804 protein-coding genes, 10 tRNA genes, 48 pseudogenes and 2 riboswitches (2 of these 864 cut by a window edge) are annotated in these 922,746 nt (G+C 67.6%); of the genes and pseudogenes, 371 read left to right on the forward strand and 491 right to left on the reverse strand.

Going from position 1 to position 922,746, the window contains the following annotated elements:
* A protein-coding gene (locus NM962_03690; GenBank protein UVO13259.1) for a hypothetical protein crosses the window boundary here: on the reverse strand, positions 1-467 show its 5' end (the start). The gene continues 2,965 nt to the left of window position 1, outside the view; 467 of the gene's 3,432 nt are visible here — the first part of the coding sequence; its start codon is at positions 465-467; the stop codon falls past the left edge of the window.
* Positions 468-543: 76 nt separating this feature from the next.
* Entirely contained in the window at positions 544-1,674 is a 1,131-nt protein-coding gene (gjpA, locus tag NM962_03695) for an outer membrane porin GjpA (protein ID UVO13260.1), read from the reverse strand.
* Positions 1,675-1,979: 305 nt separating this feature from the next.
* On the opposite strand from gjpA (NM962_03695), the gene NM962_03700 reads away from it, so the two are divergent.
* Together NM962_03700 and NM962_03705 are read left to right on the forward strand one after the other, a co-directional pair.
* Positions 1,980-3,023 (forward strand): LLM class F420-dependent oxidoreductase, encoded by a 1,044-nt coding sequence (locus tag NM962_03700; protein ID UVO13261.1) that lies wholly within the window; start codon positions 1,980-1,982, stop codon positions 3,021-3,023.
* A 56-nt stretch (positions 3,024-3,079) separates the two neighbouring features.
* A complete protein-coding gene (locus NM962_03705; GenBank protein UVO13262.1) occupies positions 3,080-4,903 on the forward strand; it encodes a fatty acyl-AMP ligase in 1,824 nt (607 codons plus the stop codon).
* Positions 4,904-5,178: 275 nt separating this feature from the next.
* On the opposite strand, the gene NM962_03710 is transcribed toward NM962_03705, so the two are convergent.
* The 9 genes from NM962_03710 to NM962_03750 all read right to left on the reverse strand — a co-directional run bounded on the left by NM962_03710 (position 5,179) and on the right by NM962_03750 (position 10,773).
* On the reverse strand, positions 5,179-6,483 hold the full coding sequence (locus NM962_03710; GenBank protein ID UVO13263.1) for a hypothetical protein: 1,305 nt from the start codon (positions 6,481-6,483) through the stop codon (positions 5,179-5,181).
* 1 nt (position 6,484) lies between these two features.
* Positions 6,485-6,829, reverse strand: a complete 345-nt coding sequence (locus tag NM962_03715) for a type VII secretion target (protein UVO13264.1) — start codon at positions 6,827-6,829, stop codon at positions 6,485-6,487.
* Between the two features lie 7 nt (positions 6,830-6,836).
* Positions 6,837-7,094 carry a Txe/YoeB family addiction module toxin gene (locus tag NM962_03720; protein UVO13265.1) on the reverse strand — a complete coding sequence of 86 codons (258 nt, stop codon included), beginning with the start codon at positions 7,092-7,094 and terminating at the stop codon, positions 6,837-6,839.
* Complete coding sequence (locus NM962_03725; protein ID UVO13266.1) at positions 7,095-7,349, reverse strand: type II toxin-antitoxin system prevent-host-death family antitoxin; 255 nt, start codon at positions 7,347-7,349, stop codon at positions 7,095-7,097.
* 95 nt (positions 7,350-7,444) lie between these two features.
* Entirely contained in the window at positions 7,445-8,773 is a 1,329-nt protein-coding gene (gene glmM, locus NM962_03730; GenBank protein ID UVO13267.1) for a phosphoglucosamine mutase, read from the reverse strand.
* Between the two features lie 145 nt (positions 8,774-8,918).
* Positions 8,919-9,347: a 30S ribosomal protein S9 gene (rpsI, locus tag NM962_03735; GenBank protein UVO14537.1), complete on the reverse strand. Its 429-nt coding sequence runs from the start codon at positions 9,345-9,347 to the stop codon at positions 8,919-8,921.
* A gap of 74 nt (positions 9,348-9,421) precedes the next feature.
* Positions 9,422-9,865: a 50S ribosomal protein L13 gene (gene rplM / locus NM962_03740; protein ID UVO13268.1), complete on the reverse strand. Its 444-nt coding sequence runs from the start codon at positions 9,863-9,865 to the stop codon at positions 9,422-9,424.
* Between the two features lie 272 nt (positions 9,866-10,137).
* Positions 10,138-10,434: a WXG100 family type VII secretion target gene (locus NM962_03745; GenBank protein ID UVO13269.1), complete on the reverse strand. Its 297-nt coding sequence runs from the start codon at positions 10,432-10,434 to the stop codon at positions 10,138-10,140.
* Between the two features lie 12 nt (positions 10,435-10,446).
* On the reverse strand, positions 10,447-10,773 hold the full coding sequence (locus tag NM962_03750) for a WXG100 family type VII secretion target (protein UVO13270.1): 327 nt from the start codon (positions 10,771-10,773) through the stop codon (positions 10,447-10,449).
* Between the two features lie 248 nt (positions 10,774-11,021).
* On the opposite strand from NM962_03750, the gene NM962_03755 reads away from it, so the two are divergent.
* Together NM962_03755 and NM962_03760 are read left to right on the forward strand one after the other, a co-directional pair.
* Positions 11,022-12,464 (forward strand): PE-PPE domain-containing protein, encoded by a 1,443-nt coding sequence (locus NM962_03755; GenBank protein ID UVO13271.1) that lies wholly within the window; start codon positions 11,022-11,024, stop codon positions 12,462-12,464.
* 96 nt (positions 12,465-12,560) lie between these two features.
* Entirely contained in the window at positions 12,561-12,902 is a 342-nt protein-coding gene (locus NM962_03760) for a hypothetical protein (GenBank protein UVO13272.1), read from the forward strand.
* A gap of 1,358 nt (positions 12,903-14,260) precedes the next feature.
* Here the strand turns inward: NM962_03760 and NM962_03765 are convergent.
* The 3 genes and pseudogenes from NM962_03765 to gjpA (NM962_03775) all read right to left on the reverse strand — a co-directional run bounded on the left by NM962_03765 (position 14,261) and on the right by gjpA (NM962_03775) (position 16,713).
* Positions 14,261-14,512 (reverse strand): annotated as a pseudogene (locus NM962_03765) (hypothetical protein).
* A 342-nt stretch (positions 14,513-14,854) separates the two neighbouring features.
* Positions 14,855-15,301: pseudogene (locus tag NM962_03770) on the reverse strand (hypothetical protein).
* A gap of 299 nt (positions 15,302-15,600) precedes the next feature.
* Positions 15,601-16,713 (reverse strand): outer membrane porin GjpA, encoded by a 1,113-nt coding sequence (gene gjpA / locus NM962_03775; protein ID UVO13273.1) that lies wholly within the window; start codon positions 16,711-16,713, stop codon positions 15,601-15,603.
* Between the two features lie 247 nt (positions 16,714-16,960).
* Between gjpA (NM962_03775) and NM962_03780 the strand changes: the two genes are divergently transcribed.
* Positions 16,961-17,821: an AraC family transcriptional regulator gene (locus NM962_03780; protein ID UVO13274.1), complete on the forward strand. Its 861-nt coding sequence runs from the start codon at positions 16,961-16,963 to the stop codon at positions 17,819-17,821.
* Between the two features lie 19 nt (positions 17,822-17,840).
* On the opposite strand, the gene NM962_03785 is transcribed toward NM962_03780, so the two are convergent.
* Both NM962_03785 and eccCb read right to left on the reverse strand, forming a co-directional pair.
* Positions 17,841-19,004, reverse strand: coding sequence for a type VII secretion-associated protein (locus NM962_03785; GenBank protein ID UVO13275.1), 1,164 nt, complete (start codon positions 19,002-19,004; stop codon positions 17,841-17,843).
* Positions 19,001-22,579: a type VII secretion protein EccCb gene (gene eccCb, locus NM962_03790; protein UVO13276.1), complete on the reverse strand. Its 3,579-nt coding sequence runs from the start codon at positions 22,577-22,579 to the stop codon at positions 19,001-19,003. Before eccCb ends, NM962_03785 begins: the two co-directional genes overlap by 4 nt.
* Before the next feature lie 113 nt (positions 22,580-22,692).
* Here eccCb and NM962_03795 point away from each other — a divergent pair, with 113 nt between their 5' ends.
* Positions 22,693-23,856 (forward strand): hypothetical protein, encoded by a 1,164-nt coding sequence (locus tag NM962_03795; protein ID UVO13277.1) that lies wholly within the window; start codon positions 22,693-22,695, stop codon positions 23,854-23,856.
* 42 nt (positions 23,857-23,898) lie between these two features.
* Entirely contained in the window at positions 23,899-25,167 is a 1,269-nt protein-coding gene (mycP, locus tag NM962_03800; protein UVO14538.1) for a type VII secretion-associated serine protease mycosin, read from the forward strand.
* On the opposite strand, the gene eccB (NM962_03805) is transcribed toward mycP (NM962_03800), so the two are convergent.
* Positions 25,103-26,203 (reverse strand): type VII secretion protein EccB, encoded by a 1,101-nt coding sequence (gene eccB / locus NM962_03805; GenBank protein UVO13278.1) that lies wholly within the window; start codon positions 26,201-26,203, stop codon positions 25,103-25,105. The two genes, mycP (NM962_03800) and eccB (NM962_03805), sit on opposite strands and share 65 nt — an antisense overlap.
* 93 nt (positions 26,204-26,296) lie before the next feature.
* Between eccB (NM962_03805) and NM962_03810 the strand changes: the two genes are divergently transcribed.
* Positions 26,297-26,992, forward strand: coding sequence for a cutinase family protein (locus NM962_03810; protein ID UVO13279.1), 696 nt, complete (start codon positions 26,297-26,299; stop codon positions 26,990-26,992).
* Between the two features lie 59 nt (positions 26,993-27,051).
* Positions 27,052-27,687 (forward strand): cutinase family protein, encoded by a 636-nt coding sequence (locus tag NM962_03815; protein ID UVO13280.1) that lies wholly within the window; start codon positions 27,052-27,054, stop codon positions 27,685-27,687.
* A 96-nt stretch (positions 27,688-27,783) separates the two neighbouring features.
* On the opposite strand, the gene truA is transcribed toward NM962_03815, so the two are convergent.
* From truA to infA, 8 genes are all read right to left on the reverse strand, one after another.
* Entirely contained in the window at positions 27,784-28,662 is an 879-nt protein-coding gene (truA, locus tag NM962_03820; protein ID UVO13281.1) for a tRNA pseudouridine(38-40) synthase TruA, read from the reverse strand.
* Positions 28,634-29,194, reverse strand: coding sequence for a 50S ribosomal protein L17 (gene rplQ / locus NM962_03825; protein UVO13282.1), 561 nt, complete (start codon positions 29,192-29,194; stop codon positions 28,634-28,636). Before rplQ ends, truA begins: the two co-directional genes overlap by 29 nt.
* Positions 29,195-29,269: 75 nt before the next feature.
* A complete protein-coding gene (locus NM962_03830; GenBank protein ID UVO13283.1) occupies positions 29,270-30,313 on the reverse strand; it encodes a DNA-directed RNA polymerase subunit alpha in 1,044 nt (347 codons plus the stop codon).
* Positions 30,314-30,395: 82 nt separating this feature from the next.
* A complete protein-coding gene (gene rpsD, locus NM962_03835) occupies positions 30,396-31,001 on the reverse strand; it encodes a 30S ribosomal protein S4 (GenBank protein UVO13284.1) in 606 nt (201 codons plus the stop codon).
* A gap of 15 nt (positions 31,002-31,016) precedes the next feature.
* A complete protein-coding gene (rpsK, locus tag NM962_03840) occupies positions 31,017-31,427 on the reverse strand; it encodes a 30S ribosomal protein S11 (protein ID UVO13285.1) in 411 nt (136 codons plus the stop codon).
* A gap of 5 nt (positions 31,428-31,432) precedes the next feature.
* Positions 31,433-31,807, reverse strand: a complete 375-nt coding sequence (gene rpsM / locus NM962_03845) for a 30S ribosomal protein S13 (GenBank protein ID UVO13286.1) — start codon at positions 31,805-31,807, stop codon at positions 31,433-31,435.
* Positions 31,808-32,061: 254 nt separating this feature from the next.
* A complete protein-coding gene (rpmJ, locus tag NM962_03850; GenBank protein ID UVO13287.1) occupies positions 32,062-32,175 on the reverse strand; it encodes a 50S ribosomal protein L36 in 114 nt (37 codons plus the stop codon).
* 54 nt (positions 32,176-32,229) lie between these two features.
* Positions 32,230-32,451, reverse strand: coding sequence for a translation initiation factor IF-1 (infA, locus tag NM962_03855; GenBank protein UVO13288.1), 222 nt, complete (start codon positions 32,449-32,451; stop codon positions 32,230-32,232).
* 476 nt (positions 32,452-32,927) lie between these two features.
* Here infA and NM962_03860 point away from each other — a divergent pair, with 476 nt between their 5' ends.
* The 3 genes from NM962_03860 to rfbC are packed head-to-tail and all read left to right on the forward strand — an operon-like array spanning position 32,928 to position 35,419.
* Positions 32,928-33,785, forward strand: a complete 858-nt coding sequence (locus NM962_03860) for an LLM class F420-dependent oxidoreductase (GenBank protein UVO13289.1) — start codon at positions 32,928-32,930, stop codon at positions 33,783-33,785.
* Between the two features lie 43 nt (positions 33,786-33,828).
* Positions 33,829-34,845, forward strand: a complete 1,017-nt coding sequence (rfbB, locus tag NM962_03865) for a dTDP-glucose 4,6-dehydratase (GenBank protein ID UVO13290.1) — start codon at positions 33,829-33,831, stop codon at positions 34,843-34,845.
* Position 34,846: 1 nt separating this feature from the next.
* Entirely contained in the window at positions 34,847-35,419 is a 573-nt protein-coding gene (gene rfbC / locus NM962_03870; GenBank protein UVO13291.1) for a dTDP-4-dehydrorhamnose 3,5-epimerase, read from the forward strand.
* 138 nt (positions 35,420-35,557) lie between these two features.
* Here rfbC and NM962_03875 read toward each other — a convergent pair whose 3' ends face one another.
* The gene (locus NM962_03875) at positions 35,558-36,538 is read right to left on the reverse strand and encodes a hypothetical protein (protein ID UVO13292.1); all 981 of its coding nucleotides are present in this window, start codon (positions 36,536-36,538) and stop codon (positions 35,558-35,560) included.
* Positions 36,539-36,807: 269 nt separating this feature from the next.
* On the opposite strand from NM962_03875, the gene NM962_03880 reads away from it, so the two are divergent.
* From NM962_03880 to NM962_03905, 6 genes and pseudogenes are all read left to right on the forward strand, one after another.
* Entirely contained in the window at positions 36,808-38,328 is a 1,521-nt protein-coding gene (locus NM962_03880; GenBank protein ID UVO13293.1) for a CoA-acylating methylmalonate-semialdehyde dehydrogenase, read from the forward strand.
* Between the two features lie 10 nt (positions 38,329-38,338).
* The gene (locus NM962_03885; GenBank protein ID UVO13294.1) at positions 38,339-39,505 is read left to right on the forward strand and encodes an isobutyryl-CoA dehydrogenase; all 1,167 of its coding nucleotides are present in this window, start codon (positions 38,339-38,341) and stop codon (positions 39,503-39,505) included.
* A 34-nt stretch (positions 39,506-39,539) separates the two neighbouring features.
* Positions 39,540-40,415 (forward strand): 3-hydroxyisobutyrate dehydrogenase, encoded by an 876-nt coding sequence (gene mmsB / locus NM962_03890; protein ID UVO13295.1) that lies wholly within the window; start codon positions 39,540-39,542, stop codon positions 40,413-40,415.
* A 118-nt stretch (positions 40,416-40,533) separates the two neighbouring features.
* Positions 40,534-40,764 carry a hypothetical protein gene (locus NM962_03895; protein ID UVO13296.1) on the forward strand — a complete coding sequence of 77 codons (231 nt, stop codon included), beginning with the start codon at positions 40,534-40,536 and terminating at the stop codon, positions 40,762-40,764.
* Between the two features lie 10 nt (positions 40,765-40,774).
* Positions 40,775-41,179, forward strand: a complete 405-nt coding sequence (locus NM962_03900) for a type II toxin-antitoxin system VapC family toxin (protein ID UVO13297.1) — start codon at positions 40,775-40,777, stop codon at positions 41,177-41,179.
* 52 nt (positions 41,180-41,231) lie between these two features.
* Positions 41,232-41,483: pseudogene (locus NM962_03905) on the forward strand (hypothetical protein).
* 16 nt (positions 41,484-41,499) lie between these two features.
* On the opposite strand, the gene NM962_03910 reads toward NM962_03905, so the two are convergent.
* On the reverse strand, positions 41,500-42,114 hold the full coding sequence (locus NM962_03910) for a hypothetical protein (protein UVO13298.1): 615 nt from the start codon (positions 42,112-42,114) through the stop codon (positions 41,500-41,502).
* 114 nt (positions 42,115-42,228) lie between these two features.
* A complete protein-coding gene (locus tag NM962_03915; protein ID UVO13299.1) occupies positions 42,229-42,762 on the reverse strand; it encodes an HAD family hydrolase in 534 nt (177 codons plus the stop codon).
* 253 nt (positions 42,763-43,015) lie between these two features.
* Between NM962_03915 and NM962_03920 the strand changes: the two genes are divergently transcribed.
* Both NM962_03920 and NM962_03925 read left to right on the forward strand, forming a co-directional pair.
* Positions 43,016-43,666 carry a response regulator transcription factor gene (locus NM962_03920; GenBank protein UVO13300.1) on the forward strand — a complete coding sequence of 217 codons (651 nt, stop codon included), beginning with the start codon at positions 43,016-43,018 and terminating at the stop codon, positions 43,664-43,666.
* Positions 43,667-43,710: 44 nt separating this feature from the next.
* Positions 43,711-44,928 (forward strand): GAF domain-containing sensor histidine kinase, encoded by a 1,218-nt coding sequence (locus tag NM962_03925; protein ID UVO14539.1) that lies wholly within the window; start codon positions 43,711-43,713, stop codon positions 44,926-44,928.
* A gap of 12 nt (positions 44,929-44,940) precedes the next feature.
* Here the strand turns inward: NM962_03925 and NM962_03930 are convergent, their stop codons facing one another.
* Positions 44,941-45,450, reverse strand: coding sequence for a MarR family transcriptional regulator (locus tag NM962_03930; protein UVO13301.1), 510 nt, complete (start codon positions 45,448-45,450; stop codon positions 44,941-44,943).
* Between the two features lie 150 nt (positions 45,451-45,600).
* Between NM962_03930 and NM962_03935 the strand changes: the two genes are divergently transcribed.
* The gene (locus NM962_03935) at positions 45,601-46,653 is read left to right on the forward strand and encodes a type III polyketide synthase (GenBank protein ID UVO13302.1); all 1,053 of its coding nucleotides are present in this window, start codon (positions 45,601-45,603) and stop codon (positions 46,651-46,653) included.
* Positions 46,654-46,662: 9 nt separating this feature from the next.
* Here NM962_03935 and NM962_03940 read toward each other — a convergent pair.
* Positions 46,663-46,836 (reverse strand): annotated as a pseudogene (locus NM962_03940) (RNA polymerase subunit sigma).
* A gap of 159 nt (positions 46,837-46,995) precedes the next feature.
* Here NM962_03940 and NM962_03945 point away from each other — a divergent pair.
* Together NM962_03945 and NM962_03950 are read left to right on the forward strand one after the other, a co-directional pair.
* Positions 46,996-47,604, forward strand: a complete 609-nt coding sequence (locus NM962_03945; protein UVO13303.1) for a TetR family transcriptional regulator — start codon at positions 46,996-46,998, stop codon at positions 47,602-47,604.
* A 151-nt stretch (positions 47,605-47,755) separates the two neighbouring features.
* Positions 47,756-48,430 (forward strand): annotated as a pseudogene (locus NM962_03950) (ABC transporter ATP-binding protein).
* On the opposite strand, the pseudogene NM962_03955 reads toward NM962_03950, so the two are convergent.
* Positions 48,430-48,558: pseudogene (locus NM962_03955) on the reverse strand (gamma-glutamyl-gamma-aminobutyrate hydrolase family protein). The pseudogenes NM962_03950 and NM962_03955 overlap by 1 nt on opposite strands.
* 27 nt (positions 48,559-48,585) lie before the next feature.
* On the opposite strand from NM962_03955, the gene NM962_03960 reads away from it, so the two are divergent.
* Positions 48,586-51,084 (forward strand): FtsX-like permease family protein, encoded by a 2,499-nt coding sequence (locus NM962_03960; protein UVO13304.1) that lies wholly within the window; start codon positions 48,586-48,588, stop codon positions 51,082-51,084.
* 14 nt (positions 51,085-51,098) lie between these two features.
* Here the strand turns inward: NM962_03960 and NM962_03965 are convergent, their stop codons facing one another.
* The 7 genes from NM962_03965 to secY all read right to left on the reverse strand — a co-directional run bounded on the left by NM962_03965 (position 51,099) and on the right by secY (position 56,904).
* Positions 51,099-51,593: a hypothetical protein gene (locus NM962_03965; protein UVO13305.1), complete on the reverse strand. Its 495-nt coding sequence runs from the start codon at positions 51,591-51,593 to the stop codon at positions 51,099-51,101.
* A complete protein-coding gene (locus NM962_03970; GenBank protein ID UVO13306.1) occupies positions 51,590-52,273 on the reverse strand; it encodes a methyltransferase domain-containing protein in 684 nt (227 codons plus the stop codon). Before NM962_03970 ends, NM962_03965 begins: the two co-directional genes overlap by 4 nt.
* Positions 52,260-52,850, reverse strand: coding sequence for a DUF4389 domain-containing protein (locus NM962_03975; GenBank protein UVO14540.1), 591 nt, complete (start codon positions 52,848-52,850; stop codon positions 52,260-52,262). Before NM962_03975 ends, NM962_03970 begins: the two co-directional genes overlap by 14 nt.
* Positions 52,851-52,953: 103 nt before the next feature.
* Entirely contained in the window at positions 52,954-54,147 is a 1,194-nt protein-coding gene (locus NM962_03980) for an FAD-dependent oxidoreductase (protein UVO14541.1), read from the reverse strand.
* Positions 54,148-54,221: 74 nt separating this feature from the next.
* Positions 54,222-55,025 (reverse strand): type I methionyl aminopeptidase, encoded by an 804-nt coding sequence (gene map, locus NM962_03985; protein UVO13307.1) that lies wholly within the window; start codon positions 55,023-55,025, stop codon positions 54,222-54,224.
* The gene (locus tag NM962_03990; protein UVO13308.1) at positions 55,025-55,576 is read right to left on the reverse strand and encodes an adenylate kinase; all 552 of its coding nucleotides are present in this window, start codon (positions 55,574-55,576) and stop codon (positions 55,025-55,027) included. Before NM962_03990 ends, map begins: the two co-directional genes overlap by 1 nt.
* Positions 55,573-56,904, reverse strand: coding sequence for a preprotein translocase subunit SecY (gene secY / locus NM962_03995; protein ID UVO13309.1), 1,332 nt, complete (start codon positions 56,902-56,904; stop codon positions 55,573-55,575). Before secY ends, NM962_03990 begins: the two co-directional genes overlap by 4 nt.
* 326 nt (positions 56,905-57,230) lie before the next feature.
* Here secY and NM962_04000 point away from each other — a divergent pair, with 326 nt between their 5' ends.
* Together NM962_04000 and NM962_04005 are read left to right on the forward strand one after the other, a co-directional pair.
* Positions 57,231-58,172 carry a class I SAM-dependent methyltransferase gene (locus NM962_04000; protein UVO13310.1) on the forward strand — a complete coding sequence of 314 codons (942 nt, stop codon included), beginning with the start codon at positions 57,231-57,233 and terminating at the stop codon, positions 58,170-58,172.
* Positions 58,172-59,095 carry a class I SAM-dependent methyltransferase gene (locus tag NM962_04005; GenBank protein UVO13311.1) on the forward strand — a complete coding sequence of 308 codons (924 nt, stop codon included), beginning with the start codon at positions 58,172-58,174 and terminating at the stop codon, positions 59,093-59,095. The genes NM962_04000 and NM962_04005 overlap by 1 nt, the downstream gene beginning before the upstream one ends.
* Before the next feature lie 2,614 nt (positions 59,096-61,709).
* Here NM962_04005 and NM962_04010 read toward each other — a convergent pair.
* Together NM962_04010 and NM962_04015 are read right to left on the reverse strand one after the other, a co-directional pair.
* Positions 61,710-61,982: pseudogene (locus tag NM962_04010) on the reverse strand (hypothetical protein).
* A 993-nt stretch (positions 61,983-62,975) separates the two neighbouring features.
* Positions 62,976-64,190, reverse strand: a pseudogene (locus tag NM962_04015) (hypothetical protein).
* 484 nt (positions 64,191-64,674) lie between these two features.
* Here NM962_04015 and NM962_04020 point away from each other — a divergent pair.
* Positions 64,675-65,907: a beta-lactamase family protein gene (locus tag NM962_04020; protein ID UVO13312.1), complete on the forward strand. Its 1,233-nt coding sequence runs from the start codon at positions 64,675-64,677 to the stop codon at positions 65,905-65,907.
* A 3-nt stretch (positions 65,908-65,910) separates the two neighbouring features.
* Here the strand turns inward: NM962_04020 and NM962_04025 are convergent, their stop codons facing one another.
* From NM962_04025 to NM962_04100, 16 genes and pseudogenes are all read right to left on the reverse strand, one after another.
* The gene (locus NM962_04025; GenBank protein ID UVO13313.1) at positions 65,911-66,216 is read right to left on the reverse strand and encodes a DUF732 domain-containing protein; all 306 of its coding nucleotides are present in this window, start codon (positions 66,214-66,216) and stop codon (positions 65,911-65,913) included.
* 87 nt (positions 66,217-66,303) lie between these two features.
* On the reverse strand, positions 66,304-68,076 hold the full coding sequence (gene sppA, locus NM962_04030) for a signal peptide peptidase SppA (GenBank protein UVO13314.1): 1,773 nt from the start codon (positions 68,074-68,076) through the stop codon (positions 66,304-66,306).
* Positions 68,077-69,047: 971 nt separating this feature from the next.
* A pseudogene (locus tag NM962_04035) lies at positions 69,048-69,269 on the reverse strand (hypothetical protein).
* A 1,818-nt stretch (positions 69,270-71,087) separates the two neighbouring features.
* Positions 71,088-71,336 (reverse strand): annotated as a pseudogene (locus tag NM962_04040) (hypothetical protein).
* Positions 71,337-73,809: 2,473 nt separating this feature from the next.
* On the reverse strand, positions 73,810-74,250 hold the full coding sequence (rplO, locus tag NM962_04045) for a 50S ribosomal protein L15 (GenBank protein UVO13315.1): 441 nt from the start codon (positions 74,248-74,250) through the stop codon (positions 73,810-73,812).
* Entirely contained in the window at positions 74,247-74,429 is a 183-nt protein-coding gene (gene rpmD, locus NM962_04050) for a 50S ribosomal protein L30 (GenBank protein ID UVO13316.1), read from the reverse strand. The genes rplO and rpmD overlap by 4 nt, the downstream gene beginning before the upstream one ends.
* 2 nt (positions 74,430-74,431) lie before the next feature.
* On the reverse strand, positions 74,432-75,127 hold the full coding sequence (rpsE, locus tag NM962_04055) for a 30S ribosomal protein S5 (protein UVO13317.1): 696 nt from the start codon (positions 75,125-75,127) through the stop codon (positions 74,432-74,434).
* Between the two features lie 85 nt (positions 75,128-75,212).
* Complete coding sequence (rplR, locus tag NM962_04060) at positions 75,213-75,620, reverse strand: 50S ribosomal protein L18 (GenBank protein UVO13318.1); 408 nt, start codon at positions 75,618-75,620, stop codon at positions 75,213-75,215.
* 2 nt (positions 75,621-75,622) lie between these two features.
* Positions 75,623-76,162, reverse strand: coding sequence for a 50S ribosomal protein L6 (rplF, locus tag NM962_04065; GenBank protein ID UVO13319.1), 540 nt, complete (start codon positions 76,160-76,162; stop codon positions 75,623-75,625).
* A 13-nt stretch (positions 76,163-76,175) separates the two neighbouring features.
* Positions 76,176-76,574, reverse strand: coding sequence for a 30S ribosomal protein S8 (rpsH, locus tag NM962_04070; protein ID UVO13320.1), 399 nt, complete (start codon positions 76,572-76,574; stop codon positions 76,176-76,178).
* Positions 76,575-76,593: 19 nt separating this feature from the next.
* Positions 76,594-76,779: a type Z 30S ribosomal protein S14 gene (locus NM962_04075; GenBank protein ID UVO13321.1), complete on the reverse strand. Its 186-nt coding sequence runs from the start codon at positions 76,777-76,779 to the stop codon at positions 76,594-76,596.
* Positions 76,780-76,781: 2 nt separating this feature from the next.
* The gene (gene rplE / locus NM962_04080) at positions 76,782-77,345 is read right to left on the reverse strand and encodes a 50S ribosomal protein L5 (protein ID UVO13322.1); all 564 of its coding nucleotides are present in this window, start codon (positions 77,343-77,345) and stop codon (positions 76,782-76,784) included.
* 2 nt (positions 77,346-77,347) lie between these two features.
* Positions 77,348-77,665: a 50S ribosomal protein L24 gene (gene rplX, locus NM962_04085; protein UVO13323.1), complete on the reverse strand. Its 318-nt coding sequence runs from the start codon at positions 77,663-77,665 to the stop codon at positions 77,348-77,350.
* Positions 77,666-78,034, reverse strand: a complete 369-nt coding sequence (gene rplN, locus NM962_04090; protein ID UVO13324.1) for a 50S ribosomal protein L14 — start codon at positions 78,032-78,034, stop codon at positions 77,666-77,668.
* A 188-nt stretch (positions 78,035-78,222) separates the two neighbouring features.
* Positions 78,223-79,101, reverse strand: coding sequence for a formylglycine-generating enzyme family protein (locus tag NM962_04095; protein ID UVO14542.1), 879 nt, complete (start codon positions 79,099-79,101; stop codon positions 78,223-78,225).
* 4 nt (positions 79,102-79,105) lie between these two features.
* Positions 79,106-81,454 (reverse strand): arylsulfatase, encoded by a 2,349-nt coding sequence (locus NM962_04100; GenBank protein UVO13325.1) that lies wholly within the window; start codon positions 81,452-81,454, stop codon positions 79,106-79,108.
* Positions 81,455-81,679: 225 nt separating this feature from the next.
* Here NM962_04100 and eccE (NM962_04105) point away from each other — a divergent pair, with 225 nt between their 5' ends.
* Positions 81,680-82,885 (forward strand): type VII secretion protein EccE, encoded by a 1,206-nt coding sequence (eccE, locus tag NM962_04105; GenBank protein ID UVO13326.1) that lies wholly within the window; start codon positions 81,680-81,682, stop codon positions 82,883-82,885.
* Between the two features lie 62 nt (positions 82,886-82,947).
* Here the strand turns inward: eccE (NM962_04105) and rpsQ are convergent, their stop codons facing one another.
* From rpsQ to rpsJ, 11 genes are read right to left on the reverse strand one after another with little or no spacing between them, the layout of a single operon-like run.
* The gene (gene rpsQ, locus NM962_04110; protein ID UVO13327.1) at positions 82,948-83,280 is read right to left on the reverse strand and encodes a 30S ribosomal protein S17; all 333 of its coding nucleotides are present in this window, start codon (positions 83,278-83,280) and stop codon (positions 82,948-82,950) included.
* Positions 83,280-83,522 (reverse strand): 50S ribosomal protein L29, encoded by a 243-nt coding sequence (rpmC, locus tag NM962_04115; protein ID UVO13328.1) that lies wholly within the window; start codon positions 83,520-83,522, stop codon positions 83,280-83,282. The genes rpsQ and rpmC overlap by 1 nt, the downstream gene beginning before the upstream one ends.
* On the reverse strand, positions 83,522-83,938 hold the full coding sequence (gene rplP / locus NM962_04120) for a 50S ribosomal protein L16 (GenBank protein UVO13329.1): 417 nt from the start codon (positions 83,936-83,938) through the stop codon (positions 83,522-83,524). Before rplP ends, rpmC begins: the two co-directional genes overlap by 1 nt.
* 2 nt (positions 83,939-83,940) lie before the next feature.
* Positions 83,941-84,780: a 30S ribosomal protein S3 gene (gene rpsC, locus NM962_04125; GenBank protein ID UVO13330.1), complete on the reverse strand. Its 840-nt coding sequence runs from the start codon at positions 84,778-84,780 to the stop codon at positions 83,941-83,943.
* Positions 84,780-85,394, reverse strand: a complete 615-nt coding sequence (rplV, locus tag NM962_04130; GenBank protein ID UVO13331.1) for a 50S ribosomal protein L22 — start codon at positions 85,392-85,394, stop codon at positions 84,780-84,782. Before rplV ends, rpsC begins: the two co-directional genes overlap by 1 nt.
* Positions 85,391-85,672, reverse strand: a complete 282-nt coding sequence (gene rpsS / locus NM962_04135) for a 30S ribosomal protein S19 (GenBank protein ID UVO13332.1) — start codon at positions 85,670-85,672, stop codon at positions 85,391-85,393. The genes rplV and rpsS overlap by 4 nt, the downstream gene beginning before the upstream one ends.
* 17 nt (positions 85,673-85,689) lie before the next feature.
* A complete protein-coding gene (gene rplB, locus NM962_04140) occupies positions 85,690-86,526 on the reverse strand; it encodes a 50S ribosomal protein L2 (protein UVO13333.1) in 837 nt (278 codons plus the stop codon).
* 27 nt (positions 86,527-86,553) lie between these two features.
* Positions 86,554-86,856: a 50S ribosomal protein L23 gene (rplW, locus tag NM962_04145; protein ID UVO13334.1), complete on the reverse strand. Its 303-nt coding sequence runs from the start codon at positions 86,854-86,856 to the stop codon at positions 86,554-86,556.
* The gene (rplD, locus tag NM962_04150; GenBank protein ID UVO13335.1) at positions 86,856-87,509 is read right to left on the reverse strand and encodes a 50S ribosomal protein L4; all 654 of its coding nucleotides are present in this window, start codon (positions 87,507-87,509) and stop codon (positions 86,856-86,858) included. Before rplD ends, rplW begins: the two co-directional genes overlap by 1 nt.
* Positions 87,509-88,162, reverse strand: a complete 654-nt coding sequence (gene rplC / locus NM962_04155) for a 50S ribosomal protein L3 (protein UVO13336.1) — start codon at positions 88,160-88,162, stop codon at positions 87,509-87,511. The genes rplD and rplC overlap by 1 nt, the downstream gene beginning before the upstream one ends.
* 14 nt (positions 88,163-88,176) lie before the next feature.
* Complete coding sequence (gene rpsJ, locus NM962_04160) at positions 88,177-88,482, reverse strand: 30S ribosomal protein S10 (protein ID UVO13337.1); 306 nt, start codon at positions 88,480-88,482, stop codon at positions 88,177-88,179.
* 462 nt (positions 88,483-88,944) lie between these two features.
* Between rpsJ and NM962_04165 the strand changes: the two genes are divergently transcribed.
* On the forward strand, positions 88,945-89,418 hold the full coding sequence (locus NM962_04165; GenBank protein UVO13338.1) for a DUF4442 domain-containing protein: 474 nt from the start codon (positions 88,945-88,947) through the stop codon (positions 89,416-89,418).
* Between the two features lie 122 nt (positions 89,419-89,540).
* Here the strand turns inward: NM962_04165 and NM962_04170 are convergent, their stop codons facing one another.
* Complete coding sequence (locus NM962_04170) at positions 89,541-91,193, reverse strand: carboxylesterase family protein (protein ID UVO13339.1); 1,653 nt, start codon at positions 91,191-91,193, stop codon at positions 89,541-89,543.
* Positions 91,194-91,308: 115 nt separating this feature from the next.
* On the opposite strand from NM962_04170, the gene NM962_04175 reads away from it, so the two are divergent.
* A complete protein-coding gene (locus NM962_04175) occupies positions 91,309-92,562 on the forward strand; it encodes a cytochrome P450 (protein UVO13340.1) in 1,254 nt (417 codons plus the stop codon).
* On the opposite strand, the gene mftG is transcribed toward NM962_04175, so the two are convergent.
* From mftG to mftA, 7 genes are all read right to left on the reverse strand, one after another.
* Positions 92,544-93,992 (reverse strand): mycofactocin system GMC family oxidoreductase MftG, encoded by a 1,449-nt coding sequence (gene mftG / locus NM962_04180; protein UVO13341.1) that lies wholly within the window; start codon positions 93,990-93,992, stop codon positions 92,544-92,546. The genes NM962_04175 and mftG overlap by 19 nt on opposite strands.
* Positions 93,993-93,998: 6 nt before the next feature.
* A complete protein-coding gene (mftF, locus tag NM962_04185; protein ID UVO13342.1) occupies positions 93,999-95,411 on the reverse strand; it encodes a mycofactocin biosynthesis glycosyltransferase MftF in 1,413 nt (470 codons plus the stop codon).
* Positions 95,408-96,154 carry a mycofactocin biosynthesis peptidyl-dipeptidase MftE gene (mftE, locus tag NM962_04190; GenBank protein ID UVO13343.1) on the reverse strand — a complete coding sequence of 249 codons (747 nt, stop codon included), beginning with the start codon at positions 96,152-96,154 and terminating at the stop codon, positions 95,408-95,410. The genes mftF and mftE overlap by 4 nt, the downstream gene beginning before the upstream one ends.
* Positions 96,155-96,348: 194 nt before the next feature.
* Positions 96,349-97,539: a mycofactocin biosynthesis FMN-dependent deaminase MftD gene (gene mftD / locus NM962_04195; protein UVO13344.1), complete on the reverse strand. Its 1,191-nt coding sequence runs from the start codon at positions 97,537-97,539 to the stop codon at positions 96,349-96,351.
* 2 nt (positions 97,540-97,541) lie between these two features.
* Complete coding sequence (gene mftC / locus NM962_04200) at positions 97,542-98,735, reverse strand: mycofactocin radical SAM maturase (protein ID UVO13345.1); 1,194 nt, start codon at positions 98,733-98,735, stop codon at positions 97,542-97,544.
* On the reverse strand, positions 98,732-99,037 hold the full coding sequence (mftB, locus tag NM962_04205) for a mycofactocin biosynthesis chaperone MftB (protein ID UVO13346.1): 306 nt from the start codon (positions 99,035-99,037) through the stop codon (positions 98,732-98,734). The genes mftC and mftB overlap by 4 nt, the downstream gene beginning before the upstream one ends.
* A 2-nt stretch (positions 99,038-99,039) precedes the next feature.
* Positions 99,040-99,135: a mycofactocin precursor MftA gene (gene mftA / locus NM962_04210; GenBank protein UVO13347.1), complete on the reverse strand. Its 96-nt coding sequence runs from the start codon at positions 99,133-99,135 to the stop codon at positions 99,040-99,042.
* Between the two features lie 105 nt (positions 99,136-99,240).
* On the opposite strand from mftA, the gene mftR reads away from it, so the two are divergent.
* Positions 99,241-99,837 (forward strand): mycofactocin system transcriptional regulator, encoded by a 597-nt coding sequence (gene mftR / locus NM962_04215; GenBank protein ID UVO13348.1) that lies wholly within the window; start codon positions 99,241-99,243, stop codon positions 99,835-99,837.
* Here mftR and NM962_04220 read toward each other — a convergent pair.
* Positions 99,750-99,965 (reverse strand): annotated as a pseudogene (locus tag NM962_04220) (hypothetical protein). The gene mftR and the pseudogene NM962_04220 overlap by 88 nt on opposite strands.
* On the opposite strand from NM962_04220, the gene NM962_04225 reads away from it, so the two are divergent.
* On the forward strand, positions 99,898-100,068 hold the full coding sequence (locus NM962_04225) for a hypothetical protein (GenBank protein ID UVO14939.1): 171 nt from the start codon (positions 99,898-99,900) through the stop codon (positions 100,066-100,068). The pseudogene NM962_04220 and the gene NM962_04225 overlap by 68 nt on opposite strands.
* A 59-nt stretch (positions 100,069-100,127) precedes the next feature.
* On the forward strand, positions 100,128-101,705 hold the full coding sequence (locus NM962_04230; protein UVO14543.1) for an acyl-CoA synthetase: 1,578 nt from the start codon (positions 100,128-100,130) through the stop codon (positions 101,703-101,705).
* A gap of 55 nt (positions 101,706-101,760) precedes the next feature.
* Here the strand turns inward: NM962_04230 and NM962_04235 are convergent, their stop codons facing one another.
* Together NM962_04235 and NM962_04240 are read right to left on the reverse strand one after the other, a co-directional pair.
* Positions 101,761-103,980, reverse strand: coding sequence for an acyl-CoA dehydrogenase (locus tag NM962_04235; GenBank protein ID UVO13349.1), 2,220 nt, complete (start codon positions 103,978-103,980; stop codon positions 101,761-101,763).
* Positions 103,977-104,891, reverse strand: coding sequence for a helix-turn-helix domain-containing protein (locus tag NM962_04240; GenBank protein UVO13350.1), 915 nt, complete (start codon positions 104,889-104,891; stop codon positions 103,977-103,979). Before NM962_04240 ends, NM962_04235 begins: the two co-directional genes overlap by 4 nt.
* 1,044 nt (positions 104,892-105,935) lie before the next feature.
* Here NM962_04240 and NM962_04245 point away from each other — a divergent pair.
* The 3 genes from NM962_04245 to NM962_04255 are packed head-to-tail and all read left to right on the forward strand — an operon-like array spanning position 105,936 to position 108,118.
* Positions 105,936-106,541, forward strand: coding sequence for a TetR/AcrR family transcriptional regulator (locus tag NM962_04245; protein ID UVO13351.1), 606 nt, complete (start codon positions 105,936-105,938; stop codon positions 106,539-106,541).
* A gap of 12 nt (positions 106,542-106,553) precedes the next feature.
* Positions 106,554-107,057, forward strand: a complete 504-nt coding sequence (locus NM962_04250) for an SRPBCC family protein (GenBank protein ID UVO13352.1) — start codon at positions 106,554-106,556, stop codon at positions 107,055-107,057.
* Entirely contained in the window at positions 107,057-108,118 is a 1,062-nt protein-coding gene (locus NM962_04255; protein UVO13353.1) for an LLM class flavin-dependent oxidoreductase, read from the forward strand. Before NM962_04250 ends, NM962_04255 begins: the two co-directional genes overlap by 1 nt.
* 13 nt (positions 108,119-108,131) lie before the next feature.
* Here NM962_04255 and NM962_04260 read toward each other — a convergent pair whose 3' ends face one another.
* Entirely contained in the window at positions 108,132-109,562 is a 1,431-nt protein-coding gene (locus NM962_04260; GenBank protein UVO13354.1) for an aldehyde dehydrogenase family protein, read from the reverse strand.
* Positions 109,563-109,929: 367 nt separating this feature from the next.
* Between NM962_04260 and NM962_04265 the strand changes: the two genes are divergently transcribed.
* From NM962_04265 to phoU, 5 genes are all read left to right on the forward strand, one after another.
* Positions 109,930-110,514 (forward strand): TetR/AcrR family transcriptional regulator, encoded by a 585-nt coding sequence (locus tag NM962_04265; protein ID UVO13355.1) that lies wholly within the window; start codon positions 109,930-109,932, stop codon positions 110,512-110,514.
* A gap of 109 nt (positions 110,515-110,623) precedes the next feature.
* Positions 110,624-111,625 (forward strand): acyl-ACP desaturase, encoded by a 1,002-nt coding sequence (locus NM962_04270; protein ID UVO13356.1) that lies wholly within the window; start codon positions 110,624-110,626, stop codon positions 111,623-111,625.
* A 137-nt stretch (positions 111,626-111,762) separates the two neighbouring features.
* Positions 111,763-112,848: a tRNA dihydrouridine synthase DusB gene (gene dusB / locus NM962_04275; protein UVO14544.1), complete on the forward strand. Its 1,086-nt coding sequence runs from the start codon at positions 111,763-111,765 to the stop codon at positions 112,846-112,848.
* Positions 112,849-113,031: 183 nt separating this feature from the next.
* On the forward strand, positions 113,032-115,302 hold the full coding sequence (locus NM962_04280) for an LCP family protein (GenBank protein UVO14545.1): 2,271 nt from the start codon (positions 113,032-113,034) through the stop codon (positions 115,300-115,302).
* A 54-nt stretch (positions 115,303-115,356) separates the two neighbouring features.
* Complete coding sequence (phoU, locus tag NM962_04285) at positions 115,357-116,025, forward strand: phosphate signaling complex protein PhoU (GenBank protein ID UVO13357.1); 669 nt, start codon at positions 115,357-115,359, stop codon at positions 116,023-116,025.
* Here the strand turns inward: phoU and hrpA are convergent.
* Entirely contained in the window at positions 116,014-119,919 is a 3,906-nt protein-coding gene (gene hrpA / locus NM962_04290) for an ATP-dependent RNA helicase HrpA (GenBank protein ID UVO13358.1), read from the reverse strand. The genes phoU and hrpA overlap by 12 nt on opposite strands.
* A 250-nt stretch (positions 119,920-120,169) precedes the next feature.
* Between hrpA and pstS (NM962_04295) the strand changes: the two genes are divergently transcribed.
* The 3 genes from pstS (NM962_04295) to pstA (NM962_04305) are packed head-to-tail and all read left to right on the forward strand — an operon-like array spanning position 120,170 to position 123,155.
* Positions 120,170-121,285, forward strand: a complete 1,116-nt coding sequence (pstS, locus tag NM962_04295) for a phosphate ABC transporter substrate-binding protein PstS (protein UVO13359.1) — start codon at positions 120,170-120,172, stop codon at positions 121,283-121,285.
* Positions 121,286-121,311: 26 nt separating this feature from the next.
* Positions 121,312-122,244, forward strand: a complete 933-nt coding sequence (gene pstC / locus NM962_04300) for a phosphate ABC transporter permease subunit PstC (GenBank protein ID UVO13360.1) — start codon at positions 121,312-121,314, stop codon at positions 122,242-122,244.
* Entirely contained in the window at positions 122,241-123,155 is a 915-nt protein-coding gene (gene pstA, locus NM962_04305; GenBank protein ID UVO13361.1) for a phosphate ABC transporter permease PstA, read from the forward strand. Before pstC (NM962_04300) ends, pstA (NM962_04305) begins: the two co-directional genes overlap by 4 nt.
* A 66-nt stretch (positions 123,156-123,221) precedes the next feature.
* On the opposite strand, the gene NM962_04310 is transcribed toward pstA (NM962_04305), so the two are convergent.
* The 9 genes from NM962_04310 to NM962_04350 all read right to left on the reverse strand — a co-directional run bounded on the left by NM962_04310 (position 123,222) and on the right by NM962_04350 (position 133,262).
* Complete coding sequence (locus NM962_04310) at positions 123,222-125,237, reverse strand: serine/threonine-protein kinase PknD (protein UVO13362.1); 2,016 nt, start codon at positions 125,235-125,237, stop codon at positions 123,222-123,224.
* Between the two features lie 109 nt (positions 125,238-125,346).
* On the reverse strand, positions 125,347-126,453 hold the full coding sequence (pstS, locus tag NM962_04315) for a phosphate ABC transporter substrate-binding protein PstS (GenBank protein ID UVO13363.1): 1,107 nt from the start codon (positions 126,451-126,453) through the stop codon (positions 125,347-125,349).
* 57 nt (positions 126,454-126,510) lie between these two features.
* The gene (pstB, locus tag NM962_04320; protein ID UVO13364.1) at positions 126,511-127,287 is read right to left on the reverse strand and encodes a phosphate ABC transporter ATP-binding protein PstB; all 777 of its coding nucleotides are present in this window, start codon (positions 127,285-127,287) and stop codon (positions 126,511-126,513) included.
* Between the two features lie 302 nt (positions 127,288-127,589).
* Positions 127,590-128,366: a phosphate ABC transporter ATP-binding protein PstB gene (gene pstB / locus NM962_04325; GenBank protein UVO13365.1), complete on the reverse strand. Its 777-nt coding sequence runs from the start codon at positions 128,364-128,366 to the stop codon at positions 127,590-127,592.
* A 52-nt stretch (positions 128,367-128,418) separates the two neighbouring features.
* Positions 128,419-129,333, reverse strand: coding sequence for a phosphate ABC transporter permease PstA (gene pstA, locus NM962_04330; GenBank protein UVO13366.1), 915 nt, complete (start codon positions 129,331-129,333; stop codon positions 128,419-128,421).
* Complete coding sequence (gene pstC / locus NM962_04335) at positions 129,330-130,310, reverse strand: phosphate ABC transporter permease subunit PstC (GenBank protein ID UVO13367.1); 981 nt, start codon at positions 130,308-130,310, stop codon at positions 129,330-129,332. Before pstC (NM962_04335) ends, pstA (NM962_04330) begins: the two co-directional genes overlap by 4 nt.
* Before the next feature lie 49 nt (positions 130,311-130,359).
* Complete coding sequence (gene pstS, locus NM962_04340; protein UVO13368.1) at positions 130,360-131,478, reverse strand: phosphate ABC transporter substrate-binding protein PstS; 1,119 nt, start codon at positions 131,476-131,478, stop codon at positions 130,360-130,362.
* Between the two features lie 111 nt (positions 131,479-131,589).
* Entirely contained in the window at positions 131,590-132,498 is a 909-nt protein-coding gene (gene mshD / locus NM962_04345) for a mycothiol synthase (GenBank protein UVO13369.1), read from the reverse strand.
* Complete coding sequence (locus tag NM962_04350; protein UVO13370.1) at positions 132,495-133,262, reverse strand: response regulator transcription factor; 768 nt, start codon at positions 133,260-133,262, stop codon at positions 132,495-132,497. The genes mshD and NM962_04350 overlap by 4 nt, the downstream gene beginning before the upstream one ends.
* Positions 133,263-133,344: 82 nt before the next feature.
* Between NM962_04350 and lmeA the strand changes: the two genes are divergently transcribed.
* The 6 genes from lmeA to NM962_04380 all read left to right on the forward strand — a co-directional run bounded on the left by lmeA (position 133,345) and on the right by NM962_04380 (position 137,235).
* Positions 133,345-134,115, forward strand: a complete 771-nt coding sequence (gene lmeA, locus NM962_04355; GenBank protein ID UVO14546.1) for a mannan chain length control protein LmeA — start codon at positions 133,345-133,347, stop codon at positions 134,113-134,115.
* On the forward strand, positions 134,112-134,534 hold the full coding sequence (locus tag NM962_04360; protein UVO13371.1) for a thioredoxin family protein: 423 nt from the start codon (positions 134,112-134,114) through the stop codon (positions 134,532-134,534). The genes lmeA and NM962_04360 overlap by 4 nt, the downstream gene beginning before the upstream one ends.
* Before the next feature lie 210 nt (positions 134,535-134,744).
* Positions 134,745-135,203 (forward strand): DUF4395 domain-containing protein, encoded by a 459-nt coding sequence (locus NM962_04365; GenBank protein ID UVO13372.1) that lies wholly within the window; start codon positions 134,745-134,747, stop codon positions 135,201-135,203.
* 41 nt (positions 135,204-135,244) lie between these two features.
* Positions 135,245-136,078: a sulfurtransferase gene (locus NM962_04370; GenBank protein UVO13373.1), complete on the forward strand. Its 834-nt coding sequence runs from the start codon at positions 135,245-135,247 to the stop codon at positions 136,076-136,078.
* Position 136,079: 1 nt separating this feature from the next.
* Positions 136,080-136,382, forward strand: coding sequence for a DUF1416 domain-containing protein (locus NM962_04375; protein ID UVO13374.1), 303 nt, complete (start codon positions 136,080-136,082; stop codon positions 136,380-136,382).
* A 175-nt stretch (positions 136,383-136,557) separates the two neighbouring features.
* Positions 136,558-137,235, forward strand: coding sequence for an FABP family protein (locus NM962_04380; GenBank protein UVO13375.1), 678 nt, complete (start codon positions 136,558-136,560; stop codon positions 137,233-137,235).
* 62 nt (positions 137,236-137,297) lie between these two features.
* Here the strand turns inward: NM962_04380 and NM962_04385 are convergent, their stop codons facing one another.
* On the reverse strand, positions 137,298-138,167 hold the full coding sequence (locus NM962_04385; GenBank protein ID UVO13376.1) for an aminodeoxychorismate lyase: 870 nt from the start codon (positions 138,165-138,167) through the stop codon (positions 137,298-137,300).
* A gap of 35 nt (positions 138,168-138,202) precedes the next feature.
* On the opposite strand from NM962_04385, the gene NM962_04390 reads away from it, so the two are divergent.
* Positions 138,203-139,282, forward strand: a complete 1,080-nt coding sequence (locus tag NM962_04390; GenBank protein UVO13377.1) for a folate-binding protein YgfZ — start codon at positions 138,203-138,205, stop codon at positions 139,280-139,282.
* Between the two features lie 135 nt (positions 139,283-139,417).
* Positions 139,418-139,585, forward strand: a complete 168-nt coding sequence (locus NM962_04395) for a DUF3073 domain-containing protein (protein ID UVO13378.1) — start codon at positions 139,418-139,420, stop codon at positions 139,583-139,585.
* A gap of 60 nt (positions 139,586-139,645) precedes the next feature.
* On the opposite strand, the gene purM is transcribed toward NM962_04395, so the two are convergent.
* The 5 genes from purM to NM962_04420 form a co-directional block, all read right to left on the reverse strand.
* Positions 139,646-140,731: a phosphoribosylformylglycinamidine cyclo-ligase gene (purM, locus tag NM962_04400; GenBank protein UVO13379.1), complete on the reverse strand. Its 1,086-nt coding sequence runs from the start codon at positions 140,729-140,731 to the stop codon at positions 139,646-139,648.
* Positions 140,732-140,970: 239 nt separating this feature from the next.
* A complete protein-coding gene (locus NM962_04405) occupies positions 140,971-141,444 on the reverse strand; it encodes a MarR family transcriptional regulator (GenBank protein ID UVO13380.1) in 474 nt (157 codons plus the stop codon).
* Positions 141,445-141,536: 92 nt separating this feature from the next.
* Positions 141,537-143,054, reverse strand: coding sequence for an amidophosphoribosyltransferase (gene purF / locus NM962_04410; protein UVO13381.1), 1,518 nt, complete (start codon positions 143,052-143,054; stop codon positions 141,537-141,539).
* A gap of 51 nt (positions 143,055-143,105) precedes the next feature.
* Positions 143,106-143,510, reverse strand: a complete 405-nt coding sequence (locus NM962_04415) for a sterol carrier family protein (GenBank protein UVO13382.1) — start codon at positions 143,508-143,510, stop codon at positions 143,106-143,108.
* A 3-nt stretch (positions 143,511-143,513) separates the two neighbouring features.
* Positions 143,514-144,356, reverse strand: coding sequence for an alpha/beta fold hydrolase (locus tag NM962_04420; GenBank protein UVO13383.1), 843 nt, complete (start codon positions 144,354-144,356; stop codon positions 143,514-143,516).
* A 151-nt stretch (positions 144,357-144,507) separates the two neighbouring features.
* On the opposite strand from NM962_04420, the gene NM962_04425 reads away from it, so the two are divergent.
* From NM962_04425 to NM962_04445, 5 genes are read left to right on the forward strand one after another with little or no spacing between them, the layout of a single operon-like run.
* On the forward strand, positions 144,508-144,984 hold the full coding sequence (locus NM962_04425; protein UVO13384.1) for a MarR family transcriptional regulator: 477 nt from the start codon (positions 144,508-144,510) through the stop codon (positions 144,982-144,984).
* 3 nt (positions 144,985-144,987) lie between these two features.
* Complete coding sequence (locus NM962_04430) at positions 144,988-145,854, forward strand: isocitrate lyase/PEP mutase family protein (protein UVO13385.1); 867 nt, start codon at positions 144,988-144,990, stop codon at positions 145,852-145,854.
* Entirely contained in the window at positions 145,851-147,254 is a 1,404-nt protein-coding gene (locus NM962_04435) for a 3-isopropylmalate dehydratase large subunit (protein ID UVO13386.1), read from the forward strand. The genes NM962_04430 and NM962_04435 overlap by 4 nt, the downstream gene beginning before the upstream one ends.
* 4 nt (positions 147,255-147,258) lie before the next feature.
* A complete protein-coding gene (gene leuD / locus NM962_04440) occupies positions 147,259-147,915 on the forward strand; it encodes a 3-isopropylmalate dehydratase small subunit (protein UVO13387.1) in 657 nt (218 codons plus the stop codon).
* Positions 147,912-148,487, forward strand: a complete 576-nt coding sequence (locus tag NM962_04445) for a YbhB/YbcL family Raf kinase inhibitor-like protein (GenBank protein UVO13388.1) — start codon at positions 147,912-147,914, stop codon at positions 148,485-148,487. Before leuD ends, NM962_04445 begins: the two co-directional genes overlap by 4 nt.
* A 51-nt stretch (positions 148,488-148,538) precedes the next feature.
* Here the strand turns inward: NM962_04445 and NM962_04450 are convergent, their stop codons facing one another.
* The 3 genes from NM962_04450 to NM962_04460 all read right to left on the reverse strand — a co-directional run bounded on the left by NM962_04450 (position 148,539) and on the right by NM962_04460 (position 153,853).
* The gene (locus tag NM962_04450; GenBank protein ID UVO13389.1) at positions 148,539-150,233 is read right to left on the reverse strand and encodes an alpha/beta hydrolase; all 1,695 of its coding nucleotides are present in this window, start codon (positions 150,231-150,233) and stop codon (positions 148,539-148,541) included.
* 10 nt (positions 150,234-150,243) lie between these two features.
* A complete protein-coding gene (purL, locus tag NM962_04455) occupies positions 150,244-152,514 on the reverse strand; it encodes a phosphoribosylformylglycinamidine synthase subunit PurL (GenBank protein ID UVO14547.1) in 2,271 nt (756 codons plus the stop codon).
* An 88-nt stretch (positions 152,515-152,602) separates the two neighbouring features.
* Positions 152,603-153,853, reverse strand: a complete 1,251-nt coding sequence (locus NM962_04460; protein UVO13390.1) for a M18 family aminopeptidase — start codon at positions 153,851-153,853, stop codon at positions 152,603-152,605.
* A gap of 52 nt (positions 153,854-153,905) precedes the next feature.
* On the opposite strand from NM962_04460, the gene NM962_04465 reads away from it, so the two are divergent.
* Together NM962_04465 and NM962_04470 are read left to right on the forward strand one after the other, a co-directional pair.
* Positions 153,906-154,931: a Dyp-type peroxidase gene (locus NM962_04465; protein UVO13391.1), complete on the forward strand. Its 1,026-nt coding sequence runs from the start codon at positions 153,906-153,908 to the stop codon at positions 154,929-154,931.
* Positions 154,928-155,725 (forward strand): encapsulin, encoded by a 798-nt coding sequence (locus NM962_04470; protein ID UVO13392.1) that lies wholly within the window; start codon positions 154,928-154,930, stop codon positions 155,723-155,725. Before NM962_04465 ends, NM962_04470 begins: the two co-directional genes overlap by 4 nt.
* A gap of 5 nt (positions 155,726-155,730) precedes the next feature.
* On the opposite strand, the pseudogene NM962_04475 reads toward NM962_04470, so the two are convergent.
* The 3 pseudogenes from NM962_04475 to NM962_04485 all read right to left on the reverse strand — a co-directional run bounded on the left by NM962_04475 (position 155,731) and on the right by NM962_04485 (position 159,868).
* A pseudogene (locus tag NM962_04475) lies at positions 155,731-156,383 on the reverse strand (leucine zipper domain-containing protein).
* A 2,072-nt stretch (positions 156,384-158,455) separates the two neighbouring features.
* A pseudogene (locus tag NM962_04480) lies at positions 158,456-158,776 on the reverse strand (hypothetical protein).
* A gap of 966 nt (positions 158,777-159,742) precedes the next feature.
* A pseudogene (locus NM962_04485) lies at positions 159,743-159,868 on the reverse strand (bacteriocin microcin).
* 109 nt (positions 159,869-159,977) lie between these two features.
* Between NM962_04485 and NM962_04490 the strand changes: the two are divergent.
* Positions 159,978-160,208 (forward strand): annotated as a pseudogene (locus NM962_04490) (hypothetical protein).
* 4,617 nt (positions 160,209-164,825) lie between these two features.
* Here NM962_04490 and purQ read toward each other — a convergent pair.
* Together purQ and purS are read right to left on the reverse strand one after the other, a co-directional pair.
* On the reverse strand, positions 164,826-165,500 hold the full coding sequence (gene purQ, locus NM962_04495; GenBank protein UVO13393.1) for a phosphoribosylformylglycinamidine synthase subunit PurQ: 675 nt from the start codon (positions 165,498-165,500) through the stop codon (positions 164,826-164,828).
* On the reverse strand, positions 165,497-165,736 hold the full coding sequence (purS, locus tag NM962_04500) for a phosphoribosylformylglycinamidine synthase subunit PurS (protein UVO13394.1): 240 nt from the start codon (positions 165,734-165,736) through the stop codon (positions 165,497-165,499). Before purS ends, purQ begins: the two co-directional genes overlap by 4 nt.
* A gap of 86 nt (positions 165,737-165,822) precedes the next feature.
* Between purS and NM962_04505 the strand changes: the two genes are divergently transcribed.
* Positions 165,823-166,461 (forward strand): MBL fold metallo-hydrolase, encoded by a 639-nt coding sequence (locus NM962_04505; protein UVO13395.1) that lies wholly within the window; start codon positions 165,823-165,825, stop codon positions 166,459-166,461.
* Between the two features lie 72 nt (positions 166,462-166,533).
* Here the strand turns inward: NM962_04505 and NM962_04510 are convergent, their stop codons facing one another.
* The 6 genes from NM962_04510 to NM962_04535 all read right to left on the reverse strand — a co-directional run bounded on the left by NM962_04510 (position 166,534) and on the right by NM962_04535 (position 173,836).
* Positions 166,534-168,189 carry an FAD-binding dehydrogenase gene (locus NM962_04510; GenBank protein UVO13396.1) on the reverse strand — a complete coding sequence of 552 codons (1,656 nt, stop codon included), beginning with the start codon at positions 168,187-168,189 and terminating at the stop codon, positions 166,534-166,536.
* Between the two features lie 19 nt (positions 168,190-168,208).
* Positions 168,209-168,922 carry a DUF2334 domain-containing protein gene (locus NM962_04515; GenBank protein UVO13397.1) on the reverse strand — a complete coding sequence of 238 codons (714 nt, stop codon included), beginning with the start codon at positions 168,920-168,922 and terminating at the stop codon, positions 168,209-168,211.
* Between the two features lie 61 nt (positions 168,923-168,983).
* On the reverse strand, positions 168,984-170,327 hold the full coding sequence (locus NM962_04520; protein UVO13398.1) for a DUF2254 domain-containing protein: 1,344 nt from the start codon (positions 170,325-170,327) through the stop codon (positions 168,984-168,986).
* Positions 170,327-170,815, reverse strand: coding sequence for a glutathione peroxidase (locus NM962_04525; GenBank protein ID UVO13399.1), 489 nt, complete (start codon positions 170,813-170,815; stop codon positions 170,327-170,329). The genes NM962_04520 and NM962_04525 overlap by 1 nt, the downstream gene beginning before the upstream one ends.
* Positions 170,816-170,825: 10 nt before the next feature.
* Positions 170,826-172,943 (reverse strand): S9 family peptidase, encoded by a 2,118-nt coding sequence (locus tag NM962_04530; protein UVO13400.1) that lies wholly within the window; start codon positions 172,941-172,943, stop codon positions 170,826-170,828.
* A complete protein-coding gene (locus tag NM962_04535; GenBank protein ID UVO13401.1) occupies positions 172,940-173,836 on the reverse strand; it encodes a phosphoribosylaminoimidazolesuccinocarboxamide synthase in 897 nt (298 codons plus the stop codon). Before NM962_04535 ends, NM962_04530 begins: the two co-directional genes overlap by 4 nt.
* 40 nt (positions 173,837-173,876) lie before the next feature.
* Here NM962_04535 and NM962_04540 point away from each other — a divergent pair, with 40 nt between their 5' ends.
* The 3 genes from NM962_04540 to NM962_04550 all read left to right on the forward strand — a co-directional run bounded on the left by NM962_04540 (position 173,877) and on the right by NM962_04550 (position 176,743).
* Complete coding sequence (locus tag NM962_04540) at positions 173,877-174,512, forward strand: hypothetical protein (GenBank protein ID UVO13402.1); 636 nt, start codon at positions 173,877-173,879, stop codon at positions 174,510-174,512.
* Positions 174,513-174,575: 63 nt separating this feature from the next.
* The gene (locus NM962_04545) at positions 174,576-175,412 is read left to right on the forward strand and encodes a type IV toxin-antitoxin system AbiEi family antitoxin domain-containing protein (GenBank protein ID UVO13403.1); all 837 of its coding nucleotides are present in this window, start codon (positions 174,576-174,578) and stop codon (positions 175,410-175,412) included.
* 26 nt (positions 175,413-175,438) lie between these two features.
* The gene (locus NM962_04550; protein UVO13404.1) at positions 175,439-176,743 is read left to right on the forward strand and encodes a hypothetical protein; all 1,305 of its coding nucleotides are present in this window, start codon (positions 175,439-175,441) and stop codon (positions 176,741-176,743) included.
* A gap of 766 nt (positions 176,744-177,509) precedes the next feature.
* On the opposite strand, the gene NM962_04555 is transcribed toward NM962_04550, so the two are convergent.
* Positions 177,510-180,461: an ATP-binding protein gene (locus tag NM962_04555; GenBank protein ID UVO13405.1), complete on the reverse strand. Its 2,952-nt coding sequence runs from the start codon at positions 180,459-180,461 to the stop codon at positions 177,510-177,512.
* A gap of 744 nt (positions 180,462-181,205) precedes the next feature.
* Positions 181,206-181,709 carry a MarR family transcriptional regulator gene (locus NM962_04560; GenBank protein ID UVO13406.1) on the reverse strand — a complete coding sequence of 168 codons (504 nt, stop codon included), beginning with the start codon at positions 181,707-181,709 and terminating at the stop codon, positions 181,206-181,208.
* A 408-nt stretch (positions 181,710-182,117) separates the two neighbouring features.
* Between NM962_04560 and NM962_04565 the strand changes: the two genes are divergently transcribed.
* Genes NM962_04565 through NM962_04580 form a run of 4 tightly spaced genes read left to right on the forward strand, consistent with a single transcriptional unit; the run spans position 182,118 to position 184,213 of the window.
* Complete coding sequence (locus tag NM962_04565; GenBank protein ID UVO13407.1) at positions 182,118-183,053, forward strand: hypothetical protein; 936 nt, start codon at positions 182,118-182,120, stop codon at positions 183,051-183,053.
* Positions 183,050-183,214, forward strand: a complete 165-nt coding sequence (locus NM962_04570) for a hypothetical protein (protein UVO13408.1) — start codon at positions 183,050-183,052, stop codon at positions 183,212-183,214. Before NM962_04565 ends, NM962_04570 begins: the two co-directional genes overlap by 4 nt.
* 53 nt (positions 183,215-183,267) lie before the next feature.
* Positions 183,268-183,666: a hypothetical protein gene (locus tag NM962_04575; GenBank protein UVO13409.1), complete on the forward strand. Its 399-nt coding sequence runs from the start codon at positions 183,268-183,270 to the stop codon at positions 183,664-183,666.
* Positions 183,650-184,213 carry a hypothetical protein gene (locus NM962_04580; protein UVO13410.1) on the forward strand — a complete coding sequence of 188 codons (564 nt, stop codon included), beginning with the start codon at positions 183,650-183,652 and terminating at the stop codon, positions 184,211-184,213. Before NM962_04575 ends, NM962_04580 begins: the two co-directional genes overlap by 17 nt.
* 128 nt (positions 184,214-184,341) lie before the next feature.
* Here NM962_04580 and NM962_04585 read toward each other — a convergent pair whose 3' ends face one another.
* Entirely contained in the window at positions 184,342-184,608 is a 267-nt protein-coding gene (locus NM962_04585) for a helix-turn-helix domain-containing protein (protein UVO13411.1), read from the reverse strand.
* 98 nt (positions 184,609-184,706) lie between these two features.
* Here NM962_04585 and NM962_04590 point away from each other — a divergent pair, with 98 nt between their 5' ends.
* The gene (locus tag NM962_04590) at positions 184,707-185,126 is read left to right on the forward strand and encodes a helix-turn-helix transcriptional regulator (GenBank protein ID UVO13412.1); all 420 of its coding nucleotides are present in this window, start codon (positions 184,707-184,709) and stop codon (positions 185,124-185,126) included.
* On the forward strand, positions 185,123-186,361 hold the full coding sequence (locus tag NM962_04595; protein UVO13413.1) for a site-specific integrase: 1,239 nt from the start codon (positions 185,123-185,125) through the stop codon (positions 186,359-186,361). The genes NM962_04590 and NM962_04595 overlap by 4 nt, the downstream gene beginning before the upstream one ends.
* A 33-nt stretch (positions 186,362-186,394) precedes the next feature.
* Here NM962_04595 and NM962_04600 read toward each other — a convergent pair.
* From NM962_04600 to NM962_04610, 3 genes are all read right to left on the reverse strand, one after another.
* Positions 186,395-186,471: transfer RNA gene (locus NM962_04600), tRNA-Phe, on the reverse strand.
* 31 nt (positions 186,472-186,502) lie between these two features.
* Positions 186,503-186,576 (reverse strand) — tRNA-Asp (locus NM962_04605).
* A 43-nt stretch (positions 186,577-186,619) separates the two neighbouring features.
* A tRNA-Glu gene (locus NM962_04610) sits at positions 186,620-186,692 on the reverse strand.
* Between the two features lie 134 nt (positions 186,693-186,826).
* On the opposite strand from NM962_04610, the gene NM962_04615 reads away from it, so the two are divergent.
* Positions 186,827-186,902, forward strand: a tRNA-Lys gene (locus NM962_04615).
* A 50-nt stretch (positions 186,903-186,952) separates the two neighbouring features.
* Here the strand turns inward: NM962_04615 and NM962_04620 are convergent.
* Positions 186,953-187,867, reverse strand: coding sequence for a class I SAM-dependent methyltransferase (locus tag NM962_04620; GenBank protein ID UVO13414.1), 915 nt, complete (start codon positions 187,865-187,867; stop codon positions 186,953-186,955).
* Between the two features lie 41 nt (positions 187,868-187,908).
* Positions 187,909-188,181 (reverse strand): hypothetical protein, encoded by a 273-nt coding sequence (locus tag NM962_04625; GenBank protein UVO14940.1) that lies wholly within the window; start codon positions 188,179-188,181, stop codon positions 187,909-187,911.
* On the opposite strand from NM962_04625, the pseudogene NM962_04630 reads away from it, so the two are divergent.
* Positions 188,129-188,466, forward strand: a pseudogene (locus NM962_04630) (acetyl-CoA carboxylase carboxyltransferase subunit). The gene NM962_04625 and the pseudogene NM962_04630 overlap by 53 nt on opposite strands.
* Positions 188,466-188,912, forward strand: coding sequence for a lipocalin-like domain-containing protein (locus tag NM962_04635; protein ID UVO13415.1), 447 nt, complete (start codon positions 188,466-188,468; stop codon positions 188,910-188,912). Before NM962_04630 ends, NM962_04635 begins: the two are co-directional and overlap by 1 nt.
* Here the strand turns inward: NM962_04635 and NM962_04640 are convergent.
* The 5 genes from NM962_04640 to NM962_04660 all read right to left on the reverse strand — a co-directional run bounded on the left by NM962_04640 (position 188,899) and on the right by NM962_04660 (position 194,040).
* A complete protein-coding gene (locus NM962_04640; protein ID UVO13416.1) occupies positions 188,899-189,867 on the reverse strand; it encodes an NADPH:quinone oxidoreductase family protein in 969 nt (322 codons plus the stop codon). The genes NM962_04635 and NM962_04640 overlap by 14 nt on opposite strands.
* Complete coding sequence (locus tag NM962_04645; protein UVO13417.1) at positions 189,867-190,478, reverse strand: TetR/AcrR family transcriptional regulator; 612 nt, start codon at positions 190,476-190,478, stop codon at positions 189,867-189,869. Before NM962_04645 ends, NM962_04640 begins: the two co-directional genes overlap by 1 nt.
* Positions 190,475-191,773: an acyl-CoA dehydrogenase family protein gene (locus tag NM962_04650; protein UVO13418.1), complete on the reverse strand. Its 1,299-nt coding sequence runs from the start codon at positions 191,771-191,773 to the stop codon at positions 190,475-190,477. Before NM962_04650 ends, NM962_04645 begins: the two co-directional genes overlap by 4 nt.
* Before the next feature lie 22 nt (positions 191,774-191,795).
* Complete coding sequence (locus NM962_04655; GenBank protein UVO13419.1) at positions 191,796-192,557, reverse strand: glucose 1-dehydrogenase; 762 nt, start codon at positions 192,555-192,557, stop codon at positions 191,796-191,798.
* Between the two features lie 301 nt (positions 192,558-192,858).
* On the reverse strand, positions 192,859-194,040 hold the full coding sequence (locus NM962_04660) for an FAD-dependent oxidoreductase (GenBank protein UVO13420.1): 1,182 nt from the start codon (positions 194,038-194,040) through the stop codon (positions 192,859-192,861).
* A gap of 170 nt (positions 194,041-194,210) precedes the next feature.
* On the opposite strand from NM962_04660, the gene NM962_04665 reads away from it, so the two are divergent.
* Positions 194,211-195,017 (forward strand): class I SAM-dependent methyltransferase, encoded by an 807-nt coding sequence (locus NM962_04665; protein UVO13421.1) that lies wholly within the window; start codon positions 194,211-194,213, stop codon positions 195,015-195,017.
* A gap of 3 nt (positions 195,018-195,020) precedes the next feature.
* Here the strand turns inward: NM962_04665 and NM962_04670 are convergent, their stop codons facing one another.
* The 6 genes from NM962_04670 to NM962_04695 all read right to left on the reverse strand — a co-directional run bounded on the left by NM962_04670 (position 195,021) and on the right by NM962_04695 (position 201,245).
* Positions 195,021-195,845: a mycofactocin-coupled SDR family oxidoreductase gene (locus tag NM962_04670; protein UVO13422.1), complete on the reverse strand. Its 825-nt coding sequence runs from the start codon at positions 195,843-195,845 to the stop codon at positions 195,021-195,023.
* Between the two features lie 202 nt (positions 195,846-196,047).
* Positions 196,048-197,238, reverse strand: a complete 1,191-nt coding sequence (gene tuf, locus NM962_04675) for an elongation factor Tu (protein ID UVO13423.1) — start codon at positions 197,236-197,238, stop codon at positions 196,048-196,050.
* Between the two features lie 91 nt (positions 197,239-197,329).
* Entirely contained in the window at positions 197,330-199,381 is a 2,052-nt protein-coding gene (gene fusA / locus NM962_04680; protein UVO14548.1) for an elongation factor G, read from the reverse strand.
* Between the two features lie 125 nt (positions 199,382-199,506).
* On the reverse strand, positions 199,507-199,977 hold the full coding sequence (gene rpsG, locus NM962_04685; protein ID UVO13424.1) for a 30S ribosomal protein S7: 471 nt from the start codon (positions 199,975-199,977) through the stop codon (positions 199,507-199,509).
* Positions 199,977-200,351, reverse strand: a complete 375-nt coding sequence (gene rpsL / locus NM962_04690) for a 30S ribosomal protein S12 (GenBank protein ID UVO13425.1) — start codon at positions 200,349-200,351, stop codon at positions 199,977-199,979. The genes rpsG and rpsL overlap by 1 nt, the downstream gene beginning before the upstream one ends.
* Positions 200,352-200,615: 264 nt before the next feature.
* Positions 200,616-201,245 carry a WHG domain-containing protein gene (locus NM962_04695; GenBank protein UVO13426.1) on the reverse strand — a complete coding sequence of 210 codons (630 nt, stop codon included), beginning with the start codon at positions 201,243-201,245 and terminating at the stop codon, positions 200,616-200,618.
* A 140-nt stretch (positions 201,246-201,385) separates the two neighbouring features.
* On the opposite strand from NM962_04695, the gene NM962_04700 reads away from it, so the two are divergent.
* Both NM962_04700 and NM962_04705 read left to right on the forward strand, forming a co-directional pair.
* The gene (locus NM962_04700; GenBank protein ID UVO13427.1) at positions 201,386-201,751 is read left to right on the forward strand and encodes a DUF3060 domain-containing protein; all 366 of its coding nucleotides are present in this window, start codon (positions 201,386-201,388) and stop codon (positions 201,749-201,751) included.
* Positions 201,748-202,158 carry a DUF3060 domain-containing protein gene (locus NM962_04705; protein UVO13428.1) on the forward strand — a complete coding sequence of 137 codons (411 nt, stop codon included), beginning with the start codon at positions 201,748-201,750 and terminating at the stop codon, positions 202,156-202,158. The genes NM962_04700 and NM962_04705 overlap by 4 nt, the downstream gene beginning before the upstream one ends.
* 26 nt (positions 202,159-202,184) lie before the next feature.
* Here the strand turns inward: NM962_04705 and NM962_04710 are convergent, their stop codons facing one another.
* From NM962_04710 to NM962_04730, 5 genes and pseudogenes are all read right to left on the reverse strand, one after another.
* Entirely contained in the window at positions 202,185-202,946 is a 762-nt protein-coding gene (locus NM962_04710) for a crotonase/enoyl-CoA hydratase family protein (protein UVO13429.1), read from the reverse strand.
* Positions 202,943-203,656 (reverse strand): PaaX domain-containing protein, C- domain protein, encoded by a 714-nt coding sequence (locus NM962_04715; protein UVO14549.1) that lies wholly within the window; start codon positions 203,654-203,656, stop codon positions 202,943-202,945. The genes NM962_04710 and NM962_04715 overlap by 4 nt, the downstream gene beginning before the upstream one ends.
* A gap of 29 nt (positions 203,657-203,685) precedes the next feature.
* Positions 203,686-204,621, reverse strand: a complete 936-nt coding sequence (locus NM962_04720; GenBank protein ID UVO13430.1) for a crotonase/enoyl-CoA hydratase family protein — start codon at positions 204,619-204,621, stop codon at positions 203,686-203,688.
* A gap of 6 nt (positions 204,622-204,627) precedes the next feature.
* Positions 204,628-206,268 (reverse strand): acyl-CoA dehydrogenase family protein, encoded by a 1,641-nt coding sequence (locus NM962_04725; GenBank protein UVO13431.1) that lies wholly within the window; start codon positions 206,266-206,268, stop codon positions 204,628-204,630.
* Positions 206,269-206,823: 555 nt separating this feature from the next.
* A pseudogene (locus NM962_04730) lies at positions 206,824-206,925 on the reverse strand (PE-PGRS family protein).
* On the opposite strand from NM962_04730, the pseudogene NM962_04735 reads away from it, so the two are divergent.
* Both NM962_04735 and NM962_04740 read left to right on the forward strand, forming a co-directional pair.
* Positions 206,924-207,121, forward strand: a pseudogene (locus NM962_04735) (hypothetical protein). The pseudogenes NM962_04730 and NM962_04735 overlap by 2 nt on opposite strands.
* A gap of 1,872 nt (positions 207,122-208,993) precedes the next feature.
* Positions 208,994-209,218: pseudogene (locus NM962_04740) on the forward strand (hypothetical protein).
* A gap of 176 nt (positions 209,219-209,394) precedes the next feature.
* Here NM962_04740 and NM962_04745 read toward each other — a convergent pair.
* The 8 genes and pseudogenes from NM962_04745 to NM962_04780 all read right to left on the reverse strand — a co-directional run bounded on the left by NM962_04745 (position 209,395) and on the right by NM962_04780 (position 224,841).
* Positions 209,395-210,837 (reverse strand): annotated as a pseudogene (locus tag NM962_04745) (hypothetical protein).
* Positions 210,809-211,441: a hypothetical protein gene (locus NM962_04750; GenBank protein UVO13432.1), complete on the reverse strand. Its 633-nt coding sequence runs from the start codon at positions 211,439-211,441 to the stop codon at positions 210,809-210,811. Before NM962_04750 ends, NM962_04745 begins: the two are co-directional and overlap by 29 nt.
* 319 nt (positions 211,442-211,760) lie before the next feature.
* Positions 211,761-212,519: a deoxyribonuclease IV gene (locus NM962_04755; GenBank protein UVO13433.1), complete on the reverse strand. Its 759-nt coding sequence runs from the start codon at positions 212,517-212,519 to the stop codon at positions 211,761-211,763.
* A 62-nt stretch (positions 212,520-212,581) separates the two neighbouring features.
* Entirely contained in the window at positions 212,582-214,063 is a 1,482-nt protein-coding gene (locus NM962_04760) for a glutamate--cysteine ligase (GenBank protein UVO13434.1), read from the reverse strand.
* 183 nt (positions 214,064-214,246) lie between these two features.
* Positions 214,247-218,197: a DNA-directed RNA polymerase subunit beta' gene (locus tag NM962_04765; GenBank protein UVO13435.1), complete on the reverse strand. Its 3,951-nt coding sequence runs from the start codon at positions 218,195-218,197 to the stop codon at positions 214,247-214,249.
* Between the two features lie 38 nt (positions 218,198-218,235).
* Positions 218,236-221,766 carry a DNA-directed RNA polymerase subunit beta gene (locus NM962_04770; GenBank protein ID UVO13436.1) on the reverse strand — a complete coding sequence of 1,177 codons (3,531 nt, stop codon included), beginning with the start codon at positions 221,764-221,766 and terminating at the stop codon, positions 218,236-218,238.
* A 397-nt stretch (positions 221,767-222,163) separates the two neighbouring features.
* Positions 222,164-223,216 carry an ABC transporter ATP-binding protein gene (locus tag NM962_04775; GenBank protein UVO13437.1) on the reverse strand — a complete coding sequence of 351 codons (1,053 nt, stop codon included), beginning with the start codon at positions 223,214-223,216 and terminating at the stop codon, positions 222,164-222,166.
* Positions 223,217-223,311: 95 nt separating this feature from the next.
* Positions 223,312-224,841 carry a carotenoid oxygenase family protein gene (locus NM962_04780; GenBank protein ID UVO13438.1) on the reverse strand — a complete coding sequence of 510 codons (1,530 nt, stop codon included), beginning with the start codon at positions 224,839-224,841 and terminating at the stop codon, positions 223,312-223,314.
* Positions 224,842-224,910: 69 nt separating this feature from the next.
* Here NM962_04780 and NM962_04785 point away from each other — a divergent pair, with 69 nt between their 5' ends.
* Positions 224,911-225,591 (forward strand): TetR/AcrR family transcriptional regulator, encoded by a 681-nt coding sequence (locus tag NM962_04785; GenBank protein UVO13439.1) that lies wholly within the window; start codon positions 224,911-224,913, stop codon positions 225,589-225,591.
* Positions 225,592-225,657: 66 nt separating this feature from the next.
* Here the strand turns inward: NM962_04785 and rplL are convergent, their stop codons facing one another.
* From rplL to NM962_04800, 3 genes are all read right to left on the reverse strand, one after another.
* Positions 225,658-226,044 carry a 50S ribosomal protein L7/L12 gene (gene rplL / locus NM962_04790; protein UVO13440.1) on the reverse strand — a complete coding sequence of 129 codons (387 nt, stop codon included), beginning with the start codon at positions 226,042-226,044 and terminating at the stop codon, positions 225,658-225,660.
* A 54-nt stretch (positions 226,045-226,098) separates the two neighbouring features.
* Positions 226,099-226,701, reverse strand: coding sequence for a 50S ribosomal protein L10 (gene rplJ, locus NM962_04795; GenBank protein UVO13441.1), 603 nt, complete (start codon positions 226,699-226,701; stop codon positions 226,099-226,101).
* A gap of 260 nt (positions 226,702-226,961) precedes the next feature.
* On the reverse strand, positions 226,962-227,402 hold the full coding sequence (locus NM962_04800; protein UVO13442.1) for a DUF1772 domain-containing protein: 441 nt from the start codon (positions 227,400-227,402) through the stop codon (positions 226,962-226,964).
* A gap of 71 nt (positions 227,403-227,473) precedes the next feature.
* Here NM962_04800 and NM962_04805 point away from each other — a divergent pair, with 71 nt between their 5' ends.
* On the forward strand, positions 227,474-227,797 hold the full coding sequence (locus NM962_04805; GenBank protein ID UVO13443.1) for a helix-turn-helix transcriptional regulator: 324 nt from the start codon (positions 227,474-227,476) through the stop codon (positions 227,795-227,797).
* A 54-nt stretch (positions 227,798-227,851) separates the two neighbouring features.
* On the opposite strand, the gene NM962_04810 is transcribed toward NM962_04805, so the two are convergent.
* Positions 227,852-228,766 (reverse strand): ROK family protein, encoded by a 915-nt coding sequence (locus NM962_04810; GenBank protein UVO13444.1) that lies wholly within the window; start codon positions 228,764-228,766, stop codon positions 227,852-227,854.
* Positions 228,766-232,935, reverse strand: coding sequence for an NEW3 domain-containing protein (locus NM962_04815; GenBank protein ID UVO13445.1), 4,170 nt, complete (start codon positions 232,933-232,935; stop codon positions 228,766-228,768). The genes NM962_04810 and NM962_04815 overlap by 1 nt, the downstream gene beginning before the upstream one ends.
* Positions 232,936-233,127: 192 nt before the next feature.
* On the opposite strand from NM962_04815, the gene NM962_04820 reads away from it, so the two are divergent.
* From NM962_04820 to NM962_04835, 4 genes are all read left to right on the forward strand, one after another.
* A complete protein-coding gene (locus NM962_04820; protein ID UVO14550.1) occupies positions 233,128-234,483 on the forward strand; it encodes an AarF/ABC1/UbiB kinase family protein in 1,356 nt (451 codons plus the stop codon).
* Positions 234,484-234,488: 5 nt separating this feature from the next.
* A complete protein-coding gene (locus NM962_04825; GenBank protein ID UVO14551.1) occupies positions 234,489-235,394 on the forward strand; it encodes an alpha/beta fold hydrolase in 906 nt (301 codons plus the stop codon).
* Between the two features lie 117 nt (positions 235,395-235,511).
* Entirely contained in the window at positions 235,512-236,375 is an 864-nt protein-coding gene (locus NM962_04830) for a cyclopropane mycolic acid synthase family methyltransferase (GenBank protein ID UVO13446.1), read from the forward strand.
* A 158-nt stretch (positions 236,376-236,533) separates the two neighbouring features.
* The gene (locus NM962_04835) at positions 236,534-237,424 is read left to right on the forward strand and encodes a cyclopropane mycolic acid synthase family methyltransferase (protein UVO13447.1); all 891 of its coding nucleotides are present in this window, start codon (positions 236,534-236,536) and stop codon (positions 237,422-237,424) included.
* Positions 237,425-237,564: 140 nt separating this feature from the next.
* On the opposite strand, the gene rplA is transcribed toward NM962_04835, so the two are convergent.
* From rplA to NM962_04890, 11 genes are all read right to left on the reverse strand, one after another.
* Positions 237,565-238,272 (reverse strand): 50S ribosomal protein L1, encoded by a 708-nt coding sequence (gene rplA / locus NM962_04840; protein UVO13448.1) that lies wholly within the window; start codon positions 238,270-238,272, stop codon positions 237,565-237,567.
* A 140-nt stretch (positions 238,273-238,412) separates the two neighbouring features.
* A complete protein-coding gene (rplK, locus tag NM962_04845; protein UVO13449.1) occupies positions 238,413-238,841 on the reverse strand; it encodes a 50S ribosomal protein L11 in 429 nt (142 codons plus the stop codon).
* A gap of 25 nt (positions 238,842-238,866) precedes the next feature.
* Positions 238,867-239,646: a transcription termination/antitermination protein NusG gene (nusG, locus tag NM962_04850; GenBank protein ID UVO13450.1), complete on the reverse strand. Its 780-nt coding sequence runs from the start codon at positions 239,644-239,646 to the stop codon at positions 238,867-238,869.
* Between the two features lie 22 nt (positions 239,647-239,668).
* Complete coding sequence (secE, locus tag NM962_04855) at positions 239,669-240,121, reverse strand: preprotein translocase subunit SecE (GenBank protein UVO13451.1); 453 nt, start codon at positions 240,119-240,121, stop codon at positions 239,669-239,671.
* Positions 240,122-240,198: 77 nt separating this feature from the next.
* Positions 240,199-240,271, reverse strand: a tRNA-Trp gene (locus NM962_04860).
* A 159-nt stretch (positions 240,272-240,430) separates the two neighbouring features.
* A complete protein-coding gene (gene hadC, locus NM962_04865; protein UVO13452.1) occupies positions 240,431-240,931 on the reverse strand; it encodes a (3R)-hydroxyacyl-ACP dehydratase subunit HadC in 501 nt (166 codons plus the stop codon).
* Positions 240,932-240,943: 12 nt separating this feature from the next.
* Positions 240,944-241,372 (reverse strand): (3R)-hydroxyacyl-ACP dehydratase subunit HadB, encoded by a 429-nt coding sequence (gene hadB / locus NM962_04870; protein UVO13453.1) that lies wholly within the window; start codon positions 241,370-241,372, stop codon positions 240,944-240,946.
* Positions 241,359-241,835: a (3R)-hydroxyacyl-ACP dehydratase subunit HadA gene (gene hadA / locus NM962_04875; GenBank protein UVO13454.1), complete on the reverse strand. Its 477-nt coding sequence runs from the start codon at positions 241,833-241,835 to the stop codon at positions 241,359-241,361. Before hadA ends, hadB begins: the two co-directional genes overlap by 14 nt.
* Positions 241,836-241,847: 12 nt before the next feature.
* Positions 241,848-242,015 (reverse strand): 50S ribosomal protein L33, encoded by a 168-nt coding sequence (gene rpmG / locus NM962_04880; GenBank protein ID UVO13455.1) that lies wholly within the window; start codon positions 242,013-242,015, stop codon positions 241,848-241,850.
* A 38-nt stretch (positions 242,016-242,053) separates the two neighbouring features.
* Positions 242,054-242,127, reverse strand: a tRNA-Met gene (locus NM962_04885).
* Positions 242,128-242,166: 39 nt separating this feature from the next.
* A tRNA-Thr gene (locus tag NM962_04890) sits at positions 242,167-242,239 on the reverse strand.
* Positions 242,240-242,534: 295 nt separating this feature from the next.
* Here NM962_04890 and NM962_04895 point away from each other — a divergent pair.
* Together NM962_04895 and NM962_04900 are read left to right on the forward strand one after the other, a co-directional pair.
* Complete coding sequence (locus NM962_04895) at positions 242,535-243,251, forward strand: MBL fold metallo-hydrolase (GenBank protein UVO13456.1); 717 nt, start codon at positions 242,535-242,537, stop codon at positions 243,249-243,251.
* A gap of 11 nt (positions 243,252-243,262) precedes the next feature.
* Entirely contained in the window at positions 243,263-244,096 is an 834-nt protein-coding gene (locus tag NM962_04900; protein ID UVO13457.1) for a hypothetical protein, read from the forward strand.
* Between the two features lie 28 nt (positions 244,097-244,124).
* Here the strand turns inward: NM962_04900 and NM962_04905 are convergent, their stop codons facing one another.
* From NM962_04905 to NM962_04915, 3 genes are read right to left on the reverse strand one after another with little or no spacing between them, the layout of a single operon-like run.
* A complete protein-coding gene (locus NM962_04905) occupies positions 244,125-245,177 on the reverse strand; it encodes a patatin-like phospholipase family protein (GenBank protein ID UVO13458.1) in 1,053 nt (350 codons plus the stop codon).
* A gap of 9 nt (positions 245,178-245,186) precedes the next feature.
* Positions 245,187-245,648: a cyanase gene (cynS, locus tag NM962_04910; protein UVO14552.1), complete on the reverse strand. Its 462-nt coding sequence runs from the start codon at positions 245,646-245,648 to the stop codon at positions 245,187-245,189.
* 11 nt (positions 245,649-245,659) lie between these two features.
* The gene (locus NM962_04915; GenBank protein ID UVO13459.1) at positions 245,660-246,097 is read right to left on the reverse strand and encodes an SRPBCC family protein; all 438 of its coding nucleotides are present in this window, start codon (positions 246,095-246,097) and stop codon (positions 245,660-245,662) included.
* A 92-nt stretch (positions 246,098-246,189) separates the two neighbouring features.
* Between NM962_04915 and NM962_04920 the strand changes: the two genes are divergently transcribed.
* From NM962_04920 to NM962_04935, 4 genes are read left to right on the forward strand one after another with little or no spacing between them, the layout of a single operon-like run.
* Positions 246,190-246,654 (forward strand): redoxin domain-containing protein, encoded by a 465-nt coding sequence (locus tag NM962_04920; protein UVO14553.1) that lies wholly within the window; start codon positions 246,190-246,192, stop codon positions 246,652-246,654.
* Positions 246,651-247,511, forward strand: coding sequence for a cytochrome c biogenesis protein CcdA (locus tag NM962_04925; protein UVO13460.1), 861 nt, complete (start codon positions 246,651-246,653; stop codon positions 247,509-247,511). The genes NM962_04920 and NM962_04925 overlap by 4 nt, the downstream gene beginning before the upstream one ends.
* A gap of 48 nt (positions 247,512-247,559) precedes the next feature.
* Positions 247,560-248,075 (forward strand): hypothetical protein, encoded by a 516-nt coding sequence (locus tag NM962_04930; protein UVO13461.1) that lies wholly within the window; start codon positions 247,560-247,562, stop codon positions 248,073-248,075.
* Positions 248,068-248,685 (forward strand): RES family NAD+ phosphorylase, encoded by a 618-nt coding sequence (locus NM962_04935; GenBank protein ID UVO13462.1) that lies wholly within the window; start codon positions 248,068-248,070, stop codon positions 248,683-248,685. The genes NM962_04930 and NM962_04935 overlap by 8 nt, the downstream gene beginning before the upstream one ends.
* A gap of 286 nt (positions 248,686-248,971) precedes the next feature.
* On the opposite strand, the gene NM962_04940 is transcribed toward NM962_04935, so the two are convergent.
* The 3 genes from NM962_04940 to NM962_04950 are packed head-to-tail and all read right to left on the reverse strand — an operon-like array spanning position 248,972 to position 252,010.
* Entirely contained in the window at positions 248,972-249,730 is a 759-nt protein-coding gene (locus NM962_04940; GenBank protein ID UVO13463.1) for a class I SAM-dependent methyltransferase, read from the reverse strand.
* Positions 249,723-250,847: an ATP-dependent 6-phosphofructokinase gene (locus NM962_04945; GenBank protein ID UVO13464.1), complete on the reverse strand. Its 1,125-nt coding sequence runs from the start codon at positions 250,845-250,847 to the stop codon at positions 249,723-249,725. The genes NM962_04940 and NM962_04945 overlap by 8 nt, the downstream gene beginning before the upstream one ends.
* Positions 250,844-252,010 carry a zinc-binding dehydrogenase gene (locus NM962_04950; GenBank protein UVO13465.1) on the reverse strand — a complete coding sequence of 389 codons (1,167 nt, stop codon included), beginning with the start codon at positions 252,008-252,010 and terminating at the stop codon, positions 250,844-250,846. The genes NM962_04945 and NM962_04950 overlap by 4 nt, the downstream gene beginning before the upstream one ends.
* Before the next feature lie 123 nt (positions 252,011-252,133).
* Between NM962_04950 and recC the strand changes: the two genes are divergently transcribed.
* The 6 genes from recC (at position 252,134) to NM962_04980 (ending at position 262,473) form a co-directional block, all read left to right on the forward strand.
* Complete coding sequence (gene recC / locus NM962_04955) at positions 252,134-255,433, forward strand: exodeoxyribonuclease V subunit gamma (GenBank protein UVO13466.1); 3,300 nt, start codon at positions 252,134-252,136, stop codon at positions 255,431-255,433.
* Complete coding sequence (gene recB / locus NM962_04960) at positions 255,433-258,735, forward strand: exodeoxyribonuclease V subunit beta (protein ID UVO13467.1); 3,303 nt, start codon at positions 255,433-255,435, stop codon at positions 258,733-258,735. The genes recC and recB overlap by 1 nt, the downstream gene beginning before the upstream one ends.
* A complete protein-coding gene (gene recD / locus NM962_04965; GenBank protein UVO13468.1) occupies positions 258,732-260,471 on the forward strand; it encodes an exodeoxyribonuclease V subunit alpha in 1,740 nt (579 codons plus the stop codon). Before recB ends, recD begins: the two co-directional genes overlap by 4 nt.
* A 36-nt stretch (positions 260,472-260,507) precedes the next feature.
* The gene (locus NM962_04970) at positions 260,508-260,780 is read left to right on the forward strand and encodes a type II toxin-antitoxin system prevent-host-death family antitoxin (GenBank protein ID UVO13469.1); all 273 of its coding nucleotides are present in this window, start codon (positions 260,508-260,510) and stop codon (positions 260,778-260,780) included.
* The gene (locus tag NM962_04975; GenBank protein UVO13470.1) at positions 260,780-261,178 is read left to right on the forward strand and encodes a type II toxin-antitoxin system VapC family toxin; all 399 of its coding nucleotides are present in this window, start codon (positions 260,780-260,782) and stop codon (positions 261,176-261,178) included. The genes NM962_04970 and NM962_04975 overlap by 1 nt, the downstream gene beginning before the upstream one ends.
* Before the next feature lie 416 nt (positions 261,179-261,594).
* Positions 261,595-262,473, forward strand: coding sequence for an NYN domain-containing protein (locus NM962_04980; GenBank protein UVO13471.1), 879 nt, complete (start codon positions 261,595-261,597; stop codon positions 262,471-262,473).
* An 8-nt stretch (positions 262,474-262,481) separates the two neighbouring features.
* Here NM962_04980 and NM962_04985 read toward each other — a convergent pair whose 3' ends face one another.
* From NM962_04985 to NM962_05000, 4 genes are read right to left on the reverse strand one after another with little or no spacing between them, the layout of a single operon-like run.
* Entirely contained in the window at positions 262,482-264,074 is a 1,593-nt protein-coding gene (locus NM962_04985; protein ID UVO13472.1) for a peptide chain release factor 3, read from the reverse strand.
* Between the two features lie 37 nt (positions 264,075-264,111).
* Positions 264,112-264,729: a TetR/AcrR family transcriptional regulator gene (locus tag NM962_04990; GenBank protein UVO13473.1), complete on the reverse strand. Its 618-nt coding sequence runs from the start codon at positions 264,727-264,729 to the stop codon at positions 264,112-264,114.
* A 10-nt stretch (positions 264,730-264,739) separates the two neighbouring features.
* A complete protein-coding gene (locus NM962_04995; GenBank protein UVO13474.1) occupies positions 264,740-267,613 on the reverse strand; it encodes an RND family transporter in 2,874 nt (957 codons plus the stop codon).
* On the reverse strand, positions 267,610-268,041 hold the full coding sequence (locus NM962_05000; protein UVO13475.1) for an MmpS family protein: 432 nt from the start codon (positions 268,039-268,041) through the stop codon (positions 267,610-267,612). Before NM962_05000 ends, NM962_04995 begins: the two co-directional genes overlap by 4 nt.
* Positions 268,042-268,210: 169 nt before the next feature.
* Here NM962_05000 and NM962_05005 point away from each other — a divergent pair, with 169 nt between their 5' ends.
* Entirely contained in the window at positions 268,211-269,629 is a 1,419-nt protein-coding gene (locus tag NM962_05005; GenBank protein ID UVO13476.1) for an SDR family NAD(P)-dependent oxidoreductase, read from the forward strand.
* 6 nt (positions 269,630-269,635) lie between these two features.
* Here the strand turns inward: NM962_05005 and NM962_05010 are convergent, their stop codons facing one another.
* Both NM962_05010 and NM962_05015 read right to left on the reverse strand, forming a co-directional pair.
* Complete coding sequence (locus NM962_05010; protein ID UVO13477.1) at positions 269,636-270,472, reverse strand: SDR family oxidoreductase; 837 nt, start codon at positions 270,470-270,472, stop codon at positions 269,636-269,638.
* A 2-nt stretch (positions 270,473-270,474) separates the two neighbouring features.
* Positions 270,475-270,951, reverse strand: a complete 477-nt coding sequence (locus NM962_05015) for a nuclear transport factor 2 family protein (protein UVO13478.1) — start codon at positions 270,949-270,951, stop codon at positions 270,475-270,477.
* Positions 270,952-271,655: 704 nt separating this feature from the next.
* On the opposite strand from NM962_05015, the gene NM962_05020 reads away from it, so the two are divergent.
* Positions 271,656-272,108 (forward strand): hypothetical protein, encoded by a 453-nt coding sequence (locus NM962_05020; protein ID UVO13479.1) that lies wholly within the window; start codon positions 271,656-271,658, stop codon positions 272,106-272,108.
* A 79-nt stretch (positions 272,109-272,187) separates the two neighbouring features.
* Here the strand turns inward: NM962_05020 and NM962_05025 are convergent, their stop codons facing one another.
* Positions 272,188-273,852, reverse strand: a complete 1,665-nt coding sequence (locus NM962_05025; GenBank protein ID UVO13480.1) for an ATP-binding cassette domain-containing protein — start codon at positions 273,850-273,852, stop codon at positions 272,188-272,190.
* Between the two features lie 419 nt (positions 273,853-274,271).
* On the opposite strand from NM962_05025, the gene NM962_05030 reads away from it, so the two are divergent.
* The 8 genes from NM962_05030 to NM962_05065 all read left to right on the forward strand — a co-directional run bounded on the left by NM962_05030 (position 274,272) and on the right by NM962_05065 (position 284,079).
* Complete coding sequence (locus NM962_05030; protein UVO13481.1) at positions 274,272-274,520, forward strand: hypothetical protein; 249 nt, start codon at positions 274,272-274,274, stop codon at positions 274,518-274,520.
* Positions 274,520-277,192, forward strand: coding sequence for a Z1 domain-containing protein (locus NM962_05035; protein UVO13482.1), 2,673 nt, complete (start codon positions 274,520-274,522; stop codon positions 277,190-277,192). Before NM962_05030 ends, NM962_05035 begins: the two co-directional genes overlap by 1 nt.
* Positions 277,189-278,184 carry a PD-(D/E)XK motif protein gene (locus tag NM962_05040; protein ID UVO13483.1) on the forward strand — a complete coding sequence of 332 codons (996 nt, stop codon included), beginning with the start codon at positions 277,189-277,191 and terminating at the stop codon, positions 278,182-278,184. Before NM962_05035 ends, NM962_05040 begins: the two co-directional genes overlap by 4 nt.
* Positions 278,181-280,202, forward strand: a complete 2,022-nt coding sequence (locus tag NM962_05045; GenBank protein UVO13484.1) for a hypothetical protein — start codon at positions 278,181-278,183, stop codon at positions 280,200-280,202. The genes NM962_05040 and NM962_05045 overlap by 4 nt, the downstream gene beginning before the upstream one ends.
* Positions 280,199-281,092 (forward strand): hypothetical protein, encoded by an 894-nt coding sequence (locus NM962_05050; GenBank protein ID UVO13485.1) that lies wholly within the window; start codon positions 280,199-280,201, stop codon positions 281,090-281,092. The genes NM962_05045 and NM962_05050 overlap by 4 nt, the downstream gene beginning before the upstream one ends.
* Positions 281,089-282,261: a hypothetical protein gene (locus NM962_05055; protein UVO13486.1), complete on the forward strand. Its 1,173-nt coding sequence runs from the start codon at positions 281,089-281,091 to the stop codon at positions 282,259-282,261. Before NM962_05050 ends, NM962_05055 begins: the two co-directional genes overlap by 4 nt.
* A gap of 98 nt (positions 282,262-282,359) precedes the next feature.
* Positions 282,360-282,770 (forward strand): very short patch repair endonuclease, encoded by a 411-nt coding sequence (locus NM962_05060; GenBank protein UVO13487.1) that lies wholly within the window; start codon positions 282,360-282,362, stop codon positions 282,768-282,770.
* A gap of 40 nt (positions 282,771-282,810) precedes the next feature.
* The gene (locus tag NM962_05065; protein UVO13488.1) at positions 282,811-284,079 is read left to right on the forward strand and encodes an ATP-binding protein; all 1,269 of its coding nucleotides are present in this window, start codon (positions 282,811-282,813) and stop codon (positions 284,077-284,079) included.
* A gap of 26 nt (positions 284,080-284,105) precedes the next feature.
* Here NM962_05065 and dcm read toward each other — a convergent pair whose 3' ends face one another.
* Complete coding sequence (dcm, locus tag NM962_05070; protein ID UVO13489.1) at positions 284,106-286,061, reverse strand: DNA (cytosine-5-)-methyltransferase; 1,956 nt, start codon at positions 286,059-286,061, stop codon at positions 284,106-284,108.
* Between the two features lie 325 nt (positions 286,062-286,386).
* Here dcm and NM962_05075 point away from each other — a divergent pair, with 325 nt between their 5' ends.
* From NM962_05075 to NM962_05120, 10 genes are all read left to right on the forward strand, one after another.
* Complete coding sequence (locus NM962_05075) at positions 286,387-287,649, forward strand: hypothetical protein (protein UVO13490.1); 1,263 nt, start codon at positions 286,387-286,389, stop codon at positions 287,647-287,649.
* 119 nt (positions 287,650-287,768) lie between these two features.
* A complete protein-coding gene (locus NM962_05080; protein UVO13491.1) occupies positions 287,769-288,533 on the forward strand; it encodes a S1 family peptidase in 765 nt (254 codons plus the stop codon).
* A 176-nt stretch (positions 288,534-288,709) separates the two neighbouring features.
* Positions 288,710-288,982, forward strand: a complete 273-nt coding sequence (locus NM962_05085; GenBank protein UVO13492.1) for a hypothetical protein — start codon at positions 288,710-288,712, stop codon at positions 288,980-288,982.
* Positions 288,979-290,598, forward strand: a complete 1,620-nt coding sequence (locus NM962_05090; GenBank protein UVO13493.1) for a carotenoid oxygenase family protein — start codon at positions 288,979-288,981, stop codon at positions 290,596-290,598. Before NM962_05085 ends, NM962_05090 begins: the two co-directional genes overlap by 4 nt.
* Before the next feature lie 103 nt (positions 290,599-290,701).
* Entirely contained in the window at positions 290,702-291,193 is a 492-nt protein-coding gene (locus NM962_05095) for a sigma-70 family RNA polymerase sigma factor (GenBank protein UVO14554.1), read from the forward strand.
* Positions 291,190-291,906, forward strand: a complete 717-nt coding sequence (locus tag NM962_05100; GenBank protein ID UVO13494.1) for a zf-HC2 domain-containing protein — start codon at positions 291,190-291,192, stop codon at positions 291,904-291,906. The genes NM962_05095 and NM962_05100 overlap by 4 nt, the downstream gene beginning before the upstream one ends.
* An 82-nt stretch (positions 291,907-291,988) precedes the next feature.
* The gene (locus NM962_05105) at positions 291,989-293,740 is read left to right on the forward strand and encodes a thiamine pyrophosphate-binding protein (protein ID UVO13495.1); all 1,752 of its coding nucleotides are present in this window, start codon (positions 291,989-291,991) and stop codon (positions 293,738-293,740) included.
* Entirely contained in the window at positions 293,718-294,383 is a 666-nt protein-coding gene (locus NM962_05110; protein ID UVO13496.1) for an SRPBCC family protein, read from the forward strand. The genes NM962_05105 and NM962_05110 overlap by 23 nt, the downstream gene beginning before the upstream one ends.
* A gap of 8 nt (positions 294,384-294,391) precedes the next feature.
* The gene (locus tag NM962_05115; GenBank protein UVO13497.1) at positions 294,392-295,423 is read left to right on the forward strand and encodes a 3-oxoacyl-ACP synthase; all 1,032 of its coding nucleotides are present in this window, start codon (positions 294,392-294,394) and stop codon (positions 295,421-295,423) included.
* Positions 295,420-296,571, forward strand: coding sequence for an aminotransferase class I/II-fold pyridoxal phosphate-dependent enzyme (locus tag NM962_05120; protein ID UVO13498.1), 1,152 nt, complete (start codon positions 295,420-295,422; stop codon positions 296,569-296,571). Before NM962_05115 ends, NM962_05120 begins: the two co-directional genes overlap by 4 nt.
* Here the strand turns inward: NM962_05120 and NM962_05125 are convergent.
* From NM962_05125 to NM962_05135, 3 genes are read right to left on the reverse strand one after another with little or no spacing between them, the layout of a single operon-like run.
* Positions 296,456-297,472, reverse strand: a complete 1,017-nt coding sequence (locus tag NM962_05125; protein ID UVO13499.1) for an NAD(P)/FAD-dependent oxidoreductase — start codon at positions 297,470-297,472, stop codon at positions 296,456-296,458. The genes NM962_05120 and NM962_05125 overlap by 116 nt on opposite strands.
* The gene (locus tag NM962_05130; protein ID UVO13500.1) at positions 297,469-297,969 is read right to left on the reverse strand and encodes an isoprenylcysteine carboxyl methyltransferase family protein; all 501 of its coding nucleotides are present in this window, start codon (positions 297,967-297,969) and stop codon (positions 297,469-297,471) included. Before NM962_05130 ends, NM962_05125 begins: the two co-directional genes overlap by 4 nt.
* A gap of 2 nt (positions 297,970-297,971) precedes the next feature.
* Complete coding sequence (locus NM962_05135) at positions 297,972-299,012, reverse strand: type III polyketide synthase (protein UVO14555.1); 1,041 nt, start codon at positions 299,010-299,012, stop codon at positions 297,972-297,974.
* Between the two features lie 145 nt (positions 299,013-299,157).
* Between NM962_05135 and NM962_05140 the strand changes: the two genes are divergently transcribed.
* The gene (locus NM962_05140; GenBank protein ID UVO13501.1) at positions 299,158-301,491 is read left to right on the forward strand and encodes an MMPL family transporter; all 2,334 of its coding nucleotides are present in this window, start codon (positions 299,158-299,160) and stop codon (positions 301,489-301,491) included.
* Positions 301,492-301,507: 16 nt separating this feature from the next.
* Here the strand turns inward: NM962_05140 and NM962_05145 are convergent, their stop codons facing one another.
* The 3 genes from NM962_05145 to NM962_05155 form a co-directional block, all read right to left on the reverse strand.
* Positions 301,508-301,906, reverse strand: coding sequence for a type II toxin-antitoxin system VapC family toxin (locus NM962_05145; protein ID UVO13502.1), 399 nt, complete (start codon positions 301,904-301,906; stop codon positions 301,508-301,510).
* Positions 301,903-302,148, reverse strand: a complete 246-nt coding sequence (locus NM962_05150) for a type II toxin-antitoxin system VapB family antitoxin (protein ID UVO13503.1) — start codon at positions 302,146-302,148, stop codon at positions 301,903-301,905. The genes NM962_05145 and NM962_05150 overlap by 4 nt, the downstream gene beginning before the upstream one ends.
* Positions 302,149-302,282: 134 nt before the next feature.
* Positions 302,283-303,710 (reverse strand): YdiU family protein, encoded by a 1,428-nt coding sequence (locus NM962_05155; GenBank protein UVO13504.1) that lies wholly within the window; start codon positions 303,708-303,710, stop codon positions 302,283-302,285.
* Between the two features lie 285 nt (positions 303,711-303,995).
* On the opposite strand from NM962_05155, the gene NM962_05160 reads away from it, so the two are divergent.
* Together NM962_05160 and NM962_05165 are read left to right on the forward strand one after the other, a co-directional pair.
* Entirely contained in the window at positions 303,996-304,781 is a 786-nt protein-coding gene (locus NM962_05160) for a S1 family peptidase (protein ID UVO13505.1), read from the forward strand.
* 91 nt (positions 304,782-304,872) lie between these two features.
* Entirely contained in the window at positions 304,873-305,100 is a 228-nt protein-coding gene (locus tag NM962_05165; protein ID UVO13506.1) for a hypothetical protein, read from the forward strand.
* A 107-nt stretch (positions 305,101-305,207) separates the two neighbouring features.
* Here the strand turns inward: NM962_05165 and NM962_05170 are convergent, their stop codons facing one another.
* Entirely contained in the window at positions 305,208-305,990 is a 783-nt protein-coding gene (locus NM962_05170; protein UVO13507.1) for an enoyl-CoA hydratase/isomerase family protein, read from the reverse strand.
* 109 nt (positions 305,991-306,099) lie between these two features.
* On the opposite strand from NM962_05170, the gene NM962_05175 reads away from it, so the two are divergent.
* Complete coding sequence (locus NM962_05175) at positions 306,100-306,462, forward strand: DoxX family protein (GenBank protein ID UVO13508.1); 363 nt, start codon at positions 306,100-306,102, stop codon at positions 306,460-306,462.
* 12 nt (positions 306,463-306,474) lie between these two features.
* Here NM962_05175 and NM962_05180 read toward each other — a convergent pair whose 3' ends face one another.
* Complete coding sequence (locus tag NM962_05180; protein ID UVO13509.1) at positions 306,475-308,043, reverse strand: biotin carboxylase; 1,569 nt, start codon at positions 308,041-308,043, stop codon at positions 306,475-306,477.
* Positions 308,044-308,267: 224 nt separating this feature from the next.
* Here NM962_05180 and NM962_05185 point away from each other — a divergent pair, with 224 nt between their 5' ends.
* The 8 genes from NM962_05185 to NM962_05220 all read left to right on the forward strand — a co-directional run bounded on the left by NM962_05185 (position 308,268) and on the right by NM962_05220 (position 316,609).
* Positions 308,268-309,113: a class I SAM-dependent methyltransferase gene (locus tag NM962_05185; GenBank protein ID UVO13510.1), complete on the forward strand. Its 846-nt coding sequence runs from the start codon at positions 308,268-308,270 to the stop codon at positions 309,111-309,113.
* Between the two features lie 60 nt (positions 309,114-309,173).
* Positions 309,174-309,953 carry a thioesterase family protein gene (locus NM962_05190; GenBank protein ID UVO14556.1) on the forward strand — a complete coding sequence of 260 codons (780 nt, stop codon included), beginning with the start codon at positions 309,174-309,176 and terminating at the stop codon, positions 309,951-309,953.
* A gap of 60 nt (positions 309,954-310,013) precedes the next feature.
* On the forward strand, positions 310,014-311,243 hold the full coding sequence (locus NM962_05195; protein ID UVO13511.1) for a DUF4226 domain-containing protein: 1,230 nt from the start codon (positions 310,014-310,016) through the stop codon (positions 311,241-311,243).
* Between the two features lie 20 nt (positions 311,244-311,263).
* Positions 311,264-311,566 (forward strand): hypothetical protein, encoded by a 303-nt coding sequence (locus tag NM962_05200; protein ID UVO13512.1) that lies wholly within the window; start codon positions 311,264-311,266, stop codon positions 311,564-311,566.
* Positions 311,567-311,578: 12 nt separating this feature from the next.
* Positions 311,579-311,926, forward strand: coding sequence for a hypothetical protein (locus NM962_05205; protein ID UVO13513.1), 348 nt, complete (start codon positions 311,579-311,581; stop codon positions 311,924-311,926).
* A gap of 60 nt (positions 311,927-311,986) precedes the next feature.
* On the forward strand, positions 311,987-312,862 hold the full coding sequence (locus NM962_05210; GenBank protein UVO13514.1) for an oxidoreductase: 876 nt from the start codon (positions 311,987-311,989) through the stop codon (positions 312,860-312,862).
* Between the two features lie 215 nt (positions 312,863-313,077).
* Positions 313,078-315,444 carry a flippase-like domain-containing protein gene (locus NM962_05215; protein ID UVO13515.1) on the forward strand — a complete coding sequence of 789 codons (2,367 nt, stop codon included), beginning with the start codon at positions 313,078-313,080 and terminating at the stop codon, positions 315,442-315,444.
* A 4-nt stretch (positions 315,445-315,448) separates the two neighbouring features.
* On the forward strand, positions 315,449-316,609 hold the full coding sequence (locus NM962_05220) for an FAD-binding domain (GenBank protein UVO13516.1): 1,161 nt from the start codon (positions 315,449-315,451) through the stop codon (positions 316,607-316,609).
* Positions 316,610-316,611: 2 nt separating this feature from the next.
* Here the strand turns inward: NM962_05220 and NM962_05225 are convergent, their stop codons facing one another.
* The 5 genes from NM962_05225 to NM962_05245 all read right to left on the reverse strand — a co-directional run bounded on the left by NM962_05225 (position 316,612) and on the right by NM962_05245 (position 321,746).
* Positions 316,612-317,691 (reverse strand): galactokinase, encoded by a 1,080-nt coding sequence (locus tag NM962_05225; GenBank protein ID UVO13517.1) that lies wholly within the window; start codon positions 317,689-317,691, stop codon positions 316,612-316,614.
* Positions 317,688-318,779, reverse strand: a complete 1,092-nt coding sequence (gene galT / locus NM962_05230) for a galactose-1-phosphate uridylyltransferase (GenBank protein UVO13518.1) — start codon at positions 318,777-318,779, stop codon at positions 317,688-317,690. Before galT ends, NM962_05225 begins: the two co-directional genes overlap by 4 nt.
* Positions 318,776-319,252, reverse strand: a complete 477-nt coding sequence (locus NM962_05235; protein ID UVO13519.1) for a DUF309 domain-containing protein — start codon at positions 319,250-319,252, stop codon at positions 318,776-318,778. The genes galT and NM962_05235 overlap by 4 nt, the downstream gene beginning before the upstream one ends.
* Before the next feature lie 21 nt (positions 319,253-319,273).
* Positions 319,274-320,059 carry a methyltransferase domain-containing protein gene (locus NM962_05240; protein UVO13520.1) on the reverse strand — a complete coding sequence of 262 codons (786 nt, stop codon included), beginning with the start codon at positions 320,057-320,059 and terminating at the stop codon, positions 319,274-319,276.
* An 88-nt stretch (positions 320,060-320,147) separates the two neighbouring features.
* Positions 320,148-321,746, reverse strand: a complete 1,599-nt coding sequence (locus NM962_05245) for an amidohydrolase (protein ID UVO13521.1) — start codon at positions 321,744-321,746, stop codon at positions 320,148-320,150.
* 74 nt (positions 321,747-321,820) lie between these two features.
* Between NM962_05245 and NM962_05250 the strand changes: the two genes are divergently transcribed.
* From NM962_05250 to NM962_05265, 4 genes are all read left to right on the forward strand, one after another.
* Positions 321,821-322,252: a pyridoxamine 5'-phosphate oxidase family protein gene (locus NM962_05250; protein ID UVO13522.1), complete on the forward strand. Its 432-nt coding sequence runs from the start codon at positions 321,821-321,823 to the stop codon at positions 322,250-322,252.
* A gap of 40 nt (positions 322,253-322,292) precedes the next feature.
* Positions 322,293-323,288, forward strand: coding sequence for an isopenicillin N synthase family oxygenase (locus NM962_05255; protein UVO13523.1), 996 nt, complete (start codon positions 322,293-322,295; stop codon positions 323,286-323,288).
* A gap of 358 nt (positions 323,289-323,646) precedes the next feature.
* Positions 323,647-323,988 (forward strand): DUF2510 domain-containing protein, encoded by a 342-nt coding sequence (locus NM962_05260; GenBank protein ID UVO13524.1) that lies wholly within the window; start codon positions 323,647-323,649, stop codon positions 323,986-323,988.
* Positions 323,989-324,053: 65 nt separating this feature from the next.
* Positions 324,054-324,596, forward strand: a complete 543-nt coding sequence (locus tag NM962_05265; GenBank protein UVO13525.1) for a DUF732 domain-containing protein — start codon at positions 324,054-324,056, stop codon at positions 324,594-324,596.
* 75 nt (positions 324,597-324,671) lie between these two features.
* Here NM962_05265 and NM962_05270 read toward each other — a convergent pair whose 3' ends face one another.
* Complete coding sequence (locus tag NM962_05270; protein UVO13526.1) at positions 324,672-324,893, reverse strand: hypothetical protein; 222 nt, start codon at positions 324,891-324,893, stop codon at positions 324,672-324,674.
* Between the two features lie 137 nt (positions 324,894-325,030).
* Positions 325,031-325,113 (reverse strand) — tRNA-Tyr (locus tag NM962_05275).
* A gap of 79 nt (positions 325,114-325,192) precedes the next feature.
* Here NM962_05275 and NM962_05280 point away from each other — a divergent pair.
* Entirely contained in the window at positions 325,193-325,684 is a 492-nt protein-coding gene (locus NM962_05280) for a YajQ family cyclic di-GMP-binding protein (protein ID UVO13527.1), read from the forward strand.
* 46 nt (positions 325,685-325,730) lie between these two features.
* Positions 325,731-327,206: an NAD(P)/FAD-dependent oxidoreductase gene (locus NM962_05285; protein ID UVO13528.1), complete on the forward strand. Its 1,476-nt coding sequence runs from the start codon at positions 325,731-325,733 to the stop codon at positions 327,204-327,206.
* Position 327,207: 1 nt separating this feature from the next.
* Here the strand turns inward: NM962_05285 and NM962_05290 are convergent, their stop codons facing one another.
* Positions 327,208-327,813, reverse strand: a complete 606-nt coding sequence (locus tag NM962_05290) for a TetR/AcrR family transcriptional regulator (protein ID UVO13529.1) — start codon at positions 327,811-327,813, stop codon at positions 327,208-327,210.
* A 25-nt stretch (positions 327,814-327,838) separates the two neighbouring features.
* Between NM962_05290 and NM962_05295 the strand changes: the two genes are divergently transcribed.
* The gene (locus NM962_05295) at positions 327,839-328,603 is read left to right on the forward strand and encodes an SDR family oxidoreductase (GenBank protein UVO13530.1); all 765 of its coding nucleotides are present in this window, start codon (positions 327,839-327,841) and stop codon (positions 328,601-328,603) included.
* A gap of 56 nt (positions 328,604-328,659) precedes the next feature.
* Positions 328,660-329,685, forward strand: coding sequence for an NAD(P)H-dependent glycerol-3-phosphate dehydrogenase (locus tag NM962_05300; GenBank protein UVO13531.1), 1,026 nt, complete (start codon positions 328,660-328,662; stop codon positions 329,683-329,685).
* An 88-nt stretch (positions 329,686-329,773) separates the two neighbouring features.
* Here NM962_05300 and NM962_05305 read toward each other — a convergent pair whose 3' ends face one another.
* From NM962_05305 to NM962_05315, 3 genes are all read right to left on the reverse strand, one after another.
* Positions 329,774-330,112: a type II toxin-antitoxin system HicB family antitoxin gene (locus tag NM962_05305; protein UVO14557.1), complete on the reverse strand. Its 339-nt coding sequence runs from the start codon at positions 330,110-330,112 to the stop codon at positions 329,774-329,776.
* A gap of 157 nt (positions 330,113-330,269) precedes the next feature.
* The gene (gene htpX / locus NM962_05310) at positions 330,270-331,118 is read right to left on the reverse strand and encodes a zinc metalloprotease HtpX (protein ID UVO13532.1); all 849 of its coding nucleotides are present in this window, start codon (positions 331,116-331,118) and stop codon (positions 330,270-330,272) included.
* A 73-nt stretch (positions 331,119-331,191) separates the two neighbouring features.
* Positions 331,192-332,208 (reverse strand): polyprenyl synthetase family protein, encoded by a 1,017-nt coding sequence (locus NM962_05315; protein UVO13533.1) that lies wholly within the window; start codon positions 332,206-332,208, stop codon positions 331,192-331,194.
* A gap of 42 nt (positions 332,209-332,250) precedes the next feature.
* On the opposite strand from NM962_05315, the gene NM962_05320 reads away from it, so the two are divergent.
* The 3 genes from NM962_05320 to NM962_05330 all read left to right on the forward strand — a co-directional run bounded on the left by NM962_05320 (position 332,251) and on the right by NM962_05330 (position 334,667).
* The gene (locus tag NM962_05320; protein UVO14558.1) at positions 332,251-333,471 is read left to right on the forward strand and encodes a geranylgeranyl reductase family protein; all 1,221 of its coding nucleotides are present in this window, start codon (positions 332,251-332,253) and stop codon (positions 333,469-333,471) included.
* Between the two features lie 63 nt (positions 333,472-333,534).
* The gene (locus NM962_05325; GenBank protein ID UVO13534.1) at positions 333,535-334,209 is read left to right on the forward strand and encodes a class I SAM-dependent methyltransferase; all 675 of its coding nucleotides are present in this window, start codon (positions 333,535-333,537) and stop codon (positions 334,207-334,209) included.
* 14 nt (positions 334,210-334,223) lie between these two features.
* On the forward strand, positions 334,224-334,667 hold the full coding sequence (locus NM962_05330; protein UVO13535.1) for a nitroreductase family deazaflavin-dependent oxidoreductase: 444 nt from the start codon (positions 334,224-334,226) through the stop codon (positions 334,665-334,667).
* A 19-nt stretch (positions 334,668-334,686) separates the two neighbouring features.
* On the opposite strand, the gene NM962_05335 is transcribed toward NM962_05330, so the two are convergent.
* Positions 334,687-335,376 (reverse strand): demethylmenaquinone methyltransferase, encoded by a 690-nt coding sequence (locus NM962_05335; protein ID UVO13536.1) that lies wholly within the window; start codon positions 335,374-335,376, stop codon positions 334,687-334,689.
* Positions 335,377-335,413: 37 nt separating this feature from the next.
* Here NM962_05335 and NM962_05340 point away from each other — a divergent pair, with 37 nt between their 5' ends.
* Positions 335,414-336,178, forward strand: coding sequence for a DsbA family protein (locus NM962_05340; protein ID UVO13537.1), 765 nt, complete (start codon positions 335,414-335,416; stop codon positions 336,176-336,178).
* Positions 336,179-336,202: 24 nt separating this feature from the next.
* On the opposite strand, the gene NM962_05345 is transcribed toward NM962_05340, so the two are convergent.
* The 4 genes from NM962_05345 to NM962_05360 all read right to left on the reverse strand — a co-directional run bounded on the left by NM962_05345 (position 336,203) and on the right by NM962_05360 (position 339,579).
* A complete protein-coding gene (locus NM962_05345; protein UVO13538.1) occupies positions 336,203-336,400 on the reverse strand; it encodes an excalibur calcium-binding domain-containing protein in 198 nt (65 codons plus the stop codon).
* A 155-nt stretch (positions 336,401-336,555) separates the two neighbouring features.
* A complete protein-coding gene (locus NM962_05350; GenBank protein ID UVO14559.1) occupies positions 336,556-337,032 on the reverse strand; it encodes a DUF3592 domain-containing protein in 477 nt (158 codons plus the stop codon).
* Between the two features lie 50 nt (positions 337,033-337,082).
* Positions 337,083-338,738: a 2-succinyl-5-enolpyruvyl-6-hydroxy-3-cyclohexene-1-carboxylic-acid synthase gene (menD, locus tag NM962_05355; protein UVO13539.1), complete on the reverse strand. Its 1,656-nt coding sequence runs from the start codon at positions 338,736-338,738 to the stop codon at positions 337,083-337,085.
* Between the two features lie 10 nt (positions 338,739-338,748).
* Positions 338,749-339,579 carry an alpha/beta hydrolase gene (locus NM962_05360; protein UVO13540.1) on the reverse strand — a complete coding sequence of 277 codons (831 nt, stop codon included), beginning with the start codon at positions 339,577-339,579 and terminating at the stop codon, positions 338,749-338,751.
* Between the two features lie 107 nt (positions 339,580-339,686).
* On the opposite strand from NM962_05360, the gene NM962_05365 reads away from it, so the two are divergent.
* A complete protein-coding gene (locus NM962_05365; protein UVO13541.1) occupies positions 339,687-340,340 on the forward strand; it encodes a sensor domain-containing protein in 654 nt (217 codons plus the stop codon).
* A gap of 4 nt (positions 340,341-340,344) precedes the next feature.
* Here NM962_05365 and NM962_05370 read toward each other — a convergent pair whose 3' ends face one another.
* The 3 genes from NM962_05370 to NM962_05380 all read right to left on the reverse strand — a co-directional run bounded on the left by NM962_05370 (position 340,345) and on the right by NM962_05380 (position 342,753).
* The gene (locus tag NM962_05370) at positions 340,345-341,298 is read right to left on the reverse strand and encodes an o-succinylbenzoate synthase (GenBank protein ID UVO13542.1); all 954 of its coding nucleotides are present in this window, start codon (positions 341,296-341,298) and stop codon (positions 340,345-340,347) included.
* A complete protein-coding gene (locus NM962_05375; GenBank protein UVO13543.1) occupies positions 341,283-342,125 on the reverse strand; it encodes an amidohydrolase family protein in 843 nt (280 codons plus the stop codon). Before NM962_05375 ends, NM962_05370 begins: the two co-directional genes overlap by 16 nt.
* 79 nt (positions 342,126-342,204) lie before the next feature.
* Positions 342,205-342,753, reverse strand: coding sequence for a TetR/AcrR family transcriptional regulator (locus NM962_05380; GenBank protein UVO13544.1), 549 nt, complete (start codon positions 342,751-342,753; stop codon positions 342,205-342,207).
* An 80-nt stretch (positions 342,754-342,833) separates the two neighbouring features.
* Here NM962_05380 and NM962_05385 point away from each other — a divergent pair, with 80 nt between their 5' ends.
* The 12 genes from NM962_05385 to NM962_05440 all read left to right on the forward strand — a co-directional run bounded on the left by NM962_05385 (position 342,834) and on the right by NM962_05440 (position 352,019).
* Positions 342,834-343,781 carry an aldo/keto reductase gene (locus tag NM962_05385; protein UVO13545.1) on the forward strand — a complete coding sequence of 316 codons (948 nt, stop codon included), beginning with the start codon at positions 342,834-342,836 and terminating at the stop codon, positions 343,779-343,781.
* A gap of 27 nt (positions 343,782-343,808) precedes the next feature.
* Complete coding sequence (locus tag NM962_05390) at positions 343,809-344,711, forward strand: 1,4-dihydroxy-2-naphthoyl-CoA synthase (GenBank protein UVO13546.1); 903 nt, start codon at positions 343,809-343,811, stop codon at positions 344,709-344,711.
* Positions 344,712-344,750: 39 nt separating this feature from the next.
* On the forward strand, positions 344,751-345,635 hold the full coding sequence (locus NM962_05395; protein ID UVO13547.1) for an SDR family oxidoreductase: 885 nt from the start codon (positions 344,751-344,753) through the stop codon (positions 345,633-345,635).
* Positions 345,635-346,039: a VOC family protein gene (locus NM962_05400; protein UVO13548.1), complete on the forward strand. Its 405-nt coding sequence runs from the start codon at positions 345,635-345,637 to the stop codon at positions 346,037-346,039. The genes NM962_05395 and NM962_05400 overlap by 1 nt, the downstream gene beginning before the upstream one ends.
* A 113-nt stretch (positions 346,040-346,152) precedes the next feature.
* Positions 346,153-347,430: an inorganic phosphate transporter gene (locus NM962_05405; GenBank protein ID UVO13549.1), complete on the forward strand. Its 1,278-nt coding sequence runs from the start codon at positions 346,153-346,155 to the stop codon at positions 347,428-347,430.
* The gene (locus NM962_05410; protein UVO13550.1) at positions 347,427-347,726 is read left to right on the forward strand and encodes a hypothetical protein; all 300 of its coding nucleotides are present in this window, start codon (positions 347,427-347,429) and stop codon (positions 347,724-347,726) included. The genes NM962_05405 and NM962_05410 overlap by 4 nt, the downstream gene beginning before the upstream one ends.
* A 43-nt stretch (positions 347,727-347,769) precedes the next feature.
* Positions 347,770-348,975 (forward strand): inorganic phosphate transporter, encoded by a 1,206-nt coding sequence (locus tag NM962_05415; GenBank protein UVO13551.1) that lies wholly within the window; start codon positions 347,770-347,772, stop codon positions 348,973-348,975.
* A 5-nt stretch (positions 348,976-348,980) separates the two neighbouring features.
* A complete protein-coding gene (locus NM962_05420; protein UVO14560.1) occupies positions 348,981-349,271 on the forward strand; it encodes a hypothetical protein in 291 nt (96 codons plus the stop codon).
* Between the two features lie 58 nt (positions 349,272-349,329).
* Positions 349,330-349,647, forward strand: coding sequence for a DUF3349 domain-containing protein (locus tag NM962_05425; GenBank protein ID UVO13552.1), 318 nt, complete (start codon positions 349,330-349,332; stop codon positions 349,645-349,647).
* A 71-nt stretch (positions 349,648-349,718) separates the two neighbouring features.
* Positions 349,719-350,804 (forward strand): o-succinylbenzoate--CoA ligase, encoded by a 1,086-nt coding sequence (gene menE / locus NM962_05430; protein UVO14561.1) that lies wholly within the window; start codon positions 349,719-349,721, stop codon positions 350,802-350,804.
* An 81-nt stretch (positions 350,805-350,885) separates the two neighbouring features.
* Positions 350,886-351,308 carry a hypothetical protein gene (locus NM962_05435; GenBank protein UVO13553.1) on the forward strand — a complete coding sequence of 141 codons (423 nt, stop codon included), beginning with the start codon at positions 350,886-350,888 and terminating at the stop codon, positions 351,306-351,308.
* Positions 351,309-351,320: 12 nt separating this feature from the next.
* Positions 351,321-352,019 (forward strand): TetR/AcrR family transcriptional regulator, encoded by a 699-nt coding sequence (locus tag NM962_05440; GenBank protein UVO13554.1) that lies wholly within the window; start codon positions 351,321-351,323, stop codon positions 352,017-352,019.
* 19 nt (positions 352,020-352,038) lie between these two features.
* Here the strand turns inward: NM962_05440 and NM962_05445 are convergent, their stop codons facing one another.
* Positions 352,039-353,946, reverse strand: coding sequence for a hypothetical protein (locus tag NM962_05445; GenBank protein ID UVO13555.1), 1,908 nt, complete (start codon positions 353,944-353,946; stop codon positions 352,039-352,041).
* Between the two features lie 117 nt (positions 353,947-354,063).
* Between NM962_05445 and NM962_05450 the strand changes: the two genes are divergently transcribed.
* On the forward strand, positions 354,064-355,536 hold the full coding sequence (locus tag NM962_05450) for a hypothetical protein (protein ID UVO13556.1): 1,473 nt from the start codon (positions 354,064-354,066) through the stop codon (positions 355,534-355,536).
* A gap of 118 nt (positions 355,537-355,654) precedes the next feature.
* Positions 355,655-356,326: a cutinase family protein gene (locus NM962_05455; GenBank protein UVO14562.1), complete on the forward strand. Its 672-nt coding sequence runs from the start codon at positions 355,655-355,657 to the stop codon at positions 356,324-356,326.
* 15 nt (positions 356,327-356,341) lie between these two features.
* Here NM962_05455 and NM962_05460 read toward each other — a convergent pair whose 3' ends face one another.
* On the reverse strand, positions 356,342-357,136 hold the full coding sequence (locus tag NM962_05460; GenBank protein UVO13557.1) for an S-methyl-5'-thioadenosine phosphorylase: 795 nt from the start codon (positions 357,134-357,136) through the stop codon (positions 356,342-356,344).
* A 15-nt stretch (positions 357,137-357,151) separates the two neighbouring features.
* Between NM962_05460 and NM962_05465 the strand changes: the two genes are divergently transcribed.
* Positions 357,152-358,030 carry a 1,4-dihydroxy-2-naphthoate polyprenyltransferase gene (locus NM962_05465; GenBank protein UVO13558.1) on the forward strand — a complete coding sequence of 293 codons (879 nt, stop codon included), beginning with the start codon at positions 357,152-357,154 and terminating at the stop codon, positions 358,028-358,030.
* Between the two features lie 54 nt (positions 358,031-358,084).
* Here the strand turns inward: NM962_05465 and NM962_05470 are convergent, their stop codons facing one another.
* Positions 358,085-358,381 carry a DUF4229 domain-containing protein gene (locus tag NM962_05470; protein ID UVO13559.1) on the reverse strand — a complete coding sequence of 99 codons (297 nt, stop codon included), beginning with the start codon at positions 358,379-358,381 and terminating at the stop codon, positions 358,085-358,087.
* A gap of 76 nt (positions 358,382-358,457) precedes the next feature.
* Between NM962_05470 and NM962_05475 the strand changes: the two genes are divergently transcribed.
* The gene (locus tag NM962_05475) at positions 358,458-358,610 is read left to right on the forward strand and encodes a hypothetical protein (GenBank protein UVO13560.1); all 153 of its coding nucleotides are present in this window, start codon (positions 358,458-358,460) and stop codon (positions 358,608-358,610) included.
* Between the two features lie 30 nt (positions 358,611-358,640).
* On the opposite strand, the gene NM962_05480 is transcribed toward NM962_05475, so the two are convergent.
* The 7 genes from NM962_05480 to hemL form a co-directional block, all read right to left on the reverse strand.
* Positions 358,641-359,864, reverse strand: a complete 1,224-nt coding sequence (locus tag NM962_05480) for a MinD/ParA family protein (protein ID UVO14563.1) — start codon at positions 359,862-359,864, stop codon at positions 358,641-358,643.
* Positions 359,865-360,063: 199 nt separating this feature from the next.
* Positions 360,064-361,041, reverse strand: coding sequence for a c-type cytochrome biogenesis protein CcsB (gene ccsB, locus NM962_05485; GenBank protein UVO13561.1), 978 nt, complete (start codon positions 361,039-361,041; stop codon positions 360,064-360,066).
* Positions 361,042-362,619 carry a cytochrome c biogenesis protein ResB gene (locus NM962_05490; GenBank protein ID UVO14564.1) on the reverse strand — a complete coding sequence of 526 codons (1,578 nt, stop codon included), beginning with the start codon at positions 362,617-362,619 and terminating at the stop codon, positions 361,042-361,044.
* Positions 362,620-362,732: 113 nt separating this feature from the next.
* Complete coding sequence (locus NM962_05495) at positions 362,733-363,512, reverse strand: cytochrome c biogenesis CcdA family protein (protein ID UVO13562.1); 780 nt, start codon at positions 363,510-363,512, stop codon at positions 362,733-362,735.
* Entirely contained in the window at positions 363,509-364,108 is a 600-nt protein-coding gene (locus NM962_05500) for a TlpA family protein disulfide reductase (protein ID UVO13563.1), read from the reverse strand. The genes NM962_05495 and NM962_05500 overlap by 4 nt, the downstream gene beginning before the upstream one ends.
* Positions 364,109-364,110: 2 nt before the next feature.
* Complete coding sequence (locus NM962_05505; GenBank protein ID UVO13564.1) at positions 364,111-364,719, reverse strand: histidine phosphatase family protein; 609 nt, start codon at positions 364,717-364,719, stop codon at positions 364,111-364,113.
* Positions 364,719-366,038 (reverse strand): glutamate-1-semialdehyde 2,1-aminomutase, encoded by a 1,320-nt coding sequence (gene hemL / locus NM962_05510; GenBank protein UVO13565.1) that lies wholly within the window; start codon positions 366,036-366,038, stop codon positions 364,719-364,721. Before hemL ends, NM962_05505 begins: the two co-directional genes overlap by 1 nt.
* Before the next feature lie 92 nt (positions 366,039-366,130).
* On the opposite strand from hemL, the gene NM962_05515 reads away from it, so the two are divergent.
* From NM962_05515 to NM962_05525, 3 genes are all read left to right on the forward strand, one after another.
* Positions 366,131-366,514: a nitroreductase family deazaflavin-dependent oxidoreductase gene (locus NM962_05515; GenBank protein ID UVO13566.1), complete on the forward strand. Its 384-nt coding sequence runs from the start codon at positions 366,131-366,133 to the stop codon at positions 366,512-366,514.
* Between the two features lie 138 nt (positions 366,515-366,652).
* Positions 366,653-367,861 carry a cupin domain-containing protein gene (locus NM962_05520; protein UVO13567.1) on the forward strand — a complete coding sequence of 403 codons (1,209 nt, stop codon included), beginning with the start codon at positions 366,653-366,655 and terminating at the stop codon, positions 367,859-367,861.
* 106 nt (positions 367,862-367,967) lie between these two features.
* Positions 367,968-369,431, forward strand: coding sequence for a PPE family protein (locus NM962_05525; protein UVO13568.1), 1,464 nt, complete (start codon positions 367,968-367,970; stop codon positions 369,429-369,431).
* A gap of 474 nt (positions 369,432-369,905) precedes the next feature.
* On the opposite strand, the pseudogene NM962_05530 reads toward NM962_05525, so the two are convergent.
* A pseudogene (locus NM962_05530) lies at positions 369,906-370,712 on the reverse strand (PE family protein).
* 783 nt (positions 370,713-371,495) lie between these two features.
* Entirely contained in the window at positions 371,496-372,869 is a 1,374-nt protein-coding gene (locus NM962_05535; GenBank protein UVO13569.1) for a PPE domain-containing protein, read from the reverse strand.
* A gap of 169 nt (positions 372,870-373,038) precedes the next feature.
* On the opposite strand from NM962_05535, the gene NM962_05540 reads away from it, so the two are divergent.
* The 3 genes from NM962_05540 to NM962_05550 are packed head-to-tail and all read left to right on the forward strand — an operon-like array spanning position 373,039 to position 375,953.
* Positions 373,039-374,082 carry an ABC transporter permease gene (locus NM962_05540; GenBank protein UVO14565.1) on the forward strand — a complete coding sequence of 348 codons (1,044 nt, stop codon included), beginning with the start codon at positions 373,039-373,041 and terminating at the stop codon, positions 374,080-374,082.
* 3 nt (positions 374,083-374,085) lie between these two features.
* Complete coding sequence (locus NM962_05545; GenBank protein ID UVO13570.1) at positions 374,086-375,075, forward strand: ATP-binding cassette domain-containing protein; 990 nt, start codon at positions 374,086-374,088, stop codon at positions 375,073-375,075.
* A gap of 44 nt (positions 375,076-375,119) precedes the next feature.
* The gene (locus NM962_05550; protein UVO14566.1) at positions 375,120-375,953 is read left to right on the forward strand and encodes an alpha/beta hydrolase-fold protein; all 834 of its coding nucleotides are present in this window, start codon (positions 375,120-375,122) and stop codon (positions 375,951-375,953) included.
* A gap of 1 nt (position 375,954) precedes the next feature.
* On the opposite strand, the pseudogene NM962_05555 reads toward NM962_05550, so the two are convergent.
* From NM962_05555 to NM962_05570, 4 genes and pseudogenes are all read right to left on the reverse strand, one after another.
* A pseudogene (locus NM962_05555) lies at positions 375,955-376,218 on the reverse strand (hypothetical protein).
* 125 nt (positions 376,219-376,343) lie between these two features.
* Entirely contained in the window at positions 376,344-378,425 is a 2,082-nt protein-coding gene (locus NM962_05560) for a heavy metal translocating P-type ATPase (GenBank protein ID UVO14567.1), read from the reverse strand.
* Positions 378,426-378,451: 26 nt separating this feature from the next.
* A complete protein-coding gene (locus NM962_05565; protein UVO13571.1) occupies positions 378,452-378,751 on the reverse strand; it encodes a hypothetical protein in 300 nt (99 codons plus the stop codon).
* Entirely contained in the window at positions 378,751-379,287 is a 537-nt protein-coding gene (locus NM962_05570) for a hypothetical protein (GenBank protein UVO13572.1), read from the reverse strand. Before NM962_05570 ends, NM962_05565 begins: the two co-directional genes overlap by 1 nt.
* Positions 379,288-379,445: 158 nt before the next feature.
* Between NM962_05570 and NM962_05575 the strand changes: the two genes are divergently transcribed.
* Positions 379,446-381,614 carry a cellulase family glycosylhydrolase gene (locus NM962_05575; protein ID UVO13573.1) on the forward strand — a complete coding sequence of 723 codons (2,169 nt, stop codon included), beginning with the start codon at positions 379,446-379,448 and terminating at the stop codon, positions 381,612-381,614.
* Between the two features lie 15 nt (positions 381,615-381,629).
* Entirely contained in the window at positions 381,630-383,807 is a 2,178-nt protein-coding gene (locus tag NM962_05580; GenBank protein UVO13574.1) for a cellulase family glycosylhydrolase, read from the forward strand.
* A gap of 5 nt (positions 383,808-383,812) precedes the next feature.
* Here NM962_05580 and NM962_05585 read toward each other — a convergent pair whose 3' ends face one another.
* From NM962_05585 to NM962_05610, 6 genes are all read right to left on the reverse strand, one after another.
* Positions 383,813-384,253 carry a hypothetical protein gene (locus tag NM962_05585; protein UVO13575.1) on the reverse strand — a complete coding sequence of 147 codons (441 nt, stop codon included), beginning with the start codon at positions 384,251-384,253 and terminating at the stop codon, positions 383,813-383,815.
* The gene (hemB, locus tag NM962_05590) at positions 384,250-385,221 is read right to left on the reverse strand and encodes a porphobilinogen synthase (protein UVO13576.1); all 972 of its coding nucleotides are present in this window, start codon (positions 385,219-385,221) and stop codon (positions 384,250-384,252) included. The genes NM962_05585 and hemB overlap by 4 nt, the downstream gene beginning before the upstream one ends.
* Before the next feature lie 73 nt (positions 385,222-385,294).
* Positions 385,295-387,013, reverse strand: coding sequence for a uroporphyrinogen-III synthase (locus tag NM962_05595; protein UVO13577.1), 1,719 nt, complete (start codon positions 387,011-387,013; stop codon positions 385,295-385,297).
* Between the two features lie 43 nt (positions 387,014-387,056).
* Entirely contained in the window at positions 387,057-387,992 is a 936-nt protein-coding gene (gene hemC / locus NM962_05600; GenBank protein ID UVO13578.1) for a hydroxymethylbilane synthase, read from the reverse strand.
* 5 nt (positions 387,993-387,997) lie between these two features.
* Positions 387,998-389,377, reverse strand: a complete 1,380-nt coding sequence (locus NM962_05605) for a glutamyl-tRNA reductase (protein UVO13579.1) — start codon at positions 389,375-389,377, stop codon at positions 387,998-388,000.
* Positions 389,378-389,570: 193 nt separating this feature from the next.
* Positions 389,571-389,828 (reverse strand): glutaredoxin family protein, encoded by a 258-nt coding sequence (locus NM962_05610; GenBank protein ID UVO13580.1) that lies wholly within the window; start codon positions 389,826-389,828, stop codon positions 389,571-389,573.
* Between the two features lie 140 nt (positions 389,829-389,968).
* Between NM962_05610 and NM962_05615 the strand changes: the two genes are divergently transcribed.
* The 3 genes from NM962_05615 (at position 389,969) to NM962_05625 (ending at position 392,024) form a co-directional block, all read left to right on the forward strand.
* On the forward strand, positions 389,969-390,424 hold the full coding sequence (locus NM962_05615; protein ID UVO13581.1) for a nuclear transport factor 2 family protein: 456 nt from the start codon (positions 389,969-389,971) through the stop codon (positions 390,422-390,424).
* Between the two features lie 56 nt (positions 390,425-390,480).
* Positions 390,481-391,368 (forward strand): HAD-IB family hydrolase, encoded by an 888-nt coding sequence (locus NM962_05620; GenBank protein UVO13582.1) that lies wholly within the window; start codon positions 390,481-390,483, stop codon positions 391,366-391,368.
* Between the two features lie 128 nt (positions 391,369-391,496).
* Entirely contained in the window at positions 391,497-392,024 is a 528-nt protein-coding gene (locus tag NM962_05625; protein UVO13583.1) for a MaoC family dehydratase N-terminal domain-containing protein, read from the forward strand.
* Between the two features lie 121 nt (positions 392,025-392,145).
* Here NM962_05625 and NM962_05630 read toward each other — a convergent pair whose 3' ends face one another.
* The 9 genes from NM962_05630 to NM962_05670 form a co-directional block, all read right to left on the reverse strand.
* Positions 392,146-393,174, reverse strand: coding sequence for an acyltransferase family protein (locus NM962_05630; GenBank protein ID UVO13584.1), 1,029 nt, complete (start codon positions 393,172-393,174; stop codon positions 392,146-392,148).
* Between the two features lie 4 nt (positions 393,175-393,178).
* The gene (locus NM962_05635; protein UVO13585.1) at positions 393,179-394,294 is read right to left on the reverse strand and encodes an SDR family oxidoreductase; all 1,116 of its coding nucleotides are present in this window, start codon (positions 394,292-394,294) and stop codon (positions 393,179-393,181) included.
* 135 nt (positions 394,295-394,429) lie between these two features.
* Positions 394,430-394,531, reverse strand: coding sequence for an AURKAIP1/COX24 domain-containing protein (locus tag NM962_05640; GenBank protein ID UVO13586.1), 102 nt, complete (start codon positions 394,529-394,531; stop codon positions 394,430-394,432).
* Between the two features lie 193 nt (positions 394,532-394,724).
* Entirely contained in the window at positions 394,725-394,934 is a 210-nt protein-coding gene (locus tag NM962_05645; protein ID UVO13587.1) for a helix-turn-helix domain-containing protein, read from the reverse strand.
* Positions 394,935-395,073: 139 nt separating this feature from the next.
* Entirely contained in the window at positions 395,074-395,934 is an 861-nt protein-coding gene (proC, locus tag NM962_05650) for a pyrroline-5-carboxylate reductase (protein UVO13588.1), read from the reverse strand.
* 64 nt (positions 395,935-395,998) lie between these two features.
* The gene (locus tag NM962_05655) at positions 395,999-396,829 is read right to left on the reverse strand and encodes a thioesterase family protein (GenBank protein UVO13589.1); all 831 of its coding nucleotides are present in this window, start codon (positions 396,827-396,829) and stop codon (positions 395,999-396,001) included.
* Positions 396,830-396,862: 33 nt separating this feature from the next.
* Positions 396,863-397,705, reverse strand: a complete 843-nt coding sequence (locus NM962_05660; GenBank protein ID UVO13590.1) for a sugar phosphate isomerase/epimerase — start codon at positions 397,703-397,705, stop codon at positions 396,863-396,865.
* A gap of 17 nt (positions 397,706-397,722) precedes the next feature.
* Positions 397,723-398,727 carry a hypothetical protein gene (locus NM962_05665; protein UVO13591.1) on the reverse strand — a complete coding sequence of 335 codons (1,005 nt, stop codon included), beginning with the start codon at positions 398,725-398,727 and terminating at the stop codon, positions 397,723-397,725.
* Positions 398,724-399,719 (reverse strand): Ppx/GppA family phosphatase, encoded by a 996-nt coding sequence (locus NM962_05670; GenBank protein ID UVO13592.1) that lies wholly within the window; start codon positions 399,717-399,719, stop codon positions 398,724-398,726. The genes NM962_05665 and NM962_05670 overlap by 4 nt, the downstream gene beginning before the upstream one ends.
* Before the next feature lie 71 nt (positions 399,720-399,790).
* Here NM962_05670 and NM962_05675 point away from each other — a divergent pair, with 71 nt between their 5' ends.
* The 6 genes from NM962_05675 (at position 399,791) to NM962_05700 (ending at position 408,635) form a co-directional block, all read left to right on the forward strand.
* Positions 399,791-400,585 (forward strand): hypothetical protein, encoded by a 795-nt coding sequence (locus NM962_05675; protein UVO13593.1) that lies wholly within the window; start codon positions 399,791-399,793, stop codon positions 400,583-400,585.
* A gap of 298 nt (positions 400,586-400,883) precedes the next feature.
* Positions 400,884-401,681: an ABC transporter ATP-binding protein gene (locus NM962_05680; protein ID UVO13594.1), complete on the forward strand. Its 798-nt coding sequence runs from the start codon at positions 400,884-400,886 to the stop codon at positions 401,679-401,681.
* Positions 401,663-404,194 carry an FtsX-like permease family protein gene (locus NM962_05685; GenBank protein ID UVO13595.1) on the forward strand — a complete coding sequence of 844 codons (2,532 nt, stop codon included), beginning with the start codon at positions 401,663-401,665 and terminating at the stop codon, positions 404,192-404,194. The genes NM962_05680 and NM962_05685 overlap by 19 nt, the downstream gene beginning before the upstream one ends.
* 29 nt (positions 404,195-404,223) lie before the next feature.
* Positions 404,224-405,591, forward strand: a complete 1,368-nt coding sequence (locus NM962_05690) for an FAD-binding oxidoreductase (protein ID UVO13596.1) — start codon at positions 404,224-404,226, stop codon at positions 405,589-405,591.
* Positions 405,592-405,683: 92 nt separating this feature from the next.
* Positions 405,684-407,129 carry an amidase family protein gene (locus NM962_05695; GenBank protein ID UVO13597.1) on the forward strand — a complete coding sequence of 482 codons (1,446 nt, stop codon included), beginning with the start codon at positions 405,684-405,686 and terminating at the stop codon, positions 407,127-407,129.
* Between the two features lie 129 nt (positions 407,130-407,258).
* Complete coding sequence (locus NM962_05700; protein ID UVO13598.1) at positions 407,259-408,635, forward strand: HNH endonuclease; 1,377 nt, start codon at positions 407,259-407,261, stop codon at positions 408,633-408,635.
* 18 nt (positions 408,636-408,653) lie between these two features.
* Here NM962_05700 and NM962_05705 read toward each other — a convergent pair whose 3' ends face one another.
* The 6 genes from NM962_05705 to NM962_05730 form a co-directional block, all read right to left on the reverse strand.
* Positions 408,654-409,643 (reverse strand): NAD-dependent epimerase/dehydratase family protein, encoded by a 990-nt coding sequence (locus NM962_05705; protein UVO13599.1) that lies wholly within the window; start codon positions 409,641-409,643, stop codon positions 408,654-408,656.
* 5 nt (positions 409,644-409,648) lie between these two features.
* Positions 409,649-415,036: an amino acid adenylation domain-containing protein gene (locus NM962_05710; protein UVO13600.1), complete on the reverse strand. Its 5,388-nt coding sequence runs from the start codon at positions 415,034-415,036 to the stop codon at positions 409,649-409,651.
* Positions 415,033-422,166 (reverse strand): type I polyketide synthase, encoded by a 7,134-nt coding sequence (locus NM962_05715; protein ID UVO13601.1) that lies wholly within the window; start codon positions 422,164-422,166, stop codon positions 415,033-415,035. Before NM962_05715 ends, NM962_05710 begins: the two co-directional genes overlap by 4 nt.
* A gap of 166 nt (positions 422,167-422,332) precedes the next feature.
* On the reverse strand, positions 422,333-423,016 hold the full coding sequence (locus tag NM962_05720) for a response regulator transcription factor (GenBank protein UVO13602.1): 684 nt from the start codon (positions 423,014-423,016) through the stop codon (positions 422,333-422,335).
* A 52-nt stretch (positions 423,017-423,068) separates the two neighbouring features.
* On the reverse strand, positions 423,069-424,250 hold the full coding sequence (locus NM962_05725; GenBank protein ID UVO13603.1) for an ATP-binding protein: 1,182 nt from the start codon (positions 424,248-424,250) through the stop codon (positions 423,069-423,071).
* Positions 424,251-424,379: 129 nt separating this feature from the next.
* Positions 424,380-425,129: a phosphoglyceromutase gene (locus NM962_05730; GenBank protein UVO13604.1), complete on the reverse strand. Its 750-nt coding sequence runs from the start codon at positions 425,127-425,129 to the stop codon at positions 424,380-424,382.
* Between the two features lie 82 nt (positions 425,130-425,211).
* On the opposite strand from NM962_05730, the gene NM962_05735 reads away from it, so the two are divergent.
* Complete coding sequence (locus NM962_05735) at positions 425,212-425,952, forward strand: cutinase family protein (protein UVO13605.1); 741 nt, start codon at positions 425,212-425,214, stop codon at positions 425,950-425,952.
* Between the two features lie 11 nt (positions 425,953-425,963).
* On the opposite strand, the gene NM962_05740 is transcribed toward NM962_05735, so the two are convergent.
* From NM962_05740 to NM962_05755, 4 genes are all read right to left on the reverse strand, one after another.
* A complete protein-coding gene (locus tag NM962_05740; GenBank protein UVO13606.1) occupies positions 425,964-426,635 on the reverse strand; it encodes a PhzF family phenazine biosynthesis protein in 672 nt (223 codons plus the stop codon).
* On the reverse strand, positions 426,625-427,167 hold the full coding sequence (locus NM962_05745) for a YbjN domain-containing protein (protein ID UVO14568.1): 543 nt from the start codon (positions 427,165-427,167) through the stop codon (positions 426,625-426,627). Before NM962_05745 ends, NM962_05740 begins: the two co-directional genes overlap by 11 nt.
* 115 nt (positions 427,168-427,282) lie before the next feature.
* On the reverse strand, positions 427,283-428,629 hold the full coding sequence (gene mshA / locus NM962_05750) for a D-inositol-3-phosphate glycosyltransferase (GenBank protein UVO13607.1): 1,347 nt from the start codon (positions 428,627-428,629) through the stop codon (positions 427,283-427,285).
* Between the two features lie 22 nt (positions 428,630-428,651).
* Entirely contained in the window at positions 428,652-429,935 is a 1,284-nt protein-coding gene (locus tag NM962_05755; protein ID UVO13608.1) for an ROK family protein, read from the reverse strand.
* Between the two features lie 206 nt (positions 429,936-430,141).
* Here NM962_05755 and NM962_05760 point away from each other — a divergent pair, with 206 nt between their 5' ends.
* Positions 430,142-430,906, forward strand: coding sequence for an SDR family oxidoreductase (locus NM962_05760; GenBank protein UVO13609.1), 765 nt, complete (start codon positions 430,142-430,144; stop codon positions 430,904-430,906).
* Between the two features lie 36 nt (positions 430,907-430,942).
* On the opposite strand, the gene NM962_05765 is transcribed toward NM962_05760, so the two are convergent.
* Together NM962_05765 and NM962_05770 are read right to left on the reverse strand one after the other, a co-directional pair.
* Complete coding sequence (locus tag NM962_05765; GenBank protein ID UVO13610.1) at positions 430,943-432,247, reverse strand: Ig-like domain-containing protein; 1,305 nt, start codon at positions 432,245-432,247, stop codon at positions 430,943-430,945.
* A 58-nt stretch (positions 432,248-432,305) separates the two neighbouring features.
* Entirely contained in the window at positions 432,306-433,364 is a 1,059-nt protein-coding gene (locus tag NM962_05770) for a UDP-N-acetylmuramate dehydrogenase (GenBank protein ID UVO13611.1), read from the reverse strand.
* A 26-nt stretch (positions 433,365-433,390) separates the two neighbouring features.
* Between NM962_05770 and NM962_05775 the strand changes: the two genes are divergently transcribed.
* The 4 genes from NM962_05775 (at position 433,391) to NM962_05790 (ending at position 436,563) form a co-directional block, all read left to right on the forward strand.
* A complete protein-coding gene (locus NM962_05775; protein UVO13612.1) occupies positions 433,391-433,912 on the forward strand; it encodes a DUF2505 domain-containing protein in 522 nt (173 codons plus the stop codon).
* 9 nt (positions 433,913-433,921) lie between these two features.
* On the forward strand, positions 433,922-434,740 hold the full coding sequence (locus NM962_05780) for a carbon-nitrogen hydrolase family protein (protein ID UVO13613.1): 819 nt from the start codon (positions 433,922-433,924) through the stop codon (positions 434,738-434,740).
* 122 nt (positions 434,741-434,862) lie between these two features.
* Positions 434,863-435,789 (forward strand): DUF2993 domain-containing protein, encoded by a 927-nt coding sequence (locus NM962_05785; GenBank protein ID UVO14569.1) that lies wholly within the window; start codon positions 434,863-434,865, stop codon positions 435,787-435,789.
* Positions 435,790-435,798: 9 nt separating this feature from the next.
* Positions 435,799-436,563 (forward strand): DUF2993 domain-containing protein, encoded by a 765-nt coding sequence (locus tag NM962_05790; protein UVO13614.1) that lies wholly within the window; start codon positions 435,799-435,801, stop codon positions 436,561-436,563.
* A 4-nt stretch (positions 436,564-436,567) separates the two neighbouring features.
* Here the strand turns inward: NM962_05790 and NM962_05795 are convergent, their stop codons facing one another.
* The 8 genes from NM962_05795 to NM962_05830 all read right to left on the reverse strand — a co-directional run bounded on the left by NM962_05795 (position 436,568) and on the right by NM962_05830 (position 442,201).
* Entirely contained in the window at positions 436,568-437,074 is a 507-nt protein-coding gene (locus tag NM962_05795; GenBank protein UVO13615.1) for a hypothetical protein, read from the reverse strand.
* The gene (locus NM962_05800; protein UVO13616.1) at positions 437,071-437,955 is read right to left on the reverse strand and encodes a C2 family cysteine protease; all 885 of its coding nucleotides are present in this window, start codon (positions 437,953-437,955) and stop codon (positions 437,071-437,073) included. Before NM962_05800 ends, NM962_05795 begins: the two co-directional genes overlap by 4 nt.
* 317 nt (positions 437,956-438,272) lie before the next feature.
* Positions 438,273-438,956 (reverse strand): deoxyribose-phosphate aldolase, encoded by a 684-nt coding sequence (gene deoC / locus NM962_05805; protein UVO13617.1) that lies wholly within the window; start codon positions 438,954-438,956, stop codon positions 438,273-438,275.
* Positions 438,956-439,363: a DUF2599 domain-containing protein gene (locus tag NM962_05810; GenBank protein ID UVO13618.1), complete on the reverse strand. Its 408-nt coding sequence runs from the start codon at positions 439,361-439,363 to the stop codon at positions 438,956-438,958. The genes deoC and NM962_05810 overlap by 1 nt, the downstream gene beginning before the upstream one ends.
* Positions 439,364-439,367: 4 nt before the next feature.
* A complete protein-coding gene (locus NM962_05815; GenBank protein ID UVO13619.1) occupies positions 439,368-439,649 on the reverse strand; it encodes a DUF2516 family protein in 282 nt (93 codons plus the stop codon).
* Positions 439,650-439,692: 43 nt separating this feature from the next.
* A complete protein-coding gene (locus tag NM962_05820; GenBank protein UVO13620.1) occupies positions 439,693-440,304 on the reverse strand; it encodes a heparin-binding hemagglutinin in 612 nt (203 codons plus the stop codon).
* Positions 440,305-440,365: 61 nt separating this feature from the next.
* Complete coding sequence (locus tag NM962_05825) at positions 440,366-440,758, reverse strand: helix-turn-helix domain-containing protein (GenBank protein ID UVO13621.1); 393 nt, start codon at positions 440,756-440,758, stop codon at positions 440,366-440,368.
* Between the two features lie 87 nt (positions 440,759-440,845).
* A complete protein-coding gene (locus tag NM962_05830) occupies positions 440,846-442,201 on the reverse strand; it encodes a DUF445 domain-containing protein (protein ID UVO13622.1) in 1,356 nt (451 codons plus the stop codon).
* 203 nt (positions 442,202-442,404) lie between these two features.
* On the opposite strand from NM962_05830, the gene NM962_05835 reads away from it, so the two are divergent.
* Positions 442,405-443,154 (forward strand): TetR/AcrR family transcriptional regulator, encoded by a 750-nt coding sequence (locus tag NM962_05835; GenBank protein UVO13623.1) that lies wholly within the window; start codon positions 442,405-442,407, stop codon positions 443,152-443,154.
* Between the two features lie 141 nt (positions 443,155-443,295).
* Positions 443,296-443,745, forward strand: coding sequence for a hypothetical protein (locus NM962_05840; protein ID UVO13624.1), 450 nt, complete (start codon positions 443,296-443,298; stop codon positions 443,743-443,745).
* A gap of 4 nt (positions 443,746-443,749) precedes the next feature.
* Here NM962_05840 and NM962_05845 read toward each other — a convergent pair whose 3' ends face one another.
* The 3 genes from NM962_05845 to NM962_05855 all read right to left on the reverse strand — a co-directional run bounded on the left by NM962_05845 (position 443,750) and on the right by NM962_05855 (position 447,196).
* On the reverse strand, positions 443,750-444,565 hold the full coding sequence (locus NM962_05845) for a 3-hydroxybutyryl-CoA dehydrogenase (GenBank protein ID UVO14570.1): 816 nt from the start codon (positions 444,563-444,565) through the stop codon (positions 443,750-443,752).
* A gap of 228 nt (positions 444,566-444,793) precedes the next feature.
* Positions 444,794-446,080 (reverse strand): isocitrate lyase, encoded by a 1,287-nt coding sequence (gene aceA, locus NM962_05850; protein UVO13625.1) that lies wholly within the window; start codon positions 446,078-446,080, stop codon positions 444,794-444,796.
* A 300-nt stretch (positions 446,081-446,380) separates the two neighbouring features.
* Positions 446,381-447,196 carry an acyl-[acyl-carrier-protein] thioesterase gene (locus tag NM962_05855; protein UVO13626.1) on the reverse strand — a complete coding sequence of 272 codons (816 nt, stop codon included), beginning with the start codon at positions 447,194-447,196 and terminating at the stop codon, positions 446,381-446,383.
* Positions 447,197-447,280: 84 nt separating this feature from the next.
* Between NM962_05855 and ramB the strand changes: the two genes are divergently transcribed.
* The 3 genes from ramB to NM962_05870 are packed head-to-tail and all read left to right on the forward strand — an operon-like array spanning position 447,281 to position 450,708.
* Positions 447,281-448,708 carry an acetate metabolism transcriptional regulator RamB gene (ramB, locus tag NM962_05860; GenBank protein UVO13627.1) on the forward strand — a complete coding sequence of 476 codons (1,428 nt, stop codon included), beginning with the start codon at positions 447,281-447,283 and terminating at the stop codon, positions 448,706-448,708.
* A complete protein-coding gene (locus tag NM962_05865; protein ID UVO13628.1) occupies positions 448,705-449,244 on the forward strand; it encodes a carboxymuconolactone decarboxylase family protein in 540 nt (179 codons plus the stop codon). Before ramB ends, NM962_05865 begins: the two co-directional genes overlap by 4 nt.
* Positions 449,245-449,250: 6 nt before the next feature.
* Entirely contained in the window at positions 449,251-450,708 is a 1,458-nt protein-coding gene (locus NM962_05870; protein ID UVO13629.1) for a DUF92 domain-containing protein, read from the forward strand.
* Positions 450,709-450,804: 96 nt separating this feature from the next.
* Here NM962_05870 and NM962_05875 read toward each other — a convergent pair whose 3' ends face one another.
* Positions 450,805-451,062 (reverse strand): hypothetical protein, encoded by a 258-nt coding sequence (locus NM962_05875; GenBank protein UVO13630.1) that lies wholly within the window; start codon positions 451,060-451,062, stop codon positions 450,805-450,807.
* Positions 451,063-451,288: 226 nt separating this feature from the next.
* Here NM962_05875 and NM962_05880 point away from each other — a divergent pair, with 226 nt between their 5' ends.
* Positions 451,289-452,425: an FHA domain-containing protein gene (locus NM962_05880; protein ID UVO13631.1), complete on the forward strand. Its 1,137-nt coding sequence runs from the start codon at positions 451,289-451,291 to the stop codon at positions 452,423-452,425.
* A 56-nt stretch (positions 452,426-452,481) separates the two neighbouring features.
* Here NM962_05880 and NM962_05885 read toward each other — a convergent pair whose 3' ends face one another.
* From NM962_05885 to lpdA, 5 genes are all read right to left on the reverse strand, one after another.
* On the reverse strand, positions 452,482-452,970 hold the full coding sequence (locus NM962_05885; GenBank protein ID UVO13632.1) for a MarR family transcriptional regulator: 489 nt from the start codon (positions 452,968-452,970) through the stop codon (positions 452,482-452,484).
* Complete coding sequence (locus tag NM962_05890) at positions 452,958-454,802, reverse strand: fatty acyl-AMP ligase (GenBank protein UVO13633.1); 1,845 nt, start codon at positions 454,800-454,802, stop codon at positions 452,958-452,960. Before NM962_05890 ends, NM962_05885 begins: the two co-directional genes overlap by 13 nt.
* Before the next feature lie 3 nt (positions 454,803-454,805).
* Positions 454,806-457,637 (reverse strand): hypothetical protein, encoded by a 2,832-nt coding sequence (locus NM962_05895; protein ID UVO13634.1) that lies wholly within the window; start codon positions 457,635-457,637, stop codon positions 454,806-454,808.
* 73 nt (positions 457,638-457,710) lie between these two features.
* Positions 457,711-458,859, reverse strand: a complete 1,149-nt coding sequence (gene gjpA / locus NM962_05900) for an outer membrane porin GjpA (GenBank protein UVO13635.1) — start codon at positions 458,857-458,859, stop codon at positions 457,711-457,713.
* An 849-nt stretch (positions 458,860-459,708) separates the two neighbouring features.
* On the reverse strand, positions 459,709-461,103 hold the full coding sequence (gene lpdA, locus NM962_05905; GenBank protein UVO13636.1) for a dihydrolipoyl dehydrogenase: 1,395 nt from the start codon (positions 461,101-461,103) through the stop codon (positions 459,709-459,711).
* A 101-nt stretch (positions 461,104-461,204) separates the two neighbouring features.
* On the opposite strand from lpdA, the gene NM962_05910 reads away from it, so the two are divergent.
* Positions 461,205-461,444 (forward strand): BrnA antitoxin family protein, encoded by a 240-nt coding sequence (locus NM962_05910; GenBank protein ID UVO13637.1) that lies wholly within the window; start codon positions 461,205-461,207, stop codon positions 461,442-461,444.
* Position 461,445: 1 nt separating this feature from the next.
* Complete coding sequence (locus NM962_05915) at positions 461,446-461,862, forward strand: PIN domain-containing protein (GenBank protein UVO13638.1); 417 nt, start codon at positions 461,446-461,448, stop codon at positions 461,860-461,862.
* A 185-nt stretch (positions 461,863-462,047) separates the two neighbouring features.
* Here the strand turns inward: NM962_05915 and NM962_05920 are convergent, their stop codons facing one another.
* From NM962_05920 to NM962_05935, 4 genes are read right to left on the reverse strand one after another with little or no spacing between them, the layout of a single operon-like run.
* A complete protein-coding gene (locus tag NM962_05920; GenBank protein UVO13639.1) occupies positions 462,048-462,596 on the reverse strand; it encodes a hypothetical protein in 549 nt (182 codons plus the stop codon).
* On the reverse strand, positions 462,589-462,867 hold the full coding sequence (locus tag NM962_05925) for a putative holin (protein UVO13640.1): 279 nt from the start codon (positions 462,865-462,867) through the stop codon (positions 462,589-462,591). The genes NM962_05920 and NM962_05925 overlap by 8 nt, the downstream gene beginning before the upstream one ends.
* A gap of 29 nt (positions 462,868-462,896) precedes the next feature.
* A complete protein-coding gene (locus NM962_05930; GenBank protein ID UVO13641.1) occupies positions 462,897-463,292 on the reverse strand; it encodes a DUF779 domain-containing protein in 396 nt (131 codons plus the stop codon).
* The gene (locus NM962_05935) at positions 463,292-464,815 is read right to left on the reverse strand and encodes an aldehyde dehydrogenase (protein ID UVO13642.1); all 1,524 of its coding nucleotides are present in this window, start codon (positions 464,813-464,815) and stop codon (positions 463,292-463,294) included. Before NM962_05935 ends, NM962_05930 begins: the two co-directional genes overlap by 1 nt.
* Before the next feature lie 56 nt (positions 464,816-464,871).
* Between NM962_05935 and NM962_05940 the strand changes: the two genes are divergently transcribed.
* Positions 464,872-466,908 carry a prolyl oligopeptidase family protein gene (locus NM962_05940; GenBank protein UVO13643.1) on the forward strand — a complete coding sequence of 679 codons (2,037 nt, stop codon included), beginning with the start codon at positions 464,872-464,874 and terminating at the stop codon, positions 466,906-466,908.
* 161 nt (positions 466,909-467,069) lie between these two features.
* On the opposite strand, the gene NM962_05945 is transcribed toward NM962_05940, so the two are convergent.
* From NM962_05945 to NM962_05960, 4 genes are all read right to left on the reverse strand, one after another.
* Positions 467,070-467,900, reverse strand: a complete 831-nt coding sequence (locus NM962_05945; protein ID UVO13644.1) for a hypothetical protein — start codon at positions 467,898-467,900, stop codon at positions 467,070-467,072.
* Complete coding sequence (locus tag NM962_05950; protein UVO13645.1) at positions 467,900-469,420, reverse strand: aldehyde dehydrogenase family protein; 1,521 nt, start codon at positions 469,418-469,420, stop codon at positions 467,900-467,902. The genes NM962_05945 and NM962_05950 overlap by 1 nt, the downstream gene beginning before the upstream one ends.
* 71 nt (positions 469,421-469,491) lie before the next feature.
* Positions 469,492-470,013, reverse strand: a complete 522-nt coding sequence (locus tag NM962_05955) for a mycothiol transferase (GenBank protein UVO13646.1) — start codon at positions 470,011-470,013, stop codon at positions 469,492-469,494.
* Between the two features lie 11 nt (positions 470,014-470,024).
* Positions 470,025-470,402, reverse strand: a complete 378-nt coding sequence (locus NM962_05960; GenBank protein ID UVO13647.1) for a VOC family protein — start codon at positions 470,400-470,402, stop codon at positions 470,025-470,027.
* A gap of 45 nt (positions 470,403-470,447) precedes the next feature.
* On the opposite strand from NM962_05960, the gene NM962_05965 reads away from it, so the two are divergent.
* Both NM962_05965 and NM962_05970 read left to right on the forward strand, forming a co-directional pair.
* Positions 470,448-472,172 (forward strand): amidohydrolase family protein, encoded by a 1,725-nt coding sequence (locus NM962_05965; protein ID UVO13648.1) that lies wholly within the window; start codon positions 470,448-470,450, stop codon positions 472,170-472,172.
* A 36-nt stretch (positions 472,173-472,208) separates the two neighbouring features.
* On the forward strand, positions 472,209-473,021 hold the full coding sequence (locus NM962_05970) for a methyltransferase domain-containing protein (protein UVO13649.1): 813 nt from the start codon (positions 472,209-472,211) through the stop codon (positions 473,019-473,021).
* 4 nt (positions 473,022-473,025) lie between these two features.
* Here the strand turns inward: NM962_05970 and NM962_05975 are convergent, their stop codons facing one another.
* From NM962_05975 to NM962_05985, 3 genes are read right to left on the reverse strand one after another with little or no spacing between them, the layout of a single operon-like run.
* Positions 473,026-474,042 carry an aldo/keto reductase family protein gene (locus NM962_05975; GenBank protein UVO13650.1) on the reverse strand — a complete coding sequence of 339 codons (1,017 nt, stop codon included), beginning with the start codon at positions 474,040-474,042 and terminating at the stop codon, positions 473,026-473,028.
* 50 nt (positions 474,043-474,092) lie between these two features.
* Positions 474,093-476,720, reverse strand: coding sequence for a LuxR C-terminal-related transcriptional regulator (locus NM962_05980; protein UVO13651.1), 2,628 nt, complete (start codon positions 476,718-476,720; stop codon positions 474,093-474,095).
* Positions 476,721-476,757: 37 nt separating this feature from the next.
* On the reverse strand, positions 476,758-476,967 hold the full coding sequence (locus NM962_05985) for a hypothetical protein (GenBank protein UVO13652.1): 210 nt from the start codon (positions 476,965-476,967) through the stop codon (positions 476,758-476,760).
* A 234-nt stretch (positions 476,968-477,201) separates the two neighbouring features.
* Here NM962_05985 and NM962_05990 point away from each other — a divergent pair, with 234 nt between their 5' ends.
* Positions 477,202-480,786 (forward strand): PE family protein, encoded by a 3,585-nt coding sequence (locus NM962_05990; protein UVO13653.1) that lies wholly within the window; start codon positions 477,202-477,204, stop codon positions 480,784-480,786.
* A 195-nt stretch (positions 480,787-480,981) separates the two neighbouring features.
* Here the strand turns inward: NM962_05990 and NM962_05995 are convergent.
* Together NM962_05995 and NM962_06000 are read right to left on the reverse strand one after the other, a co-directional pair.
* Positions 480,982-481,182, reverse strand: a pseudogene (locus NM962_05995) (helix-turn-helix transcriptional regulator).
* 2,451 nt (positions 481,183-483,633) lie between these two features.
* Positions 483,634-483,855: a hypothetical protein gene (locus tag NM962_06000; protein UVO13654.1), complete on the reverse strand. Its 222-nt coding sequence runs from the start codon at positions 483,853-483,855 to the stop codon at positions 483,634-483,636.
* A gap of 662 nt (positions 483,856-484,517) precedes the next feature.
* Between NM962_06000 and NM962_06005 the strand changes: the two are divergent.
* The 4 pseudogenes from NM962_06005 to NM962_06020 all read left to right on the forward strand — a co-directional run bounded on the left by NM962_06005 (position 484,518) and on the right by NM962_06020 (position 494,075).
* Positions 484,518-490,676 (forward strand): annotated as a pseudogene (locus tag NM962_06005) (PE family protein).
* Positions 490,677-492,614: 1,938 nt separating this feature from the next.
* A pseudogene (locus NM962_06010) lies at positions 492,615-492,869 on the forward strand (hypothetical protein).
* A gap of 330 nt (positions 492,870-493,199) precedes the next feature.
* Positions 493,200-493,439, forward strand: a pseudogene (locus NM962_06015) (hypothetical protein).
* A 450-nt stretch (positions 493,440-493,889) separates the two neighbouring features.
* Positions 493,890-494,075: pseudogene (locus NM962_06020) on the forward strand (hypothetical protein).
* Between the two features lie 1,536 nt (positions 494,076-495,611).
* Here NM962_06020 and NM962_06025 read toward each other — a convergent pair.
* Positions 495,612-495,713: pseudogene (locus NM962_06025) on the reverse strand (calcium-binding protein).
* A gap of 451 nt (positions 495,714-496,164) precedes the next feature.
* Between NM962_06025 and NM962_06030 the strand changes: the two are divergent.
* A pseudogene (locus NM962_06030) lies at positions 496,165-499,461 on the forward strand (hypothetical protein).
* Between the two features lie 528 nt (positions 499,462-499,989).
* Here the strand turns inward: NM962_06030 and NM962_06035 are convergent.
* Complete coding sequence (locus NM962_06035; protein UVO13655.1) at positions 499,990-500,205, reverse strand: hypothetical protein; 216 nt, start codon at positions 500,203-500,205, stop codon at positions 499,990-499,992.
* Positions 500,206-500,287: 82 nt separating this feature from the next.
* Between NM962_06035 and NM962_06040 the strand changes: the two genes are divergently transcribed.
* Together NM962_06040 and NM962_06045 are read left to right on the forward strand one after the other, a co-directional pair.
* Positions 500,288-504,154: a PE family protein gene (locus tag NM962_06040; protein UVO13656.1), complete on the forward strand. Its 3,867-nt coding sequence runs from the start codon at positions 500,288-500,290 to the stop codon at positions 504,152-504,154.
* 440 nt (positions 504,155-504,594) lie between these two features.
* Positions 504,595-504,984 (forward strand): annotated as a pseudogene (locus NM962_06045) (hypothetical protein).
* 95 nt (positions 504,985-505,079) lie between these two features.
* On the opposite strand, the pseudogene NM962_06050 reads toward NM962_06045, so the two are convergent.
* Positions 505,080-505,220: pseudogene (locus NM962_06050) on the reverse strand (DUF3494 domain-containing protein).
* A gap of 505 nt (positions 505,221-505,725) precedes the next feature.
* On the opposite strand from NM962_06050, the pseudogene NM962_06055 reads away from it, so the two are divergent.
* The 4 genes and pseudogenes from NM962_06055 to NM962_06070 all read left to right on the forward strand — a co-directional run bounded on the left by NM962_06055 (position 505,726) and on the right by NM962_06070 (position 510,985).
* A pseudogene (locus NM962_06055) lies at positions 505,726-505,911 on the forward strand (hypothetical protein).
* 1,818 nt (positions 505,912-507,729) lie between these two features.
* Positions 507,730-508,110 (forward strand): annotated as a pseudogene (locus NM962_06060) (PE family protein).
* A gap of 2,060 nt (positions 508,111-510,170) precedes the next feature.
* Entirely contained in the window at positions 510,171-510,557 is a 387-nt protein-coding gene (locus NM962_06065) for a hypothetical protein (protein UVO13657.1), read from the forward strand.
* Between the two features lie 26 nt (positions 510,558-510,583).
* Complete coding sequence (locus NM962_06070; GenBank protein UVO13658.1) at positions 510,584-510,985, forward strand: pyridoxamine 5'-phosphate oxidase family protein; 402 nt, start codon at positions 510,584-510,586, stop codon at positions 510,983-510,985.
* Here NM962_06070 and NM962_06075 read toward each other — a convergent pair.
* The 6 genes from NM962_06075 to NM962_06100 form a co-directional block, all read right to left on the reverse strand.
* Entirely contained in the window at positions 510,966-512,297 is a 1,332-nt protein-coding gene (locus tag NM962_06075; protein ID UVO13659.1) for a bifunctional adenosylcobinamide kinase/adenosylcobinamide-phosphate guanylyltransferase, read from the reverse strand. The two genes, NM962_06070 and NM962_06075, sit on opposite strands and share 20 nt — an antisense overlap.
* A gap of 75 nt (positions 512,298-512,372) precedes the next feature.
* Positions 512,373-513,323 carry a hypothetical protein gene (locus NM962_06080; GenBank protein ID UVO13660.1) on the reverse strand — a complete coding sequence of 317 codons (951 nt, stop codon included), beginning with the start codon at positions 513,321-513,323 and terminating at the stop codon, positions 512,373-512,375.
* A gap of 150 nt (positions 513,324-513,473) precedes the next feature.
* A complete protein-coding gene (gene groL / locus NM962_06085) occupies positions 513,474-515,099 on the reverse strand; it encodes a chaperonin GroEL (GenBank protein ID UVO13661.1) in 1,626 nt (541 codons plus the stop codon).
* Positions 515,100-515,322: 223 nt separating this feature from the next.
* Positions 515,323-516,156: a dienelactone hydrolase family protein gene (locus NM962_06090; GenBank protein UVO13662.1), complete on the reverse strand. Its 834-nt coding sequence runs from the start codon at positions 516,154-516,156 to the stop codon at positions 515,323-515,325.
* Positions 516,157-516,187: 31 nt separating this feature from the next.
* Positions 516,188-517,057, reverse strand: a complete 870-nt coding sequence (locus tag NM962_06095; GenBank protein ID UVO13663.1) for a helix-turn-helix domain-containing protein — start codon at positions 517,055-517,057, stop codon at positions 516,188-516,190.
* Positions 517,058-517,066: 9 nt separating this feature from the next.
* Entirely contained in the window at positions 517,067-517,804 is a 738-nt protein-coding gene (locus NM962_06100) for an aminopeptidase P family protein (GenBank protein ID UVO13664.1), read from the reverse strand.
* A gap of 55 nt (positions 517,805-517,859) precedes the next feature.
* Between NM962_06100 and NM962_06105 the strand changes: the two genes are divergently transcribed.
* Positions 517,860-519,551 carry a DEAD/DEAH box helicase gene (locus NM962_06105; protein UVO13665.1) on the forward strand — a complete coding sequence of 564 codons (1,692 nt, stop codon included), beginning with the start codon at positions 517,860-517,862 and terminating at the stop codon, positions 519,549-519,551.
* Between the two features lie 2,751 nt (positions 519,552-522,302).
* Here NM962_06105 and NM962_06110 read toward each other — a convergent pair.
* Together NM962_06110 and NM962_06115 are read right to left on the reverse strand one after the other, a co-directional pair.
* Positions 522,303-522,551: pseudogene (locus NM962_06110) on the reverse strand (hypothetical protein).
* A 1,630-nt stretch (positions 522,552-524,181) separates the two neighbouring features.
* Positions 524,182-525,675: a PH domain-containing protein gene (locus NM962_06115; protein ID UVO13666.1), complete on the reverse strand. Its 1,494-nt coding sequence runs from the start codon at positions 525,673-525,675 to the stop codon at positions 524,182-524,184.
* A gap of 173 nt (positions 525,676-525,848) precedes the next feature.
* Here NM962_06115 and NM962_06120 point away from each other — a divergent pair, with 173 nt between their 5' ends.
* Together NM962_06120 and NM962_06125 are read left to right on the forward strand one after the other, a co-directional pair.
* Positions 525,849-526,598 (forward strand): helix-turn-helix domain-containing protein, encoded by a 750-nt coding sequence (locus tag NM962_06120; GenBank protein ID UVO13667.1) that lies wholly within the window; start codon positions 525,849-525,851, stop codon positions 526,596-526,598.
* Complete coding sequence (locus tag NM962_06125; GenBank protein UVO13668.1) at positions 526,592-527,416, forward strand: hypothetical protein; 825 nt, start codon at positions 526,592-526,594, stop codon at positions 527,414-527,416. Before NM962_06120 ends, NM962_06125 begins: the two co-directional genes overlap by 7 nt.
* A gap of 96 nt (positions 527,417-527,512) precedes the next feature.
* Here the strand turns inward: NM962_06125 and NM962_06130 are convergent, their stop codons facing one another.
* Positions 527,513-528,025: a PH domain-containing protein gene (locus NM962_06130; GenBank protein UVO13669.1), complete on the reverse strand. Its 513-nt coding sequence runs from the start codon at positions 528,023-528,025 to the stop codon at positions 527,513-527,515.
* Positions 528,026-528,127: 102 nt separating this feature from the next.
* Here NM962_06130 and NM962_06135 point away from each other — a divergent pair, with 102 nt between their 5' ends.
* From NM962_06135 to pssA, 4 genes are all read left to right on the forward strand, one after another.
* Positions 528,128-529,051, forward strand: a complete 924-nt coding sequence (locus NM962_06135) for an SDR family NAD(P)-dependent oxidoreductase (protein ID UVO13670.1) — start codon at positions 528,128-528,130, stop codon at positions 529,049-529,051.
* Between the two features lie 14 nt (positions 529,052-529,065).
* The gene (locus NM962_06140) at positions 529,066-530,283 is read left to right on the forward strand and encodes a molybdopterin molybdotransferase MoeA (protein UVO13671.1); all 1,218 of its coding nucleotides are present in this window, start codon (positions 529,066-529,068) and stop codon (positions 530,281-530,283) included.
* 81 nt (positions 530,284-530,364) lie between these two features.
* Positions 530,365-531,072 carry a phosphatidylserine decarboxylase gene (locus tag NM962_06145; GenBank protein ID UVO13672.1) on the forward strand — a complete coding sequence of 236 codons (708 nt, stop codon included), beginning with the start codon at positions 530,365-530,367 and terminating at the stop codon, positions 531,070-531,072.
* Positions 531,069-531,971, forward strand: coding sequence for a CDP-diacylglycerol--serine O-phosphatidyltransferase (gene pssA, locus NM962_06150; protein UVO13673.1), 903 nt, complete (start codon positions 531,069-531,071; stop codon positions 531,969-531,971). Before NM962_06145 ends, pssA begins: the two co-directional genes overlap by 4 nt.
* Before the next feature lies 1 nt (position 531,972).
* Here the strand turns inward: pssA and NM962_06155 are convergent, their stop codons facing one another.
* A complete protein-coding gene (locus NM962_06155; protein UVO13674.1) occupies positions 531,973-532,527 on the reverse strand; it encodes a chorismate mutase in 555 nt (184 codons plus the stop codon).
* 314 nt (positions 532,528-532,841) lie between these two features.
* Between NM962_06155 and NM962_06160 the strand changes: the two genes are divergently transcribed.
* A complete protein-coding gene (locus NM962_06160) occupies positions 532,842-533,798 on the forward strand; it encodes a DJ-1/PfpI family protein (GenBank protein ID UVO13675.1) in 957 nt (318 codons plus the stop codon).
* Positions 533,799-533,926: 128 nt separating this feature from the next.
* Here NM962_06160 and NM962_06165 read toward each other — a convergent pair whose 3' ends face one another.
* From NM962_06165 to NM962_06175, 3 genes are all read right to left on the reverse strand, one after another.
* Positions 533,927-534,352: a Rid family hydrolase gene (locus NM962_06165; protein ID UVO13676.1), complete on the reverse strand. Its 426-nt coding sequence runs from the start codon at positions 534,350-534,352 to the stop codon at positions 533,927-533,929.
* 104 nt (positions 534,353-534,456) lie between these two features.
* Positions 534,457-535,167, reverse strand: a complete 711-nt coding sequence (locus tag NM962_06170) for an HD domain-containing protein (protein ID UVO13677.1) — start codon at positions 535,165-535,167, stop codon at positions 534,457-534,459.
* Positions 535,168-535,332: 165 nt separating this feature from the next.
* Positions 535,333-536,559: a dipeptidyl aminopeptidase gene (locus NM962_06175; protein ID UVO13678.1), complete on the reverse strand. Its 1,227-nt coding sequence runs from the start codon at positions 536,557-536,559 to the stop codon at positions 535,333-535,335.
* Between the two features lie 127 nt (positions 536,560-536,686).
* On the opposite strand from NM962_06175, the gene NM962_06180 reads away from it, so the two are divergent.
* On the forward strand, positions 536,687-537,325 hold the full coding sequence (locus tag NM962_06180; GenBank protein ID UVO13679.1) for a TetR/AcrR family transcriptional regulator: 639 nt from the start codon (positions 536,687-536,689) through the stop codon (positions 537,323-537,325).
* A 278-nt stretch (positions 537,326-537,603) separates the two neighbouring features.
* Here NM962_06180 and NM962_06185 read toward each other — a convergent pair whose 3' ends face one another.
* From NM962_06185 to NM962_06205, 5 genes are all read right to left on the reverse strand, one after another.
* Positions 537,604-538,350 carry a glucose 1-dehydrogenase gene (locus tag NM962_06185; GenBank protein ID UVO13680.1) on the reverse strand — a complete coding sequence of 249 codons (747 nt, stop codon included), beginning with the start codon at positions 538,348-538,350 and terminating at the stop codon, positions 537,604-537,606.
* Positions 538,337-539,056, reverse strand: a complete 720-nt coding sequence (locus NM962_06190) for a DJ-1/PfpI family protein (protein ID UVO13681.1) — start codon at positions 539,054-539,056, stop codon at positions 538,337-538,339. The genes NM962_06185 and NM962_06190 overlap by 14 nt, the downstream gene beginning before the upstream one ends.
* A 48-nt stretch (positions 539,057-539,104) precedes the next feature.
* Positions 539,105-540,148, reverse strand: a complete 1,044-nt coding sequence (locus NM962_06195) for an NADH:flavin oxidoreductase/NADH oxidase (GenBank protein ID UVO13682.1) — start codon at positions 540,146-540,148, stop codon at positions 539,105-539,107.
* Between the two features lie 254 nt (positions 540,149-540,402).
* Positions 540,403-541,143: an SDR family oxidoreductase gene (locus NM962_06200; GenBank protein UVO13683.1), complete on the reverse strand. Its 741-nt coding sequence runs from the start codon at positions 541,141-541,143 to the stop codon at positions 540,403-540,405.
* 438 nt (positions 541,144-541,581) lie between these two features.
* Entirely contained in the window at positions 541,582-541,797 is a 216-nt protein-coding gene (locus NM962_06205; protein ID UVO13684.1) for a hypothetical protein, read from the reverse strand.
* Between the two features lie 116 nt (positions 541,798-541,913).
* Between NM962_06205 and NM962_06210 the strand changes: the two genes are divergently transcribed.
* Positions 541,914-544,070: an AAA family ATPase gene (locus tag NM962_06210; GenBank protein UVO14571.1), complete on the forward strand. Its 2,157-nt coding sequence runs from the start codon at positions 541,914-541,916 to the stop codon at positions 544,068-544,070.
* Positions 544,071-544,080: 10 nt separating this feature from the next.
* Here NM962_06210 and NM962_06215 read toward each other — a convergent pair whose 3' ends face one another.
* Complete coding sequence (locus tag NM962_06215; protein UVO14572.1) at positions 544,081-544,524, reverse strand: SRPBCC family protein; 444 nt, start codon at positions 544,522-544,524, stop codon at positions 544,081-544,083.
* Positions 544,525-544,915: 391 nt separating this feature from the next.
* Here NM962_06215 and NM962_06220 point away from each other — a divergent pair, with 391 nt between their 5' ends.
* On the forward strand, positions 544,916-545,680 hold the full coding sequence (locus tag NM962_06220) for an AraC family transcriptional regulator (protein UVO13685.1): 765 nt from the start codon (positions 544,916-544,918) through the stop codon (positions 545,678-545,680).
* A 9-nt stretch (positions 545,681-545,689) separates the two neighbouring features.
* Complete coding sequence (locus tag NM962_06225) at positions 545,690-546,121, forward strand: ester cyclase (protein ID UVO13686.1); 432 nt, start codon at positions 545,690-545,692, stop codon at positions 546,119-546,121.
* On the opposite strand, the gene NM962_06230 is transcribed toward NM962_06225, so the two are convergent.
* Positions 546,091-546,699 (reverse strand): TetR/AcrR family transcriptional regulator, encoded by a 609-nt coding sequence (locus NM962_06230; protein ID UVO13687.1) that lies wholly within the window; start codon positions 546,697-546,699, stop codon positions 546,091-546,093. The genes NM962_06225 and NM962_06230 overlap by 31 nt on opposite strands.
* A gap of 21 nt (positions 546,700-546,720) precedes the next feature.
* On the opposite strand from NM962_06230, the gene NM962_06235 reads away from it, so the two are divergent.
* Positions 546,721-547,110 (forward strand): hypothetical protein, encoded by a 390-nt coding sequence (locus NM962_06235; protein UVO13688.1) that lies wholly within the window; start codon positions 546,721-546,723, stop codon positions 547,108-547,110.
* Between the two features lie 222 nt (positions 547,111-547,332).
* Positions 547,333-548,559 carry an MFS transporter gene (locus NM962_06240; protein UVO13689.1) on the forward strand — a complete coding sequence of 409 codons (1,227 nt, stop codon included), beginning with the start codon at positions 547,333-547,335 and terminating at the stop codon, positions 548,557-548,559.
* 51 nt (positions 548,560-548,610) lie between these two features.
* Here the strand turns inward: NM962_06240 and NM962_06245 are convergent, their stop codons facing one another.
* The 5 genes from NM962_06245 to NM962_06265 all read right to left on the reverse strand — a co-directional run bounded on the left by NM962_06245 (position 548,611) and on the right by NM962_06265 (position 551,957).
* Positions 548,611-549,249 (reverse strand): LON peptidase substrate-binding domain-containing protein, encoded by a 639-nt coding sequence (locus tag NM962_06245; GenBank protein ID UVO13690.1) that lies wholly within the window; start codon positions 549,247-549,249, stop codon positions 548,611-548,613.
* Positions 549,249-550,415, reverse strand: coding sequence for a glutamate--cysteine ligase (locus NM962_06250; GenBank protein UVO14573.1), 1,167 nt, complete (start codon positions 550,413-550,415; stop codon positions 549,249-549,251). Before NM962_06250 ends, NM962_06245 begins: the two co-directional genes overlap by 1 nt.
* A complete protein-coding gene (locus tag NM962_06255) occupies positions 550,396-551,049 on the reverse strand; it encodes a superoxide dismutase family protein (protein ID UVO14574.1) in 654 nt (217 codons plus the stop codon). The genes NM962_06250 and NM962_06255 overlap by 20 nt, the downstream gene beginning before the upstream one ends.
* A 63-nt stretch (positions 551,050-551,112) precedes the next feature.
* Complete coding sequence (locus NM962_06260) at positions 551,113-551,583, reverse strand: LytR C-terminal domain-containing protein (GenBank protein ID UVO13691.1); 471 nt, start codon at positions 551,581-551,583, stop codon at positions 551,113-551,115.
* Between the two features lie 65 nt (positions 551,584-551,648).
* Entirely contained in the window at positions 551,649-551,957 is a 309-nt protein-coding gene (locus NM962_06265; GenBank protein ID UVO13692.1) for a DUF3263 domain-containing protein, read from the reverse strand.
* Between the two features lie 175 nt (positions 551,958-552,132).
* Here NM962_06265 and NM962_06270 point away from each other — a divergent pair, with 175 nt between their 5' ends.
* The 6 genes from NM962_06270 to NM962_06295 all read left to right on the forward strand — a co-directional run bounded on the left by NM962_06270 (position 552,133) and on the right by NM962_06295 (position 560,037).
* Positions 552,133-552,726, forward strand: a complete 594-nt coding sequence (locus NM962_06270) for a peptide deformylase (protein ID UVO13693.1) — start codon at positions 552,133-552,135, stop codon at positions 552,724-552,726.
* Positions 552,727-552,735: 9 nt separating this feature from the next.
* Positions 552,736-553,665 (forward strand): GNAT family N-acetyltransferase, encoded by a 930-nt coding sequence (locus NM962_06275; protein ID UVO13694.1) that lies wholly within the window; start codon positions 552,736-552,738, stop codon positions 553,663-553,665.
* A 183-nt stretch (positions 553,666-553,848) separates the two neighbouring features.
* Positions 553,849-554,652 (forward strand): exodeoxyribonuclease III, encoded by an 804-nt coding sequence (locus NM962_06280; protein ID UVO14575.1) that lies wholly within the window; start codon positions 553,849-553,851, stop codon positions 554,650-554,652.
* Between the two features lie 107 nt (positions 554,653-554,759).
* On the forward strand, positions 554,760-555,248 hold the full coding sequence (locus NM962_06285) for a hypothetical protein (protein ID UVO13695.1): 489 nt from the start codon (positions 554,760-554,762) through the stop codon (positions 555,246-555,248).
* Positions 555,249-555,259: 11 nt separating this feature from the next.
* Positions 555,260-559,765, forward strand: a complete 4,506-nt coding sequence (locus tag NM962_06290; protein ID UVO13696.1) for a cation-translocating P-type ATPase — start codon at positions 555,260-555,262, stop codon at positions 559,763-559,765.
* Positions 559,762-560,037: a hypothetical protein gene (locus NM962_06295; GenBank protein UVO13697.1), complete on the forward strand. Its 276-nt coding sequence runs from the start codon at positions 559,762-559,764 to the stop codon at positions 560,035-560,037. The genes NM962_06290 and NM962_06295 overlap by 4 nt, the downstream gene beginning before the upstream one ends.
* A gap of 12 nt (positions 560,038-560,049) precedes the next feature.
* Here the strand turns inward: NM962_06295 and NM962_06300 are convergent, their stop codons facing one another.
* Positions 560,050-560,244 (reverse strand): Rv1535 family protein, encoded by a 195-nt coding sequence (locus tag NM962_06300; GenBank protein UVO13698.1) that lies wholly within the window; start codon positions 560,242-560,244, stop codon positions 560,050-560,052.
* 229 nt (positions 560,245-560,473) lie between these two features.
* Positions 560,474-560,642, reverse strand: a riboswitch (M-box (ykoK) riboswitch).
* Between the two features lie 475 nt (positions 560,643-561,117).
* Between NM962_06300 and NM962_06305 the strand changes: the two genes are divergently transcribed.
* Together NM962_06305 and NM962_06310 are read left to right on the forward strand one after the other, a co-directional pair.
* Entirely contained in the window at positions 561,118-563,097 is a 1,980-nt protein-coding gene (locus NM962_06305) for an ATP-binding cassette domain-containing protein (GenBank protein UVO14576.1), read from the forward strand.
* 14 nt (positions 563,098-563,111) lie between these two features.
* Positions 563,112-563,867 carry an energy-coupling factor transporter transmembrane protein EcfT gene (locus tag NM962_06310; protein ID UVO14577.1) on the forward strand — a complete coding sequence of 252 codons (756 nt, stop codon included), beginning with the start codon at positions 563,112-563,114 and terminating at the stop codon, positions 563,865-563,867.
* A gap of 43 nt (positions 563,868-563,910) precedes the next feature.
* On the opposite strand, the gene NM962_06315 is transcribed toward NM962_06310, so the two are convergent.
* A complete protein-coding gene (locus tag NM962_06315; GenBank protein ID UVO13699.1) occupies positions 563,911-565,683 on the reverse strand; it encodes an MFS transporter in 1,773 nt (590 codons plus the stop codon).
* 148 nt (positions 565,684-565,831) lie between these two features.
* A riboswitch (TPP riboswitch) is annotated at positions 565,832-565,936 on the forward strand.
* Between NM962_06315 and thiC the strand changes: the two genes are divergently transcribed.
* From thiC to NM962_06330, 3 genes are all read left to right on the forward strand, one after another.
* On the forward strand, positions 565,931-567,574 hold the full coding sequence (thiC, locus tag NM962_06320; protein ID UVO13700.1) for a phosphomethylpyrimidine synthase ThiC: 1,644 nt from the start codon (positions 565,931-565,933) through the stop codon (positions 567,572-567,574). Its footprint overlaps the riboswitch before it by 6 nt.
* Positions 567,575-567,630: 56 nt before the next feature.
* Complete coding sequence (gene thiD, locus NM962_06325) at positions 567,631-568,470, forward strand: bifunctional hydroxymethylpyrimidine kinase/phosphomethylpyrimidine kinase (protein ID UVO14578.1); 840 nt, start codon at positions 567,631-567,633, stop codon at positions 568,468-568,470.
* A complete protein-coding gene (locus NM962_06330) occupies positions 568,467-569,093 on the forward strand; it encodes an alpha/beta hydrolase (GenBank protein UVO13701.1) in 627 nt (208 codons plus the stop codon). Before thiD ends, NM962_06330 begins: the two co-directional genes overlap by 4 nt.
* An 11-nt stretch (positions 569,094-569,104) precedes the next feature.
* On the opposite strand, the gene NM962_06335 is transcribed toward NM962_06330, so the two are convergent.
* Together NM962_06335 and NM962_06340 are read right to left on the reverse strand one after the other, a co-directional pair.
* Positions 569,105-570,106 carry a ketoacyl-ACP synthase III gene (locus NM962_06335; GenBank protein ID UVO13702.1) on the reverse strand — a complete coding sequence of 334 codons (1,002 nt, stop codon included), beginning with the start codon at positions 570,104-570,106 and terminating at the stop codon, positions 569,105-569,107.
* 93 nt (positions 570,107-570,199) lie between these two features.
* On the reverse strand, positions 570,200-570,379 hold the full coding sequence (locus NM962_06340; protein ID UVO13703.1) for a hypothetical protein: 180 nt from the start codon (positions 570,377-570,379) through the stop codon (positions 570,200-570,202).
* Between the two features lie 107 nt (positions 570,380-570,486).
* Here NM962_06340 and NM962_06345 point away from each other — a divergent pair, with 107 nt between their 5' ends.
* Positions 570,487-571,971 carry an NAD(P)/FAD-dependent oxidoreductase gene (locus tag NM962_06345; protein UVO13704.1) on the forward strand — a complete coding sequence of 495 codons (1,485 nt, stop codon included), beginning with the start codon at positions 570,487-570,489 and terminating at the stop codon, positions 571,969-571,971.
* 111 nt (positions 571,972-572,082) lie between these two features.
* On the opposite strand, the gene NM962_06350 is transcribed toward NM962_06345, so the two are convergent.
* From NM962_06350 to thiO, 7 genes and pseudogenes are all read right to left on the reverse strand, one after another.
* The gene (locus NM962_06350; GenBank protein ID UVO13705.1) at positions 572,083-573,231 is read right to left on the reverse strand and encodes a TetR family transcriptional regulator; all 1,149 of its coding nucleotides are present in this window, start codon (positions 573,229-573,231) and stop codon (positions 572,083-572,085) included.
* Positions 573,232-573,496: 265 nt separating this feature from the next.
* Positions 573,497-574,954, reverse strand: coding sequence for a M28 family peptidase (locus NM962_06355; GenBank protein UVO13706.1), 1,458 nt, complete (start codon positions 574,952-574,954; stop codon positions 573,497-573,499).
* Entirely contained in the window at positions 574,951-576,450 is a 1,500-nt protein-coding gene (locus tag NM962_06360; protein UVO13707.1) for a M28 family metallopeptidase, read from the reverse strand. Before NM962_06360 ends, NM962_06355 begins: the two co-directional genes overlap by 4 nt.
* Before the next feature lie 36 nt (positions 576,451-576,486).
* Positions 576,487-577,246, reverse strand: a pseudogene (locus tag NM962_06365) (SGNH/GDSL hydrolase family protein).
* Between the two features lie 81 nt (positions 577,247-577,327).
* Positions 577,328-578,032: a thiazole synthase gene (locus tag NM962_06370; protein UVO14579.1), complete on the reverse strand. Its 705-nt coding sequence runs from the start codon at positions 578,030-578,032 to the stop codon at positions 577,328-577,330.
* A gap of 49 nt (positions 578,033-578,081) precedes the next feature.
* Positions 578,082-578,279, reverse strand: coding sequence for a sulfur carrier protein ThiS (gene thiS, locus NM962_06375; GenBank protein ID UVO13708.1), 198 nt, complete (start codon positions 578,277-578,279; stop codon positions 578,082-578,084).
* On the reverse strand, positions 578,276-579,292 hold the full coding sequence (gene thiO, locus NM962_06380) for a glycine oxidase ThiO (GenBank protein ID UVO13709.1): 1,017 nt from the start codon (positions 579,290-579,292) through the stop codon (positions 578,276-578,278). The genes thiS and thiO overlap by 4 nt, the downstream gene beginning before the upstream one ends.
* Positions 579,293-579,353: 61 nt before the next feature.
* Between thiO and thiE the strand changes: the two genes are divergently transcribed.
* Positions 579,354-580,037, forward strand: a complete 684-nt coding sequence (thiE, locus tag NM962_06385; protein ID UVO13710.1) for a thiamine phosphate synthase — start codon at positions 579,354-579,356, stop codon at positions 580,035-580,037.
* A gap of 67 nt (positions 580,038-580,104) precedes the next feature.
* Here thiE and NM962_06390 read toward each other — a convergent pair whose 3' ends face one another.
* Positions 580,105-580,566 (reverse strand): NUDIX hydrolase, encoded by a 462-nt coding sequence (locus tag NM962_06390; protein UVO13711.1) that lies wholly within the window; start codon positions 580,564-580,566, stop codon positions 580,105-580,107.
* A 164-nt stretch (positions 580,567-580,730) separates the two neighbouring features.
* On the opposite strand from NM962_06390, the gene NM962_06395 reads away from it, so the two are divergent.
* Genes NM962_06395 through NM962_06405 form a run of 3 tightly spaced genes read left to right on the forward strand, consistent with a single transcriptional unit; the run spans position 580,731 to position 585,366 of the window.
* Positions 580,731-582,050, forward strand: coding sequence for a hypothetical protein (locus NM962_06395; protein UVO13712.1), 1,320 nt, complete (start codon positions 580,731-580,733; stop codon positions 582,048-582,050).
* Entirely contained in the window at positions 582,050-583,033 is a 984-nt protein-coding gene (locus NM962_06400; GenBank protein ID UVO14580.1) for a glutamate ABC transporter substrate-binding protein, read from the forward strand. Before NM962_06395 ends, NM962_06400 begins: the two co-directional genes overlap by 1 nt.
* Positions 582,976-585,366 carry a serine/threonine-protein kinase PknG gene (locus NM962_06405; protein UVO13713.1) on the forward strand — a complete coding sequence of 797 codons (2,391 nt, stop codon included), beginning with the start codon at positions 582,976-582,978 and terminating at the stop codon, positions 585,364-585,366. Before NM962_06400 ends, NM962_06405 begins: the two co-directional genes overlap by 58 nt.
* A gap of 137 nt (positions 585,367-585,503) precedes the next feature.
* Here the strand turns inward: NM962_06405 and fgd are convergent, their stop codons facing one another.
* Positions 585,504-586,514, reverse strand: a complete 1,011-nt coding sequence (gene fgd, locus NM962_06410; GenBank protein ID UVO13714.1) for a glucose-6-phosphate dehydrogenase (coenzyme-F420) — start codon at positions 586,512-586,514, stop codon at positions 585,504-585,506.
* Between the two features lie 43 nt (positions 586,515-586,557).
* On the opposite strand from fgd, the gene NM962_06415 reads away from it, so the two are divergent.
* Positions 586,558-587,313, forward strand: a complete 756-nt coding sequence (locus tag NM962_06415; protein ID UVO13715.1) for an MBL fold metallo-hydrolase — start codon at positions 586,558-586,560, stop codon at positions 587,311-587,313.
* A 291-nt stretch (positions 587,314-587,604) separates the two neighbouring features.
* Here NM962_06415 and NM962_06420 read toward each other — a convergent pair whose 3' ends face one another.
* Positions 587,605-588,519 carry an SAM-dependent methyltransferase gene (locus NM962_06420; GenBank protein ID UVO13716.1) on the reverse strand — a complete coding sequence of 305 codons (915 nt, stop codon included), beginning with the start codon at positions 588,517-588,519 and terminating at the stop codon, positions 587,605-587,607.
* Between the two features lie 25 nt (positions 588,520-588,544).
* Positions 588,545-589,225 carry a TrkA family potassium uptake protein gene (locus NM962_06425; protein ID UVO13717.1) on the reverse strand — a complete coding sequence of 227 codons (681 nt, stop codon included), beginning with the start codon at positions 589,223-589,225 and terminating at the stop codon, positions 588,545-588,547.
* Between the two features lie 145 nt (positions 589,226-589,370).
* Here NM962_06425 and NM962_06430 point away from each other — a divergent pair, with 145 nt between their 5' ends.
* On the forward strand, positions 589,371-590,867 hold the full coding sequence (locus NM962_06430) for a potassium/proton antiporter (GenBank protein ID UVO13718.1): 1,497 nt from the start codon (positions 589,371-589,373) through the stop codon (positions 590,865-590,867).
* A 460-nt stretch (positions 590,868-591,327) separates the two neighbouring features.
* Positions 591,328-591,531 (forward strand): annotated as a pseudogene (locus NM962_06435) (hypothetical protein).
* 2,426 nt (positions 591,532-593,957) lie between these two features.
* On the opposite strand, the pseudogene NM962_06440 reads toward NM962_06435, so the two are convergent.
* The 4 genes and pseudogenes from NM962_06440 to NM962_06455 all read right to left on the reverse strand — a co-directional run bounded on the left by NM962_06440 (position 593,958) and on the right by NM962_06455 (position 597,602).
* A pseudogene (locus NM962_06440) lies at positions 593,958-594,296 on the reverse strand (hypothetical protein).
* Positions 594,297-594,464: 168 nt separating this feature from the next.
* A pseudogene (locus tag NM962_06445) lies at positions 594,465-594,770 on the reverse strand (hypothetical protein).
* A gap of 1,126 nt (positions 594,771-595,896) precedes the next feature.
* Entirely contained in the window at positions 595,897-597,012 is a 1,116-nt protein-coding gene (locus tag NM962_06450; protein UVO13719.1) for an alkaline phosphatase family protein, read from the reverse strand.
* A gap of 44 nt (positions 597,013-597,056) precedes the next feature.
* A complete protein-coding gene (locus tag NM962_06455) occupies positions 597,057-597,602 on the reverse strand; it encodes a hypothetical protein (GenBank protein UVO13720.1) in 546 nt (181 codons plus the stop codon).
* 455 nt (positions 597,603-598,057) lie between these two features.
* Here NM962_06455 and NM962_06460 point away from each other — a divergent pair, with 455 nt between their 5' ends.
* The 6 genes and pseudogenes from NM962_06460 to NM962_06485 all read left to right on the forward strand — a co-directional run bounded on the left by NM962_06460 (position 598,058) and on the right by NM962_06485 (position 606,024).
* Positions 598,058-599,599 carry a long-chain fatty acid--CoA ligase gene (locus tag NM962_06460; GenBank protein UVO13721.1) on the forward strand — a complete coding sequence of 514 codons (1,542 nt, stop codon included), beginning with the start codon at positions 598,058-598,060 and terminating at the stop codon, positions 599,597-599,599.
* Positions 599,600-600,114: 515 nt separating this feature from the next.
* Positions 600,115-600,849 (forward strand): annotated as a pseudogene (locus NM962_06465) (hypothetical protein).
* Positions 600,850-602,570: 1,721 nt separating this feature from the next.
* A complete protein-coding gene (locus NM962_06470; protein ID UVO13722.1) occupies positions 602,571-603,764 on the forward strand; it encodes an acyl-CoA dehydrogenase family protein in 1,194 nt (397 codons plus the stop codon).
* Positions 603,765-603,835: 71 nt separating this feature from the next.
* Positions 603,836-604,597 carry an isocitrate lyase/phosphoenolpyruvate mutase family protein gene (locus tag NM962_06475; GenBank protein UVO13723.1) on the forward strand — a complete coding sequence of 254 codons (762 nt, stop codon included), beginning with the start codon at positions 603,836-603,838 and terminating at the stop codon, positions 604,595-604,597.
* Between the two features lie 55 nt (positions 604,598-604,652).
* The gene (locus NM962_06480) at positions 604,653-605,507 is read left to right on the forward strand and encodes an SDR family oxidoreductase (GenBank protein ID UVO13724.1); all 855 of its coding nucleotides are present in this window, start codon (positions 604,653-604,655) and stop codon (positions 605,505-605,507) included.
* Between the two features lie 100 nt (positions 605,508-605,607).
* The gene (locus NM962_06485; GenBank protein UVO13725.1) at positions 605,608-606,024 is read left to right on the forward strand and encodes a hypothetical protein; all 417 of its coding nucleotides are present in this window, start codon (positions 605,608-605,610) and stop codon (positions 606,022-606,024) included.
* Positions 606,025-606,047: 23 nt separating this feature from the next.
* On the opposite strand, the gene NM962_06490 is transcribed toward NM962_06485, so the two are convergent.
* A complete protein-coding gene (locus NM962_06490; protein ID UVO13726.1) occupies positions 606,048-606,668 on the reverse strand; it encodes a TIGR03086 family metal-binding protein in 621 nt (206 codons plus the stop codon).
* 52 nt (positions 606,669-606,720) lie between these two features.
* On the opposite strand from NM962_06490, the gene NM962_06495 reads away from it, so the two are divergent.
* The gene (locus tag NM962_06495) at positions 606,721-607,158 is read left to right on the forward strand and encodes a MarR family transcriptional regulator (GenBank protein UVO13727.1); all 438 of its coding nucleotides are present in this window, start codon (positions 606,721-606,723) and stop codon (positions 607,156-607,158) included.
* On the opposite strand, the gene NM962_06500 is transcribed toward NM962_06495, so the two are convergent.
* From NM962_06500 to purT, 3 genes are read right to left on the reverse strand one after another with little or no spacing between them, the layout of a single operon-like run.
* On the reverse strand, positions 607,143-608,372 hold the full coding sequence (locus tag NM962_06500) for an O-succinylhomoserine sulfhydrylase (GenBank protein ID UVO13728.1): 1,230 nt from the start codon (positions 608,370-608,372) through the stop codon (positions 607,143-607,145). The two genes, NM962_06495 and NM962_06500, sit on opposite strands and share 16 nt — an antisense overlap.
* The gene (locus tag NM962_06505; protein ID UVO13729.1) at positions 608,369-608,773 is read right to left on the reverse strand and encodes a rhodanese-like domain-containing protein; all 405 of its coding nucleotides are present in this window, start codon (positions 608,771-608,773) and stop codon (positions 608,369-608,371) included. Before NM962_06505 ends, NM962_06500 begins: the two co-directional genes overlap by 4 nt.
* Before the next feature lie 43 nt (positions 608,774-608,816).
* Positions 608,817-610,070 carry a formate-dependent phosphoribosylglycinamide formyltransferase gene (gene purT / locus NM962_06510; GenBank protein ID UVO13730.1) on the reverse strand — a complete coding sequence of 418 codons (1,254 nt, stop codon included), beginning with the start codon at positions 610,068-610,070 and terminating at the stop codon, positions 608,817-608,819.
* Positions 610,071-610,148: 78 nt separating this feature from the next.
* On the opposite strand from purT, the gene NM962_06515 reads away from it, so the two are divergent.
* Positions 610,149-611,747 carry a Na+/H+ antiporter gene (locus NM962_06515; protein ID UVO13731.1) on the forward strand — a complete coding sequence of 533 codons (1,599 nt, stop codon included), beginning with the start codon at positions 610,149-610,151 and terminating at the stop codon, positions 611,745-611,747.
* A 115-nt stretch (positions 611,748-611,862) separates the two neighbouring features.
* Positions 611,863-612,222 (forward strand): DoxX family protein, encoded by a 360-nt coding sequence (locus NM962_06520; protein ID UVO13732.1) that lies wholly within the window; start codon positions 611,863-611,865, stop codon positions 612,220-612,222.
* On the opposite strand, the gene NM962_06525 is transcribed toward NM962_06520, so the two are convergent.
* Positions 612,219-612,857, reverse strand: coding sequence for a PaaI family thioesterase (locus NM962_06525; GenBank protein UVO13733.1), 639 nt, complete (start codon positions 612,855-612,857; stop codon positions 612,219-612,221). The two genes, NM962_06520 and NM962_06525, sit on opposite strands and share 4 nt — an antisense overlap.
* Positions 612,854-614,152 carry an adenylosuccinate synthase gene (locus NM962_06530; protein UVO13734.1) on the reverse strand — a complete coding sequence of 433 codons (1,299 nt, stop codon included), beginning with the start codon at positions 614,150-614,152 and terminating at the stop codon, positions 612,854-612,856. The genes NM962_06525 and NM962_06530 overlap by 4 nt, the downstream gene beginning before the upstream one ends.
* Positions 614,153-614,264: 112 nt before the next feature.
* Here NM962_06530 and NM962_06535 point away from each other — a divergent pair, with 112 nt between their 5' ends.
* The 3 genes from NM962_06535 to NM962_06545 all read left to right on the forward strand — a co-directional run bounded on the left by NM962_06535 (position 614,265) and on the right by NM962_06545 (position 616,733).
* Positions 614,265-614,930, forward strand: a complete 666-nt coding sequence (locus tag NM962_06535; protein UVO14581.1) for a peptidase M50 — start codon at positions 614,265-614,267, stop codon at positions 614,928-614,930.
* A gap of 61 nt (positions 614,931-614,991) precedes the next feature.
* The gene (locus NM962_06540; GenBank protein UVO13735.1) at positions 614,992-615,777 is read left to right on the forward strand and encodes a site-2 protease family protein; all 786 of its coding nucleotides are present in this window, start codon (positions 614,992-614,994) and stop codon (positions 615,775-615,777) included.
* Between the two features lie 68 nt (positions 615,778-615,845).
* On the forward strand, positions 615,846-616,733 hold the full coding sequence (locus NM962_06545) for a cation diffusion facilitator family transporter (protein UVO13736.1): 888 nt from the start codon (positions 615,846-615,848) through the stop codon (positions 616,731-616,733).
* A gap of 21 nt (positions 616,734-616,754) precedes the next feature.
* Here the strand turns inward: NM962_06545 and NM962_06550 are convergent, their stop codons facing one another.
* Positions 616,755-617,171: a DUF3151 domain-containing protein gene (locus tag NM962_06550; GenBank protein ID UVO13737.1), complete on the reverse strand. Its 417-nt coding sequence runs from the start codon at positions 617,169-617,171 to the stop codon at positions 616,755-616,757.
* 117 nt (positions 617,172-617,288) lie between these two features.
* On the opposite strand from NM962_06550, the gene NM962_06555 reads away from it, so the two are divergent.
* Positions 617,289-618,128: a hypothetical protein gene (locus tag NM962_06555; protein UVO13738.1), complete on the forward strand. Its 840-nt coding sequence runs from the start codon at positions 617,289-617,291 to the stop codon at positions 618,126-618,128.
* A gap of 80 nt (positions 618,129-618,208) precedes the next feature.
* Here NM962_06555 and fbaA read toward each other — a convergent pair whose 3' ends face one another.
* A complete protein-coding gene (gene fbaA / locus NM962_06560) occupies positions 618,209-619,243 on the reverse strand; it encodes a class II fructose-bisphosphate aldolase (GenBank protein UVO13739.1) in 1,035 nt (344 codons plus the stop codon).
* Positions 619,244-619,330: 87 nt separating this feature from the next.
* On the opposite strand from fbaA, the gene NM962_06565 reads away from it, so the two are divergent.
* Positions 619,331-620,029: a DedA family protein gene (locus tag NM962_06565; protein ID UVO13740.1), complete on the forward strand. Its 699-nt coding sequence runs from the start codon at positions 619,331-619,333 to the stop codon at positions 620,027-620,029.
* 20 nt (positions 620,030-620,049) lie between these two features.
* Here the strand turns inward: NM962_06565 and NM962_06570 are convergent, their stop codons facing one another.
* The 11 genes from NM962_06570 to NM962_06620 form a co-directional block, all read right to left on the reverse strand.
* The gene (locus tag NM962_06570; protein UVO14582.1) at positions 620,050-621,171 is read right to left on the reverse strand and encodes a fructose-bisphosphate aldolase; all 1,122 of its coding nucleotides are present in this window, start codon (positions 621,169-621,171) and stop codon (positions 620,050-620,052) included.
* A 103-nt stretch (positions 621,172-621,274) separates the two neighbouring features.
* Positions 621,275-622,024, reverse strand: coding sequence for a hypothetical protein (locus tag NM962_06575; protein ID UVO13741.1), 750 nt, complete (start codon positions 622,022-622,024; stop codon positions 621,275-621,277).
* Positions 622,025-622,396: 372 nt separating this feature from the next.
* Positions 622,397-623,110, reverse strand: coding sequence for an RNA methyltransferase (locus tag NM962_06580; protein ID UVO13742.1), 714 nt, complete (start codon positions 623,108-623,110; stop codon positions 622,397-622,399).
* On the reverse strand, positions 623,107-624,009 hold the full coding sequence (locus NM962_06585; protein ID UVO13743.1) for a hypothetical protein: 903 nt from the start codon (positions 624,007-624,009) through the stop codon (positions 623,107-623,109). Before NM962_06585 ends, NM962_06580 begins: the two co-directional genes overlap by 4 nt.
* Positions 624,010-624,026: 17 nt before the next feature.
* Positions 624,027-624,575, reverse strand: coding sequence for an orotate phosphoribosyltransferase (gene pyrE / locus NM962_06590; GenBank protein ID UVO13744.1), 549 nt, complete (start codon positions 624,573-624,575; stop codon positions 624,027-624,029).
* A complete protein-coding gene (locus NM962_06595; GenBank protein ID UVO13745.1) occupies positions 624,562-625,338 on the reverse strand; it encodes an SDR family oxidoreductase in 777 nt (258 codons plus the stop codon). Before NM962_06595 ends, pyrE begins: the two co-directional genes overlap by 14 nt.
* 263 nt (positions 625,339-625,601) lie before the next feature.
* Positions 625,602-626,486, reverse strand: a complete 885-nt coding sequence (locus NM962_06600; GenBank protein ID UVO13746.1) for a hypothetical protein — start codon at positions 626,484-626,486, stop codon at positions 625,602-625,604.
* A 72-nt stretch (positions 626,487-626,558) separates the two neighbouring features.
* Complete coding sequence (locus NM962_06605; GenBank protein UVO13747.1) at positions 626,559-627,791, reverse strand: PecA family PE domain-processing aspartic protease; 1,233 nt, start codon at positions 627,789-627,791, stop codon at positions 626,559-626,561.
* 155 nt (positions 627,792-627,946) lie between these two features.
* Positions 627,947-629,146 (reverse strand): PecA family PE domain-processing aspartic protease, encoded by a 1,200-nt coding sequence (locus NM962_06610; protein ID UVO13748.1) that lies wholly within the window; start codon positions 629,144-629,146, stop codon positions 627,947-627,949.
* A 160-nt stretch (positions 629,147-629,306) separates the two neighbouring features.
* Positions 629,307-631,853, reverse strand: a complete 2,547-nt coding sequence (gene clpB, locus NM962_06615) for an ATP-dependent chaperone ClpB (protein ID UVO13749.1) — start codon at positions 631,851-631,853, stop codon at positions 629,307-629,309.
* A gap of 128 nt (positions 631,854-631,981) precedes the next feature.
* A complete protein-coding gene (locus NM962_06620) occupies positions 631,982-632,728 on the reverse strand; it encodes a nuclear transport factor 2 family protein (protein UVO13750.1) in 747 nt (248 codons plus the stop codon).
* Between the two features lie 185 nt (positions 632,729-632,913).
* On the opposite strand from NM962_06620, the gene NM962_06625 reads away from it, so the two are divergent.
* Positions 632,914-633,444: a TetR/AcrR family transcriptional regulator gene (locus NM962_06625; protein UVO13751.1), complete on the forward strand. Its 531-nt coding sequence runs from the start codon at positions 632,914-632,916 to the stop codon at positions 633,442-633,444.
* Here the strand turns inward: NM962_06625 and NM962_06630 are convergent.
* On the reverse strand, positions 633,433-633,909 hold the full coding sequence (locus tag NM962_06630; protein UVO13752.1) for a hypothetical protein: 477 nt from the start codon (positions 633,907-633,909) through the stop codon (positions 633,433-633,435). The two genes, NM962_06625 and NM962_06630, sit on opposite strands and share 12 nt — an antisense overlap.
* Positions 633,910-634,017: 108 nt before the next feature.
* On the opposite strand from NM962_06630, the gene NM962_06635 reads away from it, so the two are divergent.
* From NM962_06635 to NM962_06645, 3 genes are read left to right on the forward strand one after another with little or no spacing between them, the layout of a single operon-like run.
* Positions 634,018-634,689 carry a GAP family protein gene (locus NM962_06635; protein ID UVO13753.1) on the forward strand — a complete coding sequence of 224 codons (672 nt, stop codon included), beginning with the start codon at positions 634,018-634,020 and terminating at the stop codon, positions 634,687-634,689.
* A gap of 36 nt (positions 634,690-634,725) precedes the next feature.
* Positions 634,726-635,892, forward strand: a complete 1,167-nt coding sequence (locus tag NM962_06640; GenBank protein ID UVO13754.1) for an FAD-binding oxidoreductase — start codon at positions 634,726-634,728, stop codon at positions 635,890-635,892.
* A 3-nt stretch (positions 635,893-635,895) separates the two neighbouring features.
* Positions 635,896-636,858 carry an aldose 1-epimerase gene (locus NM962_06645; protein ID UVO13755.1) on the forward strand — a complete coding sequence of 321 codons (963 nt, stop codon included), beginning with the start codon at positions 635,896-635,898 and terminating at the stop codon, positions 636,856-636,858.
* A 46-nt stretch (positions 636,859-636,904) separates the two neighbouring features.
* Here NM962_06645 and NM962_06650 read toward each other — a convergent pair whose 3' ends face one another.
* Genes NM962_06650 through dnaK form a run of 4 tightly spaced genes read right to left on the reverse strand, consistent with a single transcriptional unit; the run spans position 636,905 to position 640,985 of the window.
* Complete coding sequence (locus NM962_06650; protein UVO14583.1) at positions 636,905-637,216, reverse strand: MerR family transcriptional regulator; 312 nt, start codon at positions 637,214-637,216, stop codon at positions 636,905-636,907.
* 56 nt (positions 637,217-637,272) lie between these two features.
* A complete protein-coding gene (gene dnaJ / locus NM962_06655) occupies positions 637,273-638,469 on the reverse strand; it encodes a molecular chaperone DnaJ (GenBank protein UVO13756.1) in 1,197 nt (398 codons plus the stop codon).
* A 21-nt stretch (positions 638,470-638,490) separates the two neighbouring features.
* Positions 638,491-639,129: a nucleotide exchange factor GrpE gene (gene grpE, locus NM962_06660; protein UVO13757.1), complete on the reverse strand. Its 639-nt coding sequence runs from the start codon at positions 639,127-639,129 to the stop codon at positions 638,491-638,493.
* On the reverse strand, positions 639,126-640,985 hold the full coding sequence (gene dnaK / locus NM962_06665) for a molecular chaperone DnaK (GenBank protein UVO13758.1): 1,860 nt from the start codon (positions 640,983-640,985) through the stop codon (positions 639,126-639,128). Before dnaK ends, grpE begins: the two co-directional genes overlap by 4 nt.
* A gap of 215 nt (positions 640,986-641,200) precedes the next feature.
* Here dnaK and NM962_06670 point away from each other — a divergent pair, with 215 nt between their 5' ends.
* Together NM962_06670 and NM962_06675 are read left to right on the forward strand one after the other, a co-directional pair.
* Positions 641,201-641,788, forward strand: a complete 588-nt coding sequence (locus tag NM962_06670) for a DUF2384 domain-containing protein (protein UVO13759.1) — start codon at positions 641,201-641,203, stop codon at positions 641,786-641,788.
* A 68-nt stretch (positions 641,789-641,856) separates the two neighbouring features.
* Positions 641,857-642,423 (forward strand): RES family NAD+ phosphorylase, encoded by a 567-nt coding sequence (locus tag NM962_06675; protein UVO13760.1) that lies wholly within the window; start codon positions 641,857-641,859, stop codon positions 642,421-642,423.
* Between the two features lie 80 nt (positions 642,424-642,503).
* On the opposite strand, the gene NM962_06680 is transcribed toward NM962_06675, so the two are convergent.
* On the reverse strand, positions 642,504-644,771 hold the full coding sequence (locus tag NM962_06680; protein ID UVO14584.1) for a molybdopterin-dependent oxidoreductase: 2,268 nt from the start codon (positions 644,769-644,771) through the stop codon (positions 642,504-642,506).
* A 115-nt stretch (positions 644,772-644,886) separates the two neighbouring features.
* Here NM962_06680 and NM962_06685 point away from each other — a divergent pair, with 115 nt between their 5' ends.
* Together NM962_06685 and NM962_06690 are read left to right on the forward strand one after the other, a co-directional pair.
* Entirely contained in the window at positions 644,887-645,408 is a 522-nt protein-coding gene (locus NM962_06685) for a helix-turn-helix transcriptional regulator (GenBank protein ID UVO13761.1), read from the forward strand.
* A gap of 31 nt (positions 645,409-645,439) precedes the next feature.
* A pseudogene (locus NM962_06690) lies at positions 645,440-645,676 on the forward strand (transcriptional regulator).
* A 32-nt stretch (positions 645,677-645,708) separates the two neighbouring features.
* On the opposite strand, the gene NM962_06695 reads toward NM962_06690, so the two are convergent.
* Genes NM962_06695 through NM962_06710 form a run of 4 tightly spaced genes read right to left on the reverse strand, consistent with a single transcriptional unit; the run spans position 645,709 to position 649,146 of the window.
* On the reverse strand, positions 645,709-646,983 hold the full coding sequence (locus NM962_06695) for a cytochrome P450 (GenBank protein UVO13762.1): 1,275 nt from the start codon (positions 646,981-646,983) through the stop codon (positions 645,709-645,711).
* Complete coding sequence (locus tag NM962_06700; protein UVO13763.1) at positions 646,980-648,143, reverse strand: FAD-dependent oxidoreductase; 1,164 nt, start codon at positions 648,141-648,143, stop codon at positions 646,980-646,982. Before NM962_06700 ends, NM962_06695 begins: the two co-directional genes overlap by 4 nt.
* On the reverse strand, positions 648,140-648,568 hold the full coding sequence (locus NM962_06705; protein ID UVO13764.1) for a hypothetical protein: 429 nt from the start codon (positions 648,566-648,568) through the stop codon (positions 648,140-648,142). The genes NM962_06700 and NM962_06705 overlap by 4 nt, the downstream gene beginning before the upstream one ends.
* Positions 648,569-648,582: 14 nt before the next feature.
* Complete coding sequence (locus NM962_06710; protein ID UVO13765.1) at positions 648,583-649,146, reverse strand: TetR/AcrR family transcriptional regulator; 564 nt, start codon at positions 649,144-649,146, stop codon at positions 648,583-648,585.
* A gap of 92 nt (positions 649,147-649,238) precedes the next feature.
* Here NM962_06710 and NM962_06715 point away from each other — a divergent pair, with 92 nt between their 5' ends.
* The 4 genes from NM962_06715 (at position 649,239) to NM962_06730 (ending at position 652,109) form a co-directional block, all read left to right on the forward strand.
* Positions 649,239-649,682, forward strand: coding sequence for a DoxX family protein (locus NM962_06715; GenBank protein ID UVO13766.1), 444 nt, complete (start codon positions 649,239-649,241; stop codon positions 649,680-649,682).
* Between the two features lie 70 nt (positions 649,683-649,752).
* A complete protein-coding gene (locus NM962_06720; GenBank protein UVO13767.1) occupies positions 649,753-651,234 on the forward strand; it encodes an amino acid permease in 1,482 nt (493 codons plus the stop codon).
* 15 nt (positions 651,235-651,249) lie between these two features.
* The gene (locus tag NM962_06725; GenBank protein ID UVO13768.1) at positions 651,250-651,432 is read left to right on the forward strand and encodes a hypothetical protein; all 183 of its coding nucleotides are present in this window, start codon (positions 651,250-651,252) and stop codon (positions 651,430-651,432) included.
* A 116-nt stretch (positions 651,433-651,548) separates the two neighbouring features.
* The gene (locus tag NM962_06730) at positions 651,549-652,109 is read left to right on the forward strand and encodes a hypothetical protein (protein UVO13769.1); all 561 of its coding nucleotides are present in this window, start codon (positions 651,549-651,551) and stop codon (positions 652,107-652,109) included.
* A 213-nt stretch (positions 652,110-652,322) separates the two neighbouring features.
* Here the strand turns inward: NM962_06730 and NM962_06735 are convergent, their stop codons facing one another.
* Positions 652,323-652,781: a hypothetical protein gene (locus tag NM962_06735; protein ID UVO13770.1), complete on the reverse strand. Its 459-nt coding sequence runs from the start codon at positions 652,779-652,781 to the stop codon at positions 652,323-652,325.
* A 20-nt stretch (positions 652,782-652,801) separates the two neighbouring features.
* Between NM962_06735 and NM962_06740 the strand changes: the two genes are divergently transcribed.
* From NM962_06740 to NM962_06755, 4 genes are all read left to right on the forward strand, one after another.
* Positions 652,802-653,173 (forward strand): DUF3054 domain-containing protein, encoded by a 372-nt coding sequence (locus tag NM962_06740; protein ID UVO13771.1) that lies wholly within the window; start codon positions 652,802-652,804, stop codon positions 653,171-653,173.
* 60 nt (positions 653,174-653,233) lie between these two features.
* Positions 653,234-653,818, forward strand: a complete 585-nt coding sequence (locus tag NM962_06745) for a hypothetical protein (protein ID UVO13772.1) — start codon at positions 653,234-653,236, stop codon at positions 653,816-653,818.
* Between the two features lie 237 nt (positions 653,819-654,055).
* Complete coding sequence (locus NM962_06750; GenBank protein UVO13773.1) at positions 654,056-657,025, forward strand: (Fe-S)-binding protein; 2,970 nt, start codon at positions 654,056-654,058, stop codon at positions 657,023-657,025.
* Positions 657,026-657,089: 64 nt separating this feature from the next.
* A complete protein-coding gene (locus NM962_06755; protein ID UVO13774.1) occupies positions 657,090-658,394 on the forward strand; it encodes a pyridoxal phosphate-dependent aminotransferase in 1,305 nt (434 codons plus the stop codon).
* 42 nt (positions 658,395-658,436) lie between these two features.
* On the opposite strand, the gene NM962_06760 is transcribed toward NM962_06755, so the two are convergent.
* Complete coding sequence (locus tag NM962_06760; protein ID UVO13775.1) at positions 658,437-658,904, reverse strand: DUF1707 domain-containing protein; 468 nt, start codon at positions 658,902-658,904, stop codon at positions 658,437-658,439.
* 10 nt (positions 658,905-658,914) lie between these two features.
* Positions 658,915-660,360 carry a carotenoid oxygenase family protein gene (locus NM962_06765; GenBank protein ID UVO13776.1) on the reverse strand — a complete coding sequence of 482 codons (1,446 nt, stop codon included), beginning with the start codon at positions 660,358-660,360 and terminating at the stop codon, positions 658,915-658,917.
* Positions 660,361-660,426: 66 nt separating this feature from the next.
* Here NM962_06765 and NM962_06770 point away from each other — a divergent pair, with 66 nt between their 5' ends.
* Positions 660,427-661,053: a TetR/AcrR family transcriptional regulator gene (locus NM962_06770; GenBank protein UVO13777.1), complete on the forward strand. Its 627-nt coding sequence runs from the start codon at positions 660,427-660,429 to the stop codon at positions 661,051-661,053.
* Positions 661,054-661,061: 8 nt separating this feature from the next.
* Here NM962_06770 and rfbA read toward each other — a convergent pair whose 3' ends face one another.
* The 6 genes from rfbA to dcd all read right to left on the reverse strand — a co-directional run bounded on the left by rfbA (position 661,062) and on the right by dcd (position 667,242).
* Entirely contained in the window at positions 661,062-661,928 is an 867-nt protein-coding gene (gene rfbA / locus NM962_06775) for a glucose-1-phosphate thymidylyltransferase RfbA (GenBank protein UVO13778.1), read from the reverse strand.
* 77 nt (positions 661,929-662,005) lie between these two features.
* Positions 662,006-662,365, reverse strand: coding sequence for a nuclear transport factor 2 family protein (locus tag NM962_06780; protein ID UVO13779.1), 360 nt, complete (start codon positions 662,363-662,365; stop codon positions 662,006-662,008).
* Between the two features lie 22 nt (positions 662,366-662,387).
* Entirely contained in the window at positions 662,388-663,149 is a 762-nt protein-coding gene (locus NM962_06785) for a maleylpyruvate isomerase family mycothiol-dependent enzyme (protein UVO13780.1), read from the reverse strand.
* A 29-nt stretch (positions 663,150-663,178) separates the two neighbouring features.
* Positions 663,179-664,942, reverse strand: coding sequence for a hypothetical protein (locus NM962_06790; protein UVO14585.1), 1,764 nt, complete (start codon positions 664,940-664,942; stop codon positions 663,179-663,181).
* A 91-nt stretch (positions 664,943-665,033) separates the two neighbouring features.
* Positions 665,034-666,560 carry a hypothetical protein gene (locus NM962_06795; GenBank protein UVO13781.1) on the reverse strand — a complete coding sequence of 509 codons (1,527 nt, stop codon included), beginning with the start codon at positions 666,558-666,560 and terminating at the stop codon, positions 665,034-665,036.
* Positions 666,561-666,669: 109 nt separating this feature from the next.
* Positions 666,670-667,242, reverse strand: coding sequence for a dCTP deaminase (dcd, locus tag NM962_06800; GenBank protein ID UVO13782.1), 573 nt, complete (start codon positions 667,240-667,242; stop codon positions 666,670-666,672).
* Between the two features lie 144 nt (positions 667,243-667,386).
* On the opposite strand from dcd, the gene NM962_06805 reads away from it, so the two are divergent.
* Positions 667,387-667,460 (forward strand) — tRNA-Gly (locus tag NM962_06805).
* 79 nt (positions 667,461-667,539) lie between these two features.
* Here NM962_06805 and NM962_06810 read toward each other — a convergent pair.
* Positions 667,540-668,739, reverse strand: a complete 1,200-nt coding sequence (locus NM962_06810) for a tyrosine-type recombinase/integrase (GenBank protein UVO13783.1) — start codon at positions 668,737-668,739, stop codon at positions 667,540-667,542.
* Positions 668,732-669,349, reverse strand: a complete 618-nt coding sequence (locus NM962_06815; protein UVO13784.1) for a hypothetical protein — start codon at positions 669,347-669,349, stop codon at positions 668,732-668,734. Before NM962_06815 ends, NM962_06810 begins: the two co-directional genes overlap by 8 nt.
* A gap of 118 nt (positions 669,350-669,467) precedes the next feature.
* Between NM962_06815 and NM962_06820 the strand changes: the two genes are divergently transcribed.
* The 10 genes from NM962_06820 to NM962_06865 all read left to right on the forward strand — a co-directional run bounded on the left by NM962_06820 (position 669,468) and on the right by NM962_06865 (position 674,992).
* On the forward strand, positions 669,468-669,686 hold the full coding sequence (locus tag NM962_06820; GenBank protein ID UVO14586.1) for an excisionase family DNA-binding protein: 219 nt from the start codon (positions 669,468-669,470) through the stop codon (positions 669,684-669,686).
* Positions 669,687-669,855: 169 nt separating this feature from the next.
* On the forward strand, positions 669,856-670,209 hold the full coding sequence (locus NM962_06825) for a hypothetical protein (GenBank protein UVO13785.1): 354 nt from the start codon (positions 669,856-669,858) through the stop codon (positions 670,207-670,209).
* Positions 670,206-670,406 (forward strand): hypothetical protein, encoded by a 201-nt coding sequence (locus NM962_06830; protein UVO13786.1) that lies wholly within the window; start codon positions 670,206-670,208, stop codon positions 670,404-670,406. Before NM962_06825 ends, NM962_06830 begins: the two co-directional genes overlap by 4 nt.
* 92 nt (positions 670,407-670,498) lie before the next feature.
* The gene (locus NM962_06835; protein UVO14587.1) at positions 670,499-670,591 is read left to right on the forward strand and encodes a DUF6011 domain-containing protein; all 93 of its coding nucleotides are present in this window, start codon (positions 670,499-670,501) and stop codon (positions 670,589-670,591) included.
* Entirely contained in the window at positions 670,588-670,902 is a 315-nt protein-coding gene (locus NM962_06840; protein ID UVO13787.1) for a DUF2742 domain-containing protein, read from the forward strand. The genes NM962_06835 and NM962_06840 overlap by 4 nt, the downstream gene beginning before the upstream one ends.
* Positions 670,899-673,001 (forward strand): phage/plasmid primase, P4 family, encoded by a 2,103-nt coding sequence (locus NM962_06845; protein ID UVO13788.1) that lies wholly within the window; start codon positions 670,899-670,901, stop codon positions 672,999-673,001. The genes NM962_06840 and NM962_06845 overlap by 4 nt, the downstream gene beginning before the upstream one ends.
* Positions 673,002-673,003: 2 nt before the next feature.
* Positions 673,004-673,276: a hypothetical protein gene (locus NM962_06850; protein ID UVO14588.1), complete on the forward strand. Its 273-nt coding sequence runs from the start codon at positions 673,004-673,006 to the stop codon at positions 673,274-673,276.
* A complete protein-coding gene (locus tag NM962_06855; GenBank protein UVO13789.1) occupies positions 673,273-673,524 on the forward strand; it encodes a hypothetical protein in 252 nt (83 codons plus the stop codon). The genes NM962_06850 and NM962_06855 overlap by 4 nt, the downstream gene beginning before the upstream one ends.
* Positions 673,521-674,006, forward strand: a complete 486-nt coding sequence (locus tag NM962_06860; protein UVO13790.1) for a hypothetical protein — start codon at positions 673,521-673,523, stop codon at positions 674,004-674,006. Before NM962_06855 ends, NM962_06860 begins: the two co-directional genes overlap by 4 nt.
* Before the next feature lie 119 nt (positions 674,007-674,125).
* The gene (locus NM962_06865; GenBank protein UVO13791.1) at positions 674,126-674,992 is read left to right on the forward strand and encodes a phage major capsid protein; all 867 of its coding nucleotides are present in this window, start codon (positions 674,126-674,128) and stop codon (positions 674,990-674,992) included.
* A gap of 1,018 nt (positions 674,993-676,010) precedes the next feature.
* Here NM962_06865 and NM962_06870 read toward each other — a convergent pair.
* Positions 676,011-676,265: pseudogene (locus NM962_06870) on the reverse strand (ATP-binding protein).
* A 5-nt stretch (positions 676,266-676,270) separates the two neighbouring features.
* Positions 676,271-677,299, reverse strand: a complete 1,029-nt coding sequence (locus NM962_06875; protein UVO13792.1) for a hypothetical protein — start codon at positions 677,297-677,299, stop codon at positions 676,271-676,273.
* 215 nt (positions 677,300-677,514) lie between these two features.
* Here NM962_06875 and NM962_06880 point away from each other — a divergent pair, with 215 nt between their 5' ends.
* Together NM962_06880 and NM962_06885 are read left to right on the forward strand one after the other, a co-directional pair.
* The gene (locus NM962_06880) at positions 677,515-677,820 is read left to right on the forward strand and encodes a type II toxin-antitoxin system Phd/YefM family antitoxin (GenBank protein UVO13793.1); all 306 of its coding nucleotides are present in this window, start codon (positions 677,515-677,517) and stop codon (positions 677,818-677,820) included.
* 6 nt (positions 677,821-677,826) lie between these two features.
* Entirely contained in the window at positions 677,827-678,189 is a 363-nt protein-coding gene (locus tag NM962_06885; protein ID UVO13794.1) for a type II toxin-antitoxin system RelE/ParE family toxin, read from the forward strand.
* Between the two features lie 276 nt (positions 678,190-678,465).
* On the opposite strand, the gene NM962_06890 is transcribed toward NM962_06885, so the two are convergent.
* Positions 678,466-678,936: a hypothetical protein gene (locus tag NM962_06890; protein UVO13795.1), complete on the reverse strand. Its 471-nt coding sequence runs from the start codon at positions 678,934-678,936 to the stop codon at positions 678,466-678,468.
* Between the two features lie 100 nt (positions 678,937-679,036).
* On the opposite strand from NM962_06890, the gene NM962_06895 reads away from it, so the two are divergent.
* Together NM962_06895 and NM962_06900 are read left to right on the forward strand one after the other, a co-directional pair.
* Positions 679,037-679,318, forward strand: a complete 282-nt coding sequence (locus tag NM962_06895; protein ID UVO13796.1) for a TetR/AcrR family transcriptional regulator C-terminal ligand-binding domain-containing protein — start codon at positions 679,037-679,039, stop codon at positions 679,316-679,318.
* Positions 679,319-679,337: 19 nt separating this feature from the next.
* The gene (locus tag NM962_06900; GenBank protein ID UVO13797.1) at positions 679,338-680,231 is read left to right on the forward strand and encodes a hypothetical protein; all 894 of its coding nucleotides are present in this window, start codon (positions 679,338-679,340) and stop codon (positions 680,229-680,231) included.
* On the opposite strand, the gene NM962_06905 is transcribed toward NM962_06900, so the two are convergent.
* From NM962_06905 to NM962_06930, 6 genes are all read right to left on the reverse strand, one after another.
* Positions 680,228-681,049, reverse strand: coding sequence for a glycoside hydrolase family 16 protein (locus NM962_06905; GenBank protein UVO13798.1), 822 nt, complete (start codon positions 681,047-681,049; stop codon positions 680,228-680,230). The genes NM962_06900 and NM962_06905 overlap by 4 nt on opposite strands.
* 97 nt (positions 681,050-681,146) lie before the next feature.
* The gene (locus NM962_06910; protein ID UVO13799.1) at positions 681,147-682,562 is read right to left on the reverse strand and encodes a hypothetical protein; all 1,416 of its coding nucleotides are present in this window, start codon (positions 682,560-682,562) and stop codon (positions 681,147-681,149) included.
* 274 nt (positions 682,563-682,836) lie between these two features.
* Positions 682,837-683,739 (reverse strand): glycoside hydrolase family 16 protein, encoded by a 903-nt coding sequence (locus tag NM962_06915; protein UVO14589.1) that lies wholly within the window; start codon positions 683,737-683,739, stop codon positions 682,837-682,839.
* Positions 683,740-683,806: 67 nt separating this feature from the next.
* Entirely contained in the window at positions 683,807-684,202 is a 396-nt protein-coding gene (locus NM962_06920) for a hypothetical protein (GenBank protein ID UVO13800.1), read from the reverse strand.
* 84 nt (positions 684,203-684,286) lie between these two features.
* Positions 684,287-685,021, reverse strand: a complete 735-nt coding sequence (locus NM962_06925; protein UVO13801.1) for a hypothetical protein — start codon at positions 685,019-685,021, stop codon at positions 684,287-684,289.
* 105 nt (positions 685,022-685,126) lie between these two features.
* Positions 685,127-686,353 carry a hypothetical protein gene (locus NM962_06930; GenBank protein UVO13802.1) on the reverse strand — a complete coding sequence of 409 codons (1,227 nt, stop codon included), beginning with the start codon at positions 686,351-686,353 and terminating at the stop codon, positions 685,127-685,129.
* Between the two features lie 39 nt (positions 686,354-686,392).
* On the opposite strand from NM962_06930, the gene NM962_06935 reads away from it, so the two are divergent.
* Complete coding sequence (locus NM962_06935; GenBank protein ID UVO13803.1) at positions 686,393-687,028, forward strand: TetR/AcrR family transcriptional regulator; 636 nt, start codon at positions 686,393-686,395, stop codon at positions 687,026-687,028.
* An 11-nt stretch (positions 687,029-687,039) separates the two neighbouring features.
* On the opposite strand, the gene NM962_06940 is transcribed toward NM962_06935, so the two are convergent.
* The 3 genes and pseudogenes from NM962_06940 to NM962_06950 all read right to left on the reverse strand — a co-directional run bounded on the left by NM962_06940 (position 687,040) and on the right by NM962_06950 (position 689,442).
* The gene (locus NM962_06940; protein ID UVO13804.1) at positions 687,040-688,272 is read right to left on the reverse strand and encodes a PPE family protein; all 1,233 of its coding nucleotides are present in this window, start codon (positions 688,270-688,272) and stop codon (positions 687,040-687,042) included.
* Between the two features lie 12 nt (positions 688,273-688,284).
* The gene (locus tag NM962_06945; protein ID UVO14590.1) at positions 688,285-688,488 is read right to left on the reverse strand and encodes a hypothetical protein; all 204 of its coding nucleotides are present in this window, start codon (positions 688,486-688,488) and stop codon (positions 688,285-688,287) included.
* 420 nt (positions 688,489-688,908) lie between these two features.
* A pseudogene (locus tag NM962_06950) lies at positions 688,909-689,442 on the reverse strand (PPE family protein).
* 268 nt (positions 689,443-689,710) lie between these two features.
* Between NM962_06950 and NM962_06955 the strand changes: the two are divergent.
* A complete protein-coding gene (locus tag NM962_06955; protein ID UVO13805.1) occupies positions 689,711-690,025 on the forward strand; it encodes a DUF732 domain-containing protein in 315 nt (104 codons plus the stop codon).
* A 14-nt stretch (positions 690,026-690,039) separates the two neighbouring features.
* Positions 690,040-690,351: a DUF732 domain-containing protein gene (locus tag NM962_06960; protein UVO13806.1), complete on the forward strand. Its 312-nt coding sequence runs from the start codon at positions 690,040-690,042 to the stop codon at positions 690,349-690,351.
* A gap of 5 nt (positions 690,352-690,356) precedes the next feature.
* Here NM962_06960 and NM962_06965 read toward each other — a convergent pair whose 3' ends face one another.
* The 4 genes from NM962_06965 to NM962_06980 all read right to left on the reverse strand — a co-directional run bounded on the left by NM962_06965 (position 690,357) and on the right by NM962_06980 (position 692,335).
* Positions 690,357-691,013: a L,D-transpeptidase gene (locus NM962_06965; protein UVO13807.1), complete on the reverse strand. Its 657-nt coding sequence runs from the start codon at positions 691,011-691,013 to the stop codon at positions 690,357-690,359.
* Between the two features lie 73 nt (positions 691,014-691,086).
* Positions 691,087-691,320 carry a hypothetical protein gene (locus tag NM962_06970; protein UVO13808.1) on the reverse strand — a complete coding sequence of 78 codons (234 nt, stop codon included), beginning with the start codon at positions 691,318-691,320 and terminating at the stop codon, positions 691,087-691,089.
* Entirely contained in the window at positions 691,307-691,993 is a 687-nt protein-coding gene (locus NM962_06975) for a phosphatase PAP2 family protein (protein UVO14591.1), read from the reverse strand. The genes NM962_06970 and NM962_06975 overlap by 14 nt, the downstream gene beginning before the upstream one ends.
* A gap of 3 nt (positions 691,994-691,996) precedes the next feature.
* Positions 691,997-692,335 carry a hypothetical protein gene (locus NM962_06980; GenBank protein UVO13809.1) on the reverse strand — a complete coding sequence of 113 codons (339 nt, stop codon included), beginning with the start codon at positions 692,333-692,335 and terminating at the stop codon, positions 691,997-691,999.
* Between NM962_06980 and bluB the strand changes: the two genes are divergently transcribed.
* From bluB to NM962_06995, 3 genes are read left to right on the forward strand one after another with little or no spacing between them, the layout of a single operon-like run.
* The gene (bluB, locus tag NM962_06985; GenBank protein ID UVO13810.1) at positions 692,334-693,023 is read left to right on the forward strand and encodes a 5,6-dimethylbenzimidazole synthase; all 690 of its coding nucleotides are present in this window, start codon (positions 692,334-692,336) and stop codon (positions 693,021-693,023) included. The genes NM962_06980 and bluB overlap by 2 nt on opposite strands.
* Positions 693,020-693,919, forward strand: coding sequence for an amidohydrolase (locus tag NM962_06990; protein UVO13811.1), 900 nt, complete (start codon positions 693,020-693,022; stop codon positions 693,917-693,919). The genes bluB and NM962_06990 overlap by 4 nt, the downstream gene beginning before the upstream one ends.
* 57 nt (positions 693,920-693,976) lie before the next feature.
* Entirely contained in the window at positions 693,977-695,170 is a 1,194-nt protein-coding gene (locus tag NM962_06995) for a prolyl oligopeptidase family serine peptidase (protein ID UVO13812.1), read from the forward strand.
* 11 nt (positions 695,171-695,181) lie between these two features.
* On the opposite strand, the gene eccE (NM962_07000) is transcribed toward NM962_06995, so the two are convergent.
* The 18 genes from eccE (NM962_07000) to NM962_07085 all read right to left on the reverse strand — a co-directional run bounded on the left by eccE (NM962_07000) (position 695,182) and on the right by NM962_07085 (position 715,165).
* On the reverse strand, positions 695,182-696,153 hold the full coding sequence (eccE, locus tag NM962_07000) for a type VII secretion protein EccE (protein UVO13813.1): 972 nt from the start codon (positions 696,151-696,153) through the stop codon (positions 695,182-695,184).
* On the reverse strand, positions 696,150-697,589 hold the full coding sequence (gene mycP, locus NM962_07005) for a type VII secretion-associated serine protease mycosin (protein UVO13814.1): 1,440 nt from the start codon (positions 697,587-697,589) through the stop codon (positions 696,150-696,152). The genes eccE (NM962_07000) and mycP (NM962_07005) overlap by 4 nt, the downstream gene beginning before the upstream one ends.
* Entirely contained in the window at positions 697,586-699,001 is a 1,416-nt protein-coding gene (gene eccD / locus NM962_07010) for a type VII secretion integral membrane protein EccD (protein ID UVO14592.1), read from the reverse strand. Before eccD ends, mycP (NM962_07005) begins: the two co-directional genes overlap by 4 nt.
* Before the next feature lie 73 nt (positions 699,002-699,074).
* Positions 699,075-699,956, reverse strand: coding sequence for an ESX secretion-associated protein EspG (locus tag NM962_07015; protein ID UVO13815.1), 882 nt, complete (start codon positions 699,954-699,956; stop codon positions 699,075-699,077).
* Positions 699,957-699,993: 37 nt separating this feature from the next.
* Positions 699,994-700,281, reverse strand: a complete 288-nt coding sequence (locus tag NM962_07020) for a WXG100 family type VII secretion target (protein UVO13816.1) — start codon at positions 700,279-700,281, stop codon at positions 699,994-699,996.
* 14 nt (positions 700,282-700,295) lie between these two features.
* The gene (locus tag NM962_07025; protein UVO13817.1) at positions 700,296-700,589 is read right to left on the reverse strand and encodes a type VII secretion protein EsxS; all 294 of its coding nucleotides are present in this window, start codon (positions 700,587-700,589) and stop codon (positions 700,296-700,298) included.
* A gap of 46 nt (positions 700,590-700,635) precedes the next feature.
* Complete coding sequence (locus tag NM962_07030) at positions 700,636-702,066, reverse strand: PPE family protein (protein UVO13818.1); 1,431 nt, start codon at positions 702,064-702,066, stop codon at positions 700,636-700,638.
* Positions 702,066-702,386, reverse strand: coding sequence for a PE family protein (locus NM962_07035; protein ID UVO13819.1), 321 nt, complete (start codon positions 702,384-702,386; stop codon positions 702,066-702,068). Before NM962_07035 ends, NM962_07030 begins: the two co-directional genes overlap by 1 nt.
* Positions 702,387-702,417: 31 nt before the next feature.
* Positions 702,418-706,377, reverse strand: a complete 3,960-nt coding sequence (gene eccCa, locus NM962_07040) for a type VII secretion protein EccCa (GenBank protein UVO13820.1) — start codon at positions 706,375-706,377, stop codon at positions 702,418-702,420.
* Positions 706,374-707,999 (reverse strand): type VII secretion protein EccB, encoded by a 1,626-nt coding sequence (eccB, locus tag NM962_07045; GenBank protein ID UVO13821.1) that lies wholly within the window; start codon positions 707,997-707,999, stop codon positions 706,374-706,376. Before eccB (NM962_07045) ends, eccCa begins: the two co-directional genes overlap by 4 nt.
* Positions 707,996-709,828, reverse strand: a complete 1,833-nt coding sequence (gene eccA, locus NM962_07050) for a type VII secretion AAA-ATPase EccA (protein UVO13822.1) — start codon at positions 709,826-709,828, stop codon at positions 707,996-707,998. Before eccA ends, eccB (NM962_07045) begins: the two co-directional genes overlap by 4 nt.
* 273 nt (positions 709,829-710,101) lie before the next feature.
* Positions 710,102-711,001 carry a class I SAM-dependent methyltransferase gene (locus NM962_07055; protein ID UVO14593.1) on the reverse strand — a complete coding sequence of 300 codons (900 nt, stop codon included), beginning with the start codon at positions 710,999-711,001 and terminating at the stop codon, positions 710,102-710,104.
* A 97-nt stretch (positions 711,002-711,098) separates the two neighbouring features.
* Positions 711,099-711,386 carry a WXG100 family type VII secretion target gene (locus tag NM962_07060; protein UVO13823.1) on the reverse strand — a complete coding sequence of 96 codons (288 nt, stop codon included), beginning with the start codon at positions 711,384-711,386 and terminating at the stop codon, positions 711,099-711,101.
* A gap of 14 nt (positions 711,387-711,400) precedes the next feature.
* Positions 711,401-711,694, reverse strand: coding sequence for a type VII secretion protein EsxS (locus tag NM962_07065; GenBank protein UVO13824.1), 294 nt, complete (start codon positions 711,692-711,694; stop codon positions 711,401-711,403).
* Between the two features lie 222 nt (positions 711,695-711,916).
* Positions 711,917-713,521, reverse strand: a complete 1,605-nt coding sequence (locus NM962_07070) for a PPE family protein (protein UVO13825.1) — start codon at positions 713,519-713,521, stop codon at positions 711,917-711,919.
* Positions 713,522-713,531: 10 nt separating this feature from the next.
* Positions 713,532-713,831: a PE family protein gene (locus NM962_07075; protein UVO13826.1), complete on the reverse strand. Its 300-nt coding sequence runs from the start codon at positions 713,829-713,831 to the stop codon at positions 713,532-713,534.
* A 114-nt stretch (positions 713,832-713,945) separates the two neighbouring features.
* Positions 713,946-714,722, reverse strand: a complete 777-nt coding sequence (locus NM962_07080; GenBank protein ID UVO13827.1) for a hypothetical protein — start codon at positions 714,720-714,722, stop codon at positions 713,946-713,948.
* Positions 714,719-715,165, reverse strand: a complete 447-nt coding sequence (locus NM962_07085; GenBank protein ID UVO13828.1) for a hypothetical protein — start codon at positions 715,163-715,165, stop codon at positions 714,719-714,721. Before NM962_07085 ends, NM962_07080 begins: the two co-directional genes overlap by 4 nt.
* A gap of 104 nt (positions 715,166-715,269) precedes the next feature.
* Between NM962_07085 and NM962_07090 the strand changes: the two genes are divergently transcribed.
* Positions 715,270-715,812, forward strand: coding sequence for a hypothetical protein (locus NM962_07090; GenBank protein ID UVO13829.1), 543 nt, complete (start codon positions 715,270-715,272; stop codon positions 715,810-715,812).
* On the opposite strand, the gene NM962_07095 is transcribed toward NM962_07090, so the two are convergent.
* The 3 genes from NM962_07095 to NM962_07105 all read right to left on the reverse strand — a co-directional run bounded on the left by NM962_07095 (position 715,809) and on the right by NM962_07105 (position 718,762).
* Positions 715,809-717,047 carry a PE family protein gene (locus tag NM962_07095; protein ID UVO14941.1) on the reverse strand — a complete coding sequence of 413 codons (1,239 nt, stop codon included), beginning with the start codon at positions 717,045-717,047 and terminating at the stop codon, positions 715,809-715,811. The genes NM962_07090 and NM962_07095 overlap by 4 nt on opposite strands.
* Positions 717,048-717,244: 197 nt before the next feature.
* Entirely contained in the window at positions 717,245-717,460 is a 216-nt protein-coding gene (locus NM962_07100) for a hypothetical protein (protein ID UVO13830.1), read from the reverse strand.
* An 18-nt stretch (positions 717,461-717,478) separates the two neighbouring features.
* The gene (locus NM962_07105; protein ID UVO13831.1) at positions 717,479-718,762 is read right to left on the reverse strand and encodes a sulfite oxidase; all 1,284 of its coding nucleotides are present in this window, start codon (positions 718,760-718,762) and stop codon (positions 717,479-717,481) included.
* 535 nt (positions 718,763-719,297) lie between these two features.
* On the opposite strand from NM962_07105, the gene NM962_07110 reads away from it, so the two are divergent.
* A complete protein-coding gene (locus NM962_07110) occupies positions 719,298-720,749 on the forward strand; it encodes a catalase (protein UVO13832.1) in 1,452 nt (483 codons plus the stop codon).
* 2 nt (positions 720,750-720,751) lie between these two features.
* On the opposite strand, the gene NM962_07115 is transcribed toward NM962_07110, so the two are convergent.
* Positions 720,752-720,958 (reverse strand): hypothetical protein, encoded by a 207-nt coding sequence (locus tag NM962_07115; GenBank protein UVO13833.1) that lies wholly within the window; start codon positions 720,956-720,958, stop codon positions 720,752-720,754.
* Positions 720,959-721,150: 192 nt separating this feature from the next.
* On the opposite strand from NM962_07115, the gene NM962_07120 reads away from it, so the two are divergent.
* The 3 genes from NM962_07120 to nrfD are packed head-to-tail and all read left to right on the forward strand — an operon-like array spanning position 721,151 to position 726,455.
* A complete protein-coding gene (locus NM962_07120; protein UVO13834.1) occupies positions 721,151-724,441 on the forward strand; it encodes a molybdopterin-dependent oxidoreductase in 3,291 nt (1,096 codons plus the stop codon).
* Positions 724,441-725,400 carry a 4Fe-4S dicluster domain-containing protein gene (locus tag NM962_07125; protein UVO13835.1) on the forward strand — a complete coding sequence of 320 codons (960 nt, stop codon included), beginning with the start codon at positions 724,441-724,443 and terminating at the stop codon, positions 725,398-725,400. Before NM962_07120 ends, NM962_07125 begins: the two co-directional genes overlap by 1 nt.
* Entirely contained in the window at positions 725,400-726,455 is a 1,056-nt protein-coding gene (gene nrfD / locus NM962_07130; GenBank protein ID UVO13836.1) for a polysulfide reductase NrfD, read from the forward strand. Before NM962_07125 ends, nrfD begins: the two co-directional genes overlap by 1 nt.
* A gap of 16 nt (positions 726,456-726,471) precedes the next feature.
* Here nrfD and NM962_07135 read toward each other — a convergent pair whose 3' ends face one another.
* Genes NM962_07135 through NM962_07150 form a run of 4 tightly spaced genes read right to left on the reverse strand, consistent with a single transcriptional unit; the run spans position 726,472 to position 729,817 of the window.
* Positions 726,472-726,792, reverse strand: coding sequence for a hypothetical protein (locus NM962_07135; GenBank protein ID UVO13837.1), 321 nt, complete (start codon positions 726,790-726,792; stop codon positions 726,472-726,474).
* Between the two features lie 9 nt (positions 726,793-726,801).
* On the reverse strand, positions 726,802-727,782 hold the full coding sequence (gene selD / locus NM962_07140) for a selenide, water dikinase SelD (protein ID UVO13838.1): 981 nt from the start codon (positions 727,780-727,782) through the stop codon (positions 726,802-726,804).
* Positions 727,779-728,867, reverse strand: a complete 1,089-nt coding sequence (locus tag NM962_07145; protein UVO14594.1) for a PDR/VanB family oxidoreductase — start codon at positions 728,865-728,867, stop codon at positions 727,779-727,781. The genes selD and NM962_07145 overlap by 4 nt, the downstream gene beginning before the upstream one ends.
* Before the next feature lie 44 nt (positions 728,868-728,911).
* On the reverse strand, positions 728,912-729,817 hold the full coding sequence (locus NM962_07150) for a metal-dependent hydrolase (GenBank protein UVO13839.1): 906 nt from the start codon (positions 729,815-729,817) through the stop codon (positions 728,912-728,914).
* 104 nt (positions 729,818-729,921) lie between these two features.
* Here NM962_07150 and NM962_07155 point away from each other — a divergent pair.
* The 3 genes from NM962_07155 (at position 729,922) to selB (ending at position 733,145) form a co-directional block, all read left to right on the forward strand.
* Positions 729,922-730,016, forward strand: a tRNA-Sec gene (locus NM962_07155).
* Positions 730,017-730,038: 22 nt separating this feature from the next.
* Positions 730,039-731,346 carry an L-seryl-tRNA(Sec) selenium transferase gene (selA, locus tag NM962_07160; GenBank protein ID UVO13840.1) on the forward strand — a complete coding sequence of 436 codons (1,308 nt, stop codon included), beginning with the start codon at positions 730,039-730,041 and terminating at the stop codon, positions 731,344-731,346.
* Positions 731,343-733,145, forward strand: coding sequence for a selenocysteine-specific translation elongation factor (gene selB / locus NM962_07165; GenBank protein UVO13841.1), 1,803 nt, complete (start codon positions 731,343-731,345; stop codon positions 733,143-733,145). Before selA ends, selB begins: the two co-directional genes overlap by 4 nt.
* A gap of 26 nt (positions 733,146-733,171) precedes the next feature.
* Here selB and fdhD read toward each other — a convergent pair whose 3' ends face one another.
* The 4 genes from fdhD to NM962_07185 are packed head-to-tail and all read right to left on the reverse strand — an operon-like array spanning position 733,172 to position 738,915.
* A complete protein-coding gene (gene fdhD / locus NM962_07170; GenBank protein UVO13842.1) occupies positions 733,172-733,996 on the reverse strand; it encodes a formate dehydrogenase accessory sulfurtransferase FdhD in 825 nt (274 codons plus the stop codon).
* Positions 733,997-733,998: 2 nt separating this feature from the next.
* Positions 733,999-736,371: an FdhF/YdeP family oxidoreductase gene (locus NM962_07175; protein UVO13843.1), complete on the reverse strand. Its 2,373-nt coding sequence runs from the start codon at positions 736,369-736,371 to the stop codon at positions 733,999-734,001.
* Positions 736,368-737,450: a cytochrome d ubiquinol oxidase subunit II gene (gene cydB, locus NM962_07180; GenBank protein ID UVO13844.1), complete on the reverse strand. Its 1,083-nt coding sequence runs from the start codon at positions 737,448-737,450 to the stop codon at positions 736,368-736,370. The genes NM962_07175 and cydB overlap by 4 nt, the downstream gene beginning before the upstream one ends.
* A 16-nt stretch (positions 737,451-737,466) precedes the next feature.
* Positions 737,467-738,915, reverse strand: a complete 1,449-nt coding sequence (locus NM962_07185; protein UVO13845.1) for a cytochrome ubiquinol oxidase subunit I — start codon at positions 738,913-738,915, stop codon at positions 737,467-737,469.
* Between the two features lie 210 nt (positions 738,916-739,125).
* Between NM962_07185 and NM962_07190 the strand changes: the two genes are divergently transcribed.
* Positions 739,126-740,151, forward strand: a complete 1,026-nt coding sequence (locus tag NM962_07190; GenBank protein ID UVO13846.1) for an FUSC family protein — start codon at positions 739,126-739,128, stop codon at positions 740,149-740,151.
* A 203-nt stretch (positions 740,152-740,354) separates the two neighbouring features.
* Here NM962_07190 and NM962_07195 read toward each other — a convergent pair whose 3' ends face one another.
* The 7 genes and pseudogenes from NM962_07195 to NM962_07225 all read right to left on the reverse strand — a co-directional run bounded on the left by NM962_07195 (position 740,355) and on the right by NM962_07225 (position 749,494).
* Positions 740,355-741,800, reverse strand: a complete 1,446-nt coding sequence (locus NM962_07195; GenBank protein UVO13847.1) for a catalase — start codon at positions 741,798-741,800, stop codon at positions 740,355-740,357.
* Positions 741,797-743,248 (reverse strand): catalase, encoded by a 1,452-nt coding sequence (locus NM962_07200; protein ID UVO13848.1) that lies wholly within the window; start codon positions 743,246-743,248, stop codon positions 741,797-741,799. The genes NM962_07195 and NM962_07200 overlap by 4 nt, the downstream gene beginning before the upstream one ends.
* Before the next feature lie 109 nt (positions 743,249-743,357).
* Positions 743,358-744,512 carry an NAD-dependent formate dehydrogenase gene (locus NM962_07205; protein ID UVO13849.1) on the reverse strand — a complete coding sequence of 385 codons (1,155 nt, stop codon included), beginning with the start codon at positions 744,510-744,512 and terminating at the stop codon, positions 743,358-743,360.
* Positions 744,513-744,630: 118 nt separating this feature from the next.
* A complete protein-coding gene (locus tag NM962_07210) occupies positions 744,631-746,364 on the reverse strand; it encodes a GMC family oxidoreductase N-terminal domain-containing protein (GenBank protein UVO13850.1) in 1,734 nt (577 codons plus the stop codon).
* A 110-nt stretch (positions 746,365-746,474) separates the two neighbouring features.
* Positions 746,475-746,636: pseudogene (locus tag NM962_07215) on the reverse strand (helix-turn-helix domain-containing protein).
* Positions 746,637-747,712: 1,076 nt separating this feature from the next.
* On the reverse strand, positions 747,713-748,621 hold the full coding sequence (locus NM962_07220) for a LysR family transcriptional regulator (protein ID UVO13851.1): 909 nt from the start codon (positions 748,619-748,621) through the stop codon (positions 747,713-747,715).
* Between the two features lie 3 nt (positions 748,622-748,624).
* Positions 748,625-749,494 carry a helix-turn-helix transcriptional regulator gene (locus NM962_07225; GenBank protein ID UVO13852.1) on the reverse strand — a complete coding sequence of 290 codons (870 nt, stop codon included), beginning with the start codon at positions 749,492-749,494 and terminating at the stop codon, positions 748,625-748,627.
* A 136-nt stretch (positions 749,495-749,630) separates the two neighbouring features.
* On the opposite strand from NM962_07225, the gene NM962_07230 reads away from it, so the two are divergent.
* Positions 749,631-750,545 (forward strand): alpha/beta hydrolase, encoded by a 915-nt coding sequence (locus NM962_07230; protein UVO13853.1) that lies wholly within the window; start codon positions 749,631-749,633, stop codon positions 750,543-750,545.
* Positions 750,546-750,584: 39 nt separating this feature from the next.
* On the opposite strand, the gene NM962_07235 is transcribed toward NM962_07230, so the two are convergent.
* The gene (locus tag NM962_07235) at positions 750,585-751,160 is read right to left on the reverse strand and encodes a VOC family protein (protein UVO13854.1); all 576 of its coding nucleotides are present in this window, start codon (positions 751,158-751,160) and stop codon (positions 750,585-750,587) included.
* Between the two features lie 89 nt (positions 751,161-751,249).
* Between NM962_07235 and NM962_07240 the strand changes: the two genes are divergently transcribed.
* The 4 genes from NM962_07240 to NM962_07255 all read left to right on the forward strand — a co-directional run bounded on the left by NM962_07240 (position 751,250) and on the right by NM962_07255 (position 755,714).
* A complete protein-coding gene (locus NM962_07240) occupies positions 751,250-751,891 on the forward strand; it encodes a TetR/AcrR family transcriptional regulator (GenBank protein ID UVO13855.1) in 642 nt (213 codons plus the stop codon).
* Between the two features lie 2 nt (positions 751,892-751,893).
* The gene (locus tag NM962_07245; GenBank protein UVO13856.1) at positions 751,894-752,850 is read left to right on the forward strand and encodes a 2-hydroxyacid dehydrogenase; all 957 of its coding nucleotides are present in this window, start codon (positions 751,894-751,896) and stop codon (positions 752,848-752,850) included.
* A 56-nt stretch (positions 752,851-752,906) separates the two neighbouring features.
* A complete protein-coding gene (locus NM962_07250) occupies positions 752,907-755,114 on the forward strand; it encodes an acyl-CoA dehydrogenase (GenBank protein ID UVO13857.1) in 2,208 nt (735 codons plus the stop codon).
* Positions 755,115-755,207: 93 nt separating this feature from the next.
* Positions 755,208-755,714 carry a DinB family protein gene (locus NM962_07255; protein ID UVO13858.1) on the forward strand — a complete coding sequence of 169 codons (507 nt, stop codon included), beginning with the start codon at positions 755,208-755,210 and terminating at the stop codon, positions 755,712-755,714.
* 103 nt (positions 755,715-755,817) lie between these two features.
* Here the strand turns inward: NM962_07255 and NM962_07260 are convergent, their stop codons facing one another.
* Entirely contained in the window at positions 755,818-756,705 is an 888-nt protein-coding gene (locus tag NM962_07260) for a hypothetical protein (protein UVO13859.1), read from the reverse strand.
* Between the two features lie 143 nt (positions 756,706-756,848).
* The gene (fadD2, locus tag NM962_07265; protein ID UVO13860.1) at positions 756,849-758,519 is read right to left on the reverse strand and encodes a long-chain-fatty-acid--CoA ligase FadD2; all 1,671 of its coding nucleotides are present in this window, start codon (positions 758,517-758,519) and stop codon (positions 756,849-756,851) included.
* Between the two features lie 67 nt (positions 758,520-758,586).
* Here fadD2 and NM962_07270 point away from each other — a divergent pair, with 67 nt between their 5' ends.
* Positions 758,587-759,822 carry a DNA polymerase domain-containing protein gene (locus tag NM962_07270; GenBank protein UVO13861.1) on the forward strand — a complete coding sequence of 412 codons (1,236 nt, stop codon included), beginning with the start codon at positions 758,587-758,589 and terminating at the stop codon, positions 759,820-759,822.
* 7 nt (positions 759,823-759,829) lie between these two features.
* Here NM962_07270 and NM962_07275 read toward each other — a convergent pair whose 3' ends face one another.
* The 8 genes from NM962_07275 to NM962_07310 form a co-directional block, all read right to left on the reverse strand.
* The gene (locus tag NM962_07275) at positions 759,830-760,963 is read right to left on the reverse strand and encodes an aromatic ring-hydroxylating dioxygenase subunit alpha (GenBank protein UVO13862.1); all 1,134 of its coding nucleotides are present in this window, start codon (positions 760,961-760,963) and stop codon (positions 759,830-759,832) included.
* 5 nt (positions 760,964-760,968) lie between these two features.
* Positions 760,969-762,630 carry an AMP-binding protein gene (locus tag NM962_07280; protein ID UVO13863.1) on the reverse strand — a complete coding sequence of 554 codons (1,662 nt, stop codon included), beginning with the start codon at positions 762,628-762,630 and terminating at the stop codon, positions 760,969-760,971.
* Positions 762,620-763,186, reverse strand: coding sequence for a nuclear transport factor 2 family protein (locus tag NM962_07285; protein UVO13864.1), 567 nt, complete (start codon positions 763,184-763,186; stop codon positions 762,620-762,622). The genes NM962_07280 and NM962_07285 overlap by 11 nt, the downstream gene beginning before the upstream one ends.
* An 80-nt stretch (positions 763,187-763,266) precedes the next feature.
* Entirely contained in the window at positions 763,267-764,352 is a 1,086-nt protein-coding gene (locus tag NM962_07290; GenBank protein UVO13865.1) for a helix-turn-helix domain-containing protein, read from the reverse strand.
* 38 nt (positions 764,353-764,390) lie between these two features.
* Positions 764,391-765,299: an alpha/beta fold hydrolase gene (locus NM962_07295; protein UVO13866.1), complete on the reverse strand. Its 909-nt coding sequence runs from the start codon at positions 765,297-765,299 to the stop codon at positions 764,391-764,393.
* Between the two features lie 158 nt (positions 765,300-765,457).
* A complete protein-coding gene (locus NM962_07300) occupies positions 765,458-766,219 on the reverse strand; it encodes a 3-oxoacyl-ACP reductase FabG (GenBank protein ID UVO13867.1) in 762 nt (253 codons plus the stop codon).
* 29 nt (positions 766,220-766,248) lie between these two features.
* On the reverse strand, positions 766,249-767,274 hold the full coding sequence (locus NM962_07305) for a phosphotransferase family protein (GenBank protein ID UVO13868.1): 1,026 nt from the start codon (positions 767,272-767,274) through the stop codon (positions 766,249-766,251).
* The gene (locus tag NM962_07310) at positions 767,271-768,482 is read right to left on the reverse strand and encodes an acyl-CoA dehydrogenase family protein (protein UVO13869.1); all 1,212 of its coding nucleotides are present in this window, start codon (positions 768,480-768,482) and stop codon (positions 767,271-767,273) included. Before NM962_07310 ends, NM962_07305 begins: the two co-directional genes overlap by 4 nt.
* 179 nt (positions 768,483-768,661) lie before the next feature.
* Between NM962_07310 and NM962_07315 the strand changes: the two genes are divergently transcribed.
* The 12 genes and pseudogenes from NM962_07315 (at position 768,662) to NM962_07370 (ending at position 783,454) form a co-directional block, all read left to right on the forward strand.
* Positions 768,662-769,549 (forward strand): TetR family transcriptional regulator, encoded by an 888-nt coding sequence (locus tag NM962_07315; protein UVO13870.1) that lies wholly within the window; start codon positions 768,662-768,664, stop codon positions 769,547-769,549.
* A gap of 3 nt (positions 769,550-769,552) precedes the next feature.
* Positions 769,553-773,152, forward strand: coding sequence for a hydantoinase B/oxoprolinase family protein (locus NM962_07320; protein ID UVO13871.1), 3,600 nt, complete (start codon positions 769,553-769,555; stop codon positions 773,150-773,152).
* A gap of 20 nt (positions 773,153-773,172) precedes the next feature.
* Complete coding sequence (locus NM962_07325) at positions 773,173-774,120, forward strand: ABC transporter substrate-binding protein (protein ID UVO13872.1); 948 nt, start codon at positions 773,173-773,175, stop codon at positions 774,118-774,120.
* Positions 774,121-774,216: 96 nt separating this feature from the next.
* Entirely contained in the window at positions 774,217-774,873 is a 657-nt protein-coding gene (locus NM962_07330) for a carboxyltransferase domain-containing protein (protein UVO13873.1), read from the forward strand.
* Positions 774,874-774,878: 5 nt separating this feature from the next.
* On the forward strand, positions 774,879-775,772 hold the full coding sequence (locus NM962_07335; protein UVO14595.1) for a 5-oxoprolinase/urea amidolyase family protein: 894 nt from the start codon (positions 774,879-774,881) through the stop codon (positions 775,770-775,772).
* Between the two features lie 9 nt (positions 775,773-775,781).
* Positions 775,782-776,327, forward strand: a complete 546-nt coding sequence (locus tag NM962_07340) for a GNAT family N-acetyltransferase (protein UVO13874.1) — start codon at positions 775,782-775,784, stop codon at positions 776,325-776,327.
* A 445-nt stretch (positions 776,328-776,772) separates the two neighbouring features.
* Complete coding sequence (locus NM962_07345; GenBank protein UVO13875.1) at positions 776,773-777,996, forward strand: sodium-dependent bicarbonate transport family permease; 1,224 nt, start codon at positions 776,773-776,775, stop codon at positions 777,994-777,996.
* A 227-nt stretch (positions 777,997-778,223) separates the two neighbouring features.
* On the forward strand, positions 778,224-779,618 hold the full coding sequence (locus NM962_07350) for a NarK/NasA family nitrate transporter (protein ID UVO13876.1): 1,395 nt from the start codon (positions 778,224-778,226) through the stop codon (positions 779,616-779,618).
* A 100-nt stretch (positions 779,619-779,718) separates the two neighbouring features.
* Positions 779,719-780,009, forward strand: a pseudogene (locus tag NM962_07355) (winged helix-turn-helix domain-containing protein).
* The gene (locus NM962_07360; GenBank protein UVO13877.1) at positions 780,006-780,698 is read left to right on the forward strand and encodes a sirohydrochlorin chelatase; all 693 of its coding nucleotides are present in this window, start codon (positions 780,006-780,008) and stop codon (positions 780,696-780,698) included. The pseudogene NM962_07355 and the gene NM962_07360 overlap by 4 nt, the downstream one beginning before the upstream one ends.
* Positions 780,699-780,933: 235 nt before the next feature.
* Positions 780,934-782,319: a NarK/NasA family nitrate transporter gene (locus NM962_07365; GenBank protein ID UVO13878.1), complete on the forward strand. Its 1,386-nt coding sequence runs from the start codon at positions 780,934-780,936 to the stop codon at positions 782,317-782,319.
* A 1-nt stretch (position 782,320) separates the two neighbouring features.
* Positions 782,321-783,454: a uroporphyrinogen-III synthase gene (locus NM962_07370; protein ID UVO13879.1), complete on the forward strand. Its 1,134-nt coding sequence runs from the start codon at positions 782,321-782,323 to the stop codon at positions 783,452-783,454.
* Positions 783,455-783,460: 6 nt separating this feature from the next.
* Here NM962_07370 and nirD read toward each other — a convergent pair whose 3' ends face one another.
* Both nirD and nirB read right to left on the reverse strand, forming a co-directional pair.
* Positions 783,461-783,832: a nitrite reductase small subunit NirD gene (gene nirD, locus NM962_07375; protein ID UVO14596.1), complete on the reverse strand. Its 372-nt coding sequence runs from the start codon at positions 783,830-783,832 to the stop codon at positions 783,461-783,463.
* On the reverse strand, positions 783,826-786,393 hold the full coding sequence (nirB, locus tag NM962_07380; GenBank protein ID UVO13880.1) for a nitrite reductase large subunit NirB: 2,568 nt from the start codon (positions 786,391-786,393) through the stop codon (positions 783,826-783,828). Before nirB ends, nirD begins: the two co-directional genes overlap by 7 nt.
* Positions 786,394-786,613: 220 nt before the next feature.
* On the opposite strand from nirB, the gene NM962_07385 reads away from it, so the two are divergent.
* The 5 genes from NM962_07385 (at position 786,614) to NM962_07405 (ending at position 791,159) form a co-directional block, all read left to right on the forward strand.
* Positions 786,614-787,093, forward strand: coding sequence for an Hsp20/alpha crystallin family protein (locus tag NM962_07385; protein ID UVO13881.1), 480 nt, complete (start codon positions 786,614-786,616; stop codon positions 787,091-787,093).
* Positions 787,094-787,258: 165 nt separating this feature from the next.
* Positions 787,259-787,555: a hypothetical protein gene (locus NM962_07390; GenBank protein UVO13882.1), complete on the forward strand. Its 297-nt coding sequence runs from the start codon at positions 787,259-787,261 to the stop codon at positions 787,553-787,555.
* A 70-nt stretch (positions 787,556-787,625) separates the two neighbouring features.
* Entirely contained in the window at positions 787,626-788,450 is an 825-nt protein-coding gene (locus tag NM962_07395) for a hypothetical protein (protein ID UVO13883.1), read from the forward strand.
* Between the two features lie 34 nt (positions 788,451-788,484).
* Positions 788,485-790,404, forward strand: coding sequence for a fumarate reductase/succinate dehydrogenase flavoprotein subunit (locus tag NM962_07400; protein ID UVO13884.1), 1,920 nt, complete (start codon positions 788,485-788,487; stop codon positions 790,402-790,404).
* On the forward strand, positions 790,404-791,159 hold the full coding sequence (locus tag NM962_07405) for a succinate dehydrogenase/fumarate reductase iron-sulfur subunit (protein ID UVO13885.1): 756 nt from the start codon (positions 790,404-790,406) through the stop codon (positions 791,157-791,159). Before NM962_07400 ends, NM962_07405 begins: the two co-directional genes overlap by 1 nt.
* A gap of 2 nt (positions 791,160-791,161) precedes the next feature.
* Here NM962_07405 and NM962_07410 read toward each other — a convergent pair whose 3' ends face one another.
* From NM962_07410 to NM962_07420, 3 genes are all read right to left on the reverse strand, one after another.
* Positions 791,162-792,031: an aldo/keto reductase gene (locus tag NM962_07410; protein UVO13886.1), complete on the reverse strand. Its 870-nt coding sequence runs from the start codon at positions 792,029-792,031 to the stop codon at positions 791,162-791,164.
* A 236-nt stretch (positions 792,032-792,267) separates the two neighbouring features.
* The gene (locus NM962_07415; protein ID UVO13887.1) at positions 792,268-793,137 is read right to left on the reverse strand and encodes an inositol monophosphatase; all 870 of its coding nucleotides are present in this window, start codon (positions 793,135-793,137) and stop codon (positions 792,268-792,270) included.
* A gap of 64 nt (positions 793,138-793,201) precedes the next feature.
* The gene (locus NM962_07420) at positions 793,202-793,696 is read right to left on the reverse strand and encodes a flavin reductase family protein (protein UVO14597.1); all 495 of its coding nucleotides are present in this window, start codon (positions 793,694-793,696) and stop codon (positions 793,202-793,204) included.
* Between the two features lie 258 nt (positions 793,697-793,954).
* On the opposite strand from NM962_07420, the gene NM962_07425 reads away from it, so the two are divergent.
* Positions 793,955-795,790, forward strand: a complete 1,836-nt coding sequence (locus NM962_07425) for an acyl-CoA dehydrogenase (protein UVO13888.1) — start codon at positions 793,955-793,957, stop codon at positions 795,788-795,790.
* A 200-nt stretch (positions 795,791-795,990) separates the two neighbouring features.
* On the opposite strand, the gene NM962_07430 is transcribed toward NM962_07425, so the two are convergent.
* Positions 795,991-797,466 (reverse strand): PPE family protein, encoded by a 1,476-nt coding sequence (locus NM962_07430; GenBank protein UVO13889.1) that lies wholly within the window; start codon positions 797,464-797,466, stop codon positions 795,991-795,993.
* A gap of 260 nt (positions 797,467-797,726) precedes the next feature.
* Here NM962_07430 and NM962_07435 point away from each other — a divergent pair, with 260 nt between their 5' ends.
* The 4 genes from NM962_07435 (at position 797,727) to NM962_07450 (ending at position 801,345) form a co-directional block, all read left to right on the forward strand.
* Entirely contained in the window at positions 797,727-798,332 is a 606-nt protein-coding gene (locus NM962_07435) for a TetR/AcrR family transcriptional regulator (GenBank protein UVO13890.1), read from the forward strand.
* Between the two features lie 110 nt (positions 798,333-798,442).
* Positions 798,443-799,516: an acetylserotonin O-methyltransferase gene (locus NM962_07440; protein UVO13891.1), complete on the forward strand. Its 1,074-nt coding sequence runs from the start codon at positions 798,443-798,445 to the stop codon at positions 799,514-799,516.
* A 101-nt stretch (positions 799,517-799,617) separates the two neighbouring features.
* On the forward strand, positions 799,618-800,586 hold the full coding sequence (locus NM962_07445) for a GlxA family transcriptional regulator (GenBank protein ID UVO13892.1): 969 nt from the start codon (positions 799,618-799,620) through the stop codon (positions 800,584-800,586).
* 12 nt (positions 800,587-800,598) lie between these two features.
* The gene (locus tag NM962_07450; GenBank protein UVO13893.1) at positions 800,599-801,345 is read left to right on the forward strand and encodes a DJ-1/PfpI family protein; all 747 of its coding nucleotides are present in this window, start codon (positions 800,599-800,601) and stop codon (positions 801,343-801,345) included.
* Between the two features lie 153 nt (positions 801,346-801,498).
* Here the strand turns inward: NM962_07450 and NM962_07455 are convergent, their stop codons facing one another.
* On the reverse strand, positions 801,499-802,854 hold the full coding sequence (locus NM962_07455) for an acetyl-CoA C-acetyltransferase (GenBank protein ID UVO13894.1): 1,356 nt from the start codon (positions 802,852-802,854) through the stop codon (positions 801,499-801,501).
* A gap of 141 nt (positions 802,855-802,995) precedes the next feature.
* Between NM962_07455 and NM962_07460 the strand changes: the two genes are divergently transcribed.
* Together NM962_07460 and NM962_07465 are read left to right on the forward strand one after the other, a co-directional pair.
* Positions 802,996-804,369, forward strand: coding sequence for a 3-oxoacyl-ACP reductase (locus tag NM962_07460; protein UVO13895.1), 1,374 nt, complete (start codon positions 802,996-802,998; stop codon positions 804,367-804,369).
* 5 nt (positions 804,370-804,374) lie between these two features.
* The gene (locus NM962_07465) at positions 804,375-805,217 is read left to right on the forward strand and encodes a dehydratase (GenBank protein UVO13896.1); all 843 of its coding nucleotides are present in this window, start codon (positions 804,375-804,377) and stop codon (positions 805,215-805,217) included.
* Between the two features lie 19 nt (positions 805,218-805,236).
* On the opposite strand, the gene NM962_07470 is transcribed toward NM962_07465, so the two are convergent.
* Complete coding sequence (locus tag NM962_07470) at positions 805,237-805,842, reverse strand: TetR family transcriptional regulator (GenBank protein ID UVO13897.1); 606 nt, start codon at positions 805,840-805,842, stop codon at positions 805,237-805,239.
* A gap of 136 nt (positions 805,843-805,978) precedes the next feature.
* Between NM962_07470 and NM962_07475 the strand changes: the two genes are divergently transcribed.
* The gene (locus NM962_07475; protein UVO13898.1) at positions 805,979-807,472 is read left to right on the forward strand and encodes a PE-PPE domain-containing protein; all 1,494 of its coding nucleotides are present in this window, start codon (positions 805,979-805,981) and stop codon (positions 807,470-807,472) included.
* A 12-nt stretch (positions 807,473-807,484) separates the two neighbouring features.
* On the opposite strand, the gene NM962_07480 is transcribed toward NM962_07475, so the two are convergent.
* Together NM962_07480 and NM962_07485 are read right to left on the reverse strand one after the other, a co-directional pair.
* The gene (locus NM962_07480) at positions 807,485-808,111 is read right to left on the reverse strand and encodes a TetR/AcrR family transcriptional regulator (protein ID UVO13899.1); all 627 of its coding nucleotides are present in this window, start codon (positions 808,109-808,111) and stop codon (positions 807,485-807,487) included.
* 78 nt (positions 808,112-808,189) lie between these two features.
* A complete protein-coding gene (locus NM962_07485; GenBank protein ID UVO13900.1) occupies positions 808,190-809,377 on the reverse strand; it encodes a glycoside hydrolase family 3 protein in 1,188 nt (395 codons plus the stop codon).
* 248 nt (positions 809,378-809,625) lie between these two features.
* Here NM962_07485 and NM962_07490 point away from each other — a divergent pair, with 248 nt between their 5' ends.
* Positions 809,626-809,799 carry a DUF2613 domain-containing protein gene (locus tag NM962_07490; GenBank protein ID UVO13901.1) on the forward strand — a complete coding sequence of 58 codons (174 nt, stop codon included), beginning with the start codon at positions 809,626-809,628 and terminating at the stop codon, positions 809,797-809,799.
* 58 nt (positions 809,800-809,857) lie between these two features.
* Positions 809,858-814,111, forward strand: coding sequence for an alpha-(1->3)-arabinofuranosyltransferase (locus tag NM962_07495; GenBank protein UVO13902.1), 4,254 nt, complete (start codon positions 809,858-809,860; stop codon positions 814,109-814,111).
* A 238-nt stretch (positions 814,112-814,349) separates the two neighbouring features.
* Here the strand turns inward: NM962_07495 and NM962_07500 are convergent, their stop codons facing one another.
* Entirely contained in the window at positions 814,350-815,276 is a 927-nt protein-coding gene (locus NM962_07500) for a hypothetical protein (GenBank protein UVO13903.1), read from the reverse strand.
* A gap of 74 nt (positions 815,277-815,350) precedes the next feature.
* Between NM962_07500 and NM962_07505 the strand changes: the two genes are divergently transcribed.
* Entirely contained in the window at positions 815,351-816,772 is a 1,422-nt protein-coding gene (locus tag NM962_07505) for an NADP-dependent succinic semialdehyde dehydrogenase (protein UVO13904.1), read from the forward strand.
* A 124-nt stretch (positions 816,773-816,896) separates the two neighbouring features.
* On the opposite strand, the gene wrbA is transcribed toward NM962_07505, so the two are convergent.
* From wrbA to NM962_07520, 3 genes are read right to left on the reverse strand one after another with little or no spacing between them, the layout of a single operon-like run.
* Positions 816,897-817,499, reverse strand: a complete 603-nt coding sequence (wrbA, locus tag NM962_07510; protein UVO13905.1) for an NAD(P)H:quinone oxidoreductase — start codon at positions 817,497-817,499, stop codon at positions 816,897-816,899.
* Between the two features lie 34 nt (positions 817,500-817,533).
* Positions 817,534-818,133, reverse strand: a complete 600-nt coding sequence (locus NM962_07515; GenBank protein ID UVO13906.1) for an FMN reductase — start codon at positions 818,131-818,133, stop codon at positions 817,534-817,536.
* Positions 818,130-819,227, reverse strand: coding sequence for an LLM class flavin-dependent oxidoreductase (locus NM962_07520; GenBank protein UVO14598.1), 1,098 nt, complete (start codon positions 819,225-819,227; stop codon positions 818,130-818,132). Before NM962_07520 ends, NM962_07515 begins: the two co-directional genes overlap by 4 nt.
* Before the next feature lie 159 nt (positions 819,228-819,386).
* Here NM962_07520 and NM962_07525 point away from each other — a divergent pair, with 159 nt between their 5' ends.
* Positions 819,387-819,845 (forward strand): MarR family transcriptional regulator, encoded by a 459-nt coding sequence (locus tag NM962_07525; GenBank protein UVO13907.1) that lies wholly within the window; start codon positions 819,387-819,389, stop codon positions 819,843-819,845.
* Positions 819,846-819,898: 53 nt separating this feature from the next.
* Positions 819,899-820,876, forward strand: a complete 978-nt coding sequence (locus tag NM962_07530; GenBank protein ID UVO13908.1) for a phosphotriesterase-related protein — start codon at positions 819,899-819,901, stop codon at positions 820,874-820,876.
* Between the two features lie 10 nt (positions 820,877-820,886).
* Here NM962_07530 and NM962_07535 read toward each other — a convergent pair whose 3' ends face one another.
* Positions 820,887-821,462, reverse strand: coding sequence for a TetR/AcrR family transcriptional regulator (locus NM962_07535; protein ID UVO14599.1), 576 nt, complete (start codon positions 821,460-821,462; stop codon positions 820,887-820,889).
* A 95-nt stretch (positions 821,463-821,557) separates the two neighbouring features.
* On the opposite strand from NM962_07535, the pseudogene NM962_07540 reads away from it, so the two are divergent.
* Positions 821,558-822,894 (forward strand): annotated as a pseudogene (locus tag NM962_07540) (oxygenase MpaB family protein).
* An 11-nt stretch (positions 822,895-822,905) separates the two neighbouring features.
* Here NM962_07540 and NM962_07545 read toward each other — a convergent pair.
* Entirely contained in the window at positions 822,906-823,499 is a 594-nt protein-coding gene (locus NM962_07545; protein ID UVO14600.1) for a TetR/AcrR family transcriptional regulator, read from the reverse strand.
* Positions 823,500-823,649: 150 nt separating this feature from the next.
* On the opposite strand from NM962_07545, the gene NM962_07550 reads away from it, so the two are divergent.
* Positions 823,650-824,978, forward strand: coding sequence for a DUF2236 domain-containing protein (locus NM962_07550; GenBank protein UVO13909.1), 1,329 nt, complete (start codon positions 823,650-823,652; stop codon positions 824,976-824,978).
* Here NM962_07550 and NM962_07555 read toward each other — a convergent pair.
* Positions 824,915-826,105: an acyltransferase gene (locus NM962_07555; GenBank protein UVO13910.1), complete on the reverse strand. Its 1,191-nt coding sequence runs from the start codon at positions 826,103-826,105 to the stop codon at positions 824,915-824,917. The genes NM962_07550 and NM962_07555 overlap by 64 nt on opposite strands.
* Positions 826,106-826,209: 104 nt before the next feature.
* On the opposite strand from NM962_07555, the gene NM962_07560 reads away from it, so the two are divergent.
* Both NM962_07560 and NM962_07565 read left to right on the forward strand, forming a co-directional pair.
* A complete protein-coding gene (locus NM962_07560; protein UVO13911.1) occupies positions 826,210-827,463 on the forward strand; it encodes a DUF3068 domain-containing protein in 1,254 nt (417 codons plus the stop codon).
* A 7-nt stretch (positions 827,464-827,470) separates the two neighbouring features.
* A complete protein-coding gene (locus tag NM962_07565; protein UVO13912.1) occupies positions 827,471-829,201 on the forward strand; it encodes a hypothetical protein in 1,731 nt (576 codons plus the stop codon).
* On the opposite strand, the gene NM962_07570 is transcribed toward NM962_07565, so the two are convergent.
* Genes NM962_07570 through NM962_07580 form a run of 3 tightly spaced genes read right to left on the reverse strand, consistent with a single transcriptional unit; the run spans position 829,198 to position 831,581 of the window.
* On the reverse strand, positions 829,198-829,977 hold the full coding sequence (locus tag NM962_07570) for a PhzF family phenazine biosynthesis protein (protein UVO13913.1): 780 nt from the start codon (positions 829,975-829,977) through the stop codon (positions 829,198-829,200). The genes NM962_07565 and NM962_07570 overlap by 4 nt on opposite strands.
* Positions 829,978-830,403 carry a DCC1-like thiol-disulfide oxidoreductase family protein gene (locus NM962_07575; GenBank protein ID UVO13914.1) on the reverse strand — a complete coding sequence of 142 codons (426 nt, stop codon included), beginning with the start codon at positions 830,401-830,403 and terminating at the stop codon, positions 829,978-829,980. It abuts the gene before it with no gap.
* Between the two features lie 23 nt (positions 830,404-830,426).
* On the reverse strand, positions 830,427-831,581 hold the full coding sequence (locus NM962_07580) for a glycosyltransferase family 4 protein (GenBank protein UVO13915.1): 1,155 nt from the start codon (positions 831,579-831,581) through the stop codon (positions 830,427-830,429).
* A 111-nt stretch (positions 831,582-831,692) separates the two neighbouring features.
* Between NM962_07580 and NM962_07585 the strand changes: the two genes are divergently transcribed.
* Complete coding sequence (locus NM962_07585; protein ID UVO13916.1) at positions 831,693-832,460, forward strand: class I SAM-dependent methyltransferase; 768 nt, start codon at positions 831,693-831,695, stop codon at positions 832,458-832,460.
* A 54-nt stretch (positions 832,461-832,514) separates the two neighbouring features.
* Positions 832,515-833,987 (forward strand): aldehyde dehydrogenase, encoded by a 1,473-nt coding sequence (locus tag NM962_07590; protein UVO13917.1) that lies wholly within the window; start codon positions 832,515-832,517, stop codon positions 833,985-833,987.
* Positions 833,988-834,082: 95 nt separating this feature from the next.
* On the opposite strand, the gene NM962_07595 is transcribed toward NM962_07590, so the two are convergent.
* From NM962_07595 to NM962_07610, 4 genes are read right to left on the reverse strand one after another with little or no spacing between them, the layout of a single operon-like run.
* Positions 834,083-834,577, reverse strand: coding sequence for a hypothetical protein (locus NM962_07595; GenBank protein ID UVO13918.1), 495 nt, complete (start codon positions 834,575-834,577; stop codon positions 834,083-834,085).
* A gap of 18 nt (positions 834,578-834,595) precedes the next feature.
* Positions 834,596-836,431, reverse strand: coding sequence for an acyl-CoA dehydrogenase (locus NM962_07600; protein ID UVO13919.1), 1,836 nt, complete (start codon positions 836,429-836,431; stop codon positions 834,596-834,598).
* Between the two features lie 60 nt (positions 836,432-836,491).
* On the reverse strand, positions 836,492-837,118 hold the full coding sequence (locus NM962_07605; GenBank protein UVO13920.1) for a S1 family peptidase: 627 nt from the start codon (positions 837,116-837,118) through the stop codon (positions 836,492-836,494).
* The gene (locus tag NM962_07610) at positions 837,118-837,942 is read right to left on the reverse strand and encodes an arylamine N-acetyltransferase (GenBank protein UVO14601.1); all 825 of its coding nucleotides are present in this window, start codon (positions 837,940-837,942) and stop codon (positions 837,118-837,120) included. Before NM962_07610 ends, NM962_07605 begins: the two co-directional genes overlap by 1 nt.
* A 196-nt stretch (positions 837,943-838,138) precedes the next feature.
* Between NM962_07610 and NM962_07615 the strand changes: the two genes are divergently transcribed.
* Together NM962_07615 and fadD12 are read left to right on the forward strand one after the other, a co-directional pair.
* Positions 838,139-838,879 (forward strand): 1-acyl-sn-glycerol-3-phosphate acyltransferase, encoded by a 741-nt coding sequence (locus NM962_07615; GenBank protein ID UVO14602.1) that lies wholly within the window; start codon positions 838,139-838,141, stop codon positions 838,877-838,879.
* A gap of 5 nt (positions 838,880-838,884) precedes the next feature.
* A complete protein-coding gene (gene fadD12, locus NM962_07620) occupies positions 838,885-840,525 on the forward strand; it encodes an acyl-CoA ligase FadD12 (protein ID UVO13921.1) in 1,641 nt (546 codons plus the stop codon).
* Here the strand turns inward: fadD12 and NM962_07625 are convergent.
* Both NM962_07625 and NM962_07630 read right to left on the reverse strand, forming a co-directional pair.
* The gene (locus tag NM962_07625; protein UVO13922.1) at positions 840,522-841,940 is read right to left on the reverse strand and encodes a wax ester/triacylglycerol synthase family O-acyltransferase; all 1,419 of its coding nucleotides are present in this window, start codon (positions 841,938-841,940) and stop codon (positions 840,522-840,524) included. The genes fadD12 and NM962_07625 overlap by 4 nt on opposite strands.
* Positions 841,941-841,984: 44 nt before the next feature.
* Positions 841,985-843,217 (reverse strand): alpha/beta hydrolase, encoded by a 1,233-nt coding sequence (locus NM962_07630; GenBank protein UVO13923.1) that lies wholly within the window; start codon positions 843,215-843,217, stop codon positions 841,985-841,987.
* 89 nt (positions 843,218-843,306) lie between these two features.
* Between NM962_07630 and NM962_07635 the strand changes: the two genes are divergently transcribed.
* The 3 genes from NM962_07635 to NM962_07645 are packed head-to-tail and all read left to right on the forward strand — an operon-like array spanning position 843,307 to position 846,443.
* Positions 843,307-844,209, forward strand: a complete 903-nt coding sequence (locus NM962_07635) for an alpha/beta hydrolase (GenBank protein UVO13924.1) — start codon at positions 843,307-843,309, stop codon at positions 844,207-844,209.
* Between the two features lie 4 nt (positions 844,210-844,213).
* Entirely contained in the window at positions 844,214-845,281 is a 1,068-nt protein-coding gene (locus tag NM962_07640) for an acyl-CoA/acyl-ACP dehydrogenase (protein ID UVO13925.1), read from the forward strand.
* 1 nt (position 845,282) lies between these two features.
* A complete protein-coding gene (locus NM962_07645) occupies positions 845,283-846,443 on the forward strand; it encodes an acyl-CoA dehydrogenase family protein (protein UVO13926.1) in 1,161 nt (386 codons plus the stop codon).
* 94 nt (positions 846,444-846,537) lie between these two features.
* Here the strand turns inward: NM962_07645 and NM962_07650 are convergent, their stop codons facing one another.
* Positions 846,538-847,506, reverse strand: coding sequence for a MaoC family dehydratase (locus NM962_07650; protein ID UVO13927.1), 969 nt, complete (start codon positions 847,504-847,506; stop codon positions 846,538-846,540).
* Positions 847,507-847,533: 27 nt separating this feature from the next.
* Between NM962_07650 and NM962_07655 the strand changes: the two genes are divergently transcribed.
* Positions 847,534-848,685, forward strand: coding sequence for an acyl-CoA dehydrogenase family protein (locus NM962_07655; GenBank protein ID UVO13928.1), 1,152 nt, complete (start codon positions 847,534-847,536; stop codon positions 848,683-848,685).
* 12 nt (positions 848,686-848,697) lie between these two features.
* Here NM962_07655 and fadD4 read toward each other — a convergent pair whose 3' ends face one another.
* The 4 genes from fadD4 to NM962_07675 all read right to left on the reverse strand — a co-directional run bounded on the left by fadD4 (position 848,698) and on the right by NM962_07675 (position 854,749).
* The gene (gene fadD4, locus NM962_07660; GenBank protein ID UVO13929.1) at positions 848,698-850,215 is read right to left on the reverse strand and encodes a fatty-acid--CoA ligase FadD4; all 1,518 of its coding nucleotides are present in this window, start codon (positions 850,213-850,215) and stop codon (positions 848,698-848,700) included.
* A gap of 129 nt (positions 850,216-850,344) precedes the next feature.
* Positions 850,345-852,165, reverse strand: a complete 1,821-nt coding sequence (locus NM962_07665; GenBank protein ID UVO13930.1) for a phosphoenolpyruvate carboxykinase (GTP) — start codon at positions 852,163-852,165, stop codon at positions 850,345-850,347.
* A gap of 131 nt (positions 852,166-852,296) precedes the next feature.
* Entirely contained in the window at positions 852,297-853,793 is a 1,497-nt protein-coding gene (locus NM962_07670) for a hypothetical protein (protein ID UVO13931.1), read from the reverse strand.
* A complete protein-coding gene (locus tag NM962_07675) occupies positions 853,790-854,749 on the reverse strand; it encodes a hypothetical protein (protein ID UVO13932.1) in 960 nt (319 codons plus the stop codon). The genes NM962_07670 and NM962_07675 overlap by 4 nt, the downstream gene beginning before the upstream one ends.
* 226 nt (positions 854,750-854,975) lie before the next feature.
* On the opposite strand from NM962_07675, the gene trmB reads away from it, so the two are divergent.
* The 3 genes from trmB (at position 854,976) to NM962_07690 (ending at position 859,401) form a co-directional block, all read left to right on the forward strand.
* Positions 854,976-855,740 (forward strand): tRNA (guanosine(46)-N7)-methyltransferase TrmB, encoded by a 765-nt coding sequence (trmB, locus tag NM962_07680; protein UVO13933.1) that lies wholly within the window; start codon positions 854,976-854,978, stop codon positions 855,738-855,740.
* Positions 855,740-856,435, forward strand: a complete 696-nt coding sequence (locus NM962_07685) for an NYN domain-containing protein (GenBank protein UVO13934.1) — start codon at positions 855,740-855,742, stop codon at positions 856,433-856,435. Before trmB ends, NM962_07685 begins: the two co-directional genes overlap by 1 nt.
* 74 nt (positions 856,436-856,509) lie before the next feature.
* Positions 856,510-859,401 carry an MMPL family transporter gene (locus tag NM962_07690; GenBank protein UVO13935.1) on the forward strand — a complete coding sequence of 964 codons (2,892 nt, stop codon included), beginning with the start codon at positions 856,510-856,512 and terminating at the stop codon, positions 859,399-859,401.
* On the opposite strand, the gene NM962_07695 is transcribed toward NM962_07690, so the two are convergent.
* On the reverse strand, positions 859,361-860,527 hold the full coding sequence (locus tag NM962_07695; GenBank protein ID UVO13936.1) for an AI-2E family transporter: 1,167 nt from the start codon (positions 860,525-860,527) through the stop codon (positions 859,361-859,363). The genes NM962_07690 and NM962_07695 overlap by 41 nt on opposite strands.
* Before the next feature lie 78 nt (positions 860,528-860,605).
* On the opposite strand from NM962_07695, the gene NM962_07700 reads away from it, so the two are divergent.
* Positions 860,606-861,880, forward strand: coding sequence for a YbhN family protein (locus NM962_07700; GenBank protein ID UVO13937.1), 1,275 nt, complete (start codon positions 860,606-860,608; stop codon positions 861,878-861,880).
* A gap of 19 nt (positions 861,881-861,899) precedes the next feature.
* Here the strand turns inward: NM962_07700 and NM962_07705 are convergent.
* Positions 861,900-862,199 (reverse strand): annotated as a pseudogene (locus tag NM962_07705) (hemophore).
* Positions 862,200-862,588: 389 nt separating this feature from the next.
* Between NM962_07705 and NM962_07710 the strand changes: the two are divergent.
* Complete coding sequence (locus tag NM962_07710; protein ID UVO13938.1) at positions 862,589-865,576, forward strand: MMPL family transporter; 2,988 nt, start codon at positions 862,589-862,591, stop codon at positions 865,574-865,576.
* Entirely contained in the window at positions 865,573-866,067 is a 495-nt protein-coding gene (locus NM962_07715) for a helix-turn-helix transcriptional regulator (protein ID UVO13939.1), read from the forward strand. The genes NM962_07710 and NM962_07715 overlap by 4 nt, the downstream gene beginning before the upstream one ends.
* A gap of 22 nt (positions 866,068-866,089) precedes the next feature.
* On the opposite strand, the gene NM962_07720 is transcribed toward NM962_07715, so the two are convergent.
* Together NM962_07720 and NM962_07725 are read right to left on the reverse strand one after the other, a co-directional pair.
* Entirely contained in the window at positions 866,090-866,803 is a 714-nt protein-coding gene (locus NM962_07720) for a hypothetical protein (GenBank protein UVO13940.1), read from the reverse strand.
* Positions 866,800-867,516, reverse strand: coding sequence for a hypothetical protein (locus NM962_07725; protein ID UVO13941.1), 717 nt, complete (start codon positions 867,514-867,516; stop codon positions 866,800-866,802). The genes NM962_07720 and NM962_07725 overlap by 4 nt, the downstream gene beginning before the upstream one ends.
* A 51-nt stretch (positions 867,517-867,567) precedes the next feature.
* Here NM962_07725 and NM962_07730 point away from each other — a divergent pair, with 51 nt between their 5' ends.
* Positions 867,568-869,565, forward strand: coding sequence for a M13 family metallopeptidase (locus NM962_07730; protein UVO13942.1), 1,998 nt, complete (start codon positions 867,568-867,570; stop codon positions 869,563-869,565).
* A gap of 274 nt (positions 869,566-869,839) precedes the next feature.
* Here NM962_07730 and NM962_07735 read toward each other — a convergent pair.
* Positions 869,840-870,133: pseudogene (locus NM962_07735) on the reverse strand (PE family protein).
* An 877-nt stretch (positions 870,134-871,010) separates the two neighbouring features.
* On the opposite strand from NM962_07735, the pseudogene NM962_07740 reads away from it, so the two are divergent.
* Positions 871,011-871,190 (forward strand): annotated as a pseudogene (locus tag NM962_07740) (hypothetical protein).
* A gap of 2,859 nt (positions 871,191-874,049) precedes the next feature.
* On the opposite strand, the gene NM962_07745 reads toward NM962_07740, so the two are convergent.
* The 4 genes from NM962_07745 to NM962_07760 form a co-directional block, all read right to left on the reverse strand.
* Positions 874,050-875,183: an Ig-like domain-containing protein gene (locus NM962_07745; protein ID UVO13943.1), complete on the reverse strand. Its 1,134-nt coding sequence runs from the start codon at positions 875,181-875,183 to the stop codon at positions 874,050-874,052.
* 160 nt (positions 875,184-875,343) lie between these two features.
* Positions 875,344-876,555, reverse strand: coding sequence for an MFS transporter (locus NM962_07750; GenBank protein ID UVO13944.1), 1,212 nt, complete (start codon positions 876,553-876,555; stop codon positions 875,344-875,346).
* Positions 876,556-876,634: 79 nt separating this feature from the next.
* Complete coding sequence (locus NM962_07755; GenBank protein UVO13945.1) at positions 876,635-876,928, reverse strand: metal-sensitive transcriptional regulator; 294 nt, start codon at positions 876,926-876,928, stop codon at positions 876,635-876,637.
* The gene (locus tag NM962_07760; GenBank protein ID UVO13946.1) at positions 876,925-877,497 is read right to left on the reverse strand and encodes a DUF305 domain-containing protein; all 573 of its coding nucleotides are present in this window, start codon (positions 877,495-877,497) and stop codon (positions 876,925-876,927) included. The genes NM962_07755 and NM962_07760 overlap by 4 nt, the downstream gene beginning before the upstream one ends.
* A 73-nt stretch (positions 877,498-877,570) precedes the next feature.
* Between NM962_07760 and ilvD the strand changes: the two genes are divergently transcribed.
* Entirely contained in the window at positions 877,571-879,295 is a 1,725-nt protein-coding gene (gene ilvD / locus NM962_07765; GenBank protein ID UVO14603.1) for a dihydroxy-acid dehydratase, read from the forward strand.
* A gap of 56 nt (positions 879,296-879,351) precedes the next feature.
* On the opposite strand, the gene NM962_07770 is transcribed toward ilvD, so the two are convergent.
* Together NM962_07770 and NM962_07775 are read right to left on the reverse strand one after the other, a co-directional pair.
* The gene (locus NM962_07770; protein ID UVO13947.1) at positions 879,352-879,795 is read right to left on the reverse strand and encodes an SPW repeat protein; all 444 of its coding nucleotides are present in this window, start codon (positions 879,793-879,795) and stop codon (positions 879,352-879,354) included.
* A 128-nt stretch (positions 879,796-879,923) separates the two neighbouring features.
* Positions 879,924-880,583 carry an O-methyltransferase gene (locus tag NM962_07775; GenBank protein UVO13948.1) on the reverse strand — a complete coding sequence of 220 codons (660 nt, stop codon included), beginning with the start codon at positions 880,581-880,583 and terminating at the stop codon, positions 879,924-879,926.
* Positions 880,584-880,705: 122 nt separating this feature from the next.
* Between NM962_07775 and NM962_07780 the strand changes: the two genes are divergently transcribed.
* Complete coding sequence (locus NM962_07780) at positions 880,706-880,855, forward strand: metallothionein (GenBank protein ID UVO13949.1); 150 nt, start codon at positions 880,706-880,708, stop codon at positions 880,853-880,855.
* Between the two features lie 670 nt (positions 880,856-881,525).
* The gene (locus tag NM962_07785; GenBank protein ID UVO13950.1) at positions 881,526-881,882 is read left to right on the forward strand and encodes a DUF732 domain-containing protein; all 357 of its coding nucleotides are present in this window, start codon (positions 881,526-881,528) and stop codon (positions 881,880-881,882) included.
* Between the two features lie 86 nt (positions 881,883-881,968).
* On the opposite strand, the gene NM962_07790 is transcribed toward NM962_07785, so the two are convergent.
* Genes NM962_07790 through NM962_07810 form a run of 5 tightly spaced genes read right to left on the reverse strand, consistent with a single transcriptional unit; the run spans position 881,969 to position 886,276 of the window.
* Complete coding sequence (locus NM962_07790) at positions 881,969-882,355, reverse strand: hypothetical protein (GenBank protein UVO13951.1); 387 nt, start codon at positions 882,353-882,355, stop codon at positions 881,969-881,971.
* An 11-nt stretch (positions 882,356-882,366) separates the two neighbouring features.
* Positions 882,367-884,046: a hypothetical protein gene (locus NM962_07795; GenBank protein UVO13952.1), complete on the reverse strand. Its 1,680-nt coding sequence runs from the start codon at positions 884,044-884,046 to the stop codon at positions 882,367-882,369.
* Positions 884,047-884,105: 59 nt separating this feature from the next.
* Positions 884,106-884,615 (reverse strand): TIGR04338 family metallohydrolase, encoded by a 510-nt coding sequence (locus tag NM962_07800; GenBank protein ID UVO14604.1) that lies wholly within the window; start codon positions 884,613-884,615, stop codon positions 884,106-884,108.
* Between the two features lie 11 nt (positions 884,616-884,626).
* Positions 884,627-885,379, reverse strand: a complete 753-nt coding sequence (locus NM962_07805; protein ID UVO13953.1) for a DUF2786 domain-containing protein — start codon at positions 885,377-885,379, stop codon at positions 884,627-884,629.
* A gap of 45 nt (positions 885,380-885,424) precedes the next feature.
* A complete protein-coding gene (locus NM962_07810) occupies positions 885,425-886,276 on the reverse strand; it encodes a lysophospholipase (GenBank protein ID UVO13954.1) in 852 nt (283 codons plus the stop codon).
* 48 nt (positions 886,277-886,324) lie between these two features.
* Here NM962_07810 and NM962_07815 point away from each other — a divergent pair, with 48 nt between their 5' ends.
* Both NM962_07815 and NM962_07820 read left to right on the forward strand, forming a co-directional pair.
* A complete protein-coding gene (locus NM962_07815) occupies positions 886,325-887,068 on the forward strand; it encodes a glucose 1-dehydrogenase (GenBank protein UVO13955.1) in 744 nt (247 codons plus the stop codon).
* 67 nt (positions 887,069-887,135) lie between these two features.
* Positions 887,136-888,260 carry an NDMA-dependent alcohol dehydrogenase gene (locus NM962_07820; protein UVO13956.1) on the forward strand — a complete coding sequence of 375 codons (1,125 nt, stop codon included), beginning with the start codon at positions 887,136-887,138 and terminating at the stop codon, positions 888,258-888,260.
* A gap of 4 nt (positions 888,261-888,264) precedes the next feature.
* On the opposite strand, the gene NM962_07825 is transcribed toward NM962_07820, so the two are convergent.
* Positions 888,265-888,828: an LppA family lipoprotein gene (locus NM962_07825; protein ID UVO13957.1), complete on the reverse strand. Its 564-nt coding sequence runs from the start codon at positions 888,826-888,828 to the stop codon at positions 888,265-888,267.
* Between the two features lie 95 nt (positions 888,829-888,923).
* On the opposite strand from NM962_07825, the gene NM962_07830 reads away from it, so the two are divergent.
* A complete protein-coding gene (locus NM962_07830; GenBank protein UVO13958.1) occupies positions 888,924-889,646 on the forward strand; it encodes a pirin family protein in 723 nt (240 codons plus the stop codon).
* 124 nt (positions 889,647-889,770) lie between these two features.
* Positions 889,771-890,859: a phosphodiester glycosidase family protein gene (locus tag NM962_07835; protein ID UVO13959.1), complete on the forward strand. Its 1,089-nt coding sequence runs from the start codon at positions 889,771-889,773 to the stop codon at positions 890,857-890,859.
* Positions 890,860-890,879: 20 nt separating this feature from the next.
* Here the strand turns inward: NM962_07835 and NM962_07840 are convergent, their stop codons facing one another.
* Both NM962_07840 and NM962_07845 read right to left on the reverse strand, forming a co-directional pair.
* Positions 890,880-891,515 (reverse strand): Mce protein, encoded by a 636-nt coding sequence (locus NM962_07840; GenBank protein ID UVO13960.1) that lies wholly within the window; start codon positions 891,513-891,515, stop codon positions 890,880-890,882.
* A 138-nt stretch (positions 891,516-891,653) separates the two neighbouring features.
* On the reverse strand, positions 891,654-892,196 hold the full coding sequence (locus tag NM962_07845; protein UVO14605.1) for a hypothetical protein: 543 nt from the start codon (positions 892,194-892,196) through the stop codon (positions 891,654-891,656).
* Between the two features lie 425 nt (positions 892,197-892,621).
* On the opposite strand from NM962_07845, the gene NM962_07850 reads away from it, so the two are divergent.
* The 10 genes from NM962_07850 to NM962_07895 all read left to right on the forward strand — a co-directional run bounded on the left by NM962_07850 (position 892,622) and on the right by NM962_07895 (position 903,054).
* Complete coding sequence (locus tag NM962_07850) at positions 892,622-893,491, forward strand: ABC transporter permease (protein UVO13961.1); 870 nt, start codon at positions 892,622-892,624, stop codon at positions 893,489-893,491.
* A gap of 1 nt (position 893,492) precedes the next feature.
* Positions 893,493-894,350 (forward strand): ABC transporter permease, encoded by an 858-nt coding sequence (locus tag NM962_07855; GenBank protein UVO13962.1) that lies wholly within the window; start codon positions 893,493-893,495, stop codon positions 894,348-894,350.
* 1 nt (position 894,351) lies between these two features.
* Positions 894,352-895,929, forward strand: coding sequence for an MlaD family protein (locus NM962_07860; protein UVO13963.1), 1,578 nt, complete (start codon positions 894,352-894,354; stop codon positions 895,927-895,929).
* The gene (locus NM962_07865; protein UVO13964.1) at positions 895,926-897,020 is read left to right on the forward strand and encodes an MCE family protein; all 1,095 of its coding nucleotides are present in this window, start codon (positions 895,926-895,928) and stop codon (positions 897,018-897,020) included. Before NM962_07860 ends, NM962_07865 begins: the two co-directional genes overlap by 4 nt.
* A complete protein-coding gene (locus NM962_07870) occupies positions 897,013-898,056 on the forward strand; it encodes an MCE family protein (GenBank protein ID UVO13965.1) in 1,044 nt (347 codons plus the stop codon). Before NM962_07865 ends, NM962_07870 begins: the two co-directional genes overlap by 8 nt.
* Positions 898,053-899,186: an MCE family protein gene (locus tag NM962_07875; GenBank protein ID UVO13966.1), complete on the forward strand. Its 1,134-nt coding sequence runs from the start codon at positions 898,053-898,055 to the stop codon at positions 899,184-899,186. Before NM962_07870 ends, NM962_07875 begins: the two co-directional genes overlap by 4 nt.
* 3 nt (positions 899,187-899,189) lie before the next feature.
* Positions 899,190-900,428, forward strand: coding sequence for an MCE family protein (locus NM962_07880; protein ID UVO13967.1), 1,239 nt, complete (start codon positions 899,190-899,192; stop codon positions 900,426-900,428).
* Entirely contained in the window at positions 900,425-901,675 is a 1,251-nt protein-coding gene (locus tag NM962_07885) for an MlaD family protein (GenBank protein UVO13968.1), read from the forward strand. The genes NM962_07880 and NM962_07885 overlap by 4 nt, the downstream gene beginning before the upstream one ends.
* Before the next feature lie 64 nt (positions 901,676-901,739).
* Complete coding sequence (locus NM962_07890) at positions 901,740-902,249, forward strand: Mce protein (GenBank protein UVO14606.1); 510 nt, start codon at positions 901,740-901,742, stop codon at positions 902,247-902,249.
* A gap of 37 nt (positions 902,250-902,286) precedes the next feature.
* The gene (locus tag NM962_07895) at positions 902,287-903,054 is read left to right on the forward strand and encodes a mannan-binding family protein (protein ID UVO14607.1); all 768 of its coding nucleotides are present in this window, start codon (positions 902,287-902,289) and stop codon (positions 903,052-903,054) included.
* A gap of 15 nt (positions 903,055-903,069) precedes the next feature.
* On the opposite strand, the gene NM962_07900 is transcribed toward NM962_07895, so the two are convergent.
* The 16 genes from NM962_07900 to NM962_07975 all read right to left on the reverse strand — a co-directional run bounded on the left by NM962_07900 (position 903,070) and on the right by NM962_07975 (position 919,228).
* Positions 903,070-903,738 (reverse strand): DUF1275 domain-containing protein, encoded by a 669-nt coding sequence (locus tag NM962_07900; protein ID UVO13969.1) that lies wholly within the window; start codon positions 903,736-903,738, stop codon positions 903,070-903,072.
* Between the two features lie 33 nt (positions 903,739-903,771).
* The gene (locus tag NM962_07905) at positions 903,772-904,482 is read right to left on the reverse strand and encodes a mammalian cell entry protein (protein UVO13970.1); all 711 of its coding nucleotides are present in this window, start codon (positions 904,480-904,482) and stop codon (positions 903,772-903,774) included.
* On the reverse strand, positions 904,416-904,964 hold the full coding sequence (locus NM962_07910; protein UVO13971.1) for a mammalian cell entry protein: 549 nt from the start codon (positions 904,962-904,964) through the stop codon (positions 904,416-904,418). Before NM962_07910 ends, NM962_07905 begins: the two co-directional genes overlap by 67 nt.
* Positions 904,961-905,917: an RDD family protein gene (locus tag NM962_07915; protein UVO13972.1), complete on the reverse strand. Its 957-nt coding sequence runs from the start codon at positions 905,915-905,917 to the stop codon at positions 904,961-904,963. The genes NM962_07910 and NM962_07915 overlap by 4 nt, the downstream gene beginning before the upstream one ends.
* Complete coding sequence (locus tag NM962_07920; GenBank protein UVO13973.1) at positions 905,914-906,567, reverse strand: Mce protein; 654 nt, start codon at positions 906,565-906,567, stop codon at positions 905,914-905,916. The genes NM962_07915 and NM962_07920 overlap by 4 nt, the downstream gene beginning before the upstream one ends.
* A complete protein-coding gene (locus tag NM962_07925) occupies positions 906,537-908,129 on the reverse strand; it encodes an MCE family protein (GenBank protein UVO13974.1) in 1,593 nt (530 codons plus the stop codon). Before NM962_07925 ends, NM962_07920 begins: the two co-directional genes overlap by 31 nt.
* Entirely contained in the window at positions 908,123-909,292 is a 1,170-nt protein-coding gene (locus NM962_07930) for an MCE family protein (GenBank protein ID UVO13975.1), read from the reverse strand. The genes NM962_07925 and NM962_07930 overlap by 7 nt, the downstream gene beginning before the upstream one ends.
* Entirely contained in the window at positions 909,292-910,857 is a 1,566-nt protein-coding gene (locus NM962_07935) for an MCE family protein (protein ID UVO13976.1), read from the reverse strand. Before NM962_07935 ends, NM962_07930 begins: the two co-directional genes overlap by 1 nt.
* Positions 910,854-912,458 (reverse strand): MCE family protein, encoded by a 1,605-nt coding sequence (locus NM962_07940; GenBank protein UVO13977.1) that lies wholly within the window; start codon positions 912,456-912,458, stop codon positions 910,854-910,856. The genes NM962_07935 and NM962_07940 overlap by 4 nt, the downstream gene beginning before the upstream one ends.
* A complete protein-coding gene (locus tag NM962_07945; GenBank protein ID UVO13978.1) occupies positions 912,455-913,483 on the reverse strand; it encodes an MCE family protein in 1,029 nt (342 codons plus the stop codon). Before NM962_07945 ends, NM962_07940 begins: the two co-directional genes overlap by 4 nt.
* Positions 913,480-914,691 carry an MCE family protein gene (locus NM962_07950; GenBank protein UVO14608.1) on the reverse strand — a complete coding sequence of 404 codons (1,212 nt, stop codon included), beginning with the start codon at positions 914,689-914,691 and terminating at the stop codon, positions 913,480-913,482. Before NM962_07950 ends, NM962_07945 begins: the two co-directional genes overlap by 4 nt.
* Positions 914,692-914,696: 5 nt before the next feature.
* The gene (locus NM962_07955) at positions 914,697-915,566 is read right to left on the reverse strand and encodes an ABC transporter permease (protein UVO13979.1); all 870 of its coding nucleotides are present in this window, start codon (positions 915,564-915,566) and stop codon (positions 914,697-914,699) included.
* Position 915,567: 1 nt separating this feature from the next.
* Complete coding sequence (locus NM962_07960; protein ID UVO14609.1) at positions 915,568-916,305, reverse strand: ABC transporter permease; 738 nt, start codon at positions 916,303-916,305, stop codon at positions 915,568-915,570.
* Between the two features lie 281 nt (positions 916,306-916,586).
* Positions 916,587-918,275 carry a fatty-acid--CoA ligase FadD5 gene (gene fadD5, locus NM962_07965; GenBank protein ID UVO13980.1) on the reverse strand — a complete coding sequence of 563 codons (1,689 nt, stop codon included), beginning with the start codon at positions 918,273-918,275 and terminating at the stop codon, positions 916,587-916,589.
* 20 nt (positions 918,276-918,295) lie between these two features.
* Positions 918,296-918,736, reverse strand: coding sequence for an SRPBCC family protein (locus NM962_07970; GenBank protein ID UVO13981.1), 441 nt, complete (start codon positions 918,734-918,736; stop codon positions 918,296-918,298).
* Between the two features lie 36 nt (positions 918,737-918,772).
* On the reverse strand, positions 918,773-919,228 hold the full coding sequence (locus NM962_07975; GenBank protein UVO13982.1) for an acyl-CoA thioesterase: 456 nt from the start codon (positions 919,226-919,228) through the stop codon (positions 918,773-918,775).
* 14 nt (positions 919,229-919,242) lie between these two features.
* Between NM962_07975 and NM962_07980 the strand changes: the two genes are divergently transcribed.
* Positions 919,243-920,358 carry an alcohol dehydrogenase catalytic domain-containing protein gene (locus tag NM962_07980; GenBank protein ID UVO13983.1) on the forward strand — a complete coding sequence of 372 codons (1,116 nt, stop codon included), beginning with the start codon at positions 919,243-919,245 and terminating at the stop codon, positions 920,356-920,358.
* Here the strand turns inward: NM962_07980 and NM962_07985 are convergent.
* The 3 genes in view from NM962_07985 to NM962_07995 are tightly spaced (each overlapping or abutting the next) and all read right to left on the reverse strand, a layout consistent with a single transcriptional unit that may run on beyond the window.
* Positions 920,339-921,805, reverse strand: a complete 1,467-nt coding sequence (locus NM962_07985; protein UVO14610.1) for an NAD(P)/FAD-dependent oxidoreductase — start codon at positions 921,803-921,805, stop codon at positions 920,339-920,341. The genes NM962_07980 and NM962_07985 overlap by 20 nt on opposite strands.
* Positions 921,802-922,533, reverse strand: coding sequence for an SDR family oxidoreductase (locus tag NM962_07990; GenBank protein UVO13984.1), 732 nt, complete (start codon positions 922,531-922,533; stop codon positions 921,802-921,804). Before NM962_07990 ends, NM962_07985 begins: the two co-directional genes overlap by 4 nt.
* A protein-coding gene (locus tag NM962_07995; GenBank protein ID UVO13985.1) for an aldolase/citrate lyase family protein crosses the window boundary here: on the reverse strand, positions 922,530-922,746 show its 3' end. 533 nt of this gene lie beyond the right edge of the window; the window shows 217 of its 750 coding nt (coding positions 534-750); its start codon lies beyond the right edge, outside the window; it ends in the stop codon at positions 922,530-922,532. The genes NM962_07990 and NM962_07995 overlap by 4 nt, the downstream gene beginning before the upstream one ends.

Here is a 922,746-nt window from a genome sequence, read left to right on the forward strand (position 1 = left end):
TTGCCACCGGCCACCCCGGCGACATCACTGGTCCAGCCGGCACCACCGTCACCGAACCACAGACCACCGTTGCCACCATCGGGGTTCTCGGCGGTGCCAGCGATACCGTCACCGATCAGGTACTGCCCGGAAATGGTGTTGATGGCGCCATTGACCATCTCACCGAGCGGATTGTTGATCCAGAACTCAGTCACCATGTGCAACGGGCTGTAGAACGCCTGGTCGAACAGCGTGGCCATGTTGAAGTCACTCATCAGGCCGGACAGGTCGAAGGCGTCCGCCGAGCCGGGGACGTCAACATCAGCGGTCGGGACCAACCAATCGAAACTGAACAGATCATCGAAATCAGCCTGAGCGGCCGGCGCCGGCGCCAACGGCGTCATACCGAACGCCAAAAACGCCGCCACGGCGCTGCCAGTGCCAATCATCCGGTTGCGGTGCCGCGGTGTGGTCTTGCCTTGAGTCATGCGAATGCCTCTCGTGTGAAAGTCGTTTTGAGATAACAGGTTTGGGTGGGATATACGGCTAGATCGGGCGGGCGGGTTACAGGCCCAGCCCCGCCACCAGGTCGGCGAACCAGTCGGTAGCCGCAGCACCACCGGCGCCGCCGTCGTCGAGGTCGGGAATCAGCGGCAGGTCCGACCCGGCCAGGGGCGGGGTCACCGGCACCGCGCCCTTGCCGTCCCAGCCCGAGCCCAACAGGGCGCCGATGGTCTGGCCCAGACCCATGATCGCGCCGATCGGGCCGACCGCATTGCTGTCGATGCTGATGCTCCCCAGAATCGGAACACCGGTGAGGTCGATGCCGACGCTGTTGAGGATCGAGCCGCCCACCGCGGGCGTCTCAGCGACGACCTCACCGTTGGCGCCGAGCACCTGGTAGGGGTCGATGGCCACATGGCCGGCGCTGAGCAGGCCGCCGAAGGCGATGTCCAAGTGGCCGATCCCCATGCCGGCCGGCAAAAGGCCACCAGCGACCTCGTTGATCATCGGCAGCAGGCTGTCCAGGTTGAGGGTGGCGCCGTTGAGAGAGGCCCCGAACATGTTGGCCAGCGTGTCGGAGATGCCGTCGTGGTCGCCGATGCTGTTGAGCAGCGCGACCCATGGGGCGATTGCCGGCCCCAGCGAGCCCATGATGATGCCGCTCAGGGGCGAAGACAAGAAGTGGATGATCGGGATCAGATCCGCCGGGAACATCCCACCCGCAATCGATGCCAGTGGCCCGGCGAACAGGTCATACCAGCCGAACGTGAAGTTCGCCGAGTTGCCGGCCGCCAGGGTGTGACTGAGCACGATGTTGAGGGTTTCGTCGGTGGGATTGCTCAGGGTGTACCCGGTCAGCACCGCGTCGAGGTTGTGGCGGATCTGCTCGGTGACAGCGGTGATGTTCGCCGGGTCATCCAGCAACTGCTGGGCGTAGTCGTTCTGGTTGGCGAAGAACTGCTGGAACGCCACACCCGGCGCCAGGTAGTAGTTGTTCAGCATCTGGGTGAGATTCTGCTGCGCGGCGTTGAACACCTCGTCCCATGCACTGTTCGCAGTCAGCGCCACATCGCGCGCCGTGCTGATCTTTGGCGGCGACATCGCGGCCGGGGTGGCTGCGATCAGGCTTGCGCCCACGATCGCGACGCCGGCGGCGGTGACGTAGGGACGAAGGGTTTGTTGCACAGCCATCTCCTTGTTGTTTGGTACCGCCCTTGACCAGCGTCTCGAAGGCCGTGACGCCGCCGTATTGCGTCTGTGGACACAATCGTCCACGGATGTGAAAGGCGACACTACCGGTGAGTAACCTTAGAGGCAAGCAAATTGGTCAGATGTTTTTCCAGTGTTTTCGGAGCGCGATCTAAGTACACGCCTTAACTTCTCAAGTCAACTGTAAGCAAAACCTGAGACCGATCGGTGGACTTGTTGCCGATATGGCGTACTGCTCTGGCTGTCGCAGTAGGTCGCAGTAGGAAGTGCCGTGGTATGTCTGTTAAGTGCGGATCGGTGTACAGCTGGCCTATGCGGGTGGGTTCAAGGAAGCGGTAGAGCGGGTTGTCGCGCTGGAGCGAGTCGGGATTGACGTGGTCTCGGTCGCCGAGGCCTACTCGTTCGACGCCATCAGCCAGCTGGGCTACCTGGCAGCCAAGACTTCGCGGGTCGAGCTCCTCACCGGAGTTCTGCCCATCTACACCCGTACGCCCGCCCTGTTGGCGATGACGGCTGCCGGCTTGGACTACGTCTCCGACGGCCGGTTCGCCCTGGGCCTGGGCACCTCGGGGCCACAGGTGGTGGAGGGCTTCCACGGCGTGCCGTTCGACGCTCCCCTGGGCCGTACTCGCGAGGTGGTGGAGATCTGCCGGTCGGTGTGGCGCCGCGAACGCCTCAACTACCACGGAAAGCACTATCAGCTGCCCCTTCCGGCGGACCGCGGAACCGGGCTGGGCAAGTCATTGCAGTTGATCAACCACCCGGTGCGGACGCGGATTCCGATCTCGATCGCCGCGTTGGGGCCCAAGAACGTCGAACTGACCGCCGAGATCGCTGACGGTTGGCAGCCGGTGTTCTTCTACCCGGAACGTGCCAATGACGTGTGGGGTGAATCACTGAAAGCCGGTGCGGCCAAACGCGATCCGGCGTTGAGACCGCTGGATGTCATCGTGGGGGCGTCGCTGGCCGTCGGCGACAACGTCGACGACCGACTGGCATGGGTGAAACCGCAGCTGGCGCTCTACATCGGTGGAATGGGCGCCAAAGGCCGCAACTTCTACCACAACCTGGCCACCCGTTACGGCTTCGGCGATGTCGCCGATCGCATCCAGGAGCTTTACCTGTCCGGACGCAAGACCGAGGCGATCGACGCGGTGCCCGACGAGCTGGTGCGTAACACGTCTTTGGTCGGACCGCGGGGCTTGGTGGCCGAAAGGCTGGCCGCCTACGCCGAGGCCGGCGTGACCACGCTGCTGGTCGGCCCGCTGGCCACCGAGCCCGACGAAGCGCTGCGTTACGTCGAAGAGCTGCGCGCTCTGCTGCCGTCCTAACTCCGCGCCCGGGGGCCGGGTGTGGTCCAGAACACCCCGCACGCCAAGATGGGCCCATGGAATTCACGCCCACCGTGACCACCCCCGTTGCAGAAACCCTGGTTGAGCTGCTGCGGCGGCAGGCCGAGCGGTTCGGTGACAAGGTCGCGTTCAGCTTCTCCTACAACGGCGACGACGAAGGCCGTAGCGAGCTGACATTCAGTGAGCTGGACCGCCGCGCGCGCGCGATCGCGGCGAATCTGCAGCGCTACGACGTCACCGGCGAGCGAGTGCTGGTACTGGTGCGGCCGGGCCTGGACTTCATCGCCGGGTTCTTCGGCTGCCTGTATGCGGGTGCCGTCGCGGTGCCAGTCCATCAGAAGCTCGCGCCGCGCCTACAGGTCGTCGTCCCCGACGCTGCCGCGAAGTTCGCGCTCACCGCCTCCGAGAAGAGCCAGGACACCCGGGCCGCGGTCGCCGGGATCCCCGGGGAACCCGAGCACTGGTTCTTCACCGATGCCGGCGCCGACCCCGACACCTGGGTCGCCCCCGATATCGACACCAACTCCCCGGCCGCCATCCAGTACACGTCGGGCTCGACCCGCTCCCCCAAGGGCGTGTTGCTGAGCCACGGCAACATCCTGCACAACTGCGATGCCATCCGTCAGTCGTGGAACGGCGACGAGAATGCCAAAGGCGTGTTCTGGCTGCCACCGCACCACGACCTGGGCCTGATCGGCGGGATCTTGTCCATGATCTACGTCGGGGCCAGCACGGCGCTGATGTCGCCGACAGCGTTCATCAAGCGCCCGATGCGCTGGCTGGAACTGGTGTCGGCGCATCGCGGCGTGATCACCGCCGCACCGAACTTCGCCTACGACCGGTGCGTGGAGACCAGCACTCCCGAAGAGCGTGCCGCACTGGATCTTTCCTGCATGACCGTGGCGATGAACGGCGCCGAGTCGGTGCGCGCCACTTCGCTGGCGGCGTTCGCCGACGCCTTCGCGCCGGCGGGTTTCCAGCTCTCGTCGTGCTATCCGGTGTACGGGTTGGCCGAGGCCACCTTGTGTGTGGCGTCCGGATCGCCCGCCGGAGTGCCCGGGGTGCGCTACCTCGACCGGGTCGCGCTGGAGCAGGACCGCATCGTCGACGTCTCCCCCGACGATCCCGCGGCCGCGACGTTCGTGGGCTGTGGGCAGCCGCGACAAGCCGACATCGCGATCGTCGACCCGGTAACCCGCCAGCCCTGCGGGCCAGACGAAGTCGGCGAGATCTGGGTCGCCGGACCCAATGTCGCGCAGGGCTATTGGAACAGGCCGGAGGAGACGGCGGCGACGTTCGGGGCGGTGCTGGCCGAGCCGGGCGAGGAGACCCGCGGCCCGTTCCTGCGCACCGGAGATCTCGGTTTCCTCTGTGCCGGTGAGATTTTCACCACCGGACGTTGCAAGGACCTGATCACCATCGACGGTCACAACTACTATCCCAACGACATCGAATTCACTGTGCAGCAATGCGACCCGGTGCTGGTGTCGGGCCGCGGGGCGGTCTTTGCCACCGACGCGCCGCCCGGTGGTGTCGAACAGCTTGTCGTCGTAAGCGAAGTGGACAGTGCGCAGGCCGGTGAGTCCGACCTCGACGCCGTCATCGAGGCGATTCGCCTGGCGGTCGCCACCCATCACGGGATCGCGGCCGACGCCGTGGTGCTGGTGCATCATGTGTCTCTGCCGACCACCTCGAGCGGCAAAATCCAGCGCGGCCAGTCCAAGCAGAACTTCGTCGAGGGCAAGCTGGCGACCCTCGCGGAGTGGCGTACACCCACCCGGGAACTGTCCCTAGAAGAGCTGGAGGCGGCCGCCAAGATCGTCTCGACGCTGCAGACCTGGGGAACCCGCCCGGGGTGAGGCGGCCCGGCCCGTCAGGGATTTCGACCATGTGGTGTGGTGCCCAGCTCTGCGCGACAAACGCTGGGCGGGCGGGATGTGCCGGGGGTTGACCCGGCGAGGCGGGGCGTCACCCCGACGTTGCCGACCTTGCCGACGTTGCCGACGTTGCCGAGGAAAAGTGAGCCGAGTGAGCGGTTTCGTATGCACCACAGCCACATTGGCTACCAAACCGCACACTCGATGAGTACCCCTGCCGGGTGGACGCAGTAATACTCCCGCGTTTCCCCGGTGTATCACTCCCCCACCTGCGGTAACTCGTCAGCGGCAATCTCACACGGGGTCTTCGGCGAAACATCGGCGGGCGGCAGTGCCTGCTCGGCGCCCCCGGTCCCTTCGGTTGCCACCGCTTCCCCCGCAGGCTCGGATTCGGATTCCGGTTCGGCTGCCGCCCCGGTTTCGTCGGCCGGCTCATCCTCCCCGGGTTCCGCAGCTTCGGCCTCCTCGGCGGCCGGCTCGGATTCGCCCTCGAGTTCATCGGGCTCATGGTCCTCGCCATCATCGGGAAGGCCGCCGGTCGAGGTGTCGTCATGGAACGGCTCGCCCATCGGGTTGCCAAGACCGTCGTCACCGAATGCGTTGGCCAGCCGCGGAATCAGGCCTCCGAGACCGCTCAGCCCGCCCAGCCCGCCGGTTGGCAATCCGCCCCCCAGATCCCCGGGCAGGCCCAGCCCCGCCGGCAAACCCGGCTCGGCGGGCAGGGTTTCGGGTGCCGGCGCCGGATCCGGCGCAGCAGCACCCGCAAGCTCACCTGGCGCCGGCGGTGGGTTGACCGGTGGCGAGTCCGCCGGAACGGGGGCCGCGACGACGACCGGCGATACCGACACCGGCGGGTCGAGTTGCGCTATCGGACCGAGCTCCCCCGGAATCGCGAACACGGCACCGGTCCCGGGGTCGGCTGTCGCTACCGCGGCGCGGTAGGCCGCATCGATCCCGTCCTTCGCCGACCGCACGGCGGCCAGCCATTCGCCGCGAACATCGTTGTCCACGTGGGGTATCACCTGCTGTTCGATGACCTCGGCGGCGTGCGGGTCGTTGGCGCCGGAGTTCACCGCGTGAGCTGCCGCCAGCCACGCCGGCCGCCCGGCGCCCACCCGGTCGTCGACGGCCAGCACCGCTGCAACCTTGGCGTCGACCAAACGCCACACCTCGTCGCGCAGCACACCGCAACCCGCGACCGCCGCGCGCAACCGGGCTGTCAGCTCAGCTCCGGCGTCGCAATGCCGGCGCAGGAACTCCGTCGCGGCCCCAGCGGCCGGCCCGCGCCAGCTGTCGGACAACTCCGCCAATCCTCGACGCTGCGTACGCAGTGCGTCATCGGCGGCGTCGGCCAGCGCGCCCAGCGCGGCGCAGTCGGCGTCGAGGCGCCGCAGGTCCAGGCCGGCTTCACTGGCGTAGCGGTCGACAAGTTGGCCGTCATAGCCGGTCAGATCCGGGTGCCGATACCCCAAGCGGTAACAGGCCGCTACGTAGGTCTGCGTGTGTGCCACCGCCTCGTGGCCCTCATCCAGCCGGGCGGGCACGTCGTATTGCTGTGCCACCTCAACCGACCCGCTCGCGGGCGATCGCCTCGGCGTGCGCGTAGCGCGCCAACCCGGCTCGCAGCGTCACGGCGATCTCAGCGCTGGCCCGCGACCAGCGCGCCAACTCCGGCGCCCAGCCATGCAGCGCGCGGCGCAGGGCCTCCCCCGCACCGGCATAGTCGCGCCCGGCGGCTCCGCCGTCGAAGGCCAACCCGGCCAGCCGGATGCGCGACGCGGTGTCGATGGCGGCCGCGGTCGCGTCGAAGTAGTCCGCGACCGAGCGCAGGGCGTCGGCGTCGAGATAAAGCTGTTGTCGTCCCATACCCCGGTATGACGGCGAAGATGCCCCCACGGTTCCGGCCACGCCAACCTCAGCCGTAATGTAGGCGGCACTGCGCGATTCGGATCTCGCCATCGACGACCTTGTAGACCAGCCGGTGCTCGACGGTGATACGGCGTGACCAGTAGCCGTGGAAGCCATGCCTTAACGGCTCGGGCTTGCCGATCCCCTCGTTGCCATTGCCTTGGATGTCGGCGATGAGTTGGTTGATCCGCCGTAACACCTTGCGGTCCTGATGCTGGCAGTAGAGGTAGTCGTCCCAGGCCGATTCGTCCCAGACGAGTTTCACTTACTCGTCCAAGAGATCGTGCGCCGCCCCTTCGCCGGCTTCCAGTCGCTCAATCGAACCCAGCAGCCGCCGCGCATTGGCCGGATTCTGTAACAGATGCGCGGTCTCCTTCAACGCCTCGTAGTCATCCAGCGCAACCAGAACGACCGGGTCCTTTCCCGACCTGGTGATGATGACTTCTTCACGGTCATCGAGGACGGAGTCGAGCGTGGCCGCAAACGCTGCCCGCGACGCCGAGTAGCTCATCGTCTTCATGGTCCGTGCTCCTTCCCGACGCCGGAAACGATTGTACAAATAATTGTACGTTATCCGGTCGTCCGGGGGACGAAGATGACGGCTGGTCAGCGGGTTCAGCGGGTGCGCACCGCGTCGGCGACTTCGGTCGCGACCCGGCGAGCCGTCTCCTCATCAGCGGCTTCCACCATCACCCGGACGAGCTGCTCGGTTCCCGACGGGCGCAACAGGATTCGCCCAGTGTCACCGAGCTCATCGGTGGCACGCTGCACCGCATCACGCACTGCCGGGCGACCCACCGCCTCGGCCTTGTCGGTGACCTCGACATTGATCAGCACCTGCGGCAGCGTGCGCATCGCCGAAGCCAGGCCGGCCAGCGGTGTGCGCGTCTGCGCCATGCGCGCCATCAGCCGCAGGCCCGTCATGATGCCGTCACCGGTGGTGGCCACCCGGGGCAGCACGATGTGGCCGGACTGCTCACCGCCGAGGGTGAATCCGCCGGCGCGCAGCTGCTCGAGAACGTAGCGGTCACCGACGTCGGTGGTGTGCACCGTCACCCCGGCCGCCCGCATGGCCAGGTGCAGACCGAGATTGCTCATCACGGTCGCCACCAAAGTGTCGTCCGCCAGTTCTCCGGCTTCGCGCATCGCCAGGGCCAGCACGACCATGATGGCGTCACCGTCGATCACGTTGCCGGCGGCATCCACGGCCAGGCAGCGGTCGGCATCGCCGTCGTGCGCCAGGCCCAGGTCGGCGCCGTGAGCGAGCACCGCGGCACGCAACGGCTCCAGGTGCGTCGAGCCGCACCCCTCGTTGATGTTGAGCCCGTCAGGGTCGGCATTGATCGTGATCACGGTGGCGCCGGCGGCCCGGTAGGCCCGCGGCGCCGCGTCCGATGCAGCGCCATGAGCGCAGTCCACCACCACGGTCAGGCCGTCCAGCCGGCCGGGATTGGACTCGCCCAGGTGCCTCAGGTAACAGTCCAGCGCATCCTTGGCGTCCACCACCCGGCCCAGCTCGGCGCCGATCGGGCGCAAACCCGGTCCGGCAGCCACCAGGTCTTCGATCTGGTCCTCAGTGGCGTCGTCGAGCTTGTGTCCGCCGGGACCGAAGAATTTGATGCCGTTGTCGGGCATCGGGTTGTGCGAGGCCGAGATCATCACCCCGAAGTCGGCTTCATACGCGCTGGTCAGATAGGCCACTGCCGGCGTCGGCAGCACACCGACGCGCAGCGCATGGACACCCTGGCTCGTCAGCCCCGCGATGACCGCGGCCTCCAGCATCTCGCCACTGGCCCGCGGGTCACGGCCGACGACGGCCACCCGGCGACCGGGACCGAGACAGAGCCGTTGTGCCGCCGCGCCGCCCAGCGCGACCGCCAGCTCGGCGGTCAACTCGCGGTTGGCAACCCCGCGGACGCCGTCGGTGCCGAAAAGTCGACCCATAACTATCCTTTATCGCCGCGAGCGCACGTGCCGCCGGCCCGACACGCCGGTATCGATCCGAAAACACGCACCCTCAAACGCAAGCCGGGGGCGCCTTCCGCGTGCGGAAGGCACCCCCAACTCGCTGCCAGAATGCAATCGCAGATCAGCGCTTGCTGTACTGCGGAGCCTTGCGGGCCTTCTTGAGACCGTACTTCTTGCGCTCGGTGGCCCGGGGGTCACGAGTCAGGAAGCCGGCCTTCTTCAGGGCCGGACGGTCTTCGGGCTGCACCAGGATCAGGGCGCGGGCCAGAGCCAGCCGCAGCGCACCGGCCTGGCCGGAGGGGCCGCCGCCGTCGAGGTGGGCGTAGACGTCGAAGCTGTCCACCCGGTCCACGGTGACCAACGGAGCCTTGATCAGCTGCTGGTGCACCTTGTTGGGGAAGTAGGCCTCCAGGGTGCGCCCGTCCAGGTTGAACTTGCCGGTGCCAGGCACCAGGCGCACACGCACCACCGCCTCCTTGCGGCGGCCGACGGTCTGGATGGGACGACCCAGGTCGTGTGGCTCGTAAGCCGGCGCGACCTCCTCGTACACCTCTACGGTCTCGTCAACCACGGGAGCCTCGGCGGCCTCGTCGATGGCCTCAGTACCTTCAAATGCAGTCTCGGTCATTGCGCCACCTGCTTGATTTCGAACGGGATCGGCTGCTGAGCGGTGTGCGGGTGCACCGGACCGGCGTAGACGTGCAGCTTGCGCTGAATCTGACGCCCCAGCTTGTTGTGCGGGATCATCCCGAGGATCGCCTTCTCCACGACGCGGTCGGGACGGGTCTCCATCAGCTCACCGATGCTGCGCTTGCGCAGCCCGCCCGGGTAGCCCGAGTGACGGTAAGCCATTTTCTTCTGCAGTTTGTCGCCGCTGATGGCGACCTTGTCGGCGTTGATGATGATGACGAAGTCACCGCCGTCAACGTTCGGCGCGAATGTCGGCTTGTGCTTGCCGCGCAGCAGGGTTGCTGCCGCAACGGCGAGCCGGCCGAGCACCACGTCGGTGGCGTCGATGACATACCACGAACGTGTGGTGTCACCCGCCTTCGGCGCATAGGTGGGCACAGCGCTTACCTCTTCTTTTAACTCGAGCCGGGGGTTCCCGGTTCTTGCGGATCCCGGAGCGAGCCGGGTGCCGGTCTGGCGGCGACGGGTTGGTTCTCGGCGACCGACAGTGACCCGAGGACCCGCTGTGCCCAATAGGCACCGCACGCCAACGGTGCAGCTTACCGGCGGCGATCGGGGCGGGTCAAAACGGCGACCGGCAGCGTTTGAGCCGGTGTGGCCCCGTCGGCTCTCCACCGTCGGGGCCACACCGTATTCGGGGGTGGCCTCTCCTACCTCCCCCAAGCTCCCGCGGCGCGACGATCGGCATCGGCGACGTCGGCGGCGCCGTCGCGCACGGCGCTGCCCAGGTCGAACAGGATCTGGTTCAGCGCGCTGACGGCGTGCTGCCATCGCAGCTGTTCAGCGTGGTAGGCGCCGGCCGCCTCCCGCGTCCAGACCTGCTGCAGGGGTGCGATCTGCGACCGCAGCTCCTCCAGTGCCCCGTTGAGCCGGGCGGCCGTGGAGTGAATTTCCTGGCGGACGGCATATTCGATCTCATCGAAGTTGTACGACAGTGCAGCGTCCATGTCCGGCCCCGCTCAGATGCCGTCGCCGGCGGCAGCGATGTGGTGCGAGTGGGCCTGGGCGACCTCGCGGAGCGCCCGCTCGTTGTGGCGGATCGTCTCGGCGATGCGCGCTAGCGCGTGGTGCAGCTTCAAGGATTCTGCGTTCCAGCGGTCCACGACATCCTGGAACCGGGTGGCCGCCAGGCCCGACCACACCGACAGCGGCACCGCCCGCATCTTGCCGACGAACGCCTGCAGCATCCCCCGAATCTCCTCGTTACGGGCATCGGTGGCTGCCGCGACGGCGCGCATGACGTCGAAGTCGGCGCTGAGTGTGCTGGTGCCTGCGGGTGTGCTCACATCTCCCCCATATCGGTCGGCGGCTGCGATTCAGTCGCGTTGATATGTAGTTCGACTGCACTCGGCGGCTTTCGGTTCCCTCGGCTGTGGCAACCGCCGGGCGTTGTCGTAGGCCACCGGGCCGACGCGTCGATCTGCCCATTCCCCTTCCGCGACCATCGGCTGGATGACATAAATGCAGAACGAGGACCGTAAGCCCTTGAGCTGACTGCTGCGTACGGCCTGTCGACTGCATCTATGGAGGGGAAATGCGGCTAGCTCTGGGCGCCCATCTCACCGGTGGACTGGCCATCACCGCCGCCGGCATGCTGGTCGTTCCGCCGGTGCAACCAGCGGCAGCACATGCGCCGGTGCTACTGGCCGCTGCTGAATCCTCGGTCGGGGATGGCACCGCGCTGATCATGGGCGCCAGCTTCGTCGCGACGCCCAGCCAGGGCTGGCTGAACGCGTTCGACAGGCTGTACCTGCAACCACATGGCTTCACCGGCGACATACGGGCGGTGACCACACCGGAGTCGCTGTATCCCTTCACCGGCCCGTTCAGCATGACGTTCGACAACTCGACGGCCCAGGGCCAGCAGATCATCCTGGACGCGATCAAGGAGCAGATCGCCGCCGGCGGAGTCAGTCACGACAATCCCGTTGTGGTCAGCGGCTATTCGCAGAGTTCCACAATCGACTCGCTGCTGATGTCGCGGCTGGCCGCCGAGGGGGTGGACCCCAACGACGTGCACTTCGTGCTGCTGGGCGACCCCAACAATCCCAACGGCGGCCTGCTGGAACGCTTCGCGGTCGCGGACGGCAACACTCCCGACGCCGCCAGTCTGGGACTTACTTTCAGCGGTGCGACACCGTCGGATATCTCCCCGGCCGACATCTACACCTACGAATACGACGGCTTCGCCGACTTCCCGAAGTACCCGATCAACCTGCTGTCCGATCTCAACGCCTACCTCGGCATCGTCTTCAACCACATCGCGTACCTGGGGCTGACGCCGGATCAGATCGACAACGCGATCCGACTCCCGACGTCGGCGACCGACTCGCTAACCAACTACTTCATGATCGAGTCGCCCAGCCTGCCGTTGCTTGACCCGCTGCGGTTGATTCCGGTGGTCGGCAATCCCCTGGCGGATCTGCTGCAGCCAAGCTTGTCGGTGTTGGTCAACCTGGGCTACGGCAGCATCGACAACGGATGGTCGCCGGGGTTCGCCGATGTGCCCAATCCCATGGGGTTTCTGCCGCCCCAAAGTGTCTTGGACCAAGTTCCCGACGCCCTGCTGAACGGTCTACAACAAGGCATCCAGGACGCGTTCAAAACCCTGATGGATCCCACCAATTACCAACTGATCTCGCCCCAGACGATGGACTACGTACTCGGTCCGATCATCAACTCCGCGATAGCCGCGTTCGACCTCGACGGATCACCGGACGACATCTCGAACTACCTCTCGACGTCCCTGGCCGGCGCCGCGAACTGGTTCACCCAGGGCTTCGGCGAGTTGTCGTTCACCCACACCGGCCTCCCTGCGGTCGACATGGCCAGCGCACTGCTGTTCACTCTGCCACCGCTCGCCGTGGAGCTCTTCAACACCGAGATGGCCGCCGGCAACCCACTCGACGCAATCGGCGAACCACTAGCAGCGCTGGTCGGACTTGCCCCGCTCATGCTGGTGGGGGCAGTGATCTAGGGCCCAACGACGCTGAGGAGCTGGCCTGCGTGCGTTATCCACAGGCTGACCCGTGATCCGAATGGCCGCGACCCGATCCGGCGGTAGGCTGCCGGCATGGAGCAGGGGAACCTGGAGGCACGCGTCGCCGAACTGGAAACCCAGGTGCGCGACCTCGATGGCCGGGTGCGTGCAAGCGAGCGCGACGCTGCGGCCGCACGCGTCCTCGCCGGCGCTGCCGATCGGGACGTGCCCGAGTTCCGCGACGAACTGCGGGACTTTCGACGGGCCACCAGCGCGAGCTTCAACGCACTTCGCGAGGACATGAACGCCCGCTTCGAACAGGTCAACGTGGGATTCATGGAGATGCGCGGAAGATTCGACGCAACAGCGGCCGGTCAACAGCACATCGTCGAACTCATCCAGGGCCTGATCGGCGAGCAGGGCGGCACCAGCTAGGCCCTGCGGTAACCGCGATATCCCCTGCAAACGACTGATCGCCGGGCCCCAGAGGGGACCCGGCGACCGTGTCGAGGGAGTGCTGGCTAGCCGGGGTTACCCGGGCTGCCGGGGCTGCCGGGGTTGCCGTCGGGGCCGACCGGGTCACCGGCACCACCGGCGCCGCCGAAGCCGCCGGAACCAGCGTTGCCACCTGCGCCCACGGCACCGGCGTTGCCATTGCCAGCTCCACCGTGTCCCGCTGCGCCGGCCGCGCCGCCGGTCCCACCGTTACCGCCCTTACCGCCGTCGCCGCCGGCCAGACCGGCGCCGGTGGCCGGGTCCACGCCACCGCCGCCGCCGGTGCCGCCGGAACCGCCGGTGCCGCCGCGGCCGCCGTTGCCGGCGTTGCCGCCGGTTCCGTTCTCCGAACTACCACCGTTGCCGCCCTGGCCGCCGGCGCCGGCATTGCTGCCGGCACCGCCAACGCCACCGGGCGTGGTGCCGCCGGTACCGGTGAACGGCGAATTCGTGGTCGACCCGGTTTCGCCGCCCCACCCGTTGGCACCGGCACCGCCGTCGCCGCCGTTGCCGCCGTTGACGTTTCCTGCGCCGTTGCCGCCGTTGCCGCCGGCGCCGGCCGCCCCGTGGGTGCCGGCGCTGCCCATGCTGGCGCCGCCGCTACCGCCGTTGCCGCCGTCGCCGGCGTGGCTGGGACCGATGCCCAGGGTGTTGGTCGGAGTTTGGACGCCGCCGCTGTTGCCGCCGTTGCCACCGAGGCCACCCGCGCCACCGGTGTCGGAGGACGCGCCGCCGTTGGCGCCGTTACCACCGTTGCCGCCGGAGGCGGTGCCGTTACCGCCGTTGCCGCCATAGCCGCCGGTACCGCCCGGGGCACCATTGCCGGTGCCGCCGTAACCGCCCGAACCGCCGTTGCCGCCAACACTGACCACGCCGGGGCCGGTCGCGCCGGCGCCACCGTTGCCGCCGTGGCCGCCGTTGCCACCGACACCGGTGCCACCGGTGAGCATGTTGGTGTTGGTGTCGCCGCCGATGCCGCCACCACCGCCGTTTCCGCCGATGCTCCAGATGGTGCCGTCGGCGTCCTTCCATCCGGTCGCGACCCCGCCGTCGGCGCCGTTGCCGCCATTGCCGCCGTTGATGCCGTAGGCACCATTTCCGCCGCCGCCACCGTCACCGCCCTTGAAGGTGCCGGTCCCGCCGGCGCCACCGTCGGTGGTGGCGCCGGAGATGGCACCGCCACCACCGGTGCCGCCGTAACCACCGCGGCCGCCGATGGTCTTGATGGTGTTGTCGCCGGTAGCGCCGTTTCCGCCGGCGCCGGCCTTGCCTGCGTCGCCGCCGGTGCCGGTCTCACTGGCACCGCCGGCACCGCCGGAGCCGCCGTTGCCCGCGGTGCCGGTGACCCCGACCGCGCCGGTGGCATCACCGCCGGTGCCGCCGTTGCCGGCGTGACCGCCGGTGTTGTTGCCCAGCGAGGCCCCGCCGGTACCGCCGTAACCCCCCGCGTCGCCGCCGTTGATGCCGTTGGCGCCATTGCCGCTGTCACCGCCGTTGCCACCGATGGTGCCGGCGCCGCCATCACCGCCGATACCGCCCATACCGCCGTTGCCGAGGAAGTGACCGCCGGCGTCGGTGGCTGCCTCGCCGCCGTCGCCGCCGTTGCCGCCGTGCCCGCCGTCACCGGCCTTGCCGGCGCCGCCATAGAGCGGGGAGTCGTAGAAGTTGGAACCGCGGGCGCCGCCCAGGCCGCCCGCACCGCCGCGGCCACCAACACCACCGGCCAGCCCGTTGGTGTCACCGGTCGCACCGTTACCACCGTCGCCGGCCGAGCCGCCGGCACCGCCCTTACCGCCGTTGCCGAGCATGTATCCGCTGACACCGCCGTTGCCGCCGTTGCCGCCTTGGCCCCCGCTCATACCCGTGCCGCTGGCATTCTGGGTGCCGTCCATGCCGGCGGCGCCGGCTCCGCCAGCCCCGCCGTTGCCGAACATCCAGGCCATCGCCGCGCCACCGTCACCGCCGGCACCACCGAAGCCGCCCGCCACAGCCGCCACGCCGCCTGCTCCGCCGTCGCCGCCGTTGCCCATCCAGACCCCACCGCTGCCACCGTTGCCGCCGGCCGCACCCGCACCACCGTCACCACCGTCGCCACCATTGCCGAAGCCCAGCGCGTTACCGCCGTTGCCACCGACAACCCCGGCCACCTCAGAGTTCCAGCCGGCACCACCATCGCCGAACCACAACCCACCATGGCCACCATCGGGATTCTCCGCTGTGCCATCGACACCGTCACCGATCAAGTACTGCCCCGAGATCGTGTTGATCGCACCGTTGACCATCTCACCGAGCGGATTGTTGATCCAGAACTCAGTCACCATGTGCAGTGGGCTGTAGACGATCTGGTCGAACAGCGTGGCCATGTTGAAATCGCCCATCAAACCCGACAGGTCGAAGGCGTCCGCCGAGCCGGGGACGTCAACATCAGCGGTCGGGACCAACCAATCGAAACTGAACAGATCATCGAAATCAGCCTGGGCGGCCGGCGCCGGCGCCAACGGCGTCATACCGAACGCCAAAAACGCCGCCACGGCGCTGCCAGTGCCGATCATCCGGTTGCGGTAACTCATGGGTGAATGCCTCTCGTGTGAAAAGTCTGGTTGAGGAAGGGTTTTAGGGGATCGACGTCCGGCGGGGGCTACAGACCCAGCAAGTCGGCAAACCAGTCGCCGGCCGCCGCAGAACCAGCACCGCCGTCGTCGAGGTCATTGATCACCGGCAAGTCGACGCCCGCCAGCGGCGGGGTCACCGGCACCGCACCCTTGCCATCCCAGCCCGAACCCAACAGCGCACCAACGGTCTGACCGAAGGCCTGCATCGCCGCGAACGGACCAATCGCATTGCTCTCGATCGCCAGAGTGTTCAGCACCGGAATCCCGTTGAGCGTCAACCCCACACTGTTGAGGATCGACCCACCCACCGCAGGCGTCTCGGCCACCACCTCGCCATTGGCACCCAACACCTGATACGGATCGATCGCCACGTGACCCGCGGTAAGCCACCCCCCGAACGCAATGTCCAGATGGCCGATCGAGGCACCAGCCGGCAAGAAATCACCGGCCACCTCATTGATCATCGGCAGCAGACTGTCCAGATTGAGAGTCGCGCCATTGAGCGACGCCCCAAACACGTTCGCCAACGTGTCACCGAGACTGTCGCCCTCACCGATGCTGTTAAGCAAGCCGACCCAGGGCGCAATCCACGGCCCCAACGAACCCATAACCAACCCGCTCAACGGCGACGACACCAGGTGGATGATCGGGATCATCTCCGCCGGGAACATCCCACCTGCAATCGAAGCCAACGGCCCGGCAAACAGGTCATACCAACCGAACGAGAACGTCGACGCGTCCCCAGCAGCCAACGTGTGGCTCATGACGATCTCGAGGGTTTCCTGACTGGGGTTACTCAGCGTGTACCCGGTCAGCAGCGCATCCAGGTTGTGGCGCATCTGCTCGGTGACCGCGGTGATGTTCGCCGGGTCATCCAGCAACTGCTGCAAGTAACCACTCTGATTGGCAACGAACTGCTGAAACGCAATCCCCGGCGCCAAGTAGTAATTGTTCAACATCTGCGTCACGTTCTGCGACGCCGCATTGAATACCTCATCCCACGCATTGGATGCAGTCAGCGCCACATCACGCACCACACCGGCATCCGGCAACGGCGTAACCACCGGCGTGGCCGCGATCAGACCAGCACCCGCGATCGCGACACCAAAGGTGGCGTAGGGACGGATTGTTGCGCGCAACGGAAATCTCCTCAAGGTTTCGACGGCTGCCGGGGGTGGGGTTTGCGTTAGCTGGCGTGCGGTGAGAAAGGCGAGGATTACCATATGTATTTCTCAGGTAAACACAGAGGTACGTCCGAGCCCCTCTCCAGGTCGGACACGAATCCGCAGAAATGACAGGGCATCTCATTCAACACCTGCCAAAGCTAACCGTCATTTTTCTGTGAAGTTAGGACGTTTTTTCGCAGGTTTGGACTATCATCGGCGGATGCTTCCTACGGCCCGATTGGTGCGTCAACGCGCCGGGGTGAAGGTCTACGACTATCCGATCGATCCACACCTGCCGCAGGTGGTGGTGGCCCGGGTCGGACAGGAGCGGCTGTCCCAGCACGGTCAGATCCACAACTTCCCGGCCATGTGGTGCGACCGGGTCGCCGGAGTGGTCTACGTGGTCGCGATGGGCGCCACCGTCGGTCCCGAGGCGGTGGAATGCACGGACGACGGCATCGCGGTGTTTTTCGACCCGGCTGCGATCGGCGACGACGGCACATCGCCATGGCTCGCCTGGCGTTCCCATCCCCTGCTGTGCCTGTTCCTGCATGAGCGCGAGGACGGTCTGCTGCGTGTGGAGTTGCCGGTCGCCGATCGTCAGGCCTTCTTCCGCATCCTCGATGCCATGAAATACGAGCTCCTGCAACGACAGAACGGAGACCGCGAGGCCGTATCGGCGTTGCTGACGCTGCTGCTGGTCAAGCTCAGCCGACTCGCCGCCGACACCGTCGGCGGACTGCGCCAGGAAGACGAACCACTGCTGGCCGAGGTGTTCGCAACCATCGACCGGCGTTTCACCGAACCACTGTCGCTGCGCGAAGTGGCGCGCGAAGTGTCGGTATCGGCTGGGCATCTCACGACCGTGGTGCGCCGCCGCACCGGGCGCACGGTGCTGGAGTGGATCACCCAACGCCGCATGGGCGAAGCCCGTCGCCTGCTGACCGATACCCGACTGTCGATCACTGAGATCGGGCACCGGGTCGGACTACCGGATGCGGCCTACTTCACCAGGCAGTTTCGCCAAACGCACGGTATTTCACCCAGTCAGTGGCGGAAATCCCCTCCACCCCCCGTTTGACGTTCCATGACACTGGCCCTCAGCTGACGGCGCGGGCGGAGCGCACTGCCTGCTCACACACCGCCCGCAGAATGTCCTCGCCACCCGTTCCGCTCTGACACCCGATGCCGATGCGCACCGCGCGGTCGACCACGACCGCCCAGTCGACGTGGTGGCCGACGCGCACCTCCCGATAGGTCACCGCGGGCCGTCCGGCACTGACGCCGGCCGGATCGAAACCGGTGAACACTCCGGGCGTTTCGGCGTCAGCGCGTTGCAGGGCTCGCTGCAACGGGTCAGCGATGGCGGTCAGGGTATCGCCGGCGGCCGGCGCTTGGGTGACGTGCAACACCAGCTGCGGATCGTGGGGCGACACCACCTCTACCCGCGCCGATCCTGGCCCGTCAGTCACCCGTCGGGTCAGCCAACTCGCCGGAACCTGTACCGCTACACGGCCTTCCACTAAGTAGGTCACGGGATTATCGGTATCCGGCCGAGCGTCGTGACGGGCAAGGAGGGCCAGCGCCACCATACCGCCGACCAGGGCGGCCGGGGCCAGTCGCCGGCGGCGACCGACGGAGACCGGTTCGGTGACCGGCGCATCGACCGTTCGGCGGATCGGCGGCAGCCGATCGACCACGGTCGCCCGCACCTCGGGCCGCAGCCGCTCCTCGATCAGCCGCGAGAGGTCGCTGGCCCCGCCGATCCCGGCCGGTACGTCGATCACGACCGCTCCGGGACGACCCCGGACCGCCTCACATATTCGGCGAGCCACCGCCTCGGCGACCCCGTCGGGAGCCCCGATGCGCGGCTCGGCGACCATGGCCGCGCTACCGGGTCCGGTAACGGCCACCAGGCCGGCGGCGATCTCCACAACCACCGCGGCGTGAAACGCATTGGACAGCAGTGTTGCTCGCGATCGGGTGACCACCTCGCCGGCCAGGCCTCGCGCCGCCGCGGCAAGCAGCTGCACCCTGCGGACCGCCCACCACGATGGGTGGATGAGCTCGACCGATTCAACGGGCAACGAGCAGCTCAGCACCTCACGCAAGAGCTCGGGAACCGCGACCGGTTGCCCATCGACCAGTCCGACCGGGTCATCGATCCACTCCAGTGCGGCGGCGCCTTCGGCCGATTCGGTGGCGCCGCAACACAACCGGCGGATGGCCGCCGGGCCGGCCTCGATAACTGCCTGATGTTTCATGAGTCCCAGGCCACCTGGATGAGCCGCTCACCGTCCGCGCGGGTGATCAGGGTGCCGCGCCCGGGTGGGAGGGGTTCCGGCCGAACCGAACTCAGCGGGCCGTCGGGGGCGACACCGCTCATCATCAGCGTCATCGCGCCCAGATCGGTCAGCGCGGTCCGCAGCGGTTCGTACATCGACCGGGTCACCCCCCCGCTGCGACAGGCCACGATCAGGTGCAGCCCGAGATCCCCGGCGTGCGGCAGGTATTCCAGCAATGGTGTCAGCGGATTTCCGGTGCCGGCGGCCACCAGGTCATGGTCGTCGACCACCACGTACAACTGCGGGCCAGACCACCACGCCCCGGCAAGCAGCTGCTGCGGGCCGAGGTCGGCACCGGGCATCCGCCTCGCGAGCTGGTCGATCAGGCCCGGCAGCAGCGTTGTCAGCGCGGGCCCCGACATCGCATAACCGGCCAAGTGCCCGGTCGGTACGACGTCCAGCAGCCCGCGCCGGTAGTCGACCACCAGCAGCTGAACCTGCTCGGCGGAGTGGCACCGCACCAGCTCCCGGCACAGCGTTCGCAGCACGGAGGTTTTGCCGCACTCGTTGCCGCCCACGATGACCAGGTGCGGTTGGCGGCCGAAATCGATGGGAACAGCCTCGAGTCCGCGTTCGTCGATGCCCAGCACCGGCAGGCCGGCGGGGGCGGCAAGTTCGTCCCGGGCGACGACGGTGGGCAGCAGCCGGATCGGTGGCGCGACGGCACCATCGGGGTGCCGCATTGGTTCCCAGCCTTGCGGGCGGGCTAACAGCATGTGCATGCCGTCGTGGGTCAGGCCCCGTCCGGGCCGGCCCTGCGGCACCCGCCGGGCCTGGCGACGGTCCAGTTCGGATTCGGCCGGATCCCCCAGCCTCAGCTCGATACGGGTGCCGATCAGGTCCCGCAAGGCGGGCCGCACCTCGGCCCACCGCGACGCGGCCAACATCACGTGCACACCAAAGGACAGGCCACGGGCGGCCAGCGCAACAATCCTGGCTTCCACCTCGAATTCGCGGCACAGGGCGGACCATCCGTCGATGACCAGGAAGACGTCCGGGGCCGGGCGTTCGTCGTCCGCAGCGAAACCGGCACGCTGGGCTTCGCGCCGCGCCACGATGGCCTCCATCTCGGCGACCACCCGCCGGACCAGGTCCGGTTGCCCAACGCCGGCGACCGCACCGACGTGCGGCAGCGTTCGGATCGCGGAGAGCACCCCGCCACCGAAATCCAAGCAGTAGAACGCGACCCGGGTCGCATCGTGGGTGGCGCACAGCGCGGCGATCAGGGTGTACAGCGCGGTCGATTTGCCCGATTGCGGGGCGCCGACGACGGCGACATGGCCGGCAGCGCCGCCCAACCGAATCGACAGGGTGGTCCGACACTGCTCGAAGGGCCGATCGACGACGCCGATCGGAACCGTCAGATCGGCGTAGTCGGCGTCGAGGAGTGATCCCAGTATTGCGGAATCTCCCAGGGGCGCCAGCCATATCTGTCGCGCCGCCGGGCCGTGCCCGGACAATCGCTGCAGCATTGTCTGCAGCACGGTGCGCCCGCCCGGATCGGTAGCTTCCCGAACCGGGCCGAGTGGCATTGCGGTGAACGGGAGTACCGCAACGGGATCCGTCCGGGCTGGAGGGCACATCCCGGAGACGTAGGCCGTCTGGAATCGCTGCTCCGCGCCGTCGGCGGTGCGCAAGAATCCAACCCCGGGAATATTGGGCAGTTCGTGGGCGGCGGTGGTGCCCAGCACGATCCGGGATTCGGCGGCCGACATCGTCTTGAGGCACACCCGGTAGGACAGGTGCGATTCCAGACCCCGGAGCCGGCCCTCCTCGATCCGCTGACTGGCCAGTAACAGATGCATTCCCAGCGAACGGCCCAACCGGCCGATGGCCACGAAGGTGTCGAGGAGATCGGGATGCTGGTGGAGCAGTTCGGAGAATTCGTCGACGATGACCAGCAGCGCCGGCAGGGCCGGTAGCTCTGGCTGTGTGGTTCGTGCCTGCCGGTATGCGGCGATGCTGGGCGCCCCAACACCGCGCAGCAGTTGCTGGCGCCGCTGCATCTCACCGGCCAGTGCGTCGCGCATCCGTTCCACCAGCGATGCCTCCTCAGCGAGGTTGGTGATGACCGCACAGACATGCCGGGCCTGCTCGAAGCCGAGAAATGTTGCGCCTCCTTTGAAGTCGACCAGCACCAGGTTGAGGTCCGCCGGCGAATGCCGCGCCGCCATGCCCAGCACCAGCGTGCGCAGGAACTCCGATTTGCCCGAGCCGGTGGCGCCGACACACAGCCCGTGCGGCCCGCTGCCCCGCTCGGCGGCCTCTTTGATGTCCAGCCGTACCGGTTCTCCGTTCGGGGCCGTGCCGATCGGGACGCACAATGACTGTGCCGACGCGCGTGCCCATTCCGCCCGCGCATCGAAGCGGTCGATGTCGCCGATGCCCAGTAGATGAGCCCATCCTTGGACGCTCCCGGAGCCAACGGGCCGGTGCGCGGCCAGGCGCCGCGCACACACCACCGCGTCGGCGAGGGTCAGAAAGTCCGGCCGGCCAAGATCTCCATCGGCGTCACACAGCACCGTCGCGGACACGTGCAGGAGGCGGGCCTCGCCTCGGGTGCATAACTCAGCCACCTGAAGACCGCTCACGTCGTCGCTGATCACCACGACCCGACGGCCGATCAGACTGGTTTCGGCGGCGGTCAGGTCGGGGTAGGTCAGGCGCAATGGTCCGCCGGCATCGGCGGCCGACGGATGCTGATGGTGCGGCAGCCATTTCAGCCAATCCCAGTCGCCGCGATGCCGACCATCCACGACCGCGATCAGCATCGCGTCTGGGCTGTGCAGCACGGCGAGCTGACAGATCAGCGCGCGCAGCAGGCCGCGAGCCGGCTCGATGTCGCCGTCAAGGCGCAGCGGCGACGGTCCCAGCACCATCAGCACGATCGGTACGCCGGGCACCGCTGCGTGGGTGTCCAGGAAACGGCGCAGTGCCGCGTCGGTGACCGGATCGACCCGTCGAACCGGATCGGGCGATGGCGCCACCAATCGACCGGCCGGTGCGGCCGGGCCGATTCCGACTCGCACCGAGCCGAACTCGGGGTCGCCGACCTTACGCTCCCACCTGCGGGGCCCGCCGGCCAACACCCAAAGTACGTCCGGCTCCGGGTGCGACCACAGCGCCCAGGCGCGCTGGGACAACGCGTTGTCTGCCACGGACTTGCGCAATCCTGCGAGATAGGCCAGGTAGTTCTCGCGGTCGCCGTCGATGTCGTTGCCACACCCATGGCTTCGCCCAGTGACAACGGCCGCCACCGCCGAGGCGAGCATCATCAGCGGGAACAGTGCGAACACCGGGCTGCGTGCGGCCGAGGAGCCCGAGCGGTAGACGACGGCGGTCACGGCGAGCATCCCCACCGCCATAACGGCGGGCAGCAGCCGGGTCAGAATCATCCTCGGCTCGGAATCCGACACCGATGGTGGTGCAGCGACCGCGATTTCACCCCGCGATGGCGGCGGGGGCGGGAGCGCGGTCGGCGCGGGACCGGTCATCGGCACACCGTAGGCAGCGCCAACTCCACCGACAAGTCAGCTGTGGATAGCCGAAAACGTCGCGGTTGCCGGGTCAGTAGCGTGCGAGCAACGAAGCGAAAGGAGAACGGGACGTGTCGACTCCGGATTCGGGCCTACGTCGGGTCGCAGTACACGCCGATTACGCGCACGCTGATCTGACGCTACCGTCCGGCGTGCCGGTAGCGACCCTGATCTCGGCCCTCGTAGAGCTGATGCCGCACCGGAACAGCCCGGAATCGCTGCGCCCCTATCGACTCTCCGAACCGGGACGAGCTGCACTCGACGGCACGAGATCGCTTTCCCAGCAAGGCATCCGCGACGGTTCTACCCTGGTGTTGACCCACGCCGAATGCCCGGCCCCCCAGGTGTCGTTCGACGATCCCGCCGAACGGGTGGCGGCCGCGGTACGGACCATCGAGCGCCCGTGGAATCCTGCGGCGCGCCGGCTGGGCGCCGCACTGAGCGCGTCCGGGCTGGCCGGGGTGGCCGGCTTCGTGGCGATTCCCGGCGGCCCCGGCGCCCCGAACGCGCTGTTGGCGGTAGCGGCCACCGGCGCGGTCGCCCTGATGACCGTCCCGCCGAGTGGCTGCAGTGGGCCGGTGCGTACGACGTTGTGCTGCCTGGCCGGATTGGCGGTGCTGGGCGCGATCGCGGGAATGGCCTTCGCAGTGAACGGGATTGCACTGCCCCGAGTAGGCGCCGCTGCGGTGGTCGCCGGAGTCGGCATGATCCGCGTCGCCGGCCGAGTGGCGGCCGCGGTCACCGGGCTGTTCCGCCGAGGACGAGCGGTGCCGTCGCAGATAGGCGAGACGCACGACCTGCTGACCGGAGTGGTGGCGGCGGCTGCGGCGTTGGCGACTGTGGGTGCCGCCGCGGTGGTCGTCGGGACACCGGTTGCCGCGGCGCCCGACCTGGTCGGCGCAGTGTTCGCGGCGACGGCTGGCATGGCGCTGGCACTGCGCGCCCGCTCGCACACCGATGGCGTGCAGATCGCGGCGCTGATCGCCAGCGGTACCGCCACATTGGCTATCGGCCTGCTCGGCGCGGCGAGCAACGCGACGGTGCAATGGCCGGCGGCGCTAGCCGTGGTGCTGGTCGCGGCGACGCTCGGCCTGGGCTTCGCCGCTCCGAGCACATTTCCACTGATCCGGCGTGGCGCCGAAGTCGTGGAGGGCCTGGCCCTCGGCTCGTTGGCGCCGCTGGCGTGCTGGCTGTGCGGGTTCTACAGCGTTGCCCGCGGATTGAATCTGGACTGACCCGTGCCGAATACCCGGATCGCTCGGTTGGCGGCGGTCGCCATGATCGCGGCGACACCGTGCGCACCACCGGCCAACGCGGTCGCACCGCCCCCAGTCGACCACGCCCGATTGCCTGCCCCGGCGCCGGCCGCGCCGGCACTCCCCACGGTGCAGCGCGAGGTGTGCACGGTGGGCACGCTGGGGCCCAGCGGGAACCCGACCCAGCTCGACGGGCTGGACCTGGCCGCGGCCTGGGCCCTCACCCGCGGCGCCGGCCAACGGGTTGCGGTGATCGACACCGGCGTCGCGCCGCACCGGCGACTGCCCGGATTGATCGGTGGCGGCGACTATGTCTCCACCGGAGACGGCACCCGGGATTGCGACGGGCACGGCACGCTGGTCGCCGGAATCATTGCGGCCGCACCCGATCCCATGGCCGACCGGTTCAGCGGCGTGGCGCCGTTAGCCACCGTGATCGGTATTCGAGCATCCAGCGCACGGTTCGCCGCCATCGGCGACGCGGTCGGTATCGGCGATGTCGACACCCTGGCCAAGGCGGTGCGTACCGCGGCCGACCTGAACGCGTCGGTGATCAACATCTCCACGGTGGCCTGCCGGTCCGCACGTACCGGACTCGACGACCGAGCGCTGGGCGCCGCCCTGGCGTATGCGGTCGAGGTCAAGAACAGCGTCGTCGTCGCAGCAGCGGGCAACACCGACGAGGGTTGCGGTGCCGAGGGACCCATGATCGTCACGCCGGCCTGGTACGACGACTACGTGCTGACCGTCGGCTCGGTGGATGCCCACGGCGTCGCCTCGGCGTTCACCCTGCCCGGACCGTGGGTCGACGTGGCCGCGCCCGGCGAAGCGGTGCTCTCGTTGAGCACCGTGGGCGATGCGATGGCCGACACCGTCGACGGCTCGCCGTTGCGCGGCACCAGCTTCGCCGCGCCGGTGGTCAGCGGGCTGGCGGCGCTGATCCGCTCGCGGTTTCCGCAGTGGACGCCACGCCAGGTGATGGACCGGATCAAGGCCACCGCTCACCACCCACCGGGCGGGAGCGATGATGTTGTCGGCGCCGGCGTGGTGGACGTGTTGGCGGCGCTCACCTTTGACGTGGTCACCCCACGCGAAGTGTCCCCGCCCGCGCCACCTGTGCCCCGCCCAGCCCCGGACCCCGAACCCACCGCCGAAGCCGCGCCCGCCGGGCTGCGCACCGCGATCGTCGGCACCGCGGTCCTAGTGGCGTTGCTCCTGGCAGCCGTCACCGGCCGGGCATTGTCGGGCCAGGCGCCGCGCCGTGCCCCAGCAGCGCTTGATCCCGACTGAGCCGGGGGCCGGCCGGCAAGCCAGCCAACAGCGGCCACGGCACCCCGGCGGCCACCGCGGGCAGCCCCAGCCTGCGCGCCGCATCGTCGTCGTCAACGGTGAACCGCACCCCGCTCTCGGAGATCAGATAACCGACACCGCGGGCGTGACCGGAGGTGTCGGCCGCGCGCACGTAGGCACTGTGTCCGGCAGGCAGATAGACCCCGTCCAAGGCGGGGCCCGGCCCGTCTGCCTGGGCCAGCACCGTGGGCGACTCCTCAGCCGGTAGCCGCGCCCCGCTCGATAGGGTGATGCCGGCCGGATCGTCGGCGCGCCAATGCGCGCACAGCGTGGCCGGGGCTAAGCCCACCCTGGAGCCCACCTCGCGAAGGTCGGCCGGCGGGGCTTCTGGGATCGCGTTGAGCAGTAGCGCCGAGACACGTCTGGGCACGGTGGACTCCAGCAGCGGGTCAGCGGGATCGACCGCAACCCGCCGTCCGTCGAGGAGCAAAAAGGTTGCCCCGGACTCGGACCTGACCGGTACCGCCTGCAGCGGGTCGAGGCGGGCGGATGGCAGCGGGTCGGCGCCGACCATGAGGACGGTGCCGGCGGAGTCCTCGCACAGCGACCACGTCTGGGAGTCCGGCAGGGCCGTCCCCAGTGCCCCCGGCGCACCCGGGATGCCCAGCGGCGGTCCGCTCCGGGCCCGGGCGATCGCGTCGCCGTCCACCGGTCGCGGGTCGGCCGCCCCGGTAATCAGCCGCGCCGAGGCGAGGTTGTACACCGGATGCATCGTGTCTGCGATCCGGACATAGAGCGCCCCGGTCGCGCGGTCCAGCACAATGGGCGCGTCCCCGAGGACCGGTCGCGGCCAAAACACGGCCAACATCACCGCGCCGACGGCCACGACCATGCTCAATAGCCACCCCAGGGCCAGGGCGTTTCGGCCGGGGACGGGGGCGCCCGCCACCTGCCCGCACCGCAACGCCCGTTCCATCCGGCGGGCCAGGAAGCGGTGGGCGCTGAGTTGAAGCTGCGTCGTCGATCGCCCGGCCATATCGGCCGACGCTAATTGTCAGACCGGTACCACCGTGCCCCGCCATCCACAGGCCCGCCGGTATCGGAAACGGCGTTCGGTACCATTTCCGGTATGCGTTTTGTTCAGCTGAGCAGCATTTTCTCCGCGACATTGATGGCAGGCGCACTGCTGACGCTCCCGGCCGTAGCGCCGAGCGTCGCCCCAGTGGCGTCCGCCTACGACTGCCCGGACGTCGAGGTCATCTTCGCCCGCGGCACCAGCGAGCCCCCGGGCGTCGGCCGCGTCGGCCGGGCCATGATCGACTCGCTGCGCCAGCAGACCTCCAAGAAGGTCGACGAATACGCGGTCAACTACCCCGCCGGCCGGCTGCAGCTGGGCGGCGGCGACGGCGCCAACGACGTGATCAAGCGGGTCAAAGCGGCGGCTGAGGTATGTCCCGACACCCAGCTGGTGCTGGGCGGCTACTCGCAGGGCGCCTCGGTCATCGATATCGTCACCGGCACCCAGGTGGGCGGCATCAGCTGGGGCAACCAGCTGCCCGCCGAGTATGCCGATCAGGTGGTGGCGGTGACCACGTTCGGCAACCCGGCCGACCGCACCGGCGGGCCGATCAGCGTGCAGAGCGCCCTGTTCGGCTCCAAGGCCCTCGACCTGTGCAACCCGGGTGACCCGATCTGCCACGAAGGCCCGGGTAACGAGTGGGCCGATCACACCGACGGCTACATCCCGGCGTTGACCAGCCAAGCGGCGAACTTCATCGCCGGCCGGCTGCGGGCTGCCGGCCCCGCGTCGACGCTGACGCCGTGATCGGCCCCACCCCGCTTTAGTTAGCTCATCAAGGCTTATTTTCGCTACTATCGTTCACCATGAAGGCATTCCGCATCCTGGCGGCCGGGGCCGCTACCGCAGCGCTCCTGATGGACCCCACCGCGTCATCGATGCCGACGGCCTCGGCTGACGGTTGCCCGGATGTCGAGGTGGTGTTCGCCCGCGGGACCAGCGAGCCGCCGGGCCTGGGCCGGGTCGGCGACGGCCTGGTCAACGCCCTGCGGAACCAGACGTCCCGCTCGGTCGGCGCCTACGCGGTCAACTACCCGGCCAGCTACGACTTCGGCCGGGCCGCTGATGGCGCCAACGACGCCAGCGGCCACATCATGTGGATGGTGGAGAACTGCCCGGGCACCCGCCTGGTCCTCGGTGGGTACTCGCAGGGCGCGGCCATCATCGACATCGTGGCCGCGGCACCGGTGCCCGGCTTCGGTTTCACCGCGCCGCTGCCGCCCGAGGCCGCCGATCACGTCGCGGCGATCGCGGTGTTCGGCAACCCGTCGAACAAGATCGGGCAGCCGCTGACCAACAGTCCGGTTTACGGATTCAAGACCATCGACCTGTGCACCGACGGTGACCCGGTCTGCTCCCCCGGCCGCATGTTCTCCGCGCACTCGGGCTACACACCCGGCATGACCAATCAGGCCGCTTCGTTCGTCGCTGGCCTGTTGTAGGGCCCTGGGAGCCGCGAAATCCCACTCCCGCAGGAAAAGTGCGAGTAGCCACCTGCGCCAGCAGGATCTCGCGGCGGTCAGCTGGGCTTGCGGCGATCAGCTGGGCTTGCGCAGATCCCGGGTGATGATGGTGCGTGCCCCCAGCTGATCGTCCGGCGGGTAATCCACCCCAACCAACGTCAGCCCGCGCGCGGGTGCGGCGGTGAAATCACTGGATCGGCGCTGCGCGTTCAGCAGATCGGCGCACCACGCGGCGTCGCGCCGGTGCTCACCGACCGCCAGCACCGCCCCGACCAGAGAGCGCACCATCGACCAGCAGAAGGCGTCGGCGCTGACGTGCGCGGTCACCAGATCACCGTCGCGCACCCAGTCCAAGCGCTGCAGGTCGCGAATGGTGGTCGCCCCCGCACGGTGCCGACAGAAGGCGGCAAAGTCATGCAGCCCCACCAGATTTCGGGAGGCCTGCGCCATCGCATCGACGTCCAGCGGACGCGACCACGCGGTGATGTAGCGGGCCTCCTGAGGAACCACGCCATAGGGCGCGGTCGACAATCGGTAGGCGTAATGGCGGCGCAGCGCCGAGAACCGGGCGTCGAAGTCAGCGACGGTGCGCTGCACCCGCAGCACCCGTACGTCGGTCGGCAGGAACCGCGCCAATCGCCGGGTCAGCGCCAGGAATTCCGGCTCGCCGTCACGCCTCGTTCGCGAATAGGCATGTTGCAATGCCGAATCCGGAACATCGATGTGGGCCACCTGCCCGGTGGCGTGTACGCCTGTGTCGGTGCGTCCCGCCGCGAACAACCGCACCGGAGTGCGGAACACGGTCGTCAGAGCCTCGTCGAGAACTCCGGCGACCGTGCGTTGTCCCGCCTGAACCGCCCAGCCGGCGAATTCCGTGCCGTCGTAGGCGATGTCGAGCCGAAGCCGGACGACTTCGGCCGTGCCGTCAGGACTCGTCGGTACCCTCGGCCGCATCGGTGGCCTCGGTGGCTTCAGCAGCCTCGGTCGCCTCGGCGGCCGGCTCTTCGACCTTCTCCCCAGCCTCGACGGCCTCGACCTTAGCGGGCTTCTCGGCCTTCTCCGCCTTGGGGGCAGCCTTCTCCGCCTTGGCCGCAGCCCGACGAGCGCGGTCAGCCTCCGACGTCACGGTCTTCTCCCGAACCAGCTCGATCACGGCCATCGGGGCGTTGTCACCCTGACGCGGCTCGACCTTGATGATGCGGGTGTAGCCGCCGCTGCGGTCCGCGAAGTGCGGGGCGATCTCGGCGAACAGCGAGTGCACCACGTCCTTGTCGCGGATCTTCTTGAGCACCTCACGCCGGTTGTGCAGCGTGCCCTTCTTGGCGTGGGTGATCAGCTTCTCGGCGTACGGCCGCAATGCCCGCGCCTTCGGCTCGGTCGTCTTGATCCGGCCGTGGGTGAACAGCGAGGTGGCCAGGTTGGCCAGCAGCGCCTTCTGGTGCGAGGACTTTCCGCCGAGGCGGGGACCCTTAGTGGGCTTGGGCATTGCGACTTCTCCTAAATGGGGCCGGCCCCCGTATCAGGTAGGGCCGGGACGGCTCTCTTTTCGAGAGGTTGGGCGTTAAAGCTGCTCGGTTTCGGCGTAGTCCTGCTCGTCATAACCGGCGTCGGCCGACCAGGTGCCAGTGGCAACGTCGTAGCCCGCCACCTGCGACGGGTCGAAGCTGGCCGGGCTGTCCTTGAGCGACAGGCCGAGCTGGTGCAGCTTGACCTTCACCTCGTCGATGGACTTCTGACCGAAGTTGCGGATGTCGAGCAGGTCGGACTCGGTGCGAGCGACCAACTCCCCGACCGTGTGGACACCCTCGCGCTTGAGGCAGTTGTAGGACCGCACGGTCAGGTCCAGGTCGTCGATCGGCAGCGCGAACGAGGCGATGTGGTCTGCCTCGGCCGGCGACGGGCCGATCTCGATGCCCTCGGCCTCGACGTTGAGTTCCCGTGCCAGACCGAACAGCTCCACCAGGGTCTTACCGGCCGAGGCCAGTGCGTCCCGCGGGCTGATGGAGTTCTTGGTCTCCACGTCCAGCACCAGCTTGTCGAAGTCGGTGCGCTGCTCGACACGGGTGGCCTCAACCTTGTAGGTCACCTTGAGCACCGGCGAGTAGATCGAGTCGACCGGGATGCGGCCGATCTCGGCGCCCGACACCTTGTTCTGCACGGCCGGGACGTAACCGCGGCCGCGCTCCACGATCAGCTCGACCTCGAGCTTGCCCTTGTCGTTCAGGGTGGCGATGTGCATGTCGGGGTTGTGCACCGTCACGCCGGCCGGCGGAACGATGTCACCAGCGGTGACCGCACCCGGGCCCTGCTTGCGCAGGTACATGGTGACCGGCTCGTCCTCTTCGGACGAGACCACCAGGCCCTTGAGGTTCAGGATGATGTCGGTGACATCTTCCTTGACGCCGGGGACCGTGGTGAACTCGTGCAGCACACCGTCGATGCGGATGCTGGTGACTGCCGCGCCGGGGATCGACGACAGCAGGGTGCGACGAAGCGAGTTGCCCAGGGTGTAACCGAATCCCGGCTCCAGCGGTTCGATGACGAACTGCGACCGGTTGTCGGCCACGACCTCTTCGGACAGGGTCGGACGCTGCGAGATCAGCATGGTGTTCTTTCTCCTTCTGGCACCCGCTATTTGATGCCTTTTGGGGGTACTCGAGGGGCGGAGCCCCCCCGAGAGGTGTGGCTTACTTCGAGTAGAACTCGACGATCAGCTGCTCGGTGAGCGGCACGACGATCTGCGCACGCTCGGGCAGCTGGTGGACCAGGATGCGCTGACGCTCCCCGACCACCTGCAGCCAACCCGGGATCGGGCGGTCGCCGGCGACCTCCCGGGCGATCTGGAACGGTACCGTGTTGAGCGACTTGTCCTTGACGTCGATGATGTCGTACTGCGACACCTGGTAGCTGGGCACATCGACCTTCACACCGTTGACGGTGAAGTGGCCGTGGCTGACCAGCTGACGGGCCATCCGACGGGTGCGGGCCAGGCCGGCGCGGTAAACCACGTTGTCCAGCCGGCTCTCCAGGATGCGCAGCAGTTCCTCGCCGGTCTTGCCGCCGCGACGGACGGCTTCCTCGTAGTAGCGACGGAACTGCTTCTCCATCACGCCGTAGGTGAAGCGAGCCTTCTGCTTCTCCTGCAGCTGCAGTCGGTATTCGCTTTCCTTGACCCGGGCGCGGCCGTGCTGGCCGGGCGGGTAGGGCCGCTTTTCGAATGCCTGGTCGCCGCCGATGAGGTCAACGCCGAGACGGCGGGACTTGCGGGTGGCGGGTCCGGTGTAACGAGCCATGTTGTTTCAGTCCTCCTAGACCCGACGCCGCTTGGGCGGACGGCAGCCGTTGTGCGGCTGCGGGGTGACATCGGAAATCGCGCCAACCTCAAGGCCGGCGGCCTGCAGCGAGCGGATCGCGGTCTCACGACCCGAACCCGGGCCCTTGACGAACACGTCGACCTTCTTCACGCCGTGCTCCTGGGCCTTGCGGGCAGCGTTCTCGGCGGCCAGCTGCGCGGCGAACGGGGTGGACTTACGCGAGCCCTTGAAGCCCACGTGGCCCGACGACGCCCATGCGATCACGTTGCCCTGCGGGTCGGTGATCGTCACGATCGTGTTGTTGAAGGTGCTCTTGATGTGAGCGGCACCGTGCGGGATGTTCTTCTTTTCCCGACGCCGAGTCTTCTGGCCCTTCTTGGGCCCGGTCGCTTTCTTGGTTGCCATGGGTCTTACCTGGCCTTCTTCTTACCGGCGATGGTGCGCTTGGGGCCCTTACGGGTGCGCGCGTTGGTCTTGGTCCGCTGGCCGCGCACCGGCAGGCCGCGACGGTGCCGCAGACCCTGGTAGCAGCCGATCTCAATCTTGCGACGGATGTCCGCCTGAACCTCGCGGCGCAGGTCGCCCTCAACCTTCAGGTTGCGTTCGATGTAGTCACGCAACGCAGTGACCTGGTCGTCGGTCAGGTCCTTGCTGCGCTGGTCCTTGTCGATACCAGTCGCGGCCAGGATTTCGTTGGAGCGAGTACGGCCGATGCCGTAGATATAGGTCAGCGCGATCTCCATGCGCTTATCGCGCGGCAGGTCGACGCCTACAAGTCGAGCCATGGGGGCATGCCCCTTTCATCTTCGTTACGGAGGTTGTGATCCCAGCCCGTTCCCGGCCTACTGCTCCGGGGCCCGGCCTCCGATCCGGGCGTGTGTGGGCGGCCTATCCGCTCACTGGTACTGGGAGGTCTGCATTCAGTTGTGGCTGGTGCCCGGCTACGCCGGGCCGGCGATCTGTGTCGATGGCGACGACCCGTCCCCCGCAAGCGGGAGGTGCCCCCAGCGCCGGCTGACGCCGCGCTAGCGGTCGCCGCTTAGCCCTGGCGCTGCTTGTGGCGCGGGTCCGAGCAGATCACCATGACCCGGCCGTGCCGACGGATCACCCTGCACTTGTCGCAGATCGGCTTGACGCTGGGGTTCACCTTCACGGCTGCTGTGGTCCTGTTCTAATCGCTGGTTGACGTACTTCGGGCGGTCGGGAGCTACTTGTACCGGTAGACGATGCGTCCGCGGGACAGGTCGTAGGGAGACAACTCCACGACCACCCGGTCTTCCGGCAGGATACGGATATAGTGCTGCCGCATCTTGCCGCTGATGTGGGCGAGCACCTTGTGACCGTTCTCCAGCTCAATGCGAAACATCGCATTGGGCAGGGGTTCGACCACTCGACCCTCGACCTCTATTGCACCGTCTTTTTTGGCCATTACTCTCCGGCGATCCTCCGTGTCTGACTTACTTGTCGCGTATGCATGCGCCCGCCACGGCGCAGCATCGACTACGACTGCAAAACGTGGGCCGGTGACAGGAAATTCCAGGTAGAACCCCAAGAATCTCAGACTGGGCACGCAAGAGTCGACGCGGACGCCGCACCGTCGACCTACGATACCCGCATCCGCCCCCCACACCAAAAATGCCGGGTTTATGCGGCGGTCCCAGCTTCGCCTCTCCTCCGTCGAGCCTCGCTGAACAGCCGGGTTCGCACGCGGAACCAGCATGCGAGGATGCGATCGACGGTCTATTGGGTATCAGTCCGTTGGGCATCGCCTAGGTGCTGGAGACGTTGAAGGCATCCGGGGTGGACGTGGCGGCCAGGCTGCCTCCGAAGGCCACCGAACCCCCACCGGCCCCCAACTCCTATCCGCGGCCCACCGAGTAACTGCGACGAGCACAGGGAGTCACGATGTCGGACACGTTCGCACTCAAGCCCGACCTGGGCCGCTACGCGGTATGGACCTTCGGATCCCCCACTCCGGAGCAGGCCGCCGAGATCGAACGCCTGGGCTACGGCGCGATCTGGGTGGGCGGCTCGCCAGCGGCCGAGCTGGCGTTTGTTGAACCGCTGCTGGCGGCGACCTCGACCCTGCAGGTGGCCACCGGGATCGTCAACATCTGGTCCGCACCGACCGAGCAGGTCGCCGAGTCCTACCACCGCATCGAATCCGCCTATCCGGACCGGTTCCTGCTCGGCATCGGTGTCGGCCACTCCGAGGCCACCGCCGAGTACCGCAGCCCATATGCCGCGCTGACCGACTACCTGGACGCCCTCGATGAGGCCGGCGTGCCGACCAGCCGCCGGGTGCTGGCAGCACTGGGCCCCAAGGTGCTGCAGTTGGCCGCGCAGCGAAGTGCCGGGGCGCACCCCTACCTGACCACGCCCGAGCACACCGCGAGCGCGCGCGAGCTGGTCGGCCCGTCGGTGTTCCTGGCCCCAGAGCACAAGGTGGTGTTGTCCACGGATGCCGCCGCGGCCCGCGAGGCCGGACGCGAGGCCGTCGGCTTCTACCTGCGGCTGTCCAACTACGTCAACAACTGGCGCCGGCTGGGGTTCAGCGACCGCGACGTGCGCGTGCCGGGCAGCGACCGGTTGATCGACGCGGTGGTGGCGCACGGCACCGCCGACGAGATCGCCGCCCGCCTGGGCGAGCACTTGGAGGCCGGCGCGGATCAGGTGACCATCCAGGTGCTGGGCGGTTGGAAGAACCTGCTGCCGACCCTGACCGAGCTGTCGGGGCCGCTCGGCTTGACGCCGCGGGGCTGAGCGCAAGCGGGAATCTCATTCGCCCCACCGATAGGGTTGCCCCATGCATCTGCTGGTCACCGGTGGCGCCGGATTCATCGGCGCCAACTTTGTGCACAGCACACTCGCGCAGCGCCCCGGCACCATGATCACCGTGCTGGACGCGTTGACCTATGCTGGCAGCCGCGAATCGCTGGCCGGCTTGGATTCCCAGGCTGGCCGGTTCCGGTTGGTGCAGGGCGACATCACCGATGCCGCGCTGGTCGCCGCCCTGGTCGCCGATCTGAATTCCGAGACCGACGCCGTGGTGCACTTCGCCGCCGAAACCCACGTGGACAACGCACTGGCCGACCCGGAGCCGTTCCTGCGATCCAACGTGGTCGGCACCTTCACCGTGCTGGAGGCGGTGCGCGCCCACGGGATACGGCTACACCACATCTCCACCGACGAGGTCTACGGCGACCTGGCCCTCGATGATCCGCGCCGGTTTACCGAGACGACGCCGTATCACCCGTCGAGCCCGTACTCGTCGACCAAGGCCGCCGCCGATCTGCTGGTGCACTCCTGGGTGCGGTCCTATGGGGTGCGCGCGACGATCTCGAACTGCTCCAACAACTACGGGCCCTACCAGCACGTGGAGAAGTTCATCCCGCGCCAGATCACCAACCTGCTCACCGGGCGCCGGGCCAAGCTGTACGGCAGCGGCGCCAACGTCCGCGACTGGATCCACGTCGACGACCACAACAGTGCCGTCTGGCAGATCATGACCGGCGGCCATATCGGGCGCACCTACCTGATCGGCGCCGATGGGGAGCGTGACAACCGCAGCGTGCTGCAGACCATCCTGCGGCTGATGGACCACGACCCCGACGACTTCGACCACGTGTCCGACCGGCCCGGTCATGACCTGCGCTACGCGATCGACCCGTCGGCGTTGCGCGACGAATTGGGCTGGAAGCCCGAGCACACCGACTTCGAGGCCGGCCTGCGCGAGACCATCGACTGGTACCGCGCCAACGAATCCTGGTGGGCCCCGCTGAAAGAGACCGCCGAGGCCCGCTACGCCGAGCTGGGACGCTGACGTGAACGCACGCGAGCTGAGCATCCCGGGGGCATGGGAGCTCACCCCGACTCAGCACTCTGATTCCCGCGGCGTGTTCTTCGAGTGGTTCACCGACCACGAGTTCACCGCGTTCGCCGGGCACCGTTTCGACCTGCGCCAGGCCAACTGCTCGGTGTCGAGTGCCGGGGTGCTGCGCGGGCTGCACTTCGCCCAGCTGCCGCCCGGGCAGGCCAAATACGTCACCTGCGTGTCGGGTTCGGTCTTCGACGTCGTCGTCGACATCCGAGTCGGCTCCCCGACCTACGGCCGCTGGGATGCGGTGCTGCTGGACGCCCGTGATCGCCGTTCGGTATACCTCTCCGCCGGACTGGCACATGGATTCCTTGCACTGCAAGATAATTCGACGGTGATGTATCTGTGTTCAGCCGAATACGATCCGCGACGCGAGCACACCATCTGCGCCACCGACCCGGAGATCGGGATCGACTGGCCGGTCGATCACCCGGTGGTGCTCTCCGACCGGGATGCGGGCGCGCCGTCATTGGAGCAGGTCCGCGCCGCCGGGCTGCTGCCCAATTGGGACCGCGACTGAACCCGCAGCCGGGCGGTGTTGGACACCACGTAGGTCGCCGCCGGCAGGTACACACCGGCCGACGGCGACATCGCGTGCCAACAAAGGCTTTTCCCGGGTGGCGCGGCTACTCGCTGATCGCCTTGCCTTCCGCGAAGATCAGCTCAGCAAGGCCCAGAGGGCGTCTGCTCCCGACGTCGGGTCGACGGTGGCCATCGCGTCGCCGACGGCGTCGGCGGCAGACCCCAGCGGGGCAGTGGCGTTCAACGCGTCCGCGATCTGCTGCGGGATGGTGACAAACAGTTGGTCGAAGATGCCGCCCGCGGAAAGCAGACCGGTGAAGGTGCCCTCCTCGCCGCCGGCGGGAGGGGCGTAGCCGTTGAGGAACGCGCTGGCGACGGTCGCGGGCAGATTGCTCAGTGCGGTCAGCGCAACGGCGGTGTCACCGGCTTGGAACAGCTCGTTGATGCCCCCGCCGGTCTGGACGGCCTGGAACATCGCGCCGATGCCGGGGGCCAGGACCGCGTTGGCCAGCCGGGCCCACAGCATGTAGTCGGAGAAGACATCGGCGACGTCGCCCATCCGGTGCAGCAGATCCCCCGGGATACTCGACGCGCCCACGATCAGCTCGCCGCTGCCCCAGAACTGGACCCGTGTGAAGAAGGGCTCGGTGATGTTCAGCAGGTCGTACAGGAATTCCGCGTTTACCAGGCTGTACGCGCCGAACGCGTCACCGTTGTGAAGCATCTCGGTTACCTGCGGCAGTACGTGCTCCAGGCCCAGCGCGTAGCCGTCGCCGCTCCAGATGCCTTTGATACCGGCCAGGGATTGTTCGATCTCGTCCCCGACCATGTCGGCGTAGTGGCTTTGCAGACCCGACCAGGCGCTCAGGTCCGCAAACGGGTGCGCCTCGAAACGGGCCTGCAGTTCGTTGAAATTGTCCTTCGCAGCGCTCAGCGTTTCCGACCAGTCAACGGTGCTCGGGTCGCTGAACGCGGGCGCCGAATCGTTCACCAGCTGCGCCATGAGTCGCTGCACCTCGACCGAGGTCGCCCTCAGGGGCTCGACGTCAGCGGTTCCGGCACCAAGCACCGCAACGGCGGCGATCAGCAGGGAATACGAGCGGGACGTTGCCAACATGATCGTCTCCTAGAACTTTGCCGTGCCACCGCCAATAAAGGCGTGTGCATTGAACAGGTCACCTAAGAAGTAGCAGCGATTCTGGGCGATGTATAGGTTTGCCTAACCTAAGTTATCAAGATCACATCGCCAGGCAGTGGCGGCCGAGGACAGTGCACGGCTCCGCCCCGGGCGCCGGCGTCCCCTTTGCGCAGTTACTAGGATGTCCTAGTATTCTCGGTGTCGGGCCGATCCGGCTCACCACGCCGAAATAGTCACGGGATGACCGCATGAGCACACAGATTCCGCACTTCATCGATGGCCACCGGAGCTTCGGCACCTCGCAGCGCAGCACCGACGTCTTCGACCCCAACACCGGCACGGTGCAAGCGACACTGCCGCTGGCCAACACAGCCGACGTCGACGCCGCGGTCGCCTCCGCGGCAGCGGCCCAACGTGATTGGGCCGCCTACAACCCGCAGCGCCGGGCCCGGGTGATGATGCGTTTCATCGACCTGGTCAACTCCCATGTCGACGAGCTGGCCGAGCTGCTCTCCCGCGAGCACGGCAAGACCCTCGAGGACGCCCGCGGCGACATTCAGCGCGGCATCGAGGTGATCGAGTTCTGCGTCGGCATCCCGCATCTGCTCAAGGGCGAGCACACCGAAGGAGCCGGCCCCGGCATCGACGTGTTCTCGCTGCGCCAGCCGCTGGGCGTGGTCGCCGGGATCACCCCGTTCAACTTCCCGGCAATGATCCCGCTGTGGCAGGCCGGACCAGCCCTGGCGTGCGGAAACGCATTCATCCTGAAGCCGTCCGAGCGTGACCCGTCGGTACCGGTGCGTCTTGCCGAGCTGTTCGTCGAGGCCGGGTTGCCACCGGGCGTGCTGCAGGTGGTGCACGGCGACAAGGAAGCCGTCGACGCCCTGCTGCACCACCGCGACATCGCCGCGATCGGCTTCGTCGGCAGCTCCGACATCGCGCAGTACATCTACTCGACGGCCAGCGCCAACGGCAAGCGCGCCCAGTGCTTCGGCGGGGCCAAGAACCACATGATCGTGATGCCCGACGCCGACCTGGACCAGGCCGTCGACGCGCTGATCGGCGCCGGCTACGGCAGTGCCGGCGAGCGCTGCATGGCGATCAGCGTGGCGGTGCCCGTCGGCGAGCAGACCGCCGATCGGCTGCGGTCCCGGCTGGTGGAACGCATCAACAACCTGCGGGTCGGCCACAGCCTGGACCCCAAGGCCGACTACGGCCCACTGGTCACCCGGGCCGCTCTGGACCGGGTCAACGACTACATCGCCCAGGGCGTGACCGCCGGCGCCGACCTGGTGATCGACGGCCGCGAACGCACCAGTGACGACACCCAATTCGGCGACGCCGATCTGACCGGTGGCTTCTTCGCGGGACCGTCGCTGTTCGACCGGGTCACCACCGACATGTCGATCTACACCGACGAGATCTTCGGCCCGGTGCTGTGTATCGTCCGCGCCCACGACTACGAAGAAGCCCTGCGGCTGCCCAGCGAGCACGAGTACGGCAACGGCGTGGCGATCTTCACCCGCGACGGCGACACCGCCCGCGACTTCACCTCCCGGGTGCAGGTCGGCATGGTCGGGGTGAACGTGCCGATTCCGGTGCCGGTGGCCTATCACACCTTCGGCGGCTGGAAGCGGTCCGGCTTCGGCGACCTCAACCAGCACGGGACGGCATCCATCACCTTCTACACGAAGGTCAAGACCGTCACGCAGCGTTGGCCCTCGGGGATCAAAGACGGCGCTGAATTCCACATCCCCACAATGGAATAGAGCAGCAGTAATGAACACGATCTTGGATGACGAAGAACGGGTGATCGTCGACACCGCGGCGGCGTTCGCCGACAAGCGGCTGGCCCCGTATGCGCTGGAATGGGATGAGACCCACCACTTTCCGGTCGACGTGATGCGGGAGGCGGCCCAGCTGGGGATGGCGGCGATCTACTGCCGCGACGACGTGGGCGGCTCCGGGCTACGCCGCCTGGACGGGGTGCGCATCTTCGAGCAGCTCTCGATCGCCGACCCGGTGATCGCGGCCTACCTGTCGATCCACAACATGTGCGCCTGGATGATCGACAGCTACGGCACCGAAGACCAGCGCAAAAGCTGGGTGCCGCGACTGGCGTCGATGGAGGCGGTGGCCAGTTACTGCCTGACCGAGCCCGGCGCGGGATCGGATGCCGGTGCGTTGAGCACCCGTGCGGTGCGCTCGGGTGACGACTACGTGCTCGACGGGGTCAAGCAGTTCATCTCCGGTGCCGGCGTCTCGGACGTCTATGTGGTGATGGCCCGAACCGGCAGTGAGCAGGGCCCTCGGGGCATTTCCACGTTCATCGTCGAAAAGGACACGCCAGGGCTGAGTTTCGGCGCCGCCGAGCAGAAGATGGGTTGGAACTCCCAGCCGACCGCGCAGGTGATCTTCGATGGCGTGCGGGTTCCGGCCGAGGCGATGCTCGGCGGTCCCGAAGGCGATGGCAACGGGTTCAACATCGCGATGAACGGCCTCAACGGCGGCCGGATCAATATCGCCGCCTGCTCGATGGGCGGCGGCCAGGCAGCATTCGACAAGACCGGCAGCTACCTGGCAGACCGGACGGCATTCGGCAAGGCGCTGCTGGACGAACCGACCATCCGGTTCACCCTGGCCGACATGGCCACCGCCCTGGAGACCTCACGGCTGCTGCTGTGGCGTGCGGCGACCGCGCTCGACAACAACTCCCCCGACAAGGTCGAGCTGTGCGCGATGGCCAAGCGCTACGTCACCGACGCGTGCTTCGACGTCGCCGACAAGGCACTGCAGCTGCACGGCGGGTATGGATATCTGCGCGAATACGGTCTGGAGAAAATCGTCCGCGATCTTCGGGTGCACCGCATTCTGGAGGGCACCAACGAGATCATGCGGCTGGTGATCGGCCGGGCCGAGGCGGCCCGCATCCGGTCCGGCCAGTAACCCCCGACACTTCGAGGCCCCGCTAGGAGCTCATATGGCAATCGTCGCGTTTCTCGGCCTGGGCCACATGGGTGGGCCGATGTCGGCGAACCTGGTCGCCGCCGGGCACACCGTGCGCGGCTTCGACCCGGTGCCGGCCGCCACGGCGGCAGCCGAGCAGCACGGCGTGAGCATCCACGCCAGCGCCGCCGAGGCGGTCGCCGGGGCCGATGCGGTGGTCACCATGCTTCCGCACGGGGATGCGGTGAAGAGCTGCTATGCCGAGATCCTGCCCGCGGCCTCCCCCGACACCCTGTTCATCGACAGTTCCACCATCTCCGTGGCCGACGCCCGCGAGGTGCACGCCCTGGCCGGCTCGCACGGGTTCGCCCAGCTGGATGCGCCGGTGTCCGGCGGGGTGACCGGTGCGGTCGCCGGGCGGCTGGCGTTCATGGTCGGCGGCGAGGACGCCGCCGTGGCACGTGCTACCCCGGTGTTGGAACCGATGGCCGCCAAGATCATCCACTGTGGTGCGGCGGGCGCCGGCCAAGCGGCCAAGGTCTGCAACAACATGGTGCTGGCCGTGCAGCAGGTGGCGGTCGCCGAGGCGTTCGTGCTGGCCGAAAAGCTGGGCCTGGCCGACCAGGCGCTATTCGACGTGATGACCGGGGCCACCGGGAATTGCTGGGCGCTGCACACCAACTGCCCGGTGCCCGGCCCGGTGCCCACCTCCCCGGCGAACCGGAACTTCGAGCCGGGTTTTGCCACCGCACTGATGAACAAGGACCTTCACCTCGCGATGGACGCGGTCGCATCGACCGGGTCGGCTGCCCCGCTCGGCAGCCACGCCGCCCAGATCTACCGCGACTTCGCCGCCGAACACGGCGCGCAGGATTTCAGCGCGGTGATCAACCTGCTGCGCGGCAGCTGAGCGCGCCGCCGGCCCGAACGATCACGATCGGGCCGGCCAAACCTGATGCTCCTGCCATGCTGATGTCATGTCCCCGGCACAGAATGCGCATGTCATGCGCATGTGGTAGTTTGTGGCCATGGCGGTTGCGATTCAGATCAAAGATGTCCCCGAAGAAGTTCGCGACGCGCTGGCGGCCCGCGCCGAGGCCCGCGGCCAGTCCACGCAAACCTATCTGCGATCACTGCTGGAACGGGAGTATCAGACTCAACGCAACCGACAGCTCTTGGAGGCGTTGGCTGGTCATCGCAGCCTCACCATGACAGCCGAGGAAGTGGCGACCGTCATCCGCGCCGACCGCGACGGGTGAGGTTCCTGCTGTGATCGTGGTGGACGCAGGCGTGCTGGTGTTGGCGCTCACGAGCGGCACCCCCCAAGGCGACGCGGCACGCGCGGCCCTGAACCGTGACGACGGCTGGCTCGCGCCGGCTCACATGCCGGGCGAGGTACTACGCACTCTGCACAAGGCCGTATTGCGCCAGCAATTGAACCCAGAGGACGCCGAGGCCGCCGCCGAGGCTGTCACCGCACTCGCAATCGAGTACGTGCTTCCCGATGCACTACTCCTGCGCACCGCCTGGGCCTGGCGGCACAACATTTCGATCTACGACGGCCTGTATGTCGCTGTCGCGGTGGAACGCTCCGCAGCCGTGATCACCGTCGACAGCCGCTTGGTCAGTGCCACTGATCAACTCGGCATACCGGTCGCGATCACCCTGCTCTAGGCCCGCCGGCGATACGGGGTAGACGATTCGCAAGGGGGTAGATTCCCAACTTGTCACCAACCTGGTGCTGGTCTGCCCCTACCACCACCGCCTGCATCACCGAGGCATCATCACCATCACCGGGCCGGCCGACCATCTCGTCGTCAGCGACGCCGACGACCGACAACTGCACCCCGGATCACTGGCCCGCACACCGCGCAACCCCGCACCCGCGGTCGCACCCTGCCCCGGGCCGACCGGCGAACGAGCCGACTGGTGGTGGTACCAACCCTTCCAACCCCAAGCACCACCGAGCACCAACTGACCTGCTGCTTGCCGGGTTACTTCGCGATTGCCATCACTGCGCCCGGCCTCAGCCAGCCGATTATCTTCACCAGCGTGGCGTCATCGATTGCCACACAGCCCGCCGTCGGCCCGCCGTCGGTGGTGTGAAAGAAGTAGGCGGAGCTGGCACCGGGTATGCGGGATTTGTTGACGCCGATGACCACCGCGTGCCGGTACTGCGGGATGTTGAGGTTCTCGCTGACCGCCGTGTCGAACGGACACTGAGCTTTTTTGCAGACCTGCATGGTGTTGTAGGTCGGGCTGTTGGAGTCGCTGTCCCACCAGTGGTCGGATCCGACCTGCACATACGGCAGGCCACCGCCGGGATTGGGAGCGGTGCCGAACGCCGAATCCAGGGTGTAAATGCCCATCGGGGTCGACGGCTCGCCTTCCTTGGACTGCGCGGTGATGCCCGCCGAGCCCACATGCGCCGGAATCCCGGCAGCGATCGCTTCCCACCCCGCGGGAGTCCGCTGATAGACGTCGATGTTTGCGGTCGAATGGCCCACTCCGACAACCGAAACCACCTGGGTGGCGTTGCCGACCGCAGTCCCGAACCACGGTTCGACGACCGCCGCAGCCAGCGGCGCGGTCGCCGATGTCACGCCCATCGCACACAGCGCTACGCACCAAAGAACCACCAGTCGACGCACCACATCATGGTCAGCGACCGGAGGCGTCACCGTCAAACAACGATTGCGGCGCGGCGCAAACCAGCGCCGTGATCAGCCTGCTTCGCGGCAGCTGAACCGGGCGACCACCCGCTGCGCCTGCAACTCCCGGCATCCGTTGGCCAGCAGCCCGTCGTAACGGCTGGAACCCGCGTAGATCACCGGCAGGCCGATCGCGGATGCGGTGCGGGCCCCGGACTCGTAGCCGGCGATCACCAACGCCTCCCCGGCCACGATGCCCAACTCCCACAGCGCCAGCCGGTAGAGCTCGGCATCACCGGCGGGACCGGTCAAGTCGTCGGCACTGATCACAGTCTCGGCCATGCCGTCGCCGATCAATTCCCGCACCCGCTCCTGCACCCAAGCACGCGGGCCGGAGCCGACCACCGCGATCCACAGACCGCTGGCGAACAGGCTTAACACCAGGTCCACCAGGCCCGACCGAGGTTCACCGTCGGCGTCGGCGAGCGCATCGAGATCAAAGATCACCGCTTGTAGGGGGTAAACCTCGGCATCCGGATCCACCTGGTCCCACCAGAACGGGCGGCCCGGACCGGTCCATGTCGCGAGTTCGGTTGTGATCTGCATAACAGACACCGTGCCGGAAACGGGCGCGGATGTCCTCCCCCATTGGGGGGATCTGGACGGGGTAATCACTGCCGGGTTCATTCGGCGGCCCCAGCTTCGCCTCTCCTGCGCCGTCCCTGCGGGCCGACTCCGCCGAGCCTCGCCGAACCGCCGGGGTTCATTCGGCGGCCCCAGCTTCGCCTCTCCTGCGCCGTCCCTGCGGGCCGACTCCGCCGAGCCTCGCCGAACCGCCGCAGGGCCCTATTGTCTTGCTATGCCCGTGCGCCTGGTCCTCGTCGACGACCACGAAATGGTGATCGAGGGCCTGCGGGCCATGCTCACCGCGTTCGCCGACCGGATCGAAGTGGTCGGCCAGGCGATCAACGCCGAACAGGCCATGGCCGTGATCGCCGAGACCGACCCCGACATCGTGCTGTGTGACGTGCGGATGCGCGGTGAGAGCGGCTTGGACCTCTGCCTGGCGCTGCGGGAACGCGACCCGGAACGCAAAGTCGTGATGCTCTCGGTCTACGACGACGAGCAGTACCTGTTCGAGGCGCTGCGCGTCGGCGCGACGGGTTACCTGCTCAAGAGCATCAGCAGTGACGACCTGGTGCATCAGATCGAGTTGGCCCACCGCGGTGAGACGGTGATCGACCCCGGCCTGGCGGCGCGGGCGGCCGGCACCGCCGCACGACTGCAACGCGACGAGTTCTGGCCCGGCGCGCGTCAGGGGCTCACCCAGCGGGAAAGTGAGATCCTGGCCTACATGGTCAGCGGGCTGTCCAACCGCGGGATCGCCACGAAGCTGGTGATCGGCGACGAGACGGTCAAAAGCCACCTGCGCTCGATCTACCGCAAGCTGGGGGTGTCCGATCGGACCGGAGCGGTGGCCACCGCGCTGCGCGAAGGCATCTACCGGTGAGCTCCAACAGCGGGCCGCGCTCCCGCCCCCGCAAGACCGGGGCGGTGCGCGATTTCCAACACTTTGTAGACGCCAACCACGAGCTGGCGTTGCTGCGAGAGCTCATCCAGGCCGCCTCCAGTGGACCGGGAGTGGAACCGCTGGCCGCCGCGGCAGCCCGGATGATCACTGCCGCCACCGGCACCGATGTCTGCTTCGTGCACGTCCTCGACGACACCGAACGCTCGCTGACCCTGACCGGTGCGACCCCACCGTTCGACACCGAGGTCGGCAAGATCCGACTGCCGCTGGGGTCGGGGGTGTCGGGCTGGGTGGCGCGACACCGCGAGCCGGTGGTGATCAGCGACAACAAGGAAGCCGATCCGCGCTACCTGCCGATCGAGTCGCTGCGAGGGCGTGACTTCACCTCGATGGTGTCGGTGCCGATGGAGACCGATCCGGGCGGGTTGGTGGGTGTGCTCAACGTGCACACCGTGACGCGCCGCGAGTTCACCCCCGGCGACGTCGAACTGCTGCGGGTGATCGGCCGGCTCATTGCCGGTGCCATGCACCAGGCCCGGCTGCACCGGCAGCTGGTAGCGCGTGAACGTGCCCACGAACTCTTCGTCGAGCAGGTGATCGAAGCCCAGGAGATCGAACGGCGCCGGTTGGCCGGCGACATCCACGACGGCATCTCCCAGCGGCTGGTGACGCTGTCCTACCGGCTGGACGCCGCCGCGCGCGCGGTCGGCCACGACCCGGACGAGGCGTCGGCGCAGTTGGAGGCCGCTCGTGAACTCGCTGGGCTGACCCTGCAGGAGACCCGCGTGGCGATCAGCGGGCTGCGGCCGCCGGTGCTCGACGATCTGGGCCTATCCGGTGGCCTAGCCAGCCTCGCCCGGTCGATCCCGCAACTCACGATTGAGTTGGACCTAGCCGAGACACGGCTCCCCGAGCACATCGAGCTGGCGCTGTACCGGATCGCCCAGGAGGGCCTGCAGAACGTGGTCAAACACGCGGCCGCGAGCACGGTGCGGCTGGGATTCGCGATCACCGCTGACCCCGACACGGCGCGACTGGAGATCGTCGACGACGGGGTGGGTTTCGACACCTTCGAGCACCCGGTGGGCGGCGACGAGATGGGCGGCTACGGGGTGCTGTCGATGGCCGAGCGCGCCGAGCTGGTCGGTGGCCGGCTCAACATCCGGTCGCGCCCCGGGGCGGGCACCGCCGTCACCGCCACCATCCCCATCCCGTCCCCCACCGCGCGACCCGCCGGCTAGTGCGATCGGCGCTTAGAAGTCCCCGGCGTTGCGCCGCAACGTCTCGATCGCCGAGGACAGCATCCGCGATTCCTGCACCGACATACCGACGTCGGCGAACACCTCGCGGTTGAGGCTGACCGTGGCGTCCGCAACAGTGGCGCGACCCACGTCGGTGATCGAGACCAGCGTGGTACGGCCGTCGGTGGGGTGCGGCAGCCGCTCGACCAAGCCGGCCGCCTCCAACCGCCGGATCGCGTGCGTGACGCTGGTGACGTGTACCTGCAGCCGGTCGGAGGCCTTGGTGATCGGCAACGCCCCGGCGCGGCTGAACGCCAGCAGCCGCAGCAGCTCGAATCGGGAGAAGCTCAAGTCGTAGGGGCGCAGGGTCGCCTCCACCCGTGCCAGCAGAATCTGGTGGGCACGCATCACCGATGTCACCGCCACCATCCCGTCGGCGACTTCACCCCAGCCGGCCCGCTCCCAGTTGGCGCGGGCCAGCGCGATCGGGTCGGCGTCACCGGAAGAACTGGAAGCTGCCACGCCCTTTTCTTACCGCACCGCGCGGTGCCGTCACGTCGGTGTGGGGCAATTGCCACCACGGCCCTGCTCGCAGAACGCAAAAGCAGAGGCCGGAAGGTTCAGCGCGGTAGCGGAATTGAACCGCTGAGGGCTCGGCAACGTGACACCGACATGACCCCATCTTCGCCTTCGCTCGCCGCGGTAGCCGCTGCATTCCCGCCGAACCGATACAGCCAAGACGAATCGGCCCAGGCATTGGGCGACTTCGCCGGTCCCGAGTTTCGGCGGTTCTTCGATGCCAGCGGCGTCGCGTCCCGCCACCTGGCGTTGCCGTTGCCGCGCTACGCCGAGCTGAGCGGTTTCACCGAGGCGAACGACACCTTCATCGACGTCGCCCTAGACCTCGGTGAGCAGGCGCTGCAGGCGGCCCTGGACGCCGCCAAGGTCAAGCCGGCCGATGTCGACGTCGTGGTGTCGACGACGGTGACCGGGCTTGCCGTACCGACACTGGAGGCCAGGCTGGCGGCCCGGGTGGGGCTGCGGCCCGACGTCAAGCGAATCCCGCTGTTCGGCTTGGGCTGCGTCGCGGGTGCGGCCGGGATAGCCCGGATGTACGACTACCTGCGCGCCTACCCCGACCACGTGGCGGCGTTACTCGCGGTCGAACTGTGCTCGCTGACCATTCAGCGCGACGACCGTTCGATGGCGAATTTCGTGGCGGCCAGCCTGTTCGGTGACGGTGCGGCCGCCGTGATCGCGACCGGGGCGAATCGGCGCCCGGTCCGACCGAAAGCGCCGAAAGTACTGGCCACCCGCAGCCGGCTCTACCCCGACACCCAGGACGTGATGGGCTGGGACATCGGCACCAGCGGGTTCCGGATCCAGCTGTCCGTCGAGGTCGCCACCGTCGTCGAGAAGTATCTGGCCGAGGATGTTCGCAACTTCCTGGCCGACTGCGGGATGACCTCCGATGACGTGTCGACCTATGTCTGCCATCCCGGTGGGCCGAAGGTTATCGAGGCGGTCCAGGACGTGTTGGAGCTGCCTGCCGATGCGCTGGATCGGACCCGAACGTCATTGCGCGAGAACGGGAATCTGTCATCGGCCTCGGTACTCGACGTGCTGCGGGCCACCATGGCCGATCCGCCGCCGCCGGGCTCGTTCGGGCTGATGGTCGCGATGGGGCCGGGATTCTGCTCCGAACTCGTGCTGCTTGGCTGGTAGCCCGACGCTTCAGCTGTTGATTCCGGCCGTCGAGAGACCGGCCCGCAATGCGCACAGCGCGTCGTGCAGGTCGCCTTTGACGGTGTCCTCGTCGATGCCGAGATCCGCGGCGATCTGCGCTGTCGCCCAGCCGAGATAGTAGGACCGATAGATCACCGCGCGGTACCGGCCCGACAGCCGGGCCAGCGCACCTTTGACCTGGTCCGCACTTCCCGACGACGGCGCCATCCCGTTCCGCCTCCGACCTGGTACACCTAGTCGTCCTTGTATCGACTGATACAAGGACACCATAGATGTATGACCCACGACATTTCTATCTTTTTGTCCGCTACCCTTTGAGACATGCCCGCCGTGCCGAATTTTCAGGCCGAGGTCCGGCAGATGCTGTACAACCGGATCCTCGACGCGGCCCACGCGCTGGTCTGCGCCGAAGGCTGGCAGGCGGTGAACATGTCGCGCATCGCCGCCACAGTCGGCGTCAGCCGGCAGGTGCTCTACAAGGAGATCGGCGCGAAACAGGCGCTGGGCGAGGCCTTGGTTCAGCGCGAGACCACCCGATTCATTGCCGGGGTGATCACGGCCATCCAGTCCCGCCCCGACGACGTCGCTGCCGGTCTGGCCGCCGGCGCCGCCTTCACCCTGCGCGCAGCTGCCGACGATCCCCTGGTCAACGCGACGTTGACCAGCGAGAACAACACGGAGGCGGGCCTGACTCCGCTGCTGACTGTGGGGCCGACACCGATCCTGGCCGGTGCGATCGAGGCCATGGCGGCTGCGGTCCGGTCGTCCTACGACCTGCCGGACGCCATCGACCGGCAGCTGAATTCGATCGTCGAGGTCGACGTCCGGTTGACGCTGAGCCATCTGCTGCAGCCGATGGGTGGCATCGACGATGCCGTCCGCCAGATCCACGCCACCCTGCGCGCACTGTTAGACGCCGCGGCGTCCTAGGCGTCCGTCGGTGCATTCTCCCGACACCCGGTCCCCCACACTGAACCGCGCAGCGCCGCCACGCGTGTCAAGGATTAGAAACCGCGGACAGGGAGTGACGCCCTTGCACACCGATCTTCATCTTCATCAGGATCCGTCGCGCCTGCGCGAGCTGACCATCGAACTGCGCGACGTCGTCCGCGAGTACCGGATCGGCGGGCAGCGGGTGCGCGCACTCGACCGGATCAACCTGCATCTCACCGGCGGCCAGTTCGTATCGATCGTCGGGCCGTCGGGTGCGGGCAAGAGCACGCTGCTGCACCTGCTCGGGGCGCTGGACTCCCCCGACAGCGGTTCGATCATCTTCGACGGCTCCGAAATCGGCCGGCTCGGGGACGAGCAGGCGTCGGCGTTTCGCCGGCGCCGGGTGGGGTTCGTCTTTCAGTTCTTCAACCTGCTGCCAACCCTGTCGGCGTGGGAGAACGTAGCCGTTCCGCAGCTTCTCGACGGCAGCCGACTGGACAAGGCCAAGCGCGATGCGATCGGCTTGCTGGATCGGGTCGGGCTCGGCAACCGGGTCGAGCACCGTCCGGCGGAGCTGTCAGGCGGCCAGTTGCAGCGCGTCGCGATAGCACGGGCCCTGATGATGGATCCGTCGCTGATTCTCGCCGACGAACCCACCGGAAACCTCGACTCCGCAACGGGCGCTGCGATTTTGCGGCTGCTTTCCGAGGTGGCGCACGAGGGCGGCCGCTCCCGGATGGTGGTGATGGTGACCCATGACCGCGACGCCGCCGCGGCCACCGACCGGGTGATCAGCCTGCAGGACGGCCGGGTCGGTTCCGACAGCGGTGATCGCAAGCGCGGCGAAGCCGGGCGAAGCGGGTCGCCGCCCAACCAACACAGCGGTGATCGCAAGCCCGGCGGAGCCAGGCGAAGCGGGTCGCCGCCCAACCAACACAGCGGTGATCGCAAGCGCGGCGAACGGGCGACGGTCCGGCGATGATGTCGGCAATCGCCGCCACCGCGAGCCGATTACGGCTGTTCAGTCTGCGCGAATTGGCCGTACACCGGCGGCGCACCCTCGCATCGATCACGGTCATGGCCGTGTCGGCGATGTATTTGGTGGCAGTGCTGGGCATCTTCGGGTCGATCACCGGTTCGGTGAACCGACTCTCCGACGGGATCGCCGGGATCGCCACACTCGAGGTGTCCGGCGTCACCGATGCCGGATTTCCTGACGCGCTGGCGACCGAGGTGGCCCGGGTTCCCGGCGTCGCGACTGCGGCGCCGCTGATCCGGGCGACCACTCCCACGGCCACCGGGACAATACTGTTGTTCGGCGCGGACGCCAGCAGCGTGGCCCTGGCCGGAGCGTTGGCCGACGCGCTGGCCCATCCGCCGACGGCGCCATCGGCGACACCGAGCGGCGTGCAGGTCGGACCCGGGGTGGGCCACGGCAAAGGCGACGGATTCCGGCTGGGCACGACCTGGGTCACGGTGACGCAAGTACTCACCGGCAAGCATCTCGCCGATCTCAACGGCGGCAACTATGTGCTGGCCCCACTTGCCTTGGCGCAGAACATCACCGGGCGGCTGGGTCAGCTCGATTCGATCCTGATCACCACCAAGCCGGGCGCGGACCCCGCCGCCGTACGCACCGCGGTGACTTCCGCCGTCAACGGGCGAGCGATCGTCGCCGAACCACGGATGCGCGCCACTCGCGCCGGCGACGGCGTCAAGCTGATGAACTACATGGCGCTGATGGGCGCGGCGGTTGCGTTGGTGGTCGGGGCATTTCTGGTCTACACCACCATGACCATGGCGATCGCCCAACGCCGCCCGGCCATCTCGACACTGCGCGCGATCGGGGGCCGCCGCTCTACCATCGTCACGGACCTGATCGGTGAAGCCGCAGCCCTCGGCGTGCTGGGCGGAGCCGTCGGCGCGGTCTTAGGAATATTCCTGGGCCACTTGGCTATCCAACGACTCCCCCCGGCTGTCACGCAGGGACTCGAAGCCCGGGTCGAGTACTGGTTGCCCGGCTACGCACTGCCGGTCGCAATAGCAGCGACGGTCCTCAGCAGCGTGACCGCGGCAGCCATGGCGGCGCGGCAGGTCTACAAAGTGTCGCCGATCGAGGCGTTGGCGCCGGTCGGGGCTTCCGCCGCCGACACCGTCCCACGCCGGCTGCGGACGGTGACCGGAGTCGTGGCCGTCGCCGTGATCACGGTGTCGTTGTTCATCATCGTGGGCCATCGCGGCGCCACCTCCCTGGCCGCGATGATCGCGGTGTTCGGCGCCGAGATCGCGCTTGGCTTTGCCCTCACCGCGTCCCTGGTCGCCGCGGCGGCCGCCGCCGCCCGGACCTTCGGAACGGTCGGCGCGGTCGGGGCTGCGACGATCGAGCGTGCGCCGCGGCGGGTGTGGGCCACCGTGATGACCGTACTGATCGCCGTGGTCACCACGGTGGTGGTCACCGGTACCGACAACGACATGATCTCCTCGGCGCGCGCCATCTTCGCGCCCGTCGCGGGAGTCGACGTATGGGTGAGCGCGAACGCTCCGGACAGCTTTCCCACCGACGCACTGCCGCAAGGCCTGGAAGATCGCGTGGCAGCGGTACCGGGGGTAGACCGGATCAGCCCGGGCGCCTACGGATTTGCGGTGATCGGTGGCACCCGGGTAATGCTCGACGGATTCTCCCCCGGGTCGGCCGATCCGCTGTTTCGCGCGCTCGGTGAACAGACGCGCCGCGACGTGCTCGACGGCCGGGGCGTGGTGCTCTCGCAGGACCTGGGCACCACCCTGGGCGTACGGGTTGGCGACGAGCTGCACCTGCAGACACCGCGCGGCCCTCGGCAGGCGCCGGTGCTAGCGCTGGTGCCGTACTTCTCGACGGTCATCGGAACCGTCGGGATCGGCCTCGACCAACTACGCGCCTGGTTCGATCGCCCGGCGGTGACCACCCTGCAGGTGACCGCCGCCGACGGGGTCGATCCGGCGAGGCTGCGCACCGACATCCGCCGAGTGGTCCCCGAGCCGAACTACGTCTATGACGGACGGACCGCTCTGGCGGGCCTCGAGGCGCCGCTGCGCCAGAGCATGGTGATCGCCAACACGGTGCTGCTCATCGTGGTGTTCGTGGCCGCCGTGGCCTTGTTCACCACCTTGACGCTCTCGGTGCTCGAACGTCGCCGCGAGATCGGCGTGCTGCGGGCGATCGGCGCCAATCGCCGCTTCACCGTGCAGATGGTGTTGGCCGAAGCGGTGGGCATCGGGGTGGTCGGCGGCCTGGCGGGGCTGGCGATCGGTCTGACCGATCAGTGGCTCTACAGCCTGGTCAGCGCTGAGATCATGAATTTCACCGTCACGTTCCAACCGAGCGCGGCGGCACCGGCCTACGCCGCGGGCGCGGTGGCGATCAGCCTGCTCGGCTCGGTGCCGCCCGCACGACGAGCCGCCCGGCTCAACATCATCGATGCGGTCGCCAGCGAATAGCTTTCTCGACTGGCTCAGACGAGACCGAGCTGGATGAGCTCGATGAAGAACTCGGCGAAGGGGTCCGTAAAAGGCAGGGAGAACGTAAAGTCCAGATCCGGATTGTCCGGAACGATGAACGTATTGACCGTCTCCCCGGCTACCCCGATGCTCGCAGCCCCGAACCCCAGGTTGTCCTCCGGATCGGTTCCCGACGTCAGAATGTCGGTGAACATCGGCGTTTGAAGGACGACCGCAACATAGTTGCCGTCATCGGGATCGCCAGCCGAGGTGAGGGTGAACAACCCGAAATCGGTGGTGTGACTGATGAAGTCGGGATCGTCGCCGGCGGCGAACAGCGGGGCACTCAGATCGCCGGTGTCACCGACAAACCACGGGTCGGTGCTGACGCCGCGGCCGCCCCCGTCTGCGTAGGCCGGGGGGCTGCTCGCCAACGGGGCGAGCCCGGCGGCCAACGCTGCACCGACACCTACCGCCGCCCGGCGCCGGCTCGCAACCGTTCTGCTCATGTTGGGAATTCCAATCTTTCGACGTTACCTAGCCCACGTTCTCGCCTGCTCGGCGGTTCACCCCGCACGGTGGCGAACCCCTGCAGCTGCGGTGTGCACGGCGGCGGCACCGGAGTACGTCGAATGCTGTTCAGCGCGGTGGTGTCGAATCCTGCTGCGGCGATGGCGTCCAGCGTCCGCCGGTTCGGCCGGCAGCCGGACGCCAGCCATGCCCACGGCTTCGCGATCAGGTCCTGGAATCGGCCCATCGCGCCGTCACCACGGACATGCTCGAGTACGACCAGCCGGCCGCCTGGGGCCAGCACTCGGCGAATCTCGGCGAGGGTGGCATCGACGTCGTCGACCGAGCACAGCACGAGACCGACGTGTACCGAATCGAAGCTGTTGTCCGGGAACGGGATCGACTCACCAACTCCGTCGACGATTTCCACCGGTATGCCGTGACGGCGCCCGACGGCGACGGCCATCCGGCGCATCGCGGGCTCCGGCTCGACGGCCGAAACCGACGTCACCGCCGCGGGCAGAAACATCAGATCCGCTCCGGGCCCGAGGCCGATCATCAATAGCCGGCCCATCGCGTAGCTCATGGCCGTACGCCGGTACCGCCGATAGAACAGCCGGTCGAAGAACGGCATTCCGAGTCGATACACATACGGGAACAACGGGTTACGGCGTGGCATCGATCGCCCACAGCTCGCCCTGATCCAGCCGGAAAGGCGGATACTCATCACGCATCAAGGAGACGTACACGGCCACCCGGTAACGCCACCGAACGATGCCCAACAGCAGGTCCGACATGCCGGTCGGGATCGTGCCGGTGACCAACAACGTCAACGCTGTGATCACGCACAGCAACTGCAACGCGGGCTCGAGCGCCCAACACATCAGGATCTGCGGCAACCCCAACAACCACCATTTGACCAACACCGCCCGGCGCTCGAGCTGTTCGGGGTAATCGACCTGCAGATCGGCCGGATAATCGGGCCGAGACGCCAGCGTGAACGGCGGGTATCGGTCGGTGCTGTTCATCGGAAACCGGTAGTTCATGACCCGCCATGACCAGCGCAGCACACCCACATTGAAGTCGAAGATCCAGCGCGGATAGCGACCGGTGATCGCAATCGCCACTCCGGCAACGAAAGTCAGCGGCAGGTAGGCCAGATACAGCACGATCAGAATCGGGTAGTGCGGAGTGGCCAGCACGCACCATTTGAACAGCCACAGCCAGCGCGAGGGACTGTCGAATTCACCGCGCACCCGTACCGGATCCGCCGGTGCCGGCGCGACGGGACGAACGGTCACATCGTCACGCGCGGGAAGCGACATCGGTCCGCCCTCCTCAATGGCTGCGATCTGTGGGTTAGCCGGCGATATGACTGATATCGGCCAGCCCAAGGCCGCGGCTGATCTCGGCCGACATCCGGCGGTGACTGACCGAGCGCAGAAACATGGTCATCCCCCAGGTGTGCAATCGGTCCGGGATGAACGCCGCCGGTCTCAGCACCAGCTCGCTGTGGGACAGCTGCAGCGCCGTCACCCGAGACACCGCCGCCACTTTGCGGCGACGCGTGTTCTCGTACCAGCGCAACGCGCGCGACAGATCATGATGCGACGGTGCTGGCGACAGATCCGCCAGCGCCTTGCACAGCACCATGGCGTCGAGCAGCGCCTGGTTGGTTCCCTGCGCCATGGTGGGCGGCATGGTGTGCGACGCGTCGCCGATCAGGGTGATCGCACCCCTGCCGGCCCCGGGAACCGGATGACGAAAATGCGGATACGGCGAGCCGGCCAGATCGTCGTCGGTCAAGGCAGCCAGCACGCGATCCACCGGAGCGGGCCAACCGGCAAACTGTTGACGGATCATGTCGATCGGGGATGCCGGGCGAACGAAGTCCGCTGACCACGGCAGATCGAACCACCACTGCAGCTCAGGGCCACCGGCCGGCCACAGTCCAAGGTTCCCGTGCTTGCCGACGATCATCAGTGCCACCCGCTTGTCGGCGACCAGGTCCGGGAGGCTGACCAGTCCCTGCCAGCTGCTCCAACCGGTCGGCTTGGCCGGTGGGGCGTCGGTGAGATCCCGCACCATCGAATGCAGCCCGTCGGCACCGATCAACAGATCGCCGCGGACCGAGCTGCCGTCGTCGAAGTCGACTCGCGCCTCATCCTCGGTAGCGCTCACACCCACCGCGCGGGCATTGCACCGAATGCGCTCGGTCGGAAAGTCATCCAGCAGGCGTTCCAGCAGCACCCGGCGCGGGACCATCCGAACCGGTGCACCCAGCCCGCGCGCCATCGCGGTCATGTCGAGGGTAGCCAGTGGACGGCCGGTGGACGTCGTCACCTGGACCGCAGACAACGACTGCCCGGCTCCGGACATATCGACGCCGAGCTGCCCCAGCACCGTCGCGCCGTTGGACCAAATGGTCACGGCACCGCCGCCGGCCTGAAGGTGTGGCCGCTGCTCAAAAACGGTGACGTCGTGGCCGTCGCGCAGCAGACCGCGAGCAAGCGAAATCCCCGCCACACCCGCGCCGACCACAAGGACGCGCAAGGCTGCGTTCGAGGCTCGCACCTTCACCGTGGTGACACGGTTCAGCGAGGAGTTTGGTTCATTCCCCTACGTGATCAGCCCGCGGCCGGGCTGGTCAGAATCCTGGGCCCGTCCTCGGTCACCGCAACACTGTGCTCCCAGTGCGCGGCGCGTGACCCGTCGGCGGTGACGACGGTCCACTCGTCTTCGAGGATCACGGTCTGGTCGGTGCCCAGGGTCAGCATCGGCTCGATGGCCAGCACCGAGCCCGCCACCAACAGCGGGCCGCGGCCCGGCGATCCCTCGTTGGGCAGGAAGGGGTCCATATGCATCTGACGGCCGATACCGTGGCCACCGTAACCGGCAACGATGCCGAACGAGCGCTTGAACTGAGTCGACGCGGCCCGGGCACCCATTTCGATGGCGTGCGAGACGTCGCTGAGTCGGTTGCCCACCACCATCGCCGCGATGCCGGCCTCCATCGCCTGCCGGGTGGCCGCGGACAGGTCTTCGTCGGCGGCACTCAGCGTCTCGATCCCGAAGGTGACCGCGGCGTCGCCGTGCCAGCCGTCCAGGATCGCGCCGCAGTCGATGGACACCAGATCGCCGGCCACCAGCACCTCGGCTACCGTCGGGATGCCGTGCACCACTCGGTCGTTGACCGAGCTGCAGATCGATGCCGGGAAGCCGTGGTAGCCCAGGAACGAGGGCGTGGCGCCCGCGTCCCGGATCACCGATTCGGCGATTTCGTCCAGCTGGAAAGTCGAGACTCCGACGGCCGCCGCTTCGCGGACTGCGGCCAGTGCGGCGGCCACAATAGCGCCCGCCGCAGCCATCGCGTCGAGCTCACCGGGGCTGCGATGCGGCACCGCTTTGCGCCGCTTCGCCCACCCGACCACTACTGTCCCAGGGCGGTCAGGGCGCGGGTGAACACCTCGTCGAGCGTGCCGAGCGCGTCCACGACGTGCAGGTCGTGCTCGTCCTGGTAGTAGTCCAACAGCGGCGTGGTCTCCTCGCGGTAGACCATCATCCGGTTGTGGATGACCTCAGCGGTGTCGTCGGCGCGACCACGTTCCTTGAGCCGCTTGAGCAGTTCGCTCTCGGTGACCCGGAACTCCAGGACCGCATCCAGTTTGGTCTGGCGGCTTTCCAGCATGGCGTGCAACGCCTCGGCCTGCTCCACCGAGCGGGGGTAGCCGTCCAGGATGAAGCCGTTGGCGGCATCGGGTTGGTCCAGCCGGTCTTCGACCAGCGCGTTGGTCAGCTCGGGCGGCACCAGGTCGCCTGCGTCGAGGTACTGCTTGGCCTGCTTGCCCAGCTCGGTGCCCTCGGCAATGTTGTGCCGGAACAGATCGCCGGTGGAGATCTGTGGGACACCCAGCTTCTCGGAGAGCTTCACCGCCTGGGTGCCCTTGCCTGCTCCCGGCGGTCCCAGCAGTACGACTCTCACTTGAGGAACCCTTCGTAGTTGCGCTGCATGAGCTGGCTCTCGATCTGCTTCACCGTGTCCAGACCGACGCCGATCATGATCAGCACCGCGGTGCCACCGAAGGGCAGGTTCTGAACTGTGCCCGAGCTGCCCATGTGCAGGAACAGGTTGGGCAGCACCGAAATGACGCCAAGGTAGATCGAGCCCGGCAGCGTGATCCGGCTGAGCACATAGCGCAGGTAATCCGCGGTTGGGCGTCCCGGCCGGATGCCCGGAATGAAGCCACCGAACTTCTTCATCTCGTCGGCCCGCTCGTCGGGGTTGAACGTGATCGACACGTAGAAGTACGTGAAGAAGATGATCAGACCGAAGTACAGCGCGATGTAGACGAAGTTGGACGGGTCAGACAGGTAGGTGCTGACGAACTTGTCCCACCAGCTGTTGCCGGGGCCGCCGCTGCCGCTGTGGACCAACTGGGTGATCAGCTGCGGGATGTAGATCAGCGATGAGGCGAAGATGACCGGGATAACGCCGGCCTGGTTGACCTTCAGCGGCAGGTACGTCGAGGTGCCGCCGTACATCCGCCGGCCGACCATGCGCTTGGCGTACTGCACCGGGATACGGCGCTGGCCCTGCTCCACGAAGACCACGCCGACGACGATGGCCAGTGCGGCCAGGCAGACCATGGTGAACACCACGGCGCCGCGGGAGTCCAGGATGGTCTTGCCCTCGATCGGAATGCGGGCGGCGATACCGACGAAGATCAGCAGCGACATGCCGTTGCCGATGCCTCGCTCGGTGATGAGCTCACCGAGCCACATCACCAGCACAGCGCCGGAGGTCATCACCAGCACGATCACGATCAGGGTGAAGATGCTGTGGTCGGAGATGATGTCGTGACGCAGGCTGCAGGTCTGCAGCAGCCCGCCGTTGGCGGCCAGCGCCACGATGCTGGTGGCCTGCAGAACCGCCAGCGCGACCGTCAGATAACGGGTGTACTGCGTCATCTTGTTCTGGCCGGACTGGCCCTCTTTACGCAGTTCCTCGAAGCGCGGGATCACCACGGTGAGCAGCTGCACGATGATGCTGGCGGTGATGTAGGGCATGACGCCGATGGCGAACACCGTCAGCTGCAGCAGCGCGCCGCCGGAGAACAGGTTGATCAGCGAGTAGACCTGCGCGGCATCGCCACCGCTGACTTCCTTGATGCACTGCTGCACGTTCTGGTAGTCGACGCCGGGCGACGGGATCGCAGCTCCCAGGCGGTACACCACGATGATGCCCAGCGCGAACAAGATTTTGCGCCTCAGGTCGACCGTCCGCAGCGATGAGATGAAAGCCGAGAACACTCTTCTCCTCCTGCGCAGCCGAGGTCCGGTCGCGGCGTTCCAATGGGCTGTTGTGTCCCAGCCCCGGTTAGTCCTGGGTTAGTCCTGCGTTGTCGCGTCCACGTGCCGGCCGATCACGACGAGGCCACGCGTGTCTTAGGCGCGTCAGCAGTCTACGAGAGTAACAGTTGCGCACCGCGGGCCGGGCGGGCGTCGGCGGCACTGCCAGCGTGCGATCAGCGTAGCGGCGTACAGTCACCGATAGCTCGTTAAATACGCTAACTAACTTCCCGACGGCACGCGATCGGCAGAGCTAGATAGAAGCTAGAGAGATAGGAGTGTGCACCATGGCAAGTACCGGCCGATTTCCTGGAGACACCTGGGACCTGGCCTCCAGCGTGGGCATCACCGCCACCGGCGTGGCCGTGGGCCGTGCGATGGCCAGCCGGGCCGCCCATCCCCTGATCAACGACCCGTTCGCCGAACCGTTGGTGCGCGCCGTCGGCCTGGACCTGTTCACCAGGTTGGCCAGCGGCGAGATCGCCCCGGAAGACTTCGGCGACGGGGCCCCGATGGACATGGCCCGGATGGCCGACAACATGGCTGCCCGCACCCGGTTCTTCGACGACTACTTCACCGACGCGGGCGCCGCCGGCATTCGCCAGGCCGTCATCCTGGCCTCCGGACTGGACTCGCGCGCCTACCGGCTCGCGTGGCCCGCCGGCACCGTCGTCTATGAGGTCGACCAGCCCGAGGTGATCGAGTTCAAGACCCGGGTGCTGGCCGAGCAGGGCGCCCAACCCACCGCCGACCGACGGACCGTCTCGATCGACCTGCGCGAGGACTGGCCGGCGGCGCTACAGGCGGCCGGCTTCGACCCCGCCCTGCCGACCGCCTGGAGCGCGGAGGGACTGCTGGGTTACTTGCCCCCCGACGCGCAGGACCGGCTGCTGGACACCGTCACCGCCCTGAGCGCACCGGGCAGCCGGATCGCCACCGAGAGCATCCCCGGCCTCGACGCGGACACCGAAGCACAGGCCCGCCGGCGCATGCGGGAATCCGCGGAACGGATGCGCAGCCACGGCGTCGACATCGATATGGCCGAACTGCTCTATTTCGGGGACCGCAACGAGGCCGGTAGTTACCTGGCCGACCACGACTGGCGAGTCGACAGTCACGACGTCGGCGCACTGTTCGCCGAATACGGGCTACCGCCGCTGGATGTCGACGAGGAGCCCGGCTTCGGCAAGCTGGCCTACATCAGCGCGGTCCGGGGAGCAGGACAGTGATGGAACGCACCGGCGGTGCTCGATCCCTTGGGGACAGCTGGGACCTGGCTTCCAGTGTGGGCACCACGGCCACCATGGTCGCCGCCGCCCGCGCGCTGGCCACCCTGGAAGCCGAGCCGATCATCTCCGACCCGTTCGCGGCACCGCTGGTGCGTGCGGTCGGGATCGACTTCTTCACCAAGATGGTCGACGGCACCCTGGAGCCGGCGGTGGCCGCGGAGGCCAAGTCCGCCGCCGGCCCGATGACCGCCGTGATGGCAGTGCGCACCCGATTCTTCGACGACTTCTTCGGCCAGGCCGCGGACGCCGGCGTCCGGCAGTCGGTCATTCTGGCCGCCGGACTGGATTCACGGGCCTACCGGCTGGGTTGGCCGCAGGGCAGCGTGGTCTACGAGATCGACCAGCCGGACGTGATCGAGTTCAAGTCCCGCACACTGGCCGACCTGGGCGCCCAGCCGACCGCCGATCGCCGCGCCGTCGCTGTGGATCTGCGCGACGACTGGCCGGCTGCATTGCGCGACAGCGGTTTTGACGAGACGAAGCCCACCGCCTGGAGCGCCGAGGGCCTACTCATGTATCTGCCGCCAGAAGCGCAAGACCGGCTGTTCGACCACATCACCGCATTGAGCGCCCCGGGCAGCCGGGTGGCCACCGAGTACCACCCCGACGGCACGGCCGCCCTCGGCGGCTCGAACCAGTCACTGGGGCAGCGGTTCGCCGACCAGGGTCTGGATCTCGACATCACCACCCTGGTGTACGCCGGCGAGCGAAACCCGGTCGGGCCCTACCTGCGCGAGCGCGGGTGGCAGGTGCGCGAGCGTGGCCGAGAGACCGTGTTCGCCGACTACGGTCGCAGCTTTCCCGATAGTGACATCGTGGCGCGGCTGCGCAATTCAGTTGCGATCGAGGCGATTCGGCTCTAAACGGCACTGCGCCACCCAACGACCATGGCCGCCGGTCCCGAAGGACCGGCGGCCATCGTCGTGATGGGGGTGACCCCGGTTATCAGCTCGGGGGAATGACCCCGCCGCCCTTGCCGCCCTCGCCGGGCAGTCCAGGCGGGCCGGCGGTGCCGCCGCCAGCAGCCGCGCCGCCGCCACCGGCCGGGCCACCCGGACCGGCGGCTCCGGGCCCACCCGGAGTGCCGTCGGAGCCGTTGGAGCCGTCGTTACCCGAGGTGCCGTTGGGGTTGTTAGCCGCGCCGCCCTTGCCGCCATAGTTGCCGCCGGCCGCGTTACCGCCGCTGCCGCCGTTACCGCCGCTGCCACCGTTGCCACCGGCGCCACCATCGGGGTTGGCAGCGCTGCCGTTACCGCCGGGGGCACCCGCGCCACCGGCGCCGCCGTCGCCGCCCCTGCTGCCGCTACCGCCGGCACCACCCTTGCCGCCGTCACCGCCGTTGCCGGAGTTGCTACCGCCGAGGCCGCCGTCGCCGCCCTTACCGCCGTAGCCACCGTCGGCACCGTTGGAGCCGTTGCCACCGGTACCACCGGTACCACCAGCACCTGCCGACTCGCCAGGCGTACTACCGGCATCGGCGCCGGTACCACCGGTGCCACCGTTTCCGCCCTTGCCGCCGATCCCGGTGCCATTGCCGCCGGTACCGCCGGTGCCGCCGTTGGGGTTGCCGGACTGGTCGCCGGCGGTGCCGGTCGAGCCGGTCCCGCCGGCGGTGCCGGGGCCGGTGGGAGCGTTGGCGCCCTTACCGGCGTCGCCACCGTTACCGCCGTTTCCATCGGCGCCGGCGTTGCCGCCCTTGCCGCCGTTGCCGCCGAACTGGCCGGTGCTGGTCGCGTCGGCACCCTTGCCACCGTTGCCACCGTTACCGCCGGTGCCAGTCGACCCGGCTTTGCCGTCCGCGGCTTGGTGCCCGTCACCGCCGGTGCCGCCCGTGCCGGCGGTACCTGCCGTGCCGCGATCACCGCCGTCACCACCGTTGCCGCCGTTGCCACCGTGCGCGCCCGATCCGGTGGTGTTGGTGGCGATCCCGTTGCCGCCGTTGCCGCCGTTCCCGGCGTTGCCGGCGTTACCGGCATTGCCGCCCGTGCCCCCGGCACCGGCGGTGCCGCTTCCGCCGGCCCCGGTACCGGCCACGCCACCGTTGCCGCCGGCAGCGCCGTTGCCACCGTTACCGCCGCTGCTGGCGTCGCCGCCCGCCGCGCCGTCCGGGTTCGCGCCGGTGCCGTTGCCGCCGGTGGTGCCGTTGCTGCCGTGGCCGCCATTGCCGCCGTTGCCACCAGCACCGCCGGCGCCACCGTTGCCGCCGACACCGGTGTTGGTGCCGCCGAGGCCGCCCGCGCCGCCGTTGCCGCCGGCGCTGCCGTTGCCACCGTTGGTGCCGTCGACGCTCGGGTCCGTGGAGTTGGTGCCGTTGGTGCCGTTGAAGCCGTTGCCGCCCGCGCCGCCGTTGCCGCCGCGGCCGTCGGGGCCGGCGTTGCCGCCCTTGCCACCGTCGCCGCCGGTCTGGCTGGCGTTGGTTGCCGCGCCACCCTTGCCTCCGGCGCCGCCGTCGCCGCCGGTCGCATTGGCACCCGCGGTGCCGTTGGCCGCCTGGGTGGTTCCGTCGCCGCTGGTACCGCCCGCACCGCCGGCCCCGGCCGTGCCGCGCACGCCGCCGTCGCCACCGTCGCCACCGTTGCCAGCCTCCGTACCGGCACCGCCGCCTAGGCCGGCGCCGCCGACACCGCCGTTGCCGGCGTTACCGGCGTTGCCGCCCGCACCGCCGACACCGCCATCGCCGGCATGCCCGTTCGCGCCGTCGGTGGCAATGCCGCCGACGCCACCGTTACCACCGCCGCCGCCCGTACCGCCGATACCGCCGTTACCGGCGTCGCCGCCGTCCGTACCGTTGCCGCCCGGCACGGTGGCGTCGATACCGGCGGTGCCGGTGGCCCCGCTTCCGCCCACGCCGCCGACGCCACCGGCCCCGCCGACCCCGCCGTTGCCGGCGTCACCGGAGGTGGTGCCGCCCGCGCCACCGGCGCCACCGTTACCGCCCTGGCCGCCATCGCCGCCGAGGGTGCCGTTGCCGTTGCTGTCGGTCACACCCGCCAGGCCGTTGGCGCCCGTACCGCCCGCGCCGCCGTCACCACCGGTGCCGATGGCCCCGGCGTTACCGCCAGCACCGCCGTTACCGCCGTTGGTTCCCGGGTCGGTGGCGTCGAAGCCTCGCCCGCCGTTACCGCCGTTGCCGCCTGCGGTGGCGTCCGCGCCGGCTGTGCCGTCAGTTCCGGCGGTACCGCCGCTGCCACCGGTACCGGCTCCGGCGCCGGTGCCGCCCAGGCCGGCCTCACCGCGGTTACCGCCGTCGCCGCCCTTACCGCCGTCGGGGTTGTCGGCGTCACCGGCGGCACCGGTTCCGCCGTTGCCAGCGTTTCCGGCGTTCCCGCCGTCACCGGCGTTCCCACCGTCACCGTTGCTGCCGCCGTTGCCGTTGGCCGCGGTACCGGCGTTACCGCCCACACCGCCATTGCCGCCCACACCACCGTTGCCGCCGTTGCCGGCGTTGCCGCCCGCCCCGTCATCGACGCCGGTCACCCCGGTCGCCCCGTCCTGGCCGGTACCGCCGCTGCCGCCCGTTGCACCGTTGCCGCCGTTGCCGCCGTCACCGGCGTTACCGGCCAGCGCGCCGCCGTTGCCGCCGGCACCACCAGCGCCACCTGTGCCGCCGGCACCACCGGCACCACCGGATGCGCCGGGCACGTCGCCGTCAGCACCGACTGCGCCCAGCGCACCGCTACCGCCGGCCGCGCCGTTGCCGCCGTTGCCGAGCAGGCCACCATTGCCGCCGGCGCCGCCGGCGCCGCCGTCGGCGCCCGGAACGGCGTTCGGGTCAGCCGAGGCGTCATAGCCCGCGCCACCGTTACCGCCATTGCCGTGAATGCCGGTGACGCCGGTCCCGGCCACACCACCAACGCCGTCGACGCCGCTGGCCGGATTGCCACCGGTGCCGTGCACACCGCCCACGCCGGCGTTGCCCGCCGTACCCGGGTCACCACCGTTGCCGCCCTTGCCGCCGTTGGGGTTCTCGGCATTGCCGGCCGCGCCGTTGCCGCCGTCGCCGGGGGTGTTGGCGTTGCCGCCGTTACCGGCGTCGCCGCCGTTGCCGTTGAGTCCGACCACGCCGTTGTAGACGACGCCCGCGTTGCCACCGTTACCGCCGGCGCCGCCGTCGCCACCGCTGCCGCCGCGGCCACCGTCCTGGCCGTCCTGGCCGGGGAGAATTCCGTCCGCGCCGTTGGCGCCGGCGCCGCCGTCTCCGCCGTCCGCGCCATTGCCGCCGTTGCCGCCATTGCCGGAGTTCCCGGCATCGCGACCACCGGCACCACCGTTTCCACCGTGACCGCCGTAACCGCCGGCCTTGCCGTCCACACCGGCCTCGCCGGGGTTGGTCCCGTCGGCACCGGCGGCGCTGTCGCCGCCATGGCCGCCGTTACCGCCGTTACCGCCGTCGCCGATTCGGCCCGCGGCGCCCCCGTTGCCGGCGGCACCACCGTTCTGGCCCTGGCCGTCAGCAAGCAGGCCGCCGTTGCCGCCATCGCCGCCGTGGCCACCGTTGCCACCACTGATGGCGGCCGCGCCGTTCGCGCCGGAAGCGGCGCGGGTGCCGTCGCTGTTCAGGCCGCCGAGGCCGGCGATACCGGCGATACCACGGTCACCGCCCGCCCCGCCGTTACCGCCGTCACCGGCGGACAGGCCGGTTCCGTCGTTGCCGCCGTTACCGCCATTGCCACCGTTACCGGCATTGCCGGCGTCACCGGCGCTACCGCCGGCACCGGCCACTCCGGAAGCGCCAGCCGGGTGGACCCCGAAGAACCCGCCTGCGCCGCCCTTACCGGCATTACCGCCGGCGCCGCCGTTGCCACCATTGCCGCCGTTTCCGCCGTTCATGCCGTCTTGACCGGGTAGGCCGCTGCTGACCCCGGCGCCGCCGGCGTTGGTGCCGTGCAGACCGTTCTGACCGTCACCGCCGGCACCACCGTCGCCGCCGATGCCACCATTGCCGCCGTTGCCCGCAGCACCGAAGAGCCCGCCCGCCCGGCCGCCGGTACCGCCGCCGCCGCCGATACCGCCGAAGCCGCCGTTGTCACCGCTCGCGCCGAAAGTGGCTCCGTCGGCTCCGTCGCCCCCGAAACCTCCGGCACCGCCAGCGCCGCCGGCGCCGCCGTTGCCGATGAAGATGGCCGCACCGCCGGCGCCGCCTAAACCACCTGCGCCGCCGCCGATTCCACCGACGCCGCCGGCGCCACCCAGGCCTCCGTTGCCCAGCAGCCAGCCGCCGGCGCCACCGTCGCCGCCGGCGCCGCCATCACCGCCGGCAATGCCGTCGAGTCCGGCGCCACCGGCGCCACCGTTGCCGATCAGGCCAGCGGCTCCACCAATCCCACCGTCGGCATTGATGGCGTCGCCGGCCACCCCGGCGCCGCCGTCGCCGAACAGGAACCCGCCGTCGCCGAGGTTGCCGAACATGCCCGAGCTGCCGAGCAACGAGTCGTTGACCCCGTCGAATCCGTCAATGCCGTTGCCGATCAGCACCCGCCCGAACAGGTCAACGAAGGGTTGGTTGACGAGGTTGAGCAGCGGTTCGGCGTAGCCCATCAGATCCTGACCGACGGCGTACAACGGCAGGTAGATGGAGTTCTGGAAGCCCGTGTAGAGCACATGGTCCATCTCCGCCAGCCATGGGCCCAACGGTTGCGTGGGATCGATGGCGAAAATGCTGGAGTCGAATGCGGCACCGGAGTCGAGGCCGGCGAGAAAGTCGTCCGACGATCCGGTGAACCACAGGCCCGAGCCCGCCGACCAGGAGTCGAACATCTCCAGGATCGGCTGCATGATCAGGTCGTCGAAGTCCGCACTGGCGGTCGGAGCGGTTGCCACCGGGCCCACCCCGAAAGCCAGGAACGCACCGACGGCGCTTCCGGCGCCGACGACCCGCCGACCGACGCCGCCTGGACGGCCGCCCTGCCAACGATCACGACTCTGCTTCATGTCGAATCCCTCAATTTCTGAATTCATGCCAGATTAACCTTCAGCTCAGTTGGAATTCACGAGCTGCAAATCTGGCCTACCTGCGCTGCAAGTTAGCCCAATTTGACGTTCTCGACGAATGGAAGTTTAAGTTTCTGCAGTGCCTCGTGAAGCGCTAAACCATGATTGACCTGAGCATTAACGGAAATCGAGAGCTGGGCCACATGGCAAATATCATTGTTTACCGACATATGTGAGGGACGCCACAGTTAGGTAAAACTACTTAGACGCCATCCTGGCACTTAAAATAGTAAAAACCTCATAAAAATGACTTACGCGACCGATCGGGCGACCCCCGCGCACTGGCCGGTGAGAATGCCGATCCGCAAACCCCGTCCCAGCATGGCAGTGCGCCCGCAGGGCGACACAGCACCGGCACCGAAATATCCTGGTCGTGGCGACTGCGCGGGCGCGGAGTTCGGCTTCCGCCATTTGGCGATGCCCAGGCGACCGCCAACGGTATAACCACCCCATGGTGCTCAAACTCAAGGTTCCCCAAGATCTGATCGGTGGAGACGCCGATGTGGGCTACGGCAAGGTCGCCGATGCGTTCCGCGCCAACTTCACCCACGGCCGTGAGGTGGGCGCCGCCGTCTCGGTGTATCGCGACGGCGTCAAAGTCGTTGACCTGTGGGGCGGCTACCGCGACGGGCGTGCGCGCGAGCCATGGCAGCAGGACACCATGGTCAACGTCTTCTCCAGCACCAAGGGCGTGGCGGCGCTGGCCGTGGCGCTGGCAGTCTCGCGGGGACTGTTCGGCTACGACGACAAGGTGGCCGCCCACTGGCCGGAGTTCGCCCAGGCCGGCAAGGGCGACGTCACGGTCCGCCAACTGCTGGGCCATCAGGCCGGGCTGTGCGCGCTCAAACCCGCGCCCGCGTTGGCCGATGTCGCCGACCCGAACCGGCTGGCGCCCATGCTCGCCGCGCAGAAGCCACTCTGGGCACCGGGCACCCGGCACGGCTACCACGCGATCACGTTGGGCTGGTACGAATCCGAGCTCATCCGTCGCACCGATCCGGCGGGCCGCACCCTGGGACGGTTCTTCGCCGAGGAAATCGCCGCGCCCCTCGGGCTGAACCTGCACATCGGCCTCCCGACATCGGTAAGCCGCAACCAGGTGGCGGTGCTGCACCAGTGGAAGCGCGCCGAGTCTCTACTGCACCTCAACGTGATGCCGGCGGCCCTGGTGGCGGCGTCGTTCAACCCGTTCGGGCTGCTGGCACGGGCGAGCGATTTGCCCCGGGACATCAAACCGTGGGACGGCGACTACAACCGCGATGACGTGCGAGCCGTGGAGATGCCGTCGTCCAACGGAATCGGCACCGCCTCGGCGATCGCCCGGCTGTATGGCGCCGCCGCCACCGCCGATCCGGCCCTGCGCCTGAGCCCAGGCGTACACCACGAACTCACCGCGACGCCGACACCGCCGTCTCGCGGCGAACGCGACAAGGTGTTGGGCGTGGAGGTGGTGTTCTCTCTCGGGTTATCCAAGCCGGCTTTTGGCTCCGTCTTCGGCTCTTCGGATAAAGCTTATGGCACACCGGGTTTCGGTGGCTCATTCGGGTTTGCCGACCCCGACACCGGCATCGGCTACTCGTATGTGATGAACCGCCTGGGTTTTCACCTCTACAGCGATCCCCGCGAACTCGCACTGCGCCAGGCGTTGTTCCGCGATGTGTTGGGCTCCCGGCTGCAGTCCTGACCCCTACATGTACTGGGGGCAGTAGTGCGCCGTCGAGATCGCGGCGAACTGGCCGGCCGTCTGAATGGTGAAGCCCGGGTTGGTGGTCTGCACCGCCACGACGGTGTCCATCGGCGACAGTCCCGCGTCCATCAGCTGGCACACCGCACGGCCGGCCGACACGGCGGCCTCGTCGTTGGCCCGGTGGCTAAGTCCGGCACCGTTCAAGGTGGCCAGGAACTGTCCATCGATACCGGTCGGCGCGGCGTTGGCGGGAGCGGCCAGGCCGACCATCGCGCTCAGACCTGCCAGCAGCAGTAACCGTTTCATGGCTCTGAGCATGCACGGGGCCCGTTAAAGACGTGTTACCGAGCTTTTACTGTCACGAAGAGAATTGTTGATTCTGGGTTACGCGCTTTACCAGCGCGACTCCCCCAGCCACAGCACGTGCGCCCCGTTGACCGAGCGTTCGACCTGGTCGACGACCCCGGCTAGTGACCGCACCAGCAGGCTGCCGACCGCATCGGACAGCGCTGCCGCCGGCTGCGACGACTGGCGCGGCCGAACGAACTCCCACCACGACGAGCCGGGGTAAGACACGGTGCGGACCGGCGCGTCCGCGTCGAGCCCGGCGAGCACTTTGGCGCGGCGCACCGCCGTGCGCAGGCCGCCCAGCTCGTCGACCAGCCCGCGTTCGGCCGCGTCGGCGCCGGTCCAGACCCGCCCGCGCGCCACCGCGTCCACCGCGTCGGTGGACAGGTTGCGCCCTTGCGCCACCCGCGACACGAAGTCGTTGTAGAACAGATCGGCTTCGGCCTCGACCTGTCCTTGCTGCTCGGCGGTGAACGGGGCGTTGATCGACCAGGCGTCGGCGTTGGCGCCGGTACGCACCGAGTCGGTCCCCACTCCGAGGCGGTCCTTGAGCTCACGGGCGACCAGCTTGCCGGTCACCACCCCGATGGATCCGGTGATGGTGGCGGGGTTGGCCACGATGGTGTCGGTGCCCGCGGAGATGTAATACCCGCCCGAGGCCGCGACCGCGCCCATCGAGGCCACCACCGGTTTGCCCGCTGCGCGAGCCTGTTGCACCGCCCGCCAGATGGTTTCGGACCCGGTGACCGAGCCGCCCGGGCTGTCCACCCGCAGCACAATTGCGGCGACCTCATCATCGGCCGCGGCCTCGCGCAGCGCTGCGGCGATCGTGTCGCCACCGACATTGCGGTTGCCCAGCGGCGACAGCTGCGGCCCGCCGGAGCCACTGACGATCGCCCCGGACACCGTCACCACGGCGATCGCCGGCTTGGGCTTGCGCCCGGGCAGGGCGGGCCCCGACCCGCCGGCCGTGGCATGGGCATAGCGCCCCAGGTACAGGCGCGGCGGAGCGCCGTCATCGTCGGCGCCGGTGGTGTCCTCGGCGCCGGAGAGTTCGGCGATCCTGTTGTACGCCTCGTCCCGGAATCCGATCCGGTCGATCAGGCCCGAGGCCACCGCGTCGTCACGCAGCAGCGGTGCCTTGTCGGCCAAGGCATCGACCATCCCGGCGTCCAGATTCCGGGACTCGGCGACGGCCGCGCGCACCTGGGCGTGCAGGCTCGCCACCAAGGCGGTGTCGGCCTCGCGGTGCGCGTCGGTGTAGGAGTCCTGGGTGAAAAGGTTGGCCGCCGACTTGTATTCACCGCGGGCGACGAACTGCGCCTCGATGCCGGCCTTGCCCAGCGCACTGCGCAGGAAGGTCGCATTGGTGGCGAAGCCGATCAGCCCGACCGTCCCCGACGGCTGCATCCAGACCTCACCGAACGCCGAAGCCAGGTAGTAGGACAGCGTGCCCGGGTAGGTTTCGGCCCACGCCAGCGATGGTTTGACGGCGGTGAATTCGGCGATCGCCGTCCGCAGCTCCTGCACCGGCCCAGCAGCCGCCGACGAAAGCTGCACGCGCGCAATCAATCCCGCAACCCGCGGGTCCTCGGCGGCGCGGTGGATCGCGGCCACGACGTCCCGCAGTACCGGCGGCCGACCACCGGAGCGGATCAGCGCCAGCGGGTCGAACGCCCCGGTCTCGTGGGGCAGCTCCTGCAGGTCGAGTTCGAGGATGACGCCGTTGGGCACGCCGTGGTGCCGGGCGGTGTCGATGCGACGCGCGACGCCGCGCAGATCGTCCAGGCCGGGCACGCCGGTCAGCAGGGAGAACATGATTTTGAGCCTACCGGCGCAGCCGGACAGGGCGACCGGAGCCGCCAGCGTAGGGGAAGCCCCGCACGCCGAAGCGTGCGGGGCTTCCCAGGTTGGGCCTGCGCCGCGAGTCGCTAGACCCCAGGCTGACCGGCGGTACCGGTGGGCCCGGTGGCACCCGGAGTACCGGTCTGGCCACCAGGACCGGGGTTACCACCGGCGCCGGCCTGCCCGCCGGAACCGCCGGCGCCCGCACCGCCGGCCGTGCCGGTGGAGCCGCCGGCGCTGCCGCCGTCACCGCCGTTACCGCCGGTACCACCGGTACCACCGGGACCGCCGTTGCCGCCAGGGTTCGGGCCGACCTGGTTGCCGCCCTGACCGCCCTGACCGCCCTGACCGCCCTGACCGCCCTGACCGCCCTTGCCGCCGTTGCCGTCGACGCCGGCCGAACCAGTGCCATTGTTGGCCGCGCCACCGGCGGCACCGTTGCCGCCGTTGCCACCGTGTCCGCCGGCATAGCCGTTACCCCCGACACCACCGGTCTCGCCGGGCAGGGCGCCGTTACCGGTCGCGCCCGCGTACCCGATGCCGCCCTTACCGCCGACTCCGCCGCTGCCGCCGGCTCCACCGTTGCCGGAGTTCGAGCCGCCCAGGCCACCAACTCCGGCGTTGCCGCCGTCGCCGCCTTGACCCGCGGGATCGGTGGGCGAGGTCGAGTAGTCGCCTTCGGCGCCGGCACCACCGTTGCCGCCCTTGCCACCGTTACCGTCGGCTCCGGCGTTGCCGGCCTTGCCGCCGTAACCGCCGTCCTGGCCGGTGTACTGCTGCCCGTCGCCGCCGTTACCGCCGTTACCGCCGTTACCGGTACCGGTGGCGGCAGCGCCCTGCTGGCCGTTAGCGGCGCCGCCGGCACCGTTACCGCCGGCTCCCGCGGTGCCGCGGTTGCCGCCGTTGCCGCCATTGCCGCCGTGGCCGGCCGCCTGGCTGGTGTCGCCGCCACCGGCGCCGTTACCGCCGTTACCACCGTTACCGGCCGTACCGGCAGCGCCACCGTTACCACCCTTGCCTCCGGCGCCCTGGGTGCCGTCGGTGCCGCCGCCGGTGCCGTGGCCGGCCGCGCCGCCGAGGGCGCCATCACCGCCCTTGCCGCCGTCACCACCGTTACCGCCGGTGCCGCCGTCGGTGCCGTTGCCCCCGCTGCCCGCGCCGGCATTGCTGCCGGCCGTGCCGTTGTTGCCGGCACCACCGTTACCACCGACACCGCCGTCTCCACCGAGGCCGCCGTTACCGCCGTTACCGGAGGTCGACCCGCCGTCACCGCCGGCGCCGCCCTTGCCGCCGGCCGCGGCACTACCGCCGTTGGTGCCGTTGCCGGCGCCGTCGGTGCTACCAGCCGACCCGGCGGCACCGGTGCCGCCGTTACCGCCGGCGCCGCCATTACCGACCGCGCCGCCGTTGCCGCCCTTGCCACCGTCCCCGCCGAGCTGGCCGGTGCCGATCTGGCCGATGCCGCCGTTGCCGCCGTTGCCGCCGTTGCCGTCGCCCACGGCGTTGGACCCGGCGTTGCCGCCGGCTGCCTGGGTGCCGTCGGTGCCGTGGCCGCCGGCGCCGCCGACACCGGCGCTGCCGTGGGTGCCGCCATTACCGCCGGTGCCACCGGAACCTGCGGCAGCACCGCCACCGCCGCCGGCACCGTTACCACCGTTGCCACCGTTACCGCCGGCACCGGCGTTACCGCCGTCGCCGCCGACTCCGCCGGCCGCACCGTTGCCGTTGGTGACCGTTCCCGCGTCACCACCGGTGCCGCCCTGGCCGCCCTGGCCGCCCTGGCCGCCGTTGTCGGCATTGCCGCCGTTGCCGCCGCTACCGGCGGTGGCGTTGCCACCATCGGTGCCAGTGGCGCCGGTACCGCCCTGGCCGCCGTTCCCGGCGCCGCCGCCGGCACCGGCATCGCCGGAGACCGAACCTCCGTTGCCGCCGCGGCCGCCGCTTCCGCCGGTGCCACCCATGCCGCCATTGCCATTGCCGCCGCCGGCGAACGACCCGGTCGCACCCTGGGCACCGTCGGCGCCGTGGCCGCCGTTACCACCGTTGCCGTAGTCGCTGGCATTGCCGCCGGCACCGCCGTTGCCGCCGGCACCGCCGGGCGTGGTCGGGGTGAAGCCGTCACCGCCGGCGCCGCCGTTGCCCTGCGACACCGTCGAGCTGCTGCCGTTGGTGCCGCCGGTACCGGCCGTTCCGCCATGCCCCACGGTGCCTCCGTTGCCACCGTTGCCGCCGTCTACGTGGCCGGCGGTGCCATCGGCGCCGTCAGCTCCGTTGCCGGCCGTGCCGGAGTTTCCGCCGTCACCGCCGCTGCCGTGGCTGCCGCTGTTGCCGTGGGCCGCGCTGCCGCCGTCAGCGCCTTCACCACCGTTGCCGCCGTTGCCGGCCGCCCCGCCGCTGCCACCGTTGCCGTCACTACCGGTGAAGGAGCCCTCGGCGCCGTTGCCGCCGTTGCCGCCGGTGCCGCCGGAGCCGCCCTGACCGCCGGCACCGCCGTCACCCGACACAGTGCCACCGTCGCCGCCCTTGCCGCCCTTACCGCCGTTGCCGCCGTTCTGGCCGGCGCCGCCGGAATCGCCCGGATTGGCGCCGTTGGCGCCGTTGCCGCCGGCGAAGCCGTGGTCGCCGGAGTCGCCGTCGCCGCCGTTGCCGCCGTTGCCGCCGTTGCCGTTGTTGCCGGCGTTGCCACCGACGCCGCCGTTACCGCTGTTTGCGCCGGTGCCGCCGTCGCCGCCGTTACCGCCGTTGCCCTGCTCGATGCCGCCGCTACCACCGGCACCACCGTTACCACCGGTGTCGCCGATACCGCCGGTACCACCGGCGCCACCGTTACCGGTCTGGCCGGCATCGCCACCGTCACCGGCGTCGCCACCGTCGCCCGTACCGGTGCTGGTACCGCCGTTGCCCCCGGCCCCGCCATCGGCGTTGTCGCCCTTACCGTTACCGCCGTCACCGCCGTGACCACCGGTGCCGCTGCCGGTGGTGCCACCGCCAGCACCGCCGTCACCGCCGCTGCCGCTGTTGCCGGCACTACCGCCGGTGCCGCCGCCGCCGCCATTTCCGGCGCCGGTGCCGGTGCCACCGTCACCGCCCTGACCACCGTTGCCGGCCTCCGAGCCGCCGGTTCCGCCGGCACCACCGGCGCCGCCATCGGCTTCGTTTCCGTCGCCGCCGTGACCGCCGTTGCCGCCGTTGCCGTATTCGCTGCCGTCGCCGCCGGTACCGCCGGCGCCGCCGGCCACACCCGGAGTGCCGGAGTCGTAACCGTCACCGCCGTCGCCGCCGTTGCCCTGAGATCCGGTGGAAGTGTTGCCGGTCGAGCCGTTGCTGCCCGGAGTCGAACCTTCACCCCCGTCGCCGCCGGCACCGCCCTGCCCGAGGTCACCGCCGTGGCCGCCCTTGCCGCCGTCGGGATGGTTGGCATTGCCCTCGGCGCCCTTGCCGCCGTCGCCGGCGTTACCGGAATCACCGCCGTTACCACCGTTGCCGCCGGCACCCTGGCTACCGCCGGTGCCGTGCGACGAGCTGCCGCCGGCACCACCGGCACCACCAGTGCCGCCCATACCGCCGTCGCCACCGGTGCCGCCCTTGCCGCCGGTGCCGTCGCCACCGTCCTCGTACGAACCGGTCGTACCGGTCGCGCCGTTACCCCCGGTGCCGCCCCCGGCGCCCGTGCCGCCGGCACCACCGTCACCACCGTTACCGGTGACCGAGCCGCCCTTACCGCCGGCTCCACCGGCACCACCGGCACCACCGGTCTGGCCGGCGCCGCCCGAGTCGCCCGGGTTCTCGCCGTTGCCGCCGTTACCGCCGGCCGCACCGTTACCGCCGATGCCGCCATGGCCGCCGTTGCCGTGGTCGCCACCGTCACCACCGGCGCCACCGGCGCCACCGGTGTTTCCGGCCTCGGTGGAGTTGCCACCGTTACCACCACGACCGCCGTTGCCGCCGTCGATGGCCGTGCCGTCAGCGCCATTGGCGGCCTGCGCAGTCCCGGTGCCGTCGTGTCCGCCGGCACCACCGGCACCAACGTGACCCGCGTCGCCGCCGGCACCGCCGGCACCACCGGCGCCACCGATCGGACCGTCAGCACCATTGCCGCCGTTGCCGCCGTCGCCACCGACCCCGGAGTTACCGCCGACACCGCCGGCACCACCCAGACCGGCCAGGCCAGACGCACCGAAGTGCCCGCCGGTCGCGGCCAGACCGCCGTTGCCACCACAACCGCCCGCTCCACCGTCGCCGCCGTTGGTGCCGTTGGTGCCGGCCGTGCCCGCACCACCGCTACCCGGGGCGGCGTTCACGCCGTCGACACCGGCGAACCCGGCTCCGCCGAAGCCACCGGCGCCGCCGACACCACCGGCTCCGCCGTCGCCGCCGACACCGATCAGGATGCCGCCCTTGCCGCCGTTGCCACCGTCGCCACCGATACCGCCGACACCACCATTGCCGCCGGCCGCGTTCGCGCTGCTTGAATCCAGGCCGTTGACTCCGGCCACGCCGGCACCACCGGCACCACCAATACCGCCATTGCCGAACAGGAAGTGCGCGCTGCCGCCCACACCACCAGCACCGGCAATGTCGCAGCCGCAATCGGCGTCACCGCTCGCCGCACCGCCGACGCCACCGGCGCCACCGTCGCCGAAGATCCAGCCGCCTTCGCCGCCGGCACCACCGTTCGCACCCGCAGCCCCGATGCCACCGACGCCGCCGTTGCCGAATAGACCCGCGTCACCACCGGCGCCGCCGATCCCGTTGTTGATGTCGACCACGCCGGCCGAACCTGCGCCACCGTCACCGAACAGGAAACCGCCATCATGCAAGTTGCCGAAGAGCTGCGGGGCCAGGCCGCCGATCAGCGACTGGTTCACGACATCGCCCTCGATGCCGTTACCGATGAGGTCGCGGCCGAACAGCGCCACGAACGGCAAGTTGATCACGTCATTGATCGGCGCTCCGACCTGGAGCCAAATCTGACCGAGGTCATGCAGGCCGTTGTACAACCCCGCATAGGCCTGCCAGACGAACTGGTCAAGCGGGCCGAGCGGATCATTCGGGAAACCCCAGTCGTCGGCGGGCGCAGCGCCGGGGAGCGCGCCCATGGCGGCGAGCAGATCGTCAAAGTTGGAGCTGTTCAGCGACAGGGCCGCCGGATCGAAACCTGCGGTCATCGACTCGATCAGCGAGTCGATCGCTTCCTCAATACCGAAGTCGGCCTGCGCGGCCGGCATGGTCGCCAGCGGCGCCATCCCGAACGCCAAGAAGGCCGCAGCCGCGCTTCCAGCGCCCACTACCCGTCGACGCGAGACGGTGGACGAACCGCCCGCCATTCGGACCTGATTGCGACGACTCATTCTGAGACCTCCCGATGTATTGAGTTAGTTTTCACTGCGACACAGTTGCCGACAAATTATCACTAGAATGTGATCGTTAACAATTGTGCATGAAGACGGACATTTTTCGCGTGCAGGTTCAGCCCGCATTAGCACAACACGCCAGCTAGAGCGCGTGCGGACGCTGTCGCTCCCGGCTTAAGCCCCACACTTTTCATTCGTAGGTAATTTTGCGTACACAAATACAATGCATAGCTCTGCGAATACGTATTAATACCTACGGGGAACACGTATCTGCCGGGTCGCGAGAAGCTTGTGAATACGCCAAAAGCCCCGGAGACGGGCGTCTCCGGGGCTTTTGCGTACGCGCGGCTGGCTACAGCTCGGTGGCGGTGCCCCCGGCTGCGGTGATCTGCTCGCGGGCACTGCCGCTGAACTTGTGCGCGGTGATGTCGACCTTGACGGTCAACTTGCCGTCGCCGAGCACCTTGACCAGCGTGTTCTTCCGAACGGCGCCCTTGGCGACCAGTTCGTCGAGGCCGATGGTGCCACCGTCGGGGAACAACCGGTTGATGTCGCCGACATTGACGACCTCGTACTCGGTGCGGAACCGGTTGCGGAAGCCCTTCAGCTTGGGCAGCCGCATGTGGATCGGCATCTGCCCACCCTCGAACCGGACCGGCACGTTCTTGCGTGCCTTGGTGCCCTTGGTGCCGCGGCCCGCGGTCTTACCCTTGGAACCCTCACCACGGCCGACGCGGGTCTTCTTGGTGTTCGACCCGGGCGCGGGGCGCAGGTCGTGCAGCTTGATGGTCATTCTGCTTCCTCCACTTGCACGAGGTGGTGAACAACCCGGATCAGCCCACGAGTCTGCGGGTTGTCCTCACGCACCACCGACTGGCGGATCTTGCGCAGGCCCAGCGTGCGCAGGCTCTCGCGCTGCTTCCAACGGGCACCGATGGTGCCGCGGACCTGGGTGATCTTCAGGTTAGCCATGATTACGCCGTGCCTTCCCGCGCCGCGGCGGCAGCCAGAGCTTCGCTCTCGCGACGAGCCTTGAGCATCGCGGCCGGCGCCACATCTTCGATGGGCAGGCCACGACGGGCCGCCACCTCTTCCGGACGCTGCAGCATCTTCAGCGCGGCAACGGTGGCGTGCACCACGTTGATCGCGTTGTCGCTGCCCAGCGACTTGGACAGGATGTCATGCACGCCCGCGCATTCCAGCACGGCACGCACCGCGCCGCCGGCGATCACACCGGTACCCGGGCTGGCCGGACGCAGGAACACCACACCGGCGGCGGCTTCACCCTGCACCGGGTGGGTAATGGTTCCACCGATCAGCGGCACCCGGAAGAAGCCCTTGCGAGCCTCCTCCACGCCCTTGGCGATCGCGGCAGGCACTTCCTTGGCCTTGCCGTAGCCGACGCCGACCAGGCCGTGGCCGTCACCGACGATCACCAAAGCGGTGAAGCTGAACCGGCGGCCACCCTTGACCACCTTGGACACCCGGTTGATCGCGACGACGCGCTCCAGGTAGTTGCTCTTGTCGCCGTCCCGGTTGTCACGGCCGCCACGGCCGCCGTCGCGGCCACCACGTCCACCGCGGTTGTCACGGTTGTCGCGCCCGTCGCTGCGGGGGGCACTGCCCGTGTCGGGACCTGCCGAGGAGGCCCCTGTCGGCTGCTCCGCCATCATGCGGTCCTTCCAGTCATCTTCACGTCAGTCATCTGAGCGCCGCTCCCCTTCATCGCTTCGCTCTGCATCGTCACGGCGCGCATCAGAAGTTCAATCCGCCCTCGCGCGCCGCGTCGGCCAGCGCCGCAATGCGCCCACCGTAGGTGTAGCCACCGCGGTCGAACACCACGTCCTGGACGCCGGCGGCCTTGGCACGCTCGGCGATCAGCTGTCCGACCCGCACACTGTGGGCCTTCTTGTCGCCGTCCACACCCCGCACGTCGGCCTCGATCGAGGACGCCGCAGCCACCGTGTGACCAGCGAGGTCGTCGACCAGCTGGACGTGGATGTGCCGCGAGGAGCGGTGCACGACCAGGCGGGGACGCTCGGCGGTGCCGGACACCTTCTTGCGCAGCCGCGCGTGCCGACGAATCCGGTGGGTACGCCGAACCTCGGAGATGTTCTGCCCGACGGGTTTGCGGTCCGGGGTGCCTGTTTGTGATTGCGCCATGACTACTTACCTGTCTTTCCGACCTTGCGGCGAACCTGCTCACCCTCGTAGCGCACGCCCTTGCCCTTGTAGGGGTCGGGGCGACGCAGACGGCGGATGTTCGCCGAGATCTGGCCGACCTTCTGCTTGTCGATGCCCGAGACGGAGAACTTGGTGGGCGTCTCCACCGCGAAGGTGATGCCTTCCGGAGCCTTGATCAGCACCGGGTGGCTGTAGCCCAGCGCGAACTCCAGGTCGCTGCCCTTGAGCGCGACGCGGTAGCCGACGCCGAAGATCTCCATCTTGCGGACGTAGCCCTCCGACACACCGGTGACCAGGTTGGCCAACAGGGTGCGGCTCAGGCCGTGCAACGACCGGTTGCGCCGGTCGTCGTCCGGCCGGGTCACCACGAGGGCGCCGTCATCGTTGCGAGCAACGTTGATCGGCTCCGCCACGGTGAGCTCCAGGGTGCCCTTGGGCCCCTTGACCGATACGTTCTGACCATCAATGGTCACGTCGACCCCGGTGGGAACCGGGACCGGCTGCTTACCAATACGCGACATGTCTGCTACTCCCTCACCACACGTACGCGAGGACTTCGCCGCCCACGCCCTGCCTGGCCGCCTGACGGTCGGTGAGCAGACCCGAGGACGTGGAGATGATCGCCACGCCCAGGCCGCCGAGCACCCGTGGCAGGTTGGTCGACTTTGCGTAGACCCGCAGGCCCGGCTTGGACACCCGGCGCAGACCGGCGAGGCTGCGCTCCCGGTTCGGGCCGTACTTGAGGTTGACCACCAGCGCCTTGCCGACGCGGGCGTCTTCGACGTGGTAGTCGGTGATGTAACCCTCGCGCTTGAGGATCTCGGCGATGTTGGCCTTGATCTTCGAGTGCGGCAGGGTCACCTCGTCGTGGTACGCCGAGTTGGCGTTACGCAGACGGGTCAGGAAGTCCGCGATCGGATCCGTCATAGTCATTTAGGCTGCTCCTCCACCCTCACCAGCTGCTCTTCTGCACACCGGGCAGCTCGCCGGCGTGCGCCATTTCGCGCAGGCAGATTCGGCACAGGCCGAACTTGCGGAGCACCGCGCGCGGGCGGCCGCACTTGTTGCAGCGGGTGTAGGCGCGCACCGCAAACTTGGGCTTGCGGGCCGCCTTGATAACCAACGCCTTCTTAGCCATGGTCAGTTCTCCTTGAACGGAAAGCCGAGAGCCCGCAGTAGCGCTCGTCCTTCGTCGTCGTTGGTCGCCGAAGTGACGACGGTGATGTTCATCCCCCGCGGGCGGTCGATGGAGTCCACGTCGATCTCGTGGAACATCGACTGCTCGGCCAGCCCGAAGGTGTAGTTGCCGGAACCGTCGAACTGCTTGGCCGACAGCCCGCGGAAGTCGCGGATACGCGGCAGAGCAATCGAGGTGAGCCGGTCCAGGAACTCCCACATCCGGTCACCGCGCAGGGTGACCCGGGCACCGATCGGCATGCCCTCGCGCAGCTTGAACTGTGCGATGGACAGGCGGGCCTTACGGATCTCCGGCTTCTGGCCGGTGATCGCGGCCAGGTCGGTGACCGCATTGTTGATCAGCTTGGCGTCCCGGGCGGCTTCGCCGACACCCATGTTCACCACGACCTTCACCACGCCCGGGATCTGCATCACGTTGGCGTAGTTGAACTCTTTGTGCAGCGCGTCCCGGATCTCCTCGCGGTAGCGCACCTTCAGCCGAGGCTGGGTCTTCTCTGCAGTCGTCATCTCTAGATGTCCTTGCCGTTGCGCTTGGAGACGCGAACCTTCTTGCCGGACTCGGCGTCCACCCGGTAACCGATCCGGGTGGGCTGTCCGTCGGAGTCGACGACCATCACGTTGGAGACGTGGATCGGGGCCTCTTGCGTGACGATGCCGCCCGAGGAAGCACCGGCCTGGTTGGCCGAGTTCGCGACGTGCTTCTTGATCCGGTTGACACCCTGGACCAGCACCCGGTTGCGGGTGGGGAAAGCCTGCAGGACCTTGCCCTTGGCGCCCTTGTCCTTACCGGCGATGATCAGGACGGTGTCGCCCTTGTGGACCTTCATCTACAACACCTCCGGTGCCAGCGAGACGATCTTCATGAACTTCTTCTCGCGCAGCTCGCGACCGACCGGCCCGAATATGCGGGTGCCGCGCGGGTCGTTGTCGGCCTTGATGATCACGGCCGCGTTCTCGTCGAACTTGATGTAGCTGCCGTCGGCGCGGCGACGCTCCTTGACGGTGCGCACCACGACGGCCTTGACGACATCACCCCGCTTGACGTTGCCGCCCGGGATGGCGTCTTTGACGGTCGCGACGATGACATCACCGATGCCTGCGTATCGCCGCGACGAGCCGCCGAGCACCCGGATGCACAAGATCTCCTTGGCGCCGGTGTTGTCGGCGACCTTCAACCGCGATTCCTGCTGAATCACCAGATCTCCTAAATAATCGAGTCGACGCCCGGCACGCCAAGTGGCATGCCGGATTCTCCCCGGTCGTGCATGGTCTTCTTCATCGCCGAAGTGCACGCAGGGCCAACTTGCGCTGGCCGAGGTCTGCTGACGGCAACCCCTAGAGCTTAGGTGACGGAGCCCGCATCGCCAAATTGCTGGCCGAGCGGCTACCGCAGATCCGCCGCGCAACGAAACCCGATATGGCTCGTGGCGGTGTCCTGTGACTGCGGGGACCGGGCCGCGGGGCGATAGCGGTGGCAGTACTCCGGCGCGCACAGATGCGAACCGCCCTTGAGGGTCTGGCTGATGTCGGGGTGGGCGGGGCCGGCCGGTGCGCAGCAGGCCTTCGGCGGCGCTGGCCGGTCCTGGAGCCGATGGTGGGCCGAGAACTCGGTGGTCGTCCACTCCCAGACGTTGCCGATCATGTCGAGGAGCCCCCACGCGTTCGGCGGAAATGTTCCTACCGGTGAGGTCCCGGCCCAGCCCAGGGCGCCGTCGTTGCGGTAGGGAAAGTCGCCCTGCCAGGTGTTGGCCATCAAGGCACCGCCCGGCTTCTCCTCCTCGCCCCACGCATAGGTGCTCACGCTCCCGGCCCGGGCGGCGTACTCCCATTCGGCTTCGGTCGGCAACCGGCGTCCCGCCCACCGAGCAAAGGCCGCGGCGTCGGGATAGGCCACCTGGACCACCGGGTGATCCGGCTTGTCCTCGACGGTGCTGTCCGGTCCGAACGGGTGCCGCCAGTTGGTGCCGGGGATCCACTGCCACCACTGCCGCCAGTCGCGCAGGTCGACCGGCCCGTCAGTGGGGCGAAACACCAGGGCGCCCGGTTCGGCGTCGCCGTACCGCGCGGGATCGAGCTCCTGTTCAGCGAGCGTGACGTAGCCGGTTGCGTCGACGAATGCGCCGTACTGCGCATTGGTCACCGGATGACGCTCCAGCGCGAACGGCTGCACCGCCGCGCTGTGAATGGGCGCCTCTTCGGGATAGAAACTCGTGGAACCCATCCGGAACGTACCGGCCGGGATCTCAACGAGGTCCGTCAACACCACATCAGTCCCGCGAAAATGCCGCAGCGATAGTCTTTTTCGCATCCAGGTACGGCGCGCCGCTGACATCCACGGCGACGTCCGCGATGGTCCCGCCGGTGAAGGCGAACGGTGCACGGTACGCCGACGACACCGCCTGGCCGGTATTGCGCCCGACGCTGACTCCACCCCCGGCCAACGCGAAGGCACCCGGCTGGGCGACCATGTCGGGCAGGGTGGCGACCACCTCGTCGTCGATGTACAGCGAGGTCTCGCCGACCGGCGTGTGACTGCCCTCGACCGTTCCGGTGCGCTCGAACCGGACTCCGAAAATGTGCTGCCCCAACGGAACCGGATCGGGCGATGACAGCCACTGTTCGCGCTCGCCGAGGAAGTTGTAGACGTAGTGCAGTTTGCCGCCCTGAACGAACAGCGCATGACCGCCGTGTCGGGCACCCTGCTTGAACAGCAGCCCCTCCGCAGCAGCGGAATCCACCGTGACGCGGGCCAACACCGAGAATGACCGGCCGCGAAGCTCCACGCACGCCCCCAACGGCACCTCGGCGGTGTTCGGGTAGTAGGTATAGCCGGTACGGTCGCCGGACAGATACGGCCGTTGGCGGGTGGTCATCTCGAAGATGTTCAAGTCCGCCAACGGCAGGCCGTTGTACTTCTCGGCCTCGGCGAACCACATCGCCTGCAGTTCTTGGAGTTTCTCCGGATTCTCGGCGGCCAGGTCGTGGCACTGGCTGCGGTCCTCGGCGAGGTGGTAGAGCTCCCACCGGTCGTCGTCGAAGTGACTCCATCCCGACGGGGTCGCCGCATGCACTGTGTTGGCAAACCAGCCACGGTGCCAGATCCCGCGGGTGCCCAACATCGTGTAGAACTGGGTGTGTTTGCCGGTGTCTGCGGCCGGATCAACCAGCGCTGCCTTGAAGCTCACGCCTTCCAGCGGCCGCTGGGCAATACCGCGCACAGTCTCCGGCGGCGTGATACCGAGCAGGTCGTAGACCGTCGGGGTCACGTCGCACACGTTGACATAAGTGTCGCGTACCTCGCCGCGCGCGGCGATTCCGTTGGGCCAGCTGACGATCGCGGGGTCGGCTATGCCGCCCTCATGGGAGGCATAGCGCTTGTAGAGCTTGTAGGGCGTGTTGAACGCCATCGCCCAGCCGACCGGGTAGTGGTTGTAGGTTTCCGGGCTACCCAGCTGATCGAAGAGTTTCATCGCCTCTTCGACCGAGTCGATGTAGCCGTTGAAGAACTTGTTCTCGTTGGGCGAGCCGTTCGGACCACCCTCGCCGCTGGCTCCGTTGTCGGAGATCACCACAACGATGGTGTTGTCGAGTTGCCCGGACTCCTCAAGGTAGTCCAGAATCCGCCCGATCTGGGCGTCGGTGTAAGTCTGGAAACCCGCGAACACCTCGGCCATCCGGGCGAACAGACGCTTCTCGGAGTCATCGAGGCTGTCCCACGGACGGACTATGTCCAGCAGCGGCCAAGGCTGGCCGTCGGTACTGGTCACGCCGGCGTAGGGGTTGACCTCGGACAGCTCGGTGTCCGGCGGCACCAGTCCCAGCTTCTTCTGATTCGCCAACACGACTTCCCGGTACTTCTCGTAGCCCATGTCGAAGCGCCCGGCGTAGCGGTCGGCCCATTCGGCGAACACATGGTGCGGGGCGTGGCCGGCACCCGGGCAAACGTAGCCGAACCAGGGCTTGCCGGGCGCGATGGTCTGCGCATCGCGAATGAATTCGATTGTCTTGTCGGCGATGTCCTTGGACAGGTGGTAGCCGTCCTCCGGCGTGGCGGGCGGCGCGACCGGGTGGTTGTCATAAACCAGGTCCGGATACCACTGGTTGGTCTCGCCTCCCATGAAACCGTAGAACCGTGCGAATCCCCGCTGGGTGGGCCAGTGCCGGCGGGCGCCGGCCATGTTGGACTCTTCCAGCGGGGTCAGGTGCCATTTGCCGACGCAGAAGGTGTTCCAGCCCTGTTCGGCGAGAACCTCACTGAGCAAGGCGGTTTCGAAGGGAATGCGTCCGCTGCAGTTGGGGAAGCCGTCGGTGAACTCTTCGATGGTGGCCATGCCGACGCTGGTTGCGTTACGGCCGGTCAGCAGCGAAGCCCTGGTCGGGGAGCACAGGGCGGTGGTGTGGAACTGGGACAGCCGCACACCCCGCTCCGCGATCCGACTCATGGTGGGCATCTCCACCAGCCCGCCGAAGCAATCCCAGGTAGCGATACCGGTGTCGTCCCAGACCAGGTACAGCACGTTGGGCGCGCCTTCGGGGGCGGTCGGCGCCGCGAACGGCCCCCAGTCCGGTTCCGAATCCCGGATATCGAGACTGACCTTGCCCGTGAATTCCACCATCGCTCACTCCGTTGTCGGCCCCCAGAACGGATGAGACACTACCGGCCCGGTGCCCAAGCGGCAGCGTTTGAGGCCGGGGCCGTGCGAGCGTAGCCGATGGCCGGTTGTCGCCGACGCCGGCCGACACCAGCCCGCCAAGATGTTTGGCTCACGTACAGAGTGGGTAGCCCGGTCACCGCTTACTTCATGGAAGTTCTGGGGGGAAACCATGAGTTGGACACATCGATGAGGGCGCAGCATTCGTTGGGGCTCAATCTGTCTTGGCTGCGCGTGACCACCGTGTTTCTGATCGACATCGGCATCTTGTGGGTCGGCGGTCATTGGCCGGCCCAGCTCGGCGCCCCCGAGCGCGCATGGTGGCCGGCGGTGGGCCTTGCCTCGGTGCTTTCGACGGCTTCGTTGATCACCCACCGCCGGGTACCGCTCACCGCAATCGTGCTGGCTCGGCTGCTCGATCGCTTCGCGACCCCTGCGGCGTTTCTCACCGAAGGCTGTACGCCCGGCTTCGACCACCGCCGTCGCTACAGTCGCGACATCGTCGGAGTACGCGAACACCGCGGGCGGCTGGTCTCGGTGATCGCCGTGCCATCCCCGCCGACCGAAGCGACTGGGCGGCATCGCCGCGTCCCGGCGCCCGTGCCGACTCTCTCCGTTGAGCTCGTCGCCGCCGGCCTGCGCCAGTTCGACATACGCCTGGATGGGATCGACATCGTGTCAGTACGAACGTGCGACTCCCCGGCCGACTCTCCCGATGACGAACGCGACTCCGACGGGGCGGCGGTCAATGGGCCCGGCTCCTGCGGATGCGGACCACAGGACAACTGGCTGATCCTGCGGATGGATCCGATGCACAACACCGAGGCGGTGGCGGTTCGCGACTCAGTCGCCGCGACCCTGGCCGTAGCCACCGAACGACTGGCACGCGACCTGTGCGAACGTCACCTGGACGCGCACATCCTGTCCGCCGACGAATTCGACCAGGTCGACACGGCTCTCTTGGCCGGTCTGCAGCCCACCAGGCTCCGCCGACGTCGCCGCCGCCTGAAGCAGAAGGAGAGCAAGGGCCCCAAGCAGTTCGCGGCCACATTTTGGATGTCGCCGCGCGACATCTCCACGGAGAATCTCGAGCGGCTGTGGCTGCCGGAGACCGATACGACCGCGGTGACAGTGCGCCTGACGCCGCAGCAGCGCCACACCGACGTCGCAGTCCTGGTGCGTTACCACACCGCGAGCAGACTGCGCCGGAACGCCTCCGCCGGATTGAACCGTCTCAACGGCCGTCAATTGACAGCACTGAGTACCAGCCTGCCGACGCCGACCCAACGCACGCTGGCGGTCCCGGCCCGGGTGCTCAACGGCGAGGATTCACTGCAGGTTCCGCTCGGCCCGGCCACGCCGCAACCGTTGGCGCGGGTCAAAGTGCCGGCATGACCGGCCACACCACCCCAGACACGACGAAGCCCCACGACATCGGTCGCGGGGCTCTGTCGTTCTTACTTAGCCTTCTCCAGGATCTCGACCAGGCGCCAGCGCTTCGACGCCGACAACGGACGGGTCTCCATCAGCGACACGCGGTCGCCGATGCCGGCCGTGTTGTTCTCGTCGTGCGCCTTGACCTTCTTGGTGGTCCGGATGATCTTGCCGTACAGCGGGTGCCGCACACGGTCTTCGAGCTCGACGACGATGGTCTTTTCCATCTTGTCGCTGACCACGTAGCCGATCTGGGTCTTGCGGCGGCCCCGCGGGGTCTCCGTGCGCGGGGTGTGCTTGGCACCCTTCTCGGTGGCCTTGCCCTCGGAGGCCTTAGCCTTTGCAGCCTGTGCCATTACGATGCCTCGCCTTCAGAACCAGCGGGACCGGACGCCAGGCCCAGTTCCCGTTCGCGCAACACGGTGTAGATGCGCGCGATCTGGTGGCGCACCGTGCGGAGCCGACGGTTGTTGGTGAGCTGCCCGGTCGCCATCTGGAAACGCAGGTTGAACAGCTCTTCTTTGGACTCGCGCAGCTGCTCGACGAGCTCGTCGGCGTTAAGCTCGCGCAGTTCGCCAGCGGTAACTCCCACTGCCATCAGAACTGCTCCTCTCGGGTCACGATGCGTGCCTTGATCGGCAGCTTGTGGATCGCCCGGGTCAGTGCGGCGCGGGCAATGGCCTCGTTCGGGTAGCTCAGCTCGAACAGCACCCGACCCGGCTTGACGTTGGCGACCCACCACTCCGGCGAACCCTTACCGGAACCCATACGGGTTTCGGCGGGCTTCTTGGTCAGCGGACGGTCCGGGAAGATGTTGATCCACACCTTGCCGCCACGCTTGATGTGCCGGTTGATGGCGATACGAGCGGACTCGATCTGCCGGTTGGTGACGTAGGCGTGCTCCAGTGCCTGGATGCCGTACTCACCGAACGTCACCGCGGTGCCGCCGCTGGCGATACCGCGCTGCTTGGGGTGGTGCTGCTTGCGGTGCTTGACCTTACGGGGAATCAACATGACTAGCTCTCCGTACTCTGCGTTTCCGCTGCAGCGGTGGTCTCGGCGACCGTTTCCGCAGCAGCGGCGTTCTCAGTGCTCTCAGCGGCACGCCCGGCGTCGGTGCTGGTCGCGGTGGTACCCGAGGCGCCGCTGCGGCGCGGGCGGGTGCCCGTCGGGCGCTCCCGGCGCGGACGGTCGGCCGACGGTGCGGCGACGGCCAGCTCGCGCTTGCCACCGACCACGTCACCCTTGTAGATCCAGACCTTCACACCGATCCGGCCGAAGGTGGTCTTCGCCTCGTACAGCCCGTAGTCGATGTCGGCCCGCAGCGTGTGCAGCGGCACCCGACCTTCGCGGTAGAACTCCGAGCGACTCATCTCGGCGCCGCCCAGACGGCCCGAGCACTGCACCCGGATGCCCTTGACGTTGGGCTGACGCATCGCCGACTGGATCGCCTTGCGCATCGCGCGACGGAACGCCACCCGGTTGCTCAACTGCTCGGCAACACCCTGCGCGACAAGCTGGGCGACGGCCTCCGGCTGCTTCACCTCAAGGATGTTCAGCTGCACCTGCTTACCGGTGAGCTTCTCCAGATCGCCACGGATCCGGTCAGCCTCGGTGCCGCGGCGGCCGATGACGATGCCCGGACGAGCCGTGTGGATGTCGACGCGGACCCGGTCGCGGGTGCGCTCGATGGTCACGTCGGCGATACCGGCACGCTCCAGGCCGCTCGAGAGCAGCCGGCGGATCGCCACGTCTTCCTTGACGTACTCCGCGTACTGCTTGTCGGCGTACCAGTGCGACTTCCAGTCAGTGGTGATCCCGAGCCGGAAGCCGTGCGGGTTGATCTTCTGGCCCATTACTCCGAGCCCTCCTTCGCGTCGGACGTCTCAGGCGCCTTCTTGGCTGCCGCCTTCTTGGCGGGCGCCTTCTTCGCCGCCGCTTTCTCAGTCGCCTTCTCGGCAGCCTTGGCTGCGGAAGCCTTCTTCGCCGGCGCCTTCTCGGTCACCTTGGCCGCCGAAGCCTTCTTCGCGGGGGCCGTCTGCGCGGCGGCCTTGCTGCCCTGCGCACGACGCGCCCGGGCCGCGCTGGCGGACTGCGCCGAGCCGCCACCGGAGGACGGCCGGCTCTCCACCACCACAGTGATGTGGCTGGTGCGCCGACGGATCCGGTACGCACGCCCCTGGGCGCGCGGCTTGATCCGCTTGGCGGTCGGGCCCTCGTCGGCGTAGACGCTGGCCACCACGAGGGTGGCCGGGTCCAGGCCGTCGTTGTTCTGGGCGTTGGCCGCCGCGCTGGCGATGACCTTGGCCACCGGCAGGCTGGCCTGCTGCGGTGCCCAGCGCAGGATGTCCAATGCTTCGGACACCGACTTGCCACGGACCAGGTTGATCACCCGGCGTGCTTTGCTGGCCGAGATACCCACATGGCGGGCCTTGGCGACAGCGGACGGGAATTCAGTCGTAACGCTCACCGGCGCTTAGCCTTCCGGTCGTCTTTGATGTGTCCCTTGAAGGTGCGCGTCGGAGCAAATTCGCCGAGCTTGTGCCCGACCATCGACTCGGTGACGAATACCGGGACATGCTTGCGGCCGTCGTGAACGGCGAACGTGTGCCCGATGAAGTCCGGGATGATCGTCGACCGACGGGACCAGGTCTTGATGACCTGCTTGGTGTTCTTCTCGTTCTGCACGTCGACCTTCTTGAGCACATGCTCGTCGACGAACGGACCCTTCTTGAGGCTGCGTGGCATCGCTTTCCCTCCGATTCCTAGCGCTTCTTGCCGGTGCGCCGGCGTCGGACGATGAGCTTGTCGCTGGGCTTGTTCGGCCGGCGGGTGCGACCCTCCGGCTTGCCCCACGGGCTGACCGGGTGCCGGCCGCCGGAGGTCTTGCCCTCACCACCACCGTGCGGGTGGTCCACCGGGTTCATGACCACACCACGGACGGTCGGGCGCTTGCCCTTCCACCGCATACGGCCGGCCTTACCCCAGTTGATGTTGGCCTGCTCGGCGTTGCCCACCTCGCCGACGGTGGCGCGGCAGCGCACGTCGACGCGACGGATCTCGCCGGAGGGCATACGCAGCGAGGCGTAGGCGCCTTCCTTACCCAGCAACTGAATGCTGGAGCCAGCGGAGCGGGCCATCTTGGCGCCACCGCCCGGGCGCAGCTCCACGGCGTGCACCAGGGTGCCCGCGGGGATGTTGCGCAGCGGCAGGTTGTTGCCCGGCTTGATGTCGGCGTTCGCGCCCGACTCGACCACGTCACCCTGCGACAGACCCTGCGGGGCGATGATGTAGCGCTTCTCGCCGTCCAGGTAGTGCAGCAACGCGATGCGGGCGGTGCGGTTCGGGTCGTACTCGATGTGCGCGACCTTCGCGTTGACGCCGTCCTTGTCGTGGCGACGGAAGTCGATCACGCGGTAAGCACGCTTGTGACCGCCACCCTTGTGCCGGGTGGTGATCCGGCCGTGGGCGTTACGCCCACCGCGGCCGTGCAGCGGCCGAACCAGCGACTTCTCCGGGTGGGAGCGGGTGAGCTCAGCGAAATCGGAGACGCTGGCACCGCGACGACCGGGGGTCGTCGGCTTGTACTTGCGGATTCCCATGTCAGTTAGATCTCTCTCTCACGCCGGTCAGGCCGGTGCGGCGAACAGGTCGATCGGCTTGCTGCCGGGCGCCAGGGTCACAATGGCGCGCTTGGTGTCTTTGCGCTTGCCGTAGCCGGTCTTGGACCGCTTGCGCTTACCCGGCCGGTTCGCGGTGTTCACCGACGCCACCTTGACCGCGAAGATCTTCTCGATCGCGATCTTGATCTGCGTCTTGTTCGTGTCGGGGTGCACCACGAACGTGTACACGTTGTTCTCGATCAGCCCGTAGGACTTCTCGGAGATGACCGGCGCGAGGATGATGTCGCGGGGGTCGGGGATGGTCGCCATCAGGCCGAAACCTCCTGAGTGGTGGTGTGAGCCTCGATGTAGGAGTTCAGCGCCTCGACGCTGAACACCACGTCGTCGGCACGCAGCACATCGTGGGTGTTGAGCTGGTCCGGGGACAGGATGTGCACACCCGGCAGGTTGCGCACGCTCTTGGCGCCCGTCTCGTCGGCCCGGCCGATGACCACCAGCACCTGCTTGCGGTCAGTGATCGAACCCAGGAACGTCTTGGCGTCCTTGGTCGACGGGGTCTGTCCGCTCACCAGCTCGGTGACCGCGTGGATCCGGCCGTTGCGGGCCCGGTCCGACAACGCTCCGCGCAGGGCGGCGGCGATCATCTTCTTCGGGGTGCGCTGGCTGTAGTCGCGCGGCTTGGGGCCGTGCACCACGCCACCACCGGTGAACTGCGGCGCCCGGGTCGAGCCCTGACGGGCCCGGCCGGTTCCCTTCTGCCGGTAAGGCTTACGGCCACCGCCGCTGACCTCACCGCGGGTCTTGGTGGAGTGCGTACCCTGACGGGCCGCGGCCAACTGAGCGATCACCACCTGGTGCATGAGCGCGATGTTGGCGGGAGCGTCGAACAGCTCCGCGGGCAGCTCAACCGAGCCACTCTTCTTGCCGTCCGGAGTCTTGACGTCAATCTTGATGCCGGCCATTACTTCTCACCCTTTTTGATCGCGCTGCGGACCAGAACCAGCCCACCATTGCGGCCCGGAATGGCGCCCTTGATCAACAGCACACCGTTCTCGGCGTCAACCTTGTGCACCACCAGGTTCTGAGTGGTCACGCGGTCGTTGCCCATCCGGCCCGACATCCGGGTGCCCTTGAACACCCGGCCGGGGGTCGAGCAGCCACCGATCGAGCCCGGCCGGCGGTGCACTGCCTGGGCGCCGTGACCGGCGCCCTGGCCGCGGAAGCCGTGCCGCTTCATGGTGCCGGCGTAGCCCTTGCCCTTGGAGGTTCCGGTGACATCGACGTAGCTGCCATCTTGGAAGATTTCAGCGGTCAGCTCCTGGCCGACCTCGTACGCGCCTGCGGCGGCCTCGTCGTCGAGTCGCAGCTCGGCGAGGTGACGGCGGGGGTTCACACCCGCGGCGGCGTACTGACCGGTGACCGGCTTGTTCACCTTGCGGGGGCTGATCTCGCCGTAGGCGAGCTGCACGGCGCTGTAGCCGTCGCGCTCGGGGGTACGGATGCGGGTCACCACGTTGGGTCCGGCCTTGACGACCGTGACCGGCACGACCTTGTTGTTCTCGTCGAACACCTGCGTCATGCCCAGTTTGGTACCCAAAATACCTTTGCGTGCCATGGTTTTCGGTGCTCCTACTGGATGTTTACGTCGACGCTGGCCGGCAGATCGATGCGCATCAAAGCGTCAACGGTCTTCGGCGTGGGATCGAGGATGTCGATCAGCCGCTTGTGGGTGCGCATCTCGAAGTGCTCCCGCGAGTCCTTGTACTTGTGCGGGGACCGGATAACGCAATACACGTTCTTTTCGGTCGGCAGCGGCACCGGGCCGACTACGGACGCACCGGTACGAGTGACCGTCTCAACGATCTTGCGCGCCGAGGCGTCAATCGCCTCGTGGTCGTAGGCCTTGAGCCTGATGCGGATCTTTTGTCCCGCCACGCTTCTGCTACCTCACTCCTGCAAAGGGGGTCCGTTTTTCGAACCCTTCGTGCCCCAGCTCGTCGCTACCTTTTCGGACCCGAGAGTCCGGTATCGACACTGCGCTGGGCGCTGCCGCCGCTGTTTACCTGTCCTGGTCCACCGGTCCCCGCGGTCGGGCGTGTCGCCCGCACACGGCCTCGTGCACGGTGAAAAAGCTCCGTACAGCGAGAATGGGACCGGATACGCCCGGGTGGGCGCTGGTCGTATGCCCAGCCAGGGGCAACCCCGGCGCAGGCGAACCTGAATAGTATGCCCCAGATCGGGTCAGCGGCCAAATCCCCGCGGTTTAGCGAGGCTCGACGAAGGAGAGGCGACGCTGGAACCGCGGCATCAACCCAGCGATAGCGCTTTCGGCGCTTGGAACCGGCAGCCGTGGAGCCGCCCGGCAGCCCATCTTACTTGTCGGTAAGGTAGGTCATTGTGACCGGATCGACCAGTACCTATCAAATATGGCGACGCCTGGCGGGCATCCCCGGCGGCACCCGACTGTTCTCGGCCGCGGCGATGGCCCGGGTGCCCTACTTCGCCTCGGTGCTGCCGCATGTGGTCCGGATGGAGCCCGGCCTGGCCGAGGTGCTGGTGCCCAAGTGGCCGTTCGTCTACAACCACCTGCACACCGTGCACGCGATCGCGTCCTGCAATGCGGCCGAAGTCGCGATGGGGATGTTGATGGAGGCCACCGTGCCGCGCACCCACCGCTGGATCCCCAAGGCGATGAATGTGGCTTACCTCGCCAAGGCGACGACGTCGTTGCGGGCGACAGCCCGGCTGGACCCACCGGACTTCCGTTCGATCACCGAAGGCACCGAGGTGGTGGTGCCGGTCAGCATCACCGACAAGGCCGGTGTCGAGGTGGTGCACGCCGATATCACCACGTGGGTGACGCCGGCCTGATCACGGGCGGGCCGGCCCGCTCCCCCGCGCCGTTTCTCTGTCGCGAGCGTGAAGATGGCTTCACACTCGAGCGCCGAACGTGAAGATGACTTCACGCTCGGCGAGGAGCACGGGGTCGCGGGTCAACCGCGCAGGGTCGCCCAAAAGTCGCACTGGTGCTCGGCGGCGTAGTCGGTGATGATCCGGCTGCCGTCCGTGCGCAGCGACATCCACCGCCGGTCGGGTCCGGTTCCGATCGCGGGCCAGTCGGGTTGGTCGACGGCGATCGGCGCACCGGTGACCACGAACCCGGCCCAGTACTCGATCATCTGGTCGGACAGCCGGCGCTGGGCGGGGTCCAGCGGCGGGGCACCGCCGATGTCGAAGAGATAGCGCATCTCCAGCGAATGGGTGGCGCCGATCGGGAACGGCACCTGGTCGTACAACTCCGGGGCCGGTGCGTGCGGGTCGTCGAATTCGTAGCCGTAGACGGGCGCGCCACCGGCCAGGCCGCGGGCCATCCGGTCCGCCACGCAGGCGAAGATGTCGTCAGTGGCAGCGGCCGCGTAGGCCAGCGAGACGCTGCCGTCGAACCGGCCCGGCGGATAGTGTTCCGCCACCGCGGCGGCGGAGTCGCGACCGAAGGTGTCAGCCAGCTCGTCGGGGTATTCCGCGGCGGTGATCTCCTGTCCGACGCGCAGATACCGCAGCGCGACGAACATGGTGAACTCGTCATGGTTGACCCCCAGCAGCACCGGCTTGCCCGCGGGTCCGCCCCCTGCCGGGGATTCTCGGAATAACCGCACCGGATCCTCGGGCAGCAGCGCGCCGCCGACCACCGGCCCGCTGAGGTGGTCAGTACCGAACCGCGAGTACCACAGCGGCTTGGCCAACCGGTCGGGCGGCAGCGCCCGCAGACACGATGCAGTCTGCTCGTCAGGGTCCTGCGGCGCCGTCGCCCGCTCGCCACACCCCAGGGATTCGGTGTATTCGCGGCTGATCCGCTGCGCCTCGGGCACCTCGACCTGGGCCTGGCACGGTCCGCTCTGGATGATGGCGGCCCGGAACAGGCCAGCCGAGTCCGGGGCGGCCAGGTGGTCGCAGACCGACATACCACCGGCGGATTCACCGGCGATCGTCACTTTGTCTGGGTCGCCGCCAAATTCGTCGATATTGTCGCGAACCCAACGCAGGGCCGCCTGCTGGTCGGCCAGCCCGTAGTTGCCGGGGTCCCCCAGCGCCGGGTCGGCCAGGAAGCCGAGCGCCCCCAGCCGGTAGTTGATCGTGACGACGACGATGCGTCCGCGGACCGCAAGCCGTTGCGCGTGGTAGATGTCGCCGGCCCCCCGCATGAAACTGCCGCCATGGATCCACACCATGACCGGTAGCGGTTCGGCGGCCGAGCCGGTGGGCGTCCAGACGTTGAGCGTCAGGCAGTCCTCGCTGATCGGATCGACGTCGGCGGCGTCGGGCTGGATGCACCAGGGTCCACGTCTGACCGCGTCACGCACACCCGGCCACGCCGGCATCGGCGCCGGGCGTTGCCACCGCAGCGGGCCGACCGGCGGCGCGGCGTACGGGATCCCTTGAAACAGCCGGTGATCCGGCCCGACGGTCCCCCTCAGCAGACCAGAGCCGGTCCGCACCACATCGTCGTTGAGCGCGACCGCCCGGGGCCCCACGCTCGGGTGCGACGCCGCCCCGTCCGAGCGCGCACACCCACCCGCCAACACCGCAGTCAGCGCCAAGACAACGGCGCCTACCCGGCGACCCCACCGGCACGATCCGATCGACATGACCGAAGAGCCTAATCGGGGGCAATCAAACCAAAGCGCCGCCACGACCGCCGGCGATCCGCAACACTGGGCCCAAACCTGACACGTGTCAAAAAATATCCACGAGGAGCCGGGTATGAGCACACCGATCATCGACCAGGCCGCGCAGGTATTCGTCGACCCACGCGCCTATGCCGACGAACCTCGGCTGCACGCGGCCCTGACCCATCTGCGCGCACACGCACCGGTGTCCCTGGTCGACCATCGGCCCTACCGGCCGTTCTGGGCCATCACCCGGCACGCCGACATCATGGAGATCGAACGCGACAACCAACTGTGGATCAACGCGCCGCGTGCCGTGCTGGCGCCCGCCGACGCCGACGACCTGCAGCGCTCGCTGTTGGAGTCCGGGATGGGTCTGCGGACCCTGATCCACATGGACGATCCGCAACACCACAAGATGCGCACAATCGTCTCAGATTGGTTCCGCCCCAAGGCGATGCGAATGCTCAAGACCCGCATTGACGAGCTCGCCCAGCAATACGTCGAGAAGATGGTGCAACTCGGCCCGGAGTGCGACTTCGTCCAGGAGGTCGCGGTCAACTACCCGCTGTTCGTCATCATGTCGCTGCTGGGCCTGCCGGAGACGGACTTCGGCCGCATGCTGCGGCTGACCCAGGAACTGTTCGGCGGCGACGACGAGGAGTACCGCCGCGGCTTGACTCCCGAGGAGCAGCTGCCGGTGCTGCTCGACTTCTTCTCCTACTTCGGGGCGCTGACCGCGGCGCGGCGAGCCCAACCCACCGAGGACCTGGCCTCCACGATCGCCAATGCGACCATCGACGGCGCACCACTGTCGGATGTGGACACCGCTTCCTACTACGTCATCATCGCCACCGCCGGCCACGACACCACCAGCGCAGCGATCAGTGGCGGCCTGCGCGCGCTTGTCGAACACCCCGATCAGCGTGAGCGGCTCCGCTCCGACCTGCGCCTGATGCCGACTGCGGTCGAGGAGATCATCCGCTGGGTGACGCCGGTCAAGGAGTTCATGCGCACCGCCACCGCGGATACCGAGGTGCGCGGCGTGCCGATCGCCGAGGGCGAATCGGTCTATCTGTCCTACGTTTCGGCCAACCGCGACGAGGACGTGTTCGATGACCCGTTCGCGTTCGACGTCGGCCGCGACCCGAACAAGCATCTGGCGTTCGGTCACGGCGTGCACTTCTGCGTGGGTTCGGCCTTGGCGCGCATGGAGATCAGCAGCTTCTTCAGCGCTTTGTTGCCGCGTCTGGAAGACATCGAACTGGCCGGCGAGCCGCAGTTGGTATCGACGACGTTCGTCGGCGGCCTCAAGCACTTGCCGATCCGCTACCGGCTGCGGTCCTGACCTGACAGCATTGTCACGGCTCGGTGCGCGAGCATCGCGATCGTCGCGTGCGGCCCGCGACTGGTGATCCGGGGCAGCGCCGAGCCGTCGATCACCCACAGCCCGTCGATGCCACGCACCCGACACTGCGCGTCTAGCACCGCCTCCTGGTCGCCGTCGGCTCCGATCGGCGCGCTACCGCACAGGTGCTGTGACGTCGACCAGCGCGGTTCTGCGCCAACGCCTCTCAACGCCAGTATCTGCTTGACCAGGTCCACCCCGCGGCGCAGCGCCGCCAGATCTTCGGGCTCGGTGTCATAGCGGTGTTCGATGCGAGGCGCTACCCGCGGATCCGCCGAGATCAGGCTAATCCGGCCGCGAGCTCGCGGAGTCATCAGCGCCACTCCGATCTGCGGCTGATCGGGTGTGTCGGTCTCGCCGACCATTGTGGCGAAACCGGCTGTGTAGGGCCGGATCTCCAAGTCCTCATAATGCAGCACGGTCTCCAGCACGGCGCGGCGCGGCGCGCCTGGCCATTCTGCTGCCACCAGCCATTCCGGGTGATCCGCACAGTGCGCGCCGACGGGAAGCGCCGCCCTTACCGCGACACCCGCATCGCGCAGCATCTTCTCCTCACCGACGCCGGACAGCATCAACAGATGTGCTGATCCGATCGCCCCGGCGCACAACACTATTCGATCCGCCGTCAGCGTGATGGGCCCCTGCTCACCGATCGCCTCGACTGCGATAGCCCGATCGGCTTCAACGGCAACGCGTACCGCTCGCGTCTGTGTGAGCACCGTGAGGTTGTCCCGCGACAGCGCCGGACGCAGGTATGCGATACCCGGTCCGGTACGCACACCGTCGGCGGTGACGTTAAGCGGCACCGCTCCCCCGCCGGGCTGCGTCGTCTGCGTCGCGTCGTTGAGGTCGTCGATCCAACCAAACCCTGCTCGCTGCACCGCATCATTGAATCGCTTTGTGCTATCGCATATTTCATGGGCACGACGAACCGGTATCGGGCCCGAGTCACCGTGTTGGGGGCCCTGGAAGTCAAGGTCGGTCTCGACGGCCCGAAAGGACTCCAGCAGTTGCGGCCACGCCCAACCCGCGGGGTAGCCGGCGAAGTCTGCCGGGAGCCCCCGGCAGAAGTACCCCCCGTTGACCGCGCCGGAGCCTCCGACGGTCGCACCCCGCACGATCGTCAGCGCATTGTCGGCTCTGCTGATTAGCTCGGCGCGATACCGACGTACCAGCCGGCTGGCCGGGCCGATCGGCAACGTCAGCGCGTCGGCGGTCTGGGCGGCCAAGACGGGATCCTCCAGGCCTAGGCCTGATTCGACCACCGTGACGGTGTACGAAGGATCCGACGAGAGCATGGCCGCGACAATCGATCCCGCGCTTCCAGCCCCCACAACCAACGCATCGCTGTGTACCACCGGAACGGTCAAGGCGGCCTAGCTGCGAATCTGCGGCTTGAGTGCGGCAATATTGCGTTCGCGCACCACCCCGGTCCACAGGCCGGCGCCGTATGCCAGATCGTCGACTCGCTTGAGCAGCAGATAGGCCGGCAGCCCCAGGGGTCGGGAATCGTCTTCACTGCGCGCGTGCCGCAGCCAGTCCACCACCCCGTCGGCGACCGCCGCCAACAGTAGCGCCCTGCGGCATCGCTGTGACACGCACGCGGCCAGCAGAGCGACCGGCCAGTAGTGCCGGCACAGCGCCGAGGCGAGCTGCAGCCCGGCGCTCGCCAGTCCGCGCAGCGTCACCATCAGCACGTCTGCCGGCGCGGTGTCCGGGCCGCGCATGGACCGGGCAACCCGGTGTCCGGTCATCGCGGCGATCGCCAACGAGACCAGATAGCCCAACGCCGAGCCGAGCGCCATCAGCGCCCAGCCCGCCAGCGCCCAACCCGAGATCACCATGGGCGCGGCTTTGTCGGGATGACGGGCGGACAGCGGCGCCGCCGAACCCCCGTAAAAAGCCTTGCGCGCCACCCAATCCCGCAGCTCTATCCGATGATCGTGGGCGACCTGCGCAATCGGCTCATAGCGCAGCCTGCTGCCCGCGTCCACCAACCGCCAGCACAGGTCGACGTCTTCGCCCGAATGCAGCGCCTCGTCGAAGCCGCCCAGCTCCCGTAGCGTGCTGGAGCGGCAGATGATCGCCGCACTGGGGACGTAGGCGACCTTGCCGTAAGGCACCACCGGTGCCTCGCAGCCGCCCAGGTCCAGCGACGAACGGATGGCCTCGTACCGCGCGACCAGGTGTCCGCTGTCGGCCATACCGACGATGCGGGGGGCGACCAGGGCCACGGCCGGGTCACAGAAGTGCCCCAGCAGTGCCTCCAGCCAGCCCCGGCGCGGCACCACGTCGGAATCCAGGAACGCCACGAAATCTGTCGTGCAGGCCATCAACCCGGTGTTACGCGCGGCCGCCGGTCCCCGGTTCTCTTGGTGGCGCAGCACCTGCACCTCGCAGCAGTGCGCAGCGGTCAGATCCTCTTGGCGGATCGGGACCTGCGATCCGTCGTCCACCACTACGACACGCAGGCCGCGCAGTGCCGCCACCAGCCGTTGTAGTCCGACGATGTTGTCTCGCACCGGGATAACCACCGTCACGTCTCGATACGATGGCCCGCCTGCGGGTCGGGGGTGGGCAACGGTGGCGTCGAGCAGGGTACGGGCCAGTTGTGCGCTGACGGCGTCGCGTACCTCCAACCGGCCATCGGACAACATCCCCTGGGCGGCCGGCGCCAACCGCAGCAGCCGGGTCGGTGAACCGCCCAGAAGCGTGGAGCCCCGCCCCAGGACCCGCACCTTCCGGTCGACCTGCACGGCGAAACCGTCCGGCAGCCGGGCCGCGGTCATCGCAGCATCCCGTCGGGCCCGGGCGCCCAGCCGCCGAGGGCCGCCAGGCCGGCCGCGGTCATCTCGCCGAAGAGTCGTCGCCCTTCTCCGGCGGTGGCGGTGGTCGGGTCCCCCAGCACCCCGACGGCGCTCACCGCAGCAACACCGCCATCGCGCATCGCGGGCAGCAACTGCGCCAATGGCGCGCTGTTGCCCGGCAGCGCCCGGTCGAACCTCACACTGTCCGGCGAAAGATGCAGCAACAGAGAGGTTTCAGTGTGACCGGCATGGGCGTCGGCACCCGGGACAGCGCACGGAAACCACGCCACGTCGCGACCTTCGAACCGCAGCCGGCCTACCGCCTCGATTAACGCGGGCACATTGCCGCCGTGGCCGTTGATAAAAACCACCCGCTGCGCCCAGCAGCAGGCGGAGCGGCCGTACTCCAGCAAAAGTTGGATCAGCGCGTCGGTGCCGATCGAGATGGTTCCGGCAAAGCTCTGATGCTCGCCACTGGCCCCGTAGGCGATGGCCGGCGCGACCGCCCAGCCCTGCGCCGGCCCGGCCCCCGCCGAGCGCTCGGCCAGCTCCTGGGCGAGCGCCTGCGCGACCCGGGTATCGGTGTCCAGCGGCAGGTGCGGGCCGTGTTGCTCAGTCGACCCCACCGGGACCAGAAGCATCATCCCCCGTCCCGGCAACTGGCTCTGTAGCCGGTTCTGCAGCTCGCTCCAGGTCGAACTACCGAGCCCGCCGCCAACCGCCATCGGACGATGGTAAGCGAATTCACCTGTCGTACACCAGTTGTTGACAAGTACGACCGACGTAATTTTTTCGCCCCGGGGCCCGGAAAACGCCCGTGTGATCACGGCAGTCCCGTCCGCCACGGGCGTATCAGGACTGACCCTGATTTGGCAGGTGGGCACGCTCCTCCGACGAGCCCCGGACCGCCGCCGTCCGACTAAGCCTCGGCGGCGGGCACGCCCAGCGCCCGGGTGAATCCGGCCGGAATCAGGATGTCGTCCGTCGACAGGTCGTGCACCGAGGCCCGGCCGAGGCCCATCAGGGCCGAGTCGATGCCGCTCCGAAGGATGTCCAAGACGTTCTCCACCCCGGACTGTCCGGCGGCGCCCAGCCCCCACAGGTAGGCGCGTCCGATCATCACGGCACGGGCTCCTAGCGCCACCGCCTTGACGACGTCACCACCCCGCCGGATGCCACCGTCCAGCAACACCTCGATCTGGTCGCCCACAGCCTCGGCGATGGCCGGGAGAGCCCGGATCGCCGCCGGGGTGCCGTCCAGGTTGTTGCCGCCGTGATTGGAGACTGAGATCGCCGAAACACCGGCATCCACAGCACGTTTCGCATCGTCCACCCGCATCACGCCTTTGAGCATGAACGGCCCGCCCCACAGCTCACGCAGCCAGGCGATGTCTTCCCAGGTGGGCGGTGGGGTACCCATCCATTCCCCATAGGCCTGGAAGAACGGCGGCCCGGCCTCACCGCGGCCTGCTTGGTTGGGCACCCGCAGGCTCGGCGGACGCATGGTCTTGGCCCACCGCAGGAACCATCCCGGCCTGGTGAGAGCCTCCGGCATCATCTTGACCATGGTCTTGAGGTCCATCTTCTCCGGGATGGTGGGGCTGCCCCAGTCCCGCCCGTGCGAGAAGCTCCAGTCGGTGGTGGCGATCATCCCGACGGCCCCGGCCGCCCGGGCACGCTCCACCCGCTCGGCAATCGCGTCGCGTCCGCCCAGCCAGTAGATCTGAAAGAAGGTCTTGGGGTTGGCCGCGATGACCTCTTCCATCGGCTTGCTGGCAAACGACGAGAGACCCATCGCGGTGCCGCGCGCCGCCGCCGCTCGCGCGACGGCTACCTCGCCATCCGGGTCGACCGCCTGCACCCCGGTCGGCGAGATCATCACCGGCATCGAGATCTCTTGCCCCATAACCGTTGTTGACAGTTCGCGACTGGCCGGCGCACCCACAACATGCGGGGCGAATCCCAGTTCGCTGAACGCCGCCACATTGTCGCCGACCGTCAGGCCCTTTTCACTGGCCGAGATCAGCGAGGAGTAAGCAGACTTCGGGAGCCGCTTTTTGGCTCGTTCCTGGGCAATAGCAACGGTTTCGAACCAGATATCGCGAGCCATTATCAGATTGGACTTTCATTGCAGAGGCGGGCCGGCGGGCGCATGGACAGCGTCAACGGCACCACAGTGGTGATCGGTTTGCCGCGGGAATGGTCCGCGGCCGGGCGGGGCTTGGTGCGATCGGCGGCCAGCGCGGGTGCGCCGTAGCCCTGGACGCATTCCGGGTCGGGTCCATCCAGCGGCAGCCCGGTGAAGAACTTTGCGGCCATACAGCCGCCGCGGCAGCTGTCGTAGTGGCCGCAGCTTCCGCAGGCGCCGGCGGACTGCGGCTCCCGGAGTTCACGAAACAGCGGAGCGTTCCTCCAGACGTTACCGAAGCCCGTCCCAAATCCCGAGTCGGACAGCACGTTTCCGGCCAAGAAACGGTCGTGGATGGCGAATGGACAGGCGTAGACATCACCGACGGGGTCGATTAGGCACACCACCCGTCCGGCGCCACACATGTTCAGCCCGGCCAGCGCGCCGGGCGCGCCCAGTCCGGACAGGTGGAAGAAGGAGTCACCGGTGAGCACCCGTTCCCCGTTGGCCACCAGCCAGTCGTAGAGCTGGACCTGCTGGTCGGCGGTCGGGTGCAGGTCGTCCCACACGTCGGCGCCTCGCCCCGACGGCCGCAACCGGGTGATGCGCAACGTGGCCCCGTAACGGCTGGCCAACGCGGCGAAGTCGTCAAGCTGGTCGATGTTGTGGCGGGTCGCGACGACCGAGATCTTGGCATCGGAGAATCCCGCCGCGGCCAGGTTCTCCAGCGCCCGGATCGCCATATCGAACGAGCCGGGGCCGCGGATCGGGTCGTTGACCTCTGCGGTGGCACCGTCCAGGGAGATCTGGACGTCCACGTAGTCACTGGCCGCCAGCTTGGCCGCCACCTCGGGGGTGATTCGCAGACCGTTGGTGGAGAACTTCACGCCGACGTGGTGCTCGGTGGCGTAGTCCACCAGTTCCCAAAAGTCCGAGCGCACAGTGGGTTCCCCGCCACCGATGTTGACGTAGAACACCTGCATGCGTTCCAGCTCGTCGATGATGTCCTTGCATTGCTGCGTGGACAGCTCACGCGGGTCTCGCTTGCCCGACGAGGACAGGCAGTGCACACACGCCAGGTTGCAGGCGTAGGTCAGCTCCCACGTCAGGCAGATCGGCGCGTCAAGCCCGTGCTCAAACTGTTCGATAAGCCGGGGCACCGGTGCCACGGATGTCATTGGCCCTCCCTGGGCATCAGCATCTTCGAATCCGCCAGTACGCGCAGTGCGTGCAGGTACGGACCCTGGTCGGCATCGTCGACTCCGGCTGCGCGGCAGGCGGATCGGACATCGTCGTGGTCCGGAAGAGACCGCACCACCTCGACGATGGTGCGGTTCTTCAGGAACGACAACTTACGGGTGCCGAAGTGGTACAGCAGCGCACCAAACGGCTCCGGGCGGAGCGCCACCTGCGGGTGCAGCTCCCAGCCGCGGTCGGGGTCGAATGCTGTTGTCTCCGACTGCACGGCGACCTCCGGCATGGTCAGTAAACGCCGCACATGCCGTCGATGGACACCTCTTCGACCAGGGTCTCGGTGACGATCTCGGCATTGGTGTCGTTCTGCTGGTTCTGGTCCATGACGCGAGCCTTTCTCACATGGGGGTTCGACAACGGACTGTCGTGTCGGTCACAATCTCGGACAGAATATGGCATCGAGTGCCGTAAAGGAAGTGGGGCTGTCAGATGGGCGGTACGCCGGATCCGCACCCCCGCGCTGGGCGGCGTCGCTCCACCACTCCGCAGCACATCACCGACGTGGCGATCGACCTGTTCGCCGCCCGCGGATTCGGCGAGGTGAGCGTTGATGACGTGGCGCAGGCCGCCGGTATCGGCCGTCGCACGGTATTCCGGTACTACGCCTCGAAGAATGCCATCCCGTGGGGCGACTTCGACGCGCACCTCCACCACCTACGGGAACTGCTGGACGGTATCGAGCCCGGGGCGCCACTCGGCGACTCCCTGCGTGCGGCGCTGTTGGCATTCAACACGTTCGGCGAGAGCGAGACCGCGCGCCACCGCCGGCGGATGCGGGTGATCCTGCAGACCGATGAGCTCCAGGCCTACTCGATGACGATGTACGCCGGCTGGCGCAACGTCATCGCGGAGTTCGTGGCACGGCGGGCGGGTCTGGACCCCGCTGACCTGCGGCCGCAGACGGTGGCCTGGATGATGCTGGGGGTGGCTCTCAGCGCTTACGAACGGTGGCTGGGCGATGAGTCGCTGGTGTTGCCACAGGTTCTTGGCGAGGCGTTCGACGCGATCCGTGGTGGCCTGGACTGAGCGTCGGCGCCGCAGTCGAACTCCCGGTGAATGCGCTCGGCGCAACGAGGCGCTGACCCGGTGGCTGCCGGTTCCAGCCATTCGTCGGGGATCAAGGTCGCGATGTGCTGGCCCCGCGACGCGGTGGCCGGTGTCCCCGCCGAGTACGGTGCTGCCATCATCGACAACACACTGTCCGTGCTGGCGACGATCACCACCACAGAGGAGCTGATGCACACGTGGCACCCCTGACCCAGTTCACTGTTCCAGAGGTCATCGACGCGGTGGCCGCGGCAATTCCCCACCGCGACATGATCGTCCAGGGCGACCGGCGCTACACCTATGCGCAGATCCTCGAGCGGTCCAACCGGCTGGCGTCCTACCTGCACTCCCGCGGCCTGGGATGTCACACGCCGCGGTCCGACCTGTCTCAACACGAGACCGGCCAGGATCTCCTGGGGATCTACGCCTACAACGGCAACGAGTTCGTCGAGACCCTGCTGGGCTGTTTCCGGGCCCGGGTGGCGCCGTTCAACGTCAACTACCGCTACGTGCGCAATGAATTGGCTTACCTGCTAGCCGATTCCGGCGCCACCGCGCTGGTGTACCACGCCGCGTTCGCCCCGACCCTGGCCGAGGTGCTCCCCGATCTCCCCCAGCTCAAAGTGCTCATCCAGATTGCCGACGACTCCGGCAACGCCCTACTCGACGGGGCGGTCGACTACGAGACGGTGCTGGCGGACAGCTCGCCGGAACCGCCTCCGGTGCAGCCCTCGCCTGACGATCTGTATGTGCTCTACACCGGTGGCACCACCGGGATGCCCAAGGGCGTGCTCTGGCGTCAGCACGACATCTTCATGGGCTCGTTCGGCGGCCGCAACCTGATGACCGCCGAAGAGGTCAGCTCCATCGATGACATCGTGGGGCCGGTCCGGGAGAACCCCGGCGTCAAGCTGATGATCCTGCCGCCGCTGATCCACGGCGCCGCCCAGTGGGCGGTGATGACCGCGATCAACACCGGCCAAACTCTGGTTTTCCCTTCCGTTGTGGACCATTTCGACGCCGACGACGTGGTACGCGCCATTGAGCGGGAGAAAGTGCTGTCGGTGACCGTGGTGGGCGACGCCATGGCCCGGCCGCTGCTGGATGCGATCCGCAAGGGCAATGCCGATGTGTCGTCGCTGCTGGTGGTGGCCAACGGCGGAGCCCTGTTGACCCCCTACGTCAAGCAGCAGATCGTCGAGACCCTGCCCGGCGCCATGGTGATCGACGGGGTCGGATCGTCGGAGACCGGCGCCCAGATGCGTCACATGTCGACCTCGGGTGCCGTCTCCACCGGAACCTTCGCCGGTGGGCCGGACACCTGCGTGGTGGCAGAGGACCTTGTGACCGTCCTGCAACCCGGCCACGACGGCCTGGGCTGGCTCGGTCAGCGCGGCTATGTCCCCTTGGGCTACAAGGGCGATGCCGCCAAGACCGCAGCGACGTTCCCGGTGATCGACGGGGCGCGCTTCGCCGTTCCCGGCGACCGGGCGCGGCACCTGGACGACGGATCGATCGAGCTGCTCGGCCGCGATTCGGTGACGATCAACTCCGGCGGGGAGAAGATCTTCGCCGAGGAAGTCGAGACGGCCCTCGCCTCACATCCGGGCGTCGTCGACGTGGTGGTCGCTAGTCGGCCGAGTGAACGCTGGGGCCAGGAGGTGGTAGCCGTGGTGGCCCTCGCCGAGGATGCCGCCGTCACGGCCGCCGAGCTCATCGAGCATGCCGGCGGCTCGCTGGCCCGCTACAAGCTGCCCAAGGCGGTCGTGTTCCGGTCGACGATCGTGCGCAGCCCGGCCGGCAAAGCCGACTACCGATGGGCGCGCGAACAGGCCGAGCAGGGCTGACCAACGCGGGCGTTCACGTCGCCGGTTCTCGCCCAGGTGCGAGGTGTCCGCTATCTCATTTGCGGGGCAGGCCGAGAATCATCTGCGCAATGATGTTCAGCTGAATTTCCTTGGTACCGCCACCGATCAACTCGGCCGGCGACAACAGATACGGCTCGACGACGGCCGGTTCGGAATCGGCGACCATCGCCAATCGCCCGACTGTCGCCAATGTCGCGTGGAAGGTGCGACGCAACAGCACGTTCATCGCCACTTTCGCGATGCTCGACGACGCCCCCAAGCCCTCGCCATCCAACAGCCTGATGGTCTCGCGTACCCCGAGCGCCCTGATCGCGTTGGCATAGGCGTCGAGTTCGCCCAGCGCGCGCAGCGCATCGCCGCGCGATCGGCCCGGCGCCGCGGCGATGGCCCGCAGCGCGACAGCCCGGTCGTTCTCGACATATCCACTGATGGCAGTGCGCTCCTCGGCCATGGTGGCGATCGCCAGCTGCCAGCCTTCGGTGGGCTCCCCGAGCAGCATCTCATCGGGTACGAAGACGTCGGCGAGGAACACCTCGTTGAATTCCGCAGCGCCGGTGGCCATCACAATCGGCTGGATCTCGATCCCCGGCGAGCGCATGTCCACGATGAAGTAGCCGATTCCGCGATGCTTGGCCGCCGTGGGGTCGGTACGGGCCAGCAGGGCGCCGTAGTCGGCGCGCTGCGCCGCCGATGTCCAGATCTTGTGACCGTTGATGCGCCATCCGCCGTCGATCTTGACCGCACGGGTGGTCAGCGACGCCAGGTCAGAGCCGGCGCCGGGCTCGGAAAACAGCTGGCACCAAGCGAGTTCGCCGCGCTGGGTCGGTGGAATCAGCCGCTGCTGCAGTGCATCAGGAGCGGCCCGCACCAGTGACGGCAGGATCCATTCGGCGATCCCCAGTGACGGCCGGACCAGGCCGGGTCGTTTGGCAAACTCCTCGATGATGATCAGCTGCTGCAGTGCCGAGGCATCGCGGCCCCAGGGTGCCGGCCACTGCGGGGCGATCAGTCCGGCGTCGGCGATCATCGTGCGCTGCGGGCCCGTTTCGAAATGCGGGTAGTCGCCTTGGCGGCCCGGACCGTCGTTGGCCAGTGTCGCGGCGGCATCGAGCGTCGCGGCGACACCCGACCGGAACTCGGCTTCCGCGCCGCCGAGATCGACGGTGAAGTCCCGCTGCTGGGCGACGGCCAGATCGCCGAGCCGACGAGCCCAGTCGGTGGCAGCGCCGATAGAAGCGGCGATGCTGGTGGCGCGGCGCCAGTACAGGTGCAGATCGTGCTCCCAGGTGAATCCGATAGCGCCGAACATGGTCAGGGTGTCGAACACCATGTCCGGACACGGTGCGACCGCCGTCAGGGCTGCGGTGGCGGCGGCGATGCGCTGCTGCTCCACGGGGTCGGTGACGGCGCGCAGCGCGTCCCAGGCTGCGGCGCATGCCAATTCGGAGCTGACCAGAAGCATTGCCGCCTGGTGCTGCAAGGCCTGGAAGGTGCCGATGCGCACCCCGAACTGTTCTCGGGTGTGCAGATGAGCGGTGGCCGCCTCGACGCACCACCCGGCGATGCCGGCGCACACCGCTGCGGCCAGCCCGACGGCGAGGTACTCCGCGCGTTCGGTCTCGATACCGGCCAGCACGGCGCCGGTGCTCGCCGAGTAATCAGCCAGGGTGATCGTGGCCAGGTCGGTGAGCAGGTCGGTGCCGGCTACCGGCTGGATCGCCGCCCGGGCGGTGTCGACCACGGCCCAGAGGTCGGTACCGTCGTCACAGCGCGCACAGACCAGCACGAGTCGGGCCGACCGCGCCCCCGAGATCACCTCGGAGACACCGTTGATCAGCCAGCCGTCGTCAGCTCGTCGCGCGGTGAAATCCGACTGGCCGGCGAGCACGACGGTGGCCGGTGCACCGGCGGCAAGGGCACGCAGATAGTCCGCCCGCGGCGGCGTGGCCTCGGCGAGCAAACCGATCGCTCCCGCGGTCACCGTCGGCAAGAGCGGCCCAGGCAGGGATACGGTGCCTGCGGCCTCTAGGACCGCAGCGACGTCAAGCAGGCCGCCGCCCTGTCCGCCGCACTGTTCGGGCAGGTGAATCGCGTGAAATCCGTTAGCGACCAGGTCATCCCACCAGGGCGGCAATTCTCCGTTCGCCAGCGCATCGAAGGCCTTGCGGGTATCGGTCATCGGCGCGTGCCGGGCGGCGAACTGCCGCAACGACTCGCCGAGTTGGCGTTGTTCGACGCTGAGCGTCACGCTCACGAGCTCTCCTCATGTTCTCCACGTGCAGTCCTCTGCGATTGGATACGCGCGGCGGTCTCTCGCACGGCGACACCGAGATCGGCGACCTCCGCGGGGGTCAGGGTTGCGAAGGGGGCGACTCCCACCGACATCGCGACCGTGCCGTCGATGTCGCGAACTGGGGCCGAGACGCTGGCGATCGGATGATGCTCGGCGCCAACGAGTTCGTCGGGCAGGTAGTCGACCTCGGTGAGATCGGCGAAGGCCGTGGCCAGTCGCGCGGTGATCTCATCGGCCTCGCCGTCGGCCGCCAGCGCCTGCAGCGCCGAGTACACCCGGACGTATTCGCGGCTCATCCGATCGATCGCGTAACCGCGCCGGCCGACCTCGTCGAGCACCGCGGCCAACCGTCGCCGCAACCGCGGCGGCGGTGCGCCCAGCCCACTCAGCCATTCCTTCTTGACGTTCTCGCCCACGCCGGCAATGAACTCGCGCCCGAACGGGGCCACCAGCGGCATCCGGAATCCGGCTCCCAACTGCAGCCCGGCGATCGACTCTCCCACCGAGTCGGTCACCACCACCGTCGCACCCTGGCGAACGCCGAGGATGACCTGCCTGCCGACCGCGTCGAAAAGCCGCTGCAGCTCCGGCCGGAACGCTTGTTTATTGACCGGGCGGGCTAGCGCGGCCAAGGCCGGGCCCCAGGAATATCCACCGGAGCGCCGATCCCGCACCAGCCACTGCCGGCTGGCCAGAGTGGACAGGATGGCGTGGCAAGTGCCATGACTGATGCTCAGGGTCTGCGAGATCTCCGAGAGGGAAAAATGCCGTTCCGGGTCGGCGGCCAGCAACTCAAGGACCCGCATCACCCGCTCGGTCGGCGGCGAGGAGACCGGGCGGGCGGTGCCACCTTCGTCGATCGCTGCCGTCATACTTTCGAAAAGTACGTCGAATAGTCGACACCCGCAAGCTGCGGCGGACCTCAGCCGACCGCTCGGCCTGCAAGATCCGACACAGCCCATCCGGCAGGGCCATCGAGTCGGCGTCGCAAGCTCCTCGTCGTCGATGAGCAGATGGACCATCTTCTGGCGATCCGCCGATAGATCGGATTACGCACGACTAAGGTGGGCAGCTACCCCGCCAGCCGTTCAAGATGAACGCAGAGATGAGGACGGCAATGAGTCGACTGCCACGCCACTGCGCCACGATCCCGATTTTCGCGCTTGCCATGGCATCAGTAGCGCTGATCGGAGTCGCTTCACCCGCCGTCAGCCGGGCCGAACCTCTAGACGGCTGCGGCTACGGCATGTACTTCAATGCAGAGACAAATCGGTGCGAACCCGGGGGCGTAGACCCGCATCCGATCGTCGGCCCTGTCGGACCGTTCGGCATCGGCGTTGGCGGACCGATCGGACCTGGCGGCGTGATCGGCCCCGCCGGCGTCGGCCCTGCCGGGCCCGGCCCGGTTGGCCCCGGCCCGGTTGGCCCCGGCCCGGTTGGGCCCGGCCGGCGCTAGGACACCCGCTGCTCGGCCGCCGCATGCCAGACCTCGACCTCCAAATGCCCTCCGGTCCCGCCCGACTATTCACCCTTCTGCATCAGGCCCGAGGTGTCCTGCTGACCTTCGGCGACCAAGACTCGGACTTCGACAACACGCCCTGGTCGAACTGAATTACAGCGGTGAACGTCCAATACAGCGGAATCTGGAAGCTCCCCGTGAGCGGCCAAGTCGCGACTCCAGATGCCGTCCTAGTCCGACCCGACGGCCACGTCGCCTGGGTGGGAGAAAGCACCACCACTGGATTGCCGGATGCACTCGACAGGTGGTTCACCTAATGCCCTCCCTGAGCGCGGAGTCGACGAGCAGGATATGCAGTACTTCATAATCTGCCGGTGATCTCGCGACAAATCCGCCGCATTCCAGCGCAACTACCCCCGGTTTGACCCTCGATTATGTCGATCGTCATAATCGGCCAATGGCGCGCGACACCCGGCAGGCGATGGTGCTGACCGCCGTGGAACTGCTGCGCGAGCGCGGCGCAGACGGGATCACCCTGGACACCCTACTAAGCCGCAGCGGGGCGCCCCGCGGCTCGATCTATCACCACTTTCCGGGCGGGCGTGCCCAGATCCTCGACGAAGCCGTTCAACTGGGCGGCGACGCGATCGACTCGCTCATCACCGGATCCGCAGCCGGAGGCCCGATCGCGGTGCTCGATCGACTGACCGGCTTCTGGCGAAAGATGCTGACCGAGACCGGCTATACCGCCGGGTGCCCGGTGGTGTCGGCCGCAGTGAGTTCCGCGCCGGAGTCACCGCTGCTCCAACACGCCGAACGGATCTTTGTGGCCTGGAAGACACGGCTGATCGACTGCTTCGTGGCAAGCGGGCTGGACGCCGACGCGGCGGGCCGGGTGGCGACCATGTGCATCGCCGCGATGCAGGGCGCGATCATCATGTGCCGCACCGAGGCGAGCCTGCAGCCGCTGGAGGATGTCGCCGGCGAACTGCGGGTGCTGGTATCCGCCCGAATCCTGTTCTGCGATACCGCCAACCCGGCCAGTCACCCGGGCAGCAATTGAGAGGAGCCCGCCATGGAGTGGACCGGAGCCGTATACGCCGACGCACCGACGGTGGAGGTGTCCACCTGGATCGATGCCCCGCCCCAACGTGTCTGGGAAGTGGCCAGCGACATCCACGCCGTTGCCGAGAGCAGTCAGGAACTCCAGCGCGTCGAATGGGCCGACGGTGACGGGCCCCGGCTGGGCGCTCGGTTCACCGGATACAACCGGCACCCCGCCCTCGGGGAATGGTCCACGACCTCCGAAGTGGTCGAGTTCGAACCGCTGACCGTATTCGGTTGGGCCGTCAGCGATCCCGACAATCCCACTTCGTCGTGGCGTTTGAGCCTGGCCCCGGAGGGCACCGGCACCCGCTTGACCGAATGGATGCAGCTGGGCCCCGCGCCGTCCGGGCTTTCGCTGGCCATCGCCGCGATGCCGGACAAGGAACAGAAGATCGTGTTCGTACGGCTGCGCGAGTTCGAGGCAGGTATGACGGCCACCCTTGATCACCTCAAACAGCGGGCCGAGCACTGATGCGCGCGGCCATCACGCTGGAAGCGGCCAGCGTCGGCAGCTGGGAGCACCAGAAGCTGCTGGTCCGCGAGGCCGAGAAGATGGGCCTGGACATCTGCTGGGTCGCCGAGGCCTGGGGCGCGGACGCGGTCTCCGCCCTGGGCTACTACGCCGCGTGCACCGACCGAATGCTGCTGGGATCGGGGATCATCCAACTGTCCACTCGCACTCCGGTCGCCATTGCCCAAGCCGCCATCACACTGTCCAACCTGTCCGGGGGACGGTTCCTGCTCGGTCTGGGCGCCTCGGGCCCGCAGGTCATCGAGGGGCTGCATGGTCAGTCCTTCGACCGGCCGCTCGGCCGGATGCGCGAGACCATCGACATCATCCGGCAGGCGATCGCCGGAGAGCGAATCGTCTATAGCGGCAAACAGTTCCAGATCCCCCGCCTCGGTTCGGCCACCAAGCCCATGCGGTTGTCGATGCGCGCCGAACACCAGATCCCGCTGTATCTGGCCAGCCTGACCCCGGCGATCTTGACGCTGACCGGCGAAGTCGCCGACGGCTGGCTGGGCACCAGCTTCGTGCCGGAGGGCGCCGAGGCGGCCTACTTCGCCCACCTGGACAGCGGTCTGGCCCGCTCCGGGCGCAGCCGAGCGGACCTCGACATCTGCCAGGGCGCGGAAGTGTCATTCGCCAGCGACGAGAAGCATCTGAAGGAACTGATCGACAGCCGCAAGACCGAGCTGGCCTTCAGCCTGGGTGGAATGGGTTCGGCCACTACCAATTTCTACAACCAGGCCTACAGTCGCCAGGGCTGGTCCGATGTCGCTGCCGCGGTGAAGCAACGCTGGCAGGCCGGCGACCGGGAGGGCGCCGCCGCACTGATCACCGACGAGATGGTGCTGGCCACCACCTTGATTGGCACCCCCGCAATGGTTCGCGATCGCCTACAAGTCTGGAGCGACACCGGCGTGGACACCGTGCGGGTCTATCCGGCCGGCGAGACCCTCGAAGATCGGATCGCCACGCTGGGCGCCGCGATCGAGCTGGTGCACTCGATCACCCGCAACGGGCGATGACGGCCAACGAATCTCAGTCGGCGGCGCCTACCCCGTAGCCCAAGGTGCTCTTGGTCTCGAGGTATTCGTGAAATCCGGCGTCGCTCCACTCCCGGCCGTTGCCGCTGCGCTTGTAGCCGCCGAACGGTGCGTTCAGGTCGAAGGCGTGGTTGATCGCGACCCAGCCGGCCCGGATCCGGCGGGCGATTCCTCGCGCGGCGTCGATGTCGGCGCCCGAGACGTAGCCGGCCAGACCGTACTCGGTGTCGTTGGCGATCGCGACGGCCTCGTCGAGGTCGTCATAGCCGAGGATGCACAGCACCGGGCCGAAGATCTCCTCGCGGGCGATCGTCATCTGGTTCGTCACATGTGCGAAGACGGTTGGCCGGACGAAGTAGCCGGTGTCCAGCCCGGCGGGCCGGCCGGCGCCGCCGGCGGCAACCGTGGCTCCCTCGGCGATGCCCTGCTCGATCAGGCCCTGCATGGCGAACTGCGCCGCTGACGCCACCGGGCCAATCGCCTTCGGATCGGCGGGGTCACCGACCTTCACCTGTTCGGCGACCGCGTGGGCGATCGCGATGGCCTCGTCCATCCGCGAGTTCGGCACCAGCATCCGTGACGGCGCGTTACAGCTCTGCCCGGAGTTGACCATCATGGTCGACACCCCGGCGGTGACGCTGTCGACGAAGGCATCGTCGTCGAGCACGATGTTGGCGCTCTTGCCGCCCAGCTCCTGAGTCACCCGCTTCACGGTCGGCGCGGCGTTCTCGGCCACCGCGACGCCGGCACGGGTGGAGCCGGTGAACGACACCATGTCGACATCCGGGTGCCGCGATAGTGCCACGCCTACCCCGGGCCCGTCCCCGTTGACCATGTTGTACACGCCGGCCGGAACCCCCGCGGCGTCCATGATCTCGGTGAAGATGTACGCCGAGAACGGCGCGACCTCAGAGGGTTTGAGCACCATGGTGCAGCCGGTGGACAACGCCGGGTAGACCTTCACCGCGATCTGGTTCAGCGGCCAGTTCCAGGGTGTGATGAGACCGCATACCCCGATCGGGTCGCGCTCCACCAAGGTGTTGCCGCGCTGCTCACTGAACGAGAAGTTCTTGAGCACATCGATCGCCGTGACGAGATGACCGGCCCCGAGATTGACCTGGACTCCGGCGGCCAGGCTGGGCGGCGCCCCCATCTCCTCGCTCACGGCGTCAGCCAGGTCGCCGCTGCGCCGTTGGTATTCGGCGAGGATCGCCTGCAGCAGATCCAGCCGCTCCGCGCGGCTACTGTGCGGCCAGCTGTCAAAGGCCCGCCGGGCCGCGGCCACCGCGAGGTCGACGTCTGCCGCCGTGCCGAGCGCGATCTTCCCGCAGACCTTTTCGGTGGCCGGGTTGTCGACGTCGAGGGTCCTTGCTTCGGCCGGGTCCACCCACCGGCCGTCGATGTAGAACTGGGTGCATTCGCGCATCACAACACTCTTTCGACTGGGCGATTCCGTCTTTCTGCGCCATCCCGAAGCTGTACCGGATGCGCGCGGCGTAGCCGTCGGGCAGCACCGGGACGATCACCGATTCGGTGACGTCGCGGATCGACAGCACCATCCGACCGTAGCCTGCATCACACATTCTGCCGAATGTCGTCTGCACCACATCGACCGACCTTATTGTCTGGACCAATGCGACGCGTGTAGCCGTGCCGGTTCAGCGTCGCCGGTCGACGCGTCCCGGCGGGGCGAACACTTGCCCGAAACACCTTGCGTCATGATGGAACCCACATTGAGGGTTTGCCGAGTTTGAGTACGCACGTTGCCAGATCGAGCTGAGGGGAGATGCGCAGTGTCTTCCAGTCAACGCCGGGGCCGCTGGTCCGGGGTCCCACTGGCAGAGCGCCAGGCCTTGCGCCGAAACGAGTTTCTCGCCGTCGGGGTGCAACTGCTTGGTGATGCACGGGGGCCCACGCTGACCGTCCGATCGGTCTGTCGCGCGGCCGCGCTGACCGAGCGCTACTTCTACGAGTGCTTCGCCGATCGTGACGAGTTTGTGCGCGAGGTATACGACGACGTATGCACGCGGGCGTTGACGGCGCTGCTGTCGGCCCGAAACCCCCGGGAAGGCGTGGAATGCTTCATCACCCTGATGGTCGATGACCCGGCTCGCGGCCGGGTGCTGCTACTGGCCCCGGAGCGGGAGCCGATCCTGACCAGCGCCGGCGCCAAGTGGATGCCGGATTTCATCGAGATGCTGCAACGCACCCTGACTCGTATCGACGATGCGGCGGTCCAGCAGATGGTGGCCACCGGGCTGATCGGCGCGCTGACCACCCTGTTCGCCGCTTACCTGAACGGCCGACTCGAGGCCAGCCGCAGCCAATTCATCGACTTTTGTGTCGAGATGCTGCTCAGCGCGCAGATCGTGCGCTAGGCGCGGGCCACAACGTCACACCCAAACACGCGCCGTGAAAACTTGATGCTACCGACAGACACAGATATATTGCCTGCAACTAGTCGACACAGATATCTGGGGAGCTGGCATGACGCGGGAATGGACCGACGTGGAGCTGCTGCACGAGCTCGAGCCCGTCGTAGAAAAACTCATCAACCGACACTTCTCCATGGCCAAGGACTGGAACCCCCACGACTACATTCCCTGGTCGGAGGGCAAGAACTACTACGCGCTCGGCGGGCAGGATTGGCATCCCGAGCAGTCGAAACTGTCCGAAGTCGCCCGGACGGCAATGGTGCAGAACCTGCTGACCGAGGACAACCTGCCCTCGTATCACCGCGAGATCGCGATGAACTTCACCATGGACGCTCCGTGGGGCACCTGGGTCAACCGCTGGACCGCTGAGGAGAACCGCCACGGCATCGCGCTGCGCGACTACCTGGTGGTTACCCGCAACTGCGACCCCATCGAACTGGAAACACTGCGGATGGAGACCGTCAACCGCGGCTTCAGCCCGGGCCAGAACCACCAGGTCTCCGGCGACCTCTTCGCTGAGAGCCTGTTCGACTCCGTCATCTATGTCAGCTTCCAGGAGCTGGCAACGCGGATCTCGCACCGCAACACCGGCCAGGCCTGCAACGACCCCATCGCCGACCAGCTGCTGGCGCGGATCTCGCACGACGAAAACCTGCACATGATCTTCTACCGCGATGTCAGCGCCGTCGGTTTCGACATCGCGCCGGAACAGGCGATGCGCTCGCTGCACCGGGTGCTGGCCAACTTCCAGATGCCCGGCTTCGTGGTGCCCGAGTTCCGCCGCAAGGCCGTGATCATCGCGGTCGGCGGCGTCTACGACCCGATGATCCACCGCGACGACGTGGTGATGCCGGTGCTGAAGAAGTGGGGCATCCTCGAGCGGAGTTTCAGCGGCGAAGCGGCCCGCTACCAGGAGGGGATCGCCAAGATCGTCGCCGAGCTGGACGAGACGTGCGAGAAGTTCGAGCTGGCCAAGCAACGCCGGCTCGAGCGGGAGGCCAAGATGGCCGAGAAGCGCGCCGCCAAGAAGGTGTTGGAGCCATCAGCGTCGTAGTCGGTGGCGTAGGCAACGGCGGCGACCTGCGTCACCCGGCTGCGCCGCGATCGCAGTCTCCGCGAGATCTGGTGGAGGCACAGCCCGCGCTGCGGATCGGTTCGCTTCCGCTTGCCAGCCCCGTGGTGCTGGCCCCCATGGCCGGCGTTACCAACGTCGCGTTCCGCACGCTCTGCCGCGAACTGGAACAATCCCGGGCAGGAACGGTCAGCGGGCTCTATGTCTGCGAGATGGTGACCGCACGTGCACTGGTCGAACGGCACCCCGCCACCCTGCACATGACCACGTTCGCGCCGGAGGAGTCACCGCGCTCGCTGCAGCTCTACACCGTCGACCCCGACACCACCTACGCTGCGGCGAAGATGATCGCCGACGAGGGGCTGGCCGACCATATCGACATGAATTTCGGCTGCCCGGTGCCCAAGGTGACCCGTCTCGGCGGCGGGTCGGCACTGCCCTACAAGCGCCGGCTCTTCGGCAACATCGTCGCCGCGGCGGTGCGTGGCACGGCCGGCACCGACATTCCGGTGACCGTGAAATTCCGGATCGGCATCGACGACGCCCACCACACCCACCTGGACGCCGGACGCATCGCCGAGGCCGAAGGGGCCGCAGCGGTGGCCCTGCACGCGCGGACCGCGTCGCAGCGCTACTCCGGCACCGCCGACTGGGAGCAGATCGCGGCCCTCAAAGCGCAGGTCCGCTCGATTCCGGTGCTGGGCAACGGCGACATCTTCGAAGCCGGCGATGCCCTGGCCATGATGGCGGCGACTGGTTGTGACGGGGTGGTGATCGGCCGCGGATGCCTGGGTCGCCCCTGGTTGTTCGGCGAGCTCTCGGCGGCTTTCGCGGGCCGGCCCACACCGACCCCACCCACATTGGGCGAAGTCGCCGACATCATCCGCCGCCACGGCGAACTGCTGGCCCAGCACTTCGGCGAGGACAAGGGCATGCGCGAGATCCGCAAGCATGTCGCCTGGTACCTGCACGGATTCCCCGCCGGTTCCGAGCTGCGGCGCGAACTGGCGATGGTGACCACCCTGTCCGAGCTCGACGAACTGCTCAAGCAGCTGGACGGCTCGGTCCCCTTCCCCGCGGCCGCCACCGGCCCTCGCGGGCGACAGGGCTCGCCGGCCAAGGTCACCCTGCCCGAAGGGTGGCTGGACGACCCCGATGACTGTGCGGTGCCGGCCGGCGCGGACATTATGCACTCGGGTGGCTGAAATGAGACTTTGTCGACATCGCGTGTCTGGAAAGTTCTCAGTAGAATAAGTACCTTATTGCCCCAGGCAGGGATCGTCTCTGCGGGAGCATATCCAGGTGCGGAGACCAATGCCGATCATCCGTACCGCACCGACGTGCGAACGACGCGCGCCGGTACCGAGGACTCGGAGGCCCTTGAGGACATGAGTGACGGCGATAACGCCACTCCTGGCCGCGGGGCGCCGGAGGGCCACGACGATGGCGACCATCAGCTGATGACGATGCCCCCGCCCGGGCCCGCGCCCTGGGAACGCTGGCAGAACTCGGCTGCGGACGCCCCCGCCCCACACCGGCGAAACGCCTCCCGGCGCCGCAACGGGTCGGTGAGCGTCGCCGACCTGATCGCCAAGGTCAACGCCGAGCCGCCGCCTTCCGGTGGGCGCAGCCAGCGCCGGGCCACCTCAGCCCCGCCCGAGAGTCGCGAAGTGGCCGCGTTCGTCGCGCCCTTCGAGCCGGTGGAGCCCGCCGGCGTATCCAAGCCGGAAGCCGACTATTCAGCGCCCGACTTCGCCGATACACCGGCCCCGATGCCCAACATCTCCGCCGTGGCTTACCCGTCGGAAGTGCCCGACCTCGACCGTATTCACGGCACGTCACTCGAGCCGGTCGGTGCACCCGACTGGGACGAGTGGGCACCGTCGAGCCTCGCTGAACCGCCGGGTTTGTACGGCGGTCCCAGCTTCGACTCTCCTCCGTCGAGCCTCGCTGAACCGCCGGGTTTGTACGGCGGTCCCAGCTTCGACTCTCCTCCGTCGAGCCTCGCTGAACCGCCGGGTCGGATCGAGCCGCCTCGCCATGCACCGCCGGCGGACACCGAACCGGCCCCGCACGGGCCCCACCACCGGGCGAAACTCGCGGGCCGCGCGGCCGCGGCCATGATGGCGATCCTCGCCCTGGTGCTGACCGGGTCGGCCTGGCAGTGGAGTTCGTCGAAAAACCGCAGCCTCAACCACGTCAGCGCATTGGACCCCAACTCGCACGACATTCTCGATGCGGCCGGCCAGTACGGCGACGAGAACTTCCTGATCGTCGGCGCGGACACCCGCGCCGGCGCCAACAGCGACATCGGCGCCGGCAGCACCGAGGACGCCGAGGGAGCTCGCTCCGACACGATCATGCTGGTCAACATCCCGGCGAACCGTAAACGCGTGGTGGTGGTGTCATTCCCCCGCGACCTGGCGATCACTCCGATCCAGTGCGAGGTCTGGAACTCCGTGACCGGCGCGTACGGACCGATCTACGACGAGGAAACCGGAACCTACAGCGACGACACCGTCTACACCGAGACGAAGCTGAACTCGACGTACGCCTTCGGCGGGCCGAAGTGTCTGGTCAAGGAGATCCAGAAACTGTCCGGACTGGCGATCAACCGGTTCATGGCCGTCGACTTCGTCGGGTTCGGCAAGATGGTCGACGCGCTGGGTGGCGTCGAGGTGTGCACCCCCAGCCCGCTGTACGACCTTGTCCTGGGCAGCGTCCTGGAGGACTCCGGCCGCCAGCGCGTCAACGGCGGGACCGCGTTGAACTACGTGCGGGCCCGGCACGTCACCACCGAGGACAACGGCGACTACGGGCGCATCAAACGCCAGCAGCTGTTCTTGTCGTCGCTGCTGCGTTCGTTGATCTCCACCAACACGTTCTTCTCGCCGACCAAGCTCAACAATGTGGTCAACATGTTCATCGGCGACAGCTCGGTGGACAACGTCACCACCAAGGACCTGGTGAACCTCGGCCAGTCGTTGCAGAAGGTCGCCGCCGGGCACATCACCTTCGTCACGGTGCCGACCAGTGAGACCGACGAGAACGGCGACGAGGTCCCCCGGATGGACGACGTGCGGGCACTGTTCGACGCCATCATCAACGACGACCCTCTGCCCGGCGAGAACGACCACAACGCCACCTCGGCCCCAACCACGGCGGCGGCAGCCAACCCCACGACCCCGTCCACGTCCCTGCCCGGCTCACCGGCCGCCCCGGCGGTCAAGCCGCTCAGCGAGCAGGTGCACGCGGTCACGACCTCACCCGCCGATGTCACGGTGCGGGTGTCTAACGCCACCGAGCAGTCCGGCCTGGCCGGCGCCACCTCCGAGGGCCTGCAGCAGTGGGGCTTCAACGTCGACAATGCCGACGACTACCCCGGCACCGTCAAGGCCACCAAGGTGCTGTACTCCCCCGGAAACGAGCAGGCCGCCGCCACGGTGTCCTCGGCGCTGTCAGGCGCGCCGATCGAGCGGGTCACCGGACTGGGCAGCATCGTCCGCGTTGTCCTGGGATCAGACTTCCGCGCCGTGACCAAGCCGGCGGCAAGCGGTTCGCAGGTCAGCGTGCAACTCAACCGCGGTGCCAGCGTCGAACCGACCGAACTGCCCGACGACCTGACCGTCACCAACGCCGCCGACACCACCTGCGAGTAGCGCCCACTCCCGCCCAACCCGCGCGAATCGCGGTCCACGGTTAGTCTTGAGGGCATGCGAACCGCGTACCACGAGCAACTCTCGGATCTGGCCGAACAGCTCGGCACGATGTGCGGCTTGGCCGGGGCAGCAATGGAGCGCGCCACACAGGCCCTACTGCAAGCCGACTTGATGCTGGCCGAGCAGGTGATCACCGATCACGAGCAGATCGCCGCGATGAGTACCCGCGCCGAGGAAAGCTCCTTCGTGCTGTTGGCGTTGCAAGCCCCGGTCGCCGGGGACCTGCGCGCCATCGTCAGCTCCATTCAGATGGTGGCCGACATCGACCGGATGGGCGCGTTGGCCCTACACGTCGCCAAGATCACCCGCCGCCGCCACCCGCAACACGCACTGCCCGAAGAGGTCAACGGGTACTTCGCCGAAATGGGCAGGCTTGCAGTCGAATTAGGCAACAGCGCCCAAGAGGTGCTGCTGTCGCGCGACCCGGAGAAGGCCGCCCGGATCCGCGAAGAAGACGACGCGATGGACGACCTGCACCGGCACCTGTTCTCGGTGCTGATGGACAAGGAGTGGCGGCACGGAGTGGCCGCCGCCGTGGACGTGACGCTGCTTGGGCGGTTCTACGAGCGGTTCGCGGACCACGCCGTCGAAGTCGCTCGTCGGGTGATCTTCCAGGCGACCGGCAAGTTCCCCGACGAGCACACCCTGCCGTCAAGCGAGTAGCGCGTCGATCGCCCGGTAGATGCGCTGTTCGCTGACCGGGCGCGGGGTACCGAGCTGCTGAGCCCACAGACTCACCCGTAGCTCTTGGATCTGGCGCGCGATGTCGCGCACGTCGTTATCGCGATGGCGCGCCGTCGGCAGGGTCGCCAAAAGGTCCCGGTAGGCGTCTTGCACCGCGTGCACCCGTGCCATCCGTTCCCGGTCGGCCTGCAACGCGCGGGGCAGCTGCTCCACCCGGCGACGGACGGCGGTCAGATAGCGGGTGAGGTCCCCCAGATGTGCCCGGCCGGTGGCGGTGACAAAACCGGGCGCCAGCAGCGCATCCAGCTGGCCGACGATGTCGGCGATCGCCTCGGCCTGGCCGGGCGGCGGCTGCGCCGGCAGCGCCACTTGGGTGTCGCGGGCCGCGGCCAGCACCTGCGCTACTCGAGTCACCACGTCAACGGTCGTCGGCACCAGCGCGGCGGCCACCCGGTTGCGCAACGCGATGTACTCGTCGCGGGTCCACACCGGCGTCGGTACTAAGGCATCGGTCGCGGCGTCGGCGCAGTCGTCGATGAGCGCCGCCAGGGTCCCGTCCGGATTCGCCTTGAGCATCAGCCGTGTCGGCGAATCCAGCTGACGTTCGACCGCTTTGACCGGCGACGGAACAGCGCAGCGCAGCAACCGGCGGATACCGGGTACGAGCGCGGACCGCTGCTGCGCCTCGGTGGAGAACACTCGTAGCTGCGCGGTGTCGCCGGCATCGACGAAAGCCGGGAAGCCACGAACGGCACGCCCAGCCACCACCCGCTGCACGGCCCGAGGCAGCGTGTCCAAGTCGTCCGGCCAGCTGCGCAGGCCGCTGCGTTCCAGCTCCGCGCCGACCGCATCCGCGACCGCCTCGCGGGCGGAGGCCGCCAGTCGATCCTGCAAGACCCCGAGGTCTTTGCCGCGAGCCACCTCGGTGCCATCTGCACCCTCCACGGCGAAGGTGACCCTCAAGTGCGCGGGAAGCTTGGTCAGGTCGAAGGCGTCGATCGGGACCAACACACCGGTGCGGCGACGAAGCTCGTGCACCAGCGACTCCAGCAGCGGCTCGCCCGGCCCGATTGCCGACAGCACCGCACGGGCGGTGTCGGGGGCCGGGACGAAGTTACGTCGCAGGTCCTTGGGCAGGGACCGGATCAGTGCGGTGATCAGCTCTTCGCGCAGCGCCGGTACCTGCCAGGCGAACTCGTCGCCGCCGAGGCGTGCCAGCACATCGATCGGCACGTGGACGGTGACCCCGTCGTCGGCGGCGCCCGGTTCGAAGCGATAGCTCAGCGGCAACTCGAGATCGGCAGTCGCCCAACTGTCCGGGCGATCAGCCCCGAGTGACTCGTCGGCCCGCAGCAACTCATCGCGGGAGAAGGTCAGCAGCTCGGGTGTGGCCTTCTGCTGCTTCTTCCACCAGCCGTCGAAGTGCCGTGCCGAGACCACCTCGGCGGGAATGCGCGCGTCGTAGAGGTCATACATGGTGTCGTCGTCGACGATCAGATCGCGACGACGGACCCTGTCTTCCAGCTCCTGCAGTTGGGTGCGCAGCGCGGCGTTGTCGGCGAGGAATCGGTGCCGGGTCACCCAGTCGCCCTCCACCAGCGCGTGCCGGATGAACAGCTCGCGAGCCACCGCCGGCTCCACCCGGGCATAGCCGACCCTGCGGCGCGCCACCAGTGGCAGTCCGTAGAGCGTCACCTTTTCGAAGGCCATCACCTCGCCGCGCTTGGCGTCCCAGTGCGGTTCGCTGTAGCTGCGCTGCACCAAGTCTGCCGCGACCCGCTCGACGGCTTCCGGCTGGATGCGCGCCGCGGTCCGCCCGAACAGCCGGCTGGTCTCCACCAGCTCGGCGACCATCGTCCAGCGCGGCGGTCGTTTGGCCAGCGCAGAACCCGGCGCCAGCACGAACTTCGAGTTACGCGCGCCCGCGAACTCCCGACCGTCGTCACGCCGCATCCCGACGTGCGACAGCAACCCGGCCAGCAACGCCGCGTGGACAGCAGCCGGCTGAGCGGGCTCGCCGGATTCACGGATGCCGATATCGGCTGCGATGCTGCGCAGCTGACCTACCAGATCCTGCCATTCCCGGATCCGCAGATAGTGCAGGAACTCATTGCGGCACATCCGGCGAAATGCACTGCCGCTCAGAACTTTCCGCTGATCTGACAGATACGACCACAAGTTGAGATAGGCCGTGAAGTCGGAATCGTCGTCGACGAACCGGGCATGCTTGGCTCGGGCCGCCTCCTCCCGATCGACTGGCCGCTCCCTGGGATCGGGAATGGTCAGGGCGGCGGCGAGCACCAGCATCTCGCGCACACAGCCCTCGGTCTCAGCGGCCAGGATCATCCGGCCCAACCGCGGGTCCACCGGCAGCCGGGCCAGCCGGCGGCCGACATCGGTGATCGCTCCCTGCGCGGTGAATGCGCCGAGCTCGACCAGCAGCGCGACCCCGTCGCGGATGCTGCGCGAGTCGGGCGGGTCGAGGAAGCCGAAGTCTTCCACCGCACCCAGCCGCAGCGACGCCATCCGCAACAGCACTGCGGCCAGGTTCGTGCGCAGCACCTCGGGGTCGGTGTAGCGCGGTCGGGCGTCGAAGTCGGCTTCGCTGTAGAGCCGGATGCACACACCGGGGGCAGTGCGACCGCACCGGCCGCTGCGCTGCGAGGCGGACGCCTGCGAAATGGGTTCGATCGGTAGCCGCTGAACCTTCAGCCGGCGACTGTAGCGGGAGATACGCGCGTTGCCCGGATCGATCACGTAGCGGATGCCCGGTACCGTCAGCGAAGTCTCAGCCACGTTGGTGGCCAGCACAATCCGCCGGCCGGCGCGCGCCGGGGCGAACACCTTCTGCTGTTCGGCAGTGGACAGCCGCGCGTACAACGGCAGAATCTCGGTGTTTGTCAGACCGCCGAGAGCCTCTGCGGTGTCGCGGATCTCGCGCTCGCCCGACAGGAATACCAAGACGTCGCCGGGCGGTTCGGCGGACAGTTCGTGCACCGCATCGACGATCGCCTCGATCTCGTCGCGGGTCTCGGTCCGGATGATCTCCTGATCCGGGTCATCCGGGTCATCACCGGCATCGGCGTTGACCGGCAGCTCCAGTGGTCGATAACGGATTTCCACCGGGTAGCTGCGGCCGGACACCTCGACGATCGGCGCTCCCCCGCCACTGTGCCCGAAGTGCGCTGCGAAACGCTGAGGTTCGATGGTGGCCGAGGTGATGATCACCTTCAGATCGGGGCGGCGCGGCAACAACTCGCGCAGGTAGCCGAGCAGGAAGTCGATGTTGAGGCTGCGCTCATGCGCCTCGTCGATGATCAGCGTGTCGTAGCGCAGCAACCGCCGGTCCCGTTCGAGTTCGGCGAGCAGGATGCCGTCGGTCATCAGCTTGATCAGGGTCCGATCGGACACCCGGTCGGTGAACCGGACCGCGTACCCGACGACATCGCCTAGTGGGCTGGACAATTCGTCGGCGATGCGCTGAGCAACGGTGCGGGCGGCCAGCCGCCGCGGCTGGGTATGGCCGATGGTGCCGCGGATGCCGCAGCCTAGCTCCAGGCAGATCTTAGGCAGCTGGGTGGTCTTACCTGAGCCGGTCTCGCCGGCCACCACCACGACCTGGTGGTCCCTGATCGCCGCGGCGATCTCGTCGCGGCGGCCGCTGACCGGCAGGTCGGGATAACTGACGTCCGGCACCGCGGCGCGCCGCGCGGCAACCAGCGCTTGCGCCTCGCCCATCCGCTCGGCCAGCTTTCGCACCTGCTCGGGCGTTCCGCCACGCAGGTCCTTCAGGCGCCGTCCGAAGTAGGCCGCGTCTCGGAGGGTCAGCTCATCGAGGAGCGTGCGCAACTGCGCGACGGACGGTTCGACCACTTCGCGAAGCTTACGGGCCGGGGTCGACCTGCCTGTCATCTGGCATTTAGCCAGTCCATATCAGCGTCATCTGAATTCCACCAGAATTCCACCGTTAGATCATGGCTGTTCACCCTACCGTAACCTTCGTTCGCCGCATTAAATGGAGAAGTGACCCGGCGAGCATGTGATTGTTGCGAATTGTCGGCCGGGTTGATCCGGTGATGCCGCGCAAGCGGTCATCACCCTAATTTGTCTGCGAAAGGGCAATGTGAAACTGAACGGAATTGGCACGACGCTCGGCATTATGGCGACCGGCGCATTGGTGTTATCCGGGTGCGGCAGCGACAAGAACACCGACACCGGTGAGAAGACAACCTCGAGCTCGGCGGCTGCCAGCGGAAACTGCGGCGGCACGGACACGCTCAAGGCCAGCGGATCGACCGCGCAGCAGAACGCGATGGCCCGGTTCGTCAAGGCGTTCATCGACCAGTGTCCGGACCACAACGTCAACTACACCGCCAACGGATCGGGCGCCGGTATCCGGGAGTTCGTCGGCGGCCAGACCGACTTCGCCGGCTCCGACGTCCCACTGGGCACCGACGATTATGCGCAGGCGCAGCAGCGCTGCGAATCGCCGGCATGGAACCTGCCGGTGGTGTTCGGCCCGATCGCCATCACGTACAACGTCCCCGGCGTCGACACGCTGATCCTCGACGGCCCGACCGCCGCGAAGATCTTCAACGGCACCATCACCAGCTGGGATGACGCGGCGATCAAGGCGCTCAACCCGACGGCCACGCTGCCGGCCCAGCCGATCCACGTGGTGTTCCGCAGTGACGAGTCCGGGACCACCGACAACTTCCAGCAGTATCTGGATGCCGCCTCCGGTGGGGCCTGGGGCAAGGGCACTGGCAAGTCCTTCAATGGTGGCGTCGGCGAAGGCGCCAAGGGCAACGACGGCACGGCCGGAGCCATCTCCTCCACCGAGGGGGCGATCACCTACAACGAGTGGTCATTCGCCCAGGCCAAGAATCTGTCCACCGCCCAGATCGTCACCTCCGCCGGCCCCGAACCGGTCGCGATCAGCACCGAGTCGGTCGGCAAGACCATCGCCGGTGCCACCATCAAGGGGCAAGGCAATGACCTGGTGCTCGACACGGCGTCGTTCTACCAGCCGACTCAGACGGGTTCCTACCCGATCGTGCTCGCCACCTACGAGGTGGTGTGCTCGAAGTACCCGGAGGCGGATGTCGGCACGGCGGTGCGGTTGTTCCTGAAGTCCACCATCGGCGCGGGCCAGAGCGGCCTGGCCGACAACGGCTACGTTCCGATCCCCGAGGCTTTCAAGGCTCGCCTGGCGTCCGCGGTCGACGCCATCTCGTGACACCCGGGAACCCATCGACGCCGTTGATGAACAGCCGCTCGCCGAGAGGCGAGCGGCTGTTCCGGGCGGCCGCGGTCGCCGCTGGATCGACCGTGGTGGTGGCGATCGCGCTGATCGCGATCTTCCTGCTGGTGCGTGCTGTCCCGTCGCTGCTCGCCAACAACGCGAACTTCTTCACCAGCCCCGAGTTCAACACCAACGATCCCGACGACCTGTCGTTCGGCATCCGGGACCTGCTGATGGTCACGGTGTTGAGCTCGGTATTCGCGTTGGCGCTGGCGGTGCCGATTTCGGTCGGTATCGCGATTTTCCTCACCCAGTACGCGCCCCGGCGGCTGACCCGACCCTTTGCCGTGGTGATCGACCTGCTGGCAGCGGTGCCGTCCATCATCTTCGGCCTCTGGGGGATCTTCGTGCTGGCGCCGATGCTGGTGCCGTTGATGCGATTCCTGCGAAGCCACTTGGGCTGGCTGTTCCTGTTCCATCAGGGCAACGTGTCACTGGCCGGCGGTGGCACGATCTTCACCGCGGGCATCGTGCTGGCGGTGATGATCCTGCCGATCATCACTTCGGTCTCGCGGGAGGTGTTTCGTCAGACGCCCTTCGCCCACATCGAAGCCGCCCAGGCCCTGGGCGCCACTCGCTGGGAAGTGGTCCGCATGGCAGTGCTGCCCTACGGCCGCAGCGGCGTGATCGCCGCGGCGATGCTGGGCCTGGGGCGGGCGCTGGGCGAGACGGTCGCGATGCTGATCATTCTGCGGGCCGCGGCGAAGCCTGGGAATTGGTCGCTGTTCGACGGCGGGTACACGTTCGCATCCAAAATCGCGTCGGCGGCCGCGGAGTTCAGCGCCCCACTGCCGACCGGCGCCTACATCGCCGCGGGGTTCGCATTGTTCGCACTCACATTCTTCGTCAATGCCGCCGCTCGCGCGGTGGCCGGCGGCAAGGTCAACGGATGACCGCCCAAGTGCTCGACGCACCGGTCAAACCATCGGTGCCACAGCGCCGCCATCACCTCAGCATGCGGCGCCGGTTGACGGACAAGATTGCCACGGCCGCGTTCGTGGCCTCGTTCGGCGTCGCGGCGGTCCCATTGGTCTGGCTGCTCTGGGTCGTGGTAGCCCGCGGCTGGCACGCAATCAGCAATCTCAGCTGGTGGACGCACTCACTACGCGGCGTCCTACCCGAAGAATTCGCCGGCGGGGTGTACCACGCGCTGTACGGCACCGTGGTGCAGGCTGGGGTGGCCGCGGTGCTGGCGGTACCGCTGGGTCTTATGACGGCGATCTACCTGATCGAGTACGGCGGCGGCCGGTGGGCGCGATTGACCACCTTCATGGTCGACGTGCTGGCCGGGGTGCCCTCGATCGTGGCATCGCTGTTCGTCTTCAGCCTGTGGATCGCCACCCTCAAATTCGAGCAGAGTGCGTTCGCGGTGTCGCTGGCGCTGGCTCTGCTGATGTTGCCGATCGTGGTGCGCTCCACCGAGGAGATGCTGCGTCTGGTCCCCGACGAACTGCGGGAGGCCAGCTACGCACTGGGGGTGCCGCGATGGAAGACCATCCTGCGCATCGTCATCCCCACCGCGCTCTCGGGGATTCTGTCGGGAATCTTTTTGTCGATCGCCCGGATCATCGGTGAGACCGCCCCCGTACTGGTGCTGGTGGGCTACAGCCGCTCGATCAACTACGACATCTTTCACGACAACATGGCCTCGCTGCCGCTGCTGATCTACTCCGAGCTGGGGAATCCGGAGGCGGCTGGGGCTGCCCGGGTCTGGGGTGCGGCGCTGACGCTGATCATCCTGGTCGCGATGAGCGCGATCGTGGCAGCCGTGGCGACTCGGCTCACCTCGGTCCACGATCGCTGAACCAAACTATTAACCCCGCGGTTCAGCGAGCTTCGACGCAGGAGAAGCGAAGTTGGAGCCGCGAAATTAACCCAGCGGTTCCGTGCCGCCGACCAGTTTCACCACCCGGTTGTTGCCCCGGTCGGCGACGTAAAGGGCGTCGTCCGCACCGACCACGACCTGCAGCGGAGTGTTCAGCCCGGTGAACGGCAACTTCGTCTGCGTATTGGACCCGGCGGTCAGCTTCAGCACGGTGTGGCTGTCGTGGTTGGTGACGAAGACGTTGCCGGCCCCGTCAACGGTGACGCCCCACGGTGCATCGAGACCGGTGAACGGGAGCACGCTCTGGGTATTGGATCCCGCGGCGAGCCGCACCACCCGATCGTTGTCGGTGTCGGTGACGTAGACGTTGCCGGAGGAGTCGACAGCCACGTCGTCGGGGTTGTGCAACCCGGCGAACGGCAGCACCACCTGGGCGTCTGCGCCAGCCGGCAACTTGACCACCCGGTTGTTACCCCGGTCGGCGACGTAGACGCTGCCGTCCTTGTCCACCACCAGGCCCTCCGGATAATTCAGCCCGGTGAACGGCAGCTCGGACTGGACGTGGGAATCCGGGTCCAGCTTCACCACCCGATTGTTGAAGTCGGTGACGTACACCGCGCCGGCCCGATCGACGGCTACGCCCTGCGGCTCGTAGAGCCCGGTGAACGGCAGCATCACCGGAGTCTTCGATCCCGGTTCCAGCTTCACCACGCGGCCGTACATGCTCTGGTTGGTGACGTAGACGTTTCCGCTGCTGTCCAGCGCCAACCCGCCCGGGGAGAGCCGGAAGCTCAGGCCCTCCAAGGGCAACACACTCTGTCCGTTCGCCGACGCCGACGCCCCGGGAGATTTCTCCGAATGGTGGGTGACCGCGTAGCCGCCCACACCGACTGCTACCAGCAGCGCCGCGGCAGCCGCGGCCGGCACCAGCCATCGGCGATCTCTGCGGTTCTTTGCCTCGGCGGCAAAAGCCGGTGCGGCTGCCGCGGGCTGCTGCGCCGGCCGGTCCCGCCAACCGGTGATGGCGGGACGCACCTGAGTCTGCTCGTGCGGTTGGTCGTAGGAGTTCGCGTAGGCGCGGTGTTCGTAGCTGGCCGGCGTTTGGCGGTAGCCGTTGGCGGGAGAGCTCCCGCCGCCGTTGGTGGCGGCACCGACCGCGCTGGCCATTCGGGTGGCCACCCCGCCCTGCTGGACGATCATCGCGGCCTGATGCTGCTCTGCGGTGGTCAGCGCGTCGTGTGCGGCACGTGCCAGGTCGCCGGCGCTGCTGTATCGCTGCCGCGGATTCTTCGCCATCCCCCTGGCGATCACCTGGTCCAATCCGACCGGCACCACGCCCGGCCGCAGCTGACTGGGCCGCGGGGCGGGCTCCATCAGATGGGAGGCGATCAGTCGTTCGATGGTCTCGGTCCGGTACGGCTGTTGACCGCTCAGACACTCGCTCAGCACACAGGCCAGTGAATAGATGTCGGCACGGTAGTCGACCTCGGCCCCACTGAACCGCTCTGGCGCCATGTAGTTGTAGGTGCCCAGCGCCATTCCGGTCTGCGTCAGGCCGGGATCTGCCGCGGCGCGGGCGATCCCGAAATCGACCAGGTAGGCGAAATCATCCCGGGTGAGCAGGATGTTCGCCGGCTTGATGTCGCGATGGGTGATTCCGCCGGCGTGCGCGGCGTCCAGGGCGGCGGCCACCTGTTCGATCACCGCCACGGCTCGCGCCGGGGGCAGCGGGCCGGACCGCTGCAACTCCATGCCGAGGTCATTGCCGTCGATCAGCCGCATCTCGACGAACATCTGACCGTCGATCTCGCCGTAGTCGTGGATGGGCACCACATGCGGCTCGGTAAGCCGGCCTGCCGCGTCGGCCTCGCGCTGCATCCGGGTTCGGAATGCCGGATTGCCCGACAGCACGGGGGCAATCAGCTTCAGTGCGACCGATCGGTGCTTGCGGGTGTCCTCGGCCTCATAGACCTCACCCATGCCACCTCGCCCCAGCAGCCGAAGCAACCGGTAAGGACCGAATTGGGAACCCACCTGGGAAGCCGGTCCGTTATCGTTCACGACGCTCCATTCACCCGGTCAGAATTGGCATCAAGCGATCAACTGTTGCGGTGAACAGAAGATTAACCAAAGATTACCAGTGAAAATGGATCGCCGCAGATCTCGACGATCAGGAAATAGCGTCGACCGCCGTCTTCAATTTCGACGTAAATTCCGGGGGTAGGGGAATATAGCCGTACTGGTCCAGGTCCTGCTGTCCGTCGCCGATCGCCGCTTGCATAAACGCCTTGACCGCTTGCGCCGTCGCCGGGTCGGGGTATCTGGAGCAGACGATCTCGTAGGTCACCAGCACGATCGGGTAGGCACCCGCCACAGTCGGTTTGTAGAACGACGAGGTATCCACCACCAGATCGTTTCCGGCGCCGCTGAACTTGGCGCCGGCGATGGTCTTGTCCACCGAGTCGACAGAGATGGTCACCGGTTGCGGGCCCGCCGAGGTGACGATCTGGGCCATGTTGAGCTCGCGCCCCACCGCATAGGACCACTCGTTGTAGGTGATCGAGCCCTCGGTGCTCCGCAACATCGCCGAGGTGCCGTCGTTGCCGGCGGCGCCGACACCGGTACCACCATTGAAGGCCTTGCCCACTCCACGACCCCAGGCACCGTCGGAGGCGACGTCGAGGTACTTCTGGAAGTTGTCGGTGGTTCCCGAGTCGTCGCTGCGGAACACGACGTGGATGGGCTCGGCAGGCAACGCCGCGTCCTTGTTGAGGGCCTTGAGCGCGGGGTCATCCCACTTGGTGATGGTGCCGTTGAAGATCTTGGCCATCGTGGGGCCGTCCAGGTCGAGTTCGTTGACGCCGCCGATGTTGTAGGTCACGGCAATCGGACCGAAGACGGTCGGCAGATGCCAGGGCGTCGAACCGCACCGCGCCGCCACCCGCTGCGGCTCACCGTTGGACGGATCGAGCGGTGAGTCAGATCCGGCCAATTCGGTTTGCCCACTGGCGAATTCAGCGATACCGTTGCCAGATCCGTTGGCCCGATAGTCCAGCGTGTAGTCCGGGCAGGCCCGGATGTAGGCATAGACGAACTGCTCGATCGCGTGCGCCTGGGCCGTCGAGCCGCTCGCAGTCAGCTTCTTCTTGCCGCCGCACTGCACCGCCGAGGAGCCCGACCCCGAGGCCGACGACGATTCGCCACCACCGCAGGCCACCACCATCAGCAGTACAGTCGCCAGCAGACTCGAGACGATACCGAATCGGTTGATCCTCAACGGCACTCCTTCGGCAGTCAGCGTGGAAACCACACGGTAGCCGAATCCGGTAATAAGTCAGCCAAAGCGACCCGAGATGTAGTCCTCGGTTTCCTTAAGTCTCGGATTAGAGAAGATCTTCTCGGTCCCGTCAATCTCGACCAACCGGCCGGGTTTGCCGACGGCCTCCAGGTTGAAGAAGGCCGTCTGATCACTCACCCGCGCCGCCTGCTGCATGTTGTGGGTGACGATGACGATGGTGTAGTCCTGCTTGAGCTGCGAGATCAGCTCTTCGATGGCCATCGTCGAGATCGGATCCAACGCCGAGCAAGGCTCATCCATCAACAGTACGTCGGGTTGCACCGCGATGGCCCGCGCGATACACAACCGCTGCTGCTGACCACCGGAGAGCCCGCCGCCAGGCTTGTCCAGCCGGTCCTTGACCTCATTCCACAAGTTCGCCCCGCGCAGCGACTGTTCGACGGTCTCATCCAGCAACTTGCGATTGCGCACCCCCTGCAGCGTCAGCCCGGCCACCACGTTGTCGCGGATCGACATGGTGGGGAACGGGTTTGGGCGCTGGAACACCATCCCGATCGCCTTACGCACTCCCACCGGGTCGATGCCAGCCTGGTAGATGTCCTCACCGTCGAGCAACACCGAGCCCTCAACGCGCGCCCCCTGGATGACCTCGTGCATCCGGTTGAGGGTGCGCAGCACCGTCGACTTACCGCAGCCCGATGGCCCGATGAACGCCGTGACGCTGCGTGGCGGTACCGACAACGTCACATCTGCCACCGCGTGAAACGACCCGTAATAGATGTTGACGTCGCTCAGGTCCAACCTTTTGGCCACTGGCAGCCTTCTCCTCACTCGACTCAACCTGTCCCGGCCCGAATGTTCGACGGCCCAGACCTTCTTGGAGCAACGATCTGAGCGCCAGCCTAGCCACGATCTTGAGTCCCGCAATTTGACGAAAGGCAGCGACGCTGCTCACCTACACCGCAAAACACCACGGTCCGGAGGTGACGGAGGGCGACAATCACCGTCAGATCCGGGCGGCCCACCAGCAATACACGCCGCACCGGCCCTTAAGCGGCTGCCCGAAATACGTTATGCCCCAGTTGGTTAAGCGCCGAGTACGACGCCGCGCTCGCCTAGCCGAAGCGGCCGGAAATGTAGTCCTCGGTCTCCTTGAAGCTCGGGTTGGAGAAGATCTTCTCGGTCCCGTCGATCTCGATCAGCCTGCCGGGCTTGCCGACATCGGCCAGGTTGAAGAAGGCCGTCTGATCACTCACCCGCGCCGCCTGCTGCATGTTGTGGGTGACGATGACGATGGTGTAGTCCTGCTTGAGCTGCGAGATCAGCTCTTCGATGGCCATTGTCGAGATCGGATCCAACGCCGAGCAAGGCTCATCCATCAACAGTACGTCGGGTTGCACCGCGATGGCCCGCGCGATACACAACCGCTGCTGCTGACCACCGGAGAGCCCGCCGCCAGGCTTGTCCAGCCGGTCCTTGACCTCATTCCACAGATTCGCACCGCGCAGCGAGAACTCCGCGGTTTCGTCGAGCGTGCGGCGGTTGCGGATTCCCTGCAGCTTGAGGCCGGCCACCACGTTGTCGCGAATGGACATGGTGGGGAAGGGATTCGGGCGCTGAAACACCATTCCGACGGCTTGGCGAACCCCCACCGGGTCGATTCCGGGGCGGTAGATGTTCTCGCCGTCGAGCAATACCGAGCCCTCGATGCGGGCCCCGGGAGTGGTCTCGTGCATCCGGTTAAGCGTGCGCAGCACGGTCGACTTACCGCAGCCGGAGGGACCGATGAACGCGGTGACACTGCGCGGCGCGACCGACAGCGACACATCGGCCACCGCGTGAAACGACCCGTAAAAGATGTTGAGGTCGGTGAGGTCCAACCTTTTAGCCACCGTGCAGCTCTCCTTGTTCGCCCACCACTATGCGCTGGTTGTCGAGACCGATCTAGAACTTCTTGGGAGCGAAGATGCGTGCCCCGAACCTGGCCGCCACGTTGAGTAGCGCGATCAGCAGGATGAGCGTCAGAGCAGCGCCCCAGAGCCGATCCGTGGGCACCACGCTGGCGCCCGCCCCGGCCGATGTCTGGTCATACATCATTCCCGGCAGCGACCCCATGAAGCCGTGGAACATGTCGAAATTGATCGCCTGCGAGTAGCCGACCAGGATCAGCAGCGGCGCGGTCTCGCCCATCACCCGGGCCAGCGCCAACAGTATTCCGGTGACGATGCCGGACAGCGCGGTCGGAATCACGATGCTGGTGATGGTCTTCCACTTCGGCGCGCCCAACGCGTAGCTGGCTTCCCGCAGGTCCATCGGAATGATCCGCAGCATCTCTTCGGTCGCTCGCACGATCACCGGCACCATCAGCAGCACCAACGACAGCGACACCGCGAAACCGGAGCGGTGAAATCCCAAGGTGGCCACCCACAACGCGTAGACGAACAGCGCTGCAACGATCGACGGCACCCCGGTCAGGATGTCGACCATGAACGTCGCGAGCTTGCCCAGTCGGGTGCCGGCACCGTATTCGACGAGATAGATCGCGACGAAGATCCCGATCGGGATCGAGATGGCCGCGCACAGCAGTCCTTGCAGCAGGGTCCCGATGATCGCATGGTAGGCGCCGCCGCCGGCCACGAACGCCGTCATGCCGGCCTGCGAGTGAGTCCACCAGGTACTGGTACTGACGGCACCGAAACCAAAGTCGAACACCGAGTACATCACCCACACCAGGGGCACCAACGCCAACACCATCGCGGCGGTGACCAGCACCGTCGCAATCGAATTGGCCACCCGGCGGCGCAGACCTACCCCCGCAAACGTGCGCAACTTGACGGGCCGGTCCAGCAACGCGGTCATGAATGCACCTTCTGGGTGATCGCGACGCGCGCCAGCGCGTTGACGATAAGCGTCAGCACGAACAGCACCAGGCCGGCCGCGATGTAGGCGCCCGCCTTGTACTGATCGTTGAATTCCGATGCGGTGGCGGCGATCTTGGTGGCGAAGGTGGAACCGCCGTCGAACAGCGACCAGTTGAACGCCTTCTGGGTAGAGCGCAGGATGATCAGCAACGCGACCGTCTCACCGAGCGCGCGGCCCAAGCCCAGCATCGCGGCACTGATGTAGCCGGAGCGGCCGAACGGCAGCATCACCATCTTGACCACCTCCCAGCGGGTCGCCCCCAGTGCCAGGGCTGCCTCCACCTGGCCGCGAGGTGTCTGAGCCAGCACCTCGCGGGTGACCGCGGTGATGATCGGCAGAATCATCACCGCCAGCACGATTCCGCCGGTGAAGATGGTGCCGCCGCCCGCCACCGACGCGTTGCCGTCGGCGAACAGGAAGAATCCACCGAGATGCTCGTTGAGCCATAGCGCAGTCCCGCGCAACTGCGGGGCCAGCACATACAGGCCCCACGCTCCATAGATGATCGATGGCACGGCGGCAAGGAGTTCGACCAGGTAGCCCAGCAGCCCCACGAGCCGCCGGGGCGCGTATTCGGCGAGATAGATCGCGACGCCCAGAGCAACCGGCATGGCCAGCAACAGTGCGAACACCGAGACCAACACCGTCACCTGCAACATCTCGGCGATGCCGAAGTGCATGGCGGAGGTGTTGGTGGTGACCCAACTGCCGCCGTAGGTGAAGAAGTTCTCCCGGTTGCGCTGCAACGCCGGTATCGCCCGCAGCAGAAGGAAGCCTCCGACGGCGCTGATCAAGACGATGATCAGCACCCCGGAGCCTTCCGCGACCAGACGGAATAGCCGATCTTGCAGGCGGCTTCCGGTGGAACGCAGCGCCGTCGGGGTCACCGACGGGGTCGATTCAGGCGCGGACACAGACGAGTCGGCGATGCTTGACACCCCCTCATCGCTTGCGGCACGACGGCTACTGGATCGCGTCGATGGCGGCACTCAAGCGCCGTTTCAATTGGTCCGGCAGCCGGACGTAACCGGCGGACGACAATTCGTCCTGGCCGCTGCTGGAGGCCGTCCTCAGGAAGGACTTCACGGCCGCCGACGTGTCGGGGTCGTAGCCCTTGGAGCAGACGATCTCATAGGTCACCAAGACTAGCGGGTAGGCGGCGGCCTGCTTGGTGCCGTAAAGCGACCTCAGGTCCAGCCGCATATCGTTGCTGTCCGGGGAGACGAATCCGGCCGACTGGATCGCGATACCGGCCGATTCGTCGGTGGCGGCGACCACTCCGGAGCCCGAGTCGATCATCGCCGACCGCAGGTTGGCCTGGTCGGCAAAGCCCTTCTCGACGTAACTGACGGCACCGGGAGTGCTCTGCACCGCCTGTACGACACCGGCCGACTTCTGCGCGCCCTCGCCGACTCCGCCCTGGAATTCGCTGCCTTCACCCTTGGTCCAGGTGTGCGGCGCCGCGGCGCTGAGGTACTTCTGGAAGTTGTCGGTGGTGCCCGACGAGTCCGAGCGGTAGATCGGGGTGATGGCGATCGGCGGGAGTTCCTGGCCCGGGTTCAGGGCCATCAGCGCGGGGTCGTTCCAGCTGGTGATGGCGCCGCTGAAGATCCGGGCCAGCACGTCACCGTTGAGGACCAGGTTCTCCACCCCGTCGAGGTGGTAAGCGATGCTGACCGGCCCGAACACCAGCGGCAGATGCCATGCCGGGTTCTGGCCGCAGCGGTCGGCCGCCTCGGCGACCTGCGCCTCGCTGAGCGGCGAGTCGGAACCGGCAAAGTCGACGTGCCCGGCGATGAACTGTTCTCGGCCCGCACCCGACCCGGTCGGGTTGTAAGACAGGTTCTTGCCCGAGCACTCTTTGCCCCACACCTGGTTGAACACGGCGATCGCGTTTTGCTGGGCAGTCGATCCCTCGGCTGTCAGCGTGTTCTTGCCGGCGCAGTCGGCGGAGTCCGCTTTGCCCGAGGTGGTGCCGGTACCGGAGGGGCCCGCGTTGTTGTCATCGCTGCCGCAGCCACTGAGCGCCAGACTGGTCATCACCGCCGCTACCAGCGCAAGACCCGCCTTTGAGCGTTTCATCAGTTCTCGCTTTCTCGCTTCCGGTTCAAATCTCTCCGGGAACGTATGCGGCACTTATGGATGGCAACCACATGGCAGATGAACGGGCGGTGAATAGATTCCGGTGCCCTATCAAGGCTGATCCACTGCGGCGTAAGCAGTGTCAACACTGTGCACCACAAAGCCCAACTGCTCGTAGGTGCGCAACGCCGCGGTGTTGTCCGCCTCGACGTAGAGCAGCACAATCGGCGCCTCGACGTCGGCAAGCCGCTCCGCCAGGTAGACCAGGCCAATCTCGGTCAGCACCCGGCCCAGACCACGGCCCTGGGCAGCCGGATCGACGCCAACGACGTAGACCTCCCCGGCGCTTTCGGCGCCGGGTTTGCCGGAGTGGATCTTGGTCCAGTGGAACCCCAGCAGCACGGGTCCGTCGAACGCCAGAAACAGTCCGGCTGGATCGAACCATGCCTCGGCGCGGCGCTGCGCCAGGTCCTCAGTCGTCCAGCCGCCCTGCTCGGGATGCCAGGAGAACGCGGCGTTGTTGACCCGCAGCAGTTCTGCGTCGTCGGCCGAACCCGCGTAGGTACGGATCGACACCCCCGGCGGCATGGTGGGCTGCGGCAACCCGCGCAGCGATCGGCGCATCTGCAACAGCTCGCGCACCTTGGTCAGCCCCAGCGCCTCGGCCGTGGATTGGGCGGCGGGCAGGGTGCCGTGCGCCCAGAACCGGGTGCCACCGTCGGTTGTGGCCAGCGCGGCACGGACCATCGCCGCCCCGATGCCTCGCCGCCGGGCGTGCGGTGCCACCACCAGCTCTGCCATCGGCGCGGCGTCCTGGCAGCCTGGGGCCAGGTTCAGGTAGCCCAGCACCGTTGCGCCGTCACCGGCGACCAGGTGTTCGGTGCGGGACGCGGCGAGCTCCCGCAGTACCTGCTCCCCCACCGGGGCGACGCCGTCATGGTGGCCGGCAGCGGTGATCAGATCGCGGATCTGCCGCTGCTCGTCATCGGTCAGTGCGGCATGCCATTGCGGGGCGGTCACTGACTGCTCAGCGGCTCGGGCGCACCGCCGTCGGCGCCGTCGAGGTCCTCGACCATGTCGTCGCCCTCGTCGTCGGAGGCGGCCGCGGAGTGGCCGCGCACCGGCCGGACCGCCTTGTAGCCGACGTTGCGCACCGTGCCGATCAGCGACTCGTATTCCGGCCCGAGCTTGGCGCGCAACCGCCGGACGTGCACGTCGACCGTGCGTGTACCGCCGAAGAAGTCGTAGCCCCAGACCTCCTGCAACAACTGCGCCCGGGTGAAAACCCGGCCGACGTGTTGGGTGAGGTACTTCAGCAGCTCGAACTCCTTATAGGTCAGGTCCAGCGGCCGGCCCCGCAGCCTCGCGGTATAGGTGCCCTCGTCGATCACCAACTCGCCGAGCTTGGTCTGCCCCGAGGCCTGCTCGGCGGCCGGCGCGCCATGGCGTCCGGTCAGCAACCGCAGCCGGGCGTCGGTCTCGGCGGGTCCGGTACCGGGAAGCAGAATTTCGTCGATACCCCACTCGGCGTTGACCGCCACCAGTCCGCCCTCGGTCACGATCGCGACCACCGGGACCGATCCTGCGGTGGCGCTCAGTAGCCGGCACAGTCCGCGTGCCGCCGCCAGATCGGTGCGCGCGTCGACCAGAACCACCTCGGCCGAACCGGCCTCAAGCAGCGCAGAAACCTCGGGCGCCGCTGTCCGCACACTGTGTGCAAGCAGGGACAGCGACGGCAGCACCCCGTCGGGGTGCAGGTCAGCGGTCAACAGCAGTAGCTCCAATAGAGGCCCTCCAGCGTCCCAGGTGATCTAACGATAGCGTGCGACCTGCCAGAATGACCGAGTGCGCAGGGTGCTTATCGGTATGTCGGCCGCGATCGCGGCCCTGGTCTTGGTCGCCGTCGGGGTCGATTTCGGAGCAAGCGTCTACGCCGAGTACCAGTTGTCACGGGCGGTGCGCCGGGCCGCGGACCTTCGCGCGGACCCGTTCGTGGCGATCCTGGGCTTCCCGTTTCTGCCGCAGGCGCGCCGCGATCACTACACCGAGGTGGAGATCAAGGCCCCGGCCGTCGAGCAGCCGATGATCGGCAAGTCGATGCTGGAAGCCACCATGCACTCGGTCGACTTGACCCAAGCCACTTGGCGGTTCCGGCCGGACGCCCCGATCCCGGTGGCCAGGCTGGAGAGCCGGATTATCATCGGCTCGGTGCATCTGGGCCGCTACCTGGGCATCCGTGACCTGATGGTGGAGGCGCCGCCGGCCGAGACCAACGACAACACCGGCGGAACCACGGAGTCCGGAATCTCGAGCAGTCACGGGCTGGTATTCACCGGCACCCCAGCGGGTTTCGGCAAGCGGGTGAGCGTGGCCGTGGACCTGTCCATCGGCGGGGAAGACCACAGCACGCTGGTGATCACCCCGACCGGCATCCTTACCGGCCCGGACACCGCCGACCAGCCGGTGCCCGATGAGCAGCGCGCCGCGGTGCTCACCGCGTTCCGCGGCAGCCTGCCTGCGCAGCGGCTGCCGTTCGGGTTGATCCCGACCAGCCAGGGCGCGCGCGGCTCCGATGTGATCATCGAGGGCATCGCCGACGACATGACCATCACCCTGCCGGAGTTCCGCCCGAGATGAGCATTGTCGCGATCTTCGCCGCCCTGGTGATCGCGGGTGCGATCGGATGGTGGCTGAACCGACGGGCCGGTGTGCTGCGACAGCTAACCGACTCCGAGACTGACGACGACGCCGCCGCTTCCGATGCCGCTTTTTTGGGGCTGGAACCGGGACGCCCGGCAGTGGTGCATTTCTCAGCGCCGTGGTGCGGACCGTGCGCCGGCGTGCGCCGCGTGGTGGAGAAGGTCTGCGATGACCTCGGGGGTGTCGCCCATCACGAAATCGACATCGACGCCAACCCCGATGCGGCGCGCAGGTTCTCGGTGCTGTCGCTGCCGACCACGGTGATTTTCGACGCTGAGGGGCGCCAGCGGTACCGTGCCGCCGGTGTCCCGACGTCGGCGGACCTGCGTTCTGCGCTGGAACCTCTGTTGGCTTGACGGCCCCTGCGTTGGGTAGTCTGGACGTCGTGTTCGCCCGCCTTGAGCTTGTGCTCACCAAGCGCCGCACAGTCGACCTGTGCCGCACCGCGGGCTGCTGTTGTTGTCGCTGTCGCTGAGACGCGCGTTTTCGCGTCGCCATCGGAGCCGCCCGGGAAACCGTGGCATGCCTCCACCAGCCACTCGCCACGACAGCAACAGGGAGCATTTATGTCGAACACCGACACCGCCCAAGTCCAACAGGTAGACGTCCGGGGTCCACGGTTCACCGCCTGGATCACCACCGCTGTACTGGTGGCCGTCTTGCTCATCGCCGAGTTCAGCCCGGCGAGTGCGGCCATCCTGCTGGCTGCCCAAGCCGTCGTCTTCGCGGTCGGTGCGACATCGGGCCCCCGCCGCCACCCCTATGGATTGCTGTTCGCCCGACTGGTGGCGCCGCGGCTTGGACCGGTCACCGAGCGCGAGCCGGTGGCGCCGCTGCGCTTCGCTCAGCTCGTCGGCCTGGCCTTCGCCGTGATCGGAGTCGCCGGGTTCGCGTTCGCCCCGGCGGTCGGCCTGATCGCGACGGCGTTTGCGCTCGCGGCGGCCTTCCTCAACGCTGCCTTCGGCATCTGTCTGGGCTGCCAGCTCTACCCACTCGTCTTGCGCCTGCGGCCGTCCATGGCATAACTCACAGCATTCTCCCTGTAGCAACTGGAAGGATTCCCACCATGGCACGCTCGGACGTCCTGGTCTCCACCGACTGGGCGGAGAGCAATCTCGACGCGCCCAACACGGTGTTCATCGAAGTCGACGAAGACACCAGCGTCTATGACATCAACCACATCCCGGGCGCCATCCGGCTGGACTGGCGTAAGGACCTGCAGGATCCGGTACGCCGCGATGTCATCGACGAGGCCGCGTTTTCCAAGCTGCTCTCCGAGCGTGGCGTCGCCAACAACGACACCGTGATCCTCTACGGCGGCAACAACAACTGGTTCGCCGCCTTCGCCTACTGGTACTTCAAGCTCTACGGCCACGAGTCCGTCAAGCTGCTCGACGGCGGCCGCAAGAAGTGGGAGCTCAGCGGGCGCCCGCTGTCGAGCGAAGCCGTCAGTCGGCCCGCCACGTCCTACAGCGCCAAGCCGCTGGACGAATCGCTGCGGGCCCGCCGTGACGAGGTGGTCGCCGCGATCAACACCAAGAACCTCGTCGACGTGCGGTCCCCCGAGGAGTTCTCCGGCAAGATCCTGGCTCCGGCGCACCTGCCTCAGGAGCAGAGCCAGCAGCGCGGGCACGTGCCGAGTGCGATCAACGTGCCGTGGAGCCGCGCCGCCAACGAGGACGGCACCTTCAAGTCCGACGAGGAGCTGGCCAAGCTGTATGCCGACGCCGGCCTGGATGGTCAGAAGGAGACCATCGCCTATTGCCGTATCGGTGAGCGGTCTTCGCACACCTGGTTCGTGCTGCATGAGCTGCTCGGACACCGCAACGTCAAGAACTACGACGGTAGTTGGATGGAATACGGCTCCCTGGTGGGCGCCCCGATCGAATTGGGAAGCTGATATGTGCTCTGGACCCAAGCAAGGGCTTGCCCTGCCGGCCAACGTCGACCTGGAGAAGGAGACCGTGATCACCGGCCGCGTGGTGGACAGCTCCGGTGCGTCCGTCGGCGGTGCCTTCGTCCGGCTGCTGGACTCCTCGGACGAGTTCACCGCTGAGGTCGTCGCCTCGGCCACCGGCGACTTCCGGTTCTTCGCCGCGCCGGGCGCCTGGAAGGTGCGCGCCCTGTCCGCGGCCGGTAACGGTGACGCCGTGGTGACCCCCGCCGGGGCGGGCCTCCACGAGGTCGACATCAAAGTCGCCTGACGACTACCCGATGGCTCGGACGACTCAGTCCCGCTGCACCCGGCTCCGCCGGCTTTGCGAACGCCGCTAGAATTCCTCCCGTGGTGTTGTTCTTCGAGTTGATGCTGGTGGCGGCGACTGGCCTGATCACCTGGTTTGCGCTGTACACGCTGTATCGGCTGATTACCGACGAGATGTGAGTGCCTCCGACGGGGGTACGCCGGATGCCGGCGAGCGCCAGGTCGACCGGGGTTCCGGCGACCGCGCGGTAGCTGCCGCCGCTGAGCGTGCCAAGCAGACCGCGGCACGCAACATTCCGGTCTTTGACGACCTGCCGTTCACCGATACCGCCAACCTGCGCGAGGGTGCGAACCTGCACGACGCCCTGCTGGCGCTGCTGCCGTTGGTCGGGGTGTGGCGCGGTGAAGGCGTAGGCCACGGCGCACAGGGTGACTACCGGTTCGGCCAGCAGATCGTGGTGTCCCACGACGGCGGCGACTACCTGAACTGGGAAGCGCGGTCCTGGCGGCTGGCCGACGACGACGAGTCGCATCAACCGGCCCTGCGCGAAACCGGCTTCTGGCGGTTCGTGGACGATCCGGACGACCCCGACGAGTCGCAGGCCATCGAACTGCTGCTGGCGCACTCCACCGGCTATGTGGAGCTGTTCTATGGGCGCCCGCACGGCCCGGCCTCTTGGGAGCTGGTCACCGATGCGCTGGCGCGCAGCAAATCGGGGGCGCTGATCGGCGGCGCCAAGCGGCTGTACGGCATCGTCGAGGACGGCGACCTGGCCTACGTCGAGGAACGGGTGAACGCCGACGGCGAACTGGTGCCGCACCTGTCGGCGCGGTTATCGCGTTTCGTGGGCTGACCGTTCGTTGACTCTGCGCTGACGGCGACGTCTACTCGCATTTTTGCGCCGTGGCCGCAGAGTCAACGCCCGATGGCCAGATCCACCAGTCCGGCGAATTCCTCCCCGGACACCCGCGGTTGTAGCGCCCGGCCGTCCAAGGTGTGCACCCGCGCACCCAAGGTGATGCTGGATACCAGCCAGAGATCTTGCGCCGCAGCGAGATCCGCCGGCCGCAACGGGGCGTATTCGCAGTCATAGCCCGCGGCGCGGGCCACGCCGAACAATGCCTCCTGGGTGGTGCCGCGCAGGATCGGGTGCGACGGCGGCGGAGTGATGAGCCGTCCGGGTTCCACCAGGACCACCGTCGAGCGCGGCCCCTCCAAGACGTAACCGTCGGAGCTGATGAAGATGACGTCGTCGGCGCCTTGTTTCGCGGCGTATCGCAGCGCCGCCATGTTCACCGCGTAAGACAGCGTCTTGGCGCCGGCCAGCAGCCACGGCAGCTCCAGCCCCTGCGCCGACAGACCACGATCCAAGGTCACCACCGCCACGCCCTCGCGGCGGGCCGCCGCGATGCGTTCCGGCAGCGGGGTCAGCATCACGTAAGCGGTTGGCGCCGAACCGGTTTCTCGGCCCCGGCTGTAGATCATTCGCAGGGCACCCTCGCCCGTTCCGGCCCACTGCTGCACCGCCTCGTCGACAGCACGGCACCAGTCGTCCAGGTTCGGGGCCGGCAGGTCCATCAGCTCGGCGGAGCGCGCCAGCCGTCGCAGGTGAGCGTCGAGCAGGCAGGCGGCGCCATCGCGCACCAGCAGCGTCTCGAAGACCCCATCGCCGCGCAGCGCCGCCAGATCGTCGGCGTGCAATAGCGGGGAGCCGGCTGCGGCAAGCCCGCCGCCCACGGTGACGATCGTCACGACGCTGTCTTCCACATCGGCCTCCGGTGCCATGGACCGTGAGCGTAGCGGCTCCGTAGAGTTGACCCGTGTCCGCCGTCCCCGCACCTGATTCCGGCCCCGACGCGGGCGCTGTCTGGCATTACGGCGACCCGTTCGGCGAACAGCGCAGCGCTGAAACCGCCGCCGTGCTGGTGGATAGGTCCCACCGGGCGGTGCTCGCGCTGAGCGGCGCGGAGCGCAAGACGTGGCTGCACACCCTGTGCACCCAGCACGTCGCCGATCTTCCCGACGGCGCCAGCACCGAGAACCTGACCTTGGACGCCAAGGGCCACATCCAGAATCACTGGGTCCAGACCGAGCGTAGCGAGCGGACCTACCTCGACACCGAGCCGTGGCGGGGCGCGCCACTGACCGACCACCTGCGCAAGATGGTGTTCTGGGCCGACGTCGCCATCGAGCCGGCAGATCTTGCGGTGCTGTCGCTGTTGGGCCCCGGTCGGGATGCCCCGGCCGTCCTCGAAGCGTTGGGGCTCACCGAACCTCTCGGGGCGACGGCGGTTCCGGTCGGAGATGCCGGGGGTTTCGTTCGACGAACGCCTGGCCACGACGCGCTGGAACTGCTGGTGCCGCGCGCCGACAAGGGCGAGTGGCAGCGCCGGCTGATCCAGGCCGGGGTGCGCTCCGCCGGGATATGGGCCTACGAAGCCGACCGGGTGGCCGCGGGGCGCCCACGGTTGGGTGTGGACACCGACGAGCGCACCATCCCGCACGAGCTGAACTGGATCGGCGGACCAGGCGTCGGGGCGGTACACCTGGACAAAGGGTGCTACAGCGGGCAGGAAACCGTGGCCCGGGTGCACAACCTGGGTAAACCGCCGCGGATGCTAGTGCTGTTGCACCTGGATGGATCGGTGGACCGGCCCTCGACCGGAGACCCGGTCACCTCGGGTGGGCGCTCGGTGGGCCGGCTGGGCACGGTGGTGGACCACTTCGAGCTGGGTCCGATCGCGCTGGCGCTGCTCAAACGCGGACTCCCGGCCGACACCCCGCTGCTGACCGGCGCCGACTCCGAGGTCAGTGCGGTGATCGACGCGGAATCGATGCCGCCACCGGATGAGCGGGGCGCGGGGCGGCTCGCCGTCGACCGGCTACGGGGCCGACTTTGATAGTGGTCACACCGGCACAGGGCAGGTCGGCAGCTCCGCGATCGGCACGGTAAGCTGTCGGCAGGACAATAAACACATTCAGATCGGAGCCGCCTGCACGTGGGGCCGCTCCGTTATTGCGCGAGGGGGTCCCCCATGGGCCGCGGCCGGGCTAAGGCGAAACAGACCAAGGTTGCTCGGGATCTGAAGTACAGCTCACCGTCGACCGATTTCAGTCGGCTTCAGCGTGAGCTGGCCGGGTCTGAGGTCAACGACTCCGAGGGCGACGACTCCTGGAACGGCGACGACGACTGGCGGCGTTGAGCGCCAGTCGTACCGCTGGCCCTGATCAGACCTGATAGGGCTGGGCCGACCCGCTAGGGCCTAGAACCTCGGGTGTTCCCCGACCAGCTTGGCCCCGTCTCCCGGTTCGGCGTTCTTCCCCGGCTTGGCGACTGTGCCGAGCGGCCAGCAGTCGACGTGGCGGGCAGTCAGGATGGCCAGCGCGCGGTCGGTGTCCTCCGGCGCGACGATGGCAACCATGCCGACACCCAGGTTGAACGTCTTCTCCATCTCCGCGCGGCTCACCCGTCCACGCTGGGCGATCATCGCGAACACCGGAGCCGGCGTCCAGGTGCCACGGTCCACCTCAGCAATCAGCCCGTCGGGGATCACACGGGCCAGGTTGCCGGCCAAGCCGCCGCCGGTCACGTGGCAGAACGTCCGCACCTGAGTCTCGGCGGCCAGCGCCAGGCAGTCCTTGGCGTAGATGCGCGTCGGTTCCAGCAGTTCCTCACCGAGGGTGCGGCCGAATTCCTCGACGTGGCCGGCCAGGTTCATCCGGTCGATGTCCAGCAGCACCGCCCGCGCCAACGAGTAGCCGTTGGAGTGCAGGCCCGAGGAGCCCATCGCGATCAGCACGTCGCCGGGGCGGACCCGGTCGGGGCCCAGCACGTCGTCGGCCTCCACCACACCGACACCGGTCGCGGAGATGTCGTAGTGATCGGGTTCCATCAGGCCGGGGTGCTCGGCGGTCTCCCCACCCAGCAGCGCGCAGCCGGCCTGCACACACCCTTCGGCGATGCCGGAGACGATCGCGGCGACGCGTTCCGGCACGGTGCGGCCGACCGCGATGTAGTCCTGCAGGAAGAGCGGCTCGGCGCCGCAGACCACCAGGTCGTCGACGACCATGGCGACCAGATCGATGCCGACGGTGTCGTGCTTGTCCAGTGCCTGGGCGATCGCCAGCTTGGTTCCCACGCCGTCGGTGGAGGACGCCAACAGTGGCTCACGGTAGTCGTTGCGCAGGGCGAACAGGCCGGCGAAGCCGCCGAGGCCACCTCGCACCTCCGGCCTGGTGGCCTTGGCGGCCAAAGGTTTGAACAGTTCGACGGCCCGGTCACCGGCGTCGATGTCCACTCCTGCCGATGCGTAGGTAACGCCCTGGGAGCTAGATTCTGCTGAGGTCATCGCGGTAAAGGCTACCGGTCGCCGACTGCGGGCGGTATCGACCTCGACTTTGCGGCCTCAGAGCCGGTTGTGGCGCACTTGATTGAACGGCACGCCGCGGTCGGCGGCGTACTCGCGCGGCAGGCCCAGGACCCGTTCGGGCGATGACGTTGCGCGCCATCTCGTCGCTGCCAGATCCGTCATGCCCTCTCCTCCCGAACGCCACAGCCGTTGGCCGCCATACCCAGCTACGCGGCCGGTCAGCCGCCGCTCTCGGCTCGGCCCGGTCGGCTCTCCTCGACGACGCGGGAGAGCAGGCCGCGTAGCGTCTCCTGCTCGTCCGGAGTCAGGACGCCGAATACCTGGTCGTGGGCGGCGAGCGCATCGGCGACGACCACCGAGGTCACCGCGCGGCCCTGGTCGGTCAGGTAGGCCCGCAGGATGCGGCCGTGGTGGGGATCCGGCTTACGCTCCACCAAGCCGCGGCGCTCCAGCGCACCCAACGCCAGTTGCACGCCCTGCGGGGTGATGAGCAGCCGGCGGGCCAGTTGGGCGCCGGACAGACCGGGTTCGCCGGAGAGCTGGCGCAACAGACCGATCTGGGCAGTGCTCACGCCGTGATCGCTGATCGCCTCGTTCACCGTCGTCAGTGAGTAGTAAAACGCCTGTTTGAGCAGCCACAGGATGTTGCGGGTCAGGTCCGTATCCTGCGTGCCTGTCGTGGCAGATCGCACGCGCCGACGCTATCGAGCCGGCAAATTGATGTCAACTAGTTGATAACTTTCGAGAATCCGCCGAACCGGGAGCTGCGATGCAGCGACGTTGACTAGGACTGACTCAGCGCGGCGTCGTTGTCGCTCTCGGCTTTGCGCGCGGTGTTGCTCAACATCTGCTCGACGACGTTCTTGCCCAGGGCACTGTCGTCCGGCAGCTCGATCGGGTAGCTGCCGTCGAAACAGGCGCAGCACAGCCGCGATTTGGGCTGCTCGGTGGCCGCGATCATGTCTTCCTGTCCGACATAGCCGAGGCTGTCGGCGCCGATCGCGCGCCGCACCGCTTCGACCATCTCGGTTTCGTCCTCGACGGCGTTGGCGATCAGCTCGGCCGGTGAGGCGAAGTCGATGCCGTAGAAGCACGGCCACTTCACCGGCGGCGAGGCGATCCGCACGTGCACCTCGACGGCACCGGCCTCACGCAGCATCCGCACCAGGGCGCGCTGGGTGTTGCCCCGCACGATCGAGTCATCGACGACGATCAGCCGCTTACCGCGGATGATCTCCCGCAGCGGGTTGAGCTTGAGCCGGATACCGAGCTGACGGATGGTCTGCGACGGCTGAATGAAGGTCCGCCCGACGTAGGCGTTCTTGGTCAGGCCCTGCCCGTAGTCGATACCGGACTCTTGGGCGTAGCCCACCGCGGCGGGAATACCGGACTCCGGCACGCCGATAACCAGATCGGCCTCCACCGCGTGCTCACGGGCGAGCCGGCGTCCGATCTCCACCCGGGTGGCGTGCACCGACCGGCCACCGATCGTGCTGTCGGGCCGGGCCAGGTAGACGTATTCGAAGACGCACCCTTTCGGGGTGGGATTGGCGAATCGGGTGGAGCGCACCCCGTCGGCGTCGATCGCCAGCAGCTCTCCAGGCTCGATGTCGCGGACGAACGAGGCACCGACGATGTCGAGCGCCGCGGTCTCCGAGGCCACCACCCAACCGCGGTCGAGCCGGCCCAGCGACAGCGGCCGCACACCCCACGGGTCGCGGGCGGCGTACAGGGTGTTCTCGTCCATGAAGGTCAAGCAGAATGCACCGCGCGCCGTCGGCAGCAGCTCCAGCGCCGCCTGCTCCAGGGAGCTGTCGGCGGCGCCGTGCGCCAGCAGCGCGCCCAGGATGTCGGAGTCGGTGGTGGCCACGCCGGGACGGCGGGTGTCGATCAGGCCCAGTTCGCGGGCCCGCCCGGCCAGTTCGGCGGTGTTGACCAGGTTGCCGTTGTGACCCAGGGCCACGCCGGTACCGGCGGCGGTGTTGCGGAACACCGGCTGGGCGTTCTCCCAGGTGGTGTCGCCGGTAGTGGAGTAGCGACAGTGCCCGACCGCCACGTGCCCGGGCATGGCCAACAGCGTCTGCTCCTCGAACACCTGGCTGACCAAGCCCAAGTCTTTGAAGACCAGCACCTGCGAGCCGTCGCCGACGGCGATCCCGGCGGCCTCCTGGCCACGGTGCTGCAGCGCATACAGACCGTAATAGGTGAGCTTCGCTACTTCTTCGCCGGGAGCCCAAACTCCGAAGACGCCGCACTCTTCACGGGGTGCATTCTCAAGGTCTACTACCTGCTGGTCCGGCACGTTTCAGCTGCTCCAGGGGGACGGGCCACAGTGACGATGTTCAGTCTACGGTCAACGTGCGTCAAGTTTCACCAACGGCAACCAATCGGCGATCTCGGCGGCTCGCGAACCCGACAGCCGCAGCTTTCCGGCGGCGGTCGCCTCGCCGGTCTCCAGCAGCCCGGCGGCCAGCAGCAGCCAGCTGCGCGGATCGGTCTCGACCACGTTGGGCGGGGTGCCGCGGGTGTGTCGCGGCCCGGCGATGCACTGCACCGCGACGAACGGCGGGACGCGCACTTCGACGCTGGCGCCGGGCGCCAGTTCGGCCAGCGTGCGGGCGGTCAGCCGGACCGCGGCCGCCAATTCCGCGCGGGCCGGGGCCGGCAGCGTGTCGTCGCGCAGCCAGTCCGCGACGGCCAGTACTGCTGCGCGAGTCTGCGCCGGGTCCGGCTTGGGACGTGCGCCGCCGGCTGCCATACGTCAGTCGATCGGGTGCGCGGCGAACCAGTCCAGCAACAGGTCGGCGAGCCGGTCCGGCTCGGCATCGGGAATCCAGTGTGAGACGCCGCGCATTACCTCGAATCGGTAATCCCCCGTGACGTATCGGGCCGTGTTGTGCGCCGCCTTGGGCTTCAGCGCGATGTCGTCGTCGCTCCACACATACATGGTCGGCACCGAGATCTGCTGGTTGCTGTCGCGCAGATTCGACAGCGGCAGACCCCGGTACCAATTGAGCCCGCCGGTCAGCACGCCCGGCTCGATCATGGCCTGCGCATCCCGGTCGGCCGCGGCCGAACTCTGCCCGCTTCGCCTCAAAGACTTGGCGGCCACCGCGCCATTCCCGCACGTGAGCAACCACTCCGGCAGCCGCGGCAGCTGGAAGAACCCCATGTACCACGACGCCAGGCCCTGACGACTGGTGACAAACGACTTCAGGAAGGCGGCGGGGTGCGGGACCGACACCGGTGACACCGTGGCGAGCCGTTCGGGCAGTTCTGCTGCCACTGCCCACGCCACCGCGGCACCCCAGTCGTGGCCCACCAGATGCACGCGCTGCGCGCCACTGGCGTCGATCAGTGCGCCGATATCGGCGACGAGTTCGGACATGCGATAGTCGCGGCGGCGGGGCGGCCGGGCTCCGGGCGAATAGCCGCGCTGGTTGGGTGCCAGGCACCGGTAGCCGGCGGCGGTGAGCCGGTCGATAACGGCGTTCCAGCTGTCGTTTCGCTGCGGGAAGCCGTGCAGCAACACCACAACGGGTCCATCGGCGGGGCCCGCGTCGCGGACATCAAAGGTAAGGCCGTCACGGGTGTAACGCTCCATGGGTGAAGCATTCCGCATACAGCTCTGCAGCGGTACCCGCCCCCGGCGGTCCAGCGAGGCTCGACGAAGGAGAGGCGACGCTGGAACCACCGGGGGAACGGCGCACAACCGGAGGTTGCGCAGTATGAACTGCGCAGTTTATTATGCGTATATGCCGCCCGTCTCCGCTCACCCTTCCGCCCTTGCCGTCCGATCGGCATACACGTTGCGGCTGCTGGTCAGCCGCCTGCGGCGCCGGCTGAAGCAGGTGTACGACAGCCACGAGCTGACCCCGTCCCAGATTTCGGTGATCAGCCGCCTGTCGCACGACGGCCCGGCGACCACGACGGATTTGGCGGCCGCCGAGAACGTGCGTCGCCAGTCGATGTCAGTAACGGTGGCCGCACTGGAAGAACGTGGCCTGGTACATCGGGAACCCGATCCGCATGACGGGCGCCGCCAACTCATCGTGTTGAGCGCGGCGAGCATCGACGAACTTGAGGGCAGCCGCCAGCTTCGCGACGCCTGGCTCGCCGACGCACTGCAGCACAGCTTCACCAGCTCCGAGCTCGCGATCATCGACCAGGCATTGGCATTGCTCGCGCGGATGCCCGAACTCAACGGCGATCACACCACCATCAAGGAGTAACCCATGACTCGAGCAGCAACACTGAAAGCCCTCATCCACGCACCCGAAATCCTGGTCATGCCAGGGGTTTACGACCCACTGAGCGCACGCCTGGCCGAGCAAGCCGGTTTCGCCGCCCTGCAATGCAGCGGTGCGAGCATCTCCGGGGTGCACTTCGGCCGTCCGGACTACTCGTTGATCTCCATGGAGGACATGGCCGCGGTCACCGCCAAAATCTGCCGAGCCGTGCAGGTGCCGGTCATGGCCGACGGGGACAACGGATTCGGCAACGCCGTGAACGCCTATTACACGGTGCGGGCCTTCGAAGAAGCGGGAGCTGCGGGCGTCAACATCGAGGATCAGGAGAGCCCCAAGCGCTGCGGGCACCTGGATGGCAAACGCCTCGTGGACATCCACGAGGCGACCACGAAGATCCGCGCTGCCGCCGATGCGCGCACCGACCCTGACTTCGTGATCAACGCCCGTACCGACGCACTGGCCGTCGAAGGCATCGACGGGGTCATTCGCCGCGGCAATGCATACCTGGCCGCGGGAGCCACCATGGTCTTCGTCGAAGGAGTCACCTCGCGTGACGAGATCCGCCAGGCGGTGCAGCAGATCAACGGTCCGGTTGCCGTCAACGTCATCGAAGGTGGGAAATCTCCGCACAATCTCACTTTCACCGAACTGCAGGATCTCGGCGTCGCCCGCGTCAGCCTGCCCGGGGTGATGGCGATGGCAGCCCTGGGCGGCATGCGCACCGCACTGCAACGCCTGCGCGCCGACGACGGAACCGCCAATCTGCTCGACCTGTTCATGCCGTTCCGCGAAGCGCACGACCTGACGGGGATGCGCGAAATCGAAGAACTGGAACGGAAGTACCTGGCATGACTACCACTGCCGCACGCACCATCATCGACAAGATCTGGGATCTGCATGTCATCGACGAACTTTCCGACCAGACCTCGCTGATTCACATCGACCGTATTCTGCTGCACGACCGCAGCGGCGGGATATCACTGCGGTCACTGCGCGATGAGGGGCACCGCGTCTTCGACCCGTCGCTGGTGTTCGGCACCATGGACCACGTCGTCGACACCCGGCCCGGTCGGAACTCCTCCACCCCCATCCCGATGGGGTCGATGTTCATCAATGCCTTCCGCGCCGAAGCCCAACGGAACAACATCACCCTGTTCGACATCGGCGATGAACGCCAAGGCATCTCGCACGTTGTATTCCCTGAGCAGGGCATCGCGTTACCCGGAGCAACCATGATCTGCGCCGACTCCCATACGCCGACCCTCGGGGCCGTGGGAGCGCTGGCCTGGGGCGTGGGCATCACCGAATGCGAACATGCCCTGGCCACCCAAACCCTGGCCGTACCCCGGCCTAAGACGATGAACGTCCGGCTACTCGGCACACCCGGCGCCGGCGTCTATGCCAAAGACATGGTGCTGGCCCTGATAGCCGCGATCGGTGCTGCCGGAGCGGCGGGCTACGCGGTGGAGTTCAGCGGGCCCGCCGTCGACGAAACGGGTGTCGAAGGACGACTGACGTTGTGCAACATGGCCTTCGAGGCGGGCGCCCGCACCGGTCTGGTCGCACCCGACGCCACCACCATCGAATACCTGCGAGGTAGGCCGTACGCGCCGACGGGCCCCGACTGGGATCTCGCGGTCGACGCCTGGATGAATCTGCGCACTGATCCCGGCGCCACCTATGACCGCACCGTCGAGATCGACACGGCGGCCCTCGCACCGCAGGTCACCTGGGGCACCAGTCCGCAACATGCGATCGGGATCGATGGCGTGGTCCCCGACCCCAGCACCACATCGGATGCCGCCACCGTGCAACACGCGTTGGACTACATGGGACTGACCCCCGGAACAGTGCTGCGGGAACTGCCCATCGATGCCGCCTTCATCGGATCGTGCACCAACGCCCGGCTCAGCGACCTGCGCGCCGCGGCCGCCATCCTCGACGGACACCACGTCGCCGACGGCGTCACCGCCATCTGTGTGCCCGGCTCCACACCTGTCCGGCGAGCCGCCGAAGCCGAAGGCATCGACCAGATCTTCCGCGATGCCGGCTTTCAATGGCGCGAATCAGGATGCGGTCTTTGCTTTTACGCCGGAGGCGACACTTTTGCGCCTGAATCTCGGGTGATCAGTTCCACCAACCGCAACTTCGAAAATCGACAGGGCCCCGGCGTGCGGACCCACTTGGCCAGCCCGGCCACCGTTGCCGCCTCAGCCATCGCGGGCCACATCAACGATCCTCGACAGGCCTGAAATCATGAAACCGTTTACCCGAGTCACCGCCATCGCCGCGCCCCTACTGCGCAACAACATCGATACCGATGCACTGAGCCCCAGCCATTTCAAACCCAAAGAGCTGTCCAAACACGGCTTCAAGGACGCCCTTTTCATGGACTGGCGGACCACATCCGACGGTCAACCCGATCCCGATTTCGTCTTGAACCAAAGCCCCTACGATCACGCCGGCGTCCTTGTCGCCGGGGACAACTTCGGCTGCGGAAGCTCCCGTGAGACCGCCGTCTGGGCCCTGCGGGACGCAGGATTTCGCGCCGTCATCGCGCTGGGGTTTGCGTCCATCTTCGAAACCAACTGCATTCGCAACGGAATTCTGCCGCTCTCAGTGCCACCCGAGGTGCATCGACAACTCGTCACCGAGATCTTTCAGTCCGCCCGAGAACCCCGCGTCACCATCGACCTCAACGCGTGCCAGGTCAACGCGACGGATGGTCCCGTGCACGCTTTCACCATCGACGATCGAGCGCGAAATCAGTTGCTCAGCGGACTCGATGCCATCGGGCAGACCCTGACGCTGCGCGATCGCATCGACGACTTCCGCCGCAAGGACCAGCTGCAACGGCCATGGATCTATCGCCGCCCGGCTCTCACCCCAACCAGCGGCTCGGATGCATCATGACCGCCCGCATCGGCCGACTGCTGCGACCTGTTCGAGCCGGCGAAGACAAGATCGCCTGGCACCAGCACGCGGTCGCCAATTCCCCGGAGATCCTCACCGTCACCAGCCCTGCGTTCAATGACGGGGATCGGATACCTCGACGTTACGCAGGAAAAGGGCTGGGCGACAACATATCCCCACCTCTCAGCTGGTCTGGAGTACCCGAGACAACCGCTGAACTCGTCCTCGTCGTCGAAGATCCCGATGCCCCACTCCCACGACCGGTAACCCATTTGCTTGTGACCGGCATCAGCCCGCACATTCACACACTCAGAGAAGGCGCCCTGAACCTCGAACCTGACGGACGTACGGAATCACCGCCCCTGGTTTTCGGCAAAGGTTCCTTCAATCGACGCGGATACGCGGGCCCGCGCCCCATTCCGGGCCATGGCCCCCACCGTTACGTCTTCCAACTGTTCGCCCTCAACCGAACGATCGGGCTCGACGCCACCGCCACCATCGCCAGCACACGAGCTGCAATGCACGGCCACGTCATCGCCCGCGGCCGACTCACCGGAACCTACGAACGCTGAACGTTGTGACGGTGCGCGCTGATTGAGGTCCGCTCCTCTACTTCATGACGTTCAACGGCGTTGCAATGATGCGCGGATCCGCTCGGTGTCGGCCGGTGTCCAGCCGTCAGGTGGCAGCACCGCCACGAGTGCGTCCAGAATCGTGTCCGCGTAGTTGTGGCCGTGCCCGGCGGGCATCTGCTCACCGTGGAACAGGTCCGCGCTCACCTGCCAGAACGTCACCACCGGGTACCAGCGCATGGAGGCGGTGCGGTCGGGTCCGGGCGCTTCGGTCAGCCAGTCGGGCCGCGCGAACAGCAGATCCGGGGACCACCACACCACCGGGTCGGAAGCGTGCTGCAGGAACAGCACCCGGGTGCCGTGCCACGGCGGCGCGGCGATCCGGGCGATCTCGACCGGCAGGGTGCCCTGGGCGAACCGCACGGTGCGGCCGTTGTCGTAGCGCGGCAACACGGCGGTGCTGCCGGGGTCGCGGCGCACCAGCAGTGCATGCCAGAGCGGGCTGGCCTGCGGTGGCCCCACCCACAGCACGGACTCGTAGCCCATGTCGGCGATATCGGGCAGCCAGTCGAACGCGGCTTGCCCGGCCATCGCTCCCAGGCTCTCGCCGTAGAGCACCAGCTTGGGACGATGCTCCACGGGCAGGCCTCGCCACCGCTGCGCGATGGTGCGCACCAGCAACCGCCCGGAATCCATCGATTTACGTTGGTCGGCCAGGAAGGAGATCCAGCTCGGCAGGTAGGAGTACTGCACGCCGACGATGGCGGTGTCGCCGTTGTGGAGCATCTCCAGCGCATCGGCCGCGGCCGGGTCGACCCACCCGGTGCCGGTGGTAGGCACCACGACCAACACCTGGCGATCGAAGGCGTGGGTGCGATCCAGTTCGTCGAGCAGCAGCTGCATTCGCCCCTCGTCGTCGCCGGCACTGTGCAGCCCGGCATACACCCGGATGGGTTCACGGGCGGGCCGTCCATTGATCCGGGTGAGCTCGGCAGCGTGCAGTCCCCCGGCGACGAAGCTGCGGCCCTGACTGCCCAGGGTGGCCCAGGGCGCCAACGACTCGGGGCTGCCGGATCGCTCCGGTTGCAGCGGCTGGATCGTCCCGGCCACAGTGGCGCTGTCCTCGGGCTGGAACACCGCGCTGGCGCCGGCGAAGAAACCGCGGATCAGCACGCCGTTGATCAAGGTGGTCAGCAGCACGACGACGATCGCGCTGCCGATGAACATGGCGACCTCGCTGTGCAGGTGCCAACGCCGGATCAGCGCCCGCGCCAGCAGCCGACTGGCGTCGATCAACACCCGCACCGTCGCCACCAGCGCCGCCGCCACCCCGATGGCCACGCCGAGGGTGCGCAGGTAGCCCAGTGTTGCCGGGCCTTCGATGCCCAGCAGTTCGGAGACCTGACGCTGCCAACCGGCCGCCGGAATCAGCATCACAACACACGCCGCCGGGGCCGCCGCCACCACGGTTGCCTTGAGCGCAAACAAGACTGGGCGCGGTGGCGGCCACCAGCTGGCGCCGCGCAGCACGAACCGCTCCACCGTTGCCCCGATCAGCACCCCCAGCCCATAGCCGAAGGCGGCGTTGATCCCGCCGATCAGCCCCTGGAACACCCAGTCGCGGGGCAACAGCGACGGGGTCAGCGACAGGCAGAAGAACAGCGCGCCGAACGCGACCCCGACGAACTTCAGGCGCAGCAGGCTCCATGCCCACACCAGCAGCGGGTGTTTCGCCGGCGCCTGCATCCTGGTCGGACTATCCGAACAGCCCCGGCAGCACCGCTTCGGAGATGCTGCGCAGTTCGGTCAGCGACACGCTGAACTGGCCCTGGACCTCTATCGCCTGTGAGGCCTGGTCCACCACGCCGACACGGGTGGCCGGCAGGCCACGCGCCTCGCACATGGAGCGCAATCGACTCTCCTCGGTGCGCGGCACCGCCACCAGGGCCCTGCCTGCCGACTCGGAGAACAGGAAGACAAACGGATCGGCATCTTCGGGAAGCAAGATGCGGCAACCGGTTTCACCGGCGATCGACGACTCGACCACGGCTTGGATCAGCCCGCCCTCGCTCAAGTCGTGGGCAGCCGATACCAGGCCGTCGCGCGATGCCGCGCTCAGCACCTCGGCCAGCAGCTGCTCGCGTGCCAGATCGACCTTCGGCGGCAGTCCGCCCAGATGATCACCGGTCACCTGCGCCCAGATGGACCCGTCGAACTCGTCGCGGGTGTCGCCGAGCAGGATCAGCGTCTCGCCCGGTTCGACACCGAACGCCGTCGGAATACGGCGGTCGACATCGTCGATGACCCCGAGCACCCCGACGACGGGGGTGGGGTGGATCGGCGTGGCGCCGGTCTGGTTGTAGAAGCTGACGTTGCCGCCAGTCACCGGAATCCCGAGTGCCGCACAGCCGTCGGCCAGACCGCGAACGGCCTCGGCGAACTGCCACATCACCCCGGGGTCTTCCGGAGAACCGAAGTTCAGACAATTGGTGACGGCGATCGGTGTGGCGCCGGTGACGGCCACGTTGCGGTACGCCTCGGCCAGCGCCAGCTGCGCCCCGGTGTAGGGGTCGAGCTTGGTGTAGCGACCGGACGCGTCGGTGGAGATCGTGATCCCGCGCCCGGAGGCCTCATCAATGCGCAGCATCCCGCCGTCGGCGTGCTCGGCCAGCACGGTGTTGCCGCGCACGTAGCGGTCGTACTGTTCGGTGATGAACGCCCGACTGCACAGGTGCGGGCTGCCCAGCAGCGCAAGCAAAGTCGCGCGCAGCTCCTCCCCGGTGGCCGGCCGCGGCAGCTTGTCCGAGCGGTCGGCGTTGAGCGCATCCTGAGTGTCGGGCCGCGCGACCGGGCGCTGATAGATCGGGCCTTCGTGGGCCACGGTGCGCGGCGGCACGTCGACGACGGTCTGCCCGTGCCAGGTGATCTGCAGCCGGTCGCCCTCGGTCACCTCACCGATCACGGTGGCCAGCACGTCCCACTTGGCGCAGACCGCCATGAAGGCGTCCACGTTCTCCGGGGCGACCACGGCGCACATACGTTCCTGCGACTCGCTGGACAGCACCTCGGCCGGGCTCATGTTCGCTGCGCGCAGCGGCACCTTGTCCAGTTGAATCGCCATGCCGCCATCACCGGCAGACGCCAATTCAGAAGTGGCGCAAGACAGTCCGGCACCGCCAAGATCCTGGATGCCGACCACCAACTTGGCGGCATACAGCTCCAGGCAGCACTCGATGAGCACCTTCTCGGTGAACGGGTCGCCGACCTGAACCGATGGAAGCTTCTTGCGGCCGGCGCCGCTCTCGTCGCCGCCGAAGGTGTCCGAGGCCAGCACCGACACCCCACCGATGCCGTCCAGCCCGGTGCGCGCGCCGAACAGGATGATCTTGTTGCCGGCACCGGAGGCGAACGCCAGGTGCAGGTCTTCCTTCTTGAGAACGCCGACGCACAGGGCGTTGACCAGGGGGTTGCCCGCGTAGCACGGGTCGAAGATGGTTTCGCCGCCGATGTTGGGCAGCCCCAGGGAGTTGCCGTAACCGCCGATGCCGCGCACCACCCCGTCGAGCACCCGGCGGGTGTCGGGGGCGTCGGCGGCGCCGAACCGCAGCTGGTCCATCACCGCGACCGGGCGGGCGCCCATCGCCATGATGTCGCGCACGATACCGCCCACTCCGGTGGCCGCACCCTGGTAGGGCTCGACGTAGGACGGGTGATTGTGCGACTCCACCTTGAAGGTGACCGCCCAGCCGTCGCCGATGTCGACGACGCCGGCGTTCTCGCCGATGCCGGCCAGCATGGCCTTACGCATCTCGTCGGTGGTGGTCTCACCGAAGTAGCGCAGGTGCACCTTGGAGGACTTGTAAGAGCAGTGCTCGCTCCACATCACCGAGTACATGGCCAGCTCGGCGTCGGTCGGGCGGCGGCCCAGGATGTCGCGGATGCGCTGGTACTCGTCGTCCTTGAGACCCAACTCGGCGAACGGTTGCGGGTGCTCGGGCGTTGCGGAGGCGTGTTCGACGGTGTCCAGCGTGGTCGGGGGCGTCACGGGCACAGTCTATGGCACCGATTTCGGCGCGATTGCGCCCGCTCAGCGGGACCAATCGCGCCGAAATCGCTCAATCCGGCGCCAGGAATGCCGTCAGGGCCGCCGCGTAGGAGGCCACGTCGCGTGCACCCATCAGTTCCCGTGCCGAATGCATGGCCAGCTGCGGAGCGCCCACGTCAACGGTGGGGATCCCGGTGCGTGCGGCGCTCATCGGGCCGATGGTCGATCCGCAGGGCAGGTCGGCCCGATGCTCGTAGCGCTGCAGTGCCACCCCCGCCGCCTCGCAGGCCAGCGCGAAGGTGGCGGCAGTGCGGCCGTCGGTGGCATAGCGCAGGTTGGGCTGCACCTTGAGCACCGGGCCGCCGTTGACCACGATCTGATGGCCCGGTTCGTGCCGGTCCGGATAGTTCGGGTGGGTGGCGTGCGCCATGTCCGCTGAGGCCATCGTGGATGCGGTCAACCGGCGCAGGAAGTCCTCACGGTCGCCGCCGGCGGCCAGCGTGATCCGCTCCAGAACGCCTCGCAACAGATCGGACTGGGCGCCGTGATCCGACGTGGACCCGACCTCCTCGTGGTCGAACAGCACCAGCACCGGCAGGTGGCCGCTGGGCTTCGCGCCGAGCAGAGCTTCCAGTCCGGCGTAGCAGCTGGCCTGGTTGTCCAGCCGCGGCGCGCTGACGAAGTCGCGGCCCAGCCCGGTCACCGCCGCCGGCGCCAGGTCGTGGGTCATCAGGTCGAATCCCAGCACGTCGCGGGGTTCCACACCGGCGCGCTGCGCCACGTAGCCGAGGAAGTCCGGAGACCGGCCATCTCCCCAGACCGCGTTGACGTGGCGCTGCGGATCCAGCTTGACCGCGGAGCGGTCGTCGGCCAGGTGGATGGCCAGCTGCGGCACCCGCAGGATCGGCTCGTCGATACGGACCAGGTGCTGGGACCCGTCGCGCACCGACAGCCGCCCGCTGATCCCCAGGTCGCGGTCCAGCCAGGAGTTCAGCCAGGCGCCGCCGTAGGGCTCCAGCGCCACCAGCTGCCAACCGGCGACCTCGCGGGCGGGATGCTGTTTGACCCGCAGGTTCGGGCTGTCGGTATGCGCGCCGATGATCCGGAACGGGGTGGCCGGGTTCGCCCGGCCGCCGTCCCAGGCGATCAGTGAACCGGCCCGGACGGTGAAGTACTTCCCGGGCGTCTGTGGCCAGCGCTCGGTCTCCGCGACCTCGGTGTAGCCGGCGGCCCGCAGCCGTTCGGCCACCGTGGCGCAGGTGTGAAACGGCGACGGTGAGGCGTCGATGAACTCGCATAGTCCGGTTGCGGTGGCCGCCATGGGGTTAAGTCTTTCGCATCCGGACGCCGATGGGGGCGTTAGGGTCGATAGCGTGCCGTCCGTTCAGCCCGTCACCGCTCCCCTGACCTGCGCGGCCATTTTCTTGGTCGTCACCATCGATGAAGGTGGTGAGGCGCAGGTGCATGACGCCCTGCCGGATCTTGCGGATATGGCCTCGGCGATCAATTTCCGTGACCCGAGCAAACAGTTGTCGCTGGTGACCTCGATCGGCTCGGATTCCTGGGACCGCTTGTTCACCGGACCCCGTCCCGCCGAACTGCATCCGTTCATCGAGTTGGTCGGTCCCCGCCACACCGCCCCGGCCACCCACGGCGATGTGCTGTTCCATATCCGTGGCGAGACCATGGACGTCTGCTTCGAGTTGGCCCGACGCATCCTGCGGACCCTGCGCGGCGCGGTCACCGTCGTCGACGAAGTCCATGGCTTCCGCTTCTTCGACAATCGGGATCTGCTCGGCTTCGTCGACGGCACCGAAAACCCCACCGGCAACGACGCCGTCAGTGTCACCGCGGTCGGTGACGAAGACCCCGACTTCGCCGGCGGGTCGTATGTGCACATCCAGAAATACCTGCACGACATGACCGCCTGGGACGCCCTGGCCGTCGACGACCAAGAACGCGTGATCGGGCGCACCAAAGCCGACGACATCGAATTCCCCGACGCCGACAAACCCGCCAACGCTCACATCAAACTCAACGTCATCACCGACGACGACGGCAACGAACTCGACATCGTGCGCGCCAACATGCCCTTCGGCACCGCCAACTCCGGCGACCACGGCACCTACTACATCGGCTACTCCCGCACCCCGACGGTGACCGAACGCATGCTGCGCAACATGTTCCTCGGCGACCCACCCGGCGTCACCGACCGCATCCTGGACTTCTCCACCGCCCTGACCGGCGGCCTGTTCTTCGCCCCGTCGGCGGACTTCCTCGGCGATCCACCACCGCTTCCCGGCTCAGCGACACCGGCCCCCGCCGAGCCCGCCGCCTCCACCGCACCCACCGGTGAGGGCTCACTGAACATCGGCAGCCTGAAAGGAATCTCGCAATGAACAACCTGTATCGCGATCTGGCCCCGGTCACCGAAGCGGCCTGGGCCGACATCGAGCAGGAGGCGGCCCGGACCTTCAAGCGGCACATCGCCGGGCGCCTCGTGGTCGACGTCAGCGAGCCGGCTGGCCCGACCGCGGCCGCCGTGGGCACCGGACGGCTGACCGGCATCAGCGCCCCGGCCGACGGCGTCGAAGCGCATCTGCGCGACAGCAAACCGCTGGTGCGCCTGCGCGTTCCATTCACCCTGTCGCGTGACGAGATTGATGATGTCGAGCGGGGCTCGCAAGATCCCGACTGGGACCCGGTGAAGGCCGCGGCCAAGAAGCTGGCGTTCGCCGAGGATCGGATCATCTTCGGTGGCTACCCGGGCGCCGCGGTGGAGGGCATTCGCAGCGCCAGCTCGAACCCGGAACTGACGCTGCCGGAGGATCCGCGCGGCATCCCCGACGTGATCAGCCAGGCGCTGTCGGCGCTGCGGCTGGCCGGGGTAGACGGCCCGTACTCGGTGCTGTTGTCCGCGGACGCCTACACCAAGGTCGCCGAGACCTCCGATCACGGCTATCCGATCCTGGAGCACCTGCGCCGGTTGGTGACCGGCGACATCATCTGGGCACCGGCCATCGACGGCGCGTTCGTACTGACCACCCGCGGCGGTGATTTCGACCTGCGACTGGGGACCGACGTGTCGATCGGCTACCTGTCGCACGATGCCGAGAACGTGCAGCTCTACCTGCAGGAGACATGTACGTTCCTGTGCTACACGGCGGAGGCCGCGGTGGCGCTGGGCGTGTAGGGCCCGTAGAGCCGGGCGTAGGCCCATTGATCGGCCAGGGTGCGGTGGGGGAATCGCGAAAGTTGTGTGAGCGGTAGCAGGCGCCGTTGTCTGTCAAGACATTTCGCATCCGAAAGCCGCAGTGCAAGAACCAGGCGTTGGCTCGGGTCCAGAAGTCCGTGGAGTTCTGTTTGCGGTCCGTCGGCGAGGATCCCGGAGTAGACCAGTCGGGAATGGGCGTCGATGGCGGTGTGCAAGAAGCTTTTGTCGGCGAGCGAGTTGCGTAGTCCTGAGCGGAGTTCATGTGGCGGATGACGCGCCCAGTGGGGCGGTCCAACCACTGCAGCCGCGCTAGCCTGTAGCGCCGCAGAACGTTGTGCACCGTTGAGACGTTCAGGCCCAGTAGGTAGGCGATGCGTGCAGGTCCCCACCGACGCAGTACCCGGACCTTGATGATGCGCCGCTGCCTGCGCATCGGGGTCTGATTGGGGCTGCGGTGCGGGCGTGAGCTGCGATCGGCCATTGCAGCCGGCCCTCCCTCGCGGTAGCGCTGCGCCCATCTGTGGGCGGTGGTGAGGAATCATTCGGCAGCTCGGCGCAGCGACCAGCCGTCCTCGACGATGCAACGGGCCAAGCGCAGACGCCCAGTTTCTGACAAGGGGGCATTACGGTGGGACACGAAGACCTCCGGAGTGAGTAGTGCGTTCTTCAGCAGCTCGCACGTCACTCGGAGGTCTTCGTCATGTCACTACGCCACGCCGTACCTAACGTCCATGATCAGTACGGCTAACCGTTGGCGCCGTCATTGCCCTTGCTGCCTTGGTTGCCGGTGTCGCCGGTCCCACCGGCGCTGCCGCCCCCACCAGTGCCTGCGGCCCCGCCCGTACCGCCGGCGCCGCCGTCGCCACCGTCGCCACCGACTCCCTTGGCGCCACCGTTGCCGTTGTTGTCGTTGGTCGCCCCGCGGCCACCGCCATTGCCGCCGGTCCCACCGGTGCCACCAGTGCCACCCTCGCCGCCCTTGCCGCCGTCACCGGCCTGGCCGGTCACACCACTGCCACCGGCGGCACCAGCCGCACCACCCTGACCACCAGTCCCGCCGGTCCCGCCAGTGCCGCCGGTCCCACCGGTGCCACCGGTGCCACCGTCGCCGCCGCGGGCGGTACCACCGCTCCAGTTGCTGTGGCCTTCCCCACCGGTGCCTCCATTGCCGCCGCTGCCGGCCGTACTGCCGGCCCCGCCGATGCCACCCTGACCACCAGTGCCACCGTTGCCGCCGACCCCAGAGATCGACCCGCCGGCCCCGCCGGCCCCGCCGGCGCCACCTTGGCCGCCGGTACTGCCGGAAACCCCGACACCGCCGGTCCCACCTTGGCCGCCAGTGCCGCCGTTGCAGTGCGCCCCGACAACACCGCAGTAGGCATAACCGCCGGTACCGCCATTGCCGCCCTTGGCGCCTACACCGCCGGCTCCACCGGCGCCGCCGACACCACCGTTGGAGGTGCCGGCACCGACCTGCGCCTTGCCGCCGGTACCACCGGTGCCGCCGTTTTGCTGCAGCCCACCATTGTTGGCGTTATTGCCGTCGGTGCCGGGACCACCGGGCCCACCGTTCTGCGTTCCGGTCGCCACCGTGCTGCCGGCAGAGGAGCCGCCGCTGCCGCCGCCCGCGTTCGGGCTCGACCCACCGGTGCCCGGGTTGACCCCGCCGCTGCCGGCGCCGCCCTTGCCACCAGCCCCGCCGTTTCCACCGTTACCGATGTTGCCGCCGTCGCCACCCTTGCCGCCGGCCCCGCCGGTGCCGTTGACAGTGGTGGCGGCCGCGCCGTTGCCGCCGTCACCGCCGTTGCCGGCCGCGCCGGAGTGCATCGCTCCGGTGTTACCGTCGGCGCCCTGCGTCGAGCCGGCGCCACCCTGGCCGCCGGCACCGCCCAGGCCGGCGTCCCCGCCGCCGCCGCCGTCCCCGCCCTTGCCGCCGGCAGTGATGGCATTGGAGCCGTCGCCGCCATCGCCAGGAGTACCGCCCGTGCCACCGTTACCGCCGGCCCCGCCAACACCCTGATTACCCGCGGTGCCGTGCGCAGCAGTGCCCCCGACGCCCCCGACGCCACCGACGCCACCGGTTCCACCGGCGCCGCCGTCACCGCCGGCCTGCCCGTTCACCCCGTCGCCGGTGGCGTTCGCGCCGGCCATTCCGGATCCACCGACGCCACCGATGCCGCCCGCACCGCCGGCGCCACCGTTACCGCCGTTGCCGGCGATCGAGCCGCCCAGACCGCCCGTGCCGCCCGCGCCGCCGGCACCGCCGGTCAGACCCGTGGTACCCGAACCGCCGGCCGCAGTCGCATCGGTACCCGCCCCGCCGGCCGCACCGTTGCCACCGTTACCGCCGGCCCCGCCGTTGCCGTGGTCGCCGCCGTTACCGCCGTTGCCACCGTTGCCACCGGCCGCACCTGCCGTCGTCGACGTGTAGCCGTCACCACCCTTACCGCCACTGCCGAACACGCCGCCGGGCGTGTCACCGTCGCCGCCGTGCGCCCCGCTGTTGGCTCCGGCGCCACCCGCGGCACCACCGGCAGCACCGCTACCGGCCGTACCAACGTTGCCACCGGACCCACCGTTACCGCCGTCCAGGTGGGCAGCGGTTCCGTCCGCGCCGGCACCACCGTTGCCGCCGGCACCGGCATCTCCACCAGCACCGCCGGCGCCGCCCGAACCGTTGGCGCCTGCGGTGAACCCGGCCGCCTGGGCGGCGCCACCGGCCCCGCCGGCGCCGCCGAGCCCACCGGAAGCACCGTTGCCACCGGACCCACCGTTACCGCCGGCCCCGTCTCCGCTGTTGTCGAACGAACCGGCGTCCCCGTCGATCCCGGCACCGCCGTTGCCGCCCTGGCCTCCTGTACCACCCTTGCCACCGGCACCACCATTACCGGCTAAGGCGCCACCCAAGCCACCCGTGCCGCCGGCGCCACCAACGCCGCCGGAGGTGCCGTTGGTACCCGAGACACCCACGGTGGTGCCGTTGATACCGGCCGCGCCGTTACCGCCGTTACCGCCGGCGCCGCCGTTGCCGTGGTCGCCGCCGTTGCCGCCCGCTCCGCCAGCCCCGGCGGTCTGGGCCGTGCTGCTCGGGCTGTAACCGTCGCCACCCCGGCCGCCGTTACCACCGCTGGTCACCGAGCTGCCCTGACCACCGTCCGTGCCGACAGTGCCACCGGTGCCGCCGACGCCGGCCGCGCCACCATTACCGCCCGCACCGGCGAGGCCGACGTCACCACCGTTGCCGCCGGCGCCACCGTCGGTAATGGCCGCAGTACCGGCCGCGCCGGCACCACCGTTGCCCGCCGCGCCGGCGTTGCCGCCGGCACCGCCGGCTCCACCATTGCCGTTGCCGCCGTTGGCGCCGCCGCCCAGGCTGAGACCGCCGGCACCGCCCTGCCCACCGTTACCGCCCTGACCACCGGCGCCACCGTCGCCACCGTCTTGGCCGTTCCCGGCGTTGGCGGTGATCACACCGTCCGCACCGGTCCAGCCGGCACCACCCGCGGCGCCCGCGCCACCCCGGCCGCCGGTCCCACCGGCACCACCGTTGGCTCCGGTGCCACCGGCACCGCCAATACCGCCTTGGCCACCGCTGCCACCGAGGCCGCCGGCACCGGAATTGACACCGTCAACACCCGCAGCACCCTGATAACCGGCACCGCCATCGCCACCAGCGCCACCAGCGCCACCATTGCCGTCGACGGCGCGGGTCGTCCCATCTACCTGGAGACCACCGAGGCCACCATTGCCGCCCTTGCCGCCAGCACCACCACCGGTGCCATCGACAGACCCGGCACTGCCAGCGTTGCCGGCCGCGCCGGCGGCGCCGCCACCACCGTTGCCTCCCGCACCGGCCGCACCCGACACCGCCCGGTTAATCCCATCAACCTCGAGACCACCCACACCGGCGTTACCACCGAGACCACCATTGCCACCATCGGCACCGGCCACCGCATTGGGATCCGTGGCCGCGTCATAACCGATGCCACCAGCACCACCATTGCCGCCACGACCGGCATGACCGTTAGCACCATTGGCAGCAGTTTGACCACCACCGGAATCGCCACCCAGGCCACCGCGGCCAGCATTACCACCGTCACCGCCATTGCCGCCGACCCCACCGGTCGTCGACCCCGCAGTGCCCGCAGCACCGGTATTGCCATCAGCACCGGCAGTGCCCGAACCACCGGCACCACCCACACCACCAGAGCCGTGGTTGCCCGCTACCGCACCACTACCCCCGACACCACCAGCACCACCATTGCCGCCAGCGCCACCGGAGACCCCAGCCCCCGCCAACGCGTCCTGCGTCGGGTCATAACCAGCACCACCGACACCACCAACACCACCATTGCCACCATTACCGGTGGCGGCGCGGGTCGTCGTGTCGGTCTCTAGCCCACCCAGACCGCCGTTGCCGCCCTTGCCCCCGGTGCCACCACCGGTGCCATCGACAGACCCGGCACTGCCAGCGTTGCCGGCCGCGCCGGTGCCACCACCGCCGCCGTTGCCACCGACACCGGCCGCACCCGACACCGCCCGGTTAATCCCATCAACCTCGAGACCACCCACACCGGCGTTACCACCGACACCGCCATTGCCACCATCGGCACCGGCCACCGCATTCGGGTCCGTGGCCGCGTCATAACCGATGCCACCAGCACCACCATTGCCACCACGACCGGCATGACCGTTAGCACCATTGGCAGCAGTTTGACCACCACCGGAATCGCCACCCAGGCCACCCTTGCCAGCGTCACCACCGACGCCACCATTGCCGCCGACCCCACCGGTCGTCGACCCCGCAGTGCCCGCCGTGCCCACAACACCATCAGCGCCGGCAGTGCCCGAACCACCAGCACCACCCACGCCACCAGAGCCGTGGTTGCCCGCTACCGCACCACTACCCCCGACACCACCAGCACCACCATTGCCGCCAGCGCCACCGGAGACCCCAGCCCCCGCCAAGATGTCCTGCGTCGGGTCATAACCAGCACCACCAGCACCACCAACACCACCATTGCCACCATTACCGGTCGCAGCACGGGTCGACCCATCAACCTCATACCCACCGAGACCACCATTGCCACCGGCACCGCCGGCACCACCGGCACCACCGTCGACATCGCTGGGAGCACCCACGACACCGGCCGCACCGGCCGCACCAGCACCACCGTTGCCGCCGGCACCGGCCGCACCCGACAGCGCCCGGTTGATCCCATCAACCTCAAGGCCGCCCAGTCCGGCGTTACCGCCGACGCCACCGTTGCCGCCATCGGCACCCGCAGCCGCGCCCGAGTCAGTGGCCGCGTCATAACCGATGCCACCAGCACCACCATTGCCGCCACGACCGGCATGACCGTTAGCACCGTCGGCAGCAGTTTGACCACCACCGGAATCGCCACCCAGGCCACCGCGGCCAGCATTACCACCGACACCGCCATTGCCGCCGACCCCACCGGTCGTCGACCCCGCGGTGCCCGCAGCACCGGTGTTGCCATCAATGCCGGCAGTGCCCGAGCCACCAGCACCACCCACACCACCAGAGCCGTGGTTGCCCGCTACCGCACCACTACCCCCGACACCACCAGCACCACCATTGCCGCCAGCGCCACCGGAGACCCCAGCCCCCGCCAACGCGTCCTGCGTCGGGTCATAACCAGCACCACCAGCACCACCAACACCACCATTGCCACCATTGCCCATGGTGCCGTCGGACGCCCGCTGACCGTTGCCACTGTCGCCGCCGAGCCCGGCCTTGCCGCCGTCGCCGCCGTTGCCACCGGCACCGCCGACTCCACCGGTCGGGTCTGCGGCATCACCGGTGGTGCCCGCAATGCCGGCACCACCGTTACCACCGGTACCGCCGTTGCCGCCGATACCGCCGGCCCCGTGCGCACCGGTTACCGTCCCGCTGCCCCCGACACCGCCGGCGCCACCATTTCCGCCGACGCCGCCGTCTTCACCTCGACCGGCGTTGACACCGATGACACCGTCGGCACCGCGATATCCGTCACCACCAGCGCCACCTTGGCCGCCGGCACCGCCGTTGCCCTGCGCGGCGTGGGTGCTGCCGTCGCCGTTCAAGCCGCCGGCACCGCCGTCGCCGCCCTTGCCGCCGACGGAACCGGTGCCGCCGGCAGTGCTGGCCGCGTTGCCATTGGATCCGTCCGCACCGGCTGCGCCGGCGCCCCCGTTACCGCCCAGGCCGCCGTGACCGTAGGCGCCGGCGTCCCCGCCGGCACCGCCGGCACCGCCGTCGGTGCCCGGCGCCGCACTCGGATCTGCGGCGGCGTTGTAGCCGTTACCGCCGGCGCCACCGTTGCCTTGCAGGTCGGTATTCCCGCCGCCGGCTTGACCGGCAACGCCCGCGGTCGAACCCTGACCAGCCGCACCGCCGGACCCGCCCGCCGCGGTGACGGCACCGCCTTGACCACCCCGACCACCGACGACGTGAGTGGCAGTGCCGTCTGCGCCGCGACCGCCATCGCCGGCCAGCCCGGCACGACCTCCGTCACCGCCGTTGCCACCAGCGCCCTGGTGTCCGGCCACACCGTTCGGGCCCGCGGTACCCGCTGCGCCGCCATTGCCGCCGGCGCCGCCGACGCCGCCGCCACCGCCGGAACCTCCGGTGCCGCCGACACCGCTACCGCCGTCGGCGAACGAACCGAGCGCCCCGGCAGCGCCGTCCCCGCCGTGGCCGCCACGCCCACCGGCGCCACCGGCGCCACCGTTACCGCCGTCACCCGACCGGGTACCGCCGGCCCCACCGGCGCCACCGTTACCGCCGTTACCGCCGGCCAGGCCGTTTTGGCCGTCACCGCCGTTGTAGCTGCCACTGTCACCGGTGGCGCCGATCGTCCCGGCCAGGCCGGAACCGCCGTTGCCGCCGTCGCCGCCGTCACCGTTCGCGCCGGCGTCACCGCCCCGGCCGCCGTTGCCACTGGAATCGATGCCGGCGCCACCGGCACCGCCGTTGCCGCCGTTACCGGTTTGGCTGCCGCCATGACCACCGGCGCCACCGGCACCGCCGTTGCCGCCCTCGATGCCGCTGCGGCCACCGCTACCGCCACTGCCGCCGTTGCCGCTGGAGCCCGCAGCGCCACCGGCGCCGCCGAGGCCGCCGTCACCGGCGGCGCCCGTGCTGGCACCACCGCGCCCACCGCTGCCGCCATTACCGGTCTGTGTACCGCCGTGACCGCCGACGCCACCGTTTCCGCCGTCCGTACCAGTGCCGCCGGCACCACCGGCACCACCGTCGCCGTTGGCACCGGCAGCACCGCCTAGGCCGCCCGCACCGCCGGCGCCGATGCCGGTGGTACTGCCGCCGGCACCACCGGCACCACCGTTACCGGACTGAGTGCCGCCCGTTCCGCCGGCACCGCCCGCGCCACCGTCCGCATCGGCACCGCCGTTACCACCCCAGCCGCCCTGCCCGCCGTTCCCGATGACGCCGGCCTTGCCACCGGCACCACCGGCACCACCGGCATGTCCGGCGACCGTGGAATCGCCACCGTTGCCGCCGTTGCCACCGTTGCCGTAGCCCACCGGTGTGGTCCCGTCGGCGCCGTTGCCGGCCCGGGTCCAGTTGTCACCGCTGAGACCGCCCTGGCCGCCGACACCGCCATGAGCACCGGCGGCTCCGGCGTTACCGCCGTTGCCACCGGCACCACCGAACGGGCCGTCGGCGCCATCTCCGCCGGCACCGCCGTTGCCACCGACGGCGGCATTACCGGCGGCGCCGCCGACGCCGCCGGCGCCGACATCGCCGCGTTCGCCGAAGAGCCCCCCGGAACCCCGTGCACCGCCGTTGCCCCCGTTGCCCCCGTTGCCACCGGAACCACCGGCACCACCGTTGCCGCCGTTGCCGCCGGCCCCGTTGTTGATACCGGCCACCCCGGCCTTACCGACCGAACCATCGGCACCGAGCCCGCCGGTACCACCGATTCCGCCGGCGCCACCGCTGCCGCCGGTCCCACCGACACCGATCAAGACCCCCGCGCGGCCACCGACACCGCCGTTACCACCGGTAGCGCCGTCGCCGCCGGCACCACCGGTCAGGCCCTGCGCACCGGCCGCGCCCACGGCGCCCTCACCACCGGCACCACCGTTGCCGAAGAAATACGCGGCGTCGCCACCGGCGCCTCCGCTGCCGCCGCCCACACCGCCGACACCACCGGCGCCGCCATCACCGAATAACCAGCCACCATTGCCGCCGGCACCACCGTCGGCGCCGGCGGAACCCACACCACCGATGCCGCCGTTTCCGAACATGCCGGCATCCCCGCCGGCTCCACCCGCACCGCCATCGACACCGATTGCGCCCGCGCCGCCGTCACCGAACAGCAAGCCGCCATCACCGAGATCACCGAAGATCCCCAAGCCGCCCAGCAGTGAGGTGTTGGATCCGGTGAAGTCGTCCAGGCCGTTGCCGATCAGATCCCGGCCGATCAGCCATTCGGTGGGCAGGTTGATCACCGAGTTGACCATCTGCCCGAGGTCACTTGTGATCCACAGCTGCCCCAAGCTGTACACCGTGGTGTAGAAGTCGGAGTACCCCTCCCACACCGATTCACCGAGCGGCCCCAGCGAACCGTCCCAGGAGTCGGCAGAGCCAGGGACCTGATCAAAAGCGAGGTCCTGGTTCGCCGGACCGAACAGATCGACGATCGGCGCCCACAGGTCCTCGAAATCCGCCTGCGCTGGTGCCACCGTCACCGGCGCCATCCCGAACGCCAAGAATGCGGCAACCGCACTGCCGGTGCCCAGGAGGCGGCGACGCTGTGGCGCCCGACCGTCCTGGACCTGACGATTCTTGACGCTGCGCCGCCGCTGACCGGACATCCTGAAGCCTCCCCAGATATTGCCTAAGTCACGCTCACGATGGAATGTGAGCTTTCTTAGTTAAATCGAATAATCGATGGGCGTCAAACGGGGAGGCGAGGCTCAGGTACGTGAACAGTTGTGCATGTTTCCCCAGCAAATGCGTGCTTAGCTCGCAGATCCGTTCAAAGGGTGCACGTTCGCGCTGAGGCAGGTGGTCAGCCGACGCTGAGAACCGTGCCTCAGCACTGCCGAGTCAGACCGACAGCACCGCATCCAGCGCGGAGTAGAACAGCCCCAGCCCGTCATCGCTGGGCCCGGTCAGGGCCTCGATGGCGTGCTCGGGGTGCGGCATCAGCCCGACCACCCGGCCGTTGGCCGAGCTCACCCCGGCGATGTCACGCAGCGAGCCGTTGATGTTGTCGAGGTAGCGGAACACCACCCGGCCTTCGCCCTCGAGTTCGTCGAGCACCGCGTCGGAGGCCACGTAGCGGCCCTCGCCGGACTTCAGCGGCACCAGCAGGTCGGCGTCGGCGTCGAACCGAGAGGTCCAGGCCGTCGAGGTGGAGGCCACCCGCAGCCAGACGTCGCGGCAGACGAAGTGCAGCCCGACGTTGCGGGTCAGCGCTCCAGGCAGCATGCCGGCCTCGCACAGCACCTGGAAGCCGTTGCAGATGCCGAGCACCGGCATGCCTTGACCGGCGGCCTTGATGACCTCGCCCATCACCGGGGCGAACCGGGCGATGGCACCGCAGCGCAGATAGTCGCCGTAGGAGAAGCCGCCGGGCACCACCACGGCGTCGACGCCCTTGAGGTCGGCGTCGGCGTGCCAGAGGCTGACGGGTTCGGCACCGACGAACCGGACCGCGCGGGCGGCGTCGACGTCGTCGAGGGTGCCGGGGAAGGTGATGACGCCGATCCGGGCGCTCACGAGGTCTCCCGGCTGACGGTGAAGTCCTCGATCACCGTGTTGGCCAGCAGCGATTCGGCGATCTCGGCCAGTGCGGCGTCGTCGATGGAACCGTCGACCTCGAGCTCGAAGCGCTTGCCCTGCCGCACATCCGAAACTCCGGTGTGTCCGAGCCGAGAAAGCGCTCCGACGATAGCCTGTCCCTGCGGGTCAAGGATCTCGGCTTTGGGCATTACGTGCACAACCACCCGGGCCACGGGTGCTCCCTACTGTCGACGGGGGAATCGGTCGGGTCAACAATACCGATGCCCGTCGGTGGCGCCGGAGAGCACAATCTTTAGGTATGCAGCTGACCCACTTCGGCCATTCCTGCCTGCTCGCCGATTTCGGCGGGACCGCGGTGCTGTTCGACCCCGGCAACTTCTCGCACGGCTTCGAGGGCATCACCGGCCTGGCGGCCATTCTGGTCACTCATCAGCACCCTGATCACGCCGACGTTGCGCGGCTGCCGGCCCTGATCGACGCCAACCCGGGTGCCGCGCTCTACGCCGACCCGCAGACCGCTGCCCAGCTGGGGCCGCCCTGGCAGGCAGTGCACGTCGGGGACGCCTTCGACGTCGGCCCGCTGCGGGTGCGCGGGGTCGGCGGGCAGCACGCGGTGATCCATCCTGAGCTGCCGATGATCGACAACATCTCCTACCTGATCGGCGACGACGCGCATCCGGCCCGGTTGATGCATCCCGGCGACGCGCTGTTCGTACCCGGTGAACCAGTGGACGTGCTGGCCACCCCGGCGGCGGCGCCCTGGATGAAGATCTCCGAGGCCGTCGACTACCTGCGCGCGGTGGAGCCGCGGGTCGCGGTGCCGATCCACCAGGGCATCATCGCCACCGAGGCCCGCGGGATCTATCACGGCCGCCTGGCCGAGATGGGGCGCGCCGACTTCCAGGTACTGCCTCAGGAGAGCGCCGTCACCTTCTGACCGCGAGCAGACGCAGAATCGCACGCCCGGGTAGCCGATCGTGCGATTCTGCGTCTGCTCGCCCCAAGAAAATCAGGCGATATCGCTGGCGGCGCCCCGGCCGGCAGCCCGGCCGGAGAAGATGCACCCACCCAGGAAGGTGCCCTCCAGCGCCCGGTAGCCGTGCACGCCGCCGCCGCCGAAGCCGGCCACCTCGCCGGCCGCGTACAGCCCGTCGATCGGCTTGCCGTTCGCGCCCAGCACCCGGGAGTCCAAGTCGGTTTCCAAGCCACCCAACGTCTTCCGGGTCAGGATGTGCAGCTTGACCGCGATCAGCGGACCGGCGGACGGATCGGTCAGCCGGTGCGGCGCCACCACCCGGCCGATCCGGTCACCCAAGTAGGACCGGGCGCCGCGGATCGCGGTGATCTGGCCGTCTTTGCTGAATCGGTTCGCCACTTCGCGGTCGCGCGCGGTGACCTCGGCCTCGACCGTCGCGTAGTCCAACGGCACCACGTCGGGCAGGTCGTTCATCGCGGCCACCAGGTCACGCAGCGACGAGGCGTGCACGAAATCCACCCCGCGGTCGATGAACGCCTGCACCGGCGGGGGCGGCCCGGACCGGGCTCGTGACGCGGCGAGCTGACGCAGACTGCGGCTGGTCAGGTCGGGATTCTGCTCTTGGCCCGACAGCGCGAATTCCTTCTCGATGATCCGCCGGTTGAGCACGAACCAGGTGTAGTCCTGACCGGAGCGGGCGATGTGTTCCAGCGTGCCCAAAGTGTCGAACCCGGGATAGAGCGGCCCGGGCAGCCGCACACCGGCGGCGTCGAGCCACAACGGTGACGGGCCGGGGATGATCCGGATGCCGTGGCCCGGCCAGATCGGGTCGTAGTTGGTAATGCCCTCGGTGTAGTGCCACATCCGGTCCCGGTTGATCACCCGGCCGCCGGCCGCCTCGGTGATCCCGATCATCCGGCCGTCGACGTGGGCGGGCACCCCGGCGAGGAGCTGCGCGGGCACCCGGCCCATCCGCTCCGGCCAGTTCTGTCGCACCAGATCGAGATTGCCGCCGATGCCGCCACTGGTAACCAGTACCGCAGGTGCACGAAACTCGAACTGTCCCACCGTGTTCCGCGATGACGCCACCCCGCGTTCGGCGGCCGAGGGTTCCAGCACGCTGCCCCGCACCCCGGTCACCCGGCCACCCTCGACGATCAGCTCGTCGACCTGATGCCGGAAGGCGAACCGGACCTTTGAGCGGCCGCGCAGCCGGCCCGCGAAGATCTCCACCAACGCCGGTCCGGTTCCCCAGGTGATGTGGAACCGGGGCACCGAGTTGCCGTGCCCGATGGCGCCGTAACCGCCGCGCTCGGCCCAGCCCACCAACGGAAAGACTTTCAGCCCGCGGGCCCGCAGCCAGCTGCGCTTCTCACCCGAGGCGAAGTCCACGTAGGCATGCGCCCATTGCCGCGGCCAATGGTCGCACTCCCGGTCGAAACCGGCGGTGCCCAACCAGTCCTGTAGCGCCAGTTCGTGACTGTCGCGGACCCCGAGCCTGCGCTGCTCGGGGCTGTCGACGAAGAACAGGCCACCGAACGACCAGAAGGCCTGTCCGCCCAGGTTCGCGCTGTTCTCCTGGTCGACGATCAGAACGCGCTGGCCACGGTCCACCAGTTCACAGGCCGCCACCAGGCCGGCCAGACCCGCCCCGATGACGATCGCGTCAGCGTCCGCCTTACCGCTCATGGCGTCCCAGGGTAACGACTCAGGCGCTCAGCTCCGAGGTCACATCGACCGGCGCGAGCGGCCAGCGGTAGCGCTCCGGCCGGCAACCGTGGCCCAACGCCGTGTCCACCGCCTCCAGCATGGCCTCGGTCACGCCGGGCTTGCTCAGCTGTCGCGCACCTACCGACAGCCGCACCGCGCCGTCGCGGCGCGCGATGCGCTCGCTGGTGGCCACCACCATCCGGCACCACCAGGGCGCGCTGAGAAATCCGGCCCCGACGCCGATCACCCGGGCCCGCACGGTGTGGTCCAGTACCAGGTCGGTGACGCCGTGCAAACCGGCCAGAAGTCGGAAACCATTGCGCGGCAATGCCCTGACGGTGCCCGGCGACACGGTCCAGCCGGGCGCGGCGAACAGTCGAGTGCGTAGTCCCAGGTGCTCGAGTACGCGGTCGGCGCCGAGCAGTCGCAGATTGGCCTCGTGAGCGGGCAGCGTCGCGAACTCGCCGCGGCGCTTCTTGGTGGCGGCCTCGTCGAAGCCGTGCAGCACGATCGCCGCACCGTCGGCACGCCGCTGCGTCAGCCAGTCGACGGTGTCGGGATCGCGGTCGAGCCGGTAGTCGCCCCCCAGTCGGGGCGCCACCAGCAGCGACACCGGGACGCCGCGGGCATCCAGTTGCGCGCAGAAGTCCTCGGCATCGGCCCGGGTGTGCGCCCCGATCCCGGAGACGGAGACGATCAGTTGTCCGGTCACCACATCAGTGTGACCAGCGCAGGTGTCCTGTCGGTGACATCGAGGAAGACGTCAGATAGCGCTACGGAGTCGCCCGGCGGCGGCTGTGGTCGGCCGGATCGGTGGTGTCCGCGGCGATCGCCTTGAGGCGGGCCAGATCACGGGGATGCAGACCCGGCGTCATCTCCAGCGATTCCAGCAGCAGGTCGGTCTGCTCCCGCAGGGCGGGCAGGTGCTCGGGCCGGCCGTATTCCTTGACGTGAGCGACCAGCATCCGCAGCACCCGCAGGATCGCCGCCGCCACCAAGGGCTGACTGGGCGCAACCTGGCGAAGTTGGTCGAAACCGTGCCCGATGTACTCTTTGGGGTCGAGATCCCAGGGCCGCAACAGTATTCGCCCATCTGGACCGGCCACCGCACGCGGCCGCGGTTGTACCGTCAGCACCCGGCGCAACAGGCTGCCCACCCGCAGCGTGGCCTCCACCGCGGTGGTCGGGTCGTTGATCGCCGAGCTGAGTGCACGCAGCCCGATATCGACCAGCTGCCGGAAGGCGAAGTCGACGTCTTCCTGCATGGTGCGGCTGTCACTGACGACGACGGCCCGAGACAGTTTGTCCCGCACCCGATCCGGATTGGCCGGCACCGGCCAGATGGTGACCAGTGGCTGGCCGAGGTGGATGTAGGCACCGACGCGGGTGTCCAACCGGATTGTGGTGCCCGCCGGGATGGCGGCCAGCAGCCGCTGAGGATTGACCTGACTGACCCAGCCGTTGCCGGGCGAGGTCAGCCGCAGTGCTTCCGGGGGAACATCCATGTCGGCTTCGTGGGCCGGTTGCTCGTGCGCGGCGGCGGCCGCGACGGCGTCGATCACCATGGAGCCCTCGGCCGCGATCTCGCGCACCACCTGTCCGACCTCCAGCCGGTGGGCCAGGTGATCGACGTGAGCGATGATCGTGATGACGGTGGCGATCGTCAGCACCACCGCGACCGTCACCGTTAGCGGCGGAGCGGGAACCGGCGAGGATCCGTTGAGGTCGGGCAGGCTCAGCACGCAGTACACGAACGTCGCGACCAGCAGGCCGATGACAACCTGGCTGAGCCGGTCCCGGATGAACCACCGCATCACGCGGGGCGACAGCTGCGAACTCGCCAGCTGCAGGCTGACGATGGTCAACGAGAAGATGACTCCCGCTGTGGTGATCGTCGCGCCGGCGATTGTGGACAGCAGTGTGGTGGCAACGCCGCTGTCCATCTTCAGCAGGAAGCGCGGCGACGGGCCGATGTTGCGATCCGCCACCCGGGTGATGACGGCGAGCGCCATCCCGCCAAACACGATCACCAACGGCAGCGCGAACAGGCTCTCCCGGAACCGGTAGGCCAGCGCCGCCGCCCGCACGCTGGGGAAGCGTTCCGACCGGGTATGCATCAGCCAGGCAGGACGGCTTCGATGGCGGCGATCACCCCAGGTGCGTCCGGCACCGTGGTGGGACGGAAGCGGTTGACCACGGTGGCCCCCGGGGCGAGCAGGAACTTCTCGAAGTTCCACTGCACGTCACCGGCGGCGCCCTCGGCGTCGGCGGTCTTGGTCAACTCGGCATACAGCGGGTGGCGGTCCGCACCGTTGACGTCGATCTTGGCCAGCAACGGAAAGGTCACCCCGTAGGTGGTCGAGCAGAAGGTCTGGATCTCCTCGGCCGTTCCGGGCTCCTGGCCCATGAACTGGTTACAGGGCACACCCAGCACGGTCAGGCCGCGGTCGCCATAGTCCTGCGCGAGCTTCTCCAGCGCGCCGTACTGCGGAGTGAGTCCGCATTTGGACGCGACGTTGACCACCAGCACCGCGCGGTCGGCGTAATCGGCCAGCGAGGTGGAACGGCCGTCAAGGGTGGTCAGCGGGATTTCGGCGAGGCTCATGGCCGCGACGTTACCCGCAGCCGACAACCGCCAGCAGCCAGGCGTAGGAGAACGCGATCTCTTTCCAGCGTTCGTAGCGCCCGGAGATACCGCCGTGGCCGGCGTTCATCTCGGTTTTCAGCAACACCGGGTTGGCGTCGGTCTTGGTGTGCCGCAGCGCCGCTATCCACTTCGCCGGCTCGACGTAGTACACCCGGGTGTCATTCAGGGAGGTCATCGCCAGTATCGGGGGGTATTGCCGTCGGGCGATGTTCTCATAGGGCGAGTAGGACTTCATGTAGAAGTAGACGTCCTTGTCGTCCAACGGGTTTCCCCACTCGTCCCATTCGATGACGGTCAGCGGGAGCGACGGGTCCAAGATGGTGGTCAGCGGGTCGACGAACGGCACCTGCGCCACCACCCCGGCAAACAGGTCCGGCGCCAGGTTGGTCACCGCCCCCATCAGCAGACCGCCGGCACTGCCGCCCATCGCCACCAGCTGCCCGGGCCGGCACACCCCGGCGTCGATCAGGTGCCGTCCCACGGCGACGAAGTCGGTGAAGCTGTTCTTCTTCTCCAGCAGCTTGCCGCGCTCGTACCACAGCCGGCCCATCTCACCGCCGCCGCGAACGTGGGCTACGGCGAACACCATGCCCCGGTCCAGCAGCGACAGCCGAGCGATCGAGAACTGCGGGTCCTCACATGACTCGTAGGCTCCGTAGCCGTAAAGCAGTGTGGGAGCCGGGAGTTCGATACCGGCCCGGTGCACGATCGACACCGGGATCCGGGTGCCGTCCTCGGCGTAGGCCCAGTCGCGATATTCGACGTAATCGGTGCTGCGGTATTCGCCCAGCACCGGTTGTTCGCGCAGCAGGGTGCGCTCACCGGTCGCAAGGTCGATGTCGTAGACCCGCACCGGGGTGATGAACGACGTGGCGGCCACCCGCAGTTTCGGGGTGTCCCAGTTCGGATTGGTGGCCAGACCCGATGAGGTCAGCTCGGTGTCGAAGGTGATCTCCTGGGGCGGCTGAAGATCACCGTCGGCGCCGATCGGCCACAGCTGGATGCGGGGCAGGCCCTCGGCGCGGTACCCGACCACCAGATGGTGCGCGAAGGCATCCACCGCGTCGAGCCGCACATCGTCGCGTCCGGCGATCAGGGTCCGCTGCGCTGCCGGGTCGCTCACCGAGGCTTGCACCAACGTGAAGTTGACCGCACCGTCGTTGTGCAGCATCAGGAATTGGTCCTCGCCGCCGATGATCGCGTGCTCTACGGCGTACTCGACGCCTTCACGGCGAGGCAGCACCACGGTGAACTCGGCATGCGAGTCGGCCGCGTCGGCATAACGCACCTCGGTGGTGATCGACGAACCTGCGGCGATCAACACGTAGGCGTCACTGCGGGTGCGTCCCACCGACAGCCAGAATCGTTCGTCGGCCTCGTGGTAGACCTGCTCGGCGGACTCTACGGAAGCGCCGATTCGATGGCGCCACACGGTATCCGGACGCCAGGCTTCGTCGACGGTCGTGTAGTAGACGGTCTGGTTGTCGGTCGCCCAGGTCACCCCGGCGCCGATCCCGGCGATCTCGTCTGGAAGCAGTTCACCGGTGGATAAATCCTTGAACCGCAGGGTGTACCTCTCGTCGCCGATGACGTCGACCGAGTAGGCCAGGATGTGGCTGTCCGGGCTGACGCTGGCGGCGCCGAGCGCGAAGAAGTCATGACCCTCGGCCTCGGCGTTCTGGTCAAGCAGCACCTGCTCGCCGGGGATCTCGGTGGCCTCGTCGAGCTGGGGTGGATCCCAGTCATCGGGGCTGCTGATCGGGCAGCGGCAGTGGACGCCGTACTGCTTGCCTTCAAAGGTGCGTGCGTAGTACCACCAGTCGCCGCGACGGGCGGGCACCGACAGGTCGGTCTCCTTGGTGCGGGCCTTGATCTCGTCGAAAATGGCTTGGCGCAAGGGTTCCAGGTGTGCCGTGGCAGCGTCGGTATAGGCGTTCTCGGCTTCCAGGTGAGCGATAACAGCGGGATCAGACTTGTCGCGCAGCCACTCATAGGAGTCGACGAAGGTGTCCCCGTGGTGAGTGCGGGTGCTGTCCACTCGCTTGGCTGAGGGTGGTCCCGGAAGGATCTGCGACACGTCGGTCATGCTCCGGGGCCAACCCAGTCGTCGAAGGACAGCCCTGAAATACGTTCGTAGGCTTCGACGTAGCGGGCGCGAGTCGCAGCGATGATGTCGTCCGGCAGCGCCGGCGGCGGCTGATCTCCTGAACGGTCCCAACCGGATTCCGGGCCGGTGAGCCAGTTGCGGACGAACTGCTTGTCGAAGCTCTGCTGCACGACCCCGGCGCGGTAGTGGTCGGCCGGCCAGTACCGCGACGAGTCGGGAGTGAAGACCTCGTCGGCCAGCACCAGGTTGTCGTGTTCGTCGATGCCGAACTCGAACTTGGTGTCGGCGATGATGATTCCCTTGGTCAACGCGTGGTCGGCCGCCTGCACATAGGTCGCCAGGGTGCGGTCGCGCAGCTGGCCGGCGCGTACCGGCCCTACCAGGTCGATCACTTGCGCGAACGAGATGTTCTCGTCATGCTCACCAATGTCGGCCTTGGTCGCCGGAGTGAACAGCGGGTTGAGGAACTTGCTGGCTTCCACCAATCCGGGTGGCAAGGGTATGCCGCACACGGCGCCACTGCGCTGGTAGTCCAGCAGGCCCGAGCCGGTCAGGTAGCCGCGGGCCACACACTCCACCGGCATCATCTTGAGCTGGCGCACCACCAGCGCGCGGCCAAGCACCTCGTCGGGGATGCGCGGGTCATCGGGCGGCCCGGCCAGGTGATTGGGGGAATCGACGAGGTCGAAAAAGAAGACACTCATCGCGGTCAGGATGCGGCCCTTGTCCGGGATCTCGCTGTCGAGGATGTAGTCGAACGCCGAGATCCGGTCGGTAGCGACGAACAGCAGATGCTGCTCATCGATCCGGTAGAGTTCGCGGACTTTGCCGCTGGCCAGGTGCTGATAATCGGAGAGCGCGGGTCGCGACATTCGGCCAGCTTAGCGGTAGGCACTGTGCTGGGATCGGATGATGACGTCCCGGTTGCTGCCCTACGCCACCTCCCCCGGCCGCCTACTGGCCCAACTGTTCAGCGACATCGTCGTCGCGGCCTGGACCTCGCTGTGGGTACTGGTCGCGCTCGCCGTCCATGGCGCCGTCACCACCATCGCCGGTGTCGGCCGGCAGTTCGAGCGCGGCGCCAACGGTGTGGCCGACAGCCTGGCCTCGGCCGGCAAGAGCGCGGACCGTATACCGCTGGTCGGCGACGCCGTGAGCAAGCCACTCACCGCGGCCGGGCACGCCGCAGTCGACATCGCCGGCGCCGGCCACAACCTCGATACCACCGCGGGCTGGCTGGCCTACCTACTGGCAGTCGCGGTCGCGGCCCCGCCGATTCTGGCGGTGGCGATGCCTTGGGCCGCGCTGCGGCTGCGGTTCTTCCTGCGCAAGCGGGCGGTGCTCACGCTGGCCGCCACCCCGGCCGGTGAGCAGCTGCTGGCACTGCGGGCACTGACCAACCGACCGCTGCGCAAGCTGACCGCGGTCAGCCCCGATCCGGTCGGGGCCTGGCGGCACGCAGACCCCGCGGTGATCGGAGGCCTGGCCGCCCTGGAACTGCACTCCGCGGGCCTGGCCCGGCGGCCTCGGCGCGGTCCGGCCCGCTGAGCGGGAGAAATCGCGCCGAATTCGCCGGAGGAACCAGAGCGGACCCGGCTACGTCCGACCGGTATGCACAACTATCTACGGCGCCACGACGGTGTGATCACCCGCGCGCAGGCCATGGCATGCGGCCTGTCTACCTCCGCCATCGACCGAAGAATCCGATCCGGGCGCTGGCGGCGCTGCGGTCCCGGCGTGTACTTCGCCGACGATCGCCCGTTCACCACCGCGGCGCGCATCCGAGCAGCCGTGTGGAGCTACGGACGCGATGCTGTCGCGAGCGGGCTGGCTGCGGCCTGGTGGCACCAGCTGACTACCGCCACACCGAATCTGATCGAAGTCACCGTCCCTCGCAATTCTCACGGCCGGCCTCACCGCGGCACCCGGGTCAGGCGCCGTGACCTTTCGACGGCCGATGTGGTCGAACGCAGAGGGCTATTGGTCACCGGCCTCGCCCTGACAACGGTCGAAGCGGCTGTCCGGCACGGTGGCGGCCTCAAAGTGATGGATACCGCGCTGCAGCGTCACACCGAACTTCCGCACCTATGGCGGGCCCACCTGCGTAATGCCGGTCGCCACGGATCCCCGGCGGCCCGTCGGATGCTATGGGCGGCGGAGAGCGGCGCGCGCTCACACGCTGAGCGGATCCTGGTCCAGCTGTTGCGCGCGGCGGGCATCACGGGGTGGGTGGCGAACTATCGACTGGGCGGCTACAGGCTCGATATCGCCTTTCCGGACCTCAAAGTTGCGATCGAGATCGACGGGTGGGCGTTCCACAACGGCCCGGACGAGTTCGAGGGTGATCGGATCCGACGGAATCAGATCGTGCTGCTGGGATGGACGGTCCTCCGGTTCACCTGGCTAGGAGCCTGGGTCGGTAACACGCCAGCCGGGGTGAACGTCTGATTGCTGGGTGCGGGCGATGATGGGGTGTGCCTGATGATCTCGGTGATGGTGGTTTGTTCGAGGTCGTATGCCGCCGGCGCTTCTTGGCTGCCATGTCGTTGCCGATTCTTCCTGCCCGAACACCGGGCATCAGAGTCGCACAACAACTGGACCACTACGAAGGGCTCACCTCAGTGCTCAGGAGCCTGGACGGTCCTGCTGGCACTTCCACCTCGCCCATCGCGCAATCCGAAGTTGTCGGAGGCGCGGGTAAAACTACGTCCAGGGTGTGGTCCGCTGCCATGCCTTCGTTGGATTCGGATGGAAGAAGGGTGGCACACACTGTGAGCGCATTGGCGGCATGGGGCGTTCTGTTGATGGCTGGGTCGATTTTCATCGGACTGCGGCATTGTGTCGTATCGGTCGGTTACTCGTCAGGGATACTCCACTACCAGACCCTGGCCGTCGACACCTTCCGTGAAAGGTTTGTCGAAATTACCGGTGCGACAGTTGATGAGTACGTCAAAGCGATTCCTCGCTTCCGGAAGCTTCTCTCTCGCATTCCTCTTGCTGACGGGCCGTTCAGAACCATTGGCGACGGCGCGCGAACCCTGTCAGGCAGACCCGTGTCGTTGACAAACGAACGACGCTGGAAAATCGTCGAAGCCCTCCAAGACGGCCCCGCGTATCGCATGACCGAAGACACCGAAAAGCGACTATTGACCGTGGCACTCTTCTGCGCGAACCTACCCATCAAAGAACCCCCACCGGACGCCGTGAAGGCGAAGGTGTTCAGCGGACAGCGGCAAGCCGAACTCCTGCTCGCCCGGACAAAAGTCGACATCAGCAACGCCCAAAGCGTCGAGGATCTCTTCGTCGCGTACCAGTGCTACCGGGCAGTGGTCCGACGCAAATGGTTCCACGCCCTCACCGGGGGACACCGCAAGATTCTCAAGGCCAAAGCGGCACCTCAGGTCGTCTTCTGGAAGAAGATTCTCGCCTACTCCGGTACCGGCAGCGGTGTAGGCACCCTCCTCTACCTGATTTCTACGGCACTGCGGAACGAAAATCTGCGACATGTGCCTTGGCCACTCATCGGCGGAGGGGTCGGGGTATTCCTCTTCGCGACCGGAGTCGTGAAGTCGGCTGGCCGAGGCCACCTAACCGGCCAAGACCGCACGCAATTCCGGTTGTTCGTGCAAAGACAGCCACTTCTCGCAACAGGTCTCCTGTCTGGACAAGTTGTCATGGGACTCTTCGTCGGAATCATGGCGCTGTTCCTAGTACTACTCGTCATGAACTTCGCCCAGGGGCTCGCACTTGGCCTCGCCCTGGGATTCCTGGGAACCTGATCAACACGCGCCGGTTCGACCGACAACAGCACGTCTACTTCCTCAGCATCCATCGGGGGTGTGAAGGAAGGTGGCCGGCAACTCGCGTAGCACTTCGGGGTCAATGTTGGTGTGCCGTTCAGCCAGAACCGGCGGGCGCGCCCCTTTTCGGGGCGGTGAGAACGCACGGCCGCTAACCAGGCGGTTGCCCCGCTCTTTTGCCTCGCCAGCCTGCTCACTGGCAGCGCCGCTAACAGCAACGAAGGAGGCTCTGGCCGTGCGTCTTGGCGCAGGGTGGCTCGCAAATCAAGCCACTAGCGGGTTAGCGATACACGCAAGCGCCGCGCCCGCTCCTTAAACCTGACTTGGGTCACATCCGCCCGTTTGCGGGGATGGCCTCGCGCTGACCTGCGGTGATGGTTCGGCTTAGTGCACTCGTAAGGCACTAATTTGAGTCGACGGCCTCGCCCGATGATGCGGATTCGGCGGGCGCGGGACCGCCCATCGATTTGGCGGATGGCGCCCATGACTAACTGATTTCGAGCATTACCCACGAAATCTGTTGAGGCACAATTGCTTCCGCCACCCCATCGCGAAGTTCGGCACCAAACCGCCCTGCCGCAGTTGCGATTCCCTTGCGCCGTCAACCCGTGCCCGATCAGCGCCATCGACTTCATCGGCGCGCTTCCCGTGTCTGGGCCCGGCGTAAACACCGAGGTCGCAGGCACCTTCACGGCACGGCAACCTCCCGGATCCAAGGGACTAACCCGAATGACCCAACTCAGGACTAGCGGGTTAGCGATACACGCAAGCGCCGCGCCCGCTCCTTAAAGGCGGTCTCGCCACCCTCAAGGATCTTGCACACATGCTCGCGAATCACCTTGTCGTCGAGTCCGCCGCTAACGTAGGAGAACTCGGGTGGCTGGCCGCCACCGTGCTTGGTGCAGGACGCGACAATCACCTGGTCGACGTCACAGTTCACCACCAGATTGGCGTTATGAGTGACGATGATGACCTGGCGTCTCAGACGAGCCTCACGGAACAGCGCCACCAGTTCGGTGTAGACCGAATGCGGATCGAGGTTCTCCTCTGGCTGGTCAATGATCAACGGGCGGGCGTCCTCGACATCGAGCGCTAAGTACAGCAGCAACAGGACGATCCCGCGTGTACCGGGCGAGAGCTGCGTGATCGATACGCCCTCGTACTCGATGCTGTAGTGCACACGGATGTGGTCGGTGGAGTATTGGTAACGCGCAAGATCGACAACCCATTGCTGGTATTCGTCGGCGTCTCGGTCAACTGACGATTGGTCAAGCAAGGCCTGGTTGTACCTGGTTCGGAACGCTTCCATCCCAGCGGCAGCTCCTGCGGCGGTGCCTGTCTGCCAAGCTGGCAGCAAATCCTTGGTGGCGATCTCCCCCAGCGCTCCGCGCCCGCGGAATTCGCCGTTCTTACGCAGGTCGAGCAGGCCTTCGATGTCACTCGCCCACTTGTCGACATCGACGCTGCGCACAACCTTCAAGCGCAGTTTGCCGGCCGAGTTCGATGCGCTTTCCAACTTGGCGGCCAGGGGTGCATACAGGTCGGTAAGGATGTCGCAATGCTCCGTGATCAGCTCGAAGAAGCGCTCGTAGAGCTTGGCGCGCTCGGCCAAGATGCCCTCAAGCCGGGCCGGGCTTTGCGCAGCTCGTGCTTGGTCTTCCTCAAGTTGCGTGCGGCGCGCCTCGTGCGTCGCCTGAAGCTGGGCGAGCTGCTGCAGGCGCTGCGCGTTCTTCTGGTCCGCGCCAATCTGCTCGCCGATGGTCTTCTGCTCAGCACGTAGCGACTCCAGCGAACACGTGCCGAGCTGATCGATCGTCATCGCGATCGTCGGTGTCGCGCCAGTCTGGTCGGTTGCAGTCTTGATCAAGGCCGACTGCTCCTCCTGCTTGGAAGCCAGCATGGTCGTAGGGTCATCGGCGAACGACGGGAGCAAATTGGCCCACTCATCCGTTGTCAGCAGCGCTTCCCCGTGCGCACGCTGCAAGTCGGACAATACCTGCGGAAACACCTGCGTCTTGTAGCGCTCAGCCTCGAGTTGCAGCTTGACGTAGGCCTGGCGTTTACGGGTCAGGCCCTGAATGGTCGCCTCGCGGGTGCTTATGACCGTCGCGAGGCGGGTGTAGTACTCGGAACGCTCCTTGCCGCCTGGTTTGATGAGCTGCTTGCGCGCGGCATCGACCTTCGACAGCTCTTCCTTGATCTTCTGCAGATCCTTGGTGATGCCGCCCCGTCGCCGGTACCAGTTTCGCTCGGTCAGCAGATCCTGGGATAGCTGATCAAGTCGCTGATTGAGCGACAGGACCGCGAGCTGCGTCTCACTGCTGCGGAGCCGAACCAGCGCGTCGAAACTATCCGCACCAAGGCGTGACTCGGGTGGGTGCGCTAAAAAGACCACCCGCTTGATCTCATCGAGCAACTCGTCGCTTTCCGCCACAGACGAGCACAACCGGTCGACGAACTGCTGCGTCAGATAGTGAACTTCGGCATAGTCCACTGACGCTTGATTGAGTGAGTGGTCCGAGTGGGTGCCGTCGCTCCACTCGGCCGTCACTGTCGCTGAGCCGAGGAACGATTTCGCCCGCGTCAAGAACGATTGTTCACCCTCAATCGGGTGTGGACTGCTGCCGGCGTGCGCAATCAAGTCGGCCAAAGCGGTCTTCCCCGACCCCCGCGCACCGATGATCGCCACCATGCCCTCGTTGATCAACTGCGACTGCTGCACCAACCAAGGCAACGACGGTGTAGCGACCGACACGATGCTGTATGGCGTCTCCGCCTCGGGCGGAGTCGGACCGATGTGGACCCGGGTGCGAGGTTCCAGACAAGCCTGCCGTAGTGCCTCGAAGGTCGCGCCGCCCCTGATCCAGCAGCGCCGATCATTGTCCGGTTGAGCAACTTTGGCGAGCGTGTGGGCGTCCGACCCGTGCAGGCACGGTTTTGGCCCACCGTATTTCTTCTGCAGCTCATCGACCGACAACACTCCCTCACCGCGCCAGAACCCAATGTTCTTCGGCGTCGCCGTGAAGACGATGTGAGCGAACGCCTCGATCTCTTTGCGCATTGCGGCGAAACTAGCGGTCTCGTCCTGCAATCCGGCGGTGCCATCGTTCGAACTGCCTGCCACTGCAATCAGGACATTGTTCTGCGTCCACTCTGTGATGTCGTGCAGCTTGCGCAACTGATCGAAGTTGACCTTGAACTGGTTGACGCCCGCCCGCAGCGCCACCTCATCGTCCTGGATGGATGGGTCATGGGCGTAACCCAAGCGGCGCAGATCATCAGGAGTGCAGCAGTACGTGTCTCTGGCGAACGTAAACGTCAGCTTCGACAAGAAGCGATTGATCTGTTTGACGTGATCGGGGTCGTCGGGTGACACCAGTAGATGCATGTTGACCGGCTTCCCAGCCTTTGTTTCGATACCCAAACGGATCTCGATGTTGCAAAAAAGCAGATCGACGTTGGGCAGCCTGCCGTTGCTCTTGGCAGCGAGCACTTCCTCATAACGACGAGTGAGCAAGTAGTCAGTGATGCCGAGCGATTCGATGGCAGGAGCAGCGGCTTCGAGCGCGTCGAAGTACTGCCCCATAGACGTGGAGCCGAACTGATCTTCCATGGCTGTGCCGGGAGTGTGAATGTGTGGCTCCCAGCGACGCCAAACAGCGCCACGCGGATCAAACGGAGTGCTGGGTTGACTCATTGTGAGGATTCTCCCCAATGATCCGCTGCATAGGCGAAGCTTTCATAGATTGCGGCGAACTAGTGCGGGATACGTCAGCAGCGGCGCCTCCGAGCGAAGCCCTTTGCCGTGATACCCGTGGCCTCACAGTGAGTCCCCACGAACCACCCTGCGCATCCGAGGCCCATTCTTTTTCCGCGAGTGATGACGAAGGCGAAGGCGTTCTCTATCTCTCAACATCAGCGGGTCTCGACAGCAGGAGGCGCCGGCAAGCACGCAGACAGTCCGCGGACAACAGGGGCACGGTGAATGTCTAACGTATCGATGAAGGTTCCGAGCAGATAATGGGCGTCTGCGGCCGGTGGCCGCGTGAGTTCGATGTCCCAGCACCAGACCTCGGATCATCAATGTGCGGCACGATCAAGCCGCCAGTGAGCACAGCTACCCGCGACCACGAAGTCGAACCCACCCACCTCACGCAACCCCACCCGAACGGCCATTCGGAAGACGGCCGGAGGCGCGGAGCGGCGTAGGCCGTGTTCCGACTGGGACCAACAGACTTGCCAGACTTGCCAACGTTCCTCGCGAGACCAACCGGCGCCACATCGGCACCCAGATCAGGACCAGCCCCAGGGCAGCAGGGCTGACAGAAACCTACCTCGCCGAAGAACGGAGCGGCGCCGAGAGCCCGGGAAGCTATCCCGTTACGGCAGACCGGTTACGGACGTGGGCCCACCCTCAACCGAATGGCCGCCAGCAAAGGCGCTAACTGATTCCCGATCGCCCGGGACGTTTCAGCGCTTCCCCGATTTGTCGGCAGGCCGTCGCCGTGGCTGCGACCTGTGGGCGGCTCAGCGGCGCAAGGAAATAGGCCCGTACCGCATTCGCGTAGGTGATCATGGCCTGTCCCAGCAAGTTTCGCCCCATGTCGGTGATGGTGACCACGACGCAGCGGCGGTCCTGCGGGTTCACCGCCCTGACCACCAGACCCCGGTCCTCAAGCCGCCGAACCTGCCTGGTTAATCGGCTCGGCAACAGCACCAAGGAGCTGGCCAGATCGCCCATCCGAACACTGCCCGCCGCCGCCTCGCCCAGGATCTCCAGCAGCTGCACATCGGCCAGCGTCAACTGGTGAAGATCGGTCAGTTGTCGGTTGAGCACGGTAGTCATCCGCAGCACGGTTGCTAAGTAGTTGTACCACGATTTCTGTTCGGCCAGATCCAGTGTGGGTTCACTACGCGCGGCTCGACCGGCGACGAAGCCTGCCATCACACGGTGCGCTTTCCCTGGATCACGAGTCGGATACTCGTTGACCTCGGGCCCGCACCCCCGCGGTGAGTTCGACCACGTTGGCTTCCCGCGGTTGGGCGCCGGGCCCGTCCGCGCGCCATTGCGCTAAAGGTTCGAGCTCGCCGTCGAGATACTGACAGCGGCACGCGCCACGCCGAATCGCACCGCCCGGCGCGGTGGGAAGGCGCATCGCCTCCACCAGAACGATCGAATCCGCTTGGATTCCATAACTTTCAGCGAGTGTTTCGGCGCACCGCAAATACCCATCCGCAAGCCCCATCAACTACGCGAAAGGCCCTCCACAGCGCGCCCATATTTGCCGGGCATCGACCCGACACGCCCGATTGCGTCCCCCTGCCGGCGCCAAACCGCTGGCAGGCTCGCCACGTGGAGTATGGGGACGAACTGTATGCGGAGCGTTTACGACGGAAAGCACAGGCCGACGCGCTCGCCACCGGGAGGGCGCAATGGACCGACAACCTTGAGGCTGTCGTTCGACTGAAGCTCAGACTCGCGTGGACTGACGCCGTCTCGGTAATCGGACCCGACGATCGCGCCCGTCTCGCCTCTGGGATCAGGCGCCGAACACTTCGATCACTCGGCCGAGCTCTTGAACCCGACGATATGGAGGCGGCAGTTGTCAACGGTGGTGGTTACCGCCACAACAGTGAGGATCTACTTTCACTTGTCGAGGCAGAGCACGAGGCGCTCAAACAGTTCGTCGATTCAAGAACCGACCCATGGGGCGGTCCCGCGCTCCGCAGCGGAGCAACCGGATTCGGCTTCGGTGACCCCACCGTTGATGCGGAAGCGTTCCGAGCCAACGTCAACCGCATCCTGGAAGCGCACCTCGTTGCATTCCACCTCCACGACAACAGCCGGCTTGTGCCAGTCGCGTCCCATGAGATGCACGACGCCGTCGTTGCGCCCACGCTTTATCTGCTCCACAGCGAGCCCAAGTTCGCCGGAGCAGAAACCGCCTACCAGAACGCATTGAAAGAACTTCGCAACCACGATGCAGGCGATGCGATCACCGATGCCGCGACGGCGTTGCAGGAAGTCCTGACGGCGCTCGGTTGCGCAGGCGGCGCGCTCGGCGAACTCCTCTCATCCGCAAAGACAAAGGGATTGCTGACGGGGGCAGACACACCCCTGACAGAGTCCATCGGGAAGACGGTGAACTGGGTTGCCGCCAAACGCAATCAGGGGGAGGCACATCGCGGTGATCCAGACATAAACATGAGCGACGCGTGGATGGTGGTTCACATTGTCGGTGCGCTAACCATCCGGTTGAGCGAGACAGATGGGCGGGCCCGGACATGACGCCGCTGTGGGCGACGCTCGTCGTCGCAACGTTCGGCCCGGTCGGTGCGCTGCTCGGCGTGTGGCTCACCCAGCGCCGTGCCGACAGGCGCGACGACGCCAGGTTCGCCCGCGAGTTGGGGAGCGAACATACCGCCGCCAACGTGAAGACGACGCACTGACCTTTGAACACCGGCGCGCGGCATACGTCGACTTCTTCGAGGCGCTGCGTAAAATGCAGTTGACCGCCTACGAACACGGCATGGGCCTGACAGTGTGGGACACCCACGACCTGCCCGAAGGCTGGCAGACCAACGCTTTTGAGCGACTGCAACACCTGGAAATATATGCTCCCGAACGCGTGTCGTCCCTAGCGAATCTTGCGTATCGCGAAACGTGGAAATGGGGAGACCAAACGCGACTAGGTGAAGATGACGGCACGTTCTACGACACTCAAGAGGTCGTTGACGAAGCGACCAACCTTGCACTGCAAGCTATTCGCGAAGATCTGAAGATTCCCGGCAAGCCGGGAAGCGGAACTCCATCAATTGCCATTGATTACCCAGATCACGGGTCACCCGACTCAGGACAGCCAGAAATCGAGAGGATGCAACGAAATGACGAACTTCCCTGAAGGCACCCATATTCTGCTCGCAGCTGTGCCGCCCATCGAGCTCCACCAGCTCCACGATGTTTTTCTGCCCGTCGACGGCATGGACTACCTAGGCCACCTGTGGCGCGGTTATCGGCGCGTCAAGGGACCGGCGCCCACGCCACCGGGTGTCGATACGCACATCACGGCTCAGTTCGTGGACCCAAACGTGGGAGACCATACGTACAACCTGAGCGACGACACCTACCTGGCCGTCGTCGTTTCCGACACCGACGGACCGATCACGTTTGCCCCTGGCATTCGGCTTCTGGCGGGTGCGATGAACGCCGCTGAGATATTCAAGCTCAACACCAACGTCCTTATACCCACGGGGAAGGCCGAGTACCTTGGCTATACATGGGAAAAGATCTGCCTCACAAAGACTTTTCACCTCAAGGGTGATGAGCTAACCGTCGACTTTGCGACCCCTGGCGTGGAATCGAAGACCTACCCAGCAGGCGAGCCAATCAATGTGATGATGGCTCTCTGGGAAACCGGCCAGGTCATCGCTGATCTGATTCAGGGCTGAACACACTCAAAGGGCAGGTAACCCGCCCTTGCAGCAATGTCGGCTGATCAGCGTCTCGCCTAACGATGCGTGTCTACGAATCGAACCCGTCGAGCGTGCAGCGCGAAGGCCGGCTGAGAGGCTGACCGTCAAGCCGACATCCCAGCCAGGTATTCGGTTATGGCATCCGCTGGGATGAACCGACGGCGTCCGACCCGGGTACTCCGAAGCTCGCCCGCACGCAGCAGTTGCCAGACGGTGCTCTCCGCGCAGCGAAGGTGTTTCGCCGCCTCCGGGACGGTGAACAGCATCGGCACCTGCGGTTCTCGCGGAGGCGGCGGTGTCGCTACCTGAGCTGCGGTGATCAACGCCGCGATCTGCGCGGCCAGCGCGTTGACTTCCACTATCGTCTCCATTTACTATCCGAAGTGGATCATTAATCAATACACTACCCTTCGCGCGCGGGTGTCGCAAGATCTATACATAGTGGATTTATTTTCGCTACACTGGCCGTATGCCACCGAAGGCTCTAGAACTGGGTTTGACCGGTCAGACAGTTGCCGGCAACATCGCTCGCATCCGTGCCGAACGCGGTCTCAGCCTGCGTGAACTCGCCGCCCGCATGCCGGAGGGCCGGAAGCTGAACCACGCGCAACTCTCTGCCGCCGAGCGCGGCGTGCGCCAGGTCACGGCGGATGACCTGACCGCAATCAGCGTCGCTTTGAGCGTCTCACCCGTAGCCCTTCTCATGCCCACAAGCGACTCCGGCGACAAGGGACGCATCGCGCTGACCGGTACCGGTGAGCGCCCCGCCGCCCAACTACTCGACTGGCTTATCGGCGAATACGACCTGGCTTCGGATCCCGACGACGGATACGCACAAGAAAAGCACCGTCGTCAGTCCCTACCGCCCTGGAGGTGGACAAAGAAATGACCCGTGCAGCCCGCAACAACCTGCCGCCGCAGATCAAACGGCGCGAATTGCCCTCCGGCGCAGTCCGATACGAAGTCATCGCCGATGTCACCCGCGAAGGTGCCCGGCACCAGACCCGCAAGCGGTTCGCCAAGCTGGCCGACGCGAAGGAACACCTCGCGGGGCTGCAGGGCGACGTCGTTCGCGGAGTCCACGTCCGCCGGTCGGCTCTCACCGTGCAGCAGGCCGTAGAGGCATGGCTAAGCGGTCAGCGTCTGCGGCCCAAGACACGCAGTGCCTACATCACGGCACTGCGACCCGTCGTCGACGCGCTGGGCACCAAACCCGTACAGCAGGTCAGCAAGTCCGACATCGAGACAGTGGTCCGCAGTCTCGTCGAGGGCACCAGCGCGACGGGCACTTGGAACGCGCCGACGAAGCTCAAAGGCAAGAAAGTTCGCAGTAAGTGGGCGGCGACCAGTATCAACCCTATGCTGGCGCGACTCCGGTCGGTCTGGCAGGACTTGGTGGATCAGGGAGTGGTCAACCGCAACGTGCCTGCGCTGGTCCGCGCGTTACCGACCAAAAGCCCTGAGATGCACACGCTCTCGGTAAAGCAGGTCGAGACGTTGTTCGCCTACATGGCCGGGGACCGTCTGGAGTTGTTCGTGCATCTGGCCCTTCTCGGGTTGCGGCGCGGCGAGATCGCGGCGCTGCGGTGGTCGGTGATCGACCTGGACTCGACTCCGTCCACCCTGACGGTGGCCGCCAACCGGGTGGCGGTATCCGGGGGAGCTGCGGAGTCCGATCCCAAGACCGAGGCGGGCCGGCGCGAGCTGCCGATCCCCGCCGAGCTGCTGCCGATCCTTCGCCGGGCGCGGCAGCGCAGCCGGGAAGAACAATTGGCTGCGGGCAGCAAGTGGGTCGGCCAAGGCCACGTCATCGCCGACGAGCTCGGCAGCCCGTATCACCCGGACACGCTCTACAAGTATTGGTCGCGCACTCTCAAGGCGGCCGGGCTGCCGCACGTCCGGTTGCACGACGCCCGGCACTCCTGCGCCACATTGATGCACCAGCGCAGCGTTCCGCTGGCGGTGATCGCGGCCTGGCTGGGCCACACCGACGCCAGCTTCACGCTTCGCACCTACGCCCACTCCTCCCCCGCGATGCTGACGGAGGCGGCGGTGACGCTCGGCGGTCTTGTGACATCTCGTGACACATCGGATGGCAAGAAGTCCGATACCCCCACGGGGTAAGAATATGAAAACCCTGGCTAGAGAGGGTTTCCTTGGTGGCCAGGGCCGGGATCGAACCGGCGACCTTCCGCTTTTCAGGCGGACGCTCGTACCAACTGAGCTACCTGGCCGGAAGGCACCAGGTGCCTCGCCGTAAAAAAGCGACCCTGACGGGACTTGAACCCGCGACCTCCGCCGTGACAGGGCGGCGCGCTAACCAACTGCGCCACAGGGCCTTGCTTGTACTGCTTCACTCCCGGCGTTTCCGCCGCTTGCGAGTACCCCCAACGGGATTCGAACCCGTGCTACCGCCGTGAAAGGGCGGCGTCCTAGGCCACTAGACGATGGGGGCCAGAACCGAATCTCTCCGAGGCACTCACAACGTTTCACGTTGGGAGCTTGGCTAGCTTAGGGCACAGTGGCCCGAATCCTCAAACCGGTCCCGAGCGGAGCGCGATCGGGCAGGCAGTATTCTGTTCCAGCACGGCCCCTATAGCTCAGTTGGTAGAGCTACGGACTTTTAATCCGCAGGTCGCAGGTTCGAGCCCTGCTGGGGGCACCACACCACCGTCCGTCCGCCGACATCGGCGAACCCATCAGCTGTGAGCTTTTTCATACCGTGGGACCAGGCAAAACGGCGCTCAAGTAGGTCATATCGTCGAACGCCACCGCCAGTTCGTCATCGCCGTACTCCAAGCCGCACTCGGTGTAGAGCTCGCGGACCTGGCGGCCCGTCACCGTCCAGCCCGCGCCGGTCAGGTACTCGATGATGTGATTGCGTTCGCCGTGGTAGATCAGGTCGCCGATCTCCACTTCGAACCCCAGCGCCGACATCTTCTCCCGGTGTTCACGCCACGCCGGGCTGGCGAACACCGATGTGTCGCTGATGAACTCACAGGCCACCCGACTACCAGGAGTGCTCAACGACTTGATGGTGTCGAACAAGGCGTCCTGGGCGTCGGGCTGCAGGTAGATCAGCAGACCCTCGGCGCTCCAGACGGTCGGAGCGTGCGGGTCGAATTCGGCGGCCCGCAGGGCGGTCGGCCAGTCGTCGCGCAGGTCGATGGCCACGGTGCGACGCTCGGCGGTGGGCTGCGCGCCCAAGTCACGCAGCGTGGTCGTCTTGAACTCGATGACTTCCGGCAGATCGACTTCGTAGACCACGGTGCCGGCCGGCCAGTCCAGTCGGTAGGCGCGCGAGTCCAGGCCAGAAGCCAGGATCACCGCCTGTCGGATGCCGCTCCTCGTCGCGGACAGGAAGTGCTCGTCGAAGAATCGGGTGCGCACGCCCATGCCGTGGCCCATCCGGATCGGATCGAACTCGCCGCCTTCAACGACCGGGATGTCGCCGTCGACCATCCGCGTGAAGAAGTCGATGCCGACCGCACGCACCAGCGGTGCCGCCCATGGGTCGTTGATCAGTTTGTCCGGTCCCGAGGTGGCCAGGGCGCGCTGCGCGGCCACCATGGTCGCGGTGGCCCCCACACTGGTGGCCAAGTCCCAGCTGTCACTGTCCGTGCGCGTCATCGATGCCTCTCCGAATAAATACTGCAAACTATCTAGCCAGGCTACCGACCGCCGTGCACCGCGGCACCGGCCACGACCGTGACTGCCACCAAGTCGGCGTCGAGGGCAATCGGATAACCGCTGAGCACGCACGGCATCACCGAGCTGACCGACGGCGATGCCGCGCGATGTCGCGGGCCGATCGGCGTGGTCCGGTGCACCGCGGCACGCATGGCCGCCCCCCGATCACCGTCGCCGAAGGGCGTGTCGGTGGACAGCGCCACCGGAATGTTGCGGGGCGGCGCCCGGATGTTCGCTGCCCAGACCGCAGCCACCACCGTGAAACTGCATCTGACGCTGCGCAAGGCCTACAGCTTCGGTTCCATGGTGATGTCGCTGCTGGGATTCGACTCCCCGGTGGCGACGTTCGCCTATCCCGGGGCGACGATGGGCGCGATGAGTGCGGCCGCGCTCAGCGCAGCGCCACATGCCGGGAAGATCTGGCCGCCAAACTGTGCGACACCGAACTGCAGGCGTCATAGCACTCCGCCCTGCAGCGCGAGCTGCGCAGCCGCCAGGCCGCCGCCGAGCCGGTGACCCGAACCGTCATCATGCCCTGATGAGCATTCTGCGCGAAGCGCTGCTGGGTGGCTGGGAGCTGTCGTCGTTCGAGTCCCGCGGTTCAGCGAGGCTCGACGCAGGAGAGGCGAAGCTGGGACCGCGGCATGAGCCCCTCGACACCGTCACCGGCGCGGTGTCATACCCCTTGGGCACCGCGCCGCGCGGTCTGATCCTCTACACCGCCGACGGGTATATGTCCGCACAACTGACCGGCAGCGCCGATGCCGCGGTGGCTGCCTATATCGCCTACGGTGGCCGATTTCGCGTCGACGAGGACACCGCGACCGTGCACCACGAAGTCAGCGTCTCAATGCTGCCGGAACTGCTGGCGAGCCCGCAGCCCCGGCAGGCACGCGTGGACGGCGACCGGCTGACGCTTTCGGCGACGAGCACCAACGACGGTGTGACGACGCTCAACACCTTGGTCTGGGTCAGACGTCGATAATGACCTTCCCGACCGCCTTGCGGTCGGCCACGTAGCGCAGTGCCGTTGCGGTCTCGGCGAGCGGGAATCGGGCGCCGATGTAGGGGCTGACCTTGCCCTCGGCGAACAGCTGCCGCAGTTCGGCAAGATCGCGCTCGTTCTCCGCCGGGAAGTCGGTGGCGAACGTCCGGATCTCCATGCCCTGCACCGTGATGCCCTTGAGCATCACCAGGTTCAGCGGGATCGCCGGAATCGATCCAGCGGCATAGCCCAAGGTGATGAAGCGCCCGCCGCGGGCCAGGCTGCGCAGCGCCGGCTCCGCATAGGAACCGCCGACCGGGTCGAGCACCGCCTGCGCACCGTCGCCGGTGATCTCCCGGATCCGCGTCTTGAGGTCCTCCCGGTCGTAGTCGACCGTCGCGGCAGCACCGCGCTGGCGGCACACCTCCAGCTTCTCCGGGCTGGATGCCGCGGCAAGCACTTTCGCGCCCATCGCCACCGCCAGGTCGACGGCGGCCAGTCCGACACCGCCGGCTGCGCCCAGCACCACCACCCAATCACCCTCTGCTACTTGGGCAACCGAGCGCAGCGCGTGATAGGCCGTGCGGTAGGTGACTCCGAAGCCGGCCGCGGCCGCGTAATCGATACCGTCGGGGATGGCACTCACAGCCGGCGCGGGAACCAGCGCCTGCTCGGCGAAACCTCCCACGAACGAGGCGCCGGCCACCCGGTCGCCGACAGCGAACGGCACCCCCTCACCGACGGCGATCACATCACCGGCTAGTTCGCTTCCGGGGGTGAACGGTGCCGGGATCTTCAGCTGATACTTGCCGTCGATCAGCAGCACGTCGGGGAAGTTGACCGCCGCGGCCCGCACCCGGACCACCAGCGTGCCGGGCCCGGGCGTCGGGTCGGGCAGCTCCCGAAGCACCAGATCTTCCGGCGGGCCGTACTGCTCGCAGACGATCGCGCGCATCAGAACGCCCCCAGTCCGCGAAGGCAGAACGCCACAAGATGATCCACATCGGCCCGCTTCGGTCGCCGGCCGGAATTGAGGTAGCCACGCATGGTCGACAAGGTAGCGCCAAAGACCAGGTCGGCATCCCGGCGGGGGTCGTCGCCGCCGAGCGCACTGATCGGTGCGGTGAGCAGATCGCGCAACGGCGCCAGGATGTCCTCATCGGAGCGCGGCCGCTCGGCACTGACCGCCAGCTGGGTGCTCGCGGCGCGGCTCAGGCTCAGCAGGTGCGGATCGGACAACTGCGCCAGGGCGCCGCGGATCCAGCACTCGACCTTGGCTACAGGTGTGGATTCCTTGGCCAGTTGCTGCTCCAGATAGGACCCCACAATCGCGACACCGCGCTCCATCACGGCCAAGATCACGTCGTCCTTGCCGGCGAAATAACGGTAGAACGCCTTGTTCGACGAGCCCGCCTCGGCGACGATGTCGCACACCCGGGGCGGGTCGGGTGCACTGCGCTGCAGCACTGTCACCGCTGCGGCCAGGATCCGCTCCACTTCGGCGGTGGCCTCACGCTGGCGGTCGTCAATGCCGCGGTGCACCGCGGCATCGACACGTGTGGTCATGGCACCGCCGGGATCCGGTCAAGGCGGTCGCCGTACTTCGCGCGGGCGGCCTCGATGCGGTTGTCCAGGAATTCGCTGGGCCACTCCGGGTCCTCGGCCTCGTAATCCTTGAGCAGTAAGCGAGCTAGGTTCACCTTGTGCGCCTCGGTGGGACCGTCGGCCAGGCCCAGCGCCACCCCACCAAGGAGCACATTGGTCAGCGGCAACTGCTCGGTCAGACCCATCGCGCCGTGCACCTGGATCGCGCGCAGACCGATCGACTTGAGCACCTGCGACGCCAGAATCTTGCAGACCCCGATCTCGGCCCGGGCCGCCTTCTCGTCGCCGCTGTCGATCAGCCACGCGGCGTGCAGCACCGTCAGCCGAAATGGGATCAGCTCCGCATAGGAGTCGGCGATGAACGCCTGCACCAGCTGCTTGTCGGCCAACGAACTGCCTTGAGTGAAGCGGCTTTTGGCGCGCCGGGCCATCATGTCGATGGCGCGCTGCGCCACCCCGATCGAACGCATAGCGTGATGCAATCGGCCGCCGGCCAGCCGGCTCTGCAGGATCAGGAAGCCTTGACCCGGCTCCCCCAGGATGGCGTCGGCCGGGACCCGCACCTTGTCGTAGCGCACCAGCGAATGCCCGGCCTCATGCGGATGCGAACCCACCAGATGGTGGGTGGCTTCGACGACCAGACCCGGGGTACCGGCCGGGATCAGGAACGTCGACGCCCCACGGTGCACCGGAACATCCGGGTCGGTGATGGCCACCACGATGAAGAACGACGCCACCGAGGCGTTGGAGGAGAAGTACTTACGCCCGGTGATCACCCAATCGTCGCCGTCTCGGACGGCCCGGGTGGTGAACACCCGCGGATCAGCGCCGCCCTGCGGCTCCGTCATGGAGAAGCAGGAGAAGATCTCCCCCGACAGCAATCCGGCCAGATAGCTGTCCTTCTGCTCTGTCGTGCCGAACCGAGCCAGAATTTCGGCGTTGCCGGTGTCGGGGGCCTGGGTGCCGAACACGATGGGTGCCCAGCTGGACCGGCCCAGGATCTCGTTGATCAGGGTCAACTTGACCGCCCCGAACCCCTGGCCACCCAGCTCGGGCCCCAGATGCGGTGCCCACAGGCCCTGTTCGCGCACCTGGGCCTTGAGCGGGTCGACGATCCGGCGGCGTTCGTCGGTCAGCGGCAGGTATTCGCAGCCGGGAAACAGTACTTCGAGGGGCTCCACCTCCTCGCGCACGAACGCCCGGATCCAGTCGAGCTTCGCCTCAAACTCGGGTTCCGTAGAGAAGTCCCACGCCATTTCCCGTTCCTTTCACGGTGAATCAGACACTGCCGCCGTCGGCCCGCACGATCGAGCCGGTGGTGAAGCTGGAGGCATCCGACATCAAAAACAGTGCCGCACCGATGATCTCCGGAGGATTCCCGGCGCGCCGCAATGCGGCGGCGCCGAACGGGTTGTCGGCTTCCCCGAAATCCCACGCCTTGGAGATGTCGGTCAGAAACGGCCCGGGCATCAAGGTGTTGACCCGCACCGTGGGGCCGAACGCCTGGGCCAAAGCCTCGGTCATGACGTTGAGTCCGGCCTTGGCTGCCGCATACGGGATGAACGACGGGTGCGGGCGCAGCGAACCGTGGGTGCTGACATTGATGATCGATCCGCGGCCCGCAGCCATCATCCGTTCGCCGATCAACGCCGACAACCGAAACGGGCCTTTGAGGTTCAGATTCACCACGGCGTCGAACATCTTCTCGGTGACGTCGGTCTGCTTGTCGTAGACCGGCGACATACCGGCGTTGTTGACCAGCACGTCGACCCGCCCGAACCGCTCGTAGGCCGCATCGACCAAGCCGTCGAGCTGATCCCAGCGCCCGACGTGCACCGCATAGGGCAGGGCGGTGCGTCCCGTCTCGGACTCGATCTCGGCGGCGGTGGCCTGGCAGGCTTCGAGTTTGCGGCTGGCGATCACCACATCGGCGCCGCACCGGGCCGCCGCCAGCGCCATCTCGCGCCCCAGGCCGCGGCTGCCGCCGGTAACCAGCACCACCCGGTCGGTCAGGTCGAAGAGCGAATCCGCGTACCCCATGTCAACCTCACTGTGCCGGTAGAGAGCGGGCGAGTTCGGCTGCGACGCTGATCAACTGCGGGATCATCGGGCCCATGGCAGCGGCGATCTTCGGGTCGCCTCGGTCACCGGGACAGAGAATAGCGTTCTCCACCTGGAGATTGGTCGGCTTCAGCGATTCTTTATGGGGTCGGCGATGGAAACCCCACAACCTGGAGCGCGCGAGCATGCATGGTCGTACGCGCAGCACGGCGTGTTGCCGTGCAAACCCGCCGTGCTGCGCGAAAAGGAACTGTGCTCGTGCGAACAGGTAGGGGCTTGGTCAGCCCAGCACTTCGGAAATGGGGGCACCGGCGATGATCTTGCCCCGCGCACCCATCACTTTGCCGGGCCGGCCCGCACCGACCACACCGGCGAGCACACCGTTGCGCTCGTAGTAGGCCAGGAACTTGTGGCCGTCGTCCTCGACCAGGTGCACGATATCGGTGGCCTCCGGCTCGCCCAGGCACTGGATCTTCACGTCGTACTGGTCGCTCCAGAAGTACGCCGGCACCGCGACGTCATGCAGCGACTCCCGGCCCAGCATGGTCGGCACCATTACCCGCACCTGGGTGACGACATTGCTCCAGTGCTCGACGCGCACCTGGTGCCCGTCGCGGCCCCGCCAGAACGCGACGTCGCCCACGGCCCACACGTTCGGCGCACTGGTGCGCCCGGTCGCGTCGCACACCACTCCGTTGTCGACATCGATCCCGCAGCCGTCCAGCCACTGGGTCGCCGGCCGCGAACCCACGCCCAGCACCACCACGTCGGCAGTCAGTTCGGTGCCGTCGGTGAGCACCACGGTCTCGACGCGGCCGGCGCCGCGAACCTCGGCCACCCCGACGCCGCTGCGGACATCGACGCCGTTGGCCCGGTGCAACCGCGCCACCAGTTCGCCGATCTGCTCACCGAGCACGGCGGCCAGCGGGGTGGGCTGCGGCTCGACCAACACCACGTCCACGCCCAGCTTGCGCAGGCTCGCCGCCGCCTCACAACCGATGAAGCCGGCGCCGATCACCACCGCCCGACTGGCGCCGGCCGCGTCTTCGCGCAACGCCAGGCTGTCCTCGAAGGACCGGACCACCCGGATGCCGTCCAAGTCACCGAAACTCGGGATACGCCGCGGCACCAGACCAGTGGCGATCACTAGTTGGTCGTAGCCCAGCACGCTGCCGTCTGCCAGCGTCACCGATTGCGCCGCGGCGTCGACACTGCGAGCACCGCAACCCAGCCGCAGGCTGATGTCGTGGGAGGCGTAGAACTCCGGGGGCTCGAGCGTGGTGTCGTCGCGCTCGCCGCGCAGCACCTCTTTGGTCAGCGGCGGCCGGTCATAGGGCGGGCGAGTCTCGTCGGAGACGATCGTGATCGGCCCCGCGTATTCTTCGCGCCGCAATTCCTCGGCGGTGCGGACAGCCGCCAGGCCGCCGCCAACGATAACGATGCCGTTTCCAGAAGTGACCATCAGGATTTTCTACACGACCGAGCCGCGCCGCGATGCACCCGCCTTGGGGCCCTGGCGCCGTTTTGAGCATGTTCGACCCAGTTTGTAGCGCTATTCATACCCCCCGAAGAAATGGCCCAGTGCCTACAGTGGCGCCAGCGGCTCGGCCCAAGGACGAAGTGAGGACACCCATGACCACGATCAACGGCGAATGCCTCACGGGGGTATCGGCGACCACCCTGTGGACCCTGCACAATCGGGGCAGCGAGGCCAAACGCAGCGACAGCGTCATCGATGACCCGATGGCGGCGGAGCTGTTCGATTCGATTCAGTACGACTACCGCAAGTTCGGCCGCCCCTCCCAGGCTCATCCGCTGCGCGCACTGGCCTTCGACCAACAGACCCGCGATTACCTCGCCTCGCACCCAAAAGGATCTGTGGTGGCATTGGCCGAGGGTCTGCAGACCAGCTTCTGGAGGCTGGATAACGGTGAACTCACTTGGTACACCATCGACCTGGAGCCGGTGGTGGAGCTTCGCAACAACCTGCTGCCGGCGAACGAGAGGGTGATAACCCTCGCGCAGTCCGCGCTCGACCTGAGCTGGATGGACAAGGTGGACATCGGCGCCGGGGTCCTGGTGACCGCCGAGGGACTGTTGATGTACCTGCAGCCCGAGGAAGCCCTGGGGCTGATCGCCGCCTGCGCCCAGCGGTTCCCCGGCGGCCGGATGGTGTTCGACAACATTCCGCACTGGTTCAGCCGGCGGACGCTGCGCGGTATGCGGCTCTCCGACCGCTACGTGGCGCCGCCAATGCCGTTCGCGATGACATCCGAGCAGGCCACGGCACTCACCACGCTGCCCGGCGTGGTCTCCGCGCGCGATGTGCCGCTGCCCTCCGGGCGCGGTGTCTGGAACGCGAAGTACATCCGACAGCTGGACAGGATCGGCTTCGTGCGGCGGGCGCGGCCGTCCATCACCGTGCTCGACTTCGGGTGACGCTCAGTACTTCAGTGCGCCCTTGTCGACGGGGATCTGCAGACCCGTCAGAACGCCCGAGCCATCGCCGGCGAGCCACGCGACCACGTCGGCCACCTCTTCGGAGGTGATGAAACCGTTGGGACGCAACGGCATCGGAGGGAAGGCGTGCAGGTAGTCGGGGTGCTCGCCGAAGATCTTGGCCATCACCTGCGGCTCGATCATCGGGGTGTCGACGGAGTACGGGTGAATCGAGTTGACCCGGATCCCGTGCTCGCCGGCCTCCAGCGCCAGGGTGTTGGTCAGGGCCACCAGGCCGTACTTGGAGGCCGCGTAGTGCCCGTTGCCGGGGGTGGCCTTGAGGCCGGCCGAGGAACTGACGATCACGATCGAGCCGCCGTTGCCGGCCTCGATCATCGCCGGCACCGCGGCCCGGATGGTGCGCCAGGTGCCGGTCAGGTTGACGTCGATGACGGTGTTCCACTGCTCGTCGGTGAGCTCCCAGAGCCGCCCCCAGCTCAGCACGCCGGCGTTGGCGACCACCACGTCGAGCCGGCCGAACTGTTCCACCCCGTCGGCGACCAGGGATCGCAGTGCGGCGTCGTCGCGGACGTCGACCGAACGGGCCAGCACCTTGCGGCCCTGCGCCTCGACCCCACGGACCATCTCGGCGAGGTCGTCGGGTGTGGCGGCCGGATAGGTGATGCTGTCCGACGCCGGCGCGCAGATGTCGGCGGCGATGATGTCGGCGCCTTCGGCCGCCAACCGGATCGCGTGCGCCCGGCCCTGGCCGCGAGCGGCCCCGGTGACGAAGGCGACGCGTCCCTGCAAAGTCCCATTCGCGTTCACGGGTTCAGGCTAGCAGCCGAATTAGAACGTGTTCTACTTTCGGTCAAGCTCACAAGTCTGCGATGATCTGCCGGCGCTTCTCCTTCACGTAACGCCACAACATGAGCGCCACGGTACCGCTACGGCCGGTCACCACCGTGGACAGACGCAAAAGCCCCCTTTCCACGCGGGAAAGGGGGCCTTCGCGACTGAAGTGCAGGAACTACTTGATGATCTTGACGACCCGGCCGGCGCCGACGGTACGACCACCCTCACGGATGGCGAACCGCAGACCCTCGTCCATGGCGACAGGCTGGATCAGCTTGACGGTCATCTCGGTGTTGTCACCGGGCATCACCATCTCGGTGCCCTCCGGCAGGCTCACCACACCGGTCACGTCGGTGGTGCGGAAGTAGAACTGCGGACGGTAGTTGTTGAAGAACGGCGTGTGGCGGCCGCCCTCGTCCTTGGACAGGATGTAGGCCTGACCCTCGAACTCGGTGTGCGGGGTGGTGGTGCCGGGCTTGACCACAACCTGGCCACGCTCGACGTCCTCACGCTTGATACCACGGATCAGCAGACCGACGTTGTCGCCGGCCTGACCCTGGTCCAGCAGCTTGCGGAACATCTCCACACCGGTGACGGTGGTCTTGGTGGTGTCCGGACGGATGCCGACGATCTCGACTTCCTCGTTCACGTTGATCACGCCACGCTCGACACGACCGGTGACCACGGTGCCACGACCGGTGATGGTGAAGACGTCTTCAACCGGCATCAGGAACGGCTTGTCGGTCTCGCGAACCGGGTCCGGGATGGACTCGTCGACGGCGTCCATCAGGTCCTCGACGGACTTGACCCACTTCTCGTCGCCCTCGAGCGCCTTCAGAGCCGACACCCGAACCACCGGGGCCTCCTCGTCGAACTCCTGGGCACCCAGCAGCTCGCGGACCTCCATCTCGACGAGCTCGAGGAGCTCTTCGTCGTCGACCATGTCGGACTTGTTCAGCGCCACCAGGATGTAGGGCACACCGACCTGACGGGCCAGCAGCACGTGCTCGCGGGTCTGCGGCATCGGGCCGTCGGTGGCCGCGACCACCAGGATCGCGCCGTCCATCTGGGCAGCACCGGTGATCATGTTCTTGATGTAGTCAGCGTGGCCCGGCGCGTCGACGTGGGCGTAGTGCCGCTTCTCGGTCTGGTACTCCACGTGGGAGATGTTGATCGTGATACCGCGCTGACGCTCTTCGGGCGCGTTGTCGATCTGGTCGAACGCACGCGACTCGTTGAGGGCCGGGTACTTGTCGTGCAGAACCTTGGTGATAGCCGCGGTCAGCGTGGTCTTGCCGTGGTCAACGTGACCGATGGTCCCGATGTTGACGTGCGGCTTCGTCCGCTCGAACTTCGCCTTCGCCACTTCTTGTCCTCCTGGACTTGTTGGTGCTGGGTTACAGCAGGATTGATCTTTTTTGGTTTGTGCCACCGTAGCGGCACGGGCGGGAAGCTAGTTACTCGCCCGTTGCCTTCGCGATAATCTCCTTCGCCACCTGCGCCGGCACTTCGGCGTAGGAGTCGAACACCATGGAGTAGTTCGCCCGGCCCTGGGTCTTCGACCGCAAGTCTCCGACGTAGCCGAACATCTCCGACAGCGGCACCTGCGCCTTGACGACGCGCGCACCGCTGCGCTCCTCCATGGCCTGGATCTGGCCACGGCGGGAGTTCAGGTCGCCGATCACATCGCCCATGTAGTCCTCGGGCGTGGTGACCTCAACGGCCATGATCGGTTCCAGGATCACCGGCTGCGCGGCAGCGGCAGCCTTCTTCAGCGCCTGCGAGCCAGCCACCTTGAAGGCCATCTCGGAGGAGTCGACGTCGTGGTACTGACCGTCGGTCAGGGTGACCTTGATGTTGACCAGCGGGTAGCCGGCCAGCACGCCGTACTGCATGGCGTCCTGGGCTCCGGCGTCCACCGCGGGGATGTACTCGCGGGGCACGCGGCCACCGGTGACCTTGTTCTCGAACTCGTAGGTCGCACCGTCTTCGCCGGTGAACGGTTCGATGTCGATGAGGACCTTCGCGAACTGGCCCGAGCCACCCGTCTGCTTCTTGTGGGTGTACTCGACCTTCTCGACCTTCTTGCGGATGGTCTCCTTGTAGGCCACCTGCGGCTTGCCGACGTTAGCCTCGACCTTGAATTCGCGGCGCATGCGATCCACCAGGATGTCCAGGTGCAGCTCGCCCATGCCGCCGATCACGGTCTGACCGGTCTCCTGGTCGAGGTGGACCTTGAAGGTCGGGTCCTCTTCGGCCAGCTTCTGGATGGCCAGGCTCAGCTTCTCCTGGTCACTCTTGGTCTTGGGCTCGATGGCCACCTCGATGACCGGAGCCGGGAATGTCATCGACTCCAGCACGATCTGGTTGTTCGGGTCGCACAGGGTGTCGCCGGTGGTGGTGTCCTTGAGGCCGATCATCGCGTAGATGTGGCCGGCGAACGCCGAGTCGACCGGGTTCTCCTTGTTGGAGTGCATCTGGAACAGCTTGCCCAGCCGCTCCTTCTTGCCCTTGGTCGAGTTGACCACCTGCGTGCCGGACTCCACCTTGCCCGAGTACACCCGGACGTAGGTGAGCTTGCCGAAGAACGGGTGCACCGCGATCTTGAACGCCAGCGCCGAGAACGGCTCGTCGATGCTGGGCTTGCGGCTGATGACCTCGTCTTCCTTGCCGGGCACGTGGCCCTGCACGGACTCGACGTCCAGCGGCGACGGTAGGTAGTCGATCACCGCGTCCAGCATCGGCTGGACACCCTTGTTCTTGAACGCGCTGCCGCACAGCACCGGGTAGAGCTCGGAGGCGACCGTCAGCTTGCGGATGCCGCCCTTGATCTCCTCGGTCGAGAGCTCCTCGCCGCCGAGGTACTTCTCCAGCAGAGCCTCGTCGGTCTCGGCGACGGCCTCCAGCAGAGCGGTCCGGTACTCGTCGGCCTTGTCGGCCAGGTCGGCCGGGATCTCGATGGTCTCGTAGGTCTCACCGAGCTTGGTCTCGCCGCGCCACACCTTGGCGTTCATCTCGACCAGGTCGACGATGCCCTCGAAGTCGTTCTCCGCGCCGATCGGCAGCTGGATCACCAGCGGGCGAGCGCCGAGGCGCTCTTCAATGGTGCGCACGGTGAAGTAGAAGTCCGCACCGAGCTTGTCCATCTTGTTGACAAAGCAGATCCGGGGCACGTCGTACTTGTCGGCCTGCCGCCACACCTGCTCGGACTGCGGCTCCACGCCTTCCTTGCCGTCGAACACGGCAACGGCGCCATCAAGGACACGCAGGGAGCGCTCCACCTCGACGGTGAAGTCGACGTGGCCCGGGGTGTCGATGATGTTGATCTGGTTCTTGTTCCAGAAGCAGGTCACCGCGGCGGAGGTGATGGTGATGCCGCGCTCCTGCTCCTGCTCCATCCAGTCGGTCGTGGAGGCACCGTCGTGCGTCTCACCGATCTTGTAGTTGACGCCGGTGTAGTACAGGATCCGCTCGGTCGTCGTCGTCTTACCCGCATCGATGTGCGCCATGATGCCGATATTGCGGACCTTGTTCAGGTCAGTCAGCACATCCTGTGCCACAGCAGTCTTCCCACTCTTTCGGTTACTTCAATTGCTTGTTGTCGCAAGTGCGGTCGGCGGTTAAGCCGACGCGATCACCAGCGGTAGTGCGCGAACGCCCGGTTGGCCTCGGCCATCTTGTGGGTGTCTTCACGCCGCTTGACGGCAGCACCCAGGCCATTGCTGGCATCCAGGATCTCGTTGGCCAGGCGCTCGATCATGGTCTTCTCCCGGCGAGCCCGCGAGAAGCTCACCAGCCAGCGCAGCGCCAGCGTGGTGGAGCGCTCGGCGCGCACCTCGACCGGCACCTGGTAGGTGGCACCACCGACGCGGCGGCTGCGAACCTCGAGGGCCGGCTTGACGTTGTCCATTGCACGCTTGAGCGTCACGACCGGGTCAGTGCCGGTCTTGTCCCGAGCCTGCTCGAGAGCGCCGTAGACGATGCGCTCGGCCAGCGACTTCTTGCCGTCCAGCAGCACCTTGTTGACCAACTGGGTGACCAGCTGCGACCCGTAGACGGGGTCGTTGACCAGCGGACGCTTGGGTGCGGGGCCCTTGCGCGGCATCAGCTCTTCTCCTTCTTCGCGCCGTAGCGGCTGCGGGCCTGCTTGCGGTTCTTGACTCCCTGGGTGTCCAGCGAGCCGCGGATGATCTTGTAGCGCACACCCGGCAGGTCCTTCACACGACCACCACGCACCAGCACCATCGAGTGCTCCTGCAGGTTGTGACCCTCACCCGGGATGTAGGCGGTCACCTCCACCTGGCTGGTCAGCTTCACACGGGCCACCTTGCGCAGCGCCGAATTCGGCTTCTTCGGGGTGGTGGTGTACACGCGGGTGCACACGCCCCGTCGCTGCGGGCTGCCCTTGAGGGCCGCGGTCTTCACCTTGGCGACCTTGTCGCGGCGACCCTTACGGACCAGCTGCTGAATGGTTGGCATCTACCGGCTTCCTGTATCGCTGTTCAAAACTCTTGTAAATCCTGCAGTCTGTGCCCCACCGCTACCCCGCGGTCGGGCGTGTCGCATGGGCCGCCGCGGATTCCTCCGCTGCATAATGGACATGCGAATTGGGCCAGGCGCGCGCGTTATGTCACCAAACGCGCCTCGGTGGCCAGGCACGAGCTACGACGATACCCGGCTGCACTCCGGCAGGTCAAAGCGCGTCCCCAGCGGCCCTTGCGGCCCCTCCCACCCCGTGCACGACTATTGGGTGCGGCTGTCCATCGCCGAGGCCAGCCTGCGCACCATATCGGAGAAGACGGCGTCGGTGTCCACGTCATCCATCACGCCGGTCATCTCCAACAGGACAAATCCGTGCATGGCAGCCCAGAACTCCAGGGCCGCGTGAAACGCCCGGTCCCCTTCGAGCCCGTAGGACGCCAACACCTCGATGACCGGGGCGGCGGCCCGGGTGGCCGCGGCGGTGTATTCCGGGTCGTCGCCGCCCAGTGGCATCCGGGTGAACGCCGAATACCGGCCCGGGTGGTGATGGGCATAGCTGCGATAGGCGCCGGCCATCACTAGCACCGCGTCGTCGCGGGCGCGGCCCTGCCCGACCTGGGTCAACATCTCCAAAATGTCGTCGATCACCCGCATCCGCATGGCGCGACGCAGGTCATTGAGGCTGTGCACGTGGTTGTACAGCGACGGGCCCTTGGTTCCCAGCTGGGTGGCCAACGCGTTGATGGTCAGCGCGTCCCAGCCCTCGCGATCCAGGAAATTCAAAGCCGCATTGACGATGACCTCGCGGCTCAGCTTGACCGGGCGTGCCCCCGCTTTGCCGTTGGCGCGCGAGCGACCCCCCGCGGCGGGCGGGTCTGGTCGAGCTGGCATGGCGTAGGCCCTTCGTATCGTCCGGCAGGAGGAGATCAGCACAGAACTCTAATCGACCGATTAGTGGGGGAACCCGAGTACGTGCCAGCAAGTGCGACGTAAGCTTTCCCGAGATTGCGTCCGGTGAGAGGGGCTCGGAGATGAAATGGACCGCGCTGGCGAGTGCGTTGCTGAGTCTGGCCGCCGGTTCACTGGGGGCAGCCGCGAGCGCGCACGCCGCGCCCGGCGACATCCACATCTACGGGGTGCACGAGACCCACACCCTGGACTGCAACGGCGGGACGCTGTTCATCAACGGCGTCAACCTCACCATCCACGCGATGGGAACCTGCTGGGCGGTGACCACGCAGGGCTCGCAGAACACGGTGATTGCCGACACCATCGTCAACGACGTCACCGTCTACGGCAACGACACCATCGTGTACTACCACAATGGTGACCCACTGCTGTTCGACCGCGGACGCGAGCTGGGGATGACCAACCGGCTCCAACGCGTAGCGGCGTGACCCACGTTCTCCGGGTAAATCTCTGCTCGCTGCTGGCCGGCGGAATGACGGTGCTCGCAGTCGCGCTCACCGGCTGCGAGTCGGAGGCGCCACCCAAGTCCTCGCGGATCTCGCAGAACTACGACGGCCGATTCGCCAACACGATCAGGTACGAATCGTTCGGCGCCACATCGGCCTTGGACTGCGCCGACGGCAAATCGCTGAACGTGGCCGGTTCGAACAACAAGCTGACGGTCCGGGGCCGCTGCGAGGCGGTGAGCGTAGCCGGCGCCGACAATCGCATCACCATCGAGCGGATCGACAAGGCACTGACGATCACGGGGCTCAACAACGCCATCACCTACCGGGGTGGTGACCCGAAAATCGACAATCGCGGGTCGGGCAACACCATCGCCGACAAGCGCTGACGGGGACGGGCCACCGGCATCAGGCATCAGGCCTTAGCGCCGTGGCGGCCGGCCCCGCCGGCGAAGCGGCCCGCACCGCGCAGCGCCTCGTCAGCCACTCGCTCGATGCTCTCGAATTCGGAGTCCATCGCGTGAGATTCGGTCATCCCCCACTGCCGCAGCGCCGACATCCGATCCGAGCGCAGGCAACCTTGGGGCAGCTCGGCCAGTTCGAGGGCCAGTTGCTCGGCTGCCCGGCGCGCCTCGCCGGTGGGGACAACCCGATTGGCCAGTCCGATCGCCAGTGCTTCTTCGGCGTTCACCGCGCGGCCGGTGAGGATCATGTCCATGGCGCGACTGTGTCCGATCAGTCTGGGCAATCGCACGGTGCCGCCGTCGATAAGCGGCACGCCCCAGCGTCGGCAGAAGACGCCGAAAGTCGCGTCGGCCTCGACCACGCGCATGTCGCACCACAGCGCCAACTCCAGGCCACCGGCCACCGCGTAGCCGCTGACCGCGGCAATCACCGGTTTGGACAACATCATTCGGGTTGGACCCATCGGCCCCGGACCGCTGCGATGGGTCTGATTGGAGTTCGGCGTACCCAAGGCTTTGAGATCGGCTCCTGCGCAAAAGGTTCCGTGGTCTCCCCACAGCACGGCCACGGACGCGCTCGCATCGCGGTCGAATTCGTCGAAGGCCTGGTAGAGCGCGGCGGCGGTCGGGCCGTCGACGGCGTTGCGGGCATGCGGCCGATCCAAGACCACCGTGGTGACCGGGCCGCTGCGCTCCACGCGCACCGCACTCATCGCAGCACCGCCTCTCGGTCCGCGTCGCGTCGCGCGACCAGTTCGGCGGCGAACTCCGCGTAGCGACTGCGGATTCGGGTCCCCGGCCAGTCGGCCGGAAGCAGTTCGGGCGGTAGCACCGGGTCGCGGCGCAGGTGGCGGACCATGGCCGCGGCCACGATGAATCGGCTTGGCACGTCGTCGGCGTCGGCCATGGCGGCGAGAAGCTCGTGTCCTGTCTGCGCCCACCCAGCCAGATCCCACAGCGTGGCAGCCAGTTCGGCGGGCTTCTCGTCACGCGCGGTGAGCAGCCGGGTGTAACTCCCGAGACTCTCACCCAGCTCGACGTCGATGTTGTCCGGGCGCATCCAGAACCCCTCACGCAGCTCGGCGAACCGCCGCTCGGCCAACCCCGAGCGCAACGCGGCCCGGGTGCGCGCGTCGCAGCCGATGCTGGTGATCACCACGCCCAACCAGTTGCCCTCCCAGCTCCTGGTCTGCGGATTCAGGGCCGCGTCCTGTTGGCGTTGGCGCTCCAACAGACGCTCGGACAGTCCGTAGCCCTCCACTGAGCGGATCAGGTCCCCGGCCGCGACCAGTCGGGTCAACGCCACCCGCAGGGCCGTTTCCTTTATGCCGAAATCTGTTGTCAGTCGCAGCAATTCAGCCGCGGTGGCCGAGGCCGGGTGGGCTCCCAGCAGCACCGACAGAACTACCGAGCGGGCCGTCATACGCACTGTGTCGGACATCGGGTGGCCCCCTAAACCCCGGAGGTCTGTCGGCCGTAGTCCCCGAAGGGTTCGTCGCGGTGCCGCACCGCGTCGCGGAACCCGTGCTGCACCGCGTCGGCGACGAAGGCGTGGCCCTCCGGCGTATGCCGCGCCACCCCGTCGAACACGGTGCTGACCATCCGGCTGGTGGCCACGCCCTGCTGCAGCAGTGCGGTGTTGAGTGCGAGTTTGGCCATGATCAGTTGGTTGACCGGCATTGCGGCGATCCGGGCCACCAGGCGTTCGGTGCGCTCATCGAGATCGGCCGGCTCGGGTGCCTCGATCGCCAGACCCCACTCGGCGGCCTGGGCTCCGGTGATGCAGTCTCCGGTCAGCAGTAGGCGTTTGGCGCGCTGGTCGCCGAGCCGGTGCGCCCAGAGCCCGGCCGCGGGCACCCCCCATACCCGCATCGGCGGGTAGCCGATCTTGGCGTCGGACGCCGCGATCACCTGGTCGGCGTGCAGGGCGATGTCGGTGCCGCCGGCCACGCAGTAGCCGTGGATCTTCACCACGGTGGGCTTGTCGGCGTGCATCAGCGAGGCGAAGCCGCGGACGAAGCGGCTCATCATCTGATAGTCGATCATCGGGTCCCACGGCTGATCCGAGCGGTGGTTGGTGGCCTGCGTCTTACCGTCGAGCACGCTGCCCCGGTAGTTCTCTCCGCCCGCCGACGATGAGCCTTCGGCGTAGGCGCCCAGGTCGAAACCGGCGCAGAATCCCTCACCGCGGCCCGACACCAGGATCACGTGCACATTGGGATCCAGATCGGCACGCTCCACCAGGGCCGACAGTTCCAGCGGGGTGTCGGCGGTGATCGCGTTTCCGTGCTCGGGCCGGTTGAAGGTGATTCGGGCGATGCGGTCGGCGACCTCGTAAGTCATCGTCCGCAGGTTGTCGAACTCGACCGGGGCGATGTGATGGCGCATGCCGGGTCAACCCTTGACCAGGGAGCGCTCGATGATCGGCCCGAGGTCCAGGCCGGCCGGCAGGGTGCCGAATGCACCGCCCCATTGGCCGCCGAGCCGCGTCGCCAAAAACGCCTCGGCGACGGCCGGATGGCCGTGACGCACCAGCAACCCGCCCTGTAGCGCCAGGCAGATGTCCTCGGCGATCTTGCGCGCCTGATATTGGGCAGCAACCACGTCGGCGCCCAGGCCCGCCAGTTGGCCCTTCAGCGCGTCGACGTGGGCGTCGAGCCGGGGATCCTGCCCGGCGGTGTCGGCCAGCTCGTCGAAGAGCACCGCCACCGAGTCGGGTTGGGTAGCCAGGGCACGCAGCGTGTCCAGAGCGCTGACGTTGCCCGACCCCTCCCAGATGCCCATCAACGGCGCCTCCCGGTACAGCCGCGGCATCAGGGAGTCCTCGATGTAGCCGTTGCCGCCCAGGCACTCCATGGCCTCGGCGGCGTGCGGGGTGGCGCGCTTGCACACCCAGTACTTGGTGGCGGCCAGGCCGATCCGGCGCAGCAGGCCCTCTCGTTCGTCGCCGCGGACCGCCTTGTCGGTGGCACCGGCCATCCGCATCGACACCATGGTGGCAGCCTCGGCCTCCACGGCCAGGTCGGCCAGCACGTTGCGCATCAGTGGCTGATCGATCAGGTAGGCGCCGAACGCCTTGCGGTGCTGGGCATGGTAGATGGCGCGGGCCAGGCCCATCCGCATGCTGGTGGCACTGCCCAGTGCGCAGTCCAGGCGGGTGAGGTTGACCATCTCGATGATGACCGAGACCCCGCGGCCCTCCTCCCCCACCAGCCAGGCGGTCGCGCCGTCGTACTCGATTTCGCTGGAGGCGTTGGCGTGGTTGCCGAGTTTGTCCTTGAGCCGCTGCAGCCGCATCCGGTTGCGGGTGCCGTCGGGCAATACCCGGGGCAGGAAGAAACAACTCAAGCCGCCGGGCGCCTGCGCCAGCACCAGGAACACGTCGCACATCGGCGCGGAGGTGAACCACTTGTGCCCGGTCAGGCTGTAGCTGCCGTCGGCATTCGGGACCGCCTGGGTGGTTCCGGCGCGCACGTCGGAGCCGCCCTGCTTCTCGGTCATCGACATGCCCGCGGTGATGCCGGCTTTGCTGGCCGGCACCTTCAGCTCGGGGTCGTAGACCCGGCTGGTCAGCAGCGGCTCGTAGGTCTTGGCGAGTTCGGCGTTGTTGCGCAGCGCGGGCACGATCGCGTACGTCATCGAGATCGGACAGACGTGGCCCGGCTCGGCGGTCCACACCCCGGTTTGAGCGGCGCGCACGACGTGCGCGCCGGGCCGCGGGTCGGCCCACGGGGCGGCGTGCAGCCCGTGGGCGATCGCGGTGCGCATCAACTCGTGATAGGCCGGGTCGTACTCCACTTCGTCGATCCGGTTACCGACGACGTCGTGGGTGTGCAGCACCGGCCGGTTGCGGTCGGCCAGCGCGCCCCAGCGTTGCACCTGCTTGGATCCGGAGAGCGCCCCGAGGTCGGTGACCTCGTCGACGCCCCATTGACCACCCTCGCGAATCAGTGCCTCGATGAGGACCGGGGACGACGCGGGATTGAAGCCTTCCAGCGGAAGGACCTGATTGGTGACGATATGCGTGTCGGCCATAGCCGAATATTACATTTTTTGCACGCACGCACAATAGGTGTAATCAAATTGGTGTTCGGCAAACAAAAAACGGCGGTCACGGCCCGGGGTCGGGAGGTTCCAGGCTGTGACCGCCGTCGTTTTGGGGCGCCGGACTAAGGGCTGCACACTCCCCCCACACCATGCTGGTGTCGCTCGGGCATTTGGACCCCCTCCATCCCCGAGTCGTGTGCGCAGCTGCCGCGGTCACGGCGCCTAGCAAAGTTGTAGCACACAACCGACTCAATGTCGCCCTTTGGGCAAGAAATAAGCCAAATCGGATGTTTTCTGCGCACCAGCTTCGGATGCCAGCCGAATCGTTCCCGCCCGGAGCAGGCAGGCATTCCTCAGCGCCCGGGCCGGGCCGGCGCCCGGGTAGAACCCGTGGCTCTACCCGGGTATGCCGGCTTGGCCGGGGGTGCCGTCGGCGCCGCCCGCCTCGCCCGGCGTGCCGCTGGGACCGGGGACCTCCGAGCCGGGGCCGGTTCCGCCATCACCACCGCGGCCGCCGGCGCCGTCGCCGTTGGGGCCGACCAGCCCACCCTGCCCGCCTGCTCCGCCGACGCCACCCCAGCTGAATTCGAACGCATCGCCGCCAGTGCCACCGGCACCGCCGACGCCGCCGACCGCCCCGGCACCCTCGGCGTCACCGCCGTCGCCGCCGGCGCCGCCCGTGCCGCCCGCAGACCAGCTTGACCCGGAGCCCCAGTAGTCCACGTACTGCGCGCCGGCGCCGCCGCCGCCACCACCACCACCGCCGCGGCCCCCGTCGGTGCCGATCCCCCCGCTGCCACCGTTTCCTCCGAAGTTGCCTTGCCAGGCGCCACCTTTGCCGCCGTGGCCGCCCTGGCCGTTGATCCCGCCGGTACCGCCGTTCCCGCCGGTTCCGCCGCGGCCGCCCTGACCGGTCTCGTGTCCTCCCAATGGACCGACTCCGCTTGCAGCACCGCCGGCACCGCCGTCACCGCCGTGGGCGCCGTCCCCGCTGCCGATGCCGCCGTCGCCGCCGCGTCCGCCGTCGCCGCCCGGTCTGCCGTTGGCGCCCTCACCGCCGACACCGCCGGCGCCACCGTTACCGCCGGACTGCACGCCCTCGGCGGTAACGGGCGCCCCGTCGCCGCCCTTGCCCCCGTTGCCGCCGGCACCGCCGGCTCCGGTGTTGCCGGCGTGACCGTCCGGAGCCCGGGTCCCGTCCTGCCCGATGCCGCCGTGACCGGCGCTCCCCGCGGCGCCACCGTACTGGCTGCCGGCACCGCCGTTGCCGCCCTGGCCGGCTGCGGCACCGCTGCCGCCGCCAGCCCCATTACCGCCGTCGCCGCCTGCCCCGCCGTCACCGCCATTACCGGCGTTGCCGCCTTGCCCGCCGGCGCCGTGGCTGGCGTTGCCGCCTTGCCCGCCGTTGCCACCGACGCCGCCGTTACCGCCGTTGGTGCCGTCAGTGCCGTTGCCGCCGGAACCGGCCTGGGCGTCGGTGCCAGCCGCGCCGTTGACCGTCCCGCCGGTCCCGCCGGTCCCGCCGTTGCCGCCGTTACCGGCCTGGCTGCCGCCAGCGCCACCGTTTCCGCCAGTGCCACCGGCGCCGCCATTCAGGCCGACACCGGCGCCGGAGCCGCCCGTACCCCCCGCGCCGCCGGTGCCGCCGTCGCCGATCGCCGCGGCGGCACCGCCGTTGCCTCCGGTCCCGCCGGTCTGAACGATCGTGTTGCCGGCGGGGTCGGTGATGATCTGTCCGTCGCCACCTTGGCCGCCGGTGCCGCCGACACCGTCTTGGCCGACCGCGCCGTCGCTACCGGCCGGGACATTCCCGGTCCCACCGGAGCCGCCGGGTGCCCCGGCCCCGCCGTCGCCGCGGACACCGCCGGTCCCACCGTCGCCGCCGTGTCCGGCACTGGCACCGTCACCACCGCCGGCGCCCGCACCGCCGTGCCCGCCGATCCCGCCGGCGCCGCCTTGACCACCGGTCCCGCCGATGCCACCTACACCGGACGGGGCCTGGACACCGGCCACCTGACCGCCGGCACCACCGTTGCCGCCGGCGCTGGCCGCGCCACCGACACCGCCGTTGCCGGCCGCGCCGCCGTGGCCACCGTCGCCACCGCTTCCGGGTGCGGCATCGGCGCCGTCGAGACCGGCGCCGCCGGCGCCGCCTTGACCACCGACGCCACCATTGCCGCCGTTACCACCCGCGCCGGGTACCGGAAGGCCGAGGATGACCCGGCCGTTGCCGCCGGTCCCGCCGTCGCCGGCGGTACCGGCCTTGCCTCCGCCACCGCCGTCACCGCTGACGCCCACGGCGCCGTTGGTGGCGCTGCCGCCCTGGCCGCCGACACCGCCGTCGCCGCCGGTCCCGCCGTCGCCGCCGTCGCCGCCCACACCCCCGACGAACGGAGCCATGTCGACGCCGTCGCCACCGCGGCCACCGCTGCCCCCGGTGCCGCCGACGCCACCGGTGCCACCCGCCCCGCCGTTGCCGGAGATCGAGCCACCTGCCCCGCCGGCCCCGCCGGCTCCGCCCTCACCGCCGGTCCCGCCGCCGCCGCCGGTGCCGGCAATCGGGTTCATCACATTCCCGTCGGCACCCCGCTGACCGGCCGTGCCAATGGCTCCGGTGCCGCCGGTGCCGCCCTGGCCGCCGTCACCAACCGACCCCGCCGCCCCACCGCGACCGCCCGCACCGCCGTTCTGCGCGCCGCCGGGCAGCACCTGCCCGTCGCCTCCCCTGCCCCCGGACCCGCCATCGCCGCCGGTACCGGCGTGTCCTGCAGCACCACTGGCGGCCGGGCCGCCGGCTCCGGCGCCGCCGTTCCCGGCCACCCCGGCCTGGCCGAAATCGGCGCCGTTGCCGCCGGCGCCACCGGAACCGGCGGTGGTACCAGTGCCGCCACCCGCCCCGTCACCGCCGGTGCCCGCAACACCGGCATTGCCCCCGTCGCCGGCATTGCCACCCTGGCCGCCGACACCCCCGGTCGAGACGCCACCGGCGCCACCATGACCGCCGGCGCCGCCGGAACCGGCGTCACCACCGTCACCGCCAGCCGCACCCGACCCCGCGGCCGCATCCCGACCGACACCACCGTCGCCGCCACGACCACCGGACCCGGCGTTACCACCCGCGCCACCGTTACCCGTGGCCGCCGCACCACCGGCACCGCCGTCACCGCCGCGACCAGCGGCAAGACCCGCCGCACCGTTGCCGTCGGTACCGGTTAGCCCGTTCGCCCCGTCGGCACCGGCACCGCCAGCACCGCCGGCACCACCGTTCGCGTCACCGCCGGCGGCACCCCCGACGCCACCGGCACCACCGTTCTGGGCAACCGCTGCACCGCGGGCGTCGGTGATCACCACACCGTCAGCACCCCTCCCGCCGGCACCGCCATCGGAGTCAGCTCCCGCCGCACCCGCGGCACCGCCGCCACCGGCCGTGCCCGCCGCGCCACCGGCGGCGCCAGCACCGCCCCTGCCACCGGCCCCGGCGGTGTCACCAGCACCACCACCGGCACCGGCACCACCGGTGCCCGCCACACCGGCGTCGCCCCCGTCACCGGCGTTACCCCCCTGGCCGCCGACACCCCCGGTCGAGACTCCGCCGGCACCACCCTGACCGCCGGCACCACCGGAACCGGCGTCGCCGCCGTCACCGCCCGCCGCACCCGAACCCGCGGCCGCATCCCGACCGACACCACCATCACCGCCGCGACCGCCTGCCCCGGCGTTACCGCCCGCACCGCCGTCACCCGCGACACTGCCGCCGGCCCCGCCTACACCCCCGTCGCCGCCGCGCCCGCCGGTTCCGCCCGCGGTGCCGTCGCCGGCGGTAGTGGTCGCCCCGTTCGCCCCGTCGGCACCGGCGCCGCCAGCACCACCGGCACCACCGTTGCCGTGATCCCCGCCTGCGCCGCCGACACCACCGGCACCCCCGTCGGCGGGAGTGCCGTCGGCCAGCAGGCCGGTCCCGGCAATACCGGCACCACCGGCACCGCCGGCACCACCGTGGCCGCTCAGGACGGCGCCCGGCTGGGCGAAGCCGGCGGCGCCGAGGTCGCCGCCGCGGCCACCGGCCCCACCGTTGCCGCCGCCCAACGCGCCATCGCCCCCGGCGCCGCCAGCGCCGCCGTCACCAGCCAGACCGGAATAGTTGCCGCCTTGGGCGAACATCGTTGGGCTGGCGCCCAGGTGCAACCCGAAATGTCCGCTGCGCCCACCGACGCCCGCGTCACCACCGGCGCCACCGTCACCACCGGCGCCGCCCGGACCATCGGGTGGCGACACGCCCGCGCCGCCAGCGCCACCGACACCACCGTTGCCGCCCAGCCCGCCGGTGCCGATGATCCATCCGGCGCGACCACCGTCGCCGCCATCCCCGGCGTCGCCGCCGGCAGTACCGCCGGTCCCGGCCAAGCCCGCACCTCCGGTGCCGCCGGCACCACCGAACCCGAACAACGCCCCGGCGTCGCCGCCAGCGCCACCGGCACCACCGGCCAGCGCATTGGTGCCTACGCCGCCAGTGCCGCCGGCACCACCGTCACCGAACAGCCACCCGCCGGCGCCCCCCCGCACCACCAGCCGCGGCGGCAGCCCCGATACCGCCGACACCGCCATTGCCGAACATTCCGGCCATCCCGCCGACGCCGCCCGCACCGCCGTCAACCCCGACTGCCCCGGTTCCGCCGTCGCCGAACAGGAATCCGCCGTCACCGAGGTCGCCGAACAGACCCGAACGGCCCAGGATCGACTCGTTGGCTCCGGTGAACCCGTCAATGCCGTCGCCGATTAGGCTGCGCCCGAACAGCTCGATGAACGGCGTGTTGATCAGGCTGAGCAGTTGCTCGTTCTGGTGGATGAAGCCGTCAACGAGGTCGTGCAGTGGCAGGTAGAAGACATCGTGGTACCAGCCGGCAACCGCCACGTCGAATGCACCGAGCGGATCCGACCAATCGATGTCGGCCGCCCCGAATCCGGGTGCCGCGGACGCCCCTGCGGCGGACGCGAGGATTCCGTCGAGAACATCGTCGGCGATATCCGCGTGCGCCACCGGCGTCATCCCGAACGCCAGGAACGCGGCAACCGCCGAGCCCCCGCCTACCCCACGACGCAGCCTGCGCGACTGCCCCTGACGGTCGCGACCATCCGAGAACCGACCTACCGGACGTGACATTCCCAGCCTTCCGTCAGAGCTGTGAAAAGACAACCCCTGCCACAGCAAACTGTCAGTATTTTTACGTAGTTACATAACCTTACTTATATAGCCTGCACAACGGATTGCCCGAAATCATTGTCAATCTGTGCCATGAACTGGCCAATCGACCGCCTTACACAACAGTTCACCCAAGCCCCCGCTGCGGCGAATAGCTGAATGAAAACTGAGTGAAATCACCGATTTCGAGCGCCATAGGCTCCATCAGGTTGATTTACGTCCATCTATACGGACCCGCCGGTGTCAGTCGGCGCACCGACCAACACACGCGTAGGCGCGGTTAACGCAGTCGATCTTTGAGGAACGCGATGTCGGCCTTGCGGCCGTCTTCGGCGGTCTCGCAGATCACCGGGGCGCCGGCGGCCTTGACCACCGCGACCAACAGGTCCGGGTCGATCTGGCCCGCACCGAAGTTGGCGTGCCGGTCCCGTCCGGAGCCGGGCGCGTCCTTGGAGTCGTTGCAGTGCACCAGATCGATGCGTCCGGTGATGGCCCTGATGCGCTCCACCGCGTCGGGCAGCGATTCCCCGGCCGCCCAGGTGTGGCAGGTGTCCAGGCAGAATCCGACGCCGGTGTCGCCGATGTGGTCCCACAGTTTGGCGATGGTGTCGAAGTGCCGGGCCATCGCATAGTCACCGCCGGCGGTGTTTTCCAGGTACACCGGGACAATGGTTTCCAGGCTGTCCAGGGCCTTGCGCCACCGCGCGAACCCGGCCTGCGGGTCGTCGTCATCGGCGGTCACGTGGCCGCCATGCACGATCACCGCGACCGCGCCGATGTCGGCGGCGGCGTCGCAGGTCTGCTGCAAGATGGTGCGCGACGGGATGCGCACCCGGTTGTTCGGGGAGGCGACGTTGATCAGGTACGGCGCGTGCACGTAAATCGGCAGCGCCGCCGCGCGAAGCTGCGCCGCGTCCTCGCGCTGTTTGGGGGGCTTCCAACTTTGCGGGTTGCCGAGGAAGATCTGCACCACGTCGGCGCCGTCGGCTTCGGCGGCCGCCAGCGGATTCTGCGGGCGCACATGGGATCCGATCAACACGGCGGCCAGCCTAGTCCGGTGACGACGCGGGCGAGGGACGAGCCCGCTGAGGAGCCGGACAATCAGCCCAGTTCGATCGGCCAGGTGTGCACCGGCTGGTTGGTGTGCATGTGCGTGCAGTAGCGGCTCAGCATCTGCGCCAGCGCGGCCGGCCGGCTCAGGCCCTGCGCCTGCAGCGCGCGGACTGTCGACACCTGCCAGGTGGCGCCGTTGCGTCCCGTTGCCACCCGGTCGGCGATGATGCCGAGATACCGGTCGCTCACCTCGGCGGCCACACCCCACTCGTCGAGTCCTTGGCGGGAGAGTGGCAACAACTCGCGCCGGGTCAGTTCCGCCACGCTCACCTCTCCCCGCTCCGGCCAGAACAGCCGGGCATCCATACCGAGGCGCGCGGCCCGGCGAAAGTTGTCGTGCGCCACCGCAAAACTCATCTGCGTCCACAGCGGTCGCTGCTCGCGGGCCAGCCTGCGCAGCAGCCCGTAGTAGAACACCGCATTGGCCACCATGTCGGCGACCGTGGGACCCGAGGGCAGGACCCGGTTCTCCACCCGTAAGTGGGGTCTTCCGTCGACGACGTCGTAGATCGGGCGATTCCAGCGGTACACCGTGCCGTTGTGCAGCCGCAGTTCGGCCAGTTGCGGGGTGCGTCCCTGGGCGAGCTCGTCGGCCGGGTCCTCCTCGGAGACCTCGGGCAGCAGCGACGGGAAGTACCGCACGTTCTCCTCGAACAGGTCGAAGATCGAGGTTATCCACCGCTCGCCGAACCAGACCCTGGGCCGCACCCCCTGGTTCTTCAGTTCGTCGGGCCGGGTATCGGTGGACTGAGCGAACAACTCGACGCGCGTCTCGGCCCATAGGCGGTGGCCAAAGAAGTAGGGCGAGTTGGCGCCGATCGCCAGTTGCGGGCCGGCCAGTACCTGGGCGGCATTCCAGTGGTTGGCGAAGTCGGCCGGCGAGACCTGCAGGTGCAACTGCATGCTGGTGCACGCCGACTCCGGCGCGATGTTCTCGGCATGCAGGTTCAGCGGCTCGGGTCCGTCGATGTCGATGTCGATGTCTTCGCCCCGCGCGGCGAAGATCGAGTCGTTGAGTGCGGCATACCGCGCCGAATCACTCATCCAGTCACCGGCCAGATGCTCGGGCATCAGGGTCGGCAAGATGCCGATCATGACGATGCCCGCGTGGTGTGCGCGGGCTTTGGCCTGCGCGTCATTGAGGCTGGCGCGCACCTCGGCTTCCAGGTCCAATGCGGCCAGGGCCGTGAGCTGGCGAGGCGGCACGTTGAATTCGATGTTGTAGGAACCCAATTCGCGCTGAAACGCCGGATCGTCGATCGAGGACAACACGCCGGCGTTCGACATGGCCGGCCGGTAGTCGTCGCCGATCAGGTTGCCCTCGATCTCCATACCGGTCAGCGGCGGCTCACACTCGAAGCTGGCCTGCGCCAGCATCGTTTCGAAAACGTCCAGGCACTGCTGAATCTTGTGCCGGTATTGGCGGCGTTGGGTGCGGGAGTAGCTGGTGCCGTTGACTTCGTCCCCCATCTCAACGATGCAACCTGCTCTGCTGCCGGGCCGCAACCCGAGCCGCCCTCCGCGCCGAGCGTGAAGCCATCTTCACGCTCGAGGATCGAACGTGAAGCCACCTTCACGCTCGGCAGCCGACGCTCAGCAGCTGATACGAGAAAGGCCCCGGGGGAACACCCCCGGGGCCTCGCTCGTCGATAACTAGCGGTAGTCGCTGTACCCGTAGTCGTCCAGCGGAACCGCGGCACCGGTGGCGGCGCCGAAGTCCGGGCTGTAGTACTGATCCTCGTAGGACGGGATCGTGTACGCAGCGGCCCGGGCCTCTTCGGTGGGCTGCACGGCGATGTTGCGGTACCGGTTGATGCCGGTGCCGGCCGGGATCAGCTTGCCGATGATCACGTTCTCCTTCAGGCCCTGCAGCTTGTCGCTGCGGCAGTTGATCGCCGCATCGGTCAGCACGCGGGTGGTCTCCTGGAAGGAAGCCGCCGACAGCCACGAGTCGGTGGCCAGCGACGCCTTGGTGATACCCATCAGCACCGGACGTCCGGCCGCGGGCTCCAAGCCCTCGGCCACCACACGACGGTTCGCGGTCTCGAACTCGGCCCGCTCGGTCAGCGAACCGGGCAGGAACTCCGTGGCGCCCGAGTCGATGATGGTCACCCGGCGCAGCATCTGCCGGACGATCACCTCGATGTGCTTGTCGTGGATCGACACACCTTGGGCCCGGTAGACCTGCTGGACCTCGTTGACCAGGTGGATCTGCACCTCGCGCGGGCCCTGCACACGCAGCACCTCGTGCGGGTCCGCCGAGCCCTCCATGAGCTGCTGGCCGACCTCGACGTGGTCGCCGTCAGACAGCAACCGCTCCGAGCCGTCCTCGTGCTTGAACACCCGCAGCCGCTGACGCTTGGGCAGCTTGTCGTAGACCACTTCCTCGCCACCGTCATCCGGCACGATCGTGATCTTGTAGAACTTCTCGCCCTCTTCGAGCTGCACCCGCCCGGCGACGTCGGCGATCGGCGCCTTACCACGCGGAATCCGGGCCTCGAACAGCTCCTGCACACGCGGCAGACCACCGGTGATGTCGTCACCGACACCACCCTGGTGGAAGGTACGCATGGTCAGCTGGGTACCGGGCTCACCGATGGACTGGGCGGCGACGATGCCGACCGCCTCACCGATGTCGACCAGCTTGCCGGTGGCCATGGATCGGCCGTAGCAAGTGGCACAGACGCCGGTACCGGTGGCGCAGGTCAGCACCGAACGCACCTTGACCTGCGCGATGCCGGCAGCCAGCAGAGTCTCGATCGACGGGTCGCCGAGGTCGTGACCGCGCTCGATGACGACCTTGCCCTTCTCGTCGACCGCGTCAACGGCCAACGTGCGAGCGTAGGCAGACGTCTCGATGAACGGGTTGCGGATCAGCGATCCATCCGCGGCCACCTCGGCGAGGTCCACCATGATGCCGCGCTCGGTGCCGCAGTCGTGCTCGCGCACGATCACGTCCTGCGAAACGTCGACCAGACGACGCGTCAGGTAACCCGAGTCAGCGGTACGAAGCGCGGTGTCCGCCAAGCCCTTTCGGGCGCCGTGGGTGTTGATGAAGTACTCCAACACCGTCAGGCCCTCACGGAAGGAGGACTTGATCGGGCGCGGGATGAACTCACCCTTCGGGTTGGTCACCAGACCCTTCATGCCGGCCAGCGTCCGGGTCTGGGTGAAGTTACCCGTAGCACCGGAGTCGACGATCGTGATGATCGGGTTGTCGGCCGGGTAGTGGTCACGCAGCGCCTGACCCACTTCCTCGGTGGCTTCCTTCCAGATCTCCACCAGCGCCTCGTTGCGCTCTTCGCGGTTGAGAGCGCCACGCTGGAACTGCTTCTCCAGCTTGTCGGCACGCTCCTCGTAAGAGTCGAGGATCTCCTTCTTGCGCGGCGGCACCAGCACGTCGGCCATCGAGACCGTGACTCCCGAACGGGTGGCCCAGTGGAAGCCGGCGTCCTTGAGCTTGTCGACGGTCTGGGCGACCACGATCATCGGGTAGCGCTCGGCCAGGTCGTTGATGATGACGGCCTGAACCTTCTTGTGCATCTGCTTGTTCACGAACGGGTAGCCGGTCGGCAGCAGCTCGTTGAACAGCACCCGGCCCAGCGTGGTCTCGGCGATCCAAGACCCGCCCGGACGCCAGCCGTTCTCGCCGAACAGCTCGGTCTCGATCTCGGCCGGCGGCCGCAGCTGGTCCAGACGCACCTTGATCTTGGCCCGCACGCTCAACGCACCGCGGTCGACGGCCATGATCGCCTCGGCAGGCGAGGAGTACACGCCGGCCTCCGGGCGGTCCTTGGCAGCCGGGGTGTATTCGCCTGTGTCACCCTCGATCTCGGTTGTCAGGTAGTACAGCCCGGTAACCATGTCCAGACGCGGCATGGCCAGCGGACGGCCCGAGGCCGGCGACAGGATGTTGTTGGAAGACAGCATCAGGATGCGGGCCTCGGCCTGCGCCTCGGCGCTCAGCGGCAGGTGCACGGCCATCTGGTCACCGTCGAAGTCGGCGTTGAAGGCCTCACACACCAGCGGGTGCAGCTGAATGGCCTTGCCTTCCACCAGCTGCGGCTCGAAGGCCTGGATACCCAGGCGGTGCAGCGTAGGTGCACGGTTGAGCAGCACCGGGTGCTCGGCGATGACCTCTTCGAGGACGTCCCACACCTGGGGGCGCTGGCGCTCCACCATCCGCTTGGCGCTCTTGATGTTCTGCGCGTGGTTAAGGTCAACCAGTCGCTTCATCACGAACGGCTTGAACAGCTCCAGCGCCATCAGCTTGGGCAGACCGCACTGGTGCAGCTTGAGCTGCGGACCGACCACGATCACCGAACGGCCCGAGTAGTCGACACGCTTACCGAGCAGGTTCTGACGGAACCGGCCCTGCTTGCCCTTGAGCAGATCGCTCAACGACTTCAGCGGACGGTTGCCCGGACCGGTGACCGGCCGGCCGCGGCGGCCGTTGTCGAACAGCGCGTCGACGGACTCCTGCAGCATCCGCTTCTCGTTGTTGACGATGATCTCGGGGGCGCCGAGGTCGATCAGTCGCTTGAGGCGGTTGTTGCGGTTGATGACCCGGCGGTACAGGTCGTTGAGGTCGGAGGTCGCGAAGCGGCCACCGTCGAGCTGCACCATCGGACGCAGCTCCGGCGGGATCACCGGCACCGCGTCGAGGACCATGCCCATCGGGGAGTTACCCGACTGCTGGAACGCGGCGACCACCTTGAGGCGCTTGAGAGCACGAAGCTTCTTCTGCCCCTTGCCGTTCTTGATCGTGTCGCGCAGCGACTCCGCCTCGGCGTCGATGTCGAAGGTCTCGATCAGCTTCTGGATCGACTCGGCACCCATGGCACCGGTGAAGTACTCGCCGTAGCGGTCCACCAGCTCGCGGTAAACGGTCTCGTCGACGATCAGCTGCTTGGGAGCCAGCTTGACGAAGGTGTCCCAGATGTTGTCGAGGCGGTCCAGCTCACGCTGGGCACGGTCGCGCAGCTGACGCATCTCGCGCTCGCCGCCGTCGCGAACCTTGCGGCGAACATCGGCTTTCGCGCCCTCGGCCTCCAGCTCGGCCAGGTCGGCCTCGAGCTTCTGAGCGCGGGCCTCCAAGTCGGCGTCCCGCTGGTCTTCGACAGCCTTCTTCTCGACGACCATCTCGGCTTCCAGCGTAGACAGCTCGTTGTGACGCATGTCGGTGTCGACGCTGGTGATCACGTAGGCCGCGAAGTAGATGATCTTTTCGAGGTCCTTGGGCGCCAGGTCCAGCAGGTAGCCCAAGCGCGACGGCACGCCCTTGAAGTACCAGATGTGGGTGACCGGGGCGGCCAGTTCGATGTGGCCCATCCGCTCACGACGCACCTTGGCGCGAGTCACCTCGACGCCACAGCGCTCACAGATGATGCCCTTGAAGCGCACCCGCTTGTACTTGCCGCAGTAGCACTCCCAGTCGCGAGTCGGTCCGAAGATCTTCTCGCAGAACAGGCCGTCCTTCTCGGGCTTGAGCGTGCGGTAGTTGATCGTTTCCGGCTTCTTGACCTCACCGTAGGACCATTGCCGGATGTCCTCCGCGGTCGCCAGGCCGATGCGGAGCTCATCGAAGAAGTTGACGTCGAGCACGTAACTCCCTTTCCCCTTGCGGGTTTAGTAGCGAGTAATTAAGCGAGGTCCTCAACAGAGGCGGATTCGTTGCGGGACAGGTTGATTCCCAGGTTGGCGGCTGCCCGCTCCAGGTCCTCGTCCTCGCCTTCGCGCAATTCGATCGCCGCACCGTCCTTCGCCAGCACCTCGACGTTGAGGCACAGCGACTGCAGCTCTTTGAGCAGCACCTTGAAGGACTCCGGGATACCCGGCTCGGGGATGTTCTCGCCCTTGACGATCGCCTCGTAGACCTTGACACGACCGACCGTGTCGTCGGACTTGATCGTCAGCAACTCCTGCAGCGTGTACGCCGCACCGTAGGCCTGCATGGCCCAGCACTCCATCTCACCGAAGCGCTGACCACCGAACTGCGCCTTACCACCCAACGGCTGCTGGGTGATCATCGAGTACGGACCGGTGGAACGCGCGTGAATCTTGTCGTCCACCAAGTGGTGCAGCTTCATGATGTACATGTAGCCGACGGTCACCGGGTACGGGAACGGCTCACCGGAGCGACCGTCGAACAGCATCGCCTTGCCGTCGCCGTTGACCATGACCTCGCCGTCGCGGTTGGCCAGCGTCGAGGAGAGCAGACCCTGCAGCTCCTCCTCACGGGCACCGTCGAACACCGGGGTCGCGGTACGGGTGTCCGCACCGGCCGAGTACAGCTCCTCGGGGAGCTTGTCGGCCCAGTCCGGCACTCCGGCAGCGACATCGATATTCCAGCCGGTCTTGGCGATCCAGCCCAAGTGGGTCTCCAGGATCTGACCGATGTTCATCCGTCGCGGCACACCGTGGGTGTTCAGGATGATGTCGACCGGGGTGCCGTCCGGCAGGAACGGCATGTCCTCTGCCGGCAGGATCTTGCCGATGACGCCCTTGTTGCCGTGGCGACCGGCCAGCTTGTCACCGTCGGAGATCTTGCGCTTCTGCGCGACGTAGACGCGCACCAGCTCGTTGACCCCGGCGGGCAGCTCGTCGTCGTCCTCGCGGGAGAACACCCGGATGCCGATGACCTTGCCGGACTCACCGTGCGGCACCTTCAGCGAGGTGTCGCGGACTTCGCGGGCCTTCTCACCGAAGATCGCACGCAGCAGCCGCTCCTCGGGCGTCAGCTCGGTCTCACCCTTGGGGGTGACCTTGCCGACCAGGATGTCGCCGTCGCGGACCTCGGCGCCGATGCGGACGATGCCGCGCTCGTCGAGGTCAGCCAGCACCTCGTCGGAGACGTTCGGGATGTCCCGGGTGATCTCCTCGGCGCCCAGCTTGGTGTCGCGGGCGTCGATCTCGTGCTCCTCGATGTGGATCGAGGTCAGCGTGTCCTCCTCGACCAGCCTGTTGGACAGGATGATCGCGTCCTCGTAGTTGTGCCCTTCCCACGGCATGATCGCCACGAGCAGGTTCTTGCCCAGGGCCATCTCGCCGTTGTCGGTGCACGGACCGTCCGCGATCACCTGGCCGGCCTCGACACGCTGGCCGGCGTCGACGATCGGACGCTGGTTGGCGCAGGTGCCGTGGTTGGACCGGTTGAACTTGCGCATCCGGTAGGTCTGCCGGGTGCCGTCATCGGCCATCACCGTGGCGTAGTCGGCGGACACCTCCTCGATGACACCGGCCTTGTCGGCGACGATCACGTCACCGGCGTCGATCGCGGCGCGCAACTCCATGCCGGTACCCACCAGCGGTGCCTCGCTGCGTACCAGCGGAACCGCCTGACGCTGCATGTTGGCACCCATCAGGGCACGGTTGGCGTCGTCGTGCTCAAGGAACGGAATCATGGCCGTGGCCACCGAAACCATCTGGCGCGGCGAGACGTCCATGTAGTCGACCTCGGACGACGACACGTACTCGACCTCGCCACCCTTACGGCGGACCAGGACGCGGTCCTCGGTGAAGCGGCCGTCGTCCTCCAGCGGCGAGTTGGCCTGCGCCACAACGTGGCGGTCCTCCTCGTCGGCGGTCAGGTACTCGACGTCATCGCTGACCACGCCGTCGTTGACCTTGCGGTACGGGGTCTCGATGAAGCCGAACGGGTTGACCCGTGCGTACACCGACAGCGATCCGATCAGACCGATGTTGGGGCCTTCCGGGGTCTCGATCGGACACATCCGGCCGTAGTGGGACGGGTGCACGTCACGAACTTCCAGGCCGGCCCGCTCACGCGACAGACCACCCGGCCCCAGTGCCGACAGACGGCGCTTGTGGGTCAGACCCGACAGCGGGTTGTTCTGGTCCATGAACTGGGAGAGCTGGCTGGTACCGAAGAACTCCTTGATCGCGGCGACCACCGGGCGGATGTTGATCAGGGTCTGCGGCGTGATGGCCTCGACGTCCTGAGTGGTCATCCGCTCGCGGACCACGCGCTCCATCCGCGACAATCCGACCCGGATCTGGTTCTGGATCAGCTCACCCACGGTGCGCAGCCGCCGGTTGCCGAAGTGGTCGATGTCGTCGACCTCGACGGGCACCTCGACGCCGCCCGGCACCGTCATGGTGGCCGACACGCCATCCTGAGCGGCCTGGTGCAGACGCACCAGGTACTCGATGGTGGCCACGATGTCCTCTTCGGTCAGCGTGGTCGGCTGCGACTCGCCCGGGTTGGCGGTCAGGCCCAGCTTCTTGTTGATCTTGTAGCGACCCACCCGCGCCAGGTCGTAGCGCTTCTCCTTGAAGAACAGGTTCTCCAGCAGAGTCTGCGCGGATTCCTTGGTGGGGGGCTCGCCCGGACGCAGCTTGCGGTAGATGTCCAGCAGCGCCTCGTCGGGGCTGGCGGCGTTGTCCTTCTCCAGCGTCGACATCATGATCTCGGAGAAGCCGAAGCGCTCCCGGATCGCCTCGCTGGTCCAACCCAGCGCCTTGAGCAGGATGGTGACTGGCTGGCGGCGCTTGCGGTCGATACGAACGCCGACCAGGTCGCGCTTGTCGACGTCGAACTCCAGCCAGGCGCCGCGGCCCGGGATCACCTTCACCGAGTGCAGCGTCTTCTCGGTGGACTTGTCGATGTTGGCGTCGAAGTACACGCCCGGCGAACGCACCAGCTGGGAGACGACGACACGCTCGGTGCCGTTGATGATGAACGTGCCCTTCTCGGTCATCATCGGGAAGTCACCCATGAACACCGTCTGGCTCTTGATCTCGCCGGTGTTGTTGTTGATGAACTCCGCGGTGACGAACAGCGGGGCCGCGTACGTCATGTCCTTGTCGCGGCACTCCTCGACCGGGGCCTTGACCTCGTCGAACCGCGGGTCAGAGAACGACAGCGACATCGAGCCGGAGAAGTCCTCGATCGGGGACAGCTCTTCGAGAACCTCTTCAAGACCACCCTTGGGCGCAGAACCGGTCTGCGCGGTCATCTTCTCGCGCCACTCCGACGCCCCGATCAGCCACTGGAACGAGTCGGTCTGCACGTCCAGCAGACCCGGAACCTCGAGAGGTTCACGCAGCTTGGCGAAAGAGACCCGGTTCGGGGCCCCGGGCACGGAACTATTGGGAGAATTCTGGGTGGTAGTACCTGAAGCGTTCTTTTTGCTCTGGCGGGAGACTGCCAAGATGCATCCTTCCAGCACCTAATGCGGCCAGCGGATCCCGGCTCTCACCGGACCCCGTTCGCTGCGAATATTCGACCGTTGGTTCGGCTGGCGAACGTTCTGTCCGGTCTCACGCACAGCCAAACCACGAGGTAACAAGCCTTAATGAGTCAATAAACGTGACTCAGGCTGGTACTGCGGTGTTCGGGTGCGGGTAAGGGATGGGCAGGAGGAAGCCAGCGCAACGTCCAACAATAGCGCAGGCTGACGCAATCCTCAACTGCGATGTCCCGGGGCCCTATCGGTGCTGGCTGACCTCCGCCGGGCTCTCCGCACGTGTGCTGGTGACCAGATTGGACCGTTTAGGTCTGTCCGTCAAGAGCTGACACGGCGCAGGACCGGCGGGGACGGCAAAGTCTCAGCCGGGCGGGGTCGGGATCGACGCGGTGGGAGCCTCTTCGTCGGCCGGGAACTGATGCACGGCGTACTTGTGGGTGCCCTCGAGCTCGTCCCGGATGGCCGCCTGGGCGTTGGGCGGAAGGGTGTGCAGGATTTCACGCACCCGGGCTTGACGCCGGCCCACACCCTTGCGGTCCGGCAGACCGGGGGTCGCGCTCAGCTGCGGCGGCACGCCCTCGATCTCCTCGACGCCGCCGTCACTCTGCCCGGCCGCGATCATGGCCTCTTCGGCTGCCGCGGTCGCCTGGTCTTTCTCCTCAGACATGCCGATCGGACCGATCCGGCGGCCATTGAGGAACTGGCGCACCACCGGCTCGTCGGAGGTCAACAGCACCTCGCGCGGGCCGAACATCACCAGCTCCTTGCGGAACAGCATCCCGATGTTGTCCGGCACGGTGCGCGCGATGTTGATGTTGTGCGTGACGATGAGGATGGTGGCGTCGATCTGGGCGTTGATGTCGATCAGCAGCTGGCTCAGGTATGCCGTGCGAACCGGGTCCAGGCCGGAGTCCGGCTCATCGCAGAGGATGATCTGCGGGTCGAGCACCAGGGCGCGGGCCAGACCGGCACGCTTGCGCATACCACCGGAGATCTCACCGGGGAACTTGTAGCCGTCGTTGGGCATACCGACCATCTCGAGCTTCTCCATGACAATGTCACGGATTTCCTTCTCGGACTTCTTGGTGTGCTCACGCAGCGGGAAGGCGGTGTTGTCGTAGATGTTCATCGACCCGAACAGTGCGCCGTCCTGGAACAGCACGCCGAACAGCGTGCGGATCTCGTAGAGCTCCTTGGCCGAACACTGCAGGATGTCGGTGCCGTCGATGACGATCGAACCGCGCTCAGGGCGCAAGAGGCCGATCAGCGACTTCAAGAACACGGACTTGCCGGTACCGGAGGGCCCGAGCAGAACGCTGACCTCTCCCTCGGGAATCGTCATGGAGACGTCTTCCCAGATCCGGGCCGATCCGAAGGACTTGGTAAGCCCCTGTACCTCGATGGCGACACCCATTAGTGAGGTCCTTCCGCAACGTCTGTTCGTGCCACGACTGGCTTGTGGCTTGGGCCACTGTAGCGCACAGGTGCGACGCTTATCGGCGGTCCGCCTCAGTCGGTGGGTGTCCAATTGCCATGGAAGCCCATCGGAACCCGTTGCGGCAGGTGCACGGTGGCCACCGACTCACAGGTCGCGGCGTCGAGGATCACTAATTGTCCCTCGTTCTGGCCACGGTGGTGGCCCATCCCCATCAGAATGCCGTCGTCCTCGTGGCGGCCTCCAGGCCTAGGCACAAACGACATCTCGCCGAGCACCAGCTGCGGGTCGATCGGCGCGGTGATACTCGAGCCGGTCAGGTAGTCGTGCTTGTAGAGCGTGGTCGACATCTCCGCCTGGACGTCCCCGATGAAGCCGCCGTTGATCCCGACGGTGTAGCCGAAGCGGTGCTTGGACCCCAGCAGTGCGTCGTTGATCCGAGGGAATTCCTGCGGCCGATCGTCGCGAGACTCGGTGTGCACCGCGCCGGTGTCGAGGTTGATCGTCCAGCGGTCCAGGGTGGGCGGGGCGTCACCGGGGCCGCGCCGGTCGACGTCGAAGACCTTCGCGTAGCGCACCACGTCGAGCACCAGCAGTTCCTGCCCAGTCGGCGAGACCTCGGTATAGGCGTTGAGCGGATGGAAGACATAACAGGGTTCGACGTCGAACCAGCGCACCTGCGCTTCCCCCGCCCGGACCCACCCCTGGGCATCACCCTCCCGCGGCATCACTCCGATACGCGCCGGATAGTCGGCGTTCCACGAGTACGGCAGCCCGCCCGGGGGCCGGCTGTCGCGGTTGACCATCGCGGTGATCGGGCTGGGCATCCGAATCCTGCCGACCAGGCTGCTCAACACCATCCGCGCAGGCGTCTTAAGCCAACGGGGCATGCTCACCGGCAGCACCTGCGCCGAGTCGAAGGTGACCGGCAGGTCGTAGACCACGACGTACTTCTCGGTCAGTGAGAAGTCGTGCATCATCGGCGACCCGGTCACCTCGATATCAACGGTCCGGCGGGCACGCCCGGCAGTGTCGATCACCGAGTACTGCACGGTCTTGCCCCGCGCAAAGGAGTAGGACACGGCGTGCAATTCGCCGGTGACCGGGTCACGGTGCGGGTGCGCCGTGTAGCCCCCGGCCAGGGTGCCGTCGAAGTCGCAGGTGCCCACCGTGTCGAGTTCCGCGGTGAGCTCATAGTTGGCGACGCCGCCCTCCACCAGCGCCAGCGTCTTGCCGGCATGACCGAGCACGTTGGTGTTGGGACCGACGGACTGCATACCGGCCCGCACGTTCAGCCGGGCCGGCCGCGGTTCGCCCAGTGCGGCACAGACCGCCGGCGTGCGCACCCAGCGGTTGCGGTACCAGCGGGCCTGGCCGTCACTGAGCGCCACGCCGTGCACCATGGGGTCGCCGGTGAACCAGTGGTAGGTGGCCGGATCGACCTCGGCCACCGGGTTCGGACCGTTGCGCAGGTAGCGGCCGTCGAGGTAGTCCGGGATCTTCCCCGTGACGCGCAGGTCGGTGGCGGTCAGCTCGGTCTGCACCGGCCCCATGACGCCCTCCAAATAGGGATTCGCGACAGAGGCTGCCTGGCTGGTGGTCATACCGACTCCTATAACATTGTTATTTCAACGTTATGGGTACCGTACGCTGGCTGTGAAACGATGGCAACCGTGACTTCGCAGCCCCAGCGGACCGTACGCGAGGACCTGCTTGCCGCGGCCCTGGGGCTGCTCGACGAGCACGGACCCGACGCGTTGCAGACCCGCAGAGTAGCCAGCACCGCCGGGACTTCAACGATGGCGGTCTACACCCACTTCGGCGGAATGCCGCAGCTGATCGCCGCGATCGCTGAGGAGGGTCTCCGCCAGTTCGATGTGGCGCTGACGATCCCCGCCACCGATGATCCGGTCGCCGACCTACTGGCCACCGGGATCGTCTACCGCAATTTCGCGATCGAACGGCCACACCTCTACCGACTGATGTTCGGCAGCACCAGCGCGCACGGCATCAATGCGCCGGCTCATAACATGCTCACGCTCGCCACCGCCCAGATCGACGTCGAGGTGCCCAGCTTCGCGCACCTGGTCCGGGGCGTCCACCGATCGATCCAGGCGGGTCGGCTCACAGTGGCGCAGGGCGATACCGCCGTGGTGGCGGCCGCCGCGCAGTTCTGGACGGTGATGCACGGCTTCATGATGCTGGAGCTGGCCGGCTTCTTCGGCGACGTGAACGACGGGCTGGCCGCGGCGATGCAGGTGTTGAGCCCGATGACGCTCAGTCTGCTGGTTGCCCTGGGCGACACCCCGGAGCGGGCGGCACAGTCGCTGGCCGCGGCGGGCGCGCGGGGCTGAACAACCCGCAGATAGCAGAAGCCCCCGGAACCTCGCGGGTTCCGGGGGCTTGCGCCGTAGAACGAACTACTTGACGGTGACGGTGGCGCCAGCCGCCTCGAGCTTGGCCTTGGCGTCCTCGGCAGCCTCCTTGGCGACCTTCTCCAGCAGCGGCTTGGGAGCGCTGTCGACCAGGTCCTTGGCTTCCTTGAGGCCCAGGCCGGAAACGACCTCGCGGACGACCTTGATGACGCCGATCTTCTTCTCGCCAGCCGACTCCAGGATGACGTCGAACTCGCTCTGCTCCTCGCCAGCCTCAGCGGCGGGGGCAGCGCCCGCGACGGCGGCCACGGCGACCGGGGCCGCAGCGGTGACGTCGAAGGTCTCCTCGAACTGCTTCACGAACTCCGACAGCTCCAGCAGGGTCATCTCTTTGAAGACGTCGAGCAGCTCTTCGGTGGAAATTTTGGCCATGATTTCGGTCCTTTCTGATTCCGGTAAGGGAAGTTGGGTTGGGGTTGTGCCTAGTTATTCGGCGGCTTCGGCCGGGGCCTCGGCGGTCTCCGCCGGAGCTTCGGTCTCGGCCGGGGCCGCGGGTGCCGCTGGAGCAGCTTCCGAGGCAGGCTTCTTCTCCTGCAGTGCGGCTGCCAGGCGGGCCATCTGCGACGCCGGGGCGGCGAACAGGCCGGCGGCCTTGGACAGGTTGGCCTTCATGGCGCCAGCCATCTTGGCCAGCAGCACCTCGCGCGACTCCAGGTCGGCGATGCGCTCCACCTCGGCGACGGTCAGCGCGCGACCGTCCATGTAGCCGCCCTTGATGACCAGCGCCTTGTGGTCCTTGGCGAACTTCTTGATCGCCTTGGCGGCGTCGACCGGCTCGCCCTGAACGAACGCGATGGCCGTCGGGCCCGCGAACAGCTCGTCGAGTCCCTCGACTCCGGCCTCGGCCGCGGCCAGTTTGACCAGGGTGTTCTTCGCCACCGCGTAGGTTGCCGCACCGCTGAGCGAACGCCGCAGCTCCGCCAGGTTCGCAACCGTCAGACCGCGGTACTCGGTGATCACGGTGGCGGTCGAGCCGTTGAACTGCTCGACGATCTCCGCGACGGCGGCGGTCTTGTCAGCCCGCGCCATGCATACCTCCTCGGTGTCGCTGTTGTTGTCTCAAGTTTTGCTCCACCGGAGGAAATAACGAACGCCCCGACGCAGGATGCGGTCGGGGCGTCACAATGTGTGCCGGCGGTGCCGGTGCCTCGTCCTCCTGCGTGGGCCGCCGGGATGTTCCCGGACCTTCAACCGATTACTCGGTGACCGACGGTCTGTGGTGGATCGCCACACACCATAACGTGACGAGAGGCGATCAGCCAAAACGGCGTCGGCCGGGCCGCCGGCCGCTAGGCATTCACCACGCCGATCGCGAGCAGGACGAAGATCACCGCCAGCATCGCCACGCGCAGCCAGTGCAGCCGATCCCAGCGTGCGGCCAGCACGCGGGACCCCTCGTCGGCGGTGCGCCATGCCGCGATCTTGTTGTTGATCGGGACCAGCACCAGCACCGACAGCAGCACGACGGCCACCATCAGGACCGCGCCGGCACCGATGAGCCAGCGTTGCGAGTCCGCGACGGCAGCGACCCCCACCAGCAGCGCGAACGAGGTCAGATACCAGAACGGCATGACCTTCCCCAACAGGCCGGCGCCGTCACCGCGGGCGGCCCAGAAGGCGTCGTCGGGCAGGCTCCCGAGGATTGGGCGGAAAAACGCCGCCACCGCGAACTCCGAACCCACCAGGGTCCCGACCACTACCAGCGCAAGTATTTCCAGAATCTGCTTCACAACAATCGACTGTGATAGCTATGCTGACAAAAAACAAGGTACTGACAAATTAGTCAGCATGAGGAGCGCTGGTGGCGGCATCGAAGACAATCGTCAGTGACTGCCCGATCGACGCCGCGCTGTCGGTCATCAACGGCCGTTGGAAGGGCACCATCCTCTGGCGCCTGGCCGACGGACCCCTGCGCACCGCGGAGCTACGTCGCAGCATCCCGGGCATCACCGAACGAATGCTCATCCGTCATCTGCACGAGCTCGTCGCCGACGGGATCATCGAACGCCACGATGCCGGCACCGTGCCGCCCTGTGTGCACTATTCGATCTCCGAGTACGGGAAGACGTTGGCCCCAGTGCTGGCCCAGCTGTGCGAGTGGGGCCGCGTCCACCTTTCGCGCTGATGACTCTGCGACCACGGCGGGGTCTTCTCGCACGTTGTCGCCACCAACGCAGAGTCAAGGCAAGGTGGCCAGCACGGCCGCCCCCACCAATCCGGCGTCACCGCCGAGTTCGGCCGGCACCACCTGCAGGCCGACTACGAAGTCCAACCCGGCACGCTGCGCCAGCGCGGTCCGCAGCGGGTCGAACAACAAAGCGCCGGAGCGGGCCACTCCCCCGCCGATCACCACCAGATCCAGGTCGCACACCGCCGCCACCGAGGTGATCATCACCGCCAGCGCGTCGGTGCCGCGCCGAAAAGCCCGCAGCGCCACGGGGTCACCGGCGTCGGCGGCCGCAGCGAGCGCCTTGGCATCTGCCGAAGACGCTTCCGGCGTCCATCCGTTGGCCAGCGCCCAGCGCACCATCGACGGACCGGAGGCGATGGTCTCCACGCAGCCGCGGCCACCGCAGCGGCACCGCTCCCCGTCGGGATCGACCACGACGTGCCCGACGTGGCCAGCGTTGCCGGTACGGCCGTGCAATGGTGCCCCGTCGAAGACCAGACCACCGCCCACGCCGGTCGAGACCACCATGCCCAGCATGGATCGGGTGCCGCGCCCGGCGCCGTGCCGGTATTCGCCGAGTGCCATGCAGACGCCGTCGCCGCCCAATCGGACCGGAACCCCGGGCACCGCGGCGGCCACCCGGTCACGCAGCGCGAACCCGCGCCAGCCCGCGATGTTGACCGGGCTGACGGTTCCGGCGTTGACGTCGATGGGCCCAGCCGAGCCGATACCGACGGCATCCACCCGCCCGCCGGCCCGTTCCAGGACGTTCTCGATCAGCTCGGCCGCCACCGCCCACACCGCCTCGGTGCCCTGATCAGCCCGGGTGGGCAGGGTGATCGTGTAGCTCAGTGATCCGTCGGGATCGACCAGGCCGGCGGCGATCTTGGTGCCACCGACATCCAGCGCGAGGACCGCGGTCATCAGTCGACACCCACCGTGACGGGCGCCAGCACGGCCAGTCGCACCGCGGTCGAATAGGCCAGCGCGCCCGCGCCGCCGACCCGGACCAGCGCCCACCAGGTGCCCGCCGTCGCCCACGCCGGCGGGGCGACGTCGAAGCTCAGCTCCACCTGGCCACGAGCGGGCACTACCGCACCCAGCGCCGGCGGGCCGGCCCATTCCCAGGTGCCCCAGGGGCTGATCAGGTGTGCCTCGACCGCCAGTGCGGCGTGTGCGTCGGTGCCGACCATGACGCTCAGCCGGGCAGAGCGTCCGGCGGTGACCTCGATCTCCGACGGGTCGTCCACATACAGCAGCCGATCGGAACCCGGATCGCCGACGCGCACCACCGCCACGTCTTCGACCGGCTGACGCCAGGCGCGCGGCGCGTCACCGGACAGGTCAAGTCCAGCGCGCAGCGGATAAAGCCCCGAGCCGGCGTCTGCGGGGACCGTCACCCGCACCGGGATGCGCACATGGTCTCCGGCCGCCAATCGCGCCGGTTGTTCGGCCGGCGTGACCGCCCAGCCGGCCGGGCACTGCCACGTCACCGCACCGGACAGGACCGCGTCGACACAGTCACTGGCCACGGTCAGCTCCAGGTTCAGCAGTGCGCCCGCGTCCGCGTCGACTCGGTGCGGATGCAGCGCCGGGGTCACCGGCAGGCCGCCCAGTGGAGCCGGCCCGCGGTTGTGCAGCCAATATCGGGCGTAGAGCGGTTGGGCTGCCTCGGATTCGGGGGCCAAGGGACGGCCGGTGCCCAGCTTTTCCATATCGAGCCGAGCAGTGACGGTAGCGATCTCGTAGCCGTGCAGCCGGTCCGGCGCAGGGTGCTCGCACGGCTGCTCCAGCAGATCCGCCCGCCCCAACACGGTCACCGGGCCCAGGTCGCTGCGCAGCGTGACAGCGGCGTCGGCGCCGCGGGTCTCGACCAACCGCAGTGTGACGGTGGTCGGGTCGACGGGCTGCGCGCTGCACCGCGCCATCGGGTTGCCCGCCGCCTTGAGCGCCCCCACGCTTACCCCCTCGGCGGGGTCGATGCGCAGCAGCGAGCCGCTCGTCGGGAGCCGGCCATCACCCCCGGTCACCGCCACGGCCCGCAGCAGGTCGGCGAATGCGGCGCTGCGCTCAGGAATCGCCGCCTGGCGCCAATCTCCGTCGCCGGTCACCAGTGCGTAGTCGAAGGTGTGCGTCCAATGCTGCAGTTGAAAGGCGCTGCCGTCGGGCGCCGTACGGCGCGGGTCGTCTTCCCAGGCCGCCGACGGCCAGCTGGTGCACGATCGCAGCAGGGCGGTGTGCAACGTGCCCGCGGAATCCACCGCGAAGCTGGGCACGCCGCGGTTGATCAGTGCGACGGTGCGCGCCTCGAAGGACTCCATCTCGGCGCGGACGTCTTGGTCCACCACGATCTCGGCGTCGGCCAGGTCGTCGGCCACCCGGGCGATCTCGGCCACCAAACTGTCGTCGTCGCGGCCGGCGATCACCAGCACCGGCAGGGCGCGCGGGCCGGTGAGGTCCGCCCCGGGCACCCAGACCTCGGTGAGGGGCTTGGCCGCCGGCACCCACACCCGGGCCCCGGCGTGCCGATCGAGCTGGCGGTGTAGCTCGGCGGTGTAGGCCGGATCGGCGGCGTCCAGCACCGCCCGGGTGAAGGCGTTGCGGTCCGGCCCGCCCAGCGCGATACGGGTGTCGGGCAGGTTGGAGTCGATGTCGAGGTTGCCGTAGCGCGGTCCGTCGGCCGCCGAACAAGTGGCGGTGACCCCGGCACGCACCAGCGCGACCATCAGGCCCCGCGCCGGCGCGCCGGCGACAATCACTTCAGCCACCGAGACCGCCCGGCTGCCGTCGCCGACGCTGATTCGCGCGGTTGCCGACAGCCCGAACCAGCGGTTGGCGGGGGTATCGAGGGTCCGAGGATATTGCGCGGTGTCCACCGAAAGTCCGCTGGGCTCGTGCAGCAGGCCGAAGCCGCGGCCGATGACGGCGTCGGCCACCTCGGCGACCGGCATGGCACCGGGCACCGGGCAGGGCCAGCGCAGCCGCAACAGATGATCGGCGCCGGTGAACTCGTCGATGGTGGTGGAGCAATCCACCCGGTCCACGCCGTGCCACAGGGTCAGGGTTTGGGTGTAGGCCAGCACGCTGCGGATCCGGCCGGACACCACCAGCCGCTCCCCCAGCGGCCCGCGGTAGGCCTGCACCGTCACGTCGCGCGCGACTGCGGAGGTGAACAGGTTGCCGCTGGGCACCAGGTGCCACGGTCCTTCCCCGGACTGCGGGTGTTTGGGGTATTCGTCGTAGACGGCGAGCTGGTTGCCCAGGCCCCCCGCGATGATCATTTCGCGGCCTTGGTGGCGCCACGAGGAGATGCCGCCGCCGCGATCCGGATCCGCGGTCAGCTGGTGGTGCTCATTGCTGATCGCGGTCCCGGGCACCGGCTGCCAGCCGTCGGCATTCGCGGTGGGCGTGAGCCGGTAGGCCTGCCAGCCCAGCGAGGGCACGTCGCGGGCCAGCCAGCTGACGGTGCTGCCGTCGTGTTCGACGTGGGTCGGACATTCGGTGCCGTCGGGGGCAACCACGCGCGCCCCGGCCGGCAGCGGTGTCGCCAGATGCACGGTGACGACGTCGGTACGGTCGGCGGCCACCGGGTTCCACACCACGGTGCTTTCGCCGCCGGCGTCGGTCTCCACCAACCCCGACAGCACCGTCAGGGCGTTGTCGCGGGCGTCGGCGCCCAGTTGCCAGGCATCGCGCCAGCCGGTCAGCAGGTCCAGGTAGACCTGGTCGGCTTCCGAGCCGGTGATGGCGTCGTGGTGGGCGCCGTAGGACAGTTGCGCCCAGGCCTTGGCCAGTGCCGCCTCCGGGTAGTCCACCCCAGCCAGCGCCGCGGCGAACACCGCAAAGCGCTCGGCGCCCAGGACCGCCTGCTCGGCCGCCCGGTTGGCCTGCTTGGTGTCGATATAGGAGACGTGACAGCCGGTGTAGATCGGGTTCATGTCCCGGGTTTGCGGAGACGGGTTCACACCGCGTTGGTCCAGTTCGGCGCGCACCGCGGCGAAGAACTCACTCGGCACGGCGCAGACGAACTTCGGCCAGGTGTAGCGGGCGTTCCAGTCCCGGTGGATCTTGGTGATCCAACGGTTCGGCGGGGTGAAGTCGGTGCCCACCGGCAGCAGCACGTTGCGGGTGGCGGCGACCTTCTTCATCTCGGTGAACAACCGGTAGACGTCGTCCTCGGCGGCGGCCAGGGTCGCGTTCGCGTCCATCCACCAGCCGGCCGCGTAGTGCGCGGGCATGTAGTGGGTCAGCACGCCGCGCCCGGACGGCGCGATCCATTCGAACTCGGATGCGAACTGCATGCGGCGCGGATCGCCTCGATCGGCCATCGGACCCCACTGATGAAACGGCCCGCGCGCCCAGGCGCTGGAGGACAGTCCGGCGTCAGCGACCAGGCCGGGGAACTGCGGATCATGGCCGAACACGTCGAGCTGCCAGGCGGTGGCCGGTGCGGCGCCCATGATGTCGCGCTGAAAGCCGATCCCGGCCACCAGGTTGCGGATCGTGGTCTCGGCGTCGGTGAGGTTGGTCGACGGCTCGTTGTAGGTGCCGCCCATTACCTCGACCCGGCCTTGCGCGATCAGCCGGCGGAGCTCGGCCCGGTCCTGCGGGTGGGTGTCCCAGTACGGCTTGAGGTAGTCGACCTCGGCCAGGACGAACTTGTACTCGGGGTTGTCGCGGGCCCAGTCCAGGTGCCCGCGCACCAGATCGAAGCCGTTGGTCTGCCGGCACGCGCCGAGCGGGCTCTCGGTCCACACGCTGGTGTAGTGGGCCTGGGTGTTCCACCACACCGGGTCGTAGTGGAAGTGGCCGATCATGAACATGGTCCAGCCGGGTTCGGCCACGGTGAACGTGAAACTGCTGCCGTTGACCTGGGCGGCCCGCTGTTGCCCCGGCACCGGGTTGTCGACGATCACTGGCACCTCGACGACACCGCTTCCGGGCTCGGCTAGGGCCTCGCCGACCAGCCCGTCGCCGTCGATCCGCAGCGGTGTCGCCACCTCGGCGTCGCGGTAGTCCACCCGGACCAGCTGCGCGGGCGCGTCGGCCGGCCCGACGAACTTCTCGGTCGATTCGACGTCGAGGATCCGCATGACACAAACCTACGGATGCGCGCCCGCCGAGCGGAGCCTTTCGGCGACCGGCTGCCTTCGGTGTGCGTGGCTAAATGTCGGACCCGGCTGGCGGGCATCGACGACGCCACCATGTACGAACTCATCGCCGGGTTCGAGGGCGCCGGGTGCGCTGGCGGAGAACTCCCGCCGTTGATTTGGCAGACTGCAGCAATGAGTTCGACCCCACCCCGCCAGGTGGCCCAGCTGGACCGGGTGCCGTTGCCGGTTGAGGCGGCCCGCATCGGCGCCACGGGCTGGCAGCTCACCCGCGCCGCCGCCCGAGTCTTCACCCGATTGCTAGGACCCGGGCCGATCCAGCAGAAGGTGATCCGCGAGCTGCCGCAGACGTTCGCCGACCTGGGCCCCACCTACGTCAAGTTCGGCCAGATCATCGCCTCGAGCCCCGGCGCGTTCGGTGAAGCGCTGTCGCGGGAGTTCCGCGGACTGCTGGACTCCGTGCCGCCGGCCGACCCGGCCGAGATACATGCCCTTTTTATCGAGGAACTGGGCGCCGAACCGCAGGAGCTGTTCGCGAAGTTCGACGAGACCCCGGTCGCCTCGGCCTCGATCGCCCAGGTGCACTTCGCCACCCTGCACAGCGGCGAGGAGGTCGTGGTCAAGATCCAGCGGCCCGGCATCCGCCGACGGGTCGCGGCCGACCTGCAGATCCTCAAACGCTTCGCCCAGCTGGTGGAGCTGGCCAAGCTGGGTCGGCGACTGTCGGCCGGCGACGTGGTCGCCGACTTCGCCGACAACCTCGCCGAAGAGCTGGACTTCCGTATCGAGGGCCAGTCGATGCAGACCTGGGTGTCGCACCTGCATGCCTCCCCGCTCGGCCGCAACATCAAGGTGCCCGACGTGCACTGGGACTTCACCAGCGAGCGGGTGCTGACGATGGAGCGCGTGGCGGGCATCCGCATCGACGACGCCCCCGCCATCCGCAAGGCCGGTTTCGACGGCGTGGAGCTGGTGAAGGCGCTGCTGTTCTCCACCTTCGAGGGCGGTCTGCGGCACGGGTTGTTCCACGGCGACCTGCACGCGGGCAACCTGCTGGTGGATGACGACGGCCGGGTGGTGTTCCTGGACTTCGGGATCATGGGCCGCATCGACCCCCGCACCCGGTGGCTGCTGCGCGAGCTGGTCTACGCACTGCTGGTCAAAAAGGATCACGCCGCGGCCGGCAAGATCGTGGTGCTGATGGGCGCGGTGGGCACCGTCAAACCCGAGGGCCAGGCCGCCAAGGACCTCGAGGCATTCGCCACCCCGCTGACGATGAAATCGCTGGGCGACATGTCGTACGCCGAGATCGGTAAGCAACTCGGAGCGCTAGCCGATGCCTACGACGTCAAGCTGCCCCGCGAGCTGGTGCTCATCGGCAAGCAGTTCCTCTATGTCGAGCGCTACATGAAACTGCTGGCGCCACGCTGGCAGATGATGTCCGATCCGCAGCTGACCGGCTACTTCGCCAACTTCATGGTCGACGTCAGCCGCGAGCACAAAGACAACGACGACAACCCGGGAGAATGACCGTGGTGGAGATGCGCAGCGGTACCGCCCGCTCGGGCGATCTGGAGATTTTCTACGAAGACATGGGAAGCCCCGAGGATCCGCCAGTGCTGCTGGTGATGGGACTGGGCGCCCAGCTGCTGCTGTGGCGCACCGGTTTCTGCGAGAAGCTCGTCGCCCACGGCCTGCGGGTGATCCGCTACGACAACCGCGACGTCGGCCTGTCCACCAAGCTGGGACGCGAACATGCCCGTGGCGCACTGGTCCCCCGGATGGCGCGATTCTGGCTGGGCAAGCCAAGCCCGGCCGTCTACACCCTCGAGGACATGGCCGACGACGCCGCCGCCCTGCTGGACCACCTAGGGATCGAGCAGGCGCACGTCGTCGGTGCATCCATGGGCGGCATGATCGCGCAGGTGTTCGCCGCACGGTTCGCACCGCGGACGCGTTCGCTGGCCGTCATCTTCTCCAGCAACAACCGGCGTTTCCTTCCCCCGCCGGCACCGCGCGCACTGATGGCGCTGCTGACCGGTCCGTCACCGAACTCCCCCCGCGACGTCATCATCGACAACGCGGTGCGGGCCAGCCGGATCATCGGCAGTCCGCGCTACCCGGCACCGGAAGACCAACTTCGGGCCAACATCATCGAGGCCTACGAACGCAGCTACTACCCGTGGGGCATCGCCCGTCAGTTCGGCGCCATCCTGGCCAGCGGCAGCCTGGCCGCCTATGACCGACTGATCACCGCGCCGACCGTGGTCATCCACGGCCTGGCCGACAAGCTGATGCGCCCCTCAGGAGGACGGGCAGTCGCCGACGCGATCGATCGCGCCCGGCTGGTGCTGTTCGAGGGCATGGGCCACGACCTGCCCGAAGAGTTGTGGGATCCGGTAATCAGCGAGCTGACCACGACATTTGCCGCCGCGCGGTAATCTCGCTCGGTGACCACTCAGTGGTCAAAACCACACCGAAGTGCTCATAGCAGATGAGCAACGGTAGTCTGTGCACACTCTCCCCCCATTTTGAGAAGATCGCGAGTGAACTAAGCCATGCCCAAGCTGGAACCGAAGTACGAGGAACTGCAGTCGATCTACGACATCTCTAATGAGTTCTACGAGCTGTTCCTAGGTCCGACGATGGGCTACACCTGCGGGTTCTACCCAGACAAGGACACCACCTGCGACGAGGCGCAGATCGCCAAGTTCGATCTGGCGCTGGGCAAGCTGGGCCTGGAGCCCGGCATGACGCTGCTGGACATCGGCTGCGGTTGGGGGGCCTGCATGCAGCGTGCCCTGGAAAAGTACGACGTCAACGTCATCGGGCTCACCCTCAGTGGCGAGCAGCGCCAGTACGCCATCGACAAGCTGTCCAAGGTGGACACCAGCCGCAACATCGAGGTGCGACTGCAGGGCTGGGAGGAGTTCACCGACAAGGTGGACCGGATCGTGTCGATCGGCGCGTTCGAGCACTTCGGCCGCGACCGCTGGCCGGACTTCTTCGAGATCACCTACAACGCGCTGCCCGCCGACGGCCGGATGCTGTTGCACACGATCACCGCGATCAGCGGTCAGGACGAGGCGCAGGCCAAGGGCATTCCGATGACAATGTCGCTGGCCAAGTTCACGCTGTTCATCATGCGGGAGATCTTCCCCGGCGGGCAGCTTCCGTCGGCGTGGTTGCCCCGCAAGTACGCCGCCGACGCCGGTTTCACCGTGACTCGGGACGACGAGATCGGGCCGCACTACGCACGCACCCTTCAGGACTGGGCGGCGATGTTGGCGGCCAACAAGGAGCGGGCGATCGAGGTGCAGGGCCAGGAGGCGTACGACCGCTTCGACAAGTACCTCAACGGCTGCGTGGAACTGTTCCGCAACGGAAACACCAGCGTCCACCAGTACACGCTGCAGAAATAGTCGGGATCGGCCTGCCGCGGGATCCGGCTTGGCTACATTTCGCGTCAACCGATTCACCCCTCGACCCGCTAAGCTGCAACAGTTGACCGGCACGGAAAAACAAGGCGGTTATCTCGGCCGGTCACAGCGGGTTTCATCAGGAAGGCAATCAGTCACAGATGGTGGACAAATCGACCCGGACCGCGGACATGCGCCCGAAATTCGAAAACATCCAGGCCCACTACGACCTGTCCGATGACTTCTTCGCGCTGTTCCAGGACCCGACCCGGATGTACAGCTGTGCGTACTTCGAGCCGCCCGACGCCAGCTTGGAAGAAGCCCAGCTCGCCAAGCTCGACCTGAACCTGGGCAAGCTGGACCTGCGCCCGGGGATGACGCTGCTGGACATCGGTTGCGGCTGGGGTGCGACCATGAAGCGCGCCGTCGAGAAGTTCGACGTCAACGTCATCGGCCTGACCCTGTCGAAGAACCAGCATGCGTATTCGCAGAGCCTGCTGGACGAGATCGACACCGACCGGTCGCGGCGGGTCCTGCTGCAGGGCTGGGAGCAGTTCGACGAGCCGGTGGACCGGATCGTCTCGATCGAGGCGTTCGAGCACTTCGGTTTCGAAAACTACGACAACTTCTTCAAGAACAGCTACGACATCATGCCGGCCGACGGTCGGATGACGATCCAGAGCAGCGTGAGCTTTCACCCCTACGAGCTCAACGCGCGCGGCAAGAAGCTGACGTTCGAGACCGCGCGGTTCATCAAGTTCATCCTGACCGAGATCTTCCCGGGTGGCCGGCTGCCCACCACCAACATGATGGTGGAGCACGGCGAGAAGGCCGGTTTCACTGTGCCCGAGGCGCTTTCGCTGCGGCCGCACTACATCAAGACGCTCAAGATCTGGGGCGACGCACTCGAGGCTCACCACGCCGAGGCCGTCGCGATCCAGTCCGAAGAGGTCTACGAGCGCTACATGAAGTACCTGCGCGGCTGCGAGTATTACTTCACCGATGAGTCGCTGGACGTCAGCCTGGTGACCTACGCCAAGCAAGCGCCCTAGCCGCTTCCCTCCGCCTCGAGGGGGAATTCCACGACACGTCATCGGCGTGTTGCGTCGTGAGATTGCCACTCGCGGCTGCGGCGCCGTCGCCTTCAGAACGCAGAAAAGCCCCCGCCTAGGCGGGGGCTTTTCGCTGTGGCTTACTCAGCCGCGAAGTTGCGGGTCACGGCCGGGTCCACCGGGATACCGGGGCCGGTGGTCGTCGAGATGGTGACCTTCTTGAGGTAACGGCCCTTGGACGACGACGGCTTGAGCCGCAGCACCTCGTCGAGGGCGGCGCCGTAGTTCTCCGCCAGCTTGGCCTCTTCGAACGACGCCTTGCCGATGACGAAGTGCAGGTTGGCCTGCTTGTCGACACGGAAGTTGATCTTGCCGCCCTTGATGTCGGCGACGGCCTTGGCCACGTCGGGGGTGACGGTGCCGGTCTTCGGGTTGGGCATCAGACCACGCGGGCCCAGCACGCGGGCGATGCGGCCGACCTTGGCCATCTGGTCCGGGGTGGCGATCGCGGCGTCGAAGTCGAGGAATCCACCCTGGATCTTCTCAATGAGGTCGTCGCTGCCGACCACGTCGGCGCCGGCGGCGATGGCCTGCTCGGCCTTCTCACCGACCGCGAACACCGCCACGCGGGCGGTCTTACCGGTGCCGTGCGGCAGGTTGACGGTGCCGCGGACCATCTGGTCGGCCTTACGCGGGTCGACACCGAGCCGGATGGCGACCTCGACGGTGGCGTCCTGCTTGGTCGAGGACGTCTCCTTGGCCAGCTTGGCGGCAGCCAGCGGGGTGTAGAGGTTGTCGCGGTCCACCTTCTCGGCGGCGGCGCGGTAAGCCTTACTGGTCTTGCTCATCTTGTGTCCAATCTCAGTGGTTGGGTCGTGGTGAAAGTCGGGCCGAAGCTGGCCCTCCCACGCTTTCCTTGCGTTGACTCTGCGTCCACGGTGGTTCTTACTCGCACTTTTCCACCGTCAGCGCAGAGTCAACGGGCGTACTACTCGACGGTGATGCCCATGGAGCGGGCGGTACCGGCGATGATCTTGGCGCCGGCCTCGATGTCGTTGGCGTTGAGGTCGGCCTTCTTGGTCTCGGCGATCTCGCGCACCTGGTCCCAGGTCACCTTGGCGACCTTGGTCTTGTGCGGCTCGGCCGATCCCTTGGCGATACCGGCGGCCTTGAGCAGCATCCGCGCCGCGGGCGGGGTCTTGAGCGCAAAGGTGAAGCTGCGGTCCTCGTAGACGGTGATCTCCACGGGGATGACGTTGCCGCGCTGGCCTTCCGTCGCGGCGTTGTACGCCTTGCAGAACTCCATGATGTTCACGCCGTGCTGACCAAGCGCGGGTCCGACCGGCGGCGCGGGGTTGGCCTCGCCAGCCTTGATCTGAAGCTTGATAAGCCCGGCGACCTTCTTCTTCGGGGCCATGAGGGGGTGTTTCCTTTCCTACGTACTAAATCTTGGAGACCTGGGTAAAGCCCAGTTCCACTGGTGTCTCGCGACCGAAGATGGACACCAGCACCTTGAGCTTCTGCTGCTCGGCGTTGACCTCGCTGATCGAGGCGGGCAGCGTGGCGAACGGGCCGTCCATGACGGTGACCGACTCGCCGACTTCGTAATCGACCTCGATGACCGGCCGCTCCAGACCGCCCTCGCTTGCTGCGGTGCTCACTGCACCCGCTCCGCCCCGGGCTTGCTTCTTCGCCGCACCTTGCGGCAGCAGGAACTTGACCACGTCGTCCAGCGGCAGCGAGGTCGGCCGCGAGGTGGCGCCGACGAACCCGGTGACGCCCGGGGTGTTGCGCACCGCGGACCAGGAGTCGTCGGTCAGGTCCATCCGCACCAGGATGTAGCCCGGCAGCACCTTGCGATTGACCTGCTTGCGCTGGCCGTTCTTGATCTCGGTGACCTCTTCGGTGGGCACTTCCACCTGGAAGATGTAGTCGCCGACGTCGAGGTTCTGCACGCGGGTCTCGAGGTTGGCTTTCACCTTGTTCTCGTACCCGGCGTAGGAGTGGATGACGTACCAGTCGCCCGGCTTGGAGCGCAGTTCGGCTTTCAGCGCCACCGCGGGGTCGAGTTCCTCAGCCGGCTCGTCCTGGGCCGCCTCGGGGGCCTCAGTGGCCTCGGCGGACTCGGTGGCCTCCAGCGCGGAGTCCTCAGCGGGAACCTCAGTGGTCTCCGCCACGTCGACCGGCTCGCCCGCAGGCGTATCGCCGTCGAAGGTAGTCACGGTTTCAGTCCTTCCTATAACTTCACTCGCCGAACACCAGCAGCACCAGCCGGGCCCATCCGTAGTCTGCCCCGGCGACCAACGCCACCATGAAGACCAGGAAGGCCAGCACCACCGCGGTGTAAGTGACCATCTGCTTGCGGTTCGGCCAGATCACCTTGCGAAGTTCGCCGACGACCTGCTTGAGGAAATTCAGAATGAAGACGAGTGGGTTGCGCGAGGGCCCTTCGGCCTTCTTCTTCGCCTTCTTCTTGGCCTTCTCGGCGTCCGCGGCGTCTTCCGCGTCCAATTCGGTAGCCGTGGACTCCACGTCGTCAGCGCCGTCGCCGGCACCACGACGCCGCGAACGCTTGCCGGTGGGCCGCAGCGGGTCGCCGACCTGCCTGCTCACCACGGCCGTGCGACTGCTGCTGCCGGATTCGGCATCGCTATCGCCGTCGGCTGCGGCGTCGGGACGGTCGAGCTCGTCGGTCACCGCATGCTCCTTCGTTGTTCGCGCTTACCTCATTGCCGTACCGCGCATGGTGTCCAGTGTCCACCATGGCACGTCAGCAGGGGCGACAGGACTTGAACCTGCAACCTGCGGTTTTGGAGACCGCTGCTCTGCCAGTTGAGCTACGCCCCTTCGCGGTTGGCGTACCAACCTGCGGGTTCGGAAGCTTCACCTGTTCGCCGTCACCGGCTCACACAATTCGCGCGCCCCCCGTTCGCATCACGGAAAGCGCGCTAATGCTGGGAAAACCCCGAGGTTCGAGTGTACCTCGCCGCTGCGGCCAGTTGCTAATCAGGCTGTTCGGACGACCTGACCGGATTCGGCGTCCCAGCGCAGGTTGACCGAATCGTCGCCGTCGTGACCCATCATCGTGGTGAACGCTTCGAGCACCACGTCGCCATCCTGGTTGGTCAAGATGTTGCGGGTCGTCACGATGTCAGCACCGAAACGCTCGTTGACCGAGGCGATCTCCATCCGGGCGTACAGCGTGTCGCCGGCCTTGATCGGTTTGAGGTATTTGAAGCCCTGGTCCACCTGCACCATCTGCATGGTGGTGTAGCCGGTGTCGACATGGCGGAAGAAGTCGGACTGCACCAACTTCGCCAGTATCGCCACGAACGTCGGCGGCGCCAGCAGCGACTCGTAGCCCAGCTTGGCCGCCTCCGCCTCGTCGTAATAGGCGGGGTCCTCAGCCTTGATGGACCGGGAGAACTCGCGGATCTTTTCGCGGCCCACCACAAACGACTCGGGATAGCGCCAGATCATGCCTCGGATATCAGTTTTGATCGCCATGGCACCGCGCCCCTAAGCCAGCTTGGCGGAAGCGACCGCTCGTCCGAAGATCTTTTTGCCACCGGTGGTGGCGGTGAGCGCAATGGTCACCGTCTTCGACTCGGAGTCGACAGACTTCACCCGGCCGCTGAAGGTGATCTCAGCGCCCTTGCCATCGTTGGGCACCGGAACCACAGACGTGAAACGCACGTTGTATTCGGTCACCGCGCCCGGGTCGCCCACCCAGGACGTGACGTAGCCGCCGCCGAGCCCCATGGTGAGCATGCCGTGGGCAATGGCGGTGTCCAGGCCCACCTGCTGAGCGATCTCGTCATCCCAGTGGATCGGGTTCAGGTCGCCGGACACGCCGGCGTAGTTGACCAGGTCCTGCCGCGACAGCGGGATCACCCGCTCCGGCAGCTGATCGCCGACCTTGACCGAACTGAACTCACGCAACGCCATCGGTGAAACCCTTATCTCCCTCGCCGGCGCGGCCCGCCAGTGTCGTATATGTCTTCTGCACGATTTCACCGGCGTGGTTGGTAACCACCTGTTGAGTCACGATGATGTCGGTGCCGTGTGCGCGGCGAACCGATTCGACCGACACGTCGCAAAACAGTCGGTCGCCTTCCTTGATCGCCCGGTGAAACTCGATCTTCTGGTCGACCTGGACGATCTGAGCGTCATCGGTGGTGACACCGCAATGCTCGAAGAAACCCGAAATCGCCATGTGCCCGAACACCGAGATGAAGGTCAGCGAGGCCACCAGCCCGTCGTAGCCGAGATCGGCTGCCGCCCGCAGATCAAGACTGGCCAAGTCCACCGCCTTGACCGCGCGCGCGTACTCGCGGATCTTCTCCCGTTCCACGTCGTAGTGGTCGGGATAGCGGTAGTGCGCCCCAGCGAGACGGTCTGCCAACGACACGGCTCGACCTACTTAGCGAGATTCGCGGTGCGACTCGTGCTTGCCGCAGTTGGGGCAGAATTTCTTCAGCTCCAGCCGGTCGGGGTCGTTACGGCGGTTCTTCTTGGTGATGTAGTTGCGGTGCTTGCACACCTCACAGGCCAAGGTGATCTTCGGCCGCACATCAGTACTGGAGGCCACGTCTGTCGTCCTTCGTTCACATGTCGAATTGCTTGCAGTAGCGGTGGGGAGGCTCGATCTCCCGACCTCACGATTATGAGTCGTGCGCTCTAACCAGCTGAGCTACACCGCCCCGATCGGCGCTAGTCGGCGCACCGACTGGCGTCCACCGAGCCCCCTAACGGAATCGAACCGTTGACCTTTTCCTTACCATGGAAACGCTCTGCCGACTGAGCTAAGGGGGCCTTCACCTACAGCGACCCTTTCTGGTGCTGCAAGCCTGTAGAAGGTTACAACCTTGCCCACGAGGTCACCAAACCGCGATGACAGACGCTGGCCAGACCCCGTTGGCTTAGTGGGGACTTAGCGGCGCCGATCTGCGGCGCCCGGCTTCGCCGCGCTTGCAATCGACCCCCGCAAACAGCGCCGACCTGCGGCGCCCGGCTTCGCCGCGCTTGCAATCGACCCCCGCAAACAGCGCCGACCTGCGGCGCCCGGCTTCGCCGCGCTTGCAATCGCCGCTGCTTTAGGCTGGAGGGCGTGCCCGAATCCGACCGGCTGTATTTCCGCCAGCTGCTCTCCGGACGCGATTTCGCGGCCGGAGACCCAATGGCCGCCCAGATGCGCAACTTCGCCTACCTGATCGGCGACCGGCAGACCGGCGACGCCGTCGTGGTCGACCCGGCCTACGCCGCCGGCGATCTGCTCGACACGCTCGAGGCCGACGGTATGCAGCTGTCCGGCGTACTGGTCACCCATCACCACCCCGATCACGTCGGCGGCAAGATGATGGGCTTCGAACTCAAGGGCCTGGCCGAACTTCTGGAACGGGTCAGCGTTCCGGTTCACGTGAACACCCATGAGGCACAGTGGGTTTCGCGTGTCACCGAGATTCCGATGTCGGATCTGACCGCGCACGAACATGGCGACAAGGTGAGCATCGGCGACATCGAGATCGAGCTACTGCACACGCCCGGACACACCCCGGGCAGCCAGTGTTTCCTGCTGGACGGTCGGCTGGTTGCCGGCGACACCTTGTTCCTGGAAGGCTGCGGACGCACCGACTTCCCGGGTGGCGACTCCGACGAGATGTATCGCAGCCTGCAGCAGTTGGCGGCCCTACCGGGCGACCCGACGGTGTTCCCCGGCCATTGGTATTCGGCCGACCCGAGCGCCGCCCTTTCCGAGGTGAAGCGATCCAACTACGTATTCAGCGCCGGAAGCCTGGACCGGTGGCGCATGCTGATGGGCGGATGAGGGGATAGCTGATGGGATCAGTTGAGGACCGCTTGTACGACGTCGCGCACGCGGGCGCGGATGCCTGGCTGGCCTGGGCCGCCTGGCTGGCCATCGCTATCACCGTGCTGGCGCTGTTCTATTTGAACCGTCAATTGCAGCGCAACCGCCGGTTGGCCGCCGAGCAGACCCGCCCGCAGGTGGCGATGTTCATGGAGCCGCACGCCGCCGATTGGCACGTCATCGAGCTGGTGGTCCGTAACTTCGGCAAGACCGCGGCCTACGACATCCGGTTCGCGTTCGACCAGCCACCGACGGTGGCCCGCTACGAAACCGCCTCAGACGGCTACGCCGACGTCGTCGCGCTGCAACTGCCCGAAGAACTGACGGTGCTGGCGCCGAACCAGGAATGGCGAACGGTGTGGGACTCGGCGATCGACCGGGCCGAGCTAGGTGAGGGCATCGAGTCACGGTTCACCGGGACGGTCAGCTACGCCGACAGCCCCGACGAGCCAAAGGGCTGGTTCGGACGGCGGGGCAAGCAGCCTCGGTACGAGAACAAGGTGGTCCTCGATTGGGGTGACCTGCCCCCGGTGCGGCGGGTCGAGTTGATGACGACACACGACCTGGCCAAGCGCGAAAAGCAGAAGCTGGAGCTGCTGCGCAGTCTGCTCAGCTACTTCCACTACGCCAGCAAAGAGACCCGCCCGGACGTGTTCCGCGGCGAGATCGAGCGGATCAACGGCGCAGCCCGCGAGATCCAGGACCGGTTGCGCGGTCGCGAGCAGTTGGAGGCGGCCGGCAACACCGACATCACGGTGCGGCTCGGCGACCCCAGTGCGGAGTTGGGCAAGCATCGCAGCTGAACCCTGGAACCGCCGCACAACCCGGGCATCAGTCGGTTTCGGTGGTGTCCGCGCTGGGGTAGTGCGAGGCACGGAACCGCTTCAGGTAGGCCGGCCAGTCCCAGGTGGACAGGAACTCCCGGGCCGCGGTGTAGCCGTTGTCGTAGAGCTTTTCGAGCCGGTCACGGGAGATGTCGAAGTCCAGCACGCTGACATCGGTGGAGTTGACCTTGATGGCCCGCACACTGACCCACGGCTGGTTCAGGTAAGTCTGGTCGTGGCCGACCAGCATGGTGCTGATCAGGTTCTCCAACAGCAGTGACTGCCCGAACAGCTGCAGCGGCCGCAGCACCGGAACCATGGCGCCGATTCCGTCGGAGAGCTCCGGGACCACCGTTACCCCAAACGTGGGCCACAGCGGTGCTCGGCCGTCGAGCCGGTCGAAGGTGTAGATCGGGAAGTTCGACAGCACCCCACCGTCGACCAGGGTGGAGCGCAGCCCGGCGGCGCTGGTCAGCGTCACCGGCCGGTAGAAGAACGGGACGGCCATCGAGGCGCGCACTGCGTCGGCGACGGACTGCTCGTCGGGGTCGAGCCCGTACACCCGCCGGTAGTCCCACGGCAGCCGAACCAGCTGCCCGGTCGTCACGTCTGTCACGGTGACCACGGCTCGGTAGCGCCGCTCGGGCATCAGGTTCGCTGCGTGGTAGCCCAGGTCTCCCCAGGTGCGCACCCCGAGATTCGCCAGCTCAGCGCGGATCCAATCGTGGGCGACGTCACCGCGATACAGGGCGCTGTCGCGCAGAAACCCCCACACCGGTCCGACCAGCGGGACCGGCCCCGCGTCGCGCCAGGTGTGCAGCGGCACTGACAGCGCCAGGTCTTTGACCTGTGCTGCGGTCAGCTGGTCACCCTGGGCGGCGGCGGCCAGAATCGTGCCCACCACCGAGCCGCCAGACACCCCGGAGATGCGCTGCACCGAGTAGCCGGCATCCATCAGAGCAACCACCGCTCCCACCAACCCGACGAAGCGCACTCCCCCGCCGGACAGCACCAGGTCGGCGGTCAGCGGTTGGGAGTCGCGCGCTCGACGAGTGGCCATCGACTGACGCTAGTCCGCCGAATTCCATTCGTAGGGAAGGAATTTACCGTCGAAGGTGATCACCACCCGGTCACCTCCCGGGTGCGGTTTGTGCTCGATGTCCATGCTGAAGTTGATCGCGCTCATGATGCCGTCACCGAACTGCTCGTGAATCAGTTCCTTGATCGCCGGGCCGTACACGCCCACCGCTTCGTAAAGCCGGTAGATGGTCGGGTCGGTGGGGGGCGCAGTGAGCCCGCCGCGCATCGGTACCGCGGCCAGTACCGGCACCACCGCCGGGTCCAGTCCGAGCAGGTTCGCGAGGACCTTGCCCGATTCGGCGGGGATGGGGTGCTGGCCCAGCAGTGCCGAGGTGGTCCACACGACCGGCTTGTCGATCGCGTCGGCCAATTCCTGCCAGGTCAGCCCCTTGGCGAGGCGGGCGGCGATGATCTGCTCGGTGATCTGGCTTCGGTTCATGGCTTCCAGCATGCCCGCCTCGCTCACTGTTCGAAATAGCGACGCAGGTTGTCCCACATTGCGGTGTGGGAGCTGCCGCCGTCGCGCAGCACGGTCTTCATCAACATCCGTGGGGCACTGACGTCGACCAGTTCGTGCAGTCTGGCGCCGCCGGCGTGCGGGCGAACCGTCATGGTTGACCACATCTCGATACCGGGCCGCTGCAGGGTGTGGGTGCGGATTTCGCCGGGCGCGCTTTCGCGCAGTTCTACCCGGCAGGTGAACCGGATCGGTATTCCGTAAAGGCGCATGCGATGCGGAGCCAGGTATCGGGTGACGCCGTCGGCGCCGCCGGGGATCTGCCGCACGTCCACCAGCATCGGGTGCAGGGCTTCATAGTTGCCCAGATCGGCCAGAAACGCCGCAACGGCTTCTGGCGGCGCAGCGATGTCGACGGTGTGCTCCAGGCGTCCGCGTGCCATGGCAGCACCTTAGCCCCGCAGGTTGCGGTGGCATACTCGCCGGTATGCCGCACGACAAGGCCTCTGGGCGTCGCCAATCGGCCGTACTGCTCATGGCTGTGGTGGCGATAGCCGTACTGCTCTTCGGCTGCGGATCGCAAACCCGGGCCGAGAACACCCAACTTGATTTCGCCGCCCAAACCCTCGACGGCCGACCGTTTTCCGGCGCCAGTCTGGTCGGCCGACCAGCCGTGTTGTGGTTCTGGGCGCCCTGGTGTCCGCTCTGCCAACGGGATGCACCGATGGTCGCTCGACTGGCCGCCGCACACCCCAAGGTGACCTTCGTCGGCGTGGGCGCGCAAGACCGGCTGGACGCGTTACGGGCCTTTGTCGACAGGTACGGCGTCGACGAGTTCACCGAGTTGGCCGATACCGACGCCGCGGTATGGGCCAGGTTCGGGGTGACGCGACAGCCGGCGTACGCCTTCGTCAGGCCGGACGGCCGGGTCGAGGTGGTGACGGGCTCGCTGGCCGAAGCCGAGCTGAACAAGCGACTGCAGGCCCTGACGGGTTCGTGATCGACACCGCCGCACTCAGTTTTGCCCTGGGGGCGGGGCTGGTGGCCGCGCTGAACCCGTGTGGATTCGCGTTTCTCCCCGGCTATCTGGGTCTGGTGATCGCCACCAGCCGAGACACCTCACGACCGGTGGCATTGGCGCGGGCAGGGCTGGCGACCATGGTGATGGCAACCGGATTCCTGACGGTGTTCGGGATCTTCGGATTGGCCGTCTCGCCGTTGATCGCTTCCGCGCAGAAGTATCTACCGTTCGCCACCGTGGTGATCGGCGTGGCGCTGCTGGCGCTGGGCGCCTGGCTGTTGGCCGGCCGCGAGTTCCCACTGCTGTTGCCCAGCACGGCGGGCCGGACACCCACGGCGCGGCTGGGGTCGATGTACGGCTACGGCGTCGGCTACGCCGTGGCGTCACTGTCCTGCACGATCGCGCCGTTTCTGGCGGTGATCAGTACGACGTTTCGGCAAGGTTCGACGGTGGCCGGAGTGCTGGCGTTCATCGCCTACGCCGCGGGCATGAGCATCACCGTCGGTATTGCTGCGCTGGCGGTGGCCGTGGCGGGTTCTGCGGCCAGCTCCGCGTTGCGGCGGGTCCTGCCGTATGTGGGACGGATCGCCGGGGTGATCGTGCTGCTGACCGGGCTGTACGTGAGCTACTACGGCTATTACGAGATCCGGTTGTACTTCGCCGAGGGCGACGCCGACGATCCCGTGATCGACGCGGCGGTTGCGGTGCAGTCCTGGTTGGCCGATCAGGTCGACACACTGGGTGTTTGGCCGCTGCTAGGGGCGATCGTCGCGCTGGTGGCCGGCGCACTGGGTTGGCGAGCGCTGCGACGCCGACACCGGTCTACTCCCAGATGATTGTTTCGATTGTTTCAATCTTGAGCAGCGACGGGTAGCATTGGGCGCATGCCCACCGCCGTCGCCCCGATCGCCCGTCAGGTCGCCGAACGCGCCCGTACCGACGCCGGGTTCGCCCTTGTCCTCGACGCGCTGTTGGAGGCGCCCACGGCACCGCAGGGCACGTTGGAGCGCATCGCCGCCCACGCCCTGAACGACCAGCGCCGCGCGGCCCTCGTCGATGACTTCGTGGCCGGGGCGCTGCCCACCCCTAAGGTCCAGGATCTGCTGCGACTGGGCACACCGCAGGCGGTGCACCGGTTGCGCAGCCGAGGCAAGCTCATCGGCGCGGCCGTGGGCAACCAGACCTGGTTCCCGGCCTGGCAATTCGACGACGCCCGGCTGCGCCCCGAGCTGACCGAGATCCTGGAGCTACTGGGCCGGTTCACCACCGACCCACTGGCAGCGGACCGCATCATGCGGCTCACTCATGACGAGTTGGGCGGCATCTCGATCGCCGAGGCGCTGCGCCACAGCGAGACCGCGCCGGCCGCACGGCGACTGCTCACCTCACTCGGTGCCTGAACTCCCCGCCGGCTATCGGGCGCCGCTGCCCGATGCCCGGCCCAGCGGACTGCGCCGCCGACGGATCGCCGCCGGCACTCAGCTGTGGCGCCTCGACGCCGAGCACCCCGATCAGTGGACCTGGGACGGTTTCGGCCAACCGCGCTATCGCTTCGATCCGCCGTCGGGCGGGTTCCGCACCCGTTACGCGGCAACCGATCTCGCCGGAGCCTTCCGGGAACGCTATCGACTGACCGGGCTGATGATCCCCAGCGATCACGCCCGCCACCACCTGGTGCGGCTCTCCGCCGCCCGGCACCTGCGGGTGCTCGATCTGCGCACCGAGCGCAATCTTGATGCGCTCGGCGTCGACGACCAGATCAGCACCGGCCAGCACGACGCGGTGTGGGCCACCTGCCAGCACCTGGCAGATGCCCTGCGACGCTGGTGGCCCGAGCCCGACGAGTGCCCGGACGCGATCGTCTACCGCTCGCGCACCACCCCGGAGACTTCGGTCAACTATGCGTTCTTCGACGGCGGAGCATTCACGGTCGAGTGCTGGCCGCTCGCGGAACGTCCGGACGTGACCGCGGACCTGGTTCTGCGGCACGGGTTTACCGTCGCGTACTGAGCCCGCACACTCGCGCGACCGTGACCGCCACCCACCCGTGACAGGCCCACCCGTCACAGCCCCACCCGTCACAGCCCCACCCGTCACAGCCCCGGAGGATGTGGGCATGTGCCCGCCTCTGAGCGACAACGTTGGTTATGTCAACTCGCGTTGGGGCTCGCCGAGGCACAATTGCCCACCGGTGCCGCCACGGCCTGACATAGCACCGCTTGTCGCTCAGAGGCGGGCACACACCACACCGCCGCCCACCCGTGACGCCTGAGACAGACGTGACCGAGCCCGGGGCTCAACCGGGTTTCGTTGCGGTGACCAGCCGGGTCGAAGTCCATGGCCCGCCGTACCACATTCGCCAACCGAGGTTGTGCCATGTCACGTCGCACCAACCCAATTCACGCAGTTGGTCCGCGTGGTTGCGGATCTCCCACAGGTCCGCGATGGCCAACCGGCCGCCGGGCCGCAGCACCCGGGCCGCCTCGGTCAGCGCACGTCGACGGCCCTCGCGGGACCCGATGTTGTGGATCGCCAGGTTGGACACCACCACGTCGACGCTGGCGTCGGGCAGCGGCAACGCGGTCATGTCGCCGGTGCGCACCTCGATCCGGTCGGCAACCCCTTCGAGTGCGGCGTTGGCCACGGTGGCATCAGCTGAGTTGTCGGTCTGGTCGGCCTGCCACAGGTCGACTCCGATCGCCCGGCCGCCGGGCAGCCGCTTGGCCGCGGCGCACAACACCGCACCTCGCCCACATCCCATGTCCAGCACTGTTTCGTCGCCGCGCAACCGCAGCCCATCGAGAACGTCGTCCCACACCTTGAACTTGCCGGCCCGCGTCGCATGCCAATACAGCCCGACCTGAGCCAAGATCCCGGCATCGAGGACGAATGCCGCCACGCCGGCCCACTGCGGACCGCGGGCCAGGGCGATGCCGCCGTAGACCGCCAACGCAAGGCACCCGATCGCCAGGGCAGCGAGCTGGCCGCCTAGCGGCACCCGGTGAAACGATCCGTCGATGCCGTAGTCGCCGCGATGGCGAGGCGCCTCAGTCATGGTGCAGGCTCTCGTCGCCGAACCTGATACCCAGGTCTCGAGCGGTCCGGATCGAATCACAGTCCAGTGGAACGGTTTTCTGCTGTCGAGTGGCCTCAGCCAACGGCACGTAATCCACTGTCGGTGGATTGAGGGCCACCATCACCCCGCTGCGCCCCTCGTCGAGCGCCCGCACCGCGGCAGCGCCGAACCGCAGCCCCAGCAGCCGGTCACCCGACGACGGCGAACCACCACGCAACAGGTGCCCAAGTACGACGGCACGAGACTCGCGCCCGGTGAGCGCTTCGAGTTCGGCGGCCACCTTGGCGCCGACGCCGCCCAAGCGTTCAGCCTGACCCACCGCCTTGCCCGCCACAGTGAGCTCGCCACCCACCGGCTTGGCGCCTTCGGCGACGCAGACGATGGAGTACGTCGAACCGCGTTGTGCGCGTTCGTTGATCAGCGCAGCCACTGGTTCAAGCCGATACGGGATCTCCGGGAGCAAGATGGCATGCACCCCGGAGGCCAGCCCGGCGTGCAGCGCAATCCAGCCGGCGTAGCGCCCCATCACCTCCACCACGATGATCCGGCTGTGCGAGGTCGCGGTGGAGAACAACCGATCAATGCACTCCGAGGCGAAATCGACTGCGCTGTCGAAGCCGAACGTCGCCGCGGTGCCCTCCAGATCGTTGTCGATGGTCTTAGGCACCCCGACCAGCCGCAGCCCAGCCTGGTGCAGGTGGTTGCCGATCGCCAGGGAACCGTCGCCGCCGATGGTGATCAGCGCGTCGATCTCGCGTTCTGCGATGCGCTGCAGCAGCTCGTCGGTGCGGTCCTGTTCACTCCAGCTGCCGTCGGCCTGCTGCACCGGGTACGCGATCGGGTTGCCGCGGTTGGTGCTGCCCAAGATGGTGCCGCCCTGGTGGATGATGCCGCGCACCCGGTTACGGGTCAGCTCGATCAGTCCGCCATCGGGGTATTCGTCGCCCAGCAGCAGCCCGTTGTAGCCGTCGCGGATCCCGACCACGTCCCAGCCTCGGCTTCGACCAGCCATGGTGGCGGCGTAGATGACAGCGTTGAGGCCGGGCGCGTCACCGCCACCAGTGCTGATCGCGATGCGCTTGATGCTCGCCGTCACGCTTGGACCTCCTGCACCGGGCTCTTGGGATCGATCAGAACCTTGGCATGGCGGGCCGGGTCCGCCAGCGCGTCGAACGCATTCGCCACCCCGCCCAGTCCGACAGTGCCGGTGATCAGCGGCGAGACGTCGACCTTACCTTCGGCGATCATGTGCAGGGTATCTCGGAATTCCATTGGTGTGTAACCCAATACGAACCGCAGGTCGGTTTCCTTGTTGATTGCGATCGCCGGCCGGATCGCGTCGGTTCCCATGCACACCCCGACCACCACCACCCGGGAGAACAGTGGGGCACCGGCGATGATGCCGTCGATGACACCCGGCACCCCGACACATTCGAAGATCACTGGGCGGTTAGGTGTGGCGGCGCCGACGGCTTCGGCGGCCCGCCAGACATGCCACCACGGCAGCCGCGCCTTGTACAGCTTTTCGACGGTGCCCACCGCCAAGCTCAGCGCATCCGGTGCCTTCTCCAGGTGGCCGTGGCCCGCCGCCGCGGCGTACGGCGAATCGACGGCCGGGTCGACAACGATGTCGGCGCCGCATCGGGTAGCCAGCGCGCGGCGGCCGGGCGAGAAGTCGCTGGCGATCACCGTGCGCACACCGCGGGCTTTGAGCATGCACACCACCGCCAGGCCGATCGGTCCGCAACCGATCACGATCGCCACGTCGCGCTTGCGCACCTCGCCACGCCGCACGGCGTGCCAGGCGACCGCCATCGGTTCGGTGAGTGCGGCCGCGTCCACCGACAGGCCGTTGGGAATGGGCAGAGTCAGCGACTGCTCGACGAGCATCTGCTCGGCGTAGCCTCCCGGCGCCGATTCCGACAACCCGATCGCATGGACAGCGTCACCGCTCCGCAACAGCGGTAATGCGACTACCCGGGTGCCGGGGCGTGGCGCCGTCCGGGTGCGGGGACCGTGATCGAGTACTTCGCCGCAGACTTCGTGTCCGAGCACCACCTGCTGATTCGACCGCATAAATCCGTCGTACCCAGTCAAGGCCATGACATCGGCCACCTCGTCGCAGTGCTGTCGGGCGTGCAGATCAGATCCGCAGATACCGCAGCGCAGCACGTCGATGAGCAGCTGGCCTCTGGCTGGGATCGGACTGGGCAGGTCGACGACTTCGAGTTGCGCATTGCTACAGCTGACGGCTTTCACAATTTCCAGCCTACGAGGGTGCCCGGCGGGCGTGGTGTCAACGACCGGGGCGGCGAGCCCGCACGAACCCGAGCGGCCGATGGTTCAGCCCAAGCGTCGGGGCCGCGGTTTAGGGTGGCCGCGATGGCACTGCACCTGCACCGCGCCGAGCGCACCGACGTCCTCGCCGACGGCCTCGGTGCCCTGTTGGCGACGCCACCGGCCGACCCGTTCGCCCAGGAGCTGGTGCTGGTGCCGGCGCGCGGGGTGGAGCGCTGGTTGTCCCAACGCCTGTCCCATGTGTTGGGTGCCGGTCCCGGCGGCGACGGGGTCTGCGCCGGCGTGGAGTTTCGCAACCCGACCTCGCTGATCGCCGAGATCACCGGCGCCGGCGACGACGATCCGTGGTCCCCGGATGCCATGACCTGGCCGCTGTTGGCGGTGATCGACGCAAACCTGGACGAGCCCTGGTGCGCCACGCTGGCAAAGCATTTGGGCCACGACGACCCCAGCGGAGAAGGTGAGCTGCGCCGCGGCCGGCGCTACGCGGTGGCGCGCCGGCTGGCCGGATTGTTCGCCTCGTATGCCCGGCAGCGCCCGCAGCTGCTCGTCGACTGGAGCGCAGGCCAGTCCACCGACGGTGCCGGCGGGACGTTGCACGACGACTTGGGCTGGCAGCCGCCGCTGTGGCGGGCGCTGGTGGCTGCCATCGGGATCGATCCCCCGCACCTTCGGCACCGCGATACGGTCGAGCGGCTGCGCCGGGCGCCGACCGAAACGCTGCCGGCCCGGCTGTCGTTGTTCGGCCACACGCGCTTGGCGTGCACCGACATCGAGTTGCTGGACGCGCTGGCCGCCCATCACGACCTGCATCTGTGGCTGCCGCATCCCTCCGATGCGCTGTGGCGGGCGCTCGGCGACGTGCACGGCGCCGTTGCGCGCACCGACGACGAAACTCGGCGCCGCGCCCATCATCCGCTGCTGGAGACCCTGGGCCGCGATCTGCGTGAGCTGCAGCGCGGCCTGCCCGCTGCACCCGACAGCGACGAATACCTGCGTGCCGCAACACGACCGGACACCCTGTTGGGTTGGCTGCAATCCGACCTGGGCGCCAACGCGCTGCGCCCCGAGGGCCGCATCCGCGCCGCATCCGACCGCTCGGTGCAGGTGCACAGCTGCCACAGCCCGGCCCGCCAAGTCGACGTGCTGCGCGAAGTCCTGCTCGGGCTGCTGCACGACGATCCAACGCTCGAGCCCCGCGACATCGTGGTGATGTGCCCCGACATCGAAACCTATGCGCCGTTGATCGTCGCCGACTTCGGTCTGGGCGAGCTGGCCGGCGATACCCACCCGGCGCATCGATTGCGGGTGCAGCTCGCCGACCGGGCACTGACGCAGACCAATCCCCTGCTGGCGGTGGCCGCCGAACTGCTGGAGATCGCCGGCAGCCGCGCCACCGCCACCGCTGTGCTCAACCTCGCCCACACCGACCCGGTGCGGGCACGGTTCGGCTTCACCGACAACGATCTGGCCCAGATCACCACCTGGGTGCGTACCGCCAACATCCGCTGGGGTTTTGACCCACACACCCGCGAGCCCTACGGACTGTCCCACATCGTGCACAACACCTGGCGATTCGGCCTGGATCGCATCCTGACCGGGGTGGCGATGTCCGATGATTCGCAGGCCTGGCTGGATACCGCGCTCCCCCTCGACGACGTCGGCAGCAGTCAGGTGGAACTGGCCGGAAAGCTGGCCGAGTTCGTCGCACGGTTGCAGTCGGCGGTCGACAAGCTCGACGGCACGCGCCCGCTGGCGCAGTGGATCGCCGCGCTGCGCGACGGGGTCGCCGAGCTGGCCGATGCCGGCACGGAGGCCTGGCAGAGCGCGCATCTGCAGCGGGAGTTGGCGCAGGTGCTCGACGATGCCGCGGCCCGCAGCGACACCGCACTGCGGTTGCCCGATGTGCGCGTGCTGATGGCCGGACACCTGGCCGGGCGTCCGACCCGGGCCAACTTCCGCACCGGCACGCTGACGGTGTGCACCATGGTGCCGATGCGGTCGGTGCCACACCGGGTGGTGTGCCTGTTAGGCGTGGACGACGGGGTGTTCCCCCGGCTGGACCTGCCCGACGGCGACGACGTGCTGGCGCGGCGCCCGATGACCGGAGAGCGTGATATCCGTTCTGAGGACCGGCAATTGCTGCTGGATGCGATCACCGCCGCCATCGACAAGCTGGTGATCACCTACACCGGCGCCGACGAACACACCGGCCATCCGCGCCCGCCCGCCGTCCCGTTGGCCGAGTTGATCGATGCCCTGGATAAGACCACGCCGGAACCGGTGCGCGCGCACCTTGTTGTGGAGCATCCGTTGCAGCCGTTCGACGTCAAGAACGTCGAACCCGGCCGGCTGATCCCCGACGTGCCGTTCACGTTCGACCCGACGGTGCCGCTGGCCGCCAGAACCGCCGCCGGAACCCGCCGTACCACACCGCAGTTCATCACCGATCCGCTGCCTGCACCGCCGCCGGGAGACGTTGCGCTCGTCGACCTGCTGAAATTCTTCAAGGATCCGGTCAAGGGCTTCTTCACTGCGCTGAACTACACGCTGCCGTGGGAGGTCGACGAGGTCGAAGACGGCATGCCCGTCGAGATCGACGCGCTTGGCGAATGGGCGGTCGGCAATCGAATGCTGCACGACATGCTGCTGGGCACCGACCCCGCCAACGCTATCGCAGCCGAGTGGCGCCGCGGCAGCCTGCCGCCCGGTCAACTGGGCTGGCGCACCGCCAAACAGATCCGAGACCGGGTCGCGGGATTGGCGGCCGCGGCGCTCGAGCATCGCCAAGGCGCACCGGCGACCTACGACATCGATCTGGATCTCGGCGGCGGGCGCCGGCTGACCGGCACCGTCACCCCGGTATTCGATGCGAACACCGTGTCGGTGAACTACTCCAAGCTGCGCGACACCCACTTGTTGCAGGCCTGGATCCCGCTGGTGGCGCTGGCCGCCCAGCGTCCCGGCATCGAATGGACCGCCCGCTGCATCGGCCGGGCCCGCGACGGCGAACGCGTCCTGCAGCGGGTGCTCGGGTCGCCGCCCAACCCGGTCGAAACGTTGCGAGAGCTGTTGTGGCTCTACGATATCGGGCGCTGCGAACCGCTGCCGCTGCCGATCAAGACGTCGTTCGCGTGGGCGGAGAAGCGTAACGCCGGGCGCGACCCGGTCTGGTATGCGAGCAGCAAATGGACCACGCAGCGCTATCCCGGTGAGGACGCCGAACCCGCGAGCGTCCGGGTCTGGGGCCCGCGCGCGCCGTTCGACGTGCTGCAAGGCCCGCCACGTCCGGGTGAGGAGATCGACGGTGAGGACACCCGGCTGGGCGCGCTGGCGGCCAGGCTGTGGCTGCCGCTGCTGCGCGCGGAAAGGCGGGGGCGCTGATGGAACGCTTCGATCTGCTGGGCCCGCTGCCGGCCCGCGGCACCACCACCGTGCTGGAGGCCAGTGCCGGCACCGGCAAGACGTTCACGCTGGCGGGTCTGGTGACCCGCTATCTGGCCGAGGGGCACGCCACGCTGGACGAGATGCTGCTGATCACCTTCAGCCGCGCGGCTACCCGGGAGCTGCGTGATCGGGTACGTCGCCAACTGGTGGAGACGCTGGCCGCCCTCGACGGCACCACCACGCAGGAACCCAATGATCTTGTCGCGCATCTGTGCAGCGGCAGCGCAGATGAGCGGGAGCTGCGCCGCCGCCGGCTGCGTGACGCGTTGGCCGGCTTCGACGCCGCAACCATCGCCACGACCCATCAGTTCTGTCATCTGGTGCTGAAGTCCCTGGGTATCGCCGGTGACACCAGCGCCGGCGTCCAGTTGGTGGAAAGCCTTGACGACCTGGTGATCCGGGTGGTCGACGACCTGTACCTGGCGCAGTTCGGCACGCAGCGCGACGAGGTGGCACTGAGTTACGCCGACGCGCTGAAACTCGCGCGGGTGGTGGTCTCCGACCCGTATGCCCAACTGCGCCCGCGGGATCCCGAACCCGGCACGGTGGCCGAGGTGCGGCTGCGATTCGTCGATGCGGTCTGCACCGAATTGGAGTTGCGCAAACGCCGGCTCGGGGTGCTCGGGTACGACGACCTGCTGCGCCGGCTGGCCGGTGCGCTGGAACCTGAAGAGTCCCCGGCCCGCGAACGGATGCGGCAGCGCTGGCCGATCGTGATGGTCGACGAGTTCCAGGACACTGACCCCATCCAGTGGCAGGTCATCGAACGCGGCTTCGTCGGGCATTCGGCGGTGGTGCTGATCGGCGATCCCAAGCAGGCGATCTACGGGTTCCGCGGCGGCGACATCTACACCTATCTGCAGGCGGCGCGCACCGCGGGGCAGCAGCGCACCCTGGCGGTGAACTGGCGCAGCGACTCGGCGCTGGTCGATGCGCTGCAGACGGTGATGGGCGGTGCGGCGCTGGGTGATCCGCAGATCGTGGTCCACGATGTCGAGGCCGCGGTCAGCGGCACCCGGTTGGCCGGTGCGCCCAGCACCGCCCCGTTCCGGCTGCGGGTGGTCGGCCGCGCGACCTTCGGCGTCAGTGCGGACCGCGTCACCCCGATAGCCAAGCTGCGCCGCCATATCCCCGATGATCTGGCCGCCGACGTCGCCGCCTTGTGGGCCAGCGGCGCGACCTTCGACGGCAGGCCGATCAGCCCGGGCGACGTGGCGGTGATCGTCGAGAACAGCAGGGACGCGGCCGCTTGCCAAGAAGCCTTGCTGCGGGCCGGGATTCCCGCGGTGTTCACCGGCGACGCCGACGTGTTCTCGTCGGCGGCGGCCGCCGACTGGTTGTGTCTGCTGGAGGCGTTCGAAGCAACGCATCGCGGCGGGCTGGTGCGTGCCGCCGCGGCGACGGTGTTCTTCGGTCATACCGCCGCGGCGCTGGCCGACGGTGGTGACGCGTTGACCGACAAGGTGGCTTCGACGTTGCGGGACTGGTCCGATGAGCTGCGGATGCACGGGCCGGCTGCGGTGTTCGAGGCGGCGCAGTTGGCCGGCCTCAAGCGCCGGCTGCTGGGCGAGTACGGCGGAGAACGCACCATGACCGATCTGGCGCATGTGGCGCAGCTGCTGCATGAGGCCGCGCACCGGGACCGGCTGGGCCTGCCGGCCTTGCGGGATTGGTTGCGCCGTCAATGCACGGAAGGAACCGGCGGTGGGCAGCACAATCGTCGACTGGATTCCGACGCCGCCGCCGTGCAGATCCTGACGGTGTGGGGCTCCAAGGGCTTGCAGTTTCCGATTGTGTACCTGCCGTTCGCGTTCAACCGACATATGTTCGACGAGGCCATCCCGCTGTACCACGAGGACGGCATCCGCTGTCGGCACGTCGGTGGACCGGACAGCTCCGACCACACCGACGTGCAACGGCTGAGCCTGGCCGAAGCCGCCCGCAACGACATTCGGCTCGCCTATGTGGCATTGACCCGGGCACAGTCGCAGGTGGTGGCGTGGTGGTCGGCGTCCTACGACGAACCCAATGGGGGCCTGTCCCGGCTGCTGCGGGGCCGGTGCCGTGGCGAGGCGCCGGTGCCGGATCGCTGCGAGCCCAAGCCATCCGATGCCGAAGCCCTGGCCTGCTTCCGGGAGTGGGAGGCCGCCGGCGGTCTGGTCGTCGAGGATTCGGTGATCGCCCCGTTGGCCCCGGTCGCCGCGCCGCAACCTCCGGATGACTTGGAAGCACGGCACTTCCACCGGCACATCGACACCGGCTGGCGGCGCACGTCGTATTCGGGGTTGATCCGGCATGCCAGCGAGGTCGGAGCGGATGTAGCGGGCGCGTCTTCCGGGGTGCACAGTGAACCGGAGCTGACCGCCCGCGACGACGAAGCCGACGATGTGCCGGTGACGGTTGCGGCTCCGCCGGTCGGAGCCGATCTGGTCTCGCCGATGGCCGAACTGCCCGCGGGGGCGGCGTTCGGCTCGCTGGTGCACGCGGTGTTGGAGACCGCCGATCCGTTCGCCGCAGATCTGGTGGCCGAGCTGGAAGCCCAGGTGCGCGTGCATGCCGCCTGGTGGTCGGTCGACGCCGAGCCGGCCGCGCTGGCGGCGGCACTGGTGCCCATGCACGACACTTCGCTGGGTCCACTGGCCGAAGGGCTGACACTACGTGACATCGGCACCCGGGACCGGTTGCGGGAGCTGGACTTCGAGATCCCGCTGGCCGGCGGGGATGTTCGGGGCGTGGCGCCGGACGTGCGGCTCGCCGACGTGGGGGCGCTGTTGCGTAAGCACCTGCCCACCGATGACCCGTTCGCGCCGTATGCCGACCGGCTGGCCACTGAGGCGCTGGGTGGTCAGCCGCTGCGCGGCTATCTGTCCGGGTCGATCGATGTGGTGCTGCGGGTGCCCGAGCAGCGCTTCCTGGTGGTCGACTACAAGACCAACCGGCTCGGCGACACCGCCGCCGACTACGGATTCGATCGGCTCACCGCCGCGATGCTGCATTCGGACTATCCGCTGCAGGCGCTGCTGTATACCGCGGTGCTGCACCGGTTCCTGCGGTGGCGGCTGCCCGGCTACGACCCCGAGCAGCATCTAGGTGGGGTGCTGTATCTGTTCGTGCGCGGGATGTGTGGACCGGACACCCCGGTGCTCGGAGGGCATCGTGCCGGGGTGTTCGACTGGCGGCCACCCACGGCGCTGGTGGTGGCGTTGTCGGATCTGTTGCACGCAAAGCGGGCGGCATGAGCGGGTTGTTGGAGTGGCGGGTGGCGGTGGGAGCCACCGGGCTGTTGCGGGACTTCAATCAGGCTGGCGTGCTGGATGCCGCCGATGTGCATGCCGCCCAACGCATCACGGCGTTAGGTGGTGAACCTGATGAGACGGTGGGCTTGGCGCTGGCGCTGACCGTGCGCGCACTGCGGCACGGGTCGGTGTGTCTGGATCTGGCGTCGGTGGCCGCCGACACCGACGACGCGGAGGTGTCCTGGCCCGAACCGGCGGCTTGGCTGGAAGCGGTGCGCGCCAGCCAGCTGGTGCAGGCGCAGGTGCTGCGGCTCTATGATGACCGACTGCTCTACCTCGACCGGTATTGGCGCGAGGAGGAGCAGGTCTGCGCGGACTTGCTGGCGTTGTCGGCACCCGGGACAGCACCAACTCAGTTGCCCGCCTTTGAGCGACTCTTTCCGCCTGGCAACTTCGACGAGCAACGTGCGGCCGCCGAAATCGCACTGTCGCAGCCGGTTACGGTGCTCACCGGTGGGCCGGGCACCGGCAAGACGACCACGGTGGCGCGGCTGTTGGCGCTGTTGGCCGAGCACGCCGAACGGTCCGGCACGCCCGGGTTGCGGATCGCATTGGCGGCCCCCACCGGTAAGGCGGCGGCTCGGCTGACCGAGGCGGTCGCCGCGGAGGTGGCCGAGCTGGGCCCGGTGGATCAGGAGCGGTTGGCGGGCTTGGGTGCGACCACGTTGCACACGCTGCTGGGTTCGCGGCCGGACAGTTCGGTGCGGTTCCGCCACGATCGGGCCAACCGGCTGCCGCACGATGTGATCGTCGTCGACGAGACATCAATGGTGTCGCTGACACTGATGGCCCGGCTGCTGGAGGCGATGCGCCCGGATGCCCGACTGATTCTGGTGGGCGACGCCGACCAGCTGGCGTCGGTGGAAGCCGGTGCGGTGCTGGCCGATCTGGTGGACGGGCTGGCGGCGCGGCCGGACACCCGGGTGGCCACGCTGCGGACCTCGCACCGATTCGGCGAGTCGATCGGCGCCCTGGCGGTGGCGATCCGCGACGGCGACGCCGATAGGGCGATTGCGCTGCTGGCCGCCGGGGGCGACCACGTGGAGTGGATCGACACCGACCACGCGGGGGACGTGGCCGAGCGGTTGGCGGCTGTGGTGGTTCCCCACGCGTTGGCGGTGCGCCAGGCCGCGCTGCTCGGTGATGCCACCGCAGCGGCGGCGACGTTGGACGAGCACCGGTTGCTGTGTGCGCACCGAGAGGGCCTGCACGGGGTGCGGCACTGGAACCAGCAGATCCGCCGCCTCGTCGCCGAGCAGACCGGCGACCCGATGTGGACCGAGTGGTATGCCGGGCGGCCGTTGCTGGTGAACGCCAACGACTACGGGCTGGGGCTGCGCAACGGCGACACCGGGGCGGTGGTGGTCCGCAACGAGGGGCTGCGCGCGGTGATCTCGACGGCGTCCGGGCCGCTGGAGTTCGCCACCAGCCGGCTCGCCGAGGTCGAGACCATGTATGCGATGACCATCCACAAGAGCCAAGGCAGCCAGGCCGGCGAAGTGACCGTGCTGATGCCGCCCGTCGAGTCGCGGCTGTTGACCCGGGAGTTGTTCTACACCGCGGTGACCCGGGCCAAGACGAAGGTGCGCGTGGTGGGGTCGGAGGCCTCGGTGCGGGCGGCGCTGGGCCGGCGGGTGGTGCGGGCGTCCGGGCTGGCGCTGCGCCTGCGGGAGGCGTGAAACCGTTGTACTACAAATTCGTAGTACAATTTTCCTATGTCCGAGGTCCCGGTGCGCGAGCTGAATCAGAACACCTCCGGTGTGCTCGCGCGCGTCAAACGGGGCGAACAGCTTGAGATCACCGAACGGGGAACGGTGATCGCTCGTCTGGTCCCCGCTACGGAGGATCCGCTGACCGAGATGATTCGGTCCGGGCGTCTGCGTCCGGCGACCGTCAGCGGGCCGGCGCCTCGTCCTTCCGGACCGGTGATCACCGATCACGAGGCCGGGGAACTGCTCCGCGAGATGCGGGATGACGAGCGCTACTGATGTTGTATCTGGATACGTCGGCGCTGGTGAAGCTTGTCCGGCGCGAACCGGAGACCGACGCGCTCGCCGGTTGGCTCGACGCACAGGAGTTCGCCCCGTGGGTGTCGTCAACTGTGATCGAGGTCGAACTGCCTCGCGCTCTTCGGCGGATGGATCCCGCCCGCCTAGCCGATATCCCCGCACTGGTATCTCGGGTCTCCCGCTACGAGGTGGATGAGGTGGTTCGGGCCGCCGCTGCGGCATATCCCGACCCGACGCTGCGATCCCTGGACGCAATCCATCTGGCGACTGGTCACGCGGTGTTCGGGGCCAGACTGACCGCGTTCGTCGCCTACGACCAACGCTTGCTCGATGCCGCTGGCGCCCTCGGGCTGCCGACCGCTTCCCCGGGGCGCTAGCCGCCCCGACCTGTCACATCGCCGGATTACCCTCGCGGCTTCGCCATTCTGTTGTTCGCCGGCTGGGCAATATCCGCCAGCGCGCTGACGTTCAGAATGCCTAGGTTTTACGCGGTGACCCGCGCGGGTTCTTCGGGCAGCACCCGCCGCCGGACCCGGAGCTGATTCCGCGCTGGTACCGGGCCGGTTAGGCGCTGGTACCGGGCTGGTTGGGCGCTGGTACCGGGCTGGTTGGGCGCTGCTGCCGGGCCGGTTGGGCGCTGCTGCCGGGCCGGACCATGTGGGCAGTTGCCCGTCTCTGAGCGACACATCGCACTACCCCTCGCCGCCCGCGCGGTTGTCGCTCAGAGGCGGGCGCCTCCCCTATGCCCGCCAGCCCGTTATGGATGGGGCCGGTGGTGCGCCACACTGGGACCATGACGGAATCCGGCGATACCCGGGTCGCGGTCTACCTCGACTTCGACAACATCGTGATCTCGCGCTACGACCAGGTCAACGGGCGCAGTTCGTTTCAAAAGGACAAGTCCAAGGGCCTGTCCAAGCATCCGGAACGCCTCGCCCGGGCCACCGTCGATGTCGGAGCGATCATCGATTTCGCCTCGTCGTTCGGGACGCTGGTGCTCACCCGCGCCTACGCCGACTGGTCGGCGGAGGTCAACACCGGCTACCGCGCGCAGCTGGTGGGGCGAGCGGTCGATCTGGTGCAGTTGTTCCCGGCCGCCGCCTACGGCAAGAACGGCGCCGACATCCGGTTGGCGGTCGACGCGGTCGAGGATATGTTCCGGCTGCCGGATCTGACCCACGTGGTGATCGTGGCCGGCGACTCCGACTACATCCCGCTGGCCCAGCGCTGTAAACGCCTGGGCCGCTACGTCGTCGGCATCGGCGTGGCCGGCTCGACCAGCCGCGCCCTGGCGGCGGCCTGTGACGATTTCCTCAGCTACGACGCACTGCCGGGCGTGCCGGTGTTCGAGCCCGCGCCGGCCACCGCCGACGTCGAGGCCGAACCGAAGCGGCGCAGCCGCCAGGCCAAGGAGCAACTCGAAGAGCCCGCGCCGGACCCGGTGGATACCGCCACCGGACTGCTCACCCGCGCGCTGCGGATCGGTCTGGAGAAGGACGACGTCGAGTGGCTGCACAACTCGGCGGTCAAGGCGCAGATGAAGCGGATGGATCCGTCGTTCAGCGAGAAAGCCTTGGGCTATAAGTCATTCAGCGATTTCCTGCGGTCCTACTCGGACCTGGTGGAGCTCGACGAGAGTTCGACGACGCGGACGGTGCGGTTGCGCACCTAACGGCCGCGCTAGCCCTCCGCGGCCACCAAGGACCGCAGCTGCACGTCTGGGTTGTCGCGTTGGAAACCCTGCAGCCGCCACGCGTTGGAGAACAACACCAGATGCACACCGTCGGTGCGGGTCAAGACTTCCGCCAACGACTGCTTGTTGACGAAGTCGACGTCGTCGGCGTCCACGATCCGCGCGACCTGATACGGCAGCGGCTCCAGCGTGATCGGCGCGCCCATTTCGCTGGCCATGCGGTGTGCGGCCACCTCGAACTGCATCGGGCCGACCGCGGCAAGCACCGGCGCCTGTTCACCCCGGCGATCGGAGACCAGCACCTGCACCACGCCCTCTTGGTCCAACTGCTCGATGCCGCGGCGGAACTGCTTGTGCTTGCTGGGATCGACGTTGCGCGCCACCGAGAAGTGCTCGGGCGAGAAGCTCGGGATCGGCGGGTACTGCACGGGCACATCGCAATACAGCGTGTCGCCCGGACGCAGGGCGGCAGCGTTGGCCAGCCCGATCACGTCACCGGGCCAGGCGGTGTCCAAGGTGGAACGCTGCTGGCCGAACACCGACTGGGCGTACTTGGTGACAAAGGGCTTGCCGCTCGCGGCGTGGGTGAGGACGTCGCCACGTTCGAAGGTTCCCGAGTACACCCGCGCGAAGGCGATGCGATCGCGGTGCGCGGAGTCCATTCCGGCCTGCACCTTGAAGACGAAGGCGCTGAACGGTGCGTCGGTGGCGCGCCGTCCGCCGTCGACGTCAAGCGCCCCGCTGGGCGCCGGCGCCAACTCGGTGAGCACGTCGAGCAGCTGATTCACGCCGAAGTTCAATGCCGCCGAGGTGAACAGCACCGGCGTCGCCGTGCAGTCCAGGAACGCCTCGCGGTCGAAGTCGGATCCGTCGGCCGACAGCAGCTCGCACTCTTCGACCGCGGTATCCCAGTCGTCCCCGGCCGCGGCATGCGCGTCGGCCGCGGCGATGTGCTCCTCGGGTGCTGCGGTGGCGCCGCCGGCGGTACGGGTGAACCGGATGAAGTTTCCGGACCGGCGATCGAGCACCCCGTCGAATTCTCCGGCGATGCCGACCGGCCAGGTCAGCGGGGTGGGGCGCAGCCCGATGCGGGTGTGGATCTCGTCCATCAGTTCCAGGGCATGCCGGCCGGGCCGGTCCCACTTGTTGATCACCGTGATGATCGGGATCCGGCGATGACGGCACACCTGGAACAGCTTGAGGGTCTGTGGCTCAAGGCCTTTCGCGGCATCGATGAGCATGACCGCGGAGTCGACGGCGGTCAGCACCCGGTAGGTGTCTTCGGAGAAGTCGGCGTGGCCGGGAGTGTCGAGCAGGTTGATGACGCAGTCCTGCCCCTTGGGGGTGCGGTACGGGAACTGCAGTGCCGTCGAGGTGATGGAGATGCCTCGGGCTTTCTCCATCTCCATCCAGTCCGACACCGTGGCACGACGACCGGATTTGCCGTGCACCGCGCCGGCCTCGGTGATGGCCTTGGCATGCAGCACCAGAGCCTCGGTCAAAGTCGATTTGCCGGCGTCGGGGTGGCTGATCACGGCGAAGGTGCGGCGTCGGCCCGCTTCAGCGGAGATCTCGGTCATTGCGCCAGCGATTGTATTTGCGACCTTGAGCGAATCACTAATCGGCGTTCGCCGCGAGGACAGCAGGCAGGACCAGCGTGTCGATGACCTGCCGGGCGAACTTCGCGTCGAAGCTCTGACCGCTCATGACCCGGATCAAACCCACCCCGGCCAGCACATCGGCGACCAGCGACCAGTCGCGGCCTTGTGCCACCTCGCCACGGTCCGCGGCCCGCTGCAGGATGCACGTCACCACCCGCCTGCCCCTGAGCAGCAGCATCTCGTCGAGAGCCGAGGCCAGGTGTGGATCATGGGCGGCCTCGACCGCTACCCGTAACACCACGTCGTTGGAGATCAGCTCGTCGTCGCTGCGCGCCATCCGTCCCACCAACGCGTCGAAATCGCCGACCAGGCTGCCGGTGTCGGCGACGTCGTCGTCCATCAGGTCGGGCCGCCAGTACACCAGCGCATCGGCGATCAGCGCCGCCTTCGACGACCAGCGGCGGTAGATGGCGGCCTTGCCGACACCGGCTCGCGCCGCGATGTCGTTCATGTTGGTGTCGTCGTAGCCGTTCTCGGCCAAGGCCGCCAAGGCGGCATCGAGGATCGCGGGATCACGCGACCGATCGAGGCGCCCATCGGTGCGCCTGCGCAATTTCGATTCGGTGTCTGCCATCGCCTGACACCTACGATGTGGGTTGCGGAATGGGTGCGGTGTTGTCTTCGGCCGGCTGCGGTCCGGGTCCGCTGCGGCCCCGCCTGGTGATCTCAAAAGTGTTGAGCGGCCACCAGAACCAGCGACCCAGCGCCGCAGCGATCGATGGTGTCATGAACGCCCGGACGATCAACGTGTCGATGATCAGGCCGATACCGATAGTCGTACCGAGCTGGCCGACCACGCGCAGGTCACTGACGATCATCGCCATCATGGTGAAGGCGAACACCAAGCCCGCCGCGGTGACGACACGCCCGGTAGCCCCCACGCCTCGGATGATGCCGGTGTTGAGCCCGGCGGCTATCTCTTCCCGCAGGCGCGAGACCACCAGGAGGTTGTAGTCCGAACCCACTGCCAGCAGGATCACCATCGACAACGGGATCACGATCCACTGCACGCCCAGGCCCAGGATGTCCTGCCAGAGCAGGACCGACAAGCCGCACGCGATACCCAAGGATGCGGCCACGGTCCCGACGATCACCAGGGCCGCCACCACGCTGCGGGTGATGATCAGCATGATCGCGAAGATCAGGATCAGCGACGCAATAAGCACAATCATCAGGTCGATGACGACGCCGTCCTGCATGTCGGCGTACAGCGATGCGGTGCCGGCGAGCGAGATCTTCGCGCTGGCCAGAGGGGTGCCTTTGAGGGCGTCGGCGACAACGTCTTTGAGGTCTCGGACATGTGCGATGCCCTCCACCGAGGCCGGGTCGCCCTGGTGGGTGATGATCATCCGGACCGACTGGTGATCGGGCGACATGAACATCTTGATGCCACGCTTGAAGTCAGGATTGTCGAACACATCCGGCGGCATGTAGAAGAAATCGTCGTTCTTGGCCTGATCGAAGTACAGGCCTATCTCCGTCTCGCCTTTGGCCAATTCCTGTTGCTGGGCCTGAGTTCCGGCCATGGTGCTGTGGGTCGCGAGCATGAAGTCGCGCATCGTCGTCATCGAGTCGATGGTGTTCTGCAGAACCGGCAACATCTGCGGCAGCAACTTATCCAGACGGTCCATGTCGACGGTGAGACCTTGTATCTGTTCGTCGAGCTGGTCGATGCCGTCCATGGTGTCGAAGATCGATCGCAGTGAGTTGCAGACCGGGATGTCGAAGCAGTGCGGTTCCCAGTAGAAGTAGTTGCGGAACACCCTGAAGAAATCATCGAAATCGGCGAGATGGTCCCGCAATTGATCGGTGGTGTCCGCCATCTCGTGGGTCCTGGCGACCATGCTGTGCGTGACTTCCGTCATCTCCTTGGTGATGGCGTACATGCGCTCCATGTTGGCGACGGTCTTGCTCATTTCGTCGGCCTGCTCGAGCATCTGAGCCGAGTTGTCGTTGTTGAACTTCGCGGCCTGCAGGGTGCCGGCGTTCTGCGCACCGAGCAGGAATGGGATCGAGCTGTGCTCGATCGGTGCGCCCAGTGGACGGGTGATGGTCTGCACCCGATCGATGCCCCGCATGCGAAAGACGCTCTTGGCGACCTTCTCGATCACCAACATGTCCGCGGGGGTGCGCAGGTCATGATCGGTTTCGAGCATCAACAGTTCGGGGTTCATCCGGGCCTGGGAGAAATGCCGGTCCGCGACGGCCATGGCCAGGTTGGCCGGCATGTCGGCGGGAGTGAACTTCTGGTCGTTGTACTGCGGCACATACGTCAGCAAGCTGATGAAACCCACGACGGCAAGCGCGCCGCTCATCAAGATGACCGGGACAGGCCAGCGGACCGTGATCGTTCCGACCTTGCGCCAATTCCGCGTCGAGAGTTTCTGTTTGGGGTCGAGCAGCCCGAACTTCGATGCCACGGTGAGTATCGCCGGGGCCAGCGTCAGCGAGGCGGCGATGACGACCAGAATCGCGATCGCGCAGGGCGGACCCATGGTCTGGAAGTAGGGCAACGTGGTCATGCTCAGGCACATCAAGGCGCCGACGATGGTCAACCCCGAACCCAGGATGACGTGCGAGACGCCACTGTAGGAAACATAGAACGCCTCTTCGGGATCGAGGCCCTTGGCTCTCTCTTCGTGATATCGGCCGAGCAGAAAGATCAGGTAATCCGTGATCGCGGCGATGGACAACATCGTCACCATGCTCACCGCATACGGGGTCAGGCCAATGATGTTCATGTTGCCGGCTGCGGCCGTAACGCTCATTGCGGCAAACAGTCCCAGGCCGATGGCGACCATCGATATCAGCATCGTCACCACCGAGCGGTAGATGGCGAGCAGCATCACGATGATGATGGCGACCGACACAAACTCCAGCCGATGCATGCTTTGATGCCCGGCCACGCTGGTGTCGGCATTGAGGACCGTATTGCCCGCGACATGGGCCTTGATACCCGGCGGCGGGGTCACCGACGCAACGATGTCGCGCACCGCCGCCACCGACTCATGGCTTTCGGTGGTGCCCTGCGAGCCATTGAGGAAGATCTGCACATAGGCGGACTTGCCGTCCACACTCTGCGAACCCGCCGCGGTCAGCGGATCACTCCAGAAGTCCTGAACGTTCTGCACGTGCTCGTGATCGGCCTCGAGTTTGGCGACGATCTCGTCGTAGAACGCGTGCGCGGCCTCCCCGACCGGCTCATCACTTTCGAGCACGACCATCGCCGTGGAGTCCGAATCGTACTGCTGAAATACCTTGCCGATATTGAGCATCGCCGCGTACGACGGCGCACCGGTAGGGCTGATCGGGACCGACCGGGTGGCCGCGACCTCGCCCAGTGAAGGGATCACCGCGCCCAGGACGATCACGAGGAGCACCCAGAACAAGATGATCGGCACCGAGAAGACCCGGACCATCCGGCCTAAGAAGGGGCGGTGGGCCTGCGGCTCGCTCATACGGATTTCACCAAGCAGTAGATGAACGGTTTGATGGTGTCGTCGCTGGCCCGCTCATCGCGCACTTCGTCGTCGACGGTCACCCGGCATCGAAGGTCGCGGGTGTTGCGATCGCCCTGAGCCATGATGTTGGCCGACATCGACGGCAGCGTCGTCACGATCGTGAACGACCATGGCAACGACGCGTTCTCGACGAGATTCGGTTGCCCATTCTCGTCGAGGTAGTTGAGGTTCGCGGTCCCACCGGTCCCGGTGATCTCGTAGGTGATGTGCTTCGGATTGAAGTTCTCGGTGATTGCGGACCCTTCCCCCAGATTCGGGCCTTGGTGGCCCAGAGATTCGCGAATCCGGGAAATGGCGTACCCGCCCAGTGCCACGACCACCACCAGCAGTAGCGGAATCCAGAACCGCTTCATCAGTCGGAACACCGGGTGCATGCCTCTCGGTCGTTCGGGTCGAACCGATACGGAACCCGAGTTCCGCGCGTAGAGCGATGCTTAGATTACCTGATGATCTGACCGCGGGGAACTGCCTTGATCCCAAGCGCGGGTCTGTCGTGTTTTTGCCGGTCGTTACAGGGCCGTACCCTTACCAGGCGTGACCGTCATCGACCCGGAAAGGCTCGCCACCTGCCTACAGGTGCTCGCCGAGATCGACTCGCTGCCACCGGAGCACCCGGACGCCGTGGCCGTGCGCCGGGCCACCGCGCGCATGTTCAAGGCGGTCAAGAAGGCCCGCCGGACCGCCCGACGCGACGCAGTGGCCGCCGCCGACCAGGCCGTCATCGCCGCCACGGCCACCGGGGCACCGGGCCGCATCGACGACGAGACGCAGGGCATTCCGCTGGTGTCTGCCGCGGTCGGGGCGTCGGCGGGCACGCTGCTGCGTTCGCGGGCCTGCTACATCTGCAAAACCCACTACACGCAGGTCGACGCGTTCTATCACCAACTCTGCCCGGACTGCGCCGCGATGAGCCGGGCCAAACGTGACGCGCGCACCGACCTCACCGGACGACGGGCCCTGCTCACCGGCGGGCGCGCCAAGATCGGCATGTACATCGCGCTGCGGCTGCTGCGCGACGGTGCGCACACCACCATCACCACCCGATTCCCCAACGATGCCGTGCGGCGCTTCGCCGCGATGCCCGACAGCGCCGACTGGCTGGACCGGCTGCAGGTGGTGGGTATCGACCTGCGCGACCCGGCCCAGGTCGTCGCGCTGGCCGACACCGTCGCTGCCCAGGGCCCGTTGGACATCCTGATCAACAACGCCGCGCAGACGGTGCGGCGCGCGCCCGGCTCCTATGCCGCCCTCGTCGAGGCCGAGCGCACCCCCGCAGGCGAGCTGGTCGACGTGATCACCTTCGACCATGTCAGCGACGCCCACCCAGCGGCCCTGGCCGGCAGCCTCGCCGAGCACCAGCAGCCACACGCACTGACCGAACTGGCCCTGACCGCCCGCAGCGCGTCCCCCGAGCGGATCGCCGCGGGCACCGCGATCGACGCGGGCGGGCTGCTGCCCGATACCGCCGCCGTCAACAGCTGGACCCAGCACGTGCACGAGATCGACCCACTGGAGTTGCTCGAGGTGCAGCTGTGTAACCAGACCGCGCCGTTCATCCTGGTGAGCCGGCTTCGCCCGGCCATGGCGGCGGCTACCGCGCGCCGTAAGTACGTGGTGAATGTCTCGGCGATGGAGGGTCAGTTCAGCCGCCGCTACAAGGGCCCGGGGCATCCGCACACCAACATGGCCAAGGCCGCGCTGAATATGCTGACCCGCACCAGCGCAGCCGAAATGCTGGAGAGCGATCGCATCCTGATGACCGCGGTGGACACCGGCTGGATCACCGATGAGCGCCCGCATCCCACCAAGCTGCGACTGGCCGAGGAGGGATTTCACGCCCCGTTGGATCTGGTCGACGGCGCCGCGCGGGTCTACGACCCGATCGTGCGCGGGGAAGCCGGCGAAGATCTGTACGGGTGCTTCCTCAAGGATTACGCGCCGAGCAACTGGTAGGCGCCGTCAGTACAGCGGCCCGCCGCCGAACAGTTCGCGGTGCGAGTCCGGCTGGTTTCCCTCGATGTCGGTGACGCCGTAATCCAGCGCGGCCTCGGCGGTGATCAGGGTGTGCCCGCTACAGGCAGCGACGTCCGCGTCATTCGCCAGGGCGGCGACGACGCGGCCGATGAACTCCGGGGTTTCGGCGTTGGCCAGCGGGAAGCCTTGGAAGTTGTCCAGGCCACGGGCCATAAAGCCCTGCATCACTTCGTTTTTCACCAGTCCGGGCCACAGCGATACCGCGCTCACCCCGGTTCCGGTCAGCTCGACGGCCATGTCGGCGGCCATCTTGTCCAGCCCGGCCTTGGACATGCCGTAGAGCACCGAGTGCAGGTGCCCGCGGGCCCCGAACGAGGAGATATTGGCAATCAGGCCGGCGCCGCGCGGGACCATCAGCTGCGCGGCGTGCACCGAGGCGACGTAGTGGGCGCGCAGGCCCACCCCGATCAGGGTGTCCCAGTCCGACAGTGGACGCTGCCAGAACTTCTCGCTGAACCCGGCGAATCCCTTGGGCGCCGCCCAGACGTTGTTGACCAGCAGATCCAGCCGGCCGCCCTGCTCGTCGCCGATGCGGGCGAACAGCTTCGCGATCTGATCGTCGTCGCGGTGGTCGCATTGCACACCGATGCCGTGCCCGCCGCGTTCGGTGACTTCCCGCGCGGTCTGATCCAGCGGCCCGTCGGCGCCGACTTCGCCGCGGGCGGTGACGTAGACGGTCCAGCCGTGCGATCCGAGCGCCAGCGCGACGCCCTTGCCGACACTGCGGCTGGCACCGGTGACCAAGGCGATTCGGGTGCTCATCTCTAGGCCTCCACCGTCGTGTCGTCGCCGAGGGGCCGGGTGATCACCCAGAGTTGGCGGAAGTGACTGCGGGCCATTTTCCAGGCGCCGCCTTCGATCACATAGTCGTCGTCGTACTCGCCGGTGAGCAGGCGTTCGGTGCGCTCAATCATGTTGAGCTGCCGAAACTTCAGCGTCCATCGTCCGGTGGCCGTACCGGGGCCGGTGATGGTGATATCGGGGTGTATGCCGTGGTGCATGTCCAGGATCACCGGTTTGCCGTCCACTTTGTGCAGCGCGATCTTGGTGAACACTTTCGCGATCTGATCGGCGTCGTCGAACCCGCCCAGGGGGCCGTAATGAATGTCGGCCCCGCGATTGATGAAGCAGGCCCGGAAGGTTTCGGGGTCTTTGGCGTCGCAGGCCCGGAAGTAGCGGTGCTTGAGGGCTTTGATCGCCTCGATCTGTTCGAGCGCGGTCAGCCGCTCCTCGGGTGTCATCGCTCGACGATAGTTGTCGGCGCCGCGTGCCACGGTGGGGGCATGAGCTAGGGAGATCGTCCCCACCCGCCACACGCGTACCGCGACTAGCGGTACGACATGAGTTCAAATCGGATAGCGCCGGGGATATCAGCCGGTTAGATCTTGCAGATGGTCGACCGCCGCGTAGTAGACGTGACTCTGGGAGCGGCGGCTACCGCAATCAGGTCGAATCAGCACATTTGGCCGGCGAAGAAGGCGGCCGACACCAGACCGACACACAACGCCAGGGTGGCATGACCCATCATGCCGGCGCCGACAGTCGCGGTGGCAGCGGTGGCAGCCAAGCCGCTCAGAAAAGTGGTCATTGCCCCATCTCCTGTGGTGTGCATCACATCAAGGTTTCCAACGTGGTCTACACCACATCATACCTCTAAGGAAAATACCAGTCCCGTCCTATTCACCGGAAAGTCGGCGGAATTCAGCGGAGCTCGGCGGCCCGCACCAGCAGGTCTGACGGGGCTGCAATACCGCGTATCCTCCCGCTCGGCGGCGATGCAGTGCCAGCAGCGCCTCGCCGGGCGGATAGCACACGGGGTTGGTCATGTGCACTGAGGGAGGGTAGTGGGATGTTGTTGACGGCGGAGTGGATTCCGGTGTGGGTGAGGTCGTCGGCTGTGGATGGACGGACGTTCCCGACCGCCGCCTCGGCGTACGCTGCCACCATGCCGCCGAAGGATCTCGAGTCACGGGTCAGCGCCCTGGAGGTGCAGGTTGGTGAGCTGCGCGGCCGAGTCCGCGCCAGCGAACGCGACGCCGCCGCAGCCCGGGTGCTCGCCGGTGGAGCTGATCGCGACGTCGGTGAGATCCGCGGCGAAATCCGTGACTTTCAGCGGGCCACCATCGGAAGCTTCAACGCGTTGCGCGAAGACATGGTCGACATGCGCCAGGACATGGTCGACGGTTTTCGACGGGTGGACGAACGCTTCGCGCAGATCGACGAGCGGTTCGCGCAGGTCAACGAGCGGTTCGCGCAGATCGACGGAACGTTCGGACAGGTCGCCACCGGCTTCGCCGAGATGCGCGCCAAGTTCGACATGACCGCAGCCGGACAGCAGCGCATCGCCGAGCTGATCCAAACCGTCATCGACGCCCAAGGCGGCAACGGCTCGGACTGACGCTTCGATCCCATCATCCTCCACGTCGTCGTCGCCGCGAGGGACGACTCGTGACCGCTTCGGATAACCGCTTCCACACCTACAACTCGGTGACACTCCCGCCCTCGACCCGCCAGGAGCGGTCCAGCCGGACGTTCTGCAACATCCGGCGGTCGTGGGTGACCAACAACAGCGCACCGTCGTAGGTTTCCAGCGCCTGCTCCAGCTGCTCGATGGCGGGCAGATCGAGATGGTTGGTCGGCTCGTCAAGGACCAGCACGTTCGTTCCGCAGGCCTGCAGCAACGCCAGGCCGGCGCGGGTGCGCTCCCCGGGTGAAAGGTCGTCGGCCGCGCGCTCCACATGGTCGGCGGTCAGCCCGAACTTCGCCAGCAGGGTTCGCACGTCGGCGGTCGACCAGTCCGGCACCCGCTGCTCGAAGCGATCGACCAGACGGGCGGGGCCGGTGAAATCGGCGCGCGCCTGGTCGATTTCACCGATGGCGACGTTGGCGCCCAGACTTGCGCGGCCCGCGTCGGGCTGCTGGCGGCCGAGCAGCAGGCGCAGCAACGTCGACTTTCCCGCCCCGTTGGGGCCCACGATCCCGATCCGCTCGCCGGCATCCACCTGTAGCGACACCGGCCCGAGGACGAAATCGCCTTGCCGCACTACGGCATTGTCGAGTGTCGCAACGACCGAACTCGACCGTGGCGCAGCCCCGATGGTGAACTGCAGCGTCCATTCCTTGCGGGGTTCGACGACCTCCTCGAGGCGGGCGATCCGGCTCTCCATCTGACGCACCTTCTGCGCCTGCTTCTCGCTGGACTCGGTGGCGGCGCGGCGGCGGATCTTGTCGTTGCCGGGTGCCTTGCGGATGGCGTTGCGGACGCCCTGACTCGACCATTCCCGCTGTGTGCGGGCGCGAGCGACCAGGTCGGCCTTCTTCTCGGCAAACTCGTCGTACTGCTCACGCCGGTGCCGACGGTTGATCTCCCGTTCCTCGAGATAGCTGTCGTATCCGCCGCCGAAGACGGTCGTGGTGTTCTGGGCCAGATCCAGCTCCAGGACACGAGTGACGCTGCGGGCCAGGAACTCCCGATCGTGGCTGACCAGCACTACCCCACCGCGGAGATCACGGACGAACTGCTCCAGCCGGGCCAGCCCGTCCAGGTCGAGATCGTTGGTCGGTTCATCGAGCAGGACGATGTCGAACCGCGACAGCATCAGCGCGGCCAAACCCACCCGGGCGGCCTGCCCGCCCGATAATCCGGTCATCAGCGTCGACTCGGGCTGCACCGCCTCAGAGTCCAGGCCCAGGTCAGCCAGCACCGCGGGCACCCGTTCGTCGAGGTCGGCCGCGCCGGTGGCCAGCCAGTGGTCGAGCGTCACCGAGTAGGTCTCGGCCGCATCGGTACCCGCGGGAGCCAGATCCGGATCTGCCAGGGCCGCGGCCGCGGCGTCCATGGCCTGCGCTGCCTGCGCACAGCCGGTCCGGCGAGCGATATAGCCGCCGACGGTCTCGCCTGCCACCCGCTCGTGCTCCTGCGGCAGCCAACCGACGAACGCATCGGCCGGGGCGATGTTGACCGCACCGTCGAGCGGCTCCAGATCGCCGGCCAGGATCCGCAACAGGGTGCTCTTGCCGGCGCCGTTGGCACCCACGACGCCGATGACGTCGCCCGGTGCCACGGTCAGATCGACGCCCTCGAACAGGGTGCGGTGCGCGAAGCCGCCAGCAACGTTCTTCGCGACGAGTGTTGCGGTCATCGGTACATGGTCGCAGGGGCCAGGCGCGGGATGGAGGGATGGCGGTGTGCGAGAAGGCGGTGTTCATCTACCGGTACGCCGACGACCTCCGGCTCCGGGCAAGCCGCGGCCTGCCAACGCTGCGAGCCGCTCGTCTCCGAAGTCACGGCAGACACGACGATCGGGATCCTCTCCGAACGACTCATCGACATCACAGACACACTCGCCCCTTCGGCCCGAGACCTCTTCACCGATGCGGAAACCGCGGCCTCCGAGACTGGGACGCTCCACCCAAGACGCCAGCAAGCGGAATTGACCCTAGAACCCTGCCCGGAATCGACCGCTCTGTCAGCGCCCCGCGGTATCTTCCACCATGAAAAGACACTGGCGAGTGACCTTGGCGGGCATTCCCGGCGACGAAACGTGCACCGAGGAGGCAGATGGCGCTGATCACACGGTTCAAGTACCGAAGCGACAGAACCGTCAGTTACAAGACTCGCGTGGAATGCGGATGGACTTCGGACAAGGCTGAGGGCCTCCTCCAGTTGGAGACCTATGCGTTGGATGGGACCACAAGCCAAGTCCTACAGATCGATCAGCAACGCGCCGGCGAACTGATGGAAATCATCGCCCAGGTATTCCCGGAACTTTACTCGTACAACTCAAGTCGTAAAGCTCAGGAGAGCTGATGGAACTGACCGTCGACGGCCCGGAAAATCTCGACGATCTGGCTGCCGAGGACCCGCATGTTCGAGCGTTGGCGCGAATTATTCGCGACACTCCCTCGTTGACTCTGGAACAGGCGGTTGCCGAGCTCTCCGAAACGGGAGATCCGCTAAAGGCAGAGGCTGCCGCTCAACGGATTCGTGAGTTGAACGAGCGGATCCGCAACGCTCAGATCCCGACATCGGTGGTCGCGGGCAACATCGAGTCCTGGTACCCGGGACCGCGAGCAGCGGATAAGAACTGGGCAGCGCTCGTCGAAATCCTCACCGAAGAGGGTTGGAACGACGGCATGATTACCGACCTCGACAAGTCGTCAACCAAAGTGGTTGCTAACCTACCGAATCCAGCCGATCAGGGCGAATACCATTGCTGTGGACTAGTTCTCGGTTACGTCCAAAGCGGAAAGACCACCAACTTCACCGCCGTAATCGCAAAAGCCGCCGATGCCGGCTACCGAATGTTCATCGTCCTGTCGGGAATCCATGACGCCCTTCGGCAACAGACACAGGACCGTTTGAACGAGCAACTTTGGGAACGCAACAGCAATATCTGGCACCGTCTCACCGACGAACAAGATTTCCGGCCGACCGCGAACGTCGACGCGTTGCTTTCAATCCAGCGTCAGTGCGTTCTCGCGGTGGTCAAAAAGAACGGACCGCGACTCAGTGCCCTCAAGAGGTGGTTGTTCGCGGCACGTCCCGAAGTGCTTGCCGCCTGCCCCGTTCTCATCATCGACGACGAGGCCGATCAAGCGACCGTTAACACCGCCAAACCCGATCGGCAGCCTTCACGCATCAACGGCCTTATCCGCGACATCGTCAACAAGGTTCCGAAATCCGCCTACGTTGGTTATACCGCAACCCCTTTCGCAAACGTCCTCATCGATCCGGGCGACTACCAGGATCTATACCCGCGCGACTTCATCGTCGACCTCCCGCGCCCGCTGCCATACATCGGTCCGGAAGCCATCTTTGGCCGCGAGCCCTTGGACTTCGATGCCAACGACGTCGGCGACGACGGACACGACTTCGTGCGGTCCGTTGGCGTAGACGAATTGGATGACCTCAAACCGAAGGGTGCAGCCAAGCGGCACGAATTCGATCCACGGGTGACCGACAGCCTCGATGAGGCCTTGCGCTACTTCCTGATGAGCACGGCGGCCCGCCGCCTCCGTAACAAGGGAAACCCCCACGCAACCGCGCTCGTCCACACCTCACAACACATCGACGTCCACGAACGAACTGCCGACGCCATCCGAAACCATTTGGGGCTACTCAATATGCGCCTCCAGCGCGGTGACGCGGCCTTGCTGGAGACGCTCCGCACGCAATGGGAAACGGAATGTGACCGCGTCGCAGCAGTCGACTTCGACCTCGACAAGGTGAGCTGGGACGACATCGCCGGCGTGATACCCGCGGTCGCCACCGCGGCAGAGGTAATCGTCGACAACTCCAGGAGCCCGGAGCGCCTGTCGTTTGACGATGACAATCCGCGCGTGATCGTCGCAGTCGGCGGCAATACCCTCTCCCGAGGGCTCACCTTGGAAGGACTGGCGGTCTCGTTCTTCGTCCGCACCGCGTCGGCTTACGACACTCTCTTGCAGATGGGCCGCTGGTTCGGCTATCGAAACGGGTACGCCGATCTGACCCGCATTTGGATGACTGACGAAATGCGCGGTTGGTTCCACCATCTCGCTACCGTGGAACAAGAGATCCGCTACGACGTGGAGCGACTCGAGGTCGAACATCTGACCCCGGAGCAGTTTGGCGTAAGGATACGTACGCACCCCTCATTGGCCATAACTTCCGCCGCCAAAATGCAACACGCACGCACAGCAGAGGCCTCGTACGCCGGCCGCCGCCTGCAGACCATACTTTTCAACCACCGCGACCCAGACTGGTTGGCAGACAACGTCGAAGCTGCACAGACGCTTCTCGCGACTATCCAACCCGAGAAGGTATGGACTCCACGTGACGGGATCACAATCTTCGAAGGCATTGATTCACAACACATCGTCAGCTTCCTGTCGATGTACCACTTTCACGAGAACAGCCGCGACCTCGACAGCCCACTGATCAGCCGCTACATCCTCGACCGGCGCGACGAGGGGGAGATCCTCCGCTTCAATGTCGCGGTTATGGGTCGTGCGGCCGATTCGGACTACTTGGGATCCATCGACCTGGGAACCGGTAGCCAAATCGGCTGCATCAATCGCGCAAGGCTCCTCCAGATCGGGACCAACACCTACGCCGACATCAAGGCACTGATGAGCCGCCACGATCGAGTCATCGATGTTCGACTACCGGAAGGCACGCTGACAGCTGAGACCAAACCCGCCGAACTGGCGAAGTTCCGTAGTGCTCCAGCGCGGGGCGGCTACGGAGATGGATCGGGTCTGCTTCTCCTGTACCCAGTGTCAAAGGACAGCAGGCCCGTTCGCGGTACCTCCAAGACCCGTGAATCTTTGGACGCCGTGGAGCACGTGATCGGAGTCGGCTTCGTATTTCCCGAAAGTCGTTCCACGAGAGCAAACGTCGAATACGTCACCGCTGACGTCGCCTCCATGCCCGACGTCGAAGTCGAGGTTCCCGACGAAGGTGACGAACCGGTCGAGTCCGAGGCGGAACTTGCGTGATCGACGAAGTTCGCCTTGCATATGCAGCGCTCGCCACACATGGGACGGCCGAACGCCGCGGCTTGGTCACACTCGCCGTCGACTCGGTCGATGGCGCGTGGGTGGCCATGGATGAACACTCACGCCAACACCTCCTCCTGCAGACGGAGTCGGAAATCGAAATCGACCCAGGCGTTACAACCCTGGTGGTTTCGACGCGTCCACTGCGTATTGCTGGCCAGGACATCCGTGTCCTCGACATCACATGTCTCTTTGCGTCGTTGTCCGAGGTCTTCGATCACTTCGCGTCAGCAGTCGTCGAGCGGATTGCCGCTGCAACGGAGGAGCCTGCAGATGCGGTTAAGAGCGTTCTCGCAAGCTGGAAGAACTTCCTTGTTCCACCATCAGGGCCACCGAGCCTCGACAAGATCGCGGCAACCCTCGGGGAACTTCTTGTCGTGAGGGATGCCGTAAAGAATTCTGGGCGTGTTGACATCGGCTTCTGGTCGGGGCCTTTCGGCCAGCGTCATGATTTCCGAGGCGGGATGACTGCCGTGGAAGTCAAAACAACGCGGGCCCACACTGGTTATCGAGTCACCATCCACGGCGAGGACCAACTCCTGCCTCCAGATGGTGGGCAGCTTTATCTGCACTTAGTGCGCTTGGAGTTTGTCCAAGGCGGCCCGCTACGCCTGACGGCTGTGGTGGATGAACTGCTGGACGCCGGAGTATCGGCGGCACAGCTCTTCGACGCGCTGACCGCCAGCGGAGTTCCAGCGGTAGACCTACCCGCTACTGACAAGACGACCTTTGACGTCCTTGAGCGCATGACAATGCCGGTCGATGATCAGATACCGCGAATCGTTCCCGCTTCCTTCAGCGGCGGCAGGCGTCCGCAGGGAGTCGTGGACATCACTTACGTCATTGATCTCTCTGACACCGCGGGCCGTGCTTTGGAAGACGACGAGTACAAGGCAATCACGATGACCGTGGCGGCGGGGCCGACCGCATGATGTCGATGGAGCGCTACTCGGAGCCATACAACGCAACCGGCGGATTGGCCGCAATCGGTGTCTTGAATCAGCTCGGACGGCCAGACACCGAACCACTAGAGGTATTAGTGCGTGAGGCAGTGCAGAACTGCTGGGATGCCAAGCGACCGGATTCAGCACGAATCCGTGTCGCCATCGGACGCTCGACTCTCGATCAGGCTGGCGTGTCGTTCTTGCGAAGCCAAGTCCTTGTCAACCCTCCACCGGGGCTTGCGCTTGGTCACGAAATGCGCGAAGGCATGCACACGCTCTACTTCGCAGACTTCGGCACCCACGGTCTTGCCGGACCGACGCGCGCCGACCGCCCCGGTGAACCGCGCGACTTCGTCGATTTCGTTCGAAACATCGGCCAACCCCCGGATAAGGATTTCGGCGGCGGGTCATTCGGGTACGGCAAGGCCGCCTTCTACATCGCAAGCGCCGCGCGCACCGTAATCATCGACAGCCTGTGCAGGACCGACGACGGCCAGCTCGAAAGACGGCTTCTGGGTTGCGCACTCGGTCAGACCTTTGATGTCGAAGGCGTGCCGTTCACCGGCCGGCATTGGTGGGGCCGAATGGAAAATGGGGTCCCCGAACCAGTGACCGGCCGCTACGCAGAAGAGATCGCCGCTGCTCTGGGTCTTCCGCCGCGGAACGGCGCAGACGATCTCGGCACAACAGTGCTCATCATCGCGCCATCAGTAACGATTGAAACCGGCGACGGTACTGACCCCACTATGGATTTCATCGCAGAAGCGATTGCGTGGAACTTCTGGCCCCGCATGATCGACACGGCCGGCGGCGCGCAAAGCACCATGAAGTTCTCAATAAGTGACAACGGCAAGAAAGTCCGCATTCCCACACCACGGACACACCCACAACTCCGAGGGTTCGTCGAAGCGATGGACAGACTGCGTCAAGACCCCGACGCTAGCCTCGACGACGAATTCATGATCGACTCGGAAGTCCGCAGCCTCAGACCGGCCAGAAAATTGGGGCGACTCGTAGTCAAAAAAGACCCAGTAGCTCCTGCTGATCTGCCTGACCGGCCGGTGCCCCTCGGTGCGCGACGCACAAGGACATCTGTTCACCACATTGCATTGATGCGCGCACCGGAACTCGTGGTTACGTACATGGAGGGACCTATCCCTCTGGCCGGCCGGATGGGATATGCGGGGGTCTTCAAGTCCGCACTAGATATAGATGAAGCCTTCAAGGCCGCGGAGCCGCCGACCCATGACGATTGGGTGGCACGCTCAGTGGTTGACAGACACGCGCGTTCCTTCGTCAACATTGCTCTGGAACGCATCCAGGCACAGTGCCGACTTGCCGCCGGCTACAACGCCACTGTCCGACACGTCAATGACGCGGACGCAATCCCGTTGGGCGAGTTCGCTGATGCACTTGCAGCACTCATGCCCGGACAGGAGGGCCCCGGAGCCCGCCGGCCAGCAACACAACGGCCGACAACCAAACGACGGCGCCGCGCGCCCGGCCATAAGGACGTCGATGCGGTTACCGAGGACGTCTGGGTAGACGCCACCCCTACCGATGCCGCCGCTCAAACCGGCAGCAGCATAGACGGCAGTGGGGACGGGACTGACGCAACGGACGGCGCCGAACAACATTCGACAACTCGGCCGCCCCCTAAACCATTGCCGCTGCCCCAAACTAAAACCGGAGGCACACCCAGCCCCGCGATATCAGCTGATGGAACGGCAGTCATTGCTTATCCCTTTGAACTCAGGACAAAGGGCAACCGAGTCTGGCTCGAAGCCGCGGTCGAGGTAATGACAAACGACGGCGGGCAAGTGGAGACCGAGCCGCCGGTCGGCTACGAGCCACCAGCGGTGCACGCCTGGATCGCACCTTCGGGCCTCCGGTACAGCTCAGCGACCATCATTGTCGGACCGGACGATTCCGACGGGCACTGGACTGTAGAAGTCGCTCTACGGGAGGAAATGATGCGTGTCGACCTCAAGGTGGGGCGCGCATGAAGACACCCAAAGCAGTCCCATATCTATTGCCGCCGGAAACTGCCGTGGCGGCTCAACCGTGGTGTTTCACCGATGGAGCGGAAGTCGGCGATCGACTCGATCACTGGGACCCCTTCGTCGAATTGGACTTGGCGCGGATCGTTGAAGTCGACCTGGAGGAAACGCGCCGGGGGTGCCAGCTGTCGGGGAACGCAGCTTTCGCCTTGGTGGCGACGTGGTCCTCTAACAGAACCCGCATGACCGGTGACGGAACGATCGTCGAGTTGGGGACCCTCCGCGGCACAGTCCGGACTGCACTCACGATGACAGTTCCAGGCAGCGAATCCGGAGGCCGATTGACTTTGCGGACGCGGCTTGTCCTTAGGTACCCAGGCGAAGAACCTTCACCGATTTCTCCCCGGCGAATCGGAGCCATTCTCTGGGAGGAGGAATGCAGCGTCGCAGTCGAAGGCGGGGCTGCTCGATTCCCCATCACCGCGGCAGACTTCAAGGCCATTGCGTACTGCCCCGACAAGGCGGCGTGGTTCCTTGAGTGGGATCCCACTGACTTGGAAGCACCCGTGCTGGGAGGCATGCGACTCCTGGTCAATTCAGGCCACGAGTCGATCCCCAACATGCTGAGATCGGGCAGTTCCGACCCGCGCGCAGCGGTACTCCGCTCCTTCGTCACCTTCGACGTCGCCAGGTCACTCATCGCGGGGGCCCTCCGGAACGACCGATTTGTGGATGACCCGGAAAGCTTTGAAGATGGGACAATCGGCCGCATGATCTTCGAATTGATAGCACTCTGCTGGCCGGGGAAGCCGATCCCCGCGATGCGGTCACGTATCGGCGAAGATGCGGCCCTGGTGAACGCTGAAATCCAGGCCAGATTCGGGATACTCGCATGATCGTCCTGCCGCGGATTGCCAGGCACTCAGCCACAGAGTTACTCAAGGTCCACCTCGGTAGTGGACTAGCTGAAATCGCAAGCAGTATGCTTGATTTCACTCCGACGATCACCTATACACCCGTCGGAGGTCAGCGCGTCGAAACGCATGAACTCGAGCAGCTGCGGACCGACATTCTGGCGCTCGCACGTGAACACGGTATGCCTGATCGGATCACCGAGCCCTCCGTATTTGAAGGCCGAGGGGCCCGGCTCCTGCGCGAATCATTGCCGATGTCCGCGAACGAAGCCTCCCACGAGGAGGTATGGAGCTACCTAACCTGCTGCTGGCTTCTCGATGTGGCGGTGTGGCGATTCGGCGCTGACGCCGACAAACGACGATTCATCGGGAATGTCAACCGCAACACTTTCCGCCGGCTTTGGTGGCGTGCCGAGATCCTCGGCCCAGATATCGACCTAACGCAACTGGGCGAGGACGAACTCGTCAACATCATGGAGCGCCCGACCATAGCCAGCGACCGCCGGCTCGCACGAACGGTGGCCTCGGAGTTTCTTGCCCGCGTTCACGAGGGCGCAGCCGACTCCCGCATGCAGCTCATGCGCGAAGCGATGAAGAGGCTTCTACGGCTTACGCCGCTGATGGCGTTTCAGGCCCTCGCCGATCACGAACTGCGTGCGGTAGTCGAGCAGTGTTTCACCGCGGCCGCCGAGGGGCTCGCCGGCGGAGGGTCGACCGGCACTGGGCGACATCGACAGAAGGTCGGCCAGGATGCTTCATTGGGCCCGCGCGAATTGCCACCGGTCAGCCCGGGGGTAACGGTCGTCGAACGCATGACAATCACGGATGAGGATTCATTCGGCAGCACGGCAGTGGAGGCAGTCAATCCCGACTTCGACATCGCTGCAAGCAAGGCGCTATCCATTGCTAAAGGCGTCGGCCGCGTCACCAACACGAGTCTGCGCGAGCTCGTCCCCATCACATCAAGCGAAGCCCGCGAGGTGCTCCAGAGCCTCGTACGTGACGGCCTGCTCGCCAGCCGGGGCGTCCGCAGGGGGACTCACTACATCCTGAGCGATTCGGTAAGCGCTGTTGACCGCGCGTGGCCGCCCACTGTGCCTCCGATCGACGCGGGCCAGCCTGAAACTGAGCAGCACGAGGCATCGAAATGAAGGCCACTTCTGCGCCATCTGCAACACGTACGGGAAAGGAAGCGGACGGGGTAACGCGCCGAAGGCCGAAGCCGCTAAGCGAGCTAGTCAGCCGCCAGATGAGCGCTATGCCAAGCAGGGATACCAGCACGGAGATGGCTTTCCGAAGGGAACTGCACAGTCGTGGTCTCCGCTATCGGACCCACCTCAAGACGCTTCCCGGCAAACCCGACATTGCGTTCACCCGGGCTCGCATCGCGGTCTTCGTCGACGGTTGCTTCTGGCATCGCTGCCCCGACCACGGCACTACGCCAAAGAACAACGGGAAATGGTGGGCGGACAAACTCGAAGCGAACGTCGCCAGGGACCGAAGAAATGACGATTACCTGCAAAGGTTGGGCTGGATTACTGTGCACGTCTGGGAGCATGAGGACCCATCGACCGCGGCCGAAGCGATTAGCGAACTCTGGCGAACCCGCGTGCAGGAAACGACACGATGCGGCCTAGCCAACGATGTCGGACGTACGTGAGATCCTGGACTCGGACTAGACAGGGGACGATGTGACACGCATGACGGCTGTGGCGCCGTCGGCAGCTCGGCTGACCGACTCGCTGCGCGACATCGGCTACGACTTCAGCTCAGCCGTAGCTGATCTGGTTGACAACAGCATCACGGCAGGCGCGACGCAGGTCGACATCCTCGTGGAGTTCGACGCCAAACAGTCGAGGGTGCTGATAGCTGACAACGGACACGGAATGACCATCAACGGACTCACAGAGGCGATGCGCTTCGGGAGTCGCCGCGCGTACGGCCGGGGTGATCTAGGACGCTACGGATTGGGGCTCAAGACAGCGTCCTTGTCACAGGGACGATCGCTCACCGTCCTTACGCGCAAAGAAGGGATTCGACGGCCTATCCTCACTCGGCAATTGGACCTCGATCTGGTGATCGAATTCGACGATTGGCTGATCATCGAGCCCGAACGCACCGCGACTCTTGATAGTGCCCGCAAGCTTCTTGAGGACGGCTGCGGCACAGTGGTCGTCTGGGAGAAACTCGACCGCGTCGTGCCATCACGCAACGCCGCGGGAGGCTGGGCGCGCAGGCGATTTGAGACGATCGCCGACAAGGCGGCGCAACACCTCTCGATGGTCTTCCATAGATTCCTGGCTGACGAAGCCAAGACTGGACCGGTGGCCATCACCGTGAATGGAACGAAACTGCAGCCGTGGGACCCGTTCGCCCGCAGCGAGAGGCTCACAAAGGAACTCGCTGAAGATATCTTCGAAATACAACACGGTGACACAACCGGCTCGGTAACCCTGCGCCGGTACGTGCTCCCCGGGCGGGATCAATTCAGCAGCCATGCTGAATTCGAAAGACACTCAGGCCCTTTGAAGTGGAATCGCCAACAGGGTCTGTACACCTACCGCGCCGACCGGCTGGTCCAGTGGGGCGGCTGGTCCGGCATCCGGGCCATTGACGAACACACCAAACTAGCCCGTGCGAGTGTCGACTTCGACACCGACCTCGACTCTGCCTTCAATATCAACGTCGCAAAAATGCGCGTCTCGATTCCTGCGCAACTCCGGCAGATGATCGAGCGACCGATCAATGAAATGTGTTCGATCGCCGATGAGGTCTACCGGAAAGCCGCAGGCTCCAAACCGTCGGAGGAGAAGAAGAAAAACGGCAGCGACCAGCTCACTCAAGCGTCGGAAATCGGCTTGGCATTGCAAGCCGCCGCATTAGAAGCAGGCGAGTACAAGGCATTCAAGAGGATTGCCTCGATCCTGCGCAAATCCGATCCGGATGTGGCCGACGCCCTCGGCATCTGATCACACCGCAGAAACAACCGCGGAAATCACACGCCGTCGCGAGCGCAGTGGGAGTTAAGAGGGCACTCCTCACATGTCGGGTGTTCCGGCCTGCAGAGGCTGTTGGCAAGCTCGATCAGGCCGAGATGGGCATGGCGAGCGTCGGGTCCGAAGCCGATCATCCGTGCAACCGCCATTCGACCGTCGGTCATTTTGTTCTTACGATCAACCGCATTCGCCTGGAAGCGCCGCGCTACTCGAAGCACGCCCTTTGTGACAAGAACCGGTTCGTCGAGCCCCTCATCCTCGTGACCGACGGAACCACCCGGAACCACCAGCGCCGCCAAGTCGATCACGGAGTCCGGAAGCGCCGTAGCACTCTTCACTTCCTCGGCGCAGCCGTCTAGGATCCGCGGCGACTCGTGGAGGCGCTGAGCCAGAGCGATAATCGTCTCGGCTCGGTTGAGGCGCCCGACGGTCCGTGACATGTCGATGAGACCTTCGAGGAGGTCCGAGTCAACCGATCGCCGCTTCGGCTCCGGCGTTAACTTCTGAATGATGGGCCAGAGTCGACGAATGACTTGTGGAGATGCGCGATCGAGCAGCACCTCACCAGCGACAACCTCCCAGCGGGATGTGGCAGCCAGCCAAGGCAGCGCGAGGAATTCACTCCGTTGTCTGAACCAGGCGGAGAGCTCAATGCTCAACCGGCGGGTGCTGATGCCCGGATGGTCGGCCCGCTCGATTGACTCAAGGACACCAGTCCCGATGACGAAGCCCAGTTGCGGCGGAACCGCATTGCCGATCTGACGGAAGGCCGCCGATGGCGGTCCGTCGAAACGAAATTGATCGGGAAAGGTCTGAAGTCGGGCTGCTTCGCGAACCGTCAGCGTGCGACTCTGGCGTGGGTGGATGTACCAGTACCCATCTTTAGCGATGTGCGCCGTGATCGTTCGGGAAAGATCGTTTTCGTTGAGGCGGTTGTACTTGTCATCAAAGATGTCGCCCCGGTACCGCTGGTGTTCGGCCCTGAGATCCGTGTATTTCGTGTCGTGCGTCATGCTTTCAAACGCTTCACGATCATCGTCACGGACAGGGCGCGTGATGTGATCGAAGACTTTTCCCGCGTCAGCGTCCGCTACTGTAGAACGCATTTCGCGTTGAAACTGAGTGAGCGGCCCGCTGTAATCTGACCAACCCTCCGCGCCGCCTTCTGGACGCCAGCCACCGTCGACCTCCGGAAGATCACCAATAGCGTTCCATACGGTTACTTTTTGCCGAACCTCAGGAGGCCATGTGAATTTCAACTTCCCCTTGAGTGCCACAAGAATCAGCCGCTGCCGGAACTGCGGAACCCCATACCGCCAAGCATCGACGACGCGTTCCTCGACGCTGTATCCGAACTGTTCGAGGGATTCCACGATGCTTCGCAGGATGAACATGTCGCGGTCCAGCGCCATGTCGGGAACGTTCTCCATGATGACCGCGCGAGGCTGCGCTACGCGGATGATCTCGAGATAGGACAGCCATAGATCTCGTCGTTGGTCGTGCCTGTCACGCAAGCCTGACTCGACTTGGTGGCGGATCATCGACCGGCCTGCTTTCGAGAAGGGCTGGCACGGTGGTCCGCCGGCGATGAGATCCACGCGGGCCGCCTTACACAGCTCGGCGACTTCGCGGACGACTTCGGGGTCGGCGAGGTCCCAGTCGACTGACATGCCACCAAAGTGGTGGGCATGAGTCCGGTTGGCGAAGGGCTCGTGGTCGGCACCGAGGACTACTTTGTACCCGGCTTTCTGCAGCCCTAGGCTCAGCCCGCCAGCGCCACTGAAGAAGTCGGCGGCCAAGCGTTCGCCCTGTCGCCGCAGGCGCTCGGTGTACTTGAGAAACAACTCAATGTCGTCGGTGTGGTCGCGGTGCGGCTGGAGATTGATGAAAGGGCCGCGGACTAGCCTGACACCATAACCGCTGCTCTTTCGGGGTTTCTGGGTCTTGGCTGGCACCACATAACTCTAACCGGCCCAGCCGACACAGACCTCACGGACCGATTCGGGTCCTAGACGGCATGGGGGCGACTTGAGGCCGAAGGCCTCCGGCTGCAGTCGGACGTGGGTTGCTGATATCGAGTGAACGCTCCGAGCGACGAACGCCGTGGGCCGCCGACCGAACGCCTGCTCATGTCTTACCTCGCTTCCACGCTATTTCGGGCCAATGCTGGGCGGGACGTCCGACAGCCGGGCCGGGATCGCACTGATAAGGCGCCCTCCCCGACCCTCGATGTCGGCGCACCTGCTTACACTCGGCCAAAGTCCACCTCTGGAGGCCATCGTGAGTGACGACGTAGACAACCTTCCCGGTCCCGCAAATGGCGAGATCGTCGTCGTCACGCAACCGGAGGGGGTATTGATCGGAGGCGATCCCGAGGCTGTCGAGTCCTACCTAGACCGCCTTCGTGAGTCGGCGGGCCGTGCCGTCCAAGTGGCCGGCATCAGCAAAGCCTCACTGGGCAATGCCACCGGTCTGCTCGCCGGTGTCACTACGATGCTGGGCCAGGCTGGCAAGTTCGTGCAGCTGCACCCTGACAGCATCAAGGCCATCCAGAGGGACAAGCTGATTCCAGGTTCCCCGGGGTTCTTTCGAATGACGACCCGCGGCGCCGACAACAAGTTTGTCGAGCAGCTGCAGTGGCGACCGACCGCGATGGGCCCGCAGACTCTGATGTCTGCCCAGATGGTCGCCATGCAACTGACACTCAAATCAGCGATCGCCGAGGTGGAGGATGCGGTTCGCTGCGTCGAAGGCAAGGTCGAGCAGGTCCTTCACCTTGCCCAAGCTGAACGCGCAGGCGACGTCTTGGGCAGCCATATCATCACTACACGCAAGGTCAACTACCTGGAGAAGCACGGTTCCCTCCCGGACGCGGATTGGGATGCTGTCGCAGGGCTTGGCCCGGCATTGAATATCACTATCGAGCAGCTTCGTAGTCACGTGAAGAGAGTCCTGGATTCATTGGCTCCTGGGTTGCCCGTCCAGGAAAGAGCACAAAAGCTGCAGGCCGTGGTCGACGAGATCTTGATCGGGGAAACGCTGAGCTTGCTAGTAGTCGCCGAGGAGTCGCTGTACAAGTGGCAGCGAGTGCGGCTCGCCCGAATCGAGGCTAACGAGCCTGACCATCTATCGCACGCGATTGAGGACGCCCGCGAACTGCTGATGCACCACCTGTCGGAGGACGCGAAGCTATACCAGCGAGCACGCCAGGTCATCGACGAGGTCGCCAAGACCGACGCCATCGATGGATTTCGCTTCATGTCGACGAAGCAGCTGGCGCACGACCGCAATCAGCTGATGACCGACCTCAACGCGTTTGCCCGAGCCCGACGAAATCAGGTTGACGTCTGGACTGCGTTGGAAGCGCCTGGAATTCGCGACGCAGCCGACGCGAGCGTCAAGCTGGCAAAGAAATCGGCGCGCCGAGCGCTTGCCGCAGCGGGTCAAGGGCTAATCAATTTCAGCGATCGGTTGGCCGAGCGAACAGAGGAAAAAGAGTCGCTGGTTCGCCGCCAACCTAAGGCCGAGGAACCAAACAAATAGCCATTGATTCTGAATTGCCGAAAATGTGCCACTCGGTCACGCCGGCGTTTGCCCCCTGTTCACCCTCCGCGTAACCGCCCCACCCGCACACTCCCCCCACCCTCGGTACCCTCGCCTAAATGGCCGCCTTCCGACGACCCCCGCCCAAAACCCTGCTCAAGCGCCTGTCCATCGCGGTTGGCGTACTGACGGTCCTGGCGGGCATGGCCTGGGTCAGCCGCGCCCGGCCGGTGCAGCAGCTCATCCCCCAGCCGCCGGCCGAGGCGATCGGTCCCGGGGTCGGCATCAATGTGTCCTCGGCCGGCAGCTCCGAGGCCACCAGCTGCACCGCGGGTTTCCTGGTACGCAGCAAGGACGGCCGGCCGGGACTGTTGTCGGCGGGGCACTGCAATAAGCCCGGCGGCTCTGGCACGGTGTCCATTCACAACGGTGCCCTCTACCCCACCGTCGGCGTCTTTACCGAGAGCGTCTACGACGGCAAGGACGGCAACAACATCGGCCTGATCACCCTGGACGACCCCGACAAGTTCCCGTTGTCCTCCGAGGTCGACGGACACCCGGTGAGCGGCGTGGCCGAGCGCGTCGAGATCGGCGACACGCTCTGTCATTTGGGTGTCCGCAGCGGCGAGCCGATGTGCGGTCCGGTGGTTGCCAGCGAAAAGAACAAGGTCAGATTCGCCGCGGCTACCACCTGCGGCGACGCGGGCGGCCCCGCCTACCGGATGCGCCCGGACGGCACCGCCGAAGCGGTCGGCATCCTCACCGCGGAGTCCGACGGCGAGGATCCCGAGACGGCCTGCGCTGCGCCTCACGAGTCCTCCGTCGCGCAGCTGATCAAGCCGTGGCTGCAGACTTGGCAGCTGTCGCTGGTCACCACGACTTAAAGAGCCTCTACCGCAGTCGTCCGGTGCGCGCGACACTGAACCGGACGGGACGCTGCCCCGTGTCACTTCCGGGAGGCTGGTGCATGGGTAGAGGAAAACCAGCGGCAGATCGACACTCGACCGCGGCCACGCCGCGGCCGGACACTTCTGCGCGTACGGGCAGGGCCTGAACCGCCATGACCACCGACGACCCGGCCCGGCCCCGCTTCAGCAGCGCTTCAAGCGCCATGCACCGCAACTTGGCGCCGAACCGGGCCATGCTCGCCGCCGCGCTGGCGCAGCTCTCCGACGAACACCGAGCCCTGCTCCGTCGTGCCTATTACTACGGATGGAGCACCGAGCAGATCGCGGTCGATCTGGATATCGCGGAGCGCAGCGTGAAGATCCAGCTGCACTACGCGCTACGGACACTGCAACAGACACTGCGAAGTATGGGAACGGTGCAATGACGTTTGACCACGAGTACGGCATGTGGGACGCCGCCTACGTGCTGGGGTCACTCTCGGATTCGGACTATCGCGAGTTCGAGACGCACCTCGACGAGTGCCTGTTGTGCCAGGACGCCGTCACTGAGCTCTCCGAGATGCCGGCTGTCCTGTCGTTGCTGGATGAAGAGGACTTCACCGAATCCAACGACGTGACAGCCGACGGCGAATTCACCGCGCGTCCCGCCGCCACCGGTGTCGCCCGTCAGGTCAACGGCCACGACTCTGGTGCCCCGGTGGCGGTTCTTCAGCCGCCGGAGACGGTCTTCAGAGTCTTTCGCCCCGGCAACTACGCTCCGGTCCCCGATGAGCTCACGGCGTTCGATCTGCCCGTCGACGGCAGCATCCCGCCGGAGTTGAACGGCTGGTATCTGCGCAACGGCCCCAATCCCCGCGAAGCGGGCGGGCACTGGTGCACCGGTGACGGCATGGTGCACGGAGTTCGGCTGGAGAACGGCCGGGCCGCCTGGTACCGCAACCGCTGGGTGCGCACCGAGAGCTTCGAACACCCGCTGCCGCTGTTCAACGCCGACGGCAGCCGCAATCTGCACTCCAGCGCAGCCAACACCCACGTGATCCGGCACGCCGGCAAGACCCTGGCCCTGATGGACACCGCCCTGCCCTACGAAATCACCCCCGACTTGGAGACGCTGGGCGCCTACGACTTCGGCGGCAAGCTGGTCGATTCCATGGCGCCGCATCCCAAGATCTGTCCGATCACGGGCGAGTTGCACTTCTTCGGCTACGGCGACCTCACCCACCCACGCATCAACTACTACCGCGCCGGCGCCGACGGTGCGGTCCAGGTCCGCCGTCCGATCGATGTTCCGGGCCTGACACTGATGCACGACTTCGCGCTGACCGCGCAGCACGTGGTGTTCCTGGACCTGCCGTTGGTGTTCAATCCGCAGATTGCGCTCACCCGACGAATCGAACGTGATCCGCCCTACCGGTGGGACGACGACTACGGCGCCCGCCTAGGCGTGCTGCGCCGCGACGACCCGTACGGTCCGGTTCGCTGGTTCGACATCAACCCGTGTTACGTCTTCCACGTCGCCAATGCCTTCGACGTGTCGTCGGCCCAGGGCGACGCGCTCGTGCTGCAGGTGGTCCGCTACCCGGAGATCTGGCGCGACAACAGCGATTTCGAGACCGATGCCGCGCTGTGGCGCTGGACGATCGACTTGCACGCCGGCGTCGTACACGAGGTGCAACTCGACGACCGTGACATCGAGTTCCCCCGCGTCGACGACCGGCGGGTGGGCGCCGACGCCCGCTACGCCGTCACCGTCGGCGCAGACGGTCTGGTCCGCTATGACCTGGCCCGAGGCAGCGCCGAGGTCCACCGGTTCGGCGTCAACGGGATGGCCGGCGCACCCGATGAGGCGGTATTCGCGCCAGCTCCTGGGCAGACCGACGAATCGGCGGGCTGGTATCTGAGCTACGTCTACAGCCCGGTCCGCGAGTGCAGCGAACTGGTGATCCTGGGCGCGTCGGAGTTCGACGCCGAACCCGTCGCCCGGGTGCGGCTGCCGCGGCGGGTTCCGCACGGTTTTCATGGCAGCTGGATCCCTGACTGAGGTGCCAAAACATGAACCCCACAGGCACCCGCGTCGTGTCATTAGGCAGGAGGTGATCAGCTTGCCTCGCGTTGGCATACCGCCAGACCACGAAGCCGCGCTGATGAAAGCGCTCTACGACGAGCACGCCGCGGTGCTGTGGCGCTACGCCCTGCGCCTGACCGGTGACGCGAGCCGCGCCGAAGACGTCGTGCAGGAGACGCTGCTGCGCGCCTGGCAGCATCCGGAGGTCATCAGCGACGCCGAGCGCTCCCCTCGGGCCTGGCTGTGCACGGTGGCGCGCAACATGATCATCGACGAACGGCGCAGCGCTCAGTACCGCCACGTGGTCGCCACTCTCGACGAGACGACCACGCCCGAGCAACCCACCCGCGACGAGGTGGACACCGCCCTGGACCGGATGTTGATCGCCGACGCCATGACCCACCTGTCAGCGGAGCACCGGGCGGTGATCGAACGGTCCTACTACCGTGGTTGGAGTACGGGGCAAACCGCCGAAGACTTGGGGATCGCCGAGGGAACAGTGAAATCGCGCCTGCACTATGCGGTGCGGGCCCTGCGACTCGCCCTGCAGGAGATGGGGGTGACACGATGACGTCGCCGCGAGAATTCGGTTCGGCCTGCCGGCCGGCCGAGGGTGAGCACCCTTACGCCATGTGGGATGCCGCCTACGTGCTCGGTTCGCTGTCTGCGGCCGACCGCCGAGAATTCGAGGGGCACCTGGCCGGCTGCCGGCAGTGTCGGGAGGCCGTGACCGAGATCAGCGGCGTGCCCGCCCTGCTGTCGCAGCTCGACGGCAACAGTGTGGCCGCGATCAACGAGTCCGACACGGAACCGCCCCCGCCGACCTACCTGCTGCCGGCCCTGTTGACCGAGGTACACCGGCGCCGCCGGCGTGCCCGGCTGATGACGTGGACGGCGTCGGCCGCAGCAGCCGCCGTACTCGGAATCGGCGTCCTGATCGGCATCACCTCATCGACTACGCCTTCGCCGCATCACGATGCGGTGCCGATGGCCCAAGTGGGGACGACGGCGCTTGCCTCGACGGTGGCGGTCAGGGACGAATCCTGGGGCAGCTACATCGATTTGAGCTGTGTCTGCCTGGCACCGGTGAACGCTCACCACGACACCCTGGCGCTGGTGGTGGTCGGCCGCGATGGCAGCCAGACCCGGCTAGCGACCTGGGTTGCCGAACCTGGGCACACCGCGACGCCGGCCGGCAGCATATCGACTCCGTCGGATCAGATCGCCTCGGTCCAAGTGGTGTCAGCCGACAACGGCCAGGTCCTCCTGGAGCGCACGCTGTAACCACCCCGGTCATGGATGCCTCCTTCGAACCAACGCCCGACGGAAACCGTGTCAATGACATCGTCACGAGTTAGGTGGGCAGATGTCCAGGATCGCTTCCGTGGTCGATTACCTCGTCGCCCAGCTGGCGGCCATGGGAATCGGTCACATCTTCGGCGTCGATGGCGCGAACATCGAAGATCTTTACGACGCCGCGTATTTCCGTCCCGACATCACGGCGGTGCTGGCCAAGCATGAGTTCTCGGCCGCCACCATGGCCGACGGTTACAGCCGTAGCGGTGCGGGATTGGGTGTGGTTGCCGCGACGTCGGGCGGGGGCGCCCTGAACCTGGTTGCCGGACTCGGTGAATCATTGGCCAGCCGGGTTCCGGTGCTGGCGCTGGTGGGCCAGGCCCCGATCGTCTTGGACGGTCGCGGCAGTTTCCAAGACACCAGTGGCCGCAACGGTGCCCTTGACGCGCAGGCCTTGTTCTCGGCGGTCTCGGTCTTCTGCGAGCGGGTGATGAAACCCGAAGACATCGTGGCTGCCTTGCCCCGGGCGATCGCCGCGGCACACAGCGGTGGACCCGCGGTGCTTTTGCTGCCCAAGGATGTTCAGCGGGGGTCCGTCACGGCCAGCCCGTACCGCAACGGCGGCGACAGCGGCGGTGATCCTGTCGTCATCAGTGATCCGCACCCGATCATCCACGCGCTGCGCAACGCCCACGGACCGGTCACAATCATCGCCGGCGAACAGGTGGCGCGTGACGACGCCCGCACCGACCTCGAGAACCTGCGGGTACTGCTGCGCGCCCGGGTGGTGTGTGCCCCCGACGCCAAAGACGTCTCGGGCACCTCGGGGCTGGGATCCTCGTCGGCACTGGGCGTGGCCGGCATCATGGGCCACCCCTCCGTTGCCCCTGCACTGACCGGCAGTGCGGTGTGCCTGGTGGTGGGTACCCGGCTGACGCTGACCGCCCGCGCCGGCCTTGAGGCGGCGCTGAGCTCCACCCGCACGGTATCGATCGGTTCGGCACCGCCGTATGTTCCGTGTACCCATGTGCAGACCGCTGATCTGCGGGAGTCATTGCGGTCGATCTACCGGGAACTCTCAGGAGCCGGGCGCCCCAGGGGGCTGCGGGTGCCCGAGACGGTGCCGCACACCGAGTTGAATCCCCCGCCCTACACCGGCCCGGGGGTGCGCTATCGCGACGCGATGGCCGTGCTGGACCGAGCGTTGCCGGCCGGGACCGACATCGTCGTCGATGCGGGCAACACCGGCGCTGCGGCCATCCACTACCTGCCGCCGCGGCGCGACGGCCGTTTCTTGGTCGCGCTGGGGATGGGCGGGATGGGCTACAGCTTTGGGGCCGGGATCGGCATGGCCTTCGGCCGCGGTCGGCGCACCGCGGTGATCGCCGGCGACGGTGCGTTCTTCATGCACGGCATGGAGATCCACACCGCCGTGCAGTACCGGCTTCCAGTGCTGTTCGTGCTGCTGAACAACAACGCGCACGCCATGTGCGTCACCCGCGAGCAGCTGTTCTACGACGGGTTCTACAGCTACAACCGATTCACCCCCAGCTACCTCGGTGCCGGCCTGGCCTCGATGTTCCCTGGGCTCAACGCGATCGACGTGGACGACGCCGAAACATTCGACGCGGCGCTGGCGTCAGCGTTGGACCGTGAAGGGCCCTCGGTGATCAGCGTCGAGTGCGCCGCCGACGAGATACCGCCCTTTGCGCCGTTCCTTTCTACCGAGGCGGCACCGAAAACCACTGCTCCAGTAGCTCATAACGGCAAGGTTCCAACCCACCAGGAGGATCAATTCGATGTCGCTGCCCGCCCTCGCTGATATCAGCGTCCACGCCGGTACGCCCGGACCGATCGACGGCTTGGTCCGGGTCGAGACCAGCCCCCGGGAGGTCGCCACCCCGATCATCATGGAGATGATGCATTCGGTCTACCCCCACGACGTGGTGTTCGGCGACTACTGCACCGTCAACGACTACATCGACTGTCCCCCAGACGAATTGTTCGCCTACCTCTCCGATACACGATGCCTGGAAGAGTGGACCTACAGCCTGCGCGGCTTCACCCCCACCGACGAGGAGGGCCTGTGGCTCGCCTACGACCGGCTGGGTTCGGAGACCAAGATCTACACCCGCACCGTCTTCAACCGGGAAGCCCTCACGGTGGACTACCACTGCGCCTGGGACCAGCCCGACCACCTGTGGATGATCTACCTGATCCGGATCGTCGACGCCCAGGTGGTGCTGAACAAGCCGGGTTCGGTTGTGCTGTGGACCAATTGCCACCACCCGTTCTACGACCACAACCCCTATCCGGACACCGCCCCGCCCGAGCGCCCGGTGTGGGTGGGCGACTTCTGGGACATGTTCAGTGCCGGACACCTGCTGGAGCTGAAGAATTTGAAGGCGATTGCCGAATACCGGCACCACAACGGCCTGCCGGTCACCCCGTTGTGGATGCGATGAGGCGCAACATGACCCAATCCTGCGAAACCGAAGTCAGCTTGGTCGACGTCTCCAGCTATCTTCCCGGCGAACCCATCAGCGCCGACTATTACACGCAGTACGCCGAGTCCGATGCGTTGCGCGACAACCTGATGTTCCGCGCGCCCCGATTCCGCCATCATGTCGGCGACGACGAGACCGCGGCCGACATGATCGAGCAGGCGGCGCAGGGAATCATCGAGCGCCACGGCCGCGAGATCATCGAGAACGTCGATATCTTGATCACGCACACCCAGTTGCCGGATATCCCGTTCTGCGGCGCCGGCGGCGGGGTAGCCCACCGGTTGGGGATGCGCCCGTCTACGGTGCTGGATCTGCACAACGGCGGATGCGCCGCTTTCATCCTGGGGCTCAACGTGGCCCGGCAGTTGTTGGGGGCCGGCGTCGGGCGCAGCGCGTTGATCGCGATCGCACAGAACGCGGCCGGCCAGGTCTTCGATCAGCCCGCCGTGCGAGGCAAATCGCAGGCATCGGTTCCCGGCGACGGCGCGGCGGTCGGACTGGTGACCCGCTCGGATCAATCACCGATCATCGACGTCGAATGCCGCACCTATGGGCAGTACGCCGGCGACATGACCTACACCATCGACCCGCCCCGCAAGTGGTGGGAGCCCGGCCCCGGCGCCGGTTACATCGGTTTCACCGAAGACAAAATCACCAAGGTGCTCGCACGCGGTAACCGGCAGGTTCCCGAGGTCGCCCTCGCGGTCTGTCATCGCAACGGCCTGCGCCCCTCGGATATCGGACTCCTGGTCACCAACCAGCCCAACCGGGTCTTTCTGCGCAATTGGCGCGAAGCGCTCGAAGTACCCGAATCACGACACGTCGACACCTTTGATGAGTGCGGCAACCTGTTCGGTGCCGGCATTCCGATCAATCTGGATCGGGCGATAACCGGCAACCGGCTACAGCCGGGCGAAGTGGTGGTAATGGCCGGCTTCGCACACGCCGGCGACTTCGCCGGCGCGGCGGCCATCCGATGGGGCGGACGACCGCAATGACCTCAGCGGCGCAAACGGATTCGGATGCCACGCATCTTCGCAGCGCACTCCCGCCAGCCGTCGACCCGTGCGCGTTGTCGCTCAACGAAAACCCGCTGCCGCCACTGCCGGCGGTGCGTGCGGCGCTGGTTGACTTCATCGGGGCGGCCAATCGCTATCCGGAATTCCTGCCCACCCGACTGCGCAAATTGGTGGCGGACCACGCATGCGTGGCCGAGGAGAACGTGGCGCTCGGACCGGGGGCGTCCGGGCTGGCCATGCGGGTGCTGCAAACGGCGGCGGCTCCCGGCGAACGGATCGTACTGAGCAAGCCCACTTTTGAGGGCTACCCCGCCTTCGCCCAGATGGCCGGCATGACCGCGATCGACGTCCCCCTCGACAGCTACGGGCATCTCGACCTGACCGCGATGGCCCAGGCAGCCAGGGATGCCCGGGTGGTGGTGTTATGTCGTCCGCACAATCCGACTGGCACCCTGGAGACCGTAGCCGACGTCGAACGGCTGATTGCGGACGTGCCTGCCGACACCATCGTGCTGCTCGACGAGGCCTACATCGAATTCGTTGCCCCGAACCAGCGCATCGATATCCCGAGACTCATCGCACGCTTCCCGAATGTGATTGTGCTGCGCACGTTCTCCAAGGCCTACGGGCTGGCCGGGCTACGAATCGGCTACGCGCTGGCGGCACCGGAGCTGGCCGGTCTGCTGTGGTCCATGCAGCTGCCGTTCGGCATCAGCGCCGGCTGCACGGTGGCGGTGGCCGCTTCCTACCAGGCCGAAGCACAATTGGAGCAGCGCATCGCCCATATCGTCGCCGAACGCGGCTATCTGCGGTCCCGGCTGCGAGCATCCGGGGTGTACACCACCGATTCCCACGCGAACTTCGTGTACCTGCCTGCGACAGGCCGGCCGTGGAGCGAGATCTTCGCCGACAGCGGACTGCGGGTACGCAACTATCCCGACGGCGCCGTGCGCATCACCATCGGTTCCCGCGGCTCCACCCAGATGGTGCTGTCCGCGGTCGAACGGTCACTCAATGCGCCAGCAGATGCACCGCGCGGTCAAACACGGCTGGCAGCGCACAACAGGCCGGGACCACAGCCCGTCGGGCCGGCTGCCACGCGCTGGCCAGCACCAGACCGCGGGTGAGTAGTCGATAGCGGCGCGTGATCGAGTGCCAGGCGTGCTCGTAGGACGATGGGTTGTCATCGACGATGGCGGCCACGGCGGCAGCGGCCTGCTTGACGGCTAGGCTTACGCCCTCACCGGTCAGCGCATCCTCGTAGCCGGCGGCGTCACCGACCAGCAGCACCCGCCCGGCGACGCGGCGTGAAACCAGTTGCCGCATGGGTCCGCAGCCGCGAGCAGGGCCGCGTTGCGCGTCGACAAGATGGGCTGCCAGGGACGGAAACCAGTCGAGCTGCGGGCGGTGCGACGACAAGATGGCCACCCCCACCAGGCCAGGCTCTACCGGCGTCACGTAGGCCTCGCCCCATCGTGACCAGTGCACCTCCACGTACTCGGACCACGCCGGAACCTGGTAATGCCAGCGCAGGCCGTAGCGCCGCGGAGACCCCGCGACACGGGAGATCCCGACGGCGCGGCGGACGACCGAATGCAGCCCGTCGGCGGCGATCAGCCATCTGGCCCGAACCCCACCCGCCGTGACCCCCTCGGCATCTTGGACTACGTCGTCCACCTTTGTGGCCACCCAGTCGACGTCGTTCTGCTTAGCCTGATCTGTCATGGCAGCATGCAACGTCGTGCGTCGCACACCGCGCCCCAGACCGTTGCGAAAAGGAGCCTCGGCCCGGCGCCGCTCGTCGAGATAGTTGATGCCGCGCAGCGGCATACCGGCCGGGTCCACCCCGAGCGACTTCAACACGGCCAGCCCGCCCGGCATCAGGCCCTCCCCGCAGGCCTTGTCGATCGGGCTGGCCCGGGGATCGGCGACGATCACCGAAAGTCCCTGCTGTCGCGCGCATAACGCCGTCGCGAGGCCCGCCGGCCCGGCACCGACGATCAGCAGGTCGGTGTCGAAGCCGATCACCGGTACCCCAGCGCGGCGTTCTCCACCCGAATCCGCTCCCGCAACAGCGCCGCGTTGGCCAGGCTGAACCAGAGCGCGGTCAGCCAGGCGGTGTGGATCAGCGGCAGTGCCAACCCCTCGAGTACCACTGCCACATAGTTGGGATGACGAATCCAGCGATACGGGCCGCCTTGCACCAGAGGGGTTTCCGGCAGAACGATCACCTGGGTGTTCCAGCGCCGGCCGAGCGTACGCACGCACCACCAGCGCAGCACCTGACTCAAGACCGCCACCACGAACATGGGCCAACCCAGCCAGGGGATGAATGGCCGGTGCAGCACCCACACCTCGGCAACGCAGCTGACCAGCAGCGCCGAGTGGATGCTGACCATCACCGGATAGTGGCTATGCCCGAACTCGACGCCGCCGTTGGCGAACGCCCACCGCGCGTTGCTGCGGGCCACCACCAACTCGATGAGCCGTTCGACGCCCACCGCCAGAACCAGTAAGTAGTACATGCCTACCACTCCAACAGGACGAGTTCGGCGGAGAAACCCGGACCCATCGCGATCATCAGCCCCAGTGATCCGGGCTGCGGCGGATCGGATTCGATGCCGTCGAGGATATCCAGGACCGATACCGAGGACAGGTTCCCGTGGTCACGCAACGATTTTCGGGTCGGCGTGAGCGCCTCCGACCGCAAGTGCAGCAGGTTTTCGATCGCATCGATGATCTTCGGGCCGGCGGCGTGCACGATCCACGTCGAGATGTCATCGCTGACCAGGCCGTGATCGGCCAGGAATTCGCCGACGTTGTCGCCGAGGTATTTCTCGATGATCGTGGCGATCTCCACCGACAAGACGATGCTGAACCCCTCGCTGCCGATCTTCCATCCCAGGACGTCATCGGTGTCGGCGTAGGTCTGGCTTCGGGTCGCCAACAGCCTCGGCCCGCGCGCCGAGCGTCGGGCCCCGGTCGCGATGACCGCCGCGGCGCCGTCACCGAACAGGCTGGCGGCAACCAGGTTTGCCACCGAGAGGTCTTCGCGCTGAACCGTCAAGGAGCACAGTTCGACGGCGACCAGGGCCGCCACATGGTCGGGAAAGGCTCGCAGGTAGTCGTGGACGCGTGCCAGGCCCGCCGCGCCGGCGACGCAGCCCAAGCCGAACAGCGGGATGCGTTTGACGTCGGAGCGAAGGCCCATCCGTGTCACCAACCGCCCTTCCAGCGAGGGCACGGCCAAACCGGTGACCGTCGTGGAGAACACGACATCGACATCGGCCGGCGCGATTCCGGCGCGATCCAGCGCGGCCTGCAGTGCTCGCTCGCTTAGATCCAGGGCGATGTCAAGGTATTCGTCGTTCACCTCGCTGAATCCGCTGAGCTTGGAGTAACGCGCCAACGGCAGCGCCAGCTGGCGGGTTGCGACACCACTGTGGGCGGCGAAACGCTGAAAGTCTGGGCTGACAAAGTCCGACAGGGCGGCCATCACCTCGCCCTGACGGTGTTGGTGGGAAGGGAATTCCACGGCCACAGCGGCCACGGTCGGAGTGTTGTCCATGTCGAGGTCACGGTGCCGCCGCGGCCGTGGTTCAACGGTGCGGCACAGCCGGCGAATATTGAACGGCAGGGGCATCCACTACGTATCTTGTCGGTAGGGGTGCCGTCGGCATCTCCGGTGGACCATTTCGGCGGAAGGTCACTACGTGCTGCACCGGATCGCCCTGCTGGCCCTCGCCGCCCCCCGCCGCGTACTAGTCCTGGCCGGGCTGGTGATGATCGCCGCTGCGGTGTTCGGGATCCCCGTGGCCGACAGCCTGTCCGCGGGGGGCTTTCAGGACCCCGGTTCGGAGTCCGCGCAGGCCACCCAGTTGCTGACCGACAAGTTCGGCCAAAGTGACCAGCAGCTGCTGATTCTGGTGAGTTCGCCCGACGGAGCCGACAGCGAGCGGGCCCGGACGGTCGGCACCGAGATCGCCGGAGTCCTGCAGCGCTCGCCGCACGTCTTCAACGTCGCCTCGCCGTGGACGGATCCGCCGTCGGCCGCTGCCCGATTGACCAGCACCGACGGCTCCGCCGGTCTGATCGTGGCCAACCTGCGCGGCGGCGAGAACGACGCGCAGAAGTACGCCCGTACCCTGGCCGACCAGGTGGCCCACGATCGGAACGGGGTCAGCGTTCGCGCCGGGGGCGGTGCGATGGTCTATGCGCAGATCAATCACCAGAATCAACATGACCTGCTGTTGATGGAGTCGATCGCGATCCCGCTGAGCTTCGCGGTGCTGGTCTGGGTTTTCGGCGGTCTGTTGGCGGCGGCATTGCCGGTCGCGCTCGGCGGACTCGCGATCGTCGGCTCGATGGCGGTACTGCGACTGATCACCCTGGGCACCGACGTGTCGATCTTCGCGATGAACCTCACCACCGCCATGGGTTTGGCACTGGCGATCGACTACACCCTGTTGATCATCAACCGCTACCGCGACGAACTGGCCGACGGCGTCGCTCCCGATCGAGCACTGATCGCAACGATGACCACCGCCGGTCGCACCGTGCTGTTCTCGGCGATCACGGTTGCGCTGTCGATGTCGGCGATGGTCTTGTTCCCGATGTACTTCCTCAAATCGTTCGCCTACGCCGGGGTGGCGACGGTGACGTTCGTGGCGATCGCCGCGATCGTGGTGACGCCGGCAGCGATCGCCCTGCTGGGGCCCCGGCTCGACGCGCTGAACCTGCGAGGGCCGATTCGGCGGCTGCTGCGGCGGCCCGAGCCCGTCGCAAAACCGATCGAAGAGGGATTCTGGTACCGGTCAACGAGATTCGTTGCCCGCCACGCCGTCCCGATCGGTCTGGCGGTGGTTACCCTGCTGGTGGCGGTCGGGGTGCCGTTCCTTGGGGTGAAGTGGGGCTACCCCGATGACCGGGTGCTCCCGCGAACGGCCTCGGCGCATCAGGTCGGCGACGCGCTGCGCGAGCAGTTTGCCGACGATTCTGACCGGGCAGTACCGATCGTGGTTCGTGACGCGGACGGCATCGCGCCCGAGGAGCTGGATCGTTATGCCGCGGAGCTGTCCCGGGTGCCGGAGGTGTCCTCGGTGTCGGCGCCGACCGGTACTTTCGTCGGCGGCGGCCGGGTGGGCGATCCGTCCGCAGCCACCGGGATCAAGGACAACACCGTGTTGCTGACCGTGGCCAGCACCGCCCCGCTGTTTTCCCAGCGTTCCGAAACCCAGCTCGACCTGCTGCATCAAGTACCGGCACCGGGCCAACGGCCGGTGCAGATGGGTGGGCTGGCACAGATCAACCGAGACAGTGTTAACGCGATCACCGACCGGCTGCCGCAAGTGCTGGGGCTGATCGCTGCCATCACCTTCGGGCTGCTGTTCCTGCTGACCGGCAGCCTGGTGTTGCCGATCAAGGCGCTGATCCTCAACGTGTTGTCGTTGTGCGCCGCGTTCGGGGCGCTGGTCTGGATATTCCAGGACGGGCACCTGGGAGCGCTGGGCACGACACCCACCGGGATGTTGGTCGCCAACGTGCCGGTGCTGCTGTTCTGCATCTCGTTCGGGCTGTCGATGGACTACGAGGTGTTCCTGGTGTCCCGGATCCGGGAGTACTGGCTGGCCTCGGGACGCACCCGAGCCGACAACGACGAGAGCGTCTCACAGGGCCTGGCGCACACCGCTCGGGTGATCACCGCCGCGGCACTGATCATGTCGATCTCGTTCGCGGCGTTGATCGCCGCCCAGGTGTCGTTCATGCGCATGCTCGGCCTCGGTCTGACCTTGGCAGTGCTGGCGGACGCCACGCTGATCCGAATGGTGTTGGTACCGGCGTTCATGCACCTGATGGGCAGTTGGAACTGGTGGGCGCCTCGCCCGCTGGCGCGATTTGCGCGGCGCTTCGAGATCAGTGAGAACGGCGGTTCAACAGGCCGTCATGCCGCGCCGCCGGGACTTCGGACTCCACACGTGCCGTCGCATCATGGCGCGCATCGCGCTGCTGGTGGAACCCATCAGGCCGCGTTATCGACGACGGAGTGAGCGCCGTGGCGGCAGCCTATTCGTCACAGGACGAACGTATTCCGGTGTGTCCGAAGTCGTCGCCTTTCCACAGCAGCGGTTCACGAAGGTCTGCCGCCAGGGCATAGGAGAGGCAGTCACCAAAGTTCAACCCCGCGGGGTGGCCGCTGCCCTTGCCGAAATCCGCGTAGGCCTGTCTGGCGATCCTGGCTTGTCCTTCGGTCACCGGCTCAATCACAAAGCCGGCGTCGTCGAGGAGTTCATCCAATGCTCTGCTAATGATCGGATCGCGCTGGGAGTCCAAGACAATCCCGCATTCGAGGTAAGCCGCAGCGGACAGCCGGCGCGATCGCGCCCCAGCGATGGCTCTCGCGTAGCGGGGCGCGTCTTCCTCATCCCGAAGGATCGCGATGATCGCCGAGGTGTCGACGATCATGCCGGCATGCCGCGCTCGTCGTAGAGCAGTGTGCCGTGGTCCAGTCGCTTGGTCTCCGGGCTCATCCGAGCGGCAGTACGCCTTCCAATGGCCAGTAGCCGCGCGGCCGCGGCGTCCGTCTGCACGTGGGCCAGCCGATCCAGCACCGCGGCGGCGACCACTTGCGCTTGAGATTCGCCGGTGATCCTGGCGATTTCTTTGACCGCCTCATGAACCGCCGGATCTTTGATGTTCAGCGCCATGATTGGTACCTTTCTACCATTAAGATGGTACCTTAGTACTCAGCTCGCGACCGACACGAACTCGCGCAGTCCCTCAAATGCCTTGCCGAACAGCCGGTCATCGTCCATGCACGCTACAAGCGGGGTCTGACAGGTCAGGTTCCGCAGAACGTCCGGTAGACGCCGAATTCCGGCGGTGCCGGCTCGGCGTAGGCCGCCAAGCCATCGCGCTGCCGATAGGGTTCGGCGATCACATCCAGCAGCTTCTCCACCGGCGTCAGGTCGCCGCGCATCGCAGCGGTTAGTGCCTGCTCCACCAGGTGGTTGCGCGGTAGGTAGAGCGGGTTGACCCGGTCCATCGCGGCGGCGTCGGGCCGCATAGTCCGCCAGCGTCCCAGCCAGTCGGCGAACACCGCCGGAAGTGCGTCGGGGTCACCCCGTCCGGCCGCCGCCAGTTGCCGGAAGAACGAGGTGTAGTCGACGTGGTTGTCGGTCATGAGCGCCAACGCCTGGTCGATCAGCGCGGCAGCTTCCACGCTGCCGGTCAGGCCGAACTTCGCCAGCATCCCCGCCGACCAGAGGCCGTGATAGCGCGGCATGAACCCTTCGAGGGTTTCCACCGCCACCGACAGCGCCAGCTCCTCGGTGGCGGCGAACAGCGGCAGGATGGTCTCGGCGAACCGGGCCAGGTTCCACTGGGCGACCAGGGGCTGGTTGCCGTAGGCGTAGCGCCCGGCATGGTCGATGGAGCTGAACACCGTCGCCGGGTCATAGGCCTCCATGAAAGCGCACGGCCCGTAGTCGATGGTCTCCCCGGAGATGGTCATGTTGTCGGTGTTCATCACACCGTGCACGAATCCGACCAACATCCAGCGGGCAATCAGGGACGCCTGGGCTTCCACGACCGCTTGAAACAGTGCGAGGTAAGGGTTTTCGGCCTGTGCGGCATCGGGGTAATGCCGGGCGATCGAGTAGTCGGCCAACCGGCGCAACAATCCCAGGTCACCGGTGGCGCGGGCCTGCTGGGCGACGAGTTGGAAGCTGCCGACCCGCAGATGGCTGGCGGCGATGCGGGCCAGGACCGCCCCGGGCACCGGCGCCTCGCGTTGCACCTGGTCCCCGGTGGCCACGACAGCGAGCGAGCGGGTAGTGGGGATCCCCAGCGCGTGCATGGCTTCGCTGATGACGTATTCGCGCAGCATCGGGCCGACGACGGCCAAACCGTCGCCGCCGCGGGCGAACGGAGTCGGGCCGGAGCCCTTGAGGTGGATGTCGTGTCGGTGGTCGCCGTCGAGTTCGCCGAGCAGCAGGGCGCGGCCGTCGCCGAGCAGTGGCACGTAGTTGCCGAACTGGTGTCCGGCATAGGCCTGGGCCACCGGGGTGGCTCCGTCGGGAACCTTGGTACCGGTCAACAGCTTCAGGCCGGCAGGACTTTTCAGCCAGTCCGGGTCCAAACCCAGTTCGGCGGCCAGGTTCTCGTTGAGCACCAGCAGCTTCGGCTCCGGCGGGGTGACGGCCTGCCAGGGCTGGGCAAGTTCGGGGAACTCGCGGGCAAAGTCTGCGGTCAGGCTCGGGGACGCCATCTATCCAGACTACGTGCGGATAGGTCGTCATTCAGGCCGATGTCACAGCCACCCCTTGCGCACCGGCGAAGTTGGGTTGGGTGATGTTCGATTCGGATAGCGGTGGCGATATCACCGTGGGTGGATCGCCCGCGAGATGCCGGTCCGAGTGGTGGTAGTGCTGGGCAGTCGTCGCCGCTGACACCGGATCGGTTCCAATACCTGGCTGCCACACCGAGCGTACGCCCAGGCGGACGTCACCGAGGTGTGTCAGCGACCAATAGATGGGCGGCTACCGTTACACCGGTGACGGAACGGCGCCGCTGGGACACGCTGAAGATGGTGGCATGGCGGATCGGGACCGCCGTCGTCGTCGCCGCGATCTTCATCGGCCTATACCAGGTGAACCGCACCCACCCGGCGCACCCACTGATCCCGGTCCCGATGGCGCGCGAGATCGGGCCCGGCATCGGCATCAACGTCTCCCCCGGCGGCGACGCGGCCGCTATCACCTGCACCACCGGATTCCTGGTGCACACCCGCGACGGGCGCCCCGGGCTGCTGGTGGCCGGGCACTGCAATCCTGGCGGCGGCCCCGGGCAGGTGGAGATCCGCCACGGCGGCGCCTTCGCCTATCGCACCATCGGCACATTCACCGAGACCGTCAGCGACGGCAGCAACTGGGATGACTACGACATTGGGCTGATCACCCTTGACGATCCGGGCAAGATCCCCTTGACCTCGGTCATCGACGGGCATCCGGTGGTCGGGGTCGCCGAGTATGTGTCGGTCGGTGATGTGCTGTGTCACTACGGAATCCGCAGTGGCGGACCGCTGTGCGGCCCCGTGGTGGCCAGTGAGGCGAACAAGGTCCGGTTTGAAGCCGGCGGTACCTGCGGCGACTCCGGCGGCCCGGTGTACCGATTGCGCGACGACGGCGCCGCCGAGGCGGTCGGCATCTACATCGCAGTTTCCGACGGCACCTACTCCGAGCCCAAGTGCGAAGACCCGCACCCCTTCTCGATCGCCCAGACCATCACGCCGTGGCTGTCGGCCTGGGAGCTGACGCTGGACACCACCACCGGCCGCTGACGCAGCCCTGGCGATGCTGGCGGTGCTAGCGGCGGTCCCACAATGCTCGCTACACCCGTATTGGCGTGGTGCAGCGGCTGTCTGCATCTCAGTGACGGGCTGGATCACCGCGCTGAAGGGATTCGCGTTGACGGTGTTTCCCGATGGCGGAATGTCGGCTGCAAACATCGCGATGCGCGCCGAGGGTTGGACGCGTGCCGCCTACGTGCTGTTCGCACTGGTCGGGTTGTACCTGACCTACGTCGGGTGGGCGCCGCTGCGGAATCGGCCGCATCCGCAACCTGCCAGTGGCGATCGGGATCTGCGCTCGGCGGCGTGATCTGGACGAGCGCGTCGGTGAGCTCGAACGCCAGCCGGTAGCGCGAGAAGCGATGCCGTCACGGCCAGTGCGATCCGTTGCGGCTCAATACTTTCGGCCACATAGAATCATCTTGTCCGGTTCGGGATGGCGTGGCGAAACTCGTCGGACGCCAGACAGCGGGCCTGTTCGGTGACCGCGGCTCGTAGGCCGGCGGCATCGTCGGCAGTTCGGCCCGCATCGATGGCGCGTCGTGCCCCACGAACGGCGATCTGCGGTTGACTCGCGAGTCGTTCAGCGAATTCATGGGCCGCGGAATCGAGCTCATCGTCGCCGACCACGCGATTGGCCAGTCCGATGCGCAGCGCCTCCGCCGCGTCGATCACCTCGCCGAACAGGATCAGTTCTCGTGCTCGCCCCTCCCCGATGAGCCGCGGGAGTCGAAACGTCGCACCCATGTCAGGCAAAAGGCCGTAGCGGGTTTCGGTCAGCCCGACTCGGGCGTCCTGGGTGAAGATACGGAAGTCGCAAGCCAGCGCCAGTTGCAGGCCCGCCCCGTAGGCGTGACCGCGGACCGCTGCGACACTGGGACAGCCGAGCTGGGGAATCCACTCGAAGGCCCCGGCCACGCGAAGGCCGAGCTCCATAGTCTCGTCATCGACAGATCGCTGCGCGAACGCGGTCAACGTGCCGGCCATGTCTTCGACCAGGTCGATGCCTGCCGAGAAGGACGGGCCGTCGCTGGCCACGATCAAACAGCGAAGGGTCTCGTCGGCCAGCAATTGCCTGCCGAGGTGGTCCAACTCCGCGCGCATTGCCGGGTTGATCGCGTTGCGCTTCTCGGGTCGCGACAACGCCAAGGTTCCGACGTGTTCGCTGCGGTCATAGCGAATGGTCTGGTACCTGCTCATGTCATGTAGACGATTCCGCGCGGGCGAGTGTGACACCAGCGAACCGTCACATTCGCCAGCCGCCTTCCGTCCTAGTAGATGAACACCCAGAACCGGAAGGACCGACACCATGAACATCGCACTGTGGACTGCCCAATTGGCCTTGGCCGCGGTATTCGCCGCCTCCGGTGGCGCCAAACTCACCATGACGCGCGAGCGTCTGTTGGACACGGGCCAAACCGGGGTGGCGATGTTTCCCATGCCGGTGGTGCGTTTCACCGCGGCGATGGAGCTGCTGGCGGCCCTCGGACTGGTCGCGCCCGGGCTCACGGGGATCGGGCAGGTGCTGACACCGGTGGCCGCCGCGGGTTTGTGCGTCGTCATGGTCGGGGCGGCGTGGGCGCACTCCCGACTGCGGGAGCCCAAGAGCGTGGCCGTGAACGCCGTGCTGTTCGCGGTGGCGGGCTTCGTGGTGCTCGGCCGGTTGCTCTGATCGAGTCGGCTTTCAGAACGTATCGACGAACCGCCGGGGTTGCACATCCTGTCGGTATCCGGTCGACGCGGCCAGCATCGCCGCGATCACCCCGCGCGTCTCGGCGGGGTCAATGACGTCGTCGATCTCGAAAAGCGTTGCGGCGTTGAGTGCTTTGGCGTGTTCCTCGGCGGCAGCGGTGGCTTGGCGGACGCGTTCTTCGCGCTCGTCGTCATCGGCGATGGCTTCTAGTTCCTTGCGCAGCCCCAATCGCACCGCGCCTTCCAGGCCCATCGGCCCCAGGTGCGCGCCCGGCCAGGCGACGGTCAGCACCGGCTGGTGCAGGCTGCCGCCGAGCATGGCTTGCGCGCCCAGCCCATAGCCGCGGCGCAGGATCACCCCGATCAGCGGCACCCGCAGCGCCGCCCCGGCGACCAACAGTCGAGAGGCTTTGCGGACCAACCCTTCTGCCTCGGCCGCCGGGCCCACCATGTAGCCGGGACAGTCGACCAGCGAAACGATGGGCAGCCCGAACGCGTCGCAGAGCTGCAGGAACCGGGCTGCCTTGTCCGAGGCACCGGCGGTGATCGCCCCGGCCATCACCATGGTGTTGTTGCCGATGATCCCGACGGGGCGGCCGTCGATACGAGCCAGTGCGGTGACCATCTCGGGCGCGAACTTCTCCCGTAGGAAGGTCACCGTGCCGGTGTCCGCCAACGTCTCGATGATGGGTTTGAGCGGATACGCACGCCGCGCCCGCTCGGGAATCATGGCGCGCAAGCCGTTTTGGTCTGCTACCTCGCCAGGTGCGGTGACTCCCTGGAAGTAGCCGAGGACTTGTTTGGTCACCGTGACAGCCTCGGCTTCGTCGGCCACCACCACGTCGACGACGCCGTTGGGCGCCTGCACCGAGATCGGCCCGACGTCGTCGGGAGCGACGTGCCCCAGACCACCGCCGGCGATCATCGCTGGGCCCGCCATGCCGATGGAGGTGTCGACCGTGGCGATGATCAGATCCGAGGTGCCGGCGATGACGGCGTTGCCGGCAAAGCAGCGGCCCTTGACCACCGCGATGCGCGGCACCAGTCCGGACAGCTTGGCCCACAAGGCGAATGCCGGTACGTCGAGTGACGACACCGTCGGATAGTCGGTGTCGCCGGGCCGTCCACCGCCACCCTCCGCAAAGAAGACGGTCGGCAGTCGCATCCGTTCGATGAGCTCGAACAGACGGTCCTTCTTGAAGTGGCCGATCGCGCCCTGCGTGCCCGCCAACACGGTGTAGTCGTAGGACAACACGGCGCAGGCGCCGCGCTCGGGTCCGAACAGTGCGCCGTTGATCGTGGCGGTCCCGCCCAGCAGGCCGTCGCCGGGGGTATTGGCGATCAAGTCGTCCTTGTCACGGCGGGCACGTTGGGCCGCGATCGCGAACCGCCCGTACTCCACAAAGGTCCCGGGGTCGACCAGATCGGCGATGTTCTCCCTTGCGGTGCGGCCGCCGGCGTCGTGGCGGCGTTGTACCGCGTGCGGCCGAGCCGCGTCCTCGGTGAGTGCGCGGCGGCGCAACAGTTCTAGCAGGTCGTCACGCAGCGGGACATCGGGCATGTGGCAGGTTCCTTCGCAGCGGTGGTCACCGTGAACAACATCATGGGCGAAGCGCGATCCACAAGCCTCGGGCTGGGTCGCGCCCGACGCGGCGGGACCATGTGGGGTGATGCCCGGCTTTGAGCGACAATCCCGGTCGCGGATCTGACATAACGTCGGTTGTCGCTGCAAGGCGGGCGCCTCCCCTAATCCTTCCCGCCGGCGCCGCTCCCTACGCTGAATGAATGGCGAACGAGGAACAGCAGCAGGCCTGGGCGGCCCAGGGCATCGAGTGGGTGGACAACGCGGTGATCTTCGAGGCAGTACTGGCACCGTTCGCCGACGCAGTCATGCGCGCCGCCGACATCGCCGCGGGCGAGCGGGTGCTCGACATCGGCTGTGGCTCCGGAACATTGCTGCAGCGCGCCGCGGCCCTGAACGCCATACCGTTCGGCGTGGACATCTCCGAGCCGATGGCGCAGGCGGCGCGTCGACGGGTTCCCGAGGCCACCGTGTCCCTCGGTGACGCACAGACCATGGATTTGCGTGCGGCGGCGGGCGGGGCATCGTTCGACCGGGTCATCTCCCGGTTCGGGGTGATGTTCTTCGACGATCCGGTGGCTGCGTTCACCAACATCCGCCGAGCGGCGGCCCCGGACTCCCGGCTGGCGTTCGTGTGCTGGCGCGAAGGCGACAATCCGATGTTCGCCGCGGGCGTCGACATCCTGGCCGCCAAACTGGAGTCACCTCCCGCTGCGCTGGATCCCACGGCTCCTGGCCCGCTGGCCTTCGGCAATCCCGAGCGGGTGCGAGCGATCCTGACCGAAGCCGGCTGGAGCGACATCGCCGTCGACGCGTTCGACGGCGTCTGCAACTTCGGGATCGGCGGTAGCGACGGCGTCGAGGAACGGCTGGCGTTGATCCTGGCCAACCGCACCGGGCAGCAGGCTCGCGCCGAACTGGAGGCCAGGCTGGGTGCCGACGGCTGGGCCGGTGTCGTTGAGGAGCTGCGCGAGGAGCTGCGCCGGCAGCGGGTCGACGGCGTGGTGCAGTTCCCGGGCCGCACCTGGGTGGTCACCGCGATAGCGTGACCGGGACTGCTCCGATCACCGGTAAGGACTTCCGTGACCCCACACCCCTTCGACCTGGCCATGCAACTCGAGGCCGTCGACCCCGGAACGTTCCGCGGCGCTACCCGTCCCGAGTGGGCCAACATGGTCGGGCCGTTCGGCGGGATCACCGCGGCTGTCCTACTGCGTGCCGTCGAATCGCACCCCGAGCGCATCGGCGACCCGCTGGCGCTGACCGTCAACTACGCCGCACCGATCGCCGAGGGTGAGTTCGACATCAGCGTGCGCGCCGCGCGCACCAACCGCAGCAATCAGCACTGGGTGCTTGAGCTGCGCCAGGGTGACGAAGTCAAGACCGCCGCCACCGCGCTGTTCGGCCTGCACCGCGACACCTGGGCCGACGACGAAAGTCACCGGCCGAGCGCACCGGCTCCCGAGGACGTCGCCCCCGGCAAGTTCGTCGACGCCATTGTCTGGGCCAAGCGCTACGACATGCGCTTCACCGACGGCCCGGTGCCGCTCAAGGCGGCAGAGCCCAGCGCATCGTCGACCACCACGTTGTGGGTGCGCGACGCCGAGGACCGGCCGCTGGACTTCGCGGGGTTGGCGTGTCTGTCGGACGTGTTCTTCCCTCGGGTTTTTCTGCGCAGCGGCCGCTTCCTGCCCGCCGGCACCATCTCCCTGACCACCTATTTTCATGCCGACCAAGGCGAAATCGAGGCGCTCGGAAGTGATTTCCTGCTGGCCAGCGCGCACGCCAACCGATTCTCGCGCGGCTACTTCGACCAGAGCGCGCACCTGTGGTCGCGGGCGGGCCGGCTGGTGGCCAGCACGCATCAGCTGGTGTATTTCAAGGACTGACGCCGAGACGCAGCCCCGGGTGAATACCGGGATCGTTGTCGCTGAACTAGCGTCGCCGGCATGCCCGAGGAACTCGGCGCCCACGCCGATGCCGCGCGAGCACGCGAGAATGTCCTGGCGCGGCGGCTGCAGAGGTCTGTGCAGACCGACCGGGCTTTTCTGACGACGGTGCGCGGCGCCGCGCAGGTGGCCGTGCAGGGCCGCCGGCGTCTCGACAGCATCGAAGCCGAGATCCGGGCCGCGCTGGACCACCACCGCGCTCTGGCCTTGGATACCCCGGCCGGCGCCCGACAGTTCCAGTGGTTCCTGACTGCCAAGACCCGCGACATTCACCAGGTGATCGCCGACACCGTCGCCGACAGCCAGGCCCGCGCGCAGACGATGCGGACTCTGGGCGGCGGGTACGCGGTCGAGGACCGGCAGCGGCCGACCGTCCAGGCCGTCGACCACTCCTTCAAACGAGGCCCAGCCAGCGATGACACACGCCGGCTCAATCAGATCGACGCGTTCCGGGAGGCCTTCGGGCGCGACCCGGTATCAGCCTGCGACTGGGCTACCGCGGCAGCCTTGGATCCTTGCACCTATGACCCCAAGTTCCAGGGGGCGCAATCCGAGATCCGGGTGGCCCGGATCGATCCGGTGCCGGGGCAAGGCGTTGTGCGCGCATCGCAGTGGATACCACAACGAGATGTCAAGAGCGGTCTCTTTTCTCGAGACTTCGGCAACGATCGCGGGCCCGATGCGCGCTTTGATCCCGAGAACAGCAAGGTCACCACCTACATCGACTACGAGAACGGCATCGTGGTGATGCGACAGAACCCGTCGGTTGAACTTAACGGCAGTGGCGGCCCGGGAAGAGTGGCAGTCGGCGTCCCTCAAGGCAGCGTCTCGCAAGCCGCTGACGGGTCGGTTCGCATCAAGTACGACGCCGGCAACCCGCTGGTGCCCGGCTTCACGACGGACACGCACGGACCACTGCGCGACAATCGACTCAGCGTCAACGGCGACCTGGTGTTCACCCCTGGACACGACGGCGTCTATATCGACGGAACACGTACCAATTACCCGTCGCTGGAGGTCTACCAGGATCTGCCGAGCGGCGGCACCCACACGGTGTTGATCGATCCGGCGCACTCGGGAAATACCTGGTTGGGCCCGGTCACCAATCTGCCGATCCACCACGAGGTCGGCGTCGGCAGTTCGCGCTTCGCCGCGTTTGACGACGCGGCGGCCCGTGATTTCGGGCCGGTCTATGCGCCGCCGTCCGTCTCGTCGCAACCAGCCAGCTGAGCACTGTTGAAGGAGCCGTCATGACCACACCTACCCCTGCAGCTCCCTATGGACCGCGCGGTTTCCTCGCCGCGTTGGCGACCATCACGATCGTCGAAACCGCGACGTGGGCTTGGCTGCCGTTGTGGTTCGCCAGCGTCTTCTTCTTCGTGATCGCAACGGTCGTGGTGGTCCCGACCGGAATGTTCATGCGCGAACTACCCGACGAGGCCGGCCAGGTCGGGCGCGGCATCCTCATCGGCTACCTCGCAACTCCCCTGACCATCGCCGTCACCGTTATCCCTGCCACCGTGATCTACCAAGTGCTGCAGCACCTGCACTGAAAGGACTCGGACATGCTGAATCGACTGTGCGCACGAATCCGTGCACAGGACAACGATGTCTGGCGGACCGCTACCCGATCAGCGCCGATCGTGGTCCAGTTCGTGTTCGCGGCAGCGTTCGGCGTCGGCTGGCTACTGGGTCATTTTCCGATAGACAGCCATGCCGGATATCGCATCATGCTCGCCGCCACGTTCACTATCACGGCCTTCGCATCGCTGCTGATCGGCGCCGGGAACTTGGGTTCCAGGTCACCGCGCCGGCGCGGCCTGGGCCTGGCCGTCGGTGGGTCCGGTCTGGCACTCTTGGCTGGCGGCTTGCCATGGGCACTGATTTTCCTGTCGCTGGTGGACACCGTATGAGCTCTCCGGCTACCGAACAGCGCTACGGCGTGAGCGCCACCGGCAGGTAGCGTGACCGGCATGTCTTTTTCAATCGCGGACACTCCCGATCAGTCCGGCCGTACCTTCGTGGTGACCGGCGCCAACGGTGGTCTGGGCGAGGTCGTCACCCGCACCCTGGCCGCCAAGGGCGCCAGGGTGGTGATGGCTTGTCGCAACACCGCCAAGGCCCAGGAGATCGCCGACGGAATCGACGGCGACGTGACGGTGGCGGAGCTGGATCTGGGCAGCCTGGCCTCGGTGCGCGATTTCGCCGCGCAGCAGGGCGGTTTCGACGTGCTGGTCAACAATGCCGGCATCATGAACATCCCGATGCGGCGCACCGTGGACGGCTTCGAGACTCAGTTCGGGGTCAACCACCTGGGCCACTTCGCGCTGACCGGCCTGCTGCTGGACCGGATCAGCGACCGGGTGGTCACGGTGTCGAGCATCGCGCACAAGCAGACCCCGAAGTTCTGGGTCGACGACCTCAACTATGAGCACCGTCCCTACCAGCGCAACCTCGCCTACGCACAATCCAAGCTGGCCAACCTGATGTTCGCCCGCGAGCTGCAGCGGCGGCTGGTGGCGGCCGGCTCGCCGCTGCGCTCCTACGCGGTGCACCCCGGGGTGTCGACCACCGACCTGTTCGACAACGACAAGACCATCGTCGGATTGATCGCCAAGTACGGCCTGCCGTTGGTCGGCCAGCCGCCGGAGCGGGGCGCCGAGTCGACCCTGTTTGCCGCGACCGTGCCCGACGCGGACCCGGACACCTACTGGGGCCCCACCAAGCTGAACCAGTCCCGCGGCGCGATGGGGCCGTGCCCGTCGAACAAGCTGTCGAAGGATCAGCGGCTGTGGCGCCGGCTGTGGGAGGAGTCGGAGAAGATGACCGGGGTCAGCTACCCGCTCTGATCCGCGGCAACGGCGGGTTGGCTGCTCCGGGATGGTTGTCGCTGCGAGCCGGGCGCACCTCGTGCCGGCCCCCGGCGGTGACGGATGTGACGCATGGGACTCACGCGGGCCGACGCGGCCCCATGTCGCCGACAATCCATCGTGATACCGCAGCTCACCGGTTAAGTTGTGGCGAGCCGCCACGCGATGCGGCATGAGACGGACCGAAAGAGATCATGCGAGTTGAGGGGCGCGACGTCGCCGTCACCGGCAACCTGCTGCAGCCGCTGACCCGACGCACCAACGACATTCTGCGTCTGGTGCTGGCCGCACTCTTCCTGGCGACCGTCATCACCAGCTCGCTGGTCACCCGCTACGAATGGGTGTCACTCGAGCGTTCGGTGTCCCAGATCGTCGGGGTACTCTCCCCCGTCCACGCCAACCTGGTCTATCTCGCCTACGGCATCGCGATCCTGGTGCTGCCGTTCGCGATTCTGATCGGCCTGGTGGTGTCCCAGCAATGGAAGCTGCTCGGAGCCTATGCCGTGGCGGGCCTGCTCGCCGTGGTGTCCCTGTCGATCCGCAGCACCGGCATGGCCGCGCCGAACTGGCATTTCGACCTCTCCGACCGGCTGGCCACCACACTGGCGCAGTTCCTCGACGACCCGCGGTGGATCGCCATGCTCGCGGCGATGCTCACCGTCTCCGGCCCTTGGCTGCCGGCCCGCTGGCGACGCTGGTGGTGGGCACTGCTGCTGGCGTTCGTACCAATCCACCTGGTGGTCAGCGCGATCGTGCCGGCCCGCTCGCTGCTCGGACTGGCCGTCGGATGGTTCGTCGGAGCCTTGGTGATCCTGATCGTCGGGACCCCCGCGCTGGAGGTGCCGTTGGACGGTACCGTCCGCGCCCTGGCCCGTCGCGGTCACACCGTCTCCGAACTCGCCGTCATCCGCCCGGCCGGGCCCGGCCCGCTGGTGCTGTCCACCGTCGGCGACCACCCGGCGATCATCGAGCTGTACGGACCCAACCAGCGCAGCGGGGGTGCGCTGCGACAGCTCTGGCGCAAATTCCGGCTACGCACCACCGAGACCGCGCCACTGCACGCCTCGCTGCACCGCGCGGTGGAGCATCGCGCACTGATGGCGATCTCCATCGCCGATGCCGGGTTCGCCAACACCAACACCGTCGCGGTCGCCTCCCTGGACCGGGGCTGGACGCTATACGCCCACACCCCGCCCCGCGGCACTCCGATCGCCAACTGCACCGCCACCACGCCGGTGGCCCAGCCCTGGGAATCGCTGCGGCGCCTGCACGATCAGCAGATCTCGCACGGCGACCTGCGCAGCAAGGAGATGACCGTCAACGACGGCCAGGTGCTGTTCGGCGGCTTCGGCAACGCCGAATACGGTGCCACCGACACCCAGCTGCAATCCGATATCGCCCAGTTGCTGGTGACCACCTCATCGCTGTACGACGCGGCCGCAGCGGTGGAGGCGGCGATCGAGTACTTCGGCCGCACCGCGGTGTTGGCCGCCTCGCGACGCCTCACCAAATCCGCCGTGCCCGCGCGGCTTCGCAATGCCGTCCCCGACTTGGGCACCGTGATCGCCGCGGCCCGCGAGGAGGTCAAGCGTCAGACCAACACCGATCAGATCCAGACCAAGACCATCACCCGGTTCACCCGCAGCCAGCTGATCCAGCTGGTCCTGCTCGTTGCCCTGGTGTATGTGGCCTACCCCTTCATCAGCCAGGTGCCCACCTTCTTCTCCCAACTGCGGCAAGCGAACTGGTGGTGGGCGCTGGTCGGGCTGATCGTCTCGTCGCTGACCTATGTCGGCGCGGCGGGTGCCCTGTGGGCATGCGCCAACGGTTTGGTCAGCTTTCGCAATCTGGCGATCATGCAGGTGGCCAACACCTTTGCGGCCACCACCACCCCGGCCGGGGTCGGCGGACTGGCCCTGAGCACCCGATTCCTGCAGAAGGGCGGCCTGAGCACCTTGCGTGCGACCGCCGCGGTCGCACTTCAGCAATCGGTGCAGGTGATCGTGCACGTGATCCTGCTGGTCATCTTCACCACCGCCGCGGGCGCCTCAACTGACCTGTCCCACTTCGTGCCCGGTGCCACCATGCTGTACCTGATCGCCGGTGTGGCCCTCGGCTTGGCCGGCATTGTGCTGCTGGTGCCCAATCTGCGCCGGTGGTTGACCACGGCACTGCGGCCACGGCTCAAGGAAGTCACCGGAGACCTGGTGGAGCTGGCCCGCGAGCCCAAGCGGCTGGCGTTGATCGTGCTAGGCGCGGCCGGCACCACGTTGGGTGCGGCGCTGGCATTGTGGGCCAGCGTGGAGGCCTTTGGCGGCAACACGTCATTCGTCACCGTCACGGTGGTGACGATGGTGGGCGGCACCCTGGCCTCCGCGGCCCCGACGCCCGGAGGAGTGGGCGCCGTGGAGGCCGCCCTGATCGGTGGGCTGGCCGCGTTCGGTGTGCCCGCTGCGCTCGCGGTCCCGTCAGTGCTGCTCTATCGGGTACTGACCTGCTGGCTGCCGGTGTTCATCGGCTGGCCGGTGATGCGATGGCTGACCGAGAACGAAATGATCTGAGCCGATGCGGGTCGCGATCAGCGGTGCAGGAGTGGCCGGGACGGCGCTCGCGTACTGGCTGCACCGCACCGGCCATAACCCGACCGTGATCGAGCGCGCGCCGGCCTTTCGCTCCGGCGGCTACATGATCGACTTCTGGGGCGTCGGCTACACCGTGGCGAAGCGGATGGGCCTAGAGGCGCAGATCCTGGACAAGGGCTACCAGATCGATTCCGTCGGCGCCGACGGCCGTACCCGTGCCATGTTGGACGCCAACGTCTTTGGGCACCTGCTCGGCGACGACTTCACCAGCCTGCCACGCGGCGATCTGGCCGCCACCATTCACGCCACCATCGCCGAGCAGGTCGAGATGATCTACGGCGACAGCATCACCGCCGTCGACCAAGACGACAACTGTGTGCGCCTTACCTTCGGCCACGCCGGGCCCCGCGAATTCGACCTGGTGATCGGCGCCGACGGGCTGCATTCCAACGTGCGCCGATTGGTGTTCGGTCCGGACGCCGATTTCGAGCACTACCTCGGCTGCAAGGTAGCCGCCGCCGTCGTCGAGGGTTACCGGCCCCGTGACGAACTGGCTTACGTGACGTACGCCGTACCCGACCGGCAGGTGTCACGCGTGGCGCTGCGCGACGACCGCACCTTAGCCCTGTTCGTGTTCCGCGATGCGTCACCCGAGATTTCGGATCCGAAGGTCCAGTTGCACAACCGGTTCGCCGATGCCGGCTGGGAGTGCCCGCAGCTGCTGGCCGCCCTCGATGCCGTCGACCCGGGAGATCTGTACTTCGACGTGGTCAGCCAGGTTCGGATGAACCATTGGTCGCGGGGACGAGTGTTGTTGATCGGCGACGCCGCCGGGTGCATCTCGCTGCTCGGCGGTGAGGGCACCGGCCTGGCGATCACCGAGGCCTATGTGCTCGCCGGGGAGCTGCACCGCGCCCGTGGCGATCACCGGCGCGCGTTCGATACCTACGAAACGCGACTGCGCCCGTTGATCGAGGCCAAACAGTCCAACGCCACACGGCTGCTCGGATTCTTCGCCACCCGAACGCGTTTCGGTCTGTGGTTTCGCGACCTCGCGCTGCGGGCGATGAACCTGCGGATGCTGACACACCTGTTCGCCGGCGCAGTGCGCGATGACTTCGACCTGCCCGATTACGGGATCTGAGGCTATCCCGCCCCCGCCGCCGCATACACCCGGCTCACTTCCGGATCGGGATAGCCGGCGTCGGTGACCGCGGCCCGCACCGCGTCGCCCACCTTCAACGTGAGCTTGGCGGGCACCAGCGCGATCACACAGCCGCCGAACCCGCCTCCAGTCATCCGGGCGCCGAGCGCTCCGGCGGCCACCGCACTGTCGGCGATCAGGTCGATGTGCTCGGTGGTGATCTCGAAGTCGTCGCGCATCGAGGAGTGCGACGCGTTGAACAGCGCTCCGGCAGCGGCGAAGTCCAACTCGGCGCACGCCGCAACGAAATCCAGCACTCGCTCGTTCTCGGTCAGCACGTGTCGAGCTCGCCGGCCATCGACCGGGTCGGCAACCGCATCCAGCGCCGCAATACCGCGGTGCTGGACCTCGCGTAGCGATGCCACCCCCAATGCGGCGGCGGCCCGCTCACACGATGCCCTCCGGGCGGCGTATTCACTGTCGACGTGGCCGTGCCGCTGACCGGAGTCGAGCAGCAGCAGGGTCACTCCGGAGGCGTCCGGGTCGAACGGCACCGGGTGCACCGCGACGTCGCGGAAGTCGATCAGCAGCGCGCTGGACACCTCCCCGAAGAGCGACGACAGCTGATCCAGTAGCCCCGTTGGCGCTCCGACATAGTCGTTTTCGGCACGCTGGCCGATCCGGGCCTGCTCGATCCGATCGATATTCAGACCGGCCGCCGTTGCCAAGGCGCCGAGCACCGCGCATTCCAGCGCCGCCGAGGACGATAGGCCCGAGCCGATCGGTACGTCGCTGCGAATCTCCATGGTGCCGCCGGAGACCGCAAATCCACTGTCGCGCAGCGCCCAGATCACCCCGGCGGCGTACGCACCCCAGCCGGTGGTCTGCCCGGGCGTGGTGCTCAGCGGGATGCTCACCGGCGCGTCGGCACGGTCGCTGAGCACGGTGAGCGTGTCGGTCTCGGCTGGGGTGAAGGTGACGCTGGTGCGTTGCGGCAACGCGATCGGCAGCGCGAAACCACCGTTGTAGTCGGTGTGTTCGCCGATCAGGTTGACCCGGCCCGGCGCGGAGTAGGTGATCACAGCTCACGCAGCCTAGCCGCCACAGACTCCGGGGTGACATCGGCGATGAACGCGTCCATCGCAGATTCCGAGGCCGCCAGATACTTCAGCTTGGTGGCGCTGCGTTTGATCGACATCAGCTCGACGTGAAAATAGCCGTCGGCCTGCGCGCCGTCGCTGCGGTACTGGTGCAGCGCGGCCATATAGGGCAGCGGAGCATCGTAGATACGGTCGAAGCGACCCAACAGGTTTCGGTAGACGCCTCCGAAGTCGTCGAGCTCGTCGCCGGTCAGGTCGGTCAGGTTGTGCACCCGCCGATTCGGATAAAGGTGCACCTCCACTGGCCAGCGTGCGGCGAACGGCACGAACGCGGTGAAGTGGTCGGTCTGCGCCACGATCCGAGTGCCCTCGGCACGCTCGGCCGCCAGCAGATCGGCGAACAGATTGGTGCCGTACGTATCTCGATGCGCACGCGCTTGATCCAGCATCGCGGCGGTGCGCGGGGTCAGATAGGGGTAGCCGTAGATCTGGCCGTGCGGGTGAGCCAGTGTCACCCCGATCTCCTCGCCGCGGTTTTCGAAGCAGAACACCTGCTCGACGCCCGGGCGGGCCAGCAGATCGGCGGTGCGATGTCGCCATGCCTGCACCACCAGCCGGGCGTGTGCGGCCGGCAGGTCAGCGAACGAACCGGTGTGGTCGGCCGAGAAGCAGATCACCTCGCATCTGCCGTTGCCCGGTGCGGAGACGAATGATTTCGGCGCGGTTTCTCCCGCTGAGCGGTCATAATCGCGCCGAAATCCCGCCAGACTCGGGAACCGGTTCTCGAAGACCACGACGTCGTAGTCGGCCGCCGGCACCTCGCTGGTCTCACCGCTCGGTCCCGGGCACAGCGGGCAGGCCTCGACGGGGGGCTTGTAGGTGCGGTCCTGGCGTTGCGCGGCGATGATCACCCACTGGCCGGTGGTGCGGTCGAAGCGCAACTGCGACGGCTCGGGGTCACGCGGCGACAGTGGCCGGCGATCGGGCACCGGGGCGGGCGTGTGGCCGGGCAGGGCGAAGAACAGTAGGTCGCGGCCGTCGGCAAGCGTCCAGCGAAGCGGGGCGCTCACGCGACCAGCCGCGGATGCAGCCGCTGCGGGGCGATCTCGACGCCGGCCGCCAGGTCGTCGGCCAAATGCGCGGCGAAGCCCAGCAATCCGGCGAGATCGATCCCGAACGGGGCCGGGGGCCGCACCGACGCCAGATGCTCGGCGCCGCGGCGCAACAAGCTGACCGCGCCAGCGACGTTGCCACGCTGAACGTGGGTGACTCCGACGGCAAGCTGTGCCAAGCCCTGCCACAGTTCACGCTCAGTGGGGGGCCGATGCTTCCAAGCGGCTTCCAGCACCTCGTGGGCGTTGAACGCCAGCCCATCGTCCAGCAACAGCTGCGCGTAGGCGAGCATCTGGGCCGGCGGCAGATCGAGGTCGTCGGGAACACCTTCGACCCCGCCCTGGCTGCCGCGGGGCAGCGGGCGGCCCAGCCGATCACGCGGGCGGGCATTACGGGGGCGGCCCGAATCGTCGCGGTCGCGGGTTGTCACCTGTCCATCATGGCAAGCCGGTCAGGCGGGCTTGGCAGCAATCACCTCGATAGCGGCCATGTTGTCGCGGTGGCGACGGAACGTCGCACGCATATTGAGCACCCGGGCCCGCGCATCGGAATCACGCAGCACGTTGAACACGAACCGCAGCGCCCCGAACAGACCCTCGTCGGCGATCAACCGATGCGGCTCCAACAGCGCCATCGGTGCGTAGGAGATCTTCTCCACGGTGAAGCCGGCGTCGGTGAGCAACTCGGTCCACTCCGCGGCGGTCAGCGGGCGGGCGTTGACCTTGATGGAGCGGGCCAGCGCGGTGCGGACTTCATCTTTTACGGCCTCGGGTACGTCGATGGGCTGCAGGACCATCTCGTGAATGGCGTAGCGGCCGCCCGGGCGCAGCACTCGGAAGACCTCCCCCATGATCTCGGCCTTGTGGGCGTTGGTCTGCATGGTCAACATCGCTTCGCCGATGACGACGTCGGCGCTGTCGCCCTCCAGGCCGGTCTTCGACGCTTCGCCGGTGACCACCCGGCCCCGTTCGCCGATCACCGAGCGGACCACGCCGGCGGCGTTCTCATCGGCCTCGACGCCGATGTAGGTAGCGGGGCCGTTCTGCAGGATCTCTTTCGCGGTGCGACCCATGCCGGGCGCGAGTTCCACCACGTCGGCGCCGGCCAGCTGCGCATCGGCCAGCATCCGGTGGGTCAGTCCGAGCCCGCCGGGCCGCAGCACGCGTTTGCCGAGACGGGCGAACAGCCAGTGGCCGGGCAGATCAGCGGTCTTGCGGTCGGGCATCGGCAGGCTCATGCAACGAAGGTTAGCCTTACCAGCCTTGAGTCCGCCAGGGGACTTTAGACCCCTTTTTCTCCTTTAAATAGCGGGATGGTCTGTCGTTTCAGACCACCTGGCGGCCGGCCAGGAAGGTGGCGCGTACTTCAAGATCGGCGATCTCTTCCGGGGCGACGGTGCGGGGGTCGGCCGACAACACCACCAGGTCGGCATACTTGCCCACCTCAAGGGATCCGGTCACGTCGTCGGCAAACAGCTGCCAGGCTGCATCGAGGGTTTGCGCCCTGATCGCCTGCTCGACAGTGAGCCGCTCGTCGGGCGCCAGGACCCGCCCGCTGGGCGCGCGCCGCGTGGCGGCGACACTGATGTTGCGCAACGGCTCTTCGGGGGTGACCGGCGCGTCATTGTGCAGTGAGATGCGCATACCCGTCGCGACGGCGGATGCCGCCGGCATCCACCGCGAACCGTGTTCCTCCCCGAACAGTCCGTCGACCAGAACATCACCCCAGTAGTGCAGGTGGTCGACGAACAGGCTGCAGGTCACGCCCAGCGCGGCGGCGCGGCGCAGTTGCTCGGGGCGGATGGCGCCGACGTGTTCGAGGCGCAACCGGTGATCGGGCCGCGGGTGCCGACGCAGCACGTCCTCGTAGACGTCCAGGATGGTGTCGACCCCGTTGTCGCCGTGCACATGGCAGGCCATCTGCCAGCCGCGGGGGAAGTACGCCTCGACGATGCGGGTCAGTTGTTCGCCGGTGTAGTTGGCATGCCCGCACGATCCGGGTTCGACGCCGATGGTGCGGGTGGCGTCGGTGTCCAGATACGGGAACGACAGGTCAATGTTGCCGATCCACGGTGAGCCGTCCACCCAGATCTTGATACCGATCTGGCGCGCCATGTCGTCGCCGTCCCCCGGCGAAGCATCGGTGTGCAACGCCGGGTTGGAGATCTCGTAGGTGCGCAGGCGCACGGTCAGTTCGTCGTGCAGTTCTTGGACCAGCGGCCGAAACTGCGGCGAGAACGCCATCTCCGAAATTGTTGTCAGCCCGGCCCGGTTGAGCCGCGCGCATTCGGCGCGCAGCATCGCCGGGGCGTCGCCGGGCAACATCGCCTTGCCCAGCAGTGGAATGAGTGCGGCGGTTTCCTCCGCGGTGCCATCCAGTTCACCGGCGGCATCGCGGCCGTATTTCGCACCGATCGGGTCGGGGGTGTCGCGGCTCAACCCGCCCTGCCGGGCTGCCGCATTGTTGAAGTAAGCCTTGTGGCCCGAGTTGTGCACGATCACCAGCGGGTGGTCCGGGGCGACGCTGTCCAGCCAGGCCAACGTCGGTTCGGGCAGCCCCGGCTGCAACAACTGGTCCCAGCCGACCGCGTATGCCCCCTCGGCGCCGCGAGCGGCGACCTCGTTGCGGACCAGATCCACCACGGCGTCGGCGTCGGTCAGGGTGACCGGCCGGATATCGACCATCCGGCCGGACAGCACGACGGACTCCATCAGCGGATGTCCGTGGGCCTCGACGAAGCCGGGCAATACGCAGCCGTCGCCGATGTCGAGCACCCGGGTTTCAGGGCCGATGAACGCGTCGATGTCCGTGCGGTCGCCGACCGCGACGATGCGTCCATCGGTGACCGCCAGCGCCTCGGCGGTCGGTTGCGCGTCGTTGACCGTGAGTATCGTGCCGGTGACAACGAGATCCGCTGCGGGCATTCCGGGCTCCTTCTCGGCAGGCTTCGCCGGAGTGTAAGTGGAATAGCGAAGCGTCCACCGCTGTTCGAGCCGGTATGCCCAAACCCTTTACCGAGACCGAGCGTGAGCAGTTTCTCGCCGACAAGCACGTCGCCGTCTTATCCGTCGCCGCCACCGATGGCCGCCCGCCGGCCAGCGTCCCGATTTGGTACGACTACACCCCCGGCGGCGACATCCTGGTCAATACCGGCGCCGGCCGGCGGAAGGCCAAGCTGATCGAACAGGCCGGTGTGGTGACGCTGGTGGTACAGCGCGAAGAACTGCCCTACCAGTACGTGGTCGTCGAAGGCACCGTGGTCAATGCGGCCACGCCGGCCCCGCTGCCGCAGCGCGAGGCCATCGCGATCCGCTACCTGGGCCAGGAAGGCGGCCGGGCGTTCGCCGCCAACATGGACGGCGCATCCAGCGTCCTGTTCACCATCCGGCCGGACCGCTGGCTGACTGCCGACTTCTCCGGCGACCTGTAGGCGGTTGGCTTTTGGCGCCTGATGACGAAGGCTCGTTGTGATGCTGCCCGTGCTGGACCTGTCTGACGCCGATACCGATCCCGCGGCGTTTCGCCTGGCCCTGCGGGAGGCCACGCACACTTGCGGCTTCTTCTATCTCATCGGCCATGGCATACCCGATGAGCAGATCGCCAAGATCCTCGCTCTGGCCCGGCAGTTCTTCAAGCTGCCCGAGACGGAGAAGAACCAGATCAGCCAGTTGAAAAGCCCGCATTTCCGGGGTTATTCACGTCTGGGCGGCGAGCTGACGAACGGGCACGTGGACTGGCGAGAGCAGATCGACATCGGACCTGAACGCCCAGCGTTGCCCGAAGCGGAGGGTTACTGGCACCTGCAGGGCCCGAACCTCTGGCCGGCGCGACCCGCATCCTTCCGCTCAGTGTTCGAAGCGTGGGACCGATCCCTGTCTTCGGCGGGCCTGCAACTGCTCCGGCACTGGGCGGCGTCATTGGGAGCCGCCGAGGATCTGTTCGACGACGCATTCGCCGCATCGCCGGCGACACTGATCAAGGTCATTCGCTACCCGGCAAGCCCTGCGGACGGCCAAGGCGTCGGCGCCCACAAGGATTCGGGCGTCTTGACCCTGCTGCTCGTCGAGCCGGATTCCGAAGGACTTCAAGTGGAGAGCTCACCCGGCGAGTGGGTCGACGTTCCCCCGCGGGCCGGTGCGTTCATCGTCAACATCGGCGAACTGCTCGAAGTCGCGACCGACGGCTACCTGCGGGCCACGCGTCACCGAGTGCGCTCGCCGCAACCCGGCACCGACCGGATATCTGTTCCGTACTTTCTCAACCCGGCGCTGGATGCCACCGTTCCGCGCATCACCTTGCCCGCCGAGCTGGCTGTCCTGGCCCGGGGCGTCGAGACCGATCCGGACAACCCCATCTTCAACACCTATGGCGAGAACGCGTGGAAGTCCCGCACCCGGGCTCACCCCGACGTCGCCGAACTGCATCACGGGATCACGCCGACCAGTTCGCAACGATCGGCGTACTGAAAGCTGGCCTTGCCCGCATGCGCGCTCAGCCTGGAAAGACGTCAGGGCCCCCAAATAACGGGGGCCTGACCAGTGTGTGGCAGGTACAGGATCCGAACCTGTGTCGGCTTCGCCGACGTATTTACAGTCCGCTAAATGGTGTTTCTGGCTAACTCATGCTGTCGCACAAAACTGGAATGACCTGCGCAAACCGTCTCACTGCGTCACACGGCAAATCGTCTCGTATCGCACGAGTTGTGACAACTCCGTGACAACTTTCGACGTGCCGCAGCCTGGGTGCCCGGACGAGATCATGCGGTGGACGATTTTCCAGGGAACCGTCCCAGTGGCGAGCCACGGCCGGTTATGGTGCTAGACCGTGACCAATCAGCCCGGCTGGCGCGCCGACCCCGACGGCGCCCCGATGCTCCGTTTCCACGACGGCTATGAGTGGACGGCGCACACCGCGCCACTGCCGCCGCCAGGCCAGCAGTCGCCGGCCCCGCAGTCGGATGGCCGTATCACCATCCACTACGGGTTCGCGGTCGTCGCAGTCTTCTCTTTGATGGTCACCCTGTTGTTCGGCATCCCGGCGTTCACCTCCGAGGATGGAAGCGGGATCGGTGTCGGCCTGGGTGTCTTTTGGGTGATATGGGGCGGCATGTGGACGCTGATCTGGACGGCGTTCGCGATCCATCACACCATCCGCAGCAAGCGGTAGCCGATGGGTGATCCACGGACCCGGCAACGTCCGTCGAACCGACGCAGTCGGCGCCGGTCGCGGAGATGGCGTACAGCGCTGAGCCGGCCGAGCTGGACGCCGGCGAGCAGTCGGCGTCGTGGTGGCGGCCCGCCGTGCTGGCCGCGGGCATCCTGGCGGCCGCCGGTGCGCTGGCCGGGGGCATCTACTTCGTGGGCCAGCCAGTGGCACCGACGGCGGGCGTCGGGACAACCAGTGCATCAGTTGCAGCCCCACCGCCTGCACCCAGCACGGTGACGGTGACCGCCGAGGCGCCGGCGCCACCGGTGATCACCGCGATGCCGGCCCCGCCGCCGGTGACCACCGTCGCCGAGGCTAAGCCGCCAGTTCCGCCGGAACCACTGCCGCCTGATGCCCTATTCACCCAGATGCTCGCCCGCGATGGCGTCGGAAACAGTCACCCCAGTGGGGCCATCGCCACCGCCAAAAATTTCTGCCAAAGCATGGCCGAGGGATGGACCGCCAACGATCTGGTCCTGGACATGAACAGGGCTGGGATGCCGTACCGCGAAGCCGTGGCATTCGTGCACGATGCCCGTGCCGTCTACTGCCCCAGTCTCGGCGGATAGCGCCCTGAACGACGAATAGCGCCCCCGACCATAACGGTCGGGGGCGCTTCTACGCGGTGGTGCGTCAAACCATCGTCATCCAGACGCGTCACCCGCCTGTTGAGCACGATCGGCATGCCACTTTCGGGCGAACTCCAGCAGCGGCACATGCGGCGGTACCTCGCTGGCAATCACAGCGCGGTCATCACTGCTCTGCCAGGCCAGATTGGCCAGCCGGTGCCATTCACTGATGCACCTCAAGGGCGTGCCGATCGCCCTGATTTCCGCATGGCTCGGGCACGCCTCGAAGGCGTTCACGATGCAGACCTACGTGAATCCGAAGCCGGAGGCGCTGACCCTCGCAGCGCAGAGTTTCGCGCAAGTTGTGACAATCCGTGACAATTCTGGGCCTTGAGAAAAAGTCAGGCCCCCTAAGTAGGGGGCCTGATCAGTTGTGGCAGGTACAGGATTCGAACCTGTGTAGGCTTCCGCCGACGGATTTACAGTCCGCTCCCATTGGCCGCTCGGGCAACCTGCCGTAGTGCGCCTAGCAGACTACAACGAGGATGTACCTCAGACGCAAACGGCCAGCACAACTCAAGGAGAGGACAGATCTCGTGGCGGACTCATCGTTCGACATCGTCAGCAAGGTCGACCGGCAGGAGGTCGACAACGCCTTGAACCAGGCCGCCAAGGAGCTGGCCACCCGGTTCGACTTCCGCGGCACCGACACCACCATCGCCTGGAAGGGCGAGGAGAGCATCGAGCTGGTCAGCTCCACCGAGGAGCGGGTCAAGGCTGCCGTCGACGTGTTCAAGGAGAAACTGATCCGCCGCGACATCTCCATGAAGGCGTTCGACGCCGGGGACCCGCAGCCGTCGGGCAAGACCTACAAAGTCAGCGGCAGCCTCAAGCAGGGTATCGACGCCGAGCACGCCAAGAAGATCAACAAGCTGATCCGCGACGAGGGCCCCAAGGGCGTCAAATCCCAGGTCCAGGGCGACGAGATCCGGGTGTCGTCGAAGAAGCGCGACGACCTGCAGGCGGTCCAGGCACTGCTCAAAGGCGCCGATCTGGACGTCGCCTTGCAGTTTGTGAATTACCGGTAACCGGTACCGCTGGTCCGACCGCCTCTGCGTGCTTAGGCTGGGGCTCGTGACTACCGAAGAGGTCGTGGACGTCGTCATCATCGGAGCGGGCATCTCCGGTATTGGCGCGGCGTACCGCATAGCCGAACGCAACCCCGGCACCCGCTACGTCATCCTGGAACGGCGTGAGCGCATCGGCGGGACGTGGGACCTGTTCCGCTATCCCGGGGTGCGCTCGGACAGCAGCATCTTCACGCTGTGCCTGCCGTATGAGCCATGGACCCGGCGCGAACGCGTCGCCAACGGCGACGAGATCCGCGACTACCTGACCGACACCGCACACAAGCACGGCATCGACGAGCACATCCGGTTCAACCACCACGTGGTGTCGGCCGACTGGGATTCGTCGACCGACACCTGGACGGTGACGGCGGACGAGAACGGCACCCAGCGGACCTATCGCGGCCGGTTCGTGTTCTTCGGCTCCGGCTACTACAACTACGACGAGGGCTACACCCCGGACTTCCCGGGATCCGAGACCTTTGCGGGGACGCTGGTGCACCCCCAACACTGGCCCGAAGATCTGGACTACACCGGCAAGAAGGTGGTGGTGATCGGCAGCGGCGCCACCGCCATGTCACTGGTCCCGGCGTTGGCGCAGCGCTCCACCCACGTGACCCTGCTGCAGCGCACCCCCACGTATCTGATCTCGGCGACCATGTACAGCCGTTTCGTTGACGTGGTGGCAAAACTGTTGCCCCGCAAGTTGGCCCACCCGATCATCCGGTTCGTGATGGCCATGTTCGAGGGCTACGTCTGGTTCCTGGCCCGCAAGACTCCGCCGCTGTTGAAGTGGATCCTGCGTCGCACGGCCGTACAGAACCTGCCGCCGGGTTATCCCGTGGACACCCACTTCAAGCCACCATATGAACCGTGGGACCAGCGGCTGTGTCTGATTCCCGACTCCGACCTCTACGCCGAGATCAGCGCCGGGCGGGTCGAGATGGTCACCGACCGGATCGACCACTTCGACGCCACCGGCATCACGTTGCAGTCCGGGGCGCATCTGGATGCCGACATCATCGTCACCGCCACCGGCCTGCAGCTGCAGGCACTTGGCGGGGTACGGATCAGCCTGGACGGCAACGAGATCAAGTCCACCGACCGATTCGTCTACAAGGCGCACATGCTCGAGGATGTGCCGAACCTGTTCTGGTGCGTCGGCTACACCAACGCCTCCTGGACGCTGCGCGCCGACATCACCGCCCGAGCGACCGCCAAGCTGCTGGCGTACATGGCCTCGCGGGGCTACACCCACGCCTACCCGCACCTCGGCGATGAGCCGATGGCCGAGAAGTCGGCGTGGGACATCCAGGCCGGCTATGTGCTGCGCGCACCGCATGCGCTGCCGCGGTCGGGCACCAAGCGGCCGTGGAATGTGCGGCAGAACTACTTCGCCGACGCCCTGGACTTCCGGTTCGACGAGATCACCGAATCAATGGTGTTCGGGCGGGCCGGGGAGGCGATCCCGCTGGCCGGATAGGTCACGTCTCGGTACGTAGCGCGGCAATGCCGCGGTCCAGCGCGGCCTCCAAAAAGCCGAGATCACCGGTGGCGAGCAAGATGCCGACGCCGCCCTGGATGCCCGCCAGCAGAGCCGCTGCCGCCGAATCGGCGTCGATACGCCCCGCCATCTTGCCGCCCTGCTGCATGGCGCGGATCCCCGTCGCGATCTCGGCGTGCCATTGCCGGATCAGGGCCGACGTGACCGCTTGGGCGGCCGGCGTGGTTCGCCCGAGCTCGGACATCAGCACCGCCAGCGGGCAGTGCTGTCCCTGTCGGCGGTAGCGGTCGACCACGGCGTCACGCCAGCGCTGCCAGGCCGCCCAGGACGTGAGCTCGCCCAAGTAGGGCTGCTGATCAGCGAGCACCAGCTCAGCCTCGTGCTCGGCCACGGCGAGCAGCAACTGATCCTTACCGCCGGGAAAGTAATGGAACAGCTGACTCTTGGAGGTCTGGGTACGCGCCCGGATGTCATCGAGCGTGGTGGCCGACACCCCACCGGCGCGGATCTCCGCGGCGGCGCCCTCGATGATCCGCCACCGAGTGGCGGCCCCCTTGCTGGTCAATTTCTGGACTTGCGGGTCCATTTTGATAGGTGAACTATCTGGACTCATGAGTCCAAACAGTACGCGGCTTGCAGGCCGCACAGCATTGATCACCGGTTCTACCGCCGGATTGGGGGCCGGCATCGCCACCGCGCTGGCGCAGGCCGGCGCATCGGTCCTCGTCAGCGGGCGCGATCCGAAACGCGGCGCCGGCATCGTGGAGCGCATCGAATCAGCGGGCGGCCAGGCCGCGTTCATCGGGGCCGATCTGGGCGCCGGCGGCACCGAGATCACCCGGCTGGCCACCGAGGCGACTGCGGCCGCGGGCGGTTCGATCGACATCCTGGTCAACAACGCCGCCATGATCCTGATGCCGTCACCCACCGCGGAGGTCCCCGAGGAACAGATCCGCGACGCGTTCGCAATCAACGTGTTCGCCCCGTTCCTGCTGACCGGCGCGCTCGCGCCCGCCATGGCACAGCGCGGCAGCGGCGTGATCGTCAACGTCGGTTCGATCAGCGGACTGATCGGGTCGGCGAATTCAGCCCTGTACAGCGCAACCAAGGCCACCATCCACTCGCTGACCAAGTCATGGGCCGACGAATACGGCCCCTCCGGCGTGCGCGTCAATACCGTTGCCCCCGGACCGATCCGGACCGAACGCAACGCGGAGTTCGAAGAGCACGTGGCACCCGTGCTGGCCCGGATTCCGTCGCGGCGGATGAGCACCGTGGCCGAGGTCGCGGCCGCCGTGGTGTTCCTCGCCAGTGACGACGCCGCCAATATTCACGGCACCACGCTGTCGATCGACGGGGGTTGGTCCGCCGTTTAGGCGACATGTTCACAAACCGGGGGTGCAGCCGTGACGACGGCAATACGCTGTCGCTCATGCCTGCTGCTACTCGTACCCCCAATGTCGTCGTGCTCGGAGGCGGATCGTTCGGTACCACGGTGGCGTCCATCTGCTCGCGCCGTGCACCGACGCTGCAGTGGGTGCGATCGGAGGCGACCGCCGCCGACATCAACGACAACCACCGCAACAGTCGCTACCTGGGCAACGACGTCGAGCTCAGCGACACCTTGCGTGCCACCACTGATTTCGCCGAGGCCGCGCACTGCGCCGACGTGGTCGTGATGGCGGTACCGTCGCACGGCTTCCGGGGAGTGCTCGAGGAGCTGGCCACCGAGCTGCGCCCCTGGGTGCCGGTGGTGTCGCTGGTCAAGGGCCTCGAACAGGGCACCAACATGCGGATGTCGCAGATCGTCGACGAGGTGCTGCCCGGGCATCCGGCCGGCATCCTGGCCGGCCCGAACATCGCCCGCGAGGTCGCCGAGGGTTACGCCGCGGCGGCGGTGCTGGCGATGCCCGACCCGGGCCAGGCTTGCGAGCTGGCGTCGCTGTTCCGCACCAAACGATTCCGGGTCTACACCACCGACGACGTGGTCGGGGTCGAGATGGCCGGCGCGCTGAAGAACGTGTACGCGATCGCGGTCGGGATGGGCTACTCGCTGGGGATCGGGGAGAACACCCGCGCCATGGTGATGTCGCGTTCAGTGCGCGAGATGTCCAAGCTCGGCGAGGCGATGGGTGGAGCCCGCGACACTTTCGCGGGCCTGGCCGGGATGGGCGACCTGATCGTCACCTGCACCAGCCAGCGCAGCCGCAACCGCTATGTCGGCGAGCAGCTGGGCTCTGGCAAATCGATCGACGAGATCATCGCGTCGATGAACCAGGTGGCCGAGGGTGTCCGGGCTGCCAGCGTGATCATGAAGTTCGCCGCACAGTACGGGCTGAGCATGCCGATCGCGCGCGAGGTCGACGGCGTGATCAACCACGGTTCGACGGTGGAGCAGGCCTACCGTGGACTGATCGCCGAGGCGCCCGGACATGAGGTCACCGGCTCCGGGTTCTAAGACGGATCCCATTGGCTTGGCCCCAACCGCCACTTGCGTCCCCGCGGAGGGGGGTGGGATGAGTTCGAATCGGATAGCGCAGCCGATATCACCAATCGAGCAGGCTGCTCGGCGGGCGATCAGCCAGCTTCTGCACGATCCAGTGGTTCATCGACACGTGCTGATCGGCGGCCTCGACAGCGAGCCGGGCGTGCAGCGACGGTGACGTGCGGACCAGGAAGGTGCCGCTGAAGTTCCGGTCGGTGATCGGGGCCGGCACGCCGTCGCCTTCACACTCGGCGAGGTGTTCGTCGACAGCGCGCTCGACGCCGGCGATAGCCTCCCGCATGTTCGGCGCCCAATGGGTCAGGAACGGCAGTTCGAGGCAGCGACCGACGTACTCGTGGTGCTCACGCGACCATTCAGCGCGATAGGTGTAATGGTTCATGTCCGGCAGTAGCGCATGCGCTATCCGATTCGACAAGCCACATATCCCCAAGCGCAGGGGCGGAAGTGGCGGGTGCGACGGCAGGGATAGGTGGGGCGCTGAAGGATGGTGCCGTGCCGGGCAGGGGGATTCCGGCAGGGGGATTCGGGGAGGGGCCCTACCCGCGGGCCATGTCTTCCAGGCGCCGAATCCGGTCGGCCATCGGGGGGTGGGTGGCGAACAGCTGACCGACCTTCTCCCCCGCGCGGAACGGATTGGCGATCATCAGGTGCGATTGGCTGGCCAGTTCCGGCTCGGGCGGCAGCGGGGCGAGTTCCACGCCATCGGAGATCTTGCGCAGCGCGGATGCCAGCGCCAGCGGGTCACCCGAGAGCACGGCACCGGATTCGTCGGCCTGGTACTCGCGCGACCGCGATACAGCCATCCGCACCACGGAGGCCGCCAGCGGACCCACCAAGGCGACCAGCAGCATCGCCAGCGGGTTGCCGTCGCGGCGGTTTCCCATGAACATCGCCATGTTGGCCAAACCGGTGATCACCGAGGCCAGCGCGCCGGCCACACATGAGATCAGGATGTCGCGGTTGTACACGTGCGACAGCTCATGTCCGAGCACCGCGCGCAACTCACGCTCGTTGAGCAGTCGCAGGATTCCGCTGGTGCAGCACACCGCGGCGTGGCGCGGGTTGCGGCCGGTGGCGAAGGCGTTGGGCGCGTTGGTGTCGCTGACGTACAACCGGGGCATCGGCTGGTGGGCGGTGGTAGCCAGCTCCCGAACAATCCGGTAGATCTCCGGCGCCTGCACCTCGGTCACCGGCTGGGCCCGCATGGCCCGCAGCGCCAGCTTGTCGCTGTTGAAGTAGGTGTAGGCGTTCATTCCCACCGCGAACAGCACCGCCACCCACATCATCTGCGGTCCGAACGCCCGACCCACCAAGACGATCAACGCCGACATCACGAACAGCAGAAAGAACGTCTTCGCAGTGTTGTGGTGCGGGTGCCAGGTCATCGACTTCCTCCTTGGAGAACGACCATCGTGCTCATTAAACGCCGCCGACGACCCACGAGTTCCGCAATCGTGGTCAGCCGTGCCGGTTGACGGTGTAGTCGACCAGGCTGGCCAATGCCGCCCGCCCAACACAGTCGGGCAGCTCAGCCAACTCCGCGCGGGCCTGCGCGGCATAGTCGGCCACCGTCTGCTTGGCCTTGACCATTCCGGCCGACGCCCGCAACAGCCCCAGCGCCTCCTCGACCGCCGCGTCCTCGGTGACCGGGCCGGCCAGCAGCACGCGCAGCCGCTCAGCGTCGGCACCAGTTTCCTGCAGCGCGTAAAGCACCGGCAGGGTGTGCACGCCCTCGCGGAGATCGGTGCCGGGCAGCTTGCCGGACTCATCGGGATCGGAATCGATATCGATGATGTCGTCGGAGATCTGGAAGGCGGTGCCCACGATCCCACCCAGACGGGCCAGTCGCTCGATCTGGCCGTCGTCAGCACCGGAGAACGTCGCACCGAATCGGCCCGACGCCGAGATGAGACAGGCCGTCTTCTCGTAGACGACCTTGAGGTAGTGCTCTATCGAGTCCATACCTTCGGCCGCCCCGCGGGTCTCGCGCATCTGTCCGGTCACCAGCTGGGCGAACGTCTCGGCGATGATCCGCACCGCATCCGGACCCAGCCGCGACACCAATCGTGAAGCGGTGGCGAACAGATAGTCACCGGCCAGGATCGCGATGTTGTTGCCCCACCGCGCATTGGCGCTGGGTGCCCCGCGGCGGATCTGCGCCTCATCCATCACGTCGTCGTGGTACAGCGTGGCCAGGTGCACCAGCTCGATCACCGCACCGGCCACCGTCACCTGCCAGGCGTCCGCTTCGGGACCCAGCTGCGCCGACAGCACCGTGAACAGCGGGCGGAACCGCTTTCCGCCAGCGTCGAACAAGTGCGTCACAGCCTCGGTCATCAGGCCGTCGCCACCGCGCAACTCGGTGTCCATCAGCTCTTCGATGCGGGCAACCCCATCGCGGACCCGGTCCGCGAAGCCTGGGTCCCCCAAGCCGCCGAAATCCAACCCCGCCACCACGTTCGCCGGTGTCCTCACGGCTCCAACATACTGGTCAGTGTGAATTCCAGCGCTGAGACGGTGGCCGAGGTGGTGATAGTCGGTGCGGGACCGGCGGGGTCGGCGGCGGCCGCCTGGGCCGCGCGAGCGGGCCGCGACGTGCTGGTGGTCGATTCGGCTGCCTTCCCGCGGGACAAGCCGTGCGGCGACGGCCTGACCCCGCGAGCGGTCGAACAGCTGGAGTTACTGGGGCTCGGTGAGTGGCTGGACAGCCATATCCGGCACCGGGGTCTGCGAATGGCCGGCTTCGGCAGCGAGATCGAGGTGGACTGGCCCGGCCCCTCGTTCCCGTCGACCGGCAGCGCGGCGCCGCGTACTGAACTCGACGAGCGCATCCGCAAGGTCGCCGAGGAATCTGGTGCCCGAATGTTGTTGGGCGTCAAGGCCGTCGGTGCCCAACACGACGCGGCCGGACGAGTGCGCTCGGTGGTGTTGGCCGACGGCACGGAGGTCGCCTGTACCGCGCTGATCGTTGCCGACGGGGCTCGCTCCACGCTGGGCCGCGTGCTGGGTCGCCAGTGGCACCAGGAGACGGTGTACGGGGTGGCCGCTCGCGGTTATCTGGCCTCGCCGCGCAGCGACGAACCATGGCTGACATCGCATCTGGAGCTGCGATCACCCGAGGGTGAGGTTCTGCCGGGCTACGGCTGGATCTTCCCGCTGGGCAACGGCGAGGTGAACATCGGCGTCGGCGCGCTGGCCACCGTCAAACGGCCCGCCGACGTGGCGCTGCGGCCGTTGATGTCCTACTACGCTGACCTGCGCCGCGAAGAGTGGGGATTCGAGGGCCCGGTGCGTGCGCCGGCCAGCGCGCTGCTGCCGATGGGCGGCGCGGTCTCGGGTGTCGCCGGGCCTAACTGGATGCTGATCGGCGATGCCGCAGCCTGCGTCAACCCACTCAACGGCGAGGGCATCGACTACGGCCTGGAGACCGGGCGGCTGGCCGTCGAACTACTGGAGAATGCGGGCGGCACCGACCTTACCCAGGCGTGGCCGGAGTTGCTGGCCGCTCACTACGCGCGCGGGTTCTCGGTGGCACGGCGACTTGCGCTGCTGCTGACGTTCCCCCGGTTTCTGCCGGCCACTGGCCCGCTGGCGATGCGCTCGACGATGTTGATGCGGGTGGCGGTGCGGGTGATGGCCAACCTGGTCACCGACGAGGACGCGGACTTCGTGGCGCGGGCCTGGCGCGGAGGGGGGCGGATGTCCCGGTTGATCGACCGCCGCCGCCCGTTCGCCTAGCGCCGACGCCAAAGGTATATCAACGTCGTTGACATGCATCGGGCGCGTTGCTATACCGGAGTAATGAGCGAATCAATGGAGTTCCAGTTCGACGCCGTCTACCGCGGCGAATCTGACCGAATGGGAGCGGGCGTCAAACCACCGTGGAGCATCGGGGAACCCCAACCCGAGCTGGCCACACTGATCGAGCAGGGCAAATTCCACGGCGACATCCTTGACGTCGGCTGCGGCGAGGCCGCCATCTCGCTGCACCTGGCCAAACAAGGGCACACCACCGTGGGCCTTGACAGCTCGCCCACCGCTATTGACCTGGCCCGCGCCGAGGCCGCCAAACTCGGCCTGACCAACGCCTCCTTCGAAGTCGCCGATATCAGCAACTTCTCCGGCTATGACGGCCGCTTCGGCACCATCGTCGACAGCACGCTGTTCCACTCGATCCCGGTGGAGGCCCGCGAGGGCTACCAGCAGTCCATCGTGCGCGCAGCCGCGCCGGGGGCGTCGTATTTCGTGCTGGTCTTCGACAAGGCGGCCATTCCCGAGGGCCCGCCGTTCGCGGTGACCGCTGACGAACTGCGTGAAGTGGTGTCGAAGTACTGGGTGATCGACGAGATCAAGCCGGCGCGGCTGCATGCGGTGTTCCCCGACGAGTTTTCCGGGTTCGGCGGCGTTCCCCTGCGCGACGAGCCGGGCGGCCGCAAGTCGGCCGCGGGCTGGTTGCTCTCGGCGCACCTGGGCTGAAAAGGAGCCTCGCCATGAGTGACCCGAAGCCGCCGCGCTGGCTGAAACCGGTGAACAAGGTGATGATCGGCCTGCAGAAGCTGGGCATCCCGATGGGCCCGCCGATGGTGTTGACGGTGCCGGGCCGCAAGTCCGGTCAGCCGCGCAGCACCCCGATGACACCGTTCACCGTCGACGGGCAGCTCTACACGGTGGCGGGTTTCCCCAAGGCCGATTGGGCGCTCAATGCCCGGGCGGCCGGTTCAGGCCTGCTGCGCCACGGCCGCCACGAACGGCCGGTGCGCATCGTCGAGCTCTCGGCGGAGGCGGCCCGTCCGGTGTTGCGGGCGTTCCCGGTGCAGGTGCCCGTCGGCGCTCGCTTCCTCCGGCAGGCCGGCCTGGTGGACAAGGGCACCCCCGACGAGGTCGAGGCACTCGCCGGCCGCATCGCGGTGTTCCGGTTCGACCCGGCTTCCTAGGCCCTTGGCTCGCGCGGGGTTACCGCGGTTTGCGGGCCGAGTGCAGCGCGACGATGCCTCCGGTGAGATTGCGCCAGCTCACGTCCGACCAGCCCGACGCGCCGATCTGCTGGGCCAGCGCGGCCTGATCCGGCCAGGCGCGGATCGATTCGGCAAGGTAGACGTAGGCCTCCGGGTTCGATGACACCGCGCGTGCCACCGCCGGCAGCGCCCGCATCAGGTACTCCTTGTACGCGGTGGCGAACACCGGCACGGTCGGGGTGGAGAACTCACACACCACCAGCCGGCCGCCGGGCCGAGTCACCCGGGCCATCTCCCGTAGACCCGCGGTGTGGTCGACGACGTTGCGCAACCCGAAGCTGATCGTCACGGCGTCGAACACCTCATCGCTGAAAGGCAGCTTGGTGGCGTCCCCGGCGACCTTGGGCACGGGCCGGCCGGCACCGGCGGCCAGCATCCCCACCGAGAAGTCCGCGGCCACACACCAGGCACCCGAGCGGGCCAGCTCCACGGTCGACACCGCGGTGCCGGCGGCCAGGTCGAGCACCTTCTCCCCCGGCTGCAACTCAAGTGCTTTCCGGGTGGCCTTACGCCAGGAGCGGTCCCGCCCCAGGGACAGCACCGTGTTGGTCAGGTCGTAGCGACGAGCGACGCCGTCGAACATCGACGCCACGGCGTGAGGGTCTTTGTCCAGGCTGGCGCGGCTCACCCGGTCGACGGTACCCGCCTTTCGATAGGGTGCTGGAATGCGGTCTTGGCTGGGCACATTGGCAGCACTGGTGGTCGTCGGCGGGGCATTGGCGGGACCGGCAGCAGCCGACCCCGAGTCGCATGAACCCGGCGGTTCAGCGAGCCTCGACGGAGGAGAGGCGAAGCTGGGACCGGCGCATGAACCCGGCGGTTCAGCGAGCCTCGACGGAGGAGAGGCGAAGCTGGGACCGGCGCATGAACCCGGCACGGCGTGGAGCGCCGACCACTTCGGCGTGCTGGTCGGAACGGCCTCCGCCCCGGTGCAGCTGGAGATCTTCTGCGATCCTCAGTGCTCGGAGTGCGCGAAATTCGAGGCAGCCTCCAGTGACGCCCTGAGCCGGCACCTGGTCGCCGGCGACGTCGCGGTGACCTACCGGTGGATGACGTTTCTGGATCCCCGCCGCAAAAACGACACCTCGGCGCGCGTCGGCAACGCACTGATGGCAGCGGCCGACCCGGCTACCTCGGCCGGTGCCTACCAAGCGTTCGTGACCGACCTGTACCGCAACGGCGGCACACCCAGTGTGGCGGACATCGCGGCCACCGCTCGCGAAAGCGGACTGCCCGGCCACGTAGTAGACCGGATCGCCGCTGGGCAGCAGGTCGTGGACGCCACGTCGATGAACGCCTTCAACCGCGTGCAGCTGCTGTCGGCGAACCCGGAGAGCCCCGGCACCCCGACGGTCTATGACCTGACGACCAAGACCGTGGTGGACACCGACGATCCCAGCTGGCTCGACCGGCTGGTGCCCGAGCGCTAGCCGATCGGCGCTCCCCAGCGCTGGTTATTCGCAGGCGATTCCATCACCGTCGCGGTCCAGCGCCCTGCGATACCCGGGCTCGCCCTCGCGAATCGGCGCCGCTCCGGCCTTACGAGCCTCAGTACAGTTCTTGTAGTACGGCTCTGCAGCGGCAACGGGAGTGGTTGCGATACCCACCCCGAATGCGAAAATGCCTGCGAGCACCACAGCGCGACGCATCATTGAATGTCTCCTCACCGTTGAGGGCCGTCGTTTGCCACGAAACGAACGGCATGAAATCCGCAGCAGCGTAACAAGCGGTTTTGCGCTCTTCAGCAAAAACCAGCATCCGCGTAAATATTGAGGGGCTTTCGGCCCCCGCGGCGGCGAGTGCCGCTTTACGACTGCTTTCGCGCCCACCGTCGTTCGGCGACGTTGCATCCCGCCAACGCTGCGGTCCCGATCAGCCAAGCGATCACCGCCACGGATCCGGCCGGGATGACCGCCAATACCGCGGTACGGTGCTGGACCCGTACCAGATCCGGATCAGACTTGTCATACTCGACGTAAATCCGCATCCCCGTTGCCAATTCGGAGGGGTACAGCACGCCGAGCTCAGGGCGGTAGGTGATCCGCTCCGGCGTGACGAATTCGATGGTGGAGCGCCGAAAGCCTGCGTTGAGCACCTCGGCCTCGGCCACGCCCATGTCGCGCTCGATGGTGATGTCGTTGCGCCACGCCCCGGCCACCAACAACACCGACTGCAATGTCACCAACGACACCAGGATCACCACTGCGGTGCGCGCCCACCGCAGTAGACGTGCGGCCCCCGTGTTGCGGGGCAGTGCGCCGTTGCCGCGAATCAAGGTGCGCAGCAGCGGCTCCAACGTTCGATAGGCCCTCGTGGACCGGTAATCGGGCAGTCTCACAACGCGGCCTTGATCGCGGCATGCAGTGACCGCAGCGATGAGCGGTCGGCTTTGACTTCGAGCACCCGCACGCCGCCGGCGGGTTCGGCGAGCGCGGCGGCCAGGGTGTCGGCCTCGACCTGGGAGAATTCGACGTGATAGGCGTGGCACAACGCGGCGATGTCGACGTCATGCGGGGTGCCGAAGATTCGTGACGAGACGTCGGCGAACCGTGGATCTCCTTGCTCCAGCAGCTCGAAAATGCCGCCGCCGTTGTCGTTGGAGACCACGATCGTCAGCTCCTGCGGCCTCGGTTCGGTGGGCCCGATCAGCAGACCGGAGCTGTCGTGGACGAATGTCAGATCCCCGATCAGCGCAATAGTGCGGGCGTCGGGGTTCTGCTGCTCATGCGCCAGGGCGGCACCGATCGCGGTAGACACCGTGCCGTCGATGCCGGCGACCCCGCGGTTGGATCGCACGGTGACGCCTCGGGCGCTCGTGGCGTTGCCCAGCCCGACCAGTGCGGCGTCGCGTACCGGATTCGAAGCGCCCAGCACCAACTGATCCCCGGGGCGCAGCGCGTCTGCCACCGCAGCAGCCACGTGCAGGCCGGTGGTGAGCGGATGCGCCTCCAGCTGCGAGCGCACCGCGGCATTGGCCTGGGCGTTCAGCTCCGCGCAGCGGCGCAGCCAGGCCGGATCCGGTTCCCCGGAGGTGACGGCCCGGGTGCCGGTGGCCTGCGAGTTACCCGACACGTCGGGCCAGCGTGGCCCAGTGGTCAGCGCATACACCGGCACACTCGGGTCGGCCAGCAGCGTCGACACCGGACGATGCAGGGTGGGCCGGCCGGCCATGATCACCTGCTGCGGGCGCAGCAGCGGCAGCGCCAGCGGGTGCAGCGGATTCTCCGGTACCGGGGCGGTCGGTTCGGCAACGGTGGGAAGCGCCGCCAGGTTCGGGTGCAGGCCCGCACCGTGCCCCGCGATCACCACGGTGTCCGGAGACAGATCGATGTCCAGCGGCTGGTCGAAGCTGACCGGCGGGGTCAAAGTCCAGGGACGCCCGTGCGGCCGGCCCGGCGGCTCCCGTGGCCCGTCTGTTCTGGGGTCGGGTACCAGCGGCTCACGCAGCGGGATGTCGAACTGCACCGGACCAGCATTCGCGGTCCGAGATCCAGTGGCGGCGACCAACACTCGACACACCGCCGAACGCCAGGTGGCGTTGAGGGCATCCATCCGCTCCGGGGCGTCCTCGGCCAGCCCCAGGCTGATGGCGGCGCGCACCTGGGTGCCGAAGTAGCCGAGTTGCTCCATGGTCTGGTTGGCACCGGTACCTAACAGCTCGTAGGGACGGTTGGCGCTCAGCACGATCAGCGGCACCCGCGCGTAGTTGGCTTCGACCACCGCCGGCCCCAGGTTGGCAACCGCGGTGCCCGAGGTCATCGCCACACAGACTGGGGCACCGGCGCTCACCGCCAGCCCGATAGCCAGGTATCCCGCGGTGCGTTCGTCGATGCGCACATGCAGCCGCAGCCGGCCGGCCCGATCGGCGTCGTGCAGCGCGAAGGCCAGCGGCGCATTGCGCGATCCCGGGCACAGCACCACGTCACGGACTCCGCCGCGGATCAGCTCGTCGACGACGATGCGGGCCTGTGCCGTCGAGGGGTTGGTCATTGGTACCAGGCTAGTCGTGCGCTGCAGGCATCGGCGCCCACCGGAAGGGCTTGCCGTCGACCTCGGCGAGGAACTCCAGGGCCGCCTTGTTGACCTGGTCGGGTTTCTCGATGAAACCGAGGTGCCCGGCGTCCGGGATCTCCAGGTAACGCGCGCCCGGGATCGCGTCGGCAACCTCGCGGCTCAGCTGCGCCGGGGTCACGACGTCGTCGCCGAAACCGATCACCAGCACCGGCTGGGTGATGTGGGCGTAGGCGGGCAGCCGGTTGGTCAACGGCGCCACGTCCAGCTGGCAGCGCAGCCCCGGGGTGCTTTTGACCGGCCACATGGTGAACATCGCGATCCAGTCCTTGATCGCGGCATCATCGCTGAGAGTCTTGGGCGAAAAGCTCTCCAGCAGACGCACTTTGGCTTCGTACTCGGCGGGAAGTTCGACGCCGGACTCGGCGAGCTTCGCCTCGGCCTGATAAAAGAACTCCCGGGCGCGGTCGTGGCGACCACGGGTAGCCATCAAGACAGCGGATTTCACCAATTCGGGCCGGGCCAGCATCAATTCCTGAGCGATGAACGAGCCCATCGATACCGCCACGATGCGAACCGGGCCGATGTTCAGCGATTCGATGAGCGCCGCAGTGTCGGCAACCATGGTTTCGGTGGTGAATCCCGAGGCGTTCTCGGTAGCACCGATGCCGCGGTTGTCGAAGGTGATCGGGCGGTATCTGGCGAGCTGGAATTCGCGCACCTGGTGCAGGTGCCAGCCGCGACCGGCGCCGCCACGCCCGGCGATGAACAGAACCGGCTCCCCATCCTGATTACGGTCGTCGTAGGCGAGGTTGGTCACCAGAGTGAAGGTACGCGACCCGTCGACGCTTTATGGTGTCAGGATCGCAACTGCGCAGCTGGGGGACGGTGATGCGGATACCGAGCGTCAGGTTGGCCTGCACGCTGGTGCTGGCCGCCGCCGTCCTGGCCGATTGCGCCCGCGTGACCGGCGGCGTGGCGGTGCCCGCCGATCAGGACGGGCCCCGCCCGGTGACAGCTGCGATGCTGCCGGAACTGTTGCTGAAGGCGACCACCATCAGCGACATCATGGGCGCGCGCGGTATGCGTATCAAAGACTCCCGGACGCGGATGTTCGATTCGGGCCGCCAGTTTCCCGACCGCGACTGCCTGGCGGCGTGGATGCCCGTCGAGAAGTCGGTGTATACCGAGGCGGAATGGACCGCGACCCTCACCCAAACCCTCAGCGAGAGCGCACAAGACCACTTCGTAATTCAAGCCGCGACGGTGTTCGCCAGCCGCGATGCGGCACGGAGCTTCTTCGACGCCACCGCCCGCGGTTGGAACTCCTGCGGCGAGCGGACATTCGCGACGGCCAAGGAGGGCTACCCCGGCACATCCTGGACATTCGACACGGTCGCCGACGTCGACTCCACGGTGTGGATGACCCAGCATCAGGACGACAGCGCGGGCTGGTCGTGTCAACGGGCCCTGCGGGTGACCAACAACGTCGCCATCGACGTGCTGGCGTGCAAGCTCTATGTCAGCGACGAAGCCGTCACGATCGCCAACGGGATCGACGCGCGCCTGCCCAGCGTGTGAGGGTTTACTGGGGCAACAGTTGATGGCAGGCCCGGACCCGGTCGATCCACCACTGGCGCCGCTGTGGCGAAGCGGCCAGGGCGTGCAACCGCGCGGGGTCCGGGGTGACGCGCTGTACGGCCAGGTAGCCGTCCTTTTGCGCCGGTGTCTCGGCGATATCGTCGACGAACAGCGATCCAGTGCCCAGCCCGCAGGCGTGCTGCAGATCCGGCAGCGCGGCCGCTGCACGCAGGCCGGTCGCGATACCGACCGCCGAGTCGATCGCGCTGGAGACCACCACCGGGATGCCGATCTGCTCAGCGATCTTCAGCAACGCCGAAATACCGCCCAGCGGTGCGACTTTCAGTACTGCGATATCGGCAGCTCCGGCTTTCATAACAGCCAGGGGGTCGGAGGCTTTGCGTATGCTCTCATCGGCGGCCACCGGCGTGTCAATGCGAGCGCGCAGCTCCGCGAGTTCGGCGACGGTGGCGCAGGGTTGTTCGAGATATTCCAGTGCGCCCAATGCCTTTTCCGCCTCGACCGCCTGATCGAGGGTCCAACCGCCATTGGCATCGACCCGCACGATAGGGATGAGCGCGCGGACGGCTTCGACGCGGGCGACGTCGTCGGCCAGGGTCTGCCCGGGCTCGGCGACTTTGACCTTGGCCGTGCGGGCGCCCGGGAACCGCGCCAGCACCTCGGGCACCCGCTCGGCGGCGACGGCAGGCACGGTCGCGTTGATCGGGATCCGGTCGCGGAGGGGTTGCGGCAGTTGGCGATAGGCGCTCTCGAGTGCGGCAGCCAGCCAGTGCGCCGCCTCGGGCGGTCCGTATTCCGCGAAGGCGCCGAACTCTCCCCAGCCTGCCGGGCCGTCGATCAGGGCCAGCTCGCGCACGGTGATGCCACGGAACTTGACGCGCATCGGCAGCGCCACCACGTGTAAGCGGTCAAGGATGTCTTCTAGGGGTGGCGGCATGCGTCCTCACCCCTCAGCTTGAACACCCGCTCGGCATTCCCGTGCAGATAATCCGCGCGCGCCTGATCATCGAGCCCAAGATCGTCGAGACCATCGAGCGCATGACTATGCATGATCATCGGATAATTAGTGCCGAACAACACCTTTCGTTGCCCGGTACGGGTTCGCATGAACCGGATCAGCTCATCCGGGAGCCGCTTGGTGGTGTAGGCCGAGGTGTCGATGAAGACGTTCTCATGCTTGCGGGCTACCGCGACCATCTCCTCGGTCCACGGATAGCCGACGTGTCCGCACACGATGGTCAGTTCGGGAAAGTCCAGTGCCACTTGGTCGATGTAGGGAATCGGGCGGCCGGTTTCCGACGGTCGCAACGGGCCGGTATGCCCGACCTGGGTGCAGAACGGCACGCCGAGTTCCACGCATTCGACAAACAGTGGGTAGTAACGCCGATCGGTGGGAGGCGCGTTCCACAACCAGGGCACCACACGCAGGCCGACGAAACCGTCGTCGCGGACCCGGCGGCGCAGTTCGCGGACGGCCTCCATCGGGCGATCCAGGTCGACGGTGGCCAGTCCCGCGAACCGACTCGGGTGCGCCCGAACCCAGCCGGCGACTTCATCATTGGAGACCAGGTCCATGCCGTTGGGTCCGCGCCAGGCACTGAGCAGCCCGAAATCCACGCCTGCCGCATCCATCGCCGACACGGTGGCTTCGATCGGGATCTCCTCGTCGGGCATCGCGCCGCCGGTCCAGCGTCGCAGCGACGCCAGCATCTCGTGGTCGAGGAACCGCCGGGTCGGGTGCTGCATCCACACATCGATGGTCATCGTCTCCACCGTAGACAGCTCGGTCAAGCGGCGGTCCCAGCTTCGCCTCTCCTCCGTCGAGCCTCGCTGAACCACCGGGTCAGCCAGCGGCTGCTACTCCGGCAACCAGCAGATCCAGCAGACGCCCGGTCTGCTCGGGTGAGCCGCTGGTCAAAAAGATCCCGATCAGGCTCGACACGACATCGTCGGCGCGCACATCAGCGCGCAGACTGCCGTCGGCGGCACCGGCCCGCAGCAGCAGATCGACCGCTCCGACGATGCGCTCGCGGGTCTCGTTGGGCTCCATCGCGCCGGACTCGACGATGGCACGCAACGACTCGGCCATCCCCCGCTTGGCCGCCACGAAGCCGGCGTAGCGGTCCATCCAGCGCCGCAGCGCCACCCTCGGTGGGTGGCGGGTGACGAGCTGTTCAGCGACAGCCGCGACGTCGCCCAGTTCAGCGCGATAGACGGCCTCGACTAGTGCCTCGCGATTGGGAAAGTGCCTGTAGAGCGTGCCGATGCCGACTCCGGCGTCACGGGCGATCGATTCCAGCGGAACCGGGCTCCCGTCGGAGCCGCCGAACGCGGCGGCGGCGGCCGCCAACAGCCGCTCTCGGTTGCGGCGGGCATCGGATCTCCCAACCAAAGCGGAGGAACCTCCGTTTCTGTTACGCTGCCTATGCGGAGGGCCCTCCGTATCTGTACCAGTGTCTCACGAGGAGCACCATGACCGACCAACTCCAGCCCGGCGGCCTCGGCCGCATCGGCACACCGGCCGTGGCCCGTGTCGGCTACGGCGCCATGCAGCTCGACGCAAAAGTCTCCACCGACGACGCCATCGCGGTCCTACGCCGCGCAGTCGAGTTGGGCGTCAACCACATCGACACCGCGTCCTTCTACGCCGGCGGCGAGGTCAACCACCGCATCCGCACGGCACTGGCGCCTTACCGCGACGAGTTGGTCATCGTCAGCAAGGTCGGTGCCGCCTACACCGGCGTCGGCCCGGTGCCGCTGACCGCCGCCCAGAAGCCCGCCGAACTGCGGGCCGCTGTCGAGAACGACCTGCGCCAACTGGGCCTGGACACCGTGCCGGTGGTCAACCTGCGGCGTTACGACCTCGGCCCCGCCCCGGCTCCCGAGGGTGATCAGAACGTCGACCTCGACGACCAGCTCGCCGAGATGATCGCGTTGCGCGACGAGGGCAAGATCGCCGCGATCGGGATCAGCAGCGTGGGGCTGGAAGTTCTGCAGCGGGCACTGCCGGCCGGGATCGTCTGCGTGCAGAACGCCTACAGCTTGCTCGACCGCACTCAGGAAGACACGCTCGACTTCTGCGCCGACGAAGGCATCGCCTGGGTCCCGTACTTCCCGCTCGGCTCGGCGTTCCCCGGCTTCCCCAAGGTCACCGACCACCCCGTCGTCCGCGAGATCGCCGACGAAACCGGTGCCAGCCCGGCCCAGATCGGGCTGGCCTGGCTCTTGACCACCTCGGCCAACACGCTGCTGATTCCCGGCACCGGATCGATCGCGCATCTGGAAGAGAACATGCAGGTGGCCGACATCGTGCTCAGTGACGACGCCGTCGCCCGACTGGACGCGATCACCGCCCCCGGGCAGGGCCCGGACTACGCCGCGAGCCTGCGCGAAGCGTTCCGGCAAGCTCCGGCAACCTGACGAGCCCGCCCCGGTACGGTCGCAGGCGTGAGCAGCAACCCTTTTGACGAGAGCATCTGGCGCACAGTCGACGGCTTCGCCGACCTGACCGACATCACCTATCACCGCCACGTCACCGACGCGACCGTGCGGGTGGCGTTTAACCGCCCCGAGGTGCGCAACGCATTTCGTCCGCACACCGTCGACGAGCTGTACCAGGCACTGGACCATGCCCGGATGTCTCCCGACGTCGGCGTGGTGCTGCTGACCGGCAACGGACCGGCGCCCAAGGACGGCGGCTGGGCGTTCTGCTCCGGCGGGGATCAGCGCATCCGCGGCCGCAGCGGCTACCAGTACGCCGCCGGGGAGACCGCCGACACCGTCGATGTCGCCCGCGCCGGACGGCTGCACATCCTGGAGGTGCAGCGGCTGATCCGGTTCATGCCCAAACCGGTGATCTGCCTGGTCAACGGCTGGGCGGCCGGCGGCGGGCACAGCCTGCACGTGGTGTGCGACCTGACCCTGGCCAGCCGCGAGCACGCCCGGTTCAAGCAGACCGACGCCGACGTGGGCAGCTTCGACGGCGGCTACGGAAGCGCGTATCTGGCCCGGCAGGTGGGCCAGAAGTTCGCTCGCGAGATCTTCTTCCTGGGCCGCACCTACACCGCCGAGCAGATGCATCAGATGGGCGCGGTCAACGAGGTCGTCGACCACGCCGAGCTGGAGGCCACCGGCGTGCAGTGGGCTAGCGAGATCAACGGCAAATCGCCTCAGGCCCAACGCATGTTGAAGTTCGCCTTCAACCTGCTCGACGACGGACTGGTCGGCCAGCAACTGTTCGCCGGCGAAGCCACCCGGCTCGCCTACATGACAGACGAAGCCGTCGAGGGCCGGGATTCATTCCTGGAAAAGCGCGATCCAGACTGGAGCCGCTTCCCCCGGTACTTCTGAGCGACGACACCGGCTCCGCCCCGCATAGACTGACTAACCATGAGCCGAAGCCCGCTACGCCGACTGTCCGACCAGATCACGCTCGCCACCATGCGTCCCCCGGTCGCCGCGCAGCTGATGCACCGGCCCGGTGCCAAGACCATCGACCTGACCGGCAAGCGGGTGCTGGTGACCGGGGCGTCGTCGGGCATCGGAGAAGCCGGCGCCGAACAGTTCGGGGCAGCGGGCGCCACCGTGATCGCCGTGGCCCGCCGACAGGAAAACCTCGACGCACTGGTCCAGCGGATCACCGCCGCCGGTGGCACCGCTCACGCCATCGCGTGCGACCTCTCTGACCTGGCGGCGATCGACGCACTGGTCAAGGACGTCGACGAGCGGTTCGGCGGAGTGGACATCCTGGTCAACAATGCCGGACGCTCCATCCGCCGTCCGCTGGCCGAATCCCTGGACCGCTGGCACGACGTCGAGCGAACCATGCAGCTGAACTACTACTCGCCGCTGCGGCTGATCCGCGGGTTCGCCCCGGCGATGCGCGAGCGCGGCGACGGCCACATCATCAACGTCGCCACCTGGGGCGTGTTCACCGATTCCTCGCCACTGTTCGGCGTATACAACGGCTCCAAGTCCGCACTGAGCGCCGTCAGCCGGGTCATCGACAGCGAGTGGGCCCGCTACGGCGTGCAGTCCACCACGCTGTACTACCCGCTGGTGAAGACCCCGATGATCGCGCCCACCGCGGCGTTCCAGGGCAAGCCGGGGCTCACCGCGCAGGAGGCCGGCGCGTGGATGATCGACGCGGCCCGATACCGCCCGATCCGTATCGCGCCGCGCCTGGCGTTGGCGTTTCGTGCACTGGACAACCTCAACGCCGGTTGGGCCACCGCGATCGTCAAGCGGAACCGGATCGAGCCGGTCGAGGACTGATGGAGATTCTGGCCAGCCGGATCCTGCTCCGGCCCACCGACTATCAACGCTCACTGCGGTTCTATCGCGACGAGATCGATCTGGCGATCGCCCGCGACTACGGCGCGGGGATGGTCTTCTACGCCGGACAGTCGCTGATCGAACTGGCTGGCCACGGCAACCCCGGCCACACGACCGCGCACTTCCCGGGGGCGCTGTGGCTGCAGGTCCGCGACGTCGCCGCCACCCAGGCCGAACTGCAGAGCCGGGGGGTCTCCATCACCCGGGAAGCGCTCCTCGAACCGTGGGGGTTACGTGAGATGCACGTCACCGATCCCGACGGCCTGACGTTGATCTTCGTGGAGGTGCCCGACGATCATCCGCTGCGCCGCGATACCCGCCAGGACAGCCCCCAAAAGCCCTGAGGTTAACGACGGGGAAACAGTTCGATACGTCTCGACGTACACCGGCGTTTCACGAGGGTGATCGTTAGACAACGGCCCCATCGAGGCCTCAGAATCAGTGCCGTGATGCTCTCGTGAGCCTTGATCTGTTCCTCCTAATCATCGTGGTGATCACGGCTTTGGCCTTCGACTTCACCAACGGATTCCACGACACCGGCAACGCGATGGCGACCTCGATCGCCAGCGGTGCGCTCAAGCCCAAGGCAGCGGTCACCATGTCGGCCTGCCTGAACCTGATCGGCGCCTTCCTGTCGACCGCCGTCGCCGCAACGATCGCCAAAGGCCTGGTCGACGCCCACCTGGTGACCCTGGAGATCGTCTTCGCCGGCCTGGTCGGCGGCATCGTGTGGAATCTGCTCACCTGGCTGCTCGGTATCCCGTCGAGCTCCTCGCACGCCCTGATCGGCGGCATCGTGGGAGCGATGATCGCCGCAGTCGGCGGGCATGGGGTGATCTGGCACGGGGTGGTCTCGAAGGTTCTGGTCCCGGCCGTGGTCGCCACCGTCATCGCCACGGTGATCGCCTCCGTGGGCACCTGGCTGGTCTACCGCATCACCCGCGGTGTCGACGAGAAACAGTCCGAGAAGGTGTTCCGGCACGGTCAGATCGGCTCGGCCGCGCTGGTGTCACTGGCACATGGCACCAACGACGCGCAGAAGACCATGGGCGTGATCTTCCTCGCGCTGATGTCCTACGGCGCGGTGAGCACGTCGGCCACGCTGCCGCCGCTGTGGGTGATCGTGAGCTGCGCGCTGGCCATGTCGGCGGGCACCTACACCGGCGGCTGGCGGATCATCCGCACCCTGGGCAAGGGCCTGGTCGAGATCAAGCCACCGCAGGGCATGGCCGCTGAATCCTCCGCAGCCGCAGTCATCCTGCTCTCCAGCCACTTCGGTTACTCACTGTCGACCACCCAGGTCGCCACCGGGTCGGTGCTGGGCAGCGGCGTCGGCAAGCCGGGCGCGCAGGTGCGCTGGAGTGTCGCCGGACGGATGGTTGCCGCTTGGCTGGTGACGCTGCCGATGGCCGGTGGCGTCGGCTCGGGCGCCTACGGCCTGGTCCACGGTATCGGCGGCTACCCCGGCATCACCATCGGTGTGGTGCTCCTGATCACCACGGTCCTGGCGATCTGGCTGCGGTCGCGCCGGGCGCGCATCGACCACAACAACGTCAACGCCGAATGGGACGGCACTCTCACCGGCGGTCTCGACGCCCCCGGCGTGCAACCCGAAGAAGCGGGCCGCGAAGTCGAGAACGCCCTCCGATCGACCTTCCAGCCCGGCCATGACGGAGCCAAGTTGACTGTCGTCTCCACCGACGACCCCAATTCACGTGAGGTCATCCGGTCATGAGTCAGTGGTTCAACCTGGCAGCAACGTGCAAGATTCTGGTTTTCGGGCTGCTGGTCGGCGGGCTGTTGCCGGCACTGTTCGCGGTCGGGGTCCGGGTCAACGTGGCAGGTAACAGTGTTCCTGCAGTCGCCGGCACCGCCGGCACCGATGGCGCGCGCCGGCCGCTGCTAGTCGCTCTCAGCTGGGCGATCTTCCTGGTAGTCCTGGCCGTGGCGGTCGTCGGCGTGCTCTTCATCGCCCGCGACTTCCTGGGGCACCACCTGGGCTGGTACCTGCTCGGGGCCAAGCCCGCCTAACCCGGTTCGACAAGTCAGGCGTGCGGCTGCAAAAATCCGCACGGTGACCTTGGAGCTGTTCCTGTTGATCACGGTCGTGATCACCGCCCTGGCTTTCGACTTCACCAACGGCTTCCATGACACCGGCAACGCTGTCGCCACCGGGATCGCCAGCGGTGCGCTCAAGCCGAAGACCGCGGTAACGCTCTGCGCCACCCTCAACCTTGTCGGGGCGTTCATGTCGACCCAAGTGGCGGCCACGGTGGCCAAGGATCTAGTGGTCACCAACCTGGTGACGCTGGAAGTTATGTTCGCCGGTTTGGTCGGCGGCATCGTCTGGAACCTGGCGACCTGGTTGTTCGGCATCCCGTCGAGCTCCTCACACGCGCTGATCGGTGGGGTGGTGGGGGCCATGCTGGCCGCGGCCGGCACGGCCGGGGTGCGTTGGCCCGGGGTGGTCTCGAAGGTGCTGGTGCCCACTGTGATCGCCGTGCTCGCCGCGACCCTGGTTGCGACCGTCGGAACCTGGCTGGTCTACCGCCTGACACGGGCAGTCCCCCACGGGCGCACCCTGCGAGACTTCCGGCGGGGCCAGGTTTTCTCTGCCGCCCTGATGTCACTGGCGCACGGCACCAACGATGCCCAGAAGACCATGGGCGTGATCTTCCTCGCACTGATCTCCTACGGCGCCGCCTACAAGACCGACGTCACGCCGCCGCTGTGGGTGATCGTGTCGTGTGCGGTGGCGATGGCTGCCGGAACCTATTTCGGTGGATGGCGAGTCATCCGCACCCTGGGCAAGGGGCTCGTCGAGATCGAATCCCCCCAAGGCATGGCCGCCGAATCATCCTCGGCGGCCATCATTTTGCTGTCCAGTCATTTCGGCTACTCGCTGTCGACCACACAGGTGGTGACGGGATCGGTGTTGGGTTCGGGCCTGGGCAAGCCCGGGGCCAACGTGCGCTGGGGTGTTGCCCGGCGGATGGCGACCGCCTGGGTGATCACCCTGCCGCTGGCCGGGGCCATCGGCGCGGGCACCTACCACCTGATCCACCGCATCGGCGGCTACCCCGGCACCATCACCGGGCTGGTGCTGCTAGTGGGTGTCTCCGCGCTCATCTGGCTGCAGTCCCGCAAGGTCCCCGTCGACCACACCAATGTCACCGCCGATTGGGGTGCACATATGACCGATGGCCTCGAAGTGATTGCACCGCAACCGACTCCGCCTGGCCCGTCTCGCGAGATCGGCACGGAGGGGGGCGGTGCGTGAACACCGTGAGCACCTGGTTCGACTACGTGGCCACCGCCAAGATCCTGATCTTCGGCCTGCTGGTCGGCACCGCGCTGCCGGCCTTGTTCGCCGTCGGGGTGCGCTTGGGTGCCGCAGCGGATGGACCGACTGAGCACCGCCGGGAATTGACCCTGCTGCGGTGGATGATCTTCGCGCTGTTGCTCGCCGCGGTATTGGCCGGCGTGCTGTTCATCGCCCGTGACTTCATCGAGCACCGCATCGGCTGGCAGTGGGATGACTGGGGCCATTGGGACGAGGTGTTTGGTCTTGATTAGACGTAATATTGCAGCTGACATGTTCCTTCCGGTGTCGGCGCGGGGAAGTTGACGCAGCATGAACAAATTTCTCACCTCGATCGTCGCCTGGCTGCGCGCCGGGTACCCCGATGGTGTGCCGCAGAACGATTACGTTCCGCTGTTGGCTCTGTTGTCACGACGCCTGACCAACGACGAGGTCAAAGACGTCGCCCGTGAATTGATCGGCCGCGGCGAGTTCGACCGCATCGACATCGGGGTACTGATCGCCCGCTTGACCAACGAACTGCCCGCTCCAGAGGACGTCGAACGGGTGCGAGAGCGGTTGGCGGCAAAGGGCTGGTTGCTGGACGACGCTCCTACCAACGACGCCCCCACCAACGGAGGAAACCCATAGCACGCCTGCGTGCGCTGACCATCCCACCCGGTGATGCCGTCTCCGCCCTCCTGCCCGCCTTGCAGGGCGTTCTGGACGGCCACGACGCCGCGTTCACGCCGGTAGGCCCCGACACCGACCCGTCTGCCCTGACCGCGCTGCGGGTGGGCGATCCCATCGGCGACGACATCGCCCTGGTGGTAGCCACATCGGGAACCACCGGGGTGCCCAAAGGTGCTCTGCTGACCGGTGGGTCACTGGCGGCCAGCGCCACCGCCACGCACGACAGGTTGGGCGGACCAGGCAGCTGGCTGCTGGCGCTACCCCCGCACCACATCGCCGGGATCCAAGTTCTGGTACGCAGTCTGGTGTCCGGCACCGCCCCCGTGCAGCTCGATGTCGCAATGGGTTTCGATGTCACGCGGTTGCCCGCGGCGGTGGCGGCACTCGGTGCCGGCCGGCGTTACACCTCGCTGGTCGCCACCCAACTGGCCAAGGCGCTCACCGTTCCCGCGGCCACGGCGGCACTGGCCGAGCTGGACGCGGTGTTGTTGGGCGGAGGCCCTGCGCCGCAACCGATCGTGGACGCAGCGGCGGCCGCCGGGGTGCGGGTGGTGCGCACCTACGGCATGAGCGAGACCGCCGGCGGTTGTGTCTATGACGGGGTGCCGTTGTCGGGTGTGCAGCTGCGTATCGGGGACGACGGGCGGATCGCGATCGGGGGTCCGACCTTGGCGCAGGGTTACCGCAATCCTGTCGAGCCGGACCCATTCGTCCAGCCAGGCTGGTTTTCCACCAATGACATTGGCGTCCTTGACTCCTCGGGACACCTGACCGTGCTCGGTCGCGTTGACGACGCGATCAGCACCGGTGGCTTGACGGTGCTTCCCGGTCCGGTGGAGGCGGTGTTGTCGACCCATCCCGCGGTGGCCGAGTGCGCGGTGTTCGGGATCGACGACGATCGGCTGGGGCAGCGCGTGGTCGCTGCGGTCGTCGTCGCCGGTGCGACGCCACCGACCCTGGAAGCGTTACGCGCTCACGTCGCGCAATCTCTGGACACCACGGCCGCGCCACGCGAGTTGCATGTCGTTCCGACACTCCCCCGTCGCGGGATCGGCAAGCTGGACCGAAAAGCACTGGTACAACGGTTTTCCGGTGACGGTATTGCGCTCGATTAGACCACTGGTCTAATTTATAGACCAGTGGTCTAATGGACTGGCAGTGACCGCGCCGCCACTGCCGGCGAAAGGGGCGCAACTATGCAGACACCCACCACGTCCGCGGAGCGCACGCGTTCCTTCGCGCGCGTCCTGGGACCGTTCGTCGCCGTGGTTCCTGCCATCGTCGCGATCCGGGCCGGAGATATCGGAAACCAGCTGTCGAGCTTCTCGACCGACCCGATGTGGCCGTGGGTGCTGGGCGCATTGCTGTTCGGTGGCGGGCTGTTCATCATTGCTTTTCACCAGTATTGGCGCGGCGTGGCCGCGGTGATCATTTCGCTGTTCGGGTGGTTCCTGTTGCTGCGGGGATTCGTCTTGCTCGCAGCGCCGCAGTTGATCGTCAAGGGAGCCGAAGCCGCCACATCAAGTGCCACCGTCGGTATGGTGCGGGCCGGCTTCGGACTGCTGGCACTGTGCGGGGCGTACCTGACCTACGTTGGATGGCTGAAGAAGTCCGACTGATTCAATTCCGTCATGCGCCGTGTCGTGAAACCCCGGGAGATCCGGCGAGCCGAGCTGCTCGACCAGGCGTTGGCGCTCTTCCTCCAAAACGGCTACGACAACGTCAGCCTCAACGAGCTCCTCGCAGCGACGGGCATACCGAAAGGCGCTTTCTACCACTACTTTCCATCCAAAGATGCGTTGGTCGTCGCGCTGGCTCAGCGCAGCGCCGACGCAGCGTTGGAGGCGCTGCGTCCGGTCTTCGATCAGCCGGGAACGGGCGCACTGGAGCGCCTCAATGGCGGGCTGGCGGCAAGCTACGACCTCAAGATGGCGACGGGCGCTCCCGAGCAGATCGCGGCGATGACGGCGCTGTTCGCGCCACACAATCGCGGGCTGTTCGCCAAGATCGTGCAGACGTGGGAAGACCTGTTCCGACCGGTGCTGACGAAGCTCATCAGCGAAGGCGTCGACGAGGGCGTGTTCAATACCTTCGACCCCGAGGGGGTCGGCGACATGATCCAGGGTTTTGCGGCCAGCTTGCGCAGAAACCTGATGCAGGTACTCGATGCGCCGGACGCGAAGGCGCGTCGTCAGACCATCGACGACTGCGTGAAGCGCGTCAAACTGCACGGGATCGCAACAGACCGAATCCTCGGATTGGCTGACGGGTCAACGGTTGTGCTCGACCGCAAGCAGATAGCTGCAATGGTTGCGCGTATCAGGCCGTGATTGACGTGGGAGCCGCGACTCAGTCGCCGCCTCCGCCGGAGCCCCCACCGGAGCCGCCGCCCGAACCACCAGACCCGCCACCCGAACCACCAGACCCACCGCCGGATCCGCCACCCGAACCACCAGACCCGCCGCTTGAACCCCCACTCGACCCGCCGCCGGAACTGCCCCCGGAGTCACCGCTCGAACCCGACGAACTGGACCCACCACCGGAACTGCCGGCAGAACCGCTGGAGCTGCTGCCGGAACCGGAGGAAGCGCCTCCAGACCCGCCGCTCCCGGAGCCTCCGGCGTCACCGCCCGCACTACCGCCGGCGCCGCCGGAACTACCGCTGCCCGACCCGGACGTGCCAGGACCCGCTCCGCCGGAACCGCCCGCGTCGCTGCCGGATCCGCCCGAACTAGATCCCCCCGCACCGGATCCACCCGAACCAGATCCCCCCGAGTCACTGCCCGATCCGGTGCCACCCGAACCGCTGTCGTCGGACCCTCCAGAAGTGCCGCCGGATCCGCCGGAATGACCACCCGAGCCGCTATCGCCGGAACCGCCCGAGCCACTGCCGGATCCGCCCGGATTGTTGCCGGAGCCCCCACTACTGCCGTCGTCCGAGCCGGTGCCGCCCGAATGCCCACCACCGGAGTCGCTGCCGCCGGAATGGCCACCGGGAGAACCGTTACCGCCGGAACCAGTGCCATCCGAACCCGTGCCACCGGAACCATTGCCACCGGAACCAGTGCCACCCGAACCCGTGCCACCGGAACCATTGCCGCCCGAACCCGTGCCACCGGAACCATTGCCGCCTGTGCCGCCTGTGCCGGTGCCGCCCGAACCGGCATCGCCGCCGGAATGACTGCCTCCGCCGTGATCACGACCAGAACCGCTGCCGCCGCTACTACTGCCGCCCGATCCCGGCAGCCAACCGCCGCCGCCACCAACGGGCCCGGTGATGATCGGAATCGGAATTGGGAACGGAATCACCGCGGGCGGCGCGGGTGCGGGCGCCGCAGGAGGCGCCGGAACAACCGGCGCGGGAGCAACGACGGCCGGAGCCGGGTTCGCCGGGGCTACAACAGGATTAGGAACCTGGTCCTGCAGAGCGGGCAACCGGACCGGCTTCGGGGCGGGCAGCACCGGCATGAAGTTGCCGGGCACCGGCTGGGCCTGCGGCGGCTGCGCCACCACCGGTGGCTGCGACGGCGTGGATGCGGCCGTCGGGCGAATGCCGATCGTCACGGCGACGGCCAACGCCGCGCACCCGGCCACCAGAATCCCACCGACCGAACTGCCTACCAGCAGTGCCCGTCCCACCGGCGGCGGTGGCGCCGCCTGCTCGTCGACCTCGGCGTCGCCTCCCCCGTACTCGGAGCCGTAGTCGTCGTAGCCCTCGTAGCTTTCGTAGTCGCCCTCGACGTACTCCACCGGCAGCAGTTCGGAGTCATCGTCGGTCATCGAGTACGCGAGCTGCTGTTCCGACTCTCCGCCCGCAGCCGCCGGGGCCAGCACCGTCGACGTTTCGTCCGGGGCGCCCGCGTCCGCTACCGCGGGCGCAGCCATCGTCGCGTCGCCGGCCGGAGCAGGCAGCCACGTCGTCGCGCCGTCCTCGCCCGAGACGTTGCGCGCCAACGCCACTGCCGAACGCGCCTGGGGCTGCTCGAAGACGTTCTCGACTCCCGCCTCCGCAAGGGCTCGGCGAACCTCTGCCATCAATTCCGAGTCCGACCAGCACAGTCGCGTAGCAGCCAGCCGGTGGCCCTCGTCGGCCAACATGCGGTGAGTTCCGGTCACCGTCTCGACCAGCGTTTCGACCGGATCGCGCGTCAGATCGAGCATGGACTCGTCGAGCACGGCATCGCCGTAGGCGTCCGATTCGACGAGCGCCAAACGGGCGAGCGCGCCGGTAACCGACACTCCGAGCGCGACATCCATTGCGCGTCTCCTTCCGCGGCCACTCGCTTAGCCAGTCTAGCCGCGCGGATCGACCATCGAGCAGACCGATCCTCGCAGTTCAATGGCGGATGCCCCTCCCGCGGTTATGGTGAGCAGGTGATCGCCGAGTCGACCAGGAGCTGGAACATCGGCCGCGATGCGACCGCCGCGGCGCTGCTGCTCGCGGCGCCGGCGTTGCCGTGGAGCTTGTACTTCGGTGCCGGCATTCCGGCCGGCGAGCCCGCCCTGTTCATCACGTTGGCTGTGGCCACCGTGCTCGCGCTCACGGCGATCGCCGCGACCTACGTCGGGCCCTGGAGAATCTTGCGCGTACCCAACAATTCCGCCGTCGCGGGACGGTTGCGGCTATTGCTCTGCGCGCCGTATCTGGTCTTGCTACTCGGTGTGGTGGCCGCCGACGTGGTGCAGACCGTCCGCTACGGCGGAAGCCCTCGGCCTCCCGGCGGCGTCGGGCCGGGCGCGTTGCTGGGCGCCGCAGGGGCGTTGCTCGCTGCGCAGCCGGTGCTCGCCGGGCCGGTGCGCCTGTGGCGACGCACGGTCCGGACGCTCGGCTACGCATCGATCGTCGGCGCCACGTTGAGTGTGCTGTTCAACCTGTATTGGCGGGTGCGCTACGCCCTACCGGAGGCCCGTTCCACGACCGGATTCGGCCGCCAACAAGTCGCGATCATTGCGACCGCACTGGTGTACGGAGCGGTGGCGTGGGCTACCGTGGTGGTCGCCTCAAGGTGGGTTCTCCAGCGCGACAAGGCGTCCCAGCTCGCTGTGGTCCTGCTCGGCGGGGCCACTCTGGTCGCCGGGGCCCTGGTGTGGGTGCTGCCGATGGGCCGCGACATTGACGGCTTTCACGGGATCGCTCAGAACACCTCCACGGCCGGGGTCGGATTCGAGGGCTATCTGGTGTGGGTGGCCGCCGCGGCACTGTTCGCGGTGGCGGCAGCGCGCGACGCGTCGGCGGCGACATGGTTAGGGGCTACCCGGAACACGTTGTTGCTTATCGCGATCTGGAGTCTTGGGTCAGCCCTCATGCGCATCGTCGATCTCAGCGTCGCGGTCGGCCTCGACCTGCCGTATTCACCGTACGACAGCGCTGCAATGGCCTCCTTTGATGTGGTGGCGGCCGTCATCGCGATCTGGCTACGGCTCAACCTGGGCAATCGCTCGCTGCCGGCAACAGCGGTCTGGTCGGTGAGCGCCGTCCTCTTCGGCTTCACGATCGCCCGCGTCGTGGTGGGTGTCGGCCTGGCTCCGCGACTGACGGAAGCCCAGCGCGCCAGCGCCTGGGCCAACCCGGTGTATGGCAACGGACTCGCGCAGCAGATCACCAGCACGTTCGACGTGGTGCTGTGCGGCCTTGCGCTGTGCGGCCTGGTGGTGGCAATCGTCGTCGGACGCTTGACGGTGCCCGCCGACGACCGACCCAAGCCTGGCGAGCCCGGTACACCACGCATCTTCCGGTCTGCGGACTCCCCCGCCGTCGCTCCCGCGAGTGGACCGAAGATCTATCGGGGAAGCGATGATTCGGCCGAGAACAGTGAAGAGCGTTTATCGGACGCCGACGGCGGGTAGCCGAAACTGCGTTTCTGCTCTTGAACGTCGGTGAACGATGCGAATGAAGGTCACGATGTACAGCACTGCATTGGTCGTAATGAAGGCACGGCGTATCACCCGGTACCTGGCCACAGCGATGGTGATGGGAGGTGCCGCATTGGTGTCCCCCGGCGTCCCGTCCGTCTCGGCGCAGCCCTGCCCCGACGTGGAGGTGGTGTTCGCGCGCGGCACCGGCGAGCCACCTGGGGTCGGTGGCATCGGTCAATCGTTCGTCGATGCGCTGCACGCCAAGGTGGGTGAGCGATCCTTCCAGGTGTATCCGGTCAACTACGCCGCCAGCAGCGACTTGGGCGGCGGAGTCGACTTCGCCCGCACGGTCGTCGACGGCATCCGAGACGCCGGCAGCCATATCGAGAACACCGCCGCGAACTGCCCCCACACCCGAATCGTGCTAGGCGGCTTCTCGCAAGGTGCGGCGCTGGCCGGCTACACCACGTCGGCCGAGATCCCCAAGGAAGTCCCCGCCGAGTACCGTGCCTACCTTCCCCAGCCGATGCCGTCGTCGGTGGCCGACCACGTTGCCGCGGTCGTGTTGTTCGGCACGCCCTCAGCGGAGTTCCTTTCACCCAACGGCGCGCCACCAGTGCGGATCGGTCCGCTGTATGCGTCCAAGGCCCTGGAGCTGTGCGCCGATGGCGACACCATCTGCAATGGCGCCCCGGCCGGCGGACCGCCCGTCGCCCACGCGTCATACGGCGTCAACGGAATGACCGAGCAGGGCGCCGAGTACGCGGCCGCCCACCTCTGAGCGCCCTGCGTTGACTCAGGGCAGCTCGAAAGGCAACTGAATGCCTTCGTGCGGTAAGCAGTGCGTGCAGGTCCGCTCTTCGTCGATGTGCTCAATGGCTTCGTGCACCAGCTTTTTGAACGGTTCGATGTTCTTCTGGAACTCGGCGAACACATCGACGGCCTTCACGCCACTGCCGACGTCGACACCGGCATCCAAATCGGTGACCAGAGCTACTGCGGCATAACACATTTCCAATTCGCGAGCCAGCACCGCTTCGGGATATCCGGTCATGTTGATCAGTCGGAATCCCGCCGCCGCGAACCATTGGCTTTCGGCGCGGGTGGAGAATCGCGGCCCCTGGATCACCACCATGGTTCCGCCGTCGACCACGTCGGGCAGGCCGGTCGCCGCGGTCCGCAGCGTCGGGCAGTACGGGTCGGCGAACTCGACGTGCACGCCGCCGTCGTCGAAGTAAGTATCGGCACGGCCCCGGGTGCGGTCGACCAGCTGATCGGGCACCACCACCGAGCCGGGAGGCAGTTCCGGGGTCAGACTGCCGACCGCACAGGGCGCGAGGATCCGTCGCACCCCCAGCGTCCGCAACGCCCACATGTTGGCCCGATAAGGCACCGTGTGGGCCGAGTACTCGTGAGCGGCCCCGTGCCGCGGCAGAAACGCCACTTCGTGGCTACCGACGGCACCGACAGTGATCTCCGCGCTGGGCGCCCCGTAGGGGGTGTCGCAACTGACGCGGCGCGCGTCGTCACCGAAGAACGAGTAGAAACCGCTACCGCCGATCACGCCCAGCAACCTCTGCTCCTCCCGCATGCAAGGATCGTGCCCATGTCCGAAAAGGCCAGCTTCGCACAGTGGATCGAAGGCGCGCGTCCCCGCACCCTGCCCAACGCGATCGCCCCGGTGATCGCCGGAACGGGCGCGGCCGCCTGGTTGGGCGCCGCGGTGTGGTGGAAGGCACTGCTGGCGCTGACCGTCGCGTTGGCGCTGATCATCGGGGTGAATTTCGCCAACGACTACTCCGACGGCATCCGCGGTACCGACGACGACCGGACCGGACCGCTGCGCCTGGTGGGCTCCCGGCTGGCCAGCCCGCGGGCGGTACTGACGGCGGCCATCGCCGCGCTCTCGGTGGGTGCGCTGGCCGGCTTGGCGCTGGCCCTGGTCAGCGCCCCGTGGCTGCTGGTGGTGGGCGCGGCCTGCATCGCCGGGGCCTGGCTGTACACCGGCGGGTCGAGGCCGTACGGCTACGCCGGCTTCGGCGAGATCGCGGTGTTCGTGTTCTTCGGGCTGGTCGCGGTGTTGGGCACCCAGTACACCCAGGCCCTACGGGTGGACTGGGTCGGCGGCGCGCTGGCGGTGGGCGTCGGCGCACTGTCGTCGGCAGTGCTGGTGGCCAACAATCTGCGCGACATCGCCACCGACAAACCGGCCGGCAAGATCACCCTCGCGGTACGCCTCGGCGACGCCCGCACCCGGGTGCTGTTTGTACTGCTGGTGGCGCTGGCCGGGTTCTTGACGCTGGCCCTGATGCGGGCCACCCCGTGGTGCGCGGCCGGATTCATCGCCACGCCACTGGCGTTGCGGGCCATGGCCCCGGTGCGGTCCGGACTCGGTGGCGCCGCGCTGATTCCGGTGCTGCGCGACACCGGGTTGACCATGCTGGTGTGGGCGATCGCGGAGGCGTTGGCGCTGACTCTGCGTTGAGGGCGACGGTGACTCGAACTTTCCCGCCGTACACGCAGAATCAACGGGAGGGGTTTACTCCCCGCGCAGCCGGGCCTGCAGTTTCTCGCGTTCCTGTCGGCGACGTTCGCCGGCCACGGTCAAGCTTTCGGTCGCGCGCTTACGCAGCGGTGTGAAGAGCCACATCCCCAACGGCAGCGCGACGATCAGGGCCAGCATCGCCGCGATGATCGGCGGGAAATCGCTGAGCCCGAGCAGCCGGCCCAGTCCGTAGATCACCGCCGTCAGTACGACCACCAACGCCAGCCGCGCCGCCGTGTACACCGCCACATCGAGTACCGCACGGCCCAACGGGGCCCGACCTTTCGCCACGGTGATCAAGCCTACTGGCGGGCCGGACCGGCGAGAACGACGCTAACGGTATATTCGGCGACAGGAGGTGTCGCGAGTGCTCTACCTGCTCCTCGTCCTGACTCTGGGAACGCTGCTGTACCTCAGCCTGCGTGCCATTCGTGCCCGGCCGAAGACCCGTGTGATCGGACCGGACGACGACCCGGAGTTCCTGTGGCGGATCAGCCACGGCGACAACAACCAGCCCTAGGGCCGCCACCTCCGAATCAGGCCCCCCGATCTAGACGAAGTGTTGGTTGAACCGATCGTCGCCGGGGAACGCCTCGGCAACCACCGCAGCCAGCTCGACGAGCGCCTCGCGGGTCTCCCGCTTCAGCCGCATCAGATCGATCTCCGCGCCCTCTTCCAGGTGCGGGTCGAACGGCACCAACCGCACCGCACGGCAACGCCGGGAGAAGTGGTCGACCACCTTCTGCATGTCGACCTTGCCTGAGCGTGGCCGCACCGCGTTGATCACCGCGACCGAGTTGCGCACCAGGTCTTCGTGACCGTGCGCGTCGAGCCAGTCCAGCGTCGCCGAGGCGCTGCGGGCGCCGTCGACCGAACCGGAACTGACCACAATCATGGTGTCGGCCTTGGCAAGCACCGCTGACATGGCGGAGTGCATCAGACCGGTGCCGCAGTCGGTCAGGACCAGGCTGTAGAAACGCTCCAAAACCTGCAGCGTGCTGGCGTAGTCCTCGGCGCTGAACGCTTCCGAGACCGCCGGGTCACTGTCGGAGGCGAGCACCTCCAGGCGGCTGGGGCCCTGGTTGGTGTAGCTGCGGACATCGCTGTAGCGCTGGATGCCGTCGGCGTCACGCAGCAGATGCCGCACCGTCGCCGACGTCTCCATCGGCACCTTCTGGTTCAGCGTGCCGCGGTCGGGGTTGGCGTCCACGGCAACCACCCGGTCACCTCGGATGGAGGCGAACGTGGCCCCCAGGGTCGCGGTGATGGTGGTCTTACCAACACCGCCCTTCAGCGACAGCACCGCAATCCGGTGACAGCCCTGCAGCGGCCGGTTCACCTGCACCACCATGTCGTTGAAGCGGATGGTGCGGGGGCTCTCGCCGACGTTGATCAGCTGGCCGGACAGTACATAGAGCAAGCGGCGCCAGCCCGACGATGGCGGCGGCTTGACCTGTCGCAACAGTGAGGTGGTGGACAGATCCGAGAACGGGGCGATGGGCTCGGAGGCGCGATACGGCGCCTGCGTGCCACTGCCGGAGGCACCGCCGAAGTAGACCGGAGCGGGGTGCTCCATGGGCTGCGGAACCCAGGTGGTCGATGCGCCCGCGTTCCAGGACTGTTGCTGCGGCGGAGCTTCCGCGGGCGTCGCCGGCCACGGGTCGACCGGCTCGGAGAACCGGCGCTCAGTGCGGAAACCGCCGAAGGAGCGGGTCTCCTCTCCCGCGGGCCGCTGGTTGAACGACCCCGCGGCCCCGGACTCCGAAGCGTCCACGGGGCCATCAGCCGCCTCGCTGACGTGCTGCAGCGGCCGGAACTGGGTGGTCGGATGATCCGTCACGTCATGACTCGCAGTGACATCACCGGGTGCATGGTCGGACACTTGTATCTCCCCTGTCACACTGGTTAGGACGTCAATGGACGTCGGTAACCGCAGGGTAGCGCAGCTGTCATAAAGGAATCTGTCAGCTGGATTAGCCGACTCCGGCATACGAGTGCAGGCCGACGGTCACCAGGTTGACGAAAAACAGGTTGAAAATCATCGCCGCGAAACCCACGACGTTGATCCACGCCGCCTTGTAGTCGCGCCACCCGGCCGTCGACCTGGCATGGAGGTAGGCGGCGTAGACGACCCAGGCGATGAACGAAACCGTCTCCTTGGGGTCCCAGCCCCAGTAGCGGCCCCACGCCCCCTCGGCCCAGATCGCGCCGAAGATCACACCGAAGCCGAACACCGGGAAGGCGAAGATCGTGGTCCGGTAGGCGATGCGGTCCAGGGTTTGCGCATCGGGGAGCCGGCGCACCATCCGAGCCAGGGCTCCCGGGGCGTCGGGGTCACTGAGCCGCGTCGAGCGGATGAGAAACAGGATGCTGGCCACCCCGGCCACCAGGAACACCCCGGAGCCGATGCTGACCACCGACACGTGGATCGGCAGCCAGTAGGACTGCAGGGCGGGCATGACCGGGGCAGCCGTGGCGTAGAGCCAGCGGCCGGAGACCGTCAGCAGGATCAGCACCGGCAGCAGCACGAACACCCACAGGCTGCGGTGTTGCGGCCGGCGCAGCGCGACGGCGGAAGCCACCAGCCCGGAGAAGCAGGTCAGGTTGATGAACTCGTACATGTTGCCCCACGGCGGGCGCAGGGTGGCAGCGCCGCGGAACACGATGCAGGCCAGCAGCAGGGCGATGCCCAAATAGACCAGGGCCAGGCCAGCGCGGCCCACCCGCTCGCCCAGTGGCCGTCGCTGCGCGGGGGCCACCACCCCCGGCGTGGTGCTGTCGGAGCGCACACCGCCGGCTGAAACCAGCTCGTTCGCGGCGGGCGTGCGGGCACGGCTGGAGGCCAGTTCGACGGCCAACAACAGCAGCGCGATGACCAGCACGATCATCGCTGAGGTGAACGCCCAGTCGGAGTAGCGCGCCAGCCCGATGTCGATATGACTCGTATTCACCTACGTCTCCTTGCCGAAGAGCTTCGTGCTCAACCGCTCGAACTCGTCACCCCAGCCGGAGTTGTCGGTGCGAGCCAGCCCGCCCAGCTCGACGTTCACCGTACCGGCCTGCTTCCCGGGCGGGGGCGATGAGCACGCGCCAGCGTGCGAAGAGAGACCCGGCCGCGTCGACTCCGGGCTGATCCGAATCCAGATCCGGCGGCGGCGCACCACCAGCGACACCACCAGCCCCGCCATCATCGTCATCGCGAACACCAGCACCCAGAGCTCGGCCGGATCGTGCGAGACCTGGATGTTGACGAACGGCACCGCACCGTCGAAGCGCACCTTCGTGCCGTCATCGAGGCGGATCTGTTCGCCGGCCTTCAGGTTGGACCGCGCCACCTTGGTCAGCCGGCCCTGGTCAATCAGCCGGGAATCCAGGGTGAACAGGCTCTGCGGCCGGCCGGTGTCTAGTCCGGTGTCGCCGCGGTAGACGTCGATCGCGACCGCGGGGTCGTTCATGGCGGGGAATGCCGACGACAGCAGCCGGTTGTCGAGCTGTTCGGTCGGAGCGAACAGGCCCTGGATGCCGATCTGGTGCTTGCGGCGCTCGCTGGCGTCGGGATAGACCCCGGCCGGGGGATCGATACGGATCGCGCCCGACGACAACAGCGTCAGCGGGTTGTCCGGGCGGAACTGCACCGTCTGGGTGCGGGTCTGTCCGTCCGGGAAGGTCACGGTGAAGGTGGGCGCGTAGCCGTGCCCCTGCAGGTAGGCCCGCACGCCGCCGACCCGCAGCGGATGGTTGACCTCCAGCAGGTAGGGCCGCCACTGGCCGGTGCGCAGGTCCTCGCCGGCCTGGTAGTCGATGTGCGCGGTGAAGGCGGTCGCCAGACCGGAGACCAGATAGTCGGCGGTGAAGTCGTTGACCCGCACGCACAGCGGGTGCAGCTTGGTCCCGTCGACGGTGGCGCCGGCCCGGAACGAGTCGAACGCAGCCGGCGACGCCGAGCAGAATCCCGGTCCGCCGTCGGCGATGACCATCACGTTGCCCTCGTAGCCGAACATCCGGCCGAGGGCGACGGCGGCCAGCAGACCCAGTAGCGCGAAATGGAAGATCAAGTTGCCGAATTCGCGCAGATAGCCCTTCTCCGCCGAGACTTCGACGGTGCCTTCCGGTGGCGACCCGCTGCGGCCGTCCGCAGAGCGGGTGATCCGTCGCCAGCCGCGCAACTCTGCGGCCATCTGGGCGCCGAGCTCGTCGGCGTCACCGGCCAGCTGTGTCGTGGCGTGTTTGGGCAGCCGAGACAGGTTGCGCGGTGCCGCCACCGGGGTGGCACGCAGGTTGCGCAGATGTTCGAGGGTCCGCGGGGTCAGACAACCGATCAGCGACACGCACAGCAGCACGTAGATGGCGGTGAACCAGAAGCTGGAAAAGACGTCGAATGCCTCCAGCTGGTTCAGCCACGGACCCAGTACCGGGTGCAACGCCAGGTACTCCTCGACCTTGGCGGCGTTGAGGCTGCGTTGCGGCAGCAGTGCCCCGGGGATGGCGGCCAGCGCGAGCAACACCAGCAGCACCAGCGCGGTGCCCATCGAGGTCAGCGCCCGCCAGGTGTTGCGGACTTTCGCGGTGAGCAGACGCAGAATCGCACGCGGCGAACGCCGCGGGTGCGATTCTGTGTCTGCTCGCGGTGGAGAAGCGGCCATCAGATCGGCAGCCTGACATCAGAGACCAGGCCGTCACGGACCGCGGCCACGAAGTGGTCCCATACGCCGGTGACCAGAGCGAGCCCGACCGCGATCAGCAATACCCCGCCCAGAACCTGGATCGCCCGGGTGTGGCGGCGCAGCCAGCTCAGCCCGGCCACCGCGCTGGCCGATCCGAACGCCAGGGCCACGAACGGGATGCCCAGGCCCAGGCAGTAGGCGATCACCAGCACCACGCCGCGGGCCACCCCGGCGCCGTCGGTGGTCGAAGCGACCGCGATCACCCCGGTCAGGGTCGGCCCCAGGCACGGGGTCCAGCCGAGCGCGAACACCGCGCCCAGCAGCGGTGCACCGAACACGGTGGACAGCTGCTGCGGGGTGAAGCGGAGTTGGCGCTGCAGTGCGGGAACGAATCCGATGAACACCAGGCCCATCAGAATCGTCACCGCGCCGCCGACCCGTTGCAGCAGCACCTGATTGGTGATCAACGTGGTGGTCATGCCCAGCACGGCCACCGAGCCCAGCAGGAACACCGCGGTGAACCCGGCAACGAACAGCGCCGCCGACCCAGCGACGCGCCACCTCGCGCCGGGCGGGGCTTTGCGGGTGTCGGGGTCGGGCCGTTCGTCGACACCCACCACCGCCGCCAGGTAGGACAGGTAGCCCGGTACCAACGGCACCACGCACGGCGAGGCGAACGACACCAGCCCGGCCAGGGCCGACACGGCGACGGCCAACAACAGCGGGCCGGTGGTGGCGGTGGCGGTGAAGCCGCTCACGACGCCGCCTCGGTGCTTTCGGCAGCCAGCCGCTGCACGACGGGCTGCAGGTCTTCGGCCAGCACTTCACGCAGGAACACCGCCGCGACCCGGTGCTGCCGGTCGAGCACCATGGTCGCCGGGATCACCGACGAGGGATAGCGGCCGCCGAACGCAATCATGGTGCGCATCGCCGGGTCGTAGATCGAGGGATAGGTGATGCGCCGATCGGAGATGAAGTCGCGGGAGGCCTGCGGCTCGGGGTCGCGGACGTCAATGCCCAGGAATGCCACCCCCTGAGCGCGGGTGTCGTCGTAAACCTTTTGCAGTTGGCTGATTTCGGTACGGCAGGGACCGCACCACTGCCCCCAGACATTGACGACGACGACCTGGCCGGCGAAGTCGTCGACGCCGATGGTGCGCGACGGGTCCATCAGGTCGGGCCCGGAGATCGGGCCGGGCCGGCCGCGGGCCTCGGGGGGATCGTAGAAGATGTCGGTCTTTCCGCCGGGCGAGACGAACTCGAAGGTGCCGCCGTGAGTGACGGCGTCGTCGCCGACCGAGCAGCCCGAGATCAGGGCGGCCAGCACTGCCCCGACAATCAGCACTGCCCGCATCGTCAGCCGCCGGCCGGAACCTGGTAGTCGACGTCGACGAGACGATCGCCGTCGTAGATCAACGTGGTCACCGAGCCCACGCCGCATTCGCGCCGGCGCGGATCGTGCCAGAGCCGGTTGCCGGTGAGGTGCTGGCGCGCCGTCCAGACCGGCAGCTGGTGGCTGACGCACACCACCTCGTGGCCGGCGCCGCGAGCGCGGGCCTTGCTCACCGCGGTGGCCATCCGGGCCGCGATCTGGTCGTAGGGCTCGCCCCACGACGGGGTGAAGGGGTTGCGCAGGTGCCACCAGAATCGTGGGTTGCGCCAAGCGCCGTCGCCGGGCGAAACACGCTTGCCCTCAAAGAAGTTGGCCGACTCGATCAGGTCCTCGTCGGTGTCGATGGCCAGGTCGTGCCGGGCGGCGATGGGGGCGGCGGTCTCCTGGGCGCGCTGCAGCGGCGAGGCGATCACCGCGACGATATCGCGGTGAGCCAGCAGGTCGGCGGCGGCGACCGCCTGGGCGCGGCCGGTATCCGAGAGCCGGAATCCCGGCAGCCGGCCGTAGAGAATGCCGTCGGGGTTGTGGACCTCGCCGTGGCGGATCAGGTGGACGCGGGTTTGTTCTGCCATCAGGGTTTCGGCTCTCCGGTGGTGGCGGCGGCACGGGCCGCGGCGGGTAGCGCCGAGGCGATCCGGTCGAAGGCCTCGTCGGTCAGGGCAGCTGAGACGAACCAGGCCTCGAAGGCACTGCAGGGCAGGTAGACGCCGGCTTCCAGCAGGGCGTGGAAGAACGCCGGGAAGCGCCAGGTGTCGCTCGCGCGGGCGGCAGCGAAGTCGGTGACGGGTTCGTCGGCGAAGAACACGCTGAACATGTTGCCGGCCCGCGGAATCTGGTGCGCCACACCGGCCTCCGTCAGCGCTTCGGCCAGCATCGCGGTCAACCGGTCGGCGTTCTTGTCGAGTGCGGCGTAGACGTCGTCGTCGGCGGCGCGCAGCGTGGCCAAGCCTGCGGCGATGGCCACCGGGTTCCCCGACAGCGTCCCGGCTTGATAGACCGGCCCCAGCGGTGCCAGTCGGTCCATCACCTCGGCCCGGCCGCCGAACGCCGCGGCCGGCAGCCCACCGCTGATCACCTTGCCGAAGGTGAACAGGTCGGCGTCGACGGGATCGATTCCGTACCAACCGCTTCGGCTCACCCGGAAGCCGGTCATCACCTCGTCGACGATCAGCAGCGCCCCGCGCGCGGCGGTGATCGCCCGCAGTTCGGCGTTGAAGCCGGGCGCCGGCGGCACCACACCCATGTTGCCGGGGCTGGCCTCGGTGATGACGGCGGCGATCTGGTCGCCGAATTCGGCGAAAGCCTCGCGCACGGCATCGATGTCGTTGTAGGGCAACACGATCGTGTCGGCGGCGGTGGCGCCGGTGACGCCCGGTGACGACGGCAAGCCGAGGGTGGCGACCCCGGAGCCGGCGTCGGCAAGCAGGGCGTCGACGTGGCCGTGGTAGCAGCCGGAGAACTTAATGACCTTGGCCCGGCCGGTGAAGCCGCGGGCCAGCCGCAGTGCGCTCATGGTGGCCTCGGTGCCGGAGTTGACCAGCCGGAGCTTCTCCACCGCCGGCACCCGGGCGATGATCTCGGCCACCAGCGCGGTCTCACCGCGGGTGGGCGCCCCGAAGGACAGGCCGGTTCCGACGGCATCGCGGACCGCCTCGACCACCGCGGGATGGGCGTGGCCCAGGATCATCGGGCCCCAAGAGCAGACCAGGTCCACATAGCGGTGGCCGTCGGCGTCGGTCAGCCAGCAACCCTGCGCCTCGGCGATGAAGCGGGGCGTGCCCCCCACCGCCGAGAATGCCCGGACCGGTGAGTTGACGCCGCCGGGGATCACCGCGCAGGCCTCGGCGAACAACCGCTCCGATACCGCTGTGGCCTGATCCGCATTACCCACGGCGACCAGTGTCCCAGTTCGCGCGACATCGCTCGACTACAGGGTGTAGTTGAGGGTTGATGTGGGTGGGCGGCCGGAGTTGGATGGCAGTCATGCAACTACCGCAGCGGCTGGCCCGGTTCAACCGGCATGTGACCAACCCGATCCAGCGAATGTGGGCAGGCTGGGCGCCGACGTTCGGAATCCTCGAGCACGTCGGGCGGCGCTCCGGCAAGCCCTACCGGACCCCGCTGACCGTGTTCAGCACCGACGATGGGGTGGCCATTCTTCTCACCTACGGCCCGGATCGGGATTGGTTGAAGAACATCACCGCCGCGGGCGGTGGCACCATGCGCCGGCACGGCAAGACCATCGGTGTCACCGAACCGCGGGTCGTCAGCAAAGCAGAGGCGGCCGAGCACGTGAGTCCGCGGACCCGCAGGATCTTCGCCCGGCTGCCGTTCGAGCAAGCGGTACTGCTCACCAGGCAGGGCTGAACGGTGCAGTTCTCCAAGAGACGCGCCCGGTTCAATCGGCTCGTGACGAACCCGCTGCTCGGGCGCGCCGGGGTGCCGCACACCCTGCTGCTCACCCGGTTCGGCTGATCAGATCCCTGCCAGGTGTACCGTTTGCCGGTGTCCGCCGCCTCATCCCAGTTGGCCCGGCTGCTGGCACCACTACCGGTGCCGGAGTTCCTCGATGAGGTGTTCGGGTCCGGGCATCGCCACATCAAGCGCAGCGACCCGACGTATTTCAGCTCACTGCTGCGCGGGCCGTCAGCCGCCGAGGAACTGCTGGAGCACGTTCGCCCCGACCCGACCGGAGTGCACGCGGTGCGCGGCGAGGCGCACCGGGATGCGGCAACCTACCGGCTAGCCAACGGCACGCTGGACCTCGCGGCCGTCCAGCGCGACCTGGCCGGCGGCTACACCGTCGTCCTGGATCACCTGGAACGCCACGTGCGGGCGCTGGGTGAGCTGGCGAACGCCATCGAAGTCGAGTTGAACTACGCCACCCAGGTCAACGCCTACATCAGTCCGCCCGGATCGCAGGGCTTCCTGCCGCACTGCGACCACCACGACGTGCTGGTGCTGCAGATCCACGGCAGCAAGACGTGGTACCTGTACGGCGAGGCGGCCTTGGCGCCGCAGCAGATGCAGCGCCGCAAGGAGATCAGCGAGATCTTCGGCGCGGATCTGCCGAGGCCGACCGGCCTGCTGCTCGAGACCGGGGACACCCTGTATCTGCCGCGCGGCCGAGTCCATGCCGCCGAGGCCGGCTCCGAGCCGTCGGTTCACCTGACCGTCGGCATTCACGTACCGAGCGTGCTCGACCTGCTAACCCACATGCTGCAGCACCTGAGTTTCACCGACGACCGCATCCACACCCGGCTCCCCGCCCGCCATTTGGTGGACGACGACGTGCGGGCGAGCCTGCCCGGCATGATCGGCGACGCCGTGGACGTCCTTACCGATTCCACGGTGATCGCCGCCGGGCTGGACGCGTTCGCCGATCTATTGGTCCGGCGGGGCCGCTGCCCACCGGTCGGGCAGATCTCCCGCCTCGTCGACATCGGGGCCGAGACCCTGGTGACCAAGCACCAGCCGCTGTACTCGCGAGTGGTCAACTCCGGCGATCGCGTCGGACTGCAGTTCGCGCAGCTGCTGATCAGCGCCGGCGCCGACCACGAACCCGCTATGCGGTTCCTGTCTCGCAGCAGTGCGCCGTTTCGGGTCGCTGAACTGCCCGGACTCACCGCCGCCCAGCAGATCGGATTGGCCCGGCAACTGATCACCGCCGGCTTTCTACTCCGACTGCCAACCGAACCCATAAATGCGAAATAACGCCGCTAGATCGATCCGTGATTCCTAGGAAATTTCCAGGAATAAATCACGATTTGCGGTAATAGAATTTCCGGGTGGAGTGCGTCGGGAAGGCCCGTGGCTGATCATGACGGAACCGATCTGGATGGCATCGCCGCCCGAGGTGCACTCGACGCTGCTCAGCAGCGGGCCCGGCGCCGGTCCCCTGCTGGCAGCCGCGGGCGCGTGGGAGTCGCTCAGCAGCGAATACAGCGAGGTGGCCGAGGAACTCGCCGCGAAGCTCGCGGCGGTGCAAAGTTCGGCGTGGCAGGGGCCCAGCGCGGAGTCATATCTGGCCGCCAACGTGCCCTACCTGACCTGGCTGACCCAGGCCAGCGTCGACAGCGCGGCGGCAGCAGCCCAGCAACACACCGCAGCGACCGCCTACGTCACCGCCCTGGCGATGATGCCGACCATGGCCGAGCTGGCCCTCAATCACGCGGTGCACGCCGTGCTGGTGGCGACGAACTTCTTCGGGGTCAACACGATTCCGATCGCGGTCAATGAAGCTGACTACACCCGGATGTGGATTCAGGCGGCGACCACGATGGCCACCTACCAGACTGTGGCTGGTTCCGCTGTTGCCGCGACACCGCAGACCGCCGCCGCGCCGCAGATCGCAGCGGCCACCACCACCGGACCCACCCATGTGCATCGCCACCAGAATGAGCCGGGCGGCCAGCCGGCCACCCAGGACAGTGACAGCGTGACGAGTCCGGAGTGGTGGGAGAGCAGGGCCGACCAGCTGTTGACAGCGCTTCAGAACGATCTGGCCTCCCCCGACCCAATCCAATCAATCCTGTCCGACGGCTTCCTGCAGGGCGTACTACCGCACTACGGCGGCGAGGTGATCAGTGGCCTGTCCGCACCGCTGTCGGCACTGAGTCCAGTCATGTACGGGCTGATAGCGCCGGCCCTGGCGTCGAGCGCCTTTGCGGGTACCTCCGGACTGGCCGGCCTGGGCGCCATCCAAGTGACTCCGGTAGCGGGCGTCGTCCCCGACGCCCCGGTGCAGACGATCCCCGCCCCGGCCGGCAACGTGGCGCCGGTGCCGGCCATGTCCGGCACCGTTGCCGGCACAACGCCGGCACCCGGGATTCCCGCGACCGGCGGTACGGCGGCACCGCCCGCGGCGCCCCCGGCGGTCGGCACGCCAGGATTCGCCTTCCCGTATCTGGTCGGCGGGCCCGGCGTGGGCTCCGGCGCGCCGATGCCGGCGCAGTCCACGATGGGAACAGCTCGGCGCGCCGCCGCGGCCAGCGGCGCCACGGCCGCGACTACCGAGGAATCGGGCCGGCGCGGGCGCCGCCGCCGGACCAAGCTGACCGACCCCGGCTACCGCTACGAGTACCTGGATTCCGACGCATCGGTGGGCGCTTCGGAGCACGGTGCCGGGATGCTCGGGTTCACCGGCACGGTCCGCTCCGAGCGAGGCGTCACAGCGGGCGGACTGACCATCCTGGCCGGCGAGGAGGCCGCCGACCGCCCCACGGTTCCGATGGTGCCCAACACCTGGGAGCCCGGCGACGCCTGCGAGGACCCGAAAAGCTAGCTCAAGTCGCTGGCCGCGCTACGAGCCAGGCGGGTACGAGCCGGGCTGGCCAGGCAGGAACGTGCCGGCCGGTCCGGTGGCGCCGGGGCTACCGGCCGGGTCGCCAGCTCCCCCGGCCCCGCCCACGCCACCGCCCTGAAGGTCGCCACGGCCACCGTCTCCCCCGTCGCCGCCCGGGCCCTGCTGCCCGGTGGCTGCCCCGTCGTAGCCGGCGCCGCCGGCTCCGCCCGCACCGCCGGTGCCGCCCTTGCTGCCGACATTAACGCTCGGGCCGGTGCCGCCGTCACCACCACGGCCACCGGTCCCGCCCGCGCCGCCGGTGCCGCCGACCGGATGCTGGGCGTCTCCGGGCCCGCCGGCACCACCGACGCCGCCGACGCCCCCGTTGCGGCCCCATCCGGTGCCTGGGTGACCGATCATGCCGTCACCGCCGCGCCCGCCGGTACCGCCGTTGCCGGCGGTGGCATCCCATGCCCCCGCGGCACCGCCCGCGCCGCCAGCCCCGCCGTCACCACCGCGGCTGACGTTGCCGACCACTCCGCCGGCGCCGGCATTCCCGCCGGCACCGCCGTTACCGCCGTTGCCGAGGGCGCTGCCGGCCAGTCCGGCGCCGCCGATACCGCCCTGACCGCCGACACCACCCGCGCCGCCATTGGCGAAAATCTTGCCATCGCCGCCGACTACGTCGAGGCCACCGTTGCCGCCGGTCCCACCGGTACCACCGGCGCCGCCGTTACCGCCGGCCGGGTGGTCGACGGTTCCCGCGCCGCCGTTACCGCCCCAGCCGCCCTGACCTCCACCGGCGGCCAATCCGCCGATGGCGCTGCCTGCGTCACCGCCGTGGCCGCCGGCGCCGCCGTCGAAACCGGGAGCGGCGTTGCCGCCGTCGCCGCCCCAGCCGCCGCCGCCGCTGCCGCCGAGGAAGTTGCGGGCGTCGCCGCCGTCGGCACCATTGCCGCCGACCGCACCCGGTCCGTTCACGCCGTTCGCACCGTCGCCGCCGTCCCCGCCGGCACCACCGTTGCCCAACAGTGTTCCGCCGGCACCGCCCAGCCCGCCGCTCTCGCCAGTTCCGTCGGCGGCGGTTCCGCCCTCGCCACCGGCTCCGCCGTTACCGATCAGCCCGGCGGCGCCACCGGCCCCGCCGTCCATCTCGTAGGTGGTGACGTTGGTGCCGTCGGAACTGGTGGCGTTGAAGCCGTTGCCGCCATCGCCGAACAGCCATCCACCGTCGCCGCCGTTGGGATTCTCCAGAGTGCCGGCAACCCCGTTGCAGATCAGGCCGCAGTGCCCGTCGGTGGCGAACGCCGTGTTGATGATCGGGTCGATCGCCTGACCGAACGGGCTGTTGATCCACGCCTCGCCGAGCTCATGGATCGGCGTGTACACCTCTGCCTGGATCACGCCCGCGATAAGGACCTCGAACATCGACGTGTAGGTGTAGATGGAGTTGATCAGCAGGGCGCCGAAGTCCGATGAGTCGGCCGTGGCAAGGCCAGCCAGTCCGAGATCGCCGGCGTCCAGGCCGGTGTCGGCGAGGCCCAGCAAAGCCGGATCGACCGGGGTTGCCAGGGCCGCGCCGTCGATGATCGGGTCGAACAGGTCATCAATCTCGGCATGCGCGGGGACCGCGCCGACCAGTGGCGCCAGCCCCAGGGCGAGGAACGAGCCGATGCGCTGCTTCTTGACCTCACGACGTGCCACTTCCCCCACCCTCCGCTGCGACCTTGAAGCTGCGACCGGAACCGATGAAAGGGAGCCTAATCAGCTAGCCCGATACCCACAAGTGCGGCACATAAGACCTGGATCTGTATGTAAATGAGTGAATTCGAATCACGATGTTCCGCATATGCTCGATTCGGACGTCGCGCCTGGATCTACCTGAGGACTTCCAGTCGCTTCAGCCTGTCGCCGACAACGCCAGCCCTAGCTTCAGCAGCCACCGGATTAATGAACTTGATCCCTTCAGTAACAAGTTCGGTAATCGTGTTAGCGCTTTCCAGGAGGGGGCCTGAACTTTGTAAATTCTGCAAATACCTCGCTCCAGTTCGCCCCGGGGCCAGATCAGCGCCCCAGCAGGCGCATCTTCTGCTCGTTGTACTCGTCGTTGGTGATCAATCCGCGGTCACGCAGGTCGGCGAATTCGCGGATCTCCGCGGCGATGCCCATCATCGACGGGCTGGGGGCGCCCTCGGTTTCACCGACCTGCGAATCAGCCGTCGCGTCACTCGCCGCGCGCTGCGGCAGCTGTACTTGCGCAGACGATGCCGCATCGGCGGCCCCGCGGCCGCGACTGACCGATCCGGCCAGGGCGCTTCCGCCCATACCCGCCAGCGCCATCTGACTGAACGCGCTGCCGGCGCCGGACAGCGAGGCCGGCGGCGCACCGCCGAAGCCCGGTCCGGCCAGCGGCTTGGAGTAGGACAGGCTTCGAATCTCCGGGGCGTTGGCCGCCCAGTTGATCGGCACCGACAGGTTCCCGGCGGTGATTGCCTCGCCCATCGCCGCCGACATCGACGACGCCCCGGGCACCATCGGGCGCGACGGAGTCAACGGGGAGAACAGGTCGATGTTGCGCAGGATCTCGTACTCCACCACCTGCAGCTGATCCTGCTCTGCCAAGATCTCCCGAGTGCTGGCATCCCCCGCGGCCCAGGCGCCAGCCGACATGATCAGCCCCACCGCCGACACCGCACTGACGCCCAGCAAGTCCGACAGGCTCGGCAACGTGAAAATGTCCTCGGCCCCCTGCGCCATCCCGGGAATCGTGGCGGCCCCGGCCTGCAGCATGGAGTTGCTCGGCGACCCGAAGATCCCCGTGGCCAGCTGGCTGAGCAGGGACTGGACGTCGGACGACGACGACGTGGCTTCGGCGGACCCGACCGAGGCGGCTTGACTGGCCGGTCCGGCGGGATTGTTGGTCTGCGGTGGTTCCTGGAACGGCGTGAGTCCGGTGGCGGCCGCCGAGCCCGCGGCGTAGGCGTACATCGCGGCCGCGTCCTGGGCCCACATTTCGCCGTATTCGGCCTCGTTGGCCGCGATCGCCGCCGCGTTGGTGCCCAAGACATTGGTGGCGATCAGCAGCAGCAGGTGAGCTCGGTTGGCCGCCACCACCGAGGGCGGCACCGTCGCGCTGTGCGCCGCCTCATAGGCGGCCGCCGCCGCGTTCGCCTGTGCGGTCGTGTGGTCGATCTGGGTCGCGGTGGCGGTCATCCAGGCCACATACAGCGCGGCGGCCCGCGTCAGTGCCTCAGAGGCCGGCCCCAGCCAGGCCTGGGCCGTCAGCTCGGCGATCACCGATTCGTACGACGCGACCGCCGAGTGCAGTTCGGCGGAGAGTCCGCCCCAGGCGGCGGCTGCTGCTCGCATCGGCGCGGAGCCCGGCCCGGTGTAGATCCGCAAGGAGTTGATCTCCGGTGGCAGGGCAGCGTAATTCATCACCGACCCCCTCCCTGGGGCGTACACCGGGCGCATGAATGCGGCGTGTGTGTATTTGTAGCCCAAAAGCTAGCGGTTGACCGGCCATTCCGGATTTGCGGAGGCCCTTCCGGCCGCACGCCGCGACGGCGATCACAGCTGCACGCTGCGATAACATGCGCGCGTGCGGATGTTAATCACCGCGTTTCGCGATTTGCAGTGGCGACTGCGCCGGTTCATCGTCGCCGCGGTAGGCACCGCGATGGTGTTCGCCCTGACCCTGGTGCTGGCCGGGCTGACGCACGGATTCCGCGTAGAGGCAGAGCACGTCGTCGATTCACTGAACATCGACGGCTACCTGATCCAGACGGCCGCGGTGGGGCCGTTCATGGGTTCGTCGCGCTTCCCGCAGGCCGAAGCCGGCGATGTCGCCCGAATCTCCGGCGTGGACGCCGCTTTGCCAGTGGTCTACGGCAACACCATCCTGCAGGACGGTAAGGCGCCGCTGAACGTGAATATCTACGGCGTGCCCAAGGCCGCGATGCCGCCACTCACCGAGGGGCGGGCTCCGACCGAACCCAACGAGATCGCGATGTCGACCACGCTCAAGCGCGCCGTCGGGGACGAGATCGAACTGGGCGCAGACAAACTGCGAATCGTCGGCCTGGTGGAGAAGTCGACCACACTGGCCGGCCAACCCAATGGCTTCCTGACCGTGGCGGGCGCTCAACGTCTGATGTATTCGGGTCAGCCGGTGGTCTCCGCAATCGGCATAAGAGGCACGCCCGCGCACGTGCCGAAGGGCTACCGGGTGGTGGACCGGACCGCCGCTGTCGACGACATGGTTCGCCCGCTGGCCGGCGCCCAGATGGCCCTGTCGTACATGTCGGTGTTGCTGTGGGGGGTCGCTGCGCTGATCGTGGGCTCCCTGATCTACCTGTCTGCGCTGGAACGCACCCGCGACTTCGCGGTGTTCAAGGCGTTGGGGGTCACCACCGCGATGGTGCTGGCCGGGCTGGCCCTGCAGGCGGTGGTCGTCGCGGTGGCCGCGGCGGTGCTCGGTGGCATCTTGGCGGTGTCGATCGGGCCGCTGTTTCCGATGCTGGTGGCGGTGACCGGATCGTCGTTCGCGCTGCTGGTCCTGACCGCGGTGGGGATCGGCCTGCTGGCCAGCCTGGCGGGTTTACGCCACGCGGTCGCGGTGGACCCGGTACTGGCGTTCGGAGGGCCGTAACTCATGGGAGATCTGAGGATCCGTGATCTGGTCATCGAATACGCCACTGGCGGCGGGGAACCGATCCGTCCCATCCACGGCCTGAGCCTGGACGTCCCGGCCGGCTCACTGGTGGTGGTGCTCGGTCCCAGCGGCTGCGGTAAGACCACGCTGCTCTCGTGCTTGGGCGGCATCTTGAGCCCGACCAGCGGTCAGATCTTGTTCGGCGCCACCGATGTGACCACGCTAGGCCGGCGCGACATCACCTCCTACCGGCGGCGCACCGTCGGCATCGTCTTCCAGGCATTCAACCTGGTGCCGAGCCTGACCGCGCTGGAGAACGTGATGGTCCCGATGTGGGCAGCCGGATGGACCCAGTGGTCCGCCCAAGAACGTGCCCGGGATCTGCTGACCCGGGTCGGTCTGGCCGACCGGACTTCCCACCATCCCGGGCAGCTCAGCGGTGGCCAGCAGCAGCGGGTGGCGGTGGCGCGTGCCCTGGCCCTGGATCCGCCGCTGATCCTGGCCGACGAACCCACCGCGCAACTGGACTACGTCCGGGCCGGCGAAGTCGTGCAACTGTTGCGGGTGCTGGCGGCCGGCGACCGCGTTGTGGTGGTCGCGACCCACGACACCCGGATCGTCCCGCTGGCCGACATCGTCATTCAGCTGTCGCCGACCGCCGTACCGACGCGCCCGCAGCAGGCGCCGGTCCTGCTGGGGCCGGGCTCGGTACTGCTGGAGCAGGGCACCGTCGAGGACCTGATCTACGTCGTCACCGAAGGCGAGGTGGAGATCGCCCCCGACTCGGCGGGCGCCGGCGACGGGCTGCTCAAGATCGGCAAACCGGACCAGTACGCCGGCCAGCTCGGCCCCATGGTGCGGATCCCCCGCTCGGCGACGGTCCGCGCCCCGCGTGAGGCCACCGTCGTGAGTTACACGGTGGACGCGTTTCGCCAGCAGTTCGGCCGCCCACCGGTTCCCGATGTTCCTAACGAACCGGCATCAACCTGATCAATACCGCGGCGTGCCGGGGCAAACCGAGCATGCGCCACGCGATGATGCTGTACATGGCAGATTTGACCCGCCGGGCTGCTTTGCGCCTCGGGGTCGGTGCCGCGGGGGCTGTAGGCCTGTTCGGCGTGGGTGCGGGGCGGCACCCGGCCGAGTCGCGGGCGACCGGTAGTACCTATCCGACCCGCGAATCCGGCTCGTTCGTGTCCGCGGCCCGCGGCGGGGTGGAGACCAATTGGATCATCGCCCGCCCGCCGGGACAGACCGCTCCGCTGCGGCCGGTGATCGCCCTGCACTGCCTGGACGGCGACGCGGCCTGGGTGATGGATCTGGGCGTGGAAGAGGAGCTGGCGAAGCTGACCGCAGCGGGCCGGCCGCCGTTCGCGGTGGTGGCCGTGGACGGCGGCAACACTTATTGGCGCCGGCACAGCTCCGGGGAGGATTCCGGTGCGATGGTGCTCAATGAGCTGATTCCGATGCTGCCGGAGAAGGGCATCGACATCACCCGCGTCGGGTTCATGGGCTGGTCGATGGGTGGCTACGGCGCGCTGCAGCTGGGCACCCGCCTGGGTCCGTCGCGCACCGCGGGGATCTGTGCCATCAGCCCGGCGATCTACATGACCTATTTCGGCGCACCCGCCGGGGCGTTCGACAGCGTCGATGACTGGCGGACGAACTCCGTGTTCAATCTGGTGCCGCGGCTGGCTCCATTCCCGCTGCGCGTCGACTGCGGGACGGCGGACAGCTTCGCGTACGCGACCAAGAGCTTCATCGGCCAGCTGAATCCGCCGCCGGCAGGTGGGTTCTCCCCCGGCGGACACGACGTGTCCTATTGGCGGGAGCAGCTTCCGGCCGAGTTGGCCTGGCTGGATTCCTGATCTACTGGGCCTGATTCATCGGGTTCATCGGGCTGGCCGGGTTCGCCGGGTTCATCGGATTCATCGGACTTTCCGGGTTCGCCGGGTTCGCCGGGTTCATCGGATTGGCTGGGTTGTCCGGGTTCGCCGGGTTCAGCGGACTGTCGATGTTGGCCGGATTGGTCAGGCTGTCGGGGCCATAAGGACCGGCGTTACAGACCGCATTCGCGTTGGCGATGCAGTCGCTGGGGCTAAACGGGTCAGGATTGGCCGGATCCGCACCGGCCGGCCCGGATAGCGTCAGAGCAAACGCCGCCAGACCGGCGCACACCGCCCCTGCCTTCGCGATCACACCGTGTGAAACGTTGCGTGCATACATAGCGCAAACTCCCTGTTCGACTTTTCCGGACCTTACCGCGCGAAACGTCGAAGCCGCAGGCTATTGGTCACCACCAGAACCGACGAGGCCGCCATCGCCGCGCCCGCGATCATCGGGTTGAGCAGCCCGGCCGCCGCCAGTGGGATCGCCGCGATGTTGTAGCCGAACGCCCAGATCAGGTTCTGCCGGATGATCCGCAGTGTGCGTGCGGACAGCCGCAGCGCTGTCGGAACCGTGCCGAGGTCACCACGCACCAGCGTCACGTCACCGGCCTCGATGGCGGCGTCGGTGCCAGTTCCCATTGCCATCCCGATGTCAGCGGTGGCCAGCGCCACCGAGTCGTTGACGCCGTCACCGACCATGGCCACCCGCCGGCCCTGCGCCTGCAGCCGCTTGACCGCCTCGGCCTTGTCCGCGGGCAAGACGTTGGCGATGACGTTGGCCGGATCGATCCCCACCTCCTCGGCCACCATGCGCGCTACCGCCGCACCGTCACCGGTCAGCAGCATCGGTGTGATGCCCATGGCCCGAAGCTCCGCCACCGCGGCCGCGCTGGTGGGCCGCACGGTGTCGGTCAGGGTGATTGTCCCGCGCGCCACCCCGTCCCAGGAGACCTCGACGGCGGTCCCGGTTGCGTGCGCCGCGGCCGATCGGGTGACCTCCACCCGCACACCGTCGACCACCCCGGTCACGCCGTGGCCGGGACGGCTGGCGAACTCGGTCACCTGGCCGATCTCCAGGCCGCCGGCCTTGGCTCCGGCAACGATAGCCGCGGCGATCGGGTGCTCGGACCCCGATTCGACGGCGGCGGCTCGGGCCAGCACGGTGTCGGGGTCCTCGCCGCGGGCGACCGCGAGACCACCCACAGCCATGACACCGGTGGTGACCGTGCCGGTCTTGTCCAGCACGACGGTGTCGATGTCCTTGACGGCCTCCAACACCTGGGGGTTCTTGATCAGGATGCCGAGCTGCGCGCCGCGGCCGGTGCCCACCAGGATCGCGGTCGGCGTGGCCAGCCCAAGCGCGCACGGGCAGGCGATGATCAGCACCGCGACCGCCGCGGTGAACGCCGACGCGACAGATGCACCGGTCAACAGCCAGGCAGCCAGGGTGAGCGCGGCGATCCCCAGCACGGCGGGCACGAACACCGCCGAGACCCGATCGGCGAGCCGCTGGACGGACGCCTTGCCGGCCTGGGCATCGGAGACCATCGTGGCCATCCGGGCCAGCTGGGTGTCGGCACCGACCTTGGTGGCACGGACCAGCACCAGCCCGGTGGTGTTGAGCGAACCGCCCAGCACCGAGTCACCGTCGGCGACGTCCACCGGCAGCGATTCGCCGGTCATCGCCGAGGTGTCCAGCGCAGTGGCGCCGTCGATGACCACACCGTCGGCGGCAACCCGCTCCCCTGGCCGGACCACAATGACGTCGCCCACCCGCAGATCCGCGATCGGCACGCGAACCTCGGTCAGCACACCGTCCTCGCGCCGCATGATCGCGGCGTCCTTGGCCCCAAGTTCCAGCAATTCCCGCAGCGCTGCGCCCGCCGAACGTTTGGCGTGCGATTCGGCGTAGCGGCCGGCCAGCAGGAAGACCGTGACGACCGCGGCCACCTCGAAATACAGATGGCCCGCCCCGGTGAGGACCGCAACCGCCGACCACAGATAGGCCGCAAGAGTGCCCAGCGAAACCAGGGTGTCCATCGTGGCGGCGCGATGGACGGCAGTACGCAGCGCGGCGACGTGGAACGGATAACCGCCCCACGCCACGATTGGGGTGGTCAGTGCGAACACCAGCCACTGCCAGCCGCTGAACTGCCAGGGCATCACCATCGACAGCGCCACCACCGGCACAGCCAGCAATGCCGAGCCGACCAGCCTAGAAAGCAATCGACCCGCCGGCACTTCGGCATGTTCGGAGGCGTGCTCGTCGGCCGAACCAACCACGGCGGCCTGATAACCGGTGCTCTCCACGGCGCGCACCAGGTCGGCGGCCGAGACATTCGGATCGTGTTCGACGCGGGCCCGCTCGACCGCGAAGTTCACCGTGGCGTGTACCCCGTCGAGGGCGTTCAAGCCGCGCTCCACCCGCGCCGCGCACGACGCACAGGTCATTCCCCGCAGCTCGAGGTCGGTAGTGATCACCCCGCCGATGATACCGCAGATACCCCCACGGGGTATTCGGCCGTCGAGGCGCCACGAGCCCGGCGTAGGCGCGCGGCGCCAACCACCGCCAGCACCCCGGCGGCGGTCGCCAACACCCATGCCAGCAGCAGCATGCGTGGGTGATAGGTCACCGAGGTGGTAGCCGGTTCGCCGTCGATGACCGGCGCGACCAGCACCAGATAGCGCGCCTGCAGCCAGCTCATCGCGCAGCCCACCGCCGCGACGACGGCCAAGGCCAGCTCGACCACGGCCCGGAGAATCGGGGCTGCCCTCATCAGGTCGATCCGTCCTCGACATCGGTTTCGGCAGGCCCACCAGGCGGGACCGTCTCCGGAATCAGTTCACTAAGCACGGCACGAAACCCGCGATGATCACGCGCCCAGGCCTGCACCGTGCGCCGCCCGGCCAGCCTTAATCCGACACCCACCCGGCGTCGAGGTACCCCGCTCAGCTCGCCCAGCGCGCGGGATTCCTGCCACTTCTGCGGCTCCCGCTTGCCCCAGCCGCTAGGCCGCTCGGCCTCGGGGTAGATCGCCAGGATGTCGGCCACCCGAATGGTTTCGGTGCCCTGCCGCAACGTGTCTGCCGTCAGCTCGACGGAGGTGTGGATACGCGCCGCCTTCACCTGGATGGCGAGCATCGTCGAAACCAGCACCAACAACACGGTGGGAACCAGGGGCTGAAAGCCGTAGCCGCCGGAGTTCTGAATCAGCACCAGCAGTCCCGCAGAGATCGGCCCGAACAGCACCCAATACCAGCTGGCACCGCGCTCGAAGAACAGCGGTGCGGCGTGCGGCGGAGGCTCAGACATGTCGGGTCAGCCTAACGCGGCCCCGCGGCTAGCAGCACCGGGCCACAACCTCCAGTCGGTTTTGGCGATCCTTGTTGTTACGCACCAGTAGATTGGGCTAATTTATGCTTTTATATATGTTTCGCACAGGTTTTCCTGCAGCTTGGAGATGAACCAACATGATGCGCCGCAACAGCTCCGCAGCAAACCTCTACATGAGCAACGAGGTCGTCGGTTTTGCCGCTGCCATCGGCACGTTTCTGACTTTCGGAGTGGCGTCACCGCTTGCTGCCGCTCCGGCCGCCCAGGCCGACTTCGCCGACGCGATCGACGCAGCCTTCGCGCCCTTCTTGGACGCCACCTCTGGCAATCTCGAGTGGGATGCGGCGTTCTCCCCCACGGCGTGGGATGCCTTCCTGGCCCCGGCCCACTGGGACACCGTGCTGGCCGCACTGGACGACTCCGCCCTGGCCGGCCCCGCCGTCGCCGATCCGAACACATTGCTGCTGCAGTACTTCTACACCCCGATCCACGCCGGCATCGAAGGCTGGATCAACAGTGACCTCGGCCAACAGGTCAACCATCTCATCAACCAACCGTTCCTGGCACTGACCGGACGCGCCCTGATCGGCGACGGCATCGACGGCACCGCCGAACACCACGACGGCACCGACGGCGGCTGGCTGTTCGGCGACGGCGGTAACGGCTGGAACAACACCGAAGCCGGTGGTATCGGAGGCGGCGGGGGCGCCGCTGGCATGTTCGGCAACGGCGGCCTCGGCGGCAACGGTGCCGACGGGGGACTTGGTGGCAACGGCGGTGACGGCGGCAACGGCGGCTGGCTGATGGGCATCGGCGGCCTCGGCGGCAACGCCGGAGACGGCACCTACACCGGTCCCGGGGATCTACCCGGCCTAGGCGGAGCCGGCGGCAACGCCGGCATGCTGCTGGGCACCCACGGCGACCACGGCCACTACGGCACGCTGGCCGGCGCCCCGGCAGCCGTCGCCGGGATCACCACCGCCGGCACCTGGATCACCGACGCCGACGGTCGGGTGCTGATCATGCACGGCTTCAACGAGGTTTATAAGAGTCCGCCCTATGCACCGTCGGCCGGCGGCTTCGACGACGATGACGCGGCGTTCCTGGCCGCCAACGGCTTCAACTCGGTCCGGGTCGGCGTTATCTGGGCCGGCGTGGAACCGGAACCCGGCGTCATCGACTACAACTACCTGGCCTCGATCAACCAGACGGTACAGATCCTGGCCAACCACGGCATCGTCAGCGTCATCGACTTCCACCAAGACGACTTCGGCCCCACCTTCGGCGGCAACGGCGCACCGGAGTGGGCCGCCCAGACCGGCGGAATACCGATCATCGACTTCGGCTTCGGCCTCAACTACGTGCTGAACGCCGCCGCGAATCACGCTTTTGGTGCGTTCTGGTCCAACGCCGAAGGGCCCGACGGAGTCGGACTGCTAGACCACTACGCGCGGATGACCCAGGCCGTCGCGGACTACTTCAAGGACGACCCCAACATCGCCGGCTACGAGGTCATCAACGAGCCGTGGTCGGGCTCGCAATGGCTGTCAACGGTCCTGGGCAGCCGTTACTTCGAAGCCCAACAACTGACCCCGTTCTATAACCAGGTCAGCGCCGCGATCCGCTCCGTCGACCCCACCACACCACTGATGTACGAGCCGAACGTGGTGTTCAACGAGGGGATACCCACTCAGCTGGGTACAGTCGACGACCCGCACGGCGTCTTCGCCTTCCACGACTACTGCATCACGACGCTGCTGTTCCCCGGCAGTGACTTCGGCTGCTCACTGTGGCAGATGTTCGCCCAGGACATGGGGGCGAAATACGCGGATGCCCACAACATTCCCGCGCTGGTCACCGAATTCGGCAACAGCAGGCTCATCGGTGGCCTCGACGACTTCCTGACGGAGGCCAACAGTCAGCGGTTCGGCTGGCTGTACTGGGACTACGGCCTGGCGATGGGGCCAAACCTCAACGGTGGCGTGGTCGACGACCAGGCCGACAACCCCGTACTGACCACTCTCGCCCAGCCGTACCCGCAAGCGATTTCCGGCACCCCGGAGTCCTGGTCCTTTGCCGACGGCATCTTCCGGTTCAGTTACTCCACCGAGATGGCCGGCGGCTCCGGCCACTTCGGCGCCGGCACCCAAACCGAGATCTCGATACCGGCACTGCAGTACCCCGACGGCTACCAAGTCAGCGTCACCGGCGGACACGTCGTCTCGGCCCCGGGCGCCCCCATCCTGGTCATCGCCTCGGACGGTGGTGCGAGCACCGTCAGCGTCGTCGTAACCCCCTCGGGCTAGGAGATACACGTCACCATGAAGAGCCGCCAGCAGCGTGGGACTATCGGATTCGTTGGTGCCACCGGCACGTTTCTGACTTTCGGTTTCGCGCCGCTCGCTCCGGTGGCCCAGGCTGATTTCGATGGAGCGGTCGATGCGGCTATGGCGCCTTTCTTCGACGCGACGACCGGCACCCTGGACTGGGACGCGGTGTTGTCCCCGACCGCTTGGGACACCTTCTTGGCGCCGGGGCACTGGGACGCCGTGCTGGCCGAACTGGCCGGCACCGCCCTGGCCGGCCCCGCCGTCGCCGATCCGAACACCTTGCTGCTGCAGTACTTCTACACCCCGATCCACACCGGCATCGAAGACTGGATCAACAGTGACCTCGGCCAACAGGTCAACCATCTCATCAACCAACCCTTCCTGGCACTGACCGGACGCGCCCTGATCGGCGACGGCATCGACGGCACCGCCGAACACCACGACGGCACCGACGGCGGCTGGCTGTTCGGCGACGGCGGAAACGGCTGGAACAACACCGAAGCCGGCGGCACGGGCGGCGCCGGCGGCCACGCCGGCATGTTCGGCAACGGCGGCCTCGGCGGCAACGGCGCCGACGGGGGACTCGGCGGCAACGGCGGTGACGGCGGCAACGGCGGCTGGCTGATGGGCAACGGCGGCCTCGGTGGCAACGCCGGAGACGGCACCTACACCGGCCCTGGCGACCTCCCCGCCCTCGGCGGAGCCGGCGGCAACGCCAGCATGCTGCTGGGCAACCACGGCGACCACGGCCACTACGGCACACTGGCCGGCGCCCCGGCAGCCGTCGCCGGGATCACCACCGCCGGCACCTGGATCACCGACGCCGACGGTCGGGTCCTCAATCTGCACGGGTTCAACGAGGTCTACAAGATTCCGCCCTATGAGCCGTCCGCCGGCGGGTTCAGCGACGATGATGCGGCGTTCCTGGCCGCCAACGGCTTCAACTCGGTCCGGCTGGGCGTCATCTGGGCGGGCGTGGAACCGCAGCCCGGCGTCATCGACTACAACTACCTGGCCTCGATCAACCAGACCGTGCAGATCCTGGCCAACCACGGCATCGTCAGCATCATCGACTTCCACCAAGACGACTTCAGCCCGGTCTTCGGCGGCGAGGGCGCACCGGAGTGGGCCACCCAGACCGGTGGGCTGCCCAACCCCGACATCGGATTCGGCCTCAACTACGCACTTAACCCCGCGCAGAACCACGCCTGGGACATGTTGTGGTCCAACGCAAAAGGCCCCGACGGAGTGGGCCTGCTGAACCACTACGCGCGGATGACCCAGGCCGTTGCGGACTATTTCAAAGACGATCCCAGCATCGCCGGCTACGAGATCATCAACGAGCCCTGGGCCGGCTCCACTTGGCTTTCAACGATATTCGGCAATTCTTTCTACGAAGCTCAACAGCTGACCCCGTTCTATAACCAGGTGAGCGCCGCGATCCGGTCGGTCGACCCGACCACACCATTGATCTACGAGCCGAACACCCTGTTCAACGAAGCAGTACCGACGCAGCTGGGTCCGGTCGACGACCCGCATGGCGTCTTCGCATTTCACGACTACTGCATGTTGACCAGCATCAGCGCGGCACTCTCACCACTGTGCCCGGGATACATCGAGCTGCTGGCCGAGAACGGCGAGGCATACACGACCACGTACGGCGTGCCCGGACTCATCTCGGAGTTCGGATCCGGGAACGGCGCCGCGGAAGCCATCATGGTGATGAACGCCGCCGACCAGCGCATGTGGGGCTGGTCGCAGTGGGCCTACAACGGGGTACCCGCCATCACCGGCACCGCCCCCGGAAATGCGCTGGTCTTCGACCCGAGCAAGCCGCCCGTCGGCGACAATGTCGATTGGTCCAGGCTGGAAGCCACGTCCGCGCCATACGCGCAGGCCGTCGCCGGCACCCCGACCTCCTGGTCGTTCAACGCCGGCACCTTCCAGCTCAGCTACTCCACCGAGATAGCCGGCGGCACAGGACACTTCGCCGCCGGATCTCAGACCGAGATCTCGGTACCGTCTATCCAGTACCCGGACGGCTACCAAGTCTCCGTCACCGGCGGGCACGTGGTCTCGGCCCCCGGTGCGCCGGTGCTGATCATCGCCTCGGACAGCGGCGCCACCAGTGTCACCGTCACCGTGACGGCCGCGGGCGGCAGCGGATAAACCGGCTACCGGACGAAGTAGGCGTGCGCCTCGGATCGGTGCAGCAGAACGGTTCCCGCGGCGATCAGCACCGATCCGAGAATGCCGGTGACCGCCACAACCATCGCGACCGCCGGCCTGGCATCGGCGTGCCACAGCGCGCTGACCGCATTGACCACCGCGGCGATCCCTCCGCCGGTCAACACAGTGCGCGCCCAGCGATACCCGGAACGCATCAACAGCAGAAACGTCGCCACCACCACGACCACCACGATCGCCGTCAGCGCGATCATCGGGTAGGTGACCGCGGTCGCGGGGATCTCCGGGGCGGTCAGCAGGTTCACCACGTATCCGCACGTCATCAACGGGAGGGCGGCCAGCCACAGCCAGAACGCGGTATCGACGTCCGCGGGACGGTCCGGGAGAGCCTTGCCCGGGGGCTGCGGCCCCTCGGGGGGAGCCGTCACGCCAGCCAACCGGCCGCTTCGGCCGCCCAGTAACTCAGCACAATGTCGGCGCCGGCACGCCGGATCCCGATCAGGGATTCCAATGCCGCGGACCGTCCGTCGATCCAACCGTTGGCAGCGGCCGCCGCGATCATCGCGTACTCGCCGGAGACCTGGTAGGCGGCGACCGGAACCGAGGACACCGCGGCGGTCGCCGCGATCACGTCCAGGTATCCCATGGCGGGCTTGACCATGACGATGTCGGCGCCCTCCGCGAGATCGAGAGCCACCTCGCGCATCGCCTCGCGGGCATTGCCGGGTTCTTGCTGGTAGGTGCGGCGGTCCCCGTCCAGAGAGGAGGCGACCGCGTCCCGGAATGGGCCGTAGAACGCCGACGCGAACTTTGCCGCGTAGGCCAGGATCACCACGTCGCTGTGGCCGGCGGCATCCAAACCGTCACGGATGGCGGCCACCTGACCGTCCATCATCCCACTGGGACTGACCACGTGCGCACCCGAGTTCGCTTGTGCGACAGCCAGTTCTACGTAGCGTTCCAGAGTCACGTCGTTGTCCACCCGACCCCGGTCGTCGAGCACGCCGCAGTGACCGTGATCGGTGAATTCGTCCAAGCAGGTGTCGGCCATCAACACGGTGGCATCGCCGAGGTCGGCGGCCAGGTCGCGCAGCGCCGCGTTGAGCACGCCGTCGGGGTCGGTGCCCGCCGAACCCGCGGCGTCTTTGTCGGCATCGCGCGGCACCCCGAACAGCATCAGCCCACCCACCCCGGCGGCCACCGCGTCAGCAGCGGCGGCACGCAGCGAGCCGCGGGTGTGCTGATAGACACCGGGCATGGAGGCAATCGGCCTCGGCTCGTCGATCCCGTCGGCGACGAACATCGGCAACACCAGATGCCTTGGCTCCAGCGATGTTTGAGCCACCAACCGGCGCAGTGCCGGAGTGGAACGCAGCCGACGGGGACGCTCTCTCACGCGTTGACTCTGCGGTGGGGGCGAAGGCTACTCGCACTTTTTCGCCGTGGACGCAGAGTCAACGCGGGATGAATCATCGCCTGCGGCTCTTCTTACGCGGCGGCGGCAACGCACCCTCGGCTCGCAGTCGCGCAGCGTGCTCGGCCAGCGCGTCGACCAGCGGACCCACTGCCGCGGTCTCCGGCTGCACGTCCACCCGCAGCCCGAATTCGGCTGCCGTCTCGGCGGTCTTGGGGCCGATGCAGGCCACCAGGGTCCGGGCGTGCGGCTTGCCGGCGATGCCGACGAGGTTGCGCACCGTCGAGCTCGAGGTGAAGCACACCGCGTCGAACCCGCCGGTCTTGATCATCTCGCGGATGGTCGCCGGCGGCGGAGCGGCCCGCACGGTGCGGTAGGCGGTAACGTCCTCGATCTCCCAGCCCCGCTCGCGCAGCCCTTCGGCCAGCGTCTCGGTGGCGATGTCCGCACGCGGCAGCAACACTCGGTTCACCGGGTCGAAAACATCGTCGTAGGGCGGGAATTCGTCCAGCAGGCCCAGCGAGGACTGCTCGCCGGACGGCACCAGCTCGGGGCTGATCCCGAACGCCCGGACCCGCTCCGCGGTGGCCTCGCCGACGCAGGCGATCTTCACCCCGGAGAACGCCCGTGCGTCCAAACCGAACTCGGCGAACTTCTCCCACACCGCGCGCACCGCGTTGGTCGAGGTGAACACCACCCACTGGTAGCGGCCGTCCACCAAACCCTTGACGGCCCTTTCCATCTGGGCTGGGCTGCGCGGCGGCTCGACGGCGATGGTCGGAACCTCGATCGGTGAGGCGCCGTGCCCGATCAGCCGGTCGCTCATCTCCCCGGCCTGGTCCTTGGTGCGCGGCACCAGAACCGTCCAGCCGTACAGTGCGCGACTCTCCCACCAGTTCAGCTTGGCCCGGTTGCTCACCGTCTTGCCGACGGTCACCACCAGCGGCCCGGCCGAGGTCTCCTGGCCGTTGGGCAGGATGACCGGGTCGATGCTCGCCAGCGCCGACGCCTCCGTCAGGCCGCCGAGGCTGGACTCGATCGAACGCTGCGCACAGGTGGTCCCCGAGGTGGTGACCACGCACGGCGTGCCGTCCGACAGGCCGTACTCGATCAGGGTGCGGGCCGCCTCCGGCAAGTGCGAAGTAGTGGCCTGCAAGATCAGTGGCCCCGGAGCGGCGGCCAGCGCGCCCCAATCCACGTTCGGGTCGCGGACATCGGCCACCGTGTGCGACGAACCGAGCGGCAGACCGGCGTAGGTGGGCACCGCACTGGTGGCGGGCAGGCCCGGAACGATCTCGAATGCAACGTTGGTGCGAGCCACCGCGTTCACCTCGGTGATGACCGCGTCGATCGACAGCGGGTCACCGGCGACCAACCGCACCACGTCGGTGCCCGAGCGCGCCTCGGCCGCCAGGATCTTGGCCACCTCGGCCGGCTCGCCCAGCGCCGGGCGGATGTCGGGGCCGCCCGGAACGGTCGCAGCAGCCTCATCGGCAGCGTCATCGTCGGCGCCACCGGCGCTGCCGGCCGCGTCGTCACTGGCCTTGTCCGTCTTGGGGGCCGGCAGCATCGGACCGGCGATCGGAGGCAGATCCGTGCCGACCAGCGCCAGCACCGCCTCGGGCACATCCGGGTCGATAAACACCAGCGCGGCATGCGTCAGCGCCGTCCGTGCCCGGGTCGTCAGCAGACCTGGGTCGCCGGGACCCGAGCCGACGAAAACGATACGGCCCGGCTTGGGCTTCTGCCCTCGCACGCTCACCTGGCGAGACATTCCGTACTCCCCGTCACTTCTCACTCACTTCCGACGCACGTCTTCACCGTGCGTCCGCCATCAGCTCGCGCGCACCCAACTCGAACAGTTCCGCCGCGACCGACACGCCCAGTTCCCGGGCTCGGTCCGGACTGCCGATGCCGGACGCGCGGATCACGTCGGATCCGTCCAGCGCCGCTACGCAAGCGCGCAGCGACAGCTCATCGAAGACCCGGCCGTCCTCATCGATGGACTCGACCACTTCGGCGATCGCGCCCACCGGTGCGGAACAACCCGCCTCCAGTTCGGCGAGCAGGGTCCGCTCGGCGGTGACCGCCAGGCGGGTGTCGGCGTCGTCCAACTCCGCCAGCAGCTCCGCCAATGCCGTATCACCGGCGCGGCACTCCACCGCCAGTGCCCCTTGGGCCGGAGCCGGCAACATCTGTACCGGTTCCAACGTCTCGGTGACCGCGTCGAGGCGTCCCAGCCGGGCCAGACCCGCCCGGGCTACCACGATGGCGTCGAGTTCGCCGCTGCTTACCCTGTTCAACCTGCTATCTAGGTTGCCTCGTAGGGGGCGAATTTCCAAACCGAGACCCAGTGCTCTAAGCTGTGCTGCCCTTCGCGGCGAAGATGTGCCCACTACGGCACCCGCCGGCAACTCCCCCAACACCAATCCGTCACGCGCCACCAGCGCATCCCGCGCGTCCTCACGAGGCGGATTTGCGGCAAGCAGGAACCGGGAGTCGGCAGCGGTCGGCAGGTCCTTGTGCGAGTGCACGGCAGCATCGACTCGGCCGTCGAGAATGGCCTCGCGCAGCGCAGCGGTGAACACCCCCACGCCGATATCGGCGATAGGCCCGGACGTGACATCCCCGGCCGTGCTGATCACGACCAGTTCAGCGGGCTGTCCAGCAGCCACCAAGGCATCACGGATGGTCCCGGCCTGGGTGGTGGCCAACAAGCTGCCCCGGGTACCGATGCGGATTACGTCACCCAAAACGTCTACCCGGCCGACCCGGTTTCGGCGCTGACATCAAGTCCTCCCGGCACTACTGGCAGCTCGCCGGCGGTCGCGACCGCATCCACGGCGGTCGGATCGAGCTCGAACAGCTCGCGCAGCGCCTCGGCGTAGCTGTCGCCGCCGGGCGAGCTGGCCAGCTGTTTGACCCGCACCGTGGGGGCGTGTAGCAGCTTGTCGACGACGCGGCGCACGGTGCGCGCCACCTCTTCGCGCTGGTCGGTGTCCAAGTCGGGCAGCCGGTGATCCAGCCGCATCAACTCGGCGGTAACCACATCAGCGGCACGCTGGCGCAGCGCGGTCACGGTCGGGGTGACCTCGGCCATCCGCTGCCCGGCGAGATAGGTGGCGACCTCGCGGGCCACGATGTTGCGCGCGGCTTCGGTGTCGGAGGTGGCGACCTGCGCCGAGGGCTCGCGCTGGATCCGGTCCATGTCGATGACCCGCACCCCGGGCAACCCGGCGACCGCGGCGTCGACGTCGCGCGGCATGCCCAGGTCGCAGATCACCAGCGGTTGGGTCGCCTCGTCCCGGTTGCCGCCGGCCAGCGCGTGGTGCACGTCGGCCAGCGATACGACCGGGCTCACCGCGCCGGTGGAGGACACCACGATGTCAGCACTGATCAGGCTGGCAGCCATCCGGTCCAGGGCGACAGCGTCGGCCGTCACGCCGCTCTCGCGGATCTTGCGGGCCAGCCGTTGAGCGCGCGGCAGTGAGCGGTTGACGACGTGGATGTGTTCGACACCGGCGCGCACCAGATGTGCCGCGGACAGCGCGCCCATCGACCCGGCGCCGATCACCACCGCGGTCCGTCCCTGCAAGGCCTCGTCGCCCAACTGCTTGGCCGCGATGCCCAGGGCGACCGAGACCACCGACGCGCCGGCGGCGTCGATTCCGGTTTCGGAGTGCACCCGCTTGCCCACCGACAGGGCGCGCTGCGCCAGTTCGTGTAGCACCCGGCCGACACTGCTGTTGGCCTCGGCGGAGGCGTAGGAGCGACGCACCTGGCCCAGCACCTGCTGCTCGCCCACCACCGCAGAGTCCAGACCGCTGGCCACCGAGAACAGGTGCTCGACGGCGGCTTCGCTGTAGCGGACGTAGGCGTATTTGGTCAGGTCGGCCATCGACATGCCGGAGTGTTCGGAGAGCACCTGCCCGATCGCCGAGAGCCCGGCGTGGAAGGCGTCGACGACGGCGTAGATCTCAACCCGGTTGCAGGTCGACAGGATCATCGCCTCGGTGACGAGCGGCGATTGCAACACCTGCTCGACGATCTTGGCCTGATCGGATTCAGCGCTGCTGAGCTGCTCGAGTACGGAGACGGGGGCGCTGCGGTGCGAGACCCCGAAGAGCAGGACGCTCACGGCAATATCACCTGGTCCGCTCCTTGCTGTCACCCGTGAAGAAACTTCTCTCCACGGTAGAGGCTAAAGCGCTGGCCTACCAAATTCGGCGGTTCAGCGAGGCTCGACGCAGGAGAGGCGAAGCTGGAACCGCCGTATGAGCGAGCGGTTCAGCGAGGCTCGACGCAGGAGAGGCGAAGCTGGGACCGCCTCATTAACCCGCCAAATCAGCACGTAGCCGGGCCTCGTCGACCTCCCAGTAACTGTGCTCACGTCCGTCGAGCAGCACTACCGGCAACCGGTCGCCGAACTCGGCTCGCGGCCCCGTGTCACCGGCCGCCGCGGCGGCGTCGACGTCGACGGCCTGCAGGTCGAACCCGAGTTCGGCCGCCAGCCCGGTCAGCTGGTCGTGCACCTGCACGCAGACCGGGCAGCCCTCCCGAGTGAGCAGCTGTACCTGGTGGCGGGTCATGACTCCAGTGTTGCAGGGCTGTCGCCGGCCCGCCGAGACCACCGGGTTCTCTGGATTGTCGCGATGTCCCCAGCTGAATTGAATTACGGTGTGACCGGCCATAAGCCGCATCTCCCTCACCCCGGCGGACAGAGCAAGCCATGAACCCCAGTGCGGTGTCGATCACCAACCTGCTGTATCGCTATGCGGAGTTGATGGACTCCGGTGACCTCGACGGCGCGGCGGCACTGTTCGCCCACGCCCGGATCAAAGCCGACCCCGAAGGCACGGTGATCCTCGACAGCGCCGGGATCCTGCAGCTGTGGCGCGGGCTCGTCACCCTTCACGCCGATGGCACGCCGCGCACCAAGCACGTGATCACCAACCCGATCCTCGACATCGATGAGGTCGCCGGGACCGCATCCTGCCGGTCGTACTACACGGTGCTGCAGCAGACCGAGGCGGTGGCACTGCAGGTGATCGCCGCCGGGCGTTATCACGACACGTTCGAGCGGGTCGACAACGTCTGGCGGTTCAGTTTCCGCGACTACTCGATGTTCGACCTCAAAGGTGATCTACGCGATCACCTGGGGGTCATCGGCCCTGCAGCCGGATAGGGTTGATGACGGCCGGAGCACCGGCCCCACAGCCCAGACGCGGAAGGAGTCGGGTGATGGCATCACCGGGCCCGGCCGACCGGGCATCCGCGGCCGAGGTGGCATCGCTGACAGACGCCAGCGCAGAGCGGGCGCTCGCCGATGTGGCCGACGCCGACACGCCCGCACCGGTCGACCTGACCGCCGCCGCGTTCTTCGACGTCGACAACACCCTGGTACAGGGATCCTCAATGGTGCACTTCGGCCGTGGTCTGGCCGCCCGTAACTACTTCACCTACCGCGATGTCATCGGGTTCGTCTACGCGCAAGCGAAGTTTCAGCTCACCGGCAAGGAGAACAGCGACGACGTCGCGGCCGGTCGGCGCAAAGCGCTCGCGTTCATCGAAGGCCGGCCGGTGTCCGAGCTGGTCGATCTGGGTGAGGAGATCTACGACGAGATCATCGCCGACAAGATCTGGCCCGGCACCCGCGAGTTGGCCCAGATGCACCTCGATGCCGGGCAGCAGGTGTGGCTGGTCACCGCGACCCCCTACGAGCTGGCCGAGACCATCGCCCGCCGGCTCGGCTTGACCGGCGCGCTGGGCACCGTCGCGGAATCGGTCGACGGGGTGTTCACCGGCCGACTGGTCGGCGAGATCCTGCACGGACCCGGTAAAGCCCACGCGGTGCGGTCACTGGCGATCCGGGAGGGGCTGAACCTGCGGCGTTGCACGGCCTACTCCGACAGCTTCAACGACGTGCCGATGCTCTCGCTGGTCGGCACGGCGGTGGCGATCAACCCCGACGCCGCGTTGCGGGAGACGGCACGCAAGCGGGGATGGGAGATCCGCGACTTCCGTACCGCACGGCGGGCGGCGCGGATCGGCGTGCCGTCGGCGCTGGCGCTGGGGGCCGTCGGCGGGGCCCTGGCTGCGGCCGTGGCGCACCGGAACGAGCGCGCGTAGCGCAGCGGAGCACACGAGGACCGGTCGACCGCATCGAGCACCGTGGCGCACCGGAACGAGCGCGCCTGACCTGCTCGCTGATAGGCTTCCGCCGCCGAGCACCACGGCGAGCGGAGGGGTAAACCGGCATGTCAGTACACACCGAGTCGCAGCGGATGATCGGAGCCCATTACCGGTTCCCGGACTACTTCGAGGTCAGCCGGGAGAAGATCCGGGAGTTCGCCCGCTCCGTCAAAGATGACCACCCGGCCCACTTCGAGGAGGCTGCTGCCGCCGAAGCCGGGCATCCGGGGCTGGTGGCATCGCTGACGTTCCTGGCGGTCGCCGGCCGACAGGTGCAGCTGGAGATCTTCGACAAGTTCGACCTCCCGATCAACATCGCCCGGGTGCTGCACCGCGACCAGAAGTTCACCTTCCACCGGCCGATCGTGGCCGGTGACAAGCTGTTCTTCGACACCTACCTGGACTCGGTCATCGAATCGCACGGCACGGTTGTCAGTGAGGTCCGCAGCGAGGTCACCGACGAGAACGGCGAGCCGGTGGTGACCAGTGTGGTCACCATGCTCGGCGAGTCGGTCAACCAGGACGCCGACACCGAGGCCAAGACAATCGCCGCCCTCGAGGCCATGCGCGATCGGGCACTGGGCAAGAAGTAGCCGTCCAAGCTCGTTGAGATTGCGTCCAGGGTCGTGGACGCGGCGACATGCACAGCCCTGACGGCGATCTCAAAGGGCGGCTGCGCCTATCGGTGCTGGTGAGGTGCCAGAGTCGCGGAGCTCAGCCCAAGAACATGTTGCGGCGACCGGCGAGCAGCCGGTACAACGTCTGCTGAATGGTCTCGCGCACCTGATCGGTCAGCTCGAAGGTGACCATCGGGTCGTCGGCAGCGCCCGGCTCGTAGTCGGTGGTCTCAATCGGTTCGCCAAAGGCGATGTGCCACTTCGACGGCATCGGCACCAGCCCGGCCGGGCCGGCCAGCGGAAACAGCGGCGTGATCGGGAAATACGGCACGCCGAGCAGTCGGGCCAACAGCTTGACGTCGGCGATCATCGGGTAGATCTCCTCGGAGCCGACGATCGAGCACGGCACGATCGGCGCGTGGGTGCGCAGTGCCGCCGAGACGAAGCCGCCGCGACCGAACCGCTGCAGCTTGTAGCGGTCCTTGAACCGCTTGCCCAGGCCCTTGTAGCCCTCCGGGAAGACGGCGGTCAGCTCGCCGGCCTCCAGCAACCGGTTGGCGTCGGAGGTGCATGCCATGGTGTGGCCCGCCTTGCGGGCGGTCGGGCCGATCACCGGCAGGTCGAATACCAGGTCGGCGGCGAGCATCCGCAGGTTCCGCCGTTCGGGGTGATGGTCACGCACCGCCACCGAGAGCATCAGCGCGTCCATCGGTAACACTCCTGCGTGGTTGGCCACCACCAGAGCGGGACCATCGACCGGAAGGTTCTCGATGCCGCTGACCTCGACGCGGAACCAGTCGTTGAAGAACACCCGCAGCAACGGCAGCACCACGGCTTCGTTGAAGTGCGGGTCGAAACCGAATTCGTCGACCTGGTAATCCCCCGTGATCCGCTCTCGCAGGAACGCGGCGACCGCGCTCACCCGGCGGGCGAATTCACTCGGGGTGGGCGCGGCGGCACCGGTGGTGCCCGCGGCGCCGCGACGCTCGCCGAGCTCACGAACGACCGCGGCGACCTGCTTGGCGGAAGCCTGTTCAGCCGGCCTCGCCAACGCCGAGGGATGCCTGCGCAATGAACTCGAATGCTTGTGCAGCGGAATGACTTTCGCCTTCGAATCATCAGCCATAGCGCTAACCTCCCCGCACCCTATTAAAGCTGATATCCCCCATGCGCTGCGCTGCGCTCACTGTTCGCCGCTCCACCGAGCGGACCCACTTGGGATCGATGATCGGGTTCAGCCCCCGACCCCGCACGTAGTCATCAAAAGCCTCGGCGGTGGTCCACTTGGCGCTGTACCCGAGTTCGGTTCGCATTCTAGTCGTGTCCATCACCCGGCCAAAGCTCAGATAATCCAGCTGTTCCCGGTTGATCTCGGTGTAATTGTTGGCCCGGCGCAGCGAATCCATGACCCACAGCCCGACACCCGGCAGCGGTATCGGAACGCGCCCGGACCTGCGGATCGCCTGCGACATCATGATGATCCCGTCGGCACCGATGTTGAAGGTGCCGGCCTTGCCGGCCATGGTGGCCCGTTCCAAGGCGCCCAGCGCGTCCTGCTCGTGCAGCAGCTGCAGGCGTGCGTCTCGGCCCAGCACCATTGGGACCAGCGGGCCGGCGAGGTAGCGCGACAGCGCGGTGTCCATGGCCGGGCCGATCATGTTGGCCATCCGCAGGATCGTGACCGCGATGTCGGGCCGCCGCCGACCCAACCCACGGGCGTAGCCCTCGATGTCGATGCTGTCGCGGGGGAACCCCTGCGTCGGGGGACGGCGACTGGTGCTGTCCTCAGAGAACAACACCGGGTCGCGCGAGCACGACCCGTAGACCTCCGAGGTCGACTTGAGCACCACCCGCCGCACCGAAGGCGCCTTCTGACAGGCGGCGAACAACTGCATCGCACCCATCAGGTTGAACTCTTTGAGCGCCGCCCCACCACCGGACCTCGGCACGTACGACGCCGCCGCTGCGTGCACGACGGTGTCGACTTCGCTGTTTCGAATCACCTTGGCGATAAAGGGGTTACGGATGTCGGCACGGACAAACTCAGCGCGTCCCATCCGGCGCAGCATGTCCTTGCTCGGCATGACCGCATCCACAGCGATCACCCGGTTGATCAACGGGTTCTGCGTGAGCCTTGCGGTGAGGAATCCACCCAGGAACCGGCACGCACCGGTGACCAACACAACCTTGGGGTAATGCCGGGCGTCACTTCGCGTGCCGTCGCTCGGGGGTCCGGCCTCGTCCACCCCGTCAGCCTAACGGCCACGCCGGAAAAGCAATACCGGCGATCGGCTCGTTGTCGAGCGTGAAGCTAACGTCACACCCGGTGCACGAGCGTGAAGCCAACTTCACGCTCGGCACGGCGCGGGGCCTGGACGGAGTTACTTACCGAGTTTTCTGCGCTGCACGCGGGTACGGCGAAGCAGCTTGCGGTGCTTCTTCTTCGACATGCGCTTGCGCCGCTTCTTGATGACTGAACCCATGAACTCCGCTATCTGCTTCTGCCCGCGCCGACGAATGGGCGCTGCTGAACTTGATCGACCCGGTTACTTTACCCGTAGACAGGCGCGGACCGGAAAACCGCACCTGACCCGACCACCAAGGCCCACAAGACAGCCGACCCCGGGCGTCGCCGTGCGGCGACGCCCGGGGGGCGCTTACCTGTCGACCGGCTCTTTAGCCCGCGTCGAAGAAGGAGGTCTCCAGCAAGTCGTGCACCGCCTTGGCGTGCACCCGGAAGGACCGTCCCACCCGTACCGCGGGCAGCTCGCCGTTGTGCACCAGGCGGTACACCGTCATCTTGCTGACCCGCATCAACGCAGCCACCTCGGCCACGGTGAGAAATTGTGTCGTGTCACGCGCCGAAGGCCCGTTCGCAGACGTCATCGTTACCCATTTCAATCAGGCACGTGCAGTCTCAGCGGCTTCCCCTCCGCTGCGCCCACACGCACAGACATAGAGGAGAATAGCGGGACGGATGGGGTTCCTGCGACTAGTGAGAGCCAATATGTGAAAAATAAGTGAATTACTCCGATGTGATTCTTAGCTGCTCAGAGCGTGTTTTTGCGGCCTGAACCGCCCGATCGATCGAGGTCCGCAGGCCGCTGGCCTCCAATTCACGCAGTGCGGCCGCAGTGGTCCCCCCCGGCGACGTCACCATCGCTCTCAGGTGGGTCGGAGCGGTGTCGATGCCCGCATTTGGCGCCCCTTCGCTCTCGGCGCGCTCATCCAGCAGCATCTGCGCCGAACCGGCCATCGTCTGCACCGCCAGGTCGGTGGCCGCCTGCCGGCTCAATCCGGCCGCAACCCCGGCATCCACCAGCGCCTCGACCACCAAGAAAAAGTAGGCCGGCCCGGATCCCGATACCGCGGTGACGGCGTCCATCTGCTCTTCCGGAACGATCGCCACCGTCCCGACGCACTCGAACAGCGCAGCGACCTCGCTGACCTGTTCGCTACTGGGGAACCGGCCCTTTGCCAGCGCGCTGGCGCCGGCGCCGACCTTGACCGGGGTGTTGGGCATCACGCGCACCACCGCAGCTCCGGCCGGGAGCTTGGACTCCACATACCCGGTGGTGAGACCGGCGACGATCGTGACCAGCACCTGCTCTGCACTGTCCCCGGAGGCGGCGGTGACGCTCTTGGCGAACTCCTCGACCACGGAATCCACATCCTGCGGCTTCACCGCCACAATCACGACGGACGCGTTCTCGATCGCGTCGGCGACCGAGGTCACCAGGACGGAGTACTTCTCCGACAGCTGCCGGGCCCGCTCGCCGTACCGCTCGGCGACCACCAGGTCCTTGACCGGGCGGCCAGCAGCCAGCAGCCCCGCCAGCAACGCTTCGCCCATGTTGCCGCCACCGATGATCGCGATTCTGGTCATGGCGACAGCATTTCAGACCCGGCCTGCCAGCGCGGTGAAGCCCAGTCCACAGGCGGGTCGCCCGCTAGCGCACCGGCACCATCGCCAACTGGCGGGTCTGCACCACGATGCGGCCCTTGCAGTCGACCACCGTGTGGTCCTCGTCGAACCAGTCCTGGCCGATCTGCACACAGCTGCAGATCACCCGCAGCCAGCCGTCGGCCGGGATGGCCCGCAGGTAGGCGGTGAGCTGCACGGTGGGCGCCCAGCCGTTGCGGTTGACGGCGAAGGTCACCGGAGCCGACACATCGCCGCACAGCAGCGCGAAGAGCACGTCGGGCGCGGCGTCTTTGGGTCGCACCCACATCTCGATCACCGGCGGGCCGCCGTCCGAGCGCGGGCCGAGCGTGGTCAGCGCCGGCCGGATATCGCAGCCGTGCGCCAAGTGCACGATGTGTTCCATCGGGTGGCCCGGACCAATCGGCTCCAAGCCGGGCGGAGGCTCCGGCGTCATCAGCGGCACCACCGGGTTGAACGACAGCAATGGCGGCGCCTGGTGCTCAGGCTCGCTGAGCGTGATGGCGGCACGCACCGCGGTGCGCTCGCCCTGGTTGAGTTCGACGTCGACGAGGCTGACCCGGCGGCCACGCTTGCGGATCGTGGTCACCAGCTGCATCGGGCCGGGATCGGGTGCCCACAGATAGCTGGCCGACACCGCGACCGGTTGCAGGCCGCCACCGTGGGCAGTGCGGGCGGCGTTGGCGCACAACGCCAGCATCGCGCCACCGTGCACCTTCGGACCGATGGTCCAGTGCTCGTTGAGCTCACCGGTAAATGACGCGACGTCCTCACTGTCGTCATGGCCGTCGACGCGCACCAGGGTCATAGCATCGGTGAACAGCGTGGACGAGGTCATGCGAGGGCTCCTTGCATCTCAGCGATCAGGCGATCAGCGCAGCAGATGCGTCCGAGCGAACTGCAGCGATTCGGTCAGCAGCGCCTCGCGCTCGTGCGGCGAGCGCGCCTGCGAGGTGGTCACTTCCAGCACCACATGACCGGTGAAGTCACTGGAGGCCAGCAGCTGACACACCTCGGCGGTGGGCTGGTCACCACGACCGGGCACCAGATGCTCATCGGCCGGCAGGCCGGTGCCGTCACACAAGTGCAGGTGCGTGAGCCCCGAGCCCATCCGGCGGGCCATCTCCAACCCGTCGGCGCCTGCGGTCGCGGTGTGCGACAGGTCCAACGTGTAGTGCGCATGGTTGCCATCGAGTGGATCGTGGGACGGCGCAAACGCCGAAATCCCCGCTCCCGGGCCGCCTCCGCGGCGACGCATCCGTTCGCGGGACTGATCGGCACCGAAGAACCGGTCGGCACGGAAGGGGAACATGTTCTCCACCGCTACCGCCACATCACTGGCGGACTCCAATTCGGCGACTTGATCGCTGAAGCCCTCGGCATAGCGTCGCTGCCAGCGAAACGGCGGATGCACCACCACGGTCTGGGCCTCGAGCTGCTCCGCCGCCCGGACGCTGCGCTCCAGCTTGGCGATCGGGTTGGAGCCCCACACCCGTTGCGAGATCAACAGGCACGGTGCGTGCACCGACAGCACCGGCACCCGGTACTTGCGCGACAACCGCCGGACGGCGCCGATGTCCTGGCTGACCGACTCCCCCCACACCATCAGTTCGATGCCGTCGTAGCCGAGCCGGGCCGCATACTCGAAGGCAGCCTCGGCCCGCAGCGGGTAGACCGATGCGGTCGACAATCCAACCTTGATGGCGGGGCGCACGAAGTAATAGTGAACGGCTAATTGGCGTGCAACGCCAGCGGCCCCAACGTAACCAGCAAACCGACCGCGACCGCGATCAACGTACTGACGATGTCCACGGTCTTGCGGACCGCCTGCACCGCGGCCACCAGACCGAGTGTGACCAGGACCGTGAGTACCAGGGCCACGATGCTGTTCCACCGCCACAGTTGGTCGAAAACGATGAACAGGCCGCCGCCGAACGCCACGGCCAGCATCGACTGCAGCACCACCAGCAAGCCGCCCACCACGCCCGGGCGGCCGACGTACTGGTCGGCGGGCTCGGCGTCAGCGGCCGCCTGGGCGCTGTCGGCGTCGGCAACCTCGGCGTCACCGTCAGCGTCAGCAACCAGGGCGGAGCCGCCCGCTCGTGCGGTGGAGCGGCCCTTGGTCAGGAACGACCGCACGAATGCGGAGTCCCCGGACGGCAGGGCGGCATCGCGAACGTCGCCCTCCATGACGTCGACAGCGATATCGGTATAGGTATCAACCGGATCCGGACGCATCCGTTCGGCACCCGAGCCAGTCGGTCGGGTTTCGTCCGGCTGACCGTTCTCTGCGCCGGGCGGGTCGGACCGGCGCATCGGTCGGGGGTAGGCACTTTGCTCAGGTCCACTGCCACGTGGCACCTGCGGCGGCGACTTGGGCCAGCGCTGCTCGGGTGCCGGCCGCTTGGCGGGTTCCACCCGCTGCACGGGACGCGGCCCCGTCGCCGGTCGGTCCTCTTCGACGAAGCCGGGTGCCGGGCCAATGGGCAGAGCGCCGCTCGGCTCACTGTCGGTACTTGCCGACGACGCGGCGTCAATCTCGGGAGGAGCCTCATCGCGGATGATCGGGATCTCGCCCGTCAGTTCGGCGACCGTCACGGCGTCGGCATTGCCGCGCCGGCGCCGGCGCCGCCCGGTGACCGGCGGGGCACCGATATTGCCGTTCTTGGCGAGCAGCTCGGCAACCGAGATGGGTCGCGTCTCGACGTCGCGGGGGTCAGGCTTGGGTCCACTCATCGGTGCCCTCCCTTTGACCGCGCCGCGGCCATGCCCGCCGCCGGGGCTCCGAACAGGGTGACACCGTCGGCTTCACTGTCGAGCCTGCGCAGGATCAAGCCCTCCCGCAGCGCCCACGGGCAAATCTCCACCGTTTCGATCGCCAGCGCTCGCATGCTCGCTTCCGCCACCAGAGCACCCGCCACGATCTGTGGCGCTCGCTCGGCGCTCACCCCTTCCAATTCGGCCCGATCAGCCGTGGTCATCCTAGAGATGAATGATATGAGCTGCCTAAGGCCAGTGGCGGTCAATGTGCGCCGGACGCGCGGGCCGGCGGCCGACGGCGCCGCCCCGGTCAACCGCGCCAGCGAACGAAACGTCTTGGAGCTCGCGACCGCCAGATCGGGTGGCCCGGCATCCAACACGGCCGCAGCGGCGCCTGCCAACTCGGTGTCCAACCAGTCCCGCAGCATGGCCACCCGACGCCGGCCAGGCGGGTCTTCGGCCAGCCATTCCCTGGTGAGCCGCCCGGCGCCCAACGGCAGGGACAGGGCCACGTCCGGCTCCTCGTCGACACCGCTGGACATCTCCAGCGAGCCACCACCGATGTCGAGGTTGTTGATCCGCCCGGCACTCCAGCCGAACCAGCGCCGCACCGCCAGGAACGTCAGCCGGGATTCGTCCTCGCCGGCGAGCACCTGCAACTCGACGCCGGCCTCCGACCGCACCCGGGCCAGCACTTCCTCGGAGTTGGATGCGTCTCGCACCGCCGAGGTGGCGAACGCCACTAACTCCGCACAGCCCGAACTCGCTGCGATCGTGGCGAATTCGCCCACCGTCGACACCAGTTTGTCGGCTCCGCGCCGGGTGAGCTTGCCGGAACTGTCAGTGGCCTCGGCCAGGCGCAACGTGGCCTTGGTCGAGCTCATCGGAGTCGGGTGACCACCACGGTGGGCATCGACCACCAACAGGTGGACGGTGTTGCTGCCGACGTCGAGCACCCCTAATCGCACGCACCCAACTTAGTGGGGCGAGGCCCGGACATGGTGAGGCAACGTGAATTTCTGGTCTAGCGTGGAGTTTCGTGACCCCCGCGCAGCACCGCTCCCATCCCGGTGAAGTCGATCTGGACTTCCCCCGCGAATGGGTGGAGTTCTACGACCCCGACAACCCCGAACACCTGATCGCCGCCGACCTCACCTGGCTACTGTCCCGCTGGACCTGTGTTTTCGGCACCCCCGCCTGCCATGGCATCGTGGCCGGCCGCCCCGATGACGGGTGCTGTTCACACGGAGCCTTCCTGTGTGACGACGACGACCGGGCCAACCTCGATGACGCGGTCGCCCAACTCACCGACGCCGACTGGCAGCTGCGCGACAAAGGTCTGGGCCGCAAGGGTTACCTGGAATACGACGAGAACGACGGTGAGCAACAACTGCGTACCCGCACCGTCAAGGGCGCCTGCATCTTCCTGAACCGCCCGGGATTCGCCGGCGGTGCGGGATGTGCCCTGCATATCAAGGCCGTCCGGCTCGGCGTGGAACCCCTGACGATGAAGCCCGAGGTGTGCTGGCAGCTGCCGATCCGGCGCAGCCAGGACTGGGTCACCCGTCCCGACGACACCGAAATCCTCAAGACCACGATCACCGAGTTCGATCGGCGCGGCTGGGGCCCGGGCGGCGAAGACCTGAACTGGTACTGCACCGGCGACCCGGCGGCACACGTCGGCGCCCGGCAGGTCTGGCAGAGTCTGGCGCCCGAACTGACCGAGTTGCTCGGAGCCAAGGCCTATGCCGAGCTGGCGGCGATCTGCGAGCGACGTAACGAACTTGGCCTGGTGGCCATTCACCCCGCCACCCGGGCGTCTCGGCCTACCTGACCGGAGCATCGTGCACTTGGGTGGCCGCAAATTCATGACTCGGATCGCCGCAGGTCAGCTGGCGCTTTCTCGCCGGCACCAGGTTGCCGGGAACGCCGGCTGACAGCGCGATCGGCCAGGTAGCGCGATGGCCGCGGGTGGTCGGGGTCACGACCGAACGATTTTCGGCAGGCGACCGACGCCGGTATGATCGGCCCATAGCGCCGCGTAGCGCACCAACTTCGCGGAGTGCGTACTGAATTGAGAAACGCGCCCAACGCGGGCATGATCGGTATTTTACGACGCCCGCCGGAGATTCATGATCAGGACCGAGATGCATACCGTGGATATGGAGCTCAACCGGAACGGACACACGCCGCCGGTCGTTCTTAGGCCTCCCGTGGTCCTTGAAGCGCGCAAACTCAACAAACAGTTCGGTGAGGGCGATACTGCCACGCCGATTTTGCGCAACATCGATATCCAGATAACTCGCGGCGAATTCGTCGCCATGGTCGGTCCGTCGGGTTCAGGCAAGTCCACCCTGCTGAGCATTCTCGGCCTGTTGGACATGCCGACCAGTGGCGACGTCCTCATCAACGGCCAGAGCGTCTCGCAACTCTCCCGCAAGCAGCTGGCCACCGTGCGATGTCAGACACTCGGCTACGTCTTCCAAGCCTTCAACCTTCTGGCGGGTCTCTCAGTAGTCGAGAACGTGATGCTCCCGGGCCTGCTGGCGGGTAAGTCCGGGCGCACCCAGCACGCGCATGCGATGAGCCTGCTCGACCAGGTCGGCCTGGCCGCCAAGTCCAAGCGCGTCCCGTCGGAATTGTCCGGCGGCGAGCAACAGCGCGTGGCCGTCGCCCGGGCGCTTTTCATGAAGCCCGACGTGATTCTCGCCGACGAGCCGACCGGCAATCTCGACACCGTAAATGGTCAGCGGGTTATTGACGCGTTGTATAACTTGAATGCAGCCGGTCAGACAATTGTTTTGGTGACCCACGACCGGAAAATAGCTGACGACGCTCCTCGTCTGATTTCATTGCTCGACGGTGAAGTTGAGACCGACAGCGGAATGGCTCACGCGGCAAATAATGTGACATGGCTCGCGGAACATTAGCCGCGACATTCGGCCTGCTGCGGATAATCAACTTCCGCGCCGTCCGTAAACACGCATTCCGGGCCGCACTGGCGGCATTCTCACTCGGCGGCGGTGTGGCAGTCGTGGTGGCCGTCATGATCGAGGTCACCAGCGTCTCCAAGGCCGTCGAAGACGTCGGCTACCAGATCGCCGGGCCGGCCCCGCTGCGCGTGGTCGGGGCGGCCACCCGCGGCGGCATCAGTCCCGCCGTCGTCGAAGACTCCCGGGCGGTGCCCGGGGTGGCAGCCGTGGTGCCGGTTATCCGCGGGGTGACCATGATCCGCAACGACGGCAAAGAGAGTTTCGGGCTGGGCCTGGGCGTGGACTGCTCCGCACAGTGGATCGTCGACCCGAAGGTCTGCCAGACCGGGCAGGTAGAGCCCCCGCCGGCAATCTCGAAGACCCTGGGCGACTCCCTGGACGCCTCGGCGACCCTGGTCACCGATGTCGGGCAGCTGTCAGTGGAGAAGTTCCAGCGGGTAGCCGACCTCGACGATGTCAACAACGGCCTGGTGGCGGTGCTGCCGCTGAGCATGGCGAAAGTGCAGTTTGCCCGCGGCGACCGGGTGGACATGCTGTACGTGACCCTGGACAAGGACGCCAACGCCGATGAGGTCCAGCAGCGACTGAAGACCACGCTGGGCCCCACCTACAGCGTGGCGCCCCGCAGCGAGCCAGCGAAGGGCTACAACGTCAACGACGTGCTGCTGCCCCTGCTGGGGATCTTCGCCCTGATCTCGATCGGCGTCGGGGTCATCCTGATCACCCAGATCACTCGGCTCTCCGTGGAGGAGCGCCGACGCGAGATCGCGATCGCGTCGGCATTGGGGGCCTCGCCCGCGTCGATCATGACCGGATTCCTCAGCGAAGCCGGGCTGCTGGGTGCCGTGGGCTCGGCGATGGGCGTGCTGACCGGCATCGTGATCTCCGAACCCATCGTGGCCAGCGCCAGCGAACTGACCGAACGCTTCGTCGGTGTCACCGTGCCGGTAATCCTCAAGCCGGCGATCCTGGTGGTCGGCGTCCTGGCCGGCATCCTGCTGGCGGTGGGGGCCGCGATCGGCCCCGCCCTGTCAGCGTCCAACACTCCCATCGCAGCCGAGCTGTCCGGGCGGGCGGCGCAGGAACAGACCACGCAGCGCAAGATCTGGTTCAAGGCGCTGCTGCTGCTGGCGATCGGACTGACCGGCGTGATCGCGGCGCGGCTGGCCACGCTGTCCGGCGCACTGGTCGCGTGGCAGGCCATCATCGCCGACATCGGCGCGGTGGTCGCCCTCGTCGGCCTCCTGTTGGCTACGGCGTACTTGAGCGCGCAGGCGATCACCAGCCTGCGCCCGCGGCCGGACAAGTCGAGCGGGGCGACGCTGACCATCGCGCTCAACGCGTTGCGCTCGGACCGGTCACGCACCGCCGCTATCTCGGGCGCTATCGCGGTGCCCGTTGTGGTTGCGATCCTGCTGTCCGGATTCCTGGTGGCGATCCACATCGGCGCCACCAAGGTCGCCGAATCGCAGGCGGACGGCCGCATTGCCATCACCACGACACAGTTCGCCGATTACGGGCCCATTGATGCCCGATTCGCTCCGCAGACGGTCAACAAACTGAACTCGGTGGCCGGGGTGGAAAAGACGGAGCGGATGGCTGAAATCGAGATCAGCCTCAAAGACGGGTCGTTGGCGCATATTCAGGCGCAGGATCGGCCGACATTTCCGTTCGGATTACTCGCGGGGCAATCCCCGGAGGCAAGCCAGAAAGCCAATCAGGTCGTCATCGGCAGCGTCCTGGCACGCGAGAAAAATCTCCACATAGGTGACACTCTTGTATTTGGAAGTGGACTCGACGCGCAGGCGATGAGTATCGGCACCATTGTCGCCACCCCCGAATACGGCGGACGTCGCATCTACATGCCCTACGCGATCGCCGAGCAGATCTACGGCCCCCAGCCCGCCGGCCTGATTTTCGCCACCCCGGCGTCCGGGTTCACCGCCGGCCAGGTCATCGAGAACATCAAGGCCGCGCAGTTCGACCAGCCACTGACCGCAGTGGACACCGATGGTTACGCCGCCGACATCGCGGCCTCCATCGGCCGCTATCTCACGCCGCTGAACACGCTGAAGTACGGCCTGCTGGCGATCGCCTTCATCTCGGTGCTGTCGACACTGCTGCTGGTCGGCATCCGCCGCAGGCGCGAGGTGGCGCTGATCCAGGCACTGGGCGCCACTCGCCTGCGCGTGTTCAGCATCACCACCATCGAGGCCGTCGTCGCCGGTGCCGCCGGCGGACTGTTCGGCGCGGTGCTCGCGATCGCCATCTCCGAGGCGGTGCGGCGGGCGGCCGTCGTCAACGTCGGGCTGGTCACCCCGCTGGTGTTCCCCTGGACCGACGCGGTGCTCTATGCCGTGCTGGCCACCGTCGCCGCGGTCTTCGCGGCCATCATTCCCGCCTGGAAGAGCACTCGGTCCACTCCGGCGACCGAACTGCGCGACGAGTGAGCTCGCCGCGCTGACCCGTTAAGGATGCGATGACAGCCACCACCCCCACCGTTCCGGGATTTACCGGCGATGCCGTCTACCCCGGCGAGGCCCGCTACGACGAGGTGCGCCAGGTCTTCAACGGCCTGATCGACAAGCGACCGCGGGTGGTGCTGCAGTGCCGCTCGCAGGACGACATCGTCGCCGCCGTCCGCTACGCCGTGGACTCCGGTGCCCAGATCGCGGTGCGCAGCGGCGGCCACAGCGTCGCCGGCCACTCGGCCACCGATGGCGGCATCGTCATCGACCTGACGCTGATGCGCGGGGTACGGGTCGACGCGCAGGCGCGGATCGCCTACGTCGACGCCGGCGCCACCTGGGGCGACGTGGACCCGGTCACCAGCCGCCACGGCCTGGCCTGCCCCGGCGGGGTGGTCTCGACGACCGGCGTCGGGGGATTTTCGCTCGGCGGCGGCATCGGGTGGCTCTCCCGCGCCCACGGCATGACCTGCGACAACCTGATCGGCGCAACCCTGGTGACCGCGTCCGGCGAGGTATTGACGGTCAGTGAGACCCAGAACGCCGACGTGCTGTGGGGCCTGCGCGGCGGGGGCGGCAACTTCGGCGTGGTGGCGCAGTTCGTACTGCGCCTGCACCCGATCGACGGTGTGGTGGCCGGCGTACAGTCCTACCCCGACACCGACGCCGAGGCAGCTCTCAAGCACTTCCGCGCCCAGATGGACAACGCACCGGATCACCTGGCGTCCATCCTCGACTTCTCCTCCGACCTCACGACGGGCCAGTCGCTGGTCAATGTTCTGGCCTGCTCGACACGGACCGACCCGTCCGCCGGCGAGGACGTGAGCGCGCTGCTCAATGTTCGCGGCGTGGCAGCCAAGCCGGTGGTGGCCGTGCAGCACAAGCTGGACTACTCGACCTGGCAGCAGGCCCTTGATTACACGGCGCCGTACGGCTGGCTGAACTACTGGAAGTCGCTGTTCGTCACCGAGCTCACCGACGAGGCGATCCGGCGCATCGCCCTGCTGGGGCGGTCACGTCCCTCGGCGCAGACCCGGCTGCACCTGATCCGGCTCGGCGGGTACGCCAGCCGGGTTCCGGCGGACTCGACGGCTATCGTCGCCCGCGAACACCCCTACATCATTCATTTGATGGCGACGTGGACCGATCCCGTCGAGAGCGCACGCTGCACGGCGTGGGCCCGGCAGGCTTTCGAGATACTGCGGCCACTGGGCCCGGACAGCGCCTACCTGAACTTCGTCGGGGACGAAGGGCAAGACCGCATTCGCGCGACATTCGGTGACGCCGGCTACCAACGTCTCGCCGAACTCAAGGCACGCCTGGATCCGGCCAACCGATTCACCCTCAACCACAACATCGAGCCTGCGACAGGGAACTAAGCACTCCGCAGTTCTCAGTGTGTCGCCAACGCCGACACACTTTTACGCCAACGCACGGTAGGTATTGTTGTCCGCGGGGAAAGGACGCCAAGATGTCTACCGCGCACGATGATGAGTTGGCCTTCGCCGGCGTCGCGCGCTTGGCGCAGTTGGTGCGCGCGCGTGAGGTGTCGCCGCGCGAACTGGTGACCCTGTACCTGGATCGAATCGCCCGCCTTGACCCGGTTTTGAACGTCTTTCGCACCGTGATGGGCGATCAGGCGATGGCCGAGGCGGCACACGTCGAGCATCGACTGGCCGCCGGGGAAGCACTGCCGTTGGCCGGTGTGCCGATCGCGGTCAAGGACGACACCGACGTGGCGGGCGTTTCCTCGATGTGTGGCACCGGAATTGACGTCGGCCCCGCTAGCGCCGACAGTGCAGCGGTGCGACGGCTCCGGGCTGCCGGCGCGGTGATCATCGGCAAGACTCATCTCTCGGAGTTCGGCGCCTACCCGGTGAGCGAATCGGCGACCTGGGGAGTGACCCGTAACCCGTGGGATCTCTACCGGACCCCGGGCGGCTCCAGCGGCGGCTCAGCCGCGGCCGTCGCCTCCGGCATGGTGCCCGGTGCCACCGGCAGTGACAGTGGCGGCTCGGTCCGCATTCCGGCCGCCTGCTGTGGGCTGGTCGGACTGAAGGGCCAGCGCGGCCGGGTCAGCACCAAGGAGTCGCCGGAGCGGGCTTATCGGTTCCACGGGCTCAACCACATTGGGCCGTTGGCCCGCAGCGTGATGGATGCGGCGCTGCTGCACGACGCGATGACCGGTCCCGAACCCGACGACGAGATTCCCTCGCCACCGCCGGCACCACCACTGATGGAGGCACTACTGGCGCATCCGCGACGGCTGCGGATCGCGATGTCGTTCAAGCCTGTTGTACCGGTACACGTGAGCGAAGAGGTACGCCGCCCGGTGCTGGAGACCGCCGAGTTGTTGCGCTCGATGGGCCACGAGGTGGTCGAGCGCAACCCGGTCTATCCGGTGATGGGTATCGCCGCGGTGCTCGCACTGTTCATGAACGGGTTCGCCCACGAGATCGAGCGGCTCCCGAAAACCGAACTGTTGGAACGGCGTATGCAGGCCGAGGCCCGGACCAGCCGGCTGGTCCCGGATTGGCTGGCCAACCGGGCTGTCGCCGCGGAGCCGCGGATCACCGCGCGCTCGCAGCGCAGGATCGCCGACTTCGACATCCTGATGACACCGGTGCTGGCCATTCCGCCGGTACGGGTGGGCTACTTCGAGGGACTCGGGCCGACCCGGGCGATGCTGAAGATGCTCAAGTTCATCCCGTTCACCTTCCCCCAGTGCTACAGCGGTCAGCCGGCCATGTCAGTCCCGACTGGGATCGCCCCCGACGGCCTGCCCGAGGCGGTGCACCTGGTGGCGCGGGCCAACGACGAGGCCACCCTGGTTTCACTGGCGGCACAGATCGAGGTGGCGCAGCCCTGGGCGCACCGCCGTCCGCCGACCGAGGCGCTGTTGAGCCAGGTCGGCTAGGCCGGCGACCCGGGCCGTTTCGGTAGGCCCAGTGCCGTTGGTCTAGTCACTGTATTCACTTGTGTCACAGTAGTTTTAGTTATGGATTAAGTTCTGCGACATGTCAGACTCCCGAGCTACAATTCGCACATGCGTTCGAATAGCCGGGGAGCGGTCGTGGAGGTGTTCGACGCGCTGTCGGCGGATCTGGATCGGGCGCTGGATCTGGACTTCGATGCACTGACCCCGCGGGAATGCCTAGCCCTGCTGCGACGCTGCGAACTGCTACGGCGCCGGCTTCCCGCGGTGGAGCATCCGATGGTCAACCGGCTCGCCGGCACCGACCCCGCCGAGTTGGGCGGCAAACCCCGTTGGGTGCTGGCAGACGAGTTGCATCTGACCCGCGGAGAGGCCGGGCGGCGTCTGGCGGAGGCCGCCGAACTGGGTGACCGCCGCACCCTCACCGGCGAAGCGTTGGAACCGGTACTGCCGACGGTGGCTACCGCCCAACGTGCGGGGAAGATCAGCACCGCCCACATCGCGGTGATCCGCTCCTTCTTCACCTACCTACCCGCCGAGGTCGACGCCGGCACCCTGACCCAGGCCGAACAACACCTCACCGCATTGGGCACCGAGTGTCGTCCCGACGAACTCGCCAAACTCGCCCAACGCCTCGCCGACCACCTATACCCCGACGGCAACTACACCGAAGACGATCGCGCCAAACGCCGCGGTGTAATCCTCGGCCCGCAAGGCAGCGACGGCATGACCCCCATCAAGGGCTACCTCGACCCCCAAGCCCGCGCCACCTGGGACGCCGTACTGGCCCGCTGGGCAGCCCCCGGCATGTGCAACCCCAACGATGACACCCCCTGTACCGGAGGCACTCCGTCGCAAGCCGCGATCGACACCGATACCCGCAGCGCCGCCCAACGCAACCACGACGCCCTGACCGCCATGTGCCGCGCCCTACTGGCCTCGGGAAACCTCGGCCAGCACAACGGCTTACCGGCCACCATCATCGTCTCCACCACCCTGACCGACCTGGAGAACGGCACCGGCAAAGCCCACACCGGCGGCGGCACCTGGCTCCCCATCCGCGACGTGATCGCCCTAGCCAGCCACGCCCACCACTACCTACGCATCTACGACGGCGCCAAAGAGCTGGCCTTATTCCACACCAAACGGCTGGCCTCACCCGGACAACGCATCGTGCTCTACGCCAAAGAACGCGGCTGCTCCCACCCCAACTGCCCCGTCTCCGGCTACCACTGCGAAGTCCATCACGACGACGACTACGCCAAAACCAGACGCACCGACATCACCGACCTCACCCTGCGCTGCGGCCCCCACCATGAGCTCATCACGTCAGGCGGCTGGCAGACTCGCAAACGCCACGACGGCACCACCCAAACCCTGCCCCCGCCCCATCTAGACCACGGCCAGCCCCGGATCAACCACTACCACCACCCGGAAAAGCTGCTGGGCGACAAGGACTCCGACGACGATGATGAGGATGGACACTAGGTCCCCGTGGCGGCTCGGCTAGTCCAGGTAGCCGTTGTCGCGATACCACTCGTAGCCGGCACGCAGTGCGGTCGCGAACGGGGTGAACGGCACACCCAACTCCTGGCGAGACTTGCTGGCATCGGCGAAGATCTCCGCGGTCGACAGTCGCATCTGGCGGGCGTCGATCGGCAGTCGCGGTCCCACCACGGCGCGCGCCACGCTCACCCCCGCTGCCGCCACCGGAATGAACCAGCGCGGCAACATGACCGAGGGTGGGCGCCGACCGAAGAGTCCGTTGGCGACTGCGAATGCCTCACGGAACAGCAGGTTTTCGCCGCCCAGGATGTAGCGCTCCCCGATCCGACCCCGTTCGGCGGCGGCGATGTGGCCGGCCACCACGTCGTCGACCGAGACGAAGTTGGTGCCGCCGGGCGCAGCGAACCACAACCGGCCGTGCTGCGCTTCGACGAGCATCGCGCTAGCAATGCGGTTGACGTCGCGAGGCCCGATGACCGCCGACGGGTTGACGATCACGACAGGCAGACCGGCCGCGGCGGCCTTCTGTAGCTCGGACTCCGCGAGGTGCTTGCTGTGCGCGTAGGGGAACTGCCGCGGGCGGATGTTGAACTCGTCGGTCTCGACCAGCTCATGACCGCGCTCCGGAACGCCCAGCGCGGCGAGCGAACTGGTGTAAATGAAACGCTTGACCCCGGCGCGCGCAGCGGCGGTTGCCATATCGCGGGTGCCGTCGACGTTGGTGCGATACAGCCGGGTCTGCGTCCGATAGCGCCAGTAGTCCGAGATCGCTGCAGTGTGAAACACCCAGTCACAGTCGGCCATTGCCTCGGTGAGTGCGTCGACGCCATCGTTGACGTCGCCGATCCGGGTCTCGCAGTCCAAACCCTCAAGCGCGGCCATCGGCGAGGTCGAGCGGCGCAACACCCGCACCTGCATGCCCTGCTTCAGCAGCGCGGCAACCAGGTTCGAGCCTACGAATCCGGTTCCCCCAGTGACGAATGCGCGCATGCCGATCAGAACCGGTAGGTCGTGCAACCGACCTCGACGCCCGAGCCGACCGCCATGATCAGGGCGACGTCGCCGGGCTTCACCAGGCCGCGCCGGCGCGCGTCGGCGATCTGGTAGGGCAGCGTCGAGGTGAACGGGTCACTGGTCTGGCCCTGCGCCTCGAGGTCGACGAACCGCGAGCGGTCCACGCCGATGTGCGCGGCCAACTCATCGAGAGCGGCACCGGGCAGGTACGGCGGGAACACCACGGCGATGTCCTCGGGCGCCAACCCCTCCAGCGTCAGCAACTCCTTGACCGACGACGGCAGGCAGCTGACGTAGATCGCGACCAGGTTCGGGTCGCGGTCGATCCGCAGCCACATCCGGCCGTCGCGCTCCTGGGTGTAGGTGGCCAGCGCGCCGCGGTGCTCCGGGTGGTGACCGAAGACGAACCGGCCGAAGCCTTCTGGCCCGTGGCTTGGGCTCAGCATGATCGCCGACCCGGTCTCGGAGATGCCGTTGCGCGGGTAGCCGCTCTCCGGGGTGTTGTTCTCCACTTCGGAGGCCAGCACCATGGCATGTCCGGTCCGCCCGGCACCGATCATGCCGGCCGCGACATGGCACCCATTGAGGAAACCGACCGCTCCGTTGAGGACGTCGAACGCGAAGGTCTTGGGGGCGTCTGCGGACTCCGGCTCGGCGTTGATCCCGACCTCACCGGCAACCAGGGTGGCGACCGCCGGCTCGGACAGGAAGTCGTCGCGGTAGATGCCGGCGTGAATCACCAGCCCGACATCGGTCCTGTCCACTCCACTGTCGGCCAGGCAGGCGGCGGCGGCGTCGACGGCGAACTGGATCGAGCTGGGCTCGGTCTGTCCCTCGGGGGCGAACCCGATCCCGTCGATGCGCACCCGCGGCGTCGCCGGCAGCTCCCGGCGCCCGCCGGACCGGCTGGCACGGCCCGAGTGTCCGTTGCCGGCCCGGCGCATCCGATCCGGCAGGTCATCAAACGTGTAGAGGCCGGTGCCGATGGTCTGCCCGGAGCCGGTGATGGACAGCACCACGTTGTCGCCGGAGTTGATCCGTCCCGCATTGATGTAGTCATACAGCGCGACGAAATGCGTTGTGGTGGCGGTATTCCCACGCTCAGCAAGGTTGCAGATGGTGTTGGCCCGGCTTGCGGCACCGGCACCGAAAACCCGATTGATGGTCAAGATGGCGTCGTTGATCGACGCCTCGGAGGTCTGGTGCATCAGCAGCTGATCGGCCGTCTCCGGTCGCCAGCCGTGCCGCTGCATAACCGCCGCCACATAGGGAACCGAGTGCTTCACCGCGATCGCGGTCTGGGTGACCGAGTCGGTGACCATGATGGCGCCGCCGTGCGGTCCTTCGGTGGCCTTGGCGATGCACAGCTTGGCGAATTCGCTGTAGGTGGCCAGGTCCAGGTCGTGGAAACCGACCCGGTCGTTGGGCCCGAGTTCGAGCACTGCAGCCGCGCCGGCGTCGCCGACGGTCAGGCAGGCCAGCCGCGGGTCCATCGCACTTTCGATCTCCTGCTGCGCGGTCTCGGTGATGTGGCTGATGTATTCGCCACTGACCACCAGCGCGTTGCGCACCAGGCCGGTCTTGAGGAAGTCCTGAGCCACGCTGACGCCGGTGAACATGCCCGCGCAGGCGTTGTTGATGTCGAAGCAGACGGCGCTCGTCAGCCCCAGTTGGTCACGGAACTGCGACGCGGTGCTCGGCTCGAAGGTGAACATGTGCTCCGGGCCATCGCAGCGCGAGATGTTGCAGGCGATGACAAGGTCGATCTCTTCGGGGGCGTAGCTCGACCGCGACAAGCAGTCGGCGATCGCCTTGCGGCCCAAGTCTATCGAGAATTCGTCTTGGCCGGCCATCCGCCGGTTCTTGATGCCGGTGAGACGCTCCAGCGGGATCTTCACCTCGTTGACGCAGTCGGCCAGCACCTGTTCGGTGGAGACCGCCCGCGGCGGCAGGTACACGCCGAGGCTCTCGATCACCACGTTGCGTGCCGGACCATTCTGCACGGGTGTGATCACCGGGGCCGGGGCAAGCTTGGGCGCCGGGACTGGTTGAGTAACCACCACGGTTTCTGACTGCTCCGTAGGCTTTTCGGCGACCTGCTCGGTCCTGGCAGCCCCACCGATCGGACCGAACTCGGCGGCCAGCTCGGCGATGGTGCCGTAGACGAACAACGACTCCGGCCGCAGTTCCAGCCCGAGCTCCCCCACGCGCACTGCAACTTCCAGCGCCTGGGTGGAGGCGCCGCCGAGGGCGAAGAAGTCGTCGGTGACGCCGACCCGGTCCACGTCGAGCACCTCGCGCCAGATCTCGGCCAGTGCCTGTTCGGTCTCGTCGCGGGGCGCGACGAATTCCACCGGCGCGGCGTCGAGGTCCTTGTCGAGGGCCAGCAACGCCCGGCGATCCACCTTGCCGCTGGCCGACAACGGCAGCAGGTCGCCTGCGCGGAACACCGCGGGCACCATCGCCGCAGGCACCAGGTCCAGCAGGAAACGACGCAGCTCGGCGGTGCCCGGCATTGCCGCGACCGGGACGACATGTGCGATCAGCTGGGTGTTGCCGGAGGCGTCTTTGCGTGCCACGACGGCGCACTCGGCGATACCGGGGTGCTGGGCCAGCGCGGCCTCCACCTCACCGAGCTCAATCCGGAAACCATTGATCTTCACCTGGTCGTCGCGACGGCCCAGGTACTCGATGTTGCCGTCGGGCCGGTAGCGGGCCAGGTCGCCGGTGCGGTACAGGAATGCACCCGGAGCGGCACTGAACGGGTCGTCGAGGAACGCAGCCGCAGTGGCCTCCGGCCGGTTCAGGTAACCGCGGCCCACGCCCACGCCGCCGATGTGCAGTTCGCCGGGCACTCCTATCGGAACCGGGTTGCCCGCCGCGTCCAGCAGGTGGATCGCGATGTTGGCGATCGGCTTACCGATCGGGATGATCGGATCGGTTGTCCCACGCTCACAATGGAAATGGGTGACGTCGATGGCGGCTTCGGTCGGGCCGTACAGGTTGTACAGCTCGGCGGGCAGCGCGGCGAAGAAGCTATCCCGCAGGTCGGCGGTGAGCGCTTCGCCGCTGCAGAACACCTTGCGCAGGCCGGTACAGGAGGCCGCCTGAGGCTCCGCCAGGAAGCGGCGCAGCATCGACGGAACGAAATGCATTGTGGTGACGCGCTGTTCCACGATGGTGCGGGCCAGGTAGGCGGCGTCTTTGTGGCCCTCGGGTTTGGCGATCACCACCCGGGCGCCGACCGTCAACGGCCAGAAGATCTCCCAAACGAACGGGTCGAAGTTGATCGGGGTCTTGTGCAGCACCCGGTCTTCGGCGGTCAGCTGGTAGGCGTCCTGCATCCACAACAGCCGGTTGCGAATGCCGGCGTGACTGTTCAGCGCGCCCTTCGGAGCCCCGGTGGAACCCGAGGTGTACATCAGGTAGGCCAAGTCGGCCCCGGGAGCCTCGGGGGCTGCGGCTTCCTCGGCGGGCTTCGGGGACGGCTGGTCCAGGCACAGCCGGGCTCCGGTGAAACCCGTTGGCACGTGCGACAAATGCTCGCGATGCGTGACACAGACCGGGGCCTCGGGGACGTCGGCGAGCATCGCTTCCATCCGGCCGGTGGGCTGCGCGGGATCCAGCGGCAGGAACACGCCGCCGGCCTTGAGCACGCCGAGCAGCGCGATTACCAGGTCCTCGGAGCGCTCGAGCAGCACTGGAACCACGGCGGGTCCCGGGCCGGCGCCAACACCGAGCTGGCGCAACCGGTGTGCCAGGCCGTTGGCTCGCCGGTCCAGTTCGCCGTAGCTGATGTCGCGGCCGTCGTAGCTGACCGCGACGGCGTCCGGTGTGCGCGCAGCGCTGGCGGCGACCATCTCGTGCAGAGTCGTTGGGGCCGACTGGTAGTCGACCGCGGTGTCGTTCCAGGCCGCCAGCGTGGCGCGCTCGGCGTCGGTGAGCAGTGTCAGCTGCGAGACCGGGGCTTGCGCTGCCCCGGGTTGGGCCAGCCCGCTCAGCAGCAACGTGAAGTGCTGCGCAAGCGCCTCGATGGTCCCGGCGTCGAACAGGTCGGTGTTGTACTGCAGGGCAAGCTGAAGCTCCCGGGCGTCGTCGGGGCCCTGCTCGCCGACCTGCATGGTGATGTCGAACGGTGAGCCGCCCTGGCCGATGTAGAGGGTCTCCAGGTGTAGGACGCTGGAGTCACCGGATCCCGCACCGTCTTCAAACAGTCGGACCTGCTGCCAGGCGAACGACACCTGGAACAGCGGGGTGCGCCCAGCGTCACGTACCGGCCGCAGCCGCTCGACGAGCAGCGGCAGCGGGTACTCCTGGTGACCGATCGCGCCCAGCACGGTGTCTTTGACCTGGCCCAGCAGCGCGGCGAAGCTCGGGTCGTCACTCATGTCGACGCGCAGCGGCAGCGGGTTGGTGACGTAGCCGACCATGCCCATCAGCCCGGCCCGGTCGCGGCAGGCGAACGGCGAACCGATGACCAGGTCGTCCTGCCCGCTGTAGCGGTGCAACAGCACCGCATAGGCCGCCAGCAGGGTCATGTAGGGCGTCGCTCCGACGGTCCGCGCCACCTGCTTGATCCCGGCCGTGACCTGGGCGTCGACGCTGAACCGGTGCAGCGCGCCGTCGTAGGTCTGGATCGCGGGCCGCGGCCGGTCGGTGGGCAGCGCCAGGGTCGGCAGTTCGCCGCCCAGAGTCTGGTGCCAGTACTCCCAAAGCCGCTCGCCCTCGGGCCCGGCCAGCATCCGAGACTGCTGCGCGGCGTAGTCGACGTAGCGGTCGGCGGTCTCTTCTGGAGTGGGAGCGCCATGTTCGGCGGCATACAGCGCACGCAGCTCGTCGAGGATGATGTCGATGGACCAGAAGTCGACGGCGATGTGGTGCACCGTCAACACCAGCACGTGGTCGTCCGGGCGCGCCAGCAATGTCATCCGCAGCACCGGGCCGGTGCGCAGGTCGAAGGGCCGGTCGATCTCGGCCTGGACCCACTGGTCGAGTTCAGCCGCGTCCGCACCGATGCGCTGAGTGGCGATGCGCAGCGGCCACTGCCCGTGGACCAGGGCGACGGGCTGACCGTCCCGTTCGGTGTAGGTGGTCCGCAGCATCGGGTGGCGGTCCACCAACGCCTGCGCGGCCCGCTCCAGGGCGGGCACATCCAGGCCACCGTCGATGCGTCCGGCGTAGGCGACGGTGTAGGCCGCACTGTCGGGAGCGAGCCGGTGCATGAACCACATCGAGCGCTGCCCGTAGGACAGCTCGTGTTCAGATGCCGCGTCCTGCGCTTTGGCCCTCAGCAACTGGGCAAGCAGCTCACGCTTTTTCTCCGGCGACAGGCTGGAGATGTCAGCGGGCACGTCCGGACGATCCGTCACGCGCTGCCCCCATCTTCGGCCATCATTTTCGCCAGCAGTGCATCCACCGCTTCGTCGGAGAGTTCGGTGACCTGCGCCAGCAGCTCCATCTCCTGCGAGGGCGCCGCCTCAGCGACATCCGGCGCTGCGGATCCTTCGTCAGCCGGACCCCGGCCCGGTGCCGCGGCCAACTGCTCGCCGAGCCAGCTGGACAGACTGACCACGCTGGGCCCGTCCAACAGCCGGGCAACCGGGACCACGATACCGAGTTCGCGCTCGACCTGGATGCGAAGTTCCAGCGTGATCAGCGAGTCGACGCCGAGGCTGTTCAGCGGCGCGCGCACGTCCAGGCTGGCCGGAGCCAGGCCCAGCTTGCCGGCGACCAGATCACGCAGGTAGGTCTCCAGCAGCCGCTGACGTTCCTGCGGGTCGGCGGCCTGCACCGCTTCGAACAGACCGCTGCTGGAGGTGCCGGCGGCCTGGCCGTCGGTGGCCGTGACCTGCAGGTCGCGCAGCAGCGGCGACTGTGCACTCGGACGCCACCGCGCCCAGTCGATGTCGAGCACCATCGCTTCGGTTGCGCCGTCTGCCATCAGAGCCGCCAGCGCCGCGAGGTACTGCTCCGCCGACACACCTTCCACGCCGTAGTGGGAGAAGTGCCGGTGCAGCTCCGAGTTGGTGAACATGCCCAGCCCCGCCCAGGGGCCGAAGTTGACGCTGCACGCCGGTAGGCCCGCCGACTGGCGATGCCAGGCCAGCGCGTCCAGGAACGCGTTGGCGGCCCCGTAGTTGGCGGCACCGGGCGAACCCAACACCGAGGCTGCCGAGGAGAACAGCACGAAGAAATCCAGCTCCGCGTCGGCGGTCAGGGTGTGCAGGTTCCAGGCGCCCTGAACCTTGGGCGCCATCACCGCACGCAGCTTCGCCGCGTCCAGGCGTGCCAGGATCGCGTCGTCGACGGTGCCGGCTGCGTGCACCACACCGCGCAGCGGCGGCATCGATGCACCGATGGTGGCAAGTGCCGCGGCAACGTCGGCGGACTTGGTGACATCGCCTTGGGCGATGGTCACCTCGGCGCCGGCGGCACGCAGGCCGTCCAGCGTCGCCTGCGCCGCCGCCGTAGGCGCGCTGCGACCCATCAGGACCAGGTGGCGAGCACCGCGCTCGACCAACCAGCCGGCCACCTTGCCGCCGACCGCGCCGAGCCCGCCGGTAACCAGGTAGGTTGCGTCATCACGCAGCGTGAGCTGGCCCGCTTGCGCCGACGGTGCCGTGTAGGGCTCCAGCCGGGCGACATAACGGCGGGGACCGCGCAGGGCCACGTCCGTCTCGGAATTGTCCGTCCAGATCTCGCTGAACAGACCCCGCAGTTCTTCGGGGCCACCGTCGTCGGACAGGTCGACGCCGGTGGCTTGCAGCTCGGGGTACTCGTGGTCGATGGAGCGGCCCAGCCCCCAGACCGGAGCCTGCGCGACGGACAGTGAACCGGACTCAGATTCTTCCCAACCCGCCGGCTGCGCCCCGCGCGTCACCAGCCACAGCCGCGGCGATTCCGGCCAACCGGCCAACGTCAACGCCTGGATCAGGTGCACCACGCTCAGCGATCCGACGTCGGTGGCCGTCGCCAACGACGCTTCGGTCGTGTCAGCAGGCGGTGCGGCCAGCAGGTTCCACAGGTGCACCACCCCGCGGCAATGCGGCCGGTCGCCGCCGAACGCCGCGCGCAGCAGCTCGGCGAAGTGTTCCGGACGGGCCGGGTCGACCCGGTAACTGTCGGCGCTCACCCGTTCGATCTCGGCCAGCCCAACGACCGGCTCCACCAACACGCAGGACTGCGACTGCGCCTCGAGGTGGTCCCGCAGCGTGTCGGCGACCGGACCGTCGGACAGGATCAGCCAGCTGCCGGGCTCGGCGGGCCGACCCTCGCCGTCAACGGGCAGGGACGCCGGCTGCCAACGCATCCGGTAGCTACGGTCCCGCGGGTCCACTGGGACGGTGATGACGGTCGGCGCGTGCGCCTGGTCGGCGGAGAGGGTGCCTGTGGCCAACAGCGACCAGTCCGCACCAGCGCTGCCATAGCAGTCGAAAGCGTCTCCGGTCAGGGCGAACTGGACGGTGCGTGCCTGGTCCAGACCGTCACGCAGAGTCAGCTCGGCGACTGAGCGGGTGCCGGGACCGAACGCGACCTCCGCCGCGGTCAGCGCCAACTCGCTCAACTGCTCGGGCGACAGCGCGGTCACGGCCGTGATGTCCACTTCGGCCAGCACCGTTCCCGGCTGCGCGGCCGATCGGATCGGTCCGCGCCAGCCGCCGCCGTTGGCACCGGCGCCGCCTCGCCGCGGCGCCGCGATCGAGCCGGCGTTGAGCCACGAGTGCACCCGCTGCCAGGGGTAGGTCGGGGCCGGGACACAGCGGCTACCTGCGGGGTAGATCTGTTCCCAGGCCACCCGCTGCCCCAGGGTGTAGAGGGCGCCCAGCGAGCCGAGCATGGTGGAGCGGCCACTGAAAACCCCGTCATCGCGGCGCATCGAGGGCAATAAGGTGCAGCTGCGCCCCATACCTTCAGCGTCCTCGCGGGCAGCCGTCAGCAGGATAGGGTGCGGGCTGAGTTCGACGAACGTGTTGTGCCCGGTCTCGAGCAGCCGCCGCAGCGCCGGCGAGAACCGCACCGGCGAGCACAGGTTCGAAACCCAGTAGTCGGCGTCCAGCAGCCTGGAGCCCACCAGTTCGCCGGTGACCGTCGAATACATCGGCACAGTCGGCACGGTCGGCTTCAGCTTCACCAGGCTGCCGCGCAGACCGGCGGCGAGGGCCTCCATCTGCGGGCTGTGCGAGGCGACGTCGACATCGATCCAGCGGCAGAACCGGTCCCGCTGCTGCAGCTTCGTCATCAGCTGTTCGAGCACCTTGCGCTCGCCGGCGAGCACCGTCGATCGGTGGCTGTTGCTCGCGGCGACGGCCACCTCGCGTTCGTGGCCGGCGATGAGGTCCTGCGCTTCGGCCATGGTGGTCTCGGTGACCATCATCGCCCCGCGGCCACGAACGCCGCGCAGCATCCGGGCACGGGCGCAGATCACCCGTGCGGCGTCATCGAGGCTCAGCGCGCCCGCGACATGGGCGGCCGCGGCCTCGCCGAGGCTGTGCCCGACCACCGCGGCGGGCTCGACGCCCCAGGAGCGCCACAGCGCCGCCAGCGCCACCTGAATTGCGAAGATCGTCGGCTGCAGGATGCCGATGTCTTTGAGCTTGGAGCGGTCCTCGGGACCGTCCTGGGCCGCGAGTTCCTTGAGGATCGAGTGCCCCAGGTGCGGGAACAGCGCGTTGTCGCAGGCGGCCAGTGCGTCAGCGAACACCGGCTCGTCGTCCTGCAGTTGTCGCGCCATGCCGTGCCACTGCGAGCCCTGGCCGGAGAACACGAACGTCACACCCGGTCCGGGCCGGCTCGGGGCGCAGTGGCCCACCGACAACCCCGGTCGTGACTCGCCCTGCCGATACGCCGACAGCGACTCGAACATCGCCGCCGGACTGTCGCCGACCACCGAGAGCCGGTAGTCGTGGTGGCCGCGGCGGGCGCCGGCGGTGTAACACAGGTCGGCGAGCTCGCTGGCACCCATGAGCCCGCCTGAGAACAGAGCCATCTCGTACTCGCCGACCAACGCGGTCAGCGCCTCCGGGGAGCGGGCGGACAACGCCAGCAGCTCGGCGCGCGGCGGGGCCGACTCGTCGACGTAGCGGGCGCGGACCTGCGGGGCCTCGGTGAGCACCACGTGAGCGTTGGTGCCGCCGAACCCGAACGAGCTGACCCCGGCGATCGCCCGGCTGCCCGCCGGCCACGGGGTCAATTTCTGGACCACCTCCAGCGGCAGGCGGTCGAATCCGATGTGCGGGTTGGGCTCGGTGTAGTTCAGGCTGGCCGGGATCTCCCGGTGCTGCAACGACAGCGCCACCTTGATCAGGCCGGCAATACCGGCCGCCGCCTCCAGGTGGCCGATGTTGGTCTTGACCGAGCCAACCAGGCAGCGGCTGCCCTCCGGACGGCCTTCGGCCAGCGCGGTGCCCAATGCGTTGGCCTCAATGGCGTCGCCGATCGATGTGCCGGTGCCGTGCGCCTCGACGTACTGGACCGCGCCGGCCGGCAGGCCCGCCCGGCGGAACGCCTCGGCGACCACGCCCTCCTGCGCCCGCCCACTGGGAGCGATCAGGCCGTTGGTCCGGCCGTCGGAGTTGGTGGCGCTGCCGCGGATCACCGCGTAGACCGGGTCGTTGTCCTCCAGCGCCTTACTCAGCGGCTTGAGCACGACCACTCCGGCGCCCTCACCGCGGACATAGCCGTCGGCGTCGGCGTCGAACGTCTTGCAGCGGCCGTCGGGAGCCATCACCCGCGCCTTGCTGAAGTTGATCGCCAGCGCCGGCGACAGGATCACGTTCACCCCGGCGGCCAGCGCCATGGAGCACTCGCCGTCCCGCAGGCTGCGGCACGCCAGGTCCACGGCGACCAGCGAGGACGAGCAGGCGGTGTCGATCGACATGCTCGGTCCGTGGAAGTCGAACGTGTAGGACAGCCGGTTTGCGGCGATGCTCAGCGCGTTGCCGGTGCCGGTGTAGGCGTCGACGAGCTGCGGCTGGCCCAGCCGCAGGAAGCCGTAGTCGTTGGTGGAGATGCCGACGAACACGCCGGTGCGACTGCCGGCCAGCTGATCCGGGACCTGACCGGCGTCTTCCAGCGCCTCCCACGCCACCTCGAGCAGCAGCCGCTGCTGCGGGTCCATCTGCGCCGACTCGCGCGGCGAGATCCCGAAGAACTGAAAGTCGAACTGGTCGACCTGGCCCAAGAAGCCGCCGCGGCGGGTGACCGCGGTCCCGGGAACCGAGGGGTCGGGGTTGTAGAAGGCGTCCACGTCCCACCGGTCGGCCGGGACGTCGCTGGTGGCGTCCGCCCCGCCCGAGAGCAGCCGCCAGAAACCCTCGGGGCCGTCAGCGCCCGGGAAACGGCAGCCGATACCGACGATCGCGATCGGCTCGTCGGCGGCGGGCCGATCGGTGCTTTCAGCAGCGACCCCGGCGCCCGGAGCCGCTGGAGTTTTCGCGGCGACCCGAGCCAAATGCGCCGACAGGATGTCGATCGACGGGTATTCGTAGGCGATGGTCGGGGCCAACTCAATGCTCAGCCACTGCTCGAGGGCGCTGGAAAGCCGAACCGCGTGGATGGAGTCCAGCCCGTAGAACGCGAACGGTTTGGCCGGGTCAATCTCGGCCAGCGGCAGCTCGAGGTCTTGTGACAGCCGCTCGATGAGCCAAGCACTGATCTCGGCCGCACTGTGGGCGCCCGACTGGGCCGGCGCCGCCACCGGGGCCGGCTCGGGCTGAGCCGGTGACTGCGCCGCGCCGGGCGCCGACGGCCACTGGGCCACCACCGGCAGCGCGCCGTCGAGGTACTGCTGTTTGCAGGCGCTGCGCTGGATCTTGCCGCTGGAGGTGGTGGGCAGCTGCAGCGGCTGGACCAGCACGACAGCGTGGGTGCGTACCGAATGGTTCGCGGTGACCGCGGTGCGGATGACCTGCATGGCCTCGTCGGCCTGCTCCCCTGCCAGGCGGCTCGGGTCCACTTCCTGGACCACGACCAGTTGCTCGGCCGCACCCGGTTCCGGGGCGATCGAGAACACCGCACCGCGGCCGCGCAGCAACGCCGGGTTGGTGTCCTGAACGGTCAGCTCGATGTCGTTGGGGTAGTGGTTGGTGCCGCGGATGATGATCAGGTCCTTGCGGCGGCCCGTGACGAACAGCTCCCCGGAATGCAGGAAGCCCAGGTCGCCGGTGCGCAGGAACGGGCCCTCACCGGTGTCGGCCAGCGTCGCGGAGAACGTCTCCGCAGACAGCTCCGGGGCACCCCAGTAACCATGCGCGACACTGCCCCCGGACACCCAGATCTCGCCTACCCGGTCAGCGGCGCACTCCAGCCGGGTCTCGGGGTCGACGATGATCACCCGCTGGCTGCCGCGCGGCTTGCCGCAGCCGACCATGGTCGCCACGTTGGGATCGTCGGCGGCGACATCGATCACCCGGTTGTCGCCGAGGGCGACCCGGTCGATGTGCTGCACCATCGGTGTCGGCAGGTCCGACCCACCCGATACCAGCAGCGTGCCCTCGGCCAATCCGTACACGGGGTAAAACGACTCGGCCCGGAAGCCGGACGGCCCGAACAGCTCGGCGAAACCGTCCAGGGTGGCGGTGCGCACCGGTTCGGCACCGCACAGCGCCACCGTCCAGCTGGACAGGTCCAGGGCGGCACGCTCCTGCGGGGTGCTCAGCTCGACGCACAGGTCGAAGGCGAAGTTCGGTGCGGCGGTGATCATGGCGCGGTGCCGCGAGATCGCCTCCAGCCACCGCATCGGCCGTTTGATGAAGGCCGTCGGCGGCATCAGGATCGAATGGCCCGAGACGTAGATCGTCTCGAGCAGACCGCCGATCAGACCCATGTCGTGGTAGGGCGGTAGCCAGAACACGCCGGTCACGTGCGGCATGTCGGTGTTGGCGTCCCAAGCCTCGGCGATGGTCGTCAGGTTGTGCACCAGGTTGCCGTGGGTGAGCACGACGCCCTTGGGCGCACTGGTCGACCCCGAGGTGTACTGCAGCATCGCGATGCTGTCGCCATCGATCTGCGGCTCCACCCAGGACGCCTCGCTGCCGGTGGCGTCGCTGTCGGCGAGCGACCAGCGCAGCGCCTGGCCGCCGGGCAGACCGTCGATCGCGGGCTTGATCTTGGGCTCGATCTCACTATTGGTGAGCGCGTAGCCGGGCTGGACATCGGCGATGATCGACTCGACGCGCGGGAGCAAGTGTTCGCGCATGGGTGGATGCACGGGGATCGCGATGGCTCCGGCGTACAGACAGCCGAAGAAGCTGGCTAGGAAGTCCAGTCCCGGCGGGCACAACACCAGCACGCGCTGACCGGCCGCTCCCTGACTCTGCAGGTCAGCGGCGATCTGGCGGGCGCGCCGGTCCAGTTCCCGGTAGGTCACCTGGCTGGTTTCGTGCTCATCGCCGTCACGCGAGAAGGTGAATGCCAAGTTTTCGCCGTACCGCGCCGCACGCTGCGTCAACAGATCAACCAGCGTGCGCAAGGTGTGCGCCGTGTCCTCCGGCCCGCTCATCGATCGCGTCTCCCGTGTAACTGACGAAGTGTGGATTGGGCCCAAGGAATCCGTAGGCAACCTTGATTAAGGTTACCTTAAGAAGTCGGACGTCCAATTCGCGTAATTTTCGCGACGACGACCCCGCCGAGCAAGTTAGGAGTTCCCGCGATGAGGTTGGCGCGGGTTAGCCCTCCAGCTTGTACCCGAGACCGCGAACGGTAACCAGGTGCACTGGATTGGCCGGGTCGGCCTCGATTTTGGACCGAAGTCGTTTGACGTGGACATCCAATGTTTTGGTGTCGCCGACGTAGTCCGCACCCCAGACCCGGTCGATCAACTGGCCGCGGGTCAGCACGCGGCCCGTGTTGCGCATCAGGTATTCGAGCAAGTCGAACTCCTTGAGCGGCAAGGTAATCTGCTCGCCGTTCACCATGACGACGTGCCGTTCGACGTCCATGCGCACCGGGCCGGACTCCAGCACACCCTCGCCCGCACCGCCCTCGTCGTCGCCGCCGCGGCGCAGCACCGCCCGGATCCGGGCTATCAGCTCGCGGGCCGAATACGGCTTGGTCACGTAGTCGTCGGCGCCCAATTCCAGGCCGACGACCTTGTCGATCTCGCTGTCGCGGGCAGTGACCATAATCACCGGCACACTGGAACGCGCGCGCAGCTGCTTGCAGACGTCGGTGCCCGACATCCCCGGCAGCATCAGATCCAACAGCACGATGTCGGCGCCGGCCCGCTCGAATTCGGCCAGGGCGGCGGTTCCGTCGCCGACCACGGTGGCCTCGAAACCCTCTTTACGCAGCAGAAAGGCCAACGGGTCGGCCAGCGATTCCTCGTCCTCAACGATCAAGACGTGTGTCATCGATGCTGCCCTTCCCCGTAGCTACCCTCTGCGTGATCGACAGCGGGTGTCATCACTGCGCCTCCTCTTCTGAGTTCAGACTGCCCTGGTAAGCGGGAATCGCCAAGGTAAATGTGGAACCGGTGCCCGGCTGGCTCCACAACGTGATGGTGCCGTTGTGGTTAGCCGCCACGTGTTTGACGATGGCCAACCCCAGCCCCGTACCCCCGGTGGCCCGCGAGCGGGCCTTGTCGCTGCGGAAGAACCGTTCGAACACGCGCTGCTGATCCTTGGGCGCAATGCCGATGCCACGGTCGGTCACGGCGATCTCGATGAAGCCCTCCCGGCGACGCCGGCTGATCGATACCGGCGAACCGTGCGGCGAGTAGGCGATCGCGTTAGAGACCAGGTTGGCCAGGGCGGTGACCAGCAGTGGTTCATCCCCGAGCACGCGCAGCCCGCTCGGGGCATCGGTGGTGATGGTGATCTCGGCATTGTCGGCAGCCACCTTGTGCCGGGAGATCGCCTCGTTGACCACCGCGTCGACGTCGACGACGCCTAGGTCCGGCAGCGGGTCGGCGCCTTGCAGGCGGGACAGCTCGATCAGCTCACCGATCATGCTGGCGAGCCGGTTGGCCTCCACCAACACGCGCTCGGCAAACGGCCGCACGGCTTCGGGGTCGTCGGCCGACGCCAGCAGCGCCTCGGCGAGCAGCCCCATCGCCCCCACCGGGGTTTTCAGCTCGTGGCTGACGTTGGCCACGAAGTCGCGCCGGCTGGCCTCCATACGGGCCTGCTCGGACTGGTCGTCGACGATCACCACGGCAAACCGGCGATCCTCTTCCGACAGCAGCCGGGCATAGCCGCGCACGGCCGACAGATCCGACCGGATGGCCCCGGGAGCCCGCTTGGCCACCGTCAAATCGAAGACGACTTCGTCTTCGCCGGCCAGAGCGCGTTGCGCGGCGGTCCAGGCCTCGTCGTCGAGCAACCTGCCGTGCACCAGCCCTAGCTCCGTGGCGCGCTCGTTGAGGTAGACGACGTCACGGTGGGAGTCGACGACCGCGATCCCCAGCGAGGCGTGCGACACGATCTGCTGCAGCATCTCCGCGACGGTGATGCCGGACCGCTCGGTCGCCGCCTTGCGGCGGCGCTCGGCCAGCCGCGGCGACAGCCAAACGCCGGCCGCCACGCCTGCCACCAGCGCAGGAATCGCCGACGCTGCAGCAAGCGTCAGCGCCGAGGTCGCAGCCACGGCAAAATCGTACGCAGTCCGGCACCGTGAGCTGACCAACGTTCGACCGTGACGTGCGCCGAATGTGAATTCATTGCGAAGATTTCACCCGGGCTCCACCCGGCATTCACACTGGGCGGCCCAAAACCGCTATTTGGCGCCCTGGCTCGCGACCGCAGCAGCCCCGGCGGCCGCAGCCGCAGGGTCCAGATAGACGCCGCCGGCAACCTTCGGGCGCAGGTCGGAATCCAAGTCGTACCGCAACGGGATGCCGGTCGGGATGTTCAGCCCGACGACATCCTCATCCGACATTCCGTCGAGGTATTTCACCAGCGCCCGCAGCGAGTTGCCGTGCGCCGCGATCAACACCGTCTTGCCGCACCGCAGGTCCGGGATGACAACGTCGGTGAAGTACGGCAGAAAGCGCGCCACCACGTCGGCCAGGCACTCGGTCAGCGGGCCGCCGCCGATGTCGGCGTAACGGGGGTCGGTGTCCTGGCTGTACCGGCTGCCGGCTTCGATCGGCGGCGGCGGGGTGTCGTAGCTGCGCCGCCACGTCATGAACTGGTCGTCGCCGTAGCGCGCCTTGGTGGCGGCCTTGTCCAGGCCCTGCAGCGCACCGTAGTGACGCTCGTTGAGCCGCCAGGTGCGGTGCACGGGGATCCAGTGCCGGTCGGCGGCGTCCAGCGCCAGGTTCGCGGTGGTGATCGCCCGACGCAGCAGCGAGGTGTAGAGCACGTCCGGCAGCAGGTTGTGCTCGACCAGCAGCTCACCGGCACGGACCGCCTCGGCGCGGCCCTTGTCGGTCAGGTTGACGTCCATCCAGCCGGTGAACTGGTTGCTGGCGTTCCATTCGCTTTCGCCGTGGCGCAGGAGCACCAGGGTGGCAGTGTCAGACATGGGCGTCAGTGTCTCACGGGCACCGATTGGGGTTACCGTCGAAGGAAGGTCCGTCAACTGGGATCGGGGGTGTGGTGTGCACGTGCCCCGTCTGCGGCCGCTCCCCGGCCTCCTCGCCGCCGCACTGCTGACGGCCTCGGCGGTGCCGCTGACCGTGGCATCGCCGGCAGCGGACGCCAAACCGTGCGCCGACGTCGAAGTGGTCTTTGCCCGGGGCAGCGAAGAACCGCCCGGCGTCGGCAAGGTCGGGCAGGCCTTCGTCGACGCGCTGCGCGCCACGCTCTCAGACCGGACGTTGGCGGTGTATCCGGTCAACTACGCCGCTGCCAGTGGTTTCAGCAGTGGTCTCGACTTCGACCGAAGCGTGATCGCCGGGATCCGCGACGAGGTCAGCCACATCGAGTGGACAGCCCTGGACTGTCCGGACACCCAGATCGTGCTGGGCGGCTACTCCCAGGGCGCAGCCGTCACCGGTTATGCGACCGCGCAGTCGGTGCCGACCGGGCTACCGGACGAGCTGGTGCCGGATCTGCCGCGGCCGATGCCCGACGTGGTGGCCGACCACGTCGCGGCGGTGATCCTGTTCGGGAAGCCCTCGGCGACGTTCATCCGGCGCTACGACGCGCCGCCGGTCCGGGTCGGCCCGCTGTACGCGGCCAAGACCCGCGAGTACTGCGCTCACAATGACGCCGTCTGCGACGGCACTGACGGCATCCCGTTCGGGCATCTGGATTACCCGACGAACAGCATGCCCACCGACGCCGCGGCGTTCGCCGCCCGCCGCATCGAAGCCAACGCGAATCGCGACGTCGCCCTGCACTGATCGCTCGGTGCCTAGGACATAAGCCCGTCACTGACCACCCGGCCCGCGATCTCGGCAGTCCCGGGCGGGCCGGGGCGCGCATACACGATCGATCCACGACCATGGTGCACCGTGATGTCGCGCCCCAGTGCCGCCGCCAGACGCATGCTGGCCGACCCACAGGCCTCGTCTTCGGCCACCCCGTAACGGGCGGCGAAGACCCGAGCACGGACCACACCAGACGCTTCGTCACGCCACGCCCACAACTGGGTGGCGTCCTGCTCGGGGTTCAGCGGTCCGTCTAATGCGTCGATGGCGGCGCTGTCGGCGAGGCGCTCATGCCACCACGGGGGTGTGGCGGCCAACTGACCGCGGACCCAGACCCGGTCGCCATCGATCCACGTCGCGATCTGTGTCCCTGGGGTTTCCAAGGCGGCAACGGGGTGACCGAGTTCACGCGACAGCACCCAGGCCGCACCGACGGTGGGATGCCCGGCGAACGGCAGTTCGGTGGCCGGGGTGAAGATCTGCAACCGGCCACGCTCGGCATCGTCGATGAAGATCGTTTCGCTGAACCCGAGCCGGGCCGCCAGTTGCTGTCGTTGTTGGTTCGCGGGAACAGATGCCCCGTCGAGAACCACCCCGAGCGGATTGCCGTGGTTGCCGCGATCGTCGGTGAACACCCTCAGCACTTCAACCTGCATTGTCGGCGTCACTGTCGCCGTTGTTGCCCGACGTCGGGCGCAAGTGCTCGAACGCTCGCAGGTTCTTCACCGACTGTCCGGTGGAGACCCGCCACGCCCATTCCTTCTGGATCGAGGTGGCAAATCCCAACTCCAGCAACGTATTGAAGTCGAAGTCGACGGCTTCGAGCACCTGCCCGAGCACTCGGTCAATCTCCTCGGCGGTCACCGACGCCAGCGAGATCCGGCCGACCAGGTAGATGTCGCCGACGTTGTCCAGGGTGTAGGCCACCCCGTACAAGCGGCGGTTGCGCTTGAGCAGGTAGCGGTACACGCCGGCGTGGTTCTCGTCGGGCTGGCGACAGACGAACGCCTCGACGCGCACCGAATGCTCCCCGATGCTGAGGATGGTGTTGGTCTTGAGCTTGCGCTCGCCGGGCAGTTCCACGATCAGCCCCGGCAGCCCGCCGTGGGAGCCCGGCGTCGGCGAGTAGGTCAGCTCGGCTGCCTGCAGGGTCCGCTCGATGAGCTCCTGGACATCGCCCCGGTTCACGCCCACCACTGCCTCCTGTGCGCGTCGAGTGTGCGGTTTAGTCGGCAACACACCGGCGCTGGCGTCGGAAATCGCACACTCGGCGCCGACGGGGCGCCCGGTGTCGCCATCCGAGTCACGCGCGTGCCCCGCGCCGCGTCGGCCAGCGACGAGGGCGGCGCGACGATCCGAGCACCCGCATCCGCCCGGCCCGGGCCGTGGCGAAGTCTTCGATCGCGTGGGTGTAGCTGGCCAACTGGGCGTCCACGGTGCGCTCCCAGGAGAACTGCGCCGCGTGGTTGACGGCGGCCCGGCGCATCGCCCATCCGCGAGGTCCCGAACCCAGCCGCAGCAGCTCGTCGAGAGCCGTTGCCCACGCCTCGATCCCGTGCCCGTCGACCAGTCTCCCGGTGACCCCGTCGCGCACCGCCACCGGCAACCCGCCGACGGCCGCGGCGACAACCGGGGTCCCGCAGGCTTGAGCCTCCAACGCGACCAGACCGAACGATTCCGAGTAGCTCGGCACCGCTACCAGATCGGCCGCCCGGAACAGGGTGGCCAGATCTTCGCGGGACTGCGGCGGCAGGAACGTCACCCGGTCACTGATACCCAGTTCGGCGGCCAGCCGAACCAGGCCGTCCGGTGCTGCCAGCCCACTGCTGCCGGAGGGCCCTCCGGCGATCACCACGCGCACGCCCGGCAGCTTCGCGGCGGCCCGCAGCAGGATGTCGGGAGCCTTGAGCGGCTGGATCCGGCCGACGAACGCCACGATCTGCTCGCCGGCCGACAAGCCCAGGGCCGCGCGGGCCTGGCGTTTGTCGCCCGGTCGGAAGACCTCCAGGTCGACCCCCGGGTGTGCGACGTCGATTCGGCTCGGGTCGGCTTCGTGCAGCGTCACGAGTTGCTGCGCTTCGTCGTCGGTATTGACGATCAGGCGGTCCGCGGCATCGACGACCTGCTGCTCACCGACCGTGCGCAGCGGCGGTTCGGGAATGTCGCCGGCGGCCAACGCGGCGTTCTTGACCCCGGCCAGAGTGTGCGCGGTGTGCACCAGCGGCACCGCCCACCGGTCCGCGGCCAGCCAGCCGACCTGACCGGAAAGCCAGTAGTGCGAATGCACGACGTCGTAGTGGCCCGGTTCGTGAGCGGCCTCGGCGCGCAGCACCCCGGCGGCGAAGGCGCACAGCTGGGTGGGCAGGTCGTTCTTGTCCAGGCCTTCGAAGGGCCCGGCCACCACGTTGCGCACCAGCACGCCTGGCGCGACGTGCTGCACCGGCGGATCGGCCGACGACGTGGCGCGGGTGAAAACCTCCACCGCCACCCCGCGGCGCGCCAGGTGCAGCGCGGTCTGCAGCACGTAGACGTTCATGCCGCCGGCATCGCCGGTGCCGGGCTGGGCCAGCGGCGAGGTGTGTACCGACAGCAGCGCTACCCGGCGCACATCGGACCTGACGCTCCCACCCCCTACAACGTCGTAGCCCATCAAGCCATCTTTACAGGTTCGGTCAGGCCGACACTTCCGGGACCGCGCCGCTGATCGGCCCGCGGGAGCGGCGCATCGCGCCGACCGGGTCGGCGTAGAGCCCTCCCAGGGACACCGTGCCGGCGCCGGCCTCCTGGACCCGGTTGCCGAAAGCGGTGACCCGGATGGTGCGCCCAGCCAGCACCGACCGCTGCGTGAACGCCCGCTCCACCTCGGCCATGCCTTCGGGGTATTCGGTGAAGCCCTGACCGCCGACCACCAGGTCGTCGGGGTTGAGTACGTCGCGCAGCAGCGCCACTGCTTCGCCGAGAGCGCGAGCGCGTTCGGTCAGCAGTGCTTTCGCCCGTTCGTCGCCGGCCCGCGCCTCGCGCACCAGACCGGTCACCGCCGTGGACGCCGCACCGTTGCCCTCGGGCAGGATCCGCAGCCGCCGGGCGGCAGCCAGCACGGCCTCGTCGCTGACGGTGGATTCGAGCTGCCCGGAGCCGCCGAGCAGCTCCGAGAACACCGGCAGGCCGGCGATGGTGCCGGGACCGCTGGCCGGACTGTGCACGCGCCCGCCGATCACCAGGGCGTAGCCGACTGTCTCTCGGGCGTAGACGTAGAGACTGGTGGCGCTGCTGGTCGTCGGCCGCCGCACGCCCAACAGCAGCTCGGCGCCGGCCATCGCGTCTACGTGGGAGGCCACCGACACCGGCAGCCTCAGCTCCTCGGCCAGCACCGGGCCGACGGGAGCGGCCGTCCAGCCCAGCCGGGGGTGGTCGACGTGGCCGGTAGCCCCGTCCACCGCGCCACCAATCGCCACCCCGACCCACAGCGGCCGGCGCTTCTGCCAGCGGGTCAGGTACCGACTGGCGCTGGCGGCCAGCGACGCCAGTGCCGGCGTCGCGCCATTGTTCGGCGTCGGGGTCTCGACGACGTCGAGCGTGCGACCGAGCAGGTCGGTGGCCACGATGCTGGTGGTCTTGGCCCCGATGTGCAGGCCCAGGGTGAGGAACGGTTCGTGGTTGACCACCACCGGCCGACGCGGCCGCCCGATGGCCCCGGACGTGGCCAGGTCGGCGCGCTCCAACAGCAGTCCGGCTTCCAGCAGCGCACTGATCTGGCGGTTGACCGTGGCCACGCTCAGCGAGGTGAGGCCGGCGATGGCCTCCCGCGCGACGGGGCCGTGTTGGCGAACCGCGGCGAACACCTCAGCGCCGGCACTGTCGGCCAGCTGCAGGGCCGGCGCCACCACGCGTGGGTGGGAGCGGAGGCGACCGTTGCGGTGGTTGGCCGGGTGAGCGGTGAGGGAGGTAGTGCGCATGAGATGTCCTTGTCTGGAGAAAAATCCCAATGAGGGCCGTTTACGCCTACGACCCGGCGGACTCTCCTAAGGAGCGCTACTCGCAGCAGGTCAGGCGCAGCAACACGCGCGACAACACGCGCCGTGGGCGACCAGACAGACCGCCGTCAGCAAGCGGGCACTGCGAGACATGCTGAGAATCTATCACGATCGCTAAGGTTGACGCGATGACGACATCTGCGCGCGATCAGCGCATTGCCGTGGTCACCGGCGCCAGCTCAGGCATTGGCGAGGCGACCGCGAGAACTCTTGCTGGACAAGGCTTTCACGTGATCGCCGCGGCCCGCCGCGCCGATCGGATCACCGCGCTGGCCGACGAGATCGGCGGCACCGCCGTAGTGACCGACGTCACTGACCCGGGCGCGGTCACCGCACTGGCCCAGGCATGCGACCAGGTCGGCGGTTCAATAAACGTGCTGGTCAACAACGCCGGCGGCGCCAGGGGTCTGGCATCGGTGGAGCAGGCCGACCTCGAGCACTGGCGCTGGATGTGGGAGACCAATGTGCTGGGCACCCTGCAGGTGACGCGCGCGCTGTTGCCCAAGCTCATCGCGTCCGGGGACGGCCTGGTGGTCACGGTGACTTCGATCGCGGCGTTTGAGATCTATGACGGCGGCGCCGGCTACACCTCGGCCAAGCACGCCCAAAGCGCACTACACCGCACGCTACGCGGCGAATTGCTGGGAAAGCCGGTGCGGCTCACCGAAATCGCCCCCGGCATGGTGGACACCGAGTTCTCGCTGGTGCGCTTCGACGGCGACCGCGATCGGGCCGACGCCGTCTATTCCGGCCTGACTCCGCTGACAGCGGCCGACATCGCCGAGGTGATCGGGTTCGTGGCCTCGCGGCCGCCGCACGTCAACCTCGACCAGATCGTCATCCGCCCACGCGACCAGGCATCGGCGTCCCGGGCTAACCGCCGGGCTGACTAGGCGGCCCAGCTTCGCCTCTCCTCCGTGCGAGCCTCGCTAACCGCCGGGTGCAGGACTAGAGGTCGTCGTAGTCGTCGTCGTGGGCGTGCCCGACAGCGTCGGCGCGTCGGTCGGGGTGGCCGGCGCGACGCTGGGCAGTGAGGTCCGGGTCGCTTCGGAACTCGACAACGCCGACATCGAGACCCAGGTGTCCCAGTCCACGGCCCAGTCCCAGATATCCCCGTCGGCGTAGGACAGCTCGATCGAGCTGCCGGTCACCTCGACCGGGTCGCCGTAGATCGCGCTGTAGAAGTACTGTTCGGCGTCCTCGGTCGACAAGTTGATGCAGCCGTTGGTGACGTTGGTGTTGCCCTGCGCGCCGGCGCTGGAGGGGTTGGCGTGGATGAACTCGCCGTTGTTGGAGATCCGGACCGCCCAGCGCTCGTGGATGTTGCTGTAGCCGGCCGCCGGGTTGGACATGTAGAAGTCCGCGTACTTCTCGCTGACCACGTGGACGCCGTTGCGGGTGATGTTGCGGGCTTTGTCGGCCTGGCCGTAGCTGCAGGGGAAGTCCATGATCACGCCCTCGTCGCGGACCACCTGGATGCGATGCGAGGAGACTTCGGCTTTCACCACCTGGCGCCGCCCGATCGAAAACTCCAGGGACATGTCCTGCGCCCCGTAGGCGCCGTCGCCGAACGCCAGACCGTACAGCTTGGCGCTGACGTTGACTTTGGTTCCGGCCGGGAAATAGTCCCGGCTGCGCCAGTGCACCCGGGCGCCCTGCACCTCGTCGGGCAACCAGGCCCAGCCGCCCTCCACCGGTGGCTCGGTGACCACGGACAGGGCTCGTTCGACGGCCGCCTTGTCGGCGATCGGGCCGTCGAACTGCAGAATCACCGGCGCCGCGATCCCCACCGTCTGGCCATCGGCCAGCTGAAAGCCTCCGTCGATGACGGCGGTGGGGGCGACTGTGGTGATGCTCCCGCTGACCGGCACCGCGTTGCCGTCGTGGCCTACTACCGACCCACTCCAGGTGTAGACGGAGTCATAGCCCAGCGGCTCGGTGATGGTGTAGCGCGTGCGCTCCCGATTGAAAGTTCCGGTGAGCACCTTTCCCGCCGGGCTGGTCAGCGCCACCCGCTGAAACCAGCCTTCGCGGACCGTGACGCCAACTGCGGCGGTGGGCAGCACGTCGGCCACCGCTCCGTCTTTCAGGGCGGGCTCGAACGTCAGGGCGGGCGCTGACGGTGGTGCGTTCTCGGCGCTCTTTCCGGGCCGGCCGAAACATCCCCCCAGCGTGGTCGGCGCCACCACCCCGGCAGCCAGCGCTGCCAACGCACGTCGCCGGTTCAGAGTCACGGCATTCCAAGATACCGGCCCAGCCGCCTGACCACCTGCGACGCTGATTACACCCGGTTTACAGGGCGCACCCGACCAGCACCGGCTCGGGGTGCAGGGTGATACCGAACACGTCCCGCACCCCGTCACGCACGATGCGAGCCAGGGCCACAATGTCGGCGGAAGTGGCCCCGCCTCGGTTGGTCAACGCCAACGCATGTTTGGTGGACAGTCGCGCCGGTGCATCAGGCCCGGGATAGCCCTTGCCGAAGCCGGACCGCTCCACCAGCCAGCCAGCCGCCAGTTTCACCCCACCGGGAGCTTCCCAGTGCGGCACCGAGCCGCTGTTATCGGCGGCCAGGTTGCAGTAGACCTCTTGCGGCACAACAGGATTGGTAAAAAACGAGCCGACACTCCAGGTGTCATGGTCACTCGCGTCGAGCACCATGCCCTTTGCCGCCCGTAGCGCCAGCACCGCGGCGCGGACCGCTGCCGGGTCGCGGTACTCACCCTCGGCCGCCTGCAGCGCGGCCGTCAACTCGCCGTACCGCAGCGGCGCGCTGCGTCCACCGGCGTCCAGTTCGAATTCCACCTCCAGCACCACCGCCGCATCCGAGTACTTGAGCGCACTGGTCCGGTAGCCGAGCTCCAACTCGGCCGCCGGCGTCCAGCGCACCTCGCCGGTCCGCCGATCCAGCAGCAGAACCCGGGTCAGGCGGTCGGCGACCTCGACACCGTAAGCCCCGACGTTCTGCACCGGGGTAGCGCCGGCCGAGCCGGGGATGCCCGATAGACACTCCAGCCCGCCCAGCTTCGCCGCGACCGCGCACGCGACGACGTCGTCCCAGACTGCGCCGGCGTCGGCGCGCAGCAGATTGCCCTCGATAGTGATGCCAGCGTTGGCCAGCACAACGGCCGTCAGGTCCTCAAGGCCATCGGCGACCAGCACGTTCGAGCCCCCGGCCAGCAGCAGCGGACGGTCACCGGCCGCATCGAGTTCGCCCAGCGTTGCCACGATCTGCTCGGTGTCGGTGCACGTGATGACCCGTCGCGCGATCGGTCCCACCCGCAGGGTGGTCAACGGCGCCAACGGCACCGCCTCGGCGACACGCGCGCCCGCGAACTCGGAACCCGCCACGGCCGGTAACGGTAGCGTGACCAGCTATGCCGCGTACATTCACGCTCTCCGAGCACTACTCGGCGACCGTCGAGCAGGTGTACGCCGTCTTCGCCGACGAGCACTATTGGCGGGCCCGGCTGGCCGACTCCGGCGCCGACGTCGTGGCGTTGAACTCGATGACCGTCGGCCCGGACGGCGGCGTCGACGTCGCCACCACTCAGGGCATTCACCGGGAGAAGTTGCCTGCGCTGGCCGCCCAGTTCCATCCCGGCAATCTGGATGTGGCGCGGCACGAGACATGGCATCCGGTCCGCGACGGGCGGGCACGCGCCCAAGTGACCGGCAAAGTCGTCGGTGCACCGGCGAAGCTGTCCGGCGACGCGATCCTGGCGCCGGCGGCCGGCGGCTGCGAGCTGCGGCTCACGGCGACCGTGCAGGTCGATATCCCGCTGGTGGGCGGCAAGATCGAGAGTTTCATCGGCGGGCAGTTGGCCGAGCTGATGACCACCGAGCAGCGGTTCACCTCGACGTGGCTGAACCAGGGCGGTACAACACCGACGGAATAGGCTGGATGCATGCGGATTGCGTGTGCGCAGATACTCAGCGGCGCCGACCCGGCCGCGAATCTGCAACTGGTGACCGACTACACCGAACGGGCCGCCGACCAGGGGGCATCGCTGGTGGTGTTCCCGGAGGCGGCGATGTGCCGGTTCGGGGTGCCGCTCGGACCGGTTGCCGAACCGCTCGACGGGCCGTGGGCCACGCAGGTCCGCGAGGTCGCCGCGCGGGCTCAGATCACCGTGGTCGCCGGGATGTTCACCCCGGCCGATGATGGACGCGTCACCAACACGTTGCTGGCCGTCGGCCCGGACACCGACACGCACTATCACAAGATCCACCTGTATGACGCCTTCGGTTTCACTGAATCGCGCACGGTGGCACCGGGATTCGAGCCGGCGGTGATTGACGTCAACGGCGTCGGTGTCGGTTTGTCGACCTGCTATGACATCCGGTTCCCGGCGCTGTACACCGAACTGGCCGACCGCGGCGCGCAGTTGATCGCGGTCTGCGCCTCGTGGGGCGCCGGCCCGGGGAAGCTGTCCCAGTGGGAGCTGCTGGCTCGGGCTCGGGCGCTGGATTCGACCAGCTACGTCATCGCGGTCGGGCAGGCCGACCCGGGCGTTGCGGAGGATTCGTCCGGGGCACCGACCGGGGTTGGCCACAGCATGATCACGTCGCCGTGGGGTGAGGTGATCGCCGCGGCCGGCGCATCGCCGCAGCTACTGGTCTACGACATCGACCTCGACGCGGTCTCCGCCGCCCGCCGGACGCTGGCCGTGTTGAGCAATCGTGCGACCTTCCTTCAGGTCGGTAAGGCAGAATCGCGCGGGTGAGCAATCCGCCCGGACCTCCCCACGGCGAGTCGCCCTGGGCTCGCCCCACCGACCAACCCGAACCGCAAGGCGGCACTACGCCGTCTGGTCCACCGGAGCCGTCCGCTTCGCCCACCCGTCAGATGCCGGCGGGCGGTCGTGAAGAGCCCACCACCCGAATTCCCGCGGCGCCCGCACAGCCTCCCGTGCCGCCGCAGGCCCCGCCGCCTCCGCACGCCACCGTGCCGCCGCCCGCGGATCCGTCGCCGGCACCCGCCGGTGAGGCGCCCACCACCGTGATCCAAGCCCCGACTGCCCCGTCGCGGTCGGCGTCGGTGCTACGTGACCCGCTAGCCCTGGTCCTGATCTTGGTCACGGTGGTCGCGCTGGCGCTGGCCGGATTGATCGGCGCCGAACTGATCGCCCGCCGTATCGGCGACAGCAAGGTCGCCAAGGCCACCGAATGTGTGGTGAACGACAAGGCCACCGCCTCGTTCGGGGTGACGCCGCCGTTCCTGTGGCAGCACATCACCGGCAACTACACCAACATCTCCATCCACACCGCGGGCAATCAGGTCAAAGACGCCAAGCAGATGACGGCCGACCTGAGCATCTCCGATGTCGATCTGCACGGCACCGGCGACTCGCGGGGCACCATCGGTTCGCTGCAGGCGACGCTGACCTGGCCGTCGGCCGGGATCAAAGAGACCGTTCAGAACATGGTGCCGATCCTGGGCAACCTGGTCTCCGACCTCAAGACCAATGCACAGGACGGCACCGTCGAGTTGCGGGGTGCATTCGGTCTGGCCACCGTCGTGGTCAAGCCCGAAGTCGTCAACGGCGGCCTGTCCCTGCAGGTGCAGAAACTGACCGGCCTGGGCGCCCTGACCCTGCCGCGTGAGTCGCTGCAGCCCGAGTTGGACAGGTTCGCCTCGGAGCTGACCAAGCGTTATCCGCTCGGTCTGCGCGCCGACGGCATTGAGGTCACCGACACCGGCGTGGTGGCGCGGTTCTCCACCCATAACGCCTCGATTCCGCGGACCGACGACCCCTGCTTCGAGCATCTGTAACCTTGCACAATGAGTGCACCCGGACCCACACATCGGTTTTCCGGCCTGCCGGCGATCATGCTGGCCTTGACCGCGGTGCTCGCAATAGCACTGGTAGGAATGCTCGGCGGTGAGCTCTACGCCCGCCACCGCGCGAACGCTCTGGTGGCCGACGCCGTCAAATGCGAGGCGCAGGACAGCGCCACCGTGTCGTTCGGGACCACTCCCCCGGTACTGGCCCAATACTTCAACGGCGAGTACTCGCACATCTCAGTCAAGACCGCCGGCAACCAGATCCGGCAGGCCAAGGGCATGCAGCTCGAGCTGGACATCCGCAACGTCCGGCTGAACAAGGGTGCGGGCGCATCAGATCCCAAGGGCACCATCGGGTCACTGGACGGCACCATCACCTGGCCGGCCGAGGGCATCAAGCAATCGATTCAGGACGTGGTCCCGATGATCGGCAGCATTGTCACCGGCAGTGTCACCGCCGATCCGGGCGCCGGCACCATCGCGCTCAAGGGCCTGCTCAACAAGGCGACGGTCAAGCCACAGCTGGTGAACAACGGACTGTCGCTGCAGGTGGTCGACCTGGAGGCGTTGGGCCACGATCTGGATACCGACACCGTGCAGCGCCGCCTCGACGAGCTCACCGCAAAGGTGACCGATGATCTTCCGCTGGGCATCCACCTCGACAGCGTGCAAGTCACCGATTCCGGTGTGGTGGTGAAATTCTCGACTCAGAATGCGGCTATCGAGGGGTCTTCGTCGAATCAGTGCTTCGAATCGCTGTAAGGCGTCAGGTCCGGGCGAGCCGGAAGTATCCGTAGAGATAGGTGTCCGTGTCAGCCGCGCCCGACATCGGCGTGCTGTTGAAGCCGGCGACCAGGATCAGGTCGTCGTTGAACCAGCGCCGAAGCCCACCGCTGTGTCCGTACACGCTGTATTCGACGGCCAAGTCGTCCGAGAAACCGTCGCCCGTCAGCGCGTAGCCGGACGGCGCGAGGCACGGTCCGACGAAGTGCCGCAATGCATCCCAGACCAGTGGCGCCCCCGAAGCAAGAAACCGTTCGTCAGCGACCCGGTAACCGGGCGCTATGCCGTCGGCGAATTCTCGTAACCGCCGCTCTGCGCCGGCGTGATCCGGTACCGATGCGACGGGGATGTCGGCGCTCTGGGCGTACACCCGGATGTCCTCCAGTGCGGGCGGCGCAGCGCTTCGGTACTGCCAGAAGACATATCCGGCAAGGACTAGGACGACTCCCGCCACTGCTGCGCTTATCACCATCGTCTTGCTTGCTTTCATCCGAGTGAACCGATGTTGACGGACGCCATCGGGTGCGTGCCGAGGGGGCCGGGCAGCCCGGAGCCGATGAGGTCGCCGAGCCGGACGGTGACCAGCGCATCGGGGGTGTCGATCGGCGTTCCGATATTGGTCTCCCACGGATTTCGCAGCGTCACCATGGCGTCGCTGCCGGCACCGCTGACGTCTTCGACGACATACACATGACTTTGCGTCAACGGCGCTCCTTGGGAAGAAGTCGAGATCGTCACCGGCTGATGATTGGCCAGTGCCCCGGAAATCGCTTGGTCGATATGCTGATTGGTGAACCAGACATTCTCCGGGTTGATCACGGTGCCGCGATTACCGGTCAGCGCCTCCATCGCATCCTTGGCGTAGCCACCCTGCCCGATCCCCACTTCATTGCCGATGGCATCGGCGAGATCCTTTCCGGGGTATTTGAGTTTCGCGTACGCCGACTCCAGCACGGTCGGCCACAGCGCAGCGTCGGGTCGGCCGTTGTCGAGCCAACTTGCGCCGTGGTGGTTGATGTCGGTGTCGATATCGGCCTGCGTCACGTCGATGCGCTTCCACTCATGCCCATCCCAGAGCGTGACGTCGAAATTGCCTGTCTCGTCGTCGAAATGAATACGATCTTTGATCCACTGCGGGTTGGCGTTGGCGACGGCGCCCATGGTGGCATCCAGATAGCAGTCCCCGACGCTGTCCTGTTTCACGTCCGCGGCGGTGGGATCATGCGGGTAGAGATCCTTGCCGGTCCACCGGCGTTCGCCGTCGCGGGTGTCGACCGGAGGGGACAGGGGCGTGCCGTCGCCCATCGGGTACCGCAGCGAGTGCAGCGTACCCGTTCTGCTCGCGCTGTCAGCAGAGACGTCGTCCACCACGCGGTGGATATCTCTGGCCTTGGCGGCCAGGAATGCCTGGAACTGCCGAGCAGCTGCCGGGGTGTCGAGGCCGAGTACGTCTTGCCGGGCAACGACATCGCAGATTTCGACCTCTATGGCGTCAAGGCTTCGGCGTCTCCACACCGCCTTTCGGCACGCCCCGGTGAGCGCCTGCGGTCCACGTCAGCGGCCGTGGCCAGGCGCTGCGCCAAATCCTGCTCGCGCGCACGCGCGGCGTCGGCGAACGCACCACGCACATCGGGCATAGCCGCAAAGGCTATCGGCGGTCTGCAGACTTGGGTAGTCACCCAGTGGCGCTACCCCAGTCCGTCGAGCACCGCCCGAGTGCCGGACAGCCCTAGCCGGGTCGCCCCGGCCTCGATCATGGCCAGCGCATCGTCGGCACTGCGGATACCACCGCTGGCCTTGACCCCCAGCCGGTCACCGACCGTGTCGGCCATCAGTGACACCGCGTGCACGCTCGCGCCGCCGGAGGGATGAAATCCGGTGGAGGTCTTGACGAAGTCCGCGCCGGCGTCTTCGGCGACCCGGCAGGCGGTCACCAGAGCGGCGTCGCCGGCGAACTCCAACAGCGCGGCGGATTCGACGATCACCTTGAGCACCGCCTGGGGCACGGCGGCGCGCACCGCGGCAATGTCGGCGCCCACCGCGGCAAGATCACCCGCCAGTGCCGCACCGACGTCGATGACCATGTCGATCTCGGCCGCCCCATCCGCCGCGGCCAGTGCGGCCTCCTGAGCTTTGACCACCGACAGATGCTTGCCGGACGGGAATCCAGCTACCGCGGCGATCGGGACGCCAGAGGGGTTGGCACCAGCCGCAACGGCCACCAGCGACGGCGATACGCACACCGCGGCCACACCGAGTTCGGCGGCTTCGGCGACAATGGCGACCACCTGCTCCGCGGTGGCTTCGGGTTTGAGCAGGGTGTGATCGACCAGTTTGGCCACCTGGTCGCGGTCCCATCGGGTGGTGGGCATCAGAAGGCCTCCTCGGCAGCACCCGGATTGCATCCGGATTCGAGCATGGTCACGCCGTCGACGACGGGGCGCCACGGCTCAAGGTTCCAGCTGGTCTTGCCGGGTCGGGCGAACTCGGCGTAGCTCCAGTGGCAGAGAAATTGGTCGCGCATGCCGGGAGTATCGGCGTCGGGAGCGCTGGCGAGCACCTCCCGCCAGGCCTGTTCGCCCGCACCGTCGGTGTCGAGCCGAAGGGCCGCCGCCCGCGCGGAGGGGGTCGGGTACACCCGCAGACTCGCCCGGCCGTCGTAGCTGACCCACTCGGTGTGGTCGACATAGCCGGACAACCCAGTATCGGCGGTGGCTGGCGCCGCGCCCAACACCGCGGCCGCGGCGCTCAAGGCGGCAAGGACGAACGCACGCAGCATGGGGCTAGTGAGACTTGCCTTGGACCTCGAGGAGTCGGGGCCGCACATCCACCAGGTAGACCCCGGCCGCGCACGCCGCAATCGCCATCCCCATCACCTGCAACACCAAAGCCAGCAACCCGCAGACCCCGAGAATCACCAGCCAGACCGGCTTGGTGAGCTTGTCGGCGGCGGTGTAGGCGTCGGAGCGCTGCATCGCCGCGTGCACGAAGGCGTACACCGACGTCGCGAAGACAGCGATCTGCAAAACGCCAAGGACGGTACCCACCAGGTTCGCAGCGATCACGCTGCAAGCCTAGGCGGGCACCGTCCCGGGCGTCGAACTGCTACTACTTCTGGGTGACCTTCTTGGCCGGAGCCTTCTTGGCCGGAGCCTTCTTGGCAGCCGCGGCCTTCTTGGCCGGAGCCTTCTTGGCAGCCGGAGCCTTCTTGGCCGGAGCCGCCGCGGGCTCGTCCTTCTTGGGCAGCTCGATGCCGACCAGCTTGGCGGCACGCTCGCCGACCTCACGGGTCTGCGACGCGACGTTGCCCAGCACCTCCTGGGTCAGCTCGACAGCCTGGTCGACGTAGCCCTCCACCTGTGCCGAGGCGTCGTCCAGACCGGACTGGCTGCGCAGCCGCACCAGGGCAGCCTCACCGCGTGCCACCAGGTCGTTGTACCGGTCGCTGGCAGCCTCCACGTAGCCCTCAGCGGCCTTGCGCAGCTCCTCGGCGGTGAAACGCTCCCGCAGCTCGGCGAACTGCTCGGGCAGCTCCTCCTGCAGCTTGGTCAGGCGAGCGCGGCTCTCCTCCACCCGGGTGCTGGCGTCCTCGCGGGCTTCGCCGGCGCGGTCACGCAGGTTGGCGACGAGGTCGTTCACGGTGGCCAGCGCCAGGTCGGCGGCGCCGAGTGCGGCGAGCAGCGGGGCCTTCAGTTCATCGATGGTCGGGTTCTCGGCCATGTCGGGTTCCTTTCGGGTTGAAATCGTGCGTAGGTAATTCGGTCAGGAGAACGACAGAGGATCAATCAGGTGGCGTCTCCTCACCGTCGGCTTCGTTCTGCTGGACGAAGGAGGTGTAGATGTCGAGCAGAACCTGCTTTTGCCGTTCCGTGATCGCCGCATCGGCAATGACAGCGTCACGGACCTCGCTCTTCTCGCTCGGCTCCAAAATTCCCGCCCTGACGTAGAGCACTTCGGCGGAAACCCTTAGAGCCTTAGCGATCTGGTTGAGGACGTCAGCAGAAGGCTTACGCAGTCCACGTTCGATCTGGCTCAGATACGGGTTGCTGACGCCGGCCTTGTCGGCCAGCTGACGCATGGACACCTGCGCGGCTTCGCGCTGGGACCGGATGAAGCTACCGATATCCGCCGCTGCCGTGGAGACCACTGCGGCGAGCTTGTCATCCTGCGACACCGGTGACCCCTTTCGTGGACTGGCGATTGCTGACACGTGCCACGATAAGGCCTAGTGCTAACTTTTGCAAGCACTTGCTAGCGCAGGTCAGAACATAAGTTGAGCTATGGCGTAGATCACCAGACCGGCCAACGAGCCGACCACCGTGCCGTTGATCCGGATGAACTGCAAGTCACGCCCGACGTGCAGTTCGATTCGCCGGCTCGCCTCGGCGGCATCCCAACGCTCGATGGTCTCGGTGATGATCGCGGTGATCTCCACCCCGTAATGGCCCACCAGATGTTGGGCAGCCCGCACGATCCAGTTATCGACCTTGTCGCGCAGTTCGGCCTTGTCCCGCAACGACTCTCCGACCTGGACCACGGTCGCCGCCACCCGGGTCCGCAGGGCGCTGGACGGGTCGTCGACCCCCTCGAGCACCAGCCGCTTGAGGGTCCGCCAGGCCGTCGCCGCGGCGTTGGCGACTTCCTCGCGCGCCATCAGCTGTTCTTTGACCGCGTCGGCTTTCGCGATGGTCGCCTGGTCGTGCTGCAGATCGTCGGCGAATTCGAACAGGAATCGGGTCGCGCTGCGCCGCAGTTCATGATCGGGATTACGGCGCACCTTGTCGGTGAAATCCATCAGTTCGCGGTGGATGCGGTCCCCGACCAGGTGGTCGACGAATCGCGGCGACCACGTCGGCGAGTCACGCTCCACCACCCGCTGGATGACTTCGCCGGCATTGAGCGACCACTGGAAGGCCCGGTCGGCCAGCAGCTGGATCAGCGCCTCCTGCCGGTTTTCCGCCAGCAGCGAACCCAGAACCCGGCCCACCGGCGGACCCCAGTGCGGCTCGGCGATCCGTTGCACGATCATCCGGTCGATCACGTCTTGGACGTCGTCGTCGCGCAGCATCTCGATCAGGACCCGCAGCACGGTCGAGGTCTCGGCGGCCACCCGCTCGGCATGCGTCGGCTCCGACAGCCATTTACCCACCCGACCGGCGATCTGCGCGTCGCGCAGCTTGGTCTCGATCACCGGCGGTGACAGGAAGTTCTCCCGCACGAAGGTGCCCAGCCCCTCCCCGAGCTGGTCCTTCTTGCGCTTGATGATCGCGGTGTGCGGGATGGGTATACCCAGCGGGTGCTTGAACAGTGCGGTGACCGCGAACCAGTCCGCCAGCGCGCCGACCATGCCGGCCTCGGCCGCGGCGCCGACGTAACCCACCCAGACGGGGGCAGCAGCGCCATCTGCCTGCGCCCATCGGCACAGCAGGAAGACCACAGTGGCGCCGAGCAGGAAGCTCAGCGCCACCACTTTCATCCGGCGCAGGTCACGCAATCGGACTGCGTCGGCGCCCGGATCGGCGCCCGCGAACGACTCCGCCAAGGACTGCATGGCCTGCGCGGCGCCCGGCCAACTCGACTGGTTCTCTGGATGCACCACCCCACCATCATCCGCCATCTGCGCGGCGGGGCATATGCGGCGGTTTCAGCTTCGCCTCGCCTCCGGCGATCCTCGCTAAACCGCCGGGTATATGCGGCGGTTCCAGCTTCGACTCGCGTCCGGCGAGCCTTGCTAAACCGCCGGTAACTGTTACCGGACCACAAAGTTTGCTGGACCAGCCCGTATTATCTATTAGGTCTAGGGAATGGGAATCCGCGATAGTGGCAGAACAGCTCAAGGCCGGCACCGCAAAGACCGACGGTCGCAAACGGCGTTGGCACCAGCACAAGGTCGACCGTCGCAACGACCTCATCGACGGAACGATCGAGGCGATCCGGCTCCGCGGCCGCTATGTGAGCATGGACGAGATCGCCGCGGAGATCGGCGTGTCCAAGACCGTCCTGTACCGGTATTTCGTCGACAAGAACGACCTCACCACCGCGGTGATGATGCGCTTCGCGCAGACCACGCTGATCCCGAATATGGCGTCGGCGTTGTCGGCCAATCTGGACGGGTTCGACCTGGTCCGCGAGATCATCCGGGTATACGTGCAGACCGTGGCCAACGAACCCGAGCCGTACCGGTTCGTGATGGCCAACAGCTCGGCCAGCAAGAGCAAGGTGATCGCCGACTCCGAGCGCATCATCGCCCGGATGCTCGCGGTGATGCTGCGCCGCCGGATGAACGCGGTCGGGATGGACACCCGCGGGGTCGAGCCGTGGGCGTACATGACGGTCGGCGGCGTGCAGCTGGCCACCCACTCCTGGCTGCTGGACCCGCGGATGAGCTCCGACGACCTGATCGACTACCTGACGATGATGACCTGGAATGCGCTGTGCGGGATCGTCGAGGTGGGCGGATCGCTGGAGAAGTTCAACGCCGGGCCGCACCCGTCACCGATACTGCCGTGGCGGCGGGCGGCCAACGCGCAAGCGCGCAACGCCGACGTATCGACGCAGTCCGCCCACTGACCTGACCTCGCCCATCGGGCACTGCCGAATACCAGGGAAATCCCTGTTTCTCTCAACGGCTGCATCTCCTACCGTCGCAAACAGGTCGTCAGAACCGACCAGTTGTGACGCGAACGATCGAGGGAAAGCAGGTGCCGCACCATGGCGACAACGGGCTACAGACTGGCCGCCAAGACGGTCTTGTCGGCACTGATCACCGCCGGAGCATTCGTGAGCTGTCCCCCACTGGCCAACGCGGACGACCCGGAACCGCCGCCAGGGCAGGGACAGGATGCTTGCGCCAACGGCGACCAGGGGCAACCACAGGACCCGCAGGCGTGCGGCGCCGGTATCGCCAATCGGGCCATCGGCGAGGCCCAAAGCGCCGCCGAACAGGCGGCCCGCGCCGCCGGCCAGAACGGTCAGAACGCGCAGAACGCTCCGACCGACCGTCCACCGCAGGACCTCATCACCAACTCGGCCTGCGTGATCTTCAACGGGGTCCCGACCCTGATACCGCCGACCGGCTTGACCCGCACCGCCTCACCGTTCGACTCGCCCATGGAGGGCAAGCCCTGCTGGTACGCGTTCGGCGTGACGCCGACGCACTAGCCGATCAGTAGGTGTAGAAACCCCGGCCCGACTTCTTGCCCAGCTGGCCGGCCTCCACCATGCGCAGCAGCAGCGGCGGCGCGGCGTAGAGCGGCTCCTTGAACTCCTCGTACATCTTGTCCGCGATCAGCTTCAGCGTGTCCAGCCCGACCAGGTCGGACAGCCGCAGCGGTCCCATCGGGTGCGACAGGCCGGCGACGATCGCCTTGTCGATGTCCTCGACGGTGGCAAACCCGGACTCGAGCATGCGAACCGCCGACAGCAGGTAGGGCACCAGCAGGGCGTTCACCACGAAACCGGAGCGGTCCGAGCAGCGCACCACCTGCTTGCCCAGTACCGCGCTGGCGAACTCCTCGGTGCGGTCGGCCGCGGCAGGGTCGGTGACCAGCGTGCTGACCAGCTCGACCAGTGGCAGCACCGGAACCGGGTTGAAGAAGTGCAGGCCCAGCACTCGCTGCGGGTTCGCCGTGGCGGCGGCGATCTTCATAATCGGGATGGACGAGGTGTTCGACGCGAGCACGGCGTCCGGGTCGGTGATCACCCGGTCCAGCTCGGCGAAGATCTTCGCCTTGACGGTGTCGTCTTCGATGACGGCCTCGATGACCAGCTGCCGGTCCGCCAGCTCGCCGAGGTCGGTGGTGAAGGTCAGGTTGCCGACGGCGTCGTCGCGCTCGCGTTCGGTGATCTTGCCGGCGCTCACGCCGCGCTCCAGCGACTTGACGATCCGGTTGCGGCCTGCCGTGACCAGTGCGTCGGTGGTCTCGAAGATCTTCACCTCGACGCCGGCACGCGCCGACACCTCGGCGATTCCGGCGCCCATCTGCCCGGCTCCGATAACACCTACTCGTTGGATCGACACGGTCTCCCTTTCAGTCAACGGCAGCAACAGGCCCCGCCCAGGCTGGCTGGGCGGGGCCTGCGCTGTCAACTCCCCCGCGGCGCAATCCGACTTCCACCGCGGGAAATCTCTTCCCCCGCGAGCAGACACAAACTCGCACTACCTGAGCGGCAACTACGCGAGTCTGCGTCTGCTCGGCGGGTTGATGGCCTAGTGGAACTGGCCCTCTTCGGTCGAGCCGGCCAGCGCCGTGGTCGACGAGGTCGGGTCCACGGTGGTGGCGATCCGGTCGAAGTACCCGGCACCCACCTCGCGCTGGTGCTTGGTGGCGGTGTAGCCCCGCTCCTCGGCGGCGAACTCACGCTCCTGCAGCTCGACGTAGGCGCTCATCTGCTTGCGGGCGTAGCCGTGGGCCAGATCGAACATCGAGTAGTTCAGCGCGTGGAAGCCGGCCAGGGTGATGAACTGGAACTTGAAGCCCATGGCGCCCAGCTCGTTCTGGAACTTCGCGATGGTCGCGTCGTCCAGGTGCTGGCGCCAGTTGAACGACGGCGAGCAGTTGTAAGCCAGCATCTGGTCGGGGAACTCGCTCTTGACGCCCTCGGCGAACTTGCGGGCCAGCTCCAGGTCCGGCGTGCCGGTCTCCATCCAGATCAGGTCGGCGTACGGGGCGTAGGCCTTGGCCCGGGCGATGCACGGCTCCAGACCGTTCTTGGTGTAGTAGAAGCCCTCCGCGGTCCGCTCACCGGTGATGAACGGCTGGTCGCGCTCGTCGACGTCGGAGGTGATCAGGGTGGCGGCCTCGGCGTCGGTCCGGGCGATCACCACGGTCGGCACGTCGGCGACGTCAGCGGCCAGACGGGCCGAGGTCAGGGTGCGGATGTGCTGCTGAGTGGGGATCAGCACCTTGCCGCCCAGGTGGCCACACTTCTTCTCCGAGGCCAGCTGGTCCTCCCAGTGCGAACCCGCGACACCGGCGGCGATCATCGCCTTCTGCAGCTCGTAGACGTTGAGCGCGCCACCGAAGCCGGCCTCGCCGTCGGCCACGATCGGGGCCAGCCAGTTGTCCACCGAGGTGTCGCCCTCGACCTTGGCGATCTCGTCGGCACGCAGCAGTGCGTTGTTGATCCGGCGCACCACCTGCGGCACCGAGTTGGCCGGGTAGAGGCTCTGGTCGGGGTAGGTGTGGCCGGACAGGTTGGCGTCACCGGCGACCTGCCACCCGGACAGGTAGATGGCCTTCAGACCGGCCCGGACCTGCTGGACGGCCATGTTGCCGGTCAGCGCACCGAGAGCGTTGATGTAGTCCAGGTCGTGCAGCTGCTCCCACAGCACCTCGGCGCCACGACGGGCCAGGGTGTGCTCCTCGACGACGTGGCCCTGCAGCGCAACGACATCCTCGGCGGAGTAGGTGCGGGTGACACCCTTCCAACGCGGGTTGTGGTCCCAGTCGTGCTGGATCTGCTCGGGGCTCTTCGGCGTGCCAACGGTCGACATAGGATGCGCTCCTTTGCGTTTTCGATCGGCCGGGGTCGCCGGACCCGAGAATTGCTTCCCGGCTTTGCTAACACCCCGATCGATTCACTGGTGTGTTAATCCGACCTTGGCACAGCACATCTGCCCAGGTCCAGCCGTTTCCGTTGCCAACTTAAGCCACGTATAGCGAACAAATTGCAAAGTTTGCGAAGAACCGTAGGGAAACCCCGTCACGAAATCAGCCCCAAAGCTACCGGCCGGTAACATATCCACACTGGTCAGCGCCCGTTTTAGCAGTACGCCCGTACTGACTAGAACGTGTTACAGCGGGAAGATTGCGGCGAGGGCCTTGACCTCTTCGCCTACCAAGTATGTGAGCGTTCTAACAGTGCGATCGATCAGTCCGGGCCCGAACTGATCAGTCGATCCAGCGGGGTGGACGTGGGAGACGATCTCTAGTTTGTCGCCCAGCGCGACTGGGGCTTCGTGTTCCAGGTTGACCCGCAGCGGTGCTTCGAGCAGCTCCGGGTAACTCGACAGGTAGTCCTCGACCACGGTCCAGTACACCGAGTTGTTCATGTGGTCGAACAGGTCGATGTCGGTGAACCGAAGCGGGTACTCGTGGATCTCGGCGGCGTCCTCCCTGCCTCCGGCCTTCAGGTAGGCCTTCCAACGCAGCCGATCGACGGTGGTGGTGCGCTTGAGCCGGTCCAGGAAACCCTCGGAGATCCGCGCGGGTCCCTGCGTCTCGCGGTTGATATTGATCCAGAACGCCTCGGATTCGATCAGCCCGCCCTTGCGGCCATCGATGCGAACCCGCATCTCACACCAGCGGTTGGAGGTGCCCGAACACCAACGCCGCATCCGCAGCATGTCCTGGAACTCGATCGGACGAATCAGGTCCATCATGGTGCGCCGGACGATCCACAGCGGGTGCGTCTCCTGATATCCGCCCTCCCGCAACTGATCCTGGCCGATGTCCTGGATGTGGCGGGCGGCCGCGTCCATCCGCAGCCGGCCCAGGCGGTCGATGTCGGCGACCCGCAGTGGCCACTGCCGGTCGAACACGTCGGGATGTGGATCCGGCACCGGCATCAAAACCTTGGCCAGGCCAGTCGGCTCCTGCGTCTGCTGCATCGCTGCTCCCGTGGTCTTTCCCTGAGCGGATCATGCCATGCCAACAATGCGAATGCCGCCTTCGCAGCAGGTAGGGTCGGTTGGGTGGCCAAGACGTATGTCGGAGCCCGGGTGCGCCAGCTGCGCAGCGAACGCGGGTTCAGTCAGGCTGCACTGGCCCAGATGCTGGAGATCTCACCGAGCTACCTCAACCAGATCGAGCATGACGTTCGTCCGCTGACCGTCGCGGTGCTGCTCCGGATCGCCGAGGTATTCGGCGTGGACGCCAGCTTCTTCGCCTCCCAGGACGACACCCGGCTGGTCGCCGAGTTGCGCGAGGTCGCCATGGACCGCGACCTCGACATCGACGTAGACCTGGCCGAGGTGGCCGAAATGGTCAGTGCCCACCCCAAATTGGCCCACGCAATGGTCAACCTGCACCGCCGCTACCGCATCACCACGGCCCAACTCGCCGCAGCCACCGAGGAGCGCTTCTCCGACGGCAGCGGCACCGGCGCGATCACCATGCCGCACGAAGAGGTTCGGGATTACTTCTATCAACGCCAGAACTACCTGCACGAACTCGATGCCGCCGCCGAAGATCTGGCCACCCGGATGCGCAGGCACCAGGGCGAATTGGCCGTCGAGCTGGCCAATCGGCTCACCGAGGTGCACGGGGTGCACATCAACCGCCGCATTGATCTGGGCGAGACGGTGCTACACCGCTACGACGCGGAAACCCGCACCCTGGACATCTCCAACCACCTGTCCTGGGGGCAGCGCGTGTTCAAGATGGCCGCCGAACTGGCCTACCTGGAATTCGACGACCAGATCTCCGCCATGGTCGAAGAGGGAAAGTTCACCTCGAAGGATTCCCGCACCCTGGCCCGGCTCGGGTTGGCCAACTATTTCGCGGCGGCGATCGTGTTGCCCTACGGGCAGTTCCACGACAGCGCCGAGACATTCCGCTACGACATCGAACGACTGTCGGCTTTCTACCGCGTCAGCTACGAGACCATCGCCCACCGGCTGTCCACCCTGCAGCGGCCGTCGATGCGGGGTGTGCCGTTCTCCTTCGTCCGGGTTGATCGGGCCGGAAACATGTCAAAACGACAGTCAGCCACCGGCTTTCATTTCTCCTCCAGCGGCGGTACCTGCCCGCTGTGGAACGTCTACGAGTCATTCGGCAACCCGGGAAAGATCCTGGTCCAGATCGCCGAGATGCCCGACGGCCGCAAGTACATGTGGGTGGCTCGCACCGTCGAACGCCGTGCCTCCCGCTGGGGCCAGCCGGACAAGACCTTCGCGATCGGGCTCGGTTGCGAACTGCGCCACGCCCACCGGCTGGTCTACTCCGAAGGGCTGGATCTGGCGGCCGGCCACGACGTCCCGGCCACCGCGATCGGGGTGGGCTGCCGCGTCTGCGACCACGACAACTGCCCGCAGCGAGCCTTCCCCGCGTTGGGCCGTGACCTGGATCTCAACGAACATCGCAGCAGTGTCTCGCCGTATCTGGTAAAGCAACAGCGGTGACTGTTCGTATCCCCGATTCCCCCGGCCTGCGCGACCTCGGTGTCACGAACTGGCTGGTGTGCAAAGTCGTCGCCCTGCGCCAGCACGTGCCCCGGGCGCACCTGTTCACCACGCTGGGCCAGCACCGGCGGCTGATGTGGTCCTGGCTGCCGTTCGGCGGGGTGCTCATGCGCGGCGGCAAGCTGCCGAACCGCGACACCGAGCTGGTGATCCTGCGGGTGGGGCACCTGCGCGACAGCCAGTACGAACTGCAGCACCACCGCCGGATGGCCCGGGCGGTCGGTATCGACGACGCCACCCAGACGCGCATCTTCGAAGGCCCCAACGCGGACGGGCTCACCGACCGGCAGCGGGTGTTGCTGACCGGGGTCGACGAACTGGTTCAGACCCGCACGCTCTCCGATGCCACCTGGGCGCAGCTGGCCGAACATCTGGATCGGCCCCGGCTGATCGAATTCGTCATGCTGACCAGCCAATACGACGCCCTGGCCGCCACTCTGAGCGCACTGCGAGTGCCGCTGGACTTCGATGAGTAGTCCTGCGTGACCGCTACCGTGAGCCACGACCTGGCCGTCGCCGGGGGCGGGGTCCTGCTGATCGCAGCAGTCCTGATCGTGGTCGGGCGCGCACTGGCACGACGGGGGGCCAGCCCCCTGGTCACCCGCAAGATCCCGCACGCACTGTGCGGGCTGTTCGCCGCCCTGGCGGCCTTCCATCTCTCGCACGGGGTGGTGGTGGCCGGCGTGCTGGCCGCGGCGACGGTGGCCTTGACGGTCATCGTGGAGCGCGGTCTGATCCCGGTGCCCGGCGTCTTCGACGGCACCCGGTCGCGCGACTACGGACTGGTGGGCTTTGCCGCCGGGGCGTTGGTCGCGGTGCTGGCGTTTTGGCCGGATCGGGTCGCCATCGCAGCAGGTGTGGTGGTGCTGGGGCTGGCCGACGCCGGTGCGGCGCTGATCGGGGACCGCTACGGCAGGCACCGGGTCGAAGCCGGCGGCGGGGTCCGCTCACTGGAGGGGTCGGTGGCCTTCGTGGTCATCGCGTTCGCCGTGTCGTGGGTATTCTGCCGGGTCGGCCTTGAACTGAATACGTTTATGGCGGTGTCGGTTTCGCTGTTCGTTGCGATGACCACAGCCGCGGTGGAACTTCTGGTACTGCCCGCGGCGGACAACCTGCTGATCACGCCGTGGGTTGCGTTACTGCTGCACGTGGCGCGGGAGCTGTCCACCGACGACGCGCTACGGTGGCTGGCCGCGGTGGTATTCGGCTGCGCCATCGTGCCGTTCATGCTGCGGATGCGGTGGTTGGATCTACCGGGCGCACTCAGCGGTGGCCTGATCGCCGGGGCGGCCGTCGGCCTCGGCGGGTGGGCGTGGATCATCCCGGCCGCGTTGTTCTTCTCGCTGACCAGCCTGCTCACCGCGTATCGCCGCCCGGTCCGGTCCGGGGGCATGCGCACGATGAGCCAGGTCGCGGTGAACGCCGGCCTTCCGGTGCTGGTTCCGGTGATCGGTTATGCATTCACCCGCGACCCGATCTGGTACGCCGTGTCGATCGGCGGGATCGCGGCCGGCATCGCCGACTCCTGGGCCTCGGAGATCGGCCGCTTCTCCTCCCGCGAGCCGCTGTCACTGCGCACCTGGGCCCGGGTGCCCAAAGGCACCTCGGGGGCGGTATCCCCGCTGGGTTCGGGTGCGACGGTGTTGGGGGCACTGGCCGTCGGCGCGTTCGGTGCCCTGTTCGGTGGTCTCGCGATGGTGCCGGTGGGCCTGGCGGCCGGCGTCGTCGGATCCCTGGTCGACACTTTGATCGGCGCCACCGTGCAGGCCCGCTTCGCCTGCGCGACGTGCGGCGCCACCGTGGAGGACACCCTGCACTGCGGCGCGCCTACGCAGCCGTCCACCGGCTGGCGATGGATGGGCAACGACGCGGTCAACGCCTGCGCGAACGTGGCCGGCATGGTGGTGGGTTTCGGGGTTTTCGGGCTGATGGGGGGCTGAGGCGCGCTCAGCACCTGGATGTTCCCGTTGGCATCGGACGGATGAAAATGGCGGGCCACCGTGTGGTGGCCCGCCTTTCTCATGGGGTCTCCCGAATCACCAGCGGTGTCCAGAACCCACCGTGGAGAGATCCTGGCGGTGGTGCTTGAGTTCGTGCTTCTCCCGCCGCAAGGCCTTCTTGCGGTCGTGATGGTCCAGCCGGATGTCAGGGCCGGACTGGCTGTAGACGCTCTGGCCGGTCTGGTAGCCCGCCGGAGCGGCGTTCGCCGTCGCCATTCCAGCACCGAACAGTCCCGACAGCCCGATAGCGGCTGCGATCGAGGACGCGCACACCACCCGCTTTGCGTTCATCATCAACTCACTCTCTCGAGTCCAACCCCCGGCTGGGGCCAACAACACCAGGCTGCGGCAGACCCCTTGCGGAACGCTCGACAGATTCTTGAGACATTCTTGCGCCGCGCGGGATGGCGGGCGTGAGCTCGGCGGACGGCCGCTCAGCTGCCTCGGAGGAACCGCCGGTATACCTGTTACGTCTCGTCAGGGGACCGGCAGCGGTGAACCTTGAAAGGTTGGTGGCGCGATGAACCCGACCCTGGAGTTCGGCGTGTTGGGACCGCTGCAGATGAGCGTCAACGGGACGCCGGTTCCGCTGGGCGCGGCAAAACAGCGGGCGGTGCTGGCCATGCTGGTGATCAACCACAACCGGCCGGTCTCCGTCGAGTCATTGATCGACGCCGTCTGGGGTGCGAGGCCGGTTCCGGCGGCGCGGGCGAGCATCCAGTCTTACGTGTCCAATCTGCGCCGACTGCTCGCCACCGCCGGGGTCGAACCGCAGGCGGTGCTGGCGAGCGCGCCGCCGGGATACCGACTCTCCTTCGCCGACGCCCACTGGGACCTGGGACGCTTCGGCACCGAGCGGAACCTGGGCATGAAGGCCGCGGCGGCTGGACGATTCGACGATGCCAGCAGCCATCTATCGGTGGCGCTGGCCGAATGGCGCGGTCCGGTCCTCGATGACCTGCGCGAGTTCGCCTTCGTCGACGCGTTCGCCACGGTGCTGTACGAGGACAAGGTGGTGGCCCAAGTCGCCCGGGCCGAAGCCGACATCGCTTGTGGGCGAGCGCATGCCATCATCGGCGAGCTCGAGGCGCTCAGCGCCGCGCATCCCTACCGCGAACGGCTGTGGGCACAGCTGATCTCCGCCTATTACGCCGCGGAGCGTCAATCTGACGCCCTGGACGCCTATCGGCGCCTGAAAACAGCCCTGGCGCAGGATCTCGGGATCGACCCCGGACCTACGGTCAGTGCTCTTCATGAGCGGATACTGCGCCAGCAGCCCCTGCACGCCGAAAGGGCCGCCCGCAGCACCACTGCGCACAGCGCCATCAGGCTCGCCCCGAATGTCGCGACAGCTCAGGGGTCCTCGTGCGCCGAGCTGCGAGACGGGGCCGGACACCGTCATCGACTGGATGCCACGACGACTCGGATCGGGCGACTCCCCGACAACGACATCGTGATCGATGACGATGACGTCAGCCGGAACCACGCGGTAATCGGCTACACCGGAGCGGGTTTCGTGATCACAGATCTGCGGTCGACCAATGGTGTCCTGGTCGAAGGCCGGCGGATTCACGCCAGCGTCACCCTGGCTGACGGTGATCGCATCCATATCGGCAGCCACGAGTTCGTCTTCGAGATCAGCCCGCGCGGTCGCTGACACACTGGCTGTTCGGCATTCGCCTCGAACCGGAACAACTACTGCGAATGCCCGGCTCACCCGGGTCGGGTCAGGGCATTGCTGATTTGGTTGCAGGTAGCTGCCATGGCTGCGATCCGGGAACCATTCAGCGGTCCCAGGAAGTGGGTGCGGACGGCGTTGGCGTAGGTGATCATGGCCTGTTGCACCACCGTTCGCCCCGTTGCGGTGATGGTGACGACGACGCGGCGACGGTCGCGGGGGCTGACGTCTCGCAGTACCAGGCCGCGCTCATCGAGGCGCCGGATCTGTCGGGTGAGCCGGCTGGGCGGGGCGGCCAACACCTCGGTCAGCTCCGCCATCGGGATACTGCCAGTAGCGGAACCCTCCAGCAGATTGAGCAGCTGCACATCGGCCAACGACAGCTGGTGGGCATCGTGCAGTTCCCGGTTGATCACCGTGGTCATCCGCAGGACGGTCGCCAGGTAGTTCTGCCACGACTTCTGTTCCGCCGAATCCAATTCGTCGGCGCTGCGGCCCGCCCGGCCCGGGATCATGAACGGCATGCCCCTTGCCGCCGTATCAGCTCGACGACTTTGGCTCCCAGCGATTCACCCGCGTACCAGTGAGCCAGCGCATCGAGGTCGCCATCCAAGTACCGGCAGCGGCACGCGCCACGCCGGATCTCACCGCCCGAGCCGGTGGGCAGTTGCATCGCCTCCACCAACACGATCGAACACGCTTGAATGCCATGATGTTTGTCGAGTGCGGACTGAATCAACGCCACCAGTGTGGCTAGTTCAGCGTCACCGATTTCGCAGCGGGCTTCGTGAACCACCACCAATTGTTCGGAATCGTCGGTGAAGACCGCCCCGCGTCCCGAGAGCAATACCGAATGGCAGTCCGCCACGGTAGCTTCCAGTTCGTGCGGGTAGTAGTGCACCCCATCGAGCACTATCAAGTCTGGGCAGGCGCCGGTGACGAACAGTTCCCCACCCCGCACGAACCCGCGATCCCCGGTACGCAGAAACGGTCCACCACCACCGTCGGCGAGGAACGCCTCGAAGATCTGATCGCTGGCCGCCGGTGCGCCCCAATAGCTCTGGGCGACACTGGGTCCACCCACCCAGATCTCCCCGACCTCATCGGGCCCGCATTCCATACGGGTGGCGGGGTCGACGATCACCACATGTTGGCGGGGGCGACCACAGCCGACCACCGCAACAGCATTCGGGTCGTCCTGGTGGGCCTCAGCAATCCAACCAGACGCCAGACCGGCCCGATCGACATGACACACCGTCGGCCTGTCCGAGCCGCCGGAGACAAGCATGGTGGCCTCCGCCCGTCCATACACCGGCATGAACGCGTCGCCGCGAAACTCAGCTGGGGAGAACGCCTCCGCGAATCTCAGCATCGTGGCCGCCCGCACCGGCTCACCCCCGTTGATCACCGCAGTCGACAGGGTCGACAGATCCAGGCCCGCACGTTCGGTTGGGGTGCTGCGCTGCACGCACCACCGATACGCCGAATCTGGGGCCATCGTCACCGTGGCCCGCCAGCGTGAGATCGCCTCCAACCAACACATCGGCCGTTGAAGGAACGCCGACGGCGCCATCAACACCGTGCTGGCACCCAGGTAGAGCGGCGCCAATACCGTGCCGATCAAGCCTCTTTCGTGATGCGTCGGCAACCACGACACCACCACATCACGCGAGTCTGCCAACCCCGCCGCCGCGACCGCCGCCACCGCAGCCATCACGTTCTCATGGGTCACCACCACACCCGCCGGATGCCGCGCCGGCCCTGCCGAATACTGAATCAGCGCAATGCTGTCGGAATCGACCGCAGGTGCCATCCACGCATCAGGATCACCGTCATCGGTGCCGCACCACACCACAGGGCCGCCCCGCAAACCCCCGGCCGCCGCGTCCACCGCCCCGCGAATACTCGGCGGCAGCCGCGCGGAGGCCACCGCGAACCCCGCCCCCGCATCGGCGATCACCAACGCCAACCGCGGCCCCACCCGCTGCGCCACCGGCACCGCAATAGCCCCGGCATACAGACACCCGAAAACGCCGGCAATGCCATCCAATCCGGGACCACACAGCACCAACACCCGCTGGCCGGAAGCACCCAACCCCTGAAGCTGCGACCCGATCGCGCGAGCCCAGGCATCCAATCCCCGATACGTCACCTGGCTCGCGGCCCGGCCATCCCCGTGATGGGAGAAGCTGAACGCAGCCTTCTCCCCCAACCGCGCCGCCTGCTGACGCACCAACTCCACCACCGTGTCCGCGGTCGGTATCGCGTCCCCTGCCCGTTGGACGGCCCTACCTGACTCGACGCGATCACGGCCACCGAACCCCGCAAGGGCCCAGTGACCGTGATCGCCGTCCATCGCCTAACCAGGCTGGCCGTTGGCGCCAGTCGCGCCTGCGGTACCCGATTGGCCGCCCGGCGTTCCACCACCGCCGCCGCTACCTCCGGCGCCACCGGTGCCCGGCGTCCCGGCGCTGCCGCTGCCGGTGGGTGTGCCGCTATTGCCGCCGGCTCCACCGGTACCACCGGCGCCACCATCGCCGCCGACACCTTCGGCACCATGGGTTCCGCTGGTGCTCGCCCCGCCCGCGCCACCGGTGCCACCAACGCCGCCGGCGCCACCGACACCGCCATTGCCGCCGGCCAGGCCGTTACCGGCACGGTCCACACTGCCGTTGCCGCCGGCGCCACCGGTGCCCCCGGTGCCCCCGGCGCCGCCGGCGCCGCCGACACCACCGGTGCCGGTGACCGCGGTGCCGCCGGTGCCGCCGGTACCGCCGGTACCACCGACCCCTCCGTTGCCGCCGTTGCCGCCGGCCGCGCCCACGTAACTACTGCCGGTGACACCGGCCTGGCCGTACCCGCCGGCACCGCCGTTACCGCCGGCACCGCCGTTGCCGGTACCCGTCGCCGCGCCACCCGTACCGCCTTGGCCGCCGTTGCCGGCGCTGCTCGGACGGTCGCTGTATTGGTAGCCGCCGGCGCCACCAGTGCCGCCATTGCCGCCATTGACGCTGCCGGCGCCAGCGCCGCCATTGCCGCCGGCACCGCCATTGCCGCCGGTACCTCTGTCGCCATAGCCGCCGGCACCACCAGTGCCGCCGTTACCGGCGTGGGCGGGCCCGATGCCCAAAGTGTTGGTCGGGACTGCGATGCCGCCGCTGGCGCCGCCGGCGCCCCCGGCACCACCATCAGCGCCGCTCGTGACCGCCCCGAAGCCACTCCCCAAAGCTTGACCACCGGCACCTCCGTTACCGCCGGAGGCGGTGCCATAACCGCCGGCACCACCGGCTCCGCCGACACCACCGGTGCCGGCACCGCTCCCCTCCGCCGGGCTTCCGCCGGGACCGCCCAAGCCGCCGGCACCGCCATTGCCACCGACGCTGATGACACCAGCGCCAGTAGCTCCGTCCGCACCGGCACCACCATTCCCGCCCGCACCTGCGGTGGCACCCGCCGCGTACGCACCTCCCCCAGTGCCGCCGGCGCCGCCGTTGCCGCCGATGCTGAAGATGGTGCCGTTATAGTTCCAGCCGCTGCTGGCCCCGCCGGCACCACCGTCCCCGCCGGCGACGCCGACGGTCGCGGTGCTTCCGATACCGGCGAAAAGGCCGCCGGCACCACCATTGCCGCCCCTGAACGTCCCGGTACCACCCTGCCCGCCTGCACCGGCCGCCCCGCCGGTCCCACCATTGCCGCCGGCCCCGCCGGCACCTCCGTTGCCGCCGTTGGTTTCCACGGTGTCGTCGGTGGTGGCGCCGTTACCGCCAGCGCCGCCCTGACCGCCGGCACCACCCGTCCCGGCCACACTGCTAGCGCCTCTGCCAGCCCTGCCGCCAGCACCGCCCGTGCCGGAGGTCGCCTCACCACCATTCCCGCCATTGCCGCCATTGCCGCCGGTGTTATCACCCAGCGAACTACCGCCATTAGCTCCGTTGCCGGCGGCGCCGCCGCGCAGGCCGTCACCGCCGTTACCGCCAGCGCCGCCATAGCCGCCGATCTCGCCGCTTCCGGCCGCAGCGCCGCCGCCGCCGAGACCGCCGTTGCCTTCGAATACGCCATCGACTTCGTAGCCGTTCCCGCCATTACCGCCGGCGCCGCCGTTCCCGCCGTCACCGACCTGCCCGGCCTGGTTCCACCAGTTGAAATAGTTGGAGCCCGCGGCGCCGGCGGCACCGCCTGCGCCGCCCCGCCCCATTAGACCAACGTTCCTGCCGCCGGCGCCGCCGTTGAGGTGAGCGGCGATGCCGTCGCTGACACCGTTGGCGCCGTTACCGGCGTTACCGCCGTTACCGCCGGCACCACCGTTACCGCCGTCGCCGATGAAGAATCCACTGCGGCCCCCGGCGCCCCCGGCGCCGCCCTCACTGCCCCCCACACCCGCACCGTTGCCGCCGTTGGCGAAGGTGCCGTCGGCGCCGTCGACACCGTTGCCACCCGCCCCGCCGTTGCCGCCGTTACCGAACAGCCAGCCCGCCGCATCACCACCGGCACCACCCGCGCCGGCGGTCAAAGCACCGGCGCCGGCGGCGTCCCCACCGGTGCCGCCGTCACCGCCGTTGCCCATGAAGGTGCCGCCGGTACCGCCGTCACCTCCGGCCGCACCGAGGCCACCGGCACCGCCGGCACCGCCGTCACCGAACATCCCTGCGGCTCCACCGTCACCGCCGGCGACACCCGCGTTGGCGCTTTCGTCGTAGCCCGCTCCGCCATCACCGAACAGCAGTCCGCCGTCGGTGCCGTTCGGATCGGACTCGGTTCCGGCGGTGCCATTGCCGATCAAATACACCCCAGCGAACTGGTTGACGGCATTGTCGACGGACTCACCGAGCGAACTATTGATCCACGCCTCCATACCGGTGTGCATCGGTGTGTAGATCCACTGGTCGACAAACTGCGCCATGTTGAACGTCGAGGCTGCGGTGGAATCCAACGCTGAGGCCACAGCCGAACTATCACCGGCGAACGTGGAATTCAATGCCGCCACCCAACTGCTCACATCGGCACCTAGGGTGGGGTCGATGCTGGACAGCGAATCGATGATGGGATCCAGGATCAGGTCGAGCTCATCGGCGCTCGCTGCGGGGGCACCGGCCAATGGGGCCATGCCGAACGCTAAGAACGCGCCCACCGCGCTGGTGGCGCCAATCGCCGGCTTACCGCGCAACGGGTTTGGCTTGCTGTGAGGACTCATCGTGGAAAACCTTCCTTAAGAACGGGGCTCAAAAGAGCAAGGGAAACGTTTCAGTGGGCGCGATATGGACAGATCAGAACCAGGACGTCACGTCTTGGACCAATGTGGACAGGTCGGTGGCAGCAGCGGCCCCCGAGCCCGAGCTGTCGCCGAACAGATCGTCGAGAACGGTCGGAATCGTGATCCCGGCCCCCGGCGCCCCGACATCCAGCGTGATCGGGGGGCTTGCGTTCCCGCCAATCGCATCCACGCCTGAGCCAACGGTCGCAGACAGGTCGGACCATCCCGAACCCAGCAGCCCACTGATGGTCTGCGACAGGGTCTCCCACGCCGCGATGGGGCCGATCGGTTCACTGGTGAGGGTGAGGGTGCCCAGGACGGGGACGCCGGTGAACTGTAGGCCGACGCTGTTGAAGATCGAACCGCCCACCGCGGGAACGTCGTTGTCACCCGACACGTAATTCGCTATCTGTACGCTGCCGGTGCTGAGCAGCCCACCGAACGCAATATCGAGCTCCGACATGGTCATGCCCGGCGGGAACTCTGAACCGATCAGACCGTTGATCGTCGGGAGCAGCGAATCGAGGTTGAGATCGGCACCGTTGAAAAACGCGCCGAAGGTGTTGGCCAAGATCTCGTTGAAGCTGTCACCGTCGCTAATGCTGTTGCCCAGGGCGACCAAAGGACTGATGAACGGGCCGATATTACCCATGAGGATGGCGCTCGCCGGGGAGCCCAAAAAGTTGACGATCGGCTCGATCAGCGACTGTTCACTGGCCGGCAAATAGCCCGGGATCTCCCCGAACATCAGGGCGTGGTTCCCGATCATGGTGTGTTGAAGCACCAGCGACCCGATGCTGCCCGGCGCCCACCCCGAGCCCTCGGTGAAACCCCCAATACTCGTGCCTTGCAACCCGATGCCGGTCAACACGTTGTCCAGATTCGTCTGCATCTGCTGAATCACACTGGCCCAGGTACTGCTGGTGGGGTCGTTGAAGAACTCGTTCCACAGGTTGGACTGGTTGGCCAGGGCCTGTTGGAACCCCACCCCGGGCGCCAGTAAGAAGTTCTGGATCAGCGTCGTGGCGTTCTGCGCCCCAGCGTTGTACTGGTCGATCCACGGAGCAAGAAGATCCGGCAGGGAACTGCTGCCGGTGGCAAGGGTGACCTCGCGAACAGCGGTCAGCCCGGGCAGGTGTCCTGAACCCAGGGGCGTACCCACAACAAAGCCGGCGCCCAGAAGAACGGCGCCGGCAGCTGCGAACGGGCGAAATTTAGCTATGCAGGGAGACGCCCCCCCCCCCCGCTGGTGCGCGCACGGTTGCGCAAGTACGCGGGTGGCGTGCTGACGAGCCATGGATGTTGTCCCTTCGCTGTGGTCGGTGAATGCGCTGTTTGTCACGGCCGAGCCGAACGACGCCGGGCGGCGAACAGTGGTCCCGCGTGCCAGGTGCACAGTGCCTCCTCGGAGTCGTCGTCTCAGGTGTAGGCCAGTACAGCTGAGAGTCATCAACATCTCCATGGCATCTTCTTAATTCGCTTCGGAGGCAAGTCCGTTCGCAACTGGTGGACGGTGTCATTAGCCCAGATCAGAGCGTAGTCAGTGATCAAAGAGCAAACGCCATACGCGGCGCCACTAGTTCAAAAAGAAATGGCTGCCTCAGCGCTTCTGAAACGTGTTCCATGCACCACGATTAGTTAGCTATTATCAATCGATTATCTTGACAATCAAGTGATTACGCGATTGATCTGGTTTGCTGCACTGGCGAGACCTGCCAACAGCTGTTGCCGGGACCTTCCGGGGGTCACCTCTTCACCACGCCTAAGAACGGCGACAACGGCTGATCGCAACGGAAGGATTCGAACCTGACCGAGGGAGCGAACGCTTCTCATAGCCCCGCCACAAGGCGCTATTCGGCGCCAAGGGCGGTAATCAACGTGAGCCCGGGAACTCGCTCAAACAGCCCACCGGCCATCCGGCCGGACAACCATGGCGCTCAGCCTTCGCGGTTTTTGTTACCTGCAGGCACTTCTACCGGATCATTGCTACGCGACAACGCAATCCGTTGCGTCAGAAGTTGATCATGTGGCCGGTCAGGCCATGGAAGCACTCCTGCAGCGCCTCGGACATGGTCGGGTGGGTGTGCACGTTGCGCGCGAGCTCGTTCGCGGTCAGGTCCCACTTCTGCGCCAGGGTCAGCTCCGGCAGCAGCTCGGAGACGTCGTGGCCCACCAGGTGGCCGCCGAGCAGCTCGCCATAGCGGGCGTCGGCGATCAACTTCACGAACCCACTCGGGTCGCCCACCCCGTGCGCCTTGCCGTTGGCGGTGAACGGGAACTTCACCACCTTGACGTCATGGCCCTCGGCGCGCGCCTGCTCCTCGGTGAGCCCGAAGCTGGCCACCTGCGGCTGGCAGAACGTGGCGCGCGGCATCATCCGGTAGTCGCCCAGTGACATGGTCTCGGCGCCGGCGATGGTCTCGGCGGCCACTACGGCCTGGGCCTCGGCGACGTGGGCGAGCTGCAGCAGGCCGGTGACATCGCCGATGGCGTAGATGTGCGGCACCGAGGTCTGCAGGTACTCCCCGACCCCGATCGCGCGCCGCTCGGTCAGCGCGACGCCGGCCGCCTCCAGACCGTAGCCGTCGACGTTGGGGGCAAAACCGATGGCCTGCAACACTTTATCAGCCTGCAGCGTCTCGGTCGCACCGTCCTTGCTCACCACGACCGATACCGTCGACCCGTCGTCGGTGATGCTTTCCACCTTGGTTCCGGTGCGGATCTTCACACCCAGCTTCTTGAACTGCTTCTCGATCTCCTTGGAGACCTCGGCGTCCTCGTTGGGCAGTGCCCGCGGCAGGAACTCCACCACCGTCACGTCGACGCCGTAGTTGGCCAGCACGTAGGAGAACTCCATGCCGATGGCCCCGGCGCCGGCGATGATGATCGATTTCGGCAGCTCGCGGCTCAGGATGAGTTGCTCGTAGGTGACGACGTTGGCGCTCAGCGTGGTGCCGGGCACCAGCCGGGTGCTGGACCCGGTGGCGATGATCGCATTGTCGAAGGTGACGGTCTCGGTTCCACCCTCGTTGAGTTCGACTGTCAGCGTGTGGGCGTCGGTGAACCGCCCGTAGCCGTTGATCTCGGTGATCTTGTTCTTCTTCATCAGGAAGTGCACCCCGGCCACCCGGCCCTCGGCGACCTTGCGGCTACGGTCGAACGCGACGCCGTAGTCGAAGGTGGCCTGCCCGCTGATCCCGAACATGTCGGCCTCGCGCGAAAAGATGTGCGCCAGTTCAGCGTTGCGCAGCAACGCTTTCGAGGGGATGCAGCCGACGTTCAGACAGACCCCGCCCCAATACTTCGGTTCGACGATGGCGGTGTTCAAGCCCAGCTGGGCGGCACGAATGGCCGCGACGTAACCGCCAGGGCCGGCTCCGAGGACTACGACGTCATAGTGGGTCACCCGCCCACCCTATCGGGCCGGGCCGGCCCTGGGGCAGCGGCGGTGGGCAGGTCGAACAGCGTGCCGATCCTAGGGAGTGTTTCAGCGCTACACTGAAACACATGACATCGAAGAACATCACGCTGACCATGCCGGCGGAGCTGGTTCGCCGCGCCAAGGTGTTGGCGGCTCAGCGCGACATGTCGGTGTCAAGCCTGGTTGCACGGTTGCTTGAGCAACTTGTCGGTGAGGTGCGCGACTATGACGAAGTGGCTGACCTCGAACGCCGGATGATGAACGGTGATGCTGGCCTTCAGATAGGGCCGATCACCTGGTCGCGGGACGACCTTCACCAGCGCTGACATGGAGTTTGTCGACACGAACGTCTTGCTCTACGCCTATGACGCGAGCGCCGGTGAACGGCATGAGGCAGCCCGCGCGTTGGTTGATCGGCTGTGGCGTGACCACTGCGGTGCCCTGAGCATCCAGGTCCTGCAGGAGTTCTATGTCAACGTGACACGCAAGGTGGCCAAGCCGATCGGCCCCGAGTCCGCAGCTGAACGGTTGAAGAGCCTGTCCCGATGGCGGGTCCACTCCCCGCTGCCCGACGACGTCGTCGCCGCGGCGATCTGGTCGACTCGGCACCAGCTCTCCTTCTGGGACGCGATGATTGTGCGCAGTGCCGCCGAATTACGGTGCCACACTTTGTGGACTGAAGATCTCAACGACGGGCAGGTGATCGAGGGCGTTCGGCTGGCCAATCCGTTCAGTACGGGATGAGTCACGTCATCGATTGGGCTCGGATCATGTGGTGTTGCGCCCGGCTCACCGCGACAACTGCCAGACACCCTTTGCAGGTGTGCTGGCCGTGAGTGGGAATCTGGCGACGCACACGCTGAGTTCACGTCGTCAGATTCCCATTGGGCACCCGCGCGGTCTGGGCATCATCGCCTGGTCCGCTGACCTCAGTACGGGATGATTCCGGCGACGCAGCGGCTCACATGCTGGCAGTAGTAGTGCCCGTACAGCGGCGCAGCGGCGACCGCGGCGGCGAACACCGCCGACATCAAGGCAATTGCCACCGCCGACAGCAGCGGCTTCTCCCCCACCATCGCCACGATCAGGCCAGCGACCACACACACCGCGGCATAGACCAGCAGCACGAAGACCGCCGGTGTCTTGTCGGCCAGGCTGTACCACCAGGAGAACAGTCCCAGGCCGATCCCGGCTGCCGGAACCCACACCGCCAGCAGCACTAGCGCCAGCTGCCACCACTTCAGGAATTGGTATTGGCCGGTGAGGACCACCGGTTTGGGTGGTTTTGCCGGCGGCAGCGCGGACGCCGGCGTGGGGCTTTCCGGGTCGGGCGACGGAATCGGCTCGTCACCGGTGTTCGGTTCGTCCAACGGCTCGGCCGACCCGGGCAGCGGTACCGGGTGCGGCCCGGTGTCGAAGATCGGAGCCATATGCGGCTCGGTCATGGGCAGTGACCCGGTGTCGGCGGTCTCAGACACCCGACACCACCTGAATCGCCGCCAGCGCGCCGAACCACCCGACCGCCATCGCGAGCAGAAACGCACCCAGGGTGGTTACCCACCGACGCGAGGAGGCGAACACCAGCACCAGGCCCGCGACGCTGGGCGCGCCGAGCACCAGCGTGATCGCGACGTCCGGGCGCAGCGGCGCGGTGATGACCAGACTCAAGCCGATCCCGGCCAAGATGCCGACCGCTACCCCGACCAGCATGGCGCTGCTCAAAACCCAGGGGCGCGGCAGCGGGATCACACCACCAGATTTTACGGTGTTCGCGCCGGTCAGCGTGGTAGCGACCCGGTGATCACCGGGACCGTTTTCAGCAGCGTGTTCTCGTCGTCGGTGAAGGCCCGGCTGCGCGTCAGGAACCGCATGCCCTCGGGTGCCTCCAGGCTGAACCCCGCCCCGCGGCCGGGCACCACGTCGATGATCAGCTGGGTGTGTTTCCAGGCCGCGAACTGCGGCCCGGAGATCCACACCGGCACTCCCGGATCGACCATCCCCAGCAGCACGTCATGGTCACCGATGATGAAGTCGCCGTCGGGGTAGCACATCGGTGCCGAGCCGTCGCAGCAGCCGCCGGACTGGTGGAACATCACCGGACCGTGGCGCACCACCAGCCGCGCCACCAGTTCGGTGGCCGCGTCGGTGATCAGCACCCGGTCCGGTGCGTCCATCAGAACAGACCGTTCGCCGACTGGGAGTAGGACACCAGCAAGTTCTTGGTCTGCTGGTAGTGGTCGAGGACCATCTTGTGGTTCTCCCGGCCGATCCCGGACTGCTTGTAGCCGCCGAACGCCGCGTGCGCAGGATACGCGTGGTAGCAGTTGACCCACACCCGCCCGGCCTGGATGTCGCGGCCGGCCCGGTAAGCGGTGTTGCCGTCGCGGCTCCACACCCCGGCGGCCAGCCCATAGATGGTGTCGTTGGCGATGGCGATCGCGTCGTCGTAGTCGGTGAACGACGTCACCGACACCACCGGGCCGAAGATCTCCTCCTGGAAAACGCGCATCTTGTTGTGGCCGGCGAAGATCGTCGGCTGTACGTAGTAGCCGCCGGACAGCTCACCGCCCAGCTCGGCACGTTCGCCGCCGGTGACGGTGGTGGCACCCTCCTCTTTGCCGATCGCGATGTAGGACAGGATCTTCTCCAGCTGGTCGTTGGAGGCCTGCGCTCCGATCATCGTGGTGATGTCGAGCGGGTCGCCCTGGCGGATCGCCTTGGTGCGGATGGCGGCCAGCTCCAAGAACTCGTCGTAGATGGGGGCCTGCACCAGCGACCGCGACGGGCAGGTACACACCTCGCCCTGGTTGAGGGCGAACCCGGCGAACCCTTCCAGCGCCTTGTCCTGGAAGTCGTCATTGGCCGCCAGCACATCGGAGAAGAAGATGTTGGGGCTCTTACCGCCCAGCTCCAGGGTGACCGGAATGATGTTCTGGCTGGCGTACTGCATGATCAGCCGACCGGTGGTGGTCTCGCCGGTGAAGCCGATCTTGGCGATCCGGTTGCTCGACGCCAGCGGCTTGCCGGCCTCCACGCCGAATCCGTTGACCACGTTGACGACTCCCGGCGGCAGCAGGTCGCCGATCAGGCTCATCAGGAACAGGATCGAGGCGGGGGTCTGTTCGGCCGGCTTGAGCACCACTGCATTGCCGGCGGCTAGGGCGGGCGCCAGCTTCCAGGCGGCCATCAACAGCGGGAAGTTCCACGGGATGATCTGCCCGACCACACCCAGCGGCTCGTGGAAGTGGTAGGCGACGGTGTCGTTGTCGAGCTGGCTCAGCGCACCCTCCTGGGTGCGGATCGCCGCGGCGAAGTAGCGGAAGTGATCGGCGGCCAGTGGGATGTCGGCGGCCAGCGTCTCGCGGACCGGTTTGCCGTTGTCCCAGACTTCGGCGACCGCCAGCTGCTCGCGGTGTTGATCGATCCGGTCGGCGATCTTGGTCAGGACGTCCGCCCGTTCGGCCGGGGACGCCTTGCCCCACGCCGGGGCGGCGGCGTGCGCGGCGTCGAGCGCCAGGTCGATGTCGGCCGCCGTGGAGCGGGGGATCTCGCAGAACGGCTGACCGGTGACCGGTGTGGTGTTCTCGAAGTACTCACCGCCGACCGGCGCCACCCACTGCCCGCCGATGAAGTTCCCGTAGCGGGACTCGTAGCTCATCAGCGCGCCTGCGGAACCCGGACGTGCGAAAACGGTCATCGATGCTGCTCCTTAGCCGTGGGTGTTACTCAACTCACAGTACCGTCGCGGTCACAATGACTTCCATGCCTGCCGAACAGTTCGAGGACCCCTACCTGTGGCTGGAAGACGTCACCGGCGACGACGCACTGGACTGGGTGCGCGCGCACAACGATCCGACCGTCGAGGAGTTCGCCGGCGATGACTTCGAAGCGATGCGCGCCACCGCACGCGAGGTACTCGACACCGACGCCCGTATCCCCTACGTGCGACGTCGTGGCGAGTACCTCTACAACTTCTGGCGTGACGCCACCAACCCGCGCGGGTTGTGGCGGCGCACCACCTTGGACAGCTACCGCACCGACAGCCCGGAGTGGGACGTCGTCATCGACTTGGACGAGCTGGCCCGCGCCGACGACGAGAACTGGGTCTGGGGTGGCGCCAATGTAATCGAACCCCACCACACCCGGGCCCTGATCTCGCTATCCCGCGGCGGGTCGGACGCCGTAGTGGTACGTGAATTCGACATGGCAACACGGGAATTCGTCGGACCAGACGGCCAAGGATTCGAGCTCCCCGAGGCCAAGACGCGGATCGGCTGGGAAGACGACGACACCGTCTTGGTGGGCACCGACTTCGGCCCCGACTCGCTGACCGACTCCGGGTACCCCCGGATGGTGAAGCGATGGCGCCGCGGCCAGGATCTGGCGCAGGCGGAGACGGTGTTCACCGGGTCGGCCACCGATGTGGTGGTCGCCGCGGGTCGCGATCGCACTCCGGGATTCGAACGAACCATGGTGTCGCGGGCGATCGACTTCTTCAACGACGAAGTCTACGAATTGCGCGACGGCGAGCTGATCCGCATCGACGCGCCTACCGATGCCTCGGTGTCGGTACATCGGCAGTGGCTGCTGATCGATCTGCGCACCGACTGGGACACCGGAACCGCGTCGTATCGGGCCGGCTCGTTGTTGGCCGCTGACTACGACGAATTCCTTGCCGGCACAGCGCAGTGCAGCGTCGTCTTCGAACCGGACGCCCACACCGCGCTGCATCACTACGCGTGGACCCGCGATCGCCTGATCCTGGTCACGCTGCACGACGTGGCCAGCCGAGTGGAAGTGGTCCGGCCCGGCGACTGGCAGCGGCGGCCCGTCGCTGAGGTTCCGGCCAATACCAACACCGTGATCGCGGCCGCTGACGACACTGGCGACGAAATCTTCTTGGACTCAAGCGGATTCAACCGTCCGTCACGGCTGTTGCGCGGCGCCGTGGATGGGACGCTGACCGAGATCAAGTCGGCTCCCGCGTTTTTCGATGCCGACGGCCTGCAGATCAGCCAATACTTCGCCACCTCAAAAGACGGCACCGCGATCCCATACTTCGTGGTGCGCCCGGCAAACGCCACCGGCGCGACACTGCTCGGCGGCTACGGCGGATTCGAGGTGGCGCGCACCCCGGGTTACGACGGCGTGCTGGGCCGGCTGTGGCTGGAGCGCGGGGGCACCTACGTGCTGACCAACATCCGGGGCGGCGGCGAGTACGGGCCGGGCTGGCACACTCAGGCGATGCGCGCCGGCCGGCATTTGGTGGCCGAGGATTTCGCTGCGGTGGCAACCGATCTGGTAGATCGCGGCATCACTCGCGTCGAGCAGCTCGGTGCCGTCGGCGGCAGCAACGGCGGGTTGTTGATGGGCATCATGCTTACCGCCTACCCGCACCTGTTCGGCGCATTGGTGTGCCAGGTGCCGCTGCTGGACATGCGCCGCTACCATCTGCTGCTCGCCGGCGCCTCCTGGGTGGCCGAGTACGGCGACCCGGACGATCCCGACGAGTGGGAGTTCATCAGTAAATACTCGCCGTACCAGAACATTTCCGCCGATACCGCCTACCCGCCGGTGCTCATCACCACCTCCACCCGAGACGACCGGGTGCATCCGGGGCATGCCCGCAAGATGACCGCGGCACTGCAGGACGCCGGGCATCGGGTCTGGTACTACGAGAACATCGAGGGCGGACACGGCGGTGCGGCCGACAACGCCCAGGCCGCGTTCAAGTCAGCGCTGAGCTTTTCGTTCCTGTGGCGGATGCTGGGCAACCACGCCGGACGCTAACCGCTGGCCAGCCGGTGACGGCGCTGGTGTCCTACACCACGAGGTCCCCGACATCGGCCGGCCAGCCCGCCCCTCACTCGGCGCAATTCCATCCGAATGAAGTGAGTCGCCAGATCGTCGCAGCAGTGCACACCGTGCGGTATCGACCGTTCGGTCGACACTCAGGACTTGCGCAGGCCGCCCGCCAGCGCGATTCCCACCCCGACCAGCACCAACACCGCACCGGCCGCCAGGGTCAGATTGAGCCAAAGGTGCAGGCTCCCTTCGGCCACATCGGCGAGGGCATCGGTGATCCGGCGAATGTCGCCGGTCGCCTGGCTGAGCACTTGATCGAGGAGGCGCCGCGCCACTTCGACTCCCGACCAGCCGACCGCGCCCACCAGCAGCGCCGAAACACCCAGGCTCGCCAAGGCCCTGCCACGGTGCCGTGCCGCGATCAGCGTCAGGATCGCGCACAGTCCGGCCATTGCGCCCAGCACGACGGTGAGCAACGGCCCCCACACCGCGAGCCGGTGCAGCCCACCGGGACGCATGACCTCGGTGGACGTCGACGTCAGTGGCACCGTCAACGACGCCGGCAGGGTGATGGGGTAGTCGGACAACAGCTGCGTAAACGCGTCGTCACGCAACATCGGTATCACGTCGATCTCCCAGGGTCCGGGATCGCCGACGTTGAGGAGCCACGCGTGCCCGTCCCGGTTGACCCGAACGAACTGCGCCGGAAAGGACGGCCCGGAGGTGAATTGGCGGGCCGCCTGTCGTACCTCCGACGGGTCGATGCCGAAGCCACTTCCCCGGATCAGCTGCACCGTCTGAGCACTGAGTTCAGCCGCCACCGCATCCTGCAGGGCCGGTTGAGCCGCGGCACGGGCCGCCAACCGCGCGTAGCCGTCGGCGTCGATGAGGTTGTACTGCGCCCATGCCGTCGGCAGCGCCACCGCAAGGCTTGCGGTGGCCAGCAGCCAGAACAGCGTCGCGGTGAAGACGCGCACTATTTCGCGGTGCGGCGCGGTCGCGCCAACGCCAGCTTGGTGATCAGCCGGTTGCTTCGGGCCAGCGTCTTCAGCGAGTTGTGGTAGAAGTTCCCGCCCGCACCGACGTTGGTGCGCGGCGCGACGACAGTCTCCTGCCGACAGAACTTGCGGATGCCGTCCACACCGCCGAAGCGCGCTCCGATGCCCGAGGTCTTCCAGCCGCCCATCGGCGCCGTCGTGCACATCAGGTTGGAGATCACGTCGTTGACGTTCACCGCTCCGCAGTCCAACTGCAGGGCAATGTCTTTGGCCCGCGCAACGTCACGGGAGAACACCGAGGCGCTCAATCCGTAGACGCTGTCGTTGGCGAGTCGAATCGCCTCGTCGACGCTGGCGACCTTCATGATCGGCAGGGTCGGGCCGAAGGTCTCCTCGGTCATGCAGGCCATCGAGTGGTCGACGTCCACCAGCACGGTGGGCGGGTAGAAGCTGCCCGGACCGCCTGCGCGTTCACCGCCGGTCAGCGCGCGCGCCCCGGCGGCCACTGCGTCCTTGACGTGCCGCTCGGTGATGGAGAGTTGCTGGTCGCTGATCAGGGCGCCGAAGTGCTTGCCTTCGCCGGTGCCCATCTGCAGCGCCTCGACGTCGCGGACGACCGCGGCGACGAACTTGTCGTAGACGGGTTCCAGTACGTACACCCGCTCGACCGACACGCAGGTCTGCCCGGCGTTGAACATCGCGCCCCACACCGCGGCGTGCGCGGCCAGGTCGATGTCGGCGTCCTCGCACACGATCATCGGGTCTTTGCCGCCGAGTTCGAGGCTGACCGGCACCAGCCGGCTTGCGGCCCGCTCGGCGACCTTGCGCCCGGTGGCGGTGGAGCCGGTGAACTGCACGTAGTCGGAGTTGTCGATCACCGCTTCGGCCACCTCGCGCGCACCCTGCACCACCGCGAGCACGTCCGGGGCGCCGGAGGCCAGCCAGCCCTGACGAAGGACTTCGGCGGTGAGCGGGGTCTGCTCGGACGGCTTGAGCAGCACCGCGCAGCCGGCCGCCAACGCGCCGATGGCATCCATCAAGGCGTTGGCCACCGGGTAGTTCCACGGCGCGATCACGCCGACCACCGGCCGCGGCCGGTAATGGATGGCGATCTTCTTGATGCTCATCACCGGCAGCGACGCGGGCCGGGACTCCGGGGCCACCGCCTTGTCCATCACCTTGATCACGTACGACAGGATCATGATCAGCAGCGGCACCTCTTGCGCGGCGTCGGTGCTGGACTTGCCGGTCTCGGCGATCAGCAGCTTCTCGATCTCATCCCGGTGCTCGCCCAGCCACAACGCGAAACGGGCCAGGGCCTTGGCCCGGCCCTTGGCGCCGCGGCGCTCCCACTCCCGCTGCGCGGTGCGCAGTCCGGCCGCAATCTTTTCGACGTCAGCAGGGTCGGTCCACTGGACCTCGCCGGCAGTCTCCCCGGTGGCGGGGCTGAACACGGTTCCGGTGCCGGTGAAGGCGGCAACTGAGTTGGTGGCGGTCATGGCGCCATGCTAGTCCGAGCTGTGACCCGGATCGCACCGGGCCTCGACACGTGTCAAGTCTGGGGGGAGCCCTAGCTTTTTAAGCCCCGCAGGTACGCGGCCTGCCCCAGATGCTGGGCGCAGTCATCGATGATGCTGACCAGCCGGACCCCCGCCGTCACCGGCGGATCCCAATGGGTGTCGACGACTCGAGCCAGCTCGTCGGCGGTGACGCCGTCGAGGTAGCGCAGCGTCAACTGATGCACGGCGCGGTAATAGCCCGCCAGCAGGCCCGCCGGCGCACGAACCTTGGCGACCTCGGCGGGGCTGTGGCCATACCCACTGTCATCCCGCGGCAGGTCCAGGCCGAACCGATCCACCCAGCCGTCGCGAGTCCACACCTGTTCGACGTCGGCGACCTGGGCGATCTGAATGTCCTGCACCCGCGCGCTGTGCCAGAGCAGCCACGCGATGCTGTTGGCCTGGGCCGTCGGCCGATAGTCGGCCACCTCATCGGTGAGTCCGTCGGTGAGTTCGTCGGCGTGCTCGATCAGCCGGGTGAATGCGTCGCGGAGCAGGGCCTGCAAAGCGGCGGTTGTGTCGTTCTCCGTCATACCGCCCGACGCTACGCCTGGTGGCAGACCGCCTCGACGTTGTTGCCGTCCGGGTCTCGGACGAAGGCGCCGAAGTAGCCGGGGTGGTACTCGGGCCACAGCCGCGGCGCGTGCAGAGACTCGGCACCCAATCTCACTGCGGTGTCGTAGAACGCCTGCACCTGCTCGGGGTCAGCGGCGCTGAACGCGACGTGGACCTCGCGGTTGGGCCCCGAGGCGTCACCCGCGCCGGCGTCGGCAATCCAGAACGTCGGTTTTCCGTCACGTCCGTAGCCGACAGCCACACCGACGTCCAGTTGCCGCGTGTAGCCCAAGACATCGAGTACCGCGTCGTAAAACTTCTGTGATTTGGCGTAGTCGATGCAGTTGATACCCACATGGTCGATCACGAATACATCCTGGCACGAGGAACCGCCGGGTCGTAGATTGACTAGATGAGCCTCGACGTCGTGGTCCGCAACGGCACGATTGTCGACGGACTGGGCGGGCAACCCTACGTCGGCGACGTTGCGGTCCGCGACGGTGTCATCACTGAGATCGGCGAGATATCCGACGATTCCCACCACGTCATCGACGCGACCGGACTGCTGGTCACACCGGGATTCGTCGACCTGCACACGCACTACGACGGACAGTCTATCTGGTCGGATCGGCTCAATCCCTCTTCGGCGCATGGCGTGACGACCGCTCTGATGGGCAACTGCGGAGTGGGTTTCGCGCCGTGCCGGATCGACGACCACGACGTGCTGGTGGACCTGATGGCCGGCGTCGAGGACATTCCCGGCGTGGTGATGACCGACGGGTTGCCGTGGACCTGGGAGACCTTTCCGCAGTTCATGGATGCCGTTGACCAGCGCCCGCGCGATATCGATGTCGCGGCGTTCCTACCCCATTCACCGCTTCGCGTTTACGTGATGGGCCAGCGCGGGGTCGACCGCGAACCGGCTACACCTGCAGATCTGGCACAGATGCGCCGACTGGCCCAAGAGGCCGCCGAGGCTGGCGCACTGGGGTTCTCATCCTCACGGTTGATGACCCACCGCACCAAGACCGGAACCCAGATTCCCAGCTACAACGCCTCCTACGCCGAGATCCTCGCGATCAGCCGCGGCCTGGCCGACGGCGGGGGCGGGCTGATCCAGTTCGTCCCGGATCTACCCGAAGGCACCTACCAGCCGGTCCTGCAACAAGTTTTCGACGCGGCTACCGAAGCAGGACTGCCCGTCACATTCAGCTTGCTGATCGGCAATGCCGGTGCACGACTCTGGCGTGACGCGATGGCCATGGTGGAGAAGGCCAACGGCTCCGGAGCCGCGATCACCGCGCAGATCTTTCCCCGCCCGATCGGACTGATGATCGGGCTGGACCTGAGCATCCACCCATTCGTGCTGTACCCGAGCTACCAGAAGATCGCTTGCCTGCCGCTGACGGAACGGGTCGCCGAGATGCGCAAACCGGATGTGCGGCAACAGATTCTGTCCGACAGCCCGACGATCATCCCTACCAACCCACTCGCATATCTGGCCCAGTCCTGGGAGTGGACTTTCCCGCTCGGCGATGACCCCGACTACGAACCAGAACGATCGAAAAGCATTGCGGCACGCGCTAAAGCACGCGGCGTCTCCCCCGCGGAGGAGGTATATGACCGGCTGCTCGACGACGGCGGGCACGCGATCCTGCTCGATGCACTGGCAAATTTCGAGAATAATTCACTGGACACCGTCAGCGCTCTGATGCGCCGCGACGACGTCGTGCTGGGCTTGGGCGACGGTGGTGCGCACTACGGAATGATCTGCGACTCCAGCTTTCCCACCTATGTGCTGACCCATTGGGCCCGAGACCGCGCATCCGGACGGCTCAGCATCGAGGCGGCAATCCGCGAACTGACGTCCATCCCGGCCCGGATCGCCGGCCTCGACGATCGGGGTCGCATCGCGGTGGGCTACAAGGCCGATCTCAACGTCATCGACCACCAGAACCTGCGGCTGCACAAGCCGGTGGTCACCTATGACCTCCCCGCCGGTGGACGCCGGTTGGATCAGACCGCCGACGGCTACGTCGCGACCATCGTCTCCGGCGAGATCATCGCCGAGAACGGCAAGCCCACCACGGCCCGGCCCGGCAGGCTGGTGCGCGGCCGTCAGCCCGCGCCGTCTTGAGCGTCCGCCGGGCTCACCGGCGTACCGTTTGAAGGTGTGACTGAGCCCGCAGAGCCCAAATACACCCACGGCCACCACGAATCGGTGTTGCGCGCCCACCGCACCCGCACGGCCGAGAACTCCGCGCCGTATCTGTTGGCGTCGCTTTCGCCAGGCTTGCAGTTGCTGGACGTCGGCTGCGGCCCGGGGACCATCACGGCAGATCTGGCCGCCCTCGTCGCCCCGGGCCGGGTGACCGCCATCGAGCCGGTCCCGGAGGCACTGGATCTGGCCCGCGCGTACGCCCAAGAGCGGGGACAGCACAACATCGACTTCGTAGTGGCCGACGTGCACGCTTTGCAGTTCCCCGACAACAGTTTTGACGTCGTGCATGCCCATCAGGTGCTACAGCACGTCGCCGACCCCGTGACCGCACTGAGCGAAATGCGCCGAGTGTGCAAGCCCGGCGGGGTGGTGGCCGCGCGCGACAGCGACTACGAGGCCTTCACCTGGTATCCGCCGTCGGCGGAGTTGGACGACTGGCTGCGCCTCTACCGCGACGCGGCGCGAGCCAACGGCGGCGAACCCGACGCGGGCCGGCATCTGCTGGCCTGGGCGCACGCGGCCGGGTTCACCGACATCACCCCGACGACCAGCGCGACGTGTTACGCCACACCCGTCGACCGGGAGCACTGGGGCGGCATGTGGGCCGACCGGATCCTGCAATCGGCCATTGCCGAACAACTGCTCGACAGTGGTACCGCCGATCAGGCGAAGCTGCAGGCGATTTCACTGGCCTGGCAGCAGTGGGCCAATCACCCAGACGGCTGGTTGGCGATCTTGCACAGTCAGATACTGTGCCGGGTGTGACGGTTTAGATCAACCGTTTAGGCGGGGTGGAGCGGGCGACCAGTTCGCCGTCGCTGGTCACCGCATCACCCAGGACCTGATCGATGCGGGCCAGCAGTTCGTCGGGGATCCGCACGCCGGCGGCCTTGACGTTCTCCGTCACCTGTTCCGGACGTGACGCCCCGACCAGAGCGGCGGCGACGTTGTCGTTCTGCAGCACCCAGGCAATCGCCAATTGTGCCGTCGTCAGACTCAACTCGTCGGCGATCGGCTGCAACTGTTGCACTCGGGTCAGCACATCGTCGGTCATGAACCGTTTGATGAAGTTCGCTCCGCCCTTCTCGTCGGTGGCGCGGGAGCCGGCCGGCGGCGGCTGGCCCGGCAGGTACTTACCGGACAGCACGCCCTGGGCCATCGGCGACCAAACGATCTGACTCAGGCCGAGTTCTCGGCAGACCGGAACCACTTCCGGCTCGATCACCCGCCACAGCATCGAGTACTGCGGCTGACTGGAGATCAGCGAAACGCCCAATTGCCGGGCCAGCCCATGCGCGTTGCGGATCTGGTCGGGGGTCCATTCGCTGACACCGATGTAGAGCGCCTTGCCCGCCCGGACGATGTCGGCGAAGGCCTGCATGGTCTCCTCCAACGGGGTGAAGGAGTCATAGCGGTGTGCTTGGTACAGGTCGACGTAGTCGGTCCCCAGCCGGCGCAGCGACCCGTCGATAGCCTCCATCATGTGCTTGCGTGACAAGCCGGTGTCGTTGCGGCCCAACGGTGCCGGCCCGATCGGCCAGTACACCTTGGTGAAGATCTCCAGCGATTCACGCCGCCGCCCCTTCAACGCGGCACCCAGCACCTCCTCGGCGCGGCCGTTGGCGTAGACGTCGGCGGTGTCGAAGGTGGTGATACCGGCATCGAGCGCGGCGTGCACGCACGCGGTGGCGACATCGTTCTCAACCTGCGAACCATGGGTGAGCCAGTTGCCGTAAGTGATTTCCGAGATCTGCAGGCCGGAGTTGCCCAGGTAGCGAAATTCCATGGGTCCATCTTGACCCAAGACCGCACCGGATGTCTGCCGCAGCGATCGAATCAGTCAGATGGCGTCGACAGTTGATCGAATTGCTTGACCATCGAAGATAATTCGGCCCTAGTGGCGACACCGGCCTTGACCGTCGCCCGGTAGACATGGCCTTCGACGGTGCGCACCGACAAGGACATCACCTCGGCGATCTCGCGGTTGGACAGGTCTTGGGCCACCAGTAATGCGATCTCACGTTCGCGTTCGGTGAGCGGCAGTGTCACCCTGGCCGCGACCAACGCCGGGCTGGTGGCATCGCCACAACGCCGGGCGAGTTGGCGGGCGCGCGCGCTGGCCGACAGCGCGCTGCCACGCAGACCGGCCTGCCGATAACTCGCCGCGGCCTGCGCGGTGGCGTCAGCTGCGGCCAGCACATCACCCATGGCTTCGAACTCCAGCGAGGCCGCTTCCAGGCCGGCGCTGTCACCGTTGACCAGCGCGCGTGCGTAACGGGCCGCCACCGCCGCCCGCGGCCCTTCGACGATGTCCGCCAATTCACCCAGCCGGTCGGCGCCCCCTCCGTCACCCAACTGCGTGGCGGTCTGCAGGCACACCACTTCGCGCGCGAGCTGACCATGACTTCGGGCGAATTCTGCTGCATCAGAAGCACTCTGACGCGCCTCGCCGGCTCTTCCGCGCGCCGCCGCCACCCACGCAGCCGCCAGCAGGTAACTCGACTCGACATAGGTGTAAGCCGGGTGCCGGCTGGCGTGGGTGGCCTGTAATGCCGCGACGGCGGCGTCGACCTGCCCGCTGCGCGCCAGCGCTTCGGTGTAGAGGATCTTGAACCGGTAGAAGATGCCGCTGATCTCGCCGTAGCTGCCGATGCCAGCGCCGGCCGCGCCGAGGCAACGCAGCGCGGTGGCCAGATCGCCCCTGCCGAGTGCGGTCATGCCCAGCACCGCGGTCGCCATCGCGGCGACCAGCCCGGGTAGCTCCGCACACAGGCGATGGCGAGCCTCGGCGACCACCGTCGCATCCTTGATGTAGCCGGCGGCCAGCAGCGCATAGGCGTGAAATTCGGCCAGCCCGCTGCCCTGGAAACTGTCCTGGGGCGATTGGGCGATCACCGCGTACCCATCCTCGGCTCGCCCGGCAGCCTGACTCGTCCGTCCCAGATCGCCCAGCCCAATGACGTCGGCGCAGCGGCCCAGGGTCTGACCGAAGGGGTCGAGCCGGCTAAGGTCGACCCCGGCCAGCACGTCAACGGCTTCGGCCGGCCTGCCGCCCAACACCAGTTGGACGGCACGGAATGTCTGCAGCGCGTCGTTTTCGGCGGTATCGCCACCCCGCAGCGCCTGCTCAGTCACCTCCCAGGCCTGCTCGGGACGCCTCAGTACCCACAGCAGGTTCGCCGAGCGCAGGATCACCGGGGTGACGAATCCAGTCGCGGGCAGCACAGGTGTGTCGACGGTGCTGAGTATCTCCTCGGTTTCCGCGCCCTGCTCGCGCATGAACAACACGTAGGCGAGCAGCAGTTTGACTGCCGGACTGTCGCTGGCGTCGACGGCGGCGCGGGCGAACCGCTCGGCCAGCGCGAGATCGAGGCGGGAACGCGCGATGTTCGCAGCCCTAGACAGCACCCCCACGTCGGGCGACAGATCCGATTCCAGCCACAGCAGACCGAGGCGAAGCGGATCCACCCGAGCAGGCTCGCGCGTCATAGCAGTCGCCACATCACCGCGCAGGCGGCGCAGCCGCAGCGGGCCGCACTGCTGCAGCCGGATCTCCCCGTACAGCGGGTGTCCCACATACACCACATCAGCGCTCGGCGGTACCCGGATCAGTCCGCGTCCCTCGGCTACCTCGACGGCCTCCGGGCTGGCCAGCGCCATCAGGCACGACCGGTCGATGGGTTCGGCGACCGCCACCAAGTCGACGACCTCGCGCACTTCGTCGGGCACCGCGCCGATCTGGGACTCGACCAGTTCGACCAATGTTGGCGACACCGACAATCCGGCCGTCCAGCACCATTGCCCGGCCTCGCACACCAGCCTGCCCGCCGCACGTTCCTGCTCGACAAGATGGCGCAGGTACAGCACGTTTCCCCGGGTCAGTTTCCACATCCGCGCCAGACATTGGGGGTTCACCGCACCCAGCACCGCGGCCAGTAACTCCTCGGATTCCAAGCGCGACAGCGGTTGCAGTTCGAGGCGCTGCAGCAAGCCGTCCTTCCACAACGTCGACACCGCATCGGGTGCGTGTTCGCCGTTGCGAACGGTGGCGATCACTCGGCCGGGACCCGCCGCACCGTTCACCACCAGTTGATGCACAGTCAGCGCCGACAGATCGTCCAGTAGGTGTGCGTCGTCGACGACCACGAGCAGTGGTGCACCGGCGGCACCGGCCCGCAGCTCGGTGATGACTTGGCGCGCCATCGCCATCGGGTTCGCGTCGAAGTCCTCGACCCAGTGGGCGAAGGCACCCAGCGGTACCGAGCGCCCGGTCGCTGTCCCGGCCAGCCGACTGACCGCCCAGCCCGCAGCGGCCATAGCTTCCGCAGCCTCGCGGGCCAGCCTGGTTTTGCCCACACCGGCTCGGCCGGCGATCAGAACACCTCGCCGCTCTGCGTCGGCGAGCGCATCGGCGACGAGCTGAAGTTCTTCCCCCCGGCCCGTCAATGGCCAGCGGTCACTCATTCGTCGATCGTAAACACCCCTGGGACACCAACGCTTACTACTCAGGAATCTTGTGTAGTTCAGCGTCTAGCTTCTGGTGCGCCAGCTTGATGACGCTGTCCAGTCCTTCGGGCTCGATCTGCAGGTACTGGCAGATCACCTCGTCGGCGACACCGGCAGCGCGCAAGCGCAGGGCCAGGGAATGTGCGTCGGGAAGGCGCCGCAGCGCGGCCTCATACCGGTGCCCGGTCTCGTGAAAAGCGGTCACATCTGCCCTCGATTCGGTCGACACCGCAACCCTGCCCGGCCCATCGACGCCCGGTATCCGTAGTCGACTACCCGATTCCCGGCGATGCCGCGCCCGACTACGCAGGTCCCGATCTGAGTAGTCGACGCTGCGCCAGATGCGAAGACAGGTAGTGCGCTACGCGGCTCGACGCGGCCTGCTGAGCGCAGGCTGAGCAGCAGCTTGGTGCCGTTTCGGGTTCAGCGGGAGGTGGGCATGTCAGGTCATCGACAACGGTTCAGTCGGGTGGTGGGCGCATCCAGCGCGGTGGGGGCGTTTTTGGCGCTGGGGACGCCGCCCCTGGCGGCGCCGCCGGCGCACGCCGATGCGCTCGACGCCCTTCTCGATGACCTGTTGACTTCGGCGATGGCCTGGTTTGAGCCATCCGCACTGGCGGGCGCGGCCGCCGGCGGGGCGGACCCGCTGGCGGCGTTGGACGCTCTGGTCGCGACCACGATCAACGACTGGATCTACACCCCGATCTATGACCTCGGTCAAAGCCTGATCAGTTCCGGGGTCCTGGACTCCCTCAACCAACTGCTGGCCACCGCCGACAGTTGCGGAATCCTCTGCAACGGCCTCGACGCCCACATCGACACCGACACCGGTGACCTAGTAGCCGCCACCGCCGGCGGCTGGCTGTTCGGAGATGGCGGCAACGGTATCGACGGCTCAGCCGCCGGCGCGGCCGGGATGATCGGCAACGGCGGCACCGGTGGCGACGGCGTCATGAGCACCGTTGACGGCACCAGCCTGGATGGGGGTGCCGGCGGGGCCGGCGGCTGGCTACTGGGCAACGGCGGCGACGGCGGCGACGGCGGTGCCGGCACCGCAGGAGACGACACTGCCGGCAGTGACGGTGGCAACGGCGGTGCCGGCGGTAACGGCGGGTTCTTATTCGGCAACGCCGGTGCCGGCGGTGACGGTGGCGGTGGCGGTCTCGGCGCCGACGGCGCCGACGGCAGTCTCGGGTGGTCGGCCCTGTCAGACCCGGTAGCCACCGACGGCGCTGCGGGGATCGCCGGCGGTCACGGTGGTAACGGTCAGACCGGGTTCAACGGCGGCGCCGGCGGCAACGGCGGCGCGGGGGGCCAAGCTGGACTCTTCGGCAACTCCGGCACCGGCGGTGACGGTGGTGACGGTGGTGTGGCCGGTGCCGGCGGCAACGGAGGCAACGGAGGCATCGGCGGCAACGGGAACACCAACACCGAAGGCCTCGGCGGCAGCGGTGGCGCCGGTGGCGATGCCGGCAGCGGCGCCGCCGGCGGTATCGGCGGCACCGGCGGGGCCGGCGGTGCTGGCGGTCGGGGTGGCTTCTTCGGGGTGCACACCGCCGGCGCCGCCGGCGACGGCGGCAATGGCGGGGCCGGCGGCGACGCCGGTCTAGCCGGCAACGGAGGTGACGGCGGCAGCGGCGGCGCCGGAATCACCGGCGGCGGCGCTGGCGGCAACGGCGGAACCGGCGGCGATCTCGGCACCGCCGGCGCCGGCGGCGTTGGCGGCACGGGCGGGGCATCGACGGGCATCTTCCCCGGCAACAACGGCAACACCGGTACAGCCGGCACGAACGGAATCCAGCCAGCCTTCCCCTCCGGCAACGGCGGCAACGGCGGAACCGGCGCCAACGCCATCGGCGCAGCAGGCGGCAACGGCGGCGCAGGCGGCGCAGGCGGCGCCGGCGGCGACCACGGCAACGGCGGCGACGGGGGCAACGGCGGTACCGGTGACATCAGCGGTGTCGATGGCACCGGCAACGGTTTGCGGGGTGGCTCCGGTGGCGAAGGCGGCAACGGCGGTACCGGCGGCTCGATATCGGGCAACGGCGGCAACGGCGGTACCGGCGGGCACGGCGGCGACGGCGGCAACGGTGCGGCCGGAAACAACGGCTTCGACGCCGCCACCGCCATCCCCTACGTCGCAGGCGCCAACGGCGGCGACGGCCAGGACGGCGGTAATGGCGGGGCCGGCGGTACGGGAGGCAACGGCGGCAATGGCGGCAGTGCCGTTGCGGGCGTCGTCGGCGCCAAGGGCGACGGCGGGGCCGGCGGGAACGGCGGTGCGGGCGGCACACCCGGCAACGGCGGCAACGGCGCCAACGGCGACGCCACCCACATCGAGGGCGGCAACGGCGGCAAGGGTGGTGACCCCGGACACGTCGGCGCGGGCGGAGACGGCGGGGCAGCCGGCACCTCGGGCACCGGAGGAAACGCCGGCGCCGCCGGCAACACCGGCACCAACGTCTTCACCGACCCGGTCGGCAACGGCGGCAACGGCGGCAACGGCTACAGCGCCACCACTGCGGGGACGGGCGGCGGAGCGGGTGGCGCCGGCGGCGACGGCGGCACCGATGGCAACGGCGGTAAAGGCGGCAACGGCGGAGAGGGCGGAGCCGGCGGGAACGGTGGTGACGGCGGCCACGGCGGCAACGGTGTTGCCAACGGTGACGGCGGCAACGGCGGTAACGGCGGCGACGGCAGCACCGGTGTCGACAACGGCAACGGCGGGGCCGGCGGCGCTGGTGGCGATGCCGGCACCAACGGTAACGGCGGGGCCGGCGGCAACGGCGGCAACGCCGTCGACCACGGAATCCCCGGGCAGGGCGGCGACGGCGGTAACGCCGACCTCAACGGCAACGGCGGCAACGGCGGCAAGGGCGGCACCGGTGGGACCGGTGTCAACGGCGTCAACGGATCGAACCCGCCGGCACCGCCGCCACCGGGCCCCGGTGGTGCCGGCGGCACCGGCACCGGCGCCGCTGGCGGTGCCGGCGGTGCTGGCGGCACCACCAGTAACGGCAATGACGGCCGCCGCGGTGGTTACCGTGGTGGCGGATACGGGGGCGACGGCGGCGTCGGTAGCGCCACCGGTGGTGGTGGCGGCGGCGGGGGTGGCGGCGGCGGCAACGGCGGTGGCGGCAACGCCGGGGCGGGCGGGGCCGGCGGTGACGGCGGCGGCACCGGCTACGGCGGCGACGGCGGCCAGGGCGGCGCCGGCCGCAATATCCAACCGGGCGGTAACAGCATCGGCGGGATCGGCGGCAACGGCGGCAACGGCTTCGGCGGCGGCGGCAACGGCGGCGACGGCGGCTACGCCGGCGCCAACAACAACGGCTACGCCGGCGGCGGCGGCAACGGCGGCAGTAGCGACGGCGGGGTGGGCGGCAACGGCGGTGCCGGCGGCCCCAGCTACGGCAACGGCGCGGGCAAAACCGGCTACGGCGCCGCCGGCACGGGCGGGAACGGCGGCACCGGTGGCAACGGCTACCGCGGTGGCGGTGCCGGCGGCATGGGCGGCTACAGCGACAGCGGAACGGGCGGCGCCGGCGGGGCGGGCGGTAACGGCACCGGTTTCGGCGCGGCCGGCGGCAACGGCGGGGCAGGCGGCAACGGCGCCGTCGCAGGCGGGGCAGGCGGAGCCGGCGGCCACGGCGGGGCCGGCATGCCGGGAGGCGCCGGAATCCAGGGCGGTGCCGGCGGTGCCGGCGGCCACGGCGGGTCGCAATCCGGTGACGGCGGCAACGGCGGCAACGGCGGCGACGGCGGCACCGGCGGCACCGGCGATGTCGGCGGACAGGGCGGCAACGGCGGGGCCGGCGGAGCCGGCGCGACCACCGGCAGCGGTGGCGACGCAGGCCAAGGCGGCGCCGGTGGTGCCGGCGGGGACGGTGGCGCCCCCGGCACCGGTGGCACCGCTGGTACCGCCAATAACCCGACCGGTCACGCTGGCAGTGACGGCAACGACGGCGCGAAGGGGCAACAAGGCGCCAAAGGTAACGACGGCGGCGCCGGTCAACCCGGATAGGGTCGGGCGCTCGAATCGCGTCCGGGCTGCGTTCCCCGCCGCGAAGCCGGTCACCGGCCTGCCCACTGCGGGAATGTTCCGGTTACGACTTGGGAATCTTGTGTAGTTCAGCGTCGAGTTTTTGGTGTGCCAGCTCGAGGATGCTGTCGAGTCCTTCAAGGCCGACGGTGACGGCACTGGCATGCGCCGACCCCCTCAGCCGGATGACCCCGGCGCCTGATCGAATTGCTGGAACATCGAGGACAATTCGGCTCTCGTGGCGACTCCGGCCTTGACCGTCGCACGATAGATGCGCCCCTCGACGCTGCGCACCGACAGCGACATGGCCTCGGCGATGTCCCGGTTGGACAGGCCCCGAGACACCAGCAGGGCGATCTCCCGCTCCCGCTCGGTGAGCGGATGCCTGACCTTGGCTGCGGCCAGCGCCGGGCTGGTGGCCCCGCCGCACCGCTCGGCGAGCTGACCGGCGCGCGCACTCGCCGATAGCGCACTGCCTCGCCGACCGGCCAGCCGATATCCCGCGGCGGCCTGCGCGGCGGCGTCGGCCGCGGCTAGCACATCGCCCATGATTTCGAACTCTCGCGAGGCAGCTTCCAGGCCGGCGCTGTCGCCGTCGGCCACCGCGCGCGCATATCGGGCCGCGACCGGCGCCCGGGGACCCTCGACACGGGTCGCCAATTCATCCAACCTGTCCGCGACATCGGTCTCACCGAACTGCGCCGCGGTCTGCAACGCCACGACTTCACGGGTGAACTGGCCGTGATCGCGAGCGAACTCTGCTGCGCTGGAAGCGATTCGACGCGCCTCGCCGGCACGGCCGCGTACCGCCGCCACCCACGCACCGGCGAGCAGATAGCCCGACTCCACGTAGCCGTAGGCGGGATGACGGTGCTCGCGGGTGGCCTGCAACGCCGCGACGGCGGCGTCGATCTGCCCGGCGCGGGCCAACACCTCAGTGTGCAGAATCTTGAATCGGTAGAAAATACCGCTGACCTCCCCGTAGCCGCCCATCCCGGCGGCGGCCGAGCCGAGGTGACGCAACGCGGCGGGCAGGTCGCCTTTGTGAAGTGCGGTCATTCCCACCGTCGCAGTTGCTATCGCGCTGGCCATCCCGGGCAGCTCGGCGCAGATCTGCTGACGCGCCGCGGCGACGACTGCCGCGTCCTGGATGTATCCGGCGGCGATCAGCGCGTAGGCGTGGAATTCGGCCAACGCAGTGCCGTTGTAGCTCTCCTGGGGCGACTCAGCGATCACCCGGTATCCGATCTGGGCTTTGTCCGCAGCATGTTTCGCCCGCCCCACATCACCCAGGGCAATGATCTGGGCGCACAGTCCCAGCGTCTTGCCGAAATGATCGAGCTGCTCGATGTCGACGTCGGACATCGCTTCCAGGGCTTCGGCGGGCTTGCCGGCCAGGACCAGCAGCACCGCACCGAAGATGCGCAGCGCGGCGTTGCGATCGGGGTCGCTGGCGCGCAGCGCGTGGTCCAGCACTTCCCGGGCCTGGTCGGGCCGCCGCAGCAGCCACAGCAGGTTGGCCGAACGCAGGATCACCGGAGTCACGAATCCCGTCGCCGGCAACGCCGGTGCTTCGACGGTGCTCAGTATCTGCTCGGTTTCCGCGCCCTGCTCGCGCATGAACAGCACGTAGGCGAGCAGCAGTTTGGCCGCCGGGCCGCCGCCGGCGTCGACGGCCGCACGCGCGAATTGCTCGGCCAGTGCGAGATCGAGGCGCGAGCGGGCGATGTTGGCGGCCCGGGCCAGCACCCCGGGATCGCCCGGCAGGTCGGATTCCAGCCACAGCAGCCCCAGCCGAAGTGGATCGGCCCGGGCCGGTTCCCGCGCCATAGCGGTGGCGATCTCACCGCGTAGTCGGCGCAGCCGCAGCGGTCCACATTGGCCCACCCGGACCTCTCCGTATAGGGGATGGCCCACATAAACCATGTCAGCGTTGGGCGACACCCTGATCAAGCCGCGCTCCTCGGCGGCCTCGATCGCCCGCGGGTCTACCAGCGACGCCAGGCAGGACCGGTCGACGGGTTCGGCGATCGCCACCAAGTCGACCACGTCGCGCACGTCGTCGGAGACCGTGCCGATATGCAGGTCGACCAACTCGACCAGTGTCGGCGTCACCGACAACCCGGCCTCCCAGGACCATCGTCCGGCCTCGCACACCAGCCGACCCGCCTCGCGTTCCTGCTCGACGAGATGACGAAGATACAGCGCGTTCCCGCGAGTCAGCCGCCACATCCGCTCGGCGCACTCAGGCGTCAACGCGCCCAACGCCAACCCCAGCAGTTCTTCGGTCTCGGGCCGAGACAGCGGCTGCAACTCCAGGCGCCGCAGCACAACGTCCTTCCACAGCCTGGACACCACGTCGGGCACGGTCGGACCGGTGCGGACGGTGGCGATGACCTTGGCGACGTTTTGCATCACCAGTTGATGCACCACCAGCGCCGACATGTCATCGAGCAGGTGGGCGTCGTCGACCGCCACCAACAACGGGGCGTCGCCGGCACCGGCACGCAACGCGGCAAGGATCTGGCGGGTGACGGTCAGCGGGTTGGCATCGAAATCGTCGACCCACGCGGCCAACGAGCCCAGCGGCACGGACCGGCCGCTCGCCGTCCCAGCCAATCGGCTGACCCCCCAACCCGACGCGGCCATGGCCTGCGCGGCCTCAGCGGCCAGCCGGGTCTTGCCAACACCGGGGCGACCCGCGATGAGCACCCCGCTCAGCTCACCGTCGGCGAGTGCGTCTCCGATCAGCCCGAGCTCTTCGCCCCGGCCCGTTAGGGGCCACCGGGCACCCATCCGTTGATCGTAGACACCCGGTCAGACCGGCGGTCACTGCTCGGGAATTTTGTGCAGCTCAGCGTCCAGTTTGCGGTGCGCAATCTCCAACACGCTGTCCAGTCCTTCCGGCTCGATCTGCAGGTACTGGCAGATCACCTCGTCGGCCACACCGGCGTCACGCAGCCGCAGCGCCAGGGAGTGCGCGTCGGGCAGCTGCCGTAGAGCGGCCTCGTATCGGTGCCCGGTGTTCCCCACATCATGGAAAGCGGTCACGCCTGCCCTCGCTTCGCCTGGTCCCCCGATTCGGTCGACACCCACTCTGCGCTTTCCCGCGAGGCGCGGTGTGGGGGTCGACTACCTGATTCCGGACTGCTGACCACCGCCGACTACCCGCCATCCGGCCCGGACTACGCAGACCGTCCGCATCGTGGGCGGTGGTTGTGCCGGTGTGAGTAGTGGGTGCCGGGGTGGGTCCGAAGACAGGTAGTGCGCTACACGCCGAAATCAAGATGCAGGCCGGACAATATCTACTCACCGCCGGCTCATCGGTGGATCGAGGCTTAATCTCACCGGCTAACCGGGAAACTGGATGCCCGCTGGGGTTTTCCTGAATGTCAATTCTTTCTTCAAAACGAAATAATCTCGCTAGCTTAATGCCCGATATTCGTCGTCGGTTAACCCAAAATACTTCGCTAAAGCACTCTGAGCAGCTGTGATGATCACATTTTCCAGGTAGGGCGCGGGCATCTACATGCTTGGCGGATGCCACAACAGGAAGTTTTTTATTTTGATTGCCTGCTGGTTATGTAAGGAGTAGCTTCACATATCAACCGAGGTTGTCACTTAAATTTTGGGTCGCATCTTTCACGTTCGAGTTGGGTCGTTGAGTTCGGGGTCACGGGTTCACCCTCGGGTTTATCGCTTGAGAGGGCAAAATGGCTCGTCAGCGCGGAATTTCAGGCAACATTGCATCGGGTGGGAAGGCTCGTCGCCGGCGGGTGGTCGGTGCGGCCTCGGCGGTGGGGGCGTTTTTGGCGTTCGACCTGATGCCGCTGACCACCGCTGCCCCGGCCCGCGCCGATGAGTTGGGCTGGCTGGTTGATCTGTTCGATTCGGACCTAGGCGCCGCATCGAGCACCACACCCGCCGACGCGCTGCCCGGCCTGGCGCCGCTGGAGACCTGGTTCGACCAGTCGATCTACTTGCCGCTGCACGCCGATATCGAAGCCTGGATCGGCAGCTCCCTGGGCCAGCTGGTGGACGGCACGATCAACACCCTGGCCGGTCAGTATCTGATCGGCAACGGTGTGGCCGGCTCGGCGGCCAATGTTGATGGCGGTAGTGCCGGGTTGTTGTTCGGTGATGGCGGCTCAGGGTATGGCTCCTCCGGTGACGGTGGGGACGCCGGATTGTTGTTCGGCAACGGCGGCAACGCCGGCACCGCGGCCGAAACCGGCGGATCGGGTGCCCCGATCGACGGCGCCGCGGGCACCGGCGGCAATTCGGCGTTCCTGTTCGGCGACGGCGGGGCGGGCACCGCCGGCGGGGATGGCCAGTTCGGCGGCGACGGCGGGGCCGGCGGGGCCGGCGGCAACGGTGGGTTCTTGTTCGGCGCCGGCGGCGCCGGTGGTGATGGCGGCAACGGCGGGGCCGGCACCGCCAGCCATCTCGATGGTGGGGCCGGCGGGGCCGGCGGGGCCGGCACCGCCAGCCATCTCGATGGTGGGGCCGGCGGGGCCGGCGGGGCCGGCGGCAACGGCGGGTTGTTCAGTGCCGGCGGGGCCGGCGGCCAAGGTGGTCAGGGCGGGGCCGGCTACGTTGGCAGTGCGACCGGTGCCGCTGGTCAAGACGGTGTCGCCGGCGGTGCTGGTGGTATCGGTGGGGCCGGCGGCAACGGCGGGGTCGGTGGGTTGTTTGCCAGCGGAGGCGACGGTGGGCTCGGTGGTATCGGTGGGGCCGGCGGCAACGGCGGCAACGGCGGCACCGGGCTCAATGCCACCACAGCGGGCAGCGCCGGCGGCAACGGCGGCAACGGCGGCGACGCCGGAGCGGGTGGGACCGGCGGGGTCGGTGGCAACGCCGGGGCGGCTGGTTGGTTCGGCCACGCCGGCACCGCCGGCAGCGGCGGGGCTGGTGGCCTGGGCGGTAATGCCGGCACTCCCGGTGATGGCGGTACCGGCGGGGATGGCGACGCCACCAGCCTCAACGGCGGTGATGGTGGCACCGGCGGGGATCCGGGCACCGCTGGTGCCGGCGGCAATGGTGGAGCGGCCGGCTCCGGCACGGGTGGCCAAGCCGGCACCAACGGCGCGGCTGGAACCGGGGTAAGCGGCATCGTCGGCGACGGCGGCAACGGCGGCGCCGGGTTTAGCCCCACCACCGCCGGAACCACCGGGGGCGCCGGCGGCAACGGCGGGGCCGGCGGCGCACTGGGTAACGGCGGCAACGGCGGGGCCGGCGGCAATGGGGTGGCCTCAGCCACCGGTGTCGGCGGCAAGGGTGGCGCCGGTGGTAACGGCGGTGCCGGCGGCACCACCGCCGGCAACGGTGGTGACGGTGGCAAAGGCGGTAACGGTGGGGCCGGCGGCTCGGGCGCCCAGGGCACCGACGGTGCGGCCGGGGTGGCCGGGGTCAACGACGGCGCCGGCGGCAACGGGGGCGCCGGCGGCGGCAACGGCTACAACGGCGGCGCCGGCGGCCAAGGCGGCAACGCCGGCACCGCCGCCCACGGCACCGCCGGACAAAACGGCGACGGCGGCAACGGCGGGGCCGGTGGCAACGCCGGCGCACCCGGCAACGGCGGCGCCGGCGCCCAGGGCGTCTGGGGCTACGCCGGCTCCGGTGGCCAAAACGGCGCCGGCGGCAACGGCGGCAACGCCGGCACCGGCACCCCCGGCACCACCGCCGGCACCGGCGGCCAAGGCGGCGCGCACGGCACCGGCGGCAACGGCGGGACTACGGGCAGCACCGGCAGCAACGGCACCCTGCCCACCAGCAGCAGCATCCACGGCGGCAACGGCGGCAACGGCGCGGCGGCCACCGCGGCCAACCCCGACGGCGGGGCCGGCGGCAACGGCGGCAACGGCGGCACCATCGGCAACGGTGGTGCCGGCGGGACCGGCGGCAACGGCGCGGCCGGCGTGACCGGCAACGATGGCACCGGCACCAACGCCGGGGCGGGCGGCGCCGGCGGCAACGGCGGCAAAGGTGGTATCGACGCCGGCAATGGTGGTGCCGGCGGGCAGGGCGGCACCGGCGGCAACGGTGGTGTCGGCGCCGTCGGGACTGCAGGGGCGGCCGGGGTACAGGGCACCAACGACGGTGCCGGTGGGGATGGCACCAATGGTGGTGGCGGCGGACAGGGCGGTGAAGGCGGCGCCGGTGGTGATGGCGGCGTGGCCCAGACTGCCGGCGGCACCAACGGCGCCAACGGCGACGGCGGGGCCGGTGGCAACGGCGGAGACGGGGGCGCCGGCGGCAACGGCGGCGCCGGGGCGGCCGGAACCGCCGCTGACCCCAATGGCGGGGCCGGCGGCAACGGCGGCAACACCGGACTGGGCGGCAACGCCGGACTGGGCGGCAAAGCCGGCACCGGCGGCACCGGCGGGGCCGACGGCGTAGGAGGCACCAACGGCTCCACCCCGGCGGGGGTGTACGGCAGTGGCGGCCAGGGCGGGGCCGGCTACAGCCCCACCAGCTTCGCCGCCAACGGCGGCAACGGCGGGGCCGGCGGCCAGGGCGGCAACGGCGGGTCGATCGGAAACGGCGGCAGCGGCGGGGCCGGCGGAGCCGGTCTGACAGGCGCCAACAGTGCCGGCGGCAACGGCGGCCAAGGTGGCGCGGGCGGGACCGGCGGGGCCGTGTCGGGCAACGGCGGCAACGGTGGGGCCGGCGGAGCCGGTGGCGCCGGCAGCTCCGGGACCGTGGGGGCCGACGGTGCGGCCGGGGTGGCCGGGGTCAACGACGGCGCCGGCGGCAACGGGGGCACCGGCGGCGGCAACGGCTACAACGGCGGCGCCGGTGGCCAAGGCGGCAACGGTGGCACCGCCGCGCACGGCAGCACCGGACAAAGCGGCAGCGGCGGGGATGGCGGAGCCGGCGGCAACGCCGGCGCACCCGGCAACGGCGGCGCCGGCGCCCAGGGCGTCTGGGGCTACGCCGGCTCCGGTGGCCAAAACGGCGCCGGCGGCGATGGCGGCAACGCCGGCACCGGCACCGGCGGCACCGTCGCCGGCACCGGCGGCAGCGGCGGTGCGGCCGGCACCATCGGCAGCGGCGGCAACGCCGGCAGCAAGGGCAGCGACGGCACCCTGCCTGGCGGCGCCACCGTGCACGGCGGCAACGGCGGCAACGGCGCCGACGCCACCGGCAGCTACACCAACGCCGGCAACGGCGGAAACGGCGGGGGCGGCGGCACCATCGGCACCGGCGGCAACGGCGGCCAAGGCGGCGCGGGGCTGGCCGGGGTGAACGCTGCCGGCGGCAACGGTGGGCAAGGCGGCAGCGGCGGCACCGGCGGCACCAGCTCCGGCAACGGCGGCAATGGCGGCGCCGGTGGCGCCGGCGGGTCCGGCAGCTCCGGGACCGTGGGGGCCGACGGTGCGGCCGGGGTGGCTGGGGTCAACGACGGCGCCGGCGGCAACGGGGGCACCGGCGGCGGCAACGGCTACAACGGCGGCGCCGGTGGCCAAGGCGGCAACGGTGGCACCGCCGCGCACGGCAGCACCGGACAAAGCGGCAGCGGCGGGGATGGCGGAGCCGGCGGCAACGCCGGCGCACCCGGCAACGGCGGCGCCGGCGCCCAGGGCGTCTGGGGCGACGCCGGCTCCGGTGGCCAAAACGGCGCCGGCGGCGATGGCGGCAACGCCGGCACCGGCACCGGCGGCACCGTCGCCGGCACCGGCGGCAGCGGCGGTGCGGCCGGCACCATCGGCAGCGGCGGCAACGCCGGCAGCAAGGGCAGCGACGGCACCCTGCCTGGCGGCGCCACCGTGCACGGCGGCAACGGCGGCAACGGCGCCGACGCCACCGGCAGCTACACCAACGCCGGCAACGGCGGAAACGGCGGGGGCGGCGGCACCATCGGCACCGGCGGCAACGGCGGCCAAGGCGGTAACGGGTTAGTCGGTTACAACGGCCTGGACTCCACCACCGCGGGTGTCGCCGGCGGCTGGGGCACCGCCGGTGGTTACGGCGGCAACGGCGGCGCCGGCGGCGCCGGCGGCACCAGCTCCGGCAACGGCGGCGCCGGCGGCCAGGGCGGCACCGGCGGGGCGGGCGGCAACGGCGGCAACGGCGTCGTCGGCGCCTATGCCACCGATCCCGGTGTCACCGGCGGCACCGGCAGCAACGGCGGCAACGGCGGTCAGGGTGGGGCCGGCGGCCAGGGTGGGCTCGGTGGTGCGGCCCTGGCGGCCGGTGCCAAAGCGGGTGCCGACGGTGCCGGCGGCACCGGCGGTCAGGGTGGCAACGCCGGCGCTGGCGGCAACGGCGGCAACGGCGGCAACGGCGGTGACGGCTCCTCCAACGGCGGTAACGGCGGCAACGGCGGCCACGCCGGGCTGGCCGGAGCGGGCGGTGTCGGTGGCAGTGGCGCTGCCAGCGGCGCCGACGGCGCCAACGCCGCCAACGGCAACGGCGGACAGGGCGGCACCGGTTACGGCACCGGCGACGGCGGCAACGGCGGCACCGGCGGCAGCGCGATCGCCATCAATGGCACCGGCGGCAACGGCGGGCAGGGTGGGGCCGGCGGGGTCAACGGCAACGGCGGCGCCGGCGGGGTCGGCGGCAACGGCGGCGCCGGCGCGTTCGGGGTGAACGGCGCCAACCCCGGTGACTCCGGCACCGATGGCGGGGCCGGCGGCCTCGGCGGCAACGGCGGTGTCGGCGGTGCCGGCGGGGCGGACTCCGGTAATGGCGGCACCGGCGGCCTCGGCGGTCAGGGTGGCAACGGCGGCAACGGCGGCGACGGTGTCACGGGTGCGACCGGCGTCAGCGGGGTCAACAACGGTGCCGGACAAGCCGGTGGCAGCGGCGGCAACGGCGGCCAGGGCGGCAACGGCGGCACCGGCGGCCTCGGCGGCAGCGCCGCGAACGGCACCGCCGGCAACCAGGGTGTCGGCGGCACCGCGGGCAGCGGCGGGGCCGGCGGCTACGCCGGCCTGGGCGGCAACGGCGCCTCCGGCGTGAGCGGGGTCGCCGGCTCCGGCGGCAGCCTCGGCGCCGGCGGCAACGGCGGCACCGGCGGCAACTTCGGGACCGGCGGGGCAGCCGGCACCCCCGGCACCGGCTCTTCTCCCGGCGGGGGCGGCTACACCGGCTACACCCCCAGCCGGTTCGTCGGCAACGGCGGGCAGGGCGGCGTCGGCGCCACCGGGGTGATCACGGTCAACAACGGCCAGGGCGGCAACGGCGGCACCGGCGGGGCGGCCGGCAACGGCGGCACCGGCGGGGCGGGCGGGTTCGGCGGGGCCGGTGCGTCCGCCGTGGCCGGCAACAACGGCGGCAATGCCGGCAACGGCGGCAACGGCGGCGCCGGCGGGGCCGGCGGGACGACCGGCACCGGCGGCCTCGGCGGCAACGGCGGGCACGGCGGCTTCGGGCTGACCGGAATCAGCGGTGTGACCGGCAGCGGCGGCAACGGCACCACCGGCGGTGTCGGTGGCACCGGCGGTCTCGGCGGCAACGGCGGTGCCGGCGGCGCAGCCGGAACCCAGTCCGGCGATGCCGGTCAGGGCGGCACCGGCGGCTACGGCGGCACCGGCGGTGTCGGTGGCACCGGCGGCTACGGCCAAACCGGCACCGCCGCCGACCCGAACGGCGGCACCGGCGGCACCGGCGGGGCCGGCGGCCAAGGCGGCACCGGCGGCCAAGGCGGCGCCGGCGGCGCCGTGGCGGGCAGCAACACCACCGGCACCGCCGGTGACGGCGGCACCGGCGGCGACGCCGGTCATCCCGGCATGGGCGGGGCCGGCGGCAACGGCGGCTACGGTGTGGCGACCACCACCACGGCCAGCGGCGGGGCAGGCGGCAACGGCGGCAACGGCGGCAACGGCGGGACCGCCGGGACGGCCGGCTCCGGCGGTGCGGCCGGCGGAACCGGCGCCAATGCCGGCGCCGACGGCGGTATCGGCTACGGCAACTACGGCGGCGGCGGCTTGGGCGGCCGCGGTGGTGATTCCACTGGCTACTACACCTCGGGCTCCTCGGTCCACGACGGCCTGACTGGCGGCGCCGGTGGCGCCGGCGGCAATGCCACCGCCGGCTTCGGCGGGGCCGGCGGCTACGGCGGCGGCGGTAACGGCGGCAACAGCGCCGCGACGGGCGGCAACGGCGGGTCCGGCGGCGTCGGCGGCACCGGCGGCAACGGCGGGACCGGCAGCATGGCGCACCTCAAGGGCGGCTTCGGCGGCAACGGCGGCGAGGGCGGCACCGGCGGCACCGCGCTGACCTCTGGCACTGGCGGGGCCGGCGGCCAGGGCGGCCTCGGCGGCAACGGCGGCAGCGGCCAGGACAACTCCACCTCGACCGTCACCACCGGGGCCGGCCTCGACGGCGGCACCGGCGGCTCCGGCGGCTCCGGCGGCAACGGCGGCAGCGGCGGCATGGCCGACGGGTCGGGCACCGGCGGCAACGGCGGCAACGGCGGCCAAGCAGGGGTGGCCGGCAACGGCGGCGGCGGCGGGGCCACCACGGCCGTCGACCAGAGCGGCGGATCCGGCGGGTCCGGCGGCTCCGGCGGCGGCGGCGGCTTCGGCGGCACCGGCGGCAACTCCGCTTCCGGCAGCGGCGGGCAAGGCGGCACCGGCGCCACCGGCGGCACCAGCGGAAACGGCGGAAACGGCGGCACCAGCGGCCCCGGCGGCGTCGGCGGTACAGGCGGGGCATCGGGCGGCTTCGTCAGCGGCGGCGGGCCGGGTGGTAACGGTGGTGCCGGCGGCGAAGCGCTGGGTGCCACGGGCAACGGCGGCAACGGCGGCGCCGGCGGCGCCGGCGGCACTGCCGGAACGAACGGCAACGGCGGGGCCGGCGGGGCGGCCACCGCCAGCACAGTGGGCGGCGCCGGCGGCAACGGCGGCTACCTGTCAGGAGTCGGCTCCGGTACGGGCGGCAACGGCGGTGCCGGCGGCAGCGCCGCAGGTTCGGGCCACGGCGGTACCGGCGGTGCAGCCGGCAACGCGGGCACCGCCGTCAGCGGCGGCCAGGGTGGTGCCGGTGGCGCAGCCTCGGCCAGCCAGTCGGCCGGCAGCGGCGGCCACGGCGGTGCCGGCGGATCGGGCGCCAACGGCGGCGACGGCGGCCAAGGCGGCAGCTCCGCAACCGGCACCAGCGGGGCCGGCGGGTCGGCCGGCACCGCCGCCAGCGGCGGCAACGGCGGCACCGGCGGCATGGGCGGCGCTGCCGACGGCAGCCAGGCCGCCGGCAACGGTGGCTACGGCGGGCAGGGCGGCCAAGGCGGCAGCGGCGGCTACACCGGCTTCAGCAGCGCCGGGGCCGGCGGGGCGGGTATCGCCGGGGCAGCCGGCGGTGTCGGCGGCAACGGCGGCGCCGGTGGTGCCGGCAGCGCGACGCAGGCGAGCGGCAGCGGCGGCGACGGCGGCGGCGGCGGACAGGGCGGCACCGGCGGGACCGGCCGCTTCGGCGGCATTGGGGTCAGCGGAACCAACGGCGGCGCCGGACCCGCCGGCGGCAACGCCGGCAACGGCGGCACCGGCGGCACCGGCGGCCACGGCGGCAACGCCGGCGCGAACAACGGCGGCGGCGCCGGCACCAACGGTAACGGCGGCGACGGCGGCGGCGGCGGCACCGGCGGCACCGGTGGTTTCGGCGGCACCGGCGCCAACGGGGTGAGCGGAACCAACAGCGGGACCGGCGGTACCGGCGGTACCGGCGGGAACGCCGGCAATGCCGGCAGCGGCGGCACCGGCGGGGCGGCCGGCAGCGGCGGTAGCGGCGGAACCGCGGGGACGACCGGCGACACCGGTGCGGCCGGCACCGGCGGCACCGGCGGCTTCGGCGGCAGCGGCGCGAGCAGCGGCGTCAGCGGTACCGCTGGCGCCGGCGGCGCCGGCGGCCAGGGTGGCGCCGGCGGCGCCAACGGCACCGGCGGGGGCGGCGGCCAGGGCGGCCAGGGTGGCTACTCCACCGACAGCAGCACCGCCGGTGCAGGCGGCGCGGGCGGCACCGGCGGAGTCGGTGGCACCGGCGGCACCGGCGGGGGCGGCGGCGACGGCGGGAGCGGCGGCACCAGCAGCACCACCAGCACCGGTGGCACCGGCGGCAACGGCGGCACCGGCGGGGGCGGCGGGATCGGCGGCAACGGCGGATATGGCGGCAACGGCGGCAGCGGCGGCAGCAGCACCGGCGGGAACAGCGGCGCCGGCGGCAACGGCGGCACCGGCGGCAACGGCCAAACCACCGGTAACGGCGGCCAGGGTGGCGCCGGCGGTGCCGGCGCCACGAGCTTCGGTTACGGCAACCCGGGCGCCGGCGGCAACGGCGGCACCGGTGGCAACGGCGGCAGCACCGGCAACGGCGGCAACGGCGGCACCGGCGGCTACGGCGGCTTCGGCGCCCAGGGCGCGGCCGGGGTCGCCGGGGTCGACAACGGCGCCGGCGGAGTCGGCGGCACCGGTGCCGCGGGCGGCAACGGGGGCAGCGGCGGGCTGGGCGGGTCGACCTCCGGTGATGGCGGCGCCGGCGGTACCGGTGGCCGTGGCGGCGGCGCGGGTGCAGGCGGGGCCGGCGCCGCTGGAGGCGCCGGGGTGGCCGGGGTCGACAACGGCGCCGGCAATGGCGGCGGCAATGGCGGCGCCGGCGGCGCCGGCGGGGTCGGCGGCACCGGCGGGACCGGCGGCGGCGTGGCCAACGGCGGCACCGGTACCGCGGGAGCGAACGGCAACGGCGGCTACGGCGGCAGCGGCGGTTCCGGCGGTAACGCCGGCAACGGCGGTGCCGGCGCGGCGGGCACCGCCGCCGACCCCAACGGCGGCAACGGCGGAACCGGCGGCAACCCCGGAGCCGGCGGCACCGGGGGCAACGGTGGTGCGGCCGGCGGCACCGGAGGTAACACCGGCGGCCAGGGCGGGAAAGGTTCCACGGGTGCCTTCGGCGGCAACGGCGGCAACGGCGGCAACGGCTATACCGCCACCACCGCCGGTGTCGCGGGCGGCGCCGGCGGCAACGGCGGCAACGGCGGCGCCGTCGGCACCGGCGGCAACGGCGGCGCCGGCGGGAACGGCGCGGCCGGTGTCGACGGCACCAACGCCACCGCACCGGGCGGGGCCGGCACCAATGCCACCATCGCCGGCGGCGCCGGTGGCGCCGGTGGCGCCGGCGGGCTCGGCGGATCGATCTCCGGCAACGGCGGCAACGGCGGGCTCGGCGGCGACGGTGCGGTCGGCGGCAACGGCGGCAGCGGCGCCGACGGCGCCGCCGGGGTGGCCGGGGTGAACAACGGCTACGGCGGCAACGGCGGCAACGCCGGCAGCGGCAGCGACGGCGGGGCCGGCGGCAACGGCGGGGCCGGCGGCGGCGTGGCCGCGGGCGGATCCGGCAGCACCGGCGCCAACGGCTATGGCGGTGACGGCGGGGCCGGCGGCAACGCCGGCAATGCCGGCGACGGCGGCGTCGGCGCAGCCGGCACCGCGGCCGATCCCCTTGGCGGCGCCGGCGGCAACGGCGGCGCGGTCGGCAACGCCGGCTCAGGTGGTGCTGGCGGCACGGTCGGTGGCGGTGCCACCGGCCCCGCGCTCGGCAACGGCGCCAACGGCGCCGCTGGTGACTTGAGCGCCGGCGGCAACGGCGGCAACGGCGGCAACGGCCAGAACGCCACCGCGGACGGCGGCAACGGCGGCAACGGCGGCGACGGCGGCAACGCCACCGCGTCGGGCGCCCGGGCCGGCAACGGCGGCAACGGCGGCACCGGCTTGACCACCGGCGCCGGCGGCAACGGCGGCAACGGCGGGGACGCCGATGCGCCGAAATCCATTGCCGGCAACGGCGGCAACGGCGGCGCCGGCGGCGATTACGGCAACGGCGGCAACGGCGGCAAGGGCGGCACCGGCGCCGACGGGGCCGACGGCGCACCCCCACCGGCCAATGGCACCGTGGCCGCCAGCGGCGCCCCCGGCGCCGGCACCCACGGCCCCGGCGCCCCCAACGGCGGCAACGGTGCCAACGGCGTCACCGGCCAGGCCGGCGGCAGCGGCGGTGACGGCGGCTCTGTTTACCAAACCGCCATGCCCTCCAACCCAGGCAATGGCGGCACCGGTGGCGACGGCGGCGCCGGCGCGCGCGGCGGCAATGGCGGCGATTCCGGTATCGGCAAGGTGGTCTACAAGTACATCGGCCCATCCACCGCGGGGGCCGGCGGGGCGGGCGGGGCCGGCGCCGACGGTGGCGACGGCGGCAATGGCGTCGCCGGCGGCTTCGGCAACGCCTCCGGGGGCAGCGGCGGTGACGGCGGACCCGGCGGTCAGGGCGCTAACGGCTTCGCGGGCACCGCCGGCGGGGCCGGCGGGGCCGGCGGGGCCGGTGGGGCGTTGGGCGGCAACGGCGGCAAAGGCGGTGACGGCGGCGACGGCGGCAAAGGCGGTGACGGCTCCGACGGCGGGGACGGCGGCGACGGCGGCAACGGCGGCAAGGGGACCGGCTCGGGCTCCAACGGGACGATCGGTGACGGCGGCGCCGCCGGCCAAGGCGGCAAAGGCGGCGCGAGTGGTGTTGGCGGCAAGGCCGGTGCCGGCGGGGCGGCCCCGAGCGGCACCCCGGGCGCAAAGGGCACGGTCGGGACAGCCGGCGGCATCGGAAAAGCCGGCGACGACGGCACGCCCGGCAAGCCAGGCGTTTTAGTCGGCTTCTGAGCGATTCAGTCCGCTGACTGATGCGGCTTCAGCGGCCGGGCTGACCGGGTTTGCCGTTGCCGCCGGCCAGGCCGCCGGGTGTGCCGGCTGCGCCGCCGGTGCCCGCGGAACCGCCGCTGCCGGGGGTGCCGGGCGTCCCGTCGGAACCCTTGCCGGTGCCGGGGCCGGGGCCGCCGGCGCCGTGGTTGCCGCCGGTTCCGCCGCCGGGGTGGCCGGGGTGAACAACGGCTACGGCGGCAAAGGCGGGGATGGCGGGACCGGCGGCGGCGTGGCCACGGGCGGATCCGGCAGCACCGCCGCCGACGGCTATGGCGGTGACGGCGGGGCCGGCGCGGCCGGCCAAGGCGGCAAAGGCGGCGCGGGTGGTGCCGGCGGAAAGGCCGGTGCCGGCGGGGCGGCCCCGAGCGGCACCCCGGGCGCAAAGGGCACGGCCGGGACAGCCGGCAGCCTCGGAAAAGCCGGCGAAGACGGCGATCCGGGCAAGCCCGGCTGATCATGTGCTCGCCGAATGTGGGCTTGAGGCGCGATTCGCCTGAACCGTTATCCGCGCAGACCGTCCGCATCGTGGGCGGTGGTTGTGCCGGATGTGAGTAGTGGGTGCCGGGGTGGGTCCGAAGACAAGTAGTGCGCTACACGCCGCGGGCCTGTGAACCGGCCAAGACTTACTGATGCCGCGTTGATGTGGGGGTTGACGTCGGGCGTATCGGAGGAGGTCGTCATGTCGGGACAGCGCGGGAGTCGGCGACGTCACCGACCAAGCGGGCTTGGCCGGGCCCGGGTGCTGGGTGTCGGGACGTCGGTGGGCGCGTTTTTGACGTTCGGGCTGGCCCCGTGGGGCAGCACGCCGCCGGCGCGCGCCGACTTCGGGTTCGACGACCTGCTCGATTTGCTCGACCCCAGTTGGGCCGCCGGTGCCGTGGACCCCACCGTGCCCGACGCCGCCGCGGATTCGGGATCGTTTGATCTGAGCGCGCTCTACGACCAGTTCGTCTACCAGCCGATCCACACCGCCGAGCAGGACTGGATCACCAGCTCGTTCGGCGAACAAGTCGACACCTTCCTCAACACCGCCTGGCATGAGGTGGGCGGCACCGGCATCCTGATCGGCGACGGCGATCCGGGCACGCAGGCCGACCCCACCGGCGGTGCCGGCGGGTTGTGGTTCGGCGACGGCGGAGCGGGCTGGGACTCCACGCAGTCCGGGGTCGCCGGCGGTGACGGCGGGATCGCCTACTTCGGCAACGGCGGCGACGGTGGGACCGGCGACGACGGCGGCAACGGCGGGGCCGGCGGCGATACCGCATTCGGTGTCGCCGGGGACGGCGGCGCCGGCGGCGCCGGTCCCACCGGCGTTGACGGCGGTGACGGCGGGGCCGGCGGTGACGCGACCGGTTTCTTCTTCGGTGACGGCGGCGACGGCGGCAACGGCGGCACCGGCGCTGATGGTGGCGCGGGCGGGGCTGGCGGTAATGCCGGGGCGCTGGGTAACGGCGGGGCCGGCGGATCCGGCGGGTCGGGAGCGGCTGGTGTCAGCGGTGAAACCGCAAATGATGGCAACGGCATCGATGGCAACATCGGCGGTGCCGGTGGAGCCGGCGGCAACGGTGGACTAGGTGGCTCGATCTCGGGCAACGGCGGGGCCGGCGGCCAAGGCGGCAGCGGCGGCCAAGGCGGGGCCGGCGGCACCGGCGCAGACGGCGGAGCCGGGGTGGCAGGCAGCAACAACGGCGCCGGCGGCAACGGTGGTAATGGCGGGAACGGCGGGAACGGCGGCAACGGCGGTGCGGGCGGGTCCGGCGGCGGTGTGGCCCAGCGCGGGTCGGGTAGCGCGGGCGCCAGCGGCAACGGCGGGGCCGCCGGTGACGGTGGTGCGGCCGGAAGACCCGGCGACGGCGGTATCGGTGCGGCCGGCACCGCGGCCGATCCCAACGGCGGCGCTGGCGGTGACGGCGGGGACCCGGGAACATTCGGCGCCGGTGGCTACGGCGGCGCGGCCGGCGGTGCGGACGCCACCGCTGGCAGTAACGGCGGCTCCGGGGCCGCGATCACCGCGGTGGTCGGCAACGGCGGTAACGGCGGGGCCGGCTACAGCTTCACCGATGCCACCACCGCGGGCGCTGACGGCGGTGACGGCGGGGCCGGCGGCAACGGCGGCCTGTACGGCAACGGCGGCAACGGCGGGGCCGGTGCCGCGGGCGCCAACGGCGCCGGAGGTGCCAACGCCACCACCGCGGGAGGTGATGGCGGCACCGGGCTGGCCGGCGGCAACGGCGGGGCCGGTGGTGTAGGTGGTGACGGCGGCGCCGACGCCGGCAACGGTGGGGCCGGCGGAGCCGGCGGGGCCGGCGCCGACGGCGGCGCAGGCGGTAACGGCGCCACCGGCGCCGACGGCGCCACCCCAGGCGCCGATGGCCAAAACGGCGGCGACGGCGCCAATGGCGGGGCCGGCGGTGCAGGTGGTGACGGCGGGGCCGGCGGGACCGCGTTGTCCTCGTCGGGCAGCAATGGCACCCAGGGCGCAGGCGGCAACGGCGGCAACGGCGGTAACGGCGGCACCCCCGGTGACGGCGGCAACGGCGCCACCGGCGCGGCCGGAATCAACGACGGTGACGGTGGCGGCGGCGGCAACGGGGGTGACCCCGGTGACGGCGGCGCGCGCGGGGCCGGCGGCACCGGCTCCACCCCGGGTGCCACCGGCGCGGCCGGTAGCACCCCCGACAGCGGCGGTGATGGCGGCAACGGCGGCAACGGCGGCAACGCCACCACCGCGGGCGCTGACGGCGGTGACGGCGGGGCCGGCGGCAACGGCGGCCTGTACGGCAACGGCGGCAACGGCGGGGCCGGTGCCGCGGGCGCCAACGGCGCCGGAGGTGCCAACGCCACCACCGCGGGAGGTGATGGCGGCACCGGGCTGGCCGGCGGCAACGGCGGTGTCGGTGGTGTGGGTGGTGACGGCGGCGCCGACGCCGGCAACGGTGGGGCCGGCGGAGCCGGCGGGGCCGGCGCCGATGGTGGCGTAGGCGGTAACGGCGCCACCGGCGCCGACGGCGCCACCCCAGGCGCCGATGGCCAAAACGGCGGCGACGGCGCCAATGGCGGGGCCGGCGGTGCAGGTGGTGACGGCGGGGCCGGCGGGACCGCGTTGTCCTCGTCGGGCAGCAATGGCACCCAGGGCGCCGGCGGCAACGGCGGCAACGGCGGTAACGGCGGCACCCCCGGTGACGGCGGCAACGGCGCTGGCGGTGCCACCGGCGCAAGGGGGTTCAACGGCAATGCCGGCGGCAACGGCGGCAACGGCGGCAACGGGGGTGACCCCGGTGACGGCGGCGCGCGCGGGGCCGGCGGCACCGGCTCCACCCCGGGTGCCACCGGCGCGGCCGGTAGCACCCCCGACAGCGGCGGCAACGGCGGCAAGGGCGGCAGCGGCGGCTTGGGCGGCAACGCCGGCGGCCGCGGCGGAAACGGCGGCAACGGCGGCACATACGGCAGCGGCGGGGCTGGCGGCAACGGCGGCAATAGCATTGGCAATGGCGGCGGCGGCGGTGGTGGCGCCGGCGGTAACGGGGTCGTCGGCGGCAACGGCGGTAACGGCGGCGCCGGCAACCGCGGCAGCTACTACGGCGGCGCCGGCGGCAACGGTGGCGGCCCTGGCGTCAGCGGCAGCGGCGGCGCCGGCGGTGGCGGTGGCACTCGCGGCGGCGTCGGCGGTGCCGGCCTCGGCGGCGGTGGCGGCGGTGCCGGCCTCGGCGGCTACGCCGACGGCGGAGGCAACGGGACCAGTACCAGCGGCGGCAACGGCGGCGGCAACGACAACTACGCCGGCAACGGGGGCGCCGGCGGTACTGGGAGCACTGGCGGCGCCGGCGGCGGTGGCGGCGCCTACGACGGTGGGGGCGGTGGCGGCGGCGGCGGTGGCGGCGGCCCCGACGGCGGCGCGGGCGGCAACGGTGGCTACGGCCAGTACGGCGGCGGCGCGGGCGGCGGTGGCGGAGTCGGCGGCGCGGGCGGCGGTGGTGGCGTCGGCGGCGTCGCCACCGGCTACTTCGGTGGCGGTGGCGGCGGTGGCGGCGGTGGCGGCCTCAGCCTCGGGGTGCCGGGGCAGTCGGGATAAATCGCGCCCGCTGACCGGCCCGGTGTCGGGTCACGGCCACCGTGCCACGGCCTTCACCTTCACCAGGCACGGTGATGTCGTTCACCGAAACTGCTCAGCCCGGTGCGCACGCCGCCAGCGCCGCGCTCACCTCGTCGCCCACAGTTACGTCTCGGAAGTTTTGCCCAGTTCGGCTTGTAGTTTCTGTCGGTCCAGTTCAAAGACGCTGTCCAGGCCTTCGGACTCGATCTGCTGGTGCCGGTGTGAGTAGTGGGCGGGGCCGGCGGCGGCAACACCCACTACTCACACCGGCACCGGCGGAGCGGCCGGCACCCCCACCAACCCCGTCGTCCCCCCGGCACCCCCGGCGCCAACGGCCACCCCGGCAGCAACGGCAACAGCGGCGTCTAAGACGACAAGCACCTCGACCTGACCCGGAGCTCCTCCGCGCGATCAAACTCGGCCGTCGCCGGACGACGAGGCATTCGCCGGGCCACCCTGGCGGGCCACCAGCAACTGCGGGCGGCCCCGACTGCTGGCCTGATCGGCAACGCCGGCTTGACGCAGCGACTCGATTTGCCGCTGAGCGAGCAGGTAGTCGGTGCGTGGTGTGAGTAGTCGGCGCGACAGTGGGCGCAAGGACAGGTAGTGCACTACGGGGGTCGGCATGACGTGCTGAGGGAAAGCTGAGGAGCACTTGGGCTTTCTACGGGAGGGTGTCATGTCGGGTCAGCGACGTCGCGTCGGGCGTGTGGCAGTTGCGACCAGTGCGGTGGGAACATTCTTGGCGTTCGGGTTGTCTCCGCTTTCGGTGCCAGCGGCACGCGCCGACGGGTTCGACGAACTCCTGGACGACCTGGTCAGTTCGGCGATCGCCTGGTTTGGTTCGTCCGATCTGGCGGTAGCGGCCCCAGCCGAGGCGGACCCGTTGGCGGCGTTGGATGCCCTGGTGGCGACCACGATCAACCAGTTCATCTACAGCCCGCTTTATGACCTCGGTCAGAGCCTGGTCCAGTCTGGGGCGTTCGCGTCGCTGAACGAATTGTTCGCAACCGCGAACAGTTGCGGGATCGTCTGCAATGGCGTCGACGCCCATCTCGACACCGACACCGGTGATCTGGTCGGGGCCACCGGAGGAGGCTGGCTGTTCGGAGATGGCGGCGCCGGTCTTGACGGTTCGGCGGCGGGCGCGGCCGGGATGATAGGTAACGGTGGCGTCGGCGGTGACGGCGTGAGCAGCACCATCGCCGGCACCAGCATTGATGGGGGCGCCGGCGGTGACGGCGGCTGGCTACTGGGCAACGGCGGCGCCGGCGGTGCCGGCGGTGCCGGTGCCGCCGGTGATGGTGGCATCGGCGGCGCCGGTGGTGATGGTGGCGTCGGCGGCCGCGGCGGATTCTTATTCGGTGACGCCGGTGCCGGCGGTAATGGGGGTGCCGGTGGTGTCGGCGCCGACGGCATGGCGGGCACGCTCGGTTGGTCGGGGCTGTCAGATCCGGCGGCCACCGATGGGGCGGCAGGTGTCGCGGGCGGTCACGGTGGGACTGGACAGGTCGGTTTCAACGGCGGGGCCGGTGGGGCCGGCGGGGCGGGTGGTCAGGCCGGGTTGTTTGGGAACTCCGGGACCGGCGGTAACGGTGGTAACGGCGGAGCAGCCGGTGTCGGCGGCAACGGGGGCAACGGTGGAAGCGGTGGCAGCGGCAACGCCAACACCGATGGGCTTGGCGGCATCGGTGGCGCGGGTGGCGACGCCGGCAGTGGTGCCGCCGGTGGCGTGGGCGGTGCCGGAGGTGCCGGCGGTGCTGGAGGGGCGGGAGGCTTCCTGGGGGTACACACCGCCGGCGCGGCCGGCGACGGCGGTGATGGTGGTGCCGGCGGTGCGGCCGGTGTAGCCGGCGATGGTGGCGCCGGCGGTGCGGGTGGCACCGGCACCACCGGTGGTGGTCTCGGTGGTGCGGGCGGCGCCGGCGGTGATCTGGGCACGGCCGGCGCCGGCGGCATAGGCGGTGCGGGCGGGGTGTCATCGGGCGTCTTCGCCGGCAACGACGGCAAAGCCGGTGTGGACGGCGTCGACGGAGCCTTGCCGAGCGGCCCGGCCGGCAACGGCGGTGCAGGCGGCGCTGGCGGCACAGGTGCTTCGGGCGCTTCCGGTGGTGCCGGCGGTGGCGGTGGTCACGGCGGCGATCACGGCAACGGCGGAACCGGCGGACGCGGCGGCGCGGGTGGCGCCGGCGGGGTCGATGAAGACGGCAACGGCCTGACGGGCGGCGCCGGCGGCCAGGGCGGCGCCGGCGGTGCCGGAGGCTCGGTCAGCGGTAACGCCGGCGCAGGTGGCGACGGCGGCCAGGGTGGTGACGGCGGCAACGGTGCCCATGGCGCCGACGCCGCCGCCGACACAGGCGGCAACGGTGGTGACGGCGGCAATGCCGGAGCCGGCGGCGCGGGCGGCAACGGTGGGGCCGCGGGCGCCGCGGCGCACGGAGCGACTGGCCTCGGTGGTGACGCCGGCGACGGTGGCAACGCCGGTGCCGCCGGCACGGGTGGCAATGGTGCCGGCGGCGGTGCCACCGGCAAGGCCGGTGACGGCGGGGCCGGGGGTCACGGCGCCGACGGTGGGGCTGCCGGAACCGCCGGCAATGGCGGTTTGACCGGATCGGCCGGCTCCGACAGTGACGGCGGGGCTGGTGGCAACGGCGGCGACGGCCAGGTCGTCAACATCGCCGAGTTCGTCGTCGCCCAGGCCGGCGGGAACGGCGGCAGCGGCGGTGCCGCCGGATCGATCGGGACCGGCGGCGCCGGCGGCGTCGGAGGGCTCGGCGCCACCGGCAGCAACGGTCACGACGGCACGGTGCCGGGTCAGCCGGGTGCACGTGGCGTCACCGGCGGCGACGGCGGCAACGGCGGTAACGGTGGGGCCGGCGGTGCGGTCTCCGGTGACGGCGGTGCCGGCGGTGCCGCCGGTGATGGAGGCACCGGCGGCAACGGGGGCACCGGCGCCGGTGGGACGCTGTCCACCCCCAACGGCAGTACCGGCGGGAAAGGCGCTGATGGCGGCACCGGGGGCCTCGGCGGCCAGGGCGGCTCAGCCAACAACGGCAACGGCGGCGCCGGTGGCGCCGCGGGTAACGGCGGCAACGCCGGCAACGGCGGCAACGGCGGCAACGGCGGCAACGGCGGCACCACCGACACCGCCGGTGCCGGCGGCACCGGGGGTAACGGCGGCGACCGCGGTGCGGCAGGCGTTGCCGGGGACGGTGGCGTCAGTTCCGGTGGCGGAATCGACGGCAGCACCGGCGCAACCGGCCACGACGGCACCGCCGGTGGCCACGGCGGCACCGGCGGCAAGGGCGGCGACGGGCAGGTGGTCACCATCAACGGTGCCGCGGTCGTCCAGAACGGCGGCGACGGGGGCACCGGTGGTGACGGCGGCGTCGCGGGCCTCGGCGGCAACGGCGGCACGGGCGGTCGCGGCGCCGACGACGCCCCCACCACCGCGGGCGCTTCCGCCACCGGCGGCGACGGCGGCACGGGCGGCGACGGCGGCACGGGCGGGCTGCTGGCCGACGGCACCACTCGGGCCGCCCAGGGCGACGGCGGTGCTGGCGGTGCCGGCGGAAACGGCACCGGCAACTCCGGCGGGGCCGGCACCGGCGGCAACGGTGGTAACGGCGGCAACGGCCTGCACGGCGGCACCGGCGGCACCGGCGGCACCGGCACCAGCGACGGCTCAAACGTCCTCAGCACCGGCGGCACCGGCGGCAACGGCGGTCTGGGCAACGTCGGCGGCCGTGGCGGCGACGGTGGCGCCGGCGGCGCTGCCGCCGCCGGCGATGGTGTCGCCCTGGGCGGGGGCGGCGGAGGCGGAGGCGGAGGAAACGGCGGCGACGGCGGCGACGGCGGAACCGGCGGCCTCGCCACTGCCTCGGTGAACGGTGTCGCCGCATCTGGTGGTGGCGGTGGAGGCGGCGGCACCAGCACCACCGGCGCACCCGGATTCAGCTATCCGACCGGCAGCGGCCCCACCGACTTTCAGGGCGGCGGCGACGGTGGCGGCGGCAGGTTCGGTGGGGGCGGCGGCGGGGCCGGCTCTTACTACGGCGGCCCGGGGAACGGCGGCCGCGGCGCCACCGGCACCGTCGCCGGGACCGGCGGAGGCGGCGGTACCGGCGACAACGGCACGGTCGCGGGCGGTGGGGGCGGTGGCGGAGGCTACAGCGCAGCCGGCGCCGGCGACACCGGCGGCGGAGGTGGCTACTTCTACGGCTACGGCGGCGGTGACGGCGGGGGCGGCGACTTCGGCGGCGGCGGTGGAGGCGGCGGCGCCGCATTCGGTGGTGGCGGAGGCGGCGGTGGTGGCGCCAGCGCCAACAGCGGCGGCGGCGGTGGAGGCGGCGGTGCCGGCGGCACCGGCGGAGGCGGTGGTGGTGGCGGCGGTACGGGTGTCGGCGGCGGTGGCGCCGGCATATGGGGTGCTGCCGGTGCTGGTCATGGCGGCGGCGGAGACGGTCAATCCGGAGCGGACGGTGGCGCCGGCGGTGCCGGCAGCGGTGGTGCTGCCGGCGGATCCGGCGGCACCAGCGGTAACAGTCAGGGCCAGCCCGGTCAGCCCGGCGCATGAGTAGTCGTCACAGCAACAGCAGGAATTACAGGGAGGTTCCCATGTCTGGTCATCGTCGCGGTCGGGTGATGGGCGCCGGCACGGCCGTCGGGGCGTTCTTGGCCTTTGGGATGGCTCCGTTGGCGTCCGCGCCGACCGCCCGGGCCGACGAATTCGCCTGGATCGACGACCTGTTCGATCCCTCGGCGTGGCAGGCCCTGACGGTGGGCACCGCACCGGCCACCGGCGATCCCACTGACTGGGCCGCACTGTTCGACCAGTGGATCTACCAGCCGATCCACGACTCCCAGCAGGACTGGATCACCAGCACGTTCGGTACCCAGGTCGACGCGGCCATCAACCAGTACCTGGGGCCGTTGTTCGGCACCGACCTGCTGATCGGCAACGGTCTGGCCGGAACCCAGGCAGACCCCAACGGCGGCGCCGGCGGACTGTGGTTCGGTGACGGCGGCGCGGGTTGGGACAGCACCGTGGCCGGTGTGGCCGGCGGCAACGGCGGCGCGGCCTACTTCGGCGACGGCGGCGACGGCGGCCTGGGCGGCGCCGGGGCCGACGGCGGCATCGGCGGGGACACCTCGTTCGGCATCGCCGGTGACGGCGGGACCGGCGGCACCGGCGCCAACGGTGGGGCCGGCGGCGACGCCACCGGCTGGCTGTTCGGCAACGGCGGCACCGGCGGACTCGGCGGGACCGGGGCGGTCGGTGCGGCCGGTGCCGACGGTGTCGGCCCGGGCAGCAGCGGGACGGCCGGCCTTACCGGTGGCATCGGCGGTGTCGGTGGGGCCGGCGGCAACGCCGCCCGGCTGATCGGGACCGGCGGGGCCGGCGGGACAGGCGGGACCGGCGGGGCCGGCGGGGCGGGCGGCGGTGGCATCAGCGGCGCGGCGGCGACCCTCGCCGGCGGAACCGGCGGCAATGCCGGGAACGGCGGAGCCGGCGGGACCGGCGGCCACGGCGGGAACGGCGGCGCCGGCGGGATGAGCGGCGTATTCGGTACCTCCAGCTCCCAGGGCGCGGGCGGATCAGGCGGGACCGGTGGTGCCGGCGGCGCACCGGGCGACGGCGGTACCGGCGGGGCTGGGAATGCCGCGACTCCCGACGGCGGCACGGGCGGCAACGGCGGCGACGCCGGTCCCGGAGGTGCCGGCGGCACGGGCGGCGACGGCGCCACCAGCGGCGCCGACGGTCTGGCCGGGATCACACCGGTCGGCGTCGGGAATGGCGGCACCGGCGGCACCGGCTGGGATGCGACCACCGTGGGCGGGACCGGCGGCAACGGCGGGACCGGCGGCAACGGCGGGGATCACGGCGACGGAGGTGACGGCGGGGCCGGTGGGCGTGGCGGTACCGGCACAGTCGGCGACGACGGCGCCAGTCCGCAGTACGGCGCCGGCGGTGACGGCACCGCCGGCGGCACCGGAGGGACTGGCGGGGTCGGCGGTAACGGCGGTTTGGGCGGTTCCCTCTCCGGTGACGGCGGCACCGGAGGGGCCGGCGGCGTCGGCGGGACCGGCGGCGGCGGCGGAAACGGCGGCGACGGCACCACGACGAGCCCCTTCTATAACCACACCGGCGACGGCCTGACCGGCGGCAACGGCGCCGTCGGGGGCGACGGCGGCGCCGGCGGCGCGGGCGGGGCCGGGGGCGGCGTCGCGGCCGGAGGGTCCGGACACCACGGCGTCGGCGGGGCGGGCGGCAACGGCGGTGTTTCGGGCGCCGGCGGAAACGGCGGAAACGGCGGAAACGCCGTCTTCGGCACCAGTGTGTCTGCCGGCAACGGCGGGCAGGGTGGCAACGGCGGCGACGCCGGCAGCGGCGGGGCCGGCGGTGCGGGAGGCGGAACCGGCGACGACCGAGGCGCCGACGGCCAGACCGGCGCCATCGCGGCCGGCGGCGGCAACGGCGGCAACGGCGGCAACGGCGCCGCCGACCCGCACACGGACTCGGGCAACGGCGGAGCCGGTGGGGCCGGCGGCAACGGGGGCAATGTCGGAAACGGGGGCAACGGGGGCAACGGGGGCAACGCTGCCGGCGGCGGTCCCGGTGCGCCCGGCTTTGTGATCGGCGGTTGGGGCAACGGCGGCGCTGATGGCGGCAACGGCGGCGCCGGTGGCAACGGCGGCCTCGGTGGCTCGATCTCCGGCAACGGCGGAACCGGTGGCAACGGCGGAATCGGCGGAAAGGGCGGCGACGGCGGCGGCGGCAGCAACGGCAGCGACGGTTCCGCCGACTCGGCCGGCGGCAACGGCGGCAACGGCGGTCTCGGCGGCAGCGGCGCAGCGGGCGGCTCCGGTGGAAACGGCGGTGCCGGCGGAGCGGTTGCCGCAGGAGGATCCGGCAGCCACGGCATGGGTGGCAACGGCGGTGACGGCGGGGCCGCCGGTAGCGGCGGTACCGGCGGCGACGGCGGCAACGGCGTCACCACCAGCTCAGGCAGCGCCGGCAACGGCGGTGACGGCGGCGCCGGCGGCAACGCCGGGCTCGGCGGGACCGCAGGTGTCGGCGGGGGCACCGGCGCCTACCAGGGCGCCGACGGCCACACCGGCACCGCAGCGACCGGCGGCGGCAACGGCGGCAAGGGCGGTAACGGGGCCAACGCCACCCTCGCCAGCGGGGCCGGCGGCAACGGTGGCAGCGGCGGTGCCGGCGGCGACGGCGGCGACCACGGCAACGGCGGCAGCGGCGGCGGCGGCGGCGGCAAAGGCGCGGCCGGCGGCAGCACGGTGAACTTGCCCGACGGCTCCAACGGGCCCGACGGCGGCGCCGGCGGGCAGGGTGGAGCCGGCGGCAACGGCGGGGTCGGCGGGACGCTCTCGGGCGACGGCGGCGCCGGCGGCAACGGCGGTGCCGGCGGTAACGGCGGCGCTGGTACAACCGGAAAGGACGGCTGGACGACCTTCCAGGACGGCCTCAGCGGCGGCAACGGTGGCAGCGGCGGCGACGGCGGCGGCGGCGGCAAGGGCGGCAACGGCGGCTCGGCCACCCACGGCGTCAACGGTGACGGCGGCGACGGCGGAACCGGGGGCAACGCCGGAACCCCCGGCGACGGTGGCCGGGGACACGACGGCAGGGACGATTGGCACTCCGACCCGAACGGCGTGATTCGCTCCGGGAACGGCGGGAACGGCGGGAACGGCGGTGACCCCGGCAAGGCCGGTGTCGGCGGCGCCGGCGGAGCGGCCGGGGGTGACGGCGCCGGCACCGGAGCGGCCGGCGGCGACGGGACGACGGTCACCAGCGGCGGCAACGGCGGCGACGGCGGCAGAGGCGGCAACGCCGGCTATAGCGGCTACCCGAACGTCCTCGGTGGTACCGGCGGCAACGGCGGTAACGGCGGCGCGGTCGGCAACGGCGGCAACGGCGGCAACGGCGGCAGCGGCGCCAACTCGACCGGCATCAACCCGGGAAGAGTCTGGAGCGCCGGCCCCGGTGGTGGCGGCGGCAATGGCGGCTTGGGTGGCACCACCTCCGGCCGCGGGGGCAACGGTGGCAACGGCGGTGATGGCGGTTTCGGAGACAACGCCACCAACAACTACGGCAACCCCATAACCCCCACCACCGGTGGCGCCGGCGGCAGCGGCGGCAACGGCGGGTCGGCCCGCGGCTTCGGCGACGGCGGCAACGGCGGCAACGGCGGCAACGCCGGCCTGTCCGGCACCGGCGGTACTCTCGCCGCGAACGGCGTGGCCGGTGGCGCCGGCGGCGCCGGCGGAAACGGCGCAGCGGTCGGCAACGGTGGCAACGGTGGGGCCGGCGGGAACGGCGACGCCGGCGCTGCCGGCGGGAACGGCGGGACCGGCGGGACCGGCGGTACGAGCGGGGCCACTTCCGGAAACGGCGGCAACGGCGGCGACGGCGGCAACGGCGGAGACACCCTCTCCGACGCGGTCGGCGTCGGCGCGGTGGGCGCCGACGGCGGCGCCGGCGGTGCGGCGATCGGGGCCTCGGGTAACGGCGGCAATGGCGGCAACGGCGGGGCCGGCGGCGGGTCCAGTGTCGGACTGAGCGCAGTTCCCACCAACCCGGCGGCGACCGGCGGTCACGGCGGGGCCGGCGGCGATGCGGCGACCGCAGGCAACGGCGGCAACGGCGGGGCCGGCGGTCGCGGCGGAACCGGCGCCACCGGTGCCACCGGCGCGGCCGGCGGCGACGTCGGCAACGGCGCTATCGGCGGCACCGGCGGAATCGGCGGCAACGGCGGGACCGGCGGCCGTGGCGGCGCGATCTCAGGCAACGGGGGCACCGGCGGAACCGGAGGCGTCGGCGGCACCGGCGGCACGGGAGGCGTCGGCGGCGCCTACAACAGTCCCGGGGGCAGCGGAACCGCCGGCAAGGGCGGCGACGGCGGGGCCGGGGGCACCGGTGGCACCGGCGGGACCGGCGGGGCGTCCAGCCACGGCACCAACGGTGACGGCGGCAACGGCGGCGCCGGCGGTGACTCCGGCCAGGGCGGCGACGGCGGCACCGCGTCGTCCGTCAGAGACGACGGCAACGGCGGCAACGGCGGCGACGGCGGTGACCCGGGCCAGACCGTCGGCACGGGCGGTGCCGGCGGGGCGGCCGGGGCCGGCGGCAGCGGGGGCGACATCGGCCTGCGTGGCGGCGATGGGGCCGTGGCCACCACCGGCGGCAACGGTGGCAACGGCGCGGCCGGCCAGGACAATGTCGTTACCTTTATTGGCGGAATCGCGGGCGGCAACGGCGGCAACGGCGGCAACGGCGGGGCGGTCGGCAACGGCGGCGATGGCGGCAACGGCGGGCAAGGCGCCACCTCTCACGGTGACTTCCTGGGCGCCGGGACGGGCGGCCGCGGCGGCAACGGCGGCAACGGCGGCGCAATCTCCGGCAACGGCGGCACCGGTGGGGCCGGCGGTATCGGCGGCACCGGTGCCGCCAGCACCGACCTTCCCGGGGTTGGCACCGGTGGTACCGGCGGTACCGGCGGCAACGCCGGCGCTGCCGGCAACGGCGGGGCCGGTGGGACCGGCGGGGTCGGGGGAACCGGAGCCGCCGGCCCCGCCGCCGGCTGGGCCGGCTATGACGGCGGCCAGGGAGGCCTCGGTGGCACCGGTGGCCTGGGTGGCACCACGTCCGGTAACGGCGGCGCCGGCGGGGCGGCCGGCGACGGCGGTACCGGTGGCGCCGGGGCGGCCGGCGACGCCACCCGAATCGACGGCGGCAACGGCGGCAACGGCGGTACTCCCGGCGCCACCGGTACCGGCGGGCAGGCCCGGGCGGTGGACGGCGTCGGCGGCGCCGGCGGGGCTATCGGCACCGGCGGCACCGGCGGGGCCGGCGGCGACGGCTGGACCCCCAGCACCGACACCGATCCGCCTCCTGGCAACGGCGGCGACGGCGGCAACGGCGGGTCGGGAGGCACCGTCGGCAACGGCGGCGACGGCGGTGTCGGCGGACACGGCGGGTGGGACCTCTCGGCGGGCGCGCAACCCAACAGCCCTGGCGTCAACGGCGCAAACGGCGGCAACGGCGGTGCTGGCGGCGACGGCGGCTCGATCTCCGGCGACGGCGGCAACGGCGGCGACGGCGGCGAGGGGGCGTGGGGTTTCCGCGGCAACGGCGGCAGCGGCGGCGACGGCGGTGCCGGAGGCAACGGCGATAACGGCGGCGACGGCGGCAACGGCGGCCTTGGCTACCCCGGCGGCACCAATGGCGCCGGTAGCGGCAGCGGCGGCGACGGCGGCAGCGGCGGTGACGGCGGCAACGGCCGGCACGGCAGCGGCGGCGACGGCGGCAACGGCGCGAAGGCCGGAAACGGCTTCAGCCGGGGAGTAGCCCTGGTTCACGGCGGCCACGGCGGCGACGGCGGCAGCGGCGGCAATGGGACCGCAGACGACGGAACCATTGTTAGCGGGGCGGCCGGCACCCCCGGCGTTGCCGGTGGGGCCCCCGCCAACCTCTATTCCCCGGGTGGGGCCGGCGGCCCCGGCGGGGCGGGTGGGGTCCCGACCCCGTAGCGCGTTACCGGTCTCCGCGGACGGCCCTTACCCTCGATTCCATGGCCAAGTCCGTCGACCTCGCCCGCCTGGGCGAGCTGTTGCCCGGTTACCCGTTCGCATTCCTGGTGACCGTCGGCGACGACTACCGGGTGCGCACCACCGCGATCACCCCGACCTTCGACGGCACCCGGGTGGATGTCGGCCCGGTCGGCATGCACGGCCGGCAGAACATGTCGGCGCGCGCCGGCGTCACCCTGATCTGGCCGTCGTGCGACGTCGGCGAGTACTCACTGTTGGTCGACGGCCAAGCCGAGCTTCCCGAGGACCCGACCGCCCCGGTGCTGGTGACACCGACCAAGGCCCTGCTGCACCGGCCGGTGTTCGAGGCCGGAACCCAGCAGGCGGTCGGCACCGCCCATGACTGCGTGCAACTCAAGGCAGATTGACAGTCGGCGGGTTTAGGCTCGAATCCATGAGTTCTGCCGTGGATTTCGAGCGACTCGCAGAGAAGCTGGCGGGCCACGACTACGCCTATCTGATCACCGTCGACACCGAGAATCGCCCGCATCCGGTACCGGTGATGCCGGTGCTTGACGGCGACACCGTGCGCATCGACGCACTCGGCGGCCGACGCAGCCGGGCGAATCTGGCCCGCAGCAGCGACGTCACGGTGATGTGGCCGCCGCCGGCGCCGGGCGGCTACACCGTCATCGTCGACGGCACCGCTCAGGTCTCCGATGCCGGTGAGCTGGCCAGCGTGACGATCTCCCCCACGCGCGCGGTGCTGATCCGGGTCGCCACGCCCGAATCACCGGGCGAAACCCCTTGCTACAGCGACTGTGTGGACCTGAAGCTCACTGCGCAGGAAGCGTAATCGGCCGGCCGGCCACCATCAGCACCACCTCGTCGGACTCGGCGGCCATCCGCGTATTGAGCACCCCGAGCAGGTCGCGGAACAACCGCCCCGACGCGGTGGGCGGGACTACCCCGCTACCTACTTCGTTGCTCACTGCCACCGCCGGTACCGGGCAGGCGCGCCAGGCCGACACCAGCTCGTCGATATCGGTGTGCACGCCGTCCAGTGCGCCACCGTCCCACACTCGGTGCAGGTCCATCCGGGCGGTGAGCCAGGTGCCCAAACAGTCCAGCAGCACAGGGGTTTCGGCGGATCGCAGCGCATCGGCGACGTCGATGGTCTCGACGGTGCGCCAGGAGGCCGGTCGCCGCATCCGGTGCAGCCGTATCCGCTCGGCCCATTCGGGATCGCCCTCCCGCACCCCGCCGGTGGCCAGGTAGGTCACCGCCGGCGCATCGGCCAGCAACGCCTCGGCGTGCGCGGACTTGCCCGAGCGCGCCCCGCCGAGCACCAGGGTGCGGGTCGGCGCTGCACCAGTTGCACCCACCCACACCACCTCACCATCACATCCCGGTCGAGCACCTGAATCGGACAGTACCGCAGTCAATTCCGACCCAGGGGGATTGTGGTGGCTCAGGTGTATCGCGACGACGTCGGTGCGGGCCGTGACGGCACCGGAGTCGCTCAGCCGCGCCACCGTTGCCGCGAACGCCGGCAGGTCATGATGCTCGGTGCCGTGCTCGGTGTAGTTGCCGAAGGTCTCCTCCAGAAACACCGCGTCATAGTCGGCACCGGCCACCGCGGCGTGCGTCTCCTCGGGCAACGGCCCGGTGTCGGTGGCCCAGAAGATCCGCCCACCAACCGATTCCAGGTCGTAGAGCACCGCGTCACCACCGATATCGGCACCGTGCGCGGCAGCCAGTACTCGCAGCCGGTAGTCACCCAGGCGCACATCGTCGCCAGGCGATGCCTCGACGAACCGCACCGGATCGTCGGGCCCCACCCAATGCCGGCACTGCGCCAGTGCACTCGGCGGGCCGACCACATCCAAGGGCTCGCCGGTCCCGGTCCAGTGCCGCATCAGCAGCGCTGCGGGCCCGACGTGGTCGGGGTGGCCGTGGGTGAACAGGATGTGCCGGACGCCGGCCAATGATCGTCCGAACCGCACTGCGGCGCGCGGCGCCTCCGGCCCGCAATCTAGCAGAAGCACGTCGTCGACCAGCGCGGCGGTCTGACCCCGAACCTCGGTCACCGTACAGCAGGATTCGCACCGGCAGAACGGATTCGGCCAGCCGTCGGCACTGCCGCTGCCCAGCAGCAGGATCTCCATGCACCCATCTTCGTTGACTCTGTGTCCACGGCGCACACCACTCGCACTTTTGCGCCGTGGACGCAGAGTCAACCCCTAGGAGGACAGCCCGAGATCCAGCGCGCTGAACAGGCCGGCGTCGGACAGGTCGGTCAGGGGCGCCGGCGTCGTCAAGTCGGCGACATCGGTTGGCGCGAACCACGACGCGAACGGGGACAGATCGAAGTTCCCGAAAATCGTCTGGACCTCATCCACCGCGGGGCCGTTGACCGGGTCGTAGTACAGGTTCACCACGTTAAATAGGCCGTAGACCAAGGCGTGCTGGTCGAAGACATCTCCGGACTTGTCGACGAACTCGACGTCGGTCGGCGACGTGACGTACAGGGTCCCGGTCAGTGTCGTCGCGGCCGCGCCCGTACCTCCCGAGTAGGCAGCCGGGGCGGACCACACCAGCGAAGAATCCGGGGCCTGTAGCGCCGTGATGGTGGCATGGTCCGTCAGCCCACCGAACCAAGCGCCACGCGCCGCGTCGGACAGGCCGATCGCATCCCCGATGCGGTAGATGGCACCGTCGGCGACCACGATGTTGTTGCCCACGGTCTCCGCTGTCCCCGTGGGAAAGTCCGGTACCGCCCACGACGGCGCAGAGGCCAGGTCGAAGCTGCCGAACGGGGTCTTCATCACGTCGACGGCGGTGCCGTTCCCAGCCGGGTCATAGTAGAGATTGGTGAAGCCCGGGAACAGCTGGTTCTGGTCGTAGGTGGCCCCGTCGCTGGTGACGAACTCGTTGTTAAGCCCGCCGATTGTGGGCGTGAGGTAGTCGGTCCCGGTCAACACCGTGCCGGTGCCGGAGGTGAAACTCGCGGGCAGCTGCCACGCCGGGGACCACCCTTCCTGGCCCAAAGCAGGCAGCACTGCGAACAGTTGGGCGTCGTTGACGTCATAGTCCGGCGTCCAGGTGCCGCCGGTGGCGCCGGCCACCCCCGAACCTGCGAACGCGGCCGCGGCGGCTCCGCCGACCACGATCCCCCATGCGATGTGCTTCATCGAGCCCTCTCGGTCATGATTCGGCTTCGCAACGTAGTTCTTTTTCACAATTGGAATCAAGATTGTTCGCTGGGGGATCGCTGTCAGCGTTGTGCGCTCAACGAAAAAGCCCGGCCCCCAAAGGGACCGGGCTCTTTCGCGCAACCAGACTTAGAAGTCCATGCCGCCCATGCCACCGGTCGGGTCGCCCGCGGGTGCGGCCGCCTTCTCCGGCTTGTCGGCGACAACGGCCTCGGTGGTCAGGAACAGTGCCGCGATGGACGCCGCGTTCTGCAGCGCCGAGCGGGTCACCTTCACCGGGTCGGCGACGCCGGCCTTGAGCAGGTCCTCGTACTCGCCGGAGGCAGCGTTGAGGCCGGTGCCCGAGGCGGAGTTGGTGACCTTCTCGGCGACAACGCCGGGCTCCAGGCCCGCGTTGAAGGCGATCTGCTTCAGCGGAGCCGACAGCGCGACACGCACGATGTTGGCACCGGTGGCCTCGTCACCCTCGAGCTTGAGCTCGTCGAGCGACGGAGCGGCCTGCAGCAGAGCCACGCCACCACCGGCGACGATGCCCTCCTCCACGGCGGCCTTGGCGTTGCGCACCGCGTCCTCGATGCGGTGCTTGCGCTCCTTGAGCTCCACCTCGGTGGCCGCCCCGGCCTTGATCACCGCAACACCGCCGGCCAGCTTGGCCAGGCGCTCCTGCAGCTTCTCGCGGTCGTAGTCGGAGTCGCTGTTCTCGATCTCGGCGCGGATCTGGGCCACCCGGCCGGCGATGGCGTCGGAGTCGCCCGAGCCCTCGACGATGGTGGTCTCATCCTTGGTGATGACGACCTTGCGGGCGGTGCCCAGCAGGGCGACGTCGGCGCTCTCCAACGACAGGCCGACCTCTTCGCTGATGACCTGGCCACCGGTGAGGATCGCCATGTCCTGCAGCATCGCCTTGCGACGGTCACCGAAGCCCGGGGCCTTGACGGCAACGGACTTGAAGGTGCCACGGATCTTGTTGACCACCAGGGTGCTCAGGGCCTCGCCCTCGACGTCCTCGGCGATGATCAGCAACGGCTTGCCGGACTGAATGACCTTCTCCAGCAAGGGCAGCAGGTCCTTGACCGTCGAGATCTTCGAGCTGACCAGCAGGATGTAGGGGTCCTCCAGGACGGCTTCCTGACGCTCGGCGTCGGTGACGAAGTAGCCCGAGATGTAGCCCTTGTCGAAGCGCATGCCCTCGGTGAGCTCCAGCTGCAGGCCGAAGGTGTTGGACTCCTCGACGGTGATGACACCCTCGTTGCCGACCTTGTCCATGGCCTCGGCGATCAGGTCACCGATGGTCTGGTCGCCCGCGGAGATACCGGCGGTCGCCGCGATCTGCTCCTTGGTCTCGACCTCTTTGGCCGTTGCGAGGAGACCTTCCGTGATCTTTTCTACGGCCTTCTCGATGCCGCGCTTCAGGCCCAGCGGGTTGGCGCCGGCGGCCACGTTGCGCAGGCCTTCCTTGACCAGGGCCTGGGCCAGCACGGTGGCGGTGGTGGTGCCGTCACCCGCGACGTCGTCGGTCTTCTTGGCGACCTCTTTGACCAGCTCGGCGCCGATCTTCTCGTAGGGGTCCTCCAGCTCGATCTCCTTGGCGATGGACACACCATCGTTGGTGATCGTGGGGGCGCCCCACTTCTTCTCCAGGACGACGTTGCGGCCCTTGGGGCCCAGCGTCACCTTGACCGCGTCGGCGAGGGCGTTCAGGCCCCGCTCGAGGCCGCGACGGGCCTCTTCGTCATACGCAATTTGCTTAGCCATTGCGAAGTGATTCCTCCGGTTAGGGGGTGCACGTCTTGTTGGTCGGGTGCAGTGCCCGCGACGGACGGCTGTGGGTGTGCTCCGCAGGTGCGGCCCCTGCCTCACCGTCCCGACCTAGCACTCACTGGTCGCGAGTGCCAACGTCATTTTTAGCACTCGCCCATGCCGAGTGCAAGGTCAGTTCGGCCGGCGGCGTCGCGCCGCGACCGCACCGTGCTCCTCGTCAACTCCCAGGCTGATGACCGGCGACGAGCCGGCTACCCAGGAAGTCCAATACCTGGTGCAGCGCGGTATGGGTCGGCTCACCGGGCCGGTCGATGAGGTGCTCGGTCAGAACGGAATGCGGACTTAGGACGGCATCCGGGTTGGCGGCGGCGTCATCGAGTTCGATCGCGATGAACGCCTCACCGAGCTGGTCGCGCAGAAAATCGAATCGCTGCGCCGGCGAGCGCCGATCACCGCAGAACCGCAGCCCCATCACCGACAGTCCGTCCGCGCAACGCTGCTTGATCCGGTCCAGGTCGGCCGGTGCGACGTCGATGGAGTACTTCTGTCGGGCCGTGAACGCCAGCGGCAGCCCCGGCTGAGACAACACCGGTGCGATCAACCGGTCGTCGACCGCCATCGCCAATGCGAATCCGCCGGTGAAGCACATCCCGACCGCACCGACTCCCGGCCCGCCGCAGCGTTGGTGCTCGTGCTCGGCCAACGCCCGCAACCAGCGCACCACCGGGGACGTGCGGCCGCTCGCAAGCACCACGAACTCCCGGCTGACACAGACCGGCCCGAACTGGCCGGCAATGTTCGCCAGCGCGGCGACGAGGCCGTGCGCGGCGGGACTCGGGTCGCGCCCCGGATTGCCGTACAGATGCGGCACCACCGCGGTGCACCCCCGGCTCGCGACCCGCCGGGCGAAGTCGAACACCATCGGCGATATGCCGGGAAACTCGGCCATCACGATCACGGCGGGGCCGGAACCCTGGCGGAACACGGCGCGGGTCTTGCCGTCATGGGTGAACGTGTCGCGCTGGAAGTCGATGAGATCGTCGTCGGTCATGTCACACGCCCTTCTCGAGGATGGACTGTCACTATCGACCGGGCGGGCCCGCACGGTATTGGAAGAATGTTCCCCAGGCCCGTTGACGGCGCTTCGCGACCGCGCTCAGCGTCTCGCCGGCCACCGCTCCCGGCGTGACGCCCGCGAAGCTCGCCACGTCCCGACTCAGATGAGCCTGGTCGGTATAGCCACAGGACACGGCGACGTCCGCGGCGGGGCGGCCTGCTACCAGGCCTTCGACCGCGTGCCGGAATCGGACCAGCATCGCGGCACGCTTGGGCGTCAGACCGATCTGAGCCCCGAACCTCGCCCACAGCCTCTTGCGGCTCCAGCCAGATGATTCGGCCAGCTCGCCAACCGTGACCTGCCCCCGGCAGCCGACGATCCGATTCCAGCTGGCGACCACTTCCGGGTCCGGCGGCCGCGACGATTCGGCGCGCTGCACCAGAAACGATCTGGCCAGCGCAAACCGCTGTTCCCACGTCGGGGTGTCGGCGATTCGCTCGCGCAGCCGGCGGCCCCGCCGTCCCCACAAGTCGTCCAACCCGACAACGGCGCGGCCCAGATCCCCGGGCCCGACACCCAGCAACGAATAGGCCTGTACCGGCGACAACCGCACCTCGATGCACGCGGCCCGCTCAGCGCGGATCCGCATCGTCTCGCTGCCCAGCCCGCAGACGAAGCCGTTCAGTGCCTGCCGACCGGTCGTACTGTCGACCAGCAAGTCGTTCTCGCCGAAACCGATCAGCGCGGTGACGGCCGGCAGCCCGACAACCCGCATGTCCAGGCCGGCGGCATCGTAATTGCGGTACCCGATCATCGCGGCACCGCCCAGCGGCGCCAGTCCGGACGGAGATGCGAAATCCCACCCGCCGCCGGGGAAACGGTCGAGGCCGATCACCCGTTCAGGCTAACCGGCCCGGCCGCATTCCGGCTGGTCGTCGAGGTCGAGTAGCTGCTCGTAGAAACCGCCGAACCCGCGGGCCCGGTTCACCAGGTGCACTTCCAGGATCCAGTGACAGACCCTGCCGGTGGGATCCGTGCGGCGCATCGGCTCGTCGGATCCGGGCGCGACGTAGAACCGGGCGTCGTCACCGGAGATCTTCTTGTGCGGAAACTCTCCGAGCAGGTGCCCGGCGATGGGAGCACCGAATTCGAAGCCCGCGTCCTGAGCTAGGCCGACGACGTGGTCGTACAGCTGCGCGCCGGTGATGTCGGCGTGCGCCTCGAAGAAGGCGCGCCCCGCGCTCCACACCCCGGGCAGCGCGTCGCGCAGCGCCAGCTTGTCGGGGTCTGCATCAACACCGCCGAGCACGAAGGTGCGACCGAAGTCGGCCTCCCACTCTTCGAAGATCGGCCCCAGGTCGAGGTAGGCGATGTCGTCGTCGGCCATCACGCGGTCGGGAGGGTCGGCGTGAAACGGCAGCAGGCTGTTCTCCCCGGCCCGCACCACCCGCCGATGCCAGTGCCGCGTCACCCCGAACATGTCGGCGGCCAGGTCCCGGATCTCATCGGAGAGCTGCCGCTCGCCGACTCCGGGGCGGACCATGCCGCGCCGCTCGATCTCGTCGAACAGTGCAACGGCCTTGGCCTGCGCGTCGCGAAGCCGCTCGACACGGACGGATTCCGGCTCGCGCGGGGTGGACACGCCAGCGATCCTATCGGCTTGCCCTAGACTGCATCTCGATCAGATAGGAGACCGGGTGCGGGCTGAAGCAGCGCCCAGCACCCGGGCTTTGCGGGGCTGGCAACGCCGGGCTCTGGTGCGCTATCTGACCGCCAAGCCGCGAGATTTCCTGATGGTGGCCACCCCCGGCGCCGGTAAGACGACGTTCGCGCTGCGCATCGTCGCCGAGCTGCTGGCCGACCGCACCGTCGAGCGGATCACGATCGTGGTGCCCACCGAACACCTCAAGGTGCAGTGGGCCACCGCCGCTGCCTCGCACGGCATCGCGCTGGACCCCCGGTTTTCCAACTCCGACTCGCAGACCAGCTCGGAGTACCACGGCGTCGTGGTCACCTACGCGCAGGTCGCCAGCCATCCCAGTCGGCACCGGGTGCGCACCGAGGCCGCGAAAACCCTGGTGATCTTCGACGAGATCCACCACGGCGGCGACGCCAAGAGCTGGGGCGACGGCATCCGGGAGGCATTCGACGACGCCACCCGGCGGCTGGCGCTGACCGGGACCCCGTTCCGCAGCGACGACAGCCCCATTCCCTTCGTCAACTACGAGCCCGACGGCGCCGGCCACCTGCGCTCGGTGGCCGACGACAGCTACGGCTACACCGACGCGCTAGCCGACGGTGTGGTGCGCCCGGTGGTGTTCATGGCCTACTCGGGCGAGGCCCGCTGGCGCGATAGCGCCGGCGAGGAGCACGCGGCCCGACTCGGCGAACCACTGACCGCCGAACACACCGCCCGGGCGTGGCGCACGGCGCTGGACCCGGCCGGGGAATGGATGCCGGCGGTGATCACCGCCGCGGACACTCGGCTGCGCCAGCTGCGCGAGGGCGGCATGGCCGATGCCGGCGGCATGATCATCGCCACCGACCAGAAGGCCGCCCGCGCCTACGCGGTGCTGCTGAAACGGCACACCGGCGAGGAACCCACCGTGGTGCTCTCCGACGATCCCAGCGCGTCGGACAAGATCGCACAGTTCTCGGCGGACACCAGCAGGTGGCTGGTGGCGGTGCGGATGGTCTCCGAGGGCGTCGACGTGCCCCGGCTGGCGGTCGGGGTCTACGCCACCAGTGCCTCCACCCCGTTGTTCTTCGCGCAGGCAATCGGCCGGTTCGTGCGGTCACGACGGCCCGGCGAGACCGCCAGCATCTTCTTGCCGTCGGTACCGTCGCTGCTGGGCCTGGCCAGCGAGATGGAAGAGCAGCGCAATCATGTGCTGGGCAAGCCGCACCGGGAGTCCGAACGCGACGAGTTCGACGAGGCGCAGCGCCGCCGCGACGAGCCCTCCGAGCTCGAGAACGGCTTCGAATCCCTGGGCGCGGACGCCGAGCTCGACCAGGTGATCTTCGACGGCGCCTCGTTCGGCACCGCCGCCCCGGCCGGCAGCGACGAAGAGGCCGACTACCTGGGTATCCCCGGGTTGCTCGACGCCAGCCAGATGCGTGACCTGCTGCGGCAGCGCCAGGAAGAGCAGCTGGACCGCCGGTCCAAAGTGGCCGCCGCTGGTGGGGTTCCGGCGCCGGTTACCACGCACGGTCAATTGCGAGCACTGCGTCACGAGCTCAACGCGCTGGTGTCGGCGGCCCACCATCGTCTGGGCAAGCCGCACGGCTGGATTCACAACGAGCTGCGCCGGCGTTGCGGCGGCCCCCCGGTGGCGGCGGCGACGTCGGATCAGCTGCGGGCGCGCATCGTGGCGATCCGGGAGCTGTAGGGCCCAGCGGGCTCGATTCCGCACCCGGCTCCTCCCCCGCCCGCCGAGCGTGCGGTTCAGTCGGTTCGGCGGCGGCGCTTTCACGCGGTATTACCAACCAATTCGCACTGTCGAGCAAGTGGTATCCCACAATCCGCGAGCTGCCCAATGCAAGGGAAAACCCTGTAGAGGATCGATCCGGACTCCGCTTGGCTTGTACTCAGAAGATTCCGGGTATTTCACGAGGATCGGGGTGGGTTCCATGAGCGCTGGCCGTTCGAATCGGGGGCGTGGACGTCGTCGGATGATCGGCGCGTCGGCAACGCTGGGGGCATTTCTGGCGTTCGGGATGGCGCCGCTGACCACCGGTGCGCCGGTGGCCCGCGCCGATTTTCTCGATGACCTCTTCGACCCGACCGCGTGGACGTGGCTGGATGCGCCGGCCTGGACTCCCCCGGCCGAGACCTTATCGTTCGATGCCCTGCCGGCGCCGGAGACCGACTGGATGGCCGATCTGCATGCGCAGGTCGAGGCGCTGATCGCCGATCCCGCCAACACCTGGTGGCTGGATCTGCTCAACGAACCCTCAGTGTGGCTGTTCGGCCGGGATCTGATCGGCAACGGCATCGACGAATTCGACGGGGCCAACACTTCACTGTTCGGCTCGACCGGATGGTTCGGTGATCTCGGTGATGGCGGCTTCTGGTTCGGCGACGGCGGCCTCGGTGTCAGCGGGGGCACCGGCGGGATGGCCGGCATGTTCGGCAACGGCGGCGACGGTGGCACCGGCTTAGACGCCGTGGACAACGCCGGCGTCGCCGGTAACGGTGGAACCGGCGGTGCCGGTGGCTGGCTATTCGGCGATGGCGGTGCCGGTGGCGCGGGTGGGGCCGGGATGACCGGCGGTGATGGTGGAAGTGGCCAGGCCGCCGGGGACTCCGGTGTGGGCGGGCTGGCCGGTGGCGCCGGCGGCAATGGCGGCGCCGGGGGCCGAGCCAGCTGGTTCTGGGGTGTCGGCGGCGCGGGCGGCGCCGGTGGTTCCGGCGGCGCGGGCGGTAACGGTGGCGACGGCGTCACAGGGGCGGACGGCTCGTTTGTCACCGGCTCCGGGGACGGTCAAGCCGGCGGCAACGGCGGCGACGGTGGTTCCGGTGGCGCCGGCGGCACCGGTGGTGCTGGCGGTGGCCGAGGCCTGTTCGGTGGGGTCGGGCTCCAGGGTGTCGGCGGAACTGGTGGCCTCGGCGGTGGCGGCGGTACACCCGGCGATGGCGGTTCTGGCGCGGCAGGTACCGCTGCGAATCCCGATGGCGGTGACGGCGGCAATGGAGGCAACAGCGGCACCGGCGGGACAGGTGGTCTCGGCGGCGCGGGTTCGACCCATGGCACCGATGGAGGCGCGGGCAGTAGCCCAGCCGGCGTGATGGGCAACGGCGGTGACGGCGGACGCGGCTACGACGCGGCCAACGACGCCAACGCGGCACCCGGTGCCTCCGGGGGCAACGGAGGCACCGGCGGTGACGGCGGCAGCCGGGGCAACGGCGGCAACGGCGGGGCCGGCGGCAGTGGTGTCGATGCCCTCAGTGGTGCCGGTGGCAGTGGTGGTCTGGGCGGCAACGGCGGGGCCGGCGGCAGCATCTCCGGGGACGGCGGCGATGGCGGCGCCGGCGGCGCCGGCGGCGACGGAGCCAACGGCGGTATCGGTGGTGACGGCGCCAACGGTGTGGCCGGGGTCAACAACGGCCGCGGCCAGGACGGTGGCAGCGTAGCCGGCGGCACCGGCGGTAACGGCGGCAACGGCGGCAACGGCGGTGCGACGACGACCGGGCACGTCGGTGTCAACGGTGACGGCGGCGACGGCGGTCACGGTGGTGACGCCGGAACACCGGGCAGCGGCGGCAACGGCGCCGCGGGGCAGTGGGGCAAAGCCGGTTCCGGCGGGGTCGACGGGGCCGGTGGTGACGGCGGTGATGCCGGTAGCGCCGCGGCCGGTGGTGGCGGTACCGCGGGTCTGCACGGCACCGGCGGCACCGGTGGCACCGACGGCACGGCCGGAACCGTCGGCAACACCAGCACCGCCACCGGAGTACGCGGCGGCAACGGCGGCAACGGCGCCTCGGGAGGTGACGGTCATCCCCAGGCCGGCAATGGTGGCAACGGCGGCGCCGGTGGTATCGGTACCGGCGGAAACGGCGGTCATGGCGGCGACGTGCAGATCACTGACAGCGCGTCGACGCAGGACATCGTCGGCGGCGACGGCGGGGTTGGTGGAGGCGGTGCGGCCGGCGGCGGAAACGGCGGCGACGGCGGCCACGCGATCACCGCCGGGACCGGCAAGGCCGCCGCCGGTGACGGCGCGGCCGGCGGCGACAGCACCACCGGAAAAGGCGGCGACGGCGGCAACGGCAGCTACGCGCACGTCGTCAACGTCGCGTCGACCCAGGACGCCCTCGGCGGCCAGGCCGGGACTGCCGGTACCGGCGCTTCCGGCGGCGGCAACGGCGGCGACGGTGGCGACGCGTACACCGTCGGGACCGGCAGGGCCATCGCCGCCGACGGGGCGGCCGGCGCCGACGGCGGCACCGGAACCGGCGGCAACGGCGGCAACGGCGGCAGCGCGGTCGTCAACAACGTCGCGTCGACACAGGACGCCCTCGGCGGCCAGGCCGGAGCCGCCGGTAACGGCGCGGCCGGCGGAGGCAACGGCGGAAGCGGCGGCAGCGCGGCCACCGCCGGGTCCGGCAAGGCCATCGCCGCCGACGGGGCGGCCGGCGCCGACGGCGGCACCGGAACAGGCGGCAACGGCGGCAACGGCGGCGCTGCGAATATCGCCAACAACACGTCGGCCCGAGACTCCCTCGGCGGTAACGGCGGGGCCGGCGCCAGCGGCGCGACCGGCGGCGGCAACGGCGGAAACGGCGGCGCCGCGTACACCGCCGGGATCGGCAAGGCCACCGGCGGCGACGGGGGTGCCGGTGCCGGCGGCGGCGCGGGCATCGGCGGCAACGGCGGCAACGGCGGCAACGCGACCGTCAACAACGTCGCGTCGACCCAAGACGCCCTCGGCGGCCACGCCGGAGCCGGCGGTAACGGCGCGGCCGGCGGAGGCAACGGCGGAAGCGGCGGCAGCGCAGCCACCCACGGGACCGGCAAGGCCATCGCCGCTGACGGGGCCGCCGGCGCCGACGGCGGCACCGGAACCGGCGGCAACGGCGGCAACGGCGGCACCGCGAACATCAACAACAACACGTCGACCCAAGACTCCCTCGGCGGTAACGGCGGGGCCGGCGCCAGCGGCGCGACCGGCGGCGGCAACGGCGGCAACGGCGGCACCGCGTACAACTACGGAAGCGGCAAGGCCATCGCCGGCGACGGGGCCGCCGGCGCCGACGGCGGCACCGGAACCGGCGGCAACGGCGGCAACGGCGGCACCGCGAACATCAACAACAACACGTCGACCCAAGACGCCCTCGGCGGACAAGCCGGAACCGCCGGTAGTGGTGCCGCCGGCGGAGGCAACGGCGGCAACGGCGGCAGCGCAGCCACCCACGGGACCGGCAAGGCCATCGCCGCTGACGGGGCCGCCGGCGCCGACGGCGGCACCGGAACCGGCGGCAACGGCGGCAACGGCGGCGGCGCGTCCGTCTACAACAACGCGTCGACCCAAGACGCAGTCGGCGGCCAGGCCGGAGCCGCCGGTAGCGGTGCGACCGGAGGCAACGGCGGCTACGGCGGCAATGCGTACACGCAAGGGACCGGGAAAGCCGTCGGCGGCGACGGGACGGCCGGCGCACACGGAAGTGCCGGTGTCGGCGGTAACGGCGGCAGCGGCGGCTACGCGTACACCGACAGCGCCGCATCGCCGCAGGACGCCCTCGGCGGCAACGCCGGAGCCGGCGGCAGCGGTACTACCGGCGGCGGCAACGGCGGCAACGGCGGCAACGCGACCGCCGGCGGGACCGGCAGGGCCGTCGGCGGCGATGGGGCGGCCGGCGCCGACGGCGGTGACGGTGGCGGCGGCAACGGCGGCAACGGCGGCAGCGCGTACATCGACAACAGCGCGTCGACCCAAGACGCCCTCGGCGGCCACGCCGGAGCCGGCGGCAGCGGTGCCGGTGGCGGCGGCAACGGAGGCAGCGGCGGCACCGCGACCACCTACGGGACCGGTAAGGCGATCGCTGCCGATGGGGCGGCCGGCGGTGACGGCGGGGCCGGTGTGGGCGGCAACGGCGGCAACGGCGGGTTCGCGGAAATCTACAGTGCGTCGACGTGGGACGCTCTCGGCGGCCACGGCGGAGCCGGTGCCAGTGGCGCGGCCGGCGGCGGCAACGGCGGCAGCGGCGGCTACGCGTACACCACCGGGACGGGCAAGGCCATCGGCGGCGACGGTGGTACCGGGGCCGACAGCAGTACCGGGCAAGGCGGCGACGGCGGCGGCGGCGGCCAGGCAGTCATCTCCAACACCACGTCGACCCAAGACGCGGTCGGAGGCGACGGCGGAGCAGGCGGTGACGGCGCGACTGCCGGCGGCGCCGGAGGTGGCGGCGGCAACGCACTCACCTACGGGATCGGCAACGCCGTCCCCGGCAACCCTGGCCCCGACGGCACGCCCTAACCGCGCAGCGAGCCGCGCCGGCCGCGGTCTATCGACCGGTCAGCCGTGTCGCGCCCACGCGCTGTGCGCCACCCACGGTGAGGCCCGCGCGGCCACCGACCACGCCCAGGACTCCGGCACGTCGATCACCCGGTAGGCCTTGACCCCGGCGGCGGTGGCCGCGATCAGCGTGGCCACCCCGGCGCGACGCTGGAACCAGCTCTGGCGCACCGTCCAGCCGATGATGCCGTCGGTGGAGATGGCATAGCGGCGCTGCTCCCAGCTGCCGGTGCGGGCGGTGAGCCACCGGGCGTCGACGCGGTGTCCCAGGGCGCGTGCCCGGTCGGCGGCCAGCACGGCGGCGCCAGCCGTCAGCGCCGCCCACACCGGCCAGCCCCACACCGGCGCCGCGCCCACAGCCCCCGTGATAGCCAGCCCGGCCCCGAAAGCCATCGGCAGCAGCATCGCCCGGGTCCAGCGCCGGCGCGTCGCCGCCGGACCGTGCCGGCGCAGCGGCCCGGAAACCACCACCGGGTCGGCCACCAGCCCGGTCAGCACGCCCTCGGCGGTGGCTTTCGGGCACGGCGGCAACAGGATCGAGGACTCCCCTTCGCCGTTGACCCCGGTCATCGCCGCGTCCAGCCGCGCCCCGCCGAACAGCCGCACCAGCAGCGGACGCCGCAGTGTTCCACCGCGCAGCCGGCGCATGTCGTAGTTGTGTTCGCGCACCCGCAGCAACCCGTAGCTCAACGCCAGCACGTCACCGGCCTGCCCGGAACTGCGCGACAACACCAGGTTTCCGTAGGTCAGCAGCGATCTCAGCACTGCCAGCAGCACCGCGGCCACCAGCAGCACCGCGACCATCACCGCCACGCTCTGCTGCCTGCCCAACCGCTGCGCGGCATCCAGCCACGCCCGGCTCATCGGCGAATCCTGCAGCGCCGCCCAGGCCCCGCTCTGCAGCAACGCGCCGCCGGCCGCCCCGATCGTGAGCAGCCCGGACAAGCTCAACGGGCTGTAGCGCAACCAGGACGGCCGCCATCTTGCCAGCACCTTCGGCTTGACCGATTGGGCCGGCGCGCGGGCAGGCTGGCCGGTATGCGCCAGAAGGATCTTTCGCAGCTGTGGAACCTGGCTGCTCTCAACGGCATTGAGTTCGAACGCCCCGTCACCTGCGGCGTGCTGGCCGGTGCTGACCCGCAGCACCGTCAGGCCCAGTAGCCGGTGCAACAATCGAGCGTCAGTCTCCACCGAACGAATCCTGTTGCGCGGCACCGAAAGAAGGTTTCGGCGCAGCAGCCCGGAGCGCAGCTGCACCCGGCCGTTCTCCGGATCGGGTTCGATGCGATAGGTGGTGGTGAACCAGCGCGTCACGCCCACCACGGCGATCACCCACACCATGACCACCAACCAGACCCGGTTGTCGGTGGCCGAACCGAACACCACCACGGCGATCAGCAACGGCAGCTCCCGCAGCGCCTCGTGCAGCGGATGCACCAGCAGCATCCGGGGGCTGAGACGTCGCCACTGGTCAGCGCGGTTCTTGTCGGTCATTCGCCCCCTCCGTGCCCCACCCCTAGAAATTCGCGGTTGGGGCTCCGCGCCCCGCTTGGAACCGTAGCCGCAAATATTGCCCGACGCCTGGGCGAGGCGGCACGGCTGCGTTACGGGTGCGACCGTTGTGCAATCTATCCACAAACGGATGCACCTAATGCTAGTATCCGTATATGGAACGCTTGTCCGACGTCGTGCGTGAATGGATATCTGAAACGGGCCTCAGCCCGAATCAGGTGTCACGCCGGGCGGGCATCTCCCAGTCGACCATGTCCCGTGTCCTCGCCGGCCGCGTCGACCCGACAGCTGGCACGCTCACCGAGATCGCACTGGCCTGCGGCTTCGAACTCGACTTCGCGGCACGACCGAGTAGCAGCCTCGACGCAGCGAGAGCCGTACGAGCGATGTTCGAAGCCGGTTACCCCGAAGACGACGATGAGGTGCTGACGCAGTGGCAGAAACGCCTGATCCGCTTCGCGGCCTCATCCGACCCAGTGTCGCTGCTGCGCACCGCTGCACAGTACGCATCTCCGCTTCTGCACTCTGACGTCGTGCTGTTCACTGGCGATATCAGCATGGGTCACGTCGCCTCTGCCGGAGATGCGACCCGAGGACAGTGGGCGGTCTCTGGAGCGGCAGGCCTGACCCTTCCGGCCCCGCGCGAGAGCGCTCCCGCGACGACCATTCTGTGGACAGAAGATCCACGACGCGCAGCGCAGTTGCTCACCGACAGCCCCCTGGAACGGACCACGCGCCGCAAACGCGCCACCGTCGCCGTCCTGCACGCGAACTCCGCACTATTTGTCAACACCTTCACAGTCGGGATCGTCACGTACGCGGCACCGATGCAGCTCATGCTGGACTGCATCGCCCAGGGAGGAGCCGTCGCGCAGGCGGCACTGGAGGAAGTCGAGGGATGGTGACGAACTGGGCGCCCAGCGGTGACCGGTACTCCAAGCGGCGACACCGCGGAGTAGAAGTGGTCCAGTCCAGGCGCGAATCCGTAGAGCAACATCAGGAAACAGGGATCACCTGGGACACCTTCGACGTATCCCGCATCCCCACATCGACCACCGAACGCTCACGCCACCGGTTTCGTGCGCAGTTGCCGGACCTGATCTGGAATACCGCAGCGTTGGAAGGCAACAACTTCACCCTCCCGGAAGTGCGCACGCTGCTGGAAAACGTGACTGTAGGCGGCCATCGGACCGCAGACGCGGAGCAGATCCTGGCGTTGAGCGAGGCGTACAACCGACTCGACGAACTGGTCGGTTCCGGGCAGTTCGCACTCACCAAGGCCATCAGCGACGAGTTGCACGGCTTGGTCGCTGCGCGCGAGGCCATCGAGTCTGGGCACTTCCGCGGCGAAGGCCGTGTCACCGGCGGAGGCACCGTCAACCTGTCCAACGGCGGCGCCGTGGAAGGGACACCGCACGGTGCGGGCGGTAGCGCCCTGCGCGAACACTTCGAGGACCTGATCACCTACCTCGACGGTGTCAGCGACGCACGTGAGCGGGCGCTGCTCTATTTCGCCTCGGCGACGCGGCGGCAGTTCTACTTCGACGGGAACAAGCGCACAGCCCGGCTGATGATGACGGGTGAGCTGATGTCCAACGGCTATGACCTCATCTCGATTCCGTTCGCACGACGCCTGGAACTCAACGACGAGCTGGACGCCCTGTTCTCTACCGACGAAGCGACGGGACTGCTGCGTTTCCTCGCCACTTGCACGGTCAGATAACCTCGACGACGTCAGCGCCGCGTACAGCTGGGCACTGATCGGCTCAGCCCTGGGTACCAGCGGCGAAGCCGCTGCCAGGCGCCGGCTCGGCGGTGCTCACGTAGCGTCCTCGGCACCCAAGGCCGCGATGTCGGTCAACTGCGCCACGATCCGGTCGGCGACGGCGGCATCCAACGCCACGATGTGCACCGCGCCCGCCGACGACGCAGTGGTGACCCGCACATTGGCCAACCCCAGCAGCCGGTCCAGCGGTCCCCGATAGGTGTCGACGGTCTGCACCCGCGAGATCGGCGCGATCCGGCGCTCCTGCACCAACCACCCGGTGCGGGTGTAGACCGCCTGGTCACTGACGTCCCAGCGGTGCACCCGGTAGCGCCACAGCGGCGCGATCACCGCCGACACCAACAGGCCCAATGCGGTGACCGCGAGAGCGGCGCCGTGCAACCAGGCCAGCCGCTCGTCGGCGACCACCCAACCCAGCTGCAACAGCGCCAGAAACAGCCAGGGCACCGCACCGACCAGCGCCCAGACCAAGGGCGCGCGGGAGCTGGGCTTATTGGTGGGGTCGACCAGGCTGATCGCCGGGGACCCGTCTGCATGCTGCGCCATGTAGGAGAGGATGTCAGGACGCAGGCCCCGCCGCACCGTCGACCGCACGACCGGCGAAAAACCAACCGGCGCACGATGCGTCACCTGAGTATCGTTTGTCACATGAGTAGCCGGGACAGGTGGGCTGCGGACGACGTGCCCGATCAAACCGGCCGCGTCGCGGTAATCACCGGCTCCAACACCGGAATCGGCTATCACACCGCGGAGATACTCGTCGGGCACGGCGCACTGGTGGTGCTGGCGGTGCGCGACCTGGACAAGGGCACCGCGGCTGCAGAGCGGATCACCAAGGCCCACCCGGAGGCCGCCGTCGAAATCCAAGAACTCGATCTGAGTTCGCTGGCGTCGGTCCGCGAAGCCGCCGAGGCCATCAGCATCGCCCATCCCCGCATCGATCTGCTGATCAACAACGCCGGCGTCATGTACACCCCCAAGCAGACCACCGTCGACGGTTTCGAGCTGCAGTTCGGCGTCAACCATCTAGGGCACTTCGCGCTGACCGGCCTGCTGCTGCCCAAGATGATGCGGGTCAAGGGTTCCCGCGTGGTGACCGTCAGCAGCATGGCGCACCGGATCATGGCCGCGATCCACTTCGACGACCTGCAATGGGAACACGGCTACAACCGGATCTCCGCCTACGGGCAGTCCAAGCTGGCCAACTTGATGTTCACCTACGAGCTGCAGCGTCGGCTGGCCGCCAAACGCCGCTCGACCATCGCCGTCGCCGCGCACCCCGGCACCGCCAACACCGAACTGACCCGGCACCTGCCGCCCTTACTGCGTCCCGCAGACCGCTTGCTGATGCCCCTGGTCGTGCAGAGTGCGGCGATGGGCGCATTGCCCACGCTGCGTGCCGCCACCGACCCAGAGGTGACCGGCGGGCAGTATTACGGTCCCAGCGGCATCGGTGAGCAGCGCGGATATCCCAAGCTGGTGGACGCCAGCAAGCACGCGCACGAAGTCGAGTTGCAGCAGCGGTTGTGGGCGGTCTCGCAGGAGCTGACAGGAATCACCTTCCCGGTCTGAGTCAGACTGTCGGGATGCGATCCGTCGAAGAGCACCAACGGGCCGTCACCGACCTGATCCAGGCCCGACCACCGGTCACGGTCGCACTGGCCGATGCCGAGGGCCTGGTACTGGCCGCAGACGTGATCGCACCGATATCGCTGCCGGTCTTCGACAACTCCGGGATGGACGGCTACGCCGTGCTCGCCGACGACATCGCCACCGCGACACCCGAATCGCCGGTGAGTTTGCCTGTCACCGAAGATATTCCGGCCGGACGCACCGATATTCCCACGCTGACACCGGGAACCGCGCACCGCATCATGACCGGGGCGCCGGTCCCGTACGGCGCCGACGGGGTGATTCCCGTCGAGGCCACCGACGGCGGCATCGACGTGGTCCAGATCAGCGCCGCCACCGCCAAGGGCCGCCACATCCGTCGGGCCGGTGGCGACGTCGCCGAGGGCGCCACCGTGCTCTGGGCTGGGCAACTCGTCAGTGCGCCGGCAGCCGGCCTGGCCTCCGCGCTGGGTCTGGCCGAGCTGACGGTGCGGCCCCGGCAACGAGTGCTGGTGATCTCCACCGGTTCCGAACTGATCAAACCCGGTACTCCGCTGGCGCCCGGCCAGATCTATGAATCCAACGGGGTGATGCTGTCGGCCGCGGCACGTGACGCCGGCGCCGAGGTGGTGGCCGCCGTGACGGTCGCCGACGACACCGCCGCGTTCACCGACGTCCTCGACCGCTACGGCGTACGGGACGGGGCGGTGGATCTGGTCATCACCAGCGGCGGGGTCAGCGCGGGCGCCTACGAGGTGGTCAAGGATGTCTTCGGCCGCGACGGCGACCAGGGCGTGCACTTCGTCAAGGTGGCGATGCAGCCCGGGATGCCGCAGGGCATCGGCCGCGTCGGCGACGCAGCCATCATCACGCTGCCGGGCAACCCGGTCAGCGCCCAGGTGTCCTTCGAGGTCTTCGTCCGGCCCGCGCTGCGCCGCGCGATGGGCCTGTCCAAGCCAGATCGCCCGCGCCGCACCGCGGTACTGAGCGAGAAACTGGTCTCACCGGCCGGCAAGCGGCAGTTCCGGCGCGGGCTGCTCGACTACGAAACCGGGACGGTCACCAACTATGGGCCGCCGGCTTCGCACCATCTGCGCTACCTGGCTTCGGCCAACTGCCTCCTGGACATCGCCGACGAGGTGACCGAGCTGCCGGTGGGCACCGAGGTGGAAGTCTGGGACCTGACCGCATAGAGACGGCGGTTCACAAGGCTCGACGAAGGAGAGCCGAAGCTGGGACCGCCGCATAAAGACCGCAGCTTCTAAGATGACCCAATGGCCAGACGCCCCCGCGCAGCAGATGATCCCGGCGGTCTTCGGCACCTGATCGAGCTGGTGCGCTCGACGGTGCCGCCGATGCACAGCGCCGGGCTGCCGTTCGTCGGCAGTGCGCTGGGAGTGGCGCTATTGGGCCGAAAGCAGCGGTGGCTGCGCGGCGCCGGGCTGCTGGCTGCGGGTGCCTGCGCCGGGTTCTTCCGGCATCCGCATCGGGTGCCACCGACTCGCCCCGGTGTGGTGGTGGCCCCCGCCGATGGCGTGGTCTGCTTGGTCGACTCGGCACCTCCACCGCCGGAGCTGGACCTGCCCGACACCCCGTTGCCGCGGGTCAGCATCTTCATGTCCGTGTTCGACGCCCACGTGCAACGAGCTCCAATCGGCGGCGAGGTGATCGAGGTGCTGCACCGGGCCGGCCGGTTCGGGTCCGCGGACCGCACCGAAGCCGCCGAAGACAACGAGCGCAACAGCCTGCGGATCCGCACCGCCGGCGGCGCCGAGGTGATCGCCGTCCAGGTCGCCGGGCTGGTGGCACGGCGCATCCTCTGCGAAGCCCGCCCCGGTGATCATCTGGCGATCGGTGACACCTACGGCCTAATCCGCTTCGGTTCCCGCCTCGACGTCTACCTGCCGGTCGGGACGCAGCCGCTGGTCGGCGTCGGCCAGCGCATGGTCGCCGGCGAGACCGTCCTGGCCGACCTGTCATGACGACTCCCGCCCAGCAGGCCCGCACCAGAGGCCCGGTGGGCCTGCACATCCTGCCGAGTTCGATGACGGTACTGGCTATCTGCGCCGGCCTGACGTCGATCAAATACGCCTTGGATGGCCAGGCGCACGTCGCGATGGCGTTGATCGCGGCGGCCGCCATCCTCGACGGTCTGGACGGCCGGGTGGCCCGCATCCTGGACGCGGAGTCGCGGATGGGCGCCGAGATCGATTCACTGGCCGACGCCGTCGACTTCGGGGTGGCGCCCGCGGTGGTGATCTACGTGACGCTGCTGTCGACGCAGCCCGCGGGCTGGATCGTGGTGCTGCTGTACGCGGTGTGTGTGGTGCTGCGGCTGGCCCGGTTCAACACGCTGCTCGACGACGCCACGCTGCCCGCCTACACGCGGGAATTCTTCGTCGGGATGCCCGCCCCGGCCGGGGCCATCACACTGATGGGCCTACTGGCCGCCCAACTGCAGTTCGGCGACGGGTGGTGGACCTCGCAGTGGTTCACCTGCGCCTGGGTGGTGGGCACCTCGATGCTGTTGGTCAGCCGAATCCCGATGCGCAAGATGCACGCCGTGTCGGTGCCGCCGCACCTGGCCGCGGTGCTGCTGGCGGTACTGGCGCTGGTAGCCGCGGCCGCGTTCCTGTTTCCCTACGTGCTGGTGCTGGTGCTGATCGGGGCTTACCTGTGCACCATTCCGTTCTCGGTCCGCAGTCAGCGTTGGGTTGCCGCACACCCGGAGGCGTGGGAAGACGCCCCCCGGGAGCGCCGGGCCGCGCGACGGGCGATTCGCCGTGCGCAGCCGGGCCGCCGCCCTGGCGTGCGGCGGGTCATCCGTCGACCCAGTGGGCAGTCGATGGCCCGGTTGCGGCTGCGCAAGCCGGGTCGCTGAGCTATCCGGCGCAGTAGTCCCGGGCCGCCGACGACAGCGCCTGGCGGTAGAACTCGTCGAATTGCCTTGCGTCGCTGACGAATTGTGTTGCCTGATCGCGTTGGGCGACGCACTCGGGTGAATGCAGTTGCTGCCAGTGCAGGCCGATCTGGGTGAGCATGACGTGGTTGAAGCCGTCGATGCGGGTCCGCGATGCCGCCAGGTCTGGAGCGGTCGCCGGCGCGGCGGCCGGGTTCAGTTTCCACTGGCCGAATCGGTAGTGCTCGACGGCTTCGGTGGCGCCGATCTGGTCGGTGAAGACCCGGCGCACATAGTCGGGGTCGAGGCCGTCTTTGACCGCGTCGTCGGCCAGTTTCGACAGTTGCTGCTGGACCCGGGCCGGGTCCTCAATGGCGCCCCCGGTCCGCCATTTGACGGCCGCCACGTCATCGGCGACCTGGAGTCGCTGGGCGGCAGCGTCGACCAGGTCGGACAGGGGGGACGCGTCGTCGGCCCCGGCCGGGGGGGCCAGCAGCAGGGCCGCGCAGAGCAACGACATCAGCGTGTGTGATCGCATGGGCTCCATTCAAGCCCTCAAGCGATGGGCGTTGAGATCCGAGACCGCATTCTTTCGCGACCGATCCGCACTCACAGGCATGGCGGGCATTTTGGCTCCATATGGGGTGCCATGGTTGGTATAGACAGCAGAACCCTCGGATCCGTCCGTACCGCAAGTGGGACCGGCGGCATGGACGAAGGGGCCGGATCGGTCGACGAAGTCACCGCCCCGGGGCCGCTAATGCGACCACGCACACGATGGCCAGATCCTGATGTTCCATGGCATAACTGCCACTGGCCAAGACGTCGAGGGCCGGGCAGGATCGGTTACCGATGGACAATCACCTCATTGCCGTTGTGGCCCTGGACGGCGTCACCGCACTGGACCTAGCGATTCCGATGGACGTCTTCGGGATCGACCCTGACGTGCCCTATGAGCTGCGTGTCTGCGGCGTGGCTGACCGCGTCCAGACCGCATCCGGTCTGACATTGGCGATCGACCACGGTCTTGAGGCCATAGCCGAGGCGGACACCGTCATTGTTCCGGGATACGAGCCGGTAGATCGCCCCGTCCCCACCGCGGTACTCGACGCATTGGCAGCCGAGGTCGAGCGGGGCACCAGAGTGGCGTCGATCTGCACCGGAGCGTTTGCCCTGGGCGCCGCCGGCGTTCTCGACGGCCGACGCGCGACCACGCATTGGCAGCATATGAAGGAGTTCGAGGCGCGGTTTCCATCGGTGCACCTCGACCGAGACGTGCTTTACGTCGACAACGGCAATATCCTCACGTCTGCCGGAATGTGCTGCGGAATCGACATGTGTTTGCACATCGTGATGCGGGATCTCGGGGCGGCGACCGCCAATCGGGTGGCCCGCACGTTGGTCGCCGCGCCGCATCGCGATGGCGGCCAGGCACAGTACGTTCCCGCCGCGGTAGCCATCGCCGGTGATGCTTCATTGGCCGCTACCCGGGCTTGGGCGTTGGGTCATTTGGCCGATCCCATCGGCGCTTCGGAGATGGCCAGACATGCCCGGATGTCGATGCGGACTTTTATGCGCCGCTTCGCCGAAGAGACTGGAACCACCCCGTTCCAGTGGCTGCTGAATGCACGCATCACCTCCGCGCGCGAACTGCTTGAAACGACCGATTATTCGGTTGACCGTGTCGCCCGGGACTCCGGGTTGGGATCAGCCGCCAATCTTCGGCTCCACTTTCGCCGGAGTCTGGCGACCACACCGACCGGGTATCGCCGAACGTTCACGTGCGTTCCCGACACCGCGGCCGTCTGAGCTGCTCCGCGTAGCGATCGGCGCCCCGCCGCCGCCATCCAAGACGGACCGACCGTCGCACATTCTGAGTATCGGGGAGTTCAGGGGCCGCCCCAGCGATCGGGACAGCCCCTGCTCAGCTCCCGCCGTCAGCCCCCAGACCCGATGATGGCGACCACTTCGACCTCGATGCGCATCTCGGGCATCCCCAGCGCCTTCACCCCGAGCGCGGTCCACAACGGCAGGTGCTTTCCGGCACGCTTGCGGAATTGGTCTACGACCGCAGCCATGTGGTCGTCGCCGATGGAGTCCTCACGACTCGGGACGTGATATGTCTTGACACTCACTACGTCGTGCCAGGTCGCCCCCGCCGCCTCAAGAGTCCTTTCGACGTTTCCGAAGGCCAGGTCGATCTCCTCCTCCAGGGAGTCCGCGGAGACGACCTGGTCGTCGTCCCATCCACCCTGACCGGAGATCTCGACTCGGTCCCCGACACGGAGCGCCTGACTGTAGCTGTACCGGGAACGAGTGACTTCTCCGTAGCCGGGAGTGTCAATGAACTCGACGGTGGACATGCAGCTGCTTCCTTTCATCGTTACTTCCATTCTTCCGGAGTCCGGAATCTTTCTTCATCACTCGATCGTCGCGGCAGAAGCCGTCTCGATGAAGTCAATGAAACTCAGTTGCCCCAACGCGAACCGCCATCGGCGATGAGCTCCTCGACGTAGGTGGTCCCGAATTCGCTTCTCTCCCGGAGAATCTCACCCGGCGGGTGATAGCGCGGGGCGTTCTCCGGGTTCATGGCGGCATGCCCGGCGACCGCGTCCAAGACTGACGTCGCCATGTTGAATCGGGGATAGACGTGGTGAATAGCGGCGCCGATCTGCGCGGTCACCGCCTCCCCGTGCGAATCCGGCAGACCGAGCACTCCGCCGAAGTCGATAGCGATGCCCTGATAGGTCAGTGACGTCAGCGCACCCATCCGTTCAGGTATGACGGCCGTGTTGTGCAGTGCAATGGCCTCCCACACGGCATCAACCTTCCGAGCCTCCAAACCGTGCCCGGTGAGGAACTCGGCGGCCCGGTCGGCGCCGTCCACCTCGAATCGAGTGTCGCCCTTCGCCAATGGGGACAGGCCGACGTCATGCAAGACGCACGAGAGGTAGAGCAATTCTTCATCGAAGTCACTGCCCGCGACGAGTCCGATGCACGGGGCGAGCAACCGTGCGAACAGGAAGCTACGCACGCTGTGATTGGCGATGGCCGGCGACTCCGCGGCTTGTACGAGTTCCAGGGCCGCCGTGGCCAACGGCGTACCGGGCAGCGTCAATAGGTCAGCATTATCGGCGACGGCTCCCTTAGAAGGGGATACCGGATTCGGGAATGTCATGAACCCAAGTCTGCGATCGAGGGGGCGGTCCGGCCAGCGGCGGATTTGCCGATCACCGCGAGGTTTACGCCAAACCGACAGTCGGAGCCCGGGGCGTGAGCTCGCGAACGGCAAGCACCGGAGATACCGTCAAATCCTATGGATCGGTAAAGCACCGGGGTGCTCTCAGGAGCCGGTGGCGTCGAGGTGGTCGTCGAGGTAGTCGAAGAACCGTTGGGCAGCCAACGACCGGGCCATCGGCTCGCAATGTCCGGCAGCTCCTTCGGCGGCGGTGAAGCGGACGAGGGTCTTCTCGTTCGGGATCATGTCGTAGAGGCGCTGGGGCTGGCCGGCGAAGTACCCCTCTTCGTCGGGGTCGGCGATGAGTACCGGTGTGGTGATCTGTGCGGCGAGTTCGGGAGTGATCTGGTAACGCGCGGACTCGCGAAAGGTATCGAAGAAGCTTACGTAGCCGTAGGGCTTGGCTCGCCAGGCGAAGGTCCGTTTGACGTTGGCCGGGAGCTGCTCGATCGCCGCGTCGAAGGCGTCCCGCTCGCCACCCGCGAGCAGCTCGCCCAGCTCGGGGGAGAGCATCGCCTGCCAGGCTTCGGACACGTTGACCACCCCGCCGTCGATGACCGCGGCCGTGAAGCGGTGCTCGAAGGCCAGGGCGCGCGGGGCCCAATACCCGCCCTGGCTGACCGCATAGAGGGCGAGGCGCTGCGGGTCCACGCCCGGTAGCCGGAGCGTTGCGTCGACGACCGGTGAGAGGACGTGTTCGAAATCGGGCCGGAACCCGATGCCTCGTTCGAAGAGCATGCGCTGCTGCCCTGGCCCGTCGAACACCACGACGTGGTAGCCACGGGCCGACGCCTCGGAGCCGTAGCCAGGCCACAGGTAACTCGCCGCGCCGTCGGCACCGTTGACCATCACCAGCGTCGGCTTCGGGCCCTCGCCGGGCGCGGGGAAGAACCAGCCGGGCATAGTGGTGTTCTCGTAGGGGATTTCCAGCGGCTGGGGCGGGTTGTCCAGCAGGCCGAGGTACTGCTCCCAGCACCGGCGGTAGGCGGCGAAAGTGCGTGCCCGCACGAGGTCGGGGCCCGTGCACCCGTCGGCCACCACCACGCACGTCGCGTAGTAGGTTGCCGCGCGGAGGAGCGCGTTACGGCCGCTGATCCGATGGCCCTTTCGCACGCAGTCGTCGCCGATCGCGGCGACACGGTCGGCGGTCGCCTCCCACTCGTGTGCCCACGACGCGAGGTTGCCGTCGGTGATGCGGTCGATCGTCGCTAACGTCTCACCGGTGTCCGCCGCGCCGGTGTACACCCGCCCGAGCATTGCCCGTGTCATCGAGTTCATGACCGGATCGGTGAAGAAGATCGAACGCCCACCAGTCTCGGTTGCGATCCCCATGCTCATTCCCGCCCTCTCCGAATCGCTGCGGGCGCCGCCCACCCGGCCAATATAAGAGAGACAATCATCTCGTATTAAGAATAGGGCGAGTCGATAAGGAACGCAAATCTTCCCTATACTGGGGGCTGTGATCACCCCCGTCCCCACGCCTGCCCGCCAGCGCAGACGAGGGCCCGAACTTGAGGCCGCGCTGCTGGACGCGGCGTGGGACGAGCTGGTTGAGGTCGGCTTCGCGAAGCTGACCATGGAGTCCATCGCCGCACGAGCCCGTACCGGGGTCGCCGTGCTGTACCGCCGCTGGGCCAACAAGGACGAGCTGGTGCTTGCCGCGCTCGAGCATTACCGCACCAGCCACCCGGTCGAGATCCCCGACACCGGTAGCCTGCGCGGTGATCTGATCGCCACGCTGACAGGCATGGGCCGGGCCCGTGCTGCGTTCTTCGCCATCACCGCAGCTACCGTCTTCTCCGGGCTGATGGCCGGCAGCGGACTTACCCCCACCCAGGTACGCGACCGGATCCTGGGCGAGCAACGGCTCGCGCTCATCCGGACCATCTACCAGCGTGCCGACGACCGCGGCGAGATCGACCTGGAACAGATCCCGGCCGCGGTGCTCGCAATGCCCTTCGACCTGGTACGCCACGACCTGCTCATGGACCTCGAACCCGTAGCGCCCGAGCGCATCCACTCGATCGTCGACGAACTGTTCCTACGCCTCGTCCACCAGGACACGAGTAAACGTCGGCGCGGTGAGCAAATCCTCTGAGAATCAACCAGGTTCGAGATGGTCGTGATGGTCCGGAGGCCACCGACAGCGAGAACCCGACGACGCCTTCCCAGACTCGAGTGGCGGTCGAGACGAGACGCGGCCGAGATGCCGACTCATTGGGCGACAGGCCAGAACCACTGATAGTCCACCTGCCCAGCCGGATAATCCGGATGCGGATGCACGTCCCGGCGAGCTGATGTCGCCAGGCTCGGGAGGCCTGCGGCCGAACGGAGCCCGCCACAATCACGCGTAGCCGGCCTCGGAGTCCGAGGCTTTCACAACTGTGAGATCCCGCCGTCGACGACGAGTTCCGCTCCGAGCACAAAACGGGACTCGTCGCTGGCCAGGTACAGGGCAGCCTGCGCGATCTCCTCCGCAGTTCCCATCCGTCCAACCGGGGTGCGTGCCGCAAGATCATCACGTACCGCCTGCGCTTGCGCCTCGGTCCGGCCCTGGCTCTGCAGCGGTGTATCGATCCCGCCCGGCGAAATCGCATTCACCCGGATTTGACGGTCAAGCAGTTCGCGGGACCAGGTGCGGGCCAGGGATCGAACGGCGGCCTTGGATGCCGAGAGCAGCGACAGCCCCGGGCGCCCGACCTGATTGAGAAACGACGTCAGCAGGATGACCGATCCCCCGCGCCGGATCAACGGCGAAACCGCCTGCATCGAGAAGAAGACCCCTTTGACGTTGATGTCCATCAACTGGTCGTAACGCGCCTCGTCGGTCTCCGCCAACGGTGTCGGGTACGCAATGCCGGCATTGGCCACGAAGATGTCGACCGCGCCCGCCGCCGTACCGATCTGCGTTGCCAGGGAGCGCATCTGGCCAACCGAGGCGACATCGGCCCGGATCGCGGTGCACCGCTCCCCGAGTTCATCCTGGACGCGGCACAGCGCGTGCTGGTCACGCCCGGTCACGAATACGCGCGCACCATGCTCGACGAACAACCGGGCGATGGCCAACCCGATTCCGCTGGTTCCCCCCGTGATGAGGGCGGTTTTGCCCTCAATTCGTTGCATGATCTGCCCTTCTCGGTGTCACGGTCCGTTCCGCGGCGGCAGCCATCGCGGCGACCAGCGGCGCCAATCTCTGCTCCGCACCGATGCGGGTGCCCGTGTCGGCGCGATCTGGGGTACCGACCATGTACGGCGGATCCGGGTCGTACTCCATGACCAGCTGACGCACCTTGGCGGCGTCCTCGCCGGCCAGGACCGCGGCCAGATGGAGCCCGAAGTCGATGCCCGCGGTGACCCCGCCACCGGTGATGCGGTTCCGATCGACGACGATCCGACCGTCCTCCGGGAGAGCGCCGTAGGCTTTCAGGAAGCGTCGAAACGCCCAATGCGATGTGGCACGGTAACCGGTGAGCAACCCGGCGGCAGCCAGGATGAGTGAGCCCGTGCAGACACTGGTGACGTACCGCGCATCCGCCGAGACCGATCGCAGAAACGCCAGCGTCTCCGCATCCTCGACCATCCGGTGGGTGCTCCTGGTCCCGGGCACCACCAGCACGTCATAGGTGGGTCGGCAATCGGCAAAGGTCTTGGTCGGGATTACTGCCACCTGGCTATCACCGATGACCGGCTCGGCGGTCTTGGCGACCAAGTCCACTGCCACGCCGGGAACTCCGGCGAGCACCTGGTGCGGGCCGAAAAGGTCGAGCATGGTGAAATCCGGGTAGATCAACATCGCGATCGTCGTGGGAGACATCTCGTCAGTCCGCATCGGCGGCAGTTCCTTTCACTGGGCAACGTTGGGAGTCGACGAGCACGGCTACGCCCAGCTAGCCGAGCGGAATGGCGGCGGGACGTAGTCGATCTGCGCCCCGAGTTCGTGGGCCGCGCGCAGCGCGAAGTGCGGGTCTCGAATGAGTTCCCGGCCGAGGAAGACGGCGTCGGCTCGCCCTTCGGCGAGAATCCTCTCCGCCTGATCCGGCGAGGTGATCTTGCCGACGGCCGATGCGGGAACCCCGCCGAGTTCGCGGACACGTTCGGTCAGTGGCACCTGATAGCCGGGCGATACGGAGATGAAGATGTCTCCGGCCAGGCCGCCGCTGGAGATGTCGAAGAAGTCCGCGCCGCGTTGGTGTGCCCACCTGGCCACGCGGGCCGTTTCGTCTACGGTCCATCCGCCGTCGATCCAATCGGTACCGGACAACCGCACGAAAAGTGCAGTGGTCTCTGGTATTACGCCGCGGATTCGATCCACGACCTCCAGGAGCAGCCTGGCGCGATTCTCCAGTGACCCGCCGTAACCGTCGGTGCGCGCATTGCTCAGCGGCGAGAGGAACTGATGCAGTAGGTACCCGTGGGCGGCGTGAATCTCTATGACGTCGAATCCCGCGGCCACGGCACGCTGCGCCGCGGCCGCGAAGTCGTCGAGGACTTTGGCGATGCCGGCCGAATCCAGTTCGCTGGGAGCGTCCATGCCGGCGAACGGAATCGGCGATGGCCCTACCGTCGTCCAGCCGCCCTCCTCGACAGGTTTGGTGCTACCGCTCCGCCCGGTGTCCACGCCGTAGTCGGATGCCTTCCGTCCGGCATGTGCCAGCTGTATGCCGATCCGGGTGTTCTGACTGTGGACGAAGTCGACGACGCGACTCCAGCGGTCACGTTGCGCATCGTTCCAAATCCCGGCGCATTCCGTGGTGATCCGCGCTTCGGGGCTGATGCCCGTGGCTTCTACCACGACGAGGCCGACACCGCCGGCGGCGTACGTGCCGGCGTTCACCAAATGCCAGTCATCGGGCATCCCGTCACCGTGGAGGCACATGTATTGGCACATCGGGGAGACCCAGATCCGATTGCGGAAGGTCACCCCACGGATCGTCAACGGTTCAAAAAGACGTGGATTCACAGCTGCGTGAGTCCTCTCTATCGGTCTTCACCGCCGGATGGCGCCGTATGTCGGGCGTAGGCATCTGCGGGGATGGAGTGCCGGCCGAGTCGGCGCCGGATTGAAGGCTGCACCGCCGGGTCGCGTTCCGCGTAGCGTCGGGCGGCCCGCCAGAAGTGCGCGTTGCCACCGGGCGAATGCGACGGTCGTCGTCAGTGGCTCCGGCGCGCCCGGGTTCAGGCGTTCATCCCGCCGTCAACGGTGATGCCGGTACCGGTGATGTTCCCGGCTGTCGGGCCGACCAAGAAGCCGACGGCCGATGCGATGTCGCCGACACGCGAATAGCGTCCAAGTGCCGTCAGCGCCGTCAGCCCGTCGGCGCCCGCACTATCTGCCGGGTTCATATCGGTATCCGTCGGCCCCGGATGGACGAGGTTGACGGTGATTCCGCGTGGCCCGAGTTCGCGGGCCAAGCCGCGGGTGAAGGACAGCAACGCAGATTTCGACATCGAATAGACCGTTGCGTAATCGATCGCCACCCGCTCCGCCAAACAGGATCCCAGCGAGACGATGCGGCCACCGTCGGGCAGATAGGCAAGCGCAGCCTGCGATGCCAACACCACCGAGCGGATGTTCACGGCGATCAGGTGGTCGATCTGCTCGAGGGTGGTCTCGACCAGTGGAGCCGAGTACAACACACCGGCGTTGTTCACCAGGATGTCCAGTCCGCCGATGTGCGAGACCGCGGCCGCCACCGACGACGTCACCGCAGCGGCGTCAGCGCTGTCGGCTTGGATTGCGACGGCCTTCCGTCCGAGCGACCGAATCCTGCCGGTCACCCTTGCTGCCGAATCGGTCGATCGCTGATACGTGATCGCGACGTCGGCGCCACGTGTGGCCAGTTCCACGGCGATCGCGGTGCCGATCCCGCGCGCGGCGCCGGTGACCAACGCTCGCTTTCCCGTCAGATCTGTCATCGGTTCCTCCCGCGCATGTCCGGCTTTCGGTATGAGCTTGCATCTTTGGTCGGCGTCAAACGAGTGGCGTATCTGCCTCAATACGAAAGGCTTTGGCCAATATCCGGGTCACCGGCGATCAGCACGGGTACCACTGAGGTGGGCCACGAGCCAGCTGCACCTTTTCGCCGCTATGCACGCACGGCCCTTGATACCAACGAAGAAAGTTCTCACCGGCGGGGTCAGGATCGGTTTCTGCGGACGCCACGCAGCCGCTGACGGTGCCGAGCCTGGGCGCAGCGTCAGTGCTGGCTGTCTTGCTCGCGGGGTCCGCCCGGGGCGTGGGGCGGGGGTGTGTTGTGGTCGGCGGACGCAGGGTGTAGCGAAGCGACCGACGCAGACGGGAGCGCCAGCGGACGGTAGCGCAAGGGAGCGGAGCGAAGCCCGGAGAGGAGCCCACTACCAGCGCAGTGTGGTCAGCGTGGTTGGCCGGTGAGCTGCGTGAGTTGGGCGGCTATGGCTGGGGCTGCGGCCAGGGTGCTGGCGCAGGTGCTCGACGACGCGTCCATCGATCGCGTTGCGCTGACCGGCCAACTCCGCCAACTCGGCGAACCGCACCTCAAGGCGGCGGCCAGGAGCCAACCTGGCGATGCCAGCAGCGGCGGTCGACGACATCACTTCATCATCGCAGCGCGGTGTGGCAAGTCCGGGCACGGCGATTGCCACGCAGGAGGAAATCCGCGTAATTTGACCGGGTGAGTTCCTCCGAACAGCACGGAGAAGACCGTCGGATCGACACCTCCCGGCACCTGACGCTGATCGCCCGGCTCAACACCTCCGCCGTCGACGCCCGCCGTGGCGTGGTTCGACTGCACCCCGAAGCGGTTGCCGCCCTAGGCATCCGGGAGTGGGACGCGGTGTCGCTGACGGGTTCTCGCACGACTTCGGCGGTGGCCGGGCTCACCGGATCGGATGCACCGACCGGCGTGGTGCTGCTCGACGACGTGACGCTGTCCAACGCGGGGCTACGTGACGGCACCGAGGTGGTGGTGTCCGCGGTGACGGTCTACGGTGCCCGGTCGGTGACGTTGAGTGGCTCGACGCTGGCCTCGCAGAGTCTGTCGCCGAACACCCTGCGCCAGGCCCTGCTGGGCAAGGTGATGACCGTCGGCGACGCGGTGTCCCTGCTGCCCCGCGACCTCGGCCCCGGCACGTCGACGTCGGCGGCCACCACCGCCCTGGCGTCCTCGGTGGGGATCAGCTGGACCTCGGAGCTGCTGACCGTCACCGGGGTGGATCCCGCCGGACCGGTCAGCGTGCAGCCCAACTCACTGGTCACCTTCGGCAACGGCACCACCGCGCCTGCGGCGACCGTCGCCAAGCCGGTCACCCCGGCCCGGATCGCGATCGATGAACTCAAGGGCTGCGAGGCCCAAGCCGCCAAGCTCGCGGAATGGCTCAAGCTCGCTCTCGACGAGCCCGAGCTGTTGAAGACCCTGCGGGCCGGAACGAATCTCGGTGTGCTGGTGTCGGGTCCGGCCGGGGTGGGAAAAACGACTCTGGTTCGGGCGGTATGTGAGGGCCGGCGGCTGATCGAGCTGGACGGCCCCGAGATCGGTGCGCTGGCCGCCGACGAGCGGCTGGCCGCGGTGCGCTCGGCGGTGGCGCGGGTCTGCGACGGCGGCGGGGTGCTGCTGATCGCCGACGTGGACACCCTGCTGCCCGAACCAGCGGAACCGGTTGCGACCCTGATCCTGGCCGAACTGCGCAACACCGTGGCCACCGAAGGGGTGGCGTTCATCGCGACCTCGGCGCTGCCCGACCATGTCGATCCCCGGCTGCGGGCCCCGGAGTTGTGCGATCGCGAGATCCGGCTGAGCCTGCCCGACGGCGCGACCCGGGCTGCGCTGCTGGCCACCCTGCTGATCTCGGTTCCCACGGCAGACCTGACGCTGAGTGAGATCGCCGAGCGCACACCGGGTTTCGTGGCCGCTGATCTTGCGGCACTGGTCCGGGAAGCGGCACTGCGGGCGGCGTCGCGGGCCAGCGACAACGACGAGGCGCCCAAGCTCACCCAGGAAGACCTGATCGGGGCGCTCAGCGTGATCCGTCCGCTGTCGCGTTCGGCGGCCGCCGAGGTGTCGGTCGGCTCGGTCACCCTCGACGACGTCGGGGACATGGTAGCCACCAAACAGGCGCTGACCGAGGCGATCCTGTGGCCCCTGCAGCATCCGGACACCTTCACCCGGCTCGGCGTCGATCCCCCGCACGGTGTGCTGCTCTACGGCCCGCCGGGGTGCGGCAAGACGTTCATCGTGCGGGCCCTGGCCGGCTCCGGGCGGGTCAGCGTGCATGCCGTCAAAGGTGCGGAGCTGATGGACAAGTGGGTGGGCAGCAGTGAGCGGGCGGTGCGGGATCTGTTCCAGCGCGCCCGCGATTCGGCACCGTCGCTGGTGTTCCTCGACGAGATCGACGCACTGGCACCGCGGCGCGGACAGAGTTTCGACTCCGGGGTGACCGACCGGGTGGTGGCCGCGCTGCTCACCGAGCTCGACGGCGCCAACCCGCTGCGCGACGTGGTGGTGGTGGGAGCCACCAACCGTCCCGAGCTGATCGACCCGGCCCTGACCCGGCCGGGTCGGCTGGAGAAGCTGGTGTTCGTCGAGCCGCCGGACGCCGATGCCCGCCGGCAGATCCTGCGGGTGGCCGGCAAATCGGTGCCCCTGCACGACGATGTCGATCTCGATGCGCTGGCCGCCGACCTGGACGGCTACAGCGCCGCCGACTGTGTGGCGCTGCTGCGGGAGGCGGCGCTGACCGCGATGCGGCGGTCCATCGATGCCGCCGACGTGACGATGGACGACGTCGCCGCGGCCCGCGAAAATATCCGTCCCTCACTGGATCCCGCCCAAATAGACGCACTGCGTTCCTTCGCCGGCAACCGCTAGCGCGCCGAGGTCAGGAGACCTCGACCAGCGCCGCCAGCCGCGACAACGAGGCCGCGAGTTTGTCCGCGGTAGTGGCCCGGGCCCGGGCGAGACGCTTGGGATCAGACAACTCCGACCAGTCATAAGTGTGCGTGACCCGGGTGCGTGCCGGACCCAGCGGCTCAAGCTCCCAGCGCCACAGATGCCCCGGCGGCGTACCGCCGGGCTCGGCCGGGCGCCACGCGATACGGCGTCCGTCCTCGAACTCCACCACGTGATTCTCCCGGTCCCAGCCCAGCGTCAGGGTCATGGTGAAGACGTCCCCGACCCCGCGAACCCGTTGTCCGGGTTGAGCTTCGGCGAGATTGGCATTGCCGTCCCAGCGCGGCTGGCGCGCCGGATCGGCGATAAACTCGAAGATCAGCGGCGCCGGCGCCGCGATGACCCTGCTGGCACTGACGATCTTGGCCGGCAGCGGCGATCCGACGCGGTGCGCGGTGCCCTCGGGATCGACGTAGGCGAATTCCCTGATCCCATAGTCGGTGTCGACCGGTTCGACAAAGCGTCCCGGCACTCCCGTCACCGTCCATTGCGCATAGAGCGCATCGGCGTCGTCGACGTAGAAATACACACTGGCCGCGGTGCGCAGCGGATCGTGCTCGGCCCACTCGGACACATGCAGCGACACCGGCCCGCGATCGGCGAATCCGTACCGGGCCGGCCCCTGGTAGGTGCGCACGGTGAAGCCGAGCCGGCGGTAGCGGTCCAAGGTGGCGTCGAGGTCTCGCACCGGAATGATCGGCGCGACCGACGTGAACCCAACCTCAGACATATCGAGAGCGTACGTTGATGCGTGGTGACGGCTGATGTACCAGGAATTTCGCCCCGAACAGCGGCTCCGAGAGTTCGTGGAATGCGGCTGGGTGCTGCCGGCTCCGAGCGACCGGGCGACTCGGGTCTTGCCCGACGGCTGCGTGGACCTGTTCGTGACCGGGCGCGGCGAGATCCTGGTTGCCGGACCCGCCACGCGCCACTACGAGGTGTCTTCTGACACCGAGGGAGTGCTGGCCGGCCTGCGGTTGCGCCCGGGCGCGGTTGGCAGTGTGCTGGGGCGGCCCGCCGGCGAGTTGCGAGATGCGCGCATTCCGTTCGACTCCGAGTTCGGCGCCGATGGCCGGCGAGCGGTCGAGAAGCTGTTCGGCACACCATCGCCCAGACAGCGGACGGGGTTGTTGGAAAACCTGCTCGCCGCCTACCTCACGAACGTCGATCCGCTGCTGGACCGGCCGATCGCCCACGCGGTACAGATCCTGCGCCGGCGGCCCGACCTGCCGGTGACCATGTTGGCCGCCGAGGTCGGTTTCAGCGAGCGGCAGTTGCGCCGCCGTTTCGACGCCGCGGTCGGCTACGGCCCCAAACGCTTGAGTCGGGTGCTGCGTTTTCAGCGACTGCTGGAGTTGCTGCACGCCACCGACGGGCCGCCGCGCTGGGCCGAGCTGGCGATGGCATCCGGATATGCCGACCAGTCCCACATGATCAACGAGTGCGTGGCGCTGGCTGGCGTTCCACCGACGGCGCTGCCGGCCGGCGCGTCCGTTTCCTCCAATACCGCAGAACCCCGATCGCCCTAGCCTTCCACCATGACCGATCCGAAAACCCTCGCCCGCCAAACCTTTCGGATTATCGAGGCCGGCGACGAAGACTTGGCCCAGCGAATCATCGCACCCGACTTCATCAACCGTGAGGCCGACGACGATCCGGAGGACGTCGCGCGCCAACAGCACGGCCCGGCGGGATTTCTCGCCACCAGCCAATGGTTACGCGACGCGTTCTCCAACCTGCGATTCGAGCTGCAGGAGAATCTTGCCGAGGACGACACGGTCATCACCGTGGCCACGATGACCGGCCAACACACCGGAGTGTTCAACGGCATCGCTCCCACCGGCACGACGATCCACCACAAACAGGTGCACATCTTCAAAGTCGCCGACGGCCAGATCACCCAGCATCGGGCCGTCCGAGACGACCTGGGCTTGTTGCTTCAGCTCGGCTGGCGGCCCGGCGGTCCATAGCCGCCCAGCAGCGCACGCGCCGCGGCTGCGACATCGGCTTCCAGCCAGGACGGCATCTCGTCGTCGTAGGCATGTCGGCGCACGGCCGCGTACGGCAGGTCCGCGACGGCCCGGGCGACGGCGTGCGTCGACCTCGGGTCATCGCTGCCGTAGAGCTCCCGGGCCAGCTCGTCGACCCGTTGCAGCAGCGGTGCGTTCATCGCCGACAGCGTCTGCTGAAACGTCGCATCCGGTGCCCCGTCAAGCAGGTCGCCGGGCCGGACCGTCAACAGCAGCCGGGCATCGTCGGGCAATTCGCGGGCAAAGCGGACCGCGGCCACCGCCATCGCCACGGCGGTGTCCGTGGGCGTGCTGCCCGCGGCGTCCAACGCCCGCGATTGAAAACGTTCCAGGGCACGCAGCCAGGTCGCGGCCAGGATCCCGTCGCGGTTGCCGAACCGGTGATACAGCGTGCCCGCCGGCGCGCCGCTGGCCTTGGCGATTGCGGCGACGCTGGCCGCACGCGGGCCTTCGGTCAGCACCAGGGCGCGCGTCGCGTCGAGGATCGCATCGGTTTCATGCTTTCGCGGAGGTGCCACAATCTAGTACAGTCCTTCTATATGGAACGATTACCCTATATCGATGAGCATGCCATAACGATCGACGCAACAGCGGCAGAGACATGGTCGGCGCTGCTGGCGGTGATGTGCCGCGACCCCGCCGATCCGACGACGGTGCCGTTCGGGTTCGCCCTCGACGAGGCGAGCCAACCGCGGCGGTTCGTCTTGAAGGGCCGGCATCCGTTCGCGGTGTATCGCTGGGTGTTCGAGTTGGACGATCTGGGCCCCCGGCGCACCCGGGTGCGTTCGCAGACCTGGGCGGCATTTCCGGGGCTCCACGGCAAGGTCTACCGCGCCCTGGTGATCGGCAGCGGCGGCCATCGCGTGGTGGTGCGGCTGATGCTTCGGCGTATCGCCGCCGCGGTGCGGCCGTCCGCTGCGGCCCGGTAGCGGCCGACGAATCCCGCTACAGCACTGGGCTTCCGATCGCCGTCGATAGCCCTGTGTCACGGCGCATCGCCGACGCGGATCCGCTGTTCACCGACCACTGTGCGCAACTGTTCCTTGATGCCGGCGCCGAACGTGGCTGGCGGCCGCTAGCAGCCAAAGAAATCGGGTGCATCGGCCGCGGTCCGCGCGGTACCTTCGGCTGTCCGAAAGACGAAAGAGAACATGCGCACCGACACGATGCCTGAACGGCTGCTGGGCGCCCGCCGGTCGTTCATTCTCGCGACCACCGTCGCGATGGCCAGCGCCGGACTGTGGGTGCCGCTCATCTTCTTGTTCTTCACCCTCGGGCGCGGGCTGCCACTGACCGGGACCGGCGTCGCCGCCACCCTCGGCAATACCGGCGCACTGGTCCTGGGGGTGCTGGTGTCGGGGCGCACGGTTGACCGGTTGGGTCCGTTTCGGACCATGGCGCTGGCCGGCGTCGGGGCCTCCGGCGCCTTCCTGGGCTTCCTGTGCACCCACACCCTGGCCCAGGTCGCGGTGTTCTCGTTCGCCGCAGCTCTGAGCGCGAACCTGTTCTTCACCGCCGATCCCGAAGCCGTCCGGCGGCTGACCCGCGACCACGACGACCGCACCCAGATGTTCGCGCTGCTCACCTCGGTTCGGGTACTCGGGTTCGGTCTCGGCGCACTGGCCGCGACCGCGGGCCTGGCCATCGACCGGAACGGCGAATGGTTCTGGACCACATTGGTGGCGACCATCGCGGCAGGTGAACTCATCACCGGCCTGCTGTTCTGGCGGCTGCGCTGGATCGACCAGACCGTCACCGGCGACCAGTCGCCGGAAGGCGAGCCGCCGCGCTACCGCGATGTGTTGCGCCAGGGCGCCTTCATGGCCTTCGTCGCCGGCGTGTTCGTCATCGCGCTGACCACCATCGGGATGGATACGGCACTGCCGCTGTTCATGCTGTCGGTGGGACTGCCCGCCTGGTCTACGACGGTGGCTTATCTCTTCATCTGTGTCATGGTCGCGGTGGCGGCGCGCTGGGTTGCCCGGATCGGTACCCGGGTGCCGCACCTTCGGATCCTGACCTGGTCGACGGCGCTGTGCGCGGTCAGTTTCCTGGTGATCGACCTGCTAGCCGGTATCCAAAATGCCGGACCGGCAATCCTTTTCACTGTTCTTGCTGCGGGGCTGACGTTGTTCAGTGTGTCCGACGCGGCGGGCAACGCGCTGAGCGCAAACATCATGCTGACGTTCGCACCCGAGGAGTCGTCCGGACGACACGCCTCGCTGCTGCAGACGGCATGGGCCGCCGCGACCGCCGTTGCGCCCGGCTTGTACGCCGCCCTGTTCTCCGCGGGGCGCATCCTGCCCTGGCTGGCCAGTTCGGCGCTGCTGGCCGCAGCGGCGGCGGTATTCGGCGCGGTGCACGTCAGAACCCGTTGACTCTGCGCTGAGGGCGGGCCTCACTCGCACTTTGCCGCCCTGGACGCAGAGTCAACGAGGGATGTCGAATTCGACTCGCGCGGAAACAGTCTCGATCGCCTCGTACAGCGCCGCCATCCGATCCGGCAGCGACGGCGCTGCCAGCACCGCGTAGCGGTCGGCCTCCCCCATCGGGACCCGGCAGGCCAGCGAGTACAGCCGCTGCCCCGGGTCCAGTGACCGCAACCGTCGACCACCCAGCAGACTGTTGCGCCCCGGCATCATCCACCGTCGCTGAGCTTGGGCCATCCGCTTGTGCAGCGCGACAATACGATCCTCGAGCGCCGCGAACTGCTTGTCCGTCACCGGTTCTGACGGCTCGTCGGGCCATACCTCGGTGATCGCCCGCGGGTAGGGATCGTCGGCGAGCCATTCACGCACCCGGATCCGCTCCCCGGTCAGGCAACGCAACGCGTACCGGCCTCCCCCGAGCTCCGTGCACTGGGTGATGCTGGCCATCGCGCCGACGTCGTTGCGCTGCTCACCGCCGCCCACCTCCCGACCGCGAGCGATCAGCACCACCCCGAAGCGCGGATCGCCGCTGCGCATCAGGTCACCGACCAACACGGTGTAGCGCAACTCGAAGATCCGCAGGGACAGCTCCTCGCCGGGCAGCAATACCCACTCCAGCGGGAACATCGGCAGTTCCATCACGAGATATCGAGCTCGCCCACCAGTGCATCGACCACGGCACGCAGATCGCCGTCATGTTCCTCGGCGACCCGGCGCTGACGCTGGTACGACGCGCCCGTTCGGTAAATGTCGGCGACGGCCGCCAGCTCGTCGGCACAGTGCAGTCGCGCGGCAACCGGTTCGAGCCGGTTGAGCAGCTCGTCGAGGTCCTCGGTGACCAGGCGCTCATTGCTGTCGGCATCAAGGATGATCTCGGCGTCCAGCCCGTAGCGGGCGGCGCGCCACTTGTTCTCCTGCACGTGCCAGGGCGGCATGGTGGGCAGGGATTCATCGTTCTCCAGCCGCCGGTCCAGGTCGACGATCAGGCAGTGCGTCAACGCCACCAGCGCACCCAGCTCACGCAGATTGGACACCCCGTCGCAGACCCGCACCTCGATGGTGCCCAGATGCGGTGATGGCCGGATATCCCAACGAATCTCGTTGGTGTGGTCGATGATCCCGGTCTTCTTCTGGTCGTAGACGAAGCCCTCGAACTCTTCCCAGGTCTGGAACTGAAACGGCAGGCCCGCAGTGGGCAACTGCTGGAACATCATCGCGCGGTTACTGGCGTAACCCGTGTCGTGACCGTCCCACCAGGGCGAGGACCCCGACAACGCCAGCAGGTGCGGATAGTGCTGCAGCAGTGAGGAGATGATCGGCATCACCTTGTAGGACGAGGAGATACCGACATGGACGTGCACTCCCCAGATCAGCATCTGCCGGCCCCACCACTGGGTGCGTTTGATCAGCTCGGCGTAGCGCGGCGCGTCGGTCAGCTTCTGTGCCGACCACTGCGCGAACGGGTGGGTGCCGGCGCCGAACAGCTCCATGCCCCGGCTTTGCACGATCGGCCGAGTGGTGCCCAGCGTCTGGCGCAGGTCCTCGATGGCCTCGCCGGTGTTGTCGCAGATGCCCGTGACGAGCTCGACGGTGTTGCGCAGCAATTCCTTGTGCACACGCGGGTTCTCGCCGAGCTCGGACAGGACCGCGCTGGCTTCGTTGCTCAGATCACGCGTCTGGGCGTCGACGAGAGCCAGCTCCCATTCCACCCCGATAGTGGGACGGGCGCTGCGGGCGAACTCGATTCGGGCTTCGGACCTCGAGGAAGCCCAGTTGTTGGTCGGGCTATCCGGCGCCGATAACACCACACGCAATCCGCTTTCCGGCGTCTCCGGTGGTCAGCGTGGTCTGGTCCGGGCCGGGCGTGCCGTTGACCTGGGTGTAGCGGTCCGCCGGGATGTTGGCGAAGTTGTCGTCGTCGGCGTGGATGATGATCGAGGTCCCGTCCCCGGCCAGCAGCTCAGCCTTGCTGAACGAGTCGGTGGTGGTGACCAACAGCCCATTGCCGTCGGAGCGCACCTGCAGCGACGTCAGGTCGCCACTCTGCGGATGCTCGCTGTGGCCGGGAGCCTGGAAATGTCCGCCGGCCGACAGGAAAGCGCCGGGCGCGCCGCCGGTGGGGGCCACCGACTCTGCTTCGCACTTACCAATGGAGTGGATGTGCAGGCCGTGGAAACCGGGCGAGAGCACCCCGCTGCTGGTGGTCCGCAGGGTCACGGTGGCGAATTCCTTGCCGCCGGCCTTGCTGAACTCGAATGTCGCGGTGGCCACCTGGCCGCCGTCGGGGGTCGTCAGGTGCGCAACGAGATTGTCCGAGCCGCCCGAGCCACCCGATTCGGACTCGGTGGCCGACGGCGCCGCCGACCCCGTCCAGATGGCCGGCGTGGTGCCGGGCGCGTCGGAAGGCAGCTGGTTGGGACTGCACGCCGCCAACAGCATGGCCGGGGTGGCGAAGAAGACGGCGGTGAAAGCTCTGCGGTGACCTGTGACCATGCGAGGAGCTTAACCCGCGACCACCACGATGACGCCCGGTGGTTGCTCGGCCACGTCTGGGATGCGCGGCTCGACAGCGGCTCCCAGCACCTGGGCCACCGAATGAGCCGCGTCCTGCTCGCCCTCGGCGTCGCTGAAGTAGACGGTGGTCTGGGTGACCTCGGGCAGTTCGAGGTTCCCGATCTCGGTCACGTTCCAGCCCGCTTCGCGCAGTCGGTCGGCGGTGTGCCCGGCCAGCCCCGCCTGTTCAGAGATGTTGAAGACCCGCACGTCGGACTTGTGTGCCGGACGTTCGGGTTTGGCCGGCGCCGAGGTCGTGGTGACGGGCTGCGCGGTCGTCGAGTGGTCGGCGTCGTCGTCGGTGCTCGACGATCCGAGGGCTTGAAACCCGACCAGCAGGAAGACGGTGCCCAAGAACAGCAGCACCATCACCATCGCTCGCAGCGGGAGTCGAGAGGAGTCAGGAACGTGGTCGTTCATTGCGCCCACTGTATCGAGGAGCGGGCCATGACCTATAAACGCCCAGGAATCAAGGTGTCAGACGATCAGGTGATGTCGAAACCGAGCCGGCGCGCGGCACGCGCCTTCTGGCGACTGGACCGCAGCCTGCGCAACCGTTTGACCAGCATCGGATCGGCGGCCAGGGCCTCTGGCCGGTCAACAAGGGCGTTGAGGACCTGGTAGTACCGGGTCGCCGACAGCGCAAAGCGCTCCTTGATGGCCTCTTCCTTGGCGCCGGCGTACTTCCACCAGTCCCGTTCGAAGGACAGGATGTCGTGTTCGCGACGGCTCAGACCGTCGGTGGGTTCCGAATCGTCCCCTGAGCGATTCGCCTGCGCCATGGCGCCGTCCATATCGTTTCCTGGACCCTTCCGGAAAGTTCTCTCGCTGCAAACGTTCGGTTGTTTTCGGCGGAGTGTTCTGAGCGAATATTGAATCACGGCACGCTGTGTTGAACCGGGAGCCTGCCCCGCGCGTCGCCGTGGCCGCTGCACTTGACACTCATCGGCCACTTTAAGATTTGCGGTCATGGCCGTCCTACCCATCCGCATTGTGGGCGATCCCGTCCTGCACACCCCGACCAGCCCGGTGCCCGTCGCCGAGGACGGCTCGTTGCCGGCTGACCTCGGTGAGCTAATCACCTCAATGTACGAGACCATGGACGCCGCCAACGGCGTCGGCTTGGCCGCCAATCAGATTGGCGTGGGCCTGCGGGTCTTCGTCTACGACTGCGCCGACGACCGCCGCTCCACCACGCGGCGCCGCGGTGTGGTGGTCAACCCGGTACTGGAGACCTCCGAACGGCCCGAAACCATGCCTGACCCCGATGAGGACGACGAAGGCTGCCTGTCGGTGCCCGGTGAATCGTTTCCGACCGGTCGGGCGCACTGGGCGCGGGTCACCGGACTGGATGCCGACGGCAACCCGGTCACGTTGGAGGGCACTGGGCTTTTCGCCCGGATGCTGCAGCATGAGACCGGCCACCTCGACGGGTTGCTCTACCTGGACATGTTGGTGGGCCGCAACGCCCGCGCCGCGAAACGGACAGTGAAGGCCAACGGCTGGGGCGTGCCCGACCTGTCCTGGATGCCGGGCGACGTGCCCGACCCGTTCGGTCACTGACGAACCCTGATGTCCCAACCACCCGAACTCCCTGAGCTCGGCGTCCGAGTGAGTCTGCGCTATCTGCGTGCCCCGGGTTCCGAGCCGCCGATGGGCGATGTGATCGGGCATCTGCTGCAGGCCGGACCGCTGGTGCGGGTCCGCTCGGCCGACGGGGTGGTGCACGAGTGCCGGCACGCCGACGTGCTGTACGTGCGCCGGCTGACCGACCGGCCGGTGAAGAACTCGGCGATCCGTTCCGTCGAGCATGCCGCCGCGCTGGCCTGGCCGGGCAGTGAATATCAGTGGCAGGACGGCTGGCTGCTCCGAGCGGGCCCTGGCGCCGACCTCGCGGCCAATTCGGCTGTGCCCCTGGACATGTTTGCCCATCCGAACGCCATCCCGGCGATCATCGACTGGTACGTGCAGCGGGGTCTGCCACCGACGCTGGCGGTCCCGGAACGACTCCTGCGGCTGCCAGAGGACATCCCTACGCGATACGAGACCCGCACCCTGGTGTGCGACCTCGGCGCTGCCGGCGCTGCCGCTGGTGACGTGGTGATGGCGACCGAACCCGACACCGACTGGCTGGCGGTGTTCGGTCACGACGTGCCGGTGAACGTGTTGACCGCGGTGGTCGACGGCGATGTGATCTTCGCCTCGATTCCCGGGGTGGCGGTCGGGCGCGGTGCGGTCACCGAGGGCCCGGACGGGACCCGCTGGCTGGGGCTGACGGCGGTTCGGGTGGCCGCCGACCGGATCCGGCAGGGCTACGGGCGCGAGCTCTGCGCCGCGTTGCAGGCCTGGGGGGTTGGTCGCGGTGCCACCCGCGGTTACGCACAAGTGCCGACCACTGACGAGGTATTCGAGTTCTTCGAAGCGATCGGATTCACCGGCCAGCACCGCAGCCGCTATATCGATGCCCGAGTGCTGGGCAGCGGGTCGACGCCATCGAACTAGCGTCGATCGCAAGCGCGACGAAGTCACGCGCAGCGGGTCGGCGCCGTCGAACTAGCGACGATCGCAAGCGCGACGAAGTCACGCGCAGCGGGTCGGCGCCGTCGAACTAGCGACGATCGCAAGCGCGACGAAGTCACGCGCAGCGGGTCGGCGCCGTCGAACTAGGGTGGCTGCGTGACTGCTCTGCGACTGGCCACCTGGAACGTCAACTCCATCCGTTCTCGGGTGGACCGGGTGACCGACTGGCTGGCGCGCGCCGAAGTCGACGTGCTGGCCATGCAGGAGACCAAGTGCACCGACGCGCAGTTTCCGGCGCTGCCGTTTCACGAATTGGGCTACGAGGTCGCCCATGTCGGGCTGAACCAGTGGAACGGCGTGGCGATCGCATCGCGGGTCGGCCTAGACGACATCGAGGTCGGGTTTCCGGGCCAGCCGGCGTGGGCCAAGGCCGACGCCGATCCCGCCGTAGAGGCGCGCGCGCTGGGTGCCACCTGCGGCGGGGTGCGGGTCTGGAGCCTCTACGTGCCCAACGGACGCGCCCTGAACGACCCGCACTACACCTACAAGCTGGATTGGCTTGCGGCGCTGCGCGATACCGCCCAAGGGTGGTTGCGCGACGATCCGTCGGCGCCGATCGCGCTGGTGGGCGACTGGAACATCGCTCCCCAGGACGACGACGTATGGAGCATGGAGTTCTTCGAGGGCGCGACGCACGTCTCGCAACCGGAGCGCTTGGCCTTCCAGGCGATGGCCGACGCACAGTTCCTCGACCTGGTGCGGCCCTTCACGCCCGGCCCCGGCGTCTACACCTACTGGGACTACACGCAGCTGCGGTTCCCGAAGAAGCAGGGCATGCGCATCGACTTCATCCTGGGCTCCCCCGCGCTGGCGACTCGTGTCGCGCACGCCGAGATCGTCCGCGAAGAACGCAAGGGCAAGTCACCGAGTGACCACGCGCCGGTGCTGGTCGAGATCCGCCGGGACTGATTTACCCGCAGTTCTATGAATTCGGTGTGGATTTCGGACCGATCTCGAAATCACGCATAAGATAGGCGGATTATCCAATTTGCTCATTTGAAGGGCAGGGAATTCCCATGAACGCCGTCGCAGGGACGGTAAGAAAGGTGGCCGGAGCGGCGAACCGCGCGGTCACCATGACAACTGAGGCAGCCGGAGCGATCGGCGGGGCCGCAGTCAACGGGGTAATCGGCGGCGTCAAGGGGGCGGCCGGCGGCGTGCAGCGTGGGCTGCGCACCGGCAGCCACTCGACTCCCGCGGCCGCGCTGACCCTGGGCGCCCTCGGCGTGACCGGACTGGTCGAGTGGCCGGTGCTGGTCGCGGTGGGGGGCACCGCACTGGTGCTCAAGCAACTGGCCAACCGGTCCGATGACAGCAAGGCGCCGGCCAAGGCCCCCACTGCGTCGGTGCGGCCGCTCAAGGCGGCGCCGCCGGCGAAGGCGACAAAGCCGGTGAAGTCGGCGAGCTCGTCGACGTCGTCGCGTCGCAGCGCGCAGCCGAAGAAGACAGCGGCACGCCAATCACGCAGCGGGGCCAGCAGCACCCGCACCCGTACCCGCCACTAGTCGGGTACCGAGTGAATTCAGACTCTCCCCTGCGTTCCGTACGCCGCTCATGGCCGCTGCGCGCAGCGAATTTCGGTGTCCAACTGACCTCAGCGCTGATCGATGCCTCCGTCCAGACCGCTGCCGGGGTAGCCGGCGCGATTCTGCCGAACGGCGACGGGGGCCCGGTGCTGTCCCGCCGCTGTTTCCGCGGTGAGGGGCGGGCCTGGGTCGAGATTCGTGGCCTCGACGGCTCCGCCGGTGACGAGCTGGCGACCGCCGTCTTGGACGCTGCCCGCGCCCTGCCCGGGGTGATCTCGGTCCGCTTGAACCACCCGTTGTCGCGCCTAGTGGTCGGGCTCGACCCAACCGCCGACAACGCCGTCTCAGTGCGCGAACTGTGCCAGGTGGTAGCTGACACCGAAAGCCAGTACCGCACGGATCGGATTCCACGGTCGGAATCCCGCGGTCATGCCCCGGTGAGCCTGCCCGGCGACGGGATGACCGAGATGCTGCGCGCGTTGACTGTCGGCGCCAACATCGCCGGCTTGGGCGCGGCGACGCTGGGCCGGTTGCTGCGCCTGCCGGGCCTACCGCTCGGCCTGGAAGCCGGCGTCGTCGTCATCGACTACCAGCCTCGAGTGCGCCGACTGCTGGAGGACCGCATCGGCAAGCAGGCAACCGATGCGCTGTTGGCGCTGGCCAGCGCCGGCGTGCACACCCTCAACACCGCGCCGACCACGCTGGCGGTGGACTTGTCGGTGGAGGCGATGCGCGCCGGGGAGGAACGCGCCGAGGCACGGGCCTGGCGCCGCCACGAGCCGGAGCTCGCCCACCACGCCGATCATCCGCCGGTGACCGTCCCGGAGCGGCCGGCGCCGCGGCCGCCGGGTCCGGTGGAGCGCCACCTGACCCGCAGCGCCTGGGCACAAGTCGTAGGCGCTGGGGTGATCGGCGCCGCGACCCGGAATCCAGATCTGGCCGGTACGGCCGCCGCGGTGACCGCACCGAAGGCCACCCGCACCGCACGCGAGTCGTTCGCCGCCACCCTGGGCCGCGGTCTGGCCGATCAGCACGGCACGGTGGTGCTGCGGCCGGGCAGCCTGCGTGAGCTCGACCGCGTCGACACCGTGGTCATCGATCCGCGCGTGCTGTGCGGTGAGACCTTGCGGGTGATGCAGGTGTGCGGCGCCGACGACGACGAACTGCGCGCCGTGTGGGTGCAGGCTCAGGCTCGACTGACCGACGCCGACCTCAAACCGGGATGGCACCGCATCGGACCGCGCTCCGGTGTGCAGGCCTCTTTCCAGCCCGCGCTACTCCCGCTGGCCGCCGCGGTGGTGACCGAGGCGCGCCGCGCCGACGTCGAGGTGGTCTCGGTGGAGGCCGAGGCGCTCGGCGAACTGCGGCCGGTCTTCGACGAGATCCGACCCCTGGATGGCGCCTCGGTAGACCAGGCGCTGGCCGCCGCGGTAACCGCCTATCAGGCCGAAGGCCATGACGTCGCGGTGCTGTCCGCGGTTGCCCTCGACGCACTGGCCGCTGCCGACGTCGCGCTGGGCGTGCTATCGGGACAGGGCGTCCCGCCCTGGTGCGCCGATCTCCTGCTGACCGACCTGGCCGCTGCGTGGCGGGTGCTGCATGCCTTGCCCGCCGCCCGCTCCGCCAGCCACCGTGGCGTCGAGATCGCCACCGGCGCCACCGCGTTGGGCTCACTGCTGATGCTGCCCGGGGTGCGCGGCAGCGGGCCAGGCCCCGTGACCACAGGCGCGGCAGCCGGCGCACTGTCGGGGTACTGGCTCGCGCGCCGTGCCGTGGACGCGGCGGTGCCTCGGCCGGCGGCGGTGCACGAGTGGCACGCGATGTCCGTCGACCAGGTACGGGCGGTGTTGCCGCCACCGGAGCTGGAAGAGACACCCACCACCCACCATGCGCCGGCCGCGGCGGCTGCGCTGGCGGCGGTGGATCTGGCCCGCCGCGGGGCGCAGGCAACCGCGCCCCCACGACTGCTGCGGCAGTTCGCCCAGGCCGTGCGCAGTGAGCTGTCCGACCCGATCACGCCGGTGCTGGCGCTGGGGGCTGCGGCCAGCGCGGTGCTGGGCTCACCCGTCGACGCGATGCTGGTCGGTTCGGTGTTGGGCGGCAACGCGATGCTGGCTGCCGCTCAGCGACTCATCGCCGAGCGCCGGCTCAGCGTGCTGTTGAACGAACAGATTCCACCGGCGCGCAAGGTCCTGCCCGACGGCAGTCACTGTGAGATCCCAGCCGAGGAGCTGGTCCCCGGCGATGTGATCGAGGTGCATGGCCACGAGGTGGTGCCCGCCGACGGCCGGTTGATCGAAGCGATCGATCTGGAGGTCGACGAGTCGTCGCTGACCGGTGAGTCGTTGACGGTGGTCAAGCAGGTTGAGGCCACGCCGGGTGCCGATCTGGCCGACCGCGAATGCATGGTCTACGCCGGGACCACCGTGGTGACCGGAACCGCGGTGGCACTGGTGACCGCGACCGGCGGCGACACCCACGGGCGACGGGCGGCCGAACTGGTGGCCGGCGATCAGTCCGCGATCGGATTGCAGCATCAGCTGAGCCTGCTCACCAGTAAGGCCTGGCGGATCAGCCTGGCCGGTGGTGCTTTGGTGACCGGCCTGGGCATGGCCCGCCGGATCGGGTTGCGGCAGGCGGTGGCCAGCGGGATCGCGGTTAGCGTCGCGGCCATCCCCGAGGGGTTGCCGCTGGTGGCCACCCTGGCGCAGCAGTCCTCGGCCCGGCGGTTGACCAAGGCCGGGGTGCTGGTGCGGGTGCCACGTTCAGTGGAGGCCCTCGGGCGCGTCGACGTGGTCTGCTTCGACAAGACCGGCACCCTGAGCAAGAACCGGCTGCGGGTGTCGCAAGTGCACCCGGCGGCCGGTTTCACCGACCACGACGTGCTGCGCTTCGCGGCAAGCGCGGCGCCGGTGTCCAACGGCACCCGCCAGGTGCACGCCACCGACACCGCCATCGTGGAGGGCGCTGATGCGGCCGGCGCGTCGGCGCCGGCCGGGCTTGCCGCGCACCTGCCGTTCCGCTCCGGGCGTCCGTTCTCAGCGTCGATACGGGGAACCGAGCTGACCCTCAAGGGCGCCCCGGAAATGGTGCTGGCGTGCACCGGGGCGGGCCCGGCCATCAGGCAGTCGGTGGCCGCCTTGGCTGGTGACGGCCTGCGAGTGATCGCGGTGGCCCGCCGGGAACTGACTCCTGCGCAACTCACGGCGCTCGGCGAGGACCCCGAACCCGAGGAAATCGCCGAGTTCTGCCGCGAGGGACTGACATTCGTCGGTCTGCTCGGGTTGTCCGACACCCCACGCGACGAGGCGGCCGAACTGCTCGCCGACCTCAAGCGTCGCCAAATCCCGGTGCGCCTCATCACCGGCGACCACCCGTTGACCGCGACCGCCATCGCCCGGGAGCTGGGCCTGGAGGTCGACAGTGACCAGGTGATCAGTGGCGCGCAGTGGGATGCGTTGTCCCGCAAGGGCCAAGAACAAGCGGTAGCCGATCGGGTGGTGTTCGCCCGGATGTCTCCGGAGAACAAGGTGCAGATCGTCCAGACCCTGGAGCGCACCGGCAAGGTGTCGGCGATGGTCGGCGACGGCGCCAACGACGCCGCGGCGATCCGGGCCGCCACGGTCGGGATCGCAGTGGTGGCGCACGGCAGCGAATCGGCCAGCACCGCTGCCGACGTGGTGCTGCTCGACGAGCGGGTCGACACCCTTCTCGACGCGCTGGACGAAGGCCGCGAGTTGTGGCAGCGGGTGCAGGCCGCGGTGGCGGTGCTGCTGGGCGGCAACGCCGGCGAGGTGGCATTCGCGATCATCGGGAGTGCGCTGACGGGGCGCTCGCCGCTGAACGCGCGCCAGCTGCTGCTGGTCAACATGCTGACCGACGCGCTGCCGGCCACCGCGCTGGCGGTCAGTTCGCTCAACGAGCAGGCCGCCGCCGGTGGGCACGGTCCCGACGAGCGCGCGCTGTGGCGCACGGTGGCCGTGCGCGGCGTGACGACGGCGTCGGCCGCGGTGGGCGCGTGGGCGCTGGCTTCGGTCACCGGGCGCCAACAGCGGGCCTCGACGGTGGCGTTGGTGTCGCTGGTCGCCACGCAACTGGGGCAGACGCTGCTGGATTCGCGTGATCCGTTGGTGGTGGCGACCGCTGTCGGCTCGCTGGGCGTGATGGGGACGTTGATCACCGTTCCCGGTATCAGCCAGCTGCTGGGCTGCACGCCGATCGGGCCGCTGGGCTGGGCCCAGGCTCTGGGTACGGCGACCGTCGCCACGGTCGGCGCAGCCGTGGTGCCGCGGCTGCTGTCGGGACCGCAGGACGACACAGCCAAGCCGAAGGAGTTCATCGTTCCCGGGCCGCGTCAACCGGACCGCCCGCAGGCATCATCTAACGGTCACCCGGCGCCGCGACTGCGGCTTGTGCACAATGGGGACACTGACTCTCGCCGCGGAACGGTCGCGGCTCGATCATCCGGCGACCCGTCGCCACCAGGAGGTTCATGATGGCGGACAAGCCGCGGCGCAGCGCATCCCAGCGCGAGGCAGTTGCCCACATTCGCGAGGCGGAGGGATTCGCCGTTGAACTGCCGCTGTTCGGCAAGGTGACGGTGCCGCGGCCTGAGCAATTGGCCTATTACGGCGGGTTGGCGCTGCTGGCGGCTTTCGAGATCATCGACTGGCCGGTGGCCGTGGCGGTGGCTGCCGGCCACATTCTGGCCAGCAACCACCGCAGCGAGGTGCTCGAACAGCTCGGCGAGGCTTTGGAAGACGTCTAGACGCCGTCTGCCTCAGCCGTTGACGGTCAGCACTCCGACGCGCCACAGGAGTGCGTACATCTGGTGCAGCGGGCCACTGAGCAGCCGCGTGGTCATGTCGACCAGCGGGTCGGAGGCAGGAGCGGCAGGACGGTGGTCCAGCTTCTTCGGCGTGCTGATGGCACGCGGGGCCGGAGCCGTGATGTCGGTGTAGGCGATTGCAACCATGATGGCCTCCTAGTCGCGTAACGGTGCTACGCGCTCAGCTGGAGGCCGGAGTCGTGGCTCAGCTGGAGGCGGTATGCGACCGTTCGGATGGGGACGGAACAGATGTCAGATATCGGCTCGGACTATCACCGGAACTCATTCGTCCCTCACCTCCTCTCGGTCGCGGGCGCGCAGTGGCGCGCCGGTTTCACCGCATGCTTAGGAGGGCAGCTCCGACAATTGTCGGAAGACCGCACCCCTCTCGTCAGAGCTTTGGCACTGCACGGCGTGTCCCAATACGGGAAGCCACTTGGGCTCAACCCTTAAGCCGGGAGGAGCTGTCCTGACCCGGGGCGTCTTTCGACGTTCGGGGTCAGTGGCCTATGTCCGTGCAGACGCCTCACCTAACGAGGTGCTTGCACGGTCCATAGTGCACCACCGACGGGGCCCGGTCAACTCCACCTCATCCGGGCGTGTCGAGGGTCTCTGACGTGCAACGACGCCGCCAAATCCCCTGCGCACGAGTTGTCACACCCGTCACTTTGGTATCAGATCGAGACGGCAAGGTCAGCCCTACTGCCTACCGCACCCATCCAGCGGCGATGCGCACAGCACACCAGTCACCATGCCTCGCCAAGCGGGCCCATCCGCAGATGCGGGACAACCAAGAACAGCGTGGCCCCTAACCATCATTACCGCTGATTATATACTTAAATGGACTTCAAGACTCTTTTCCACTACTGAATGACACCTCGAAACCCCCTGTACCCGGGGCGCTTCACGATGGAAAGAACAGAATTGGATAAGTTCGCCGCTGCCAGCTCACCCGGAACGGACTCGCGGCCGGCAGCGAATTCGGAGGACGGACCTACCGCGCCCGGGCACGCCCGCGGCATGGAGCCGGCGGAACTAGCCCAAGCGGCGATGACCGCGGCTCTCATGGCCGCCATCGCCGTGGTGTCGATCGTGCTGCCCGGCGCGGTGATATTCGCCTGGCTGGGCACCGTGCCGATGGGAGTGCTGTGTTACCGGCACCGCCTCCGGGTGGCATTTGCGGCATTCGCCGCCAGTTGCCTCATCAGCTTCCTGATTGCTGGCTTCGGAGGTGCGGTATCGGCGCTGACATCGGCATACATGGGCGTGATCGCAGGGCAGGTCAAGCGCCACGGCCGAGGCAGGGCCACGATGTTCGCCATCGCCGCGGTATGGGGTGTGGCGATGGCCATGGTGTGTGTGGGCTTGTTCGCCGCGCTGGCCAACCTACGCGAGGTGGTCTTGAGCGCCGTGTCCGCCAACTCTGGAGGATTCGCAACGCTGCTGCAGGCCGTGCCCGTACTCGGCACGGCCGCGGCCGGACTGGAACACGCTGTGCAGAGCTGGGTCGTGCACTGGGCGTGGTTCCTCGGGGTCTCAGTCTGGCTCATCGTCATCTTCGGCACCTGGTTCGGTTGGCAAGTGCTGATCCCCATTTTGCGGCGGCTTGAGGCGGTGACCGACCTGTCGTCGGTGGGGCTGCTGCCCGCCGCACGCGACGGGGCCGCACCCGGTCCGCTTCCGACCGTCCTGACCGGCGCCGCATTTCGGCACCCCGGAGCCGACCGCAACACCCTGGCCCCGGTCACCATGCGGGTCGATATCGGCGACCACGTCGCAGTGACCGGCGCCAACGGCTCGGGCAAATCCACCCTCATGCGGATTCTGGCCGGCCTGGCGCCGACCGCCGGCACCGTCGAACGTCCGGCGGATGTTGGTCTAGGCCGGCCGGGCGGCACCGCGCTGGTCATGCAGCATCCCGAGAGCCAAGTGCTGGGATTACGTGTCCGCGACGACGTCGTGTGGGGATTGCCGCCCGACCGTCAGGTTGACACCGAGAGCCTGCTCAGCGAGGTGGGCCTCGGTGGCATGGGTGACCGCGATACCACCGGGCTCTCCGGCGGAGAGCTGCAGCGGCTCGCGGTGGCCTCGGCGCTGGCCCGTGAACCGTCGTTGCTGATCGCCGACGAGGTCACCACCATGGTCGACCAAGCCGGTCGCCAGACCCTCCTCTCGGTGCTGGACGGACTCACCGCGCACCACCGCTTGGGCCTGGTGCACATCACCCACTACCCCGGCGAAGCCGGTGCGGCGGATCGTGTTGTCGCCCTGGGTGGTGGTGGCCGAGGGACCGCTCGGACCGTGCCAGATCTCGGCCAGGCTCCCCTACCGGGGCGGGAAACCATCCTCGACATCCAGAGCGTGTCCTTCGATTACGCCGCGGGAACCCCGTGGTCCAAGCCCGTGCTGCGGGACGTCTCGTTCCGCGTAGACAGCGGTGACGGCATATTGTTCTGCGGTGGCAACGGATCCGGGAAGTCCACGTTGGCCTGGATCATGGCGGGCCTGCTGGAACCGTCGGCCGGCCAGTGCCTGCTCGACGGGCGCCCCGCCACTCGGCAGGTGGGTGCGGTTGCGTTGTGTTTTCAGGCCGCACGACTGCAATTGCTCCGCGGCTACGCCGGCGCTGCGGTGGCGGCGTTGGCGGGCTGGGCACCCAGCGATACCGACCGCATCCATCGCGCGTTGGCTTCGGTCGGCCTGGAAGCCGAGATCGCCGGGGTGCTGGTTGATCGGCTCAGCGGAGGACAGTTGCGGCGCGTCACCCTAGCCGGGCTGCTGGCCCGTTCGCCGCGTCTGCTCATTCTCGATGAGCCCCTGGCCGGGCTGGACGCCAACGCCCAGTCGGATCTCGTCGATCTACTGGTCGGTATCCGCCACCGAGGTCAGGCCGTCGTGGTGATCTCCCACGACACCGACAGCCTGTCCTCGCTGTGCCCCCGCACCTTGTGGCTGGACCAGGGAACACTGGCCGCCGCCAAGCCGGAGCTGCAGTCGTGAGTCGCCGCCCGCTGATGCTGATGCGCCCCGTCCCGGGCCCGTCACCGATCCACGACCTGTGGGCCGGCACGAAGCTCGTTGCAGTGCTGGCGATATCGGTACTGTTGACCATCACCCCGTCATGGACGGCAATCGGGCTTGTCGCCCTGCTGATCGTCGTCACCGCCACGTTGGCCGGGATTTCCTACACGTGCCTACCGTCGGTACCGGGATGGCTCTGGCTGCTCGTGGTGACAGGCAGCTTGTTGACCATCGCCAACGGGGGCGCCCCGGAGGCCACGCTCGGACCGGTCACGTTCGGCCTGGGCGGCTTCATGGATTTCCTGCGAATCTCGGCCCTGGGCCTGGTCCTGCTGAGCCTCGGCGCGGTGACCTCATGGACCACCCAGGTGGCCGATATCGCTCCCGCGGTGGCGCTGCTGGGTCGCCCACTGCGCATTCTGCGGCTGCCCATCGATGACTGGGCAGTCACCCTGTCTCTGGCATTGCGAATGTTCCCAATGCTGGCCGATGAGTTCCGGCTGCTGGCTGCCGCTCGCCGTCTTCAGCCTCCACAACCGGAGAAGCGTTCCCGCCGAGCCGAAGTCGTCGACCTGTGCACCGCCGCGATGGTGGTCTCGTTGCGTCGAGCCACCGAAATGGGCGACGCCATCACCGCACGTGGTGGCGCCGGCCGCATCTCGGCGCAGCCCAGCCTGCCCGGTTGGCGTGACGCCGTTGCCGCGGTAGTGCTCATCGGGCTCCTCGCCCTCTCGTGGGCGCTCGGCTGACGACACCGCAGCGGTACCCGCAGCCGGAAAACGAAGGAGAGAACTACGGCTGCGGTATCGAGTTGCGCGGCTCGACGGCGTAGTGCCCCGGCGTCCGCCATGACGCGAGCGCGCCGAGCAGCATCATCACCGCCGCGGCGGCGAACACCACCGCCAGGCCGGTATGGAACGGCCCGGAGATCAACTGCGGGAAGAAGCTGTGCCCGGTCAGCGCCTCGACGTCGACGCCGGGCCGATCCAGTGCACCGGAGGGGGCCAGCAGCTCGGCAATCGGGTTGTATCCCAGAAACGCCGCGAACAGGCTGCCGACCGGCGGAGTATTGGCCACTTGGTCGGCGACCGCGGCAGACACCCCCTGCTGCTGCAATCCGGCGGCCATCGCACCCGGCAGGGTGTTGGCCAGCCCGATCACCATCAGCGAGAAGAAGATCCCGATCGACAGCGACGTGCCGGCGTTGAAGAACGTGGCCCGTACACCCGAGGCCGCACCGCGTTGATCGGCCGGAACGCTGGACATGATCACGGCACTGTTGGGCGCGGCGAAGATCCCGCCACCCAGCCCGTTGAGGAACACCAGCGCCGCGAACAGCCGATAGTCGAAGTTCACCGGAAGCAGCACCAGCGCCACGAAGGTCGCGGCCATCAGCGTCATGCCGCCGACCGTGTACGGGCGGGCACCGCGCCGGTCCGCCAGCGAACCGGCCACCGGACCGGCCAACAGGAACCCCGCCGTCATGGGCAGCAGATAGATACCCGCCCACAACGGCGTCGATTCGTAGCTGTAGCCGTGCAGCGGCAGCCAGATGCCCTGTAGCCAGATGATCAGCATGAACTGCATGCCGCCGCGCCCGATCGCCGACAGCAGGCCGGCCGCGTTGGCCATCCCGAACGCCGGGATCGTGAAGAGCCGCACGTCCAGCAGCGGCGCGGCAACCCGTAGCTCGATGACACCGAACAGCACCAGCAGCGCCACTCCGAGCCCCAGCGCACCCAGCACGGCCGGGCTAGCCCAGCTGGTCGGCGAAGACCCATGCGGCTGAATGCTGTAAGTGATGGCGCTCAGCACCACGGTCAGGCCCAGACCGAGCGTGGCGGTGCCCGCCCAGTCCAGCTTCCCCGGCGCCCGTTGACCGAGTTCGTGCAGTGAGCGCACCGACCAGATGGTGCCCAGCACTCCGATCGGCACCCCGACCCAGAACACCGCCCGCCAGTCCCATTCGGACAGCACGCCTCCGATCAGCAGGCCAACAAAGGACCCGGCGACCGCGGCCACCTGGTTGACACCCAGCGCCATTCCGCGCTGATTGGCCGGGAACGCGTCGGTGAGGATCGCTGAGGACGACGCCATCAGCATCGCCCCGCCGACGCCCTGCACCACCCGCCAGGCGATCAGCCACTGGGCACCGCGGCCCATGTCGAACGGATCGATCGACAGCGCGATCGCCGCGACGGTGAACACCACGAAGCCCAGGTTGTAGATGCGCACCCTGCCGAACATGTCGCCGAGCCGGCCGAAGAACACCACCAGCACAGCCGACACCAGCAGATAGCCCATCAACATCCACAGCAGGTAGCTGACGTTCGCGGGCTCCAACGGGTTGAGGCCGATACCCCGGAAGATCGCCGGCATCGAGATCAGCACGATCGAGCCGTTGATGGTCGCCAGCAGGACACCCAGCGTGGTGTTGGACAGCGCGATCCACTTGTAGCGCGGGTGGTCGCGGTCGTAGCGCAGCCGGCGACGAGCGGTGGCAAATCCCACCGAGGCGCCCGGGTCCTGGACGTCGGTGTTCACCTGCTCTATCTGCGCCGTCATGACTCTCCCAGCTAACTCTTCCCCGAGCACATATGTTAGCTAAGCAAATGATCAGTTACCTAATCCTCGTCCGGGCCCCTCGGCGCCTTACGCCGACTGCTGTGCTGCGATAGCGTGGCAGTGCACGAATCGCCAGTGCAGAAATCGCAAAGAACCGCGGGAGCGCAACCAGTGCGCTGAGAGGACGGCCGGGGCCGTCGACCGTACGAACCTGACCGGGTCATGCCGGCAAGGGAGAGGAAGAACTATGACTGACGTTGCAGTGGAGCCGCAGGTCACCACCGGGCCCATCCCCTACAGCGAGAAGGCCTACCGCGAGATCGAAGCTCCCGGCGGCGTGACGATGAAGGTGCCGTTCCGGCGAATCAACCTGACCACCGGTGAGCACTTCGACGTCTACGACACCTCCGGTCCCTACACCGACGCGAATGCCGACATCGACTTGCACCGCGGCCTGCCGCCGCGGCCGGGTGTGGTGAGGAATCGCGGAACCCAGCTGCAGCGCGCCCAGGCCGGTGAGATCACCGCCGAGATGGCCTTCATCGCCGCCCGCGAGGGAGTTCCCGCAGAGCTGGTCCGCGACGAGGTCGCCCGCGGGCGGGCGGTGATCCCAGCCAACCACAACCACCCCGAGCTGGAGCCGATGATCATCGGTAAGGCGTTCAAGGTGAAGATCAACGCCAACATCGGCAACTCCGCGGTGACCAGTTCGATCGCCGAAGAGGTGGACAAGCTGGTGTGGGCGACTCGCTGGGGCGCCGACAACGTCATGGACCTGTCCACCGGCAAGGACATTCACGAGACGCGGGAGTGGATTCTGCGCAACTCGCCGGTGCCGATCGGGACCGTACCGATCTACCAGGCGCTGGAGAAGGTCAACGGCGACCCGACCAAACTGACCTGGGAACTGTACCGCGACACCGTGATCGAGCAGTGCGAGCAGGGCGTGGATTACATGACCGTGCACGCCGGGGTGTTGTTGCGGTATGTGCCGTTGACCGCCAAGCGGGTCACCGGCATCGTGTCGCGCGGCGGTTCGATCATGGCGGCATGGTGCCTGTCACGGCACCAGGAGTCGTTCCTGTACAACAACTTTGAAGAACTGGCCGACATCCTGGCCAGCTATGACGTCACGTTCTCCCTCGGCGACGGGCTGCGGCCCGGTTCGATCGCCGACGCCAACGACGAAGCCCAGTTCGCCGAACTGCGCACCCTGGGCGAGCTGACCAAGATCGCCAAATCTCGTGGTGCGCAGGTGATGATCGAGGGCCCGGGCCACGTCCCGATGCACAAGATCGTCGAGAACGTGCGACTGGAAGAGGAATGGTGCGACGAGGCGCCGTTCTACACCCTGGGACCGCTGGCCACCGACATCGCGCCCGCCTACGACCACATCACCTCGGCGATCGGTGCGGCCATCATCGCCCAGGCTGGCACCGCGATGCTGTGCTACGTGACCCCCAAGGAGCACCTGGGACTGCCCGACCGCAAGGACGTCAAGGACGGGGTGATCGCCTACAAGATCGCCGCGCACGCCGCCGACCTGGCCAAGGGACACCCGGGAGCCCAGGATCGCGACAACGCACTGTCCAAGGCACGCTTCGAGTTCCGCTGGTATGACCAGTTCGCGTTGTCGCTGGACCCGGACACCGCACGCGAATACCACGACGAGACGCTGCCCGCCGAGCCGGCGAAATCCGCGCACTTCTGCTCGATGTGCGGACCGAAATTCTGCTCGATGCGGATCAGCCACGACGTGCGCGACTACGCCAATGAGCACGGCCTGCAGACCCAGGACGACATCGATGCTGCCATCCAGAAGGGTATGGACGAGAAGTCAGCCGAGTTCGCCGACCAAGGCAACCGGGTGTACCTGCCCATCTCCTCGTAGTGGTGATCGCAAGCGCGGCGGAGCCGGGCGAAGCGGGTCGCCACTCATCCAGCACAGTGGGTTTCCTGCCGCTGGCCCCGTCGGGGTCGACACCGGTGCGGATACTCACCGTTGCCGGATCGGACTCCGGCGGCGGCGCGGGCATTCAGGCGGACATGCGCACCTGCGCCCTGCTCGGGGTGCACGCCTGCGTCGCGGTCACGGCGGTGACGGTGCAGAACACTTTGGGAGTAACCAGCTTTCATGAGGTTCCCGCCGACACCGTCGCCGCCCAGATCACGGCGGTGGTGCCCGATATCGGGATCCAGGCCGCCAAGACCGGGATGCTGGCGTCGGCGCAGATCATCACCGCGGTGGCCGCGACATGGCGAGAACTCGGCCTGACGATCCCTTTGGTGGTCGATCCGGTGTCGGCGTCCATGCATGGCGACGCATTGCTGGCGTCATCGGCGCTGGACGCGCTTCGCGACGGTCTTTTTCCGCTCGCCACCTTGGTGACCCCGAACCTGCACGAAGTGCGGCTGCTGGTCGGTATCGATGTGGTCGACGCCGCGTCCCAGCGTGCGGCCGCACGTGCGCTGCATGCGTTGGGTCCACAGTGGGCACTGGTCAAGGGCGGGCATCTGCCCTCGGCGGAGCACAGCCCGGACCTGCTTTATGACGGCAAGGATTTTCTGGAGTTCCCCGGGCCGCGGGTGGCCACCGGCGACGACCACGGTGCCGGAGACACGCTCGCGGCGGCCTCGGCGGCCGCCTTGGCCCACGGGTTGTCCGTTCCGGACGCGGTGGCGTTCGCCAAACGCTGGGTGACCGAGTGCTTGCGTGCCGCCTACCCACTGGGCCACGGCCACGGCCCCGTCTCGCCATTGTTCCGGTTGGGACTGGACGCCTCGTGAGCCTGGAGGACGTAGCCGATTTGGACGGACTAGCGCACCGCCCAGACGGCGCCCCCGCCGGAGTGGTGTTGCTCACGCACGGCGCCGGCGGCAACCGCGATTCACCGATGCTGCAACGACTTTGCGACGAATGGTCGCGTCGCGGCTTCCTGGCCATCCGCTACAACCTGCCGTTCCGGCGGCGCCGACCCAAGGGCCCGCCGCCGGGGTCGGGCACCGGCGACCGGGAGGGCATCACCGAGGCGATCGAGTACGCCCGCGCCCTGGCCGAAGGTCCGCTGATCGTCGGCGGGCATTCCTACGGCGGCCGGCAGACCTCGATGGTGGTGGCAGCCGGCGACGTTACGGTGGACCTGCTGACCCTGTTTTCCTATCCGCTGCACCCGCCGGGGAAACCCGAGCGCAGCCGCACCGAGCACCTACCCCAGATCGGCGTGCCGACGGTGTTCACGCACGGCAGCTCGGACAGCTTCGGCACCGGCGCCGAGATTCGCGCTGCCGCCGCGCTGATTCCCGCGCCGCACGAGGTCGTCGAGATCACCGGCGCCCGCCACGATCTGGCCTCTAAGACGTTGAATGTGCCGGTGTTGGCGGTCGACGCGGCGCTGCGAATGCTGGGCTGAACCCGCATAGATCAGGGCAGGACGACGACGCTGGCCGCGTAGCTCAGACCCGAGCCGTAACCCAGCAGCAGGGCCAGCTGGCCCGACTTGGCGATGCCGGCCGACAGCAGCTGCTCCATCGCCAGCGGGATGGACGCCGCGGAGGTGTTGCCGCTGTTTTCGATGTCGTTGGCGATGACGACGTCGGAGCGCAGCTCAAGGCTCTTGGCGATCAGCGCGTTGATCCGGCTGTTGGCCTGGTGCGGAATGAATACGTCGATGTCATGGGCGTCCAACCCGGCTGCCGCGATGGCACGCTTCCCGACGTCGCTCATTTCATAAGCCGCCCAACGGAATACCGTGCTGCCATCCATACGCAGGAAGGGACGCTGGCCGTCCGACTGTTCGGTGTAGCTGATCCAGTCGATGTCTTGGCGGATCGCGTCACAGTTCGAACCGTCACTGCCCCAGACCGTCGAGCCGATGCCGTGTACCGGGGTCTCGCCGACGACGACCGCTCCGGCACCATCGCCGAAGATGAAGCAGTTCGAGCGGTCCCGCATGTCGATCGTCGGGGAGAGCACTTCAGAACCGATGACCAACGCGGTGTTGATGGTCCGGCCGCGAAGCAGATCGGCGGCCACCCCCAGCGCATAGCCGAACCCCGCGCATCCGGTGGCCACATCGAAGGCAGGCACGCCCTGCGCGCCGAGGGCGACTGCGACGGCGGGCGCACACGACGGGGTTTGGCGGAAGTTGGTGCTGGTCGCGACGATCACCGCATCCACCGCATCCCCGTCGAGCCCGGCCTGGGACATCGCGTTGCGGCCGGCCTCGATGGCCAAGCCCGCCACGGTGTCGGTCTCCTCGGCAAACCGGCGCGTCTTGATTCCGGTGCGGGATTGGATCCATTCGTCGGAGGAGTCGATGCGCAGGCAGATCTCGTCGTTGGTAACCACCCGCGGCGGGCGAGACGCGCCGACGCCGAGCAAACCGATCGGTCGGGTTGTCGCAGGATGGCGAATCTCGCTCAAGAAAACGTCTCTCGGTGGTAGGCCAGCACCTAACTAAAGCGTCTAACCATAACGTTCCCTGTGCGCCGGGGGCGGCCCCGCACCGGCGAGCCCTCAGCGGTCGTAGTCGTCCTCATCGGTGGGCACACCGCGATGCTGCTCGACCACATCGGCGATGTCAGCGTGGTCGCCCGCGGAGATCTCGGGGCCCGGCGTCTCGTCGTCGGCCTCCAGCGCCGGGGTCGCCTGGCCCGCCAAGTCTGCGTCGCTGGCTTCAACATCGCGCCTGGTCATGGCTGCCCTCCCGAAATCTCCGAACAGCGTGCAAGCCCCATTGTCTCCCATCCGCAGAGGCCCCGGGAGCTTCGCTGGTTACCGGTGAGTCAGGTACCTTAATTTTCATGAGTATGGAGCAGTTTGACGTCGTCATCGTGGGTGCGGGCTTCGGCGGCATGGGCGCAGCCATCGAGCTGAAGAAGCTCGGCTACGACGACATCGTGCTGCTCGACCGTGAAGAGGATCTCGGCGGAACGTGGCACGTCAATCACTATCCCGGCCTGGCCGTCGACATCCCGTCAACCACCTACGCGTACTGGTTCGAGCCGAATCCGTACTGGTCGCGGATGTTCGCACCCGGCGAGGAGATCAAGCGTTACGCCGAGCACGTCGCCGACAAGTACGACGTACGCCGCCACATGCGGTTCAACACCACGGTCGCCGGTGCCCAGTGGGATGAGGACGCCGAGCGCTGGCTGGTAGCCCTGGGCGACGGAAAGACGCTGAGCGCCCGATTCCTGATCACCGCCACCGGTTTCCTGTCCCAGCCGCGCAACCCGGACATCGCCGGGATCGACAGCTTCGCCGGGAAGGTGGTGCACACCGCTGCCTGGGACCACGACTACGACTTCACCGGCCGGCGGGTCGGACAGATCGGCACCGGCGCAACCGCGGTGCAGCTGATTCCGGAGCTGGCCAAGACGGTCGCGGACCTGACCGTGTTTCAGCGCACCGCGATCTGGGTGGCGCCCAAGCTCGACTTCCGGATCCCGGCGTGGCTGCAAAAACTCTTCGCCCGGGTTCCGTTCACCCAGCGGGTGATGCGCTTCATCAGCGACTACCTGCTGGAATTCATGACGGTGACCGCGGTATTGAACTACCCCGCATTCCGGCGGCTGTCGATCGCCGGGATGGATGCGTGCAAGATCCACCGATTCGCCCAGATCCGCGATAAGGAACTGCGGGCCAAGCTGACCCCGAGCTACGACATCGGGTGTAAGCGGCCCAGCTGGTCCAACGACTACTACCGCAGCTTCACCAAGCCGCATGTGCACCTGGAGACCACCGGCATCGAGCGGATCGAACCGGACGGCATCGTCACCGTCGACGGCCGCAAGACTGTCATCGACACCCTGGTGCTGGCCACCGGCTATGACCTGTGGGAGGCAAACTTCCCGGCGATCGAGATCGTCGGGCGGGGCGGGCGCAACCTGGGCAAGTGGTGGCGGGAGACCCGGTTCCAGGCCTACCAGGGCCTGTCGATACCGCATTTCCCGAACTTCCTGAGCCTGGCCAGCCCGTACGGGTTCTCCGGCCTGTCGTTCTTCAACACCATGGAATACCAGATGCGGCACATGGGCCGGCTGTTCGGCGAGATGCGGCGGCGCAATGCGACGACGTTCGAGGTCACCGAGGCCGCCAACGCCCGGTTCCTGGACGCCATGACCAAAAGGCTGGACCACACGGTGTTCTACGCCGGGGATTGCACGACGTCGCGGTCCTACTACTACAACCCCAGCGGCGAAGCGACCCTGCTGCGGCCCACCACGGTGCGCAATGCGGTACGCGACGGCGCGCACTTCCCGCTTGAGGACTACGAAATCGCCTGATAGATCAGGCGGTTCAGCGAGGCTCGACGCAGGAGAGCCGAAGCTGGGACCGCCTCATAAACGGGGCGGTTCAGCGAGGCTCGACGCAGGAGAGCCGAAGCTGGGACCGCCTCAGTTCTCGTTGACCCCGGCGAACACGATGGACTCCATCAGCCGGCGCAAGCATGCCTGCGCGTAACCGGGCCCCCCGGCCAGAAACCCAGCACCGGGTATCTCGCCGCCTCGGGCAACCCGCCCCAAGTCGTCCACGAGTGCCGCCAAGGCGTGCACCAAGAACTTGGCTTGCATCGAGTCCAGGTCCGGCCTGATCGCCATCAGCGGGCGGGCCCAGGTTTCGATGAACGCGCGCTCGGAATCACGCAGCAGTTCGCGTTCCGCCGGCGCCAGGTTCACCCGCTCAGTGTCATAGACCGACGCCAACTCGGGATTGGCGAACACCGTAGCCACATACGCCTCGATCAACCGGCGCAGCGCCTCATCCGGCTCGGCGAAGACGCCGGCGATAGCCGCCATCTCCCCGGCTATCCGGTCCACGGCGCGCTGCAACCCCGTCGTCAAGATGTCGCTCTTGCTCGAGAAATAGCGGTACACGCCGGACGCCGGCACACCCACGGCGTCGGCGATCTCGGTGACACCAGTCTCGGCATATCCTTGCTTGCCGAACAGCAGGACCGCCGAGTTCAACAGTGCCTCATAGGGTCCGGCGTCCGGGGTGAAGATACGCCACACCGAGGGTCGATTGACGCCGATGTCGTCGGTTCCGGGCAGCTGCGCGGTGACCACCGATCGCGACGCGTCGATGAGCAACGGCTTGATCTCGTCGTCCGGGAGCTGCAGCCGGTGTCCGATGATGCTGCCGGCGACACTGACCAGCGCTACCGTCAGCGTCCACTGCTCCAAGGAGTTCAGTTCGGGACGCATGACGCTGATCGGCCGTTTCAGACGCGCACCGACAGTGTGCATCTGCGTCATGAGCTTGGCCTGGTCTGCCGATTGCAGGTAGCGAGCCTGCCACCGGAACAGCCCGCTGGCCTCGCGGTTGAGGATCGACGACGTGATGAGCCCGTCGACGACCTGGTCCAACACCGCCGGCGCGTCGCTGTGAACGTCAGCATCGGACAACTCATCGACAAAAGCAGTCGAGTCGACCAACTGCTGGCCGAGCGAGCCGACGACAACCGCGAACATCTCGTACTTGCTGGGATAGTGCCGGTACAGCGCCGGCGCGGAAATCCCGACCTTGGAAGCGATCGCATCCATGCTGGTCGCGTGGTAGCCCTGCGCACTGAAAGTTTCCGCGGCAGCACGCGTGATCTGCGCCTTGCGGTCCTTGGGGCGCCGCTTTATGCGGGCACCAGTGCGTCCGACAGGGTCGTTCGTGGCACCAAGCGAGGTCACCACCCCCGATCAACTCAGGCCAGCTCTATCACATGCACAGCATTACTAACACAGCTGGGTAAACGGACTACAGCGGATTCAATATAGAGCCCGCCTGTACTTGTACGGATGCCCGCCCAATGCGGGACTACGGCCCCAGCGGAGCCCGGTGACGCTTGTCGTGCGCCGGAACTCCATTGGGACCGCCGATGGACTGCGCATAGTTTGCCACTGCGAACGCCACCGCGGCACCGGTTAGCGCCAATGCGTGCTGATTGATCTGTTCGACCGTGTCACCCGGGCCGTGGTAGTTCGGGTCGAACGCCGCTCCGGACTTTCCACCCCATAGTCGGGCCTGAGCGGTGGTCTTGAGTTGGGACGCACCGGTGGTGATGCCCCCGATAGGCACCCCGGCCACCACGAATGGGCTGTAGTCGGTGTCGCTGCTGAGCGGCATATCGGCGGGCCGCACGCCCACCAGGTTGAGGTAGCCGGCCAGGGTGCGCTCGATACCGCCCGATCCCACCGGTACGTCAGCGGGGGCGATGTCACGGCTCGGCAGCGCGGACTGATCACCGTCATAGGTGAAGAAACCGGCGTTCGGGGAGGCGAGCATGTCGAAGTTCAGGTACAGGGCGATGTCGTTGAGCTGGTCGCGGTCGAGCCCGAAGACGTAGTCGCTGGAACCACCGAGCTGTTGTTCCTCGGCACCCCAGAAAGCGAACCGGACCGCGTTGGCCACCGCCGGCTCCGGACCGAGCTGCAGCGCGGTCTCCAGCACCGCCGCCACCCCAGAGCCGTTGTCGTTGATCCCGGGCCCGCCGGGCGCACTGTCGAGGTGTGCGCCAACCATCACGACATCATGCGGCGAACCGGTTTTCGTCTGCGCCAAGACATTCCGAGAGGTGACCTTCGCGGTGTGGCCGTCCAGGACCAGCCGCACCGTCCCGGTCGCGCGCCGCAAGGCCTGGTCGCCGTCGCGTCCGGCCACCGCTACCGGCATGGTGAGTTGGTCGTAGTAGCCCGGAGGGAACAGCCCGGCGGGTGCTCCGTTGCGGCTCGGCAGGCTCACCACGACCAGCGCGGCGGCGCCACGCTCGGCGGCCACGTTCTGCTTGACCACCACCGAGCAGCCGGCGTCGCTAACCACGGCGATCCCCCCACGGGGCACCTTCGGCGGGTAGTCGGCCGCTGCGCAGCCCGACGACCGTGTCGGACGGACCACCGGGCCGCTCACCCCGCCGGCCGGTGTGCGCACCAGCAGCGAGGCCTGATCGACTGGGTAGCTAACCCCGGCGACGGTCAGCGTGGGCTTGCCGACCGAGACGGTGTCCAACCTGATGAGCTCGGGTGTCACCACCTCGAAACCCTTGTCACGCAGGACGTTGGCCACATAGTCGGCACTGGCGTCGAACCCCGGCGTGCCGTCAGCCCGATTCCGCTGGTGAGTGTCGGCGATCTCCTGCAGTCGCTGCAGATGCGTAAGCATCCCCGCGACGGTGACCTGGCTCGCCAGCCGATTCGACAGCGGCGGCTGCACTGGCTCCGGCGAGCAGCCCGCCAGTACGCCGACAGCGACCAGCAGTACTCCCGCCGGGCGGATCATGGCTGGGTGAGGATGTGGCGGGTGCGGTCGTCGCGCACCGGGACCCCGTTGCGGCCACTGAGACCCTGGGCATACAGCCCGACGGAATAGGGCACTCCTCCGCCGTTGATGGCCAGTTCGTCGCGGTCGATGTTCTCGATGGTGTCGCCCTTTTGGTGATAGTTCGGGTCGAACGGCTCATCGGCGGCGCCGCCCCACAGCTTGGCTTCCTCGGGCGACTTCTTGACCTCCGCACCGGAGAACAACCCGCCGGACGGGATACCGGCCTGGGTGAACCCGTCGTAGTCGGAGCGACCGTCGAACGAGGTGTCGCGCGGCTCCTTGCCGGCCGACTTGAGGTAACCGACCATGGTCCGCTCGATGCCGGCCGAACCTTCCGGCACCACAGGCTGGCCGCGCTTGTCCGCCGGCAGCGACTGGTCGCCGTCGTAGGTGAAGTAGCCGGGATTCGGCGAACCCAGCATGTCGAAGTTCAGGTACAGCGCGATGTTCTTGAGTTGCTCCTCATCGAGCGACTCGACGTACTTCCGCGAGCCGATCAGGCCGAGCTCCTCGGCGCCCCAGAAACCGAACCGCACCGCGTTGCGGACCTGGGGCGAATCTCCCAGCTGCAAAGCGGTTTCCAGCACCGCGGCAACACCGGAGCCGTTGTCGTTGATGCCCGGGCCTTCCGGAACGCTGTCCAGGTGGGCTCCAAGCATGACCACGTTCTCGGTCGATCCGCTCTTGGTCTGCACGATCACATTGCGTGACGGGATCTCGTCGGTGTGCGCGTCGAGCTTGACCGTCATCGCCCCGCGTCCGTCGCGCAGCATCGCGCCGTCAGCCTTGGTCACGCTCACGACCGGAACCTTGACCTCGGTCTGCTCACCGAGGGTGCCGCCCATCTTCGGTTCGTCGACGCTGTCGGCCACCACCACCGCCACCGCGCCCAGCTCGACCGCGACGGCCATCTTCTCCTTGAACGGGCAGGTGCCGCGGTCGACCAGTACGACGGCGTCTTTGACCGTCAGCCCCTCGTAGTCTTCGGCGCTGCAGCCGGGGCTGTCGTCGGCCGGCGCCGCGACCAGCGGGCCGGTGACACCCTCGGGCGGGGTGCCGAGGCTGTACATCAGCGCGCGAGCTTCGACCGTCTTGTCGCCGAGACGCACCGAACCCGGCTCGGATTTGAACACCCGCGCGGTGAACTCCGGGGTCTGGACGTCGAAGCCGTGCTCCCGCAAGGTGCTGGCCACGTACTCGACGCTGGCGTCGTAGCCCGGAGTGCCGATGGCACGAGTGCCGTTGTTGGCGTCGGCGATGTCCTGCAGCTTCTGCAGGTGGGCCATCATGGCGTCGACGGTGACCTTGTCGCGCAGGCTGCTGGCGAATTCAGCGGCTGCGGCGGGATCTGCTCCCTGCTCGGAGTTTTCCGGGGTGCGGCTGCAGCCCGCACTGAACAGCGCACCGACCAGCACGGCGCCGAGGGCAGGAATCAACTTCGACTTGTAGTCCACCGACCCCACGTTAGTGGGTAGGCAGCCGATGCGAACTCAGGACCGGCCGCCCCACTGCACGGCAACCAACTCGGCGACCGCGGCCATACCGGCGGCGTTGGGGTGAAAGGGCCGTGGCCGCCAGGGCAGCGGCAGGCCCGCTCCCACCGTCCAGGGCCGCGCCGACCAGGGATGGTGCTCCCGGCTGGCATCGCTGGCGCGGACGAGCTCACAACCGGTGGCGGCCGCCGCCGCGGCGGTGTGGCGCTCCAACCCGTCGGCGACGTGACGGGCCAAAGTCACGACCTCCGGCGGCAACCGCCCGGCCCGGACCCCGGCCGGAGGCAGCAAGGTCAGGTAGTCGACGAAGAACACCCGAGCCTGCGGTGCGCGGTCCCGCACCGCGGCGCCGACGGCCCGCAGCGCTGCTTCGACCTCGCCCAGTGCCTGCTCGCGCTGCCCAGGGTCCAACAACGCGGCGACGGCGGGCAGCCGCCGCAAGACACCCGGCAGCGACGCGGCCGTCAACAGCGGCACGTAGCCGACGTCGTTGCCGCCGATGGTGATGGTCACCAGGGATTCCGAACCGTCGAGAGCCTCGACCTGCGGTAGCGCACCGTGTTGGCGTTCACTCAGCAGGTGGGCGGTCGTTGCGCCCGAGAACGTGGCGTCAACCAGACCAAGGTTCAGCGCATGGGCAACCAGGTGCGGGTAGTTATGCGCCGAGCGGCCCGACGCCCGGGGAGCCCCTGCGACACGAGGGCGGATTCCGGGGGCCGGCCGCCATCGAACTCCCCAGGGCAACATAGCGATTCATGCGCCCCACCATCCCGCCGAGCAGGAAATTGACGACGCGACACGCCGTCGAGGCGTCGTGGGATTCACTCTCAAAGGCCGGTCACAGCGCCGGGCTCGACGCCTGGGCCCAGAACCGCTTCGGGATGCGCCCGGCGCGGCGGGCCAGGTATCCAGCGGTGACGGCGGCCGCCATGGCCGCGGCCATCGCCGCCGGGTCTGCCGCTCGAGTCACCGCGGTGGCCAGCAGCACCGCATCGCAGCCCAGTTCCATGGCCAACGCAGCGTCGCTGGCGGTGCCGATGCCGGCGTCGAGCACCACCGGAACCCCGGCGGCCGCGACGATCATCTCGATGCTGTGCGGGTTGGCGATGCCCAGCCCGGTACCGATCGGTGAGCCCAGCGGCATCACGGCCGCACATCCGACGTCCTCGAGCCGGCGGGCCAGCACCGGGTCGTCATTGGTGTAGGGCAGCACCACAAACCCGTCGTCGACCAATTGTTCGGCGGCACGCACCAATTCGATGCCGTCGGGCAGCAGGGTGCGCTCGTCGCCGATCACCTCCAGCTTGACCCATTCGGTACCGAGCGCCTCACGCGCCAGCTGGGCGGTCAACACCGCTTCAGCGGCACTGCGGCAGCCGGCGGTGTTGGGCAGCGGCGTGATGCCGAGCCGACTCAGCAGATCCAGCATGCCGGTTCCACCTTCGGCGTCGACGCGGCGCATCGCGACCGTGGTCAGCTCGGTACCGGAAGCCACCAACGCCTCTTCCAGCGACGTCAGGCTTTGCGCCCCACCGGTTCCCATGATGAGCCGGGAGCTGAACTCCCGCCCGGCGATGGTCAGCTTCGCGTCATCAACCACCTTGCACCGCCGTCACCACATCGAGACAGGCACCGTCGGACAGCGCGGTGACCCACCGCGATCTCGGCAGCACCGCGTGGTCCATCGCCACCGCGATACCGCGGTCGGGATAACCCATCGAAGCCAGCAGCGTCGCGACCGTAGTAGCCTCGGCCACTTCCACCTGCTTCTGGTTGACCTTGATGATCATTGCTGCACTCCAACTGGAAGTAGTTCGGACACAACCTGTTCGGCGGTCCACGGCGCCAGCAGGAACCCGTTGCGGCCATGCCCGGAAGCCACATAGGTCCGCTCGTCGAGACGGTGCACCAGCGGCAGGTTGTCCGGCGTCATCGGCCGCAGGCCCGCGGCGCATTCGGCCAGCTCGTACTCCCCCAGTGCCGGAACCAGCGTGCAGGCGTCGTCAAGCAGATCCCGCACCCCGGAGACCGCCGGCGCGGTGTCGCGGCCGTGCTCGTACTGCGTCGCCCCCACCACCACGCCGTCGGGACGCGGCACCAGGTAGACCGCGCGACCGTGCACCCGGGCCCGGATCACCCGCTGCGGTGGGGGCAGGCAACCCTTGCGCCAGCGCAGCCGCAGCACCTCTCCCTTGACCGGCCGGATCGCCAGGCCGGGCCAGAGCGCGGGGGCGTCGATGCCGTTGGCGATCACCACGGCGTCGTCGGCGGCCACCTCGGCGAGATCACGCACCGGCCGGGCCCACGTCACGCCGAGTTCCTCGCAGGAGGCCACCAGGGCGGTGACCACCGCGCGGTTGTCGACCGCCAGTTCGGTGGGGGCCCGGAAACCGTGCCGAATACTGCCGGCCAGCAGGGGTTCGACGTCTCGGGCGGCGGACTCCCAGATCACCGGGTGGCCCTGCCCGGACAGCCAGTCGGCCACGGTCCGCAGGTCGGCGACGTCGGCCCGGTCGGCGGCCACCACCAGCGATTCGCGCGCGGTGACAACCTGGGCCGGCAGCCCCTCGAGGAAGTCGTGCCACAGCGCAAGGGAGCGCAATCCCAGCCGCAGTTGCCGGTCTTCGCCTGGCCATCCCTCACTGTGTGGGGCCAACATGCCGCCGGCCACCCAGGAGGCGCCGTATTCGGTGGTGCGGTGCACTCGCACCGTCCAGCCGGCGCGGGCGGCCTGCCGAGCCACCGACAGCCCGATGACGCCGCCGCCGATCACGGCGAGCGAACCGAGCGAGGGTCCGGGCATGTGCTGCTCCCTTCCACCTGCTCGCGTGTCAACACACCAAGCTAGCCGCTAGCGTCTCGGTGTGCACAAACGCTCTGACCGTCTTGCCCGACTCGCCGATGCCCGGCTCTACCTGTGCACCGATGCCCGCCGGGAACGCGGTGACCTGGCCGAGTTCGCCGACGCTGCGCTGGCCGGTGGCATCGACATCATCCAGCTGCGCGACAAGGGTTCGGCGGGCGAGCAGCGGTTCGGTCCGCTCGAGGCCCGCGACGAACTGGCGGCATGCGAGATCCTGGCCGACGCCGCACGCCGACACGGGGCACTGCTGGCGGTCAACGACCGCGCCGACATCGCCCGCACCGCCGGCGCCGACGTGCTGCACCTGGGCCAAGACGACCTGCCGCTGCCGGCGGCGCGCGAGATCATCGGACCCGAGGTACTGATCGGCCGGTCAACCCACGACCGCGACCAGGTCAGCGCGGCCCTGGCGGAGCCGGTCGACTATTTCTGCACCGGGCCGTGCTGGCCCACCCCGACCAAGCCGGGCCGGCCTGCACCGGGCCTGGAGCTGGTGCGATTCGCCGCCGACACGGGCCAGACCAAGCCGTGGTTCGCCATTGGCGGCATCGATATCGAGCGGTTGCCGCAGGTGGTGCAGGCCGGCGCCCGCGGGGTGGTGGTGGTGCGGGCGATCACCGCTGCCGAGGATCCGCGGGAGGCGGCGGCGGCACTACGAGCCGGGCTTGCGCCGAACGTGCACTGAGCTCGAGTTTTCCCCGCATTTTTCGGACTGAGTACACGTTCGCCGGGTCGGACTGTCATTGCCGACGTCACACGCCGCGCAGCAACTCCCAGCTGGCGGCGAAACCCGGGTGCAACGGCAGCCCGGCGACCTCGTGTTCGTCGACCCACCGCAGTTCGGTGCTCTCGCCGTTGGGCACCACCGGAAGCAACTCGTCGGCGTCGGCGACCACCGTGGTGTAGGTCCAGCTGGTGCCGCTGGCCGAGGCGGTCACCACGGCCGCGCGCACCACGATCCGATCGGCGGGCAGACCGGCCTCTTCCTGCGCCTCGCGGATCGCGGCCTCTTCAGCGGTCTCGTGGCTGTCGCGGGCGCCGCCGGGCAGCGCCCAGGTGCCGCCCTGATGACTCCACCAGGCACGGTGTTGCAGCAGCACGGTGCGGGCACCATCGGGGCGAGGAGCCCGCAGTAGCAGCCCCGCCGCACCGTGCCGACCCCAGAAGCGGACCCCGGTATCGGAAAACGCCCACCCATCGCCGTCACCACGCACGCTTGGAAGCGTATCGGGGCAGGCAAGGTCTCGGTTCTGGCGAGATCACGCGACGTTTTCGACAACAACCCGCTCGAGAGAGCGCGCAGACACCCCCACGCTCTTAGAATCCCTTTATTATCGTTGGTGCCGCGATCAGCCGCAGGGATGGAGCCTGAACAGACGTGACCGTTGAGTTGGCGCACCCGTCAACCGAGCCGGCGGGGTTACGGTCGCCGACCGAACCGGCCCGACCCCGCTGGTGGTTCTTCACCACCACCCCCGGCCGCATTCTGGCCATCGGACTCATCCTGGCCGCCCTCGGCGGCATCAGCGCCTTTGCCACCGCCACCACGATCAACAACCGGCAGAACACCCTGACCACGGTGCTCGACCACACCGAGCCGCTGGCGTATGCCGCCGGGCAGCTCTACACCACTCTGTCGGTCGCCGACGCCGCAGCAGCCACCGCGTTCATCGCCCAGGGCGAACCGCGGGCGGTGCGGGAACGCTACGAGCAGGCCATCACTGCCGCGGCGGTGGCGGTGACCAGGGCTTCCGGCGGTCTGGACGACGAGCCGCTACTGCAGTTGCTGGGGCGAATCAATGCGGAGCTGGCCGTCTACACCGGGCTGATCGAGACGGCGCGGACCAACAACCGCTCGGGCGATCCGGTCGGCTCGTCGTACCTGTCGGAAGCCTCCGAGCTGATGCAGCACACCATCCTTCCCGACGCCCAACGCCTCTACCAGGCCACTTCGGCGACCGTGGACCTTCAGACCACGGCCTCGACGCGGGTGCCGGCCCCGGTGATCCTGGTCGTGGCGACCACCGTGCTGTTCGGCGCGTTCGCACACCGCTGGCTGGCCCGGCACACCCGGCGCCGGATCAATCCCGGCCTGGTCGCCGGTGGTTTGGCGATTCTGCTGATGATCATCTGGGTCGGAACGGTGTTGGTGATCTCCACCGCCGGCAGCCGCAACGCCAAGGACACCGGCGCCGAATCGTTGAAGGAGATCACCAATCTGGCGATCACCGCGCAACAGGCACGTGCCGACGAGACCCTGTCGCTGATCCGGCGCGGCGACGAGGAGACCCGCAAGCAGACCTTCTACCAGCGCATCGACACCATGCAGGAGCAGCTGCAGGAGTATCTGGAGCGCGGCGACGCGGTGGACAAGGCTGACCTGGCCAACGCCGGGCAGCTGCTGGCCCGGTGGCGGCAGGCCAATGACCGGATGAACGCCTACATCAGCGTCGGCAACTACCGGGCCGCCACCCAGGTCGCGCTGGGCGGCAGCGGCGACGATTCGACGCCGGCGTTCGACCAGCTCGACGCGGCCCTGGACAAGGCGCTGCAGCACAGTCGCAATCAGCTGCGCGGTGATGTCCTTAACGCCCGGCGGGTACTGTCGGTGGCCCCGGTGGGCGGCGCGGTACTCAGCATGGGTGCCGCGATCGCGGTCGCACTCGGGTTGTGGCCTCGACTGAACGAGTACAGATGATGATCCACCGTCGGCCCCGGTTGCTGCTGTGCGCACTGAGCGCCGCATTAGTGCTGTCCGGCCTGACCGGCTGCGGGCGAACCGAATTCGTGACCGCGACCGCGATGCCGACGCTGCCGCCGCCCACCCCGGCCGGTATGGAGGAGTTGGCGCCGGAGGCGCCGCGGCCGCCCGAACCGCGCACCAAGGACTGCGACGCCACCGCCAGCCTGCGCCCCTTCCACAACAAGGCCGAGGCTGATGCGGCGGTGGCCAAGATCCGCCATCGGGGCCGGCTGATCGTCGGACTGGACATCGGCAGCAACCTGTTCAGCTTCCGCGACCCGATCACCGGTGAGATCACCGGCTTCGACGTCGACATCGCCGGGGAGGTGGCCCGCGACATCTTCGGCACCCCCTCGCAGGTCGAGTACCGAATCCTGGCGTCGGCCGAACGGATCGCGGCCCTGCAGAAGTCCGAAGTCGATATCGTGGTCAAGACCATGAGCATCACCTGTGGCCGACGTGAGCTGGTGAATTTTTCGACGGTGTACCTGGTGGCCAATCAGCGACTGCTGGTCCCGCGCGATTCCGCGATCCGCCAGGCCGCGGACCTCTCCGGTAAGCGGGTCTGTGTAGCGCAAGGCACCACCTCGCTGCGGCGGATCCGCAAGATCACTCCGGCCCCGATCATCGTTTCGGTGGTGAACTGGGCCGACTGCCTGGTGGCGCTGCAACAGCGTCAGGTCGACGCCGTCAGCACCGACGACTCGATCCTGGCCGGCCTGATGTCGCAGGATCCGTATCTGCACATCGTAGGACCGAGCATGGACGAAGAGCCCTACGGGATCGGGATCAACCTGAACAACACCGGGCTGGTGCGTTTCGTCAACGGAACGCTGGAGCGCATTCGCCGCGACGGCACGTGGAACACCTTGTACCGCAAGTGGTTGACGGTGCTGGGGCCGGCGCCGGTGCCACCGACACCGAGGTATTCGGACTGATGGCGCGCCGCGACGATGAGGAGCGCAGCGACGCTGAGGAGCGCAGCGACGCTGAGGAGCGCAGCGACGCTGAGGAGCGGCGCAGCAAGCACGGCCGCGACGACGCAGACCAGCCCGCCACCGAGCTGGACGACGACGGTCCGGTCACCCAGCGGGCGGACGTGCTGGCCGAATCGTCGTCGGTACGCCGGCCGATGTCGACCCAAGCGATCTTCCGTCCCCGCGAGGGCCCCAACTCCCCGGGCGCGGTCGAATCGCACGAGACGACGGTGGTGCGCCCCGTCGCCCCGCGGCGGCGATTGGGCGGTGGCCTGGTCGAGATTCCCCGGGTCCCCCCGATCGACCCCCTCGCTGCGCTCATGGACGACCCTGAGGTCGCCGAGTCCAAGCGCTTCTGCTGGAACTGCGGCCGGCCGGTGGGCCGATCCACCGGCGACGCAAAGGGTGCCTCCGAAGGCTGGTGCCCGCACTGCGGAAGTCCGTATTCCTTTCTGCCGCAGCTGAAACCCGGCGATATGGTGGCCGGTCAGTACGAGATCAAGGGCTGCGTGGCCCACGGCGGTCTGGGCTGGGTGTATCTGGCGGTCGACCACAACGTCAACGAACGTCCGGTGGTGCTCAAGGGCCTGGTGCATTCCGGTGACGCCGAGGCGCAGGCCATCGCCATGGCCGAGCGGCAGTTCCTCGCCGAGGTGACCCACCCGTCGATCGTCAAGATCTTCAACTTCGTCCAGCATCCGGACTCCCACGGCGACCCGGTCGGCTACATCGTGATGGAGTACGTCGGCGGGCAGTCGCTCAAGCAGCGCCGCGGCACCCGGCTGACGGTAGCGCAGGCCATCGCCTACATGCTGGAAATCCTTCCCGCCCTGGGCTATCTGCATTCACTAGGCCTGGTCTACAACGACCTCAAGCCGGAGAACATCGTGCTCACCGAGGAGCAGCTGAAGCTGATCGACCTCGGCGCGGTGGCACGCATCAACTCGTTCGGATACCTCTACGGCACGCCGGGATTTCAGGCGCCCGACATCGTTCGGACCGGCCCGACCGTGGCCACCGACATCTACACCGTGGGACGGACCCTGGCCGCGCTGACGCTGAAGCTGCGCACCCGTGACGGCCGCTACGTCGAAGGACTGCCCGACGACGACCCGGTGCTGAAGAAGTACGACTCCTACCGCCGGCTGCTGCGCCGGGCCATCGATCCCGACCCGCGCCGGCGGTTCACCTCCGCCGAGGAGATGTCCGCGCAGCTGATGGGTGTGCTGCGCGAAGTGGTCGCCCGCGACACCGGAACACCGCGCCCCGGCCTATCGACGGTGTTCACCCGCTCGCGGTCCACCTTCGGCGAGCACCTGCTCGTCGCGCACACCGACGTCTACCTGGACGGGCATGTGCACTCCCAGAACCTGACGGCACGTGAGATCGTGACCGCCTTACAGGTGCCGCTGATCGACCCGAGCGATGTTGCCGCTCCCCTGTTGTCGTCGATGGAGCTCAGCGAACCGGTGCAGACCCTGGATTCGCTGCGTGCCGTGCGAAACAGCTCGCTGGAGTCCGATGGCATCGACTTGTCGGAGTCCATCGGCCTGCCGCTGATGGAGGTGCGGGCACTGCTCGACCTCGGCAACGTCACCAAGGCCACCAGCAAGCTCGACGAGTTGGCCGAGCAGGTGGGTTGGCGATGGCGCCTGGTCTGGTTCCGTGGCGTGGCCGAACTGCTCACCGGCGACTACGAGGCCGCCCGCAAAGATTTCACCGAGGTGCTCGACATGTTCCCCGGTGAGCTGGCGCCGAAGATGGCTCTGGCCGCCACCGCCGAGCTGGCCGGAACCGACGATGAGCGCGGCTTCTACGAGTCGGTGTGGCACACCGACGACAGCGTGATCTCAGCCGCCTTCGGCCTGGCTCGCGCCCTCTCCGTGGAAGGCGACCGGACCGCGGCGGTTCGCACCCTCGACGAAGTTCCTGCCACCTCAAGGCATTTCACGACCGCGCGGTTGACCAGTGCTGTGACGCTGCTGTCAGGACGTTCGTCCAGCGAGATCACCGAGGCCCAGATACGTGATGCCGCTCGCCGGGTGGAGGCGCTGCCGGACACCGAACCGCGAGTGTTGCAGATCCGCGCGCTGGTGCTGGGCGCGGCGATGGACTGGCTGACCGAGCACGAGGCCAGCACGAACCACATCCTGGGTTTCCCGTTCACCGAGCACGGGCTGCGGCTCGGTGTGGAGATGGCGCTGCGGGCCCTGGCCCGGCTGGCGCCCACTCAGGAGCATCGCTACCGGCTGGTCGACACGGCCAACGCGGTGCGGCCGATGTCGACGTTCTGATTGGGGTTGGGTCGGGTCGCCCGCACACTCAACACCGTGGGTGCACACTCAAAACGAATGTAGCGCGAGAATGTGCACGTCGTCCGAGATTGAGTGTGCGTCGGTGGCGTTGAGTGTGCAGAGACGACGCCTATGCCTCAGCCCAGCCGACGCAGCCGCGGCTCCAGGTCGGTCTTGAACAGCTCCAGGAAACGACGCTGATCGTGGCCCGGAGCGTGGAACACCAGGTGGTTGAGGCCCCACTGCACGTACTCGCCGACCTTCTCCACCGCCTCGTCCGGGTCCGAGGCGACGATCCAGCGCTTGGCGATCTGCTCGATCGGCAGCGCGTCGGCGGCCTTCTCCATCTCGATCGGGTCGTCGATGGAGTGCTTCTGCTCGGCACTCAGCGACAGCGGCGCCCAGAAGCGGGTGTTGTTCAGCGCCAGGTCGGGATCGGGGTCGTAGGAGATCTTGATCTCGATCATCTTGTCGATCGCGTTGGCGTCTCGCTCCGCGATGGCCGCACCTTCCAACACCGCCGGCATCAGCTTCTCGGTGTAGAGCTCTTCGCCCTTGCCGGAGGTGCAGATGAAGCCGTCACCGACGCGCCCGGCGTACTTCGCCACCGCCGGCCCGCCGGCCGCGATGTAGACCGGCACGCCCGACTCCGGCACGTCGTAGATCGAGGCGCCCTTGAGCTTGTAGTAGTCGCCGTCAAAGTCCACTCGGTCACCGCGCCATAGCTCACGCATTAGCCGCACCGATTCACGCAGCCGCCCGAACCGCTCCTTGAACTCGGGCCACTCGCCGGTGAAACCGGTGGCGATCTCATTCAAAGCCTCGCCGGTGCCCACCCCCAGGAAGATCCGCTGCGGATACAGGCAGCTCATCGTCGCGAAAGCCTGCGCGATGACGGCGGGGTTGTACCGGAACGTCGGGGTCAGCACGGAGGTCCCCAGCACGATCTTGCTCGTCCGCTCGCCGACCGCGGTCATCCAGGCCAGCGAGAACGGGGCGTGCCCACCTTCATGCCGCCAGGGCTGGAAGTGATCGCTGACGGTGGCGCTGTCCATGCCATGCGCTTCGGCGGCGACGCCGAGCTCCACCAGTTCCCGCGGTCCGAACTGCTCTGCCGATGCCTTGTACCCGAGTTTTAGTTCCGCCATTCCACCTTTTCTACTCTCCCGCCGCCTTTCTAAACTCACGGGCATGGGTGAGAAGCTCGTGGAGCTCGTTCCGGTGACCGAGCGGGTGTACTTGGCCCGCGGCGAAGCCGTCAACTGGCTGCTGGTCACCGATGACAGCGGAGTCATGTTGATCGATGCCGGCTACCCCGGCGATCGCACCGACGTGTTGGCGTCGCTGGGCGCCCTGGGCTATCGCCCGGCCGATGTGCGAGCGGTGTTGCTCACCCACGCCCACGTCGACCATTTCGGGGCGGCGATCTGGCTCGCCAAGACGCACGGCACCCCGGTGTACTGCCACGCCGACGAGGTCGGCCACGCCAAACGCGAGTATCTGGAGCAGGTTTCGCCGCTGGCGTTGGCTCCGCGGCTGTGGCGGCCGAGTTGGGCGCTGTGGAGCGCGCACGTGGTGCGCAGCGGCGGCCTGAACCGGGAGGGTATTCCGTCCGCGCAAGCGCTGACCGGCGAGATCGCCGCGGGGCTCCCCGGTAAGCCGGTCGCCATCCCCACTCCCGGCCACACCCGCGGGCACTGCTCGTATCTGGTCGATGGCGTTTTGGCCAGTGGGGACGCGTTGATCACCGGTCATCCGGTGTTGTCGCACACCGGGCCGCAGCTACTGCCTGAGCTGTTCAGCTACAGCCAGCAGGACTGCCTCCGCAGCCTTAGTGCGCTGGCGCTGCTGGAGACCGAGGTCTTGGCGCCCGGTCACGGCGATGTCTGGCATGGACCGATCAAAGAAGCCGCTGAGGCCGCAATCGCCCGTGCGAGCAAACATTAGGGTCACGATCGGATAAGCGCTGATCCCGCAGATTAAGCGCGGGCCTTACCGAATCGCTCCACACCGGTGGAGCATTCGCCGCCAAAAGGTGCGGCAGGTGCAGAAACGATGGCCGCGAGCATCCATGGCTGTGCCCCAGGACGCACGGCGGGCACTCCAGCCGCGCGGACTACGAGCTGCGCGGAATTCTGGCGCCCGTCGGCGAGACGCAACGGCAACGCCAAACCACGCGCCTGCCGCCCGAGTTAGCTTCTGCCTACGCCGAATTCATGGCGGGACAACGTCGACCGGTCAGCGCCGGGTGGCCGCAACGTAGCGGATAGCCGCTGGAGCACCATCGAGCTCACGGTCGGACAGCCGGGGCAGCCGGGCCGCTGCGAACAGGTCAGCGATACCAGATTGAGTGGTGGCCCAGCCACTTTCGGTGAGATGCCGCACGACGTCGGTGTGCTCCCCGGAATAGAACGGTCCGGGACCGGTGAGGCTCAGGCCACGCCGGCGCCACCGCTCGACGAGTGATTCGTGATGAACGGCCTGCGGCCGGCTCGGCGGCACCGCGTGATCGGCGGCGAGCCGGCTGCCCGGCGCGCTGAGTTCGGTGACACCGTCGAGCAGGCGATTCTGGGCGTCCGAAGGGACGTACCAGACCAGCAGCCCCTCGACGACCCACACGGTGGGTTCGGCGACGTCAAAACCCACCCGGCGCAAGGCAGCCGGCCAGTCGCCGCGTAGGTCGACACCGACCGCGCGGCGATTGACGCTCGGCATGGCGTCCCAGGCCCGCATGGTGCTGGTCTTGAAGTCCATGACGTGCGGATGGTCGACCTCGTAGACGATGGTCTCCGGCGGCCACCACAACCGGTAGGCGCGAGTGTCCAGCCCCGAGCCCAGGATCACCGCCTGGCGGATGCCCGCGCGGGCGGCATCGGTGAAGAACGCGTCGAAGAAGTGGGTTCGCGCCGCGGAGAATTCCGCAAACCGGGGAAACCCCCCGTCGTTGCCGAGCCGGCTGATGTCGAGGTCTCCGTCGGCCACCCGAATGCAGAACTCGAGGCCGACCTTATGTACCAAGGGCGCCGCGAACGGGTCGTTGATCAGTTCGCGCGACACCGCCGCGGCCCGTGCGGCCGCCAGCACGGTAGCCATGACGCCGGCACCGCTGGCCAAGCTCCCGGCGTCATCCTGCTCGTTCGACGCCGTACTCACGGGTCCCCACCGCGGCGGCACGGCGTCAATGCGTCCTTCTGCCGACGGGCGCGCCGTGCACCACCGCTCGGACCTCGTCGTCTATCCCGCTGGCCGCGGCGAAGAGCATCTCGTCGCCGGCTTGCAGCGCCTCGGTCGCCCGCGGCAGGATCACCCGGTCACCGCGCTGCACCGCGACCAGCGCGGCGCCTTCGGGCAACACGATGTCGCAGACCTGTTGACCGATCAGCGGATTGTCTTCGGGCAAGGTCAGTTTCGTCAGACTGGCCTGACCGCGTCGCAAGCCCATCAACGGCACCAGGTGGCCGACGTCGATGGCACCCTCCACCGCGGCGACCATCGCTCGCGGGGTGGAGACCGCCACATCGATACCCCACTCTTCGGTGAACAACGGCTCGTTGCGGGCGTTGTTCACCCGGGCCACCACCCGGGCCACCCCGAACTCCGCCTTGGCCAGCAGCGCGGTGGCCAGGTTGGCCTTGTCGTCACCGGTGGCGGCGATCACCACATCACAGATCTCGATGCCGCATTCCTGCAGTGCGCTGATCTCGCAGGCGTCGGCCAACAGCCACTCGGCTTCCGGGACGCTTCGGGGCTGGTAGTGCGCCGGGTTGCGCTCGATCAGCAGCACCCGGTGACCGTCGCCGATCAGTTCTCGTGCGACCGATCGCCCCACCGCGCCGGCGCCGGCGATCCCGATGCGCATGATGGCTCCCCTCGTCCCGGCCGCTCCGGGCGTAACACGGTCGTGACAGCGCTACTGATTTACTGACAGATAACACGAACCCGCTGACATTGAGCGAATCACATGGGCGGGTCCGACCGCCACCAACAGCCCGAACGGGGATCAGATGAGCCTGGAACAGCTCTACCTGGCTCTGTTGATCGGGGGCTTGGTTCTACTGGCCAGCATCATCGCCACCCGCGCGGCGGATCGAGTCGGGCTGCCCAGCCTGTTGCTGTTCCTACTGGTCGGGGTGGTGATCGGCAATGACGGCCTGGGCCTGGATTTCTCCGATGTGCAACTGGCCAGCGACCTGGGCACCACCGCGCTAGCGGTAATCCTGGTCGAAGGTGGTTTGACGACCCGGTTCGCCAACATCCGCCGATTGCTGGCGCCGGCGGCCGTGCTGGCCACCGTGGGCGTCGGGGTCAGCATGGCGGTGATCGCGGTGGCCGCGCACCTGCTGCTGGGCATCAGTTGGCAACTCGCCTTCCTGCTGGGGGCGATCGTCTCGCCCACCGACGCCGCGGCGGTGTTCTCCATCCTGCGGGTGCTGCCGCTGCCGCGGCGGGTGGCCGGGCTGTTGGAGGCCGAGTCCGGTTTCAACGACGCGCCGGCGGCGATCGTGGTGCTGATGCTGAGCACGACGCCGCTGGTGATCGACCCGGTCCACGCCATCGGCGGGGTGTTCTATGAGTTGATAGCGGGCTCGGCGATCGGCCTGGTCGCCGGGCTGCTCGGTGCGATGATGCTGCGCCGCGCCGCCTTGCCGGCCTCCGGGCTGTATCCCTTGGCGACGTTCGGGCTAGCGATGGTGGCGTTCGCCGCAGCCGCTTCGGTGCACGCCAGCGGGTTCATCGCGGCGTATCTGTCGGGCGTGGTGCTGGCTAACTCTGGACTGCCGCACCGCGCCGCCATCCGCTCGTTCGCCGAGGGGCTGGGCTGGCTGGCGCAGATCGGGCTGTTCGTCTTGCTGGGACTGTTGGTGAGCCCCAGCCAATTGTCCGGAGAACTGGTCCCGGCACTGCTCATCGGGGCGGTGCTGCTGCTGTTGAGCCGACCGTTGTCGGTGGTGGCGTCGCTGATCTGGTTCCGGGTGCCCTGGCGAGAACAGATCTTCCTGTCGTGGGCGGGACTGCGTGGCGCGGTTCCGATCGTGCTGGCGACATTCCCGATCGTCGAGGGCGTACCGGACAGCTACCGCCTGCTCAACATCGTGTTCATCCTGGTGGTGGTCTACACGGTGGTCCAGGGCCCCAGTCTGGGCCTGTTTGCGCACTGGCTGGGGCTGATCTCGCGCGACACGACGCGCGAGATCCAGGTCGAGGCGGCCCCGCTGGACGTGTTGGAGGCCGAGCTGCTGACGATGACGGTGCAGCCGGGGTCGAAGCTGCACAACGTCTCGGTGCTCGAGCTGCGGCTGCCCGACCCGAGCGTGATCACGCTGATCATCCGCAGGGGCGACACCTTCGTCCCCCAACCCGACACCCGGATCACCGTCGGCGACGAGCTGCTGATCGTCACCACCAGCAAGACCCGCCTGTCGGCCGAACGTCGACTGCGGGCGGTCAGCCGGCGCGGCAAGCTGGCGCACTGGTTCGACGAGTACGGCGACAAGGAGTAATCCCGTCCTGCGTTGACCCTGCGTCCAGGGCGGGGGCTACTCGCACTTTTGCGCCCTGGACGCAGAGTCAACGCGGGGTTCGGCAGGTACGCGCCGGGCCGGCGCGGAAGGTGGGGTCAGCTATGGCCGGCTGGGGCCGCGGAACCCATTAGTACCGGGTGTGCCATCGGCTTGGCCGGCGTTGCCGTCGCTGCCGTTGCCACCGGTCCCACCGACATTGGTCATACCGCCATCGCCGCCGGCACCACCGTCGCCACCGTGACCATTGCCCGCGGGTCCGCTCGCGCCACCGGCACCACCAGCGCCGCCGGCACCACCGATCCCTGCCTGGCGAACAGCGGCGACACCGTACCCGCCGTCACCGCCGTTGCCGCCGACCGCCCCGTTGCCTCCAGCGCCACCGGCCCCGCCCGCACCGCCGACCCCGACGGCACCCGTTGAACCTCGCAGGACCGGGGCCCCACCGCCAGCACCGCCCCAGCCGCCTCTGGCTCCGTTGCCGCCAGCACCACCATCGCCACCCGCGCCACCGGTCGCGCTCGCGCGATCAACGACGACACTCGTTCCACCTGGAGCGGTGAACGGGTTGACGCTTCCGCCGTGTCCACCGTTACCACCTACGCCGCCATTGACACCAATTCGACCACCATCACCGCCCGCACCACCGAGGAAAGTGCTGTTGGTGACCTCGCCATATCTGCTGCTCGAGCCGTTGTAGTAGACATCGCCGCCCTCACCGCCGACGCTGCCGCCAGAACCGCTGCCGCCGTCGCCGCCGGTGAACGTGCTGTTGGTGCTGTTGGTGTACGTCATGTACACATATCCGCCAGCACCGCCAGTTCCACCGTCGATTCCGTCGCCGCCACGGCCACCGGTGACGATCGTTCCAACGTTGCTGGTGGTGGTGTTGGTTTGATAGGCAGTACCCCCCACTCCGCCGTTGCCGGTACCGATCGCATTGCCCCCGGCGCCACCGATCACGGTTCCGCGCCCGGATCCGCTGCTTCTCGCCTCGGCTCCCGAGCCACCCGCGCCGCCGGTCCCCGACGCTGTCCCATCGCCCCCGCGGCCCCCGGCACCGCCAGTGGCAGTGCCGTCGGCCGCGGCTAGGGATGCGCGTCCGCCCACCCCGCCATGGCCGCCAGCGGCAGTCCCCGACCCGGCGCCGCCATTACCCCCGGCACCTCCGGTCGCCTTGCCCCAGTCGGATTCCGCGGCACCGCCGCCGCCACCACCGCCGCCGCCGTAGCCTGGTCCGTTCTGGCCACCAGCACCGCCTGCGCCGCCAGCACCGCCGACCCCACCGGTCACATTCATGCCGATCGCAGAACCCGTGCCGCCGTTACCGCCGCGGCCGCCCGCGCCGGCACTCCCGCCATCATTACCCATGCCACCTGTTCCACCGGTGCCGCCGATACCTCCGGCGCCGTTCAGGCCCGCGGCACCCGCACCGCCCACGCCGCCATCACCGCCCACACCGCGTGCTCCGCTGGCCGCATGGCTGCCGTCACCATTGAGGCCGCCGGCGCCGATGTGGCCGGCGGTGCCGCCGGTGCCACCATTACCACCGACGTTTCCGAAGGCGCGCTCGAGCACCCCGTTAACCGAGTTGCCGCCCGAATCACCCAGCGGGTTCTGCCCGCCCGTGCCACCAGTTCCGCCGACACCACCGTTGCCGGCTGCTCCTCCGATGCCGCCCGTGGCCGTGGCTGCTACCGCAGCACCACCGGTTCCTCCGCTTCCGGCGTCGCCGCCTCTACCGCCGGTGCCGCCGACTCCACCGCTACCGCCGTTGTTGTTGTAGCCGGTTCCGCCGGCCCCGCCAGTTCCGCCGGATCCACCGGCACCCCCGACACCGCCGTTCCCGCTCAGGGCACCGCCTTTGCCGCCGCTACCGCCGTTGCCACCGCGTCCACCATCGGTGCCGGCTTCGCCGTTGATCTGGGTCGAAGTGCCGGCACCGCCGGCCGTCCCGGCGCCGCCATTACCGCCCGCGCCGCCGGCGCCGCCATTGCCGTGGTTGCCCGCCGCACCGCCGTTACCGCCGTCACCGCCGGCCGCCCCGGCGGTGGTGGGGGTGAACCCGTTGCCGCCATTACCGCCGTTGCCGCCGTTGCCGCCACTGACCGTTCCGGCGTTACCGCCGGCAGCCCGGGTGGAACCATCACCGCCCAAGCCACCTTGCCCACCGGCCCCCGCTGCCGCACTGTCGCCACCACGCCCACCGGCACCACCATTGACATGCGCAGCGGTGCCATCGGCGCCATTTCCGCCGTTACCGGCCACCCCGGCATTGCCGCCAGCACCACCGACTCCACCAACACCATTCGCCCCGGCACTGCCATGCGCCGCGATGCCACCCACACCGCCAGCACCACCATTGCCACCATTGCCACCGCCACCGCCGGCCGTGCCATCACCACCAACGCCATTACCCCCACCGGCAAAGCTGCCCACAGCACCATTGACGCCGTCGACCCCACTACCGCCAGCACCGCCAACACCGCCATTGCCACCGGCACCACCATTACCGCCCAATGCACCGCCTGCGCCGCCGCTACCTCCGCGTCCACCACCGGCACCGCTACCACCGTTGACCTGCGATGAGTTGCCCGCCGTCCCGGCCGCACCGGCGCCGCCGTCACCGCCAGCGCCGCCGTTGCCTCGACTCCCGGCGGCTCCACCATTGCCGCCGTCACCACCAGTAGCACCGGCAACCGTGGGGGTGTATCCCTTGCCGCCGTTGCCGCCGTTGCCGCCACTGACCGTTCCGGCGTTGCCGCCGGCAGCGCGGGTGGAACCATCACCGCCCAAGCCGCCTTGCCCACCGGCCCCCGCTGCCGCACTGTCGCCACCACGCCCACCGGCACCACCATTGACATGCGCAGCGGTGCCATCGGCGCCATTTCCGCCGTTGCCGGCCACCCCGGCATTGCCGCCAGCACCACCGACCCCGCCAACACCATTCGCCCCGGCACTGCCATGCGCCGCGGTACCTCCCACACCTCCGGCACCACCATTGCCACCATTGCCACCGCCACCGCCGGCCGTGCCATCACCACCAACGCCATTACCCGCACCCGCGAAACTGCCCACAGCACCATTGACGCCGTCGACCCCACTACCGCCAGCACCGCCAACACCGCCATTGCCACCGGCACCACCATTACCCGCGACCGAGCCGCCCACGCCGCCCGCCCCGCCAGCACCGCCGTTGCTGCCTGACGATCCGGTGGCCGCGCCGACGCTGCCCGCTTTGCCGGTGAATCCAGCACCGCCGTCACCGCCGCGCCCGCCATTGCCAATCGCACCGGCGTCCCCTCCGCGACCGCCGGCACCGCCGGATTGCCCGGCCATGGTTGCTGCTGCACCAGCTCCGCCAGCTCCGCCATTGCCACCGCTGGTAGCCGCGAGTCCGGTGGCGCCGTTGGCGCCGCCACCGGCGCCTAGGCCGCCCTGACCGGCTTGGCCGGCGTTGCCGCCGTCGCCACCATCGCCGCCATCGAGATGGCTGGCATCGCCAGCACGACCGGCCGTGCCATTACCGGCGGCGCCGGCGTTGCCCCCTGCCCCGCCCTGCCCGCCGGCGCCGTTGCTGCCGGCTCCGCCAAATAGGCCGCCTTGTCCGGCCCCACCGCCGGCACCACCGGCACCCCCATGCCCGCCGTTGCCGCCGTCTCCTCCGTCGACGCCGTATGCGGTTGCAGCTGCGGTGTAGCCGGCGCCGCCAGCACCGCCGACGCCGCCAACGCCACCCGCGCCACCCGAGCCACCTGAACCGAAGAGGGCGCCACCGCGACCGCCAACACCCCCGACACCACCGGCACCGGCGTCTGACCCCGACCCTCCCGCGCTGCCCGCGGTGCCAGCCTCCCCCGTCATACCGTTGCCGCCGGAGCCTCCGGCGCCGCCGCGGCCGCCGTTGCTGAACAGGAAGCCGCCCGTCCCGCCGGTGCCCCCGGCCCCGCCCTGGCCGGCGCCCCAACCGTCCCCGGCCGCTGATCCGTTTCCGCCCCGGCCTCCGTCGCCGCCCGCGCCCCAGATCCAGCCCCCAGCACCGCCGGCACCGCCGGCGCCCCCGTTACCGCCGAATTGGCCATCGCCCCCATTGGTGCCGTTGCCACCATTGCCGAACAGGAAGGCGCCGTCACCACCACGTCCCGGTGTCCCGTCAATCGGGGTCACCCGGGCCGCGGCCAACATCAGATGCTCCCCGGTCCCGTCGCCCGCCTCAGCCGTGTCGGTAGCGCTCCCGGCATCGCCTCCGTTACCGAAGAACCAGCCCGCATTCCCCCCGTTACCGCTGGCGCCATAGCCGTCGCCGCCGTCACCGAACCACAATCCTCCATTACCGCCGTCGGGGTTATCGATGGTGCCGTTAGCCCCGTCACCGATCAGGTATTGCCCGCTGACTTGGTTGAGGAATCCGCTGAGGGCCTGTCCCAGGTCGCTACGGAACCAATCCTGCACGGAGTCATACCAAGGCTGATAGATCCACTGGTTGAGAACGTCCACCCAATCCGTCGCCGGCAACGCATCGCCGGCGCCCGGCAGAGCCCACCATGATGCGGTGCTGGTACTCAGCAGGTGATCCCAGAACGACGGGGCCAGCCAATTGAGATCAAGAGGGGATAGCCAGGACGCCCCGTCGATGACCGTCGAGGCATCTGCCACCCCGGCCACCGTCGCCGGGTCAACCACTTCGACCAGCCAATCCAAGGTCGGCACATCCGCGTGCACCGTCGGCGCTGCCGCGATCGGGGCGACCCCGAACGTCAAGAAGGCACTGATTGACGCTGCTGTACCTGCTGCGGCGGCACCACGCCTCTTCGATTTGTTCCCGACCATCACAGCTATCCCTGTCCCTAGATTCAACTTTCAGACTACAAATTCTTATCTGAAACTCAGATCGCCACACCGTAATCAATCCGTGACTAATACACAATCGGCTTGGGAGTTCAGCCCCACAGAAGACTGACCCTGCGTCCAGGGCGCAAAAGTGCGAGTAGCCAACGCCCTCACCGCAGAGTCAGCGAGAAAAGGTGAGCAGCGGAATCGCCATCTCGGCCGGGGTCAGCCCGCCGTGGAAGCCGACCAATTGCGCCGTCTGCGGCGGCTCGTGTTCGGTCGCCAAAATCGCGGTGTCGCCGGTACAGATCACGACGATGTCGCCGATGCGTGCCAGATGCCCGTCCCGCACGGGTCCGAATACCCCGGAGGCAACGGCCTGCTCGCGGGTCTGCACCACGGCCCGCCCGGCCAGGCGTTCCGTCCAGGCCGCCAACACATCGGCCGTCGCGCCGGCCTCGGTGTGCAGGTAGCGCACCCGCGGCTCACCGGCGACCACCCGGATTCCGGCGCGCAGCGCCGGATCCGCGTCGAGGTCGATACGGGACTCCTCGGGCACATTCAGCCCGCCGTGGTCCGCGGTGACCAGCAGCGCCGTATCGCGGGGCAGTTCCTCGAGGAGATGACGCAGCAGCGCATCGACCTTGGCGGCGGCGGCGTGCCAGTGCGCTGAGCCGATCCCCGACACATGCGCGGCGTGGTCGAGTGCTGCGGTGTAGCCGTAGACCAGCCCCCGCGACGCCAGCTCCGCGACGACCCGCTGGGCGTAGGGCTCCCCCTTGGCCACCGGGCAAAACTCCGCGCCTCGGTAGGCGGACTCGGTCAGCCCGCTGCCGACAAACATCTCCGGCAACACGGCACGGGCAGCCACGCCGGCGTCGTGCAGCCGCTCGAACCAGGTGGGCACCGACTGCCAGACCGCTGGCGGCGGCTCGTCACCCCAGAAGATGTGCGTGAGCACCCGCTCGGTTCCGGGAACGTTGACAGTGAAACCCAGCACTCCATGCTCGCCCGGCGGCACGCCGGTGCCCAACGAGACCAAGCTGGTTGGCGTGGTGGAGGGGAACGTACAAGACAGTTCGCTCAGGTGACCGGTGGTGCCGGCCAGCACCGAAGCCAGCAGGGGTGCGTCCTGGGTCAGTTGCGGCAATAGGTGATAGCCCAGCCCGTCGACCAACATCACCGCCAGCCGCTGCACGTCACCGACGCGCTCGCGTAGACCGAGCGTGTCGATCGCGTCCGGAACTCCTAGCAACGCGGCGGCAGACGGCAGTATGTCGCAGATCGAACCGGGCACCGGTTCAGCCTGCCATCGATCGGCGCAGCGTTGCCGCCGAAGCGCTAGTTGGCGCCGTCACCCTCTCTCGGCAGATCGGCGCCGGGCTTGGCGGCGATGGTGTTCGACTTGACCTTGTTGCCATTGCCGCCTGGGGAACCGGCGCCGTTACCGCTACCGCCGGAGCCACCGCCACCATTGCCGCCGCTGGGCATGCTGAGCTTCGGGAAACTGTTGGAATTGTTGGAGTTTTCGGAGTTCCCGGTGTGATGCTCGCCGTCCGTGGGAGTCGGGGTGGTGCCGCCGGGGGCGCCCGAGTCGGTGTCGGCGGGAGTGCCCGGATTGGTTTCGGCGGGCGTGCCCGCGGTCGCCGGCTCTGGACTGAATTGACCTGGCGCGTCGTGCAACACCTGATCGAGCTGTGCCAGCGGGTCCTGAAGAACGCCGGAGGCGTCCAGATCCAGTGAGCCCGCGGGAATGTCGGCAACATCGACTGGGTCGGGCCCGGCGCTCACCGCACCGATCAGCGTGTCGAGCAAGTCGTCGAGGTCGGCGTGCGCCGCCGGCGCCACCAGCAAGCAGAATCCCGCGGACACAATCGTGGCCGTCATGCGGACAGCCGTCCACTGCACTCGGCTCAAAGCGCCGCTTCGGGGACCGCTCATCCACCCAGACCTTCCTCGAAAACCTAACCCGGCGATGCTCCGCTCGGGCGAAGACGAACGTAGTCGTTTCTCGCTGAATTAAGCGACCCCGAAGCCCTCCGAATAGCAATGTTCAAAAACCGTTCACTTTCCGTCACCGCTCCAATCACCGCATCGAAGAACCCAGCATTTTCCCTGGTAAAGTCCATAATTGAGACCGGCGTCACAAAGGTCTGGACCGAACGCACGGCGAATAATTTGGCTTTCCACATAAATGCGTCCGCGACTCCTATCTTTTATTGAAGTTCGGTCACCTTCCGGACAAAAAAATCATCGCGATCGATAAAGCAGGCGACGGCGCTCAGGGCGACCCTGCGCCGAACCACCCGTGCGTCGACACCCCCGGGGTTAGCGTTCTTCGGGTGAACACACTCCCCATCGATCTCGGCTCCTGGATCTCCCGGCGGGCTGCAGCTACGCCGAACCTCCCCGCCATCACCTACGGCGAGATCGCTTGGACCTATCGAGATTTCGCGACTCGGATCGACCGGCTGGCGGCCGAACTGGCCGAAGGGGGTATGCAGCGCGGGGATCGGGTCGGCTACGCAGGCCTCAATCACCCGGACTTTCTGGTCACACTGTTCGCCGCCGCACGGATCGGCGCCTCTTTCGTGCCGCTGAACTGGCGACTGACCGCCGACGAGCTCGGCTACATCCTGGGCAATGCGCAAGTACACACTCTGGTGGCCGACGCCGAGCGCGCGACGGTGATCGATCCAGTGCGGGTGCAGGCCGGGCTGCGCCGGGTGATTGCGCTGGCGCCGGTCCCGGGCTGGGAGGTGCTCGACGAGCTGCTGGCCGGGCGGGCACCACTGACCGACCCGGTATTCGCCGAGCCCGATGACATCGCGGTGATCATGTACACCTCCGGCACCACCGGGCATCCCAAGGGGGCCATGCTCACCCACGCAAACCTGTTCTGGAACAACATCAATGCCCTGCTGACGTTCGACACCAGCCAGAACGACGTGTCATTGGTCTGCGCACCGCTGTTTCACATCGGCGGGCTCAACGTCACCACTCTGCTGACCTTGCAGAAGGGCGGCCGGATCGTGCTGATGCCCACCTTCGATCCCGCCGAAGCGCTGCGGCTCATCGCCGAAGAGCGGATCACCACCATGTTCGGGGTGCCGGCCATGTTCTTGTTCATGAGCCAGCGACCGGAGTTCGCCGACACCGACCTGTCCAGCGTGCGCAGCTTCGTCTGCGGTGGTGCACCGGTGCCCGAGCCCCTGATCCATCGCTATGCCGAGCGCGGCATCCCCTTCGCGCAGGGATACGGCCTCACCGAGACCGCCCCGCTGGCCTTGGTGCTGCGCACCGATGAGGTGGGCGTGAAGATCGGCGCCGCGGGCAACCAGGTACTGCCACTGTCGGATGTGCGGCTTGTCGATCTCGAGAACCAGCCGGTGCCTGCCGGCACGCGCGGGGAGATCTGCGTGCGAGGACCGCAGGTGATGGCCGGCTACTGGCGCAACCCCGAGGCTACCGCGGCGGTGATCGACGCCGAGGGGTGGTTTCACACCGGCGATATCGGCCAGGCCGACGACGAGGGCTACGTGTGGGTGCTCGACCGGGTGAAGGACATGGTGATCTCCGGCGGCGAGAACGTCTATCCCGCCGAGGTTGAAGACGTGCTCTACGGACACCCGGCCGTCGCCGAAGTGGCGGTGCTGGGCACCCCGCACGAGAAGTGGGGCGAGGCCGTGACGGCCGTGGTGGTGCTGCGGCCGGGCGCGACGTTAGAGCTCGATGAGCTGCGTGACCACGCCAGGGACAAGCTGGCGGCATTCAAGCTGCCGATCCGGCTGGAGTTCGTCGACGCCTTGCCCCGCACCCAGTCCGGGAAAGTGGTGAAGTACCAGCTCCGCGAGGTGTTTTCAGATCGACCAGATGGACAGTGACCTAGCAGGTTTGGCACAGGCGATACGCAGTGAACTTCCAGTGAACTGCAGACTTCATTAAGTTACGGTAAATTCCGGGTCTGAGACCCCTGAATCTGGTTCGGCGTTATGGCCGCGACCGCTCCACCGAGAGGTACCTGATGTCGCGCCAGCGCAAATCCATTGCATCCCAACGCCGTCACCGCACTCTGGCAGCGGGCGCCGCGCTGGCACTCGGACTGAGCCCGCTGGGATTCGCGCCGACCGCCAGCGCCGACCTGGAAGATCTGCTCGACCCGAGCTACTGGATGGACCCGACCAGCTGGTTCGACCCGGGCGCCGATATCGGCACCGCAGTGTTCGACCCCAGCGCCCTGGGCCTCGGGGATCTGTCGACCTGGTTCGACGGTGTGGGAGCGGCCGACTTCAGCTTCTCGACGTTCAATCTGGATGACTTTGCGCAGAGCATCTACCTGGATGTGCACACCGGCATGCAGGACTGGATGTCCAGCTCGTTCGGGCAGCAGTTCGGGGACCTGGTCAACCCGCTGTTCGCCTCCGGCTCCGTGTGCGGGCTGATCTGCAACGGTCTCGCCGGCACCGAGGACGACCCGACCGGCGGCGGCGGTGGCTGGCTGTTCGGCGACGGCGGCGCGGGCTATGACTCCAATGTGGCCGGCCTGGCCGGCGGCAACGGCGGTGCGGCCGGTCTGTTCGGCAATGGTGGCGCCGGCGGGTTCGGTGGCGCCGGAGCCGACGGCGGCGACGGTGGCACCAGCGGAACCCTGATCGGTATCGGCGGTGCGGGTGGCGAGGGTGGCGCGGGCCTGTCCGGCGCGAACGGCGGCGATGGCGGCGACGGCGGCGGCGCGGCCGGAAAGTGGTTCGCCTTCGGTGGCGTCGGCGGAAACGGCGGCGCCGGGGGCGATGACACCGCCGTGGGCGGGGCAGGCGGCAACGGCGGCAACGGGGGCGCCATCTCTTCCAACTTCGGTGGTATCGGCGGTGCGGGCGGTCGTGGCGGCAGCGGCGGTGGCGCCGACGCCGACGGCGGCATCGCTGGGGCCGGCGGAAACGGCGGCAACGGTGGGGGCGGCGGCCTCCTGTTCGGCGGCCAAGGCGGCACTGGCGGCATCGGCGGCATAGGCGGCGCCGCGACCGGTGCCGACAGCTCCGCCGGTGCCGGGGGCAACGGCGGCATGGGCGGCGTCGGCGGGATGGTTTTCAGCGGTAATGGCGGCGCGGCGGGTGCCGGTGGCGCCGGCGGCGCCGCGACCGGCGATGGCAGCACCGCAGGCACAGGAGGCGAGGGCGGACTCGGCGGACTCGGCTCGGTGCTGTTCGGTGGCAAGGGCGGTACCGGTGGTACTGGCGGCTTCGGCGGTGCGGCCGGCGGCGTCAACAGCGTCGCCGGGGCCGGCGGCGACGGTGGACTCGGCGGACTTGGCAGCCTGCTCAGCGGCGGGCAGGCCGGAGCCGGCGGTGACGGTGGAACCGGCGGTGCCAGTAACGGAGCCGGTGGCACCGGCGGAGCCGGCGGTGATGGCGGCGGCGGCGGCTCGTTGGCCAGCTTCTTCGGTTCACCCAATCCGTTAGGTGTGGCCATTCCCCAGGAGACCCTCGACAAGTTCGCCGGGCTGGCCGCAAACCCGACGTTCCCGATCGCCTCGGCCACCGGCCTTTTCGGTGGCACGGGCGCCGACGGCGGTACCGGTGGAGCTGGGGGGATCGCCAGCGGTGTCGGCGGCCACGCCGGTGACGGCGGCAACGGTGGTGGCGGCAGCAATGGCGGAATCCTGGGCGGCTCAGGTACGCCCGGCAATGGCGGAGCTGCCGGCAACGGCGGCGACGCCAGCGCTAGCGGCGCGGTCGCCGGCAACGGCGGTAGCGGCGGCGAGGGTGCCTCGACCAACCCATTCTTTGGTAGCGGTGGTAACGGCGGCACTGGCGGTTCTGGCGGAAACGGCAGCAACGGCGGGTCAGCCGGGTACGGCGGCAGCGGTGGTAACGGCGGAGCTGGTTCGCTTCTTGGCGGCAGCGGCGGCACTGGCGGTGCCGGCGGGTCCGGGGGCACCAGCGGCGGCGGTGTCGCCGGCCAAGGCGGTGCCGGTGGCACCGGTGCCACCGGCCTCGGCGGCCTTTTCGACGCGATCGGAACTATGGTCAATGGCGGCGCCCGGCCGGACGTCGGTTCGGGCGGCGGCGGCGGTGGCGGCGGTGGCGGCGCCGGGGACGCCGGCACGGGCGGCAACGGTGGTGCCGGCGGCGCGGGTATCCAATCCACCGGCGGCCAGGGCGGCACCGGCGGTGCCGGTGTCGACGGCGGGACCGGCGGCAACGGCGGTACCGGTGCCCAAGGCGGCTCCGCGCCGGTCATAGGCGGCGTGGCCGGCGGCGCCGGGGGCAGCGGTGGTTCCGGCATCGGAGCCGGCAGCACCGGCGGCAACGGCGGCGCCGGTGGTGGCAGCACCACCGTGCAAGGCGGCAACGGCGGCAACGGCGGCAACGGTCTGAATGGCGGCATCGGTGGCAACGGCGGCCAAGGCGGCAACGCCGGCACGAGCGGCACCAGCTACACCACCCCGGCTGGCGACTCGACCGACGCGACGACCCAACCCGGAGGCGCCGGCGGAGCCGGCGGCAACGGTGGCGACGGGGGCACCGGCACCGCTGCGGCCAATGGCGGCGACGGTGGCGCCGGTGGCAACGGCGGGACCGGCGGCAACGGCGCCGAGACCGGCCCCGGCGGTGCCGGCGGTGCGGGCGGCGCTGGTGGCACCGGCGGCCAGATCGGCCCCAACGGAGACGGTAGCGGCGGCGTAGGCGGCAACGGCGCCAACGGCGGTGCAGACGGCATGGCTGGCCAGGCCGGCGGGACCGGCGGCAACGGCAGCGCCGACGGAACCCCGGGAGCACCCGGGACGCCCAGCGCGACTTCCGACACCGCAAGCTGACCTGATCCAAGCCACCCGCCGGGTGGCAGGATGAACGAATGGCAACCGGCCCCGCCTCTGATACCCCGGCTTTCAACCCGATCGATCCGCTGAGCCTGGACACCCTGCTCTCCGACGACGAAATCGCGCTGCGCGACACCGTCGCGAAGTTCTGCACCGAACACGTGATGCCGCACATCGCCGAGTGGTTCGAGATCGGCGACCTGCCGGCCCGCGAACTGGCCCGGGAGTTCGGCAAACTCGGGCTGCTGGGCATGCACCTGCACGGTTACGGCTGCAGCGGGGCATCGGCGGTGCATTACGGATTGGCCTGCGTGGAGTTGGAGGCCGCCGACTCCGGCGTGCGCTCCCTGGTGTCGGTGCAGGGCTCGCTGGCCATGTACTCGATCTACAACAACGGTTCCGAAGAGCAGAAGCAGCAGTGGCTGCCGGGCATGGCCGCCGGTGAACTGATCGGCTGCTTCGGGCTGACCGAGCCCGACGTCGGCTCCGATCCGGCCGCCATGTCCACCCGGGCCAAGCGTGACGGATCCGATTGGGTTCTCAATGGCCGCAAGATGTGGATCACCAACGGCTCCATCGCCGACGTCGCGGTGGTGTGGGCGGCCACCGACGACGGTGTCCGCGGTTTCATCGTGCCCACCGACACCCCGGGGTTCACCGCCAACACCATCCACCACAAGCTGTCGCTGCGCGCCTCGATCACCAGTGAACTGGTTCTCGACGACGTACGTCTGCCGGCCGAGGCCATGCTGCCCAAAGCCCACGGCGTCAAGGGCGCATTGGCCAGCCTGTCCGAAGCGCGCTACGGAATCATCTGGGGCGCAATGGGTGCGGCCCGCTCAGCCTGGCAGGCGGCCCGCGACTACGCCACGGCGCGCACCCAGTTCGGCAAGCCGATCGCCGGCTTCCAGCTCACCCAGGCCAAACTCGTCGACATGGCCCTCGAACTACACAAGGGACAGTTGCTCTCCCTGCACCTGGGCCGGCTCAAAGACAGCGCCGGGCTGCGCCCCGAGCAGGTCAGCTTCGGCAAGCTCAACAACACCCGCACCGCGTTGGAGATCTGTCGCACCGCCCGAACCATCTTGGGCGGCAACGGGATATCGCTGGAATACCCGGTGATCCGGCACATGGTCAACCTGGAGTCGGTGCTGACCTACGAGGGCACCCCCGAAATGCATCAACTGGTGCTCGGCCAGGCCTTCACCGGTCTCGGCGCCTTCCGCTGACCCTGGTCGACGGCCCGCGAAAAGCAAACCCGGGCTTCCCTGGCGAATTCTCACATGGCAGGGTTGTGAAAATGACGAGTCGCGAGGTTCTTAGGCAACGGGCGGCGGCATTCCTGGCGCTGCACCAACCGGGCAATCCGGTGATCCTGCCAACCGTGTGGGACGTGTGGTCGGCAAAGCTGGCGGTCGGCGCCGGATTCGCCGCGCTGACCATCGGCAGCAAGCCGGTCGCCGAATCCCTGGGCAAGACCGACGGCGAGGGGATGTCGTTCGCCGAGGCCCTGGACCGAGCGCGCCAGATCACCGCCGCCGTCGATGTGCCGGTATCCCTCGACATCGAGTCGGGCTACGCGGAGTCGCCCGCCCGCCTGGTCGAAGGTCTGCTGGAGGCCGCAGTGGTCGGGTGCAACATCGAGGACTCGGTGCACAGCGAAAACAAGCGGCTGCGGTCGTCGTCCGAGCACGCCGAGTACGTGGCCGCGCTGCGGGCAGCTGCCGACACCGCGGGCACACATCTGGTGATCAACGCCCGCACGGATCTGTTCCTGCGCAAGGACGGCGACGACGCCGACCGTATCGACCGCGCCATCGCCCGACTGACGGAGTGCGCGAACGCCGGAGCGGACGTGCTCTATCCCGTCGGCCGGCACGACACGGAGACCCTGCGGCTGCTCGCCGTCGGGCTGCCGAAGCCGGTCAACGCGCTGGCCGCACCCGACCAGGACGACCCCGCCGCGTTCGGGCCGCTCGGCATCGCCCGGATCAGCTTCGGACCGCTGTTGCAGGCCGCGCTGGGCAAGCACGCCGGCGAGCTTCTGGCCCGTTGGGCCTGAGCGCAGCCTTCCCGTACCGTCGACACCGAATTTGACACCTGTTAAGTTCGTCGTCGTGGACAACATTCGCGGTAAGACCATTGCCATCACCGGCGCCGCCCGCGGCATCGGACTGGCCACTGCCACCGCCCTGCTGGCGCGTGGCGCTCGCGTCGTCATCGGCGACCGTGACGTCGCGATTCTCGATAAAGCGGTGAAGCAACTGAGTTCGGGCGGTCAGGTCAGCGGCCACCCACTGGACGTCACCGACCGCGAATCGTTCTCGGCGTTCCTGGACAAGGCCCGTGCCGACGATGCCGGCCACATCGACGTGCTGATCAACAATGCCGGCGTCATGCCGGTCGGGCCGTTTCTCGACATGACACCGGAGACCATTCGCTCGGCTACCGAGGTCAACTTCTACGGCGTGCTCAACGGCTGCCAGCTGGTACTGCCCGAAATGGTGAAGCGCCGCAGCGGCCACGTCATCAACATCGCCTCGATGGCCGGGATCGTTGCGGTGCCGGGCCAAGTGCTCTACGCCGGGACCAAATTCGCCGTCGTCGGCCTCACCACCGCCCTGGCTGACGAGTTCGCCCCGCAGGGCGTCACGATCTCCGGCGTGCTCCCGACCTTCACCAACACCGAATTGATCTCGGGCACAAAGCCTTCGGCGGCGCAGAAGCCGGTGGAGCCCGAAGACGTCGCCGCCGCGGTGGTCAAGGTGCTCGACAAACCCAAAACCTTGGTGTCGGTGCCCGGTTTCGGGCGCCGCACCGCGATCCTGGCGACCCTGCTGCCCGATCGGTCTCGCCGCTGGATGAATAAGAAGACCAGCAACGACACGGTGTTCCTGCAGTTGGACACCGCGGCACGCAAGGCCTACGAGGACCGCGCACAGCACGCCACCGGCGTCGTCGAAAACGACTGAGCGGCAACCAGACCGCCCGCAGATAACTCACAGCCCGCCCGCAGCGCCGCTCAGTAATATCGTCTTACGAGGTAATTTAGGGCGAAGGAGCGGCGCCACTATGAAGGCGACATCCGCCCGCGTGGGCGCTGCAGTTGTCGGTATAGCCGTGGCCCTGTCAACGGCCCCCGTCACGCACGCCGACCGGTCGGACCCGCACAAGCCTGACTTGACCCAGAATTGGTGTCCCGGTGGGCAATGGGGATTCGGCCGTCTGCGGGTGTGCGACGGGGAGAAATACCCGGACGGGTCGTACTGGCATCAGTGGATGGGTGGCAACGGCTGGGTGGGGCCCACGTGGAACTACGACTGCGTGGGCGACAGCGGCAACAACGTCTTTCCCGCGCCGCCACCACCGGGTGGCTGCGAAGGGGCGATCCCGCCCGACGCGCCACCACCACCCGGCCAGCCGGCAACGCCCGACCAGCCGGCACCACCGCCTGCGCCGGCCGACCAGCCGGCACCTCCCCCGCCCTGAGGCCTGGAGCTGCCCAACGACGCCTAGGCGGAAGTCCGCCAATGCGGATCGCGCCCCAGATGAGCCAGCAGGCGGTCGAGGTCGCCCGCCTGGTCGGATGGCGGGATCGCCGGGCCGAAGGGCGATTTCGGGTCGGTTCGAAACTTGCCGCCGGGAACCGCGAAAGCCAGCGGCAAGGCGGCGGCCACCACCTGCGCGGGCGGGTCGATCGACTTGCCCAGCGTGCGTGCGACGTCCCAGCCGTGCACGGCGTAGTCCACCAGGTGAAAGCCGATCGCCAGAGCAGCGGGGAACGTCACCCCGGCCCCCAGCTCCGGTAGCGCGACGGCCCGTTCCAGCGCATCCACGCCGGCAAACGCATCGATGACGTCGACGGCCGCGGCAGCGTAGGTGGCCACGGGATCTGCCGCGACAGCATCGGCGACCGTTTCGGGCCGCCAAATCGCCAGATCGGCACCACTGCCGCGGGCAGCGGCGGCGAATCCGCGATGCTGCACCGTCATATGCGCGAGCAGATCAAGGAGGTGCCAGCCGGCGCAGGGCGTCGGCCTGGACAGGTCATCGACCGTCACGGACGACACAACCTCGACGGAGGTGAGCACGGCAAGACGGTGGATGGGTCGCAGATCCGAATTAGTATGCATTCGCTTATCGTCTATATACGCATATGATCTGTCAACCTTTATCATCACAACCATGCCGCGGAAGACCACCCGTCCCGACCTCGCGGCGATGCTCACCCACCTGGCTCGGCAGACCGTGGCCGCCGAGCAACCCGTCCTCGATGCGCACAACGTGTCGATGTGGGGCTACGTCGTGCTCAACGCACTTGACGGTGCACCGGTCCGGACCCAGGCCGCACTCGCCGAATCGATCGGCGCGGACAAGACACGCATCATCGGCACCCTCGATGAGCTGCAGAGCGCCGGCTACATCGAGCGGACTCCCGATCCCGAGGACCGTCGCGTCCGCCTGCTGACTATTACCGAGTCGGGTCGGTCACTGAAAAATGCTGTGCAGAAAGGCATTCAGCTCGGCGAAGAACGCTGGCTCGGCCAGCTGTCGAGCACGGACCGATCCATATTCCTACGGGTGCTGGGTCAGCTCAGTTCTGCCGCTTATCCCAGCGCCTGATCCAGGTCGGCGATCAGGTCGTCGGTGCCTTCGAGCCCGACCGAGATCCGCACCACCCCGTCGCCGAGTCCGATCGCGGCGCGACCGTCGGGCCCCATCGCGCGGTGGGTGGTGGTGGCCGGATGGGTGATCAACGATTTCGCGTCCCCGAGGTTGTTGGAGATGTCGATCAGTTTCAGTTTGTCCAGCAGCTCGAATGCCCGCTGCTTGGCGCCACTTTGGGGGCCATCGAGCTCGAAGGTGATGACAGTGCCGCCGCCGGACATCTGTTTGCGCGCCAAGTCATGTTGCGGGTGCGACGCCAAGAAAGGGTAGCGCACCCAGCTCACCGCCGGATGCTGCTCCAGGAACTCCGCGATCTTGAGCGCCGCGGAATTTGCGTAGTCAACCCGAATTGCCAGCGTTTCAAGGCCTTTCAACAAAACCCATGCGTTGAAGGCGCTCAGCGCAGGTCCGGTGTGCCGCATCAGGGTTTGCACCGGGCCGTCGATGTACTCCTGGTCGCCCAGGATCGCCCCGCCCAGGACCCGCCCCTGCCCGTCGAGGTGCTTGGTGCCGGAATACACCACCACATCCACCCCAAGCGGAAAACCCTGCTGCAGCAGCGGAGTGGCGAACACGTTGTCCAGCACCACTTTCGCTCCGGCGGCATGCGCCAGCTCGGTGACCGCGGCGATGTCGACCAGCGACTGCATCGGGTTGGACGGCGTCTCGAAGAACACCGCGGTGGTGGGTACCGACAGGGCCTGCTCCCACTGCGCCAGGTCCTCGCCGTCGACGAAGACGGTCTCCACGCCCCAGCGGGGCAGGATCTCGTTGCAGACCACGAAGCAGGATCCGAACAAACTGCGCGCGGCCACCAGACGATCGCCGGCCTTCAACAAGGCGCCGAGTGCCACGAACACCGCCGCCATGCCGCTGGCCGTGGCGAACGCCGCCGGAGCTCCTTCGATCAGGCGCAGGCGTTCCTCGAACATCGACACCGTCGGGTTGCCGTAGCGCGAGTAGACGAACCGGTCCACCTCGCCGGTAAACGCCTGCTCCGCGGCGGCCGCCGAGTCGTAGACGTACCCGGAGGTCAGAAACAGTGCCTCGGCGGTCTCCTCGAACTGGGTGCGCAGCAGGCCGCCGCGCACCCCGATGGTGGCCGCACTGACACCGTCCGGCAGCGGCTTCGGAATGCGGACCGAGTGAGTCGGTTCCGGCTCACTCATGACTGCGTCCAGGGCAGGCCGACGGCCCGCCAACCGGTGCCGCCCCGGTGCGCATGCTCATCAAGCTGGCCCTCGAATCCGTCCAGCACGTTGTAGGACGGGGTCAGCCCGAGCGCGGTACCGGCTTCGGCGGCCGGAATGGAGCGGTTGCCGGAGCGGCACAGGAATATCGCCGGCCCGCCGGCGACGCGCGCCGCCAGTTCACGGGAGAAGTCGCGGTTGGGAGTTCCGTCGGAGTGAACCCACTCGATGCAGACCAGTTCGCGGCCCAACCCGGAGACGTCGGGCAGTCCGACGAAGCGCCATTCCGCATCGGTGCGCACGTCGATGAGCGTCGCCGCCGAGTCATCTCGCAGTATCGCCCAGGCCTGCTCGGGTGTGATATCTCCTGCGTAGCTCACCTGCGGAAGTCTCGCATCTGAACCAGATTCACGCCACGGTGGGTCACGGCCAGAGCTTGCCCAGAACGGCCGCCACCTGCGCCGCACGGTCGCGGGCGCCCGCGACGTCTGGCCCGGTGGCCAGCGCCAACCCAAGCCGCCGACGCGGATGCCCCTCGTGGTGGGAGAACACCACCACATCACTTTCAGTCACGCTGAGTGCATCGGCGACCACCGCCACGCTGTCCGGCGTGCTCTCGATCGCGGGGCCGACGCGACGGCGCGAATAGATCAGCCGAGCGGCTCCGGGCGAGACCAAGATGGCGTCGGTCGCCAGCCCGAGTATCCCGCGCGCCTGCAGCTCGAACCCCGAGAGCCGCTGGGTGCGCAACGTCAGCAGGTTGGCGTCATACGGGCGCACATTGACCCCGGCGAAATACACCTCATCGCGGTATACCAGTAGCTCCACCCCGAACAGGCCGCGTCCACCGAGTGCGCGGGCGACCCGCGCGGCGATCGACTTGGCCGCATCCAGCGCCACCGCGCTCATCGGGTGCGGTTGCCAGAACTCCACCGTCAGTTGCCCATTCGGCTCCTCGACGCTGCGGTGGCCGATGGGTGCGCAGAAGTCCAACGCCGGCCCGTCCGGGCCATCACGATGGACGGCTAGCAGGGTGACCTCGCTGTCGACCTCCACCACGGTCTCGGCCAGCACCCGCGGCGGCGTCTCCGACCCGCTGGCCGCCACTGCGCGCTGCCAGGCGGGCTCGATGTCGCTGTCGCGGACCATCACCGAACGGCCCTCGCCGAGCGAACCGCCCACCGGTTTGACCAACATCGGGTAACCGGCCCGGTGGGCCACCTCGCGCAGTTCCTCGACCGAGCCGGCGAACCAGAACGGTGCGGTGGGCAGCCCCAGCTCCTCGGAAGCCAGTCGCCGCATGCCCTCGGGGTCTGCGGCCAACCGGGCCCCTCGGATGCCGGGCACCAATTGGGTGAAGCCGGTGTCGGCGGTGGCGGTCAACGCGTCGGTTGCCACCACCTCGGAGGCAACCACCACGAATTTCGGCTGCAACCACCGGATAGCCGCCGCCAATTCATCGTTGTCGCTGAGGTCGACCACCACCGAACGATCAACGATGCCGTGCAACGCGGCGTCGGCGTAGCGATCGACGGCGATCACCTCGGCGCCGAGGCGCTGCAGCGCCGTCACCAGCTCGCGGCTGAGATCACCGGACCCGAGCAGCGCGACCCGGGTGCGGCTGGGACCGTCGACGGACAACCGCTCGGTCGCCAACTCACCCGCCTCGCCGTTCACCGCCCCACCCTCCCCGCGCCACGGCAATGTTGCATGCTGCTCCAGGATAGGGGGAATGCGGATGGGGGTGCAGCGACGGTGAACGCCGCACTGTTAGGTCCTCTGGTGGCCGCGGTGCTGGTCGCGGCCATCGCGCGGCATCGCAGACTGTCCGCGCCCCTGGTATTGGTGATTACCGGCCTGCTGGTCGGACTGATCCCGGCGGTACCGGAGATCGTCCTGCGGCCCGAACTGGTGCTGTTCGTGATCCTGCCGCCCTTGCTGTGGTCGGCCGGTTTGGAAAGCTCCGTGATAAGCATGCGCCGCAACCGGCGCGGAATCATCCTGTTGGCCGTCGGACTGCCGCTGGCCACCACCGTCGCCGTCGGAGTGGTCGCTTACTACACCGTGCCGGAGCTGACCCTGGCGGCGGCGCTGACCCTGGGCGCGATCGTGGCGCCGCCGGACGCGGTGTCGGCGACTGCCGTCGGCCGCCGCGTCGGGTTGCCGCGTCCGATCATGACGCTGCTGGGCGGCGAGAGCCTGCTCAACGATGCGACCGCGCTGACCGTCTACAAGGTGTCGCTGGCCGCGGCGATCGGCGTGGCCACCGGCTGGGGCACGGGCCTGCTGACCTTCGCGCTGGCCGCCGTCGGCGGCGTGGCGGTCGGGGTGGCGTTCGGCGCCGTCATCGTGGTGATCCGGGCCCGACTGACCGATCCGGTGGTGGAAAGCGCGGTCGGGCTGCTGGCCCCGTTCGTGATCTATCTGGCGGCCGAGGAGATCCACGGTTCCGGGGTGCTCGCGGTGGTGGTTGCCGCGCTGATCCTCGGGCAGCGCTTCACCCGCGCCCACTACGCCACCCGGCTGCAGGACCAGGCCGTCTGGCGCGCCGTGCAACTGGTGCTGGAGTCACTGGCGTTTCTGCTGATCGGGCTGCAGCTACCCGCCGTGGTGGCGAACCTGCATGGTGTGCGTTTCTCGACGTTGATCGTGGCATCGTTGGCGGTGTTCGGAACGCTGCTGGCGGTGCGAGCGGTGTGGGTGGTGACCTTCGCCTACGCGCCCCGAATCCTGTCGGAGAAGGTCCGGCAACGGGAAGCCGCGCCGACCCCGGGTCAGGTTTTCGTGCTGGCTTGGGCCGGTATGCGCGGTGTGGTGTCGCTGGCGGCCGCGTTCGGTGTGCCGCGCACGACACTGTCCGGGGAACCGTTCCCGGGGCGTCCGCAGCTGGTGTTCTTGACCTTCGTGGTGGTGGTCGGAACCCTGCTGCTGCACGGGCTCACGCTGCCCTGGGTGATCCGCCGGCTGGGCGTGCCCACCAACCAGGACCACGCCGATGCGATCGCCGCGGCCGCCGCGCAAGACAAGGCGGCGCTGGCCGCTGCCCAGCGGCTCGACGAAGTCCTCGCCTCGACGGAGCCGTCACCGGCCAGCGAGCGCGCCGCCGACGCTTTGCGCGGCCTGAACACCCGGCGGCGCAATGCGGCCCGGGAACGGCTGCGCCGCTTTGACCCCGCCCACGACGACAGCGACGAGACGACCGCCGCGGCGTTTCGCCGGCTTCGGCTGGAGATGCTGGCCGCCGAGCGGGCGGCGCTGATCCATGAACGTGACATCGGCCGCATCGACGACCAGGTGCTGCGGGCGGTGCTACACCGGCTCGATCTGGAAGAGGCGACGCTGAATCTGGATTAGGTCGCGTTCTCCCCGCCGAGCCGACCTCCCCGCCGAGCAGACGCAGAATCGCACAGAAACTCGCACGGAGACGCGATTCTGCGTCTGCTCGCCGAAAGAAATTAGAGTCGGTCCCATGAGTGTGCTGACGTCACCGAAGACCTATACGGGGCTGGCCGCCTTCCAGGCCGCCGACGCGGTGTTGTGCGCCATCCCTGTGCCCTACATCGCCAAAGCCCTCGACACCGTGCAGGTCCCGCAAGAGATCAGGCCGGTCCTGCCGATCGTCAAAGTCGCCTCGGCAATAGGCCTGTTGTCGGCGCAGCGGTTTCCTGGATTGGCACGGCTGACCACCGCGGCATTGACGCTGTATTTCGTGCTGGCGGTCGGCGCGCACGTCCGGGTCCGCGACAGCATCGCCAACACCGTGCCAGCCGCGTCATTTCTGGCCCTGTTCGCGTCGATGACGATCAAGGGCCCGCGCCCCAGCAGTTAGGGCTGCCCCGGCAGCAGCCGCACCATCAGGCCCTGCGCCTCGGCCAACACGGTGCCGTCGGTGTCGGTGAGTTCGGCGCCGATGAACGCCTTACGCCCCTCGGCCCTCTCGATCCGGGCATGCACCAGCAGCGGGGTGTCGATCGGGGTGACCTTGCGGTAGTCGACGTGCAGGAACGCCGTGCGACTGATCGGGCGGTTCGCCGCATGCACCACCATCCCGAACATCCAGTCGAACAGCAGCGGCAACACTCCGCCGTGCACCGCGGAGTTGCCGCCCACATGGAACCGGCTGAACGACCCGGTCATCGAGACGCCGTCGGGCTCGAACCGGCTGACCCGCCACGGCGGTAGCAGCAGACTGCCCATGCCCGGCAGTGACGGCGCCCGCCCGGCCGGGGCGACAGCCTGCGACGCCGGGAACTTCTCCAGCAACCCCACCAGCGCTTCGACGCGATCGGCGGCGTCGTCCCAGGTGGCGTCGTCGGGGTCGGTCGACACCGCCAGGTCCTGCAAGCGCCGCATGGTGGTGACGAACCGCGCGAAGCCCGGGCTCGGGTCGACGACCGCGTAGTCCGGGAATCCACCATGGCTGGCGTAGTCGGGATCGACGGCCTCCGGCGTTTCCTCGCTCACGCGCCGCCCCTCACGACGTCGCGTCGCACAATGGTCTGCTCCCGTCCGGGGCCGACGCCGATGCACGAGACCTGCGCGCCGGCGATCTCTTCCAACCGCGAGACGTAGTCGCGGGCGTTGGCCGGCAGCTCCTCGAACGTGCGGGCGCCTGAGATGTCCTCCCACCAGCCCGGCAGTTCCTCGTAGACCGGCTCGGCACGGGCGAACTCTTCCTGGGTCATCGGCAACTCGTCGGTGCGTTTGCCGTCGACGGTGTAGCCGACGCAGACCGGCACGGTCTCCAGACTGGAGAGCACGTCGAGCTTGGTCAGGAAGTAGTCGGTGATGCCGTTGACCCGGGTGGCGTAGCGGGCGATCACCGCGTCGAACCAGCCGCACCGCCGCTGGCGCCCGGTGGTCACCCCGACCTCGCCGCCGGTCTTGGACAGGTACTCGCCGTTGGCGTCGAACAGTTCGGTGGGGAACGGCCCCGAACCGACCCGGGTGGTGTAGGCCTTCAGGATGCCCAGCACCGTGGTGATGCGGGTCGGACCGACACCGGAGCCCACGGCCGCGCCGCCCGCGGTCGGGTTGCTCGACGTCACGTACGGGTAGGTGCCGTGGTCGACGTCGAGCAGGGTGCCCTGCGAGCCTTCCAGCAGCACGTTCTCACCGCGGTCCAGCGCAGCACCCAGCAGCAGCCCGGTGTCGGCGATGCGGTGCTTGAAGCCCTCGGCCTGCTCCAGCAGATCTTCGAGAACCTGTTGCGGCTCCAGGGCCTTGCGGTTGTAGATCTTGACCAGCACCTGGTTCTTGAAGTCCAGGGCGGCCTCGATCTTCTGGGCCAGCGAGTCATGGTCGAGCACGTCGGCGACCCGGATCCCGATCCGGGCGATCTTGTCCTGGTAGCAGGGCCCGATGCCGCGTCCGGTGGTGCCGATCTTCTTGCTGCCCATATAGCGCTCGGTCACCTTGTCGATGGCGACGTGATAAGGCATCAGCAGGTGCGCGTCGGCGGAGATCAGCAGCCGCGAGGTGTCCACGTCACGGCGTTCCAGGCCCGCCAGCTCGTCGAGCAGCACCCCCGGATCGACCACCACACCGTTGCCGATGACGTTGGTGACATGCGGCGATAGGACCCCCGACGGGATCAGGTGCAACGCGAAGTTCTCCCCGGTGGGTAGAACCACCGTGTGGCCGGCGTTGTTGCCACCCTGGTAGCGCACCACCCACTGAACTCGTTCGCCGAGTAGGTCGGTCGCTTTACCTTTGCCCTCGTCGCCCCACTGGGCGCCGATGACGACGATTGCCGGCATGGAATTCTCGCTAACTGTCTTGGCTTACTGTGGTCCAGCCGGTGACTGAGCCTATCTGAAGAGATTCACAAGGAGCGTGTTGAACGCCACTAACGGCACGGACAGCCTGAAGATGCCGCCCGAAACCGCCGTCTTGCTGTTTGCCGGACGGCCGCTGCCTCGCCCTTTGCGAGGACTGCCAACAGTGCATCTCGGCGACGATACGAGCACCGATGACGTGAACGCTTTGGACGCCGCAGTCGCTCGGTACCGCCGCTTGGTGGTCGTCGGCGCCGACGCTGACCTGGCGCGAATAGTGACCCGGCTGTTGCGCACCGACCGGCTCGACGTCGAAGTCGGTTACGCGCCGCAACGGCGCACACCGGCCACCGCGGCCTACCGGCTGCCGGCGGGATGGCGGGCAGCGCGCCGGGCACGGCGGGGCACCGCTCGTCCGGTGCCGCTGGTCCGCGACGACGCCGGCACCGCCCTGGTGGGTGTCGGCCGGTGGCTGCCGGTGGACGGCGCTGCGGTGCTGCACGGTGAGGGAATCGTCGACGACGCCGCCCTGTTCGACGGAAATGTGGTCGAGGTGCTGATCGAGCCGATGGGCACCGCACCGGGCGTGCGCGCCGGTATCCCGGACCGGCGCGGCCGGGTACGACGCTGGGTGGCGGGCCGCGCGGTCCAGCTGGGCACCACCGGCGCGCTGGTGGTGCGCGACGGCGTCTACAGCAGCCGAACGGTGAAGCGGTCCACCTTCTATCGGCACATCGAGGATTGGCTGCTCATCCGATGACGACGCGGGCCGGAGGACCGCTGGGGAAGCGGACCGTCAGCACAGTGGATAGGTTCGTGCGGTGAACGTGCATCCCCTGCGCGGGCAGGCGGTACGGCCCAGCCCGGTCTTCCTCGCCTTGGTGGCCGTGACCGCCCTGGGCGGTGCACTGGCGTGGCAGGCCGGTGAAGAGATCCGGCCGCTCGCCTACGCCGGGGTGTTCGTGTTCGTCATCGCCGGGTGGCTGGTCTCGCTGTGTCTGCACGAGTTCGGTCACGCCTACACCGCGTGGCGGTTCGGTGACCACGGTGCCGAGATGCGCGGCTATCTGACGCTCAACCCGCTGCGCTACACCCATCCGGGCCTGTCCCTGGTGCTGCCGATGCTGTTCATCGTGCTGGGCGGCATCGGGCTGCCGGGCGGAGCGGTCTATGTGCAGACATCGTTCATGACGCCGCGGCGCCGCACCCTGGTGAGCCTGGCGGGCCCGGCCGCCAACCTGGTGCTGGCCGTGTTGCTGCTGGGCGCCACCCACACCCTCTACGACCCCGCCCACCCGGTGTTCTGGTCCGGGGTGGCGTTCCTGGGTTTCCTGGAGTTGACCGCAGTGCTGCTGAACCTGCTTCCGGTGCCGGGCCTCGACGGCTATGGCGCGCTGGAACCCCACCTGAGTCCGGCGACCCGACGCGCCGTGGCGCCGTTCCAGCAGTGGGGCCTGCTGGTGCTGCTGATGTTGCTGCTGGCGTCGCCGATGCTGAATCAAAAGTTCTTCTCGCTGGTGTTGTGGTTCTTCGACCTGTTCGATGTGCCGCGTCTGCTGGTGTCGTGGGGTTTGAGCCTGACGCAGTTCTGGAGCGCCTGGTTCTAAAGTGCCGCGCCGGGCGTGAACCGAACTTCACGCCCGGTATCGGGCTAGCCCGCCTATATTCACCTCCCATGGGCGCCGGTCACGATCACCGTCACACCGACTCCCGACTGTCTCGCATGGTCGTCGGCGCCGCCATCCTGAGCGCGTTCTTCGTCATCGAACTGACCACGGCGATCACCATCAACTCGATGGCGCTACTGGCCGACGCAGGACATCTTCTGACCGATCTGGCGGCCCTATTCATGGGGGTGGCGGCGGTGATGTTGGCCCGGCGCGGCAGCACGTCACCGTCGCGCACCTACGGCTGGCATCGCGCCGAGGTGTTCACCGCGGTCGCCAACGCGGTGCTGTTGATCGGGGTGGCGACCTTCATCCTCACCGAGGCGATCCGCCGCATCGGCACTGCTCCGGACGTGCCCGGGGTGCCGATGATCGTGGTCGCCCTCGCCGGCCTGACCGTCAACATCGGCGTCGCGATGCTGTTGCGATCGCACTCGACCGAGAGTCTCGCGGTGCGCGGCGCCTACATGGAGGTAATCGCCGACACCGTCGGCAGCGTGGGCGTGCTGATCGCTGGCGTGGTCACCATCACCACCGGATGGCCCTACGCCGACGTGGTGGTCGCCGTCTTCGTCGCGCTGTGGGTGCTGCCACGCGCGTTCGCGCTGGCCGGGGCGGCCCTGCGGATCCTGTCAGAGGCCTCCCCCAGCCACATCGACGTCGCCGAACTGCGCGCCGCACTCGCCGCCGTCGACGGCGTTACCGACGTGCACGACCTGCACGTCTGGACGTTGGTGCCGGGCCAGGACATGGCCACCGCCCACCTGGGCACCAGCGCCGACGCCGGCCGCGTATTGGCCGACGCACGGGCCGTGCTGGCCGCTCGCGGGTTGACCCACGCCACCGTGCAGGTGGAACCTGCCGGGCAGGGTGGTCGTTGCCCACTCGGATGCTGATGCCCTAGGGCACGCCGTGGGTCAGCTCAGCCCCAGCGCAGTGCGGGCGCCGGGGTCGCAATCGTCGAGCAAGGCCAGGCAGCGGGCCTGCTCGTCGGTCTCCCCGATGCTGGTGGCGGCACGCGCCAGCGCGGCCACGCAGCGCAAGAAACCCCGGTTGGGTTCATGCGCGTACGGCACCGGGCCGTAGCCCTTCCACCCGTTGCGGCGCAGCTGGTCCAGGCCCCGGTGGTAGCCGGTGCGCGCGTAGGCGTAGGCGGTGACCGCCTTGCCCTCGGCCAATGCCGCTTCGGCCAGCGCCGCCCACGCCACCGAGGCTGCCGGATGCGCCGCCGCGACAGTCGTGGGGTCCTGGTTGGCCCGCAGAGCGGCCTCGGCGTCGGGGTCGCCGGGCAGCAAGATCGGATCGGGCCTGAGGAGATCACCGGTGAGAGTCACATCGTCCATTCTGCCGTGCCGTCCATGGCCAGCCACTCCAGCAAGCCGGCGCCTCGCTCAGTAAACTAGCGGCAGCCGATCCGAAACAGCCGGCGGACATTGGAGGATCAGCCACTCATGCCAAACCCACCGGAACCGGACAACACCGAGTCGACCGAAGGCATCGCGGCCACTCCCCCCGAACAGCCCGACGGTGACGATCAGGTCACCGAGACCCAGCCTGTCGCCTCGGCGGACGACGAGTCCGCGACGGCCATCCTGGCGGAGACACCGGCAGAAGCCGACGCCGTCACCGAGGTGATCACCACCGAGGCCACGCCCAAGGAACCCGGGCCCGACGGATCACCGGAACGCCGCTTCACCGCACCCGGATTCGACGCCGGGCACACCGAGGTCATCCCGTCGGTGGGCGATGCGGACACCGAACTGATCGCTCAGCAGAGCGATGAGACGGGAAAGGCGATACCGCAACAGATCCCGGCTCGAGTAGGCGGCAAACTGCCGTCTACCGTGTCCCGCAGCTGGGGCTGGGTGATGGCGGTGATCCTGATCATCTTGGCGCTCGCGGCCATCGCGGTGCTGGGCACCCTGTGGCTGACCCGCGACACTCGGCAGGCCGCCTCGCAGGAAGAGCATGTGCGGGCCACCATCCAAAACTTCGACATCGCCATGCAGAACGGTGATCTGGCGGCACTGCGCAGCCTTACCTGCGGCGACATCCGCGACCGCTACGTCAACTACGACCAAAAGGCCTGGGACGACACCTACCAGCGCATTGCGGCGGCCAAGCAGTACCCGGTTGTCGCCAGCATCGACGAGGTGGTGGTCAACGAGGGGCAGGCCGAAGCCAACGTCACCGCGTTCATGGCCTACGAGCCGCGGGTCCGCTCAACCCGCAGCTTCGACCTGCAGTTCCGCGACGACCAGTGGAAGATCTGCCAGTCGCACGGCAGCTAGCGTTCCCCGCGAGCAGACAGAGAATCGCCCAAATACCGTGGGACTTGGGCGATTCTCTGTCTGCTCGGCGCTGAGGCCGGTCAGCTGCTCAGGCTCTTACCGGCGCTGTGGAGGTCATTGCAGGCCTCGATGACCCGCTCGGTCATGGCGGCTTCGGCCTTCTTGAGGTAGCTGCGCGGGTCGTAGACCTTCTTGTTGCCGACCTCGCCGTCAACCTTGAGCACACCGTCGTAGTTGCTGAACATGTGCCCGGCGATCGGACGGGTGAACGCGTACTGGGTGTCGGTGTCGACGTTCATCTTCACCACGCCGTAGCGCAGCGCCTCCTCGATCTCGGACTTCAGCGAGCCCGAGCCGCCGTGGAAGACGAAGTCGAACGGCTTGGAGCCGTCGGCCAGGCCCAGCTTGGCCGACGCCACCTTCTGGCCCTCGGCCAGGATGTCCGGGCGCAGCTTGACGTTGCCCGGCTTGTAGACGCCGTGCACGTTGCCGAAGGTGGCGGCCAGCAGGTACTGCCCCTTCTCGCCGGCGCCCAGGGCGGCGACAGTCTTCTCGAAGTCTTCGGGCGAGGTGTAGAGCTTCTCGTTGATCTCGGCTTCCACGCCGTCCTCTTCACCGCCGACCACACCGATCTCGACCTCAAGGATGATCTTTGAGCGGACAGCAGCACTGAGCAGTTCAGCGGCGATGTCCAGGTTCTCGTCGATCGGCACCGCCGAGCCGTCCCACATGTGCGACTGGAACAGCGGGTTTTCACCGGCCTTGACGCGCTCCGCGGAGATCGCCAGCAGCGGCCGCACGAACCCGTCCAGCTTGTCCTTCGGGCAGTGGTCGGTGTGCAGGGCCACGTTGACCGGGTAGCGGGCCGCGATCACGTGGGTGAACTCGGCCAGCGCCACCGCGCCGGTCACCATGTCCTTGACGCCCAGTCCGGAGCCGAATTCGGCGCCGCCGGTGGAAAACTGGATGATGCCGTCACTGCCCGCGTCCGCGAAACCCTTGATCGCCGCGTTGATGGTCTCCGACGACGTGCAGTTGATCGCCGGGAACGCGTACGCGTTCTCCTTGGCGCGGCCCAGCATCTCGGCGTAGATCTCGGGGGTGGCGATGGGCATGGGAAATCTCTCCTCTGAGCTGACCGAAACTGCCATCGAGTATCGCAGGGGCGGTTTCACCGGTGGCCCCCGGTATGTTGGTGCGTCATGAGCACCACCGCGGTCGCGATGCCGGGCCTGCTGGACCCGATGTATTGGCTGGGTGCCGGGGGCATCTTCCACGGCGCCGTACTGCCGGCCATCCTGGTGGTGGTCTTCATCGAGACCGGCCTGCTGTTCCCGCTGCTGCCGGGCGAATCACTGCTGTTCACCGGTGGCCTGCTGGCCGCCAAGGGGCTAGCCCCCGACATCTGGATCTTGGCGCCCGCGGTCGCCGTCGTGGCGGTGTTGGGCGATCAGTGCGGCTACTTCATCGGCCGGCGGATCGGGCCGGCACTGTTCAAGAAGGAAGATTCCCGCTTCTTCAAGAAGCACTACGTCACCGAGTCGCACGCGTTCTTCGAGAAGTACGGGCCGTGGGCGATCATCCTGGCCCGGTTCGCGCCGTTCGTCCGCACCTTCGTCCCGGTGGTCGCGGGCGTGTCCTACATGCGCTACCCGGTGTACCTAGCGTTCGACATCGTCGGCGGCATCCTGTGGGGCGGGGGGGTCACCACGTTGGGCTACTTCCTGGGCAACGTGCCGTTCGTCCACGAGAACCTGGAGAAGATCATCCTGGTGATCCTGTTCGTGTCGATGATCCCGGCATTCCTCGCCACGGCGAAGGCCTACCGCAGCCGCCGCGGCGGCGGAGCGCCCGCCAACACCACCGCTGACTCGGCGCTCACGGCGCAGAATCCCAAGTAGACCCCGCCCTCAGCACAGAGTCACCGGGCTGGCACCGCGGCCGCGACGTTATGCGCGGCCTCCATCAGCATCCACCCGCCCAGCTGCACCGACAGATCCCGTTCGGGGATCTCGGACTCCCGCACCGCCCCGGCGATGGAAGTGGCCACCGCGCCGTCGGCACGGGGCACCTCGGCGGCCTGGTCCCAGAACGCCCCGAACAACGGCAGCCCATTGACCGTTTGCCGGTAGTCCCATGCCGATTTCGCCGACGACAGCACCAGCTTGCCGGCGGTGTCGCGTGCTTCGGCGTCGGCGTCAGAGTCCCCCGGCAACGCGGTGGCGACCAGCGCCAGGTAGCGGGCGGTGATCCCGGCGAACAGCCCGCCGTCGCCACCGCCGGCACCCTTGATCACCCCGCCCGGGGCCATCCGCTTGCTCACCGCGGCCACCAGCCGGTGCACCCGAGCGGCGTGGCGCGGCTCCCCGGTGCGCACCGCCAACTCAGTCTCCAGCCCGAGCACCACGCCCTGGCAGTAGGTGTACTCGGCGCGCACCAGCGAGCCCTCCCTGATGCCGTCGAACACCAAGTCGGTGTCCGGGTCAATCAGGGTGGCATCGATCCAGTCGCCCATTTGCTGGGCGCGCTGAAGCCACCCGGGTTCACGGGCCAGAAAGATCCCGGCCGGACCGTTGGCCGGGGCGTTGAAGAAGGGCGGCTCGGTGTCCTCACGCTCCTTCCGCCAGGGAATGCCGCCACCGGCCTGCGGCATCCATGAGTCGGTCAGCTGCCGGGTCAGGGTGTCCAGCGCGCGGTGCCGGTCGAGGCCGGTGACCAGGCAGGCCCGCTGAATCGCCAAGGCCAGCCACGCCATGTCGTCGTAGTAGGCGTTGGTCCAGCGGCCCACGTTGCGCAGCCGGTGGGTGCGAATCTGCCGCTTGATACCCGTCGCCCGTTCGGGCTGCGGGTCGCGCAACTGGGCGTCGACCAGGCAGTCCAGCAGATGCGCCTGCCACCAGTAGTGCCAGTGCGGGGCGCGCCGGATCGGTGGCCAGGCGACAACGCCGAGCTGGGTGCCCGGGATATGCCAGAGCGACTTGAGATGTCGCGCGGTGACGGCGGCCTCGGCACTTTCGGCACGATTTGCCCAGAGGAGATCCATAGGGTCCATGGCCCTAGATCTTGCCGTATAAGCAGAACGCGCAACTTGCCCGTGGACTCGGGGATCCACGGGCAAGTTGCGCGTGGCACTACGGCTTGAGCTGTCAGAACGGCAGCTCGACCCCGGTATCCCCAGCGAGCTGGCTGACGAAGTCCAGAATCCACTGAACACCCGGCGCCCCCTCAAGGATGGTCATCGCGTTCTCGATTGAGGTGGACAGCGTCGCCTCAGTCGAGGTCATCCAGTTCAACATCGATTCCCCGGCAAGGGAACTGAGCAGATCCAGCTGACTTCCCGGCTCGGGGAAGAGATCCTCGAGAGTAATGGTGCCGTCGATCACGGCATTGATCGCTCCCGGTACCACCGCGTAGACCCCCATCAGCTCCCACGTGAGCATGCCTCCGTAGTAACCCGACGCCAGCTCCAAGAGGCTGTCCAGCTGGTTGCCATCCTCACTCGAGATTCCCAACAAGCCGTATAGCCAGCCCAGGTTGAAGTCCGCCATCGGGCCGAAAAGAATCTCCGGATCATTGGAAATTGCCGAAAAGTAGTCCTCGAACCAGGGCAAGGGATTCCAGCCGGGCGAGAGGATCTCGCTGAACAGGTCGTACCGGCCTGACACCCAGTCCTCGATCCCCGAGATTCCGGCGAAGGAAAGGACCGGATCGAGCCAGCCCGCCCACTCGACCGCCGTTTGGCCGTATGACAGGGCCGTCGCGCTCGTTTCGTCGGCATAGGTCTGCGCCGCCGCAGCGGAGTCGAACGTGACCCAGCCGTCGGTAGTCATGACCTCGACATCCGGCCAGCCCAAGCTGGTCAGGGCGATGTCGGCGGTGACGGCGCGCAGCGCCACACCGGGGGACACCCCTGGCGCAGCCATGATCGCGCTGGCACCTACCAAAGCAACACCCATGGTCGTGTAGGGGCGGAGACGTTTCTGTACTTGCATAGCAAACCTCATTTCTGGCAGAAACCTGTGCGGAGAAACGCTACGGCAAAGCTTAGAGACGGCGATACAGGGAAATCCCTGGATTTTTTCCCGTTCGAACCATTTAACCTGGGGATTTACCGGCGGCCCCGCCAAAAGGCGCGTCGGCCGAAGGCGCTTGGCATGATGAAATCTCGTCACCATGCTCGGTAGAAACCAAGCATTACCAATAGTTATTCAAAGTATTGCCTGAGTCTCGACTCCGGGCCGGCCGACGCTATCGAGCCCATGCGCGGTTCACCAAGCGCGGCTGAAGTCTCCGTGCTGCGCGATCCAGGCGTGCATCACGATCCCGGCAGCCACCCCGACATTGATGCTGCGGGTCGAACCGAACTGGGCGATGGACACCGTCAGATCCGCGCCGGCACGGGCTTCGTCGCTGATGCCGAGGCCTTCGCTGCCGAACACCAGCAGACAGTCGACCGGCAACGCGGTCTGCTCCAGGCGCACCGCCCCGGCCACGTTGTCCACTGCGACGACCGCGAGCCCCTGCTGCGCGGCGAAATCCAAGATTTCCGAGGCAGTTTCGTGATGCAGCAGTCGCTGGTAGCGATCGGTGACCATGGCGCCGCGGCGATTCCATCGCCGTCGGCCGACGATGTGCACCGTGTGCACGGCGAACGCATTGGCGGTGCGCACCACTGAGCCGATGTTGGCGTCGTGCCCGAAGTTCTCGATCGCGATGTGCAGCCGGTGCCGCCGGCGGTCGATGTCGGCGACGATCGCCTCGCGGGTCCAGTAGCGGTAGGCGTCGACGACGTTACGACGGTCGCCCTCGCGCAGCAGCTCCGGATCGTAATGGAAGTCGTTCGGCAGTGGTCCCTGCCAGGGGCCGACGCCGTTGGCGGGCGAGAACCACTCGGTGGGGCCCGGCGGTTCAGCGAGGCTCGACGGAGGAGAGGCGAAGCTGGGACCGCCGCATGAATCGGGACGATCCGATGAGTCGGTCACGAGGTGGTCCACACGGCGGCGTGCGTGCCCACCACCGACACCGAGGGATACAGCAGCGCGGCGTTGATCTCCCCGTGCGTGCACAGTGAGGTCGGCACGTGCACCGAGTTCAGTGACGCCTCCGGCAGGATCAACACCGAGGATCCGGCCGCGACGCAGTCCGCACCCAACCCGGGCATCGGCGTCGACGGTCCGGCGATCAACATCAGCGGCCCGCCACGGGCCTTCGCGTCGTCGCGGTACTGCGTCGCGACCGCGTCGACCGACAGGTTGAGCACCATGTAGCCGGTGCCGGTGAACGCTTTCGGGTCGCCGAGGGCCGCCGGTGCCAGCGGCACGCCGTCGGCCCGGTAGGCCGCCACGCCTTGGGCGGTGAGCTGCAGACCGGTGTCGCCCGGATTGACCGGTGCCAGCCCCACCGGGAACGCCGCGGCGTAGGCCACCGTCGTGTCTTTGATCCGGTCGGCGGGCGAGTAGACATACAGCCCGCGCAGCGCGCTGCGCTCTTTGAGCGGACCCAAACAGACGGTCCCGTTCAACCGATCGGTTTCCTTGGCCGACAGCGGCGACGGCACCAATTCCCCCAGTGTCTTGCAGCTGCCCAGTCCGGTCGCCTCGATCGGGTGGGCCGGGGTGCCGTACACCCCGAACCGCAGATCGCCGGCGGCGGCGTGCGGAGCTGGGGCGTTCGGGGCGTCGGCGACCTGGGCCTTGACGTCGACCAGCGCGTAATCGACTTCCCACCGCAGGTTGGACAGGGTCATCTCCCAGCCCAAGATGGTGAGCGCCGAACCAATCGGCGCGCCCTGGGCACCGTAGGGGCCGGCCACGCCGGAACCCGAGCAGGCCGCGGCACAGGCGACGGCCAACGCTGATATCAGCGCGATCAGACTCCGCACAACGGTCCTCGGGGAGTTCAGTCCAGGCCCAACTCGGCCAGGCCGAGCACACTGCGATACGGCACGCCCTCGGCCTCGATGGCCTCGGCCGCGCCGGTGGCACGGTCGACCACGGTTGCCACGCCGACCACCTTGCCGCCCGCCTCACGCACGGCGCGCACCGCGGTCAGTGCCGAACCACCGGTGGTACTGGTGTCCTCCACCACCAGAACCGGTTGGCCGGCCACGTCGAACCCCTCGATAAGGCGTTGCATGCCATGGGCTTTCACCGACTTTCGCACCACGAATGCGTCGATCGGGCGTCCCGGGGCGTGCATGACGGCGGTCGCCACCGGGTCCGCACCCAACGTTAGGCCGCCCACGGCCACGTAGTCCCAGTCGTCGGTGAGTTGGCGGACCAACCGCCCGATCAGCGCACCGGCGCGATGGTGCAATGTGGAACGGCGAAGGTCGACGTAGTAGTCGGCTTCGGCCCCGGAAGACAGCGTCACGCGGCCGTGCACCACCGACAGCTCGCGCACCAGCGCGGCGAGCTCATCGCGTTCGTCATTGTTAAGTGCGGCCACGGCCCCTCCCGAATGTGTTGGTCAGCGTGCGCGAAAGCCCGCGCGGAATCAGTCGACTGACGCCTACCAATGTCTTGTATTGCAGGCCCGGAACGCTGACCACCTCGCCGCGGGCGATGTCGGCCAGGCTGGCCGCGACCACGTCGTCGACCTCCATCCACATGAAGGACGGCAACGTGGCCATGTCGATTCCGGCGCGCTCGTGGAACTCGGTGCGGACGTATCCCGGGCAGACCACGTGGATGCCGACGCCGGTGCCCTGCAGGCCGCCGGCCAGTCCTTCGGTGAACGACACCACCCAGGCCTTGGAAGCCGAGTAGGTCGAACCGCGTCCCGACAGCAGCCCGGCGACGCTGGCGATGTTGATGACGGTGCCGGCACCCGCCTCGACCATCGCGGGCAGCGCGGCGCGGGTCAGCTGCATCACCGCAGTGACATTGACGTCCAGTTGCGACTGCAGCAGCGCCGGGTCGGCGGTCCAGAACTCCCCGGACGTGCCGAACCCGGCGTTGTTGACCAGCACCCGCACCCCGGCGCCAAGGCGCTCGACAACTTTGGCGCGGCCGGCGGCGTCGGCCAGGTCTGCGGGCAGCACCTCGACGGCACCGCCGTGGCTGCCCCGCAGTTCGGTTGCCAGCCCCTCCAGTCGTTCGACGTCGCGGGAGACCAGTACCAAGTCGTAGCCATCGGCGGCGTAGCGACGGGCATAGCCGGCGCCCAACCCCGAGGTGGGCCCGGTGACCACGGCAACGGGGCGAGACATGCCCGTCAGCGTAGCGGCGATCGCGAGCGCGACGAAGTCGGGCGCTGCGGGTCGACGCCATCAAGCCTGCGGCGATCGCGAGCGCGACGAAGTCGGGCGCTGCGGGTCGACGCAATCTAGCCCGCGGCGATCGCGAGCGCGACGAAGTCGGGCGCTGCGGGTCGACGCAATCTAGCCCGCGGCGATCGCGAGCGCGACGAAGTCGGGCGCTGCGGGTCGACGCAATCTAGCCGAGAGCCGCTGGTGTCGACCGTCGTCGGATATCAGCGCTGATAGTGCGCGGTCTGCCGGCCGTTGCGACCGCCGGGCGCGTGCAGCACGTCGGAGGAACTTTCCCGGCTGCTCCGGCGGCGCTGCTGCGGCTCGGCAGCAGCGGAGGCGCTGCCCGGTGCCGGCGCGGCTGCTCGCGACGCCGATGGAAGCTTTTCGGCCTCGCTCTCGTCCGCGGGCTCAGCGGCGCCCGACGAGCCCAGCGGGCGGCTGGGTTGTCCGTTGCGGCGGCCCGTTGCACCGGCCGCGGCTTCGGCGGGCTGGCGCCGCGGGTTCGGCGGCAGCACCCGAAGCAGGTCGTTGAATTGGCGAACGCTGCGCAGGCCCTCGTCCCACTGGGCGCGGGTGCTGGTGATGGGCATGCTCACCAGGGTCCAGTTCGCCTCGTTCCACATGATCTCGGCGCAGTCCGGGGCGGTGTGAGCGAACGTGACCATCCGCCGGTCGCAGGCCCGCCGTGCCGCATCGAGGTTGGTGGAGTACACCATCCGCGGACCGATCGCCCCGAGCAGCCAGATGTCGTTCTCCCGCGGCTCTTTGAGCCCCTTGAGCCGCACATCGACGACGACGTTGGTGCTGACTTTGCGGTGCAGGGCGATCACCGTCGCCACTTCGTCCAGGTCAAAGATGTAGACGGCCTCGCCGCGGATCTGGCCGAGCACGACGTTGCGCACCGGCGCCTCGCCGACGGTCGACATCACGCCGCGCTTCCAGCGGTGCAGGATCTCGGCGGATTCCGGCTCGAAGTCGAAGCCATGCGAACGGGCCCAGGACTTACGGCGCCGACTGCGGCCGCGCCGCTGGTCGATGTCCACGTACAGCAATACCGCCGCGCCGACAAAGCAGAGCGCGGACAGCGTGAACCAGAGCGGGACCATTGCGCCTAGCGTATCTGTTCTCGGCCGCGATCGACGAATGTCCTCAGGTCACAACCCTGTATCACCGCGACGCTAGGGCGTCACGACGTTGTTCGGAACGATGTGCATGGACCCGTCGCCGGACGTCGAGACGTACACCTGGTTCTGCTGGAACAGCCAGTTGCCGGTGTTCATCGTGGTGCCGGAAACGATCGTCGGGCTGTTGGACGAGCTCGAGTTCACCGTGTAGCCGTACAGCAGCGCGCCGCCGTTCGTGGGGTCGCCGGAATAGACGCTGACCTGCTGGCCGGCGGCCAGGGCCTGCCCGGCACTGCCGTTGGTCAGGCTGACCGGGATGGTTCCGTAGACCCCGCCGGAGTCCAGCACCGAGCTCACCTCGGTGGCCGTCTTGCCGCCGTCGAACGACACGTACAGCGGCGTCGTCGGGTTCGGCGAGCCGGCGACCGTGACTCCGCCGGTCAGCGGGTCGGCACCGAACGTCAGGGCGCCGTCCTTCTGGTCGATCAGGACGCCGTCGCCGAGAGCACCCGGCAGTGCAGTGGTCGGGATGCTGCCGGGAGTCGGACCGACGGCATTCGCCCCAATGCCCAGAATGCCGTCGGCGTTGCCGCCGAGGTACGAACTGAGAGTCCAGTCCCCATTGAGCAGGGAAGTGAGGCTGACCGGGAATGCGAACAAGACGGCATCGACATCGGTCGTGCCGCTGGTGACAGTGTCCCCGGCGGAGTCGGTGAAGCCCACCGTGGTGGGCAGCTCGGTATAGAAATAGCCCAGCGAGTTGCCGTACTCGCCATATTGGATTGTGGGGAGCCCGGAGAGATCCGACCAGTCGATGCCGGACCAGTTGATGTCCGAGATCGGCATGACCAGACCAGCCGAGCCGGTGTCGACCAGCACCGACGACTCCGGACCGCCACCCACCGAGACGTTCACCACCGGTTCGGTGCCGCTGTTGACCTGCAGCGGAACACTAAAGGTACTCGGGATGTCGGCATCGACGCCGCTGGCGGCGGCACTGCCGGCCACGCTCGAGTCGGCGGCCCCACCGAAGATCCACTGCTCGAGATCGTTGATCGGGGTATTGACGAGGTTCTGATACCAGCCGTCGAACATGGTGTCCAACGAGGCCAAAGCCAAGCCCGGGTCAGTCTCGGCAGCGGTGCCGGGATCGAACGCGCTGAGGGCGTCGATGATGGGCTGGAACAGATCATCGATATCGGCGTGCGCCGTCGGCGCGGGTGTGCCCAGCGCGACAAACGCCCCGACCGCCGCGGTCGCACCGAGCATGCGTCGACCAGCTGCCATCTCCGAAACCTCCCCGCATGAGGTCACGGGCATCCGCTAAGCCGCGACCAACGCGGTCAGCTAACCCAGTCGGGGGCGCAGAACACCAGGGGATTTAGCCAAGAAAGGGCCAAAAATCTCTTGGAACGTTCGACGGACTCCCGGCCGCTATGTCATCACGACTTGAGGGTGCCACCGATGATGGTCTGCCCGCCGGGCACGCCATAGTTGATGTAGACCGGCTCCTCGCCGAACAGCCAGTTGCCGGTGTTCATGCTGTTTCCGCTGGTCACGGTCGGGCTGCGCACCTCACCTGGATCAGAGCCCACCGTGTAGCGGTACAGCAGCGTCGTACCGTCCTTGGCGTAGACCGAGATGACCGTATCTTCGGGCAGGTGTCCGTTGGCGGTCGGCGTGATGTTGCCGAGCACTGAGGACGGCATGGTGCCGTACACCCCGCCGGAGTCGATCACCCCGCGGACATTCGTGAGCGGCCCGTCATTGAGCTGCACCTTCAGGTCTGCCCAGGGCGCCCCGGGGATGACGGTGCCACCCTCGTACGGGTTGTCCCCGAAGATCAATTTGCCGCCGGCCTGGTCGATCAGCACGCCGTGACCGAGATTGCCCGGCAGATCGGCGGTCGGAATGTGATCGGGAGTGGGTCCGAGCGCGTTGGGTCCGATGCCCAAGATCCCGGTGGACGAGCCGGCCAGGTAGCTCTCGATAGACCACGGGCCCATGAGGTTGAAGTCCGCCGGGAACGCGAACAGCACCGCATCCACCGTGGTGTCCGCGGTGACGGTGTCGCCGTTCTCACCGGTGAAGGTGACCGTGGTGGGCAGTTCCAGATAGAAGTAATTCAGGTTGCCGCCGAACTGACCGATGTTGAAACCGGTGGGCAGGCCGGTGAGGCCGAATGGGTTGATGTTCCAGATCGGGATGACCAGACCGGCTGCACCGGTGTCGACCAGCACCTCGGTCTGCGCGCCGCCGCCCACCGAGACATTGATCACCGGTTGGGTGTTGAGATTGACGTGCACCGGGACGGTGAAGCTGTCCGGGAGGTTGGTGCTGTCCGGGCCGTACGCGACGGCACTGCCGGGCAGACTGTCACCGAACGCCCACGGCGCGATGCTGTGGAGCGGGGTGTAGATGAGGTCCTGGTACCAGCCGTTGAACAGGGTGTCCAGCGAGGACAGTGCAGAACCCGGGTCGGTGTCGGCGGCCAGCCCCGGGTCGACCCAGCTGATCGTGTCGATGATGGGCTGGAACAGGTCGTCCCAGTCAGCCTGAGCGGCCGGGGCGGGCGCGCCCAGCGCCAGGACCGCTCCCGCGGCACCGACGGCGCCCACCAGGCGATGGCGACGAGCTGACATGGCTACCCCTCCGGATGAACAACGGTGTAGGAAAACACCGGAATTTCTCAGTAACGGCTAGGCTAACCGATCAGCTTCAACACCGCATCCGCAAAGGAGCGGCGACCACGACAAGGCCCCCCGGAACCCGCGTCCGAGGGGCCTTATCGTGAGGGAAATCTCAGCCCAGGACCAGCGACTCGCCGTCCGCGCTGATGTTGATCGGCACGATGTCACCGTCGTGCACCTCGCCGGCCAGCAACATCTTGGCCAGCTGGTCGCCGATGGCTTGTTGGATCAACCGGCGCAGTGGCCGCGCCCCGTAGACCGGGTCGAATCCGCGCTGGGCCAGCCACTTCTTGGCCTCCAACGACACCTCGATGGTCAGCCGTCGCTGCGCCAGCCGCTTGGCCAACTGCTGCAGCTGGATGTCGACGATCTGCACCAGTTCCTCGGGGTCCAGGCCCTCGAAGATCAGCACATCGTCGAGCCGGTTGATGAACTCCGGTTTGAACGCCGCCCGCACCGCGGCCATCACCTGCTCCTCGGTGCCACCGGACCCCAGGTTCGAGGTCAGGATCAGGATGGTGTTGCGGAAGTCCACGGTGCGGCCCTGGCCGTCGGTGAGCCGGCCCTCGTCGAGGACCTGCAGCAGCACGTCGAAGACGTCCGGGTGGGCCTTTTCCACTTCGTCGAACAGCACCACGGTGTAGGGCCGGCGGCGCACCGCCTCGGTCAGCTGACCGCCCTGGTCGTAGCCGATGTAGCCGGGGGGCGCACCGACCAGGCGGGCCACCGAGTGCTTCTCGCCGTACTCGCTCATGTCGATGCGGACCATGGCCCGTTCGTCGTCGAACAGGAAGTCGGCCAGTGCCTTGGCCAGCTCGGTCTTGCCGACGCCGGTGGGCCCCAGGAACAGGAAGGAGCCCGTGGGCCGGTTGGGGTCGGCGACCCCGGCCCGGCTGCGCCGTACGGCATCGGAGACCGCCTGCACCGGCTTGCGCTGTCCGACCACTCGCTTGCCGAGCTCGTCTTCCATGCGCAGCAGTTTGGCGGTCTCGCCTTCCAGCAGCCTTCCGGCCGGGATTCCGGTCCAGGCGCTCACCACGTCGGCGATGTCGTCGGGTCCGACCTCTTCCTTGAGCATGACGTCTTCGCGAGCCTGCGCATTGGGCAATGCCGCTTCGAGTTTCTTCTCCACCTCGGGAATGCGGCCGTAGCGCAGCTCGGCGGCCTTGGCCAGGTCGCCGTCGCGTTCGGCCCGGTCAGATTCGCCGCGCAGCGTTTCCAGCTGCTCCTTGAGCTCACGGACGATGTCGATGGCGCCCTTCTCGTTCTGCCACCGGGTGGTGAGTTCCGCCAACTTCTCTTTGTGGTCGGCCAGTTCCGCGCGCAGCTTGACCAGTCGATCCTTGGAGGCGGCGTCTTCTTCCTTGCTCAGCGCCATCTCTTCGATCTCGAGCCGACGCACCAGCCGCTCGACCTCGTCGATCTCCACCGGTCGGGAGTCGATCTCCATCCGCAGCCGCGACGCCGCCTCGTCGACGAGGTCAATGGCCTTGTCCGGCAGGAACCGCGCGGTGATGTAGCGGTCGCTCAAGGTGGCTGCGGCCACCAACGCCGAGTCGGTGATGCGCACCCCGTGGTGCACTTCGTAGCGGTCCTTGAGTCCACGCAGGATGCCGATGGTGTCCTCGGCCGACGGTTCGCCGACGTAGACCTGCTGGAAACGACGCTCCAGGGCGGCGTCCTTCTCGATGTACTTGCGGTACTCCTCCAGCGTGGTGGCACCCACCAGCCGCAGTTCGCCGCGGGCCAGCATCGGCTTGATCATGTTGCCGGCGTCCATCGCGCCCTCGCCGGTGGCACCGGCGCCGACAATGGTGTGCAGCTCATCGATGAACGTGATGATCTGCCCGGCGGAGTCCTTGATCTCGTCCAGGACGGCCTTGAGGCGTTCCTCGAACTCGCCGCGGTACTTGGCGCCGGCCACCATCGAACCCAGGTCCAGACTCACGACGGTCTTGTCGCGCAGGCTGTCGGGGACGTCGCCGGCGACGATGCGCTGGGCCAGGCCCTCGACGATCGCGGTCTTGCCGACGCCGGGCTCACCGATGAGCACCGGGTTGTTCTTGGTGCGCCGGCTCAAAACCTGTACCACTCGGCGGATCTCGGTGTCACGGCCGATCACCGGGTCCAGCTTGCCCTCGCGGGCTCGCGCGGTCAGATCGGTCGAGTACTTCTCCAACGCCTGGTAGCTGGCCTCGGGGTCGGGGCTGGTGACCCGTGCACTGCCGCGCACCTTGACGAACGCCTCCTGCAGCGCCTGCGGCGAAGCCCCGTGACCGGTCAGTAGCTTGGCGACATCGGAGTCGCCGGTGGCCAGGCCCACCATCAGGTGCTCGGTGGAGACGTACTCGTCGTCCATCTCGGTCGCGAGTTGCTGGGCGACGGTGATCGCGGCCAGCGAGTCGCGGGACAACTGCGGCTGCGCGTTGGAGCTGGTGACCTGCGGCGCCAGATCGATCAGGCGCTGGGTTTCATTGCGGACCGTCGCCGGGTTCACACCGACCGCCTCCAGCAGCGGCGCAGCGATCCCGTCGTTCTGGGTCAGCAAGGCCTGCAGCAGATGGGCGGGCCGGATTTCAGGGTTGCCGGCGGCGGTAGCCGTCTGCAAAGCCGCGGTCAGAGCTGCCTGCGTCTTGGTGGTCGGGTTGAACGAGTCCACGACACCTCCATTCGGGGTCAGAGCGGGCCGAGAAGGCCCCGCCAAAAATGCTTGTCGTGTTGTCCAACGTCGTCAAGGTTGAGTCTGTTCCGCTCAAGTCTATTTTTCTTGCCGAGCAGCCGTCCGCGTCAACCCAGACGCAGCATCCGGCGGGCGTTCTGCATCAGCCGGGGCAGCCGGGAGGCGCCCATCAGCGCCCGGAACAGCCAACTGTCATCCGATGGCAGCACGCCGGCCGACTGGGTGGCATCGAGCAGGTCGAACAGCGTCTCCCCCTCGTACATCAGTCCGTCGGCGTTGAAGTGGTAGCGGTCGACCGCGGTGCACTGCACGAAGGTGCCGACGCCGTGGATCGCCGGGGCCGACTCGTCGTAGGGATAGAAGCGCAGAGTACCGCTGAAGTGCCCGCTGCCGATGTAGCGAACGACGATCCGGGTCTCACCCTCCGGGGTGACGTCGAAATACACCTGCCCGGGCAGCGGGTCGTAGCGCCAGTCCGGGATGGCGTCGAGGAACGAGAAGTTGTAGCGCTCGAATTCCTCGAGCCCCACGATGATCCGGCCGAACGTGGTGGGGTCCTTGTAGCGCAGGTCCGGGGTATAGAGCTCGTGATTGAGCGACATGTCCCGCATCAGCCAACTCCACCAATACTTCTTGGCCCACTCGGCCGCGAAAGCCACGTCGATCCCACGGTCGGCGTAGTGGGCGATCTTGCGGTCCAGGTCGACGAACCATTGCTGGGTCATGGTGCTGAGCTCAGACTCGGTGAGCACCTTCACCTTCCCGCCAGCTCGGTTGCCGGGAAGATATTCCGGCAACGGCTGGCGCAGCCTCGGCTTGGCGATAGCCTCCCGAAATCGCGCTTCGTCGAACATATCCCAACCTTCCGGCCAACTAGAATCACCTGATTCCTCTATGTAAGCAGGCGCGGGAACGTATCCTCAAGCTTCCCCACGATTCGGAGGTTCGCATGGGTGGCGAACGGGCGCCGCGGGTGTGGCGCGGCCAGACCCACGATGCCCGGTCCCAGGCCCGTCGGACCCAGTTGATCGAGGCGGGGGTGGAGCTGCTGGGCACCGGAGGCACGGCCGGGGTCACCATGCGCGCAGCGTGCCGCGACGCCGGGCTCAGCCTTCGTTACTTCTATGAAAGCTTCAGTGACACAGACGAGCTGATCCTGGCCGTGTACGACCAGTGCAATGCAGAGCTGCTTGCAGCCATGGCCGGTGTCGCAGGCAAAGCCGCGCCGATCAGCGCGGCCCTCGACCGCGCGGCAGCCTATTTTGAAGAGGATCCGCGCCGATTGCGGATCCTGTTGCGCGAGCCGCAGTCCAGCCCTCTGCTGGCCGATCATCGCGCCGATGTCCTGCCCGCCTTACTGAGCTCGCTGATAGGCCCATCCGGCGTCGACGATTCGCCTCCCGTCACCGCCGCACGAGTCATGAGTGCCAGCGCACTGTCTGGAGCCCTGACCGCGCTGGTTCTCGACTGGGCCGATGGCCGACTGCGCGTCAGCCGTGCCGAACTGGTGAGGTTCGCAGCCGGTCTAGTGCGAACCGGGCTGAGTGCGGCAAGCCCGTCACAGAGTTGAATTCGGACATGAGCCGGCACCGCGCCTTGGACGTGTCCACAGGTACAACGCGATCCAGGCGCCGTAGCCGAGCGCCATCCCTGCATACATCACGGCGGGATCGCCCTGCCCGTGCACGCTGAGGTAGAGCACCACACCGGCAAGCAGCGCCGGCAATGCTGCCGCGCGACGACGCAGCGCGAACGCCACCGTGACGAGCACGATCGACACGATCAGTAGAACAGGACTGATTCGGTGCAGCTCGTCGAGCAGAGCGGCAAGCCACCCCGAAGATCCGCCGGTACCGTGCCCGGCGTGTCCCGCACCGGCCGCGGCCGACGCGCCGACGCCAAGCGCCACCAGGATCGCCGGCAGGCAACAGGCCAGCGTGCAGGTCAGCGCGGCAACAACTCCCGCCGTCCCGAGTCGGCGTCCAGTGGGCCTGCGCCAGCGGGGCCGGTCGCGGCATTCTGACGTGGGTGACATGGCAGCCTTTCGTAGCATTCCTATGAACCTATACCCCGTATAGGTACCTAGCAATGGTGGCGCTATGCGTCACCCAGTCCGTGCCATCCAGTCGGCTACGGTGCTGCTATGACGACCAGCCTGGCTTCGGTGTGGACCGCGTTGATCCCCCTCGCGCTGGTGGTGGCGCTCTCTCCGATCACCGTCATCCCGGCAGTACTGGTGCTGCACACCGCACGCCCACGCGAGACCGGACTGGCCTTCCTCCTCGGTTGGCTGGTGGGCCTGGCTGCACTGACCGCCGCCTTCATCGCCGTATCTGGACTGCTGGGCGGCCTACATACGACGCCGCCGACCTGGGCATCGTGGTTGCGCATTGTCGTCGGTGCGGTGCTGATCGCGTTCGGCGTCTACCGGTGGGCGACCCGCCACGGCCACGGCGAGATGCCGCGCTGGATGCGCTCATTCACCGCGATGTCCCCGCTGCGCGCTGGCCTGACGGCCGCGGCACTGGCTGTGATCCGGCCGGAAGTGCTGTTCATGTGTGCAGCGGCCGGGCTGGCCATCGGCAGCGCTGGACTGCGCAGCGAGGACAGTTGGCCGGCGGCCATATTCTTCGTCGCGCTCGCCGCGTCCTCGGTGCTGATCCCCATTCTGGGATATCTGGCGGCCAGCGACCGACTGGACCCAGCGCTGAACCGGCTCAAGAACTGGATGGAACAGCAGCACGCCGCGCTGACCGCCGTCGTCCTGGTACTCATTGGTGCGATGGTGGTCTACAACGGGATTCACGCGCTATAGCCGGCGTCGCCGCCGGCCAGCATTAAGATCGCGGCCGTGGGACTGGACGATCGCGACGCGCTGCGCGTGCTGCATGACGCGTTTGCCGTGCCGCCCGACGGTTCCGGCGTAGTCGCCCGGTTCTTCACCCGATGGTTCGGCACCGACCCGTCGGTGCGTGACCTGTTCCCCGCCGACCTGACCACCCAGCGGGCCGCGTTCGCGCATGCCATGAGCTGGGTGCTCGGCGAATTCATCGCCCAACGGGCGCAGGAACCCGTAGCGCTTTTGGCCCAATTGGGCCGTGACCACCGCAAATACGGTGTGACGCAACGCCATTACAACGTCATAGGCCAAGTTCTTCTGGCCACCCTGCATGACGAGTTGGCCGACAGCTGGACAGCGGCCGTCGACGACGCCGCCCGCGCGGCGCTGAATCTGATCATCGGGGTGATGGGCGGGGCCGCCGATGCCGAAGAAGGACCGGCATGGTGGGACGGCACCGTCGTTGAACACCTACGGGTCTCCCGCGACCTCGCCGTCGTCCGGATCCAGCTGGACCAACCGCTGCCCTATCACCCGGGCCAATACGTCAAAGTCGAGGTGCCGCAGTGCCCGCGATCGTGGCGCTACTTGAGCCCGAGCATGCCCGCCGACGAAACCGGGGCCATCGAATTTCACGTCCGGGCGGTCCCCGCCGGCCTGGTCAGCACCGCGATCGTCAACGAAGCCCGGCCTGGTGACCGATGGCGACTGTCCAGCCCGCACGGCGGCCTGCATGTCGATCGCGACGCCGGTGACGTGCTGATGGTGGCCGGAAGTACCGGCCTGGCGCCGCTACGGGCGATCATCATGGACCTGACCCGCTGGGGCGTGAATCCGCGGGTACACCTGTTCTTCGGAGGCCGCTATCCCTGCGAGCTCTACGATCTGCCCACCCTGTGGCAGATCGCCGCACACAACCCGTGGCTGTCGGTGACCCCGGTGTCGGAGTACGCGGCCGATCCGGACTGGGCCGCCGACTATCCCGACGTGACCCCGCCGCGCGGCTTGCATCTACGTCAGACAGGACGACTGGCGGAGGTGGTCACCCGCTACGGCAGCTGGGGTGACCGCCAGATACTGGTCTGTGGCGGGCCGGCGATGACGCGAGCTACCGTGGCAGCCCTCATCGCCAAAGGAGCTCCACCAGAACGTATTCAACACGACCCCTTGTCGGAGTAAGAAGTGACTGATCTCGAGCCCTGCGTGTTGACTGATCCGTCGTCGTCGCTGGCGGCGACGTTCGTCCCGGGCGCGGGCATGATCGGGACGTCGCTGTGCGATGACGGCGTGGAACTGCTCGGCCAGCGCCGGGGTATCACCGCCTACGTCGCCGAGCACAAGACCATGGGCATTCCGCTGTTATATCCGTGGGCGAATCGCTTGAGCGGCAACGACTACCAGGTAGGCGCTACGCAGGCAACGCTTACTCCTGGGTTCGGCGGGGTGCACGCCGACGAACACGGCGCCCCGATCCACGGCACCCTGGCCGGCGATGCCGGTTGGCGGGTGAGCGCGCGATCGCCATCGGCGTTGACCGCGGAACTCGACTTCGGGGCCCGCCCGGATCTGCTGGCGACGTTCCCGTTCCCGCACCTACTGGAGTTGGCTATCACGCTGGCAGATCGCACCCTGACGGTGCGCACCACGGTCACTGCCACCGGCGATACGGTAGTGCCGCTGTGCTTCGGCTTTCACCCCTATCTTCAGCTTCCCGGCGCGCCCCGGTCGCAATGGCTCATCGAGACCCCGACCATGCGGTCTCGGATCGTTGACGCACACAACATCCCGACCGGTGCACTCGAGCCTCATCCGGCGTCGGCAGAATTATTGGGCGACAAGGTGTTCGACCACGGTTTCGACGAGGTGGCACCTGGAGCGGTGTTCGCCGTCTCCGGCGGCGGTCGCCGCGTCGAGGTGCGGTTCGACCAAGGCTATCCGGCGGCGCAGATCTATGCGCCGGCCGCCGAAGCGGTGGTCTGTTTCGAGCCGATGGCCGCACCTACCGACGCGCTTCGCCGCGGCGGCTACGCGGTGGCCCGTTTGGGACAGCCCGGCGTGGCAGAGTTCTCGCTGCGGGTCACCCACCCCCCGGGGTCGCCCACCCCCCGCGAGCAGACACAGAATCGCACTAGCGCAGCGGTTTGAGTGCGATTCTGTGTCTGCTCGCGAGAAAAGAGGGCGCGAGCGAAAATCAGCGGCGCGGCTGCCAGACCACCACGGCGGTGCTCTTGGGCACCACCGCGATCTCGCGACGCTGGTTGGCGCGCAACATCTCCAGCTCCGCCGTCATCTCCTTGACCCGCGATTGCAGCGCCTCGACCTGGTTGGTCAGCTCAATGATCCGCTTGATGCCGGCGAGGTTGACACCCTCGTCGTGCGACAGCCGCTGCACCTCGCGCAGCAGGTCGACGTCTCTCTCGGAGTAGCGGCGTCCGCCGCCGGAGCTGCGCTGCGGACTCACCAAACCGATCCGGTCATAAGTCCGCAACGTCTGGGCGTGCATACCAGCCAGCTCGGCGGCCACCGAGATCAGGAAGGTGCGGGCATTGTCCGATTTACTCACGAGCGATTACCCGCCCATCCGGCCCGCGGGTCGAATCCGCTGGCTTGCTCCGCTGCCGCGTACGCCTCGAGCGCCTCTTGCGCCTGGCCCTCCAGATTCGGTGGGACCGCGACCTTTACGGTGACCAGCAGGTCGCCGCTACCGCCGCCGCGCTTGGGCACACCGCGACCGCGCACCCGAAGAATCCGGCCGTCGGCGGTGCCCTTCGGCACCCGCACACCGACTTTGCCGTCCAGTGTCGGGACGGAGAGCGTGGTACCCAGAGCAAGCTCGGAGAAGCTCACCGGGATGGTGACAGTCAGGTCGTCCCCGTCGCGCCCGAAGACCTTGTCCGGGCGCACTCGCACCGTCACATAAAGGTCGCCCGACGGCGCGCCGCGCAGGCCGGCCTCTCCTTGGCCCGCCAGCCGAATCCGTTGGCCGTCTTCGACACCGGGGGGAATCCGCACATTGATGGTGCGGGTTCGGGCCGCCCGTCCGGTTCCCTTGCACTCCGAACACGGGTGCTCGATGATCGATCCGCTGCCACGGCAGTCGGTACACGGCTCCGAGAACCCGAAAGCGCCCTGATTACTGCTGATAACCCCGGATCCGTTGCAGGACGAGCACACTCGGGGGCTGGTGCCGGGCCGGGCGCCGCTACCGTGACAGTTGGTGCACGGTGCGGCACTGGTCAGCCGCAACGGCATCTCCACGCCCTTGGTGGCCTCCAGGAAACTGAGCTCGGAGTCGGTTTCCAGGTCGTTGCCCCGCCGCGGCCGGCTGGGCCGTTGCTGCGCACCGCGTCCGAACAGGCCGCCGAAGAGATCACCGATGTTGGCCCCGCCGGTCTGTCCGGCCGCGCCGAACAGGTCGTTGAGGTTGAATTCGGTGCCGTCGCCGCCGGTGGAGAACCGATCGAAGTTGCCGCCACCGAATCCGCTGCCGCCGTTGAATCGCCGCCCGAAGCCGCCGCCGGCGAACAGTCGCCGGGTCTCGTCGTACTCCTTGCGCTTGGCCTCGTCGGACAACACGCTGTAGGCCTCGGACACCGCCTTGAAGCGGTCGGCGGCGGTCGGGTTGTTCGGGTTGCGGTCCGGATGCAGTTCGGAGGCCAACTTGCGGTAGGCGCTCTTGATCTCTTTCTCGCTGGCGTCGGAGGAGACGCCCAACTCCTTGTAGAAGTCCTTTTCGACCCATTCACGCTGAGCCATGACGCGTCACCTCCTTACCTGTCAATTCTCTTCAGCAGTGTCACCGTCGACAACCGCGCCGTCGGCTGCGGCGCCTGGGACGGTGTCGACCACCCCGACCATCGCGTGCCGCAGCACCTGCTCACCGAGCTTGTAGCCCTGCCGCAGGACGGTGCCGATCACCGAGTGTGTCCCGTCGCCCTCATGCTGGACCGCCTCGTGCAGCGACGGGTCGAACTCGTCGCCCTCGGCGCCGAACGATGTCAGTCCCATTCCGGTGAGCGCACCGGTCAGCTTGTCCGCCACCGATTTCAGCGGACCCGATTCCAGGTCGCCGTGACTGCGGGCGCGGTCCAGGTCGTCGAGGATTCCGAGCAATTCGGTCACCACTGCGGCCTTGGCCCGGTCCGCTACGCCTTGCTGGTCGCGCAACGCCCGCTTGCGGTAGTTGGCGAAGTCCGCCTGCACCCGCTGCAGGTCCGCGGTCAGCTCGGCGACCTGGTCGACTTGGGCGTCTTGGTTGTCGCTGGCGGCCGGCTCCTCCGGTGCCGGCCCACTAGGGGCCGGCCCGGAAGAACTCTCCCGCACCTCACCGGTTTCCGGGTCGATGCGCCGCTTGTCAGTGACGGTGATGGTCTCCGGAGGGAGATCGGACGAGTTCGCTGAACCCTCGGAGCTCACTTGGTGTCTCCGTCATCGACCACCTCTGCGTCCACGACGTCGTCGTCGCCACCGGATGGCCCGCCGGCGTCACTGGCGCTCTGCTCGGCCTGGGTGGCCTCGTAGATCGCCTGGCCCAGCGCTTGCGACTCGACGCCGAGCTTCTCCATGGCGGACTTGATGGCGCCGATGTCGGTGCCGTCCAACGCCTTCTTGGCATCGCCGATGGCTGCGTCGACCTTGGCGAGGGTGTCCTCGGGGACCTTCGAGCCACCGGACTCGGACGCTGCGCCCCTCTGTTCAGCGACGAACTTCTCCGTCTGGTAGACCAGCGACTCGGCCTGGTTGCGGACGTCGGCCTCTTCGCGACGCTTGCGGTCCTCCTCGGCGTGCGCCTCGGCGTCCTTGATCATCCGGTCGATCTCCTCCTGGGAAAGGCCGGAGCCCTCCTGGATCTTGATCGTGTTCTCCTTGCCGGTGCCCTTGTCCTTGGCGGTGACGTGCACGATGCCGTTGGCGTCGATGTCGAAGGTGACCTCGATCTGCGGGACACCGCGCGGGGCCGGCGGGATACCGGTGAGCTCGAAGGAGCCGAGCAGCTTGTTGTGCGAGGCGATCTCGCGCTCACCCTGGAAAACCTGGATCTGCACCGACGGCTGGTTGTCGTCGGCGGTGGTGAAGGTCTCGCTGCGCTTCGTAGGGATGGTGGTGTTGCGTTCGATCAGCTTGGTCATCACGCCGCCCTTGGTCTCAATACCAAGCGACAGCGGGGTGACGTCAAGCAGCAGAACGTCTTTCACCTCGCCCTTGAGGACACCGGCCTGCAGCGCGGCGCCCACGGCGACAACCTCGTCGGGGTTGACACCCTTGTTGGGCTCCTGGCCACCGGTCAGTTCCTTGACCAGTTCGGTGACCGCGGGCATGCGGGTGGAGCCACCCACCAGCACCACGTGGTCGATCTCCGACACCGAGATACCGGCGTCCTTGATCACCGACTGGAACGGCTTGCGGGTGCGGTCCAGCAGATCCTGGGTGATCTTCTGGAACTCCGAACGGGTCAGCTGCTCGTCGAGGAACAGCGGGTTCTTGTCGGCGTCGACGGTGATGTAGGGCAGGTTGATCGAGGTGCTCTGCGAGCTCGACAGCTCGATCTTGGCCTTTTCGGCCGCTTCACGCAGCCGCTGCATGGCCATCTTGTCCTTGGTCAGGTCGATGCCCGAGGTGCCCTTGAACTTATCGACCAGCCAGTCGACGACACGGTCGTCCCAGTCGTCGCCACCGAGGTGGTTGTCACCGGAGGTGGCCCGCACCTCGACGACGCCCTCGCCGATCTCCAGCAGGGAGACGTCGAAGGTGCCGCCGCCGAGGTCGAACACCAGGATGGTCTGTTCTTTGTGCCCCTTGTCCAGGCCGTAGGCCAGCGCGGCCGCGGTCGGCTCGTTGACGATGCGCAGCACGTTCAGGCCGGCGATCTGGCCGGCTTCCTTGGTGGCCTGGCGCTGGGCGTCGTTGAAGTAGGCCGGCACGGTGATGACCGCGTCGGTGATGTCCTCACCGAGGTAGGCCTCCGCGTCGCGCTTGAGCTTCATCAACACCCGGGCGCTGATCTCCTGCGAGGTGTAGTCCTTGCCGTCGATCTCGACTTTCCAGTCGGTGCCGATGTGGCGCTTGACCGAGCGGATGGTGCGGTCGACGTTGGTGACCGCCTGGTTCTTGGCGGGCTGGCCGACCAGCACTTCGCCGTTGCGGGCGAACGCGACGACCGATGGGGTGGTGCGCGAGCCCTCCGAGTTGGCTACGACGACGGGGTCGCCGCCCTCCAGCACTGCGACGCACGAGTTGGTGGTCCCGAGGTCGATTCCGACCGCACGAGCCATTGTGGTTCCTCCCTGGTAGACGATATCCCTAGTCTGAGCGGACTGCGCTCAAGGATGCTCCTTGGACGGCTTGGCTGTCAACCCAGACTTGAGCGCTTATGACTCAACTTGTCGAAGTGGTCAACGGGCGCGTCGCGGGATTTGTTCCCGCCCCCGGATTGTGGGCAGGAATCCACATGGCGCACATACCAGCACATCAGTGCTAGCCTGTGCTCATGGGTGCCCCCGTTGAATTGGACGCGTTGCTGGCGAGGTATCAGATCGACCTCACCAGCGAAGAGGTTCTCGGCGAAATGGATGCCACCTTCGCAGCCATCCCAGGAGCCGGCGCAGCAACACTGTCCGCACCCGAAGTCGACTTCCTCGCCACCCACGGCGGCCCCGGCGCAGAAATCGTCATCCGAGACTGGTCCGCTAATGGCGAGCGCCAGACCCGGGCCCGCCTCGCTGTGCAGGCGTTGGCCAACGCTGTTGCCGGCTCGATCAGCACGAAGGAAGCCGCGGAACTCCTGCGCGTCGACAGGTCCCGCGTCTCGCGCCGAATCACCGGCAAGACGATATGGGCCTTCGACATTCACGGCCAGCGACGAATCCCCCGCTGGCAGTTCCTCGATACGGCACTGCTACCCGGCCTGGAGATCATCGTCCCGGCGATACCGCGTGACGTCACCCCGGCGGCGCTCGAAGCGTTCATGCGCACCCCGCAACCGGACTTCGACGGCCAGACACCCATCGACTACCTCGCCGCCGGCGGCGACCCCCAGCTCATCGCCGGGTTCGTCGGGGATCTCAACCGCTGGTGAGCCCTCGACCGCTACCTACGGCGCCGCGCACTCCACCGCAGTCGCTCACCCGGGAACCCCACGACGTCGTGACCACCGCCGCAACTCTGTGGCGTATTCATCGAACCAAGGGTGAACACGTTTTGGCGTGGAACACACTGCGCACATACGGGCCTTTGCCGTCGATGCGCTGGGACCCACATCCCAGCACCAAACCGGCGGTTCACGCCGAGGGCGTCCTATACGCCGCGTTCGATATCGCAACTAGCTTGGCCGAGGCCTACCAAATAACACGGCTGATCGATACTCGTGCCGGCGCACCAGCCCTCACCGGCTGGCAACCCCAACGCCCACTGCGACTGCTCGAGCTATCGGGCACCTGGCTTCTGCGCAACGGCGCTTCGACCACCCTGCTGGCTGCCCCACGATCCACCTGCCGGCGCTGGGCCCGCGCCATCTACACCAGCTGGCCCGACATTGACGGCCTCTACGCACCGTCAACCCTGACCGGGCGCCCCAACACCGTGCTGTGGAATGCCGCAGCGGATTCACTGCCCGCCATGCCGGCCTTCTCCCGACCTCTCACCCATCCTCTTGTCTGGTCGATCGCTCAGGCCGCGGCCGCGGAGATCGGCTACCACCTACTGAGCGCGTGAGTGGCCGCCAGGCCGCACAACCTGCGCTAAGGCCTGCGGCGGGTCGCCCGCGGATTACCGCGTCGCCAGGCGCGCAGCCATCAAACCTTCTCCAGCCTCGCCGGAACAGACTTATGCCACGGTGTACCGACGAACTCGTCGCGATCTGCCGAAGAAGTCAGGTTGTTCAGACGTACCCCGACCTGTTCACCGTCATGCGAGGTCAGACCGAACCCATTCGGCAACGCGATGTGACCCTTGCGCATGGTGTCGACCACCGTGACCACAGCTTCTGCCGAGCCGCTGCAGGTGCTCACCAGCGCTCGGTCACCGGTGACCAATGACAAGGCAGTGGCGTCTTCGTGAGACACCCGCAACGCACCGTCGGGATCGCGTTTACGCCAGGCCGGGTCGCGAAAGATGGTGTTGGCGGTGAAGTCTCGGCGCTCGCCGGCGGAGAGCACCAGCGGATAGTCGGGGTCGGTGATGACGGCTTCGTCGTCGGCGAGTTTGCGCACCACATCGAGCAGTTCGGGAATGTCGAGCTGGATGCGCCGGCCCCCAAGCCTGTTCCAGGATTCGTCGTCTTCATCATCGGTGATGACCACTCCGTGCGGGCCGGCAAGGATTGCCTCGAAGAGTCGGTCGCCAGCCATCAGCCCCTCTCCGTAGCCCGCCCGGGCAACACCTTGCGGGTTCTCCATAGCGCACATCAGCGATGCCCCCCAGAGCACGGCCGCGGCCGCTGCGCCATCCGGGAGCGTCGGGCCCAAAGTGCGGTAGAGCAGAACCGGGGCCAGCTTGGCCAGGCGGCGGTCGGCCAGCACGCCCAGCATCGCCTGGGCGAAGACTTGCCGGCCCTGGGCCAGCGCCTCGCGCAACGGCGCGTAGTCGGACTCGCCGACCGCCCCGGACAACTCACACAGCCGGGCGTGGATCTCGGGTTCGGCCAGCTGACCGGCCGGCGCGTCCAGCACGGGATGGCGCAGGTGAAACAGGTTGCGGGGGAATTCGAAGTCGAAGAAAGTCGCCTCGTACTTCTCGTACTGGGTGGGTGTCGGCAGCACGTAGTCGGCTTCACGCGCGGTCTCGGTCATGGCGATATCGATGACGACCATCAAGTCCAGAGCCCGGAATGCCTCCGTCATCCGCCGGCTGTCCGCGAGCGAGTGGACCGGGTTGCTGCTTTCGACGATCGCAGCGCGAAAACGGTCGGGGTGGTCGGTGAGGATTTCGTCAGGAATCGAGTTGCAGGGAATCAGCCCGCTGATGATCGCCGCCCCGCTGACCGGTGAACGAGGTGTCTGGTCGAACGCCAGTCCGCGGTCGCGGGCGATCGGCGCGAGCCCTGAGAAGACATATTGCGTGCCCGGCTTCGCGAAATTGCCGGTGAGCAGCCACAGCAGCTTCTCGACGTAGGACACTGCCGTGGAGTTGCGGTTCATCTGGACGCCAAGGTCCTCCAGGACTGCCACCGCCCCGGCCGCGGCGATGCGCCGCGCGGCTGCGCGTACGAGCTGCTCAGGCACGTCGGCAACAGCACAGTAGTCCGCGATCGACACCTCGCGCATCACCGCCGCTACCTCGGCCAACCCATCGGCATGCTCAGTCAGCCAGGCGTGATCGACCAGGTCCTCCTGCACGAGCACCGCCACCATCGCGGTCAGCAGGTGAAGGTCGGTGCCGGGGCGCAGCTGGAGGTGGAAGTCGGCCAGCTCGGCTGTCTGGGTGCGCACCGGGTCGATCACGATCATCGACCGGGACGGGTCCTTGCCGATCTGCTTGAGTACCGACCGGGCACGCGGAAATCCATGGGACTGATAGGGGTTCTTGCCGATGAAGACCGCGACCTCGCACCGCTCGAAATCGGATCGGTGCGGGCGGCCGAGCATCCTGGCGGCGACCCAGAACTCGCCCGTCTTCTCCTGAGCCAGCGCGCTGGAGCGAAATCGTGCACCGTAGGCAGCCATCGTTGCGGGCGCGTAGGCCCCGCCGAGGTGGTTCCCCTGGCCCCCTCCGCCGTAGTAGAAGATCGACTCACCGCCATACTCGGCGCGCAGCTGACCCAGCCGCTCGGCGATCTCAGTCAGCGCGGTGTCCCAGCCGACTTCCTCGAAGGTGCCGTCCGCACGGCGGCGAAGCGGCACCGTGAGCCGCCCATTCCGGCCGTTCTGATAGGCATCCAAGCGCAGCGCCTTATTGCAGGTATAGCCCTCCGAGGACGGGTGCGTCTTGTCGCCGCGGATCTTCACGAATCGGCGGGTGTGCGGCTCCACGAGGACCTCGATGCCGCAGTTGCACTCGCACAAGATGCAGGCGCTGGGCTTCCACTCCGCAGTGTGCTCAGTGGTGACGGTAGCTTCGGACATGCGTCGCTCCTCGGCGAGTCCCGGGGCAGTTTTATATTGAGACTGACCAGGACAGTAGCGCACATATCTTTGCCACCACAAGTAAGTCTTAACACGCGACTGATAGGGTCGTCGCATGAAAACGACCTCGTTCGCCGGGTGGCCTTGCACGATCGCCCGAGCCGCTGACCTGGTCGGCGACGGTTGGACTCTGCTCGTGCTGCGCGAGGTCTACTACGGTGAAAACCGGTTCGACGCGTTCATCACCTCCCTGGGTATCGCCCGCAGCACCCTGACCGACCGGCTGCGCAAGCTGGTCGACGCGGGCCTGCTGGAGCGCCGGGAATACCAGACAGATCCGGTTCGACATGAATACGTGCTCACCGAATCCGGTCGGGAGTTCTTCGCGGTCATGGCGGCCCTGAAGACCTGGGGCGACAGATGGAAGCATCACGGCAAGGAACTACCGGTAACGCTGGTTCACGACGCATGCGGCCATGAGCTGGAAGCCGCCGTGGTGTGCGCGCATTGCGGTGCTGCCGTGCGGCTAGAGCAGACCCATGCGCGCCCGGGTCCCGGCTTCCCCCGGCACCTGCTCGACAACCCGCAGATTGCCGCACGCTTCAGCCAGGCCACACGGCCGGCACCACTCGACTAGCAGCTGTTCGCAGCACCCTCGGCGAAGTCCGCGCAGCCGCGACGAATACGTGCTCACTGAAGCTGGGATCGACTTCATGCCGGCGGTCTGGGCGATGTTCCAGTGGGGCCAACGGCATCTGCCCAACCGTGGACGGCTGCGGCTGACTCATCTGGACTGTGGCGCCGACGTATCGATAGAGATCCGCTGCGCCGAAGGCCACCGGATCGAGCCCGAGGAACTCGGCACCCGGTTGAGTAGGCCGAAAAGCGAACCGCGAACGCGTTAGACGGGGTCGGCTTCCGACTACCCGGCACAGGATCAGATAGCCGCCGGAATGCGCCGAAAACCGTGCAGGGTGGCCAGCCCGCGTGGTGTCGGGGGCCCCTCGAGCTGCAGGCCGGGGAACCGTTCGAACAGCGCTTGCAGCGCGATGGTGGCCTCCATACGGGCCAGGTTGGCGCCGAGGCAGGCGTGGATCCCGCTGCTGAAGGACAGATGTTCTTTGGCGTTGGCCCTAGTGATGTCGAAGCGGCGGGGCTCGTCGAAGACGCCGGGGTCGTGATTGGCTCCGCCCAGCAGTAGTGCCACCGTTTCGCCCGCGGCGAAGTCATAACCCGCAAGCTTGAGGTCACAGAGGGCGTTGCGGGACGTCATCTGCACGGGGCTGTCGAAGCGCAGGACTTCCTCGACCGCACCCGGCCACAACTGGGGGTCCTCGCGCAGCTTCGCCAACTGTTCTGGGTGGCGCAACAACAGCACGATCGCGTTCCCGATCAGGTTGATGGTGGTCTCGAAACCCGCGCCGGCGAGCAGCAGTGCTGTCACGCCCAGTTCGCGTCGGTCAAGTTCCCCGTTGCGAATGATCTGGCTGTAGATGTCGTCGCCGGGGTTGTTGCGCAAACGTTCGATATGGGCGCTGAACTCACGATCGTTTTCCCGCAGGGATTCCATGGCGACCCGAAAGGTGTTCCAAGACACCCCAATATCGAGCAACGGTGCACCACGGTCGCCCCGGTCGAGCATCTGCGGCCGCTGCTCCTCGGGGATTCCGAGAATCTCGGCGATGATCAAAGCCGGCAAGGGCCCCGCGAAATCGGCGATCAGATCTGGATTCGGCGTCGATTCCACGCGATCCAGCAGTTCATCGGTGATCTCGATAACCCGGGTCCGCAGTTTGTCGATCGCACGAGGTGTGAATGCGCGCACCACCGCACGCCGGTAACGCGTGTGGTCGGGCGGATCGACCACCAGCATCGAGGGCGGCTCAGCCGGGTTCGGCAGCTGGGGATCCGTTCGGCTGATCAACCAGCGAGTTACTTTGGGCAGGTTGATATTGGCCGGGTTACTCGCCCCGAACCTGTCGTCGCGCAAGATTGTTCGACACAGCTCGTGGTCGGCGGTCACCGAGACGAACGGCGTGCGCGTCAACCGACCGCGGGCACGGATCTGTTCGGTCAGGGGTTCCGGGTCGCCGCCACGCAGTGGGCCGATGAGCAAGCGTGCCATCGGGTCGCCGCGCCGCGCCTGCACCGCAAGGAATGCGCGCGGAAACCCCTGCAACAGCGCCCATCGAAGCCGTAGTTCTGGTCTCATCGCTGTGCACCTACCACCGGCAGCACAAACGCCGACCCGGCGGCGACCGTTGCCAGGTGCCTCATCAGCAGTGCTTCCGGAATCAGGCCGGTGGCGCGACTGGCGGCAGCGCTGAGGAAGTCGGGCCGCATATTGACGACCTTCCCGAACCACGCCGACTCTCGGACCAGCGGCGCCACCCGCGGCTGGCGGAACGCGACGAAACGGGCGAACGCGGTGGGCAGATCGGGTGCCCGGTCGACGAACTCGGCCAGGATGGCGGCGTCTTCCAAGCCCTGACAGCCGCCCTGACCGAGATGCGGACGCATGGGATGGGCCGCGTCGCCGACCAACACGATCGGGCCGCGCGCCCAGTGGCGAGCAGGTGCGCGGTCATAGAGGTCATCGCGCAACACATCGGCGGGCGAGGTCGCGGCAAGGATGCTCGGGATGGGCTCACACCAGTGGGCGAATTTGGCCCGGAGGTAGGCCAATTCCCCTTCACCCGCTCGCTGTCCCTCCGGGACCCGTTCGGTGGCGAACCAGTAGGTCAGGTTCGGCCCCATCGGCACATGCCCGGTTTCGACGCCGGGCCCCATGGTTTCCCCGGCGAGGTCGGGGTCCAAGGCGTAGGCAGCGATTCCTCGCCACGCGGTGTAACCGACGTAGCGTCGGCGTAGCGGGCCGTTGAGGTGGCGGGCCAGAACCGAATGGGTGCCATCGGCGCCGACGACGGCATCGAAGGTGTCCACCGTGCCATCCGAGAGTTGCAGCGCGACAGCATCTCCCGCCATGGCCACGTCGACGGCGGCAAGCCCGTAGTGCAGGCTTCCCGCCGCCAACGCGTCGGCCAGAATGTCGCGAAGTACCGAGCGCTGCACCACTACGAGCGGTTCACCAAGGGCCCGGACCATGCGTTCAGGCGCCGGGCGGCGCAGCCACGACCCGTCGTACCAGCGCGCCGCACCGGCGGTGATCCGGCCGCCCGCAGCGCGGACCGCATCGCCGAGACCGAGGTGATCCAGGGCGGCCAGCGCGTTGGGCCAAATGCTGATCCCGGCGCCCGACGAGGTGTCGGTCCGCTGTTCGACGACGGTGACATGGTGACCGCGGCGCTGCAGCCCGATCGCGGTCGCCAGTCCGGCGATGCCGGCCCCCACCACCCCGATCCGCTTGCTCATCGGGCCGGACCTTCGGCGTCGTGGGTGGCCAGCCAGGCTGCCCGCCGTCTGTTCGACGCTCGAGACAACCAGGCGTCCTGAACCACTTCGACCAGTTCACTCTTGCTGATCGCGTGCAAGTCTGCCTCCCGGACCAGAACGGACAGATGACCGTTGAAATGGTCAGTGGTGAAAAACGGTGTCGTGGGATCCTGGATGAGAGCCTGCTTGTCGGCGTCTGACTCGACCCAGATCACGATAACGTCGGGGTACGGCTCGCCGGTGACGGGATCCGTGGCGTCGGGCCGCGGGGTTCGGAAGAACACAAACGACTTGCCGCCCACCTGGTAAATCGGATTGCCTTTCGGCCCTTCGATTCTGGTGACGTAGGGCATCGACGCGGCGACCTCGTGCACGTCTGCGACTTGCGCGGGTCGATCGGCCATAACCGCAACCGTAGTCAGCTGTCGAACAGCAGGCGGGCGATCCGCTCGACCGTGTCCATCGGGTCGGCGGCTTTCACGCCGTCGGCTACCGCATCGTTGAGCCACAACGTCGAGAAACCGTGCACTAACGACCAGGCCGCCAGTTCTGCGCCGGCCGGATCAGCGCGCGCTGCCGCGTCCTCCAACGTCGCCACACCACGGGAAAGTTCAGCTCCCGCAGCGGTTTCCGCGGCAGCAAGCTCGGCATCGGAAGGGTCCAGCAGCGACTTGTCGAACATCACTTCGTAGTGGCCGGGATGGTCAAGCGCGAATCGCACATAGGCCAGGGCGGCGTCGACGAACCGACCCCGAACCGCGGCAAGAGCGGCGCTCAGCAACTGAAACCCCTCGGCGGCCAGCGCGGTGAACAACCCACGCCGATCGGTGAAGTGATGCGCCGGGGCGGCATGCGACACCCCTGCCGCGCGCGCCAGTTCGCGCAGCGACACCCGGTCGGCACCCTGCTCGGCCACCAGGCGCGCCGCTTCGGCCAGGATCGCTGCGCGCAGATCGCCGTGATGGTAGGTCGAACGGGCCATGGCGCCACCCTACAAGACAATCTTGACACTGACTAGATATCGGATTTACGCTCGGCGGCATAACTTGTCACTGCCTAGATTTGGAGGTTGACGTGGCTCCATTGGTCACCCTGCTGGCGGGCAGCCTGGCCGCCCGGATCATCGGCTGGTTCGGCATCGACTACGTGGGCACCTGGGCTCGCGCAATCGCCGTCGGCCTCGCGGCAATGTTCTTCGTCACCGGCGTGGCGCATTTCGCACCACCGCTACGCAGCCAGCTGATCGCGATCGTTCCACCGGCACTGCCCGCGCCGGGTTTGCTGGTTGGCATTACCGGCGTGCTGGAGCTGCTGGGCGCCGTGGGGCTGTTGCTTCCCACCACGCGAGCCGCCGCGGCCGTCTGCCTGGTGGTGCTGATGCTGGCGATGTTCCCGGCCAACATCTACGCCGCCCGGATGCCGGATCCACCCCAAGCGATGACGACGCAACTGCCGGTGCGCACCGCCGAGGAGCTCCTCTACCTGGCCGCCGCGATGACGGTTGCCTTCGCTGGGTGAGAAGGCACTACTGACCGCCCCGAAGCTTTGATCCTGGACCGATAACCGCGGTGGGATACCCTTCGCTGCGATGTCACTTTCCTCCGACCCGCACCTGACTTCGCCGGCTGTGCTGACCCGCGAGGACGAGGGCTACCACAAGGGGCTGGCCCCCCGACAACTGCAGATGATCGCGCTGGGTGGCGCCATCGGCACCGGGCTGTTCCTCGGCGCCGGCGGCCGGCTAGCCTCGGCCGGTCCGGGCCTGTTCATCGCCTACGCGGTCTGCGGAACCTTCGTCTTCCTCATCCTGCGCGCGCTCGGCGAGTTGGTGCTACACCGCCCGTCGTCGGGCTCGTTCGTCTCGTACGCGCGCGAATTCTTCGGGGAGAAGACCGCCTTCGTTGCCGGGTGGCTGTACTTCCTGAACTGGTCGATGACCGGCATCGTCGACACCACCGCGATCGCCAGCTATTTCCACTACTGGCACCTGTTCGAAGTGATTCCACAGTGGACGCTGGCTTTGGTCGCCCTGCTGGCGGTGCTGTCGATGAACCTGATCTCGGTGAAGCTCTTCGGTGAGTTGGAGTTCTGGGCCGCACTGGTCAAGGTCGTCGCGCTGATGACGTTCCTGGTCGTCGGCACCATCTTCTTGGGCGGCAGATACCAGGTCGACGGCCAAGAAACCGGCCTGCACATGTTGGCCGAGAATGGTGGTTTCCTGCCGACCGGTCTACTACCGCTGATCCTGGTCACCTCGGGCGTGGTGTTCTCCTACGCCGGGGTCGAACTGGTCGGCACCGCCGCCGGCGAAACACCGGACCCGGAGAAGGTCATGCCGCGGGCGATCAACTCGGTGGTGGCCCGCATCGGGATCTTCTACGTGGGATCGGTGGTGCTACTGGCCCTGTTGCTGCCCTACACCGCTTACAAGGAGCACCAGAGCCCCTTCGTCACGTTCTTCTCCAAGGTCGGTTTCACCGGCGCCGGCAGCATCATGAACCTGGTGGTGCTCACCGCCGCGTTCTCCAGCCTCAACGCCGGGCTGTACTCCACCGGGCGCATCCTGCGCTCGATGGCGGTCAACGGCAGCGGGCCGGCGTTCACCGCCAAGATGTCCAAGAACGGGGTGCCCTACGGCGGCATCCTGCTGACCAGCGGAGTCGGCCTACTCGGGGTCCTGCTCAACGCGCTGCGCCCCGGACAAGCCTTCGAGATCGTGCTCAATATCGCCGCGCTCGGGGTAATGGCGGCGTGGGCGACGATCGTGGCCTGCCAACTGCGCATGCTCCGACTCGCCAATGCCGGCGTGCTGAAACGGCCGTCGTTCCGGATGCCGCTGGCCCCATACAGCGGGTACGCGACGTTGCTGTTCCTGGCCGGCGTGCTGGTGCTGATGGTGTTCGATCACCGCAGCGGCCCGTTCATCCGGGGGGTGTTGCTCATCGGCACGCCGGCACTGGTCATCGGCTGGTACCTGGTGCGCGGCCGGGTGCAGACCGTGGCGGCACTGCCCCCGACGCCCCCGGAGCCAGCCTCGACGGTGGTCGTGCCGTCGGATCCGGACGAGTAGAAGGCCTGAAAACATATGGCCCGCAACCGTTACGCAGCCAAGCCCCCACTGTATGGAATGGTGCTGATCTTCTGCGCCATCGCGCTCGTTGCCGTCACCGCCTACCTACAGACCAGCTGGTGGTCCCTGGTGGGTTATGCGCTCGCCGCAGTGACGGCCGTCGCCGGTACGGCGCTGGCCTTCCGTGACCTGTCCTAACCGCAGGCCGCCTCCCCAAGCGGCGGGCGCCGCACCGGTAGTACCGCGCGTCACTACAGCCACTGATGTCACTGAATGCGTACGCTGGGCCACAACATATGTCAGCGGGGGAATCAGTGCGGGTGCCAGACCAGTCGAAGCGCAGGACGGCCGGAAAGCTGACGCTGGCGGCCGGGCTGCTGCTGACGGGTTGCAGCACCACCGTCGACGGTCACCCGACCGCCGTTCCCGGTGCGGGACCGCCGGAGCCGTCGTTCCGGCCACCACGTACCAGTACCGCGCCGCCGAGTCCGACCAGCCCGACCAAGTCAGCCACACCGAACCGGCCTGCCGACGCCATTCCGCTGCCGCCCGACGACAACGGCTACGTCTTCATCGAGACGAAATCCGGCCGGACTCGCTGCCAGATATCGTCACCACAGGTCGACTGTGAAGCGCAGTTCACCAACACGCCCCTCAAGGACGGGCAGCACGCCAACGGCGTCAGTGTCAGCGCCGAGGGCACCGTGCAATGGGTGTTGGGCAACCTGGGCGATATCCCGGTCGTCACCATCGACTACCTCACCTACCAGGCGCAAGGCTGGACGATCAACGCCGATATCAACGGCACGCGGTTCACCAACGACCGCACCGGCCACGGCATGCTGGTCAGCATCGACAACGTCGATACCTTCTGATTTTCGCCCCGGTCGCCGGCCAGTACTTTCCGATACGATCGGTGAAATGGCGCGCTTCGGATCTTCGGACGGCTCCGGCAAACCCAGCCAGGACCACACTCGGTCCATGCCCTCCGGCCAGCGTGGCCCACAGCCGCCCGGGCCGCCTCCGGCTCCGTTCGGGCCGTCCAACCCGAGGCGCAACCCCGGCGATGCCCCGACCCAATACGCCCCCTACAACGCTTTCGACGAGCCGACCGACCCGCAGGGCACCGATTTCGCTGCGTTGTCGGACACCCCATGGTTTCGCCGCCGATCGGTGCTAATCGCGTGGTTCGGGCTTATCGCAGTGATGCTCGCGCTGGTGGTCTGGGGAATCATCCAGCTGACCAGCCGCGGACCCGGCGGCGGCACCACCCCGGCAACCAGCTCGTCAAGCACCACCAGCACCACGAGCAGCACGAGCAGCACCACCAGCAGCAGCTCCTCCGGCGCGCCCAGCACCACCGCGCCGTCGGCGGCCCCGCCCCGGCACGCTCCGCCGCAGCAGCCGCCGGCACAGCAGGCACCGCCCGCAAGCGAGTCCCCGCACCGCCACCTACCGCACCTGCCGTCGGTGATCACCATCCCGCCGATCCCCAAGGTGCCCGAGCTGCCGACGGTCATCACACTGCCGCCAAGGCGGTAGACCACCGGCCCGGTACTCTCGCCGCATGCAATCACCGCGCAAGCCGACTTGGCTCGGCATTGATGTGGTGGCCGTGTTGATCTTCTGCGCTATCGGCCGGCGCAGTCACGATGAGGGCATCACTCTCAGCGGCTTGGCGACCACGGCCTGGCCGTTTCTGTGCGGCACGGCGTTGGGCTGGCTGTTGTCGCGCGGCTGGCGCAGGCCCACCGCGCTTTGGCCCACCGGGGTGGCGGTCTGGGTCTCGACGGTGCTGGTCGGCATGCTTTTACGCGAGGCGACCTCTGCCGGCGTGGCGACGAGCTTCATCCTGGTGGCTTCGACGGTCACCGCCGTGTTTCTGCTCGGCTGGCGAGCTGTAGTCGAGCTTGTCGCGCGTCGTCGTTTGGCCAGCTGACGGGTTTCCGCCAGTGTCGTCGCGGGCTTTCGTCAGGCGCGGCACCTACCCTCGGTGCGTGTGAACCGATCGCCGGACGACCCGAACAACGAGCCGACCCAGCTGGCCGGCTACGACTACGGCGGCAACGGTAACTACGGCGAGCCGGCTTACTACAGCGAGTACCGCGAGCCCGCCGGTCGCCAGGCCGAGTGGACCGGACCGCCCCCACCAACGCCCTGGTATCTGCGGCCAGTCGCGCTGATCGCCCTGGGCGTGCTGACCGCCATCCTGATCGCCCTGTTGGTGTGGGGCATGGTCCGGCTGGTGAACAAGGAACCGAGTCCCACCGCGCCGGCGACCACTTCGGTGACGTCAACCACCTCCGCACCCGCCGAAGAGCCACCTGCCCCAAGCCCCGAACAGGCCCCTTCCGACGCCCCCACCGCCGAAAACCCACCGCCGGCGACGGAATCGGAGACCCCCACTTCCACCACCGAGGCACCGAGCACCACGACCACCACCGAACCGCCCACGACCACCACTGCGCCGCCGACCACGACCGAGCAACCCACGACGACCGCACCGAGCACCACGGCTGCCCCCGGCACGCCTACCCCCACGCAACGGCCGCCGGAGATCGTCATCCCACTGCCCGGACTCTGAGTTCGGCATTACCTCACCGCGGGCGCGAAAGCCCGTCCGGACGGTCGCCCACCAATACAGTTAGGCCAGCCTTTGTCGCGCTGAACAACCTTGGAGTGGCACTATGAGCGAGCACCGATCCGGGCTTGAACTGGTGCTGCGCAAGATTGGCGGTAAGTTACCCGTCAGTAACCATAGCTAAGTTACTGTCCGGTAACTTGTGGATGGGAGAGGCTCTCCGTGACCGAAAATACCCAGATGCTGATCAGGCTGGTGGTCGGCCTGTCCATGACGGGACTTGTCGGCCTGCTGGCCGCACGCCGGGTGTTCTGGCTCTTCCGTCTGGTCATGTCCGGTCAGAAGGTCGGCCCCGAGCGGACGAACGACATCAAGACCCGGATCGAGACCCAGATCCGCGAGGTCGCCGGCCAGGCCAAACTGCTGAAGTGGAATATCCCCGGGATCGCCCACTTCTTCACCATGTGGGCGTTCTTCGTCCTGATCACGGTCTACATCGAGGCCTACGGCCAGATGTTCAACCCACACTTCGCCATCCCGCTCGTGGGACACTGGGACGTCCTGGGCTTCATGCAGGACTTCTTCATCACCGCGGTCACCCTGTCGATCTTCGTATTCATGATCATCCGGGTCCTGCGCAACCCGACCGAGCACGGCCGGTCGTCCCGGTTCTACGGCTCCCACAACGGCGGCGCGTGGCTGATCCTCGTGATGATCCTCAACGTCGTCTGGACCTTCCTGCTGCTGCGCGGGGCCGCGGCCAACACCGGCACCCTGCCCTACGGCAAGGGCGCCTACCTGTCGCACCTCATGGGCAAGGTCATGGCGCCGCTGGGGCTGGCTGTCAACGAGAACATCGAGACCGCCGCTCTGCTGCTGCACGTCGCGGTGGCACTGGGCTTCCTGCTGATCGTGCTGAACTCCAAGCACCTGCATATCTTCCTGGCCCCGATCAACGTCACCTTCAAGCGACTGCCCAACGCGTTGGGACCGCTGCTGCCGATCGAGTACCAAGGCGAGCCGCTGGACTTCGACAACCCGCCGGAGGACGCGGTGTTCGGCCGCGGCAAGATCGAAGACTTCACCTGGAAGGGCATGCTCGACTTCGCCACCTGTACCGAGTGTGGCCGCTGCCAGTCGCAGTGCCCCGCTTGGAACACCGGCAAGCCGCTGAGCCCCAAGCTGCTGATCATGGACTTGCGCGACCACTGGATGGCCAAGGCCCCCTACCTGCTCGGCGACAAGCCGATGCCGACCGCCGAGGTCGATCTGGCCGACGCCGCCCCGCTGCCCGGCCATCACGTGCCGGAGAAGGGCTTCGAGCGTATCGGCGGCTCCGGCCCGGCGCAGGCCGTCCGCCCGCTGGTGGGCACCGCCGAAGAAGGCGGCGTGATCGACCCCGACGTGCTGTGGTCGTGCACCAACTGTGGAGCCTGCGTCGAGCAGTGCCCAGTGGACATCGAGCACATCGACCACATCGTCGACATGCGCCGCTACCAGGTGCTGGTGGAGTCGGAGTTCCCCTCCGAGCTGGGTGTGCTGTTCAAGAACCTGGAGAACAAGGGCAACCCGTGGGGGCAGAACGCCAAGGAGCGCACGTCCTGGATCGACGAGCTCAACTTCGACATCCCGGTCTACGGCCAGGACGTCGACAGCTTTGACGGGTTCGAGTACCTGTTCTGGGTGGGCTGCGCGGGCGCCTATGAGGACCGCGCTAAGAAGACCACCAAGGCGACCGCGGAGCTGCTGGCCGCTGCCGGCGTGAAGTTCCTGGTGCTGGGCACCGGGGAGACCTGTACCGGTGACCCCGCCCGGCGTGCCGGCAACGAGTTCCTGTTCCAGCAGTTGGCCTCGCAGAACGTCGAGATGCTCAACGAGGTGTTCGACGGTCTGGACAAGCCCGACCGCAAGATCATCGCGAGCTGCCCGCACTGCTTCAACACGATCTCTCGCGAATACCCGCAGCTGGGCAGCGAATACACGGTGCTGCACCACACCCAGGTGCTCAACCGGCTGGTCCGCGACAAGCGACTGATTCCGGTCGCTCCGGTGTCGCGGGAGGTCACCTACCACGACCCGTGCTTCCTGGGCCGCCACAACAAGGTCTACGAGCCGCCACGGGAGTTGGTCGAGGCGTCGGGAGCCAACCTGGTCGAGATGCCGCGTAACCGAGACCGCTCGTTCTGCTGCGGCGCCGGCGGCGCCCGGATGTGGATGGAAGAGCACATCGGTAAGCGGGTGAACCACGACCGCGTCGACGAGGCGCTGGCCACCGGTGCCACCACCATCGCCACCGGCTGCCCGTTCTGCCGGGTGATGGTCAGCGACGGCATCGACGACCGCATCGAAGCCGCCGGACGTTCCGATGTGGACGTGCGTGACATCGCTCAGCTGCTGCTGGAGTCCCTCGACATGGACGCGGTGACGTTGCCGGCCAAGGGCACTGCCGCCGAGGCCGCCGCCAAGGCCGGTCCGAAGAAGGTCGAGGAGAAGGCTCCGGCGCCGGCTGCGGTGGCCACCGCGACCGCGGAGAAGCCGGCGGCCGAGGTAAAGGCCGCGGCTCCGGTGACAGGACTGGGGATGGCCGGTGGCGCCAAGCGCCCGGGTGCCAAGAAGGCCGCCCCGGCCGCCGCACCCGCCGCCGAGGCCAGCACGGCCGCACCCGCAGCCCCGGCTGCCCCGGTGAAGGGGCTCGGGATGGCCGGTGGCGCCAAGCGCCCGGGTGCCAAGAAGGCCGCCCCGGCCGCCGCACCCGCCGCCGAGGCCAGCGCTGCGGCACCCGCGGCACCGGCCGAACCCGCCGCACCCGTGAAGGGGCTCGGGATGGCCAGCGGTGCCAAGCGCCCGGGCGCCAAGAAGGCCGCCCCGGCCGCCGAGGCCATCGCAGCCTCACCCGCAGCACCGGCTGAACCCGCCGCACCCGCGGCACCGGCCGAGCCCGCGGCACCCGCGGCAGCGGCTGTGCCGGTCAAGGGCCTGGGAATGGCCGCCGGTGCCCGCAAGCCCGGAGCCAAGAAGGCGGCTCCGGCCGCCCCGGCTGCCGAGCCGGCGCAAGCCGCCTCTGAACCGGTTTCCGCGCCGGTGGCCGCCGAGCCCGAGGCTGAGCAGGCAGTTCCCGAGGCTGCTCCGGCCGCGGAGGCGCCCAAGGAACAGCCACCGGTGAAGGGGCTGGGCATCCAGCGCGGGGCACGCCCGCCGGGCAAACGCTGAGATAACAAGTTGGGGCCGTGTGGGTGCACATACGGCCCCAACTTGTTTCTCGGGCAAATTTTCATTGGACAGTTATGGGACCATTGTCAACGTGACCGCTCATCAGTTGCCGCACCAGATGCCCTGGCCTGCCACCGGCAGCCAGCCACGGCAGCGCACGTTCGCGCAGTCGACCAAACTGCAGGACGTCCTCTACGAGATCCGCGGTCCGATCCACGCCCAAGCCGCCCGGATGGAGGCTGAGGGGCACCGCATCCTCAAGCTCAACATCGGCAACCCGGCGCCGTTCGGGTTCGAAGCCCCCGACGTGATCATGCGGGACATGATCCAGGCGCTGCCGTACGCGCAGGGCTACTCGGACTCCCAGGGCATCCTGCCGGCCCGCCGCGCGGTGGTCACCCGCTACGAACTCGTCGAGGGCTTCCCCCGCTTCGACGTCGACGACGTCTACCTGGGTAACGGGGTCTCCGAGCTGATCTCGCTGGTGCTGCAGGCGCTGTTGGACAACGGCGACCAGGTGCTGATCCCGGCCCCGGATTACCCGCTGTGGACGGCGTCGACCTCGCTGGCCGGCGGCACCCCGGTGCACTATCTGTGCGACGAGACCCAAGGCTGGCAGCCCGACATCGCCGACATGGAATCGAAGATCACCGAACGCACCAAGGCGTTGGTGGTGATCAACCCCAACAACCCGACCGGGGCGGTCTACAGCCGCGAGGTGCTCGGCCAGATCGCCGAGTTGGCCCGCAAGCACCAGCTGCTGCTGCTGGCCGACGAGATCTACGACAAGATCCTCTACGACGACGCCGAGCACACCAGCCTGGCCACTCTGGCGCCGGATCTGCTGTGCCTGACCTTCAACGGACTGTCCAAGGCCTACCGGGTGGCCGGCTACCGCTCCGGCTGGCTGGCAATCACCGGCCCCAAGGAGCATGCGACCAGCTTCCTGGAGGGCATCAACCTGCTCGCCAACATGCGGTTGTGCCCGAATGTGCCAGCCCAGCACGCCATTCAGGTGGCGTTGGGCGGCCACCAAAGCATCGATGACCTGGTACTGCCGGGTGGGCGCCTGCTCGAACAGCGGGACGTCGCCTGGAGCAAGCTCAACGAGATACCCGGCGTCTCCTGCGTGAAGCCCCGCGGTGCGCTCTATGCGTTCCCGCGCCTGGACCCCGAGGTCTACCCGATCGACAACGACGAGCAGTTGGTGTTGGACCTGTTGTTGCAGGAGAAGATCCTGGTCACCCAGGGCACCGGGTTCAACTGGCCGGCGCCGGACCATCTGCGCATCGTCACCCTGCCGTGGGCCCGCGACCTGTCCAGCGCCATCGAGCGCTTGGGCAACTTCCTGGTCAGCTACCGCCCCTAGTTCGTCGGCGAGCCTTCCCCGCCCATAGGGAATCTCACGACGTCACAGCGGCGTGTCGCGTCGCCATATTGCCACTCGACGGCGCGCGCACGCTCCCACCGGAATCGCATGCGAGACAATGCCGATTCCCCAGCCGAGGATGGGCCAGACGGGCCAGAAGTACCACGCGCCGGCGGACACCGCAGTCACCAACCAGATGCCGATCATCAACACCGACACCGCCAGGTAAGCGCCCAGGTGAATCAGGACGCCTCGTCGCGCGGCGGCGCTGCGTTGCGCACGACGTCGCGGGTCACGCTTGATGATCTGCGCGACAGGCAGATCGGTGAGGAGATCCTTGAGCGCTCCGGCGGTTTGGGCCTCAAACGCCCGGGCCAATCGCGTCTCGTATTCCTCCATCGACAGGTATCCCTGGGTAAATGCCTGACCGAGATGATCGGCGGTATGCCCCCGCTCCGCGTCACCTACTCGTATCGCAGAATCCGATGGCGTAACGAATCTTGTGGTCATGTCGCCCCCGCTATTGCCCGGTAGGCACCCAGTTGCCGTGGAATCCGGCGGGAACACGGTGCGGTAGGTGGATGCTCCCGACATCCTGCAGCGTGGCCGCATCCAGGATCGCCAGTTCGGTGGTGTCGGTCGAGCTGTCATAGACGAATCCCATCAGGACGCCGTCATCTTCGGCCGCGCCCGCTGTCTTCGGATGAAAGACGAACTCGCCTAACTGTTTTCCATCGCCGAATGCACGTGTCGCTGTCGACCCGCCGACCAGGTCATGCTTGAGCAGTGTCGCGTCGGGGACCACGCCGTTGCCGATACTGACCGCGTAGCCGAACCGGTGCCGCTTGCCGACCAGTCGTTCGTCAACGCGGGGAAACTCCTGACCACGGTCGTCCACCCGGGATTCGCGGACCTTGCCGTCGGCTAGGTCGACGGTCCACCGCTCCAGCGTGGGCAGGCCCTCGGCGGGGCCACGCATCTCGGTGTCGAACATCTTCGGGTGCCGGACCACGTCGAGTACGACGGTGTCACCTTCGTCGTAGGCATTCATCGGATGGAACACGTAGCAGGGCTCTACCTCGAACCACCGAACATCGGCATTGCCCCCCTCACGGGGCATAACCCCCACCCGCGCCGGGTATTTCGGGTTCCACCGATACGGCATGGTGCGCACGCTGCTCTTCGGCATCGGCAACCGGGCCATGATCGGGTCCGGGATGCGCACCCGCCCGATCAGCGCCGACATAATTAGCCGCACCGGTAGCCGCAGACCCGGTGGCGCTGCGCCCTGAGCGACCTGGCGGGTGTCGAACGTGACCGGCAGGTCATAGAAGACGACGTGGTTCTCGGTCAGCGAGAAGTCGTGCATCATCGGCGATCCGGTGACCTCAACATCCACGGTGCGCCGCGCCCGGCCGTCCGTACCGATCACCGAGTACTGGACGCTGTTTCCGCGGTTGAACGCGTACGAAACAGCATGCAGCTCACCGGTGTCGGGGTCGCGTTTCGGATGCGCGGTGTACCCGCCCGACAGGGTGCCGTCGAAGTCGCAGGTGCCGACGGTGTCCAGCTCGTCGGTCAGCTCGTAGCAGGAGATTCCGCCCTCGATCAGCGCGAGGGTTCGCCCGGCGTGGCCGATCACGTTGGTGTTGGCGCCGATCCCGGACGGCCCGCCATGCCGACCGGGGCGCGGCGGTTCGCCGAGCGCGGCCGCGGTCTGCGGACCCCGCACGTAACGGTTGCGATACCACTCGGCCTTGCCGTCGCGAAGCCGCACGCCGTGGACCATGCCGTCACCGATGAACCAGTGATAGAACGCTGGGTCGATTTCGCCGACGGGGTTGGGCCCGTTGCGCAGGTAGCGCCCGTCCAGGTAGTCCGGGATGGACCCGGTCACCGCCAGCTCGGTGAGGGTGTACTCCTGCGCGATCGGCGCGAATCCGCCCTGCAGATAGGGATTGGTCATCGGACACCTCCGGTCCATAACGATGTTATTCGCTATGTATAACACTGTTATGGCACCATGGCAAGGGTGAGCTTGAGCCCGCGCGATCGCCTGATCGAGGCCGGTACCCGACTGCTGGACAGTGCCGGCCCCGAGTCTTTGCAGGCCCGGAAGGTTGCCGCCGAGATCGGAGCCTCCACCATGGCCGTCTACACGCACTTCGGCGGGATGAACGGCCTGCTGGAGGCGATCGTCTCCGCCGCATTCGAACGTTTCGGCGCAGCGCTGGCGTCCGCCCCCAAGACCGACGATCCGATGGCCGACTTCTTCGTCATGGGCCACGCCTATCGACAGTTCGCGCTAGCCAGCCCGCAGCGCTATCGGCTGATGTTCGGCCTCGCCGCACCGCAGAAGTTTCATGCTCCCGAGATGCCGGTGGCGACGGCGACCTTCAACCAACTCGTCACCGCGGTTGAGCGGATCGTCTCCACCGGCCGGGTCCGCGCGGACGACACCGTCGAACTGGCGGGGCGAATCTGGAGCATGATTCACGGTGTGGTGCTGCTGGAACTTGTCGGCACGTTCGAGCAGGACGGCCGGGCCCTGACCCACATTCTCAGTCCGATGACCATCGACATGTTCGTCGGGATGGGCGACAGTCGGGAAAACGCCGAGTTATCGCTCCGGCGGGCGGCCGACGCGATTCGTCAGTGAGCCACCCGTTACCGACGATCCAACAACCCGATCAGGTAGTCGCCATAGCCGGACTTGCACAGCCCCGCAGCACGGTCGGCGAGTGCGGCGTCGTCGATGAAACCCATCCGCCAGGCCACCTCTTCGGGAACACCGATCTTGAGGCCCTGGCGGCGCTCGACAGTGCGGACGTAATCACCGGCGTCAAGCAGCGAGTCAAAAGTCCCGGTGTCCAGCCATGCGGTGCCCCGTGCCAGTGTCTCGACCGTGAGCCGGCCCTGATCGAGGTAGGTCTGGTTGATGTCGGTGATCTCGTACTCGCCGCGGGCGGAAGGCTTGAGGCCCTTCGCGATTTCGACGACGTCGTTGTCATAGAAGTACAGCCCGGGTATCGCGTAGTGGGAGCTGGGTGCCCTCGGCTTCTCCACTACCGACACCGCCGTACCGTCCCCGTCGAACTCAACCACACCATAGGCCGATGGGTCCGCCATCCAGTAGGCGAAAATAACTGCACCGGAAAGGGATTGGTGACGCCGCAGGCTGGTCCCCAAACCGGCGCCGTAGAAAATGTTGTCCCCCAACACCAGCGCGACAGAGTCGGTGCCGATGTGGTCGGCGCCGATCACGAAAGCGCGCGCCAAACCATCGGGCTGCTCCTGGATGGCGTAGCTGATGTCGACTCCGAATGCGCTGCCGTCGCCCAGCAGTCGCTGGAAGGCAGGCGCGTCGTGACCGGTGGTGATCACCTGGATGTCCCGAATGCCCGCCAGCATCAGCGTGCACAGCGGGTAGTAGACCAGTGGCTTGTCGTACACCGGCAGCAGCTGCTTGCTCACGCCCATGGTGATCGGATGCAGGCGGGTGCCGGAGCCACCGGCCAGGATGATCCCGCGCATGCCGTTTAGCCTAACCGCGTTGATTGCGCGTGCGGCGCAGCCGGGCGACGCGGGCCGCCGCTATCGGACACAGCGGGCTAGTCGACCCGATCGGCTTCGTTGAGGTCCGTGGCAGCCAAGGCGCTGTCCAGGTCCTGGTGGCGGAACACCGCGGTGACGCGATCGTGTACCACCCGGAAGGCGACCGCCTGGGCTGCACCCGCCCCCGCGGGGATCAGTTCAGCCACCACCACACCGTCGTGCACATACATCCGGCCGATTCCGGCGCTCACCTGCGCCGAAGCGGCCCACCCACGCAATGCCTGATGCCCCTGCCCGGCGCCGCCGACGTCGGCCACCTCGATGTCGTCACTGGACAGCTTTTCCAGGGTGTCCAGATCACCGGCGGCCAGGGCGTCGTGCCAGGCGAGGACCGTTGCGATCTCCGATGTGCTCATGCTCGCCAAAACTACCGCCCGATCAGAAAGCGGTGTGGTCGACCCAGTTCTGCCACACCGCGGCGTCGCCGAAGATCGCGATGTCGGTATCGGCCACCGGTACCCGGCGCATCACCGCCAAAAACAGGTCGCGGGCCGAACCCCTTAGGGCCACCGAACCTTTGCCGTGCTCGTGCGACCAGCTCACCGTGTCGGTCCCAGCCGGCCGGCTGATGGTCCACTCCCCTGCCGACCCGAGGCCGTCATCGGTGGCGTGCAGGTGCACGCTGTGGCCGTCGGCCAGCGGCAACGCTGGTCCGTTGCGCGCGATCAGTGCGGGGATCAGGTCCAGCAACTCGCCGATCCCGTCGGCGGCCAGCTCCGGTGACAGCGCAAAGTCACCCCCGAGCGCCAGCGCGGCATCGGCGCGGTGCACGGTCGCCTCGTGCAGCCGGCGGCGCACCCACCAGGAGGCCGGGCGGGGTCCCATGAACGTCCACGCCGGCGTGTCCGGCCCACTGTGGGCGACGGCGTCCAACACCCGTTGCGCGCCGTCGTGCAGCCAGTCAAGAGCTGGGTCCGGCTCGGCGGGCGGCTTGCCGTCGACGACCTCACGCGGGTCCAGGGGACCGTCCATACGATCGGCGATGATTTGTGCGGCCCAACGGTTTCCGCGCCCGAAGTGCCGGAACAGTTGCGTGAGATTCCACTCCGGGCAGGTGGGGATCGCCAACTGCGGATCGCCGGCGCGGATCAGCTCCCCGAACGCGCGCGTCTCATCGACCAATGCTGCGGCGTAGTCCACGCCGTCAGGCTAGTGGATTCTGGGCGGGCTCAGAAGGGCCAGCCACCTTTGCCGCCACCATCGCCATGGCCGCCGCCTCCGCCACCGCCGAGGCCCGGGAACCAGGAGCCGCCACCACCGCCGCGGCCGGCACCGTTGCTACCGCCGAGGCCCGGGAACCACGGATTCCCGCCACCGCCGTTACCACCGATGCCAGGCAGCCAGGGTGAGGGGTTGCCGCCCTTCTTGCCACCACCATCGTTGTCGGGCAGCCAAGACGGGTTGCCGCCCTTCTTGCCACCACCATCGTTGTCGGGCAGCCAAGATGGATTGCCGCCCTTCTTGCCGCCGCCGTTGTTGTTGTCCGGCAGCCAGGACGGGTTGCCGCCGTTGTTGGACGGCGGCCGGAAGATCGGCGGTAGCTCGGGTTGCTGGATCGGAGGTGGCGCGGGGGCCGGTGCAGCCGGGGCCGGTGCCTCGACCGGCGCGGGCACCTGGATGGGCACCGGAATCGGTATCGGCACCGGGGCCACCGGCGCGGGTGCCGGGGGTGGAGCCGCAGGTGCAGGCGCCGGAGCCGCCGGGGCGGGAGCCGGCGCTGCCGGCGCAGGAGCCGGCACGGCCGGAGCCGGTCGCGCGACCGGGACCTCGGTGACGGGCGGGGCCGCCGGAGGCGGCGCGGGCGCAGGTGGAGGCGCCGCTTCGGGGACAGGCGCCGGGGCCGGCGCCTGCTGGGTGGGGACCACGATGTGCCCGGTGGGCGGCGGGTGATCTGCGGCGGTAGGCCGGATGCTGACCGCCAGCGCCACCACCAGGCTGGAGACCCCGACGACGAAGAACGCCGCCAGCCCGCTGCCGGCCAGCAGGAAGGGCCTGCGGCGCCGCGCAGGCTTGCTGTCGTCGAACTGATCCACCCCGGAACTCGGCGGGCGATCGTCGTCGTCCTCGATGACGGTGCCGTCAAAGCCGTCAGCGGCGACCAGGCTCAGGTAGCCACTGTCAGTGGTGTCGTCCGAAACCGCGCTGTAGGCCAGCGCGTACTCGCCCATGGTGGCGTCATAGTCGGTTCGGTAGGCCTGGGAGGAGTAGCCGAGTGCCACCAGGTCCGGGTCGATCACACCGGTGCCCGGGTCGCGTGCCCACGCCAGCGCCGACGTCGAGGAATCGAACAGCGGCGCGTGGGCACTGGCCAGCGCCGCGCCACGCGCCAGCGCGGTTTCGGGCTCCTCGGGCACGCTGACCGGAATGGCACTGACCGCGTCCAACTCCGGCTTGACCAAGCCGACGTTGACTCCGGAACCGACCACGAACAAGCCGTCGGGGCGCGATGACAGGCGCCCCGCCTGGGCGGCCAGACGGGTCAGCTCACCCACCGCGGCGGCGTCATCGGAGGGCAGGGCCACCCGCTGCACCTCGGCGATCGAGCCGTCTGATGAGTTGACGACCGCCAGGGTCGCGCCGTCCGGCTCGATGAACATCAGCGCGGTCCGCTCGTAACCGACCGACCCGCCTACCGTCTGTGCCAGGGCGGCGGCCGCCAAGAACGCCGACACCAGCATCACGTTCTCGACCCGGTGGCCGGCCAGCGCGTCGCGCAGCTGGCCCGCTTGCAGCTGGTTGGCGACGGTCACCCCGGTCGAGGCCAGTCGGTAGCCGTTCTCTCGCGCACTTTCCTGGGTGCCGAGGATGGCCGACACGACCTGGTCGGGGAACACCAGCTCGTCGGCGTCCACCTCGAATCCGTCCTCGTCGACGGTCACGCCACCAGCGCGTTCCCCCTCGACGAGGACCATACGTACCGATGGCGGTGCCATCGAGACCCCCAGAACGATGTCCACCGCACCTCCTCCACTAGGACCGGCGAATTATTAGCCCATCTTACGACTGTGGGATGTGAATCCCCACTCAGAAATGAAGCCCAGGCAGCGGGAACGGGAAGCCACCGCCACCAGGACCACGCGGCCCGCCACCAGGGCCGCCGCCGGGGCCATGACCACCTCCCGGACCGGGACCCCAGCCGCCACCTCCCGGACCGGGACCCCAGCCGCCACCTCCCCAACCGCCCCGGGGCGGGCCGAAGAGCGGCGGACCGCCGGGCAGGCCGGGAATCCCCAGGTTGGGCAGCGGTGGGGGCGGGAGCGCCGGAGGCGGTGGGGGCGGGAACGCTGGAGGCGGCGGAGCCGGTGCCACCGGTAGGGGCGCCGGTGCCCGCGGCGCTGGTGCCTGCGGCGCTGGTGCCTGCGGGACCGGAGCGGGCGCGGGCGCTCGCGGCGGAGCCGGTTCACCGGCCGGGGCGGGTGGGGCCGCCGGAGGCGCGGGCGCGGGCGTGACCACGGCCGCCGGCGGATGGCTGACGACATTGGCCCGCACGTCGGGACGGTGCTGATTTGCCGCCCGCATCCCCACGGCCAACGCGATCGCCAAGCCCAGCACCCCGATCACGAACAGCGCCGCAACCCCGCCGGTGACCAGCATCGGCTTGCGCTCCCGCGGCTGAATCCCGGTGCTGAAGTCCAGCATCCGGGAGTCGACGAGTTCGGCATCGTCGGCGAGATCCGGCAGCGCGCCACCGAGAACCACGCCGCTGTCCGACAGCGCGCTGTAGGCCAGCGGCTCGTTGTCGGCGGTGACGTTGTAGTCCACGTCGTCGTAGTTCACCCCGCCGGGCGCGACGTACGCGTAGCCGGCGCTGGCTAGCGCGGGGTCCAGTTCACCGGTCCCCGGGTCCTGTGCCCAGGCCTGTGCCCGAGTGGAGGACGAGAACAGTGGGGCATGCGCGCTGGCCAGCGCGGCCCCGCGGGCCAACGCCATGTCCGGTTCCTCGGGCACGCTGACCGGCAACGGGCTGACCTTGTCCAATTCCGGCTTGATCATCGCCACGTTCACACCCGAGCCCACCACGAACAGGCCGTCGGGGTTCGACTCGAGCCGCTGCGCACCGGCGGCCAGTTCGGCGATCTCGCCGACCGCGCTCGCGTCGTCGTTGGACAGCGGCTGGCGGTGAATCTCGGTGATCGAGCCGTCATCAGAGTTCACAACGGCCAAGGTGGCGGCTTCCGGCTCGACGAACAGCAGCGCAGTCCGCGTGTAACGCGTGGCACTACCCACCGACTGGGCCAGCGCCGCCGCGGCAAGAAACGCCGACACGAGCATCACGTTTTCGACCTTGCGGCCGGCCAACGCCGCACGCAGCGCATCCGCCTCGGCCGGATCACTCCAGGTCACACCGGTGGAACTGAGCTCGTAGCCGCCCTCCCGGGCGCCCTCACGGGTGCCCAGGATCGCCGACACCACCCGCTCTGGCGCGGTTTGGGCACCATCCACCACGTCGAAGTCGTCGTGTTCCACGGTGACCCCGTCGGCGCTCTCGCCTTCCACCAACACCATGCGGACCGCCGAGGGTGCCACCGACACCCCAAGAACGATCTCCACGAAACCTCCCCGGCTACTGCCAATCGGCCAGGCATGCGGGCCGAACCCCCACCAGGGCTGGCCGCTACCGGCTTCATCGCAGCCGCGAGGCGGCGATCAGGTCCGAGGGCTAACCGGACTTGATGAAGTTCTGGTACGAGCGGGACGGCGTCGGCCCGCGCTGGCCCTGATATTTCGACCCTACGCGCGTACTGCCGTAAGGGTGCTCCGCCGGACTGGTCAGCCGCAGCAGACACAGCTGGCCGATCTTCATACCCGGCCACAATGTGATCGGCAGGTTTGCCACGTTGGAAAGCTCCAAGGTGATGTGCCCGGAGAAGCCGGGGTCGATGAAACCCGCGGTGGAATGGGTCAACAGGCCGAGCCGGCCCAGGCTTGATTTGCCCTCCAGCCGGCCGGCCAGATCCTCCGGCAGGGTGCAGCACTCCAGGGTGGAGCCCAGCACGAACTCACCGGGATGCAACACGAACGGCTCGCCGGGTTTGGGTTCGACCAGCGTGGTCAGCTCGTCTTGCTGTTTGGCCGGGTCAATGTGGGTGTAGCGGGTGTTGTTGAACACCCGGAACAGGCTGTCGAGGCGGACGTCCACACTGGACGGCTGTACCAGCGCGTCGTCGAACGGGTCGATGCCCAGCCGGCCAGCAGCGATTTCGGCCCGCAGATCGCGATCGGAAAGCAGCACGGCACGAGCGTATCCGCTGAACTCAGCCCCTAGGCGAGCAGACACAGAATCGCACCGAGCACTCCCCAGACGTGCGATTTTGCGACTGCTCGCCGGAGTGGACGAGGCGTTTGGCGCGGGATGCTAGCCTTCCAAGGCACCAGTGCCGATGTAGTTCAATGGCAGAACATCAGCTTCCCAAGCTGAATACGCGGGTTCGATTCCCGTCATCGGCTCCATACATGCAGGTCAGAGAGTTTTGGAAGTTTGCCAGCAAACTCGCATCCTCGAAATACCGTACTTTCCCCGTAAATTGGTTCAGCCGTTCCCGTTGCTGGCCCATTGCTCCAGCACAGCGCGGGTATCCGGCCCCGCCGTCACCCGCTGCACGTAGTGCCCTTCGGTGGTCGCCAGCTGGGCGTGCGACAGCTGTTGCTGTGCGGCCTCGACGCCGAGCCCGTCCCGAACGACGGTGGCCACAGACCGTCGGAAGCTGTGCGGCGTCACCCACCGCAGCTCTTCGTGGGGCGCGAGCGCTTCCCGCAGCGAGGAACGGATGTTCGACAGGCTCACCAGGCCGCCGTCCCTGTTCTTCAGCACCGTGCCGTCCGGCCCTGTGACCGCGTAGAGGTCGGTGAGCACCTGGGCGCCGAACGCCGGTAGGACCACTGTGTGCGGCGGGGCGTGACCCTTGCGGGCATCCTGACGGTGCAGCGGCTTACCGGCCACCCTCCCCGCGTCCTGCACGGTCCCGGTGACGGTGACGGTCGGCGGCTTCGCCAGCAGGTCAACATCCGCCCAGCGGACCGCCAGCACTTCCCCCGGCCGCACACCGGTGGCCGCCAGCAGCTCCACGAACGCCGGCAACATCAGGCCCCGCCGCGGCCCCGGCCCCTTCCGCCCGCACCACACCTCGACGGCCCGCCGCACCTGCTCCAACTCCATGCCCGTGAGCGCCCTGGCCGGCTTACGCTCCGGCTTGGCGGTCTTGGTCTCCCGGATCACGTTGTGCTTCACCACGTCGAACCGGGCAGCCATGCTGTACATGCCCGACAAGATGATCCGCAGATAGATCCCCGCCGATGACGGCAGCGCCTTCAGGTGCGCATCGGCACGGCTCGTCGTCAACTCCAAGATCCGCAGCTCCCCGAGCTGCTGCTCACCATGCAGCCGCCACGCGTCCCGGTACAGGGTCGCGGTCCGCTCCCCGATCCGGTCCTCCGCGATCTTCGCCGGCAACCACGCCTCGAACAACTCCGACAAGGTGGTGGTGCGGTCAATTACCCCGGTCGGTTCCCCGGCCTCGAGTTCGACCGCGATGCGCCGCTTCAGCTCCCGCCGGGCATCCTCCGCTGACTTGCGCGACGACGCCTCACGCTCCCGCAGCTTCCCACTGTGGAGACGCAAATACGTTGTGGCGTAGAAGATCTGCTGAGTCTTGCCGTTCGGGAGTTCCTCCGTGGCGGTACGGTCGGCGATCTTCCCGTGCTCACCCGGGGCCATGCGTTGTCTAGGCATCGCCCGCCTGACCAAGCGATTCGTTCCGGATCTTTATCGCCTCCTGAAACTTCTCAGCTGCCCGATTGAACGTATCGACCGCCTGCTGCATGCTGCTGGTAGCCTGCTGCCGCTCTTCAATCGCCTGGCGTAGAGCGTCATTCGCTTGCCTCGCCTGAGCTTCGATGCGCTCCAGATCCTGAGCGGTGAATCCCGCAATGGTGGCCTTATCGACAAGATCCCTTGCAGAATTGAGCTCCTCGGACTGCGTTCCGAATGTCTCATTGCGAATCCCTGAAAACCATTGTGCTGCATCGAATTGCGATGTTTTCAGCCCTGGAAGTACGTCGATCTCGTCGTCGTATCGACCTGGGAAGACGAGAGCCACCGGAGGGGTAAACAACGCGGCCGCAAGAACAAGTAGCTCGGCGAGGTCCACCTTCCCCGACCGGCTGTTGCTCTCGATCTTAGAAATCGCTGCACGCGATACGGGATAGCCGAAGTCCCTTGTCTGTTCGGACAGTTGTTGTGCGGTAAATCCGAGCGCCACCCGTTGGCCTCTGATCGCCAGGCCGACGCGCTTCGCCAACTGCTCCTGCCACGCCTTTGCGGACTCGTCAATGCTCGGCATTGAGACAGTATCGCACGGACGCGTTGACGTTCGGGAGCATCCGTGCAATGCTCGGCTATGTCGATACAATTCGAGTTGGATGCTTCATTCCAGAGCAAAGGAGGTGCCCCCGGTGACACTGACACCGGAGCTACAGAAGGAAGTCGACCGGCTCAACAGTCGGTTGTGGCCCGTTGAGGAAGTCATGAAACGGCTGTCAGTCGGCCGGAGCATGGTGTTCGAGCTGATGGCCAACGGACAGTTGCGCAGCGTGAAAGTTGGACGCCGCCGACTGGTGTCCGAGGCGGCCATCAACGAGTACATCGCCCGAATCGACCAGGGTGGTGATGCGGCTTGATCTACGCGCGCCCGCAGGAATCACATGCCGACCTCGGACTCGACCCCGAGGCGGATCAAACACCGGACATGCGTCCGAACAGCAGAACGGCCCCCGAGCTCCAGGTGCGCCAACACCTGGCGGGGACCGCTCACACCCACCAACCCTCAAAAGGAAGCAGGTAGTCCCCATGATGACAGATCACGACCCCATCGGCTACGAGCTGACCGACTTGGGTGCTGACCCCGACAGTCACCTCTACCCCGTGGACAGTGCCACCCGCACCTGCTGCGGCGTAATCGGTGGGCATGCGCGTGGCTGCCGAGCAGGACTCGCTGAGGACAGTCCGATGCGCCAGGCTCTTGACATCGTCGAGGCCCGGCACGCGGGCGACCTTCCCGACGTCGAGATCAACCGCGTCGGACGCCGCAGGTACGTCGAGATCAACGACTATGGCCACCTGGTCCGCCTCACCCCGGCAGGCGCCCGCGAACTGGCGGACTACCTGCTGGAAGCCGCCGACGCCGCGGAGGTGCCGTGGTGAGCGACAAGGACAGGGAGATGGAAAGGAATCTGCACCGGCTGTGCTGTGAGGTCAGGGACCACCTGAACGCAAAGCCGTTCAAGAGCTGGACGCCAGAGATGCTCCAAGCGCTGCTGAGTCTGCTGCGCGTGGCGGGCGTCAAACCACAGCAGTTCGTGGGCAAGCCAAAGCTCACCGTCGTGAAGGGCGGACTCTGATGGCCAGCCACGTTGCCGGAACCAACACGGTGAAGGGAGCCGGCCCCACGCGGGCCGGACTCCCCACCGAACTGCCCGAGTGGCGTCTGGCGATGCGGTGCAGGGGCTGTGGCAGGTGGTTGACCGATCCTGCCAGCGTCCAGGCCGGTATCGGACCCCTGTGTGCATCACGGGAGATCGGATGACCAGCAGTGTCCAAGTGTCGTGGCCGGAGGTGAATCGGTTCATCACCGAGGTGATCAAGGCCGCCACCTACGCCCCGCTGCCGATCGCCGGCACCCCGGCATGGTGCGAGCTGGCCGATACCGACATGCGCAAGCTCATCGCCCTCGCCGTCGCCGGAGAGCACCACGTCCTGCGTTGCGATCTTGCCCAGGAAGCTGCCGCTGACGCATCGAAAACCATTGCCACCGCTGAGGACTGGCCCGCGATTGCCCGCCAGATCCGGGCCGGCCGCGGCGACGCATACGTTCCACGACGAAAGGAGTCCGCGTGACCGACGACAACAACGTGGTGCCCATCGGCACCGCGAACAAGAAGACCACCCCGAAACCGTTGGGTGCTGTACCGGAACGCCCCCTGTACCCGTCCCCGGACGCACCCCTTGAGGTAGCCCGCAAGCTGTACAAGAAATTCACGCTCCCCACTGGCCGCACCCTGGTCTCCCACCGTGGCGACTGGCAGCGCTGGAACGGACAGCAGTGGTCGACCGAGGACGCCGCGCACCTACGCAGCACCATCTACTCCCGCCTCGGCGAGGTCGACTACGAGCGCCCGATCCGGGAGAAGGGCATCACTGTCGACTACGAACGCACCCCGTGGAACCCCAACCGAAACAAGGTCGCTAACGTGCTGGAAGCACTCGCCGCTGTAGCGCACCTCAGCGCTGACGTCGACGCCCCGGCATGGATCGGCGACCACGACACCGCTTCACCGCCCGGTGAGGTGATCGCCTGCACCAACGGGTTGCTGTCCCTCGCTGATCGACAACTGCACCCGCACACCCCGGCGTTCTACAACACCGTCTCTGTGCCGTTCGCCTACCAGGCCGACGCCCCCGAGCCGAAAGTGTGGCTGGAGTTCCTGGCCTCGATCTGGCCCGACGACCCCGCCAGCATCGCCCTGCTACAGGAGTGGATCGGCTACATCGTCACCGGCCGCACCGACCAGCAGAAGATCCTGCTCCTGATCGGCCCCACCCGCAGCGGGAAGGGCACCATCGCCCGGATGATCCGCAACCTCATCGGACGCGGCCACGTCACTGGCCCCACCCTGGCCTCCCTGGGCACCAACTTCGGGCTGGCCCCGCTGATGGGCAAGCCGCTGGCCATCATCGCCGACGCACGACTCGGCGGGACCACCGTCCACACCATCGTCGAACGCCTGCTGTCCATCTCCGGCGAGGACGTGCTGACCGTTGACCGTAAGTTCCGTGACCCCTGGTCGGGCAAGCTGTCCACCCGCCTGATGATCCTGTCCAACGAGGTACCACGGTTCTCGGACGCCTCCGGTGCCATCGCCAACCGGCTCCTGGTCCTCCAGATGCGCAACAGCTTCCTGGGCCGCGAGGACCGCACCCTGGATGCCCGCATTACCGCCGAGCTACCCGGCATCCTCAACTGGGCGCTGGAAGGCCTCGACCGCCTCGCCAGCAAACAACACTTCACGGTCCCGAAGTCCTCCGGCGAAGCCACCACCATGCTCATGGATCTGGCGTCCCCGGTGTCGGCGTTCGTCCGGGACTGCTGTGTACGCGCCGAGGGGGCCAGCGTTGAGCGTGACCGCCTCTACGGAGCGTGGAAGGCATGGTGCGTCGACAGCGGCCACGAATCCGGCAGCAAGGCCACGTTCGGCCGCAACCTCGCCGCCGTCGTCCCCGATCTCGGCACCTCCAAGCCGCGGGTCAACGGCATTCAGATTCGCTATTACACCAACATTGGACTTTCGCCTGCCTCACCTGCCTCACCCGGAATACCTGCTGGTCAAAGCCCCGCAAGTGAGGCACGCCCGCCTGTCTCACCACCTGTCCCAGAACAGCAACAGTTTCCCGCCGAAACCGGTGAGGCAGGAACGGGTGCCTCAAATAGTGAGGTAACTCCGCAGGTCAACCAGGGTGAGGCAGGTGAGGCACGCAAATCGCCACTGTCAGCCGTACCGCAAAACGCAGACCGTCCCAAGGTGTCGTGTCAGAAATGGTTCAACCACCACGTCGAACAGCTCATCGCGGCCGGCACCACCCTCACCGAATCGTTTGCTGTGATCACCGCCGGCCAAGCCGCCGGATACACCAAACACCAGATCCACACCGCCGCTAGCGGACACCCCACCCTCAAGGCCCTCGGCCGCGGACAGTGGTCACTCACCGGCGAACACAACCCGTACCCCAGCACCGACGACTTCATCACCACCTACCTCAACCAGCTCCCAGCAAACACCATCGAGGTAGACCGCGACCACTTCCGTGCCGCCGGGGAAGCCGCCGGCTACGCCTGGGAAGCCCTACGCAAGGCGATCCGCAACCAGCCCCGGATCACCTCAACGATGGGACCGAACGCGGTATGGCGCATCAACGACCCGCAGGAGGGCACCGCGTGACCATGCTCGACTCCCTGCTGTCCGCTCTCGGTGGCGCACCCGCCCTTCCCGGCGCCCGCTGCCGCCACCGGAGTCACCTGTTCGACGAACGTGGCGGCGACGAACCCGAAGATGTTGCCGAACAGCGTCACCAGCAGGCCCTCGGCTTATGCAAAGTCTGTCCGGCGCTGGCCGGCTGCTCGGAATGGTTCGACGCCCTGCCGGCCCGCAAGCGGCCAACCGGTGTCGTCGCCGGAATCGTCAACAGCCCCAAGAAGGAAGGAACGTCAGCATGATCCATCCCGAGATCGATGGCGCGCGTGACGCGCTGGCACTGATCGACGCCGCCCTACGTGGCGACAACCCGGCCGCGCAGTTGATCGTCAGCACCTACACCGACACCGCCGGCACGCTGCTACGGCAACTGCTCAGCGTCACCGAGGTATTCGCCCGCCGCATCGGCGAACTGACCGACACCAGCCCCCACCAGGTCGTCCAAACGCTGCGCGACGGCGTAGCCGACATCGAAGGAGAAATTCCGTGAGTAACGAAACCGCCAACGAAGCAACCCCGGTCGACACCGAGGAGGTCACCGACACCACGTCTACGACTGAGGTTCCCGCCGAACCCCAGTCCGACACGGACACGCAGGAAGAAACGGTAGAACAGTTCGGCCGTGACTACGTGGAAAAGCTGCGGCGGGAATCCGCCGGATACCGCGAACGCGCCACCACCGCCGAAACCACGGTCGCAGCACTGCGGCAGCAGCACGCCGAACGCCTCATCGACGCCGCCGGGGTGAAGCCGGCAGCCGTATTCGCGCTGACCACCATCACCGATCTACTCGCCGACGACGGCACCGTCGACCCCGAAAAGGTCACCGCTGCGGTCACCCGCGCCCGCCAGGAACTCGGCGTCACCGGCCGACCCCAACCCCTTCGGCCGCAGGGCGGCCTTACCAGCGGCACCGGCGCACCCAAGGCGCAGAACACCTGGCAATCCGCATTCGCCCCGCCGGAAAGGTAAACTCACCACCAACAACCGCCTGATGCGGGACAGGTCGCGGCCCGGAGCCACGCCATCGAATACACCAATTTGATGTGCGCGCTTCCGGGCCGCACCCCGTTTGAAAGGCAGGACCACCCGTGTCCGGTATCGAACTCACCACCCCGCTCACCACAGTCGCCTGGGCGCAAGACAAGTTCTCGTTCACACCCGGTGATGTCGTCCCCGAAGCCCTCATCCTCAAGACCAGCACCGTCTCCGGGCACATCGAGGGAGACCGGCCATCTCTGCGGGTCGCCTACGTCAAGGACGACGAGTCCGCGGCCTACGTGGCCGAAGGCGCCGAGATCACCGACTCCGCCCCGGAACTGTCCGAGGTCGTCATCCACACGAAGAAACTCGCCCGCCTGGTCTCAATCTCCAACGAACAGCACCGCCAGCCCGAAACCCCCGGCCAGACCGCGCAATCCGTCGCCCGCGACCTCATCCGCAAGGCCGACCTGTCCTATCTCAGTGAGGTCGCACCCACACCGCCGGCCACCGGCTCCACCGGCCTGTTGCACACCGCTGGCGTGGTCGACGGCGGTGAAGTCGCGGCCAACCTCGACGGCCTCGTTGACCTCGTTGCCGAACTCGAAGCCAACCTTGCGCACCCCGGATACATCGTCGTAGACCCCCGCACCTGGGCCAGCCTGCGCAAGCTCAAGGTTGGTGGCGACCAGATCAACGCCTCCCTGCTCGGTGCCGGAACCACCGACGCCGTACCCATGCTGCTGAGCCTGCCGGTGCTGCGCTCCCCGTTCATCCCCGCCAACAGCGGCCTGGTCATCGACCCCAGCGCCATCGTCTCGGCAGTCGGGCAGGTCAACATCGCCCAATCCGATCACGCCCTGTTCGCCAACGACGCGGTCCTGCTGCGGGCAACGTGGTCCATCGGCTGGGCAGTTATGCGCCCCGAACGCGTCGGCCGGTTCACCGTCGACCCCGGCGACAGCGACGGCAGCTAACCCAAAGCCCGCTATCCCCCGCGCGGTCCTGAACTCCCCGCGCGGGGATGGCGAAACGAGGTCCGGGTGGTGTTGATGTGGGTCGCCCCACCCGGACCTCCGCCACGGCGGGGTCGGTTGCCGTTCAGCCGGCCCCGCCACCAAGGCCAACAACCAGACGATAGATAGAGCTTCTAGTTAGCTACGGATATAAGTGTGTTGGAAAAAATGAATAGGGGGTATGCGCCTAAGCCACGAGCGGCGGCTGACTGCCTTTGGGGGTTGCCCCCCTCCGTTAGACTGGCTGTTGCACCGACAGGCACGAACCCGTGACCAGTCACGGGTTGCTGCTGCTCCGTATTTTCCCCGCATAAACGTCCGCGACACGCCGTGTATCTACCCGTACCCGCCCGTACTAGGTACATCGGTAATCAGTTGCGCCACAACATATTAACGGACTAACCCACACGCCCGCAGACGCTGTTTTCGCTTGCTGAATACGCGGGTTCGATTCCCGTCATCGGCTCCATCGGCTCCACGTGATGTCTCAGAACATCGGAATCCGAGGACCCGCAATCTGCGGCTGGCAGCGATCCGAGCCCTGTTCTCCTTGCCGCCGGCGGCATCCTGAACACATCGAGCTGATTCAGCGCGCGCGGCCATTCCAGCGAAACGGTTCGACAAGCAACTGGTGTCGTTTCTCACCAGCGCCGAGATCAACGCCCTCATCGGCGCACCCGACCGCAACCGTTGGAGGGGCGCCGCCACCGCGCCGTGTTGCTATTGGCGGCACCGACTGGGCTGCGGGTATCCGAGCTGACGGGGTTGAACTGCGGTGACATCACTGTCGGTCCCGGAGCGACCGTTCGCTGCCTTGGCAAGGGGCCGCAAACATCGAGCCGTTCCGCTCACCTCGCCGCCTACCCAGGCGGTCCTGGCCCTCACTCAGAGGACCACCACCACAGCGCCTTCCGACCGTGATGTCTGGGCCTCGGCATAGTGCCGGGCTGGGGATAGATCGGTTCCAGGCTAGGGATAGATCGATGACGATCAGTCCGTAGCGCGAGATGTTGCGCAGCTCGGCGTCGAGACGGTCGATGCAGTGGGCTTCGGCCAGGCCTGCGGATCCAGCCGGTGGCCGGGGCGCATGCCCCTCGGTGCCCGGCCTGGGCGGCGACGGTCGCCAGCTCGGTGGCCAGATGGGTCTTGCCGGTGCCCCGCAGGCCCAGTACCACGATGTTGCGGCCTCGGCCAGCCAGCCGCCGGCATCTGGGCGGGCGACCTGGGCACAGTCGGCCCTTACGGACCGACGAGCCCTCGTTGACCAGTTTGCCCCGCTCCGCCGCCGTTACCGAAGAAGATCCCGCCACGGCCAGCGGCGCCCGCGCCGCCTGCGCCACCAGGGTTGACGCCGTTGCCGCCAGCACCCCCATTTCCACCGTTGCCGCCGTCACCGCCGTCACCGAAGAAGAACGCAGCGTTACCACCAGCTCCTCCACCACCGCCGGCGCCGCCAGGGGTGTCACCGTCACCACCGGTGCCACCATTGCCACCGCTACCGCTGAAGATCCCTCCGTTGCCGCCTCTACCGCCGTCACCGCCAGCCCCGCCATTGCCCCCGGCGCCGCCGTCACCGCCGTTACCGAAGAAGAGTCCGCCAGCCCCGCCATTGCCCCCGGCGCCGCCGTCACCGCCGTTGACCCCGTCGCCTCCGTTGCCCCCGTTACCACCGTTACCAAAGAGGAATGCGGCGCTGCCACCCCCACCGGCGCCACCGTTGATTGGACCGGAGCTTTCAGCAACAAAAGCGGTGACCGGCGAATCAGTGCCGCTTGTATCAGCAGACCCGGCGTTACCACCGTTGCCAAACAACCATCCGGCATCGCCGCCGCTGCCGTAATACCCGTAACCGTTACCACCGTCACCGAACAGCAACCCTGCGTTGCCGCCATCGGGGTTATCGGCGGTTCCGTCAGTGCCGTTGCCGATCAAGTACTGCCCCGATGTCGAGTTGACGAAGTTGGCGAACACTTGGCCGTCAGAGCTGTCGACCCAGGTGCCGATGGAAATGTGCAACGGGGTGTAGAAGAACTCGTTGAACAGGACTGCACCGAGGTCTGGGGCGTTCAAGTTCACTAGCAGGGTGTCCCAAGCCGCGCTCAGCGCATCAGGGTCGGCCCACGTCGAGGACTCAAACAACGCCGCCACCGAATCGATGATCACGTCACCCACGTCGGCTTGTGCAGCGGGCACCACGCTCAACGACGTGATCCCCAACGCCAGGGATGCGCTGATCGCGCTTCCAGTTCCGAGGGCACGACGCGGCATGCCGCCCCGGCGTGATGAACGACGTTGTCCAGCGTTGCGGTGACCGATCATGCACATAGTCCTTGCTTAAAGGAGGATTCAAAAAAGGAATTCCTCAGACATTACCCAGCTGATGGCTAAGTTTATCTCACGGTCGGGGCTGCTGCCGGAATAGGCAGTGTTGGTGACGAAAACGAGGTAGAAAACTACCTGCAATTCTGTCTAGACTGCTAGGCATGATGATCGATCACCGTGACGTTGTCAGCGTCACAGAACTTGCGAACCGCAGCTCTCGGCTAGTTGCCGACGCCGCGCAGGGCCGCGACATCATCATCTCCAAAAACAACCGTCTCACGGCCGTGCTTATGGGTGTCGACCGGTTGCAGGAACTGGAAGACCGTGAAGAGAACCTGGCGCTGTTGTCTCTGGCAGTGACTCGAATGGCAACTGACAACGGCAACCGAACCGACTTGGACGACTTCATAGCAGAGCTGGGCCTCACCGACGACGTGGCTGCGATTGAGGACGACGAGGACGACTAGCCTGTCATGGCACGCGTTCAACTGACGGACGATGCGAAGGATGACATCCGAGGCCTCGATGGTTCAGTTCGGACTCAGGTCCTGAAGGACCTCAAGAAGCTTGAAGTCGCCCCGTCTCAGCGTGGCGGTCCCTTGGGCTCCCGGAACAGCGGGAACCTCACCGGGCTTCGAAAGTTGTATGTCGGCCCCAACAATGGATATCGCGCAGTTTTCGCCGCTGAGGGCGACAACTTGGCCGTAGTGATGGTGGTAGCGGCGCGTGCCGACGCCGAATGCTACGAGATGGCGGTAGCGCGGCTGATGCTGATGTCTGACCAAAGCCAGCAGAATGAGATGGTCAGCCTGCTGAAGTCGATAATGGGCCACTGACTCCCTAACACAGCCCGAAGCGCGGCAATCCTCCTTTGCGGATTTTGCCAACCCCCGCCTTCAACGGGATTTGCGACAACCCCCCATTTTCCCCGGGAATACGGTCGCTACACGCCGCGCACGCACCCACGGAGAAACGCGGGATCTATTGCAGCGCAGTACGTTAACGTACTAGAACAATCACCGACAGACACCTCCAAGCTGCATACACGGGTTCGATTCCCGTCATCGGCCCACACCGTCATCGGCGCCGCCAATCCCCCGGGGAAATCCAGCTCACTTGACCCACGGCACGATGGGCACAAACGGCCGGTTAGCGTTGTGCCAGAAGTGGTCCAAGGCAGTCACGGCGGTGTCGTGCGTGATCAGCCAACGCCCGCCCTGCTCGGACAGCACGATGGGCTCGGGCGCACTGTGGTCACGAAAGCCCCCCTCGGCGGTGACGGTCGCTCCAGCGGAATTGCCGGGCGCGGGCTGAATATCGGTCACCTTGAAGACGTACGGCAGCAAGCCGGCCTCTTGGGTCTCCCGCAGGCGCTGATCGATCGTCTGGGCTTCGTCGGGACTGAAGCCTGGGGTGACGACGTTGGTCTTGTTCGCCGCCGGGATGTTCGGGTCGGTCAGCTCAGCCATCGCGGCGAGCACCTCATCGGTGGTGGGTACCGGCTCGGCGGCAGAGGACGTTGCGGGTGTGGCCGCGCCCGCGAGCGCAGCGGCAAGCGCAATTGAGGCGGCGGCGATTCTCATGGCGCAAAGCTAACGGCGTTATGTGTCAACGATGTTGTCCATATGCAACGGCAGATGAACAAACCCAGGCGTGGCGTGGGCCCGAATATAGACGCGCATCTTGCGACTTCGATTCAGATCTTGCATCGTCCTTTTTCGATCTAAACCGATCGTACGGTTTAACGGTCGCCGCGCCGCCATCACCGAACTGTGGCACCGGAGCGTTAACCGCGGCGATGTCGATGCCGACATCGCTATCGACGACATCATCGATCTGCTGTCCGGGCCGCTCATCTTTCGCCCCATGACTGGCCAGTACCCGCTCGCCGAGGACCACGCGCGGCGGCTGGCTGAAGTCGCGCTGCGGGGTGTACTCGCCCCAAACGCCCCGCACGCCGGCTAATCCCGCCACAATCACCGGTATGGGTCTGTTTCCGAAGCCACACACCACCCTGACCGACGCCGAGGTCGCCGACGCACTGAGCCGCGCGGTCGCGGTCATCGATCCGCTGCTCGACTTGCTCTCGGAGGCCGATCCGATCGGGCTGCGCAAGCGCACCCGCCGGCTGCTCAGTCCGCCCCGCAGCCTGAGCCATCGCATCCGGCGGTTTCGGCTGCGGCGGCGCCGTCACGAGGCCGGTCGCGGTCCCAGCGTCACCAACCGCGCCTTGAACGCCGGAGCCCAGCTGATCAACGCCGCGGATCTGCCCGGCACCGCGGCCTGGGAGCGGCTGAGTCGCGAGCAACGGGTGCACTGGTGGGTGCACCGGGTGGGTGCGCTCAACACTCTGGTGGTCGCCTCCCCGGGGGTGTTCGGATGGCTGACCCGAGTGATCCCGGTGGGCGAGCTGGCGGGATTCGTCAATCACGCCATCGTGTTGTGCGCGTTGGCCCGCGAGTACGGCGTCACCGACCGGCGCGAGCAGGTGCGACTGCTCGCCGAGGTGTTGTGCGGGCGCCATCTCCCCGAGAACGTCGACGTACCGACGCAACCCGATCCCGCACCGCTTCCCGAAACACCGCCGCCGGGGTGGAAGCCGCTGAAGTCGATCACGTCATCGACCCCGGTGGTGATCACCCGCACCGTCTGGCAGCTGGCCGGTATCCTGCGGGCGACTTTCGACGAGGTGAGCAAGCGCCCGCACCCGAAGAAGTTCTATCAGCGTCTGGGCGCACTACCCGGGTTCGGTTTGTTCGCCGCCTATTTCGGCGAGCGTGGCGCGCTGATCCGAGCTGCCGAACAAGGCGTGGCTTGGCTCGAGGCCCGCGAAGACGGCGCCAGCCCCGGCGGAGCCAGGGAGGTAAGCCCGCTTTAGAAGACCCGGATCCAGTCGACGAGCATCTGGGCGGGGTAGCTGCCCGGCCGAGGATCACCGCCACCGGAACCGGCAACGGCCAGGTTGAACACCGAAAACACTTGGTAACCAGGATTATTGAAAGGCCAGTCCGCGATCGAGTTCGCCGGAACGGAGAAGTAGGGTGCAGCTCCGTCGACGTAATCGCGCCAGAAGCGGATGCCGTCGGTGTCCCAGCGGCACCGCCAGGTGTGCCAGGCACTGTCCATCGAGATCTGTTGGGTTGCCCATTCGGCACCGTTCGATCTCGTGTGGACGGTGGTCGCCGACGGCCAATTGCCATTGCCGTACCACTCCAGCACGTCGATCTCGCCTTGATCCTCGTTGCCCATCCACCAGGCCGGCCAAGCCCCGGCAGTAAGGCAGTCGAGCTTGATCCGGGCTTCCCAGGTGTGCCCGATACCGCCCAACCACCGGCTCTGGATTTTTCCGCTGTAGTAGTTATCGCTATCTTTGGCGGCGCGCAGCACCAGGTTCGACTTGCCGTCGACGAACACGTTCTTGCGATCGTCGCGGTACTGGCCGACGTTCTCGGGACGCTCCCAGAACGTCGGGTCCTTCATCGACTCCCGGGCCTGCGCCACCGCCCACTTCGCCGGGTCCGGCGCGGAACCAGCCGGGCCATCGAACTCGTCGCTGAAAATGTAGGTCTGCGACGGGGCGGCGGGCAGCGGTTGCGCGGGGCCGGGTCGGGCCCAGGCCTCCGGCAGTCGCATCCCGGCGGCAAGCATGCCGATTCCCGTCGTCAACATCAGGCTGCGTCGATTCATCTCGGCCACCTTCGCATGAAACCACTTCAGCGGCCGGGGCATCAATGGCAGAAGCCCCGCACACCCGAAGGTGTGCGGGGCTTCCGTCGTGTGTTGTAGCGAACTACTAGCTGGCAGGCGCCGGAGTGGCACCAGCGCCACCCGCGCCGCCGGCGCCGGGGGCAGTGCCGTTGTTGTCCTCACCGGGCTGGCCCGCCGCACCGTCGGTGTCACCGGAGGCTCCACCGGCACCGCCGTGACCACCGTCACCGCCCGGGGAGGCGATGCCACCACCGACACCACCGGTGCCACCGGCACCACCGTTGCCGCCGTTAGCGGTCGCACTGGCGCCACCGGCTCCACCGACACCACCGTTACCACCAGCGACACCGCCGATGCTTCCGATGGCGCCACCGGCTCCACCGGCACCGCCGACACCACCGTTGCCACTGGTCGAGGTGCCACCGGCACCACCGGTACCACCGGTACCACCGGTCGCAAGGCTCCCAGCGACACCACCGGCGCCCGCGGCGCCACCGTTGCCACCGTCGCCGATCGTGCCAGCCGAGCCACCGAGGAAGCCGGAGGTTCCAGCCTTCGCGCCGGCCGCGCCACCGACGCCACCGTTGCCACCGTTGCCACCGTTGTTGTCGAACGTGGTGTTGAAGCCGCTGCCGTTACCGCCGACGCCACCGGTACCGCCGACGCCACCGTTGCCGGAGTTGCCGCCGCTGCCGATGAGCGACCCGCCGTTGCCGCCGTTGCCGCCGTTGCCACCCTTGCCACCGACACCGCCGTTTGCGGCAGCCGTGGTGTTGGTCGCGTCATTACCGGTGCTACCAGCAACGCCGGTACCGCCGACGCCACCGTTACCGCCCGAGCCGAGCAGCGCGGCAGCACCGCCGTCGCCACCGTTGCCACCGGCGATACCCGCAGCACCGTTACCGCCGTTGCCCATCAACATGCCACCGGCGCCGCCGTCGCCACCGTTGATGGTGCCTTCGATCACGTTGCCCTCGGCGTCCTTGAAAGCACCGAGCGCACCGGCGCCGCCGTCGCCACCGTTACCGATCAGGCCACCGTCACCACCGGCGGAACCGGCAATGCCGTTGCCACCGTCGCCGAACAGCAGACCACCGTTGCCGGCCTCGGTCAGCACGCCGTCGTCGCTGATGGACGCATTGGTGCCATCGCAGACCAGGCCGCAGCTGTCACCGAAGGCAAAGATCGGGTTGACGATGCTGAACAGCGGGATCAGCATGTCGCCCAGCGAGTGGATGCCGCCGTAGATCGAGTCGTAGATACCGTCCAGGCCAAAGCCAGCAGCGGAGCCGGGCAGTTCCGAACCGTCGAAGCTCAAGCTGTCGACGCCCACGCCGCCGTCGGAAGGGCCTTCCAAACCGAGCGCGCTCAGCACATCGCCAAAGTCGAAGTCGAAATCCGCGTTGGCGGCCGGAGCGGCGGCGAGCGGGCTCAGGCCCAGCGCCAGGAACGCACCAACTGCGCTTGCGGCCCCGATAACACGGTTGCGAACATGAGTCATCTAATGAATCCCTCCCATAGATCTGCCTGTGAAGCAGTCGTCTTTTCCCCAGTGCTGTCTTATCCGCAGCGACTGGAACGTTACCTCAGCGTTATGTGTGGCGACGCCAAAACTCCGCCACTCAGCAACGGCTCAACGCCCCCGGCCTTGCAGAACCAGCGGAAACATAATCCAACTTGGGATAAAATGTGATCCATGACACATCTCAGGATGGGCACATTAACAAGTGCTCCAGCCGGGAACAGCCCGACTGGCTCATGTCACGACAACCTTCTCAGAACACCCGCACCCAGTCGATCAGCATGTCCGCCGGGTAGCTGCCAACCCGGGCGTCGCCGCCGCCGGATCCGCCGATGGCCAGGTTCAGGATCGGGAACACCGTGTAGCCCGGGTCGTTGAACGGCCACTCCCGGCCCGGCTCGTCGATGTTCTCGATGCCGACCGCGGGAACAGAGAAGTAGGGCTCCATGCCCTCGACGTAGTCCTGCCAGAAGTACATCCCGCTCTGGTTCCAGGTGACGCGCCAGTTGTGCCAGTTGCCGTCGACCGGGATCGGATGAGTTTCGAACGCGGTGCCGTAGGGGTTGGCGTGCACGGTGGTGCCCGAGGGCCACTCGCCGTTGCCGTACCACTCCATCAGGTCGATTTCGCCCTCGCGGCCGGGGTCGTCGTTGGACAGCCACCATCCGGGCCAGCAGCCCGCGGTCTGGCAGTTCAGCTTGATGCGCGCTTCCCAGGTGGTGCCGATGCCGCCGCGCCAGTTGCCGTGCACCAGGCCACCGAAGAAGGTGTTGCCCTCCTGGGTGCCCCGGATCACCAGGTTGGATTTGCCGTCGAGGAAGACGTTCTTGCGGCTGTCGCGGTACTGGTAGAAGTACTCGGGCCGGTCCCAGCCGACGGGACGACGGATCGGGGTGCGGTGGTTCGAGATCGTCCACTTCGAAGGATCGGGGGCCGAGCCGGCCGGGCCGTCGAACTCGTCATGCCAGATGAAGCCCCCGGGCTTGGCGGCGGCAGCAGGCGCAGCAGGCGCAGCGGGGTCGGCGGGGGCCGACGGCGGCTGCGCCGGGTCGCCCGGCGCTCCAGGGACCGCGGGAACGGCTCTGGCCTGGGGGGTGGGGGCTGCGGCGGCCAATGCGCCGGCACCCAGCATCATCATGACTTGGCGGCGGTTCATCTCGGGCACGGAGGCAATCTAACCCACACCGCACCGGTGTCAAACAAGGCAAGCCCGCCCGCGTGGCCTATGTCACCTCGTCGCCGTCGGCACTGTCGTCAAGCACGCCGACGGCAATCCCGTAGGGCAGGAACCGCACCCGGCGCTTCGGGTCGGGATTGCGCTGACTGGCTCGCAGTGCGTCGATCTCGGTGGCGTAGACCTGCTCGACCCGCGCCGCCCCGTCGTCGCCGACGGTATAGATAGCCCAGACTCCGTCACCGGTCTCGCCGGTGGTCGCCGGCTCGGCCCGCGCGGCCCGGGCCAGATCAGCAAAGATCGCACCCCAGCCCGCTCGATGGTCCCCGGCGGAGCCGAACGTGCCGGAGAACCGGTCGAATGCCGCGCGCAGCCCCTCGCCGGCCTCCCGCATCATGCGGTCCAAATCCTCGGAATCGAACCCGAAGGCGCCGTTGTCGCCCATTGCCAGCCCCTTTCGCGCGGTCGCCACACCCCAGTGTGCCTGTGCAGGGCGGATCCGGCCACGGTCTCAGGCGACGCCCAAAAGCTAGTTCTGCGGAACCGTGATCGGAATCGGAATCGGCACCAACGGAATGCGCAAGTATTCGGTAGTCATCGGCACGGTGGTGGTCGGCGGCGCCGTAGTGCTGGGCGGTTCGCTGGTCGTAGGCGGAACCGTCGTGGTCGGCGGCGTCGTGGTCGTGGTGGTGGGCGGCGCCGTCGTGGTCGTCGTGGTGCTGGTCGGCGGCGTCGTGGTCGTGGTGGGCGGCGCCGTCGTCGTAGTGGGCTGCGGCGGCTCCGTAGTGGTCTGCGGCGGCGGCGCTGATGTCGTGGCCACCGGCGGCGGTGCGGGAGCGCTGGTCTGTGGCGGCGCGCTGGGCGTCGGGGTGGGTGGCACCACAGCGCTGGTTTCGGGAACAACCGGCGTCTCGTCGTCCTGGCCGCGGGTCAAGCTGTAGAGCGCCCCGGCAACCGCGATCAGCGCCACCACGATCCCCACAATCAACGCCAACCGCGGCAGGCGCGAAGGTGCTCGACGGCCCGGGATCGGCGCAGCGGGCACCGAGACCGTCGGACGCAGCGCAGTACTCAGATCGTGGTCGTAGTAGGGGTCATCGACGTAGGGCACCGGTTCGGCACCAGCACTGCCGTCCTCCTGCGACCAGGCGAACGCGTCCACAACAGCACCGGAGCCGGGAGCAGACATCACGGTCGGCGCCATGTCGGTCGCGTCGACCGCTTCTGCTTCCCTGGTGGCCTCGTCGTCCTGCGGGTCGTACATAGCTGACTACCTTGGATCGACAACGGCTGGAATGGCCTCACCATAGGCGGGGCCGAGCCGTTGAGGATCGCCGACACACCGGCGGTCGGCGGGCTATCAGCGGATTCACACCACCGTCAGCGGCAACGACCTGCGGCTGCGGAACACGAAGTCCGCGCCGCTGCTGACCTTGGTCACCATCACCTCGGGCAGTTCTTTTGCCGCACTGTCGGTCTCGGTCAGCCGAGCCGTCCACTCGTTTTCAGACCCCTCGACCTCCACCCGCAGCAGCGGGTTCACCGCGGTCGCGATGGCCTGCAGCGGATTGACGTCCTGCGGCGAGCACAGCGTGATCCAGGCGCCGTCGTCGTGGGCGGGCGACCGGTGCACCGCGATGGTGTTCTCGCCGATGTCGGCCCGCACGTAGCCGATCGGATTGAGCAGCGGGTGCAGTTCAAAGGTGCGCAGCGCGCCGTCGACGTCTGCGGGAAGCTTCAGCGCGTTCTTGATTCGTTGGGCGCCCAGCCCGGCCAAGCCGGTCAGCTGGCGCCGGCCCACTGATGCAGCCAGCTCATCGGAGTTTGCCCGGGCGCGCACCGCGAGCGCGAAAGACAGGTAGAGCAGGTGCATCTGCAAGCAGACCTCGTCGGCGATGCGGACCAGCGCCGAATGGGAGAACGCGGCGAAGTCGACATCGGCCAACAGCGGTCCGGAGTAGTCCGCCAAGCCTTCGTCGACGGCATCGATGTCGTCGAGTGGCCAAGTGGCGGCTTTGCTTTCGCTGATCACCGCCAACGCGGGAATCGGCTGGGCCGGCGGGTAAGACTCGTCGATGATGACAGTCCAGTGGCAGTGCGGTTGCCGGTCCGACGGCGTGCGAGGCGGCCGGTGCACGGGACGGCACTGGGCGTGGACGTTGGTGGCCACCGCGGTGGCGTCGAAGGTCGGGTCCTCGATGGTGTGGCACATGCCGAAGACGTAGTCGTCACCCATCGGCTCCACGTCGAGCAGCGCGCCGCAGCTGGCCAACTCGAACTCGCCGTTCCAGCGGTCATGGACGGTGAAGCGAAAGTCCATGAACTGCGGCGGGGAACCGATGTCGAACTGCAGGCCCTTGAAGATGGTGAAGACGTCGTTGCCGGTGTAGCCCAACGCGCGCTGCATGCGCTGGGTGTAGATGGGGCTGGAGCCCGCCCACTCCTCGATGGCAATCTGCACCATTTCCTCGCGGCCGAACTCCGAGATGCACCACGCCATTCCGGAACGGTCGATCATGTGCCCGATCAACAGTAGTTCGGGCACGAGTACAGCCAACTCGTCACGGGACAGCGACGCATACCTGGATTCGGTCACGGTCTAAAAAATAGTTTTGTCTATGTTATAAAGTCAACAATGACTAGTTCTGCTGGTTCCGCTCGGGTTTCGGGACCCTCCGGGCCGACCCGGCGAACCAGCGCGCCCCGCAAACGCGGTGATGACACCCGTGCCCGGATCATCGACGAGACGGTGCGCTGCATCACCGAAGAGGGATTCGGCGCGGCGACCGCCAAGCATGTTGCCGAGCGGGCCGGGGTGACCTGGGGCGTCATCCAGTACCACTTCGGGGACCGCAACGGCCTGTTGATGGCCGTCGTCGACGACGGGGTGGCCGAACTGCTGACGAGCCTGTCTGCCGTCGACGTCAGCGAGCTGGGGCTGCGGGAGCGCATCGAAGCCGTCGTTGACACCGCGTGGCGCTGCTACGCCAGTCCGACCTCGCTGGCCGCATTCGAGATCCTGAGGGCCACGCGCGGCAGCTTGGGTGAGCAGTCCCACCAGCACCTGATTCAGATGAACACCGCGATCAACGGGTTGGGCCGGCTGGTTTCCGGCGACCCCGCAGATTCCGGTGTGGCCGAGGTGATCTGGGCAGCGCTGCGGGGAATTGTGTTGGCGCAGATGATCATGGGCGGACCCATCGACTGGCAGACCGAGCGGCGGGCGTTACTCGACATGGTCGCCCACTACCTGCAACGCGATCGCGGTTAGCTGATCGCGCGCTAGCCCGTCCGCCAGTGCGACGGCAGCGGCTGCCCCTCGCGCTGCCGGGTGTGATACGCCCAGGACGACGCCAGCCACCCGCTTCCGTTGGTCAGCGTGGTGATCGGCTTGCCGTCCTGATCGTCGTTCTTGCCGTTACGCTTCTGGTTGCGGCGGGCGGTGGTGTCGGGCGTTGCGCCCTGACCCGCGGTCGTTCCCATCATCGCCTCCTGACATGCCATTCCCGGCGGCAGCCCGGCGGTCACCGGCAACGGGGTCTGCGCGGCGGCCAGCGTGTAGGCGATGGGCTTCATCTCCGGGGCTGCGGTCGCCCAGCTCGGCGGCACCGACAGCCCGCCGATCGGGATCGCCCTGCCGATACCCGGTCCCATCACCGGCGTCGTGGACGCCGACAGCACACCGCGCGGCCCAATCCCCAGGAAGGTCAACGCCCCCTCCGTCCCACCGCGGACATACACCAGCCGTCCCCAGCCGACGCCGTTGCTCATCACGGTGTACAGGCTGGAGTCGAAACTCAGCCCGCTGCTGGCGATGCTGCTGAACGGCGTCAGCTTGCCCAATTCGGCGGTGACGGTCTCCCACCAGGTCGGTGGATCCGTTGTGGCTGCCGGATTCGCGAACTGCTGAAGCAGCGACTGGGCCAATGCCTGGCCGTTGCCCGTGGCCGCGTGCGATACCGCCGCGGACTGCGCACCGGGCCCGGCCGGGTTGGTGGTCTGCGGAGGATGGTCGAGTTCCGGCAAAGCGCTCGCCGGCATCGCCGCCGCCGCGTAGCCGTACATCGCGACGGCGTCTTGGGCCCACATCTCTGCATACGCAGCCTCAGTGGCGGCGATGGCCGGGGTGTTCTGGCCGAAGAAATTGGTGGCGACCAGGGTGGCGAGCAGGGTTCGGTTGGCGGCCACCACCGTGGGCGGGACCGTGGCGGCGAAGGCAGCCTCATAGGCCGCGGCGACCGCCTTGGCTTGTATCGCGGTCTGCTCGGCGTTGGCGGCCCCGGCCTGCAGCCACGCCACGTATGGAGCCGCCGCGTTGGCCATCGCGACCGAGGTCGGGCCAGACCACACGTGCCCGATCAGACTCGTGATCGCCCCGGCGTAGCCGACCGCGGCCGTCTCCAGTTCGGCGGCCAGGGCATCCCAGGCGGCCGCTGCGGCCAGCATCGGTGCTGCCCCCGGGCCGGTGTACATCCGGCCGGAATTGACCTCCGGAGGGAGGAAGGCAAAGTCCATGTCGTTGGGGGATTAACCTGCAGCCGGCGGCCGGGGCACCACGGTCCGGCGATGAGCGGCAACTCGCGACGTCGCCGCACCCAGACCCCGGCCGGCCAACGTGCCGAGCATGGTCTCACCAAATGCTCCGCCTGGTACACCGCCGGCCATGGCCGGCGCCGCCGGCACCGCGGAAACCGGCAGGGGTGCGCTCGCCGAGGTCAGCGTGACCGGCATCGCCCAACCGTGGGGCACCGACAAAGCCCCGATCTTGAGCGCAGTCCCGGCGCTGGCCGATGACCCCACGCTGCCTAACCCGGCGCCCAACCCGGCACTGCCGAGTCCGGATTTGCCCAGCCCCAAGCCGCCCAAGCCCAACCCGGCCGGACCGAGCTTGGGCGGGTGCAGGATTTCGTCCAGACCGCCAGGGTTCTCCGCCTGGAACGCGGCCAGGCCGATCCCGTTGTTGACGTTGCTGAGCATGTTCGCCGTACCTGACCAACCGGTCATCGTGGCGCTCAGGCCCTGGGTGGCCAACCCCGTAAACGGTGATACCTGACCGATGACCGAAATCAACGAAGTCAAGATATCGGTGGCCGCGCCGTTGCCGGCCGCAGCAGTTCCGGCCTGGGCAACCGCGGCGGACTGGACGGATTGCCCGGCTGCATTGGTGGTCTGCGGTGGCTGGCTGAACGAGGCCAATGCCGACGCGGTCGCCGAGGAACTGGCGTAGCGGTACATGGCAGCCGCGTCCTGGGCCCACATCTCGGCGTACTGGCGCTCGGCTTCGCCGATCGCCGGGGAATTCTGCCCGAAGAAGTTGGTGGCGACCAGCTGCTTCAGCAGGACGCGGTTGGCGCTGATCACCGGTGGTGGCACCACTGCCGCCACCGCCGTCGAGTAGGCCTCCGCCGCGGCGGTGGCCTGGCGAGCCGTGGTTTCGGCCTGAACCCCGGCACCACGCAACCAGGTCACGTACGGTGCCGCGGAAGCTGCCATCGCCGTCGCTGCCGGGCCGGTCCATGGCCCAGCAGCCAGGCCTGACGTAACCGAGTCGTAGGACGCCGCAGCGGTGTTCAGCTCTGCGGCCAGGTTCTCCCACGCAGAAGCGGCGGACAGCATGGAACCGGATCCGGGGCCGGTGTACATGCGTCCGGAATTGATCTCCGGGGGAAGCACCCCGTAGTCCAGGTACACGATGTCTCCTCGCTCACGGCACTGGCACCGGGTGCTCGAGTGGCCTTCAGCGGTTGCGAACGGCAATTCCGATCCTCACGAAACGGTATGTAAATGAACCGAAGGTTAAGGAGAAGTGGTCAGCGGGGTGGCATCTGGATGAACGGTTAGGCGCCCGTCCACCGGCGCGACGCATCGGGCGCACACCGTACCGACGGTGTTCACCGATGGTTCATTTTGTCGCCGCTAGGGGTTAATTCAGGTCAGCCATCCTATTGTCACTGTGATAAATCCACCATGGGCCTTGATCGCGATCGGCGCTGCAGCGCTGGTCAGCGCGGCTGCACCGGCAACCGCCGACCCGGACACCGACGCCATGTTCATCAGCGCGATCGAGCAGGCCGGCATCGAATACACCAATCCGGCCGACGCCGTCGCTGTCGGCCGGGAAGTCTGCGACTACCTGGGCGCGGGACATCACTCGGATTCGGCCGCGCGCGCCGTGCGGATCTCCAACCGCAGCATGTCGGTGAAAAACGCCGCCCGATTCGTGACGTTCTCCCAAGTGGCGTTCTGCCCCGACTCGATCACCGACTAACGAAAAGGAAGACGATGACGGTTCGCATGCACCGCACCCTCGCAGTGAGCGCCTTCACGGTTGCCGGTCTGCTGGGGCTGGCCGCACCGGCTGGTGCCAATACCGATGACAACGGCTTCCTCGGCGCGCTCGACAAGATGGGCATCTCCTACCCCGATGCCGCCGACGCGGTCGCCGGCGGGCATTCCGTGTGCGAATATCTCGCCGGGGGGCACTCTCCCAATCAGGCGGCCAAGGCCGTGAAGAACGCCAACCCCAGCCTGACCCTGACCAGGGCTTCGCAGTTCGTCAGCATCGCCCGAGCGTCGTACTGCGAAGAGGTCTGAGGAAACTACTTCGCGATCGCGATGACCGCGCCTGGCCGCAGCCACTGAATGATCTGCACCAACTTGGCGTCGTCGATCGCCACGCAGCCCGCGGTCGGGCCGCCGTCGGTGGTGTGAAAGAAGAAGGCGGCGCCGTCCCCGGGCGTACGGGCGGTGTTGACCCCCATCACCACAGCGTGCTTGTACTGCGGGATTTCGAGGTTCTCGCTCTCACTGGTGTCGAACGCGCATTGCGCCTTCTTGCACACCTGCATGGTGTTGAACGTCGGACTGTGGTCGTCGCCGTTCCACCAGTGATCCGGCCCGACCTGTACATACTGCAGTCCCCCACCGGGGTTCGGCGCGGTGCCGAACGCATACGGCAGGGTGAAGACACCCATCGGTGTGGCCGGATAGCCACTCTTCGCCTTGGCTGCCATGCCGGCCGAGCCGACGTGGGTCGGGATCCCCGCGGCCACTGGCTGCCAACCTGTCGCGCTGCGCTGGTAGACGTCCATCTTGGCGTCCGAACCGCCTACCCCGACAACCGAAATCACCTGATTGGCGTTGCCTACCGAACGGGCAAACCACGGAATGACGTCGGCTTGAGCTCCCGGGGCCGCGGTCAGCGCCGCAGCAACCGTGCACACGGCAGCGCTGAACAAGCTCACAAGTCGGCGCATTCACTCATCATCTGTACATGCCAGGGGCGGGTCAAACACCGCCCACGGCGCGCCGGGGTTCAGGTGGCGGTGTTCATGCCCCGCGGCGCGGCAGGTCTTCGACCCGCGCCTCGGCCTTGAACAGGCTGCGCGACGACAGATAGTCACGGAAGTACTCGCGGTGCTCAGCACACGTCAGCCAGACCTTGCGACGTTCCGGGGTATGCAGCTTGGGGTTATTCCACAGCATGCCGTACACCGCGTCGGCGCTGCAGCCCTTGCGGGAGCAGATGAGTGCATCAACCGGGTCGGCGTTACTGCTGGTCATCATGGTCATCCTGCGGCGCGCCGGTCGGTCCGGTCAACCCCGGTCGCCGCCAGGGTTGCAGGAGCAGAGCCCACACCGTCAGATAAGTCCATCCCAGCGCCCAGCCGGCCAGGACGTCGGAGGGATGGTGGACGTTCAGCGCTACCCGTGCAACGCCGACCGCGCCCACCACCAGCACGCCGGCTATCACGGCAACCACCCTGGCGTTGCCCCGCAGCGCGGGTAGCGCCAGCAGCAATAGCGCGCCGACACTGATCATCACCCCCAGCGCGTGCCCCGAAGGAAATGAGGTCGAGGTCGCCGAGACCAAGGCCGTCACCGGCCGCGGCCGCCCGACCGAGCCCTTGGCCAGCACGGTCAGTATTCCGGTCACCTCCACCGTCACCAAGAGGAACAGTGCCGCACGCAACCGCCTGCGTAGCACCGCGGCCAGGACCGCCAGCATGCCCGCCGCCCGGAACACCGCCGGTTCGAAAACGCCTGAGATGCCATCCCAGAACCGGACCCAGATCGGATGTTTGACCGCGACGTCGTAGCTCGCGTCCAGTGCGGCGGAATCGACGTCGGCCAACCAGGTCCAGCCCTGCCGATAGCCCACCAACATCAGTACGTAGACCGCCGCCGCGGCCGCCACCGAGATCAACGCGGTCGCGCGTGCGGCCGAAGGCGTCACCACTTAGTTCCCCTCGGTACGAGCCCCGGCTGACCGCAGGTCAGGCCAAGGCGGGCGGCGCAGTACCGCCAGGGACGCGATGACTGCGGACAGTAACCCGGTGAGCACCCCGACCAGCGCGATCCGGTTCGCATCCACCGCGGCCACCCACTTGGCCTTGTCACCACGAATCACCATCACCCCCAGCGGTGTCGCGCTTAGCTTCGAACCGTCCGGGCCTGAGGCGGTCACCCGTACCGCGGTGATGACCGTCGCGCCGTCCGGGGTTTGGTGCGGTTCGCCGTAGACCACGTCTGCGGCCGTGTCGGAGGACAAGTGGTCGAGCAGTTGCGAACGTTTCATGACGAGCGTCCCTTCGTGTGGCTCCTACCATGATCCCGTGGCTGATCCATCGTTCACCGAGCAGGAGCGCCAAGCCGTGTACCGGGTGATCGCCGAACGGCGTGACATGCGCCGATTCGTGCCCGGCAGCAGGGTCGATCCCGGTGTCCTGGCGCGCCTGTTGGCGGCGGCCCACGCCGCACCGAGTGTGGGCCTCATGCAGCCGTGGCGGTTCGTCCGAATCACCGACGACGCCCTTCGGCAGCGGATCCATGCCCTGGTCGACGAGGAGCGTCATCGCACCGCCGAGGCACTTGGCCGACGCGAGCAGGAGTTCCTGGCCTTGAAGGTCGAAGGCATCCGCGAGTGCGCCGAGCTGTTGGTGGTGGCGCTGCGAGACGGCAGGCAGGCGCACATCTTCGGTCGCCGCACCTTGCCGCAGATGGATCTGGCGTCGGTGTCCTGCGCGATTCAGAACCTGTGGCTGGCCGCGCGCGCCGAGGGGCTGGGCATGGGCTGGGTGTCACTGTTCGAACCCGCGCCGCTGGCGCAGCTGCTGGGAATGCCCTCGGATGCCGAACCCGTGGCGATCCTGTGCCTGGGCCCCGTCCCGCAGTTCCCGGACCGGCCGGCGTTAGAGATCGACGAGTGGGCCTACCGCCAGCCCTTGGGCGAGTTCGTGTCCGAAAACTCCTGGGAAACAACATGACTCATGCCAACGAAGCAGGTGCCGTCCGCCAGGTTTGGTCGGAGTTGGGACTGCCGGGAATCATCGACGTCCACACCCATTTCATGCCCAAGTCGGTGATGGACAAGGTGTGGAAGTACTTCGACTCGGCCGGTCCAATGGTCGGCCGGCCTTGGCCCATCAACTACCGCATGGACGAGTCCAAGCGCGTCGACACGCTACGCGCATTCGGGGTACGCCGGTTCACCTCGCTGGTGTATCCGCACAAGCCGGACATGGCGGCGTGGCTCAATCAATGGGCAGCCCAATTCGCCCGCGACACAAAGGATTGTCTCCCCACTGCGACGTTCTACCCGGAGCCCGGCGCGGCCGACTACGTCAAGGCCGCTATTCATGCTGGAGCACGAATCTTCAAGGCGCACATCCAGGTCGGTGATTATGACCCGACCGATCCGCTACTCGACGACGTTTGGGGAGTGATCGAAGACTGCGGCATCCCGGTCGTCATTCACTGCGGATCCGGTCCGCAACCCGGCCGCTTCACCGGCCCCGAACCGGTCCGACGGCTGCTGCGCCGCCACCCGCGGTTGGCGTTGATCATCGCGCATATGGGCATGCCTGAGTACGACGAATTCCTCGACATCTGCCTGGAATCTGAAGCGGTGCACCTGGACACCACGATGGCTTTCACCGCGTTCGTCGACGAGCTGATGCCGTTCCCGACCGGTGTCGATCCGCGCCTCCGTACCGCGGGAGAGCGGATCCTGTTCGGCAGCGACTTTCCGAACATCCCGTACGGCTACCGGGAGGCGCTGGACGCAATCTCCGGGCTTCCCGGCATCGACGACGCCTGGCTACGTGGGGTTCTGCATGACAATGCCGCGCGGCTGTTCGCAATCGAGTTACCATCCGGTTGACGTCGCACCGGGGTCCGCAGGGCCAGGGCGACCAACACCCGAGAGAGGCCGGCGACCGTGAGCACTGACGTCACCCCGCTCAACCCGCCCATCCCGATTCCCGATGTTCCCGGTGCCGATGCCGGCGAACATGGTCTGCCGCACCGAAACGAGTTGTCATTGCGGGAGAAGGCAATCGTGGATGCGTCCGCCTTCGCTGATATCGGCTTGCGTACCGCTGTTGCCTCCATGGTTGCCGCGGCGATGATCCCGTCGGTGCTCACCACCGCGGTGGGCCGCAAGCAATCACGCCAGGAGCGGGAACGGCTGGCGTTCTATGCCGAGCTGGCATCACACCACGACGCGATCCGGTCCTTTCCCGCGCCCGCGGAGCTGCCCAGGATCTCGGCGCGACGTGCGAATCCGATCGCGGAGCGCATCGCCCGCGGTACGGTCGAGAACGTCTCGTTCCGCAGCGGTTTCGAAGCGGTCAATCCGGACATGCGCGACTCGTGGAATGCCCTGGGGAACAACAACACCGCACGATTTCAGCATTGGCGTCATGACGACGGGCCACGACCGACACTGTGCGTCATCCACGGCTTCATGGGGTCGCCCTACTTGTTCAACGGGCTCTTCTTCTCGCTGCCGTGGTTCTATCGAACCGGGTACGACGTAGCGCTGTTCACCTTGCCCTTCCATGGGCGCCGGGCTGAGAAGTATTCCCCCTTCAGCGGATACGGTTACTTCTCGCACGGCATGTCGGGGTTCGCCGAGGCCATGGCCCAGGCGGTTTACGACTTCCGATCGATGATCGACTATCTGGAGTCCACCGGCGTCGACCGCTTCGCGTTGACCGGACTGTCGCTGGGCGGCTACACCAGCGCCCTGCTGGCTGCCGTCGAGCCCCGACTGCAAGCGGTGATCCCGAATGTTCCGGTGGTTTCCGTCGAGTCGGAGATCCGTGACTGGTTTCCGGCCAATCTGGTTCTTCAGGGCGGGCAACGGCTGGGGCAGGTCGGCGGCGACGATTTCACCGCTGCGACGGCCTACCACTCACCGCTGAACTATCCCCCACTGGTGGCCACGGAACGGCGACTGATCATCACCGGCCTAGGCGATCGGCTGGCACCGCCGGAGCAGTCCGAAATGCTCTGGCACCACTGGGATCAGTGCGCGCTGCACTGGTTCCCGGGAAACCATGTGCTGCACGTCAGCCAACCGACCTACCTGCGCAGGATGACCGCATTCCTGCGGCCCTACATGTTCTAGCGCTGTAGCCGCTAGCGCGCGGCCGCGGCTGCCCCGGTGACAGGCCACCGCAGCGCGGCGAGCTCGTCGGCAGACACCCTGGTGTGCCCGTCCAACCGGATTCCGGACAGCGGGTGCAGGCCCAGCAGCGCGTTGCGGTGGTTGCCCTGCTGCGGCAGCAGCCCGACCAGCGGGGCGCCACCATCGGGTGCGGAGCCGGTACGCAGCGCACAGGCCGCAGCCACAGTCTGCTGGCCGTCCGCTTCGGCGACTTCCAACACCGTCCAGGTCTCGTTGGCGTTGACAGCCTGGATTCGGCTGATCGTGTCGGCCAGCGCCGCGTCGATCCCCACCTGGTAGGCGGCGACGTGGTCTCCTGTGCCGTCGACAACCGACCGCCATGCTTCTCGGGAACCCGCGTCGATCAGCGACGGGATCTCGTCGTCGGCGACGATCGCGGTGTCCCAGCCAATTTCGCGGAGATGGTCGGCGAGGCGCCGAGCGGCGATGTCGACGGTCCGCTGCAGCGGGATGGACGCCGAGCGGGCCTGCAATGCAGCCAGGTTCGGCGCGGCCGCGTACGTTAGGCCGATCCAGGTGTCGGTGGTTCCCGCACTGGCGCGGCTGGTGATGCGCACCGCGTCGGCCCGCAGGCCGTACCGGTTCAGGTAGCTTGCGATCAGCTCCAGCGGTACCGCGTTCCCTGCCGCTGAGGCCGTGATCCGCAACGCCGCGGTCGCGCGTGCGCCGGCAGCGTCCCGACGGTCGGTGTGCGCGCCGCCGCGCGAGCGCAGCATCGACAACCGGCGGCGTGCGATCGTGGTGAAGTGCAGGCCGCGCCACCAGCCGAGCAGCAGGATCGTCACGATGATGCCCACGGCGAGTGCCCAGCGCTGCGCGGCGGTCTCCCAGGGGTTCGCCATCACCGCGGGCGTGGCGGCCAACAGCACCAAGGCGATTCGGGCCGGCCCGGGCCGGGGAACGGTGGTTCGGTGCGTGCTCACAGCTGGTTTTCCTTTCGTCGGCGAGCGGCCGCCGCGGCGCCAGTGGCGACGGCGACGACCAACCCGGCCAGTAGCGCGGTTCCGGCGAAGGCCACGATCCGCGGCGCCGGGTCCTCGGGTTGCGGCGCCGGGGGTGGAGTGATCTTCTTCGCGGATGAGGCAGCCGGGTCCGCAGCCGGGGGCAGTTCCCAGGTCAGGGCGGCCACCGGGTCGATCGTTCCGGCGCCCACCAGATCGGATGGTGCGCGCGCGGAGTTGTGGGCGGTGGAGACGATCCGGTGCGCGACCTGCATCGCGTTCAGATCGGGGTAACGACTGCGGACCAGGGCGGCCACGCCGGCCACATATCCGGCGGCGTAGCCGGTGCCACTGAGCGGCACCAGCCGACCTTGGTTGCCGGGCAGCGCGTTGGCCAGTCCGCCGTCTTCGCGATTGCTCACCGAGACGATGTCCTCGCCGGGGGCGGCCACGCCGACCCACGGTCCGGCCATGGTGAATCCGGAGGGTCGGCCGCTCGACGACAGCGAGGCCACCGACAGCACGTAGGGGTGCCACCACGATGGCACCGACAGGGACGTCACCCCGGCCCAGTTGCGCGGGTCCTGCGGGCGGCTCAGGTCGGTGAGCGGATTGGACTCGCACGCTTCCCCGCCGCCGCCGACCGATCCGGTCTGGCCAGCGTCGCCGGCGGCCGCCACGATCAGCGCGTCCTTTTCCACCGCCGCGTAGCGCAGGGCCGCGCCCAGCGCCGTCTGATCGACGTTGCGGTCGGCCGGAAGGCAAGTGGTGGTGGAGATGGTGATGACCCGCGCACCGAGGTCGGCGGCGTGCACGATGGCCCGCGACAGTGCGGTGATGTCGGTGATCACCCGCGTTGCCCGTGGGTCGTCTCCGCCCAGTCGCGGCGAGATCGTCGCCGAGGCGGTCCGCAGTGACAGCAGTCGGGCCGCCGGGGCCACACCAGTGAAGCCGTCCGACCCATCTGACGCGGGCAGGCCCGCGATGATCCCGGCAACCAGGGTTCCGTGCCCGTCGCAGTCGGTCAGCCCGTCGGTAGTCCCGATGTAGTCGCCGCCCGACTCCACCGCGCCAAGGCGCGGACCCGGCCGTACACCGGTGTCGATGACGGCCACCATCTGACCTTCTCCGCGGGAGAACTGCCACGCAGTGGGCAGATCGAGCATCCGCTGTCCCGCCGTAGCGGCGCTCAGGTTGCTGCCGGGCATCAATCCCGAACTGGCGCAGTCGCCGTGCTGTTCCATCGTCGCGACGGGGCCGGGTGCTCCGCTGGGCGGTGGCACAGTCGGGTCGACCGTCGGCGGGGTGATCGCCATCGCCGGCGCGCTGGTCAGCAATGCTGCCAGTACTGCGATCCCGGCCCCCCGGAAGCCGCCGACCACCGATCGGCCCCGACTGTGCTTTTCGGCAACGATCATCGAGACAGAACCCAGGCGAAAATACCGACCAGGTAGGCCATGACCGGGATCAGCGTGGCGTCGACACCGGAAGCCAGGAAGCCCACCAGGCGGCGCACCGGCAGCGAATAGCTGTCCGGTGACGCCACGGACGGGCTCAAGGAGACCACTGCCCACACCGCCACCAAGGCCGCCAGCACCAGCACCGCGCCGAAGGCGGCGGCGTATCGGCCGGTGGCCGTGTAACCGACCAGCAGGGCAATCGCCGTCAGGTGCGGCTCGGCCAGCAGCCAGGCCTTGCACCACGCCGAATCCCACACCCGGGCCCGCAGTACCGAAGCCACCGCGATGCCCGCGACCACATACCACGCCCAACCCGAAAGCCCCTCGGGCGCAAAGGCGATAGCAACCGAACCGAGCACAGCGAGTAGTACCGAGCCGGCGATGAAGCCGGTCTGGTGGGCGTCAGTGACGCGGACCCGGCGAGGCAGGTCGGCAAGCACGCTCTCCGGCAGCGCCGACGGCGTCGGGTCGCCCGGCGCCGGGATCACCGGCAACGGCAGCCGAGCCCACAACGCCGAAACCTGCGGCGCGGCAACGGTCAGCAGCAGAGACGCGGTGATCAGGCCGGAGCCCAGCGTGACGAACGGCAGCTCCCAGAAGGTCTTGACGGCAGCCGCCGCCAACACCCCGACACCCACGACCACCGAGGCGGTGAAGAACGCGATCCCGCGCTCGCCACGACCGCCCGGCGGCAAGATCAGACAGATCAGCGACCACGCGCTGACCGCGGCCGCACCCAGCACCACGTGCGCCGGACTGAACACCCCGGGCACCGCCAGCGTGCCCACCGCGGCGAGCGGTACCAGCGCCGCAATCGACAGGGTCAGTGCGGCTTCGGCCGAGCGCGTCCGGCACAGCAGCGCAGCGAGCACCGTGAGCAGGGCGATAGCCCCGGCCGCGAACAGGCCGGCAGGTTCGCCGGTCAGCGCACGGTGCGCGGCCGCAAGCCCGGTAGCGGCGAAGACCAGCCCGGTCCCGGCGGCCAATGCCGCACGTTGAATGTGCTTGGCTCCCCAGGGCTTACGCCGAGAAGCCGAGAAGATGACGGCGGCGTCGGCGATGTCCTCGACGATGCCGGGGGCGGCCGGGCCGACCGGCACCGGGCGCAGGGCCAGCAGGTCGCCGTCCACGACCCCGACGGTGTCCAGGCTCGCGTCCAGGCTGAACGGTGCACCACCGACCGGCGCCAGGCTCAGCCGCGTCGTGGCAGCGGTACCCGGTTCGGCGTCATCGCCGGCGTCCGGGGCCACCAAGCGTTGCACCGCCGGCAGGATTTCGCGCAGCGGCAACTCCGCGGGGACGGCGATCTCGGTCAGCCGACTGTCGGCCAGGACCGCGATGCGGACAATCGGCATGACGGCGCTGGTCAGCACCGGGGCTTCGGTCATTGGTGTTCCCTATTCTTCTCTGCGCGGACGTTCTTTTGGCGTTCTATTTGCTGTTCTAGGACAGCTGGGTGGTGAAATCTCTGGACAGGCGCTGACCGGGGAACCAGGTGCCCTCGGGCAGGGTGGCGGTCAATTGTTCTATCGCGACGGCAGTCGCAAAGTCGGTTCCAGGCCGGAAGGTCGATACCCACTCGCCGTCGAAGGCCTGCGACGGGGTGACCAGGATGCGGCCCGCATCGGCGTCGACCAAGCTCATCCCGACTTCGGTGGTGGTATGCCGACCGTCTCGCGCGCATCCCGCGACGACCTCGACGTAGTGACGCGGTCCGGTGAACACCGACTCCACGATCGGCCGCGCTGAGACCGGAATACCGAGGTAGTCAAGCACTTCGGCGAGCGGGGCACCGGCGCGCAGTCGCTCGTCAGCGCGCGCACCGACCCGGGCCGGCAAGGTGAACTCGTCGAACCGGGCCGGTGGGCGCTGCCGCAGGCCCGCTCCAAGCACCGGGACCAGCAGGCGCGGGTCGTCGATGTCCATCACGGTGAACGTGACCAGTTGCGCATTGCGCAGTGCCACCACCGTCCGTCCGGGTTTACCGGTGTTCTGGTCGCGGCGCGCAACGATGCCACGCAACATCTCGGGGGTCCCGCCGGCAGCCGAACCTACGTAGCGCAGGTCCAGCCACCGGTCCGGGAAACACACCACCCGGATCCATTCGGCCACGGCCGGATTGACCGTGCCCTCCGGCGAGACAACTCCCATCCGGGTGAGCTCGTCGCGCTGGCGCGCCATGAACGCGCCCCGCTCCCCGGCGTCCACGTAGGGCATGGTGATCGCCAAAACCCACGGAAAAGACCCGGCACCAACGGTTTCCGCGATGTACCAGGCCTGCTCGACGGTTAGTTCGGCAGCGTTGGGGTCAGCACCCCTGTTCAAGGCGAGCTGCCTTCCCTCATCGAGCGGATCACTGGGGTCAGCCCCACTTGGCGGCTTCGGCGGTGTCGCGCGCATTCATCATCAAGGTGTTGGTCTCATGCGTGGAGGCCATCGCACGATAGGCAAGCACCAACTCCTCCATCGCCTGATTCCACTGCGCCTGCCACGCCTGATACGTCATACCCGTATCGCCCTGCCACGCCGCCGACAACGCCGCCTGCTCACTGGCAATATCAGCACCCACAGCCTGCAACGTGCCCGCATACCCATTCATCTCAGCCGCATGGGCCAACATCGCCGGGTAGTTGTACATAATCTGCGACATCAGACAAACCCTCCCTAAACCCCGGTGTAACCAGAAGCCGCAGCCGCATCAGCCGCCACATACGTCGAACCGGCATCCGCCAGATTCACCTGCGCCATATCCAGCAACGCATTCACCCGCGCCGCCATCGCCACAAACCGCGCATGCGACCCCTGAAACGCCGCAGCCGCCTCACCCACATGAAACGCCTGCGCCGACATCGCCGCCTGCTCCGCCTGCGCCATCGTCGACCGCATCAACGCCGCCTTGGCACCAAACGCCGACTCCGACGCCACCAACTGCGGAATATGCGCATCCAACATACTCATCGCTGCACTCCTTTCTTCACTGTTACTTCTTCTGATTTCTTGGTCGTCATTCCGTCGACTCCGGTTCCCGTTCCGGGTCAACGCCCTCGTTGTTACCCCAGGTATCGGGCAACATCGGCATACTTGGCCCGCGACCGAACCCGTCGCCGGCCATCGTGGCGAGGCCCGACGCCGTTGCGGTACCGCGCTTACCTACCGTCCCGGTGAAGCCCAGGCCGCCGGCTCCCCGATCCGAACCCACCGCAGCAGCGTCGGCCGGGCCGCTGATGGGGCCCGAATCCAGATCCATGAATTCGTCGGCATGGTCGCGCATGACCGCACGCTTGCGGCGTCGCGCCCGGGCACTCTCGCGGGTCGCCGACCGCACTCCCGCCGCGGCCGCGGGGATACCTTCCGCGGGAGCCTTTCCGCGTTCCCGATCGGTCAGGGTCGGACCGAAGCTGTTCCCGGGGTGTGCTCCCGCAACCAAATAGGCGAGCAGCGGGGTTCCGGGGACCGCGCCTGGGGCCGCGCCCGCTGCCGGTGCACCACTGACTGCCGGGCCGCCCGCAGCCGGAACCGTGCCCGATCCGACGCCCACCGCCGCGGGCAGCGGGAGGGCCTGTTCGCCGCGCACCATGACTGGTGGCGGCTTTACGGCGGCAGGTACCGGCTCCCCCATGTCGTCCGCCAACAGCGCGTTCACCACGCCGATTGCGATCCCCATCAAGAGAAACGGCGAGCTGAGCAATACCGACCAGAACGTATAGCCGAAGGGGATGAAGAACGCCTCGTAGGCGATGAAGAACAACAGCGGGAACCAGGCCGACGGGTTGGCGAGCATGGCCTTGATGGTTCCGATCGGATCTTCGAAGAGCCGGACCAGCTGGTTCCACAAGTCCGTCCAGAAATCCCCGGTGCCTGAGGAGGTGTCGTCGGCGGGCAGCGCCGAATCAGACTTGACCACCGGCGGTGCTTCCACCGAGCGTGGCGCCGACGCCAGGGCCGCACCGGACACTGCGTGATAGGTGCTCATGGTGGTGGCCGCCTGGATCCACATCCGGACATAGTCTGCTTCGTTGAGCGCGATCGGGATCGTGTTGATCCCGAAGAAGTTGGTGGAGACCAGCACCCCGTGCGTCATGTGATTGGTGGCCAATTCGGCCAGTGTCGGCATCGACGCCAGTGCGCTGGTGTACGCCGTGGCGGCCACCTCATGCTGCGCCGCTACCCCGGCGCTGTCCGCGCTGGCCTGGCCCAGCCACGCCAGGTAGGGCGCGTGCGCGGCCACGTACTGCTCGGCGCTGGGTCCCTGCCATGAGCTGGTCTGCACTGCACCGAGCACTGCGGTGAGTTCGTCTGCCACTGAGGCGTACTCGACGCTCAGTGAATTCCACGCCCCGGCAGCCGACAACAACGGACCCGCTCCGGGGCCGCTGCTCAGCAATGCTGAATGCACCTCCGGCGGGGAGGCGATCCAGACCGGGGCGGAAATCATCAGCCGGCGCCGCCCCGAAGGCCGCCGAAATAGGTGGTCGCACCGGCTGCGTCACCGGCGGCGTAGTTGATACCAGACTCACCGACACCGACACCGGCGCGGCCCAACTCGGTGGCGCCCTGAGCGGCCACCGCGGCATGCTCACTGCCCTGCGCGCTGAAACCGGCAGCGGTCTGCAGCGACACCGGATCCGCCGCCGGCGGAACCACCGCGGTGATCAACGGCGCGGCGCTGGCCTGCGCCGCCGCCAGACGGGCGGTCAATGCCTCGACCGCTGCACTGGCGGCGGCGAGACCTTCCGGAACCACATTGAGCGTCATGACAATTTCCCCTTCCGTAATTCGATACGCGTCAGCGCGTCAGACTTTCGCTGAATGACGGGTTGACCAGTTGTAGGTAGGTGGGTTCGTCGTTGTCGGCGAGCAGGATTGCGCGTCCTGCGGGGAGGCGTGCGAAGCGTTGGCCGCGGATTTTGCCGCTGTCGGCGGGGTTGCCCGACAGCATCAGAGTGGTGGCCTGCAGGTCGTTGAGCCGCCGCAGGAGCGGGTTGGTCATCAACGCGTGTGCTGAGCCGGTGGCGCGGCCGGTGACGATGACGCGCAGTCCGAGATCGCCTGCTTGCGACAGCAACTCGATCAGGGTGGTCCACGGCCGCTGCCCCGCATACGGGCCGGTCAGGGCTGGGGTGTCGGGGATGGCATCGACATCGTCGATGATCAGGTAGTGGGTGTGGCCCTCATAGCTCCACCCGGCCAGATCCGCCGCCGACAATCCTGCGGGGGGGCGCCGTGATCCGATCAACGCCGACAACCCGAGCATCGCTGGGATGACCCGATCCACATTCGCGGTGTACTCGTTGTCCGGATACAGCGGCTCATCGACGAGGTGCAGGCGCCGATCGAGCACGGTGAACGCCACCTGATCGGCGGTGGAGTGATCGCGCACGGTGCGGATGATGTGGCGCAGCAGGGTGGTTTTACCCGACTTGGCATCTCCGAGGACCAGCAGCAGCGGGTTGGCGGTGAAGTCCACCTCCACTGGCGCCAGGTCCTCTTCGCGCACCCCGATGACCACATGATCGACCGCGGGATAGACGACGCCCACTTCTTCGGGAGCCAGGTTGGTCGGCAACAACCGCACCGGCGGTGCGGCCAACCCCGGGTGCCGGGCGTTGATCGCCTCGATCTGGGACAGATCGGGTTGGGCGATCAAGAAGTGCTCGGCGGCCATCGTCAGACCACGACCGGGCTGATTGGCCGGCACCGCTTCAGCCGGACGGGTGAGGGCTCCGGCGACACGTACGTTGCTGTCGCGAGCATCGTGCAGCTTGAGCTCTAGGCGCAGGCCGAGGCCATCGCGCATGGCCAACGGGACTTCCAGCCAGCTGGGGGTGGTGACCACGACGTGGATGCCGTAGGCCAGCCCGACGTTGACCAGTTCGGTGACCTTGGCCAGCAACGGGTTACGGGTGTTGAACGCATCAGTGTTGTCGCGGCTGAAGGCATACAGGTTGTCGATCACCAAAAACACTTCGCCGTAGCCGTCGTTGAGGGAGCCGATGCTGCCATCGCGGAACGCTTCACGCTGCTGACGTGCGGTCAACAGTTGTTCGAGTTCCCCGAAGGTGCGCCGGATCCGCTCAGGCTCCAAACCCGAGGCCACACTGCCCACATGCGCCAAACCTTCCAGGGCCCGCAACTGCCCGCCGCCGTAATCGAGGCAGTAGAAACTGACCTCCCGCGGAGAATGCAACGCAGCCGCCGACAAAATGAACGTCTGCAACGCCGTGGTTTTGCCCGACTTGGGGCCACCGTGAATCAGCAGGTTCCCACTAGCGGAGCGGGCATCGAAGACCAGCGGGTCACGCCGCATCTCAAACGGCTTGTCGATCTCACCCAACGGCCACCGCAACTGCCGCTCGCTGATCCCGGCACCGGCCAACGTGACCGCGAGCGGGATCGGCTCATCCAGCGGCGCCAACCACAACGCCGGAGCCTGCGGGCCGTAGTTCGCCAACTGATCCCCGATCGTGGCGATCAGCTTGCGCGGCGCACCCAGGGTCTCCTCCTCGACCTCCACGATCGTCGTTTCCTGCCCCGCATCGACTGCACCCGCGGTGAACAACTTCGGTTCGGGCATCGCGTGCATCACCACCGCCCGTGACTGGCGCGGCGGGTCATAGATCCCGTCGACATAGGTGGAGCGGAACTTGATCGGTGCGGCCCCCGGGGCGGGCACCAAAAAGCCCTCACCTTTGTGTTCTTTGCCCGATTCGATGTGATAGGCGTCTTCGACCCCGATGATCTGGCGAGACACACTCGGAGAAGCGACTTTCAACCCGATCCGATACGAGGTGTTCTTGTCGATGTCTTTGATCTTGCCGACATCCAAGGTCTGCGACGCAAACAGAATGTGGATGCGGAACGAACGCCCCTTGCGGGCCACGTAGTCGAACAGCTCGGCGTACTCGGGATGATCGGCCAACATCAACGTGAACTCATCAGCCACGATGAACAGCGTCGGGATCGGCGCCAGATCATGCCCGGCAGCGATCGCGGCCTCATACTCGGTCACCGAGTTAAACGCACTGCCCTGGACCCGCCGGCCCGCCTCACGCAGCAACAACTCGCGGCGCGCCACTTCACCGCGCAGGGTGTCGGCGAACCGATCCGCCAACGATTTCTTTTCGGCCATGTTCGAGATCACCGCAACGACCTGCGGGAAGTGCCGGAAGATGTCGGCGCCGGCCTCCCCCTTGAAGTCGGCGTAGATCACGATCAACCGATCCGCCGAATGCGTCGTCAACAACGACAACAAGATCGCCATCAGGGTCTGGGACTTACCCGACCCGGTCATGCCGATCATCAACCCATGCGGGCCCATGCCGCCCTCGGCCTCGTCCTTGAGATCGAAGAACAACGGCTCCCCGGTCGCGGTCACCCCGATCGGGACCCGCAACTCCTCATCCCGGGTGCGTGGCGCCCACAACGCCGGAACATCCAACCGGGACGCATCATTGATACCGAGCAGCGTGGTGAACGTCGCGCCACGGGTGCCGGCCGACCGCAACCCGGCATGCGTCGGGTTGGAATCCCAGCGCGAGAGCCGGCGCGCCAGATGCGCAGCCTCAGCAGCCCCCAACGAATCAGCGGCATCGACATAACGCTGCCAACCCCCCGACTGCCAGCGATCAATAGCACCCCCGCCCGCGGTGATCCGCAGGATCGGGCGTTCGGGATCGGAATACTGCTCCCGGTTCGGGGCCACTGCACTACGGGCGATGATGGTCACTCCGGCGCGGGCAGCGCCCAACACCGAAGCCGCCACATCAAAGTCGGGGTCATCGATGATCACCAACAAATGCCGGCCCGTCTCACCGGCCTCGCCGGTAAACGGTGGGCGGGCTGCCAGCACCGGGGCCAACAACCCACTGAGTTCCTCAGCACTGGTCGCCAAATAGCGGGCCGGGCCCACCCCATCGACCTGGCCAGCGATATCGGTATGCGGCAACCACTTCAACCACGACCATGCCGACGACTCCAACTCCGGTGACGCCAACGCCACCCCCAGCATGGTCGGGTCGTGCCACGTCACCGCCTGCGCCACCCACGCCCGCACCGCAGCGCGTACCTCGTCTGCCGCGTTGTCGCCCTCGCCGAGCACGGTGACCCGCGACAGCTTCGTCACATCCACACCCACCGGAACATCACGCACCGTCCGCTGGGTATCGAGCAGGCTGCGCAATGCACTGTGCGACACCGGCTCCAAATCAATCTCATCGGCAGTGTCAGTCACCCGCACCGCACTGGCCAACGGCACCACATGCCGCCCCGTGCGCACCACCAAGAAATCCTCATCATGGGGGTCGCGTTCCCACTGGCGCCGCGAACCCGGCACCGCCACCAAATCCACCGGATCCGGATGCGACCACTCCGCGGCCGCCCGCTGCTTAGCCGCAGCACCGCGAATGTTGTCGCGGACCACCGACAAATACCGCAGATAGTCCGCCCGCTCGGCATCCACCTCAACCGTGCGGGCCTTCTTGTCCCCACCCCGATAAATCCCGGCCGCGGCCACCAACAACGCAAACGGGAAGAACAACATCACCGGCGACACCAGCCGCATCCCCGTCGCAACCATGGCAATCACCATGCCCACGATCAGGATCACGATCACTACCGGCAACGCGCGCTGCAAAAACGACGCCGGAACCAACCGCGGCAACTCCGGCGGCGGCTCAATAGTGATCGTGCCCTTATCCGTGGGCGGAACCGGCAGCCGACGACGGGCCTCAAAAATCAAACGACTCATCGGGTCTCTCCCCCGTTAGATCCGGTACCCAGCTCAGCGGTGGCACGGCGGCCCGGCCGTTGATCCGGCGCCAACCCGTCATGCGCCAACAACGCATCACTCCGCGACAAAGTGGGTCCAAGGGCGAACTGCGACAACACCGACCACGGAATCGGCAACGCCGGCTCACTTAGGCCGAGCGCGGTGATGGTGTCTCCGTCGCCGCCAGTGGTGCCGGCCTCGGTGTTGATGCCATACCGCACACCGGTGTCGGAGATCCAGAACAGCGGGCCCACACTGGCGTTGGCCGCCGGGTCACTGTTGACACTCTGAGCGAAGTAGCCTGATCCCGGGGCCAACGCGACGCGTGCGGCGGTCCCGCCCACTCCCGCGCCCACCAGATCCAAGGTGCGCACACCCTCACGCAGCGGCAGTGTCGAACCCGACAACAACGTCAACGAACTCGTACTCGCCCCAGCAGGCTTACTCCAGTATGCGCACGTCACCGGCGCCGACACCGCATCAACCACCTTGACCGGCTGCTCCGGAAAACGCGACACATCCAACTGCCGCGAGACCGGCAACCGCGCAATATCATCGGCACCCAACACCGGCGGCCGATCCAAACCCTGCGAATCAGTGTTACGCAACACCGCCGCCAACACACCAGAAATCGGCTGCAAGCCGTCCTCCAGCACCGCGTAGTAGCGCAGGGTGCCGTCGGAGTTGCCGTCCAGGGAGTGTGCCGCCACAACTGCGCCCACCGGCGCTGCCACGTGCAGGTCGTATCCCGGCTTGCCACCGGCGCCGGGAATCACCGGCGCAACCAGTGCGGGTGCCTCCGGGATCGCGTTGAACAGTCCGGTCGCAATCGGGCGCGGGGTGGGCACCGCCGAACCCCGCTCGCCGAGGCCCAGGGCACCGGTGATGGCGTGGTCGGCCAGGTCGATCCGGCTGCGCTTGCCGTCCCACAGCAGCCATGCGCCGGCACCGTTGTCGGCCAGCACCGCATGCTGCGCGTCCAGCGCACCGGCGCGAGAACCGCTGTAGGCCAACGGCCCGCCGATCACCGTGACCCCGGCAGTCGAACCGGTCACCGAGTCGCACGCCGTCCAATCGGCGTCACGGGCGCTGCTCTGCACCATGCGTTCCGGGGCTCCCGGAATGCCGATCAGGTTGCCGCGGGCGAACTTGTCCAGCGCAGTGCTTTTCACCACGGTCGGGTTGACCGGCCGACCGGCGATCAGCCGCGCGGAAGTCAGGTTCAGCACCGGGTGCAGCTGGTCGCCGACCCGCACATACAGCGCGGCGGTGGACTTGTCTGCCAGCACCGGGTCGTTGTTGGCCGCACTGTTGGGCCAGATCAGGGTGAAGACGAAGCAACCGCCCGCGACCGTGGCCAGCACCAGCAAGCCCATCAGCACTGCACGCGCTTGGGAGCGCAGCGGCTCCACGAGCATCCGGGTGTCGTGCAGGGCGACGCCGGAGGCGATCCGCCGCATGACGAACCGCCAGCCGCTGACCTGGTGCTTGGTGACGAAGCCACGCCGGTATTCGACCCGGTCGGGATTCTCGTTGACCGGGGTACGCGAGGCGAACGAGCGCCGCTCGTCATCGGACCGGTCGGGCTGAGCCGCGCTCATGCCTTGGCCTCCAGGCCCAGGCCACGCAGCAACGGTGCCACCGAGTTACGAACATCTTCGGTCGTAATGGTCATGAGCTCCTCATCGGTGAACAGCCCGGTGCCGGACTGTTCGGAATGGTCAAGCCGGAATTCGCGCTCTTCCTCGGAGCGTTCGACCAGGTTTCGCACGAAGCGGCCGTTACCGGCGATGTCCAGGCTGCGCCGGGCGACGCCGTTGGCGTCGGGGTGCGTCGCCTCGGCCAGCTGACCGAACAGCGCCTGCATGTCTTCAAGTGCGGACTGCTCGAAACGGCTGTCGCGCTGCTCGGCCATCTTGTGCGCGATTTCGACCAGCTCCGGGGGCTGGTAGGACGGGAAGTCGATGCTGCGGGTGAAACGTGACCGCAGACCTTCGTTGGTGTCCAGGAACCGGTCCAGGTCGGCTCGGTAACCGGCGACGATCACCACCAGCCGGTCGCGGTCGTTCTCCATCCGCGCCAGCAGCGTGTCGATGGCCACCAAGCCGAAGTCGTTCTTGGCGCCGGTGGCCACCAACGCGTATGCCTCATCGAGGAACAGCACACCGTCGAGAGCACTGTCGATGATGGCGTTGGTCTTTGCCTCGGTCTCACCGATGTGCTGACCGATCAGATCGGCACGGTGCACCTCTTTGATGTTCTCTTTCTTCAGCAGCCCCAGGCCGCAGTAGATCTTGGCCACCACGCGGGCGATGGTGGTCTTACCCGTCCCGGGAGGCCCGGCGAAGACCAGGTGGTGCGTGCGCTGGCCGACGGCCAGCCCGTGCTGCTTGCGCACCACTTCCATGGCCACCGAGCTCTTGAGCCGCTGCACCTGGTTCTTGACCTCGGAGAGCCCGATGAACTCGCCGAGTTCGCGCTCGGCTTCGGCCAGCAGTTCGGCCTTGCGCTCGTGGGCGGACGGATCGACAAAGTCTTCGGCGCTCGGCTCCGTGTCCGGGTCCCAGGGGTCGGTCCGGGCCGCGATCCGAGCCGCGGTGGTCGTGACGATCCCGAAACTATGGTCCAACAAGGCATGTTGAACCTGCTCGTTCTCCGGGTTGGCGGCATAGAGGTCCTGCAGCACTTCGGCCGCGGATTCCTCATCGTCTTGGGCCCGCAGGATCAGTCCCTTGGCCAACGCCCCGTCGGTGGCCGCCACCGCGATCGGCCCCTCCGGCTCCTCCAGGTACGACAAGGCCGGCGCATACATACCTAGCCGCGCCAATGCGATACCCAGCGCGATCTTGGCGGCGTGCGTGAACAGCTCGTCGCGGTCGGGGTCGTTGACGATAGGGGTCAGCAGCTTGACCATGTCCGACCAGCGTCCGGCGTGGTGGTTCACCGCGATCGCCATCCACCGCACGTCATTCCAATCGGGACGCCGCTGGGCGATCTCGGCGACCACCGCGTTTGCCTCGGCGCATCGGCCAGCCATCGCCAATTGCGCGGCGTGGGCGAGGTGGAAGTCGTCGGCTTCGGTGGCCCGCAGTTTCAAGTAGAGCCCGGTGTCGTAGTGGAAACCGAGAGCACCCTGCTGAAGATCCAGGCGCCGCTGCAGGGCGCCGGCGCCGGCGGCGGTCTGCGAGATGGCGGCCAGCACCCGCGGCGACTGATCGCCGGCAGCAGCCAGGCCGATCCAGGCGTCGCACTGCTCGTGCGCAACCCGGGTGAGCGCCGCGAAACCAGTACGCGCCGCCGTCAGGTCCGCAGGGCGTTTCCGCTGGTAAACCTCGAGACCGAGGGCTCGACAGCAGGTGGCAAACCGGCTGAGGGTTTCCTCATCGACTCGCGGTTGCGGGGTGAGCAGAGCCGCATCACCGTTGTTCATGCGTGGCTCGCCCCTTCGCTATTTTTGACTGAACCAACTCGGCTGAAGTTAGCATTGCATAAGCTAACTGTCGAGATCGAACGGTACGGCCGGAGAGCGACTTCCATCACTGTCGTGGACCGTTTTCCGGCCCGTGATCTGGACGTTGACGCGCCGACGTCGTCCCAACTCATCACCGACTCCTTATTGAAAATCATTTTCGATTGTCCCGCACGCTACCCCATGCGGGGTTCGTCTTCCACAGCGGTTCCCGGCGGCGGCCACGGGCCGCAGCTACCTCTTGACTGCCCACATCAACGAGTTCCGCTGGATCATCTGACCGGCCGGGGTGTCCGGCTCAGGAACGGAGCGGCCCAACTGGCGCAGGCAATCGGCCAACGGAGTCACCGTCGCGGTCCAGCCCCGCGCACCGAACCACTGATCCGCGGGAGCGTGTTGCTCGTTGTAGACCAGCCGATGGAAGATGCGGGTGTCGTCGCCTGCCTCGACTTCGGCCGCAACCGCGGCTTCATACGCGTCCTGGGGCATCGGGGTGCCGTCCTCAACCGCGACGTGGCTGCCCGAAGCAGCCAGGCCATCGATACCGGAGAACAGCTGCTCCTGAGCAATGGCGGGCAGGTAGATCAGCAGGCCCTCGGCGATCCATGCCGAGGGCCGGGTCGGGTCGAAGCCGGCGTCACGCAGCGCCTGGGGCCAATCCTCGCGCAGGTCGACGGCGACCTCGCGGCGTTCGGCCGTGGGACGGATGCCGCGCTGCGACAACACATAGCTCTTGAAGCCGAGCACTTGCGGCTGGTCCAATTCGAAGATCGTCGTTGCATCCGGCCAGGACAACCGGAATGCACGGGAGTCCAGTCCGGCCGCCAGCATCACGACCTGGCGCACCCCGGCCTCTGCGACTCCGTTGAAGTAGTCGTCGAAGTAGCGGGTGCGTGCACCCTGGAAATTGACGAAGTGCTGCCCGAATTCGCTGGACAGCAGCTCGTGGTCGGGCAGGTTGCCGTCCAGCACGGCCGCCCAGTCCCCGCCGGCCGCCCGGCAGAACAGCTCCGCATACGGATCGACTGCAACCGGATCGGGTTTGGCGGCTTCCAGGGCCCGGGCGGCGGCCACGAACAAGGCCGTCGAACCGACGCTCGTGGTGATGTCCCAGCTGTCACCGTCACTACGCATTAGAGGCATTCCACGGACCCTACGCCGGGGCGCGCACGGTGGACTGCCCAAACAATGCCAGCGAAACCCGCCCCAACGGGCCAGAGCTTGCGCTCTGTCAGCCCCACTTGGCGGCTTCGGCGGTGTCGCGCGCATTCATCATCAAGGTGTTGGTCTCATGCGTGGAGGCCATCGCACGATAGGCAAGCACCAACTCCTCCATCGCCTGATTCCACTGCGCCTGCCACGCCTGATACGTCATACCCGTATCGCCCTGCCACGCCGCCGACAACGCCCCCTGCTCACTGGCAATATCAGCACCCACAGCCTGCAACGTGCCCGCATACCCATTCATCTCAGCCGCATGGGCCAACATCGCCGGGTAGTTGTACATAATCTGCGACATCAGACAAACCCTCCCTAAACCCCGGTGTAACCAGAAGCCGCAGCCGCATCAGCCGCCACATACGTCGAACCGGCATCCGCCAGATTCACCTGCGCCATATCCAGCAACGCATTCACCCGCGCCGCCATCGCCACAAACCGCGCATGCGACCCCTGAAACGCCGCAGCCGCCTCACCCACATGAAACGCCTGCGCCGACATCGCCGCCTGCTCCGCCTGCGCCATCGTCGACCGCATCAACGCCGCCTTGGCACCAAACGCCGACTCCGACGCCACCAACTGCGGAATATGCGCATCCAACAAACTCATCCCCGCACTCCTCTCAACTACCGATTAGTCGCAGCCCACGCCGTTCCGGTTCCATCGAGGCCACGACCGCCCGTTGCTCGCATCGTTGAGAGCGGCCACAGCACTCCCGGACAACAGCGCCGGCGGAGTCAGTCCAGTCAATAACTGAGGAACAATGTTACGTCATTTACCTCGTTCTACGAACCTTTAATTGGATTAACAGCCGCGAATACGGATTAACTTCTATTCGGTCGGCGAGCTCCCGACCTGCGGTTCCCAGGACGTGGGCAGCATCGGGAGGCTGGGGCCTCCGCCGTACTCGTCTCCGATCAGGTCCGCCAGACCGGCGGCACGCGCCAACCCGGTCTTGCCGAGCGTCCCCGTGAAGCCGGCTGCGCTGGGGCGGAGCTTCGGCGGTGGGGCCTGGTCGGGAGCCGGGTCGTCGTCCTCGAGGTATTCGTAGCGATAGCCGGGGTCGATCAACCTGCCGCGCCGACGGCCGCCATGGCGCGTCGCGCCGGTCGCCGCTTCACCAACCGCCGCAGCGGCCGCAACACCGGCGGCGGGCCGGGCCGATTTCACGCCCGCACTGCCGGCAGCGCTGTGCGACGAGGGAAGCCAGCCCACCAGGTAGCTGTGGAACGTGCCCTCGGTGCCGATCAACGGGGGCGCCGCCGGTGGTGGCGGTCCGGGGCCGGCGGAGGCAGCGGGGGCGGGCAATGTCGCCGCCGGGGCTGCAGGCGCTGCCGAAGCCGGCACCGTCGCAGGGTTCGGCGCCGGCGCGCCACCAGGGATGACCGGTGGCATCGCAACCGGGGCGGCCGGTACCGCCGCCGGCACCGCCGGTGCGGGAATACCGGCCAGCCCCGCCAACCCGGCCAGGCCGGTCGGCGGTGCCAGTGCCGCCAGGCTGCCGATCGCCAAGTTCAGCCCGACGCCCGCGAGCAGTGGAGACAGCTGCAGCAGGAAGCGCAGGCTGCGCAGTGTCCAGTTGACGGCGCGGTAGGTCTGCCAGGCGACGAAGTAACTCGTCAGCTGCCACCACTGGGCGGGAGTCAGCACGCCTTGGAAGTTCTGCTGCAGCCAGGCCAGCGCCTTGTCGTTGCCGTTGACGAAATTGGACAGGTTCTGCAGGAATTCCGCGGGACTCCAGTTCGGCTGACCTTGTCCGGGCACCTGCTGACCGTCGGAGCCGAAGAGCATCTGCCAGATCTCGGCCGGCGTGGGCAGGTCGAAGGATCCGCCACCGCTGCCGCTGTTACCGCCGTTGCCTCCCCCGCCACCGCCACCACCGGTACCGTCTCCGGCCGCTGCCGCCCCCGCTGGTGCGCTGCCGCTGGAGTGTCCCAAGCTGCGCGCAGTCTCGGCGGTCGCTTGGTAGGCACTCATGACAGTGGCGGCCTGGGTCCACATCCGCGCGTAATCGGCCTCATTGACCGCGATCGGCACAGTGTTGATCCCGAAGAAATTGGTGGCCACCAGCACCGCATGGGTGGCGTGGTTGGCGGCCAACTCGGCGAGGGTCGGCATGGCCGCCAGGGCACTGCTGTAGGCCGAGGCGATCACCTGGTGCTGGGCGGCGGTCCGGGCGCTGAGCGTGCCGGCCAGCTGCAGCCAAGCCACATAGGGCAGATGCGCTGCCGTATACGCTTCGGCGGTCGGGCCGGCCCAGATCTGTTGGGAATCGCCGAGAACGGCAGTGAGATTGCTTGCAGCACTGAGGTATTCGCTACTCAACGTCGCCCAGGCCGCCGACGCGGCCAGCAGCGGCCCCGGCCCCGGCCCGGTGCTCAGCATCGCCGAATGCACCTCCGGCGGGGCCGCCATCCAGGCGGCGGAGGCCGACATCAGCACACCGCTATCGCGGGAACACCGACGCCGCCACGGTGTCTGCGACCTGGTAGTTGACCCCGGCTTGCGCGACCCCCACCGCGGCGCGGCCCAACACCTCGGTACCGCGCGCAGCGACCGCCCCATGCTGGCTGCCCTGCACGCTGAGTTCGGCCGCGGCCTGCAGCGACACCGGATCGATCGCCGGCGCTACCACCGCGGTGATCGACGGAGCCGCGGTCGCATGCGCCGCCGCCAGCGCCGCGGCGATCGCCTCGACCGCCGCGCTTGTCGCAGCCAAGCCCTCGGGCACAACATCCAGGACCATGGCGGAACCCCTTCCGGCCGGTACGTCGCCAACCATACCTGCGGAATAATGACGCAGTTGCAGTCACGATATGCCTACCCAGGCCGTCGTCGTTCCCGTAACTGCGGATACCCCTCAGTGTTTCTTGACCACCGACCGCGGTGCGGTGCGCCACCGACGGCGACTATCGGAGCACCGCACCGGCGGGTCTAGTAGCAGCACGGCGCACCCCTCCAGCAGAACGGGCCGGACCCAGTCGCCCAGTTCGATCAGCTCTCCCGCGGCCGGTCGGTGGCCACTGCCGTCACGGGCATCGTCGATGGGCACACTGGCCAGGAGCTCCTCGACGGTGGACTCGGTGGGCAGGTTTCCGAGTCCGGGCAATGTGATGAACAGGCCGTCGTTGCCGGACAGCTGCAGACCGACTGCCGCCAAGGCACCCAGAACCCCGTCCTGAGTGCCGCCGTGACCGGATACGTGGACACCCAGTTCATCGCCGAGACGACGGGCCTGCGCCCGCTGCAGCACTTCTCGTTTGGCCCGCCGACCGAACTCCACCAGTGGTCCGACATCTGGCACATCCGCCGGAATCGCCACCGCCAGACCGGGGTCCGCGGCCGGCGGGCATACCCGTTCCAGGAAGCCCGCGACAAAGCCGATGATCTCATCGCGCACTTCGTGGGGGTCGGCGCCGGGACTGCGCCAGGCCAGGCAGGCACTGGAGTTATGCGACGTGTAGGGGACCCGATCGTCGACCAGGAGTTGGTGCCGGGTGGCGCCGGCCTCGCTGCCCAGCCCGGCAGCGGCCATCTCCCGCAACAGCGCTCGGGCACGTCGCCCGGTACCGGGACTGAACTGGTCATCGGTGTCGTCGATACCGATCAGCAGGTCGACGCCGGCAAAGACCGTCACGGGTTGACGACCACAACACTGACATCACGGACCCACCGGTCGCGATCGAGATCCACCCCCGCCAGCTTGACCGTGTCGCGTTTGGTGAAGCTCAACACGACCTGGTCGGTGAGCTCCGCGGCGGTCAGCGTCTGCGCCGGATCGCGTCCTTCGAACCGAACGCTGTGAACCGCCGTGGCTCCGGCAGCGTTCAGAACCGCGCGCACCGCAGGGCCTCGCTGAACGGGGCTTCCGTGGGATTGCGGCGTGGCTATCTCGGTCTGCGGCAGGCCACCCAATCGGGCCAGATCGAACTCATCCAGTGTTCGGCCGTCCTGCCGGATCACCAGGTGATACCCCGTCGCCGTGTCGGTAGCGGTCTCGGAACCGCAACCTGCCACTCCGGCGGCAACGACAAGCGCCGCCAAACCCAGTCCGAACCGGCACCCAGCAGATGACCGCATGTGCATGACCGTATGCAGCCTTCGATACGTATTCAAGCTCCACGGCGTCGATCTCACCCTCAGATGAGGTTGTGCGACCCGGCCGCCGGGCCTACCTTGAGGCGATGACCGTGATGCCGTGGACCACGCCGAGACCCTCCACCCTGGCTCTGGCCCGCGACGTCGTGTTCCCGGCTGCCGCTGCTGTGCTGATCACCTTGTCCTCCGAAATGCGGATACCGCTGGGATTGCCCGGGCATCGCGGCCTGGTGTGGCTGACCCTGCTGGTGGCGGTGGCCCTCACCGCGCGACGACCTCAGACGGTGCTCGCGGTGGGGGCGGCGTCCACGGCAGCCACCGTGCTGCTGCAGTCCGGGCCCGGCCCCTGGGCCGGCGTTCGCTACCTGGGAGCCGCGGCGTTTCTGTGCCTACTGACCACCAACCCGGCCGTGCGCAGCCGCCGATGGCTGGTGGCGCTGGCCGCCGCTCCCATACACCTTGTCGCGCTTGCTGTTCCGATTGCGACGGGGATCATGGGCAGTCACCATGCGGGCATGGTGGGCTTGGGCGACAAGGCACTTTTCCACCTCGGGTTCGGCCTGGTGGCCGGAGTCCTCGGTTGGGTGATGGCCGCCGCGGTCGACTGGGCAACCCCGGAGACCCGCTAGGAGTTACAGCCAGTGCCGCTGCCCGGACCGCCCGGGCCGCCGCCACCGGGGTTGGGGACGCATCCGCCACCGCCGCCGCCATGGCTGCCCGGCGTGTTCCCGGTAGCGCCGGCTTCGCCGTTGCTACCGCTGATGCTGCCCGCGCCGCCTTGGCCACCGGCACCACCCTGGCCGCCGGGGCTGTCGGGTCCCCTGATTCCGGCGTAGCCGCCGTTGCCGCCGTCACCACCGTTGCCGCCGTTTCCGGACATCAAAGCGGCGCTGCCGCCCGCGCCGCCGCGACCACCGTTGCCGCCCGCGGTATTGGTGCCCGAGGCGCCGCCGCCTCCGCCACCTCCTCCGCCGCCGCCGCCGCTTCCGCTCACCGCGGCCCCGTCGCCGCCCGTGCCGCCGGCACCGCCGTTACCACCGTTGCCGTAGCCCAGGGACGCGCCATTACCGCCGGCGCCACCGTTACCGGCGGCGCTCCCGGCCCCAGCGGACACGCCCTGAACGCCCAGCAGGCCGAGACCGCCGTCACCGCCGTTCCCGCCGTTGCCGAACCAGGAGCCGGCGTTACCGCCCGCGCCGCCGTCACCGCCGGGCACCGCGACACCGGCGGAATCACCGCCGGCGCCCCCATTGCCGCCGTTGCCGAATATGCTGCCGCCGTTGCCACCGGCACCACCTGCCGCGCCGGCCGCCCCCGCACCGCCATCGCCGCCGTCGCCGAACACCCCGGCCGACCCGCCCGCCCAGCCGACGCCGCCGTTGACACCGGCCTCGCCGTCCGCCCCGGCCCCGCCGTTGCCGAACAGGAACCCGCCGTCGCCGAGGTCACCGAACATGCCCGTACTGCCCAGCAGCGAGGTGTTCGCGTCGGTGAAGTCGTCGAGGCCGTTGCCGATCAGGTCGCGCCCGAACAGATATACGAACGGCTGATTGATCATCTCGACCAGCTGCATACCCGACGCACTGGCGAGCCAGTCCTGGAGCGAGTCGTTGATCGACTGCCAGAAGTCGAGCGGCCCCGCCTCGGCACTGCCCAGACTGGTGCTGAGATCGGCGAAGTCGCCGAATGCATCGTTGGCCGGGCCGGCGGAAAGGACATCGCTTGTCGGGTCGACGAACAGATCCCACAGGTCAGCGCGGGCTGCCGGGGCCATGATCGGCGCGAACCCGCCGACCAAGGCGGCTGTGGCGCCGACGCAGACCAGGGGCGCCTTATTCCAATGACGCCGGTTACCGATGGCCATCTGCGCTTCTCCTCGGGTAAGCGGTCAAGGTCTGCTCAGCCTCGTTCACAGTAACGACCAGTTCCGAAAAGACAAGTCGATTGCGGCTTTTCTCCCGCGATTGCGTTGACCAGCCGCGATAGACGACGCTGATGCGAGTCGCCACCGGGCCGCGACAATCCTCCTCCGAACCGCATTTCGGCTGACCCGACCCGGCGCTAAGCGGTACCGCCCTTTGACCGGCGTCGAGCCGCTGAGTCCAGCCAGGCTCCGATCGCGGAGTACCGCGACCAACTCAAGTTGCCGCACAACGTCATCGACACCACGACGTGGGCCGGCGGAATCGAGAACACCCCGGCGGCCGGCCCGCGGCTACGGGTGGGACGCGACGGATGGCTGAAGCTGCTGCGGCTGACCGTAGTGGCGGAGTCCATCACGATCAGCAAAGGAATTTACAGCGACGGGAACTGCACCTTGCATTCGATCTGGTTGCCGACCGTCAGCGTGCCTTTGGGGTAGACGTTGACGTCCACCATGTGCGGCATGGTGTTGTCCATCGCGTAGTAGTCGCGAGCGAAGTCGTCGTCCTTGGCGACGTTTCCGTCACTGTCGGTGGCACGACACTGCAGCAGGTACTGGCCCGGGGTGACATTCTTCCATGTGAACGACCAGCCGACCCAGGCCCACTTGCCGACCGCTTTGTCGTCAAGTTTCGCTTGCGACCAGGTGTCACCGCCGTCGACGCTGACTTCCACATTTTCGATGGTGCGCCCTCCCGACCAGGCCCGGCCACGCAGTTCGACGGCGTCCGTCGCCTCCAGATGCCTTATCCGGCAAAGGAAGTCGGGGATACCCGGCGGGATCATCATCGCCCGGACCTGCTGGAAGGTGGCCATCGTAAGATTGCGGTAGTTGTCATCCTCGGCGTAGCTGTACCACTTCATCTGGTTCTTGGTCAGCCGCCAGTCGATGGCCTCGATCGACCCGAGCCACTTGACGTTGGCCATGCCCAGCCAGCCCGGGACCAACAGCCGCAGTGGGAATCCGTGCTGCGGCGGCAGCGGCTGGCCGTTGATCTCGTAGCACAGCAGCACGTCGTTATCGGGGTTCATCGCGTAGTCGACGGTCAGGCTGCGCTGGAAGTGCTGCACTTCCGCGCAATCCGGCGGGCCCTGGATTCCCGTATCGAGTCCGGTGAACAGAATTTCCACCGCGTCGTCTTGGACGCCGGCCTGCTCCAGCACGGCGTGCAACGGGACGCCGGTCCACTCGGCGGTGCCGATCGCGTCGTGGTTCCACGGCACGTGCGCCCACAACCGCCACCGCTGGCTCGCCCGGCCGTTGCCGCAGCATTCCATGGTGGCCGGCATGGTGACCTTCGGCAGGCTGCGGATCTTGTCCATGTCCAACGTCAGCTGGTTCTTGACCAGGCCACCAACCTCGAGCTGATAGCTCTTCTCGTCGATATTGGGGACGTCGTAGTGGATCAGTAAGTAGTGCATTCCCATCGGCGTGATCGGATAGGCCATGCCCTCGAGATGCATTCCGTGGCAGCGACTCTTGCCGGCCACCTCCATCACGGTGAAATTGTCCAGCCGATCGGTATGCTGATAGTCCTGATATGGCGGCAGATCCGGATTCTCCGACCGAGACGCCTTCAGCGCATCAGGCGACACGTCCAGGTCGAAGCGCCTGCCGTTCGCGGTCGGATAGGCCGGCGCCTTGGTGATAGTCATGGTGCCTCCTTGTCCAGGTTCGGGATCGTGATCGCCCTCCCACGGCGGGTAACCGACGTTGCCGACCTCGCCACGGGGACCAGGGATGGATGTCATTATTCGCCGGACAAGCCGCCAATCAACCCCCGCAGGCGAACATTGTGGCGATCCACGGAATTGATGTTGATATCCTGACCCGGCTGACAAACCGCGAGTTATTACCAGCGAAACTAAATTGCGCGGAAAAATGGCCGTAAGTTCCGCAGCCATTGGTTCAATGTCGATAATTCGGCGCAATTGCAGTCGGAGCGGGCTCGGTGTTCACCGCGCCCCCGCAGTGCGGGACCCCTTTCGGCGCTGGTTGGTCGCCGTCCAAAGCTGTCGCGCGATTTTCGGCAGAATGTCACAATATTCGGCCATGAAGGCGCGGCCCGCGGCTGCCCAGCGAATAATGAGCCACAGCCCCGTTCCTCCGGTCAGGTCGGTGGTACCGCGACATTCGCCGTCCGTCTGGTGAAAGGGGAAGCCTGCCCGAAACAAGCGAGGAGCGGCACCAATGACGGATAACTACACCACCACGAATGCCGGTGCGCCGGCGCCAAGCGACGAACACTCTTTATCGTTGGGTCCCGACGGGCCGCTGCTCTTGCAGGATTTCTACCTGATCGAGCAGCTGGCGGCATTCAATCGGGAGCGGGTACCGGAACGTCAGCCGCACGCCAAGGGGACCGGCGCGTTCGGCCGTTTCGAGGTGACCAACGATCTGAGCGCCTACACGAAGGCGGCGGTATTTCAGCCGGGCGTCAAGACTGAGGCGTTCGTGCGGCTGGCAACCAATGCCGGCGAGCGCGGCAGCGCCGACACGCTACGCGATACCCGGGGATTCTCGGTGAAGTTCTACACCTCCGAGGGCAACCTGGACATCGTCGGTAACAACGTTCCGATCTTTTTCATCCGCGACCCACTCAAGTTTCCGCAGCTGATCCGATCCGCCAAGCGCCGGGCGAACACCAATTGTCACGACCACAACATGCAGTGGGATTTTTGGACACTCTCGCCCGAGTCAGCTCATCTGGTGACGCTGGTCATGGGAGATCGGGGTATCCCCAAGACGTTTCGGCACATGGACGGATTCGGTCTGCACGCGTTCAGCTGGCTCAACTCCAGCGGGGAGATCTGCTGGGTGAAGTACCACTTCAAAACCGACCAGGGTAACCAGTGGCTGACGCAGGAAGAGGCCGATCGGCTGGCGGGCACCGATCCGGACTGCTGCATGCGCGATCTGCATGATGCCATCGAGGCCGGGGACTACCCGAGTTGGTCGGTGAAGGTGCAGATCATGCCGTTCGAAGACGCCAAGAGCTACCGGCTCAACCCGTTCGATGTGACCAAGGTGTGGCCGCACGCCGACTATCCGCTCATCGATCTCGGCAAGTTGACCCTCGACCGCAACTTCGTCGACCACCACACGGAAGTCGAGCAGGCGACCTTTGCACCGCACGCCCAGGTACCCGGCACGGGACTGAGCCCAGACAAGCTTTTGCTCGGGCGCAGTTTCGCCTACGCCGACGCGCACCGCTACCGGGTCGGAGCCAACCATGACCAGATCCCGGTCAACGCACCCAGGTCCGCGGTGCGCAGCTATTCCAAGGACGGGCAGATGCGCTTCGTCAACACCACGGACCCGGTGTACGCGCCCAACTCGTACGGGGGGCCGAAAGCCGATCAAGAGCGGGCGTCCGTGGTGCGCTGGGCAGCCGACGGCGGAGAAATGGTGCGTGCCGCCTACACGCTACGGCCCGACGATGACGACTGGAGACAAGCCGGCGCCCTGGTGCGCGATGTCATGGACGACGCGGCACGTGAGCGCTTGGTGCACAATGTCGTTCAGCACGTCTCCGACGGGGTGAAGGAACCCGTGCTGTCCCGCGTGTTCGAGTACTGGCGCAACATCGATCCTGGTATCGGCAAGAGGATCGAAGACGGGGTGCGTAGCCAACTGAAGTAGCGCTAGGAGCAGAGGGATTCGTAGCGCACTTCCGCGATCTCGCGCGGGTACATGTTGTAGCCGTCGTGATCCACGCGGGCCAGACCGCTGGTATGGAAACAGCCGTCGACGCCGCGACGGCATGCATCGGCGAGGTTTTCCGGTCTCCCGGCCACTGCGACCGACAGCGACGAGCGGTTACGCAAAACACCGCAGTTCTTCCCGGGCACTGGCTCCAGTTGCACCGCCGCGGCCGAGGAACGTCACCTGCGCCCCAATTCGGTGACGTATCGCGTGCAGTGCACGGCCGAACCCCGGGGGCGGCCCATTGCCGACTACCGACTCGAGGTCGAGTTGCCGCTGTGCGGGTGACTGGGGCCGCGGTGCTTCACGGGGAACGCCAACAGCGTTAGGATTCACAAATGATAGAGCGAAAGTTCTTGGAGTGGCCGGTAATCCGGCAACTGCGCACCGGCGACATGTTCGGCCGCGGGCCGGCAGTCACCTCCGAACACACCCGCAGCATCGCGCCGCGAACCGCTACCGCCGACCGAGTGGTGCAAAGCGTCTGCCCCTACTGCGCGGTCGGCTGCGGCCAGCGCGTCTATGTCAAGGACGAGCAGGTCGTGCAGATCGAGGGCGATCCCAACTCACCGATCTCACGGGGGCGGCTGTGCCCGAAAGGGTCGGCCAGCGAACAGTTGGTCAACTCGCCTGGCCGGCAGGTCAGCGTCCTCTACCGGGCGCCCCGCGCCACGCAGTGGCAGCCGCTGGAGCTGGACACCGCCATCGACATGGTGGCCGAGAGGTTCATCGCCTCGCGGCGCAACGCATGGCAGGACCACGACGCCGAGGGCCGGCCACTGCGGCGCACCATGGGCATCGCCTCGCTGGGCGGCGCGACACTGGACAACGAAGAGAACTACGTCATCAAGAAGCTCTTCACCGCCGCGGGCGTCATACAGGTCGACAACCAAGCTCGTATTTGACACTCCGCCACGGTTCCCGGTCTGGGAGCCTCCTTCGGTCGCGGTGGAGCGACGCAAACCCTGCAAGACATGGCGAATGCCGACTGCATCGTCATCCAGGGCTCGAACATGGCCGAGTGCCACCCGGTGGGTTTCCAGTGGGTGGAGGAGGCCAAAGCCCGCGGCGCGGTGGTGATCCACGTCGACCCGCGGTTCACTCGCACGTCGGCGGTGTGCGACAAGCACATTCCGATCCGGGCCGGCTCCGACGTGGTGCTATTGGGTGCGCTGATCAACCATGTGCTCACCCACGACTTGTGGTTCCGTGAATACGTGCTGGCCTACACCAACGCCGCGACGCTGGTCAGCGAGGACTTCCGCGACACCGAAGACTTGGGCGGGCTGTTCTCCGGATTCGATCCGCAGACCGGGCAGTACGACCCGTCGAGTTGGGCGTACCAGAGTCAGGGAGCCGGCGAAGACGACATCGGCTCGGCCGGGGGTGGCCACGAGCATGGCACCAGCGCGTCGGCGCGCTCACTCGGTGAGACGCTCGGCAGCGGCGGCCCGCCTCTGGAACACGCCCGCGTACAGCGCGACGAAACACTGCAGCACCCGCGCACCGTTTTCCAGATCCTCAAGCGGCACTACGCGCGCTACACGCCGGAGATGGTCCGCGACGTCTGCGGTATCGACCCGGCGATGTTCGATTACCTGGCCCGAGCCGTCACGGCCAACTCAGGGCGCGAGCGCACCACCTGCTTCGCCTATGCGGTGGGCTGGACACAGCACACCCTGGGCGCCCAGTACATCCGCACCGCGGCGATCCTGCAGCTGCTGCTGGGCAACGTAGGCCGGCCCGGCGGCGGGATCATGGCGCTGCGCGGGCACGCCAGCATCCAGGGCTCCACCGATATCCCCACGCTCTACGACATGCTGCCCGGCTATCTGCCGATGCCCAAGGCCGGGCGCGACGACACCCTGCGCCAGTACCTGGACCGCGTCGGGTCGAAGAGCCAGAAGGGCTTTTGGGCCAACGCCGATGCGTATCTGGTTAGCCTGCTCAAGGCGTGGTGGGGGGACGCCGCAACCGCCGACAACGACTGGGCCTTCGACTACTTGCCCCGGCTGACCGGACCACACGGCACCTATCAGGCGGTGACGGGAATGCTGAACGACGAAGTGGAGGGCTACTTCCTGCTCGGCCAGAACCCAGCCGTGGGTTCGGCCAACGGCCGCCAACAACGGTTGGGTATGTCGCACCTGAAGTGGCTGGTGGTGCGGGATCTGAACCTGATCGAGTCGGCCACCTGGTGGAAAGACGGCCCGGAGATCGCCTCGGGTGAGCTGTGCGCGCAAGACAACGAGACCGAGGTGTTCTTCCTGCCGGCGGCCAGTCACGTCGAGAAGGCCGGGACATTCACCCAGACCCAGCGTCTGCTGCAATGGCGCCATCAGGCCGTCGCCCCGCCAGGGGACTGCATCAGTGAGCTGGAGTTCTTCATCAGGCTGGGCAACCGAATTCGCGCTCACCTGGCCGGGTCCACCGATCCGCGGGACCGCCCGCTGTTGGATCTGGTCTGGGACTACCCCGTCGATGAGCACGGTGACCCCGATCCAGAGTTCGTGCTGGCTGAGATCAACGGCCATCAACTCGCCGGCGACGGCGCGGGCGCACCGCTGTCGTCTTACACCGAGATGCGCGCCGACGGATCCACCGCAGGCGGCTGCTGGATCTATTCGGGGGTGTACGCCGAGGGCGTCAACCAGGCCGCCCGCCGGGTGCCGCGTGGCGGGCCGAGCCCCAGCCAGTCGGAGTGGGGCTGGGCCTGGCCGGCCGATCGGCGAATCCTCTACAACCGCGCCTCGGCGGACCCGGACGGGGTGCCGTGGAGCGAACGCAAACGCTATGTGTGGTGGGATGCGGAGGCCGGCCGTTGGACCGGCAAGGACGTGCCCGACTTCGTGGTCGATCGCGCGCCGGGCGCTCGACCGGATCCGGCGTTGGGCGGCCCGGAAGCGTTGGCCGGCGACGACCCGTTCGTCATGCAACCCGACGGCAAGGGTTGGTTGTTCGCGCCCAAGGGCCTGGTGGACGGGCCGTTGCCCACCCACTACGAACCGCAAGAGTCGCCGATCGCCAACGCGGTCTATCGCCAACAGCGCAACCCCGCCCGAATCACGTTCCCCCGCAAAGACAACCTCTCGGCTCCCAGCGCCGGGGAGCCGGGCGCCGATGTCTACCCCTACGTGTTCACCACCTACCGACTGACCGAGCACCACACGGCCGGCGGCATGAGCCGCTGGCTGCCGTACCTGGCCGAGCTGCAGCCGGAGATGTTCTGCGAGGTCTCCCCGGCGCTGGCCGCCGAGCGGGATCTGGAGAACTTCGGCTGGGCCACCATCATCTCGCCGCGGGCCGCGATCGAGGCCCGGGTGTTGGTGACCGACCGGATGACGCCACTGATCGTGGGTGGCCACACGGTGCACCAGATCGGGCTGCCGTATCACTGGGGAGTCGGCGGGGACGCGGTGGTCAGCGGCGACGCCGCCAACGATCTGCTCGGGGTGACGCTGGACCCCAACGTGCAGATCCAGGAATCCAAAGCCGGTTCGTGCGATATCCAGCCGGGCCGCCGACCGCACGGTGAAGCGCTGCTGCGTCTGATCTCGGAGTATCAAAGCCGTTCCGGCGCCACGCCGGAGACCGGCAACACCGCAATCGATCCAGAGGGGCGGGACTGATGGGCCAACTGTACGGGCCGACCGACCCCGCCGCCGATGCCAGGTGGTCGCCGCAACACCCACGCAAGGGGTTCTTCACCGACACGTCGATCTGCATCGGCTGTAAAGCCTGCGAGGTGGCCTGCAAAGAGTGGAACCACAACCCGCAGGACGGTCCGCTGGAGTTGCTCGGGTCGTCGTATGACAACACCGGTGCACTGGGCGCCAGCACCTGGCGGCATGTGGCGTTCATCGAGCAGAGCCGCGACCGCATCGAGGAGGCTCGTGAATCTGGCCGGCAGCTGATCAGCCTGGGGCTGCCGAAGATGCCAGGCGACACTGCGGATATCGTCCCGCCCGACACCGATCAGTTCCGCTGGCTGATGTCCTCGGATGTCTGCAAACACTGCACGCACGCGGGGTGTCTGGACGTATGCCCGACGGGATCGCTGTTTCGGACCGAGTTCGGCACGGTGGTGGTGCAGGCCGACGTCTGTAACGGCTGCGGCAACTGTGTGCCGGCCTGCCCGTTCGGGGTGATCGAACGTCGCACCGACGGAACCGCCGCGCCGAAGACCGCCCGCGGCCCCGAACCGGTGCCCAACACCGGGGTCGCCCAGAAGTGCACGCTCTGCTACGACCGGCTGGTCGACAGGCAGACGCCGGCGTGCGCGCAGACCTGCCCGACGCAGTCCATCCAGTTCGGTGATCACGACGACCTGGTGCAGCGGGCCCGGCAGCGGGTGGCCCAACTGCACGCCCAGGGCCGCACCGAGGCCCGCCTCTACGGCGCCAATGAGCATGACGGTGTCGGTGGCACCGGCTCGGTCTTCCTGTTGCTCGATGAGCCGGAGGTCTACGGGCTGCCGCCCGACCCTCGGGTGGGCACCGCCGACCTGCCGACGATGTTCAAACGTTCGGCGCTGGCCGCGGCCGGCATGCTTGCCGCCGTGGCGGTCGCCTTCTTGGGGGGACGCTGATGAACATGGTGTCCGATGGCCCCCGCCGCGGCGGCGGTAAGCGCCGGCGCCGGGGCAGTGGGGACGGCGGCCGTGAGATGCCGATGGTCCCCGATGTGCAGTTCAGCTCTTACTACGGCCGTCCGGTGGTCAAACCCGCACCGTGGTCACACGAGATCGCCGCGTACCTATTCCTGGGTGGACTGGCAGGCGGCTCCGGCCTGCTGGCCGCCGGCGCCCAGCTGTCCGGCCGCAAAGTGTTGCGGCGCAACTCCCGGCTGGCGGCGCTGGGGGCAATCGTGTTGAGCGCAGCGGCCCTGATCAGCGACCTCGGCCGTCCGGAGCGCTTCGTCAACATGCTGCGCACCATCAAGCTGACATCGCCGATGAGCCTGGGCTCGTGGATCCTCTCGGGGTTCGGTGCGGGCACGTCGGTGGCGGCGGCCGCCGAGGTAGACCGGTTGACCGGCCGACGGTTACCGCTGGGTCCGCTCCGCGGCGTACTGCACGCGGTAGCGGGACCGGCTGGATTGGAGGCTGCGGTGTTCGCGGCACCGCTGGCCGTCTATACCGCGGTGTTGTTGGGCGATACTGCTACCCCGACCTGGCACGGCGCGCACCGCGACTTGCCGTTCGTGTTCGTCAGCTCGGCGAGCCTGGCCTCGGGAGGCTTGGCCATGCTGACCACCCCGGTGCGTGAGGCCGGGCCGGCCCGGCGGTTGGCTGTGCTCGGGGTGCTCGGCGACGTCATCGCCACCCGGGCCATGGAGCAGCGGATGGACCCGATCGCCGCCGAGCCTCTGCACCAGGGCCGGGCCGGGGCGATGCTGCGTTGGAGCGAACGTCTGGCGATCGCCGGAGGTATCGGGACGCTCCTGGGCGGGCACAGGCGCGGCATGGCGGCGTTGTCGGGGCTGGCGTTGCTGTGCGCTTCGGCGCTGACTCGCTTCGGGGTGTTCGAGGCCGGCATCGCCTCGGCGAAGGACCCGCGTTACACCATCGAGCCGCAGAAGCGTCGGCTGGCGGAGCGGCAGGCGGCGGGTATCACCGGGGATTCGATCACCACCGCTGATTAAGACCTGCCGGAATGTCTCAGCCGAGCTGGTGCAGCTGAAATGGCTTCGAGGCCAGGGTACTTCCCGGGCATTCACCATCGGAGCTGGTCGTGACCACACCGCCGAGCGATACCGGGTCGATCGAGACCCGAATGATCGCCGGCGCGTAGCTGCCGTCCACGCAGATCGCCCCATCCGGCTTGGTGACACTGAACTGCCAGTGCCCGTCGACCAGGCTCATGGGACTGGTCCAGCCCTGATTACTGGACACGGTTCCGTTGCAGTCGGCCTGGCTGCAGCTGGTAGCGATCGTCCAGGCGAACTCCTGGTCGCCGCCCTGGTATTCGCCGTTGAGCAACGGCGCTTCTCACAGCACGTCAATTCCGCTGCCCACCACGGTATGTCCGATCACCGGGTGGCCGGGCAGCTCGCCGACGACCAGCAGCCCGCCGGAGGTCTGGGCATCGGCCAGCAGCAGCAGGTCGTCTTCGCTGACCCCGGGGCCGGGCCGCAGGTGCGCACGCACCCAGTCCAGGTTGCGGCGCGTGCCGCCGGAGACGTAACCGTCACGCAGCGCTTCGTGCGCGCCGGCGATCATCGGCACCGCAGATCGGTCGAGCACCGCGCCCACCCCCGACGCGCGGCACATCTTGTACAGATGTCCGAGCAGCCCGAACCCGGTGACGTCGGTGGCCGCCCGCACGCCCAGCGACAACGCGGCTTCGGCGGCGTCGCAGTTAAGACCGACCATGGTGGCGATCGCCTCGTCGAACACTTCGCCGGTGCGTTTGTGCCGGTTGTTGAGCAGCCCCACTCCCAGCGGCTTGGTCAAGGTCAGTGGTAGTCCGGGCTGCGCGGCGTCGTTGCGCAGCAACTTGTTCGGGTCGGCTACCCCGGTGACCGCCATGCCGTACTTGGGCTCCGGATCGTCGATGGAATGGCCGCCGATCACCGGGCAAGCCGCCTGCTCGGCCACCGCCAGACCGCCGCGCAGTACCTCAGTCATCAACTCCATAGGCAGTGTCTCTCGCGGCCAGCCGACGAGGTTGATCGCGACCACCGGGCGCCCGCCCATCGCGTAGATGTCCGAGAGGGCATTGGCTGCAGCGATCCGGCCCCAGTCGTATGCGTCGTCGACGACTGGGGTGAAAAAGTCCGCGGTGGACAACACGGCGAGGTCGTCGCGCACCAGCACGGCCGCCGCGTCGTCGCCGTCGTCGAGGCCCACCAGGACGCCCTTGCCGGACTGCCCGGTCAAGCCGCGCACCGCGTCTTCCAGCTCACCGGGGGGAATCTTGCATGCACAGCCGCCGCCGTGGGCATAGCCGGTCAATCGCACGTCCGTCATGCGTCAATGATCAGGTGGTCGCCGACCGCGCGGGAGATGCAGATCAGCATGTCGCCGTCGGCGCGTTCGGTATCGGTCAGGGTCTGGTCGCGGTGATCGATCTCGCCGTCGAGCACCCGCACCCGGCAGGTGCCGCAGAACCCCTGCTTGCACGAATAGGGAGTGTCGGGGTTGACCTGCAGGATCGCGGCCAAGGCGGTCTGATCGGCGTCGACAGGTACAACGGTACCGCTCTTGGCGAGGGTTACGGTGAACGGTTTGCCGTCGAGAACCGGTGGGGCAGAGAACCGTTCGTAGTGCAGCTCCACATCTGTGCGGCCGATCAAACCCCGGCGGAGCACCTCGAGCATCGGCGGCGGGCCACACGCGTACAGCGCGGTGGGCACCGGCACGTCCCCGATCAGATCGGCGGCCGTCGGCAGCCCGTGGGTGTCGTCGGTACGCACAACCACCTTGTCGCCGAATTGCGCCACCTCGGCGATGAACGGGATGGCATCGGCGGAGCGGCCGGTGTAGATCATCGACCAGTCCAGGCCCAGGCGCTCGGCGGCGCGCATCATCGGCAAGATCGGGGTGATCCCGATACCGCCGGCGACGAACCGGAGACGCTGCGCGGACGAACCGTAGCCGGGAACCGCCATGGGCATGCCGTTGCGGGGCCCCTTGATCGTGACCGTGGCGCCGGGCTGCAAGCTGTCGTGCACCTCGATCGACCCCCCGCCACCGTCGGGGATGCGGCGCACCGCAATGCGGTAGCTGTCGGGGTCGGCGGGATCCCCGCACAGCGAGTACTCCCGCATCCTGCCCGAGGGCAGCAGCAGATCCAGATGCGCACCGGGTGTCCAGCGGGTCAGCGGCTTGTCGTCGGTGGCGACCAGGGTCAGCGCCACCACGTCCTTGTCGTGCGCGACGATCTCCCGCTTGGCCACCCGCAACTCCCGCGTGCGTTCCGGCTCGGCCAGCTTCCAGCGCCGCATCAACACGCTGAACGTCGGGAAGGCGATCTTGGCCAGCAGATTCGAGACCCGCAGCAACGGGTCGTGGCGCCACCGCCCGTACAGCTGTGGCGGCACATCGGTGGGAATCTCGCCGAGCGGACGGAATCGTGATCCCGCGGCGTCGTGCGATGTCAACGCCGCGCCCTCCGCGCTGCCGGCGAGGTCGCCAGGTAGGACACGGCCTGCGCGGTGGAGCCGATGGAGGCCGGGTCGAACGACGGTTTGAAGTAGGCGACGGTGTATTTGAGCACCTGCCGCAGCTGCGGAAGGATGTTGCGCCGCGAGCCGCGCAGGTACTCACGCCACAGCCAGAAGTAGGAGTGGCTGATGGTGTTGTCGGAGCGGCAGGTGAATCCGATCGCCCGGTGAATCATCAACACCAGGTACACCAGCGCGACCAGCATGGCTCGGCAGCGGTTGAGATAGCCGGGGTGAAAGTAGTTCGCCACATCGTGGGCTACGCAGCGGTGCTCGATCTCCTCGGCGCCGTGCCAGCGGCAGATGTCGGCCATCGTCGGGTCCACGTCGTAGGCGTCCCACGCGCAGTTCAGGACGAAATCGCCCAGGATCGCGGTGTAGTGCTCAATCGCTGCGATCAGCCACAGCCGCTGCACCATGTCGTTGTATCGGGTACGGGCGAACCGCTGGCTGCGCGGCGCCAGCAGTCGACGGAAGAAGTACTCGAATTGCCGCAGGATGGGCCCGGTATCGACGCCGCGGGCCTCCAGGAACTCGGTCACCGCCTTGTCGTGTGACTCGGCGTGCATCGCCTCCTGGCCGATGAAGCCGCGCATGGCGCCCGCCAGGTCCTCGTCTTTGACGTAGGGCAACGCCTCGTTGAAGACCTCGCAGAACCACCGCTCGCCCTCGGGCAGGATCAGATGCAGGATGCTCACCACGTCGGAGGCCACCGGCTCGCCTTTGATCCAGTGCAGTGGGGTCTGTGACCAGTCGAACTCGACGTTGCGGGCGTGGATCTCCACGCCGGCCGGCTCATAGATATGCCCGCCCACGGCCGGCTTAGTTTGGCTCGTCATGATCGCGGCCTCCTTCGGGGCCATGCTACCCACGAGTTCGGCGCGCTTTTGGCCGCTGAGCGGTCACTACCGCGCCGAAAACGCTGAAGGTTTAGGTTGTCAGCGGAGGCGTCTGAGTCCTGGTGGGCTCCCCGGTCTTCAAAACCGGTGAGGCCGAGTATCTCGGTCTGGCGGGTTCGATTCCCGTCCGCCTCCGCCAGCCGCGTATCGGAGGAGGAACCGTGACCGACGCCGATCCGCGCCGCGCCATTCCGCGTACCGATGCGCTGTTGATGCTGCCGCCGGTTCGCGCGGCCCGTGCACGACTGGGCGAGCATGTGGTCCGCGGCTTGGTGCGCGACGCCCAGGATCGAGCCCGACGCGGCGATCTGGCTCCGGAGCAGGTTGAAAGCGCTGTCCTGGAGGGCCTTTCAGGGAAAACGGGGACGACGCTACGGCCGGTCCTCAATGCCACCGGAGTGGTGGTGCACACCAACCTGGGTCGGGCGCCGCTGTCGGCCGCCGCGGTCGAGGCGCTGGTGGTGGCCAGCGGCTACGTCGACGTCGAGCTGGACCTGGTCACCGGCGCGCGCTCCAAGCGTGGGGTCGCCGCGCGGGCCGCACTGCTGGCGGCCTGCCCTGCCGCCGAGGATGCGCTGGTGGTCAACAACGGTGCTGCGGCTTTGGTGCTGAGCACCACCGCGCTGGCCGCCGGCCGGGAAGTCGTGGTCAGCCGGGGCGAGCTGATCGAGATTGGGGCCGGATTCCGCCTGCCGGACCTGATCGCCTCCACCGGGGCGAGGCTGCGGGAGGTCGGCACCACCAACCGCACCCACCTGCGCGATTACGCCGAGGCCATCGGACCTCAGACCGGATGCATCCTCAAGGTGCATCCCAGCAATTTCGCCGTTCACGGTTTCACCGCATCAGTGGGGTTGGCGCAGTTACGGCCACTGGCAGCCGAACACGATGTTGCCTTGGTGGCCGACCTGGGCAGCGGGCTGTTGGCCGCAGATCCGCTGTTACCCGACGAGCCGGATGCCGCGACTGCGCTTGCCGCGGGCGCCGACATCGTGACCGCCAGTGGCGACAAGCTCCTCGGCGGGCCGCAGGCCGGAGTGGTGTTGGGCCGGGCCGCTTTCATCACCCAGCTCGCCCGGCACCCGTTGGCCCGCGCGGTCCGCGCCGACAAACTCACCCTGGCCGCCCTGGAGGCCACCGTCTCCGGCGCCGCCGCACCGGTGACCCGGGCGCTGCGCGCTGATCCCGAACAGTTGCATTCCCGGACCGAGCGGCTGGCTGCCGCGGTCGGTGCCACCGTCGTCGCCCACGACGGCCGCGTCGGCGGCGGCGGCGCCCCGGGACTACCGCTGCCGGGCTGGGCGGTCCGGCTGCCCGAGGCGGCGGCCGCCGCGCTGCGCACCGGCGATCCCGCGGTGCTGCCCCGGGTGCATGACGGGGCCTGCCTGGTCGATCTGCGCTGTGTGCCGGAAGCCGACGACGGACGACTGCTGGCAGCGGTGCGGACCGCGCTCGACCGGATCGGATGAACGTGTTTGTCGTCGCCACCGCCGGGCACGTCGATCACGGTAAATCCACCCTGGTGCGGGCGCTCACCGGAATGGAACCCGACCGTTGGGCCGAGGAGCGACGGCGCGGACTCACCATCGACCTGGGTTTCGCTTGGACCGCACTGGCGTCCGGCCGGCGAGTGGCCTTCGTTGATGTTCCGGGCCACGAACGGTTTCTGCCCAACACGCTGGCCGGCTTAGGACCTGCCTCGGTGGTGTGCTTCGTGGTCGCCGCCGATGAGGGCTGGCAGGCACAGTCCGACGATCACCGCGACGCCATTGCGGCCCTAGGCATTACGCGGGGGCTGGTGGTGCTCACCCGGATCGACAGGGCCAGCGATGAACGCGTCGGTGAGGTCTCGGACCAGGTCCGCACCGAGCTGGCCCAGACGGGTCTCCATGACGCCCCGATCGTCGCCGTGTCCGCGGTGGACGGCACCGGCCTGGACACGCTGCGTGTTGCGCTCGACGCCCTGCTGGCCGAGCTTCCAGCCGCTGCGAACACCGGTCGTGTGCGGTTGTGGGTCGACCGGTCATTCACTATCACCGGGGCCGGGACGGTGGTTACCGGCACCCTGACCGCGGGCACGTTGGCTGCCGGCGATCATCTGCAGTTGCTGGACCGCGGGCGTTCGCATGCGGTGGTCATCCGCGGGCTGCAGAGCTGCGGCGAGGCGCACTCGGCGTTGCACCCCACGGCGCGGGTGGCGGTCAATCTGCGCGGGGTGTCATCCGGCGAGGTGCGCCGCGGGGACGCGCTGGTCAGCTCCGGCGAGTGGATGACCACCACGGTGGTCGACGTCCGGCACAGCACCGGGTGCCCCCTGACCGAGACGCCCGAGCGACTCGTGGTGCACCTGGGCACGGCCGCGGTGCCCGCACGGCTGCGACTCCTGGACGCAGACCATGCCCGGGTCACTTTCGAACACCCTCTGCCGCTGATGTTTTCGGACCGTCTGGTACTGCGCGATCCCGGGGCTCGTCGGGTACTGGGCGGAGTGCTGGTTCTCGACACCGATCCGCCTGCCCTGCAGCGGCGCGGTGACGCGGCTCGGCGCGCCGACGAGCTCGCCGGCGCCGATCCGACTGACCAGGCCCGCCGGGTCCTTGCCGAGGTGGCCCGCCGCGGCGCGGTGCCGCAGCGCCAGCTGCAGCTGCTTGGGTACGCACTCCCCTCGGTGCCGCCGGAGGTGACGGTGATCGGCGGCTGGTGGGTGCACGCCGCGACGTATGCGGCTTGGCGGGACCGGTTGCAGTCATCGGTACGTTTGCTGCGGGAGCGTGATCCGCTGTCCGCGGGAATGTCCCGGGGGGCGGCGGCGGATCTGCTTGCGCTACCCGATCCCGCGCTGCTCGACGGGCTGGTAGGCGCCGCAGGGTTGGAACAGCATGACGGGCTGATTCGACAGCCGGACGGCCGAGACGACCTCGGCCCTGCCGAAGACGCGATCGCCGAGCTGGAATCCCGGCTGGTTGCGGCCCCGTTTCATGCCCCGGAGGCCGATGACCTGGCTGCGCTGAACCTGGGAATCCGGGAGCTGGCAGCAGCCGAACGGGTGGGGCGGCTGTTACGCCTCGCCGAGAATCTGGTGCTGCTGCCGACCGCACCCGCGTTGGCGATGCGTGAATTGGCTTCGCTGACACAGCCTTTCACCGCCACTCAAGCCAAGCAGGCGTTGAAGACCACACGGCGGGTGGCGATCCCCTTGCTGGAGCATCTCGATGCGCGCGGCTGGACGCGCCGGATTGATGCCGTCCACCGGGAGGTAGCGCGCTGAGCACGGCCCGCACCGACGAGTTTCGGTCAGCGGACGATCCGGTCGGGCCTGCTGTAGACGTTCATGGATTCCCCACGCAGGAAGGCCACCAACGTCAGCCCGGATTGGGTGGCTAGGTCGACCGCAAGCGAGGACGGCGCGGAAACTGCTGCCAGCACTGGTATTCCGGACATCACGGCCTTCTGCGTCAACTCGAACGACGCTCGTCCACTGACCAACAAGACACTCCCAGACAACGGGATCTGGTCGTGTTCCACCGCCCAGCCAACCACCTTGTCCACCGCATTGTGGCGTCCGATGTCCTCGCGCACCACCAATAGCCTGCCGCTCTTGTCGAACAGTGCCGCCGCATGCAGACCGCCGGTCCTGTCAAACACTTTCTGGGCGGCGCGGAGCCGATCCGGCATGCCGGTAATCACCTGCGCATCGACAGTTACCGGATCATCGCCGGGGCAGTATCGGCTGATCGACTGAACTGCTTCCAGCGACGCTTTGCCGCAGATACCGCACGACGAGGTTGTATAGAAATTGCGCGTGACGTCCACCTCAGGCATCGGCACGCCGGGCGCCAAGGTCACGTCGAGTACGTTGTAGCTGTTCGTGCCGTCCACAAGACTGCCGTGGCAATAGCGAACGGTCAGTATGTCGGATCGGCGGGCGATCACACCCTCCGTGAGCAGAAATCCCTGAGCGAGTTCGACATCAGAACCGGGCGTACGCATCGTGACGGTCAGGGGACTGCCGTTGAGCCTGATCTCCAGCGGCTCCTCGACGGCCAGGGTCTCGGCCCGATGGGCTGCGTGGCCCGCTGCCAGGTGGCTGGCTTGCCGACGCGTGGTTACCCGTCCCATCGTCACCGGGCCTTCGAGTGGGTGACTTCGATAGGAACATGTTTCATCACGGGTTGGCCGCTTTCCGGATTGACATCGCCGATCGGGCACAGCACATTGAGTTCAGGCATATATCCGGCAGCGTTGCCCGCCGGGATGTTGTAGGCCACTGCCCGATAGCCATAGACGCTGCGGCGGCTGCCGTCTTTGGCGATGCTGGTGATGTCGATGTAGTCGAACTGCTTGATCCCCATGGCCGCCATATCAGAGCTGTTCATGAATAGCAGAGTACGGAGATTCTTCACACCGCGATAGCGGTCGTCGTCGGAATAGATGGTGGTGTTGAACTGGTCGTGGGAACGCATCGTGCCCAGAACCAACAGGCCCTTGGCCGGCAACACATCCGGCAGCGCGGCTGCAGAGAACTCGGCTCGCCCGGAACCGGTCAAAAATATCAGTTCACGCGCGGGCTGGCGGATGCGGAACCCGAGAGGCTGCCGTACTCGGCGGTTGAAGTCTTCAAACCCGTACAGTCCCATTGCCATCCGGTCACGGATCCGGTCGTAGTCGGCGACCAGATCATCCCAAGGCGTCTTCGTCGCGGGCAGTGTGGCTTTGGCCATCCCGGCGATGATCGCCGGTTCAGAGCGCAGCTCAGGTGAGGCCGGCTCTTTCATCCCCACCGACAGGTGCACCATGCTCATCGAATCCTCCACCGTAATCGACTGGGTTCCAGTGGCTTGCCGGTCGATCTCGGTGCGTGCCACGCACGGCAGAATCAATGCGTTGCGGCCGTGCACCAGATGGCTTCGGTTGAGTTTGGTCGAGACCTGCACGGTGAGCTCGCAACGGCGCACCGCCTCGAAGCTGTAGGCGGTGTCGGGTGCGGCCAGTGCGAAATTGCCACCCATCCCGACAAACACCTTGACGTCGCCGCTGTGCATGGCGTGGATGGTGGAGACGACGTCAAGCCCGTGGTGGCGCGGGACGTTGATCTCGCAGGCAGCGGCAAGGTAGTCCAGGGTCTGTTCGGACGGATGATGGTCGATGCCACAGGTTCGGTTGCCCTGCACGTTGCTGTGCCCGCGGATGCAACACGGTCCGGCCCCTTCCCGGCCGATATTCCCGCGCAGCAACAGCACATTGATGATCTCGCGGACGGCGTCCGGGCCGTGGGTGTGCTGACTGACACCAAGGCACCAGGCGATGATGCTGGCCCGGGCCTCCCGGTAGACCCGGGCCAGAGCATGAATCTGCTCCACGGGCACCCCGGACTGGTGCTCTATCTCCGGCCAGCTCACCGCCTCACATGCCGCCTTGTACTCGGCGTAGCCGTGTGTGTACCGGTCGATGAATAGTTGGTCGATCGCTGTCGGATCATTGACGGCAGCCTCCAGCAGCGCCTTGGCGACGCCGCGCATCAGGGCGAAATCTCCGCCGATCCGCGGTTGGATATTCATCGTGCTGATGTCGGTGGCGCGGAACAGCATCATGTCGACCATCTCGTGCGGCACGATGGTGCGCGTCGCGGCGGCTTCGATGAGCGGGTTGATGTGGACGATCTGCGCGCCGCGCCGGTAGGCCTCGGCGAGCGCGGTCAGCATCCGGGGCGTGTTGGAGGCGGCGTTGACGCCCATGATGATCAGGCAGTCGGATTTCTCCCAGTCGACCAGGTCGACGGTGCCCTTGCCGGTACCCAGCGAGGACAGCATCGCCTTCCCGCTAGCTTCCTGGCACATGTTCGAGCAGTCCGGGAAGTTGTTAGTACCGAATTCGCGGGCCCACCATTGATAGAGGAATGTGGCTTCGTTGCCCAGTCGCCCGGAGGTGTAGAACGCGGCTTGGTCGGGCGAGTCCAGCCCCTGCAGCGTCTGACCAACGAGCTCGAATGCGGCATCCCAATCGATGGGCACATAGTGATCGGTATCGGCGTCGTACACCATGGGTTCGGTGAGCCGGCCCGCATCCTCCAGCGCGAAGTCGCTCCAGGTCGACAGTTCGGCCACACTGTGGTCGGCGAAGAAGTCCCGGCCGACGCGTTTAGGGTCCATCTCCCACGTCGAGTGTTTGATGCCGTTCTCGCAGATGTCGAGCTTCAGGCCCTTGCGGTCGTCCGGCCAGGCACAGCCGGGGCAGTCAAAGCCACCGTTCTCGTGGTTCATCCGGGTGATGACCTGTGGGCCCTCCAAGATCTCCCGGCGTTTCAGCAGCACCTTGGCAACGCTGAAGGAGGCGCCATAACCTGCCGCGGGATGGTGGTAGTCCTTCTGCTTCGGCTCACCCGTGCCGGGCCCGCAGCCGGGTGCCGCGGTATCAGGGGTGCCCTGGCCCAGCAACACCTCTCGCCGGGTTCCCGAATCCTGGGGCGCGGACCCTTCGGGCGACATTGTTGTCATCGCAGCAAACCTCCCGCAGTTCTGGGTAATCCGATCGATGCTGGTATGGCCTCAGCCGAGATCCGTCGGCGAAACACCCAGTACGTCCAAGCCTGATACACCACGACCGCAGGGGCGAATAGCATTGCGGCCCAGGTCATGATCTTCAGGGTGTACGGGGTCGATGACCCGTTGTAGATAGTGACGCCGAAGTCCGAGCCCAGGGTAGACGGAACTAAGTTCGGGTACATCGAGCCGAACAGCAGCACCACGACCGCGGCAACCACCGACAGAGTGAGCACGAACGTCCAGCCTTCGCGGGGGTTGCCTGTCATGACCTTGAGCCCTGCCCATTGGCGCCACACCAGAGCGACCGCAGTCAGCAACGCCAGTACTGCGAAGGCTAAAACCAGCCAGGTCCAGCCTTTTCCGTACGCCAACTGGGTCCACAGCCCGAACCCGCCGACGATCGCGGTGGTCGGCAGCGACAGTATGGTCGCGAATCGCAACGCGTCTTCGCGAACCCCCTGGGCAGTCTTCAGGACGAGGAACACCGCGCCGTAGAACAGGAACAGCGCCGCCGTCGCTAGCCCGCCGAGCAGTGTGTAGGGACTGATCAGATCGCCGAATGCGGGGTGAGCTCGGTGGCGGGCGTCCACCGGAAGGCCACGCAGCATGATGGCGAATGCGACACCCCAGAGGATGGCGGGTACCCAGGACCCAGCCGCGATCCCGAAGTCCGCCCAGCTGCGCCATTTCGGATCGTCGATCTTGCCCCGCCACTCGATCGCGACGACGCGCAGGATCATCGCTACCACGATGGCCAGCAACGGAAGATAAAGCGCCGAGAACACCGTCGCATACCAGTTCGGGAAAGCTGCGAACATCGCCGCACCCGCGGTTATCAGCCACACCTCGTTGCCGTCCCAGACCGGTCCGATGGTGTTGAGAACCGCGCGGCGATGTGCCTCCGGGTCGCCCTTGGCGATGCGGCCCAACGGGATCATCAGCATTCCCACCCCGAAGTCGAAACCTTCGAGAATGAGAAAGCCCAGAAACAGCGCGGCGAGGATTACGAACCACAGCTCCTGCAGGCCCACCGTGAATCAACTCCTCTCAGTAGGCAAACGACAGCGGTGCGACATCGTCTTCGCCGGGAGGTGCGGGCGGTGCCGGTTCGGTGTCATGTTCCTGGGGTCCTTCGGCCACGTAGCGCTTCATCAGCCCGAACCAGAGAACCGCGAGCACCGCATAGATCAGGGTCAGCGTCGCCAACGACAACACCACTGTGGCGGGCGCGTGGTCGGACACCCCTTGTTGCACGGTAATCCGGATCATCGGGTCGCCAGTGGGGTTAGGGGCCACGATCCAAGGCTGCCGCCCCATCTCGGTGAACACCCAGCCGGCACTGTTCGCCAGGAACGGCGTCGGTATGGTCAGCAACGCGAACCAGGAGAACCAGTTGCCGCTGGGAATCCGGCCACGCCGTGTCAGCCACAATGCGACAACAGAGAACAGCAGTGGGACCGCGAGGAAGCCGATCATCGCGCGAAACGACCAGTAGGTGACGAACAAATTCGGCCGGTAGTCGCCCGGGCCGTACTGCTTCTCGTAGCGCTCTTGGAGATCCTTGACACCTTCGAGCGTGACTCCGCTGAACTTGCCTTCGGCCAAGAACGGCAGCACGTACTGCGCTTGGATGACGCGCACGATGCTGTCGCAGTTGTTGTGCGTGCCAGCGGTCAGAATCGAAAAGCTGGGGTCGGTTTCGGTGTGACACAACGATTCCGCTGATGCCATCTTCATCGGCTGCTGCCGGAACATCAGCTTGGCCTGCGAGTCCCCGGTGAAGAACAGCCCGCCGGCCGCCGCCAATGTCACCAGGCAGCCTAGGACCGCGCCGGGGCGGTGCATGGTGCGCGCTTCGTCCGCGGCAGGTTGGCGGACCATCCACCACGAGCAGACCGCGGCTACGAACACTCCAGCTGTCAACCAACTGCCGAAGACCACGTGGCTGAACGCCGAGATTCCAGTGTTGTTGGTGAGCAGCTCGACGATGCTGTCGAGTTCAGCGCGTTCAGTGAGTGGGTTGTAGTGCGCCCCGACCGGGTGCTGCATGAAGGAGTTCGCCGAGATGATGAAGAAGGCGGACACGTTCACCGCAATGGCCACCACCCAGATGCAGGCCAGATGTATCAGCCGCGGCAGCCTGCCCCAGCCGAAGATCCACAGGCCGATGAAGATGGACTCGAAGAAGAACGCGGCGAGCCCCTCCATCGCCAGCGGTGCCCCGAATACGTCACCGACAAACCGCGAGTACTCGCTCCAACTCATGCCGAACTGAAATTCCTGCCAGATCCCCGTGGCTACACCGATCGCGAAGTTGATCAAAAATAATTTGCCGAAGAACCGCGCAAGCCGATACCAGGCGGCGTTGTCCGTGATCATCCACACCGTCTGCATCAACGCCACCAACGGCGCCAGACCGATCGTCAAGGGTACGAATATGAAGTGATAGACGGTCGTAATCCCGAACTGCCACCGCGAGATATCAACGACGTCCACCTGTACAAACCCCCTACAGTCGAGGCGAGCTCATGCTCTAAAAACAGTAGTCTGGAGGGTGTTTTCGCGTCCATGTTTTCCGTTTGGAGTCTTACCCTGTCTTTGTGGTTCTACGTTGGCGTTTTGTCTAGAATTTCAGGCCATGTTCCATAGTGCATACCGCATATGCGGCGAACTATTTTTGCGCCGGTCCGAAATGCGGTTGGGAGCGTGGTAAACCGGCGGGCGCGAACCCAGTCGGCCGGCCTTGAGTCGATCGCCGGCCGCCTGGTACGTAATGCGCTGTGGCCAAGTGCGCAGACCGCACTGGCCGCGGGGGTGGCCTGGTACCTGACCCGCGATGTGCTCGGCCATACCGCCCCGTTCTTCGCGCCGATCGCCGCGGCGGTCTGCATGTGGGCAACCAATGTGTTGCGCGCAGAACTCGCGATCGAGATGGCGGTCGGGGTGGGCTTGGGTATTGGCTTGGGCAGCTGTGTGTACCTCCTGCTAGGTACCAGGGCGTTCGCGATGGCCGTGGCCGTATTTGTCTCGTTGTCCGCAGCGGTGCTGGTCGGGCGGGGTTTCCTGGTACAACGTCCGATGTTCGTCAACCAGACCATGATCTCCGCGATCCTTATCCTCGCTTTTCCGCATGGCGACTTCGGGACGGAGAGGTTCTTCGACGCGTTGATCGGCGGTGGAATCGCGGTAGTTTTCAGCATCCTGCTCTTCCCCAAGAATCCACTGTCCGTCCTGCGCGATGCCCGGGTCGAAGTGTTGTCAGCATTACGGGACATCCTCGACCAGATCCATTGCCATACCGGCGATTCGGGCTGGACGCTGACAGTTGCACCTACCCTGCACCAGCGTCTTGCACGCCTGGCCGAAGCCCGCGGCACCGCTGTGCAATTGGCGCGGATCTGCCCAGCGCGTTGGCCGTTGCGCGACGCAACGCGCGCCGCCGATCGCCAAGCCGCACAGCTGTCCCTGCTGGCCGGCTCGGTGCTGCATTTGGCACGCACTGTCACCGATACCGACGAACCGCTCTCCGTGCCGGTCCATGCGGCGATCGGCGAACTCGCCGCGGCAGCGTCCGCGCTCACTGCCGACGACACCACTCCTGCTGCGGCCCACGCGGAATCGGCACGCCGTCACACAGTGGTGGAGCAGCCGAGCAACGAGACCCTCTTGGCCGCCGCCATCGAGACCTGCATCAACGGATTGGATCAGTTCATCAGCCTCGGGCCGCGCTGAAAGTCCTTTCCAGCCATCTCCTTTAGTCGCTCGTATCGAACTGGAACTTTCCGCCGTCACCTGCACGGGTCCACGCCGGCAACCGGAGACCCCTCCGCAGCAATGGTTCTCGGGCGAGACAGCGACAACCACCGTTCACCCGGTTGGCGGAGTTCTGCCATAGATCGGTTGTATGACAACTCGGCCATATCGCCGCCCGCTTCCTACTCCTTGCTGAGGTTCGTGCGGACCCCGTTCTCGATTTGCTGACCGATCTCGGGGTCGATGTTGCGCCAGTATTCGAAGACCCGGGACAGCACCGGCTCCTTCACACCATTGGAGACGTGCAGAACGACATTGTGCACCAGTCGATCCCGCTGAGCGTCGTCCATCACGTCGCGAATCAAGGAGCGTGCCTGACCGAAATCATCATCATCGCGCCGCAGCGTGTAGGCCTCGCGGACCATCTCTCCGTCAGCGGCCCAACCGATCTCGGACGCCCGCGCGGGATCGGCCAGCGGACCGCCGACCGTGTTGGGGGTGTAGACCGGGTCGGACACGTTCTGCACCCGCATCCGCCCGTCCTTGGAATAGCTGCGCACCGGACACTTAGGGGCGTTGACCGGGATCTGATGATGGTTGACCCCAATCCGAGCCCGATGCGCATCGGCATAGGCGAAACTGCGACCCAACAACAGCCGATCTGGACTGAGGCCGGTGCCGGGCACGATGTTGTGCGGCCCGAAAGCGGCCTGCTCCACCTCGGTGTGATGATCGGTGGGATTGCGATCCAACGTCAGCTTGCCCACCTCGATAAGCGGGTAGTCCGCATGCGGCCACACCTTCGTCACGTCGAACGGGTTGAACCGGTAGGTCTTGGCGTCCTCGAAAGGCATGATCTGCACGTAGAGCGTCCAGCTCGGGAAGTCACCGCGCGCAATCGCATCGAACAGGTCGCGCTGATTGCAGTCCGGGTCTGTCCCCGCCAGCCGGTCGGCCTCCTCCTGAGTCAAACACTGCACACCCTGATCAGACTTGTAGTGGTATTTCACCCAACAGATCTCACCGCCGATATTCACCCAACTGAATGTGTGCAGCCCGTAACCGTTCATATGCCGGTACGTCTTCGGAATACCCCGATCCCCCATCACCACCGATACCAGATGCGCGGTCTCAGGCGACTGAGTCCAAAAGTCCCACACCATGTTGCGGTCATGACAGTCATTGTCCGCGCGGCGCCCACCGGCGCGGATCAGGTTGAGAAACTTCAACGGTTCTCGGACGATAAAGATCGGCACGTTACTGCCGACCAGATCATAGTTGCCCTCCGTGGTGTAGAACTTCACCGCGAATCCCCGATTGTCACGCACCGTGTCCGCGGCACCACGTTCGCCACCGTTGCCCGACGAAAACCGGGCGAACACCTCGGTGACCGCGCCCGGCTGCAGGAAGGCCGCGCGGGTGTAGGCACTGACGTCGCCGGTGACCTCAAAGCGCCCGTACCCGCCGGCACCCTTGGCGTGCGGTTGACGCTCGACCACCCGCTCACGGTTGAACGCGGCGACCTGTTCGATCAGGTAGGTGTCCTGTAACAGGATCGGGCCGTTGGGGCCCAGCGTCAACGACCGATCATTGGTCGGAGCCGGTGCCCCGCCATCGGTGGTCGTCATGTGTTCAGGTTCGTGCGGACCCCGTTCTCGATCTGCTGACCGATCTCGGGGTCGATGTTGCGCCAGTATTCGAAGACCCGGGACAGCACCGGCTCCTTCACACCATTGGAGACGTGCAGAACGACATTGTGCACCAGCCGGCCCCGCTGAGCGTCGTCCATCACGTCGCGAATCAAGGAGCGTGCCTGACCGAAATCATCATCATCGCGCCGCAGCGTGTAGGCCTCGCGGACCATCTCTCCGTCAGCGGCCCAACCGATCTCGGACGCCCGCGCGGGATCGGCCAGCGGACCGCCGACCGTGTTGGGAGTGTAGACCGGGTCGGACACGTTCTGCACCCGCATCCGCCCGTCCTTGGAATAGCTGCGCACCGGACACTTAGGGGCGTTGACCGGGATCTGATGATGGTTGACCCCAATCCGAGCCCGATGCGCATCGGCATAGGCGAAACTGCGACCCAACAACAGCCGATCTGGACTGAGGCCCGTGCCGGGCACGATGTTGTGCGGCCCGAAAGCGGCCTGCTCCACCTCGGTGTGATGATCGGTGGGATTGCGATCCAACGTCAGCTTGCCCACCTCAATAAGCGGGTAGTCCGCATGCGGCCACACCTTCGTCACGTCGAACGGGTTGAACCGGTAGGTCTTGGCGTCCTCGAAAGGCATGATCTGCACGTAGAGCGTCCAACTCGGGAAGTCACCGCGCGCAATCGCATCGAACAGGTCGCGCTGATTGCAGTCCGGGTCTGTCCCCGCCAGCCGGTCGGCCTCCTCCTGAGTCAAACACTGCACACCCTGATCAGACTTGTAGTGGTATTTCACCCAACAAATCTCACCGCCGATATTCACCCAACTGAATGTGTGCAGCCCGTAACCGTTCATATGCCGGTACGTCTTCGGAATACCCCGATCCCCCATGATCAGCGTCACCAGATGCGACGACTCGGGTGACTGCGTGAAGAAGTCCCACACCATATTGTGGTCATGACAGTCATTGTCGGCGCGCCGCTTGTTGGAGCGAATCAGGTTGGGGAACTTGAGCGGATCCCGAATGAAGAAGATCGGAACATTGTTGCCGACGATGTCGTAGTTGCCCTCGGAGGTGTAGAACTTCAGCGAGAACCCCCGGGAGTCGCGCAACGTGTCGGCGCTGCCACGCTCGCTGGCGTTGCCTGCCACCCGCACGAACACATCGGTCACTGCGCCTGGCTGAAACACCGCCGCCTTGGTGTACAGGCTCACGTCATTTGTCACTTCGAATCGGCCGAACGCTCCGGTGCCTTTGGCGTGCGGCTGACGCTCGGGCACCCGCTCACGGTTGAACGCGGCGATCTGTTCGATCAGGTAGGTGTCCTGTAACAAGATCGGCCCGTTGGGGCCCAGCGTCAACGACCGATCATTGGTCGGAGCCGGTGCCCCGCCATCGGTGGTGGTGAAGTTGTCCGTCATCCCTGTCTCCTAGTGCTCATCGTCGGAGTTGAACTTGTATCCGAGATCGAAATGGTTAGGCGGAGCGGCGGGGGCAGTCATGTCGCCCCCGCCGTACACCGGTGTTTCGTCACTGTGCGTAGGATTTCGCTCCTGTTCCTGCGAACTTTCCGCCCTCGACGATCAGGTACTCCGAGCGGATCGGCCTGCCGGCGAACCAGTCTTCGAGGATCTCCCGGGTGCCGGCCGCATAACGGGCCTGCGCCGTCAAACTGGAACCCGAGATGTGCGGTGTCATAGCGTTATTGGGCATGGTCCGCCACGGGTGGTCGGCCGGCGGCGGCTGCGGGTACCAGACGTCGCCGGCGTAGCCGGCGAGCCGGCCGCTCTCCAGCGCCGCCACGATCGCCCTCTGGTCGGTCTCCTCGGCGCGTGCGGTGTTGACGATGTAGGAACCGCGCCGCATCGAACCAAGCAGCTTCTCGTTGAACATGTGGTGAGTCTGGGCGATCAGTGGGGAGTGGATCGAGACCACATCCACCGATCGGGCCAGCGACTCGACAGTCGGGTGAAAGGTCACACCCAACTGCTGCTCCAAATCTGGAGAAAGCCGGTGCACGTCGAAGTAGTGCAGATTCACCCCGAACGGCTTCATCCGCTCTAGCACCGCCCGACCGATCCGGCCGGCGGCGATCACCCCGACGTCCATGCCCTCCACGTCGTAGGAGCGCTGCACACAGTCGGCGATGTTCCAGCCGCCGTCGACCACCACCTGATGCGAGGGAACGAAATTGCGGACCAGAGCCAGGATCTGCATCACCGCGTGCTCGGCGACGCTGACGCTGTTGCTCCAGGTCTCCTCGGCGACGGTGACCCCGCGCGCTTGCGCCTCAGCCAGATCCACATGATCGGAACCGATCCCGGCTGTCAGCGCCAACTTCAGCTTGGGCGCTTTGGCGAATCGCTCCTTGGTGATGTACGCGGGCCAGAACGGCTGGGAGATCACGATGTCGGCATCATGCAGTTCCCTTTCGAATTCCGAGTCTGGACCGTCCTTGTCGGACGTGACGACCAGCTCATGACCCTTCTCCTCGAAGAACTTCCGCAATCCCAATGCCCCGGAGACGCAGCCGAGCAGCTCACCGGGGGTGAAGTCGATTCGCGACGGAGTCGGCAGTGCGGAGCCGTCGGGATAGCTGTCGACCACCGGGACGCTGTCGCGGGCATACTTCGGCGGGTAGCCGGTCACTGGATCCGGGTAGAGCACCATCACACACTTGGCCATGATTTCCTCCTGAATGTGCTTTATTATCAGCAGCTTTCAGTGTCGTCTGGTGCAACCACGGCGTCCAAGACCCGGCTCCTATCCATTGATAGGCGACGCCTATCCAGCGAGGTCAGGGCTACTTGAACAGATCGGAGTGGTCAGCCTTGATCAGGTCTGCACCCTTCTCGCCGACCATGTAGACGGTGTTCTGGATCCGGCAGTCCGGGATGATCGGGAACACCGACGCGTCGATAACACGCAACTTGTCGACACCGTGCACCTTGAGCTGCGGGTCGACCACCCCCTGGTCGATGTTCTTGGACAGCCGGTTGGTGCCGCAGGGGTGATATGAGGTCTGCACGCGATCCTGAACGGACGTCCGCATCAGCTCATCGGAGTGCAGCGGCATGTTCCATGGGTACTGCTCGACGACGAGGTCCTTGAATCCATCACCCTTGGTGAGAATGTCGTAGGCGAACCGAACCCCTTCACGCAGGGCGATGATGTCGAGTTCATTGGACAGGTAATTGAGGTTGATGTTGGGTGCCATGAACGGGTCGTCGCTGTTGAGCGTGACTTCACCACCCTCGTAGGCCGGCCGGACCAGGTCGACCATCACCGTGATGTGGTCACCATCGGCGGGCGTCGGGTACTGCCACTGGAAGGCACTGCCGAACGCGGGGACGAAGTCGATTTCGAAGTGCGGCTGTCCCTCCGGCGAGAAGGGGTCGGACCCGCCGTTAGCGGCCTTGGCCTCGCGGTAGACCGGGTCCTTCTCCAAGTACTTGTCGACGCGCGGGAAACCGATCATCTCCAACAAGCCCGAACCCAACGGCCCCGAGTGGTCCTTCTCGTAGGCGGCAACCGCAGCGTCGTGTTTGGGGCCGGGGCGTAACAGGGCACTGTCGAGGGCGAACCCCTCCTTGATCCGCAGCACGAACGGCACGCCCGGGTGGTCGTAGAGGTGCTGGCCGACGTGGCGTGAGTCCACCACGACATCGATGCCGTATTTGGCCAACTCGCGGCCCGGGCCGATTCCGCTGAGCATCAGCAGCTTCGGACTCTCGAACACGCCCTGGGACAAGATGACTTCCCGGGTGGCGTAGAAGTCGACTTCGTTGCCTGCGGCGTCAATGATCGTCACACCTTTGCAGGTGCGGGTGGCGTAGTCGATGATCAGCCGCTTGGAACGCACCTCGGACACGATCGTGACGTTCGGCTTGTCTTTCACGAACAGGAAGCTGCCGGAGCGCACGCCACGGTAGATGGTGTTGACGGCGTGGGTGAGGCCCTTCATCTCACCGTCGTAGATGTTCTCGGTGAGCGGCTCGCCCCGGGAGGTCCAGGCCTTGGTGATGGCGTCGCGGAACGGCTGCAATTCCGGGATAAGGTTGTGCGAAATGGGCAGCGGACCGGCCTGTCCGATCTTCTGCAGATCGGCGGAGAACATGCCCGAGTCGTCGTGGTAGCTCGCGCTCTTGCGCAGGTAGGGAAGCAGCGGCTCCCATGTCCACTCCGAGCCGCCGTATTCGCCCCACCGGTCGTAGGTCGGCTTGCAGCCGGGGATCCAGCTGAAGTAGTTCGCCGACGAGCTGCCGCCGAGGATTCGGCCGCGGGTGTCCTGTTTGTCGATGCGCTCCCACACGCCGCGGTCGACGAACTTCGCCTTGTAGTCCCAGTCGTATTGGCTGTGTCGCAGTTCCATCGCGGTTCCTGGAGTGGTGACTCCGGCTAGATCCCACGGGTTGCCGACCCCCGCCTCGACGATGAGGACCCTGACATTCGGGTTCTCGGCGAGTCTGCCGGCCACGACACAACCTGCGGTGCCTCCCCCAACGACGACGAAGTCATAGTGCGTGCCAGCGTCCATTGCGTACTCCTCGATTGCGGATTGATCAGCTGCCCTTGCAGCGTGCTGCGGGCCGCGGGGTGCCGGCTACGGAGTCGACTCCGAGGTTTTTTCCCGACGTTTGGGGTTCTCTACATGTGCATTGCGGGCGGAATGTGCATTGCGGAAAGCTCGAGCGCCCACCACAATTCGAGGAGGACCTCGGTGTCCCGCAGGCTGGTGCCGGTCAGCTCCTCGAAACGGGCCAGCCGGTACCGCACGGTGTTCTGATGAACAAACAACCGCGTCGCGGTGCTCTCCACGTGCATGCCGCAGGCCAGGTAGGCCCGCAATGTGGCGGTCAGGTCTTCGGCCGATCCGCCGACGGCCAGCGGCTCCAGGTAGCGGCGGCGCAACACCGTGCCCACATCGGTATCCACCGCCACCGCCGCCCGCAGACCCAGTGATTCCAGGTCGTAAGCCCCGGTCATCTTGCAGGCCTGCACGGTTACCAGCGCCCGCGCAGCCAGTCGGTAGGAGTCGGCCAATTGTTCCAGCGGCCGGGCCGGCCCGTAACCGACTGCCCCGTCGATGTCACGCGGAGGTGCTTCGACGAGCAAACCCGCCACACCACCATCGACAACGGCGCACAATCCACGTCGCTGGCCTACCTGTGATCCCAAGCCCAGCCCGTGCTCCACATCGCGCCGCGTCATGCCGTCGTGCAGGCATGCCCGGACCGCTACATACTCACTCGCCGGGTCGAGGCCGTACATCTCGGCTCGAGCACGCAGTTCGATTCCCGGGACCAGGCCGAGCAGGACCTCCTGGACAAACCGTGTGCGTCCGGTGTCGAGCGCCTCCGCCGCGTCGAGTTCGGCACGCCGATAGGCGCCGACTGTCTCCGACAGGGCCGCGGCCGAGCGCACCAACATCGACTCGGTGAACCGCCACGGCCCGCCATTGCCGGCTGCGGTGCGCCGGGCCGCCTTCCGAGCAGCTGTCGCCAGTGTTTCCACGCCGATGCGCCAGGCGTGAATCATGTCGTCGAGCGGAATGCCCCACCGTTGTTGGCGCTCACCTGCCGCGGCGAAAGCAGCACGGTCGTTGTCGGTGAAGTCGGTGCGGCCGTTTCCGGCGGCGCTCAACACCCACTGCACTTGGAGCTGGATTCCTGACTCGAGCTCCTCTCGCGGCACCGCGCGAAACACCGGCAGACTCGAGACGACGGCATCGCCGATCAGCGGCACCAGCCTCTGGTGCTCGCCGAGCAGGGCGTCATGGATCGTCATCATCATTCCTGGCGTATTCGTCGGTACTGGACTGGTTTTCAGTCTCAGGGGACGACCGGCGAAGTGTCCAAGACGTGATTCCGACCGCGCGATAGGCGCTACCGATCAGACGTGGTTGCGGCGCCGAAATCGACGTGCTGCGCAACTTCCAACAGTGCGCGGGCCATCACCGATCCGGGCTCGGCGGCGCTGGTGACAAGTGCCACCTGAGCCTTCAGTTCCGGATCAATCAGGCGCAGCGTTGCCGTCCCCGGCAGTGTCACGGCCCCCACCCAGGTCTGCGGAACGATGGTGGCCCACCGGCCGGTGGTCACATGGGCGAGCAGCGCCACGAAAGAATCGGTCTCCAGTCGCGGAACGAGTTTCAGATCCTGGCCCGCCAACGCATCGTCGATCAATCGGCGACCGCGCATCCCTTCGGCGAGCAGACATATTGGTAGCTCGACTACATCTGGCCAACTGATGGTGTTCGTCTGGCCGGTGAGAAGTTCGCTACCGGCGACCAGTACCTGCTGTTCTTGATACAGCGGGGTGACCACCAGATCCGCGGTGTCGTCGCGATCGGGGTAGATGATGCCGGCGTCCAGCTCGAACCGGCGCACCCGTTCGGCGATTTCTGCGGTACGCAGGCTGGTCTCCAACTGCACCCGAACCAAGGGGTGCGCCGCGGAAAACGGGTCCGACAGCAGTGCGACGGTGCTCGCGGCGGCCGGAATGACCCCGATGCGCAGCTCCCCGGTGAGACCGGTCTGCAGCGCGGTCACCTCCTGCTTGAGCGCGTCGCGGTCAGCCAGGATGCGCCGCGCCCACAGCACCAGGCGCTCACCCTCGGGGGTGAGGCCCTCGAACTTCTGTCCTCGCCGGACCAACGGAACCTTCAGCTCGTGTTCGAGTTTTCGGATGGCCTCCGACAATGCGGGTTGGGAGACGTAGCAGGCGGCCGCGGCGCGCGCGAAATGCCTCTCCCGGGCCAGCGCAACGAAGTACTCAAGCTGACGAAACAGCATGGTCTATTCGACCACGATCCCCTGGTGTTCGGTCGCAACCCAGCTGGCCAATAGTTTCAGCGCCTGCTCGGCGGGTGACTGCGGTGCGGCGGTGTACCCGATCAGGGACAACCCGGCGGCGCCCGGCAACTCGAAAGCGTTGTACGTCAACGTCAATTCTCCGACCGCGGGATGTCGGAATCGTTTGGCGCCGTGGTGGTGAGCCTTGACATTGTGGGCGGCCCAGCGGGTGCGGAACGGTTCGCTGCGAGTGGCCAGCTCCCCGATCAACGCGACTACGGCCGGCGAGTCCGGTGCGCGGGCGGCTTCGGCCCGCAGCAGGGCCACCACGTCGTCAGCGGCGGCGGACCAGTCCGGGAAGGTCGCGTCGGCCGACGGATCGAGGAAGACAGACCGAGCGAGGTTCGGCGTTGTGCCGGTACGGCCAAACGCCGGCGCGTACAGGGCGCGTCCGAGCGCGTTGGCGGCGACCACGTCGAGATGCCCGTTGAGCACCACGGCCGGGGCGCCGACCATGCTGTCCAGCAATTGCTGCACCCCGTCGGGCAAGACCACGCCGGTTCGGCGCGCCGTCCGCCGCCACCCGGGTTTGACCGCACCGGCTCGGGCCAGGTCGAACAAATGCGCCGTCTCCGCATCGGTCAGCTGCAAGGCTCGGGCGACGGCGTCCAGGACCTCATCGGAGACACCGGCCACGTGGCCCCGTTCGATCTGGGTGTAGTACTCGATGCTGACCTCGGCCAGCTGGGCCACCTCCTCGCGCCGCAACCCGGGGACTCGACGCCGTCGCCCGGGCGGCAACCCGACTTGTTCAGGGGTTATCCGTGCGCGCCGAGTCATCAGGAATCCTTTGATGTCCTGGCCGATGTCCATACCGCCACGGTAGGCAATCGGCGCAGGTGTCAGGCAGGAACTGGCAGTACCCCTATAACCAGCACCTGTCGGGTCGGTGCGCAGGCTCCTAGCGTCGAGCTCAGCAATCGTTTCCCGATCGAGGAGGTCAGCGAAGATGCCCGAGCAAGACGAGGCCCAGGCCGCGTTCGACGGTTTTATCGACATGTGGACCAGCGGTCGAACGGGTGGGTTACGCGCACCCCTCCTGCATCACCCGGGCGAGCTCGACCTGAAGTACGAGGACGTGTCGTTCCCGTCGGCGGACGGTGTTCGGCTGGAAGGCTGGTTCATCCCCGCCGATTCGAACCGGCTGATCATCCACAACCACTTCCTGCCGGGAAACCGCTCTGGTTACCCGGGACACCTCCCGCAGTTCGGCGGGCTGGGCGGGTTCGAAGTGAACTTCTTGCCGGAGTACAAAGCGCTGCACGACGCCGGCTACAACATCTTGTGTTACGACATGAGCAACCACGGGATGAGCGGATCACGCGAGCGCGGCACCGGAATCGGGCTGGTGGAATACCAGGACGTGATCGGTTCGGTGCGCTACGCCAAGTCCCGCCCGGACACAGCGTCGATGGAGACGTTCCTGCTCAGCGTCTGTCTGGGTGGCGACTCGACCTGCGTTGCGATTGCCAAGCACCCGGAGGAGTTCGAGCACATCAAGTCACTGATCCTGTTGCAGCCGGTTTCGGCCGACCCGATCGTGGAGAATTTCGTGCAGGGCAACGACATTCCCGACGGCTACACACGTTTCGACCGAACGGTGTTCGAGCGGACCGGTTTCCATCTCGCCGAGCAGTCACCGATCGAGTACGCCAAGTCGATTCACATTCCCACCCTGGTCGTCCAGGTTCATCACGACGTCATGACCCGCCCCGAGGACGTGCAGGCGATCTACGACGCGATCCCCGCGGAGGACAAGAAGCTGCACTGGATCGAGGGCACCACCCGGCGCTTCGACGGCTACAACTACTTCGGCGAACACCCCGAGGTGGCCATTGACTGGTTTGCCAATCACCGCAGGTAGTCAGCGGCACATATTCGCCGATATCGCCCCGCGGCGGGTCTAGGTACTGGCCGGGACCCGCCGGTCGGCTGCGGTCTTGGGCGTGACGTGCTCTTCGTCGCCGGTGAATTCCTTGGTCCAGCAGGCGAATTCCAGCGTGATTCCGTCGGGGTCCTGGAAGTAGAACGAGCGGACATACACACCCGGATGCAACGTCGGGCTCGCCTGCCACTCGGACTCGTCGTGGTTGAGCACCGGCCCGACCCGGACACCTTTCTCTTTCAGCCGCTGGCGGTAGGCGTCGAACTTGTCCGCCGGCACATGGAAGGCCAGGTGGTTGAGCGTGCTCACCGCACTGGTGATCTCGCCGATTCCGGGTATGGCGGCCGGCGAGGAGATCCCGGGCACCCGGTCCGGAGCGTCACGGAACCAGAAGAAGGCCACGCAGTCCCCGTTGCCGGCATCAAAGAAGAAGTGCTGACCGAGACCCCCGGGCAGGTTGAGCGACTTGATCAGCGGCATCCCCAGGATGTTGCTGTAGAAGTCGACGGTGCGTTCCATGTCGGAGCACACCATCGCTACGTGGTTGATCCCGCTGATTTCGAATTCGGTGTTGACACCGTGCGGCTTGATCATGGTGGCGGCTCCTCTGGTCAAGATCTGAAACTGAATCTAACATCAGATTCAGATTTGATCCAGCCCTACCAAGACAGGAGTGTGTTCCGGTGTCGACCAGCCCCGAGCAGTCCGGTCATCGCGACCCGTTGCCCACCCACCGGGGCCGACGCACCCAAGCCGCGATCGACGCGGCCGCGCGCGCGGTGATCGCCCGCAAGGGAGTTCTGGCTGCCACCATCGCCGATATCGCGGCCGAGGCCGGCCGATCGGCGGCATCGTTCTACAACTACTACGACTCCAAAGAAGCGATGGTCGCCGAATGGGCGCTGCGATTCCGCGACGAGGCCGCCGAGCGAGCCTCCAGCGTGGTGCGGCACGGGCTGACCAACCGCGAACGGATCGAGCAGGCCACCGCCGCGCATTGGCACACTTACCGCAACCGGCTGGCAGAGATGGTCGGCGTCTCCCAGCTGGCGATGGTCAACGACGACTTCGCCCGGTACTGGGCGGAGATCTGCGCGGTTCCCGTCGGCCACATCACCGAAACGGTCAAGCGCGCCCAAGCCGAGGGCTACTGCACCAATGACGACCCGGAACTGCTCGCGGTGGCGATCGTCTCGATGCTCAACCAGTTCTGTTATGTCCAGCTCGCCACGCCCCGGGACGACGGCGGTCCCGACGACGCAGCGTGTATTCGCACGCTGGCCAATGTGTTCTACCGGGCCATCTATACCGAGGAGAATTCCTGAGCATGGCGTTGAGAGTCCTGGCGCACTTCATTCCCGGCCCGAAGGTCTCCGAATTCGTTGCACCCGAGTCTGATTGGCTGGACATCCGGTGGTGCGCCGCCGACGACGACGACACGTTCCACCGTGAACTGGCCGACGCCGAAGTGCTATGGCACGTGCTGCGGCCGCTCTCGGGCGACGACCTGCGAGCCGGGCCACGACTGCGGCTGGTGCACAAGTTCGGCGTCGGTATCAACACCATCGACGTCGACGTCGCAACACAGCGCGGCATCGCGGTGGCCAATATGCCCGGTGCCAATGCCGCCTCCGTGGCCGAGGGCACCGTGTTGCTGATGCTGGCCGTGCTGCGCCGGCTGCTGCCGCTGGATCGCGCGACCCGTGAGCTCCGCGGTTGGCCGACCGATCCCGAGTTGGGTGAACACTGCCGGGACATCGGCGGCTGCACGGTCGGCCTGGTCGGCTACGGCAGTGTCGCCCAGCGGGTGGCCGGGATCGTGGCCGCCATGGGCGCGCAGGTGCTGCACACCAGCACCCGCGACGACGGCACGCCCGGTTGGCGGCCCCTGCCGGAACTGCTTGCCGCCTCGGACATCGTCTCGCTGCACGTTCCATTGAAAACGGGGCCCGACGCCACCCATCATCTGATCGACGCGGCCGCCCTGGCACGCATGAAACCCGAGGCGGTGTTGGTCAACACCGCGCGCGGACCCATCGTCGACGAAGCCGCGCTGGCCGACGCGCTGCGCGACGGGCGGCTGGCCGGCGCGGGCCTCGACGTGTTCGCCGTCGAGCCGGTGACCGCGGACAACCCGCTGCTCGGCCTGGAGAACGTGGTGCTGACCCCGCATGTCAGCTGGTACACCGCGGACACCATGCGGCGCTATCTGGCTGCCGCTGTCGACAACTGCCGCCGGCTGCGCGACGGGCGGCCCCTGACCCACGTCGTCAACCGACCGTAGTCAACCAACCGACTGGTTGTTAGATTCACTATACGTACCCACCGAAAGGCGCCTCAATGCCGATAGCGATCACTTCTGAACATCAGGACCTGACCGATTCCGTGCGGTCCTTCGTGACACGGGCCGTGCCGGCCGAGATGCTGCACGTCGCGATGGACACCCCGATCCAGAACCCGCCGCCGTATTGGCGGGCCGCCGCCGAGCAAGGCCTGGCGGGGGTGCATCTGGCCGAGGATGTCGGCGGACAGGGTTTCGGAATCCTGGAACTGGCAGTGGTGCTCGCCGAGTTCGGCTACGGCGCGGTGCCCGGGCCGTTCGTGCCGTCCGCAATCGCCAGCGCCCTGATCGCCGCGAACAACCCGGCCGCCGCCGAGCTGAGCGGGCTGGCCAGCGGAGAGGTGATCGCCAGCTACACGATCAATCCGGGACTGACCGGCACCGCCACGGAGTCGGGGCTGGTGATCCGCGGCGAGGCCCGTGCGGTCGCGGCCGCCGCCCAGGCGTCGTTGCTGGTGCTGCCCATCGCGGTCGACGACACCGAGGTGTGGGTGGTGCTGCCCGCCGACCAGCTCGAGATCGAGCCGGTGACAAGCGTGGACCCGCTGCGCCCGATCGCCCACGTGCGCGCCGACGGCGTCGAGGTCGACGACACTGCGGTGCTGCGCAACCTCAGCGCGGCCCGCGCGCACGCACTGATCTCGACGCTGCTGGCCGCCGAGGCGGTCGGGGTGGCCCGGTGGGCCACCGACACCGCCGCGGACTACGCCAAGATCCGCGAGCAGTTCGGCCGACCGATCGGCCAGTTCCAAGCGATCAAGCACAAGTGCGCGGAGATGATCGCCGACACCGAGCGCGCCACCGCCGCGGTGTGGGACGCCGCCCGCGCTATCGATGAGGCCTCTGAGGATGGGGCAAACGCTTGGGACGCTGCAGGTTCGACGGTGGAGTTCGCCACGGCGGTGGCCGCCACCCTGGCGCCGAGCGCCGCGCAACACTGCACCCAGGACTGCATCCAGGTGCACGGCGGAATCGGCTTCACCTGGGAGCACGACGCCGGTGTCTACTACCGACGGGCGCTGATACTGGCCGCCTCCTTCGGCTCCCGCGCCGCATACCCCCAGCAGGTCGTCGACACCGCCACTGCCGGTGGGATGCGCAAGATCGACATCGACCTGGACCCGGACACCGAGAAGCTGCGCACCGAGATCCGGGCCGAGGTCGCAGCACTCAAGGCGATGCCGCACGACGAGCGCACGATCGCGATCGCCGAGGGCGGCTGGGTGTTGCCTTACCTGCCGAAGCCATGGGGGCGGGCCGCCGAGCCGATCGAGCAGATCATCATCGAGCAGGAGTTCTCCACCGGTCGAGTGCGTCGTCAGGCGATGGGTATCGCCGCGTGGCTGATCCCGTCGATCGTGGCGTTCGGAACGGAGGAGCAGAAGCAGCGTTTCCTGCCCGCCACGTTCCGCGGCGAAATGATCTGGTGCCAACTTTTTTCCGAGCCGGGCGCCGGTTCAGACCTAGCCAGCCTGACCACCAAGGCGACCAAAGTCGACGGCGGCTGGCGGATCAGCGGCCAGAAGATCTGGACGTCGGCCGCACAGTTCTCCTCGTGGGGAGCGCTGCTGGCGAGGACCGACTCGAGCGCTCCCAAACACGATGGCATCACCTACTTCCTGCTGGACATGAAGGCCGAGGGTGTAACAGTCAGTCCGCTGCGTGAACTCACCGGCGGAGCGATGTTCAACACCGTGTTCATCGACGACGTGTTCATTCCGGACGAGTTGGTGCTCGGCGAGGTCAACCGCGGCTGGGAGGTCAGCCGCAACACGCTGACGGCCGAGCGGGTGTCGATCGGCGGTTCCGAGATGCCATTCCTCGCCAGCTTGGACGGCTTCGTCGAGTTCATCCGCGACGGTGAATTCGACCAGGGCGAACAGCGCCGGGCCGGTCAGTTAATCGCCGAGGGGCACGCCGCCAAGCTGCTCAACCTGCGCTCGACGCTGCTGACCTTGGCGGGCAAGGACCCGATGCCCGCGGCGGCGGTGTCCAAGCTGCTGTCGATGCGTACTGGCCAGGGCTACGCCGAGTTCGGAGTGGGAACCTTCGCCGGAGACGCCGCAATCGGCGACCGTGAGCAGCTGCCCGGCAAGTGGGCGGAGTACCTATTGATGAGCCGCGCCACCACCATCTACGGCGGCACCTCGGAGGTCCAGCTCAACATCATCGCCGAGCGTCTGCTGGGCCTCCCCCGCGACCCGTAGGGGTTGCCACTGCCGCGAGCAGACACAGAATCGCACGCAGGCAAGCCTGCGGATGCGATTCTGTGTCTGCTCGGCAGTGCTAGCGTCACCGCTATGGCCGAGGCCCCCATGCCTACTCGTCGACTGGCGGCTGCCGCAGACGAGCGACAGACGCTCGAAGCCTTTCTCGACGACTATCGAGAGATCGTGGTGCGCAAGATCTCCGGGCTTTCGGACGGCGACGTCCGCCGGCACCTCGTACCCTCCGCCACGACGGTAGGCGGGCTGGTCAAACACCTCCGCTGGGCGGAGTACGGCTGGTTCGACCAACTCCTGCAGGAACGGCTCGACGACAACCGCCGCCCGCACGATCGCGAGTGGGAGTTCACCCTCTCCGACGACGAGCACCTGCCGACATTGATCGCCGACTACCAGCAGCAGTGCGAGCAGTCCCGAGAGATCGCCGCGACCTATCCGCTCGATCACACCGTCCCACATCGCCACCTAGGCAATGTCTCACTGCGCTGGATCTACATCCACATGATCGAAGAGACCGCCCGGCACTGCGGCCAGATCGATATCTTGCGCGAACAACTTGACGGCGCAACGGGTTTCGACTGAAATCCCCCATGCGAGCGGGGCACTTCCCTACCGCGAGCAGACACAGAATCGCACGCAGGCGAGCCTGCGGATGCGATTCTGTGTCTGCTCGGCAACGGCGAAGTCAACTCGCCAGCCGAGACCGGACCAGCTGCCGCTTGATGCGGTCGGCCAGTTCCCCGGGGTGGCGGCGGACATCGTCCACAACGATCGGAATCAAGGTCCAGCCGACGTCCTGGATACCGCCGAGCCGGATGCGGTCACGCAGCATGGCCGGGCCTCCGGCATGCCAGTCGATACTCTCGTACTCTGCGGCCACCCTCACCTCCGGCCAGGCGAAATCAGCCCGCCAGACCTCACCGTTACGGCCATAGATCGGGTACTGCAACTCAGGAGTTGGGACGTCGTAGTCGATCATCACCAGCCGCGCTTCGCTTTCCATTTCCGATCCCGACCGCCCGTCGACATATTGCAGCAGGTCACGCACCGCGACGATTCCCCGGCGCCCCCGCTGCTCAATTACCGCCTGCTCAAGCTCGCTCACGGTGCACCAGCCCGAGCGCAAGGCGCCGTCAAGTGTTGCGAGCACACGGGGTCGACGCAGTTCACGCGCGACCTCGACCGCGGTCCACGCCGGAGCCGTGGCTAAACGCCCTGCCACCACACTCAATTGAGCCCCTCGACGCTGATGCACCATCAGACCTAAGGTCGGGCGCATGCGCACCCCCGGATCCAGGACATGAATCGCGGTGGTGTTCTCGGTGTCAAAATCGTAAAGCGCAGCCGCGGTTCCCATACAGGCAACGGCACGCTGACCCATGAACAGGTCTAGCGCCCGCAGCCGCCCCGGCAGGTCGGGCTCCGTCTCGGCGTAAACGCCGTACCAGACCCGCACCAGTCCGCCCTTGCGCACCTGCACGTCGAGTTGCTGACGAGTCATCACCGTCAACAGTTGTGCGGTGGTGGCCAATCCACCGGCGTTCCGAAGCAGCCTGCGCGCGTCGTCCAACATCCCCGCAGTGTGTGTAAGTACCGCTTCTGCGGCCAGTCACCCCTGTGGACAGCTGCTGAGCAGACAGAGAATCGCACTGGCGGGGACTCCCGCGTGCGATTCTCTGTCTGCTCGCGCCAGGAACTCGCGCCAGGAACTCGGACCTACAGGTCGCGGAGTTCGCGTTTGAGGATCTTGCCGGTGGGGTTACGCGGCAGCTCCTCGAGGAAGACCACCTCGCGGGGCACCTTATAGCGGGCCAGGTGCTCCTTGACGTAGACCTTGATGGTGTCCTCGTCGACGCTGGAGCCCTCCTTCTTAACCACGAAGGCCCGCAGCCGTGCACCCCACTCCTTGTCCTCGACGCCCAGTGCGGTCGCCTCGATCACGTCGGGGTGCCCGCTGATCAGGTCCTCGACTTCGGCAGGGAAGACGTTCTCTCCACCGGAGACGATCATCTCGTCGTCGCGGCCGCTGACGTAGAGCAGCCCGCGCTCGTCGAAGTAGCCGACATCGCCCGACGACAGCAGGCCGTCGATGATCTGCTTGCCGCCGCCACCGGTGTAGCCCTCGAACGGGAAGAAGTTGCCGACGAAGATCCGCCCCACCTCGCCCTGCGGCAGTTCGTTGCCGTTGTCGTCGAGGATCTTGACCTTGACGCCCTTGACCACCGGGCCCACCGTCGCCGGGTTGTGCTGCAGGTCGGCGGGGCCGGCGATGGTGGCAAACGCGACCTCGGTGGACCCGTACATGTTGTAGATGACCGGTCCCAGATCCTTCATCGCCCTACTCGCCAGTTCGGCGCCGAGCTGCGACCCGGAGACGAACACGATCCGCAGGTTCGACAGGTCCGGTTTGGGACTCGTTTTCTCCAGCTGGTCGAGGATCCGGGACAACATGACCGGGACGACGACCATGCCGGTCACTTTGTGCTTTTCCAGGTCCTCCAGCACGGTGGCCGGCTTGAAGCGGCGCCGCAGCACCAGGGTCGAGCCGAAGAACATGGCCAAGGTGCCGTGCAGATAGCCCAGCGCGTGGAACATCGGCGACGGCAAGGACGTCACTTCACCGGCGCGGAACGGCACGTGCGACAGGATGCCGCCGATCGGCGCGAGCGTGGGCGGCGTGCTGCGGTTGGCGCCCTTGGGGGTGCCGGTGGTTCCGGACGTCAGGATGATGATCGAGGCGTGCTTGGTGATCTTGGGTGCGGGCGCCTTGCTGCTGCGTGCGATCAGCTGCGCCAGCGTCTCGTCGGTGCTACCCGACGGTTCTTCGGTATCCGGGTTGACCCCCAGTGCCCGCAACTTGCCCAGCGTCGGCTCAGCCTGCGCTACGGCGGTGGTGTACTCGTCGTCGTAGATGATCAGCTTGGCGCCTTCGCGTTCGGAGACGTCCTTGATCTGCGGGCCGGAGAATTCACTGTTCAGCAGGATCAGCCGAGCGCCGACCCGGGCGCAGCCGTAGTTGGCGATCAGGAACCAGCGATGGTTGCGTGCCAGGATCGCCACGCCGTCACCGCCACGCACCCCCATCGCGAGCAGGCCGTTGGCCACCGCGTTGACGGCATCGTCCAGTTCCTTGAATGTGATGCTGCCATCGTCGTCGATCACGGCGACGCCGTTCGGGTTACGACGGGCATTGAGCGCGGGAATCATCCCCAGCTCGCCCCAGCGCGCTCCGTCGGCGAGTGCACTGGCGATCACCCGTGGGGACTCCAGCTTCAACGCGCCGGACTGCAGGATCTTGCGCAGATAATGCAACTCGGCGCCACCGCGTTCGAGATAGCGACCGAGCTTGTTTGCAGCCTGGCTGGGCAGGTCAGTGAGCTTAGCCATGGGACAACCTTATGTGACGCAGATCGCCGTCGGGCGGCGGATTGCGGCCTCTCATTAACATGACGTCATGGCCGGCGGGATGTCGCTGGAGGTTGCGGGACACCGGGTGGTGGTCACCCACCCGGATAAGTTGGTGTTCCCCGGTGGACGAGGCTCCACCCCGCGCACCAAGATCGAGCTGATCCACTACTACCTGTCGGTGGCCGACGGTGCGCTGCGCGGGGTGGCCGGGCGGCCGATGATCCTCAAACGCTTCGTCGACGGTATCGACGCTGAGGCCATCTTCCAGAAGCGGGCACCGGCCAACCGGCCGGATTGGGTGTCGGTCGCTGAGCTGCACTATGCGTCGGGCCGGTCGGCGCAAGAGGTCGTCGTCGACGACGCGGCCGGACTGGCCTGGGTGATCAATCTGGGCTGTGTGGATCTCAACCCGCACCCGGTGCTCGCCGGCGACCTCAACCATCCCGACGAGCTGCGGGTCGACCTCGATCCGATGCCGGGAGTCGGCTGGTCGGAGATCGTCGAGGTGACGCTGCTGGCTCGTGAGGTACTGGCCGACCACGGGCTGACGGCGTGGCCGAAGACGTCCGGCTCGCGAGGCATGCACATCTACGCGCGGATCGCTCCACAATGGGAGTTCTCGCAGGTGCGGCTGGCGGCACAGGCGGTGGCCCGCGAGATCGAGCGGCGCGCACCGCAGTTGGCCACCAGCCGGTGGTGGAAAGAGGAGCGGCACGGCGTCTTCGTGGACTTCAACCAGAACGCCAAGGACCGCACGGTCGCCTCGGCGTACTCGGTGCGGGCCACCGACGATGCCCGGGTGTCGACGCCGCTGTATTGGGATGAGGTCGCCGACGCCGACCCGGCGTCGTTCACCGTGGATACGGTGCCGGATCGCTTCGCCCAGATGGGCGACCCGTGGGCGGGCATGAACGACACGGTCGGCGGGCTGGAGTCACTGTTGGAATTGGCCGACGCGCAGGGCCCTGCGGAGAAGGCGCCGCGCGGCGCCCGCAGGAGCGTCGACGGCCGGCGGACGTCACCGCTGCCGTTGATCGAGATCGCCCGCACCAAGACACGCGGCGAGGCGATGGCTGCTCTGGACGTCTGGCGGGAACGGCATGCCGCAGCGGCGAAACAGCTTGCCCCGGAGGATGTTCTGCTCGATGGCATGCGTGGTCCGAGTTCGATCTGGTACCGGGTCCGCATCAACCTGCAGCACGTCACCGACGCTCAGCGCCCACCCCAGGAAAAGTTGATCGCGGACTACAGTCCGTGGAGTCGGAAGGGCGCCAAGGGCTGATCTGCGATCAGGGCACGGTGATGCCGGCGGCCAGGTTCGCGGCGACTTCCTTCTCCCAGTGACCGAATGCATGGGTGGTGTCGATCTCCACCTCGAACCGGTCGGTCATGTCGGGGGTGACCGCCGCGGCGTCGACGTAGAACTGCTCGTACCACCGGCGCAGTTGGTACACCGGACCGTCCTCTTCGGTGAGCAGTGGGTTCTCGACAGGCGCCTTGTGCTTCCAGATCTCGACGTCCTCCAGGAATCCCGCACCGAATGAGCGGCTCATCGCGGCGGCGAATTTGGTGGCCTTCTCCACAGGCAGATTCGGCATCTGCTGGACGGCGACGCCCCACTGCAGCATGAAGGAGTCCTGCGTGACCGGGTAGTGACAGTTGATCAAGGCAATCTCGGCGGTGAAATCCGGCGCGAGATCGTTGTGCAGCCAGTTGATCATGTAAGCCGGCCCAAAATAGGTCGCCTCGGAGCGCAGGTAGGTGCCCTCCCACAGTTTGTCGGCACCCGGGGAGTCCGGCCGGACCTTGCTCTCCATGTACTGGCTGGCGTTAGAACCCTCGATGACGTTCTTGAAGTAGGTCGGATACGAGTGGTGGATGTAGAAGAAGTGCGCCATGTCGACAACGTTGTCGATGATCTCTCGGCAGTTGGCGCCTTCGATCAGAACCGAGTCCCACTGCCACGGCGACCACCGGCCGGCATCCATTCCTTCGATCTGCGGCGGGGTCAGCTCCGGCGGCGGCGTCGAACCCTCCGGGTCGTGCCACATCAGCAGTTGGCCGTTGACCTCGCAGGTGGGCCAGCGTTGGGTTCGCGCTATCCGCGGCGGCCGCTTGGCGTAGGGCACCTGCGCACACCTGCCGGTTGAGCCCTGCCAACGCCAGTCGTGGAAGGGACACGCCAGGGTGTCGCCTTTGATGGTGCCCCGGGACAGGTCGGCGCCCATGTGCCGGCAGTAGGCATCCAGCACGTGCACGTCGCCGCTGGAGTCGGCGAACACCACCAGGCGGGACCCAAAGGCGTTGATGCCGTGGGGTTTACCGTCCCGGAAGGTCTCAGCCAGACCCAAGCAGTGCCATCCCCGGGCATACCGGTTCTTCGGCGTGCCGTGGTCCAACTCGCGGATCGCGCAGTCGTTCATGGTCCCTACCCTTCGCCTCGCAGGTAGCTTTGCCGGCCGTGGGAAGTGAATTCGGCGTCCAGTGCACGCTTCTCATCGTCGGTCATGCGGGTGTATTCGGGGGTACCCCGCCCGGCCCAGCGATATACCGGTTCGTCGGTGTGCCAGCGTTGGGCCTGCAGTTCGCGTTTGAGCACCTTGTTCGAACCGGTGACCGGCAGGCCAGCCGAGATCCGCAGAAAGCGTGGGAAGCCCTTGCGTCCCAAGTCGGGCTGGGCGGCCAGATATCCGGCGAAGCCTGCCGCATCGAAGCTGTCGGGGTCGGCGACCTCGACGGCACCCATCACCTGATCGCCGGAGCGAGGGTCGGGCACCGCGTAGACACCGGCGCTGATGATCAGCGGGTGCCGGCGCAGTACTTGTTCGATGGTCAGCGCGGAGGTGTTCTCCCCATCGACCCGGATCCAGTCGCCGCGGCGGCCGGCGAAATACAGGAAGCCGGCCGCGTCGCGGTACCCGAGGTCGCCGGTCCAGTACCAGCCGTCGCGGATCTTTTCAGAGTCTGCCGTGTCGTTCTTGTAGTAGCCCTCGAAGTCTCGGGCCCCGGTCCTGTCGACGATCTCGCCGACCGCCTCGTCGGCGTTCGATACCCTGCCGTGCTCGTCGAGGACCGCGGTGGCGCACTCGGCACGGGTCTGCGGGTCGACGATGGCGATGCCCGCGTGCGCCGGACGGCCCAGCGCGCCGGGCGGCGCCGCCGGATCCGGTATCGCGGCATTGCCGCCCTCGCTGGAGCCGTACCCCTCGTGCAGCACAGCGCCGAACCGGCGGAGAAACTCCGCCTGGTCCTGCGGCGACGCCTCGGTTCCGAAGCCGCGGACCAGGGCGTTATCGGCATCGTCGGGCTGTTCGGCGGTGGCCAGCAGGTAGCCCAGCGCCTTGCCCACGTAGGTGAAGAACGTGGCACCGAAATAGCGCACGTCGGGCAGGAACTGCGACGCCGAGAACTTGGGTGTCAGACAGATCGTGGCTCCGTTGGCCAGCGCGGGCGCCCACAGCGCCATGATCGCGTTGCCGTGAAACAGCGGCATGCAGCAGTAGTCGACGTCGGAGCGCACGTGGCCGAATTTGGCGGTGGCCATATCGGCGATCCGGACCAGCCGACCCTGGCTGCACTTGACCGCCTTGGAGGCACCGGTGGTGCCAGAGGTGAACAGCAGCAGCAACAACGATTCCGGCCCCACGCCCGCGGCGGCGGCCGGCTCCACCCGGTGTTCGTCGACCAGTCCGGCATAGCCGGGCTCGTCGATCACCAGGAAGCGCTCGGGGTCCAGCCCGTGGTTCAGGCCGCACAGTCGACCCATCCCGATGGTGTCGGTGACGATCAGCTGACAATCTGCGTGGCGGATCTCCGCGGCCATTTCGGCATCGCCGCGGGTGGGATTGATGCCGACGATGACCCCGCCCGCCAGCGCGCCGGCACCAAGCCAGAACACGAAATCTGGCACGTTGTCCAACAGCACGCCGATGTGAAACGGCCCATCCCGGCGCAACTCCGCAGCCATCGCGGCGCGCGCGGCGGACTCGCGCACCACCTCGTCCCAGGTCCAATCCCGTTGCCGGGTGCGCAACCCCAGATGCCGGTCGCCGATGCGGTCGAGCAGCATCCCCGCGATATCAGTGGGCATTCGCCGCGGGCGCGTGAACGAGATCGACGTACTGCTGCGGGAGGTCTTCACGGGCCACCGGGGTGACGCTGCGCACGCCGGCAAAGTAGGAGTCCTCACCGACGATCTTGCCGCCGGCATCGAGCGGCCACAGCAGCGCCTGTCGGTACACCACCAAATAGTCGGCGTCGGGATCTTCGACTTCCACCCCGAGAATGGCGGTCGCCAGGGCGCCCGGGTAAAGCTGCTTCATGTCGCCCTCGGTGACCACGCAGTCGTCGTCGACCACCAGCCGGTCGATGGCGAACTCCAACACGTTGGTGCGGGTCGCCATGAAATTCGAGTAGTAGGTGTGCACGCCCTCGGTGGTCTTCGGACCGACATCCTGACCGCCCATCCAGAAGTGGTAGTCCGGCTCAGCGCTCAGCGTCCCCATCACCTGGTCGAGGTCGGGCGAAGCCTCGCCCTTCATGTGCTCGATCACTACTTCAAGCGCGGCCCGATGCCGCTCGTTGGTGGTTTCGGCCAACCGCTTCTCCAAGGGGGCCCAGGTCCGGCTGGGGTCGATCACGGCCACGATTCTCGCTCCTTCTTTTCAGGTGGTGATCATCATCACTGCAATCGCCGATGCCGGTCATCCGCCATACGTCTGCTGAATCATGGATCTTGACCGACGATTGTCGGTTCGGTGGCGGTGAGCTCGGCCGATGAGAGCGCGATACGGCGCACAAAGAGCACCAGGGTGGCCGTGAATCGATCGATCGGGTCGGCCAGATCCCAGCCCATTGCCGACTCGACGTGGGCGATGCGCGCCGCCACCGTGCTGTGGTGCAGGTGCAACTGAGCGGCCGTGCGGCGCAGCGATCCGAGCACGCAGAACGCCTCGGTGGTGTCGACGTCGTGCGCACCCGCCGGTTTTGCCGCGATCGCGTTGATCCGCGCCACGTCGTGGTGCCGCAGCACCTGCTCCAGCGGCAGGTCGGCCAGCAGCTCCAAGACACTCAGCCGTTCGTAGGCGACCGCCCGGCGCCCGTAGTGGGTGGACGACGCGAATCGCAGTCCCCGCTGCGCCTGCTGCCAGGAGGCCGCGGCCCCGAACACGGTGGTCTTGGCGCCGATCCCGACCCACGGCCCGCGCCCCACCTGCGCCGGCAGCGGTGGCGGAAAGGCCGCGATGATGGCCGCATCGAGCCGGTCCGACAAGGACCGGGCGTCTTCGGAGCTATAACACAGCAGCGCCGTGTCGGCGCCGATCGTGACCGAGCGGACCGGCTGGTCGCCGAGTTCGCGCACGACCACACGCAACGCCTCGGCAGGCGATCCGGCCGACACCGCCAGCACCCGGACCTCGCGGGTCTCATCGAGACCCAACAGCCGGATCGCACGGGCCCGCTCCGCGGGTAATTCATTGTCGGACAACACCAGTTCTAACAGCGCTGGATCGCCCAACCGGACGGTCGCGCCGGCCCGCGATGCCGCCATTCGCAGCGCGTGGCGTACTCGGTCGATCAGGACCTCGTCGAGCGGAAGGGCTGCACGACCGGCGCGTTCCAGGAAGACCTCCGGTTCGGTCGCCGAAGCCCACCGCACATCCACCCGGCATTCGGCAACGGCTTCAGCGGACAAGATCACCGCTTCGGCATCGGCCGACGACTCCAGGAGCGCATCGAAGTGGGCGACCAGCTGCAAGACGGCCGCCGGGTCAGTGCCCAGCTCCGATAGCCGAATCGGGGCGACGCTCACCAGCGCAGGCTACCTGCATCGGCGTGCCGGAGATCGGCTTACGACGAGGGCGCCGAGCCGATGAACGCGACTGCGGCGCGCACCGCCTGGGGATTGCGCATGATGCGGTAGTGCGCCAGGCGCCCAAGGCCGTTCGTAGCGGTCACGCTCGCCCCCGGCCACCGGGATGCCAGCTCCTCGCTGGTAGCAAAGGGACTGTCTGGATCGTCCGGGTCGTGCACGATCAGCAGCGGAGGCGGATCTTCCAGGCACGACGCCAGATGCGATAGGTCTGCGTGCAGCAGTGGGAATCCCAGCCGGCGGTCAAGCCGGCGGTGCAACGCGTCGCGGATGCGCGGACCGAAGCCGTGCCGCCGCGCGAACCAGTCGAGGTAGTGAGCGAAGCCACCCATCGGCGCCAAGAAGACCAACCGTTCGGCAGATGTTCCCCACAACAATGCGAGCGCAGTGGCCTTGGCGCCGAGCGAGTGCGCAATTATCGCCCGCGCGGGTCCGTGGGCGTCCACCATGGCCTGCACCGCTCGCCCGCACTCGGCAATCGTGGTGCGTCCCGGTGCCAGTTCGCCCGGCCCGGATTCATGGTGGCTGGGCAGGTCGAAGGCGACGACCCGATGCCCGGCCGCAACGAGCGGTTTGACGAAGACGCCCAGGTGCGCTCGACATCCGCCCCAGCCGTGCACGAGGTACACCGTTGGTCCCTCGCCCCATGCTTCGCCCACGATGCGATGGCCTGACCATGATGCTTCCACGGCCTCGCCCACGCCCGTACCGGGTGGCATGCGCGTCGACTTCGCCTCCGGCGGCGTACACCACAACTCGATCGCCCAGCGCGCGCCCAGTCGTGGCGCCAACCACTCCAGAACGCTGAAGGCCCTGCGGACCGAGCGCGAGACGTCGGGCTCCAGCCCGGACCCTTGCGTTGCGTGCACGGCATCGACATCGGTCACAAATGCAGTTCCTCTCGGGCACCAACGGCACTGCGCCTCGTTGGCCACCGATCACCTTAGAACCTGCCAGGGGCGGCGCGCTTCGGCCGACCGGCGCATCAGTAACCGCGCCAGGTGACCTTCGACCTGGTTGTCCGGGACTTCAACAATGAGACCGGCTAGTTGATCGTGAAGCCGCCGTCTACCGCGATGGTCTGTCCCGTGACGTAGCCACCGGCATCCGAGGCAAGCCACAGCACCGAGGCTGCGAGATCTTCCGGGTCTCCCATTCGACCCAGCACGATCCGGTGCGCGACGCTGTCGAGGTAGCCGGGGCGGTACTGATCGGTCATCTCGGAGGCGAAGAAGCCGGGCGCGATCGCGTTGACCCGAATGCCTTTTCGGCTCCCCCACTGCTGAGCCAGGTCCCGCGTCAGACCAATCAGGCCGGCCTTGCTGGCTGCGTAGGCCGCCTGCGGCAACCCGGCCGTGGTCAGGCCCAAGACGCTGGAGATGTTGACGATGGACGAACCCGGCTGCATCACCCGTCCGCAGGCCTGCGCCGCCCAGTAGGCCCCGTTGAGGTTGATGTCGATGACCTCCCGGAACTGCTCGGGAGTCTCCCGGGTGGCGGGATGCGCCGTGCCGATGCCCGCATTGTTGATCAACACATCGACCCGGCCGAATCGCTCAATGGCGGCTTCGACCATCCTGGTCGCCGCCTCCGGGTCGGTGACATCGGTCGCCACCGGCAGAGCTGCGCGTCCGGCAGCGGTGACGAGTTCGGCCGCCTCTGCAAGCTTCTCCACCCGCCGCGCTGCCAGCACGACGTCCGCGCCGGCCTCGGCGAAGGCCCGGGCGAAATACACGCCGAGGCCCGAGGACGCCCCGGTCACCACCGCGACCTTGCCGTCCATCCGAAACTTGTCCAGTACGCTCACCCGACTCACCTTTCTCGATTTTTCTCCGGTTATTTCAACGCATTTCGCGCCGCAGCGATGAACTCCGGCGCAGCCTGTGCCGCCTCACCGGCATTCTGCACGTCTTTCGCGCCATGCTGGGCGCGGTGAGTGATCCCTTCGGCGATCACCCCGATTTTGAAGTTCGCCAGCGCCTCATAGAAGTCCCAGTCGCCCAGGTCCCGGTCGGAGAGCCGCGCGTACTCCTCGGCGAGGGCATCGGCCGACGGCAGACGTGCACTGGTCCACGCGGCGGGGTGGCCGAATACCAGGTCGAATGCCGGCGACCGGTAGGCGCACATCAGCGCAATATCGGTGAGTGGGTCGCCGAGGGTGGAAAGCTCCCAGTCCACAACTGCCCGAATGACGTCGGCCTGCTCGGGATCGCAGATGGTGTTGTCGATGCGGAAGTCGCCGTGCACCACCGAGGGTTGCGATGTCTGCGGGATCGCGTCGGCCAGTGCCGCGACCAGCTTCGTGACATCGTCGGACAGCGCATCATCGTTGCCGGGCGTTTTCACCAGTTCCCACTGGCGGGCCCACAGGCGCACCTGCCGCTCCAGGAAACCGTCTGGCCTGCCGAAGGATTCGAGCCCGACGTCGTGGTAGTCGACCGCGTGCAGATTCACCAGAATCTGCACCAGCGCCGAGGCGTTGGCCGCCAGTTCCGCATCGGACAGGGTGTCCAGATCGTCCTTGTGACGGTAGACCCGACCGGTCACGAACTCCGTCACGGTCAACGGCGCACCGCACACGGTGCCGTCGGCGTCGAACGCCACGGGCCGTGCGATCGGAACACCGGTGCCGTAGAGCTTGTCGGTGACGGCGAATTCACGGCCCACATCGTGAGCCGACGGGGTCAGGCCGCCGAGCGGAGGCCGGCGCACGACCCAGGCCGACGATTCGTCGCTGACCTTGAAGGTGAGGTTAGACCGGCCTCCGGCGATCAGTTCTACGGTGAGTTCTCCCTGAACCGGAACGTCGTTGGCGATGAGGTATCGCCGTAGGGCAACCGGATCCAGGGCTTCGACCGTCACTGCGCGGCGTCCTTGCGAGCGCGCCGGGCAGCCCCGAGCCGCCGCTTGGCGATGGCCCAGCGGTGTACCTCGGAGGGGCCGTCGTAAACCCGGAACGGACGGACCTCGCGGGAAAGCCGCGCCGGGGGCAGGTCCTCGGTGACGCCCAGCGCACCGCACATCTGCACGCTTCGGTCGACGATCCGGAAAATCGCCTCGGCGGCGAACGTCTTGGCGATCGACGTCGCGTCGCCGGCGCCCGAGCCCTGATCGAGTTCCCAGCATGCGCGCACCAGCAGCGCTCGGGTGGCGGCGATGTCGATTTCGTTGTCGGCCACCATGTTCTGGATCATGCCCAGATCGCCGAGCGCCGATCCGAATGCCTGACGCTCAACGACATGCGACAGTGCGGTGTCGTGGCCGCGACGCGCGGCGCCGAGCCATCGCATGACATGCGTCATGCGTGCAGGCCCGAGACGCACCTGGGCGTATTCGAAGCCGCGGTCCACCTCGCCGAGCACCGCTTCCTCGGAAACCCGAACGTCGTCGAAGAACACCTCACAGTGGCCGCCCACCATGGACCGGTCCAGGGTCGGGATGTGTCGGCCGACGGTCAGCCCCGCGGTGTCGGCGGGGACCAGGAACATGGTGGCGCCGCCGCGCTGGCCGGGCTCCCCGGAGGTGCGGGCCATGACGATGAAGAATCCCGCGCCGTCGGCGCCGGTGATGTACCACTTGCGGCCGGTGATGTACCAATCGCCCGACCGGCGTTCGGCCTTGGTCGTCAGCGCTGACGGGTCCGAACCCGCGCCCGGCCCCGGCTCGGTCATCGCGAACGCGGACCGCACGTCGCCGGCAGCCAGAGGCGCGAGGTAACGCGCCTTCTGTTCGGGGCTGGCCACCTCCGCCAGCAGGTGCACGTTGCCCTCATCGGGAGCGGCGATGTTCACCGCAGCCGGACCGAACAGTGAATAGCCGGCAGCTTCGAAGACCGGCGCCCGGTCGGACATATTCAAACCCAGCCCGCCGTATTCGACGGGAGCGTGCGGCGCGAACACACCCGCATCGCGAGCAGCGGCTTGCAGTTCTTGCACCGCGGCGTCGCCGCCCGCGGCGGCGATATCCCCGCCGAAGCGGTCCTCCACCGGCAACACCACGTCCTCGATGAACGCCCGCGTCTTTTCGACGAGCGCCGACACTTCCGCCGAGTAGCTCAACTCGATCGCCATGACACCCCATCACCACTCTCGCAATGACCGACCGATCACTCGGCCCGAACACTACGGACTGTGACATAGAAGCCCATTTCCCGTCAAAATCGACCATCAGGCATCGTAATTCCCTGCGATATAGTTCAGTAATCCTGAACAAACCGGAGGTGGCCGTGGCGGGATCGCCGGAGTGCGGCATGGCGATCCGCGCCGCCCGTCAGGCCAGAGGTCTGACCGTCCGCGACCTGGCGCAGTGCCTGCAGGTCAGCCCCGCCACGATCAGCGCCATTGAGAACGGCAAGACCGGGATCTCGGTGTCACGCCTCCAGGCGTGCGCCGGGGCGCTGGGTGTCACACCGGCCGAGATCCTGGCGGGCACCGTCTCGGCGGCGTCGACGCACCTGGACCACGCGCGCGCCGACGCCGCCGATTCCCAGCAGCGCGACTGGCGGCGGTTTCCGCCGCTGGCCCTCGACGGCGTCTTGGCCGCGGCCATCGATGCGTTCGTCGAAACCGGCTACCACGGCAGCACCATGCGCGATGTCTCTGCACGCGCGGGCATGAGCGTGCCCGGGATTTACCACCACTACCCCGATAAGCAGGCGCTGCTGGTGGCGATACTCGACCTGACCATGACCGAACTGCACTGGCGGGTCACCGCGGCCCGCGCCGACGCCACCACCGGCCTGCAGGAAGTGCGCCTGGTCGTCGAAGCCCTGGCCTTGTTCCACACGCACCGCCAGAAACTGGCCTTCATCGGAGCCAGCGAGATGCGCAGCCTGACAGCGGCGAATCGGCAACGTATCGCTGACTCACGAAATCAACTGCAGCACACCCTCGACGCCGCGATCGACCGCGCCGCGCGCGAGTCTGACGTTGACGTCGCCGATGTGCTCGACCGCCGGATCGCAGGACGCGCCATCACAACCATGTGCACGTCGCTGCCGCAGTGGTTCAACGCCGACGGTCCTGCCACCCCCGAGGAGACCGCACGTACCTACGCCGATTTTGCGGCCTCCCTGCTCACCAAGCCGCACAGTCCCGGACTGGCTTCCCCACCATGGACAGCCGACGGCAGAATGTGACCCGTGGCGGGTACCTGGCAGTTCTGGATCGACCGGGGCGGCACGTTCACCGACATCGTGGCGCGCCACCCCGATGGGCGCCTACTCACCCACAAGCTCCTCTCGGAGAATCCTGAGCAGTACCGCGATGCGGCGGTGGCCGGAGTCCGCGCCCTGCTGCAGATCGAGGTCGACGCACCGATTCCGGCCGGACTGATCGAATCGGTGCGGATGGGCACGACGGTGGCCACCAACGCCCTGCTGGAGCGCGCCGGTGAACGGACCCTGTTGGTCATCACGCGGGGTTTCGGCGACGCGCTGCGCATCGCCTATCAGAATCGGCCACACATCTTCGACCGGCAGATCGTGCTGCCCGAGCAACTCTACGAACGCACCATCGAAGTCGATGAACGCGTCGCCGCCGACGGGGCCGTGCTGCAGGCACCGGACTTGGAAGCCTTGGCCGCACAGCTGCGGGCCGCCCACCTCGGCGGTATCCGCGCGTGCGCGGTGGTATGCCTGCACAGTTACCGAAATCCCTTGCATGAAAGGGTTATCGGTGAGCTGGCTCGCGAGATCGGCTTTGCTCAGGTGTCGTTGTCGTGTGAGGTCAGTCCACTGCCGAAATTGATTCCACGTGGTGACACCGCGGTCGTCGACGCCTATCTGTCACCGGTATTGCGCCGCTATGTGGCCCAAGTAGCCGACCAGCTCACCGGCGTGCGGCTGATGTTCATGCAGTCCAATGGCGGGCTGGCGGCGGCAGATCACTTCCGCGGCAAGGACGCCATCCTTTCCGGTCCGGCCGGCGGAATCGTCGGCATGGTTCGGATGTCGGCGTTGGCGGGCTTCGATTCGGTGATCGGCTTCGACATGGGCGGAACCTCGACCGACGTCTCGCATTACACCGCCAACCTCGGGTACGAGCGGGTGTTCACCACCGAAGTCGCCGGCGTACGGCTGCGCGCACCGATGCTGCACATCCACACCGTCGCGGCCGGCGGCGGCTCGATCCTGCACTTCGACGGCAGCCGTTATCGGGTGGGCCCAGAGTCCGCAGGTGCCGATCCGGGGCCGGCCTGCTATCGGCGCGGCGGACCGTTGACCGTCACCGACGCCAACGTCATGCTGGGGCGCATCCAACCGGCACATTTCCCCGCAGTATTCGGACCGGCCGGCGACGAACCACTGGACGCAGCGAAGGTCGGACGCTCCTTCGCCGCGCTGGCCGACGAAATCCGTTCCGCCACCGGCGATGACCGCAGCCCCGAGCAGGTCGCCGAAGGATTCCTGCGCATCGCCGTAGCCAACATGGCCAATGCGGTAAAGAAGATCTCGGTGGCCCGGGGACACGACATCACCCGCTACGCCTTGACCACCTTCGGTGGTGCCGGCGGACAGCACGCGTGCGCGGTCGCCGACGAGCTCGGCATCCGTACGGTGTTGGTGCCACCGATGGCGGGCGTGCTCTCCGCACTTGGAATCGGATTGGCCGATACCACCGTGATCCGCGAGCGCGCCGTCGAGACCGAGCTGGACTCCACCGCCCTCGCCAGATTGGACGAGGTCGCCGACGACCTGGAGAAGCAGGCTCGCGGCGAGCTCGCCGCACAGCACATTCCGGCCCACCAAACCCACGCGATACGCCGGGTGCACCTGCGCTACCAGGGCACCGACACCTCGATCCCGGTCGAGCTCGGCGGCATTGCTGCGATGACGGCGGCATTCGAGGAGATCCACCGCAGCATGTACTCGTTCCTGATGGAGCGTGCGCTGATCGCCGAGGCGGTTTCGGTCGAGGCGACCGGACTCACCGAGCAACCCGAGCTGTTCGGGCGAAGCGATGCCGACGCATCCCGTCGACCCGTTGAAGTCGTGCGCCTCTACGCCGGTGGTGCCTGGCATGACGCGCCGCTGCACCGGCGGGACGCGATCACCGACGTGGTGGTCGGGCCCGCCATCATCGCCGAGGACAACGCCACCACTGTCGTCGACGACGGTTGGCAGGCCCAGCTCACCCCCGACGGTCAACTGGTGCTGCAACGGCTGGCCACGACCGCGCCGGTCGCCGCCGGGACCGCGGCCGATCCAGTGTTGCTGGAGATCTTCAACAACCTGTTTATGGCCATCGCCGAGCAGATGGGAACCCGACTGGAGGCAACCGCCCAGTCGGTGAACATCCGTGAGCGACTGGACTTCTCCTGCGCATTGTTCGACGCCGACGGCAATCTGGTGGCCAACGCGCCCCATATCCCGGTGCACCTGGGATCGATGGGCGCTACCGTCAAGGAGGTCATCGCCCGCCGGGCCGGCGCGATGCGGCCCGGCCAGGTTTATGCGGTCAACGACCCGTATCACGGCGGCACCCACCTGCCCGACATCACCGTCGTCACTCCGGTGTACGCCGAAGCCGCGGGCCCAAACGACCCGGTGTTGTTCTTTGTGGCCTCGCGCGGCCACCACGCCGAGATCGGGGGCACCACACCCGGTTCCATGCCCGCGGACAGCCGGTCCGTGGTCGAAGAGGGCGTGCTGTTCGACAACTGGTTACTGGTCGACGATGGCCACTTTCGCGAGACACCAACCCGCAACCTTCTCACCGCGGCGACCTACGCCTCGCGCAGTCCCGACACCAACCTCGCGGATCTGCGTGCACAGGTCGCCGCCAACCAGAAGGGCATCGACGAGATCCGGTCAATGATCTCCCATTTCGGTCTGGATGTCGTGCAGGCCTATATGCGCCACGTCCAGGACAACGCCGAGGAGGCGGTGCGCCGGGTCATCGATACCCTCGACGATGGCGAGTACCGCTATGAGATGGACTCCGGCGCGACGATCGCGGTGCGGGTTACCGTCGACCGCGCGGCGCGGGGTGCCACCATCGACTTCACCGGGACATCCCCGCAGTTGGCGACGAACTTCAACGCTCCGTCATCGGTGGCCACCGCCGCAGTGCTCTACGTGTTCCGCACGCTGGTAGCCGACGACATCCCGATCAATGACGGGTGCCTGCGCCCGCTACGGATCACGATCCCGGACGGCACCCTGTTGTCGCCGGCCTACCCGGCCGCGGTGGTCGCGGGAAACGTCGAGACCTCGCAGGCGATCACCGGTTCGCTGCTGGCCGCACTGCGGGTGCAGGCCGAGGGCTCCGGGACGATGAACAATGTCACGTTCGGCAACGCCGGCCACCAGTACTACGAGACGCTCGGCTGTGGGTCGGGCGCAGGCGACGGTTTCGACGGCGCGTCGGTGGTGCAGACCCACATGACCAACTCGCGACTCACCGATCCGGAGGTGCTGGAGATGCGTTTCCCGGTGTTGTTGCGCGAGTACGCGATCCGGCACGACAGCGGCGGATCCGGACGCTGGCACGGCGGTGATGGCGGCGTGCGCAAGATCGAGTTCCGCGAGCCGATGACCGTCAGTGTGCTGACCGGACACCGGCGAGTTCCGCCCTACGGCATGGCCGGTGGCCAACCCGGAGGCTTGGGGCGTAACCGGGTGGAACGCGCGGACGGCTCGGTGACCGAGTTGGCCGGCTGCGATTCCACCGACCTCGAGCCCGGCGACGTGCTGGTAATCGAGACTCCCGGTGGCGGCGGGTATGGCGAGCCCGCCTAATCGCAGGTTAATCTCACGCCATGCGAGACCAGTGGAGCCGGCGCGGTTTCTTCGGCCTCTGCGGCGCGGCCGGTGCCACCGCGCTTCTGGCGTCCTGCTCGTCGGAGGAGCACCCCGACGACGGCGCACCCGGACCGGTGACCATCGCCCATATCTTCGGTGAGACCACTGTCCCGGAGCCGCCCAACCGGGTGGTGTGTGCCGGCTACACCGGCCAGGACGACCTGCTAGCGCTCGGTGTTGTCCCGATCGCAGTGACCAACTGGTTCGGCGACCAGCCGTTCGCGGTGTGGCCGTGGGCGCAGCGACAGCTCGGGGATGCCAAACCGGTGGTGCTGGACTTGGACAACGGGATCGCGGTCACCCAGATCGCCGACCTCAAGCCGGATCTGATCATCGCGACGAACGCCGGGGTGGATGCCGACACCTATCAGAAACTGTCGGCGATCGCGCCGACCGTGCCCCAGTCGGGGGGTGACGCCTTCTTCGAGCCCTGGAAGGTTCAGTCCGCCGCCATCGGCAAAGCGGTACATCGCGGGCAGCAGATGCAGTCGCTGATCGACGGGGTCGACAGCACGTTCACCGACGTCGCCGCTGCGCGCCCCGGCTTCAAGGGCAAGAAGGTGCTGCTGCTGGCCGGCCGACTGGACCAGGGCAATGTCAGCGCCGCCAGCGGCTGGCGAACCGCGTTTCTGACCCAGATGGGGTTGACCGTCGCCGAGGCGCCCGCGCTGATCGAGCAGGAGCGGATCCGATCCGTGCTCGGCGGCGTGGATGTGCTGATCTGGACTACCGAGAGCGACGGCGAGCGCACGGCGCTGCTGGCCGATCCGGACATCGCCGGGCTCGAGTCACGCAGCATCTTCACAACCAAAGACCAGGCCGGCGCGATCGCCTTCGCCTCCCCGCTGAGCTACCCGGTGGTGGCCGGGCAGCTACCCGCGCTGATCGCCAAGATCACCGGTTAGGGCCAACTCTGCGCGTTCAGTAAGACCCCTCTGGCATACCCCGCAGAATTGTGTTCTGCGTCACTATTTGGCGTCTTTCGGGGCTACGGTCGTGGCATGAGCGTGGCATTGGATTTCCAGGATTTCACCAAGACCGACGTGATCCTCGACTACGGCGACAGCGCCTTGCTGCTGCAGTTCGACTCCACCACCGACGTGCTGGCATGGACCGCGGCGCTGCATTCCGCCGCGCTGCCCGGCGTGGTCGACATCGTCCCGGCGTCCCACACGGTATTGGTGAAACTGGCCGCGCCCAGGTACCGGGCCGGTGTCCGGCGCCGCCTGACGACCCTGGACGTCAACCCGGACGCCGTCCAGACGCGCGCCCCCGATGGACCCGCAGACGTGGTGGTCGACGTCATCTACGACGGGCCGGATCTGACCGAGGTGGCCGAACACACCGGCCTGAGCGTCGCCCAGGTCATCACTGCCCACACCGCAACGCCCTGGTTGGTGGGATTCGGCGGATCCACTCCGGGCTTCGCTTACCTGCTCGGCGGCGACCCCAGGCTGCAGGTGCCCCGCCGCGCCGAGCTGCGTCCGGTTCCGGCCGGCTCGGTGGCACTGGCCGGCCAGTTCAGCGGCATCTATCCGCGCCAGTGGCCCGGCGGCTGGCAGGTGATCGGCCACACCGACGCCGTGTTGTGGGATCTGGACCGTTGCTCCCCGGCACTGTTCACACCGGGCATGTCGGTGCAATTCCGGGCTGCGTGACCGCCATGACAACCCTGGAAATTTTGCACACCGGCCCGCTGGCCCTGGTCGAGGATCTGGGCCGGGCCGGGTTGGGGCATCTCGGCGTCAGCCGCTCCGGCGCCGCCGACCGCCGCTCGCACAAGTTGGCCAACCGGCTGTTGGCCAATCCCGACGATCGAGCCACCATCGAGGTGGCATTCGGCGGACTGTCCGTGCGAGTCCACGGCGGAGACATCGACATCGCGGTCACCGGCGCCGACACCGACCCGAATGTCAACGGAGTCAGCTTCGGCACCAACAGCATTCAGCACGTCCGCGACGGCCAGGTGGTCTCCTTGGGCAGGCCGCGGTCGGGCCTGCGCAGCTATCTGGCGGTACGGGGCGGCATCGATGTCACCCCGGTGCTGGGTTCCCGCAGTTACGACGTGATGGGCGAGATCGGCCCCGCCCCGTTGCGTGACGGCGACGTGCTGCGGATCGGCGAACGGACCGGCCACTTTCCCGAGATCGACCAGGCGCCGGTGGCGACCATCCCCGACGACGTGGTCGAGTTGCGGGTGACACCCGGTCCACGCGACGACTGGTTCGTCGACCCCGACATCATGGTGCGCACCAATTGGCTGGTAAGTAACCGCAGCGACCGCGTCGGCATGCGGTTGGTGGGGATGCCGCTGGAATACCGTTGGCCGGAAAGGCAATTGCCCGCCGAGGGCGTCGACCGGGGCGCAATCCAGATCCTGCCCAACGGCTTTCCGATAATCCTGGGTCCTGACCATCCGGTGACCGGCGCCTACCCGGTAGTCGGGGTGGTGGTCGACGAGGACATCGACACGTTGGCCCAGGTTCAGCCCGGGCAGACCGTACGGATGCACTGGTCTCGGCCCCGCCAACACCCCGCCTCGCACTCGGCCTGGTAGGCCCGTCGGGTGCCCCGCCAGGTTCATACCGCCCGCCTGATCCACACCAGCGATCTGGACGACGAGACCCGCCGCGGCGCGCATCGGCTGGTCACCGAAGCCTCCGGGGGCACACTGTCCGACGCCGATTGGCAGCACGCGCTCGGTGGCATGCACGCATTGATCTGGCACCACGGCGTCCTGATCGCCCACGGCTCGGTGATCCGGCGCCAACTGCTCCATCGCGGCAGATCTCTGCGGTGCGGCTATATAGAGGCCGTCACCGTCCAGGCCGATCACCGGGAGCGGGGCCTGGGCACCGCGGTACTCGAGGCATGCGAACAGGTGATCCGCGGCGCGTTCGAACTCGGAGCCCTCAGTTCGCCAAGTTTCAGCCGTCGGCTCTACACCGCGCGCGGATGGTTGCTGTGGCGTGGGCCCACGGCTGTCTTGGCACCGACCGGTCCGGTGCGCACCCCCGAGGCGGACGGAACGGTGTTCGTCATGCCGGTCGGTACCGACCTGGACGTCACCGCCGAGCTGACGTGCGACTGGCGAGACGGTCACGTCTGGTAGCCGAACGGTTAACGGATGGTAAACACCCGGCGTATGCACGGTGGCCGAGCGGTTCGCGGGCGAAATCACACGCGAACCCTGGAGTGTTCATAAGAATCAGCCGTGCGATTCAAGCGTCGCCCAGACTGATTGTTAACTTAATATTGCATCGACCTCACCGGCTAACCGGCCCACGACCGCACACACCGGAGCCGTTCGCCCCCCACCGAGACGTTTCCGGCGCCCTGACCTGGCTATACGCCGCGCGCTAGCCGCGTCGGCGCCCCGCACCCTACTTGGCGGCGCTTCGGGCGTGAGGCCGGATTTTGTGACTCCCTGCCACTCTGCTGCCAATCGTGGCAGGGGCCCGACTTCGAGGCGACGCCTAACGCGTGTGGCCCTTATGGTGTGACCGTCACGGCTTGCCCCGGCCCCGACCGGTCCCCCTCTCGAAAGACGCACCCTCATGCTGTACGAGTTCTGGCACAACTTCACCCACAACTTGTTCAAGCCACTGTTGCTTTTCTTCTACATGGGCTTCCTCATCCCGCTGCTGAAGATCCAATTCGAGTTCCCCTACGTGCTGTATCAGGGCTTGACGTTGTATTTGCTGCTGGCCATCGGCTGGCACGGCGGTGAAGAGCTCGCGACCATCGACTCGTCGAGCATCGGTGGTGTCCTGGGCTTCATCGTGCTGGGCTTCGCCACCAACTTGATCATCGGATTCGTCGCCTACTGGCTGCTGACACGAATGACCAAGATGAGACGCATCGACCGTGCCACCGTCGCCGGGTATTACGGGTCGGACTCGGCCGGTACTTTCGCCACCTGCCTTGGCGTGCTCGCCACGCTGGACATCGCGTTCGACGCTTACATGCCGGTGATGCTGGCCGTCATGGAGATTCCGGGCTGCGTCGTGGCCCTGGTCCTGGTGTCACGGTTGCGGGCACGCGGAATGGACGCGCAGGGCAACATGGCCGACGAGCCCGGCTACAACAAGAAAGCCAGCCGGCAACTCGTCACCGCCACCGCCCAGGCCAGCGGAGCACGCACCACAACGGGGCACGATCAGGGCATCCAAGACGAGATCGACCTCGCGCTGGAAAGGCAAGAGCCCGTCCAGTCGAGCGCTCCGACGCCGACTACCTCCTCGGCACCGCCCAGCGGAGCGCTGTTGCGAGAGGTACTTCTCAACCCGGGGCTTTACCTGCTGTTCGGTGGGATCCTTATCGGCTTCGTCGGCCGCCTGCAGGGTGCCTCGGTCATTGAGGACGGTGACCACGTCTTCGTCACCGCGTTCCAGGGGATGCTGTGCCTCTTCCTGCTCGAAATGGGGATGACGGCCTCGCGCAAGCTTAAGGACCTGCGGTCGGCAGGACGCGGTCTGATTGCCTTTGGGTTGTTGGCGCCCAACCTCTTTGCGATATCCGGAATTTTCATCATCCACACCTACTCGCAAATCACCGGCACCCATTTCGAGGCCGGCAGCTACGTACTCTTCGCAGTGCTGTGTGGTGCGGCTTCCTACATCGCCGTGCCGGCGGTGCAGCGAATGGCGATCCCCGAAGCCAGTCCGACGGTTCCGCTGGCCGCATCTCTGGGCCTGACGTTCTCCTACAACGTGACCATCGGGATACCGCTGTATCTGCAGATCGCGAAGGCCGTCAACCTCTGGCTTCCAGTCAGCTGACAGAAGGTTCCAACCGAACGCAACGCTTCTCCAGTAGGTCGATCAACCAGGCGAAGTATCCTGTGCGCGCGGCCAATTAGGTGATGTGGGCCACTCACAGCCCGTGCGCCCACCGCATTTTCAGGTTCTGCTCTGTCACTTGCCAGATCGGGTAGGTACCTTCGCACACCGTCCATCGTGATGCGAGATTCTGCGCGCGGCGGTGGCCCAGAGCCCGAGGAGATCGCATGACGAACGGCCACATCACCAATTTCGATCCTGAGGACCGTGCAGCCTGGAAGGCCGGCAATGCCGCCATCGCACGGCGCAACCTGATCTGGTCCACCGTCAGCACACATGTCGCCTTCTCCATCTGGTCACTCTGGTCAGTGGTCGTACTGTTTATGCCGGAGTCGGTGTATGGCATCAAGCCCGGAGACAAGCTGCTGCTGGCCGCGGTTGCCACGCTCGTCGGTGGCTGCGCTCGCGTGCCGTACGTGCGGGCAACCGCGAAGTTCGGCGGCCGCGACTGGGCCGTGTTCTCCTCGCTGATTCTGCTGATTCCGACCGCCGGGACGCTCGTGTTGCTGGCCAACCCCGGCCAACCGCTGTGGATGTATATGGTGTGCGCCGCACTGACCGGCCTGGGTGGCGGCAACTACGCCGCCTCATTGGCCAACGTCGACGCCTTCTACCCCCAGCGCCTCAAAGGCGTCGCCCTCGGACTGTGCGGCGGGATCGGCAACCTCGGGGTGGCAGCCATCCAGTTGGTGGGTCTCCTGGTTCTGGCCACCGTCGGCAACACCAAGCCGGAACTGGTCTGCGCCATATATCTGGTCCTGCTTGCCGCGGTCGGCGTCTGCGCCGCGCTGTGGATGGACAACCTCGACCATGGAATGGAAGAGGTGGGCAGCATCCGGTCGATCCTGTCGGTCCCGGACAGTTGGATCGTCTCGGCGCTGTACTGCGCAGCGTTCGGCTCGTTCATCGGCTTCGCATTCGCATTCGCCCAAGTGCTGCACGTCACCTTCGAAAAGGCCGGCCACAGCCCCGCCGAGGCGTCGCTCTATGCCGCGCGAATCGCGTTCCTGGGCCCACTGTTGGGCGCATTGTCGCGCATCTACGGCGGCCGGGTGGCCGACCGGCGCGGCGGGGGCCGCGTCACCCTGATGGTGTTCCTCGGCATGATCCTGGCGTCCCCAGTGCGGGTCGCGGCCACCACCCCCGACGACCACACCACCCACGCAACCACATCGACGATCGCGATCTACATCGCCGCCTTCATGGTGCTGTTCACCCTTGCCGGGATGGGCAACGGATCGGTGTTGAAGATGATCCCGTCAATCTTCGAGGCCCGCAGTCGCTCGCTGGACGCCAACGAAACCGAGCGCCGGCATTGGGCGCGTTCACATTCCGGCGCCTTGATCGGGTTCTCCACCGCAGTCGGCGCACTCGGCGGGGTCGCCATCAACCTGATCCTGCGTCAGGCTTACGCCAGCTCCGGATCAGAGACGCCGGCATTCTGGGTCTTTCTGGCGTCATACTGCGCCGCTGCGGGTTTGACCTGGGTGATGTACGTCCGCCGGCCGCGAGGCACCCAAAGCGGCCCAGTTCCGGTCGACACCGAGAAGATCTCGGCGTGACCTGGAACACGGGCTACATAGGGCAACGGTTCCGAAATCGCTCGGTAACACCAATGAAATCGACTGGGGCTAAATCTTATACATGAGTACCGCCGTCTATGCCGCCGGTCACCGTATCGAGATCGAGGAGAGTCGGGTCCTGGTGGATGGGATGGTCAAGCCGGTCTCTCCAGCCGGCCTGGCCGCCCTGCGCGTCCTGGCGCACCGTCCGGGCAACGTCGTCGCCCGGGACGCCTTGCTGCGCGCCCTCCCGGGACGTGGCAACAGCATGCACGCCGTCGAGTCTGCCGTGCTGAGACTGCGAACAGCGCTGGGTGACAGCCAGATCGTCGCCACGGTGGTCAAGCGGGGGTACCGACTCGCCGTCGACAGCGAGCAGGGCGCCGCATGATCCCCATACTTGTCGCGCACGGCACCCGTCAGCCCGACGGAGTCGTCATGATCGGCGAACTCGCCGAACGGGTCAGCGCCCTGCTGGCACAACCGGTCAGAGTGGCATTCGTGGACGTACTGGGCCCCAGCCCGGCCGAGATCCTCGCCGCTGAAGCCGAAAACGGGTGCCCGGCCATCCTCGTCCCCGCCTTCCTGGCCCGCGGATACCACGTGGGCGTAGACGTTCCCACCCAGGTTGCCACTAGCGGTCACCCCGACGTCACGATCACTCCGGCACTGGGACCCGACGCTCGTGTCGCCGCGGTGGTCGCCGCGCGGCTGACCCAATCAGGCTGGCGCCCCGGCGACTCGGTGGTCCTCGCTGCGGCCGGTTCCTCAGACCCGGTCGCGCAGACCGACGTCAAGCACGCAGCGCAGATGGTGTCCGGAATGATCGGATCGCCCGTCACAGTGGCTTTCGCCGCTACCGGCGGGCCCAGCGTTCCCGAGGCCGTCGACGACCTGTACCGACAAGGAGCGTCACGCGTCGTGATCGCGTCGTACCTACTGGCCGACGGTCTTTTTCAGCGCCGCCTGCACAACGCCGGCGCGGATCTGGTGACCGAGCCGCTGGGCACGCATCCCGGGATCGCCCGAGTCGTAGCCGACCGATTCATCACCGCTCACACGCGGATTCCGGTGCGATAACCCGCTTTCGGAAACAATCTGCATCGGTTCAAACATCCGTTCAAACTTCGGACCGACACGGTCACTGTGAATTCCTTTCTGTGCCTGCCGTGTTGATCGGCGAGCTGCGCTGCCTCCTGCCCCTCCTCGGACCCGATCTGCGCCTCACACGCGACCTTGAGCGCCGTGAGGAAAAGTTCACGGCTGAGTCATCTCCTGCAGCATTGCGGTAACGAAAGATTTCTACCGTGACCACATGGCACGTTCACACCTGATTACCCAGTGGGATCCCGAAGACACCGTGGCCTGGAAGGCCGGCAACGACAAGATTGCGCGGCGCAACCTGATCTGGTCGACAGTTGCTGAGCACGCCGGCTTTTCAATCTGGTCGATCTGGTCGGTAATGGTGCTGTTCATGCCCCAGTCGGTGTACGGCTTCAGCGCCGGCGACAAGTTCCTGCTGGCAGCCACCGCCACCCTCGCCGGCGGCCTGCTGCGCATACCGTATTCGCTGGCCACCGCGGCCTTCGGCGGGCGCAACTGGACGATCTTCTCCGCGCTGGTGCTGTTGATCCCGACCATCGGGATGATGGGCCTGCTGGCCAATCCGGGACTGCCGCTCTGGCCTTACCTGGTGTGCGCGGCCCTGACCGGCCTGGGCGGGGGCAACTTTGCCGCCTCAATGACCAACGTGAATGCCTTCTACCCACATCGACTCAAGGGCTGGGCGCTGGCGGTCAATGCCGGAGGCGGCAACCTGGGCGTTCCGCTGGTCCAGCTGGTCGGCTTGGCGGTGCTGGCCACCGTGGGTAACCGCGAACCGTATTGGGTGTGTGCGATCTATCTGGTGGTCCTCGCGGTGGCCGCGATCGGCGCAGCACTTTTCATGGACAATCTCGACGGTCAAAGGGCAGACCTGACGGCCATGCGTGCGATCCTTCCAGAACTCGACACGTGGATCGTCGCACTGCTCTACATCGGCACGTTCGGTTCTTTCATCGGGTTTTCGTTCGCCTTCGGCCAGGTGTTGCAGATCAACTTTGTCAGCGGCGGCCAGAGTCCCGCTCAGGCCTCGTTGCACGCTGCCCAGATAGCGTTTTTGGGCCCGCTTTTGGGGTCGTTGTCGCGGATCTTCGGCGGGCGCCTCGCCGATCGGCTCGGCGGCAGCCGCGTCACCCTGGCTGCCTTCGGGGGCATGTTCGCAGCCTCCGGGTTGCTCGTCGCCGTGAGCACCCTGGGCACCGGTCCCACGTCCGGCCCCGCCATGGTGGGCTACGTCATCGGCTTCGTGGCGCTGTTTATCGTGTCCGGAATCGGCAATGGCTCCGTGTACAAGATGATTCCGTCGGTCTTCGAGGCCCGCAGTCACCGAATGGGTATGCACGAGAGCGACCGTCGGCACTGGGCGCGGGCCATGTCGGGGGCGCTGATCGGCTTTGCCGGCGCAATCGGCGCGTTGGGCGGCGTAGGAATCAATCTGGCGCTGCGCCAGTCGTATATCACCAGCGGCTCGGCTACCACGGCGTTCTGGATCTTCCTGGTGGGTTATGTCGGTGCTGCGGCGCTGACCTGGCTGAGGTATGTACGTCGGCCGTTCTTCGCCCCGCAACCGGCCCACCAGGCCGTGTTGGCGCCGGCGTAAGGTGTCCACTTCGCTGAGCGGCTATCGGGTCGCGGTGACGTCAGCGCGCCGCGCTGACGAGCTCTGCACCCTGCTGCGGCGCCATGGCGCTTCGGTCTTCGCAGCGCCAGCTATCACCATGATCGACTTGACCGACGATGTCGTTCTGCGCGGGCGTACCGAAGCATTGATCGAGACACCGCCAGATGTCCTGGTTGTGACGACCGCCATGGGCTTTCGCGGCTGGATCGCTGCGGCCGAAGGGTGGGGCATCGCCGACCGGCTGATCGCCGCCCTGACCACCGCCCGCATCGTGGCCAGGGGGCCGAAGGCAGTCGGCGCGTTGCGCACCGTGGGCCTGCCTGAGGAGTGGTCGCCCGAATCCGAGTCGTCAGACGCGATGGTCGATTACCTGAAGTCTGATATCGCCGGGGCTCGCATGGCAGTACAGCTGCACGGCACTACCGGCGACTGGGATCCCGCCCCCGAGCTGCTCGACCAGTTTCGCGGAGCGGGAGCCGAAGTGCTTTCCATCCCCGTCTACCGATGGCGGCCTGCCCACCCCGGTGGGGAATTCGACCAACTCACCTCGCAGATCGCCCAGCGCCAATTCGACGCGGTCAGCTTCACCTCGGCTGCCGCCGTGATGGCAACACTCGCTCGTGCCGCCGACCTCGGTATCTCCGAGGCGCTGCTTCTCGCTCTGCGGTCCGACGTACACGCGATGTGCGTCGGACCGTTGACTGCCCGGCCGCTGGCACTGCTGAACGTCCCGACCTCGTCGCCGCGACGAATGCGCTTGGGGGCGTTAGCTCGTCACATCATCGACGAGCTGCCGCGGCTGCGCACCCACACCGTCCAAGCCGCCGGCCATCGAATCGAACTGCGTGGCAGTTGCGTGATAATCGACGGGGTGGCCAAGCCGATGGCGCCCTCAAGTATGGCCACGCTGCGGGCGCTGGCTCATCAGCCCGGGCGTGTCGTCTCGCGGCAGACCCTGCTCGAAGCGCTGCCCGGCAACGGTGCCAGCACCCACGCGGTAGAAACCGCCGTCCTGAGGCTACGAACCACTCTGGGCGACAAGAGCATTGTCGCCACCGTTGTCAAGCGGGGGTATCGCCTGGCCGTGGACCAGGTAGGCCAGGAAGCGGGCTAGGCCCGGCTAGGCGACGGCCCGTTCCGCGACAGCCTGCCCGACCTGCACATAGCCGTCTTCGCTGATCCGAGTCGGGTAAACCCGCACCGACACGCTCGGGTCATCCAGGCAACTGCCGTCATCGAAGGCAAACGCCTGCTTCTTCAGCGGGGAGATGACCGAAAGCCGGCCGCCGCGGTCACCGACGATCCCACGGGACATCACCCCTGCCCGGAAGAACGGGTCGATGTTGCAGACCGCGCGGACCGAGCCGTCGTCAAGCCGGAACAATGCCGCCTGCTCACCGTTGGCGAGCAAGACGCCCACGCCGAGTCCGGGAATCAGACTGTCGTAGCGGCAGGCGGTGGTCCAAGTGTCGATGTTGCTGGTGCTCATGATTCCTCCTTCGATGAGCGCACGACCGGGACGGGTAACGGGATCTTGCGGCCGTCGCGCACGGTGAACGCGACGGTGGGGTCTTCGGCGTCGGGGGCGTTGACGAACGAGACGAATCGCGACAGCTTCTCCGGGTCGTCCAGGACGCCCTTCCACTCGTCGGTGTAGTTGTCGACGTGGCGGGCCATCTCCGCTTCGAATTCCTCTGCCAGCCCGAGCGAGTCGTCGCAGACGACCTCGCGGACGTGGTCGAGTCCACCTTCCATCGTCTCGATCCAGGGCGCGGTGCGCTGCAACCGATCGGCGGTGCGGATGTAGAACATCAGGAACCGGTCGATGTAGCGAAATACGGTCTCGGTGTCGAGGTCACTGGCGAGCAGCTGGGCATGCTTGGGCGACATACCGCCGTTGCCGCCGACGTAGAGATTCCAACCGATCTCGGTCGCGATCACACCGACGTCTTTGGCGCGCGCCTCGGCGCACTCGCGCGCGCAGCCCGAGACGCCCATCTTGATCTTGTGCGGTGCGCGCAGTCCTCGGTAGCGCAGCTCCAGATCGATGGCCATCTTCACGGAGTCCTGCTGCCCGTAGCGGCACCAGTCGCTGCCCACACAGCTCTTCACTGTCCGCAACGACTTGCCATACGCCTGACCGGATTCCATGCCGGCATCCACCAGCTTGCGCCAGATCGCGGGCAGCTGATCCACCCGTGCACCGAACATGTCAATGCGCTGCCCGCCGGTGATCTTGGTGTAAAGGCCGAATTCCTGGGCGATCTGGCCGATCAGGATCAGATGCTCGGGCTTGATCTCGCCGCCGGGCACCCGCGGAACCACTGAGTAGCTGCCATTGCGCTGAATGTTGGCGAGGAAATGGTCGTTGGTGTCCTGCAGAGCCGCCTGCTCGCCCTCAAGGATGTGGTCGGATCCGGTGGACGCCAGGATGGAGGCGACGGTGGGCTTGCAGATGTCACAGCCGTGGCCCGTGCCAAACCGCTCCAGCAGCTCGGAGAAGGTGCGGATTCCGGTGACCTGGACGATCTCGAAGAGCTCCGCGCGCGACTGAGCGAAGTGTTCGCACAGCGCCTTGGACTGCTCGACGCCCTCGGCGACCAGCAACTCCTTGAGCAGCGGAATGCAGGATCCACACGAGGTTCCCGCCTTGGTGCAGTCCTTGAGGCTTTGCACGTCGTGGCAGCCGCCGGCGATGGCGTCGCACAGCTGGTCTTTGCTGACGTTGTTGCAGGAACAGATCTGCGCCGCCCCAGGCAGCGCACTGATCCCCAGTGCACTCTTGCTGTCGCCGGAGCCGGCCGGGGCAATCAGGTCCAAAGGGTCGCCAGGCAGCTCGGCGCCGACCATCGGACGCAGCACACCGTAGGAAGATGCGTCGCCGACCAGGATCCCGCCGAGCAGGGTCTTGGCGTCGTCGGAGAGCACCAGCTTGGCGTAGGTCCGCTTCACCGGATCGTTGATCACGACCGACAGTGAGTTCTCGGTCGCCCCCATCGCGTCGCCGAAGCTGGCCACGTCGACACCGAGCAGCTTGAGCTTGGTGGACATGTCCGCCTCGCCGAATTCGGCCACACCCTCGAGCAGGCGGTCGGCGACCACCTCGGCGCTGGTGTAGCCGGGCCCGACCAATCCGTAGCAGACACCCTCGATGGCCGCCACCTCGCCGATCGCGTACACGTCGGAATCGCTGGTCCGGCAGCACAGATCGGTCAACACGCCGCCACGCTCGGCGATCGTCAGGCCGGCCTCACGAGCCAGTTCGTCACGCGGGCGCACCCCCGCGGCGAAAATCACCAGTCCGGCCTCAATCGCGTTGCCGTCGGAGAGTTTTACCCGCAGGGTCGGTGAACCGTATTGGTGGGTCAGTTGCTCGATGGACTCGGTACCCACGCCGACGTGCACCGCGATGCCCAGGTCCGAGATCATCCGGCTCAGCAGGACACCGCCGGCGTCGTCGAGCTGTTGCGGCATCAGCCGCGGCGCCATCTCGACGATGTGCGGCTCGATCCCCGATGCACGCAGCGCGTTGGCGGCCTCCAGGCCCAGCAGCCCGCCACCGATCACCACTCCGGCTCGGGTGTTACCGGTTTCGAGCATGCACTCGATGTCGGCCCGGATTCCGTCCAGATCGTCCAGGGTCCGGTAGACGTGGCAGCCGGGCAGATCGTGGCCTGGCACCGGGGGGACGAACGCGCGCGAGCCGGTCGCCAGCACCAGGGTGTCGTAGCCGTAACGCTGTCCATCCACGGCGAGCACCGACTTGTCGGCCAGGTCGACCTTCTCAACCCGGGTGCTCAGCATCAGCCGCACTTGCTCGTCATCGGCGTAGTCATTGCCCGGCAGCGCCAGCCGGGACCGGTCCCACCCGTCGGTGTAGGAGGTCAACCCGACGCGGTCGTAGGCGGGATCGGACTCCTCGGCGAGCACCGTGACCCGCCAGCTTCCGCCGCCGGACCGGCTGCGCAGAGCCTCCACGAAGCGGTGCCCCACCATGCCATGGCCGACCACGACAAGGTCTTTCACGGCGCGCGGGGTTTCGATCGTGGTCATGAAAAAGAGGCTAGGAAGCCGATATTGCGGGAATATCGCCATACGTTACAAGCATGTGACGGTCTGCTCACGGGCCTGTGAGGCCCCTCACGCCCGCCCATTCTGAAGTGCTCGTTCACCCACGGCGAACACGGAACTTTAGCGCGGTTGACTCAAGTTCTATCCGGTGACGGACCGGTACCCGACCGGCACGCGCGCAACCACCACAAGGAGACAACCCATGAGCACCCTGACTCTGTGGCAGCGTCCATTCAAGGCCCATTCAAGCCACCCCTTCAGCCCCGCCTTCAACACCGACCGTTGGGTCCGCGACTTCTTCAGCCCGGCCACGGCCAGTGACTGGCAGGCGCCCGGCGCGACCGGATTCCGGCCGGCCGCTGAGATCACCAAGGACGGCGACGACGCGGTGGTCCGGTTGGAACTGCCGGGCATCGACGTCGACAAGGACGTGACGGTCGAACTCGACGGCGATCACCTGGTGGTGCGCGGCGAACGCCGCGACGAGCACGCCGAGACCGACGCCGACACCCACCGCACGCTGCGCGAGGTGCGCTACGGCGCATTCCGCCGCTCGTTCGCGGTCCCGACGCACGTCACCAGCGAAGCCGTGACGGCGACGTATGACGCCGGCGTACTGACGGTACGAGTAGCCGGCGCGTACGCGGGCACTCAACCGCAGTCCATCGCCATCACCAAGTAAGCCAGCCAGGCGCCGACCGGCCCGAAAACCCCTGCACACGCCCGTGTGTGGGGGTTTTCGGCATCCAAGACGTCATGCGCACAACGTGATCTGTCTCACGTTCCGTTCCTCATGTGACTAGCATCGGGTGAACGTACTGTGATCCGTACCACCCGAGGAGGTCTGGTGTCGAGCACTACCGAACTCGCCGAACTGCACACCCTGATTGGTGACCTGCGGCGTTGCGTGCTGGGGCTGAAGACCCGGTTTGGCGACATTCCCGGAATGCGCCGCATCGAACTCGATGCGGAGCGCATCCTCACCGACGTTCAGCTCCTCGAATCCGATGCCGGAGAGATGGACTTGGAGCGCTGGGCGGCCGAACGGTCGCACGAGAAGATCACCATCCCTGACACCGAATACGACAGCGAATTCTGGCGCGACGTCGACGACGAAGGCGTCGGCGGCCAAGGCAGGTACTGACCCACACCGGGTGCTGCTTGCGGCCAAGGGGCGCCCTCCGACGAACTGAGCCGAAGGGAACCCCACCAGAATGAGCGCACCCGCCGTGAACCGTCCCGGCGTCTTCTCGGCGACTCGCGCACGGATCGCGAACCGCACGCTGCGCACCGACCGGTGGTGGCTGTCGCCGCTGCGGGTGAACCTCGGACTGGACGCGTTCATCATCTACGCGACCATCCGGTCGTTCTGGGGCAGCGCCTACTGGGTTGACAAGTACCACTACCTGACGCCGTTCTACTCGCCGTGCATCAGCGCGTCATGCGTACCCGGCTCAAGCCACCTGGGCGTCTGGTTGCCGGAGTTCCCTCGGTGGATTCCCTTGGGGGCATTGGTATTGCCCTTCCTGCTGTGCTTCCGGCTCACCTGCTACTACTACCGGAAGGCCTACTACCGCGCCTTCTGGCAGTCGCCGACGGCCTGCGCGGTTCCCGAACCCCGCGCCCACTACACCGGCGAGACCCGCTTCCCGCTGATCCTGCAGAACAGCCACCGCTATTTCTTCTACGCCGCGTTCGCACTGGCCGCACTCAATACCTATGACGCGTTCGCCGCGCTGCACTCCGACGACGGGCCTGGTGGGTTCGGCTTCGGCGTGGGCAACATCGTGCTGTTCGCGAACGTGGCGATGCTCTGGGCCTATACCGGCGGCTGCCACTCTTGCCGGCACGTATTCGGCGGTCGCCTCAACCACTTCTCCAAACACCCGGTCCGCTACTGGTTCTGGACGAAGATCAGCTGGTTCAACGGCCGCCACCAGCAGTTCGCCTGGATCACCCTGGGCACGCTGGCATTCACCGACCTTTACGTTGCCCTGGTGTCCAGCGGCATCATCACCGATTTCCGGTTCGTCGGCTAAGTGCCACGATCACACGAAGGGTTAGCGAGAATTCATGGTTGAAGTCGAACGGCACTCCTACGACGTGGTCGTGATCGGTGCCGGGGGCGCTGGCCTGCGCGCGGTGATCGAAGCCCGCGAGCAGGGCCTGAGCGTTGCGGTGGTGTGTAAGTCGCTGTTCGGCAAGGCGCACACCGTGATGGCCGAGGGTGGTTGCGCCGCGTCAATGGGCAACGTCAACTCCAAGGACAACTGGCAGGTGCACTTCCGCGACACCATGCGCGGCGGGAAGTTCCTCAACAACTGGCGGATGGCCGAACTGCACGCCCGCGAAGCACCCGAGCGGGTCTGGGAGTTGGAGACCTATGGCGCGCTGTTCGACCGCACCCCCGACGGAAAGATCAATCAGCGCAATTTCGGCGGCCACACCTATCCGCGGTTGGCCCATGTCGGAGACCGCACCGGCCTGGAGTTGATCCGCACCATGCAGCAGAAAGTGGTCTCGCTGCAGCAGGACGACTACGCCGAGTTCGGTGACTACGAGGCCCGGATCAAGATCTTCCACGAGTGCACCATCACCGAACTGCTCAAAGACGAAGCAACCGGCGCTATTTCGGGCGCCTTCGGCTACTGGAGGGAAAGCGGCAACTTCGTGTTGTTCGAAGCGCCGGCAGTGGTGTTGGCCACCGGCGGCATCGGCAAGTCGTTCAAGGTGACGTCGAACTCCTGGGAGTACACCGGCGACGGCCACGCCCTGGCGCTGCGAGCCGGCGCGACGCTGATCAACATGGAGTTCGTCCAGTTCCACCCGACCGGGATGGTGTGGCCTCCCAGCGTCAAGGGGATCCTGGTCACCGAGGGCGTGCGCGGCGACGGCGGAGTGCTCAAGAACTCCGACGGCACCCGGTTCATGTTCGACTACATCCCGCCGGTGTTCAAGGGTCAGTACGCCGAGACCGAGCAAGAGGCCGATCAGTGGCTCAAGGACAACGACTCGGCCCGCCGCACCCCGGACCTGCTGCCGCGTGACGAGGTGGCCCGCGCCATCAACTCCGAAGTCAAGGCCGGACGCGGTTCGCCGCACGGCGGGGTGTTCCTCGACATCGCCTCTCGGCTGACGCCGGAGGAGATCAAGCGCCGACTGCCCTCGATGTACCACCAGTTCATGCAGCTCGCCGAGGTCGACATCACCAAGGACGCAATGGAAGTCGGCCCCACCTGCCACTACGTGATGGGGGGCATCGAAGTCGACCCGGACACCGGCGCGGCGGCAGTGCCCGGCCTCTTCGCCGCCGGCGAATGCTCCGGCGGCATGCACGGTTCCAACCGGCTGGGCGGCAACTCCCTCTCGGACCTGCTGGTGTTCGGCCGGCGAGCCGGTTTGGGCGCCGCACAGTACGTGCAGGGTCTGAGCACTCGCCCGGCGGTGACACCGGCGGCCCTGGAGGCCGCAGCCGAACTGGCGCTGGCGCCGTTCGCCACTCCGGCCGGTGGCCGCACGCCGGAGAACCCCTACACGCTGCACTCCGAGCTTCAGCAGTCGATGAACGACCTAGTGGGCATCATCCGCAACGCCGGTGAGCTGGAACAGGCGCTGACCCGGCTGGAGGAGTTCAAGGACCGGTTCGCCGCCGTGGCCGTCGAGGGCGGCCGGGAGTACAACCCGGGCTGGAACCTGGCCGTCGACCTGCGCAACATGCTGCTGGTCAGTGAGTGCGTGGCCAAGGCTGCGCTGCAGCGCACCGAGAGCCGCGGCGGCCACACCCGCGACGACCATCCGGGCATGGACTCGGGCTGGCGCAAGACCCTGCTGGTCTGCCGGGTCGCCGACGACAGTGCCGTACCCGACATCACCATCACCCGCGAACCGCAGCCGGGGATGCGCGAGGACCTGCTGGAGCTGTTCGAGATCTCCGAACTGGAGAAGTACTACACCGACCAAGAGCTGGCGCAACATCCGGGACGGAGAGCGTAATGACACACAACGCCCACCTGCGAGTCTGGCGCGGTGACGTTGATGGCGGTGGACTTCAGGATTTCGAGGTCGAGGTCAACGAGGGCGAGGTGGTGCTCGATGTCATCCACCGCCTGCAGGCCACCCAGACCCCGGATCTGGCGGTGCGCTGGAACTGCAAGGCCGGCAAGTGCGGATCGTGTTCGGCGGAGATCAACGGACTCCCGCGACTGCTGTGCATGACGCGGATGTCGACGTTCGCCCCGGATGAGACGATCACCGTGACCCCGGTGCGGACCTTCCCAGTGATTCGCGACCTGGTCACCGATGTCTCGTTCAACTACCAAAAAGCCCGGGAAATGCCGGCTTTCAAGCCCCCGGCTGATCTCAAGCCCGGCGAGTACCGGATGCAACAGGTGGATGTGGAGCGCTCCCAGGAGTTCCGCAAGTGCATCGAGTGCTTCCTGTGCCAGAACGTCTGCCACGTCATCCGGGACCACGAGGAGAACAAGCCACGGTTCTCCGGGCCGCGGATGTTCATCCGGCTCGCAGAGTTGGACATGCACCCGCTGGACGCCGCCGACCGGCGTGACTTCGCCCAGGACGACGCCGGCCTCGGACTGTGCAACATCACCAAGTGCTGCACCGAGGTCTGCCCAGAGCACATCACGATCACCGATAACGCGATCATCCCGATGAAGGAACGGGTGGTCGGGAACCGCTATGACCCGGTGGTCTGGCTCGGCCGAAAGATCTTTCGTCGCAAGGCGGACTGACGCTAGGTCCCCAAGAACGTCATCGGGTCGTGTAACACCCGGGTGCCGTCGTGCAGGCCGTCCAGGGTGGCCATATCAGCCTCGGACAGCTCGAACTCGAACACGTCGAGATTCGCCGCAACCCGCTCTGGATTCCCGGACCGTGAGATCACCGCGTTGCCGCACTGCAGATTCCATCGGATCAAGATCTGTGCCGCCGTGCGCCCGTGGGCGCTCGCCAGTGCTGTCACCGCGGGGTCATCGAGCAACCGTCCCACGCCCAGCGGGCTGTAGGACTGGGTGACGATTTCGCGGTTGGCGTTGACGTCGCGGAGTTCGGCCTGGTTGAGCCGCGGATGCAGTTCGATCTGGTTGATCGCCGGGGTCACGCCGGTCTCGTCGATCACCTCGGTCAGGTGTTCCTCGGTGAAGTTGCAGACCCCGACCGACTGCACCAGGCCGGCGTCGCGGGCCTCGATCATCGCTTCGAAGCTCTCCACGTATTTGCCCAGCTGCGGTGCCGGCCAATGAATCAAATACATGTCGAGGTAGTCCAGTCCGAGCTGTTCCAGGCTGCGCTGGCAGGCCTGCTTAGCAGCGGAGTAGCCCTGGCTGGACGTGCCCAACTTGGTGCTGACGAACAGCTCGGAACGCGGAACACCGGAGGCCTCGATCGCCCGCCCCACGATTGCTTCGTTTCCGTAGGACGCGGCGGTGTCGATGAGCCGGCACCCGCTTTCCAGGGCTGCCAGCACCGATGCCTCGGTCTGCTCGTCGGACAATTTGGCGACTCCCAGACCCAACACGGGCATTGGCACCTCATCGTTGAGGGCCACCTGGGGAATCGACATTGAAGTATCTGCGGCGGATTCCAACTCGAATGAAAGCGTCATCTTTTAGACCTACACACTCCGTTACGTTGCCATCACTAGTTACGTGTCGATCAGCTGGGAAACCAGCTGCTAATAGCCAGTTTTCACCTAGCTGGCGATTGCCGCGTCGATGCGACCGCAGAGGATTCAGAGCTTCTGCACGTCCCGTTCTACCGATGCCGTCGAATGGTGGTCAACAAGTGATAGGCAATAAATCGGCCGCGAAGTGAACCCGCTCACAATGCTCCGCGGGTCAGCTATTGGGCAATAGCGGGCCAGCCACCTTCACGCTGCAGCATTGCGATCAAGGCATCCGCGATACCCGGCGCCGCCGCAACACATACGTCGCCGCTGTCGATCTCCGGGCCAGGCAGCACCACGCGTGCGCCGGCCTCGACCGCGATCAGTGCTCCGGCGGCATAGTCCCACGGCTTGATCCCATGCTCGTAGTACGCGTCCAGCCGCCCGGCAGCCACCATGCACAGGTCCAGCGCGGCCGATCCGATCCGGCGTACATCGCGCACTTCCGGTAGCAGCCGGGCAAGCAACGCCGCCTGGGCGGCCCGGCGCCGGGGCGAATAGCCGAACCCGGTGCCCAGCAGCGCCAGGGCCAGCTCGCTGACATCGGTGCAGCGCAGACCAGCGGTTCCCTGTTGGTCGGTCACTCGGGCGCCCAACCCGGCACCGGCTGAATAGATCCGGTTGCCCACTACGTCGGCAACCGCGCCGGCCACCGAGACCCCGCCGATCTGCGCTGCCACCGAAACCGCGTAGGCCGGGACGTCGTACATGAAGTTCACCGTGCCGTCGATCGGGTCAACCACCCAGGTGACGACACCCGGTTCAACACTGGAGACGTCGCCGGACCCTCCACCTTCCTCGCCCAGCACCGCATCACCGGGCCGCAGCCGGCTCAGTCGATCTCGGATGAAGCTCTCGGTCTCGGTGTCGACCACGGTCACCGGATCGGTCGGACTGCTTTTCGTCTGGACCAGGCCGGAGGACGACTCGACCTTTTCGGCGCCGAACACCTCGGCGCGTCGACGCCGGGCGAAGGCGGCGGCTTCGGCCACCAGCGTCTCGGCGGTGGTCCTCAACTGCATGGGGTCGCTACGCAGGGGCGCCATCTGCCCATAGCAGCACACCGGCGGGGGTTATCGCACCCCCGGCACGCTCACTGCGGCCCGGGCCTCAGCCTCCGAGGCGGCGAAAACTGCTGCGGTGGAACACGATCGGCGCGATCTGCGGATCGACGGTCAATTCGCAGACCCGCAGCACCACGATGGTGTGGTCTCCGGCGGGCACCAGCTGCTCGATCGAGCTGCCCAGCCATACGCCGGTGCCCTTGATGAACACCGCGCCGTCGTTGGTCACCGTCTCCAGCCCAGCGAACCGATCACCGGTCTTGGCAGCCAGGGTGCGCGCCGCCACGTCGTGCGCCTCGCCGAGCACGCTGATGCCCAGCCGGGGCGAGTCCTTGAGCTTTGGCCACGTCGTCGAGGTGTTCTGCACGCAGAAGGACACCAACGGCGGCTCTAGCGAGACCGGCACGAAGGTGCTGGCCGCCAAGCCGACCCGAACACCATCGATCTCGGCTGCCACCGCCACCACTCCGGACGGGAAATGCCCGAAAGCCTCCCGTAGCGACGACGGGGTCAACGGGGTCAAGTTGCTCGCGGAACTCACGTGGGGATTCACCGGGGACTCATTCGCATCGACTGGTCTGGTCGCCCAGAACCCTACCCGCCGCCCCCCACCTCGGCAGATCAGCCGCCAACGACCGCATTTCGAGCCCGACACCAACCGGTTGGTTACCCGTTTAAAGGACGTAGCTCACATCAGCTTGCACTATGGCTACTGGCGAGTATATTTCAGGTTACGTTACTGGTGGGTAACTTAAGCCTGAGTACCCAACCACAGGTGGCATTCCATGAGGAGGAAGTAGTGAGCCACTACAAGAGCAATGTCCGTGACCAGGTGTTCAACCTGTTCGAGGTGCTGGGCCTGGACCGCGTCTTCGGCGAAGGCGACTACGCCGACCTGGACGTCGACACCGCTCAAGAAATGCTTTCCGAGATGGTCCGCCTTGCCGAGGGCCCGATCGCGGAGTCCTTCGTCGATGGCGACCGCAACCCGCCGGTGTTCGACCCGGCCACCCACTCGGTGACGCTGCCCGAGTCCTTCAAGAAGTCCGTGCGCGCCAATCTGGAGGGCGGCTGGGACCGGGTCGGGGTCATTGAGGAGCTGGGCGGCGTACCGATGCCCAAGGTTCTGATGTGGTCGCTCCAGGAGCACATCCTGGGCGCCAACCCGGCGGTGTGGATGTACGGCGGCGGTGCCGGCTTCGCCAACATCTTCTACAACATCGCCACCGAAGAGCAGAAGAAGTGGGCCATCCTCGCCGCCGAGCGTGGTTGGGGTTCGACCATGGTGCTGACCGAGCCGGACGCCGGCTCGGACGTGGGCGCCGGTCGCACCAAGGCCGTCCAGCAAGAGGACGGCTCCTGGCACATCGACGGCGTCAAGCGGTTCATCACCTCGGCTGACTCCGACGACCTGTTCGAGAACATCTTCCACCTGGTGCTGGCCCGCCCCGAGGGCGCCAAGCCGGGCACCAAAGGCCTGTCGCTGTTCTTCGTGCCGAAGTTCCTGTTCGACTTCGAGACCGGTGAGCTCGGTGAGCGCAACGGCGCGTTCGTCACCAATGTCGAGCACAAGATGGGCCTGAAGGTTTCGGCCACCTGTGAGCTGACCTTCGGCCAGCACGGGGTGCCGGCCAAGGGTTGGCTGGTCGGCGACGTGCACAACGGCATCGCGCAGATGTTCGAGGTCATCGAGCAGGCCCGGATGATGGTGGGCACCAAGGCCATCGCCACGCTGTCCACCGGCTACCTCAACGCGCTCGAGTACGCCAAGGAGCGGGTGCAGGGGGCCGACCTGACCCAGATGACCGACAAGTCTGCACCACGGGTCACCATCACCCACCACCCGGACGTCCGTCGATCCCTGATGACCCAGAAGGCCTACGCCGAGGGCCTGCGGGCGCTGTACATGTACACCGCCACCTTCCAGGACGCCGCGGTCGCCAAGACGCTGCACGGCGTGGACGCCGACCTGGCCGTCCGGATCAACGACCTGATGCTGCCCATCGTCAAGGGTGTCGGCTCCGAGCAGGCCTACGCCAAGCTCACCGAGAGCCTGCAGACCCTGGGCGGCTCGGGCTTCCTGCAGGACTACCCGATCGAGCAGTACATCCGGGACGCCAAGATCGACTCGCTCTACGAAGGCACCACCGCGATTCAGGCGCAGGACTTCTTCTTCCGCAAGATCATCCGCGACAAGGGCGCCGCGCTGGGCCATGTCGCGGGCGAGATCGAGGCGTTCATCAAGAACGAGACCGGCAACGGACGGCTGAAGGCCGAGCGGGAACTGCTGGCCACCGCGCTGGCCGACGTGCAGGGCATGGCGGCGACGCTGACCGGCTACCTGATGGCCGCGCAGGAGGACATCTCCAGCATCTACAAGGTCGGCCTGGGTTCGGTGCGCTTCCTGATGAGCGTCGGCGACCTGATGATCGGCTGGCTGCTGGCCCGCCAGGCCGCGGTGGCGGTGGAGAAGCTCGACACTGGCGCCGAGGGTGCCGACCGCTCCTTCTACGAGGGCAAGATCGCGGTGGCGTCGTTCTTCACCAAGAACTTCCTGCCGCTGTTGACCAGCACTCGCTCGGTGATCGAGAACATCGACAACGACATCATGGAGCTCGACGAAGCGGCGTTCTAAACGCCAAGCACAGACTGCGCAGGCCCCCGGGGAGACCCCTTGGGGGCCTGCTGCATGAGAGCGGATGCTTCACCGCGGGCTACCCCGACGCGCGACAGGCTGGCCGTAACATATCGGCACGATCCGAGGACGCAAGGCGGTCGCCAGCAAGAGCTGCGCGGCGGGGGCCCGAGGTCGGTGGCCGCCGACAATGCCGACCTTCAGGGCCGTTCCGGCGGGTCTTGCTGCCAGTTGCTTGGCAGCAAGGGCTCGGTCGGGCTATCACCGAAGCTACTGCGGTCAAGGATGTTTAAGCCGCTCGCCCTGACCTGACCTGTTCGCTCGGTCTTGTTTTCTGCGAAACCTCCGGCGGCACCGACCCGCCCCGCGCCCTGAATTGCTGCCGTGATCGGTGCCTCGCACACTGGCTCGCGGGTGCCCACCGACTCCTCGTCACTGTCCATCGTCATGAATGCGTTCGCGTGATGATTCAGTTCGCCGCCTCGCCGCCGCCGCGATCTGCGACGTCGAACTGCCGAAACCGCTGCCGACGCACAGGCATCAACACCCGATGGCGGCGCCTTGGCCACAGTCCGGTCAGTCAGAGTGGGACCGAAGCCCTCGTCCGGCGGGTGGAATCCAATCACCGCATAGGGCGCCGAAATGGGCGCAGCCGGCGCGCCCGGAGCTCCAGTCGTGGCTCCCGATGGCGCCGCCGACCCCGCGGTTCCGACTCCAGTACCGGCACCCGAGATCGTCGACACTGAACCGGCGGCAAGCTGCGGCGCACCACCCGGCCTATTGTCGGCAACCGCGGCACCTCCGGAGTCCGGAACTTCAGCAGCGGCGGGAGCCGTTTGCAGCGCGGCCAGACCCGCCAGCCCAGCCAGACCCAGGGTCGTGGTGAGCAGGAATGGCGAGGCGAGGATCATGCCGTAGATCGCGCCCCAGAACGGGTACCCCCAGATGTTGTAACTGACATAGAAGAGCAGTGGCCCCCAGGTGCTCAGGGCCAAAACGGGATTGGCGACAAAATCGGTGAAGAACGGTTGCAGGAAGCCAATCGGATCCTTGATCAGATCGATGGTCTCCTGGCCGTTCTCGGCCCACCCGAAGATGAACTGTAGGAGCTGGTCGAAGGTGGATGTGGACTCAGCCGACGCAGCCAGCATGGCGGGAGCAGCGATACTTTGGGGAACCGAGGCCAGCGCGGTGTCCGCTACCGCCTGATAGCCGGCCATCGCGGTGGCCGCCTGTGCCCACATCCGAACGTAGTCAGCTTCGTTGGACGCTATCGGAATGGTGTTGATCCCAAGAAAGTTCGTGCTGACTAGGACGCCGTGGGCAATGCGGTTGGAAGCCAGTTCGGCCAACGTCGGCATGGTGGCCAAGGCCGTGGAGTATGCGGCAGCTGCTGTCTCATGTTGCACCGCGACTACTGCACTGCGGTCGCTCTGCTGGTCAAGCCAGGCTAGATATCCGACATGTGCTGCGGCATACCGGTCGGCACCGGTCCCCTCCCACTGGGCCTTGACTTGGCCCAGCAGCGCAGCGAGCTCGGTGGCGGCAGTGCCGTAGTGAACAGATAGATCGCTCCAACTGGCCGCCGCGGCCAACAGGCCCCCCGGCCCCGGCCCGGTGGACAGCAACGTCGAATGCACCTCCGGTGGCACTGCCATCCACATCGGTTCCGTCATGCGCGCGTCCCGGCTTCGACAACCCGGTCGACCACGACTCGGGCAGCGCCGGCCAGTGTCAGCGTTGAGGCACGAGCCTGTGGTGGTATTGGTGACGACGTTGTCATTGCCATTTCGCGAGCCCTTCTGGTTCCTGATGGTGGCGCGACGCCGAAACCGCACGTCGAGCGATTAGTTATGTGCATAACAAATATAAATGGTGGAGCGAGAAAATGGTGGTGTCCCCTCGGCGACCGGTCGGTCGTCCCCCCCGGATTTCGGTGGACGACATCGAACGGGTCGGCGTGCGAATAGGCTTACGCGGCCTCACCGTGCAGGCGGTTGCCTTAGAACTCGGAGTTAGCTCGACGGCGCTATATCGCCATGTCGACGGAAAATTCGGGTTGGAAACCGTTGTCGGCGAGCGGATCCTGTCCGATCTGGAGATCGCCGATGACCCAGACCACGACGCCGCCGAACACCTGCTGTCGTCAGCTCAGCAGCTGCGGGCGTTCTTGCTCGCACATCCGGGGCTGCCCGCGTACGTACAGCTGCTGTTTCCCCGCGGCCCTGCGGGAGAGGCGTTGCTGGCTGGCGAAGTTGCCGCCCTCATCCGGCGCGGTTGCAGTCCGGAAGCTGCCATGATGGCGACCACTACAGTCGCGCTGATAGTGATCAGCGTGTCCGCCGCCGAGGAAAACCGTCGTGAACACGCCGCACGGATCCCCGGGATGGCAGAGCGGCGCCAAGAGGCCTTGGAGTCTTACGTTGATCATGGCCTCCCTGATACGGCGATGGATGCTGACGCCTACTTCAGCTACGTGGTCTGGTCATGCTTGAACGGCATCCTGGCCTCCAGCGGTATCGCGTGTCACGAACAGCGTTAGCTGGTTTGCGCGAATATCTAATTGCCTCAACGTAATTAGGCGAAAAACTAGCCCGCATACCGAGAATTTACTCCCCCACGACTGGCCTCGGTGACGTAACGTGGCCGGCCATGACCACGTTGGAAAGCCGCGGCCGACTCAATTGGATGATCTTCGGCGCCATGGCGGCCGAAGTGCTCTACACCGGCGCCAAGATGGGAATCGCCGACCACCTCGGCGAGGATGCACGCGATCACCGTGAGATCGCCCGGGCTGTCGGAGCCGCTCCGGAGGCGTTGACTCGGCTGCTTCGTGCCATGACTGCACTCGGGTTGCTGGCCGAGCCTGAACCTGGCCGCTTCGCCTTAACCGAAGACGGCACATTGCTGCGTTCGGATCGTCCGGATTCGATGCGCACCTTCGTCACGCTGTTCGGCGACCCGGCCATGCTGGCCGGTTGGCGCGAACTCGAGCACGCAGTGCGCACCGGTGACACCACGTTCAACCAGGTGTTCGGAACCGACTTCTTCGACTACTTGTGTGCCCGGCCAGCTCTGTCCGCAGCGTTCAACGCCGCGATGCAAGCCGGGACCATGTTGACCGCCCATCAACTGCCGGACGCCTACGATTTCACCCGCTTCCACACGGTCGCCGACATCGGCGGTGGCGACGGCACTTTGCTGGCGGGCATCCTGAACGCCCACAAACACTTGTCGGGAATCCTGTTCGACACCGAGGCAGGTCTGGCACAAGCCGAGACGACGCTGACCGCCGCGGGCCTTGAGCGGCGCTGCGTATTGCACACGGGCGACTTCTTCGCAGAGGCGCCCCCGGGGGCCGATCTGTACCTGCTCAAAAGCGTCATCCACGACTGGGACGACGCTCGCTGCTCGACGATCTTGAGCCAGATCCGGCAGGTGATCCCGGGCCACGGGAGGTTGTTGGTCATCGAACCGGTGCTGCCTCCGGCGGTAGACGGATCGCTGCCACCGCAGGTCTACCTCAGTGACCTCAACATGTTGGTGAATGTCGGCGGACGGGAACGCACTCGTCGCGAATTCGTCGACCTGTTCGCCAGCGCCGGGTTCGAACTGTTGGACGCCACATCCCTGCCACATCCCTCCGGCTATACGCTCCTCGAAGGCGCCCCCGCTCCAGTGCCAGGCACCTCACACGAGGTCGCGCATGACGATGCGCTCGGCTGAACGAGCGGCATGCAGGCGCGGCCGTTGCCCGCGTTCACATGTCCTGATTTGTGGGATATATGTCGTAGACGCCAAGCGCCCGGGCGGCTGACACTGATGGCATGACACGCAACGTCGTCATCCTCGGCTATCCCGGCATCCAGGCGCTGGATGTTTTCGGGCCCGCGGAAGTCTTCGCCACCGCGACGCTCGTCCTGCTCGGTCAAGGCCGCGGCGAGGACGGCTACCAGGTCACGGTGGGGAGTGTCGACGGCGCACCGATCGCCACCAGCAGCGGGCTGGCTCTCGCGCCGAGTCGTCTACCCGTACCGAACGAGCTTCTCGACACCCTGGTGCTGCCCGGCGGCGTCGGCGTCGGGGCAGCGCGGGCCGATCCGGACACCGTCGAATGGGTCCGCCGCGCCGCGGCCCAGTCCCGGCGGGTGGTCAGCGTGTGTACCGGCGCGTTTCTGGCCGCGCAGGCGGGTCTCCTCGACGGATGCCGGACCACCACACATTGGGCGTTCGCCGACGCGCTGGCCCGTGAGTTCCCGGCGGTCGTCGTCGACCCGGAGCCCATCTTCGTGCGCAGTTCGGCGACAGTGTGGACCGCGGCCGGGGTCACCGCCGGTATCGATCTGGCCTTGGCGTTGGTCGAAGAAGACTACGGAACCGAGGTGGCGCAGACCGCGGCCCGCTGGCTCGTGCTGTATCTGCGGCGGCCCGGCGGCCAGTCCCAGTTTGCGGTTCCCGCTTGGCTGCCGCGATCGCGTCGCGCGCCGATCCGTGATGTCCAGGAGTTGATCGAGTCCGAACCCGGTGGCCTGCACCGGATTACCGAGCTGGCGTCGCGGGCCTCGATGAGCCCCCGACACTTCACCCGGGTCTTCACCGACGAGGTGGGCATGGCGCCGGGCGCGTACGTGGAGCGGGTGCGCACCGAGGCCGCACGCCGACAACTCGAGGAGACCGACGACACCGTCGTTGCGATTGCCGGACGCTGTGGATTCGGCACCGCGGAAACCCTGCGGCGCACCTTCATTCGTCGACTCGGCATCTCACCCGATCACTACCGCAAGACCTTCGCCTGAAAGGAAATACCCATGCAGATCGCAATCGTGCTCTACCCCGGCTTCACCTCGCTGGACTTCATCGGCCCCTACGAGGTGTTGCGCTGGCTCCCGGACGTGCAGGTGCGCTTCGTGTGGCACGAGCCGGGGCCGATCACCGCCGACTCCGGTGCACTGGTGGTCGGGGCAACCCACTCGTTCGACGAAACGCCCTCCCCCGACGTCATTTTGGTGCCGGGCGGACCCGGGTGCATGGCAGCCGCCCGGGACGCGGACTTATTGGAGTGGCTACGACGGGCCCAGCGGACCGCCGCCTGGACCGCCTCGGTGTGCACCGGATCGGTGGTGCTGGCGGCCGCCGGCCTGCTGGAGGGCAAGCGCGCAACATCGCATTGGTCGGCACTGAGCGCACTCAAGTCGTTCGGCGCAGCCCCGGTCGGTGACGAACGCATCGTCCACCAAGGCGACATCGTCACCGGCGCGGGCGTGTCGGCCGGGATCGACCTTGCACTGTGGCTGGCCGCGCGGATCGGCGGCGAGCACCGCGCCAAAGCCATTCAGCTCGTGATCGAATACGATCCGCAACCGCCGTTCGACTCCGGCCACACTTCGAAGGCGTCGGCGCAGACCAAGGCTGCAGCCACCGCGCTGATGGCCCGGGACATAGCGAAACCGGCCCAGCTGAAGGCCAGCGTGCTGCTGCTGTGGGATCACGCGATCGGCGCCGCCCGCACTCGGCGAAGCCAAATGACTCGGCGAAGCCAAATGACTCGCCGCTGAATCCCCTCAGTTCAGCGGCGAGCCACCGGTAGGCTGCCCCGCGGTTACTGCTGGGGGCGGGCGACCACGCGAAGCCAACCAGCGTGTCGATTACCCGACTCGACAGGTTGTCAAACCTCGCCGGCAGCCAGCGCTGCCCCCGGCGCCGATCCGCTACCCCTCCAGAATCGCGGCCACGCCCTGGCCTCCGGCGGCGCAGATCGAGATCAGCGCACGCACCGGCTTGTTCTTCGCTGTGCCCTTCACACCTTTCTGGCGCTCCTTCGCCTCGGCGATCTGCTTGGCGGCCTGCGCCACGATCCGACCGCCGGTGGCCGCGAACGGGTGCCCCGAGGCCAGCGACGAGCCGTTGACGTTGAGCTTGGACCGGTCGATGGCGCCCAGCGCCGAATCCAGTCCCAGCCGCTCCTTGCAGTACTCCGCCGACTCCCACGCCTGCAGGTGGCACAGCACCGTGGCGGCGAACGCCTCGTGGATCTCGTAGAAGTCGAAGTCCTGCAGGGTCAGGCCGTTGCGCGCCAACAGCCGCGGCACCGCGTAGGTCGGGGCCATCAGCAGCCCGTCGGCTCCGTTGACGTAGTCCACCGCGGCCGTCTCGGCGTCGACGAAGTACGCCAGCGGAGTCAGCTTGTGCGCGGCGGCCCACTCCTCGCTGGCCAGCAGCGCCACCGACGCACCGTCGGTGAGCGGAGTGGAGTTGCCCGCGGTCATGGTGGCGTCACCGGCCTTCGCGCCGAACACCGGCTTGAGCGTGGCCAGCTTCTCCGGGCTGGACTGGGGCCGCAGGTTGTCGTCGCGGTAGAGCCCCTGAAACGGCGTCACCAGGTCATCGAAGAAGCCGCGGTCATAGGCGGCGGCCATATTGCGGTGGCTGGCTGCGGCCAGCTCGTCCTGGTCGACCCGCTTGATGCCCATCTGCTTGGTGGTGATGGCCTGGTGCTCACCCATGGAAAGGCCGGTCCGCGTTTCTTTGTTGGCCGGGATCTCCACGCCCAACGCGGCGGGTAGCTTGCCGACAAGCTTGAGCCGTTGCACGTTCGACTTTGCCCGGCGCAGCGCGAGCAGCGTGCGGCGCAGTTCGTTGCCGATTGCCAGGGGCGCATCCGAAGTGGTGTCCACCCCGCCGGCGGCGGCCACCTCATAGCGACCGGCGGCGATTCCGTCGGCGGCGCAGATGGCCGCCTGCAGCCCGGTGCCACAGGCCTGCTGCAGGTCGAATGCCTGCGTGTAGGGCGACAGCGCCGAGCCCAGCACCGATTCGCGGATCAGGTTGAAGTCGCGGCTGTGCTTGAGCACCGCCCCGCCGATCACGGCGTCCAGCTTCTCGCCGGCCAGGCCGAATCGATCGATGAGGCCGCCCAACGCTGCGGTGAACATGTCCTGGTTGGACGCGTTCGCATAGGCGCCATCGGAGCGCGCGAAGGGAATGCGATTGCCCCCGAGGACGGCCACACGGCGTCGCGTGCCGGCGGTTGCCTCGGCAGTTTTAGCAGCAGATGCAGATGCCACGATCTCTCGTCTCTGATGGTGGGTCCCCCCGCATTGCCGGGGACGGTCGGCCTGATACTACCCAGTATTCTTACTCTGGAGTAAGTTCGTTGTCGACACCGTGGCCCGCACCAGGCACGTCCCCACATGGAAGGCAGCACTATGCCCCCCAAGGCCCCCAAGCTCTCCTCGGACCTGTTGTCCCAGATCCTGGGCTCCGCCCCCGGATCGTTCCTGTCCAAGCAGCTCGGCGTTCCGCAGGCCGAGACCCTGCGCCGTTACCGAGTCGGCGAGCCGGCACTGGCCGGGCCCCTGCTGATCGGCGGGTCGGGCCGGGTGGCCGAGCCGCTGCGGGCCGCACTGGCCGACGACTACGAGCTGGTCGGCGACAACCTGGGCGGCCGTTGGGCCGACTCGTTCGGCGGGCTGGTCTTCGACGCCACCGGTATCACCTCCCCCGCTGAGCTGACCCAGCTGCACGAGTTCTTCACCCCGCTGTTGCGCAACGTGGGCCGCTGTGGCCGACTGGTCGTTGTCGGCACCACCCCCGAGGCGGCCGGCAGCGCCGACGAGCAGATCGCCCAGCGCGCACTGGAGGGCTTTACCCGCTCATTGGGCAAGGAACTGCAGCGCGGCGCCACAGTGCAGTTGGTGTACCTGTCGCCGGATGCCAAGCCCGGGGCCACCGGCCTGGAGTCGACACTGCGATTCATCCTCTCGGCCCGCTCGGCCTACGTCGACGGCCAGGTGTTCTACGTGGGCGCCGACGACTCGAGCGCGCCCGCCGACTGGGACCGGCCGCTGGAGGGCAAGGTCGCGATCATCACCGGCGCGGCGCGCGGCATCGGCGCCACCATCGCCGAGGTGTTCGCCCGCGACGGCGCCAAGGTGGTGGCGATCGACGTGCCGCAGGCCGCCGAGGCGCTGGAGAAGACGGCCTCCCGGGTTGGCGGGACCGCGCTGGCACTGGACGTCACCGCCGACGACGCGGTGGATCAGATCGCCGCGCACCTCGCCGAGCACCACGGGGGCAAGGCTCACATATTGGTCAACAACGCCGGCATCACTCGCGACAAGTTGCTGGCCAACATGGACGACGCTCGGTGGAACGCGGTCCTGGCAGTCAACCTGCTTGCACCGCAGCGTCTTACCGAAGGATTGGTCGCCAACGGCAGCATCGGTGAGGGCGGCCGGGTGATCGGCCTGTCGTCGATGGCCGGGATCGCGGGTAACCGCGGCCAGACCAACTACGCGGCCACCAAGGCCGGCATGATCGGCCTGACCGAAGCGCTGGCTCCGACGCTGGCCAAGAAGGGCATCACGATCAATGCCGTCGCCCCGGGATTCATCGAAACCGAGATGACGGCGGCGATACCGTTGGCCACTCGCGAGGTCGGGCGTCGGCTGAACTCGCTGTTCCAGGGCGGTCAGCCCGTGGACGTCGCCGAGCTGATCGGCTACTTCGCCAGCCCGGCGTCGAATGCGGTGACCGGCAACACCATCCGGGTCTGCGGCCAAGCCATGCTGGGGGCGTGAGACACATGCCCCAACCCAGTGGCATGAGAAACATGGTGCGTGCGGTCGCCGGCGCGCTGCCCTTCATTCCGCGCACGCAAACCCTGCCGAACCGGACGCTGCGGGTCGACGCGCTGGCCATCGACCCCACCCACGTCGCGGCCTACGCAGCCGTCACCGGGCTGCGCTTCGCGGATCAGGTACCGCTGACCTATCCCTTCGCGCTGACGTTCCCAACCGTGATGGAGCTGGCGACCGGGTTTGACTTCCCGTTCGCCGCGATGGGCTCGGTGCACACCGAGAACCGGATCACCCGCCACCGCCCGATCGCGGTCACCGACACCGTCGGAGTGACGGTGCGGGCAGAGAACCTGCGCGAACACCGCAAGGGCCTGCTGGTCGACATCGTCACCGACATCACCGTCGGCAATGACCCGGCCTGGCATCAGGTGACGACGTTTCTGCACCAGCAGCGCACCAGCCTGTCCGACGAGCCGAAGCCGCCGCCGGCCAAACAGCCCAAGCTGGGCCCGCCCAGCGCGGTGCTGCGGGTGACCCCGGGCCAGATTCGCCGCTACGCATCGGCCGGCGGCGATCACAACCCGATCCACACCAGCTCGATCGGCGCCAAGCTGTTCGGCTTCCCCACCGCGATCGCGCACGGGATGTTCTCGGCGGCAACGGTTCTGGCCAACATCGAAGGTGCGCTTCCGGACGCAGTGGACTACACGGTGCGGTTCGGCAAGCCGATGCTGCTGCCGGCAAGCCCCGGCCTCTACATCGACAAGGTCGACGGCGGCTGGGATCTGGCACTGCGCAACGTCGCCAAGGGTTACCCCTACCTGACCGGGGCGGTGCGGGCGCTGTAGCCGGCACCGCCGTCGCCCGTTAGGCGTTGTCGACCGCGAAGCCGGCCGCCTTCAGCAAAGTCACCTTGCTGACCTCCCAGCGGGCGCTGACGACCTCGATCCCCCAGACCGGAATCGACATCACCAGCCCACGGACGACCACCATCACGGTGTCCATGTAGGCCCGCGCGGAAAACCCTGGGCCCGCCGCAGGTAGCGCCTCGGCGGAGGCGACCGCCAGACCGTAGATGTGTTGCTCCAGCGACTTCACCGTCTTGGCCAGTTGCGGGTCGGTCCAACACGCCACCCACAGCTGAGCGACCGAAAGCGCTTGGGGCGTGGTGAATTCGCGCCAGATCAGGTCGAGATACCCGCCCAGGTCCAGCGTGGCGGTCGCGGCCGTCTCTTCGAAGTGGATGCGGGCCTGATTGGCTAGTTCGAAGGCAAGCTGAGCGACCGCGGCTGTCACCAGGTCATCGCGGGTCGGGAAGTGGTACATCACCGTGCTTTGCGACACGGTCGCTGCGCCGGCGACGCGGCGCGTGGTCACCGCGACGACCCCCTCGGTCCGCAGTAGTTCAACTGCCGCGCCCACCAATGCTTGACGCGTGGCGGCGCGCTGCTCGGCCCGCGTGCCATTTTTCATTGGGATTCCCCTATTGCATTAACAGGTCCGCCACAGCTAATCTGACTGATCAGATGAACAGTCAACTGGGGCTCGGTCGTCATTTCCGCTGTTCAGGCCTGAAGACCTTGCCATGAGGCATTGTAAGGACACACCGATGACCTTCGCGTTTCGTCTCGACAACACCAGCCGGCCACTGCACGCGCTCGCCGTACCGTTGGCCATCACCTCCGCCGTCACCCTAGGCGTGTCCCCGGCCCTGCACTCGGTATCGACCACCGCGTGGAAAACCGTTGCGGCCCAAGTGAAATTACTGGACACCGAGGCATGGATCATGGGCGGCAGCGGCCTGCCGATCCCGCCCCAGAGCTACATGGACGCGCTCTTTGACCGCTACATCGATCCCGCCACCCCGTTCTTCGACGGCCAACCCCGCTACCCCGTGGACAAGACCAACCCCCTGTTCACACCGGAAGGCCTCTACCCCAACAGCGGCGTCAAGAGCCTGGAACTGGATCCGTCCATCGCCCAGGGCGTCACCATCCTGCACGACACGATCAACAGGCAGATCGCCGACGGGAACAACCTCGTCGTACTGGGCTACTCCCAGAGCAGCACCATTTCCACCATCGTGATGCGTGATCTGTTAGCGCTGCCTCCCGACCAACAGCCGACCGCCGACCAGCTGTCCTTCGTGCTGCTCGGTGCCCCCAACAATCCCAACGGCGGCCTATTCGAGCGCTTCGACATCTTGAACGATGGCAGCTACCCGACTATCCCGAGCCTGGGCATCACGTTCAACGGCGCGATCCCGGACGGCACTCCGTGGGACACCTCCGTCTACACCCTGGAATACGACGGCTACGCCGACTTCCCGAAATACCCGATCAATTTTCTCGCCGACCTCAACGCCGTCCTGGGCATCATCTACGAGCACACGATCTACCCAAGCCTGACCGCCGAGCAGCTGGCGACGGCCATCGAGTTGCCGATGAGCGAGGGCTACGACGGAAACACCCACTACTTCATGATTCCCAGCGAGATATTGCCGCTGTTGATGCCGCTGCAGTCGATCCCGGTCATCGGCCAGCCGATCTACGACCTACTGGAACCGGCTACGCGCGTCCTGGTGAACCTGGGCTACGGCAGCATCACCGAAGGCTGGTCCGCCGGCCCTGCCAATGTGGCCGACCCCTTCGCGTTGTTCCCGACCGACCTCAACTGGGGTGAGGTTCTGACAGCGCTGGGCAATGGGGCGCAAGAGGGCTGGAACAACTTCGTCAGCGACCTGTCGAATCTGTCGTTCCCCAGTGCAGCCGATTTCCTGGGCGCCTCGGCGGGCGACCTCACGTCATTCGCGCTGCCCAGCCTGACCGAAATCGTCAACACGTTCAGCAGTATCGCCTCGACGGCGTATGCCGCGCTGCTTCCGACCGCCGATATCCTCAACGCCCTGTTCACCACCGCGCCGGCGTACGCGCTCGATGTGTTCGCCCAGGAACTCGCCGAAGGCGACATCCTCAACGCTGTCGGCCTGCCGATCGCCGGCATCATCGGGTTGGGCACACTGGGAGCCGGTTTCGAATTCCTCGCACTCAACGGCGCGATCCGGGACATCACGGCCGACCTCCAGAGCCTCTTCACGGCGTGAGGCCGCGCCGGGCTACCCGGCCGCAACGGTGTCGGCGCCGTCGCGGCCGCCGGGGGCTTCTTTGAGGCCGCGCCAGAACAAGTCGATCATCAGCTCGCCGGCTTCATCGACGGCGGTGTCGCCGGTGCTGACCCGGCTCGCGATCGCCTCGCCGGCGCCTACCAGCGCGACCGCCATCAGCTCGAAGTCGACGCCCGGTTCGGGCTTACGCGTGCCGGCCCGCAACAGCCGGCCGACCAGCTCGATGATTCGCTCGCGGCCCTCGCGCACGGTGTGGGCGAACGCCTGCGAACTGGTGGCTTGGGTGTACATCACGATCCACGACGCCCGGTTGGCGTCGATGTAGCGCAAGAAAGCCCGAATTGTATTGCGCAGCATGTCTTTCGGGGGCTGCTGAAAGTCAATTTCGGTGCGCACCGACTCGACGAAGCGGCGCAGTTCGCGGTCCAGACATGCCCCGAACAGTTCTTCTTTGGAGCCGTAGTACAGGTAGAGCATCGGCTTGGAGATCTGCGCAGCCGCGGCGATCGAATCCATCGAGGTCTCGTGGTAGCCGTTGACCGAGAACATCTGCACCGCGGCGTCGAGCATCTGCTGTTCGCGCACGGCCCGCGGTAACCGCTTGCTACCAGCTGCCATCGCCTCGAGGTCCTTCCGCGCTCCCCCTCGGCCCGATCTTACCGAAGAGTAACTTGTGTGCTGCTCGTGCCGCCGGAATCACCCGTGGCAGTGCGTACCGGGCTTCTTGACCGCGGCGACGCGCGCCAGCGACGCGTCGACGGCTTCCTGCTTCAGCTCGCCGGCAGACACCGCCTGCTCCAGCCGGTCCAACACCGCGGGCACCTCGTCTGTGGTGACCCACAGTGCGATGTCGACACCGGCCTGAAGACTGCGCAGCACCGCTTCGGCGACCCCGTAATGCTCCGTGATCGCCGCCATCGACGACAGGTCGTCGCTGAACACTGGGCCATCGAACGCCGGGCCGTGATAGTCGGTGCCGGTGCGCAGCAGCTTGACCGCCGCCGGGCTCAGGCTGGCTGGATCCTCGGTCAGCCCGGGCACTTCCAGGTGGCCCATCATCACCGCCACCGGCGCCTCGGTGACCAGGGTGCGGTAGGGCACCAAGTCGTTGTCCTGCAACTGCGCCAGCGGCGGTGTGACCACCGCGCCGGCCGTGTGCGAGTCACCGGAACCGTGGCCGTGGCCGGGGAAGTGCTTGAGCACCGGCAGCAGCCCGGCGTCCCGCAGACCCTGCGCGTACGCGCCGGCGTACTCGGTGACCTTGGCCGGATCCGAACCGAACGAACGGTCACCGATCACGGTGTCTTCGTCGGTGTCGGCGTCCACCACGTCGACAACCGGCGCGAAGTCGACGGTGATGCCCAGGTCAGCCATCTTGCGGCCCCGCTCGGCGGCCAACTCACGTACCTGCGCGACGCTACTGCTCTGCGCCAGCTCCTTCGCCGACGGCGACTTCCCGATCAGCGACGACAAGCGCGATACCCGGCCGCCCTCCTCGTCCACGCTGACCGCCAGCGGCAGCGGACCGGTCGGCGCTTGGCTTTCCTTGATCTCCTTCAGCGAACCATCGGTGAGCATGGACAGCTCGGTCCAGCTGCCGATGAAGATGCCGCCGACGTGGTGATCGGTCACCACCGCGCGGGCGTCGGCCGCGTCGCGGACCCCCACCATCACCAGCTGCGCCAGCTTGTCGCGGACCGACAGGGCCGACACCTGCGCACACACCGGATCCACCGGCGCGGAGGCCGTCGCAGTAGGCGACGCCGCGGTGTCAGACGACGGTGCGGGCGTCTCGTCACGGTGCGAGCACGACGTGACGAGTGTCGGCAGCACCGCGGCGGCCAGCAGCAGAGCGGGCAGTTGTCGAGTCAGCGATCCAGGCATCGCACCATGCTGTCACGGCCGGTACCGCCGGGCTCATGCGGCGGCCCCAGCATCGCCTCTCCTACGTCGAGCCTCACTGAACCGCCGGGCTCATGCGGCGGCCCCAGCATCGCCTCTCCTACGTCGAGCCTCACTGAACCGCCGAGTACGCAAGGCCCACGTGCTACGTTGGCGGTCGGGGCCCAAGCGGGGGCTGATGTTGATGGCGCCCCTGATCTACGTCACGAGAGTGCAGAAGGAGCCTGACCATGCCTCGGTTCGTGGTGCCGGCCGCCATAAGCATCGTCGTGGGGGTGTTGCTGGGTGCGGCGGCCGTCTTCGGGGTCACGCTGATGGTGCAACAAGACACCAAGCCGCAGATCGCCGGTGGCGACCCGCAGTCCTCGGTGCTGAACAGGGTGGAATACGGCAACCGCGGCTGACCTGCGAACGCCGGCAACGCCTGACCTTCCGCCGGCAACGCCGCAGGCTGTAACACCGTTGTCCCGGCGCTGGTTGTGGCTGGTCGGCGCCGTCTCTCTGACTTTCAGCCTGCTGCAGGCTCCGGGACGGATCTCTCCGGACACCAAGCTCGATCTGACCATCGCTCCGCTGCGGTTTCTGACTCGTGCCGCCAACCTATGGAGCAGCGAACTCCCGTTCGGCCAGGTGCAGAACCAGGCATACGGCTACCTGTTCCCGCACGGCACCTTCTTCCTGGCCGGTGAGCTACTGGGGCTGCCCGGCTGGATCGTGCAGCGGCTGTGGTGGGCGGTGCTGCTCACGGTGGGATTCTGGGGCCTGCTGCGGGTCGCCGAGACGTTGCGGATCGGGACCCCGACGGCACGGTTGATCGGCGCCACCGCGTTCGCCCTGTCGCCACGAGTGCTCACCACTCTGGGTTCCATCTCTTCCGAGACGCTGCCGATGATGCTGGCCCCCTGGGTGTTGCTGCCGGTCATCCGGGCGTTGGGGGCGCCACGGGATCCGGGCCAGGACACCCCGGAGCGGCCCGCACGGGTGCTGGCCGGACAGGCTGGCGTCGCGGTTGCGTTGATGGGCGCCGTGAACGCGGTCGCGACGCTCGCGGGGTGCCTGCCGGCGATCATCTGGTGGCTGTGTCATCGCCCGAACCGGCGCTGGTGGCGGTTCACCGGCTGGTGGCTGCTCGCGCTGGTGTTGGCCGCCACCTGGTGGGTAGTGGCCCTGCTGCTGCTAGGCCGGGTCAGCCCGCCGTTCCTGGACTTCATCGAATCGGCCGGCGTCACCACCCGGTGGACGTCGCTGACCGAGATGCTGCGCGGCACCCACAGCTGGACACCGTTCGTCGCGCCGAATGCCACGGCAGGGGCGCCGCTGGTCACCCGCCCAGTAATGATTCTGGGCACCTGCCTAGTGGCGGCCGCGGGTCTGGCCGGACTGACCGGCATGCTGTCTCGGCGCTTGCCCGGCGCCGGACGGCTGGTCACCATGCTGCTGATCGGGGTGACGCTGCTGGCCATCGGTTACGCGGGTGGGCTGGGCTCGCCGCTGGCCCACACGGTGCAGGCCTTCCTCGACGGCGCCGGGGCGCCGCTACGCAATCTGCACAAACTCGAGTCGGTGATCCGGATCCCGCTGGTGCTGGGGCTCATCCATCTGCTGGGCCGCATCCCGCTGCCGGGCAGCGCGCCGACACCGGTGTGGCGGCGCGCGTTCGTCCACCCCGAACACCACAAGTCAGCCGCGGTCGGTCTGGTGGTCCTGACGGCGCTGATGGTCTCGACGTCACTGGCCTGGACCGGCCGGCTCACCCCGCCAGGAACATTCAGCGCCCTGCCGCAATATTGGCGCGACGCCGCGGCTTGGCTCGCCGAGCACAACAACGGCGGTCCCACCCCCGGCCGGGTGCTGGTAGCACCGGGGGCGCCGTTTGCCACCCAAACCTGGGGCACCAGCCACGACGAACCGTTGCAGGTCCTCGACGTCGGCCCGTGGGGGGTGCGCGACTCGATCCCACTGACGCCGCCGCAAACCATTCGGGCGCTCGACTCGGTACAGCGCCTGTTCGCCGCCGGCCGCCCGTCGGCAGGGTTGGCCGACACCCTGGTCCGACAAGGCATCTCCTACCTGGTGGTGCGCAACGACCTGGACCCCGACAACTCCCGCTCGGCCCGGCCACTGCTGGTGCACCGCGCGGTCGACGGCTCACCGGGATTGCAGCGGGTGGCCCAATTCGGCGATCCGGTCGGGTCAGGCACCGTCCGGGGTTTCGTCGCCGACAGCGGCCTGCGGCCGGCCTATCCGGCGATCGAGATCTACCGGGTAGGCGATCCCGCGGCCGATGCAAATCCGGGAGCGCCGTACCTGACCGACCTTGACGCGATGCCGCGGGTCGACGGCGGCCCGGAGGTGTTGCTGCGACTCGACGAACACCGCCGATTGCGCGGAGAGCCCGCGCTGGGCCCGGTGCTGATGACCGCCGACGCCCGGCGCGCGGACTTGGCCACACCGGTAGTCACCGTCACCGACACGCCCCTGGCTCGCGAGACCGACTACGGCCGGGTCGATGACCATTCGTCGACGATCCGCGCAGCCGGCGACGCCCGGCACACCCACAGCCGGGTACCGGACTATCCGACCCCTGGCGCCAACACGGTGTTCGGCGGCTGGCTCGGCGGCCGGCTGACCGCGTCCAGCTCGTCCTCGGACGCCACCACGCTGCCCGATGTCGCACCGTCGACCTCACCGGCCGCCGCCATCGACGGCGACTCGGGAACCGCCTGGGTGTCCAACGCCCTGCAGTCGGCGGTCGGCCAATGGCTGCAGGTGGACTTCGACCACCCGCTGACCAACGGCACCATCACCTTGACGCCCAGTGCGACGGCCGTCGGCGCGCAGGTGCGGCGGATACAGATCTCCACGGTCAACGGCACCACCACGTTGCGGTTCGACCGCGCCGGCGAGCCCCTGATCGCTGCGCTGCCTTACGGCGAAACACCCTGGGTGCGGATCACCGCGTCGGGCACCGACGACGGCTCCCCCGGCGTGCAGTTCGGCATCACCGATTTGGCGATCACCCAGTACGACGCTTCGGGCTTCGCTCATCCGGTCGACCTGCGCCACACGGCGCTGGTTCCCGCGCCACCCGCGGGCGCTCAAGTGGCGCAGTGGGACTTGGGTGCGGGCTTGCCGGGCCGGACCGGCTGCGCGACAGCCGACGGCGCAGTGCGCTGCGCGGCGTCGATGATGCTGGAGCCCGAGGAGCCCGCCAGCTTCAGCCGCACCCTGAACGTGCCGCGACCCATGTCGGTGACCCCGACCGTGTGGGTGCGACCGCGTCAGGGCCCGAACCTGGTCGACCTGATCGCTGAGCCGGGCGCCTTGCGGGCCCGCGGCGACGCCGACGTGCTCGACGTGCAGGGGTCGGCATATGCCGCGGCCGACGGTGACCCGGGCACGGCGTGGACAGCGTCACAGCGAGTGGTCGCGCACCGATCTCCGCCGACCCTGACCATCACTTTGCCGCGGCCGGTCAAGGTGAGCGGAGTGCGGTTCACTCCCAGTCAATCCCCGCTGCCGGCGCATCCCACGCTGGTGGCCGTGGACCTCGGCTCCGGCCCTGAGGTCCGGGAACTGGGGGAATCTGACGATCAGCGGGTGAGTTTGCTGCCGCGGGTCACCGACACGGTCACGATCAGCCTGCTGGAGTGGGAGGACGTGATCGACCGCACCGCGATCGGATTCGATCAGCTCAAGCCGCCGGGGCTGGCCGAGGTCAGTGTGCTCGGCGCCGACGGACGTCCCGTTGCCCCCGCAGATCACGCCCGCAACCGGTCACGTGCGGTCCACGTCGACTGCGACCATGGGCCGATCATCGCGATCGCCGGCCGGTTCGTGCACACCTCGATCACCACCACTGTCGGCGCACTGCTCGACGACAAGCCGGTGGCGGCGCAGGCGTGCGATCTGCGTCCGATCGCGTTGCCGCCCGGCGCGCAGGAATTGATGATCAGCCCGGGACCGGCGTTCGTCGTCGACGGCGCAACGCTGTCCGGGCCCTCAGCGGCCACGGGCGCAGCGGCGACCACATCGGCGCTACTCGGCACGTGGAGCGCGGACCGGCGTGAGGTGACGGTGCCCCCCGCGGCGGCCGCTCGGGTGCTGGTCGTGCCGGAGAGCATCAATGGCGGGTGGGTGGCGCGCACGTCGGACGGCACACGCTTGGTTCCGGTAGCGGTCAATGGATGGCAGCAGGGCTTTGTGCTGCCCGCGGGAACCGACGGGCCGATCACGCTGACGTTTGGGCCTAATCGGATGTACCGGCTCGGGATGGCCGGCGGACTGGCTCTGCTACCACTGTTGGCGTTGCTGGCCTGGTGGCCAGTGCGGCGGGTCCGCGATCCCGGCCCGCCGGCAGCGCCGTGGGGGCCGAGCCGCCGCGTGGCGGCGACCGGTGCGCTGACGGTCGGCTTCTTGATCGCCGGGACCGCCGGGGCGGCGGTGTTCGGCGCCGCGATGGTGTTGCTGTTCGCATTGCGGCATCGGCAGCGCGCATTTGATGCGGCCCGGCTCGGGTTGAGCGCCGGCGGCCTGATCACGGGGGGCGCGATCCTGTGCCGGCATCCCTGGCGCTCGGTGGACGGCTATGCCGGCCATTCCGCGGGGGTGCAGCTGGCGGCCCTGGTCTCGGTGGCAGTCCTCGCGGCGACGGCGGTGGTTGCACGCGGTGGTCGCAAGCTCGACGGAGTCGAGGGCAGCGGGCCACCGCAATAAGCCCAGCCGACGGAGTCGGACGAAGCAGACCACCGCCCCTAGGTGCGCTCCCGCCACATCTGCCCCGTGCGCACCGTCGGGCCGCCATAGTGTGCTGTTCGATTCGGATATCGGCGGCGCTATCACGACCTGGCCCACCAACAGGCGATAGCGCATGCGATATCCGAATCGAACAGCACCACATGGTTCCGCCACGGGGCCGGTGGGGCCCACGCGGCATCTGAGGCGAAGGACGCAGCTACTGCGCGGCTTCGAGCTTCTCGATCTGCGTGTTGAACAGCTTCACCAGGTCCTCGGCGTGCGTGGCGTCATCGGATCCGTCGCTCTCCACACGCAACCCGATGTCGTTGCTGGTCGCCACGACGAGGACCCCGCGGTAATAGCCGGAGATGGTGGATGCGGTGATCGAGATCGGCAACCGGATCGCGGCCTTGCTGGCGCTGGTGATCACGGTCGCGACCGCCCACGGCGGCACCCCGTCCGCATCCAGCGGGTTCATCTGGATATCGGTGGTCACCGAGCGCCCACCCTGTTCGAAGGTCTGCTTGAACGTCTGGCACTTCTCCACGAACCGCTTGAGGTTCGGGTGGTCCGGCGTGAGGGCCAGTCGCACACGCATCGTATGCAGGCCGCCGGGCTGCAGCTTGGCCAGCGTCGCCGTCGCGGTCTGCGTGGCGGAGGAGGGACTGGAGTAGAAGTCGGCGCACTCGGGCGGGTCGACCGTCAGATTCGGCATGTCCGAGGGAGCGTCGCCGGCGCTGTTCACCCCGCTGATCCACTTTCCGCCGGACGGATCCGGGAACGAGGACCGCTCCACCAACATCTCCGACGTCAGATCCTTGATGTCAGGTTTGCGAGACGGCTTGTCCTCGGCCGTGAGTCGGCCGCCCAGGCTCAGAACCAGCCCGGCGACCACCGCGACCACCACTGCAGCCGCGGCCAGCGACAACCACAACACCTTGCGTGACCTGGGCTCAGGCGCCGGAATCGGCCACGGCGCACCATAGGCCGGATAGCCCCCGGGCGCCACGCCTACAGCGTCGTCCTCCACCCATAGCGCCCAGCCCGGGGGCGGGGGCGGCCACGTCGGATCCGGCGCCCAGTTGGCATCCGGCGCCCAGCCAGGTGGCGGGGGCGGCCAGTTGGGCGGTGGGTTAAAACGCATCGGGCGACTCCCGTATCGATGTACTGACGCTGGCTCGAGGCGAGCCTACGCGGTTCGATGGTGGCAGGCTGGACATGCACTCTCACACCGCAGCGCCTGAGAAGGAGGCCCGCGTGCCCGCAACACCGATAGCCACGACCAACCCGGCCACCGGCGAAACGGTCAAGACGTTCACCGCCGCCAGCGACGCGGAAGTCGATGCCGCGATCACGCGCGCGGCGAATCGCTTCGTCGACTACCGCCGCACCGATTTCGCTCAGCGCGCCAGATGGATGCACGCCGCCGCTGATCTGCTGGAGGCTGACGCCGACGAAGTCGCCGCCATGATGACCCTTGAGATGGGCAAGACCTTGACCTCGGCCAAGGCCGAAGCACTCAAGTGCGTCAAGGGCTTCCGCTACTACGCCGACCACAGCGCGGAATTGCTGGCCGACGAAGTCACCGACGCGTCGAAGGTCAACGCATCCAAGGCGTTCGCCCGCTATCAGCCTCTCGGGGTGGTACTGGCGGTGATGCCGTGGAACTTCCCGCTGTGGCAGGCGGTCCGCTTTGCCGCTCCAGCCCTGATGGCCGGCAACGTGGGCCTGCTCAAACACGCGTCGAATGTGCCGCAGACCGCGCTGTACCTCGCCGACCTGCTGACCCGCGCCGGTTTCCCTGATGGCTGCTTCCAGACTCTGCTGATCTCCTCGGGTGCCGTCGAGCGGGTGCTGCGCGACCCGCGGGTGGCGGCGGCAACCCTGACCGGCAGCGAACCCGCCGGGCGTTCGGTCGCCGCTATCGCCGGCGACGAGGTCAAACACACCGTGCTGGAACTGGGCGGCAGCGACCCGTTCATCGTCATGCCCTCGGCCGACCTGGAGTCCGCGGTGCGTACCGCAGTGACCGCGCGGGTGCAGAACAATGGCCAATCATGCATCGCGGCAAAGCGATTCATCGTCCACACCGACATCTATGACGACTTCGTCACCCAGTTCGTCGGCCAGATGTCGGCGCTGCGGGTCGGCGACCCGACCGACCCGGACACCGATGTTGGACCGCTGGCCACCGAATCGGGCCGCGACGAGGTGGCGCAGCAGGTCGATGCCGCCGCCGCGGCCGGCGCGGTGATCCGTTGCGGTGGCAAGCGACTCAACCGCCCGGGCTGGTTCTATCCGCCCACCGTGATCACCGACATCAGCCGTGACATGGCGATCTTCACCGAGGAGGTGTTCGGCCCGGTGGCATCGGTGTACCGCGCCGCCGACATCGACGAGGCCATCGAGATCGCCAACGCCAGCCCGTTCGGGCTGGGATCCAATGCCTGGACCCGCGACGAGGCCGAGATCAGCCGGTTTGCCGACGAGATCGAGGCCGGCCAGGTCTTCATCAATGGGATGACGGTGTCCTACCCGGAGCTGCCGTTCGGCGGGATCAAGCGATCCGGGTACGGCCGGGAACTCTCGGGCCACGGCATCCGGGAGTTCTGCAACCTCAAGACGGTGTGGGTGGCCTGACGCCGGTCGTCTCCCCCACCGCGAGCAGACGCAAACTCATCCAATTGCTGCGCGAAAAGTACAACTTTGCGTCTGCTCGCGGGAGGAGACCCGGGGAGGAGACCCGGGGAGGAACGGGGAGAACTCAGCCCGTGGCGAGCTTGGCGGCGACACCCACCACCCGTGTGGCCAGGTGGTCGAGCGCGGCCAGGGTGGCCTCGTCCAGCTCATTCTGGTTGTTCGGTCCGGTGATGTGCCCGACGCCGTAGGGGTTGCCGTCAGCGAACTTGATCGGGTCGGTGTAGCCCGGCGGGACCAGGATGCCGCCGAAATGCATCAGCGACACGTAGAGGTTCAACAGCGTGGCCTCCTGCCCGCCGTGGGCGGTCTGACTCGACGTGAAGCCGGCATAGACCTTGTCGGCAAGCGCACCCTTGGCCCACAGCCCGCCCAGGCCGTCCAGGAAGTTCCGGAATTGCGCTGAGGGGGACCCGAATCGGGTGGGCGACCCGAAGATGACGGCGTCCGCCCAGACGATGTCGTCACCGGTGGCCGCGGGCAGGTCCTTGGTTGCCGCGTAGTTGGCGCTCCACGCCGGGTTGTGGGCGAAGGTCTCCGGGTCGCGCGTCTCCTCGATGTGGCGCACACGGACCTCGGCGCCCGCCGCCTCGCCCGCCTGGGCCACCCGCTGCGCCATCTTGGTGCCGTGGCCGGTGGCCGAGTAGTAGATAACCGCCAACTTCGTCATCGCCATCTCTCCTTTGGTTGTTGTGTGGGGTCGGTCAGTGCTTGCCGGTCAGCAGGCCCTGAATTTCGGTCAGCTCGTCGTTGAACTGGTCCCGGTGCGGTCGTGGGCCGCTCACCCGCAGCAGCCGGGCGAAATCCCTGGCCGCCTTGGCGATCCGTTCGGACAGGCCTGAGCCGGTGCCGTCTGCGCCGAAGTCCGCGGTGGCGGCGAACACCCCGGTGGGTGCTACCAGCGCATGCAGATAGCAGAACATCGGACGCAGGGCGTGGTCCAGCACCAGCGAGTGGCGCTCGGTACCGCCGGTCGCCGCGATCAGCACGGGCGTCTGATCCAGGGTCTGCTCGGGCAGCACGTCGAAGAACGACTTGAACAGCCCGCTGAACGTCGCGTTGAACGTCGGCGTCACCGCAATCACCCCGTCGCTGCCCGCGATCGCGTCGAACACCGCCTCGAGCTCGGGTGCGGCGAATCCGGTCAACATTGCGTCGGTGATCGCCCGAGCCAGGTGCCGCAGCTCGACGACCTCGATATCGACCTGCCCGAGCTCGGCGCGGACCGCCGCGCCGAGCCGGTCGGCCAACAGCCGGGTGGACGACGGCTCACGCAGGCCGCCGCTGATCACGATCAACTTCATGACGCCGCCTGGATCTCGGATTGCCGCGCCGCCTCGACCAGGGACTCGTGCGTCGGCGCGCCGGGAACATGCGCGGGGCGTCCGATGGCGAACTCCTTGCGCAGCACCGGGATTACGTGCTCGCCCAGCAGATCGAGCTGTTCGAGCACCGTCTTCAACGGCAGACCCGCGTGGTCGACCAGGAACAGTTGGCGTTGGTAGTCGCCGACGTAATCCCGGAAACCCAGGGTCTTGTCGATCACCTGCTGCGGCGAGCCGACCGTCAGCGGGGTCTGCGCACTGAATTCCTCCAGGCTCGGGCCGTGCCCGTAGACCGGGGCGTTGTCGAAATACGGCCGGAACTCGTTGATCGCATCTTGGCTGTTAGGCCGCAAGAACACCTGACCGCCCAAGCCCACGATCGCCTGGTCGGCACCACCGTGACCGTAGTGCTCGAAGCGCTGCCGGTAGAGCTGCACCATCCGCTTGGTGTGCGACGCCGGCCAGAAGATGTGGTTGGCGAAGAAGCCGTCACCGAAGTGCGCGGCCAGCTCGGCGATCTCGGGAGAGCGAATAGAACCGTGCCAGACGAACGGCGGAATCCCATCCAACGGACGGGGCGCCAGGGTGAAGCCGTGCAGCGGGGTGCGGTATTCACCGCTGAAGTCGACGACCTCCTCGCGCCACAACCGGCGCAGCAACTGATAGTTCTCCACCGTCAGCGGCAGCGCGGCCCGGATGTCCTTGCCAAACCACGGATACACCGGTCCGGTGTTGCCACGCCCCAGCATCAGGTCCACCCGGCCGTCGGCGAGGTGCTGCAGCACGCTGTAGTCCTCGGCGATCTTCACCGGGTCGTTCGTGGTGATCAAGGTGGTAGCGGTGGTCAACTGAATGCGCTCGGTCTGCGCCGCGATGTAACCCAACAGGGTTGTCGGCGACGACGGCACGAACGGCGGGTTGTGGTGCTCACCCGTGGCGAAGACGTCCAGGCCGACCTCCTCGGCCTTCTTGGCGATCGCCACGGTCGCCCGGATTCGCTCGGCTTCGGCCGGCGCGCGGCCGGTGGTCGGGTCGACGGTCACATCGCCGACGGTGAAAATGCCGAACTGCATACCGGTGCTTGTCACGGCAGGTCCTCCTTGCGTGTTGGTGATTACTGTAGCTGATAGTTGCTAACGCAACTAGTTCTTGGTCCATTCCCGCATCTTCTAGCCGCTTAACGCGCTCGCTTACCTGGACTGTTGTGGTTTCGTCAACTATATTTAGGCCTCATGGAGACACGGTGGCTCAACGAGGAGGAACAGCGGATGTGGCGGGGCTACCTCGACAGCACGCGCCTGCTGCTACGCAGCCTGGACCGGCAGTTGGTCAGCGACTCAGGACTGAGCCTCTCCGACTTTGAGATCCTGGCGCTGTTGTCCGAGGCACCCGACCGCCGGCTGCGGATGAATGAGTTGGCCGACATCACCGTGACGACGCGCAGCGGTGTCACCCGAGCGGTCAAACGGCTGGCCGACGCCGGCTGGGTCCACCAGGTCAAGTGCGAGGAAGACAAACGCGGCCAGTTCGCCGAACTCACCGAGTCGGGCATGGACAAGTTGCGGGCCGCCGCGCCCGGTCATGTGCAAGCGGTGCGGACCGGCCTGTTCGATTCGCTCAGCCCTCGCGAGGTCGAACTGTTCACCCACTCCTACGCGCGAATCCGCGACAATCTGCTCGAGCACCCGTAGGCATTCTCGGCGAAGGCAACCGACCGCCGCACCAATCTCCATACGATCGAGCCATGTCGCAATGCCACACCGCGCGCGGGCCCATCGACACCGCCGACCTCGGCGTCACCCTGATGCACGAGCACGTGTTCATCATGACCACCGAGATCGCCCAGAACTATCCGGAAGCTTGGGGCGACGAGGGCGCCCGGGTGGCCGACGCCATCACCCGGCTGGACGCATTGAAGGCCGCCGGAGTCGACACCATCGTCGACCTGACCGTGATCGGACTGGGCCGCTACATCCCGCGAATCTCCCGCGTGGCCGCCGGCACCGACTTGAACATCGTGGTGGCCACCGGCATCTACACCTACAACGACGTGCCGTTCTTCTACCACTATCGCGGACCCGGGACCATGCTGGACGGCCCCGAGATCATGGCCGACATGTTTGTCCGCGACATCGAGACCGGCATCGCCGACACCGGGATCAAGGCGGGAATCCTCAAGTGCGCCACCGACGAACCGGGCGTGACTCCCGGCGTCGAGCGGGTGCTGCGCGCGGTGGCCAACGCCCACCGGCGCACCGGCGCGCCGATCTCCACTCACACCCACGCCGGCACCCGCCGCGGCCTGGAACAGCAGCACATCTTCGAAGAAGAAGGCGTCGACCTGTCCCGGGTGGTGATCGGGCACTCCGGGGACAGCACCGATCTGGGCTACCTGGAGGAACTGATCGCGGCGGGATCGTATCTGGGCATGGACCGCTTCGGGATCGACCTGATCCTGCCGTTCGAGGAGCGTGTGAACACGGTGGCGGCCATGTGCGAGCGCGGCCACGCCGACAAGATGGTGCTCTCCCACGACGCCAACTGCTATTTCGACGCGCTGCCCGGCGACCTGAGCTCAGTGGCCGCACCGAACTGGCACTACCTGCACATCCACAATGACGTCATTCCGGCGCTACGGCAGCGCGGCGTCACCGAGGAGCAGCTGCACACCATGCTGGTCGACAACCCGCGCAAGATCTTCGAGCACTCCGGCGGCTACTGAGGCCGGGGGCTCACCGCGCCGGTGCAGCAACGCGTAGCGCCAAGGTTCGGACCAGTGAATGCAACCGCTCGGGGGTGGCGGCGTCGGGATCGCTGAGGCGCAACTGCAGGAGTTCCCGGGCGGCTGCATGCAGGACGCGGGCGGTGTAGTCGGGATCGGGCAGGTCCGGGTAGCTGCGCAGCAACTCACCCGCCAGATAGGCGCGCACGACCTCTTGCGCCTGCGCAAGGCGTTCGTGCAGTTCGGGCGGCGCGCCCTGCGGGGGGAACAGGAACAGTCGCCACGTCGCGGGATGGGCGTCGGCGGCCCTGACCACGTGGGCGAATCTGCTGGCCAGATCGCCGTCCCCACCCGGTTCCGCCGTTTCGGCGATCACCTCGGCAAACTGGGCGCCCGCCCGCGCAGCTTCGCGATCGATCAGCGCGACGAACAGGCCGGCGGGGTCACCGAACTGCTGATAGAGCAGCGATCGGTTGATCCCGGCCTCACGGGCAATCCGGTTGGGGGTGGCGGCGTGAAAGCCCTCCGCATCCACGATCGCATGGGTGACATCGAGGATCTGGCTACGCCTGGCCTCGGCCGTCATCCGCCGCCGTGACTGCCCCAAAGTCATAGTTGACAGCATAAGTACCACGCTGTTACTTGTGTAACTAACAATATGTTAGTTACCTGGAGGCTGTGATGCCCACGCACTACCCCGAGCTTGCGCGACGTGTCCATAGTCAGCGGGACCTGCAGCCGGGGCTCTACGGGGACATCGATTTCGACGCACAGCCCTACCGCACCACCACCGATCCGGCAGACCTCTCGGCGCTGCCGGAGTGGGTCGCCGATCGCGCTCCCTATCTAGCCGACGAACAAGCCGTCGAGCTGATCTGCACGGCGACCCTGCTGGGCGACGTGGTGGCCGACCCCTATGCGGGGCTGATGTCCGAATACAGCGTCACCGCTTTGATCGACATGCTCCAGTTGGCCTGCCGCGAAGGCATCGAGGCGGTTGCCGACGCACCGCCGGAGCTGGTGGCATTCATCGCGGACATGGAGGTCGCACCCCCGTGGCTGGACATGGACCTGGTGCGCGAAGGCGCGCGGCACGCCCGCCTCCCGGCGGCCTTGGTGGCGCCGTTCGTCACCCGTGGAGCCTTCATCGCGACCTTCGTCAACACCTACGCCGCCTTGCCGATGGCGCTGACCGGGGCGTTGTCCGGCCGTCGCGCCGCGCGCCGGGTCAACGAGACCACCAGCTTCTTCGCCGTCACCACGCTGCCCGGGGCACTGGACCGCTACGGCCCGGGCTTCGAAGCGGCCGCCATGGTGCGGCTGATGCACTCGATGGTCCGCTACAACGCGCTCAAACGCTCGGAGAAGTGGGACGTCGACGTCTACGGGATCCCCGTCCCCAGGTCGACCAGATGCCGGCCGGAATGATCAATCTCTACCTGCTGGCCACGGCCGCCGCCCGGAAGGGGCGCACCGAATTCAGCGCCAGCGAGCGCGCCGTCGTCGAATTCACGCGCTACCGAGCGTTTTTGCTCGGTCTGCCCGAGGAGCTCCTGCCGACCACGCCCACCGAGATCATCCACCTCATCCACACCCGCGGGGCGCTGCTGCGCGAGGACTTCGATGACGCCACCTGTGGTGAGATGGTGCGTTCGACCATGGCCGCCTATCTGCGGCCCGTCGACACGCGATGGGAGCGCATCGCCGACGCCGTCGAAAAGAGCTACAGCAAAGCCGCTTTCACGAAGGCCTTCTGCAACGGCGATCGCGCCGCCGCCAAGAACATGGGGGTGCCCATCGGCCTGGCCGACTACCTGCGGATCGGCGTGACGGCACCGTTCATCATTGGGCGCCTGCTGCTGGTGCGGCGCGCCAGCCGAATCCCCGCACTGCGCCAGCTCATCGACGACTACCTGGTGCGGCTCGTCAAACGTCGGCTCAAGACGTACGGCAGGCCCGAATTCACCAGTGATGCAAACGATTACACACCAGCCGGGCAGCTGGCGAAACACGCCTAGGCACCGGCGCGCTACCAGACCAGCCGAGCGAGGTAAGTCTGAGCGTATTGGCGGACGGCGGCGGTGTCGTTGATGTCGAGGACCCCTGCTCTGTTGGTCAGCAGTGAGGCGACCAGGCGCACCAGGATTTCGGCGGTGGTGAGGACCTCGTCGTCGGGCATGGTGACTCCACACAGGCGCAGGGTCGCGGCGACCAGATGGCTGGCACGCACCAGGGCCTTCTCGCCGTTGGGGGTATTGACTCCGATGAGCAGTTCCGGCTCGCTTTCGATGACCGCGGTAGCCAGCGGGCTCTCGGTGATGCGGCGCATGGCGAGGGTGAAGCATTCCACGATGGCACCGCGCGCGTCCTGCGCCCGGGCGGCGTTGCCGAGTTCGACGAACAGGGCTTGTGTGTCGGCCTCAACCAGCTGCTCGAACAGTGCTTCTTTGGTGGGGAAGTGCCGGTACAGCGTGCGGCGGCTCACCCCGGCACGCTGGGCGACCGCATCGATATTCGCCCGGCGAAAAGCATGCCGGGCGAACTCCACGCGAGCGGCCGCAAGGATGGCGCCCGCGGTGCCAATCATGGGATCGCCGACCTTGACTGATGCCGGACTGGCCATGGTGTTCATCCTGTCATGCTGCCCGGCCAGCTGGGCCGGGGCGAGGTGGGCCGACGGATCCGTCGGCGGGTCTTCGCACCTGTTATTGTGACACAATTACATGATTTTGTGCCATCGTGCAGAAGTGCCGTCGTTTATCGGAGGTCTTGGATGCCCACGCACTACCCCGAGCTGTACCAGCGCGTTCGCCGTCAAGCCGAGCTGCTGCCGGAGCTTTACGGCAACCTGGACTTCGACGTGCAGCCCTACCGCACGGCGGCCTCCCCCGACGACGTCTCCTCGCTGCCCGGCAACCCCGCCACCCGGGCCAGGTTGCTGGCCGACGATGCCGCCGTCGAGCTGATCACCACGGCCACCTGGCTGGGCGATGTGGTGTCGGACTCCTACGCAGCGTTGATGGGCCAGTACAACGTCAGCACTCTGATCGGCATGCTTAAGCAGGCCTGCCGGAACGGTGTCGACGCGGTGCCCGACGCGCCGCCAGAGCTGGCCGCGTTCATCGCCGACCTGGAGGCCACCCCGGACTGGCTGGACATGGACCTGGTTCACAAGGGAGCAGAGCACTCCCGACTCCCGATGGCGCTGTTGGCGCCGTTCGTCGTCCGCGGAGCGTTCATTGCGACCTTCCTCAACACCTATGCTGCACTGCCGATGGCACTGACCGGCGCACTGTCGGGCAAGCGTGCCGCCGGGCGGGTCAACGAGACCACCAGCTTCTTCGCCGTCACCACGCTGCCCGGCGCACTGGACCGGCACGGCCCGGGCTTCGAGGCGGCGGCCATGGTGCGGCTGATGCACTCGATGGTCCGCTTCAACGCCCTCAAACGATCCCCGAAATGGGACATCGGCATCTACGGGCTACCGATCCCGCAAATCGACCAAATGCCGGCCGGGATGATCAACCTCTTCGTGCTGGCGATGGAAGCCCGCCGCCAAGGGCGCACCGAATTCACGCCGAGCGAGCGCGCCCAGGTCGAGTTCACCCGGTACCGCTGCGTACTCCTTGGCCTGCCCGAGGAGCTGCTGCCGACCACGCCCGCTGAGATCATTCGGGTGTTCAGCGCCCGCGCCGCGCTGCTGCGCGACGACTTCGACGACTCCACCTGCGGGGAGTTGGTCCGCTCGACCATGACCGCCTACCTGCGCCAGGAGCAGACCCTGCGCGAGCGCATTGCCGATGCGGTCGAGAAGAGCTACAGCAAGGTCTTTTTCGTCAAGACGTTCTGCGGCGGTAAACGCGATGTGGCCAAGAAGATGAGCGTCACGCTCGGCGCGGGCGACTACGCGCGGATCGCGTGCACGGCTCCGTTCGTGACGGGGCGCCTGCTGGTGGTGCAACGCGCTGTACGCACCCCCGGCCTGCGCCGGCTGACCAACGCCTACATCCTCCGACTGCTCAAGCGGCGGCTGGCCGCCTACGGCACGCCCGAATTCACCAGCGACTCCGCCGAATACACCCCGTCGGGCAAGGCCGCCTGATCAGCATCGGAGCGCTCCGGCGGATGCCGGGTCTCCCAACCCCGTAGCTTCTCTCGGCACGGCTGCTCCACCAGGGCGTAGCTCACCGCAGCGATGGCGACGGTGAACACCATCGTCAGCGCCAGCACCACCGCCATGTCGCCGGTGAACGCGAATCGGCCGATCACGGGGAACACCATGTCGAGGGCCGCCAGGTGCCAGATGAAGATCCCGTAGGACCAGCGGCCCAACGTCACCATCGGCGCACTGGCCAAAAACCGGTGCGGTGTGTCGGGCCGGTCCAGCACCAGCGGCGCCAGCAGCGCCCACGCCAGTACTCCACCCATCGCGGTGCGCACGATGAACTGACCGACGGTGGCCGAGGTCAACCCTTCCGGCCCAGCCAGCGGTGAGGCCGCCACTCCGAATGCCACCAGGGTCAGCAGCGCCATTGGCAGCCGCCGACGGGCCAGCCGGTGCACCCGCCCGACCGGGCTGAATGCCCACTCCGCCAGCAGCATGCCCGCCCCAAACCAGCAGCCGTACGCCGGCGCCCAGTTCAACGGATTCACCCCATAGGGCGTGTGGATGGGCAGGAACCCCCACCCCAGGCTGAGCAGCGCCACAGCCGCAATCGCTGGTATTCGGGCCCGCACCGGCAACCGCCGCGCCGCCAGCGCCAGCAACGGCAAGGCGATGTAGAAGCTGACCTCCACAGCCAGGCTCCACATCTGGGTCAGGCCCGGGGTCAGGGTCAGCGGCACGTAAATCTGCGTCATCGTGAGATTGGCCAGCCACACCACGAGGCTGGCGTCCCCGGCATCGGGCAGCAGGGCCAGGATCACCACCACCGACACCAGGTAGGCCGGCATGATCCGCACCACCCGTGACCGCAGGTAATGCCCGGTCGCCGGCGCCGGACGCAGTCCGCGCGCGGCGGCCGCTTGGCCACGCCACAGCAAAAATCCGCTCAGCGCGAAGAACACCGCGACGGCCATGTCGAAACGACCCCACAGCCGGCCGCTGATCCCCGCCGAGTGTCCCGTCTGAAACGCGACGTGCGTGATAACCACCCCAATAGCCGCGCAGGCACGCATACCCTCGACTGCAGGCAGGAAGCTGCGTACGCCACCCACCTGCTGACTCATCTGATTTCCGACCGAGGCATCGATGGACACACAGTAGCTGTTGCAGCTGCTGCTGTTAGGGTCGAACAAATTTGGGTACGGGGACAAAAGGAGGATGCGGCGACGTGAACCGAGCAATCATGATGCGTATCGCGGCATGCGCAGTCATGGGCCTCGGCGCCGCCCTGATGGTCGCGGCACTGCTGCTGTCCACCTACACCGCAGGCAGAATCGCCAAGATCCCGCTCGATATCGACATCACGCTGATCGGCAACGGCAGCGGCGCCGCGCTGGACCCGGAGTCCCTCGGCAGTGAACACGCGGTCGTTGATCAGGACGTGCCGCTGGTGTCCCAGCAACAGATCGGTGTCGAGTCGCCCGCCAATGCCGAGGTGGTGACCTTGCAGGTCGGCTCGTCGCTACGGCGCGCGGACCGGCAGAAGGACACCGGGCTGCTGTTGGCCATCGTCGACACCGTGACGCTGAACCGCACGACCGCCGAGGCGATTTCGGATGACACCCACCCGGGTGGCTCGGTGCAGCGGCCGCGCAACTTTGATGACGAGAGCCCGCCCACCAACATCGCCCTGCCGCACGAAGGACTGTCCTACCGGTTCCCCTTCGCCACCAAGAAGCAGTCCTACCAATACTTCGATCCGATCGCGCAGAAGGCCTACGAGGCCAACTACGAAGGCGAAGACGACGTCAATGGGCTGACCACCTACCGGTTCGTCCAGAACGTCGGCTACGACGGCGACGGCACCCTGGCCGAGCCGGTGCGCTACCCGTCGCTGTACGGCCACGACGAAGACGGTGAGATCACCGCACCCGCCCGGCTCTGGAACATCGAAGGCGCTGACCCCGACGAAGAGGTCACGATGACGCGGTACTACGCCGCGCAGCGCACCATGTGGGTCGACCCCGTCTCGGGCACCATCGTCAAGTCGAAGCTGCACGCCAACCACTACTACGCCCGAGACGCACTCAAGCCGGAGATTGCACTGGCCGACTACACGGTCACCAGCTCCGAGGAGACCATCGAGGCGCAGGTCAACGCGGCCCGTAACGAACGCGACCGGGTGGCGCTGTGGTCCCGGGTCCTGCCGATCACCTTCACCGCAGCGGGGCTGATCTGCTTGATCGGCGGCGTCCTGGTCGGCTGGTTCAGCCTGCCGGCCGAGGCCGCGCTGGGCCGTAGCGACCAGCATGGCTCCGACGGCGGATTCTTCGGCGGTTTCGCGCCCAAGGCACCCACGGCCGACCGCCCGTCCGGGGCCGAGGCCGAGACCGAGAAGATTCCGGCGCAACGTCCCCAGCTGGACCGGCCGGCAGCGCCACCAGAGGCGAGCGCCCCGGATTCGGCTCCCGACCAACCGTAGTTCCGCGGTGGTGCGAGCCAGGCGCTGGATCGCGCCGTGCTATGCACTCGGGCTGACACTGCTCATCCTGGCGCCATTGCTGCGCCCGGGTTATTTGCTGTTGCGAGACGCGGTTTCGACGCCGCGGTCATATCTGACCGGCGCGGCCCTCGGACTGGCTGAAGCCTCTCCGCGAGCGGTGCCCCAAGACTTCGCAGTGGCGCTGGCGTCGCGGCTGATCGACGGCGGCACCGTGGTCAAGGCGCTGCTGTTCGTGGGCCTGTGGCTGGCTGGATGTGGTGCCGCACGGCTGGTGGCGATCGTGCTGCCGGAGGCCGGGCTGCCCGGTCAGCTGGTGGCGATCACGGTGGCGATCTGGAACCCGTATGTGGCCGAGCGACTGCTGCAGGGCCATTGGAGCCTGCTGGTCGGGTACGGCTGCCTGCCGTGGGTGGCGGTGGCGATGCTGCGGTTGCGCGCCGGTGCAACCGGGCCCATGCGGCGGTCCCGGCTTCCCCTCACCTCCGCCGGGCTGTTCGGCCTGGTGTTTTTTCTGGCGCTGGCCGGCTTGACACCCACCGGGCTCCTGCTGGCGGCGGTGGTGGCGCTGGTGTGTGTCGCGGCGCCCGGGTCCGGGCCGCCGCGCTGGTGGTGCGCGGCCAGCGCAGTGGCGATCGCGGCGACCGCCGCGCTGCCGTGGCTGATGGCAGTGGTGCTGAGCCCGGGGTCGGCACAGGGCGAGTCGGCCGGGGTGGCGGCATTCGCGGCCCGCGCCGAGCCCGGGCTAGGCACCCTGGGCAGCCTCGCCGGCCTCGGCGGGATCTGGAACGCCGAGGCGGTGCCCGGTTCGCGACGAACCGCTTTTGCGCTGCTGGCGACGGCGGTGTTCATCGGGGTGCTGGGACTGGGATGGGCCTCGGTGCGCGACCTGCCCGCGGTGCGGCCGCTGCTGATCCTGGCGGGCGTGACGGTGCTGACGTTCACCCTTCTGGCCACCGGCCCGGGGCTCGCGCTGCTGCGTTGGGCGACGGAGATCGCACCTGGGCTCGGGGTGCTGCGCGACGGTCAGAAGTGGGTGGCGCTGGCGGTGCCGGGCTACCTACTGGCTGGTGCCGGGGCGGTGGTGGGGCTGCGGGACCGGCTGGCGCCGGCGCGGGCGGCGCTGGTGTGCTGCGTCGCGCTGATCGTCGTCCTGCCCGACCTGGCCTGGGGAGTGGCCGGGCGGGTCACGCCGGTGCACTACCCCCCCGGTTGGGCGGCGGTGGCGGCCAAGATCAACGCCGATCCGCGCCCGGTGGCCGTGCTGCCGGCCGACACCATGCGCCACTTCCCTTGGGCGGGGCCGGCTCCGGTGCTCGATCCGCTGCCCCGCTGGGTGCGCGCCGAGGTGCTCACGACCGGCGACCTGACCGTCGGCGGACACACGGTGCCCGGGGAGGGCAGCCACGCCCGCGAGGTGCAGAAGGCACTGTTGTCCGGGGCTGAGCCCGCCACGCTCGGCGTCAACGGAGTGGGATGGGTGGTCACGGAAACCGACGTCGATGGCGAAATAGGCTCTGCGGCAAAAACTCTGACCCGGCTTCCCGTGGCCTACCGAGATTCTGACCTTACCGTCTACCGGGTCGGCGGCCGCGCGCCGAAGGCGTCGACCGGACCGCGTCGCGCCGCGATGGCCGCCCACCTGGTGTGGCTGGGGATGCTGGTAGCGGGCGCGGGAGGTCTGGCGGCGCCCTTGATGCAACGCCGCTTGCGCGGTTAACGGCGAAGTTCGCCGCTGAAGACGGTCACGGCGTGACCGGTCAAGATGACACGGTCGCCGTCACGGCGGACCCGCAATTGCCCGCCTCGCGCAGAGGCCTGCTCGGCCGAGAACTCGTCGACCCCGAGGCGCTCGCCCCACAGCGCGGCGAGAGTGCAGTGCGCCGAGCCGGTCACCGGGTCCTCGGACAGCCCGAAACGGGGCGCGAACACCCGGCTCACGATGTCGGCGCCGCCGTCACCGACTGCCGTAACCACGACGGCGCGGGCGTCGACCTTCGCCAGCGACGCCGTGTCCGGTACCAGCGCACGGACTTCGGCCGCCGATCCGGCTTCCACGACCACGTCCATGCTTCCCCGCCACACCGAGCGAATGCGCACCCCAGGCAGGCCCACCACCAGCTCCGCTGTCGGCGACTCGCGGCGTACCGGGTCCGCCGGAAACCCCATGGAGATCGCACCATCCGGACCCGTCGTGCAGGACAGCAACCGCTCGCCCACCTGGAAGGACTGATCCCCACCCAGGACATGGGCACTGGCCAGGGTTCCCGAGCCGCACAACGCCAATTCGGCCACCGGGCTGAACCACCGCAGAGCTCGCGGACCGGCACCGGATTTGGCTGGCCCGATGAATGCTGTTGCCGGGCAGTTGAGCTCAGCCGCCACCGCCTGCATCCACGTGGTGTCGGCGGGACCATCCAGCACCACGACACCGGTGGGGTTCCCCCGGAACCTGACCGCCGTGAACGTGTCGACTACATATGTCGGGACGGACACCTAAGCGTCCAGGAAGCGGGCCCGCACGCCCTGCCCGGGGATGGGGCAGGTGTCGTGCCGACCACCCAACCGATAGCGGACGGCGGCGAAGCGGTCGTAGAGCCAGTCACGCAGTCCTGCCGGGATGATTCGAGCCGCGAGCAGCAGCCGGAAGGGCCCGCCCAGGTAGCTCAGCACCCGCAGGGCCGCCGCCGATCGAACGTCGATGTGCTCGTCGGGCCGGCCGGGGTTCTCCACGTAGACCATCGAGTCAACGTCGCGCAGGTCCGGATGACGCTCGATAATCGCGCGCGCGAAGTCACTTTCCAATGCCGCAAATCGCAGCGTGCCGCGCCGGTCGAACCGCAGGATGCTCTGCACCGATCGATTACAGATTCCACAGACACCGTCGTAGAGCAGCACCGGAGCCACGGGCTGGTCAGTCACCGGTACACCTCCGCGCTATCGCCTCACACCACGCCGCTGATGTAGCGACGTTCTCGGACGGCCACCAGCACAGTATGCAAGCCCTCGGCGCTTTGCCGCCAGGAGAATTCGGCGCTGCGGTCCTGTGCCTTGGCGCCGAGCTGCTCGCGTAGCACCGCGTCCGCCAGCAGTCGCCGCAGTTGCTCGACCAGCTCGTCGCGGTCGTCGACCAACAATCCGGTAACCCCGTCGACGATCGAATCGGACAGCCCACCTGAGGCCCGGTAGCCGATGGTGGGCACACCGTGCTGACCCGCCTCGATGACGGCCAGGCCCCATCCTTCCTTGCGTGACGGCAATACGTGTACCCAAGCCCGTTGCACCAGTTCGTGTTTGGCGACCTCGTCAACGTGGCCGTGGAAGGTGACCTCGTCGGCGATCCCCAGTTCCGCGGCGTGCTCCGCCAGCCGGTCGCTCCACCAACCCCCGCCGATGACATCGAGGTGCAGGCCCGGTACTTCGGCACGCAGCGCCGCAACCGCGTCCAGCGCGTCCTCGATCTGCTTATGTGGCACCAGGCGGGACAGCACCACCACCCGTGGCGTCGTCGAGCGAGGCTGCGTCAGCGTCGCCGGCGGCGCCTCGTCGAGCCCGTTGCGCACCACCGCGATGCGCTCGGGGCCCACTCCCAGCTCGATCAGGTCGCGCACCGAGGGCAGTGACACGGTCAGGTATTGATTGCGCCGGTTCAGCCAGGGTGAGAGCCTCGACTCCACCATCCAGCCGATCCGGCTCAGCACCGGCCCGGCCACTGGCCACTGCTCGCGGTGGCAATGGTGCACCAGCATCGCGACCCGCCGCCCGTAGATCAGCCGGGCCAGGAACGGCAGCCCGTTCTGGGTGTCGATCACCGCGTCGGGGCGCACGCCGCGCAGCGGTCCAAGGCCGATGCGCGCCGCTGCCATCACTCCCAGCGCCCAGAGATACACGGTGTAGGGCCCGCCGCGCCGGCTGATGTGCACGCCGTCGACGACCTCGTGTTTGGGCGCGCCCGGGTAGCGGGCGGTGCGCAGGGTGACTGCCATGCCGGCGGCGGCCAGCTCGGCGCCGATGCGCTGCAGGTAGGTCTCGCTGCCGCCGCCCTGCGGGTGCCCGGTGTCACGCCAACACAGCAGCAGGACGGAACGGACGGCAGACACGCCGACCAGGGTAGTCGGCCCGCTCCGCACCCCGCCGAGCGTGAAGCCAGCTGCACGTTCGGCCCCCGGCGTGCGGCGACCTTCACGTTGGCCGGGTTCTAGGCTGGCTCGGTGGCTGCCACCGAGAAGTTCGCGCGACGCGCGACGCTGGCCCGCTCGGCGCGCCTGCTGTCGGCGTTCCGCTACGAGCAGAGCGCGCCGGCCCGGTTCTACGGTGCGCTGGCCGACGACACCGCCGCTATGGTCACCGAGCTGTGGCGAGGGGTGTGCGGCGACGATCCGGCCGGCAAGACCCTGCTCGATGTCGGCGGCGGTCCGGGCTACTTCGCCACCTCGTTCGCCGACGCCGGGCTGCGCTATATCGGCGTGGAACCGGACCCTGACGAGATGCACGCGGCGGGCCCGCGGCCCGCGGATGCCCCGGGCAGCTTCGTACGGGCCTCGGGGATGGCCCTACCGTTCGCCGACGCCAGCGTGGACATCTGCCTGTCGTCCAACGTCGCCGAGCACGTGCCGCGGCCGTGGCAGCTCGGCAACGAGATGCTGCGGGTTACCCGGCCCGGCGGTCTGGCAGTGCTGTCCTACACGGTCTGGCTGGGCCCGTTCGGCGGCCACGAGATGGGCCTGACGCACTATCTGGGCGGGCAGCGCGCCGCCCGGCGCTACACCCGCCGGCACGGCCACCCGCCGAAGAACAACTACGGCTCGTCATTGTTCGCGGTGTCTGCCGCCGAAGGGCTGGACTGGGCCCACCACACCGGCGCCCTGGTCACTGCTTTCCCTCGTTATCACCCGCGATGGGCATGGTCGATGACGAAGCTGCCGGGCATTCGCGAGTTCGGAGTGAGCAATCTGGTGCTGGTTCTGCAACCGGACTGATCGATTGACTGCAACGTGTTCTAATCCGCCGGTCGGCTAGGTAGGGTGGCGCCCATGACCGACTCCAGCATCACCGAATACGACACCCTCTTCATCGGCGGCAAGTGGACCGCGCCCTCCACCGACCAGGTGATCGAAGTTCGCAGCCCGGCCACCGGCGAGTACGTCGGCAAGGTGCCGCTGGCAGCCAAGGCCGATGTCGACAATGCAGTCGCCGCGGCGCGCACCGCCTTCGACTCCGGACCGTGGCCGTCCACGCCGCCGGCCGAGCGCGCCGCGGTGATCGCCGCCGCGATCAAGTTGATGGAAGAGCGCAAGGACCAGTTCACGTCGCTGTTGGGCGCTGAGACCGGACAACCCCCACTGAGCGTCGAAACGATGCACTGGATGAGCTCGCTGGGCGCGCTGAACTTCTTCGCCGGCCCGGCCGCCGACGAGGTCAGCTGGGAAGAGATCCGCACCGGCGCCTACGGCCAGACGATCGTGCGCCGGGAACCGATCGGCGTCGTCGGTGCGATCGTGGCGTGGAACGTGCCGTTGTTCCTGGCGGTCAACAAGCTCGGTCCGGCACTGCTGGCCGGCTGCACGGTGGTGCTCAAGCCGGCCGCCGAAACCCCGTTCAGCGCGAACCTGCTGGCGCAGACCTTCGCCGACGCCGGCTTGCCTGAAGGCGTGTTGTCGATCGTGCCCGGCGGCGCCGACACCGGCCAGGCACTGACGTCCAACCCGGACGTGGACATCTTCACCTTCACCGGCAGCTCGGCCGTCGGCAAGGAGATCGGTAAGCGCGCCGCGGACCTGCTCAAGCCGTGCACCCTGGAACTCGGCGGCAAGTCGGCGTCCATCGTGCTCGAGGATGTCGACCTGGCATCGGCGATCCCCATGCTGGTGTTCTCCGGGATCATGAACACCGGGCAGGCCTGTGTGGCCCAGACCCGCATCCTGGCACCGCGCTCGCGCTACGAGGAGGTTGTGGAGGCGGTCAAGAACTTCGTCAGCATGCTGCCGGTCGGCCTGCCGGATGACCCGGGCGCCCAGATCGGTTCGCTGATCAGCGAGAAGCAGCGCGAGCGGGTCGAGGGCTACATCGCCAAGGGCATCGAGGAAGGCGCCCGGCTGGTCTGCGGCGGTGGCCGGCCTGAGGGCCTGGATGGAGGCTTCTTCGTCGAGCCGACCGTGTTCGCCGACGTGGACAACTCCATGACGATCGCCCAAGAGGAGATCTTCGGGCCGGTGCTGTCGATCATCGCCTACGACACCGAGGACGACGCGGTCGCGATCGCCAACGACTCGATGTACGGGCTGGCCGGCAGCGTGTGGACCTCGGACGTCCCGCGCGGGATCGAGATCGCCAAGAAGATCCGCACCGGGACCTACGGAATCAACTGGTACGCCTTTGACCCGTGCTGCCCGTTCGGCGGCTTCAAGAACTCCGGTATCGGCCGGGAGAACGGTAAAGAGGGCGTCGAGCACTTCACCCAGCAGAAGAGCGTGCTGATGCCGATGGGCTACACCCTGGACGCCTGATCGACAGCGCCCCGGACACCGCTGTCCGGCCACGACACCCGGGTGTCGTGGCCGTCCACCTACAAGGTCCGGCAACGGCGCAGCTGATCGACGGCTTAGCCGTTGAGTCGACGCCGCCGGCGGTACTCAAGGCAGCGCCCTACCTGGGCGCGGTAGAAGTCTTCGTCGCGCCCGCCGGCGGTATACAGCCGCGCCCCGAGCCGATCTCGGAGCTCATCGAGATCCACCGGATCGATGGTGGCGTTGGTCAGCACCCAGTCAACAGCGGCCTCGCTGCCCCGTTCCCGGCAGATCGTCTCGGCCTGTTTGGCCGCAGCGCGCTTGTGAAACCGGGCGAACCCGCGCCTGCTCCAGGCACGCAGCTCCAGGGCTTCCAGGTCGAGCAGTTCACGCAACACTGCCAACGGCCCGTCGGGCACGGTCTTGAACGGCGCCACATCGACGAAAGCCAGTGCGCCGTCGCGACGGCGGATCCCCTCGATATCGGGTTCCACTACCACCGCGCCGCGCCCCTGGGCCAGCTCGTGAGCCCACCGGACGATGACATAGCCAAGGTCGGGCAGCCGGTATTTCCCAGTGTGGGTGTCCAAGGTGGGGAACCTATTTCGCTAGAACGCGTCCTCGGAGAGATCCATCAACGCGAGGTCCTCGCCTTCCACCATGCGTCGATCCGCGCCGAGCCGGGGTAACACGTTGGCCGCGAAGAACTTCGCCGCCGCCACCTTTCCGCGGTAGAAATGCTGCTCATCACCGGACGCTCCTTGGTCCAGCGCCGTCAGCGCGACCTCGGCCTGACGCAGCAGCAGCCAGCCGATCACCAGATCGCCGACGGCCAGCAGGAACCGCACCGAGCCCAAGCCCACCCGATAGAGCTCTCGGGCCTCCTGCTGTGAGCCGAACATGTAGCCGGTCATGGCAGCCACCATCGCCCGCGCATCGTCGAGCGCGGCGGCCAGCAGCTTGCGCGAGTCAGCCAGTTCCTTATGGCCATCGGTGTTGTCGATCAACGTCTCTATCTGGGCCACCAGATGCGCCAGCGCCACACCGCGGTCGCGGGCGATCTTACGAAAGAAGAAGTCCTGGGCCTGAATCGCGGTGGTGCCCTCATACAGCGAATCGATCTTGGCGTCTCGGATGTACTGCTCGATCGGATAGTCCTGCAGGAAACCCGAGCCGCCGAAGGTCTGCAGCGATTCGGTCAGGTATTGGTAGGCCCGTTCCGATCCGACGCCCTTGACGATCGGGAGCAGCAAGTCGTTGACGCGGTCGGCCATCTCGGCGTCGGCGCCTGAGACCTGCAGGGCCACTTGCGGGTTCTGGTGGGCAGCGGTATAGAGGTACAGCGCTCGCATGCCCTCGGCGTAGACCTTCTGCATCATCAAGGCGCGCCGCACATCCGGGTGGTGGATGATCGTCACCCGCGGCGCGGTCTTATCGGTCATCTGAGTCAGGTCGGCCCCCTGAATGCGCGTCTTGGCGTACTCCAGGGCATTGAGATAGCCGGTGGACAATGTGGCGATCGCCTTGGTTCCCACCATCATTCGCGCATACTCGATGACGTGGAACATCTGCGCGATACCGTTGCGGGTGTCACCGACCAACCACCCTTTCGCCGGAATCCCGTGCTGACCGAAGGTAAGTTCGCAGGTGGTTGAAACCTTCAGCCCCATCTTGTGTTCCAGCCCGGTGACGAACACCCCGTTGCGCTCGCCGGGCTCCCCGGTCTCGGGATCCGGCAAGAACTTGGGCACCAGAAACAGGCTGAGCCCCTTGGTTCCCGGCCCGGCGCCCTCGGGGCGGGCCAGGGTCATATGCATGATGTTCTCGAACAGGTCGTCACTGTCGCCGTTGGTGATGAATCGCTTGACGCCGTCGATATGCCAACTGCCGTCGGGCTGCTCGATGGCCTTGGTGCGGCCCGCCCCCACGTCAGAGCCGGCGTCGGGTTCGGTCAGCACCATGGTGGCGCCCCAGTTCCGATCGATCGCCATGGCAGCCCAGTGCCGCTGCTGCTCGTTGCCCAGCCCGTAGAGGATGTTCGCAAAGACCGGGCCGGCCATGAACATGTACACCGCCGGATTGGCGCCCAGCACCAGCTCGGCGATCGCCCACGACACCATCGCCGGCGCCGGGACACCGCCGACGTCTTCGCACAGCCCGATCCGAAACCACTCGCCGGCCTGCCAGGCGCGCAATGACTCCTTGAAGGGTTCGGGCAGCGTCACGTGGTGAGTGGCCGGGTCGAACACCGGCGGATGGCGGTCGCTGGCGGCGAACGACTCGGCCACCGGCCCCTCGGCTAGCCGGGCGGCTTCGGCCAGCATCTGGCGCACGGTGTCGCCATCGAGATCTCCGAACGCGCCGTCAGCCAGACATTGCTCCAGCCCCAGCAGTTCGAACAGATTGAATTCCAGGTCGCGCACATTGCTCTTGTAGTGACCCATTGGTCCAGCATGCACCTTGACGGTGCGCAGGTCGCCGGAATCGCAACGTTTCAGCGGACCCTAACGCACCACGTGTAATCCCCATTGACGCAGGAACGGATCCAGCAGGACGAAGTCGGTGGAGTAGTCGTCATCCACCGGTCCGCCCTGCAGAATCCCGACCGCGCTGACGGTGCCGTCCGAGTTGACCACGTAGCCGGGACTGCCGCTGTCGCCGATGGTGCTATACACATCGGTCTCCACAAGGTTGCCGATGATGGCGCTGACCGGACCGCAGGTCTCACCGGTCTGGGCACCGGTCTTGCAGATCTCCATCCCGACGTGAATCTGATCGGCACTGAGCACATTGGCCACCGGGTAACGGCCCGCGATCCTGCCGTTGGGCCGGCCAGCGGCCGGGTCGAGCCGGATGATGGCGGCGTCGCGGTCCTCGCCGTTGTTCTCACTCGCAGTGATCCGGCCCAGGGGCGTCTCGAAGACATCGGTCCACTGCGATCCGTCGTGCGAATCGCAGTGACCGCTGGTCAACAGGTAATAGCCGCCGGCGTCGTCCTGGGTGAGAAAGCCCGCTGTGCAGCTGCTGCTGTCGTCCAGCAACTCGATGCCCGGCATCGGCCCGGCCGATGCGATGCTGGCGAAGACCAGTCCCGCGGCCGTCATGACGCCCGCCAATGCGATCTTGACCATCAGGTGTCCAGCACCGATGCCACTTTGGCCTCGACGTCGCCCAAGCCGGCCAGATCGATGCCGAAGCGGTCGGTCAGGGCCGTGCATACCTGCGCGGCATCGTCGAAGCGAATCCGCTCGGTACCGCTTCGGGCATGAATGGCGAGGTTGCGACCGCGCAGGTTCCAGCGCGCATCGTCGGTCACCAACGCCGCGCTGAGACCGACCACGAAGTTCGACTCGGGGAAGGTGGACACATACCAACTGCCCACCTGCATGTCGATCAGCGGCCGTGGCCGCAGTCCCAGGATGTACAGCGGCCGCCAGCGCTCGCCGATCAGCGTCTCCAGCACAAACTCGTCCGCGTCATTGCCGTGTCGACGCAGCCGGAACGGCTCATGGGACGTCTGCTGGACTGCGCCGGGGAGCATCGGGACCGGCGCGGTCGGTGTCTGCCCGCCGAATCCGACGTCGACGAGATACCGCTGGTCCGATCCCGGAATCGTCACCGCCAGAGCTTGGTGGGTCTGGGGGCTCGGCGGGCCTTCCAGCCCTTCCGGGTCCATCCACACCACCCGCCCGGCCAGCCGCTCGGCAGCGAACCCGAGTTCGGACAGCGCCTCGCGCATCAGGTTGTTGTGCTCGTAGCAGTAGCCGCCGCGGCGTCGCGCCACCAGCTTTGCGCTCAGGGCCGCCGAGCTGAGGTCAATCACGGGCACGCCCATCAGGGGGTCGAGGTTCTCGAACGGGATGCGACGGACGTGCGCGGACACCAGGGCGGTGAGCGTCTCATGCGTCGGCTCGGTGCTACCGCGATAGCCGATCCGGTCGAAATACGCCTGCAGGTCGATGCGGAGCTCCCCTCGGGCTACTCAGAACAGTTTGCTGATGGTATCCACCGCCGGGCCTGAGCCGGTAACATAGGAAAAACTAGAACACGTTTCAATTGAGGGGGTCGCGGTGGACACGCCGGACAACGACTGGTCGGACGACGTTCCCCGGCCCATCACAAAGTGGGACCCGGGCCTGACGGAACGGGTCATGGGCCTGCTGCGGCCATTCATCAAGGGCTACCACCGGGCCGAGGTGCGCGGCCTGGAGTCCTTCCCCAAGGGGGGCGCCCTGGTGGTTTCCAACCATTCCGGGGGCCTGTTCGCCATGGACGTTCCGGTGTTCGCCACCGGCTTCTACGACACCTTCGGTTACGAGCGTCCGGTCTACACGCTGAGCCACGACCTGATCTTCACCGGTTTCACCGCCGACTTCTTCCGCAAGACCGGCTTCATCCCGGCCAACCATTCCAACGCCGACGAGGCCCTGCGCTCCGGCGGCGTGGTGGTGGTCTTCCCCGGCGGCGACTACGACGTCTACCGGCCCACGCTGGAAGAGAACAAGATCGACTTCGGCGGACGCAAGGGCTACATCCGCGCTGCGATCAATGCCGGGGTGCCGCTGGTGCCGACGGTCGGGATCGGCGGGCAGGAAAGCCAGTTCTACCTGTCCCGCGGCACCGGGCTGGCCAAGGCACTACGGCTGGACAAACTGATGCGGGTCAAGATTCTGCCGATCTCGTTCGGCTTCCCGTTCGGGCTGTCCGCGGTGCTGCCGGTCAACCTGCCGCTGCCCACCAAGATCGTCATGCAGGTGTGCAAGCCGATCGACGTCATCGCCGAGTTCGGCGAGGACCCCGATATCGACGTCGTGGACGCGCATGTGCGCGCCGTCATGCAGGACGCGCTGGACAAGCTCGCCAGCGAACGCCGTCTGCCGATCCTGGGCTGAGCGCTATGGCCCTGTTCGACTCGCTCAACCGGGTCGGCTCGATGCTGGTGACCTTCAGTCGGGCTGGGCTGTTGGCGCCCATGCGCCCGGACAAATACCTCCGGATCGCCGCCGCGGCCGCCGCCGAGGGCGGCACCACCACGACCGGGATCGCTATGGCGGCCCAGCGGTGCGGCGACCGCCCCGCGATCATCGACGAGCGCGGCACATGCACCTACGCCGAGCTCGATCGGCGGTGTAACGCGTTGGCCGCCGGCCTGCAACGGCTGCCCGGACGGGCGCCTCGGGCGATCGCCCTGATGTGTCGTAACCATCGCGGCTTCATCGAGGCGCTGGCGGCCGCCAACCGGATCGGCGCGGACGTGTTATTGCTCAACACCAGCTTCGCTGGGCCGGCATTGGCCGAAGTCGTCGCCCGTGAAGGCGTCGACCTGATCTTCTACGACGAAGAATTCACCGCCGCAGTGGATCTGGCCGTGCCGGTCGACTCGGGCTGCACGCGGGTGGTGAGTTGGGCCGACAGCAAGGTCCCCGGCCTGACGGCAGACGAGCTGATCGACGCCAATGCCGGACGTCGACCGGCCAAAGCGTCGCGGAGCGGCAAGCTGGTCATGCTCACCTCCGGAACCACCGGCACCCCGAAGGGGGCACGGCGCTCCGGACGCGGCGGAGGCGGAATCGCCGACCTGCAAGCGATTTTCGACCGAATCCCCTGGCACACCGAGGAAACCGTGGTGATCGCCGCGCCGATGTTCCACGCCTGGGGATTCTCCCAACTGGCGCTGGCGCTCACCATGGCCTGCACGATCGCCACCCGACGGAAGTTCGACCCCGAAGCCACGCTGGAACTCATCGAGTCCAACCACGCGGCTGGACTGTGCGTCGTACCGGTCATGTTCGACCGGATCATGGCGCTGCCGGACGAAGTTCGAGCACAATACCCTTGCAAGTCATTGCGGTTCGCGACGGCCTCCGGCTCGCGGATGCATCCCGACGTGGTGACGGCGTTTATGGACACCTTCGGTGATGTGGTCTACAACAATTACAACGCGACCGAAGCCGGGATGATCGCGCTGGCCACCCCGGAAGACCTGCGCTACTCCCCCGACACCGCCGGTCGTCCGGCCCCGGGGAGCGAGATCCGGATCCTGGATGCTGATTTCGTCGAGTTGCCGGCCGGACAGACCGGGCAGATCTTCGTCCGCAACTCCTCACAGTTCGACGGCTACACCGGCGGCGATTCGAAGATGTTCCACGACGGCTTTATGGCGTCCGGCGACTTGGGCTACTTCGATGACACCGGAAGACTTTTCGTGGTCGGCCGAGACGACGAGATGATCGTCTCCGGCGGCGAGAACGTCTACCCGATCGAGACGGAGAAGGCGCTGATCAACCATGGGGCCGTCACCGAGGCCGCGGTGATCGGTGTCGACGACGCCGACTACGGGCAGCGGCTGGTGGCCTTCGTGGTGTTGGCGCCCGGCGCTTCGGCCACCCCCGACGAGCTGAAGCAGCATGTCCGGGAGAATCTGGCCGGCTACAAGGTTCCGCGTGACATCACCATCATGGATGCGCTGCCGCGCAACAATACCGGGAAGGTCGTGCGCCGGGAACTGCAGGCGCTGACGGCGCCACCTGAAACCTAGGCTGGCGCCATCGCCGTCTCGACGGTGGTCAGCTGCTCGGAAAGCCCCGCCGCACGGCGGATGTCGACGAACTCGTTGACCAGTGCACTGGTCACCTCATGCGGGTCTTCGACGGTGTCACCGTCGGTCAGCACCGAGATATTGAGCTGGTCCACGTAGCTCCACACGGTGATGTTCAGGCCACTGCCGGCGGTCAGCGGCCCCACCGAGTAGATCTCGGTGACCAGCGCCCCGCCGACCCTGCCGCGCTCTCGCGGGCCGGGAACATTGGAGATGTTGAGGTTGAGGACCTTGTTCTGACCGTCCTGACCCGACAGCCACCGGAACAACGATTCCGCCGGCGCCGGCGGCAGGTAGGCCGACCACCGGCTGACCAACTCGGGCCCCACGAGGTGGTGGGCTTCCTTGGCCAGATCGGCGGCCTCCCGGGCTTTTGCGACCCGTTCCCGAACGTCGGCCACATCGACCGGCAACGCGACCAGCACCCCGGAGAACCGATTGCCAGAGATCCGATCCGGGGAGAAGTCGAAACTCATCGGCACCGACGCCAGCAGCGGATGATCCGCCTTCCCGTCATACCGCAGCAGCAGCGTGCGCAACGCCCCCGCCGAGATGGCCAGCACCAGGTCATTGATGGTGACACCCAGCTGCTTGCTGGTCGCCTTGATATCGGCCAGCGCCAGCGTTGCGGTGGCGAACCGGCGTTCCGGAGTCAGCACGTGGTTGAGGAAGCTCGGCGGCGGGGTGAAGGGCCGGGTCAGGTCGGCGGAGAGTTTGCGCGTGCTGCGCCGGACCCGTCCGATGCCGGCTGCGGTGTAGCCGATAGTCGCCGGGATCTTGCCCATCTGCCGGAAATGGTCACGAAACGCCGAGCGCACCAACTGCCCGCCGGTGGGGGCGGGATCGGTTTCGTAGGAGTCGTGCTCGTTCTGCGCGCCGGCCACCAGGTCCATACCGCGGGCCATCAGATTCGCCGACGCGATCCCGTCGGCCAGCGCGTGGTGGATCTTGCCGACTACCGCGATCCGGTTGTTTGCCAGGCCATCGATGAAGTACATCTCCCACAGCGGCCGGCTGCGGTCCAGTGGCGTGCTGCCGATCTCACCGATGGCCTCATCGAGTTCGCGGCGACCGCCGGGAGCGGGCAGCGACAAGGGCCGGATGTGATACGCCAGGTCGACTTCGCAGTTCTCCCGCCACATCGGGTGATGGAATTTCCCGGGGATGTCCACCAACTGGTAGCGGAACGGATCCAGCTTGTAGAGCCGGCCGTGGATTACCCGTCGGAAAGCCTCGACGTCGAACCCGTGCCGATCGGCATCCAGCTCGATCACCGCGATCTTGAGAGTGTGCATGTGCACGTTCGCCGTCTCGCTGTACAGCAGGATTGCATCCCACCCGGTGAGCCGCTTCACCCCAGACCCCTCGCCATGCACGGACCATACCGTGGCGTGCGGGTTCAGATGATCTGTTTGCTCCCGACCGTGGTGCGGTCGCGGTGAATCTGGTTGAGGAACAAACCGATTGCCGTGCTCATCGCACCGGTGCGGGCCCCGTCGGTCATGTCGAAACCGTGCCCAGCGCCCGGCAGCTCCAAGTACCCGACCTTGGAGCGCGACACCGCCCGCAGTCGGTCGGCGAAGCTGCGGGCCTGCTGCACCGGGATGACGGTGTCGGCACTGCCATGGACGACCAGGAACGGCGGCGCATCCTGATGCACCCGCGCGATCGGGGAGGCCTGCCGGTAGAGGTCCTGATGGCGCCGCATCGACCGGCCGACCACCACCCGCTCCAGGAAGTCCACGAAGGCGACCCGTTCGGGGGTGGAGCGGTCCTCCCAGTCGTAGCGGCCGTAGATCCCCACTACGGCGTCCACCGAGGTGTTCCCACCGGCCGGCAGCTCGTCAGCGAAATCGGAGTCACTGACCGCACTTCCGGTGAGTCCAGCCAGGGCGGCCAGATGCCCCCCTGCCGAGGCGCCCGCCACCGCCACGAAGTTGCGGTCACCGCCGAATTTGTCGACGTTGGCGTGTGCCCAGGCGATCGCCGTCTTGACGTCGACGATGTGGCTCGGCCACCGGTTGTGCGGTGCCACCCGGTAGTCCATCGACAGGCACACCCAGCCCTGCTCGGCCAAGTGGGACAGCAGCGCGTAACCCTGCAACAGTCGGCTGCCGTGCACCCAGGCGCCGCCGGGGACGTAGATCAGCACCGGCGCCGGCCCGTCGGGCAGCTCACGGGACCGCCACACGTCGAGCACCTGTGCGGGGTCACTGCCGTACTGCACGCCGGAGCGGTAGATCTGCTTACGGTGCTGCAACGCCTTCACCACCGGCGGAGCCTGCTCCGGTTCGGGCCAGTCGATGTCGAGGTCGGCCGCCGAGACCACCCCGCGCAGCGCGGCATCGCTGACCACATGCGTCTGCTCGCGCTCCTGCTTGCGGATGGCTGCGGCCCCCGGAGCCAGCCAGGACTTGGCGGCGCTGGAGAAGAACTCCGGCATATGGCGGGTACCCCACACCCCCATCGCGGTCATCCCACCCAGGGGTTGCAGGTGCTTCCCGACCACCGGCAAGGATGCTGAGGCAACGCTGAGCGCCAGGAGGTAGTCGGCGGTCCGGGCCCGCCTCAGCCAACGCAGCCGGCCGGCCAGGTTGAGTCCGGTCTCCGGGGTCTGCGATCGTCCCGTCATTGGCGCAGGGTACCGCGTTTGGGGTCGGAGGCGGTCGCAATCGGGTGGGTTGGCGGCGCCGCCGGTCCGGCGCCGGTAATACTGAGCCGATGGTAAGCAGCGGGTTCCATCCAGATCTGCGCAGAACTGCCCGGTTCCTTCCGCGTGGCGGGATCGGGCGTCGGACGCTGCCGGTGCTGCAGACACTCACCGGCATGCAGGGCCGGCGCGCCCCCGGCGACGTCGAGGTCTTGGGCCTGCCCTCGGGGGCAGGCGTCCGGGTCTTTCGGCCGCCGAATCGCCCCATCGAGCCGGGACCGGCATTGTTGTGGATCCACGGTGGCGGCTACGTCATCGGCACCGCCGCCCAGGATGACCGCCTCTGCCGCAGGTTCAGCGCGGAATTGGGTGCCACGGTTGCCTCGGTAGACTACCGACTGGCACCGCAGCACCCCTATCCCGCCGCGCTGGAGGACTGCTGGGCGGCGCTGACCCGGCTCGCCGAGCTGCCCGGGGTCGATCCGGCCCGGATCGCGATCGGCGGTGCCAGCGCCGGCGGCGGGCTCGCCGCCGCCCTGGCGCAGCTGGCCGCCGACCGCGGCGAAGTCGCCCCCGTGCTGCAGCTGCTGGTGTACCCGATGCTCGACGATCGCAGCGCGGCGCTGCCGGCCAATCGGAGTTACCGCCTGTGGAATCCGCGGAGCAATCTGTTCGGCTGGACCGCGTATCTGGGCGACGCGGATCCGCAGGTCGCGGTGCCGGCACGGCGTGCCGACCTGAGCGGGCTGGCACCGGCCTGGATCGGGGTGGGCACCTTGGACCTGTTCCACGACGAGGATCTGGCCTACGCGCAGCGACTGCTTCAAGCCGGTGTGCCCTGCGAGGTCGAGACGGTCCCCGGCGCATTCCACGGGTTCGACCTGCTGCTGCCCAAAGCCGCAGTCTCGCGGGCGTTCTTCGCCTCCCAATGCGAGAGCCTGCGGGGCGCCTTTTCTCGCGCGCGGGAAGGCTGATCCGATGGCAGTCTCCAGCGCGGAGGAACTGCGGGCCCTGCGCGGCGCGGTCGCAGAGTTGATGGCCAAACGCTCGCCCGACTCAGATCTCGGGGACGTCTGGTCAGAGTTGGCGACCATGGGTCTGCTCGGGCTGCTGGTGCCCGAGCAGTACGGCGGCGCCGGTGCCGGATTGGTCGAGGTAGGCGTGGTCGCCGAGGAGCTGGGTCGGGTCCTGTTCTCCGGTCCGTACCTGTCGACGGCGGTGCTTGCGGTCAATCTTCTTATGGCAGTGGATGACCCTGCGCAAAACGAGGCGGTGTTGCCGGCGATTGCCGCCGGGCGAACCCGGGTCGCGGTTGCCTTCGCCGAGGGCGATTCGACCCGTCCGCCCGCGCGACCGGCCACCACGGCTCGCGGTGGACTGGTGTCCGGCGAGAAGCGGTTTGTGCTCGACGCGGACACCGCCGACCTGCTCTACGTTCTGGCTGACTCTGAGGACGGGCCCGGAATCTTCGCCGTCGATCCGGTCGAAGCGGGCGTGACGGTGGAACCGCTGACCACGGTCGATCCCTCCCGTCGGCTGTGTCTGGTCCGGTTGGCAGACGCTCCGGCGACGGCAGTCGGCTCGGCCGGAGCCGGGATCGCCGCATTGACCGCCGCGCTGGACCGTTCCGCGGTGGCACTGTTGGGCGAGCAGGCGGGTGCCGCCCGGTTCGCCATGGAGATGGCCCGCGACTACGCCAAGACCCGCTTCCAGTTCGGCCGGGCTATCGGCAGTTTTCAGGCCGTCAAGCACATGTGCGCCGACATGTTGTTGGAGGCCGAGTCGGCGGTGACGGCCGCTCGCCATGTGGCTGCGGCCGGCGCCGACGGTTCTGCCGAGTGGACCGCGGATCTCGCACTGGCCCAGGCGTATTGCTCAGATGCCTTTGTCTTTGTGGGCGCCACCAACATTCAGGTGCACGGCGGAATCGGATTCACCTGGGAACATCCCGCCCACCGGTATCTGCGCCGGGCGCGCAGCGACGCCCACCTGTTCGGCAGCCCATCCTGGCACCGGGAGCGCTACCTGCAAGAGATCGGAGCGTGAGATGACGCTGCCCGACCGCAACGACGATGCGCTTCGCGGTGAGGTTCGCGACTGGCTGGCCGCCAACTGGTCACCCGGAATTGATCGGGCCACCTTCGCCGCGGCGATCCTCGCCGCCGGATGGACCGCTCCGAGCTGGGAGCCGGACTGCTACGGCCGCGGGCTGACCGACCGTCAATCCCGGCTGGTGGCAGCCGAATTCGCTGCCGTCGGCGCTCCGGGAACCGGCCACGACCGGGCCGACCTGTTCGCCTGCACAATCCACGACCGCGGATCGCAAGAACAGAAGCACAGGCTGCTGCCTCCGGCGCTGCGCGGCGAGACCAAATCATGCCTGCTGTACAGCGAACCCGGAGCGGGATCGGACCTGGCCGGCCTGCGCACCCGCGCCGAGCGGGACGGTGACGACTGGATCATCAACGGGCAGAAGGTCTGGACGTCTTTCGCGACCACCGCCGACTACGGCATGCTGGTGGCGCGCACCAACCCGGATGTGCCCAAGCACAACGGGATCACCTTTTTCATGCTGCCGATGCGCCAGCCCGGCGTAGAGGTCCGGCCGATCCACCAGATCACCGGTGAATCAGAGTTCAATGAGGTATTTCTGACCAACGCCCGGGTTCCCGATGCCAACCGGATCGGCGAACCGGGCGAAGGATGGTCGGTGCTGCAGGTCGCACTGGGCTACGAGCGTCGGCTGATGGGTGATATCGCGCGCACCGCACGTCGCAAGGAGAAGTCCAGCGGCCTGGTCGATTTGGCCCGCGATGCCGGTTGTCTTTCAGATTCCCACATCCGCCAGGAGATCGCCCGTATCCAGGCGCTGGCCACGGTGAATCGCTGGAACAATCAGCGGGCCAAGACCAGCAGCGACCGCGCCGAGGCCGCCACCCTGCTGGCGCTCGGCAAGATCGCCATGTCGCGCATCCTGCACGAGACCGCCCGAGTCCAGACCGAGATCGTCGGCGTCGAATCGCTGCTCGTCGGTCCGGACAATCCGGTCGGCGACGCGGTGACTTTCCGGGCGCTCAACGCCTACTTCACCTCGATCGGCGGCGGCACGGATCAGATTCAGCGCAACATCATCGGCGAACGGGTGCTGGGCCTTCCTAAAGAGCCCGACCCCTACCGAGACGCCCCGTTCCGGGACCTGCCGCACTAGCCCTCGGCGAGCACCCTCGGCGAGCAGACGCAAAATCGCCCTTATCGGCTGGTTTCAGGGCAAGTTTGTGTCTGCTCGCGCTCACAACTCCCGCTCAGAACTGCAAAGCGCTGAAACGCCAGTCCAGGACCTGGCGGTCGGGTTCACCGACCGCACCGACGGCGTAGACCAGCGACTGCAGCTCAAGCACATTGTCGCGGGCGGATTCGATGTGCAGTTCGCTGTAGAGCGTGTCGCCTTCGTGAACGGGCGCGGTGTGATCGCAGGACTGCCAGCCCAGCACCGTGACCAGGTTCGGCAGCAGCCGAGAGGCCTGGGCCAGCGCCAGGCCGATGGTGTGCCCGCCGTAGACCAGCCGCTGCCCGCCGACCCGCGAATCATGGTGGGTAGCAGCGACGTTGAGGGACAATCGAGCCAACTCCGGGGCACAGGAGACCACATCGCCGGTGCTGGTCAGGACCGTGCCCGCCAGATCAGGGTCGAAGTGCGGTCCCGGCACCCGTTGCCGAAACTCCGCGGCGTCCCAATCCGCGGTCACGTCCGGCGGCGCCGCGAGCCCCGCGCCGATGGCCGATAGGTCATCGCAGTGGCCGGTTTCAGCAGCATCGGGGGACAGCGGCAGCATCGCGCAGCGGTAGAAGTCAAGCACCAACCGGTCCAGCTGATCGATGGTGGTGATCCGCAGTGCCACCAGCCCGGTGGGTTCACGTCCGAGCTTGGCTGAATTCTGCTTCAGGCCAACGACTTCCGTACGGGTAAAAATGGTATCGCCGATCACCGGATACCGGAAGAAGGCTAGTCCGCGGTAGAAGAGGTTGGCCTTGACGCGCCGGGTGACCAGCGTGGACTGACCGATCGCGACATCGCAGACCAGTCCGGGGTGAGCCAGTGGTGTCGTTGCCCCGGTCACCGCCCGGGACAGTTCGGCGTCCAGCGGCAACCGTAGCCGATCCCCGAGGATTGCCTGATGCAGCGCCGCCGCACCGGCTGTCAAGGTCATCGCCGGAGCCTCGTCGAACACCTGACCAACCTGGAGCTCGTCGAAGTAGGGGCCGCTGGTCACGGGAAAATCCTGACATACGGTGAACCGATGAGCCACGAAGAGTCGATGTTGGTCGAAACCGTGCGTCAGTTCATCGACCGGGAGGTGAAGCCGACGGTCCGCGACGTCGAGCACGCCAACACCTACCCGGAGGCGTGGATCGATCAGATGAAGCACCTCGGCATCTATGGTCTTGCCGTTCCTGAGGAATACGGCGGAACCCCCGTGTCAATGCCGTGCTACGTACTCGTGACACAGGAGCTGGCCCGCGGCTGGATGAGCCTGGCCGGGGCGATGGGCGGCCACACCGTGGTCGCCAAGCTGCTGACCCTGTTCGGTACCGACCAGCAGAAGCAGCGGTACCTGCCGGCCATGGCTACCGGTGCGCTGCGCGCCACCATGGCGCTGACCGAACCGAGCGGCGGCAGCGACCTGCAGAACATAACGACGTCCGCTGTGCCGTCGACCGACCCGAACAGGCTGGTGATCAATGGGTCCAAAACCTGGATCTCCAACGCCCGCTACTCGGGATTGATTGCGCTGCTGGCTAAAACCGATCCGAAAGCCACCCCACGGCATAGCGGTATCTCGGTGCTGCTGGTGGAGAACCCCAGCGCGGGGCTGACGATCTCACGGGATCTGCCGAAGCTGGGCTACAAAGGCGTCGAGAGCTGCGAGCTGAGCTTCGACGGCTGCCAGGTGCCGACGGCGGCGGTGCTCGGCGGCACGCCCGGCAATGGCTTCGCCCAGATGATGAAGGGACTGGAGACCGGTCGCATCCAGGTGGCAGCGCGAGCCTTGGGCGTGGCGACCGCCGCGCTCGAAGATGCCCTCGCCTACGCCCAACAACGGGAGAGTTTCGGCCAGCCGATCTGGAAGCACCAAAGCGTAGGCAACTACCTGGCCGACATGGCGACCAAGTTGACGGCCGCCCGCCAGCTCACCCGCTATGCCGCGGAACGCTACGACAGTGGGCAGCGCTGCGACATGGAGGCAGGCATGGCCAAGTTGTTTGCGTCGGAAGCCGCGATGGAGATCGCACTGAACGCGGTACGCATCCATGGCGGCTACGGCTACTCGACTGAATACGACGTGGAACGCTACTTCCGGGACGCACCGCTGATGATCGTCGGCGAGGGCACCAACGAGATACAACGCAATGTGATTGCGGCACAACTGGTTGCCCGCGGCGGAATTTAGCGCGGTCCGGCATCACGCCGAATACTTGGCTACCAGTTCGTTCTTGTAGAGCTTGCCGGTGTCGGTGCGCGGCAACTGCTCCTCGAACGCAATCGATCGCGGACATTTGTAGTGCGCCAAGCGATCCCGCACCCAGTCGAGTAGTTCCGCGGCGAACGCGAGCGTGGCGTCGGCCGGGTCGACGGTCTGCACGGCAGCCTTCACGCTCTGGCCCATCTCGTCGTCGGGGATCCCGAACACCGCCGCGTCCAACACCTTCGGGTGTGTGATCAACAGGTTCTCCGCCTCCTGCGGGTAGATGTTCACCCCGCCGGAGATGATCATGTGGTGGCGCCGGTCGGTGAGGTACAGGTAGCCCTCGTCATCGAGGTAGCCAACGTCGCCGACGGTCGTCCAGCCTTGCGCATGGCGCGATTTCGCGGTCTTGTCCGGATCGTTGAGGTACTCGAAAGCGTTGCCGCCCTCGAAATAGACCTCACCGGACTGCCCGGCCGGCAACTCGTTGCCGGCCTCATCGAGAATGTGCACCGCACCGAACATCGCCTTGCCCACCGAGCCGGGATGCTTCAGCCATTCGTCGGCACTGATCAGCGTGGAGCCGTGCGCCTCCGATGAGGCGTAGTACTCATCGACGATCGGCCCCCACCAGTCGATCATCTGCTGCTTGATCTCCACCGGGCACGGCGCGGCGGCGTGCATGACCCGCTTGAGGCTGGAGACGTCATACGAATCCCGCACTTCCGCAGGAAGTTTCAGCATTCGGGTGAAGTGCGCGGGCACGAACTGCCCGTGGGTCACGCCGTACCGCTGGATCGCGTCGAGCGCGGACTCAGCGTCAAACTTCTCCATCACCACAGTGGTCAGCCCAGCGGCCTGCACCTGCATCGACCACACCGACGGCGCGGTGTGATACAGCGGGGCGGGGCTCAGATAGACCGAACCTGGGCCCATCCACACCGAGACCAGCATCGCCATCAGCCCCGGCACCTCGGTCGGGGGTAGGTGCGGCAGCGGACGTTTGATGCCTTTGGGTCGCCCGGTGGTTCCCGACGAGTATTGGAGCAGATCACCCTCGATCTCATCGTCGATGGGTGTATCCGGTTGGTCGGCAACACATTCCGGGTAACGCTGCCAGCCGTCCAGGTCGCCGTCGGCAATCAGCAGCAGACCGGGCAGGCCGGCCGGCAGGTGGTCGGCGAGGCCGGCGCAGGTCTGGCCTAGCGCGGCCGAGCCGATGATCGCCTTGGCGTTGCTGTTGTCGATGATGTACGCGGCTTCCGCAGCGGTCAGATGGGTGTTGATCGGCACGTAGTACAGGCCGCTGCGCCGCGCTGCCCACATCGCCGCGTGGATGTGCTCGTTGTTCTCCATGATGATCGCGACGACGTCACCTTCCACCAGGCCTGCCGCCCGGAAGAAGTGCGCCAACCGGTTCGCCCGGGCTTCCAGCTCGGCAAAGGTGACGACGGTACCCGAGGGGTGCAGGATGACGGCCGGGTTGTCGGCATCGACGTACTCGCGAATCTGCATGCGCCGACTGTACCGCCCACAAATTGACAGGTGTCAAGTGGTGCACGTCTAGTGCGACCAGACACAAAATCGCACTCAGGGAACCCCTGGAGTGCGATTTTGTGACTGCTCGGCAGAAAGAGTGGGAACCTAGCCCAGGCGCTGCTTGAGGGCCTCGAACTCGTCGCGCAGGCCGGTGGGCAGCTTGTCGCCGATGAAGGCGAACCACTCCTCGATCAGCGGCAACTCGGCGCGCCACTCGTCGGCGTCGACGATCAGCGCCTGGTCCACGTCTGCGGCGGTCACATCCAGTCCGTCCAGGTCCAGGTCGGCAGCGCTGGGCACGGTACCGATCGGGGTCTCCTGGCCGCCGGCGTTACCCTCGACCCGCTCGACGATCCACTTGAGCACCCGGCTGTTCTCACCGAAGCCCGGCCACAGGAAGCGGCCGCCCTCGCCACGGCGGAACCAGTTGACGAAGAACACCTTCGGCAGCTTGGACTCGTCGGAGTTCTTGCCGGTGTCGATCCAGTGCTGCATGTAGTCCCCGGCGTTGTAGCCGATGAACGGCAGCATCGCCATCGGGTCGCGGCGTACCTTGCCCACCGTGCCCTCGGCGGCGGCGGTCTGCTCGCTGCCCATGGTGGCGCCGATGAAGACGCCGTGCTGCCAGTCGCGGGCCTGGCTCACCAGCGGCACCGTGGTCTTGCGACGGGCGCCGAACAGGATCGCCGAGATCGGCACGCCCTGCGGGTCGTCCCACTCCGGCGCAAGAATCGGGCACTGCGACATCGGGGTGCAGTACCGCGAGTTCGGGTGCGCGGCAGGGGTGTCCGACTCGGGCGTCCAGTCGTTGCCCTTCCAGTCGGTGAGGTGCGCCGGGGTCTCCCCGTCGATGCCCTCCCACCACACGTCGTTGTCGTCGGTGTGGCCGACGTTGGTGTAGACGGTGTTCCCGCGCTCCAACGTGATCATCGCGTTCGGGTTGGAGCTGCGGCTGGTGCCCGGCGCCACGCCGAAGAAGCCCGCCTCCGGGTTCACCGCGTAAAGCCGGCCGTCCTTGCCGAACCGCATCCACGCGATGTCGTCGCCGAGAGTCTCGGCCCGCCAGCCCGGGATGGTCGGCTGGATCATCGCCAGGTTGGTCTTGCCGCAGGCCGAGGGGAACGCCGCCGCCACGTAGTAGGCCTTGTTCTCCGGCGAGATCAGCTTGAGGATCAGCATGTGCTCGGCGAGCCAGCCCTCGTCGTGGGCCATCGCCGACGCGATCCGCAGCGCGTAGCACTTCTTGCCCAGCAGAGCGTTGCCGCCGTAACCCGAGCCGTAGCTCCAGATCTCGCGGGTCTCCGGGAAGTGGGTGATGTACTTCTCGGAGTTGCACGGCCACGGCACGTCCTGCTCGCCGTCGGCCAGCGGGGCGCCGACCGAGTGCAGGCCCTTGACGTAGGCGCCGTCGGTGCCGATCTTGTCCAGCGCCGCGGTGCCCATCCGGGTCATCACCTTCATAGACGCCACCACGTAGGGCGAGTCGGTGATCTCGATGCCGAGCTTGGGGTCCTCGGCGCCCAGCGGGCCCATGCAGAACGGGATGACGTACATGGTGCGACCGCGCATGCAGCCGCGATACAGCTCAGTCATGGTGGCCCGCATCTCGTCCGGGTCCATCCAGTTGTTGGTGGGGCCGGCACCTTCCTGGGTGCGGCTACAGATGAAGGTGCGCGACTCGACCCGCGCGACGTCGGCCGGGTCGGAGAGTGCCAGGTAGGAGTTGGGCTTCTTCTTGTCGTCGAGCTTGACCGCCGCGCCGGACTCCACCAGCAGGGCCATCAGCCGGTTCCACTCCTCCTCGGAACCGTCGGACCATTCCACCCGGTCGGGCTGGGTGAGCTCCGCAACCTCCCGAACCCAGGCCAACAACTCGCCATGCTTCGTCGGGGCGGTGTCCAGACCGGGAATGGTCGCTGAGGTCATTGAGCTCTCCTGTGTAACCTGTGTCACTCGGTGGCGTTGCCGCAGCTGCGCGCCGCTGTCACCTCTTATACCGTCATTAAATAAGAGATTACCGTCAATAGCTACACGGATCGAAACAATCGCAACTCGCGCTATCTGTCGACCGTGACCGCGGCGTCGACCGGGCCCGATTCACCCAGCTCAGCGCGCACATTGTCCAATGCCCGCCGCAACGCCGGCAGCCTGCGATCGCGTACCGCGGCGGCGCGGGCCGTAGCGGCCGCATGCTCACGCAGTTCCCGGTCCAATGCGGCAACCCGGTCGGCGACGCGCGCGGCTTCGGTCTCGTTGTGCCCGGCGAGCTCGGCGGTGAGTACCGACTCGGCGGCCACCACCCGCAGGGCCACCAGCTCCTGCACCGAGGACCGCACTGCGCTGGTGGCCTGTCCCACCCACCGATCGAGCACCACCCGGTCGCGCAACAGCCCCCGAATCCTGACCACCCACACCGCGGCCACCACCCCGACGATGGCGCATCCGGCCGCACCCACCGCGGCAAGTCCCGGCGCGAGGTGAGCGAAGACCCGACTCAAGGTCAACGCCACGCCCAGCCCGAAGCCGATCCCCAGCACCGCCATCAATTGGGTCTCCAACCGTCGGGACTCCAACGGCGGCTTGCCGGACTCGACCTGCGGCAGTGGCACCGCCGCCCCGGTCGACGGTTCGTGGGCGGCCAGCCCCAGTTCCTGGGCCACGTCGGCCAAATGGTCGGTGACCCCCTGATCGACCTCCGCCACCACTTCGGTCAACCGGTCGTGGACATAGGACTCGAATTCGGCCCACCGGCGCCGCGTCATGCCCGCCGCGTCTTCGCCCAACTCGCTGCGTACCGAGGCGCACCGCTTGCTGGCGAAGTAGGACAGTTGCACGCGGGCCTGGGCGATGCGGCTGCGCAGAGCGATCACGCGCTCCGATTTCGACATTCGCCGCTGCCGGACCAGCTCGTCGCGCTGCTCCTGCAGTTGCGTCACTCGAGCGCGACGCCCTTCCGCGCGGGCGTCGCGGTCGATGCGATCGGCGTCGGTGCGCAACTGGAACTCCCAAGAGCGCAGCCGGTTACGCCGCGGAGCGTCACCTTCCTCGAGCTGTTGGGTCAGTTTCGCGATCAGGTCGTCGATCCGCGGCGCGCCGCGTTCGGGTGCCGCCGCTGCCCCCACCCATGCCACATCGCGGTAGCGCGGCGCGTGGCCGGTAAGGGTTTCGCGGGCTGCTGCCAGCATCTCGCGCCACTGCCGGTGGACGTCGACCTTGGATACCACGCCGATCACCACGTCGGTGTGGGCGGCCACGGCATCGAGCAGCGCACAGTCCGACTCCGTCAGTGCGGCGGCCGCCGACACCACGAACACCACCGCCAGCGGCACCTCCCCCGGGGCTAGTTCGGTGGCTTCCATCACCAGCCATTGCGGCATCTGGTCAGCGAGGGCTTGGGTCATCGCACTGACCCCGGCCAGCCAGGGGCCGGTCACCACCACCACATCGCAGCGCCGCACCGCCGGTGGACGCACTTCGGGAGCGACCTCAGCGACGAGGGCGTCGACCCCGGTGGTGGGGTCCGGATCGGCTGAATCTGCACCCGAGGCGGTCATAGGCGGTCCCGCATCGCCGCCCAGGCCCGCAGCGATCCCCTGGCAATGTCGGCGGCGCAGGACCGCTGGGCGGCGTTGACAGGCGCGCTGCGATGCGCCTGCCAGCGACGGGCCCGTGCCAGCACCGATTCGTCCGGTACGTCGTTCGCGGCCACCGCCGCGGTCAGCCGGGCGGCGACCGTCGCGTCGCGGTTCAGAAATTCGTCGATGCGGCTGTCCCCGACCGCCATCGCCTCCAGCCGGATCACCGCCTCCGCCATCCGCCGGTGGTAGACAGCAGCGCCCATCCCCTTCAGCCGGGCAACGACACGATCGACACCACTGAGCTGGCGCATCCGGGCGCGGGCCTGCGCCACGGTCCCGCCGCTCCCGGCCAGGTCAAGCAGTGCCGCGACCCCGGACAGGTCGATGGTGGCGCACAGCCGCTCGCGGGCCTGGCGCGGCACCGGGTGCGGACGGCTCACGAACTGTTCGGCGCAGCGCAGATCGGCGGGCCGCGCGGCCACGCGGCCCAGCGCCTCCCACAGCGCCTCGTCCAGCTCACCGCCGAGCGCGGCCAGCGCGAACAACGCCGACATCGGTTCAACCGGTCCTGGGGTCGCGCCCGCGACCTCGGAGACACCGTCGTGCCTGCGCAGGTCGGCCTTGTTCAGTACCACCAGCACCGGGTGCCGGCGCGCGGCGTGCAGCGCAGCGGTGTCCTCGGGCTTGATCACCTCGGCGACGACATGAACGGACAAGTCGGCGACTTCGGCGAAAGCGGACTGCTCGGCGATGCGCACCCCGGCGGCGGCCAGCGCTGCGGCGACGGTGCGCCGACCGACACCGCGACGGCCACCCACCGCGACCTGCAACGGCGCGGCGACAACCGCGGCAATCATCGCCAGTCGCGGGTCAAAGTTCTGGGTGGCGAGCGCGGTCAGCTCGTCAGCGAAGAGCTGGTGCCCCTGTGTCACGACCCTGCCTCCCCGCGCAATCGGCCCCGCGGCCATGGTGTCAGCTGTGTCGCCGCGACGCGAGTCACCGCCGGATTCGGTGAGCGGTGTAGTTCCGCGAGCAAGCGCTCCGGCGAATCCGAACTGGCCGGTCGATCCAGCGGATCGGGCCGCGCTAGGCAACTGTTGGGTATCAATGTGGACCGCAAAGTGGGTACACGAGGGTCCATGGGCCACCATGGACTGCATGCATGCTCAGCGCGACGTCGAGTCAGCACCAGACGTCCCTGGCGTCGACACCCCCGCTCCACGCCGTTTCCGCAACTTCAGCGTCCGCTACCGGCACTCCGCCCTCTCGGACGGTCAGCGCCAGACCTGGGAGCGGCTCTGGCCCGACCTGGGCGCCGAGGTCGTCCCGCCGGACGGTCCCGACCGCCCCCAGCCCCTGGACCCGCACCGCTGGTTCGGCCGCGACGCTCCCCTGGTGCTCGAGATCGGCTGCGGAGCCGGTACCTCCACAGTGGCGATGGCACAGGCCGAACAGGACCTCGACGTCATCGCCGTCGAAATCTACGAGCGCGGGTTGGCGCAACTGTTGTGCGCGATCGACCGCGAACAGCTGAGCAATATCCGGTTGCTGCGCGGCGACGGCCTCGACGTGCTGGAGTACCTGATCGCCCCGTCATCGCTGATCGGGGTGCGCGTCTTCTTCCCCGACCCCTGGCCCAAGGCCCGGCACCACAAGCGGCGACTGTTGCAGCCGGCCACCATGGCGCTGATCGCCGATCGGCTGCAACCGGGCGGGGTGCTGCACGCGGCCACCGACCATGCCGACTACGCGGTGCAGATCGCCGAGTCCGGCGACGGCGAACCGGGCCTGCGCCGGGTAACCAACCCCTTCGGGGACGCGACCACCCTGCCGATCTCGGTCGCTCGCCCCACCACCAAGTACGAGGCGAAGGGCCGCACTGCGGGCAGCGTGATCAACGAGTTCGTCTGGGAGCGGGTCTGATGACCAGCCCCGACCTGAAAGTAGGAGCGGACGCCGAGCCCACCGGGACCGACCCGACCGTCGAGGGACCACCGACGCAACGGGTGTTGCTGGTGTGGGACGCCCCGAATCTGGACATGGGTCTGGGCGCGATCCTGGGCCGTCGTCCGACCGGCGTGGAGCGGCCCCGTTTCGACGCACTGGGCCGCTGGCTGCTCAACCGCACTGCCGAGGTGGCGGCGTTGCACCCGCAGGTCACGGTGGAGCCCGAGGCGACCGTGTTCACCAATATCGCCCCGGGCAGCGCCGACGTCGTCCGGCCCTGGGTCGAAGCGTTGCGTAACGTGGGTTTTGCAGTCTTCGCCAAGCCGAAGATCGATGAGGACAGTGATGTCGACTCCGACATGCTCGAACACATCGCGCTGCGGAAAGAGCAGGGACTGGTGGCGGTGGCGGTCGCCTCCGCCGACGGTCAGGCATTCCGGGAACCGCTGGAAGAACTGTGTGGTCTCGGTATCGCCACCTCTGTGCTCGGATTTCGCGAACATGCGAGCTGGGCGCTAGCCTCGGATACCTTGGAGTTCGTTGACCTGGAGGACATCCCTGGTGTGTTCCGGGAGCGGCTGCCGCGAATCAGCCTGGATTCGCTGCCGGAACAGGGAGCGTGGCTCCAGCCATTCCGGCCGCTGAGTTCCCTACTGAACTCGCGAGAGTGACAACTGGAGAGCCTGCAATAACGGGCGCACGGGTCCGAAAGATTTCTCCACAGACCTTAGTAAGGAGCGTATAGGTGTTCGCCTGGTGGGGTCGAACTGTATACCGCTACCGGTTCATCGTAATCGGCGTGATGGTGGCGCTCTGCCTGGGTGGCGGTGTGTACGGAATGAGCCTGGGCGACCACGTCACCCAGAGCGGCTTCTACGACGACGGCAGCCAGTCAGTGCAGGCGTCGATCGTCGGCGACGAGGTCTACGGCCGGGATCGCACCAGCCATGTGGTGGCGGTCTTCACCGCGCCCAAGGGCGAGACGGTCGACGACCCGGAATGGTTCGACGCGGTCAAGAACGGCCTGAACAAGGTCAAGAATGACCACCCCGATCAGATCATGAGCTGGGTCGGCTACTTCACCAATCCGGAAGCGCTGGCCAATATGGCCGACCCGCAGAAGAAGCACGCGTTCGCATCGATACAGATCAAGGGCGACGACGACGACACCATCCTCAAGAACTTCCAGGCAACCGAGTCGGACCTCCAAAAACTCGACGGCGGCAAGGTCGAGCTCGGCGGTCTGCAACCTATCGCCAGTGAATTGACCGGCACCATCGCCACCGACCAGCAACGCATGGAGGTATTGGCGCTGCCGTTGGTGGCCGTGGTGCTGTTCTTCGTGTTCGGCGGGGTGATCGCCGCCAGCCTGCCGGTCATTGTGGGTGGGCTGAGCATCGCCGGCGCAACCGGCATCCTGCGCTTCGCCGCCATGTTCGGCCCGATCAACTTCTTCGCCCAACCGGTGGTCTCGCTGATCGGCCTGGGTATCGCGATCGACTACGGGCTCTTTGTGGTGAGCCGGTTCCGCGAGGAGATCGCCGAGGGTTACGACACCGAAGCGGCGGTCCGCCGGTCGGTGATGACGGCCGGACGCACCGTGGTGTTCTCAGCGGTGTTGATCATCGTGTCGGGAGCCAGCCTGCTGGTGCTGCCGCAAGGCTTCGTCAAGGCGATTACGTACGCGATCTTCGCCTCTGTGGGCCTGGCCGCGCTGCTGTCGATCACCCTGCTGCCGGCCATCTTGGGCGTGTTGGGCACCAATGTCGACGCGCTCGGGGTACGCACCCTCTACCGCATTCCGTTCCTGCGGGACTGGGAGTTCTCCAACCGCATCATCGGCTGGTTCGCCGAGAAGACCCAGAAGACCAAGACCCGCGAAGAGGTCGAAGCCGGGTTCTGGGGCAAGCTGGTCAACTACGTGATGCAGCGGCCGCTGGCGTTCGCGATCCCCATCGTCGTCGCGATGATCCTGCTGATCATCCCGCTGGGCAAACTGACTTTCGGCGGGATGAGCGAGAAATACCTGCCCCCGGACAACACCGCCCGGGTGGCCCAAGAGCACTTCGACGAGATCTTCCCCGGCTTCCGTACCGAGAAGCTGACCCTGGTGATCAAGAGCGATACCGACAAGCCGGTCACCGACCAGCAGGTCGCCGAGGTCCGCAACCGCGCGATGGCGATCAGCGGATTCGTTGTTCCCGATGACGATCCCGCCGAAATGTGGAAGCAGCGCCCCTACCTGCCAGGAGCCTCCAAGGACCCGTCCGTCCGGGTCATCGAGAACGGCTTGATCAACCGCAACGACGCCGCGCAGAAGATCAAGGCGCTGCGCGCGATGAGCACACCCAAGGGCTTGGACGTGCTGGTCGGCGGGACACCCGCGCTCGAACAGGACAGCATCCACGCGCTGGTCAGCCAGGGACCGTTGATGCTGGTGATCCTGCTGAGCACCACAACGCTGCTGATGTTCCTGGCGTTCGGCTCCCTGGTGCTGCCGTTGAAGGCGGCGGTGATGAGCGCGTTGACGCTTGGCTCGACGATGGGCATCTTGACCTGGATGTTCGTCGATGGGCACGGCGCCGGGCTGCTCAACTTCACCCCGACCCCACTGATGGTGGTGGTCATTGCGCTGGTTGTTGCGGTGGGCTGGGGCCTGGCCACCGACTACGAGGTGTTCCTGGTCTCCCGGATGGTGGAGGCACGAGAATCCGGGATGTCGACCACCGAGGCGATCCGGATCGGCACAGCCACCACCGGCCGGCTGATCACCGCGGCCGCACTGATCCTCGCGGTGGTTGCCGCGTCGTTCGTGTTCTCCGACTTGGTGATGATGAAGTACCTGGCGTTCGGCCTGATGGCGGCGCTGTTGCTCGACGCCACCGTGGTCCGGATGTTCCTGGTGCCGTCGGTGATGAAACTGCTCGGCGACGACTGCTGGTGGGCGCCACGCTGGATGAAGCGCCTGCAGAACCGGATCGGTCTGGGCGAGATCCGGCTGCCCGACGAGCGGCGCCGGGTGACCCGCCGCCCCGCCACGGCTACCGTCGCAGCGGCCCCGGCAGGCGCCGCCGCCCCGCGCCCGACGCACGACCCCACCCACCCCGCCCCGGGCCGCGCTGCCCCGGCACGGCTTCCCGCAGAACAGCTTCCGACCCGGCCGGTGAGCGGCCACCCTTCCAACGCCCGGACCAATCGGATCAACACCGGCCCGGCCGAGCCGCCTACCACCCGTTTCTCGGCAGCCGACCCGGCGACCGAGCGGGTGACGTCCCCCGGCAAGGAATCCGCGGGCCCGGGTGAGGAACGCGAAATCGAGTCGTGGCTGGGCGAACTGCGCGGCGGCCGTGACGCGTCGCAGGCCCGCCGCGGCAGGCAGGGTGAAACTCAGCCGGAGGCGTCCGACGAGCGAACCCGGTCCCTGCCTAAACCCACCGGCGGCGCAGACAACACCGAGAACGCTCCCACCACGGCGATCCCGGCTCAGGACCCCGAGAACCCGGCCACCGAGAAGTTCACCGCGGTCGGCGATCAGCCCGGCGACGATGCGGCAGACAAGCCGCAGAGCCCGCAGCGGCGCGGTGCCGCCGGCGGTCTCAGCGCTGCTGAACTGCTGCGTCGGGAGGGTCGGTACTGACGTCGCCGGCTTCTGGGTCCGGCGTATCGGCAGCCACGGCTTCCAGGGCATCCGCATCTGCCGGCGTGCCCGAATCCGAGGCTCCGACCAATACCCGCACCGCCCGATCGATGAAGGCGATGGTCGGGACGGCGAGCAGCGCACCGACGATGCCGGCCAGGATTCCGCCGGTGGAGATACCCAACACCACCGCCAGCGGGTGGATCGAGACGGCACGCCCCATAACCAGCGGCTGCAGTACATGGGCTTCTAGTTGGTTGACCGCGATGATCAGCCCCAGGGTGACCAGAGCGTAGATCCACCCCTTGGCGATCAAAGCGACCAGTACGGCCAGCAAACCGGTGAGCACCGCACCGACCAGCGGGATGAAGGCCCCCAGGAACACCAACGAGGCCAACGGCAACGCCAAAGGCACGGCCATGACGGCCAAGCCGATGCCGATACCGAGGGCGTCGACCAGCGCCACCAGGAACGTGGCCCGCACATAGCCGATCAGTGATTCGAATCCCGCGACGCCGGCTGCGTGGACGGTGGCGCGCACCTGGCTCGGGAAGAACTTCACCGTGAACCGCCAGATGTCGCGACCGCCGTAGAGAAAGAAGATCAGCGTGAACAGCACCACGAAGGCACCGGTGAAGATCTTGGTGATGGTCTCGGCTGTCGACAACGCCCCGCTGGTCAGTTTGGCCTGGTTGTTGCGCAGGCCGTTGACCACGCTGTCTCCGGCGCTGTCGATCTGTTCACTGCTCAGATGTAGCGGACCTTCGACCAACCAGTGCTGGGTCGAATTGATCACCTGGGTAACCTGCTCTACCAGTTCAGGTACGCCGTCGATGAATTGGTCGACGACGAAGCTCAGCAACGCGGCAAGCACGGCCAGACCGCTCAGCAGCAGCAGGAACACCGCAAGTCCCCGGTGCACCCCGTGCCGGGACAGCCAGTCCACGCCGGGCAACAGCAGAGCCGACATCATCATTGCGATGGCCACCGGGACGACGATTACTTCGAGGCGCCGCATGATCAGCAGCACCAGCAGTGCCGCGGCGAACAGCACCAGCAAGCGCCAGGCCCACGCGGCCGCCTTGCGCACCGTCGGATGTACGGATTCGTCTGCGCTGGCTGACATTCCGGTAGCGTAACGATGCCGCAGCGGGTGCACATCAGGTAGCCGAATATCGACGTAGCGCGGCTAACCTTTGAATTCGTGCCCCACGCCCCCGTTTCGCACGACTGCGTCCTTCCCGACGTCGTCGTTCAGGGCGTCAGCGGGCGAGAACCCACGGCTCCACAGCGCGCCGGTGGCAAAGCCCGGTGGGTGCGCCCAGTCCTGGTGGGTCTGGTCGCGGTCGTGCTCACGATCGAACTCGTGCTGGTGTGGGACCAGGTCTCCGCCGCGTGGTGCAGTCTCGGCCGTGCCGACGCCCGCTGGCTGATTGGAGCGGCGGTGGCCGCGGCGGCGTCGATGCACAGCTTTGCGCAGATCCAGCGGACGCTACTGGGCTCGGCCGGTGTGCACGTGTCGCAGCGGCAGTCCGAGGCCGCCTTCTACGCCGCCAACTCGCTCAGCACCACCCTGCCCGGCGGCCCAGTGCTGTCGGCGACCTTCCTGTACCGGCAGCAACGCCGTTGGGGCGCGACCCCGGTGGTGGCGTCGTGGCAGCTGGTGATGTCGGGGGTTCTGCAGGCGGTCGGGCTGGCCGTACTGGGCCTCGGCGGGGCGTTCCTCCTCGGGGCCCGCAGCAACCCCTTCTCGCTGTTGTTCACCCTCGGCGGCTTCATCGCGCTGCTGCTGCTGGCGCAGGCGGTCGCCTCGCGACCGGAACTGATCGACGGCATCGGCGTTCGCGTGCTGTCCTGGTTCAACTCGGTGCGCGCCCGGCCCGTGGACGCCGGGCTTGCCACCTGGCGCCGGCTGCTGGGCCAACTGGAGTCGGTGAGCCTGGGCCGCCGGGACCTGTCGACGGCGTTCGGGTGGTCGCTGTTCAACTGGGTCGCGGACGTCGCCTGCCTGGCGTGCGCCGCCTATGCCGCCGGCGGGCGGGCGTCGGTCGCCGGTTTGACGGTGGCCTACGCCGCCGCCCGCGCGGCAGGGACGATTCCCCTGATCCCCGGTGGCCTGTTGGTGGTGGAGGCCGTGTTGGTGCCGGGCCTGATGTCGAGCGGGCTGACGTTGCCAGACGCCATCTCTGCGGTGCTGATCTACCGGATGATCAGCTGGGTGCTGGTATCAGCCGCCGGCTGGGTGGTGTTCTTCTTCGTGTTCCGCAGCGACAACGCGGCCGACCACGACACCGATGAGTACGCGCCGGTCCTCAGCGAAGCGCTACCGGTTGGGTCAGCGCACCGGTCGGAGGTCCGCTCACAGGCAGGCCGGTCACGGGCAGACCGCCTACAGGCAGACCGCCAGGCAGTCCGCCGCCCGGCAGGCCGCCCTGAGCCTGTACGGCCTGCAGTAGCCCGAGCACCTGCGGCAGGCTGACCGCCAGCTTGCACTGGTCGCTGACCTCCTGCACCGGCGCGATGATCTTGGCGAGGTCGTCCTGGACCTTCGGGTTGGCCTCGAAGTGCGCCTTCAGGTTTGCCAGCGTCTGCGGGCCGGGCTGCTGCTGCAGCGCACCGGTCATCACCTGATTGGTGTCCGGGTGCGAGTCCAGGTAGTCGCCCGTCGAGGTGACCACCTTGCCAACGGTTCGAGCGATCTCGCTGGCCACACAGGGGTCTTTGGCGGCGGTCGCCGAGGGCGCCGACGGGGTGGCCAGCAGCGCGGCCGTGACGGCCCCGCCCAGGACGACAGGCACGGCAGCAAGGACGCCCTTGCCCGACAGACTGCGACGCACGGTGGCGCGGGTGATGTTCACGAATTCTCCTTACGACTGGCGAGATCTCTGATCGGCCCCGACGAGTCCCGCCACATTGCGGACGACGCTTCGACGATGGTTCTGGTGTGCGCGCGATGCCCCCCGGCAGCAACGGCAGATCGAAAGACGGCCTTTTGCCCATCCTGACAGTAACCACTTGATGCCGCCACCCGAGCACAGGTCGGCCTGGTCACAGTGTGGTTCCCGGAAGGCATCGGAGCAGCTCAGAGGCGACAGAAACGGTGAGCGCAACTGGTTGCTGCGGTAGGCTCGCAGCACGCGACGCACCAGTGCGGGCGAGAGCGGGGAGAGACGAAATCCAGCAGTTCATGATGCGCTTCAGCAGCAACCTGCGCAGATTCCGCTGGGTGGTCTTCACAGGGTGGCTACTTGCTGTGATCCCCTCGCTCTACCTGGCCGCCACCCAGTCCGGCCACCTCACCGGTGGGGGCTTCGAGGTCCAAGGATCGCAGTCGCTGCATGTGCAGTACCAGCTCGAGGACCATTTTCCCGAGCAGGGCGCCTCACCGCTGGCCTTGGTCGCCGCGCCCCGCGCCGACGCCACCTACCGGGACATGAAAGACGCCGTCGCGTTGCTCCAGCGGGCCGCCGGCGAAGTCGCCAGCGTGACGGTGCTGCCGGATACGACGCAGCCGCCGCCGCGGCCCGACCGGCCGTACGTGGTGTCCCTGCGAGTGGACTTCAACAACACCGGCGCGGTCGACGTCGCCAAGAAGCTGCGCACCAAGCTGGGCGTGGAAGGCGAGCATCCCGGCCGGGTCGAGAACGGTTCGGTGAACCTCTACGTGATCGGTCAGGGCGCCCTCGGCGCCGCAGCGTCGGCGAAGACCAAGCAGGACATCGGCAAAGCAGAGCGATGGAATCTGCCGATCGTGTTGGTCGTGTTGCTGGCGGTGTTCGGCTCACTGGCGGCCGCCGCAATCCCGCTGGCGCTCGGGATCGGCACCGTGATCGTCACCATGGGCCTGGTCTATCTGCTGTCGTTATTCACCACGATGTCGGTGTTCGTCACGTCGACAGTGTCGATGTTCGGGATCGCCTTGGCGATCGACTACTCGCTTTTCATTCTGATGCGCTACCGCGAGGAACTACGGGCCGGCCGCCAACCGCAGGAGGCCGTCGACGCGGCGATGGCGACGTCCGGGCTTGCGGTGGTGCTGTCGGGCCTGACCGTGGTGGCCTCGCTGACCGGCATCTATCTGATCAACACCCCGGTGCTGGTGTCGATGGCCACCGGAGCGATCCTGTCCGTCTCGGTGGCGGTGCTGGCCTCGGTCAGCCTCACCCCGGCGGTGCTGGCCATGTTCGGCCGCGCGGTCGCCAAACGCTCGACACTGTTGCACTGGGCACGGGGCCCGCAGGTCGCCCAGTCGCGGTTCTGGGCACGCTGGACGGCTTACGTGATGCGTCGCCCGTGGGCGTCGGCCCTAGTGACCGCGGGATTCCTGCTGGCGCTCGCGGCGCCGGCACTGTCGCTGACGCAGGGCAACAGCATGCTGCGCCAGTTCGACTCCTCCCACGAGATTCGGGGCGGGGTGGCCGCGGCAGCCCAAGCCCTGGGTCCGGGTGCGCTGGGACCGATCCGGGTGTTGGTGACCATCCCCGGCGCGAATGCGTCGGCGCCGGCCCATGCCGAGACGTTTGCGGCCATCCGCCAGGAGATGTCGCAGGCCCCCAACATCGCTTCGGTGTCGCCGCCGGTCTTCGGCAACGACAACAGCAGCGGCCTGCTGTCTGCGGTGTTGTCGGTCGATCCCGAGGACATGGGGGCGCGAACGACCGTCGACTGGATGCGCGAACACCTGCCGGAGGCGGCGGGCTCGCCAGCAGTACAGGTGGACGTCGGCGGACCGACCGCGTTGATCAAAGACTTCGACGACCGGGTCGCAGCCGCCGAACCGATGGTGCTGGTCTTCGTGGCGCTGATCGCGTTCCTAATGCTGTTGGTCTCGATCCAATCGGTGTTGCTGGCGCTCAAGGGCGTCGTGATGACGGTGCTGTCGGTGGCGGCTGCCTACGGCAGCCTGGTGATGGTGTTCCAGTGGGGCTGGCTGGAGCGGTTCGGCTTCGCATCGACCGGTTCCATCGACACGTTCATTCCGCCGCTCGTGCTGGCGATGACGTTCGGCTTGTCGATGGACTACGAAATTTTCTTGTTGACCCGCATCCGCGAGCGTTTTCTGCAGACCGGTAACACCCACGACGCAGTCGCGTACGGGGTGAGTACCAGTGCACGCACCATCACCAGCGCGGCCCTGATCATGATCGCGGTGTTCATCGGATTCGCGTTTGCCGGGATGCCGCTGGTCGCCGAGCTGGGGGTGGCCTGCGCGGTGGCGATCGCGGTGGACGCCACCGTGGTGCGGCTGGTGCTGGTTCCGGCACTGATGGCGATGTTCGCCGAGTGGAACTGGTGGCTGCCGCGCTGGCTGGCCCGGATCCTGCCGTCGGTGGACTTCGAAAAGCCTTTACCCACAGTAGATTTGGGCGATGTCGTGGTGATACCCGATGACATCTCCACCCTGATCACCCCCAGTGCCGATCTTCGCGTGGTGGTCAAGTCGGCGGCCCGGCTCAAGGGACTGGTTCCCGACGCGGTCTGCGTCAGCGACCCGTTGGCGCTGCGCGGCTGCGGGGTTGCCGAGATGGCCACCAGCAAGATCCAAGCGGTGCCGGTCGCTACCGAGCCGGCTCCCTCCGGCGGCACCATGGTTAGCCATGCGCTGGCACGGCTGACCGGCGGCTGGCAGTCGCGTACCGGTACCGTCCGGGCGCAGCCCCGCACCATCCGTCCGGTTCACCCGGTCACCGTGTGGCGTCGCCGACTCGCCATCGCCCTCGACGCCCTGGAAACCGAGTCGTGGGCGGCAACCGAGATCGGGCTCGACATCCCGGCGTTGACCCGGTGCCGTCCGATGGAAACCGCCGCCGTCCAACTGCCCACCGGAGACCGGCTGCAGATCCCCACCGGCGCCGAAACGCTGCGCCTGGCGGGCTACCTGGTGCTGGCACGCAACAGCCCACGCGACTACGCCGGGCTGGCCGACCTCGCCGATGCGCTGGGCCCGAAAACCGTTGCTGGGGCCCTCCGCGGAATTGATGCGTACTACTCTGGTCAACCAGCCGACGGACACTGGATGGCCACCCAGCTGGTATGTCGACTCGCCGATCCGGAGCCCACCGCACGCGGCGACTACACCTCCGGCGACGATGCGCTTGGGGCGAGTACGGACTGGGAACACGTCCAAGGGCGCTGCCTGGCAGTTGCCGTGGCGATGCTGGAGGAGGCGAGGTGACGTTGGCCGCGGACCGACGCCGTGGGCCGCTGCCCCGGCAGCCGTCCGGCGACACCGACCGTCCGGTCGAGTTCTGGCCCACGTCGGCCATCCGCGCTGCGCTGCAGACCGGCGACATCGCCACCTGGCAGCTCATCGTGGTGGCACTCAAGCGCGATCCCTACGGCCGCACCGCACGCCAAGTCGAAGAAGTGCTGGAGGGCACCGAATCCTTCGGTATCGCCAAAGCCCTGTCGGAGGTCTTGGCCCGCACCCGCGCGCACCTGGAGGCCAACGAGCGCGCGGAGGTCGCGCGTCACATGCGGGTGCTGATCGAGCGGTCCGGATTGAGCCAGCAAGAGTTCGCCTCGCGGGTCGGGGTTCCCGCCGACACGCTCGGTGAATACCTCAACGGCACGGTCAGCCCGCCGGCCTCACTGATGATCCGGATGCGCCGATTGTCCGACCGCTTCGTCAAGCTGCAGACCCGCGAGACGCCCGACGTCGTCTGACGCCGGGCGCTGCGCCGCCGCGTCAGCGAGCGTGGATCGGTGACATCTCCAGGACCAGCCACTGACCGCCGCGCTTGGTCAGTGTCACCCGCACCGGCACAACCGACTGCTTGACCTGCTGGTTCGCCACTGTCTGGACGCTGCGCATCACAACTGCGACCCGCGCGGCCGACGGTCCGAGCGCCTCGACACCGGCGCTGAGTGTCTGCGCCTCGACCGCGATGTTGCGGTTGGCCATGTCGGTGGCGGTCCGGCCGATGCTCTCCCGGAACGCGTTGACCCGGTCCGGGACCATGTAGGCCGCAGCCTTCTCGATCGACGCATCCGGGTTGGCCGGCGAGACCGTGGCCGCAGCTTCGGCCATGGCGACGGCGGTCTTGACCGCCTCACCCGAGTCGACCTCCAGGTCGCGGTCTGGAACGGTCCAGCGCAGGTATCCGAGCACGGCTGCGGCCACCAGTGCGGCCGCAGCCAGGCCGACGACCCCGAAGCGCAGACCGGGCCGCTCGTTGTCGGTGCCGACTGTGACCGCGTCACGGCGCAGCAGCACGAAGTTGACCACCATGCCCTCGACGATCAGCAGGATCAGCACCGAGCAGAGCGACACGTACCAGACCGGCCAGTCCAGCGTCAGCCCCACCAGCAGCAGGCCACCGACCGCGGCCAGCGGCGCGGCGATATCGACCGCCAGCACCCGCCACAGAGTTTGCGTTTTCAAGAGTTCCAGCTTGCTCATCGAATCGACCTCAATCGGGAGATCATCATGTTGCCGGCGACGTCGGTGACGTCGAGGTGCAGAGCCCAGTGCACGGTCTGGGGCCTGCCGCCTACGTTCTCGGCGATAGAGGTGGCGATCACCATCACCGGGTCGGTACGGCCGGGGTTCGACGGTTTGTCGCTGCCGGTCGCGGCCGACTCGTCGAGATCGTGGTGCTCGAGCTCGATGGCGACGGCTTCGATCCGGCCGCTGCTGCGTGACTGGATTCGCTGCACCACGTCACGGTAGGGAGCCAAGGCGGCGTCGAACTCGCTGTTGAGTTCGCCGACGGTCTTGTCGCGTAGCCGCGCCATGCCCTTCTCGACGTTCTCGGCGTTCAAGTTGATCAGCACGCTGGTCCAGCTGGCGGCGGTCTGCAGCACCCGACTGCGGTAACCGCGCTCGTTGACGTCTTCGTGGTGTTCGTACCAGGTGATCAGGCTGAAGACCAACGCCGCCACCGCGACCACGCCAAAGGCCACCGAGCCCCACCCGTAGCCGGACAGGCCACGGCCTGAGGCCGCCGCTGCCGGCTTGCTGTGGGTGCTCTTTTTGCCGGCTTTCGCTGGCGCCTTTTCGCGCGCCGTCTCTGCTGCGGCCGGGTCCTCGGTGCTCTCTACAGTGACGTCGTCGAGATCGGTGATCTCAGAGTCCACCTCAGTGGCGTCGTCGGGTTGCTGCTCGTCAGGCATGGCGGTGACGCTACAGGAGAGCTGCACCGTCCGTCGTGGAAGGATGGGACGGTGACCTCACCAGCCACCCGTTCCGGCCTTGATCTCACCTATATAGATAGTGGTGTCCGCCCGCAGGACGATCTGTTCGGTCATGTCAACGGCCGCTGGCTCGACGGCTATGAGATGCCACCGGACCGTGCCACCGACGGAGCCTTCCGCGCTTTGTTCGACCGGGCCGAGATCCAGGTCCGCGACCTGCTCACCGAGGCCGGCGAGTCGGCCGCTGCGAGTGCGGATGCGGCCGATACCGACGAGCGCCGGATCGGCGACCTCTACGCCAGCTTCTTGGACGAGCAGACCGTCCGCGAGCGCGGGGTGGAGCCGCTGCGCCAGGAGCTGGCCGGGATCGACAATGCCGGTGACCGCCAGGCCCTGGCGCGGGTGGTGGGCGCGGGCCAGCGCACCGGGGTCGGCGGCGGCGTCGGGCTCTACGTGGACACCGACTCCAAGGACTCGACCCGCTACCTGCTGCACCTGAGCCAGTCGGGCATCGGACTGCCCGATGAGTCGTACTACCGCGAGGAACAGCACGCCGAGATCCTGGCGGCCTACCCGGGTCACATCGCAGCGATGTTCGCACTGGTCTACGGCGGGGAACCGGACGAGCACGCCGCGACCGCGGCGGGCATTGTGGCGCTGGAGACCCGGTTGGCGGGCGCGCACTGGGACGTGGTGAAGCGCCGCGACGCCGAGCTGACCTACAACCTGCGCACCTTTGCGGGGCTGCCGGCCGAGGCGCCTGGTTTCGACTGGGCCGGCTGGGTGGGTGCTCTCGGCGTCTCCGTCGCGGCTGCCGACGAGCTGGTCGTGCGGCAACCCGATTTCCTGACGGCGTTCGCCGCACTGTGGGAGAGCGCGGACTTCGCCGACTGGCAGAACTGGGCACGGTGGCGGATCATCCATGCACGCGCTGGGCTGCTGACCGAGGAATTGATCGCGGAGGACTTCGAGTTCTACGGACGCCGACTGTCGGGCACCGAGCAGATCCGCGACCGGTGGAAGCGCGGCGTGTCCGTGGTTGAGTCCCTGATGGGCGACGCCGTCGGAAAGCTTTACGTGGCAAAGCATTTCCCGCCAGATGCCAAGGCACGCATCGACGAGCTGGTCGGAAATCTGCGCGAGGCCTACCGGGCAAGCATCACCAACCTGGACTGGATGACCCCGGAAACGCGAGAGCGGGCGCTGGCCAAACTGGACAAGTTCACCGCAAAGGTCGGCTATCCCGCAAAGTGGCGCGACTACTCCGCGCTGCTCACCGACCCCGCCGACCTCTACGGCAACTACCTGCGCGGCTACGCGGTCAACTACGACCGCGAACTGGCCAAGTTGGGCCAGCCGGTCGACCGCGACGAATGGTTCATGACACCGCAGACCGTCAACGCCTACTACAACCCGGGAATGAACGAGATCGTCTTCCCGGCCGCGATCCTGCAACCGCCGTTCTTCGACGCCGACGCCGACGACGCGGCCAACTATGGCGGTATCGGCGCGGTGATCGGCCACGAGATCGGACATGGTTTCGATGACCAGGGCGCCAAGTACGACGGCGACGGCAACCTGATCGATTGGTGGACCGACGCCGACCGCACTGAATTCGGTTCCCGCACACGCGCGTTGATCGCCCAGTACGAGAATTATGTGCCGCGTGAACTGGATGGCGACCGGCACGTGAATGGCGCGTTCACCGTCGGGGAGAACATCGGCGATCTGGGCGGGCTTTCCATTGCTCTGCTCGCCTACCAGTTGTCACTGGCCGGTACCGAGGCTCCGGAGATCGACGGCTTGACCGGCATCCAGCGCGTTTTCTTCGGCTGGGCGCAGGTCTGGCGCACGAAATCCCGTGACGCCGAGGCGATCCGGCGCCTGGCAGTGGATCCGCACTCTCCGCCGGAGTTCCGCTGCAACGGGGTGATTCGCAACATGGACGCCTACTACGATGCCTTCGGCGTCACGCCAGACGACGCGCTCTACCTTGAGCCTGCATCCCGGGTCCGGATCTGGAACTGAGCCTGCCGCGCCGTTCCCGACCGTGCGTATCAAACCGCACTGTCGGCGTGGGTCACAGCTAGGGGTTGTTGGTGCCGTTGGCACCGTTGTCGCCGGGGGTGCCGTCGGCGTGACCGTCGTCGCCGTTCCCGGCGTCGCTGCCAGTGGCGCCGGTGCCGATCCCTCCGTTGCCGCCCTTTCCGCCGTGTCCGTCACCGCCGGCGCCGGGGTGGCTGCCGCCGCCGCCGTTGCCACCACTGCCGCCGGTGCCATCGGTACCGCCGCCACTGGCGGTGGCGTGACCGGCGCCACCGGCACCGCCGTTGCCGCCGTTGGCGTTGTCACCGCCGGCGCCGCCGTTGCCACCACTGCCGCCGGTGCCGCTGAGGCCGGAGACGGTCGGGCCGTTGCTGACCTGGACGTCCCCGATGCCACCGTTACCACCGTTGCCGCCGATGCCGCCGTTGCTGCCGGCCGCGCCGCCGTCACCACCGCCGCCGCCGAGGGCGGTGCCATTGACGATGTAGATGCCATCGGCACTCACAGTCGCGTTGCCGCCGTCACCGCCGCTGCCGCTGGCGCCGTCACCGCCGGCCCCGCCGGTGGCGGTAGCGCCGTTCATGCTGCCCTCGTTGGTGGCCGTCAGGTAGCTGAGACCGCCGTTGCCGCCGTTGCCACCGTCCGCGCCGGTCGCTCCGGCCGCACCCGCACGGGCGGTGGCGTACAGGACGGAGCTCAGTGCGCCGTCGGCGGTGATATGGGCGGAGCCGCCGTTTGCGCTGTCGGTGGAGTCGCCCCCGTAGCCATGGCTAGCGACAATGGTGCCGCCGTTCTTGGCGGCAATCTCAACGCCACCGCCGCCGTGGCTGCCGCCGCCAGCACCGGCGGTGGCGGTGGCGTGGGTGATGCTGGTGCCTGAATCGAATGCCCTGATATTGGCGGTGCCGCCCTCAGCGCCATCTACGCCGTTGCTGCCCGCGCCGCCCGCACTTGCGATGGCGGTGTTGTCGGTGGCGGTGCTATTGGCGCCCAGGGCCTGCACGACGCCGCCGCCGCCTCGGCCGCCGGTTACGCCGGACCCGTCGGCGGCGCCACCGTCCCCACCCTGGCCGGTGCCGCTGGCGTTGGCCCCGCCCGCCAAGGCCGCCACCTGGCCGGTCCAGCCGGCACCTCCCGTTCCGCTGTTGGCGCCGGAGCCGCCCTTACCGCCAAGTGCGGTGCCATCGGCGGTGGCGCCTTGCCCACTGGTCAACACCACACCCTGACCGCCGGCACCACCAGTACCACCGGTGCTGGCGTCGCCGCCGTCGCCGCCGGTCCCGATACCGGTTGCAGTGCCTCCCGTGCTGCCGGAGTAACCGGATTGGACCCAGCCGGCGCCGCCGTCGCCACCGGTGCTACCGGTACCGGTACCGGTACCGCCGTTGCCGCCGGTGGCGGTTCCGTCAGCGCTGCCAGTGTTGGCGCCCGCCGTCGTGGCGTTGACGCTGCCGACGGCGCCCTGGCCTCCGACGCCCCCGTTGATACCGTCACCGCCGATACCGCCCACGCCGTTGCCGCTGGCCGCGCTGTTCGGTCCGGTGGCCGAGACCTCGCCCTGGCCCCCGACACCGCCGACACCGCCGACGGTGCCCTGGCCCCCGGCGCCGCCGTTAGCGATGGCGTCGTGCACCGCACCACCGCTCGCCGTGACCGCAGCGGAACCGCCCGCACCGCCAACACCACCGTTGGCGTCACCGGCACCGGCGTTACCACCGGTGGCAGACGCGTCGGCGATGGAACCGCTTGCCCCGGTCGCGGTGATCGTCGCCGCGCCGCCGACTGCGCTCTCGGAACCGATTCCGGCGGTCGCCGAACTGTCCGTGATGCTCGCGCCGGTGCTGGCAAACAGCTTGGCGACGCTACCCACACCGCCGGCACTGCCATTCCCACCGGTGGCGCTGCCGCCGGAAATGCTGCTTCCGGTCTGACTGGTCCTGATGTCGCCCACACCGCCGGCGGCGCCGGTAGCTCCGTTGCCGCCGATCGCCGTGCTGTCGGTGATGGAGTTGTTGTCGCCCTTGGTGGTGATAACGCCGGATCCGCCCTTGCCGCCGTCGACGCCGTCCTGGCCGGCGCCGCCGTTGCCGCCGGTCGAGATGCCCGCCGCGGTGGAGTTGACACCACCACCGGTCGAGGTTCCCGAACCGATCACGCCTTGACCGCCGGCGCCACCGGTGACGCCGTCACCGGTTCCGCTGCCACCGTTCCCTCCGGTCGCGGTACCGCTGGCATGGGTGTTATTGCCGGTGGTGTCCACCTGCCCCATCGCCCCAGCGCCGCCGGTTCCGCCCTGCGCGCCGGCACCACCGGTACCGCCGTAGGCGTTGCCCGAGGCCTCGGACCCGTTTCCGGCGGTGAGCACGCTGGCGATCCCACCGCCTCCGCCGACGCCGCCGGTGATCGCGGCTCCGCCGGCTCCGCCGAGGGCATAGCCGCTGGCGGTGCTGTTGTCGCCGCGACCGTAGTACCCCCACCCGCTCTGAACCGAACTGCTGCCGCCGTTGCCGCCGATGCTGCCGGCCCCGTCCGCGCTCCCGCCGGCGCCACCGATACCGGTGCCGGAGGCGGTGCTACCAGCAAACAGCGCGAAGACCCCGCCCTGCGCGCCCGCGCCACCGGCCCCACCGTCGACGCCGGCGCCACCGGCACCGCCGGTACCTGTACCGCTCGCTGAAGCACCACTTGCGGTGGCGAAAATGGCACCCTGGCCGCCGGCGCCACCGATACCGCCGTTACTGCCGGCGCCCCCGGCGCCGCCCTTCACGATGGCGGTGTCGCTGACGACGCCACCGTTGCTCGCCTTGATGGCGGCCGTGCCGCCGTTGCCGCCGGTGCCGGTGCCCGCTGCGTTGGCGCCCGCCCCACCGATGGCGCTGCCACCCGCGGAGCTACCCGCTCCGTCGGCGGAGATGGTGGCCGCGCCGCCGGTCCCCCCGACGCCGCCAGCCGCGGTCAGTGAGCCGTCACCACCGCTGCCACCGTTGCCGCCGGTCGCGGTCCCGGCGGCGGTGCCGCCGTTGGTCGCGGAGATCACGGCACCGCCGGCGCCGCCGCCACCGCCACCGCCGTAGCCGATGTGGCCGGCGCTGCCCAGCGCACCGGTGCCGCCGGCACCGGCGACACCCGCGGTCGCACCGGCACCGGACGCAAAGCCGGCACCGCCGGAACCACCGTTGCCGCCGGCGGCGAAGCCGCCATCTGCGCCTGCGGTTCCGTTCGCGCCCAGCGCGCTCCCCGATCCCGCCGCGCCACCCGTACCGGCGACGTCACCGGAATCACCGCCGGTGCCACCGGCAGCACCGTCGAGGTGAGTGTTGTCGCCGACCGCGCCGACACCGCCATTTCCGCCGGCACCGGCATTGCCACCATTACCGCCGTTGCCGCCGCGGGCCAACCAGCCGGTCGCATTGCCGCCGCTGCCCCCGTTGCCGCCGCTGCCACCATTGCCGCCGTTGCCGCCCACGCCGTCGTTGACCGCCCACACCCCGGCCGCACCGGTCGCGCCTGCCAGCCCGGCCCCGCCGACGCCACCATTGCCGGCGACACCGAAGAACCAGCCCGGGGCGTCTCCGCCCTCGCCGCCGCTGCCACCGCCGAGCTGTCCCGCGGCCGCGGCGCCGCCGTCGCCGCCGACCCCCATGAACGTGCCACCGGACCCGCCGTCGCCGCCGTTCAGACCGGCCCAGCCCGCACCACCGTCGCCGCCGTTGCCGAACCACCCGGCGTTACCGCCGTTGCCGCCGGCCACGCCATCGGCTGTGCCGCTGAATCCCTCACCGCCGTCGCCGAACCACAGCCCACCGTCGCCGCCGTCGGGGTTGGCCAGGGTGCCGTCGGCGCCGTTGCCGATGAACATCTCACCCGCCGGCGCGAACTGATTGATCCAGTCGTCGATGATGGAGCCGAACGGGCTGGTGATCCAATGCTCCATGCCGAAGTGCAGGGGCTCGTACATCCAGTGATCTATCACGGCCGTCCAGTCGATGGAGCCGCCGAGCGCGGGCTCGGCGCCCAGGGACAGCGCCGGTGCGCTCTGGTCGGCGGCGCCGAGTAGCAACCCGTCCCACGCCGACGGGTTGAGCAGATCCATCACCCAGTCGAGCTCGTCGGCCTGAGCGCCTGGTGGGTTCGCCAGCGGCGCCATCCCGAACGCCAGGAAGAAGCCGATCGCGCTAGCGGACCCGACGACTCGACCACAACTTCGCTGACGATTGTTTCCAGCTCTTAGGCGCCGGCTAGTTTGCGATGCGATGCAGGCACGACGCCCCCCGATTTTGACCAGTTCAAGAACTGACTGGGCTTTTGCTGAGTAACAGCCGATGACTGTAACTCTCAGACGGCAGGCGCGCAACGATTGACGGTGGCGTAAATAACAGCACCCTTGGACTCCAACCGGAGACGGGAGTCCGCATCCGCAAGAGCGCCCGCCCCGCGGCCGGGGACTGGGTGCTACCTACGGTGGTTTACATCTGCCAGTCTTGGGAACCGTCGTTCTTGGTGTAGGTACCGACGGAGTTCTTCACCACGACGGGATCGCCGCTGCCGAAGTTGTCGTAGAACCACTTGGCGTTGGCCGGGCTGAGGTTGATGCAGCCGTGGCTGACGTTGCGCTTGCCCTGATCGGCCACTGACCACGGCGCGCTGTGCACAAAGCCGCCGCTGTTGTCGATCCGGACCGCATCCTGCACGGTGAGCTTGTATCCCCAACTGGAGTTCACTGGAACGCCGTAGGTAGAGGAGTCCATCACCACCGTGGGGAACTTCTCCAGCACGTAGTAGGTGCCGTTGGGGGTCTCGTGCCCACCAGCGCTCATCCCCATCGACATCGGGAAGGTCTTCTCCACCTTGCCGTCTCGGGTGATCGTCATCTGGTGTGTCTTGTCATCGGCAGTGGCCACCAGCGAGTCACCGGTACGGAAGCTCGACTTGGTGCCGCCTGCGTCTATGTTGACGACGGTGTGGGCGGGCCAGAAGCTCAGCGGACGCCACCGCACCTGGCTAGGCGTCATCCAGTAGAACTTGCCGGACACCGGCGGGTTCGAGGAGATGTGGATCGCCTGCTCGGCCATTGCCTTGTCGGCGATCGGCCGCTGGAAGTCAATGATGATCGGCTTGGCGACACCCACCATCGAGCCGTTGACGGGGTTGAACGACGGCGGCAGGAACGGCGCCGTGCCCGTGAACGGCTCCGGGTTCTGTCCCACAACCGGTCCGGCGGCGGCGGCCGGCACCGCACCGGGCTGTCCCGGGACTGCGGGGTCTGCCGACCCCGCCGGAACTGCCTGCGGGTCCGGGCCCGGGGGGACGCCCTCGGGCGCGGCGGGTAACCCGGGCGCGAGCTCGGGCGGTGGCGGGAACGCCGGCGGCTCGCCCGGCGGCGGCGGAGGGGGCAGCTCCGGGGGAGGCGGCGGGAACTGCGGGAACTCCGGCGGGGGCGGCGGCACGGGCGGGTCGGCCGGGCCGGCGTCCGCTGCGGCCGGGTCGCCGGGCTGCTGCGGCGGATCAGCCAGGGCTGATCCGCAACCGAGCGTGAGACTCGCGGCCAAGCCAGCCGCGCCGAGCCACGCGCCGAACTGCGCGAGCTTCCATCCCGACATCTACCTACCTCCGGTCACGATCTTGATCCCAGTGTCTCACAGGATGGTTGCCAGCTAACTCGTGCAATGAGCGAGATGCGGCGTGAGATACGAGATAGATTGCCCTTGACCAGTAGCTTTGATTGTCGGCGACGTGGCGAACGTTACCGCTCCAGGAACGTCAGGGAACGACGAACAGGCGCTTGCTGGCTGCGATACCGACCGCGGCGACGCCGACCAGCAGTGCCGAGGCCGCCAACATGGCCGAGGTCCCGGCCCGCTCGAACAGCAGCCCGCCCGCCAGCGAGCCGCCGGTGATGCCGACCTGAAACGCCGTCACGTACAGCCCCGACGCACCGTCGGGGTCGTCGGGCGCGGTGCGCATCGCGGCCGACTGCAGCATCGGCGACACCGCCATCGCCATCGCACCCCAGAGCACGATCGCGGCCGCCCCCACCGCCGTCGTACCGGTGGTGTGATGCCCGCCGATGGACAGTGCCGCCAGGACCACGAAGGCCGCCGACATTGCGGCCATGCAGCCGCCGGTGACCAGTTTGGGTCGGTGGTCGACTGGTCGAGCCAGCAGCGGCATCGCGATCAACCCGGCCGCACCGAATGCAGCGAGCAACCAGGCCAGGCGGGCCCCCGGCACGCCGACCACGTCACCGATGATCACCACGATGAAGGTGTAGGAGATGAAGTGCCCGGTGACAGCGATCAGCATCAGCGAGCTCACCGCCACCAGACGCCCGTTGCGGTGGTGATGGTTGCCGACCAGCGCCAGTTGGTCGGTGCTGAGCACCAGGGCCGGCAGCGCGAATCGGGCCGCCAAGGTGATGGCCGCCGCCGCCACCATGATCACCACTACGGCCAGCCGCCATCCCCACAGCAGGCTCATTGCCGAGGTCAGCGGGATGCCGACCACCAGCGCGAGGCTGGTGCCGACATAAATTGCTGTCGTCGCGCGGCCAGAATGACTGGGTGGCACCAGTCGGGTGGCGATGGGCGCCAGCACCGACCACATCAGGCCGTGCGTGACGGCGCACAGCGCCCGGCCGCCAGCCAGCACGGCGAAGTTCGGCGCAAGCGCCGAGATCACCTGGGAAGCGGTCAGGCAGACCAGGGTGAGCAGCAGCACCCGGCGGCGCGGCCAGAATGCCGTCCAGCGCACCAGCGGAAGCGTCGTCGCCGCTGCCACCACCGCGTACCAGGCCAGCAACGTACCGACCAGCGCCTCGCTGACGTCCAGGCCGGCCGCGATCGCAGGCAGCGCGCCGACCGGCAGGATCTCGGCGGTGGCGTAGATGAAAGCAGCGGCGGACAGAATCGCCAATCGCGCCGTGGTCTGTGGCGTCCACGGCCTCAATCGGGCACTTCCGGTTTCAACAGTCATGTATTGGGGGCAGCGTCGAGTGGTATGTGGCGCATGGCGCTCCCGGTAACTGCTGGCTCACATGGTAACGGCGCGAGGGTCAGGAACGAACTAACCGCGCAATCGCTGCCGAGGCTTCGGCGAGTTTCGCGTCGGCCTCCGCGCCGCCGGTCGCGACAGCCCCGCTGACGCAGTGCACCAGGTGTTCGTCGACCAGGTTCAGCGCCACGGACCGCAGTGCACTGTTGACTGCGCTGATCTGGGTGAGGACGTCGATGCAGTATTTGTCCTCTTCGATCATCTTGGCGATGCCACGCACCTGGCCCTCGATGCGGCGCATCCGTTTGGCGTAGTTGTCTTTGCGCGGGGAGTATCCCGGAGCATCGGTGGTCATGGCGCCCCCAACAGTTGGTTCATCTGGTTGATCTCGGCTTGCTGAAACGGCAGGAGCGATTGCGCGATACTGATCGCCTCTGGACTCTCGCCATGTTGAATCTCGTTCTGCGCCAGTGCGATCGCGCCACGCTGATGGGCGATCATGGTTTGCAACCACAGGGTGTCGAATGCCGGTCCACGCAGACTGCGCAGCTTGTCGATAGTGGCCTTCTCCACCATGCCGGGAATCTCACTGGCGTGGTCCCGGCCGGAATGACCGCCGGGGACCTCCCACTGCAACAGCTGCGCCTGACAACCCTGCAGTTCGGTGCGTTGCTGGGTCGCGGTCTGGTCGGCGAACGCCACCAGCGCCGGGTCGGCGCTCTGGCTGTACACCATGGCCGCCAGCTCCAAGGACTGCTGGTGGTGGGTCACCATGTCTTCCAGAAACCTCACGTCGGCGGGGCTGCCGGAGGCCATACCTGCCGCACTGGACGACGCTTCGGGCGCCGGAGTGGGCGCGTGGTGACAACCGCCGGCGGCCATGCTGACAGTGGCCGCGACGACGGCGGTAAGAACCGATCTCATGAACCCACTTTAGCGCATACCCCCTCGGGGTATTTATTCGTTTTGCCCGGTCCAGCCCTACCGGCATACTGAGCTGGTGAATTCTGGGAGCAGCAACGCCGCCGGGGCGTCCGTCGACATCAAACCACGCAGTCGTGACGTCACCGACGGCCTGGAGAAGACCGCCGCCCGCGGCATGTTGCGCGCCGTCGGCATGGGCGACGACGACTTCGCCAAGCCCCAGATCGGTGTGGCCTCGTCGTGGAACGAGATCACGCCCTGCAACCTATCGCTGGATCGGTTGGCCAAGGCAGCCAAAGAGGGCGTCCTGGAGTCCAGTGGTTACCCGCTGGAGTTCGGCACCATCTCGGTCTCCGACGGCATCTCGATGGGCCATGAGGGCATGCACTTCTCGCTGGTCTCGCGCGAGGTCATCGCCGACAGCGTCGAGACCGTGATGTGCGCCGAACGGTTGGACGGCTCGGTGTTGCTGGCCGGTTGCGACAAGTCGCTGCCAGGGATGCTGATGGCCGCAGCACGCCTGAACCTGGCCTCGGTCTTCCTCTATGCGGGCTCCACCATGCCGGGCTACGCCCAACTGTCCGACGGCACCGAGCGTGAGGTGACGATCATCGACGCCTTCGAGGCGGTCGGTGCCTGTTCCCGCGGGCTGATGTCTCAGGAGGACGTCGACATCATCGAGCGGTCGATCTGTCCCGGCGAAGGCGCCTGCGGCGGCATGTACACGGCCAACACGATGGCCAGCGCGGCTGAGGCGCTGGGCATGTCGCTTCCGGGCAGTGCCTCCCCGCCGGCGATCGACCGGCGCCGTGACGGGTATGCACGCGCCAGCGGCCAGGCCGTGGTGGAGTTGCTGCGCCGTGGCATCACCGCGCGCGACATCCTGACCAAGGAGGCTTTCGAGAACGCGATCGCGGTGGTGATGGCCTTCGGCGGATCGACCAACGCGGTGCTGCACCTGCTGGCGATCGCCCGCGAGGCCGAGGTGGACCTGACCTTGGCCGACTTCTCGCGAGTGGGCGCCAAGGTGCCGCACCTGGCGGACGTCAAGCCGTTCGGGGCGCACGTCATGTACGACATCGACAAGATCGGCGGGGTGCCGGTCATGCTCAAGACGTTGCTGGAAGCCGGTCTGCTGCACGGCGACTGCCTGACCGTAACCGGAAAGACGATGGCGGAGAACATCGCCGAGCTCAATCCCCCGGTGGTCGACGGCAAGGTGCTGCACGCCCTGACCAACCCGATCCACCCGACCGGGGGGATCACCATCCTGCACGGCTCGCTGGCCCCGGAGGGCGCCGTCGTCAAATCAGCCGGCTTCGACAGCGACGTCTTCGAGGGCACAGCAAGGGTTTTCGACGGCGAGCGGGCTGCGCTGGATGCCCTTGAAGACGGCACGATCAGCGCCGGCGACGCCGTGGTGATCCGCTACGAGGGCCCCAAGGGCGGGCCCGGGATGCGGGAGATGCTGGCGATCACCGGCGCCATCAAGGGCGCCGGACTGGGCAAGGACGTGCTGCTGCTGACCGATGGCCGGTTCTCCGGCGGCACCACCGGTCTGTGCGTCGGCCACATCGCCCCCGAAGCGGTGGACGGCGGGCCGGTCGCGTTCCTGCGTGACGGCGACAAGATCCGCCTCGACGTGGCCAACGCGACCCTGGACGTGGTGGCGGACCCGGACGAATTCGCCACCCGCGCCCAGGGTTTCACCCCGCCGCCGCCGCGTTACACCACCGGCGTGCTGGCCAAGTACCGCAAGCTGGTGGGCTCCGCCGCCATCGGCGCTGTCTGCGGCTAGCCGTCAGCGCTCAGCGAGACCCACCCGCCTGCGGGGGACTATTCGCGATGGGTTCGTCAGGCGTGCCGGGCTGACTCACCGCGCGCCCGCCTACCGAAGTAGGCGGCATTGAGGCCGAGGATCGTCAACAGCGCACCGGTGATCACGTTGGACCAGATCATCTCGGTGCTCGGCGTTCCGTGCATCAGGATCCAGGGCGACGCGATGAACCACACCCCGAAGACTGGCAGGGTCCACGCGAGCCCGTGCATGCGATCGAGCGCCGCCGCCATCCCGCACGCCAGGAAGGCGACGCAGAGCCCCACGACCAGGTTGGTGATGGTCAACCTGGTGGTCGCCTCGAATCCGACAATCCACGGGGACACCGCTCCGTAGACGGCCACCAGCAGCGTTAATCCGAAGGTTCCCTGAGCCGTCATGGACTCGGCGGCGCGTTCGTACCGTGCCCGTAGAGCTAACAGATCAGGGTGGTGTTCGATTGATGAATGGACTGTACTCATTTCGTGACCTTTCTGTTATGCAACAAGCGGTTTGGCGCCAGCTGCACCCATCCATCTGATGAAAGGTTACGCCCGGCCACTGTTTGCCAGCAACGAAAAATTCGCCGCCGAACGGCGCCCGACCACTGCTAGTCGACGACGGCTAAGGCGAAGCCGTCCCAGCCCTTGGTCCCGACTGTCTGCAGGGCGGCGGACCGCAGCCGCGGGTGTGTGCCCATTAGCTCCAACACGTCCCGGCTGCCGCGCGCCGTCGCGTCGTCGGAGCGCGGGTCCAGGATCGCGCCCTCCCGGATCACGTTGTCCACCACGATCACCGAGCCGGGACGGCATAGCCGCACGGCCCAATTCAGATAGCCGACGTTGTTCTCCTTATCAGCGTCGATGAACACCAGATCGAACGGCTCGCCGGTCACAGTCGGCAGGGTGTCCAGCGCGGCACCCACCAGAATCTGCACCCGATCACCGACGCCGGCACGGGCCAGATTGCCGCGAGCGACCTCGGCATGCTTGGGCTCGTACTCCAGCGTCACCACCGAGCCAGTCGGTCCGACGGCGCGCGCCAGCCAGATGGTGCTGTAGCCGCCCAGCGTGCCGATCTCCAGGATGCGGGTGGCCCGGGCTGCGGTCGCCAGCAGATTCAGGAACTTGCCTTGTTGTACCGAGACCGCGATGGGCGGAAGGCCGGCCTCATCGCTGGCGGCCAGCGCCGCGGTCAGTGCCGGGTCTTCTCCGGCGAACAGGTTGTCCAGCAGGGCATCAACATCACGGGGCGTGGGCTTTTCATTCACTTCATCCACGCTAGCCCGCGATCGCGATTCTGGCTCCCGATTTTTCTTTACCCCATACCCCTATGGGGTATATAGTCGGGGAACCCCGGAGCCTGCCGGGATGACAGAGGAAGGTGTGACACATGGCTAACTACGAGGATGGGACCGTGCTGACCTGCGGCCACGATGGCTGTGGATGCCGCGTTCGTATCGAGACTGCGTGCCACTGCTCCGGAGCGAACGTCAGCTATCGCTGCACCTGCGGCGACGAACTGGTTCCCGTCAGCAGCTGACGACAGACGGCGCCGGTGACGCACAACCTCGACTGTTGTGCGTCACCGGCGCCTGCTCTTGGTCTACACCACCTGGGGCCGTTTAGCAGGCTTCGGCACCAAGGGCATTCGGCAGGCCCGCATCGCACAGCGCAAGGACGTCGGTCGCGTCACGCAGTGCGTCAATGACACACCGCGCGGGGGAGGCAAAGACCTGCGGATAGTCGATCTCACCGAGAGACGTGTCAACGGGCCCCGCGAGCCTTTCCGCCCCGAGGGAGAACTGCCGCCAGCAAGTGTGATTTGGCGTAGCAGAGTCCAACGCGATGCTCGAGAACCTCGCTGGCGGTCAGCGTCACCCGGGGGTCTGCAACGTCGTAGGAGTGAGCGACCTCGTCTCGCACCCACTCGAATGCGGCCTGGGCGAATGACACATCATCGACCGCAGGCCGCCGTAATTCCCGAGCAAAGTTCCGGACAGTCGGCCCTTTGCACTGGACGAATTCGTCTTCTCCCAGATACGCCCCTGGTCCTGTGGCTTCAAGCACCGGGAAGGAATTCGTCACTCACTGACCCTAGCTAGATCCGAAGTCCGCCACTCCACGGGACGCTATCATGAGCGAAACCCATGGGTGAACCCGCCAACGCGTCATATCCTCAAACCACGACCACAAGAAAAGGAGAGGTCGGGATGAAACTACTCATCGCCGCTCTCGTGACAAGCATCGCAGCGGCACCGATTGCCAGTGCTGATGACCAATCACTCCTCGACCGTAACCAATCATTCCTCGACCGGGCTCACGAGCTTGGCGTGCCAAGTCAGTACGGCTTCCTTGGGCGTGCGGATGACAACAGCACTCTTGCTCAAGGATTGGGGGTTTGTCGTGGCCTCAGAGAGGGCATGACCCTTGAGCAGATGGAACCGAAGCCGTCTCTTAGCCCGATCCTCAACGCTTTTCCGACGTTTTATTCGGAGATTGCTCAGGCGGCACAGGAGAAACTTTGCCCTGACACCCTTGGTGTGCCCAGTGAAAGACCGAATACCTAACTAGTCGCCGGAACGCGCGTCTTCTCGACAGAAATCGTCGACGGCGCGTTGCCCGACATACCAACAGTCAGGCGGCCTTGCGAGGGCTAGCGAGGACGCTCCTCTGCCAATAAGGCTGCACGCGCCGGCCCAAAGTGTATTTCAAAAATATCCTTCAACCACGCCATAATCTCATTATCGTCAGCACTCATTCCGGGGGTCTTTAACTGATCGTGCGCATCGCTGAGACGAAGTATGGGTTGCCACGCCCTCGATTGGTTCGATAAACCGAACTCATTCGGTGCGTCGAGCGGCGCTAGCATGAAGTTCAAGCCACCATTTCGCGCAGACCAATAGAGCTGCAATTTGCAGTCAGGCCCTCGGTAGAAAATCGCCCATGCCCCACGATCAGCATATATGAGGTCGTCCAGCACTTCGTCCATCTCTAAACCTGCGCTGGAAAGCGTGCGGCTGAGGAATTGGTCCAGATCCATTGGTTTCATGGTCAGCCGCCTCCTCCGTACAGCCACACATTTTCGTATTGTTGATAGCCATATTGAGCGGCGTTTTCTTTCAGAAAATTTATCTCAGCAGCAGAGTACGACAACCTGTCCTCCACTGCCAGTTGCTCAACGCTTGTATAGCCCTCAGGAATTACGTATTCAATCCGCGGCACACCCTCTTCCATCTGAGCGCGGAGAAACTGTTTGTTTACTTGCCACGCCAGGCCTCGCTGCTGCGTATCGCCAAATCCGTTGGTCAGTGCGTGCCAGGCTCGGTCACCGGTATCGAAGTAGATGCCACCGTGTCCCCGGGCTTCGCCGATGTAGCCACCCTCCTGGCCGTCGAACTTACCCAGGACGACACGGACTGGGTCGTCGCCCACATAGTGGGTGGACATGTCAGCGACTTCCTCACTGAATCCGGCTGTCGGCCCTCCGTGCCTACTCGCGGAGTTGAGATCCATGGCCGAGTATTCCGCCCACGGATGGTAGGCGGCGGGAACGTCGAATCCGACATCTGCGTATGACGAAACCACCGGGCCTGTGTCGAGTACGCCGCGGCCGATCTCACCGAGCCCTGCCCGAATCGATGCGCCCTCCGCCCCAAATGGAAGCGTGACGGCGGCGGCACTGACATCGAAAGCCTTCTCGCCCAGGAAGTAGGCGGGACTGGGCGCGTTCAGGGCCTCCTTGACTTGGGCGACACCCGCGCCGACCGGGTTGAGGAAGGAGTCACCGAGCCCCTTGGCCAGGCCACCCCACGATTCCAGGACGCCGGGGGCGCCTGGTCCGCCCTGTCCGAGCAGGTTCTTGACGGCCCCCTCGGTGGCTCGCCAACGGTCCCCGAATGCATCACCGAACCCCAGCGGCGCCCGCCGCTGCGATTCGGGGGCAACGTAGCGCGGTAGCGACTGTTGGGCCTGCAGCACCGCGGCGTTGACGCGCGCTTCGATCTGATCGACGGGAACACCATCGTTGGTCATGACTTCTCGAGCCAAGACCTTGAAACTCTCCACATCGCCGGGGTTCAGCGTTGCCGGCACGTCGCGGCCGGCCTCGAAGCTGCGCACCACGACATCGGGGACATAGCCGTCCTTGACTTGCAGGTTGGTCAGCCCCGACTGCAGAGTCTTGGCATAGCCACTGCGGATGAGCGTGACGTTGGACAGCACGGTCCGCGTGTCGGCCATCGCACCGTCCCAACACTTTTCGATCAGGGCGTCGACGTCGTCACCGTGTAGTTGGTATCCCAGGTAATGGGTGTTGTAGTCAGCCAGATACTCGTCGTAGCCCTGCAGGTTGGCGTTGAGCGCTTCGATCTGCGCGCCGCAACTCTGCCGCGTCTGGGCTAGGGCGGCGGCGATGGCCTCCAAGTCGGCCGCGATCTGGCCGAGTTGCTGGTTGGTGGCGTGCAGGCCTTCCTTGACCCGTTGCACTTCGGCGCCGTTGTTGATCGGCTGCGCACCGTTCTCGCGGTTGTACTGCTCGAAGTGCCGTTGGGCGGTGCGGAAGGTCTCCTCGGCCGAGGTGACCGAACCGGCCGCCGAATGAAACGCCTGCGCCAGGAAGTTGATCTGAGTGGGACTTCCGGCCTGCACGCTGTCATCAACGGCCCAGGGGTCACCGCCCGCGGCAGCGACAAGCTCACCGAGCCCCAGATACTGCAGGCTCGGACGACTCACGGCGCACCCGCCCTACTCGCCATCGTCCGATCATGACCGACACCGCGCCGCAGCGCACGTCACCGCACACCCTCCTTGGCGAACACCACCCTCAGCACATATCCCAACTCCGGGCCCATCACCATTTCGGCCAGCTCGCAGAACGTCGCGACGAATTCCGGGCCGTGCGGCGGCCGAGCGTCACACAGGTGGTGCGCAATCTCATGCAGCACCACCAGTTCTCGCAACGCCCAGTCCACTCCGCGCTGATCCGGTACGGCGATAACACCTGCTGCACCATGCTTTTCGTAGTGCGCCGCCGTGGTTCCTCGGCGGGCACGCACGGCCAACCCGGAAGCATCCGGCCACCGAGCGCGCACCGGCGATAGTGCTATGACGTCGTCGACGTAGCGCCCGACGGCAGCTACCGAACCGAAACGGGCCTCGGGCGGCAATGTCAGCTCGGTGCCGAAGAACTCCACACTGCGCCTGCCGGTCTCGGCCGCGCGGTCGAACAAGGTGCGGACGAAGACCTCCGCGGCGTACACCTTGGCGCGCTGACCGTCGCGCTCTGCAGCGCCTTCACTCAATGTTCCAGCGCTCACCGCTCCAGCGCGGACCGCGCCACCGACAGCTCAGCGCTGTCGCCCAGCCGGGCGTTGCGCCCAGCCCGATCCCCGGCCCGTCGCGCCGCGGACGAATAGCCCGCCGACGCCCGGGTGGCCCGCCAGGTGCCCCGCGCCTTGGATGTACCGCGGTAGAAGTCGCGCAGTTCGAGCTCCTTGTTGCGCAACGCAATCGCGGTACCCGGCGGCCTGCTCCGATCCTTCTCGGCATCACGTCGGGTCTCGTCGCGGGCTTCGGACAGCCGCTGGCCGACGCGAGCGCCGAATGCCAGATGGAAGTTCAGCCGCGCGGTGATGGTGGGGGTGGGGCGGTGCTGGCCGGTGGCGATATAGGCGTCCGAGGCCCGGACCATCTGAACGACCAGGCTGGCGTAGAGGGCGTGGGTGGCGTCGATGTCCTCGGCGAACCCGTAGGCGTAGACGTAGGTCGAGTTGGTCGCCACGTCGCAGCGCACATCGTTGGCCGCCGCGATCCCCACGAACAGCTGCACATAGGTGCGTAACCCCCGGGCGCCGGGCTCTCCGATGGTGATGGTCCGCTGCACCGGCGCGGTGGCCGCTGTCCGGGTGGCCGAGTGCGCGCGAGCCACCGCCAGATCGATCGAGGTCGCGGTGGCCAGCCGTTGCGCCGCCGCCATGAACGCATCGGCTTCGTGGGCGTTGTCCGTGCCCTCGGCCTGACGCAACAGAGCGGCGATCCGCGCCAACATCTTGTCGTCGGTGCTCATGGCCGCCACGCTAACCGACGTCGGCGACAGCATGCCGACCGCAACTCACAGATGCGCGTCGATCCAGCCCACGACGTCGTCGAGCACCTGCGCACGCTCCGGCTCGTTGAATACCTCGTGGTAGAGCCCCGTATAGACGGTCAGCTGCACGTCGTCCGAACCGACGCACTCCACCAACCGCTTGCTGCCTTCGGCGGGCACCAAGCCGTCGTCGGCGCCATGCACCACCAGCAGCGGCACCGTGAGCGCCTGCGCCCGCGTCGGCATGGTCTCGCCGACCTTGATCAGCGCCCGCGCCACCCCAGCCGGCACCCGGCCATGGTGCACCAGTGGATCCTCGTTGTAGGCGACCACCACTGCCGGGTCGCGCGAGACCAAGGCACTGTCGAGTTTCTCCACCGGCAGGCTCGGCGCGATAGCCCCGACCGCCTTGGCCACGAACGCCAACCCCGGCGACACCGTGTCGGTCATGGCCACCGCGGGTCCCGACAGCACCATCAGCTGGTAGTCGTCGGGTCGGTCGACGCCGTAGCTGAACACGATCGCCCCGCCCATGCTGTGCCCGAGCACCACGCGCGGCACTCCGGGGTGTTCGCGGGCGGCGATACCCGCCAGCGTGTGGAAGTCACCGGTGTACTCCCCGATGTTGCGGCACAGCACTCGCTTGCCGCCCGAGCGACCGTGTCCGCGGTGGTCCAGCGCATAGGTCACCAAGCCCGCCGCACCGAAACGCTCCGCGACATGGTCGTAGCGACGGGCATGTTCGCCGAAGCCGTGGGACAGCACCACCACGGCGCGCGGCGGCACCTCCGGCGTCCAGGTGTCGTAGACGATCGGTACCGCCCGCACTCCATCGAAGGTTCGCTCGGTGCGGGTCCCAGAGCCAGGGGAAGCCATCAGGGCAGCGTAACGGGCAAAGTGCCCGCCCAGGTAACCTCGCCAGCCATGGGACGAGTCGAAGGCAAAGTTGCGCTGATCAGCGGCGGCGCGCGGGGCATGGGCGCGGCACACACCCGGGCGCTGGCCGCCGAGGGCGCCAAGATCGTGATCGCGGACGTCCTGGAGGACGAAGGCAGCAAACTCGCCGACGAGCTGGGGGCCGACACCGCCCGGTTCGTCCGCCTCGACGTCACCCAGTCCGACCAATGGCAAACGGCCGTGGCGACCACGGTCGATGCTTTCGGCAGCCTCAACGTGTTGGTGAACAACGCCGGGATCGCCAAGTACAACACCATGGAGAACTTCGACGTGGCCGCCTGGCAGCAGGTTCTCGACGTCAACCTGACCGGAACCATGCTGGGCATGCACGCCGCCGTCGCCCCGATGAAGGCCGCCGGCGGCGGCTCCATCATCAACATCTCCTCGGTCGAAGGGATGCGTGGCACCGCCGGCCTGTACGGCTACGTCGCCTCGAAGTGGGGCGTGCGCGGGCTGGCCAAGGCCGCCGCCGTGGAACTGGCACCGCACAACATCCGGATCAACAGCGTGTTGCCCGGACTGATCCGCACCCGGATGACCATCGCGATCGCCGATGACTCCCTGCAGATACCGCTCGGCCGCGGCGCCAAATCGGCGGAGGTGTCCACCGCCGTGGTGTTCCTGGCCTCCGACGAGTCCTCGTACATGACCGGGTCCGATCTGGTCATCGACGGAGGCCTGTCGGTGGGCATTCCACACAAGACCAACTAGGACAGCATTCTCCCAGCTAAGAGCACCCGTCGGGGCTGGTTTTGAAACGTGTTCTATGATGCCGGTCATGAAGACCAAGGGCGCATTGTTGTGGGAGCTGAACTCGCCGTGGCGGGTCGACGAGATCGAGCTGGGCGACCCGGTTGAAGGCGAAGTCCAGGTCCGGATGCACGCCGCCGGGATGTGCCACTCCGACTATCACCTGACCACCGGAGCCACCCCGATGGCCCTGCCCGCGCTGGGCGGGCACGAGGGCGCCGGCGTCATCACCAAGGTGGGCAAGGGCGTCACCGGCTTCGAAGAGGGCGACCACGTCGTGATGGCCTTCATCCCGGCCTGCGGCAACTGTCGGCCGTGCATGAAGGGCTTCCGTTCGCTGTGTGACCGCGGCGCGGTGCTGCTGGGCGGCAAGGCCATCGCCGACGGCACCAACCGGATCCACGCCGGTTCGCACGAAGTCTCGGCGATGAACCTGCTCGGCACGTTCTCGCCTTACATGACCGTGCACCAGGACTCCGTCGTCAAGATCGACAAGGATGTACCGTTCGAGACCGCGGCCATTATGGGTTGCGCGGTGCCGACCGGGTTCGGTTCGGCCACCAACGTCGCCGAGGTCAAGCCCGGTGAGACCGTGATCATCATCGGTGTCGGGGGTATCGGCATGAGCGCCCTGCAGGGCGCGGTGCTTTCCGGCGCCCGCCGCGTCATCGCGATCGACCCGGTGCCGTTCAAGCGTGACCAGGCCGTCAAGTTCGGCGCCACCCACGTCTACCCGTCGATGGCCGAGGCGATCATGCCGGTCATGGAGGAGACCTGGGGCCTGATGGCCGACAAGGTGATCATCGCCGTCGGCGACATGAAGGGCGAGTACATCGAAGAGGCGCTGATCCTGACCGCCAAGACCGGAACCTGCGTGGTCACCGGCATGGGCTCGATGGTCGACGCGGACGTCAAGCTGAACCTGTTCTTGTTCACCATGTTGCAGAAGACGTTGAAGGGCAACATCTTCGGCGGCGGCAGCTCGCACATCGAGACGCCCAAGCTGGTGGGGCTGTACAAGTCCGGGCTGCTCAAGATCGACGAGATGATCACCACGACTTACAAGCTCGAGGACATCAACACCGGCTACCAGGACATGGTCGACGGCAAGAACATCCGTGGCGTCATCACCTACGACGAGTCGGACTGGTAGCCAATTACTTCGCCTCACGCGACAGCCGGCAGCCGGTGTAGCCGGAGACCACCAGGTTGCCGCGGTAGCCGACCTTGATGAAAAGGCCGGTGGGACCGTGGAAGCCGACGTCGTGATTGCCCGGCTGGTTCTGCATCACCTGCACTTCGGTGGCATCCAGCTTGGCGGCCGCCGACTTGGCGGCCTCTTCGAGCTTGGCCCAGGCCTGCTCTGACACCGGGACATTCCGGGCAACCGCGTCCGGCAGGAAGTAGCGCTTACCGTCGGTTTGCTCGTATGGCCGCTCGCAATTTCCGCCATCTCCCTCGTCCAGGGTCTCCCAGCCGATGGACGGGATGAGTTGTTTTGCGGCGGCGGTTATTTCATTGATCGTGGCGGTTATCTGGGTTTGAGTGTCCTCAAACGACGGCAACGACTTGAGCACGGCCAAGGCCTCGGCGGCGACGCTGGGCGCAGTGGGTTCATACGGTCGGGACAGGTGGCATCCCGCGATGGGCACGACGGCCGATACCGCGGCGACCAGTAACCCTCGGCATAGTCCACCGCGGATCGGCCCGAAATTCGTCATCGACCAGTACCTTCCGTATCGCGGCGCGGGCTGCACCGAGGCTACTGGACGCGACCAGCAGATCTGCTCACAATGGCGCGCTAGCCTTGGAGACTATGACGGCCCTGCTCGATGTGCGACGGGCTGCCGATCGCGCAGTCACCCAAGCGCCGTGGCTCACCTCGCGGCATTCGTTCTCGTTCAACGATTACTACGATCCGACTAACACCCATCACGGACTGCTGCTGGTAAACAACGAAGACGTCGTCGCGCCCGGCGCCGGCTTTGATACCCACCCCCACCGCGACGCCGAGATCGTCACCTGGGTGCTGTCCGGCGCGCTGAGCCATCGCGATTCGATCGGCAATGCAGGCGTCATCCATCCCGGCCTGGCGCAACGGATGTCGGCGGGCACCGGCATTCTGCATTCGGAGAAGAACGAATCTAGCAGCGAGCCAGTGCATTTCATTCAGATGTGGATCATGCCGGACATCCCGGGGCGCACTCCCGGCTACCAGCAGCACGACATCGGCGATGCCCTGGCGGGCGGTGGGCTGATCACCGTCGCCTCGGGCAGTGCCCCGGACGCCGCGATCAGCATCGGCAATGCGGGCGCGACGCTGTACGTCGCGCGACTGCAGCCCGGAGACCATGTCGGACTACCTGACTCGCCGTATGCCCACCTGTTCGTCGCGATCGGCCATGTCGATCTCGAGGGCGCCGGCGCGCTGCACACCGGCGACGCGGTCCGCTGCATCGGCGTCGGCGGTCAACGCCTTACCGCGTCCGCCCCGTCGGAGGTCCTGATCTGGGACATGCGCAGCCGACTCGGTGAATGATCGCTGGCCATAACCGATCCGCCACCGACGCAGCACAATCCGGTCACGCAGGTTGTCTCGGCGGTTTCGGTGGCTACCGTAGGAATTTGATATCTCCCCCAGTCCGGAGCCGAAGGGACAAACAGTGTCGACTCCAGTGGCTCTGGCGCGCCGGCTGGCGGCTGGCTGCGCCGCGGTGCTGCTCTGCGCAAGCCTGGCGATCGGCCCGGGCCAGCCGACCGCGCATGCCGCCGCCCAAGACCAGTTGGCCGCCGCTATCGCGCGGACACCGGGCTCCTATCTGGTGTACAACTTCGGGAGCGGGCATCCCACACCGCTGCTCAACGCCGCCGGCGACTGGTATGAGATGTCCGGGGGTGGGCATCTGGTGGTCCTCAAGTCGGCCTCGCAGCGCATCGAGCCGCACCTACTGGTCGACAGCCATAGCGGCGCTCAGGGCCGCTGCGAACGCGATCCACGGGCCCGCACCAGCGAGGGGCTGATGCAGGCCTCCGAGCTCTACACCCCGCTGCAGGCCTGGCAGATGCTGGGGCGGCCGACGGTGGCGATCAACGCCAACTTCTTCGACATCCGCGGCCAGCGAGGGGGATCCTGGCGAACCACCAAGTGCAGTTCCCCGCTGGGGGCTTACGTCGACAACACCCGCGGCAACGGCCGGGCCAACGTCGCCGTCACCGGCACCGTCCCCTACGCCGGCAAGCAAGGGCTGTCCGGCGGCAACGAGCACTGGTCGACGCTGACCACGATGATCCTGCCGACTCGCGGCGCACCTTATGTGTTGTGGCCGCGCGGCGGACGCGACGGTGGGGACTACGACGCGGCCGGGCCGACGATCACCGGTCTGGTGGAACGCGGGGACCGGTTCGTCGCGGTGAGCGGACTGGGACTGCTGGCCCCGGGCGTCACCGGGCAACTCAACGACGGCGGGCCGAGCGCGGCACGCACCGCCGTGGGCTATTCGCGAGCCAAAGACGAGCTGTACATCTTCCAGGGCGGCCACTACACACCCGACAACATGCAGGATCTGTTCCGCGGCCTGGCCAGCGACCACGCCATCCTGCTCGACGGCGGTTCGTCGTCGGCTGTGGTGCTGCGCCGCGACGCCGGCGGCATGTGGACCGGCGCCGGCGTGCCCCGCGGATCCTGTGACACCGCACAGGTACTGTGCGACGCGCACGAACGCGGGCTGCCCAGCTGGCTCGGATTCAATTAACCGCAGGCCGCCGGCATCGGCTAGGGCATCTCAACCTTGGCTGCCAGCCAACGACCCTTCACCTTCTCCATGGTGATCACGATCCGGCTGCGGTCGATCTGCGCCTGGGGGGCGGTCTTGTTGCTCACCGACTGATCGACGAACAGCAGCACCTCAACCTGGTTCTTGGTGGCGGATTTGACCGCCGAGTCGATGACGGTACCGTGCGCGGACGCTTTGTTGTCGATCAGCAGTTGGCGCAGTTGTTCACTGGACGCGCTGTAGACGTCCTTGAACTCGCCGGTGGCTCCGTCCAGGATTTCGGCAAAGTTCTTGTCGATCGCGTTGGGGTCCACACTGGTGAGCACCAGGGTGTACTTCTCGGCAGCTTCCAGTGCCTGCGCGGCGGCCACCGTGCGCTGGTGGTGGGCGAACAGCAGCCAGCCCTCGTAGGTCGCTCCGATCAGGCCCAGCGCCAGCACCGCCGCGGCGATCCAGCGCCGATTCGGTTTCAGGGCGCCGGTGCGTCCCTCGAGCCCAGCGGCTTCGCCGGCGGTCTCGTCAGCGGCTACCGGCTCGGCGGACTCAGCCGACTCGGTTTCGGCGGCCTCGGTTTCGGCGGCCTCGACCGCCGGTTCGACGTGGTCGGCCGCTTGTTCGTCCTCACGGTCCGACACCTGAACTACCTCTCCTGGTCCGCTACTGGGGGCCGGTCGGCCGCAGCGTCCCCGAACCTACCCCAACCCGCGCCTGCGAGTTCTTACTCGATAGCCGCGACCTGCAGCGCCCGGCTTCGCCGCGCTTGCAATCGCCGCTTAGGTGCAGGCCCTGGAATTCCGCAGGGCGTTGGCCCATCCGATTGCGGAGTCGATGTGTGGCCGGGCGAAACCGGCCGGCTGCTTCTTGCGCATGCTGTCGGCGATACGGGACAGCTGGAACAGCACGCCGGTCAGCTGTTCCCCGCCGTAGATCGGCGAGTACGGGCCGAAGTTGTCCGGGGTGTTGCGGATGGTCAGCGGCTGCAGTCGGGGCCCCAAGAAGCCCGTCGATCGGTCGATGTTGGCCACCACGGCATCCGCCTGTGATTGCACGCCCGCGTAGACATCGCGGCGGTCTGCAAGGCTGCGGTTGAAGTCGTCGATCTGTCCCATCAGTGGGTCGAATTGCGCGTTGAACCACTGGCACGAATCCGACATGCCGCCGATCATCTCGGGCGTCACCTGATAGGTGAAGGTGCTGTACGGCCAGATGTCCATGCGCGGAGACCAGTCGGTGGGCGCGGGGGTGAACCCCGGAAGCCGCGGCGGATCGGGGTCGGCCACGGCGGAACCCGGTGCGAACACTCCGGCGACCGCCATCGCACACGCGACTGTGGCAGCGATCTGGGTCCACCCTGCCCGCTTCGGCACCGCCCCGATCTCCTTCCACGTCTCGCGCTTGTCCCGGTCGAGTATCGCCATCGACGCCCGCACGAGGATGCCAAAACCACGAAAACGCGTGCTACTGGCCGGTAACTCCGCCATAACCGGAGTCATGTTGCCTGAAGCGCCCTTGCCGGGGCATTGTGTCCGACATCATGTCCGGATGAAAGGTCGCGGCGAGACCCCATGAGCTCATCCCCCTTGGTAGCCATGCGTATCCTTTTTATCTACCCACCAGTTGGTCCGAGAAGTTCCGAACCCTACCGCGGAGTACGAACGCTGACTATGGTGGCCGCCATGGATCATCTGCCGCACCCGCGAACGGCAACCTCAGGTGATCTCACGACCACGATCGGCGACAAATGACCACCCAGGACGACCGCGACCTCGCCGCCGAGCCTGCGCTCGACGGAGTGGCAGCCATCCAGGACTGGACCGCCGGTTATGTCAACCGCCACCCGCTGGCCTCGCTGACCACCGTCGGCGAACAGTGCGTCCTGGCGGTGCGCACCGTGCAGTACTTCTTCTCCGACCTGTTCGGCGGCCGATTCCAATGGGGCGAGTTCGTCCGGCAGAGCGCCTTCATGGCCAACACCGCTGTGCTGCCGACGGTTTTGGTCGCATTGCCGATCGGGGTCACGCTCTCCATTCAGTTCGCGCTGCTGGCCAACCAGGTCGGCGCCACCTCACTGGCCGGCGCGGCTGCCGGGCTCGCTGTCATCCGGCAGGCTGCCTCGCTGGTGGCGGCCATGCTGATGGCCGCCGCGGTCGGGTCGGCCATCACCGCCGACCTGGGTTCGCGAACCATGCGCGAGGAGACCGACGCCATGGAGGTGATGGGCGTCTCGGTGATCCGTCGGCTGGTGGTCCCCCGCTTCGCCGCGGCCATCATGATCGGCGTAGCGCTGACCGGAATCACCTGCTTCGTAGGCTTTTTGGCCAGCTACCTGTTCAACGTGTATTTCCAGAAGGGCGCGCCCGGCAGTTTCGTGGCCACGTTCTCCTCGTTCGCCACCACCGGCGACATGATCGTCGCGCTGATCAAGGCCGTGGTCTACGGCGCGATCGTCGCGGTGGTGTCCTGCCAGAAGGGACTGTCCACCCGCGGCGGTCCGGCCGGCGTCGCCAACTCGGTGAACGCTTCGGTGGTCGAGTCGATCCTGGTTCTGATGATCGTCAATGTCGGCATCAGCGAGCTCTATAACGTGCTCTACCCACGGACGGGGCTGTGAGATGACCGCGTCGTCCTATGTCCCGGCATTCGCGCGCCCGCTGCTGCGCGCCTACCGGATGGCGTCCGAGCCGACCATCCGCTTGGGACACATGCTGGTGTTCTTCGGCCGCGCCGCGGCCGGTGTTCCGACCGTGCTACGTCACTACCGCAAGGAGTTTCTGCGGTTGCTCTCCGACATCGCCTGGGGCAACGGCTCCATCGTGGTGGGTGGCGGCACCGCTGGGGTGGCGATCGTCCTGGGCTTCACCGCCGGTGCGCTGGTGGCGATCGAGGGCTACAACTTTCTGAATCTGCTGGGGCTGGGGCCCGCGACCGGCATCATCTCATCACTGGTCAACACCCGCGAGCTGGCACCGATCATGGCCTCGATGGCGTTCGCGATGCAGGCCGGTTGCCGCTTCACCGCGCAGCTCGGCGCCATGCGAATCGCCGAGGAGATCGACGCCCTCGATTCGATCGCGATCCGGCCCATTCCGTTCCTGGTCACCACCCGACTGCTGGCCGCGACCATCGCGGTGATCCCGCTCTACGTGGCCTGTCTGGCGATCACCTACCTGACCTGCCAGCTGGTCACCGGCATCATCGGCGGCGGCTCCATCGGCCCGTACACGCACTACTTCACAATGATGTTGAGCGGCAAGGACATCGTCTACTCCGTGCTCAAGTGCGTGGTGTTCGTGTGGCTGGCCTCTACCGTGCAGTGCTACTACGGCTTCTACGCCTCCGGCGGACCCGAAGGCGTCGGGGTGGCCTCCGGCCGGGCCATGCGGGCTTCCATCACGATCGTGATCATGGTCAACATGCTGCTGACGATGGCGCTGTGGAGCATCGACGCCGGCGCAAGGTTCGGTGGCTGACATGGCCAACTCGCTCGACACCGACGGCCGCGGCCCCTCCGAACAGCAACTGCTGGGCGCGGGGATCGCGGTCCTGCTGGTGATCGCGCTGACCACCGGCGGCCTGTTGGCCAAGTCCACCGGCATGCTCAACTCCTACGTGCGGGTGGTGGCCGACCTGATCAACGTCGGCGACGGGCTGCCGGCCCAGTCCGACGTCAAGTACCATGGCCTGCTAGTCGGTAATGTCACCGACGTGATCCCCGCCGCCTACGGCAAACCCAACTACGTACACATCAACCTCAAGCCCGACTACGCCAAGGACATCCCGCATTCGGTGACCGCCCGCGTGGTGCCGTCCAACGTTTTCGCGGTCTCGTCCATCCAGCTGGTGGACTCCGGAACCGGTGGACCCACCATCCGTACCGGCACCCACATCGCCGAGAACGGCGAACTGTCCACGGTGATCTTCCAGACCACCGTGTCCAAACTGCGCGACATCCTGGCCGCCACCGGTCGCGGGCGCGAAGACCACAGTCTGGGCATCCTGGCCGCCGTCGGCGCGGCCACCGACAATCGGCGCGTCGCGTTGCTCAATGCGGGCGCGCACATGTCCCGGCTGCTCGATCAGCTCAACGGCATCGTCGCCACCGACCCCGGCCCATCGACCGTCTCGGCCTTGCTCGATGCCACCCATGGCCTGCAGTCCACCGCTCCCGACCTCGTCGACGCGCTGCACCAGGCCGTCGAACCGATGCGCGCGTTCGCCCAGAAGCGCGCCGAGTTGGCCTCGTTGGTCGGCGGTGGCCAGCACACCGTGGGTGTGGCCCGGGAAGCCCTGGACAACCACATCGACCAACTGATCCAGATCACCCACGACCTCACGCCCGTTGTTGGCGTGCTGGCCAACAACGCCGACAAGTACGTCCCGATCTTCACCCGGGTCAATCGGCTCTCCGAGAAATTCTTCGACCACTTCTACGACCCCGACCTCGTCTCCAAGAACACGCGGTTCAACCTGTCGTTCACCCCGATGCACACTTACACCCGCGCGGACTGCCCGCAGTACGGCGAGCTGAAGGGGCCGAGCTGCTTCACCGCGCCGATGATCGAGGTGCGTTCCGAGCTGCCTGAGAACATGCTGCCGCAGAACTACCACTTCCCGGCCGGCCTGGAACCGCCGGCGGGCACCGAGATCGGCCCGGATGGGAACCTCCGTGCCGTCGGACCGCCCCTGGTCAACCCGAATCGCAGCCTGGAGGGCACCAACCCGCCGCTGCCGTGGTGGACCGGCCCGGCCCCCCGGATTCCCAGCACCGGCGACCCGCTCGACCTCGGCCCGCCGCCTCCGCCCGAGCCGCCAATCCCGTCACTGCCGCATGCACCGGAGTGGCAGCCGGCCTCCCCGATGGCGCCCGCGGCCCCCGCGGCCTTCGGCGGCAACGTGGGTCCGGTCGGCAGCCAGGCCGAACGCAACCAGCTGGGCCTGATCACCGGCCAGCGTGAGCCGGCATCTGTGGCGGCGCAGCTGCTGCTCGGCCCGGTCGCCCGCGGTAACGCGGTCTCGTTCGTACCCGCCGACACGGGAGGCCACAAATGAGATTCCGCGGCCCGCTGATCGGACTGTCCATCTTCATGGTCGTCTCGATGGTGCTGACCTGGCTGGTCTATGCCACGCTGCGCCGCGACGTCTCTGGTGCGACGACGCCGTATGCGGCCGTGTTCACCGATGTGTACGGCCTGCGCGAAGGCGACGACGTCCGGATGGCCGGGGTCCGGGTGGGCCGGGTCGACGAGGTGGCATTGGAAGGGAAGTTAGCGAAGGTCTCGTTCATCGTCCAAAGCAACCAGAAGCTGTATGCCAACACCGTCGCGTCGGTGACCTACCAGAACATTATCGGGCAGCGTTATCTCGGGCTGTCGCTGGGCAAAGACGGCGAGTACACCGGGGGGGACGAACGAGTGCTGCCCCGCGGCGGCGTGATCGGGGTGGACCACACCGAACCGTCCTTCGACGTCGGCGCGCTGCTCAACGGCTTCAAACCGTTGATGTCGCTGCTGGATCCCAAGCAGGCCGACGATCTGACCCGGGGTGTGCTGGAGTCGCTGCAAGGCGACCAGGCGTCTATCACCGCACTGGTGGATCAGTCGTCGACGCTCACCGCGACGCTGGCCGGGCGCGACGAGGTGCTCGGCGACCTCATCACCAGCCTGAACCGGCTTACCGGCACCATCGCCGGGCAGAACGATCAGTTGGACCACGCGCTGACGCAGGCCCGGCGAGCGGTCGCCGACCTAGACTCGCGTCGCCCGGCATTGCAGTCCTCGGTCGGCTCCCTGGCCCAGGTGACCCGGCAGCTGTCGACGATCGCCGACGAGGTCTTCCCCTCCCTGGATGAGATGATCAACCGGGAACCCGGGTTCTCCAAGCACATGGCCGGAATCGAGCCGCAGCTGGCTTTCACCGGCGACAACCTGCCACTGCTGCTCAAAGGCCTGGGTCGGGTACTCGGGGACGGCGCCTACGGCTCCACGTATGTCTGCGACCTGAACATCACCGGGTTCTTTCCCGGCCTCAACGACATCACCACGATCATCGTCAACGCCGCCACGCCCGGCAACGCCACGCCCATCACCATGAAGAACCTGGCCTGGCACACCCCGAGATGCAGGAACACCGTCAATGGATAATCAGTCGCTCCGCAGGTGGCGCTCCCGGACACTGGAGTCCTACAACACCACCTGGCTGGGGTTCGCGGCATTGGCGGTTGTCGCGGTCGTCGTCGCCGCGGCGCTGCTGGTCAAGCTGGCCGGCTTCGGCTACACCCGCTACACCGCGGAGTTCGCCCAGGCCGCGGCGCTGGCGCCGGGCAATCCCATCGTGATCGCGGGCATCGAGGTGGGCCGGGTAACGAGCATGCGGCTCGCCGGCGATCACGTCGAGGCCGGTTTTACCGTGCGCAACAACATTCCGCTGGGCAAAGACACCGGGGCCAAAATCCAGGTGATGACGATCCTCGGGTCGCGCTACCTGCGACTGGAACCCGACGGCCCGGGTTCGCTGCCCGACAAACGGATCCCGCTCGCCCACACCGAGGTGCCCTATTCGCTGGAGTCGCTGCTAGAGGACGCCACCACCACATTCGACCAGGTCGACTCCGACCAGTTCGGCCAGTCCCTGGCCGTGCTCGGCCAACAGCTGAGCGGGCTGCCCCCGGTGGTTCCACAGGCGATGGCCAATCTGCACACGCTGTCGAAGATCACCGCCGACCGGCGTGATCAGCTCGGCACCCTGCTCGCCAGCACCCAGCGGGTGGCCAACACCTTGCACAACCAGCAGACGAACCTGGGCAACCTGGTCGATCAGGGCCAGGATTTCCTCGGGGAACTGGTAGCGCGACAGCACACCTTCCACGCCATGCTGGCTGCGCTGACCAGTCTGGTGGGTCAACTGAACAACATCGTGGTCAGCGACCGGACGATGCTCGACGACATGCTGGCCAACCTGCGTGCGCTATCCGACATGCTCGGCCAGCATGACGACCTGCTGCGCAGCCTGCTGCAGGCCGCACCGCCGCCATTGCGGGGTCTGACCAATGCCACCGGCTACGGACCGGCTTTCGAAACCTACCTAGTTAACGGGATGGCGATCGACTCGTGGATGTGCGCGATCAGTGGCCGCGCCAAGCAGTTCGGCATGATCGAGTACTTCAAGGACTGCAAATGAGCGCCCCGCCGACCGCCACCCGCAGCCGCCGCCGTGTCGCCGCGCTGGTGAGTGCGCTGACCGCAGGAGTACTGCTCGTCACTGCCGTGGCCGCCTACTACCTCAACCCGTTCGGCGGACACATCACCGTCACCGCCCAATTCGGCAGCGCCGCAGGCCTCTACGAGGACAATGTGGTTGCGGTGCTCGGAATGCCGGTGGGCAAGGTCACCAAGATCACCCCGAAGGGCGGGTACGTCGAGGCCGAGTTCACCGTCGACCGCAACGTAAAGATCCCAGCCAACGTGCACGCGGTGACCATCAACACCTCGATCCTCACCGCTCGGCAAGTCGAACTGACGCCAGCCTATACCGGCGGTCCGGTGTTGGCCGACCACACCACTATCGGGCTGAACCGCACCCGGACACCAGTGGCATTCGATCGTGTGCTTGACATGCTCGACAGGGTTTCGAAGTCGCTCAGCGGCGACGGCAACGGCAACGGGCCGGTAGCCGACGTGATCAACGCCGCCGCCGACATCGCCGGCGGCAACGGCGCGAAGATCAAGTCGGCCCTGAGCGAATTGTCTCGGGCGTTGCGACTGAGCTCCGACCGCGGCGAGGCGACCGGTGATCAGTTGACCTCGATCATCGTCAATCTTAGCTCGCTGATGGACGCGGCGGCCCGCAATGACGCGAGGCTGCGTCAATTCGGTTCCACCACCCGCCAATTGAGTCAGATGCTCGCCGACGAGGACTTCGGGGCGGGACGCACTGGGCGTAAGTTCAACGAGATCATCACGCAGGCGACCGCCCTGCTGCAAGCCAACCGTGACAACCTCAAGCAGAGCATCCTCAACGGCGACACTGCCGTAACCACCCTCGTGGATAAGCAGCGCGACCTGGCGGAGCTAATAGACCTGCTACCGCTGGCGCTGGACAACATCTACAACGCCGTCGACACCAACAACGGGGCGATCCGGGCTCACACCCTGGTCGACAAGAGCCTGGTCGACAGTCAAAGCACCAAGGAGCTGTGCAACATGATGCATTTGCGGCAATTAGGCTGCGGCACCGGAACCTTGGCGGATTACGGCCCGGACTTCGGGCTGACGTACGTCCTCGACGGACTCTCGATGATGGGGCAGTAGGCGATGGCATTGCGACGGAAACGAACGCCCAGGGCGACGCTGGCGCTGCTGTGCAACGCGGTCATCACTGCTGGCTGCACCACCAGTGGGCTGGACAGTCTGCCGTTGCCAGCTCCCGGCATCGGCAGCGGCGGCTATCTCATCACCGCGGTGTTCGCCAACGCGCTGAATCTGCCCGGGCACGCCAAGGTGAAGCTCTCCGGCGCCGATGTCGGCCAGCTGGAGTCGATAGTCGCCCGTAACTACACTGCAGTCACCACGCTGCGCATCATGGACGGTGTCCGGATTCCGTTGGGCAGCACGGCTGAATTGCGGTCGGCGACCCCGCTCGGTGACGTCTTCGTGGCGGTCAAACCGCCGACTCAGGTCGACCCGTCGACGCCGCTGCTCAAGGGTGGCGACATCATCGGGCTGGAGTTCACCGCGTCGGCTGCTACGGTAGAATCGGTGCTGAGTTCGGCGGCGCTTCTGGTCAACGGTGGGGCTGTGCAGAACTTCACCAATATCGTCAACGGCGCCGGCAAGGCGACCGGCGATCAGGGCCAGGCGTTCGGCAGGCTGATCAACCAGTCCAATGAGCTGCTGACAAAACTCAACGCCCGCTCCGGTGAGATCGAGACCGCGCTGCGTGAGACCAGCCGGCTTGCCGACCGGCTTGATGCCCGCAGCGCGGCGCTCACCGATGTGCTCGACGCGGCGGGTCCGGCCACCGACACGCTGGTGGACAACACCGGTCGGCTGGCCGATCTCGTCGAGCAACTCGGCGCGACCAGCCAGCAGCTGGCCCGGTTCCCGTCGATTGCCGGGACCGACGCTTCCGGGCACAGCTTCATCAAGGACGCCAACGTGCTCGCTGGCGCATGGAACGACGTGGCTATCGACCCCGACACCAGTCTGGCCGCGCTGAACCGGTTGCAGGCGCCGATCATCAAGATGACAGCTGGGTCGGCGGTTTCGTTACGGGCAGGTTTTGACAGGCTGGTGTGGGGGTCGATGCCTGACGCCGGCTTCAAAGGAGACCCAGCATTTCACGGCCCGAAGCGCTACGACTGGGCGAAGCTGGCCGGCTCCATCAAGTACGCGCTGTGGCGACTACAGGAGCGCGTGGTGGGGCGCGGCCCGGACTCCGATATGGGGCTGGCGCCGTGGACCGCGGTCGGCCCGCCGATACCTCCCACCCCGGCGGAGGGCGATGTAGCAGCAGCGGAGCTCGGCCCGCCGGGACCAGGGCCGACACCATGATCGAGGCACTCAGCCGGCGCATCGTCGGCTTGGTCCGCGCCGGCGACCGGCGAAAGAACCTGCTGTCAGGGCTCGCGTTGGCGATGACCCTGGTGGTCGCGACCGGCTACCTGCTGGTGGGGGCGCTGCGGGTGAACCCGGCCCGCTCGACCTACCAGATCACGATCGCGCTGCCGGATTCCGGTGGGCTGCTGGCCAACCAGGACGTGTCGGTTCGCGGCGTTCCGGTGGGCCGGATCGAGTCGCTGCGGGTCAGCGGTACCGGTGTCGATGCGGTCGCCAACATCTCCTCGACGGTGAAGATTCCGGCGGCCAGCACGGTGCGCGTGTCGGGCCTGTCAGCCGCCGGTGAGCAGTACATCGACTTCGAGCCCCCGTCGGAGACCGGACCGTTCCTGTCCGCCGGCAGCGTCGTCTCGCGGGACCGCGCCACAACCCCGATCCCGATGTCGCAGTTGCTCGCCGACGCCAACGGCATGCTGGCGCAAACCGATCCGCGCAAGCTCGACCTGATCAAAAAGGAGCTCAGCCTGTCCGACGAGGGTCCGCAGAAGCTGACCGACATCGTCAACGGCGGCACCTTTTTGCTGTCCACCCTGGATTCGGTGCTGCCGGAGACGGTGAGCCTGCTGAAGTCGAGCCGGGTGGCGCTCACCATGCTCAGCGATGTCAACAACGGGGTGGCCGTGACGACCGAGAACCTCGACAAGGTGCTCACGGGCATCAACCGGATGATCGGCGGCTACCATCGATTGGTCGACCAGGCGCCCGGGATGCTGTCGGCGGTCGACGGACTCTTCGATGACAATTCCGACACCATGGTCGGGTTGCTGGGCAACCTGACCACCGCGGCTCAGCTGCTCTATGTCCGGACTCCGGCGCTCAATGCGTTGTTCCCCGCCTACCGCGGTTCGACGCTGGAGGCGCTCGGTACGGCCTTCCACGACAACGGGTTGTGGTTCACCGCCGACCTCTATCCTCGCTACACCTGCGATTACGGGACCCCGCGGCGGCCCCCTTCTGCGGCGGACTACCCGGAGCCGTTCCTGTACGGCTACTGCCGTGACACCGACCAGTCCGTGCTGGTGCGCGGCGCCCACAATGCGCCACGCCCACCCGGCGATGACACCGCGGGACCGCCGCCCGGTGCAGACCTGGCGGCGACCACCGACCCGACACCCAAGGGCCGCTATACGATTCCCACCCCCTACGGCGGTCCGCCCCTGCTGATCGAGCCGCCTCGTTGATGCTCAAGGAGATGCCGCGGTGAGCACCGCCGACGAACCGACCGCCGAGACCGCCCCCGAGGACGTGGAAGAGACAGCCGCGCCGCCGGTGCGCAGGCGTCGGGTCCCGTGGCGGATGGCGCTCGTCGCGGCCGCCTATCTGGCAGTGTTCGGGTTGGTCATCGGGCTCGGCTGGCAGTTGTGGCAACAGCATCGGGTCTCGAGCGCGGAAGCCGCCGGACGACAGGCAGCGGTGGACTACGCCCAGGTGTTGACCAGCATCGACTCTGACAAGGTCGACGACGACTTCGACGCGGTCCTCAACGGTGCAACCGGGGAGTTCAAAGACACCTACACCAAAGCCAGCGTCAACCTGCGGCAGCTGCTGATCGACAACAAGGCCAGGGCACAGGGCACGGTGGTCGAGTCGGCCGTGCAGTCAGGTTCCAAGGACACCGTTGTGGTGCTGGTGATGGTCAACCAGACCATCACCAACACCATGCGGCCCGACCCGCGAGTGGACCGCGCCCGGATGAAGATGACGATGCAGAAGGTCGACGGCCGGTGGCTGGCGAGCAAAGTCGAATTGCCTTAGGAGGCATGCTATGTGGGCGACCCGGCTAGTGACGGGCATGCTCGCCGCGACACTTGCGGTGGCCACGGTGTCCGGGGCACCGGTCGCCGGCGCTTCGGCGCCGTCGTTCTGCAGCGGGCTGGGCGGCAACTGGGACGGGCAGTACTGCACTACCGATGTGCACTCGGAGCGGCTGGCCACCCGCTATATCCGGATGGCGGTGCCCGGGGACCTGGTCGACCACCCGATCGCCGGACCCCCGATCCGCGACTACCTGTCGAAGTTGTTCACCAACTGGCGCACCAAAGGCGCCTCCATGGTGGCCGACAGCTGGGGAAACGAGAACTACGAGATCTTCCAGCACGGCAATGCATTGACCGCGGTCTTCCACGAGGACTACCACTCCGACGGTCCCTACATCAACAACGCCTACCGGACTTTCACGTTCGACATGGGGGCCGGTGGCCGGCAACTGCAATTGGCTGACATCACCAAACCCGGGATCGACCCGTTGGCGACGATCCCGCAACTGGGCGAGCCCTACATCACCGAGGCGCTGGACCGGGCATTCTGGGAACACCGCCCGGGAGACTATCCCTTTGTCCCGGAGCGCTTTACACCCGACAAGGTCTTCTCCGGCGGCTACCGGTCTTGGGCTCTCACCCCCGACGAGCTGATTCTGTACATGCCCGACTACCCGGTCAGCCACGACAGCCCGATTCAGTACAACCAGATGCAGTGGTACATGGACGGTGGCAACGTGCAGGCGCACATCCCGCTGTCGGCGCTCAGCTCGATCCTGCGCCCGGAGTACGGCGGGTCCTGAGCGCGCTCGGGCCTATCAGCCGTAGCGGAACAACGCCAAGCTCGCCGCGACCACGACCCCGGCCATGGCGATGACCGGCGCCACCACAACGTGGGTCAACGTTGCGCCGACAATGGCGCCGAGGATCATCACGAAAACGACGCCGTAGCGCAGCTTTCCGCGGTCGCCGGTCCCACCGGCCAGCCGGCTGTCCACCCCGATACCGACGATCGTCGAGGTCAGCACCGTGGTGTAGAGCTCCTGGATACCGAACTGACGGGCAGTCGAATTCTGCACACCGAACGCGACCGCGAGGCCGGCGATCAAGAGCAGCTTGCTGTTGCTGTAGTAGCCCAACACACCCATTCCAGCCAGCGCCGCCAGCGCCAGCAGCAACACCGCCTCCAAACCGAGCGCAACCGTCAGCCAGCGCCGGCGGCTGTGTTCACCGAAGATCCGGAACAGCCGTCCCCCGATGACCGCGCCCATCAGGAATCCGCCGACCGCCACGATCGCGGCGGTCAGATCGAAGCCGGTGCCGGGGACGAACAGGAACCCCAGGAAGATCGCATTGCCGGTCATGTTCGCGACGAACACCCGCCCCAGCACCAGCACGCTGATCGCGTCCACGAGGCCGGTGGCGAACGTCAACAACAGCAAGGCCACCACCGTGCGCCGTCGTGACAACGGCGACGCGATCGGCATGCTCCCCCCCGTTACCCTCGACCCGGCCCGCGCTCAGCCCTGCAGACGCGGGGTGAGGTCCAGCGAGGTGATGGTCGGCATCCTGGTGACCACCCAGCGGTTCTGGTCACGCTTCATGAAGAGCCGGTAGGTCAGGTACTTGATCTGCGGGATCGATTTGCTCAGTTCACTGGTCGCCGTGGTGTTGGTGTAGACGATCACCGTGGCCTCGGGCCCGTCCAGAGTCTCGACGGCCGCACCGACGATCTCGGTGGTGTCGGTGACCCTCGCCTGCTTGTTGCTGTCTGCGATGGCGTCGATGAATTTCCGATACTGGGCTTCCAGGTCGCCGCTGAGATACACCGAGGCGCGGTCCGGAAGGGAATCCATGTTGTCCGGCGTGTAGTTCCACAGCGTGTGGATCGCCCTGGCCGCGGTCCGGGCGATGTCGAGCTTGGTGGCTACCTCGGCCCGGTCGATGAGATACGGCTGTGCTGCCGCGCCCGCGAATGCGGCGGCGCCGACGAAGGCCGCGGCTGAGACCGCAACCGCAAGCCGCACACCGAATTTGCGCCGGACCGGGCGCTTGTCCGCCGCCGTCTCGGCCTCGACCGCCTCGGCCTCGGCCGTCTCCTCGACCGTCTCCTGGGCCTCCGCTTCGGCTTCCAGATCTACGTCGGCGGCGTCGGGCTCTTCGGTCACAGCACCTGGTTCAGATTGCTGATCTTCCACTGGTCCCCTTCCTTCTGCGCTGTCGCCAACCATCGGGTTGCCACCTTGACATCGTGTTTGCCGTCGGACGACTTGCCGCTGTTCTCAACAGCCACCAGCATGCTGACGCTGCCTTCGTCGTTCCACCGTTCGACACCGGCCGCGGTCACCGTTCCCGTGGTCGGCTCACTGCGCGCCACCGCGATCAGGATCTGATTGGCCTTCTCCTGATACTGCTGGGCGAAATCCCCGGTGGCATGGTCCATGACATTGGCCAGATAGTCGTTGGCATGGAACGGATCCGGCGAGGTGAACATCGTCATGAACGATTCCACCGCGGCCAGCGCCTCGACGTCCCGCAAGGCTGCTCGCCGGTGTTGCTCGTGGGTCACCAGCGTCACCGCGCTGACCGCGACGGCAGCGGCGGCCACCACCAGCGAACTCGCGATCACCATCGGCAGCCGCCGGCGCCGGGGCACCGCCCGGTCGACGAAGAGCGGCTGATCGTCGGTGTCGACGCGGCGGCGCGGACTCATCGCTCCCCCTCGGCCGGCAGCGGCTTACTGACGACGGCGAGATCATCGACGCGCCAGGTTCCCGCGGCCTCGGCGAACGCCACCCGGACGGTGGCGCTGATCAGACGTTCCTTGCCGGCTGTTCCACGCTGGCCCTGCAGGAACAGCAGCATCGTGGCACGGTGCGGGGCGGCGTCGAGTACCGCCGCATCGGTGACCCGATAGAAGTTCGGAACCGGCTTGGCATTGCGGATCGCGTCCTGCTGCGGAACCAGCTGCTCGCGATACTTGTCGGTGGCCAGCGACTGCGCGCGGTCGAAGTCGCCCTGCAAGGTCTCGGGATCGTAGGACAGCATGTCCGCGACGATCTTCGGGCCCTGCCGGGCGATCTGGGCTCGGGCCAGATCCGACTTGTGGTCACGCTGGTAGACCACCGCGTAGGCCGTGGCGGCACCGACGAGGCTCAGGGCGGCCGCGGCCACGAACACCGCCATGGTCACGACCCGGATGTTCGCCGGGGGCTGTCGTGGGTCGGCCGGGCGGACCTCGGTCCGGGCCACGAGGTCGGCAAAAGTACGCCCGCGGCGGTCCCGCAAAGGCCAGATCCAGCCGAGCAGAGCCGGCACGGTGTCGAGCAGGTGCGCCGCCTCGCGCAGCAACAACCGGGCCGCACCGACGGCCGGAGCCGACCCTTCGCCGCCCCGCACCACTTCGATTCCGGTGAACGCGCGGCCCAGGCTCCAGCCCTTGATCGCCGGCAACAGGATCCGGTTGACCTCGGTGGCCAAGAACGCCAAGGCGCCGGTGATGGTCGCGAGCCACCACCAGGGTCCCCCGAACGGGAAGCACAGGGCGGCCATGCCCATCGTCACCATCACTGCCGAACCCGGCAGCAGGTCGATCGCCAGCGCCGTCGCGCGGGCGCGCCACCGGGCCGGTTCGATGCGCGGCGCGTCGGCCAGCGGGTCGGTCACCTGGCCACCTGGTCGAGCTTCGCGATTCGGTACTGCCCGTCCTCCCGGACCATCCGGGCCCGCAGCCGGTAACCGACCTCTTTGCCCTGAGTCTCGATGTTGTCGATCTTGACCCGGAAAGCCACCAGGGCGTCGACCGAACCGTCGGGGTTGTTCCGCTCCACCGCGGCGCCCATCTCGGTGAGTTCGGCGTGGACCTTCGCCGCCTGGTAGGCGTGCACGAACATCTCCGCGTACAGGGCGACCTGGGTGCGGAACTCGCCGGTCGTGCAGTTCAGGATCTTCTGCTGCGCCAGGGCGATGTCCCGCCCATCTGGCGCCTGAGTGGCCACCACGCACTCCTTGGCCGCGGCGATCGCTTCGGCATTGTCGCGGGCCAGCGCCTGGCTCGCCACGTGGTCGCGCAGGCCGACAAAGCCGGCTGCCACCAACCCGGCGGCCAACAGCAGCAACAGCACACAGATCCCCACCTGCTGGCGACGGCCAAGACGCGACGGCGCCGATTCGGCGTCTACTGCCACCGAGTCGGCCGACTCCTGCGAGTCCACCGGCACCGCGTCCTCAGTGCCCTCAGTGCCCAAGGCCGAGGTATCTGCGGTCTGCTGGTCCTCGTCCGTGCTCACCGGAACGGTGCCAGCATCCCCTTCCATCCGTCGTCTCCTATGTTCATCGAGTTCTCGACGGAGTATTCGACGCCGTCTGGCCCCACCGCTTGGCCGCTCTGCGGATTGTAGATCGCGGCTGGTCCCCCACCGGGGGTGTAGATGCAGGGGTTCGGTTGTTGCCCGTTGCACTGCACGCTACCGGTCCCCGGCCGTGACAGCGGGTCGTTCACCGGCGGCGGCGACGGCGGCACCATGTCCGCCGGCAGGGGGTTGAGGCCGGTGTTCACCGACGGCGCCGGAATCACGTGGCCGGGCTCGACCGGCTGGTCACAGCGCGCGCCCAACGCCGGGCAGTTCCGGATCTGGTTCGGATCGCCGTACCAGGGGTTGGTGCCCAGCGGGACGTACGGTTTGTCGCTGCGGCACTCCTTGGGTGTCGCTGCGCGTTTGCCCGGTACGTCCACACACGGGATGTTGCGGACCCCGCGAACGCTGTTGGCCGGCGTGTCCTGCGGAATCCGGCAGGAGACGTCCGGTAGTTCGGCGGGGCTGGTGTCGGCGAACGCCCGCCATTGGGATGCCGGGACGAAGCCGGTCAGACACGGCGGCGGCGTGTTGAGGCTCAGGCCCGGAACCGGCACCGGAAAGATGGGGCCGGGGACGGCACCGAGGGCAACGCCCATCGAGCCCCGGCCCGGGTTGGTGGCAGTCACGGTCTGGATGATGGAGCCGGCCTGCGGCAGGAAGACCAGTACCTGCTCGGTGTTCCGGTTGTAGCGCTTGGCCATCTCGGTCAGGATCGACGCGTTCGCCATCAGCTGGGGCAGCGTGTCCTTGGTGTCGTTGAACACCGTGTGCACCTGGTCGATCAGCGGCGGTAGATCCGACACGATGTGCTTGACCGTGTCTTCTCGGCTGGCCGCCTGGCCGGCGAGAACGTTCAGGTTGCGCGCCCATTGGTGGATGGCGTCGCCGGAGTCGACCTGGCTCTCGATGATCGGTGCCGACTTCTCCACGATGTCGTCGACATCGGCGAGGTTCGTCTTGAAGTCACCGACGATGGCCTGGGTGGCGTCCACGAGCCGCTGCAGCGACGGTCCCAGGCCCCCGACGGCGGTGGCCGTCTCGTCGAGCAGGGCCGCGATCTTGCCGGCCGGCAGCGCGGCGAGTCCGCGGTTGGCGGTGTCCAGCGCCGGCCCGATCGCCGACGGGACCGTGCTCTTGGTGATGGTCTGGCCCGGCTTGAGGTACTGGCCCGGATTACCGGTCGACACCAGATCCAGGTACTGCTCACCGATCGCCGACACCGAATGCACGTTGGCACCGGCGTCGACGGGGATCTTGTATTTGCTGGCGATCTGGAAGGTGGCCTGCGCCCCGGTCTCGGTCGGTTCCACACTGGTGACCCGGCCGATGATGGTGCCGCGGTAGGTGACGTTCGCGGTCTTGTACAGGCCGCCCGCCTCGGGCAGGTCCGCCTTCAGCGAGTACTGGCCCAGGCCCGCCAAGGTCGGCAACCGCAGGTAGTAAACGCCCAACACCAGCAGCGCCACCGCGGTCAGGACGCTGAAGATCGCCAGTTGACGCTTGATCTGAGGTTTCAGCAATTCCGGTCAGCCCTTTCCACATACGGACCGCCGGGTGCGGTTGCCGGGTTCGGCGTGTACCGAACATCCGGGACCATCTTCTCCGGGTCGTGGCCAAAGGACTGCTCCAGTGCCCGCAGCATTCCGGAGAACCCGGTACCGGTCAGGATCGCGTTGTCGATGGACGCGTAGGTGAGGTCCACCATCAGCGAGGTGTTGATGAAGTCACCGCGGACCGCCTTAAAGGCACCGTCGACGTGGTAAGGCGCGGTGATCATCACCTGCAGCAGGTCGGGCAGATACGGCGACGCCTTACGGAGTTCCCGCGCCGGGCACTGGAACGAGGTGAGCACCTTGTGCAGGTCGGACCGCGCGGGCGCGATCTGGGTGTTGACCTGGGTGCCCATCGCGCCCAGTGCCTCGACGGCGTTGATGAAGATCCCCTGCTGCGCGTTGAAGTACTTGAACAGCGGCGGGAAGTCGGTCAAGGCCTTCTCGAGGGTGTCGTTGTGGGCACCGAAGTAGCTCAGCAACCGATTGCTGGAGTCGATCGCCCGGGTGATGTCCTCACGCTGGTCGTTGAGGTTGCCGATGAAGGTGTCCAGCTTGGTCAGGAAGGCGTGGATCTGGTCGGCGCGCCCGTTGGACAGCGCGGCGAACTCGGTGGTGATGGTGTCCAGGTCCGACAACCCGCCGCGCTGCAGCAGCAGGGCAATACCGGCCAGCGTCCGTTCGATCGTCGGGTACGACGTCGAATTGCTCAGTCCGATGGTGTCACCGTTTCTGAGTTCGCCCTCCGGGTTGTCCGGGGACTTCAGTTCGATATGCTGCGAACCCAACAGGCTGGTCTGACCGATCTTCGCCGTGGCGTTGCGTGGCAGGTGAACATCCTTGTTCAGCTTTAGCTTCAGCGTGGCGACCCAGTTCTTCAGCTCGATCCGCTCGACCGCGCCCACGAACACATCGGCGACCAGGACCCGGCTGTTGCCGTTGAGCGCCAAGGTGTCGGGCACCTGGACGTAGACCGTGTAGGCACCGGCGCCACTGCCCGGACCGCCCGGCAACGACACGTTGGCGATACCGCGCCAGCTGCTGCACGACGTCAACGTCAGCGCGGCCATCAGCAGCACGAGCGCCTGCCAGCCGCGCCGGCCGACCGTGTTCATCGCTGTCCTCCGTCTCATCAGCCGTCACCTCGCGGCGCCATCGGTGCCACCGGCCCCGGAATCACGTTCGGGCCCGGCGGAGGCGGCGCGATCGGACCCACCCCGGGAGGCTGGCCGATGAACGGCAGCGGGCCGGGCGATTCGTCATAGGAGTTGGGCGGGCCGGGCGGGGTCTGGAACTGCGACTCCACCGGTGCCGGGTCGGGGCCACCCATCAACTGCGCCAGCGACTCCGGGGTGAGCAGCCGCTCGGTGTCGTGGCCGGGCTGCACGCCCTGCATCCCAGGTGCGGTGATCCAGCCCGGCTGGGTGTTGCGGTGCGAGAACGGGGTGTCGGGCACCCAGATCCCCGGGACAGTGGTGTCCTTGTATCCGGGCGGCGGCTGCAGCCGGGGCTCGGAGTAGGCGATCTCCTTCGGTGTGGTGAACGCGCTGTTCCAGATGTTGATACCGAACGGCAGATAGTTGAACTTGATCGCGTCGGCGATCGGCGCCAGGTATTCCGCGCACAGCTCCGCGGAGTCCTGGTAACCCAGCCGGCTGCCGGCCTGAATCGCGCTACACAGGAACTGCATCGGGTTCGCGAAGTTTGCGATAACCGGGTAGCTGAGCACCATGCCCTGCGCCGGGTGGTAGATCTCGTCCACGCCAGCCAGCACGTTCGGCAGGATGTGCAGCGCGGTCTCGAAACCATCCAGCGCTTCCGGTTGCGTGATGGCGGTGGTCACCTGTTCCACGTTGTTGATGCTGTGCACCAATGGCTTTGCGTTCTGGTTGAGGAACGCCTTGACGATCGTCATCGTCGCGTAGAACTGGTCGGTGGCGGTCGCCAGTGCCTGGTCGGTGCTGTTCAGGTTGCTGGCGAACTTGGCCAGATCATGGTTCAGCGCGACGAACTGCTGGTCGTTGTGGTCCAGCGCCTTGACGAACAGCGACAGGCTGCGTACCACCGCGAAGAAATCACCCCGGCCCTTGTTCAGGGCGGTCAGCGCGTCCGACAGGCTGTTGAAAGCGGTGTTGAGCTGCGTGCCCTTGCCGGCCAGCCCGTCGGCGAAGGATTCGATGGCGTCACCGATCGGGCCCTTGGGCTGCTCCGCCGTCGGCCCCAGCTTGTCGATGATGTTGGTGACATCGTTGCGCAGCGTGTCCCATTCCACCGGGACCTCGGTACGCTCCTCCGGGATCACGGCCTTGTCGGCCAGCACCGGCCCGCCCCGGTACGGCGGCTCCAGCTGAATGGTCCGCGACGCGACCAGAGTCGGGTTCAAGATGATCGCCTTGGCGTCGGCGGGCACCTTGTACTTGTTGTTGTAGTGCAGGGTGACTTTCATCTTGTCGCCGGCCGGCTCGATCTTGTCGATCGCTCCCACCCGGACACCCATGATCTGCACCGCGTCACCGGGGTACAGCGCGTCGGTCTGTGGGAAGTAGGCGACGAGGCTGGTGCTGTTCAGCTTGCGAAAGAGCTGCACTCCTCCGAAGCCGGCAACGAGGGCCAGCGCCAACAGCAGCGACCCGACGATCACCGTCGTCCGCGATCGCTCCGGCAGTCGCAGGTTGCGAACATCAAAGACGGTACTCACGGACGCTCACTCCCTCTTGCGCCACCGCCGCCACCGGGCTGGCTGTTGCCGCCTTCACCAGGCGTGATGAACGGTGCCGGTAGCTGGTTGCCGGGTCCAGGCGGAACAGGCGGACCGGGTGCCCGCGGTGCCGGTGGGGGTGCCGCGCCCGGGTTGGCGGGAGCCGGACCGGCGACCGGGCCCATCGGCTCCGAACGCCCGCCCGGGTTGGCGTCGGGCATCGGAACCGGCGTGCCCGGCACCACCGGCGGCGTCTCGCCCGGACGACCCGCGATCGAGATGCCCGGCGACGACGGGATGCCGTCCGGGTTGGGCGGCGAGACCAACACATCGGTCGGCCCCGGGTACGGTCCGCTCCGTCCGAACGGGCCGTCGTTCGGGTCCAAGTTGGCGCATGGCAGCGGGTTGCCCGGAGTCGGGAACATGCCCGCGGCAGGTGCGTACGAGCACGGCGAACCGGGCGCGACGGCCGGCCCGGGGTGCTCGGGGGTGCCCTCAAGCACCTGCGGAGCGGGCGGCGGTGCACCATTGGCGAACCGATTTCCGTTCGGGTCGGGGTAACGGAACTCCGGCAGGCCGGCGTTGCGCCAGAATTCCTCGGGCGAGATGCCACGCTTCTTGAACGCCGCGTCCACCCAGGGCTGCAGGATCCAGTACGGGATCAGGTTCAGCGTCGAGACCTTGAAGTAGGGGCCCGATGCCATCGCCTCGTTCACGATCGTCAGGTACCTGCCCAGGATGGTGAACATCTCCCGCAGGTCATCCTGGCGCCGCACCAGCATGTCGGTGATGGTGGAGGCCTCTTCGAAGACGTGGTTCAGATCCAGACCCGGATTGTCGCGGACCAGGCCCTGAACCTGTTCGCCGAAATAGGCGATGTTGCCTAGCAACGCCGAGATCGCCTGGCTGCGCTGGTTCACTGCTGCCGAGAGGGTCTGAGTATTGCGCAGCAGCGCGTCGATCTGGTTGCTGCGGTCACCGATAACGCTCGCGACCTGGTTGGTCTGTGCCAGCAGGTGAGTGATCTCGTCGTCACGTTTGCCGATGGTGTCGGAGAACCTCGCGACGCCGTCGAGCGCGTCGCTCAGGTCCGGGTAGGTCTGATCGACCGTCTCCGACAGCACCTTCAACGACTTCTTGACCGTGTCGATGTCCCAGCCGGAGGCGGCCTTGGTGGCGTCGAAGACCGCATCGTAGAGCTGGTAGGGGGTGGTGCTCTGGCCCAACGGCAGCACACCCTGCGGCGCTATGCGGCGCTCACCCTTGGGCTCGATCGACAGCACCTTGCGGCCCAAGATGGTGTCGGTCTTGACCCCGATCCGGCTGTCGCTGCCGATCGGGTTGGCACCGACCGAGAACTTCACCAGCACGTGGTCGCCCTCGATCGACAGATCTTGTACCTTGCCGACGTCCACGCCGGAGATGCGCACCTTGTCGCCGGCGTTCAGGCCGCCGCTATCGGAGAGCTGTCCGAAGTAACTCGGTTCGGCGAAGAGCATCGGCACCGTGGTGAAGGTCTGCCCCACCAGGGTTACCAACGCCACTGTGGCGACACCGATGATGCCGATCCGTGCCCGGTTGGGCGGTTCCAGAGTCCTCACTGAGGCGTGCACCTCCCCGTCGGTTGCTGCCACAACCGAGCGTTTCGCACCGGCCCGCCCGGCTGCAATCCAGGAAGCTTGATAGTCACGTCGCAGAGGTAGAAGTTGAAGAAGTCACCGTAGACCCCGGTGCGCCCGATCAACTTCAACGCCCTCGGAATCTTCTGCAGCAGCTCGTCGACATCGGCGAGCCGGTCCGGCGGCTCCGGACCGGCGACCGGGAACAGGCTGTGCAACTGGGTGCGGTTGTCGGCCAGCAGATCCGCCAGATTGCCGGCGGCGTTACCGAACTCCGCGGTGCCGTTCGCCAGCGGGTCGGCGTGGCTGTTCAGACCCTTGACCAGTTTGTCGAAGTTGTCGACCGTTTCATCGAAGGTCTGGCGATGGCGAACCGCGGTGTCCAGGACGACGTTGAGGTTCTTGACGACTTCGCCGATCGCCGCATCCCGGTCGGCGATGTGAGCTGTCAGCTGAGCGGTCTGCTGAAGAATGTCGTTGATGGTGCCGCCCTGGCCCTGGAAGACCGTGACGATGGTGGACGCGATGGTGTTGATCTTCTCCGGGTCCAGCGCCCGGAACACCGGCTTGAAACCGCCGATCAATGCGTCCAGGTCCAGCGCCGGCTCGGTACGGGAAGCAGGAATGAATCCGCCGATGGGCAACCGCTGGTCGGCGCCCTCACCCTCGCCCCGTTTGAGCTCCAGGTAGCGGTTGCCGATGAGGTCGTCGTAGCGGATCTGCGCGGTGGTCGACTGGAACAGCGGCAGTGACTGGTCGACGTCGAAGTCCACCACCGCCCGACGGCCGCCGTCGACCAGTCGGACCCTCTTGACCTTGCCGATCTCCACCCCGGAGGCACGCACGAACTGCCCCTGACGCAGGCCGCTGGCATTGCTGAATTCCGCGGAGTAGCGGGCCGTCCGGTCGAACCGGATCTGCCCGAAGACCACGACGAGGCCGACCGTGAAGAGCAGCAGCACCGAGCCGACGGCGCCGAGTTTGAGGGCGGTTCTGGTGATGTTCATGGGTTGATCGTGTAATCCCCGACTTGGCGACCCCAGACGTAATCAATGGCCAGGGGCGATCCGGTATCAAAGTGGTTGTAGGGCGCTTGGCTGACTCCCGTGTCGGCCACCAGGTAAGGCGCCGGCCAGAAGTCGTGGGTGATCTCCTGCCAGCAGCCCGGCGCACCGCCGGGCCCACCCCGGGCGTTGTAACGCGGCAGGTTCTCGGGGTAGATGTAGGGGTTGGCCGGACCGACCAGCTCACTGTTGGTGGCGAGCGAGTAGCCGTCGCCGCCCAGGAAGTCGTAGACCTTGGGTCCTCCATTGGCCAGGTTGCGGATGGCGCAGAACAGTTCCGGGCTGTACTCGTCCAACAGCGCCGACACCGAGACCAGGTCGGAGAACTGCGCACGGAAGTACGGCCCGAACCGCTGGGTGACATCCGCCCCGAGGTTGCCCACCCCGGCGGCGCCCAGCAACGCGGCGTCCAGTTCCTTCTGCTGGTTGGTGATGGTCTTGACGGTCACCACCGAGGAGTCCAGGAAGCCGACCAGATCCGGTGCGCCGTCGGCGTAGACCTCGCCCAGGGTTGCGAAACCCTTCAGGTCGCGGCGGAAGGACGGCATCCGCGCGTTGACGTCGTCGAGAATCGCGTTGCCGTTGACCAGCGATTCGCCGAGCTTGTCGCCCAACCCGGTCAGCGCCTCGGCTGCGGCGTGCAGCGTCAGGTTCAGCTTGATCGGGTCCACGTGCTCGGACAGGTTGTTGATGGTCTCAAACAGCGTGTTGAGCTCCGTCGTCACCGACGTCGCGATGATGTTCTTGCTGGTGATGCGTTCCCGCGCCGGGTGTTCCGGGGCGGTCAGCGACACGTACTTGTTGCCGAACAGCGTGGTAGCCAAAATGTCGGCTTTGACGTTGGACGGAATCAGCTTGAGGTACTTGGGGTTCACGTCGAGGGTGAACTTGGCGGCCGGCTTGTTCTCGTACTCGGTCGGCGCAATGTCGGCCACGCGCCCGATCTGGACGCCGTTGTAGGTCACCGGTCCGCCCGGGTCCATCACCAGACCGGCGCGCGGGGCGACCATGGTCAGCGACGTCGTCTTCGTGAAGGCCCCACGGAACTGGCCGTAGACCAGGCCGCCGATCAGCGCCAGGACGGCGAAGGTCACCACGCCCGCGAGCCGGAACGGCGGGTTGTGCACTTTGTTCTGCTTCCCGGTTGCCATACGCGTCACATCGTTAGGTTGAAGTTGGGGTCGACGCCGTAGAGCGCCAACGCTGCGAGCAGCACGACTGTGGGCACCGTGATCAGGGACAGGCGCATCGACTGGCCCACCGCGGCACCGACGCCGACCGGACCACCACTGGCGTTGAAGCCGTAATAGCAGTGGGTGACCATGACCACCACCGCGATCAAGATCGTTTCAATGAACGACCAGAACACATCGTCGGGCCGCAAGAACGTTCGGAAGTAGTGGTCGTAGGTACCCGACGACTGTCCGAAGAACAGTGTGGTGACGATCTGCGGTGCGGCGAACGCCATGATCAGCGCGAGTGCGTACAGCGGGATGATCACGGTGAAGCCGGCCACCACGCGGGTGGACACCAGGTAGGCGATCGAGTTGATCCCCATCACTTCGAGGGCGTCGATCTCCTCGCTGATGCGCATCGCGCCGAGTTCGGCAGTGGCTCCCGCCCCGACCGTCGCAGCCAGGGCGATACCGGCGTTGACCGGGCCGACCACACGGACGTTGACCAAGGCCGCGGCGAAACCGGTGTAGGTCTCCACACCGATGTTGCCCAGCGAGGTGAAGCCCTGGATCGCGATCAGCGAGCCGCCGGCCAGCATCACGAAGCCCATGATGGCGACGGTGCCGCCGATCACGGCCATGGCGCCGGTGCCCATGCCCAGTTCAGCGACCAGACGCAGCGTCTCGGTGCGGTACCGGCGCAGCGCCCACGGGATCTGCCGGAGGGCGGTTACCGAGAACCAGCCGAGCCGGCCGCTTCTTTCGAGTCCGCGGCCGGCCATCCCGACGTAGCGCTGGTAGTTCGCAACCAGCCCGGGAAAGCGTCCCCGAACTACTGTCGATGTCGACATGTCAGGTCCCCGTTCCGAACTTCACGCCGATGGTGGTCAGCACCACGTTCACGGCGAACAACGCAAGCACGCACAGCACGACTGTTTCGTTGACGGCGGTGCCCAGACCCTTGGAGCCGCCGCGGACGGTAAGTCCGCGATAGCAGCCGACTAAGCCCGCGATAAGTCCGAACACGCTGGCTTTCACCGTCGAGATGACCACCTCGGGCAGCCCGGTGAGCAGAGTCAGCGTGGACAGATAGGCGCCGCCGGACACGTTCTGCAGGTAGACACCGAAGAGGAAGCCGCCGGTCAAGCCGATCACAATCACCAAGGCGTTGAGGAGCAAGGCCACCACGGTCGCGGCGATCACCCGGGGGACCACCAGTCGATGGATCGGATCGATGCCGAGTACCTCCATCGCGTCGATCTCCTCGCGGATGGTGCGCGCACCCAGGTCGGCACAGATCGCGGTGGAGCCGGCGCCCGCGACCACCAGCACGGTGACCAGCGGCCCCAACTGGGTGACGGCGGCGATACCGGCGCCGGCGCCGGAAACGTCGGCAGCACCGAACTGCGCCAACAGGATATTCAGTGTGAAGACCAGCAGCACGGTCAGCGGAATGGCGACCGCGATGGTCGGAATGATGGCGACACTGGTGATGAACCAGCCCTGCTGCAGGGTCTCGCGCCATTGGAACGGGCGTACGAAAAGCGCGCGGGCGGTCAGGGCACACATTCTGAAGAATCCGCCGACCATGATCAGCGGCGGCAGCACCCGATCCCGGAGGAAGTCGGCGACACGAGGACGCGCTGGAGCCGTCACACCACCCCCCTCACCAGAGATCCCGCCGCACGACTCAGCAAGGAACCGCGTCGCACAGTGTCTTCTCCCGTCCGTCGTTCAGCGAGACCCGCGTCACCTTATCGGCCCGAAGTGCCCTTGGCGACCATCGGACCATACCTGATGTCTCCGTGAGAAGGACATCGAACGGGCGGAACCTACGCGGGCTTCCTACCGGAGAGTAACGTGCCGCCACCTCACTCATCGGTGTTTCGCGCGGCATCGCTTGGGGTGCTGCCCCGCTCGGATCCCTGAGCCGTCCCGTAGTTAATGCGCAGTTCCGTTTTGAGCACTTTCCCGGCCGGGTTTCGGGGCAGGGCGTCGACGATCTCGAGCGCCTTGGGGTGCTTGTAGCGCGCCAGCCGCTTGGTCAAGAAATCGTCGAGGTCGGCCAGGGTGAGGCCGGCCCGGGACAGCGCGGCGACCGCTATCGGTACCTCGCCCCATCGCTCGTCCGGGCGGCCGATGACGGCGACCTCGGCGATATCGGGGTGATCGGCCAGCACGTTCTCCACTTCGGCGCAGTACACGTTCTCGCCACCGGAGATGATCATGTCCTTCTTGCGGTCGACCACCCAGACGTAGCCCTCTTCATCCATCCGGACCAGGTCGCCGGAGTGGAACCAGCCGCCGGCAAAGGCCTCGGCGGTGGCCTCCGGATTGTTCCAATAGCCGCTCATCAGGGTGGGCGCCCGGTAGACGATCTCGCCCACCTCGCCGACCGCGACGTCGTTCATCTGCTCGTCGACCACCCGGGCCGAGACGGTCGGGATGACCGTGCCGACCGAACCGAGCTTTCTGGTGGCGTCCTCGCCGAGCAGGATGCAGGTCACCGGCGACATCTCCGTCTGCCCGAAGGCCGCCAGGATCTTGGTGCCGGGGAAGGTCTCGGCCATCTGTCGCAGCAAGGCGTCGGAGGCCGGCGCCGCACCCCACGACATGGTCCGCAACCGGATGTCGCGCGGGTTGGCCTGCTGCTGGGCGCAGACCGCCTGCCATTGAGCCGGCACCAGGAAGATGCCGGTGACCTTCTCGGCGGCCAGCACGTCGAGCAGTTGGCCGGCGTCGAAAGCGCCGAGGGGGTTGATGACGGTCGGGATGCCCAGCCACATGCCGGGCAACAGGTTGCCCACACCGGCGATGTGGAAGAACGGCACACCGATGAAGGCCACGTCGGAGGTGCCGGTTCCGGCGGTGTGCAGCGCGGTCATCGTCTGACCGACCAGGTTGGTGTGGGTGAGCACCGCTCCCTTGGGCAGGCCGGTGGTCCCCGAGGTGTACATGATCAGGGCCGGTGAGTCGTTGGGGATGTCCACCGGGGCGTGCGGCTCGCCTGTCTCGCTGATCAGGTCTTCGTAGGCGAGCAGGCCCGCCGCCTCATCGGCCGGCGCTCCGGGCTCATGCGGCGGTCCCAGCTTCGCCTCTCCTCCGTCGAGCCTCGCTGAACCGCCGGCCACCACCACGTGGTCCAGCAGTCCGGTCAGCTCTCGCACACCGGCGGCGACCGGCACCAGTGCCGGTTCGGTGATCAGCACCCTGGCCTCGCAGTCGGTGACCAGGTAGGCGATCTCCGGCGGGGTGAGCCGGAAATTGACCGGCACCGCGATCCCGCCCAGCATGTTGGCGGCCAGCACCGACTCGACGAACTCGGTGCGGTTGAGCATCAGGATCATCACCCGGTCACCGGCGCGAACCCCGCGGCGGCTCAGGGCGTCGGCCAGCGCGCCAACCCGATCACGCAGCTGCGACCAGGTGGTGGTCTGGCCCAGGAACCGCAGTGCCGGGGCGTCCGGTGTCATCAGCGCGTGCCGGTCCAGCTGGTTGACCCAGTTCTGTCGACGAGCGCGGTAGGGCTGCTCGGCGGGGTCGACGGTTGGGTGGCTCAATTCGGGTCTCCCGCTTCGTGCTAGCCCGAAGCCAGTTCTTCGGCGCGCCGTTTGAGATTGTCAGCCAGGTAGTCCAATGCGTTGCTGAAGGCCTTCTTGAGCATCGGCTTGGGCACCGACATCTCGGTCTCGACGTTCATGTCGACGGTGAGCAACGTGGTGGGGCCGATCTCGACCACCGAGAACAGCTGCTCCTGCGTGCTGAACAGATCGCCCTGCTGGAGCACGGTCTGGATCTGGGTCGCGCTGGGGTAGTACACCGCCTGGATGAAGGTGCCGTCGAAGCCGGAGTAGGACGCATCCAGCCGCAGCTGGCTGGGCCGGCCGTCGTCGTAGCGCGCCAGCACCCAAATCCCTTTGACCTCTTCGTTCCACTGCGGGTACGCCTCGAAATCGGCCACGATCCCCATGATCGTGGCGGCGTCGGCGGCGACTTCGACGGTCTTACTCACGAGCGGCACCCGCCGAGCATAGCCACCGACGAAACTGCCGCCGAGCTAAACCTGGGCGGTGGCCAGCAACGCGCGAATACCGTCGGGGATCGGCACCGGCCGCCGGGTGGTGCGGTCGACATAGACGTGCACCCAGTGCCCGAGCGCGGCCAGCGGGACGGCGCCGGCGTCATCCGGTGTGCGGAACACCGCGAGCCGGTAGGTGACACTGCTGCGCCCCAGCCGGGTCACCGCCAGCCCCACCGCCAGCCGGTCCGGGAAGGCGAGTTCGCCCAGGAATCGGCAGCCCGATTCGGCGACCACCCCCAGCTCGGGCATCGCGACCGGGTCTATATCGACATGGGCGGCGATCCAGCCGTTGATCGCGGTGTCGAACAGCTGGTAGTACACCGCGTTGTTGAGGTGGCCGAACATGTCGTTGTCGGCCCAGCGGGTCAGCACCGGCCAGTGCACCGGAAAGTCCTGGCTGGTCAACCCTTCCGGCGCGGGCGGGACACTCATGGTTGTATTCCAGCATGATCGCGATCCGCGGGGCCGTACTGGAGCGGATCGGTGCGCCTCGCCCCTACGCCGCCTCGCGCCCGCTGACGGTGACGGAGGTGGAGCTGGCCCCGCCCGGCGAGGGCGAGCTGCTGGTGCGCGTCGAGGCCGCCGGGGTCTGTCACTCCGATCTGTCGGTGGTCGACGGCAACCGGGTGCGACCGGTGCCGATGCTGCTCGGCCACGAGGCCGCCGGCATCGTGGAGGCGGTCGGCGCCGGGGTCACCGGGGTGCGCCCCGGCCAGCGGGTGGTGCTGACCTTCCTGCCGCGCTGCGGGTACTGCGCGGCGTGCGCCACCGACGGCATGGCGCCGTGCGAGCCCGGCAGCGCCGCCAACGGCGCGGGCACTCTGCTCGGCGGCGGGCTGCGGCTGCACCGCGCCGACCAGACCGTCTACCACCACCTGGGTGTCTCCGGGTTCGCCACGCATGCGGTGGTGAGTGCGGCCAGCGCGGTGCCGGTTCCCGACGACGTGCCGCCGACAGTGGCCGCCCTGCTGGGCTGCGCGGTACTGACCGGCGGCGGCGCCGTACTCAACGTCGGCCGTCCGGCGCCCGGTGGCACCGTCGCGGTGGTCGGGCTCGGCGGGGTCGGGATGGCCGCGGTGCTGACCGCGCTGGCCCACGATGGCGTGCAGGTGATCGCGATCGACCGGCTGCCGGACAAGATGGCCGCCGCAACCGCGTTGGGCGCGCACCGCACCTACACGCCGCAGCAGGCACTCGACGCCGGCGTGCGCGCCCCGGTGGTGATCGAGGCGGCGGGCCACCCCGCCGCGCTGGAGACCGCGATCGGCCTGACCGCGCCGGGCGGGCGCACCATCACCGTCGGCCTGCCGCCGCCGGACGCCCGGATCAGTGTGTCCCCGCTGAGTCTGGTCGCCGAAGGACGCTCACTGATCGGCAGCTATCTGGGTTCGGCGGTCCCCGCGCGTGACATCCCTCGCTTCGTGGAGTTGTGGCGAGCGGGCCGGCTCCCCGTCGAGCGGCTGGTGTCGGCGACAGTGCCGCTGGAGCAGATCAATGAGGCCATGGACTCACTCGCCGACGGCACCGCGGTACGTCAGATCATCACCTTCGATCCGCACTGACTGGTGGTTCGAAGGTGAAGTCGGCGGCCCGGAATCGGCGGGTCATCGCCCAGAAGGCGCCGGCACTGCGCGGCCACTGGGTGACCACCCGGCCGTTGGCGGCACGAAAGTAGTTGCTGCAGCGGGTGGTCCACACGGTGCCGTGCATCCACCGGTCGATCTTGGTGATGAAGTCGGCCAGCGCGGCCGGCCGCACGGCGACGTAGGACTTGCCGGTGCGCCGAAGGTGTTTGAGCACCCGCACGATGTAGCGCGCTTGGGCTTCCAGCACGAAGATGACGCTGTTGGAGCCGACGTTGGTGTTGGGCCCGTAGAGCATGAAGAAGTTGGGGAACCCGGGCATCGCCATACCGAGGTAAGCACGCGGCCCGTCCCGCCAGGCCTGCTTGAGCGTGGTGGCGTCCTCCCCGGTCACCTCGATCTGACCGAGGTAGTCCGCAGCGGCATATCCGGTGGCGCAGACCACCACGTCGACCTCGCACTCGGTGCCGTCCTCGGTGACCACCGATCGGGAGCGCAGGGCCCGGGCCGGGCTGGTCACCACTTCGACGTTGGGTCGGGCCAGCGCGGGCAGGTAGTCCGAGGAGAACACCAGACGTTTGCAGCCCAGCGGGTGATCCGGGGTGAGCGCTTGGCGTAGTTGCTCGTCGGCGATGGTGCTGTCCAAGAGTTTTCGCGCGATATCGGTGAACTCCCGGGTCTTGTCGCTGCCGTTCTCGATCACCGAGATGTTCGACTCGCTGCGCAGCCACAGTCGCATCCGGTACAGCCGTTTGGCCAATGGGATGCGGGCGAAGGCCCATCGCTCCCGCGGGGTGTAGCGCCGGTCCGGCTTGGGCAGGATCCAGGTCGGTGACCGCTGCAGCGAGTACACCTTCTCGGCGACCTCGGCCAGCTCCGGCAGCAGTTGCGCCGCGGTCGAACCCGTCCCGAGCACGGCGACCTTCGCCCCGGCGATCGGCACCGAATGGTCCCACCGCGCCGAATGCATCACGGTGCCGGCGAAGGGCTGTTCTTCGATCAGATCGGGCAGCACCGGCTGGGTGAACAGCCCGACGGCCGAGACCACCACGTCGAACCGATGCTGCGCGCCGGTGTCGGTGGTCAGACACCACTGGCGGCGGTCTTCTTCCCAACGGGCCGAGCGAATCTCGGTGCGCAGCCGCAGGTGCGCGGCCAGGCCGTGGTCGGCGGCGCACCGCTCGAAATAGGCCAGGATCTCGGGTTGCTGCGACCACTGCCGCGACCAGTGCGGATTCAGGTCGAAGGAATAGGAGTACAGGTGTGACTTGACGTCACAGGCCAGCCCCGGATACGTGTTGATCCGCCAGGTGCCGCCGACACCGTCCTCCCGGTCGAAGATGGTGAAGTCGGAGAATCCCGCACGCTGCAACAGGATTCCCAGCGCCAGCCCGCCCGGCCCGGCGCCGATGATGCCGATGTTCATCGGATCTGCAGGCACTGGCCGCCGTCCACGACGAGCTCGGCGCCGGTGATGAACGACGCGGCTTGCGAAACCAGGAACGCCACCGCGTCAGCCACCTCGACCGGCCGGCCGAGCCGGCCGCCCGCCGACACCGCGGCCAGGCGCTGCTGGGTGACTTCGTCGAGCATCGGGGTGGCGATCGGCCCGGGGAACACCGCATTGACCCGGATGCCCGCCGTGACGAGCTCCGCGGCGACGGTCTGGGTCAGGCCGCGCAGCGCCCACTTCGACGACCCGTAGGCGCTGTGCTGCGGAAAGGGACGGATCGCCCCGGTGCTGCAGGTGTTGACAATGGCGGCGCCCTCGGCCGTCCGCAGCTGGTCCAGCGCCGCCTGGATTCCCAGGAATGCGCCCAGACAGTTGACCCGCCAGGCCTTTTCGAAGTCTTCGGGTGTCTCATCGGCGATCGCCGCACGGTGCAGGGTGCCGGCGTTGTTGATCAGCGCGGTCAGCGCCCCGAACCGTTGGACGGTCGCCGCCACCGCGGCGTCCCACTGTTCGGGGCGGGTGACGTCGAGCACAAGACCGATCAACCCCTCATCACCCCGCGCGGCAACGGCCGCATGCAATTCGTCGGCGTTGATGTCGCAGGCGACCACGGCGAAGCCGTCCACGCGCAACCGTTCGGCGATCGCCCAGCCCTGGCCGCGGGCGGCGCCGGTGACCAGCGCTACGCGTGCTGGGCTCATCGGCCCCGCGCTTCCTCGAGGTGCTCGAGGGCTCCGCGGCGTAGCGCCGCGGACTCGGCGGCCAGCGTGATCATCTGGTAGCCCAGCCCGGCCAGGGCCGCGCCCGCCGCGCCCGATCCGCCGTGGATCGCGGCGATCACGCCCGCTGCCGCTGCCGCCTGCCGGATTCGTGTCATGGCCGCGACCAGGTCGGGGTGCGTGGTGGACTGCGCG

The sequence above is a fragment of the Mycobacterium sp. SVM_VP21 genome, from assembly GCA_024758765.1.
GTDB lineage: Bacteria > Actinomycetota > Actinomycetes > Mycobacteriales > Mycobacteriaceae > Mycobacterium > Mycobacterium heraklionense_C.

Bases quoted from the DNA above. Each gene is read 5' to 3' on its own strand.
- gjpA (UVO13260.1), bottom strand. From the start codon at position 1,674: ATGGCTGTGCAACAAACCCTTCGTCCCTACGTCACCGCCGCCGGCGTC.
- NM962_03705 (UVO13262.1), top strand. From the start codon at position 3,080: ATGGAATTCACGCCCACCGTGACCACCCCCGTTGCAGAAACCCTGGTT.
- NM962_03725 (UVO13266.1), bottom strand. From the start codon at position 7,349: ATGAAGACGATGAGCTACTCGGCGTCGCGGGCAGCGTTTGCGGCCACG.
- glmM (UVO13267.1), bottom strand. From the start codon at position 8,773: ATGGGTCGACTTTTCGGCACCGACGGCGTCCGCGGGGTTGCCAACCGC.
- NM962_03745 (UVO13269.1), bottom strand. From the start codon at position 10,434: ATGGACGCTGCACTGTCGTACAACTTCGATGAGATCGAATATGCCGTC.
- NM962_03755 (UVO13271.1), top strand. From the start codon at position 11,022: ATGCGGCTAGCTCTGGGCGCCCATCTCACCGGTGGACTGGCCATCACC.
- NM962_03760 (UVO13272.1), top strand. From the start codon at position 12,561: ATGGAGCAGGGGAACCTGGAGGCACGCGTCGCCGAACTGGAAACCCAG.
- NM962_03780 (UVO13274.1), top strand. From the start codon at position 16,961: ATGCTTCCTACGGCCCGATTGGTGCGTCAACGCGCCGGGGTGAAGGTC.
- NM962_03785 (UVO13275.1), bottom strand. From the start codon at position 19,004: ATGAAACATCAGGCAGTTATCGAGGCCGGCCCGGCGGCCATCCGCCGG.
- eccCb (UVO13276.1), bottom strand. From the start codon at position 22,579: ATGACCGGTCCCGCGCCGACCGCGCTCCCGCCCCCGCCGCCATCGCGG.
- mycP (UVO14538.1), top strand. From the start codon at position 23,899: ATGATCGCGGCGACACCGTGCGCACCACCGGCCAACGCGGTCGCACCG.
- eccB (UVO13278.1), bottom strand. From the start codon at position 26,203: ATGGCCGGGCGATCGACGACGCAGCTTCAACTCAGCGCCCACCGCTTC.
- NM962_03810 (UVO13279.1), top strand. From the start codon at position 26,297: ATGCGTTTTGTTCAGCTGAGCAGCATTTTCTCCGCGACATTGATGGCA.
- NM962_03815 (UVO13280.1), top strand. From the start codon at position 27,052: ATGAAGGCATTCCGCATCCTGGCGGCCGGGGCCGCTACCGCAGCGCTC.
- truA (UVO13281.1), bottom strand. From the start codon at position 28,662: ATGCGGCCGAGGGTACCGACGAGTCCTGACGGCACGGCCGAAGTCGTC.
- rplQ (UVO13282.1), bottom strand. From the start codon at position 29,194: ATGCCCAAGCCCACTAAGGGTCCCCGCCTCGGCGGAAAGTCCTCGCAC.
- NM962_03830 (UVO13283.1), bottom strand. From the start codon at position 30,313: ATGCTGATCTCGCAGCGTCCGACCCTGTCCGAAGAGGTCGTGGCCGAC.
- rpsD (UVO13284.1), bottom strand. From the start codon at position 31,001: ATGGCTCGTTACACCGGACCCGCCACCCGCAAGTCCCGCCGTCTCGGC.
- rpsK (UVO13285.1), bottom strand. From the start codon at position 31,427: ATGGCAACCAAGAAAGCGACCGGGCCCAAGAAGGGCCAGAAGACTCGG.
- rpsM (UVO13286.1), bottom strand. From the start codon at position 31,807: ATGGCTCGACTTGTAGGCGTCGACCTGCCGCGCGATAAGCGCATGGAG.
- infA (UVO13288.1), bottom strand. From the start codon at position 32,451: ATGGCCAAAAAAGACGGTGCAATAGAGGTCGAGGGTCGAGTGGTCGAA.
- NM962_03860 (UVO13289.1), top strand. From the start codon at position 32,928: ATGTCGGACACGTTCGCACTCAAGCCCGACCTGGGCCGCTACGCGGTA.
- rfbB (UVO13290.1), top strand. From the start codon at position 33,829: ATGCATCTGCTGGTCACCGGTGGCGCCGGATTCATCGGCGCCAACTTT.
- NM962_03875 (UVO13292.1), bottom strand. From the start codon at position 36,538: ATGTTGGCAACGTCCCGCTCGTATTCCCTGCTGATCGCCGCCGTTGCG.
- NM962_03880 (UVO13293.1), top strand. From the start codon at position 36,808: ATGAGCACACAGATTCCGCACTTCATCGATGGCCACCGGAGCTTCGGC.
- NM962_03885 (UVO13294.1), top strand. From the start codon at position 38,339: ATGAACACGATCTTGGATGACGAAGAACGGGTGATCGTCGACACCGCG.
- mmsB (UVO13295.1), top strand. From the start codon at position 39,540: ATGGCAATCGTCGCGTTTCTCGGCCTGGGCCACATGGGTGGGCCGATG.
- NM962_03895 (UVO13296.1), top strand. From the start codon at position 40,534: ATGGCGGTTGCGATTCAGATCAAAGATGTCCCCGAAGAAGTTCGCGAC.
- NM962_03910 (UVO13298.1), bottom strand. From the start codon at position 42,114: ATGGGCGTGACATCGGCGACCGCGCCGCTGGCTGCGGCGGTCGTCGAA.
- NM962_03915 (UVO13299.1), bottom strand. From the start codon at position 42,762: ATGCAGATCACAACCGAACTCGCGACATGGACCGGTCCGGGCCGCCCG.
- NM962_03920 (UVO13300.1), top strand. From the start codon at position 43,016: ATGCCCGTGCGCCTGGTCCTCGTCGACGACCACGAAATGGTGATCGAG.
- NM962_03935 (UVO13302.1), top strand. From the start codon at position 45,601: ATGACCCCATCTTCGCCTTCGCTCGCCGCGGTAGCCGCTGCATTCCCG.
- NM962_03945 (UVO13303.1), top strand. From the start codon at position 46,996: ATGCCCGCCGTGCCGAATTTTCAGGCCGAGGTCCGGCAGATGCTGTAC.
- NM962_03960 (UVO13304.1), top strand. From the start codon at position 48,586: ATGATGTCGGCAATCGCCGCCACCGCGAGCCGATTACGGCTGTTCAGT.
- NM962_03965 (UVO13305.1), bottom strand. From the start codon at position 51,593: ATGAGCAGAACGGTTGCGAGCCGGCGCCGGGCGGCGGTAGGTGTCGGT.
- NM962_03970 (UVO13306.1), bottom strand. From the start codon at position 52,273: ATGCCACGCCGTAACCCGTTGTTCCCGTATGTGTATCGACTCGGAATG.
- NM962_04000 (UVO13310.1), top strand. From the start codon at position 57,231: ATGGCAAGTACCGGCCGATTTCCTGGAGACACCTGGGACCTGGCCTCC.
- NM962_04005 (UVO13311.1), top strand. From the start codon at position 58,172: ATGGAACGCACCGGCGGTGCTCGATCCCTTGGGGACAGCTGGGACCTG.
- NM962_04020 (UVO13312.1), top strand. From the start codon at position 64,675: ATGGTGCTCAAACTCAAGGTTCCCCAAGATCTGATCGGTGGAGACGCC.
- NM962_04025 (UVO13313.1), bottom strand. From the start codon at position 66,216: ATGAAACGGTTACTGCTGCTGGCAGGTCTGAGCGCGATGGTCGGCCTG.
- sppA (UVO13314.1), bottom strand. From the start codon at position 68,076: ATGTTCTCCCTGCTGACCGGCGTGCCCGGCCTGGACGATCTGCGCGGC.
- rplO (UVO13315.1), bottom strand. From the start codon at position 74,250: ATGACCATCAAGCTGCACGACCTGCGCCCCGCGCCCGGGTCGAACACC.
- rpmD (UVO13316.1), bottom strand. From the start codon at position 74,429: ATGGCTAACCTGAAGATCACCCAGGTCCGCGGCACCATCGGTGCCCGT.
- rpsE (UVO13317.1), bottom strand. From the start codon at position 75,127: ATGGCGGAGCAGCCGACAGGGGCCTCCTCGGCAGGTCCCGACACGGGC.
- rplR (UVO13318.1), bottom strand. From the start codon at position 75,620: ATGGCGCAATCACAAACAGGCACCCCGGACCGCAAACCCGTCGGGCAG.
- rplF (UVO13319.1), bottom strand. From the start codon at position 76,162: ATGTCGCGTATTGGTAAGCAGCCGGTCCCGGTTCCCACCGGGGTCGAC.
- rpsH (UVO13320.1), bottom strand. From the start codon at position 76,574: ATGACTATGACGGATCCGATCGCGGACTTCCTGACCCGTCTGCGTAAC.
- NM962_04075 (UVO13321.1), bottom strand. From the start codon at position 76,779: ATGGCTAAGAAGGCGTTGGTTATCAAGGCGGCCCGCAAGCCCAAGTTT.
- rplE (UVO13322.1), bottom strand. From the start codon at position 77,345: ATGACGACTGCAGAGAAGACCCAGCCTCGGCTGAAGGTGCGCTACCGC.
- rplX (UVO13323.1), bottom strand. From the start codon at position 77,665: ATGAAGGTCCACAAGGGCGACACCGTCCTGATCATCGCCGGTAAGGAC.
- NM962_04100 (UVO13325.1), bottom strand. From the start codon at position 81,454: ATGGTGGAATTCACGGGCAAGGTCAGTCTCGATATCCGGGATTCGGAA.
- eccE (UVO13326.1), top strand. From the start codon at position 81,680: ATGAGGGCGCAGCATTCGTTGGGGCTCAATCTGTCTTGGCTGCGCGTG.
- rpsQ (UVO13327.1), bottom strand. From the start codon at position 83,280: ATGGCACAGGCTGCAAAGGCTAAGGCCTCCGAGGGCAAGGCCACCGAG.
- rpmC (UVO13328.1), bottom strand. From the start codon at position 83,522: ATGGCAGTGGGAGTTACCGCTGGCGAACTGCGCGAGCTTAACGCCGAC.
- rplP (UVO13329.1), bottom strand. From the start codon at position 83,938: ATGTTGATTCCCCGTAAGGTCAAGCACCGCAAGCAGCACCACCCCAAG.
- rpsC (UVO13330.1), bottom strand. From the start codon at position 84,780: ATGGGCCAGAAGATCAACCCGCACGGCTTCCGGCTCGGGATCACCACT.
- rpsS (UVO13332.1), bottom strand. From the start codon at position 85,672: ATGCCACGCAGCCTCAAGAAGGGTCCGTTCGTCGACGAGCATGTGCTC.
- rplB (UVO13333.1), bottom strand. From the start codon at position 86,526: ATGGGAATCCGCAAGTACAAGCCGACGACCCCCGGTCGTCGCGGTGCC.
- rplW (UVO13334.1), bottom strand. From the start codon at position 86,856: ATGGCGACCATCCCCGACCCCCGCGACATCATCCTCGCGCCGGTCATC.
- rplD (UVO13335.1), bottom strand. From the start codon at position 87,509: ATGGCCGGCATCAAGATTGACGTCAAGACTCCGGACGGCAAGAAGAGT.
- rplC (UVO13336.1), bottom strand. From the start codon at position 88,162: ATGGCACGCAAAGGTATTTTGGGTACCAAACTGGGCATGACGCAGGTG.
- NM962_04170 (UVO13339.1), bottom strand. From the start codon at position 91,193: ATGTCGATCGGATCGTGCCGGTGGGGTCGCCGGGTAGGCGCCGTTGTC.
- NM962_04175 (UVO13340.1), top strand. From the start codon at position 91,309: ATGAGCACACCGATCATCGACCAGGCCGCGCAGGTATTCGTCGACCCA.
- mftF (UVO13342.1), bottom strand. From the start codon at position 95,411: ATGACCGCGGCCCGGCTGCCGGACGGTTTCGCCGTGCAGGTCGACCGG.
- mftE (UVO13343.1), bottom strand. From the start codon at position 96,154: ATGGCGGTTGGCGGCGGGCTCGGTAGTTCGACCTGGAGCGAGCTGCAG.
- mftD (UVO13344.1), bottom strand. From the start codon at position 97,539: ATGGCTCGCGATATCTGGTTCGAAACCGTTGCTATTGCCCAGGAACGA.
- mftC (UVO13345.1), bottom strand. From the start codon at position 98,735: ATGACATCCGTGGCACCGGTGCCCCGGCTTATCGAACAGTTTGAGCAC.
- mftB (UVO13346.1), bottom strand. From the start codon at position 99,037: ATGCCGGAGGTCGCCGTGCAGTCGGAGACAACAGCATTCGACCCCGAC.
- mftA (UVO13347.1), bottom strand. From the start codon at position 99,135: ATGGACCAGAACCAGCAGAACGACACCAATGCCGAGATCGTCACCGAG.
- mftR (UVO13348.1), top strand. From the start codon at position 99,241: ATGGGCGGTACGCCGGATCCGCACCCCCGCGCTGGGCGGCGTCGCTCC.
- NM962_04230 (UVO14543.1), top strand. From the start codon at position 100,128: ATGATCGTCCAGGGCGACCGGCGCTACACCTATGCGCAGATCCTCGAG.
- NM962_04240 (UVO13350.1), bottom strand. From the start codon at position 104,891: ATGACGGCAGCGATCGACGAAGGTGGCACCGCCCGCCCGGTCTCCTCG.
- NM962_04245 (UVO13351.1), top strand. From the start codon at position 105,936: ATGGCGCGCGACACCCGGCAGGCGATGGTGCTGACCGCCGTGGAACTG.
- NM962_04250 (UVO13352.1), top strand. From the start codon at position 106,554: ATGGAGTGGACCGGAGCCGTATACGCCGACGCACCGACGGTGGAGGTG.
- NM962_04255 (UVO13353.1), top strand. From the start codon at position 107,057: ATGCGCGCGGCCATCACGCTGGAAGCGGCCAGCGTCGGCAGCTGGGAG.
- NM962_04260 (UVO13354.1), bottom strand. From the start codon at position 109,562: ATGCGCGAATGCACCCAGTTCTACATCGACGGCCGGTGGGTGGACCCG.
- NM962_04270 (UVO13356.1), top strand. From the start codon at position 110,624: ATGACGCGGGAATGGACCGACGTGGAGCTGCTGCACGAGCTCGAGCCC.
- dusB (UVO14544.1), top strand. From the start codon at position 111,763: ATGGCCGGCGTTACCAACGTCGCGTTCCGCACGCTCTGCCGCGAACTG.
- NM962_04280 (UVO14545.1), top strand. From the start codon at position 113,032: ATGAGTGACGGCGATAACGCCACTCCTGGCCGCGGGGCGCCGGAGGGC.
- phoU (UVO13357.1), top strand. From the start codon at position 115,357: ATGCGAACCGCGTACCACGAGCAACTCTCGGATCTGGCCGAACAGCTC.
- pstC (UVO13360.1), top strand. From the start codon at position 121,312: ATGAACAGCCGCTCGCCGAGAGGCGAGCGGCTGTTCCGGGCGGCCGCG.
- pstA (UVO13361.1), top strand. From the start codon at position 122,241: ATGACCGCCCAAGTGCTCGACGCACCGGTCAAACCATCGGTGCCACAG.
- pstA (UVO13366.1), bottom strand. From the start codon at position 129,333: ATGACCGCGTTGCTGGACCGGCCCGTCAAGTTGCGCACGTTTGCGGGG.
- pstS (UVO13368.1), bottom strand. From the start codon at position 131,478: ATGAAACGCTCAAAGGCGGGTCTTGCGCTGGTAGCGGCGGTGATGACC.
- lmeA (UVO14546.1), top strand. From the start codon at position 133,345: ATGTCGGCCGCGATCGCGGCCCTGGTCTTGGTCGCCGTCGGGGTCGAT.
- NM962_04360 (UVO13371.1), top strand. From the start codon at position 134,112: ATGAGCATTGTCGCGATCTTCGCCGCCCTGGTGATCGCGGGTGCGATC.
- NM962_04365 (UVO13372.1), top strand. From the start codon at position 134,745: ATGTCGAACACCGACACCGCCCAAGTCCAACAGGTAGACGTCCGGGGT.
- NM962_04370 (UVO13373.1), top strand. From the start codon at position 135,245: ATGGCACGCTCGGACGTCCTGGTCTCCACCGACTGGGCGGAGAGCAAT.
- NM962_04375 (UVO13374.1), top strand. From the start codon at position 136,080: ATGTGCTCTGGACCCAAGCAAGGGCTTGCCCTGCCGGCCAACGTCGAC.
- NM962_04385 (UVO13376.1), bottom strand. From the start codon at position 138,167: ATGGCACCGGAGGCCGATGTGGAAGACAGCGTCGTGACGATCGTCACC.
- NM962_04395 (UVO13378.1), top strand. From the start codon at position 139,418: ATGGGCCGCGGCCGGGCTAAGGCGAAACAGACCAAGGTTGCTCGGGAT.
- purM (UVO13379.1), bottom strand. From the start codon at position 140,731: ATGACCTCAGCAGAATCTAGCTCCCAGGGCGTTACCTACGCATCGGCA.
- NM962_04415 (UVO13382.1), bottom strand. From the start codon at position 143,510: ATGGCAGCCGGCGGCGCACGTCCCAAGCCGGACCCGGCGCAGACTCGC.
- NM962_04420 (UVO13383.1), bottom strand. From the start codon at position 144,356: ATGGAGCGTTACACCCGTGACGGCCTTACCTTTGATGTCCGCGACGCG.
- NM962_04425 (UVO13384.1), top strand. From the start codon at position 144,508: ATGCCGCCCGTCTCCGCTCACCCTTCCGCCCTTGCCGTCCGATCGGCA.
- NM962_04430 (UVO13385.1), top strand. From the start codon at position 144,988: ATGACTCGAGCAGCAACACTGAAAGCCCTCATCCACGCACCCGAAATC.
- NM962_04435 (UVO13386.1), top strand. From the start codon at position 145,851: ATGACTACCACTGCCGCACGCACCATCATCGACAAGATCTGGGATCTG.
- leuD (UVO13387.1), top strand. From the start codon at position 147,259: ATGAAACCGTTTACCCGAGTCACCGCCATCGCCGCGCCCCTACTGCGC.
- NM962_04445 (UVO13388.1), top strand. From the start codon at position 147,912: ATGACCGCCCGCATCGGCCGACTGCTGCGACCTGTTCGAGCCGGCGAA.
- NM962_04450 (UVO13389.1), bottom strand. From the start codon at position 150,233: ATGCAGGCGCCGGCGAAACACCCGCTGCTGGTGTGGGCATGGAGCCTG.
- NM962_04460 (UVO13390.1), bottom strand. From the start codon at position 153,853: ATGGCGGCCACCGCAACCGGACTATGCGAGTTCATCGACGCCTCACCG.
- NM962_04470 (UVO13392.1), top strand. From the start codon at position 154,928: ATGAACAACCTGTATCGCGATCTGGCCCCGGTCACCGAAGCGGCCTGG.
- NM962_04505 (UVO13395.1), top strand. From the start codon at position 165,823: ATGCAGCTGACCCACTTCGGCCATTCCTGCCTGCTCGCCGATTTCGGC.
- NM962_04510 (UVO13396.1), bottom strand. From the start codon at position 168,189: ATGAGCGGTAAGGCGGACGCTGACGCGATCGTCATCGGGGCGGGTCTG.
- NM962_04520 (UVO13398.1), bottom strand. From the start codon at position 170,327: ATGCATACCCGGTCGGAACGCTTCCCCAGCGTGCGGGCGGCGGCGCTG.
- NM962_04525 (UVO13399.1), bottom strand. From the start codon at position 170,815: ATGAGCCTCGCCGAAATCCCGCTGACCACCCTTGACGGCCGTTCCACC.
- NM962_04530 (UVO13400.1), bottom strand. From the start codon at position 172,943: ATGACCGACGTGTCGCAGATCCTTCCGGGACCACCCTCAGCCAAGCGA.
- NM962_04535 (UVO13401.1), bottom strand. From the start codon at position 173,836: ATGTCGCGACCCGCGCTCTCCGATTATCAGCACCTGGCCAGCGGCAAA.
- NM962_04540 (UVO13402.1), top strand. From the start codon at position 173,877: ATGACGTCCCGGTTGCTGCCCTACGCCACCTCCCCCGGCCGCCTACTG.
- NM962_04545 (UVO13403.1), top strand. From the start codon at position 174,576: ATGCACAACTATCTACGGCGCCACGACGGTGTGATCACCCGCGCGCAG.
- NM962_04555 (UVO13405.1), bottom strand. From the start codon at position 180,461: ATGAGTCAACCCAGCACTCCGTTTGATCCGCGTGGCGCTGTTTGGCGT.
- NM962_04560 (UVO13406.1), bottom strand. From the start codon at position 181,709: ATGGCAGGCTTCGTCGCCGGTCGAGCCGCGCGTAGTGAACCCACACTG.
- NM962_04570 (UVO13408.1), top strand. From the start codon at position 183,050: ATGACGCCGCTGTGGGCGACGCTCGTCGTCGCAACGTTCGGCCCGGTC.
- NM962_04575 (UVO13409.1), top strand. From the start codon at position 183,268: ATGCAGTTGACCGCCTACGAACACGGCATGGGCCTGACAGTGTGGGAC.
- NM962_04580 (UVO13410.1), top strand. From the start codon at position 183,650: ATGACGAACTTCCCTGAAGGCACCCATATTCTGCTCGCAGCTGTGCCG.
- NM962_04585 (UVO13411.1), bottom strand. From the start codon at position 184,608: ATGGAGACGATAGTGGAAGTCAACGCGCTGGCCGCGCAGATCGCGGCG.
- NM962_04590 (UVO13412.1), top strand. From the start codon at position 184,707: ATGCCACCGAAGGCTCTAGAACTGGGTTTGACCGGTCAGACAGTTGCC.
- NM962_04595 (UVO13413.1), top strand. From the start codon at position 185,123: ATGACCCGTGCAGCCCGCAACAACCTGCCGCCGCAGATCAAACGGCGC.
- NM962_04620 (UVO13414.1), bottom strand. From the start codon at position 187,867: ATGACGCGCACGGACAGTGACAGCTGGGACTTGGCCACCAGTGTGGGG.
- NM962_04635 (UVO13415.1), top strand. From the start codon at position 188,466: ATGAGCATTCTGCGCGAAGCGCTGCTGGGTGGCTGGGAGCTGTCGTCG.
- NM962_04640 (UVO13416.1), bottom strand. From the start codon at position 189,867: ATGCGCGCGATCGTCTGCGAGCAGTACGGCCCGCCGGAAGATCTGGTG.
- NM962_04645 (UVO13417.1), bottom strand. From the start codon at position 190,478: ATGACCACACGTGTCGATGCCGCGGTGCACCGCGGCATTGACGACCGC.
- NM962_04650 (UVO13418.1), bottom strand. From the start codon at position 191,773: ATGGCGTGGGACTTCTCTACGGAACCCGAGTTTGAGGCGAAGCTCGAC.
- NM962_04655 (UVO13419.1), bottom strand. From the start codon at position 192,557: ATGGGGTACGCGGATTCGCTCTTCGACCTGACCGACCGGGTGGTGCTG.
- NM962_04660 (UVO13420.1), bottom strand. From the start codon at position 194,040: ATGGTCACTTCTGGAAACGGCATCGTTATCGTTGGCGGCGGCCTGGCG.
- NM962_04665 (UVO13421.1), top strand. From the start codon at position 194,211: ATGACCACGATCAACGGCGAATGCCTCACGGGGGTATCGGCGACCACC.
- fusA (UVO14548.1), bottom strand. From the start codon at position 199,381: ATGGCGCACATCGATGCGGGTAAGACGACGACGACCGAGCGGATCCTG.
- rpsG (UVO13424.1), bottom strand. From the start codon at position 199,977: ATGCCGCGCAAGGGCCCCGCACCCAAGCGTCCGCTGGTCAACGACCCC.
- rpsL (UVO13425.1), bottom strand. From the start codon at position 200,351: ATGCCAACCATTCAGCAGCTGGTCCGTAAGGGTCGCCGCGACAAGGTC.
- NM962_04695 (UVO13426.1), bottom strand. From the start codon at position 201,245: ATGCCAGCTCGACCAGACCCGCCCGCCGCGGGGGGTCGCTCGCGCGCC.
- NM962_04700 (UVO13427.1), top strand. From the start codon at position 201,386: ATGAAATGGACCGCGCTGGCGAGTGCGTTGCTGAGTCTGGCCGCCGGT.
- NM962_04710 (UVO13429.1), bottom strand. From the start codon at position 202,946: ATGAGTGCGGTGCGCGTGGAGCGCAGCGGCCCGGTCACCACGGTGGTC.
- NM962_04715 (UVO14549.1), bottom strand. From the start codon at position 203,656: ATGACGGCCCGCTCGGTAGTTCTGTCGGTGCTGCTGGGAGCCCACCCG.
- NM962_04720 (UVO13430.1), bottom strand. From the start codon at position 204,621: ATGCGCCATCACATCGCCCCGGTCGAGTTCGACAACCTGCGGACGATG.
- NM962_04725 (UVO13431.1), bottom strand. From the start codon at position 206,268: ATGGCCGACACGCATATCGTCACCAATCAGGTCCTTCCGCTGGAAGGC.
- NM962_04750 (UVO13432.1), bottom strand. From the start codon at position 211,441: ATGTCACGTCCGGTAGGTCGGTTCTCGGATGGTCGCGACCGTCAGGGG.
- NM962_04760 (UVO13434.1), bottom strand. From the start codon at position 214,063: ATGGGGGACGAAGTCAACGGCACCAGCTACTCCCGCACCCAACGCCGC.
- NM962_04775 (UVO13437.1), bottom strand. From the start codon at position 223,216: ATGGGTGTCGCCATCGAGGTACAGGGGCTTACCAAGTCCTTCGGATCG.
- NM962_04780 (UVO13438.1), bottom strand. From the start codon at position 224,841: ATGACCACCAGCCAGGCAGCCTCTGTCGCGAATCCCTATTTGGAGGGC.
- rplL (UVO13440.1), bottom strand. From the start codon at position 226,044: ATGGCCAAAATTTCCACCGAAGAGCTGCTCGACGTCTTCAAAGAGATG.
- rplJ (UVO13441.1), bottom strand. From the start codon at position 226,701: ATGGCGCGGGCTGACAAGACCGCCGCCGTCGCGGAGATCGTCGAGCAG.
- NM962_04810 (UVO13444.1), bottom strand. From the start codon at position 228,766: ATGACCGCGGTCCTCGCGCTGGATGTCGGTGGCACCAAGATCGCCGCC.
- NM962_04815 (UVO13445.1), bottom strand. From the start codon at position 232,935: ATGCGGATCCTCGACGTCGAATCGACCGAGAAGTTCGTCGGGCCGGCC.
- NM962_04820 (UVO14550.1), top strand. From the start codon at position 233,128: ATGAGTTCGACCCCACCCCGCCAGGTGGCCCAGCTGGACCGGGTGCCG.
- NM962_04830 (UVO13446.1), top strand. From the start codon at position 235,512: ATGCCCAAGCTGGAACCGAAGTACGAGGAACTGCAGTCGATCTACGAC.
- NM962_04835 (UVO13447.1), top strand. From the start codon at position 236,534: ATGGTGGACAAATCGACCCGGACCGCGGACATGCGCCCGAAATTCGAA.
- rplA (UVO13448.1), bottom strand. From the start codon at position 238,272: ATGAGCAAGACCAGTAAGGCTTACCGCGCCGCCGCCGAGAAGGTGGAC.
- rplK (UVO13449.1), bottom strand. From the start codon at position 238,841: ATGGCCCCGAAGAAGAAGGTCGCCGGGCTTATCAAGCTTCAGATCAAG.
- hadC (UVO13452.1), bottom strand. From the start codon at position 240,931: ATGGCGATCAAAACTGATATCCGAGGCATGATCTGGCGCTATCCCGAG.
- hadB (UVO13453.1), bottom strand. From the start codon at position 241,372: ATGGCGTTGCGTGAGTTCAGTTCGGTCAAGGTCGGCGATCAGCTGCCG.
- NM962_04900 (UVO13457.1), top strand. From the start codon at position 243,263: ATGGGATCAGTTGAGGACCGCTTGTACGACGTCGCGCACGCGGGCGCG.
- NM962_04905 (UVO13458.1), bottom strand. From the start codon at position 245,177: ATGGCCACTCGTCGAGCGCGCGACTCCCAACCGCTGACCGCCGACCTG.
- cynS (UVO14552.1), bottom strand. From the start codon at position 245,648: ATGCTGGAAGCCATGAACCGAAGCCAGATCACCGAGCAGATCATCGCC.
- NM962_04915 (UVO13459.1), bottom strand. From the start codon at position 246,097: ATGGCACGCGGACGCCTGGAGCACACCGTCGACATCGCTGCGCCGCCA.
- NM962_04920 (UVO14553.1), top strand. From the start codon at position 246,190: ATGGCTGTGGTGGCGATAGCCGTACTGCTCTTCGGCTGCGGATCGCAA.
- NM962_04930 (UVO13461.1), top strand. From the start codon at position 247,560: ATGCCCACCGCCGTCGCCCCGATCGCCCGTCAGGTCGCCGAACGCGCC.
- NM962_04940 (UVO13463.1), bottom strand. From the start codon at position 249,730: ATGACTGAGGCGCCTCGCCATCGCGGCGACTACGGCATCGACGGATCG.
- recC (UVO13466.1), top strand. From the start codon at position 252,134: ATGGCACTGCACCTGCACCGCGCCGAGCGCACCGACGTCCTCGCCGAC.
- recB (UVO13467.1), top strand. From the start codon at position 255,433: ATGGAACGCTTCGATCTGCTGGGCCCGCTGCCGGCCCGCGGCACCACC.
- recD (UVO13468.1), top strand. From the start codon at position 258,732: ATGAGCGGGTTGTTGGAGTGGCGGGTGGCGGTGGGAGCCACCGGGCTG.
- NM962_04970 (UVO13469.1), top strand. From the start codon at position 260,508: ATGTCCGAGGTCCCGGTGCGCGAGCTGAATCAGAACACCTCCGGTGTG.
- NM962_04975 (UVO13470.1), top strand. From the start codon at position 260,780: ATGTTGTATCTGGATACGTCGGCGCTGGTGAAGCTTGTCCGGCGCGAA.
- NM962_04980 (UVO13471.1), top strand. From the start codon at position 261,595: ATGACGGAATCCGGCGATACCCGGGTCGCGGTCTACCTCGACTTCGAC.
- NM962_04985 (UVO13472.1), bottom strand. From the start codon at position 264,074: ATGACCGAGATCTCCGCTGAAGCGGGCCGACGCCGCACCTTCGCCGTG.
- NM962_04990 (UVO13473.1), bottom strand. From the start codon at position 264,729: ATGGCAGACACCGAATCGAAATTGCGCAGGCGCACCGATGGGCGCCTC.
- NM962_04995 (UVO13474.1), bottom strand. From the start codon at position 267,613: ATGAGCGAGCCGCAGGCCCACCGCCCCTTCTTAGGCCGGATGGTCCGG.
- NM962_05010 (UVO13477.1), bottom strand. From the start codon at position 270,472: ATGAGCACCCGAATCGCCTTGGTCACCGGTGCCAGCCGCAGTGTCGGC.
- NM962_05015 (UVO13478.1), bottom strand. From the start codon at position 270,951: ATGACACCCGAGGAGCGGCTGACCGCGCTCGAACAGATCGAGGCGATC.
- NM962_05020 (UVO13479.1), top strand. From the start codon at position 271,656: ATGCCGCCGAAGGATCTCGAGTCACGGGTCAGCGCCCTGGAGGTGCAG.
- NM962_05025 (UVO13480.1), bottom strand. From the start codon at position 273,852: ATGACCGCAACACTCGTCGCGAAGAACGTTGCTGGCGGCTTCGCGCAC.
- NM962_05030 (UVO13481.1), top strand. From the start codon at position 274,272: ATGGCGCTGATCACACGGTTCAAGTACCGAAGCGACAGAACCGTCAGT.
- NM962_05035 (UVO13482.1), top strand. From the start codon at position 274,520: ATGGAACTGACCGTCGACGGCCCGGAAAATCTCGACGATCTGGCTGCC.
- NM962_05045 (UVO13484.1), top strand. From the start codon at position 278,181: ATGATGTCGATGGAGCGCTACTCGGAGCCATACAACGCAACCGGCGGA.
- NM962_05050 (UVO13485.1), top strand. From the start codon at position 280,199: ATGAAGACACCCAAAGCAGTCCCATATCTATTGCCGCCGGAAACTGCC.
- NM962_05055 (UVO13486.1), top strand. From the start codon at position 281,089: ATGATCGTCCTGCCGCGGATTGCCAGGCACTCAGCCACAGAGTTACTC.
- NM962_05060 (UVO13487.1), top strand. From the start codon at position 282,360: ATGAGCGCTATGCCAAGCAGGGATACCAGCACGGAGATGGCTTTCCGA.
- NM962_05065 (UVO13488.1), top strand. From the start codon at position 282,811: ATGACGGCTGTGGCGCCGTCGGCAGCTCGGCTGACCGACTCGCTGCGC.
- NM962_05080 (UVO13491.1), top strand. From the start codon at position 287,769: ATGGCCGCCTTCCGACGACCCCCGCCCAAAACCCTGCTCAAGCGCCTG.
- NM962_05085 (UVO13492.1), top strand. From the start codon at position 288,710: ATGACCACCGACGACCCGGCCCGGCCCCGCTTCAGCAGCGCTTCAAGC.
- NM962_05090 (UVO13493.1), top strand. From the start codon at position 288,979: ATGACGTTTGACCACGAGTACGGCATGTGGGACGCCGCCTACGTGCTG.
- NM962_05095 (UVO14554.1), top strand. From the start codon at position 290,702: ATGAAAGCGCTCTACGACGAGCACGCCGCGGTGCTGTGGCGCTACGCC.
- NM962_05100 (UVO13494.1), top strand. From the start codon at position 291,190: ATGACGTCGCCGCGAGAATTCGGTTCGGCCTGCCGGCCGGCCGAGGGT.
- NM962_05105 (UVO13495.1), top strand. From the start codon at position 291,989: ATGTCCAGGATCGCTTCCGTGGTCGATTACCTCGTCGCCCAGCTGGCG.
- NM962_05110 (UVO13496.1), top strand. From the start codon at position 293,718: ATGTCGCTGCCCGCCCTCGCTGATATCAGCGTCCACGCCGGTACGCCC.
- NM962_05115 (UVO13497.1), top strand. From the start codon at position 294,392: ATGACCCAATCCTGCGAAACCGAAGTCAGCTTGGTCGACGTCTCCAGC.
- NM962_05120 (UVO13498.1), top strand. From the start codon at position 295,420: ATGACCTCAGCGGCGCAAACGGATTCGGATGCCACGCATCTTCGCAGC.
- NM962_05130 (UVO13500.1), bottom strand. From the start codon at position 297,969: ATGTACTACTTACTGGTTCTGGCGGTGGGCGTCGAACGGCTCATCGAG.
- NM962_05135 (UVO14555.1), bottom strand. From the start codon at position 299,012: ATGGACAACACTCCGACCGTGGCCGCTGTGGCCGTGGAATTCCCTTCC.
- NM962_05145 (UVO13502.1), bottom strand. From the start codon at position 301,906: ATGATCGTCGACACCTCGGCGATCATCGCGATCCTTCGGGATGAGGAA.
- NM962_05150 (UVO13503.1), bottom strand. From the start codon at position 302,148: ATGGCGCTGAACATCAAAGATCCGGCGGTTCATGAGGCGGTCAAAGAA.
- NM962_05155 (UVO13504.1), bottom strand. From the start codon at position 303,710: ATGGCGTCCCCGAGCCTGACCGCAGACTTTGCCCGCGAGTTCCCCGAA.
- NM962_05170 (UVO13507.1), bottom strand. From the start codon at position 305,990: ATGAGCAGGTACCAGACCATTCGCTATGACCGCAGCGAACACGTCGGA.
- NM962_05175 (UVO13508.1), top strand. From the start codon at position 306,100: ATGAACATCGCACTGTGGACTGCCCAATTGGCCTTGGCCGCGGTATTC.
- NM962_05180 (UVO13509.1), bottom strand. From the start codon at position 308,043: ATGCCCGATGTCCCGCTGCGTGACGACCTGCTAGAACTGTTGCGCCGC.
- NM962_05185 (UVO13510.1), top strand. From the start codon at position 308,268: ATGGCGAACGAGGAACAGCAGCAGGCCTGGGCGGCCCAGGGCATCGAG.
- NM962_05190 (UVO14556.1), top strand. From the start codon at position 309,174: ATGCAACTCGAGGCCGTCGACCCCGGAACGTTCCGCGGCGCTACCCGT.
- NM962_05195 (UVO13511.1), top strand. From the start codon at position 310,014: ATGCCCGAGGAACTCGGCGCCCACGCCGATGCCGCGCGAGCACGCGAG.
- NM962_05200 (UVO13512.1), top strand. From the start codon at position 311,264: ATGACCACACCTACCCCTGCAGCTCCCTATGGACCGCGCGGTTTCCTC.
- NM962_05205 (UVO13513.1), top strand. From the start codon at position 311,579: ATGCTGAATCGACTGTGCGCACGAATCCGTGCACAGGACAACGATGTC.
- NM962_05210 (UVO13514.1), top strand. From the start codon at position 311,987: ATGTCTTTTTCAATCGCGGACACTCCCGATCAGTCCGGCCGTACCTTC.
- NM962_05215 (UVO13515.1), top strand. From the start codon at position 313,078: ATGCGAGTTGAGGGGCGCGACGTCGCCGTCACCGGCAACCTGCTGCAG.
- NM962_05220 (UVO13516.1), top strand. From the start codon at position 315,449: ATGCGGGTCGCGATCAGCGGTGCAGGAGTGGCCGGGACGGCGCTCGCG.
- NM962_05240 (UVO13520.1), bottom strand. From the start codon at position 320,059: ATGAGCCTGCCGATGCCCGACCGCAAGACCGCTGATCTGCCCGGCCAC.
- NM962_05245 (UVO13521.1), bottom strand. From the start codon at position 321,746: ATGCCCGCAGCGGATCTCGTTGTCACCGGCACGATACTCACGGTCAAC.
- NM962_05250 (UVO13522.1), top strand. From the start codon at position 321,821: ATGCCCAAACCCTTTACCGAGACCGAGCGTGAGCAGTTTCTCGCCGAC.
- NM962_05255 (UVO13523.1), top strand. From the start codon at position 322,293: ATGCTGCCCGTGCTGGACCTGTCTGACGCCGATACCGATCCCGCGGCG.
- NM962_05265 (UVO13525.1), top strand. From the start codon at position 324,054: ATGGCGTACAGCGCTGAGCCGGCCGAGCTGGACGCCGGCGAGCAGTCG.
- NM962_05290 (UVO13529.1), bottom strand. From the start codon at position 327,813: ATGGACCCGCAAGTCCAGAAATTGACCAGCAAGGGGGCCGCCACTCGG.
- NM962_05295 (UVO13530.1), top strand. From the start codon at position 327,839: ATGAGTCCAAACAGTACGCGGCTTGCAGGCCGCACAGCATTGATCACC.
- NM962_05300 (UVO13531.1), top strand. From the start codon at position 328,660: ATGCCTGCTGCTACTCGTACCCCCAATGTCGTCGTGCTCGGAGGCGGA.
- NM962_05305 (UVO14557.1), bottom strand. From the start codon at position 330,112: ATGAACCATTACACCTATCGCGCTGAATGGTCGCGTGAGCACCACGAG.
- htpX (UVO13532.1), bottom strand. From the start codon at position 331,118: ATGACCTGGCACCCGCACCACAACACTGCGAAGACGTTCTTTCTGCTG.
- NM962_05325 (UVO13534.1), top strand. From the start codon at position 333,535: ATGAGCGAATCAATGGAGTTCCAGTTCGACGCCGTCTACCGCGGCGAA.
- NM962_05330 (UVO13535.1), top strand. From the start codon at position 334,224: ATGAGTGACCCGAAGCCGCCGCGCTGGCTGAAACCGGTGAACAAGGTG.
- NM962_05340 (UVO13537.1), top strand. From the start codon at position 335,414: ATGCGGTCTTGGCTGGGCACATTGGCAGCACTGGTGGTCGTCGGCGGG.
- NM962_05345 (UVO13538.1), bottom strand. From the start codon at position 336,400: ATGATGCGTCGCGCTGTGGTGCTCGCAGGCATTTTCGCATTCGGGGTG.
- menD (UVO13539.1), bottom strand. From the start codon at position 338,738: ATGACCAACCCCTCGACGGCACAGGCCCGCATCGTCGTCGACGAGCTG.
- NM962_05370 (UVO13542.1), bottom strand. From the start codon at position 341,298: ATGCCGCCACCCCTAGAAGACATCCTTGACCGCTTACACGTGGTGGCG.
- NM962_05375 (UVO13543.1), bottom strand. From the start codon at position 342,125: ATGACCATCGATGTGTGGATGCAGCACCCGACCCGGCGGTTCCTCGAC.
- NM962_05385 (UVO13545.1), top strand. From the start codon at position 342,834: ATGACCGACCAACTCCAGCCCGGCGGCCTCGGCCGCATCGGCACACCG.
- NM962_05395 (UVO13547.1), top strand. From the start codon at position 344,751: ATGAGCCGAAGCCCGCTACGCCGACTGTCCGACCAGATCACGCTCGCC.
- NM962_05400 (UVO13548.1), top strand. From the start codon at position 345,635: ATGGAGATTCTGGCCAGCCGGATCCTGCTCCGGCCCACCGACTATCAA.
- NM962_05410 (UVO13550.1), top strand. From the start codon at position 347,427: ATGAGTCAGTGGTTCAACCTGGCAGCAACGTGCAAGATTCTGGTTTTC.
- NM962_05425 (UVO13552.1), top strand. From the start codon at position 349,330: ATGAACAAATTTCTCACCTCGATCGTCGCCTGGCTGCGCGCCGGGTAC.
- NM962_05435 (UVO13553.1), top strand. From the start codon at position 350,886: ATGCAGACACCCACCACGTCCGCGGAGCGCACGCGTTCCTTCGCGCGC.
- NM962_05440 (UVO13554.1), top strand. From the start codon at position 351,321: ATGCGCCGTGTCGTGAAACCCCGGGAGATCCGGCGAGCCGAGCTGCTC.
- NM962_05445 (UVO13555.1), bottom strand. From the start codon at position 353,946: ATGGATGTCGCGCTCGGAGTGTCGGTTACCGGCGCGCTCGCCCGTTTG.
- NM962_05455 (UVO14562.1), top strand. From the start codon at position 355,655: ATGGTGATGGGAGGTGCCGCATTGGTGTCCCCCGGCGTCCCGTCCGTC.
- NM962_05460 (UVO13557.1), bottom strand. From the start codon at position 357,136: ATGCGGGAGGAGCAGAGGTTGCTGGGCGTGATCGGCGGTAGCGGTTTC.
- NM962_05465 (UVO13558.1), top strand. From the start codon at position 357,152: ATGTCCGAAAAGGCCAGCTTCGCACAGTGGATCGAAGGCGCGCGTCCC.
- NM962_05490 (UVO14564.1), bottom strand. From the start codon at position 362,619: ATGGGCACCGCGCTGGTGCTGCTGGTGTTGCTCGCGCTGGCCGCCATC.
- NM962_05500 (UVO13563.1), bottom strand. From the start codon at position 364,108: ATGCGGGCAGTGCTGATTGTCGGGGCAGTGCTGGCCGCCCTGATCTCG.
- NM962_05505 (UVO13564.1), bottom strand. From the start codon at position 364,719: ATGGCAGAACAAACCCGCGTCCACCTGATCCGCCACGGCGAGGTCCAC.
- NM962_05515 (UVO13566.1), top strand. From the start codon at position 366,131: ATGCAACTACCGCAGCGGCTGGCCCGGTTCAACCGGCATGTGACCAAC.
- NM962_05525 (UVO13568.1), top strand. From the start codon at position 367,968: ATGACGGAACCGATCTGGATGGCATCGCCGCCCGAGGTGCACTCGACG.
- NM962_05535 (UVO13569.1), bottom strand. From the start codon at position 372,869: ATGAATTACGCTGCCCTGCCACCGGAGATCAACTCCTTGCGGATCTAC.
- NM962_05540 (UVO14565.1), top strand. From the start codon at position 373,039: ATGTTAATCACCGCGTTTCGCGATTTGCAGTGGCGACTGCGCCGGTTC.
- NM962_05545 (UVO13570.1), top strand. From the start codon at position 374,086: ATGGGAGATCTGAGGATCCGTGATCTGGTCATCGAATACGCCACTGGC.
- NM962_05550 (UVO14566.1), top strand. From the start codon at position 375,120: ATGATGCTGTACATGGCAGATTTGACCCGCCGGGCTGCTTTGCGCCTC.
- NM962_05560 (UVO14567.1), bottom strand. From the start codon at position 378,425: ATGACCTGTGCGTCGTGCGCGGCGCGGGTGGAGCGCGGCTTGAACGCC.
- NM962_05565 (UVO13571.1), bottom strand. From the start codon at position 378,751: ATGAGGGCAGCCCCGATTCTCCGGGCCGTGGTCGAGCTGGCCTTGGCC.
- NM962_05570 (UVO13572.1), bottom strand. From the start codon at position 379,287: ATGTCTGAGCCTCCGCCGCACGCCGCACCGCTGTTCTTCGAGCGCGGT.
- NM962_05575 (UVO13573.1), top strand. From the start codon at position 379,446: ATGATGCGCCGCAACAGCTCCGCAGCAAACCTCTACATGAGCAACGAG.
- NM962_05580 (UVO13574.1), top strand. From the start codon at position 381,630: ATGAAGAGCCGCCAGCAGCGTGGGACTATCGGATTCGTTGGTGCCACC.
- NM962_05595 (UVO13577.1), bottom strand. From the start codon at position 387,013: ATGTCTCGCCAGGTGAGCGTGCGAGGGCAGAAGCCCAAGCCGGGCCGT.
- NM962_05610 (UVO13580.1), bottom strand. From the start codon at position 389,828: ATGACCCGCCACCAGGTACAGCTGCTCACTCGGGAGGGCTGCCCGGTC.
- NM962_05615 (UVO13581.1), top strand. From the start codon at position 389,969: ATGAACCCCAGTGCGGTGTCGATCACCAACCTGCTGTATCGCTATGCG.
- NM962_05620 (UVO13582.1), top strand. From the start codon at position 390,481: ATGGCATCACCGGGCCCGGCCGACCGGGCATCCGCGGCCGAGGTGGCA.
- NM962_05625 (UVO13583.1), top strand. From the start codon at position 391,497: ATGTCAGTACACACCGAGTCGCAGCGGATGATCGGAGCCCATTACCGG.
- NM962_05630 (UVO13584.1), bottom strand. From the start codon at position 393,174: ATGGCTGATGATTCGAAGGCGAAAGTCATTCCGCTGCACAAGCATTCG.
- NM962_05640 (UVO13586.1), bottom strand. From the start codon at position 394,531: ATGGGTTCAGTCATCAAGAAGCGGCGCAAGCGCATGTCGAAGAAGAAG.
- NM962_05645 (UVO13587.1), bottom strand. From the start codon at position 394,934: ATGACGTCTGCGAACGGGCCTTCGGCGCGTGACACGACACAATTTCTC.
- proC (UVO13588.1), bottom strand. From the start codon at position 395,934: ATGACCAGAATCGCGATCATCGGTGGCGGCAACATGGGCGAAGCGTTG.
- NM962_05655 (UVO13589.1), bottom strand. From the start codon at position 396,829: ATGACCTCGTCCACGCTGTTCACCGATGCTATGACCCTGGTGCGCGTC.
- NM962_05665 (UVO13591.1), bottom strand. From the start codon at position 398,727: ATGAGTGGACCCAAGCCTGACCCCCGCGACGTCGAGACGCGACCCATC.
- NM962_05680 (UVO13594.1), top strand. From the start codon at position 400,884: ATGATCAGGACCGAGATGCATACCGTGGATATGGAGCTCAACCGGAAC.
- NM962_05685 (UVO13595.1), top strand. From the start codon at position 401,663: ATGGCTCGCGGAACATTAGCCGCGACATTCGGCCTGCTGCGGATAATC.
- NM962_05690 (UVO13596.1), top strand. From the start codon at position 404,224: ATGACAGCCACCACCCCCACCGTTCCGGGATTTACCGGCGATGCCGTC.
- NM962_05695 (UVO13597.1), top strand. From the start codon at position 405,684: ATGTCTACCGCGCACGATGATGAGTTGGCCTTCGCCGGCGTCGCGCGC.
- NM962_05700 (UVO13598.1), top strand. From the start codon at position 407,259: ATGCGTTCGAATAGCCGGGGAGCGGTCGTGGAGGTGTTCGACGCGCTG.
- NM962_05705 (UVO13599.1), bottom strand. From the start codon at position 409,643: ATGCGCGCATTCGTCACTGGGGGAACCGGATTCGTAGGCTCGAACCTG.
- NM962_05715 (UVO13601.1), bottom strand. From the start codon at position 422,166: ATGAGCGGGCCGGAGGACACGGCGCACACCTTGCGCACGCTGGTTGAT.
- NM962_05720 (UVO13602.1), bottom strand. From the start codon at position 423,016: ATGACACACGTCTTGATCGTTGAGGACGAGGAATCGCTGGCCGACCCG.
- NM962_05730 (UVO13604.1), bottom strand. From the start codon at position 425,129: ATGTCTGACACTGCCACCCTGGTGCTCCTGCGCCACGGCGAAAGCGAA.
- NM962_05740 (UVO13606.1), bottom strand. From the start codon at position 426,635: ATGCAGGTTGAAGTGCTGAGGGTGTTCACCGACGATCGCGGCAACCAC.
- mshA (UVO13607.1), bottom strand. From the start codon at position 428,629: ATGGGCTACGACGTTGTAGGGGGTGGGAGCGTCAGGTCCGATGTGCGC.
- NM962_05755 (UVO13608.1), bottom strand. From the start codon at position 429,935: ATGCGCACTACCTCCCTCACCGCTCACCCGGCCAACCACCGCAACGGT.
- NM962_05760 (UVO13609.1), top strand. From the start codon at position 430,142: ATGACGACATCTGCGCGCGATCAGCGCATTGCCGTGGTCACCGGCGCC.
- NM962_05775 (UVO13612.1), top strand. From the start codon at position 433,391: ATGCCGCGTACATTCACGCTCTCCGAGCACTACTCGGCGACCGTCGAG.
- NM962_05780 (UVO13613.1), top strand. From the start codon at position 433,922: ATGCGGATTGCGTGTGCGCAGATACTCAGCGGCGCCGACCCGGCCGCG.
- NM962_05785 (UVO14569.1), top strand. From the start codon at position 434,863: ATGCCGGCGGGCGGTCGTGAAGAGCCCACCACCCGAATTCCCGCGGCG.
- NM962_05790 (UVO13614.1), top strand. From the start codon at position 435,799: ATGAGTGCACCCGGACCCACACATCGGTTTTCCGGCCTGCCGGCGATC.
- NM962_05795 (UVO13615.1), bottom strand. From the start codon at position 437,074: ATGAAAGCAAGCAAGACGATGGTGATAAGCGCAGCAGTGGCGGGAGTC.
- deoC (UVO13617.1), bottom strand. From the start codon at position 438,956: ATGCCCACCACCCGATGGGACCGCGACCAGGTGGCCAAACTGGTCGAT.
- NM962_05810 (UVO13618.1), bottom strand. From the start codon at position 439,363: ATGCTGCGTGCGTTCGTCCTTGCCGCCTTGAGCGCCGCGGCCGCGGTG.
- NM962_05820 (UVO13620.1), bottom strand. From the start codon at position 440,304: ATGGCCGAGAACCCGACCATCGATGAACTGAAGGCCCCGCTGCTCGCC.
- NM962_05830 (UVO13622.1), bottom strand. From the start codon at position 442,201: ATGGCGGATGATGGTGGGGTGGTGCATCCAGAGAACCAGTCGAGTTGG.
- NM962_05840 (UVO13624.1), top strand. From the start codon at position 443,296: ATGGCGACAACGGGCTACAGACTGGCCGCCAAGACGGTCTTGTCGGCA.
- NM962_05845 (UVO14570.1), bottom strand. From the start codon at position 444,565: ATGGGCGCCGGAATCGCCGAGGTGTCGGCGCGTGCCGGCGTCGAGGTG.
- aceA (UVO13625.1), bottom strand. From the start codon at position 446,080: ATGTCGACCGTTGGCACGCCGAAGAGCCCCGAGCAGATCCAGCACGAC.
- NM962_05855 (UVO13626.1), bottom strand. From the start codon at position 447,196: ATGCAGCAGACGCAGGAGCCGACTGGCCTGGCCAAGGTTTTGATGCCG.
- NM962_05875 (UVO13630.1), bottom strand. From the start codon at position 451,062: ATGATGAACGCAAAGCGGGTGGTGTGCGCGTCCTCGATCGCAGCCGCT.
- NM962_05880 (UVO13631.1), top strand. From the start codon at position 451,289: ATGAACCCGACCCTGGAGTTCGGCGTGTTGGGACCGCTGCAGATGAGC.
- NM962_05885 (UVO13632.1), bottom strand. From the start codon at position 452,970: ATGCCGTTCATGATCCCGGGCCGGGCGGGCCGCAGCGCCGACGAATTG.
- NM962_05890 (UVO13633.1), bottom strand. From the start codon at position 454,802: ATGGACGGCGATCACGGTCACTGGGCCCTTGCGGGGTTCGGTGGCCGT.
- NM962_05895 (UVO13634.1), bottom strand. From the start codon at position 457,637: ATGAGTCCTCACAGCAAGCCAAACCCGTTGCGCGGTAAGCCGGCGATT.
- NM962_05910 (UVO13637.1), top strand. From the start codon at position 461,205: ATGACATCGAAGAACATCACGCTGACCATGCCGGCGGAGCTGGTTCGC.
- NM962_05915 (UVO13638.1), top strand. From the start codon at position 461,446: ATGGAGTTTGTCGACACGAACGTCTTGCTCTACGCCTATGACGCGAGC.
- NM962_05930 (UVO13641.1), bottom strand. From the start codon at position 463,292: ATGGACGCACCGGACCGGGTGCTGATCACCGACGCGGCCACCGAACTG.
- NM962_05935 (UVO13642.1), bottom strand. From the start codon at position 464,815: ATGACCGTTTTCGCACGTCCGGGTTCCGCAGGCGCGCTGATGAGCTAC.
- NM962_05940 (UVO13643.1), top strand. From the start codon at position 464,872: ATGACTTCCATGCCTGCCGAACAGTTCGAGGACCCCTACCTGTGGCTG.
- NM962_05950 (UVO13645.1), bottom strand. From the start codon at position 469,420: ATGACCGCCACCAACTCAGTTGCCGCCTTCACCGGCACCGGAACCGTG.
- NM962_05955 (UVO13646.1), bottom strand. From the start codon at position 470,013: ATGACGGAGAACGACACAACCGCCGCTTTGCAGGCCCTGCTCCGCGAC.
- NM962_05965 (UVO13648.1), top strand. From the start codon at position 470,448: ATGAGCCTCGACGTCGTGGTCCGCAACGGCACGATTGTCGACGGACTG.
- NM962_05975 (UVO13650.1), bottom strand. From the start codon at position 474,042: ATGGAATTTCGCTACCTGGGCAACTCCGGCCTGCAGATCTCGGAAATC.
- NM962_05980 (UVO13651.1), bottom strand. From the start codon at position 476,720: ATGAGTGACCGCTGGCCATTGACGGGCCGGGGGGAAGAACTTCAGCTC.
- NM962_05990 (UVO13653.1), top strand. From the start codon at position 477,202: ATGTCAGGTCATCGACAACGGTTCAGTCGGGTGGTGGGCGCATCCAGC.
- NM962_06035 (UVO13655.1), bottom strand. From the start codon at position 500,205: ATGCCGACCCCCGTAGTGCACTACCTGTCCTTGCGCCCACTGTCGCGC.
- NM962_06065 (UVO13657.1), top strand. From the start codon at position 510,171: ATGGCCAAGTCCGTCGACCTCGCCCGCCTGGGCGAGCTGTTGCCCGGT.
- NM962_06070 (UVO13658.1), top strand. From the start codon at position 510,584: ATGAGTTCTGCCGTGGATTTCGAGCGACTCGCAGAGAAGCTGGCGGGC.
- NM962_06075 (UVO13659.1), bottom strand. From the start codon at position 512,297: ATGGAGATCCTGCTGCTGGGCAGCGGCAGTGCCGACGGCTGGCCGAAT.
- NM962_06080 (UVO13660.1), bottom strand. From the start codon at position 513,323: ATGAAGCACATCGCATGGGGGATCGTGGTCGGCGGAGCCGCCGCGGCC.
- groL (UVO13661.1), bottom strand. From the start codon at position 515,099: ATGGCTAAGCAAATTGCGTATGACGAAGAGGCCCGTCGCGGCCTCGAG.
- NM962_06090 (UVO13662.1), bottom strand. From the start codon at position 516,156: ATGACCGACGACGATCTCATCGACTTCCAGCGCGACACGTTCACCCAT.
- NM962_06115 (UVO13666.1), bottom strand. From the start codon at position 525,675: ATGACCGACAAGAACCGCGCTGACCAGTGGCGACGTCTCAGCCCCCGG.
- NM962_06120 (UVO13667.1), top strand. From the start codon at position 525,849: ATGGAACGCTTGTCCGACGTCGTGCGTGAATGGATATCTGAAACGGGC.
- NM962_06125 (UVO13668.1), top strand. From the start codon at position 526,592: ATGGTGACGAACTGGGCGCCCAGCGGTGACCGGTACTCCAAGCGGCGA.
- NM962_06130 (UVO13669.1), bottom strand. From the start codon at position 528,025: ATGGCGCAGCATGCAGACGGGTCCCCGGCGATCAGCCTGGTCGACCCC.
- NM962_06135 (UVO13670.1), top strand. From the start codon at position 528,128: ATGAGTAGCCGGGACAGGTGGGCTGCGGACGACGTGCCCGATCAAACC.
- NM962_06140 (UVO13671.1), top strand. From the start codon at position 529,066: ATGCGATCCGTCGAAGAGCACCAACGGGCCGTCACCGACCTGATCCAG.
- NM962_06145 (UVO13672.1), top strand. From the start codon at position 530,365: ATGGCCAGACGCCCCCGCGCAGCAGATGATCCCGGCGGTCTTCGGCAC.
- pssA (UVO13673.1), top strand. From the start codon at position 531,069: ATGACGACTCCCGCCCAGCAGGCCCGCACCAGAGGCCCGGTGGGCCTG.
- NM962_06155 (UVO13674.1), bottom strand. From the start codon at position 532,527: ATGCGATCACACACGCTGATGTCGTTGCTCTGCGCGGCCCTGCTGCTG.
- NM962_06160 (UVO13675.1), top strand. From the start codon at position 532,842: ATGGACAATCACCTCATTGCCGTTGTGGCCCTGGACGGCGTCACCGCA.
- NM962_06165 (UVO13676.1), bottom strand. From the start codon at position 534,352: ATGTCCACCGTCGAGTTCATTGACACTCCCGGCTACGGAGAAGTCACT.
- NM962_06170 (UVO13677.1), bottom strand. From the start codon at position 535,167: ATGACATTCCCGAATCCGGTATCCCCTTCTAAGGGAGCCGTCGCCGAT.
- NM962_06175 (UVO13678.1), bottom strand. From the start codon at position 536,559: ATGGGGATCGCAACCGAGACTGGTGGGCGTTCGATCTTCTTCACCGAT.
- NM962_06185 (UVO13680.1), bottom strand. From the start codon at position 538,350: ATGCAACGAATTGAGGGCAAAACCGCCCTCATCACGGGGGGAACCAGC.
- NM962_06190 (UVO13681.1), bottom strand. From the start codon at position 539,056: ATGCGGACTGACGAGATGTCTCCCACGACGATCGCGATGTTGATCTAC.
- NM962_06200 (UVO13683.1), bottom strand. From the start codon at position 541,143: ATGACAGATCTGACGGGAAAGCGAGCGTTGGTCACCGGCGCCGCGCGC.
- NM962_06205 (UVO13684.1), bottom strand. From the start codon at position 541,797: ATGTCGTCGACCGCCGCTGCTGGCATCGCCAGGTTGGCTCCTGGCCGC.
- NM962_06220 (UVO13685.1), top strand. From the start codon at position 544,916: ATGTACCAGGAATTTCGCCCCGAACAGCGGCTCCGAGAGTTCGTGGAA.
- NM962_06225 (UVO13686.1), top strand. From the start codon at position 545,690: ATGACCGATCCGAAAACCCTCGCCCGCCAAACCTTTCGGATTATCGAG.
- NM962_06235 (UVO13688.1), top strand. From the start codon at position 546,721: ATGGAACGATTACCCTATATCGATGAGCATGCCATAACGATCGACGCA.
- NM962_06240 (UVO13689.1), top strand. From the start codon at position 547,333: ATGCGCACCGACACGATGCCTGAACGGCTGCTGGGCGCCCGCCGGTCG.
- NM962_06245 (UVO13690.1), bottom strand. From the start codon at position 549,249: ATGGAACTGCCGATGTTCCCGCTGGAGTGGGTATTGCTGCCCGGCGAG.
- NM962_06255 (UVO14574.1), bottom strand. From the start codon at position 551,049: ATGCTGTTGGCGGCGTGCAGTCCCAACCAGCTGCCTTCCGACGCGCCC.
- NM962_06260 (UVO13691.1), bottom strand. From the start codon at position 551,583: ATGAACGACCACGTTCCTGACTCCTCTCGACTCCCGCTGCGAGCGATG.
- NM962_06265 (UVO13692.1), bottom strand. From the start codon at position 551,957: ATGGACGGCGCCATGGCGCAGGCGAATCGCTCAGGGGACGATTCGGAA.
- NM962_06270 (UVO13693.1), top strand. From the start codon at position 552,133: ATGGCCGTCCTACCCATCCGCATTGTGGGCGATCCCGTCCTGCACACC.
- NM962_06275 (UVO13694.1), top strand. From the start codon at position 552,736: ATGTCCCAACCACCCGAACTCCCTGAGCTCGGCGTCCGAGTGAGTCTG.
- NM962_06285 (UVO13695.1), top strand. From the start codon at position 554,760: ATGAACGCCGTCGCAGGGACGGTAAGAAAGGTGGCCGGAGCGGCGAAC.
- NM962_06295 (UVO13697.1), top strand. From the start codon at position 559,762: ATGATGGCGGACAAGCCGCGGCGCAGCGCATCCCAGCGCGAGGCAGTT.
- NM962_06300 (UVO13698.1), bottom strand. From the start codon at position 560,244: ATGGTTGCAATCGCCTACACCGACATCACGGCTCCGGCCCCGCGTGCC.
- NM962_06305 (UVO14576.1), top strand. From the start codon at position 561,118: ATGGAGCCGGCGGAACTAGCCCAAGCGGCGATGACCGCGGCTCTCATG.
- NM962_06310 (UVO14577.1), top strand. From the start codon at position 563,112: ATGCTGATGCGCCCCGTCCCGGGCCCGTCACCGATCCACGACCTGTGG.
- NM962_06315 (UVO13699.1), bottom strand. From the start codon at position 565,683: ATGACGGCGCAGATAGAGCAGGTGAACACCGACGTCCAGGACCCGGGC.
- thiC (UVO13700.1), top strand. From the start codon at position 565,931: ATGACTGACGTTGCAGTGGAGCCGCAGGTCACCACCGGGCCCATCCCC.
- NM962_06340 (UVO13703.1), bottom strand. From the start codon at position 570,379: ATGACCAGGCGCGATGTTGAAGCCAGCGACGCAGACTTGGCGGGCCAG.
- NM962_06345 (UVO13704.1), top strand. From the start codon at position 570,487: ATGAGTATGGAGCAGTTTGACGTCGTCATCGTGGGTGCGGGCTTCGGC.
- NM962_06350 (UVO13705.1), bottom strand. From the start codon at position 573,231: ATGGATGCGATCGCTTCCAAGGTCGGGATTTCCGCGCCGGCGCTGTAC.
- NM962_06355 (UVO13706.1), bottom strand. From the start codon at position 574,954: ATGATCCGCCCGGCGGGAGTACTGCTGGTCGCTGTCGGCGTACTGGCG.
- NM962_06370 (UVO14579.1), bottom strand. From the start codon at position 578,032: ATGGGAACCGGTGGGGCGCAAAGCCTGACGTCGCTGGAAGAGGCGTTG.
- thiS (UVO13708.1), bottom strand. From the start codon at position 578,279: ATGATCATCAAGGTCAACCAGAAGCAGGTGGAAGTGGCCGAGGCTACT.
- thiO (UVO13709.1), bottom strand. From the start codon at position 579,292: ATGCCCGGACCCTCGCTCGGTTCGCTCGCCGTGATCGGCGGCGGCGTC.
- NM962_06400 (UVO14580.1), top strand. From the start codon at position 582,050: ATGATCCACCGTCGGCCCCGGTTGCTGCTGTGCGCACTGAGCGCCGCA.
- fgd (UVO13714.1), bottom strand. From the start codon at position 586,514: ATGGCGGAACTAAAACTCGGGTACAAGGCATCGGCAGAGCAGTTCGGA.
- NM962_06415 (UVO13715.1), top strand. From the start codon at position 586,558: ATGGGTGAGAAGCTCGTGGAGCTCGTTCCGGTGACCGAGCGGGTGTAC.
- NM962_06425 (UVO13717.1), bottom strand. From the start codon at position 589,225: ATGCGCATCGGGATCGCCGGCGCCGGCGCGGTGGGGCGATCGGTCGCA.
- NM962_06430 (UVO13718.1), top strand. From the start codon at position 589,371: ATGAGCCTGGAACAGCTCTACCTGGCTCTGTTGATCGGGGGCTTGGTT.
- NM962_06455 (UVO13720.1), bottom strand. From the start codon at position 597,602: ATGACGGCCACGATTGTGTCCGCGGGATTCTGCTTGCTGGTGGCGCCG.
- NM962_06470 (UVO13722.1), top strand. From the start codon at position 602,571: ATGGCAACCGGCCCCGCCTCTGATACCCCGGCTTTCAACCCGATCGAT.
- NM962_06475 (UVO13723.1), top strand. From the start codon at position 603,836: ATGACGAGTCGCGAGGTTCTTAGGCAACGGGCGGCGGCATTCCTGGCG.
- NM962_06485 (UVO13725.1), top strand. From the start codon at position 605,608: ATGAAGGCGACATCCGCCCGCGTGGGCGCTGCAGTTGTCGGTATAGCC.
- NM962_06490 (UVO13726.1), bottom strand. From the start codon at position 606,668: ATGCATACTAATTCGGATCTGCGACCCATCCACCGTCTTGCCGTGCTC.
- NM962_06495 (UVO13727.1), top strand. From the start codon at position 606,721: ATGCCGCGGAAGACCACCCGTCCCGACCTCGCGGCGATGCTCACCCAC.
- NM962_06500 (UVO13728.1), bottom strand. From the start codon at position 608,372: ATGAGTGAGCCGGAACCGACTCACTCGGTCCGCATTCCGAAGCCGCTG.
- NM962_06520 (UVO13732.1), top strand. From the start codon at position 611,863: ATGAGTGTGCTGACGTCACCGAAGACCTATACGGGGCTGGCCGCCTTC.
- NM962_06530 (UVO13734.1), bottom strand. From the start codon at position 614,152: ATGCCGGCAATCGTCGTCATCGGCGCCCAGTGGGGCGACGAGGGCAAA.
- NM962_06535 (UVO14581.1), top strand. From the start codon at position 614,265: ATGCCGCCCGAAACCGCCGTCTTGCTGTTTGCCGGACGGCCGCTGCCT.
- NM962_06545 (UVO13736.1), top strand. From the start codon at position 615,846: ATGGGCGCCGGTCACGATCACCGTCACACCGACTCCCGACTGTCTCGC.
- NM962_06555 (UVO13738.1), top strand. From the start codon at position 617,289: ATGCCAAACCCACCGGAACCGGACAACACCGAGTCGACCGAAGGCATC.
- fbaA (UVO13739.1), bottom strand. From the start codon at position 619,243: ATGCCCATCGCCACCCCCGAGATCTACGCCGAGATGCTGGGCCGCGCC.
- NM962_06565 (UVO13740.1), top strand. From the start codon at position 619,331: ATGAGCACCACCGCGGTCGCGATGCCGGGCCTGCTGGACCCGATGTAT.
- NM962_06570 (UVO14582.1), bottom strand. From the start codon at position 621,171: ATGGATCTCCTCTGGGCAAATCGTGCCGAAAGTGCCGAGGCCGCCGTC.
- NM962_06595 (UVO13745.1), bottom strand. From the start codon at position 625,338: ATGTCTCGCCCCGTTGCCGTGGTCACCGGGCCCACCTCGGGGTTGGGC.
- NM962_06600 (UVO13746.1), bottom strand. From the start codon at position 626,486: ATGGTCCCGCTCTGGTTCACGCTGTCCGCGCTCTGCTTTGTCGGCGCG.
- NM962_06605 (UVO13747.1), bottom strand. From the start codon at position 627,791: ATGGCAGCTGGTCGACGCATGCTCGGTGCGACCGCGGCGGTCGGGGCG.
- NM962_06610 (UVO13748.1), bottom strand. From the start codon at position 629,146: ATGTCAGCTCGTCGCCATCGCCTGGTGGGCGCCGTCGGTGCCGCGGGA.
- NM962_06620 (UVO13750.1), bottom strand. From the start codon at position 632,728: ATGTTCGACGAAGCGCGATTTCGGGAGGCTATCGCCAAGCCGAGGCTG.
- NM962_06630 (UVO13752.1), bottom strand. From the start codon at position 633,909: ATGTCACCCACGTCAGAATGCCGCGACCGGCCCCGCTGGCGCAGGCCC.
- NM962_06635 (UVO13753.1), top strand. From the start codon at position 634,018: ATGACGACCAGCCTGGCTTCGGTGTGGACCGCGTTGATCCCCCTCGCG.
- NM962_06650 (UVO14583.1), bottom strand. From the start codon at position 637,216: ATGCACGCCCAGACGTTGCGGACTTATGACCGGATCGGTTTGGTGAGT.
- dnaJ (UVO13756.1), bottom strand. From the start codon at position 638,469: ATGGCTCAGCGTGAATGGGTCGAAAAGGACTTCTACAAGGAGTTGGGC.
- dnaK (UVO13758.1), bottom strand. From the start codon at position 640,985: ATGGCTCGTGCGGTCGGAATCGACCTCGGGACCACCAACTCGTGCGTC.
- NM962_06670 (UVO13759.1), top strand. From the start codon at position 641,201: ATGGGTGCCCCCGTTGAATTGGACGCGTTGCTGGCGAGGTATCAGATC.
- NM962_06680 (UVO14584.1), bottom strand. From the start codon at position 644,771: ATGTCCGAAGCTACCGTCACCACTGAGCACACTGCGGAGTGGAAGCCC.
- NM962_06685 (UVO13761.1), top strand. From the start codon at position 644,887: ATGAAAACGACCTCGTTCGCCGGGTGGCCTTGCACGATCGCCCGAGCC.
- NM962_06695 (UVO13762.1), bottom strand. From the start codon at position 646,983: ATGAGACCAGAACTACGGCTTCGATGGGCGCTGTTGCAGGGGTTTCCG.
- NM962_06700 (UVO13763.1), bottom strand. From the start codon at position 648,143: ATGAGCAAGCGGATCGGGGTGGTGGGGGCCGGCATCGCCGGACTGGCG.
- NM962_06705 (UVO13764.1), bottom strand. From the start codon at position 648,568: ATGGCCGATCGACCCGCGCAAGTCGCAGACGTGCACGAGGTCGCCGCG.
- NM962_06710 (UVO13765.1), bottom strand. From the start codon at position 649,146: ATGGCCCGTTCGACCTACCATCACGGCGATCTGCGCGCAGCGATCCTG.
- NM962_06720 (UVO13767.1), top strand. From the start codon at position 649,753: ATGTCACTTTCCTCCGACCCGCACCTGACTTCGCCGGCTGTGCTGACC.
- NM962_06725 (UVO13768.1), top strand. From the start codon at position 651,250: ATGGCCCGCAACCGTTACGCAGCCAAGCCCCCACTGTATGGAATGGTG.
- NM962_06740 (UVO13771.1), top strand. From the start codon at position 652,802: ATGCAATCACCGCGCAAGCCGACTTGGCTCGGCATTGATGTGGTGGCC.
- NM962_06750 (UVO13773.1), top strand. From the start codon at position 654,056: ATGCTGATCAGGCTGGTGGTCGGCCTGTCCATGACGGGACTTGTCGGC.
- NM962_06760 (UVO13775.1), bottom strand. From the start codon at position 658,904: ATGACCACAAGATTCGTTACGCCATCGGATTCTGCGATACGAGTAGGT.
- NM962_06765 (UVO13776.1), bottom strand. From the start codon at position 660,360: ATGACCAATCCCTATCTGCAGGGCGGATTCGCGCCGATCGCGCAGGAG.
- rfbA (UVO13778.1), bottom strand. From the start codon at position 661,928: ATGCGCGGGATCATCCTGGCCGGTGGCTCCGGCACCCGCCTGCATCCG.
- NM962_06780 (UVO13779.1), bottom strand. From the start codon at position 662,365: ATGAGCACATCGGAGATCGCAACGGTCCTCGCCTGGCACGACGCCCTG.
- NM962_06790 (UVO14585.1), bottom strand. From the start codon at position 664,942: ATGGCACCGCCATCGGTACGTATGGTCCTCGTCGAGGGGGAACGCGCT.
- NM962_06810 (UVO13783.1), bottom strand. From the start codon at position 668,739: ATGCCTAGACAACGCATGGCCCCGGGTGAGCACGGGAAGATCGCCGAC.
- NM962_06815 (UVO13784.1), bottom strand. From the start codon at position 669,349: ATGCCGAGCATTGACGAGTCCGCAAAGGCGTGGCAGGAGCAGTTGGCG.
- NM962_06825 (UVO13785.1), top strand. From the start codon at position 669,856: ATGATGACAGATCACGACCCCATCGGCTACGAGCTGACCGACTTGGGT.
- NM962_06835 (UVO14587.1), top strand. From the start codon at position 670,499: ATGCGGTGCAGGGGCTGTGGCAGGTGGTTGACCGATCCTGCCAGCGTC.
- NM962_06840 (UVO13787.1), top strand. From the start codon at position 670,588: ATGACCAGCAGTGTCCAAGTGTCGTGGCCGGAGGTGAATCGGTTCATC.
- NM962_06850 (UVO14588.1), top strand. From the start codon at position 673,004: ATGCTCGACTCCCTGCTGTCCGCTCTCGGTGGCGCACCCGCCCTTCCC.
- NM962_06855 (UVO13789.1), top strand. From the start codon at position 673,273: ATGATCCATCCCGAGATCGATGGCGCGCGTGACGCGCTGGCACTGATC.
- NM962_06875 (UVO13792.1), bottom strand. From the start codon at position 677,299: ATGCCGCGTCGTGCCCTCGGAACTGGAAGCGCGATCAGCGCATCCCTG.
- NM962_06880 (UVO13793.1), top strand. From the start codon at position 677,515: ATGATGATCGATCACCGTGACGTTGTCAGCGTCACAGAACTTGCGAAC.
- NM962_06885 (UVO13794.1), top strand. From the start codon at position 677,827: ATGGCACGCGTTCAACTGACGGACGATGCGAAGGATGACATCCGAGGC.
- NM962_06890 (UVO13795.1), bottom strand. From the start codon at position 678,936: ATGAGAATCGCCGCCGCCTCAATTGCGCTTGCCGCTGCGCTCGCGGGC.
- NM962_06900 (UVO13797.1), top strand. From the start codon at position 679,338: ATGGGTCTGTTTCCGAAGCCACACACCACCCTGACCGACGCCGAGGTC.
- NM962_06910 (UVO13799.1), bottom strand. From the start codon at position 682,562: ATGACTCATGTTCGCAACCGTGTTATCGGGGCCGCAAGCGCAGTTGGT.
- NM962_06915 (UVO14589.1), bottom strand. From the start codon at position 683,739: ATGAACCGCCGCCAAGTCATGATGATGCTGGGTGCCGGCGCATTGGCC.
- NM962_06920 (UVO13800.1), bottom strand. From the start codon at position 684,202: ATGGGCGACAACGGCGCCTTCGGGTTCGATTCCGAGGATTTGGACCGC.
- NM962_06925 (UVO13801.1), bottom strand. From the start codon at position 685,021: ATGTACGACCCGCAGGACGACGAGGCCACCAGGGAAGCAGAAGCGGTC.
- NM962_06935 (UVO13803.1), top strand. From the start codon at position 686,393: ATGACTAGTTCTGCTGGTTCCGCTCGGGTTTCGGGACCCTCCGGGCCG.
- NM962_06940 (UVO13804.1), bottom strand. From the start codon at position 688,272: ATGGACTTTGCCTTCCTCCCTCCGGAGGTCAATTCCGGCCGGATGTAC.
- NM962_06945 (UVO14590.1), bottom strand. From the start codon at position 688,488: ATGCCGGTCACGCTGACCTCGGCGAGCGCACCCCTGCCGGTTTCCGCG.
- NM962_06960 (UVO13806.1), top strand. From the start codon at position 690,040: ATGACGGTTCGCATGCACCGCACCCTCGCAGTGAGCGCCTTCACGGTT.
- NM962_06965 (UVO13807.1), bottom strand. From the start codon at position 691,013: ATGCGCCGACTTGTGAGCTTGTTCAGCGCTGCCGTGTGCACGGTTGCT.
- NM962_06970 (UVO13808.1), bottom strand. From the start codon at position 691,320: ATGACCAGCAGTAACGCCGACCCGGTTGATGCACTCATCTGCTCCCGC.
- bluB (UVO13810.1), top strand. From the start codon at position 692,334: ATGACGAGCGTCCCTTCGTGTGGCTCCTACCATGATCCCGTGGCTGAT.
- NM962_06980 (UVO13809.1), bottom strand. From the start codon at position 692,335: ATGAAACGTTCGCAACTGCTCGACCACTTGTCCTCCGACACGGCCGCA.
- NM962_06990 (UVO13811.1), top strand. From the start codon at position 693,020: ATGACTCATGCCAACGAAGCAGGTGCCGTCCGCCAGGTTTGGTCGGAG.
- mycP (UVO13814.1), bottom strand. From the start codon at position 697,589: ATGATCGTTGCCGAAAAGCACAGTCGGGGCCGATCGGTGGTCGGCGGC.
- NM962_07020 (UVO13816.1), bottom strand. From the start codon at position 700,281: ATGTCGCAGATTATGTACAACTACCCGGCGATGTTGGCCCATGCGGCT.
- NM962_07025 (UVO13817.1), bottom strand. From the start codon at position 700,589: ATGAGTATGTTGGATGCGCATATTCCGCAGTTGGTGGCGTCGGAGTCG.
- NM962_07030 (UVO13818.1), bottom strand. From the start codon at position 702,066: ATGATTTCCGCCCCGGTCTGGATCGCCTCCCCGCCGGAGGTGCATTCA.
- NM962_07035 (UVO13819.1), bottom strand. From the start codon at position 702,386: ATGACGCTCAATGTGGTTCCGGAAGGTCTCGCCGCCGCCAGTGCAGCG.
- eccCa (UVO13820.1), bottom strand. From the start codon at position 706,377: ATGAGTCGTTTGATTTTTGAGGCCCGTCGTCGGCTGCCGGTTCCGCCC.
- eccB (UVO13821.1), bottom strand. From the start codon at position 707,999: ATGAGCGCGGCTCAGCCCGACCGGTCCGATGACGAGCGGCGCTCGTTC.
- eccA (UVO13822.1), bottom strand. From the start codon at position 709,828: ATGAACAACGGTGATGCGGCTCTGCTCACCCCGCAACCGCGAGTCGAT.
- NM962_07055 (UVO14593.1), bottom strand. From the start codon at position 711,001: ATGCGTAGTGACGGTGACAGCTGGGACATCACCACGAGCGTCGGTTCG.
- NM962_07060 (UVO13823.1), bottom strand. From the start codon at position 711,386: ATGTCGCAGATTATGTACAACTACCCGGCGATGTTGGCCCATGCGGCT.
- NM962_07065 (UVO13824.1), bottom strand. From the start codon at position 711,694: ATGAGTTTGTTGGATGCGCATATTCCGCAGTTGGTGGCGTCGGAGTCG.
- NM962_07070 (UVO13825.1), bottom strand. From the start codon at position 713,521: ATGTCGGCCTCCGCCGCCTGGATGGCGGCCCCGCCGGAGGTGCATTCG.
- NM962_07075 (UVO13826.1), bottom strand. From the start codon at position 713,831: ATGGTCCTGGATGTTGTGCCCGAGGGCTTGGCTGCGACAAGCGCGGCG.
- NM962_07085 (UVO13828.1), bottom strand. From the start codon at position 715,165: ATGCGGTCATCTGCTGGGTGCCGGTTCGGACTGGGTTTGGCGGCGCTT.
- NM962_07090 (UVO13829.1), top strand. From the start codon at position 715,270: ATGACCGTGATGCCGTGGACCACGCCGAGACCCTCCACCCTGGCTCTG.
- NM962_07095 (UVO14941.1), bottom strand. From the start codon at position 717,047: ATGGCCATCGGTAACCGGCGTCATTGGAATAAGGCGCCCCTGGTCTGC.
- NM962_07100 (UVO13830.1), bottom strand. From the start codon at position 717,460: ATGGACTCCGCCACTACGGTCAGCCGCAGCAGCTTCAGCCATCCGTCG.
- NM962_07105 (UVO13831.1), bottom strand. From the start codon at position 718,762: ATGACTATCACCAAGGCGCCGGCCTATCCGACCGCGAACGGCAGGCGC.
- NM962_07110 (UVO13832.1), top strand. From the start codon at position 719,298: ATGACGGATAACTACACCACCACGAATGCCGGTGCGCCGGCGCCAAGC.
- NM962_07125 (UVO13835.1), top strand. From the start codon at position 724,441: ATGGGCCAACTGTACGGGCCGACCGACCCCGCCGCCGATGCCAGGTGG.
- nrfD (UVO13836.1), top strand. From the start codon at position 725,400: ATGAACATGGTGTCCGATGGCCCCCGCCGCGGCGGCGGTAAGCGCCGG.
- selD (UVO13838.1), bottom strand. From the start codon at position 727,782: ATGACGGACGTGCGATTGACCGGCTATGCCCACGGCGGCGGCTGTGCA.
- NM962_07150 (UVO13839.1), bottom strand. From the start codon at position 729,817: ATGACGAGCCAAACTAAGCCGGCCGTGGGCGGGCATATCTATGAGCCG.
- selB (UVO13841.1), top strand. From the start codon at position 731,343: ATGAACGTGTTTGTCGTCGCCACCGCCGGGCACGTCGATCACGGTAAA.
- fdhD (UVO13842.1), bottom strand. From the start codon at position 733,996: ATGGGACGGGTAACCACGCGTCGGCAAGCCAGCCACCTGGCAGCGGGC.
- NM962_07175 (UVO13843.1), bottom strand. From the start codon at position 736,371: ATGACAACAATGTCGCCCGAAGGGTCCGCGCCCCAGGATTCGGGAACC.
- NM962_07195 (UVO13847.1), bottom strand. From the start codon at position 741,800: ATGACGACCACCGATGGCGGGGCACCGGCTCCGACCAATGATCGGTCG.
- NM962_07200 (UVO13848.1), bottom strand. From the start codon at position 743,248: ATGACGGACAACTTCACCACCACCGATGGCGGGGCACCGGCTCCGACC.
- NM962_07205 (UVO13849.1), bottom strand. From the start codon at position 744,512: ATGGCCAAGTGTGTGATGGTGCTCTACCCGGATCCAGTGACCGGCTAC.
- NM962_07210 (UVO13850.1), bottom strand. From the start codon at position 746,364: ATGGACGCTGGCACGCACTATGACTTCGTCGTCGTTGGGGGAGGCACC.
- NM962_07220 (UVO13851.1), bottom strand. From the start codon at position 748,621: ATGCTGTTTCGTCAGCTTGAGTACTTCGTTGCGCTGGCCCGGGAGAGG.
- NM962_07225 (UVO13852.1), bottom strand. From the start codon at position 749,494: ATGGACATCGGCCAGGACATCAAAGGATTCCTGATGACTCGGCGCGCA.
- NM962_07230 (UVO13853.1), top strand. From the start codon at position 749,631: ATGCCCGAGCAAGACGAGGCCCAGGCCGCGTTCGACGGTTTTATCGAC.
- NM962_07235 (UVO13854.1), bottom strand. From the start codon at position 751,160: ATGATCAAGCCGCACGGTGTCAACACCGAATTCGAAATCAGCGGGATC.
- NM962_07245 (UVO13856.1), top strand. From the start codon at position 751,894: ATGGCGTTGAGAGTCCTGGCGCACTTCATTCCCGGCCCGAAGGTCTCC.
- NM962_07250 (UVO13857.1), top strand. From the start codon at position 752,907: ATGCCGATAGCGATCACTTCTGAACATCAGGACCTGACCGATTCCGTG.
- NM962_07255 (UVO13858.1), top strand. From the start codon at position 755,208: ATGGCCGAGGCCCCCATGCCTACTCGTCGACTGGCGGCTGCCGCAGAC.
- NM962_07260 (UVO13859.1), bottom strand. From the start codon at position 756,705: ATGTTGGACGACGCGCGCAGGCTGCTTCGGAACGCCGGTGGATTGGCC.
- fadD2 (UVO13860.1), bottom strand. From the start codon at position 758,519: ATGGCTAAGCTCACTGACCTGCCCAGCCAGGCTGCAAACAAGCTCGGT.
- NM962_07270 (UVO13861.1), top strand. From the start codon at position 758,587: ATGGCCGGCGGGATGTCGCTGGAGGTTGCGGGACACCGGGTGGTGGTC.
- NM962_07275 (UVO13862.1), bottom strand. From the start codon at position 760,963: ATGAACGACTGCGCGATCCGCGAGTTGGACCACGGCACGCCGAAGAAC.
- NM962_07280 (UVO13863.1), bottom strand. From the start codon at position 762,630: ATGCCCACTGATATCGCGGGGATGCTGCTCGACCGCATCGGCGACCGG.
- NM962_07310 (UVO13869.1), bottom strand. From the start codon at position 768,482: ATGGCGATCGAGTTGAGCTACTCGGCGGAAGTGTCGGCGCTCGTCGAA.
- NM962_07315 (UVO13870.1), top strand. From the start codon at position 768,662: ATGGCGATCCGCGCCGCCCGTCAGGCCAGAGGTCTGACCGTCCGCGAC.
- NM962_07325 (UVO13872.1), top strand. From the start codon at position 773,173: ATGCGAGACCAGTGGAGCCGGCGCGGTTTCTTCGGCCTCTGCGGCGCG.
- NM962_07330 (UVO13873.1), top strand. From the start codon at position 774,217: ATGAGCGTGGCATTGGATTTCCAGGATTTCACCAAGACCGACGTGATC.
- NM962_07335 (UVO14595.1), top strand. From the start codon at position 774,879: ATGACAACCCTGGAAATTTTGCACACCGGCCCGCTGGCCCTGGTCGAG.
- NM962_07345 (UVO13875.1), top strand. From the start codon at position 776,773: ATGCTGTACGAGTTCTGGCACAACTTCACCCACAACTTGTTCAAGCCA.
- NM962_07350 (UVO13876.1), top strand. From the start codon at position 778,224: ATGACGAACGGCCACATCACCAATTTCGATCCTGAGGACCGTGCAGCC.
- NM962_07360 (UVO13877.1), top strand. From the start codon at position 780,006: ATGATCCCCATACTTGTCGCGCACGGCACCCGTCAGCCCGACGGAGTC.
- NM962_07365 (UVO13878.1), top strand. From the start codon at position 780,934: ATGGCACGTTCACACCTGATTACCCAGTGGGATCCCGAAGACACCGTG.
- nirB (UVO13880.1), bottom strand. From the start codon at position 786,393: ATGACCACGATCGAAACCCCGCGCGCCGTGAAAGACCTTGTCGTGGTC.
- NM962_07385 (UVO13881.1), top strand. From the start codon at position 786,614: ATGAGCACCCTGACTCTGTGGCAGCGTCCATTCAAGGCCCATTCAAGC.
- NM962_07395 (UVO13883.1), top strand. From the start codon at position 787,626: ATGAGCGCACCCGCCGTGAACCGTCCCGGCGTCTTCTCGGCGACTCGC.
- NM962_07400 (UVO13884.1), top strand. From the start codon at position 788,485: ATGGTTGAAGTCGAACGGCACTCCTACGACGTGGTCGTGATCGGTGCC.
- NM962_07405 (UVO13885.1), top strand. From the start codon at position 790,404: ATGACACACAACGCCCACCTGCGAGTCTGGCGCGGTGACGTTGATGGC.
- NM962_07410 (UVO13886.1), bottom strand. From the start codon at position 792,031: ATGACGCTTTCATTCGAGTTGGAATCCGCCGCAGATACTTCAATGTCG.
- NM962_07415 (UVO13887.1), bottom strand. From the start codon at position 793,137: ATGGCGCCCCTGCGTAGCGACCCCATGCAGTTGAGGACCACCGCCGAG.
- NM962_07430 (UVO13889.1), bottom strand. From the start codon at position 797,466: ATGACGGAACCGATGTGGATGGCAGTGCCACCGGAGGTGCATTCGACG.
- NM962_07440 (UVO13891.1), top strand. From the start codon at position 798,443: ATGACCACGTTGGAAAGCCGCGGCCGACTCAATTGGATGATCTTCGGC.
- NM962_07445 (UVO13892.1), top strand. From the start codon at position 799,618: ATGACACGCAACGTCGTCATCCTCGGCTATCCCGGCATCCAGGCGCTG.
- NM962_07450 (UVO13893.1), top strand. From the start codon at position 800,599: ATGCAGATCGCAATCGTGCTCTACCCCGGCTTCACCTCGCTGGACTTC.
- NM962_07460 (UVO13895.1), top strand. From the start codon at position 802,996: ATGCCCCCCAAGGCCCCCAAGCTCTCCTCGGACCTGTTGTCCCAGATC.
- NM962_07465 (UVO13896.1), top strand. From the start codon at position 804,375: ATGCCCCAACCCAGTGGCATGAGAAACATGGTGCGTGCGGTCGCCGGC.
- NM962_07470 (UVO13897.1), bottom strand. From the start codon at position 805,842: ATGAAAAATGGCACGCGGGCCGAGCAGCGCGCCGCCACGCGTCAAGCA.
- NM962_07475 (UVO13898.1), top strand. From the start codon at position 805,979: ATGACCTTCGCGTTTCGTCTCGACAACACCAGCCGGCCACTGCACGCG.
- NM962_07480 (UVO13899.1), bottom strand. From the start codon at position 808,111: ATGGCAGCTGGTAGCAAGCGGTTACCGCGGGCCGTGCGCGAACAGCAG.
- NM962_07485 (UVO13900.1), bottom strand. From the start codon at position 809,377: ATGCCTGGATCGCTGACTCGACAACTGCCCGCTCTGCTGCTGGCCGCC.
- NM962_07490 (UVO13901.1), top strand. From the start codon at position 809,626: ATGCCTCGGTTCGTGGTGCCGGCCGCCATAAGCATCGTCGTGGGGGTG.
- NM962_07500 (UVO13903.1), bottom strand. From the start codon at position 815,276: ATGCGTTTTAACCCACCGCCCAACTGGCCGCCCCCGCCACCTGGCTGG.
- NM962_07505 (UVO13904.1), top strand. From the start codon at position 815,351: ATGCACTCTCACACCGCAGCGCCTGAGAAGGAGGCCCGCGTGCCCGCA.
- wrbA (UVO13905.1), bottom strand. From the start codon at position 817,499: ATGACGAAGTTGGCGGTTATCTACTACTCGGCCACCGGCCACGGCACC.
- NM962_07515 (UVO13906.1), bottom strand. From the start codon at position 818,133: ATGAAGTTGATCGTGATCAGCGGCGGCCTGCGTGAGCCGTCGTCCACC.
- NM962_07520 (UVO14598.1), bottom strand. From the start codon at position 819,227: ATGCAGTTCGGCATTTTCACCGTCGGCGATGTGACCGTCGACCCGACC.
- NM962_07525 (UVO13907.1), top strand. From the start codon at position 819,387: ATGGAGACACGGTGGCTCAACGAGGAGGAACAGCGGATGTGGCGGGGC.
- NM962_07530 (UVO13908.1), top strand. From the start codon at position 819,899: ATGTCGCAATGCCACACCGCGCGCGGGCCCATCGACACCGCCGACCTC.
- NM962_07535 (UVO14599.1), bottom strand. From the start codon at position 821,462: ATGACGGCCGAGGCCAGGCGTAGCCAGATCCTCGATGTCACCCATGCG.
- NM962_07545 (UVO14600.1), bottom strand. From the start codon at position 823,499: ATGGCCAGTCCGGCATCAGTCAAGGTCGGCGATCCCATGATTGGCACC.
- NM962_07550 (UVO13909.1), top strand. From the start codon at position 823,650: ATGCCCACGCACTACCCCGAGCTGTACCAGCGCGTTCGCCGTCAAGCC.
- NM962_07555 (UVO13910.1), bottom strand. From the start codon at position 826,105: ATGAGTCAGCAGGTGGGTGGCGTACGCAGCTTCCTGCCTGCAGTCGAG.
- NM962_07590 (UVO13917.1), top strand. From the start codon at position 832,515: ATGACCGACTCCAGCATCACCGAATACGACACCCTCTTCATCGGCGGC.
- NM962_07600 (UVO13919.1), bottom strand. From the start codon at position 836,431: ATGGGTCACTACAAGAGCAATGTGCGCGACCTGGAATTCAATCTGTTC.
- NM962_07605 (UVO13920.1), bottom strand. From the start codon at position 837,118: ATGGTCAAGATCGCATTGGCGGGCGTCATGACGGCCGCGGGACTGGTC.
- NM962_07615 (UVO14602.1), top strand. From the start codon at position 838,139: ATGGGCCTGCTGCGGCCATTCATCAAGGGCTACCACCGGGCCGAGGTG.
- fadD12 (UVO13921.1), top strand. From the start codon at position 838,885: ATGGCCCTGTTCGACTCGCTCAACCGGGTCGGCTCGATGCTGGTGACC.
- NM962_07630 (UVO13923.1), bottom strand. From the start codon at position 843,217: ATGACGGGACGATCGCAGACCCCGGAGACCGGACTCAACCTGGCCGGC.
- NM962_07635 (UVO13924.1), top strand. From the start codon at position 843,307: ATGGTAAGCAGCGGGTTCCATCCAGATCTGCGCAGAACTGCCCGGTTC.
- NM962_07640 (UVO13925.1), top strand. From the start codon at position 844,214: ATGGCAGTCTCCAGCGCGGAGGAACTGCGGGCCCTGCGCGGCGCGGTC.
- NM962_07645 (UVO13926.1), top strand. From the start codon at position 845,283: ATGACGCTGCCCGACCGCAACGACGATGCGCTTCGCGGTGAGGTTCGC.
- NM962_07655 (UVO13928.1), top strand. From the start codon at position 847,534: ATGAGCCACGAAGAGTCGATGTTGGTCGAAACCGTGCGTCAGTTCATC.
- fadD4 (UVO13929.1), bottom strand. From the start codon at position 850,215: ATGCAGATTCGCGAGTACGTCGATGCCGACAACCCGGCCGTCATCCTG.
- NM962_07665 (UVO13930.1), bottom strand. From the start codon at position 852,165: ATGACCTCAGCGACCATTCCCGGTCTGGACACCGCCCCGACGAAGCAT.
- NM962_07670 (UVO13931.1), bottom strand. From the start codon at position 853,793: ATGACCGCCTCGGGTGCAGATTCAGCCGATCCGGACCCCACCACCGGG.
- trmB (UVO13933.1), top strand. From the start codon at position 854,976: ATGCATGCTCAGCGCGACGTCGAGTCAGCACCAGACGTCCCTGGCGTC.
- NM962_07685 (UVO13934.1), top strand. From the start codon at position 855,740: ATGACCAGCCCCGACCTGAAAGTAGGAGCGGACGCCGAGCCCACCGGG.
- NM962_07695 (UVO13936.1), bottom strand. From the start codon at position 860,527: ATGTCAGCCAGCGCAGACGAATCCGTACATCCGACGGTGCGCAAGGCG.
- NM962_07710 (UVO13938.1), top strand. From the start codon at position 862,589: ATGATGCGCTTCAGCAGCAACCTGCGCAGATTCCGCTGGGTGGTCTTC.
- NM962_07720 (UVO13940.1), bottom strand. From the start codon at position 866,803: ATGAGCAAGCTGGAACTCTTGAAAACGCAAACTCTGTGGCGGGTGCTG.
- NM962_07725 (UVO13941.1), bottom strand. From the start codon at position 867,516: ATGCCTGACGAGCAGCAACCCGACGACGCCACTGAGGTGGACTCTGAG.
- NM962_07745 (UVO13943.1), bottom strand. From the start codon at position 875,183: ATGTCGGGATGGAAGCTCGCGCAGTTCGGCGCGTGGCTCGGCGCGGCT.
- NM962_07750 (UVO13944.1), bottom strand. From the start codon at position 876,555: ATGACTGTTGAAACCGGAAGTGCCCGATTGAGGCCGTGGACGCCACAG.
- NM962_07755 (UVO13945.1), bottom strand. From the start codon at position 876,928: ATGACCACCGATGCTCCGGGATACTCCCCGCGCAAAGACAACTACGCC.
- NM962_07760 (UVO13946.1), bottom strand. From the start codon at position 877,497: ATGAGATCGGTTCTTACCGCCGTCGTCGCGGCCACTGTCAGCATGGCC.
- NM962_07770 (UVO13947.1), bottom strand. From the start codon at position 879,795: ATGAGTACAGTCCATTCATCAATCGAACACCACCCTGATCTGTTAGCT.
- NM962_07780 (UVO13949.1), top strand. From the start codon at position 880,706: ATGGCTAACTACGAGGATGGGACCGTGCTGACCTGCGGCCACGATGGC.
- NM962_07785 (UVO13950.1), top strand. From the start codon at position 881,526: ATGAAACTACTCATCGCCGCTCTCGTGACAAGCATCGCAGCGGCACCG.
- NM962_07790 (UVO13951.1), bottom strand. From the start codon at position 882,355: ATGGATCTGGACCAATTCCTCAGCCGCACGCTTTCCAGCGCAGGTTTA.
- NM962_07805 (UVO13953.1), bottom strand. From the start codon at position 885,379: ATGAGCACCGACGACAAGATGTTGGCGCGGATCGCCGCTCTGTTGCGT.
- NM962_07810 (UVO13954.1), bottom strand. From the start codon at position 886,276: ATGGCTTCCCCTGGCTCTGGGACCCGCACCGAGCGAACCTTCGATGGA.
- NM962_07815 (UVO13955.1), top strand. From the start codon at position 886,325: ATGGGACGAGTCGAAGGCAAAGTTGCGCTGATCAGCGGCGGCGCGCGG.
- NM962_07820 (UVO13956.1), top strand. From the start codon at position 887,136: ATGAAGACCAAGGGCGCATTGTTGTGGGAGCTGAACTCGCCGTGGCGG.
- NM962_07825 (UVO13957.1), bottom strand. From the start codon at position 888,828: ATGACGAATTTCGGGCCGATCCGCGGTGGACTATGCCGAGGGTTACTG.
- NM962_07830 (UVO13958.1), top strand. From the start codon at position 888,924: ATGACGGCCCTGCTCGATGTGCGACGGGCTGCCGATCGCGCAGTCACC.
- NM962_07845 (UVO14605.1), bottom strand. From the start codon at position 892,196: ATGGCGGTCGCCGGAGTGTTCGCACCGGGTTCCGCCGTGGCCGACCCC.
- NM962_07850 (UVO13961.1), top strand. From the start codon at position 892,622: ATGACCACCCAGGACGACCGCGACCTCGCCGCCGAGCCTGCGCTCGAC.
- NM962_07855 (UVO13962.1), top strand. From the start codon at position 893,493: ATGACCGCGTCGTCCTATGTCCCGGCATTCGCGCGCCCGCTGCTGCGC.
- NM962_07860 (UVO13963.1), top strand. From the start codon at position 894,352: ATGGCCAACTCGCTCGACACCGACGGCCGCGGCCCCTCCGAACAGCAA.
- NM962_07865 (UVO13964.1), top strand. From the start codon at position 895,926: ATGAGATTCCGCGGCCCGCTGATCGGACTGTCCATCTTCATGGTCGTC.
- NM962_07870 (UVO13965.1), top strand. From the start codon at position 897,013: ATGGATAATCAGTCGCTCCGCAGGTGGCGCTCCCGGACACTGGAGTCC.
- NM962_07875 (UVO13966.1), top strand. From the start codon at position 898,053: ATGAGCGCCCCGCCGACCGCCACCCGCAGCCGCCGCCGTGTCGCCGCG.
- NM962_07880 (UVO13967.1), top strand. From the start codon at position 899,190: ATGGCATTGCGACGGAAACGAACGCCCAGGGCGACGCTGGCGCTGCTG.
- NM962_07885 (UVO13968.1), top strand. From the start codon at position 900,425: ATGATCGAGGCACTCAGCCGGCGCATCGTCGGCTTGGTCCGCGCCGGC.
- NM962_07895 (UVO14607.1), top strand. From the start codon at position 902,287: ATGCTCGCCGCGACACTTGCGGTGGCCACGGTGTCCGGGGCACCGGTC.
- NM962_07900 (UVO13969.1), bottom strand. From the start codon at position 903,738: ATGCCGATCGCGTCGCCGTTGTCACGACGGCGCACGGTGGTGGCCTTG.
- NM962_07905 (UVO13970.1), bottom strand. From the start codon at position 904,482: ATGGTTGGCGACAGCGCAGAAGGAAGGGGACCAGTGGAAGATCAGCAA.
- NM962_07910 (UVO13971.1), bottom strand. From the start codon at position 904,964: ATGAGTCCGCGCCGCCGCGTCGACACCGACGATCAGCCGCTCTTCGTC.
- NM962_07920 (UVO13973.1), bottom strand. From the start codon at position 906,567: ATGGAAGGGGATGCTGGCACCGTTCCGGTGAGCACGGACGAGGACCAG.
- NM962_07930 (UVO13975.1), bottom strand. From the start codon at position 909,292: ATGAGACGGAGGACAGCGATGAACACGGTCGGCCGGCGCGGCTGGCAG.
- NM962_07945 (UVO13978.1), bottom strand. From the start codon at position 913,483: ATGAACATCACCAGAACCGCCCTCAAACTCGGCGCCGTCGGCTCGGTG.
- NM962_07950 (UVO14608.1), bottom strand. From the start codon at position 914,691: ATGGCAACCGGGAAGCAGAACAAAGTGCACAACCCGCCGTTCCGGCTC.
- NM962_07955 (UVO13979.1), bottom strand. From the start codon at position 915,566: ATGTCGACATCGACAGTAGTTCGGGGACGCTTTCCCGGGCTGGTTGCG.
- NM962_07960 (UVO14609.1), bottom strand. From the start codon at position 916,305: ATGGTCGGCGGATTCTTCAGAATGTGTGCCCTGACCGCCCGCGCGCTT.
- NM962_07975 (UVO13982.1), bottom strand. From the start codon at position 919,228: ATGAGTGTCCCGCCCGCGCCGGAAGGGTTGACCAGCCAGGACTTTCCG.
- NM962_07980 (UVO13983.1), top strand. From the start codon at position 919,243: ATGATCGCGATCCGCGGGGCCGTACTGGAGCGGATCGGTGCGCCTCGC.
- NM962_07985 (UVO14610.1), bottom strand. From the start codon at position 921,805: ATGAACATCGGCATCATCGGCGCCGGGCCGGGCGGGCTGGCGCTGGGA.
- NM962_07990 (UVO13984.1), bottom strand. From the start codon at position 922,533: ATGAGCCCAGCACGCGTAGCGCTGGTCACCGGCGCCGCCCGCGGCCAG.